Consider the following 922,746-nt stretch of genomic DNA (forward strand, 5'->3'; position numbering starts at 1 on the left):
GCTACACCCCCATACTGGATAAAGCCGACATAAGGCGCCGCGCAATCCCGGTCATAGTCGGATGGTCGGTCTCGAACGCAGAAATTACCGCATCCACAGCATCCACAACTTCCTGCGGCTCCTGCTCTACGGGCTCACCACTGAGGTGCTGCTCCATGCTGGCTACCAAGTTCAGTAGCCGACTGCGCTCTGCGCTTTCCAATGGCAAATTTTCGATCTCCATCGCCAGGTCAACCAGGTCTTTTGCTACTTTATCTTTGTCCACTACCTTATCCCTTTTTGAATAGCTCTATCGGTATTCCCCAGGCGATTGCCCGGTCCACTTTTTAAACGAACGATGAAATGCACTGGGGTCACTGAAACCCACCCGCTCGGCCACATCGCTCACAGTCATACGCGCCCTACTTAACAATGATATCGCGATATCGCGGCGCGCGTTATCTTTGATGCGCTGGTAAGAGGTACCCTCTTTCTCCAAGCGCCGGCGCAGGGTTCGCGCCGACATATTCAACATACCGGTTAACTCTTCAAAGCTGGGTAAATCGCCTCCCAGGTCATCACCCAACAAGCCGCGAATACGCGTTGTTATGGACACTTCACTAGCGATGGGGCTGATAACCACGTGATAGGGCGCCACCCGCAAAAAATCTTCTACGTCAGCTTCAGTTCTCAGCAACGGCGCATCCAGGTGACGGGCACTAAAGGTCACCGCATTGCAATCACTGTCAAAGTCCACCGGGCAGTGAAAAAAGTGCCGCAGTGGCACCAGACTGCCGGGCTCCGGACCGACACAGGTCGCCGACACAATGTCGATGTACTGCCCGGTCATCCAACCACAGACGCGCATCCACATGGCCATACCGCACAACACGCCAGACTGCTGGGGCGGATGCTGCGGGTCCGCCGCAGAGAAGTAACGCAGACTTACTGTTCGCGCAGAGCTATCTGTTACCAACTCATGCACACGAACCTCCCCGCGACGCTCGCGGCAGCTGGCGTTGAATTCAATAGCACGCTCCATCGCCGTACCCAGATTGGCGCAATGTAGCAGCGAGAATAACAACAGACGGGTACTGCCCCAAGGCGTTTTACAGTCTCCCACCGCGCCGCCCGATTCATCGTTCAGCGCCTGAAACAACGCCATGCACAGGCGGCTGTATTGCTCGACCGAAATAAACACCTGGGGCTCTGCAGACTCCTGTAGCGGATTCCAGGGGAAGCCCGCCTGACGCAACAAGGCGCTGACGTCCAGCTTGGCATTATTCGCCTGCACCAATAGCGCCCTGACAAAACTCAGGGGCACCGGTTCATTCAGTTTGTACGCTTCTGTTTTTGCCATGGCAGCAGGTCAAGTACCGGTGTTACTCGGCACCATCGAAAAAGTCCTTGAACCCACTGCGCGCATGGCGGCCAATAACGATATTCTCCAATGTCCCCATACCCACTCGCTCCCCCATAGTGGCGCGCACCACCTGATGCACATGCAAGTTTTGATATTCCAACGGATCCATGGCCCCCAGATCCCACTCCTCACGCGCAGTTTCCAGCTCACCTTTCCAAAAAGCGTGCCCCCATTCAGCATGGTTATAGCCCACGCCCAGCATCTGAAAACGCAATAACGGCTCCAGCGCAATGTCATATTCAGTACCGTTGGCATCAACCATATGCACCTGTGCGCTGGCAGCGCGACGGGTGCCCTTTTCCCACACGATGGTGTGCTCAACCTGCGTCATTTCTATCAGGCCAGGGTCTTCACCGCGCGGGATATCGGCGGGGTCGACATACAGCGGCAGCAAATCAGCGCTGACCTGAGTGGGCCGGCCTTCGCGGTCTTCAAAGGTACCCATCTGAGTACAAAAGTCGCCAAAATTGATCGGATTCCAACACCAGTAGACACCCGGGTCGCCGCTTAACAGTCCCGGCGCTCCGCCCTGAGGTTCGCCCACAGGGCGCACGCCCCAGGACTTATCACGCGTGCCGAAAGCACGGCTAACCTCAAAGCGCTGCCCATCAATTTCAAAGTGTCCTTCCCAGTAGCCCATCTGGGTGAAACGCGAGTTATGCATAATCAGGTGCCCATCGTCATACATGATATTGGGCGGTTCTTCATGAGGAATGCTAGCGGCGGTAAAGAGCAGATCACAAGCAATATTGTGCTCATTGGGGGCAAGCCGCACACGGATCTGGCGCATCGGTTCTATTACCGTTACGGCAAGTGGCCCTACCTGAGTATCAGCCCTCTCATGAGGGGCTCTTCTGGAGCCGTGAAACGCATACTGACGGCCGCCGGTGGAGACGCTGAAATGGCCGTCCATCACATGTCTATTGGGGTAGAGCCCGAAACCAACCTCGAAAATATAAGTCCCTTCCGCGTCCATGCCGTTAAACCAATAGCGATCATAAAAATTCCTGTCACTCTGGGACGGTTGTGCAATGGGTGCCGCGGTTTGGTGAATACAATAATCGTCAAAATTGGTAATCAAGTTTGTTTCCTCCTGCGCAGCCAAAGCCTGTAGCGTCGGCAAATAAATTCGGACAAAGTTTACGGTAAATCTGCACCTCACATTATACTCTCATGGGTCGCCAGGCGACTAATAACGAGCGTGATCGCTTGAGCACGGCAAGTGAGCAGGGAAACACCATGAGCAAGGGCAATACACAGCCGGCAGCAACGCTGCTGGTGGCGGGCGCAATAGTCGGGATACTACTGGCGTCAACTGGCGTTCTCGAATCCAACCCCAACACCCCGGCCAAAGAGGTGTTAGCGCAGGTTAACAATGAACGTATCGATAAAGCCGAATATCTAGCCTATCTGGACCTACTCGCACGCGACAAGCGCAACGCCATGACCAGCGCCGATCGACGTCACCTCCTGGACCGTCTGATCGAAGAAAAACTGCTGCTGCAACGCGCCGTGGAGATAGGCGTTCCTTTTAGCGACCCCACTGTGCGCAAGACTATCATCAACGCAATGATTGCGACGGTGACCAGTGATAGCGCCAGCGCCGCCGTCGATACAGAGCAGCTAATGCGTTTCTATCAACAAAATCAGACCTATTTTGCGCAACCGATGCGGGCTCAAGTCAGGCGGATGGTGTTCCGGGGCGAGCAGGCGCAAGCGCGATCCAGCGCTGCCGAGCAGGCGCTGCTCAATGGTCAGGACTGGCAGCGGGTGCAGCACAAAATGGCAGACACCGATATCCTGGCACTTCCCTCAAGCCCCTTACCCGTCAGTAAACTGCGCGGCTATCTCGGCCCAACACTAGCCGACGCAGCGCTGGAGCTGGCACCGGGGGCGATCAGCGCGCCCCTTACTGAGCAGGCCGGTTTCACTATTCTTCAGCTAATTGACCTGCAGGCTGGACCGGCGCCGCCGCTGGCACAAGTGGAGGAGCGAGTGCTGCGCGAATACCAGCGTCGGGCCGCTGATCAGGCCCTGAGAGACTACCTGAACGATTTACGCGGCGGCGCCGACGTCAGCATTGATGAAGCTTTTCTAGAGCAGTTGGACCGGCTGGACGCCACGATTGAATAAGTTCTGGCGCCATATTGTAACACTGGCGGTGCTGACTCTGGCCCTGTGGTCTGCGGGAACGACTGCCGACCCCCAATCCAAATCCTACTCAAACTGGCAGGTGGACGCTACCTCACTGCGCGGTTCCTTTACCATCGCCACGCGTGAAGTCACACGCCTGTCCGCCAGGCAGGGAAATTCCGACCTGGAACAAGCGCTGCTGGAGCACCTTGATGCCAGTATTCGGATGGACGACGGCGGAGTTCGCTGTGAACGCAGCGCGCTGCAACAGGAGCGTGCTCAGCCTGGCTATATGAGAGTGACGCTGAACTGGTCCTGTGCCGCGACTTCGGCGCCAGGCTCCAAGCCCGCTACGCTGCAATTACGCATAGAGGCGCTGCAAGCAGCAGCGCCCAGCCATATCCATTTTGCGCGTTTCAAATTGGCCAACGGCACTGGATTTGAGCGCCTGTATAGTCGCCGCCAGCCCGTCCATTCCATTCCCGTAGCCACTGCTTCCAACGAGGTAGCGCCGCCAATAGCCACACAGAGCACCTTTCTGACCTACATCAGTTTTGGTTTCGAGCATATCCTGATTGGCCTGGATCATATCGCCTTTCTACTGACGCTATTGCTGCTGGCGCAGCGCCTGCGCGATGTTCTCTACATTGTCACCGGCTTCACTCTGGGCCACAGTCTTACGCTCAGCCTCAGCGTGCTGGGCTACGTTACACCCGACATTATGGTGGTGGAGGCTCTGATTGGTTTTACCATCGCCATGGTGGCGATAGAGAATGTGGTGGTTGAACGTCAGCTGCATCAAAGCGCCGCCTATCTGCTAGGTTTGGTATTGCTAGTGCTAGCGGGACTTGGGGCATGGCTAGACTGGCCGGCGCCGGCATGGAGCCTGGCCGGCCTGTCCCTGTTTTGCTGGTGCTACCTGATGCTCAGCCATAGCGCATCACGCGCACGCCAGTTACGCCCGGCTGTCACCACGCTATTTGGACTGATTCACGGCTTCGGTTTTGCCAGCGTGCTGCAGGAGGTGGGGCTACCCCAGCAAGCACTGATACCTGCTCTGTTCGGGTTCAATCTGGGAGTAGAACTGGGACAGATCGCTATTGTCTTGATACTCAGCGGCAGCGGTGTCCTGTTGCACCGCATGCTTGGCCGACCATGGCCAACACTGTCGCTAATAGCCAATACTGCGCTGTGCAGCCTGGGAACCTATTGGTTTGTACAACGCCTGTATTTCTGACGGAACCAGTGTTTGCGAGTCACCAATGCCCTTCGATGCTTGTGACCAGGCCATAGCGAGGCTATGCTTGCCAGCATCTGCCGACCACTGGACTAAGCGTGGGTCTTAACAACGTTCTCCTCATAAGCGAACTTCCCGCCGACTTCTACACGCTGACGGCGGCGCTTGAGCGCGCGCGACCCGAACGCTTTCAAACCCGCACGGTCAATACCAGCGAGCAACCCGTTGACGCGCTACTTGACCCGGACAATGACGCCATCATTCTCGCCTTCACTCTGGAAACCGAGTACCTACTACGGCTCGCGCAAAAAAAGCAATTACTGACACCCATCATTGTCATGCTAGATCAAACGGCCGAGGTTCAGATAGAAAAATTAAAGCAGGCCGGCGCCATTGATTACGTGGTACGCGGCCTGATCAACGATGACATGCTGCATCGTATTCTCGACTACGCGATTGCCCTGAAAGACGCGCGCCAGGAGCAACGGGTACTCTTGAGTGAACAGGAGCGCTTGCGGGATGCAGCCAATACTGCGCGCGCCCAGGTAGCTGCAGCCGGAGGCTCAATAGCGCCGGAGCGAGAACAACCACGAGAGGCGATCAGTAAATCGACGCCAGCTGGCCAACAACAGCGGGTAGCGGCGGCCGTCACCCGCACCGTGGCGCCACAAGCGCCCCCCCTCGCGGTCGCGCAATCAGCCAGCCAGACGCCAAAGCAGCGCTTTGCAGGTGGGGTGGGGCCAATGCTGGGAGCCTCGGCTGCTTTTGTACTGCTAACCCTGGGAATTATCCTGTTCAACCAACGACTGATAAGTGATGATCGCATGAGCCAGCTTGAGGCCAACAGCAAGATGTTGGTTACCGAGTTTGCCGAGCTCAAGACTGAGTTGGCGGCGGCAGAACGTGAATTAGCTGTGGCGCTGCAAAATCATGACGACAAGCGAATAGCCGAACCTGCGCCGATAAAACCTGCAACGAACCCCCTTGGCAGCGACAGCGACCTGGCCTCCAGCATTCCGACAAAAATCGCAGCGGAGCCGCCAACACTGCTGCCTTTGGAGTCTGCCGCGATGACAGTCATTTCACCACCGGTGACTGCAGTATTAAGCAATCCTCCCTCACCTCAGCCATCACCAGATGGTGGAGCCACCAGCACAGTGACTCCCGCGGTCACGACCGAGCAATCCTGGTTTATCAATTTGGGCAGCTTCAGCAACGAAACTGCGGCCTTAAAAGTAGCAGCACGCATCACAGACTTCCCCTGGCCCAGTCAAATCAGTGCAATAAGCCGCGGGGAACGCAAGCTCTACCGGGTGCGCATCGTCAACCTGCCCTCACAAGCGGCAGCGGTGGAAGCTGCCGCTGCCTACCGCCGCGAATACGGCGGCGATGCACCCTGGATCGGCAACTAGATCAGCTCAGCGGCCGTTGCGTCCAGAGCTGCCCGGGCCTTATCGATCAATTCATCAATTTGCGCGTGAGTTGCTACCAGCGGCGGCGCGACAATCATGGTATCGCCAACGGCCCGCATCACCAGCCCGGCTGCCATACTGTTATCACGACACCGCGCCCCGCTACTGCCATCCCCGTCAAATCGGGCTCTGGAGGCTTTATCTGATACCAACTCCAGCGCAGCCAGAAAGCCAGCGCCACGAGTTTCTCCGACTAACGGGTGCTCAGCAAGCTCAGCCCAACGCCGCTGTAGGTAGGGTCCGCTGCTGTCGCGAACGGTGGTGACAATATTCTGTTCTTGCAAAATATCCAGCGTTGCCAGGGCCGCGGCACAGGCTGCAGGGTGTCCTGAGTAGGTATAACCATGGGCAAATTCACCGCCGTCGGTTTTCAAAACATCAGCACAGCGGTCGCTGACCAAGACCCCTCCCAACGGCTGATAACCATTGGTGACGGCTTTCGCAAACGGCATCAAATCAGCACTGACAGAAAAATAGTCTGCACCAAACCATTCACCGGTGCGCCCAAAACCACAGATCACCTCATCGGTGATCAGCAAAATATCGTGGGCGCGACAGATGCGCTCAATCTCGGGCCAATAGCTGGCTGGAGGCACAATCACCCCGCCGGCACCTTGAATCGGCTCGGCGATAAAAGCCGCGACATTCTCAGCACCCAGCTCATCGATTTTGAGCTCCAGCGAGCGTGCAGCCTGCAAGCCAAACGCCTCTGGCTCCATGTCGCCCCCTTCATCAAACCAGTAGGGCTGGTCGACGTGGTGCACATAGCTGAGGGTTTCAAATTGCTGGTGCATAAACCCCATACCACCGAGGCTCGCACCGGCGATCGTCGAACCGTGATAAGCGTTGCGTCGACTGATAACCAGCCGCTTGGAAGGCTTACCCGCCAGATCCCAATAGCGGCGCAGCAGGCGCAGACATGTATCATTAGCCTCGGAGCCGGAGCTGGTAAAAAACACATTGTTCATATGTTTGGGCGCCACTTCGGCCAATCGCTGTGACAGCTCGATTACGGGCGGATGGGCGCACTGAAAAAAACTGTTGTAATAGGGTAGTTCCTGCAACTGCGCATAGACTGCTGCGGCAATGCTTTGCTGGCCGTAACCGAGACTGCAGCACCACAGGCCCGACATACCATCAAGGATCTGCCGGCCTTCATTATCGTAGATATAAATGCCTTCAGCGCGGCTGATAATTTGACTACCCTGCTGCCCCAATGCCTTAAAATCACTAAAGGGATGCAGGTAGTGACGCTGATCAAGTTGCTGCCAGTCGCTACTGGAACGGGTAGTCCGTGAACTCACGATAGCTGCCTCCTATAATGTGATGACATTTGGCGGAAGCAGTGTCACTAACGGCTGCTACTGCCTTTGCAAGATGACTGGGTAAATCCTGTTGATTGACTTTCAGCCTGCGGCTGCCCATGATTGTGACATAGATCTCCCCCTAACAATAAAGTCGTAACCAATCCCATATGGCCAACGCTCAAACACTGCACCAATGGAATCAGGATATCGCCAAGGCCATCGCAGCAATGGGGAGCGACCAGTTTTTCCCCATGCTGATCAAAGCCATCGCCAACCGTGTACCGGTCTTTTATCCTCAAATCTGGCTATATCACACCGACCTGCCGCCACAGTGTATCTACCATGAGATTCCAGAAAACGCTCGCTATGCACAGATTGACCAATACCTTGAGGGCCCCTACCGCGAAGATCCCTTTTATGAGATTTCACTGAATCAGCCACGCGGGCGTTTCTACCGATTGGAAGAGGTTACCGACGGCTTACTGGAGCAAAGTCACTACTACGATTACTACTATGGCGATACGGGCACCGTAGATGAAGTTGTGTACTTATCAACTTTACCCAGTGGCAGCGTCATCAATATCAGTCTGATGCGCCTGCTGGGGAAGGGCACCTTTGGCAGCGACGAGCTAGACACACTGCGCGCTCTGTCTGCACCTGTGGCAGAGCTGCTTCGCGGCCACAGCCAAATGGCGGATTTCAGCAGTCGTTATCTGCTGGAGCCTGATATCGATGGCGTTATCGACCATGCATTCCAGGCTTTTGGATCATCCATTCTTTCACCCCGAGAAAAGAGCGTACTGGAACTGATGCTGCGCGGCTACAGCACACCCGCCTCCGCTGACAAGCTCAATATTGCCGTTGAGACTCTGCGCCGACACCGCAAGAGTATTTACCGAAAGCTGGATGTCAGCTCGCAAACCGATTTGTTTTCGCTATTCATTAATTCCCTGTCTTATCTTGGCGCAGCTGGAGTGGGTGACCCTCTTAGCGTTTATCTGTCGCCGCCAACTCAGGGCAACGTCAACCTGGTAGAGTTCTAAGCCGTATGATGTCAGGACCAGCCGTGGTATTTCAGGCTAACGAATACTGACCCATGTGGGGCATTGAGCCACACCGTCACTTACACCAAAGTGCGCAATTACCAGTGGAGAAGGACTTTTGAGGACCATATGTCAGTAGAGGCAGACTGGTTTCTCCGGGCCCATCCAGATATCACAACGATAGAAGCCCTGCTGCCGGACTGCAACGGGGTTATGCGCGGCAAGTGGTTGCCGAGGCACAAGCTGGCCAAGGTTTATCAGGGCGAATTCAAGCTGCCTGTAACCGCGCTCAGCTTGGATATTTGGGGCAGGGATGTAGAGGAACTGGTATTTGAATCAGGCGATGCTGATGGAATTTGCCGCCCATTGGAAGGCACTCTGCACCCTACTCCCTGGGCCGGAGTCAATCACGGGCAGGTCATGCTGTCGCTGTACAATACGGATGATTCACCCTACCTCGGCGATCCTCGCCATGTGCTCAGAAAGGTACTCAACCGATGCCACAATGCTGGCTGGCGACCGGTTGTTGCTGCCGAGCTAGAGTTCAGCCTGGTCACTTACAATGTGGACGGCATCCGTCATTCCTGCCCAATGCCGGCGGGACAAGGTCCGATAGGTGGCAACACCTATGGCGTTGACGTACTCCAAACCCACTCTAAGTTACTGGAAGACATTCGCGTTGCCTGTGAACTTCAGGAGCTGCCCTTCGACGGTATCGTGAAGGAATCGGCGCCGTCCCAGTACGAAATCAACATGCAGCACGTTGACAACCCGGTGCTCGCCGCGGATCAGATCCAATTGATGAAACGAGTGGTCAAGGGTGTCGCCGCCAGCCACGGTCTGATCGCCAGCTTTATGGCAAAGCCGTTCGAAAACGAAGCCGGCAATGGCATGCACGTTCACTGCAGCCTACTCGATGACCGCGGCGACAATCTGTTTGACAGTGGCACGCCTGAAGGCACGCCTATGCTGCATCATGCGATCGCCGGCTGCATGGAGTATATGTCGGAGTCCATGGCCATATTCGCACCCAACTACAACTCTTATCGTCGTTTCCAACCCGGAGCTCATGCTCCCATCGCGCCCTCCTGGGGCTACGAAAACCGCACGGTGTCAGTGCGGGTGCCGGCCGGGAAAAATGCCTCGCGCCGACTTGAGCAGCGAGTTGCAGGTGCCGACGCCAACCCTTACTTGCTGTTCGCCGTGCTGCTGTCGGCAATTGCCGATGGGATCGAGCAGCAACTCGACCCGGGTGAAGCCGTCACTGGCGACGGCTACAAGGATCCGCAGAACATCCTGCCGCTTTACCTCCCAGAGTCAATTCGGCTATTTGAAGAATCCGACTTTATTCAGCGCAATATGGGAAGCGAGATACAGCGTATTTATGCTCTGACTAAATGGCAGGAGAACGCCGAGTTTCGCTCCAAAGTCACGGAACTGGAGTACCGCTCCTACCTGGAGAAACTCTAACTACCCCACCCAGGCTCTTCAGGGCCGCTATTATGCGCCCGCCTTAATCGTTATAATCGAAGGATCATGTACCGAACCTTCAAAATTTTCGGCCTGCTGTCGCTGGCTATCATGGCATCCAGCACCGGGCTGTTCCGCAGTGCCAGCGCTGAGGCCTTGGCGCCGCTTGCCGTTTGCGACCTCCGAGACCAGCAGCCCGCCGCAGCGATGGCCCAACCATCGATGGACGGATCGCAGATCCGTCTCGCCAATTGGAATATTCAAAAAGCCAGCCAACAAGGTTGGCGTCACGATTTGCGCCTGCTGGGTGAAGATATCGACCTGCTGCTGCTGCAAGAAGCGGTGCTGGAACGAGAACTCGAAACCACTATCGACAACGCTGACCTGCATGCGGTATTTGCTCCTGGCTATGCTACTGACGATGAGCGCACCGGGGTAATGACGTTGAGCCGAACACCACCGATCAGTGAGTGCCTACTATCTCACCAGGAACCGTGGTTACTTACCCCCAAAGCAACCGGCATCAGCACTTATCGTATCAGCGGAAGCACCCAGCCATTGCTGGTTATCAATCTGCATGCGGTCAATTTCACCTTTGGTACCAGCGCTCTAGACCAACAGCTCAGTGATGCCACCGGAGTCATCAGACAGCATCAGGGTCCGGTTATATTTTCCGGCGACTTCAACACTTGGAGTGCAGCACGCCTGCTCCTGCTCACCTCGCTTATGGAGCAGTTGGGGCTGGCAGCGCTGGACTACAATGACGATCAACGTAAGCTGGTGTTCGGTCTGCCGCTAGACCATATTTTTGTGCGCGGCCTGAGGGTGGTAAGCAGCGGCACGCGCGCCGTCACTTCCTCGGATCACAATCCTATTTTTGCGACTTTCGCCGTCGATTCATGAACAAATACTGCCTCGCCATCGGCGCACTGCTGCTCACTGCAACGGGTATGACCCTGGCCGCGGATGACGATACAGAGCGAGAAGTCGCACACTTGATCGAATTTGTTGCCGCCAGTGGCTGCGATTTCAATCGCAATGGCAGCCAACACGACTCAGCGGATGCCGCTGAGCACTTACAGTTGAAGTACCGGCGCGGCAAACGCTGGGTGGATACGGCCGAGCAGTTTATCGACCGCCTGGCCAGCAGTAGTAGCTTAAGCAAGAAGCCCTATACCATCACCTGTGCTGGCAAAGACAGCACCGCCGCCAGCTGGCTGCATGCCGAGCTGGCAAGCTATCGCGCCAACACAGTCAGCGAGACTGTCGCACCCGGCACCACAGGCAACGGCCTTTAATAACCCCGCTCTATACCCACCACTGATAACAATGGTTCACCGGCAACATAGCGGCGCAGGTTTTCACCCACCAGCGCCCAGATGCGCTGCCAGGTCTCAGCACTAAGCGCCGCCACATGTGGCGTCACAATAATACGCGGGGTAGACCAGATCGGGTGGTCGGCAGGTAACGGCTCCGGGTCCACCACGTCAAGTGCGGCTCCGGCTATTTGCTGGGTTTTCACTGCCGTTATGAGATCCGCCGTAACAGTGCTTTGGCCGCGCCCGACGCTGACAAAGTAAGCCGTCGGCTTCATGGCCGCAAAAAACTCCTTATTGAACATGCCGCGGGTGGCATCAGTGAGTGGCGCAGCATTGACCACGATATCTGCTTTTTTTGCCAAATGGATCGCTTCGTGCCCAAGACCGACATACTCTATGTAGTCAGGGCCCTCGCGCCGACTGCCGCGGGTCGCCAACACTTTCATTCCCAGCGCATGGGCACGCTGCGCAACCTGAGAGCCGATGCCACCAAGGCCAACTACAAGCATGGTCCGCCCGGAAAGCTCGCCGAAAGACATCAAAGAGGGCGCCGCTTGCATATCCCAGCGGGATTCCGCCTGGGCCCCCTGAAACAGATCAAGCCCTCGCACCAGGCCGTAGGTTAGCGCCATGGTGTGGTCAGCGATGGTAGGGCTGCTGAGACGCTGGCCGTTGGTCAGCACCATACCGCCCTGCATAGCTGGCAGTGAAACGCAGTTCTCCACGCCGGCGAAATAAGACTGCACCCAATGCAGACTGTCCGCCGCTTCAAGAATGCTGCGTTCGCAAAACCCAAATAGTGCCTGGGCCCCGTCAATATTGGCCACGGCATCTTCTACTGTGGTCACCGCCACCAGTTCTACATCCGGGGTCAGCGGCTGCAGCATCGCAGCCACATCCTGCCCAAAGAAGCTCCGCACCAGAATCTTATCCGGAACCTTCCAGCCCGGCATATCCCGACTGGCCATCGTCGATTCCCGCAAACCCAGTCCCTCAAGGTTTTCTGGTAGTTCCTGCGCCTGAACCGGCACAATTACCAGTAGGCCTAAGAGTATCCAATTCCAACGCATCACCTTGAGTCTCCTTATCAGCTGCTATCTGTGTAATTTAATGAACGCTGCCACGAGCAACGCGACGGTCTGCAAAAGCCCACTGCGTTGCTGTAAGTCAGGCCTGGCAACGCTCTCGCTGCTACCTGCAAGCAGGAGCCGCACTGTTACTGTTCATCAAGTCAAGGTATCATTAACGTCTGTTCGCTAATACTGTTTTTCACGTTTCCCGATCATCTGAGGTTCTCCTGCAATGACTGCAGCTTCTACACGTCCGCCGCTAATGCCTGTCAACGTGGCTATTTTTGTAATGTTGCCCCTGCTGGCTTTGGTGGCTGTCCCCTGGTGGGGTTTTAGCCATGGCTATGATGGCTGGCAGTGGCTATTGGCAGTTGTTTTCCTCTATTTAAACGGGCTCTCCATTACCGGTGGCTACCATCGTTTGTGGGCGCACCGTGCGTATCGCGCCCGCACCCCGCTAAAAGTTTTCTATGCCCTATGGGGCGCCGGAGCCCTGCAAAACAGCATACTGATCTGGGCTTCTGACCACCGCCGCCATCACCGGCACGTTGACGACGATGAGCGCGACCCCTACTCCGCCGGGCGCGGCCTGTGGTTTTCTCACATGGGCTGGATGCTGCGCGACTACCAGACCAACAAGCAAGAGTTTGGCAATGCCGCCGACCTGCTCAGCGACCCGGTAGTCATGTGGCAACACCGCCACTATCTGACACTCGTGCTAACTATGAATATCGGACTGCCGCTTGCCATTGGCTGGTGGCATGGTGACATCATTGGCTGCCTGCTGCTGATCGGCTTGCTACGACTAATCGTTAATCACCATGTCACCTTTTTCATCAACTCGCTGGCACATTTTTGGGGCCGCCGCCCTTACACCGAGACTAACTCCGCCCGCGACAATACCGTACTGGCGCTCCTGACCTACGGCGAGGGCTATCACAACTACCACCACATCTTTCAGACGGATTACCGTAACGGCGTGCGCTGGTACCAGTGGGATCCAACCAAGTGGATGATCAGTACCTGCGCCTGGCTAGGCCTGGCCAGCAACCTAAAACGCGTACCGGACTTTAAGATTCAGCGCGCCCTGCTGGCCATGCAATTGCAGCGAGCCCGCGACGAGCTGGAGAAAATCGACGCAGCGGCGCCACTGCGCGATATTCTGGAGCGGGAACTGCAGCTGTTTGCCGAGTCGGTAAACCGCTGGCGACAGCTGCAGAGCGAACGCTATGAGCGCACTGTGGGAGAGTTAGAGGGCGCTTTGGAAGAACGCAAAAAAGTCCTGCAGGAGAAATGGGAGCATGCCACCATTCGCACCCACCTCAAGGAACTTGAGTACTCTCTAAAAATGCAGCGTAAGCGGGTCGATATATTGATGCTGCAGCTGCAAATGCAGGCAGCCTAAAGCCAGCGGGCGCCTTTGCGATAACCACTTTACGGTGATCTGGGTGCCAAGCGCAGACGTAACTAAAAGCCTTAGTGAGGAATAGACCATGACTACCAGCGTACACGACTTCAGTTGCTCCACTGCCTCGGGCAGCGAGCGCTCCCTCGCCGAGTTTAGCGGCAAAGTTCTGCTCATCGTCAACACGGCGTCCAAGTGCGGCTTTACGCCGCAGTTTGAGGGTTTAGAAGAGCTCTACGAGAAGTACAAAGACCAGGGGCTGGAAATACTCGGCTTTCCCTGCAACCAGTTCGGTAAGCAAGACCCCGGCAGCAATGACGAAATCACCGAGTTTTGTCAGCTGAACTACGGCGTCAGCTTCCCCATGTTTGGCAAAATAGAAGTCAACGGCGGAGCCGCCGATCCGCTCTATCAACACCTCAAGAAGGAGGCTCCTGGAGCACTGGGCACCAAGGGTATCAAGTGGAATTTCACCAAATTCCTGTGCGACAGCTCGGGCAATGTGGTCAAGCGCTTTGCGCCAGCCACCACCCCTGCCCAGCTGGAAGACGAGATCAAGGAACTACTAGCGTCCTAATTGCGTTGCGCGGGCACTAGTGCTCGCGCGTGGCCAGAAACTGGACATCGGGCCAGCGCTCTTCCATCAGCGCGAGATTGACCCGGCTTGGCGCCAGATACGTGAGGTGGCCACCGCCATCAATAGATAACTGGTCCTCCGCCTTGGTACGAAACTCTTCCAGCTTGCGCTCGTCCTCACAATATACCCAGCGCGCCGTGTAGACACTGATCGGCTCGTACAGGGCATCGACTTTATATTCATCCTTGAGTCGATAGGACACCACATCAAACTGCAGCTGACCCACGGCACCCACGATCAGATCCGAGTTCCGCAAGGGGGCAAACACCTGAGTTGAACCCTCTTCCGACAACTGCTGCAAGCCTTTTTGCAGCTGCTTGGACTTCAGTGGATCGGCCAAGCGTATACGCCGAAACAGCTCGGGAGCAAAATGCGGTATGCCGGTAAACTGCAGATCTTCACCTTCGGTAAAGGTATCGCCAATCTGAATAGTGCCGTGATTGTGCAAGCCGATAATATCGCCAGACACAGCTTCTTCGACCAATGCTCTCTCGCCGGCCTTGAAGGTAACGGCATCGGCAATTCGCACTTCTTTAGCGGTACGCACATGCCGCATTTTCATGCCCTTGATATAGCGGCCTGAACACACTCGCATAAAGGCAATCCTGTCGCGGTGACGCGGGTCCATATTGGCCTGTATCTTGAACACGAACCCCGAAAAGGGCTCTTCTTCTGCCGCAACTTCACGCACGTTAGTCGGCCGGGGCAGTGGCCCCGGCGCCCACTTCACGAAATCATCCAGCATCTCGCGTACACCAAAATTACCCAGCGCAGTGCCAAAAAAGACTGGCGTCAGGGTCCCGGCCCGATAGGCTTCCAGGTCGAACTCATGACTGGCGCCGCGCACCAGCTCAATCTCTTCCAAAAAGTCGTCATAGTAGGGGCCAATCAAATCGCGCGCTTGATCTGACTCCAAGCCTTTGAGGCGCACGTCGTCCGAAAGCGTATGACCCTGGCCGCGGGTGAATATATGTAGCTCATCGGTGTAAAGGTTATAGACACCCTTGAACTCTTTACCCATCCCCACCGGCCAATTGACCGGCGCGGCGCGGATATTAAGTACCTCTTCTATCTCGTCCAACAAATCCACCGGATCGCGAATATCCCGATCCATTTTGTTCACGAAACTGATAATCGGGGTATCACGCAGACGGCATACGTTCATTAACTTAATGGTGCGCGCTTCTACGCCTTTGGCGCCGTCGATCACCATCAGTGCCGAATCTACAGCAGTGAGTGTGCGATAAGTGTCCTCAGAGAAATCCTCGTGCCCGGGCGTATCCAGCAGATTGACTGTGCGCTCACGATAGGGGAACTGCATTACCGACGAAGTCACCGAGATACCCCGTTCCTGCTCCATACTCATCCAGTCGGAGGTGGCGTGAGGCCCGCGTTTGCCCTTGACGCTACCAGCAATCTGAATCGCATTACCCAACAGCAACAGTTTTTCTGTGATGGTAGTTTTGCCCGCATCCGGGTGCGAGATAATGGCGAAGGTACGGCGCTCTGCGACCTCGCTGCTCAATTGTGACATCGAAACTCAGGCTCTACGGAAAGAGCGCGGATTATACGCCGATTAACCGTGTCGCGCGCAATAACGGTGCCACCGGAGTGCGATATAATACGACCGTGAACAAATCGCTTACCACTACCTACTCAGCCTCGCACAGTAACTTGCGCAGCTTGCTCATCATCCGCAGCCTGGTGTTGCTGTGTCAGTCTGCGCTGCTGTTCTTTCTGGCCGGGCAAGACATCAGTGGTAGTGCGCATAGCGGAATGCTATTGATCACTGTGGCGCTGGCCGTTATCACGCTACTCAGCTTCTGGCGCCTACGTCGCGATTGGCCGGTCGGTGATCAGGAGTATTTTGCGCAGTTGACGCTGGACGCTGTGGGCTTAACCGCATTTTTATATTTGAGCGGCGGCGCCAATAACCCCTTTGTTTCTTACTATTTGGTGCCGCTGGTCATCGCTGCGGCGATCTTGCCACGCACCTACACCTGGCTACTGGCGGTCATTAGCGTGGGTGCTTATAGCGCCCTACTCTATTTCTACCTACCACTACCCCTGTTTTCGCCACATGCCCATGGCGCCGTCGGCCTGTTCAACGTGCACATTGCCGGTATGTGGATCATGTTTATGCTATCGGTGGGGCTCATAACCTACTTTGTGGTCGGCATGGCTGCCACCCTGCGCCGCCAGGAACAGGCGACTGTGGAACAGCGCGAAGATCAGCTGCGTAATGAGCAGATTCTCGGCGTTGCCAGTCTGGCCGCAGGCACTGCCCACGAACTCGCCACACCGCTTGCCACTATGTCGGTCTTGCTGGAGGAACTAATGGAAACCGCAGCGACTGTCACTGACCAATCGGATTACCAGGTCTTGCAGGATCAGGTGCAGCGCTGCAAAGGCATCCTCGACCGTCTCTCCCAGACTGCGCGCATGACCGAGGCCGGTGAACTGCAGACAGTCAGTGCCGACCAGTACCTGCAGCAGACTTATGAACAATGGCTGGTGCAACGCCCTGAAGTCACAGCTCGGTTAAGCGCGTACTCATCCGGTCCAGCGCCACCCCTGAGGGTAGATCCCACGTTGAGTCAGGCCATTGAGAATCTGTTGAACAATGCCGCCAACGCCAATCCTTGCGATATTCAGATAGAGATACGCTGGGATGAACAGAAGGTGAGTATTGCTATTCTGGACCACGGTCCTGGCATACCGGCCGATATCATTAACCAACTTGGGCGTCCGGTGGTCAGCGCCACCGGCTCGGGGCTGGGCTTGGGATTACTGCTGAGTCACGCCACAGTCAATCGTTATGGCGGCAGCATTGAACTGCGCAACCGCACCACCCGCGGCACCTGCGCCACACTCACTCTGCCGGTACCAGAACATGACTAACTCCGACGCGACCATTCGCGACATACTGCTGGTCGATGACGACGAGGCTTTCACCGCTGTGATGGCCCGAGGCATGCAACGTCAGGGGTTTGATGTGGCAGTAGCGCACAACAGTGTGCAGGCCAATGAGCTCGCGCTAACGCGGCAGCCCTCGCATATTCTACTGGACCTGAATTTACCGGGGGCTTCAGGACTGCTGGCGCTGCCAGAGTTACTGCGCAATGCGCCGAACGCCAGCATTGTCATCCTCACCGGGTACTCCAGCATCGCCACTGCGGTGGAGGCCATGAAACTGGGCGCCACCAACTACCTATGTAAGCCAGCCACCGTAATCGAAGTCCTCGCCGCATTCGAAGGCCAAAACACTCCTGCGCGCAGTATCGTTCCAGCGGCACCGCTGTCGGTGGAGCGTCTGGAATGGGAACACATACAAAAAATACTGCAGCAACACGAGGGTAATATTTCGGCAACCGCCAAAGCGCTGGGCATGCATCGGCGCACACTACAACGTAAGCTTCAGAAAAGACCTGTCAGGCAATAGTTCCAATGGCCGAGTCGTTACCGGCAGAGCCGCTGCCGTCGAGCCCTGCCACCAGCTCTGCTAATAAAGCATCTCCAACGGCGTCAATGTCTAGGGTGCTTGCTGAGCCCAGTTGACGACTCACCGAGGTCACCTGCAACCCTTCATGTCCGCAGGGGTTGATACGCGAAAAGGGCTCCAGGTCCATATCTACGTTCAGGGCCAGTCCGTGGTAGGAACAGCCGCGACGCACCCGCAGGCCCAGGGAGGCGATTTTCTGACCGTCAACATAAACGCCCGGAGCATCGCGGCGCGGCGCGGCGGCTATGCCAAATTGCGCTAGTACACTAACAATGCTGTGCTCAATCAGGTCCACCAGGTCACGCACCCCCAGGTTATGCCGACGAATATCCACCAGCATATACACCAGCCACTGCCCGGGGCCGTGATAGGTAACTTGACCGCCCCGATCAACCTGGACCACTGGAATATCACCCGGCGCCAGCACATGCTCAGCTTTACCGGCCTGGCCCTGAGTAAAAACCGGCGCGTGTTGCAGCAGCCAGAGCTCGTCTTCGGTGCTGGCATCGCGCTGGTCGGTGAAATCTTTCATGGCCTGCCAGGTGGACTGGTAATCCACCAGGCCCAGCTTGCGGATACGCATTTAGATAACCATTTGTACCAGGCCAGTGGCCATCAAATCGCCGTGCAGCGCATCCAGCTGGGGTTTGCCAGTGGCCACGATGGTTATGGTCAGCGCCGTAAAAGTACCCTTACCGCTGTCGCGACTGCGAACAGCATCGCGATCAAAACCCGGAGCATGCCGCTCAAACACGGCCAGAATCTCGACTTCGAATTCCTCAACGCTGCGTCCCAGAACCTTTATCGGGTAATCACAGGGGAATTCAATCTTGGGGGGTTCCTGCTCGGTCATCACTAGATATCCAGAAAGCCGGTAATGAACATAACAATGCTGTCCCAGAGTCTGGCGAAAAAACCCGCCTCAGCAATGTCCTGCAAAGCAATCAGAGGCGTCTCCACCAACTCCTCCCCATCCAGACTAACGCGCAATATGCCATAGGCAGTGCCTTTACTGATCGGTGCGACTATCGTCTCGTCAAGCTCCATGACCGCTTTGAGGTCTTCACTGCGCCCGCGCGGCAGCGTTAAATAGATCTGCTCGCCGACACCCAGGTTGAGTTCTTCCTGTAGTCCTTTCCAAACCCGGGTGGCGGTAATCTGTTGCCCAGTTTCATACAATGCATGTGTTTCAAAATAGCGAAAGCCATAGTTCAGCAACTTGCGCGACTCACTTTCCCGGGTACGCTTACTGTCGGTTCCAAGCACCACCGAAATCAAGCGCATACCATCACGCTTGGCGGAAGCAACCAGGCAATATCCCGCTTCCGAGGTATAACCGGTTTTAAGACCATCCACCGACGGATCCTCCACCAATAACCGGTTGCGGTTGTACTGAGGTATACCGTTGTAGGTAAATTCGCGTTCTTTGTAAAGCTTGTAGTCCTCGGGATAATCCTTAATCAGCGCATTGGCCAGACGCGCCAGATCATACGCCGTGGTGTAGTGGTCAGGATCAGGCAGACCATGGGAATTAACAAAGTGGCTGCCATGCATACCCAATTCTGCCGCATGGCCGTTCATAACATCGGCAAAAGCAGACTCCGTACCAGCCAGATGCTCGGCGATCGCAACGGTCGCATCATTACCAGAAGACACCACAATACCTCGATGCAGGTCCGCCAGCTTGACCTCCTTGCCCACCTCAATCCACATCAGCGAGGAGCCCGCGAAAACCGGGTTCTGCGCCCAGCTGTTCTCACTCACCAGCACCTTATCTTCCTTACTGACCCTGCCCTCCGCCAGCTCATGTGATAACACATAGCTGGTCATCAGTTTTGTCAGACTAGCGGGTGGCAAGCGCTGGTCAGCGTTTTGGGCAACCAGCACCTTACCGCTGTCGGCATCTATCAAGACATAGGCCGCTGCTGCCACTTGCGGTGGCGATGGCACCACGGGGGCTGCCATTGTGGCTAGTGAAAACGCTGTCAGCAGCGTGGCAAAAAGGCTTCGAATCATGAAAGTTTCAGGCTTTATAGAGAGGGAATAGAGGCATCATGGTAACGCATACCAGACGCAATCCAAAGTCAGCCACGCTTACTCTGGCATCAAACGCGTATTGGCATAGCCCAATGATTCCAGCTCGGCATGCAGTTGCTGCAAGCGTTCAAAATCATCCAACGGACCCACCCGGACTCGGTGCACCATGCGCTCGCCGACCTGTGTAGCGCTAGTAGCAACCGGGGACTCGACCTGACTGCGTAATACACGTTCCATCCGCGATGCCGCCTCAGGATCACTAAACGAAGCGACCTGCACGTAGCGATAGAGGCTGGCGTTAGGGTCCCCGCGCAAATCAACGACACCCGCCACGGTTATTGTTTCGACCTCTACCGCTGCCGTACCCTGTTCGGCAAAGCCCAGCTTCACAGCGGCGCCATAGGAAAGATCTATGATGCGGTTCTCATGAAACGGCCCCCGATCATTGACCCGCACAACAATAGCGCGCCCATTTTCCAGGTTTGTGACTCTGGCAAACGAAGGTATTGGCAGTGTGCGGTGCGCCGCGGTTGCCGCAAAGGTATCAAATACTTCACCGTTGGCTGTCAGGCGCCCATGGAACTTACTGCCATACCAGGAAGCGCGGCCACGTTGAAGGTAACCAACGGGGCTGTCGAGCACCGTATATTCCTGCCCCAACACCCGGTAGGGACTGCTGTTACCGGCGTCGCGCAGCGGTTCAGGCTGCGGCTCGGCGTCCACCACTTCGGCGGCAGTGATGCTGCGCTGTGGCTTACCGTCTGCAATATCAGGGGGCTGACTGCTACAGCCGACCAGCAGGCACCCTGCAACCAGCAGCAGGGCACGCACGCTGCTCATAACGCCGACTGCGCGTGGGCCAGCTCCTGACTCAGCTGATACACGCTCATGGCGTACATTGCGCTGTGGTTGTAGCGAGTAATGACATAAAAATTATGCAGACCGAGCCAGTGCTCAAGCCCCTCGCTGCCTTCAAATTCCATGGCAGTCGCCATCGCATCTGCTGGAACAGCTCCCGCCGGCGTATAACCTGCCGCAGCGAAGTCCGCCACTGTGAGCTTGGGCTTGAGGCCGTCATTCGCCAGCTCTGGCTGGTAGTTTTGGCTCACCGTAGCCGCCATGGTCACCGTTTCGCCGCTGCGCCAACCGTGACGCTTGAAATAATTGGCAACGCTACCAATCGCGTCGACCGGATTGTTCCAGATATCGATGACATCATCGCCATCAAAGTCCACCGCATATGCGCGGTAGGAGCTGGGCATAAATTGCCCGTAGCCCATGGCTCCGGCATAAGAGCCCAACATTTCTGCCGCCGGCATAGATTGTTCACGCGTCAATATCAGGTAGTGCTTCAGTTCCTTGCTAAAAAACGAAGACCGCGGTGGATAGTCAAACGCCAGCGTAGACAGTGCATCGATGACTCTGAAGCTACCCATATTTTCACCATAGCGAGTCTCCACGCCGATTACCGCGGTGATCATCTCCGCGGGGACACCAAACTCGGCTTCAGCGCGCTCCAGAGTGGCGCGGTGGCGCTGGTAAAAGTCCAACCCCTTGGCAGTACGTTTGCTGGTGACAAATATCTGTCGATACTCGTGCCAAGGCTTGGTCTTCTCAGCGGGTCGCGCGATCGCCTTGAGAATACTGTCCTTGCGTTCGGCCTGACCGAACACTTCCAACAGCGCGTCGCGCTCAAAGCCCTCTTCGGCGACCAGTTCGTCGATCATCTGCAGGGTCAGGGTATTGTCCGCATAGCCATCCGCCCAGGCGCTGGCAGTGCCCAATCCGGCCAACATTACACTCAAAAATAATTTATACAATTTTGCTCTCAACTCCATAACTTTCTATTTTGACACCATTGCGGGGGCAACGGTTCCCAGCTTACTACACCACTAGACGTCTCTGGGTGCTGATGGCCATCAGTACACCAAATCCCGCCAACAATGTCACCAATGATGTGCCCCCGGCGCTGACCAGCGGCAGTGGCACTCCAACCACCGGCAGCAAACCTGACACCATGCCCATATTGACGAAAATATAGACAAAAAATGTCAGGGTAATACTGCCCGCCACCAGACGCGAGAAACTGTCCTGAGCGCGCAAACCAATCCACAATCCGCGCAACAGGATCAGCAGATATATTGCCAGCAACACTAACACCCCGCGCAGCCCGAACTCTTCTGCCAATACCGCGATAATGAAATCGGTGTGACTCTCAGGCAAAAAATCCAGCTGCGACTGCGTTCCATTGAGCCAGCCTTTGCCGGACCAGCCACCGGAACCAATGGCGGTTTTCGACTGAATAATGTTCCAGCCAGCACCCAGTTTGTCACTTTCGGGGTTGAGCAGGGTAAGAATCCGCTGACGCTGATAATCATGGAGCAGAAACAGCCAAGCCGGCCAGGCAGATGCGATAGTAAGCGCAATAGCCCCGAGAATATAGCGCCAGCCCAGACCTGACATAAACAGGGCAAACAAACCCGACATAGCAATTAATAGCGCTGTACCAAGGTCTGGCTGGAGAATCACCAGAGCGGCGGGCACGCCCAGCAACCCAAGACCGGCAAACACGTGCCACAGGCGCGGCGGCAATACCCGCGCCGACAAAAACCAGGCCACCGACATAGGCACCAGCAGCTTCATAATTTCCGACGGTTGAAATCTGAAGCCACCCAGACTGAGCCAGCGCTGCGCGCCCTTGGCATCTGCTCCGGCAACAATAACCATCACCAGCATGACCAGGCCCACCAGATAGCCCAGCGGGGTCAGACGTCGATAACGCTGCAGGTCAATCTGGGCTGCGACCAGCATGGCGATAAAGCCCAACACCAGATATCGCCCCTGCCGCACCACGACGCCCATCTCCTGACCACTGGCAGAGTACAGCACCACCAGACCGAACAGACTCAGCACCGACAGCAACAACAGCAAAACAAAATCCACGTGCAGACGTTGTGACAGTTGCGGGCGGCGCGCCAGGTCCGCCGAAGCCTCGGGCATCTGTCTGACGTAATCACCCACCGCTCACAGCCTCATCAGCTGCCAGCCAGGCATCCATCACCGCCCGCGCTATTGGCGCCGCCACCGTTGATCCGCCGCCGCCATTTTCCACCACCACCGCCACCGCAATCTGCGGCGCTTCGAAGGGCGCATAGGCAATAAACAGTCCATGGTCACGATGGCGCTCAACCAACTCATCAGCATCGTACTCTGCGTCTTGGGCGATACCGACCACCTGCGCGGTACCACTCTTGCCAGCCATTATGTAATCGGCGCCCCGCGCTGCAGCGCGGGCTGAGCCATGTTTACCGTGAAAGACCGCGTACATAGCATCCTGAACTACTGTCCAGTCATCCGCCTTGGCTTCAAACTGAGTGGGTGCCTCACGTGCGACAGGAATTCCACCCACCGCACTGAGCATCTGTGGCCGATAGTGTTGACCTCTGGAAGCCAACATGGATGTGGCTACTGCCAGTTGCAGCGGTGTTGCCAGCAGATGACCCTGGCCAATGCCCACGTTAACCGTCTCACCCGCATACCAGGGCTCATTGCGCATATCCCGCTTCCACTGTCGCGATGGCAGGATGCCGCGGCGCTCGTGGGTGGTATCAATACCACTGGCAACACCAAACCCAAAAGGCGCCGTATAGTCGTGCAGGCGCTCGATGCCCATACGGTGCGCAAGGTCATAAAAATACACATCGCAGGATTCTTCAATCGCCTGCCGCAGGTCAACTGCGGCCCCATGCCCACCGCCCCGCACACGCAGCGTCCAATCACGAAAGCGACGAGTTTGCCCGGGCAGAGTGAACCAGCCGGGATCTGCAATTTTGGTCTCCGCAGTCACCAGGCCATAACTCAGCCCGGCCAGGCCAAAAATCGGCTTCACCGTCGAACCCGGCGGATACTGCCCCTGAATAGCGCGATTGAACAGCGGTAAATCCAGGGACTCGCGCAGCGCACTGTAATCGCGGGTGCTAATGCCGTTGACGAACAGGTTGGTATCGAAGCCGGGCGTACTGACCAAGGCCAGCACACCACCGGTATTGGGGTCCAGAGCGACGACCGCACCGCGACGACCGTTCAACGCTTCGTAGGCGGTGCGCTGTAAACCGATATCCAGTGACAAGGTGATATCAGCACCAGGCACCGGGTCCGTGCGTTCCAAAACCCTCAGCACACGGCCCAGGGCATTGGTCTCAACGTTCTGATAGCCGACCTGGCCGTGCAGCAGTTCCTCGTAGTACTTTTCAATGCCGATTTTGCCGACGTGATTAGTACCACGGTAGTTGACCTCGTCCAGCTCAGCTTCTTCCGCTTGATTGATTCTGCCCACATAGCCCAACGCATGCGAAAACAGCGCGCCCTGCGGGTAGTAACGCACCAGGGTAGCCTCTACCACCACACCGGGCAGGACAAAGCGGTTGACGGCAAGTTGTGAACGCTCGGACTCATCCAGACGAAAGCGCAGTGGCACGGCTTCATAAGGGCGCCGGCGGCCCTTGCGCTGCATGAATTTCTCAATATCAGCGCCGGAAATATCCAGCATGCCTTGCAGACGCGCCAGGGTTTCTTCCAAATCTGGCGTGCGCTCTATGACCAGCGATAAGACGAAACTGGGACGATTTTCTGCCAGTAGCACGCCGTTACGATCATAAATCAGGCCACGTTTGGGCGGCAGCGGCTGCAGCTGCAGACGATTGCGATCGGACTCGGTCTGGTAAATTTTGTGTTGGGTAATCTGCAGCGAAAAATAGCGCACCAGCAATAACGACAGTAGCGATACCACTAGCAGCAACACAAGCCCGGTACGGGCCCGAAAGATGCGTGCTTCGTAAGACTGGTCTTTAAGTGCCTGAGCCGCCATATCAGGCCCGGTGATACGGATGATTGTTATTGATCGACCACGCCCGATAAAGCTGTTCGATCAACAGGACGCGAACCAACGGATGCGGCAATGTCAGTGGTGACAGCGACCAGCGCAGATCTGCGCGGGCCAGCAGGTCTGCGGCAATACCCTCAGGCCCACCGATGATCAGGCTGTAGTTCTGGGCTGACATCTGCCAGTCGGCCAGCTGTCCAGCCAGTTGTTCCGTCGACCACTGGCGACCGCTAATATCCAGCGCAATAATGCGATCACGGTCGGGGATAGCCCGTAATATGGCTTCGGCTTCTACCGCCTTGGCCCGCGCCGGCGGCAGATCCTTGCCACGTCCGGCCAGCGGTATCTCACGAATATCCAGGCGAATCTCACGCGGCAGCCGTTTGCTGTACTCATCCATACCCTGCTCTACCCAGCCAGGCATGCGGGTACCAACGGCAATCAGCGTCAATCGCACCGCAGGCTATTCTTCCGCCGCTACTGGCGGTGCCGGCGGCGCTGACCAGAGTCGCTCCAGGTCATAAAACTCTCGGGTGGCCGGTAGCATCACGTGCACTACCACGTCACCAAAATCCACCAGCACCCATTCGGAGCCATCCTGACCCTCAATACCGATCGGCCGACAACCCGCCGCTTTACCGGCGTCCATGACATTGTTTGCCAGCGATTTGACGTGTCGGTTTGAGGTGCCACTGGCTACCACAAGGTAGTCCATCACATCAGTCAATTCGCTAACATCAAGACTGACTATCTGCATACCCTTAAGGTCGTCGAGCGCCTCAATCACCACATCTTTCAACTCTACGGATTCCATACTGCTCCTGTTTACGTTTGCGCGGCTTGATTATAGCCATAAAGACCGGCTGACCTGATACGCGACCATACTGGATCGGGCAGCAAATAACGCGGTGAACGTCCGGCGGCAATCAGCTCGCGGATTTCCGTCGATGATATATCCAATGGCCGCAACTGCAACAGGTGAACGTTGCCGGCGGGCCGCCCAAGCAGTTCATCTACCTGCTCACACAGCAACGGCTGCAACCAGTCTGCGACCGCGCCGGAGCTGGGAAAATGCCAACCCGGGCGCGCGATCACCACTAGATGGGCATAGTCCGTTAACAACTGCCACTGATGCCAGTCAGCAAGACCCAGTAGAGCGTCGGCGCCCATCACCAGACAAAGACTGGTCTCGGGCCCAACTTCTTGCCGCAATTCACGGATACTGTCTACGCTATACGATGGGCCGGCCCGCAATGTTTCGCGGTCATCGCAAGCCAGCCCCGGCTCTCCGGCCACCGCCAGTCGTACCATCTCCAATCGCTCGGCGATGGAACAATCGGGTGCCGAGCGGTGCGGCGGCCGGGCTGAAGGCATCAGCCGCACCTCCGCCAGACCAAGACGCTCACGAATCTCTAGCGCCGAGCGCAGATGACCGTAATGGATAGGGTTAAAGGTACCGCCAAAGATGCCTATCGGCCCACTGCTCACTGACGTATTTGCCCGTCACCCAGCACCACGTATTTTTGCGAGGTCAGGCCGTGCAGCCCAACCGGGCCACGGGCGTGCAGCTTATCCGTGGAGATGCCAATCTCAGCACCCAACCCATACTCAAAACCATCGGCAAACCGGGTCGACGTATTGACCATAACCGAGCTTGAGTCAACCTCACGCAAGAAGCGCATGGCAGAACCATGATGGGTAGTGACTATCGCATCGGTATGCTGTGAACCGTAGCGGGCGATATGCTCCAGCGCCGCATCAAGGCTCGCGACTACTTTCACCGCCAGCACCGGTGCCAGATACTCTTCGGCCCAGTCGGCCGCAGTGGCCACCACTGCCTCGGGAATAATTTTGCGGGTCGCCTCGCAACCACGCAGCTCAACACCGGCGCTAACATACTGCTCAGCCAACAGCGGCAATACCTGCGCCGCTACAGCCTCATGCACCAAAAGTGTCTCCATGGTGTTACAGGTACCATAGCGCTGGGTCTTGGCGTTGACGGCAATCGCCAACGCCTGCTCCAGGTCAGCGTGACTATCTATATATACATGACATACCCCGTCGAGGTGCTTGATAACCGGCACCTTGGCGTCACGACTGATCCGCTCTATCAAGCCCTTGCCACCACGCGGCACAATCACATCGACAAATTCGGGCATAGTGATCAATGCACCCACGGCGGCACGGTCGGTGGTCGCTACCACCTGAACGGCACTCGGCGGTAACCCTGCCGTCGCCAGTCCTCGCACGATGCAGGCCGCGATCGCCTGATTACTCTCAATCGCCTCGGAACCTCCGCGCAATATCGTGGCGTTGCCGCTCTTCAGGCACAGGCTGGCCGCCTCCACTGTTACATTGGGACGACTCTCGTAGATGATACCGATAACTCCCAGCGGTACCCGCATCTTGCCGACCTGAATACCGCTGGGCATGTTGTCCATATCGGTAATACTGCCCACAGGATCCGGTAACGCTGCGACCTGCTGCAAGCCCTCAAGCATTGCGTCAATGCGCTGCGGATTCAGCTCGAGGCGATCCAGCAATGCGGCATCAAGACCATTGGCGCGACCGCGCTCAAGGTCTGCGGCATTAGCCGCTGCCAACGCCGGGCGCGAGCTATCCAGCTCATCGTGAATTGCCAGCAAGGCGGCATTTTTAGCAGCTGTGGTCGCTGACGCAGTCAACCTGGAGGCCGCGCGCGCTTGCGCGCCGATTTCGCGCATTGTGGTTTCGATGTCCATTGCCATAGTCCCGGTCTAACCTCCCGACAGCCGGCCATTATACCTGAACCAGCTACCTTTGCTGCGCTTTGTATCGGCACTTTTGCCAGCCTTGGCGACAGTTAACGCTGCCGACCGCAAATTTACACCAATCTTATTGACAATCATTCTCATTAGCATTAACGTCTAGCCTGTTGTTCACAAAAGTCAGCCATTCGTTATGTATGTTTGCATTTGTAAAGGCATTACCGACACCCAGATTCGCGCCGCCGTGGAAGACGGGGCCCACTCTCTGCGCGATGTGCGAAACACCCTGGGCGTAGCCAGCCAGTGTGGTAAATGCGGCATTCTCACGCGCCAGATCGTGCGCGAGACACTGCTGGACGAGGGTAACAACGATCAACTGTTCTATGCGGTAACCTGAGTATCGCAATTGATCAGGCTCTCAAGGCTAATCAATAGTAAGAATACTTCTTATTCCCATTCTCTTTTATCGTTTTAAATCAATCACTTAGACTTGACTTCCTGCGGCGTCCGCTGGCATACTTCGCGCCTTAATCAAGGAGATAAATTATGCGCGGCGACGCCAAAGTTATTGAATTTCTGAATAAGGTGCTGGGCAACGAACTAGTCGCCATCAATCAGTATTTTCTGCATGCGAAGATGTACCAGGACTGGGGCTTCAAGGAACTGGGCGCTCACGAGTACCACGAATCTATCGATGAGATGAAGCATGCTGACAAATTGACCGAGCGCATATTGTTCCTCGAAGGTCTGCCCAATTTTCAGGAACTGGGTCGACTGATGATCGGTGAAAACGTTCAGGAAATGCTGCGATGCGACCTCAAGCTGGAGATGATCGCACATGTGGATCTCAAGGATGCGATTGCCTACTGCGAGTCTATCGGCGATTACGTGTCACGCGATCTGTTTGCCGACATTCTAAGCTCCGAAGAGGAGCACATCGACTGGCTGGAAACCCAGCTCAGCCTGATCGAGAACCTGGGCCTGCAAAACTACATGCAAACGGCCATCACCAGCGCCGGCTAGGCTTTAAGACCAACGCGCGGTGCACAGATCCAGAAAGGTCTGGGCACCCGCGGACAACACCGCATCCTTGCGGTAGAACAGGCCAACGCTGCGCGCAATGCGCGAAAACGGCAAGCCCTCTACGACCAGTAAATCAGCGCTTAGCGGCTCCTTGGCCAACACCATGTCGCTGACATACCCAACACCGTATCCGGCGGCCAACAATTCCAGACGCAGGGTAATGCTGCGCACTTCCCAGACCCGGCTGAAACGATCACGAATGCGCTGCATGGCTGGGCGTTCCAACGGATCATCAACGTAAGAAGCCACCAGCGGTACCTGCGGCAATACGACCTCCGGATCATCCTGTAGCTGCTCAGCAAACGGATGATGACGCGAAACCACCAGGGTGCGCACCTCGTCAAACAGCGGCTGGCAATCAAAAGCCGGCATGTGCGTCTGGAAAGGTCCCATCCCAATTTCCACTGCACCGGCAACCACCGCCTGAATAATTTGCCGCGAGGGGTATTCCTCGATTTGCAGGCGGGCAAACGGATTCTGCTCACAGTACTTTTTCAGCAGCTCCGGAGCGTGATAGCGATTAATGGCGCTATTAACCGCCAGCGATAACTTGGCGGACTGGCCGCGCTTGATATCGCCCAGATCATTGACCAGCAGCTCCTCCTCCCGCGCCATGTGCTGCGCGTAAGTAAGAATACGCAACCCGGCCTCGGTCACTTCCAGCGGCTTACGCTGCAATAGTTTTTGCCCCAACTTACGCTCTAGCCCGGCAATGGCCTGGGAAACGGCAGACTGGCTGATATGCAGCTTCTCCGCCGCACGCTTGAAGCCATTCATTTCAATGACCGCCGCCAGCACTCGCATCTCCTGAGTTTCAAGCCGCATCTTGTATTCCTCACTAATCAGTCACCGGTATTATAAGCAATTCTAATCAATATATTAATTTTTTTATCTTAACTTATTCTCTGCACTCACTATAATTGCCAAAAATTCACACTCAAGGAGTCATCCAATGCCAACCATTGATACCGGTCTTGAAGGAGTTGTTGTGGGCAGTACGGCCATCTCTCATGTCGAAGGCGAACTGGGAAGATTGTCCTATCGCGGCTATGACATTGCTGATCTCGCTGAACGCAGCTTTCTGCAAGTGGTTTGGCTGTTGCTGTTTGACGCCATCCCCAGCGCCCAGCAGGAACAGCAGCTGGCGCAGTTTCTGGCGGCTCATCGCAGTCTGTCCGACAACGAACAAGCCCTGCTGGCAGCAATCCCCACCGGCACCCACCCCATGCTAATGCTGCAGGGAATGGTGCCGCTGTTAGAGCTGCAACCGCGTGAAACCATGACACTGCCAACGACGTCCGCAGATGCGCTTGAGGGGCTGATCATCGCCGCTCGCCTGCCGTTGCTAATCGCCAGCTATTACCGTCGCGAGCAAGGTTTATCCTGGCCGCTTAACAGTCATGCCAGTGAACCTCACCGCGCGTTTTTGCAGGCGCTGCATGGCGACAATCCAACGGCTTTGCAGGTAGAAGCCCTGGATACCGCTCAAATTCTGCAAATGGAGCACAGCTACAATGCTGGCACATTTGCCGGCCGCGTGGCGCTAAGCACCCAGGCTCCTATCGCCTCAAGCATATCGGCGTCACTAGGGACCCTGTTTGGCAAACTCCACGGTGGCGCTGATCAGGCTGCTTTGGAAGCCGCGCTGGCAGCTGGCAACCCCCAACAAGCCGCGACCTACGTGCGCGAGTGTCTGGCCAAAGGTGAGCGAATCATGGGCATGGGGCACCGCGAGTATCGTACCGTAGACCCTCGCGCCGGCTTACTGAAACCGCTGGCACGGCGCCTGTGCGCAGGCACCGACAGTGCCAATGTACTGGCCACTCTCGAGGCAATCGAGGCCGCCTGTGTAGAGCAACTGGAAAAGCCAGGGCGTCCGATTCGGGCCAACGTGGAATTCTATAAAGGCGCCGTGTTCAGTGCACTGGGAATCCCTCCTCGCTATTTTACCGCCCTGTTTGCCATGGGCCGTGTCTACGGCTACATCGCTCACGCGCTGGAGTTCAGGCCTGAAGCGCGCCTGATTCGGCCTCGCGCGCACTATGAAGGGCGCCTACCGAACAACGATCAGGCCGCCTGATGGCAGCACATCACAATCAGGGGCTGCGCGTACCGCCTCAAAAGCGGTAGCGCACTCCTGCCAGCACGGTGCGCGGCTTTTGCCCACGGGCACCGGCCTTGGGCTGGCGACCAATGATGTCACCGTCGTTGTCGCTCAAGTTGTCGACATTCACATAAAAGCGAGCGCGATCGCGCCAATCGTAGAACACCGACAGGTCTAGAGAGTAGTAAGCATCTATCTGCTCATATTCACCGCAGGCGGCTGAAGCACAGGTTTCGTCAAAATAGGCCAGGCGCAGGTTACTGCCAACGCCATTATCCAGCACCATGCCAGCACTCAGTGCCAACTGATGCTCAGGCAGGTCCGGCAGTTTATCTCCCGCCTCGACCTCTCCCCAGACTGAACTTCCCACAAAGCTGGTTTTGAACTCAGCATCGGTGTAAGTGTAAGTCAGGCCCATTGGGAATTGCGCGGCCGCGGTACCCAGAGTATAAGATGCCTGCACCTCAAGGCCTTTGATCTCTGCTTCACCGCCGTTTTCAGTATCACCCGCCTCACAGGGTTCCGACCCGGCACCGCCGGAATTAGAGCAAATACCGACAATATTGTCGTAGTCGCTAAAAAAGCCAATAACCTCTGCACTCAGAGCACCCTCATTGAAACGAAAACCAGCCTCATAGTTGGTTGCCGTTTCGGGGTCACTGCCTTCACTGGAGGTCGGTGAGTGGCCCTCATAAACGCCTGCGAGCAGCTGCCAGCGATCACTGGCGTCGTAGGTGACACCCAAGCCGGGCAGTAACTCGGAGTTTTTGACGTCATTAATGTCGTAGTTCTCATAGCGCAGGCCGGGCTTGATATTCCACGCACCGAACGCCAGATTGTCACTGGCATACAGGGAGTAAGCCTTGGACTTTTTCTCAGACTCCCCGGCCTCGCCCAATTCCACCAGGTCAAAGTTACCCCCCAGTCCCTGAAAATAAGTATCTACCGGTTGCTGGCGGAATTCTTCATCCCGATGAATACGCCCTCCCACAGCCAGCGTATGCGTCATCGAACCGGCATCGAAGTCGCCAATGAAACGAGTTTGTACGCCCTTGGATTCGTAGTCGCGATTATTGTTTTTGACGTAAACATCGGCCTGGGCTGCACCGTGCAAAACGTTGCGAGCAAAGTTTGAGTCGTAGTCGCCGTAGTCCGACGTCATGCCATCGCAACTACCGCCATTGGCGCAGGTAATCACCTCGTCAATGCCCTCGCCGTCAATCTTGTCGGTCTTGTACCAGTTGCGAGAAAAGTCAGCGTAATAACCGGTGGTGGTCAACCGGGCATTCTCACTGAACTCTATCAAGTGCGTCAACGAGCCGGCCTTGCGCTCAAAGTTCATCACGTCCTGGCGGCTGAGTCCGTAGCGCTGAGTGGGTGCTACCGCAAAGTCAGCCTCGGTTAGGCCGACATAGGTTTGTTCTGACTGCTCTTCACTGTACTGCAGCTTCATCTCCAACTGCTGATAAAAGCGTGCGCCCCCAGCGCTGTTGTATCTCAGCTTAGCGGCCAAATCATCTTTGTCGAAGCCAGTGTCGTTGTTAGTGAACTGGACACTGGAAAAGCCATCACTACCTGCCGTGTGGCCTTCAACAAGATACCCCCACTGCTCAGAGGAAGCACCATAACTGGCATGCAAACGGTAGGTCTGATCTTCACCGTACTCAAGGTTGACTTCGCCGCTTGCCTGCTCCGGAATCGGCGTACTAATCACGTTTATCGCGCCGCCGATGGTGTAGGGACCGTTTTCTATCGCCGCTGCACCTTTCAGGACTTCCACGCCGACCACTCGGCCGGTGGCTGGAAAGTAATAGGCAGAAGACGCGGTGTAAGGCGCGGGCGCGATCAACACACCGTCTTCCATCAAAGTAATTTTGCTGCTGCGATCACCGTAAGTACCGCGAATACTAATGTTAGGCCGCAGACCGTAACCCTCTTCGGTGCGAGTATAGACTCCCGGCACATCCGCTAAAATCCGTTGGATATCCGTGTATTCAAATTTGGCCAGGTCATCGGCATTTAACACCGTACCCGAGCCAGCCAAACGACTGGCATCATCTTTGGTACCAATAATCGTGACAGTTTCCATCACCTCGGTACCCGCACCAACCTGCAAACTTAATAGCGACAGCCCCAATGCCGACAACACGCCATACTTATTACTCACCACTTATACCCCCAAACCAACCATGAACAGCGAGGTCTCCGCCTCGCCTTCAAATTCGATGGAGGAGAGCGTAATGTAAATGAGATTGATTATCAATAACTTTTGGGTTGTTGAAAAATATTGGGGAATAGAACCAAGTCCAAGCCCAACCACCAACCCGCGGGCAAAAAAAAACCCGCCATCATGGCGGGCTCATTGCTCACACTGCGGCTGACTACTCGGTAGCTTCACCCTCGGCAGCGCTGCTGACGGTGTCTTTCAGTAGCGGCTGCAGCTCACCGGATTCGTGCATCTCAGTGATGATGTCGCAGCCGCCAATCAACTCACCGCCGACCCATAACTGGGGGAACGTCGGCCAGTTGGCATAAGCAGGCAGATGTTCGCGGATCTCAGGATTACTCAGTACATCAACATAAGCGAAACGCTCACCACAGGCCATCAGCGCCTGCGACGTACGGGCTGAAAAACCACACTGCGGCTGGTTAGGCGAACCCTTCATGTACAAAATGACCGGGTTGTTTTCAATTTGTTCTTTAATGCTGTCGAGAATTTCCATTGCCACTACTATGTTCAGTCAAAAATTGGACGCAGATTATAACCCGAGTTCCCAAAAAATACCCGACTATTTTAGTCGCGTATTAGCCGGGACGCGCGTTGCCATAACCCCCACAACCCTATATCATTCCGCTTTTGGGGGCAGCTGTAGCTGCCTTTTTGCGTTTTGAGGAAGACGGTAATGGCGACGACTAACGATACTGCGTCCACAGCGATAATGAACACCTACGGCAGACTGCCGGTTACCTTCACCCATGGTGAAGGCATCTACCTGTATGCAGATGATGGCCGCCGCTACTTCGACGCTATTGCCGGGATCGGGGTTAACTCCCTGGGCCACGCGCATCCTGCTGTTACCCGCGCTATTACCGAGCAGGCCGGTAAGTTGATACACACCTCTAACCTGTACCACATCGAGCTGCAGCAGCAGCTGGCGGAGAAGCTGACCCGTGCCGCCGGCATGGAGACCTGCTTCTTTGGTAACTCGGGAGCCGAGGCTAATGAGGCAGCGATCAAACTGGCGCGGCTCTACGGGCACCAAAAAGGGGTTAAGAAGCCCGCTGTGATCGTCATGGAAAACTCCTTTCACGGGCGCACCATGGCGACCCTGAGCGCTACCGGTAACCGCAAGATACAGGCCGGGTTTGAGCCACTGGTGCAAGGTTTCGTGCGCGCGCCTTACGACAACATAGAAGCGCTGACCAACATCGCTGAAAACAATGCCGACGTGGTCGCCATTCTGGTGGAGCCCATACAGGGGGAAGGCGGTGTCAGGGTTCCTGCCGACGGCTACTTAAGCGAGCTGCGTCAGTTATGCGATGCGCGCGGCTGGCTGCTGATGCTTGATGAAGTGCAGTCCGGCAACTGTCGTAGCGGTCACTGGTTTGCCTGTCAGGGAGAAGACGTTACACCCGATGTGCTGACCACCGCCAAGGCGCTGGCCAATGGCGTGCCCATTGGTGCCTGCCTGGCTAGCGGCCCAGCCGCTTCAGTGCTGGCGCCAGGCAATCACGGTTCTACTTATGGCGGCAATCCGTTGGCCTGCGCCGCAGCACTGGCGGTGATGGAAACCATGGCCAGCGAGCAACTGGCGCAACGGGCCGGCACGCTAGGCAGCCAAATACGGGAACAGTTCGCACAGCAATTGGCCGACGTTGATCTGGTCATTGATATTCGCGGCCGTGGGCTGATGCTGGGCATTGAACTTAGCGTACCCTGCCCTGAGCTCGTTAGCATGGCTCTGAACAGCGGCTATCTGATCAATGTCACCGCTGGTAGCACCGTGCGACTGCTGCCGCCGCTGATCATGTCCGATGCCCAGGCAGCAGAGTTGGTCACAGCCATCAGCGGTCTGATCCGTGAATTCGCCGCGCAACACGTCACAGCTGCAGCTAGCTAGCGTTCAACCGGAGGCCCTTATGACTGTCAGACACTTTCGCTCCATGCTGGACCTCAGCAGCGCCGAGCTGGACACCCTGATCGATCGCGCCAGCGCGATGAAGCAGGAGCTGCGGGCGGGCCAGAATCATACTGCTGCCAGCGGCAAGGTCATGGCGATGATTTTTGAAAAATCATCGACCCGCACCCGGGTATCGTTTGAAGCCGGCATGTCCCAGCTCGGCGGTCACGCCATGTTTCTTTCACCCCAGGACACACAGCTTGGCCGCGGCGAACCCGTTGAAGACAGCGCCCGGGTGATTTCGTCGATGGTAGACGTCGTCATGATCCGAACTTTTGGTCACGATATCGTCGAACGCTTCGCCGAGTACTCCTCGGTGCCGGTTATCAATGCGCTGAGCGATAGCTTTCACCCCTGCCAGCTACTGGCTGATATGCAGACATACCGCGAACATCGGGGCAGCATTCAGGGCCGGAAGGTCACCTGGGTCGGCGATGGCAACAATATGTGCCACTCTTATATTAACGCCGCGCGCCAATTCGATTTTGAGCTGACCGTTGCCTGCCCACAGGGGTTTGATCCAGATCCTGAACTGGTCGCGGCTAACGCCGAGCGCGTTACTATTATTCGCGATCCCGAGCTGGCCGCCAAAGGCAGCGACCTGTTGGTGACCGATGTGTTCGCCTCAATGGGGCAGGAGCAGGAACAGGAGCAGCGACTCAAGCAATTTGCCGGCTACCAGCTTAACGAAACCCTGTTGGCCTGCGCGCACCCAGATGCACTCTACATGCATTGCCTGCCCGCTCACCGCGGCGAAGAAATTAGCGCCAGCTTAATGGATCGCCCCGACACAGTTATCTGGGAGGAAGCAGAAAACCGTCTGCACGCGCAGAAGGCACTGCTGGAATTCCTGCTGGACGCACACACCAAATAACCAAAACTACTGTGAGATTTTGTTCTTAGAACAAAATAGTAGAACAGCCTTCCTTCGTCAGTAATTAGGCCCAAATCGATAGCGCCCTTGCCCGACAAGGGCTGGCGGGTTAGTAGTCACAGACATAAAATTTTGCCCACAAGTTATCCACAGAAAAACCCCAATCTATCTACCTTGCATTCAGGGGTAAAGCGCATTATCTTGTACTCCAGCTCCCCAACACCCCCAACATGTAGGGTAATTGCCTGTTTTAGAACAGGCAATTACCCTGGCGATTAGAGGGATCAGGGAGCTTGTACAGGGAAATACCGCCGTTGGTGCCCATCGCCAGCTAGTCACAGGCAGTTTTTAGCTGTGCTGGTAGCTGTTGCCTGTATCAGGCGCGGACATTGACGCGGAAAGTAGCGTTATTTGATGAGAGCAAAAATAAGGCTCAAAAGCCACATCCGGAGTAGAGATGCAAATAGAAACAAACCCAACCGCAGCTGCCACTGAAGCACCTGCCAGCGCGGGGTCAGTGACCCCTTCAGCTAATATAACCGCGACCGCACCCGGTCAAATACGGGTCATTAAACGCAATGGCACCGTAGTACCTTATGACGACAGTAAGATTTCTGTTGCGATTACCAAGGCGTTTCTGGCTGTCGAGGGTGGCACTGCAGCAGCCTCCTCGCGCATCCATGAGACCGTTGCAAAACTGACCGAGATGGTATCGACCACCTTCAAACGTCGCATGCCTTCCGGCGGCACTATTCATATTGAAGATATTCAAGATCAGGTAGAACTGTCACTGATGCGCTCCGGAGAGCACAAGATCGCCAGAGATTATGTCATCTACCGCGAGCAACAGTCACAAAAGCGCGCCGAGAAAAACGCTGATACCGACACCAGCTCGACCTACAGCATTGAAGTCACTATGGCTGACGGCCGCAGAATGCCGCTGGACATCCAGCGTATTCACACCATCGTTGGTGAAGCCTGCGCCGGGCTCGCCGATGTCAGCGATAGCGACATAATTAGTGAAGCGCTGAAGAACCTGTATAACGGTGTCTCCCAGGAGGAAGTCAGCACTTCTCTGGTGATTACCGCCCGCACCATGATCGAAAAGGACCCCAACTATTCTTACGTCGCAGCTCGACTGCTGTTGGATAACCTGCGTGCAGAAGGCCTGAACTTCATGGGTGTTGCCGAGAGCGCCACCCAACAGGACATGTCGACCTACTATCCGCAGGCCCTGTCAGCGTATATCGCGCGTGGCGTAGAGCTCGAACTGCTGTCACCGACGCTACAGTCTTACGACCTGAAAATGCTGGGCGACGCCCTGCTGCCAGAGCGAGACTTGCAGTTCACCTATCTGGGCCTGCAGACCCTCTACGACCGCTACTTTATCCACAGTGATGAGGTGCGCTTTGAGCTGCCGCAGATTTTCTTCATGCGGGTTGCGATGGGCCTTGCCACCGAGGAAGTCAACAAGAACGAACGTGCCATTGAGTTCTACCAATTGCTTTCTTCGTTCGATTACATGAGCTCTACACCGACGCTGTTTAACGCAGGCACCCTGCGCCCACAGCTATCTTCCTGCTACCTGACCACAGTACCTGATGATCTGCATGGTATTTACGGCGCTATTCAGGACAACGCTATGCTGTCCAAGTTCGCCGGTGGTCTGGGTAATGACTGGACGCCAGTGCGCGCTCTGGGCGCCTATATTAAGGGCACCAATGGCAAGTCACAGGGCGTAGTACCGTTCCTCAAAGTGGTCAACGATACCGCCGTCGCGGTCAACCAGGGCGGCAAGCGCAAGGGCGCTGTGTGCTCTTACCTCGAAACTTGGCACATGGATATCGAGGAATTTGTCGAGCTGCGTAAGAACACCGGTGACGACCGTCGCCGTACCCACGACATGAACACGGCCAACTGGATTCCTGACCTGTTCATGAAACGTGTTTTCGATGGCGGCAACTGGACTTTGTTCTCACCCAACGATGTACCCGATTTGCACGACCTTTATGGCAACGCCTTCGAAGAGCGTTATGAGCACTATGAAACTCTAGCGGCCAATGGCGAATTAAAGCTGTTCAAGACCATGCCTGCGGAAAATCTGTGGCGCAAGATGCTGGGCATGTTGTTTGAGACGGGTCACCCCTGGGTAACCTTCAAGGACCCTTGCAACCTGCGTTCACCGCAGCAGCACACCGGGGTGATTCACTCATCCAATCTGTGTACCGAAATTACGCTGAACACCAGCGCTGATGAAATCGCCGTGTGTAACCTGGGCTCGGTCAATCTGGCCCTGCACGTGGACGAGAATGGCCTGAATCTGGACAAGCTGCGCAAGACCATACGCACCGCAGTCCGTATGCTCGATAACGTTATCGACATTAACTACTATTCAGTACCTCAGGCACGCCGGTCAAACCTGCGTCATCGCCCGGTTGGAATGGGTCTGATGGGGTTCCAGGATGCACTGTACAAGCAGCATCTGGCCTATGGCTCGGATGCGGCGGTAACCTTTGCCGACACCTCTATGGAAGCGATCAGCTACTACGCTATCGAAGCTTCCAGCGAGCTGGCTGAGGAACGCGGCAGCTACTCAACTTTCGAAGGCTCCCTGTGGAGTAAAGGCGTACTGCCGATCGATTCACTGGATCACCTGGTTAAAGAGCGCGGCGCCGACTACATCGAAGTAGATAGCAGCCAGACTCTGGACTGGGACAGTCTGCGAGAAACGGTTAAGAGCCGCGGCATGCGTAACTCCAATGTCATGGCAATCGCGCCTACCGCAACTATTGCCAATATCACTGGCGTGTCCCAGTCGATTGAACCGACTTATCAGAACCTGTACGTCAAATCCAATCTCTCGGGCGAATTTACCGTGGTTAACCCCTACCTGATCAGTGACCTCAAGGCACGCGGATTGTGGGATAGCGTGATGGCCAACGATCTCAAGTACTACGACGGCAGCGTACAGCAGATAGACCGTGTACCTGATGACCTGAAAACCATATACGCCACCGCGTTTGAAGTAGAGCCGCGCTGGTTGGTTGATGCGGCCAGCAGACGGCAGAAGTGGATAGATCAGGCGCAGTCTCTGAACCTGTATATCAACAACGCCAGTGGCAAGAAGCTCGATATCACCTACCGCATGGCATGGTTCAGAGGTCTGAAGACGACCTATTATCTGCGCTCTCTGGCTGCCACTGGTACCGAGAAATCGACGATCTCTACCAGTTCGCTGAATGCGGTTTCTTCCAGTGCTGCAGAGCCCGGACCGGCACCCGTGCCAGACGCCTGCTCCCTGGATGATCCTGATTGCGATGCCTGCCAGTAATTGGCAGGCCTTGGCCAGCACTTTACTGACAATAAGACTGCACTTAAAACATAAGCACCAGTACCGAAAAGCAGAGGAACATAGATGTTAAGTTGGGATGAATATGACGCGGACGAAACCACCGCAGCCAAGCCGGCAGCGCCGGTTGTTAATGCCGCAGTGGCGACTGCCGCAGTGGAGACTACCGCAGCAACTACGCCAGTTGCAGCTGTAGAGACGACTGCCCCAGTGCAGACTGCCGCCGTAGCCGTAACGCCGGATGCAGCCGCCGCGACTGAAGAGGTATCAGCGGAAGCAGCAGCCGAAGCACTAGCTGCTGCTAATAAGGCCATCGAAGCGTTAGATCTGGCGCGCGGCCTGGAAGAACTTGATATGGGCGCCGAACGCGTCTCAGTCGACGAGAAGGCGATGATCAATTGCCGTGCCGATCTCAACCAGTTGGTACCTTTCAAGTATGACTGGGCGTGGCAGAAGTATCTGGATGGTTGCGCCAACCACTGGATGCCGCAAGAAATTAACATGACCGCTGATGTCGCGACCTGGAAGTCTAACGAAGGCCTGTCCGATGATGAGCGCCGCATCATATTGCGCAGCCTGGGCTATTTTTCCACCGCTGACTCACTAGTCGCCAACAATCTGGTGCTGGCAATTTATCGCCATATTACCAACCCTGAGTGTCGCCAGTACCTGTTGCGACAGGCGTTTGAAGAAGCCATTCATACCCATGCCTACCAGTACTGTATTGAGTCTCTGGGTATGGATGAGGGTGCCGTTTTCAATATGTACCGGGAAGTACCTTCGGTCGCGAAAAAAGCAGCCTGGAGCCTGAGCCATACGCATGACTTGAATGACCCCACGTTCGAGACCGGCACTTTGGAAGCAGATCAGACGCTACTGCGTAATCTGATCGGTTTTTACGCCGTCACAGAAGGCATTTTCTTCTACTGTGGCTTCACCCAGATCTTGTCAATGGGACGCCGCAACAAGATGACCGGCGTAGCAGAACAGTTCCAATACATTCTGCGTGATGAGTCTATGCACTTGAATTTTGGCATCGACGTTATCAACCAGATCAAGCTCGAAAATCCGCACCTGTGGACAGAAGAGTTTAAGCAGGAGTCGATCCAGATGATTCTGGAAGGCACCCAGTTAGAGATCGAATACGCACGCGACACCATGCCTCGCGGTGTGCTGGGCATGAATGCGGCGATGATGGAAGAGTACCTGCAGTACATTGCCAACCGACGCCTGTCCCAGTTGGGCTTGCCGGAGCAATTTGCCGGAGTGCAAAACCCGTTCCCATGGATGTCAGAAATCATGGACTTGCGTAAGGAGAAGAACTTCTTCGAAACCCGGGTACTTGAATACCAGACTGGTGGCGCACTGAGCTGGAGCTAGCTGGCGCGGCTGTGTAACAGCCCGCGCCTCCAAAACAAACGTCTGCAACAAACGTCTGCAACAAACGTCTGCAACAACAGTCTGCAACAACAGGGCCATAAGATGGACAAAGACAAGAAAGCTAGCACAGACAACGAGACCATCCTGATGGCGCTGGACCAGATCAGCCAGACCATCGACGTGATGACCAGTGTTGTGGGTCGCCTGCGCAATCATTTGCAGGACCAGGAGACCACCCGCCGCAGCGACAGCAGCAGCGCCGTGGTTGCCGCTGAGGGCAGCAGTACCGTCCACTAGGATTAAAGCTCTAATGGCTCCGACACCACACCTGTCGGGGCCAGTTTTACCTCTCCCGAACGTCAGGGCGCTTCTAGCCCCACTCCCTTATCAGATAACAAGCGGTCAATATCCGCCAACAAGTGCTCCAGCTTTGCGCTGGCTATCCCCGTGTCACGAAAAACCTCTACAGCCATGGGGGCGACTCCAGAGGCGCTGGGGAGCGCCTGTCCTGATTCAATCAATTGCCGCAGCCTCGGCAAAAATATAAATTGCAGCCACTGCTCCAGCCTCAAACTGTCCATAGCAAAAGGCTCTGTGCTGGCCAGCGCAGCCGCTTTCGGTGCTTCGGCCTGCCAGAGTTCAAGCATCCGCAGCTGCGCCTCTACGTCCATCAATAGGGAGGCAACAGCATCGTGCAGCTGCATGTTGTCAGGCAATCTCGCGCTTGAAAGCGGGTAGCGAGTCCAGAATGGCCTTGCCGTAGCGACGCGTGACCAGACGTCGGTCCAATATGGTCACAACTCCGCTGTCCTGCTCGGTGCGCAATAAGCGGCCACTGGCCTGCACCAGCTTGAGTGCCGCGTCAGGCACACTCAACTCCATAAAGGAGTTGCCGCCGCGCGCTTCCACCCATTCTGCCAGGGCTGACTCCAATGGCGTATCCGGCACTGCAAACGGAATCTTTGCGATAATCACATGCGAGCAATAGTCACCCGGCAGGTCGACGCCCTCGGCAAAACTGGCGAGACCAAAAATGATACTACTGCGGCCTTGATCGATAGCCTCCCGATGCCGGCGCAGGGTTTCCTGCTTGCTGTAATCTCCCTGTACCAAGATGGTCTTTGCCCACCCACCAGCCAGCCCTTCGTAGACTTCATGCATCTGCCGACGCGAAGAAAATAGCACCAGCGTGCCGGGAAACTCGACAAACAAATCTGGCATTAGCGCTATCAAGGCCTCGGTGTGGGCGGCAGGATCACTGGGATCACAGGCCATTGCGGGCACCCGCAAAGTAGCATTGGAATAGTCAAAGGGGCTTGGCACTACCTTGAACACACTGTCCTCAGGAGCCCCTGAGTGCAGAATAAAGCGCTCAAATGAGTTCAGGGCTGTCATTGTCGCCGAAGTCGCCACCACCGCCGCAGCGCGGTCCCAGAGGTGCTCACGCAGGATGTCTGCCGCCAGAATAGGGCTACTGCGTAATTCATAGCTTATGCCCTGGCCAGCCTCGATCAGGTTTATCCAGCGCGCATGCGGCGGATCCTCCATCGCGGCATCGACGTCATATTCCTGCCATAAGGCCAAGCTGCCCTCGGCCCGGCTCAACATAGCGCCAAATACGGTATACCAGTTCTCGGCGTCGGCCTTTTCCAGTCCGGTGACGTCGCCGTCCATACCGTCTTCCATGGCCCGCTCCAGACGTTGCAGCTGCGCCAGTAACTTCTGGTATAGCGCCACCAGCGTCCCAGCCACCTGACGTAATGGGTCCGGCACCACTCCTTCCGGAAACCGATAATGTTGGCGATCGGCGAAACCACTAAGCTGCTCGGGGTCTATCAACTCATCGAGCAGCTGCCCGGCCTGCTCGAGAGCTCCACCGACGTCTTCAAACAGCCGCGGAAGATTGTCCAGCACTGACGTGACGCTGGTACAACTGGCCAGCGACGCGCCCTGCCGTAATTGTTTGCGGCACTCCTCGGTCCATTGCACGCTGGCAGTAACGCGGCAATAACCGGAGAAGTGATTCAAGGCCTTATCTGCCAGATGATGCCCTTCATCAAATACGTAGACAGTTTCCTCAGGAGCAGAAAGGATCGCGCCACCACCCAGCGCCAGATCCGATAACACCAGGTCGTGATTGGTGACAATTACATCCGCATTCTGCAGCGCATCGCGAGCCCGATAAAAACTGCATTGCCCGATATTGGGGCAGCGTCTGCCACTGCACTGACGATGATCAGTGGTCGCACCAAACCAAACGTCCTCTGGTATCTCGGTATCCCAGTTATCGCGATCACCGTCCCACTCGCCGCGCCCGAGGGCGTCCAGCATGGCATTGTAATAAGGCAGCGCCGCCGCCGAATCAGCTTGATCAAATTCGTCCGGATAAAGCGGAATCAATGACTGCTCCTGCGCGCTGCCGGCAAGCTCTTTGTCCAGCCGTGACAGACACACATAGCGCCGCCGCCCCTTGGCCAGCACAAAGTCGAAATCTAACCCGCTGTGCTTACGAATGTCGGGCAAATCCTTATTAACAAACTGCTCCTGCAAAGCTATCGTGGCCGTCGAAACCACCAATTTCTTGCCCAAAGCCAGTGCTACCGGAATGGCGGCAACCGCGTAGGCTATGGTCTTACCGGTGCCAGTCCCCGCCTCAACAACACACACCGCTGACCCCGATGCTGTCGGATCATCCATGCGCGCCAACGCCTTGGCCACCTCGGCCACCATCTGACGCTGACCCCAGCGCGGACTCAGCGATTTCTGCTCAATCAGGCGGAAGTAGGCATCACGAATTTGCTGCTTGGTCAGATCATCCAGCAAGTAGTTTCAAGCCTCCGCCGCCAACTGGCTGACCACGGCATTGGCATATATAGCCAGCGCATAGGGGCGTTGATCTTCAGGTATTGCCTGCATCCGCCGATTGAATTCAGCTTCATCACAACTGCCTGCAGCAGCAGCTCCCTGCGGCAGCGCCGCATCATCACCGTGCAGAGCACGATAAGCATAGATATTGGTGCCGTGCAGCACATAGTTTGCACATATCTGGCGATCAATCTCCGCGGCAACCGCGTCAGCATTGTCATAATCGCCCTTCAACGGCGTGCCAAAAGCCACGTGCACCTGCCCTTTATTGCCAGCAATACCCTTGGCGATACTTTCCACGTCTTCGTGCTCGGCTTTCTCGTAGCTGCCACTGCTCGCCACGGCGGCCAGCTCGCGGGCCTTAGCCTCATCACAGGGATCAAGCTCGTAAGAAATAGTGACCGGCACTATATTGAGCCCGCCGATATACTCTGAGAATGACTCATTGGCTTTATCCTGACTCATCGCCAACATTTTAATAATAGCGGGTTCAGTGCGATCCACACCGTCCTTGGCACGTCCTTCGCGCTGGGCTATCCATATGGGTGCCTGCTCTTCTAACAGCGAATGTCGAATATAGGCTGACAAATCCCGGTAAGCTTTGAGAATCTGGCGTGGACCACGTACAGAGCGCCTGACGATGAAGCTCTTGTTGAGACGCATCAGGTCAGAGACATAGGGCTTGGTCAGCAAATTGTCCCCGATCGCGATCCGCACCGTATTGTGACCGCTGCTCCACAGCGCATAGTTGGTAAAAGCCGGGTCCATCGCAATATCGCGATGATTGCTCATGAACAGGAAGGGTTGGCCGGGATCAAGTTGGTCCAGACCTGAAACACTGAACCCGGCGGTGGTATCGCTAATCATACGATCCATATAGCCTTCGATCACCGCCTGCATCGCAGTAACGCTGGCAACTCCCTTGAGCTGTCGCCGCAGCTGCCAGCCTACCAGCCGCCGTAACAGGCCCGGCAGCACCCCACTCAATCGCTTGAAGCGAAAGCGGGTCAATGCCCCAAGAAATTCGGGATCGGCCAACAGGCGCTCGAGCACTGCGGCTACTTCAGAGTCGTTATAGGGCCGAATCTCTGCAAAGGGGTCCATTGCTCAACGTCGTCCTCGATGAAAGGCGCACACCATAACCAAAAGCCCGACTTTAGTCATCAGCCAGTGGCCTAATGAATTGCTCCGCAAACTGCTCCATCTGCTCACGCTTGGCGGCAAGCGAAGACTGCCAGCCACAGGTAAAAGCAAACGGCGCGTTAACACCGGCAGTCATACCCAGGTCTTGCAGGCGCTGATAAGTGGCAATCGTTGCCGGTTCCGACAAACCGATCACCGTTTCGAAAGGCTCGTGCTCGCGACCCGCCTCGCGCCTTAGCTGCTGCAATTGCGCCAATAGCGGCGGCACCTCGTCTACGGTATTGCCGTTGCCGATCCAACCGTCGGCAATCCGCGCTGTGCGTCGCAGGGCCACCGGGCTGGAGCCGCCCAGATAAATCGGCACCGATGCTGTGGGAGCCGGCAGAATTCGCAAACTATCGAAGGCAATATGGCGTCCCTGATACTCAGTCCAGTCACCCGTCCAGAGCTGACGCAGCACTTCCAAGCACTCATCGTAACGCTGCCCACGAGTACTGAAGTCGATACCATAGGCATCAAATTCATCCTTCATCCAACCCACCCCGGCGCCCAGAATGAACCGATTGTCGGACATCAAAGCCAGCGTTCCCGTCGCTTTCGCCACTTCAATCGGATTTCGCAGCGGCAGGATATACACCGAGGTAGAAAACATCAGTCGCTCGGTCACCGCCGCCATTTGGGCCAGACTCACCCAAGTGTCAGGGTACTCACTGTCACTGGGCATCGGCGGCTTACCGTCGGCTGCATAGGGGTAAGGGGACGATACTGTCTGCGGAAAAAAAGCGTGGTCGGCATTCATCACGCCATAAAACCCAAGCTCCTCTGCGTAACGGGCGATCTCACGGTAATGTGAGGTCTCAGCCCAGGTCACCATCTGCCAAAATTTCATGCCCGCTCCTTGTCGTAGTTGCCCGCTTTGGTGTGCGCATGGCAGCCAGTATTGTGCGGGACTTGTCACTCCTGATACAAGCCAACATACTATGGTCACTATCAGGAGCCCGAATGAGTAATACGTACCGATTAATCGCCACATGTCCGGACAATACCGGCATTATTGCTGCCGTCACGGGCTTCCTCGCCAGCCAGGGCGGTTGGGTACTGGCAGCCAACCAATACTCCGACCCGGGCAGTGATTGCTTTTTTATGCGCTACGAAATTCGCGCCGATTCACTGGATTTATCCCTGCCACAACTGCGTGAGGCGTTTGCCCCATTGGCTGAGCAATTCGGTATGCACTGGGCGATTCATGACGCCAGTGTCCGCAAACGCGTGGTACTGATGGCGAGTAAACTGGCCCACTGCCTGTCTGACCTGCTCTATCGCTGGCGCAGCGGTGAGATGGACTTTGATATCGTGGGGGTCATCTCCAACCACGATGATCTGCGCGATTATGTTGAGTGGCATGACATTCCCTACCATTACGTGCCCGTACCGGCGTCGGATAAAGCCGCGGCCTTTGCCCGCACCACGGCGGTTCTGGCCGAGGCTGCGCCCGATCTGATTGTGCTGGCCCGTTATATGCAGATACTGCCGCCGGAGCTATGCTCAACTTACCCCAACCGCATTATCAACATTCACCATTCGTCATTACCCGCCTTCGTTGGCGCCAAACCTTACCATCAGGCCTATGAACGCGGCGTCAAATTGATCGGGGCCACCTGCCACTATGTGACCGAGGACCTGGACGCAGGGCCCATTATTGAACAAGACGTCGCCCGCATCAGCCATCATAATTCGGTGGCCGAGATGGTGCGCCTCGGCAAGGACGTAGAGCGCAATGTGCTGGCCACCGGCGTACGCTATCACTTGGAGGACCGAGTGCTGATTCATGGTAATAAAACTATTGTGTTCGCCTGAGCGAGGCATGCTATTCTTGCGCCCCTGAAAATCCATCCATGCCACAGGAGTAACCATGGACGCTACATCTGCTCTACTAATGACCCTAGGCGCCGCCATTTTACTCGGCAGCTGGGTGCTACTGCTGATCGAAAGCTCACGCGAAGATTTTACCTGGGGCTTGTGCACTTTATTACTGCCACCGCTTTCGTACGTGTATGCCCTGTTTCGTCTCGACAAGGCCGGCGAGTCAATCGCGCTGGCAGTGGTCGGTTCTGTGTTGGTGCTAGCCTCTTTCTGAGGCTACACCGGCGGTAACGCCACCTATAGCGCTTTTGTTAACGAAGTTTAATCTTTTTAAAAAACCCTCAAAAAATGCCATTAACTCATAGTAATCAATGGCTTAAGTATACCCCCCCATACTGAAAGGAGTCCTCCTTGGCGCTCCACTGCAACTGTCCTGCAGTGGGCACTGGCAATGTAGGAAACACCCAATATAATGGCCGCGCTCCATAGTTGAAGCATCCATTTTTGAGGCATTTTTTTCATGAAAACTTTATTTAAAGTTGTAACAACCAGCGTCTTGCTGGGTCTTTCCCTAAACGCGATGGCGGCCAAGCCAACCAGCATAGTCTTTGAGTCAAACGGCACAGGTGCTGATGGCAAAGAGTATTCCAACTATCAGGTTAAATGCTCCAACGGCAAGAACTACCCGCTAACTGCCTGGGACAACCGCAAGAAATGGTGTGTCGGTGACGAAACTTCTGAAGCCTGCGAGAAAAAGCAGATCAAGGCAGCTAAAAAGGCCTGTAAAGGAAAATAGCAGCGCGACACCCTGGGCGGCGGCCCGTTTCTGAGTCGCCGCTACCCCCGCCCCGCGCGCCGGAGTCATTCCAGATAGCGCTGCTGCAGAAACTCTCGACGCTCGCCATCGAGCAATAGATACTGGTCCAGATAATCGTCAACGCTGGTAAATTCAGCGGCGATGGCATCCAGTGCTGCCTGCAAATACTGCGGGTGCACCTCCAAAACTGGCAGCAGCGCCTCCGCCTCAATGTCCATACCGTACTTCTGCTGCAATCGAGCCACTTCTATGGCGGGGTCAAAGTACTTTGCCGTGAGCATATAGTCTTCAAGTACTGTTTCCTGAGGTACTCCCAAAGCCAGCAGAATCAGGGCAGCCGCAAACCCGGTACGATCTTTACCAGCGGCACAATGAAATAGCATCCTGACGTCATCCGCACCAAGCAACAATTCAAACATTTGACGATAGGCCTGACTTTGCATTAACGCAAAGTCGCGATTAATATCCCGCATGAAGTCGAACATCGCCTCACGATCAGCTTGCCAGTGAGAGGCTGCTTCGCTGAAAAAACTGGCGCTGCTGCCGGGCGAAATTGGCAGACTGACGACTTGTGGGCCTGGCTGCGGCAGCTGACTGGGATCATTGGCCTGTTCTTCTTCACGCCTGAAATCACACACCAGATCCAGCTGTAGAGCGGCCAGCTGACGCTGGTCATCCTGCTGCAGATCGCTCAACTGACCGGAGCGGAATAGATAACCCCACTTGACGCGGCGCCCGTCAGCCGCGGCGTAACCACCTAGATCACGAAAATTAGGGGTGCCCTGCAACGCGAGTCGACGCACGGGCTGCTCAGTGTCCATAGTCATAACAAAAATTGTCCAATATCGATGCTGCGTGATCCACTGATGGCGCTACTCTATCCCTGATTCAAGGGCCAGATGCGCGAGCTTGAGTATGAGTTCGAGCTGCTTATCCAGCGCCTCTGGGCTAAAAGGGTCTTCTCCCAGCAGATCGCGATACATAGGTGCCATTGTCACATAGGACATGACCATATTATTCAACGCCATAACGGCCCACGGCTGCAGCTCCTTGCCACCCAGTACCGAGACCACCTCGGTCGGCCGGTTAACATCAAACATAGGGCTGAATAATCGCTCTATCAGCTGATTGGTCTGAGGCCCACCCGAAAGTGCCGCGTGCTGCAGCAAGCGCGCCAAATTGGGGCGCTCATGATGCATTCGAACGATAGTCTCCAGCCAGTCAAAAATCCGCTGACGAGTGAGTACACCGCTATCGAGTTCAGCCAGCGGCGCACTAAAGACCTCTAGCAGCCGCTCCAGCACAGCGCTATATAGCGCCTCTTTATTGCGAAAGTGGTTATAGAGGCTGGGCGAACGAATGCCTACCGCATCGGCGACTTCACCAAGAGAGGTGGCCGCGTAGCCTTTTTCAGCAAACAGGTCCTCAGCGGCATCCAGTATTCGCTCGGCAGTGGTACGTGAATCTAGGTTAGCTAACTCTGACATCAGGGAATAATAACTAATAGTTGTTAGCCCCGCCAGCGGAGAATTTCTTTCCCTATACTTTTCAACAGCTTAGACAATATCGGGGCGATTTTAACCAAACATACATTGATACCGCGCGAGCAATAAGGCTGCCGCTGAAACCCTGGCGGGTATTATCCATGCCCCGCTACCGGGACTTTCGGCAGCCTCGCAGAGACTGCGCAACGGCGCTACCTGCCACCTTCGGTTGACAAGGTAGGTCTAAATGTGAATAATCGCGCCTCCTGAATTTTTGACTCTTACACACTGAGGTAATAACGTTGGCCAACTCACCGCAAGCCAAAAAACGCGCCCGCCAAGGCGAAAAACGTCGCAACCACAACGCAAGTCTGCGTTCACTGGTCCGCACCGTTATCAAGAAAGTGGTAGCTGCTATTGAATCTGGCGACGCAGAAGCCGCTGGCGCAGCTTACGCCGCTGCCGTGCCTGTCATCGATCGCATGGCTGACAAAGGCATCTTGCACAAGAACAAGGCCGCGCGCCATAAGAGCCGTCTCAACGCTCAGGTAAAAGCACTCTCAGCCTAAGGGTTGTCAGTACCGCAGCAAAAGCCGGCTTAGACGCCGGCTTTTTTGTGCCTGCGGATCAGGGGACCTACTGGCCCGGCCCGCTCAGTACCAGATTGTCCCGGTGCACCAGTTCCGGCTCACCTTGATAACCCAGTAGACTTTCGATTTGCTCAGAACCGTGACCCATGATGCGCCGCGCTTCTTCAGAGCCATAATTAACCAACCCTCTAGCCACCTCATTGCCCTGAGGATCCACGCACAGGACCACGTCGCCACGGGCAAAGCTACCTTCGACTGCGACCACGCCGACCGCCAACAGGCTCTTGCCGGACTCACAGAGCACTCGAACCGCACCCGCATCCAGAACCAGGCTGCCACTGCCACGCATCAAACCAGCCAACCATTGCTTGCGCGCTGCCAGCGGAGCTTTACCTGCACGCAGCCAGGTACCCTGCTCGCTGCCACTGGCAATCTGGGAGATCACACCGGCAACCCCTCCATGCACGATCACAGTGTCAGTACCGGAACGCGCTGCCAATCGAGCAGCCCTCACTTTGGTCAGCATGCCACCACGCCCCAGCACACCACCACCCCCCGCGACAGCTTCCAACTCCTGCTCATCTGCGTAAGCCTCGCTGATCAGTTTGGCATCAGGATTAGAGCGCGGATCGGCATCAAACAGGCCCTGCTGATCCGTCAGGATCAGCAGTACATCAGCATCAATTAAATTAGCGACCAGCGCGGCCAGGGTGTCGTTATCACCGAAGCGAATCTCGTCGGTAACCACGGTATCGTTCTCATTAACGACGGGCACCACACCAAGCTCAAGCAGCGTCGTCAGGGTACTGCGAGCGTTCAGGTACCGGTCCCTGGCAGATATATCGTCATGACCCAGCAATACCTGAGCCGTGTGCATACTGTATTGTTGAAAGGCCGACTCGTAGGTCTGTACCAGGCTCATTTGCCCCACCGCGGCGGCCGCCTGCAGCTCATGTAAGGCATGCGGGCGCTGGCTCCAGCCTAGTCGCACCATGCCTGCTGCTACCGCACCACTGGACACCAGCACCACCTCGCGCCCCTCCTGCCTGAGCGCGGCCAGTTGCGCCACCATGGCGGCAATCAGTTGCCGATCCAGGCCACGGCCAGCGTCCGTCAGCAGGGCACTGCCCACCTTGACCACCCAGCGTTTGGCCCCGGCAAACTCTGCTCGCGATGTCAGCTCAAGGGACATACTCTACTTCTACATCAAGTTCGTCATCGTCGTCATCAGCTTCATCATCGGCCTGTTCTTGCTCGCGCTCAGCGCGGCGAGTAAGACGCAACTCATCAATTCGATCGCGAGCCTCCTGCTGCATTCGGTTTTGGTGTTCCTGCTCTGCTGCTGCGGCCTCGGGATCGGCAATCTCAATCTCACGACGCTGTTCCAGATGCACCATCAGGTCCTGACAGAGCAGCTGGGTACCCTCCCCGCTGATCGCAGAAATTTCATATACCGGACCTTGCCAGTCCAGGGCGTCTATTACCTGCTGGCGCCGCTCAGCCAGAGTTTCCGCATCCAGCAAGTCTATCTTATTAAGAATTAACCAACGCTCGCGTTGCTCCAGAGCCGGGCTGAAGCGCTCCAGTTCGGCAACAATAGTTGCAGCCGCCTCGGCCGGTGAACTGCCGTCGACCGGCTCCATATCAACCAGATGCAACAAAACGCGATTACGCGTCAGGTGGCGCAGAAAGCGCACACCCAAACCTGCGCCCTCGGATGCGCCCTCGATAAGACCGGGGATATCGGCAACCACAAAACTGCGGTGAGCCTGCACCTTGACCACGCCTAAATTGGGAACCAACGTGGTAAAGGGGTAGTCGGCCACCTTGGGGCGGGCTGCAGATACGGCGCGAATAAAAGTAGATTTTCCGGCATTGGGCAAACCGAGCAGTCCAATGTCAGCGAGTACCTTAAGCTCCAGCTTCAGGGTTCGCTGCTCTCCCTCACTGCCTGGCGAGGTCTGACGTGGGGCGCGATTAGTGCTGGACTTGAAACGCGTATTGCCCAAACCGTGCCAGCCACCGCGGGCCACCATCAATTGCTGACCAGCCACCGATAAGTCACCCAGTATTTCATCACTGTCCAAATCCAGCACGGTGGTACCGATCGGCACTTTCAGAACCAGATCCTCCCCGCCCTGGCCGGTCATATTCTTGCCGCGGCCACCCTCGCCGTTTTCCGCCGGATAGTGTCGCTTGAAGCGATAGTCGACCATAGTGTTCATGGAATCATCGGCCTCCAACAGCACACTGCCGCCGTCACCGCCGTCACCGCCGTCGGGGCCGCCTTTGGCAATGTACTTTTCGCGGCGGAAGCTTAGGCAGCCATTGCCGCCTTTACCCGCCTGTACCGTGATTGTCGCTTCATCTACAAACTTCATGATTCACTTGTCCTTGCGGAACATATTACTCCAGTTTGACCTGCTGAGAGTATCAGGTGGCAATAACTGACAATAGTAACCGACAATATTAGCCGGCGCTGGTAAAGGCCCATAGCAGCTTGGCGCAGCCAAAAAAAAGCCCCGTCCGTGGACGAGGCCTTTTCAGAGTTCTGGCGCGAACCGGATCAGGCGCTAGTGACCTGCACAAACTTCCGATTGTTGGGGCCGCGGGTGATGAACTCTACTTTGCCTGGCGCTGTCGCAAACAAAGTATGGTCCTTACCACAACCGACATTGTCACCTGCGTGAAAGCGCGTACCGCGCTGCCGTACAATAATGTTGCCAGATTTCACGACTTCGCCACCGAAGCGCTTTACACCGAGGCGTTTAGCTTCTGAATCGCGACCGTTACGAGTACTACCACCTGCTTTCTTGTGAGCCATAACTTATCTCCTGTTAGCCGCTTATACCGGTAATCCGGACTTCCGTGTACCACTGGCGATGTCCCGCCTGCTTACGATAGTGCTTACGACGGTTGAATTTAATGATGGTTACTTTCTTGTGACGACCATGGGCGACCACCTCTGCGGTGACCTTGCCACCCTCGACAAGTGGCTTACCAATACGAATGTCTTCACCTTCGCCAACCAACAACACCTTGTCAAAATCTATGTTGTCGCCGGTTGCGGCTTCAATTTTTTCCAGCTTGAGCGTTTCACCCTCAATCACACGGTGCTGCTTACCACCGCTTTCTATAACTGCGTACATAGTCTAACTCCATCAAGTTCGCCCGCTCGCGACTGGTTTCAGACCCCTGACAAAGGCCAAGGGGGCAGAGCGTGGCACTCAAAAAAGACCCACTGCCAAAGCACAGTCGGGTCGAGGGCGGCGATTGTACTGAAATCACCCTTCGCAGGCAAGGTTTATTTCCCTACTTACAAGGACTTACGGGACTGCCGTCGAGCGCGCCCATTGACACCAACATGACCAACCCCTAGCATCCCTGACGCCTCCTTAAATACACTGAAGATGCCGTTAAAACGCCCAATATGTTAGATATCCGCCAACCTGTAATCGAAGAACTGGAGGCAGTCGACCGCCTCATCGTTGAGAATCTGCAATCCGACGTCGACCTGGTAGAAAATATCGGCCATTACATTGTCGACGCCGGAGGCAAACGACTACGCCCCCTGTTAGCGCTACTGGCCGCAAAGTGCGCGGGGCCGGTGCAGAATTCAATACCTGCCAGCGCCAATTCAACGGCAATGTTCGCGGCGGTGATAGAGTTTATTCACACCGCCACGCTACTCCACGATGACGTGGTAGATCTGTCCGCCCTGCGACGTGGCCGCCCTACCGCCAACGCCGAATTTGGCAACGCGTCCAGCGTATTGGTCGGCGACTTTCTCTATACCCGCGCATTTCAACTGTTGGTCGAACTCGGCGACATGGCCATCATGCGCGATATGGCCGCGACTACCAATACCATAGCCGCTGGCGAGGTACTGCAACTGGTGCGCGCGGGTGACCCGGATACCACCGAGGCACAGTATATGGAAGTGATTACGCGCAAGACCGCTATCTTGTTTGCCTCCGCCTGCTACGGCGCCGGCGTGATCACGCAGCAGTCCGAACCGGTTCTGGAGGCTCTTAAACAGTTTGGTCTCAACACCGGTATTGCGTTCCAGATTTTTGACGACGTATTGGACTATACCGGCGACCCCGCAGAAATGGGCAAGAACGTCGGCGATGATCTCAGTGAGGGTAAGCCCACACTGCCGCTAATACATGTCCTCACCACCGGCAACGAGACGCAGCGCAGGTTGGTACAGCATGCCATACGCGCCAAAACCAGTGAAAATATCGATGCCATTATGGTCGCTGTTAATGACTGTGGCGCCCTGGAGTACGCCGGCAAAGTTGCCGCTGACTACCAACAGTTGGCACTGGACGCTCTCCAGGTACTACCGCAAAACCCGAGCCGCGATGCGATGGCAGAAATTGCCCGCCTCGCCACCCGCCGCACCAGCTAACATTGCCTGCATTGCTAAACTGAGAGCGATAACTATGACAACAACTGATCTCCCCTGGCCCAGCAATACAGCACTGCGCGCACACGCCAAACGCCATGAACAGTTACAGGTCAGTGAGTTACTCAGCGCTGACCGGGGCCGACCCGCGGACTTTCATTGTCACGCCGCCGGGATAGATCTCGACTACTCGCGTCAGTTACTGGATGTACCCGCCCGTGAGGCCCTGATTGCGCTGGTGGCTGAGACGGACCTGGCCAGTGCCCGCGAGGCGATGTTCGAGGGCGCCAGTATTAACCACACTGAGCAACGCGCCGTGTTGCATACTCTGTTGCGCGCCCAGACTCCACCATCAGGGCTAACCACAGAATTTGCAGAGATACAGCAATGCCTGCAGGATCAACAAGCTTGGGTCGACGCGGTCAATAGCGGGCAGCACCGCGGCTTTGAAGACCAACCTATGACCGACATCGTCAACATTGGCATCGGCGGTTCGGACCTTGGTCCGCGCATGGTGGTACAGGCATTAACTCCCTACCACCAGCAGCTACAGGTGCACTTCTGCGCTAATATCGATCCTGCTGATCTTGACACCACGCTGAGCACATTGAATCCAGCGACCACGCTGTTCATCATTTGCTCCAAGACCTTTAGCACTGAAGAGACACTGCAGAATGCTGCCGCCGCTCGGCGCTGGCTACTGGCAGCTGCTCCCGACCCAAGCGCCGTGGCGCAACACTTTCTGGCAGTCAGCACCAATCTTGACGCGGTTGCGGAATTTGGCATTCCCGCCGACAACGTGCTGCCACTATGGAACTGGGTCGGCGGTCGCTATTCGCTGTGGTCTGCCGTTGGCTGGAGTATCGCCTTTGCTATTGGCAATGCCGGTTTCAAGCAGCTACTGGCTGGTGCCCAAGCCATGGATGAGCATTTTAGAAATACGCCTGCGGCCGACAACATGCCGATCATTATGAGCTTATTGGAGCTCTGGTCGGTCAATTATCAGGGTGGCAGTAATCAGGCAGTGATTCCATACGACCATCATTTGGGCCGACTTCCCGCATTCCTGCAGCAGCTGTCCATGGAAAGCAACGGCAAGCGTGTCACCAACGATGGCACAACAGTAGGCTACGCCACCGCGCCGGTGTTGTGGGGAGAAGAGGGTAGCAACGGACAACACTCGTTCCATCAGCTACTGCATCAAGGCACGCTCCTGTGCCCGGTAGATTTCATCCTGCCGCTGACCAGTCACAGTGACGACAAGGACCGTCATCGACGCCTGGTTGCACACTGCATAGCGCAGGGTCAGGCACTTACCCAGGGGCGTGACTTGCAGGCCTCGGAAGACTCACTAATACAACGGGGAACGCCACAAGATGAAGCCAAAGTACTGGCGCCGCATCTGGTAATACCAGGCAATCGGTCCTGCAGTACCTTGACCTGTCAGCAGTTGACACCCCACGCTTTGGGCGCACTGATCGCTTTGTATGAACACAAAACGTTTTGCAGCGGCCACCTATGGCAAATCAATGCTTTTGATCAATGGGGTGTAGAGCTCGGTAAGGAATTGAGCGCCAACGTGTCTGAGGCGATGCAGGGTGGCACTTCCTCAGGCGCGCTGGATACGGCGGCGCAGGCGCTATTAGAGCGCTGGCAACAGCCCTAGCTGGCCATCATCGCCAGCAACTCCTCGGTTTTCGCCTTCATCAACGCTTCGTCAGCGCGGGTTTCGACATTGAGGCGCACCACCGGTTCGGTGTTAGACATACGCAGATTAAAGCGCCACTCAGCGAAGGTCATGCTCAAACCGTCGGTATGATCGACGCTCTCGGCACTGTCCGCATAGTGGGCTTCGGCCTTTGCCAGCACACTGGCTGGATCGGCAATTTCACGATTAATTTCACCACTGCAGGGATACGCCTGCATACGCTCCTCCACCATCTGCGCCAGCGATTGGCCACGCTCACAAATGAGCCCCGCCACCAGTAGCCAGGGGATCATGCCACTATCGCAGAAAGCAAAATCGCGAAAATAGTGGTGCGCGCTCATCTCGCCACCATAGACAGCATTCTCTTTGCGCATACGCTCTTTGATAAACGCGTGCCCGGTCTTGCTTTGAATCGGGGTGCCGCCAAGGCCGCTGACAATGTCTTCTGTGTTCCAGGTCAACCGCGGGTCATGCACCACGCTGGCACCGGGATTGCGGCGCAAAAATGCTTCGGCCAGTAGACCCACCAGGTAATAACCTTCAATGAAATTACCCTGCGCATCGAAGAAAAAACAGCGATCAAAATCACCATCCCAGGCAATACCGAGATCGGCATTATGTTCTCGCACAGCCGCAATCGTCGGCGCCCGGTTTTCCTCTAATAGCGGGTTGGGAACGCCGTGAGGAAAGTTACCGTCAGGCTCATGATGGAGTTTGATAAACTCGAACGGCAGGCTTGCTTCGATTCTGTCTATAACATCACCGGCGCCGCCATTACCCGCATTAACGACTAACTTTAGCGGTCGCAATGCTGCCACATCGACGTAGGATAAAAGGTGATCTATGTAAGCCGCACCCGTATCCAGCGGCTGATAATCGCCACGCTCAAGCGCCGCACCAAAGTCATTAGCCTCTGCCAGCGCCTTAATGTCCAGCAAGCCACTGTCACCACTAATAGGCTCCGAGCCCGTGCGCACAAATTTCATGCCGTTGTAATCTTTGGGGTTGTGACTGGCAGTCACGACAATGCCGCCATCCATCTTGGCATGCGAAGTCGCGAAGTAGATTTCTTCAGTGCCACAGCGGCCAATATCAAAAACATCCACCCCCTCGTCGCGCAAGCCATTGACCAACGCCGCCTTAATTTCTTCACTGGTGAGCCGAATATCGTGACCTACCACGACATGACGCGGCTTGATCACCTGCGCAAAAGCGCGCCCAATACGGTAGGCCACATCTTCGTTGAGCTGGTCAGGAATGCGACCACGTACGTCATAGGCTTTGAAACAAGTAAGTTCCATTAAGATGGCTCCGAATAAATGTTTTCGTAGACGTAATTGGTGGCCTCCACAAAGCCGGGAACACTACCACAATCAAAACGCCGACCTTTGAATTTGTATGCCATAACGCAACCCGTCTTGGCCTGTTGCAGCAGCGCATCTGTAATTTGTACTTCGCCATTCTTGCCCGGAGGCGTGGCGCGAAGAATATCGAAGATGTCCGGGGTAAGAATATAACGACCAATAATAGCCAGATTCGAAGGCGCATCTTCAGGTTTTGGCTTCTCCACCATATCGTCGACACGATACAGGCCATCTTTGAGAGCCACACCAGCGATCACACCATATTTATGGGTCTCTTCCGGGGGCACTTCCTGAATCGCGACGATACTGCAACGAAACTGCTTATAGAGTGCGGTCATCTGCCGGAGCACACCATCGCCATCCTCGTTGAAGCACAAGTCATCTGATAGCACCACGCCAAATGGCTCATTGCCAATCAGCGGCTCTCCCGTCAGGATGGCGTGGCCAAGGCCTTTCATCTCGCGCTGCCGGACCATGGTGAACACACCCTCATCGAGCACGTCTCGAATACTGTCGAGATACGCTTCCTTGCCAGTACCAGCAATCTGATGTTCCAACTCATAGCTGATATCAAAGTGGTCCGTAATGGCGCGCTTACCGCGGCCAGTCACAAAGGAGATGGTATTCATGCCCGCTTCGATGGCCTCCTCAACCCCGTACTGAACCAGCGGCTTGTTGACCACCGGCAGCATTTCCTTGGGCATGCTCTTGGTCGCCGGCAGAAATCGGGTTCCATATCCCGCAACGGGAAAAAGGCATTTCTTTATCATCACTCAGTCCTTATTGGCAAAATTTTAGCAATTCGTTTAACCGTCGCTGCGGCCGTAAACATCTTCATAGCGCACAATATCGTCTTCGCCCAAATAGCTACCGGACTGCACTTCGATCAGCTCCAGCGGGATTCTTCCCGGGTTGGCGAGCCGGTGTTTGTGTCCCAGCGGAATATAGGTCGATTCATCTTCGGCAAGCACAAACACTTTGTCTTCGCAGGTAACTTCCGCGGTGCCGTTTACCACAATCCAGTGTTCGGCACGATGATGGTGCTTTTGCAAAGACAGCTTTTGACCGGGATCAACCACAATACGCTTGACCTGAAAGCGATCACTGCTAATCAGTGATTCATAGGAACCCCAGGGCCGAAACACGCGTGCATGCAGAGTCACCTCACTGCGCTTCTGGCTCCTCAAAGCAGTCACAAGATTTTTAACGTCTTGCACGTTATGTCGATTGGCGATCAGCACCGCATCGGTCGTATCAACCACGACCAGGTCATCAACCCCGGTGGCGGCCAGTAGCCGCGACTCGCTGCGCAAATAGTTGTTGTGGCAATTATCTATCAGCACGTCACCCTGTATCACGTTGCCATCAGCATCGCGCTCGCCAACCTCCCAAAGCGCGGACCAGGCACCGACATCGCTCCATCCACAGTCCAGCGCAATCACAGCGCCGCGGCTGGTCTTCTCCATAACCGCATAGTCAATAGAATCACTGGGACAGGCTGCAAAGGCGGCCTGATCCAGACGAACAAAGTCCAGATCATTGCCGGACAGCTCTAGCGCCGTACGACAGGCGCTGAGCATTTCAGGTGCAAATTGCTCAAGCTCATCAAGATAATCCTGCGCACCCAGCAAAAACATACCGCTGTTCCACAGGTACTCGCCACTCGCTAAATATGTCTGTGCAGTCTCGGCATCGGGTTTCTCCACAAACCGATCAATCGCAGATGCTCCGCCTGGCAGGCTCTCGCCTTTGCGAATATAGCCATATCCGGTTTCAGGCTCTGTAGGAACCACGCCAAAAGTCACAAGTTTGCCCGCGGCTGCAACCGGCAACGCCAGCTGTACCGCAGCCACAAAGGCCTCCACATCGGTGATCAGGTGATCAGCAGGCAGCACCAGCAACACTGCCTCCGGGTCTGACTGCAGCGCCTGCAACGCGGCAACGGCCACCGCTGGCGCCGTATTACGTCCCACCGGCTCCAGTACAATATCGGCATCGGCTGCACCCAGGCTGCGCAATTGCTCTGCAACAATAAAGCGATGCTCTTCATTGCAGACAACCACTGGCGCACTGGCCGACAAATCTGCCAACCGCTGAAGGGTGTCAACCAGCATCGAGTTATCACTCGCAAGCGGCAGAAACTGCTTGGGATAGGCTTCACGAGACACGGGCCATAATCGACTGCCAACGCCGCCCGACAGCAAAACTGGTTTGAGCATACATTTCCTTACTTCTGTAGAGAGCGCAGCTGACATACAATAGACGGAAGCTACCTCATAATGGGTCGCCAGAATAGCAAACTACCAGAACAGTTCACACTGGACATGCTTACTCCAGGCACTAGAATGTGACGCCTCTCACAACCTGATGGGATTATTAATGACTGCACAGAATTCATATAACAAAGACGAGTTGATTGCCTGCGGCCTGGGCGAACTGTTTGGCCCGGGTAATGCGCGCCTTCCCATCGATAATATGTTGATGATGGATCGTATCACCACCATCAACTCAGACGGCGGCGAAGCCGGCAAAGGCCAAATCATCGCAGAGCTGGACATCAATCCGGAGCTGTGGTTTTTTGACTGCCACTTTCGCGGCGACCCGGTCATGCCCGGTTGTCTGGGACTGGACGCCATGTGGCAAATTGTCGGTTTCTTCCTGGGCTGGCGTGGTAATCCTGGACGTGGACGCGCCCTGGGTTGCGGTGAGGTCAAGTTCACCGGTCAGATTCTTCCTACTGCCAAAAAGGTCGTTTACAACATCGAGATGAAAAGAGTGATCGAGCGCAAGCTGGTCATGGGCATCGGCGATGGCAGCGTCTCTGTCGACGGCAAAGAAATTTATACCGCTAAGGACCTGCGCGTAGGTCTGTTCCAGTCAACTGAAGGCTTCTGAGGTAACTAATATGACACGAAGAGTCGTGGTAACCGGTAGGGGCGTGGTTTCGTGCCTGGGAACAGATGTATCGAGTGTGCGCCAGTCGCTGTATGACGGAAAGTCAGGTATCAGCTTTCAACAGGACCAGGTCGATGCTGGAATGCGCAGCCATGTTGCCGGCTCAGTGGATATAGACCTGAGCGAGCATATCGATCGCAAGCAGTTGCGCTTTATGGGCCCTGCTGCTGCTTACGCCTATATTGCCATGGCGCAGGCGATTGCCGAGTCTGGCCTTGATGACGACGACATCTCCAACGTTCGTACTGGCATTATTGCCGGCTCTGGCGGCGGCTCTTCCGCCAACCAGGTAGAGGCCGCTGACATCATGCGTGAGCGCGGACTGCGTCGCGTCGGACCCTACCGGGTAACTCAGACCATGGGCAGCACGGTCTCTGCATGTCTGGCAACACCCTTCAAAATCAAAGGCGTGAATTACTCGATTTCATCCGCCTGTTCCACCAGTGCCCATTGCATCGGCGCCGGCATGGAGCAGATACAACTTGGCAAGCAGGACATCGTGTTCGCCGGCGGTGGTGAAGAGTGCCATTGGACCACCAGCTGCCTGTTTGACGCCATGGGCGCCTTATCCACACAGTACAACGACACCCCTGAACGGGCTTCTCGAGCTTACGACGCTGACCGCGATGGCTTTGTTATCGCCGGCGGCGGCGGCATGCTGGTACTCGAAGAGCTGGAGCATGCGCAGGCTCGAGGCGCCACAATCTATGCTGAATTAGTAGGTTATGCGGCCACCTCTGATGGCTACGACATGGTATCCCCTTCTGGCGAAGGCGCGATGCGCTGCATGCAGCAGGCCATGTCCACTGTCGACGGCGCTATCGATTACATCAATGCTCACGGCACCAGCACGCCGGCCGGGGATATGCAGGAACTTAAAGCAGTGAAAGAAGCCTTCGCTGGCGGCACCGTGCCACTGGTAGGTTCAACCAAGTCTCTCTCCGGACACTCACTGGGCGCAGCGGGAGTTCAAGAGGCAATCTACTCACTGCTGATGATGGAAGGTGATTTCGTCGCGGCTTCAGCCAATATCGACAACCTGGACCCTGAAGCTGACGGCATGCCCATTGCCATCGAACGTAAGGACAATGCCAACTTACAGCGCGTTATGTCGAACAGCTTTGGCTTCGGCGGCACCAACGCCTCGCTGGTATTTCAGCGCTTTAGCTGATCGAGTAACAAAACGGTCACCGGATCACCCTGCTGCAAGGTTGTGTCCTCGGGGATAACCGCCAGCGCATTAGCCCAGCTGGCGGAACTCAACACACCCGAACTCTGGTTCGGGTGTCGGGTCGCTACCAGTTGCCCGTCACGCACTTCTACTCTGACCCGCAGATACTCGCGTCGCCCCCCTGCGCGCCCAATGGCAAAGTCGGCCTGAGCCTGCAAAGGCAGCGGCGCTTCAACCTGCGCACCCTGCCTGGCCTGCAACCAGGGCTTGACCACTAGCATGAAGGTGACAAAAACAGCCGCCGGATTGCCCGGTAAGCCAAAAAAGGCGCTGCCTCCAATGCGACCATAAGCCAGCGGCTTACCCGGCTTGATGCGCAACTTCCACAGCTCCAGTTTACCCAGTCGCTCCACTTGCTTGCGCACATGATCTTCTTCACCGACTGAAACCCCGCCGGTGGTGATAACACAATCCGCTAAAGAGCTGGCTTGCTCCAGTGCGGCCGCCGTTGCCTCAGGTGTATCTGCGACAATGCCCTGATCCACAACCACAAAGCCCAGTTGCTCCAGCAAGCCGCGCAGCGTAAAACGATTACTGTTGTAGATCTGGCCTGAACGCAACTCCGCAGCACCCGGATTCACCAGCTCATCACCGGTCGATAAAATTGCTACTCGTAGCTGTCGCCGCACCGCTACCTGAGCACATCCGACTGACGCCAGAACGCCCAGATCTTCGGGGCCCAACAGCCGTCCCGCGGGCAGCACGCCGGCACCCTCGGGTATGTCCTGTCCCCGCGGCCGCACATTCTCACCGGCAGTCACCGCTTGCAGCACCTGCAGGGTGTCACCCTCGACCGCGCAATTTTCCTGCATGGCCACACAGTCGGCACCGGGCGGCATTGGCGCGCCGGTAAATATGCGCGCTGCACAACCAGGGCTCACTAAGGAACCGACCGAACCTGCCGGGATACGCTGAGTCACTTGCAGCGGCGCAGCGCAGTCAACGCTGCGCAAGGCATAACCATCCATCGCGCTGTTGTCATCCAGAGGCACCGCTACCGCAGCATCAACAGATTCTGCCAGCACTCGTCCCCGCGCGTGCTCCAACGCCAACTGCTCGACTTCGGCAACCGGGACTGTGCCCTCCAGTAATAACGCCAGAGCATCTTCTAGTGAGGTCAAACCAGACATAGGCTATCAGGATTCGCGTTGCTGGCGGGTGCGCAGCACACCGACAAAATTACAGGGACGGTGAGTGCTGTCCAACTGGTCCCGGAGAATCCCGTCCCACGCCGTGCGGCAAGCGCCGGTCGAACCCGGAATGCAAAAGATAACCGTGTTATTGGCCAGCCCACCGACGGCGCGGGACTGCACCGTGGATGATGCAATTTCCTGCCACGACAGCATGCGGAAAATTTCGCCGTAGCCATCGATACGCTTATCGAACAAGGGCTCAACCGCCTCAGGCGTGCTGTCGCGACCGGAGAAGCCGGTACCACCGGTTACCAGCACCGCATCCACGCCGGCATCGGCGATCCATCGCGAAATAACCGCACGAATCTGATAAATATCATCTTTGACGATCTGCTTGTCCGCCAATACATGCGTAGCCTCCTGCAGTGACTCAACCAGATACCCCCCGGAGGTGTCGTCGGCTTCAGTGCGGGTATCAGATACGGTCAACACCGCGATATGCAGTGGCTGCGCCACCGTGTCAGTTGCCTTTGCCAAGTGTCTGCTCCTCTGAATCCTTAGTGGCGAAATACTCTCCAACGTGTGCCGCTACATTAGCTCGCCAAGGTTGCTGCTTGATCGCGAAAGTGTTGCGAATATGATTACAATCGAGCTCACGCAAGCACGGCTGTTCCGGCTCACTCAGCTCTTGTATCTGGCCTGAATCCAGACCCCTGTATTGCGACGCTGCCGCCAGCAACACTTCAGCAAACTCAAAGCAATTAGTCACATCAGGGCTGCAGTAGTGATACACGCCCCAAGGCTGCATGCCGCAGCTGAGCTGATCAATGATTCCAGAAATAACCCGGGTAGCGTCTTCCACCGGAATCGGGCAGCCTTGATACTCCCGGCTGAGGCTGAGCACCGCACCCTCGTCCAATTGTCGCAAAAAATGAGTCGTCACATTAATGCCATAGGGAGCGAACACCGGACCCAGACGCAGGATTACGTGCTCCTCGCAGTTATCGCGAACTTCCTGCTCGGCCTCAACCAGGAACTCGGCGATAGTCGAGTGTCCATCGGGGTGGTCAGCTTCCCGGTAGGGACGCTGGGCACTGCCAGAAAACACCCGGGCGCAGGACAAATGCATAAAAGGTGCCTTAAGGCCTCGACTCGCAGACGCCAGCCAGCGCGTGCGGTCGATATCGATTTCATGAACCTTGATACCGCCATCTGCTGCAGATTGCAGCCTGCAATCTATCGCCATATCGCAGGCACTGCGGCGCAGCACTTTTTTGGCCTGACGCTCACTTTTCCAGCGGCAATCGGCTTTCAGCAAGCCTACAAACTGACGCTCGCGGGCTGTAAAAAATTCCTTCAGGCCGCGGCCGATGGGGGTATCGACCCCAATGATGAGAACTCGCATTAGCCCATAATCCTATGGGCGCCAGACACTATTGCGAATTTCCCGCGAGCACACTTAAAACGGAATATCGTCGTCAAATTCGGCGAAGTTTTCCGCGGGTGCGGGTGCCGCCTGCATTGGCGCAGACTGGGGGGCGGATTGAGGAGCGGATTGGGGAGCACCCTGCGCTGGCGGCTGTTGCTGCCCGCCGCGATTCTGCTGCGGGGCCTGACCTTGCTGGGGTGCCTGCGAATAGCCACCGTCATCGGGGTATCCGCCGCCCTGCCCCTGACCACCGGCGCGACTATCCAGCATTTGCAGCTCTGCGGCTACAATTTCGGTGCTGTACTTGTCCTGGCCAGACTGATCCTGCCACTTACGGGTACGCAGCGAGCCCTCGACATAGACCTTGGAGCCCTTTTTCAGATACTCACCAGCGATCTCAGCCAAGCGGTTGAAGAACACCACCCGATGCCATTCGGTACGCTCCTGCTGCTGGCCGGTCTGTTTGTCCTTCCAGCTCTCAGAAGTGGCAATGGATATGTTGGTTACCGCGCCCCCGGAAGGCATATAACGGGTTTCGGGATCATTGCCAAGATTGCCCACCAGTATGACTTTATTGATTCCACGCGCCATGCGCTTATCCTCTCTCGTGTTAGCAGAAAACTATAGCAACCCCGCACTGCAAATGCGACATCTGGAACGACTAATGTGCCAGCAAAGTCCGTACACCTCGGCACCCCAAACGCCTTCGGGAATAAGATTTCGGTTCCTGCAGGCGCGCAGCCCAATATCTGCGCACTAACCACCAGCCCTACAAAATTGGCAATCGGCACGCCGAATTTCTTGCGCCAGTCGGCTACTCTGATAATAGTCGCTGCGGGTTGTAAAGCCGCCAGTAGACGGTTCAAGCAATAGAATTTTCCCCGGATGGGACGCTGCTGCCCGGGTATACCAGATGGCCTCAAATTGGGTACGGGTCAACAGCCGATTACCCCAGGACGGATCAGCCAGCCAGACCGCACCGTTAGCATCGATTCCACGCAGCACCGAAAAGTGATCCTGGCCACGCACACTCAGGTAGAGCAGCACTGGACGCGCCAACTGCTGCAATTGGGCAAAGCTCAGCGCGTAGCCGGCAGCCTGCAGTCCATAGTCGACGCGCACCAGAGTCGCCAGATCTGCGAACGAGGTGCGCCCCTGATGCAGCGGCAGGCGCTGCAACAACGCCTGCTCGGAGGTTTCAATACCGAAGTAGCCTTGCAGCAACGTTGCCAAAGATGCGGCGCCACAGGAGTAATCAAAATCCTGCTTATGGACACCGCGATCGCGCAGAGAGCGCCAATCCTGCAGCGGTAATGAACCCCGAATCGCACCCTGCCCGTCCAGCCAGGCCATGCCCTGAGCAGGCGCGAGTATAGCCAACAAAAAGCCCCAAATAAACCGCTTCACGTGCGCCACCAGCGCCAAGCATCAGGGCCCAGCAGGTTAATATTGAACAGAACCAGCAGTAAGATCAGGCTGGCGCTGCCAACCAACAGGGCGATGACGCGCTGGAACCAATAAGCCCCCACAACGCAACTGCGCCGCACCCGAGTCAACGCCAACCACCAGAGCCCGGTCCACAGCAGCCACAGATGACTCAACGTAACAGCCAGCTGCAACGGCAGAGGCTGCGATGCCTGCAACTGCCAGAATAGCGCTGCCAAACCCCCATCTTGCACAGCCGCATAGGCCGGCCAGGCCAGCAGTAACCCGATACCAGCCGGACACAGCCAGCACTGAAGGTGATTGAGCCCGCAGGACAACAGCAGCAATACCAGTAGGCCGGTGCCACATAGGCCAACTGCAACCACAAGACTATTACGCAGCAACATAGGCTGCTGCCACCAGACCATCCGGGTCAGCACATTGGAACCGTAGACAGTCATAACCGGCTCGCCAGCATGGCGGGAAAACATTTCCCGGTAGGCATAGGGACCTTCGGCCAAGTAGACACCGGGTGCTACCTCGGTGGCGGGCCGGCCGTTACTAACATACTGCCCTGCCACAGAGCGCACCTGAATCTGCTGCGGTGGACGCACCAGATCGAATAATGCCTCTGGCGACCGCAGCGCGCGCTTTTGAGTTATATAGTCACCCTCCGGTACTAGCGTGTGGGGCAAACTCACGACTCTCGGAAAGTGATAGGGAGCAACCCATTCACGGACAAATCGAGCCAACAAACCCGGAGCACTCAGTAGCTGCGGCGACGCCTGCTGCGCACCTTCAACGCCGGCCCTGCTACCAGCAACTACCGCAAACATGGCCAAATCATGCTGCGGAGCCAACAGCAAGTGCGCGTTGAAGCCGGCTGTCGCGCCGTTGTGCATATACAGACTAATGGTGGGCGTCTGTTGGGCGATATCAAAGAGAATCCCATAGCCGTTGGCCGCGGGGTGGTTACGAAATCGCAGTTGCAGCAGTTGCTCAACCGCGGCAGAACTGAGTACGCGTGTACCGTCCAATTCCCCACCGCGCAGCAACATGCGCATGAAGCGACCCATATCTGCGGCGCTGGACACCGCTCCCATAGAGAGCGCCATGAACGGGCTATAGGCCCTCAACGGCTGTGCCAATAAACCCCCACCTCCCACCAACAGATAGTAACTGTGGGCCAGCTCCACGCTCGGCCCTGAGCCCTGCAGACGCGTCGACTGCATTCCAAGTGGGGTAAACAATTGAGTCCTCAGATAGTCTCCCAGGGACAGTCCGCTGACCTGCTCAACCAACAAGCCAAGCAGGGCACCACCTGTATTAGAGTACACCGCCCATTGCCCCGCAGGCCGCACATAAGGCGGTAGCAGAGGTAAGACATCAGCCGCACCAAGCTGGCGCCCGCCAGCCAAACTTTTCTCGCGGGTGTACAACCCGTACTGCCAGTAATCGAATCCCGCGGTGTGAGTAACCAGATGTTCGATGGTGACCTCCCGCCCCGCGTTGGGTGACAGTTGGATGTCATGCAAGTAGCGATTGACCGGGTCCTGCAAAGATTCGATCTGCCCGCTTGCCAACAACTGCGCCAGAGCCACAGCCGTAAACAATTTGGTGATCGAGCTGATGCGATAAGCCGAAGTCGCTGCCTGCGCAGGCGCCCCCGTCACAGGATCGGCAAAGCCGACAGCTCGCTGCGATAAGACAGTGTCCGCACTAACGATAGTGGCAGCGGCAGACACCGACGGGCCTGCCGCCGGCCCGCCCAGCTGCTGCCGTAACCATTCATCATAGTTGGCGGCTGCGGTAACCGATGGAGACCAATACAGTAGCAGGGGCAGCGCTATACACAGCAGTTCGCAACAGCGCCGGGCGGCTGACTGCCCGGCACTTGCAGACGTCATAGAGCGCATAGTCGCCGCCTAAAAGTACTGGTAATGCTCCTCGCCAGCACCCGCACTGACTTCATTCAAACCCCATACTTGCGGATAAGCTTGCGGGAATGGCGTACCCCACCCCAGCGTAACCGCACCTGCCACACTGGATATTTCAGCCCCATAAATTGCCCCGGGCTGCGGTAGCTGGCTCTGGTCAAAACCATAATTCACCGGCGGTTGCTGCTGGAGCGGTAATAGCGGCGTGGGGCGCACAGGCACCGCGACCGAGGTAACCGGCTCTTCGGCAAACGCCATGGCGGTAGTCACTGCCAAACTCACCCCTCCAGCGACCACAATCGCCGTTACACTGCCAGACATACCGGCAGCAATACCGATGCCTGCTACAGCGGTACCACCCGCACTAACGTAGGCTACCTCAGCTAAGTTAACCTCCCCCGTTTCCTGATGCTGTTCTATCGCATTACTAATACCAAAGCCCGCTCCGCCCACGAGGCTCCAGAACAGCGCTCCGAAGTTGACTAAATCTCCCTCCGTAGCCGCCATTTCTGCCGGCGACAAATCCTGTAATTGCAAGCCTGCCAACACGGGATCTGAAGGTGTCTTATCCTCCTGTACCGCGTGTGCCAGGGCAGTTGAAACAGTCAGCGATGCTGCCAGTAAATATCCGATTGACCTATCCATGTGTCATTCCTCTTGCTTGTGATGGGCATCCTGCCCCTTGGGTTGTCCACGGCGCTTACGAAATAGCCGCTCGATATCAGAATCCGTTATCCAGCCCCGTCGTCGCGCCAGCGGCAGCACCAGCATCGAGATCACAACGACGAAGGCGATGGGTATCGTGTTGTAAAATAATTCCTCTAGCAAAGGACCGGGGTCAGGCTCCAGCACCCGATCGATCAGGGTACCCAGAAGAATGGCAGGCACCGCCGAGGCGAGTGCGAGTACTCGCCGCTCGGTGAGCCACAGCCAACCGAAAAACATCGGAAAGAAAGCGATAACAGAATACATAAGAGAACACTCCTGCTAGTTACCAAGCTACCTGGATGGGCTTACGGTGATCTATCAAGTTTGCGTTGCAGCCCGCGGCGATCATCAAAGCTATACACCACATTGATACTCATGCTGGCGCCGGCACTGTCGGTCACTGCAAACTCACCATTGAAGCTAACCGTCACGTCTTCTGACCAATTGTAGCCCAAGCCCAACAAGACGCTGGTGCGCGAACGGTCCAGGGTCAACTGGCTGCCCTGTACCTGCACTCCCTGCCGCCACTCCCATTCCAGGCCTCCCGTGAGGGTAACCAGATGATTGATGGCGAAGGCGGTTTGCGGGCTGATTACCACACTATGTCCGGGCTCCACGCTGAGCCCCTGCTGCTGGTAGTCAGACCGGTAGTCGAAGCGGACAACCGCAGACAGTAACAAGGGGTCAATGCTGCGATAAGTGGTCAAGCCGATATTGGCGCTGCTCGCATAACGCAACTGCTGCGCAGAATCAGCCGGGTTCTCAATCAGATCGAAGGCCGCAAAGCCCAGTAGCGCAGGGGTTGTGTTGTCGGCGGAAAACTGAATATTGGCACCGGCGACGACCCGGTTCCAATCCGTGTTGGCATCAACTTGCAGCCCCTGGTCATTTTGCGTGCGCGCCTGCGAGTAGTAACCATAAACCCGGGTGAAGAGTTCAGTACGGGCGGTCAAACCGTAGCGCAGACCGAGACTGGCCACCGCGACATCGGTACTCTGCGCGTAGCCAGCACCTGGGGCCGAGTACTCTTGGTTACTATAATCAATTCCTGCTTCAAGCCGATAGCGGTGATGGGCGGTGAACAGATCATCGACACTGAGCGGCAAATCTGCCTGCAGCGGACCGCAGTAGGCGACCGCCAACAGTAAAGCCTGTCGAGGCTGGCATCTCATATCAGAGTCCCAGTGCCATCTGCGGGCGCGTCGGCACTACCGCCGCTCGCAGGCGTGGACTGAGCCAAACTAGCCAGTAGGTTACCGCCAGCAGGACAGCCGTGAAGACATCCCATAGATAGTGTTGCTTCATCGTCAGCACGCTAAGCGCCATCAGCCCCCAGTGCAGCCACAACAGACGGCGCAGCAACGGCGAGAACAGGCGCAACTGCTGTACCGCCAGCATAATCAGCAAGGGCTGTGATACATGCAGACTGGGCCAGGCGTTATATTCACCGTCAATGGCAAACAAGCCCTCACAACCTGCCCGCAACCAATGGGGCAAATGCGCGCTGTCTAGCGCTGTCAGTGCCTGCACGCGGAGTTCAACCGGAGTTGGCGCGAGCAGAAAAATTACACAGGAGACCAATGTGGTCAACTGCAGGGCCTGATGCATGGCTGCGTAGTAGGCCTCATTCCTGTAGGGCTCGCGCAGCAACGCTTTGGGCAGAAAGTAAAAACTGATGAAAGACAGGTACAGCGGCAGACTGCCCGGCAGAAAGGGTATCTCCCAGTCCCAATGGGTCGCGACGGGAATGCTCCACCAGCGCGGAGCGCCCAGGGTCACGTTAATCCAATTACAGACCTCATACCCGAGGATCATGCAAAAGAAGGCCGGTGGCAGTAATGGCAGGCGCAGATATAGTGGGCGCCAATGCCGCAGCCACAGGCGGGCCGCTCTGGAGATAAAATCACGCATCTACTTCCCTGTATCAACGTGTGAATGTCGTACTAAAGTTAGTTCAGGTGTGCCCCAGCGACAAGCAGAGCTTGCCATCAAAAATGGCCAATGTGGCCAGGTTCAGCGGCACTGCGACGCTAGACTGTGAGCCCCGCCACCAAATCGTGGTCAAACTCGGTCTCATCAACCTTCAGATAAATAGTCCGAGTATCGCTAATCAACAGCACTTCGGCCACGCCCGCTGCCTGTCGCAGCTGGCTGACCCTGTCCAGCCAGCGCTCCTCGTCGGCCGGAAACTCGACCACAATATTAGCCAGGTTGCGTGGCGGCTGTAGCCGCAGCGCCACCAGTAACCAGAGCCCTACAACCAGAGCGCAAACCACAAACACCCCACTCTGGCCAAAAGTCTGCAGCGCCCAGCCTCCGGTTACTCCGCCGGCAAAAGCGCCCAGAAACTGACTGCTGGAATAAACACCCAACGCCGTGCCCTTACCGCCTGCATAAACGGTTTTACTGATCAAAGAAGGCAGCGTGGCCTCGAGATAATTAAAGCCGACAAAAAACAGCAGCAAAGCCAGATAAACTAACCAGGCGTTACCATTAAGGGCGAACATCAACTGCGACAAGCCGACGCCGACCACCGCCAACATAAAGGCCTGCTTCAGACGCCCATAGCGTTCTGCCAGTAGCATTAAAGGCAGCATTCCCAGCACCGACAGTAACAAGGTGGGCAGGTAAACCAGCCAGTGCCGCTCAGATGCCACCTGCAGATTGTTCTCCAGCACCAGCGGCAACACCACAAAGCCCGCCATCAGAATAAAGTGCAGGGCAAACACACTGAAATTCAACCGTGCCAATCGTCGGTCGACGATACTGCGCATCAGTAGTGCCGGCACTGCCCCGGCCTCCCGGTGCTGGGTTTTGATCTGGGTCGGCACCGGCACGATTGTGCAGACAATCACTATGCCCAGCAGCGCGAGCCCCGCAGTGACGTAAAATACCACCGCAATACCGCCAAAACCTGCCAACAACGGGCCCACTATCAGGGCGACCGCGAAAGAAGCACCAATACTGATCCCCACTAGCGCCATGGCCTTGGTACGTTGTTCGTCGCTGGTACTGTCAGCGACCAGCGCCATCACCGTGCTCGCAATGGCACCGGCGCCCTGTATCAGGCGTCCGCCGATCAAACCATAAATACTATCGGCCTGGGCGGCCACAATACTGCCAATTCCAAACAGTACCAGTCCAAAGACAATGACCGGACGGCGTCCGATACGGTCCGATACCAGGCCGAATGGAATCTGCAGCACAGCTTGCGCCAAGCCATAGGCACCCAACGCCACCCCAATCAGCAGCGGCGTGCTAGCGCTGAAACTATCGCTATACAGCGCCAGCAGCGGCAACACCATGAACAAACCCAGCATACGGAAGCTATATAGCCCGGCCAGCGCCGCCACAGTGCGACGCTCCAGAGGCGTCATGGGGTTTTTGGTAATCACAGCAAACAGACCGACGGATGACAAATATAGGGGCGCGAATAGTAACAGCTTCGACTGTCAGACTCACCCCGACCGACACAGTAACCGGACAAAAGCATAAACAACCCTAAATAAACCCGCTTCGGCTTTGCCTATACACAAGCTGGCGACTTATACTTTCCTGTTTGGCGTTGGCATTATCACTATGGACACTATTCAAGTCCGTGGGGCACGCACCCACAACCTGAAGAACATCGATCTGGACATTCCACGCGACAAACTCGTGGTCATCACCGGACTGTCCGGCTCGGGCAAATCATCACTGGCTTTTGATACTCTCTACGCCGAGGGTCAGCGCCGCTACGTGGAGTCTCTATCCACCTACGCGCGCCAATTCCTGTCCATGATGGAGAAGCCTGACGTCGATCATATCGAAGGTCTGTCACCGGCCATCTCTATCGAGCAGAAGTCGACGTCGCATAACCCGCGCTCAACCGTGGGCACTATTACCGAGATCTATGACTATCTACGCCTGTTGTACGCTCGCATTGGCGACCCGCAGTGCCCTGACCACGGCGTTACACTGCAGGCGCAGACCGTCAGTCAGATGGTCGACGCCGTACTTGGCATGACCGAGGGCAGCAAATTAATGCTGTTGGCCCCAGTGATTCGTGAACGCAAGGGTGAGCACCTGCATGTGTTAGACGAATTGCGCGCTTCCGGCTTTGTGCGTGCCCGAATCGACGGCATTGTCACCGACCTGGACGACACCCCGGAACTGGACAAGAAAAAGAAACACACTATTGAGGTTGTTGTAGACCGTTTTAAAGTGCGCCCTGACCTCGGTATACGGCTGGCAGAATCCTTCGAAACCGCGCTGCAGCTGACGGACGGAATAGCGGCCGTAAGCTATATGGACGGCGACGGTGAAGAAGTTCTATTTTCCGCCCGGTTCGCCTGCCCCAAATGCGGCCACAGCATCAGTGAACTGGAACCCAAATTGTTCTCGTTCAATAACCCGGCAGGTGCCTGCCACGGTTGTGACGGTCTGGGGGTTAAACAGTATTTTGACGCAGAACGCATCGTCCAACACCCCGAGTCTAGCGTCGCCGAAGGCGCCATACGGGGTTGGGATCGTCGCAACGTCTACTACTTTCATATGCTGCGCTCCCTTTCAGAGCATTATAGTTTTGATATCGACAGCCCGTTTGAAAAGCTATCCAAACAGAACCAGCAGGTGATCCTCCACGGTAGTGGCAAAGAGGAAATCTGTTTTTCCTACATCAATGATCGGGGCGACGTGTTCCAGCGCACCCACGCGTTTGAAGGCATTCTGCCCAATATGGAGCGCAGATACCGCGACACTGAATCACAGTCGGTGCGCGAGGAGTTAACTCGATTCATCAGCACCCAGCACTGCCCCGATTGCAACGGTACCCGCCTCTGTCGCGATGCCCGCCACGTGCTGGTAGATGGTCGCACCCTGCCCAGCATCACTACGCTGCCGGTTGGCGAAGCGCAGGACTACTTTGACAATCTGGCACTAACCGGACGCAAGGGTGAGATCGCCGACAAGATTCTCAAGGAACTGCGCGCCCGTTATCGCTTTCTGGTGGATGTGGGGCTGAATTACCTAACCCTGAACCGCAGCGCCGAAACTCTGTCTGGCGGTGAAGCACAACGTATTCGTCTGGCTTCACAAATCGGTGCGGGACTGGTCGGGGTGATGTACATCCTTGATGAACCCTCCATCGGTCTGCATCAACGCGATAATTCACGGCTTTTACGTACACTGACGCATCTGCGCGACCTGGGTAATACGGTATTGGTCGTTGAGCACGATGAAGACGCCATTCGCAGCGCCGATCACGTCATCGACATCGGCCCGGGCGCTGGCATTCGCGGCGGAGAAATCGTGGCGCAGGGTGACTACAAGGCCATTGTCGCCAACCCGGACTCTTTGACAGGTGCCTACCTCTCAGGCAGGCGCCGCATCGAAGTGCCAACCCAGCGTAACCCCTTCGACAAGAAAAAGTTGCTGCAGCTTAAAGGTGCCACTGGCAACAACTTACAAGGAGTCGACCTACAGATTCCGGTGGGTCTGATGACCTGCATCACCGGGGTCTCTGGCAGCGGCAAGTCGACGTTGATTAACGCGACCCTATATCCACTGGCCGCTACTGAATTAAATGGTGCTACTACGCTCACGGCAGCGCCGCACAAAGCGATCAAGGGACTGGAGCATGTCGACAAATGCATCGATATCGACCAAAGTCCTATTGGCCGCACACCGCGCTCTAATCCAGCCACCTATACTGGCATCTTTACCTCGATAAGAGACTTGTTCGCGGGTACACAAGAAGCCCGTTCCCGCGGCTATAAACCCGGTCGCTTCAGTTTCAACGTCAAAGGCGGCCGCTGTGAAGCCTGTCAGGGTGATGGTGTCACCAAAGTAGAGATGCATTTTCTGCCAGATATTTATGTGCCTTGCGATGTCTGCAAGGGCAAGCGGTACAACCGCGAGACACTGGAAATACTGTATAAGGGCAGGAATATTCACGAAGTGCTGGATATGACGGTTGAGAACGCGCTGGAATTCTTCGAACCGGTACCCGCTATCGCCAAAAAACTGCAAACACTGATGGACGTTGGCCTTACCTACGTACGACTAGGCCAGTCCGCCACCACCTTATCCGGGGGTGAGGCACAGCGGGTGAAATTGTCCCGCGAGCTTTCAAAACGCGATACCGGAAAGACTCTGTACATTTTGGACGAGCCCACCACCGGGTTACATTTCGAGGACATCAAACAACTGCTCGCAGTCCTGCATCGCCTAAGAGACCAAGGCAACACCATGATTATTATCGAGCACAACCTGGATGTGATCAAAACCGCTGACTGGATCGTCGATCTGGGACCTGAAGGCGGCAGTGGTGGTGGCGAGATCATTGCCACCGGCACCCCTGAGCAAGTCGGCGAAGTCGCTGGCTCTTATACCGGACAGTTCCTCAAGCCGGTTCTAGTCGCCGCTAAAGCGAGATCGTCTAAAGAGAAGGCTGCCTAGAAAACAGACAGGCACAAAAAAGCCGGGGCAAGCCCGGCTTCTTTCAAGACCCAAAGGTCTTAATCCTCGTCGTCCTCGACAATATCCACCTGCGGACGATCCACCAGCTCGACATAGGCCATAGGCGCTTTGTCGCCGGTACGGTAGCCGCACTTCATGATACGGATATAGCCACCTGGACGCTCCTGGTAGCGCGGACCCAGCTCAGTAAAGAGCTTGCCTACAGCCGCCTTGTCGCGCAGCCGGTCAAACGCCAAACGACGATTAGCAACACTGTCCACCTTGGACAAGGTGATCAGGGGCTCTGCCACTCGGCGCAATTCTTTAGCCTTGGGCACAGTAGTCTTAATCAACTCATGCTCTACCAGCGAGGTAGCCATATTGCGAAACATCGCCTTACGGTGAGAGCTGTTCCGGTTTAACTGACGTCCACTTTGACGATGGCGCATTTTCCTGTCCTTTACTTCAGTGCTATCTCAGCACAATAACTTGGGGATACCGAGTACTGGCGATTAAACGCTCAGTACCCGATCATCATTCTTAAGACTGGCGGGCGGCCAGTTATCCAAACGCATACCAAGCGACAAACCACGCGAGGCCAGTACGTCCTTGATCTCAGTCAGGGACTTCTTGCCAAGGTTAGGCGTCTTCAGCAGCTCTACTTCGGTACGCTGAACGAGATCGCCGATGTAGTAAATATTTTCCGCCTTCAGGCAGTTAGCTGAGCGAACGGTGAGCTCGAGGTCGTCGACCGGACGCAGCAGAATCGGATCAACTTCGTCTTCTTCAACCGCAGCTTCTTCCAGACGCTCACTTTCAAGGTCAACAAATACAGCCAACTGCTGCTGCAAGATAGTCGCTGCGCGACGAATCGCCTCTTCAGGATCTATAGTACCGTTGGTTTCCAGATCCAGAACCAGCTTGTCGAGGTCAGTACGCTGCTCTACACGAGCCGCTTCCACCACATATGACACGCGATTTACCGGACTGTAAGTAGCATCTAACTGCAGACGTCCGATAGAGCGAGTCTCTTCTTCGGGATTGTGACGACTATCAGCCGGCGAATAGCCACGGCCACGCGCAACGGTTAATGTCATGTTGATTTCAGCCGCACCATTGAGGTGACAGATGACATATTCGGGGTTACGAATTTCGACTTCGTGATCAACCTGAATATCACCCGCGGTTACAACACCTGGGCCCTTCTTGCTGAGCGTCAAGACCGCTGAGTCTTTGCCGTCCATAACCAGGGCAACACCCTTGAGATTCAGCAGAATCTCAATGACGTCTTCCTGAACGCCTTCGATAGCGCTGTATTCGTGCAAAACACCTTCAATTTCGACTTCGGTGATTGCGCAACCGGGCATCGAAGACAGCAGAATGCGACGCAGCGCATTGCCCAGAGTGTGGCCAAAACCGCGCTCCAGTGGCTCCAGTGTTACCTGGGCACGTGAATCGCTAACCGCATTAACATTGATGAGACGAGGCGTCAAAAATTCGTTAACTGCAACTTGCATAGGAGTACCTGTATATACGTTGATCCGTAGGATGGATTACTTCGAGTACAACTCGACGATCAGGTTTTCATTGATCTCAGAGGTCAGATCGGCACGCTCGGGATACGCTTTGAACGTACCCTCTACCTTGTCGTTATTAACCTCAATCCACTCGGGTTCGCCACGCTGGGCTGCCAGTGCAAGAGCCGACTGCACACGCAGCTGCTTCTTGGACTTTTCGCGCAGCGAAATGATATCGCCCGGGTTCACCTGGTAAGAAGCGATGTTAACGCTCACGCCGTTAACCAGGATAGCGCGGTGAGATACCAGCTGACGCGACTCAGCGCGAGTGGCGCCAAAGCCCATGCGATAAACGACGTTATCCAGACGTGATTCCAGCAGGCGCAAAAGGTTTTCACCAGTCGCTCCACGCTGTCTTGCTGCTTCTTTATAGTAGTTACGGAACTGCTTTTCCAGCACGCCGTAGATGCGACGTACTTTCTGCTTCTCGCGCAACTGTACGCCGTAATCAGACAGACGACCGCGACGGGCGCCATGCTGACCAGGTGCGTTTTCTGCCTTACACTTACTCTCCAGTGAGCGCACACCACTTTTCAGGAACAGATCCGTTCCTTCGCGACGCGCGAGCTTGCACTTGGGTCCAATATATCTAGCCATAGTCTTGTCCTGCCTGCTCTATACGCGACGTTTTTTCGGGGGGCGACAACCGTTATGCGGTACCGGTGTCACGTCAGTAATATTGCCAATCTTGTAGCCGCAGTTGTTAAGTGCGCGAACCGCAGACTCGCGGCCTGGGCCGGGGCCCTTGACCTGCACGTCCAGATTCTGCAAACCGTATTCCTTGGCCGCTTCACCAGCGCGTTCGGCTGCTACCTGCGCAGCAAACGGGGTGCTCTTACGCGAACCACGGAAGCCAGAGCCACCGGCGGTTGCCCAACTCAGAGTGTTACCCTGACGATCGGTTATGGTGATGATGGTGTTGTTGAAAGAGGCATGTACATGCGCAATGCCGTCAACAACGGTCTTGGTAATCTTTTTACGAGTGCCTTTGGCACCTGGCTTAGCCATAGTTACTTCCTGTTTTAATATCAACACTGCACTTAGGTGCAGCTACACTAAAAATAATTCGTTCTTTCTATAGGTTAGTGATTTAGCGTCACTGACTCCTCTACAAGGCAGATGCCCTGAGCGGTTTTATAGATTACCGACGAATTGGCTTGCGCGGCCCCTTACGGGTACGAGCATTGGTTTTGGTACGCTGACCACGCAGCGGCAAACCGCGACGATGGCGCAGACCACGGTTACAGCCCAGATCCATCAATCGCTTGATGTTCATGGACAATTCACGACGTAAATCGCCTTCCACAGTCAGCTTGCCAACTTCTGTACGCAGCGCGTCCATTTCTACTTCAGTCAGTTCCCCGATCTTGGTATCTTCACCGACCTTAGTCGCGGCACACAGACTACGCGCCTGAGTACGGCCTACACCGTAGATGTAGGTCAGTGAAATCACAGCATGCTTGTGATCAGGTATATTGACACCGGCTATACGAGCCATTAACACTCTCCATTTACTATCACTGCCTTGCGGCGACCTGTTGCCAACGCAACTGGTAACTTCACTAGCCCATCATCCTTACTGCAGACGAGGGTGCGACGCGAAAGGCGCAGCATTCTAGCGATACAAGACACAAAAATCAACTTCGGAAAAATCCGCAGCCTGTTAACCCTGACGCTGCTTATGACGGGGCTCTACGCTACATATCACGCGAACCACACCTTTACGGCGAACAATTTTACAGTTTCTGCACATCTTCTTTACGGAAGCACGTACTTTCATCAGTCTTACTCCAATCACCGGACGCGTCCGGATCCTCCAATATTCTTCAAGTTGGCCTTCTTCATGACCGACTCATACTGTTGTGACATCAAGTGACTTTGCACCTGAGCCATAAAGTCCATAACCACCACGACCACAATCAGTAGTGAGGTGCCGCCCAGGTAAAAGGGCACGTTCCAAAACACCACCAGAAACTGTGGCAGCAAACACACCAGCGCGATGTAAGCGGAACCGAACACAGTAAGACGGGTCAACACGCCGTCAATATACGTAGCTGTTTGCGGACCCGGGCGAATACCCGGTACAAACGCACCCGAGCGCTTCAGGTTGTCCGCAACTTCTTCCGGGTTGAACATCAACGCGGTGTAGAAGAAGCAGAAGAAGACAATCAATACGGTAAACAGCAAGATATTCAATGGCTGACCGGGGCCAATTGCCAGCGCTACTTCCTGTAGCCACTCAGATCCACCGTCGCCACTGCTACCGAACCACTGCGCGATGGAGGCAGGGAAGAGCAAAATACTGCTGGCAAAAATCGCCGGGATAACGCCCGCCATATTAACCTTCAGCGGCAGATGGCTACTTTGCGCCTGATACTGCCGACGGCCCTGCTGTCGCTTGGCGTAGTTAACCGTAATACGACGCTGACCACGCTCAATAAAGATGATCATGTAGATAACGGCAATTGCCAGTACCAATATAAACAGCAATACCAGAATGTTAAGTTCACCTTGCCGCGCAGATTCCAGCGACTGGCCAATGGCTGACGGTAATCCCGCAACAATACCTGCAAAGATCAGTAACGATATTCCGTTGCCTACGCCCTTCTCGGTTATCTGCTCGCCCAGCCACATCATGAAAACGGCACCAGTAACTAACGATACAATCGCGATGATAAAGAACAGCGGGGTTACGCTGTAAGCCATACCCTGATTTGCCATACCAACAGACATACCCGTGGCCTGAACAATAGCCAACACGACTGTGAGGTAACGCGTGTACTGACTGATCTTACGCCGGCCCGACTCGCCTTCTTTTTTCAGCTGCTCCAGCTGAGGCGTCACGGCAGACATCAGCTGCATAATAATAGACGCTGATATATAGGGCATGATGCCCAGCGCCAGAATACTCATACGCTCCAGCGCACCGCCACTGAACATATTCGCCAAACCCAGGATGGTGCCCTGATTCTGATCAAACAGCGCGGCAATCTGAGCGGGGTTTATGCCTGGCACCGGAATATGGGTGCCTATGCGATACACAATGATCGCCATCAGAACAAAGCGAAGGCGAGCAAACAGCTCGCCTAGTCCTGCGGTATTAACCCCGGCTGGAAGAGGACGTCCCATTTAGTCTTCGACCTTGCCGCCAGCTTTCTCTATGGCCTCACGGGCGCCCTTGGTGATGGCAATTCCCTGCAGGCTCACAGCCTTTGTCACTTCACCGGACAAGAATACGCGTGCTCGCAGCACGTCATCCTTGACCACATCAGCGCGTTTCAGCGCATCCAGATCGATGACGTCGGCGTCCACACAATTCAACTCGGACAAGCGCACTTGCGCTGTAGTACGAGCCATGCGCGAAGTAAAACCATACTTCGGCAGACGCTTTTGCAAGGGCATCTGACCGCCCTCAAAACCCGGACGAATCGAACCACCGGAGCGTGCCTTCTGTCCTTTATGACCGCGACCACAGGTCTTACCTGTACCACTGCCTATACCACGACCTACGCGCTTGGAATCCTTGCGTGCGCCGGGAGCAGGACTGAGGGTATTTAAACGTAATGTCTCACTCATAGTCCTTAATCCTCAACTCGTATCAGGTAATGAACTTTATTGATCATGCCGCGCACAGAGGGAGTGTCCTCCACCTCGACGGTGTGACCGATACGACGCAAACCCAACCCTGCAACACATGCCTTATGATTTTTCAGGCGCCCGTGCGAGCTGCGTACTTGCGTGACTTTAACTGTAGCTTTTGCCATGACTTAACCAATCCTGGTCTGAATAATTCAAACAGTCTTAATTCAAAATTTCTTCGACAGTCTTACCGCGCTTGGCAGCAACACCTTCGGGCGAGACCATGGTCTGCAGACCCTTAAAAGTAGCCCGTACCACGTTTACCGGGTTGGTAGAGCCGTAACACTTGGCCAGTACGTTATGTACTCCGGCGATTTCCAATACCGCTCGCATCGCACCACCAGCAATAACGCCGGTACCTTCAGACGCTGGCTGCATATATATCTTTGATGCACCGTGGTTAGCTTTAATCGGGTACTGAATCGTGCCGCTGTCCAGCTGAACCTGGATCATGTTGCGACGCGCGTTCTCCATAGCCTTCTGAATGGCGACAGGCACTTCACGCGCTTTACCGCGACCGTAACCAACCTTGCCATTGCCGTCACCTACCACACACAGGGCAGTGAAACCGAATATACGTCCACCTTTGACAACCTTGGCGACACGGTTAACCTGAACCAGCTTCTCTTGCAGGCCTTCGGAATTGTCGTCTTTCTTGCGATCGTTGTAAGCCATAGTGGTAAACCCTAGAATTCCAATCCATTTTCACGAGCAGCGTCGGCCAGTGCCTTGACCCTACCGTGATACTTGAAGCCAGAGCGGTCAAATGCCACGCTCTCGATGCCAGCGGCCTTGGCACGCTCGGCAACCAACTTACCTACTTCCGCCGCAGCGCCTACGTTGCCGGTGCTGCCACCGCGCAAGCTGCTGTCCAACGTAGAGGCACTAGCCAATACGCGGTCTCCGCTAGGAGCCAGAACCTGCGCATAAATATGGCGAGGCGTACGGTGCACACTCAGGCGATTAACACCCAGATCACGAATCTTAGCTCGTGCACGCCGTGCTCGGCGCAGTCTTGAATCATTTTTAGCGCTCATAACTATACCTACTTCTTCTTGGCTTCCTTACGACGGACGTACTCATCCGCGTAGCGAACACCTTTGCCCTTATAAGGCTCCGGCGGACGGAAGGCGCGAATTTCTGCCGCTGCCTGGCCCACGGCCTGCTTGTCTATACCTTTTACTATAATTTCAGTCTGACTCGGTGTCTCCGCAGACAACCCTTCTGGCAACTCGTATACAACCGGATGCGAGAAACCCAGGGACAGGTTCAACGACTTACCCTGCGAAGCCACACGATAACCAACGCCGTTGAGAACCAGCTTCTTCTCCCAGCCTTCACTAACGCCTAACACCATGTTATTAACCAGCGCACGAGTGGTGCCGGACATAGCGATGCCTTTCTTGTTGCGGGCTGCGAAAGTCAAAGAACCTTCTTCTTGCTTGATCTCAACATCCTGATGGACGGTCAAATCAAGCGAACCTTTACCACCCTTTATGGAGAAAGCCTGGCCGTCAATTTTGACTTCCACTCCCTTAGGCAGGTTTACTGGACTACTTGCGACTCTGGACATAGTGAACGCTCTTCAAAAAATTCTTGATTCTAAAATACGGTGCAAAGTACTTCGCCGCCGATACCAGCTTCACGAGCTGCACGATCTGTCATCACACCTTTACTGGTAGATATAATGGCGACACCAAGTCCACTGCGGACACTAGGCAAATCACCTTTACCAGAATAAGAGCGCAAACCAGGTCGGCTAGCACGGTCAATTTCTGCAATAACCGGCTTCCCTTCAAAGTACTTCAGTTCTACACGAATAGTGGGCTTGCCTGCGCTTTCAACACTAGCGTAATCGGCAATATAACCTTCGTCCTTTAACACAGCACATACAGCTGCTTTAACATTTGCCGCCGGAAAGTCTACGGTGGGCTTGCCCGCCATCTGCGCATTGCGAATTCGGGTCAGCATATCTGCCAGGGGATCTTGCATGGTCATAATTCGTTACTCTTCTCTCAACTTTTGGCTCTGAAACAACTCAGGGCTAATTACCAGCTGGCCTTGACCAGACCGGGCACATCACCGCGCATTGCTGCTTCACGCAACTTATTACGGCACAGACCAAACTTACGATAAACACCATGTGGGCGGCCGGTAATCTGGCACCGAGCACGCTGGCGCACTGGGCTAGCATCGCGAGGCAGTTTCTGAAACTTGACCTGCGCATCCCACTTTTCTTCATCACTTGCGTCAACGCTACTCAGAATTGCTTTCAACTCTGCGCGCTTAGCTGCAAATTTTGCCACGGTACGCGTCCGTTTGTGCTCACGCGCTATCATCGATTTCTTAGCCATCTGTATCGAGCCTCTTTTTACTAGCTTCTGAGCGGGAAGTTGAATGCACGCATCAGTGCGCGACCTTCATCATCCGTTCTAGCTGTCGTAGTAATCGTAATATCCAGTCCGCGCAGTGCATCTACCTTGTCGTAATCGATCTCAGGAAAGATGATTTGCTCGGTAACGCCCATCGCAAAGTTGCCACGGCCGTCGAAAGACTTGGGGCTAATGCCGCGAAAGTCACGAATACGCGGAATAGCTATACTGATCAAGCGCTCCAGGAATTCGTACATACGCTCGCCACGCATAGTTACTTTGCAGCCTATCGGCCAGCCTTCACGTACCTTAAATCCGGCAATAGAACGACGAGCAAGGGTAACGACGGGCTTTTGTCCGGCGATGCTTTGCATATCGCCTACCGCGTTTTCCAGTACTTTTTTGTCGCCCAGCGCTTCACCAACACCCATGTTCAAGGTGATCTTGGTGATACGAGGAATTTCCATCACGTTCTTCAGACCCAGCTCTTCTAACAGCTTGGGTGCGAGTTCGCTTTTGTATACTTCTTTCAGAGTCGCCATTTTTCCGTCGTCCGCTTATGCGTCTATCGCTTCGCCAGTAGATTTAAAGATACGCACCTTGGTATCGCCATCAACACGAAAGCCAACACGATCCGCCTTACTGCTCTCCGGGTTGAAGATCGCCACATTAGAGACCTGAATCGGCGCCTCTTGTTCGACAATCCCACCGGGAACTCCCATTTGTGGGTTGGGCTTGGTGTGCTTCTTAACCATATTGACACCGGATACCAACAACTTATTGTTGTCGAGTACCTTCTGTACTTTGCCGCGCTTACCCTTGTCCTTACCGGCCAGGATAATCACTTCATCATCACGCTTAATCTTGAACATTTCTCTTCCTCTCTCTGATCTGTGCCGGACTTACAGTACTTCCGGCGCCAGAGAAATAATCTTCATAAACTGTTCACCGCGCAGCTCGCGAGTAACCGGCCCAAAAATACGGGTGCCGACGGGTGCATTCTGTGCGTTAAGCAATACTGCTGCATTATCATCAAACTTGATGAGCGAGCCATCTTGGCGACGCACACCCTTACGAGTCCGCACGACAACAGCAGTCATTACCTGACCTTTCTTAACTTTACCGCGTGGGATAGCTTCCTTGACGGTAACCTTTATCAGGTCTCCGACGCGCGCATACCGACGCTTGGAGCCGCCCAACACCTTGATGCACATAACGCGGCGTGCACCGCTGTTGTCAGCTACATCCAAATACGACTGTGTTTGAATCATGGTCTACTCCAACCTTTAAGCACTTATACCTGGACGGCGCTTTCTTCGATGTTCAGCAACTTCCAGCTTTTCAGCTTGGAAATTGGACGCGATTCCTGAACGGTTACCAAATCACCAACTCCACACTCATTTTTCTCATCGTGAGCATGAATCTTTGATGAACGAGTGATGTACTTACCGTAGACCGGGTGCTTTACCCGACGCTCAATAAGAACACTAACGGTCTTGTCCATCTTGTTGCTGACAACACGACCAGTCACTGTACGACCTGTAGTTTCGTTTGCTGACATTATTCTGTACCTGCTTTCTGTGTGAGCACAGTCTTGACCCGCGCGATGTCGCGCTGATTCTCTTGCAACAAGTGCGACTGACCCAGCTGGCCTGTGGACTTCTGCATGCGCAGCTTGAACTGCTGTTCACGCAAGGTCAGAAGTGCCTTATTCAGGTCCTCAACAGACTTTTCACGCAATTCGCTAGCTTTCATCACATCACCGACCGTTTAACAAATGCTGTTTCTACCGGAATCTTGGCCGACGCCAGAGCAAAGGCTTCACGCGCCAATTCCTCTGTTACGCCCTGTACTTCATAGAGTACTTTGCCAGGCTGAACCTGAGCGACCCAATATTCCACGTTTCCCTTACCTTTACCCTGCCTGACTTCAAGCGGCTTGGTGGTTATTGGCTTATCGGGGAAAACCCGAATCCAAATTTTTCCACCACGCTTAATGTGACGGGTCATCGCACGACGAGCGGCTTCGATCTGCCGCGCAGTAATACGACCACGCCCTACCGCCTTCAAGCCATACTCGCCAAAGCTGACCTTGCTGCCGCGTTGTGCCAGACCACGATTACGGCCTTTGTGCATCTTGCGAAATTTTGTACGCTTAGGTTGAAGCATCTGCGTAGCCCTTAATTAGTTGCTGTCTTCTTGGCAGAAGCATCGGCCTGCTCATCGCCGCCGATTACTTCGCCCTTGAATATCCATACCTTGACACCCAGGATGCCGTAGGTAGTCGCCGCCTCAAAGGTGGCGTAATCGATGTCGGCGCGCAGTGTGTGCAACGGCACCCGACCTTCTCTATACCATTCAGACCGCGCAATCTCTGCTCCGCCCAAACGACCGCCAATTTGCACCTTTATACCCTGTGCACCCTGACGCATAGCATTTTGTACAACACGCTTCATCGCGCGTCGAAACATAACCCGACGCTCGAGCTGCTGAGCAACGTTCTGTGCTACCAGCCGCGCATCCAGATCAGGCTTACGAATTTCCTCGATATTGATGTGCACGGGCACACCCATTTTCTCGGTCAAAATCTTACGCAGCTTGTCGACATCCTCGCCCTTGCGGCCGATCACGATACCGGGGCGCGCCGTGTGAATGGTAATGCGCGCGGTCTGTGCAGGGCGTTCAATAACGATACGGCTCACGGACGCGTGGTCCAGGGCTTTTTCGATATACGCACGCACTTCCAGATCGGTAATCAGGTTTTTGGCGTAACTCCGGCTATCCGCATACCACACCGAAGTGTGCTCTTTTACGATTCCTAAACGGATACCTGTTGGATGTACTTTCTGACCCATGTTGGTCGTCTCCTAGACTCAGCTTTCGCCGTCTGCAACTTTTACGGTGATATGACAGCTACGCTTTAATATACGATCAGCGCGACCCTTGGCACGGGGGCGCAAGCGCTTCATGGTCATACCCTCATCCACGAAGATAGTCGAAACTTTAAGCTCATCGACATCTGCACCTTCGTTGTTCTCGGCATTAGCTATCGCCGAGTCCAGCACCTTCTTGACGATCTGCGCAGCTTTCTTGTTGCTGAACGACAGCACATCCAAAGCCTCTTCAACACCCTTGCCTCGCACTTGGTCAGCGACCAAACGGACTTTCTGTGCTGAGATCTGCGCACCTTTCAATCTTGCTGCAACTTCCATCACTAAACCTCTATCTCAAACCAGCACTAACGTGCTTTCTTGTCTGCTGTGTGCCCGCGATAGGTGCGAGTGGCAGCAAATTCGCCCAACTTGTGTCCGACCATGTCTTCGCTGACTGATACGGGTATATGTTGACGCCCGTTATGAACAGCAATGGTCAAACCCACCATGTCGGGTGAAATCATGGAACGACGCGACCAGGTCTTGATGGGGCGACGATCGTTAGCTTCTACGGCTGCCTCGACTTTTTTCATCAAGTGCAGATCGATAAATGGACCTTTTTTAAGTGAACGCGGCACAGTCTATTCCTCTATTATCCGGTCTTACTTCTTACCACGGGGACGAACAATCAAATTGCCAGTCCGCTTATTCTTACGAGTCTTATAGCCTTTAGTAGGCGTACCCCAAGGCGATACCGGGTGACGACCACCAGAGGTACGACCTTCACCACCACCATGTGGGTGATCTACCGGGTTCATCGCAACACCACGAACCGTGGGACGAACACCGCGCCAGCGCGCTGCGCCAGCCTTACCCAATTTACGTAGGCTATGCTCACTGTTGCTGACTTCGCCCATGGTGGCACGGCACTCAGACAACACCTTACGCATCTCACCTGAACGTAAACGCACAGTCGCGTACTGACCTTCACGAGCCACCAATTGAACCGATGCGCCGGCGCTACGTGCAATTTGCGCACCCTTGCCAGGCTTAAGCTCAATACAATGAATCACACTACCAACCGGGATATTACGCAGCGGCAGTGTATTACCTGTCTTGATCGGCGCCATCTGACCTGACTGCAGGATATCTCCAGCAGACACACCGCGAGGAGCGATAATGTAACGGCGCTCACCGTCACTGTACTTCAACAGTGCTATGTGTGCGGTACGGTTAGGATCATATTCCAGACGCTCAACCTCAGCAGGAATACCATCTTTGTTACGCTTGAAATCTATAATCCGGTAATGCTGTTTGTGACCACCACCGATATGACGGGTAGTGATACGACCATTGTTGTTGCGGCCGCCATTGCGGGTCTGCTTTTCAAGTAACGGCTTATACGGCTCGCCCTTGTGCAGCTCCTCATTGACAACGCTAACAACAAAGCGGCGCCCTGGAGAAGTTGGTTTTCTTTTAACAATTGCCATCTTAAACCTGCTCCTTACTCAGCCACGGCAAAGTCGATGTCTTGACCTTGCTCTAGCCGTACATAGGCTTTTTTCCAGGTGGGACGTGAAGAAAAGCCATAGCGATTACGCTTAACCTTGCCTTTAACTTTCAACGTCTGCACATTCTCAACCTTGACCTTGAACAATTGCTCAACGGCCTTTTTAACTTCCAGCTTGGTAGCGTCAATAGCCACCCGAAAGACATACTGGTTGTTCAGGTCTGCGACAATCGCTGCTTTCTCAGAGACGTGCGGACCTTCCAGCACCTGAAATACGCGCTCCTGGTTCATCCCAACATCTCCTCAATCTTTTTCAGTGCGTCAACCGTGACCACGACCTTGTCGTAGGCGATCAAGCTAACAGGATCAACACCGTCAACATCACGTACGTCTACTTTGTGCAGGTTGCGTGATGCCAGATAGAGATTCTCGTCTATCTCGGCAGATACAATCAGCACGCTATCCAGTCCGTAGTCAGCCAACTGCTTGACCAACAACTTGGTCTTGGGCTCTTCAACAGCCAGGCTTTCAACTACTACCAATCGTTCTTGGCGAGCAAGCTCGGATACAATCGAACGCAGCGCCGCGCGGTACATCTTGCGGTTAACCTTCTGACTATGATCCTGCGGCTGCGCGGCAAACGTTACGCCACCTGAACGCCAGATGGGCGAACGGATGGTGCCGGCACGAGCTCGGCCTGTACCTTTTTGACGCCAGGGCTTCTTACCACCACCCCGGACAGCCGCGCGATTTTTCTGTGCACGCGTACCCTGACGAGCCCCTGCCATGTAGGCAGTAACAACCTGGTGAACCAGGTCCTCGTTGTATTCACGCGCGAAGGCAACATCTGATACAGATACTTTTCCAGCATCAGCGTTGCCAGGCTTCACAATACTCAATTCCACGTTTGAGACCCCCTAAACCTTATGCTTTGACCGCGGGACGTATGATCACGTCTCCGCCTGGAGCGCCGGGGACGGCTCCCTTAATGAGCAACAAGTTGCGCTCACTGTCGACCCGGACAACCTGCAGCCCCTGAGTCGTAACGTTCGCCGACCCCATATGTCCTGCCATTTTCTTGCCTTTCCAGACCCGACCCGGTGTCTGGCACTGCCCGATAGAACCGGGAGCACGGTGCGACAATGAGTTGCCGTGGGTAGCGTCCTGCATGGTGAAGTTCCAGCGCTTGATAGCACCCTGGAAGCCCTTGCCCTTGGATTTTCCCGCTACATCAACCATTTGGCCATCTTCGAAATTGGCCACGGTGATTTCAGAACCAACCTCAGGAGCTTCTTCTGAAGCGTCCAAGCGGAATTCCCAAAGACCGGAACCGGCCTCGACTCCTGCCTTGGCAAAATGTCCTGCTGCTGATTTGCTGACGCGACTGGGGCGGCGTGAACCTGCTGTCACCTGAATTGCGCGATAGCCATCGCTATCTGCGTCTTTGACCTGCGTAACGCGATTGGGTTGAACCTCAATCACAGTTACCGGAATTGATGCGCCGTCTTCGGTAAAAACACGAGTCATACCGGACTTACGGCCGACTAAACCAATAGTCATGTTGCTATCCTCTCAGTGTACGGGGCTTAACCCTCTATGGCCGCTCATTTCTGAGCGTTACACACTCCCGGGTGCCACTTTTCCGGGAGTTTGTCTAATTTTTTTTAACCTAAACTAATTTGTACTTCGACACCTGCCGCCAAATCCAATTTCATCAAAGCGTCCACAGTCTTCTCAGTGGGCTCTACGATATCCAGGAGACGCTTGTGTGTACGAATTTCGTACTGGTCACGCGCATCTTTGTTGACGTGTGGAGAAACCAGAATGGTGTAACGCTCTTTACGAGTAGGCAAAGGAATAGGACCTTTAACCTGCGCACCGGTACGCCGGGCCGTTTCAACAATCTCCTGAGTAGACGTATCTATCAGGCGATGATCGAATGCTTTCAAGCGGATACGGATACGTTGACTCTGCATTTGATCGAACTCCAACCATGTCTTCAAAAGCCGGGGGGACGCATAGGTACCCCCCGAAAAAGGAAGGCGAATTCTAGTGGGGAGTCAGGGTAGTGTCAACCTACAATTGGAACTAATTTAGGGGGTTATGCCAGTATCTGTTCGGCCGCCGGCTGCAAGCCAAGCGGCCAGCACCTGAGAATCCAGCTCCATCACCCCGTTACCCTGCTGCGAAGCCGCAAAGCTGGCGCCTTGCCGGGACTCACCGAGGCGGGCATAGGCCGCCAACATATGCAGAATGCGATAATTCCAGAAACCCGCTACGTCGTAGCGATAATCTACTAACAGCCTACCCAGGCGCAGGATTTCTTTGTCATCGCGCGCCGAAACCGCTTGAAAGAAACCAAACGTGGCCTGTAAGTGCGGCTCCAGTTGGGAATAACAGGTGCTGCCTAGCAACGCGTTCCAGAACGGGGTGATCTGATCAGGCTCACCGTATACTGACGTAACGTCCGACAGCCACACCGCATCGCCCAGCCAGCCATCCTCAACCATCTGCGGATTACATCGATACAATAGTCTACTGACACTAACCGCAGCTTCGTAAGCCAGCCGCGACTGCTCAGGATCAACATCCGCCCCTAACTGTAACCCATTGCGAAACAGGTCACTGACAACCCTGGCCTCAGCGGCCCGGCGCGGCACGACATGCGAGGGCGCGGCGCTTTGCTCCCTCAATACCCGTCGCTGGCGGTCTTTATCGACCAGCAGCCAAATCCGATTTAGTCGCTGCAGCTGCGCTTCACCGCGGTCCAAAAACCGAGCCCGCTCTGCATGCTGGTCTACATAGGGCTGGTAATCGGAGTTCTCAGGAAATGAAGTCCCGCTCAGCAAAGGCCGCAGCATGCTCGCGTCGACCAATAAGCGACTTTCCAGGTCAGCCCTATTATTGACACCGATTCTAGCCAGCTCCTGCTGTAACTCCGGGCTGGCAACTATGTCCCCGGGGCGCGGCAGGCGGCCCTCGCTGACACCCATGATAATAAGGTCTGAATCTGCGCCCAGATAAACCGCATAGTCATCAAATGCGGCAGCAAAAGCCTTGAACACGCTAAAGGCCAGTTCCAGATCAAACTCATAAAGCTGCAGCCACTGGGTATAGATACCACCGGGGTTGAGATACTTTTTCACCTCTTGGTAATGTTCGTGGGAGAATAACCCGGCCACACCGCTCACCCAGGGGTTACTCGGCTCAGATACAATCAGGTCGTAGTGCTGCTGACGCACACTGAAAAAAGTACGCGCATCTTCTATATGCACCTGACTTCGCGGATCTGTATAGGCGCGCTCCACCGGGGCGCCGAACAACCGGGCACCGGCGACCATCGCTGGCTCAATCTCTATAGTATCAACGCGCTCCAATGGCTCCGATCCCAGCAGGGTATGGGTACTCATGCCCGAACCAAAGCCAATCACTGCGGCGGTGCGCGCGGCTGGCAGCAATGACAGCGGTAAAGCAGCCAGTAACTTCATGGTTTCTTCATCGCCATCAACTGGATTAGGCGCCGGACTTATCGAGGCGTCGGTTTTGCCATTGGTGGCAATCGACATATAACCGTCGACATCTTTAATGACCGCTATTGAGGCGGTGCGGCCGTCACGGTGAAACACCACCTTAGTATCGGCGGGATACAGCAGCCCCGTGCGATACACACTGGAAGCCATACGCAGAGTGTCAAAAGAACTGAAAACAAATACCACCGATAGACCGACCGCACCCGCCACTAAAGTCACCAGCACACGTTGCGATGAGCCTGTACTCAACATTAACCAGAGCGCCAAGCCCACATCGATGCAAGCACCTAACAGTAGCGTCGTGCGTAAACCCAGCAAGGGCAGCAAGACTAATGCCGCCAGACCAACCCCCACTATTGCGCCCAGAGTATTCAGTGCATAAACATGACCGCTGGCGCGCTCTCCATAACCACTGTGTCCCAGGGTCGCAGTGACAATCGGCAAGGTCATCCCGGCACAGATGGTGGCGGGCAACATCACCAGCATCGCCAGCGCGAAGCTCGCCAGCTTGTAAGCCACATAGCCCTGCTCATTACGGGCCAAGCCCTGCATCATATGAGCCATCAAATCGAACAACTGGTTGTAGAACAGCAAGGTCGCCGCTGCCAACAGGCCCATCAGCAGTTGAATCCATGCCAAAGTTACCAACGGCTCACGCAGGTGATCAATACGGCGGCGGATCCACCAACCACCCAGGGCCAAGCCCAGAATAAAGCTGGCCAGCATCAACTCAAAAGCGTTGGTAGCGCTGCCTAGCACCATAGTCAGCATCCGAATCCAGACTATTTCGTAGATGAAGGAGGCAAGGCCGGTCAAGGCCGCACAAGCCAGCAGAATTCGGTAAACACGCCTGGAATCATCACCCTCAAAAACAGGCAGCGGCGGCGATACCGGCACGGCGGCAACCACGGGGGCCGTGCAAAAAACCAGTAGCGCCACCGCCAGCGCTACGCCGATATTGAGAAGACCCGCTAATTGCACCGTGCCGGGCAGACCCAAGAGCTTAATAAGCACCATGCCACTGGCCAGTACGCCGACCGCGGCACCAAAACTGTTGCCGGCGTACAGCAACCCAAGCCACTCGCCGCGGCGCTCTGGCGAGCGCTCTATGACACCTTCAGCCATCAGCGGAAAGGTGGTTCCCAACAGAATCGACGGCGGCAATATCAGCAACACGCCCGCCAGCCACTTAAACAACAGCGCCAGCGTCTCAGAACCTGCTGCCGGCAGCACCACCTCAAAGGCAAGGCTGAGGAGCTGCACAAAGGCCTCATGAAAGAGCAGCGCATAGACCCCTATCGCCGCTTCGGCTGCCGCATACAACAGCAGCAGTCGGCGCCCTGAACCACTCAGTGTTGCAGCCCACCATGAACCCAAAGCCAACCCCCCCATAAAAGTGGCGAGCACCAGCGCCTGCGCATAAGCAGCATGACCCAGAAATAACTTCAGGTAATGAGTCCAGATAGACTGATAGATCAAGCCGGAAAAACCGGAAACCACAAAGATAATGGCCAGCAGCGGAATCACCCAGCGTTCGGGGAGTTTGTTCACAGCCTGGAGTCTAGCAATTGTGGACCCGGTTGGGTCTGCTGAGTAAGCACGGCATTGTCGGGGGTCCAGTCACGGCGGGGCATACCAAACTGTATTACAGAACCGTTCAGCGGGAAAGAGCACAGGATGATTGATGGACCGAGATGTCTGTGCTGATACAAAAAACCCCAGCCTGGGCTGGGGTTTTGAGGTGCTTCTGATGCAGTGATTGGGCTTGGAGTGCGATTCTGGTCGAATCAATTCGACCACCCGATCACTGCGACCCTCGATATTACTCGATGATCTTCGCTACAACACCAGCGCCAACAGTACGACCGCCTTCACGAATCGCAAAACGCAGGCCTTCTTCCATTGCAATCGGCGCAATCAACGTCGCTACCATTTGCACGTTGTCGCCAGGCATAACCATCTCAACACCTTCAGGCAATTCACACGCACCAGTTACATCCGTAGTACGGAAGTAAAACTGCGGACGATAGCCCTTGAAGAACGGTGTATGACGACCACCTTCGTCTTTCGACAGAATGTAGACTTCTGCCTCAAACTTGGTGTGCGGGTTAACACTGCCAGGCTTGGCCAGTACTTGACCACGCTCAACGTCTTCACGCTTGGTACCACGCAGCAGAACACCAACGTTCTCGCCAGCACGGCCTTCGTCAAGCAGCTTACGGAACATCTCAACACCGGTACAGGTAGTCTTCTGAGTGTCACGGATACCGATAATCTCGATTTCCTCACCAACCTTCACAATGCCACGCTCAACACGACCGGTTACAACCGTACCGCGACCAGAGATTGAGAACACGTCCTCAACCGGCATCAGGAACGGCTGATCAATCGCACGCTCAGGCTGCGGAATGTAAGCATCCAGAGTTTCAAGCAATGTCTTAACAGCTGTAGTGCCCAGCTCGTTAGTATCTTCGCCATTCAACGCCATCAGCGCTGAACCACAGATGATCGGAGTGTCGTCACCCGGGAACTCGTACATATCGAGCAGCTCACGCAGCTCCATCTCGACCAGCTCTTTCATCTCTTCGTATTCTTCTGACTCAGCACCGCCGCAATCTTCAGCCAGCAGGTCAGCCTTGTTCAGGAACACGACAATGTAAGGTACGCCAACCTGACGTGACAGCAGGATGTGCTCACGGGTCTGCGGCATAGGGCCGTCAGTCGCGCCACATACCAGAATAGCGCCGTCCATCTGCGCAGCACCGGTGATCATGTTCTTCACATAATCCGCGTGCCCAGGGCAATCAACGTGAGCGTAGTGACGATCAGGCGTCTCGTACTCAACGTGAGAAGTCGCAATAGTAATACCGCGCTCTCTTTCTTCAGGCGCATTATCAATACCATCAAATGCAACCATTTCTCCGCCCCAGACTTCCGCACAAACGCGGGTAAGCGCTGCAGTCAGGGTGGTTTTACCGTGGTCAACGTGACCAATGGTGCCCACATTCAAGTGAGGCTTGCTACGTTCAAATTGTGCTTTTGCCATCTTAAGTCACCTTAACTAATTAACTGTTCTTGGAAATAATTTCTTGTGCGATATTGCTTGGAGCCTCAGCGTACTTGTTGAACTCCATGGTGTAGGTCGCCCGACCCTGGGTTGCAGAGCGCAGATCTGTGGCATAACCGAACATCTCGGCCAAGGGCACATCAGCCGTCACGACTTTACCCATTGGGCTTTCAGTCATGCCGCCTATGATGCCACGACGACGGTTAAGATCACCCACCACGTCACCCATATTCAATTCTGGTGTTACCACCTCCACCGCCATTACCGGCTCGAGTAACACAGCGCCACCGACCTGGGCCAACTGCTTACACGCCAGTGAGCCTGCAATCTTGAACGCCATTTCATTGGAGTCGACGTCGTGGAAGGAGCCATCATAGAGCGTCGCTTTCAGGCCCAGCAGCGGATAGCCAGCCAACACACCGTTTTGCATTTGCTCTTCGATGCCCTTGGAAACGGCCGGGATGTATTCACGCGGCACGGTACCACCGACGATCTCGTTCACAAACTCTAGACCTTCGGCGTTCTCGTCTTCGGCAGGCTCAAACTTAACCCAGACATGACCGTACTGGCCACGTCCGCCCGACTGACGCACAAACTTGCCTTCAATCTCAGATATATTGCGTATAGCTTCGCGGTAAGCAACCTGCGGCTTACCTATGTTGGCCTCGACGCTGAACTCACGCCGCATTCGGTCAACCAGAATATCGAGGTGCAACTCCCCCATTCCGGAGATAATCGTCTGCCCGGTCTCTTCATCGGTCTTGACCCGAAAAGAGGGATCTTCCTGCGCCAGCTTACCTAGCGCAATACCCATCTTCTCCTGGTCTGCCTGCGAACGCGGCTCAACTGCCACGGAAATAACGGGCTCTGGAAACTCCATTCGCTCCAGCACAATCGGCTTGTCAATCGAGCACAAGGTATCGCCGGTGGTCACGTCTTTAAGACCCACGGCGGCGGCAATATCACCCGCCAGTACTTCTTTGATTTCTTCACGGTTATTCGAATGCATCTGTACCATGCGCCCAACCCGTTCTTTCTTTTGCTTGACCGAGTTATAAACCGCTGTACCGCCTTCCAGCTTGCCGGAGTAAACCCGGAAGAAAGTCAGCGTACCCACAAACGGGTCGGTTGCAATCTTGAACGCTAATGCGGCAAACGGGGCGTCATCTTCAGCCAGCCGAGTATCAATGGTCTCGCCATCATCCAGAGTGCCTTCGATCGCCTTAACTTCTTGCGGCGACGGCATGTAGTCAATGACCGCATCCAACATGGCCTGCACACCCTTATTCTTGAAGGCTGAGCCGCCCAATACCGGGATAATCTCATTGGCCAGAGTACGGGCGCGAATGCCGGACTTGATTTCTTCTTCTGACAGCTCCTCACCTTCGAGGTACTTGTTCATCAGTTCATCGTTGGCTTCCGCAGCCGCCTCCACCATGTTTTCACGCATGCTGGCACAGATATCCAACAGATCTTCCGGAATTTCCTGGTAGTCGAAGGTCATGCCCATATCATCTTCGTTCCAGATGATGGCCTTGTTCTTCACCAGATCAACGACGCCCCTGAAGTTCTCTTCAGCACCAATCGTCATCTGCAGCGGTACCGGGTCAGCACCCAGACGTTCGCGTAGCTGCTCAACCACCATGTCGAAATCAGCGCCAGCACGATCCATTTTGTTGACGAACACCATGCGCGGCACTTCATACTTATTGGCTTGACGCCAAACGGTCTCGGTCTGCGGTTGCACGCCCGATGACCCACACAGAACCACTACGGCTCCATCCAGGACGCGCAGAGAGCGCTCTACTTCAATCGTAAAATCAACGTGCCCGGGAGTATCAATAATATTGATGCGGTGCTGCTCGAATTGCTGCTGCATTCCCGACCAGAAACAGGTGGTGGCAGCAGAAGTAATGGTAATACCACGCTCCTGCTCCTGTTCCATCCAGTCCATGGTGGCGGCGCCATCATGAACCTCACCTATCTTGTGCGAAAGGCCCGTGTAAAACAGCACGCGCTCAGTGGTAGTGGTTTTACCCGCATCCACATGAGCGCAAATCCCGATATTACGATATCGGTCAATGGGTGTTTTACGAGCCACAGTACCTTCCCTATCGTGAGCGCTTTAGAAGCGGTAGTGCGAGAAGGCCCGGTTGGCTTCAGCCATGCGATGCACGTCTTCACGTTTCTTGACTGCATTACCCTTGCCCTGAGAGGCATCGATAATTTCACCAGCCAGGCGCTGACGCATGGATTTTTCACCGCGGTTACGTGCGTAATCTACCAACCAGCGCATGGCCAAAGCCATACGACGAGATGGGCGCACTTCAACAGGCACCTGGTAGGTAGCACCACCCACACGGCGAGACTTAACTTCAACCATCGGCGCAATGTTCTCGAGCGCTGCGTCGAATGCCTCAATGGGATCGCCAGAAAGCTTTTCTTTGACCTGGTCTAGTGCGCCGTAAACAATGCTCTCTGCTACGGACTTCTTACCACTGACCATGACGTGGTTCATGAACTTTGCCAATGTCACGTTGCCATATTTGGGATCTGGCAATACCTCGCGTTTGGCGACTACTCTTCTTCTGGGCATATTAGCCTCTCTTCTGTCTTCAGGTGATCCGGATACCAACCTGCCACATAAGCGGGGGAGGCAGCGTTCCGGCCTTACTTTTTTGGTTCTTCTGCTATAAAGCTATAACGGTGTTACTTAGGACGTTTGGCGCCATACTTAGAGCGTGCTTGCTTACGCGAAGACACACCAGAAGTATCCAGACTGCCACGTACAGTGTGATAACGCACACCAGGCAAGTCTTTGACACGACCACCACGAATCAGAACCACACTGTGCTCCTGCAGGTTGTGACCTTCACCACCGATGTACGAAGAAACTTCGTAACCGTTGGTCAGGCGCACCCGGCAGACTTTACGCAAAGCTGAGTTAGGCTTCTTGGGAGTAGTCGTGTACACGCGAGTACATACACCACGGCGCTGCGGGCAGCTTTGCAGGGCAGGTACGTCACTTTTCACTACGTTACGCTTCCTAGGCTTACGAACCAACTGGTTAATCGTTGCCATTAAATAGAAACTCCATTACTAGTTTTCAGGCCGCAAGGCGGCACCCTCAAAATGAGGGAGGCGGCATTCTATAGACGCCCCAGCTTACAGTCAAGCTATTCCCTTACCGCTTAACCCACTGTAACCCTATGTCTAGCCTGATCTGGCGATACTAACGCCACTATAAAAGTTGCCTGAAGTAGCAACCAGATGAAAAAAGGCCCACCGCTAAGGATGAGCCCTTTGGACGCGGGGGCGGTAAACCCTCGCGGTATATCAACGGCCTTCTACTGCAGGCCGAAGCGCTAGAAGTGACTAGCTGTCGGCTCGCAGCGCTTCGGTCAGAGCCGCTTCGATTTCCTGCACGCTCACCGTACCTTCCTCAGAAGTTCTGGTAGCCTTCTTGCGCTTGCGCTCGGCGTGATAGGTAAGACCGGTACCCGCTGGTATCAGACGACCTACAACCACGTTCTCCTTCAAGCCACGCAGACGATCGCGCTTGCCAGTAACTGCCGCTTCCGTCAGTACGCGGGTAGTCTCCTGGAAAGATGCCGCTGAGATAAAGCTCTCAGTAGCCAGCGAAGCCTTGGTGATACCCAGCAAGTCACGCTGACCTTTTGCCGAAATCAGACCTTCAGCCAGCAGTCGCTCATTCTCAACCAGGAAGGTCGTGTGCTCTACCTGCTCACCTTTAATCAGCGTGGAGTCACCGGAAGCTGTGATAGTTACTTTGCGCAACATCTGGCGCACGATAACCTCAATATGCTTGTCGTTGATCTTCACACCCTGCAGGCGATACACGTCCTGAATCTCGTTGACGATGTACTTGGCCAGTTCCTCGATACCCTTGAGTCGCAAAATATCGTGCGGGCTCGGCGGGCCTTCTGAAACCACTTCACCCTTCTCGACTTGCTCACCTTCAAACACTGACAGGTTACGCCACTTCGGAATCAGTGCTTCGTAGTGATCACTGCCGTCAGCCAAGGTTGATCCATCGGTGGGAGTAATAACCAGTCGACGCTTGCCCTTGGTCTCTTTACCGAAGCTAACGGTACCGGAGATTTCCGCCAAGATGGCAGGCTCCTTCGGCTTACGCGCTTCAAACAGGTCAGCAACACGCGGCAGACCACCCGTGATATCACGAGTCTTGGAACCTTCCTGCGGAATCCGTGCAATCACGTCACCAATACCGATCTCGGCACCATCTTCCATGCTGATAATCGCATTAGCAGGCAGGAAGTAGTGTGCCGGCACATTGGTATCAGCCAGGCACAGTTCCTTACCTTTCGCATCCATCAGGCTCACAGCAGGACGCATGTCCTTACCAGCCGCGGGACGCTCAGCCGGGTCAATCACCGAAATGCTGGACAGACCGGTCAGTTCGTCAGTCTGGCGGCGGATAGTAATACCCTCCTCCATACCGGAGAACTTCACGATGCCCGCCACTTCAGTAATGATGGGGTGAGTGTGCGGATCCCAGGAAGCAACTACAGCACCAGCGTCTACCTGTGTGTTATCCGCTACTCGGATAGTCGCACCGTAAGGCAGCTTGTAGCGCTCACGCTCACGACCACGGGCATCAACCATCGCCAGTTCGCCAGAGCGCGACACTGCAACCAGGTTGCCATCGGTGCGCGAAACAAACTTGAGGTTGTGCAGGCGCAAAGTACCGTCTGCCTTAACGGCAATATTATCAACGGCAGTATTCCGCGAAGCGGCGCCACCAATGTGGAAGGTACGCATAGTAAGCTGAGTACCCGGCTCACCAATTGACTGAGCTGCAACGACGCCAACGGCCTCGCCCATATTAACTCTGTGTCCACGAGCCAGGTCGCGTCCGTAACAGGTAGAGCAAATGCCATGACGAGTTTCGCAAGTAATCGGCGAACGCACTTCAATTTCATCGATACCCATTTCTTCCAGACGGGCAATCCACAGCTCGTCCAGCATGGTACCAGCGGTAACGGCAAACTCATCTTCTGAGCCAGGACGCAGTACATCGCGACACACGATACGACCCAACACCCGATCACCCAGTGATTCGATGATGTCTCCACCTTCAATTACCGGTGTCATCAACAGGCCGTGATCGGTACCACAGTCTTCTTCTGTCACTACCAGATCCTGGGCAACATCCACCAGACGACGAGTCAGGTAACCGGAGTTAGCCGTCTTCAATGCAGTATCAGCCAGACCCTTACGAGCTCCGTGAGTAGAGATAAAGTACTGAAGTACGTTCAAACCCTCACGGAAGTTGGCGGTAATAGGCGTCTCAATGATCGAGCCGTCTGGCTTGGCCATCAGACCACGCATACCCGCCAGCTGACGAATCTGGGCGGGCGAACCCCGCGCGCCAGAGTCTGCGTAAATATAAACCGCGTTAAAGGAATCCTGTTGCACGGTTTCACCGTCGCTATTAACAACATCTTCCTTGCTCAGGCCTTCCATCATCGCTTTCGACACCAAGTCATTAGCGCGCGACCAGATATCGATAACCTTGTTGTACTTCTCACCCTGAGTTACCAGACCGGAAGCATACTGATCTTCGATCTCCTTAACTTCAGAGTCCGCCTCACCAATGATGCGAGCCTTGGCTGTTGGGATTTCGAAGTCGTTGACACCGATAGAAGCACCTGACTTGGTTGAGTACTCATAACCTGTGTACATCAAACGGTCAGCGAAAATTACCGTCGCTTTCAGGCCTACCAAACGGTAGCACTGGTTGATCAAACGCGAGATCGCTTTCTTGGTCATGTTCTGGTTGATCAGATCATAGCCGAGGCCTTCCGGCACAACTTCCCACAACAGTGCACGCCCGACCGTGGTTTCCTTGATCGAGGTGGATGCGTTTTGATCGCCTTCTTCGGTAATGATGTTCTCAAACACACGCACTTTAATACGAGCCTGCAAGTGACAATGGCCAGCTGCGTAAGCGCGATGCACTTCAGTAACATCGGCGAAAATCATGCCTTCGCCCTTGGCATTCACACGCTCACGGGTCATGTAGTAGAGACCCAGTACCACGTCCTGAGATGGCACAATAATCGGCTCGCCACTGGCGGGAGACAGAATATTGTTGGTAGACATCATCAGGGCACGCGCTTCAAGCTGCGCTTCAATGGTCAACGGTACGTGTACCGCCATCTGGTCACCGTCAAAGTCGGCGTTGTAGGCAGCGCAGACCAGTGGGTGTAACTGAATCGCCTTACCTTCAATCAATACCGGCTCAAACGCCTGGATGCCAAGACGGTGCAAAGTAGGTGCGCGGTTAAGCAGTACCGGGTGCTCGCGAATGACTTCTGCGAGAATGTCCCAAACTTCTGGCGGCTCGCGCTCGACCATCTTCTTGGCGGCCTTGATTGTTGTGGCCAGGCCACGCAATTCCAGCTTGCCGAAAATGAACGGCTTAAACAGTTCCAGTGCCATTTTCTTAGGCAGTCCACACTGGTGCAGACGCAGAGTCGGTCCAACCACGATGACGGAACGACCTGAGTAGTCAACTCGCTTACCCAGCAGGTTCTGACGGAAACGACCCTGCTTACCCTTGATCATATCGGCAAGAGATTTCAGCGGACGCTTGTTAGAGCCAGTGATAGCACGACCACGACGACCGTTATCGAGCAACGCATCAACCGATTCCTGCAGCATGCGCTTTTCGTTGCGCACAATAATATCCGGCGCGTTCAGGTCCAGCAGACGCTTGAGACGGTTATTACGGTTAATAACGCGGCGGTACAGATCATTCAGGTCAGAAGTCGCAAAGCGGCCTCCGTCCAGCGGTACCAGCGGACGCAAATCGGGCGGCAGCACCGGCAGTGCGTTAAGCACCATCCACTCGGGCTTGTTGCCAGAAGACGCGAACGCCTCCATCAGCTTCAGGCGCTTGGACAACTTCTTGATCTTGGTCTCAGAGCTGGTCGCTGGAATTTCTTCGCGCAAACGAGCAACTTCCTGCTCGAGATCCAGCTGTATCATCAGCTCCTGGACCGCTTCGGCACCCATCTTGGCGGAAAACTCATCGCCAAATTCTTCCATCGACTCGTAATACTGCTCATCGGTCAGCAGTTGGCCGTGCTCCAGGGTAGTCATACCCGGGTCCACAACCACATACGATTCAAAATACAGCACGCGTTCGATATCACGCAGGGTCATGTCGAGCAGAAGACCGATACGTGAAGGCAGTGATTTCAGGAACCAAATGTGAGCAACCGGACTGGCCAGCTCAATGTGTCCCATACGCTCACGGCGCACTTTTGCCAAGGCAACTTCAACGCCACACTTTTCGCAGATCACTCCGCGATGCTTGAGGCGCTTATACTTGCCACACAGGCATTCGTAATCTTTTACCGGGCCAAAAATCTTGGCGCAAAACAGTCCATCACGCTCTGGTTTAAAAGTCCGGTAGTTAATGGTCTCAGGCTTTTTGACTTCACCAAAAGACCAGGACCGAATCATTTCCGGCGATGCGAGGCCAATGCGAATGGCGTCGAACTCTTCATTCTGTCCCTGGGACTTGAGTAGGTTAAGTAAGTCTTTCAAGGCTATTCCTCCACGAGGTTTTTATGCCAAGGGCTGCAAAGCAACCCTATTCGAATCCAAAAAATGTTTGTTACTCTTGTTCCAACTCGATATCAATACCGAGAGAACGTATTTCCTTAACCAACACATTGAAGGACTCGGGCATTCCCGGTTCCATGCGATGATCCCCATCGACAATATTCTTGTACATCTTGGTCCGGCCTGCCACATCGTCCGACTTGACGGTCAGCATTTCCTGCAAGGTGTAAGCCGCACCGTATGCTTCCAGTGCCCACACTTCCATCTCACCAAAACGCTGGCCTCCAAACTGCGCCTTACCACCCAGCGGCTGCTGAGTAACCAGACTGTAGGAGCCGGTTGAACGGGCATGCATCTTGTCATCCACCAAGTGGTTCAGCTTCAGCATATACATGTAACCGACCGTGACATCGCGATCAAACTGGTCACCGGTACGGCCATCGTACAAAGTGAACTGGCCGCTTTCTGGCATATCTGCAAGTTCCAGTAAGTCCTTGATTGAGGACTCAGCGGCGCCGTCAAATACTGGTGTCGCCATAGGCACACCACCGCGCAGGTTCTGCGCCAACTCAAGCACCTCGATATCGCTCAGACCCTTGATGTCTTCCTTGTGTCCAACACCACTGTTATAGATCTGCTCAAGGAACTTCCGCATCTCTCCAACTTTGCGCTGCTCGACCATCATGGCATCAATCTTTTCGCCAAGACCCTTGGCAGCCATTCCCAGGTGAGTTTCCAACACCTGTCCGACGTTCATGCGCGAAGGTACGCCCAGCGGGTTCAGCACGATATCAACCGGCTCTCCCTTCTCGTCATAGGGCATATCCTCAACCGGCATAATGACAGAGATGACACCCTTGTTACCGTGACGTCCAGCCATTTTGTCACCAGGCTGAATACGACGCTTAATAGCCAGATAAACCTTAACAATCTTGAGTACGCCAGGAGCCAGGTCATCGCCACTTTGCAGCTTGCTCTTCTTGTCCTCAAACTTCTCGTCCAGGTATTCACGCTGCGACTCAAGCTGAGTCTGCGCTGCCACCAGCGATTCATTAGTACTAGAGTCAACTTTAAGCTTGAACCACTGCTCGCGCTCAAGTTCAGCAAGCACCTCAGCTGTCAGCACGGTGCCCTTGGACAAGCCGGCTCCGCTAACAGACTTCTTGCCGTCCAGAATACTGACCAGACGAGCAAACATAGCTTCCTCGAAAATCCGGTACTCTTCGTTCAGATCTTTGCGATACTGGTCCAGCTGATGTTTTTCAATCTGCAGGGCACGCGCGTCTTTCTCAAGACCGTCGCGGGTAAATACCTGCACATCGATAACCGTACCTTTAGTGCTGGTCGGCACGCGCTGTGATGTATCTTTAACATCCGACGCTTTCTCACCAAAAATGGCCCGCAGCAGCTTTTCTTCCGGAGTCAGCTGGGTTTCACCTTTCGGCGTCACCTTGCCCACCAGAATATCGCCAGCATCAACCTCGGCTCCGATATAGACGATACCGGACTCATCCAGCTTGGCCAGCGCAGACTCGCCCACATTGGGGATATCCGCAGTAACTTCTTCAGGCCCCAACTTGGTGTCGCGAGCAATACAAGTGAGCTCTTGAATATGAATCGTAGTGAAGCGATCCTCTTTCACGACGCGCTCTGATACCAGAATCGAGTCCTCAAAGTTGTAACCGTTCCAAGGCATAAATGCGATACGCATATTCTGCCCCAGTGCCAGCTCACCCAGATCTACGGAGGGCCCATCTGCGAGAATATCGCCACGCTGAATGGTATCGCCTTCGCGCACAATCGAGCGCTGGTTAATACAGGTATTCTGGTTAGAACGGGTGTACTTGGTCAGATTGTAGATATCAACCGGCGCCTGATCATTATCAACCTCTTCAAGATTGACACGTACCACGATTCGACTGGCATCGACGCTGTCGACAACCCCTGCGCGATGAGCTACCACACAGACACCGGAATCCCGGGCCACGTGACGCTCCATACCCGTACCTACCAGCGGCTTATCAGCACGCAAGGTTGGTACAGCCTGACGCTGCATGTTAGAGCCCATCAGAGCGCGGTTAGCGTCATCGTGCTCCAGGAATGGAATCAGCGACGCAGCAACCGATACAACCTGGCGCGGCGACACATCCATGTAATCAACATCCGCTGGCGGCTTGACCGTAAATTCGTTCATGTGACGAACGGCAACCAGATCTTCAACCAGCTGGTTCTTCTTATCCATCTCAGCCGAAGCCTGAGCGATAACGTGCCCGCCTTCGTTAATGGCAGACAAGTATTCGATGTCGTCAGTGACTATGCCGTCAACCACTTTGCGATAGGGGCTTTCAAGAAAGCCATAATCGTTGGTGCGTGCATAAGTAGCCAGAGAGTTAATCAAACCAATGTTTGGACCTTCAGGAGTCTCAATCGGACATACGCGACCATAGTGAGTCGGGTGTACGTCACGAACTTCAAAACCGGCACGTTCACGGGTCAGACCACCTGGTCCTAGCGCAGAAACACGACGCTTGTGAGTCACTTCCGACAGTGGATTGTTTTGGTCCATAAACTGAGACAGCTGGCTGGAGCCAAAGAATTCTTTGACTGCGGCGGCAACCGGCTTGGCGTTAATAAGGTCCTGAGGCATCAGGCCTTCACTTTCCGCCATGGACAAACGTTCCTTAACAGCGCGCTCTACCCGCACCAGACCCACGCGGAACTGGTTCTCGGCCATTTCACCGACCGAACGCACGCGACGGTTACCGAGGTGATCAATATCATCGACCACGCCTTTACCGTTACGAATATTAATCAGCGTTTTGAGCACTTCTACAATATCTTCACGATCAAGAATACCGCTACCGGTAGACTCTTGACGACCCAGGCGGCGGTTGAACTTCATACGACCAACAGCGGACAGATCGTAACGGTCAGCGGAGAAGAACAGGTTCTGGAACAGATTCTCAGCCGACTCTTTAGTCGGCGGCTCACCAGGACGCATCATGCGGTAGATTTCTACCAGCGCCTCGAGCTCGTTATTGGTGGAATCAACACGGAGGGTATCAGAGATAAACGGTCCGCAATCCAGCTCATTGGTAAACAGGGTTTCCAGCTTGGTAACACCAGCTTCAATCATCTGTGCCAATACTTCTTCCGTTAACTCAGTGTTACAAGCAAACAGTATTTCACCGGTCTTCTCGTCCACGACATTCTTGGCCAGGGAGCGCCCCAGCACGTAGTCATTAGGCACGATCAGCTCGGTAATATTAGCTTCTTCTAATTGGCGAATATGCCGCGCAGTGATACGACGACCAGTCTCGACAACAAGTTTACGCCCAATCTTGATATCAAAGCTGGACACTTCTCCACGCAGACGCTCGGGGATCAGCGTCATCGTGTGCTCGCCTTGGGGGTCGATGTTGAATTCGTTCACATCGTAGAACATCTCCAGAATTTCTTCTGAGCTGTAACCCAGAGCACGCATAAGAATAGTCGCAGGCAATTTGCGGCGACGGTCAATACGTACATAAACCATGTCCTTGGGGTCAAACTCAAAGTCCAACCAGGAACCACGGTAGGGAATCACACGAGCAGAATAAAGCAGCTTGCCAGATGAGTGAGTTTTGCCACGGTCGTGGTCAAAAAATACACCCGGGGAACGGTGTAGCTGAGATACGATAACACGCTCGGTACCGTTGATGACAAAGGTGCCGTTGTCAGTCATGAGAGGAATCTCTCCCATGTAGACTTCTTGCTCCTTGATATCCTTAATCGTTTTGTTAGCCGAATCCTTATCGTAAATGATCAGCCGTACTTTAACGCGAAGTGCTACGGAATAAGTGACACCGCGAAGCTGACATTCATTGACGTCAAAAACGGGGGTGCCCAGAGCGTAATCCACATACTCAAGAGCCGCACTACCGCTGTAGCTGACAATCGGGAATACAGATTTAAATGCGGCATGCAAACCGTGCTCACCACGTTGGTCTAGCGGAGTGCCCACCTGCGTAAATTTGCGATAGGAGTCGAGCTGGATAGCCAGCAGATAAGGCACCTCCATGACCGAAGTCATGACGCCAAAATCCTTACGAATTCGTTTTTTCTCAGTGTACGAGTATGTCATCTGTACTCCCCAGCACGTGTCCTAAAAGGCCACAAAAACATGTGACCTGTTCCCTCCCAGCGGAGGATTTAACTGTCCACGTCGATGATTATCGACCGGACATTATATCGAATCTTTTAAGCGGCAAAAGGCCGGTGGTTAATACCACCAGCCTTCGGCACGTCTTAACAGCTAATGCTGAACAACAGGGCTTACTTAAGCTCTGCTGAACCGCCAGCTTCTACCAACTGCTTGAGGACGTCTTCTGCTTCGTCCTTGGATACGCCTTCCTTAATTGCAGAAGGTGCACCGTCAACCAGTCCCTTGGCTTCTTTCAGGCCAAGACCGGTAACCGCACGAACAACCTTAATGACGTTCACTTTCTTCTCACCAGCAGAAGTCAGCATTACGTCAAATTCAGTCTGCTCTTCAGCAGCAGCAGCGGCTTCGCCGCCAGCAGCTGGAGCGGCAGCAACAGCTGCAGCAGCGGTAACACCGAACTTTTCTTCCATTGCTTCGATGAGCGCAACGATATCCATTACGCTCATTTCTGCGATTGCATCTAATATTTCGTCTTTAGACAGAGCCATGACCCTAATCTCCTGTTTACTTAGCTAAATTTTCAGACTGCTTACGCTGCCTGCTCTTTCTGATCGCGAACAGCTGCTACTGTACGTACCAGCTTGCTGGGAACTGCGTTCATTGTTTGTACCAGCTTGGTAGCCGGCGCAAGGATGACACTCATCAACATCGAGAGTCCTTGATCACGCGTCGGCAGTTTGGCCAATACATCCAATTGTTCAGCGCCCAGTAACTGACCACTAACCGCTAGTGCTTTCACCTCGAACTCATCGTTCGATTTGGCAAAATCTTTAAAAAGTCTTGCCGCTGCGCCAGGATCTTCCATAGAAAATCCGAACAGGGAAGGACCGGTGAGTGTCTCAGAGACACACTCGTATTCGGTACCCTCAAATGCGCGCCTGGCCAGAGTGTTCCGCACTACGCGGAGCATAATCTGGTTTTCGCGAGCATCCCTGCGCAGTGCAGTCATCTCATCCACGGTACAGCCACGTGCATCGGCTATAACCAGTGAAAGTGCACTGGAGGCAGTCTCGTTAACGTCAGCAACGATCGCTTTCTTGTCTTCGAGTCCAATTGCCACTGGAATTACTCCAAATTGGTTAAAATTCGTAACATCTGACCACTTACAGGCTCAGGGTTGACAGCAGTTATGGGTAAGCTGCTGCGCCCCTGCGACCGTTATGTCGCCGGACACTACGTCCATCTGCGTAGGTTGGCATACCCACCGGGCAGCCTGATTAAGCTTTCGCACCTACGGTCTTTGATGGTCTTTAGCTAAGTCGACTCTGGGGCCTGTAGGCCACCGTATGTCTTGCCAGTCCAAAGACCTCAAAGATGATTGGAGTCACCGGTAAGTGACGGCCCAACCACGTGTTTCGCATCCTGCGAAACAACTTGAGAAGAAGCCCCTTGTGGGGGCTTCCCGATCAAATTTCCAATGAAGACTGGTCGATTGCCAGACCGGGACCCATAGTCGTAGACAGGGTCACTTTCTTCATATAAACGCCTTTAGAAGCTGCAGGCTTGCCCTTAATCAGGTCAGCCAGTACCGCCTCAAGGTTTTCCTTGATGGCGTTCACTTCAAAATCTATCTTACCGATACCGCCGTGGACGATACCGTTCTTGTCAGTACGATACCGAACCTGTCCAGCCTTGGCATTTTTCACCGCGGTTTCAACATCCGGGGTTACGGTGCCAGTTTTGGGGTTAGGCATCAGGCCACGCGGGCCCAAAATCTGACCCAACTGACCTACTACGCGCATAGCGTCGGGTGACGCAATAACCACATCAAAGTCCATCTCGCCAGCTTTGACCTTGTCCGCCAACTCTTCCATACCCACCAGCTCGGCGCCTGCAGCTGTCGCCTTTTCTGCATTTTCACCAGAGGTGAATACGGCAACGCGTACATGACTTCCGGTACCGTGCGGCAATGTAGTTGCTCCGCGCACACCCTGATCAGATTTCTTGGCATCAACGCCCAGGTTTACAGCAATTTCCAGAGTTTCGTTGAACTTGGCTCCAGTCATTTCTTTCAGCAAGCTAACGGCTTCATCCAGCGGGTATTGCTTGGCCGGGTCCACTTTTTCTTTGTTAGCGCGCATGCGCTTCGACAGCTTAGCCATTAGATGACTCCCTCTGTGTCAATACCGGCGGAGCGAGCGCTACCGGCGATGGTACGTACCGCTGCGTCCATATCAGCCGCAGTCAGGTCTGGCCATTTGGCCGTTGCTACTTCTTCCAACTGAGCGCGAGTCACTTTGCCCACTTTCTTGGTATTGGGAGTTCCGGAACCACTCTTAATGCCAGCCGCTTTTTGCAACAAAACCGAGGCGGGCGGAGTCTTACGGATAAAAGTGAAGCTGCGATCGGAATAAACGGTGATAACCACAGGAATCGGCAGACCCGGTTCCATGCCTTGGGTTTCAGCGTTAAACGCCTTGCAGAAATCCATGATATTCACACCGTGCTGACCCAATGCTGGGCCGACAGGCGGACTCGGGTTAGCCTGACCAGCAGGCACCTGCAGCTTGATATAAGCCTGAATCTTCTGAGCCATTGCTCTTTCTCCTTGGGTGCAAACGCCGTACTACTCTTGCGAGGGTCGGGCTCCCCTGTTGTTGACGGCACCAATGTGCCGCTTTGCGTTCAACTGTCTCAGCAGGCCGTGACCATGCTGTGAACAGCTACTAAATTTTTAGGCCTTTTCTACCTGACCAAATTCGAGCTCTACCGGTGTCGAGCGACCAAAGATCAGCACGGCAACCTGTAAACGACTCTTCTCGTAGTTAACTTCTTCGACAACCCCGTTGAAGTCATTAAAGGGACCGTCAACAACGCGCACCATCTCGCCTGGCTCAAACAGAGTCTTGGGTCTGGGAGCTTCAACACCCTCCTCAACACGCTGCAGTATCGCATTGGCCTCAGCCTCAGTGATCGGCGCCGGCTGGTCTGCTGTACCACCAATAAAACCCATGACTCGAGGTGTATCTTTCACCAAGTGCCAAGTGTCATCGTCCAATTCCATCTGCACCAGTACGTATCCGGGGAAAAACTTGCGCTCACTGCGCCGCTTTTGCCCACCACGCATCTCTACCACTTCTTCGGTAGGCACCAGAACATCACCAAAGCGATCTCCCATGGAGTGCAGTTCGACCCGCTCCTGGAGAGCAGTGGCCACTTTCTTTTCATAACCGGAGTAGGCGTGTACGACATACCAGCGCATTGACATTCGATACCTTCCTTACACCTATCCAATAACCAACGACACCAGCCAACCAAGCAGGGAATCTAAACCCCACAAAAGCAGTGCCGTCAAAAGAACGAAACCCAAAACGATAAAGGTGGTCTGCACGGTTTCTTGCCGTGTAGGCCACACTACCTTACGAATCTCAGTACGTGACTCTCGCGTCAGCACCCAAAATGCAGCGCCATGACTGGTCTGTAGCGCTATAAAAGCACCCACCAAACCCAGCGCCAGCAATGCCAGCACACGGTACAACAAGGATTCATCAGCGAAATAGCTGTTTCCATAGACGCCAACACCAACCAAGATGGCGACAACTACCCACTTGGCTGTATCCAGACTGCTACTTTTTGCTTCAGCGTTCATTCGCTATCACTACCTCTGGGCCTTTCACTAAACAACCCGCCATATATATGGCAGGCCAGGAGGGAATCGAACCCCCAACCTGCGGTTTTGGAGACCGCTGCTCTGCCAATTGAGCTACTGGCCTAACATTCTTTCGATCGAATCATTTCGACCCCACAACCACCTTCCAGCAGGGCCTCCACATACAACCACAACCCACTTCCTTCTTAGACGACGAAGCCGAGCTACGCTCGGCTGGACTTGGAAGAGGCTTCAACTGTCGTACCACCGGAACACTGTTCCGGCGAGATTGCCTTTGTTCTTTTGGTCGGATGGACTCGACCCTGTAACGCTTCTATCTGATGACCGAGAGGTCGAATCAATCCGACCACCCGATCGCTGCGACCCTCGATATTACTCGATGATCTTCGCTACAACACCAGCGCCAACAGTACGACCGCCTTCACGAATCGCAAAACGCAGGCCTTCTTCCATTGCAATCGGCGCAATCAACGTCGCTACCATTTGCACGTTGTCGCCAGGCATAACCATCTCAACACCTTCAGGCAATTCACACGCACCAGTTACATCCGTAGTACGGAAGTAAAACTGCGGACGATAGCCCTTGAAGAACGGTGTATGACGACCACCTTCGTCTTTCGACAGAATGTAGACTTCTGCCTCAAACTTGGTGTGCGGGTTAACACTGCCAGGCTTGGCCAGTACTTGACCACGCTCAACGTCTTCACGCTTGGTACCACGCAGCAGAACACCAACGTTCTCGCCAGCACGGCCTTCGTCAAGCAGCTTACGGAACATCTCAACACCGGTACAGGTAGTCTTCTGAGTGTCACGGATACCGATAATCTCGATTTCCTCACCAACCTTCACAATGCCACGCTCAACACGACCGGTTACAACCGTACCGCGACCAGAGATTGAGAACACGTCCTCAACCGGCATCAGGAACGGCTGATCAATCGCACGCTCAGGCTGCGGAATGTAAGCATCCAGAGTTTCAAGCAATGTCTTAACAGCTGTAGTGCCCAGCTCGTTAGTATCGTCGCCATTCAACGCCATCAGCGCTGAACCACAGATGATCGGAGTGTCGTCACCCGGGAACTCGTACATATCGAGCAGCTCACGCAGCTCCATCTCAACCAGCTCTTTCATCTCTTCGTATTCTTCTGACTCAGCGCCGCCGCAATCTTCAGCCAGCAGGTCAGCCTTGTTCAGGAACACGACAATGTAAGGTACGCCAACCTGACGTGACAGCAGGATGTGCTCACGGGTCTGCGGCATAGGGCCGTCAGTCGCGCCACATACCAGAATAGCGCCGTCCATCTGCGCAGCACCGGTGATCATGTTCTTCACATAATCCGCGTGTCCAGGGCAATCAACGTGAGCGTAGTGACGATCAGGCGTCTCGTACTCAACGTGAGAAGTCGCAATAGTAATACCGCGCTCTCTTTCTTCAGGCGCATTATCAATACCATCAAATGCAACCATTTCTCCGCCCCAGACTTCCGCACAAACGCGGGTAAGCGCTGCAGTCAGGGTGGTTTTACCGTGGTCAACGTGACCAATGGTGCCCACATTCAAGTGAGGCTTGCTACGTTCAAATTGCGCTTTTGCCATTTTGACAGTCTCCTACGCTCGCTTGCAGCTAATTCGAAATCCGAATTCTAGCCACGTTGTTAAAACTTTCTCTCTAACCACTTGCTTCGCACCCGCGAAAAAAGTGGAGCTCATAACCGGATTTGAACCGGTGACCTCTTCCTTACCAAGGAAGTGCTCTACCGACTGAGCTATATGAGCACTCAATTCGTTGGAGCGGGTAGCGGGGATCGAACCCGCATCATCAGCTTGGAAGGCTGAGGTTCTACCGTTGAACTATACCCGCCACGTTCCCAAAACTAATGGTGGAGGGGGGTGGATTCGAACCACCGAAGCTTACGCGTCAGATTTACAGTCTGATCCCTTTGGCCACTCGGGAACCCCTCCGAAAGGCGGCGTATTGTCCTTAAGCCCCCCTCCTTTGTCAACCGCTGTTGGCAATTAAATTGGGTCGACCAGCAGAATCCAAACGCCAGCCCCTGAGCCGCATAATCTCTGGCTTTGCGCGAGTTTGCCAGAAGCCAACAAGGCCTCACAATGACCCAACCAGAAACCATAGCCGTGCAACACCTGAGTAATCAGGGCGTTATAACTACAGAATATTGATGAACGAGGCCGTTATTCCGATGTTTTATGTCCAAATGCTGCCAGTAGGGCAGCTCAGGGTCGAAACCCAAAACTGACCGGAGTGGTCAGCGTCTGCAGCCGCGGCTGGATATCTTCCACCCACTGACACAACATCGGCCGGGTCTCACGCGGATCAATCAGATCATTCACAGCAAACGACTCCGCGGCGGGGTAAGGCGAGCGAGCTGAAGCCAACTGATCTTCCAATTCTTTGCGCTTTTGCTCCGGATTATCTGCCGCGGCAATAACACGGCGGAACGCAACGGCGACCCCACCTTCCACTGGCAGCGCGCCACTCGCCACCGATGGCCAGCTAAGGACATAGTTATCTGGCGCGAAATGAGCTGTGGTGGCGACGCCAAATGACTTATGCACCATCACGCTCGCCCAGGGCACCTGGGATGCCGCCGCTGCCAGGCAAGTTGCCATTCCGTAGCGAATGGTACCGGCACGCTCTGCCTCAGGCCCAATCATAAACCCGGGCTCATCAATGAAAGTGACAATCGGAATATGGAAACTGTCACAGGTCTCTATGAAGCGACGGGTCTTCTCAGCTCCGTCTGCGCTCATGGCGCCGGCAAAGAAGCGACAATCGTTCGCTAAAATACCCACGCTCTGCCCGTTCAAACGGGCATAACCGGTAATCAGACTGGGCCCATAGCTGGCGGAATACTCAAAAAAACTGTCCTGGTCTACCACACCTGCTATCAACTCATGCATATCGAAGGTCGCGCGACGGTCCCGGGGTACCAGCGACAACAGGGCGTTTTCACAACGGTCTACCGGGTCAGAGCAGGGCGTTCGAGGAGCGCTCTGCCACGCATGCTGGGGGAAGAAGCTGAGAAATGTGCGAATCTGCCTGAGCGCGTCGTATTCATCCACTGCCACATTGTCCACCACACCAGATAACAGATGCACCGCTGGTCCGCCCAACTCCTGCTTACTGAGACTCACACCCAGCGCTCGCTCCACCACCGCCGGCCCGGCGATCAGCACCTGCGCCGTCTCCTGCGTCATGACACGAAAATGTGAGGCTACCAACCGGGCGGCCGGCAGCCCCGCCACCGGACCCAACGCCGCCGACGCAATCGGCACTTTGCTCATAGCCTCAGCAATAATCTGCAGCCGAGGCTGCAGATGCGGCGGCTCACCTACCGTACGCGGCTGCTTTGGGTCGCCTCCGCCACCAGCCACACTGCCGCCGCCACCTTCCATAAGCCTTACCAGCGGGGCGCGCATATCAATGGCAAGATGCTCCGCATAAACGCTCTTACGATAACCAGCCGCATTAGGGGAACCCCCTTTGAGGGTAAAATCTTCACCCCCCACTACCACCGGGCGACCATTAATGGCGCCGGCACCCAATATGTAATTGGCAGGATCAAAATTCGCCACTTCGCCATCATCATCGAGCGTCGCTGCTCCGGCCATCGCTCCCTGCTCGCGAAAACTGTTCTCATCCAGCAACGCGGCAATCCGCTCACGCAGGGTTAATTTACCCAGCTCATGATGTCGGGCAATAGCTTCTGGCCCACCCAGAGCGCGAGCCAAGCGCCGCCGCTTGTTGATTTCGTCGACCTCTTTTTGCCAACTCATTGCTCGATCTCCTGTGGGGCTATATTCAGCAAAAGCTGGCCGCTGGCGATGATGTCGCCAGCACTGACTGCAACCGCCACTACTTGCCCGCCGACCGCTGCCTGCAAAGTACTTTCCATTTTCATGGACTCAATTACCACCAAAGCATCGCCACGCTCAACCTCCTGTCCGGCACCCACCAGCACTTCCAGAACTTGCCCCGGGCCATGACTGACACAAGCGCCGTCGGCAGCAGCGGCAGACGCGCTGCCAACCGCAAAAACCGCCTCCAGTCGCAGCGCACCGACGTCGGGTAGAAATACCCACATCGACTCTCCTGCCTGCACCACCTGTAGCCGATGACGGCTGCCATTTATCTCTAACAACAAGCCGTCGGCAGCAGCCTCAACCGCATGGGTGACCAACAATTCAGCGTCGGCAAACTGATAAACGCCAGCCTCCAGCCATTGCCATGCCACAACCTCCAGCCCCGCATCCGTGCGCCAATGACTCTGTCGTTGCAGTTGAAACCCACCCGGCCAGGGGCGCCTGTCTGCAGCCGGAGGATCGCGTCGAAAACGCCAGACGGTAGCGGCCGCCAGCAGCAGCTGTCGACTGGCCAAATCAAGCTCCGCAGCTGCCAACAATTCTGGCATCTGCTCCTCCACTACTGCCACCTGTAACCGCCCCGGATCGCCCCATGTTGGCGACGCCAATAGAGCACCAAGGAAAGCTTGATTAGTCTCTACGCCGGGTAGCCAAAGCCCTGCCAATGAGCGTTGTAGCAACGCCGTTGCCTGCGTTCGCTCAGGGCGATGCACGATCAATTTGCACAACAGACCGTCATAGTAGTGACTGACATTGACCCCGGCAGCAACCCCGCTATCCACCCGCAGACCAGCGCGCTGCTCACTGCTGAAAGCCAACACGGTGCCCGTACAGGGCGCAAAGTCTTGCCGTGGCCGCTCGGCATAAACCCGCGCCTCAATGGCATGCCCGTGGCAGTGAATATCAGCCTGTTCTAGCGCCAGAGGCTCGCCGCGAGCGACCCTGAGTTGCTGTTCCACAAGGTCAATGCCTGTAACCGCCTCTGTCACGCCATGCTCAACCTGCAACCGGGTATTCATTTCCAGCAAGTAGAAATCATCACCACTAACCAGAAACTCTACCGTCCCCACGCCCTGATAATCCACCGCCGCGGCCAATGCTAACGCGGCCCCCTGCAGGCGCCGCCGTAAATCATCACTCAGCTCTGGTGCCGGCGCCTCCTCTATCAACTTCTGACGACGTCTTTGCAGCGAACAGTCACGGTCGTACAAATGCACCAGGTTACCGTGCTGATCACCCAGCACCTGCACCTCGACATGACGCGCCCCCGTCAGTAATCGTTCCACCAGTAACTCTGAACTGCCAAATTGCCGCTTTGCCTGCTCCTGAGCGGCACCAATCTGAGCGCTTAAATCAGCGCTAGCGTGTATCTCGCGCATACCAATACCGCCGCCGCCAGCTGCAGCTTTCAGCAACAGCGGCAGCCCCAGCTCTTCAATATCGGCCAGCGCCGCGGCATCTGGCGCCTGCGGTAACGCCCGGGCTGGCACCACGGGCACTCCGTGTGCCAACGCCAATTCACGGGCACTAATTTTACTAGACATCGCCCGCATAGCCGCCACCGGCGGGCCGATCCATATCAAACCAGCCGCCAGCACGCGTTCAGCAAACTCTGGATTTTCCGATAACAATCCATAGCCTGGATGGACCGCATCCGCCCCGGTGGCAGCCGCAGCGGCCAAAATATTATCGATGTTCAGATAGGAATCTTCCAACGCCGCTGGGCCGATACAATGGCCTTGATCAGCCGCCTGCACATGCGGACTATCGCGATCGATTTCGGAGTAAACCGCGACACTAGCCAACTCCATAAGGCGGCAGCTCTTGACAATACGGAGCGCAATTTCACCGCGGTTGGCAATCAGTATCTTTTCCATATTCAAGCTGGACACTCAGGCGTTGAGGAGCCGCCTAGGTTACCATTAAGGTTCACCATTAAAAGCCCTGCGCGGACTAAGCTCGCAGCGGACAACAATGTATTCACAGCAGTTTTGCCAGCCAACGCACGGCGGAGTAACCTGAACATATGATCACCTGCAAGCGATATAGCCAATGAACCCCGTCTCCCATACGACGGAGGTCCGACTGCTTAAATGGGCAACTGCCGCGGCAGTGCTGACGGCCACCATACTCATTATGGCCAAGCTAGGGGCCTACATGGCCACCGAATCAGTGAGCTTGCTAGCCTCATTGATCGACTCCTTGATGGACGGCGGCGCCTCTTTGCTGAACCTGTTCGCCGTTCGTTACGCCCTCACACCGCCCGATGCAGAGCACCGCTTCGGCCACGGCAAGGCAGAGTCACTGGCAGGCCTGGCGCAAGCGGTATTTATCGGCGGTTCCGGTATTTTTCTGATCGTTGAAGCGATACAGCGGTTAATTAATCCCCAGCCACTGGAGCAGATTGGAGTTGGCATAGCGGTGATGTCATTTTCGATTGTGCTGACATCTGTGCTAGTGATATTTCAACGCTACGTCATCAAGCGCACGCATTCCACCGCCATCAAGGCAGACTCCTTTCATTACGCCACTGACATTGTCAGCAATGGGGCCATCGTGCTTGCCCTACTCATAGCCCAAATGGGCTGGTTCGGCATCGATCCCGCACTGGCGCTTATCATCGCGGTCTGGGTGCTCTACTGTGCCTGGAAAATTGCCAACGAAGCCCTGCAGGATTTACTGGATCGTGAGCTACCCACCCCACAACGGGATCAGATCATCAGCGCCGCCTGCGCCCACCCAAGCGTCCACGGGGTGCACGACCTGCGCACACGGGTATCCGGGCGCATGCGTTTTATTCAACTGCACATAGAGCTGGATGACTTTTTACCACTGCATCAAGCACATGTGATTGCAGACCAGGTGGAGGCCGCCATTCTCGAAGTGATGCCAGGTAGCGACGTAGTGATTCACCAGGACCCACTCAGCATCAACGATGAAAGGCAGGCTGAGTTTGACCTCTGAAGCTCACTGCGACTGTCACCGCTACGGCGATACATGGGGCCGACTGATATGCCAGTCAAAATAGCATGATAGGCAAGTTGATAGCCGCACTGATCCTGATACCGCTGCTGCTCCTCACAGCCAGTCTGACCATACTTCAGCTAAGCCCTGGCTGGCTGTTCAACCCGGCTCTGTCTGCCAGCGGACTACGCGCCGAGTATAGCGCCCTGAAACTGGACTTGATCAGCGGACACCTTGCTACTCGAGACCTGAGAATAGTGGAAAAGCGCGATGGTAAACCACTCTTGGACGTTGGGGCTTTTGACCTGACAATCCTGTGGCGCGAATTGCTTAGCATGGACAATAGCCGTGCGGTGTTAACCGCCAATGCGATCGAGCTATATCTGATCAGCGAGCCAACGGCTAACGTCAGCGAGGAACCCGGTATGCTCCCCGCCGATCTCTCGAGCTATCAGGGGCTGGTGCCAGGTAATATCGACATCAGCCAGCTAACCATCCATTGGGGCAGCCCTGAACAGGTAAATACTACAACCCTGACTACGCTATCAACGCAAGCGCTTGCTGACGGACAAGGCTTGGTGCTGGAGGTGACCGGGCAACAACTGGATATCCCGATCGAGATAACTGCCCGCCTGGATAACCCGCAGCTACTAGCCGACAATACCCGAAAATTCAGCTTCTCATTGCTTGCGCGAGCACCCACTCAGGCAGCCCAATTACAGCTTGATGGCGCCATTAGCGTTGCCTCCGGGAGCATTGATTACGATGCTGACATTGATTTCTCGCTCGCTAATAGCGCCACCCTGCTTGAACTGCTGGCGATGGAGTTTGACTTGCAGGGCACTACGTCCCTGCAGGGCCACTTGCGCGGCGACCTCCACCAATTGGCGCTTACTCGGGCAGACTTCAAGCTGGAGCACGCCGAACACTATACGGTTACTGCCGGCGGCGATCTCAATTATGCGTTTGCAGCAGTGCCGGAATTCGATCTATCGCTACAAGCCTCACTTGCCGATATAACATGGCTTGAGCAATTCAGTGAGGCGACACTGCCGCCGCTGGGCAGCACCCATGCCGGCGTTGCACTCACCGGTCCGCTCGATGATTTGCTGCTCAACGATATCTCATTGAACTCAGACGACGGTGCAGGTTTTACCATCGCAGCCCAGGGACAGCTCTATCTCAACCGCTTATTGGCCGGTGATTTTGGCGCCGACAGCAATCTGTCGCTGCGCATCGCGGCACCCGAGCTGCGACCTTTGGAGCCATGGCTAGGCACACTCCCTATCGACCCGGGCAACTGGACTCTGGAGGCGCAGCTACTCACCAACGATGGATTACTTGCGCTGCGTGAACTGCACCTGCACAGCGGCGACGCAGACAAGCTTGAGCTTACTTTAAGCGGGTCGGTTGGAGACCTCTCGGGAGTACTCGACGGAAAGGTTCAGGACATTAAAAAAATTGAGCTGGTTGCAGCTATAAACTCAGCCCACAGTAACACCCTGACCGACCTGATCGACATCGGCGAGCAGGAAATTCCAGAAGTTGGCCCGGTGGCTGCCAGCGCTGTAATTTCCGGGACGACGGCCCGGCTTTTGGTCACGGCGCTTGATGTCAAAGCGGGGCGCACAGCCGACACGCAACTATCAGTGTCCGATGGCTTTCTCTCCATGATTCCGCTGCCAGAGTTCAGCCTACTGGAACTTACGCTGCCACTGGCCGCATCACTTTCAAGCACGAGCGAGCTGGCGGGCATCATTGATGACGTGGTTGCGGACCTGGGCGCGGTTGAAGTTAATGCCGTTTTGCAGCAAGACCCCAATGGCATGCAACTCAATAAACTGGCGCTACGCTTACACCGCAACAATCGCACCCTGCTGACCGTGCAAGGCTCCATCGCGAACCTCGAAACGCTGGCGGGCTTCAACATTGAGGGTTCTCTCAGCGGCCTGGAAACAAACCGCCTTATCGAATCTATACTGGATCAGGACTTCCCCCAGTTTCAGGCCGGGAGTTTATATGGACAGTTCAGCCTGGCCTACAATTCCGGAAGCCTGCACATTGAGAATCTGGATATACATAACCAAGGGGCGCCAAAAGTAGAGTTTCGCATCCGCGGCGAGGCTCAGTTTGATGATCAGGTCAGCGCCATCGATATGCGCCTGGACACCAATATCACCGATACAGTCTTGTTAGAACAGCTCAATGGCGTAACTGTGCAACGCGTGCGGACCGCCATTGATGTCGCTAGCAACAACAACAATATTGAACTGAAAGGATCGCTGACCGTCGGCGAAAGCGTTATCACCTCGGACCTGCAGCTGGCTGTAGACAATATGAAATTGACGCAACTCAATGGCAGCCTATCTTCACCAGAGCTGCTGCTGCGCGACTTTGGCCTGGATCAGGCTCTTGAGAAGTATGCCGAGGCCGACAGCGACAAGATGGATACGGCGAAGCCGCCGAAAAGCGGCTTTGACCCGCAACAACCGCTACCGCTGCACCTACTGCCAGACACGGAGATCGACATTAACATCAGCGTCGCCGAGATCAACGGTAAAGAGCCACTGGCCAAGAACTTCAAGGCCCATATCACAGCTGCAAACCAACGTTGGGCTATCGAATCATCCCAAGTCAATTTGAGCAACGGCTTCGTTGAGCTAGCGGCGGCACTCGAGACCGCAGGGGTCGAACCCATTTGGAGCGTCAACGGTTTGGTTAATGATCTAAAACTGCGGCCACTCATAGAAGAATTCGGCGGCGGCACTAATGTGCGCGGCGACGCCCATGCGATACTCGACATTCAGGTTAAGGGCGACACCCCCGCAAAAATGCCAGCAACATTAGGAGGTACCGGGGGGTTCGCGCTAGAGGATCTGCGCATCAAAGGCGCTGCTTACGACCAGCTGGCCACCGACACCGTGGCCTGGTTCCTGACCGGCGGAGTACTCAGCGAGGAGACGCATTTTAGTTGCTTGCTCGGGGAATTTGACTTCGGCGAGGGCATTGCCAAAAGTAGAGTTATCTTCGCCGAGTCCGAGCATTTGATTGCGGGTGGGAAAGTCAGCCTCGACCTGAACACCATGATGACCAAAATCAGCATCACACCTCGCTCTAAACGACGCAGATTTCAGATACCGGGCACGCTTGAAATCACTGGTCCACTGAACGACCTGAGTATTTCAACATCCCCCATCAGCACTGGCGTAGACACCTACGTGCAGGCAATAACCCTTGCACCCAATGTGGCAATCAAAATCTTTGACAGGACTGCGCGATTCCTGAGCGACAGCGACGATAAAGCTGTAGAAAAGGAACCTGACCTTTGCCAGCAAGCTATTGCTGCCGTCCGCTAGCGCGCTACAACAGCAGTGATAATAGCCACTAACACAAATGAGGAACTCACATGATTGATCATATCGGCATCAAAGTCTCAGATATGTCACGCAGCAGAGCTTTCTATACCGCGGCTCTGGCTCCGCTGGGGTATTCGTTACTGATGGATCACGGCATATCCGGCGCCGGCTTTGGACAAGCCATGAAACCCGACTTCTGGCTTCAATCCGGTACCCGCAGCGGACCTATACACCTGGCGTTTGCCAGCGAGGACCGTGCGGTAGTGGACGCCTTCTACCATGCAGCCATGGCGGCAGGCGCCACCGACAACGGCGCCCCCAACCCAAGACCAGAGTATCACCCCAATTACTACGGCGCCTTTGTGCTAGACCCGGATGGCAATAACCTGGAAGTGGTCTGTCACTCGGCACCATAAGCGATGGCGTTTTAGGGATAGACCCTACTCGCGGCGCTATGCTCCGACAGACGATAACGAACGAGACCCCAAAGGGTAAAAACAGTATTCTTCGAAAAATGGAGCTGGCGACACGAATCGAACGCGCGACCTGCTGATTACAAATCAGCTGCTCTACCAACTGAGCTACGCCAGCCCTGAGCAGAACAGACCCGCTGGAGGAGTCCCGTTCAAAGCGGGCGCAATTCTAGACAATGTGCTATCGGTATGCAATCAGTTGCGGATGTATTTTTGTTCGGAGCTGTCGAACTGCCAATGAGTACACAGTTGCGGGGGGCAATCAGGGTACTGCGCAAGGACAGGAAGTCGCTGGGATGAACGCTTAGCCGATGAAAGGGGGATTCTCATATTCTGCTGGCTTAGCTTCTCTTGCGCTTGATCGCACCAAGACCAAGCAGTGCTGAACCGAACAGCCATGCTGCGGCTGGGAGCGGAACCTCTGGCACTGAAACGATATAGCTCCCATAAGGCTGAATGTTGGCCAGAGTGTCGCTTATAGTGATCACTCCATTGGTTTCGTACACAGTAGGTCCCCAATCAGTTTGGTATGCACCCAGAGCCGAGTGGCCGGGACCGCTAACGGTCGCTGTTATGCCTGAGACACCATAGGGATAATCCCAGGCTGCGTATATATTCCAGGTGTTGCCCAACTGGGTCGCAGCTGTTTGTACATTGGCATCCCAATCCGGTACCGATGTGGCGGCGCCAGTTGATAGATCGATATCGAATTTTAGCCAAAGGTCTTCAACTTCGGCATCGGTGGCGTATCGAAAACCTTCAAACTGACCGCCAATTCTAAACTCATGGGTAACGGCATCAAAAGTCGCTCCATAGGTCGCGGTAAGATTAAGCCAGTTAAGGCCAGTTTCCGTATCGTGGGTAATAAGGTTATCCCCAGTACTTTGCCAGTCTTTACTGACTAACGCGGCATTGGAGCTGATGGATATTGCAGCGAGAACGAGTGTAATAAGAAAATGTCTCATTAGTGCTCCATTGGCTAGCTGATTTCCAGTTGCAAAAATCAAGCATAATTTGGGCCAGATGTAGCAAATGCTTGATATAAAACGCTTTTCTAATTTCTTCTCAGGTGGGAAACGTGCGGAGTGTAAAATAATCTGACACTTTCATGAGGATTGTTTGACCAAGGCTGAAATAGGAGTGTTACTCAAACTGTCGGCTTTCGCCTAAAGGCAGGCATCGCGACATCTTGTGATCTGTCCGATGCAAGTTCTCGTATTGCCGACATGGGCTCTGAACCTATTTAAATGGGCTCTGACCCCTTATTTATGATCCCTTATTTAGGTGGGTCCACCATCTTTAAGGTTTTTCGCTGTGTTAGTGAGACAACTGATCTATTCGCTTACAGATTCGCTGGTGTAGCTCCGGAGTTGCATCTGCGGCGAACGTAATCAGCATGCCGATCAGCGCCTGTTGCCGGTACTCCGCCAAATCAATGTAGCCACTGACCCAGTCCTGCCTCGCGAGTCGCTGGGAACCAAATAACTGTTGAGCCAACCAGCGGCTGTCCACGCGGCCCAGCCGATATCCGTGCTCAAGGGCACGATCACAGAGTCGCTCTGCTACCTTGATGGACTTTCGGAATACACCATCATTCATTTCATGCTCAAAGAGCCCGAGGCGCTCTCCTCCCAGGAACGCCGCCCTGTAGAACACTTCGTCGGACCCGTAGAGCGACAGGAGGCTATCGAGGAACGCCTCTGATGCATCTATGGGGTCCACCAGCTCGGGCTCAGCAAGCACTTCATCAATGCGATCGACGAGTCCGCGGAACAGCGCGAGAACGATATCGTTCTTTTTCCCTAGCAGGTTGTGCACGGTCGGGATGGTAACTCCGGATCGCTCGGCCATTTTGCTGATAGTAAGGGCGTCAAACCCCTCCTCGGCGATCAGGCTCCTGGCGACCGAGAGTATTTTCTCCCTGCGACGTTCCTTATTTGCCTGCCGTGTTGCCTGCCCCTTAGCAGCCACAATGTTCCCCTGGTAATCTGATCGACTAGATATTGACACATAATTTTACTATTAGTAAAATTTTACTATCAGTAAAATATGAAAAGCAATTACGGCTACTACTCGAGCGGACGATGCGTTGATGAAACGACCAGACTACATGGATTCAATTGAAGCGTGTGCGGCACATTATGGTGATGATGCCCAGGCAATGCGGACGTATCTGCTCACCGGGCATGAACGCGCAATGCAGCTGGACAATCGGGGGCCCATCTCCTTCGACAGCAACAGAAAGCTCGACTCTCGGATTGTGGAGGCCTACAAGACGTACGGGTTTTACGTTTTCACCGGCGTTCTAAAAGCTGAAGAACTCCAAGACATTGAACAAGATCTCGAAGCCCTCAAAAAGCGGTTCCCAGTTGGCCCCGGGGGAAAGTTTGCAGCCAATGGTGCACCCGCACTTGGCGCTGACTGCACAGCACCGACACTGGTCTGGTCAAAGCCTCTGGGCGATCCCCTGGGCGGCTCAACATTAGCCAATGGTAGGCATCAGGTAAAGCTTCACGAACCTAAAGCCGCAGACGACGCGCCCGAGATGGCGCCCTTCATTCTGCTTGGCTCCCTACAGTTCTCCGAAACCTGCCTGCGGGTTTACGGACACCCGCAGTTATTGAAGGTTGCCGAAGAGATCAATGGAAAAGACTTCGCACCCTTCAATGAAACGCTGTTCATCAAGGAGCCCGGTATCGGTGCCGCAGTATCGTGGCATCAGGACGGCACAACTCATTGGGACAGCGAAGACTTTGATCAAGATATTCATGGTTTCAACTTTATGGCCCAGGTCTATGGAAGCACTGCCGTGAACGGCGTCTGGGTTCTTCCGGGGAGTCATAAAATCGGAAAAATAGACATCACAGAACTGGTCAGAGAGTCAGGTAGCGAGCGCATCAAGGGAACAGTCCCTCTCGTCTGCGGAGCCGGCGACGTGATCATGTGCAATCGCCAACTTGTTCACGGGTCCTTCGCCAACACAGGTTTCGAGCCCCGTATCACGGTCAATATGGGCTTCCACCGGCGAAGCTCGGTTCTTAATGTGATGGGTGCTGGCACCCACAACGATGCGCAAGTTTTCGACGACGCAGTCATCGCGAAGCGTTCTGAGGTTATTGGCTACGCCATCGACGCGCGAAGGCAACGTTTTCCCCACGAAGCGCCCTATGAGTATCAGCCGTTCCTCGAGCAAGGACTGGACTACAAATGGAAAGCAGAAGCAAAGGCCGTCTTGCACGACTATAACGCCCTTGATTTGAGCATCTAAAGCCGACCAGATAAGAACATAGTTATCCAAGGACGACGCCGTAAGCGGGTCAATGCACCTGCCCTTAAACTATCCAAACACGAGCTGCTAATGTCAGAATCCGTAGGCGTTCTCGCCATGCACCCGCAAATGCACAACTTGTTCCCCAAACCGCCACGGCGCTGGCGCTGGATTACTGGTGAAGGAGATGTCAACGACATCATTGATGAACACGGTAGCGAGGTGGAGGTTGTTCTCTCAGCCAGCATTGAGAAACTGGACAAGGACATGCTGTCGCGTTTTCCCAGATTGAGGATGATTGCCTCGATCTCGGCGGGCTTCAGCAATATTGACCTCGAAGAATGCCGCTCGCGTGATATCGCGGTAACCAATGCGCCAGGTCTCAATTCTGGCGATGTCGCTGACCTGGCGGCTACAATCCTGACAAGCCTGCTATTACGCTTACCTCAATCGCAGTCGTACATTCTGAACGACCAATGGGTCGCACCGGCCGGCCCTCTGCGCCACTCACTTCGAAATACGCCTGTGGGCATCGTGGGCCTTGGCTCAATTGGTCAGGAGGTTGTGAAGCGATTGACGCCTTTTGGGCTGGACCTGAAATGGTGGGGGCCCAGAGCGAAACCGGACGCAGTCATTCCCTATATCGACACCCTCGAAGAGCTGGCTGATCAGTGCCTCGGGCTGGTCATCTGCTGCCGACCGGACGCGTCAAACAGACACCTGATCAATCAAAACATTCTCGATCGACTTGGACCAGACGGTGTACTTGTAAATGTATCGCGAGGCAGCGTCGTCGATGAAACCGCATTGATCGACGCACTCAAATCACGTCGATTCGGCGCTGCGGGGCTCGATGTATTCGACCCCGAACCAACCAGCAGCGATCATTGGTCCGACGTTCCAAACGTGATCCTGACCCCTCATCAGGGCGGCTCGACCTACGAAACGCTGTTCGCACAAGCGCAGGTCGCACAATCCAATATTGAGAGTTTCCTCGACGGCAAGCCACTGCAAACGAGTGTGCTCTAGGCTGGAGGAATAGTCGCGCAGGCCACGCAATAAACGATGTCGCGGCAAGAAGTCACGCTAGCGCACACTGGATTGCTCCCCGAGTGTTATTTCTTAATCCCCGGTCGCACGCAGATCTCGCTCGCGCTGCCTGCAACCCCCAGCTGCATAGTGCGACAGCGGTCTGGGAGGGGGGCGAGGGAGAGGCTGATAGTTGGTACGGAAGCGTTTTGAATAGGGGTGGCCAGCTGACCAGCAAAGCAGTGAGCGGGTCCGCTTTCGCCTATTTTGAGACATTAGATACTCAAATCACAGGCATAAAAAAGTCCACCGAAGTGGGCTTGCATCAGGAGTTCTGTTTACGCTTTCTTGCGCTTAGACCAGCCAAGGCCGGCGAGCCCGAGGCCGAACAGGGCGAGGGTTGTTGGCAGCGGGATATATGTAGCGTTGGCCGGCCCCCATCTTAGGTCGATCAACCCACCGTCTGAGGCTGGGAAGCCGCAGCCGGCGAACTTACAGAATGCGTTCGTGGGGTCTGCATCCACGATGCCGGAACCCAAGCCAAAGAGAGCCGCCCCGGTATCGGTGAACGCATCCCCAGAACCACTCACTGTTGTGCCACCAAGCCAATAAGTGGCGTTAGCGAGAAGTGTAAAGGCGTCTATTGAGACAAAACGCCAAGCGTCCTGGAGAAATGCGGACGTGCCCGACCCGACGGTTACACTTCTTTCCAGTGTGGTGCTGCTGCTCCAAAGCTCCACGGTATGAGCAATAGTTAAGCCATCACCGCCCGCATCTTCGAAACCCAGATAATTGATAAGGACATCGCTACCGCCAACTGTAAATTTTGTTCCAACAACACCGGTGAAATTATCCCTGGCCCCTGCTGACGTTCCGTCGTAGGTCAGCACCGTGGCCTGAGCGGAGCTGAAGAATCCAGCAACGGCGAGAGTTATAATGACTCTCACCCAATTCCGGGAAATTATGGATTTATTATTCATTTTCAATACTCCGATTCGAAATCATTTCGTATACCCAGATGGGCTTGATCGGGCTAACGTTACACTGGCAGTCAGCTCTTGCTAAACCTTGGCACCACGCTTTCGGCGATTTATCCCCAGGCTGATCAAACCCAACCCGAGCAGGGTTAGGGTTGTCGGCGCAGGTACGGGGGCGGCATCGCGTACGAACCACGCGCCAATATCATTACGAGTGTATGTTGTCGGGTTATTGTCATCGGCACGCGCGGTGTCCCCATATCTATGGACGGCCTCATCGTAAAGAGTAGCGTGATATGCGTGTGCTGCTCCGTTAGGGTAGTCAGGGGTCATACTAACGGTGGAAACCCATCCCCCAAGGGCGCGTCCACGAACACTCATACCAGCTGGGCGAAAATCTGAAAGGAACATAGGTGCCCATGTCGAATCCATCTCCGACAATCTGTAAAAATCGTGATTAGAAGCATTTTCTGCGGGGATAGGTTCAGTCGTATATATCTCGAATAACGCGAGGACTTGATCGAGGGATGCCCACGTCCAACCATCGAGGGAGTAGCCCCTAATCTCACTGGTGCTTGAACAGTCGCCGTTAGGGCATTGATCATTTACTTCTCCCCAGCTGACATACCCGAACAGAGCGGCCTGCGCCCACTCCTGATTGCCGACGACGACGGTGTCAGTAATGGGATTGGGAATGGGTATCGCGTGGGCTGGTAAGACAGAAGCTAAGATAGATAACAGGAATGCGCAGCGTAGTAATTTTATTTCTCATCCTTGAGTTAATAGTTCTCTTTTATGTAAAGCAAAATGTATGCCAATAAATAAAACTTAAATAAAAACAAAGGTTTATTACTTTTATACTAGACACCTAAATCGAAAGTCTAAAAAAACCTGACACTTATAGCCCCTAGTTATATGTGGTTATTCACATAACGTCGCATGTGAGGTGAAAGCGGACACCAGGCTGCGCCAATACAGCTCCAAAAGATCGTCCCACTGTCCAGCACGGGCGGGCTTTGCTATGGTTGCCGCCGATCATCCTCTTCACCATTAAACTATAAGGCTGACGGCGCGCCTGCGGCGCAATACCCTGACAATGCTTTTCAATTCATATCAATTTATCGCGTTTTTCCTGCCAATCGCCCTGATCGGCTATTACTACGCGGCCGACAATCGGCAGCTACGGCTGGGTTGGCTACTGCTGACGTCGCTTTGCTTTTACGCCTACTGGGACTGGCGGTTTTTGCCGCTGTTGCTAGCTTCAATAATCATTAACTGGCTACTTTCGCGCCGCATTGGCTTCAATAGTCCACGCCTGCTCGTATCTTTTGGAATTGGCTTCAACCTGCTCTTAATTGGCGTCTTTAAATATCTGGATTTTCTGGGCTCATCACTTGCCTATGCGGCAGACACTGCATACACGCCTATTGGATTAATCCTGCCTCTGGGCATCAGCTTTTTCACATTTCAGCAAATATCCTATCTGCTGGATAAAAGCAGAAATCAGGCGCCCGACTACTCACTGCTGGACTACGCGGTCTACGTCAGCTTCTTCCCACAGCTGATCGCCGGACCGATTGTGCGCCACAGCGAAATCATTCCCCAGTACCACAAGTCACCTCGGCGCCCTGACATCTATCACCATATCGGTGCGGGGCTTGTCTTGTTTGCTCTGGGGCTGGCCAAAAAGACTCTGATTGCAGACGAACTGGCAACCACCGCAACCCCCCTGTTCGACCTCGCAAGTGCAGGCCAAACCCTGTCCTTGGGTGAAGCCTGGAGTGGCGCCTTTACCTACTCCCTGCAACTGTATTATGACTTTTCCGGTTACTCCGATATGGCCATCGGACTGGGACTGATGTTTGGCTTGCAGTTCCCGGTCAATTTCAACGCGCCCTACCGAGCCACAGACATTCGTGACTTCTGGCGGCGCTGGCACATGACACTGTCACGGTTTCTGCGCGACTACCTGTATATCGCCATGGGTGGCAACAAGCACGGACAAACTCGACTGCTGTGCGCACTACTGGTAACCATGCTCTTGGGCGGACTTTGGCACGGGGCTGGCTGGACCTTTGTAATCTGGGGCGGGCTGCATGGACTTGCTCTGGTCGTGCATCGGGGCTGGAGTAGCAAGGTAACCATGCCCTCTTGGCTGGGCTGGATTATGCTGGCCCTGTTTTTGGCTTTTACCTGGGTACTGTTTCGCGCGCCTGATCTGACCACTGCCGTCGCCATCTGGCAGTCCATGCTGGGCTTAAACGGCTTTGATATTCAACGACTGGATTCATCGACTCTCAACTTCTGCGCCGCCGTCTTCCTGTTGGCCATCTTCGGTCCCACCAGCCAGAAATTGATAACTTACTCTTTGCGGCCACGCCGCATTTACGCGGTGATGACTTCACTGTTTATCTTTTATCTAACGCTGAATATTGCAAACGATGGTTATACCGAGTTCCTCTACTTCCAGTTCTGAGGCTGCCCTGTGGCGCCGCTTCGTTTCGCTCTCGCTGGCCACGCTGGTGGGCTTGGCCGCAGTCAGTTATGGCTTTGTGCTGCTTATGGACCCCTACGACAGCCTGCCGTTTTCGCTGCCTATCGACAGAGTTCAAGTAGCCGATCAGCAACGCCTTTTCTACCCGGCGCTAGCGCGTCGCGACAACTTTGACAGTGCCGTCATCGGCAACTCCAATATACGTTTGCTGCGCCCCGACCTACTGAATGATGCCACCGGCGGCCGCTGGGTCAATTTGGCGATTAACGCCGCCTCATCCTGGGAGCAGGAGCAGGTATTCAATCTATTTCTGTCACACCACCCACAGCCTCAACACATTCTAATTGGCATGGACTATCTGTGGTGTTACCAGCGCTACGCCGACCGCAAGTTCGTCGGCGCCACCCGCGAGCAGGACTTTCCCGCCTGGCTCTTCGACGAAGTCGCTGCCAATAATCTACCGCCGCTGAACCTGGGCAGTATCGAGCATAGCTGGCTCTTACTGCTGCATATTGCGGGCATCAAAACAGCGGAATTTGGCAGCAATGGCTACACGGTATTCACCGACCCGGATGAAGAATACGATGTGACCGAAGCACGGCGTGAGATCTACGGCAGCGGTAAACCCAAACCCATAGTCCCGGTTACGCCCCCGATAGCTCTGACAAAAGAGCAACGTAGCGCCCTGAATATACCAGCCCTGGAACGCCTACAACGGATGCTGGAAAAATTGCCCGACAGCACCAGCACCACACTCATGTTTGTGCCCTATCACAGCTATTATCAGGCGCGGCCGGGATCTCGACAAGCAGCACTCTGGAACGAATGCAAAGCCCGAGTCAGTGCCATTGCCACACATCGCGGCAACACACGGGTACTGGATTACATGTTACAAACCGATATTACTGCCAAAGACAGCAACTACTGGGACTACAAGCACTACCGAGTTTCTGTAGGAAACATCATCTCACGGGAAATTGGCAGTGCTATCAATGCCAAACCGCCCACCGGTAACTACAAGGTCCTGGTCACCGCCAAACACCAGCACCCATAGAAGTCATGCATCAGTGCTAACCAAGCACAGGTATGGCCATGCAGGAGCCCGCGTCAGCCTCAGTTAACCGCCGGGCACTCTATTTTTTGGGCCACTGCGGCAGGCAATTGAGTGATCACCGCGCTCTCACGCAGCGCGACCAATCCAGTTTCTGTCAACCTCAGCCAGTGGCTTTGCCTTGTCTCTTTAGGTCGTAAATAGACCTCTACTTGATAGCCCTCTTCACGCAGAGGCTCCGCCACTTTAAGGGCACTGGACTCCAATGAATACAGACCCAGAGACAGGTTGCCGTCCAACGGGCCACCGCTAATAACGTAACTGTCGACGCCACGAGCCGACAGATTCAACTGCAGTCTCTGCAGCTTGGATATACTGTCTGAGCCAAGATAAACCCAATAATCGGCACTGACTACAATGTCTTCGGTACGCTGCGTGGGCGTCAGGCCCTGTGCACTCAAGGCTGTCACAACCTGCTGTAGCTGATATTCATCCAGAGGACCGTACTCCCAACACTGCGCCGGTGCTGGCGCTGCTTCCACCAGCGCGGGGACTGACTCAGACTCTGGCGGCTCAGCTGGCTCAGCTGGCTCAGCAAAATAAACTGCAGAAACAGTAATTTCCTGCAGCACTCCCGCACCCACTGCCAGCAGATCATCAGCAACTTCGGTAGCGTCGGAAATAATCGGAGCAACTTCCTCTACACCGATCGGCCTTGCGGTAACCACGATATCCTGCAGTACGCTGGGCGCCAACGCTGCGTCACCTGGCGGAGTCTGCTCAAACTCACCGGCCACCGACTGCTCATCGTCTATCGGCGCCGGCAGCTCGAAGGTAGAGCCCTCGGTTACTGCCGGACCAACAATAGCCCGACGCATTGCGGCGACTTTCGTAGGCGGTAATTCAGACACCAGCACCAATGTATCAATACCAGACGCGGCCTGTAATGGCGCAGATGGTGCCGGGCGGGTAGTCAGCGCGCCGAACCAGAAAGCCGCCGCGTTGGCGACTACCAGCAGTAGCAAGACCCAGATCCAGGCAGCGCGGCTCAAGCCGATGCTCCCAGTCCGGACTCAGCGCCCAGCAGTAGCAGCCCATCCAGCACTAAATCTACCTCTACAGTGCCACCCAGCCCCAGACACGCGCATAGCAGAGCACCATTGCCGCCACTGAACACCAGTTCACAGTCGCCGCTAACCTGCTCCAGTGCCAACCGTATTGCTCCCGCCTGAGATAACAGCAAACCATTGTATACCGCGGCCTCTGTTGAACGCCCCGGCTCCAGGCGATCGCGCGGCGCAGTGCCAAAACGAACCCTATCTGTGTCACTCAACAATGCCCGCTCCATAGAATCCATGCCGGGCAAAATATAACCGCCGAGATGTTGTCCTGATGCTGCCACAAAATCGATAGTCAGGGCACTGCCAGCATCGATGACCGCAACCTGCTGCCGCCGCGAATGCCACGCCCCCAACATTGCCAGCCAGCGATCCACTCCCATGCGCCCAGGCTCAACATAGCTATTCTGTAAACCCAGTACCTGTGCGCTGGACTCAGCAAACCAGGGCGTCAGCCCCCAACGCTGCTGACAGGCTTGTCCCAGCTCCGTCGCTATCGACTCACCGGCAACGCTGGCGACCCAGACGGCGGCGGGCGTTATCGACGTGGGTATCGTCTCTAACAGCATCGCAATTTCTGCACGCGGATGATCGCCGCGCTCCAGCATTTCAGGGCCATTGCCAAAGCGCCACTTTACGCGAGTATTGCCAATATCAATCTGCAGTATCACGAGGCAGGCCTCAAGCTTACCTCACCACCGTGAATCGCTCGCACGCTGCCCGCTACCTCTAACAATAGCGCGCCGCTGGTATCGATACCTCTGGCGGTGCCAGCTAGTCGACTATCGCCGCTGGTGACAATGACCGGGCTATCGGCGTGCGCATCCAGCGCCATCCAGGGTTCACGCCAGGGCGTAAAACCCTGCTCTGCAAAGCGTGGCAGCAAGGGTAGTAATTCATTGAGCAGGGCACTCAGTAGCTGGTTACGACCAACGCTGCCAGTGGCGGCTGCAGTCACATCCGTCCAGGCCTGATCAATCTCCGCTGCCGCCAGCTCAGGCATACGCACGTTCAAGCCAACACCCACCACCACCTGACAGCTACCCGCCGCATCCCCGACCATCTCAATCAGGATACCGCCGAGCTTGGCGCCGCCGTGCAGCAGATCGTTTGGCCACTTCAATGCTACGTCAGCAACGCCACAGCGATCTAGCGCAGACGCCACCGCCACCCCCACCGCAAGACTCAGGCCTTCCAGCGCTGCTGCACCACCGGCAAACTCCCAGGCCAGTGACAAATAGATATTACTGGCAAACGGGCTCACCCAACTGCGTCCACGCCGACCGCGCCCCGCGGTCTGTTGCTCAGCCGTGCACACCAGCCCAGACCCCGGGCCCGCCTGCAGCCGCCGTAGCAGCTCAGCATTGGTGGAATCTATTGCGGTTACAATCTGCAGCTCGCGCAATAGTGCCAGAGTTTCAGGTTCCAACGCAGCGCGAATCTGCGCGTCATCTAGCAATTCTATGCCGCCAGCAATGCGGTAGCCCTTGCCACGGACAGACTCAGCCGTCAGACCCAGCGCCTGCAGTTTGCCCAATTGCTTCCATACAGCCGTGCGACTGATTCCCAGTCGATCTGCCAACTCCTGTCCGGAGTGAAATTCACCATCCGCCAATAGCGCCAGCGCTTCTGTCTTTGCCATGCAATCGTTCCCATTGCCGATGCGGCGCATGATACCAAAGAAAGAACCGCTAACGCTGCTGCCATTAAGCACTGCTCACCAACGTGGATTCCCGACGCAGCCTTGTTACACTCTGTCGGGCTTACGCCAAACCGGGAGAAACCACCATGAGTCTTAGCGAGTCTGCACTGCAAGCGGCCGCCCAAAAGCTGATCAACGCGCATCAGCAGGCGTCTATCGACAACGAGTGGACCTTTTTTGTTGACGAGCTATACGCCAAAGAGTGCGTCTACACCTGTGAATACGCGGGCACCATGCGGGTGGTGGCCGACGGCATCGACCAAATTAAAGCCACTCATTATGGGCGTGATATGCAAAAGGGCTGGGAGGGTTGGACCTTTCCTTACGAAGGGGTCTACGTGGGCGCAGACAATCAAGTGATCACCCACTGGCTCAACCGGGGGCCGGGCAAGAAGGACGATGGCAGCTATTATCAGACTCCCGGCCTGTCTTTTCTGACCTTTAATGCCGAGGGAAAAATTGAGCGCCAGTTCGATATGTTTGATTTGGCGCACCAAATGCTGCTGTGTGATGAGCTCGAGGACGCAGGGCTACTGTCTGCCGAGCTGAAACAAAACTGGGTACTGCCGATGAAACAAAAGCTACAACAGCAACTGGCGCGCAATACCAGCTAAACCCTACCCCTGTTTCGTGCGGGCAGTTTTGCAGCGCGGCAGCCAACTGACTCAAAGCGCACGACCTAGTAGCTTTCGCGGCATTCTTATGCCCCCATGCTGCCGCCTTAAGTTGACGTTAACGTAAACGTTACTTATAGTTCCCCCAAATACGCTCAGGCAGCCTGCATGGCAAAACGTTTCTACAGCATCTCAGAGTTAGCGCGGGAGTTTGATATCACCACCCGTACTATCCGCTTCTATGAAGAAAAAGGCCTGCTGCAGCCCCAGCGGCAGGGCCAGCAACGTCGCTACAGCGAAAGCGATCGGGTGCGCCTGACTCTGATACTGCGCGGCAAGCGTATTGGCCTGTCACTGCAGGAAAGCCAGAAATTCATTGCCATGTACGACCCCGCCCACGGCAATATCGACCAGTTACAGTCGCTACTCACCGAGGTCAATCAACGCCGGCAGCAATTACATCAGCAAATGCAGGACCTGAAAGCCATGCTCACTGAGCTAGATGACGTCCAGAGCCGCTGTCAACAAGCCCTTCAACATGCACAACAGCAGGAAACCATGTCATGAATACCCCCTACCCCACTCTCAACTTTGGCCTTGGCGAAGAAATCGATATGCTGCGCGACGCCGTGTACCAGTTGTGCGCATCCGAACTGGCGCCGCGTGCTCAGCAGATCGACAAAGACAATGCCTTTCCCATGGATATGTGGCGCAAGTTTGGCGACATGGGCCTGCTAGGCGTCACCGTTGAGGAAGAATACGGCGGCAGCGGCATGGGTTACCTGGCCCACAGCGTCGCCATGGAAGAAATCAGCCGCGCCTCGGCGTCGGTGGGATTGTCCTATGGCGCTCACTCCAACCTGTGTGTCAACCAGATTCGCAAGAATGGTAGCGAGGCGCAGAAACACCAGTATCTGCCCAAGCTGTGCAGCGGCGAACATATTGGCGCCCTGGCCATGTCCGAGCCCAATGCCGGCTCCGATGTGGTTAGCATGAAGTTGCACGCGCAAAAACAAGGCGACGTCTACGTGCTCAATGGCTCCAAGATGTGGATCACCAATGGTCCGGATGCCCATACTTATGTCATCTACGCCAAAACTGACGTCGACGCCGGCGCCAAAGGCATAACGGCTTTTATCGTCGAGCGTGACTATCCCGGGTTTAGCCGCGGCCCCAAGTTAGACAAGCTGGGAATGCGCGGCTCCAACACCTGCGAACTGATCTTTGAAAACTGTGAGGTGCCCGCTGCCAACATACTCGGGCAGGAGGGTTCGGGGGTGCGCGTATTAATGTCCGGCCTCGACTTTGAGCGCACCGTCTTATCTGGCGGCCCGGTCGGCATCATGCAAGCCTGCCTGGACGTAGTAATACCCTATCTGCATGACCGCGAGCAATTTGGTCAGAGCATCGGTGAGTTTCAGCTGATGCAGGGCAAACTGGCCGATATGTACACCGAGCTCAATGCCTGCCGCGCCTACCTGTATGCGGTAGCCGCCGCCTGTGACCGCGGCGAAGCCAGCCGCAAAGACGCCGCCGCTATTATTCTGTTCGCCGCTGAAAAGGCTACTCTCATGGCATCGCAAGCTATTCAGGCGCTGGGTGGCAACGGCTATATCAATGACTACGCCACTGGCCGTCTACTGCGCGACGCCAAGCTGTATGAGATCGGCGCCGGCACCTCGGAAATTCGCCGTATGCTGATTGGCCGTGAATTGTTCAAGGAAACCGCGTGAGGCAACCGCAATGAGTGTACTGACCAGCAAGATCAATAGCCGTGATGCTGACTTCGAAGCCAATCGCGAGCACATGCAAACGCAAGTCAAAGACTTGCGGCGGCTGATCGACAAGATCAAACTCGGCGGCGGCGAGAAGTACCAAAAGCGCCACCAGGCCCGCGGCAAACTACTACCGCGCGAGCGCCTCGACGGTCTACTGGATCCAGGCTCGCCATTTCTGGAGTTTTCGCAGCTGGCAGCGCACGAGGTTTACGACGACGAGGTTCCCGCCGCCGGCATCATCACTGGCATCGGCCGCGTCAGTGGCCAGGAGTGCATGATTTTCATTAACGATGCCACCGTGAAAGGCGGCACTTACTATCCCCTCACGGTCAAAAAGCAGGGCCGGGCCCAAACTATCGCTCAAGAGAACAACCTGCCCTGTATTTATCTGGTGGATTCCGGCGGCGCATTCTTGCCCTTGCAGGCCGATGTTTTCCCGGACCGCGAACATTTTGGCCATGCCTTTTTTAATCAGGCGCGCATGTCAGCTCAGGGCATTCCACAGATCGCTGCGGTTATGGGCTCTTGCACCGCCGGCGGTGCTTACCTGCCTGCCATGGCCGATGAGTCTATTATCGTCAAAGAGCAGGGCACCATTTTCCTGGCGGGACCGCCGCTGGTGAAAGCGGCCACCGGCGAGATTGTCAGCGCCGAAGATCTCGGCGGTGCCGACGTTCACTGCCGCACCTCAGGCGTGACCGACCACTATGCCAACAACGATCATCACGCCCTGCAACTGGTGCGGCAATCCATCAGCCGGCTCAACCGGGTCAAACCGCAGCAACTGGACATCAAGCCCAGCCGCGAGCCACTGCTGCCAATCGAAGATATTTACGGCGTGGTACCCAAAGACACGCGCCAGCCCTACGACGTGCGCGAGGTCATCGCGCGGCTGGTAGACGGCTCGGAGCTGGACGAGTTCAAAGCGCTGTATGGCACCACTCTGGTGTGCGGCTTTGCCCGACTTCACGGCTACCCCATCGGTATCGTTGCCAACAACGGCATTCTGTTCGGGGAGTCAGCGGAGAAAGGCGCGCACTTCATCGAACTGTGCGCCCAGCGCAAGATCCCGCTGTTGTTCCTGCAAAATATCACCGGCTTCATGGTGGGCCAGCAATACGAGGCCGGCGGTATCGCCAAGCACGGTGCCAAAATGGTTCACGCCGTCGCCTGCGCTGAGGTACCCAAGCTCACAGTGTTAATCGGCGGTTCCTTTGGCGCCGGCAACTACGGCATGTGCGGCCGCGCCTACGACCCACGTTTTTTATTCATGTGGCCCAACGCACGCATTTCGGTGATGGGCGGCGAACAGGCCGCCGGCGTGCTGGCGACCATCCGCCGCGACCAGATCGAAGCCAGCGGTGACCAGTGGAGCGCTGAAGACGAAGCCGCCTTCAAACAACCTATTCAAGATAGCTACGAAACCCAGGGCCACCCCTACTTCGCCTCTGCCCGGCTCTGGGACGATGGCGTCATCGACCCCGCCGACACGCGCATGGTACTGGGCCTGGCCCTGTCCGCTGCCCTCAATCAAACTATCGCCGAGACCAAATTCGGCGTGTTCAGGATGTAATCGTCATGACCGACAGTAGTGTAAGTATCACCACCGACGAGCGCGGCGTGGCCATCGTGCAGCTTAACCGCGCCGCCAAGCACAATGCCTTCGACGACGAGGTTATCGCCGAGCTGGACATCGCCTTTGAGGCCATTGCCGCCCAACAAGATCTGCGCGCGGTGGTACTAGCCTCCGCCGGCAAGAGTTTTTCCGCCGGCGCCGATCTCGGCTGGATGCAACGCATGGCCAACTACAGCCATGAAGAGAATCTGCAGGACGCCCGCGCCTTAGCTGAGATGTTACGCAAACTCAAGCATCTGCCTCAACCCACCCTGGCCCGGGTGCAAGGCGCCAGCTATGGCGGCGGTGTCGGGCTGGTCAGCTGCTGTGACCTGGCCATCGGCACACCCCACGCCAGCTTTTGCCTGTCAGAGGTCAAAATTGGACTGCTGCCAGCAACCATTGCCCCCTACGTCATTGCCGCCATCGGTCAGCGCGCTACCTTGCGCTACTCAGTGACCGCTGAAGTCATGAGCGCTGCCACCGCACTGGAGCTGGGTTTGCTCAGCAGTGTAGTGGCAGCGGAGGAATTGGACGCCGCTGTAGAGGCCATGCTCGATTCTCTGCTGGCCAACGGCCCCGCCGCCATGCAGGCCGCCAAGCAACTGATGAATGAGCTCGCTGGCCGCGCCATAGACGCCGACCTGATAGAAACCACCTGTAAGGCCATCGCCGATATTCGCGTATCGGCCGAGGGGCAAGATGGTTTGCAGGCTTTTTTGAATAAACAAACACCGAACTGGAGACAGGATCGTGTTTAAAAAAATACTCATCGCCAATCGCGGCGAAATCGCTTGCCGGGTCATGCGCACTGCGCACCGCCTGGGCATTGCCACCGTAGCCGTTTATTCCGATGCTGACGCCAACGCCTTGCACGTGACGATGGCCGATGAAGCAGTGCACATTGGGCCGGCTCCAGCGCGCGAGTCCTATTTATGTGCAGACAAGGTCATCGCCGCTGCCCAGCGCACTGGCGCCGAGGCGATTCACCCCGGCTATGGCTTTTTGTCAGAGAACGCGGATTTTTGCCGTGCCTGCGCCCAGGCCAATATTGTTTTCATTGGGCCACCCACCGCCGCTATTGAGGCTATGGGTTCAAAGTCGGCCGCCAAAACTATTATGGCAAAAGCACAAGTGCCACTGGTGCCCGGCTACCACGGCGACGATCAGTCGCCAGCACTGCTCAAACAGGCCGCCGAGGACATGGGCTACCCGGTGCTGCTCAAGGCAGTCGCCGGTGGCGGCGGCAAAGGTATGCGTCAGGTCTGGTCAGCCGATCAATTTGACGAAGAGCTAGCGGCTGCGCAGCGCGAGTCACTGAGCAGCTTCGGCAACAGCGACATGCTGGTAGAGAAGTACCTGACCCAGCCGCGACACGTGGAAATTCAAGTATTTTGCGACAGCCACGGCGGCGGCATTTACCTGGCCGAACGTGACTGCTCGGTGCAGCGACGCCACCAGAAGGTCATTGAGGAAGCGCCGGCACCGAACCTGCCGGCATCACTGCGCGTGGCCATGGGTGAGGCCGCCGTGCAGGCCGCCAGCGCCATCGACTACTGCGGCGCAGGTACCGTCGAGTTCTTGCTGGATACCGACGGCTCCTTTTATTTTATGGAAATGAACACCCGCCTGCAGGTGGAACACCCGGTCACTGAAATGGTTACCGGCCTGGATCTGGTGGAATGGCAACTGCGCATTGCCGCCGGTGAGCCGCTGCCACTGCAACAGGCCCAGGTGCAGGTCAACGGCCACGCCTTTGAAGCACGCATTTATGCCGAGGACCCGGCGCAGGACTTTATGCCTGCCACCGGTTTATTGGGCTTTCTGCAAACCCCGGTCGAGACCGATGTGGTGCGCGTGGACACCGGCGTGCGCCAGGGCGACGAAGTCAGTATTTACTACGACCCCATGATCGCCAAGCTAATAGTCTGGGGTGAAAACCGTCAGCAGGCACTGCAACGCCTGGCACTGGCCTTGACCCAATACCGTATCGCCGGACTCACGACCAATATCGATTTCTTATACAACCTGGCCACCAGCGCACCGTTTCAGGCCATAGAGCTGGATACCGGCTTTATCGAACGCCACCAGACCTTGCTGTTACAACCGCCTGCCGGTGACCCGGAAGAACAGCTGGGGCTGGCTGCGCTTTACATCCTGCTGGACCGCGAACGCGTTGCTCAGGCAAGTGCCAACCAGAGCGCCGACCCCAGTTCACCGTGGCACAGTACCGGTGGCTGGCGCATGAACGAGCCACATCTGCAGGCACTGGCACTGACTTATGCCGGTGAGACCTGGCTGATCAGCGCCGAACAAGTGCGCAACAGCAGCGGTAGCAGCTATAACCTGAGTTTCGAAAGCGGCAATCGTCTCAACGTCAGCGGCCAACTCAACGGCGATGAGCTCAGTGCCAATAGCGACGGCTTCAAACAGAAATTGGTGGTTGCGGAGCACGACGGTCTATTTTCAGCCTACGGCAGCAGCGGCGCCTTTCAGTTTGCAACCGCACTGCCAGACACCGGCGAAGCTGATGCCGGTGGCCCAGGCGGTAACCCGCGCGCACCCATGAACGGCCGCATTGTCGCTCTGCTAGCAGAAGTGGGCAGCGCGGTGGCAGCAGATGCTCCGCTGCTGGTGATGGAAGCCATGAAAATGGAATACACCATTCGCGCCAGCAGCGCCGGCAGCGTAACCGCGTTTTACTACCAACCCGGTGAACTGGTCGATGGCGCCGCCGAACTGCTCAACTTCGAGCCAGAGGCATAGGTCTGTGCATCACTCATTACCAGACAAGGTACGGATTGTAGAAGTGGGCGCGCGCGATGGCCTGCAGAATGAACAAGCCACTGTTCCCGTGCCAGTGCGCATTGAACTGATCCAACAGCTGGCGGACGCCGGTTTGAGTGCCATTGAAGCCGGCAGCTTTGTTAACCCCAAGTGGATTCCGCAAATGGCGGCCAGCGAGGACGTCTTCGCCGGCCTGCAGAAACGACCGAACACACAATACGCCGCCCTCACCCCCAATCTGCAAGGTTTTGAGCGGGCGCTGGCGGCAGGCGCTGATGAGGTCGCCGTGTTCGCTGCAGCCTCCGAGGCCTTCAGCCAAAAGAACATCAACTGCTCTATCAGTGAGAGCCTGAAAAGATTCGAACCGGTGATGATTGCCGCAGCCAAGGCCGGCATTCCGGTGCGAGGCTACACCTCCTGCGTGCTGGGCTGTCCCTATGAGGGCGAGTCGGATCCGCAAATTGTACTGCAGGTTACCCGCGCCCTGCTCGATATGGGCTGCTACGAAGTCTCGCTGGGCGACACCATCGGCACCGGCACAGCCGGCTCCATGACTACGCTGCTGGAGGTGCTGCTAGCAGAACTACCCGCCGCCAGTTTGGCCGTGCACTGCCACGACACCTATGGCCAGGCACTGGCCAATATTCTGGTGGCACTGCAACTGGGCATTGCGACAGTGGACGCTTCGGTCGCCGGCCTCGGTGGCTGTCCCTATGCTAAAGGCGCGACCGGGAATGTGGCGACAGAAGACGTGGTTTACCTATTGCAGGGCCTGGGTATCGACTGTGGAGTGGACCTCGAGCGCTTGATTGCTGCCGGACAATTTATTTCTCAGCACCTGCAGCGCAGTAATCAGTCACGGGTCGCTCAAGCGCTGCTGAATCGGGCCGGATAAGACGGTAAACAAGCAAAAATTGCGGCGCCGACAAGAATGATCAAAATGCTCCGCAGGGCCCGTAAAATGGCGGCCTCGCCCGAAAAAACCCTACCTTGACGCAAAGTGTGACCAAGTTCCGGTTAGTGTCAGCTATTTTTACAGAGCCCTTTAACCAGCATGGGTAAATGCTCGATCAACCGCGTCTTTGCTGGTTTCTCCATTATTGGCACGCTAGTTGCTACATCTCTATCACTTAATGAAAAATAGCACTTATTGGAGCAGGACGATGAAAAAATTAAAGACATTGATGGCAGGTTTGGCGATCGCCGTAAGCGCCACCACCGCACAGGCGGGCTTGCTAATCGTAGACATTGCTGGCTGGGGGACTGGCCCCGCTGATCCCAACTCTGCTCAGTATAACCTTGGTGTTGGTACCCTGATAACCGGGGCGTCCTACGAGGGTCTCGCGTTTGAATCCAGCGATAACGCCTACAACGATGAGCTATTGCTTTCACTCAACGACAGCAGTGCTTATGTATCATTTTGGGATGTCAATGTTGCAGGTACTGGAAACGTCCAGGGGCCGTTCGGTCAAGTAAGCGCACCCTTCGCCAACCCCGGATATTTGGGCGGGCCCTTCACCCTTACTACTGGCCTCCTGTGGGTGGAAGTGTACACAGAGGGTGATGCCAGCCTCCAGTCCATAAGTGAAGGTTTCCTCAACATCCAGTACGAGACTGCACAGGTTCCGGTTCCCGCTACCCTGGCCCTGTTTGGTCTCGGCTTACTCGGCCTCGGCTTCTCACGCCGCAAAGCCTGATCTTAACCGCTCTACTTCTAAAGCCCGCTTCGGCGGGCTTTTTTGTGGGTACCTGTTACGCCGCCAGCGCTGGCGCAAAAGCCATGACCTGTGTACATTCCCCTTCTTAAGTCGTTACCCATAGAGACCCCGGTGCCAGTAGCCGCTACCCGCCGCGCACGTGACCTCGCCGCCGCCCTGATGCTCTGTGGCGGCGTACTTAATATCGCCCAGCTGTGGCTGTTCCCGCTGGGCGGCACCACCATAGTCGCATCCGTCTTTGGCCTGATGTACCTGCTGGTTTTTTTAGGACTAGCCGGACAATCGCGGTTTACGCTGTGGTTGGCGGTGCTGATTCCAGGACTCGGCGTGGTGGCGGGCGTTGCCCGCTACGTGTCACCGGCCCCTGCCGAAATCGCGCTGGTCAATGTTGCCCTGAACCTGACGGTGATCATTATTTGCGCCGGCATTTTAATACGCACGCGTCATGTGCAGATGGACTAGGCCTTGAGTTTCGCCCGCTACCACGCGGCGCTGAGCGGCCTGTATCTGGCGCTACTGCTGGCATCCGGCACAGTAACCGGCGCCGACAAAGTCGTCACCTACCGCTACGACATCGTTGCCAGCTACCCTCACGATCGCGGCGCGTTTACCCAAGGCCTGCTGTTCAGCAAGGGTAAGCTCTATGAAAGCACCGGCAAATACGGCAGTTCCAGCTTGCGCGAAGTCGAGCTGGCCAGTGGCCTGGTTTTACGCCGACAACTGCTGGCGCAGAAGGACTTTGGCGAGGGCTTGGCGCTGATAGACAAGACCCTGGTGCAACTCACCTGGACCAGCGGCCACGGCTACCTGTGGGACATAGACAGCTTCGAACCACGCGGCAAGATGCCCTTACTTTATAACAAACCGAGCCGCGGCAAAGATCCACAGCCCTGGGGACTGTGTTTCGACGGCGAACGCCTGATTTTGAGTGATGGCAGCGAGCATTTGTTCATGCTGGACCCGCATTCCTTTCAACCACTGGGAAAAACCACAGTCACCCTGCGTGGCCGACCCCTGCGGCGACTCAATGAGCTGGAATGCATCGATGGCAAGGTCTACGCCAATATCTGGTATAGCGATCAGATCGCCATCATCAATCCCGATACGGGTCAGGTGGAGGGGCTGGTCGATCTCTCCACCCTCTATCCACTCCAGCGGCGGCGGTCGCGACACGATGTACTCAATGGCATCGCCTGGGACTCTGCAGAAAAACGCCTGTTTATTACTGGTAAGCATTGGCCGAAACTGTACCATATAGAATTGCGAGCACCCGCTGACTAACTATGCTTGATCCAGCCATTATCCTCTGCGCCCTGATTTCCGGCTTGCTGATGCGCGCACTCGGCCAACCCGCCTTACTCGGCTATCTCGCCGCCGGTTTCGTGTTGCATGAAATGGGCATCCAGGGTGAGTCGATGTTGACGGCGATCTCCGAAATCGGCATCACCCTACTGCTGTTCAGTATTGGCCTCAAACTGAATCCGCGCGACCTGCTCCAAACACGCGTCTGGGGCACCGCGGTCATTCACATGGCCGCTCTGCAATGCCTGTTTGCCGGAATGATCTGGCTCTGCGGACAAGCCCTGCCGCAGCTGGGGTTGGACCTAACCGGCACGCTGATTCTGGCTTTTGCCCTGACCTTTTCCAGCACGGTATTTGTGATTCAGGTACTACAGGAACGCGGTGAAATGGCGTCGCGTCACGCCAAGCTTGCCATTGGCATACTGATTATTCAGGATATCGCCGCGGTGGTGTTTCTGGGTTTCTCCGCGGGCAAAGTACCGCAGCTGAGCGCGCTGTTATTGCTACTGCTATTCCCGGCTCGACCGCTGATCATTCGCCTGCTGAGCCTGGCCGGGCACGGCGAGCTGTTCACGCTGTGCGGCCTGGCCATGGCCATATTGGGCGCGCAGATGTTTGAACTGGTAGGCATCAAGGGCGACCTCGGCGCACTCGTACTCGGCACTATTCTGGCTGGCGACCAGAAAGCCAAAGAGCTGGCCAAGAATCTGCTGTATTTCAAAGATCTGTTCCTGGTGGGATTTTTCCTCAGCATCGGCCTTTCCGGCTGGCCCGATCCGACCTTACTGTGGTTGGCAATAGCGCTGGGCCTACTCGCGCTACTAAAACCGCCCCTGTATTTCCTGTTGATGACGCGCTTTCACACCCCGCCACGCACCGCAGTGCTGAGTTCTCTGGCCCTGTCCAATTACAGCGAATTCGGCCTGATCGTGGTCGCAGTCGCAGCCACAGCCGGCTGGCTAGACCCCCAATGGACCGCGGCGCTGTCCATTACCATAGCTGTGTCCTTTGTACTCTCGACTCCCTTCAACACACACGCCCACGCGCTTTACCAGCGTTGGCGCAAATCGCTGACGAAACACCAGAGCGCAAACCTTCGCGCCAGTATGACGCCTCTCAACAACACCCGCATTCTGGTGCTGGGGATGGGCAACATCGGCACCGGCGCCTATAACGCCATGATGGAACGCCACGGCAGCTGTGTGGTCGGCGTCGATGACAACGACCAGAAACTCCAGCAGCATCTGGCCGACGGCCGCCGCGTGGTCGCGGCTGACGCCAGTGACCCTGACTTTTGGGGCCGGATAGACAAAGCCAACCTGGAACTGGTGATGATGGCGCTGACCAACCATGCGGAAAACAAACTGGTGGGCAAGCTGCTGCGCGAACTCGGCTATACCGGCCCTATCACTGCAGTGGTGCGGTTTGCTGAAGAAACCAAGGAGTTAGAGGAACAGGGTATATCAACCTTTAACCTGTTCGCAGAAGCGGGCTCCGGCTTTGCCGGTCATGCTGACGCACAATTGCCCGACGCGGAAGCCGATCCAGCAGGTACCAGGGAAGGCACCGACCTGAGGCAGAACTTCCCACGTCCTGACGTCACAAAAAACTAGTACAACGTCCGTCCACGGAGACCCGTAATGAAAAAAATTGTATTCCTGTTCGTCCTCGCCTTGCTGAGCAGCGTCGGCGTAATCGGCTATTCCATCGCCACCGGCATGCAAAAAGCCGCCAGTGATGACCCACGGGTCTGGGAGGATGATATTGCCGCTCTGGAGTCCAGCTGGGCCGATGCGCCCACAGGCGGCATTGTCTTTGTCGGCAGCAGTTCCATTAGACTGTGGCACACACTGGAAGCCGACATGGCTCCGCTGCCGGTGATACAGCAGGGATTCGGCGGTGCCAGAGTCAATGATGTGGCGCACTACCTGGAGCGTCTGGTATTGGCCTACGAACCCGCTAGCGTGGTCATCTTTATCGGCACCAATGACATCAATGTCAGCGACAACCCCGCCAGCGCTGTGCCTATCATTAGCAGCACCGTGGAAAACATCGTCGATCGCATTCTGCTGCAGGACGCTAACACGCAGATCTACTATATCGCTATCACCCCCACTATCATGTCCTGGGACAAATGGACTGAAGTGCAGGCGGCCAACGCCGCGGTGCGGGCAATGTGCCAAATAGGCAGCCGCTGCGAATTCATCGCCACTGCCGATTTATTCCTCGACGCAGCGGGTGAACCCAACAAGAAGCTGTATCAGTTTGATGGGCTGCACCTGAGTACAGAAGGTTACGAGCTGTGGACCAGGCGTATCAAACCCCTATTAGAGATGCGCTAGTCGCGCATCGCCTCGGAAATCTTTTTGTCTGTCTTGTACTGACTGAGCGCATAGACGGACCAGATAGCTGCCGGTATCCAACCGATCAAGGAAATCTGCAGCAGCAGACAGATGATGCCGGCAAAAGGCCGGCCGATAGTGAAAAACTGCAACCAGGGCAGTAACAGGGCGAGTAACAGACGCATAAATATTCCTTACTAAGAGGCTTGCATACTTTCAATAAAGGCATCGGACTGGGCAATAGATTTACGCATTTCTGCAATCAGCGCCGTGATGTCCTTGTCGATCTTACCAAATTCAACTTTCAGTGAAGCCACAGCGCTGGCATTCAGATTATGCTTCAGATATAGCACGTTATCTTTTAGCGCAGCCAACACCGGGTCCATACGTGCCTCAGACTTCTTTAGCGATTTTAACAAACCGTTGTAACGACTCTGAGTCTCGCGCAGCTTGCGCTTGCTATCTGCCTTGAAGGTAGCGTTGGTGTACTCTTCGATTTCTTCTTCCCATTCATCAAATAGCGCCTCGGCAACATCCTCAATAGCGGCAATACGCGAGCTGACCTCTTCTGCCGCATCGACGGAGTCTTCATATTCGTCGTTGAGATCTTCATACACGTCCTGCAAATCACCACCGTCAAAATCAATCAGCGCCAGCAGCTGCTCCTGCGCCGACTGAAACTGTTCTTCGGCATCAGCCTGCGAGTCGCGCGCATTTTCCACCCGATCGACCAGAATATCGCGCTTGTGGACGCCGACTTTCTCAGCGGCTTCGTAGTAGGCCGACTGACAGGCCACCAGCAAAAACGCGGTAGCAATTAACAATCCCAGCTTCTTCATGACACTCTCCTCAAAATAGCGCCCTATCCTAGCGCAACACCGGCCACAGACAAACCTATAGTGAGGGCCGATTTCAGCTAGGCGGCGGCTGCCGTCGGGGCTATATTGACCGCTATGCCCCTTCCAGACCCGGACCAGCTTGACCCAGCCATCTGCCGCCAGGCACACCTGTCCCGTGACCCGCGCTTTGACGGTCAGTTCTTTTTGGCGGTCACCAGCACCGGTATATACTGCCGTCCGATCTGCCCGGCGAGGACCGCCAAAGAGGACAACGTGCGCTACTTTGCCTCCGCGGCAGCGGCAGCTCAGGGTGGCTTTCGGCCCTGCCTGCGCTGTCGCCCAGAGTCAGCACCGCTAAGTCCGGCCTGGCGCGGTACCAGTACCACACTGCAAAGGGCCCTGAAGCTGATCGCCCAAGGCGCGCTCAACCAACAATCGGTCGCTGAGCTCAGCGCCAGACTTGGCATTGGCGAACGGTATTTGCGCAAACTATTTAGCCAGCAGCTGGGCGTTTCTCCCGCTGCTATTGCGCGCACCCAGCGACTGCACTTTGCACAAAAATTATTGAAGGAAACCGGTCTCAGCATCAGCGAGATTGCCTTCGCCAGTGGCTTTGGCAGCCTGCGCAGCTGTAATGCCGCATTTCGGCAACAACTGGACTGCACCCCCGGTAGCCTGCGTCGAACTGGCGAACGCGACGCTGCGGCAAGCCTAAAACTTGAACTCAGCTTTCGCCCACCTTATGACTGGGCCGGCGTACTGGCATTTTTTGGTCGCCACGCCGTCGCTGGCATTGAAACCGTAGACGACAACAGCTACTGCAGAAAATTTGTCTCCGATGGCCGCGTCTGCAGCTTAAGGGTATCCCTGCATCCGCGCCGTAACCTGCTGCTACTTGAGCCGGGCGCTGCCGCGGCACAGGATCTGATGCCACTGGTAGCCCGCATCAGGCGCATGTTCGACCTGGATGCCAGTCCCGCTGATGTGGCCCAGACACTGGCCGCTTCACCACGTCTGTCGCAACTGGCTTGCCGCTTTCCTGGACTACGTTGCCCAGGACATTGGTCCCTGTTTGAAGCAGCGGTTCGCGGCGTGGTGGGCCAGCAGATCAGTGTCAGTGCAGCGCGCGGAGTACTGGCGAAACTGGTGCGAGCCGCGGCGCCCGATGGCGCGGCTATCTTTCCAACCCCCGCGCAAATACTCGCCTTAAGCGATGCCCAGTTGCCAATGCCCGTGAAACGCAAAGCGACACTGCGGGCCGTCTGTACTTACTTCACTGATCGCGATCCTGATGACGACACAGATCCACGCCCCCAACTGCTGACTATCCCGGGCATCGGCCCCTGGACCGTCGGTATGTTGGGAATAAGAGGTCTGGGTGACCCGGATGTGTTTCCCGATGGCGACCTGATACTGCGTCGCGCTTACGATCCCGCAGGCAGGCTGAATCTGCGCGAACTGCGTGCAGAGCTGGAAAGCTGCAAACCCTGGCGCTCCTATGCCGCCAATCTACTGTGGAGGAGTCTCTCCCATGATCCGGTTTCAAACTAGTCAATCACCGCTGGGTGAACTGCGTCTGGTATCCGATGGCAATGCCATCACCAGCATCGAATTCCCAGGGCAACACGGCGAAGGCGGAGTGCCACAGGCCGACGCCATTCTGGAACGCTGTCAGCGACAGTTGCAGGAGTACTTTGAGGGCCAACGACAGGTTTTTGAACTGCCGCTGGCCCCCGCTGGAACCGAGTTTCAGCATCAGGTATGGACTATGTTGAGCCGTATTCCCTACGGCGAGTTACGTAGTTACCGCGATATCGCGATCGCCTGTAACAGGCCCAGGGCTATGCGCGCGGTAGGGGCCGCCAATGGCCGTAATCCAATACCCATTATTGTGCCCTGCCATCGTGTCATCGGCAGCAACGGCAAACTGACCGGCTATGCGGGGGGTCTGCCGGCAAAGCAGCTGTTACTGAAACTGGAAGGGGTTAGCGGTTAGCCCTCAGCAAGACTGGCGTGCAACGTACGTATCCAATTCTCCTGGTTGATAAAACCCTTACCCCAGTCGGCCCAGACCGCAGTCAAACCTTGCTCCAGCATTTGCTCCAGACTCAACCCCTGCGCCGCCAGTGCCTGCACCTCAGCGCGGGTGGCACGCATCATGTCGTGATAACGCATCAGGTCTGCACGAGTTGCCGTCTTGCCGCCATGGCCCGGCACAATCACGGTTTTGTCGTCAGTGCGCGCCAATATCGCCTCGATATTGCGGATATAGCTGGTCACTGCGCCGCCGGAATCATAGTCAACAAAAGGAAAGGAGTCTTTAAAGAACAGATCGCCCATATGTACCACATTGGCTCGGGCAAAAAACACCACGCTGTCACCATCGGTATGACCGCGTGCGTAATGACGTAATTCAACGGTGTCGGCGTTGACATGCAGCGCCATCACATTGGCGTAGGTCACCGTCGGCCACGCCTGTGGCGGTGACGGTGGCGTGTCACGACCAAAAAACTCACTGCGCTGGGTTGTCGACATTCGCAGCCTGACATTGTCCTGCGCAACCACCGTGGCTCCGGCTGCACGCCAGAAGTCATTGTTACCCGTGTGGTCACCATGCCAGTGCGTATTAATAACATAATCCGGCGCTTCAGCCCCCAGCTTGGCCAATGCATCGCGGTAGATAGGGCCTAGTCCCGCATAGTCGTTATCAATCAACAACACGCCATCCGGGCCCACGGATGCCAGCACATTGCCGCCTTTGCCCTGCAGTAAATACAGCTGGGGCGTTAGTTGAGTAGTGACAACCGTAACGCTATCGGCAGCATACGCCGGACTAAAACCCAGCAACAAAGCCCACAGCAGCAGCCCGCGGAGAGATGATTTCATAGTGGAACCTCTTTAACTAGGCATCAAGGTCGGGGATAAGATCGTCCTTGAGCAATTCAATAGCATCCTTGATCAGCAGTTTCTTTTTCTTTAACCGCTGTAACTGCAACTGATCCAGGTAGGCAAATTCGTAGAGTTCTGCGATTCTGAGATCGAGATTTCGGTGCTCATGCTGCAAGCGCAAAATTCTCGCCGCCAGCGACAATTGCGCCGGAGCCTCGTCTTCGAAGTCATTATCATCGGGGGGGAGCATATCATTCACAACGCAGGTATAGCCTAAACCGTTTAATGGGGCAACAGTCACCGACTATACTGCAGTGGGCAACTTCTTTTTGATCAACCAACAAGGATAGTAAACCATGGCCATAGACTTTTCATTTAATCCTGAAGTGGAAGCGGTAAGACATCGGGTCAAGATATTCATGAAAGACGTGGTAGCTCCGCGCTGGGCCAAGGTTGAAGCGGCCGACAACGACCGCAAAGAGCTTATCAGTGCCATCCTGGAGCTGCGCCCGCAGGCTCAGGAGCAGGGCCTGTGGATGCCGCATATGCCGGAAGAATGGGGCGGCATGGGCCTGACCCCGACAGCACTGGCAGCCGTTTCAGCGGAGGCGGCAAAGGTTGGCATTGGCCCCTATATCATGAATTGTCAGGCACCCGACGAAGGCAATATGCATACTTTGCTGCATTTTGGCACCGAGGAACAGAAGGAGAACTATCTACGACCACTGTGCGAAGGCACCACGCGCTCCTGCTTTTCCATGACCGAACCCGAAGTCGCAGGCTCTGATCCGACCCTGCTGCAGACCCGCGCCGAGCTCGACGGTGATGAATGGGTCATCAACGGTCACAAATGGTTTACCTCCGGGGCACGCGGCGCCAGCTTCGCTATTGTCATCGCCAAGACCGACCCGGACGCCGAAATCCCGCAGGCTCGAAATACGGCGTTCATCGTTCCCACTGACAGCCCCGGGTTTGAACTGGTGCGCGATATAGAAACCATGTCTGGCGGTCACAATCACTGCGAAATCCTTTACAAGGATGTGCGGGTGCCCAAAAACGCCATTCTCGGAGAGCGCGGCGGCGGCCACAAATTGGGTCAGGTCCGCCTGGGGCCAGCGCGTCTGGCGCATTGCATGCGCTGGATAGGCCAAATAGAAACCGCCCTGGAGATGCTGGTAGAGCGCGCGCAAACCCGTTACGCCCATGGCTCCCTGCTGTCTGAAAAACAGGGTATTCAGTGGATGATGGCTGACAGCGCCCGCGAGCTGTACGCGGCCAAACTCATGGTTTTGCATTGCGCCTATAAGATTGAGAATGGCATGGAGTTCAAGCAGGAAGTCTCTATGGCCAAGCACCATGTAGCCAACACGCTGTGGCAGGTAGTTGATCGCGCCATGCAGGTGTACGGCGCCCTGGGTTACTCAACCGATACTCCGCTGGCCGGCATGATGCAGCAAGCGCGCTGGTCAAGACTGGCTGATGGTGCCGATGAAGTGCACCAGATGCGCACCGCCGATTTACTGATGCAGGCCTACAACGCTACCGGTTCAGTTAACACCGGGGTGGGCGCGCTGCCGATCTAACAGGCTTGCCCACAACGGCTGCTGCGGGTCCGCCACCGCGACAAAATTGGGGCTGAACAAGCTGTCACGGGCGTTATAGTCGAGGGGGCGACCATTGAGGTCCACCACCGCCCCACCGGCGGCCTCTACCAGCGCCTGACCGGCGCCGGTATCCCATTCACAACAGGGCGAAAAACGCGGGTAGCAATCGCCCTCGCCGGTGGCCAGCTGCACAAACTTCAGCGCACTGCCGGCGTAACTGCGTCGCGCCTGATAACCCTCAGACTCTATATTAGCCAAATAGTAGTCCAGCGCAGCATCGCGGTGACGGCGGCTGGTGAGCACATCCACGGGCTGCGAGGCCTGCAGTGGGCGAGTTCGTAACGGTCGCCACTGATCTTCACTCCAGCACCATGCTCCAGCTCCCGCCGCTCCAAAATAAACAGTGCCAGCAACGGGCACAGCGACCACGCCCAGCACCGCTGTATGGGCCTCTACCAGCGCGATATTAACGGTGAATTCATCGGTACGGGACAGAAATTCTTTAGTACCGTCAAGCGGATCCACCAACCAGTAGCGCGACCACTGGCGCCGCTGGGCCTGAATATCCTCAGCGGACTCCTCTGACAGCACCGGCAAACCGAAGTCGGCCAGCCCCTCAAGCAAAATATCGTGCGCTGCCATATCCGCCGCCGTCAGCGGTGAGGCGTCGTCCTTAACAGAATGGTCCGCGGCGCTATCAGAGTGGTAATGCTGCATAATAGCGGCGGCGGCCAGCTGGCATAGCTGACGCAGCGGTTCCGCAAATTCATGGTCTGGAACAGGTAATGACACAGAAGCTACTCAAGCGCTGACAAAGAACGCATACTATACCATCCGGCGCATAACACGGCGCTGGGCCAAGCAGGCAACGCGGCGAACAAGACAGGCTTAATGATCAACTGGGACTCCATAGATACCGTCTTTCTGGATATGGACGGCACACTACTCGACCTGCAGTTCGACAACTACTTCTGGCTCCAGCATCTGCCGCGCCGCTTTGCCGAGATTCACCAACGTGATGAAGCCGAGGCTCTTGCCCATGTGCATGAACGTATCGGCCAGGTCCACGGAACGCTGAACTGGTATTGCGTAGACTACTGGTCCGAGCAGTTACAGGTAGATGTGGCAGCACTCAAGCGCGAGATCCAGCATATGATCGCCATCCGGCCGCATGTCGAGGAGTTTTTGCGCAGACTACACCAGAGCCCTAGGAAGGTCCTGTTGGTAACCAATGCACACCGCAAGGGTCTGGATATCAAACTCGCCTGCACCGGCATAGGGCGCTGGTTTGATGGCATTGTTGTCTCGCACGACCTGCGCGTTCCCAAAGAGGACCCCCAGTTCTGGCATTGCCTGCATGCTCGCCACCCATTCCAGTCAGGCTCGACCCTGCTCATCGACGATAATGAGACGGTACTGCAGTCGGCCCAGGACTACGGGATTGGCCATCTGATGACGCTGCTACAGCCCGATAGCAGCCTACAGAAACGAATCGATACGCATTTCCCGGGGATTCATCACTTTGACGAAATTATGCCCGAGGCATAGACCATGAACACCACCGACAAACTCAGGCTCGACAAATGGCTATGGGCTGCCCGCTTCTTCAAGACCCGCAGCCTGGCCAAGGCGGCGGTGGAAGGTGGCAAGGTGCAGCTGGCTGGCAATCGCGTCAAAGTCAGCAAGGAAATCAGCGTTGGCGATACGCTCAGTGTTCGTCAGGGCTGGGATCTGCGCGAGGTCACCGTACTCGGCCTCAGTCCCCAGCGACGCGGCGCTGCCGAAGCCCAACTGCTGTATGTGGAAAGCGAAGACAGCATCGCCAAACGCGAGGCTGAAGCACAGGCGCGCAAGGCCGCCGGTGGCGCACTGAACCGCCCAGACCAGCGGCCGAACAAAAAGCAGCGCCGACACATTCACCAATTCAAGAGAGAGCAGTAATGTCAGTAACCGCGGATGTGGCCAGCAAGTTTGTATTTGAAGAAGCCGATATACGCGGTGAAATCATTCACCTGGATCAATCCAGTGCGGAGATACTCGAGCTCCACCAATACCCCCCCGCAGTAGCCAGGCTATTGGGCGAGTTTCTCGCTGCCGTCGTCCTGCTCAGCACCACCATCAAGTTTGACGGCCGGATGATTCTGCAAGCCCAGGGCAGCGGTGAAATCCCACTGCTTATGGCGGAGTGCAATAGTGAGCTTGAGATTCGCGGTATCGCACGCGGCGCGGCGGAAGCCAGCGGCCAGGATTTCGCCAGCTTGCTGCCAGGTGGCACACTCGCCATCACCATCGAGCCACGCAATGGTCAGCGTTACCAGGGCATCGTGCCGCTTGAAGGCGGCAACCTGGCAGCATGTCTGGAACACTACTTTGAAAACTCTGAACAGCTGGCTACGCGTCTCTGGCTAACCTGTGATGGCAGCAGTGCCGGCGGCCTTTTGCTGCAGCAGCTTCCCGCCCAGCTGGTCAGCGACACGACCCAGCGCAGTCAACAGTGGGAACATGTTTACATTCTTGCCGACACGGTCATGGACCAGGAATTACTGCGCTCAGGCCAGGAACTATTACTGGCGCATTTGTTTCCCGAAGATCCGATAAAGTTGTTGCCGCAGCGCTCGGTCAAGTTCCAGTGCAGCTGCTCTGAGCAGCGCTGCCTGGACGCGCTCGCCTCACTAGGCTCTGTAGAGCTGGAAGAGCTGTTTGCAGAGCAAGAAATCATCACCATGGATTGCGAATTCTGCAACCAGCAATATGGCTTTAAAGCCAGTGATTTAGCGGCATCCGAGGACAATGACCCGGCCCGGAGTCAGCACTGATACTATAAGTTTTACTTATAATGAAAATTTCCTCTCTTATCTTCGCTTTCCACAGCGTTTCTGACATAATGCGCGCCTCTAAACCGACTGCAAATGGCTCGCGATTACCTCCTGAAAATCGAATAGCCGCCATGACTAACAGGATCAAATAATGAGCACAGTGCCTGCAAAAGCAAACGAACTGACTGACCTCAACACCGCCAATCTGGTGGAGGAATCCCTGAGCCGGGGCGAGGGTCAGCTGACTGATACTGGCGCCTTGTTGGTTACCACTGGTAAGCGCACCGGGCGCTCTCCGGCAGATCGCTTCATCGTTCGCGAAGCCAGCACTGCCGACAGCATTGATTGGGGCGCAGTCAACCGACCTTTTGATGGCGATAAATTCGACGCCTTGTGGGCACGCGTAGAAACTCATCTGGCCGGCCGTGACCGCTTCGTCAATCACCTGCATGTCGGCGAGCACATTGAACACTATCTGCCCGTACGCGTGGTTACTGAAACCGCTTGGCAGTCTCTGTTTGGACACAATATGTTCATCCGTCCACCGAACTACAATCCCAAAACCAAGCCCGAGTGGACGATTTACAACGCTGCCAACTTCGTCTGCGAGCCTGAGCGCGATGGCACCAACTCAGAAGGCGTAGTCATCATCAATTTCGCTCAGCGCCGGGTGCTGCTCGCCGGTATGCGCTATGCCGGTGAAATGAAGAAGGCCATGTTCTCAGTACAGAACTTCCTGCTGCCAGAGAAGGATGTCATGTCTATGCACTGTTCTGCCAATGTTGGTGAGGACGGCGATACAACCTTGTTTTTCGGCCTCTCTGGCACGGGTAAAACCACGCTGTCAGCTGACCCGGAACGTTATTTGATTGGTGATGATGAGCACGGCTGGTCAAAAGGAGCTGTGTTTAATATCGAGGGCGGCTGCTACGCCAAAACTATCGACCTGAGCCAAAAGAATGAGCCCATTATCTGGGACGCTATTCGCTTTGGCGCCATCGTCGAAAACGTGGTGGTTGATGAGCAAAGACATGCGGACTACTGCGATACCAGCCTCACAGAGAATGGCCGCTGCTGTTACCCACTGGAGCATGTCGAGAAACGCGTCATCGAGAATGCTGCGGGTGAACCCAAGACGGTTATTTTTCTGACCTGCGACGTCACTGGCACCCTGCCGCCAGTGTCCATCCTGTCTAAAGAAGCCGCTGCTTTTCACTTCCTCAGTGGCTATACGGCAAAGGTCGGTTCTACGGAGTTGGGGGCAGAAGCTGGTATTAACCCCACTTTCTCAACCTGCTTTGGCGCGCCTTTCATGCCCCGCCCGGCCGGTGATTATGCCGAGTTGCTGATGAAGCGTATCGAAGAGTTTGGCAGTCAAGTCTACCTGATCAACACCGGCTGGACCGGTGGCTCCGGCGCTCCCGGCGGCACCGGCTCAAGATTTCCTATTCCGGTGACCCGCGCCGTTGTCAGCGCTGCCCAAAGTGGCCAACTGCAACAGGCACCCAGCGCACACCTGGATGTGCTCAACCTCGACTTCCCCACCGAGATACCTGGCATTGATCCCAAATTCCTTGATCCGCGCAGCGGCTGGGAAAACGAAGCTGTGTATAACGAGCAGGCGTCGAAGCTGGCTGGTTTGTTTCAGGAAAACATCAAGAACTTTGAGGTTGGCGACGGCATCGTGGCTGCTGGCCCGAAAGCCTAAGCCGGCCCTGCGGCTGTCAGCGGCCGGGGCCTAAGCCTCGGCCTTGTGACCAGCTTCTCCCCGCAGCCGCTGCTGCACTTTTTCCCCGAACAGATATAGTGCCGGGACTAGCACCAGCGTCACGCCGGTCGCCAACAGCACGCCAAATGCCAGCGAAATAATCATCGGCTGCAAGAATGCCGCCTGCGGACTATCTTCCAGCATCATCGGCAGCAACCCGATAAACGTAGTCAGAGACGTTAGAATAATCGGCCGAAAACGATCCTGCGCGCCCTGCAACAGCGAATCCAGCACGCTATGGCCGGTGGCACGCAACTGATTCACTCGATCGATAAGCACCAGGTTATCGTTCACTACCACCCCCGAGCAGGCCAAAACACCCAGCAGCGACATCATGCTTACTCTTTCGTCCAGCAGCATGTGGCCTAGAATAGCCCCCATAATGCCAAACGGCACGGCAGTAAGAATCAACAACGGCTGCCAGTAGGATCGAAAAGGAATGGCCATAAGCCCGTAGATAATCAGCATCGCCATCAGCATGTATTTAAAGAAGGCCACTGAGAACTCCTGCTCCTCCTGCAATTCGCCATCGAGCTCCATAGTTAGGTCGGGGTAGAGGCTACGCCATTCAGGCAAACGTTCGCGCAAAATGGTGTCGACTATTTCGCGCGGTGCGCTCGTGCCCGGCGCCACCTCTGCACTCACCTCCATGGTGCGCTTGCGCTGCAGTCGCTCGATGGTCTGGTAGCCCGGGACGTAACGCACCTGAGCCACCACATCAAATGGCACTTCGCGACCATCGGGTGTGCGAATCCGCATTTGCCGCAGATTTTCGGTCGCCACTCGCTCCTGCTCCGGGTAGCGCACCATGACTTTGACATCTTCTTTAGCGCGCGGAATGCGCTGAGCTTCGGCACCATGAAAAGCGCGACGAACCTGCAGCGCGAGGTCAGCCAAGGTAATGCCCAGATTCTCTGCCGCGGGCTTCAAACCCAATTCAATTTCCTGCCGCGGCGACTGCATGGTGTTGGCGACATTGAATACGCCCGGGTAGGACTCCAGCTCAGCCTGCAGCAAGTCTCCCGCCTGCTCCAGTACGGTCAGCTCCGACGCCGCTACCACCAGCACAATCGGCTTGCCGACCTCATTAAAGGTATAGTCCAGTTTGAAGTCCTTCACTGTCGGCAGCTCGCCGATTTCATCGCGCCATAGCTCAGCAACAGCGGCGGCATCAACCCCCACATTATTGACCTCCAGTAGCACTCGCACCCGATTATCCTCACTGCGGGCGTTAATGTGGCCCACAACATGGCCGGGCACTTCCGCGTCTGGGTCACTATTGAGACTCTCACGAAGGCGGATCGCGGCAGCTTCCACCTGATCCATGACGGTCAGCGTCTCCTGAAACGGGCCGCCTTCCTCCAACTCGATTTTGGCGTAAACCCAATCTGAGGTCATGCTGGGAAAAAACCCTGCCTGCATCCAACCACCGGCGTAGATCGCCAGACTTAACACCAGGCCCATAAAAAACACGGATAGCGTCAGTAAGTTGGCATTCAGACAGCGCGCCAGGAAGGGACGATAGACCTTGGCCGCAAACGCCGGCAGTGAGTCTGCACAACGCTCACGCAGAAGTTCCAGTCGCGCCAATAGCACGTTACGCGGCGGCTTTACCGGCGGCATATGTGCCAGGTGTGCGGGCAGTATTAACAGACATTCAATCAACGAAAAGGTCAGTGCCAAAATCACCACGGTGGGTATATCGCCAGCAATATTTGCCATATCACCTGGGAAAAAATACATCGGCACAAAAAAGATCATGGTCGATATCACGGCAAACATGACAGGTTTCATGACCCCGACAGCACCATTAACCGCACCGATATCACCGCCATCACCGCGACTCTGATGGGCGTAGATGGATTCACCCACGATGATGGCGTCGTCCACCACAATCCCCAAAATCAGAATAAAGGAGAACAAAGACACCATATTCAAAGACACGCTGGCATATTGCAGCAACCACAGACATCCCAAAAAGGCTACCGAGATGCCAACACAGACCCACAGCGCCAACAGTGGACGCAGAAACACCAGCAATACCAGAAACACCAGCGCGAGCCCGCCAAGGCCATTGGTCAGCAGGGTTTCCACCCGATAACGAAACGGGTCGGTCTGATTGCGCCACATCTGCAACTCTACGCCAGGCGGCAGACGCCGCTCGACATCCTCCAGCCACTGCCGCACAGAATGGTCGGTCTTGAGCACATTGGGACTGGAGGTGACGAAAACTTCCAGATCCAAAGACGGTTTGTCATTGAAGCGGTTGCGCAGGTCGACATCGGCAAAACCGTCTATGACGGTAGCAACATCGCTAAGGAGAATCCGCGTGCCGTCACGTTTACCGACAATCACAATATCTTCAAAGTCTGACTGCGCGTAAGCCTGACCGCGGGTTTGCACCTGAATGTCACCACCCTGGCTTTTGATAGAACCCGCCGGCAGATTCAACGAAGAGCCTCGGATCGCCTGCACCACGTCTTCAAAGCGCAGGCCGTAACGACGCAGAGTCAGCTCCGACACTTCCACCGCCACTTCGTAGGGCCGCGGTGTTAGTAGTTCCACCACGGAGACATCCGGGCGAGTTGCCAAATCATCGCGCAACTCTTCACCCAGACTCTTCAGGTTGGCTTCGCCGATATCACCGGCCAGGGTGATCGTCATCATTTCGTGACGATGCGCCAGCTGCGCCACAATAGGGCGCTCGGCCTCTGCTGGGAAGGTAGTAATCGAATCGACACGGGTTTTTATGTCAGCGGTCAGGCGACCCATATCGTATCCGGATTCGGCCTCGATCCAAACACTACCGCTGCCCTGACTGGCGCTGGAGCGAATTTCTTTGACGCCATTCAGATCATGCACGGCCTCTTCAATGCGTATACAAATCTGCTCCTCAACCTCGCGCGGCCCGGCTCCGGGATAAGGCAGGGTGACGGTCACAACGTCCATCTGAAAATCGGGAAAATATTGCTTATCGAGGGCGGGAACGCCGGTAAGACCGCCGATCAGTATCAGCACCATCAACAAATTGGCGGCAATCGGATTACGGACAAACCACGCAATAATACCCCGCATCAGGGCTGCGCCTCCGCTACTTCCAAGGCCTTTGAGACCGTCACCGCCATGCCATCAATCGCCAACGGCAGTGGTGATACCACCACCCGCGCTCCTGCGGCCAAGCCTTGCACCCACAACTGCTGCAAATCGCTTTTCAAAACCCGTACCGGATGAGTGCGAATACGGTCTCCGCTTTCCACTAACAGCACGCTGCCATCATTACGTAACGCCTGGCGCGGCAGTACGCTGACGTCGCGTATCACACGCCCGGAGATTTCCGCGGCCACAAACAGACCGATGCCCAGTGGCGGACGCGAGCTGCCCTCGGCACGGGAAAACGGACTCTCTACTTCAACCACCGCATAAACCACTCTACTGTCGACATCAATACTGGCATCGGTGCGAACCAGGTATCCCTGCCAAAGCCATTGCTGATCGGCAAAGCGCGCCGAAAGCGCAACCGGAACCCGTTTGTCCCCAAGCATCGAGTGATCCTGATAATTTAACGGCAAATCCAGCAGACCTACTTGACGATCGGTTAGCGGCAAGCGCACCTCCACCACGTCAGTGGCGTAGACCCGGGCTACCGTGGTTCCCGGCGTAATGTATTGCCCTATGTCGACATGCTTTTCACGAATACGACCATTAAATGGCGCCGACAGAGAGGTTCTTTCCAAGTCGAGCTGGGCTTGTCCAAGCTCGGCACGCGCCGCATCCAACGCCGCTTCCAAACCGCTTAGCTGGGGTTTGCGCAAAAACAGGTCATTGGCTTCACTATTGCCCAGGTCGCGCCACTCGCGCGCCGCCTGCCGAGCCCGACCTTTCTCTACTGAAACCATTTGCGCAGCATCAGCTACTCGCGCCCGCGCCCGGCGCAATGCAAACTCGTAGTCTGCATCCTCCACTTTAATCAGTTCGCTGTTGGCATCAAAAAAACCGCCCACAGCAAAATCATCGGCCACCGACTGCACCCGCCCTGCGACCTGGCTAACGATATTGATTTCTCGCCGCGGTTGCACAGTGCCCTGACTATTGACCGGCAGGGCAATATCACTGAGCTGGGCACTGACCACAGTAACCAGCGGAGCTGAAACCGGCTGGGCTGCCAAGGGCGCCGGCTTTGGCTTGCCTACCAATAAGGCGTAGCTGCCAAGCAAACCGGCGACAATAACCACAGCGGGAAGAATTCGTTTTACAGGCAGTGCCATCTATACTCCAGGACGTTCAACTGGCCACCACAATAGAGCTTTTTCCGTGACAGTATGACTACTGATTCTACTGCGCGGCTGGTGGCACGGCCAGCGTAGATTCCAAGCCGGCACCTCACAATGGCAACAGCGACTGCCAGCCGCCTCCAATACAGAGGCAGGTCGTGGCGAAGTTAGTATGCCTATTCTAATTTTTAACATCACAATAGGCTCCATGTGACATTTGACGTCCATTCCATACTAGGTCTCTAGTCGCGCGCAGAGTACTGCGTGCACACCATTTTCGGGGCGCTATGCGCCCTTTTTTTATACCTGCAAGCATACCCGCAGCAAAGTGGCCGGTAGTAACAGCGCAGCACAACTGGTGTATCATAGGCCTGCAGCCCGAGCGAGGAACACACATGTCTGACGATAAGAGCAACGTATCTGACAAGGCCAGCGAGATCGCCAAAAATATTTGGTTAGCCGGCCTGGGAGCCTACGGTAAAGCTTTTGATGAAGCCCAGGATCGACTCGACAAAGCCAGCAAAGAGCCACCCCGTTTATTTAAGGACCTGGTCAAGAAAGGCGAAGAGCTTGAGGGCGAAGTGCGTGGTTCTATCGCGACGATCCGGAAGTCACGCACCAGCTCCGTGGAAGAGCGTATCAAAAAGGTTCGCGAGAACTTCCACCTGAATTTGGGCGGGCGCCAGGACGAACTGAAGGAGATCCACTCACGACTGGATCAGATGGACGCCAAGCTGGATGCCCTGACTGCGGCTCTGACGCCAGCCACCCCCGCTAAAAAGCCACGTCGCAAGGCAGCACCCGCGAAGAAGACACCCGTTCGCAAAAAAGGCTGATTCAGCTATGCCGCTTGCCAACATCGCTGCATAACGCATGAAAACACGAGACCGGATACTCCACACCAGCCTCATCCTCTTTAATGAAGAGGGTGAAGCCGGGACCACCACCGTAGACATAGCCAACGAGCTGGATATCAGCCCCGGCAACCTGTACTACCACTTCAAAGGCAAGGACAGCATTTTGGCCGAACTGTTCGGTCAGTATGAGCAAAGTCTGGGAGAAATTTTGGCGGCACCGGTGGCCGGCCAACTCAGCGTAGAGGACAATTGGTACTACCTGTACGTAGTCTTCGAAGAAATGTACAACTACCGTTTTCTCTACCACAACCTCAATAATCTTATAGAGCGCTACCCCGACTTTCAGAAACGCTTCCGCCGCATGATGCGCATGAAAGCCGATGCGGTAAAAGCGGTATGGGAGGCGCTGAGTCAGGATGCCAAGGTGAACGCCAGCAGCGCAGAGGTAGCGGCACTGGTTGATAATATGGTGTTACTGCTGACCTATTGGCTGACCTTTTCCGAGCTGCGCAACGAAAGCCGTGACCCCTCACTGATTATTCATCAGGGTGTGCACCAACTGCTGAGCATGATTGCACCGTATTTGGGGGACCAACAAAAGGCGTTCTACCAGCAGGTGCAGCGCATGCTGCAAACTCAGACGCGCTCTATCACAAGTGCGGCTTCCTGAATAACACGGCATCGGCGGCCACCTGTTCCAGCTCGGCACCGACTTTGAGTGACCACCAGCGCCAGGTTTGCTGCGAAAAAAAACAGATATGGGTGGCATCGGAAATATAGTGCCAGCGGGCAAAAGCCTGCTGATCAACCACCAGTTTAGTCATCACACCCAACACCCCTCCGGGGCGCAGCAGGCTCCACAAACGGTCTAACTGCAAACCCGGCGCCGCCAGATGTTCAACAACTTCGGTGGCGGTTATAAAGTCATAGTCGACTGACAGCACCGCTGTATCCGGAAAATAATAGGGATCGTAAACCGACACTGTGTGTCCTGCTTCTCGCAGCATCTGCACCAGCGCGGGCCCGGGACCACAACCAAAATCCAGCCCCAGCGCCGACCTGCCGCCCAGTTGTGTCAGTAAGGGCGCAGCCAATCGCGACAGGAAACGCCTATAGCCGGGGTCGTCAGGACTGTTTTCATGCAAGTCATAAACGGCTTTTTCGGCCGCAGCATCCAAGTGCCACACCGGAGGTACATACACCAGAGCGCAAACCGGGCAGCGCAGGTACTCGCGGCGCCTGTCGCGGTGAAAGCTGCTGCCACGACCATATCCACACAAAGGACATGGGCAAGAACTATCCACAACGAGTATTTATCCAGTCTATAATCAGCCACCGCGGTATTAAGCCGCGCCCCCTCAAACCAAGCACTATTACTGAACGGAGATTAACATGACAATTCAAGTAGGCGACAAGGTACCCAGCTGCACCCTCAAGACCATGGGCGAAAAGGGACCCGAAGATATCTCAACGGACGCTATCTTTGGCGGTAAAAAAGTAGTGCTGTTTGCGGTCCCAGGCGCCTTCACGCCCGGCTGTTCCATGACCCACCTGCCAGGTTTTGTTGTCAACGCCGACAAAATAAAGGCCATGGGCGTCGATACCATCGTCTGCATGGCAGTGAATGATGCCTTTGTTATGGGCGCTTGGGGTGATGCTCAGAATGCCTCAGAACTCTTAATGCTGGCAGACGGCAACGGAGAATTGACCGGCGCGCTGGGGCTGGAACTGGACGGTAGTGGCTTTGGTCTGGGTAGTCGCAGCCAACGTTTCGCTCTGGTGGCAGAGGATGGTGTCATCAGCCACCTGCATATTGAAGCCGGCGCCGGCGTGGACGTCAGCTCTGCGGAATCCATTATGGCGGTATTGTAGTCATTGCTTGGGCGGCCCTCAAAGGGCCGCCTTCTACCCCCCTATGTTTCCCGAAAAAGTAGCCTACTAGCCAAGCTTAGCGCCTGAACTGAGACCTGTGTCGCATTCGACTGTCCGCAAATGGGCTACCATATCGAAATGCCCCACCTCCTTACCCATAAACCAAGCCTTAGACCGCCCCAGCAAATGTTGGGCATGACCTTGGTCGAATTGCTGCTGGCAATGTTCGTTATTTCACTGGTCTCCATGGTGGGACTGCCGGCCTATCAGGATTATCAGGTACGCAACCGCATAGCGCAGGATCTGGACGTTGCCGACAATGCCAAAGCCGGTATCGCGGAATACTTTGAGGAACATGGCACGCTGCCCAACAACGCTGCCGACGCCGGTATGGACGACCTTCAGGCCGGCAACTTCCGCCTTTACCTCGGCGGTCATGGGGATTATAAGGCGACCTTGGCCGTGGTCTACGATACCGATCAATTACCGCAGTTAAACGGCAAGGACACACTGCTGTTCAAATCAGAAGAACGCAACGGGAAACTGATATGGAGCTGCAAGGATGGCGGCGATCTGCCTGCCAAGTACCGCCCGGAAGCCTGCCGCTAGAGTTTCAGCCAAGTCGCCAGAAACACCAGCCGGCGATACACACCACAGCGATAAGATTCAACACAAAGCCCTCTCTGGCCATGCGCTCGATGGCGATGCGGCCGCTACCGTAAACCACACTATTAGGCGCTGTAGCTACCGGCAGCATAAACGCGCAACTGGCAGTCATTGCCGCTGGCACCATCAGCACCTCAGGTGAAATACCTGCAGCTAGCGCCGCCGCCGCCAGGATCGGCATCAGCAAAGTGGCACTGGCCGTATTACTGGTGGTCTCGGTCATGAAAGTGACGACCAGACAAATCAGGCCAATCAACAGCCACAGCGGCAAATAGGCCATTGAACCCAGCCAATCGCCTAACAACACGCTCAGTCCTGAGCTGACAAACGCCTTGGCCAGACAAATTCCACCGGCAAACAACAGCAACACGCCCCAGGGAATTGTCACTGCGCGCTCCCAGTCCAACAGGCGACTGCCCTTACCATCGGGCACCAGGAACATAAGCACCACTGCCAACATCGCCACCGAGGCATCGTTGGCGGTAGGCAGGTTTAACCAGCCACTCCAACCGCCAAAGGGTTCACTGCGAGTGACCCAGGCCAGCGCGGTTAACCCAAAAACAATCATCACCCGACGCTCCGCGATGTGCCACTTACCCACCTCGGGCAACTGCAAACCGCCGCCGCCGGTTAAACCGCGGGTCAGCCATAAACCAATAATCGGCAGCAGCAACACCACCACGGGGACCGCCCAGCCCATCCACTGGCTGAAGCTGATCTGCTCTCCGGTCGTCTCGGTGTAAATCTGCATAAAAACCAGATTGGGTGGCGTACCAATCGGCGTGCCAATGCCGCCCACGCTGGCCGCGTATGCAACCCCCAACAGCAGTGGCTGCGCCAATCGATTATCGTCATCACGGGTTTGCTCAATCACTGCCATCGCCACCGGCAATAGCATCAGGGTTGTTGCGGTATTGGAGATCCACATACTCAATACAGCGGCAGCTGCCATAAAACCAAATACCAGGCGGCGGTCACTATCACCGCCAAATAGCCGCACCATACTCAGGGCAATACGCCGGTGCGCACCACTGTGCTCCATCGCCCGCGACAGGATAAAACCGCCCAGCAGCAACAGGATCAAGGGGCTCCCATAAGCCTGACCCACCTCAGCCGGGGTCAGAACCCCCAGCAGCGGCAGCAACGCCAGTGGCAGCAGCGAAGTAACCGGTATAGGCACAGGTTCGAAAACCCACCAGACAATGCACCACAGCGTCACCAGCACGGTGATCGCGATGGCCATAGAAAGGCCTTGGCCAACCAACATCCAGGCTACCAGAGCGCCCAACGCCGGCCCTATCACCAACGCCAAGTGTTTGTATGTGTCACTACTCATAAATACGCCGCGGAGGTCCTGCTGATGTTAACCGGATAATTAGACACCAGTTTAACTAGTGACGGGGGGTTGTTCACAGTAAAATGGCATAATGAATCAAATTTCTGAAGCCCTGATTGACCAATTCGGACGTACCGTAGATTACGTCCGTATCTCTGTCACCGACCGCTGCGATTTCCGCTGTGTCTATTGTATGGCGGAGGACATGACCTTTGTGCCCCGCGCGCAGGTCCTCAGTTTGGAAGAGATTTATCAGGTCGCACGCAGCTTTACCGAGCTCGGCGTCAAGCGCATCCGGCTCACCGGCGGCGAACCTCTGGTCAGACGCAATGTCATCTCATTAGTGCAGCGTATCGGTAAACTCCCTGGTCTGGAGGAATTACTGCTAACCACCAACGGTTCTCAGCTGGAGAAAATGGCACCGGCACTACGCGACGCTGGCGTGACCCGCATGAATGTCAGCGTCGATAGTCTGGACGCCGATAAGTTTCGGCGGATTACCCGTACCGGCGATCTGGACCAAGTGATTCGTGGCTTGGATGCCGCCGTAGCCGCCGGTTTTGAGCGTATTAAACTCAATGCCGTGATACTCAAGGGCCGCAACGAAGACGAAATTCTGGATTTGGTCGATTTCGCCCAACAGCGTAATTTTGATATTTCCTTTATTGAAGAAATGCCGCTGGGGCTCATTGATGAGCATAATCGCGAATTGAGCTTTTGCTCCAGTGACGAAGTGCATGAAATTGTTGCCAGCCGCTATGCACTCACAGCATCAGACGCCACCACCGGCGGCCCATCGGTTTACCACAACGTCGCCGGGAGCAGCGCTCGCGTCGGCTTCATTTCGCCCCACAGCCATAACTTCTGCCATCTATGCAATCGTGTAAGAGTCACCGTAGAGGGACGCCTGCTGCTATGTCTGGGCAATGAGCACTCTATGGATCTACGCGAGTTACTGCGCGCGGAAGATTTCAGCGACGAAAAACTGCGGCAGGCGATTATCCAGGCGATGGACCTGAAACCGGAAAAACATCATTTTGACCTCGGCGGTGAGCCGGAGATTTTGCGCTTTATGAATATGACTGGAGGCTAACCAGCCCCCGGCACGTCGGTGAATCAGCTATAATGCCGCGCCCTGCCTACCCGCTTTAAAAGGACAGCTTGTGAATACCCTGGATTTCCCACAACTAGACTCTATCGAGGCCATTGAACAGGGCTTCGAGAAGTTTGGCTATATCTGTAGCCATGAAATTGCCACTGCGGTTTTCCTGGCGTTCAAGCTTCGCAAGCCGATTTTGGTGGAAGGACCTCCCGGTGTCGGTAAAACTGAACTGGCGAAAACAACCTCAATGTTACTTGATGTACCGTTGGTCAGGCTGCAATGTTATGAAGGCCTCGACGAGTCCAAGGCCTTGTATGAATGGAAGTACGGCAAGCAACTGCTCTACACCCAGGTGCTCAAGGAAAAGCTGGGTGACCTGCTGCAAGGAGCCACTGGTTTGGCCGAGTCAGTGGAGCGGCTGCATCAATTCGGCGACATTTTTTATTCCGAGGATTTTTTGGAGCCACGCCCACTGCTCAAGGCGATGTATCTTGAGGAGGGCTCAATACTGTTGATCGATGAAGTAGACAAATCGGACTATGAGTTCGAATCACTGCTGCTGGAAATTCTATCAGACTACCAAGTCTCAATCCCTGAGATCGGCACCGTTAAGGCCAAGACAGCGCCCATGGTTTTCCTCACCAGCAACAATACACGCGATATATCAGACGCGCTGAAGCGACGCTGCCTGCACCTGTACATTCCGTTTCCGACCACCGAATTGGAAGAACGCATAGTGCGCGCCCGAGTTCCCGAAATCGAGGAAGACCTGCGTCATCAGTTGGTAGAATTTGTACATTCACTGCGCCAGATGGACCTGAAAAAGCTACCCGCCATTAGTGAGACCATCGACTGGGCGCGCAGCCTGTTGCTATTGCATACAGACCAGCTGGATGAAGAGCTTATTCGCAGTACACTGATGGTTCTGCTCAAATTTCAGGAAGATATCGAAGCGGCCACTCCAGAAATCAAGTCACTGCTGGACTAGTCCAGGCGCCACAAGAAGAAGGAGCACATGAATTCCAAGCTGATCAGTTTCATCAACGTGCTGCGAACGCATGATGTGAGAATATCTCCCGCTGAGACCCTTGATGCGATGGAGGTGATGTCCATTATTGGCTATCGCAGTCGCGGCGACCTGAGAACCGGCCTGTCGCAGGCGCTCGCCAAAACTGCCGAAGAAAAAGCAACTTTCGTGCAGTGTTTTGATCGTTTTTTTGAGTATGAGCTGCCGGACGCTGCTAATAAAGAAGACACCGCAGACGCGGACAACGACGCGGCGGAAGCAGCTCAGGGCGAAACGGATCCAGGGCAAGAGTCGGCAGAGCAGGACGGTGCAGCTGGCAAACCGGCTCTGGATCTTGCCGGCGAGATGGCCGCTGACTCAGAACTCGCAGCGCATCTGGACACCCCGTTGATGGAGATGTTGCTCAACGACGACCGCAACGAACTCAGTCTGGCGATTGCCCAGGCGGCAGACCAGGTCGGCCTGGCACAGATCCAGATGTTCACACAGAAAGGCCAATACACGCGCAAGATTCTGGATGCCATGGGTGAGGAACAGATTCGTCACGCGGTAATTGAGCTGGAACGACAAGGCAGCCCAGCGCTGAATGAACTACAAACCTACCGCGATCGGCTGCGCGAGCTAGTGCGCGACCACGTTGAGCGCGAGTATCTGATTCAGGCTGAAGGCAAGAATAAGCAGTTCATGGACGATATTCTCGCCAAAACCAAACTCAACAATATTGAACACCACTACCTGCACCGGGTACATGATTTGGTGCGCAAGATGGCCAAACGCCTGGCGGCGCGTCACTCCCGCAGGCGCCAGATCTACAAACGTGGCCAGCTCAATATGGCCAAGACGATTCGTCGTGGCATCGCCAATGACGGCGTTATGTTCGACGTTTACTGGAAGTCGGTCAAGAAAGACCGCCCCAAGATTCTGGCTGTCTGCGATGTCAGTGGCTCGGTGGCGGCCTACGCCAAGTTTCTCTTGATGTTCCTCTACAGTCTGTACGATATTTTGCCCGGAGTTCGCAGCTTCGCCTTCTCCAGTCATCTAGGCGAAGTCAGCGACCTGTTTGCCCAGCACCCGCTAGAGAAAGCCATAGAATTGGTAAACTGGAAGTACGGAGGCGCCACAGATTACGGTGGCAGCTTGCTGGATTTCGCCGCGTTGGCCATGAATGATATCGACAGCAACACTACCGTTATTATTCTAGGGGACGCTCGCAACAACAACGGCGACGCCAAGCTGGAGGTCATGCAAAGCATTTATCAGCGTGCCAAAAAAGTTATCTGGCTGAACCCAGAGTCACGTAAAATGTGGGGCACTGGCGATTCAGAAATGAATCGCTATATGAGCGCGGTGCATTATGCGGCGGAGTGCAGCAGCTTACAGCACCTGGAACGAATCGTAGATGAACTGCTGCGCAGCAATCGCTAAGTAACATCATGGTATTATCGAACCGCATTACAACCAAGGCTCAAATCTAACTATGGCATACTACTGCTATGACTGCAGTTTCAGAGGCAAAAAACGCGGCAAAAATGGCCACTGCCCGGCCTGTGATTCTCCCAATTTTAGAGCCGAGAAAGCTGACAAGCAGGAAGAGAAGAACAAGAATCCGGCCTGGCGCCTGGTTCTACTTGTTGCGCTATGGGCTTACCTGATCGGACATATTGCGTGGAAACTCAATAACTGATGACACCGATACCCACCAGCCCCGGCCGTATCATGCAGCACTTGCTGCAGAAGTATCCGCGCAGCACTGAGCCCGATACCGAAACAGATACTGCAACTGTCACCGAACAGGAGTTACTGGACGTTCTACTGACGCTCGGTACCTCAGTCGAGCCCAACGCACCGCTGCGCGCAATAGCTTCAGCTGCACTGCCTGACTCAAACGCACTGGCCGCAGACCAGAGCGCCATTCTTGACTGGCTCGATGCTACATTTGCATCGCTGTCCGCTACACCGCTACTAGACCCCGCTCTGGAATCACGCATTCAGAGCATGCGGTCAGCCTTGGCTGCGCTGGCTATCAGCGAGCGCGATTTCCTGCTCATCGGCAAGCATCCTGTTCACAAGATGCTCGATACGATTTACGAACGCGGCATCGGCTGGCATTCAGGGCTTGAACGCGCCGGCAGAGTTGTCACCGAGAAACTTGATGATATTGAAGCTGCGTTGCATAGCCAGCTCACCAAGCAACCACGCGACCTCGCCCAGCTCAATACTGAATTGAATGAATTTTTTGAGCGTGAAGCCAACGCCTTTAGCCGGATGCGTGAGCGGATCATCGCCACCGAGCAGGGCCGCCTAAAGGCCACTAGTGCACGTACTAGCGTCGCCGATGCTCTCAATGAACTGATGCTGGGCGCTCAGTTTCCAGCCGCAGTGCGCGATTTCCTGCACGGCCCCTGGTTTGATTCCATGCAACTAACCTTAATCAAGCATGGAGGCGACAGCGATCTATGGCACCGCATGTTGAAAATCACCGAAACTCTGGTGTGGACGGTACAGCCATCCGAGGCCATTTCCGACGCCCGACGTCAGCGACTCTACAAAATCATTCCACAGCTACCCCGAGAGCTGAAAGAGCTGCTGGTCAGTCTCGACAACAGTGTTGGCGAAAAAGAGCGTGTGATCGCTCAAATCGAGGAAGTGCACTTCCAGATTTTGCGTAAGCAGCCCCTGGAGCGACTGGAACCGGAGCCGATTTTGAACGGCCCGACAAAAATCAGAACAAGGGTCGCAGAGCAGTTGGTAGAGCAGGTACTGCCGCTGGAAGAGGGGCAGTGGTTCACAATAAATTCTGAACAGGGCGATCAGAGTCGCATCTGTCTGGCGCTGAAGCTCAACGAATACCAACAGATGCTGTTTGTTAATCGGGCCGGCGCCAAGGTGATGCAAAAAACCTTCGAGGAGTTCAGTTATCTTATGTCCAGCGGCGTCGCTGAGACACTACCGAAGCGCGCCGGTTTCAGCACGACATTGCATGCCTGCGCCGGTCTTGAACAGGCCATTGAGAACGAAGACGTCGCCTACAGGAAACCGCGCAAGGCTGTCATTTTCCGTCCTCATACCAAAGCTCCGTCTGCAGCCATGCCAGCGCCTGAGCCAGTGCCAGCGCCTGAGCCAGCGCCTGAGCCAGTGCCTGAAGAAATAGCAGAGCCGAGTATTGCAGCCGCTACCGAACCGGAACAGACAGAAGCTATAGGGCTCACGGCCACCAACCTCACAGAGCAGACGCCGGGACTTTCCGAACCAGCTGACCCCGGTGATACAGAGTCGACAACACTTACCGAGCCACTTGAAAAGACGCCTGACGAACCGGCCGGTATTGAGATTGAAGTATTGGAAGAGCCCCCAGCTGCACAGGAAAAAGCAGAGGCCGTTGCCAGCAAAGACTTGCCCATCGGCAGCTGGATCAAGTTTCATGATACAGACGGTAAACCGGCCAAACTGGCGGTGCGCGTAGAGAGCCTGGACAAATTTATTTTTGTTGACGGCCGTGGTGTAAAAAAACGCGAGTTCAAGGCCGTGCAGCTGCAGCTACTACTGGATTCAGGACGGGCTGAAATTCTGAGCACAACCCCAAATTTCGCTGATACCGTCAGCACTATTGTTAAAGACTTCCGCAGCACTGATAGTGAGGAGAGTTAGATCATGAGCCTTGAAAAGCGTCAGTGGCAGCGTCTCGAAGAGCACAGCACCGTCTTTATCGAAACCCTGTGCGCCGGCGAGCAAACGCTACAGCCGACCGAGATAGTGATTTGCTCGTCTGTGGAAGTGTCTACAACCGGGGTCAGAGTTTGCGTTGATGACGCACTACAGACCGGCTCGATCCTGCAGCTTGGTGTGCAACTGCACGGAGCAGAGCAACCTTTATATCTGGTCGGAGAAGTGCGCTGGTGCGCTGCAGATCCACAGCGCAGCGGCAGCTACACTGTAGGCTTCGAACTAATAGAAAGCGACGGCACCGATTATCTGGCCTGGTGCAATATGGTCAGCTCAGTTCACTAAGCGGTTATTCCTCGATAGACTCTAGACTAAAGCCCATATCATCGTCAGCGTCTTCACCACCCATAGCACCGCCCTCTTTCTCAAACTTGATCCTGAGTCGCACATTGTTGGCTGAGTCTGCGTTCTTCAACGCCTCCTCTTCGGTAATTCGTCCTTCTTTCCAGAGCTTGAAAACCGCACTGTCAAAAGTCTGCATACCGATATTCTCGGACTTCTCCATGATCTCCTTGATGCTTTCAAACTCACCACGGAGCACCATTTCAGAAATGGTCGGAGTACCGAGCATAATTTCGATGGCGGCACAGCGTTTGCCATCTACAGTAGGAATCAATCGCTGCGACACGAAGCAACGAATATTGCTCGACAAATCCATGAGCAACTGCGGGCGACGCTCTTCAGGGAAAAAGTTAATAATGCGGTCCAGTGCCTGGTTCGCGTTATTAGCGTGGAGCGTAGAAATCGCCAGGTGACCGGTTTCGGCGAAGGCCAAGGCGTGCTCCATCGTTTCACGGTCGCGAATCTCACCAATAAGTATCACATCGGGGGCCTGGCGCAAGGTGTTCTTCAGCGCGGCGTGCCAACTACGCGTGTCCACCCCCACTTCACGCTGATTAACGATAGATTTCTTGTGTTTGTGTACGTACTCAACCGGGTCTTCGATGGTAATAATGTGGCCGCCGCTATTACTGTTACGGTAGTCAATCAGTGCTGCGAGTGAGGTCGATTTACCGGAGCCCGTACCACCCACAAACAAGACCAGACCGCGTTTGGTCATCATCACTTCAGGCAAAATTTCGGGCAGGCGGAGATCTTTCCAGAACGGAATTTCGGTAACAATATTACGTGCCACGATGCCAACTTCATTACGTTGCACGAAAATGTTGACGCGGAAACGCCCAATGCCAGCAATCGATATCGCCAGATTCATCTCTAGCTCGCGCTCGAACTCTTCGCGCTGGGTAGGATCCATTATCTCGTAGGCGATAGCCTTGATTTCACCCGGACCCATCATATCCGGAGCAATGGGCTTGAGTACCCCTTGAAACTTGCCGCAGGGCGGCGCTCCCGTGGATAGATACAAATCAGAACCATCCTTGCTGGACAGAATTTCCAGCCAGGGAGTAATTCGCATGTTCTTTTCTTCAGCCATCGTTATTAGCGCACCGTGATTGTAATTTTCTCTGAGATAACCGGCCGCTCATGAGGAATATGCAAAAAGTTTCCCATCAGTAGCTGCAGCGTGTGTGTTCCGGGATCGAGTTCCAACAGTGTCTCAGTCTGGCCGCCACCATAGTGTCGCAGTTGATCGCTTGCAGGCATCGACGCATCCATTGGCGGCAAAGTCTCAAGGTCTATCAACAGGTGGTGATGCCCAGTGCCATTGATATTCACTCCGGCCGGTGCCACGCCCATATTGCTGAGACCAAAACGTACCCGCACCGGGCTGCTAACCACAGCACCATTGGCTGGGCTAATAAAGTAAACACTGGCATCATCAGGAGCGACCGAGCGCTGCTGCGCAAAAGCACCAGATGATCCTGCAACTGCGAACACCATCAGCAGTAAACAACTTAATAAACGCATAGCTTGAACACCGGATTTGAAGAGCCATAAAGTTAAGCCCACTTTATCAGCTTCTGATGCGGGTTCACATGCCATCTTTTGTGAGCAGCATTGCAAAATCAGGTGTTTAGGGCGCCACAATCGGTGAAAAACACCGTCAAACAGCTATTTGTTGCAGGCATTCCCGCAACGCTCGACTCTGCCAGAAACAGCAAAGCAGACTCTTTTAAAACCTGCACGACTTTTGCATACTGTCTTGCTTCCAACAAAATGCTAACAGGACCTACACGTGAAAGACGAACGCCCAACGCCATTGCTGGAAAACCCTCAGCTCACACAACAGAAACTGGCGGCCTGGTTCAGCCAGCGTAAAGGTACCCAGGTTAAGGTTTCAGAATTCCATATTCCTGAGGCCACCGGCATGTCCAACGTGACACTGCTGTTTGATATTCATTGGCAGGAGGGCGGTATCACACTAACAGAGCCCTGCGTCGGCCGACTGCAACCGGAAATAGAACGTCCTGTATTTCCAGCCTATGATCTGAGCCTGCAATACCGCGTCATGAAAACCCTGAACGAGAACACTGACATCCCAGCACCAGATATGCGCGGCCTTGAAATGGATACCTCGATACTCGGCGTACCCTTTTACATCATGAAAAAAACCGAGGGACGTATACCCACGGATATGCCTCCTTACAACATGGACGGCTGGATGATGCATGAGACCAGCCTGCAGCAGCGCGAAAACCTATGGTTTGCAGGCATCGACACCATGGCTCGTTTTCATAAACTGGATCATGAATCGCTGGGCTTCGCCGATATGAATCAGCCCGAGTTAGGTGACACACCGTTGCAGCAACAGCTCTCCTACTGGGAAAACTACCTGGAATGGGGCATGGAGGGACGGGGTCACCCACTGGCGCAGTCCGCACTGCAGTGGCTGCGGGACAATCAGCCCAGCAACGAAATTACCAAGCTGTGCTGGGGAGACTCACGACTCGCCAACCTCATTTTTACCGAGGACTGCTCAGCGGTAGCCGCTGTACTGGACTGGGAAATGGCGGTACTGGGTAACCCCATGCAGGATCTCGCCTGGTACTGCTATATCGACAGCTCTTTTGCAGATGGCCTGGGACTCGAGCGACTTGAAGGGCTGCCCAGCTATGCAGCAACGGTTGAGCGCTGGCATTCGGTAACCGGTTATCCCGTTGATGATTACGACTACTATCGGCTGTTCGCTGCCATGCGCTACGGCCTGATACTGTCACGTATTATGGTGGCACAAGATCAGGAGTCGGAAATTCACAGCAACTTCGCCTGCCAACTGCTGCAACGCACTCTGCAGGAAGTGGCTGCTATTGGCTGAACAGCGGCGCAACAACGGGCGGCCAAGCTGGACAGGACTGCAGTCTTGTAATCGAACTGACAATACCCGTACACTTGCCGACCTCGCCAAACCCGCACCAGGGGACTAGCATTGACAGCAACACTTGAAAGGCGTCTGGCCGAGTTGACCGACGGCGCACAGGTCTCATCTCTAACCGGCATTCAGCGCGGCCTCGAAAAAGAGAGCCTGCGCATTAACAGCGCCGGCAAATTGGCTCAGACACCGCACCCCGTCGAGCTGGGTGCAGCGCTGACCCATCCCTACATCACCACGGACTATTCGGAAGCGCTGCTAGAGTTTATTACTCCCGTCAGCACGAGCATCTCCGCTACGCTGGAGACTCTCGAGACTATTCACCGTTATACCTACGCCCATATTGACGATGAATTACTGTGGGGCGCGAGTATGCCCTGCATCCTGGAAGGCGACGCCAGCATACCGGTCGCCGACTACGGCACCTCCAACGTCGGCACCATGAAAACGGTATACCGGCTAGGACTTGGGCATCGCTACGGCCGATTGATGCAGACTATAGCCGGCATTCACTACAACTTTTCCATGCCCGACGCTTACTGGGCCGACGCTCAGCGCGCCGATGACAACAGTGAACCACTGCAGGACTACATCAGTAATCGCTACTTGGGACTGATACGCAACTTTCAACGCCACTCGTGGCTGCTGATCTATCTATTCGGAGCATCACCGGCGGTTTGTAAGAGTTTTCTGCGCGGTAATGCTGAGCATAACCTGGAAGCGTTTGATGAACAGGGAAAGAGTATGCACCTGCCCTGGGCCACGTCACTGCGTATGGGCGACCTCGGCTACCAAAGCAACGCTCAGCGCGACCTGGAAGTCTGCTACAACAACCTGCACAAATACATCGATGACCTGTGCAATGCCATCACCCGCAATCATCCAGCCTATGAAACAATAGGTGTGGGTACCCCTGAAGCCAGAAAGCAACTCAATACTGGTTTGCTACAAATCGAAAACGAGTTCTATTCGTCGATTCGCCCGAAGCGTGTCGCCGCTTCGGGAGAAACCTCGCTGGGTGCCCTGCGGCGCGGTGGCATAGAGTATATTGAAGTACGCTGTATTGATGTAAACCCCTATTGCAGCGTCGGCATAGACGCTGCCCAAATTCGTTTTCTGGATATTTTTCTGCTCTACTGCCTACTCGAGGACAGTCCGGCCTGTGAAGCTCCCGAGCGACAACTGCAAGCAGAGAACATTCGTCGGGTGGTAAATCGCGGCCGTGAACCGGGTCTTTTGCTACAAACCAATGCCGGTGACACCAGCTTGCAAGACTTGGCCAAGCAACTGCTAACGGACATGCAGAGTATTGCCACAAGCCTGGATCAGGCGCACCAGAGCAGTGACTACAGCGCGACGCTGACAGACCAGCGGGGTAAGGTCGTAGATAGCACCAAGACACCTTCAGCCATGTTGCTAGAGGAGATGAAGGAGCGCGAGCTGCCCTTCTTCCGCCTCGCCATGAGTTATAGCGAAAACTGGGCCAAGGCATTTCGGAGTAATCCTCTGGAGGCCGAGGCAGCTGAAGTTTTTGCTAAGGCAGCGCGAGATTCCCTCGCCCGCCAAACCGAAATCGAAGCCACTGACAGCGTCGACTTCAATACCTACGTGCAGAATTACTACGAGCAATATAAGACTCTGGCCAAGAGCTGAGCCGAAGGCCTATGAATTACCTCGCCCATTTTCATCTCGCCTGGCCAGATGAACAACTGGTACTGGGTGGTCTGGAAGGCGATTTTTATCGGGGCCTGCTGCGCGGCGATTTACCGGAGCGTCTGGAAGCGGGCATCGCGCTGCACCGAGCCATTGATGCTTACACTGATTCCCACCATGCTGTAGCAGAATTGAGACGGCAGTTCCCCAGCTCACTGCGACGCTTCGCCGGCATTCTCATTGATCTGAGCTTTGACCACAGTCTCAGCCAGCATTGGGCACGCTACAGTGCACTGCCGCTGCAGGAGTTTAACCAACAGGTAGTGCAAATACTGGCTAGCAATCTCGCCCTGCTCTCTACAGATGCTGCCGCCATGGCACAACGAATCGAACAATATGACATTCTGTCACTCTACCAGCACTGGGAGACGGTACCACGCAGTGCTGCCCGCATTGGCGAACGCTTTGCGCGCGAAAACCCGTTTCTGGAAATTGATGACATTCTGCGCGAACTGCAGCCCGCCATTGACCGGACATTCCTGGCCTTTTATCCCGATTTAGTAGAGTTTAGCCGTCAGCAAAGACTCTGATACCATCGGCAGACGAATTCTTTCCAGTGAGGCAATATGCAAGAATCTTTCACGGACAATAAGGCGCGCTGGGGCGCAGTCGAGGTGTTGCTACAAAAGTGGCTGCGTGAGCGCCGCGAGATTCTGGTCAATTATGCGTTACTCGCTGCACGCTTCAGCGAAAATACCGCGGCCCAAGAGGAACAGCAGGACACCCTGCGTGAGCTCTGCCAATTGCTGGTGGATTATGTTTCGGTCGGACACTTCGAGGTGTTTCACGAACTGTTGTGTGAAGCTGAGGCATTCGCGGACGGCAGCAATAAGCTCGCCAGCGACATCATTCCCAGCATTGGTGACACCACTGAGGTGATTCTCGGATTTGAAGAGAAGTATGCCCTTATGGAGCCCAGTCGCGGCGGTTACACCGAGGATTTATCGCTACTGGGAGAAATACTGGAGCGCAGGTTTGAGTTGGAAGACCGCCTGATTGTCGGCCTTCACCAAACCCATGCCCGCGCTGCAAGCAACAGCTAATGACTTACTCTGCTGCGGGTGCTTCAATACCGATCAGCTCGACATCAAAAATGAGTGTCGAGTTAGGACCAATAGGCCCGCCACCGGATACGCCATAGGCAAGCTCAGCCGGGATAAATAGCTGCCACTTGCTGCCTACAGACATCAGTTGCAAGGCTTCGGTCCAGCCAGGTATGACCTGAGTGACGCCAAACTTGACGGTCTGGTTACGAGAATAAGAGCTATCAAACTCGGTACCATCGAGCAGTGTCCCGCGGTAGTGCACTTCTACTGTATCGGCTGCACTGGGGCTTACACCATCACCGGCCTGCAGCTCGCGATATTGCAAGCCACTATCCAGTACTACCACACCTTCAGCCTGAGCATTGTCAGCCAAAAATGCCATGCCTTGTTCTGCATTGACCATCGCAACTTGCTGCATTTCGATTTCACGCTGCTGATTACTGGACTCCTGATAAGTTTGCAGCTCAGTCATCATTTCTTCCTGGGTCATCAGGCCTGGTGAGCCGTTCAACGCGTCCTTGACGCCGGCTACGAAAGCGGGCACATCCACAGGAACGCCGTCACTCTTAAAGCGCTGTCCCAGGTTAAAGGCCAGACCGTAGCTCAAACGCTGCTCGACGGTCTCAAGTACCACCGGCTGCTCAACAACCTCTGCTTCCTGAGCCGGTTGGTTACAGGCAGTCAAAAGTAATGCTGCGACCGCTAGCATCGCGTAATTCAGTTTCTTCATAGTTAGTTCCAGATTAGTCAATGGGATTAGGCTAGAGCTCGGCACCCATGCGGCGGCGATGCGCTTCCTCCAGCTGTTGCTCAAGCGCCTCGCGCGAAACAGCGCCGGGTACGTTTTGCAAGGGCACTATCTTACTATCCATAGGCGTCTGAGCACCAGACCCGTTGTCGCTACTGGCGGGCTGTATGCGGTTGGATATAACGGGCAGCGCGCGCGGCGCCACTTGGTCGTCATCGGCTGGTGCCTGATCGGAAAAATGCCAGACCCCTTGCTGATCCTGCCACCGGTAATACGGGTCCGAGTCGGCTTCCAAGCCAGGCAATGTTTGCCCTGCTGACACGACTCCATCTGGCTCATCCCGGAATATCTCGATATCAGGGATTTCTAAACCTGCCAAACCCAAGCTTTCCAAGGTCGGCAGGCGCCAGCCTTTGGGATCCAACCAGTCCGAGGGCTGCATCACCGGCGTGCCATCGGGCCCAGGCACTACCATCGGTAATACTAATAACAGCATTACCAATACCAGCATCAAACGGGTGAACAGCTTCAGTCGCACTCCAAACTAGCTCCAATATTCTCCTGCAGAACCTGCAGCATCTTCCACAAAGATTGCTCGGTAGCTGAATCAAGTGCAGCATAGCGGCAGTAGGCTCTAGCATTCGCCGCACTATGATCTTGCGACGAAACAGGCTCGCCGATCGAGCTAGCTTTGAATATAAGTGTTTGCTGAAACCGTTCGGCCTCCAGCTCCGCCGTCAGCAGGTTCTCTCGCAGAGCGGCTTGATCAGGTTCTTTAGGCAAACCCTGACGCACCATGCGTAATGGCAGTATCACTTGTTGACGCCATGGCTCGACCAAAGTCTGCAGCTGTTCCAGGTCAGCCAAATCTATTGGCACTCCCTGCGCTGACCGCCAGCCTACCCAGAGCACCATATTGACGTCACAGTCGTGTTGCTCCTGAAGTTGCAGGCAAAACGATGCAACATCAGCCACTGTCCAGGCCAACTGGCTAAAACGCCAAAATGGATTAGTCTCCTGCATGTGGGTAAGATTCGCGTCCATGATTATATTGCGTAATATTAGTTTAAGACGCGGCAGCAAAACACTGCTAAATAACGTCGAATTAACTATCCAGCCCGGCCAACGCATTGCGCTTACCGGCGCCAACGGCTGCGGAAAATCCAGTCTATTCGCGCTACTGCAAGGTGAACTGGGCGCGGACACCGGTGCTATTGAAGGGCTGGACTCAATGCGCATGGCGAGTATGGCCCAGGAAGTCAGCGCCACCAGCGAAAACGCCCGCGACTATCTGATTGGCGGCAATACCGAAGTATTTGCGCTACGCCAGCAATTGCAGGCAGCTGAACAGGCGGAGGATTTTGCCCGGGTCGGGCAGATTCACAACGAGCTGGAAGCCTGCGATGGTTATGACGTAGAGCGTCAGGCCGATCTGTTGCTGGCGGGCCTGGGTTTTGCAACCGACGACAGCGCGCGATCGGTGAAAGATTTTTCCGGCGGCTGGCGCATTCGTCTTAACCTGGGTAGAGCGCTGATGTGCCCGTCAGACATCTTGCTACTGGACGAACCCACCAACCACCTCGACCTCGATGCCACCGTCTGGCTACAGCAGTGGCTGGTAGCCTACCGCGGCACTCTGATCATGGTCTCGCACGACCGCGACTTTATCGACGCCACCTGTCAGCAGATTGTGCATATGGAGCAGCAGGGACTGCAGCTCTATAAAGGTAATTATTCAGCGTTTGAGCGACAACGGGCGGAACGGCTGGCCAATCAACAGGCTACCTATGCTCGTCAGCAACAACGCGTCTCTGAAATCGACGACTTTGTCCGCCGCTTCCGCTACAAAGCCACCAAAGCCAAACAGGCGCAGAGTCGGCTCAAAGAGCTGGAGCGCATGCAGCTGATTGCTCCTGCCCATATCGACTCACCCTTTAGATTCCGTTTTCCAGAGGCCGCGCGCGCCAGCGACCCCATGTTGAAACTGGACAAAGCCAGGCTGGGTCACGGCGACACAGTGGTGCTTAGCCAGGTCGATCTGGTGCTACGACCCGGTAGCCGTATCGGCTTGTTGGGCCGCAACGGCGCTGGCAAATCGACTTTGCTCAAGTCACTAACAGGGGTTTTGCCGCTACTGGCCGGAGAGCGTTTCACCGGTCCCCACTGCAGTATTGGCTATTTCGACCAGCAACAATTGGAAGCTCTTGACCTGCAAGCCAGCGCGGCGCTGCACTTACAGCGGGCACGCCCGCAGGCGCGGGAACAGGAAGTACTAGACTTTATTGGCGGCTTCGATTTTCGTGGTGACAACGCCACCAAACCTATTGCGCCTTTTTCAGGCGGTGAAAAGGCCAGGCTAGCGCTGGCATTAATTGTGTGGCAACAGCCTAACTTACTCATACTCGATGAACCCACCAACCACCTCGATATGGAAATGCGTCATGCCCTGACCATGGCGCTGCAGGAGTACACCGGCGCCGTAGTGCTGGTCACACACGATCGTCATCTGCTGCGTAATACCGTAGAGGAGCTACTGCTGGTGCACGACGGCGGCGTGGATGTATACGAGGATGACGTAGCCGCTTACGAAAAGTGGATCCTGCAGCAGAACCCGGATGCCCGACCCCAGCAACGTGAAATGCACGCCGCGCCGGTGACTGAAACCGCCGCCACCAGGAAGCAACAGCGCAAGGAATCCGCGGAGCAGAGGGAGAAACTCAAACCGCTGCGTAGCGCTATAGCGCGCGCGGAAACACAGATGGACAAAGCCTCGACGGCGCTGGCGGCAATCGAAGCACGTCTGTCGGAACCCAGCCTTTATGAAGAGTCGAACAAGGCGGAGCTGGCTGACCTGGTCTGGGAGCAGGGTAAACTGCGCAACGAGGCGGAACAGCTAGAGGAGAGCTGGTTAGAGTTTCACCAGGAGTTGGAAGACCTGGAGCAAAGTACGGTCTAGACGCTAGTTAAGCTGCGCTGCCTGGAGATTTCCTCACTCTGAAATTCCACCGAGCACATGAATACTGGCACTGCAGTCATCGCCAGCTGCTGCCATATCCAGCTTTTGCTGCCGTGTTAATTGCTTGATCTCTGCCTCTCGACGCTGGGCGGCACTGCGGTCGCTACAGGGCTGTTGCCAAACCAACACCGATGGGCGCCGACCACGCGTGTAGCGGGCACCGCCGACCAACTCTCCGTTGTGCTGCCGAAGCCGGCGCAAGGGGTCGGTCGCTACACCCGTATAGAAACTACCGTCAGCGCAGCGCAACAGATAAACCCACCAGCCACCAGCACTGTCTGCCGAAGCCGTCATTGAGCAGGCCTCAGCGCCTGCGCCAGGTATGAAAATGCTCTACCCACTGCAGCAAGCGCTCGGGTTTGTGGGCCTTACGCCACTCACTGGCGGCAAATTTGTTGGCCTCGGCCAATGTTGGGTAGACGTGCACAGTACCCAGTATTTTGTTCAGACCAAGACCATGCTTCATCGCCAAAACGTACTCGGCCAGCAGCTCAGCAGCGTGATAGCCCACAATAGTGACTCCCAGTATTTTGTCCTTACCGGGCGGTGTCAGCACTTTTACAAAGCCGTGACCTTCGCCATCAGCAATGGCGCGATCCAGATCATCAATGTCGTAGCGGGTCACCTCGACCTTAATCCCCTGGGCATTGGCATCGGCTTCATTCAGGCCCACTCTGGCGACTTCGGGAGAAGTAAAGGTCGCCCAGGGCACCACCGAGTAGTCAACCTCGAAGCGCTTATAGCCTCCAAACAGGCAATTGACGGTGGCAAACCAGGCCTGATGACTGGCCATATGAGTAAATTGATAGGGACCGGCCACATCACCGGCGGCGTATACACCTGGCACCGTGGTGCAAAGATACTCGTCAACTTCCAGCGTACCGGTATCGCTCAGCCCAACTCCCAGCTCTTCCAACCCCATACCCTCAACATTGGCGCGCCGCCCCAAAGCTACCAACACCCGATCGTAACTGACGCTGACGCGATCGCCGGCGTAGTCAAATTCGGCGCTGCAGCCACTTTCATCTTGAGCGAACTGCACGGCGCGGTGATTGACCAGCACACTGACACCACATGCCTGCAACGCCTCATGCACCAGCGCCGAGACCTCAGAGTCTTCGCGCGGTAACACCTGCGGCGCCATATCTACCAATGTCACCGCACTGCCCAAGCTGGCAAAACTCTGCGCCAATTCACAACCAATCGGTCCCGCGCCCATAACCAACAGACGCTGCGGTAGCTCAGTTAGCCCCCATATAGTGTCCGAGGTTAGATAGTCCTGCTCGGCCAACCCTGGTATCGGCGGCACCAGCGGCCGCGCACCGCTGGCGATAATGATATTGCGCGCACTGCGCACTTCATCACCAATTTTGACTTCCCAGGGTGAGATCAAACGTGCCTCGCCAGCAATGCAGTTAACCCCCAGCGAGGTAAAACGCTCCACCGAATCATGCGGCTCTATGCGCGCAATAACCGATTTCACCCGCTGCATGACTTCGGGGAATTCTACCGCCACCTGCACAGGTGCCAGCCCAAACTCAGGGGCACGGCGCATATACTCGGCGATACGCGCACTGCGAATCAGCGCCTTGCTCGGCACACAACCGGTATTGAGGCAGTCTCCGCCCATCTTGTCCCGCTCCACCAGGGACACCTTGGCCTTCACCGTTGCCGCTATTAACGCTGCCACCAGCCCCGCCGAACCAGCTCCGATCACCAGCACGTTGTCATCAAACACCTTGGGGCGCTTGAACTTGCCTAGAATGCGGCGACTGCGCACCCAGACCAGCACGCGCTGCGCCAGCAAGGGAAAAAGACCCAGCAGCACAAAACTGCCGATTAACCCAGGTGACAGAATCCCTTCCAGACCCTCCAACTGGCCCAGCTGGGTGCCGGCATTAACAAACACAGCAGTTGCCGGCAGCATGCCAAGTTGACTCACCCAGTAGAAGCGACGCAACGAAATTGGCAACAATCCCATCACCAGGTTAATCACGAAAAACGGGAACAGCGGCACCAGCCTCAGGCCAAACAGATACAAGGCGCCCTCACGGGCGAAACCGGCGTTGACCGACTTCAACGGCTCCTGAAACCGGCCCTGCACCCAGTCACGCAGCAGAATCCTTGCTACCAGACAGGCCAGAGTGGCGCCAATACTGCTGGCAAAGGAGACCAGCAACAATCCATACCAAAAACCAAACAGCGCGCCACCGGCCAGCGTCATAACGGCGGCACCGGGCAGTGACAGAGCGGTCACCGCGATATACACCAGCATATAGAGCAAGCCAGCCAGCAGCGGATTGGCAGCGTAGAACTCTGCCAGACTGTCGAGTTGCTGCTGCAGGTTGTCTACCTGCAGGAATCTGCCCAGATCAAGCGCAAACCAGGCTCCGATGCCCAGTACCAATACCAAGAACGTGATTTTTTGCTTCGTGTTCAATACCCATCTCCCTTGCTGTGTCGCCGCCAGATGTTATACCAATTCCAACTAAGTTGATGACAAAAAACTCTAGCGTCAGCTCTCCTTCGCACTTGTGCGTCTCCGGCACAGTGGTATTATTCTGCCCTCAAACCACGCAACGCTTGCTGGCGGCATGAGCCAGTTATGGAGAACACGATGAGCGAACACATCCAGCACGTTTCTGATGACAGTTTTGATAAAGACGTACTCAATGCCGATATCCCCGTACTGGTAGATTTCTGGGCCGAGTGGTGTGGTCCCTGCAAAATGATCGCGCCCGTATTGAGCGAGATTGCCGATGAGTACGCTGGCCGACTCAAAGTCTGTAAAGTAGACGTAGATGCAAACCCAGAAATTCCGCCAAAATTTGGCATTCGCGGCATTCCTACCTTAATCCTGTTCAAGGACGGCAATGCTGAAGCAACAAAAGTTGGCGCCTTGTCGAAGACCCAACTCATGGAATTTGTCAACGAATCGATCTAGTCAAATTTGCCGGGGGCTATAGACGCCCCCCCATACCCGTGCTACATTTCTGTTGCTGCCCTATTCTTTTGCAGCCTAAAACCCAATAACAAGCAACCAGAACCTCGCATATCATCATCGCGGGGCACTCACGGAAGCCGTTATAAACCTGAAGCCGTTGTAAAACTTAAGTCGTTATCAGCCATCCGTCGCTCTCCATTTGCGCACTGGCCGCAAGCGGCTGAAACCCCCGGCATCAATTCCGATTCCATATCGCGCAGTAACATTCCAAATAGCGCACCCCAACTTCTGAGATAACTTCTTATACTTCCTATGAATCTGACTGACCTAAAAACAAAATCAACCCAGGAACTCATCGACATTGCCAAGGAAATTGGCATCGACAATGTCGGGCGTACTCGTAAACAAGATATCATTTTCAATATCCTGAAGCGTCACGCTAAAAGTGGTGAGGATATCTATGGCGATGGCGTGCTGGAGATACTTCAGGACGGCTTCGGCTTCCTGCGCTCCGCCGAAGGCTCATATCTGGCCGGACCGGACGATATTTATGTTTCACCCAGTCAGATAAGACGCTTTAACTTGCGCACCGGTGACACGGTTACTGGAAAGATTCGACCCCCGAAAGACAGTGAGCGCTATTTTGCCCTGCTCAAGGTCGATGAGGTCAACTTTGATAAGCCGGAAAACTCCAAGCACAAGATTCTGTTCGAAAACCTGACACCCCTGTTTCCCAACAAGCGCCTGCAATTGGAAAAAGGTAATGGCAGTACAGAAGATCTCACGGGTCGCATCATTGATCTGGTCGCACCCATCGGCAAAGGCCAGCGCGGTCTGCTGGTAGCACCGCCGAAAGCCGGTAAAACTATCATGATGCAGAATATCGCCCAGGCGATTATCAGCAATAACCCCGAATGCGATGTAATTGTGTTGTTGATCGATGAGCGTCCGGAAGAAGTCACCGAGATGCAACGTTCGGTAGGTGCCCAGGGCGCTGAAGTGGTTGCGTCAACCTTCGATGAGCCTCCTTCGCGCCATGTTCAGGTAGCCGATATGGTCATCGAGAAGGCCAAGCGACTGGTAGAACATAAGCGCGATGTGATTATTCTGCTCGACTCTATTACCCGTCTGGCCAGAGCCTACAACACGGTCATCCCAAGTTCTGGCAAAGTCCTTACCGGTGGCGTCGACGCCCATGCACTGGAACGTCCCAAGCGCTTTTTCGGCGCGGCAAGAAATATTGAAGAAGGCGGCAGTCTGTCGATTATTGCAACAGCCCTGGTGGATACTGGCTCCAAGATGGACGAAGTGATCTACGAGGAGTTCAAAGGCACCGGTAATATGGAGCTGCATCTGGACCGCAAGATTTCGGAGAAACGAATTTACCCCTCAATCAATATTCGTCGCTCCGGCACCCGTCGCGAAGACCTGTTGACCGGTGAAGATGAATTGCAGCGCATGTGGATTCTGCGCAAGTTGTTACATGGTATGGAAGACACCGCAGCCGTTGAGTTCCTGCTCGACAAGTTACGTGGTTCCAAGACCAACGAAGAATTCTTCCTCTCAATGAAACGTAAGTGAAGTATAAAGACCTACGAGAATTCATTCAGCACCTGGAAGCACGCGGTGAGCTAAAGCGGATCACGGTTGAGGTAGACCCTTACCTTGAAATGACCGAAATCTGTGACCGCACCCTTAAGCAGGGTGGCCCAGCGCTGCTGTTTGAAAATCCGCGCGGCTACAACACACCGGTACTGGCCAACCTGTTCGGCACTGAACTGCGGGTAGCCTTGGGCATGGGCCAGGAAAGTCTGACCGCATTACGTGAGGTCGGCGAACTGCTGGCCTATCTGCGCCAGCCCGACCCGCCCAAGGGGTTACGTGATGCCTGGGACAAGATGCCCGTACTGAAACAAGTACTGAACATGGCGCCCAAGCTTCTCAACAACGCTCCCTGCCAACATCATGTGAAGCAAGGCGACGACGTTGACCTGACTACCCTACCTATTCAAACCTGTTGGCCAGGTGACGCAGGCCCACTGGTCACTTGGCCTCTGGTGATTACCCGCGGACCCAACAAAGAACGCCAGAATCTTGGCATTTACCGGATGCAACTGCTGGGCAAGAACAAGCTCATCATGCGCTGGTTGTCACACCGTGGCGGCGCACTGGATTATCGGGAATGGCAGCAGACCAATCCCGGCGAGCGCTATCCGGTTGCGGTGGCACTGGGCGCCGACCCAGCGACTACCCTGGGCGCAGTTACCCCGGTCCCGGATGGCATCTCAGAATACGCCTTTGCCGGGCTACTGCGCGGCGCTAAAACAGAACTGGTACGCTGCTACTCCCCAGCGTGTCGCGAGCATGATCTGCAAGTACCGGCAACGGCGGAATATATACTGGAAGGCTACCTGGAGCCCGGCGAAGAGGCCGAGGAAGGTCCGTTTGGTGATCACACCGGCTACTATAACGAAGTAGACAAGTTTCCCGTTTTTACAGTGGATACCATTACCCACCGTGAAAACCCCATCTATCACAGCACCTACACCGGCCGGCCGCCGGATGAACCTTCTATTCTGGGTCTAGCACTGAACGAAGTGTTTATCCCGATCCTGCAGAAGCAGTTTCCGGAAATCGTCGATTTTTATCTGCCGCCGGAGGGCTGCTCCTATCGACTAGCAGTCATCACCATGCGTAAAGAGTACCCGGGGCATGCCAAACGCGTGATGATGGGAGCCTGGTCATTCCTGCGCCAATTCATGTATACCAAATTCCTCATCGTGACGGATGATGACGTCAACGCCCGCAACTGGGACGATGTAATCTGGGCAATGACCACGCGCATGGACCCACAGCGGGACTGTGTGATGATTGAAAACACACCTATCGACTATCTCGACTTTGCCTCACCCGTATCAGGGCTGGGATCCAAGATTGGCATGGACGCGACCAATAAATGGCCCGGTGAAACCACCCGCGAGTGGGGTGAACCTATCGCGCAGGATCCTGCCGTCAAGCAACACATTGACGACATCTGGGCACAACTTGGTATCGATTGATGGTAGTCTCTAGCGCAAAACCGGTTAGAGCATTCAGCAGCACGGGACCCCAGCACCAGCCATGAGAACATCCACCCGCTATAGCGTACTCTTTTTCACAGTCCTGCTGGTGATATACCTGCTGGCACTGGACGACATTGCCAAGCCGCTGTTCGAGCGCCAGGCCAGTGCCATGTATGGTGCCGAAGTCAGCATTGATCGCATGAAGATATCACCCTTCGTTGGCAAGGTGACCTTGTTTGATTTGCAGGTCGCAGATCGCACTAACCCCTGGCGCAATCTGGCAAGCGCCGAACGTACCTACTTTGATATCGACATGTTAAAGCTCGCCAAGGATGAGTTAGAACTGGATTCGTTGGTCATCGACGGCTTCGTAGTCTTCGCGCCGCGTACTACCGAGGCAGAGATTTTAAGACCGCTGCTGGCCGCCGAGAGCGACTTGGCAAGATCTACCCTGCCAGACCCGCAGACCGACAATCTCGATCAGCTGACAGCCAGATATCAGGCTGCTTTTGAGGCTGACCTGCAGCAATTGCGACAGACCTTTATTGTCGCCGAGGGAAAATGGCTGCAGGCTATCGCCAGCTTGCCTGATGGCGCCACCCTGAATGCCTACCAGAGCCAGTTGGAAGCGCTACCCCGAGCCTCGGATGGGAGCCTCACGGACCCGGCCGCAGTCATGCAGGCAAGATCCATACACGCGGAGATTGCTGCTGAACTGGCCCGAGTGGAGGAGTTGCGAGCGGATTTCATAGGCGAAGTCGAAGCACTCTCAATGTTGCTTGATAAGGCTCCGGAGCTGGCAGCAACGCACACGCAGCGTCTGCTCAGTGATCGTGGCATGAATACAGAGCAAGTCGCCAGACTGGCCAATCAATTGCTGCGCGGTGACCTCACCGGCGTGCTCCAACAAGTGCTGGCCCCGATTGCTTTCTCCAACGCGGGCAGCATCACTGAGACCGGCGTAATGCCTATCTACATTGCCAATGCCACTATCAACGGACCGCTGCTGCCATCCGCCAAAAACTCACAGGTACAGGGCACCTTGCAAGATTTCGTGTGGCCACTGCAGTTGGCCAGCAAGCCGGCAACGCTGACCCTGTCGGGTACCGGCGCCGGCGGCGGCAGCCTGCAATTACGAGCCCAGGTAGACCACAGCGACCAGACCGACGATACCGTCAGTGTGGAAATTGTAGACCTGATGTTGAGAGACATGAGACTGGAAGGCAACCCACAGCTGGATATAGTCATGCAGCGGGCTCGAGCTTCCATCAGCGGCACACTAACCGCGCGCGGCGAAGTGCTCAGCGGCGAAATAGTACAACGCTATACAGAGGCCGATCTGACCACCAGTCTCGCCGATGATGCGGGTGAGGCGGCGCAACTGATTGCAGCCATTTTAGACTCTACCGATGCTTTCGCTATGCGACTGAGCTTTGCCGGTACCGTTACCTCTCCACAGATCAGGTTTACGTCAGATATGGATACGCGCGTGGAACAGGCGATCAGCGAACGCCTGAAGAGTCAGATAAGTGAGTTCAGCGAGCAATTGGGTCAGCGCTTTCGCAGCGAAGTGGGACCTGAAATAGATAGCGCCAGAGACCGGATAGAACAGCTGCAGAAGCTGGATGCCGCGCTGCAACTCAGCCTGCAGCGGCTTGGCGAGCTACAGGATTAACGGCCCGCGGCTGCTTTACTCAGCCTAGGTCTGGCCAGCAGAGGGCTGCGGCAAGTCTGGCAGGGAGTAATGCCGGAGCAACCCATTTCGATACTCTTGCGCACTTTTTTCACGCATTCCCAGGCTAAATAACAAGCGCGCCAGCTCGGCATTACCTTCGGCTGTTGGGCGCGAGCCCTGCGCCTTTTCAAAATATTCTCTTGCCTGACCCCAAAGCTTATTTGACAGCGCCAAGCGGCCCAGGCACAGCAACAGATCGGCATCATTAGGGTGCTTTTTCAACCAGCCCTCTGCTACCGCCAGTCGCTTGCCTGCATCTTTCCCGGGTAGGATAACGCCATACAGTCGCACCAGCTCAGCGTTCCACTGTTGTTTCAGGGTGCGACGCAGCAGTTTTTCAATGGACACAGTGGCACCAGCGGTCATTGCCCTATCGCAGTAGGCCGCGACAAAGCCGGCGTCGGCACGCACCGACTCGGAACACCCGTTCCATACTTGCTCCAGTGCTGCCACATCAGAGTCAGCATCCTGCAGCAAACCGGTGCACGTGGCCAGATCCAAAACCTGCCGCTGCGGCTCATCGAACAGTTCAAACTTACGCACCTCAGCCATCAATGGTTGCAGCTTCTGCCAGTCACCCAATACGTGCAGCGCGCGCACTAACATACCTAGAATGCGAGTATCTTTGGGGTAGGCCAGACGCAAGCCCTCCAGCACCTGGGCCGCGGCAGCGGTCTGCCCGGAATCCAGTAAGAGTTCGGCGCGCGATATACCCACCGCTTTGGTGGCTTTAGCGTCAATACGTTCGGCGGCCGCCAGATAGCGCTCAGCCTTATCGTTTTCGCCATTGGCCCGGCTCGCGCGTGCTGCCAACAGGTAGTTTACCGCTGGGCTGTCAGAGTCTTCTGCCGCGCGCACCAGTTCGCGACTGGCCCGCGCCCAATTGCCTTCCATGTAGTTAATCAGCCCAAATCCGGTAAGCCGACGACCCCGGGCCAAACGTCTATCGCCCAGCCACAAAGACAAATAGCCGCGGCTGGCCATCAGTCGCCGCAACAAACGCAGCAGGCCATACACCGCAAAATTGAGCAGCAGCAGCAGGAACAGCCCGACCCAGATACTGGTCTCCAGCGTGAAATTTTCATAGGACAGCAATACGTAGCCGGGGTCGGACTCGATCAAAGCCACCAACCCGACGCCGCCCAGCAGAGCGATAATGACCCAGAGGAACATGCGCCGCATGACTCAGCTTCCCCCTGAGGCGAGATGGCGAGTATTTATCACGGTTTTGACTGCCATCATTGAAGTGCTGATATCCGGATAACTGCGGGTCACCGTCACCCCCGCCAAGGCCTCCAACTCAGTATCCAGCGCCGCTACACCGGCAGTATCCTGATTGAAAAACTCCGCCAGCCAAAAGCGACAATTGGTAAGACTCTGCTGATACAACTGCTGGTTACCAGACAACAACGCTGCCCGTGATTGCTCCAGCAACATGCGCAGATTCTGCCTGACCAGTTGCTCCCACTGCGGGCCCATCATGGGTTCGTAGGGCGTATCACGCCGGTTAATCACAATATAGCGCGAGAGTTTCGAACCCGCCGAATCGACTCCCTGTTGCAGTCGCTGCTGCCAATCGCCGCTGGGAGCAGGCCCGGTGGTCAGCGCATCCTGCTCCGGTAGTTCGAACAAGCGCAAAGCGTCGATCTGTCCCACCAGTGCCTGTAAACGCAGCCAGGTTCCTTCCACATCGACTGCCGGTACGGCACGCAGTGCGGCCAGATCGGCGGCGATGGCGGCGCGCACTGACAGCAGGTCTGCAGAATCCAGTTCCAGCAATATCTGGTCAGCACTCTGCAGCAAGGCTTTGGCGCTGCGTACATCTGCCGCCATTATGATGCGCTGATTGGCTAACCGCAGCAGATACTCCGACTCGGCCAACATCCAGTCTGAACGATCCGTAGTCGCATACTCCAGCAAGCGCTCACGTTGATTGTTCTGGCCATCCTGCAATGCCGCAAAACGCTGCTCATAATCAGCTGTGCTTTGTTCCAGCTGCCGTTGCAGCCGTTGTTGCTGGGCCGAAAGGTTCTCGCCTATCTCTCGCTGCTGCACCGCCGCCGACTGCTGCAACGCCGCCAGTTGATTTTGTAACCGGTTCAAGTCAGCCGTAAGGTCGGCTGTTGGTTCCAACAGCTGCCCCTGATAGAACATCCAGCCGCTGCCACCCGCAGCAGCAAGCGCCAGCAACAGTGCTACTACCGCAAGCAGCACTGCAGCACCTGATTTACGCGCAGGTGCGGCTTCTAGCGTAGGTACGGTCGTCGCAACAGCAGGCTCGTCCAACCGTGTGCTCGGCTCATCCGACTCTACGATGGTCGTCGCGATATCACTTTCTTCGGTGTCCGCAGCAGCGGACTGATTCGCTTCCGACAGTGCCTCATCTTCTGAAGCATCTGCAGAGTCAGCGGCATCGGTACGCTCGTTGTCAGGTTTTTTATCTGTTTCTTCCACTTTTAACCTCTCCGGCCAGCCGTTGCGCCAGCGCCTCCAGCATCGCTCCGTCGGTAGCGTTCCCGGCCACCTCAATATTGGTAAACCCCAGTTCACCAGCCAACCCGGCAACTCGCTGCCCAGGCACCACCAACAGACTGTCCAGTCCGCCCTGTGCAGCGCCTCTGTTCAGCAATGACACCATATTGTGCAAAGATTCGCCACTATTGACCAACATCGCCAGCGGGCGCGGCTCCCCCAAGAGTTGCTGCAGCTCAACATCGGTATACCAAAAGGGCAAGCGCCGATACACCGGCAGTGTAGTTACCGCCGCCCCGCGCGCCTGCAATTGCTGCTGCAAATGCTCACGCCCACCTTCGCCCTTCACAATGAGCACGCGCTCCCCGTGACTGTTCGCCAAACCAGGCAGCGCCAATAGGCCTTCACTGGTCATGGCCTCAAGCGGATACGCCGCGGTCACTCCGTAGCTCTGCAATAAACCCGCTGATGCTGCCCCGACACAGTAACAGCTCAGCTCTGCCGGCAGCTCAGACCAACGCTGATTGATACGGTCCATACCCACCCGCACGGCATTCGCGCTAACAAAGATGAGGTGACTAAAACTAGCCAGTTGTTCCAGCGCTTGCTGCGCCTCGTAGGATAGGGTTTGCAACGCCTCTATAACCAGCAGCGGCATTTCCCTTGGCTCCAGACCTAGTGCTTTGACTCCCGCGCAAAGAGCTTCATTTTGCCCCTGCGGGCGAGTCACTAAAACCGTAGGGAAACTCACACGTCACGCAGGATGTCTGCGGCACCCTGTTCAAGCAATTGCTCAGCCACTTGCAGGCCCAACTGCTCAGCATCTGCAGCTGTCGCATAACCTTCCGCCCGCAAAATTTCGCTTCCATCACTGCGACCCACCAGTGCTCGCAGCCAGATTTGATCACTCTCGCCGGCAACATACTGCGCAAAACTGGCAATAGGAACCGAGCAGCCGCCCTGCAGGCGGGTATTCACCGCCCGCTCAGCAATCACACAATGGGCACTGGCGTGGTGATGCAAGGGCGCCAGCAGTGCAGCGGTGGCGGTATCTGCGCTGCGCAATTCAATGCCCACGGCGCCCTGGCCACCAGCAGGTAGCGAAAAGTCCAACGGCAGGCGCTGACGGATACGTTCAGCCATCTGCAGTCGCAACAGGCCAGCCGATGCCAAAATAATGGCATCATATTCATTTTCATCCAGCTTGCGCAGCCGGGTATTGACGTTGCCGCGCAAAAACTTCACCTGCAGATCAGCGCGACTGGCGCGCAGCTGGCACTCCCGGCGCAGGCTTGATGTACCCACCACGGAGCCCGCGGGCAGTTCATCGATACTGGCGTAACGGTTACTGACGAAAGCGTCTGAGGGATCTTCACGTTCACAAATGACAGCCAACTCGAGCCCGGCAGGGAACTCCATCGGTACGTCTTTCATTGAATGCACCGCAATATCGGCACGACCTTCAAGCAAAGCTGTTTCCAGCTCCTTGACGAACAGACCCTTACCGCCGACCTTCGCCAACGGCAAATCCAGTATTTGGTCCCCGCGTGAAGTCATGCCCAATAGCTTCACCTGCAATCCCGGGTGCGCCGCCTCCAATCGGGCTTTAACATACTCGGCCTGCCACAGCGCCAACTGACTCTCACGGGTAGCTATTATCACGGTGTTAGACATTCTTCTTTGAGGTAACCTGAGCTGCGGGGAAACAGCCGTCATTCTACGGCAGCAGACCCTGAATGTCGCATCCCTGTGATGACCTTAACGCGTCCGCAAACGTTCCTTAACGCTAGCCAGGTGACGCCGGCTAACCTGCGGTGCGATAGCGCTATCCGCCAGTTGCACGTGCCAGCCCTGATTGGAGTCACGGCGCAGACCCAACACATGCTCAACCGCCACCAGTGCATTGCGATGCACCCGCAGCAATCGCTCACCAAACTCCTGTTCCAGCTCCTTCAGCGAATCTGGTATCAGCAGCTCCCCCCCGGTGTGATGCACCGTCACGTACTTGTCTCCGGCTATAAGGCAACGCACATCCTCTAACGGCACCATGTCTACACCACGATAAGAGGCAGCACTGATATGAGTTCGCCGCCCTTCGGCATTGGCCAGGGCATTCAACTGCAGACGATTAATACGGCTCGCACTTTCAATGGCTTCCGCCAGCTGTTCTTCCCGCACCGGTTTCAGTAAATAGGCTACGGCATGCTGCTGCAGAGCATCCAGTGCATAGCGGTCATAGGCGGTGCAAAAAATAATCGCGGGAGGCTGCTCTAACGCCTGCACTCGCCGGGCCACCTCTATGCCGTCAAGTCCCGGCATCCGAATGTCCAGTAGCAGCAGATCGGGTGTCTCGGAGCCAACGCACTCCAGCGCCTCAGTGCCGGTTGCAGCTTCGCTGAGAGTGGCCTCCGGTACCAGTTTGCGCAATAGCCTGAGCAAACGCTCGCGCGCCAGCAATTCATCATCCACCACCAGTATTTTCATGACCCGCCCCGCGCCGGCCACGCCAGTGTCACCTTGTGAAAAGAGGTCGAACGCTCAATATCGACGCTGGCATTATTTCCATACAGGACCGCCAGGCGCTGTCGTATATTGTCCAGCGCCATACTGTGGCCTGTTTGATGACCAGCACCTTGGTCAGCACCCGCAGGCGGAAGTGGGTTGCACACTACCACCCGTAACTGATCGCCACTGCGTCCCAGGGCTATTTCCACACAGCCTCCCTCGGGCAGGCGCGCTACACCATGGTAGACCGCATTTTCCACCAATGGCTGCAGAATAAGCGTTGGCATAAGCTGGGAGAGCAGCCCCTCGTCCACCTGCCAGTCGACGCGCAAACGATCACCCAGCCGAAGCTGTTCTATATCCAGATACAAGCGGCACAGGCGCAGCTCATCGGCGACACTGGTATCTTCGTTATCTTCCATCAAGCTAGCGCGAAACAGCTCTGAAAGATTCTCAACCGCTTTTTCAGCCTGCTGCGGACGCGATTCAATGAGGCTGGCAATACTGTTCATGCTATTGAACAGAAAATGGGGTCTGATGCGCGCTCGCAGAGCCTCTAGCCGAGCACCCAGTTCCGCCTGCTCCTGCAAGCGTACTTCCTGCTGCAAAAAGAAGTAGCGCAGCGTCACGCCGCCAATCACCAACGCCATCAGTTGATTGCGCACCACCCACCAACCATCCAGCATCGAGTAATCAATCGCCATCAGAAGATTGCGCGCAACCAGGCTGCACAGCACAGTAACGCATTGAATGATCGCCATACTGACCAACACCCCTGTCAGTAATTGCAGACGACCCAGGCTTTTGCGTGCTGCACACAACACAGCTGCGCACAACAGCACGATCCACTGCACAAACAGCGACGCAAGCGCCAACCCGGTCCAATCAAAGCTGGGTAGCTGGCTATCTCCCAGCACATACACCACCACCAGCAACTGTGCCAGGATGACCATAACAATGACCGACTCGGCACTGCACAGGTTGGGAATGTAGAAGTCGCGAGGTGATTCAACCCGCGTTTGCCCTGCGACCATGGGAAAAAGCCCCTTATTAGCGTCTCTGCTCAAATACTTAGCTGGTATACTTGCACTCTTAACCCTACTCAGCAAGCTCGGAGAGCCATACGTCAATGAGTAACAAGGATCAAACCAGTAAGCTCTGGGGTGGTCGCTTCAGTGAAGCCACCGACCAGTTTGTGCAGCGTTTTACCGCCTCGGTCAACTTTGACCAGCGTATGGCGCCTCAGGATATCCAGGGCTCACTGGCGCACGCCGCCATGCTGCATGGCATCGGTGTACTCAACGATCAGGAGCTGCAGGACATCGAGTCTGGCCTCGCCACTATTTTGGACGAAGTGAACGCGGGAACCTTCGCCTGGTCCGTGGCGCTGGAAGACGTACACATGAACATTGAAGCGCGACTGACTGAACTGATTGGAGTTGCAGGCAAAAAACTACATACCGGCCGCTCACGTAACGATCAGGTGGCTACCGATATCAGGCTGTACCTGCGCGCCGCGATCGACACCATCAGTCTGGAAATTGATCGGCTGCAGCAGGGCATCATTGATCTTGCCGAAACTCAGGCCGATACACTGATGCCCGGTTTTACGCACCTGCAAACCGCACAGCCGGTTGTCTTTGGCCATCACCTACTGGCCTGGAACGAGATGCTGCAGCGCGACTATGGACGCTTGCAGGACTGCCGTAGCCGACTTAATCAGTCGCCGCTGGGCGCAGCCGCTCTGGCAGGCACCACCTACCCTATAGACCGCGAGCAAACTGCGGCTGCGCTGGGATTCGACAAACCCACAGAGAACTCTTTGGACTCGGTATCGGACCGGGATTTCGCTATCGAATTCTGCAGTTTCGCCGCCCTGTTGCTAACCCACATGTCACGTATTTCCGAGGAATTGGTGCTGTGGACTTCGGCACAGTTTAACTTTATTGAGCTGCCAGACCGGTTTTGTACCGGCTCTTCTATCATGCCTCAGAAGAAAAACCCGGACGTTCCCGAGTTGGTCCGCGGCAAAGTCGGCCGCGTCAACGGTCACCTGGTCTCTTTGTTAACGCTGATGAAAAGCCAACCACTGGCCTACAACAAGGACAATCAGGAGGACAAAGAGCCCCTGTTCGACACAATCGATACGGTACTGGACTGCGTGCGCGCTTTCGCCGATATGATTCCGGCTATCATTCCGCAGAAAGATGTCATGCGCGAGGCCGCGCTGCGTGGATTTTCCACTGCGACCGATCTGGCAGATTACCTGGTCCGCGGCGGGCTGCCGTTTCGGGACGCACACGAGGTGGTGGGCATGGCAGTGGGACACGGGGTGGACACAGGCCTTGATCTGGCAGAGATGACTCTGGAGACACTACAGGGCTTCTGCCCCGATATTAGGGAAGACGTTTTTGAGGTTCTGACGCTGGAAGGCTCGGTAGCGGCTCGAGACCACCTTGGCGGCACCGCACCAGCGCAAGTCAGGGCGGCAGCAGAACGCGCGCGGGAAAAAGTGGCCTCACGCAGCCGCTAACGGCGGCTGTTACCCCTAACTGTTAACTACCGCTATTCATTCTTAGGTGGCGGTTAAAAACTGAATTCAACCCCAGCCTGCTCACGCATCTGCGTTGTCACAAACTCGCTGAACAAATCGCCGCTGCGGGTGCAGCGCCAGTCGCCGGCCGCCTCATCGTAGCTAAAGTGGTAACCGCCGCTGCGCGCCGCCACCCACAATTGGTGATTACCCAATTGTCGGCTAAACACCATGCTGGTGTCATTTTCAAAGGTTACCGTCAGCACACCACCGCTGGTTTCATAGTCGAGCTCGTCCGCCATTACGTCCAGAGCAAGCTCCAGCGTTTCCAGAGTCGACTCTACGCGACTGTTGAACTCAGATTCCTGCATGGGATTAACCGTCTGACCAAAAGACCGTCATCATAATGCCGCCTCGCGCGCGATACCACACAAAGGTATAATGCCCGCCGAATTCGGGGACCCACAATGCGCCTGCTACTAATTACTATCATACTGTGTATCGGACTAGCCGCTTGCGGCCAGATGGGCCCCCTATACATCCCGCAGGACGAAACGATGGCGCCAACGGCATCAGAGCCAGAGCCCACCGCAGACCCTGCCGCCCCCTCCACTGAATAGCGCAGCCTGCTGATGAATGACTTTACTTACCGCGACGGTGCACTGCACGCCGAAAATATTGCCCTCACCAAAATAGCTGAGGAGTTCGGCACGCCCGCCTATATTTACTCGCGAGCCTGCCTGGAACGCAATTTCCTCGCCTACCAACAGGCGTTAGACGGCGCCGACCACCTAATCTGCTATGCAGTGAAGGCAAACAGTAATCTGGCCGTTCTGGACACACTGGCGCGACTCGGCGCGGGCTTCGATATTGTCTCTATTGGCGAGTTGCAGCGAGTGCTGCAAGCCGGCGGAGATCCTGACAAAATCGTCTATTCAGGAGTCGCCAAAACCGCAACCGACATGCGCCAGGCACTGGCTGCCGGCATTCACTGTTTTAACGTAGAGTCGACGCCAGAACTAGAGATGCTCAATGAAGTGGCGGGGGAAATGCAGCGCAAGGCGCCGGTTTCCCTGCGTATTAATCCGGATGTAGATGCCCGCACCCACCCCTATATTTCCACCGGCTTGCGTGAAAACAAATTCGGCATTGCCATGGAGGAGGCCTTCGAGATCTATCAGCGTGCGGCGCAACTGCCACACCTGGAAGTGTTGGGCGTCGACTGCCACATAGGTTCGCAGCTAACCGAGATCAGCCCGTTTATCGACGCGCTGCAGCGCTTACTGACGCTAATTGACCAACTAGCGGAAGCAGGGGTGACTATTCGCCACCTCGACTTGGGTGGCGGGCTGGGCGTGCGCTATCGCGATGAACAGCCACCGGAAATTTCCGACTACATAGCAGCGCTGCGCTCCGAAGTGGGTGACCGCCCACTGCAACTACTATTTGAACCCGGTCGCTCGATAACCGCCAATGCCGGCGTCTTACTGACCACAGTCAACATCATCAAGCACAACAGCGTCAATAACTTCGCTATAGTCGATGCTGCTATGAACGACATGATTCGGCCGGCGCTCTATCAGGCATGGCTCGATATCGTCCCAATCAGTGAGGCGGGTAGCGGCGAGACAGCGCAATATGACGTGGTCGGACCCGTCTGTGAGACGGGTGATTTTCTCGGCAAAGAACGACATTTGGCCATTGCTGCTGGCGATCTGCTGGCGATCAAAGGCGCCGGCGCCTATGGTTTCACCATGAGCTCCAACTACAACAGCCGCACACGCGCCCCAGAAATAATGGTCGACGGTGATCAGTGCTATCTGGTGCGGGAGCGCGAAACCCTTGCCGACCTGTGGCGCGGTGAACACTTACTACCGGCGCCGAAATAACCTGACCAGACGGCTCTCTGTAGCGATCCAGCAAGCCTCCGCCCTGCTCCACTGGTACTTTGTCGCGCGAGAATATCGCCGAAACGGTGATACAATCGTCGCCAGAAACCGCCTCAGTTATCCGCCACCACAACCTGACGCGCATTTAAATCGACATAACGACCCATTAGCGCGGTAAAACCAAACTATAGCGGTCACGGAGGGGTTGGGTTTTGGCTAAGCCATACCCACACACAAAGAGCAGTCATGATTCTCAATTTCACCAAAATGCATGGCCTTGGCAATGACTTCGTTGTACTTGATCTGGTAACCCAGCATTTCAATCTGCGACCGCGCCATATTCGCAAGCTGGCCGACCGCCGCTTTGGTATTGGCTGTGATCAAGTACTAGTCGTAGAGCCACCGCAAGATCCGGACGTCGATTTTCGCTATCGCATTTACAACGCCGATGGCGATGAAGTAGAGCAGTGCGGCAACGGCGCCCGCTGCTTTGCCAGATTCGTGCGCGCCCGACGCCTCACCAACAAGCACAGCATCTCGGTAGAGACATCCGCCGGGATCATTCACTTGCGGGTTATTTCAGACAATCAGATTGAAGTCGACATGGGGCAGCCGGTATTAACGCCACAGGACATTCCTTTTCGCGCCGAGCAGCAGGCTCCCAGCTATGAGCTGCTGGTGGACGGTCAAAGTCTGTCTATTGGAGCCGTCTCTATGGGCAACCCCCATGCCGTCACTCGAGTCGATAATACCGACACTGCGGCGGTTGCACAGCTGGGTCCCCTGATTGAGCAACACCCTGATTTTCCGCGTAAGGTTAATGCCGGCTTTATGCAAGTTGTGTCACGCGGAGAGATCAATCTGCGTGTTTATGAGCGCGGAGTTGGCGAAACTCTCGCCTGCGGCACCGGCGCCTGCGCGGCCGTTGTGGCCGGCAATGTGCAAGGACTGCTCGACAACCACGTGAAGGTCAACCTACCCGGCGGTAGCCTAGAAATTGAATGGGCAGGCGCGGGTCATCCGGTTATTATGACCGGGCCAGCCACCACAGTATTTGAAGGAAGTGTGCGTCTATGAGTAATACTCAACCACAACCCCAGAGCGACGAGCTCGATGATGAAAGCGTGCGCGAATATCTGAAACAGCATGAAGACTTTTTCGAGCGCCACCCGGACATGCTCGACTATCTGCACATAAGCCACGGCTCCGGCTCGGCCGTATCACTGGTGGAGAAACAGGTCAGTGTACTGCGGGAGCGCAATATTGAAATGCGCAAACGAAACAATAATCTCACCAACCATGCCCGCACCAACGATAGTTTGTTCGCGAATACCCGCACGCTGGTGGTTGCCTTGTTGGAAGCAAAATCCAGAGCAGAACTGGCCGCTGCCTTCAATCACGCGATGAAAAACGATTTTGAGGTTGAGTACACCAGCTTTATCTTGTTTGGCGATCCCGCCGACAGCAGCGAGGGGTGCCGCATAGAATCAAGCGACAGCGCCAACATCGAAATCGGCTCAATGCTGAAAAACGGCAAAGCGACCTGCGGTACGCTTCGTAGAGAGGAGCTGAGCTACTTGTTTCCTGCAGCCGACAGTATCGGTTCGGCCGCAGTAATGCCTCTGGTGGCACAGACTGAACTTGGCGTTATTGCCGTCGGCAACAGTAATCCCAGCTACTACACCTCTAACATGGGCACTATGTTCCTCAATCACGTCGCCGAGGTGTTGGTCCGACTGCTACCCAAACTGGAAAGTAGTATCAGTGGCTGAGCCACTGGCGCAGCAGATCGCGGAGTTTTTATCCTATCTTCGCGATGCCCGCCAGTTGTCCAAGCACACTCTGAGTAACTACGGCCGCGACTTGCGCCGGCTGACAGGTTTTTGCGAAGAGCAACAACTCCAGAGCGCCATCAACATAGACAGTGCTGCCGTGCGCCGCTACTCCAGCGATCTACACCGTCGCGGCCTGGCCAGCGCTTCCATAGCGCGCAACCTGTCTGCCGTTCGCAGCCTGTTCAGCTATCTGGGGCGCGCGCATGGACTGGAGCACAATCCCGCCATAGGCGTGCAGGCACCGAAACGACCACGGCGCCTGCCCAAAACTTTGGACGCCGACCAAGTCACGCAACTACTGGCGGAGAATGGCGACGACCCCACCGCGCTGCGCGATCAGGCCATGGCGGAACTATTCTATTCTTCCGGCTTGCGTCTGGCCGAGTTAGCCGCGCTGGACATTAACGACATCGATCTTAACGAGGGTATGGTAACCGTCACCGGCAAGGGCAATAAAACCCGTAAGCTGCCTGTGGGGGGGCCGGCTCTGGCAGCTATCCGACGCTGGCTGGAATTGCGGCCCAAGCTGGACACTGAAGAAGCGGTGTTCACCAGTAATCGTGGACGCCGTATTAGCCACCGCAACATTCAGGCCCGGCTACAGCAATTAGGCCGCGGTAACGCGATGCAGCAAGACGTTCACCCGCACATGCTGCGCCACAGTTTTGCCAGTCATATGCTGGAATCGAGTGGTGACCTCAGGGCAGTGCAAGAGCTGCTCGGACATGCCAATATCTCGACCACACAAGTCTATACCCATCTGGACTTTCAACACTTGGCCAACGTCTATGACAAAGCCCACCCTCGCGCCCGCAAACGCCGCACGGACACCGACTGAAACATGCCCGCATCACCCATCAAACTGATTACCTTTGATCTGGACAACACCCTGTGGGACGTTGAGCCAGCACTGCTGCGCGCGGAACAGGCCCAGTACTTATGGCTGCAACAACATCGCCCGGCAGTAACGCGCAAGTTCAACCCTCAGGCCATGCGCGACTTCCGGGTCACTCACTACAAGCAACACCCTGAGCTGGCCCATCAGATAAGCGCCATCAGGATTAGTGCGGTGCAAGCCATGCTGCTGGCAGCTGGCTACGACAGTGACAACGCAAATGCCGGTGCTCAGGCGGCCTTCGATGTTTTTATGGAACTGCGCCACCAGGTGCAACCTTACGAGCAGGCGCTCGATGTGCTGCAGCAACTGTCCAAGGAGTACCAACTGGGCGCGCTGACTAACGGCAATGCTGACATATTCAAACTGGAACTGGGCGACTGCTTTGACTTTTCGTTCAGCGCCGAGCAAGTAGACGCCAGCAAACCGCTACCAGACATGTTTCATGCAGCCATGAGTGCTGCCCAGGTAGACAACCATCAGGTAGTTCATGTGGGGGATAATCCGCATCACGACATTTACGGTGCCAAACAGGTTGGCTTATTTACCGTATGGATGAACTCCGGCGACTGGCGCTGGCCTCGAGGCGAACCGGCTGACGAGGAAATCTCCAAACTGCAGCAATTACCAGACGCTATTCGCCGCATCGAAGCCAAGCTCGCCTGAGTAACGGCTGGACCCGCCAGGAACAAGTAGCTGACCCCTGACTAACGCGCATAAAAAACGGCGCGAACCGTCACCCAGTCTCGCGCCGTTTTTGTTACGCAGCAATGCAGGTCAGATGGCGTCTTCGCCAGTCTCTCCGGTGCGAATACGAATAACCTGTTCCAGTGAACTGACAAATATTTTGCCGTCGCCAATTTTGCCAGTACTGGCGGACTTGGTGATAGCATCAATCGCCGCGTCTACCTGACCGTCCGCAACTGCAATCTCCAGTTTGACCTTAGGCAAAAAATCCACCACATACTCAGCACCGCGATACAGCTCTGTGTGCCCTTTTTGACGCCCAAAACCCTTAACTTCGGTGGCGGTAATACCCTGTACCCCCATTTCCGACAGCGCGGTACGCACGTCATCCATCTTGAAAGGCTTAATGACTGCCGTAATCATTTTCATTGGTTATGCTCCTGGGGCGAAGATTCAGACGCTCCATTATCGTGGCTTTGCGCAGAATCGCAAGTAGCGCTGCGTACGCCTGAAAAAAGATAAAAAAAAAGGGGGCCCAAAGGGCCCCCAAAGACACGCATAACAATGCGCCCGCAAGCTATTTGGCAGTGATGAACTCCGGGTATGCTTCCATACCACATTCGGAGAGATCGACGCCTTCGTACTCTTCTTCCTCGCTGACACGGATTCCCATGACAACTTTCAAAATACCCCAGGTCACCAGGCTCGCACCAAATACCCATACAAAGATGGTAAGCGCGCCTACGATCTGACCGGTGAAGGATGAATCGCTATTAGTAACCGGTACCAACATCAGTCCCAGCAAACCGACCACTCCGTGAACTGAGATAGCACCAACCGGGTCATCAAGTTTCAGCTTATCCAGCATCAGGATTGAGAAGACAACCAGGGTACCGCCAGCGGCACCAAACAAGGTCGCCTGCAAGGCAGTAGGTGTTGAAGGCTCAGCGGTGATGGCGACCAGTCCGGCCAGAGCGCCGTTAAGTGCCATGGTCAAATCTGCCTTGCCAAACTTCAGCTGCGCAACAACCAATGCAGCAATCAAGCCACCGGCCGCAGCAGCATTGGTGTTCATAAACACAACCGCTACCGAGTTAGCGCTCTCTACGCTGGCAGTTGCCAGTACCGAGCCACCGTTAAAGCCGAACCAACCGAGCCAGAGGATAAAGGTACCCAAAGTCGCCAGCGGCAGGTTAGCACCGGGAATGGCGCGAATCGATCCGTCGGCACCGTATTTGCCTTTACGAGCACCCAGCAGCAGCACACCAGCCAGAGCAGCAGATGCGCCCGCCATGTGAACAATACCGGAGCCAGCAAAGTCAGAGAAGCCAAGGTCGCCAAGCGTGTACAGACCGAATACCGCATCGCCGTTCCAAGTCCAGGAACCTTGCAGTGGGTAGATGAGACCAGTCATCACTACGGCGAAGGCCAAGAACGCCCACAGCTTCATACGTTCCGCAACCGCGCCTGACACAATCGACATCGCAGTAGCAACAAACACTACCTGGAAGTAGAAGTCAGCCGAAGGGGCATAGGTTGCAGGCTCTTCAGCGCCAGCGACACCGTCACCGGTGATCCCGGACAGCAGGAAGTCGCCGCCATACATAATCATGTAACCGCAAACCATGTACATCGTGCAGGAGATCGCAAACAGTGCGACGTTTTTAGTCAATATCTCAGTGGTGTTTTTGGACCGTACCAGGCCCGCTTCGAGCATGGCAAAGCCTGCTGCCATCCACATAACCAGTGCACCGCAGATCAGGAAGTAGAACGTATCCAGAGCGTACTGTAATTCAAAAATTTGATTTTCCATGGGAGTATCTCTCTTCTGTCAGTGGGCTAGATCGCTTCTTCGCCGGTTTCACCGGTACGAATGCGAATGATCTGCTCCAGGGGCGCTACAAAGATTTTGCCGTCACCGATTTTTCCGGTATTGGCAGATTTGGTAATCGCTTCCAACGTCGCGTCAACGACACTGTCGGCTACCGCTATCTCTATTTTTACCTTGGGTAGAAAGTCCACAACGTATTCAGCACCACGGTAGAGTTCAGTGTGGCCCTTCTGCCGACCAAAACCTTTAACTTCCGTGACGGTAATACCTTGTACACCTATCTCGGAAAGGGCCTCTCGCACATCATCGAGTTTGAATGGCTTAACTACAGCCGTAATTAATTTCATAGTATTCTCCTGAGAGTGGGTCGGCTGAAAGCTCAGCCGACCCGCTAGTACAAGGTTGGTTTACATGCTTTTGCTGATGGTGAAGACGGCTTGCGCGTCGCCCCAGGAAGTACCGAAGACCTCGTCTTCATCCAAGTCAGTACCTACAGCCGCCAGACTAAGGTCAACACCCATCACTGACACACCAACACCCACTGAGTAGTCCCAGTAAGAATCAGCGCCATCAGAAAGGAAGCCTTCTTCATCAAAAGAGTTGTAACCAGCGTGCAGGGACAATGTCCAGATTTCCGCAAAACCCAGCTCATAGCCACCGGCAACATAGTAGAACTTGCCAGTCTCGGCGTAGTAGTCAGGCGAGTAAGCGAATGACAGGCTCAAATCATTCCAGGACAAACCAGCAGCAACCTCATAGTAGTCACCTTCGAGGCCATCATCGCCAGGGTAGGCGTAGTAAAGTGCGGCAATGTCATAGCCGAAGCCGCTGTCGCCGAAACTACCAGCAAAACCAGCGTAGACGTCGAGTTCCAGGCTGCCGTCAAGGCCGCCATCGGCGTCATTGACGTCAAAATCAACTGAAGAGCCCCAGGTACCGAGATAAAAGCCGGACTCGTGCTCGTAGTCAAAACCGCCCTGTACGGCAATTGACTCGTCTGACTGCGAGATACCGCGGAACTTGTAGTCTGAAGTCAGCGCAATGTTACCGCTAATTTCGGCGAAAGAGGCGCTGGCGCCCAGGGTTAAAACGGATGCTACCGCAAATGGCATTACTTTTTTAAAACTCATTTTCAATCTCCTTGGGTGTAAGTAATTTAGAGCTTGTTGAGCCAGCCTGGCTACGGGCACATCGGCGCGGCAATAACAAAGTCTGCCCAACCTAATGCAGCGACCGTGCCAATTTTGATAAACTCTTTAATTTCAACAACTTATAACAATATTGCTTATCTCAGCCGTAATCGCCAGATGATCATCGCACCAAATTGGAGCACTTTTTCGCACCATAATGGTTCGCGACCACCCCTGGTGCAGCAGACAGGTGCAGCACGCTCGCGCATCCCACCATCACTGTCCTGACGCCCTCCATTCAGTTAGACTCACTCCATGGCAATCAAACCTCCTCCCTTCAGTGACGTCGCCCGCCAACTCGGAAACTTGTTGGGGGACAATGGCGGCATCAAAGACGAAGTAGACCGCACAATGCGCGGCCTGGTGCAGTCCGGTCTGGCTAAAATGGATATGGTGAGCCGCGACGAGTTTGACGCCCAGACCGCCGTTCTGGCGCGCACCCGCACCCGGGTAGAAGAGCTGGAACGTCAACTTGAGGCGCTATTGCAACAGCGGCAAGACGACTAACCCTGCAGCGCAAAAACAGCGACGGAGCCGGGCATCCCTGCAGATGCCAAAGCAGATATGTCAAAACACCTCATATACAACGCCAGTAGCGCCGCCGGTCTGGGCCACGTTCTCACGGCTGTTGCTGTCTACGCTGATTATGCCCGCCAAACCGGACGCCGCTTTCATCTTACCTGTCGCACCTGGAACCTGCGGATTGACAACAGCCTGGACGTTGACCCAATTTTCGCCGAGTTGTTTGAGCTGGAAACGGAAGGCACAGACTCTATTCAATTGTCTGAACGCATTAGCAACGCGGCGATAAACGATAGTAATTCTCTTCTGCTGGTAGGCGTGGGAAATAAGGACATTGTGAACAGCTTCCCTGAGCATGAGCGACTGCATGCGCATGAAATGACACATATGCGCGAGTTCCGACCGCTGCTGGAGAACACCATAGATCACGCTGCGGATTGCATTATCATTCAAACCGTTTCACCCTTTAGCTCTCTGCGTAAAGACTTTCCATTCTTCGACCTCTATCCAGCACCAGCCAGGCTATCTGATTCGCTGCTGCATGAGGCACTCAGTGGGGTCGCGCTGGAACGCCACGTTGGAGTGCATATTCGCCATGGGAATGGTGAGTTCCTGCACGGTCGCAGCGAATACGGCACCGATGAATTTCAGCAGATGGTGAGCAAAATCATGCGCACTGCGCTAGACATTGCTGCCGAGCGCAATCTCGACATAATTGCGTTCAGTGATAACGCTCCGTTGCTAGAACAGCTCCATGCGGAGTACGGCGTGAAATTTGTTACCCATAAAATGCGCCCCGACAAAGTCTGGAAAGATCACTTGCAGGCGCTGGAGCAACAAGAGCGAGCCCAAGCAATCAGCACTATGCTGCGAGATTTTTATGCCCTGACACAATGTGCAAACGTGGTCTGTGGCAGTAGCCTTTTTACCACTGCAGCGTACATTTTTTCTAAGCATCGAGCGTTTACGAAGGTAGTTTCATAACAGCTAGAGAGACGCGCCATTGGGTTTGCGGCTGTCCAATACTCCTGGAGGAATAACCCCTGATATTTCTTGCTTTGCATCCCATCCTGCGCCACGGTTAACGCACTACTACACAGGACAAAACTATGACAGATACTTCAAACGAGGAAGGCTCCATCAGCGTAGAACAGCGTGGTCACATACTGTTGATTGGGCTCAATCGTCCCGCTAAGTACAACGGCTATACGCCAACGATGGCAAAGCAACTGCTTGAGGCTTACACGCGTCTGGACGAGAGCGACGACCTGTTCGTGGGGGTACTCTTCGGCCACGGAGACCACTTTACCGCCGGCCTCGATCTGCCCAAGTGGACTGGACGCATGGAGAGCGAGAGCGACCCAGACGCAAGTGCAGAACCGCGAGTTGACCCAATAGCGTTGGGTCGCGCCTGCCGTAAACCCATTGTTACCGCAGTGCAGGGAATCACCTTTACCTTTGGCATCGAAATCGCCTTGGCGGGTGACATTGTCATTGCCGCGGACAATTGCCGCTTCTCCCAGTTAGAGCCAGCCCGCGGCATTCACGCGACGGGTGGCGCAACCATCCGCTTCGTACAGCGCGGCGGCTGGGGCAATGCTATGTACCATCTGCTGACCAGCGACGAATTCGATGCTCAGGAGGCCTATCGAATCGGCTTCGTCCAGGAAGTGGTTCCGGCTGGAACACAATTGGAGCGGGCAATCGAGATTGCAGAAGTCATAGCGGCACAAGCGCCCCTGGCCGTTCAAGCAACCAAGGCCGCCTCAAGACGCTTCGTCGAAGAGGGCTTTGCAGCCGCCGTACGCGAACTTGGCCCGACGCAGCGCAGACTCTTGGCGAGTGAAGACGCCAAAGAAGGCGTCCAGTCATTCATCGAGCGGCGCACGGCGGTATTCAAAGGGGTTTAGGCGCGTTTGCCTTAGGGGGCCTGCATCATATTCGTTACGATCGCATGCGCCGTACCCGACATTCCAAATGCCCCGGCCAGCAAGACGAATAATCCGGCAGCTACCCCGACGCTGAACTACACTGCTACTAGACACGCTAGGTAGTGTGTATCTGGCGTCAGCCGCTCCCCGCGGATCTGGCCCAACAACAGGATGTTAACCAGGCTCAAGGATGGGCGGTTATGACTCTATCGACTGTACTCAGCCGTGCCCAGCACGGCATCGACGCTCCACTGGTGCGCGTCGAAACCCATATTTCCAATGGCTTGCCGGCTTTCTCCATTGTTGGATTGCCCGCAGCAGCCGTGCGCGAAAGCAAGGACCGGGTGCGCAGCGCGATCATGAACTGCCATCTCGAATGGCCGGACCAGCGTCTGACGGTGAACCTGTCGCCGGCTGACCTGCCCAAAGACGGTGGCCGCTATGATCTACCGATTGCTCTGGGCATTCTGATTGCCAGCGGCCAGATACCAGAGGCGGCCGTCGCCGACGGTGAATTCCTGGGAGAGCTCTCGCTAACCGGCACATTACAAGCCGTGTCCGGCACCATCAGCGCAGCGGTGGCCGCTAGCGCCGCAGGACATAGGCTGTTTCTGCCTGATGCCAATGCTTTGAATGCGACTGCCGTACCGCAGTCGCAGATCATGCCTTGCAACAACCTACTGCAGGTCAGCGCCCACCTGCTGGGTAACCTGCCTATGAAGCCGGCGATTGCAGCTCCAGCCTTGATGACAACCCCCTACCCTGACCTCGCCGATGTGCGTGGTCAGGCCCAAGGCAAGCGTGCATTGGAAGTGGCTGCGGCCGGGGGCCACAATCTGCTTTACTGCGGCCCGCCCGGCACTGGGAAGACCATGCTCGCGAGTCGGCTGCCGGGGATATTGCCAGCGCTACCCGCCACCGAAGCGCTGGAAGTACTAATGATCATGAGCGCTGCCAACCCTTTGCTCGACCCGGCTGTGTGCCAACAACGACCCTTCCGGGCACCCCATCACAGCGCCTCCGCCAAGGCTTTGGTGGGGGGCGGCAGCCGACCCCGCCCCGGCGAAATTTCCATGGCCCATCGTGGGGTGTTGTTTCTGGATGAACTACCTGAATTTTCGCGCTCTGTACTGGAGCAGTTACGGGAGCCTCTTGAATCTGGCTACATAACCATATCCCGGGTACAAAGCCAGCTCAGTTTTCCAGCCCGCTGTCAGTTGGTAGCCGCTATGAACCCCTGCCCCTGCGGTTACGAAGGCGATCCACGCCACCCCTGTCGCTGCACTCCTGATCAGATAAGACGCTATCGCCAGCGCTTATCGGCACCGCTGCTGGACCGTATTGATATTCTGTTAACCCTGCCGCGTACTCCCGCCAGCGAGTTAATGCTGGCACCCACCTCTGAGGAAAGCTCCGCCCAGGTACGACAGCGAGTCAGCGCGGCCAGAGAAATACAGATTGCGCGGGCAGGCGTCATCAACAGCCAGCTCGACAGTGCGGCGCTGCTCCGTCACTGCCCACTTACCCCTGCGGATAGCGGTCTATTGGCAAAAGCACTAGACGACCTCGGGCTGTCCGCACGCGCCTATCATCGAATTCTCAAACTGAGCCGCACCGTTGCCGATCTCGCAGGCGCAGAGCAGATTGCACGTGAGCACCTGTTGGAGGGCATGAGCTATCGTCAGTTACAGTTACATCAGGACAGCTGAGTGCACTCTCGCAGGTACTCGGCATAGCATCTTTGGATTGAGCTGGACCAGTACCTCAAACCACTCTCACCTACGGCGGTTGTAACGCAACCCTGGTGGGTCGACGACTGGAACAAAACCCCCGCATTCGCTAGACTAATGACCATTAGTTTAACGCCAACAAAATGCTCGCGCGCAGCGTCGAGCGAGGTATGAATCATGAGCACTTGCCCTTTCGCCAACTTGGTAGACCCCGACACATATGCTCAGGGTATGCCTTATAACGACCTGAAAGCGATTCGCGACGCGGGCCCTCTGGTGAAAATAGACGACCCCATCACCGGCATCCCCTACTGGGTGGTCACGCGCCAACACGAGCTGGACGCCATCTGCAAAAACCCCAAAGTCTTTTCTTCCGCCGAGCGTTCGCCGTTTCCGATGGAGCACGAGGACTGGCTAATTACCGATGTTCACCAGAAAACAATCATCGGCATGGACCCGCCTGAACACCAGTTGGTGCGGCGCATTGTTCGCAACGCCTTTACCCCCAAAAATGTCGACTCCTATGAGCCCAGCTTCCGTGAACATGCCAAGCGTATTGTGGATGCTGTAGCCCAACGGGGTGAATGTGAGTTTGTCGAAGAAGTCGCCGCCGAGCTGCCGTTGATTGCTATCCTGGAGTTGTTGGGTGTACCGCTGGAGGACCGCAAGAAGTTCTTCGACTGGACCAATACCATGATTTTTGCGGACGACCCGGATATGTCGATTGATGAGATGGCGGGCAATATTGCCTCGGCAGAGGTCATCGCCTACGCCATGGGTCTGGCGGCGAAACACCATGCCAACCCCACTGACAGTTTGCTGGGCGCACTGCTTGATGGCGAGGTCAAAGGCCGTAAGATCAGCGAAGAAGAATTTGGCTGGATGTTTATCCTGATTCTGGTGGGCGGCAACGAGTCAACCCGAACCGTGATTGCGCAAGGCATGCGCCTGTTGATTGAAAACCCGGATCAGCTTCAGTATCTGGCGGAAAACCCCGACAAGATCTCTGATGCCTGCGAGGAGATACTGCGCTACAACACCGCCTTTATACAAATGCGTCGCACTGCCATGGAAGATATCGAACTATCTGGCGTAAAGATCAGCAAAGGGGACAAGATTCTACTGCACTATCACACCATCAATCATGACGAGCAGACCTTTGGTGAAGACGCCATGGTGTTTGACGTGCGTCGCGCTGAGCGTATGCCCGACCTTTACAACCAGCACCGCTCCTTTGGTATTGGCCAGCACTTTTGTATCGGCTCACACCTGGCGCGGCTGGAATTACGCCTCATGATGGAAGAGGTCATACCCCGTCTGCAGAATGCAAAATTCGCCGCTGAACCGCAGTTTGTGCGCTCCTTCTTCGTCAATGCGATGAAGGAAATGAAAATCACCTTCGACCCCCAACAATAAAGCAAGGGCTGCCCTACAAACAACCCGACAACCTGCTAGAATCCCACCCCCTTTAGCAGCGTTGTACCCGTGAACAAACTCAACCCCCGCCAACATGAGGCCATGAAATACATCGATGGCCCACTGCTAGTACTGGCCGGAGCCGGCAGTGGCAAGACCAGCGTTATCACTCGCAAAATCGCCTATCTGATCCAAAAATGCGGCATCAAGGGCGAGCACATCGCCGCTGTCACTTTTACCAACAAGGCGGCGCGGGAAATGCGTGAACGGGTTGGCAAGCTGGTGTCTGGCGAAGCCGCCGAAGGCTTGCTGGTCAGCACTTTCCACCAACTGGGCCTGCGCATCATTCGCGAGGAGCGCAAAACCCTGGAGCTGCGCGCCGGCTTTTCGATTTTCGATAATCAGGACAGCAATACCCTGATCCGCGACATTCTGATTCAGGACCACGGCGCCGAAGGCGATCAGGCCCAAGTCATCCAGAACCAGATTTCCAACTGGAAGAATGACGGCCTGCTGCCCGATAAGGCCATCGCACTGGCCACCGGCCCCGCCCAGATGCTGTGCGCGCAAGCCTACAAACGCTATAACCGGGCCCTGCGTGCCTACAATGCGCTGGACTTTGATGATCTGATTATGCTGCCCGGCATACTGTTTACCAACTATCCCGATATTCTGGAAAAGTGGCAGAACCGCATTCACTACCTACTGGTAGACGAGTATCAGGACACCAACATCAGCCAATATGAGCTGGTGAAGCAATTAGTAGGCCTGCGTGGCGGACTGACTGCCGTTGGCGACGACGATCAGTCTATCTACGCCTGGCGCGGCGCGCGTCCAGAAAATCTGGAGCAACTGCGGGAAGACTTCCCTGGGCTAAAAGTCGTGATGCTGGAGCAGAACTACCGCTCCACCCGACGTATTCTAAAGGCCGCCAATACCTTGATAGCCAACAATGATCACGTGTTTGAGAAACAACTGTGGAGTGAACTCGGCTTTGGTGACCCTCTACGCGTAATCAGGTGCACCGACGAAACTTCCGAGGTAGAACAGGTCGTGGCAGAAATCCTCGATCATCGCCTGCGCAAACGCACCCGACTGGGTGAATATGCAGTTCTCTATCGTGGTAATCACCAGGCGCGACTGCTGGAGCTGGCGCTACAACAGCAGCAAGTTCCCTACCAGATGAGCGGCGGACAGTCATTCTTTGCCCGCAACGAGGTCAAGGACATCATGGCCTATCTGCGACTGGTCATTAACGCCGATGACGACAACGCTTTTCTGCGTATTGCCAATGTACCGCGCCGCAAGCTGGGTACAGCAACTCTGGAGGCGCTGGGCGAGTGCGCCCGCAAATCAGGAACCAGCATGCTACGGGCCGCCGCCAGCAGCCACGCGGACGTGCCCGAGGCGGGCCGCAAGCGCTTGCGAGAATTTAGCGACTGGCTCGATCAGACTCGGCAACGCTGCCGCAGCGGCAATTCCATTAGTGGAATACGCCAGATGTTGAGAGATATTCAGTACGATCATTGGCTGGACAGCATTAGCTCCAGCGAAGATGTCGCTGAGCGACGCATGGGTAACGTCGACTTTCTGGTCGATAGTCTGCAGCGGGTCATCAATGACGATGGCGTCGATATAGAGGAAGCGATTTCAAAGCTGGTATTGCGCGATCTGATGGAACAACAGGAAGAAGACCGCGCCGCCGATGACAGCGTACAGCTAATGACACTGCATGCTTCCAAGGGCCTGGAATATCCCCATGTGTTTATCATTGGGATGGAAGAAAACCTGCTGCCACACCGGGTCAGCGTAGAGGAAGACAACATCGCCGAAGAGCGCCGGCTCGCCTATGTCGGCATCACCCGCGCCCAACAGAGCCTGACCATGACCATGGCGGCAAAGCGACGCCAGTTTGGTGAGGTGATTGATTGTGAGCCCAGCCGCTTCATAGAGGAGCTGCCAGCCGATGATCTGCAATGGCAAGGCGGGCTGGAAGAAGACGCCGAAGTCGCAAAGGAACGCGCCAATGAAACCCTGGCCGGGCTGCGCGACTTACTCGGCTAGTGTTCGCTGTTTAAATACCAAACAACAACGCCAGATTATAAACGCCAACCGCCAGTATGTAAGCCGCAATACCGTAGGCGGCAAACATCTTCAGCGCCAGTGTGTTGGAGCGCGACTCTTTACCGAGAATCGCCATGGTCGAGACACACATCAATGCAATGGCGAAGAACACCAGCAGCGCCAGACCAGAGCCGACGCTCAGGCCGCTGGCCTGAATCTGCTCTACCAGCGGCACCATGTTTTCATCGGCGCCTTCTATGCCAAACATGGTACCCAGCGTACCTACAAATACTTCGCGCGCCAGGAACGAGGTGAGTACAGCAACCCCGTAGCGCCAGTCCAGACCCAGCGGTGCAAATATCGGCTCTACCACATGTCCGATGCTACCCAACCAGGAGGCGGACAAATCGGCACCATGATTGGGGAAGTAACCCAGCACCCAGATAACCACCGTCACGGCAAAAATGATTTTCCCCGCTTTGGTAACAAAGTGCTTGGAGCGGTTCCAGGAGTTGCGCAGTAATGGCTTTAGCCCTGGCACCCGATACGGAGGCATTTCCAGCACAAAGGGCAGGTCGTTATATTGATCGGGGCTATTACGTGAGACCAAGCCAGTAACCAGCAGCGCGCACGCCATGCCAAAGAAATAGATCAGAAACATGGCCAAACCCTGCAGGCCGACCAAACCACCGAGCGCGGTTGTCTGTGGGATAAAGGCAGCGATCAGCAGAGTATAGACCGGTAATCGCGCCGAGCAGGGCATCAGCGGAATCGCCATATAGGTCAGTAAACGTTTCTTCGGTGAGTCGATGGATCGCGCCGCGTAGATCGCTGGAATCGCGCAGGCCACCCCCGACAGCATGGGAATAAAGCTCTTCCCGGTAAGCCCAAACACCTTCAGGGGCCGGTGACAAATCAGTGCGGCACGCGCCATATAGCCAGAGTCCTCCAGCAGCCCAATAATAAATGTCAGTACAAATATCTGCGGTACAAAGACCAGAAACGCACCGATACCGCTGAACAGTGCGTCTGCGGTGAAGTCACTGGCAGTCTGGTTGGAGATAGCCGGCACAATCACATCCGATAGCGCAGCCAGCCCCGTCTCCACTGCATCCATGGCCGGCGCAGACCAGGTGAAAATTGATTGGAACAGGAGGTACATAATCCCAAAAAAAGCAAAGCCACCCAGTGTGGAATGCAGGAAGAAGCTGTCAAGCCGCGCCTGGGACTTAATCAGAATGTCGCCGCGCGGCCCAAACCTTGTTGCCAATTGGTGGGCATTCCCACGCAGTAGTTCATCGGGGGTCTCCGCCAGCCCAGCATCAATGCCGCCTTTTGGATTGTCTATATTATGCCGCAGGTGCTTCAGTAGGTTATCAATACCCGTGCCTTTACGCGCTGAAATCGGGATGATCGGCGCGTGAATGGCGTGACTAAGTCCCGCCAGATCGACCTCAATTTTGTGGCGTGTCAGCACGTCCATCATATTGGCCAACACCACTACCTGCTTGCCGTGGCGCTCACATTCGCGAATCACTTGAAGGGTAAAATACAGGCTCTTTTCCATGCGAGTAGCGTCGATCAGACACAGCACCTGAGTGACATCGGCATCGTCTAGCGCACGACGAAAATGCTCAACCGCCACTTCCTCCTCGCCTGAAATAGGTTGCAACGAATAAGTGCCGGGGAAATCTACCAGTGTCGTATCAGGTATCTCCTGCAGCTTGCCAGAGCCTACATCAACTGTGATACCAGGGAAGTTGGCAACCTTTTGGGATAGACCCGTAAGTCGGTTAAACAGCAGGCTTTTACCTGAGTTGGGACTGCCAACCAGAATGATTCTACTCATAGCTTAAGTCGCGTCCGTGCCTAGCAGAGACACCCGAATATGACTCGCCACTTCATCATCCAGCGAGAACATGGTATTGCTGACACGATAGACCTTGGGCGCACTCAGCGCAGGGGCCTGTAAACACGTTACGACCTCTCCCGGGTGAAAGCCCAGCTCCATCATGCGCACACGATAGTTTTCGGCCAAAGCCTTATCGTAGCTTTCAATGCGGCAGCGCTGACCAGCGCCCAGCGACCAGAGTGAACAAACTGTGGTATTCAAGACATATCCTTGCGACCGCCAACACAGACAGTATTGGCAGCATACGGAAAACAGCGGTAGATACTATTTTAAATGGTAATAAGAATCAATCTTGTTTGTCTGTTGTGGACTCACCAAAGCCAAGTCCAGCCTTGAGCCGCTCACGCGTAGCCTGCACTATGACGTAAAAGCCAGGAATAAAGAATGTCCCGACAACCAGCGCGGCGAGCATTCCGGCCAGCACCGTGATACCCAGCGAACGCTGTCCAAACATGCCAGCACCGCTGGCCATGACCAGCGGCAGAATACCCAGGATAAACGAGACCGCTGTCATGCACACTGCGCGAAACCGCACACTGGCAGCCTCTGCCGCGGCCTCAGCAATAGGTAAACCGCCCTGCTCACGTCGTTGTCGGGCAAACTCAACGATGAGAATCGCATTTTTCGCCGCCATACCAATGAGCAGCACCAGACCAATTTGGGCATACAAATTAAGTTCTATACCCGCCACAAACAGCCCACCAATGGCGCCTGCCAAAGCCATAGGCACTACCAGTATAATCGCCAAAGGAATCGACCAACTCTCATACTGCGCCACCAGAAACAGATAGATAAATATGAGCGCCAGCACAAACGCCATAATCGCGGCACTACCGGCCTGCTTTTCCTGATACGCCATACCTGTCCACTCTACCCGATAACCTGCAGGCAGGTTCAAAGCAGCCACATCCTCCAGCAGGTCCATGCCCTGCCCGCTGCTGTAGCCCTGAGCGGGACTACCGCGGACCAGAGCCGAACGATACAGGTTATAGCGTTCAGACAAATCTGGGCCCAGTATCGGACGGGTACTGACCAGCGTGGATAACGGAATCATTTCACTACTGGTAGACCGCACATAGAACTGCTCCAGATCATCCAGGTCGGAACGAAACGGTGATTCTGCCTGCATAATCACCTGATAGGTCTGGCCAAACTGATTGAAGTCATTGATATAAAGTGAGCCCATTTGTGCCTGCAGCGTATTGAAAATTTCTGACAGTGGCACCCCCAAGTTCTTCGCCTTGACCCGATCTATATCGATAAAATACTGCGGCACATTGGCGCGATAGGTACTGAACACACCGCTAAGCCCGGGCGTCTGATTGGCTTCTACCAACAAGTTATTGAGTACGCTACTGAGCTCCGCAGGGCTGCGACTAAGCGTATCTTGCAGCACCAACTCCAGGCCCCCTACCCCACCCACACCGGGCACGGCGGGTGGCGCAATCGCAAACACCTGGGCTTCTGGCACCACGTTAAACGCCAATTTGTTGATCTTCTGGGTAATCGAAAACACCAGATCCTGCGGGTCGGTTCGTTCATCCCAGTGCTTGAGCACCACAAACAGCGTGCCGCCGTTACTGGCCGCTGCACCGGTCAACACCGAATAGCCAGTGATCGCGGTAATAGTTTCAACGCGCGGGTCCTCACCCAACAGCTCTGCAACCTTATCCATAGCCTCTTTGGTACGGTTAAGTGAAGAGGCGTCGGGCAACTGTAAGTTGACGAAAAAGGCACCCTTGTCTTCAGCGGGAACAAATCCGGTAGGTGTGGTTAAAACGCCAGCGGCAAGCGCTGCCAGCACTCCAAGGTAGATAAGCGAAACCAGCACTAACTTACGCAGCACCCACTGCACGCCAACGTTGTAGCGGCTGGTCGTGCGCTCAAACAGCGCCAGAAACTTGCGGTACCAGCCCGCGTCCTGCTGCTGACCTGGACGCAGCAACAGCCGACAGAGGGCTGGGCTCAAGGTCAGCGCATTCAGCGAAGAAAAGCACACCGCCACACAAATAGTGACCGAAAACTGACGATACATTTCACCAGTAATACCGGGTAAAAACGCGACCGGTAAAAACACCGCCAGTAACACCAACGTGGTGGAGATAATCGCACCGCCTACTTCTTGCATTGTTATCAGGGCCGCATCGGCAGAGGACAGCGTAGGGTCCTCGCGCATGTGACGGTCACAGTTTTCGATGACCAATATCGCGTCATCTACCACAATACCGATCGCAAGTATCAAGCCAAATAGCGTCACCGTATTAATGCTCATCCCCATGACCAGCAACACCGCAAAGCTGGCAATCAATGACACCGGTATAGCAATGGTTGGAATTAGCGTGGCGCGCCAGTTACCCAGGAACAGGAAGGTAATGGCAATCACCAGAGCCACCGCCTGAAACAGCGACACCATCACCTGACGCACGGCCGTTTCCACATAGCGGGTGGTGTCATAGCCGACACTGTATTCCAGGTCATCAGGGAAGTAGACGGCCAGTTCTGCCAAGGCCTTATCAGCCTGATTGCCGGCGTCCAGCGCATTAGCACCGGGCAGCGTATAAAGAGAAATATTCACGGCGGCCTTGCCGTTCAACTCACCAATCACACCATACTGCGCCTGCCCCAACTCTACCCGGGCTACATCGCGCAGATAAATAGCGGAGCCATCCGCACGTGCCCGCAGCACTACCGCAGCAAACTCCTCCGGGTCCTGCAGTCGACCTTTAGTTTGCAGGGTGTATTCGGTCTGCAAATTACCCTCAAATGGCGGCGCCCCCACCTTACCCGCTGCGACCTGGACGTTCTGTTCGCGCAGCGCATTGAGCACGTCATTAGTGGTAATGGACAAGCGCGCCATGCGATTTGGGTCCAGCCACAGGCGCATTGAATAAGCGGCCTCGCCCAGAATATTGGCCTTGGATATACCCTGCACCCGGGCCAGATTGCTCTGCACGTTAATCTTCAGATAATTGGAAATAAATTTGTAGTCGAGCGTGTCGTTGGGAGAATAAAAGCTGATGATTTTAAGCATATCTGGCGACTGACGATCAATCTCTAAACCTTGCGCGCGCACCTCTGCAGGTAACTTTGGCTCGGCTAATTTTACCCGGTTCTGCACCCGCACCAGCGACATATCCGGGTCTGCGCCAACCTCGAAGGTAACCGTCAAGTTGTAGCTGCCGTCATTGGCGCTCTTGGACGACATATAAATCATGTCCTCCACACCGTTAACGGCGTCTTCAATAGGAATACCCACCGTCTGCTCCACAACTTCTGCAGAGGCACCGGCATAGCGGCCACTGATAACAATGTTCGGCGGCGCTATAGCCGGGTATTCAGCGACCGGCAATTGCTCAATGGCGATCAGGCCACCCAGGGTCAATACAATCGATATCACCAGGGCAAATTTGGGGCGATTGATAAAGAAAGCGCTGAACACCGTCTTATTCCTGATTCTTCAAGGCCAGAGACCGGCTCTTCACCCGCAACCCGGGGCGCACCTGCTGCAGACCACGAACAATGATCTGCTCGCCTTCGTCCACGCCTTCTTTCACGACTACCTTCTCATCAATTCGTTCGCCCAGCGCCACGTTACGGCGCCGCACCATGCTATCGGCATCGACCGCGAGGGCGAAGCTGCCCTGCTGGTCAACCTGCACCGCTGCCTGCGGAATAAAGATCGCCTCTACCAGATTGGTTTGTTCCAGGATCACCCGCACATACTGCCCGGGCACCAGCAGTCCACCGGGGTTGGGGATGATGGCGCGCGCCTCCAGGGTACCGGTTTCTTCAGATATTCGATTGGCAAAATAATCGATACGACCGACATGTGGGTAAAACACTCGATTAGTCAGCTCCAGCGACACTTCCAGATCGCTGGTATCCATGGTGTGAAGATTTTTGGTGGCGCCCAGACGATTAGACATGGCCATCACCAGTACGTTTTCAGAAATCTGGAACAGTGCCTGAATCGGATCGATGCTTACCAGGGTGGTTAAGGTTCCGGACGTGGGCCCGATGAGGTCGCCTGGACTGTGCACGCTGCGACCGATGCGGCCCGATATCGGCGCCAGAATTCGGGTAAAGCCGAGATTAACTTCCGCCGTTTTCAGCTGTGCCTGCGCGCCGGCAATACTGGCGTCAGCCTCCAGCTTCTGAGCGTTGAGCTTATCCATCTCTGATGCAGAGATGGCGCCCTTGGGCAGCAACTCACGGCCACGGTTATAATTCAGGTTAGCCACCGCCTGTGCAGCATTGGCCTTGGCCAAGTCAGCTTTGGCGCGCGCCATTTGCGCCTCGTACTCGGCCGGGTCTATCTCGTAGAGCAGGTCTCCAGCGGCCACCATTTGGCCCTCTCGAAATGCACGCGACGTCATATAGCCGTCCACCCGGGCCTGAATCATCACGTCTTCCCGGGCGTGCAAGCGACCTACGAAAGAAGTCTTGGGCTGGTAGGGTTCTAACACTGCCTCATCCACCACCACTTCAACCATCTGTGGCAGAGGTAGTTCCTGGCCACAGGCGCTAATCCACAGTAAAAGAGACAAAAGGCAGAAACGAAATGGGCGCATAGCGAGGAGTCCTAAGTGAGAAACAGACTCTAACAGAGCACTGACAACGATAATAGCGGTCGTCAATTGTCAGCAGGCAAAAAAAATGCCGCTAATAAAGCGGCATTGCGACTTGACTCATGATGACTGTTATTGGCTGCCATCCACCATGAAGTCGACCGCCGCGCGGACTTCTTCGTCAGAGCAACTCATGCAGCCACCTTTGGCAATCATGCCGACACCAAAACCATTGATGCCGCTGTCATAAAGGGCGTCAGGGCCCTTGGCAATGCGATCGGCCCAGGCCGTGACATCACCCCGCATCGGCGCGCCGCCAGCACCCGTGGAATGACAGGCCATGCAGGCAGCGTTATACACGTCTTCGCCGGAACGAGGACCAGAGCTGGCAGCGACGGCTACCGCGCCGCAATCGTTGTCGCCCTGCAGGCAGACTTTGCCCACCGGCTTGATGCGGTCTTCAATTTCCATGCGTTGCTTTTCACTCAGGGCCATGGCGGACAGACTAAACATCACTGCCAGGGTACAAATAGCCAGAGTTTTCAGTGACTTGATCACGGTTCTTCCTCTTCGGGGCGGGTCAGGGTCGCGCATTATAGCCACTTATGGCGCCCGCGGAAACTCGATCTCCACTAGCATTTGGACAAACTCGTGCCTAAGATCAACATCCGCCCAAATAATGCGAGCTCGTGATGAAACTGTACACCTGTGATCCTGCACCCAACGCCCAGCGCTTAGCGCTTTTTCTGACCTACAAAGGCATCGAGCTGGACACCACTCAGGTTGACCTGGCTAACGGAGAGCAATTGGGCGATGCCTACCGTGCCATCAACCCATATTGCACAGTTCCCGCCCTAATTCTGGATGATGGCACCCTGTTCACCGAAGTTGTAGGCATGGCCACCTATCTCGACCAGATTTTCCCGGATAAACCACTGATGGGTACTGACCCGGTACAACGCGCACAAGTGATGCAATGGGATCACCGCATTTTTATGATGATGACCAGCCCGACCGCTGACATCCTGCGCAATAGCAAGGAAAACTGGAAGGATCGCGCAATACCAGGCCCCCTAAACATCCCACAACTACCAGACCTGGTGCAGCGTGGCCGCGATCGGCTGACCGCCTTTTATCCGATTATGGAGGCGCACCTGGCAGAGAATGCCTATGTGGCAGGTGATAGCGTGACCTTCGCAGACATTGACCTGTTCACCGCCTGCGGCTTCTGCCGCTGGGTCAAGCAGGGCATTCCTGATGAATGCACCCACATGCAAGCCTGGTATGACAAAGTGAGCGCGGAGCTGGTCGGATAAATCCGACCTCCTAAACGCATTCTCTCCACCTGTAGGGCAGACTTTATTCTGCCGTTCAGGAAAACTATTTGGTGCGGGACAGCATGTACTTGGCTACAGCCAAACGAGTTTCGGGGTCGAGATAGTTTTGCGGCGGCATCTCAGGGTAGTCAGGACGCTTCTTGATAGGCGCATTAATGTACTCGGCCAGACCTTCCGGATTGTCCATGTAGAGGGCTTGAATTATCTGCACCGGCGGGCCAATCATGCGGCCGGTGTAAGTATGGCAGCCGGCACAAATTCCAAGGTAGGCTATTTGACCACGATCTTCGGGAGCGATCTGTCGCGGCGCCACATCGGCCAGCAGATAATTACCAATAGGGTACGTATTGGCAAAATCACACTCGGCAAAATCATCCGTACCCACAGTCACATAACGGTGCCGATTGATAATGCAGCTATCTTTGGTCGGGCCAATTACCAGAATATCCGGGTTACCGGTTTTCAACTCGGTAAGCATAATCGCTTTAACTGCATCAATCGTCTCGTAGCCGTTGTTCATCATCACGTTGTTCAGAATTTTCAGGCCGTCTGAATTAGGATCGGCATCCGGATCCACAGTGACATTGGTTAACTGCGCCGCAGAGTTGTGATCCACCGAGATAATACCGATGGTCTTGTTACCGGTAATAATATTGCCTTCGATCACCACATCATCAGCTGCCATCACCATAATGCCGGTGCCCGCAGGAATACCACCCACCGTAGAACCCGGCGCACCGAAGTTCGGCGTGTTGTTATTGTGTACCCAGTTATTACGAATAATCACATCGTAGGTGGTTTTGATGGGTAGACCCGGCGTGATAAACGCCAAAATGCCACCGGTGTTGTCATGTACGTAGTTGCTCTCAACAATCGCGTGGCGGGAGTTTTCAATTTCAATACCCGCAACCGAATCAAACACGTGGTTGAAGGCGACATGCACGTTATCGCTCATCCCCACATAGATAGCCGCATCTTCAATCCCGGAAATCACGTTGTGCTCTATGACGCCGTTTTTACCCAACTGCGGGAAAATACCGTAAACACCGGTATCTACGATGATATTGTCGCGAATCTCATAGTTGTTGCCGGCCTGGCTCATAATCGCATTACCCTTGTAACGGGTAATATAGAAGCCCTCGACCACAATATTGTTACCTGAAAAAAGAATGGCGTCGTTGAGAGTTCCCTTGCCATCCAGCACCGGGCGCTCACTCCCCACCACCATGCCCAGCAGGCGAATACCGTCTTTATCGATATACACCGTTTCACTGTAATCGCCCGGCATAACCCGAATAGTGGTGCCCGGCTCAGCGGCCTTAACCGCATCCTGAATCAATTGCCCCGGCTCAACGGTTACCACCACATCTGACTGCGGCGGACCGGCCACGAACTTGCTGGAGCCGCTGGTTACCAGACTGCCTGCTGCAGCCCCTTCGCTAGAATCCGAATCACTGGAAGGCGCGGCACCGGTATAACCAGCGCCATCGCTATTAGCCGTCACAACAACCGGGGCATCGTTACCGGCGGCCCCCAAATAGATGCCGATCGCGAAGGCAAAAACCAGACCGGCGATAGCGAGTAGTTTATTCATGATAATTCACCTGTTGTAGTCTTATGGGTATGGGTAAACGAGCAGTGGCGAGCTCTGCCGCAGCAAACCCCGCTGGATTATCTATGGGCGGCAGCCCTGAGGGCAACCGCTTCGGAATGCGTGGTTTGAATGCTTCATCGGTCAACGTGCCAAGAAAATCGACTACCCGATCCATTTCATCGCTGGTCAGGTTAGGCTCCCAAATATGCCAGTGCAGGTGCATGGAGACACCTTCGGGCACGGCGTGGCCACGCCCCTTATTGTAAAACTCAACCGTATCACGCAGTGACTCAAATCGTCCCGAATGCATATAGGGAGCAGTCTGCGTAATGTTGCGCAAGGATGGGACTTTGAAGCCACCTTTTAATTTGGCGGCATTGAACACAGCTTCGGCACCAATATCCAGTGGCAAGCCGTCAGGTTCCGGCGCACCAATCACAGCAATCTGTTGGTTGGTAAATAGCGGCGGCGTATGACATTCAGCGCAGCGTGCAACAAACGAGCGAAATACGTTGAGGCCCTCAATCTCCGGCGCGGTCAGGGCTGCGTGATAACCCTGGGCGTAACGGTCATAGCGGCTATTCAAAGAAATCAACGAAGTCTGGAAGGCCGTCAACGACATATAAATCTGACCCAAACTGATTTCATCCAGTTCACCACGGGGAAAAGCCTGACGAAACATCTGCTGATAGATCTCATTATCGCTCAGCGTCGCCAGCAGCTGCTGCGGCGTATTGGCCATTTCTTCGGCTGAGAACAGCGGCCCCTGGGCTTGCTCTTCCAGCGACTCGGCGCGACCATCCCAAAACAGGCGCTGCAGAAAAGCCACGTTCCATAAGCTGGGTGCGGCGCGGGTCATTTCGTGGCCACCCTTGCCCATAGAGCGCGCCATCCCGTCGCTAAAGCCCTTGTCGGGATGATGACAACTGGCGCAAGACATACTGCCATCGCCCGACAATGCCGGATCAAAAAACAGAAAACGACCCAGATCAATTTGCTCGGGTGTGAAGCCATCGCGATGTGGCGGCAACGAGGTTTGCGTGCCGCCAACTCCCTTATCTTGCAGGGAGTCGTAGAACTGATACATATTGACCAATTCACAAGTGCCCTGCACAGTTTTCTTGAAACTGGGCGGGCAATGGTCGCTGAGCACAAACTCGTCCGCCGGACTCGCTGCGGCTACAGCCGGCAGCAGGAACAGTGTCAGTAACGAGAAGGCCAGTAACCGCAGCATAAAAACTACTGCGCTGAGCCCTGGCTGACAATGAAGGCCAGCACATCAGCAACAGCCTTATCGTCTGGCAATACCGTGGCCATCATCTTCATCTGCCGACCATAGCGATCATCGGCGTGGTTTCCGCGGATACCGGCCGCATAATTCTGTAACTGCCGAGCCAGATACTGACGATCCAAGCCTGCCAGTCGCGGTGAATTTAAAGCCGGATTACCCTGTGCCTGCGCACCGTGACAGGCACCGCAATAGGCGTTGTACTGATTCTCCCCATTGCGCATATCCGCCTCCAGCGTCTCGGTAGAAACCGCAGCCGGGAGACTCGCCAGATATGCAGCCACGGCTGTGACGGCCTCATCGCTGGCCAAAGTACCGGCCATACCACGCATCTGGGCGCCAAAAGTATCTCCAGGCGCTGCGCCGCGTATACCCGACTTGAAATGGTTCAATTGACGCGCGAGATAGTCGGCGTCCTGACCCGCCAGCGCGGGCGAATTCATGGCTGCTCTACCCTCCCCGGCAGCCCCATGACAGGAAGCACAGATACCGTATGCGACTTTGCCCGCGGCCAGATCCTGGGCCGTGGCAAGTTGGCTCATCAACACGCCTAACATTAAAATAATCAGTTTCATAAATCCTATCCCTGTTTCTAGCAGCCTGTAAGTGGTGATCGAAATAGACCGCACGAACCCTCACCCGTCATCGCTCCAAGTGTAGCCGTTGGGTGCCATTTGAACGGAAACGGACAGCGATTTCTGCGCAATTGTAAGAATCCGTCAGATTTTGCGTCGATTTTTGAGAAAAATACTGAGAACTGCTTATTTTTTGAGCGATTTTCGATAGGCGGTAGGAGTCATACCACGGGTATCTTTGAACGCCTTATTAAAGGAACTCAGCGAACGAAACCCCGCATCCATGGCAATAGTCAGCACCGGCAGGCTCTCGGCGGCGGGATCACCGAGGCGTTGTGCGGCCTCGGCAACACGGAAGCTGTTGAGAAAATCATTGAAGTTGCGGTAACCCAGCCCCGCATTAATAGCCTGCCGCAAACGGTATTGCGGCACCGCCAGGCGCTCAGCCAGTTGACCCGTAGTCAGGCTCATTTCACGGTAAACCTGTGCCTCATCCATCAACCGCTGCAATCTGGACATCAGTTCCGGATCTGGCGCCGACTCATGCGCCATCACGGCAGCATCCGCCGGCACCGGCGTCGACGTCTGATCACTCGGCATCAGCATCGGTACGCGCGCGCCAGAACGAAACAGCCCAGCCGGCTTATACTGCAATAACAACACGTTCATTCCCAGCAACACCGGTCCCAAAGGCAGGTACTGGGCCAGCGCAAACCACTGTTCACCATCAAACAGCCACTCACGCATCAGAATCATGGCGAACAGGTAACTGCCATTGATCGCCACAAACCACCAGCGTAGCCGGCGCCTTGACTCGACCAGATCGACCTGCCAGAACTCGGCGACTACCCACAAAGTGAGCCCCAACAGCACAAACTCCAGTAATTGTGGCAGCGTAAAAAATAGATAAAGCCAACCATCGGAGACCTCGGCCAGCTGGCCCAGCACCGGCAGCAATACCGTGATGACCACTAGACCCACTTGCCAGCCGCGCAGCCGGAAATGGTCATCGAAAACGTAGGCGCTGAACAACCAGAACAGCCCTGGCACCCCCGTGGACAGCGCGCTGGAAAAGCCGGACCAGGGTAACGGCAGCAGTGGCGTCAGCAAAAAGCAGGTCACTGCCAGCATCAGCAACACGAACAGGGTCTCACCCACCCCCCGTTCGCCCCGCAGCCCAACCAATATCATACTCAGGCAGACCTGAGACAGGCCAAAGGCAAGCGCAAAGATCAACAGCGTATCCATACTCAGAAATACCACGCCAGCTGGGCAAAAATCGACGCCCCCTGACTCAAGCGCTGACCCTCAACAGCGGTTTCGATACCGCCATACTCGGTGCCTGCGCCACCCACTGGCAGATTGAGCGCCGCCAGCAGCTGCCAGTTCTGACTTAAGCTCCAGGTACCCACCAACTGCGCCAAAAAAGACTGGTCGGCCAGATTAACAAAAGCCGTAGGTGCCAACGTCAGCAGCGGCGTCACTTCAATTAACACAGTGCCAGCAACATAGTGGCGGCCCAGCGTGAACAACTCACCTCGCGCCAAGCGCAACAGTAAATCGGGATTACTCTGCAAATCCTCGGTACTGTATTCACCTTCGGGCTGACCAAAACCGTTGTAAAAATATTCCACCACGCCGGACATATTCCTACCCCATCCAACCCAGGAATAAGAAAGATTGGCCACTGCGCTCCAGTATTCGTCCAGATCAGTTTCGGTGAACGTGACATCACCGCGCAACACCGCACCACCCAGCGGCAAGCTGCCGCCTATGCCGACAATCATGTCGTCGTAATGCTCGGCCAGTAACAGGTCGTACTCGGCGTCTCCGCTAAAGCCGTGGTATTTAACCGATGTGGAATTGACCGCTTGGTCGAGATCGCCCTGTTCGTCTCTTCGCACCACGTACACCGCCTGAAGGTCGTCACCGTTATCACGCAGATACTGGGTATAGGCCATATCATCGCCAGACTTGTATTCTTTATCCACGGCGGCAGGATCAAACGGGTTAAAGATGTCCACGGGGTTATAGAGCAGGCCATTGCCCCAGCTAATCGCCTGTCGACCCACCCGCGCTACCCATTTTTCACCGCGCCAGGATAGCGCCAGCCGGTCAAGGCGGTGGGAGATGACATAGTCATTACCTTCGCTGAGTACGGCGGTCAGGTCCATCAGACGCCGGTCGTCATTCTGCACACCGCCGGGGCCGGGGAGCAGTGTGGAAACGTCACGCACCAGAGTCAGACTATCGCCCGCCTGCCCAATCAGCTGATAATCGGCGTTGACACCCCATTGCCCGCGCTGAGCCTTGAAATTGAGGCGCAGATCACCGCCCTGATCAAAGGCCGGGCTATCGATCGCATTAAGAAACACGCTGTCATCGGGAATGTCAGCAACGCCTAAGCGCAGTTTGGTATGACCTCCCTCTAATACGGAATCCGCCTGCGACGGGGCCGCAACGAATAACAGCATCAACAGTGACAGACGCGTCCACCGCACTCAGCTCGGCTCCGCAGCCGCTGCAGGTTCCTGTAAGTCGTCGCCCACTATCTGGCCGTCTACCATACGTATCAAACGTCGGCAGTAAGCCATGACGCGAGTGTCGTGGGTAGCAATAATAAAAGTGATATTGCGAGTCTGATTAAGCTCGATAAATAGATCCATTAATTGCGCGGAGGTTTTACTATCGAGATTGGCTGTGGGCTCATCGGCCAGCACCAAGGCTGGTTCGCTGACGATCGCCCGGGCTACCGCCACGCGCTGCTGCTGCCCACCGGAAAGTTGTGCCGGCAAGCGTTGCTCCATACCAGCTAGCCCCACTTCAGCTAGAATCGCCATGGCCTTGTCCCGACGTTGACCCGCGGGCACCCCTTGCACCTGCATCACAAACTCTACGTTCTCCAGGGCAGACAACACCGGTATCAAGTTATACGCCTGAAACACAAAGCCGATACTGTGCAGGCGCATCTCTGCCAACTCGGTCTTACTCATCTGGTCTACCCGCAGCTCGCCAATACTGATCGAACCACTATCGGGCTGGTCAAGACCGCCGATAGCATTCAGCAACGTGGTCTTGCCCGAGCCAGAGGGTCCCGACAGACACAGAAAGGAACCTCTTTCGATCTCCAGACTGACTTTATCAAGGCCGGTAATCGTGGTGTCGCCCTGGCTAAAGGTTTTGCAAAGATCCTTACAACTGACAGATGCCATAACGAGCCTCAGTTTTTATTCAGTGCAGTAATAGGGTCAAACCGCGAAGCCCGCCAGGCGGGCAGCAGGGTCGACAGCAGCCCCAGTACCAGCACCACCACAGAGGACAGCAACATATCGTTGATATGCAGCACCGGGTACAAGGTTGTCGCCATACCAGCCATTTCCGCCGCATCGGCAATGCCGGAAAGATCGATGCCCGATTGCAGAGGCAGAATAGAAAGCACTGCAAGACCGTTACCCAGCAACAAACCAATACTCAGTAGAATCAGACCTTCCAGCAGTATCTGCGAGAGGATAGTAGCTGGCCGCATGCCCAGCGCCAGCATCAGGCCAATTTCCCGAATCCGCTCGAACACTGCCATAACCATGGTATTAACCAAACCAAAAGACAACACCACAAAGATTATGACGGCCAGTATCACCACAAAGCCATCCTGTATATTGACGGCCATCTCCAGATAGCCGTCGAGCTCACGCCAGTCCTTTACTTGATAGTCTGCTGTCAACGCCGCACGCAGCTCGGGTAGCCATGCGCCAAGGTCACGGTAACCGTTACCCACTATCGCGATTTCTGACACTTCAGGGCCCATCTTCAACATTGCCTGCACCACCGCGCGACCGGCGTAAACGAAACGCTCCTCCTGCGCATCGGTGTCAGCTTCATAAACGCCGACAATCCGAAAGCCGCGCTCAGCCACTTCGTTGTCCGGGTCCTGCGACATCAGCACAACCCGCCGACCGGAGACTGTTTCCAACTTTTCTAACAAGCTCGCGCCAACCACCAGGCCCGTATCGTCAACCGATTCAAGAAAGCGCCCACTGAGCAGATCAGTGGAATCAAAACCCACCCCCAGTTCCTGCGCAGGATCCACACCTAACAGAATCACACCGCGATTATCCCGTTCGCTAGAAATAATCGCCGGCACCCGCACTCGGGCACTCCAGGCTTCGATGTCCGGATTTTCCAGCGCCTGCTGCGCCGCGGGGGAAAGTGCCGCAATGCTGTTAACCACACTGGGGTCATCCAGATAGTCACGGTGGTGCACCTGGGCATGTCCCGGCAGCATAGTAATGCCGGTGTCGACCATGCCATCGATCATGCCGCGCATCATGGCATTCATAAAAATCATTGCCCATACACCGATGACAATCGCCGCCAGAATAATCAGCGTGCGGCGATGATTGCGCCATAAATTACGCCAGGCCAAGGTAGTAATAGCGCTCAACGGCAAACTCACTACACAGCCCTCATCGCTTCGATAGGGTGCATTCGCTGTAACTTGAGTGCCGGATAAATGGCCGCCAACATGCCCCCGATAAAGACAGTGCCCGGGCCCCAAAACAGACTCAACAGCGAGGCTTGAGGATACATATATTCATCCATATTGTACTTGGCCGCCGCTTCCGCCATGCCAGCAAACGTAAACCCGGTATGGGCAAACCAGGCCACCAGCAAGTAGCCAATAAAAATTCCGATAAACATCCCCAGCAGCGACATGATCAAGGTTTCCAGCAACACCAGACGTCCAAGTCGACCCGGCTTGATACCCAGCGCCAACATAATCCCGAACTCACGGGTGCGCTCCAGTACCGACATTAGCTGGGTATTCATAACACTGAGCGAGACCACGATAATCAGGATGCCGTACATAAACCAGGCACTGACCATGTCTGACATGATGGCCTGACGCAGACCGGGCTGCAGGGCATCCCAGTCATGCACCGCCAATTGGAATTGCGCCAGCAACTGTTTTTTCGACAGCAGAGTCTCTACCTGCGATTTTCGCGCTGGCACCTGATTCAAATCGGGGAACTCAAACACCAGAGCATGAGCCTGGTCCGGCATACTGAAAATTGACTGAAATGTGCCCAGCGGGAGCTGGGCGATACTGCGATCGGCATCAGGCAAACCGGTATCCAGTATGCCCACCACCGTCGCCAACCCGGCGGCAAAAGAGCCGTCGGCGCCGCTCCCCAACAAAGTAATCTCATCGCCAAGCTGCACTTGCAGATTTCGCGCCAGTACCCGCCCCAGAACAATTTCTTCCGCATTGCTGTCACTGAGCCAGCGGCCCTCTCCCAATAAACCAGGCAAGCTGGACACCAGCGGCTCATAGGCCGGTTCAACCCCGATCAGCTGAATGCCAAAGGAACGCTCCTGGCTGGAGGCCAAGGCAAAGCCCTGAGCACGCTGCGTGATACTTTCAATACCCAACTGCTCGCGCAGCATAGCGGTTATCGCGCTGGACCCGGCTATGGTTTCGCGCATGCGCGGCTCATCCAGATAGCCCTCACGCTGCACCTGCATCTGTCCACTGAAAGCGCGCAGGCTGTTCTCGATCATGGTGTCGTACATACCTAACTGCAATGAGATCAGAAACACCAACAGCACGTTGGTAAAGATCATCGCCGCTATCGTCAGCCAGGTGCGGCGCCCATTGCGCCACAGATTGCGCCACGCCATGGTCAGTGTGACATTCACTGCCGCGGGTTTCGCAGGCTCGATAGGGTAAACAGGTTACCGGGCAAATCGATATCAAATTCAATGGCGCCGATAGTTACCTGGGTCCATTCATCCGGTGTCGCGGTTTCGCTCATGCGCATCACGGTGGCCACCGTACGACCGGAGATTGACTTTATTTCCAGAGTGTCCATGGCTTTCACCAATACGTCCGCCTGATCCCAGAATTCCTGGCGCAGCATCACGAAGTCGTCACGAATCACCACCACCTCCTTACCCCAGACCACAGCAGCATCTTCATGGGGGATGGCTTCGATAACATAAATGGCGTGTCCGTCCTGCTCCCGCGTCTCCACCAGTCGGTGCTCGTATTGTTCAAGCAGGTCCGTGGCCTTATTGATGTCCTTATTGGAAAAGTCACTGCCCATCCAACTCTGATTCATCATTGATGAGGGAACTTTGATAATGCGATTGATGCGGGGCGTATAGCTCCACATATTATTGTCTTTCAACAGGGTACCATTGCCGGCATCTTTGGCTGGACCAGTAACTCGCATCAAGGAATTTTTTGAGCCTTCGGTCCAACCCACCATCGACATAGTGCGTTCCCAGTCGGGGCGGTGGATAGTCATGGTGTTTTCGACATAAGAGGTTGAACCGCGCCAATGGTCCATAGCGAGTCGGATCAGTTCTTTGGCGTCGGTTGCCTGCGCCGCTGCCCAAGACGATTGCAATAACAACACCAGCGCCAGAATGACGCGTTGGATGTTCATAGCCCATACCCTCCTGCGGCCTGCATCAGCCAAAATGCTAACACCGCTTGCTTTGTCAGACCATCCTCGCGCTCAGCCATTATTTTCTCCTGCTTTTTGTGACTCCCGTCACAGTATAAAAATGTCTCCTATACAAGCCGGCGCAGCTGCACTAAAACTTAACTATGCATTGGGTGTGCAGGCGTGCTTTGACAGCCGCCATCTTTGGCCCGGGCCCCCCGCCCGGGCCTTTTTTTGAACGCTACTCGGCAGAGTCAGTTTCCAAAGGCGGCGCTGTAATATCATCATTTTGGCGGCGACGGATATACCACAGTAAATTCAACGCGCTGCTGGTGCTTTGATAACCCTCGATATAGAAACGTTCGGTCATACGGTAACGAGCACTGAACGCAGTGCCGGGCTCAAACATGCTGTAACCATACTTCAGATAGAGGTTGGGGCCAAAATAGCCACTGACCTGCGCCTCCTGACCCCGCTCACCCATTTCAGTCCCCACAGCAAAGCCCTGAATACCAAACTGCTCTGCGGCTTTACCCAGCTGCTGATTGGCACCCGCCAGACCCATAGCGACGGCCGCCTGTGTCGCTGCGCCATCGGTCGATGTGCCATCGGAATCCATGCGTCTACCCGTGATGAGGTAATGCATACGCTCTTGCTCTGACATTGCCTCCGAGCTGAACAATTGTACTCTGGGGTCTGCCAGCGGGCCGTCGACCAACACACCGACTATCGCATCGCCGGCGCTCTGGTGACGTTGGGCGCGCAAGCGCAGGTACGGCTCATCCAATGGACCGCTGAATTCCAGGCGACCCTCGTCTACCAACAAGTCTTGGCCGTAAGCGCGCCAGTGACCATCTGCGACTCTAATACTGCCTCTGGCTGACAGCGCACCACCCGCCGCTTTTTCCAACAAAGCCGAGCCGAACAGACGTCCTATCAACCCATACCCTTTAAAGCGCACCTCATCACCCAGACTCACTGTAATAGCAGCAGAGAATGGTGCCCCTGAGTCCTCACGTAGTTGCTCACCCACTATTTGCGTGTCCGCAGATACATTCACAACCTGCGGGCCACCACTGATATGGGATAAATCAACCAGCCCGCTGGGAATGAAAATATCGCCCTCCAGATGAGTGCGCTGTGCAGAGGCCGATAGCGTCAAGTCTGGCACCAGCTGCAGGGTCACGCCCGGCAGTGGTGCTATGCTCAGAGATTCTGCCACCAGACGCAACTGTGCCTGCCAATCGTCAGTGCGCCAGTCAATAGATCCACTGAGTTGCGCCGGCCCGCCCTCGGCAGCAACCTGCCCTTGCAGCTGAGCCTGTTGACCCTGTAAATCCAGCTGCAGCAGTGAGGTGGCAAACAAGCCGGTCTGGCCGATAATGCCCAAACGGGCATCAATAACACGGGCCGCGCCTGTCACCCAAAGCCCCTCATCTCGACGACTGGCGCGCACCTCAAGGTTCAGTGTCCCGGCCAGTTGCCCTAACTCAGGATACAATTGCAGCAGGGGTGCCATATCTATCGCTTCACCGCGTACGGTCAGTGCGCCGCGCTCCACCAACTCGACGCTGCCCTCCAACTCGCCAAAGTCAGCAACCCGTGCTTGCCAGTTAAGCGTCTGCGTGGACGCGCTACTGCCCGCCAGTTGCAGACGCACATCCGCATTACCGGACAAACTGGCGGTACCGGGTATGACACTGTCAAACCATGTCAACGGCAGCTTGCCCAGCGCCACTTGCAACTCCGAACGGTCGCCGGCAGAAAAGGTAAAAGCCTCGGTCAAACACAGCCTGAGGTCTGGAGCAGACTGTTCCTGAAAGCAAACCGGCGGCACGGTCAATCGCCCCTTGTGCCACTGCAGCATACTGGTGGGAGCCTGCTGCAAATGCCATGCCGAAGCCACCGACCAGTTGCTTGCGGGCAGAATTGTCCTCGCCCGCACACAGCGAAGGTCCAGGGGTTCATCAAACGAGTCCCATTGCAGCTCACACTGCAGTTCCAACTCAGCGCCGGCTAGCTCCCCTATCGCCACATCATGTGCATTCGCTCTGAGCGTCAAGCTATAGCCCGAGCCAGCCACTTCCAGCGAACCCTGCGCATTGGCCTTACCCACCAACGGTAAATACCCAGACAGATCAGGCGCAGACAGCAACCATTCCAATCCGCCATCTGTGGGACTGCCTTGTAGCGAGAGAGTAGTTGAAGCCTGCGCCGCCGAGTGGAGTGGTGAGCCACTGCTTGGCGTGTGCGTAATCTCTACACGCTGTAAACGGAGCGCTTGATTGTCGCCCCAAAGCACCTCTCCGCTCACCTGCAACGGATATTGCTGTATCTGTAGCTCGCCGCGTTCAAGCCAAATATGGCCATCACGCAAGCGCGCCAAGGCCATCACCGGCACATCTCCGAGCGCACTTTCAGATACCACACCTTCCAGCTCCAGAGTCAGCGATTCAGTATCTCCACTGACATCCGCAGTCAGCGACTGCACCGCCAGTGTGTTGTCACCCACGGTGTAACTGAAGGGCTGCTGCGCTTCGATCCGGGCTTGCAGCGGCAAGCCGGAGGCCAACGCGGCCACTGTTCCGTTCACATGCAACGGCAAGCCTTCTACTTCATTGGTCTCAAAACCCAGCTCTCGCACCGTTCCCGACAGCTGCACGCGCAGTGGTTGCTGCAAAGCCTGTAGGGCTGCAGTCAGGCTCACTGCCAACGGATAGTCCTGAGTAAATCGCACGTCGCCCTGCGCCTGCAACTGGTTACCCTGCAGCTCTAACTGTAATTTTTGGAACTCTAATTGATTCTGACGCAGGTGCACATTGCGCCCGCTGATCGCTTCCAGCAACAACGTCTCACCCACAGCCCCAGGCACCACCAGCTGTCCGAGTTCGAACATGCTGACCGTTACCGCTAGCGGACTACTAAACACCGGTAAATCCAATGCTTTAAAGCTGGGCTCCGCTTTGTTGACTACCTCAATGCGGCCTACTTTCAGCGAGGTCAGACAAACCCTCGTTGCCAATAAACAGGCCGGTCGCCAGGACAGCGTCACATCCGTGGCCTGCACTGCCCAATCGTCCTCGCGCCACGCTACCTGACTGAGCTGCAACCCACTCGCGAGGCTGCCCGATGTTATGTCCAACTGCAATTGCGGCAACCACCGATTCGCCTGATCCGCGAGCCAACGGCTACCGCTCTCACTGCCACCCAACCACCACGCCGTCCCTACCAGAATCAGTCCGGGTACAAGCACCATCAAAGCCAAAAATAGCAGGGCCCTCCAAAAGGCAGACTTTTTGGGAATGGGTGTAGCAGCACTCATATCAAAGGGCCAAGATAGAAATGCAACTGGAAACCATCATATTCAGGATCATCCACCGGCACGGCGATATCAATTCCCACGGCGCCAACCGGTGTTTTCCAGCGCACGCCCAGCCCGGCACCCGTGCGCAAAGGTTCGTCATCGTAGATAAACGCCTTGCCGCTATCGACAAAACCGACGATAGCCCAGTTGGGTTTGAAATCGTATTGGTATTCTAGCGTCGAAGTTATCAGCTTATCAGCACCGGTCAGCGCTCCCTGCGGATCACGCGGTGAAATACTCTCAAACGAGAAGCCACGGATACTGCCCTGACCGCCGGCAAAAAAACGTTTGGAGGCCGGCACCTGGCTCAGCTCTGCGGCAAATATTTTGCCTACCTCGGCGCGACCCAGCAGCGAATGACGCTTCGATAAACGATAGAGATAGGCGCCGTTAACTGAACCGCGCAAGAAGTCGGTGTCTGACCCCAACGCCTCCGCGCTACCCAGCAAATTGATACCGTAGCGGTAACCATTGCCTTCGTCAGCAGGCAGTACTAACCGGGTCCAGGTTGCCAGGGGCAAGATATAGGTCGTGCTTTTTTCCGATGCACTACCTTGCTCATAGACCTCGTATTCAAGGTTTACACCCAGAGAGCGCTTGCTGGTGCGCAGATCATGCTGCCAGATGACACCGGTCTTGGTAAGACTACTGAGGGTGTCTTCATTGTCCTTACGCTGCCAGGCGACAACCCATTCCAAATACTCTTCGCGGGGATGGTCCCAGGGAATAGTGTAACGGGTACTGATATTCTGCACCGGCTTGGAGAGCTTGGAGTTTAACGACAAACCGTGCCCACGGCCGTTAACAATAGGCTTATCCCAGTTAAAAACCACCTGCGTACCAGTGTCCGTTGCCACCCCCAGACCAATGGTATAGCGGTCCTTAGGCTCATCCTGCAAATAAGCCCGCAACAGCATAGTGCGACTATCAATATCGGAGGCAACGCGCACATCGGCACTGACAAAGTACCCGGTGTCCAACAGCTGGTATTGCAGGTCCCGCAGCATATTGGGCTGATACCAACCGCCCGCCTCCATATTGAGAAGCTTGTAGATGACATCATGGTCTATACGAGTACCGACAAACTCAACCCCGCCTAGCCGGAAACGATCCCCTGTATCAGCGCTCAGTTCGACCTGAGCGGTGCCAGCATTCGGATCCACCAGTAATACCTGCCGGGTCAACTCAGCCAGCGGGTAACCCTGCTGCTGCGCAGTTCTGACCAACTGTTCCTTGTATGCCTCATAGACGCCATGATTTAGCGCGGTCACATCTAAAAACGGATGTTCCGTCAACAGCTTCAAAATCACCGGGTCCTCAGCGCCCTCGCCTGTCAATTGCAGTCGTGGCGCAGCCCAGTACAACGGCTCCCCCGCTTGCACCACTACCCTCAACGTGCCTTCGTGCACCTGCAAGTCATGGGTAGAATGGTAGTAGCCAAGCGCTTGCGCTGCATCCTCTACCATCTTGCGAATGCGCACCCGGTAATGGCCGCCAGCCAGATCTGTCGCGGTGATACCTGCCAGAGTAGCGCTGATATTCTCAGCCAGGGCCTGCGGAGCGCCCTCCACTGCCACCCGAGCAGGCTCGGCGGCTACAAGCTGTGCCGACAGCGCGCTGACAAAGGCAAGCAGAAAACCTAGTTGTCGGACATTAGTCAGGATGTGTTGTGTCTCCGCGTCAAACCAGGGACGGTCCCGGGCAACACTAGTTTAACTGATGACCCACAATGAAGGCAGGCAATAAACACCCATTGCCGCTACAATCAAAACAGGCACTTGAACGGAATTGTGTGCCATGTAAAGGATCCGACCTGGCAGTTTCCCAGCGGCGCAGAGCACCAGAAAATGACACTCCTGATCACCTGGATACTCGACAACCTGCAGCTCTTGATTGCCGGGATATACGTGGGCATGTCCACCGCCGTCACTATCCATGCGATTTTGTGGAAACGCGACACCAAAGCCGCTGTCGGCTGGATCGGCCTGGCCTGGCTATCACCTTTCATCGGTTCGTTTAGCTATTACCTGTTTGGCATCAATCGCATACAGCGGCGCGCGGTAGAGCTCAGTACCCGCAAAGCATGGCGTGGCGCGCAGCGCTTACACCTGACGGATCAGGAAACCGTCCAGAAGGAGTTATTTCTGGCGCACCCGCAGGCTGGCAGCATGATTCAACTGTCCCGGCATTTATCGCGGCGTTACATTCTGCCTGGAAATTCTATTCTACCGCTGGTCAACGGCGATGAAGCCTACCCCAAAATGCTCGCCGCCATCGCCAGCGCCAAAAAGTCAGTCTCGCTGCAAAGCTACATCTTTGACAACGATGCCATTGGCATACAGTTTGTAACGGCTCTGGCGGAGGCGCAAAAACGCGGTGTAGCAGTGCGCGTAATGGTTGACGGTGTGGGCGTGCGCTACAGCAAGAGCCCCAATATTCTCAAGCCACTGCGCGATGCCGGCCTCAAGCATGCCCTATTCTTGCCCACCCGCATTCCACGCCTGCCAAACACCGCCAACCTGCGCAATCACCGCAAAATCATGGTGGTCGATGGCGTGCATGGCTTCACCGGCGGCACCAACATACGCGCCGGCCATTGCCTGAACATCGGCGTCAAGTCACCCGCCCAATGCCTTCACTTTTCGCTGACCGGGCCGGTTGCCAGTCATCTGCAGCAGACCTTCGCCGTAGACTGGGCCTTCGCCACTGGCGAATCACTGCAGGGAGAAGCGTGGTTTCAGAACAACGAACGCTGCGGTGACTCCTGGGCTCGCGGCATCAATCACGGCCCCGATGAAGACTTTGAGAAACTCAGTGATCTACTGGTAGGCGCGCTCAGCATGGCACGTGAGTCGGTGCACATTATTACTCCCTACTTTCTGCCTCCCGCCGCGCTTACTCAGGTACTGGCGGTCACGGCAATGCGCGGCGTTGAGGTAAACATTCTGCTGCCATCACGCAACAACATCCGGATTATGGACTGGGCGACTCAAGCAGAAATAGGCCCACTGCTGGAAAAGGGCTGCAACATTATCGTGACACCAGAACCATTTGATCACACCAAACTGCTAGTGGTTGACGATGCCTGGTCACTGATTGGTTCCACCAACTGGGACCAGCGCAGCCTGCGCCTGAACTTTGAGTTCAATGTGGAATGCTACGATCGCGATCTGGCAATGCAACTGAAGACAATTTTTACCGATAAAGCCGCCAACGGCCGCCAGCTGAGGTTAAGTGACATCAACGATCGGTCGCTGGCGGTCAAATTTCGCGACGGCGCAGCACGCCTTTGGGCGCCGTATCTCTAGCGCACTGACAGTGCTCGGGCATGGACTCATAGCAGCAACCTAGGTATTATCCGCCTCCTTCCCTAGCTCACCTAGTGAGAATGCTGCCCTTCGGAGGCAGCGGAATGGAAGTGCTATTAGTAGATTGATCAATGCGCCTGTAGCTCAGCTGGATAGAGTATCGGCCTCCGAAGCCGAGGGTCGCGCGTTCGAATCGCGCCAGGCGCACCATTTCCTCAAACACCACACCCGCTTAATTGTTAACCGGGTAATCGAGATTAACTCGATTGCCCAGATGTAATCGCGCGCAGGCGAGATTGCATAAATGTTGAACAGCGACATTCCGTTGGCTTCGCCGGGAGTATAATGAACCGCGTCATTTCTTATATCGTCTTGTTTGCCTTGATCGTCACTGCCTACTTTGTTTTGGTGGAGATTCCTGCTCAGCTCAGATTTGCGCCACGGACTGCGCTTGAGACATCGCCTGCTGATCTTGGGGTGGTCTATGAGAACTTTCAATTGTCCCCCACCGACACAGACATCACGCTGCACGGCTGGTGGATGCCTGCCACCAGGCCGCTGGCAACGTTACTGTTTCTGCATGGCGGAAGTTCCAACCGGGATAGCCGCTTCTTCGAAGGTCTGGAGTTCTATCAGGCAATGGTTGAGCAAGGTGTTTCCGTTGCGGCCATTGATCTGCGTAACCATGGTGACTCTGATAGTGACGACCAAGGCATTCAGTTTGGACGCACCGAGCACTACGATGCCCAAGCCCTCGTGGATTGGGCAAAGCAGCAACAGCTAACGCAGCCTGTCGTCTTAATGGGTATTTCTATGGGAGGTGCCACCGCCATCAGGGCTATTCATGAGGGCGCCGATGTCGATGGCCTGATTCTATTAGACAGCTTGCTGAACACGCAGGACGCCATCAAACGCGCAATTTGGACGCAAAGCGGTCTGCCACATACCCTGATGGCACCCAGTGCCTGGGCGGCTGTGCGGTTCTATGGTTTTCCAGACGGTCACGAGCAGCCGCTAGCGCTGGCGACAAATCTCGACCTACCCATATTGGTCATCCAGGACCCACAGGACCCGGTGACGCGCGCCATTTATGCCAAATCGCTGACGGCGCAGAACGCTCAGGCCAGGCTTTGGCTGGCACCAGAGGCGCCCGCTGACCACCCCGAGCTCGCCTCCAAAGGACGATGGGGGAGCCACGTCGCCGCTTTTGTTCTTCATCCGCAGGAGACAGTGGCTCAGATTATGGGTTTTGTGCAAACGCTCGCAGAAAAGTAGCGCTGTGACTCGAGACATTTACTATTCGTAATACCTCTATGGCCCCGCCCTGGCCTCTTTCCACTCGGCGTCTATCCCTACCGCTCTCAACCAGACTGCCGGGATGCCTGAATGCCTCGAATAACAAAATGGATAAAGGCCAGCCACAGGCACACGTAGGCCAGTGTGTATCCCCAGGGCGCCAGGAAATAGCCTAGCCCAATGCCTATAACAGGCAACATCGCCAGCCAGTGGCCCGGCACCCAGGCGTCCTGACGCCATGAGATCCAAATGGCGCTGACCGCAGACAGGATCATCAAGCCGGCAAAAAAGGGTAGCGCCCAGCTGTAAAAATACATGAGGCCACCCAGTATCAGCGCAATGATCCCGGCGCTGGAGTGGACTATCGCGCCAATATCGAGTTTGGATTCAGAGATCTTTTCCACAGTCATTGGAATGGGTTCCTGTCAAATCGCCGGAAGATGCATTATTGCTGAAAACGCCTCAACATGCCCTCGAGCCCGTTAAGTTTAACTTCATAGATTAACGCCAGCTGCGCGCCTAATTTTCCCGCCGGGAAGCCCTTACCGTGATACCACACCAGGTAGGGCTCGGGGAGGTCGAGTAACTGGCGCCCCTTGTATTTGCCATAAGGCATCAGCTGGTTGATGGCCTCTATCAGGTCTTTGTTCTCCATAGTTTACTACTACCCTCCCCGGCGAGTTACCGATACTACTGACACGCAAGTGGTGTGCACAACAGCAATGAACATCTATGCGCTAATTCTTCAGCTGCGCAGCGGAAGATACCAGTCACCCGCGCAGAATCGCCAACGCGCAAGCTAACGGCTGGCGCCCCGTTTACTTGTGATCGCACGGCATAGTTTGCTAGCCTGCCCACCCTAACGCAGACTGACGACGGATCCTTTTATGGAAAATATGGCGACAGGTGGCTGCTTGTGTGGCGGCTACAGTTATAAATTTGACCAGACACAGGTCATTTCAGCCCACCATTGCCATTGCAAGGACTGCCAGAAGATGACCGGTAGTGGCAAAGCTACCATTATCATACTGCCGACCGCACTGCTTGAGTCCCGCGGTGATATCAAGTTCTATACGGTGACTGGCACGGATGGTGGTCATGTAAGCCGGGGATTTTGCCCGGAGTGTGGCTGCCAGATGATCAGTTACGTTGAGGAAAGCCCGGGTCTGCGATTTATAAAGGCAGGGTCACTGAATGACAGCAGCTGGGTCAAGATCGACTCCAGTTTCTGGAGCCACTCCGCCGAAGACTGGTCACCGGTCGACCCACGCTGCCCAGCCTCTGAGAAGAACCCGGAGATGGGCTAGGCCCAGCCTTAGCGCGGCGCAACTGACCGCAAGCTGAAGACTTTGAGATGCTGCTGCCAACCCCTGTTGCGGACGAATCAGGAGAGGGCTAACCGGGGTTGCTGGCCGTCACTAGCCAGCATTGGCCCTGTAGCTCCACATAGCCATCAACATAGCTGCCTGCAATCGCCGCTCGAACAGATTCCCTGACCGCAGACCTAACCGCGTCTGGTTGATTCACCAGCCCGCTTGATACAGGCCCCATCTCCATAAAAAACTCTACCGATTTATCCAGAGAGCTACCGTTCCCCATCCTCATGTTCGGTTGCGTGGGCTCAAACTCGATATTGGTAAAACCGGCGGCTTGCAAAAATTCACTGACATAGTCGGTATCGGCAAAAGCAAACGGACCGGGAGCCCTCGGCTCTGCAGGCTCGGGCGCGGGCAGGTGCTCTCTTGCAGCTTGCATAGGAACCATTATCCAGTCGTTTTGCTCTGCCGGACCCCAACACATAAACGCCAGTCTGCCACCGGGTTTCAAAGCCCCGCGCATATTGGCGAATGCGGTAGCGGGGTCGGCAAAGAACATCACGCCGAATCGGGAAAAGAGCAAATCAAAAACCGCGGGGGTAAAGTCATGACTGCTAGCGTCAGCCAGTTCAAACGAACAATTGCCATCCAGCTCTGCCGGAAGTTGCGCGCGCTTTGCATTGGCAGTAACCAGCATAGGAGCAGAAATATCGACACCGACAACGCGGCCGGTTGCGCCAACAGCGACAGCCAGCTCAAGCGTGGTATCGCCGCAGCCACAACCGATATCGAGAACCGCTTCCCCGGTATCAGGCGCGGCCAACGCGATAGCCTCGGCGCCCAGCGGCCTCAGCATCAAGCTCATCTGGTCATCGCGCTCGCTCCAGTGACTGCCAGCCTCCCCATTCCAGAATTCTATTTGCTGGGCATTGGGGCCGCTTACCTCAATTTTATCCATATGACTCGTCACTCCACGCTGGCTTCCGATTGAATACTTATAGTTGACCCATGCAACGCTCGCTGTCCACAGTACTCTTGGCATCAGAGTATCGCTCAGCCTTGAGCCGCTACCAAACTGGATGTGGTGTCATCAAAAAATTGTGTCTATCGACTGGGTTTTTTCACACTCTTACAATGCCCACAATTGGAATTGTCGAGGAAAGTGCCTCCCACAAGAGGCGACTTTGGCGTTCTAACCTGACAGCCGGCATAGCATGATTTACTGGCATTGTACTCGGCCATCTGCCGGTCATAGTCACTGTCGTACTTCTTTTCATGCTGTTTAACTATGTCTCGATCCGTTGTTTTTGAGCTGCGCGTGGACCGACTACTGCTCTCCATCGACTGCCTGGAACTACTCATTGCGGAATTGCGCTGTTCGGCTTCAGCAATCTCCGCCGCCGTTGGCTGCCGTATATTGACCTCAACATTGTCAGCTTTTTCCTGATACTGCTCAGGCACGCGGTCGCCAAAATGAGTCTTGCCGTTTTCATCAACCCACTTGAATATTTCGGCCTGGCAGGGCAGTGCCAGAACTATAAGGAGAAGAAACCATTTCATGATCGCGATCCTGGAAACAGCTGTTCCGTTAAAAGCGTCTTACCACTTTACTGGACTGCACAGGGTTTGCCAGACATCTAATAGTGTAAATTTTTAACGCTGAGCCGCGGCGATTGTTGCAGTAATGCCCGGGGATCATCAGCTACCTCTTCTGCCAATCTCTCGGAATGGCGCGGCATGCTTTCATGCGCCGTCTCTCCGCATCTCGATGGGTTAATCAGGCTTACCCGTTACGTGACGTTTTCACAACAAGCTATGCGATACGATATTTGCTCACTTGGGTGTCTTCCTTCCCCTGGTCTGCATAGTTGTCGTCAACGCGGTTCTGTATAAACTCTCTCCAGCTGAACGGGCGGTAGTGCGGTTGCCCTAGCGCCAACTGGGGGTGTGGTTCGATGATGGCATCGCGAGCGGGATGGTAGAAGTACGGCGTACTCATTCGAGCGCGCTCTGTCATGGGTAGCACGCGGTGCACGGCGGCCTTGTAGATGTCGTTACTCCAGGCCTGCACGGAGTCGCCGAGGTTCACAATGATAGTTCCCTCGCGTGGCGGCACATCGATCCAGCCGTGATCTGTGGAGAGAGTCTGTAGCCCGCCAGTGTCGTCCTGTACCAACAGTGTCACGAGACCGGGGTCTGTGTGATGGTGAAGCGCCATATCTCCCAGCTCCGTGTTGATCGCCTGCTCTTCTCCACTGAGGGGGTCGTCTACCGGGTAATAGTTCAGGCGAGCGGTGCTGGTATCCGGGTCACCGCACATGGGCTCCGCGTCTATGCCCAGCGCTCGATGTAGCAGCGCCATGACCTGCACCGCTACTGTGCCCATGGCTTCGTGGTAGTCGCTCATGCCCTGGCGGAACGCCGCCATTTCTTCGGGCCACTGGTTGTATCCAGACTCGTCAGTCAACGGGCGGGTAAAATCGAACACCTGCTTAAGGTCGCGCTTGCGCTTGGTGAGCTCCCGATCAAAGTAGCCCAACGGCTTTTCCGCCGTGCGCTCAATCTTACGCAGCTCGGAGCGCGGCCGGGAGAAGAAGTCGCTCGCCTGCTGCCACATTCGTCCGATGGCGTCATCGGCGCCATGCCCGGACACCAGAAAGAAGCCGTGATCCCTGCAGGCCGCATCCAAGGCTGCTATTTGCCCTGGCTCGTCTACCGCACGTAAGTCGATAATAGGTACCTTTTTCATTCTCTGTTTTCTCCCTGCGCTTAGTGCCAGCTTAGCATCAACCGGCTACCAAAAATGTTTTTGCTTGCTCAGCAATAATTTAGCACCCGCGGTTCACTGCCTGAACCCTCTCATGCGCCGGAGAACAGTTTTATAGAACTGATAACGTGCGAAAGCCGGGATATGGCGCTATGCTCAGTTGATAATAAAAACTGGAGAACGGGTATGCTACTGCACCACTTTATGGAATTTTTTGGCCGCGAAACCGCTAGCAACCCCTGTATTGAAATGGGTGCTAGAAAGCTCGATTACAGCGCAGCAAACGCACACTGCAACCGCATGGCGCACGCCTTCGGCAGCAAAAGTCTCGGCAAGGGCGATCGTCTGGCCTGGATCGGCAAGAACAGTATTGATTTTGCGCTGCTATTTTTTGCCGCCTCAAAGGTCGGTGTGGTACCTACTCCACTTAACTATCGCCTGGCGCCGCCCGAGTGGGCGTATATTCTCAACGATTGCACGGCGCGCGTGCTGGTAGCAGAAGCAGAGTTCTGCGCCGGCATCGACAAGGTTCGTGACCAACTGCAGAACATAGAGCACTTTATTTGCCTGGATGGGGATATCGAAGGCTGGGAGAATTATGAAAACTGGCTAAAGGGGCAAGCGGAGCATAACCCGGAGCATGATATAAGACCGGAAGATGAGCTGTATCAAATGTACACCTCCGGCACCACGGGGCTACCCAAGGGCGCCGTGCTAACCCAATACGCAATAGAGACCAACACTCGAGTTATTTCACTGATGTTTGATATGCGTATAAGTGATACGCGAACAGTAATCCCGTTGCCTTTTTATCACGCAGCGGCGGGCATCAGTATTAAATGTGTGGTTTCCGCCGGCGGCAGTATCATTGTGCACCGCGAGTTTGACCCGGTGGCAGTTGTCGACAGCATAGAGAATGAAGGCGTCACCAACGCCACCCTGGTGCCGGCAATGATTCAGGCCTGCCTGGTGGCAGTTCCGGATATCAACCAAAGGGACTTTCCTCTTCTACGCACCATGGCTTACGGCGCCAGTCCCATTGCAGAAGAAACACTGAAGCAAGCGATGAAAGTATTTGGTTGCAAGTTCCAGCAGGTTTTCGGTATGACCGAGACCACTGCCTGCGCCACACAGTTATCTCACGCTGCCCACCAGCGCGCCATAAACGGTGAGCCGCATTTGCTGCTGTCTTGCGGCAGAGCCGCCGCAGGAACCCAGGTGCGCATTGTCGACGCGAATTTGCAGGAGGTTCCTGTGGGCACCGTCGGCGAAATAGCGGTTAAAGGACCCCAGGTTATGTTGCAGTACTGGAACCTGCCTGAGGCAACCGCAAAGACATTGGTTGATGGCTGGCTTTATACCGGCGATGCCGCGCGCATGGATGCAGAGGGTTTTATTTATATTCAGGATCGCATTAAGGACATGATTGTCAGCGGCGGCGAGAACATCTACCCCAAAGAAGTAGAAAACGCGCTGTTTGATCACCCGGATATTATCGATGCCGCGGTCATCGGCATACCCGATGAAAAATACGGCGAAGCCATTCTGGCCTTTGTGCAAACTCGCGATGGCGGTGCGCTGGATAAAGATGCGCTGATCGCGTTCTGCCGCGAACGACTGGCGGGCTACAAAGTGCCCAGGGCCTTTGAGTTTATCGAGTTGGTACCTCGCAATGCATCCGGCAAAATATTGAAAAAGGACCTGCGCGAGCCCTACTGGGCTGGCGTGGAGAGAAGAGTGGGTTAGTGCCAACTTCCTCGTTGTGGGCTTGTATTCTTGGTGATTGCATATCAATCCGAATACGGAGATCGGCGCCCTACGACTTCTCAAAACCACGCCAATGTTGGCAACGACCGGTGCCGGGTTCGCAGCGGAAAATGCGGTCAGTGCAGAACTCGACGATGAATGGGTGCTGGAAACTTCCTACAAGCTTCAGCTCACGCCAAACTTCACATTAACCCCAGACCTGCAACTATTAATCAACCCAGCCCGCGACCAGCATCACAACCAACTCTGGATAGCGGGACTACGCGCCGTATTTACCATTTGAATGTAAACTCGCACCAGCGCTACTCCAGAATCAACATAAGTCTCGTTGTAAAACCCTGGCTGGTTCCCTGCTCGCCGAAACGGTCGAGCTCTATGTAGCGGTAGTTTACATTGAAGTTGAAATACGGCGTCAACCACCAGTTCAAACCCAGCGACCAGACATCCATCTCCCCGGCATCCAGCCCAGCAGGATCAGGCACCTCACTCATGTCTAGCGTGCTAAAGCGGGTACTGACTTCCCAGGCACCCCAGCCGTTCTGCTTCACCGAACGGGCTACCGCAATTGGCCTGAAAGTACCGGTGCGCTTGTTGTAGTCTCTTACTTCGCCCGTCAGTATCCACGAGGCGGTAACGTGATAACCATCAATACTGGAATCTCCCAGCACGGGGTCATCAAGATCCGTACGCGCATATTCACCATGCAACCAGAAAGGTCCGGAGCGCAGGGACGCCTCCGCCTGGTAAGTCATCATGCCGTCGACATCAAAAAAATCGCTGGCAACATAGTCGGGTGCTTGATTGATTTCTGGACCTGTCTGCGTCACAAACCCTTCCTTGCCGTCTGAGTCACGCAACCCTAGCCCCAGATGCAGTAGCGTGCTCTCATTGGCCGACTGCACCGGCACCCACGTGGCGCGGCCTACCAACTGTGTGGAATTGTCATCGAATGAACTGGGTTGATCCTTATCCAGCCAATTATTGAACGCCCCTCCCGCTAGCGTCATGCGATCATTCAACAACGTGCCCGCCATAACAACCCCCACATTTCTCGACGGCAGCAGCGCATCTGATACAGCTGCACGTTCGCCCAAGGGGCCATGACCGAGTGCCATCAAGCGCTCCATCGAAATAGGCTCTTTCTGCTTACCTATACTAAAACTGGTTTTGTCCCAGAGCGGAATATCCAGACGCAAATCAAACAGCGTATAGTCATCTGACTCAATAGAGTCAAAGCCCTGGTCAAACGCGTGAGTGGCTCCAAATACAGTCCACACCCAGGGCTTTGGAAAATTCAAAGTGCCTACGCCGCCGAATCTCAAGCCTCTTATTTCGCCTCCTTCAAAACTCTTGAGGTCGCCTACCTGAGAGCGGCTCTCGCCGTCCTGATTCGTCCAACTCTGTCTATCAAGCACGATCGCACCAGTAAAAATCCCTGACACATACTTGGTATTAAACTTGTTCCAGCGGCGATCATCCCTATAGTTCAAAGGCACGGCCAGAGGAGGTGCCGTGTAGGCGAGCCAACCCGCTTGCTTGCGCTCACGCTCGGCCGGCGATTCGTCCGTTATAGGCCGTAGTGTATTTTTCAAAACAGTGCCGTCATGAATAGCAAAAAGAGTATGTGTCTTGGTGTCGAGCAACAGTTCTACGTTCTCAGAAGGGTCGCCATCCAGCACCAGAAAGCTGGCAGGCTCTCCAAGCTTCAAGTTGCCCATCACAGTGCCCTCGCGCGCATCAAAAACGCTATCAGCGGCATCGAGTGGAATAGTGTCTTGAGTAATGATATTGAGTTCAGATGACTTGATCAGAACGTTGACAACAACTTTTTCCTTCTCACCTTCCTGCCCTAGAAGCGTGATATTTCTGATCAGAATAGTGTTTTCCGATTGTGCCATGGCAGGCCAAACCAACCCGACAGACAGGAATAGGGACATTAGGTACTGTCGCAAGAACTTGGTGTTGTTCACAAAGCTAATCCTTATACCGGCGGAGGAAGTTGGAACATGACATCAAGGTCGCGCAGCGTATTCATTACGCGCCGACCTCCACACTGCGATGACACCGAGCAAAAGTCAAAGCTTACGCCCGCGTAAACCGCAACCAACCAGAATGAGTATTTAGTTGGATTCGCAAAACATAAAACCGCTTGAGCAATGCAAGCCGCAAGCAGGAAATCATTTAGAGTGCGAATCGTCCTCGTAAAGACCAAACATAAACGTTACTCGCATCCTGGTTGAGGGCAGGATCCTTCAGATACTGAAAATCTAATGTGAGCGCCAGCTTTTTCGTCGTCTGCCAGCGATAGAACATTTCAGCCGTGTACTGATCATCAAGGCCGGATCCAAAAGACTCCTCATTCACTTCACCCCAGTTTACAGCGGCGCCGAACAAGTTACCCGGCACGGAAGTTGAAGAGTCTGGTTGGTAACCGAAACCGAGACTCACGCTCTTCTGCAGCAGCGAGCCACTTTCATCGGTATAGCCCGCGCGGATGAAAGGCATGAACTGATTATTGTAATAACGGGACCAGGAGAAGTTTGCCCCCCAACCCTCGGGTGCACCCACTTCCTCGCGAGCATCAGCCTGCCAAAAGGCAATATGGACATTGTCCAAAGCAATGCGTGAATGAGAACTGGTATGGCCTATTTCAACACTGTAGAAATACTCGTTATCACCAAAAAAAGTATCAAACCCTTCACTGATGTCGGTGGGGTCAGAGTTGCGGTCTACCACGCTACCAATCACATACACATTGTTATCAAACAAGTGTCCGGCAGCCACGCCCATTGCTGCATCATTGGGCAGATCTGTTGCCGCTGCGCCCGTTGAAAATGTGAGGTTCATAAAGTGTAGCCAGGGACTGGCCATACCGTAGACGTCAAAGAAATCTGTGGCATCGAGAAAGCCGCCGAGCACCACCGTGCGCCCACTATTGAGACTTTGGCGCCAATAAAGGTTGGTGAAACGGGTTTCCTGGTCACTGAACGGCGGCGCGGTCAGGCCAGCATAGCCGACGCTACCGAGATAGAACTCACTGGGCGCCAGATCACTATATCCGTGCCGATGCTCCAGCTTGTAGACCAGGCCGCCAGAAGTCGATTCACCATCACCGGTAAGGTTCCAGCTGCCGTAAAACCGCAACATGCCGCCACTGGCAGAATCATCTGCCCCTGGTAAGGATTCACTGGCACCCACCGTAACCGCAGAGTAATCCATGCCAAGGCTGAAGCCATGTTCCTCTTTCATTCGGGCCTGCCATTGCTCCAGAGGCCCAAAAACCTCGCCACTGTAGAATTCGCCCTTTTCTGTACGATCAGTCTCGATGATCTGCTCTACTGAATCTGGCCCACCGAAGCCAGGCCGACCTTCCGACTGCGCTACGGGGCTTAACGCTAACAGAACCGCTAAAAACGCCGCCTTCAGTGTAGTTCTCATTGTTTTCTGTCCGTAAATATTGATGACGAGCGTTTCAGCTCACTTTAACTGATGTCCTGTTATGGACTTGCGGTGGTTCCTGGAAACATTAAGTACGCCTGTAACACCGAGTCAAAGAACTCTAGCTCAACTACTGAAACATACGCGCAAAGACGTTTTCCACCACAGGGGTGACATTGATGCCGAACATCCTTTGCGGGCCAAAGGCGTCGGGCTGGTCAACATAGTAGTTTATCTCAGCACCTAACTTCCAGGGACGACCAATAGTTTCTCCCCAGGCTTTCAACTCTGCGGTGCCGTCCGCATAGTATCTGGCGGTGGCTGAAACGCTTGCCGGCAGTGACCCCTCCATAACGGCATCGGACATCAAGGCGCGTAGCTTGTTCTCGCCGGTATAAGGCTCCCAGGTCTGAGCCAACGCCAGCGAATTAACAATGCAAGCGCCTACCAGCAAGCAGGCCGATAGGATGCGAGAATGGTCACTGCTCATTGTTCGCTCTCAACCTACAAAGTGTTTTTATGGATAACGCCGTCCTTCATAATCAGCACAATACCTACGGGGCTATCCGGTGGTGTTGGCGCGTCGAACCACTTGGGATGTGCGCCGATAACAGACAGGTCTTCAAGCGGATTGCCGTCGATGAGCAGAATATCGGCATAGGCGCCCTCTTCAATAACACCCAGCTTGCCATCAGGGTATGGGTTCATAAAATCTCCGGTCATTGCGGCGATTTCACCACCGACTGAAGTCATAGCTACCAGCGCGGTGTGGTTGTCAAAGAAATCTCCATTGAGAAACTGTTCATGGTGAATCTGCTTATTGCATGATTCCACTGACCCAACGCAGTCGGTGTGAAAACCGCGCTTAGCCGGGCAGCTACGCATATTGTCCAGGTAATCTTCGAAGGCGAGCTGCGCCGTTTTAGCCTTACGGAAACTAGCTGGTACATTTTTGACCGCAGGAATATCCAGAAGGCCCGGAATAAATGCGGTCAGGTTTGTAGTGATATACGCCCCCTTTTTTTCCATCAACTTGCCTATTTTGCAGTCATACATAAAGCCGTGTTCAAGCGATTTTACGCCCGCCTCAAGCGCCGCGACCATCGCCTCGCGCTTGTAGGAGTGAGCCATAACATAGGTGCCGTATTGCTCGGCGACTTCTACCGCGGCGCTGATTTCATCAGACGTGCGACCATCCATCTGCCAGGGGTCAAATGCCGAAACTACGCCCCCTGACTGCATCACCTTCAGTTGAGAGGCCCCCATTCGGAAGTTGTTCCTGGCAACCTTTAGCACCTCATCACGACCATCGGCTTCAACGGCCATGTTCAAACGCGACATGTTTGAACTCTCCCCAATCGGCGCGGTGTAATTAGCAAAGTCGGCGTGACCACCACGGCCACCAATGAACGCGGCAGAGGGATAGTAACGGGGACCGGAAATCATGCCGCTGTTAATCGCTCGTTGCAGGCCGGCATTGCCGCCCCCGGCATCACGAACGGTGGTGAAGCCCTGGTTCAAGTACATTTCAGCCATCTTCGTGCCATGAATAGCGAAGTCTTCCCAGGTCGTCATGCTCTCCATCGCCGGCAACGAAGGACCCATAAGCATCAGGTGAGCGTGGTTCTCGATCATTCCTGGCATCAAGGTCCGACCCTCACCATCGATGACGGTAGCCTCTCCTGCTGAAATGCTGGACTTGGAAATCGTCTTGATCATGTTCGCTTCAACCAATACGTTCATGTTCGGCGACAGTTTACGGCTCTTACCGTCAAATATAGTGACGTTGTTGAACAAGACCTGAGCCAGCTTACTCTCTTCTGCAGTGGCCGCACCGGCTAACATAGCGACACTAGTAATCATGGTCACTGCCGTCAAAAGCTTCCTGGTTCGTCCGTAGAGGTTTTCAATCATCATTGTTCTCCGCATCGCTAGGGCGACTACAAATTAAGAGGCATATTTGACGCTTATCCTAATCGAACGCGCCCTTGCTGTTGCTATAACTTTGCATAATTGTAATCATATTTGATAGGGAAGAAGCTAAAGGGAAAGTCCTGTGCGGCAAAATCAGTACTCCATCCAAATAATGCGCCCCGCACTGTTGTTGCCATTCGTACTCGCGATGGATAAGCACAAAATGGATACGGATATTCTACTGGAACAGCACAGGTTGACCCGAAGCAGTGTTATGAATGACACAGGGATGATTTCCGCCCAACAAGTTCACCCTTTTTTACGCAGCGCAACCGATGCGTCTGGCGACCCTGGCTTTTGTTGGCGTGTCGGATGGCAACTTGACCACAACCAGTATCCCATGTTCTCGGAACAGCTCGCACGAGGTCTGTCGCTGGCAGAACTTCTCACTGAGATGGCGCTGTCGGCAGAAAATCTCGCCTCCGCCAGCCGCTTTGAATTACAAATTCCAGGCGCCTATGCCAGCTTTACCGAGCTGCGACTTTATAAATCAAACCCTTCTCCCCACACAGACGCATTCTTTTTTGGCGCGCTCTCGTCACTCCTGAAGGGCTTTGTGAAGCAACACTGGGACCAGACAGAAGTCTCCGCCGAGCTGGCCGATTTAAGCGCCGTTCCCCACGATACCGGCAGCAAGTTGGTGCAGACCCAATTGCCCAGTAAGTGCACAATTAGCTTTCCAACAATTTGGCTGCTTCCTAAAGGTAGCTCATCCCATTTTGCTAAGCCCAATAGCGTTGAGTTTGAAACGGCCGGGCGTCTGGTAGAGTTTCTTAGATCGGCGCTGCATCCATATCTGGATACGCCTGGCATGACAGCTGAAGCAGCGGCCAATAGGATCGATAGCCCGCTTAGGGAAATAAACGAGAGCCTCAAGCCCCGTAGCACAACGTTGGCTCAACTACTTGATGATTGGCGTCTGCAGCAAGCCTGCCGAAAACTCAGAAACACTGACTTGAGTGTTGCCGATGTAGGCTCCGCTGTGGGCTACCCCGACCCTACCAGTTTCAGTCGTGCGTTCCGGCGGTGGACTGGGATGTCTCCACGAGACTACAGAAACTCTAGCCTGTGAATATCGTCAAAGCTGAAGACAACGTGATATTCGGCCGCATATCGAGAAATATCCTTCGAGATACCCAAGTCTTTTACTAATTTGCGCTATCCTGAGTAGAAGTAGCGCACGTTCCTTACACATAATTCAATAAAGGATTTACCCATGGTGACAAGTAAACAATTTGGAACCAGGCTCTGCGGCCTGTGTCTGCTATTACTCAGCTCTGCGGCTTTCGCCGCAGATAAACCCAACATCCTCATCATCTGGGGTGACGATATTGGCCAGTTCAACGTCAGCTCTTACAACATGGGAATGATGGGCTACAAGACGCCTAATATCGACCGTATCGCAGCCGAGGGCGCTGTGTTCACCGATTGGTATGGCCAACAGAGCTGCACCGCCGGACGCGCCGCGTTCATCACGGGCCAGTCACCGATGCGCACCGGTCTCACCAAGGTAGGGCTTCCTGGCGCCCCAGAAGGCATGCAGAAAGAGGACCCCACCATTGCCACGCTGCTGAAAGAGCAGGGCTATACAACGGGTCAGTTCGGCAAAAACCACCTCGGAGACAGGGATGAGATGCTGCCCACTGCTCATGGTTTCGATGAGTTTTTCGGCAACCTTTACCACCTGAACGCAGAGGAGGAACCAGAGCTTCCCGACTACCCCAAAGATCCAGAATTCGCCAAGCAATTTGGGCCACGCGGAGTCATTCACAGCTTTGCCGACGGCAAGATCGACGATACCGGTCCGCTGACCAAGAAGCGCATGGAAACCGTCGACGAGGAAGTCACTGCCAGAGCGCTGAAGTTTATGGACAAGGCAGTCGCCGACGACAAGCCTTTTTTCGTCTGGTGGAACAGCACCCGCATGCACGTGTGGACGCACCTCAAGCCTGAGTCTGAAGGCAAGACCGGACTCGGCGTCTATGCCGACGGCATGGTTGAACATGACGGCCACGTCGGTCAATTGCTGGCGAAGCTTGACGAGCTCGGCATAGCCGACAACACCATTGTTATGTACTCAACCGACAACGGTGCAGAAGTGTTTACCTGGCCAGACGGCGGCAGCACCATGTTCGCCGGTGAAAAGGCCACACAGTGGGAAGGCGGTTTTCGGGTGCCGACTCACATGCGCTGGCCTGGCGTGATCGAGCCCGGTACGGTCAACAACGAAATTGCTTCACACGAAGATATGTTCAGCACACTGCTTGCTGCGGCTGGCAATCCCAATGTGAAAGAAGAGTTGCTGAAGGGTAAGCGGGTCGGTGGCAAGAAGTACAAAGTCCACCTCGACGGCTACAACCTGTTGCCTGCACTAAAGGGCGAAGCCGAGTGGCCGCGCGAAGAGTTCCTCTACTGGACTGACGACGGCAACGTTGCTGCCCTGCGCTTCAATAACTGGAAGATCACCTTCCTGCGTCAAAACGCACACGGAATGGACGTCTGGCAAGCGCCTTACGAGCAACTGCGCATGCCCATGATAGGCAACCTGCGTAGCGATCCTTTTGAGCGCGCCCATCACGAAGCCATCGGCTACGGCAAGTGGCAGTTCGAACATATGTTCATGTTCGCCCCAGCGGGTGCCTACGTTGGTAAATGGCTACAGAGCTTTCGCGATTTTCCACCGCGCCAGAAACCCGGCAGCTTCAACCTTGATAACGTCATGGAATCAATAGAAAAGGGTTCCGGCGACAAGTAATACCCTCTAGCGACCCCTTCGGGGGTCGTTAACTTTCCCCTACAAGACTTTGAATGCGGCTACTGCTGCTCACTGACTAATTCATCCGCGTCGCCATCAGAGGCCGACTTATTCCTACTCATAAAGCGGTTGAGATCCTCAAGAATAATGTAACCTGAAGGCACAACCAGTAGCGTCACTACGGTTGCGAACGCCACGCCAAACGCCAACGAGACAGCCATTGGTACCAGGAACTGTGCCTGCACACTGGTGTTGAACATCAGCGGCAACAAACCGACGAACGTAGTCAATGCCGTCAACACAATGGGCCTGCAGCGCGACTGCGCCGCCATCAGTACTGCATCATGAAAATGTACGCCCTGTTTGCGGCTTTGATTAATCTGATGTACCAGCACCAGACTTGAGTTAACGACTACGCCTGAGGCTGCAATAAAGCCCATAATCGAGGGCATAGCGAGGCCGGCTACCAAACCAAAGTTCTTCATGATCACGTGCCCCCAGATGGCCCCGACGAAGGCAAACGGAATCACGCTCATAATAATCAGCGGTTGAACGTAAGAGCGCAGCGGCACCGCCAACAACGCAAAAATCACGAACAGGGCAATACCGAACATGGGCACCAGTTTGCCAATTGCCTCGCCCTGCTCTGCCTGCTCGCCCTCCAGGCTATAGGTAATGCGAGGATACTCGCGCATAATTTCTTCTATGAACCCCGCCCCAAGATCCGCAATCACCTCATTAGCCGTAATCTGGGAGCGATCTACATCTGCCACCACGCTCACAACACGCTGCCGATCCGCTCGGCGAATAGTTGAATAACCACGCCCCAACTCGGCACTCGCAACCGTCCGAAACGGGACTTCGGCGCCCTCAGGCGTGCGGATACGCATGTCCTCGAGAGTAGCCAACGACCTGCGCTCGGCGTCGGTATAACGCACCATCACTCGCACATCATCGCGTCCACGTTGGATACGCTGGGCCTCCTCACCGTAAAACGCCTGCCGTACCTGCCGCGCCAGAGTCTCTAATGACAGACCCAAAGCCTCACCCGAAGGTCGCACATCAAGCTTTAACTCCTGCTTACCTGAGCGAAATGAATCAGTGATATCGATCACCCCCGGGTAGGTTCCGAGTTGCTCGCGCAACTTGGCGGCAACGATACGCAAATCCTCCACATTGGCGCCCGCCAGCTGGATATCAATGGCATTGCCAGCGGTAAAAAACGCCGTGCTGAACTTGAGCTCGACCGCGTCGGGAATAGGGCCTGCAAGCTCGCGCCAACGATTAGCGACGGTGCGAGTGTCAATGCTCCGCGACTGGCTAGGCGTTAGCTGTAAGGTGACTTCACCGAGATGACCACCGCCACCCACTGCACCGCCGCCAGCACTGCTGGGCTGACTACCTACCGCTGACAGGATGTGCGTTACCGGAGAAGCCGCAGGAAATTCGTTATCCAGCTCTAGCTGCAGTAGCTGAGCAGTTTTTTCCAGATGCAGCACCGCCGCATCTGTAACCGCTACCGGAGTGCCCAATGGCATCGTCAGTGCGGCAATGGCCTGGTCCGACTCCAGTGGCGGGAAAAAGGAAAAAGGCAGACGACCACTTCCTAGAATGCCTACCGCCGATAAAAAAGCCACCATCGCCAGCGCAATCACTACATAACGAGCTGCAACCGCACGCTCCACCACGCCGCGGAAAGTAACACTGATAAATAACTCTATGCGGGCTGAAATCTGCTGCTGAAAACTCACTAGCAACGCAGCGACACGCTGCGCGACGCCCGCCAAGTGCAGCAAGTAAAGCAGCACCATAATGAGCACAGCAAGTCCTATATAGCTGCGTACATCCCATGAAAATTCAAGCAGCGCGATAGCGACAATCGGGATCATCAACAGGCCTACTTCACTGGACGGACTCCCGGACTTACTGTGCCCCAAGTGCGAAGGCAGAATCAGCTGAGATTCAATCAATGAAAAGGCCAGGCAACACATCACCACGGTCGCCACTACACCAAATATCTGCCCAAAACTACCCGGGCCCAACAGCAGAGGCGTAAACGTAGCCACGGTTGTCAGCACGCCAAAGATCACCGGCAAGGAAACCTGTTGAGTGCCAAGCACGGCGCCCTCCAGCAGATCGCCTGTTTCCTGCTGCACTGAGTGCACTTTTTCACCCACGACAATGGCATCATCCACCAGGATGCCCAGTACCAGAATGAAGCCGAACAGGGAAATAGCATCGATAGACAGGCCGAGGATATAGATGGCAAAGATTGCGCCCAGGAACGCCACTGGCACACCCACACTGACCCAGAACGCCAGCCGCGGCCGCAGAAACAGCGCCAGCACAATCAGCACCATCAAAAAGCCCTGACGGGCGCTATCCAATAGTGTCTCGAGACGGTCTTGCAACAGCTTGGAGCCGTCATTCCAAACCGTCAATTCAACACCTTCAGGGAGCCGACTTGCAGAGGTATCGAGATAGTCCTGCACCGTCCGAGTGATATCCATGATGTCCTGATTACCGATTCGAGACACGCGTATGAGCGCTGCTGGCCTGCCATCAAAACGCAGCATCTGGTCGGTGTCGGCAAAACCATCAACAATGGTGGCGACATCTCTTAGGTACAGGCGGGTACCATCAGGCGCGGTACGTATAATCAGTTGCTCGAAATCGCGGCCCCAATAAGCCTGCCCCTGGGTGCGCAACAATATCTCGCCGCCGATAGTTTTGATGGAGCCGCCGGGAAGATCGAGTGAACGACTGCGAACGGCGCCTGCAACGTCGTCAAAGCTAAGCCCGTGGCGACGCAGTGAGGCCTCTGAGACTTCAATGGAAATTTCATAGGGCCGAGTATTGCTCAACTCAACCTGTGTGACCCCGGGTAGCTTGGCTATATCGTCACGCACCTGCTCGCCAATCACCTTAAGAGTTCGCTCTTCCGCCGGTCCGATCACGGCAATATCCAGCACCGTGCGCACAATACTAACCAGGTTTACAATCGGTTTTTCGGTCTCTACCGGGAATGTATCAATGGCATCGACCCGGTTTTTGACATCATCCAGAGCCTTGCCGGTGTCGGCATCTTCAAGCAACTCCACGGATACCGAGCACAGGCCCTCATTGGCATTGGAAGTGATGGTCTTAATACCCTCGACACCTTCCAGTTCTTCTTCAATGCGAATGCAGACACCCTGCTCTACCTCTTCAGGCGCGGCGCCCAAATACGGTACTGAGATAGAAATAACAGGTACATCGATATCGGGAAATGACTTCTGCGGCATGTTTGCCACAGCCACTAGCCCAGACAGAACAATAAGCCCCAGCAGCAAGTTGGCCGCTACCGGATTGTGAGCGAACCAGGCTATGGCACCCTTCATAAAGACTGATCACTATTGTCCAAGGGTTCTGCGCCGACCATGCGCACAGTCATCCCTTCTATCGCAGTGTCCAGTGACGAGATACAGACTCGGTCACCCGCTACCAGACCACTGTCTATATAGGCCAGTTCGCCGACCGTACGCATGACTGAGACCGACCGAAACTGCAGGCGGCTATCGCTATCCACCACCAACACCCGGTCGTTCTGGCGCACGGCGGAGCGAGGCAGCACCGCAACATTTTGCGCCAGACGGCCATGTATTTCAGCATTCACAAACAATCCCACTGCCAGTGGCGCCCGGCCCGCCACCCGCGCATAAGGAGCGTCAACGCGCGCCACCAGATGAATCATCCGGGTCAGCGGGTCAATCTCACCTTCGGTCCTCACAATCTGTGCAGGCCAATGATGCTCCTCACCGGCAAACCGTGCACTAATAGTCACTTTAGTCGCCGCTAATGTAGAGACTTCCCCGACTACCGGCACCAGGGGTAAATCAAGGATCGCCAACTCCGCGTCGTTAATCGGTAAGCGCACTTCGGCATAGTCAGTGGCATAGAGTACAGCGATAGCATTGCCACGATTCACGAACTGGCCAATATCGACACGCTCGCTGCGCACACGGCCCTCAAAGGGGGCCAAAAATCGGGTACGTGTTAGGTCACGTTCGGCCCGCGCCAATTGCGCTTGCGAGGAACGCAACGTAGCCTCGGCGATGCGCAGCCTGTTCGTCGCATCATCCTGCTGTGACACGCTGGTTAGCTGCCGCTCACTGAGACTATCCAAACGACTAGAATTGCCCTGTGCATTAGCCAAGTCACTTTCTGCCTGCACAAGATTCGCCTTGGCTTGCTCCAACGCCAGCTCATAGTCCAATGGATCAATTCGCAGTAATTCCTCGCCCGCCGCAAAAAATCCGCCCGAGACCAAATTGGGATTGACGCTAATAACACGCCCCGCCACTTCCGCCACGAGTTCACTTTCGGTGCGCGGTGCTACGGTTCCGTGCGTCAATGAAGACAGTTCCACGTCCTCCAGCGTCACAACCTGCACCCGCACCAGCGGGATCAGGGCCTGAACGGGCTGGGGGCTCAAGGTGGGCCCCGTCGCTAACAGCAGTGCAGCCAACCCAAAGCCGGCCATTACGATAACGGTGGGTACAACCAGGCGTTTCAAGATTTATGCTCCTGTAATGACCAGTATCTGGTCGATCGTGTGGTGTCGCCAAAAGGTTTGAATAAGGGAAGACTGATTGCGGGGCTACGTGGCTAATTACGCGGTAAACCTGGCTTTAGATCTATCAGGAACCTGGATTTAGCATAGGGGTGCCGCTTTTTTGAGGTTCAGTAGCTGCGAATCCCTAGGGTCTGGTTGCGGGCCGAAAATTGAAGCTCAGCTTCACGAAGCCATTGCTGGAGAAATCCAGATCGGGCTCTTCCACATCGCCATTAACTAACCTCAGGCCACGTAAACCCCCTATACCTGCATCTGCACCCAGCCAAAAGTTACCAAACACGCGGTACTCAGCGCCAAGACCAAGGTCCCAGGCATCTAGATTTACCCCCACTTCGCCCTCCTCCACATCCAGTGACCAGGAGGCACCTGAGGGAGCAGCACCAAGCCGGAACATAATATCGCGGTTAGGTGCGTAAATCACTGCTGGCCAAGGCATGATAGCGCTCAGGGTCCAGCGTTCATTGATCGCCCAGGATGCGCCAAGATACGGTATGTAAAAGTTGTCACCGGAACCCACATCAGCATATGCGCCAAACGCCCACCACAGCGTCTCACTGCTGACATAACGGGCAAAGGCACCACCCAGATATTGCCAGCTCCAGTCGCTATTATCCAAGTCACTGTCGTGGCCCAGCGGCATCACAAATGCCGCCAGCTGCCAGTCAGGGTTTTGCTGACGCATCCAGCCCATCGGCAAGCCAATACTCGCGACGCTGATGTCATTGCGATCATCGTCTTTAACATCAAACTCTGACCAACTCATATAGGCTCCCGCAAACACCGCATCGCGCTTGCCCAACAAGAATGGTATCGCCACCATAGTGGAAAAGCGCTGCACATCGTAGGTTAGTTCCTGGCCGGCGGATGACTCCACGTCTACGTCACCGTAAGATGCGCCACTGACAAATCCTAGCGGCGGAAATGGGGCATTGGAAATCGTTCGTTGAAATTCGAACTCACTGTCCTCAAAACCGTTAATAGTGCGTTGCACAAAACCGCCTGGCGATTCTTCCTCAGCCTGCAAGGGAACTGCGACTGTAAGGCACAGAAGACCCGTCATCATCAGCTGACGGGGACTGAAGATGGGTATCATCGACGTCGGCCTTGACGCATGCCGGAACGGTTCATTTCATGGCGCGTACCGCGCTGACGCGCATCATAGGATCGATTCAGCTCATTGCGATTGATCTGCTGGCGATTGTGGTCGGGCATTTGCTGGGCCCGCGACTGCACCTTTGCTGCCTGCTGAGTACTAACATTTGCAGCCTTGTCACGCGCCACGTTGGCTTTATCAGATTGCCACTGACCGTTACTGCGCTGCTCCCACTCCGAGCCGTTGCGACGCGCCACATTCCCACTGCGGTCCGCAAACACATCGTTAGCACGCGTAGGGGCAGGACGTGCGCGCTTAAGCTCGCTGCGCGCTAGAGCGTTATCAGCGTTCCGCGCACGGTTACCTTCACGATTATAGATATTGGGCCGCTGCGCATTACCGCGGTCGCCCAGTTCCCGATTGACCCGATCACGATTGCCAATATTGACCGAATTACCAATATTAATATCGCCCGTATTAATGACTACCGGGCGGCGATATCCGCCCCCATACCAACCGCCGCGATGATAGGGACTGTTCCAACCACCGCCAAAGCTCATACCCAGGGTGAGAAAGCCATTACTCCAGGTCACCCCAAAGTTCCAACCGGTCCAGGGGTTATAGCCCACATGCAAACCCCAGGTAGGCGGACGCGGATAGTAATAGGCGCCGTAGTAAGGCGGGTAATACCAGCCGGTGCCATACACCGGCACGCCGTAATAAGGGTATGACCACATATATCCGGGTGTGTAGCCCACGTAAACGATTTCCGGAGTCGACTCATAGACCTTCACATAGGTCGTGTTGTAGACCGGAGAGCTAGGGGGAATCTTACCAATTTCATCATCCGGAATAGTATCGGCTACCACCCACGGTCCCTTGGCCATAGTCGCTGTAAACCAGACGCCTTCATCGACCGCATAGTAACGGCCATTGATTGCCAACACCTGAGAGCCCGTATTAACCGCATAGGAAACCTCGGTGCCCTTAATCTTTTCGAACTTGGGTTCGCCGTCATAGCTCACCGTCAGACTGGCTTCATCGCGTTTGATCGCCGTGGTCTGGGGTATGGCGGCATCGAGCATCGCCTGCTCTGCCTCCTCAGTGCCAGCCACAGAAGTTCGCAGCCCGCCTATGTCTGATGCGGGCGGAATATCGCTGAAGCTGACGGGCAATTCATCGGCTCGTACAAATGTCCACGGGCCCTTCTGACTTTTGGAACGGTACCAACGGCCCGACAACAGCACATACATATTTCCGGTTTCTAATTCACGTAACCAGGGAGTCTCGGTATTGCTGACATAAAGCAGGGCACCGCCAGACAACGCTGTCCATTCTGCTTTGCCATTGGTCGCGATAAGCTCAGTGGCTTCGGTTGCCACCACGACTTTATCAACCTTAATACTCTCGCCTGCTTCAGCAGTATCCTCTGGCATCATTTGCAGCAGGTCTGCTGGCGGCTTCGCGTTGGGCTGCCAGGGGCCTAAAGGATCGCTGGAGCTAAACCACTGCGCGCCGCTGCCCATCCAGCTTTGCCCCTTTTTCTTGTCGCGCACAACCAGAAACGGGGTATTCAATGCACGCTCGTAACTGCTGCCCTCGATCGCCGAAAAATGTGGCTTACCATCAAACATCAACAACAGCGCCAGCTCATCAGAGAATATAATAACCGGCGGATCCGTCTTCAACTGTTCCAGGCTGCGCTGCTCAACTTCGGCGGTGCTAAGGCTCGCGGTCAAGCGCTCCAGGGAAAAACTAAGCCCGGCTTCTGGCATGGCAGCTTCCACTACCGCGGTAAAGCGTTGCTCCTGGGCATCGGTAGACTCCGGCCAACCCACTTTAGTCACTTTGATGTCACGCACCAACGCGGTGCCCGCACCGCGATCGGTATCAACGCGGGCGTCAAACCACATCACGCCAAAGATCGGATGATCAACCTCTTCAACTTCAATCGATATGGCCGCACGGCTTTTTAGCACGTTGCCCTGCAGCGACTCGGGCTGCGGCTGGTAGATAACAATGACACCATCTTTAATGCTAACTTCCTGCGGCCACTCCAGCGCCTGCGCTGACACAGACAGCAGCGCGAGCACCACTAGGGCGGCTAAAGGTGCATAGTGCTTGCTATCGAATAACCGCATCGGGTTAACTCCGTCTGTTACCAACTGTTGATGAGACCGGCAGAATACCCTTGCATAGCCGCTAAATAAACAGCCAGCGACGACAACGGGATTCTCAGGACGCCGGTGAGTACCAGATGGGCGAAGTATATGCCCGCTCCTGAGTCTTGAGTTTCACGCTGGCATCTGCTGGCGCCTTGAGACGGACATGGTCATAGACCGTCCAACGCGACTTAGCGGTAGGCAAACCTTGAAAAGGCAATAACGTGTACTTACTTAGTTTATTCATCACGGGTTACTTTGGAAGCAAGAGGATATTGGACAGGTCTACCTTGGAATATACAGCTGAGTCCGATGAATGGATTTTCTCGAGCCAATATGAGTGCACTAGCTACCTTTACTGCGGCTCATTATAGTAGCGTCTGTAATTCCTGAGACTAAGAGAGGTGATACTCCATGCCCAAGCACATACGCACTAGCAGTCTCATGCTGGCGACCCTTTCATTGCTGGCCGGTACGGCACTGGCAGAGGTGACACAGAACAAGGAGCGTAACCTCTACTTTGGTGAAACTCACATGCACACCGCTTATTCGCTGGACGCCTTCATTGGCGGCACCCGACAGACACCCTCCGATGCCTACCGCGCTGCCAAAGGAGAGACCGTCATCGTCAATGGGCAGCCACACAAGGTTCGCCGGCCACTGGACTTTGCTGCAGTGACCGACCATGCCGAGTATCTCGGCGAAATGTATAGCGCACTCAACGCCGACGCGCCGGGACACGACAACCCCTTGATACAGCAACTGCTGGGTCTCCAAGACATCAAACAGCGAGAACAGTGGTTCTTCAAATATGTGATCAGCAATAACCGTGGCGACGAACCAGGCCATACCGACTTTTACGCTGGCGTCGAAACCGAGAAGAGCGGCTGGCAGATTTCTGTGGATGCCGCCGAGGCACATTATCAGCCCGGTGTCTTCACTACGCTGGTCGCCTACGAATGGAGCGCCGCACCCAAGGGGGGCAACCTCCACCGCAACGTCATTTTTCGCGGCGACAGCTTCCCTGAAAAACCTATGAGTTATATCGATATAAATCGCGAAGAGGGTTTGTGGCGCTGGCTACAGGAGTTGGAACAAGAGGGCATCCGAGGGCTGGCGATTCCGCACAACTCCAACGCCAGCAAAGGCATGATGTTCCCGGATCAGGATTCCAGCGGCGACCCCATCGACCTTGAATACGCTCAAATGCGGGAGCACTTCGAGCGCGCCATCGAAATGATGCAAGTGAAAGGTAATTCAGAGGTGCACCGCCAGTTTTGGGCCGCTGATGAATTCTCTGATTTCGAAAATGCCGACTCTATCCAAAACAGCAGCGGCAGGACCTTTGCCAAGGGTAACTTCGTAAGGAGCGGTATTACCAAAGGCCTGGCATTTCAACAGCAGCTAGGCGTAAACCCGTTCAAGCTAGGCTTTACCGGTGGCACCGACAGTCACAATGGCATGATGAGCGACGTCGATGAGGACAACTTTGTAGGTGCGCACGGTCCTGAAGACGGCTCGGTAAAGGCGCGACGCGAAGGCAGCGTTACCGGCTGGATCGATAGCAAAGATCTCAGCATAGGCTCGCTTACCGCTGTCTGGGCAACCGGCAACACTCGCGAGGCGATCTGGGATGCAATGCACGCCCGTGAGACCTATGCCACATCGGGCCCACGCATGGCGCTGCGCTTTTTTGGCGGCTGGCGTTACGCCGATGATATCCACACCCGCGCCGACGTGGTCAAGAAGGCCTATCGTGGTGGCGTACCCATGGGCGGCAGCATGCAAGACGCACCCCGCGGTAAAGCGCCACGCTTCGTAGTCATGGCAAACAAGGACGCCTTGGGCGCCAATCTGGACAGAATTCAGATCGTCAAAGGTTGGGTGGACGCCTCCGGCGAGCTCCACGACCAGGTATTTGATGTGGTCTGGGCGGGTGTTCGCGAGCCGACTGGAAGCGGCAAGCTACCGGCGCTCGGTAATACCGTAGATCTCGCCACAGCGACCTACCGCAATACGATAGGCTCCGCCCAATTGGCGACCGTCTGGCAGGATCCCGAGTTCGATCCAGAGATTCCAGCCCTGTACTATGCCCGCGTAATAGAGATACCAACGCCTCGCTGGACTACCTACGACGCCGTGCGCGCCGGTCTACCCCTGCTTGCAGACGTGCCCGCGACCATTCAGGAGCGCGCCTGGTCGTCACCTATCTGGTACACGCCGTAGCTCATCAACAGAAACTCAATATCGGTCTGCCGCAATGAGTCTCGCTATCGAAGCCAGGTTCTATCATGCATACTCCCCAACCTGATTCAGGCAACCCGGAGAGAGTGAATATGGGACCCGGTACAGACCTTACCGCCGGCGTACTCGGCGGACTCGGCCCTGAAGCCACCGTAGATTTTATGGCCAAGGTCATCGCTGCGACTGATGCCAGCTGCGATCAGGACCACATTCGCCTGTTGATCGATCACAACCCAAAAGTTCCCAATCGCAACCAGGCATTAGCAGGCGAGACGCCCAGCGTGGGGCCTGAGCTGGCTGCCATGGCACAACGACTGGAGCAAGCCGGGGCCGACTTTCTGGTCATGGTATGCAATACCGCCCACGCCTACAGCGACGATATTCGCGCGGCGATCAGTATCCCCTTCGTCAGTATTATTGATGTCGTCATGGATGAACTGTCAACTCACTCTGCGTCGAGGGTGGGCATTATGGCGGCTCAGGGTTGCCTGCAGGCGCAGCTTTATCAGCAGGCGCTGATTCAGGCGAATTGTGAACCCGTGGTGTGGAGTGACGCTGAACTGGCCACATTCATGGAACTGGTCTACCGCATAAAAGCCGGCGAGCGCGACGCCGATATCAGCAGCGCTATAGAAAAACTGGCAGCCAGCCTTGCCTTCTCAGGCGCCGATTTGCTGATTTCAGGCTGCACTGAGATACCGTTGTTCATGGGTGCGGACAACAGTCCTCTGCCCCTACTATCATCCACCGACCTGCTGGTCGCCCGCACTATAGCGCTGGCCCGGCAACAACTTCCCTTAACGAGCTGACTATGCATTTATCACGATTCCCCCGAATTAACCTTGCCCACCTGCCGACACCACTGGAGCTCATGCCACGACTGACCGCACACCTGGGCGGCCCGCAAATCTACGTAAAGCGAGATGACTGCACCGGCCTGGCCAGCGGCGGCAACAAAACTCGCAAGCTGGAGTTTCTGATGGCTGACGCCGTAGCACAAGGCGCCGACACCATCATCACTCAGGGCGCAGTACAGTCCAATCATGCCCGACAAACCGCAGCAGCGGCTGCCAAGGTCGGTATAGCCTGCGAGCTTCTGTTTGAGAACCGGGTGCAGGAACCCAGCGCGGACTACCTGAACTCCGGCAACGTGCTGCTGGACCGCATGTACGGCGCCAAAATCCACCAGCATCCCAAGGCCACTGACATGAACGCGGCAATGGCAGAGCACGCTGAAAAGCTGAGCGCCACAGGCCGTAAGCCTTACATTATTCCGGGCGGCGGCTCTAACCCTATCGGCGCTCTGGGCTACGTCAACTGTGCCATGGAGTTGCTGCAGCAGGCCAATGACCGAAGCCTGCGTGTCGATCACCTGATTCACGCCACGGGCAGCGCCGGCACTCAGGCTGGCTTGGTTGTCGGGCTGCGCGCAACCCATTCAGGTATTCCCGTACTGGGCATTGGCGTCAACGCGGCCCAGCAAGCGCAGGAAGAAAAAGTCTATGACCTGGCCGTGGCCACTGCCGACTACATAGGTGCCAGCGGCTGTGTACGTCGTGAAGACGTGGTCGCCAACTGTGATTATGTCGGCCCAGGCTACGGCATAGCTACCGATGGCATGCGCGAGGCGCTCTTGCTGTTGGCACAACTGGAGGGCCTGCTATTTGATCCTGTATACAGCGGCAAGGGACTGGCAGGCATGATTGACCTCATCAGGCAGGGGCAGTTTGGCCCCGATGAGAATATTGTATTCCTGCATACAGGCGGATCCGTCGGCCTGTTTGGTTATCTGGACGAGCTATTGCCGCCCCCTGGGCAATGATTCTGGCCGTAATACTCACGCACAAAAAAGCCGGCATATAGCCGGCTTTTTCACAGTAACGCTAAGCTTAACCAGCAGCTTTGCGCTCCTTAACTTCAGCAATTACAGTTTCTGACACGGTCTGCGGACACGGCAGGTAGTGCGAGAATTCCATAGAGAACTGACCGCGACCAGAAGTCATGGTACGCAAATGGCCAATATAGCCAAACATTTCTGATAACGGCACATCCGCCTTAATCCGCACGCCGGTAGGACCCGCGTCCTGATCTTTGATCATGCCGCGACGACGGTTCAAATCACCAATAACATCACCAACGTGATCGTCCGGAGTGAACACGTCCACCTTCATGATCGGCTCAATCAACTGCGGAGAAGCTTTTGGCATGGACTGGCGGTAGGCGCCTCTTGCCGCCAATTCAAAGGCGATAGCCGATGAGTCAACCGCGTGAAAACCACCATCGTAGAGCTCGATCTCGACATCCAGTACCGGGAAGCCAGCGACAGGGCCTTCAGCCATCATGCCCCTGAAACCCTTCTCAATAGCCGGGAAGAATTCCTTGGGAACGTTACCGCCGACAACTTTCGAGGTGAAAGCATAACCGGTGCCGGGCTCGCCTGGCTTGATACGGTAGTCGATTTTACCGAACTGACCGGAACCACCAGACTGCTTCTTGTGCGTGTAGGAATCGTCGATTTCCATGGTGATAGTTTCGCGGTAGGCAACCTGAGGCTTACCTACATTCAACTCAACACCGTAGGTACGCTTGAGAATATCGACCTTAACGTCCAGGTGTAGCTCGCCCATGCCTTTAAGGATGGTCTCGCCGGAATCCTCATCGGTTTCGACGCGGAAGGAAGGATCTTCAGCAACCATTTTACCAATGGCGATACCCATCTTCTCAGCGCCCGCTTTGTCCTTGGGAGCAACCGCAATCGAAATTACCGGCTCCGGGAACACCATGGCTTCCAGCGTACAGGGGTGCTTGGGATCACACAGGGTGTGGCCGGTCTGCACATTCTTCATACCCACGATAGCGATAATGTCGCCAGCCTGAGCTTTTTCCAACTCATTACGATCGTTCGCGTGCATCTCAACCATACGGCCAATACGCTCGCTCTTGCCCGTGTAGGAATTAAGAATAGTGTCGCCGCGGTTCAGGGTACCGGAATAAATACGCACAAAAGTCAGTGCACCAAAGCGGTCATCCATGATCTTGAACGCCAGCGCGCGCAAAGGCTCATCAACAGATACAAGCGCTACTTCACCGGTAGCCTCACCTTCTTCATCAGTCAGTGGCTGGGGATCGACTTCTGTAGGTGTCGGCAAGTAATCGACAACCGCGTCCAGTATCAACTGTACGCCCTTGTCCTTGAACGCCGAACCACAGTAGGTAGGGAAGAAGTCCAGCTTGCGGGTGCCTTCGCGAATGCAGTGCTTGATTTGATCTATTGAAGGCTCGTTACCGTCGAGGTAAGCCTCCATGATGTCGTCATCCTGCTCGACCGCCTTTTCAATCAGCTTTTCACGCCACTCTTCTACCAGATCCACCATGTCTTCGGGGACATCGGTAATATCAAACTTCTCGGGGTTACCCGGATCAGGCCAGACGTGGGCTTTACGGGTCAGCAGATCGACCACGCCGATGAAGTCATCTTCCACGCCAATAGGCAGCACCATAACCAGCGGGTTGGCAGCCAGTACGTTCTCTACCTGATCAACAACGCGCAGGAAGTCAGCGCCGACGCGGTCGAGCTTGTTAACAAAAATAATACGCGCTACTTCAGATTCGTTAGCGTAACGCCAGTTGGTCTCTGACTGTGGCTCAACGCCGCCAGAACCACAGAACACACCCACGCCGCCGTCGAGTACTTTCAGCGAACGGTACACTTCGATAGTAAAGTCAACGTGTCCGGGGGTATCAATGATGTTCAGGCGATGGTCCTTCCAGAAACAGGTGGTCGCTGCAGACTGAATGGTGATGCCGCGCTCTTGCTCCTGCTCCATGAAATCTGTGGTTGCTGCACCATCGTGCACTTCACCGGTCTTGTGAATCTTACCGGTGAGCTTCAGGATACGCTCAGTGGTGGTGGTCTTGCCGGCGTCAACGTGGGCAAAGATACCTATATTTCTGTACAGCGATAAGTCAGACATTGTGCTTCTCAATCGTTTGGTGACTGGGGAAAAAAAGAGGGCGCGAGTGTACACGAAAATGAGCGCTTCGGGGAGGGTGTAAATACAGCTATTTTCACGCGCGCCTCAGGGCTGATTCAGAGACCGCCAGTAAGCGGCCTCTGATTGAAGGGACTGTGCCTGGCTGCGGAATAATCTTAACATTATCAGAGACTTAAGATAGGAGAAGCTGCAGCGACCACTAAATCCTTATTTTTTTTGTGGTTAAATAGTGTGCAACAGGCATACCAGAGACGGGATTATTCACAGAATCAGACAGCCTTTTGGCGCCAGCGGGAAAGTTTTATCGGCATCAGGTTCAGAAATCTCCGCAGCGCCCCAGACAGGCCCTATAATCGTCACCCACCGATAGCCAACCCCGGCGTAACAGCTGCCAACAAATCCTATACAAAGGAGTGATTCCACCGACATGACAAACTATCTCACCGACAAAGTAATCATTGTTACCGGCGCTGCCGCCGGTTTTGGCAAGCTGGTTAGCGAGAGAGCCGCTGCGATGGGCGCCAAAATCGTCGCATCAGACATCGACTCAGCGGGGCTTGATACGCTGATCGCTGAATTGACCACTGCCGGTCACGCCGCTGTGGGTGTGCAAGCCGACGTTAGTGACCGCCAGCAGATGAAGGAGTTGGCGGCCGCAGCAGTCTCAACTTTTGGCCGCATCGACATTTTGCTCAACAATGCCGGCATTATGCCGCTGGCCTTCTACGCGGATCACGCCGACGCAGCGGCGGCCTGGGACAAATGTATTGATATCAACTTCCGCGGCGTGCTCAACGGCATCACCGCCGTCCATGATCAAATGCTGGAGCAGGGCCGGGGTCATGTCATTAATATGTCTTCTATCTATGGCAACGCGCCGGTGGCTGGCGCTGGCGTCTATGGCGCCACCAAAGCGGCAGTCAACTTTTTGTCAGAGTCGCTAAGAGTCGAATCCCAGGGCAAGATCAAGGTCACCATCATGAAACCGACCGGTGTCCCGGGTACCGCCTTGGGTGCGGGTATCATTAACCCGGCCGCTCTGGCAGGTATTCTGGGCGCTAACTATGAGGGCTACCTGGAGAAGTTTATAGCGATGCTAGGTGGTGAGTTGGACGAGACCTCTACCAATCCGGAAAGCATCGGTTATTTTGCGCTTGCGCCGGAGTTCGTGGCGGACCAGATTCTTTACGCCATGAATCAACCCTGGGGCGTCTCTATCGGCGAGCTTACCGTGCGCTCAGCCGGGGAGTCTTACGTCATTTAGCAACGCCAGTCGGGTTGGCACTGTCGTCTTGTACCGGCAAGCCCAACCCAGCTACCAGAGCGTGCATATCCAGGCGGGCGGGACCTCCTACAATCCGCTCTGCCGCATTGCGTTTACGGCCCCTGAGCATATACCGGTAAACCGTCCACTGAATGCGCTTGCTGCGCAAAAATTCGCCGGGCTTCTCGAGCAGGTGAAAGGTTCGCATGACGCCGCGCACCACATGCACATCATGTTTGACGGCAGCGCCCAGTGCATCGCCAAAGGCCAGCGCGAACCACTTCTTGAAAGAGCGCGGTTGATGCAGTAACCGTCCCTCGTAAGCCGCTACCGCGCGTTTAATGCCGGCGCGGTCTTCATCCAGACTACTTTTAAAGATGGGCCGAATCTGTTCCTCAGTGCGCGTTGCAAACTCTGTCGCCCGCTGCGCCGAATCATCACTGCCGGCAATCACCTCCGCCAGAATGTGCGCATGCTGCATGCCAATGCTGCAGCCACGGCCGTAGAGCGGATTGGTTCTTATGGCAGCATCGCCCACCGCGAAGAAATTCAGCGCTACCGGGCGTCCCTCTGACACATAATGGCGCCACACTGCCTGAATACCAGCCATCCCAAAGGGTTCTGTAGTCGGGTTCATGTGCGCAGGCTCTAACCAAGGTGCTATGCCCGGAATACTGCGGGCAATGGCATCGAAACCTTCACCAAAACGCACCGCATGGCGCAGCTCAGTCTCCGCCAATGGCAGACAAAGAATCACCGCAAAATTGCCATCATCACCGGGGAAAACACCATACTTAAGATAAGCCAAATCACCAGCAGCGGGTTCTTCACCATGCCGGGGCGGCTCCTCGCAGCCCGGATTGAGCCGGTAGTGCCGGGTAAAATAAACGATCTCGGCATCGTCGCGGGTTTCTTCCACATCGACATCCAGAGCTTTGAACCAGCGAGGAAAACGACTACCACGACCGCTGGCGTCTATCACAATATCAGCCGCAAACGTGTTCTGCTGGCCTCCCTGACTATATTCCAGGCCGCGCAGTACCAACAGACCATCAGCAGCTTCATCACTGATAAAGCCCAGTACCGTGGTATCGCTGAGAACAGTCACATTGGTCAGACGCTGCACATAACGCCGCAGCACAGTTTCAACGATGGCGCGTCGACACATGAGTATCCATAGCTTTTCGTCACCGGGCTGGGGCTGATACTGCGGCAGCAATTCCGGCCTGAGCATATCAATCAGGTCAATGCGCCGGGCGCCGGCCTGATAGAGCTCCTCCAGCAGGTCAGGGTAGTGATCTTGCAGTAGGTTACACATCAAACCTAAAAACGCGTGAGGATGACGAAACTGCGCCGCGCCGCGTCGCTGCCAGTGATAAAAGGCATGATCACCGCTGCCATCAGGCAGAGTTTCGTCACGCTCAAATATGGTCACGCTGTGGCCTTGCTGTGCCAGAGCCAGACTGACACACAGACCGCAAATACCAGCGCCCGCTATAGCTACCCTTTCCACTTGAGCTGGAGACTCGACCATTAACTAAGCGACCTCTTTTAAGAACCTGAGTAATATCTCATTGACCGCAGCGGGGGCTTCCTGCTGGGTCCAGTGCCCCGCACCGGGTATCAATTCATTGATACGCAAATCAGTCACATACTTGGGCATGTCTTCTAGCGCCGCCGCCGCCATCATAATCACCCCGTCTTTATCTCCGGCGGCAAACATAGCGGGTTGCTCGATGATGGTCGGCAGATCAGCGGTAAGCTCCCAGGTCAAATTCAGATTTCGATAATAGTTTAGTGGCCCACGAAATCCGCTGCGGGTGAATTCCTCGACATAAAAATCAAGGTCCTGGGGCGTTATCCAGTCGTGCAGCACACCCGGGTCGTGCAGACCGGTGAACATATCATCGTCGGGCCCCTTGGTCGGCAGCGACTCTAAATCCACGTGCGCCGATGCCAGATGCAAAAATTTGCGCAGCGCCACGATAATATCAGCCTCGAATTCAGCCTCGGCAACTCCCGGCTCCTGAAAATAGAGCTGGTAGAAGAACTGTCCCTTGAATATTTCCTTGAGCATATCCAGCGGCGGCACTCCACCGCGCGGCGCATACGGCACGGACAAGGCCCCTACCGCGCTAACCTGGGCGGGATAATGTGCCGCGCAGCTCCATGCAGTGGGCGCACCCCAGTCGTGGCCGATGACCACTGCCGTCTCGTAACCCAGCGCCGCAATCAAACCAATAATGTCCTTCACCACTTCGACCTGGTTGTAGGCGCTCACAGCCTGCGGCTTATCGCTCTTGCCGTAGCCACGCATATCCGGCGCGACCACGTGATAACCGGCCTGTGCCAGCGGCTCGAACTGATGCCGCCAAGAGTACCAGGACTCCGGAAAACCGTGCAGCAACAATACCAGCGGGCCTTCGCCCTGTTCAGCGATGTTGAGTTCTATACCGTTGGTGGCAACGCGCCGTTGTGCAATCCCTGTCATAGAGCCTGTACCGGACCCGGCAGCACTGCGCCTTCCTTCGCGGGCGTATAACCACTGTCCTGCTGGTAGCTGACTGCACCGCCAATTATCACAGTGTCTATGCCAACAGCATCACGCACATATCGGTAGCCATCACCCGGCACGTCCTGCTTAAAGTACTCGGGACCACGGTCGATGGTGCCCGCATCAAAAATAGTAATGTCGGCAACGTAACCGGTTTGCAGCAACCCGCGCTCGGGTATACCCCAGATCAACGCCGTGTCCTGAGTGATTTTCTTGACCGCCTGCTCGAGCGTCAAGGCCCCGCTGTCACGCACGAATTGGCGAAACAGATGCCCGGTGTCACCGAAGGTGGAGAATGACAATATATGAGCACCCCCATCACTGGCGCCAATATGCACGTGGGGGTGGGCCAACAACTCACCGACCTTGGCAACATCATTGTGGCCCATGTCGGCCGCCAGAAAGTGCGCCTGCAGGTCCTCTTCCAGCGACAAATCGATCATCACATCAATCGGGGTACTGCCGCGTAGCTCCGCTATCTCTTCCAGTGTCTTACCCACCAGAGCCTGATTGGCCTCGGTGCTGACCTGGCGTAGCCGCAAACGCGCCCATACAGAAGCCATTGACGCCGCCTCCGCGATCAGTTGCGCACGGGTATCGGCATCGGACAGCGCGGCGATCACATCTTCACGGCTGCCAAAACGGATAATGCCATACCAGCTGGGTAGCCTTATAAAGAGCAAGCTGGGCACTTCCAGACAAAAACTGATATCGACAGGCCGAGTCTGCACCTGCAGCCAGACTCGCGCGCCCCGCTCAAACTGGTGATCAATTCTCGCCATAATACGGTCGACACCGTCAAAGTCACCGGCATTCACAAACAACGGCGACAGCGTGGTGGGAATACCGTGCTTTAGTGACAACTCCGCCAATTGATCGATGCGAGCAATGGTCAGGTCAGTGTCGTAAAACTCATGTACGATTTGAACAATACGCCCGAATTCGCCCAGTGTGGCACACAGGGCATCCAGCTCTTCGGTACTGGCATAGCGACAGGGTACCGGCTGCATTTTTTCATCAAAGTCGACAAAGCTGGTGGACATACCCACCGCACCGGCCTCCAGGCAGCTGCGCAACAAGTCCTGCATCTGCTCGCACTCGGCCGCAGTGGCGGCCCGCTGATCTGCTGCAGCGCCCATTACCCATAAGCGCAGCGCGCTATGGCCGACCAGTGGTGCGACATTAATACTGAGATCGCTCTGGATGCGCTGCAAGAACTCATCGAAGGTTTCCCAGTTCCACACCACGCCCTTTTCGAAAGCGATGATCGGCATTTCCTCAATTTGATTAAACATGCCCACCAATTTCATGCGGTGCTCAGCGCGCAGCGGCGCCAGCGACAGCGAGCAGTTGCCCGGCACTATGGTGGTCACACCATGTTCTATGCTCGGTTTGGCATAACCGTCCCACAGTAACTGGGCATCAAAGTGAGTGTGCGGATCAATAAACCCCGGCGACACAATTTTGCCCTCAGCATCAATAACGCGCTCGGCGGCGGCATCAACTCTACCTATCTGTACAATTCTGCCAGCCTTTATCGCAATATCGCCGACAAAGCCGGGCATACCTGAGCCGTCTACGATACGGCCATTTTTGATCACTATATCCAACATGATTATTGCTCTCGCTCGTTATGAGTATTATGAGATTCAATCAGGGCTGCCTGTACCTTCTGCCAGCCCTGCCCTTCCAATTGTTCCAGTGTAGTGGCGTTGCAACTGCGCATTAACAGCTCCGCAGCCACCGCTCCTAGCGGCACATCGCTGGTACCACCGTTGCTGTAGCGAATATTCACGACTAACTCAGCATGACCCTCGTGCGCTGCGGCGACTCTTGCACCGTTAATAACAGCACCTGCAATAACAGCCACTGGCCTATGCGGCCTGTGGCGGCTCAAGAAATATAACGTCGCTGGGGAGTATGGGATTATGCTCGTGAGGCGACCCCGGCGCTGCTGGCGGCCGCATGAAGACGTGCAAATTCCAGCTCTGTAGCTGGCCAACGGCTTCTTCGCCGCCACCGCCCAGTTCGCGCTCGGCTATAATTTCCCAGCTATCACCTGCGCTGGGGAACAATGATTTTCTCGGTATCGATGACATGTTTTATTATCCTTAAGATCGAAACAGAAGACAGACAAGTTAACCGATTATGCGCTGAATGTAGAGTCGCTGCGGCTAACCGTTTCAATCGCCAACAGGGCGATAGCGCAGAATAACGCGGGTTCCTGCGGCGTACTGCTCCATAAAGCGCTCCTCCCACCCAGGCCATTCCTCGGGGTAACGCTCGGCAAAGCTAGTCATCAGGCGCTGATAGGTGGCAGGGGCACTATCGACGGACACCTGTGCCAGAAACTCCGGTGCATTGCGATAGCGGCCCAGTGACCGCCACACCGGCCCGTAGTCGCCGACCCAAATGCGCGCCTGCTGCAGACCCTGCCGCTGAGCTGTGGCCTTCCAGGTTGTGGTTTCGCTGCAAATAATCACGTCACCACCGTCGACAAAAAACCAGACCTCTCCGTGGCAGCGACTTTCCTCACCATCGGATTTAAGTGGCGAGATATACACTAAAGGGCTCTCTGCCAAAGCCGCTTTGCCAGCAGCCGACACTTGATAGGCGCTGGCCAACCGCGGCAGAGCAGCAGCAGCTACCAGGGCCGCGGAAGTTTGTAATAGCTGACGTCGCGTAATAGGCTTCATGGTCTTGGTCCCTGACTGATTGAGACCCGAGTATAGTCCAGACCTGCAGAAACCTCAGCGCCCGCGGTCTACCAAGGCCTCACTGGGATCAGCGCGTTTCATCTGGTTAATACAGCGGTCTGTGCCGCCACAGTGCTTTCACGCCAGGCTCGCGGCGAGACACCAAGCCACTGTCGAAAAGCACGCCGAAAAGCAGAGGCATCGCTGAAACCTAACTGCGCCGCAATCTCAGCAATCGCCAGTTCTGTTCTCAGCAGCAGCTGCTCGGCATTATCACGCAGGCAGCGTTCACGTATCTCGCGAAACGAGGTACCGGCCGCCGCCAGATGACGCCGAAAAGTCGACAAAGGTATACCCAGGCTGGCGGCCAAGGCCGCTTGGCCAGGCACGGCTTCACTCTGCCTGATCGCCGCATGCAGCAGCGCCGCGACCTGTTGCGGCAAACTGTTAGCGGTAAATTCAAAAACGCCACAGGGAAACACGGCAAAGAACTCCGCAAAGTCGCCCTGGCTGCGAACTACAGGCAGCTCCAGTGCGCTGCGGTCAAACACCAGGGTGTAGCGTGTGCCTCCGGCCAACACCGGCGCGCGGAACAATTTCAAAAAAGCGATAACGTCATCGCGTTGAATAGCGCCGATACCAACCTGGCGCAACGGCAATTCAACCCCGGTTAGCCACTGAAACAGCTGTTGGAAGGCAAACAGGCCCGTGATATCCACCAGGCTACTGGCAGTGGTGGTGGCAGGACGTAATGAGTCTAGATAGAAGGTTGCGCTATCACCCTCCTCACGCAACCCGGTGCGTCCGGCGCGCGGGTCCAGCATGGCGCAAAAGCTCTCACAGATCGCTATCGCTTCGGCCAGATTAACGGCTGACAGCGTGCTGCGGCACATTAGCTCAACCTCGCCACGGGACATGGGCGAGTGCTCAGCGGCACCGGCAACCTGCGCCTCCAGCAGCTGCACCACGTCAAGATAATAGCGAGTGAACTCGGGTAAGGATTGAATCCGGGCAGCCGGACTATGCAAACCCATACCGGCCAGTTCCTGTTCCAGCAGCTGCACCAAGGGCGCAAAGGCCGTCTGCTGGACCTCGCTAAGCCCCATGGGCTGATTGTTCAACATGTCGCCAGCTCCCATCAAACGCCATAAGCAGCATGATAGATTTGGACACTTATGTCACTGTTATCGGTCACTTTAGTCCTATTGGTAGGTCTAGTTGCAGATTATGGTATCCATCCACTATCAGCGACTGGACCCAAAGACATGGCACAACACGACAAAAAAGCGATCGTAATCGGCGCCGGCATGGCGGGTATTCTGGCCGGCATCAAATTGAAAGAAGCGGGTTTCGCCGAGGTAGCGATCTACGAAAAGGCCGACCGCATCGGCGGCACCTGGCGCGAGAACACCTACCCGGGGCTCACCTGCGACGTGCCCTCCCACCACTACACGTACACCTTTGAACGCAACCCTGACTGGACCCGGCACCTGTCTCCAGGGGCAGAGATACAGGCCTATTTTGAGCATGTGGTGAAAAAATATGATTTGGAGGAATTACTACACTTTAACCAGCAGGCCACCAGTGCCGAGTTTATCGACGGTCGCTGGCAGCTAACCTTCAGCGATGGACACACCGACAGCGCCGACATTCTGATTGCCGCCACCGGGGTATTACACAAACCCAGATTTCCCGATATCGAAGGGCTTGGCAGTTTCCAGGGAGATTGCTTCCATAGCGCCCGCTGGGACCACAGTGTGTCCGTTGAAGGCAAGCGCATTGGCGTCATCGGCAATGGCTCAACCGGGGTGCAGATTATCTCCGCTTTGGCTGGCACCGCCGCCAAAATCGAACACTACGTGCGTCACCCACAGTGGATCATGCCAGTAGAGAACGGGCACTTTTCTGCGGCCGAGCGCGCCTCCTTTCAGGACCCTGAAGTACTGCATGAGGCAATGCAGTTTGAGATCTACAACAGCGGTGTTGAGCGCTACACCATGGCGATCGTTGATATGGAGTCCGAAGGCGCGCGGGAAATGGGCGATATCTGCCGCAACAATCTGGAACAGAGCGTCAGCGACCCCGAACTACGCGAACGACTGCGCCCGGACCACGCACCGCTGTGCTACCGGCTGATTTTTTCACCCGACTACTATCAGGCCATCCAACACCCGAATGCTGCGCTGGTCACAGAAGGCATAGAACGCATCGAGGCCAACGGCATTCGCACCCGCGACGGTGAACTTCATGAGCTGGACATTATTGTGCTGGCGACGGGTTTTCACCCTGACACCTTCATGCGCCCAATGAGTTTCAAGGGTCGCAATGGCGCCAACCTCGACACCCTGTGGGCGGACGGCCCCAGAGCTCACCTGGCGGTCACGCTGCCGGAATTCCCCAACTTCTTCATGCTCAACGGCCCCAACGGTCCTGTAGGCAACTTCTCGCTGATCGATATTGCTGAACACCAGTGGAGCTATATCGCTCAGTTTATCGACAAGCTGGTGACCGGCGAGGCTGACGAAATTTCTCCCAGCATTAGCGCCATGCAGCGCTTTGAAACAGAACGTGAGGCCGCAGCGAAAGAGACCGTATGGTTCAAAGGTGGCTGCAACAGTTGGTATCTGGACCATAGGGGCATACCCGCCAGCTGGCCCTGGACCTATTCCCGCTTTGTACAGGAAATGTCAGCACCGGTCTGGCAGGACTTTGAATGCGTTAAACGCAGCGCCTAGCGCACGGTGGCAGACCCGCCTGACTCAGGCGGGACTCATCAGCGCCTCGGCAACTTGCGCCAGTACGCCATCGCAATCCCCGGCGATTTTTAACTGTGCGATAGCATCAGCACGCGTCTCACCCCGATTCAGCAGCGCCAGCGGTTTGCCCAGCTGCGCTGCCAGTCGACAGAAGCGAAAGCTCGAAAATACCGTCAATGAAGAGCCTACCGCCAGCACCCCATCTGCCGCGGTAATCGCGTCATTGATTTGCGCGACTCGCTGTTTGGGAACCGTACCACCAAAAAACACCACATCTGGCATCAGCACGCCGCCGCAAGCTTCACAGGCCGGCACCTTGAACTGGTCGACCACATGCGCGGCTACATCCGCATCGCCATCTGGCAACAAAGCCCCTGGCTGGCGGGAAACATTCGGGTTGAAGCGTTCCAGTTGCGCTTGCAACGCTTCGCGGTGGACCTGCGCCTCACAACTCAGGCAGCGCACATTATCCAGCCGCCCGTGCAAATCAACCACCTCGCGATGACCGGCACGCTGGTGCAACCGATCCACATTCTGCGTCACCAACAGGTCAATGAAGCCAGCCTGCTCCAGCTGCACCAGAGACCTATGACCCGCACCCGGCTGTGAATTACGTACCGCCGGCCAACCCGCCAGGCTGCGACTCCAGTAGCGCTGTCGTACCTGCGCACTATCAATAAATTCCTGATGTTTAATCGGATCGCTGCGCAGCCAGTTACCCTGATCATCACGGTAGGTGGGTATGCCACTGCGAACAGACATCCCTGCTCCGGTGATTACCACCAGACGCCGATTCTGCCGTATAAAATGGGTTAGCTCTGCAACCAAACTCAAATACCTATCGCTTAATCAACTGTTGCAGTCTATACGTCCGCGATCGCCCAGCGGACCGCAGCACTCAGGCGACAAAGCGCCCTTCGTTATAATCACTGATAGCCTGCTCGATTTCCGCTTGAGTATTCATCACAAAGGGCCCGTACTGAGCTATCGGCTCCCGCAGCGGTGTTGCCGCCAACAACAGGGCGCGAGCACCCTCTCCAGAAGCCCTGACAGCCAGCGCATCGCCGCGGTGATAAATGCCCAGCTGACCGGCCTGCAACTCGGTGGTGGAGCCTTCAAACACTAACAATAGCACCGTCTGTGTGGGGTCCACCTTTAGTTCCCAGCTGGCGCCCGCCTGGAGATCTACGTCGAGATAGGTTGCACGCGTGGTGTTTTCTGCAACGGGCCCCGTCACCACTGTAACCCCACGGGGAACCGCGCCCGCGATCACTTTAATACGACTACCGCCGCCCAGCTCAAGCACCGGAATCTGATCGCTGGCGTATTCCTGATAGGCGGCAGGCTGCATCTTTTCAGACGCTGGCAAATTCAGCCACAACTGGAACCCATGCAAGAGGCCCTCAGTTTGCTCTGGCATCTCTGAATGGATCACACCGGCACCCGCGGTCATCCACTGCACTCCGCCGCTACTGATAACGCCCTCATTGCCCAGATGATCACGGTGACGCATGGCGCCATCGAGCATATAGGTAATGGTTTCAAAGCCGCGATGTGGATGCGACGGAAAGCCGCCAATGTAGTCGGCTCCGTCCTCAGAATTCATTTCATCCAGCAACAGGAATGGATCCAGTTGCGCATTGACATCACGACCGGCAATACGCCGAATTTTGACACCGTCACCGTCTGCAGTGTCACGAGCGTTGATCACACGTTGCAAGCTTCTGTACTGAGTCATTTTCAGTTCCCCTCAAGCGGCACTAGTGGCTGCACTGGCTAACAACGCCCGCTCATGCGGGCGTGAAAAATCGATTTCCTGTCCCAATGGAATCACACCGGTCGGGTTAATAGTCTTATGGCTGCCGTAGTAGTGCTGCTTGATATACGGCAAATCTACCGTGGCCGCGATACCCGGCTGCTGGAACAGGTCACGGACATACCCCGACAGATTGGGGTAATCCTCTATCCGCTGGCGGTTGGTCTTGAAGTGGCCAAAGTAAACCGGGTCAAAACGCAGCAAGGTCGTGAACAGGCGCCAATCGGCCTCGGTAATATGGTCACCGGTCAAATAGCGCCGGGTTTCCAGGCGCTGCTCAAGCTCGTCCAAAGCGGTAAACAGTTCACCATAGGCGGTGGCGTAAGCCTCCTGTGAGGTGGCGAAGCCAGCTCGGTACACCCCGTTGTTGATAGTGGGGTAAATCAGCTCATTCAGGGCGTCGATCTCCGCACGCAGCTCGATCGGATAATAATCGCTGGTATTGCCGGTAACCCCGTTAAAGGCGCTGTTGAACATGCGGATAATTTCGGCAGATTCGTTGCTGACTATGGTCTCTCTCTGTTTGTCCCACAGTACCGGCACGGTGACGCGACTGGTGAGGCCGGGCCGGGCTTTGTTGTAGAGTTCAAACAGCTTGTCCATCCCGTAAAGGTGATCGGGGTATTCCTCCGAAAAGGTCCAGCCCTGGTCGAGCATCAACGCGTCTACCACCGACACTGATATGATGTCGGACAGACCCTTCAGCTCACGCAAGATCAGGGTGCGGTGCGCCCAGGGGCAAGCCAACGAGACATATAGGTGGTAACGACCAGCTTCCGCCTTAAAACCAGCTGCTCCGCTGGGGCCGGCACTACCATCAGCAGTTATCCAGTTGCGGAAAAGGCTGTCCTGGCGCTTGAACTCGCCCTGATTAGCCTCAGTCTCATACCATTGATCTGCCCATTTTCCATCGACTAACAAGCCCATTTAAACCTCCAATTTTCATAAAATTCAAATAATTTAATTCAATGGGGTTAGTATATTCTTGCCCCCAGATATAAATAGCGGTAATTTTAGTTCGTTTAGTTCAAATATTTTGATGTATGAATCCACGCCTGACATTAGACGCCCTTGAGGTTATTGACGCCATTGACCGCAAAGGCAGTTATGCCGCAGCCGCCGCTGTGCTCAACCGGGTGCCGTCTGCAATTTCCTATACGGTACAGAAGCTGGAACAGGACCTCGGCGTTACCCTATTCCAAAAGGAGGGCCGTCGCGCCGTATTGACCGCTGCCGGTCAACACCTGGTTGAGCAGGGTCGTCACCTGCTGGGTGCGGCTGACGACCTGGCTCTGGGCACACGCCAAATAGCGACCGGCTGGGAACCACGCCTGCGCATTGCTATCGACACTATTGTGCCCATGCAATACATCCTGCCGCTGGTGGCGCAACTACACGCGGAGCAGCCGACCATTGAGGTCAGACTCACGAGTGAGGTTCTGGCTGGCACATGGGAGGCGTTAATCGAAAATCGCGTCGACCTGATTGTCGGCGGCATTGGCGACGTTCCCGGACATAAAGGTATTCGCTGTGAGCCTTGGCGGCAGCTGGAACATGTTTTCGTCGCTGCAGCGCAACACCCTCTGTGCCAACAACCGCAGCCGATCAGTCTCGAAACAGTGCAGCAACACCGGGCCGTAATCGTCAGCGATACATCCCGCAATGTCTCCCCGCTTTCACGCGGCCTACTCAGCCAGCAGAGTGCGCTTTACGTTCCCTCTATGGCCGCCAAAATTGAAGCCCATCGCCAGGGCCTGGGTGTCGGCTATGTACCTCGGGAGCAGGTCGCTGACGATCTAGCCCGCGGCCGGCTCCGAGAACTGCGGCTGACTGAACCCAGAGCGGCAGAGCCCATCATGCTGGGCTGGAAAATCGGTAACCGTGGTCAAGCCCTGAAGTTTGTGCTGGAGCGCCTGCGAACTCAAGATTGAGAGCCGGCTCACCCCTCCGCCAACTCTTCACTCGCCTGCATCAGCTTGGGGTCTTCCCGGAGTTTACTCAGAGCAGTTTTCTCCACCTGACGCACCCATTCACGACTCACAGACAACTGCTCTGCCATCTGGGCCAGCGTTAGCGTTTCATAACCATCGAGACCCCAGCGGCCGCGGATAATCTTCTGCTCCAGCTCGGTGAGCTGCGCAAGCCGCTTGCCAATAAGCCGGTTCAGCATCTGCTGTTCCGCAAGAGCTACGGGTACCTCGGATGTAGGGTCTGGCAGCATAGCCTCGAGAGAACCCTCACTATCATCGAACACGGGCTCATCCATGGACACAGTCATATTGGTCAACTGCCGCAGACGTACAACATTCTTGATGCTCATCTGCGCCAACTTGGCGAGCGTCTCCAGGCCCGGTTCCACTCCGTTGTTCTCGCGATAGTCCATGCGTACCCGGTGCAGGTGATTGACCTCCTGCTGCACATGAGCGGGATATTTGATCAAACTACCATTGCCGGCACAGGCGCGCTGGATGTACTGATTAATCCAGTTGTAGGCGTAGGTGGTGAAACGAAACCCGGTGCGATAGTCATATTTTTCCGCAGCACGCACCAAGCCTGCCATACCGTTTTGCACCAGATCTGCCAGCGCGACCGACCGCTGCTGGTTATCGCGCGCCAATTTAACGGCCAGGCGCGTGTTATGTACCACCAGACGGTCACGGCAAGAGAGATAACGCATTACCGAAAAGTGCAGATTGCAGGCCAGCTTGCTATCCACACGAGCCGGTAGTGAACGCCATTGCGGCAACCAGAGCTGTAATGCATCTGCGGTAGGGTCATTCAATTGAAAGCCCAGCTGACGCAGCATGATAACGCCGACACCAACCGTCAGCGTCGCAGGCCACTCTAACCCCTCCAAGGCAGAAAAATACTGCGCCGGCGGGTGTTCCGCGCGCAAAGTCGCAGCACAGGAATCCACCAGAGCCGCCTTCTCACCACCAGTCAGAATGTCTACCAGGTCGCGGCGCAACTGGAAAAAAATGGCTCTGGATTCAAAGTCCTCAACGGTAGGTGGCTTCGTCTGCACATTTTCACAAAGCTCAGCAATCAGGTCGCGACTGGCTTTATCTGCAGTCATCAGCCGCTGACAGCTGCGCAACGCCGCCCACTTTCGTACATCCGCATCACGTTCTTCGACTGCACTCAGTAGCGGGTATTCACATGCGCGATCCATAATCACACCGATGTTTTCGGGCTCTCTGTGAGCTGGTGTAATTTGCATAACCTTCTCCTTTTCATGTTTATCACCCTTACATACGTAAACCTGTGGCGGGGTAGTCTTGTGCAGAACGCCAATAGGGCAACAGGGTATGGACACTAGCTGGACGTGAAAACAGAACTTTGTATCGTAGTCCGGCACGACTCAGCGCTCTGGTTTCATGGGCAAGTACCTTGGCGGATTGCTCCGAACACCCAGACCCCCCGTCTTCGGCGCAGCGACACCCTGGCAGAAAGCTCATCATGCATTCCTTCAGAAGGTTGCTGTCCGCACTCATGGCCACCTTTGTTGCAGCTTCTGCAAGCGCGCTTCACACCGGAGGCGAAACCAGGCTCGACCTCGCAACAGAAGAACGACGTTCAAATTTCCAACGATTTTGCTCCAGCCCGGAGAAAACTATCGGCAACACACGGTGCAGCGCTTTAGCGTGCTCTGACCAACCAGCAGCAGCCACAAAACGAATTGCTGCCAAGCGTGAAAAATACAATTGATTTTTATGCTCCGGTGCCGCAGAAAGCCTCCCGCGACCCACCAGGAAAGTGGCGCAGACAACGACCACCTCTATAACTTAGCCTGGCGCAATCGTGCTGTTACCAAATTTCAATACCGCTTCAAAGGCCACCGATCGCTCAATATAGATCGCACAAGATGACCAATTTCAAGGCCAGAGTCTCCAGACGATTATTGCGGTGCAGACGGGTGCTTGACACAAACATCAGCCGTTTAAAGAAGCTGGCCATACCATGACTGTCATTGAGTACAGCGAGCGTTGACCGCATTTGAGGGTCAATCTCGGGATAAGTTGCCATAAAGTGATTGGCTTGTAACAGTGACTCCAAGCCGGCATCGCGATCACCTAGGCGCGCCACCAGCCCTCTTAGCCGGTTATACAACCTCGATAATCCAGGTTCACGTGGGGTCGCCGTATTCGCATGCTGGCGGTAACGGATATGAGGCACTGCATCATAAACCAGTGCTCCGCTGCTGGCGGCGCAGAGGTACAGCCACCAGTCGTGCATAATCATTAGCGCGGGGTCACCGCGCAGAAATTCAGCACGCAACGCGTTACCAAATACGCAGGTGCAGCCAATCGCAGAATTCTCGACAAGAGCATTCAAAATACCCGGCGCGCGCGGTATGTCGCTATCATACAGATGCTGGTTATTGGCATTGACGCAGCTCAGTCTGGCAAAATAGAGTGTCGCATCGGGCCGCTCTGCGGCCAGCAAAGCCCGCATGGCAACTTCCAGCTTGTGGCTATCCCATATATCATCTTGGTCACAAAATGCGTAGACGCCAGTAGTATCCTCCACGCACTCAAGTAAACTGTAAAAACTGGCCTGAACGCCGATATTGGACCCCAATTGGAGACTGATACGCTCATCTCCAGCCGCATGCGCTTGAAGAATATTCACCGTGGAGTCGGTTGAGCCATCGTCGCGAATATGCAACTGCAGCGGTGAGTAGGATTGCCTCAAAACGCTTAGCAGCAGTTCCTCAAGGTAAGTCTCTCCATTGTAAGTGGACAGCAGTATATGCAGCGTGGGGTTGCTCATCAGCAAACAGTACCAGATGGCACAGATATTACTATATGCTGGATCACATGCAGCGATCCGATGAAGTCATACAGCAGGCTTAACAGCCTGGTGATTTAAGGCGATAGAATCTCTATAAGTATGGATGACAGTCAGCACAATCGCAGAATCACCAAAAACATAGCGTGGAACTTCGTCGGCATTTGTTCGCCGCTGGTACTCGCCCTAATCACCATCCCACAGCTGATAGAGCTATCGCGTAGCGCAGATACTTTGTGTTGGTGTATTCATTAACGCCTTTGGGCATATAGCTCAAGCACTGCTACAGGGGTCAGGGGGCCCGGACATCACCGCAAAAGTACATGTTGCAGAATTGATTATCTACATACCCTACCTCTGGTATTTTACCAGCGCCTGCGGGATTGAGGGGCAGCCTATGCTAGGAGTATTCGAGTACTGATCAGCATCAGCGTATTGATGTTCCTCGCCAACAAATGCTTAAGTGGCACCACAAAGTCAAGATACCAGGATTCAAACACCGTGGGCTTAAAAGAAAAACTCAGTAACAAGCTGATCCGTGAAGACTGCGGCATCTGGCGCTTACGCGTCACAGCTCGTTTGCGTACTCACATGGTAGTCCCGCCGAACACTATTTACTGCTTGTATTCGAGCGCAAGATTGACCTGTCTTCCTCCTCACTGGACTTAAAGCAGTGCATTAAGGATTGGCCCGGTGAATACCACTTGTCCAAAAAAACGCGCGCAGCTACTCTCCGGTTTCGATTTTGATCCGGCCTTAAAGTTACTGGAAGTGGGCTGCGGCTGCGGTGCTATCACCCTCCATCTGGCAGAAAATATGGAAGGCGGAAATGAGCTGCGCAAGGCTCCGGATATGTCCGCAATGGTGCAGCAGATATACGGCGAGGAGGCCTATCAATTAGTGCTTGAGGGGTGCCGCCGTTTGACTCGGATTGATTGTTAGCCCGGGCCCACTGTACCTTTGCGCCCCTGTGCTCGCATACGTTCACGCCAGCCGCTGCAAAATACCTTTCACCACGCGATCAGAGTTTCTGCCATCGCGGAAGGCAACCGAATAGTCCTTAACAGGACCCGGACTGCCGGCTTCACCACTGCGAATAGCCTCGGTCATCGCAGGTAATTGTGAAACCAGATCATGCCACCCGGCTATTCGATAATCACTGGTGAAATCCTCAAAGTTTACGTAAAGCTGGCGATCCCCCGTTAGGTAGCTCTGCAGATCAAGCGTCAGAAAGTAGATCGACTTGTCGAGTAGGGCAAAGTCGAATATCAGGCTGGAAAAGTCAGTAAGCAGGCAGTCGTATTTATTTACAACGCTGCTGAGCTCAGGTGTTTGTTCCAATTGAATAAACTGGCAGCTCTCAAGGGCGGCTATGGTTTCGGCGGAATACTCGTTAACCGGATGAAGGCGAAGGCTCAGCACGGTGTTTAGAGCACGTAACTTTTCTTCAAGAATGGCAAGTGACCCAATAAAGTCACCGAAGAAGTCGAATGTGCTGCCGACACCATTACGGAAAGTGGGTGCATAAATAATGCTCAAGCTGGAGCTGTCTGAATATTTCCTTTTTTCAAAACCTTTAAGCATAAGGTCGCTTCTTGGCTCTCCAGTGATGAGGATCTTGCCCTTATCGAGATTGAAGGCTGAAGCATAAATTTTTGCGGCAGGCTCCGAGCTGGCAATAAACAGGTCATTCCGTTGCAGCTTGATTCGAAAAACGCGTATCAGAATAAAATCTGAAATAGACATCTGACTCATAGCGTCATCAGCGCCTATTCGCTTAATGGGTGTGCCATGCCATACATTGACTTTTAGCGTGCTACTTGAAATGCAATGACCAAAAAATTCTGAGGAGGCGGAATGCGTATAGACCGCTACTGCCGCGCGAAGCTGATAATAAATTCCCCTAAAGGAAAGATAATAGTAGGCATCAATGTCACGTTGTCTCAGCTCTTTTACCAGTGACTTTGCTTTGGATATCCATTTGATATCAATGCCAGAGTGTTCTGACTGCATGTGCTCAAACAGAGCGGCAGCATTGTCCGAGTAACGCGCCCCCATCCAGGCGCCAAAAACCCACAGGTTGTTATCCTTCGGCCAAATGATTGATAAGACGTAGAGCGGTGCCAACAGGAGATTTTTCAGTACGCGGAATAAGCCTCGAATTGCCTTCATGCGCGACGCCGCTCATATTCAAGGGCTAAAGTGTATCGCAGCCGATAGAGGAGAACGAAGCTCTCCGTGACGAGTACGCTTAGAACAAGGCTTGTAGCAGTTATTTCGTAGAAGAGGTAGACCAACGATAGAAGAGCCACATGGAATAGAGCCGCTAGCAGTATGCTTTTGTTGGCAAGCCGATTTTCTCCCAGTGCGACCAGATATGGATAGCCGAGAAAAGAACCAATAAGGTTGACCAGGAATATCAGCAAAAAGATGTCAAATATCTCTGATGAAGCACTAAAGCTCTCGGAGGTAACCAGGTTTACAAAGACAGGGTACAGCAGGTGCGCGAAGGGGATGATCAGTATCGCTGCACCGACACTCAATGCCAGTGCGTTAAAGAATACACGGTAGTTTCGCTGACTTGCCATGTAGGGATAGACCGAAAAATAAATGGGATGGAAAATACCCTGTAGAGCCTTGTAGATCTGTTCGGCAATCGCATAAGCGCCAACTGAACCAATGCCCGCAAAAACACCAAGAAGCAGAGTGTTCATGCCAGTATAAGTCAACGATGCCAGACGAGAAACGAAATAGCTGAGACCGCAACGCGCTGTGACGTAAATATGCCGGAGCCGCACTACTGGAAAATACCCGGCGTGCATAGCAATCAAAAGGCTGGCAACTCCAGCCAGGCCAGTGGTAAAGCCCTGAATCAACAGCGCTGTTACAACGTCCTCGCTCGATTTTACTAAAAGAAAAATCATAGCCACTAACAATATTTTGCTGGATATCATGACAACCGCGATAGGTTTCATTTTTTCCAACCCCTGGAAAAACCAATTGAGCAAGAGAATATTGGTGAAGACCGGGAACAATGCGTAAAGCACTTCACTCTGATATTCCGCGAACCGATCGACGGTCAGCGTGGCGCAGAAAATTAATATCGAATAGGCAATGAACAGCAGCAGTTTACAGGTGAGTACACTGCCCAGGTTGATTGCCAATATGGTGGGGTACTTGCGATAACGCGCAACGCGCTCGGTGGCCGAGAGATAAAACCCGTAGTCCGTAATAACGTTACCGACGACTGCGACACCTAGAGCAAATGCCAAGATTGAATAGGATGCGTAGCCCAGGTTTTTGGTTAGCACGCTCAGTGTTATTAGGGGTACAAGGTAATTGACTACTTGCACAAAAAATAGCGTCGAGGAATTTTTGAATAACCTGTGCCTTAGTAAACTGCTCAGGTTCTGATTTGATAGCATTGCGATTACTTTGTTGTTATTCGATTCTTGCGTGCTACGTTCACTGCACCTATTTTCTAAGGTCTGCCAAAGTCTTATTGATGAGCGTAGAGGATGTTGTTTGAGTGTATGGGAAGTAAATTATTTTCACTTCAAGCTCTTTGAAACGCGCCTCCAGCTCCTCCCATTTCGCTGATTGATGCCAGTCGTCACCCACAAACATGTAGTTGAATTTGTAGTGCTGCCAAGCGTCCAGTTTCTCGCCGGTAGTTTGTGCCGTAGCTACGTCGACATACTTTATGCTGCTGACGACTTCAAGGCGCTCATTGAAAGGTATAACCGGCGACTTGTTCTTTGTCGCCCTTACCAGCTCGTCGGTGCTAACGCCGACGATGAGCCGGTCACACATTGCGCGGGCATTTTTCAGGACGCGTACATGCCCAATGTGAAAAAGATCAAAGACTCCTGAGGTATATCCTATGATCATAGCTATGAAACTCCAGCTTCAATATGTGCGTCTGCGAATATATTTGATTTGAGCTCGCTCCAGTTTTCGCCCACTACACGGCTCATGTTGTAGTCTAACCATCGGTCCATCATGTTTTCATTTGATCCGGGTAGAACATCCTCAAGATCGACGGGAAAACCTACCTTCTCTCGCTCTACCAATTGTCGTGGCAGTCGTGTTCCATAAATCTGTTTGAGGGGCGCCTTGATAATACCGTCTTTCATTCGAAAGGATAGGGGGGCTCCCGACATATACTCCACCAGTCGATGGTCGACAAAGGGTACTCTTGCCTCTACGGCGCACATCATTGTGCTATTGTCCAAACGCCTCAGCAGCCCGTGAAGGTGTGATGTCTGCATAAAGGCGGAAACGATATCCAAACATGATTCGCGTGACCTGTAGGGCTCACTGGCGTAAGCAACAATCTCAAGGTCGCTGTGGCTTCCGTAACTATAATGGGCGTCAAATTGTGCAACGTCCCAGGCCGAGCTGTTCGCCCACCGGTAGATTCTGTCATAGCCCGAAAACGCCTCATCGGCACCTTCTCCGCTTAGCACAACGGTATTCTCTCGTTTAACACGCTGGGTCATTTTATAAATCATGACCTCGTTGGGCACCGATAGAGGCTCGCGCCTTATATCGATAAGGTGCTCAGCCGCCTCCAGATACTCTTCTTTGCTGACCACCAATTCGTCGTGCTCCGTCCCTAAATGGTTGGCTGCCATGCGGGCCCATTCGAACTCGTTATTTGTTGCTGAACCGACGGTCCAGGTGAAACGGTTTTTGGTCAAAAGAGTGATAATCGTGCTGTCCAACCCACCGCTAAGATAGCTGCCGAGAGGGACATCAGCTATACAGCGGTAGTCCACGGCACTCCCAATTAGCGATTCAATCTCATCAAGGTGCCAATGCTCGCGGGTGGGTTGCTCGGGAAGTCGCCAGTATTCTACAACCTTTCCGTTCAGATAATAGTGGCCGGCAGGAAACATACTGATGTTCTTATGTATCGTATGTCCATTGAAGAACGTGCGCAGCTTCAAATATTGTCGTATACCCAGTGAATCGAATTCTTGTTGCGGGGCAAGTGTGAGTACCGCGGCAATTTCAGAGGCGAAAATCAGCCTGTTTTTTGCCTGGTAATGATAGAGGGGCTTTATACCCAGTCTGTCGCGGGCAGCGAAAACGTCAGTGGTCTGGGTGTTATAGATAACGAAAGCAAACATGCCATTGAGGTGCTCGAGCATCGCTGGGCCCAGCTTGATGTAAAGCTCTAATAACACCTCTGTGTCAGATTCAGTTCGGCAGTTTAACTGGAAGTCTTTACGTAGCTCTTTGAAGTTGTATATTTCGCCGTTAAAGATCAACACGTGGTTGCCGTCGCCAGATACAAAAGGCTGATTACTTCTGGCCAGGGTGTCTTGTATGCTCAGCCGATTGTGGCCCATCGCTACGCCGGCATCGTTAAACCATGTGCCCTGATAGTCTGGGCCGCGATGGGACATACTATCGAGCGCGTCCTGGAAAGCGTTACGTGATTGATTGGTGCCGGAGCTAAACAGGATGCCGCACATAGTTGCTCTTAGGTTTTCCCAGATAGTGTTTTGTGGATGACGTGTAGCTTAGATAGGAAAGCTCGTGTGCATATTAACAAGCTTGATTGTGGACCGCTATTTTTTGGGCTCATTTTGGGATATTGCCAGGCTGATAGTTGCAGCTCCTCAGGGCTGCGCTGTTCACGTTTGCCGGGGGCTTCAGCCAAAGGCAGCAGGTGGTTTCAGTAGCCGGTGTCTACAAGCTTGGTTTGTTGTTTAAGTGGCTGATATTATTAGCTTATTTGGCGGCGGAGCTAGATTGGTTGTTTGCGTTGCCTTCGATCACGATGCGAAAGCCGATATCAGGCAGCCGTCAGGTCCAGCTTCAAGGGATTAACCCGCGGTTGGTCGCCATTGAGGTGTTGATGCTAAAAATTTGATCTTATCATCTGTTTAGGAGTGCTGGAGTACTCAGCGCTGTTCGTCGAGGAAGACGATCCCTACCAACATGTATTGAAGTACTTCAGCGACTTGCTCTCTTCGGACGGTTGTGTGGTTATCGCGATTGAGAACCAGTTTGGCTTAAAGTATTTTTCCTCCTCGCATGAGGACCACCTGAAAGTCAGGTTGGAAGGTATTGAAGGTTATCCGGTGTATGCAGACAGGGTAAGAACCTTTGGCCGGACTGAACTGTAACGACTACTGAGCGAGGACTTTCCAAGCATAGAGCTCTGTTACCCTTACCCGCATTACAAAATTCCAGCCGCGGTATTGTCGGAGGATATGCTTAACTCGGGTCATGCCGCCGAATTGGTCGCGAATTTCAGATCGCGAGATTACTACGGTCCAATACCAAGGCTATTTGAAGAGACACTGGCTACTCACTACATACGCGCTTGCTGCTAAGTAGTCTGGCGTCAGGAAGCGGAGCTTTAGTACTGCCCGGCGTAAAACATACCAACGGCATCCGCGATAAAGCGCGCTCTATCGCGAACCAAGACAGCACTGCGGTGCTAAATCACCAGACAACATTGACAACTTTGCTGCTAGCCAAACTAAAGTATCGGTAGGCCGGCGCGAACTGCCTTCATCTCCGCGAATGCACAGCTACTACCTGTTCAGGGATTTACCGCCCAACGGTAATAATACGATTGATTTTTGCGCTCCGGTACAGCAAAATGCTGCCCCCGAGTTATTCTGACATTTAGTTTTTCTCGGAAAGCGCGACTTCTATCTCCTCGGTGGTATCAGAAAACGGAATATCAGTCGCAAAACGCTCTGTTTTCGCAATGCATCACACTATAAACCACACAGGAAGCACTGAATGTTAACTACGAAAAATCTGGAAAAACTGATCGAACTCGAAGAAACCCTGCGATCAGAATATCAGGTCCAACTGGACGCCAAAGATGCTGAAATTGCAGCCAAGTCTGCAGAAGTCGCCCAGCAAGTTCAGGAGAAAGAAGACAAGCTGGCTATTATTGCCAAGCAGTTAGAACAAATTACCACTCTGTCTGCAGACGCCACCACCAACAAGCGCACGGAGCAACTCAATCGCGAGCTGAACCAGCGCTGCGAGAATTTGCACGAAGAAGCGGCTACTCAGAAAAAACGCATAAAGGCCCTGCAAAACGACCTGTCTGCTGAACGCACCGAGCTGAAGGCGCTTAAGCAGTATGATCCAGCCAAAATGAAGAAAAACCTGGACGCCAGCAAGCGCAAAATGGCTGAGAAAGCCAAGGCTACTGACCTACTGCAGAAGTCACTCAACCAGACCAAAACAGAAAAAGCTGACCTGCAGCGTCAGGTTAAAGAGCTGGAAGCCAAGGTTGAGGAGCTTGAGAAAGCAGCTCCAGAAGCAGAAGTGGAAGTGGAATCTGTCGAAGAAGCGGCGGCCTAAACTCAGCTCCGCTAAAAGCTCTCCCCTGCGCTCACGCGCAGGCGGCCTGCACCAAACCCCACCTGTGTTTAAAGCGACTCAGTTGCATTTATCGTCAAACCGTACAAACTGATCTGGTCTCCATCCACGACCAGAGATAATCGCATGGTTGCAGGGCCCTCCTTACCAGTCACCCGCAGAGAATAATGTAACTGGTAATACTGTTCGCCGCCTTTCTCACCCAGCTTCATTGAATTTTGAAAGGCGCTCTCCTCAATGTCACCGAATAACTGACGCAGTTTCTCCAACTGACTTTCTAGTTGGTCGCCACTTATTTTAACCTTGGCCTGCTGGTTGAACAGCGTGTACAGCCCAGCGTGATCACCACGGTTGTATAAATTGGTGACGCGGTCACCCCAGCGCCGCGCCAGCCCATTGTCAAAACCAGATACAGACTCAGCAGCGACCGTCGATTGACGACCGGCCAGACTCGCAGTCAAAGCCAGATTTAGCAGACCTATTAACAGAATGACGCCCAGCAGTACGTTAGTCATCTTATTCACAAAGTTACGGCTCCTCAATCAAGTGCGCACTGCAGCGCAGTCCGGCAGGAATACTATTGTCTTTGTTACTCATAGACAGCTGTACGCGGAAGGTTCCGCTGGCGGGATCTATCAATGGATCAACGGTTGAGACGCTAGCCTCGCGCGGCTGCTGCAGGGCTGATTGGGCAACAATATTTAGCTTCTGCCCAACCGCAATTCTACCGAAATACTCGGCGGGAAGAAGTAAGTCCACGTGCAGCGGATCTAGCGTGGCCAAACGCAGCACCGGGTCCACATTGACGTACTCACCCACATCCAGCAGGCGGTCTACCACAACCCCGTTTATAGGGCTGTATACCTCTCGCAAAGCCAGCTCTTCTTCCGCCAGCCGCAACTCCATCTGCGCCAACAACAGATCAGTCTCTACCTCATCGCGTTCATGGATAGACAGCAGATCGTCCGCGTACAACTCCTCGTTTCTTTTTGACGCGCGGCTGGCAAAATCAGCTCTCACCCGCGTCAGCTCAACCTTGGCTTTTTCTACACCGGCGCGCAGCTTAAACAATGTCTCTCCCACCTTGACCTGATCACCACGGCGAATATCAACAACTTCCAGCACACCCGGGACCGGTGAACTCACTTCTACTTTCTTGCTCGGCTGTAGCATGCAGCCCAGAGTCGCCAGGGTCAGGTCGCCCTGTGCCTGTGCCTGCGCCGCGCCAGCGATCAGAACCGCCGCCGTCATGGCCCTGCACGCAAAAAACTGTCTGGTTCTCAAAGATTATCTCCTGCAAAGGCCATCGTCCGCTGACGCTGGGTATCCAACTTGATGAGCTGCATACGCTGCCGATGATGCATTGCTTCAATTTTTTTCTGACAACGCTGCTGAACCGCCCAACCCAACCAGCGGGGTACGCCGGCCCCGGAGGCATTAAGGGATTTGATAGTACCCAACAGCAACGGTCCCGCCATGCGCAGTACCAGCCTATCCTCCAGCGACAGGATCTGGCTCACCGTTCCGGGATCTCCCTGTCGCGCACAGCGCCCTTCCAGCTGGCGATCAATGCGCGATGAGTCCTGCAGCTCGGTGATAATAACATGCAAACCACCGGCAGCCCGCGTTGCCTTGGCTAACTTGATGTCGGTGCCGCGCCCAGCCATGCTGGTGGCGACCATAACAGCGCCAGGTTGCCCGGCGTCGGCTACGATCTCGGCCTCTTCTTTATCCTGGCGGGCATTAAGCACCTTGTGTGCAATTTGGTGCTGGTGCAAAACCTCGCTGATTTTCTCAGAGGACTCCACCGAGTTGGTACCAATCAATACCGCCTGGCCCTGCTCGATCAAATCACTGACTACCTCTGCCACACGCGCCCACTTCAGCTGCTGGGTCTCGTAGACCTCGCGCACGCTACGTTGCCTGCGACTGGCTTTCAGCAGCGGAATATTCTGGCTGCGCAAGCGATAGACATCGAGCAGCTCAGAGGCAAGCTCACGACCGGTGCCGGTCATTCCGCAGAGGTGGTGATACTTGCGAAAGAAATTCTGGTAGCTGATCTCGGCATCCGTCTCGCGCGGCTTGGTCAGCTCAATGCCCTCTTTCATCTCAATCATCTGCTGCAGACCCTGCCCCCAACTCCTACCCGGCATCACCCGCCCGGTATAGGGATCAACAATCTGCAGGGCACCCTCTTCATCAACGATATAATCTTTGTCGAGGTGATAAACATGCAGAGCCGCCAACGCCTGCTTGACCAAAGGATCACGATAAAAAGAACTACGCCAGATACCGTCGAGGTCCTTACAGATACTGAGCAGTAATTCCTGGCCTCGTTTGCTCATGTGAATGGCCGAGGTTTCATCCTGCTCAAAATGCGTATCTTTTTTGAACTGCCTACCTATCGCCATGGCGGTATTCAATAAATCTTCTTCCCGCTGCCCGAACTTCTCCTCGCCGGAGATAATCAGCGGCGTGCGCGCTTCATCTACCAGCACACTGTCGGCCTCATCAACAATCGCAAAGTGCAATCCGCGCAGCATCAAGCGTTCAGCCCAGGCGGTGTCGCGAGTTAGCAATGCGGCCTGCAGCACCCGCGAGTTTTCCCGGCCATCCAGCACCAACCGATCCTTGAGAAAATCAAACGTCAGTTCTTTGTTGCAGCAATAGCAGATATCACTGCCATAAGCCTCACGCCGCTCAGCAAGCTCGACATCATGCGTAATGATACCTACCGTCAAACCCAGCGCATGATAAAGCGGTATCATTTCTTCAGCATCACGTTCCGCCAGATAGTCATTCACTGTGACCACATGTACGGGTATCCCCGCCAAAGCAGCTGTCGAGCTGGCGAGCGTAGCCGCCAGGGTCTTACCTTCTCCCGTCGCCATCTCGCCGACGCAGCCCCTCAGCAATGCCAGCGACAACCGTATCTGAGTGTGGTGATGGCGCATGCCCAGAGCGCGACCGCTCATCTCACGCACTACTGCAAACGCCTCAATAATTGTGGTCCGGGTAATCCCCTGCAGACGCAGCTCAGTGCGCACTCTGTGCAGGGCATCCTCTAACTCCCCTTCGGTGAGCGCCTCAAGCGCATCACAGCGGCGCAAAACCGCGCGCACGATACGCTCATCGGCACGTAAAATAAGATGGTAAAGCTGGCGCATTTTTTCACGGCTGCGCGCCAGAAAAACATCCAGCCAGTTATCCACCAGCCAGGTTCTTTCATTACGCAAACCCGCCACGCTGGGCTTTCTGGCGGCAAACTCAGACATTAAAGTACTGCAAAAATGTGCGCCTGATCAGCCGGTAGGTGCGATAGGCCAGCGCTTCGGGTGGGTGTTCAAATTTCACCAGAATGCGCTCCTCTACGCGACTGGAAGGCAAACTGTCGAAACGAATATCGACCAAAAAATAGCGCTGTACCGTACGCGGCTCAGACTCGGAGGGATTGACGATTATGCTGCCACCGCCGGCCTCGGACAGTACCTGGCTAACCAGCTCTTTGGAAGCGGAGGGGAAAATCGTCCAGCTAGCAGGCTCTATTTCTTCCTGCAGTCGCGCCGCCTTAAGGACCTTGACGCGATCAACACTATCGCGCAACAGCTTGATATCCGACTCTGGCACCATACCCAATACCTTCGCGTGGGAGTCGTCAATAATGTGGCCGACCAGAGAACCCCTGGACAAAAACCGCCCAGGCAGATCCGCGGCATCCGTAACCCACCAGACACCGGGGGATTCAGCGTAGATATTCAGCGCGGCTAGCTGCACCTCATTGGCTGCAATCTCGTCTTGCAGGCGCGCCAGTTCCTGGTCATAAATACTGATCTGTACCGGATCAAACCAGGCCCCCTGCCTCTGCGCTGCTGCCTCAGTATGCTGGTGTCGCAAAATCTCATGATTTGCCTGCAGCCGCTGGTTGCTGCAGCTGACCAATAGTTCACCTGCCACCACTTGCGTCCCGGCCGCTGCGTGCACGGTTTCAATAAAGCAATTTTCCCCCGCTAGCACGCGGCGCTCGTCGTCCATCTGCACGACCCCTTCCACCGAGGTCGACAACGGCACGGGCACCATACCAAACAGCACAACAAAGGCCGCAAATACCAGAGGTATCATAATCTTCGGACTACGAGTGCCGGTGCCGGAATCACCCTCGCGCCACGCTTTGGCTATCATTTTGAGATTGGGCCAGATCATAGTGCCGGTGACCGACCAGGCCGCCAGCAACACGCCGACAACAAAATACTTCTGCGCCACAAACAGAAAAATGGTCACCATCAGGAACATTCGATAGATGAACGAGCCCAGACCATAGGCAAACAACCAACCCGCCTCACGGCGGTCGTAGGCGGGCGAGTCATGGCCTTTGACGCCAAACAGCACGCGTTTGCTCAACCAGCCCCAGTACTGGTTGGAGCGCTGGGCCAGGTTGGGGATCTCCAGAAAATCTCCCAACACATAATAGCCGTCAAATCTCAGTAGCGGATTGCCGTTAACCAGTATGGTGGATACGCCGGCGATAAAAATAATATTGAAGGCGATGGACTTGACCAGGCCGGGCCCGGCATTGATCCAGATAAGCATGGCCAGCGACGCAATCACCAGCTCGACAATGATACCCGCCATCCCTACCAGCATGCGCTGCTTGCGGTCAGCCACGGCACCAGTAGCTGAGGCGTCCACGTAGGGCATTGGAATCAACACCAGCAGCATGATTCCCAGTTCGTGGACCTCTCCGCCATTACGTTTAACGCAATAGCCATGGCCCAGTTCATGCAGCAATTTGATGATGGGGTAAATCATCCACATCAAAACCAGATTATCCGCGGCGAGCACGCGGTCGGTGATGTTGCGCGTCAATTCGTCCCAGTGCTGTCCTACCAGAAACAGCATGGTAATCAGCAGCGCACACAGCAGTACCAAAGAAACCCGGGAAAATACCGGCCGTACGTATTTTTGCGTGGCCAGCAGAAAACGCTCAGGGTCGATCAGGGGTATCTGCACCGAGAGCGGAGATTTCAATTTTCCCATCCAGCGTTTGCGCTTGGCTTCACTGCCGCGCTCAAACAGCTCACCCACATCGCCGCTGATATCCATACGCACGATGTTGCCCTGGTACAGGCTCGCCAGCAGTTGCAGCATTTCTTCGTGAGTGGGCATCTCCTCACCCAGTCGCTGTGAGGCGAGATCCCACAGTTGATCAACACTGCGTTCGCCATTCATCAGCCCCACCAGCAAGTAGGACTGCGGTGACAGACGTCTTATCTGGCCGGTGATGTGATCTTCCAGCAGGTACCAGCGCTTACCGCGGTAGCGATGCGCATGCACGGTAACATGGTCCCGGACTCGGGGTTTGAGACTGGCGATTCTGTACCAGTCACGTGAAAACAGCGTGGAACTCATCTCAGCGACCGCCTAATGGGCACAGACACCGGGTTAACCCCAGAAGCGCCAGATCTGCATGCGCAACCAGTCCCTGACCCCACGAGTCCAGATACTGATAAGCAGGCGTTCATCAATGGTGACCTTCGCCACACCCTCAAGGCCCACCCGGAGTGATTCAACATCACCGGTAATCTGCGCCTCTACCCGATACACGGTAGCGCCATCGCGCACTTCAGCTACCGGATTGATGCGCGTAATTACAAAGCTGAACTCCGTATCAGGTAACGCCGACAGCACCAGCCTGCCAGGCTGCCCGGCCTCAACGTCATTGATTCTGAACTCATCCACGTAAAGCGCCAGCCGATACTCACCACTGGGAGACAACTCAAACAGCACATCGCCCTGGCGCACTACAGAACCTATGCGCTGACTCAAGTCACCTGAGACCAGCAATGCATCAAAGGGAGCAACCATGGTGGCCTGGCTTATCTGGTAATCGAGCAGTTCCAGTTCAGCCGCAGCGCGATCCATTTGCGCCTTGGCAATCTGCACCTGCGCGCGCTCCTGGCGCGCCAGTGCATCTTCGTACTGCCGCCTCGATGTGGCCTGCTGGCTGGTCCAACTCATACGCTGTAAGCGCAGTTCCCGCGTCTCCAACTCTGCCAGCAGTGCACCGGCGCTGACCTTATCACCCGCCCTGAAACTGGCACTTTGCAGGTACCCCTCGAACGGCACCACGATGGCTCGCAGCTCCGCGCCCTCCAGTACCGCCTCGGTACCCAGGTTATAGTCGCCGGGCATGAAGGTGAAAAACAAAGTGACCGCCACCAGCGCCAGCAGCACCAATTTGCGTACCAGGTAGCCTGGGCCTAACAGCCGTGAGGTTTGATTACGCAGGCTGCGCCCAACATAAGAATAAAGCGGCAGGCTCGACTGTCTTTTTTCCTCCAGCACCACGCCCACGTAGTTGGCTAAAGCATCACCCAGCACCTGTTCCTGCTCGGTGAAGGGATCATCCAGGCCACGCTCGAACAGCACCGCGCCGTAGCAAAGTTCCTTATCGACCAGCGGCACGGTTAACAGGGTGCGGCGTCCGGCGGCATCGGCCAGGCGGGCGTGAGCAAGACTGATAGAGTTATGTGATTCTGGCGCCGGCCACAAGATTGCCTGCTGCTGGTCTACCGCCTCCTGCATGGCGGCGGCCGTATGTTTGACCAACTCATGTTTTTTGCTGTGGCCGCTGCTATCGGACTGGGAATGGATGTGAATCTCACCGCCACGCACAAAACCCAGCACCACCCGCTCGGCGTTAAGATGACGACCAATCAGGTTAACAAAACGCAGTGCAGCATGATCAAAGTCGCGCTCGCCCAACACATTGGCAATGCTGTCGATAACAACTTGCTGACGTTCGTTCTGATGACCCAGACCGTCCAATGTAGTGCGGCTCAGGCCCAGTTCAAGCCAACCGCTGCAGTATTCCACAGCGGCCAGCACGCGCTGCAAACTGGCTTCGTCGGCCCCGGTAAATAAAACCGTGACTACAGCGCGCAGGCGCTCATTGATAAATATCGGATAACTACCCAGGTGATTGGCGCCATCATCCAACGGTGACAGCAAGGGCGTCTGCTTCTCCAGCGTGGTCGCCGCGGCATCCTGCAGCAGCTGATCGTAACCGGTTTCCTGCGGCCATAACGCGCGCGCGTGAAACTGCCCGGCCCCGCTATCATCGGTCACCACCAAAGCAGCAGCTACTCCGGGCAACTGCTCACACAGCCAGACCAGCCAAACGTAATGCCAATGCTCGTCGGTGGTCTGCAGCAATCGATCGAGCCGCTCCAACGAATCGGGCAATACTATCGCGCCGTTATCGTCGGTGAATATTCGCTCGCTGGTTGTCATGGCTGATGACTAATTTCAGGGCAGACGGCCCGCCATAGGGCAGGCCGCGCTGCACAATTACTTTGGCTGCTCGGTCTCGCCAAGGTTGCCAAAACGCTTTTCATATTCTTCTACCACACTGTTTAACAGGCGCGACAAACGCTTGGCGGCATAGGGGCTGACAATGACACGATCAGAAAGCTCAATAGCCACTTCTTTCTGGCCACTGCGCCAAGCCTGGTTAGTACCAAACAGCAGGGTGACCTCTTCCTGTGTGCTGGACACATTGCATACATTCGCATACACGCTGCGCATCTTGCTATCGTCCCAACGGATGGTGGGTGTGCCTGTATTGCCACTTTTACTTTTTTCGTCTGCCATTTTACTTCCTTAAGCTATTAATATTTCGGTTACCCTACACATAATCATCGCCGAGCTGGCTACGACACTAGTCCCGTAGCCACAGTTTAAATCGGCTGTGCTGCTGAGCGCGGCGCAATTTCACCAAATCACCCTGTATCGATTCGCCAGCATCCCTGATGCCGCTAACCTGCCAGCCTCGTCTGCGCGAGACCTTTGCTGCCAACAGCAGGCTTGCTGCAAGAGAAGAATCGGAATAGTCACCGGTCATGGCCGCGCGCACTGCTTGCGCGTTTTGCGTGGCATTGGCTGCGCCAGTTTCGCCGCCAGCCGGTTGCCCGCTACTGGCGCCTGAGGTGGGCGCATTATCAGGCAATTCCTCGGGTGATTCAATTTCTTCCGGATCATCCACGACATTGCCATCACCACCGCGCATATTAGCCAACGGCGCCAGCGGTAGATTCAACAGAAACTCCTGCAGCTCTGCATCGGATAAACGCGACAGCTCTTCACCGTTCAGCAATGGCGTCAAGCTCAGGGCGCGGTCAGTGCGATCAACCGATCGCTCTGAAACTGCGTAGTCGAAAACCACACCCGCACTACCGTTAACACCCGCCAAAGGATCGTCTTCATCATAGAGATCGAACAGGCTACCGGATATCGCTTCCAAACCGGTGGGGTCAGAGGCCACCAACAGCACTTCGAACAGCGAGTTATCAAGAATGCGAGCATAGTTACCGACAATCACATCATCGCTGAAATCACCGTCGAACAGGTCTCTACCGGCGCCACCCACCAGAATATTCTGGCCGGGACCGCCACGCAGGGTATCGTCGCCGCCCAGCAAAGGCTCTGTAGATTGCATATCCCTGATACCCTCAGCAGACACCTCGATCCTGACAAAGTCACCAAACAAGGCGTCGTTGCCTGCATCGCCCTCCAGGGTATCGCCGCCATTACCACCGAGCAGCATATCGTTACCTGTGCCGCCCGAGACCTGATCATTACCAAAACCACTGACGGTGGTAACAAAGCTACGCAGCTCTCCAGTCTCAAATCGGAACTCGCCAGTATCACCGAGTATCCAGTCAGAGTCATCGCCACCCACAATAGTATCGTCGCCATCACCGCCGATACCCAGATTATTACCTTTGCCAAGTGACAGCTGGTCCTTACCAGTACTACCAACTGCCGCGGAGATACTCTCCAGCAGACCATTGCGCCAGATGATTTCACCGCTGTCACCAAGCACCGCGTCATTGCCGTCACCGGTAGTGACACGATCATCACCGCCGCCAGCCACGACAATCGAATCACCGCCGCGGACAGTAATGATATCGTCACCCGGCGTCGCCGCCGTAGACACCAGCGATGCCAGCACGCCGTTAACATAGGTCAGCGTGCCGCCGTCGCCGAGCACCACGTCCTTGCCAGTGCCGGTCGTTATGGTGTCGCCACCGGTGGCTCCTACCACCACGTTATCGCCGTTGCCGCTATCGAGCGTGTCTGCAGCGCCGTTGACCAGATCCGTCACTGCCAGATATTCGATAACACCTGCCGCCGAGTACTCGATCAGGCCGTTATCACCGATAATATGATCCACACCGTCGCCGGTGGTGACCTTATCGCTGCCGGCTCCCGCCAGGATCACATTGTCGCCAGCAGCAATGGTGATGACATCGTCACCACCTGCAACCGCCGTAGATTCTGCCCGGGTCAAGACTCCGGCCGTATAAGCCAGCGTGCCACCATCACCCAGCACCGCATCACTACCCGTGCCGGTATCAATCTCATCACCACCAGCACCACCGGCCACAACATTGTCGCCGTCGCCGGCCACAATCGTGTCCATCGCGCCGTTATAGAGATCGGTGACCTCAACGGTTTCGATCACACCTGAATCGGAGTAGGTGATCACACCGTTGTCGCCGAGGATATGATCCACTCCGTCGCCGGTGGTCACTTCATCGGTCCCGGCCCCGGCCAGTATCACGTTGTCGCCATCGAGCGCTGTAATCACATCAGCGCCACCTTCGGGCGCCGTTGAGTCAGCAAGAGTGAGCACTCCATCGGTATAGATCAGAGTGCCACCATCACCGAGGATCTGGTGATCCCCTTCACCGACATCAATCTCATCACCACCGGCACCGCCAGCAATGCCTTTATCTCCGTCGCCAGTGAGAATGATATCGCGGGCGCCGTTGTCGAGGTCAGTGACCTCAACGCTTTCGATCACACCCGCATCGGAGTAAGTGATGACACCGTTGTCGCCCAGGATATAATCCACACCGTCGCCGGTAGTGACTTCGTCAGTTCCGGCTCCCGCCAGAATCACATTGTCGCCATCAAGGGCGGTGATGATATCGTCACCACCTTCAGCAGCCGCGGATTCGGCGCGGGTCAAGACTCCGGCGGTATACGCCAGCGTGCCACCATCACCCAGCACCACATCACTGCCCGTGCCGGTATCAATCTCATCACCACCAGCACCACCGGCCACAACATTGTCGCCGTCGCCGGCCACAATCGTGTCCATCGCGCCGTTATCGAGATCGGTGACCTCAACGCTTTCGATCACACCCGCATCGGAGTAAGTGATGACACCGTTGTCGCCCAGGATAAGGTTCGCGCCGTTGCCAACAGTGATAGCGTCGCTACCGGCCCCGCCGATAATGACATTGTCACCGTCCGCTGCAGTGACAGTATCGTCACCGCCCTCATCGTCGCTGCTGCGCAAACGGATGAGCACCCCGTTGAGGTAATCGGCCTGGCCATGGTCAGCAAGTATCACATTATTGCCGTTACTCGTATCAATACGGTCGTTGCCCAAGCCGCCAATAATTATATTATCGTCAGCCATGTCAGAGATAATGTCGCGTTCGTCAGCGCTAGACGCACTGGCGACAGTCGCAGCCAATAACCTACCGTTTCCATCTCGCAGGCCAGCCGCCACCAGGCTATTGCCGGCGGCGTCCAGTACGTCGCCGTCATCGCCGAACAGAATATCCCTGCCCAGCCCACCGTCTATGGTGTCCGTCCCGCCCAGACCGCGGATCAGGTCATCACCGGCATCACCAAACAGGACATCGTTACCTTCGTTACCAAAAATGAGGTCGTTACCATCATCCCCGTGAATAGTATCTAAACCTTTATTGCCCTCTATAACGTCATCACCCCGGCCACCGAAAATCGTGTCATCACCTCCGTTGCCAAAAATGGTATCACTATCATCGCCACCATCAATAAGATCGCCAGATTCAGAGCCGTAGATGAAATCTTCGCCCTTATTGCCCAACAGCTCGACACCAAATAATGCAGCTGTGGCATCCAGAATATCGCCATCGTCCTCGCCGTCCAGCGTCAGGCTGCCCCCTGCAACAGGCGTGAAGGCACCTACTGTCATTTGATCAGCACCTTTGCCTCCACGAACGACTGTCGTGGTATCCGCCAGTAAGCCGTTCACAGTGACTTCATCTTCGCCTTCACCCAGATTAATCTCGAAGGGATCCGAAGTGGTGTCTCCTGCCAGATAGATATCTCCGGTCGCAACACCCGAAATATATTCATAAGTTCTACCACCGAGTTCAATAATATCGACAGTGACAGAATCAGCTACCAGCGAACCCGAATCATCAATAGAAATGGTATTGGCGCCCTCCCCGGCGTCAATAACCAGGGAAGCAATAACGCCCGAAGCTTCATTGTTTTCATCACCGATAACAACGTCATCCGCGCCGGCTCCGGTATTAATGGTGACGCGCGCAGCCTGCTGGCCTAGCGTATCGCGTATCTCTACATCATCGTTCTCCTGACCCAGATTGATCTCCAGAGATTCCAGGTCCTCATAGCCCACGTGAATACCTGCTGTACTGCCCCAGGTGAAAGAGGTCACTTTTATTGAATTACTTTCCTCAACAACCTGCAGAACAGCATTTTTGGATGGTAGCTGTTCATAAGGCTCTGGCGGTATATAAGGCACAAATTCAGAGTTATCCTTATCTTCCTGCCGCTCGAAGCTAACCTCATAGGTTTCAAGGTAAGTTTCAAGGCGCCTTGCCATGCCCCCGCCAACAAAGGATTCCGCCGCATTTTGACCGCGTTCCTGAGTGAGCACATCAACGGTTACCTGGCCCAGAGCCTTCAGCACGAAAAACTTTGCGCTGATGCTGTCCTTGTAGCCATCGTATTCAGCTTTGGAGGCGGCATTCGCTAATCCCGCTGCGACCGCAGTCTCGTCGTAGAGCGTATATAAAGCATCCAGATCGTCTCGATCAATGTTGGCTGCATCGACACGCTCTTTTGCGCGCTGCTTCTTCTCACCAAGATTGAGGATCAGTGCCTCCGCCGCGACGTAACGTTCATCATAGCGGTACTGCAACTGGATGGTCTCTGTATACCACCAGTAGTCAACAGGCTTGGTATATTCAAGCCTTAGCTTCGGAACCAGTTCGTTCCGAGCCTTCACCGCGTCGGCATAGGCGGCATCAAACAAGCCCTGCTGAATGATATTGATCAGCACCGGACGCAAAATATCGCGATCGTCAGCTTGCAGTGACTTAGCCATCGCAGTGAAGCGAGTCTCCGCCGTAAGCGAATCAATATAATCCGGATTGTTCTCAACGAAAAAGGCCAGGTTCTTCTGCACCTCGAGGAAATCTTCGGCGAAATCCTCAAGATCAAAGCCATCCTCTATTGCGGTGACAAATGCGCCAAAACGATCCGCGTATATATTGATGTTGTTGACTTCCCTAATGGCATCTACCGCGGCCGTGGAAAGCTCTCCTGCTAAATAGCGGTCGCTGTACGCCGCGAAATTCTCCACGAGAAGATCGGCCGTTTTATAAGTTCCCAGAGCAGCTGTATACCCCGCAGAGGTGTATTGGGCTTTCAGTGTTTCGTAATCATCACTGCTGCTACCTGAAGCTTCTATTGCCGACTCATGGGTAGCAATATCGCCCATGAGGTCTTTAAGGTCAGCTAGCAATTCTGACAAGCCATTCTCAGTGCTAGCTGCAAGGTCAGCGTATACCGCAGATTTTACAAAGGCCGCTTCCGCACCCAAATCCTTATCCGCTAACGTCTTGTTTTCCGGATTCAGCGCGTCTATCAGTGAAGATAGCTCATCAATGACCGCGGTAAGTTCTACCTGGGTAATATCACCATCTCTAGCATTTTCGACTGCCGAGGCCAGATCGAGAATCTGCTGATGATAGTCGGTGGCGAAAGCAGCGCCCGGGGCCAACGCATCTACCTTGGCCTTAATTTCAGGGGACAGGGACACCGCGTCCAGATTCACAAGGGGATTTGACAAACCCAGATCAAAATTCAAATCTACCTCTGAGATCTTTTTGATCAGGTTAGGATCCCGCCAATTCCCCGGAGAGTCGAACTCAAAGCCCCTAATACCCTTATCATTCTTGTAGGTCGTGTAAATTGCATTTAGGTTATCTATATCCAAACCATCTCGTTTTTGTAACAAGGTGGAAAAAATAGGTGATGTACCTGTGTATTCAGCCTTGGCCTGGTCGTATATTTGCCCCAACGCATAAAGATAGTTGCGCACAACGGAATCGTATCCAGTCTCCTTCTCGATCTCATTAACCAAATATAATTCTATTTTGTCCTCTGGGTCTAAAAATCCGCCGTTGATTCTTTGTGTTTTGTTGCTGAACGAATTTTTTATTAGCTGCTCCAAAGACCCGTCTACAAAATCCTTGATGCTGCCCGCTACCTGATTGCGACTCGTAGGGTCAGAAACACCCAAAAAGGAGAAAAACGCTTTCATTGCATCGTTTACTCCTTCGCCGCTATTGGTAGTGTTGGCATCCCTCCAACTAACCCAGCTTGCCAGGTTTGAGAAGAACCCTTCTACCCGCGTTATACCCTCCACCAGACCATCTGTGAAGCTGCCACTAGCACTGGCCGAGCTATCGGTAATCTGTCTGTAATTTGGTACGGCCGATGAAACGGCATCGCCAATGGCGCCGAAGAAACTTCCTACAGAATCGACCTTTCTGGTCTCGAACGTCCAATAAAGTTCAACGTCATATTCAGTGTATTTCTGCTCAGCACGTAATCCCGAATCACTCAGCGTTTGGAGAATCTGGTTGGCTATGGAGTTAGCTTCAACCCCGTCACCTTCATAATACCTGGCGCGAACATAGAGTTTGACCTGGTTCTCCAGAAGCTCTCGGTCTTTCTCCCTCAGTAACGTCTCTGTCTCTGCAATAGATGCATCAAGCTTAGCGCCTAAAGTAGACACCACATCATCGAGTCGACCCAACAACGAATCAGCTACTTCCGTTACCAGCGTGTTCAGAGTCGCCAGTTCCATATCCAAAGCAAGCTGCCCCACGGCAACAGACTCCACCTTCAGGGCTTCAGCAAGCGCCAAGTTTTCGGCGTCTGTAATCCCGGTTAAGCCGAGAATATTCGTCAGGCTATTCAGCTCTTCAAAGCTGGTGGTGTGTTGCAGCCAATTCTGGTTAACGAGGAAATCTTTGCCGATGTCGCTGTTGGAATCATCAACAATGATCTGATCATTACCCTGATCGCCAAACAAATAGACACTAGACCCAATACTATCCAGGACACCCATATCACCGACCTGAATAATGTCGTCGCCAAAGCCACCATGAACAACCGTCTGGGCCGCTGTGCGCTCAATGAATATCTTGTCTTCATCCGAGCTTCCCTCAACATTGAGGATGCCATGAAATAGTCCATTATTAATAACAAGCTTCTCTTCCAACACTCCTTCGCTGACCTTGATCGTCGCTTCATTTACATTAGCAAAGTAAAGCAGACTGTCACTCGTATCCGCCGCCAAAGTGCTATAGAAACTCCGGTCTATTACAGGGCCATACACCACCGAGTTCGCAGCAATGGTGATATCGACAGGATTGGCGGTAGCAAACGTTATCGCTTGTAAATCGCGAGCCGTAGCACTAACACCATTAGCGATGTATGCCTTATCAATATGTGTCGCCACAAAACCAACATTATTGTTTTCGCTGTCTTTCACAGAGATAAGCTCATAAAGGTTTTGCGTGCCTGTATCGACAGTATTCCACTCCAGCGTAAGGCTGGCCGCCTCTGCGAACGAATTTAGCTGCATATAGATGGATTCTGCGGAACTTGTAGTGCTATCTAGTTCATAGTAAACAGTCCCGGCTTCCATCGTCAGCATTGCCGTTTCAGCTCCAACTAATGCGGCCAAACTCTGAATAAACGAGTTATCTACATCGCGATCATAGTCGCTCAAATAGTCTTCGGCCTGAGAGTAGAGAGCCTCTTGTATAGATTCAATTACAGCAGTCCTTGTAGCAATCAGTGAAGGTGAATCGTCGGCTGAATTCTGTGCTGATAGCGGGTCTAAGGCCCAGCCCACTAAATCACCGATGCCGGTTGAAACCAATGCAAGCGCGTCTCGATCAAAACTGGGGATTACTGCATTTGCTGCAACCGTAATATCTATAGGATTAACGGTATTGAACGCAACCGACAGCAGATCGAAATAAGTAGTGCTCGTAGTGCTGGTGCTAGACTCAAAGAACTCAAACTCGCGATTCACTGCTGAAAATTGAATATCATTACCGTCCTGTTTAATGGAGACCAGCTGGTACAAGGTGTCACTGCGGGTTGGATCGGGGTGCTCTTCTTCAACCCACTCCAGAACAAGCCCTACTTCTGCGGCGAACTCAGTTAGCTGGTCGTATACTGACTTAACCGTAGTAACCGTAATAGAATCCAGGTCAGGAGCTGTTTTACTGACGCCGTTATCGAGGTATACCGTCTCACTATATGTGGCATCGAAGCTAACATCATTGCCATCCAGATCCTTAATAGATACTAGCTCATAAAGAGTTTCTACAGGTGTTTCGACACTATCCCATTCCAGTGTAAACCCTTCGTTAGCGGCATAGTTTTCCAACTGCGTATAGACAGGGACGGGGCTACTGGCATCAGACTCAAAACTGGAAGTACTGTTCAGTTTGGGCTGTATCGAGTAATAGCTAAGATCAGCGCCCATATTCAAATTAACCGGTGGCTGACCATCCTGAAGTTCTGCAAGCTGCTGAATCAGGCCCGAATCATAGTAGCGATCAAAAAAGCGGATGTACTCCTCAGCTTGGGCATAGATACTCGCTTGTATTTCAATCGCAATCGGAGAATCATTAGTTAAAGCCCAATCAGTTAGATCACCCTCGCCGCTACCTGCAGTAACTAGTGAAAGACTGCTGCGATTAAAACTTAGATTCTTTTTCTTCAATTCGGTATCAGCTAAGACCAAACCACTACCACCCAGTTGGTGATCAAAAATAACCTCATCATGCAGCCCGGTACCAGCATCGATAATGACCGGCGACTTAAACGCAGCAATATCATAAGAAGCATTCATCATCTCCCGACGAGTGCGGGCAGGCTGCTCAACAACAAACGGCAATATGGCGCCTGTACGCAATACATCAAAAAATGGCAGGCCATCAATTTCTTCAACTTCTACATAATTACCGTTCGAATCCCGGTAGACATAAAATTTCTCAACGTAAGAGTAATATTGGTTAAAACCCGCCGGGAATCTCAGATCGAAGGTTTGCGCTTCTCCTCCGACATAGACAGTATCGCTACCTGTGCCAGTTTTGACATAGAAGTCACCGATAGTGCCCATGTCAACTCCATAGAGATAGACGGTGTCATCACCCCCACCCGTCAAAAGCTGGATGCGCTCTATATTTACTAAATCTTCTAACTTAACACCGGCGCCATAGACCACTTGCTTGCCATCTTGATCGACATATACATAAAAAGTGTCGCTTAGCGCTGTACCGACAATGGCGACAGCATCAAAGCCGGCACCACCATCAATATTGATACTGGCATTTTCGACATACACAAGCGTATCAATATCAACTTCACGAGTATCAACAACCCCTTCATCAGCTGCACCCGGGTTTAAGGTGGCACTGACATTTGCCGTACTGGAGGCAACCGTGGAAAGCACTTTCTCTTCATCTTGTGTTAACAACGCCTTAATAAAGAAGGTATCGTCACCGTTATCACCAAACAGATTAATTTCGGCAATATTATGGTTTACTTCAAAATAGTCATTGCCTTCACCACCAAAGAAATTGGTATTCGGAAAACTAACACCGTCGGTAATTTGAGTAACGATAGTAATAATCTGTCCTTCAGCTAAAACCTCATCCGTATCTACCACCGAGCCGATAAAAAACTGATCGTTGCCTTCGCCACCAAAGACATCAATGCGCGCAGACGTGCTATCTGAGATGAAGGTATCGTTGCCCTTGCCGCCAAACACCACCACAGACTCTACCGACCCATAGTTAATAACCTGAAAATTCAGACCGACCTTAATCTGAGTATCCTTAACTTCAAGCAGTGCTTCTTCATCATCCGTATTAGTTGATGAATAGTCACTGGTCGAATCAAAATGTCCTATAATCAGTCCGTCACCCAAGCCTAATTCACTATCAAAGACTCCGAATTCGCGCCACCTATCGTCGATAAGTTTGCGATTTGGATCTTCGCTAGCGTCATAGACAGTATCCAGTTGAATGGTGTCATCACCAGAGCTGCCAATAAATGTCAAACTATCTAATCCGGTGTTCCCGCTGTCCTTAATATTTAGAAATTGCTGGCCTGAGGAGGAGGCTGCCAATTCCATAAAGTAACTATCGCCACCAGAAGCACCATCAATCTCACCACTATCAGACCAATTGAAAATTTCAAATCGGTTTGCCGCATCAAAACCTGTCAACTTTGTGGATTCAAAAATATCGCCAAAACTTTCTACTTCGTTGCCGTACTGGAACTGCAATGATGAATCATCAATACGAAGTGAGGTATTCGACAGCCAAAAATAGGCATCTCGCGCTTCGATAAGCGTGTCAACATCGACGTAAGCGGGCACATCAAGAGCCTCGCCCGTGGCGGGGTCAATACTCGTCTTGGTATCAACATTGGCATCGTCAAGGATGTCCAGCTCATAAAACTCGTCTGTACCTGCATTTCCCGTAATATTGTCCGAGCCGGCACCACCGATAATAATGTCGTGATACCTGGAACCCAGGATGGTGTCGTGGTCATCTCCACCCAGCAAACGGAAATCGTAGACCACCTGATCATCGTTGCTTAGCCCTGGCTTTTCGCCAATGCTGGAAGCATCTATGGTGTCATCACCGCCCAAGGCTTGCAGCGTAAAGCGGTCATAATCGAGCTCCAGACCGCCAAAAGACAGTTTCATTGCCACAGTGTTTGTCGCAGCGTCTATGCGTTGAGCCTGGAGCAACTGCGTGGTTGATACTTCACCGTCATCAAACGGCGATAATAACGGCGAACGAAGTGAAGACAAGACATAGTTGTCCTGAACTTCGCGCCCATAAACATTGACTACATCCAGCAGATTATCGTCTATCTCTACTTGCACCTCTCCGAGCTTTTTGGTGATCGTGACAGTATTAAGGTCAGCGCTCCAAACCTCTCCGGTAGTCCCCGCAGGAATACCGTTTTCGTCAACAACTAGCGCATCTGTATTCAAAGTGATGGTTCTGACGCCACCGGTTTCACCATAAATACCTTTTAGTACGAAGGTATTGGCCACCGGGGCAGTTTCATCACGCTCCCAAACTCGCACCTCATTTTTTTCGTTCGTTACTGTGACCGTATTGCGGTCAGCACTCCAAACCTGCTCTGGCTCGCCCTCGGGCACACCCGCATCGTCGATTACCAACGCGGAAGCATCAAAAACACTGCTGCCACGAACTTCTGCCACACCGTCAGTGCTCACCAGCTGGAAAGTACCCGGTTCAGCCAAGCCCGTGTTATCGCGCTGCCAAACAGCAGTACTGCCGTTTGCCGCAACCGTGGTCACGGTATTCAGATCAGCACTCCATATCTCGTAGGCCGTCGAAGCCGGGAAACCGTTGGCATCAATAGCCAACTCAGTGTCATCCAAAACAATCGTGCTCGGGCTAACTAACGCGCCGTCTACACTCACTAAATCGAAGGTGTTAACGGCTCGCTGCCAAGTTTCAATTTTGCCGTCGAGACCCGTGACAGTGATGGTATTCCTGTCTGCACTCCAAATAGTATTCGGGTCAGCCGTTGAAAACGCATCTTCCGGCACAATTTGACCACCAACAGCAACGTCTCCATCAACGTTGGTTAGTTCGAAAGAAAGACTCGAAAGCCGCTGCCATATCTTGACCTGACCGTCATCGGAAGTAGTCTGTACCGTGTCGCGATCCGCACTCCATATCTGTCCTTCGATACCATCAACATAGCCTCTATTGTCGATCGTCAGACCCGTATAATCCAGGATAATGCGCTCAAAGTTAGTCGCGGTGCCAAAAGTGCTAACCAGATCAAAGGTGTTGGCAACGGTTGCAGCTGCATCTCGCTCCCAAACTCTGGAAGTGCCACGCTCATCAGTAATCGTGACGGTGTTACGGTCAGCACTCCAGCGCTGACCTAAAACTCCTTGAGGAATACCCGCCTCATCAATTATGAGACCAGTGTCGTCTATATAACGCGTCTTAATACTGACAATTTCATCGTCTACACTAGCCAACTCAAAGGTACCATCAGCGGCAGACCCGTCAGTTACCCTGCGCCAAACACTTTTAGTACTAATATCATCGTATCGATAGTCGCGGCTGACATTGGCGCCGACCTCGGTGAGCCCGGTGGTCTCAAGATCATAAATGTCAACGATATCCTTACCGCCAGCGGTATCGATATTGATGCCTTCCATATTGATCAAGCTAAAAGTGAACACCGCACCATCGCGCGTCCAGCTCAGATCTGCGCGATCGCTGTCCGTAGCATTCGTTTCAAGTTTAACGACATCGTCGCTGCCAGCATTGGCAACCCGCATGAAAGCGATTTCACCTTCTTCTGTCGGCTCGATACGGTCGTAGTTATAGCCGTCAACATTAACGAGGTCTCCCTCTCCCCCACCGTCCCACAACAAATCGCTGCCGTCACCCACATTCCACTGCAGAAGGTCATCCCCGCCCTGAGCGTAAATAGTATCGCTGTCCAAACCTCCCTTGATGCTGTCATCGCCGGCACCTGCTTCGATAAAGTCATCACCAGCGCCACCGCTAATAACATCATCATAGTCCGAACCGTAAATGTGATCGACGCCATCACCGCCAACAATAGCGTCATAAAATGCACGATCGAGCCCTGCGTCCGCTGGATTAGGGGTCGCCGTAGTCTCTATTCCATTTTGTTGATATCCATAAATAGTATCCGCGCCTCCCATGCCATAGAGGCGGTCACTGCCTGCGCCGCCCTCGATATAGTCAACGCCTGCATTACCAACGATAGTATCAGCGCCATCTTCACCGTACAGGAACGATGATGTATACAGAGCATCGACACCCTCCTTACTGGATATAGTGATCGAGTCGTCGTTGTCGCCCGCATAAACTTCTATAGAATCAAACGCATTATCATTGGCGATAATAGTGTCATTACCTTTTCCTGATCGCACCACCACGCTGCCCGTCAGCGCAACTCCGGCTTTGGAATTAATCGCAATCCGGTCAGCGCCATCACCCGTCTCGACAATAAGAATTTTGTCGCCAAGGCCTGTTAGCCGGAAATCATCGATTGCACTGTCATCAATGCCCGGATTACTAATGGCATTGACTTGATCAATTTCACTCGCCAGATAAACAGCAACAACGCCCTTCGCCTGAACTACAATAAAGTCTTCTTCATCTGCAAGAGCAAGAAGATTGCGTCCGTTAGAATCTGAAATCAGGAAGTTGTCACTGCTGCCCTGATTTTTCAACGAGTCAACATAGACATCCAGAATATTCGCACCTGTATCGTAATCATATTCTCTTAAGTCTTCTTCTGTTGCTTCGAGTAGCACAGCGCGATCCAGCTTGTCGACGCGAGAGACCTGATAAGAACCCCCCGCCAAGAAATCCAGAACTTCGACGTTATCAACAGTGGTAACGGTGGTAATAACGTCCGCATCGTCGATATCGCAGGTATATTCAAAGGTTTCAATAACCTCATTGATAAAACGCTCGCTCCAATCTATCGAGAACAGGCCAAGGTCTACTTCCAGGTACGCTTCAAGAAATGCAGTAAGTACGCCTGACATATCAAACAAACACTCCGGACCATGAGCAAGGCGACCCAGAATCTCATCACCATAAAATTTGCCGTCGCCAATAAATCTCCCATCAACTGCCTTGGCTTGATCATTTAGGTCAAAACCGATGGTGGCATTTAGACCACCTCTAACACCGGCTTCCGCTGCCCCCAAATCAATCTTGGCACCGGCACCAACTTCGAGCGATAGAATTACCTCAGGATTATCATAATCAGGATCATTTGGGTCACTCACATTCTCCAGTCCGTGATCATCCAAATAAAAGCCGTTGAATATATTTCCAATTGACTCAATAGCGTAGTCATCATCGGCCCATTCGTTAAAGCCCCTGGTATCAAAGCCAAAATCAAAATTGGTGATGGCGCCTATCTCTCCATACAGGAAACCTTGCAGCGGCCCAAAGATCGGGAAAGCGATTTCCGCCAAAAATTCAAGGTCGAGATCAGGCAGGTCGTAATAGAACAGGTCAACATTTTTACCCGTTAGCAAGCCCAAGACAGACATGGGATCTTCCAGAATCGGAATACTGAATGCCTTACCCTTGGTGGCCGCACTGGCGCCCCTGGGTCCAGTCTTGGATCCAAACTCATCGTTACCACCGGTGGGGCCCGAGACGAGGCTACTCAAATCAACGCCATCCTCACTGACGGTGACGCCACCGACCGAGCTCATTTCTGAGCCCGCGACATCATCTTCTGTGATTTCACCACCAGCAACCATATCGCCGGTAAGATTAAAGGTGCCGAAGTTAATACCTTCGCTGGTATTAAAGTCCTTCATTTTCAAGACAAACTCAATCGTCGAATCGAGAACTTCGAGCACTTTCTTTGCTGTATCAACGGTTTGACTGGGAAGCCGGATCCGCGCTAGGTCCAAAAGCGTAAATTGCGCTACGCCAAGATCCAACTCAAAGGTCAGCAAATCAACGACCGGTTTGAGCGGTTCAACGATGTCACCCAACACTTCAATGGTATCCCCAAGGAAACCATCTAAAACGGAACCGACATCAAGCGTTACATTCTCGAAGATCACTTCCGGCGCGCCAAAATCGACCGTAAATCCGCTATCGGTAGACAAACTGATTTCACCCAGATCATGGGTGTAGTGGAGAATGGTTGAAATACCTGGCAGAGCTTCACCGGCCGTGGTGTCAACCACAATGCCAAAATCCATATCTACGCCAATATTGGCGAGTACTGCCAGCTCAATTCCTTCGATACCTCCGGTCGACAACGTCCAGCGTCCATCCTGATTGGCATCAATAAGGTCAAGACCCAAATGGCCAGATATATGGCTGCCGACGATGTCATCTTCGCCATCCCCATCGAGATCGCCAATATTCAAGGCACTGTCATTAACGTCCTCAAGCTCTACGGCCAAAAACCCTAATGTAGCGCCCAGAGTAGAGCCCGATTTAATACCAGCGAGAATATCAAGACTGATTTCTTCACCGGCAACATTAACGCCAGAGGTATCAACAAACGCACCGACCTCGACAGTAGTACTGTCCAGCACACCGAGACCCAAGCCAAAACCCATCAGATAATCGATATGCGCCAAAAGTGTAGCGTCGGTCTCGAGGCTGAGACCTGGCATACCCGCAGAAAAGTCTATGTTCTGCGCACCTGAAACCAGCGTGCCGCCGAACATCAGATTGAACGTTACTAAACCATCCGGCAGGAATATCAACTGGATATCATCGGCCGTGTGATCAACCCTGTTCAGTATTTCAGAATCAATGTTTCCCGATTCATCGTATCGAAAAGCACCGTACTCATCCAAAACCGGCACCCTGAAAGCGAACAATTCGCTGTCTCCACCTTCATTAAGCGCAAGAAAGGCGGTGTACAATTCGTCGCGCAACAAGCTCAGCACACTGTCGAAAACAGATTCCCGGTCGGCCCAGGTTGTCTGCAACGTGTAGCCAATGCTCGGCGCTTCGCCAGCGTCAGGCGCAGCGTAAGTACCGCTCGGGGAAGCCGCGCCAAGGATATTGGTTCGCAGTCCGTAGAATGCGTTTGCCAGATCATCAAACGCCTCTCCACCAACCAGAGGTAGCTCAATTGCGTCTATTGAACTGGCCACACCATCTATGCCATCAAAAAATCCATCCAGCGCAGCCAACATGTTTTCTGGTTTGTCGAAATAGGCTATGAAAGCCTGTACCAGATCAAAATCGAGACTGATGCTGGGAAGAATAAATTCATAATTTGTCTGAAACTCAAGGTTCTCATTGAGTGAAAAGCCAGCATCCAGGTGCAGCGTGTGGTCATCCACGCCATCAGCATTGCGGTCAGTGTCAAAGCCACCCAGAGGCATTGATTCAAGCGGGAAGTACATGGGCAGATCTGTCTGGGCACTGCCAAACAACTCGGCCTGGAAGGCTCCGCCCAGTTCGCCGATATCAAGAATACCGTCACCGTCAGCATCAGCTTCCGGATCACCCAGATTGGCATAGAACCCAAGATTCAGACCGGCCGAGCCATCAATAATGGTCAAGCCCAAAGGAGGCAGGTCCACACCGGCAATAGAAGGCAGGTTAATGGCCAGGGTCGCATCAATATCGGGCAGGTAGCCCGAGACACCGGCCGATATCCCCGTATCCTGGTCGACGAACAGCTGTGGTTCGAATACGTTGCCAAGGTCAAACCCAAAGCCAATGTGCAGGTCAGCCTCAACATTCAGTTCTATTTGCGAGTCAAGTTGGATATCGAGCACTTCATCGAGCTCAAGGTCTATGCCCAGCCATTCGGCAAGGTCAAGATCATCAATATCAAGATTTAGGTCGTAGGCGAGTATGTCGTTTATGCCATCTGCGACGCCATCACCATCGACCCCGGTATCTGTATTGGGCGGTACCAGATACTCCAGATCGAAATCAAAAGTGAAGGCCGAATTGGCATAACTCATTGTGATGAGCTCAACGTCACTTGCCAAACCAAAGAAGGTACGCAGCTGGCTATTGAGCTGTTCTTCCAGCTCGCCGATATTGCGAGCGGTATCGCGTACAGTGCTGATTGCATCTCTTATACCCGCAGCAATGCTGACAGCACCATCGCCCAACACATCGGCAACACTCAAGCCGATCAATGGAACGTCATCGTATAAACTGCCGTCCCGCACCCGGTACTGGCTCAGCCCAACAATCCCGGCAGCGGCAGTAGCAGCATTAGTAACTGCTGTATTATCTTGGGGCGTAGCGTCGACGTCATCCAGCTGGAAAGTCTCGATTTCCGCATAGGCAGTAACCGTGAACACATCTATTATCCGCGCGCTTTGCGGGCCGCTTTCCACGCCGAGGAGCTGACTACCTGCACCGTCTTGCCACGCATAAACACGAGCGCTACCACCAGACTCAAGATCAATAACCTGACTCAGCTGTTCACCGTCAGTTCCCAGCACAGCTGTATAAAGAGCCTGCTCATCATTGTCATAAAGACTGACTGATTCAGCACTACCCCAACGCTCCTCATACACTGTCAGAGCATTGTCTGCCTCGCTTGCGAGCACAACCCTGTCCTGGCCGACCATACCGTCTACCAGGGTTTCGAGTGTTTCAAGAATCATGTCGAGCGAGATACTGCCAAATTCAACGAGACTGCTCATATCGGTGAATTTCAGTGTCGCTGGAATAGAAGCCAGCAACGAAGTTAATGAAGCGCCAGGCTGGAGCAGCGCACTTGAGGCAGAAATAAAACCAACGCCGTCGCTTATACCATCCAGAGCGCCACTCCAAGACACGGGCAGCACTACTTCATAGCGTGTACCCTCGCCCAACTCTGGCAATCCAATCAAGCTACCGGTCGTATCACTGACCAGATCGCTATAGCTTAATTTGCCATCGACGTTCATCCCGGCTGAGGCGTCCAGCGAAATAAGCGCATCATTTACAGCCAGACCGAATGGGCCCAAACTAACACCGAAGTCTACCGTCTTGACTAAAAGTCCATCAGCAACAGTCGACGCAACTTCTTCGTTGACGGTAATGGTTGTGGTGTCGCTATAGACGTTGTAAACAACGCTTTTTACGCTATATAAGTTGTCGTTTTCAGTTGAACCCGCAACAGAAAACCTGTCTCCCTCCTGGAACAGGCCAGTCGTAGAAATGGCGCCCGCTGTCGAAGGCACAAATTCATGATTTCCGGCGATAGTGAAGCTACCCTCCGGACCATCGGTGGCATCGATTATGGCCTGCTGCTCTTCTCCAAAATTGACGTGGGCATCAAGAGCCGGATCAAGAACATAGAACTCCCCATCGTTATCCAAACCAAAGGAAAAATTCAGCATCACATCAGCATTCAATGCCAGCGGCCTCGACTGAGTGGCTTCCAAGCCAAGATCAAAGGGCAGCTCTATCCCGTAGGCTGAGAAGTCGAGTTCCAAACTGGCAAGATCAAGGTCTAAGGCTTCACTGTAGCTTGCCAGTGTTATGGCAGCGCTGTAGCCCTGCGAGCTGGCATCGCGGGTGACCGAGATTGAATCATCACCCTGCAGGGCATTTAGCAAATCATTCGGGTTAGCCGCATCGCCAGCGCTATCAAAGTAGCCGTTGACGGTAGTGGAAAATTCGCTAACTTTACCTTGAATGACCGAGCCATACTGGCCGAAGCCACCCAGAATATCTTTCAGGTTTTTATCGACCAGGGGGATTGTAATGTCTGACAAATAGCTATCGAGCCGCGTACCAAAATTGGTACTCCAATCAGCAAGCGCGTTCAGGCCATTGACCAGTTTATCCTGTGAAGAGAGTGCGTTTGCATTTTCCGTCGAGGGATTAAGGCGCATACCAGCAGCTAATGTCGTATTCATCAGATCCGGCGTTACTTCAGATTCCGGGTGTGTAATACCCATCACATGACCCAGCTCATGCATCAACACGGTCATCAGATCGACGCCAGCGGGAGGCGTAACCGCTGCAAACTCAGTATCATCAAAGGGGGTCGCACCAATATACCACCCCGCCCCGGCTGCATTATCATCCAATGTTACCGTATAGGTATCCGTGTCGGCATCATAGGTACTGCCCGCCAACTGCCCCGACTCACCCGCGACAGCAGCAACAATATACTGAATATTGAAAGGCACACTCGTACCGTTGGGTAGTACCTGATTCCAGCGGCTAATCGCTTCATCAAGAACGGCATTAATGTCGCTGGCCCCTGCCGCTGTGATTGTAGCCGGCTCAGTTACAGTTGCAGGTGCAGTTGCCAGAGTAGCCGCTGCTGACGCCTGTAAAGCCAGAGACTGTGTATCTGCTGGTTGTAATGCAGGCACCGTCGTCGCCAGCAAGGTCCCCTCTCTTGCCTTCGGTACCAGTTGAAAAAATTCACCAATCGAGTCCTCTGTGGTTTTAGGAACAATAATCGTGAAATCCCCTTTGGCCACAACCTTGTTGGCCTTGCCATCCTCACTGGTCCAGCTATATTCGACCCAGCCATCAGCTAATGTCTTACCGTAACGGGGGACCGTGAGCTCGGAGAAATCCAGTACATCCGCCCCTCCCATGCCATAAACAACATCGCTACCGCTGTTATCGCTAAACGAAAAGGTGTTAGCGCCGTCATCCCCAATCAATACATCATCACCGTTACCGCTGACGATATTCTGGATATTCTTCAGCGACGCCACGTCGGCCAAACCCACGCCGTAGGGGCTGACAATATAGTTGGGGATGGCTTGCCCGCTAGTGAAAGTGATATCAAAGGAGCCGACTTGCCCAGCAACTGCTGTTACATCTGCAACCGGGCTTCCAAGATCTTCCAGCGCTGTCTTTACGTCATCTGCTGATGCGTCCCAGGGCAGCACAACAGAATCAAAGCCAGTATTCGTAGCAATAGATATAGTGAATGATCCCTCCGTGCCATCAATCACCAACCGTTGGCCGCGGCTATTCTCCAAAAATGCTACGGAACCCACCGCTCCCGCTGCCGACTCGACACTCAGTGCTAGCGCAGCTTCGACTGGCGTTATCGTGATAACGCCATTTTCATCGGTAGTTACGGAGTAAGATTCAGGAGCGATAGCATCCAGCGTCGATTGAACCTGCGCAGCATCCGCATCAAATCTCAAGGCTGTCGAGCTGAGCGTACCGTTATTCGAGGAGAGGGAATAGTAGCCACTATCGGCATTAACGGTTAACACACCGTCACCATCAATGGCCCCAGTTGTAGGTACACCCCCGCTTTGCAATCCGGGTGACAGGTTAACGCTTAACGCCGTTGGGCCCTGGTATACAATATGAAACAGTGCGCCGGTCTTGCCAATCGCTACCTCGTATATCTTATCGAGCGCATCGAGCGCAGCAGTTAAATCACTTACCGTCGCATCCCAGGCAATGGGTGCTGTTGTTTCAGCACCCACAGTGATCGAATAAAAGCCACTGGTTGCCTGCACGTCTAGATCGACGACCGATTGCATGCCTGCTGTCCCGGGTACTTCTGCATTTAGCAGACGTTCTGGGCGCACAAAACTTTGCACCGGATTTGAAACTGAATTTTGTGCCTTTAGAACAGGCATTGAACCCGGCGCGCTGGGAGTGATCTTTATGCTGTAGCCGCGATCAAGCTTGGTCACAGCGGCCGCAGCAATGGAATCGAATTTCTCCAATGCAGCTTTAACATCAGCTGCCGTTGCATTGATATTTAGGTCAGTAGTGGTACCCGTCTCCTCCGTGCTGGAATCATCAGTGAGGATAAATTTACTGGGAAACACCTGATTTAAAGTGAGCAGGTATATATCCCCCGCACCACTGGTATTAACTGCCGCTCCTATTTGCAGGTCGACAGTAAGATCAGAAGGGCGATCAAGATCTCTATTATCGGGATCTACAATCAGGTCGCCAAATGCGACAGTATTGCTACTGCTCTTCTTGTTCGGATCGGAGGGCTCATCCAAGCCCAGATTAACGTTACCCAAACCCCGCTGTGTTCCGTCGACGGTGTCAAAACCGCCCTGGCCAATGGTAAATATATTGTCCTCGCTATTACCAATAAGGATATCGTTCCCTCTGGACCCGATAACATGCTGAAGATTTGACACGCCATTATTGATCGGAGACAGATCGCCATTGCCTAACGGAATGATGTTGCTTAAACCGGCCGCTCGGCCACCCAATACGCCGGAAGCCTTGCCATATTCCACTACGCGACCTTCATAGTCGCCAATAATCGGGACACTAAACGGCGGTATCACCTGATACTCAATGCCCGCCGTGCCATTCACATTCACACTACCGGTGTAGTCGCTGTAATCCAGTATCAACTGACCGATCTGAACGTAGGTGATTACCCCGTCTAACCGCGCATCGCCATGGAATCTGACGGTGCTCTTATTTTCGCCCAGCATCAGGTTCTCAATGCCAGTCGCAATAATGTAGTTGGCACCGAACTCGGAGCTACTGCCAAATGTGGTGCCTGTAAGAGCCGTATTTCTAACAGTAATTAAATTGGCGCCAACACTAACCGAGGGAACCCCTGCGCCAAATGTGGAGAGCTCCTTATTCCAACGATCGACATTATCTGACGTCACGCTCCAGATATCGACAATGGTGTCACCAGAGTCCACCTTCCTTAAATCAAGCGTGTCGTAGCCAAAATTGAATGGGTCTACCCCTAGAACATTGAAAGTTGGCAGCTCAAAAACAGCCGCCGCGCCCCAGATACCACTGAAGGCATAGGTATCACCACCCGTTAAACCGGATAGCAGATGCACACCCGGCGCAAATGTCTGCTCACCAAGTCGGAGCTTGCCGCTGATTAATGAAGAGGTAACGGTGTTGGACAAAAATTTCGCTACGGACTTGCTGGTATCAGACCCACCGAGTTTACTAGCTGCCGACTCTGCAAGCTGACTGATTAAATTACCGCCTACGGTAAAGACGTTCTGTCCCAAAGAAGTGACGCCCGGAGACGCCACGGACGCAGACGCCTTTGCCAGCAGTGCCTCCTGGTAACCCAGCGAAGAACCCAGCAGGAGATTCACACCCGGGCCATAGGTGACGTTAGACATATTTTGCAAAATGCCGGTGAACCCGGTTTTAGCGCCCTCGCTGAACGGATTGCCCTTTTGGGCAATCTGGGAAAAATCGCCCTCCACCAGAGCAGTCATCACATCGTGCTTACGAACATCGCCATAGCGCACATACCAGCTATCTGCTCCGCTGGCATTAACTACGCGAAAGTCGGGGGGAAGATTGGAGTTAGCCGCATCTAACGCCGCTCTGATAGCAACTCTGGTATTCTCCTGTGACGGCCCGATATCAATGCCTTGCGTAATAACGCCATTGAAATTCAGCTGGAACTCGCTGACCGCGGGTTTGTTGCGAATGATCTTTTGTATCTCAGCTCTGGCCGCAGAACCATTATCGACGGTCAAGACAACTGCCTTGGCACCAGGAGCATCAGGTAGGGTTTTGGCCAAATTGCTAGAGTCAATTTCTAGCAAGGGCACTCCCATGCCCGCAGGGTCGACAAATTCGACCCGGAATGGAGAGCCAGGAGTTCCATCGCCAGTCACATTGACGGCGTTGATATTAGACAGGCCTTCCAGAGCAGCATCGATGCGACTTGAAGTAATTGGTGTGTCTAATGTGACAGTTGCTTTTTTCCCGCCGTAGCTGATTTCAAAACTACCGCTATCCGCGCCATTGAGATGGAAGGTCTGGATCATATTAACGGACTCTGTACCCGCCTCTATAACTCCAGTGGCATCAATGCTGACGCTATCACGATAGACGTTAACCTTACCAACGTTTGCAACGATGGCAGCGGTTGGTTTCGTGAGGTTGACGACATTATCGACCATCAACCTGGATACCTCACCCTGCACCTTAGCTGCAGCAAAGGTAATAACAAGGCCCGTTGTCGCATTACCCTCAACCGTCACACCAGCATCACCGAGCTTATCGTCTGCATTTAGTAAATCGGCAACGTGAGTTCTTAGCGTATCGCCGGTGTTATTTGTTACATTCACCGTCACTTTGCCGGCTAGACTCGCCAGCCCAGCCCGCTTGATTTCATAATTAAGATCAAACGTACCTGCGGTCGCGCCGTCCAGTATCAGCCTCTGCACCTGCGCCTTGTTGGTTGCATATTCTGGGTCGGCGGGATCTGCAGCTGCAGCTGCGATGACCACTGGCCCAGCGGAAGGGTCTTGCTCTCGGGCCTCTGCAGTAGCCTTAACATCAGTGACATCCAGTTTTACATTGGACGTGAATGCGATTTTGAACTTATTGTCTCCACGGTTCTCAACGCCAACCAACCGGAATGGCAACGTATTTACCTTGATCAGACTGGCGAGTTCAGATTCAAGCATATCCTCTGTCCAGTCGACTTTGGCTAAAGCCATTGTCGAAACAACGCCTCCTTGCACGGTCGTCAATTGCAACTGGTACTTCTCAACCAAAAGCGGATTTGGATTTGATCCAGCATCGGACAAAGCGCCCAGGTCCAGTATCAACTCCATACCGTTAAGGTCACTGTCAGGGTTGATCTCTTCGACCTCTGGGCTCACGAGAATAGCCAGCGGATCTACTTCAGCGAAGGTCAATGCCGCGTAATCAACACCCGGTGTCGTGAAAAGAATATCCCATTCACCGGGCTTTTCTCCTACACCTACTCTGACAAGGTTCGGCTGTCCGGCGACCCTGCCAAGCGCGGTGTCGAGTGCCGACTCTATCGCCTGTGCAACCTGCGCGGTGGTTTGACCTTTCAGGGCAATTTCAGCCGTTTTAGCGATCGCTTCCTCAGTAGCAGTTGCTGCAGCTTGCAAGGTAAATGAACCAAAATTTGCATCGGGAATAACCAGTCGTTGAATCTCATTACCAATACGAGCGTCGGCCACTTTATAAACGCCGACACTGCCCTGCGAAAAATTGGCAAGATTTGTATACAGCGGACTCGATGGCTGTGAACCGGAAAAGTCCACAGTATTGATCGTGCGGATATTGGGCAAATCAAGCTGGACCGCCTGCAATAGCACATTGATATCGGCAAGCGCCGTCAACGGCCTGAACCCCTTTTGCCCAATGAGGCTACCGGCAAAGCTGGTGCTACCGTCTATCGCAAATGTGTTGTTATTCAGACCGCCAAGCACGGTGGTATTGGCATCCACATGACTGATCACCACTTTGTCATAGGTGACCTTACCCCAGTAAGCATTCCACGCGTCGGTAACAAGTGAGTTGGCAAAAAATTGCGGCAGCGCATATTCTTTCTGGACTGTCAGCTGAGTATGACCCAAAGAGCCATTGGTAGTCGTGGTGATTATCGGCGTACCACCAACACCAGATGTAGCAACCAGTTGTTCGATATCTTTTGGTGCACTGAAGATTATGTCAAAAGTGCCGTCTACCTTGGTCTTCTTTACTGTGGCCTCACCTGCGCCCAACATGCCATCGATGGCATTCTGGATAGCACTGAGCGCAGCGGCGTTCGTTACTCCAGCTACACTAATCGCAGTGCTAGACTGCTCATCGCCTTTTTGCCTTTCCGTTATGGCTGCCACGCCGCCAGTCGGGTTGGTGGCGGTCATTAAAAGTTTGTCGCCATTTTCTGCAAACGTCACATCAAAGGCTTTGCTGTTGCCTTCAACGGAATTGACCACATAGCCGTCTGGTGGTGCCAGACCTGCCTTCGCATTCAACGCAGTCTCAATTGCAGAGCGCGTTGCTTCTGCATTGACCGAGCCATCAGCGTTGCTGACGATCACAATATTTTCTGTCGTAAGGTTATTGGTGTTAGCACCAGCCGCCTGGAAAGAGAGTGTAAAGCTTCCTGACGGGCTGCCATTCAGCAGCAAACGCTGCACCTCTTTCACTCCATAGTTCAAGGTAAAGGAGCTTGCCCCGTTCAGAGCCAACTTTTGCACCTCATTGGTGAAATCAACCTGCTCAAACTTGAACTCCATCGCCGCGCTGACATTGGAGAAGTCGAGCATGAGCGCGTGACCATTTGCCGCCGCGACGCTGGTATCGATATTCAATGCACCAAGATCTCTAAAATCATCAGGCAAGAGCGCCACCTTGGCAAGCTCACCCAGACTATTGAGGATGGTGTTGCCAAAGGTGAAGGTGTTGTCCGCATTGGCGGCGGCAATCGTTTCGATTCTGCGCAGACCACCACCTTTACTGCCATCATCAAGGGTGCCAATGACAGCGGAGACATCTGCATTGCCAGCCTTGACCAATTTATCTGCAATGACCGTCATCTCTGCGATATTGGTCTCACCAGGCTTGACGAAATGTATATCGAAACTTTGGCTATTGGCCGTGCCGCTGCCTGTCACTTCTACGATGTAATTGAGCGTTCCGGAGCCGATGATCCCAGTTAACTGGTTTAAAAATCCGGCTGGTTTAATCTTGTCCAGTGCTTCCTTGATAGCGTCTGCGGTTAGCGTCGGATCCGTACTATAAGTAATTTCCTCTGATGACTTGCCACCAAAGTGCAGCGTAAACGTGCCGCTGCCGGCATTATTGATCGTCAACTGTTGAATCTCATCGCTTTGCTGACCGTCCTGCAAGCCATCAACTGACGGTGCACGTGCCAAACTATTTCCCGCCGCAGGCGCGGTCAGTGTCACATTGTCGGTGTTTCCAGCTGGACGATTAAACTCAATTCTGAACAAATTGGGAGCAATCTGATTAACCGCACTGGTGAAGCCCGCAGGCAATTTTGCATCGAGCGCAGCCTGGATATTAAGCGCCGTCTGATCGAGGCTGGCCGGATCAATGCTTATAGCACCTGTGGCTCCACCAGGCAGGCTTGTTTGTAAGGTGAAAGTGCCCGAAGCGGCTGTACCGAGATTCAGGTCCCAAGCGGGATTGTTAGCTGCATCTCCAACCTGCGCCTGCTCCAGGACCGGCGCATCATAGGCCAGAGATACCGGAGTGATAGTCATTTTCTCTAGATTGGTTTTGCCGGGCTGCAAAAATTCCACTTCGAACGTGCTGGCACCTGTAACTGACACTCTCACGTCTGTAAAAAACTCACCCGATGACCCGATTAGTTTTCCTTTCAATGCACTCTTGATGAAACCTGCCGTAGCCGAATCGGTTGCCCCAACGGTTATTGGAGGAGTTGTTGTGAAATCCAACCCATTTTCAGGATCCGACATTGTCAAAGAAAATTCACCGCCTGGCTTGGCGCCGGCAAGATAAATCTGCTGAATCTCGTTAAAACTACCTGAGCGCGTTACCGTCGCCGTATCCGACCCGGCATCGAAATCCACACCGATATCACCAAAGCCGGTAACGTAGCCACCAGGCCCCTTTTTCGGCTCGGTGATACCAGCAGTACCGTTGCCTGCTACTAAGCTTCCTTTGCTCAATACATAATGCATCGGCTGATCGACGGCCGTAAAATCCAGGGTATCTGTGCCGCCGCCCTTGAATTCATTAATGACGTCCTGACCCCAGCCGTTGTTGAAGATGTAGGTATCATCCCCAGCACCACCGGTTAAGCGGTCATTGTCGGCTCCAGCAATCAAAACATCATTGCCACCACCACCATCCAACGTGTCCATACCACCGCCACCCATCAGGATGTCGTCATCGGCGCCGCCCTCCAGCACATCGACATTTGTGCCACCCTGTAAAGTGTCGTTGCCCGAGCCGCCGACCAGCTTATCGGTGCCGTCTCCGCCGGCCAGAAAATCATTGCCCGCACCCCCACTCAATACATCGCCAGTGGTATTGCCGATCAACAAATCCTTGCCTGAGCCACCTTGAAGAGCACCGGCTTTCTGTGGATCTGTGGTGCCGACGAAGAGCAGGTCGTTGGTTGCACCACCGGTGGCCGTGGTAGCAGCCACTGCGGTGGAAACAGAAATGACGCTAGTGATTTTATCAATACCACCAACGGCATTAGCTGATTTACCTTTTGTTTTCTCTACCAGGTCTTTACTGACTGCAACACCCTCAAGCTGTGTCGCATCGACTGTCATGATAGGAATATCCCCCGGGGCGCTGAACTCAATCTCCCAGCTGGTGTTATCTACTTTGCTCGTAACAGCGAAAAGACCCGCGCCTGTAAATGCGTCCAATGCGGCCTGTATATTCTTGGTAGTGTTTGCCGGTTCGTCTGCGTCAAAAACAACCTCTCCCGTTTTCGCAGCACCAAGTCCCAGCACAAAACTACCACTGACTGCACCTGTAAGATCGAGCGTTTGCACTTCCTTTTCCGCGAGCGTAGTAACAGCCGGGCCTGCAGCTGCAATTTGATCTGCTGCGGCTTTAAGATTCAGGCCGGTCGCGCTCATCAGCTCCTGATCTACTGCGACCGACTGCGCCCCGCTATAGCTCGAATAGTCCAGCACTACCCGTTTGTCCGCTGCCACACCTACCGCAGAAGTGATGGCGCCCTGCAAGGCCTCGTCACTCAAAATCTTGTATGTATTATTGCCTTTGCCGCCGACGATATTGAAAATGCCAGTTGCAACAAGTTTGTAACTAATGGTTTTTTCTGCATCGACCGGGTCAGGAACAGTCGCATTAACCGTCACGGATCCGTTGGCACCCAGCTCAAACACAAGGTCGTGGGTCACGTTAGAGAAGTTCAGCTCGCCCGACTTAGGCACAACACTCTGAACTGGTGGGTTATTTGGCGGTAGTGGATTTAACCCTGAATCATCGACGACAAAGCTGTTACCCGCCAGACCCTGCCCCCAGTTGTCGTGGAAAAAATATTGATTGTCTCCCGAACTACCTTTGATCTTTTCCAGAAACTGGGCATCAACCAATTTGTTGCTATTTGGATTCGTCGTATCGACAACCTGCACACCATTCTTACCTTCAACAGCACCCTCTCCTGAAGGATAAACATCTACCCGCAGGTCCCTGGATACATTTGAAAAATCCAGCTCATCGCTGCCTGCATTTTGCTGGCCGGCAGCTATTGCCTTAGAATCATCAGCATTGTCGATGACCGCATCGTTGCCCCAGTCGTTGCTCTTGAATACGTAAAGGTCATTGCCCTGACCACCTATCAGAGTTTGGGTATTCGCTCCAGCAAGAATGACATCATCACCTGCTCCGGTATTGACTTCCATTGGGCTCTGGTCAGTCACTATAACTTCCTGCCTCCCCCCTGCAGAGGTAATAGCAACAACGTCGTCGGCACTAAAACCCATCAATTTGCCGATGTATTGAATGCTGCCGCCTTGTGCATCGTAAATTGCTTCGATCTCACCTGATGCATCTTTTTTGTAGTCGAGCGTTAGTTTGCCTTCAAAACCGTCGCCCTTTTTCAAGACTTTAATTAAAGCGTTCTCGCCTATAACTAAATCAATATTGTTCTGGTCAAGGCTCTTGCCAACGGTTAGTGACCCCATCTGGCCATTGCTCAATAATGTGATCGCTAAAGAGCCATTTTGATCTAGCCAGTCAAATGGATTGGCGCCTTTTAGCCCACCTCCATATCCTGTGGTTCGTTTATTGATTGCTAACTGCAGATCGCTAACAGATGAAACATCGACAGAAGCTACCTCCTCCTCCAATAGCAGCTGCACTTTTTTGGCGTTGTTACCTAGCTTCAGGGTTAACTCCTCCGCCTTTACGCTGAAGACATAAGTCGAACTAGCGCCTACCGCGACACCGGTAACACCATTTATTTCCTGCAACAGTATTTTTGATTTCTCTATATCTGTGGCGTGTTTAGACACGGTTAGCTGAATATGCTTGTTAGCCAAACCGGTCACATCGAAGATAGAGATAGCCCCGTTCACTTCAAATTCACCGGCCGCAGTAGGAACGGTCGTAATAACCCCGTTACTGGCCGCCAATAAACCTTGGTAACGCGGCTCATTGGCAGCAAACGCAAGGTCTTCTGAGGTCATGAAATCAAGCGTTTCGGTGACAAAACCCGACTCAGTTTCCAGCACCCAGTCACCACCAATAAAGCGGTTGCCAGTAGCATCGTTAGAGGCGGCGATATCGGCCTCAGTGACGCCCGCCAGACGGTCAACAAAGCTGATCCCGACTTCGCCCTCGGCCACATTACAACCGTAAATAAGAATATCGCCGTCACTCTTGAGCGCACGGCCCCAGCTTTCCAGCTGCTGGCGATAACGGTCCAGGCTGCTATTGGTAACACTGGCTGTACCGAGACGGACTAACCCCGCGGCGCCGTGAGAGAGCACGTGCAGCGCTGAAATATCTTCATAGGCAGCCAATACATCAGTCAGTTGATTGACACCATCGGCCTCACCATTCAACAGGATGACAGTAACCCGCTCGGCACCGGTGCGCGCGGTTAATGCTTCCGGCAAATCGGCGACAGCAAACTCATCACTTACATCGGTTTCAGCATCTGCAGCCGCAACCGGCGCACCTAGCCAATCGGCAATCAATACCTCGCCATCGGCGGTAGCCTGAGTACGGAACTCCAGCTCTTCGGCGGCATCACCCATGAAGGTGGCCAGCAATTCTTTGTAATCATCAACCGAACGATCCACGACCAGCACCTGATGCCCGTTCAGTTGCTGTACCAGATGGATAGCGGCCAGATTATCGCTGGCAACGGCTGCGACTTCTTCTTCTGTCGCTACTTCATCGGTTTCCCCGTCAGTGGCAACTTCTGCGGACTCTGGCGCCGCTGCGGCCTCAAGTTCAGCGTCAGTTAATGCCGCGGGTTGCTCTGCGTCAGCTTCAGAATCAGCTTCCGGGTTAACGTCTACCAGACCCAGCGGGTCAGACTCGTGCTGGCGCACCAGCTCCAGGCCCTGGGCATTAGCCGCATCGGCCAGCCCCGCATCCACTAGTTGCTCCACCACCAGCTCTTCATTCAGCAGTTCTGCGCTCAGCGCCAGCGGCGCGGCATCGGCCGACAGCAGGTAGCGGTTTTCGAGCTGCTCAACCAGGTAGGTGTTGCGACGCCGCGCGCCGGTAGCACGTTGGTTCCACATGTACTGCCGTAGTGAGCGCATTTTGGCGTAGCGCGATTGCAGCATCCGATAGAGAGTTCTGGGCATCATTCTTCCTCGCTGGTCGACGCAACTGACGCGTCCAACCAAGTTAATCTCCGGCAAGCCATCAGAGGGCTAGCCGGTTTACACGTTCCTGCGTATTGCACTAATTTTCGCACGACCAAACCGACAACTGCTCAGAGAGCAGCGGGCTCGGCGGCAGGGACTTGCAACCAGCTGTTGACCAGGGCCAGGTCATCCGGCTGCAGGTCACCAACGGCGAACTTCAACTTCAGGGTATTGAGCACGTAGTCGTAGCGCGCCTTGGTCAAGGCTTGACGGACCTGCGACAAATCATTCTGGGCGTCGAGGACATTGAGCAGACTATTTCTGCCAGTGCGATAACCGGACTCACGGGCTTGCAGCAAGCGCTCCTGAGCTTTAACCGACTGCTCTAAGGCCCCTATCTGCACGATAGCGGTGTGAATGCGGTTGTACGCATCCTGGGTCTCGCGTTCGACCATACGGCGCTTGTCATTCAGGGTTTCCAGCACGCTGTAACGCTTTTGCGATGCCTGGCGCACCTGGGAGGAGGTCAAACCACCTGAATACAATGGCAAGTTCATGCGCACGGCCACATCGGCGGTCTCTATCTCGCTGCCGCCACCGTACACAGAACCGTCGGTGTCGGTGTTCAAAGCGTTAACCACCAGCTCAAAGGTCGGGTAATGGCCGCCCTTCAGCACTTTGATTTCTTGCTGAGCCACATCCAGCTCCAGCATCATCGACTGAATCTCAAGGCTGCGCTCGTTTGCCATGGTGATCCACTCGGCACTACTGTCCGGCTGCGGCTTTTCCAACGGCACATCAGTACGCAACACCAACAATTGCTGCGGGATAACACCCACCACTTCGCGCAAGGCATACTGGCTGTCTGCCAGCCGGCTCTCTAACTCAAATTCCTTGGCCACCGCATTCAGTGAACGCGCCCGCGCGTCTTCCACATCCACCCGCTTGCCAAGGCCGCTCTTGAGTTTGCCCTCGGCGAGCTTGAGGTGACGATTCATAGCGGTTTTTTCGGCCTGCACGGTCAGCAGCTGGTCACCGCGCTCCAGCACCAAAAAGTAGTTTTCCGCCAGCCGCAGCATAAGCTCCTGACGGGCCAGGCCAAACTCAACCTCCGCCTTGTCGACGCTGACCTTGGACTGCGAGTAGCGCTTCCAGCGTGAATAATCAAACACCGACTGGGTTATCTTGAAGCCGTTGGTCGTGGTGGCGTAATCGGAGGCGCCGCGATCAAACACCTCGTTGTCAGAGCTGATAATGTCCTGGTCGGTGTTTTTGTACTCGTACTCGTAGGAGAGGTTGGGCAGCAACTGCGACCGGCTTTGCTTGATCGCCTCTTTGTTGGCTTCGTAGTTGTACTTCGCTGACAAAAACTTGCCGTCGGTGGTTTCGGCAACGCTCCATAATGTTAGTAAGTCCTCACTCCATGAGGGCTGGGACAGCAGGGTTAATGCCGCTACCCCCCCAGCGAATGCTCGTTTGGAAAAAGCTTTTCTTACCGAACTGATCACAAACATAAACTAGCTTCCATTCGTTTATTGATTACCCGTAAAAGATAGGCCACAGCCATCGTTTAGGCAAACAAAATCGTCCTCAGGAGGCACTGGTTCTCACTTTATTCACGATGGACTTGCAGGAAGTAAGTGTCTTGGTGTCATCAGGCTGAAAAACAGGTTAATGCAGGCGTACGAGGCTACTGCAGGCCGCGCCAAACGGAAATCAGCGCTGCACTGGAATAGGGGCTCAGCTGCGAGATAACAGGGTGCTTTAACTCCTTGGGGACCCTATGCCCGCAGGTGGGCTGGCACAATCATTTAGTATGATCTAAATATTCAACCGCAGCTGACAGTAGTAGCCTGCAGAATCCCTGCTTTTAGCGCGGCTGCGCCATCAGTTGCTGCATAATTTCGCGCTGATACGTAAAGCGCCAGGAATACTCCGCAAAGTCACTCACCGGCAAATAAAACGCGGTGCGAACTTCCAGTCGCGGGGGCGGGTCAATGCTCCCCGAATCGACATCATGTGCACAACGATAAAGATGAAAACCAGTATCAAAAACGGTCAACAGTTCCCTTGGCTGCAGGCTCAGGCCGGTTTCTTCCCAGGTTTCGCGGAAGGCGGTGCAACGCGGGGTTTCATCGTTGAGGCTGGATCCGCCGGGCACGCTAACGTGACCATTCATACCCTGTACCAGTAACAAACCCGCCGCTGTCGCAGCGAAACAACCGGCGCTGGGCGCCGGCTCAGCTTGCTCGGCCAGCTCAACAACAGGGCAGGGTGGCGCTTCCACCGCACAGGCTGAGAAGCCTGCGCCAGACAACAACAAGCATACCCTCAGCAGTGCCGCTCCGCAGCGCCCTGGAACTTGCTCCTGCCTATATTTGCTCATTGCCAAATGCCAAAAACCGGTCTCGTTAGTGCAGTGGAAAGCGCACTGGGCAAGGCCGGACAAAACCAAAGTATTAGTTATTACACAGAATCTGCATCTTCATCTTGGCCACTTCAACCTGCTCCGCAGTAGTCGCATTGATCAACTCCTGCTTGGCCATATCGCACTCCTGAGCCTCCTCTTGGAATTCAGGCTCCAGCTCTGCTACCGCCTGTGCCGCTTTCGGCTCGCACATGCTGGGATCACCGCGCCGCACATTGGCGCCATTACCCGTTTCTTCAACGGTAACGCAATCACCCACCTTGATCTGAGTCTGGTCCGTGACCACCGTAATAGCGCTGCCCTCACCCGTACGGATCACATACTGCATACCACTACGATCACCTTGGGCACTACTCGACACAGCACCGCCAGCAGTGGCACCTAACAGGGCCCCACCAGCTTGCTTGGCGCTTGATTTGTTCCGGGTTGCTGCCCACCCCAGGGCACCGCCCACCAGAGCACCTTTGCGCGCCTCAGACTGAAGCTCCACCCTCTGGGCCTGCTCTACCACACCGACGGTGATTTTTGCACTTTGACCACTTTTCTGGGCCACTGCTGCCGGCCCACTAACCAGGCTAATACCAATTGCGGCGAGAATAATAATGCGTTTCATACGGAAGTCCCCATTCGTTTTGATAAATACCGGAGCATCTTACGCCGCCAGCACTGGCTAGTATAGATTGCAGGAAAAAGGCGCTGCCGCAGAAAGCGTCAAAGGCGGCAGTTTCTGCGTAAAAATGCCACGGACACAACTCAGAGGGACTACTGCAGCGTTTTGAAAAATACTTTAGAGTTGCGCTGCAAGTTGTACAGCGACTGCCTGGCCGACGGCAGGGAGTCCGGCGTACTCTCCACAAAACCCTGCTCAAGAAACCAATGCGCGGTTTGCGTAGTCAAGACAAACACCCGCGCCAAACCCAGCCGGCGCGCTTCATTCTCCAGCGCCACCAACAGGCGCTGCCCACGTTCACCACCACGGTAGTCCGGGTGCGATACGATACAGGCTATCTCGCCACAGCCGTCCTCACTGAACGGGTATAGGGCCGCACAAGCAATAGTTCTGCCATCGCGCTCCAACAATCGAAACTGACCGATTTCTGATTCCAGCAACTCACGCGAGCGCTTAACCAGCACGCCCTCCTGTTCCAGCGGCTGAATCAATTCCAAAATCCCACCTACGTCATCAATGCTGGCGGTGCGTAACAGTTCGTACTCATCCTCGGCAATCAAGGTGCCACTGCCATCATGAGTAAAAAGCTCCTGCAATAACGCGCAATCGTCCTGATAGCTGACGATCTGGCAACGCTTTACGCCACCCAGACAGGCGCGTCTCGCAGCATCCAGCAGCGCAGCTTGATCGGCATCAGGAATGGACAGTTCACTGGCCGCACCCACAGAACACTGGCGCACCAGCTCACCGTCAGCGTCCAGCAAGCCTTCGGCAGCACCAAACAACACCAGCTTGTCAGCGCCAATTGCAGCCGCACAGTGCATGGCAACATCTTCCAGTGCCAAACTGAAAATTTCACCGGTGGGCGAGTAGCCCAGCGGCGACTGCAGCACAATCGAACCATCTTGCAACTGTTGCTGGATACCGGTGCTGTCAATACGCCGCACCTCACCGGTGTGGTGAAAATCGATGCCGTCGCGAACCCCAATGGGCTTAGCGGTCACAAAATTTCCTGAACACACGCGCATGCGTGAGCCCTGCATAGGAGAGTTAGGCAGTCCCATAGACAATAGAGCTTCTATCTGCGACCGCAACGATCCGGCAGCATCTTTAACATGCTCAAGCGCCGCGCTATCGGTAATCCGCAGCCCGTTGTGAAAGCTACTGGACAATCCCGCCTGCTGCAGACGCTCATCAATTTGCGGCCGCGCGCCATGCACTACCACCAGACGCACACCGAGGCTGTTCAATAGCGCCAGATCATGAATGATATTGGGAAAGTTTTCATGACGCGCAGCATCGCCTCCCAGCATCAGCACAAAGGTTTTACCCCGGTGTGCATTGATGTAGGGTGCGGTGTTCCTTAGCCAGCGTATGTAGTCACGCCCGGGAGTGGTCACAATCGGATCCAAGTCATTGAAAAATTTGAAGTTGTTAAGGGTACCTAAAGCCAGCAGATTTGCCTAATGGCAATAATGCACAGCACTGCCCCACACCCCCACTAAGTTAGACCCGTGCTCAGTCGGGCAATGCATACGCCACCAGGCTGTCGCCTAATCGCGTGCCCGCAGTACCATGCCCACCGGCGGCGATCACGATAAATTGACGCTGCCGACCCTGGGCATCGGTTACCGCATAGCTCATAGGTGTGGCCTGCCCACCCGCCGGCAAGCGCGCTTTCCACAACTCGGCACCGCTGCGGATATCGAAGGCGCGAATATAGTCATCCATCGCAGCGCCAATAAACACCAGACCGGACTGGGTCAGCAACGGCCCGCCGAGGTTGGGCACACCCAGCTTCCACGGCACCGGCGCCGGTACCAAGTCCCGCACGGTTCCCAACGGCACATCCCAAAGAATCTCTCCCGCGTCCAGGTCAATGGCTACCAATTTGCCCCAGGGAGGCGGGCTACAGGGCAGGCCCAGTGGCGATACCAGCATCTTGCGCCACATACCGTAAGGGGTGCCGCTCTGCGCGCTAATTTCCCCCGCGTTGTCCCGGCGCACCTCGGCAAATTTAGCACGTTTGATGAGTCGCACCACCCAGGCCACATCCATAACATTGGCAATAGCAATACGCCGCTGCGGGTCAATGCCAATGCCACCCCAGTTAGAGCCGCCTGCATTACCGGGATACATTAAGGTCCAGGCTTCCGTGGGCGGGGTATACATGCCCTCAAAACGCAATGACTCCAGCTCCCGACGACACCAACCGCGATCCCACGGGGTCAGACCCCAGGCATCGGCGGGCTGCAGCGAGATCGGTACCAGCGGTGGCGGCTTGAGCGGAAAGGGCTGGGTTGGGGACAACGTGTCGCCGGCAATGTTCACCTGCGGCACTGGTTTCTCGACAACCGGGAACAGCGGCTCGCCGGTTTCTCTGTGCAGCACAAAAAGAAATCCCATCTTGGTCGCCTGCACCAGTGCCGGCACCGACTCGCCAGCACGTTGCAGTTCAACCAGCGCCGGCTGCGCCGGAGTGTCAAAATCCCAATGATCGTTGTGCACCATCTGGTAATTCCAAACCACCTCACCGGTACTGCCGCGCAGCGCAACTACCGAGCTACCGTAATAGTCCAGCGCCAGTGCCGCTGGACGGTAATAATCTGGCGAGGGATTGCCGGTTGGCACAAACACCAGATCACGACTGGCATCGACACTGATAGGCGCCCACACATTGGGCGTCCCTTTCACATATCCGTGCTCGGTCATCTGCGCCGGAGCCGGATGGTAATTGGGCGGAGCCAGGTCCCAGCTCCACAGCAACTCACCGCTGCGAGCATTAAAGGCTCGCACCACGCCGGAAGGGGCATTAATACGTGCATTGTCACCAACCGCGCCGCCGACGATCACGGCGTCACCAATCACCGCAGGCGGCGAGGTATGCGAGTATTCGCCGTACCAGTTGACGTCACCAACGCCGTCAGCCAGATCCACCTCGCCGTCAACGCCGAAACCTCTGCAGCGTTGGCCGGTCTCTGCGTCCAGCGCAATCAAACGCGAATCCAGAGTAGCCATAAAAAGGCGGGCATCACAAAAACCGGGCTCTGCCTCCGCAGGCGCCTCCCACCAGGCCAGACCGCGACATACCAGCTGATTCGCAAAATCACCACTGGTGTCGAGTTGCGGGTCATACTTCCAGCGCTCCTGCCCACTAACCGGATTTAGGGCAATTACGCGGTTAAACGGAGTGCACAGGAACAGGGTCCCGTTCATCAGCAGCGGTGTGTTTTGGAATGCGCTGGTGGCGGGCATATCTCCCTTGCCATCAGAGACATCGCCGGTGCGGTACTCCCAGGCGCGAACCAAACTGCCAACATTGTCGACGTTAATGTCGTTTAGTGCAGCGTAATGTTGAGCCTTGGCACCGCCGTAATCGGGCCAGGTGGTGGTATTGTCTGCGCTAGCGCTGAGCTTTTTTAAGTAGCTTGGCGGCGTGTCACCGCAGCTGCTTAACAAGAACAACGCCGGTAACAGAACACAAATGAATAGTCGTGGAGCTGGTGTGCGCATCATCCCGTACTCTGACAAAGCCTGACTCATTATCAGCCTCCACAGTAAGTCTGACCAGCCCCCTGACGCCACACCGCAGCTCCGTCACAACGGTGGCATTGGCGGTAGCGGGCGGCATCTGCTAACTTCAATGGTATGCCGTATGGCGGCGACCAGCATGAGGAAGACGATTTGCCCTTTACCCCAGCGATTATGGAAGAAATGAACCTGCTACTGCAGTTTGATAGCGCCTCTCTAGAGCGCGGCATCAAGGTTCACTCGGACGCACGACCCGAAGTCATAGAGGCTTGCCAAAGTCTGCACACGAAGGGTCTGGTCAGCAACGACGATGGCGGTTACCTGACTAACGCAGGAATCGAGGCCCAAACCCACGCGCAGGCACTCAGCGGAATGCTACGACCCGAAGCGGCCGCGGTCAGCGAACACTGAAGCATTGATGGCAGAATAAACCCGACCAGGACATCAAATTGCTGTGTAAGAGGAATACTGCCGTTTACTCAGTCGCCTCGGTAATCCGCTAACAAACCGGTACGGCATGCTACTTGTAATACCTCGCCTCAAATCTATAATCAGAGGTGGCTGATAAATGCAGTCCCATCTGGAGATAAACTATGTCCGTCGACACCCACTTACGTGAGTACCCCGCGGTAAAACGCGCTTATGGCAGCGTCGCCGCGTTTGACGATGCCCCGCAGTGGATCTACGAGCTGGACAACCCCTATCTACACGGTGCTTGCGCGCCCACCTTGAACGAGATGGAAGTGGAAAACCTGGAGATCACCGGGCAGCTGCCAGCGGATCTGCAAGGTGCCTATTTTCGCAACGGGCCCAACCCGGTGCACCAGCCAAAAAACCGCTTTCACCCTTTTGATGGCGATGGCATGGTCCATGGCGTCTATTTTCGTGATGGCAAAGTCAGTTACCGCAACCGCTATATCCAGACCGCGGCACTTAAGCAGGAACAAGCAGAGGACCGTTCCGTGTCGCCGGGCGTTATGGGGCCCTTCGACTACAGCGTGTCACCCTTTGGCATCAAGGACACGGCCAACACCGATATCCTCTGGTACGCCGGAGATCTTATGGCCCTGTGGTATAACGCCGGCCATCCGTATCGGCTCGACAGCCAAACTCTGGCCACCCAAGGCCATTTTCAGCTCGATGGCAGGGCTCAGCTGCGCCTTTCTGCCCATTCCAAAACCGACTGGCAAACTGGAGAATTGTTGTTCTTCGACTACGGCGACGAACCGCCTTATATGACCTATGGCGTGGCGTCGCCCGACGGTCGCCTGCTGCACGAGGTAGCTATCGACCTGCCCGGCCCGCGCCTGCCACACGATATTGGTTTTACCAGCAACTACACGGTGCTGCACGACCTGCCCTTTTTCCACGACATGGAGGTACTGCGCAAGCACAAATACCGCGTGCTGACTTTTCATAAAGACATACCCACTCGCTTCGGAATTATTCCGCGCTTTGGCAGCGGCGATCAGATACGGTGGTTTGAGTGCGAGCCCTGCTACATCCTCCACGTTAGCAACTGCTGGGAAGACGGCGACTGGATCGTAATGGATGGCTGCCGCTCTACCAATCCAATGCCCGGTGCGCAGGCGGCCGATGGCGAACTAGCCAGTATGCTGGCCTATATGCGTTTGGAAGCAAACGCCTATCGCTGGCGCTTTAACTTGCGCACCGGTGAGGTGCGCGAAGGCGACATCGATGATCTGAACACCGAGTTCAATAAGTCCAACCCAATATTTCAAGGGGTCAAAAGTCAGTACAGCTACCACCAGCGTATACCGCTATTGCATGAAGGCGGCCATACCCTGCGCTTTACGGCGCTAGTGAAATACAATAATGAGAATGGCAGTCGCCAGCAGTGGGATTATGGCCCCGGCGTATTTGGCAGTGAAGCTGTGTTTGCACCCAAGCCAGGGGCTGATCGCAACTCGGCTGAAGATGACGGCTATGTGGTCACTCTGGTTACCGACTCCAATAATTGGCAGTCAGATTGCCTGGTATTTGATGCTAGTGATATCGAGCAAGGTCCAATAGCCCGGGTGCGCCTCCCCCAGCGGGTGTCGCATGGGTTTCACGCCACCTGGGCGTCGGGAGAAGATCTATTCAATCACCGGGCAGACGCTGAAAGTTAAACGTCGCCCTCTTCCGCTTCACGCAGCCTTTCCTGGCGTTTTGCCTCCTCTTCCATAACTGACTTGATCTCTAGCATCAGCGTATCGACGTCGGCAGTCGTCTCGTCGGAGACAAAATCGCCGGTAAGCACAGTATCAGCAGTTAACTTACCGTCCTCATACAGACTCCAGAGCTCAGCCGCGTAGTTAGTCTTTAGCAGTTCAGGAGCATACTGACCGTAGTATTGGGTCATATTGTTAATATCACGCTCCAGCATAGACTCAGCGTGATTGTTAGCCGCCGCGTCGACTGCCTGCGGCAAGTCAATAATGACTGGCCCATAGGCATCAACCAGCACATTAAACTCTGACAAATCTCCGTGTACCACGCCTGCATCCAGCATCTTAACCACGTAGCCCATCATCACCGCATGATCTTCAAGCGCCTGTTCGCGGGTCAACGCCACATCATTCAGACGCGGCGCAACCTCACCGTGATCGTCAGTCACCAGCTCCATCAGCAAGACGCCGTCAAAGCAGCCGAACGGCTTGGGCACGCGCACGCCGGCTCGTTCAAGTCGATACAAGGCATCGACTTCGGCATTGTGCCAAGCCTCCTCCTGTTGCTTGCGACCAAACTTGGAGCGTTTTTCCATGGCCCGTTGGCGACGGCTATTGCGTACCTTACGACCTTCCTGATATTCGACCGCCTGTTTGAAGCTGCGCTGAGCGGCATCTTTGTAGACCTTGGCACACCGCACTTCATCGCCACAGCGCACCACATAAACCGTGGCCTCCTTGCCGCTCATAAGCTGGCGCAGAACTTCGTCAACTAACCCGTCTTCTACTAGTGGTCGAATTTTTGCGGGGGTTTTCATTTAAGTTGCCAGCCCCAAAAGCATTCCGCACGACTATCCTGAACAGAGTCAATTGCGGAATTTTGATTGTGACGGAGCATATCCATTTTCCTTAAGGGAGACGTCAGCAGTGTACACGGGAACGCGGCACAGAACAGCCAACGCACCACGCTGATGGGCTTCAGATTCAGGCGTTAACTGGCAATCTGTCAAAAATTTGTGATAAGAGACACACCCTTAAACAACTTAACAGCTCTTTACCAGTTGCTTTGCTAAAGTGGTCCCATCGCACTCTGTACCAGGAGACTCCAATGTCTTTTTTTCAAAACAACAAGAACCCGCTACGCTGGCTGACAGCAGCGGCGCTGCTGACGTTGCTACCTGCCTGCGGCAGCGGTGACTCGGGTGGTTTTTTTGGTGAGCCTGAGGATCCTCAAATTGCGGTAGTGTCGTCTCCAACTGAAGAGGACGGCATTGATATCACCAATGCAATTTTAGAGGCGACCAGTGGTGACTGCGCAGACTACGAGGAGCTTTATGTCGCCGAGGTTTTGGACCTCCAGACAGCCGTCAGCTTCAACGCCTTTTTAGAGTTGACCACGACCACCAATAACTGCAGATTTTCCTCTAACAATATCCCCAACCACTTTTTCAACGACGCATCCGCGGCGTTCGCTACCCAGGTCGCCGTCATTGCACGTGACCTGCAGATCACTCGCTTTCCCACGGCAGCTGTAGCCCCAACACCACTTAGCCAGCAAAGCTACGACGCTGTGATGCTCAATGGTGTGGTGCTGGATATCCTCTCTGCTGGTTGTTATAACCCCAGTGATGCGATGGCCGACCAAGACGGCAACACCCCTATAGGCTGCTCGATCAACGACCCCTGGCTGCTGGACCCAATGTCAGATTTGACCAATTTCGGCACCGATATGAATAACGCACATACGCAACCAGACGGCTCCTACCACTATCATGGCAACCCCAATGCGTTGTTTGACGACTCTCCAGGGCCCAATGGCTCACCTGTCATAGGCTTTGCCGCAGATGGGTTCCCCATATTTGGCTCCTACTTTTTTGACATCGACAGCGGCGCCGTCCGTAAAGCCATATCCGGTTATACACTGATACCCGGCGCCCGCCCCCAAACCGCCGCTGACCCCGGTGGGAACTATGACGGCACCTACATTGATGACTATGAGTTTACCGACAGTGGTGATCTCGACAGCTGCAACGGTATGACGGTAGATGGCCAATACGGGTACTACGTCACCGACACCTACCCCTGGGTGATCAACTGCTTTACGGGTACGCCAGACTCCTCATTCGCTAAGTAGCCCAACCTCCAATAGCAACCGACACTGGCCAAAGCTGCAGACTTGTTCTACCTTGGGCTATACCCCGAATAAGAAGGTTGCTGTTATGAAAGCTGTTGTCGTCGATGCTATTAACGAATTTTCCGTCCAGGAAGTCAGTCTGGATGCACCCAAGACGGGCGAAGTTATGGTCGCTATAAAAGCGACCGGTATCTGTCGCTCTGACCTGTCAGTCATCAACGGCACCATTCCCATGGAACTACCGGCAGTGATCGGCCATGAAGGCGCGGGCATCGTTCAGGAAGTGGGTCCCGGTGTAGAGAACGTAGAAGTCGGCGACCACGTGGTGCTGTCATTTATTCCCAACTGCGGAACCTGTTTCTACTGCGAGCACGAACAGGCCAATCTGTGTTCCGCCAAAGATAACGCCAACGGCTTTATGCTCGACGGTACCGCACGAGTGAAACGTGATGGGGAAGATCTGCGGGTGATGACACTATTGGGCTGCATGGCGGAGCGCTGCGTTGCACCCGCGATCAGCTGCGTCAAGATTGATAAAGATATACCACTGGCGGCGGCAGCGCTGATTGGCTGCGGCGTTATGACCGGAGTAGGCGCCGTATTGAACACGGCACAGGTGGAGGCAGGCTCGACCGTAGCGGTATTCGGTTGCGGCGGCATTGGCTTATCCATTATTCAGGGCGCGCGCATCGCCGGAGCCAAACAAGTTATCGCCGTAGATACCATGGACAGCAAGCTGGAAATGGCACCCGGATTTGGCGCCACTCATGTGGTCAAGGGTGAAGATGCCCAGGAATTCATTCTTGAGCATACCGAACAACGTGGCGCTGACTACTGCTTTGAAGCTGTTGGCATTGGCGCACTGATGCAACAGGCTGAGGCAGCTACTCGCCCGGGCGGCACTTGCACAGTGGTTGGCGTGGGCAACATGGAAGACCAATTTGTTCTCAATCCGTTTACCCTGCCTCTTTTTGGCAAGCGCGTATTGGGGTCAATGTACGGCGGCTGCAACCCCAAACGGGACTTCCCCCGCCTGCTCGATTTCTATCGCACCGGTAAGCTGGATCTGGACGGCATGATCACCAAAACCTATAGCATTGACGAGGCGCCGCAAGCCTTTGCCGACCTGCGCTCAGGCTTGAACGCGCGCGGCGTCATTGTCTACGACTAGCCAAAATCAAAGCCGCTGTAGCCGGCAGCGGCTACCTCGTCGCAATACTCAACATATTGGTTATAACCAACGCAGGGTGAAAAAACCTGCGGCTTACCTTCAATATTTGCACCTCGGTACCAGGAATTACAGCGTGTATAGAGGGTTGTCTCTGCCATAGCTGCCACGTATTCCATCCAGACTGTCTGCTGATCTGCCTGCGCCTCAACACATTCATGCTCATGCTCGCGCATATACTTCAGCAAATCGGTAATCCACTCTACGTTCTGCTCTATCGACTGCAGCATATTCGAAAGCACGGAAGGGCTGCCAGGACCTGTAATCATAAAGAGATTGGGAAATCCCGCGGTTTGCACTCCCAATAGGGTTGCCGGACCATACTGCCACACATCACTCAACCGCTGCCCGCTAGCGCCGCGAATATCGACGCGGTCCAGTGCCCCTGTCATGGCGTCGAATCCGGTCGCAAACACCAACGCGTCCAAGGGATACTCTGCATCGCTGGTGCGCAGTCCCTTTTCTGTTATCGACTCTATAGGCGCCGCATTGATATCCACCAGGGAGACATTGGGACGGTTGTAGGTCTCGTAATAACCGGTGTCTGCACACAAGCGCTTACACCCAATGATCGCATCCGGACACAATCTCTCAGCAACTTCCGGGTCGTGCACTAAGTCGCGAATTTTAGTGCGCACAAACTCCTGAGCTATCGCGTTCGCGCCAGTATCCAATTGCATATCACCAAAAGCTCGCGCAAAGAACAATCCCCCAATGCGCCAGTAATTCTCCAAATGCATCTGCTGTTCACTGGGACTGAGGCAGCTGGCAAAACCGGCGTTAGCGGGCATACGAGCGCCGAATATATAGCCGCTGTCACGACTGCGCTGCCGGAAGGCGGGGTAGTCGGCTTTAACCGCTTCGCGTAATTGTGGATCAAGTGGTTCGTTACGGGCTGGCACTGTATAGCTGGCAGAACGCTGAAACACTGTCAGCTGTTGCGCCTGCTCCGCGATCAGTGGAATCGACTGAATACCCGAGGAGCCGGTGCCTATGACTCCCACCCGCTGGCCGCTAAAATCCACCGGCTGATGTGGCCATTCACCAGTATAGAAAATCTCTCCAGCAAATGACTCCAGCCCTGGTACGTCGGGCTTAATGGGCACCGACAGGCAACCGGTGGCGAACACACAGAACTGGCTGTGATATTGCTGCCCTGCAGTGTCGGTCAGAGTCCAGTGCGGCTCCTCAGCGTCGTAATGCGCCGATGCAATACGGCAGTCAAACTGGATATCTCGTCGCAAGTCAAAACGGTCGGCCACATGATTGGCATATTTCAGGATTTCTGGTTGCGCAGCGTAGCGCTCTGTCCAGTCCCACTCCTGCACCAGCTCCGGAGAAAATTCGTAGGCGTATTCGACGCTTTCAACGTCACAGCGGGCTCCCGGGTAGCGATTCCAATACCAGGTACCCCCCACATCGTCACCAACCTCAAATACTCGCGCCGAGAAACCCGCCAAGCGCAGGCGATGCAGCATATACATGCCGGCGAAGCCCGCCCCAATGATCAGGACGTCAAACCGTTCAGCATCTCGGGACATCCTTGCCCTCCTTATGAACTACCTGCCACCGACGCAACAGCGGATGCATCCCGACAACACAGGCAATCCAACAGAGACAACCCGGTCACACGCATACTGCCAATCACATAGGTCAGGCCAATGGTGCCATCGAAGGCCACCAGCGCGTACTCCCAGGTCTCTGACAGACCATTGGGGACCGCATAGATGACAGCGCTAACGGCGGTCAGCCGCACCAGCCCCTGCCAGAATATGACTGGATAGCGAGCCTGTATATTCTTAGACGCCCACATCAGGCAGGCCGCCGCCATCATCAGGAACATACCCAACGTCATGAGAGCCACAAACTGCCCCGGTTGCGGATCAGCCAAGGCACCAGCCCAGGTAGCACCGCCCACAACAAAGTCCAATGCCCCGGTCCAAAATACGAATTTCTGCAACATGACGATTCGCTTTATAATTATTGTTGTGACCTAGACTAACTCCACGCTCCGTTTTACACCAGCGACATGTATACACTGGCCAAATGGTTTTCAGGCTTGCGAGCAGCACTGTTGTTAGCGCGAAATATCGCCTCAGGCGTATTCAGGCTGATTAGGTCAGTCGATTGGCTTGGCAAGGTCGGTAACCCGACGCAGCGCGAAACGAGTACCGAGCGGACCCAATAGCTCGAAGATAACGGTACTGGCAATGACTATCGGCAGTATCATGTCGTACTCTGGAAAAGTGTGCACCGCAACGATTGCCATGGCCATAGCCACCCCTGCCTGCGGCAGCATAGCTGGCCCCATCCACCTTACCGGAATCACCCGAGTCCAGGCCGGGATGCCCGCCAGCCAAGCGCCCAGTAGCCTTCCAGCAACGCGCAGCAGAATATAGGCCACCCCGGTCAGCCCAATTGTGGTCAAGTCAGAAAGCTCCAACAGTGCCCCGGACAATACGAAAAACAGAATAGCAAAAGGCCACTCAATGTCCTCCAAGGCGCGGAATGGCCGCCGGTGGTGCCGCGCCAGGTTGGCAACGGTAATACCCAGCGTGACACACGCCAACAGGTAGGAGACCTGAAGCCATTCAGCCAGGCCAACGCAGAGAAATACACCACCAAGCGCCTCCACCAGCAGTGGCTTGTCGCCATGAAGCCGTCCACTGGCATAGGCCATTGGCACGCCCAGGATAATTCCCAGCAGCAGCGCACCACCTAAATCCCACAGCCCCGCTTGCAAGGGCAAAAAACCACCGCCGTCGCCGCTTAACAAGTGCACCAGCACCACGCTAAGGCTAAAGACAATCAGCCCCCAGGCATCATCGATTGCAACTACCCCCTGCAGCAACTCACCGAAAGTGGATTCCGTCTCAAACTCTTCGACCACATCGTTGGTGGCGGCTGGATCAGTCGCCGTGGCAATAGCTGCGAACAACAGTGCCAGAGACAGATCAAGGCCCAATATGTAAAGCCCCAGTGCAACGATTGCATAGGTGACTAATACCTGCAGCAGAGAAACCCAGGCCACCAGCGCGCCAAGCCGCTTGATGCGCTGCCGTGTCAGGTGTCCGCCCAGCAAAAAGCCGATCATACCTAACGCCATAACGGCTACCAACGAATACCACTGCTCAAAATCCTCCGGCAGCCACTGCAAGCCAGAAGGGCCCACAGCAATACCAAACAAAATCAACAGCGTCACCCGCGGTAAACGCGTGCGTCGGCCGATCGATTCCAGCGCCAGGCTAGCCAGCAGTACGCCACCCAAAGGCAGCAAAATGGAAGTTTCAATAGCCATTTAGGCGAAGCAAACCTGACTCAAAATCTTAGTCTCACTGCGCTGCATGGCATCATCGTTTATGTTCCGGGCTGTGAAAATCAGTATGACAACCTGAATCCCAGGCCTCAGGCTGATTGCCATGGGCGGGAATACCTCCCGCATCCTTCAGCATTCTTGCCAGGTGCAGACAGTTCCAGACCAGAAAGGTCGTGTTGCGGTTGGTGAAGTCATTCTCTGGACCGCCAGAACCTGCGTCCATATAGGAAGGCCCGGGACCCGCCTCGCCCATCCACCCGGCATCCGCCTGTGGCGGCACGGTATAGCCGATGTGCGACAAGGAAAACAGAATATTCATCGCGCAATGCTTCACTCCGTCTTCGTTACCCGTAATCAGCGTTGCCCCAACCTTACCGTAGTCACGGTATTGGCCCTTGTCATTGAAATTGTGGGTGTAGCCGTACATGCGTTCCAGCACGCGGTTGCACACTGAGCTTTTTTCGCCCAGCCAGACCGAGGTACCGACTATTAATATGTCGCAGGCATCAATCTTAGCCTGAATAGCAGGCCATTCGTCACGGGTGTAGCCATCAATGCCGGTGTAATCCTGCGCCAGTCCGGCGGGAATTTCATGATCTACCGGGCGCAATATCTCAGTACGCACGCCATTGGCCTGAAAGATACCCTCGGCGACTTTAAGCAGACCTTCAGTATGGGACAGATTGGGTGAGCGCGTTAACGTGCAATTCAGCATCAGCGCGCTGAGGTCATCGTAGCGGGCAGGAGGATTTGTGCACTGCTGATCAGTGATTTTATTCAGCTGGTCGGTCATAGGGCAAACTCCGAGTGAGTATCATGCATCTGCAGCGCATGCGGATTTAGAGGAATACCTAACTAAGTATAGATGGCATGAGTGATCCATTGCGTACAAATTTTAACACTATGCGTTTGCCAGCAAAGGAGGACGCAGTGCGCCTCAATGTGAACGGCTTTCACAATGCCCAGTACTGCGGTGACTGGGCCGTGGATACCTCCGGCGCTGGCTACATCAGCTTTGTTGGAAGCAGGAAACCCGCAAGTTCACGCTGCACTGCCGCCGCCTGATCGTAATGCAACATATGTCCCGCGCCCGCAATCACCACCCGCTGTACATCGCTAAACAAGGCCTGCCGGCGCTGCCACTCCTGCTCGTACCAGTCTTCGTCATTAAAAACCTCAGGCGCCAGATTACGCCAGAATTCCAGGCCCAGCTCTCCGCCTACCAACAACACGGGGCAGCGCACCTGACTGGCAACCTGCTCGGTCTCCACTTCTGAATAGGTCTGGAAGATCAGATCAATGGCCGGGTCAAAACACCAACGCAGGCCTCCATCTTCATGCGGTTCAACCGCATTCTCGGCGATCAAGCGGGAAAATTCTGGATCAAGGTCCGGGTTATTGCGCTGAAACCGATCCACTGCCTGCGCTACATCTTTCAGCTGCCTGACCCGGCTGCGCGTATCCAACGCACTATCCACGGCACGCCGCAAGCTGGCAGCCAACTGTCGACCGCCCAACTCGCGCTGTGGCCGCGGCGGCCCCATGGCGTCCATTAGCACCAGGCGCATGATCTGCTGAGGATAAGCTGCCGCGTAACGAATGGCGATATGCCCACTCAAGCTGTGCGCAACCAACACCAGTTCCTGCAACTCCAGCGCGTTAATTACGGCTCGCAGATCTGCCACCATGGCAAAAATAGAATAGTTGCCAGGCTTCTCACTGCGACCATGACCACGCAGATCAAGGCCAAATATGTGGAAATCCTGCAATAGATTGGCCACAGCGGGCAACATACCCAGCGCATGATCATGGGTGCCATGTAACAACAACAGTGCTGGTTTGGCAGGATCGCCCATCTCTACCACCGACAACTCACAGTTTGCCCCTGCCAGTTGCCTCCGTTTAAACTCAATCATGTCAGTTCCTGCTACAAAATAATAAAGGCGCTTTTTTATGGCCATTGCTGGCTGCGCATAATAGCATCGGTGAGCACTACAATTCGGTTGCCGGCGTCTGCAATGCCAGCAACCCAGCCCCACGATCTGGAGTAAAGCATGACAGCATTTTCAGCCGCCCTGGTCCAATCACAGCCCGATGAAATCGCCTTGGCCGACGCTAACAGCCAATATTCATGGCGGGAGTTGGACGACACTGTGAACCGCCTGGTCAATGGGATTTTGGCGTTAGATCTGGGCCCAGAGCGCCGCATCGCCGTGTTCGCGGAGAATTCTGCAAGAGCAGCGCTGGCGCATATCGGTGGCTTGCTTGCAGGTGCATCAGTAGTGCCGATAAGCTTCCATCTTACCGCTGATGAAGTCGCGTATATTCTGGATGATGCCGGCGTTAGCGTGGTATTCGTTGACGAGGCGACCTGTGAGCGCGGTTTGCAGGCCGCAGCCGCATCCAAAGCTCATACCGTGATCGGCTGGAGCGGCGAGCAGGCCAAACCAGGCTATCTTGACTGGGACCGCTGGCTGGCTGGCAATGCCGCCACCGAGCCGCCCACAGACATGCCCCCGCTACCCAACTTACTGTATACCTCGGGCACCACCGGGCGCCCCAAAGGCACGCCACTGCCCCCCAATACATTTGCTGGAGGCAGCAACATCATCGAACACCTTGAACTTATGGCAGCCAATGCCTTTGTTCCTGAGGGTACTCAACTCATGGTCGGACCCATGTATCACACCGGCCCACTGGGGTCGGTACGAGCTCTGGTTTATGGCAGACCACTGGTTATACTGGGTCGGTTTGACGCCGAGGCTACCCTGCACGCCATCGACAAGTACCGGGTCCGATTTACCATCATGGTACCCACGCATTTTGTTCGCATGCTGGCATTACCGCAGGAGGTTCGTGACCGCTACGATCTGAGCTGCCTGGAGCGCATCGCACACACCGGGGCAAAATGTCCTGTGGATGTAAAAAGGGCGATGATCGAATGGGTAGGACCGGTCCTGTTCGAAGCCTATGGCGCGAGCGAGGTAGGCGTCACAAACTCCATTACCTCTGAGGAGTGGCTGCTACACCCAGGCTCGGTAGGCATGGCCGTGGAACCCTTCGAAGCGCTAATTCTGGACGACGATGACCAGCCGTTACCCGCCAATCAGGAGGGACGCCTGTACTTTCGCGATCACAGCGGCCGCGGCGTGGTGTACCACAACGCACCCGAAAAAACCGCGGCAGCACATATCGCGCCCGGCGTGTTTACGCTGGGAGAGATCGGCTATGTGGATAACGATGGCTACGTGTACATCACCGATCGTTTCAGCGACATGGTGGTGTCGGGCGGGGTCAACATTTACCCGGCCGAATCGGAGCAGATACTGGTCAATCACCCGGCAGTCTCTGACGTTGCCTGCATCGGCATACCCAATCCGGAAATGGGCGAAGAACTGCGCGCGCTGGTCATACTGCACAATCCAGACGTCGAACCAGACACGACAGAACTACTGGATTATTGCCGAGAGCGATTGTCCCACTACAAATGCCCACGGACTTTAGAGTACGTGAGTGACTTGGGACGTAATACCATGGGCAAGATCAACAAACGGCAACTGAAAGCTGCCTATTGGGCTTGAATCACATTAAAATCGCTAAGGGACGAGTCTTCAGCGGGTGTAGTTCAATGGTAGAACTGGAGCTTCCCAAGCTTCCGATACGGGTTCGATCCCCGTCACCCGCTCCAACTTAGCAGCCCTGCTTTCGACTCCAATACGGTTATCGCTAGTCCAATACAGGCGCCCTGCACCAGCATCAGCTGCAGCGCTATTCAACCAAACATCAGCAAAATGCGCGATCGCGAACCTATCGAAAATGCTGACCTACTCTCTGGTTTGCCCATAGCTCTCCCAATAGGTTACCTGCTGTGGCGGTTTTCTGCTGGCACGTCGCAAGGTAGCTTGCTTGAGATAGCCCACCGGTAACATCACCATTTGCATCACCCCGTTGGGTATATCCAATATCTCCGCTACCTCAGCCTGGCGACTGGCCAACAGTGACGTCCAGGTGGCACCGATGCCTCGCGCCCGCAGCGCCAACATCAAGGACCAGGCCGCGGGCAGCACCGAACCGAACAAACCGACCTGACCCGCTAACTCGCTTGCTGGCGCAGCACCGCTGTAACAGACAAACACCAGCGCAGGCATTTCATGCAAACGGTCCATCAGGGACTGCTGAGTGGGTTTCACCTGCAGTGAAAGCTCGCTCTGTAATGTGCCCATCACATCTCGATAAACCTCAGCGATACGCTGCTTACTATGCGCCTCTGTCACCACAATAAAGCGCCAACTCTCACCACCCAGACCTAGAGGAGCCTGTGTCGCGATGTCAATACAGTCCAGCAAAACTCTGGGTTCTATAGGACGCTCAAAGTCCAGTTTGCGACGCACTGAGCGGGCACTGCTAAGTACCCGGTCGACACTCTCAAGGTCCAACCAACTGTCATCACTATCATCACGTTTCGAATATTCGGGCATAGCAGTCTCCGGCCACTGGGGACCCATTAATTGGGGCGCAAAGTTCAGAATTCAGGGTTGATAGCCTGAGTACCAGGACGATGGGCATTCCGTCTGGCACTACGCCGTTCACCACTTCCCGCTCCGCCTTTGTCGGATCAACATAATCGCACCAGTGCTCTGCTCCACGCTTATGGTAGCTCGAGACGAGCAGGTCCAGTGAATCACGGATAAAGCGTGTGACACGGATATCCTCAAACCTATCGAGATCAAGTCAGTGGCCGCTGAGTAAAGTTATTCGATACTGACTACATTCGCGCCTCTGACACAGGCCCAAGAATACTCCGCTGCGGGCTTGGCTGTCACCCTGCGCTTCAGCATGCTGGCAGCTATGCAGCGCGCTCGGGGCAAGTTTCCACGCAGGGCGATAAGCGAAGAAGTTCTGTTAGACTGCCTGCATGCGCACAGGTCAAGTCAGTCAAACAGCACTCAAGGTCGCTGCCACCATGGTTACCCTGGCACAGCAGCCGCGCTGGCATCGCAAGCTGCCCGCGGATCTGCCGGAGCTTAGCGAAAGGCTGATATTGGCGGCCGGAGAACCCCTCTATTCTCCAACCCTGATGCGTATCACCAAGCGTCGCTGGGCTGTCAATTTTTCAAAGCTGGCAGAGTTTGCTCAGCCGGGCATCTTTTACGGACTCGGCGCACGCAAAATATTCATGAATGAGAAAGTGCTGGCAGCGCTGGCTGCAGGAGCAACTCAGGTGCTGGTGATTGGAGCCGGCTTTGACACGCTGTGTCTGCGTCTGGCGCAACATCACCCCGAGATTAACTTCTTTGAAATCGACCACCCTGATACCGCTAGAGCCAAGCGACGCGGTGTCGAGCGCGAAGGCTGCCCATGCAACCTGCAATTGATCAGTGCCGATCTGGCAACAGTTTCTCTGGACCAAGTACTGAGTGAAACCCAACAATGGAACTCGCAGGCCACCACAGCAGCTGTTGCCGAGGGTCTTCTTTATTATCTGCCGGCAACCGCGGTGCGAGAACTTTTTAAGCATTTACACGGCACCACCGGAGCCGACAGTCAGGTGGCATTCTCTCATATCGTTCGTTTTAACCACCTCCGACTGGCACGGGTTGCGCTGGATATCGCTGGGGAACCGTGGCTTTCTGCAGCCAGCGTAACTGAGCTACCCAGGTATCTGGGGCCAGGCTGGAAAGTTATCGCCACGGACGCCGGCCGAGGTCGTGATTTGGAGGGATTTGCGGTGGTACAGAAAGCCTGAATCGTCGCCCAGTGCTCTACCCGAGATCTGCAGAAGGTAGCTCATTCAGGGCGCAGCAATCGGATAACGCAGCAGTAATGAACCTAATGCGCGCTTGAGTACATCCAGATGCTGTTCATAGTGACGCCAGTGTTCAAGGCCATGGCTGAACAAGGGTTGTCGCACCTGAACTGCACTCGGCGTGAGAACCGCACGCTCGGTTTCGTAAAAACGCAGGCACTGCTGTTCAAATGCCAAACCACAATAGTCCAAGACTCGCCTAATTTGATGTTCAGCGTCGGCGACCAAATCTTCATACTGCACCCGCAACACTCGGCCTGGCAGCACATCATCCCAGTGATCCATGAGCCTGACATAATTTCTATAATAGTGGCCGCTGGATTTCAGGTCGTAGCTAAAGGTTTGTCCCCGCGCAAATAGTTGCTTGTACCCAGCAAAACAAGCCGCCATGGGATGGCGCCGCATATCGATAATCCGTGCATTCGGCAAAATCAAATGAATCAGCCCTATGTGCAGAAAGTTGTTGGGCATTTTGTCAATAAAGAACGGGCTTCCATTGCGCTTAAGACCTGTAGACGCGATATATCTGCGGCCCAGCTGCAGCCTCTTTTCCGTGCTCAGCTGACTGAGAATCTCCGGGTAAAGACCCGCATAACTTTTGCGCCGCTTAGCTCCCAGCTCGGCCGACAGGTTAATAATGTTCGGCAGCTCTGTGGTTCCATCAACCTGCGAATGGCTGGCAAGTATCTGCTCAAGCAAGGTAGAACCTGCGCGCGGAAGTCCCACAATAAATATGGGATCAGGAGCGGCGCAGCCTGCGCCCGCACTCTGCGCAAAGAATTCTCGCGTGCAGATTCTGATCTGTCGTCCAGTGTTTAGCCGATTTCTTTCTGCACTAAACGGCTGCTGCATTCGACGGATCGAGTTACCACGCTTATAAAACCTGAACGACTCTTCGTAGTCACCTCGATCTTCCAACGCTTTCCCCAAAGCAAAGCCCAAATAGGACTGGTTCTCCGCATTTCCTCGCGAGCAATTGATTCTAGTTCGGATGGCACGGATTTCTGCGTCGCTAAAGCGATAGGTCTTAAGGTTCGCCAGACTCCAGTAGGCCTCTCCTGTATCAGGCTGCAGGTCTATTGCCCGTCGGTAGGCCGCCACCGCATCATCAAGTCGGCCAACAATTTTCAAGGTGTGGCCATAGCGCAACTGGGCTATCGGCGAGTCGCCCAAACCAGCCTGATCATAGATAGCCAGCGCCTCGCAGTACTTGCCGCTGCGCACTAAAACCGAGCACTTGTGCATCAAACAATGGTGATTGCTGGCATCGTGCAATAACAGTTTATTTGCCTGCTCAAGTTCGTTTTCCAAAGGCCGTTTACGCGGCGATACTGAAGCCAGTGCGGGGGCCACGCAGCAGTCCGGCGACTTATTCCGTAACCAGTCTGGCGTCAAGCTGGGTTCGAATCCGCGCTAGTTTGTCCCTACTCATGCGCACTTTCAGTGCATACCTCCAGGCGACCAAACCCATTAGCGCTGTGCCTCCGGCGCTGGTCAAACCCATGGTAAAAAGTACAGGCTCAGCCACCGAACCGGGCGCTGCGCCGCTCGACAGACCGGAAATATCAATAATGATCCCGGCCAAAAACGTGCCCACCCCCGTAGTAGCCTTGAGCACAAAGGCAGAGGCCGCAAAAAAGACACCTTCCTGCCGCAGTCCTGTATCGAGCTCCTGCTCATCCAGAATATCCGCCAGTAATGAAGCCCCCAGCACTTGTAGCCCGATCACCAGAAATACCGCGACATAGAGGTTAATGCACTGCAACAAATACAACGCTAGCGTACCGTTGTCAGGTGCTATGCCCAGCAGCCGGGCTCCAACGAGCCAGATCGCATTGACCGCAAACGCCAGGCAAATAACGCTAATTAAACGAGGCTTATCCCAACTGCGTCCCAGCCGACGTAAAACCACTAGAGCGGTGATGGTCGCGAACAGCGTCGGCAGCGCCAAACCCGCCAATTGGTCAGTCGTGAACTCCCAAAAGTAGGTGCCTATGTAAAGACTCATCGCCACATACACGCCGGCGCAAATACCAAAAGCCAACTTGGTGCCGATAGTCCGGCGAAAGTTCAAATTATCAAAGGCGCCGCGCAGATCAAGCAATGGCTGAACAAGTTTAAACGGCTCGGTTTGAATAGGCGCCTGCGGCAACAGAGGTATTGTGGTACGGGTACCCCAGACACAGAGCAGGCCGGTCACCAGTGCCAGCGCCGTGGAGAGGACACCGTAATGCCAGTAGTTTTCGGCCACCAAACGTCCATCCGTTCCTCCCTCCGCAACGAAGATCAAACTGTAGGCGATCGCCGGCAGACTTAGCCCGCCGAGCCAGGCCACACTGACTCTCGCCGTAGCTAAGGAGGTTCGCTCATCGTAGTCCGCCGACATTTCCGCACCCATCGCCTGGTAGGGAATGAAATAGAGCGTTAAGAACGTGCGCAAGAGAATAGAGACCGTTAGCAGCCAGGCAAATACCTGCCATTCGCTCAGTGCGGGGGGCGGGTTAAACAGAAACAAAAACAGAATCGCCGTCGGAACAGTGCCGACGGCCATTAGCAAATGACGCCGCCCCCAGCGTGAGTGCACCCGGTCAGACCAACTCCCCACCATCGGATCGCTAACCGCATCCCAACTCATCGCGAGCAGCATTGCCAGCCCGGAAAGGGTTCCGCTCAGACCTAATACCTGAGTGTAATAAAATACGACGAAAGTGCCGAAAGCGGTATCCTTAACGGCATAAGGAACGTTGCCTAGCGCGTAGCTCCATTTTTCAAGGGTCGTCAGTTGACGCATATCTTATTATCCAGACCTCGGGAGATTGGTACAGGAAACATCCGGCCAAAAACTGGACGGCTCCAGCTTATAACTGATGGATCACGGCAAGCCAATTCCTCACAATCAATTAGCGCACCCCAGAGACTATAGTGAAACAAAAAACTTAACTAGCTAAAACGGTAGGCCAGGCATGGGGTAGCGACCCCATTAACTGCGGTCCAATAGCTGGCTGCTAACACCCGGTAACAGTATGGCAGGACTTGAAACAACCCATAGCAGTCTTGCGCGTGACCATTGAGTGCCTGAATGACTTAGGCCCTGGCAGTGTCTCCGGAGGTCTGGCACGCGCGGAGTTATTTTTCGGGTTTACTATAACGGCAAGAGATGCCCTGTGAGCAAACTGGTTTATAGATTGCTATTCGCTCTCGCCCGGGTCGCGGCACCTGTATCAGAGTAATTGTTACCTCTCAATAGACGCTTGCATTACAATCATTGATCTATCGCCAGTCGCAGCCAAGCTGTTGCGTAAAGTACCCATGACGTGGCCAAACCGAAACTACAGGAGAAACCGATGACTGAAGCGGAAGAGACACACAAACTGGTCACGGACTATATCGAGATGATGTGCGCGAGTGATGTAGACGGTATCATTGCTCTGTTCGCCGCAAACGCGACAGCCGAAGACCCTGTCGGTGGTGATGTTCAAAACGGCAAGCAGGCTATTGAAGCCTTTTACGCCAAAAATGCACCGCTGCTGCAAGTAGAGTTATGCGGGCCCATTTGTGTCGCTGGCAACTCCGTTGCGTTTCCGATTTTAGCGGAGCTCAGCATGGGTGGCAGCAAAAGCTATCTGAACGCTATCGACACTTTTGAGTTTGGTGAAGACGGTAAAATCGTCCGCATGCGAGCTTTTTGGAACCCCGCCGAAATGCGCCCTCAGCGTTAGAGCCAAGGCTCATCCAATGGAGAGTAATATGTCAGCAACAGATGAAAATCAGGCCAACAAGGCCGTGGTCGAGAAAATGTGGCGCGCAATGGGAGAAATGGACTGGGAGACGCTCAAAAGCTGCATGCACCCTGACATCCATTATCAGGATGTACCCACCGATGACCCAGGTTCCACAGGGCCGGAAAACTGTGTCAAGCGCCTGTCGATAGCCTTCAATCACCTGTCACTGCAGGAGCAGGTCACACATCACATTGCAGCCGATGGTGACGTGGTATTTCTGGACCACACCGAGACCTGGACTTTCAAGACCGGGGAAAAAGCTTCACACACCTTCGCCACCATGCACGAAATGAAAGACGGTAAGGTGTATCGGTGGAGTGACTATTGGGACGTGAACAAATTCGTCGGTCAGTTTCCGGACTGGTTCCTGGAGGAAATGATGAAGAGCACAGCCGAGGATTTCACAGACTAGGCCAGACGTGGGTGCGGACTTGGAGGGGTGGGGGTGATCGGATCATGGTTTGCGAACGTAAAAATACTACTTAAACCGCTTTAAGGCCCACTCCCTATGCTCTTCAAACGGCTGCTTCTGCCACCCCTGCTACTGCTAATGAGCGCGTGCTCACAAGTCCAGATCGAACAACACACCGATCTGCAGCCCGCTATGCAGCTGGAGCAGTTTTTTAGCGGCCAGATGACAGCACATGGTGTGGTTAAAGATCGCAGCGGCAAAATTATTCGCACCTTCAATGCCGACATAGCTGCAAGCTGGGATGCCGGGGTAGGTACCCTCGACGAGGATTTTATCTTCGATGATGGTGAATTGCAGAAGCGAATATGGACCCTCACGCCACAAGCTGATGGCAGTTATACTGGTAGTGCTGGAGACGTGGTCGGCGATGGCCAGCTAATGGTCGCTGGTAATAGCGTGTTTCTTGACTACGTACTTCGCATACCCTACAAAGATGGCACTATAGATGTGCGCGTCGATGATCGCATGTACCTGGTTACCGACGACATCCTGCTCAATGAATCAAGAATGCTAAAATTTGGCGTTCAGGTCGGCAGTCTACTGCTGGTCATCATCCGTCAGCCTGCAGAGGCAACAGAAGGGCTAACACCATGACCACTACTTACCGCGGCGCCTGGAAAGAGGCTGAAGTCGCTGAATTCCTCCAGCAAAGCAGCTTTCCGATTCGGCTTGCAAGTGTCGGTGCCGATGGTTTTCCGCGCGTCGTTTCGCTGTGGTTTCGTCACCAGCAGGACCAAATTTTATGTGTATCTCATCGCGACTCGCACCTCATCAAGATACTTAGTGCCAACCCGCGGGTAGGCTTCGAGGTAGCGCCTAACGAGCCACCTTACTATGGCGTCAGGGGTCAGGCACTAGTCAGTCTGGAGCCACTGGGAGACAAATCAACACTGCATGAATTGCTCAGCCGTTACCTGGGCGGCAGCGATTCAGGTCTGGGACAATGGCTGCTAGATCGCAGCGATGAGGAATTGTTAATAACCCTCAAGCCTTCGCGCATCTACAGTTGGGACTACCGAGAGCGAATGGCAGAAGCAGTATGAAGATTTCCAGCACCACGTTCAATGTATCAGGACTATTGCGAGCCATCGCCATTGTTGCGTTGACAGGAGCCACCAGCATGGCAAACAGTATCGAAGAGCCTGCCTACCAAATGCTATATAAACTGGGCGACGTAGAGCTACGTGAATATGAGCCTGCAATCCAGGCCATCACGGTGTTGCCTGACAATAGTGGGACTAACGCCGGCTTTCGCCGTCTGGCAGGATTCATCTTTGGCGGCAACAGCTCCGGCGAGTCAATTGCCATGACGGCTCCCGTACAGGAAACATTGGGCAGCACCAAAACCACGATGGCTTTCACCATGCCCAGCGCCTACAACATGGAGCAGTTACCGGAACCGAGCGACCAGAGCGTGACGCTGGTAAAGGTTCCCGGTCGAACCGCCGCCGTGATCAGTTTCTCTGGCTGGGCCACCGCCGGCAAAATCAGGAAGTACACCCAGCAGCTGCGCGATGCGCTAGAGCAACAGTCGATTGCCATTGCCGGTGACATGACACTGAATCAATACAATCCACCGTGGACGCCACCGTTTCAGCGCCGCAACGAAATAATGGTAGATATTGCGCTATCTCCACTGAGTCAAGGCGACAGTAACTAAGCAAAACGTCCCCGCTCCACTTCGGCATGTTTAGCGGATTCTGCTACGCCGCCTGCTGCCAATGGATGCGCCCAAAGAGCTGCCAACTCCCTCTCATAAGCCGCGTGCAAGCGCACCGCAGCGAGCCTTATATCGCCAAGCTCGGAGAACTGCACAGGCGGCAGTATAGACACATTAATAGTCGCCGAACGCAGCAACAGGCCGCCCTTGGGCAGAGTATCTGCCACGTTATGAAGTACCACCGGGATCAAAGGCACTCGCATTTTACGCGCCAAGTAGAATGCCCCATGCTTGAACTCCAACAGTTCGCCGGTGGCACTGCGGGTTCCCTCCGGGGCAATGACAATACTCTTCCCTGCATCGAGCACCTCGCGCGCCTGGACCAGACACGCCGATTGATTATTGGCATTCCGATCTACAAATATTGCTCCGTGGGCTCGCAGCAGCGGACCCAATACTGGATTACTAGCCAACTCCTGCTTCACCATCGGCACCACGTCGTGACGCAGCAGATGCGCCAGCACCACTGAGTCCATATAGCTCTGGTGATTGAAGGTGAAAATCGCGGGGCGTTCTGCCTCCAGGTACTCTGCACCTTTAACGTCAAATTCGAGGCCAGCACTGGCTGCACCCAGATCCGCCAGGGTAACCATCATGCGGTTGCTGGCACTGCGGCCAGACCTCGAAAAAAGCCATGCTGCCGCCCCTGCTGCGGCGGCCGACAACAGGGTATTTCCCATCAGAGCGGTGCGCAGCAAGCTTTCCAGATCGCCTTTACCACGGCTGCAAAAGCTCAGCACCGGCCAACCCCGCTGAGTAGCAACCGACAGCAGTGCCTCGGATGGATTAGTTGCGATGGGATATCCCACCTGTTTGAGCAACGGCAAATCATCGTAAGAATCAGAATAGAACCAGCTCTGCGCCAACCTGGCGCCATGGCGGCGCGAATACTTCCGAGCCGCCATTACCTTGCCTTCGCCATAACATAGTGGACCTACCAGTTCTCCAGTCAGATGGTCATCCCTTATTTCCAGTCGCGTGCAGAGGAAATCGTCAACCCCGAGCGCCTGCGCAACCTGAGCCACCTGAAATTGAGTCGCCGCAGAAACGATAACCACCTTGTGGCCCAGCTCCTGGTGCAGAGCGACCAGTTCCCGCGCCTCACGATAGATATTCGCGGCCACACTACGTGCAAAGGCTTTGTCTGCCAGTTCCTGCAGCTCACGGGCCTCAATACCGGCGATGCCGCCAAGGAACGATTTGTAAACACTGGAGTAATTACGGCCACCGCCGCGACGATCATAATGCGCCAGAAACTCCACCGCCATTCTGACCGTGTCAGAACGACGCGACAAAACACCCTCACGTAACAGCGCCCATATCGAATGTCCAAGAATCAGCGTTTTATCCATATCGAAGAAAGCGACCACCGGCTCGCCATGATCCGGCAACGCTAACAATCGCTGCCTATGCTCTACCAATGCTTTAACTGCACTCACTGTTAAACCCCCTTGAACTGAAGCCCTGCCTCAGACGCATCAATGTTAGTTGGCTATCTGTTCGCTGATAGAAGCAGCTCACCACTACTGTGTCTGATCCAGCAAAATGTGTGCCAGAACTGAGGCAAACTACTCAGCCCTATATACCTAGCATATAGACACAAAGTTAACGGGATATGACACTGGCGTCGTAATGCAACATGCACTGAACTGGCCCGCAGGCGGATTGAGCGCACCTTTATGCAGCAAAGTGCACTGCGCGCGGACTTCAGTGCAGTTATCGTGCGTTACGTAATAGCTGCGCTAGACTATGCTGACAGCGAGCCTGCAGCTCACTGCTGTCATTGCGATAGCAAAATAACAATAAGAGGGAACCGGCACACCATGCGCGACTTCTATAGATTTTTCTCAAGTCTTAGGCAGCCTCTCTTAATCGCTGTATTTTCTGCGTTTATCTTACCGGGTTGTAGTTCCGAAACCCCGCCGGCGCTAGAGCGCAGCCGGCAGATGCCGGAGTGGTTCGAGGATGCCAAGCTGGGCATCTTTATCCACTGGGGGCTGCCATCGGTTCCAGCCTATGCGGCTGGTGAAGCTTTTGAGCCCGGGGAACTCGAGCGTCAGGTGCTACTGGGACGGGGCAGCTATGAAATACCTTACGCCGAGTGGTATTTGTTCTCACTGCAAGACCGCAACGGCAAGACCCGCGCCTGGCACAATGAGCACTGGGGTGAAAACTCTCCCTATCAGGCATTCAAGCCGATTTATGAACAACGGGTTGCCGACAACTGGAAGCCGGCGGAATGGGCACAGTTATTCTCGGACTTTGGCGCTCGCTACGTAGTGCTCGTCTCCAAGCATCATGACGGCTATACCCTATGGCCGAGTGCGGTTCCCAATCCGCATCAGGACAACTGGTTCAACAAGCAGGACATTGTTGGCGAGCTGGCAGACGCCGTGCGTGCCAAGGGTATGAAGTACGGCCTCTATTACTCTACCGGCCTGGACTGGACTTTCGAACTGTCAGCAGACGGTGACTTTTTTACCAATTTCCTAAAGTCCGCTCCGCAGGGGCAGGACTACGGTGACTACACTAACGGCCACCTACGCGAACTTATCACCAATTACAGACCCGCTGTGATCTGGGCTGATATTGGCTATCCGTCACGGGGTGATCGCGACGCTTTGTTACTAGATTACTTTGAGCAGGTACCGGATGGTGTCATCAATGACCGCTGGGAGGCGTTTGATTTTCTGGGTCGCGTGGCCGCCTGGCCTGGGGGCGCCTGGCTACTGAAGAAGCTCGCGGTCTGGAGCGTTCAGAGGGAAACCGACCCATTACAGGACGTGGCCACCCGCTTCGGATTCAAAACCAGTGAATACGCTAACCTGCCAGGCATCGCCCCCTTTAAGTGGGAATCAACTCGCGGCCTTGGTGGCTCCTTTGGCTTCCAGCAGTTGGAAACTGCCGCTGACATGCTCTCGGGGGAAGCTCTGGTGCACTACGTCATCGATACCGTCTCCAAAAATGGCAACGTGTTGATCAACGTTGGCCCGGACAGCTATGGCCAGATTCCCAGCATTCAACAACGCCCGCTGCTGGAGCTGGGGGGCTGGCTCAAGATCAATGGTGAGGCCATCTACGGCACCCGACCTTGGGACATATTTGGCGGCCTCACTGCAGAGGGACAGTCACTGCGCTATACCCGCAAGGACAACACACTGTATGCCATGCTGCTGGCAGCCCCCACCGGGAAGATCACTTTGACTGAAGTATTACCGGAGGTGAGCGCCGTCGAACTATTAGGGTACGGCGCCGTGGACTACAAAAAAGTCACCACTGGTCTGCAGATTCAACTGCCCGCTGAGGCGCTGCCGCTGCAACCGGCCTATACTTTTGCTTTCACCATCGAGTAAGCAACGCCAACCTTAAAGGACAACGCGCTATGTCAGCACCGGACAAGAAGGCTCTACTAAACTGGGCAACCCAGTATCCGCTCCTGTGGAATGCGGGCAACAAACAAGCGTGGATTGATAGCTATCGCACCGTTTGCCCTGGCGACAATGTCACCATGCTGGACCCGGTTGGGACACCCGAAAAAACGGGCTTTCGCCATAGCTGCGAAGACTCATGGGACTTATTCCAGCCGCGCGTTCGCTTCAAAATACAAGAAGGTACGTTATTCGTCTGCGGCAATGAGGTGGCCTGGTGTCTGGAAAACCATTTTGACGGACCTGACGGACCGCAGGTGCAGTACAGCATCGAGACTTATCGCTTTGGGGAAGACGGCTCATTGGAAATTCGCACCTACTACCGGGTACCCACCCACGGCAATGAAGCGATTGGTGATATATTCAAAGAGTATTTGCCAGAAAACGAATCTGGTCTTTAGTATCGCCAAGAGAGCTCACTGCTGCTCCAACGCCAGCAACTCGCTCACCGTCAAAAACCGATAACCGTCAGCACGCAGTGCCACTATTAGCGCGCGTGTTGCCGCCACAGTTGCAGCTCGGCTGTCCTGCGCATCCGGGTCGGCAACATCCGCATGACCGTCGTGCAACAGGACAATGGCGCCCGGCTTAATATCCGCAAGGATTGCGTCTGTGATCAGTCCGGCATCCTTCTCGCTCCAATCGCTGCCATGCACACCCATGGCAATAGAGCGCAACTCAAGCTTCTTTAAGGCATTTGTCAGCCCAATGCCTTGCAAACCATAAGGGGGCCTGAATAAATGGGGCAGGTAGCCCAGAGCCGACTCCAATGCGCGATTGGTACGTTGCAGCTCTTCGACATAAGCAGCACTGCCCAGCGCCAACATCGGTCGATGATAAAAACTGTGGTTTCCAACTTCATGGCCCGCCGCTGCTACCGCACGCACCAGCTCCGGAAAGGCTTCCGCATTGGCTCCCTTCATAAAGAAGGTCGCACTGACCTGGGCAGACTCCAGCTCCCGCAATAAGGCCTGTGTATGCGGCGGGTTGGGGCCATCATCAAAAGTGAGCGCCACAACTTTTTCGCCCACCTGCGGCCAAATAGCTACATCGCGATAGCTCCAGACGGCTGCCAGCACTAGTATCACCAAGGCAACAGTAAAACCTATACCAAGTCTTATCAGCACCTTAACTCACCCCTCATAAGACAATCCGGAATCATCGACTGACCAATAGTCCAGTAAAATTAGGGTTCCGATTCCGCAGGCGCCTTGGCCGAGCCCTGCTCAACCGCCTTTAAGCGCCGCAAAGGTCGAGCAAGCATGGCACACCATGCCACCAGCGGTCCGCTCTGCGCAGCCCAAACGGTTTCGATTTTTTCACCGCTAGCCAGGCCCGTGGGCGGATACTCATCAACCGTCGGCTTATAATAACTGCCAAACAGCACGTCATAGAGCGGCAACCAGATAGCAAAATTCTTATCCTGATGCTGCGGTAATTTCGAATGGTGTACCCAATGGTATTGAGGCGTGGAGAAAAACGGCAAAAATCGATGCAGTGCATCGATCCTGACGTTGGCATGAATGAAGTAATCCCAAAGCACTAACAACAGGCCGCCTGCCACAATCGCCAACACGGTTTGCGGTGCCTGGGCCGGATCAAATACCAGACCCACAGAAAGACCACGAAAAAGTGCCTGCCCTGCTGATTCGGTAAAATGTGACCGATAGATGGTGGTCGTATTAAGGTTTTCATCACTGTGGTGCAGCTTATGCATCTCCCACAGGAAAGGAATTTGATGTTGGGCACGATGCCACCAGTAATAGGAGAAATCGCCAAGCAAACACGCCGTGAAAAAAATGACAGTGCCTTGCATCAACGTATCCAGCAACGGCAGACCCACACCCAGCCCTGACGTATTCAAGTTTAGTCTGGGCAAATCCAGCCCCAGTGCCAAGGCCGCCGTTGCGACAATCACCATGCTTGATATCAGCGGCGACAACACCAGGTTACTCGCCGTAATCCGCCAGTTCAGCCAGAAATTGGCCAGCGGCGTGCGCGGGACCACAGGCGTTATTTTCTCAAGTAGCAGAAACAGTGGCCAACTCAGTACCAGGCTCATATAGGCATAGCCAAGCACCACATAGACCTGAGGTATCTTGGCCAGATAATCCGCCCACAAAGCCGCCATAGCCATCGTCCTGCTTATTCACCTGACTCAAAGGTAACGTAATAGTGTGGCCTCGACAAACGACGCTCGATATCCAAACCCACACTAATGTGCGGCGCTGCACAGTTTTTGAGGAAGTTTTTGTAGGGCCTTACAAGGGCCGGTAACGTCGGCCGCGTTTGATTTGCTGGCTCTATCTTCACCTGAACCGCAGTGTCGGATAACTTTACACTCTGTGATTTATGATAAAGGGATTTGTTAATTTTATTATATTTTTCATGTACTTAAGATTTTGGCACACAAACTGCAAAGACTGATGAAACAGACAATAAGCTGCTTCGAAGAGACCTAACAGGAGCGGCAAAACGGGATTAAGAAAATGCAGTTTTTGCAGGACAGTTTGACCAAAAAAATTCGACGCGCGCTACTTCCCCTGGCTCTGCTACTGACAGCTCAGGCTCAGGCTGGCCTGATCGTAGACGAAGGTCTTCTCGACATCGACATTCTTGGTGGCCAGCTACTGGTTGTGGATACCGGGACTGTAACCGCTACCTTCCTTGGCAGTGATGCCGGCTATTTCAACACTTTGTTTCTGGCCACTCCAAACTCCGGAACTCCGACCGCCATATTCAACAAGAATACGTCTGCTGGCAGCACGGCGAATCTGGGCAGCTTTGATGCAGGCACTGAATTAATTTTTCGCTTGTTCGTTAGAAACACTGGCAACAACTTCTACACGGGCGATATCAACCGTAATCCCGACCAGCTGGCTCATGCCAAAGCGACTACAAGCTTGGTAAACGGCGGCTACATAACCCGCGTAGGCTTTGAAGATCTTTGGGGCGGCGGCGATGAGGATTATAACGACTTTGAGTTTCTGCTCAGTAACGTGGTTGATCCACCGAGTCCCCCAACGCAGGTATCTGAGCCTCCGCTACTGCCGCTGGTAGCCTTGGGTATGCTGGGCGTGTACTGGAAGCGCCGCAAAGTCGCCTGAGGCAGGCTTAATGCGGCTTATTAATCGACCTGCGGGAGACCAGTCGCGCTCCCGGTCCCCGCTCCCACCAATTATCAAACCTGATCAGCAAGGGCGGTAGAAACAACAAATCCAGCAACAGCGCCACGACAATAATGGGCGTTAGCATCAATGCCACATTCTGATAATAGAAAGTGCTGGATAGCACCAGCACAAACGTACTTATCGCCAGCGCCAAAGTCGTAATCGTAATCGCCGGACCCGCCTTATCCAGGGAATAACCCGCCGCATCCTCTGGACTCAGTTTATCCCTGCGCCCACGTATGTATTTACTGAGGATGTGCACAGAGTCATCGACCACCAGCCCTATGCTGATAGAAAACAGCATCAGAATGTAGGGACTCAGCTCGCCATTAAGTACACCCCACACACCAAACACGATAGTCGCCGGGAACAGATTGGGCATGGTACTGAGTAAACCATAGCGCAAACTGCGCAGCCCAATCGCCAGCGTTATCGTAATCAAGAGAAAGCTCAGGGCGAAGCCCTGCAGCAGCTCGATCGAAATCGAGCGATCAAGCCGCGCAAACAGAATGCTATTATCACCGTGTCGAACGGTATAGCCAGGGTTCATATTGTCGGCAATCCAGGTCTCGATACGCGTGTTGAAATTCAGCAGCTGCAGATTACTCAGGTTAGAGGTACCAATCACCAGCCGAATGGCTGAGTAGTCCGGGTTAAAAATGGGCTCGAGGTTAGGTTCAATCTCCTGCACCAATTGGTAGCCGACCAAATAGTCGATAATCTGTAATTGATCGTCCGGTAACACGTCCCACGCTAGATCATCATCGTGTTCGGCACGGTTCAGGGTCTTGAGCATATCTGTGTAGCTGGTAACAAAGCTGGCTTCCGGTTGCGCCTCCAGCCACAGGGAAAATTCCTCCACATCGGCCAGAAAACCGGGCTGGGTAATGCCGTAGTATTCACCGCTGTGAATACTGTAGACCAGACTTTGGTCGTTACCGATTTTCTCTGACAGGGCTTTAAGCACAATGTGGAAATCCGAATCTTTATCAATAAAGCTATAGCGGTTGAAATCGACCCGGTTCAGCGGTAACAAAGCCAGCGTCACTACGATCAACAGCAGACCCCACAGGAACAAACGGTTACCGTGATTAAGTACCGCACGCCGCACCGCTGCGATAAACCCATCCACGCCCAACGGCTTGGCCACCTTGTTGACAGGTAGCAGAAGAATCAGCGCAGGTAGCAAGGTCAGACTCAGCAGATAGGCCCAGACAACCCCAACCGCCACCACATTACCGAAGCCGTAAATGCCCGGTGACGAACAATAGTTGAGACTGAGGAAACCTATGACGGTGGTCACAGAGGCTAACGTGACCGGTTGTATATTGATCATCAGGCTTTCGCGCATAGCTTCAAGCCGTCCTAGCGAGCGGTGCAACCCCTGCACATAAATCGACACAATATGCACACCATCCGCAACCGCAATCAGCACCACCACCAACGGACCCATCGTCGAAATCTGGTTAAATGGCACCTTTAGCCAGCCCATAGTGCCCACCGTCATCACCACGGACACCACAGCAACAACCAGTATGGAAAGGGAGAACGACAGGGAGCGCAGGCAAAACCAGAGCAGCAAAATGGAGATGGACACCACGAGTGGCATCAAATAGCTGCGATCCTTGAGTTGGGCATTATGACTGTCGAGTTCGAACAGCACGTTACCCAACACATAGATTGCGACACCAGGATACTCCGCGCGCAGAGAGTCTCGCAATGCTACTACCGACTCAGCAATGCCAAGGCGGGTCGACTTTTCATCATCGACAGCTTTGAACTTGATCATCGCCAGCGCCATATCACCCTTTGGCGCCAGCAGGCTCTTGACCAGATCCTCATCCGCCAGGGCGATGTCACGGATGGCGTCGAGCTGCGTCTGATCAATGTCATCAAGCTCGGGAATCAGATAGTCACGGTCATGACGTTTAGCGTCCACGGCATTAAGGCGGCGATTCAACAGCGAACCCACCGAGACTGCGGACTCAACTTCGGTATAGCGATTGGTCAGCGCATCCATCGCCGCAACGGCCTGCATCCCGAACACATCACCCTCGCGCGCCTCGAAGGCGAACAAAACACCGGTGCTGGGCGGAAAATCTTCGCGCACCTGATCGACCTCGGCGCGATAGGGATCACTCTCACTGAGAATAGCCGTGAAGCCGTTATCACTGGTTACCGCCGGTATGCCCCAACCCAACGCCGCCGTAATCAGCAGGGTAAGCATAGCGAGCAGGTACCGTTTACCTATAAGTTGGTCTACCAGTGACTGCATTTATTACTCCGGGTAACTTGAGAAAGCGTTATACCACACTCGCCGCATTAATCACGCGTGCCGGGTAATGACTGGCTCAAATGCCAGCGATAATATGCTAGGGTTTGTGCTCGTATTGTACGGTGGGTACCTGCCATGAAAATAGTTCGCCTCTTGCTACTGGCTAGCGCCAGCTTCTGTTTCAGCTTGTCCGCTTACAGCGCGCCGGATACCAGCGTCGCAGACTTCGCACTACTCGACCATCTGGGCAAATTTCATCGCCTTAGCTACTACGGTGACCAGCGTGCCATCGTCATGCTGGTGCAGACCAACAATGATGCCGCAGCGCGTCAGTCTGCCTCTGATCTCGAGCTACTGCGTGCGGACTTTGAGCAGCTTGACGTTGTATTTTTCATGCTTAATCCCAGTGCAGCTGACGATCGCCATAGCATTGCCGCAGAAGCCAAAAGCCAGGGGTACACATTGCCTATTCTGGTTGACGAATCACAGCTGGTCGCCGAGTCACTGGGCGTGAGCCAGACCGGCGAGGTTCTGGTAATAGATCCAGCAACCATGCAAACGGTGTATCAGGGCCGCGGCGGTGAAGCCGGCAATGACGTGCGCAAGGCACTGGAAGCACTGCTGGACGGCGGCAAACCGCTGGCCGGGCAATCGGTTAGTACCGGCATGGCCATTGAGTACACCAGCAGTGCCGGCCGTACACCGGACACTATTTCATACCGTGACGATATCGCTCCAATCCTGACCGAGAACTGTGTGTCCTGTCACCATGACGGCGGTATTGGACCTTGGTCTATGTCCAGTCACGCCATGGTTCAGGGCTGGTCGAAAATGATGCGCGAAGTGGTTATGACGCGCCGCATGCCGCCCGGCCAGATCGACCACCATGTCGGCAAACCTATCGCCGATATGGCCGGCCTCACCACGCGTGAGCAACAACTTCTGATTCACTGGATTGATGCCGGTGCGCCAGCGGATGCTAACGGCGAAGACCCACTGGCCAAGCTGACCTTTACCGAACAGCACTTTACAATGGGTGAGCCCGACATAATTCTCAAGGTGCCCGCCCAGTCGATACCCGCCACCGGTGTTATTGACTACCGCTACGTGCCGGTGCAGCTCAACCTTGATCGCGATGTCTGGGTGCGAGCTATGGAAACCGTACCCGGCGACCGGCAGGTGCTGCACCATGTGATTGCATACGTTTCCAGCCCCGCCGACAAGTCGGCTCGCGGAGAAGACAGTACTTCGCGCGACAACAGCCTGGGTGGCTTTGCCCCGGGACGGCAGCCCGATGCCTTCCGCGATAACAGCGGTAAACTGCTGCGCAAAGGCTCCAACCTGCTCCTGCAAATGCATTACACGACTTCCGGCAAAGCCACCGTGGATGAAACCGAGATCGGCCTTTACCTCTATGATAAGCCACCCCAGTACGTCATGTCTGGCGGGGTGGCAGGGCTGCGCCGCTTCATGATTCCGCCGCACACCAAAGAATATCCGATGCGCGGCGAGCAGTTGGTAGAGCACGATGCCTGGCTCTACTCCTTGATGCCGCACATGCATTATCGCGGCAAATATATGAGCTATATTGCCGAGTACCCCGACGGCAGCTCCGAGGTTCTGCTCTCGGTGCCAAATTACGAGTTCAACTGGCAATTTAATTACCAACTCAAAGAGCCCCACTTCTTACCTGCTGGCACCCGCCTGGTGACTCGCGGCGCTATGGATAACTCCGACCGTAACCCTTACAACCCGGACCCATCCAAGCCGGTACATTTTGGTTTACAAACCAAACACGAGATGTTTTTTGGGTTCAATACGCTGCGTTATGACGGTGATACACCGGGCAATCGGGTTACCTTCAGTGATGAAAAAACAGCTCAGGCCAAGTCCAAAAAAGCACCTGGCGTTGCGGGGCTTTAACCGAAGTCACTTGGGAGGATAAAGATTACGGCACTGCCGCCAGTTGCGGCAGCGCTGCCAGCAATGTTTTGGTATAGGGATGTTGAGGGTTAGCATAAACTGCTTCCACCGCGCCAGACTCAACCAATTTTCCCGCCCGCATCACCAGCACCCGGTCACACAGCTTGCGCACGACCGCCAGGTCATGAGAGATAAACAGCATTGACAGGTTGTGCTGCTCAACTAACGCCAGCAGAAGCTCTAGAATTTGGCTCTGAATAGTGACATCAAGCGCCGATACCGGCTCATCGGCGACAATAAATTCAGGTCGTGTGGCAATCGCACGGCCGATAGCAATGCGCTGGCGCTGACCGCCGGAAAACTCATGCGGGTATTTGCGGATGCCGGCGCGGGCCAAACCGACATCGTCCATCAGCTGCAACACCTGCGCCATTGCTGAACCCCGCACTGCCAGTCCGTGGTGTAGCAGCGGCTCGGCCAGGCATTCGTAGACTGTCATGCGCGGATTCAAGGAGGCATAGGGGTCCTGAAAAATCATCTGCATGCGCCGCCGCATCTGCTGCATTTGATAACGCTTGAGTTGGCTGAGATTTACCCCGTCAAATTCAACCAGTCCCGCCGTCTGCGGCAGCAATTGTAAAACAGAACGTCCGGTAGTCGACTTGCCGGAACCGGATTCGCCGACCAGCCCGACTATCTCCCCACGCCGTACCTCAAAGCTGACATCATCTACCGCTTTGTTAGGCGCTGCCTCAGCACCGAAAAACGATCCACCGGAACCGGCAAACCACGTGCTCAACTGACTGACCCGCAGCAGCGCCGGAGCTACCTCAGTCGCGGTTTTCTGCTTGGCACCACGCGGCACTGCCGCCAACAGGTCACGAGTATATTGCTGCTGCGGTCGCTGTAATACTTCACTACACGATCCCGCCTCAACCACCTGTCCCTGATGCATAACCAGCACCCGGTCGGCTATTTCTGCCACAACCGCCAAATCATGACTGATAAAAATCACGGTCAGCTGACGTTGCTGCTGAATGCGCTTTAACAACTGCAGAATTTGCGCTTGCACGGTAACATCAAGCGCCGTCGTCGGCTCGTCGGCAATCAGCAGGCGCGGCTCTGCAATCAGCGCCATGGCAATCATAACCCGCTGCCGCATACCGCCCGAAAGCTGATGCGGGTAGTCACTGATGCGCGTCTGTGGTCGATCAATGCCGACTTCCTTTAGCGCGACAACAGCCTTCTGCAGCGCTTCACGACGACCACAGCCGTGGTGCAACTGTAGCGGTTCGATCAGCTGGCTGCCAATCGACAGATAGGGATTGAGGCTGGTCATAGGGTCCTGAAAGACCATGGCAATCTCGCTACCTCTGACCTTCCGCAACTCGCGCTCGCTCAGCCGCAGTAAGTCCAGCTCATTGAAAAGAGCAGTGCCCGCTTCGATACTGGCGGGCGGACGCGGCAATAATTGCAGCAGGCTGTAGCAGGTTACTGACTTGCCGGAGCCAGATTCACCGACGATAGCCAGTGTCTCACCTTCGGTCACGCTGAAACTGACGTTATCGACCGCAGTCACCTGACCATAGCGCGACCGGAAACTGACCGTCAGGCCTTCGACCTCAAGCAGCGCCATCAGCTACCACCCCGCCCCGAGGCCGACTGTGGATCGAGTGCATCGCGCAGGCCATCCCCCAGAAAATTAAGTGCAAACAAGGTGAGGGTCAGCGCCAGTCCCGGATAAACAAGCAACCAGGGAAACTCCTCCATCGTCTCCACTCCATAGGAGATTAACAGCCCCCAGGAGCTCTGTGGAGGCTGCACCCCCAGCCCCAGAAAACTCAGGAACGCCTCCAGCAACATGACACTGGGAATCGTCAGCGTGGTGTAAACAATCACAGGGCCCAACGTATTGGGTATTACGTGACGACGAATAATAGTCCAGGGCCCCAGCCCCATCGACACTGCCGCTTCCACGAATTCCTGCCGCCGAATATTTTGCACCTGGCCACGCACAATACGAGCCATGGTCAACCACTCTACTGCGCCTATAGCGATAAACAGCAGCAGCATGCTCTGCCCGAAAATGACTAACAGCAGAATGATGAAGATCATAAAAGGCAGCGCGTAGAGAATATCCACAAACCGCATCATCACCGCGTCGACCCGACCCCCGACGTAGCCGGCAACAGCCCCATAGAGCACGCCAATCAACAGGGCAACAGCGGTAGCGACAAAGCCGACCAGCAGCGACACTCTGCCGCCATACATGATGCGCGTGAGCATATCCCGACCCAGCACATCGGTGCCCAACCAATGCGCGGCGGAAGGCCCGGAGGCCCCCAACGCAAGCCGCTGTTCCTCATAGGCATAGGGAGCCAGTAGCGGCGTCAGCAGGGCCACGACAACAATCACACTCAGGAAGATCAGACCCGCCAGTGCCGCTCGGTTACGCCGCAGGCGCCACCAGGCATCACCCCACAGGGAACTGCTCTGCTGAGCATCGACCGGCAGCGCCACACTCATGTGCCAGAGCCTTTGCGGAGCGCCAGTCGCAACCGCGGGTTAAGCCAGGTTGCCAGAATATCCGAGAGCAGGTTAAACAGCACAATAGCCACTGAGAAAAAAATGGTCGTTCCCATAATCATGGTGTAATCGCGATTGAACGCTGCCTGTACATAGAAACGTCCCAGGCCGGGAATTTGAAAAATCGTCTCAACCACAAAAGAGCCCGCCAGCAAACCGGCGAAGGCGGGACCCAGAAATGCAATCACTGGCATCAACGCGCCGCGCAAAGCATGACGACTGACAATGCGCCACTCAGCCAAACCCTTGGCACGTGCGGTGCGAATATAATCCTGCGACATCACCTCCAGCAAACCGGCCCGACTCAGGCGCGCGATATAAGCTGCATAAGCCGCACCCAAAGTCAGCGAAGGCAATACCTTGTCACCGGGCAGATCACCCCAGCCGGAAATCGGTAACCACTCCAGACGCATCCCAAATACCAGGACCAGCAACGGACCCAACAGAAACGCTGGCATACAAATGCCCAGCATAGCGATAGTCATCGGCACATAGTCCTGCCCGGTATTGGGACGCAGGCCCGCCAATAAACCCGCGCAAAGACCAATGCCGACTGCCACCAACAACGCATACAGCCCCAGTTCTGCGGTGGCCGGTAGGCCACCAAAAATCATCTCGTTAACGCTGCGGCCCGGATACTTATAGGAAGGCCCGAAGTCGCCCCGGGCCAGATCGGTCATGTAGGCCGCGTATTGCTGCCACACGCTCTGATCCAATTGGTAACGCTCATTGAGTGCTTTGATTACCTGCGGCGATACCGCACGATCGGCGCTGAAGGGGCCACCCGGCGCCGCACGCACCAGAAAGAAGGTGGCGGTAATCACTACCAGCAAGACCGGAATGGCCTGCAGCAGGCGACTGGCAATAAATCGCATCACGGCGCAGCCGGCTCCGCTTGCAGATAAATGTGCTTAAAATTTGGATTATTCAACAGGTTACCCGGCAAGCCTTTGACGCTCGGATGCACCAGGTGAATGCTCACATAGTGATAAATAGGAATGATCGGCATGGCATCGAGCAGAATCGATTCCGCCTCACCTAGAATGGCATAGCGTTGCTCGACAGAGCCGGCGCTGGGCGCCTCATCCGACACCAGTCGCTCGTAATCCGGATCACTCCAGCCCGTGCGGTTGTTGCCGCCATCAGCGATCCACATATCGAGAAAACTGTTGGGGTCCACGTAATCACCGATCCAGGCGGCGCGAGCAATCTGAAAATTGCCGTTGGCCTGAGTGTCCAGATAGACCTTCCAGTCCTGATTGCGAATAGTGACATCAATATTCAGGGCCTGCTTCCACATCTGCTGAATGGCCACGGCGATTTTTCGATGTTGTTCGAATGTGTTGTACAGAATATCCACTGGCGGAAACCCGGCCCCGTCAGGATAACCCGCCGCCGCCAGCAGCTCGCGCGCCGCCAACACGTCATAGCGCAAATCGCTACTGGCCGTATAACCCAATGTATCGGGCGGGGTGATTGAATACGCGGGTTGCTGGCCGCCACGCAACACATGCTCAACGATGGCCTCGCGATCCACCGTCATTGCCAACGCCTTGCGCACGCGCACATCGGCCAGGTGCGGTAAGCGAGTATTAAAGCGGTAAAAGTAGGTTCCCAGGTACGGCGCTATGCGCAAACTATCCGGCTGTTGCTCACGGTAAAAGTCCAACTTCCCGACCGGCACCTCGCTGGTACGGTGCAACTGGCCCGCGCGAAACATACGCTCCTCAGTGGTGAGGTTTTCGGTAGGGAAGTAATGGATGCCACTAAGTCTGACGTTTTCTGCGTCCCAGTACAGCAGGTTTTTTTCCACGATCACCTTTTTGTTCAGGTCCCATTGGCGCAGCGCAAAAGGCCCATTGCCGACATAGTTGCCAGCCCGCGTCCACACGGTACCCGCCTCGCCTATGCTGCCAAATTTTTCAATGGTGGCGCGGTGCACCGGGAACATGGAGTAGTGATCCAATAACTGCAGAAAATACGGCGTGGGATTGTCGAGGGTGACTTGCAGAGTCAGATCATCCAGCGCCTTCACACCCACCGCAGAAAAATCCGTGAGCTCGCCCGTGGCATACGCCTGCGCGTTAACAATGGGATTAAACATATAAGCGTAGGCGTTGCCCAACTTCGGGGTCAGTGCTCGCATCCACGACCAGACAAAGTCGTGTGCGGTCAATCGGTCGCCATTAGACCAGCGCGCGCTGGCGCGAATAGTAAAGGTGTAAACGCGACCATCTGCACTCAACCGCCAACGCTCTGCCACCGCCGGCTGCGGTTGCAGCGTGGCGGCATCCTTTTGTACCAGTCCTTCCAGCAGAGCAATGAGGATGTAGTGCTCTGGAACTCCGGTAACGATATGCGGATCCAGCTCTTGAGGTTCAGCACCATTGCCCCAGTAGAGAATGCCCTCACGATTGCCACTGGCAACATTGCTTTCTCCACTGCCGCAGCCGCCAGCGACTATAACCGTGCACAGCAGGCACAGTAGTACCCCAACGCGGACGCTTTTGTTAAATCTCGAGCCACGGTTAATTTTCTGCATTAGGGCGATGGCACCAGCCGCACAATCTGACCACCTTCAGAGTGTTCCAACAGCAGATAGATCATGCCGTCAGCGCCAGTTTCGATATCGCGGATACGCGCCAGACTATCGATCAATACTTCGTAGCCCACCACTTTATCGCCCTCCAACTCCACCCGGTAAAGCTGAGTGGCCTTCAATGAGCCCAACAAAGCATGACCGCGCCAGCCGGGAAAGGCATCACCTTCATAAAATATGAAGCTGGATACCGCCGGAGCTGGCGTCAAATCAAGCACAGGTTGTTCTATGTCGTTGATATCAAAGTCGATGCCCAGCCAGTCACCGTAGTGGATAGATGAGCCGTCATAATTCAGGCCGCGTGACGTCAGCGGCCAGCCGTAGTTCCGCCCAGGCAATAGCAGGTTTAGCTCATCACCGCCGCGCGGCCCCATCTCGGTAGACCAGATCTGGCCGCTTCGCGTATTGAACTCCAGCCCCTGAGGACTGCGATGGCCGTAAGTCCAGATGCTGGGAAAAGCTCCCTTCATCGCCACGAACGGATTGTCGGCTGGAATCCGGCCATCGTCATGCACCCGATGAATTTTGCCCGCCGGCTTTTCCAGATTCTGCACGCTATCAAAATTGCTACTGCCTTTAACACCGACACTGATATACAGATAGCCGTCGTCATCGAAAGCAAGGCGCCCGCCGGCGCCGACATCGGGCACGATAGAGTAGTGATCAGGGCCTGGCGCCCAGATAACTTCCTCGTCAATCCAGGCGCCATCGCGAATGCGACCGCGCACCACTCGATTCACGCTCTTATGAATCAGGCTGCAGTCGGGACAGCGCTGGGTATGATGCAGATAGACCCAGCCGTTGTTGGCATAGTCAGGGTGCAACGCTACATCGAGCAGCCAACCATGACCCCACACCAACACTTGCTCAAATCCATCATCGTACGCCAGCGGAGTGCCGGTAATTAACGCCGAAACAGCACCGTCTGCAGATACCTGCCGCAGACCCTGCGTTTTTTCGGTAACCAGAAACCCACCCTCAGGCAGCGGCGCCAGGGAAAATGGCAACGGATCCAGCTGATTAGTGATTACTTCAATACGAAAGTCATGCAAGTTACTGCCAACAACCCCTTCAGGCAGCGTCAAAGCGCCGCCGGTTTTAAAGTCGGTGAACAACCGCTCTACCCTGCGCTCGGCAATATAAATGGCGAGTCCGCGTATCTCTTCTGCGGACAGTTGCGGTGACCAACCCTGCATAGTGGTGCCGGCAACGCCACCAGCGATCAAGGCTTCCAACGCGATAACCGTATCTCCGTGCAGTAGCTCAGTATCGATCAAGGCTGGCCCCCGCTCTGCCACACCTTGCAATTCAGCACCGTGGCAGGAACTGCAATGCTCCTCATAGTCGGCCACAAATGGGTCGACTAATCCGCCATTGCTCAGCAGCCTGAACAGCGCAATGGAAACGGCGGCAAGCAGGAGTATTACAAACAGGATTTTTTTCACGGCAGATTTCCGGATGTTGTCATTGTGTTGCCACGGGCGTTTGAGCATAAGCAGCCACCGGTGAAAAATCCATGCATTTCAGCGCTTTGTCTCGGCAGAAAGGCACCGCATACCAATGCACTGCAAGGAAATTGTGCTTGCACTACATAAAAATCAAGTTATCCTGTTTTTTTAATAACCTGCCAGCGAGAAATTACCATGACTGAATTATCTACCAACTACGATGATGTCAAACAGTACCGACTGGAGCCAGAGCGCGAGCAAGAACTGCTAAAAACTGGCGGCGAATGTACTTTCATCTGGGCCAACAAGTCCGGCCACCCCATGGGTGTCACCACTGCCTATGTAGCACTCGACGGTAAAATCTGGATGACAGCAACCCGCGAGCGCGTGCGCATCAAGGCTATCGCCCGCGACGGTCGCTCAGCGATTGTCATCTCCAGTAAGGGAGCCCCAATGGGCGGCGGCAAGACCGTCACTTATAAGGGCAACACCGTGATCCACGATGACCAGAAGACCAAGACCTGGTTTTACAATATCCTGGCCGCTGGCATGGCACAGAACTCCGAAACCGACCCAGACAATAACTTTACTTCGGGCCTGGACCCGGCCATGTTTGTGCGCTTCCTGGATACACCGGAACGCATCGTGCTGGAGTTCACCTCGGAAATGTCGATCCCGTTTGACGGCGACAAAATGGCCGCTGGAACCGCTAACGCCTACGCTGAGTTCGCCGCTGCCGACGCCGAAAACAAGTAGCTTCCGCTCAGGCAGCAATGCCCGCCGCGCTATGCTGCGGCATCACTCGCGGCACAAGCTGATTCAGGCGTGCCGCAGCACGCTGCCTACTTAAAGTCAGCAGCACTATGGCGTTCGATCACCTGTTGCTCTTCGGGACCCCAGGCGCGATTCACCCGTCGACCCAGAGCGACCGCGGGCCGCGCTTCTATCTGTTGTGCCCAGCGTGTCACGTTGGCATAAGAGGTCACGTCCAGAAACTCCTGAGCCTCGTAAATATCGTGCAGCACCAAAGCGCCGTACCAAGAATAGTTGGCCATATCCGCAATCGTATATTCATCGCCAACCAGAAACTCACGCGCAGCCAAGTTTTGATCCAGTACATCCAGCTGACGTTTTACCTCCATCGCATAACGATTAATCGGGTATTCGTATTTCTCTGGAGCATAGGCATAGAAATGCCCAAAGCCACCGCCCAAAAACGGCGCGCTGCCCATTTGCCAAAACAACCATGACATGCATTCCGCCCGGTCCGCACCGGCAGTCGGCAAGAAGGCGCCGAACTTCTCTGCCAGATACACCATTATGGCACCCGACTCAAATACCCGGGTTGCCGGCGTGGTGCTGCGGTCCAAAAGTGCCGGAATTTTTGAATTCGGATTGACCTCAACAAAGCCACTGCCAAACTGATCCCCATCGCCAATGTTAACCAGCCAGGCATCGTACTCGGCTTCTTTAATGCCCAGAGCCAGTAACTCCTCCAGCAGTATGGTCACCTTGACGCCGTTGGGCGTGCCCAGAGAATACAACTGCAGGTCGTGCTCACCCACGGGCAGTGGCTTGTCATGGGTTGCGCCTGCTACAGGGCGATTAATATTGGCAAACTTACCACCACTCTCGCTATCCCAACTCCAGACGCGGGGGGGAACATAAGCTGATGAATCACTCATAGTGAAGTCCAGTTAAAAAAAGAAGCGCTGAGTGTACGAGATTCTGCCGCAGACACAAACTCCGCCGCTGTTGAATTAGACTCGGCTTCCCGGCGCTCATCACCTAAACTAAAGCCAATAGTCAGACTGCCACGCAACGCAGCCAAAGAAGGAACACTAGATGCCTCCGCACGACAACGGCTAGCGCACACCCAGCATCGGTGCCGCGACGCCGCTGCCTGATAGTGGCGACCAGCGCAGCGCATCAGAGCGATTCAGCGACCCATGGACCTCGCTGAATCTAAATTCGGCACTGGTGTAAGAGGCTGGACCGGCCGCGTTGGCATGCGCAGAGACGATGGTAAGGTAGCATTCCAAACAGACAAACAGCCTATAGCTATGGGGCAATCGCATGAGCAAACAGTTTACTCACCTGGCCAGCCCGGGTCAGATCGGCAAGTTAACGCTGAAAAACCGAATGCTGGTCAGCGCGATGGGCGTCAACCTCGCCGAAAAAGACGGCACCTGTGGCGATCGAATCATCGACTATCATGAACGTCAGGCCCGCGGCGGCGCGGGGCTCATCGTTTTGGGCGTTACCGGCGTGGCCTGGCCCAGCGGTGGTAATTTACCGCTCCAGGTAGCTATCTCAGACGATCGTTTTATGCCCGGTTTGCAGCGTCTGGCAGACGCGGTACACCAGCATGGTGCCAAGCTCGCCAGCCAACTGCATCATGGCGGCATGGTCGCCGTACAGGACAGCAAGGAAGGTCGTCCACTGTGGGTGCCGTCGTATCCTGCCAAAGGCAACAGCGATCTGTTTGACAGCATGCTGGAAACCGAATTTTCGGCCTTTATGGACCCAGATGCACCTCCCATTGAACTGCATGTAATGACGCAGGAAGATATTGATACTCTAATCGCCCAATTTGCTGCAGCGGCAGAGCGCTCAAAACGCGCAGGTCTGGATGGCTGCGAAATTCATGGCGGCCACGGGTATATTATCTCTGAATTCCTGTCACCCATGACCAATCAGCGTGACGACAACTATGGCGGCAGCCTGGAAAATCGTGCGCGCTTGCTCTTGGAGATTATCACCGCTATACGTGCCGCAGTAGGGCCGGATTTTCCATTATGGGTGAAGCTGGACTCCGAGGAATTTGGTCAGTCGGAAGGCATCTCTTTGGCAGACGCCAGAGCCACCGCCATTATGGTTGAAGCCGCTGGCGTAGACGCGATCACCGTCACCGCCTACCACGACACCGGTCGTGGTGCGTTGCACTCAGAGTCCAACATTCCACACGTACCCGAGCGCATGGTCGCCAACGCTATCGCCATCAAAAACAGTGTTGGTATTCCGGTGATCGCCTCTGGTCGGATTGAGCCGTCGGCAGCCAACCGCCATATCAGTCAGGGCCACTTCGATTTTTTGGGCATGGGCCGCAAACTGCTGGCGGACCCCGACCTGCCGAACAAGGTCTGCGCCGATACCCCGGAGCAGATTCGTCCCTGTGTCTACTGCTACTGCTGCGTCAGTCAAATTTACGTGTTGCAACCGGTTAAGTGTGCGGTCAACCCCGAAACAGCGTACGAGAAATCTCGAGAGCTGGTGCTCGCCAGCGACAGCAATCGGCATTTCGCGGTTATCGGCGGCGGCCCTGCCGGCATGGAAGTAGCGCACCGCTTGTCCGCTCGTGGCTTCCGGGTAACCCTGATTGAAAGCGGCGATCGTCTCGGTGGCACACTGCAGTTTGCCAGTATTGCCTATCCGCCCAACCAGCGCTTACTGGACTGGTTGCGCCTGCAGACCCGACAGTCCAACACCGAGGTGTTACTGAACACGCGCGCGGATACGGCGCTGTTGAAACGGCTGGGCGTCGATGAAGTGATTGTCGCAACCGGCGCTCAGCGCGATATGCCGGATATAGACGGCAGCGAGCAGGACTTTGTGTTTAGCGGCGATGAGATGAGAGCTCTGGTGCTAGGCGAAAAACACCCCAACCTGCCGCGTAAAACTTCCAGCCTGACGCGACTGCTGGTCAATGCCGGCGTCGCCACAGGGGTGACCAAAAACAGCTGGCTGGTGCGTCAGGCTAGCAAAGTGTGGCTACCTTTGGGCAAGGAAATAACTATTATTGGCGCCGAACTGGTCGGCCTCGAGCTGGCCGAGTTTCTGGCCGAGCGCGGTCGTAAAGTAACCGTTATCGAACCCTCGTCGCGCGCCGGTAAGGGCCTCTATCTGGTAAGACGTATGCGCTTACTCGCTGAGTTGGACGAATTAGGCGTAGTGATCATCAAAAACGCCAAAGATATTGCCATCGCCGACCATCAGGTCAGTTATATCAATTACCGCGGCCAACAGCGGCACCTGGAAACCGATCACGTGATCGTAGCTCAGGGCGCAACCGGGAATACAGAGCTCGCTGAGCAGCTAGAAAGCGCAGGGTTTACCACCCACACCATTGGCGACTGCAACGGCGTGGGCTATATCGAAGGCGCCATAGAATCGGCCGCTGAATTGGCGGTACAGCTGGGCTAATTGTTAACCGAAGAAGAGCAACATTATGGGTATCTATGCAGTAACCGGAAGTGCCAGCGGCATAGGGCGCGCGGTAACAGAACAACTAAAGGCGCAAGGCCATGAGGTTATCGGGGTCGATCTGCGCGATGCCGACATCACTGTCGACTTATCCGACCCCGCGCAGTGCCAGCAGGCTGCGGCCCGCATCACCGAGCGTGCCCAAGGCAGCCTTGACGGACTGGTGCCCTGCGCTGGAGTAGGCCCTGAGACAGCGCGCATTGAGTTGATTCCACTCATCAACTATTTCTCCACTATTGATTTGGTCATGGCGCTGCGGCCGGCGCTGGCCGCATGCCACGGCGCGGTGGTACTGATCAGCTCCAACTCTGCACAAATGATGACCTATGATCAAGATTATGTAGAGGCACTGCTCGCCGACGACCGCGAACTGGCCGTGACGCGGATCAAAGCCCTGGATGGGCAAACCGCCTACGGCGGTGGTAAACACGCACTCGCGCGCTGGATGCGAACCAATAATGCCGAGTTTGCCAGTAGCGGCATCCGCATGAACGCCGTCGCCCCTGGCTACACCGAAACCGCAATGACCGAAGCCGGCCGCAACGACCCGGTCTACGGCGACGCTATCCGCGAGTTTGTCCAGTCCATACCCATCGGTCGGCCGGGCTTACCAGAAGATCAGGCCAACGCCATCAGTTTCCTGCTCAGTGAAAAAGCCAGCTTTATCTCAGGGTCTGTATTGTTTGTCGATGGCGGCCACGATGCTGTATTTCGCAATAACAGCTTCTAAGCAAGGCGCCGCGATCTGAACCATTGCAAGAGGCCAGCGCGGGGTTGCGGCTTAACTGGTTCAGGCCCACAATAAAGTTTCAGCGAGATACCAACATAAAAATAAAGGTAGCGAGCCATGAAACTAGGGAAGATTTTCAAACCGGGTCGAATCATTTTGGCGAGCAGCTGCCTGACGTTAGTACCCACTCTGCCAGCTTCAGCGCAAGACAGCTCGGGAGTGCTGGAAGAGCTTCTCGTCACCGCCCGTAAGCAAGAGCAGAATTTGCAGGATGTCTCAGTGGCGGTCTCACTGCTGAGCGGCAAAGCGCTGGCTGAGGCTCACCTGCAAAACGCAGGGGAATTAAGCACGCTGATACCAACCCTGAACCTGCAGGATAGCTCAGATCCCAGTACCTCCTCATTCAATATCCGTGGCATCGGCACCCGCACCTTCAGCTCTGGTGTTGAGCCCAGCGTTTCAACCATGCTCGATGGTGTGGTAATGGCGCGCTCCGGCATGTCCTTTATCGACCTGATTGACGTCCAAAGGGTAGAAGTTCTGCGCGGGCCGCAAGGTACCCTCTATGGTAAGAATGCCTCCGGTGGCGTTGTACACATTATTACCCGCGATCCCACTGAAGAGTGGAGCGGCACTGTCGCAGCAACCGCTATTGAGCAGGACGAGTATCGACTGGATGGCACCGTATCGGGACCACTGTCAGACACAATCGGCCTGCGTCTAACCGGGTCGGCAGTGGATGATGATGGTTGGGCCAGCAACGCCTTCACTGGAGAAAACGTAAACAACCGCGAGAGCTGGAGTCTGCGCGGCAAATTGGCCTGGGACATCAACGACAGCTGGGACTTACTGTGGAGCAGCGATATCAGCGACAGCGAATGCAACTGCACGGCGCTGAGTCTGCGCTCTATTATGGAATCCCGAGCTCAAGATGCTCTGATCGCCGAACAGCTACCTGTGGTGGCGAGTGACAGCAATCAGGACGTTAACAACGACGAGCAGACAATCAGCAATACGGAGGCGCAGGGCCACTCATTGACCGTAAACTGGGCGCCCAGTGAGCGCTATGTCGTTACCTCTATCACCGCCTGGCGCGGGTGGAAGAGCGAATCCATTGTTGATCTTGACCGCCGCCCCAGCAATCCACTGCAACTGAGTTTTCCGGAAATACCCAGCACCGATCTGGAGCAGTTTTCACAAGAGCTACGCGTTGCATCAAGCGGGCTGGACTGGGGTTCATTTGTAGTGGGTGCATTCTACTTTGATCAGACTATTGATACTGGCAACGTCACCACGACAGCATTGTTTGAACCCTTTCTTCCCGCCACTACCCGCACCACTGAGACCAGTGTCGACAGTGAAAACTATGCTCTGTTCGGCGAGGTCACATTCAGTCTCAACGAGCAGTGGGCACTGACGCTGGGCGCTCGCTACACCCGCGACAAACTCAGCTACGCCACTGACCAGCAGGGCACCGATAATCTGGTCTTCCCACCGGAGGTCACCACCGCCTACGACGTTGATGAAGACAACTTCTCTCCCAAGGTGGCACTGCAATGGGACATCAACGACAGACATATGACCTATGTCAGCTATACCATGGGCTACAAAGGGCCAGCCTTTGACCTGGCCAGCGCGGTTGGCCGAGAGGCCGTCGACCCGGAGACCAGTGATGCCTTTGAGCTGGGCTGGAAATCGACCTGGGCTGATGGTCGACTGGCACTAAACGTAGCGGCGTTTCATGCCACTTACGAAGATTTTCAGGTCGAGTCCTACGTCGATGACGACCTCGGGGGCCTGTTGCCCGCTGGGATTCGGTTGGTCAACGCCGCTGAAGTTTCCACCCAGGGTATCGAGATAGATATTATCAGCCAACCGCTGGATGGCTGGACGTTAACTGCCGGCTTCGCCTGGACTGATGCCAGCATCGATGATTTCCCCAGCGCCCCCTGTGGTGCCGGACAGCAATTTCGCGACGAGTGTCCTGACGGTTTTCAGGACCTCTCTGGCGCCACCTTACCGACCACCCCCGAATACCGGTTGACGCTGGCCACCAGCTATTTGTGGGAGCTGGAGAATCTGCCCTTCAACATGATTTTCGCCGGTAATTTGCGCGCGCAGGACGAGGTGCAGTATGGCATTGCGCAAGACCCGTTTACGGTGCAAGACGCCTACACCATTGTCGACCTCAGTGCAGCCATTGCCGGTAAACAGACCCGCTACAAAGTCACCGGGTTTATCAAAAACGTGTTTGACGAGGACTTCGCCAGTATTATCTTTGGCAATCCGGCGGCGTTATCGCCCCATGCCTATGTGCAATTGGTGCCCAAATATGCGCGTCGTACCGCCGGCGTAGAGTTGCGCTATGACTTCTGAGACAGCGACAGCAGCTTAGCTGAGCAGCACAACGCTGCGGCCGGTAGTTTTCTTGTCGGCGAAGTCCTGCACCGCCTGTGGCAGCTTGTCGAAGCCGCAGGTCTGGCCTACGATGGCTCGAATACGTCCGGCCTGATAGCGTACAATAATCTCTGCATGGATAGACTGCCCCAGCTCGGCGGAAGCAAAGTTCCAACCCATGCCCTGCTTGAGAAAGTCCGAGGTAGCAGGATCCGCATAGGCCAGCAACACTCCGCACAATTTGATATTACTCAGCGCCACACGCCGGGGCACGATAAACGGTTGATCGGCAACCGCCTTGTTCGAAGCGAAGCCCATCATCAAATACCGACCGTTATAAGCGGTGCAGGCCATAGAGGCCTCCATCACTGACTCACCAATATTGTCGAAAACCACTTCTACTCCACGTTGCCCGGTGGCCTCCAGAACCTGCGCTGACCAATCTTCAGCCTTGTAATCCAGCGCCAGTTCAGCACCCAACTCGAGGCAAAAGTCGCGCTTCTCCTGCGTACCCGCGGTCGCTATTACACGCGCACCTGCATCGCAGGCCAATTGAATCGCGGCCGAGCCAGAGCCACCCGCGGCAGCGTGAATCAGTACGGTTTCACCGGCCTTTAGCTCAGCTCGATCGAACAAACCCAGCCAGGCCAAATGGAAGGGAAAATACAGCGCAGCAGCATCGGGGAGCGGAATATCAGCTGGCATCTCGAATGCCGATACCGTCGGACAAATAGCATACTCAGCGAAGCCTCCATGGGCGCCGCCGGGCATCGCGACAACCCGCTTACCAAGCCATTCCTCCGCGCCTTCACCGCAGGCCTCTACTGTACCCAGTACTTCCATTCCGGCGGCATAAGGCAGCTCTGGCTCCACCATCATATTGCCACCCATGACCCGCTCCAGATCATTGAGATTTAGCGGAATCGCCTCAACTTTCACGCGTAGTTCACCCGCGTTGGGTTCAGGAATATCCACTTCGTCCAATTGCAAAGCTTGCAAGGGTGCTCCATAGGCTTGTGTGCGCCAGGTCTTCATCTACTGTCTCCTTAGCTTCGTCAGGCCGCGATTAATATCAGATCGCGTAATGCACGTTACAACAATGGAGCTTGCCGCGCACGGACTTCGACGGCCTCCGCAATGTATACAGGTGACATGTACAGGGCCGGTAAAGCAGTCTAGTATTTGCAGTCATCGCAAAACTTCCCCACTGCTAACAAAAACAAAAGGAACCCCAGATGCTCGATTACCTGATAAAGGACGCCACCATCGTTGATGGCAGTGGCGCAGCACCTTTCACTGGCGACATCGGCATTGCAGACGGAAAAATAACCGCCGTTGGCAAGGTCAATGATAGCGCCAAGGAAACTATCGATGCGCAGGGCGCTCACGCCACCCCCGGTTGGGTGGATGTACACACCCACTTTGATGGTCAGGTTAGTTGGGATGACAAAATGGACCCGTCGGCCAGCCACGGTGTAACCAGCGTGGTCATGGGCAACTGCGGCGTTGGATTTGCGCCAGCGCCACCGGGTGGCGAGCAGCGCCTGATAGAACTCATGGAGGGCGTAGAAGACATTCCCGGCACCGCGCTCTACGAAGGCATCGAGTGGGGTCGCTGGGAAACCTTTCCTGAGTACCTCGACTACATCGCCGGCCGCAAGTATGCACTGGACATCGGTACCCAGATTCCCCACAGCGCCGTGCGCAATTACGTTATGGGCGAGCGAGCTCTGCTGCACGAGGATGCCACCGCTGAGGATCTGGCTGCAATGCAGCAGATAGTCGCCGAAGGTTTACAGGCTGGAGCGCTGGGTTTCTCTACCTCGCGCACCGCCGGCCATCGCGCGGTTACCGGTGAAGCCATTCCCGGTACCTTCGCCGAGAAAGCCGAATTAATGGCAATAGCGGAGGCCATGCGGTCCGTCAACAAAGGCGTCTTTCAGGCAGTTCCCGCCGGCGTGGTGGGCGAATTGGCCGGACCGGAAAAGTACACCACAGAGCAGGAGGTAGAGCTGTTTGCCGAAGTCGCCCGCGCCAGCGGCCGCAACTGCACATTTACGCTCGCCCAGAATGGTGATCGCCCGGATCAATGGCGCAACTGCCTGGAAATCATTCATAAAGCTAATGCTTCGGGTTTGAATATGCGCGCTCAGATTGCTACCCGGCCCATTGGCTTCGTCACCAGCCTCAAGTCCTACCACATGTTTAGTCGGCGCAAGACCTACCTGGATCTCGAGCATCTGCCGTTTGACCAATTACTGGCACAGCTACACCAGCCGGAGGTCAAAGCCGCCATTCTTACCGACGATGACATAGTGCCGGACCAACCCGGCAGTATGCAGCATCTCTACGGCCTGATGGGTATGACAGCTGCCATGATGTTTCCCATCGAACAGCCCATCAACTATGAGCCAGAAGTCTCGGCTAATATCGGCTCATTGGCGGCGCTGGCAGGTCGTGAAGTCAACGAATTCATGTACGACTTCCTGATTGGCAACGGTGGCAACAACTTTGCCATCTTGTTAGGGGCCAATTTTGTCGACGGCAACTTCGATGTTATTCATGAAATGATCACCCACCCGGACACCATTATCGGGCTCAGTGATGCCGGCGCCCACGTTAACCTGATCTTTGATGCCGTCGGCCCCACCTACCAGCTCACCCACTGGGTGAGAGATCGTAGCCGCGGCCCCAAGCTCCCCATCGAGCTTATCGTGCACAAGCAAACCGGCGCCAATGCAGCCTTGTTCGGCATGCACGACCGGGGGCTGCTGGCACCAGGGCTGCGCGCTGACATTAACCTGTTTGATTTGCAGGCGCTGAGTCTGGGTGAATTGCGCGTGCACAATGATCTGCCCGCTGGCGGTAGCCGCATACTGCAATCTGCCAAAGGCTATTTGAACACTTTCGTTGCCGGCGTCAAAACCCGTGAGAACGACCAAGACACTGGCGCCCGACCCGGCCGCCTTATTCGCGGCTAGGAGCAGCCAAACATGTCAGTACTCGAAACTTTCAAACTCACCGGCAAGGTTGCGGTGGTAACCGGCGGCGGCAAAGGCATAGGTCGCGGTATAGCCCTGGCGCTAGCTGAGGCCGGCGCTGATGTGGCTATTGCGGCGCGCAACGGCGACGACCTTGCAGCCGTGGCCAAAGAAATTGAGCAACGCGGACAGCGCGCCCTGGCCGTGGTCACCGATGTCACTAATATCGCAGCGGTACAGCAACTGGCGGAGCGCACAACTGCAGAACTCGGTCGCCCCGATATCTGGGTCAATAACGCCGGCGGATTACCAGACGCAACTCCACGCTACTTGAGCCGCACCTCTGAGGCCAACTGGGACGCGCAGATAGACCTCAACCTCAAAGCTGTCTGGAGCGGCGCCGTGTGTGCGGCCAAAGCCATGGGCGCAGAGGCGGGAGTAATCATCAATATTTCATCCCGCACTGCGTACGGCGCACAACCGAAAAATGGTCCCTATGCAGCCTCTAAAGCCGCCACCAACAGCCTGACCAAAACCTTATCGGCAGAACTGGCGCCCAATATTCGTGTCAATGCAATCGCTCCCGGGCCAGTGCCGACCCAGAATTTTTACGAAAGCACCGGCACCAGTGCAGAACAGATACCGCAAATGGAAGCCTCAATGAGGATACCTCTGGGCCGCGTTGGCAGCGTCGAAGACATTGGTGCTGCTGTGGTGTTTATGGCATCACCTGCCGCCTCATGGATTACCGGACAATGCTTGTATGTGGACGGAGGGATGTAACGCACATAGGCGATAAGCCCGGTACCGGATACAGTACGTTGATCACAAAATCAGGGGTGTCATCTTGCATCGCTTATTACGCGTGATATTTTAAGGTGATCAATATCAAAGTTGGTTTAGTTTAAAGTGCAAACGCTACTATTAAGCATGAGTGCAGGCGGCGACTGATGCTGCGCTTTTTTACAATCGGCAGGACCATTGCGATCTTTTTGGGGTTGTTGTTTTTGGTGGGTGCTGCTGGCTTGACCTTGTTTTTGGTAGATCAAAAACGGACTACCCTGCATGATCAAGCGGTTGAGGGCGCAGTCTGGTTGTCGCAGTCCGGCATTCAGCAGCAACTTGCCATTCAATTTGGCGATCAGAAAGTCATGCAAGAGTTTCTGCAACGCTTCCTGAACCGACCACTGATAGCCTCAGCGGCCATTTTCACCGCTCAGGGTAAGCTGATAGAGAGTCGTGATAGAAGCGGTGAAACCGGCGGCTCAGTAGCGGCATTCTCTCGCGTCAGGGGCATCTCCAACGTACAAGATATTGTTGAGCAAACATTGCCAGATGAGCTCACCGGCAAACCCTTTCTCAACCTTTCAATACCCGTATTTTCTTACGCCAACCCCATGCTCTATGGTGCGGATAAGGACGTTTTCGTCCGCGAGCTAGCGCAAGCCCGCAATCAGGGCGCACAGCATGTGCTGGGCTACTATCAGCTGGGTATCGACCTGAGCAGCCTGGAAAACGAATTGCTGGAATACACCTGGCGCGTAGGACTGACCTGCCTTGGCTTCTCCTTGCTGGCGTGCATTATCCTGGTATTGATTACCCGTAAGATCAGCGCACCGCTGTCGAATCTGGCGCAACTGGCCAGCGACATCAGCGCCGGGCGACTCGACCGCAGTTTTAAGGCTCGTGGCACCGGTGAAGTCTACAAGATCGGAGCCATGCTCAACATGGTGCTGGCCGAACTCAATTCTTATAAAACCCGCATGGACGTCGACAACAACCTGCTCAGCATGAAGGTTGAAGAACGCACCGCTCAGCTTTCAAAGCGTAACGATGAATTGAACAAGGCCGTCGCACAGGTTACCCGCACCAAAAATCGCCTGCGCCAGTTGGCTTACTATGACAGCCTGACATCACTGCCTAACCGGCAGCTATTCTCAGAACAGCTGCAGTTACTACTCAATATCGCCAAACGCGACAACATCAAGATCGCGCTGCTATTTCTGGATCTGGACAATTTCAAACGCATTAACGACTCACTCGGGCACAATGCCGGCGATGCGCTGTTGCGTGAAGTGGCCGCTCGCCTGTCCGGCTGTATTCGCGAGAGCGATCTGATCTCGCAGTATTTCGATAACGAGTCGCGCATTGACATTTCAAGACTGGGCGGCGACGAATTTACGGTGGTGCTGCACAAGCTTGAGGAGAAGGGCATAGCTGGCGTAGTTGCCGAACGTTTGCTCGATGCACTGCAAACACCGATGATTATCGAAGGCCATGAAATAGTCATCACGCCCAGCATCGGTATTGCCGTAGCGCCAGACGATGCGGATAGCGTAGAGGGCCTGCTGAAAATGGCAGACACCGCTATGTATCATGCCAAGACCACCGGCAAGAACGGCTATCGATTTTACTCAAGCGCCATGCGCGGTACCGGAGTCGGCCGCTTGAAGCTGGAAGCAGAACTGCGCAAAGCCATCGATCAACAGGATATGGTTCTTCATTACCAGCCACAGGTAGATGCCAGAACTGGGGAAATACTGGGGGCCGAGGCGTTGGTCCGCTGGAATCACGCTGAGCATGGAATCATCTACCCGGACCGTTTTATACCGCTCGCCGAGGAGATGGGCCTGATCGTCCAGCTAGGAGCATGGACTCTGCTCGAAGCCTGCCGCCACAGTATACAGATGCGTGATCTGGGCTTGAAGCTACCCAAGGTATCGGTCAACGTTTCCAGCCTGCAGTTCAATGCGGCCTTTATTGAAATGGTGGAACAGGTTCTGAAAGAAACCGGCATGGAGCCGCAGTACCTGGAGCTGGAGTTGACCGAAGGCGTCATCATGAGCAATGCCCGCAGCTCAACCGAAGCACTACTGCAGCTGAAGAATTTGGGCGTGTCGCTATCAGTAGACGATTTTGGTACCGGCTATTCATCCCTCAGCTACCTCAGTCGCTTTCCACTGGACGAGCTCAAGATCGATCGCAGCTTCGTGATCGATTACAACAAAAGCACCAATGGCGCGAAGCTGGTCAGCGCCATCATCGCCATGGGGAAAAGCCTCAACCTGTGCACAGTGGCCGAAGGCGTCGATCATAACGATCAGTTTCGCTTTCTATCGGCGCAGGGCATCGATGTCATTCAGGGCTACCTGTTCAGCAAACCCAAGCCCAGAGACGAATTCATGTTGCTCCTGAAAAGTAATCCCTACCCGCAGCAAATTAAGGAAATACTGAGTCAGCAGGATTGATAGCCACGCTCTCTATTTGATATCAACCCATAACGCCCAAGCCGGCAGCAGCGTCATTCCCATAGCGCGAACGCGACAACGTGGTATTGTCCTAAAAAAGGGGTAGTAGCTTATGGAATTGAAAGAAAAAGTAGCCGTAATTACTGGCGGCAGCGGCGGAATTGGCCGAGCAATGGCAGAGGCCTTTCTAACCGAGGGCGCCCGCGCCGTCATATTGCTGGATCTCGACTTGAGTAGCGTGCAGGCAGCCGCCACCGCCTTGGGTTGTGAAGGGCAGGCCTGCAACGTAACCGACGAGGAGCAATTGTCCGGCGTCATTGACGATATCCTGCAACGCCACGGACAAATAGACCTGTTCTGCTCAAATGCCGGGTCAGCGTCACCGGGCGTACTCACCGACGCCGCGAACGAAGACTGGCAGCAACAGTGGGATTTACACGTCATGGCTCATCTGTACGCGGCACGAGCGGTGCTACCGGGCATGATTGAGCGCGGTCAGGGTTATCTACTCAACACTGCCTCAGCAGCCGGTTTACTGGCCGCCATCGGCTCAGGACCCTATACCGTGAGCAAAGCCGCAGCCGTAAAGCTGGCAGAATTTCTGGCCATAACCCATGGCGATGACGGTATTGGGGTCTCGGTACTGTGTCCGCAGGGTGTCAACACGGCCATGGCACCAGCCAGTCTGGGCGACGGCCAGACCGATGGCATTATTGAAGCCAGCGAGTTGGCGGCAACTGTGGTGGAAGCGCTGCGTGAAGAGCGCTTTCACGTGCTACCCCACCCTGAGGTGGCCGACTACGTGCGCCGCAAAGGCGAAGATGTAGACCGCTGGTTGCGTGGTATGCGCCGTCTACGCGCCCGCTCTCAGGAGTAAGTCAGTCCCCGATACTGCTACCACAGGGCTAGACTTGTGGCCCACAGCAGTCTAATTTACCCACCCTATTGGCAGCAGCCCGAACTAAAGCGAAGAGGCACACCATGAATATTGATTTTTCCCCTGAAGAACAGGCGTTCCGCGATGAAGTGCACGCGTTCCTGCAGGACGAACTACCGCAAGATATTAGCGAGCGAGTAAAACTGGGCCTGCATCTTGAAAAAGAAGATTACGTACGCTGGCAAAAGATTCTCAATCAGCGCGGCTGGGTAGCACCCAATTGGCCCGTGGAGTACGGCGGCACTGGCTGGAGCTCGACCCAAAAATATATCTGGGAGAACGAACGCACCATGGCCGGGGCACCTGAGGTGATAGCGTTTGGTACCAAAATGGTGGCGCCGGTTATTTATACCTTCGGTACCGATGAGCAAAAAGAACAGTTTCTACCAGACATCTTGGCCAGCAATGTGTGGTGGTGTCAGGGCTATTCTGAGCCGAATTCCGGTTCCGACCTCGCCTCACTGCGCACCAGCGCCGTGCGCGATGGCGATGATTACATCGTCAATGGCACCAAGACCTGGACAACATTAGGACAATATGCCGACTGGATGTTTTGTCTGGTGCGCACCGGCGGACCCGAGGTCAAAAATCAGCAGGCAATTTCATTCTTGCTTATCGATATGACCACCCCCGGCATTACAGTTTCACCTATCTACCTGCTAGACGGCACTCGCGAAGTTAACGAAATACATTTTGAAAATGTACGGGTACCGGTCAGCAACCGCATCGGTGAGGAGAACGAGGGCTGGACCTACGCCAAGGTTCTGCTCACGCACGAGCGCACCGGTACCGCCAACGTTGCCAATTCCAAGAGTCGTCTGGCCAGCCTGAAAGAGCGCGCAGCCCAGTCACCACTGGCCACCGACCCTATCTGGCAGCAAAAAGTTGCCGATGCCGAAATAGAATTGCTGGCACTCGAATATACAGAATTGCGCACTCTGGCGGCAGTCAGCACCGGCAAGGCGCCAGGCCCTGAGTCCTCTATTCTCAAACTAATTGGCACCGAAGTGCTGCAGGCGATCGACGAATTGAATGTGGAACTGGCAGGTTATTACGGTTCGGCATTCGTGCCAGAGCAGTTTGAACCGGACTATAACGATATCATGATTGGCCCGGACCAGACCGCAAACAGTGCGCCGACCTATTTCAATCACCGCAAGACCACTATCTACGGTGGCAGCAACGAGATTCAGACCAACATCATCTGCAAGGCCATCCTGGGTCTGTAACGGAGAATTAGCATGGACTTTTCATACAACGAAGAACAGCAGATGCTGAAAGACAGTGTCGGTAAGTTTGTCAGCCAGGACTACGACTGGGACAGTCGGCGTGCCATCGTGGACAGCGACAGCGGTTATAGCAGCGCGCACTGGAAGCTGTTTGCGGATTTGGGCTGGCTCACGGTCCCATTTCTGGAAGCCGACGGCGGTCTGGGTGGCAGCGCCGTAGACCTGATAGTAGTGATGGAAGAAATGGGTAAAGGACTGGTGGTAGAGCCGTTTATGGCCAACACCGTGCTAGCCGGTGGCCTGCTGTCTGCACTGGCGGACAGCGGTCAGAAAGAAGCGCTGCTGGCGCCCTTGATGGCCGGCGAACTGCAGCTCGCGCTGGCCTTTGCCGAAACCGAAAACCGCTACGAGCTAAACCAGATTGCCTGTGGCGGTGAGATTAACGGCGACACGCTGGTCATCAACGGCCACAAATCGATGGTCCTGAATGGCGGTGTTGCCCAGCAGCTATTGGTTGCTATACGCACCTCCGGTAAGCCAGGAGATGACAGCGGTATCAGTATCGCGCTGGTGGACGCCAGTGCAGCCGGTGTAAATCGTAAGGAATATACCACTGTGGATGGTCAACGAGCCGCTGACATCTGGTTTGAAAGTGTCTCGATTCCGGTAACTGCGCTAGTCGGAGCAGACGGCGGCGCTTTGTCAGCACTGCAAGCCACCATTGACCGTGCTGCCTTGGCGGTGTGTGCAGAAGCAGTCGGCGCCATGCAGGTATCGCTGACCAAAACCGTGGAATACAGTAAAATACGCAAGCAGTTTGGCGTTAGCCTGTCGACGTTTCAGGCGCTGCAGCACCGTATGGCACGCATGTTCATGGAAGTTGAGCAGGCTAAATCGATTTTGCTGATGGCTGCCATGGCTATGGATCATGCCGGTGGTTATGCCCCGCGTGAGCTGTCGGCCGCCAAAAGCCGCATCGGCAAAGCCGCTCGCAAGGTCTCCCAGGAGTCAGTGCAAATACACGGCGGTATTGGGGTTACCGATGACTTGGATGTGGGCCACTATTTTAAGCGGCTGACCAGTATCCAGTATCTGTTTGGCAGTACCGATTGGCACACCCGGCGCTTCGCCGCTGCCTGATGGCGAACACTGAGCAGCGGGCGCGGATAGCGCGCCGCGCCGCTTTAGTGCATAAAAGCACCGCCACTGACACTCACCATCTGCCCGGTAATGTAGCCGGAGCGTTCTGATGCCAGGAACAACGCCAGCCAGGCAATGTCTTCAGGACGCCCCAGACGTGGGATCGGCAGTCCGCTCATGTTGTAAAGCGTGCCGTCCGCCAGCGCCTTTTCCATTTCCTCCGGCCTGCCCATAGTTTCAAAACCAAAGCGATTCCAGAAGCTGCCGGGACCGACGTCCTCAGCATTTTCAGGAACAATCCAGCCAGGGCAAATATTGTTCACACGCACGCCCTTTTTAGCCCATTCAAAGGCCAATGATTTGCTGAAAGAGTTAACGAAGCCTTTTACCCCTCCGTAATGCACGATATTGGCAGCGGCCTCACCCAGCAGCGAGGAGTTGGAAGAAATATTGATGACCGAGCCGCTGCTACGGCCCAACATATCTTTAGCCACCGCCTGACAACAATTCACCACGCCGTCAATATTCAACGCGATCTCCCACTTGCGCCCGGCTTCATCAAAATCCTCAAAATCAGACGGGTGTGCGACGCCACCGGCGTTATTCACCAGCACATCGACCGGACCAAAAGCCTCATTACACTCGGTAACCATAGCATCGACGGAGGCACGGTCGGTTACATCGCAGGCAATCGGCAAAACCTTGCCAGCAAAGCCCTGCGACTCTGCATCTAGCGCAATGTTCTGCCCGGTTTCAACATCACGTGAAGCACTTACTACATTGAGCCCCTCGCGGGCGAACTCCATCACCAGACCACGACCGATACCACCGCTGCCTCCAGTTACAATCGCTGTCTTGCCAGCTAGTTCCAAATCCATCGTTTTCTCCTTGCGTCTTATCGTGAGTCGATTTGAGCGTGACTACTGAGGTGTTGCCAGTAGCGCATGCACAGCGCCGTCCACGGGAACCACTGCACCATTGATAAAGCTGGCTCGCGCTGAAGCCAGGAAAACTGCCACGTCGGCTATTTCCTCAGGGCGACCCAGACGACCGCTTGGCTGGGCATCGTTATAGGCGTCGACACCGCCAGGCAAAGTTTCTAGCCAGGCTCGCAGGCCGGGAGTATCCATCGCACCGGGCGAGATCGCATTGGCGCGAATCCCCTGTTGTCCGTATTCAATTGCCACGCTGCGCATCAAACTGATCACCGCCGCCTTGGCACTGCCATAAACCGCAAGGCCGGCTACCGCACCCAGCCCCGCGCCTGAGGCGGTTGAGGCGGTTGAGAGTATGCATCCTGCGCCGGCAGGCACCATGACTCGCAACGCCGCCATAGTCCCGTAGTAAACCGAGTCGAAATTCAACGCCATCAGGCGCCGATATTCAGCGTGGTCAATATCCAGCATAGGGGTCGGAAAAGCGCCGCCGGCATTGTTAAACATCACATCCAGACTGCCGTAGGTTGTAACCGCCAGCTCTATCAGGGCATCAACCTGAACAGGGTCTGTCATATCACCGACACCCACCGTCGCCTGACCACCCCCCGCAACTATCTCACGTACCACCGTAGCCGCGTCGTCAGCCTTGATGTCATTGACGATAACCGCAGCACCTGCAGCAGCAAACGCGCGAGCGCTAGCAGCGCCAATACCACCTCCGGCACCGGTTACCACAACGCTCTTGCCACGGTAAGGCAGTTCTATCGCATCACTCATACCGGGGACTCCCTCTTGATTTGCGTGATTAGATAATCCGCTTCAGCGGTCAGTAGTGCGCGGCTGTAAAACCCCGGGTTGTGCAATGCGGCGGCACTGATACCGGTGGTCATATTAACGATACGGCGCGCCTGCACCTGGGTATCACTGCCAACAGATAGCTCACCGGCTTGCACAGCCACCTTAATATCCTGCTCAAAAGACATGATGGCGCGGCCAAAGCGTCGGCGCTGGCGTTGGCGCAGCTGCGGCTGAATGGCCGCCAAACTCCAGAATACCAGGCGCACTTTCCATTCATCACGCTCAGCTGATGTCATCGGTAGGGTCGCCAATATGCGCTGTCGCAAAGCTGCCAGGCCTTGCAGACCAGCGGTTGCCTTGGTGGCCCGCACTTCGTATCGATGATTCGCCGAGTCCAGTGCTGCACTGATCAACTGCTCTTTGTCATCAAAGTAGTGCTCAACTACACCCTTGGAATAGCCGCTGGCTTGAGCGATTTCACGAATAGTCGCCGCCTCCAATCCTCGCGCGGCAATCACCTGGGCCGCGACTGCACTCAGCTCGGCGCGACGTTCGCTATGATCTACAATCTTTGGCATGCAACAAGTTTTCTAATGACCAAACCGACGCAAAATACCCAGACGCCGCCCCTCTAACTGCAGGCGCCGTTGTTCGGCGTTAATGGAACGGGCTCCTGCGGGTAGAAAACCCGCTAACTCTGTGGCTGGCATTTGGGCTACCTCGGGCGCCGGATAATGCTCCGCCCCCATCCAACGCACGGTGATATAGCCTTCCACATGACCAGAGGGGTCCAGCCAATTCGGATGCCCCGGGTCGGTATGTGAAACCACCAGCAGCAGTTCCCCGTTGTCTTCGAGTTGAGCATGGTGACAGTTGGTACTGCACAGTCGGTATCGGTAATCCATGGTTTCCCACCAGTAGTTACCAAACTCCACCGCCCAGTAATCTGCAGCAGGCGGAATGACTCGCACCACCAGCACTTCGTCTACCGGCAACTGCCAATAGCAGATCAACGGCTCACCTCCGGGCGTGGCATCAATCGCGTTGTCGTCCAACTGGCGATAAGACAGGAAGTGGTTCGGCTGAGCTTTCCATTTGTCCAGCATATCGGCCCAATACCACGTCGACTCGCGCACCCACGCTGCGGCATCGCGCAAACCCTGCTGCAAGCGGGCTGGAGTGAGAACCGGATCGTGTTGCAGCGGATTGAGCCGATCAATGCGAGCATCCATGGGTTGTTCGTTTTCCCAGTCTGCAAAGAATTGGCGGAAGGTGACCCGCCAGGCACCCGGGCGGGTCTGGATCCAGTTGCCAGGATGCTCATCGGGGCTGAGAACAATCTCAAAACTGCCATCTGCATCGACGACAATATCCTTATCGATGAGATTACCAATGACCGCACCGCCCCAGGGGGTGGCTCCGTCCTCGAGTACGGTCACCGCAAAAAAACGCGCCGTGCCGCGCTGACCGGTAATACGATAGGTATGCTCACCGTTAATCGGCGCCCCTACATAGAGTGCATCCGTATTGTCCCCGCCCTGCTTACGAACCGGGTCAAAGTAATGCATGAGCTCCGGAAAGTCGGGGTCGTTATTATCCAAATGAAACTGCAGCGCCAGACTGACATTACGCGCCAGCAACCGCAGCCCCTTGGCTCGGTCAATATCGTGAACCGGTGTGGTATCGCGAAATACCAGCCCACCGGCCTCCTTGAGCTGGTCACAAAAATCGTCCCAGCTGGCTTTCAGTTGGGGGTCATTGGGGTTGTCGCCATACATAGTCGCTACACCTGAATCTTGAGACGCGACACATAATATGCCATACGTCCTAAATAAATCAACGCACTGGCTACAACCAGTATCGACGGCGTATGATGAAAAAGATCAGTTGCGGGCGCCTTAGCCTTTTGGCAGCATCACTTCTCAATGACCAGCCTGTTCAGCCGAAGCGGGTGCAATTAAACTCGCGCGGCTCGATTACCTGTGCGCCGACTATGGAAAATCCGGGAGTACTGAGTTTATTGAGCCCTGATAGAAGACTATCGCAGCGCGCGGAGACTCAAAGTAATTTATCAATACGACTGGCCAGCTCAAAATCGCGCTCGGACAATCCGCCCACGTCGTGGGTGGTCAAATGAATGGCAACCCGGTTGTACACATTCGACCACTCCGGATGGTGATTCATGGTCTCTGCTAACAGCGCGACCCGGCTCATAAATCCGAAAGCCTCGATAAAGTCTGCGAACACAAACTGCCTGAATATCTTGTCTTCCTGCAGCTCCCAACCCGCTGCCACTGACATTTTTTCTGCGACCTCAGCGGCCGCCAATTTCTTTGCAAACATAAACCTGCTCCCGCAACTATGCGCCCAGTGTATCAGCGTCGACACTCACGCATCCGCCAAAACCTCATCTAATCAGCTGCCCAGTTGAAGTCGATCGATCGACGCCAGCACATCCCTGGCCAGCGAGTCCGTCAGAAAGTACTGCACATCGCTCAGTTCAATAGCGCCCGAGCGCAGGGTTTTGAGCGGCACACGCGCGCCTTGATTCAGTTCTGACCCGCCAGAATCAATGCTGCGCGCTGGGCAGCCAGCGCGAATAATTCAGGGTTACCGCGCTGCCAGGTCACATCCAACTGGCACTTACTAATGCGCCAGCCACGCGGAGTACGCACCAGTGAGTTAGTGTAATAGCCACCGAGAGTGACGAAATTTTCAGCGCTGGTATCAAGATAGATATGTTCAGCCACCATATAAGAGACACAGGTTGCCATATCCCCCGCGATGCTATGCACATGATTAGAACTATTGTGCTGGGTGACGTCAAACCCCGGCAGCAGTCCGCGCACCTGCAATACCCACTCATCGACCGCAAGTCGCTCCGGCTCGCCGCCCGAAAAAGAAGAAAAATCAATATCAACGGTATCGGTAAAGCAGTCACGATATAAGGCCCAGTCGCGTCGATCCGCTCCGGTTGCGTACTGCACTACCACGTCACTAATGGCCAGTCGATCAGTCACTCGACGCAGTTCTTCAGCCTCAGCCATACTATTACCCAGTCGCCCCATTCGCTGGTATTCAAACATAAACCGGCTGGAGCAAGCCACTCAATATATGGAGGGCTTTGGCGGTATACTGTGTTTAATCGCCCGCGTGTCGCATGCAGACCACTGCCGGCACCGTTATTAACTGGACAGCGTCGCCACAGACCAAGTCATTCCCAACGCAGTGGAGTATAGCCATGGATTTTTCCGGATTTAACTGGCCTGAAGTGTTGTTGGCAGCACTCTCGGCCCTCGCCCTGGGTGCGCTTTGGTACGGGCCATTATTGGGCAAAAGGTGGCAGGCTCTCAACCAGCTCAGCGACGAGCAAATCAGCCACGCCAATATGAAGCTGATCTTTGCCGCCGCCTTTGTGCTCAACCTGTTTCTCGCTCTGTTCCTGTCACTTTTTATAGAAATAGCCATGATGATGGGCTCGGGTGCTGCTGCAGGGGCAGCCTTCGGGGTTTTTCTGGGCCTGGTTTTTGTGGCGCCAACATTTGGTGTCAATTATCTATTTGCACGAAGACCACTGCAGCTTTACTTGATAGACGCAGGTTACCAACTACTGCAACTGGCGCTGATGGGTGCCATTCTGGGAGCCTGGGTCTGAACACCTGCCACCACAAGGAGAATAAGAATGCAGCGAAGAGCCGTCATCCGCTATGCAGTGGGGGCCATCCTGCCGGGACTGGCAGGTATCAATCTGACCGCATGTCAGCAGGGTTTGGAGGAGTCCACGGCCATGAATATTAACCACCCCGAGACCTCGGCAACGGCAGACTTTCCGCTATCGCTCGCGCAATGGTCGCTGCATCGAGCTCTGTGGGCTGGCGATCTTGATCATTTAGATTTTGCAGCAACCGCTCGCCGCCTCGATATCGGTGCGGTGGAATACGTAAACCAATTTTTTGCAGACAAGGCCGAAGATGCTGCCTATCTAGAGCAGATGAATGGACGCGCTGTGGACCATGATATTCGCCAGTTACTGATCATGGTTGACGGCGAAGGTAACCTCGCTGGAGACGACACAAAGGAGCGCCAGCTGGCAATCAGCAATCACCACAAATGGGTACACGCGGCAGCACGTCTTGGCTGTCACTCAATCCGTGTCAACGCCGCCGGTAAGGGTGATGCCGAAGACGTAGCGAAGCGCGCTGTCGACAGTCTCACCCAGCTAGCAAGCTACGCCGCGCAGGAAAACATCAATATTCTGGTGGAGAACCACGGCGGTCACTCCTCCAGCGGGGCCTGGCTGGCAGGCGTTATGGCAGCAGTGAACCTGCCTAATTGCGGCACTTTGCCCGATTTTGGCAACTTCACTATGGCCATGTTCCCGCCGCGTAAATATGATCGTTACCTGGGCGTCGAGGAGTTAATGCCCTGGGCGATGGGCGTGAGCGCTAAAACTTATGACTTTGATAGCCAGGGCGAGGAAACAACGATCGACATTGCACGCATGCTCGGTATCGTTAAAGCGTCAGGCTTTAAAGGTCATATTGGCATCGAGTATGAGGGCTCTCGGCTTAGCGAAGAGGCCGGGATAAGAGCTACCCGCGATCTGCTATTACGCAACCTAACTGAGGTGCAAAAACCGGCACACTGATCTTAGTGCTGCTGAGCCTTTAGACACTACTGATAACACCGGTAAAACGGTCATAAAAAAAGCACCCATGGGATACAAAACTATGTTCGCTACAACCAGAACCTATCTTCGCAGGTCGGCAGTCTGTGCAACGCTGCCGTTACTAACAATATGGCTAGCGCCAACTGCCTATGCCAGTGACTGGTCCACATTAGTTAGCGACGGCAAGGCCAGCGTCGACTTTCGCTACCGCTTCGAGTTTGTAAACCAGGATGGGTTCGATAAGGACGCCGAGGCATCGACACTGCGCTCGCGTTTGACCCTCGAAAGCGCTGAAGTATCTGGCATTTCACTACTGATGGAATTTGACAATGTAACCTCGATCGGTGGGGACGATTACAATTCAACCGAGAACGGCAATACTCAATACCCGGTGGTAGCCGATCCAGAGGGAACCGACTTCAATCAGTTCTGGGCCCGCTACACCATGGAACAGGCCAGCGGCACGCTAGGACGACAACGGATTCTGCACGGCACGCAGCGCTTTGTCGGCGGAGTCGCCTGGCGCCAGAATGAACAAACCTACGATAGCTTCAGAGTCCTGTGGGAGCCACTACAGGGGCTTGATTTCGACTACAGCTTTGTCAATCAGGTCAACCGTATCTTTGGGCCCAACGACGGCGCTAACCCCGCCGAGCTGGAAGGCAAGACTCATCTATTACGGCTGGATTACGCATTCGCAGAAAAGCACCAACTGACTGGCTACTACTACCATCTGGATTTTGACGACATCGCCTTTTATGCGCCTGACAAATCTGTCAACCTCTCCAGTGCGACCATGGGCGCCGAATACAGTGGCAGCTGGCGTTGGCTTGCGTTCAACGCCGCCTGCGCGCGCCAGGAAGACGCCGGCGACAGCCAGCTCAACTATCAGGCGGAGTACTACCGGGCTGAGCTAGGCGGCAACTGGGAGCGACTTAACGCCAAACTCGGGTACGAGGTTCTGGCCGGTGACAATGGCGTTGGATTTGCCACACCACTGGCTACCCTGCATATGTTTCAGGGTTGGGCAGACCAGTTTCTCAGTACACCTGGAGACGGTATAGAGGATATTTACCTGCAGCTGAATGGTAAAGCCGGACCGGTAAAACTCATGGCGGTTTACCATGACTTTGCCGCAGAGTCCTCCAGCGAGGACTTCGGTACCGAGCTAAACTTATCGGCTACATGGCCCGTCAATGACAACTTTACCACGCAGCTAACATACGCCGGGTTTGACAGCGATAGCGAGCGCTTTAGCGATGTCGACAAGGTATGGCTAACCTTGCAATTGAAGTTGTAGCCACATCCTTTACCGACGAAATAACCTGGTGAGGTTGCAGTGACAGGACCCGCAATACCGTCAAGGTTCTGCCCATGACCCCCTTGCGCATCTGGCTTAGCGGCTGCTTTGGCGCAGTGCTATTGCTAATCGGGGTCGCTGTATTCTTGATACGCATGCATCACGCAGGGCCCTATGCCATGCCCGCAGGGGGCAATCTCCTGGCAGGCATTATGGCACTGGTGGCTGGCGGCTTAATGCTATCGCCCCTGGCTCGTAAACAGGGCCGCGCATCGCTGCTGAACTGGCTGATTTTGCTAGCCAGCCCAATCATCCTGTTTTTCGCGCTCTACGCAACCCTTGCGGAGCTCGAAGAAGTGGTTGTGATCGAAGCCCGCGACAACGGCGGCCAGCCAGCTTACTTGCGACTGTGGGTGGTAGACCATAAAGACGCTGTCTGGGTGATCATGCCGGGCGCCAAATCAGATCACTACCAGCTCGAGAAAGGACCGGTGATACTCATGCGCGACGGCCGCAAACGCTGCGTCGTTGCTACCCGCAGTGATAATCTGGACAACGTTAACGAGATCGTACGGGGCCGTCATGAAAAATATTTCGTGCAACGTCTCGCTGAAGGCATCGGTTTATTTTCCGAGCAGGCCACTCCCGCAACCGCGGCACTGCGTCTGGATCCCTGTGGCTGAGTCAGCGTGGGCGCTAAGGCCTCTTACGCGCTACGGAGCCAGCCAGAAGAGTGGAAAAATTTTAACTTGCTTTAGTTACCGTCTTCCAAAATAAAATTGACATGTTATAGTCATCCCGATGTCGTCTGCACCTGCCAAAGCCAAATTCCTTAGGTTAGTCTACCCGTTGCTGGTAGCGGCTATGTTGCTGGTGCCTGCGCTAGAGGCCAGTCATCAACACAATTTTGATTCAGATGTCATCGAATGCCTGCATTGCCAAACCGGAAGCCCTGGCATTACCACTGCACAGGCACCGGCGCCCTCACCCGAGGTAGCGAGTATAAGCGGCATTTTGAGCCGCGCGGCGGAAGCTCCCACTGCCGGATTTTTTGACATTCATGTACGCGGCCCACCCCGGAAACACTGCTAAAAACAAACACCCTGTTTTTCAGTCTTTCTGGAGCTTCTCATGCGTATACAATATTTAGCGTTGACGCTGGCATTTGCCGCGTCACCCACACTTAGCAACAGCACCGCTATCGAGCACGTCCTCGTATCGGTCCCAATTCATAAAAAATCAGCTGAAACGGCTCTCCCGGTGACAGTAATGTCCGGCGAGGAGTTGCGACGCGGAGCCACCGCCACCATTGGTGAGACACTGTCCAACACGCCAGGTCTAGCGAACGCTTCGTTTGGGCCCGCGGTAGGGCAACCCGTTATACGTGGCCAACAGGGCGCTCGCGTAACTGTTTTACAGAACGGCACCAGCAGCGCAGACGTTGCCAATACCAGTGCTGACCACGCCATAGCGGTAGAGCCACTGCTAGCGGATAGCATCGAAATATTGCGCGGTCCAGCCACCCTGCTTTACGGCGGTGGTGCTATTGGCGGCGTAGTTAACGTGATCGACAACCGCATTCCAACTACCGCCCTGGACTCAACTTCCGGCGGCATAGAATACCGGCGCGACAGCGCCAGTGACCTCAACAACATCAGCGCCCGCCTCGAAACCGGCAACGGTGACTATGCGTTACACGCCAGTGGGCTGTACCGACGCTGGAACGATCTGGAAATTCCAGGCAGCGCCATCAATCTGGAAAATAGCACTGATCCAGAAGCGGCCGAGGAAACAAGCTACGGCCATGTCACCAATACTGACGGCGAAACCATGAACTTTAATCTGGGAGGTGCCAGGCACTTTGATAATGGTTTTATTGGTCTTGCAGTCAGTCGCCTCGAAAATGAATACGGTATACCGCCTGGTGCACACGGTGAGCACGAGCACGAAGATGAGCACGAAGATGAGCACGAAGATGAGCACGAAGACGGTGAAGAAGAAGGTCCAGAACAGATCCGACTGGATGTTGAACAAACCCGCTACGATGCAGCGCTGCACCTACACGAGCCGATCGGCGGACTGGAAGTAGTACGAGGGTTTTTAACCTATACCGATTACCAGCACTTGGAAATCGAGGGCAATGGTGAAGTAGGTACACGCTTTGACAACGAAACCTGGGAGGCACGACTGGAAATTGTACATGCGCCAATAGCCAACTTTCACGGCGTGATAGGGATGCAGCTCAAAGAGAATGAGTTCAGTGCCCTGGGTGAAGAAGCATTCGTTCCGCCCACCGATAGCAACGGACTCGGGTTGTTCCTGCTGGAAGACTACCACACTGAAAACTGGACCTTTGAAGCCGGTCTGCGCTACGACTATGAACAACGCAAACCACAATCTGAGTCTGCGCCCAATCGCAGCTTTAACAGTTACAGCGCTTCTGCCAGCGCGCTCTGGAATATCGCGCCTAGCTGGAGTATTGGCTTGGGGGTTTCCAGCAGTGAGCGGGCACCCGTCACCGAAGAGCTATATTCCAACGTTGAAGCGATGACGCCCGAGCAATTCGTCGTACACGCCGCCACCGGCGCTATAGAAGTGGGCGACCCAAGTCTGGATCAGGAAACGTCACGTAATGTGGACTTAAGTCTTCACTGGCAGGGAGACCTAGCCTATATGAATCTGACTTTTTTCTACAACGACTTCCAGGACTATATTGCGCTGTCCAATACTGGACAGGAAATCTACGAGACCCGGGTGTTGGCGTATGCTCAGGATGATGCGGTATTTAAAGGCGCCGAGATTGACAGCGAATTCGCCCTCGGCTCGCTAGCGGGCGGCAGCGTCGCCCTAGGCTTGGGCGCTGACGTCGTGCGCGGAAAAATGGATCAACTGGGTGATGTTGCGCGCCTGCCGCCAATGCGAGTTCGCGGTGAATTGAACTGGGACAACGACTCGCTGCGTCTGTACCTGCGGGGGCTGCGTGCGGCTGATCAGGACCGGCCGGGTGCCAATGAAACGGATACCAAGGGCTATACTCGCTGGGACGCGGGTGCCGATTATCGACTGGGTTTCCAAGACTCCACGGATGTTGTGCTATTTGTGCAATTCAACAATATCACTGATGAAGAAATTCGGTTGTCCACATCGTTCTTGCGTGATTTTTCTCCCGAAGCCGGGAGAGCCGTGAAAGCCGGGGTACGAGTGACCTTTTAGAGCCCCGGTGCGAGGCGTTTAACGCTGCGCAAGAGCCTGGCCAGTAAACCTGGACGGGCTCTTGACAGCAGTAACTGTAGGTAAGCAACACGACAGAACGATTATTGGTGCTCCAAAAGCCGCCTAACTGCGTACCTAACAGGTAACCCATGGTAAGAGTCCACACAATGAACGCTCCTGTAATTGATTCACGTCCCCTTTATGGTATCGGCACCGTCGCAAGACTTTCGCGGCTTAAGCCAGATACGCTTAGAATCTGGGAGCGACGTTACGGCCTGGGGGCCAGCCAAAAAACCGAAAGCGGCCGTCGTCTGTATACGCAGACAGATCTTGATCACCTACAGATTGTCAGCAGACTGGTCGACAATGGCTTCCGTATTGGCGAGATCGCTACTCTGGAGCGCAAGACTCTGGCTGCACTTGCAGATGCGGAGGGCGTGTCGCAAAAACACCTGGATGCAAACGGCAGCCGCTACCGCTATCTATTCGCCGGTGAAACTCTGTGCCAATGGCTGGATCAACACCCCGGATGCCTGTCGCGTCTGGACTCCCTGTTAATGCGCGCGCCCATGGAATCGCTTCTCGAAAATATAGACCCCTCCAGCTCGGAGATAGACGCCCTTGTGCTAGAAACACCGCGCCTGGGAAGCACCCAGCTGCAAATGCTGGAATCACTGCGGCAGCGTTTTAGCACGCTGTCAATAACGGTGCTATGCAGTAACTGTAGCAAGAACACCACATCCCACCTGGCTGATATGGACATTCGCGTGGTTGAGGAGAAACTGGACACCCAGCGTTTCGCGTCCATCCTACGTGACATTCAGTGCCAGTTAGAAACTGCAGAGGGCAGTGCTGACACCGGCGACCTGGTGAGCACACAGCCAATCCTCTTCGACACTGCCGCACTGCAGAGCATTGCCGTTGCACCCAGCCATCTTGAATGTGCCTGCAGCCAGCATCTGGCCAATATCATTCAGGCTCTGCAGGAATTTGAAGCCTACACCCGCGACTGCGAAGTGAATAACTGGAACGACGCAGCGGCTCACTCCTGTATATATGCCTACACCAACCAGGCCCGCTGGTTGATGGAGAAATCACTCGGCATAGCCCTCGAGGAGTCTAAAACCGCGTCCCACTAAGGCGAAATCTGGATCAACAGAGCCTTGCGATGAGCTTGTAGCATGGCCTTCCTGGCACCACCATGGGCACACACCAGTTCTCGAAACTGTGACGTGCAGCCTATGCTGCTACTGTCTGAAACAGGCATTGCCTGCTAAAATTGCCCTATGAAAGACGTTTTCACCAGGCTTGTGCGGCAAAAGTGTGCAACCGGTGCTGAGTAAGACGATGCACAACGACGGCATTGCCGGCTTTGACGCACGCAGTCATCTGCAGCTCTGGGAAGACACCTACATACGTGTGGTATGCCTGGTTTTTCTGGGGGCTGCCTTGCTCCTTCTGACACCCCTACTGCCCCCCAAATGGGTTGAAGGTTCCGCCTATTACCTGACGAACACCACTTTTCTAGTGTTAATGCTGGTGGGTATACAACAACGCCTTAAACTCGTCACTGATAGCTCGGAGCGACATTTTTGGAAAGCCCTGACCTTCGCTTTCTGCTGCTGGCTGCTCACTCTGGCGGTGGGCCCGCTAGCGGATAGCACTCTGGCATCCAATTCATTGACACAGGTTCTACTGACGAATCTACCCTTCATTGCCTTCTACGCGGCTCTGGTCACCGCGCTAGGGATACATCCCCATGGCAAGCGCGACGCTTTCACTTACCCACTGAGAAGCCTGGAATGGGCCGGCACATTTATTATTTTCTTTGGAGCGCTGGCATACTTTCTGATAATACCAGGAGCCTGGAGTGGACATGGCTCCTCCTTACGCTCTTCATCGCTGGCACTGTTCGTGGCGCTCGATTTGTACTGTTTGGTCAGGCTTTGGTATCTAATGCGCACCAGCATCAATAGCCAATGGAAGATGGTCTATAACTGGCTATTTATCGGCGTTGTTATCTGGACCATTGGCGACCTACTTTACGCGCTTATGTACGAGGAAATACTGACTGATCCGGGCGAAGGCACGTTACTGGACTTGATTTGGCCGGCGGCCTTCATTGCCGTGCTGATCGCAACTCGCCCCGCTCTAGTTCCTCAAACCAAATCAGAAACGGCTCAGAGCTTCAGAGAGCCTCTGGGAATGGGCCCTTTGGTGCTGTATGCACTGGCGCCCTTGGCGCTGCACACCGCACTCTATCTGATCGGCGATCCTGAACCGGAATTACGCACCTTGCGCGAAGTACTCGTACTGGGGATTACCATCATAGTCGGAGGTATGACTCTGGTTTATCACCGACTGCTGCAAGTCGAAAATCGGCGCCTTTCCAATGTTGAATCGACCTCCCGCGAAGAACTGTTGCATCTGGCATTTCACGATGAGCTGACCGGACTACCCAATCGGAATCTGTTCAGGGATCGCTTAAGCATGGCCATCGCCGATAGCGTTCGCAACCAAACCGCTTGCGGCGTGCTGTTTTGCGACCTTGATCAATTCAAGGTCATCAACGATTCACTTGGGCATGAGGCCGGCGATCAGACTCTGATTGCCACCGCTAGGCGCCTACAGAAAGCAGTGCGAAAACGCGACACAGTGGCGCGGCTAGGTGGCGATGAATTTGCCGTAATCATTCAAGGCATGAAACGCCCCATGGACGCCGCTTATCTGGCGGAGAAACTGCTACGCACCATTAGCGAACCGGTGATTGTCGGCAAGAAAACCCATGTACTGACCGCCAGCATCGGGCTGGCAGTATTTCCAGATGACGGTGCCGACGAGGAAATGTTGCTGAAACATGCCGACACCGCTATGTACCAAGCCAAGCTGCATGGTCGCAATACATATCGCCTGTTCACACAGGCGATGAATGAAGCCGCAGAGGAAAGGCTGGCGATTGAGCAGGGGCTCAGAACCGGTTTAATGCAGGACGGCTTCACGATTTTCTATCAGCCCATCACGTCGCTGGCGAGTGACACAATAACAGCCTATGAAGCGCTGCTGCGCTGGAATCATCCAGAACGCGGCTACGTTTCTCCCGTAAATTTTATTGATGTCGCAGAGCAAACCGGCCTTATCGTCCCTATCGGACGTTGGGTGCTTGAATCAGCCTGCATCTGGGCGGCGCAACTCCCCCCGGAAGCGGGCCCAGATGTGACCATCTCGGTGAACATGTCACCACGCCAGTTCCGTGATCCCGACCTCGCCGACATGGTCTCCTCTGTGCTCAAGCGCACCGGTCTGGCACCGACACGCCTACAACTCGAGATTACCGAATCAATGGTGCTCTCCATTGAGTCTACGGCGGTAACCTTACGCGCACTGCGCGCGCTGGGCATAAAAATTGCTATCGATGACTTTGGCACCGGCTACGCCGCGCTCAGCAGATTGCAGGACCTGCCTGTAGATGTGATAAAGATAGACCAGTCATTCGTGCGGGGACTGACCGTTGATTCAGTCAGCGAAACCATCGTCAGGGCCATTGTCAGCATGGCCAGGGTACTGGATTTTTACGTCGTGGCCGAAGGTGTGGAGACCGCAGCAGAACTCGACATCATCCGCGAGTCACAATGCCATGCGGTACAGGGTTACTACCTCGGGAAGCCGCAACCAGCCGAACTGCTGAGTTTCGGGCCATCAGCCTCTAAGTAGCTGGCCCAGGCGCGACAACTGACTGGCACCTCCACCTGCATCAAGCTCCAGCCGCTTGGACCACAAAAAGTAACGGTGTACCGGATAATCGATATCGGCTCCCATGCCGCCATGCATATGCTGGCATGCGTAGGCAATACGCTGACCACCTCGGCACGCCCACCATTTCGCTATAGCCGCCTGCTCGGCGCAGGGCAACGCTTCACTGAGACGCCAGGTCGCTTCTATAAACGTTGAATCCATAGCCTGCAGGTCAATGTAACAATCTGCCGCGCGCTGAGCGATAGCCTGAAAGGAACCAATGGGGCGCCCAAACTGCTCTCGCTCGCTGACGTATGCCGCAGTAATCGTCAGCGCTTCACGTGATACTCCCAACTGCAACGCCGCCAGCGCGACCGCACTAACCGACTGAATCCAGTCCAACATCAGCTGCCCGTCGGCCAGATTTCCCAGCTGCTGATCAGCAGCAACCGCAACATCCTGTAGAGTCAGGGTGGCTTCGAATTCCCGGGTAGTCGTTCGTTGGGAAGTGACAGTGACGCCATCAGCCTGCAGGTCAACGATAAACAGGCCAACATCGCCGGCATCGCTGCGTGCTGATACCAACGCATGGCGCGCCAGATGTGCCGCGCGCACGGCAACTTTGGTCCCCGTAAGCAGCCAGCCATCCGCCTGCCTGCAGGCCACTGTGCTCGGAATTCCGTCAGCGCTGGCGCCAGCCTCAGCATAAGCACCCGTCATGATTAGTTCGCCGCTAGCCAGACCCGGCAACAGCTGTCGCTGTTGCACCTCACTGCCAAAAGCCACCAGGGGCGCAGCCGCCATTGCCAGGCTCGCAAAAACAGGTACCAGAGCGGTGCGAGCGCCCTGCTGCTCCAGCACCAGATTCAATTCGGTGAGGCCAAACCCGCTACCGCCATGGGTCTCCGGAATGGCAACACCCAATAAGCCAGCGGCGCCAAGATCACGCCACAACTCACGATCAAAACAGTCGGAGCCTGCCTCGACCTGCTTCAGCCGCTCTATCGTTACTGTGTCGGAAAAAATTTGACGCGCCAAATCCCTGACCGACTCCTGGTCTTCACTGTACGAAAAATCCATGCTGCCTCCAGGGCCTAACGGACTGGCCGGGGCATGCCCAGACCAAACATGGCAATCAGCTCGCGCTGAACCTCGTTGACACCGCCACCAAAGGTGAGGACGGTGACAGATTTATATTCCTTATCCAGCTTGCCCTGCAGCACGGCACCGGGTGAGCCTTGCTCCAACAAACCTTCACTGCCTACAACCTCGAGCAAGAGCTGCAATACGCGTACCGTATTTTCTGAGCAAAACACCTTCACTGCCGAGGCCGGCGCTGGCTGCAGGGGAGCGCGGTCCGCGTCCCATGCCATCCGCCAGTTCATTAACTTCATAGCGGCAAGCAGAGCTTGTGCTTCAGCGAGATTGGCGTTCACCCAGGGTTCATCAATCAGCCGAATGCCGTCCGCACCGCGCGGCTCACGAGCATAGGCAACCACCTCATCCAACAGACGCAGCGCCGACAGCGCCATCGCTCCCAGCCCTACGCGCTCGTGATTGAGCTGATTGGTAATCAGCTTCCAACCCTGATTCAGCTCGCCTACCAGTTGCGACCGGTGCACGCGAACATTGTCGTAGTGGCTGACATAAGTCTTATGACCGTCGAGAATATGGATCGGTGAGCAAGAAAACCCGGGGTCACTGGTAGGCACAATCAATATGCTGATGCCCTTATGCTTGGAGGCATCGGGATCCGTGCGCACAGCCAGCCAAATATAGTCTGCCTCTTCCGCACTGGTGGTGAATATTTTGTTGCCATTGATCACAAAATGATCGCCAACAAGCTCTGCGCGCGTGCTTAGTGCAGCCAGATCAGTGCCTGCGCCAGGCTCAGTGTAACCAATCGCAAAATGGACTTGGCCCTTGAGTATCGCCGGCAGAAACTCCTGCTTGTGGGACTCGCTGCCATAGTCCATAAGACAGGGACCGACAGTATTCAGTGTGACAAAAGGCATGGGAGCATTAACTTGCTTGGCCTCATCAACAAACATCTGTTGCTCTATGGCGCTAAACCCGCCGCCGCCAACCTCGCGCGGCCAACCGACACCCAACCAACCATCCTCACCCATTTGCCGTACCACCGAATGCGCGACACGATAATCGGTCTCGGCAGCTATCCGCTGCTGCGTCTCAGCGGGCAACAAATCAGCGAAGTACGCGCGGATCTCCTCCCGCATGGCCTTCTGCTTTGGCGTATAGTCAATGTGCATAATCATTCTCTAACCAACGAACTGACACTACTGTTACACACTCACCAAAGCGCGGCCACCATGGTGGGCAGAATGTCATCTCTAGTTCAATTATCGGGAATCTGTAGCGCTCAATACCAGCACTGGTGTTCCCAAAACTCCATTTTGCTCAGCGCCATGCGCGCATATGGTGTATCGTTAAAGGACTTGGGAGTGTACATATGAAATCATACATTATTGCTGGGTTGCTGCTGCTACCACTATTGACGACTGCTGCCATAGCCGCAGAAAAACAGCCACGCTGGATGTCTCCAGAAGCAGGCTTTATCGATCCCGAAACTGATACCCGCGTCGAGCAGGTCAGCCCCGAACAAGGTGATGGCAGCTATCAGCTGACGCTTTCAATGCCACGTGTCGACAAAGAAATTGAAGAGGTTCTGGTGATAGGACAAAGCCCAGACAAGCCCGGCCAGCCCTCACCGGTCAAATTCGATTTAACCAACGATCTCGATGGCGGGCGCAGCGGCATTATTTTGTATTTGGGCGAGAAGCGAGACTTTGCCGTGCATATCAACTACGAAGACGGTAGTCGCCTGCGGCTACCCGCCACCGCCAGTAATCCCGGCGCGGCGCTGAAAATCAAACCCTGATCAGCAGCCCTTTAGCGGAATAATATTGCCGGCCCTACTCGGCGATGGTCACGCCTCCGTCTATCACCAACGCCTGCCCCGTCATAAACGCTCCTGCAGGCGAGGCCAAAAACACCGCAGCACCAGCAATCTCATCGGGCATGCCTATTCGCAACAACGGTGCACCGCTGGTCGCGGCCTTGAGTATGTCGGGGTTATCCCACAAAGCTCGGGCAAAATTGGTCTTGATCAACCCGGGCGCAATCGCATTGGCGCGGATATTGTGCCCGCCATATTCAACCGCCAAATTCCTCGCCATTTGGAAGTCTGCCGCTTTTGACAGTCCGTAAGCGCCCAGATTGCGAGAGCCCTTGATTCCGCCAATCGAAGAGACAATCGTTATGGTGCCATCGCGACGCTCGACCATCTGCGGTAACACCATATTAGCCAGCCACAGGTTGGATTTGATATTCACACTCATTATTTTGTCAAAGGCGTCATCAGGTATGTCCGCTGAGGAACCGAAAAAAGGATTCACAGCGGCGTTACAGACCAGAGCATCGATACGACCCCATTTTTCCAGTGTTTTGGCCACCAAATTCTGGAGCTCTTCCTTGTTTGATATATTACAGGGGATAGCCACGGCAACCTCTGCCTGGCAACTATCATTGATACTCGCAGCCACCTCATCACACAGATCGGCCTTGCGGCTGGAGACCACCACTTTGGCGCCATGCTCTGCCATGCGCTCAGCAATAGCTTTACCGATGCCCTTGGTAGATCCGGTCACCAGTGCGACCTTGGAGCTCATATCAAATAGGTTGTTCATGGCAAATCCTCTGGCGTAGTCAGATAGAAATCACGACCCACTAAATGGTCGTTGTAAACGGGGGGAGTACCTGCGCATAAAGCTCAAGCAGAACCGGGGCAGTAGCAAGATCAATCGATTGTCGCAGCAGGCCCGTCAGGCGGCACGCAAATATCCGCCGCGGCGCAGACGTCGACTGTAGCGCGCCATCTTCAAGCCCAGGCCAAGCTTGCGCCAGAACGATGCCTCTGTTGCGGTTTCCAGCAAGTCCTGAGGCAACACACTGCGATAATGTTCTATCGCATACTTTTGGCGAAGCGCAGGTATATCAGTCGCCCATTCCTGCTCCCACTCGATATCCATCATCACCGGCGTTTGCCGTCCGTGCTGCCAGGCTTCCATCATCAGCTGCATAAGGATTGGAAAAGCGCGCGGCTGCGAGGCATGGCTCATCATCGCTCCCACGCCCAAGAACATAGCGGAATAGTTGTGTCCGAATTGAGCTAATTGAAACGCTGAGATGGCAATTTCATGGGAACCACTGGTGCTATAACCGGCGACAAGATGCCAGACATCATGCATCTGCAGAATGCGCACATTCAGGTACTGCAGTGCCTGCGGCAATTCACCCAGCTGAATGGCCTCACGATCGAGAACCTCCAGGTCATAGCCGTTATCGACAACCATTCGATAGAGAGTACGTCCGAGACTGCCTTCGGGGTTTGCAGCCAGAACATCGATATCAGTCCGACCGGGTACTGCGTTAATGAGCGCTGCAGCGGCGCCCGGATGCGCCCGCGCTGCGTTTTCACTAATCTGCTCCATACTCGGATGCAGTGCGCCGGCTAAGGCAGCAACTGCAACTGTGATTGAAATAGCATCATAATCCTGGCCATCAACCACGGTCCAGAACGCCTCCCAGAAACTATCCTCCAGCGGAGCGACCTCCAGGTCCGCGGGCAGCGGCGCAACGTCGCCATTACCCAGCCAGCTGTTGGCAATAGTGTCGTAGATCGCAGTAGTCGCTGCAGGGCATGCGTAGGCCGCCCATGCCATCGCGGCCGTAATAACCTCGCGCCCCTCGAACCGACCCTGCTTGGCGAGTACCACCGCCGCCGCCAGCGCCTGCATATCCGGTTGCACGACTAGTTGCTGAAACTTAGCTCTGTCTAGCATCTTGCGCCTCCATCATCTGTAGCAGGAACCCGCAGGTCCCGCGCTTTCTTATTCTAGACTGGATTTATCTCTGCTGCACCCAGACATCCTCCTACCACATCAGGTCATCCGGCACCTTGTAATCGGCGTACGGATCATCGTCAGCGGGCTCGGCACTATCTGCGACCGCGTTCTGAACAACAATCGCCGACTCAGCACGCTGCCTGATTTTGTCGGCAACGGCAGCAGGAATGATTTCATAACCCTCTCCCAACCGCGCTATAGCCAGCACCCCGTTGGCCAACTGAGTCTGCATCTTGTCGCTGACATACAACTTCTTAATATGCTTACCATCAGCAAAATTGTAAGAAATCTCGGCCCCGTGACGCGCCACTCGATTCAGCTCAATGAGTTGACGTACCTGCGCCGCCACGGCCTTAAGCTCGGCGGCGGCATTTTGCTCGCGGGATAACTCGCGGCTGCGATTGGCCTTTTCAACCAGCGCCTGCTCAGCAAGGTCACGACTGGAATCCGCCTGCTGCTGCGGACTTCGTTGCTGCAAGTTGTCGGCTTTTTGCTTGGCCTTTTTCGCCTGACGTAGTTTTTTCTTATCGGCCAGGCCAGCCTTAAGGAGTTGATCTTGAAGTGAGCTCACTGGTCTGGCACCTATCGATTTGCTGTGCGATTGAATTCTCGCCGGCCACTCCGGCTAGTGACAGTCAGTCTAGCATCAGGGCTGCCTCCAAGACCAACGCACCTATGCCAATCAATCGTCGACAGTCCAGTATCGCTGGCAATCTCAACGCGTCGGCCGCCAGAAGATACCCACATATATTCCGTTAACCAAACAGAGTGTTGCGGGCTCTCTCAGTAATTTCCAATACCGCAGGGTGCTTCAGCTTACGTTCAGCAGAGATGGCATAGTAACGCTCGTTCAGGCCTTCTGCGGAAGCGATGCGACGTGCCTCATAAGTATGCTCAATCTCGTCGGCAATCGCATCGGGCGCAGCAAACAAAGAATTTCCCGCTTCGCTGAACGCCTTCATCAATGCGCTATCATCAAACTCCGCCAAAATCTGCGGCACCACATTGTGACTGGCAAACCAGTCGTCAAGACTACGGCGCAGTGCCCCGGAAGAGACCGGCAGTAACATCGGGGCACGATCCAGTGATTTCGGGAAATCGCGAGTGTACTTTCGAGCAATGCTCTTGTGAGCAAAGAAGGATATACCGCTCTCTCCTAGTAAATGGCTGTAGGCCTTGACGTTGATGCCGGACGGTACCGGGCGGTCAGAGAGCACTAGATCGAGCCGGTGCACGGACAGGTCTGCCAGCATTGAATCGAGGTCACCCCCCCAACACACCATGCGCACAGGTGTCTCCATCGACATGGCCGGCTCTAGCGTTCGAAAGGCAATCAGTTTGGGAATAGAGTTCACAATGCCGACGTTAAGCGTGGTGGGGCGATCGTGCTCTTCACTACGTACTCGCTGCGCCAACTCGCCGCCGAGAGAGAAGATTTCTTCCACGTAAGGCATCACCGAATGTCCGGTATCCGTTAATGCCAGATTACGACCCACTCGTCGAAATAGCGGCTTGCCTATGCTTGCTTCCAACTGTTTGATCTGCCCACTGATTGTCTGCGGCGTCAGATGCAGAAATTCAGACGCCTTGGCGATACTGCCTTCCCGGGCCACGGTCCAAAAATACAGTAAGTGGTTATAGTTGAGGTGTCGCGCGCGGGATGACTCCCATGAACTGTCATCACTCATTACATCGTTCCCTGTATCAAATTGCCAATATTGGCGTGCTGGCACTAGCCAAAATCAGCCAGCCACATCGTGTTTTAACTGGATTACCGTTTTGTCGTTCATGACCAAGCTCCAAATACCAATGCTTCACTCAGTGAAACACCAATTCAAAAAAAGTCCAATAACTCGAACGCTTCGCATTGAGCGGGATTAAAAGTCGATAAATACGATTATTCATAAATTCGATAATATCTTACTTATACGCCATAATATTCGAATTGTACGAGCTTTAGATATCTATATTCTGTTCCTGTCGTCACTAGATCTTATACAGCGGAGCAACAGGCATGAAAGCAACATCAGACCGGCGTAGAAGTATCGATACATCCTCTTTACTCGGTGCACGCACCGCCGACGTCGTAACCCTGCTACTGCTAGTATTGACCGGCATTGGAACTTTGGCATGAACCATAATGCTGACGCTCAGAGAAGGGCTCTCGCAGGGGGCTCTGTGAGTACCATAAACAAAGCCAGAATCGGTATCATCGGCTGCGGCCAGTTGGGCCTATACCTTTGCGACGCCGCAGCGAAATTGGGCCTACACACCTGCATCGTGGCTGAGTCAGCTGATTCACCTGCTGGCTTCAAGGCCGATCAGGTGATTCTGGCACCCTTGATTGATAGCGACACTATCGAAGAGTTAATCGAAGCCTCTGACGTTATCTCCTTCGAAAAAGAAGACATACCTAATCATGTGTTGCAGCAACTCGCCGCGGCGCAACGCCAGGGGCGGGTTAAGGTTCACCCGGATCCTGAAACCTTGTTCATGCTTAAAGACAAGGGTCTCCAGAAAACCTGGCTACAGCAAAACGGCTTCCCAACACTACCCGGCCAATTTACCTGCGGTCCTGCAGATGCGCAGCGCCGTGCCCATCAATGTGGCTTCCCCCTGGTCCAAAAGCTGCGCTGCGGCGGCTACGACGGTCGCGGTGTGCAAATTATTAATTCAGCAGAGCAGATTGATCAGCTGTGGCTGGAACCCAGCGTGCTCGAGCCCAAACTGGAGTCATTTACCGAGTTAGCTGTGATCGGCATGCGCGATCAGCATGGCACCATCAGCTGCTACCCTGCCATGGCGATGGATTTTGATCATGAACTGAATACTCTCAAGCAAGTGTTGGCACCCGCCAATATTCCCGACAGCCTGACAGAGCGCGCCGAAGCAACCGTTAATCGGGTGCTGGACGCGATGCAGGAAGTTGGTGTCTTTGCCTTCGAGTTCTTCCTCACCGCTGAAGATGAGCTGATCATCAACGAGATATCACCCAGAGTCCATAATTCAGGCCACCTGACTATGGACGCCTGCACAGTGTCACAATACGAGCAACACATCAGGGCAGTAGCCGGACTACCATTGGCACCGTTAGGCTCGCTGCGGCCCTCGGCCATGGTCAACATACTCTACGAAAACCGTATCGACGAAGCCTGCCCGTATCGTCCGGTCAGTTACTTACGCAGCGAGGATTCTGCCGCCGTTCACTGGTACGGCAAGTCTACTGGCCGCTTTGGCCGTAAAATGGGTCATATTACTGCCACGGCTGACAGCATCAGCGCGGCCGCATGGCAGGCTAGCCGCGCACTCGAGGGACTGCCGGGAAAATCTGGGGAGTACGCAGCGTAATGGGTAAAGTTGGGATTATTATGGGCAGTCAATCTGACATGCCCACTATGCAAGCGAGCACTGATATTCTGGACCAGCTGCAAGTAGACTGGGAAATGGAAATAGTCAGCGCTCACCGCACCCCGGAGCGCCTGCACGAGTATGCGAGCACTGCCGAAGCGCGTGGACTGGACGTGATTATTGCCGGGGCTGGTGGTGCAGCTCACCTACCGGGAATGGCTGCCTCACTGTCAGTACTGCCAGTTATTGGCGTGCCTATCAGTGCCACTTGCCTGAAGGGTGAAGATGCACTGTTATCCATCGTGCAAATGCCCAGGGGTATCCCGGTTGCTACGGTTGCGATCGACAATTCAACCAACGCCGGCATTCTGGCGGCTCAGATACTGTCGGTCGCTGACCCTGCGCTGCGCATCAGACTCCATGAGTACAAGCAGTCCCTGGCCGCGGCCGTGGCGACCAATAAGACCTCTAGCAAAGAAGTATCCAAACTTTGATTGATACTTTTCTCTCCAATCTAAGCTCGCCCCCGCTGCTATTCTTCTTTCTCGGTGCACTAGCAGTTGCTGCTCGCTCCGATCTGGAAATCCCCAACCAGATAGCCAAATTCCTATCGCTTTACCTGCTCTTCGCGATCGGCTTCAAAGGCGGGGTGGCACTGGCAGTAGCCCCCTTTGACACTCAGATAGTGTTGACTCTGGGAGCCGCTATGGTGCTTTCCGCGGTCGTACCGTTGTACACCTTTATGTTCCTGCGTAACCGTATCCCCATCGCCGATGCGGCAGCAATCGCTGCGACTTATGGCTCGGTAAGTGCGGTCACATTTGTAACAGCGACCAGCTACCTTGACGTCAGTGGCATTAGCTGGGGCGGCCACATGGTCGCCGCGATGGCCTTAATGGAGTCACCAGCCATCATTGTCGGCCTGCTGCTTTACCGGAAATATGCTCTTACAGACGGCGACGATGACGACAGCTTCAGCTGGAGCCAATTGTTGCGCGAAGCCTGCCTCAACGGCTCCATCTTCCTCATTGTCGGTAGCTTGATCATCGGCTGGATAACGGGTCCTGCAGGCATGTCCCAGATCAGCAGTTTCATTCAGGATCTGTTCCTCGGGGTTCTCTGCCTGTTCCTACTGGACATGGGTATCGTGGCAGCCAGACGCATCAAGGACTTGCGCAACGCTGGAAGCAAAGCCATGAGCATTTTAATTACCATGGCGCTGGTGCTGCCACTGCTCAATGCCATGCTCGGCTTGGGTATTGCCAGCGCGCTGGACCTTGATGAAGGCGACGCCTTACTGCTGATCGTACTAGCCGCCAGTGCGTCTTATATCGCCGTACCCGCTGCGATGCGTCTGGTACTGCCGCAAGCCAATCCAGGTAGCTACTTACCGATGTCGCTGGCCATTACCTTCCCTCTCAATATACTGGTCGGCATACCTCTCTACCATGCCCTGGTAAGGTGGACGCTATGAAACAATGCACTAGAATCGAAATCGTTGTTGAGCAATCTGTCTCTGGTCAAGTGATTGACCTGCTGCATAAAGTGGGGGCCCCCGGATATACACTGATACCTGATATCCGTGGTGAGGGCGACCGTGGTACCCGCCGAGGCGACGAATTGGCGGGTGACTCCAGTAACTGCCTGTTTATTATTGCCTGCGACGACGACACAATCATCGAGTCGCTCAAAGCGGGCCTCCGACCCTTACTATCGCGCAGTGGCGGAGTATGCCTGCTTTCTGCAGCCGAGTGGCTACGCCACTAATAGCTGGCCCCGCACAAAAGGGCTTACCCCCACTCGCCCAAATCCCCTAAACTGTACTGCATAATCTGTGCGGTTAGGCACGCGGTCTCCGCTGAGCCGAAACCGCAACATCAATCAGAATCAGGGAGTCTTTATGATCATCGTTGTCGCAGCCATCAGCTTTGCCAACCAGGAAGATCGCGATCTTGCGGTCACCAACAGCACCGCCGTGCAATTGGCGACACGCGAACAGGAACCGGGCTGCCACGCTTACTGCTTTGCTGCAGATCCAGCTGTCGCAACTCGCATTCAGGTTTATGAATTATGGCAAGACAGCGCCTCGCTGGCAGCTCACTTCGATCACCCTAATTATCAACGCATGGTAGAAGTACTCTCGGAGAGCGGATTTCTGGAAAGTGCCAACCGCGCCTATCTCGCTGAACGCGACGAGTCAGTCTATGGTCCCAACGGCGAGAAAAAATTGGCATTCTTTCAAGACTGAATATTCATCAGGCCTGGCCACCACCTACGCGGTCAACAGGGCCGCAGGTGTGATACACAATTTGTAGACATTAGCCGGCGCGGCCGGCAATTAGCTCACTGCCAATGAGTCCGGCTCAGATGCTAAAGTGACCGACTATGAAAGCTATGCGATTGCATTCTCTGGGCGATGTAAGTCCAACATCTACTCCACTGCAACTGGCTGAGGTGGCAACTCCTGAGCCACAGGGGCGTGAGGTGCTACTGAAGATAAGTGCCTGTGGCGTCTGCCACACCGAGCTCGATGAAATCGAAGGCCGCACTCCGCCGCCATACCTGCCGGTCATTCCAGGCCATCAGGTGATTGGCGAAGTAGTCGCCAGAGCAGACAATGCCCAATTGCATCAATGCGGCCAACGAGTAGGGGTCGGATGGATTGGCGGCGCCTGCGGTACCTGCAAGCTGTGCCGAGGCGGGCTGGAAAATCTTTGCGCGGACTTTCTGGCGACCGGACGCGACATCAATGGTGGTTACGCCGATTACATGGTGATCGACGAGACCATGGCTCACCCAATACCGGATGATATAAGCGATGTTGCCGCTGCGCCCATGCTCTGCGCTGGCGCTATAGGCTATCGCTCACTAAAACTGAGCGGACTACAAAACGGTCAGCCACTGGGACTGACCGGATTCGGAGGATCCGCCCACCTTGTGTTGCAAATGGTGCGCCACCAATATCCTGACTCTCCGATCTACGTTTTCGCCAGGCGCCCTGAAGAACAGCAGTTTGCCCTGGAACTGGGCGCAGCCTGGGCCGGTAACACCACTGATCAGGCCCCGGCGCTAATGGCGGCCATTATCGATACCACCCCGGCCTGGCTACCCGTGGTAGCGGCCATGAACCAACTGGCTCCTGGCGGGCGCCTGGTCATCAATGCCATACGCAAAGAGGACGCCGATAAACAACAGCTGGCAAGCTTGCAGTACGCTGAGCATTTATGGATGGAAAAGAGTATCAAATCAGTTGCCAACGTAACGCGCGCAGACATCAGCGAATTTCTGGCGCTGGCCAGTACGCTGGCGCTGGCGCCCGAGGTCACCTGCTATTCACTGCAAGACGCCAATCAAGCACTGGTCGACCTCAAGCACCAGCATGTACGCGGTGGCAAAGTGCTGCTGATGCAATAATCCGGCACTGCTAATCCCACCAGGGTTGATCGAGGTCAGTGGCAACAAGGGTGGGCTAGCGCTATCTTGGAGGCAGGACTGAGAAACGGGAAAAGGCCATTATGCGACGAATTGATCTGGCAGATGCTGGCTTCCTGTATGCGGAACGCCGCGAAACACCGATGCACGTGGGTGGTGTCAATCTCTATACTTTGCCGCCGGGTGTCAGTGAAAGAGAATTTGTCGAAGCTCTGGAGATAGGTTCGATCAGCGCCGGCGAAATGCGTGCACCCTTCGGCGAGTTTGTCGCCACTGGCAGAGCCGGGCCGCTGGGGCCTCTGTCATGGGAGCTGGATCAGAACTTTGATGTCGACTACCACGTGCGCCATTCGGCCCTGCCCAGACCCGGCCGCTATCGCGAATTATTTGAGCTGGTTTCACGACTGCACAGCACCCTGCTGGATCGCAGCCGTCCGCTATGGGAAATGCACCTGATTGAAGGTCTGAGCAAGCGCCAGTTCGCGGTCTATATGAAGATGCATCATGCAGCCATTGATGGGGTGGGTTCAATGCAACTAACCCAGGGTATTTGCTCGCCAGACCCGGACTTTTATACCAATGATCTGCCGATGTCACAGAGTGCTTATGATCGTTTTTTGGGCTCTATCCCGAATAAACCATCGCGCCGCGTAGTACCCAAAGATCAGGAACTGCGGAATGTAGCCGAAGCACTTAAGCAGCAATTTGATACCTCAACCCATCTGTTCAGCGCACTGCGCCGCTTCGGTGGCGCCTTCTTTGGCCGCAGCGGCAATCTGGCAGTACCCTGGCACAACGTACCGGCAACCTCGATCAACACCAAAGTCACCGGGGGGCGACGATTTGTAGCGCAGTCCTGGGAATTCGCGCGCATCAAAGCCGTCTGCAAGGCGATGGACGGAACCGTCAATGATATTGTACTGGCCATGTGCTCAGGCGCCCTGCGGCGCTACCTGGAAAGTCGCAATGAATTACCGGAACATTCACTGAAAGCTATGGCACCAGTATCACTGCGCGACAAAAACGACTATGGCGCTGGTAACGCAGTTGGCTTTATCACCGCTGACCTGGCGACCAATATCGCCAACCCTGAACACAGGGTGCGGGCCATTCAGAAATCGATGGCGGCGGGCAAGGAATTATTGAAGGGCATGACCCCGCGCGAAGCCAGCATTTTTTTCCAATTGACTCAGGTCCCAGCCCTGCTCACATCGATATTGGGCCTGGCTGCACAATTTCCCGCGTTCAGCACAGTCATCTCCAACGTGCCGGGACCGCGCGAGCAGCTGTACTGGAATGGCGCGCGCCTGGATGGAATTTACCCCGCATCCATTATCATCGATGGCTTCGCCATGAATATCACGCTGGTCAGTTATCATCAGAGTCTGGACTTCGGCATCGTCGCCTGCCGTCGTTCACTGCCTCAGATTCAGCGTATGATCGATCACCTGGAGGACGCACTGACGGAGCTTGAGGATGTTGCCGGACTCGCCAAACCCGTCCGCAAGCGACGCAGCAATAGCGTCAGTAAAAAAGCTACTACAGGCAGCAAGCCCAAAGCGTCTGCCGCCAAAAAACGTGGCAAGAGCCGCGGTAAAACCGCTTAAACTCAATTCGGTCTCACCATAAAACGCCTATCGAGACGCCAGCGGAATAGAGTACAAAGGTCAGCAGGGCCAGCGGTTGCACCGGTTTCTGGCGATGCCAGGTCTCCGGAGCGGCCAGTGTCCATTTACAGACCAACAGCGCTGTCGGTACGGCGGCCAGGCCCAGCATTACACTCAGCGGCAGTGCCATAAGCCAGGGCAGGGAAGCCAGCATACCAAATGCCAGCAGGTATATGACGGGCAAACATCGTGCCGCACGTAGCCGCCCCAAGCGCACCACCAGGTTGCGCTTGCCGGCGCTCACATCGGCCAGATAGTCGGGAAACTCGTTAACCCACAAAAAAGCCGCTATGAGTAACCCCAACGGCAACGACAGCATTATCACCACAGTGCTGAACGACCCGGTCATCACCATAAAAGTTCCCAGCGCGATGATCGGACCATAGCAGAGCAGCACCACCAACTCCCCCAACCCCCGATAGGCCAGCTGCAGCGGCGGACCGTGATATGACCAGGCCAGAACGGCTCCTGCCACGCCCAGCCAGAAAACTGCAGGCTCACGCAGCAATACGATGATCAACCCCAAAGCGAAGCCCACAGCGCCAAATAAACCGGCAATAGCCCAGGTCTCTCCACGGCTCAATAAACCGTCTACCAGCACCCGTTTGCCACCGGAAAAATCAGTGCGGTCTTCTGGTTTAACCGCCAGATCAGTGCCGGAGTCAAAATCAAACACTTCACCCCAGGCGTTTTTGGCCACCTCCAAGGCAAACAAAGCCAGTAAGATCAACAACAACCAACTTAACGAATACCCGGGAGCCCCCCACGCCAAAGCGGCGCCAATGGCCATGGAGGCGACCGAGGTAATACTGATTTTGGGATCGGCCAGTCGCCACAGGCCGGCTAGGAAATTTTGATTCATTGCAGTTCTCTGCTTCTGGCTGCTCAGTAAGCCAACCGTTGCTGCGCCTGATCGACAATCAGCGCTGCGGCTTAATACTCAGATGCACCGCATCCGTTCCCAGCATAATACCGGGTTGATGGCTCATGGTGTTACCCGGGGCATACTCTATAGCTGCTAGCCGCGGTAGCAGGCGCTGCCAGGCAATCTGTTGTTCCAAACGTGAAATACCCGCACCTGGGCAGGTACGCGGACCCTGTGAAAAAGTCAGATGATTGCCCAGTGCTTTGCGCTCCAGATCAATCTGGTAGGGGCATTCATAGCGCTCGGGATCGACATTACCCGCCGCCCAACGCAGGTGCAACAAGGAACCCGCCGGCACCTCAACACCCTGGAACAATTCATCCTGCGTGGTTATACGCGTCGATAAACCCTGGGTGGGGGCGCGTATCCGCATAACCTCTTCGGTAAAGGCGCGAATTTTATCCGGATCCGCCTTAAGTGTGTCGAACAAGCCCGGTGTTTCACACAGTAATTGCGCCTGCTCCGCCAGAGCATACTGGGTGGTTTCCAAACCACCCAGCACCATAAAGTAGACAACCCCCTGTATTTCCGAATCGGTGAGTTGTCGCTGTAACGGTTGGTAAACCACATCGATGAGAAAACTAATCATGTCATCGGCCGGATGCTCGCGCTTGCGCTGAATCTGGTCGCGGACGTATTCTGCGAAACCACGTAGTTCGGCGTTCTGCTGCTCCATCTGTTGCGCATTCAACTCATTGCGGTGACCCTTGCCGTAGACAAAGCTCATGACTTGCGCGGTACCCCATAGAGCCAGCTGTTCGACATCAGCGTCGGGAAAACCAAGCACCCGCGCGGTGACACGCTGGGGCAGTGGCCGCGCGAACTGCGCCACAAAGTCTATTTGTGGTTGCTCAATCCAGCTATCGATTAGCTCATCGACTAACTCGGTAATCATCTCTTGATGACGTCGCGCCCCGGGGCCAACCCAGGGATCAGTGAGCTCCTGACGATGACTGCGCCACAGCTCAGCATTCGGGCGCAACGTAACCAACGACTGCAACGCCAGATTAAAGCCGTCAGTATTGTCCGAGCCCTCTGCTATAAGCGCATCCACCGCTAATGACATGGTCGGCGTGTAGCGTTCAGCATCCTTCACCACGCGCTCAATATCGTTGTATTTACTGAGCACAAAACCGTCAGTACCCGGCACCAGACCTTCACCGGGGAGCCGCAGCACCGGCGCCTGCTCATGCAGCAGCGGATAGGCTTCATACCAGTGCTCCTGTGCACCTTCAGCAAACAGGTCAACGTCTTCATAACCGGCATAGGTTTTCAAAATTCTACCCTCAGTGATTGGCGCTGCAAAACTCCGGCAGTGCCCGGCACGCCGCTTATGATTGGGGCGATCTTATGGCGTATACCAAACCGGCGAAGTGTAAGCCCGCTCCTGCAAAGTGGCTGGACCTTCCTCTGGCAACTCACGTTGCAGAGCAATCGCATCCAACAGTGAATGACGCGGCGTTGGTATCTCCAGCACTCTGACATAGTAGAACGCACGCTGAGTTGGTTCGAAGTCCGGGTCAGTCCATGCGACTGCCAGCGCCGGCATGCCAATGCTATTGCTGTAAGCCCCACTGTCCAGATCTACCGTATTGCCAACCGGCGGCAGCTCGCCACCTGTGTCCAGCGAGCGCGCACCCGACCAAGCTACATTGTAAACCCGCTCCTGTTGCTGGCCCTGAGCGTCGAGCCAACCCTTAACCACTTGAATACGATCGAGGTTGGCACCCTGTGGGTCCATTTCCGCGCGCACTAAGAATGTTGGTCGCTGCTCAGCACCAGCAGCCGAGAGGTTGCCACCCATGGGCACTCCACGCGCATAGCCCAACTCTGCGAAATCTGCGGCCTCAAGATCTGCCACGCCAAAGTCCCAGCCGGCAAAAAGCCTGACTTTCAGTCGCGTACCGGTGGTAGCGTAAGTCTCACGGCGCTGGAAAGCGTCGAATATTTCGTCACGCGTATTCTTGCGACTCCAGACTGCCGCCAGGCCAGACGCCGACATACTCCAACCGTTGGCTCTGCTGCCGCCTATACTATCCTCGCTACGCTTGGTCTCGGGAGTAGAGTCGCGCGCAAATTTCCCCCAGAAGTTATCTTCTTCTGCGGAGGACAAGCCAGAATGTGAATCAGTGGAGCCAATCACGCCAAACTGGTAAGGGTTAACCCCGGTTTTTGCCTCCAGCGCCAGTCCGGTCTTCAGCGCACCGCGCATATAATCGGCCGCCGCTGGCTTATAGGGGCCAGGGTCCTGTTGGATATAGTGGCTATAAGTTTCAAAGTCAGCAAAACCATCGTCGGGGGATACCACCGGGTGGGTTTCTGAGTCGCCCTTAATCTGTGTCACTTCGGACACCGGCTCCCAGCGCATACGACGCTCGGCATAAGCCGCATCAATGGGCTTACCGCGCAGCGAAGTTTCAGCATACATGTAGCCCTTGGATATGTTGGAGTTGTGGGGCATGGCGATAAACCGCGCACCGGTGCGCTCCTGAGTTGCTTCCAGCCAGTCCCAGAGGTCTTCGGGGTATTGGCTTTGATCAGACCCATAGGGGACAAATTGACGGGCAATATTGCCAGCGTCGGGGGTGAAAACGATACGGTGCAAATTGGCGCCGACAGGAATCGAACTCCACTCCCAACCAATCAGGCTGGTGAAATTACCAGGATCATTATGCCGCTCTGCCGCCGCCACTATTTCATGCCAGGCGTTGGTTTCTATCGCGAGCGTGTCGCCAAAAGTACCAGTAGGCATCACATTCACCGGATCCTGCACCGGGTCGCCGCCAAGGTTTGCGGGTTCCTCCGGTAACAGCGAGCTGAATATTTTACTGCCACCTTCGGATGAGATAGCCCGGTTAAGCATGGTGATGGCGAACCAACGTTTCAGGTTCCCCCACACACCAAGGTCCTCAAATTCGGCTTCCTCCAGATTGACAGCGCGTATATAGCCCATCAACTCGGCGTGGTCGGATACCACCAGAAAATCCAGCGGCTGGTGAATCTGTACCCGCGAGCGATTGTAAGGGTGCACTACCGGCAGACCTTTGGCCCAGCGATATGCCATATCCGGGTCACCGGTCATGTTTTTATTGAGATAGGCGTCAAACGAATAGGAGGTGTGCAAGTGAGTATCACCAAACAGCAGTTGATCTGGATTTTGGGCCATCACAGCGGCGGGCAAAACCAACAAGCAGATCAAAGATAATGGGCGCAGGGATCGATACATGACATTGTTCTCTTTATTAGGTCTGGATGAATACTGCTTTCATATTCTTAATCTAGCTGCTTCTGTCACCGGAGTACAGAGCCGGCATTAACTGAAAACCATAGTAACCACGACGCAAGAGCCACTTGCAATGATCACAGAGCTGCCATAAGTTGGGCGGCTTTGAAGGGCTCTTCACTGCGCAGTAGACTGCCGCAACTCATCACTCGGGACTATTATGAATAATTTATTTTCTGTGAAAGACAAAATCGTATTCATCAGCGGTGGATCCCGCGGCATCGGCGAAATGATAGCCGCCGGGTTTCTCGCCAACGGCGCCAAGGTCTATATCAGCTCGCGTAAAGCAGAGGCTTGCGATGCAACCGCGCAGCGCCTGCAGCAGGAATACGGGGGCACCTGCGTCTCGATACCCGCAGACCTGTCGACACTGCCGGGAATAGAAGCGGCAGTTGCCGCCTTTAGTGCCAAAGAAGAAAAGCTGGATGTACTCATCAACAACGCCGGTGCTTCCTGGGGCGCGCCACTGGAAGAATTCCCGGAGCTGGGCTGGGACAAAGTCATGGACGTCAACGTCAAGGGTGTGTTTTTTCTGACCCAGAAAATGCTGCCGCGACTGGAGGCAGCTGCAACTGCTGAAGATCCCAGCCGGGTGATCAATGTCGGCTCCATTGACGGCATCAAGACACCCGCCTTCGATACTTTTTCCTACGGCCCCTCAAAAGCCGCGGTGCATCACCTAACCCGCAATCTGGCCGCCCATCTGACCCGCCGTAACATCATCTGCAACGCGATTGCACCGGGACCGTTTCCGACCTGGATGCTGAGCACAGGCGTCGGCGGTGGCGGCGATACGGATATCGACTGGGATGCCATCGGCCAACACAACCCCCGCGGCCGTGTCGGCACTCCAGAGGATATCGCCGGCTTGGCGATTTTCCTCAGCTCACGCGCTGGGGCCTATACGGTAGGTGAGGTCATTACCTGTGACGGTGGCGCTGTGGCCTGCTCCTGAGCAGGCCAGACATTACCCTGGCGATACCCACTGTGGGGAGCCGGAAGTTAAGGCTCCTGTAATAGCGTCCGCGGCGGCGGACGCAACAGATCGCCTTCATCAAGTCCGGCCAACACCTGCACCATACCCGCTTGGCTCGGCCCCAGTTTGACGAAGCGACGCTCAGCAACCCCATCGCGCTCTACCCAAACCAGGTTCAACTGCCCCAAACTGGCAACCCGCTCTAGCGGGATCCGAATTTGCTGTTCTGAACCGGCAGGGATTTCCAGCCGGGCATACATCCCGGGCAGCATCTGCGCATCGTATTCCAGACGTGCCTTGATCAGGAAAGAGCGTGAGCCGGGTTCAGCGGCAGGAACCAATTCTTCAATCTCGGCGGCAACCGTCCGGCTCAAGGACGGAATCTCCACCCTCATCGCCTGCCCGGCCAGCAGCGTCAACGCCAAGCGCTCACGCACGTGTGCTTCCACCCGCAAGGACATCGGGTTGTATAGCGAAAGCAGCTTGATGCCTGGCACAGCGGTGTCGCCCGGCTCAGCAAAGCGATCGATCACGCGACCGCTGATTGGCGCCCTGATCTCGGCATAGCTCAATGCGGTTTCCGCCTCCTGCAACACCTGCTGCGCCGCCGCCTGATCGGCCAGTAAGGCATCGCGATTAGCCAGCGCCCTGTCAAGATCTGCTTGCGCAATCAGCCCCTGCTGGCGCAAGGATGTAGCGCGCTCGTAGTTCTTGGTCGCCTCGGTCAGGCGCGCCTCAGCGGCCTTGATGGATTCCAGCGCCTGCGCGGTACGAGAGCGTAAATCCGACTGCTCCAACGATATCAACACCTGTCCGCGCTCAACCATATCGCCAGAGCGCACCTCAATATTCTCGATGCGAGCCAGAATCCGCGAGGATATATCAGTGGACTGACGCGCCTCCAGGGTCGCCGGCACGGATTCTGTCAGACTCACTGACTGTGACTCTACGCGCCATAAGTCACTGGTGCTGGCTGACGTTAGGGCAACCGTTGCGGGCTCTATGCGCGAGCTGAACAACCCGGCCATCCACAACACCACCAGCAACAATAGCGCGATGGCAAGCACCGGCACTATCCAGTTTGCAACTCGTTTAGCCATGGCCGATAACCTCCTGCTCGGACTCATCAAACACCAGTTGATACACCACGGGTATGACCAGCAGCGTGAACAGGGTTGAAGAGAAAATACCAAAAATAATTGCCAGCGCCAGACCACTGAACACCGGATCCAGAATGATCACCAGATTGCCCAGCATCGTGGTGCCAGCGGTCAGCAAAACCGGGCGCATACGTACCATGCCCGCCTGCAACAGCGCGTCGCGTAGCGCCAGTCCTCGCGCTCGGGCCTGACCGATAAACTCGACCAGTATCAGTGAATTACGCACCACAATACCGGCCAGGGCAATCATGCCAATCATGGCTGTGGCGGTGAACAGTATTGGCTCCGGAGCTCCTGCCACCTCGCGCTCGCCAATCTGGTTCAACAACCAGAAGCCAGGCATGATGCCAATAATGGTCAATGGAATCGCCGACATGATAATGCCCGACAACGCGGCCGAGCCGGTCTGGATTCGTAATACGGCATAGATGGCCACCAGCGCAAAGGCAAATGCCAAGCCCATATCGCGAAAAACCCGCACGGTTATGTGCCACTCACCTTCCCCGGTCCACACCACCTCAATGGTTTCGGGCAGACTCCAACCATCGCCCCCACCCGGATTCAGAAACGAACGCGAGCGCCAGTCGTTGGCACTGGCGGGCGTCTCATCGCGGTCTGCGACCACATCGGCTATCACCTCAGCGGGAGTGCGTCCGGATAACTCTGCAGTAACGTAGACAACCGGGCGCAGGTCCTTATGCAGTATGACCGGGTCGACGGCCTGATACTCAAACCTGCCCAGCTCACCCACAGCGACCAGCGGTTGCGGCGCCGCGTCTATGCCGCCGCGACTACTTTGCTGCACAATACCGGCGCGCCCCTTGACCATAAGCGCCTGCAGATCAGTAACACTGGCACGCTGATGGGGCGGCAGTTTTAATTCAATGGGCAACGGCTGCGCCTCATCCACCAGGTTGAGGTAGCCGGCCACGTAGCCCTGATTGGCGATAGCGAGATTGAGATTGATATCTTCGGTGGCAATACCCGATAAGGCGGCCTTTTGCTTGTCCGCCACAAACCGCAGTCGCCGCTGCTGCGCTACTTCCACCGAAGAATCTACGTCAACTACGTGGGCTTCACGCGCCAGACGATCGCGCAGCTGCAGCGCAGCAGCGCTAAGCTCCGCGTAGGAGGACAATTCATCACCATAAACTTCGGCCACCAGCGTGCTCATCACCGGCGGCCCGGGTGGCGCCTCCACGACTTTAACGCTGACGCCGTTTTGATTGAGCGGTGCCAGCAGCTCACGCATGCGCAGCACAATCGCATGCGACTGATGCCGGCGCTCGCCCTTGGCGGCCAGAGTGATACGAAGATCGGCCAGGTGTGGCTGCTGACGCGCGTAGTACTGGCGCACCATGCCATTGAAGTCGATGGGCGAAGGCTGCCCCGCAAACACAGCGACGGCACGCAGCTCTGGCAACTGTAATAGTACATTCGTCACTTGCTGTGATTTGGCGGCGGTAGCTTCCAGCGTCGTGCCTTCGGGCATATCAATGACAACCTGGACTTCATTCTTGTTGTCAAACGGCAGCAGCTTCAGCGGCACCAGACGTAGCAGCGGCAGCAATGCCGCCATAATAAACATCACCATGACTAATGCCAGCAGCAACCAGCTGCGACGCCGGTCGCCCAATACGGCACCGAGCAGGCGGGTGTAATAGCCTGCCAGCGCGCCTTCGCCGGCGCCTTCAGTTTGCGGCGGTTGTGCTGTCGGGCCGGTTGCAGAATCGCCGGTCGATTGAATAGTCGGCTTCAGCAATTTACTTGCCAGCCACGGCGTCACCATAAACGCCACCACGGTACTGGCAATGACACTGAGCGGAACATTGAACGCCATGGGCGCCATGTACGGCCCCATCATGCCGGTTATAAATGCCAGCGGCACAAAGGCCAATACGATGGTCAGCGTGGACATCAGCAATGGCACACGGATCTCTGCCATGGCATCAACAATACGATCTTTGGTATCGCCTGCACCGGTGCGCAACTGGCGCTCAATATTGTCGACTCCGGTGATCGGGTCATCTACCACCAGACCCAGCGAGAGAATGAGCGCAAACAATGTCACCCGGTTGATGGTGTAGCCAAAGTACATATCCAGCGCCAGGGTAGCCCCGTAGCAAATAGGAACTGCCAACCCCACCACCAGCGCTGGACGCCAGCCGAGGAAAACACCGATAAAAACAACGACAGTGAATATCGCGAACGCCAGGCTCAGGCTCAGGTTGTTGACCTTGGCGTTGGCGGTTTCGCCGTAATCCCGGAGAACTTCTACATGTATCTCTGGCGGCAGTAACTCGGCGCGCATGAGTTCCAGGGAGCGGTGGACCTGACTAGCAACGGCTACAGCGTTGCTGCCCCTCTGTTTGGCCACGCTAATGCTCACCATAGGATGCTGGCCGGGGTCACTGGCGTACCCGGGATGACCGGGCGCTAGACTCAACCACGTGTAGTTATCGGGTTCGGCAGGGCCGTCAACGACCATCGCCACTTCTTGCAGGTAGACCGGCACCCCATCCACGACGTTAACCACCAAAGCGGCAAGCTCATCTGCTGATTGCAAAAAGTCGCCACTTTCGAGCTGGATCGACTCATTACCCAATGACCAGTCTCCGGCACTTTGCAGGCGGTTTGACAGTTGCAGGGCGGAGACAATATCGGTGGCTGTGGTCTTGCGCGCAGCCAGGCTTTCGGGGCGCAGCAAAATCTGCATCAATCGCGGTCTGCCGCCACTCACATTGACCTCGGAGGCCAGCGGTATGCGCTGTAGCACCGTGGAGATTTCGTCTGCAATTCGGCGCAGGGCAAAATCGTCGTAGCGCGCCGGGGTATCACTCCACAGCCCCAACAGGAGAATCGGCACGTCGTCCACTTCTACCGGACGCATCATCCAATCGCTGACCACGCCAGGTACTTTATCGCGATTTGAATTCAGCTTGTTGTAAGCGTTGAGAATAGAGTCCTCGCGATCCTCCCCCACATAAAAACGCAGAGTCACCACTGCCTGTCCACGCGATGATGCCGAATAAACATGCTCGACACCCGGGATTTGCGCGAGCAACTTTTCCAGCGGCACCACCACCTGACGCTCGACCTGACGCGGACTCAAGCCGGGCGCTGTTACCAGCACATCAACCATTGGCACCACAATCTGCGGCTCTTCTTCACGCGGCGTAAATTGCAGCGCCAGCAAGCCCGCAATCAGGGCAACCAAAAAGATAATCTTTGGAAACGCTCCCTCAAGCCCTGAACGGACCAAACGATCCAGCGGGTTCATGCGCAGAGCACTCCCTCAGTCACAAAAAATGTCGTACAGCACATGCAGCACTCTCTCTACTCTGGCATCTGCCAGGCGATAAAAAATGGACTGCGACTCGCGCCGCGTAGCCACCAGGCCCGCCTCGCGCAATACAGACAAGTGCTGCGATAGTGCAGACTGCGACAAAGGCACCCGCGCATTGAGATCTCCAACGGACATCTCCTCTTCAAGTAGCACACACAAAATCATCAGGCGTTTGCTGTTCCCCAATAACTTGAGGAACTGTTCTGCTTCCTTGGAGCGCTCCGCCATTTTCTCTGGTTCTATTTGCATTATCTGTTCGCTAGTCCGCAGCGGGACCGCACGCCTGATTGGAAATTACCTGAAGTATAGACTTAATATTAGTTTTGTCTACATTAGAGTTTACTTATATAAATGATTAAACTATTCTTTGAATCAAGTCTCACCGAAACACCCTGAGGAGAAACCAGCATGCTCAAAACTATTCCAGAACTCGTTGCCGAAGCCAGCGACGGTCTACGCTGTATTAGCGCGGAAGAGGCATTCCGGGAATGTGGTGGCAATAGCGGCCACGTGATAGACGTGCGCGAGCCCGGCGAAGTTGACCTGCATCCGGTTTCGGGGTCACTGCATATCCCTCGCGGTGTGCTGGAAATGAAAGTGCTTGAATTAAGCCAGGACCCACAGACGCCAATTTACATTCACTGTGCCTCGGGCGTCCGAGCCAGACTGGCAGCAGCGCAGCTCATGCATATGGGTTTCACTCAAGTGGCGGCTATCAGTTGTAACATTGAGCAGGTTAAAGCGGCCTGCGATAATCAGTCTGCCGCTGCCAAGGGTTAAGCGCCGGCGACGACCATACCGTCGCGTATAGAAAGCACGGGCGCAGCCGGCAGCCGGCAACGCGCCCCTACGGGACTTAGGCAATCGCCCGAACGGCGGTCAAATTGGTAGCCATGCCAGGGACAGCTCAGCACGTCCGGGTTAGTCAAATCCGTTGCCAGCGGACCCAGCAGGTGCGGACAAATCGTGGGTACGGCAAGCAGCTGCGAGTCACGCTCGATCAGCTCAAATTCCTGGCGCCGCCACTGAAACCGAAACGGTAAACGCTGGGCTACGGCGGCCTCGGTGCCCAGCACAACCTGCGCATCTGCCGAGCGCCTTTCGTCCAGACGGCGCTGCCGCTCCCGCATCATTGCTTCATCCTCGTCCCACAGCTGCTGGTATACGTCGCGGTAGATTTGCCCCATGCCATCGACTTGATCCGCCGCCACATCAGCCACCAGAAACTCGACCTCTACAGCCGTTGCATCACCCTGAGAACGCAACCCCGTCCAAATCTCCGAAAACTGTTTACCATGGCTGTAGGTTCGAGCAACGTAGCGATCCGACATAACACACAGCTCAATATGCCCGACATGCTCAGCATCGGACCAGCAGCGCCAACCCCATGCACCCGCCTCGTCCAACTCACTAAAACTGAACGAGGTATCATGCAGGTGAGGCAAGTGCTCCCAGTCCAGCACATTCTCCCAAACCCGCTCTATGCTTGCGCCTACCAGACGCGTATAGGTAGCCACAGAAACCAACTCAAGACCATTGGGATTGCGATTCAGTGGGTCAGCTTGCAGCGCAGACATAGATAAGCATCCATCATCGAAGTACTTGTAAGATAAGCCAGCATATCATTCGCCGGCAGCCACTCCGGTAAGATTAAGTTGAGCTGCACCACTCCACTCAAAGTCATCCAGCTGCAGATGCCGCGTCATCTGCCAGTAATCCACGATGCGCCAGGGCAGCAGTGAGAATACGCGCCCGCCGGCGTTACGATAATAACTCTGTAATTTCGGGTGGCTCCAAATCAGCTGCTCGTGTTCGGCATCGACGCGGGCCACAAAGTCCGCCTGCACGTCAGCAAGCACCTCCATGCTGCCCGCATTGCTGTTGAACAATGTCAGCAGGCAATCGACAATATAACGCGCCTGAACCTCGGCCTGAAACATCGCGCTACCGCCGTGACCCAGACCGGTGCTAGGTCCCATCATACAAAACAGGTTGGGGAACCCGGCAACGGTAATACCCAGATGTGCGGTGGGGTTGTCGTGCGCCCACTCGGCGGCCAATTGCCGGCTATCGCGCCCGGTTATATTGAGTCGCGCCGCCATTTTTCCTACCTGAAAGCCGGTCGCCAAAATCACCACGTCAAACTTCTCAACACCACCTGCCGCGGTTGCAATACCACGCGGATGAACCGCGCTGATAGGGTCTGTTTGCAGGGTCACATTAGACTCCAGCAAAGTATCAAACCAGCCATTGTCCAACAGTATGCGCTTTCCGTAAGGCGGGTAATCAGGCACGCATTTATCCAGCAGGTCACTGCGACCCGCCAGTTTCTGCTCTATATGCGCCAACATTTCTTCACGATGTCGATCATTAATCCTGTTCATCGACCGCTGCGGATGTGACCACTGCGGGTCTTTGCGCAAATACGGTAACAAGCCGTCACCATAGCGCCAGAACATAGTGAAGCGCAGCCAGGCGGCATAAAACGGCACGTGATCCAGCAAAGTGCGGGCGGCCTCGTTTATGCTTTCGTGGTAGCGCGGAATAGGTCTGGCCCATTGCGGGGTGCGCTGGAAGATAGTGAGGTGCTCAACCTCGCCAGCAATCGTTGGCACTATCTGCATAGCGGATGCGCCGGTACCGACAACCGCTACGCGCTTGCCGGACAGCTCAAGTCCAGCGGGCCAACGCGAGCTATGAAATAGCGGACCGTCAAAATCTTCCAGTCCCTCAATGGAGGGTAGCGCTGGTAAGTTGAGTTGTCCTACGGCGCTTACCAAAGCACGAGCCCGCAGCGTTTCGCGACCCTGCTGACCACTGACAGTAACGTGCCAGCACTGCTCAGACTCTTCCCAAACAGCCCCCTCGATCGTGCTACTGAAACGGATATGCGGATACAGCCCATTGTTCTGCGCGGTGAGTTGCAGATAATCCTGTATATCCGCTCGCGGCGAGAAAAAACTGCTCCAGGCGAAGCGCGGCCCAAACGAGTAAGAGTAGGCATGATTGGGCGTATCAACACCGCAGCCGGGATAGACATTCTCCCACCAGGTGCCTCCGACCTCAGTATTCTTGTCGAGAATTTGAAATTCAATGCCCGCTTCCAGCAAAAACTTGCCCAGGGCAATTCCACTAACACCGGCGCCGACAATAATCACGGGCAGCAGTTCGCCCGTTAGCGGAGTTCGCAGCGGGGGCAGTTCACGCAAGAGAGGCTCAAAACCCATTTGCTCCAGCATCATAGGTGCGTACTCGGCCGGCACTTCCTCGCCGAGGCAAACGCTCATCATCCGCTGCAACAGAGTCTCATCAGGACGGCTAATTGCCGGCGATATTGCTGCAGCGGTTAGCAGTTCCAACGCCGCCGCCCGCACCTCCTGTTGCAACTGCGGACTAAAGCCGGCGTCCTCATCAGCAATCAGGCGCACATCACGCCTCGGCCGATACGGCTCCTGCAGCCAACGCTCTTCGCCACTGAGGTGATACATCACCATCAATAACACCCGCAAATCTGCCGCCGCCAATGCAGCAGTCAGCTGTTCACGCGTCAGCTTATCTATCTCTCCCACTGTGCCGACCTCCATAACGCCCTACGCCACAACATTGCAGCCTAAAGCCAGTATCGCACAGCATGGGAAGCCTCGGCACTCACGGGAATGGCAAAGAACCACAAAAAAAAGCGCCTTCCCCCGATTGGGGGAAGGCGCTGGAAAGATCACTTGAACGCGATCTGAGCAGCGTTCTAAAGCAGCAAAATTAGCCTACAAAGGCCTTGCGCGGCTCACTGACGCCTTGAGCGTCGGTGCCCTTCAGATAGGCCAACATAGTGTCGGCATCTGACACTTCAAAGGGGTCGGTCGGGCAGAGATCGCCAAAATCTTGCTCAGCAAACATCTTTTCGATAGTGCCGTCGTTAACCAGCATCGAATAACGCCAGGAGCGCATGCCAAAGCCAATGTTAGACTTGTCTACCAGCATACCCATCTTCCGAGTGAATTCGCCGTTGCCATCAGGCAGCAGGAATACATTCTCGTTGCCCTGCTCTTTGCCCCACTTGAACATCACAAACGCATCATTGACTGACACACAGACTATCGCGTCTACACCTTGCTCCTGAAACTCCGCATAGAGCTCCTCGTAGCGAGGCAGATGGTTTGAAGAACAAGTCGGCGTAAATGCACCCGGTAGTGAAAATACCACCACCTTCTTACCAGCAAAAATGTCTTGGCTGGTCAGATCCTGCCAACGGTAAGGATTATCTCCACCAACGGACTCATCTCGAACCCGAGTGTTAAAGACGACGTCCGGAATACGGTTATTAACTATCATGGCAACTCCTTGGTTACTGTAGGTTTCAGGCGGCATACTATAGACATTTATTAAATCGGTAAAATGAATTAAATAGGAATTATTGATCGCTTTAATTGATCAAAAGATGCGACCGATAGTACCGGTTCTGCACCCAAAATAGCGGTGCTATAATCGCGCGCCGCCCATAATGGGCCATTCACAAACAGAGGATCAGATGGAAACCAAAGGGCTACAGAACTTTTTTTGGTCAGTGCGCAGTAATCGCGCCTTCGAAGCCTTTGTTATCGTCGTTATTATCGCCTCCGCGCTGCTGGTAGGCGCAAAGACCTACAATATTTCGGGTAACTGGCGCACTGTTATTTACGTTCTCGACTGGATCATTACCCTGATCTTCCTCACCGAAATAAGCGTCAGATTTCTCGGTGAAAAGCGCAAACTGGACTTTTTCAAGCAAGGCTGGAATATATTTGACACGCTTATTGTGGTCGCCAGTCTGGTGCCGATTGAAGACAGTGACATGGCCTTGGTAGGCAGACTGATCAGAATTTTTCGGGTGCTGCGGCTGATTTCTATTATCCCGGAAATGCGCATATTGATGAACGCGCTGATTAAGGCACTGCCCCAGTTGGGCTATGTGCTGGTGCTGATGTTCATCATCTTCTATATCTATGGCGCCATCGGCAGCATGCTATTTGCAGAGATCAATCCGGCACTGTGGGGCGATATAGCCCGCGCCATGCTCACGCTGTTTCGCGTCATGACATTCGAGGACTGGACCGATGTCATGTACGAAACCATGGTGCTATACCCACTCAGCTGGAGCTATTACCTATCCTTTATCTTCCTGTCCGCCTTCGCCTTCCTCAACATGGTGATCGGCATTGTGGTCAATGTGCTAAATGAGGAAAACGACCGCGTCATGCTGGAAGAGCAGGGCTTAACCAAAGTCAGCCTCAACGAGATCCACACGCAGCTTAATGATATACAAAGCATGCTCGCGCTCGCCGAAGCCAAGCGGAGCAATCAGGAGTAGGCCAGCCGGGGAAAACGCAGCTTATGCAGTAAGGTCTACTACCACTTTTCCCTCTACTTTACCGGCCGCAATATGCTCAATGGCCTTGCGCCCGTCGGCAAAGGAAAACACCTGCTGCATGCCACTTTTGAGATCTCCCCCCGCCCAATGGGAAATGAGATCCTCATGTGCAGCCAACATAAATTCGGGCGAATAGCCCACCGGCATCGCGCCCACCAATGAGATATTGCGGGGCAGGGTTTCGGGCAGGCTTATAAGCGGCCACTCGCCAGAGGCATAGCCGATAATCACAAAGCGGCCCTCGAAGGCGGTTGCCTTGAACCCGGCTCGGCCCGCCTTGCCACCGACTGGATCGAACACCACACTGGCTCCCTGTCCATCGGTCAGTGCCAGCGCTGCCTCGGTAATGTTTTCCTTACGGTGATCAATAACTGCATCGGCACCCAGGCTCTGACAGAAAGCAGCCTTACGCTCACCGCCGGCGACAGCAATCACCTTGGCTCCCTTGGCACGCGCCAGCTGCACAGCGGCAGAACCGGAACTGCCTGATGCACCCAGCACCAGCACAGTATCGTCGGCACTGAGACGGGCGCGCTGCACCAGTCCAATCCACGCAGTGAGGTAGGGGATGAAAAAACCCGCTGCTTCTACACCAGTCATACCATCGGGCACCGGCAGCGCCATGGCCTCAGCCATCAGGCAGTATTCAGCCAGACCGCCATATTGCTGTTGAAATAACGTTGGGCCCATTACTCGCTGACCCAGCAGCGCTGGATCAACGCCATCACCCACTGCAACCACTTTACCGCAGGCTTCCTGTGACGGCGTAAACGGCAGAGGCGGCACCAGCGGATAGTTATTCTGGCACATGAAGACATCGGGTAAGCCCAGGCCAGCAGCTTCTACCTCCAGCTTCACTTGGCCAGGGCCGGCCTCAAAATCGGCAAAATTTTCGTCCAACTCAACCACTTCTCGCGGCTCTCCAAAATTCTTTACTCGCCAACTACGCATGTCTGTGGTGCTCCTGTTTTACTATTCAAAAAATCAAACCACCTAGTGAAGTACTGACAACACCTGTTCAATATAAAAGGGCAGTACTTCCTCCATAGTTTCGCGCTCTACGGCCCGAGACTCGCCCAATCTGACAATCACCAGATCGTATTCCGGCACTACCACAACGTACTGGCCAAGATGGCCACGCAGAGAATAAAAAGCTGGCTCGTTCTCCGTATTTAGCCAAGTCGAAAGCCCGTAGTCAGGTGCGCCGCGCACACTACGCATTGCTTCAACAAACGCAGTGGGCACCAACTGCTGACCCTCCCAGACACCATCTTGCAGCATCAGCTGGCCAAAGCGGGCGAAATTCCGCGCGCTAGTATTGATACAACAAAACGCCAGCTCCATACCCGAGTTGTCCAGATGCCAAAGCCCATCTGCATCCATACCCAGAGGCTGCCATAGTTTTTCACTCAGGTAGCCACTGAGGGTTGCTTCGGGATCGGATTGTTGCAGGGCTCTGGCCAGAGTCGTTGCCAATAATTGGGTTGAAGCACTGGAGTAATAGAAATAGCTCTCCGGGGTTTTACTGAATTCCCCGTCGAGCACAAAGTCGGTCACATCATCACCGTAAACCAGCTTTACGGTCGGGCTCAGCGCGCTGTAATAGCGTTCGTCCCACTCGTAGCCTGAAGTCATAGCCGACAAGGAACCGAGGCTTGCCAGCCGGGCATTAGGATCCTCTGAAAATTCTGGCAACCAATCCAGCAGCGGTTGCTCCAGCCCCTCAACGCGGCCTTCCTCAATAGCTATACCCAGCAGCAGGGTCAGCACTGTCTTGGCCATGGAAAAAGAATTGGTCCTGCTTTCGGCTGTATAGCCCTGTAAGTATTGTTCAGCCACCACTTCACCGCGATGCAACGCCAGAAACGCAATCGCATCATTGTCGCTTAGAAATGTGAGCAGCTCTTCTGGCAACGGTCGCAGACCGCCAGCAGCCTGAGGCCAAGGCTGCACGTTACCCCCCTTGATTACGCGAGTTGCGAAAACCTCATGATCATTGATATTGGCAGTCTCATTGCCTGCCAGATAAGTCCGCTGTAACGCGGTCACCAGGTACTGATTGTCAGTCACCTGTAGCAACCCCAAAGCCACTATGACCACAGCAATCAAGCCGACCAGAATACGTCCAATTTTCATCAATAAACTCCGGGTTCATCCCTGCCATGAAGGCAGGAAATTGCCACAGAGTTTACACCATGAAGCCGGCAACGCGCGCTATGTAGCTACAGGATACGCGGCAAGCCGGTGATCCGTGTGCACATGGGGAATGCTGCGGGGCATTCAGGCAAACGGCCAAGAATGGGAGCTTTCGTGAGTTTGAGTCCACATTACGCTAAATCACCGGCCACAGAATCGGTACCTGTATCACACTTGAGACTAAAGCGGGTTGACCGCATCAAGGCTCGGGAGTGAAATCGGAACCAAGCAGCGATGACTGCCCGGGAATGCCAATCCTGCACTACAGCAGGCAGCGGCGTAGCCAACCAATAAAAGCCAAACAGGGATTATTACGATGAGCAATACAGACAACAAAGAAAATCCAGCACTGAAGCAACGTATCAGCGCTGAAATCGCCAGTCAGGTAGAAGAGTTTCTGCGTAGCGGTGGCAACATAGAAGTCGTCGACAACCACTCGGTGACAGTCGCTGCTATGCCCAAAGGAAGTGTCTGGGACGACAGCAGCACCAGTAATCTGCTGGGTTAAATCTCGGCAACGATTTTCAGGTGACCCAACCGCCACTGAAAGCAAAGCTCTGGCCGACGAAAAAATTCACTTCGCTGGAGGCCAGGAACACGGCGAACTGAGCGTCTTCCTCAGGGGTAGCAAGACGCCCCAATGGAACCTCATTGCGAAGACGACGTTGAAACGCGTCTAGCTCCTGTACTTCGGGTGGAAAGTAAGTCGGGTTATCGACAAAATTCTGGGCAATCAGGTTGATCTGGATATTCTCCGCTGCTACCTCGGCACCGGCCGCTCTGACGTAGGCGATTTGAGCCCCGCGCGCAGCGCTATAAGTAGTTACCTTCGGCATACCTCGCAGGGCGGAGGCACTGCCCATCACCACTATTTTCCCCTCTCCCCGGTCCAGCATCTGCGGCAATAGTGCACGGAATAAGCGCGGCAAGGGATCTACTAAATGCGAAAAAGCGTGTCTCCACTCTTCTTCAGTCACGTCCACAATAGCAGTCCGCGGTGCCGGAATTGCCAGGTTGGCAATTAGCACGTCAACCCGACCGCTGCGCTCTACTAGCGCTTCGGCTGCACCGGGCTCTGCCAAAGTCTCTGGCGCGGCGATAACCTCAGCACCATAAGCGGCAAACCCCTTACACAGTGCGGGCCCCATAAATTCCTCAGACTGAGTGATCAACACCCGCTTGCCCGCCAGACTATCCCCTATCCTATCCATTCAAATTCTCCATTAAAGTCAGTACCTCCAGTATTAGCCGGCACAGTTATTGCGCAGCGAACAAAAGATGCGGCGTCCACATTCGCTGCTGTAATACACAGCACAGACGTCTGGACGTGGTATCTGACGTAAGCTAGTCTCCCGCATCACCCCCAGTCGCGAGCCCCATCATGACCGCTACCTTTATCGACAATGAGCTGGCCACCATCAAGGCCATGTTGCACGATTACCCTGCCGACAAACCAGTAGTAATGCTGAATCTACTCCGCTTTGCCCAGCAAGCCAATTTCAAAGCTACGGATAATGCTGAACCCTGTAGCGGCATGGAAGCCTTTATGCACTATAGCGAGGGTGTAAGCCCGCTCATTGAAAAGGCTGGCGGAGCCGTTATATGGCAAGGGCGCCAGGCAGCTATGCTGATAGGACCCAGCGACAAAAATTGGGAACTTGTAGTGCTAGTGCGTTATCCATCTGCCCGCGCTTTTGTTGAAATGATCAGCTCAGACGCCTATCAGAAAGTGGCCTTCTACCGCAGTGCAGCCTTAGTTGACTCGCGCCTGATAGCCCATCAAGAATTCTAACGCTGATTGAGGCCTAGCTGGCAGCAACGCTAGCGGATTCATCCAGACTCCAACATTGGCGAGTGACCAGGCGCAGAATCGCATACAACAATAGTCCCACCGGACCCACCATCAACGTCGCCAGCAGACACGGCACAACCAACCAGTGGTTGATCCCCAGACGGCGTGAGTCACGCACCTGCCAGGCACCCACAAAAAGATCGAAGGCCAAATAGTGGATCCATCCACCAAGCACTGCCATAGGGCTCTGAAACAACAGCATCACGCCCTGTAGTGAGCCGAATCCGGCGCCCTCGGGACCGGGAGGACCAAAGAACAGTGCCCACATATACGGCACCGCCAACAGCGCGGGTATCCATACCGCATGCACTAGCACTGCAGTAACTCGATGATGGGGAAGTACTAGCAGTAATAGCCAAGCCGGCAGCACGGCATAGTTGGCAATTGCAAAGAGGGTATCCGGACTCATGGGCAAATCTCCATGCTGCGACGCAGCTGTTATCTTATGCCCACCAGCATGGCGCACGCGGGATTTATCCACAAGGTCATCCGCGCAGACTCAAACGGCACAGAGTCAGTGCAAATCAGCGGCCCTGTGCCGACGACTTTATCGGCTTCAGTTCCAGAATGCGGATATTGCGCAACCACACCTTGTCCCAATGATCCTGGAACCCAATGTGACCGCGCATTAGTGTGCCGTAGCGAGGGCGATCAGTAAATTTGCTCTCCGCGTATAACGCCTGCCACTGTGGACTGCCCTGCGTAAAACTAGCGGTGACGCGTCCGTTCAAACGGAACTCAACATCGGCCCCGTTGGCGACGATATGCACCTGATTCCAACTGCCCGCCGCCACCGTAGTATCGTGATCGGGAGCGATCATATCGTAGTACGCACCCGCGCGATGTGTGGGGTTACGCGCATCCCAGTGCCCGGCGTTGTCCAGAATCTGCATCTCATACCCGCTGTGATGAATGCTATCGCCCAGTTCATCACCCCGGATAAAGATACCGCTGTTTCCGGAATCGGCAATACGCCACTCCAGCTTCAACTCAAAATCTCCAAACTGACGCCGCGAAATAATATCGCCACCACCACCAACACGCGCCAAACAGCCATTTTCTATAGCCCAGCCAGGATCCAGAGTCGCCTGTTGATAGCTGCGCCAATGCTCCAGGCTACTGCCATCGAAAAGCAGTTCCCAGCCGGCATCAGCCTCCTGTGCTGTGAGCCCATTGATACACTCTTGCGCTTCTATTATGGGATCATCACCACAACCCATAAGACCGTTAAGACAGCCCAGTAAAAGTGTTCCTTTCAAGCCTAACGTGATTCGCCCCATCGCTTTTTATTCTCCAGGCTGACCAAAAAACATATTGCTCTACAAGCAGATAGTGCCGTAATGCAGTGCCACACTCACCATACCCTTAAATCTCGCTAAGTGGCGCCTTGCATAAGGCATTAATAGACAGCCAGCAAGCGCTCGCTATCGCGCGGCATCAAACACCGGGAATAGGCAGAGGCGCGGCACGATGTCGCACCTTGGGCCACACCTCGTCGGCAAATAGCTGCAGGCCGCGCCAGGCAAACTCAGGGTCCAGGCCACCGAGCAGTGGCGTAAGAATGAAGGTTGAGCAATCGTCCATTGATTCAATCAACGCCACCGCCTGCTCCGGAGTTAATACCTGATAGGCGCCGCTGCGCCGAAGATCATCGACATCAACACCGCCAGCGAAAGGACCCGCCGCTTTACCGTAAGCCTCTATCGTCCACTCCGCGTAGGACTCGACACAATGCACGACATGCGGCGCAATCGTCGCCCACGCCGCTTCTACATCATGTGTGACATAAGTATATATAGGTCCGAGCCGATGGAACTTTTCACCTGGGTCGGACTTGCCCAGGCGCAAACGCTCGGCTCGGTAGACATCCCAGTTCTCGCCATTGGGTGGAAAAAATCCGTCGGCAATATCTGCAGCTCGCTTGGCAACTGCCGGATGCGCGCCGCCCAACAACAGCGGTGGCGTCACCTCGGGTATGGGAGTCACTGTGACTCTGCGGCCCTGATGCTCAAATTCCTCGCCACTCCAGGCCTGACGTAACACGCTGAAGGCATCAAGATACCCCTGCTTACGATCCTCGCGGCGGGTACCAAACATCTGAAATTCGTAGGGTCGATAACCGGCGCCAATAACCACCTGCATACGATTGCCGCTTAACAACTGCAGCACGGCAAGGTCCTCCGCCAATTTTACCGGCTCGTATAGCGGCGCTAACAATACGTTGGGACGGATGGTAACTGAACTTGTTCGTGCCGCTATCGCTCCGGCCACAGCAATTGGCGAAGGCAGGTAGCCATCGGCGCTGGCATGGTGCTCGCCCAGGCTGACGCAATTGAAACCCAATTCATCGGCCCAGCTGAACATGTCCAGTGCTGCCGCATACAATTCACCTGCCGGCGCACCGAATGCAGGTGCTCGAAAATCAAAGCTGATAACAAATTCCATAATAACTATCGTTTCCCGTAACTATCGTTCCCTGTAACTAAAGCTAACCCCCGAGTCACTCGGGCGCTCGATACCAAATGGGTGAGGACCAGGCCCGCTCCTGAATTACCGGAGCATAAAACGCTTGCTGCGCAGGATCGATACAGCACTTCCCGTAAACGTCGCCGCTGGCACCATTCTCTTGCGCCAGTAAAGTGGCCTCAGCCGCCTGTGTCTCACAGCTATTGGCAAACGGGTTCACACCCGCGGCCTGACATTGCAATGTGCTCCAGCGACAGCTTGGATTTTCCAGTAATCGCACATAGTAAAACGCGCTTTCCGTGGACTCGAAGGTCGGGTCCTGCCATACCTGACAAGATTGCTGTATGCCACTACCGACCCGAGCACAGGTGTTCGAATCAACGCCTGAGCCGTTATCGGCAACACCATCAATATCATAGACGCGCTCGTGGGTGACACCATCCGCATCCACCCAGCCCTTAATAATTTGCACTCGCTGTAAATCCGTGCCGGTTGAAGTCAGCGTACCAGCATCTTTGCGCGCACTAACCAGGAAGCGCGGCGCAGAACCGGTAGCAGATAAAGTCACTTCGCCGCCCATGGGAACGCCCTGATCATAGGCGGTGTCAATCATATCGGTCTGCTCGCACAGGTCTGGCGCATAGTCGCCAGCAAAGAAACGTAGCACTGGCCGCGTACCACTGGTGGCGTAGGTCTCCTTACGTCGCAAAGCATCAAAGATGCTGTCACGAGAATTCTCCTGCGCCCAGACCACGGCGTGGCCGCCGGGGTTGGCAAAGAAATGGTCCTGTACGTTGTTGTACTCGGAATCACGCCGCCCTAGATGACCCACATAATTGTCTTCCTCGGCACTGCCAGGCGCGGCACTGTGAGTATCGGTACTACCGATAAAACCCATCACGAAAGGATTGGTGCCCAGCGTGTCGGCCAGAGCCAGGCCGTCCTTCAGTACGTTGCGCACCATATTGCGCCGTGCAAAAGATTCCAGCTCTACCGATGCGGCCCTGTCAGTACGTACCTCACCATGGACAGAGCCAAGCATGTTCAAATTATCCGCCGCAATCTGCTCAAAGTCGCACTGCTCATCTACTGTACCCAGTCCCATGCCTCGCAAACGATCGTAGCGGCACTCCGACGCTCCCTTGTGTTGCACCAATTCCACCACCGGCTCGAAAAACAAACGGTCGGTGAGCTCGGTCGGGGTTTGTGGGTCGCGGAACATCATGCCACCCGCCAGGTTGGGGTTATGCGGTATCGCCATTACGTCACAGCCATTATCGAGCTCAGTGCATCGCTCGCGTAACTGCCGCCAAAGACTGGGAAAACTCTCAAGCCCAGTGTCGTATACGGTCACCGGCTGCTCAGCAACCTTGTCATTACGGAAGATGACATTGCGATGCATATTGTTCTGATCAAAAGCCTCAGTATATTCGTAGGCTACAAAGGTAGTGAACTCACAGTTGGCGCTGCGATCATAATGCTCTTCTGCAGCTTGCTGGACTTTGTCCCAGGTTTCAGTATCCGCTTCCGCACAATCAGATAATGTGCAGGCAAAGGATTCAGCCGGGAGCGCTTCCAACTGGCCACCCAGGTGCGTCCACCAGTTAGCGGCCAATAACTGTAGCCATATATTATTGGCGCGCGTCATGGCGCAATGTGGCCACCAGTAACCCAGCTTGCTGCTATCGAGGGTGCACACATTAACCTGGCCAAAAAATTCTGCATGATCGGTTACCGCGGCAAAATCCAGCGGTCGACCGATGCGGGCGCTGACACTTTGCTCGCCATTGGCGTCGGGCAATACAATGGTGCCGCCGCGGGCATAATCGTAGGCGTCCCAGGGGTCGCGGCGCTGACTGGACAGGTAACTATCAAAGGAATAACTGGTGTGAACGTGTAAGTCCCCAAACAACGGTTGCCGGGTTTCTTGATAGTCGGCACAGGGCTCCCTTTGCTCAGTGCGCTCAAAGGCCTCGCCCGCGATAGGTAATAGCAGTAGCAAGATGGCAGCGCTAGTCTGCAGTTGGTTGGTAATTTTCACAGTAGGCTCCTGTGGCAGCCTACACGCGATGGCGGTGACTGCGCGATTCCCCGATAGAGCAGAGCATAGCCGTCCAATAACCGACAGGCCATAACAATCGAGGCCAACCGGATGGCTAGCGTGGCCCGCACTCGCCCAGTGCCCCAGCCGCCAGTTCGATCGACCGCTGCATATCGGCTACACTATGAGCCTGTTTTAATTAGGAGATGTTGTCATGTTTACCGATATGCGTAATGGCACTGCAGAAGACTGGAAGCACATTGGCCGTGCCCACACCGAATATTTTCGTAAAACCCCCCAGCACCTTATGGATATGTTGAAAAGTCTGGAGCAGGTCACGCTTGGTTTCGCCTGCGACCAGTTGCAGCACAGCCTGATGACCGGCACCCTCGCCAGACGCGACGGCGCTACCGATGAGGAGGTGGCCATCGCCCTGCTCCACGATATTGGCAAGGCGGTCAATATTCCCAATCACGGTGCGATAGGCGCGGAGCTCATGCGTCCTTATGTTTCCGATGATGCCTACCACGCGATCTACAACCACCAGCACTTCCAGGGCAAGTACTACTATGAGTTCGCCGGTGCCAGTCCGACGATGCGCGATGATCACGTTCAAGAGAGTTGGTACCCGCTGGCCGAGAAGTTGGTAGATCGTTGGGATGCACCAGCGTTTGACCCCGATTTCGAGGTGGATAGTCTGGAGTCCTTTGAGCCTTTGCTGAACACTATCTTCGCCATGCCTGCACGCGCCGTCGGCTGAACGAAATTGCGATTGATGCTCTGCTCGCGCCAATCTCAGCAGAGCTCAAACAGGATCAGCCATGCCTGAAGCCTATACCGCACCCCTCATATTCAGTGGACATGAGTGGTTAGTCGACCATGCAGTAATAGTCGACGGCCCACGCATCGACTCGGTAGCCCCGCTCAAGGATTTACCCACGCACGCTAACCTGATCAATCTTGAGCAGGGGATGCTGGTGCCCGGGCTGATCGATTTGCAGGTCAACGGTGGTGGCGGCGCCCTGCTCAACAACAGCCCGGACGCAGGCTGTGTGGCACAGATTTGTAATGCGCATCTTGAACGCGGTACCACCAGTTTGCTGCCTACCCTACTGAGCGACACCCGTTCGGTTACCGAGTCGGCCATTGCAGCCGTAAATAGTTGCGACAATCCTGGGGTTCTCGGTATTCATCTGGAGGGACCACACTTCGCAACCAGTCGTCGCGGCGCGCACGCTGCCGATCGCCTGCGGCCACTGGAAAATGACGATGTTGAAGCGCTCTGCAAGCAGGCGCGGAATTTGCGCACAGTCCTTACGCTGGCACCTGAAACCGCAACGCCGCAACAGATCAGCCAGCTGAGCGCGGCCGGTGTTATGGTCTGCGGCGGGCATAGCGAAGCCACCTTCGAACAAGCAGAAGCGGCCATTGCCGCCGGCTTGCGCGGTTTCACACATTTGTTTAATGCCATGAGCCCGCTAACTGCGCGCAAGCCTGGCATGGTCGGGGCGGCATTGAGTAGCGACACCACATGGGCCGGCATTATCGCCGATGGCCATCATGTGCACCCCGCTGCAATCCTTACCGCGTGGCGCGCCATGGCGCCGGGAAAATTGTTTCTGGTCAGCGATGCCATGACCAGCGCGGCCAGCGCACTCACAAGTTTCCCCCTGTACGGTGCAGAAATTGAGTTGCACAACGGAAGACTGCAAACCTCCGACGGCGTACTCGCCGGCAGCAATATCACGTTACTGGATGCCGTTAGCTATTGCTACCAAACCGTAGGACTGGACCTGGTCGAGTGTCTGCGCATGGCTTCATTATACCCCGCTCAGTTTCTACGCTGTGACGACCACCTCGGCAGACTGGCAGCCAACTGTCGCGCCGACATGCTCCATCTTACTGACGGCTTAGACGTATGCTCTACGTGGCTGGCCGGCAAGCGCCGCACCTAAACCAGAAGAACGCCGACTGCTACCCATCCACCATTGGTGCATGGCCTCAGTAGTGTTATAAAGACAATTAAAAAATCCAGGATACAACGCCAATGAAAACCCTGCGCAAATGCCTCTTAATGTTCCTAGTGCTGTCGCCGGCAGTAGTTATGGCGCAGGCAACGCCGCAAAAAGATGCCAACATAAGAAACATACTCGAGAACGAAGAAAGCAGCGACATCGTAATTCAGCAAAAGGGCGACAAGCTCGATATGTCGACGCCGCTGTCCTCACTGGTGTTTCTGAAGAAGGCGCTGGACGAAGAGGACTTTGCTGTTGCCGGGACTTTTCTTGATATGCGCTATCTGCCGCCGGAGGTAGCCGAGCTGGACACCCGCGACCTGTTGCTGCAATTACGTTATGTCTGGGGTCGCCAGGAAATTCTCGATATCAACACCATCAGCGATAACGTTGAAGGGCATCGGGGAGACGGGCTGCCCGATTATCGCGACCAGATTGGCACTATCGAAACCAGTGACGGAGCCGTACCGGTCTACATGCAAAGGGTACCCGACGGGAAAGGTGGTCGCGTGTGGAAGATATCCAACGCAACCGTGGCCAATATCCCCGAGATGTGGGAGGAACTGGGCTACAGCGCGGGCACGCAGTATCTGGCGGATATTTTACCGAGCTTTCGTATCATGGCGCTGGAGAACTGGCAGGTTGCAATAATCCTGGCGATGTTCGTTTTTGGCTGGCTGGGCGCCACCCTTTTAAGCCTGGGCCTGGAAAAACTTCTGGTGCGGCGCTCAGGCCCATTTATGGACGCCATCAGCCGCTTTCTGCGACTGCAGTTTCGAATTTTCTCTTTCTTCATGATACTAAGACTTGGCGTAGCGGAGCTCGGATTGTCGCGCTACTCCATGGTGGTATTGCAGTCCAGCGGGCTGATTTACATCGGCATCATGGTACTACTGATGGGCTTGATCAACCTGACCAAGGGTTATCAGACCAGACGGCTAACAGACGCCGGCAACGAGCACTATGTTGCACTGCTCAAGCCTCTATCGACGGTAACAAAAATTGTCGTTGTCATTATCATCGGCCTGATCTGGGCAAAAAATGCCGGCTACGATATGTCCACAGTGCTGGCAGGTCTTGGTGTAGGTAGCCTCGCGGTAGCACTCGCGGCCCAGAAAACACTTGAAAACATCATCGGCGCGATCACTATCTACAGCGCCCGACCCATCAAACCCGGTGACTTCTGCCGCTTCGGAACTACCGTCGGCACGGTAGAAGAGATCGGCCTGCGTTCGACCATGATACGCACCCTCAATCGCACATTGGTCAGCATTCCCAACGCGGTGTTCGCTGCCGATGAGGTGGAGAATTTCTCCGAGCGCGATCGTATTCGATATTTCCGCTACCTGCGTCTGGAAATAGCCGACATTGACACATTAAACCGATTATTGGAGCAACTGCGAGATACCTTTCATAACACAGAAAGCGTAAGAGCCGACACCATCAGTATTCGACTGGACGAGATCATCGACAATACCGTTCACATCCGCGTTGATGCCGGCATTGCGACGCAAGACTACCAAGAGTTTCTGAAAGTCGCTGAACAGCTCAACCTGGCAATCATAGGCCTGGTGGCCACCAGTAATATCCGCTTCTCTGGACCAGGGCAGCTTTTACATCTGACTCATGCTGGCGACGACGATAAGGACCCAGTAGAGAAAGTCATGCAGCAAGCGGAACCCGAACCCAACTAGACCGCAAAAGGCGCGCTGCTGTAGAGACGAAACCGCACGTCAATAGTCACCACCAGCCTTTGCAGCGCCGCAACCCGGGCCTTGCCTTCGGCGCTGGCCCGATACAGGTGCGGCGTCATCAACAACAGTTCAGCAATCCGCTCCTGTGGAAGTTCTGCAGTGGTGTAAGTAACCCGGGATTCCTGCTGCAACTGAAAACCAGCCGCCGCATAACTATCCTTGGCATCATCGGCTTTTGCAGTCAGTTGCGGGTAGATTAAACGCCGTAGCTCGAGCAAATGCTCGGTCCCGGCTTCGGCTATTAATAATAGTCCACCAGATTTAAGGACCCGACCAAACTCCGCCAGCTCAGGAAACCCGAACAGGCTAAGTAGCATATCGGCACTGGCATCGCGCAGCGGAATCTGGCGATTACTGGCCACTAACCACGTGGCAGGCACACGCGGGGCTGCGGCTTGCACAGCCCACTTGGAGATATCAAAACCGACAAAGTTGTCGGCAAGGTCTGGCACTGCCTCCAGCAGATGAGCATCGTAATAGCCCTCACCACATCCGGCATCGACCACTGTCGACAGTCCTGATCCAGCTGCTGCGGCTACCCGCGCCAGTTCCGCCGCCAACTGCGCGTAATAGCCGGCGTTAAGAAAATTGCGCCTGGCTGTGATCATAGCCTTGCTGTCACCGGGATCACGAGAACGCTTTTCCTGCGCCAGCAACAAGTTCACATAACCCTGACGCGCCACGTCAAAGCTGTGCCCCTGAGGGCATGCCAGCACGCCAGACTGTAAATCCAGAGTGAGCCCATCTAGCGGACAACAAAGCGCCTCATGCGCCTGAAAGCTCAAAAGGCTGACACCGGGGTGACGGCGCCGATCAACCCGACATCAATACAGCTTGGACAATTCAACAAAAGATTACTCCGCAATTGTGTGCAGTGTAGCCCAGAACGCTGGCTTGCTCGCTTCCTGCTCACGCCTGAATCAGTGCAGATTATTGAACAGCGGCGGCAAACAGCGCGCTATGTTGCCCAGGCACTGCCACAGCAACAAGCTCGCGCTATACTCTGCTGCCAGTCCACACGTTAGGAAGGAACCAAAATGGCAGATTCGGAGCGCCGCGCCCGCGGCTTGGAGATGATCAATAAAGTGTACGCCGGCGATGTCGTAACACCCGATGAGGGGTACGCCTTTACCGATATCATGTTGGAGCAGCTATTCGCTGAAGTATGGTCGCGCGATGTACTGTCTGTGCGCGACCGCCGTCTGCTATTACTGGGTATCATCGCAGAAAAGGGTGAAACCATGACCTTTGGCATTCAAGCCAAAGCAGCGCTGAAAAATGGTGAACTCAATGCCGAAGAACTGCGTGAACTGTTGCTAATGATTGCGCAGTACGCCGGTTATCCTCGAGCGGCTAGCATGCTGGGGCCATTAGAGCAGGCGATAGCCCAGGTCGAAGGCGAAAAGGCTGAGAGCTGATGCAGCGCGTGACGGCCATGTCCTAGCGCCGCGTTATCAAGCCTGAAAACACTCGGCGCAATAGGTGCCAGCGGCACTATGGTGCACTAGAATGGACGATACCCGGCAATACCCCGGGCTGAAGGAGAAAGTTCTATGTCCAGCGCTACCCATGCCGCCATCGAGCAACTGATGACGGAAATGCAAAAGTCGGTCATCGGTCAGGATGCAGTAGCGAGGGCTCTCACTATCGCCCTACTCTGCAATGGCAATGTCATGCTCGAAGGCCTTCCCGGCACAGCCAAAACCCGCTCGATTAAAACCCTGGGGCGAGTGCTGCAGGCCGATTTGGGCCGGGTGCAGTTCACCCCCGACTTACTGCCGTCTGATGTCACCGGTACCGAGGTCTATCAAGAGGTAGCTGGCAAACAAACGCTGACCTTTCAAGAGGGTCCCATTTTCAATAATTTGCTACTGGCCGACGAGATCAACCGCGCGCCCGCCAAGGTCCAGTCGGCACTGCTGGAAGCCATGGAAGAACGTCAGGTGACGGTGGCCGGCAAGACCTATCCGCTGCCTGAGCTATTTATGGTGCTGGCCACCCAGAATCCGATTGAACAGGAAGGCACCTACCCGCTGCCAGAGGCACAGATGGATCGCTTTCTGATGAAAGTCAATATTGATTACCCTGACACCAGCGGAGAGCTCGGCATTGTGCGGTTGGTGCATGGCGAGGAACAAGCTCAGGAGGCTGTACCGGCAAGTATCTCGCAGCAACATATTTTTGAGGCCAGAGAGCAAGTGCGCAACATTCACATCAGCGAAGCGGTAGAGCAATATCTGGTTGACTTGGTCATTGCGACCCGCGAGCCACAGCGCTACTCGGAGGATTTACAACGCTGGATCCAGGTAGGTTGCAGCCCGCGCGCCAGTATCGGCATGCACCGCGCGGCACGTGCCGAGGCCTGGCTGGCGGGTAAAGACTTTGTCGACCCCGATGATGTGCGCAGCGTCATGCACCCGATACTCAGGCATCGACTGATTCTCAGCTACGACGCTTTGGCCGAAGGCATTACCAGCGATCAGGCACTGGATGCTGTGATGGAGCAGGTGGCAGTCAGCTAACGCTCATGTCACAGCCAATCGATGACAGCAAAGATAGCAGCAACGTCTATGTAGACGTGACAGCCTTAAGCAGGCTACATCAGGAGGCGCATGGGTTCTCGTTCCTGCCCCGCCAGCCCCTTAACAGCCTGCTGAGCGGGCGCAAGCGTTCACGGCTGCGTGGTCGCGGGCTGGATTTTGAAGAATTGCGCCACTACCGCCCCGGTGATGATATTCGTAGTATGGACTGGCGTGTCACCAATCGCACCGGCAAACCCCATGTCAGGGTCTATACCGAAGAACGCGACCGCCCGGTGCTGTTGGTGATCGACCAACGCTTATCCATGTTCTTTGGCAGCCAACAGAAAATGAAGTCGGTCAGCGCGGCCGAGCTGGGCGCCGTGGCAGGCTGGCGCGTACTCGAACAGGGCGACCGCGTTGGTGCCATACTGTTCAACGACTCGCAGATACTGCAGATCAAGCCTTCACGCAGCCGCCGCAATCTACTCTCAATTCTGTCCCAACTAGCCTCGATGAACCAACAACTCGCCGTCAGCAGTAAGGTCCCGCCTAATCCTGCCCAGTTAGAAAACGCCATCGCGGTCGCAGAGCGAATGGTAGGACATGATTATCTAGTAGTTATTGTCTCTGACTTTGATGGCTGGAATCAGGCCTCGCTAGCGGCGGTCAAACGGATCAGCCAGCACAACGATTTGATTGCCGGTTTTATCTATGACCCACTGGAGCAGGATATTTCCTCAGCCTCGGATTTAGTGGTCAGTGACGGTCGCTATCAACTGCAACTGGAGCCACACAAGAAATCGCTGGGCGAGCGTTTTGAGGCAACGTTTCAAAACCGCGTCGAGAATCTTCAATTGGAATTACGTCGGCATGGAATGCCCGTCATTCCACTCAACACGGTTACATCCGTTTTCAGCCAGCTGCGCCAGCATCTGGGTCAACGCTGAATGTCAGCGCCGCCACTTCCAGATATTTTTGGCAACTATGCCATCAAGGGCATCAGTGAGATTATCCCCCCTGATGCAATAAGCTGGCTACCCACAGCACCGGCCTGGCGTGTGCTGGCGGCGGCCGCACTACTGTTGCTGCTGTGGCATGCGCTAAAGCGTGCACAACAATGGTGGCGCAATCGTTATCGTCGCGAAGCCTACCGCCAACTGAGTCAGCTGGATACGTCTCATGGAGCGCCCCTGCAGGCCATTGCCGGCCTGCTCAAAGCCACTGCACTGGCAGCGCGCCCGCGCGCCGAAATAGCCCAGCTCAGCGGCAACAGCTGGGTGACATGGCTTAATCAACAGGTCCCGGGCACTTTTAGCGAGCCCAGTGGCGCGCTGTTGGCAAGCACCCAATACCGCGCCCTGGTACCGGATTCAGTACAACTGGAAAACCTTCGGCGTGAATGCCTGGATTGGATCCAGAAACATGAGGGCCGCAGTAATGCTTGAGCTCGCCAGCCCATGGTGGCTACTGCTGCTGCCGGTACCGCTGCTCTTAAGGTTGTTGCCAGCGTTTAAACACACCAGAGACTCCGTCCGCGTGCCTTTCTTTGAAGCGCTACTGGAACTCAACGAGGAACGACCCAAGACCGGCGCGGTTATACCCAACCGTACTCGCATTCAGGGCCTGCTGGTCGTATTTACCTGGGTTTGTCTGGTTCTGGCCGTCGCCAGACCCGAATGGGTTGGCGAGCCCGTAGAGCTCACTAAGTCTGCGCGCGACCTGATGATCGCAGTGGATCTTTCCGGCTCTATGGAAGCGATGGACTTCAGCGCACCTACCCGCACAGGCCAAAACGGCGATGATCCCAAACCGCAGCGACTGAATCGACTGCAGGCGGTCAAGCTGGTGCTGACGGAGCTAGCCCGCCAGCGCGAAGGCGACCGCCTGGGTCTTATCGTGTTTGGCTCTGCACCCTACCTGCAGACACCGTTTACCGAAGATCATACCACCTGGCTGCAGTTGCTAATGGAAACGGAAATCGGCATGGCAGGGCCCAGCACGGTATTCGGAGATGCCATCGGACTATCATTGCATCTGTTTTCACAGAGCACCTCAGACAATAAAGTGCTGATTATTCTTACCGATGGCAATGACACCGGCAGCACTGTACCACCGGTGGATGCCGCCAAGGTTGCAGCGGAACGTGATGTGCGAATCTACAGTATCGCTATCGGCGATCCCGCAACCGTCGGCGAAGAAGCACTGGATGAGGAAACCCTCAAGCGAGTCGCGAGCGAAACCGGGGGCGCCTACTTCCAAGCAGTGGATCAGCAACAACTGGCAAAAGCCTATGCAGATATCGCCACGCTGGAACCAGAATTGTATGAAAGCACCAGCTTTAGGCCGCGCCACAGCGTGCACTACATACCGGTGTCTGCCGCAGTACTGCTCTACCTGATTTACCACCTGACCGCCGCCGCGCTAAGTTATCGACAGGCGAAAACCAGATCTGGCGAGACCAACTATGCAACTTGAACAGTTCATAGAGAATTTTCATTTTCTGCGCCCCGCCTGGCTATTCCTGCTGCTGCCAATTATTGGCATCAGCGCGTTACTGCGACGACAACAGGACGAAACTCGGGGCTGGCAGGCAATCATCGCGCCGCACCTGCTGGAAGCCTTGCGAGTCAGGCAGTATCGCAGTCACTGGTTTAACCCGGCATCCCTGAGCCTGCTGCTGATGGGGCTACTGGTGTTGATCCTGATGGGACCCAGCTGGCAGCAGCAGCCCTCACCGCTGGCGCGCGACGAGGCCGCACTGGTCATCGCATTGGATGTATCCGCGTCGATGGAATACCGCGATGTGCAACCGACGCGTCTAAAACGCGCCAAACAGAAAATATCTGACTTGCTGGAACAACGCAGCGGCTCGCGGACGGCACTGATTGCTTATGCAGGCAGCGCGCATACGGTGCTACCACTAACCGATGATGTACAGATCTTGAACCAATACTTAAGCGCCATTGAACCGGACGTGATGCCGCGCGCCGGCAAGTTTGCGGAATACGTATTGCCGCTGTTGACGCAGGTTACCGGGGATGAATCACTCCCAACCACCATACTGCTGCTGACCGATGGCGTATCGAATGAGAGCGTGCAGGCATTTTCGAATTACTTCGACAACAGTCCCTATCAATTGCTGGTCTGGGGCATTGGGGCGGAGACTGCAGCGGAGGAAAGTCCTTACCCGGCGCTGGAAATAACCGCTCTGAAACAGCTGGCGAGTGCCGGCTCCGGGCACTACATCGATTTAACCGTGGACCAAGCAGATGTCAAAAATGTACTGCGCCGGATTGATTCATGGTACGTCATCAGCGATGACGAGGCTGTGCCCTGGCAGGACGGAGGCTACTGGCTGCTCTTCCCTGCACTGGCAATTTTCGCCCTATGGTTTCGCAAGGGCTGGACACTGCAGTGGTGCCTGCCCTGGCTATTGCTCGGCCTGCTGGCACAACCACAACAGGCCGTAGCCAGTGAGCACTGGTTCGCCGACCTGTGGCTGACGCCACAGCAGCAGGGTCGCCTGTTGCTAAAGCGCGGTGATTATCGCGCCGCAGCGCAGCGGTTTAACGATCCCGCCTGGAAAGCACTGGCGTACTACTACGCCGAGGAGTTTACGCTGGCGGCAGAGTATTACTCGCGCATCGACAGTGAGACCGCGCGCTTTAACAGGGCCAACGCTCTGGCCCAGTCGCAGAACTATCTACCGGCAGTGCGGCTTTATCAGGAAATTCTTGATGACAACCCGAGTAATGCCGCGGCACTGCGCAATCGCGATATCGTGCAACAGATTATCGATGCCATTAACCTCATGAGCCAGTCGCAGCAGGAAGAGGCCGGTGAGGGCTCCAAAGAGCTGGGCGAGAGCGACCCCGAGCGCGCCGAAGGTGCCGAACGCATCAGCTTCGAGAAGGCCGAGCTGGTGAGTTACAGCGCTGAGGAAATTCTTCAAGACCCAAAAATTGCTGAGATGTGGATGCGCGGCGTACAGCGCGACCCGGCGCAGTTTCTCGCCATCAAATTCAGCATGCAAGAACAGCCCCCAGCCCCGGCGCAGCTGCCCGCGGCCACGGAGGCCACACCATGATTCGGCTACTGCTAGTGCTGCTCTTATTGGTGTGGCATGGCACAGCGACTGCCAAGTCGCTAGAAGACCTCTTGCAGTCGGGAGAACTCGAGATCAACAGCTGGATTAAACCCAACGCCAGTATTGTCGTCGGACAGGAGTTGGAGCTAACGGTAGAGATCGCAACACAGCGCTGGTTCAGCGGCGGTACGCGGCTCAAGTTACCGGAAGCACCTGGCCTGATAGTGCTGCGCCGGGACCAGTTTGCCAACAACCTCAACCGCACCAAAAACGGCGTCAGCTGGGTTGCACAACGCTGGACCATCCAGCTTTATGCCCAGCGAGAAGGGGAATTTAACGTGCCAGGTATAGAGCTTGAGCTGGCGGTGAATGACGCCAGCGCTGGCATCATCAGGGGCACAACCCGCTCTGAAGCGCTGTCTTTTCAGGCCCTATTGCCTCCCGGCCTTAGCGCTGCTGATCGCTGGGTCGCGGCGCCAAAATTCAGTGTGGAACTCAGCACTGATAGGGACCTGCAGGCATTACTTCCTGGCGACGCCTTCACCGTAGACATACTCATGCAGGCCAGTAACTTCGAAGCGATGATGTTGCCAGTAATAAGCCTGCCTGAACCTGCAGGCCTTGCTGCCTACCCGGAACCACCAGAACTGGAGAACACCAGTAATCGGGGCAATGCAAAGGCCCAGCGCCGGCAACGTATTACTTATGTGGTGGAGAAGCCAGGGCAGTATCAGATAGAGCCGCAGCAGTTGTACTGGTGGGACACCACAAATTCCGAGTTGCGCACATTAGCAACACCTGCGCTGAGTGTGGATGCAGGAGCCGCGCTGACGCCTGCTGAAGCTGCCGCGCTAGAACCTGCTTCGCACAAAACCCGTTGGAGGCCCAATTGGAGTGTCTTACTGGGCCTGCTGACAACGGCAGGGCTGGCTCTCGGTATCTGGCGGGGGCTGCGTTGGTATCAACAATCGAATACGGCGGTCTGGCAACGTGGCCAGCGTGCGCTGCGCCGTGGTGATGCTGCCACCGCGGCACACTGGTTCTATGTTTGGTTGAATCGCTCACGTCCGCAGCGCAACTGGTATAGCCTGCGCCGCAGCGTCCGCGGCGCACAGTCAAAGGACAAGGACAGTGACAACTCTGTTGAACACTTGCTAAACGCTGCCTTCAGCGACACTTCAACAGAATTACCGACAAGCCTGCAACGGGATCGGGCAACCGCGGGTAAGTGGTGGCAGCGCTGGTTGCCGAATGCCGTCAGGCTGCGCCTCAACCCCGATAATAGCGCTGCGGAACAAAAGGCATCTTCGTTACCGTAACCGGCACCTGTTTACCGCGCACATCCACCAAAAGCTGCAGATCAGGCTCAGCAAAACTGGCATCAATCCTTGCCATGGCGATGGGTAGTTCAAGGCTGGGGCTGTAGCACGCTGAGGTCACTACCCCGACTGCCACGCCATCGCTACTTAGCACCTGCTGACCGTCGCGTACTGGACGTCGTCCGGACACAGTCAGGCCCACCCGCTTATAGGTAACGCCTTCGGTCTGCTGCCGAAACATGATCGCGGCGCCAGGAAACCCACCCGGACGCTCTCCGCGGGCGCGACGCGATGGGCTCACCGACCACATCAATCCCGCTTCGACAGGCGTGACTGTAGCATCGAGCTCGTGCCCATAAAGACACAGCCCGGCTTCCAGACGCAACGAATCGCGCGCACCCAGACCTGCCGCAGCCACTGCCGGGTGGTCTAACAACAGCCGGGCGATAGCTTCGACCGCTGCCGCCGGGATAGAAATCTCAAAGCCGTCCTCGCCGGTGTAACCAGAACAAGTAACATAAACTTCGGCGCCGGCGAGATGCGCGGACAGACCTTGCATAAACGGCAGCTGCGCCAGCTCGGGCACATGCGCAGACAGCACCTCTCGTGCCAGCGGTCCCTGCAGGGCCAACAGCCCGTGGTCGGGCAGTAAGCGAAATATCTGCTCAGGCATATGGTCACGCAAATACTGGATATCGGCCTCTTTACAGGCAGCATTGACTACCAGAAAGTACTCCTCATCGCCCCAGCGGGTAATAATCAGATCATCGCGCACCCCGCCGTCGTCGTTGGTCAGCAGCGCATAACTCTGCTTGTGCACAGGCAGCGCCGCCAAATCAACCGGCACCAGGGCTTCCAACGCAGCCGTAGTTCCAGGACCGGAAACCACCAACTGGCCCATATGGGATACATCGAATAGCCCCGCCGCAGTTCGCGTGTGCAGGTGCTCCTTAATAATGCCCGAGGGGTATTGCACCGGCATATCGTAGCCAGCAAAGGGGACCATTTTTGCACCTAGTTCGCGGTGCAGTGAATCAAGCGGGACTTGCAGCAAGGGAGGCTCCAAATGGGATCAGCGAGGAGGGCGCCACTTTATAACTTTGCCCGCCGACCCACAAGCCGATGCTACAATCGGCCGATGGCTAACACAATCAGTCTCATTGGCATGCCCGGTGCCGGCAAAAGCACGGTAGGGGTACTATTGGCCAAAGCACTCGGCCTCAACTTCGTCGACTCCGATCTGCTGCTGCAAGTGCAATACCAAGCCAGCCTGCAGGAAATTCTGGATTGCGAGGGCCATCTGGCACTGCGCGCTAAAGAAGCCGAAGTCTTGCTGAATATGCCCGTGGAAAACAGCCTGATATCAACAGGCGGCAGCGCCGTTTATAGCGAGTCCGCCATGGCAAGACTGCGGCAGGCCGGGCCGGTAGTCTTTGTAGACATATCTCTCGCCACCGTACGCCAGCGCATTGACGACGCCGACAGCCGCGGCATTGCCCGTGCACCAGGACAGGACCTGGCCGCGGTCTACGCAGAGAGGAGACCGCTGTATCACCGTTTTGCCACACATGTCATAGACGGCAACACCGCGGCGGCGACCATCACCGTTAGCGCCATTCTCGATGCTCTGCACGAAAACTGACCCAGAAACATCTCTAACTGCTAGACCAGCAAGCGGCGCGCAGCGCAAACATGTCCCGGACATGTCGCAACGTGTCAAAGCAAGGCGCGACACCACAGCAGAACTGTCGAAACCGCAGATTCACGGCGCTGAAAGTTGGCAACCTTATTGCATTAACCTATTTGAGGGCGCGGCAAAAGCCTCGCTGGTCAGACCGGTGTCGATGCAGCATACGGACGCTACTGCATTGTCAGTGAGCCATCAGGTAGAGCCTGTTCACAGGGAAGTGAGGGCCCGATCGCGATTATCCATGGATGGAATGGCCTTGCCGCGCCCTCTTCAACTCACCACACAAATGCACCCTGCCAGCGCACCACAATGTACGCACACGGTCGCAATATTCACTCTTTTTTTTGATCGTAATGCCCACAATTTTTTGATTTACTAGCCCTGTCCAGCCGCGCCCTCGGCGCTGAAACAGGCTGACTGATTTCCGCGGAGATGAGTATGGGGCAGAGAGAATCCGAATCTAATGAAAATGACGGTGCCGAGGATTTTTTTGATCCAGAGCCAGGCGACGCGGTTGAAGAAATGTTTGCCGCCGATGCGCTAGAGTCAGCTGGCAAAGGCCGCTTGGCTGAATTACGTCGGCGGGCCGAACAGCGGCTGGAAGATAAACGCCTACGCGATGAACTGGACTATCTTGAGACGGACTGGGACGACATCTGACACAGACCCTAACCCTCACAGTGCGCATTCGTCATCAGGTTTGAGCTAGGCGGCAGCCGCGCACAGTAAAGAAGTAGCGGCCGCCACCTCACCGCATCTGTACAAAGAAGCAGACATTGCTATAGTGTTCCCCAGATGAAACTTGGCCCCGCGAAGAGGCTGTAACTGGAGGCAATATAGTGAATCGACCGGTCTGGCTGTTCAGCATGGACTCAGATCAGTTTTGGGCACCGCCGACGACCAATGCCGCGCTTACTTCCTACTTTCGCAAGTACGGCCAGACCAGCGCCACCACCGATATCGAACTGGTTCACTTCCGCGACCATGACGCCCTCGATGCATGGTTACAGCGCTGGCGCGCAGAACTGAGAGAGATCGCAATTGATGCATTGGCAGCAGACCTGCAGCCAATCATTGGATTCAGCTTTTACACCTGGAATGCCGCCGAGTTTCTAGAGCTACTGACAGAACTCAAAACAGATTTGCCGCAATTACTCTGTATCGCCGGTGGGCCGCATGTGCAACAGGCAGAGGATTATTTGGGGCACGATCCCATTGATGTGATTGTGCTTGGCGAAGGGGAGATTACCTTCCAACAATTCCTCGACGCGCCTGGCAGGCAAAGCTGGCCGGAAATTGCAGGCCTGAGCTGGCTGGAAGCCGAAGGCATTAAGAGCAGTGAAAGCCGCGAGCGCTGCAAAACACTCGACGACTTTCCTTCGCCGCTGGATGTGCTCGAACTTTCCAGCCCCGAGGGAGACCCACTCTACGACTCCATTTCCTATGAGACCAGCCGCGGCTGCCCGTTTCGCTGCGCCTTCTGTGAATGGGGCACGGGGGCCATTGGCAGTAAGATGTACCAGTGGTCAATGGAGCGCATCGAGCGCGACTGGCGCCGCATCGTCGATTCAGGCATCAAGGACTTGTGGCTGGCTGATTCAAATTTTGGCGCCCTCAAGCAAGATGCCGATAAGGCCAGGCTGATTACAGAGCTGAAACAGCAGACCGGCCTGCCCCAGTCATTCGCCACCTCCTGGTCCAAGAAGCACAGCCGCCAAGTGCAAGAGATTGCGCTGCTGTTACATCGACATCAGCTATTGCCGCACTATCAACTGGCGCTGCAGACGCTGACGCCAGAGGCTCTGCGCTTGAGCAATCGGCAGAATATGAGCTCCAATCAGTACGAGCCGATTGCCAAACACATGTCTGAGCAGGGCGTGCCGATAGCGGCGGAGCTGATTTGGGGCTTACCGGGTGACAATCTACCCAGCTTCGAAACCAATCTCGACCAACTGTTGGCAACCTTTCCCAATATCAATATTTTTGGCTACACACTGCTGCCGGGGACTGAGTTCTACCGACGTCGTGAGGAATATCAGATAGAGGCAATACCTGTCGCAGGCTATGGCAAAGCGAAAGGTGAATACGTTGTCGGATGTCACAGCTTCAGCCGCGACCAGGGTGAAGAGGGTTACTTCCTGATCACTGCGCACATCTTGCTGGTGCATGGCCATATTCTGCCGCTGACAACGCGCTGGCTAGCGCTGAGCCGAGCAGCGCCGGTGTCGGGTTTGCTACGCAGTATCTTACGAGCGCTATTGCAACACTACGGAAGCGAACTTAAAGACCTCGATAGCAGTGATCGCATGGCTGTCTATGAGGCCAGAAACCAGCTATACCTGGCCGCCCTGAGCGATCACCAACGTTGTTATAAGGTGATCAGCGCGGCCCTGGCCAGTTGGATGGAGACCCACGCCAGCGATCAAGGGGTGGCGCTGCGGGCGCAAAAACTGCTGGCTCTGGATGCGGCTTGCTGTCCGCGTTCCGGGTCAGAGCGACTGGAAACCATCTCCTTTGATTTCGATGCAACAGAGGTAAAGCGTCTGCTGGGAGCAATGGAGCTACCCGAAGCAGATCTGTTTCAGACTCAGGCTCAGCAGCTTTACGTGCAGCATCCCGGTGGAGTGGGCGAGATACTCCACGATGCCGATGGTGGCAGCTGGCTACAGGGCCAGATCATTCCCTCACAACCCCCCGCTGCCCGGGATATTATCGCCAGCAACCAACACAGCGTTATGGTCCATGGCGATTAGGTACGTGCAAATTGGGTCAACGGCGCTTGCGTCCATGCTGGCTTTGCCCTATAAAAGAACGCTAACGGGAGAGCCTTAATGCCAGTCGTAAAACGTTTAGTCAGACCAGTGGAAGTCAATTATATATGCGACGGCTGTAGCCAGGGCATGCTGGAACATGCCGGAGAAATGGATGCACAGAGCGGTGCCCAAGAGCACCGCTGCATGATCTGCGATCATCGACAGACTTTCTTTTGGGAGCGTTACCCGCGTATAGAACATGTAGGTCTGGATGAGGATCTGCTCGAAGAGACCGCACCTTAAGAGACTCAGCCCGCCCCCAGTAATGCCTGTTTAGACTGAGCCAGCTGCGTCGGCAACACCAACCCGCACTCCGTAATTAACGCCGTCACCAATGCCGCGGGTGTGACATCGAAAGCCGGGTTATAAGCGACTGCAGACGCTGTGGTCAGACGCACATCCGCCTCCCTACCGCTGGCATCGATACCGCTAACTTCACGCACCTCGTCCCCATGCCGTTCCTCAATGGGGATATCTGCCCCGGTCGCACAGGCCCAGTCAATGGTCGACACTGGCAGCGCAACATAGAATGGGATGGCGTGAGCACTGGCCGCCAGTGCCTTCATGTAGGTGCCAATTTTATTGCAGACGTCGCCATTAGCAACCGTGCGATCACTGCCGACAATACAGGCATCAACCCGACCGCTTTGCAGCAAATGGCCAGCGGCGTTATCTGCAATAACCGTATGCGCGATTCCCGCCTGCTCCAGCTCCCAGCTGGTCAAATGCAGCCCCTGATTACGCGGCCGCGTTTCGCTGACCCACACATGGACTGGTATGCCGTCCGCATGAGCTGCGTAAATAGGCGCCAGCGCCGTACCCCATTCTATAGCGGCCAGCCAACCAGCATTGCAGTGCGTCATTATTTGCAGGGTGCGACCCGCAGCCAGCGCGGGCAGCCCACGCAGCGCGGTAAGTCCGTGCTCGCCGATACGCTGACAGACTGCTATATCGTCAGCTGCCAACTGCTGCGCCGCTGCCAGTGCCACCCCTGCGCGCCGCGCGGGCGCCACATCAACAACTTCTGCGCGCACTCGCTCCAGAGCCCAGGCCAGGTTAATAGCCGTGGGCCGGGTTTCCAACAAACGCTCAATGGCGTCACCGAGTGCTGCATCTGAGGCATCGGCGGCGAGGCTCAAGGCCAGACCATAGGCTGCGGTAACGCCGATCAACGGCGCTCCGCGCACCTGCATTGAACTGATAGCGGTGCAGAAGTCGTCGAGAGTGCGCAGCGAGACAACGCGCAACTGATGCGGTAGCAAAGTCTGATCTATGATCTGCAGACCAGGACCTTCTGGGCTGTACTGAAGACTACGTTGCATGCGGTTCGCCAATGGCATCCGCCGCCGCGTTGGTTTCCGCTTGCCAGCTAAACACGTTTATCTCAATGAAAATGAATGCGAACAGCCACAGGAAGGCATCCCAAAAATCAATAAAATCACCAGCGAAGCCCCAATACACAGCGGCAAATAACAAGATGGTGTACAACACCGCTTTTACCAGCTTGCTAACAGATATCAGATTTCCCTGCAGTTCATGCTTAAGCTGCAAGCGCACATCCCATTCCAACACCAATACCACGAGTATCCAGGCACTGGCGTTGAGCACGTCGGTCCAGGCCAGCCAGCGGGCAGCGTGCAGCACATCCGCGCTACTCAGTATTGAACCGAGGCCATCCACGCGGGTAACCGGCTGCAGCAAACTGGCACAATTGCTCGCATCCATCGCCACATATTCATCCAGATCAAGCAGGATCGACCAGTCTTGGCTCAATACACTACAAGCCGGCACCGTTAGCTCACTGACCTGATACAACGCCTGCAGTTCCAGCACATAACCGTAGCAGGCATAAACAATGAACACATAGCAGATCAAACGTACCCAGTGCAGGACGCGCTTAAGCCAACCGTGCAAACGCGCATCATCAATAACAGAAGTTTCCAGCTCAAACAGCAATAACAAGACAACCCAGGCTGCAGTATCAATAGTGGCTGAGAACATCTGGATAAGATCACCGCCGGAAAAACCGCTACCGAAGGTATGCTCCATCGCCGCCAGCTCTTCCATCAAAAACACGAAAACGTTAATGCAAAGCAGCAGATAAATCAGATACTTCAGCGCTGAGAACCAGTGCAGCCCACCGACCACATTTGTCTGCACACGATCATTCATGGACGTAACCTCTCAGACATTCAATAACAAGTGCTCGCGCTCCCAGGAACTGATGACGCGGTTGAATTCTTCGAACTCGTCCAGCTTCACCGCTTCATAGGCACTGAGGAAAAGCGCACCAAATATCTCCACCAGCTCCGGTACGTCTTGCAGTTTGCGCAGCCCCTCTTCCAGGCTGCGCGCTACCTCGATGGCGTCCTCGTTAGCCGTACCCAAATGCGGCTCAGTCGGCGACAGCCCCTGATTCATGCCCAAATATCCGCTGGCCAGACTCGCCGCGATGGCAAGATAGGGGTTGGCGTCGGCACCAGGGAATCTATTCTCCACCCGAGTCGCCGCCGCGCTGCTTTGGGGCACCCGGAACGCCGCAGTACGATTATCAAAACCCCAGTTTAAGTTAATGGGGGCAGCCAACTCCGGCGCTAAACGGCGATAGGAGTTCACATTGGGCGCGTAAAAACTGATCAGGTTAGGGGTGAAGGTTTGCAGGCCGGCGATATAGGATCGAAAACGCGCATTTTGCTTGCCGTCGGCATCGACAAATATATTGTCACCGGTGGCAATGTCCACCACGCTCTGATGAATATGCAACGCGCTGCCAGGCTCAGACTGCATAGGCTTAGCCATAAAGGTGGCATAGATCCCGTGCTTGTGGGCGACTTCACGCACAGTGCGCTTGAACGCAAAAACCTGGTCTGCCAGACTCAATGGGTCACCATGCAGAAAATTGACCTCCATCTGCGCCGCGCCGTTTTCATGAATCAGGGTATCGACATCCAGACCCTGCGCTTCGGCGTAATCGTACATATCCTCAATCAGTCTCTCGAACTCATTGACCGCGTCAATACTATAGGACTGACGGGAACTCTCAGCGCGCCCCGACCGGCCCTGCGGCGGTTTCAGCTCTTGGTCGGGGTCTACATTGCGCGCCACCAGATAAAACTCGACTTCCGGGGCGACCACTGCTTGCCAGCCTTCAGCGGTGTACAGCTCTATAACCCTACGCAACACATTACGGGTTGAGAGTGGGTGTGGCTTGCCATCCATGGTATGGCAGTCATGAATAATTGACGCGGTCGGCTCGCGCGCCCAGGGTATCAGGCGGACGGTATCAGGATCCGGCACCAGCACCATATCAGCGTCGGTGGGGGCAACGAAGTCCCAGTGTTCATCACTGTACTCACCGGTCACAGTCTGGATCAGGATACTCTCGGGTAATCGTGGCTCGCCCATTTCAAGAAACTGGGCAGCGGGAATAAACTTACCCCTGGCGTTACCAGTCAGGTCCGGCACCATCGCCTCAACCTCAGTGACGCCGTGCTCTTTTAACCAGCTCTTGATGTCCTTCATATACACTACCAATAGCACGCGAGCGTTGATTATTGCAGAACACCGATCTATCATCCAACTTTAATTCCGAAGCATTGTTCGGCTTTTCTGCAGGAGGCAGGACTTTTGTCAGACCCCATAAACTCATGGTACACCGCCAGTGCAAATCGTGAGCTTAGCTTCCCGACGCTAGACGCTAACGTTGAGGCCGATGTCTGCATTATTGGCGGCGGCTACACCGGCCTGTCTTCTGCAATCCACCTGCGTGAAAAAGGTTACTCCGTCGTTCTGCTTGAGGCCGAGCGCGTGGGCTGGGGAGCTTCAGGCCGCAATGGCGGACACTGCAGCGTTGGCCAACGTAACGATCAGGATGAGCTGGAGGCAAGTGTCGGTAAAGATCACGCACGTCAGCTATGGGGGCTGGGGCTAGAGGCAGTCGATACCGTCTGCGACCTGATCCAACGCCATGACATTCAGTGCGAACTAAAATCGGGCGACCTGCATGTCGCCGCCAAACCCGGTGAAATTGACGCCATGCAGCGTTATGTCGAGAAACTCAACCGTGACTATGACTATCAGGAAGTACGTTACGTAGACAAGACCGAGCTACAGTCCATGAGCAGCACCCGGCGTTACTACGGTGGCTGCCTGGATACACGCGGCCGCCACTTACATCCGCTCAACTATGCCCTGGGCCTGGCTGCTGCTGCAGCCAAACTGGGAGCCAGCATTTACGAGCAAAGTCGCGCCATCAGCTATCGTCAGGGCGAGGGCGTGGAGGTCGAAACTGGCAGTGGAACAGTCAAAGCCAAGTATCTCGTGCTGGGCTGCAATGGCTATCTCGAAAAGTTAGCGCCACTGGCGGCACGCCGCATCATGCCCATCAACAACTACATACTGGCTACAGAACCACTACCAGAAACCACAGCGCGCGCGCTGATTCGTGACGACTGTGCGATGTCCGACAGCTTATTCGTCATCAATTACTGGAAGCTCTCTGCCGACAATCGATTGCTTTTTGGTGGCGGGGAGACTTATACCAAGCGCTTCCCAAAAGACATGAAGACTTTTGTGCGCAAGCACATGCTGGCCACCTACCCGGAACTCGATCAGGTTGCCATCGACTACGCCTGGGGCGGCACGCTGGCGGTAACAGTGAATCGTATGCCATCGTTCGGCCGTATCGGCGCTAACATATTTTACGCTCAGGGTTACTCCGGACACGGCGTACCCATCGCCACCTTGGCCGGCAAGTTGATTAGCGAGGCAGTGGCGGGCACCGCCGAGCGCTTCGACATCATGGCCACGGTACCGACGCCCATATTTCCCGGCGGCACACTACTGCGCTGGCCAGGCTTAGTGCTAGGCATGGCATGGTACGCCATGCTTGACCGGCTCTAGACCATGAGCGAAGAACGCATCGCCCGGCGCAAAAGCCAACTGGGTAAAAAGTGCCAGCCAAAACAGCAGCGCTCGCGCCAGCGCCGCACCGAAATCATGTTGGCCGCAGCAAGCTTGCTGGAAAAAGTAGGCTTTGACGACCTGACCACAACCTTGATCGCTCGGGAGTTGAACATATCTGTAGGGTCGCTGTATCACTACTTTCCTCACAAGCAGGCTATATTGCATGCGATTGGAGAATACTGGCTGGAGGAGTACACCAGCACCATGCAGGAGATCGCCGAGGCAGATTTGGAAATGATGACTGTGACCCAATTCTGCCAGCACTGTGTCGAGCAGTTGCTACAGGTTTACCGCGAGCAACGGGGAGTGCTACCGCTGGTACATGCGATGAATGCCGTGCCCGAGCTACGCGACCTTGACGCTCATCACGACGAGCTGGTGATCGCCTTGCTGGCACCTATGTTCGCTCGCCTGGGTATTAGCGGAGGCCAGCAGGAACACCAACGCCGCGCCCGGCTATGGCTTGAAATGACCCATGCATTGCTATTATCTATCGTACTGCAAACACCTTCTCAGGCGCGCAAATCGCAGACCGACCTGAAGCGTCTTGGCGTCACTCTGCTGAGCGACTAATACCTTATTCTGACGCAGCTGCTACTATCTTTTTAGGCTTAACGCACACAATGGGAACACCGCTATGCGGATAATGATCACCGGTGGTACTGGCTTTGTCGGCTACCACACCGCCACCGCCCTACTGAAGGCCGGCCATGAGCTCTCATTGCTGGTGCGCAGCGAGGACAAAATGCGCCGACTGTTTGGCGATCAGATAGAGCACTTCACACAGGGAGATATTACCGACGAAGCCAGTGTGGCAGCTGCGTTGGCGGGCTGTGACGGCGTGGTCCACGCAGCCGCGATGGTTTCGATTGACCAGCGCGATGCCCAGCTAGTTCGCGACACCAATGTCGGAGGCACCCGCCAGGTGATTGGCGGCGCCATTGCTGCCGGTGTCGAAAACATCATCCACGTATCAAGCGTTACCGCCCTGTATGATCCCGGCGCAGCGTTCCTTAACGAGCACTCGCCTCCCGGCAAGGCCAGTAATGCCTATGGAGCCTCAAAGGTTGAATGCGAAATATACGTTAGGGAACTGCAAGATGCAGGCGCGCCTATCCACATTACTTACCCCGGCTCGATTATCGGCCCCGACGACCCCGCCCTGACAGAGCCTCATCAGGGCCTGAAGACCTACCTCAACGGCCTGGTCCCGGTCATGCCCAGTGGCAATCAATGGGTAGATGTCCGCGATGTCGCCCTGGCTCACCAGCGTTTGCTGGAAGGCACGCTCACATCGGGGCGCTACACACTGGGCGGCCACTTTGTGCCATGGACGCAGCTGGTAGACATCATCTCCGCAATTACCGGTCGCAAGCTCCGCAAAGTACCCGTGCCCGCCAGTGCCATGCGCGGGCTGGGGCGGCTGATGGATAAAGTGAATCAATGGCGTGATACACCGATTGATATTCCAGTAACTTATGAAGCCATGGTCTATGCCACCAACTGGGTGCGCATGGACGACAGCAAGGCGATGGACGAGCTGGACCTGGAGTTTCGCCCGGTGGAGGAAAGTATGTCAGCTGCCATCCGCTGGCTACTGGCAGCCGGACACATCAGTGAACAAGAAGCAGGCATACTGGCCGACTGAACGGAGCTAAAAGAAGGCTCATCCAGATCTGATATTGAAGCGTACACAGACTATAACTTTTTGTTGGAGACCTGCTATGAAATTTGCCTACCACGCCACAATGTGTCCCGCTGACCAATATGAGCCCCTGGTCATAGCCGCTGAGGACGCCGGTTTCGACACCTTCACCTTTCCCGATAGCATCTGTTATCCGCAGGAAGGTTCTGACGTCTATCCCTACAACGACGATGGCAGCCGCGACTTTCTTGACGGGGTACCCTTTCTCGAGCCTTTCGTGGCGATTCCCTATCTAGCCGCGGTTGCTCGTAAAATTCGTTTCACCACCTCCGTGCTCAAGCTGGCCATCCGCCAGCCGGTGATCGTTGCGAAGCAATTATCCAGTCTGGCCGTGATCACCAACAATCGCTTCGGCTTCGGCGTTGGCATCAGCCCTTGGCCCGAAGACTTCCTCGCCTCGCAGATACCCTGGGAAAAACGCGGCAAGCGCATGGACGAGATGATGGAAATCATCAACGGCCTAATGAGTGGCGAGTACTTTGGCTACGACGGTGAAATCTTTCAGGTTGACCCCATCAAACTGTGTCCGGTGCCTACCGTTCACGTGCCGCTGCTGGTCGGAGGCCACGCCAAGCCTGCATTACGACGCGCCGGTCGCCTGGGAGATGGCTGGATAGCCGCCGGAGCGTCAACCGAAGAACTGAAAAGCATGATCGACCAGATTGATGAATTCCGCCGCGAATACCAACGCGATCACCTGCCGTTCGAAAACCATGGCATGACCGCAGAAGCCTTCTCGCTGGAGGGCCTGGAGAAGCTGGCCGGTATCGGTATTACCGAAGTGATCATTGCCTTCCGCAATCCTTATGACAAATCTGCAGATACCCAGACCGTCGAAGAAAAGATAGGCATGATCAACTGGTATGCAGAGAACATCATGCAGCCCTACCGGGAACGCTTTGGCGAATAGCGTATGACTGCCGGCCACGACACGCTCTACTACGACGGCAACTGCGGCCTCTGTAACGCCGAGATGCAGCGACTGCGGGAGGTCAAAGCAGACTCGCTGGAACTGGTAGATATTCACTCCGTAAGCGATGACTGCAACTTACCCGACAGTGATCAGCTACTACAACAGCTGCATCTACAAACCGCCGACGGCGCATTCGTGATTGGCCTGGAAGCGAATATCAGTGCGTGGGAACACACGCCTTACGCCGGTCGTTGGCGACTCTTGCGCCTGCCTGTGGTGCGCCAACTGGCCGAGATTGGCTATGCCCTCTGGGCGCGCTGGCGCTACCGCCGCTTGTACCATAACGCAAACGTATGAACGTACTCATCGTCGGTGGTAGCGGAGGTATTGGGCTGGAGCTTGCCAATGCTATGAGCGCGCGACCTGACGTAGATAACGTGGTTGCCACCTACCGACGCCAAGTTCCAGAACATGCTGCTACCGGCATTGACTGGCTGCAGCTGGACGTCACCAATCAAGACCAACTGGCAGAATGCTGGCCTGCTGAAAAACCGCTGGATTACCTAATTTATGCGGTCGGGCTGCTCCACGACGGTAATACCGGTCCCGAAAAAACCGTGCGCCGCATCGACCCGGATCTGTTCAGCAAAAGTATGCAGATCAACGCGCTACCGGTACTGCTACTGGCGCAAAGCCTACACAAGTCATTCAAGCTCAGCGATTCACCAAAACTGGCAGCAGTTTCAGCCAGAGTTGGCTCAATCGAAGAAAACCGCAGTGGCGGTTGGTACAGCTACCGCTGCTCAAAAGCTGCTCTCAATATGGCGCTGAAAACGCTGGCACTGGAATGGCGGATGGCGATGCCCAAAGGCGCCGTTGCCGCCCTCCACCCGGGCACCACTGACACCGCATTGTCACGGCCGTTTCAGGCCAATGTGCCAACGGAGAAGCTTTTCACTGGCGCTCAGACCGCTGCCTATCTACTCACCGTTATCGACCAGCTAACGCCGGATAACAGCGGCCGTTTCTGGAGCTGGGACGGTACCGAACTGCCCTGGTAGGCTGCTATCTCAGAGGCCAAGCCACCGGAGTTAGGCAAAAGCGCAGTCTTGGCTGATTCTGTGTAAGTTTACTCGCCACCTATATTAACGACCGTATTCATCCTTTATTGCTATCTATTTGACTATTCTTATTCGAGAGTACGGCTAAGACCCCTTCATGCGCGAGTTCGCGATGTGATTGAGCTTCTTGCGATATATTTCCATGCCATGACTCTTCACCGGGGTTAAGAAAGACAGCCGGATCTGCTGCCCCATCCAATAGATACGATCAATAGCCGGCGGGTTACTGAGCAACTTGACGGTATGGAAGCGGCCACTCTTTACATCGGTCAGGTAACGCTGATCACCGAAGTGACGGTAGCCATTCAACTTGTCTAGCAGGGCTTCCAGTTTCTTGAAGAGTTGCGAGGCGACCGGTATAAAACCGGTAATCCAGGCCAGACCCTGCACCAATTTTACGATTAATGACATGATGGCTCCCGGCGGAACTCTGGGCACGATATCGGCGGAGTTGACGACACGGAATACCGGCGTTTTCATGCCACCGAAATATTCGTAGTCGGCAATCCGCGGTGCGCCATAGGTGTAGCAGGCACCGCTGCTGTCATCGGCCAATTCACGGGTCGCCAGCAGCGCCAGCGCGCCACCCAATGAGTGACCAGTAAAAAACAAGGGCAGCGGCTGCCCTTGCTCGTCCATAGCTTCAGGGTCAGCCAATATCTCTTCGATGCGTTGTTCCGCAGTCTTGCCCTTAGCGTCCATGGATACGGTAAAGGCGGAAAGAAAACCTGTGTGGACCTTACCATTACCATAGGGCGTGGGAATCGCATCTGCATCTGTCAGCCAGTCATCGATTTTCTTTTCTGTACCGCGAAACGCCACTACCACATAGGGTGATTCACCAGCCGCGACGCGTCGGCAAACAAAGGCCTGGGTAGTATCGACATTGACCGTACCCAGCAGTTTGAAGTTGGATTGGAGGAGTATCTTCTCCAGAAATTCCCTGCTATCGACGCCTTTGAGCAACAACTCGTCTGCAAACGTGCCCAACAAACGCTGAACTTGTTCCGTGTCCGCGTTGGTCAATTTCAGGAATTTCTGCGCTGCATTAAGCACAGTGCCACCAGTACCCTCGAATTCGTAGTAGGCCAAGGAGGACATCTCTGCCAGTACATAGGCCATTCGATCACTGTAGCCGGGGCGAGACATGGGCGGGGCAAGTAATTTTTCATCTACAAAATATATCGCTTCCCCCTGGCTGACCTGCTTTGGCCTTCGCAGAAAAGAGAGAATACCGCTGCCGACGATAAGGCTGATCAGTGAGGCGATGAATGTAAACGTGGACGGGTTGTTATCGATGAACCCCAGAAGAGGCGCCGCCAGTTCAGTTATTGCCATCGTTCAGTGCTCCGTCGATCAGAATAGTCCCCCAGTATAGGCCATAAGTTTCAGGGCATACTATGACCACAGGTTGTGGTTGGACTGCGCTGGGGCACGGAGTGCGGACCGAGCGATGAGCTTTGCCTACGAGCTGCCCTTAGAAGCGGGGCCGCGTTTAAGCTGTGTCGGTGGCAAGAAGATTCGGCAGCGAAGACTCGGCAAACTGCACAATAGCGTCTCTATCTTCTGGCGAGCGACGCTTCCAGTTAGCCAGCACCAACCCCATTCGCCCGTTCTTCTCGAGGCCAGCGCGGTGCCGATCAATAAACCGCCAATACAAGGCGTTGTAGGGGCAGGCAGCGCTGCCGGTTACCTGTGCGGGGTCGTAGCGACACGCCGCACAATGATTGCCCTGGCGTTTAAGATAACTGCCACTGGCCGCATAGGGCTTACTGGCCATGATGCCGCCATCGGCAAACAGCGCCATACCGGCGGTATTGGGCAACTCGACCCATTCAAAAGCATCGGTATAAACCGCCAGGTACCACTCGCACACTTCCTCCACGTCCAGGCCGGCCAACAGGGCGAAGTTGCCAATCACCATAAGCCGCTGAATATGATGCGCATAGCCCAGCTCCAAGGATTGCTTCAGTGCACGCGACAAACACCGCATATCCGTCTCGCCAGTCCAGAACCAGTCCGGCAAAGGGGTATGTGCATCAAAGTGATTTAGCTTGCCGTAGGCCGGCATGTGTAACCAGTAGATGCCGCGCACATACTCCCGCCAACCCAGCACTTGACGAATGAACCCCTCGGCGGCGGCCAGTTCACATTTACCTGCGCGCCACTGCGCTTCGACCTGCTGGCAGACCTGCAACGGATCCAGCAGACCGATGTTCATGTACATAGAAATAATACTGTGAAACATCCACGGGCTTTCCTCTGCCAGACCATCCTGCCAGGTCCCGAACCGTGCTAACGCATGCTCACAGAACCAGTCCAGTTGCTGCTGGGCAGTGGCGGCATCAGTGGCATAACAGAATTGGGACAAATCCCCGGGGTTATCCGGAAACGCCTCCATTACCTCTGCGATCACCGCAGCGGTAATCTCATCCATTGCCACCACCGGACGCTCGGGCACCGCCTCCGCGGCCCGCCAACCTTTGCGGTTCTCACGATCATAATTCCAGCGCCCACCCTCTGGCTCACCATCGTCCTGCAGCAACAATTGATAGCGCTGGCGCATCAGCCGGTAAAAGTACTCCATGCGCAATTGCTTGCGACCACTGGCCCACTCTGCAAACTCATCGAGCTGACATAAAAAACGCGTATCGGGGTGAATATTGACCGGCAGGCCAATGCTCTCTCCCATCGCTTGCAGGGATTCGAGTACCCGATATTCACCCGGCTCACACACATCAACGGCCGCAAACTCTGCGGTCGCCAGCACAGTCTCGACCGCACTCGACAGGGAGTCGATCGCCTGGGCGTAGCTTAAATAATGCACCGTAAAGCCTTGCTCGCGCAGACTGCCAGCGAACCGCCGCATAGCGGCAAAAATAAGCACCAGCTTATGCCGGTTGTGACGGACGTAGTTGGCCTCTTCTGCCACTTCGGCCAGCAGCACATGATCCTTGCCCGCCACAGCTCCGCGTAATACCGGGTTGTTGTCGGACAACTGGTCACCCAGCACCAGAATCAGACGTGGTTGCGACACGCTGGTGCTTACTGTGGTGCCCACTATTTATCCTCCTGACTAGTCGCCGCAGGCAACCGGCGTTGCCGGGTCCAGGCTCGCAGGCGCTGCAGCCACCTGACGCGGGCGCCCGCTGCCACATTTGCATGTGACTCTGGCTGGCCGTGTTCTCGGTAGTAGGCTTCCCACTCCCAGGCCGTCATGGTGCGGGGCGGTTTTCCCTGGTCCGCCCGACGCAGCGCTTGGCCACGCAAGCTTCTATCGATGATCGGCTCTGATTCACCTAACAGCTCATCTATAAGATCCTGTTTGCGAGCCACTGCGCTAGCTCCCATCAGATAACGTCGTCGGGTGCTGATCCGGTTTGGCATAGGCCATGCGCTGCAAGCGCTCGCCGCGGTGGTAGGTATCCAGCCCGCTGATTGCCACACTACCCAGGGCGTTGATATCGAGGGTGCCATCTGCGGCGACCGCGGCGGCTGGCAGCATCGCCAGAACCACCTCACCAATCACCAGATTGGTGTCATTAATCGCCAGATGATGATGCTCACGCAACTTGAGCCCGAGCCGCACCGGGGCCTCTCCTACGAAAGGCACAGGGAAATCGCTCTCCCAGGATTCCTCCAGGCCCGCTGCGCCGAATTCCGATACATCATGCGGGTAACGCGCGGCTGTCTGGTGAGCAGCCGGCACCATCTCTGTATCGACGTGGTTAAGTGTGTAATATCCGGTCTGAAGAATATTGCGTAACGTGTGCCGCTCCACCGAGTCTGGCCTGATGACAATGGCCAATAAAGGGGGGTGGGAGCCCAGATGTACTACAGAGCTCATGATAGCAACGTTGGTCTGGCCATCGTCACTGCAGGTCGCAACCAGGTTTGCCGGCTTATAGCCGGTGAGTGAGTTTGCCAGCGTAGCCCGAAAACGGCTCTCCATGCTGGCGAAGTCCTCCGCTGTTAAACGCAGATCAGTCATTACAGGCTCCGTGACTGTGGGTATGGCTCAATTCCACCAACTCTACTCTGTATTCACTCATTGCTGTTTCCCTTTGCAGACACTTGTTACGCCGGGATCGGAAGGTTGGATTAAGCTAACTGCCAAACTCCTGCATCACAGAGCTGCCCTTAGCTGGTATCAGAAAGGGCCTCTACCCCTCGAGATTTGACGCCATTATCGCAATAAGGTCTTCGCTGTAGTGATGGGTCAGACAACTGCAAGAGGCACGGACTGGCAGAGAAAAGTCGTCAGCCTTGCGGTTGTTAGATCACGGTCTGGGCTAGATCAGGTCATTTCTGCCGTTCCGTTCTGGAACTATTGATAGAAATTTCTAGTGTGTGACTGCCTCAACAAAACCCCTTAGGTGACATGCTAAGATGTGAAAATCCATGGTTGTTTAACTCGTAAGGAGGTGACCTGAGTCAATGATTGTTGATAACCTTTCAGCCAATCATATTAGAATAATTATATGACTTGAGGGAAGCGCACATGTCCACGCTATCGAAGTACGTAGCAATCTCATTTCTCTGCATAACCAGCACCGTAATGCTTGGTGGCTGCGGAGGCAACAGTGGCATCAGTGGTCATTCAGCAACTGCAGCTCCCACGGCATCACCCAAAGAGAATCCAACGCTACAGCTACCTGGCACGCTAATAATTGTTGGCAACAGCATTATGGCTGGCTGTATGGCCTCTTTACACCAGCCGTATTGTGACTACAGTATGACAACTGCTCATCTCATCGCAGAGCAAGGGCTGCGCGTAGTCAACTTGTCTCGCTCTGGCAACACCATCGCATCAGCCAATGCACAGCGGGTTGATGGCGGGATAAATTTTACTCAAGGAGACGAACGTGGCACTGCAATCTGGATTACCCTGGGTGCGAATGATTTCATCTGGGGGTCGTCTTCAATAGAACAGTATCGAAATCACTACCTCACATTGCTTAATCGTATAGATCGAATTGCAAAGCAAAAAATATTTTGTGCCACCCCATTGATGTCGGGCTTTGACTATGACCACCGTACTTCTTCAGAAGGCACTACCTATGAAGATTATCGTCAGGTAGTCCGAGACATCGCTGGCGAGGGGCAGTGCACTCTCGTAGAAACTTCGCAGTGGTTCACTTCAGCTGAAATTTATGACGAATTCGAGATGCCTGACACATTGCACCTTGGTAAAGACGGCCACATCCACTACGCAAAGCATCTGCTAGAGACTATTCGCGCTGATTATTCGGATTCCTAAAAGGCAACAACTAGACGTTGATTTTGCGATACCAAGAATAAACCGAAGACCGCTCCTTGGCGAAAGCAGACACCAGGGACGTCGGATTACAGGATTGAGCTAACGACCGCTTTCACCTCTATTGCAACATCCAGCCGGCTAACTTCAGACGGTTGGGAGCCAGCTTTGGTGCGTTAAAAGTAGCTTTCGCGAAGTTGGAGGTGGCTCAGAGTGGAGAAGATATACACTGATGGTGCCTGCTATTCAGCCTTCCGGTAGGGCGACCACTGCGAAATATCTGCCGTCCGCTGCTCCGGAGCTATAAATGGATGCATCAGTGGAATCCCGAGAATGAATGGCAGAACTGAGAAGCGAGAGCGGGGGCTAAGTCATTGATTTCATTGGTCGGTGTGAGATGGCTTGAATAGATTCCTTAACTAATTGTTATATATAAGATTTATTATAATTAATTCTACATATACCCCCATATATACCCCCAAGAGCTAAGTGTACTCGTCAGAATGGCAGGAAATAAAAAGCCCGCACATGCAGGCTAGTAGAACGCAGTCTATATCAGGCTTTCTTGCGCTTTGCTGCTCCGATCAATCCAAGTATGGCAGAACCGAATAGCCATGCAGCTGCGGGGATGGGGACTTGGCTTATGGGGAACTGTGTTGAAAGTTCTATATCCATCGACTTCGAGGCGATCGTGTTCTCAAGACCTGAGAACAATAGGCTACTGAATATAAAGTATACTTCCTGCCCTGGAGCGAAAAGATACTGATTAACTGTGGGAGAAAGGGCACTGCAAGCCCCGAATATGGATTCCCCACAGTAGGCTGGTTCGTCCTGTGGTATCTCTCCTACGCCCATAAAATCGTCGCTCCAACGCTCTGCGGCGATAAAAGCAACTTGCTGGCGCTCCCCACCATTAGGGGTCACCAGTACGTCTAAAAATGCGTTTATAGTAGTGAAGTTTTCAACGGTTTCTGGCACTACGAACTTGCCAGCGACAGATGCATACGCATAACCAAAATTCCCGCCGATTCGCCTGAATTCTGTGTAAAGCGAAACATTACCATTGACCCGCGACGCACTGGTCTCGGCGTACGCGTTGAGGAGGCTGCTGCTTACAGGGTCTCTCTCAAACTCGTCGAAGGGGAAAGGATTGTTAGGGTAGCTGTAAATTCGACTATTTGTCTCTACCAACTCCCACTCGATGTCGTAGTTATATGAAAGAGCAGCATTCCCCTGTAACGGCAACACCGCAGCCGCAAGTAAAACCAAAACTGTCTTTGTTATTCTCATTTCTTATGCCTCAAGATTAAAAATTCACGCACTCATCTGCGTCTATCCATCATCTCAACGCAAGATTTATGCCCACTGATACAAATCAACAACTTAGCGCGTTTAGGCTTAGTAGAAAACAGGGATTTGTAAAATATACTGACAAGCGGAGAGCCTTTCCAGCAGGCGATATGAAGTAGATATGTAATGAACGCATCGAGCTTTCACCAATCCATTTCAGCCATTTATCGCTACAACGGTAAAACAGCGGGAATCTCACCTACACTTAAGCTCAGGCATACACCACGGAGGGTTGAACATGCTTGTACTTACACGCTGTACCGGCGAGAAAATGCTGATTGGGGATGACATAGAGGTGACTGTGTCGAAGTTCTATGCTCAGGCTATGCCAACAAAGTTGGCGTCTAGTCTAGGCTATAAGGAATGAGTCGCTCCACGATTATGTACACAACGTAATTTGGTTGAAAGCTGTCTATAGGTTCTTGGTCAAACTTCATGCCTTTATGGTGTACAAACAATGCTTCGTGAAAAGAAGGGGCTAGATACTTATATAGATACTGATCGGTATTTGAGTCACATAGAAATATTGCTCTCGGCAAATGCGTTAGGGTTGTTTCGGTTATAAATCCGGTCGTCCTGAAATTTTCCTTCTGGGCTAGAGCATTGAATTCAAATGATGGATTTGACTCGTCGCCAATCAGAACTTGTGATTCTTCGGTTAACTCGGATTGTCCAATTAGCCTTGTTAAGCCACCAACAACCTGCCCGGATTGGAAGTTAAGCTGCTCCTCCAAAATTTGGTGACTATTAGGAATATTTTTGATGATTTCTCGATACCCAAAGTAAGCTCCGCGATCATTCCAATGGGTGTTGTATCTACCATATATCTGTTCGGATTTGGCTTTCTCCCTGAGCACGCTTCGCAGATCAACAATTCCTTCAGTTTGAAATTCATCGAGCTTCGCTACTATTTGATCTGTAATGGTCGGCCCCACCAGGAAATTGCTTTTGCCCATAAACTGAGGGTAGATTGTATGTTTGTTCGGCACGATAACTAGCAGTAGTTCTATCCCCTGTTCTTGGAGTTGTTCTTTTCTGTGTATATAGCTCGCTGCCCATGCAGTAACTTGTGAAGGCGCGAGGGTTTTGACGCCGCGAGATTCATCTAGAACATCCGAGGTCTTCCTTAGGAACAGCCACCCTTGGGAGCCAATCAAAACTTCCGGCGATATCGATATATCCATTGTGTAGAAAATATTGCCGATAAATCGAATTAAATCTGTTCTAAAAGGAAAGCGATCCGATGTGAACTGATCAAATTGCGACGGCCATCGACGAAGCGTCCAGAATCCTGTGGGTAAGCTGGGAATATTTTGAAGTTCTCGCAGTTCGACTCTCGAGTCGCCGCTCAGACTTGGGTACACAACAGTCAGAAATGCAGGGAAAGATAATAATAAAATAGCCACATATATTCGAATCTTGTACTTCATATTATTTACTATTCAATTTCACTAAAATCGGTAATAGATAAAGGGATTGTGTGTTCCAACTATCAAATATAGAACGCAGGCTAAGAAGATTGCCAAATAGATAGCATTAGTGAGCGACGCGGACTTTAACGCAGGTGGAAAGTCTAGATTAACGTGTAGCGTAGATACGAATGCGCCCACAACTGCCATCACGATATAGCTTGTATTGAATATCTGAAGACCTATATAGGCTGGATTGGCATTCAGCCCAATCATTGCTGCTAGCAGTCCTTGTGTTTGATAGAAAGATTCGCTGCGAAATATAACCCAACTAATGATGACAACGATTAACGTGTAACTATGTAAAATAATTTTGGGGACGTGGATGTTAAATTTTTTGAAAAACCGTTCAGTTATCAAAAAAAGACCGTGGAAACATCCCCAGATAGCAAAGTTCCATGCCGCGCCATGCCACAAACCGCACAGGAAAAAAACTAGAAACAAATTAATATAGGTTGAAATTGCTCCTCGCCTGTTACCGCCAAGTGGAATATATAAGTAGTCGCGAAACCAACTGGACAGTGAAATATGCCATCGCCGCCAAAACTCTGTGATGCTTGTTGATACGTAAGGTCTATTAAAATTAATAGGAAATGAAAATCCAATTATGCGACCTAAACCGATTGCCATTAGTGAATAGCCAGCGAAATCAAAGTAAATTTGGAAGCTGTATGAAATGGCTCCTAGCCAAGAAAGCGCCAGCGAGACTTGAAGTGCATCTAGTGCGAAAACGAAATCAGCGTCTTTCGCGAAAGTATTTGCCAGTAAAACTTTGAACGATAATCCAATCACAAATAGTCGAGCGCCATCGGCTATTGTGCCGTAATTGGTATTTACGCGGTGAAGCTCCTCTTTTATTTGTTCGTAACGAACGATAGGCCCGGCTATTAACTGAGGGAACATTGAAATATATGTGCCTAGATCTAATAGATTTTTCTCATAGCGAAACTTTCCGCGGTAGACATCTATAACATATGACATAGCCTGAAAGGTGTAAAAAGAAATACCTACCGGTAGTGGAAGATCAAGTATAAATTTGGTGTAGCTACTGCTGAAAAGCGGCACAACGCCAAGTGAATCTAGTAGAAAGGATGCGTACTTAAAAAAGGCGAGGAAGCTTAGATTAAGTATCAGTGCTAAGGCAGTCCAATTCTTCTTAGCGCGTTGGGAGTTGGCGACGCCAATTTTCCGTCCTAGATACCAGTTGGAAATAATCGAGCCTACCATCAAAAAAACATATACGGGCTCTCCCCAAGCGTAAAAAATTAGGCTAAAAGCCAGAAGTACTTTGTTTCTATTGTGTTGATGCTTCGGTAAGAAATATGCCGCTAGAAAGAGGGGTATAAAATAGAACAAGAATGTGTTCGAGCTGAAAATCAACGAAGTACCTCCCCATAGTCTCGGACCAAATCAATATGCTTGTTAGATTCAACCGTTCAGAGAAGAGTTTAGTGGGTCAAAAAATTAAGCTTAGATTAAAACCGATTCTACCCCTTTACGGCTGGGTTTCTTCCTGTTTGGTTGTCTATACAGTCAATTTGTGACGAGATCCGCAATTTCGCCTGCTATATCAAGTATTGGTTATTACATCTAGCTAACCTAAACGTCAGTAGGTACTTCTCTTAGAAGCCTTCCTTGCTCAGCCAGCAAGTTCATAATTCTCCGCAACTCGGCAGTGTGCGCCCCAGTCTTAAAGCTGTTCTGCGCCGACCCACTCTTTCCTACCGCGGATCTTGGCCCCGTTGAGGACTCCCAGGGCTTCCAACTCCGTATCAGCTCCGATTGCCGCTGGCGTCTTTCCTCTGTCCACCGCTCGCTCATTGTCCGCCTCGTTTAGTTCGTTTCCGGGATATTTTTTTCTTCTACTGAATCATTGTTGATCTGTTGGTTAACGGCGTTGTTCTGCTGCTTGATGAATATCGCCTTATTCGGGTTCTTCATGTTCGCCAGAGCCTGTATTGTCCGGCGGGACTGGTTCTGCATTTTGAGGGCTAACTCCGCGCATATCTTTATGGAACTTGAGCTATGCTGGTTCTGTAATTGTCCTACCCGTTTCTTAAACTCCAGGTCGAGTAAATAAGCCTGTGACAATAGCAGTCTTGGGTCGTTGGGTCGTTGGGTCGTTGGGTCGTTGGGTCGTTGGGTCGTTGGGTCGTTGGGTCGTTGGGTCGTTGGGTCGTTGGGTCGTTGGGTCGTTGGGGCATTAAATCAGTTATTCGGATACTTTCCCAGCGACAGGCAGAATAATAGCCGCTGCGAGTAATACGCTGCCTTCAGAGTCACATACCGCTTATGACCTCTCCTAGGCGAGGCTGTGTGAAAACGCTGGGCAGTAAAAATGCCAACCAAAAGTAAGATACTTTAGATGTATAACTGCTTTCCCCGTACCTGCTTAGTAGAAACCAAACTGTCTAGCGGTTTGCGGACCGAACCGCTCTGCAAAGGCTTTGTTTATCTTGTCGTCTGCCGCACATAACTGGTTAATCAGCCGCATCCTGGTAGCAGTGCGTATTGGGGGTCTATCACTGTCCTCCAGCTTGGCTGCTACCTTGTGCTTTTGGTGTATCAGGCCATCCAGATCGCCGCACTGTTGGCTATAATAGGGCAGTCGATAGCAATGGCGGCAATAGAAGCCACTCGCGCCCAGCCGCAGCCTGTACCGCCTGTTCTGACAACTGGGACAGGTGAAGTAATGCCGTACCCCACCATAATGGCAGGGTGCCGCTACAACATGAATAGTCTGCCGCATAGGCTCTCCGCCACTGGTGTAGGACAGGTGCAGGTGTGGTTTGCGGTAGGACAGGGAAATACTGTTGCCATTAGTCCAGGTAATGTTGCCCCTGGTTGAGCAGCGAAACCAGCCATCTTTGGCCAAAAGATTGGCATCCAGTGCTAAACAGTCCTCTACGGTCATTTTCATCTCAATCCACCCTAACTAATTTGGCTAACTCAACCAAAACCCACCCCCATTAAAGCTAGGGCGCATCATCGCTCGTGACAAAGCCACTTCCAGGTCTTCGTCCGCCTCGGCAGGCACGGTTATACCAATAGTCTTTTTACCCACAATCACTACCCCTGCATACAGTCCTTAGCCATGTGTTCGCCGCTAATCGTCCGGCGTTTTCTTTCTTGTGTGGAACTGGCTCGTTAGTTGATGCGTCAATCCAGACCGCACGGTAGTTATTCAAGGTCGCAATTCTGGCGCGGCGATCAGTTGGTAGGTGATCCAGAATAAATCTCGCGTCTTCGGGAACAATCTCGCACCCGGTAAGGAAGTCGATAACCTGCGCCGGCTGCCATGTCTTGCTGACCTCGGCTAATAGGGTCTCGCGGTTGGCTTTGATCAGCGCCCGCTGCTCATCCGTGATCGCGTTACCCTGTGGGACTGCCAGCAATTTATCGCCTCTCGGAAATAGCCGGACGCCCTCTGCGCGCAATTTATAAACGATAGAAGTGACGTCCATATTAGAAACACTCCCCTTTTTGGCCTGTTTCAAGTGGTACAGTGGTACAACCCTCGTCTTTACTGGGCTGCGGGGCATTTTCAGGGTGGTACACTATTTCTTCTGTACCACTTTGAGATTGGCTGGAGGCCGCGTATTCACTGGCTTGTACCGTTGTACCACTCTGAACGTACCTAGATAGGGCATCAGAGAACTGAACCAGCTTGTAGCCGCGCTTTTTGACCTCTCCGATTCGGACTTGAACCGGCTTGATATTGAAACGCTTCAGCATGTTGGCTAAACCGTTCTGGGTGATCGGTTTGCCAGTTCGCCCCCACTCAGACCAAGGTCGGTCTGCTTGTTCGCCCAGTGACTTAGTTAGTTCAGCGGAAAATATCTTGCCTCCGTTCTGGCTAAATATTTCCTGAATATCGGTCAGCAGTAGCGCAGTGATTGAATCGTCCTCCGCTTCCGTTACTTGTGTGGCTGCGATGTAGGCTGACTTGCACAAGCTAGGCCATTCGCCTCCGATTGCTTCTGCGATAGCGAACAGTGGCGACCAGTTATCCATAGCGCGGGAATTTTCGATTTCAGGTATCTGAACAGCGGTAAAACTATTGTCCTGTGCGAAGCGCAGTAAGCGGCGTCGAACCTCTGTTTCAGAGTCGAAATGATCTAGGGGCAGTTTGTTAGGTTTCTCGGCACCCTTCGCTCGCCGCATACTGATTCGGATAGACCGGTCTGCAATCGTTTCCGGCACTTCGCCAATGCCGCTCAGAACCATAGGTGTCCATGTGCTGAAACGCTTGGGTTCGTAGTCGTCGCCCTGGGTGCGGATAACAAAAGCTGTTCTACGGGTGTGACCGCTGTTGATGACGCCTCTCATTTCTTCATTGCCTGCGAGGAAGCTATCTACCTCATCAATAATCAGGGTCGGTTGGTAGCCATCAATAATGCGGAACATTGCTGCCGCTGTGATATTTGATGTTATACAGGAGCGGTAGCAGTACGCCTCAAGAGTCTCTAATAAGGTGGACTTGCCGCACCGCTTCTCAGGGCTGTGAATATGCAGCCTCGGGAACACTCGGAACTTGTCCAGCGAATAGCTGCCAATTGCCCATAGCGTGATTGCTACAGAGTCGAGTTCCGGCAGGAAAACGTAGGTGTTGAGCTTTTCTCGAATTTCGTTAGCTAGGTCGAGACCCGATACCGGGTAGCTTACTGGCTCCAGTCTTTCTACAACGTCAACATTGGGCTGTGGCTCTGCCGATTCTGTTTGCGAGACCACTTTCCGCATGTCTCCAACGGTGATGCCCATGCGTTTGGCATAGTCCTTTAATTGCAGCACCTGCTCCAGCGGTTCCAGTTGTTTGAACTCGGCCATAACATCCTTTGCGAGGTCGGATGGCTGCCGTTTTCCGGCAGCGACTTCAGGCTGGGCTATTGATGACGGCACTGGCTCAGGTGGTGTGCCACCGCTGCGAATGAACTCATCTATATCCTTTGCCCCTTCGGTCATGTGCATTTCCTTTATGGGCATTTCCGCACCTCATCGCGCACAATAATTAGTTCCCGCTCGGGATAGATTTTATCCAGCTCCAGTGCCGTGCTATCCAGCTTTGCAATGCCAAACACTGCAACCACCACAACATCGCCAAAGTATTTCCATGTCGCCACGGCATCGGCCCAGCCTTCAGTGATGTATATTGGGATCGCCGTGTTGCGCGTGTTGCCAAGCTGCAAGACGCCTTTGCGTCCGAATGTTTGCTTTGCGCCCTCGACGTTAATGACTTCGACCCCCGTCAGCTCATCACTCCAGGTGCGAAGTGGCAAAACAATACAGTCTGAACCCTTGCCGATTACGCGCCCGCTAGCCCGTGTCCTGCCCGCTCCAGCCGCCCATGTTATTTGCTTACGCTTGGCATAGTCGTGCGCCGCCACAGTGCTATCGGCCCTGTCAGCGCCTTTCCATAGCTCGCAGGCATAGCGGAACGTGCTGCTCTCAGCTTTTGGCTTTGGTTTCGGCTTTTGTCTGGTCACTGGTGCGCGGTTGTCGCCGTATAAGTAGCGCATGGCTTCGGCCAATGTGCCGCCTTTTGCAAACATCACCAGATCAGCAGGGCCACCGCCCATAGACTGTTCATGATCGAACCAGCAAGCATCATCAAGGTTTACAGAAAGACTTCCGCGATTGCCAAAGCGAAGCTCCGACTTGCTCGACAGTTTGGCATTAGGTTCGCCCAGCAGTGCTTGGGCGATTGCTTCAATGCTAATATCCATTGGCATGCTAAAAGGGAACACCGTCACAAGGATCAGTGAAGCCGTCTGAAACTTCTGAGTTTAGGCCGTAGTGCTGCCACAGCTCGTGCCTCCTTTCCTCTGACGGCTTTTTAGCTATGCACGCCTCCATGTGCCGAGCTTTTCTTTCCCACTCGATTACCGGAAGTGCATGCCACCGCTCCACTGCGCTTTCGTAAGAGTAGAATCGCATGTGCAGCTCGCCCTCCTCGATACACTCAACGTGCCAGTAGCGAACTCCCTGCTCGTTAAATAAGTGCTCCAGAGACATGCCTTGCGCTAGGTCTATCTCTTTGCCGATAGCAGGGTTCTCCGATTCGGACACTCCTATCAGCCTGTAGAACGTGCCTGTCTGGCGCTCGATCAGGTATGGCTCGCTCATCAGTTCATTTGGATTTTTCATTTCTACTATCTCCATTGGTTTATTTGGAGATAAAGCTATCTGGCGTTAAAATACGGTTTCCGCACCGCTGCCCTCAGCCCTATCTCACGGGGTTGGGGGTTCTTTTATTCTGCTAGAATTTTCTTCGCAGTGGATCGCGGACGGTACTTCCGATTATTGATTCTGACAGGGGGCGCTATGGTTCCACGACTTTCCCAGCGCCACTCAGTGCTGGTTCGAGATGCAGGGTCGCCCCATAGCTTGACCATTGTTTCTGCAAAGTAATGAGGGTCGATTCGGTCGCGGGTTTTCATACTGCACCCACAACTTTCTGAGAATCCGGTCGGGAATCAGCGATTCGCTGGGCCAGCCACTCGTTTATCTCGCTCTCCAGCCAACCAGAGGCTCTGGGGCCTAATTTTATGGGTTTAGGAAATTTGCCCTGAGCCGCCAGCGCGTGCGCATGGCTTCTGCTGATAGGTACGATTTTGGCCACTTCTGGCCAGCGCAATACAGCGTTGTCGATAGTTGGTTGTAGTGCCATGTCGAGTGTCCTCCTCGGACGTTGTTATAGACATGGCTACTAATTATTCACATATTTTTTGAGTAAACGAGGGAGAGATTTCCCTCCAAAAACTTCCGGAATTTTTCTTACGTAGAATTTTTCCGGTTACCGTCCTTTATTAGAATTTTGATTCCTCAGAGCATAGATAAAGGAATCGCTGGTAAGCATATCCGCCAGCGGTCGTATAGTTTTTCGAATCACTTCACTGGGAGAAATATCAATGTCGTCTGGAAAAAGAACGGTGCCAAGTTGATGCTGAGTAATCGGTATTGCGGCAAATTCACACCACAGCGTTAGATCCAAGTAAGGCAAAACTCGTCGCCGATGCCACCTCTGTCTTTCAGATTTGCCAAATTTCTTACTTGGCACAGTCGCAAGCTGCAATCGTTTTTTTTGTGCTCTTATATATTTTGTAAAATCCTCAAGAAGCCTGTCTTCTGAAGCTCCTATGTCAACAATCGCATGCAGGTGATAGAACTCGTGCCATTCATCACCATACCAATCAATTTTCGAGAGCACCTCGTCAGCATCCCTACGCGAAAGTTTCCAGTATTCTCGTGCCTCTAGAAATGAAGCTGGATGATCATCATATGTCTTTAGAAAATTTTTGAATTGGGCCACATTCTTGTCGCTTTGCATGTCACCCCACAACGACCCCAATGCCCCGACCGACAGCGGGTCAACGGTACTTTTTATATCCCAGGGGTGAAAAATCGTCTCCTCTGGTAGCGACGCTTCTGCATTGAAAGGTGCGCCATTACCAAGTTCATCCAATTCTTCTAGAATTTCTTTGAATCTACGTTCTAGCGCACTAGTCCAATCCAGACCACTCCTGCCTTCTTTTCGCCCTTGCAGGTACCAAATAAGAGAACTCCTTTGCTCCAAAAGGTACGCCCACTGCCAACATTCAAGGTCGCTGGCAAAATCATATTTTTCGAGAGAAAACCAATCAGGCAATTCCAATTGGTGCTTAGAACCGTGCATTGAACACTCCCTAAAGTGCAGTCCTTAAACTAGATACAGCGCCAGACCGTTAAGGGAACGGCTTTTCGCGGGCCATGCTAGGCGCTGCAATTCGAGTGTATCAGCTAGTGAAGCAGCGTCACTTGTTCCAACGCATCTACCTCGTTATTCAGTAAATCTGCCGCCGCTCCTAATCGAGACAAAATACTCTCGGGAATGATCTGTCTCTCTAGTTGAAAAGCAGCAAGTTCCATAATTGCCTCGATCATACTTTGTCTATCAGCGATGGCTGCCTCCATCTCGGTCATAGAGGTATTTTGGGAAATTTCTAGTGGGCTGTCTTTGATCTTTCTCATAGCTCACCCTCCGAATTCTTGAACTGTGCTGTAACCACATTGCTACCGCTTGCTTCGCTCTTGAGTAAATCCAAGTAATCAGCCCACCCTTGCATCATTACCCTGCGCTCTTTTAGGTGACTGGTACGGTTGTACGCCCTGCCGTTCGCATCCCTCACCGCATGAGCAAGTTGATGTTCAATATAGTCCACTCGGTAGTGCAGCACCTCATCAAGGATCGTTCGTGCCATCGCCCTGAAGCCATGCGGGGTCATAGTCTCGTTGTCATAACCCATGGTTCGCAGTGCTACCCGTACCCCGTTGTCACTCAGAGGACGGCTGGCACCTCTGGCCGAAGGAAACACATACTTGCCCCGCCCCGTCAGTCTGTGGAGTTCTTTTAGTATGCCGATAGTCTGCGTTGCCAGAGGAACGATGTGTGGTTGCGCCATCTTCATCTTTATCGCTGGAATCTCCCACTGCTCATCCTCCCAGTTAATTTCTTCCCATTCCATGTTCCTTATTTCTCCTGGGCGCTGGAACAAAATGGGCGACAGTTGGAGAGCTGCTTTCACTACAGGCGTTCCCTGAAAGGCATCTATAGCAATCAGTAGTCTGCCTACATCCTTTGGCTCGGTGATAGACGCATAGTGTGTCTTGGTTCTGGATTTGAGTGCGCCTTTCAGGTCGGCGCTGGGGTCGCGTTCAGAAATACCAGCAGCAATAGCGAATCGGAATATCTGGCCTGCGGTCTGTTTAGCACGATGCGCCATATCCACAGCACCGCGCGATTCCACTTTCCTGAGCACCATCAGCAACTCAGGCGGCTCGATGTGGTTTATGGGTCGCTTCCCAAGCGCGGGATAAAGGTCATTCTTCAAAAGACGCTTCGTTCTATCCGTGTAGCTTTCGGACTTTCCTTCCATCTTTGTCCTAAACCAATCCTCGGCCACAGACTCAAATGTATTATCACCTTCGTGCTTGTCGGTTATCTTTTTCTGACGACGAGCGGTGCTTGGGTCTATCTCCCTGTCCAACAAGGCTCGGGCCTCGTCACACTTCTCTCTGGCTCTGGCCAGTGATATTTCTGGATAAACGCCCAGCGCGAGAACTTTCTCCTTGCCTGCATAGCGGTACTTGAGCCGCCAATACTTGGAGCCACTGGGATTAACTAAGAGATACATACCTCTGCCGTCAGCAAGCTTGTAGGGCTTCTGTTTGGCTTTGGCCTCTTTAGCCTGAATAGCTTTGAGCTTCATTGAAACGCCCTCCGTATGGGCTTCAGGAGGCTATTTGGGGGTATCTGTGGCCGTGATGTGGCTGGTACCCCCTCAAATACCCCCGAGGATGGGGGTATGTTGGCATACAGCTTCAGACGTTACAATAATCAGCAGGCAATAAAAAACCCTGTATATCAGGGCTTTTAGGGGATTTCTGCCATTGCCGATAAGGTATTTGGTCGGTGTGAGAGGATTCGAACCTCTGACCCCTTCGTCCCGAACGAAGTGCGCTACCAGGCTGCGCCACACACCGTGAACTGCGCGGAAAGCTACTATACCAGAGGGTTTTAGCTAGTAAACCCCGGCCCATTCGGCCAACAAAAGGCTCATAAAGCTCAGGCCACTCACTACCACAATCAGGAACAACATTAGTCTGATAGGCCGAAATGGTTTGCGTTCCACCGAGTTGAGACCGCTGCTAACAAACGCGTCTACTTTGGCCTGATCTTCTGGGGATAGTCTGGGTTCTTCCATGCGCCTATTCTGCTACCAGCCGGCAGTGATGTCACCTTTCAAACGCAATAAAGGCACACGAAAACCGGACAGATGCCCTGTTAAAGGCTATCGCGGTACTCTGAACAGCTTCGGCGGGGTAAATCGGGCGGCGGCAGCAATACCACCGCCCAGACTAGCTGATCAGAATGAGAACAGCGCCTCGTCCATATCCATCAAGTTGGCAGAGCCAGCCAAAGCACCCTGCTTATGTGACAGAGTACGCGGCAACAAGCGTTCGAAGTAGAAGCGCGCGGTATGAACCTTGGCCTCGTAGAAATCCTTCTCGTCGCTACCTGCTGCCAGCTGCTGTTGCGCCAGCACTGCCATGCGTCCCCAGAAGTAGGCCAAGGTCACGTAACCTGAATACATCAGATAGTCGACCGCTGCCGCACCAGCTTCATCGGGATTGGCCATGGCTGCCTCACCAATCTTCATGGTCAGGTCTACCCAGTCTTTACAGTAGGCTTTCAGTGGGTCAACAAATTCTGCGGCAGCAGGGTCGGTACTGGCATCACAGAACTGTTCAATTTGCTCGGTGAAACCCAACAACAGCTTGCCACCGCTACCCAATACTTTGCGACCGATCAGGTCGAGAGCCTGAATGCCTGTAGTACCTTCATACAGCGTGGCAATGCGAGCGTCGCGCACGATCTGTTCCATGCCCCATTCTTTGATAAAGCCATGGCCACCAAACACCTGTACCCCATAGTTAGCAGATTCAAAACCGGTCTCGGTAATAAAAGCCTTGGCAATCGGCGTCAATAGATCCATAAGGTTCGATGCGGACTTGGCGCGTTCTTCATCACCGTGGGTCTCCACATCTACCAACTGCGCCAGGTAGTAAACAAAGGCGCGACTGCCTTCTGCCAGTGACTTCTGGGTCAGCAGCATACGGCGCACGTCCGGGTGCACAATAATCGGGTCGGCCGGACCATCGGGGTTCTTGGGGCCGCTGATGCTGCGCATGGCGAGACGTTCGCGGGCATAGGCCAGCGCGCCCTGATAGGCCAGCTCACCGTGAGCAACGCCCTGCACGGCGGTACCCAGACGGGCGGTATTCATGAAGGTAAACATACAATTGAGGCCGCGGTTGGGCGGACCAATCAGGTAGCCGGTAGCCTCATCAAAGTTCATTACGCAGGTGGCAGAGGCCTTGATACCCATTTTCTTCTCTATCGAAGCACATTGCAGGCTGTTGCGTTCACCGACATTGCCATCGGCATCGGGCAGAAATTTGGGCACGATGAACAGAGAAATGCCTTTAACGCCCGCCGGTGCATCTGGCAGGCGCGCAAGGACGATATGTACAATGTTTTCGGCCAAATCATGTTCGCCGGCGGAGATGAATATTTTGGTACCGGAGACCTTGTAGCTGCCATCCGCCTGCGGCTCTGCCTTGGTGCGCAGTAGGCCCAGGTCGCTGCCACAATGGGACTCGGTCAGACACATCGTCCCGCTCCACTGGCCACTGACCAGCTTGCCTAGATAATCCTGTTTCTGAGCGTCGCTGCCGTGCTCCATGACGGTACGCACGGCACCCATGCTTAAGCCGGGGTACATCGACCAGGACCAGTTTGCGGTGCCAATCAGCTCGCTATTAACGATGCCCAGAAGTCCAGGCATACCCTGACCTCCCCATTGCTCTGGCGCGCTCAGCGCTGGCCAACCATTATCCACGTATTGCTGGTAAGCGTCTTTGAATCCGGCGGGTGTCACCACGCCCTCCTCACTCCACTGACAGCCTTCTTCATCACCGCTCTCGTTGAGCGGTGCCAATACCTCTTCGCTGAACTTGGACGCCTCTGCAACAATGGCGTTAATCAAGTCGGCGCTAGTATCTTCGAACCCGGGCAGTGTCTTGTAAAACGCTTCCGCGTCTAGTAATTCGTTCAGCACAAAGCTTACGTCGCGCTGCGGCACTGTATAGTTAGGCATGATCTTCCTCTCACTGGTTTACTTGTGCCGGCGCGTTGCGGGTAGCAGACCCGCCATGCCAGGCAAAATGTTAACGGCGAACACATAGTGACTAGGGGGAAACGGCAAGTCAATGGTGAAATCTGGCCGAAATACGGGAGCGCGCTCAGACCGGAAATTCATATTTTCTGTATTTATTGGGATTTGAGGTATGCAAGCGCTAACTTACATACAGGGATTGTCTAAAACGTGACCTAGTTCAACCTGGATATGTCCAGGTTTTCGGCCACCTTATCGAGGTCTAGCGGGGTCAAATGCGGCACTTCACCGAGCAGTGGAGCCGGCAAAAGCTGTTGCAGCGTTGCCAAATTGTCGTCATAAGAATCCATACGGGGGCCCGCACAATTGGCCACCCAGCCAGCCAGCGGCAAGCCGTCGCGGCGCACAGCCTCGGCCGTTAGCAGCGCATGATTGATGCAACCCAGACGCATCGCGACTACCAATATCACTGGTGTCTGCAGTACCACAGCGAGGTCGGCCAGGGTCTCCCGCGGGTTCAGCGGTACGCGCCAGCCACCGGCACCTTCGACCACTACCCAATCGACCTGACTGGACATAACCCCACGACAAAATCCTGCCAGTCGTGCGGCTGACAATTGCCGACCGATCTGCTGCGCGGCAATGTGCGGCGCGATCGCGGGCTGCAATGCCACCGGGTTAATCTGCTCATAACTCAAAGGCTCGGTGATCACCGACTGCAGCATCAAAGCGTCTTCGTTGTGCCCTTGCTCGTCGCAGCCCGCCGCTACTGGCTTGACCGCCGCGGTGCGTAATCCACTGGCCTTGGCCGCCAATAACAGCCCAGCACTGACAACGGTCTTACCGACTTCGGTGTCGGTGCCGGTCACAAAATAAGTCTTAGCCATGCGCGGGGGTAACCTCCAAATAAATGACATCGTAGGTAGCCGGCAAACCGTTATCCCGGCGCTGATCTTCATAGGCCTGGTAAAACGCTTCCAGTCGCCGCCGGCCGGTTAGTCCAGCAGGCCGCGCCGCGTTGACATTGTGCGCACCCAGGCCCTTGAGTTCGCGCAGTAATTCACGCGCATGTTGATACACCATAACTCTGTCCTCCTGCTCGAGACTGAGTATCTGCAGCCCGGCATCTTGCAGCGCCTGCTTTAGATGTGGCACAGGTACAAACTGATTCACGTGAGCATGGCCGTCGACAACTGACCAGGCCTGGCGCAGCTCGCGCAAGGTCTGAGGGCCCAGCGTTGCCAGCAGGCCACGACCGCCAGGCGCCAGCACCCGCGCCAGCTCAGTGCACAGCAGCGGCAAATTTTCGCTCCACTGTATGGCGAGGTTGCTGAATATCAGCTGCAAAGAGCCGGATGCCAGCGGCATATCCTCGGCGTCACCGACCAACCAGGCGGCGCTGCCACTGGACTCCAGGGCCGCGTGACGGGCCATACCCTCGGCCAGATCCATACCTAAATAAGTAGCCTGTGGGCAGCGCTGTTGTAACGCCTGTCGGAAATACCCGGTGCCACAGCCTAGATCCAATACGGTCGCCACCCCCGTGCTGACCTGCGGCAAGTGCCGCTCCAGCAAGGCGTTACCAATATCTCGCTGCAGCCCGGCAACCCCGTCATAACTGGCAGCGGCGCTACCAAAAGAGCGGGCCACCGCTGTCTTGTCGCGTTGGGTTGGCACCACTGGCGGGGCCTTGCAACCCAATACCCCCAGCAAACGAATAATGTCGTCACCCGCGAAGAGCGGCAGCAGGTGATTACAATCCGCGGCCACTTCGACCGCTAACGGTTTAAGGCGCGCCTGCACTGCCGCTGCCGCTGCCATTGGCACCAGGCCATCGTCGGCAGCAAACAGGAACGCCAACGGTACCTCGGGTATCAATTGGGTGTGGTCTAGCGCCCGCAGCAACCGCAGGCCACTGAGCAACGTGGGCATATCGACATCTGCAGCAACGCCACCGCGCAGTTGGCGACAGTGCTGCACAGACGCCTGCTGCTGACTACTGCCAGAAGACTGCAGCAGATCAAACCGACCCAGAGCGCGCTGCCCGCGCTTTTCAACCTGAGCATAGAAGCTCTCAAAATCTGCAGCGGGCATAGCCCAGGGCCAATCTTCGCTTGCCACAAAACTCAGATTGGTGGCTGCGGCCAACACCCCAGCAACCCGCGACGGAGTCCGCCGGGCCAACGCCAGAGCCAGACTGCCACCCAGCGACCAACCCAGATAGTAGGCTCGGTGTGGCGAGCGTTTGAGTATGGCATCCAGCAAACCCGGTAATTCGTAGTCAGCGGCAGGCGAGCGGCCAGTACCCGGCAGATCAATGAGCGTGATATTGGCCAGCGACCGCAGCTGCGGCAACAGCGGTCGCCACATCGCGGCATCCATGCTCCAACCCGACAACAGCACCAATTCTTGCTCAGTGGGTTGATAACAGGCCAGACGCTCGCAATACAGCGGGGGTTTATCAAGCATGGCGTTGCAGGGCATCCAATAAGCGATCAACCTGATCTTCGTTGTGGGCGGCACTCAGGGTAATACGCAGACGCGCGGTGCCGGCGTGAACAGTAGGCGGTCGAATGGCGCTCACCAACACGCCATCGCTACGCAGTTTTTCACTCAACCGCAGCGCCGCGTCGGCGTCGCCAACCAAAAGCGGTTGAATCGGCGACTGCGAGTCCATCAGGGGTAAGCCCAATTGCTCAGCGCCGGCCCGAAACCGGGCAATCAGCTGCTGCAGATGCGGTCGCCGCCAGGCCTCTGTGGTGAGCAATTCCAGACTAACCAGAGTCGCCGCTACCAGCGCCGGGGGGATTGCCGTGGTGTAAATATAGCTGCGGGCAAACTGGATAAGGCCTTCAATCAAGTCCTCATCACCGGCCACAAAAGCACCCCCGGTACCCAGAGCCTTGCCCAACGTACCCATCAGCACGGGAACTTCGCGGGCGCTCAAACCTGCCTGCTCCAAACTGCCGGCTCCATTAGCGCCCAGCACCCCAAAGCCGTGGGCATCATCTACCACCAACAGCGCGCCCTGCTCGGCACAGACAGTTGCCAGCTCACCCAGCGGAGCGCTGTCACCGTCCATACTGAACACGCCATCAGTGGCAACAAGCTTGCCCTCGACATCAGCGCGCTGTTGCAGCAATTGCTTGAGGTGATCGGTGTCGTTGTGACGAAAGCGCTGCAGGCGAGCACCACTGAGCAGTCCACCGTCCAGTAAGGATGCGTGATTCAGGCGATCTTCAAAAACCGCATCGCCGCGCTTGAGCAGCGCCGCCATAATGCCGATATTGGCCATATAGCCACTACTGAAAAGCAGCGCTCGAGGACGCCCGGTAAACTCTGCCAGGGCTTCCTCTAGCTCCTGATGCGGGCCACTGTGGCCCACCACCAGATGCGAGGCACCACTGCCAACGCCGTAGCGTGCAGCGTTTTCCTGCAGGCTGGTGATGACCTGCGGATGATTGGCCAAACCCAGATAATCATTGCTGCAAAAACACAGGAGGCGCTCGGTGCCTATTTGCACTTCGGCGCCCTGAGGTGAGCTCAGAGTCAGGCGCTGACGATACAGTGACTGCTGGCGACGCTCCTGCAAACGCTGTTGCAGACGCAGCTGCAGAGCATTCATCAACCAGCAGCAGCGTCGTAGAAACGCGGGTCCTCATGCTTCATCGCGCGCTGCTCAGGGTTAATACCCAGGCGTCCGAACAGGTCCATATCTTTATTGGCACGAGGATTGGGCGTCGTCAGCAGCTTCTCACCGTAAAAGATGGAATTGGCACCGGCAAAGTAGGCCAGCGCGTGCATCTCTTCGCTCATTTCCTCACGTCCGGCGGACAGTCGCACATGCGATTCGGGCATCATGATGCGGGCGACAGCAATCGTGCGAATAAATTCGATAGGGTCCAGATCTTCTGTGTCGGCCAGCGGCGTACCTTGCACACGCACCAGCATATTGATGGGCACGCTTTCAGGATGCTTGGGCATATTGGCCAGCTGCTGCAGCAACCCGGCGCGGTCCCCAACCGTTTCACCCATACCCACGATACCCCCACTACAAACCTTCATACCGGACTCGCGCACATGATGCAGCGTATCCAGCCGATCCTTGTAGGTGCGGGTGGTAATGATGTCACCGTAGTACTCGGGTGAGGTGTCCAGATTGTGGTTGTAATAGTCCAAACCCGCTTCTGCCAGCTGCTGCGCCTGACTTTCGGTCAGCATGCCCAGCGTCATACAGCTTTCCAGACCCAGCTCCACCACACCCTTGACCATGGCTACCACTTGTTCCATGTCGCGGTCTTTGGGCGAGCGCCAGGCGGCACCCATGCAAAAACGAGTCGCGCCACTTTCTCGCGCGGCGCGTGCCTGTGTCAGCACTTTATCAACTTCCATCAGCTGCTCAACACTGAGGCCGGTTTCAAAGCGGGTGCTCTGCGGGCAGTAGGCACAATCCTCGGGACAGGCGCCCGTCTTGATAGACAGCAGCGTACTCACCTGCACTTCATTGGGGTCAAAATACTGGCGATGTAAGGTCTGCGCCTGAAACAGCAGATCATTAAACGGCAAGGCAAACAGCGCTTCTACTTCCGCGCGCTGCCAATCGTTACGAATCACAGACATGACAAACCTGAACTATAGTAAGGAGGAGCCTCACAGTTTAGCGTGAGCCTAATAGCTGTCAACCCACAAGGATGTGTATGGTTAACAAGTTATGGCGTGCCTGTCTGCGTCACATAGCCCCCTGCGAGTGCCAATTTTGCGGTCAACCCAGTCAGCGTGATGTTGCCCTGTGTAGTAACTGCCAAAGCGACCTGCCTGCCAATCGCGGCGGCTGCCCGATATGCGCAGAGCCACTGGCGCTCTCTGCGCACAACCCGCATCCACAAAGCAGCCTGCAAGCGCAGCCCTGCGGTCGCTGTCAGCAGTCCACACCCCCCTACCAACAGGCGTTGGCACCCTGGCTGTATCGCTATCCGGTGGACGATCTCATCAAACAATTGAAGTATCAGCGTCGGTTAGACCACTTACCGACGCTGGCAGCGCTGCTGCAAAAAGACATCACAGCCAGCCTTGAGCAACATGGCCGACCCGACAGGCTGCTCCCGGTGCCTCTGCACTGGCGTCGCCTGTGGCGACGCGGCTTTAATCAGGCCGAACTGCTGGCGCTGCAATTGACCAAGGACCCGGAGCTCAGGCCCTGGCAGCTCCGAATCGATGCACAGCTGTGTCGCCGCCCCCAACCCACCCCCGCGCTGGAAGGACTGGACCGCGCTGAGCGGGCCCGTTGCATGCGCGCGGCGTTCACTACCCGGGCCCGTATTGACGGCGAGTATGTGGTAATTGTTGATGATGTCATGACGTCAGGCGCCACGGCGACGGCACTCAGTCGGGTGCTACTGGCCCAGGGTGCCCGTCGCGTGGACGTCTGGTGCTGCGCACGCACCGCGGTGCAGTGACAGATGAATAAGCCCTGTCGCCGACATTGTGCAAGAGGTCAGCGATGCCCCATACTTGGCGCCTGATTCATCGCCGAGCACACCATGAAAGTGACACTTTGGTTGCTGCTGGCCATGCTCTGGGCCCAGCCCGGCGCGGCCGCCGACCTGCACATTGCCAGTGCTGCCAATTTTCGGTCGACCCTGGAGCAACTGCTGCAGGATTTTCCGGCCTCCAACCAGGAGATTGCAGTCAGCTATGCCTCTACCGGGGCGCTGTACGCACAGATTCGTCACGGCGCGCCGTTCGATATCCTGCTGGCGGCAGATGTAGCCACCCCCGCACGCCTGGCCAGTGATGGCCTGGCCGAGGCGGCAAGCCGCCGTACCTACGCGCGCGGCCAACTGGCACTGGTTTATCAACCACATTTGGAGGCACTGGCTAAGCAAGGGCCATTGTCTATATTACGTCAGCCGCAACTGACTCTGGCGGTGGCCAATCCACACCTGGCGCCCTACGGCCGGGCCGCCGCCAGTGTGCTGGAAAAACTGCCATCAGCTACCCGCCCACAGGTAATTACCGGCACCAATATTCTGCAGGCCTATCAGCTCTGGTACAGCGGTGGCGCCGATGCGGCGCTCATCGCACGCTCTATGGCACCCGAAAACTACCTACCTATACCCGCGCAATGGCACGAGCCCATCGATCAGCAGGTCATCTTGCTCAATGGCGGCAACGAGAACGCGCTAGCGGCTCGTTTTCTGACGTATCTGGCCAGCGACCGCGCACAAGAGATTATTCTTGCTGACGGTTATCTGGACCCCGGTATTAGCGATGAATGAACTCGGCGTCATTTGGCTAACGATAAAACTGGCCACGGTGACCACGGCGTGGCTGTTAGTGCTGGGCACACCGCTGGCCTGGTGGCTAGCCAACGGGCACAGTCGCTGGCGCACTGCAGTCGAGGCGGTGGTAGCACTGCCGCTGATTCTGCCACCCACGGTGCTGGGCTTTTATCTGCTAATCGCCTTTGCCCCCGACTCGTCGCTGGGCCAGCTGTGGCAGCAACTCACTGGATCACGGCTGGCGTTTAGTTTTAGCGCGTTAGTCATAGGCTCTGTCCTCTATTCCATGCCCTTTGTAGTACAACCGCTGCAGGCCGCGTTTCGACAATTGGACCGCGGGCTACTGGAAGCCGCCGCGGTGCTGGGCGCACCTGCTCGCGATCGCTGGCTGACTATTATCCTGCCCAGCTGTCGTCACAGCTTTATCACGGCGGCCAGCCTCGGCTTCGCCCATACGGTGGGTGAATTCGGCGTCGTACTGATGATCGGCGGCAATATTCCCGGTGAAACCCAGGTCCTGTCAATCGCCCTGTTTGACCGGGTCGAGTCACTGCAGTTTGCGCAGGCTCACGCGCTGGCTGCTGGCCTCATGGCCTTCTCGTTCGTCATGTTATATCTGTTGTATCGACGCGGTGATGGCAACTGGCGTCTGCAGTCATGAGCGAATTGCATCTCAAGCTCCAGCTGCAGCGCAGCAATGGCTTCAACCTGGACCTGGACACGGTGATTCCGCCACGCACCTGCACCGCTGTATACGGGGCCAGTGGCAGCGGCAAGACTACCCTGTTGAACTGCGTCGCTGGGCTGCAGCATCCGGCCGCTGGCAGCACCATTCGTTTCGGCGCTAACACCTGGTTAGACCACAACACTGAGGTAGCCACTCACCAGCGCCAGGTCGGCTACGTTTTTCAGGATGCGAGGCTGTTCCCCTGGCTCAGCGTCAGCGACAATCTCGACTATGCTCTGCGCCGCCGTCATCGTAGCGACGGCCCCAGCCGCGAGCAGGTATGTGACTGGTTACAACTGCAGGAGCTGTTGCCCCAGGAGCCGGCGCAGCTATCTCGCGGCCAGCAACAGCGGGTGGCGATTGCACGCGCACTGCTCAGCGCCCCACAGATACTGCTGCTGGATGAACCACTGGCCAATATCGATCAGGTCAATCGCCGGCAGATTTTGGGGCACCTGCAAACCGTCCAGCGTGAGACCGGTCTGCCGATGCTGTTCGTCAGCCATGATATTGAAGAGGTCACGCGGCTTGCAGACTGGCTAGTGGTGCTAGAAGGTGGGCGCATCAGGGCTCAGGGGCCCACTCTGGATCTATGCTCGCAGCTGGACCTGGCGCTGGCCCATGAAGAACAAGCAGCGGCCATATTGGAAGCAGAAGTCGGCGAACGCGATGCCGAGTTTGGGCTGACCCGACTCAGCTTCGCCGGACAGTCACTGTGGGTAACTGGAGTATCCGCTGCAACCGGGGCACGCATGCGGCTGCGCATCCCCGCCCGCGACGTTAGCCTCTGCCTGCAACCTCCGCAACAGACCAGTATTCTCAATGTACTGCAGGCCCGGGTGACCGCTATCGAAGACTCGCAGTCTGACCGGCTGTTGGTGCAGCTAGAAGCCGCAGGGCAATTACTGCTGGCGCGTCTGACGCGCAAATCAGTGGTCAACCTGAACCTGCAAACCGGACAATTGGTATACGCGCAGATCAAGAGTGTGGCATTGTTGTCGGATGAACCCCACTGATCCGCCGGCACCCAATGCCAGCCACCCTTATGAACGACTCACTCCTGACCTGGTTATAGATGCTGTAGAGAGCGCAGGCTATTTATGCGACGCCCGACTGCTGGCCTTGAACAGCTATGAAAATCGCGTCTATCAGGTGGGTATCGAAGACGATGTACCCATTATCGCGAAATTCTACCGGCCCAACCGCTGGAGTCAGGAACAGATTCTGGAGGAGCATAGTTTTGCTGCGGAGCTGGTCGATGCCGATATATCGCTGGTAGCACCCTTGGCAGAGGCAGATGGTCGCACTCTCCACCACTACCAGGGCTTCAGTTTCGCGCTATTCCGGCGTCAAGGCGGTCACCCGCCAGAACTGGATAACCCGGATAGCCTGCTAGTGCTGGGGCGCACGCTGGGACGTATTCATGCGGTCGGCAGAGCCAGTGAATTTCAACACCGCATCGATATCAGCGTGCAACGCATGGCGGTGGACAGTTATGAATACCTCAGCGAGCACTTTGTCCCGCGCGAACTAATACCCGCTTACACCAGTCTGTGTGAGGATCTGATCACCCGCATCAAGGAGACTTACCAGCCACAGACCCTGATCCGGGTGCACGGCGACTGCCACGTCGGCAACGTACTCTGGCGCGACGATACCGCCCATTTTGTTGACCTGGATGACTGCGTCACAGCCCCGGCGGTACAAGACCTGTGGATGTTTATCAGCGGCGATCGCCAGCAGCAAACGCTGCTGCTGTCAGAGCTGCTCGACGGTTATCAGGAGTTTTGCGACTTTGAACCGCGCCAGTTGGGACTTATAGAATCCCTACGTACTATGCGCATCATGCACTATGCCGCCTGGCTGGGACGACGCTGGGATGACCCGGCGTTTCCGCACAGTTTCACCTGGTTCAACGATGCTCGCTACTGGTCAGATCATATTCTGGAACTGCGCGAACAGATGTCTGCCTTTGACGAGCCACCGCTAACACTTTACTGAGCAATGGCAGCGACTACCTCAATGACAATGGCTCAATCGCGCTGATTGGGGAAAAGCATGGCTCGCAGCCAATTGAAAAACCCATTTTTTGATAACACCATGCGATCCACCGCATCGTAAAACTCAGCCTGTTTAACCGGCTCCGCAAAAAAGTCAGCGCGGGTGGTAAAGCCGCGTTCTGGGTCCAGCTCTTTGACGACCCGCGCGGGGTTGCCCGCGACCACCACATTGGCCGGAACGTCTTTGGTTACGATAGCATTGGCCGCAACCACGCTGTTCTCTCCAATGGTGACACCCTTTAGCACCACGCAGTGATCGCCCAGCCAAACGTTGTTGCCCACATGCACAGGCATTACCCGTTCGCTGCGCTCGGTGCGGTCATAAATTCCGTGCCAGTCACAATCGGTGATGTATACGCTGTTGGCCATCATCACGCTGTCGCCAATGGTGATTTCGTCCGAGGCACTGATCCGCGTACCCGGGCTCATCAGCACATAATCGCCCACAGTAATACTGCCCTGCCCGGGCTCGCGCCCCCATACTCCCAGCTTTACCGGCGTATTGGGCTCTCCAATCAGGGTCACGCATTTGCCGATACGGATATTGGGGCCGTCGATACTGACATGCCAGGGTTTCATAATGGTGTGATGCGGCCCCAACTCATCGCAAGCCGGGCGTAAAAAGTGCTCGGCATACCAGTATCGAAATTTCAGATAGGCTTTTTTGACCCAATAAGGTCGCTGGTCCTGCCGCATAGTCTTCCCGCCAAGTATTAGTGTGCCGCACCGACACCAAGGTGGTATTCGTGCGCGCAGCGACTATGATGGCAGCCTGACCCAGCAACTTCAAACCCGAAACCATGTACGCCAACTCCAGCGCCGTCCATAGCAATCAGACTTTCTGCCACCCGGATTTGGCGCGAACCGTGGCGCGGCATCTCGGTAACAGCAGTCAACGTCCGCTGGCGGCCCATACCCGCGCTGCCTTCGACGCTATCGCTGAACAGGTTAAGGCACACGCCGGGCCGATTATTCTCGATTCTTACTGCGGCACAGGTATGAGCAGCGTATTGCTGGCGCAACAAAACAGTAAGCATTTGATCATCGGCATTGACCAGTCCGAGCACAGACTCAGGCGCAACGACGGCGAGCTTCCGCCCAACTGCCTGCTGGTACGCGCTGATTGCGGTGACTTCTGGCGTATGGCACTAGCCGCGCAATGGAATATTGGTCAGCATTTCCTGCTCTACCCCAACCCATGGCCAAAAAAATCACAACTCAAACGCCGGCTGCATGGGCGCCCTGAATTTTCCACCCTGCTGGCGCTGGGAGGTCGTGTGGAGCTGCGCAGCAATTGGCAAATTTACGTAGAAGAGTTCGGTATGGCGCTAATGATGGCAGGCCAAGTGCCCTGGATCGACCAACCACCGCAGGCCGAACCGTTAACGCTGTTCGAACGCAAATACCGTGACAGCGGTCACCAGCTCTGGCGTTGTCAGTGCAGCTTGAGTCACAATGGCCAGATTACAGGAGAGCAATAACATGGCCACAACGCCCATCGACCCGGTCTGGCAGCGCATACATCGCGAAACCCAACAGGTTGCGCAGCAGGAGCCGCTGCTAGCTTCGTTCTTGCACGCGACCATACTCAATCACAACGACCTCGAGTCGGCCCTGAGCTTTCATCTGGCCAATAAACTCGACAGCCCTACCGTGTCGTCTATGTTACTGCGTGAAATTATCACTCAGGCGTTTGCCTCCTGCACCAATATTGGCAAGTCTATTCGCGACGATCTGCTCGCCATCGAAGAGCGCGACTCAGCCTGCAACCGCCTGGACACGCCTTTCTTGTATTACAAAGGCTTTCATGCGCTACAGATCCACAGGGTAGCTCACTGCCTGTGGGGTTCTGGTCGCGAAGCGCTGGCACTGTTTTTCCAAAATAAAATGTCGGAGGAGTTTGCGGTGGATATTCATCCGGCCGCCCAACTCGGTAGCGGCATTATGCTCGATCACGCCACCGGCCTGGTGATCGGAGCCACTGCCGTGGTTGGGAACAACGTTTCCATCCTGCAGTCGGTGACGCTAGGCGGCACCGGTAAAGAAGAAGGCGACCGCCATCCGAAAGTCGGCAATGGCGTATTGATCAGTGCTGGCGCCAAAATTCTGGGCAACATCCGCATCGGCGATGGTGCCAAAGTGGGTGCAGGCAGTGTAGTCCTCGAAGATGTTCCGCCCCACACCACCGTGGCTGGCGTGCCGGCTAAAGTGGTGGGTACACCCGCCAGCGACCAGCCGGCACTGGAAATGGATCACGCCTTCAGCTGCGACTAGCCGTGATACTGAGGCGAGAGCTCCTGCACAGCATCAACAAAGGCTGCAACATGGTCGGGATTAACCTCAGGTGTCACACCATGGCCAAGGTTGAAGATATGACCAGGTCCACCACCATAGGACTGCAGGATATTACCAACCTCCTGTCGAATCGCCGCCGGTGAGGCGTACAGCATAGTGGGGTCCATATTGCCCTGCAGCGCAACCTGGTCACCCACCCGCGCACGCGCCGCGCCAATATCCGTCGTCCAATCCAACCCCAACGCATCCGCACCGGTTGCAGCCATAGGCTCCAGCCACTGGCCACCATTTTTAGTAAACAGGATCACTGGCACCTGCCGCCCCTCCGCCTCTCGTGGCAGCTGCTCTACTATCTTGCGCATGTAGGACAGCGAAAACTCCTCATAGCCCTGGTGGCTAAGAGCGCCGCCCCAGGTATCAAATATCTGCACGGCCTGAGCTCCCGCTGCAATCTGACAACTCAGGTAGTCAGCAACTGAGTCCGCCAACACATCCAGCAACTGGTGCATCACCTCTGGCTGGTCATAAGCCATGGTCTTAACCTTGCGAAAATCCTTGCTGGAACCGCCTTCAACCATATAAGTGGCCAGGGTCCAGGGGCTGCCAGAGAAACCGATCAAGGGTACAGATCCGTTCAATTCTCGACGAATTGTGCTCACAGCATCCATTACATACCCCAGATCCGCCGCCGAATTAACCACCGACAGCGCCCGCACATCAGCTTCATTGCTAACCACCTTGCGGAATTTCGGGCCTTCACCCTCTTCGAAGTAAAGCCCCTGACCCATAGCGTCGGGAATAGTCAGGATATCGGAAAATAATATGGCAGCATCCATCGGGTAACGCCGCAACGGCTGCAGAGTTACCTCACAGGCCAATTCAGGATTAGTACACAGGTCCATAAATGAACCCGCCTGTGCCCGAGCGGCACGGTATTCAGGCAAATAACGTCCTGCCTGGCGCATCATCCAGACTGGGGTTCGATCTACCGGCTGCCGCATTAAAGCGCGCAGAAAGCGGTCATTTTTCAATTCACTCATAGTATTGGGCCAGACAAGTCGAAGATGGTAGCTGCGGTTCGGCGAGGATTGTACGTGGTTCTTGACATCCCAGCCAACAGCGGTTTTTCCAGTGTGAGGATTTGTGGCAAATTGCCCTTGATTTGTATAGAATTGCCAACCTTTTTTCCGACGTGTAAACAGAGTGCTTTGAATACAGTGATTAGCCAGTAAATCTCCAACACCGCGTTCGCGCTTCTCGCGCGCTCAGAACCAACAACGTAAAGCACTGATAGAAGCCGCTTGCATGGAGCAGCCATAGATGAATGTGAAAGAAAACAAGCCCGCCCTGTCCCGCCCTGGTGCGGTAGGCCTCTACGACCCAGCTAATGAAAAAGACAGCTGCGGCGTCGGCTTTGTAGCAGATATGAAAGGCCGTCCCAGTCACCAGATTGTGATGGAGGCTGATCACGCCCTCCGCCGGATGAACCACCGCGGTGGCTGTGGTTGCGAGGCGAATACCGGTGATGGCTGCGGCATACTGACCGCTATTCCACATAAATTCCTGCAAAAGTCAGCAAAGGCGGCCTTTAACGTCGATCTCCCTGAAAAAGGGCTCTATGCGGTTGGTAATATTTTCCTTCCTCAGGACGCCACTGAGCGCGCTCACTGTAAAGCTACGGTAGAGCAGTTTATTAGCATGCAGGGGCAGACTTTAATCGGCTGGCGCAGTATGGACGTACAGCCAAAGCTGGCAGATGTTGGCCCCACCGCGCTCGCGTCAATGCCCGTCATTGAGCAGCTCTACGTTGGCGCCGCCGAAGGAACATCTGGCGATGACTTCGAGCGCCAGCTTTACATTATTCGCAAAATCAGCACCCGCACCTTGCGCACCGAGCACGAGCTGAATGAAGCGCAGGCCTTCTATATATGCACACTGTCTTCCAAGGTCATTGTTTACAAAGGCATGCTGACCCCGGACCAACTGGTGCCGTTTTACCCCGATCTCGCTGACGAAGACTATGAAGCCCACCTGGCCATGGTGCACAGCCGTTTCAGCACCAATACTTTTCCCTCCTGGGACCGGGCACAACCGAATCGCTTTATGAGTCACAACGGCGAGATCAATACCCGTCAGGGCAACATTAATGCCATGCGCTCACGTCAAGGCGTGGTGAAAAGTGAACTGTTTGGCACCGAAATCAACAAACTGTTTCCGGTCGTTGAACCAGACTGTTCGGACTCGGGTAGTTTCGACAACGTCCTCGAATTCATGCTCATGAATGGCCGCACCCTCCAGGAAGCCATCATGTTAATGGTGCCTGAAGCCTGGCAGAACGATGAAGAGATGTCCGAGGAGAAGCGCAACTTCTACGAGTTCAACTCGACTATGATGGAGCCCTGGGATGGCCCCGCCTCCATTGCCTTTACCGACGGTCACTATATCGGCGCCGTGCTGGACCGCAACGGCCTGCGCCCCAGCCGCTACTACATTACCCACGATGACAAAGTCATTATGGCATCTGAGGTAGGCGTGGTTGAAATCGAACCCTCCAACGTCAAGTTCAAGGGGCGATTGCAGCCGGGCAAAATGTTCCTGCTCGACTTCGACGAAGGCCGACTGATTACCGATGAAGAACTCAAAGGTGGGTACTCCAGCTCGCAACCCTTCGGCGAGTGGCTGAACGACCAACGTATAGACCTCAGCCAACTGCACACTGAAGCAGAGCCCCACGGTTTTGAACCTGAGACGCTGCTGGAACGCATGATGACTTTTGGTTTCACTACCGAGACCATGCAATTCATGCTGCTGCCGCTGGTGCAGGAGCTGCGCGATCCAGTCAGCTCTATGGGTAATGACTCTGCGCTGGCCTGTCTGTCAGACAAGTCGCGCATGATCTACGATTACTTCAAACAGCTGTTTGCTCAGGTTACCAACCCGGCAATCGACTCCATCCGCGAAGAAGTTGTTATGTCGCTGGAGTGTTACATAGGACCCGAGGGCAACCTGCTGGAAGCCACTGCAGAGCATGCGCACCGCATGCGCATCCCACACCCGATTCTGACCAATGAGGAAATGGCAGCTATTCGCCACCTCGACCACCGCGGCTGGCGCTCGCGGGTGATTGATATCACCTACCCCAGACGTGAAGGCAATGCCGGCCTGGAAGCCTCACTGCTGCGCATCTGTGAAGAAGCCTCCCAGGCCATTGCCGACGGTTACAGCCTGATCGTATTGTCCGACCGTGAAATCAGCGCACAGCGGGTGCCGATCAGCACACTGCTGGCCGGTGGCGCCGTGCACCAGCACTTGGTTGCCGGCTCAGAACGCACCAAGATAGGTATTGTGGTTGAAACTGGCGAAGCTCGCGAGGTTCATCATCACTGCATGCTAATTGGCTTCGGCGTGGACGCGATCAACCCTTATTTGGCATTTGAGTCTTTGTGGCAGTCCCAGCGAGACGGTCTGCTGCCTGGCGAAAAATACGATTGTGACGAGAAAATTGTCGCCGCTTATCGCAAAGGTGTCGCCAAAGGCATGCTCAAGGTCATGGCAAAAATGGGTATCTCCACTTTGCAGTCCTACAAGGGCGCCCAGATATTTGAAGCGGTCGGAATCGCCAGCGATGTTATTGAGCGCTGCTTTAAAGGCACACCTAGTCGCGTGGAGGGTGTCAGCTTTGAGGTGTTGGGAGAAGAAGCATTGCGGCGGCATGAAGTCGCCTATCCGTCTGTGCCTGCCCAACGTATTCCGGTACTGGAGAACCCCGGCGACGTGCACTGGCGCGCTCGCGGTGAAAAGCACATGTGGAACCCTCAGACTATTTCTGCGGTTCAGGAAGCTTCACGTAACAACAGCCGCGAAGCCTATGATCGCTTTGTTCAGGCTTCAGACGACGACGCCACTCGCGGTGCCACGCTGCGTGGTTTGATGGGCTTTAGGGAAGGTGCTAACGGCGGTCCAATCGCCATCACCGAAGTAGAGCCTGCCTCCGAAATCGTTAAACGTTTCTGTACCGGCGCCATGAGCTTTGGGTCCATTTCGCCCGAAGCCCACGAAACTCTGGCGGTAGCAATGAACCGCATAGGCGGCAAATCCAACACCGGCGAAGGCGGCGAAGATGCCGCGCGCTTCATACCACTGGCGAACGGCGATTCTAAACGCAGCGCTATCAAGCAGGTGGCCTCTGGTCGTTTTGGCGTGACAGCGCATTATCTGGCCAATGCCGATGAAATCCAGATCAAGATTTCGCAGGGCGCCAAGCCTGGCGAGGGCGGCGAATTACCCGGCGGCAAAGTCGACGACTACATTGCCAAGCTGCGCCATTCAACGCCTGGCGTTGGCCTGATCAGCCCACCACCACATCACGATATCTATTCTATCGAGGATATGGCTCAGCTGATTCACGACCTCAAGAACGCCAATCGCAACGCCCGTATCAGCGTGAAGTTGGTATCAGAGATGGGAGTCGGCACTATTGCCTCTGGCGTGACCAAGGCCAAGGCTGATCATATTGTGATAGCTGGCCATGACGGTGGCACCGGAGCTTCGCCGCTGACTTCAATCAAGCACGCGGGGCTACCCTGGGAGCTTGGTATTTCTGAGACTCACCAGACTCTGGTTATGAACGACCTGCGTTCGCGGGTCGTACTACAAACAGATGGCCAGCTCAAAACCGGCAAAGACGTCGTTGTTGCTGCCTTGCTGGGCGCGGAAGAGTTTGGCTTTGCCACCCTGCCGCTGATCACTTTAGGCTGCATTATGATGCGCAAGTGTCACCTCAACACCTGCCCCGTAGGTATTGCTACGCAAGATCCAGACCTGCGCAAGAAGTTCAACGGTGCGCCAGAAAATGTGGTGAATTACTTCTTCCTGCTAGCCGAAGAAATTCGCGAGCACATGGCACGCCTGGGGTTCCGCACCATTAATGAAATGGTCGGTCGCAGCGATGTACTTGAGACCGCAGCGGCAGCAGAGCACTGGAAGTCCAGTGGCCTCGACTTGAGCTCGATTCTGCGTGTTGCAGAGAAGCCGCACGATCAAGTTGGCACCTACCAGAGCATGGAGCAAGACCACGCACTGGAGCTCGCACTGGACAATGAGATCATTCGTCAGGCTCAGCCAGCGATAGACAGCGGCGAGAAAGTGAGTATCGAGCTGCCTGTGATCAATATCAACCGAGTCGTAGGCACCATGCTATCGCACAAAGTTGCCGATAAGTGGGGCGCTGAAGGACTCCCCGATGACACCATCCACGTCAAGCTCAACGGCTCCGCTGGACAGAGCCTGGGCGCGTTTATGTCACGCGGAATCACTATCGAAGTTGAAGGCGACTGCAACGACTATGTCGGCAAAGGTCTGAGTGGGGGACGTATTGTTGCCTACCCGCCGCACGAGAGCAGCTTCAAAGCTGAGGAAAATATCCTCGTCGGTAATGTGTGCCTATATGGCGCTACCAGCGGAGATGCTTATCTGCGCGGTATTGCCGCCGAGCGTTTCTGCGTGCGTAATAGCGGAGCGCGGGCCGTGGTAGAGGGTATTGGTGATCACGGCTGTGAATACATGACCGGCGGTCGCGTGGTGGTACTGGGCTCGACTGGTCGAAATTTCGCTGCCGGCATGAGCGGTGGTATTGCCTATATCCTCGACCGGGACGGTGATTTCCGTGGCCGCTGCAACATGGGCATGGTTGAGCTGGAAAGTGTCAGCGAGGACGCTGATATTGCTGAACTAAAGACGCTGATAGAGAATCACCTGAATTACACGGGCTCCGACGTTGCCAGGCAGCTGCTGGACGACTGGGACAATAGCCTGAGTCAGTTTGTGAAAGTTATGCCGACTGACTACAAGCGGGTGTTGCGGGAACGGGCAGAAAAGCTGGATAAGCAGGTCGCCTGAATCGCGGGCAATAGAGCGTCCTCGCTGTTGCAGGGCGCGCTTAATGTTTTATAGAGAGATTGTTTAGATATGGGTAACCCAACAGCATTTAAAGAAATTGCCAGGGATGCGGCCAAGTACCGTAATGTCGAAGTACGTCTGCTGGACTATGCCGAGCTCTATACCGACGTTGATGAAGAGAAGCTGAACAGTCAGGCGGCGCGCTGCATGGACTGCGGCATTCCTTTCTGCCAGTCCAATGACGGTTGCCCGGTATCCAATCTCATTCCGGAGTGGAACGATCTGGTTTATAACGACCGCTGGGAAGAAGCCCTCGATCGCTTGCACCACACTAACAACTTTCCTGAGTTTACTGGCCGGGTATGCCCCGCCCCCTGTGAGGGGTCTTGTGTATTGGGCTCGGTAGAGACTCCCGTCACCATCAAGAACATCGAGTACGCTATTGCGGATCGGGGCTTTGCTGAAGGCTGGGTCGTGCCTAACCCACCGCAGACTCGCACCGGCAAAAAAGTCGCGGTAGTTGGTTCCGGTCCCTCTGGTCTGGCCGCTGCCGCTGAGCTCAACAAGTCCGGCCACACAGTGACTGTCTATGAGCGTGCCGATCGTGTCGGTGGTCTGCTGATGTACGGAATTCCCAACATGAAACTGGGTAAAGACGTGGTCGATCGCCGCGTCAACATTCTGCGTGAAGAGGGCATTACTTTTGTCACCAACGCCGATGTCGGTGGCACTGGCGACAACGCCATCCCCTTGGCGCAACTGCGCGAAGATAACGATGCATTGCTGCTGTGCACCGGCGCCACCAATGCCCGTGACCTACCCATCGAAAACCGCCAGCTTAAGGGTATTTACCCCGCCATGGAGTTTCTGCGCGCCAATACTCGCAGCCTGCTGGACTCCAATTTGGAGGATGACAATTACATCTCCGCGAAAGGTAAAAAAGTCATCGTCATCGGTGGTGGAGATACTGGCACAGACTGTATCGGTACTTCTATTCGCCACGGTGCCAGCAACGTCGTCAATTTCGAGCTGCTGCCGGAGCCTCCAGAAGGTCGCGCCGATGGCAATCCTTGGCCGCAGTGGCCAAAAATCATCCGTGTCGACTATGGTCATGAAGAGTCGTCACACAAATATGGCAAAGATCCTCGCGAGTACTGCTTGCTCAGCAAGGGCTTTATCGGCGATGACGACGGCAACCTGACCGGCATCAAAACGGTAGAAGTGGACTGGACCAATGTTGATGGCCGCTTCCAGATGGAAGAAGTCGAAGGCTCAGAGAAAGTCTGGGAGGCTGATCTGATCATGCTGTCCATGGGCTTCCTGGGACCTGAGCAATATGCCGCCGAAGCTGCAGGCATCGATGTCGACGAGCGCTCTAACTATAAGGCTGCTTATGGCGATTTCCGCACCAGTGTCGACGGCGTATTCGCTGCCGGCGATTGCCGGCGCGGGCAATCTCTGGTGGTTTGGGGCATCGACGAAGGCCGACGTGCGGCTGCCGAGGTTAGCAAGTACCTGCGAGACTGACTCACGGCGGGCACAAACCGCCGTGCACAGGTTTTGTCGTGTTAGCGCTGACTATGCGCTAACACTTTCGCGATGTCTGCCAGCGGCGTGTCTGCACGCACCACTGCCTGACCTATGGCATCCAGCAACACTAGCCGTAATGCTCCATCGATCACTTTTTTGTCGCGACCCATCAGTTCCATGAACTGCTCAACAGACATTGACTCTGGCGCTCTAACGGGAAGGCCGCAGCGCAACAGCAGTGCTTCCAGCGCCAAAACTTCGCTCTCCGGTACGCGACCCAGTTGTGAAGATAGCCGGGTGGCAATACTCAGACCCGCTGCCACCGCCTCACCGTGCAACCAGTTGCCATAACCCTGGTCAGTTTCTATAGCGTGGCCAAAGGTATGTCCAAAATTCAGAATTGCGCGCACCCCGCCTTCGCGCTCATCGGCAGCAACAACCTCGGCCTTGTTCACGCAACTACGCTCAATCGCCTCGGCCAGAGAGGCTTCCTCGCGCGCCAGCAGGGCCGGCATATGCTCGTGAAGCCACCGGTAGAAAGGCTCATCGCTTATAAGCCCGTACTTAATGACTTCCGCTAAGCCGGCCGCCAGTTCTCGTTCGGGTAAGGTATGCAAAGTGTCGGTATCGATCAGCACTGCCTGAGGCTGATAGAAAGCTCCTATCATGTTTTTGCCCAGAGTATGGTTGACCCCGGTCTTGCCACCCACGGAGGAATCGACCTGGGACAGCAACGTAGTAGGAATCTGCAGAAAATTGACACCACGCTGATAGGTCGCTGCAGCAAAGCCGACCATATCCCCCACCACGCCGCCCCCCAATGCTATCAGGGTCGTACTGCGGTTGTGTCCCTCCTCCAGAAGACGATCAAAGATGAGCTCCAAGGTCTGCAGGGTCTTGAATTGCTCCCCATCAGGCAGCACGATTTCAGTAATCAGGTCCAGCGGGGGCAAGGCGGCACGGACCGCCTCTGAGTAAAGCGGCGCCACCGTCTCGTTACTGATCAGGGCCACCTGACGCCCACTAATATGTGGGGCCAGCAGTGCACCATCCGCCAGCAGATCGCGGCCAATGTAGATCGGATAACTGCGTTCCCCCAGCTCTACGTGGAGGGTATGCATAACAACACTCATCGCTATTTCCTGTCGTGGGTGGGGGCTAGTCTTCCAGCTCGCGAACAATGCGCTGCGTCAACGTACGAGCGCTACCAGCACCAGTGTCGATAACCAAATCTGCGATTTCACGATACAAGGGGTCACGAGTGGCCATCAGTTCGCGAAGTATAGTCTCTGGGTCACCACCTTGCAGCAGCGGCCGATTACGGTCCTGATTGGTGCGCGCTGCCTGTTGCGCCACTGTAGCATGCAGGTATATCACAAACCCGCGTGCCGCCAAGGCCTGACGATTCTCTGGCCGTAAAACAGCACCTCCGCCGGTGGACACCAGTACGCCTTCAAGTTGGGTCAGTTCTTCGATAACAGCCTGCTCGCGGTCGCGAAAGCCGGACTCTCCTTCAACATCAAATATCCAGGGGATATCGGCACCGGTGCGCTCTTCTATTTCATTGTCGCTATCGATAAACGCCAGCTGTAACTGGCGCGCAAGAAGTTTACCGACCGTAGTCTTCCCTGCCCCCATGGGGCCGACCAGAAAGACCCGGTGTAACTTCGGCATCTATCAGTCGAGCAGTGTGTCAGCAAGAATCCGCGGCGTAATAAAGATCAAGGTTTCAGTCTTGGTCTGCTGCAGGTTGGTATTCTTGAACAATGCGCCCAGGTAGGGAATGTCACCCAGGAAGGGGACCTTGGCAGTCGATTCGATGTCTTCCGTACGGAACACTCCACCCAACACCACGGTTTCTCCATTACCCACTAACACTTGGGTAGTCAGCTGCGTGGTATCAATGGTGGGAATGGTTCCACCCTGGCCACTGGGCACCAGATCACCCACAGAATCCTGATTGATTTTAAGATCGAGCAGGATGCGGTCATCCGGCGTGATATTTGGAATCACATCCAGCGCCAGCACGGCCTCTTTAAAGGAGGTCGTGGTCTCACCGCTGGAAGAAGACTCCTGATAGGGAACTTCAGTACCTGACTTAATGGTCGCCTGCTGCTTGTCGCCGGTAATCACCTTCGGCTGCGATACAACTTCACCACTACCTGCCGCTTCCAAAGCTGACAATTCAGCGGTCAGAAACAGGTCACTGCTAGTGTAGCCGACGGCAAAGCCGCTGGTAGCGCCAGTGACGCCAAGGTCCACCAAAAGCGCCCCGGGGAAGCTCAGCGTCGGGTCCACGCCGTCAGAGATGGCACTGTTAATATCGACGACATTAGCAAGGTCACCTGATACAGAGGTAATATTGTCGCCCCCAACGTTAACGGCGCCGCCGCCCCAGCGAATACCAAGCTCGCGGGAAACATCGGATTGCGCAATAACAATTCTCGCCTCAATCATCACCTGACGAATCGGAATGTCGACCATATCGATCAAGGTACGAATCTCAGCCAATTTGGCGGCTGTATCGGTCATAATCAACGAGTTGGTGCGGGCATCGACAATCACCGAGCCACGTGAAGATATTAATGTGCCTCCATCAGCGCTACCGGCGTCAAACAGCTGAACGATATCGGCAGCATTGGCATAGCGAATGCGCAAAAACTCCGTCTGTAGAGGCGCCAATTCTGCAATTTGCTTGTTCGCTTCAATTTCCTGTCGCTCGCGCTCGGCTATTTCAGCCGCCGGACCCACCATCAACACATTACCGACCTGACGCTTATCCAGACCCTTCGTTTTCAGCACCAACTCCAGCGCCTGGTCCCAAGGTACATTTTGCAAGCGCAAGGTAATGCGCCCACCGACAGTGTCACTGGCCACCAGGTTAAGCTCGGTAAAATCTGCGATCAGCTGCAATACCGCGCGCACTTCAATATCCTGGAAGTTCAGCGAGAGCTTGTCGCCTACATAAGTGAATTCGTTTTTACGCGCTTCTACCTCGTCCGGCGTCAATGGCTTGACGCTGACGACGTACTGGCTATCTGCCTGGTAAGCCAGGTAGTCGTATTCCCCTGTGGCTTTCATGGAAATCGTGATGCCGCGTTCAGACGGCGCCACGTCCATGCTGGAAACTGGAGTCGCAAAATCAGTCACGTCATAGCGTCGCAAAATATCATCCGCTGCAGTGGTATCCAGAAATTCAATCTTGACCAAACCGCCTTCGCTAAAAACATTAACATCGATATTGGGATCGCTAAGGGTCAACAGAAGACGTCCCTCTCCGCCTTCGCTGCGCTGAAACTCAAGGGCTTCTATCGCTGATACCGCTTGCTCACGGGGTAATACAGGCGCCGCCAGCTTATTCGGGTCTTGAACCTGCTTAAGATAATCGTTGGCGCCCTCATTACCCACTTGAACTATCAGGGAGTTTCCCTCTATGCGCGTCTTGTAAGGTACCAGCTTCACCATATTAACGATCATGCGAGTCCGGTCGCCAGATTCCAGCACCATCACGCCAGTAGCGTTACCGTAAGGCAGCGAGTATTTCTTGCGTTCGAGCGCGCTGGATACGCCTTCAAAGTCCATGGAGATACGCGCTGGCTTTTCAATGGTATAAGCTTTCGCGTCGGGCGGGGTGCCGTCAAAGTCCAGACGAATCTCAAAAATGCTACCAGGCTTTGAGCTGAAGCTAATATCGGTAACCGCAACATCGGCCGCCTGAGCAGCGCTCGCCACCAGTAACAACGCCAAGGTCAGCAATCTCCCGCTGACCGTCTGGAGCATACGCCCAGAACGACGGTTACCTATGAATTTTGATGTCTTGAACATGGCTATCACCAATCGCAATAATATTTAAAGGGAACTAAGTTTGATCGAGCGTGGCCGCTCTACCCAACCGTCGTTTCCGTCTGAAACAATCTCGACAACGGCTATATAGTTTTCCGTCATCTCTACAATTCGACCGTGGTTACGACCCAGATAGTCGCTCATCCGAACCCGGTGCACGCCGCCATCAGGATCCTCTACCAGCGTCCAGTCGGTGCCACCGCGGGACAATGTGCCAACCATTTTTAGAGAGTCGAAGGTAAACTGCTCCAAAAATTCCTTAACCCGATCGTTGTCCGGCTTGACTGAAGATACCGCCTGCAGTTGATTGATCTCACGTATTTCAATCGGTCGATCAAACGGGCTGCGCAGAGTCGTCGCACTATAGGAAAATGCTTTGTAAGCTTTGAAGGGCGGAATAGGCGCAATTACTCCGCCCGGCCGCGCCCGTTTTTCATCCATAAAGGTATCAAGGTCAGCGTATTCGTCGCTGCCGCACCCTACCAAAACAAGGCTGGGCACAACAATCAGAACCACTAACAGCATAGGACGCAACATGCTTAAAACTCCTGGTCCTGATAGCGGTAAGTCTTGGCAGTAATTTGCAATTTCAGCATCGAGCCGCCTTTCCTCTCCTGATTAATGACAAAGTCATGCAGAGTTACAATCCGCGGCAGACCTGCCATCCCGCTAATGAAAGCACCCAGGTCATGGTAAGAGCCGCGTCCTACTATTAGCATTGGCAGCTCGACATAGAATTCGCGGGCCAACTCCGTCTGCAATTTAATGCTTTCGAAATCAAGACCGTTCGCCATACCTTTATTGGTGATGTCTTCCAGCAAACCTGGCACTTCAGTATCACTGGGCAGCTGGCTGATCAATGCGCCAAATGATTCTTCCATTTCTACCATCTGCTGCTTATAAGCTTCAAGGTTAGCGGCCTGAAACGCCTTTTGTTCAAATTCAACGCGCAGTTCCTGCTCAGAGGCTGAGGCAAGCTCAAGACCTCGCTGCAATTCCTGAATGTGGTAGAAGTACCCTAATACCAGCACAGCAACCATCACCAAAACCCAGATAATAGATTTGATGGCAATAGGCATTGAGCCAATATTTTCGAGGTCAACGGAGTTAACATCAAATTCGCGTAGCGACTTGAGAATATCTTCGGCAGCCATAGACTAGCTCTCCTCCTCACCGGCTGACGGCAGCTGCAGCCGCACAGTCATGTCAAAGCGCGTGGCCTGATCACCAAATTCAGGTTCGGCACGAACACCCTCGAGGTTAGGGTCCTTGAACCAGTCAGATGCGTCCAGACGGCGCATGAGACTAGACACCCGGTTGTTAGACTCGGCAATTCCCCGAATAGTAATCACCTGATCTTTGGCCGACACGTTAGTGTAAAAAATACCATCTGGCACAGTACGCACCAGCTGATCCAGTATTCGCACAATAATCGGGCGGTTACCCTGCAGCTCCTGAATAACTTTCATCCGATCCAACAACTGCGTGCGTTTGCGTTGCAGCTCCTTGATCTCTTGTACCTGCGTATTCAGGGCATCAATGTTTTTCTGCAGGTAGGCATTTCGGTCTTTCTGATGCTGAATTTGCCCGCCTATAACAAGGTCAGATATAAATATCAGCAGCATAGCCACTACAGCCACCAAACCCAGTACAGTCAGAAACTCTTTCTTCTGTTCTGCGCGGCGTTCATCACGCCATGGTAGTAGGTTAATTTCAGCCATTGGAGAAGCTCCTCAGCGCCAGCCCGCAAGCTATCATCATTGCCGGCGCATCGCTGCTCAAGGCAACTGCGTTAACTTTGGATGAAATTGCCATATCGGCAAACGGGTTAGCCACCGACGCCGGCGTACCCAGTTTTTCCTGCACCAACTGCGCTACCCCTTCCATCGATGACACGCCGCCAGCAAGAATAATGTAGTCGACGTCATTATATTGGCTGGAAGAAAAGAAGAACTGCAGTGAACGAGCCACCTGCTGAACTATGGCTTCCTTAAAAGGTTGCAGCACCTCCGGCTCATAGTCATCCGGTAAACCGCCCTGCTTCTTTGCCAGTCCTGCTTCTTCTAGCGGCAAGCCGTAACGACGCATAATTTCATCGGTCAGCTGCTTGCCACCAAAAAGCTGCTCCCGCGTGTAAATTGTCCGACCTCCGGTCATCACACTCAGCGTTGTCATGGTAGCGCCAATATCTACCACAGCCACGGTGGCTTCATCTTCTATATTTAACTGCCCTTTGATCAGTCCAAAAGCCCGCTCCATGGCATAAGCTTCGACGTCGACAATTCTAGGCACCAGGTCAGCCGATTCAATCACGTCCACCCGATCATCAATGGTTTCGCGCCGGCAGGCAGCCAGCAGCACTTCGACCTGCTCATCGCCAGCAGCAGAGGCGCCCTGGACATAGAAATCAATCGCGACTTCTTCCAGCGGGTAGGGAATATATTGATCAGCTTCAACTGTCAGCTGAGTTTCCATATCGTCTTCGCTAAGACCCGCCGGCATATCGATAGTCCGCGTGATCACGGAAGAACCGGACACAGCTGCGGCTACCGTTTTCTGCTTGGTTTTGGACTGATTAATGACAATCCTCACTGCGTTGGCAACGCCTTCCATGTCCATGATGCGTTTTTCAACCACAGCCTGGTCCGGTAAAGAGCTCACCGCATAGGATTCCACCCGGAAGCGCTCGCCAGTATGACTTAATTCGAGCAGCTTCACTGTCGTCGAACTAATATCCAGACCCAACACCGGGGCTAATTTTTTTTTGCCGAAGAGACCCAACAAAATATTATTTTCCTATTTGTAACGGTAACTTACGTAATCTTTATGCACTATTACATTAGATAATAGATATAACATAAGCGCAAATATATAAAAATGGTAAAAAAGCATATAATCTGCTTTTCCATCGAGGCGGCCCAATGCCCGGGAGATATAAATGGTTGATATACCTAAGGTTTTATGAAAACAGTGCGCATATTATTTCATCTCGTCCTGCTCGGGCTTTGTGCCGGAATTGTGACCTGTGGCGGTATTTATTTATACCTCAGTCCGCAATTACCAGCCGTCGAACAGCTGCGGGAAATCAAACTTCAGACGCCTATGCGAGTATACACCCGCGAAGGTGATCTTATCGGCCAGTTTGGTGAACAGAAGCGCAATCCATTGCCTTATGATCGAATTCCCCCACAGTTTGTACAGGCACTCTTGGCCGCCGAGGATGATGGCTTTTTCCGTCACGTCGGTATCGACTTTGCCGGACTACTGCGCGCCGCGTCGGAACTGGTGCTGACCGGGGAAAAGGGGTCCGGAGGCTCTACGCTCACCATGCAGGTCGCGCGCAACTATTTTTTGACGCTGGAGCGCACCTTTACGCGTAAGTTCAAGGAAATTTTGCTCTCGCTTGAAATCGAGCGCAGCCTCAGTAAAGAAGAAATTTTCGAACTCTACTTCAACCGCATTTTCCTCGGTCACCGCTCCTATGGCTTTGAGGCCGCAGCTCAGGTCTACTATGGCTCTCATATCGGTGAACTGGACCTGGCGCAGTACGCAATGCTGGCGGGACTGCCCAAAGCACCATCCAGCTATAACCCAATCTCCAACCCACAGCGCGCCAAAGTGCGCCGAGACTGGATTCTGGGCCGTATGGCAGCCCTGGGATATATCACGCCCGAAGAGTATCAGCAGGCCCTTCAACAACCCGTTTCGGCAACACACCACGGTGCCAAACTAGCCTTTAATGCTCCTTACGCCGCTGAAATGGCCCGCAAGGAAATGCTTGACCGGTTCGGGCTGGCGGCCTACAACGATGGCTTTCACGTTTACACGACCATAAGCAGCGAACTGCAGCTCACCGCCAACACCGCCATCGTCAACGGTCTGGTTACCTATGATCAGCGCCACGGTTACCGCGGCCCTGAACAGCAGCTACCGCCGCGGCCAGATACCAACATGCTGCAGCTCTGGCAGACCCGCTTGCAAGAAACCGCCGTTATCGCGGGGTTTGTGCCCGCTATTGTTACCAATCTGGAAGAACAATCCATCGGAATCCTGCTGACGGACGGCACAGAAACACTGTTGCCCTGGGAGCACGGCCCTGCTGAGGCAAGGCCATATCGGTCAGAGAATGCGCGGGGCAGCGCACCCACCATTGCCGCCGATATATGGGCTGTGGGAGACCTGATTCGAGTTGAGATTCGGGAACAAGGCTTGTTTCTGGCACAGATACCAGAAGCACAGGCCGCACTGGTAGCACTGCGACCTGACGACGGCGCCGTGCTAAGCGTAGTGGGAGGACTTGGCTTTGGCAAAAGCAAGTTTAACCGGGCCACTCAGGCAACCCGGCAGCCGGGATCAAATTTCAAACCCTTCATCTACGCCGCCGCGCTAGAGAACGGTTTTACAGCCGCCAGCATCATCAACGACGCGCCAGTGGTCTTTGAAGACGCGGTACTGGAAGACACCTGGCGTCCGGAAAACGACGGTGGCCGCTTTTATGGCCCAACGCGCCTGCGCTGGGCACTGACCAAGTCGCGCAACCTGGTCTCAATTCGCTTGCTGCAGCAACTGGGGATCCGCAAAGCCATCAACTATTCCAGCCGCTTCGGCTTCGATCCGGACGCATTGGCTGCTGATCTGTCTCTGGCTTTGGGCACCCAGGCTATCACCCCCATGCAGCTAGTAGCCGCCTATGCTGCTATAGCCAACGGCGGGTATCGGGTTGAGCCGTACCTGATTGAGCGCATTGAGGACTACCGTCGCGATGAAATTTTTAGGGCCACACCATTGACCGTGTGCCGTGACTGCGAGCAAACAGGCGATGAAAACGCAGTCACAGCCGAAGAGGGGCTTGAAGAAGTCAGCATGGAAGATATCCTCGCGGCAGAAGCACGGCAATTGCCGGCTGCACCTAGAATCATGGACGCCAGAGTCGCCTTTATTCTCGACAGTATTCTTAAAGATGTGGTTACTAAAGGCACCGCACGCCGCGCCAGAGTGCTGGAGCGAACCGACATCGGCGGCAAAACCGGCACTACCAACGGCCCCGTGGATGCCTGGTTTTCCGGTTACAACCCTGATGTAGTGGCCACTACCTGGCTCGGCTTCGACCAGAATCTGCTGTTAGGGAAACGAGAATTTGGTGGTTCTGCAGCACTACCGATATGGATTGATTACATGCGCGTCGCGCTGCGCGACAGTCGCGATCTTCCACGAGAAATCCCACCGGGGATCGTCAATGTGCGCATTGACCCTGAAACCGGACTACTGGCAAAGCCAGGCCAGGCCAAAGCCATGTTCGAATTTTTCCGGGTTGAGCAAGTGCCCACTCGCAGCGCGCCAAATCAGGCTAACGAAGCGGGCTATAAGATACAAAGTGAGAACCTGCAGGAGCAGTTATTCTGAGAGCAGGCGCTGGGCTCAGGTTACCTCTGCGAGATAGAGCCTGGCCCTACTAGCGGCCTAGTTGAGCGGATAATGCTCTGGATAGGGCAGCTGTGCTACACCGCTATCGACTGCGGCCTTTGCCACGGCAGCAGCTACGGAACTCAGCAAACGCGCATCCATCGGCTTGGGAATAATGTACTCAGGGCCATATTCCAATGCGTCCAATTCACAGGCGGCTAAAACCTCAGCGGTAACAGGTTCCTTCGCCAGCGCACTGATCGCGTGAACTGCCGCCACCTTCATCTCTTCATTGATGCAGGTAGCACGCACATCCAGCGCACCGCGGAAGATAAACGGAAAGCCGAGCACGTTGTTTACTTGATTGGGGTAATCCGAGCGCCCGGTCGCCATTATCACGTCAGACCGAGTCTCCAGGGCCAACTCCGGCTTAATCTCGGGATCAGGGTTCGAGCAGGCAAACACCACCGGCCGCTCCGCCATACAAGACAGCATAGCGGCGCTTAGCAAGTTGGAACCGGACAGCCCGACAAACACATCAGCACCCTCGCAGGCATCAGCCAGACTGCGACGGTTGGTCTGATTTGAAAATTCGGCCTTGTATTCATTGACACCTTCGCGGCCTGGATAAATCACTCCGCGCCGGTCCAGCATGAATATGTTTTCGGTGCTGGCACCCAGGTTAACCAGCAGACGCATACAGGCGATTGCCGCAGCCCCGGCACCCAGGCACACAATTTTGGCTTCCGACAGTTGTTTACCAGCGATCTCCAGAGCATTGATCATGCCGGCGGCGGTAACAATGGCAGTGCCATGTTGGTCGTCGTGAAACACGGGGATGTCGCACTGCTCTATTAAAGCCCGCTCTATCTCAAAGCACTCCGGCGCCTTGATATCCTCAAGGTTAATACCGCCATAGGTTCCCGAAATCAGTCGCACAGCATTGATGAACTCGGCGCTATCGGTGGTATCCACCTGCACGTCAACCGAGTCAATATTGGCGAAGCGCTTGAACAAAAGGGCCTTGCCCTCCATCACCGGCTTGCTGGCCAGCGCGCCAAGATTGCCCAAGCCCAGCACAGCAGTGCCATTACTGATAACTGCAACGCTATTGCCCTTGCCAGTATAGCGGTAGGCCGCCAACGGATCGGCTGCAATTTCACGGCACGGCTCAGCCACGCCAGGGCTATATGCAAGCGCCAGATCGTGCTGGGTTTGAGTGGGAGTGGTTAGATTGACACTGGTTTTCCCCGGTGTGGGAAATTCATGATAATCCAGCGCTTCCTGTCTCGGGTCTTCTGACATACCACTAAGCCTTGCTACTTTTTGACGGGGTTAAAAAAAAGCGCCGCTTCCTATAATCAAGCAGGCGCTTTTCCGGGTTCACTGAAAAACTGTTTACCGCTTGGCGCCCCGATTGCCAAAGCGCTTGTTAAAGCGATCGACACGGCCACCGGTATCCAGCACTTTCTGCTTACCGGTAAAGAACGGGTGACACTGCGAGCAAACATCAATATGGATGCTGCTCTCTAGAGTAGAGCGAGTATTAATTTCGTTGCCACAGCTACATGTAGCGGTGATCTCATTGTACTTAGGATGGATATCGGCTTTCATGATCAGGCTCCTGCTGTTAGCGCCGCCACCCGATCTGATGCCGAGTACCGCGCCGTGAGCGGTGAAAAAATAGGCGGGCATATTACCAGACGCAGCGCCAGAAGCAACTGCTTTGTATATTTTGCTAGACTAGCGCGCATGCCAATCCTTCGCCTAGCCATTGCCTGCCCCCTGCGTCAACTGTTCGACTATACGCCGCCGCCGGATCTAAACCCCGACACCCTGGAGCTACTCAAACCGGGTGTGAGGCTGCTGGTACCGTTTGGGCGCCGCCAGGTCACGGCAATTCTGGTGGAAACCGCGGCTGAATCTGCGCTACCTGCCGACAAGCTGCGCGCAGCGGTTCAGTTATTGGATACCGAGCCAGTTTTGACGCAGCCTCTGCTGCAGTTATGCCAATGGGCCGCCACCTATTACAAACATCCTCTGGGAGAAATACTGTTCGCGGCACTGCCCGCACAGCTGCGCCGAGGCACAGAGCACAACCCCGCCGGCACGCGGCAGTGGCGACTCAGTGATGCCGGCAAGGGCCTACCAGCAGGTGCACTGCGGCGTGCGCCGAAACAGGCGCAACTGCTGTCACTGCTGCAGTCACAGCCGGCGCTCTCAGATGCTGAAATTGCCAGTCAGGGAATTTCGCGTGCAGTCCTGCGCCAGCTGGCCGATAAATCCATCATCGAGTCGGTCGATTCGCCGTTGCGGCCGCGCCCGGGGAGCAGCGCTAGCGGCCTGGAGTTAAGCCCGGAACAAAGAACGGCGCTTAGCGCTATTAATAGCCATGCAGCGGGCTTTTCTTGCCATTTACTGGACGGCGTTACCGGCAGCGGCAAGACCGAAGTCTATCTACAGCTGATTGCGCAGGTCGTCGAGGCGGGACGGCAAGCGTTGGTGCTGGTACCAGAGATAGGCCTTACCCCGCAGACACTGAGCCGATTCCGCGAGCGCTTTGACGCAGAAATCGCCGTATTGCATTCCGGCCACACCGACGCGGCACGTCTGAAAGCCTGGGAAGCCGCGCGCAGTGGTCGCGCGCACATAGTGATCGGCACCCGCTCTGCCATATTCACGCCCTTGCTAAAACCTGGCGTAATTATCGTCGACGAAGAACACGACGCCTCCTTTAAGCAGCAGGATGGGTTCCGCTATTCCGCCCGTGACATCGCGGTCAAGCGCGCACAGCTAGAAGAGATTCCAGTGCTACTGGGCAGCGCCACGCCCAGTTTAGAGTCGATGTATAACGCCCAACAGGGCCGCTATCAACATCTGTTTCTGCGCGAACGGGCAGGCGCTGGTGTACTGCCGGAAATCGCCACCCTCGACCTGCGCAAACAACACTTACAGGGCGGCATGTCGGCGGCTCTTTTGGATGCGGTCAGCGCTGAATTGGCGGCAGGTAATCAGGTCCTGCTGTTCCTCAATCGGCGCGGCTATGCACCCACCCTGCAATGTCACGACTGCGGCTATGTCGCCGGCTGCAAACACTGCGACGCACATCTAACCTGGCATCGCGCCGCCGGTCAGCTACGCTGTCACCACTGCGACTGGCGCTGCGCTGTACCCCGCGCCTGTCCAGACTGTCGCAGCAGCCAACTGGCAGCCAGCGGAGTTGGCACTGAACAAACCGAGCAAGTACTGACGAACCTGTTCCCTGCAGTGCCTGTATTCCGGGTCGATCGCGACTCAATGCGCACCAAAGGCGCGCTTGAAGCTGTCACCGAACAAGTCAATCTTGGCAAGCCCTGCCTGTTACTGGGCACCCAGATGTTGACCAAAGGCCATCATTTTCCTGGTATTACTCTGGTCGGATTGCTGGACAGCGACGCAGCCCTGTTCAGCGCCGATTTTCGCGGCCCCGAGCGGATGGGACAACTACTCACTCAAGTTGCCGGTAGAGCCGGCCGTGAAGACAAGACCGGCCGGGTATTGATCCAAACCCACTACCCGGACCATCCGCTGCTGAACGCACTGCTGCAGGGGGGTTACCAGAATTACGCACAACAGCTGCTGGAGGAGCGCCGTCAGGGCGGATTACCCCCCTTCGGACAGTTACTCCTGGTGCGCGCTGACGCACGCAACGCGCAGGCTGCGGAACAATTTCTGAGCGCCCTGCGCCGGCAGCTGGAACAGCGCTACCCCGGCGGCGCCCAGTTGATCGGACCGCTGCCGGCGCCGCTGCAGCGAAAACAAAACCGCTATCGAATGCAACTACTGGCCAGTAGTAGCAACCGCGGCCAGGCTCAGGCTTTGGCGGCAGCACTGATCAGTACCGCAGAGTCTCTACCTGAAGCAAAGTCGGTGCAGTGGTCGCTGGACGTTGACCCACAGGATATGACTTAGAGAGCCCGATTACGGTAGCCTTTAGCTGTATATACGCGGATAATAGCCCGCCCCAGAAAAGAGCCCGGTTGGCACACCAAACAATGAAGCAGCACCTGACAGACCTGATTACAAGCGCCCTGCAAAGCCTGATTGACCAGGGCACGATAACCACCGCCATACCGGCTCAGGTCCAGATCGATCGCACCCGTGATAAAGCTCACGGTGATCTCGCCAGCAACGTTGCACTTACCCTGGGCAAAAACGCAGGCATGAAACCCCGCGACCTGGCCGCCTTGATTTGCGAACACCTGCCAGAGTCAGAACATGTCACGCGCACCGAGATTGCAGGGCCCGGCTTCATCAATTTCTATCTGGGGCAGTCGAGCATTCAGGCTGTGGTCAAACGAATCCTCGAGCAAAGTAGTCAATACGGCACCAACACCGACGGCGCCCAGCGCAAGGTTCAGGTCGAGTTTGTCTCTGCCAACCCCACCGGCCCACTGCACGTCGGCCATGGTCGCGGCGCTGCCGTCGGCGACTGTATCAGCCGACTCCTGGAAAATAGCGGCTGGCAGGTAACGCGCGAGTTTTACTACAACGACGCCGGTAAACAGATCACCAATCTTGCTCTTTCAGTGCAAGCGCGCTGCCACGGGCGCGGACCGGAGCACCCGGACTGGCCCGCTGACGGCTATCGCGGTGACTATATCAACGATGTCGCCACCGACTACATGGCCGCGGCGCGCATTGAAGCCGCCGACAAAAATGTGGTCGGTAAAGCCGATCCTGACGACCTGGAAGCCATTCAAGAGTTTGCGGTAGCCTATCTGCGCCGTGAGCAAGATCTCGACCTGCGCGCTTTCGGGATCGATTTTGACGTCTTCTTTCTAGAGTCCTCGCTTTACCAAAGCGGAGCGGTTGAAACCGCGGTAAAGCGCCTGATAGACGGCGGGTATACCTACGAAGACGGCGGCGCACTGTGGCTGCGAACCACAGACTTTGGTGACGACAAAGACCGGGTTATGCGCAAGAGTGAGGGGGGCTATACCTACTTCGTGCCCGATGTCGCCTACCATTTGAACAAGTGGGAGCGCGGCTTTGAGCGCGTAATCAACGAACAGGGGGCTGATCATCACAGCACCGTGACTCGAGTTCGTGCTGGCTTACAAGCACTGGAACTCGACATCCCGGTGGGCTGGCCAGATTATGTACTGCACCAAATGGTGCTGGTGATGCGCGGCGGCCAAGAGGTCAAGATTTCCAAGCGAGCTGGCAGCTATGTCACCCTGCGCGACCTGATTGACGAGGTGGGCCGCGATGCCACCCGCTATTTCCTCTGTTCCAGAGCTCCCAGTTCGCAGTTGACCTTCGATATTGATCTGGCCCTTAGCCAGAGCAATGATAACCCTGTGTACTACATACAATATGCGCATGCCCGCACCTGCAGTGTCATGCGCAAGCTTGCAGAACAGGGCATGTCCTGGTCTGCCGCTGACAGCCTCTCCCATCTGGAGCTGCTAACCAATGAACACGAAATAGCGCTTCTCAACCGACTCGACCGCTACCCCGAGGTAGCCGCGACGGCCGCCGAGAAATGTGAACCACATGCAGTCGCCACCTATTTGCGCGAACTGGCTGCCGACTTCCACACCTGGTACAACGCCCATAAGATGCTGGTCGAAGAAGCCGATATACGTAACGCCCGTCTAGCACTATCGCAAGCGGTGCGCCAAGTGCTCGCCAATGGTCTGGCCCTGCTCGGCGTGTCCGCGCCAGAGTCAATGTAACTATGCCCCCGCAGGACTTCGCCCGTAAGCGCAACAAAACCGCCACCCGCAAAAAAGCCGGGGCACGCACCAAGACGCCGCGTCCAAGCGTTAGTCCGGTACCGGCCTGGCAGTGGTTTGGCGCCGGCATGATCAGCGGAGTATTTCTGTGCCTACTGCTATGGCTGGCCGGACAACAACCCGAAGTGACCCAGCGGGTCGATGAACTAAGCAAGGCTATCGGTGGCCCTGTGCAGCAGTCGCCGGCCTTCGATTTTTACGAGTTATTGCCCGAACAAACCGTAGAGATCAATGTCGACAAGGCCGATATAGCGGCCGCACGGGTTAACGAAGCGATGGATCGCTATCTGCTGCAGGCGGGCTCCTTCAAGCTGGCCAAAGATGCAGACCGACGCCGTGGCGAGCTTATCCTACTTGGGCTCGACGCCAAGGTAGAAGAAACCAAAGGCGATAACGGACGCTGGTTCAGAGTCTATATCGGACCTTTTGAGTCGCGCTCTCGTCTGGCCAAGGCGCGCAGCCTGACCGCCCAGCAGGGCATCGATACACTGTTACTGAAACGACCAAAACAGGGCTAGCGGCGGGCTTGATTTTGCCCTTTGTGACCCCATACCTGTACTTCTGAGCGGGAGAAAAGCATTGGAACAATACCGGGGTACCACCATATTGTCGGTACGCAGAGGCTCCAGCGTCGTTATCGGCGGCGACGGGCAGGTCTCTATGGGCAATACAGTCATGAAAGGCAATGCCCGCAAGGTACGTCGGCTATATAAAGACAGCGTGTTGGCTGGCTTTGCCGGTGGCACCGCCGATGCGTTTACGCTATTTGAACTGTTCGAAGCGCAGCTGGAGAAACATCAGGGCCACTTGGTGCGTGCGGCAGTCGAGCTGGCCAAGGCCTGGCGGACTGAACGCTCGCTGCGGCGACTGGAGGCATTGCTGGCAGTAGCCGACAAAACCACTTCCCTGATTATAACCGGCAACGGCGATGTCATCGAACCGGAAGACAATCTGATCGCGATTGGCTCTGGCGGCCCTTTTGCTCAGTCAGCCGCCCGCGCCCTGCTCGACAATACCGAGCTTGGCGCCAGAGAGATTGTCGAAAAAGGTCTCGGTATTGCCGCAGACATCTGTATCTATACCAACCACAATCGTACCATTGAGGAGCTGGAAACCAGCTAAAACTGGGGCATCAGCGCCCATAGCAGCCACGGTACCGGATAGCAGGATTATCATGTCGAACATGACACCACGAGAAATTGTCCATGAACTGGACAAACATATTATTGGCCAGAGCGATGCCAAGCGCGCAGTGGCTATTGCATTGCGCAACCGCTGGCGACGTATGCAGCTTAAAGAAGAATTGCGAGCCGAAATTACGCCCAAAAATATTCTGATGATAGGCCCCACCGGCGTCGGTAAGACCGAGATTGCCAGGCGACTGGCCAAACTGGCAAACGCGCCCTTCATCAAGGTAGAAGCCACCAAGTTCACCGAAGTGGGCTATGTTGGTCGGGATGTTGATTCGATCGTCCGCGATCTGGTGGATATGTCTATCAATATGCTGCGTGAGCAGGAAATGGAAAAAGTCAGGTTCAGAGCGGAGGAAGCCGCCGAGGAACGTATCCTCGATGTGCTACTGACCCCACCGCGGGACTCAAACGGCACCACCCGTGAAGACTCTGGTACGCGCCAGATGCTGCGCAAGAAACTGCGCGAGGGCGAACTGGACGATCGTGAAATTGAAGTAGAACTGAGCGCCGCCTCTGCCGGCGTTGAGATCATGGCGCCTCCCGGTATGGAGGAAATGACCAACCAGCTGCAAAGCATGTTCTCCAACCTTTCCGGCCAGCAAAAAAAGACTCGCAAAGTGACCGTCAAAATTGCCTTCGAAAAGTTACGCGAAGAAGAAGCGGCGAAAATGGTCAACGAGGAAGAACTCAAGCAACGAGCCGTCAGCAATGCCGAACAAACTGGCATTGTGTTTATTGACGAATTGGACAAAGTCGCCAAGCGCAGTGAAGGGGCTGGTGCCGATGTCTCCCGCGAAGGGGTCCAGCGAGACCTGCTACCGATGATCGAAGGCTGTACCGTAAGCACCAAGCACGGCATGATTCGAACCGACCACATTCTGTTTATCGCTTCCGGAGCATTTCATCTGGCCAAGCCTTCTGACCTGATTCCCGAACTGCAGGGTCGTCTGCCGATCCGGGTAGAGCTGGCGGCTTTAAGCACCGAGGATTTTCAGCGTATTCTCACTGAACCGGACGCCTCTTTAACTGAGCAATATCAGGCTCTGCTGGCCACCGAGGGACTGCAGCTGGCATTTACCGATGACGGCATTGAGAAAATCGCGCAGACCGCCTGGCACGTCAATGAGAGCACGGAGAATATCGGTGCGAGACGCCTGCATACCGTGATGGAACGGCTGCTGGAGGATGCTTCTTTCAACGCCACCGATAGCAGTATGCAAGACAAGACTCTAAACATCGATGCTGCCTATGTTGATCAACAACTGGGGGAGCTGAGCCAGAACGACGATCTGTCCCGGTTCATTCTCTAGAATATTATGAAGATACCTAGCGCCGTAAAGCTCCACAAAAAGTCCGCCGTGCTCGAACTGCACTATGAAGACGGCAGCGACTTCCAATTGCGCTGTGAGTTACTGCGCGTTTATTCACCGTCAGCGGAAGTCCGCGGCCATGGCAGTGGTCAGGAAGTCCTCCAAACTGGCAAGAAAAATGTCACCATCACAGCGATACAGGCGGTCGGCAATTACGCCCTGCAGCTAACCTTCGATGACGGCCACGATACTGGCCTGTTCAGTTGGGACTATCTGTACGACCTGGGCCTGAATCAGGAAAAATTCTGGCAGGAATACGTGGGCCGACTCCATGCTGCCGGAGCCAGCCGCGATCCTGAGGTTCAGGTGCTGCGCGTAGACCTTTGACAAGCGCCTGACCGGCCTTTCACTTCGCGTTATAATAGCCAAACGTGCAATCAGCGCGGGAGAGATCATGAGCGAAGACAAGCAAACACATTTTGGCTACCAGCAGGTAGAAGAGTCCGAGAAAGCCGGCTTAGTCGCCGGTGTCTTTGACTCTGTAGCGGACAGCTACGATGTCATGAATGACCTCATGTCAGCAGGTATACACCGAGTTTGGAAGCGTTTCACCATCGAAGTCAGTGCAGTGCGTCCGGGCCATCGCGTGCTCGACATCGCCGGCGGCACCGGCGACCTGGCCGCTAAATTCAGTGAGCTAGTGGGTGCAGACGGCGAGGTAGTACTGGCCGACATCAATGACTCGATGCTGCGTGTCGGGCGTGACAAATTGTTGGATCGCGGTTATCACGGCAATATCAGTTACGTGCAGGCGGATGCTCAAACCCTGCCCTTCCCGGACAACCACTTCGACATCATCACCATCGCCTTTGGTCTGCGCAACGTCACTCACAAGGACGTCGCGCTGCAGTCGATGCTGCGCATACTGAAGCCGGGTGGACGCTTGCTGGTACTGGAATTTTCCAAACCAGAAAGTCAGCTGCTCAGCCGCGCCTACGATACCTATTCCTTCAAGGTCCTGCCTATGCTCGGCAAGCTGGTAGCCGGTGATAGTGAAAGCTACCAGTACCTGGCGGAGTCCATCCGCATGCACCCGGATCAGGAAACACTTAAGCAGATGATGGAAGAAGCTGGGTTCTCCCGTTGCGAGTTTTTCAATATGACCGGCGGTATTGTCGCCCTGCACCGCGGTATCAAGGCCTGAAATGAGCGGCCCGGACCCCACGCTGCACACCGCGGCCATCGCCGCACTGGAACAGGCGCTTAAACGCGCACTGGCCCTGGATCCACGCAGCGCGGAACGACTAAAACCGCTGAGCGGCCATGTTTTTCACATCTGCTGCACCCAGCCCGAGCTTGACCTGTTTCTGCTGGTGGATGTCGGCGGTATCAGGCTGATGGGTTACTGGGACGGCGAGATAACCACCGCCGTCACCGGTACGGCCCGAGATTTTGCCGATCTGGCAACCACCAGCGACCCCGCTGCCGCTTTGATTAACGGCGACCTTTCACTGCAGGGTGACAGCGCCCCTTTGATTCAACTGCAAGGTGCCCTGGCCGGGCTCGACCTGGACTGGGAAGCACCGCTGGTACAGGCATTTGGAGATGTCGTGGGCCACCAGCTCGCCGAAGGCCTGCGCGGTCTGCTGGGCTGGGGACAGCAAGCCTCACGCAGTTTCATACGGCAACTGCAGGAGTTTATCCAGGAGGAAGCTCGGCTGGCTCCTCCACGCCAAGAGGTCGAGGACTTTTTCAGTGACCTCGAAGAGCTAAATCTGCGTGTCGATAGACTGCAGGCGCGGCTGCGCAAAGCCGCCGGGCAACGCTAACATGTCCAGGCCGAGTCGGCTCTACCGCATCTTGTCTGTGTTCAGTCGCTACCGTCTGGATAGTTTTATAGAGCAGGACCGCCTACCAACCAGCCTGCGCATAGCACTGCGTTGTGCCCCCTGGCGGCTGTTACCTCAAGCCCAGCAGGAGCGTGGCATACGCCTGCGAATGGCGCTGGAAGAGCTGGGTCCGGTATTCATCAAATTTGGACAAATGCTGTCCACCCGTCGCGATTTACTGCCCACCGATATTGCCGATGAGCTGGCAAAACTGCAGGACGACGTGCCGCCGTTTGACCCAGAGCAGGCCACCGCTATTATCGAGCAGGCTCTGGGCGCACCAGTAGACGAGGTGTTTGCGGCATTTGAAACGCAACCTCTGGCCTCGGCTTCAGTCGCCCAGGTTCATTCCGCGCGCCTGCACAGCGGCGAAGACGTGGTAGTCAAGGTGGTACGACCCGGCATCGACAAAGTCATCCGCCAGGATTTGGCACTGCTGTTCACGCTCGCGCGCTTGATACAACGCTACTTCCCTGATGGACATAGGCTACGCCCGGTAGAAGTGGTGGCTGATTATGAAATCACCATACTCGATGAGCTCGACCTGCAGCGCGAAGCCGCCAATGCCTCGCAATTACGGCGCAACTTTATAGACAGCAACCTGCTCTATATACCCGAGGTGCACTGGGACTATACCCGCAACAATGTTTACGTTATGGAGCGCATCAGCGGTATTCCCGTCACCGACCTTGAGACACTGCGGGCGCGCGGCACCGACCTCAAACTGCTGGCAGAACGCGGCGTAGAGATATTTTTCACGCAGGTGTTTCGCGACAGCTTTTTCCATGCCGACATGCATCCCGGTAATATTTTTGTCGATGCCAGTGACCCCGCAGACCCGCGCTATATCGGCATAGACTGCGCGATCATCGGCACTCTCAGTGACAGCGATCAGTACTATCTGGCCCGCAACCTGCTGGCGATTTTTCAGCGCGACTATCGCGAATGCGCTCAGCTTCACGTGGAATGCGGCTGGGTACCGCCCACCACCAAAGCGCACGAATTTGAATCTGCACTGCGCGCCGTGTGTGAGCCGGTGTTCGAAAAGCCGATTGCCGAGATTTCGTTCGGCCAACTACTTATTTACCTGTTTCAAACGGCTCGCCGCTTCAATATGGAGGTTCAGCCCTCACTGGTATTGCTACAAAAAACTCTGCTCAACATTGAAGGGCTGGGGCGCCAGCTATATCCGCAGCTCGACCTGTGGACTACCGCGCAGCCGTTTCTGGAAAAATGGGTGGAACAACGCTATTCACCGCAGGGCATCTTTGACCGGCTGCGCCGTCATGCACCGGGCTGGCTGGAGCAGTTGCCGCAACTGCCAGAAGCCATGTTTGAAAACCTGCAACATACGCGCAATCTGGATCAACAGTCTGAGATGCAAAAGCAACAACTGCAGCGCCTTCAGCAGCAGGTACAGCGCGAAGACAGCCAGCGAAAGCGGCTGGTTTTAGCCATGCTGCTGTTCGGCGGTGCTGCCGCCACGGCATTCCCCGAGGGCCTACAGCAAGTCAGCCAGTGGCCGCTAGCCAGTTGGGGGCTAATCGGTATCGGCCTCTACCTGCTCTGGCCACGGCGCCAGCCCTAAGCACGACTCTTATGCCGCTGCTGCGACTGTGCGATAATAGCCGGCTTGAAAAGGACACAGTATGAGTCAACAATCACAGTTTTTGGACGAGGTAAAATGGAATCAGGACGGCCTGGTGCCAGCTATCGCCCAGGATTCTGAGAACGGCGAAGTACTGATGCTGGCCTGGATGAACCGCGAAGCGCTGGACTGTACGCTAATAGAAGGCAGGGCTATTTATTGGTCACGCTCCAGGCAGAAGCTTTGGCGCAAAGGTGAAGAATCCGGCAATGTACAGGAGTTGGAAGATATCCGGCTCGATTGCGACGGTGACACCGTGTTACTGAAAGTGCGCCAGCTCGGCGGCATCGCCTGTCATACCGGCCGTCGACACTGTTTCTACCGGCGTCTGCAGCAAGGTGTGTGGCAGGTCACAGATGCGGTAATCAAAGAGCCCTCTGACATGTACGGGCAACCCGATGAGTGACATACTGCAACAATTAAGCGCTGTGCTAAAACAGCGCAAACTGGAAGATGCCGACGAGTCCTATGTAGCCAGCCTACATCGTGGGGGCCTCAAAAAGATTCTGGAGAAAGTCGGTGAAGAGAGCACTGAGGTCATTATTGCCGCAATGGACACGGCGAGCAGTGCGCAGCGTGAGGATGTCATAAAGGAAACCGCTGACCTCTGGTTTCATAGTTTGGTCATGCTCTCACACCTGGATATAGAACATGGCGAAGTACTGGCAGAACTGGAGCGACGCTTTGGCCTGTCAGGAATAGAGGAAAAGGCCAACCGGCAGACCTCGGACAATTAGGTAGTAAGGAGAAAATTATGGGTATTGGCGGAATAAGTGTTTGGCAACTTTTAATCATACTGGCCATCGTTGTCATGTTATTTGGCACCAAGCGGCTACGTAATATGGGTGGCGACCTCGGCGCCGCAGTGAAGGGCTTTCGCTCGTCCGTAAACGCGGAGGATGACGAAAAAGAGACGGAAGATGAAACTGCTAAAGTTGAGAACGGTGACGACAAGCCGCACACTCCCTAGGCGCAGTACCTTTTATGTTTGATATCGGCTTTGCCGAACTACTGCTAGTCAGCATTGTCGGTCTACTGATACTGGGACCGGAAAGACTGCCGGGAGCTATTCGCACCGGCAGCCTCTGGCTGCGTAAATTTCGCCGCAGCTTCAATGATATTCGCGCTGAAATTGAGCGCGAACTCAATACCGAAGAAATAAAGAAAGACATGCACAACAACGCGATTATGAAAAGTCTCAAGTCGGCAGAGAAAGATCTGCGCGGAGCGCTAGGCGATACGCCTTACGATGTAAGTGATATCAAGCCCCCTGCGAACCAAGGCGACAGCGACAAAACCCAGTCATGAGCACCACGGAAGACGCTAACGATAAGCCACAGCCACTGTTGGCGCACCTGACCGAGCTTCGCGACCGGCTGCTGCGCAGCATTCTCGCGGTGTTAGTGATGTTCTGCAGTCTGTTTTACTTTGCCAACGACATCTACACCTATGTCTCCAAGCCACTGCGAGATATTCTCCCTCCCGACGCCAGCATGATTGCCACCGAAGTGGCATCTCCGTTCCTAACCCCCTTTAAACTGACCATGGTAGCCGCGCTCTTCCTTGCTATGCCCTATGTCCTGTATCAGCTGTGGTCCTTCGTAGCGCCGGGCATGTATCGCAATGAGAAGAAACTGGCCATACCGCTGCTGGTGTCCAGCGTACTGTTGTTTTATGCCGGTGCCGCGTTCGCGTATTACGCCGTCTTCCCATTGGTGTTTGGATTTTTTACCAGCGTGGGTCCAGCGGATATCACCATAATGACCGACATCAACCGCTACCTGGATTTTGTCCTCAAGCTGTTCTTTGCCTTTGGGCTCGCCTTCGAAATACCTATCGCGGCGGTTATCATGATCCGCGTGGGCATCACCACCGCTGACAATCTGGCCAGCAAGCGGGCCTATATCATTGTTGGCTGCTTCATCATGGGCATGCTGTTAACGCCGCCGGACATCATTTCGCAGGCGATGCTCGCTATCCCCATGTGGATTCTGTTCGAGCTGGGCATCGTTTTTGGGCGCTTGGTCACCCCTGACCCCAACAAAACACCCGAATAGCTAGAGCTACATCCAATAGCGCAACAGATACCACAACCAGGAAATTATACTCGGGCGCCGCAGCAGCTCGCCGCGGACTTCCTTAGCACCTGCCATATCGCTGGCGACCACTTGCTGCAGCTCAGCCACGGCGTCCGGGTTACGGATCACCAGGTCCAACTCAAGGTCGTGTAGCGTGCTGCGATAATTGAGGTTGCTGCTGCCGAGAATCATCACCCCATCAACCAACATCGCCTTGGCATGTAAGACGCCAGACTGATACTGAAAAACCCGGGCTCCCGCCAGCAAGAGCTCACGATAATAGTGTGAGCTCAGGCCCGGAAACACCGCAACATCCGAATTGGCCGGCAGCAGAATTCTCACGTCCGCACCCGATCGCGCGGCTTTTAGCAACGACCTTCGCAAGCGTGCTGTAGGGGCGAAGTAGGCGCTTACTATCCAGACATATCCCGTGGCCGAGGCCACACTGTTAGTCACAAAGGCATTTTTCAGTCGCCGAGCGCGGCGACTATGATTACTGAGGAAGTGGGTCAAAAACCCACGTTGCAGGTGCGCAGGCTGAGACTCCCAATGCGCAGTAAACGCGTCTGCCAAAGCCGTTACCCCAGCCCCGCTGACATGCAAAGCGTAGTCGCGCCAGCCTTCACCTCCGGCCGCCACTGCCAGATGCTCACGGCAAATATTCTGACTCCCTATCCAGGCGTGCCGGGCATCCACGAGGCACAGCTTACGGTGGTTTCTGCGATTCACATTGAGCACGAAACTCAACCATTTAGTGAACCAGCCGCCGCGCGCCAACGACCATTGATAGGCGCCGGTCAGCCAGGGTAACGGGTGATAGATGCGCACCTGGGCGCCGGCATTACTCAACTCACTGGCAATCGTCGCGGCAGTCGCCGCACAACCAACACCATCAAGCAATACATGCACCTGCACACCCCGTCTCGCTGCCCGTGCCAGTGCCTCTAAAAAATCAGAACCGACAATATCTAGCTCAAAAATGTAGTACTCGAAGTCAATCCGCTCGCTAGCGCTGTCGATAGCCGCGAGCAAGTTTGCATACAAGACCGCACTGTCCAGCACCAGTCGTGACGACTGCCAGGCGCGTTGCAGGTGTTCATGCGAGCTCATAACTCTACCGATAGCATTCACTTCGCAACTTGTAAAGCTGGTAAGCTACCAAGCTAATCTTTAATAGCATCAGGACACCAATGACCGAGCCAGCCAAAGGCACGCGCAAGCTTTCAACCTTGTTGCAGTTAGTGCAATTCCTGAGCCCGTACAAAGGCACAATGATAGCCGCCGCCGTCGCCCTGATTTTCACTGCGGCTATTACTCTGTCAGTCGGTCAGGGTATTCGCATTATTATTGACGAAGGCTTCGCCAGCGGCTCACAGCAGCAACTAAACCGCGCGGTCGTAATATTACTGACGCTTAGTTTTTTGATGGCCATAGGCACCTTTATACGTTTCTATCTGGTGTCCTGGCTTGGCGAGCGGGTCAGTGCCGACATGCGCAGCGCGGTTTTTTCCAACATTATCAAGCTACATCCCAGCTTTTTCGAGGATAACCGCAGCGGCGAGATCATGTCGCGACTGACTACCGATACAACCTTGCTACAAACAATCATTGGCTCATCGCTATCCATGGCCCTGCGCAGCAGCCTGACCCTGGTGGGAGCGATGGTCATGCTGCTGGTAACTAATCTCAAGTTAACTGGCATGGTGCTGGCCTGCGTGCCGTTGGTGCTGATGCCGATCATTCTCTACGGCAGGCGCGTCAGAAACCTGTCCAATGCGAGCCAGGATTCCATCGCCCATGTCGGCAGCTATGCCGGAGAGATCATTCAAAATCTGAAAACAGTACAGAGCTATACCCGCGAAGACTTTGAAACCAAAGCCTTTGATGTCGAAGTAGAAAACGCTTTTTTGATCGCGCGACGCCGCATAAGGCAGCGCGCCGTACTGATGGCAGTTGTCATACTGCTGGTTTTCGGTGGCCTCTCGGCGATGTTCTGGGTGGGCGGCAACGATGTCATTAACGGCACCATGAGCGGCGGCGAGTTGGCTGCTTTTGTCTTCTACGCCATCATGGTCGCCACGGCAGTGGCTACCATTTCTGAAGTTTGGGGCGAGCTCATGCGAGCTGCAGGCGCCACCGACCGATTGCTGGATTTGCTGCATGAAGACAGCCTCATTGTTGAGCAACAAGATCAGATACTGCCGCTGCAGGGCGCTGCGCGACTGCACATTGCCGGGGTGTCATTCAGCTATCCCTCAAGGCCTGAGGAATTGGCCCTTAAGGATCTTGAACTGGATGTCGAAGAAGGCAAGAGCCTGGCCCTGGTCGGACCTTCTGGTGCGGGAAAATCCACGGTTTTCGAACTCTTGCAACGCTTCTACGATCCGCAACAGGGACGCATATTATTAGGCGGCCAGGATATTCGCGCGCTGCCCAGCCGCCAGTTACGCCAGAGTCTTGCGGTAGTACCGCAGGCACCAGCTATGTTCACAGCCGACGTCGCTTACAATATCGGCTACGGTAAACCCGATGCCACCGAGGCGGAAATCATCGCCGCTGCCAAAGCCGCTCATGCTGACGAATTTATCCGTCGTCTTCCCCAGGGCTATCAAAGCCACCTTGGCGAACAGGGCGTGCGCCTCTCTGGCGGGCAACGCCAACGCATCGCTATTGCCCGCGCCATTCTCAAAGATCCGAATATCCTGTTACTCGACGAGGCTACCAGCGCGCTGGATGCGGAAAGTGAATATCAGGTACAGCTGGCGCTGGAAGAATTGATGCATAACCGCACTACCATTATTATTGCTCATCGCCTGTCGACCATTCTCCACGCTGACCAAATAGCGGTCATGGAACATGGGCAGGTAGTAGCGCGCGGCACCCACCAAAGTCTGCTCGCTAGCTCAGACTTATATCAGCGCCTGGCCAGATTGCAGTTTCAGGACGAAGCGGTCGCCTGAATCAGGGCAACAGCCTCAACAAGGGCAATGACAAAGCGGCTAGGGCGCAACCGGCGCCGTGCCGGCGAAAAAGCGCCGCGGGTTATCAACCAGCATGGTATCAATCTGGCTTTGACTTACGCCCGCTGCGAGTAGCTGCGGAATAATATGATCATGAAAGTGGGTGGGATTAAAAATTGTCTCACCCATCCCGGCACTTACTGCCGCAGGAATGGGCTCGCCGCGCCAGCACCACACCGAATCATGAGATACCACGATTTGTTGCTGCCATTGCTTATTCAGTAGCGCTGCCAGCGACCTGACCCGCTCTGCATCCGGGTACACAACATCAATACCAAAGCGATCAAAGCCCAAATAAGAGCCCTTCTCCAGCAGATTCACGTGATAGTCATGGTCCGCCGTGCCGCAACTATGCCCGATAATAATCTTGTGCGCGGGCACCCCGGCGGCAACGAGCAGGCGTTGCTGCTCGTCACCCATGGTGCCGGAATCAGTGTGGGTTGTAATCGGCGCGCCGGTGGCATTACTGGCCAGTGCCGCGGCCTGCAAAATGTCTCGCTCATAGTCGGTTACTACGCCTTTACCGCTGGCCACCTTGATGATGCCAGCTTTGATATCCGTAGCCCCTATCCCCACGGTAAGCTCGTGAATAAACAGCTCCGCCATCGCGTCGACAACGGGGCCGAACTGGCCTCGAAAATGCCAGTAGGGCTTACCACCCTCCTCTTCTTTGTATAGCCCTGTCGCACAGATGATATTAAAACCGGTAGCGGCTGATAGCTCGGCGGAGAATTCAACATCCCGACCGAGATCATTCGGACAGGGATCGAGCATGGACTGCACACCACGGGACTGCATTTGCTGAATTCGGTCAGTTGCAACGGCGAGCATTTCTTCACGCCGCGGTCCGGGACGCAGGCTATCGGCCTCCCAGCCAGGATAGCCGATCATGACGTGCTCATGCATGAGCGTCACGCCCAGCTCATCAATGCCGATGGGGCCCGTTACGGTATTGAGCAAGCCCGAGCTTGTGTTTGCAGTGTTCATGATTGCTACCTTCTAACCGTGATAGCAGGCAGTGTAGCGGCGGGATAGGCTCAGGGCCAATCTGGGCCAAGCCCAGACTGGCCGCCTAACTCAGACCTAATGCAGGGTTTGATCCCCTTTGCGACCGGCGCCCTCGCGCCGTCCAAACTGTAAACGCTGGCGCATGCCGCGGTTGACCTCTACCAAATCATCCCCGGTATCACGCAGCAGCTGCCCGCAGTCCCGAAGAAAGCCAAAATAGTGCCCGGTGTTGGCCATCGCACAGCGCAGCGGCACCAGCACCAGACCACCCTGCTCACGCGCCTCCTCAACAATACTGATATTCTCGGCCAGGGCTTCCTCGAAGTGATCCCGAGCTGCGGCCTTACCGCTATCGAGCGCTATATTAATAACTTCCAGGCCCTCCAGCATCGCCTCCACGCCAATCCACTCACCAACAGCGACGTCCTCTGCGCCCTCGCGCAGCGCACGTCGAGCTGATCGCGCCAGTTTGCGGTACTCACGCGCAACCCGGGTGCCAAAGACCGGGTCTGCCACCGGCGCCAACAAATCCTCAGACTCCAGTTCGGCCCAGTCAGCATCACTTAACAGGCGCTCGATATGAGGAAAGATAATTTTCTCTTCTCCGCTCATATGCCGGTATAGCGCGGCTACATATTCATGCCCGTGCGCCACAATATCTTTCGCAGGCTTAGTACCGCTGCGCCAGTTCTGAATCGCCGCCAGCGTGTCGCTCCCGACTTTCGCCAGATAGTCATGGTCGCGCTCCAGGGTATCGACGCTGTCGGCCAAGCCGGGATCCAGTTGCGCCGCGCGCTGATAGACCATATCTTCCCGCGGATGATGGTATTGATCAGGAAACGAACTCATATACTGCATCAACTCATACAGCACATGCGCATCGACCGGTTCGTCATGTTCCAGCGCCGTCAATTGCTCAGTCAGCAACTTCATGAGGGTCGCCATATAACGATGTTCAGCATACAACGTTGCCAGCACCGGATGGCGATCGGGCTGGGCATCGCTGTCACTGGTGACAGCTTCCCAGGCTTCGCGGCTATATGCCGTGGACTGCGTACGGGCCATTAAAATCTCCTAGAAGTTCAACATATTGGAGCATGCACCCTAACCACTCCCAGCACATTGATCCAAAGCAACAAGCCCCCGTAAAATAAAGAAACCCTTCTGGAGAGTATATTATGCCGTTGTTGAAAATAGTCCCTTTTATTGCCCTGTGCGCCCTGCTCGGTGCGTGCTCGAATGGCAACAATGGGACCCCGAATTCTGCTCTGGCCTACAGCGCCGAGATTCGTCGCACCGATTACGGCATCCCGCATATCAAAGCAGATGACTGGGGCGGACTTGGCTACGGCTACGGCTATGCCTACGCCCAGGACAACTTCTGTATTACCATGCGCGAAATCGTTTTCAGCCGCAGCCGCTCCGCGGAGCTGTTGGGCGATAATGGCGGCAGCGCCGATTCCGACTTTTTGTTCCGCTACCTTTACGGCAGCAAGGAAGAATTCCAGGCGACTTTTTTTGATCCACTACCCGATTACGTCAAAGAGTTGACGGCCGGCATGGCTGCGGGCATGAACCGCTATCTCGCTGAGACCGGAGTGGAAAACCTGCCCGAGGGCGACCTGGGCTGCCGCGATGCCAGCTGGGTATCAGAGATCGATGCGGTTGACCTGCTAATGTACCAGGGGCGCGAGACCTTCCGGGGCAGCTCCAACCAGGGCACCTTGCGCCGCGCTATCCTCGACACCGCCGGGCCAGATGCGCAGGTAGTAGCGAGAAAAATCATGCCCTCAGCACAGCAACTAGCCGCAATAGGGCCATCACTACGCCAGTTTGCCGCCGAAATCAGCCCGGAAGTGCGTGGCAGCAACGGCATCGCCATGGGCCGCGATGTCACCCAGAACGGCTATGGCATGCTGCTGGGTAATCCACACCAGCCCTGGCAAAGAGCGGGCAGCTGGTACCAGGCGCACCTGACCATACCGGGGGTTTACGATGTGGCAGGCGCCAGCCTCACTGGTTATCCATTCATCGGCATCGGCTTCAACAAGGATGTCGCCTGGACGCATACGGTTTCTCCGGCTAATCGCTTCAGCCTTTACGAACTGACCCTGAATCCTGAAAATCCGCTACAGTATGACTATGACGGAGAGTGGCGCGATATCGTCCCGGAGGACGTAGAGATCCAGGCCATGCTGTCAGATGGCAGCCTTGAGACCCGCACCCACACTTTCTATACCTCGCAGTACGGGCCGATTGTTAACCTGAAAGGCGTCGATTCGCTGTTTGACGGCTGGCCGCTGTTCAACGGGACGAGCCTGATTGCCCTGCGCGACGCCAACCTGACCACCGGCCCAAGGGGTATTCCGCTGTGGATTACCAAAGGCCAGGCAACCAACCTCGACGAGTATATCGAGGCGCTGGGCATCATCGGCAACCCCGTGTTTCACGATCTCGCGGCAGACCGCAGCGGCGAGGCCTTTTATGGTGAGATATCCTCGATCCCCTTTATCACCCAGTCCCAGCTGGATGATTGTGTCGATGGCATTGGCGCCTTGCTGGCAGCAGCAACTTCCAACGTGATTGTGGGCCTGGATGGCTCGCGCTCCGAGTGTGAATGGGGCACCGACCCGGAGGCACCGGAGGGGTCCAATCTATATGGCGCCAGTTCACTACCGCAGCTGCGCACCACCAATTATGTGGCCAACAGCAATAACAGCTATTGGCTGAGTAATCCGGAAATGCCCATTACCGGCTTCCCGGTTATCATGGGGCCGGTGGGCCATGAGAACTTACAGCAGTTCTCCCGTACCCGTATCGGGCTCGTTATGATTCGCGAACGCATAGCCGGTACTGATGGTTTCAGCGCAGAACCCGGCTTTACGCTGGAGACACTGCAGCAGTTGATGTATTCCAACCGGGTGTATATCGCCGAGCTGGTGCTGGACGATGTACTGACTATCTGCGATTTGCTGGATCCACCCGCTGACGCCGACGAAACCCGGGCCGTGCAGGCCTGCGCTGTGCTGGCCAGCTGGGACCGCAAAGCCAACGTCGACAGTCGTGGCGTGCAGGTTTTTAATGAATTCTGGCGCGCTGTGCGCAGCGCCACCAAGGTTGGCTTTCAGGGCGTGGTGGACGACCAGGATTTCTGGGACGTCGACTTCACCCCGGCTGACGCGGTGAGCACACCGGCGGGTATCGATCTGACTCTGAGTACCAACCACGACCTGGTGATTGCGGCCCTGAGTCAGGCAGTGCAGCGCCTGGAAGATGCTAATGTCGCCCTGGATGCGCCCTGGGGTGAAGTCCAGGTCGCGGTCAAGAACAGCGAGCGCATAGCCATTCACGGTGGCTCCGGCGACATCGGAATCTACGGGGCAATTGGCGTCGGGCTCAGTGAGGGCGGGTACGTCAACCCCGGCGGCGGCAACTCGTATATCCAGACGGTTACCTTTGATGAGAGCGACTGTCCGATCGCTGATGTAATACTGGTGCCGTCAAACTCGACCGATCCCGAATCACCCCATTTCGCCGACCAAACCCGCCTGTATTCCAACAAAGAATGGGTACGCTTCCCCTTCTGCGAGCAGGAAATCGAAGCCGCACAGGTTGGTGAAACGCTGGAGATATCTGAGGCGAAGTAAGCCTGCAGTCAGGCTGCGGGACAGCCGGTATCGAACGCGCCTGCCGAGGGGCTTCGAGGTCGCATCCGGAGTGTGGAGCGTCAAGCCGCGCTTAAGCTGCCCCCGGCTGGCGGAGCTGTCCGGCCCACCCTGTCCGAGTCCCGGAGCGCTGGCGGGCCTTGCCCGCCAGCGCGCAGGTCGAGTTGTGCGCCGGCCGCCAGTCGGGGGCAGCTTGCGGCAGCTCCACACTCCGGATGCGACCTCGAAGCCCCGTCCCGCACGATTATCTCTTTATCACAGCCAAATCCCGGGTAAAAAAAAGCCGGCATACGCCGGCTTCTTCACTGTGCTCACCGGGCTAGCTGAACTCACGCACCAGACCACCAATAGACTCCTTGGCATCGCCAAACAGCATGCGGGTGTTGTCTTTGTAGAACAGGGGATTCTCGATACCGGCAAAACCTGACGCCATCGACCGCTTGAGGACAAACACCGTCCGTGCCTGGTCAACATTGATCACGGGCATACCGTAAATAGGGCTAGACTCGTTCTCCCGCGCAGCGGGGTTAACCACGTCATTAGCACCGATAACGATACACACATCAACCGATTCCATGCGCGGATTGATCTCGTCCATTTCCAGCAGCTGGTCATAGGGCACATCGGCCTCTGCCAGCAACACGTTCATGTGACCAGGCATACGACCGGCCACCGGGTGGATACCGTAGTTAACCTCAGCCCCGTTCTCTTCCAGCAGTTCCTGCAACTCCTTGACCACATGCTGAGCCTGAGCGACCGCCATGCCGTAACCCGGCACAATCACCACATTCGAGGCAGCCTCAAGTACGTAATAGGCGTCGTCGACACTAATCGGCTTGATCTCACCCTCAACCACAGAAGTCTCGGTACTCACCGAGCCGAAGCCTGAGAACAATACGTTGGACAGGGAGCGATTCATTGCCTTACACATAATCTGCGTCAGGATAATGCCACTGGCACCAACCAATGCGCCCGCTACAATCAAAATATTGTTGCTAACCGCAAAACCGGCCGCACAGGCAGCCAGTCCGGAGTAACTGTTCAGCAGCGAGATAACCACCGGCATATCGGCACCGCCGATCGGAATCACTGCCATCACGCCAAATACCAGCGCCAGGCCAATGACCAGATACAACCACTGCGGATTAGCAGGCTCCATACAGAACATCGTCGCCGCAGCAATAATTCCCAGCACAATCAAGCTGTTAACAACCTGTTGCCCCTTGAACATTACCGCCCCACTACCCAGCTTTTCACTCAGCTTGCCGTAGGCTATGAGACTACCGGTAAAGGTCAGGCCACCGATCAGGATCGACAACACAATGGTGACTAGTGTGAAAGTACCTGCGCCCGGGGATATCGCCGCCCAGCCCACCAGCAAACTGGCCATACCACCAGAGCCATTGAACAGCGCCACCATTTCTGGCATCGATGTCATTTCTACCAAACGCGCAGCTGCAGCGCCGATCACCGCACCAATGGCAAAGCCAATCAGTATCCACTGATATTCGACGATACCCTGGTCCAGCAATGCCGCAATGATGGCAACTAGCATAGCCACCGCGGACAGCATATTGCCACGTCGTGCAGTAGCGGGTGAACCCAGCTGCTTGAGCCCGAAAATAAACAGGGCGGCTGAGACTATGTAGGCGTATTGAATTGCACTATCCAACATGACTAGCTCCCCTTCTTCTTGAACATGGCCAGCATACGGTCAGTTACCATATAGCCACCCACTACGTTAATCGTCGCCAGAGCTACCGCTCCGGCACCCAGCCAGTTCGCCAAGTCCTGCTGGCCATTACCAGCAAGACCAATTGCACCAACCACGGTAATACCGGAAATCGCGTTAGCGCCAGACATCAGCGGCGTATGCAGGGTAGCGGGGACTTTATTGATCAATTCAAAGCCGAGGAAGATCGTCAGCACAAGAATAAAGGTCAGGAAAACTTCAGCAGGTATCATATCAGGCACCCCCCTCGATAATGTTCTTGATGGTTTCATGCACCAACTCACCGCCGTGGGTGATGATACAGCCGGGAAGGATGTCGCCCTCGAAATCTACCTTGAAAACGTTGCCTTCTGTGTCCCAGTTGTCTTCCACCAGGCTAAACAGATTGGAGGCATACATCTGGCTGGCATCGCGGCAAACCTCGTTCGCCAGGTTGCCCATGCCGACCACGGTGACGCCATTTATGTCGACGACCTCGTTAGCGACAGAGCCTTCGACATTGCCACCACTCTCGGCCGCCATATCGACAACCACTGAGCCTGGCGCCATGCCTTCAACCATATCGCGAGTCACAATCACCGGGGCCTTGCGGCCGAACACCTGAGCGGTGGTAATAACCACATCAGAATCAGCAATCGTAGCTTTTTGCGCTTCACGCTGAGTAGCAATCTGCTCGGGGGTCAATTCCTTGGCATAGCCATCTGCAGTCTGGCCGGTTTCACCCAGATCGATCTCCAGGAACTTCGCACCCAAAGACTGCACTTGCTCTGCTACTACCGCGCGCGTATCGAAGGCCGTCACTCTGGCCCCGAGTCGCTTAGCGGTAGCGATAGCCTGCAGCCCCGCTACACCGGCACCAATAATGAAGACCTTGGCGGGCTTCAACGTTCCGGCGGGCGTCATCATCATGGGAAAGATGCGCGGCAGATGTTGAGCTGCCAGCATCACCATGACGTAGCCCGCCAGGTTAGCCTGCGAGCTAAGCGCATCCATTTTTTGGCTGCGGGTAGAGCGCGGAATCATTTCCATGCTAATCGCAGTCACACCTTGAGCCTTGAGCGCATTGACCAACTCATGCTCGTTGAACGGGTCCAGAAAGCTAATGTGAACGCTGCCTGATTTCAGCTGAGACACTTCTGCCAACTCTGGCTTGCGAATACGCAAAACCACGTCCGCAGCACCGAGCAGCGCGGCGCGGTCATTGCTCACCTCTGCACCTGCCTCCACATATTCAGCATCGGTAAACCCGGAACCCAGGCCCATACCAGCTTCAAAAGCCACGGTGGCCCCAAGCCGACACAGCTTTTTAGCCACCTCAGGAATTATTGGCACCCGGTTCTCGCCCGGATGTGTTTCGCGCGGGATTGCTATACGCATGCTTCTACCTACCCGTTATCAATTCATTTGTTAGTATTTACTGAGCGGCCGCGGGCAGCCACTTAAATAACCGCGATACTGTATCACATGGTTATAGAAATGATTGCTATAGCGCCCATTCACGACGTGAATAGAGGGGCAAAAAAAACCACCCAATGGGTGGTTTAAAAACTATGGGTGCCGGGCAATTCAGATCAATGTGCCTGAAGGCTCAAAAACGGGTTTAAAGCACGGTAATTCCAGCCAGTAAATTTGATCGGAGCATCCAGCACGCCAATACAGATGCAGTCCTCGGACTTGGCTGCCGTTGGCGTGTGTTCATGTTCGGCATCGCGCATCAGAAAGTCACCGCGCTGATAGATACCTTCTTCGTCAGAAAAACTACCTTCCAGCACCAGCGTAAGTTCAGTGCCCTTGTGTGTATGCCGCGGAATCGTGCGGCCAGCCTTGATATGATAAAGCGCAAATTCGTTCTCAACGTCACCCGTGTGCAATCTGCTGATCTGCAGCCCGGAGTTGATACGATCCCACTCTAGATCCTTATATCCGCCTTTCATTAGGCGGCGCATCAGAGCAGGTGATTCGTCTGTCGCGGTGGTCTTGGCCTCATAAGTTAATGGTGCGGGCTCATCCAGGCGTGACATCACACTGTCGAGGAGACTTGCATCCACCTCACATGGGGCCAACCGCTCAAACAGCATACCGCCCATTTGTTGCAACTTGCGGGACTCGCGCTGACAGGTACTGCAATAATTAAGGTGCAGCGAGACGCAGGCAGACTGGGCCAAAGGCAAGCTACCGGCACTAAATTCATTGAGCATTCTGGAATCGGGGTGATAATTAATCATGACGCTATTTCTCTACCTGTATCTGTAATTTTTGCATGGCAAGCCTGACCCGTGATTTCACGGTTCCGAGCGGTATATCCAGCTCTTGAGCTACCTCTGAGTGTGACTTGCCTTCCATATAAACTTTGGCCAGTATTTGCGCCTGCTCGTGGGGCAGGGTCTTCAATAGTTCCTTCACCTGTAAAGCGTTGCGACGCTCCTGGACGGCGATAAAAGGCGCGTCACCGGTGTCTTCTTCCCAGATATCTTCCGCATTTAACGGCGTATCAAATTTTCGTAAGCGGCGGAACATATCCGTGCGGCTGTTTCGTGCAATCGTATATATCCAGGTACTGGCCGCCGCTTTTTGCGGGTTGTAAGCACTCGCCTTCTGCCAGACCTTGATCATGACCTCTTGCACCAGCTCCTCAGCGTTCGCTATCGACACTGCTGAGCCGTTCATGGAAAACGCCTTTACCAGAGGGGCAAAATGAGCAAACAGCCGCTCGAACGACGCCCGACACTGCGTCTGACCAATTTGCTGCAGGCAAATGCTCCACTCATCGTTACGACTGCCATTTTCGTCTACTTGTATCTGACCTTGCATCTTGCTGTCATCCTCAGGCGGTTCATCAGGCACGCTCAGCGCTCCCCTTTCCGTTATAGTGAATACGGCTCTACTTGGCCATCGGATCACCTGAATCGGGTCTCACCACCGAAACCCGAATGATCCGCTATCAGGCGGAGTCCGTAAACAGCATACTATAGAGACGATCAGGTACATCGACCATGAAAATTGCGATTATTGGCTCCGGTATTTCGGGACTGAGCTGCGCCTACTACCTGCACCGCCAACACGAGGTGCACGTCTTTGAGTCTGACCAGCGCATTGGCGGACACACAGCCACCGTTGACGTTGCGATGGGCGGGCGTCGATTCGCAGTCGACACCGGGTTCATCGTCTATAATGATTGGACCTATCCTAACTTTATCGCGCTCATGGACGAATTAGGGGTATCACGGAAACCCACTACAATGAGCTTTGGCGTCAGCGACTCTGCAACCGGCCTTGAATACGCTGGTTCCAGTCTCAACAGCCTGTTTGCGCAACGACGCAACCTGCTATCGCCTCGCTTCTGGAAAATGATCTGGGGTATTTTGCGCTTCAACAAAAAGGCCCAGCGCGACCTTGACTCGGGAGCCGCCAGCCAAGACCTCAGCCTGGGCGATTATCTGGTTAGAGAGGGTTATAGTGAAGGCTTTATCAACCATTATTTAATTCCAATGGGTTCTGCGATATGGTCAGCTGATACCCCGGTGATGTTCAACTTCCCCCTACAGTTTTTCATCCGATTTTTCCGCAACCACGGGCTGCTGCAAATATTCAATCGGCCCCAGTGGCGTGTCATTGAGGGCGGCTCCCGGGAATATCTGGCGCCACTGTGCCAGGGCTTTGAACACAATATCCACACCGACAGCGACATTACCGGCGTATGGCGCCACGAGAACCACGTTGAGATAGAGGTGAACGGAAAGCGAGAGCAATTCGAACACGTTGTTTTCGCCTGCCACAGCGACCAAGCTTTGGCGCTGCTGCGAGATCCCGCAGCAGCGGAAACCGATATCCTCGGCCAACTGCCCTACCAGGACAACGAGGTGATACTGCACACCGATGTGCGCCTGCTGCCGCAGGATCGTCGCTGCTGGTCAGCCTGGAACTATCAGCTCGGGCTCGATAGCCAGCGCGCCACCGTTACCTACAACATGAATATGCTGCAGGGGCTGGACGCACCAGAGACATTTTGCGTCACACTGAACAATACCGCAGCAATCAACCCCTATTTGATCCTCGGCCGCTTTAATTATGCACACCCGGTATTCACTTTGGAGGGTATGCAGGCTCAGGAACGCTGGGAAGAGATCAACCATGAGCGCACCTGGTTCTGCGGCGCTTACTGGCGTAATGGCTTCCACGAAGACGGCGTGTTTTCGGGTAAGCGAGTAGCCGACGCCTTGGCCAAACTCGGCGCGCAGCAACCACATGGCAGGCTGAGAAGCGCTGCATGAATAGCGCCATTTACGAGGGCTGGGTGCGCCACCGCCGAGTCAGCCCCCGTCAGCATGACTTCACCTACAAGGTGTTCATGCCCTACCTTCGCCTTGATGAGATGCCAGAGCTATTTCAAAAGACCCGGGCCTGGGGCACTGGGCGCTGGACGCCAGCGCAGTTTCGTCGCAGTGATTTTTTGGGCGACCCTAACCTACCGCTGGAACAGGAAGCGCGGCGGGTGGTGCGCGAGAGCACTGGCGAAGAGACGAAAGGGCCCATTTATCTGTTGGCCAATATGCGCTATTTCGGCTACTACATGAACCCGATCTGCTGTTACTACTGCTTCAAGGAGGACGGAGAAACTTTGGACTACGTCATAGCTGAAGTGAACAACACGCCCTGGGATCAGCGTCACAGCTACGTACTACCCGCCGGAAAAGGACGCTGGCTACGGCATAGTTTTGCCAAAGATTTCCACGTTTCACCGTTCCACCCCATGGACATGCAATACCAATGGCACAGCAATACGCCAGGCCGTAAACTGGTACTGCACATGGCCAATTCGCAACACGGAGAGACTGTGTTTGACGCCACATTGTCAATGAACCGGCATCCAGCGACAGCGGAGAACCTGAACCGGTTCCTGCGCTCCTACCCCCTGATGACGGCCAAGGTTGGCGCCGCTATATATTGGCAGGCGCTGCGGCTGTGGTGGAAAGGCGTGCCCTTCCACCCCCACCCACAGTCTCAAGTATGAACACGTTTATTATTACACCCATGCAGAACAGGAATTTTTGCACCCATGAATGACATCAGCGTAAGCAGGATCCGCCTACCGCAACTGCGCGGTAACTTGCTGGGCATCAACTTTGCCCGCCGCACCCTGCTCAATATTCTAGAACGACTGGCAATAGGCACCCTTACCATCTATGACGGTGAGGAAACCCTGCGCTTCGGCGATTTTGACCAGCCCGCACACATGCCTCACGCCCAGGTCAGGGTCAACAATCAGGAAGTGTATCGCCGAGTATTAATGGGCGGCTCCATGGGTTCTGGAGAGTCTTACATACTCGGGCATTGGAGTTCACCCGACCTGACCGAGGTCATTCGACTGTTCACCGCCAATATGTCTGTATTGGAAAACATGGATCAGCAGAAATCGCTGCCGACCCGGATCGCGCTGAAGCTGGCACACCTGCTCAAGAACAACACACTGACCGGGTCGCGTAAAAACATTGCCGCACACTATGATCTTGGCAATGACTTCTTTGAGCTATTCCTCGACCCCACCATGATGTACTCAGCCGCTGTCTTTCCAGACCCAGAGGCGACGCTAGAAGCAGCCTCGGAGCACAAGCTGGATTTGTTATGCCAACAGCTGGAGCTGCAGCCGGAAGATCACTTGCTGGAAATTGGCACTGGCTGGGGAGGCATGGCGGTGCATGCCGCTCGCCACTACGGCTGTAAGGTGACCACAACCACCATCTCCAGAGAGCAATACGAGTACTCCGTGCAGCGGGTACGGCGTGAAGGGCTGGAACAGCAAGTCACTGTGCTGTGCGAAGACTACCGTGACCTGACCGGTGAATTCGACAAACTGGTCTCCGTTGAAATGATTGAGGCGGTGGGCCACCAGTTTTATCAAAACTATTTCAGCAAATGCAGTTCGCTGCTCAAACCGCAAGGTTTGATGGTGATTCAAGCCATTACTATCGCGGACCAGCGCTATGAAGCTGCCAAACGCTCAGTGGACTTTATCCAGCGTTATATCTTCCCAGGCGGGTGCCTGCCTTCAGTGGCCGTCATTGGTCAGCACATCGCGCAGGACACGGACATGCAAGTCACTCACTTGCGAGACATCACCGAGCACTACGCAGATACTCTTGCGCAATGGCGTGAGAGCTTTTTTGCGCAGCTGGAGACGGTGAAGGCCCAAGGTTTCGATGACGAATTCGTACGGATGTGGGAGTTCTATCTGTGCTACTGCGAAGGCGGCTTCCGCGAGCGAGTGATCTCCACGGTGCAGCTCACTTTCGCCAAACCCCGCTATAGGGTCGGCTAGTATGGGCAAAGGTTTGCTCAATGGGATGATCTTTAACGTCAGCTGGTTAGTGTTGCTGTTGACGCACTCCAACGTAGTCGCGCCCTTGCTCGTCATCGCCCACCTGGCGTTACACCGCGTCCTTTTTTTGCAACAACAACGTGAATGGCTACTGATAGCACTGATAACTGCGGGAGGCCTGCTGCTGGATCAATTAATCTTCGCCGCCTCCATTCTGACAGTAGACGATACCCGGGGCTGGCCGCCACTCTGGCTAGGTTGCCTGTGGCCAATTTTTGCGACCACCCTCAATCACGTCTTCAAAGCCTTGCAGCAGCACCTGCTATTGGCATCTCTGCTCGGCGCTGTGGGAGGCACTGGCAGCTATATCGCCGGTGTCGGCATGACCAGCGTCAGCTTTGGCACGCCAATATGGAGCCCGCTGGCGATCGCTCTGATATGGGCCATCCTGATGCCCCTAATGTGTATCGCTGCCGGCCGCTTGATGGCCCCAGAGGGTTCAAATGATACCGCGATTGCCTGAAACTCTGTGGCTGGTGGCCATGTTTGTCATCACTGCGACGCAGCCAGCTTACGCAACAAAAGTTATTGGCGAGGCCAGAGACTTGAGCAGCGGAGAGTTGCTCTACAAAGAACTCCACCGCTGTGATGACGATGGTATCCTCTGTTCAATCGCCTACGTCAATGAAGGCGGGGACGTGATCGCCAAAAAAACCATGGACTACAGTCGTGGTGCTATCGCTCCAGTGCTGCAAGTCAACGACTATCGCTTTGATCGCGAGGTGGTGATAGACGCTGAGGCCGAAGCGGGTCTGGTGATCGACGCAGGATTCGACAATTTTATCCGTAACAACTGGCAAGTGCTCGAAAGCAGCCGCAAGATTCGCTTCAACTTCCTCATCCCAGGGCGCGATAGTCCGCTGAAAATGGAAGCACACCAAGCTGTGCCGGAAGATTGTGAGGCCAATACCTTGTGTCTGGTAGTCGCCCTCGACAATTGGCTACTCGCCGCAATTACAGATCCTATTCTCCTCACTTATTCACGCGACAATCGCCGCTTACTGCGCTATCGCGGCATCAGCAATCTCGCTAGCAATGATGGCAAATCGCAGGTGGTCGATATCCGCTACACCTACACGCCAGTCACAGAATAACGCGCCTCAATCCAACTCGTAATCCCACCAGGGAGGCAGCAACCGCCTGTAAGCTGGCTGACGGTAGCGACTGTCGATGAGCAGTGCCTGACCTTGATCGTTAGAAGTACGAATTACCCGGCCCAAGGCCTGACTGACCTTTTGCATACCAGGATACACAAACGCGTGCTCAAAACCGTCGCCCACGGTGGCCTGATAGTAATCCTGCAAGGTACGCGTATCCTGGTTTAGCTGGGGCATGCCAACACCAACCACCACCACGCTGCACAAGTCATCTCCCGGCAAATCGATACCTTCGCCAAACACCCCGCCCAGGATACAAAATGCTGCGATCGTCGACTCCTCACGTAAACGCCGCAACAGCTCATCGCGCACGGCATCGTCCTGCTCAGGCGATTGCACAATCACCTCACGTCTGGACAAGTGCGCATCCAGCAACATCAGCGTGGCATTCATATAGGCGTAGGATGGAAAGTACACAATACAATTCCCCGCTACGTCTCGTAACCACTGGGCAATAGTGTCCGCCAATCTCGGCAGGCTCTGCTCGCGTTGCTGATAACGGGTATCTATGCCGGTATTAATGCGCACCCGAAACTGCTGCTGGGTAAACGGTGAGGGCAATGCTTGATAGACCGCTGCAGTGTCGAAGCCAAGTGACTTGAGCAACCACATCGGCGGGTTCGCAGTGGCGGTAAACGCAGTGACCGAACACGGTCGCTGCTGCCGCTGGGCCAGCAGCCGCGATGGATCAAGACAATTAAGGCGCACACTAAGACTCTGCTTAGCGGCACTGCGCCGGCGCATTTCGAAACGAAAATCGGGTCCAAAGTTCTCCGCTACTCGCAGCCACTGCAGCGTATCGAAATAGAAATCACGCAGCTCTGCGCGACGTTGCAGCAGCTGCGGATCAGCACCCATCGCCTCTGCCACAGCCATTACCAGCCTTTGCAAACTGTTCAACAGCGGTGCAGGGATCTCATTGGCAGTGTCGAATTCTGACTCCTGCCAGGCCTGCTTTTGTAATTCCAGCAAAGCCCGGTTGCAATTATTAAGGGCCTTAACCACCGCAGTCGGAGCGTCCTTGCGCACCGCCAGCAGACGCTTCTTATGCAATTCCGCTGCGTACATATTACGCGCCCTGGCGGGTAGATTATGCGCTTCGTCGAGCACGATCGACCATTGCCGCGAGCCGTACTCGAGTGGCGCGCCCAGACCACCCAGCAAACTGTAAAAGTAGTGGATATCAGCAACGCAAAAGTCGGCCCAGGGCAATAGGTCGCTCGCCAGCTGATAGGGACAAACACTGTGCTCACGCGCCAGACCTTCGATACGATCGCGGGTCAATAACTGCGCATCGCCCACAGCAGCGCTACGCGCTGCAGGCAACCGGTCATAGTAGCCAGCGGCAAATTCGCAATCATCACCATGACAGGCCTTGCCCGGACTAAAACAGACTCGATCTTTGGCGGTCACCGATACAGCAATTAGTTGCAGGCCCTGCGCCTGCATCGATGCAAGCGTCTGCTCTGCGGCACGCCGGCCCACCGTTTTCGCCGTGACGAAAGCGACCACATCATGTTTGCCTCGTGCAATAGCTTTCAGCGCCGGGAAAATCACTGCCGCCGTCTTGCCAATACCGGTGGGCGCCTGCAACAACAGCTGCCCCTGTTGATCGACGCATTTATAGACCAACTCGGCCATCTCACGCTGGCCAGCGCGATATTCGGCATGGGGAAACTCTAGATCATTGATACTGGCGTCGCGCTGCTGGCGTGACTGATGCAACTGGCTCAACCAGACAGTATAGTCCGCCAGCGTTTGTTCCAGAAAGCCCAAGGCCGACTCACGGCTATGCTCTACTGTTATCAGAGTTTCTTCGTTAGTGTCGATATTAAAGTAACAAACCCGCACCTTTAGCTGCTGTCGCTGTGGCTCGGCCATGCAAATCAATCCGGCGTAAAGCAACGCCTGCGCAGCGTGCAACTGCTGCACCAGTAAGGGTATCTCAGCCACCGCAACGCGGCAGGTCTTGATCTCTTCAACGCAGCCAAGCAGTGCGTCGTAACCATCGGCACGGCCACTCACTCGGAGGCTGAATGCTTCGCCACTGAACACTTGCTCCACCGGGTGCTCAGCCTGGTAAGCACCAACGCGCCGCTGGTAGACCTGCTGATGCCCTTCAATACCTTCTATTGCAGTAGGCGAAGGGGTAAAGCGATAGTCTATATCTCCCTGCCGGTGGCAAAACTCTGCCAGCTCGCGCACCGCCACCCGATACTCATGCATCGTGCCAGCTCACCCATGCTACTTTCACCGGAATGTCCTGCTCGCTAAAGTAACGCAACCAGCGCTTTTGGTTTAACTGCAACTGGTCTCCCGGCCCCTTGACCTCGATCATGCAGTAGCCGTGTTCTGGGTCCAGTGCCAATAGATCAGGCAAACCACTGCGGTTGGCCTGAGGATCAAACAGTATCCGCCGCCACATGGCGATCAGATGAGTCACTGGAATGATTTGCGCGGCTGTCGCAATCATCTCACGCTCTATGCCGCGCCAACTCACCCATCTATTGCTGATGCCAAAATGTGCGTCGTAACTGGCTAGCAACACGGCGGCTAAATCTGCCTGCGCCAACTCGTCCAGGCGCGCGTCTATAGCGCTGCGTCGCGTGCGATAAAACGTTCCACTGTACATATCCAAGGGCGCCGACTGAAACGGATTTACGAAAGCCCCGGCCACTTCGGCAAATATCTGTTCCCATAAGGCCAGCCCAAACAGGGCATTCACCATTGAATTTTCAACATGGCCGACCCATTGCCAGTGTTGACGATAATGGGCCGCCGCCGCTTCCTCAACGCGCCGCTCAGTAGGCGCTAACACTAATCTTTCACTGATCGGTACGGGTGGCTTCAGCAACGTTACTGCGGCGCCATTCTTGCGCGCCAACTGCACCGACTTGCGCCGTTGGAAATCCATTTCGGCTTCACACCAGGGGTCCATCGCCATGCTATCGCAGAGCTCCAGTGCCTGCTCTAACTCACCCTGAGATTCCAGCAGGCGCACGCTGCGCTCTCGTGCCGGATGCATATGGCTGCCCGCATAGGCGCGCAAAGCGGCTGCGGGTTGCTGATAGCGCTCCAACTGCCGGCCCAGCCTATTGCGCAACTTATCCCAGCGTTGCTGCTGTGGGGTATGGCTGGAACGTGTCACTGGCAGCAGCGCGACCAAAGCTACCATAGCCTCAACATCATCCTGCTCCAGCAAGTTATAAAATTGTTCCCGTAGTACAGCAGCTTGCAGGTATTCATCTACCTGAGCCCTGCTCGCAAACAGGCGGTAGCGTCGGTCCAGGGCGTAGCTTTCATAGCTGGCAACCCCAAGATCACTGAGCACAAAGTCCGTCAGGCTCTGCCGGCGATTGCCAAAAAACAACAGCTGCAGCACCTCAACCACTGCTGGTCCATGCACCTCTATCACGGAGTGTGTATACCAGTCCTGCCAGCGCCGGTTGACCTCCTCGGAATCCAGCGCCAATTGCAGCAACTGCTCAGCCAACTCCGGCTTGCGCAGTTTACGGGCGTCAGGGGCCAGAATATCTGCAAACAGCTGCAGCAGTTCACCTTTCAAACAAAGCTCCAGCAATAACTCCAGTCCCGGGTCAGCGGTAAAACTGACCAGACCCCTGCTCGCCAATTGCTCCAGCGGAACGGTCAGATTCTCAGTCAACTCCGGATAATTCAGCTTTTCAGGACGAAACCAGGTGCCGCGCCTGGATGTCAGTCGCACAAAGAGCCCACGCGCAGCATCTTCACACGCGCGAAAATCTTGCAAAAACTGTAGCTCCTGCGCAGTCAGTAAATCACCATACTGCGCCTCTACGGTGTCGCAAAGGACCTCAAAATTGTGCAAATAGTAGAGCGGGTGAAGCTCTACCGGCGCCATGTCACTCACGTTAAAAACTCCGCCTGGCATCGCGCAGCTCACCCGACAGACAGGCCAGCAAGGCATGAAATAGAGAGGAAAATATCGGCGCGAGACTCATAGCGCACAAATTCTACTGTAGCGCCTGTTGCTGTACCATCACTGGAGACCGCCGATTGCCTCCGCTGACCAGGATTCCCATTATAAAAGGCATGTTATGCACAAACCACTGACCCTGACCACAGCGCTGGCGCCCCTGGTTTTACTAGTCAGTTTGCTGGCCTTGTCGGTATTGCTGTTTGGCGCGGATTCTTCCTACGGTGCCAATCAGGTAGCACTCCTGTTCAGCGCCGCGTTTACTGGCCTGGTGGGACTGCACCGTGGGCTCAGCTGGCGCGACATTGAGCAAGGTATACAGGACGCTATCAGCATGTGCGTTGCCCCACTGTTGATTCTTATGGCAGTCGGAATGCTGATCGGCGCCTGGATTTTGGCGGGGACCATACCGGCGCTGATTTATTACGGGGTAGAGATACTTAACCCGACCTATTTCTATGCCGCCAGCGCTCTTATTTGCGCCATTATCGCCACCAGTATCGGCTCTTCATGGACCGTCGCTGGGACCATGGGTATCGGCCTCATGGCGATTGCCGGCAGCTTCGGCCTGTCGCCAGCCATCGCTGCTGGCGCCATCATATCGGGGGCCTACTTCGGCGATAAGCTGTCTCCGCTTTCCGATACCACCAATCTGGCAGCCGCCGTAACGGGCGTTGACCTGTTCAGTCATATTCGCCACATGCTTTGGACCACGGTACCGAGTTTCGCTATCGCACTGATCATATTCAGCCTGATCGGCGGCGAAGCAGCCACTCCGCCCAGCGAGATCGCCGAGCTGCGCCAAAATATGACCGAGCAATTCAATCTTGGCCTGCATCTACTGCTGCCTCTGCTGATAATGCTAGGCTTGGCCTGGCGCAGAGTTGCGGCATTGCCTGCCATATTAATCAGCACCCTCATGGGAGTGTCATTTGCGCTGTTGTTTCAACCGCAGGCTGTCATGGCATTGGCCGGCGATGCACACGGGCTATCGACACCCCTGTTAAAACTCAAAGGCGTCTGGATCAGCCTGTTCAGCGGGTTCACCTCCAGCAGCTCCAGCCCCTTCCTTGACCAGCTGCTGTCCAAAGGTGGCATGGCCAGCATGCTCAATACCGTGTCCTTGATCATCTGCGCCATGGCAATGGGTGGCACCCTGCAACGCGTTGGCATTCTCGAATACCTGGTCAATGCTGCGCTCAAACGGGCACACAGCAAGGGCGCTCTGATTGCCACTACCGTCGCCACCTGCACCACCACCAACCTGATGACTGCCGATCAATTTATCGCCATATCTATACCGGGCACCATGTACCGAGCAGAATTTGATCGCCGCGGAATATCCCGGCTCGATCTGTCACGCACGCTGGAGGATTCTGCCACGCTGACCTCTGCTTTAGTGCCCTGGAATACCTGTGGAGCCTATATGGCGGCGACGCTAGGAGTGGCAACTCTAAGCTACGCGCCTTTCGCATTTTTTAACTACCTGTGCCCGCTAATCGCCATCATTTATGGCTATGCCGGCATAGGCCAAAAGTTGGCAGACACTGCCGGACCGCAAGGATCTAGAGCATGAGCACGATCAAATGGGATTTCGACAAACCCTTTACTCATCAATTCACAGTACAGCACGGCGACATAGACGGGCTCAAGCACACAAACAATACCGTCTATGTGAAGTGGTGCGAGCAGACCGCCTGGGCTCATTCAGTCTCTCTTGGGCTTGATCTCGACAGCTATCAAAGGCTGGACCGGGCTATGGTAATCGCACGCAGTGAATTCGACTATTTGGCGGCCAGCAAGCTCGGTGACAGCGTTACCGCCGCCACCTGGATCGTCAACTGGGACGGCAAACTCAGCATGCACCGACACTTTCAAATAGTCCGTGACAGCGATCAGAAAACCCTGTTGCGCAGTAAGGTCAAGTTCGTCTGCATTGCCTTGAGCAGCGGCCGACCCTGTCGCCTGCCAGAGGAGTTTCGCGACAGCTACGGCGCTGTTGTCCTAAATCCACCGCCCGGCCGCAGCTAATCAGTCAAGCCTGCGCCCACGGAAACGTCAGCACCTTATCAATATCATCCATTTCCAGTTGCAACATTAACAACCGATCAAGCCCCAGCGCTATTCCACTACAATCCGGTAAGCCTGCCTCCAGAGCCGCCAGCAGGCGCTGATCAATTGGCCGCTGAGCACTGCTTAAAGCCGGGTGCTGTAAATCTTTCTGGAAGCGTCGCAACAACTCTTCAGGATCGGCTAACTCGCAGTATGCGTTGGCCAACTCCAGACCGCCGCCGTAGACTTCAAAACGGTCACTGACGACGATGCCGTCGCGCTCGCAGAGCCGAGCCAGGGCACATTGGCTAGCAGGATAATCGTATACCACCAACAGCGTGGTGGCACTGAGCCGGGGTTCAATAACGTGTGTCATCAGCAAGCTCAGCCAGTCATCCCGGTCAGCGCTTACAAAGTTGGTTTCCACATGCAGCGCAGCCAGGTGCTGAAGTTGCTCCAGACTGGCTTGATGCGGCTCGACCCCCAAGTGATCAAGGAACAACTGACGATAGCTGATACGTTCCCAGCTCCAACCCGGCAACAGAGGGCGCAATAAATCCTCGACCTCTTGCATCAGGTCGGTGCTGGCAAAACCAGGCCGATACCACTCCAGCATGCTGAATTCAGGATTGTGACGCGAGCCTGCCTCTGCGCCACGAAAGGCTTTACATATTTGGAATATTGGCCCGCTGCCAGCGGCCAACAAGCGCTTCATCGCGTACTCTGGTGATGTCTGCAAATAGCGGCTGGCAGCAGTCAGCACCTGCACGCTGGGGTCAGTTACCGGCGCCGCACACAGCAGCGGTGTTTCTACCTCCAGCACCTCACGCTCGGCAAAAAACTGACGTACCGCAGACAGCAGTGCTGCCCGAGCACGCATAACATCGAGATCAGCGGTCGGTCGCCAATCCGGATCCATCAATCAGGCTTTTCCGCGCCCAACATACTCACCGGTGCGGGTATCGATGCGCACGATATCGTCAGTACTTAAAAAAAGCGGTACTTTGACAATCGCGCCAGTGACTAATGTAGCCGGCTTGCTGCCACCGCTGGCAGTATCACCCTTGAGACCGGGGTCTGTCTCAGCGATTGCCAGCTCAACAAAATTGGGCGCGGTGACGCTCAGGGGAGCGTCGTTATATAGCGTGACCTCACAGCGGTCCTGCTCTTTGAGCCATTTTGCGGTCTCACCAACAGCGGTCTCATCAGCCTGATACTGCTCGTAGGTCTCGGGTTCCATAAAGTGCCAGAATTCACCATCGGTATACAAATACTCCATGGTCCGATCCATCACATCAGCAGCCTCAAGCGAGTCCCCCGACTTAAATGTGCGCTCCCACACCCGTCCAGTGCGCAAGTTTTTCAACCTGACTCGAGCGAAAGCCTGGCCCTTGCCCGGCTTCACAAACTCATTTTCGACAATACTGCAGGGATCTCCCTCCAGCATTACTTTTAATCCGGATTTAAACTCGCCGGTGGATATGGCCATCTTGGTCTCTCGGTCGTCTTCAACAGGGCGCTATGATACCGCTTGTCCCGGGCAATGGCACTCATCGAAAAAAGTAGCCATCACTGCCAAACTTCTCAATTTTTATCCCGAACACCGGCAGCGAACAAAATCGTGAAAATTTGGGACACGCCACAAAACTGAGAAAAAGCATGATACAGTCGTCCTAATCGGTTGAATTTTAAGCTATAGTGAGTTCAATAACTTCTGTGAAAACCGATAAAAGTGTACTTCGAATAAAGAGACCGAATAACGAAGCGCGAGTACTATGAGTAATAGCGAACCCATTAAGTTACGTATCCCGCGGCAAGATCTTGCGGAATTCACCGTGTTCGGACTGACCGCTGAGCAGGCCGAACGTTGGGTCGAAACACTGCCTATTACCAATACAGTGCTGGTTACCCAGCAACTGCGTGATGCCATTGGCGAACTCAATCGTACCAACCTGCGCCCCGATTTGCGCTTTCAAATTCTTGAGACCTTACGCCCCACGGCCGACATGGTCTTGACCGCTATGCGCCACTACTATCTTAACCAACCGGTGCTGCTTCCTGAAGAACCGCGTAAGGCCAGTCGCCTGGCGCGCAGCCTGCTCGAGATTCTGGCCACCGGTTACACGATTAGCGCGATTCATACTATTCAGCAGCGCGAGTCACTGGCTGGCGTTAATCCGGCAAAACTGGTTTGCCAGGCAATACACCGGGCGATAACCACCGCCAGCATGAAGCTACTGCTGTCTTACCAACTTTACCAGCCGGTCGAACTCAACGCGTGGACAGAGCTGCATCAGCTTTACATGCTGTCGGAGCGCCAACAACTGACTAGCCAGATTGTCGGCGACAACCTGTTCGGTGATGGCAGCATTGCTGAGACTTATCTGCGCGGGCTGATGCTGGGCTGCTGCAAGCCCAATCAATTACGACAAAGAGACCTTTCAGGCGTATTCAAAGGCCTGCGTGACTGGGTCCGCCATACAGAATTACTCAACCCGGGTCAGGGCAATGGTTTGTTTCTGGTCGATTTGGCTAGCGACTACCCGCCAATATACAGCTCGCTATACAGCGATGTACCAGGGCCCAACTGTCGCCTGATCAATACTGACAGCCTGGTCAAGCATCTGGACAGCGTTAGTGAAGATGCTGGCGATCGCGCCATTGTATTCGACAAGGACAATGCGGTTTCCCCCAACGTACTCGATCACATCATCACCGCCTGGGGCGTGATGAGTAAGCGTAATTTCGCCAGAGCATCGGCACAAGACAAACTGTGGGTATCGGTTGGTCTGAGTAACACACACTATTATGTCTCCGGCGGTATCGATTTCGACGAAATGATTGCCGGAGCTACTGCGACACCTGCTGGCAACAATCCGTTTGACGACAGCAATCAGCCCCATGAGAAAGATGTGTGGGATAGTGCTTTCGCCAATGAAGATGATGAGGCCGAGGTCATTGATCTCAGTGATCTGGAATTTCATCTGCGTGAGGCAAAAATTCCTGCAGATACAGGTGAGCGTCACCCTGTATTCCCAGCACGCATGACCAACGTCAGCCCCGGCGGTTATTGCCTGGAATGGTCTGCCGAAATTCCCAGCCATGTCAAAACCGGTGATGTCATTTCCGTGCGCGAAGTCGACAACAGTGCCTGGAGCATTGCGGTGATTCGCTGGGTAAGTCAGGTGCGAGAAGACACTACCCTGCTTGGCGTCGAGCTGCTGAGCCCGCGAGCCGAACCTTGCGCAGCACGCATCCAACACAAAACAGGTGAAGACGGCGAGCTCATGCGAGCCCTGTTGTTACCCGAGATCAAGTTGGTTGGTCAGCCCTATACGCTGGTCACACCCCGCGCAGGCTTCAAAGAGCGCCAGAAGGTGACTCTGATTCGCAACGGCGAGGAATCCTACATCCAGCTGTTCAAAAAGGTAGCCTCAACAGCCGCTTACAATCAGTTTGAGTTCCGCTATATTCAGCATCTGGAAGAGGTCGCAATGCGCGATCGGGGCGACATCATTAACACCCAGTTCGAGTCTTTCTGGAACAATATCTAACCGACGCAAGTGGTCTGGCGCCAGCTCATCACGGCCCACCGTTACAACTTATCGCTCAAGTCTGACTGATGGCGATCGCTGATCCCCAGCAAGTATAAAATACCGTCCAGACCCAAGGTAGAAATTGAATGCCCCGCACTTTGTTTTACCAGCGGCTTGGCGCGAAAAGCGATACCAAGCCCGGCAATACTCAGCATGGGTAAATCATTGGCACCATCTCCCACACTGATCACCTGCTGCAGATCAATGCCTTCACGCTTGGCAATATCGCGCAGCAGCTCGGCCTTACGCTGGCCATCGACCACCTGCCCGGTAACCCGGCCGGTCACTTTGCCTTCAATAATTTCCAGTTCATTGGCATAAACATAGTCAATGCCAAACATTTGCTGCAAGCGTTCACCGAAGTAAGTAAAGCCGCCGGATAAAATGGCAGTGCGATAACCCAGTGATTTTAAAGTATCAATGAGTAGGCTGGCGCCTTCGGTTACCGGCAAGCGCGCTGCAACCTTGGCCAAAACTGATTCATCCAGACCTTTGAGCAATGCGACCCGGCGGCGGAAGCTCTCGGTAAAGTCTAACTCACCGCGCATCGCGGCTTCGGTAATGGCGGCGACCTCCTCACCAACGCCGGCTTCCTTGGCCAGTTCGTCAATCACCTCGGCCTCAATCAGGGTAGAGTCCATATCAAAGGCGACCAGGCGCCTGTTTCGCCGATACTTATTGTCTTCCTGAAACGCGATATCAATATCGAGTTCACTGGCAAGCTCCAACAGGTCCTGACGAAACTGTTGCGGACTATCGACATTCCCGCGCACCGAAAACTCCACACAGGCTTTGTCGAGCCGGGTCTCACTACCCAGCGGAATGCGCCCTGAAAGCCGATTGATGCTATCAATATTCAGCTCGGCAGCCGCAATGATAGATGTGATTCGGGAGATATGGCGCGCCGTGATCTTACGCGCCAGCAGAGTAACAATATAACGTGGGCGCCCCTGTCCGGACACCCATTGGCCGTAGCTGTCTTCGGTGATCGGGGTAAAGCGCACCTGCATACCTAACTCGTAGGTACGAAACAGTATGTCCTTAAGCACCGAAGAGTGTGACTGGGATTCCGGCATCTCCACCAAAACGCCCAGCGATAAGGTGTCATGAATTACCGCCTGCCCTATATCCAGCACATTGACATCAAAGCCGGCCAGGATATCGGTGACAGAAGCTGTCAATCCGGGTTTGTCTTCACCGGAGATATTTATCAGCAAAACTTCCTTCAAGGTATGACTCTCAGGGGGAAAGCGCCTATTCTACCTGTTGCCTAAGGCACAAACTACTTGGACATTAACTCAAATGGGTACACTTTTTGGCAACCTGGGCCTAACCCAGAGACTGGCTGTTATCAGCGGCGGCGCCTGCCTGCTGGTAGCGCTGTGCCTGACTGTGGTCGCCACCCTGTCGAGCCGCTATATCGTCGAGCAACAACAGGCCAGCCACGCCACTGAGTTAGCGAAAAAGCTGGCCGACCTCGCCGCCGGCGAACTGGCGGAAGGTAATTTGATCGGGCTGGAAGTGGTTTTGCAACGTCATTTAACACAGAATAATCTGGCTGGGATCAGCGTTTACGACATCGAGGGCCGCGAGATTGGCAACGCCGGCGTGAGACAATCCGGCGACGCGGTTTTTTATGAAGTGCCACTCTCGATAGACAAGGATCTCGCCGGCACCTTGCGAGTGGCGGTGCTACCAGGACAAGCGCTACGGGACCAGAAGAGCCTGGCACTGGGGCTCGTTCTGCTGGCGATTTTGCTGAGTCTGTTCGTCGCCGCTCTGAGCGCACAATGGGCGCAAAGGCCAGTGGCTCGATTGCGTAATGTGATTGATCAATTACAGACCGATCTGGCACTACCTGAAACCGGAGAGCCGATAGACGAGCTGACAGAACTTGAACTCAGTGTCGCACGACTGCCGATAGAACTGTTGCGCAGAGGTCAGGAACCAGACCCGGATGCTACCCACTTCGATAGCGCTGGGCTGCTCTATATCCGCTTGAACAGTCTGGAGAGTTATGTCGATACGCTCGATGAAACCTCGCTGCATCATCACACACTGGCGCAACAGCACTTGTTACAAAGCGTGGGCCAGATTTACGGCGGCGATCTTGATGTTAGTCGCCAATTTGGACTGTTAATGAGCTTTGGCGGTGAACATGCAGAGGGCGGCCCTATGCTGCGCGCTCTGTGCAGTGGCTGGCTGGTACAGCAACTCGCGCAGGCGCTGCAGCCGCGCTCCAATTTGCAACTAACGCTGTCGATGGCTTGCGCCAGCAGCGAAGCCGGACCAAGCAGTCGCAGCGACATCTATCCAGGACTTTACTACCAACATCTGGTCGATGAGTTGGCTGATATGACAGCGCACAGCAGCGATCAAATTCAGGTACACACTTCAGTTAACGCCGCGGACCTTGGCGATAACGTGGAAGTGGAAATCACCTCCGGAGGAGGTTATCTCAACGGATTTTCCGCGCCGGTGCTGGAACGTTTGCAACGTCAGCTGCAATTGCTGCTGCGCCAGCTAGAGCGGAACCAGCCTTAGCTCTCAGCGACAGGCTTGCGCTGTACTTCCACTGCATCCACTTTTTGAAAACCACGCGGCAGCTTGTTACCTCGCCGGCCCCGTTCGCCCATATAGTGCTCCAGCTCTGAAAACTTCAGATTAAGGTGGCGCTTGCCCGCGTAGATAACCAGACTGTCGACGTCTTTCATAACCTGTACCGACAACAGGAACTCCTCACGCGCGACTACTCTGGCGCCAGGTATGCTCAACATTTTGTTACCCTTGCCGCGGGCCAGTTGCGGTAAATCCGCCAGCGGAAATAGCAAGAGTCGACCCTCGTTGCTCACCGCCACCACATAAGAAGTGTCGACGTCAGTAATCGAAGCCGGCTGCAACACCTTGCTTCCCTTGGGCAAAGACAAAGCCACCTTACCCGCCCGGTTTTTGGTTTGCAGGTCTTGAATCTTGGCCACAAAACCATAGCCGGCATCACTGGCCAACAAATACAAGGTATCATCGACGCCGGTCATGATGCCCTCAAAGCTGGCACCCGACGGAGGATTGATGCGGCCGGTAACCGGTTCACCCTGACCACGGGCAGAGGGCAGATTATGTGTCGCCACGGTATAGGCGCGCCCGGTTGAGTCTAGAATCACTATCGGCATATTAGTGCGACCCGACACCGACATTTTGTAACTATCACCCGATTTGTAGCTAAGCGCCTCGGGGTCAATGTCATGCCCTTTGGCCGCTCGAATCCAGCCTTTATCTGACATCACCACCGTGATCGGATCAGTGGTCAACAGCTCCATCTCAGTGAAGGCGCGCGCTTCTTCGCGCTCAGCCAAGGGCGAACGACGTTCGTCACCAAACTCGTCAGCTACGGCAATCAACTCTTTCTTGATCAGGGTTTTCAAGCGTGCTTCAGAGCCCAGTGTTTTCTGCAACTGATCGCGCTCGGCGGCAAGTTCGTCCTGCTCACCACGAATACGGGTTTCTTCAAGCTTGGCCAGATTACGCAGTTTTAACTCGAGAATAGCTTCCGCTTGCACATCGCTGATTTGGAACCTCTCCATCAGCGCTGGCTTGGGCTTGTCCTCGGTACGAATAATGTGAATAACTTCATCGATATTCAGGAACGCTGCCAGATAACCATCGAGTATATGCAGGCGACGCATTACCTTTTCAAGTCTGTATTCAAGGCGCCTGCGCACGGTGGAGGTGCGGAATTTTAGCCATTCCTTGAGAATCCGATCCAGTCCGCGCACGCCCGGTTGCCCGTTAGTGCCAATCATATTCAGATTGACGCGGTAGGTGCGCTCCAGGTCAGTGCTGGCAAACAGGTGGCTCATCAGCGACTCTAGATCGACGCGGTTCGAGCGTGGAATAATGACCAGACGAGTCGGGTTTTCATGGTCAGATTCATCGCGTAAATCAGCAACCATTGGCAGCTTTTTCGCCTGCATCTGGGCCGCTATCTGCTCCAGTACCCGTGATCCCGATACCTGATGCGGCAACGCAGTTACCACAATATCTCCAGACTCAGCGCCCCACACCGCGCGCATGCGCAATCCACCGCGGCCACTCTCGTACATCGCGATAATATCTTCTCGCGGCGTGATGATCTCAGCATCGGTAGGAAAATCTGGTGCAATCACATGTTCGCACAGGTCGCGCACCGTGGACTTCGGCTGCTCCAACATGCGGATGGTAGCAGTGACGACCTCACGGAGGTTATGTGGAGGGATATCTGTGGCCATGCCCACGGCAATGCCGGTGGTGCCGTTCAGTAATATATTGGGTACCCGCGCCGGCAGTACTGAGGGCTCCTCTAAGGTGCCATCGAAATTCTGCACCCAGCCAACGGTGCCCTGACCCAGCTCTGATAACAGCACATCAGCATAGGCCGTAAGCCGGGACTCGGTATAACGCATTGCGGCAAAGGACTTAGGGTCATCCGGGGAACCCCAGTTGCCCTGACCGTCTACCAGTGGATACCGATAGCTGAAATTTTGCGCCATCAGCACCATAGCTTCATAAGCGGCGCTGTCGCCATGGGGATGAAACTTACCGATCACATCGCCGACGGTACGCGCCGACTTCTTGAATTTTGCTGAGGCCTTCAGGCCCAACTCACTCATGGCGTAAACGATCCGCCTTTGCACTGGCTTCAAGCCGTCGCCTATATTGGGCAGGGCGCGATCCAGAATGACATACATGGAATAATCCAGATACGCCTTCTCTGCATAGCTTTTCAACGATATCTGTTCGATACCGTCATCATCAATTTCTATGGTGTCTGTCATGCCGGGACTCGTAGGTACTAATAGCTACTAATTAGACGCACCTGCCGTAACCGCAGTCACAGTAGGCCGGGCGGGATTGCGCAACGCGCTCAGTTCATATAGCTGCCGCGCAGCCCCACCAGTTGTTCATTCAAATTGACGATAGAGTTCGCCATATCGACCAAAAGGTCGTGGATAGTGGCCGGATTGCTCTTGATGAGTTCGGCAAACTGATCTTTGGGTACTTTAACCACTGAGCAGCGACTCTTGGCAACAACCGTGGCGGTACGATCAGCATTGGTCAATACGGCCATTGCACCGAATATTTCACCCTCTTCAATGCCTCCAACCGTGACTCCGTCGACCACAACTTCAGCGGTACCCTCGGCCAGGTTGAACACGTAATCTGCCTTGTCACCCTGGCGGATCATCACATCGCCCGGGTTATATATCTCGTAGCCTGGCGTCGCAAAGCTGTCTTCCTCAGTCAGTGCCGCCGCCAGACGCACCTGCATGCCCGCGTGGGTGATCAACAGCCGTGTCCATAGCTTGGTGGCCGCTGGATCGTTGAAAATTCTGCGCATAAACTCGAGCGCAGAATAACCCAGCAGATTGGCGCCATTTTCACTGCCATAGGTGACCGAGACCTCGGGGTCATGCGTGCCCGCAACATCAGGCAAAATCAGATCGCCCTCATCTAGCAAGTATACGATCCGTGCGCGGTAGCGTGCACTCAGCGAGCCGGACTCAACAAAATACATCTTGTCCGCGTCCATACCCGACAATGCCGCATCATCCGTCGCATCAAGGGTGATCCGCTCAGGCGAAATATCGAGAATGTCGAGCAGGCCCGACACCAGCCGCTTATACTGCTGGTTGAGAATAAAGAAATCTTGCGCGAGTTCAGCGTTCGCCAACATCGGGCAACCCCTCATACCTATTATTAGTGTTCTGTCCAGCAACGTGGACCCTGACAGACATAGTAGCAAGTTATCGCCTCTGTGCGATATCCACGCCGGAAATAAATCCTAGTGCTACCAACCTTTCACTATTCCACGTACCATGCGGTTTTTCGGTAATTTTCACATATTCTATGCAAATCTCTGACCGCTGCGTGGTGAGCTTCCACTACACCCTAAAAAACTCTGACGGCGAGGCGATAGAAACCTCACAGGACGCCGACCCCAGTGCTTACCTGCACGGTGCTAATAACATCATTCGGGGGCTGGAACAGGCTATGGTGGGTCATGAGGCAGGCGATACCTTTAGCGTCGACCTCGAGCCAGCTACCGCCTACGGAAACCGCCAGCCAGATTTGCAGCAGCGGGTGCCGATCAAACACTTGGTATTCAAGGGCAAACTCAAGGCCGGCATGGTCGTGCAGCTGAATACCGACAAGGGCGCCCGCAGCGTTACCGTGGTCAAAGCCGGTCGCCATAGCGCCGATATAGACTCCAATCACCCGCTGGCGGGCCAGAGCCTGAGCTTCGACATAGAAATTGTCGAGGTTCGCGCCGCGTCCGAGGAAGAAGTCAGCCATGGTCATGCCCATGGCGTAGGCGGGCATCACCACTGATATGGACCCGACCGCTATCACCTGGCATTGTCAGCCGTTTTCCGCTCTGGAGAACAGACTGCTATATCAGTTGCTACAACTGCGGCAGGCCATTTTTGTAGTGGAGCAAAATTGCCCTTACCCCGATCTCGACAACCTGGACCCGCACTGCGACCACTTGTTTGCCCTTAATCAGGATGAGCCGGTGGCCTATGCCCGCTGCCTGCCACCAGGGCTGACCGGGGAGCAAAGTTCCATTGGTAGAGTTTTGGTGCAGGCCCAGCTGCGCCGCTTACAGCTGGGCGGCGAGCTAATGCGCCGCGCTATCGCGCACAATTTTGCGCAGTGGCCCGGGCACTCTATTCGTATTGGAGCACAGGCCTATCTGGAAGAGTTCTACCGGCATTTGGGTTTCACTTCGGAACAGGATCATTACATGGAAGACGGCATTTTACACATACACATGCAGCTCACTACAACAGGCGAACCTCACTGATGAAAATACTCGCTAAACTCCTGATCGGGTTGCTCGCGGTTGGCATACTGGGCCTGGTCGGTGTCATCCTGTTTGCTCCCGGCATTCATATCAGTAGCCTCAGTATGATTCTAAACGTCGCTACCGGCAGCGGCACCAAAACCTCTTCTGATGCGTTACTGGAGCGATTGCGCGTAGCCGACGGCTTTAGCGTCAGTGTCTACGCCCGCGGCCTGGAGAACCCCCGCGCCATGGCGATGTCGGAATCAGGCCAGCTGCTCATAACCAGCCCCCGCAGCGGCAGTATCCTGCGGCTAGAAGACACCAATGACGATCTTGCGGCTGATAACAGTAGCGTTTTAATTGATGGCTTAACGCGCCCTTACGGTATCGCCCTGCACAATGGCTATCTATATATCGGAGAGTCCAACCAGATTGGGCGCATCAGCTTTGACAGTGAAACCACTACCGTCAGCGGCGACTACGAAGTGATAATTCCTGACCTCGGAGATAGCGGCAACCACTGGACTAAAACCATCCGTTTCGGTCCTGAGGGAAATCTGTACGTGGCCATGGGGTCGACCTGCAACGTTTGCGTGGAAGCCGACCAGCGTCGCGCCACGATAATGCGCTTCGACGCCGACGGCGGTCAGGGGGAGATTTTTGCCAGCGGCTTACGTAACAGTGTGGGGATGGATTTTGCACCCTGGGATGGCGCCTTGTACGCCACTGACAACGGTCGCGATATGTTGGGAGATGACTACCCTCCCTGCGAACTCAATTTGGTCAAGGACGGGGGATTTTACGGCTGGCCATACCTGAATGGGGACAACGATCCGGATCCCGACTTCGGCCACGAGCGTCTGGATTTGCAGGCACGCGCCATTCCCCCGGTGCTGCACTTTCCCGCTCACAATGCCCCGCTAGGCATTCATTTTGTTAACAGCGATAGTGCCGGCTGGGAGCGCAGCGCGCTGGTAGCCCTGCATGGATCCTGGAACCGCAGTGAGCCGGACGGCTACAAAGTGGTTGCCCTTAAGTGGGACGCTGCCGGCACAGTCAGCTCAGAAGATTTTCTGTGGGGCTTTGAGGAAGACGGCGACATTATTGGTCGGCCGGTGGAAATAGTCGCCGATGGCCGTGGAGGTTTCTTTATCTCTGACGATTATTCAGGCTCTGTCTATCGCGTCAGCCAAGGTAGCCAGGCAGTAGCTGCAGCGCTAACCGTGGCTCCTACTCATGCTCAGACCAAAGTGGTTACCGATCCCCAGCTAGCCGCCGCCGGTGCAGCACTCTACGCTGCGTTGCCCTGCGCCAGTTGCCACAGCGACAGCGTAGCTACGCCGGTTTCGCTTGATCAAGTACCGCAGCGCTATAACTTGACGACACTGGCAGATTACTTCCTGGCACCAACACCCCCCATGCCGCGCTATGAGCTAACGACCGAGCAGCGCACCCAACTGGCGCATTACCTGTTCAGTCAGGCGCAACTTCCAGCAGAAAAGTAACCGGACCGTCGTTAGTCAGTGATACCTGCATGTCAGCGCCGAAAACACCGGCGCTGACCACAGGGTGCAGTTCACGCAGTAAGTCCAGCAACTGAACGTAAAGCACCTCCGCTTCCGCAGGCGGCATAGCCGCACTGAAGCTGGGCCGTAAGCCCTTGCGGGTCGAGGCGGCGAGGGTGAACTGCGACACCAGCAACACACCGCCAGAGACATCTCTCACACTGAGATTCATGCGCTCTTGTGCATCGGGGAAAACCCGGTAGTCGAGCAGCTTATCCAGCAGGCGCCTACCGTTGGCCAGTGAATCACCTTGCTCCAGACCGAGCAGCACCAATAGACCGGTATCGATACTGCCGACTGGTTTGGCATCAACCTCGACGCTGGCGCGGCTGACCCTTTGCAGCAATGCTTTCATTTATTGAAGGCTACTACAGCTTAATAAAGTGGCGCAGCCTAGAGGCGACCGGCCTTGCGGCGTTCATGCTCCAGCAGCAACTTCTTACGCAGACGAATACTGACTGGGGTCACTTCCACCAGCTCGTCATCTTCAATATATTCCAGCGCCTGCTCCAGGGTATGCCTGACCGGCGGCGTCAATACGATATTTTCGTCAGTGCCTGACGCCCGGACATTGGTAAGCTGCTTGGCCTTGGTTGGATTGACCGTGAGGTCGTTGCCGCGGCTGTGCTGACCAATAATCTGCCCTTCATACACATCCAGATTGGGTTCAATGAACAAACGACCCCGTTCCTGCAGGTTGAACAGCGAGTAACCCAGGCTTTTACCCTTAACCAGCGACACCAGTACACCGTTGGTGCGCTTGATGGGATCGGCATTTTTTACCGGACCATAGTGATCGAAAACGTGGGTGAGAATACCGCTGCCTGAAGAAAGTGTCAGGAACAGTGACCGAAAACCGATCAACCCGCGCGCCGGAATAATAAACTCCATGCGTACCCGACCCATACCATCGGGCACCATATTCTTGATCTCAGCACGACGCCGGCCCAGTTCTTCCATCAATGCGCCCTGGTGTTTCTCTTCGCAATCTACCAGTAGCTGCTCATAGGGCTCCTCTACCTTGCCATCGACCACGCGCTGAATAACCTCAGCCCGTGATACCCCCAGCTCAAAACCCTCACGTCGCATATTTTCTATCAATACCGACAAGTGCAGTTCACCACGGCCCGACACCAGAAACTTATCAGGGGAGTCACCCGATTCAACGCGCAGTGCCACATTGTGAATGAGTTCGCGCTCCAACCGTTCACGGATATTACGTGAGGTGACGTATTTACCTTCCTTGCCTGAAAACGGAGAGTCGTTAACCTGGAACGTCATACTCACAGTGGGCTCATCAACGCTCAGCTCAGGCAGTGCCTCAACATGAGCCGGATCACACAGCGTGTCGGAAATATTCAATGCATCAATGCCGGTTATACAAACGATATCGCCGGCCTCAGCGCCAGTCACGTCAACCCGCTCCAGCCCCATGTAACCCATGACTTGCAGCACGCGACCATTGCGCGTGGCGCCATCACGACCCACCACGGTGACCTGAGTGTTGGGAGACAGGGTACCGCGAGTAATGCGACCAACCCCAATAACACCCACATAGCTAGAATAGTCGAGTGCCGAAATCTGCATTTGCAGGGGGCCATCGCGGTTCACATCAGGTGCGGGGACCTTTTCTATCACCGATTCAAACAGCGGCGTCATGTCGTTCGCCATCTCTTCATGGTCTAGCCCGGAAATCCCCTCAAGGGCTGAGGCAAAAATAATAGGGAAGTCCAACTGCTCATCGGTCGCTCCCAGCTTGTCAAACAGGTCAAACACCTGATCCACAACCCAGTCAGGCCGGGCACCAGGACGGTCGACTTTATTGACGACGACAATCGGGTTCAAGCCCTGCTCAAACGCCTTAGAGGTGACAAACCGAGTCTGCGGCATCGGACCGTCGACGGCGTCGACTAGCAGCAGCACGCTGTCCACCATCGACAGGACACGCTCTACTTCACCGCCAAAATCAGCGTGTCCGGGGGTATCGACGATGTTGATGCGATAGTCGCCCCAGGTAATGGCCGTATTCTTGGCTAAAATGGTAATGCCGCGCTCACGCTCCTGATCATTGGAGTCCATAACCCGTTCGGTAGAGCTGTCGCGCCGCTCAAGGGTGCCCGATTGTTGCAGCAGGCAGTCGACCAAGGTGGTCTTGCCATGGTCTACGTGGGCAATAATCGCGATATTGCGGAGATTTTCAATCATGACAGTGTGTTATCCGTTCGCGTCAATATTGGGACCAGGTGACCTTATCCGAAGAGGGTCGACCGAGCCCAGTGACACGGGTTGATGGGTGGCCAAAGGGCGCGCATTGTACAGTAAAGCCGCCCCGGTAAACAGACCACATGTAATTACCGCACAATAGGGCCTGTAACTGTCAGTTTTCCAATGCGGAAACACCTTGTCCGTCGCCGACCGCAACCATAAGGGCACGCGCACTACTCATCCTCTGTATGCCTAAAGGAAACTGATCACGACGGTGATTTCAGCCAAATACTTGACAATATAGGTGATAGCGGCCATAACACCCCCTCTGCTTTAAGGGCTTATTTTCTGGCGCCCACCCATAGCAGTGCATCAAAAAAGAGCACATCTGCACCAAAAAAGGGCACTTGAGCGATTCGACTCGCTTTGCCCGGCTTTAACGCTAATCAGAACAAAGACTTAGCTTCAGAGCTTTATTGGCACAGGTTTTGCTAAAGATGGGGAGCCCTCTGGGCTTCTAGATCATGACTTTCGTGCCCGCAGGCGTCGGCAGTCCGCTACTCAATAACTGACCACTGGCCAGACCAGTACGATTACATCCGATGGAGGATTTACAATGTCAGAGAAAACTCTGGGCTTGATAAAAGAAAATGAAGTGCGCTGGGTAGACCTTCGCTTTACCGATACTAGCGGCAAAGAGCAGCACGTAACCATTCCTAGCAAAGAAGTCAGCGAAGACTTTTTTGAGGCGGGTAAAATGTTTGACGGGTCCTCCATCTCAGGTTGGAAGGGTATTAACGAGTCCGACATGATCTTGATGCCCGACGACAGCGCCTCTGTGCTTGACCCCTTTACCGACGATCCCACTATTATCGTACGCTGCGATGTCGTCGAGCCTACCACCATGCAGGGCTACGAGCGCGATCCGCGTTCAGTTGCTCGTCGTGCTGAGGAATACCTGACGTCTACCGGTATCGGTGATACTGCGTTTTTCGGTAACGAGCCTGAGTTTTTCGTCTTTGATGACGTGAAATGGCATGCGGATATCTCCGGCGCCGGCTACTCCATTAATTCTGAAGAAGCCTCCTGGGCGTCTAGCCAGTCATTTGACGATGGTAATATTGGCCACCGTCCCGGCGTTAAGGGCGGCTACTTCCCGGTTCCTCCGGTCGATAGCCTGCACGATATTCGCGCCGCTATGTGCTCTGCGATGGAGCAAATGGGCCTGGATATTGAAGTACATCACCACGAGGTTGGCACTGCTGGCCAGTGTGAGATTGGCGTGCGCTTTGACACCCTCATCGCAAAAGCCGACCAAACACAGATTCTGAAGTACTGCGTACACAATGTTGCACACGCTTACGGCAAGACGGCCACTTTCATGCCCAAGCCACTGGTTGGCGATAACGGCAGTGGTATGCACGTGCACCAATCTATTGCCAAAGACGGTGAAAACACCTTTGCGGGTGACAGCTATGCAGGACTGTCTGAAACTGCACTGTACTATATCGGCGGTATCATCAAGCACGCACGGGCCCTGAATGCTTTCACCAATGCATCCACTAACAGCTACAAGCGTCTGGTTCCGGGCTTCGAAGCGCCCGTCATGCTGGCTTATTCCGCACGTAACCGGTCTGCGTCCATACGCATACCTTACGAACCCAACCCCCGTGGCAAGCGCATCGAAGTGCGTTTCCCGGATCCCACGTCTAACCCGTACCTGGGCTTTGCTGCCATGCTGATGGCAGGTATCGATGGCATTCAGAACAAGATCCACCCTGGCGATGCGGCCGATAAAGACCTGTACGACCTGCCCGCAGAGGAAGCCCTGGCTATTCCGACGGTTTGTTCCAGCCTGGAACAGGCGCTGGATGCTCTGGATGCGGATCGCGACTTCCTGACGGCTGGTGGTGTCTTCACCAACGACATGATCGATGGTTACATCGAACTCAAGCGTGGCGAAGTTGAGCTTCTGAACATGACCACGCATCCGGTCGAGTTCGATATGTATTACTCTCTGTAGTTCTAAATAGCGTTCTAGAACAAGCTTCACAATAGTACGCCGCAAAACCCGCCGATTGGCGGGTTTTGTCGTTTTGAGGTAATGTGGCAGACCTGTTATGGAGAAACTGAAGCATGCCGCGCCTGCTACTCTTACTGTTATTACTCAGCCCACTATTGGCCACTGCACAAGTCTATAAGCACGTTGATCAAGACGGTAACGTCACGTTCAGCGACATACCTGCGCCTGGTTCAGAAAAGATAGATGTGCCGGTTAGCAATACCGTGGCAGCTCCGCCCGTAGTTAGTCGTCCCCAGGAGGAACCTGCCGACGCCCTGGTGAGCTATCAGGTGGCCATTTCGAGCCCCGAGCCCGAGGCTGTAATTCCGCGCGGGCCGGGCAATTTCAGTGTTACCGTCACGGTTTCACCCGCGCCAGACACATCCATGCAATTACAACTATTCATGGACGGCGATGCCTACGGTGCACCACAAAGCCAACTACAGTGGAACCTGACCAACGTGCCCCGCGGCACCCATCAGGTGCAAGTAGCTATCGTCGACAGCGAAGGTGAAACCCTGGCCCAGTCAGACCCCATTACTGTTTATGTGCGAAGACCGTCGAAAAACTTTTAGCGGGCTTTAGCCGTACTCCTCAAAGCTGGACATCACCCCTCTGCTAGTGCACCATAATAGTGCACCGATTCAGCAGGGCTGCACCCCATAACCGCTTGAGAACAGAAAACGCCTTCAGGGCGCCGTTTTCGAGCAATATGAGTAAGCACTTACTTACTTCAAAAGCCCGAAATCACAGTAAATCGCCTTTTTTTCGTGCGTAACAACAAGTCTGGCGCTATTTTTGCTTAGAGTGCATGGTAATGACGAAATACTCTCCGACAAATACTGACGTGGGTGCACCTTCCAACCCATTGCCGCAGTCCGTCCTCGATACGCTGAGCACGGCAATTATTCTGGTGGATACCCAGATGCAGGTGCGCTACCTCAACGCCTCCGCCCAGATGCTGCTGGAAATCAGTGCCGGCCGCGCGCTCCAGGCCCCGTTGGCACAATTACTGCCCGACAATCCGCAGCTGCATGAGGAACTGGGTACCGCCATGCGCGACAGCAGCCCTCATACTAACCGGGGGTTACATTTAAAACTGGCTAGCGGGCACGAGCTCAATGTCGACCTGATGGTGACACCCTTTGATGATGAGAGCGGCGATTACGTTGGCCTGCTGCTGGAGTTGCAGGTAGTTGACCGCCTGCTGCGGATCAGCCGTGAAGAAGGCCTGCTGTCTTCGCAGCAGTCGAGCCGGGCCATGATTCGTGGCCTCGCGCATGAAATCAAGAACCCGTTGGGTGGTGTACGTGGCGCCGCGCAACTGCTTGCCCGAGAGCTTGAGGATCCGGCGCTGGAAGAGTACACCCAGATTATCATCGCCGAATCGGATCGCCTGCGTGATCTGGTCGACACCATGCTCGGGCCCAATCAGCGACCACAGCCAAGGATGATCAATGTGCATGCAGTACTGGAGCATGTGCGCAGCTTATTAGAGGCAGAGGTAGGCGACAGTATTATCGTGACCCGCGACTACGACCCCAGCCTGCCCGATATTTGTGCAGATCGGGCCCAGTTGGTGCAGGCGCTTTTAAACATTGTACGCAACGCCATGCAGGCGACAGCTGCCAATGCGGGTCCGCGCAGGATTAACCTGAGTACGCGCATCCAGCGCCAGTTCACTATCGGCACCAAGCGACATCGCCTTGTGTGCCGGGTTGATATCGAAGACAACGGGCCCGGAATTCCAGAAGAGCTGGAAAACTCGATTTTTGTGCCGATGGTAAGCGGTAAGAGCGACGGCACCGGACTCGGCCTGTCGATCAGCCAGTCAATCATTAACCAACACGACGGCATCATTGAGTGCCAGACCGAACCGGGTCGTACCATTTTTTCTATCTACATACCTTTGGGAAACAAACATGCCGATGAATAATAGTGTCTGGGTGGTAGACGATGATAAGTCCATACGCTGGGTGCTGGAACGCGCTCTCAGCCAGGCCGATCTGAACGTCCAAAGCTTCGAGCAAGCAGAAGACCTTCTGCTGCAGCTAGAGCACGAATTACCCGACGCCATCATTAGTGACATTCGCATGCCCGGTATGGACGGACTCGGACTACTGTCCCGAGTCCACGAGCAGTACCCCGACCTGCCGGTGATTATCACTACCGCGCACTCAGATCTGGAGAGCGCCGTCGCCTCCTACCAAAAAGGTGCGTTTGAATATCTCCCCAAACCCTTCGATATTGATGAGGTAGTCGCTGTCGCAGGACGCGCCCTGGCGCAGGCACAGGAGCGGTCTGGCATCAGCCCCAGTCCAGAGCTACCGGAGGCCACCGAGATCATCGGTGAAGCACCGGCTATGCAGGAAGTCTTTCGCGCCATCGGCCGTCTCGCCCACTCCAGTATTACCGTACTCATAAACGGCGAGTCAGGCACCGGCAAGGAGCTGGTTGCCAGAGCCCTGCACCGGCATAGCCCGCGCTCCGACGCACCGTTTATCGCCCTGAATATGGCGGCTATACCCCGTGACTTGATGGAGTCAGAGCTATTTGGCCATGAAAAAGGTGCATTTACCGGAGCCAACACGCAGCGCCGCGGGCGGTTTGAGCAGGCTGACGGTGGCACCCTGTTCCTCGACGAGATTGGCGATATGCCAGCGGAGACGCAAACCCGCTTGCTGAGGGTTCTAGCTGACGGCGAGTTTTACCGGGTCGGCGGCCATACCCCTATTCAGGTGGACGTGCGGATCATCGCCGCAACACACCAGAACCTGGAACAGTTGGTGCAGCAACACAGCTTCCGTGAAGACTTGTTCCATCGACTTAACGTGATTCGCATCCACATCCCCTGTCTGTCGGAAAGGCGTGAAGATATTCCCAAACTGATGCAGCATTTTTTCCAACAGGCCGGTGAGGAACTGAACGTAGAACCCAAGATCCTGCTACCGGAGACACAAGCATACCTGTGTCAGCTGGAATGGCCCGGCAACGTCAGACAACTTGAAAACACCTGCCGCTGGATTACCGTCATGGCATCCGGACGCGAAGTGCACCTGAGCGACCTGCCACCAGAGCTGGGTCAGGTCACCGAAGCTCAGACCATAACGCCAGCAACAAGCTGGCAGGATGCGCTGCGCGTCTGGGCTAGCGAGCGCCTCGCCAACGGTGAGCATCACCTACTGGAAAACGCGTTGCCTGAATTTGAGCAGGTCATGATTGAGGCGGCGCTGCAGCAAAGTCACGGGCGCAAGCGCGACGCCGCGGTGCTGCTGGGCTGGGGCCGAAATACGCTAACCCGCAAAATGAAAGAACTGGACATGCGCTAAGCGCGCCCGACAGTGTTTCAACTAGCTCTTTACCAGCCGGAAATTCCACCCAACACCGGCAATATTATTAGACTGTGCGCCAACACAGGCACGCCGCTGCACCTGATAAAACCGTTGGGGTTCGAGATGGACGACAAGCGTCTGCGCCGCGCGGGTCTGGATTATTCAGAATGGGCCAGCGTGCAGATGCACGACTCCTGGACCGAGTTCAAGACCAGCATAGGCAACCGTGGCAAGATTTATGCAGCGACTACCAAAGCCACGCAGGCTCACAGTGATGTGCAGTACACCGCAGATGATATTTTTCTGTTCGGTCCTGAAACTCGCGGCCTGCCTGGCGAAATTCTTACCGAATTGGGGCTGCAGCAGTGTATTCGTATACCCATGATGGCGCATAGCCGCAGCCTGAACTTATCGAACAGTGCCGCGGTGGTGCTACTAGAAGCGTGGCGCCAGCACGATTTTGCCGGCGCCGGGAACAGCGTTTAGTGCTTCGATTCTGACTCTTCGCCGCCAGCTTCGGCCGCCTTGGCCTGGGCTTGTTGTACCGCTTGCTGGAACAAAGCATCAAAATTGACCGGGGCCAGCATCAGCGCCGGGAAGGTGCCTTTAACCGCAATACTATCAATAGTTTCACGCACGTAAGGAAACAGCATATTGGGGCATACTGTTGCCAATATACGGCGTAAATCATCGCCCTCAATTCCTTGAATCAAGAAGATTCCGGCCTGATGTACTTCAATCAGGAAAGCGGTCTTCTCGTCCACAGTGGCAGTAACGGTGATCGTCAAAACTACTTCGTAATCGTTACCGGAAACCAGGTTGCTCTTGGTATTCAGGTCCACGTTCATTTTCGGCTTCCATTCCTGCCGAAATACTTCAGGGGCAGCGGGCGACTCAAACGACAAATCGCGTAAATAAACCCTTTGCATGACAAACTGCTGCTGTGGCGCCTGCGCCTGCTCAGTTCCAGTGACTTCTTCTTCTGCCATAACCTTTTCCCGTTAACGTTGTATTGTAGAAGCTGAATGCAGCAAGGTATCAAGTTCACCCTGTCGCTCCAGCAAGTAAAGATCATCGAACCCACCGACGTGGGTTTCGCCTACCCAAATCTGGGGCACCGTGCGCTGACCGCTAGCCGCCATCATGGTTTGGCGCAGCTCTGGATTAGCATCGACGACAAGGTCTTCATAGACCACGCCCTTGGAGTCCAGCAACTGTCGTGCCCGGATGCAGTAGGGACAATAACGCGTGGTATACATGGTAACCGCAGGTTGTGTCATCACTTCACCAGCGGCAACTGCAAATTGCCCCACTCCATCATTCCTCCCGTCATGCGATAGACTTTGGTGTAGCCTGCCGCACCCAATTTTTTACCCGCCGCCCCAGATTGTTGTCCCAGCTTGCACACCAGAATCACCGGGCGCTCGCGGTAGCTCTCTAGCTCAGCGATACGCTGGTCTAGCTTGGCCGAGGGAATATTCAGAGCCTCTACAATATGGCCGCGCTCATAATCAGCGCTGTCACGCAGATCTAAAAACAGCCCGTCCTCTGCATTGACCATATTAATGGCCTGCTGCGGTGACAGGCTCTTGCCCGACTTGCGGGACTCGTGATTCAGCAGCAAGCCGACGGCCACCGCCAGTGCGGCAACCGTAATCCACTGTTGCGACAAAAATTCCAGGAACAAAGCCATCTGTGTCAGTACCGAGTCGTGGGGGCAGACCTGCTGACCCTCAAAAAGGCGGCAAGTATACAGTGTCTTGGTGCCAGTGAAAACGCACCCAACCGTGAACTTAACGTCGATACAGGTTAGAATCGCCTGCTTGTTAAGCCACACAGCTGCGCACCGTATCCATGAACGACACTTCCAAGCATACCGTTTTACTGGTTATTCTCGATGGCTGGGGTTACCGCGAAGAAACCCGCGATAACGCCATAGCCAATGCCAACACCCCGGTCTGGGACCGCTGGTGGCAACAGCGGCCACACACGCTGTTGTCAGGCTCCGGGCTCGATGTGGGGCTGCCTGACGGTCAAATGGGCAATTCCGAAGTAGGCCATATGAGCCTGGGTGCGGGACGCGTGGTGTACCAAAACATGACCCGTATCGACGCTGCTATCAACGATGGTAGCTTCAACGAAAACACCGCCTACAACAGCGCCATTGACCAGGCTATCGACAATGGCGGCGCTGTGCATATATTCGGCCTGCTCTCGGAAGGCGGCGTTCACAGTCATCAACGCCACATTCAGGCAGCCATAGCACTGGCACATCAGCGCGGCGCCACTAAAGTCTATCTGCACGCCTTCCTGGATGGGCGCGATACCCCTCCGCGCAGCGCTCTGCCATGCATTGCCGCCATGGAGTCACAGTTTGCCGAGCTGGGCTGCGGCCGGGTAGCCTCTATTATAGGGCGCTACTATGCCATGGACCGGGACAATCGCTGGGAGCGCGTTGAGCAGGCCTGGGACCTACTGACCAACGGTACCGCCCCCTATAAGGCCGCCAGTGCCAGTGCTGGCCTGGAGCAGGCCTACCAGCGCGGTGAGAATGACGAATTTGTCAAAGCCACGATTATAGCAGGCAGCGATGAAACAGCTGCAACGGTGGAAGATGGCGACTGCGTGCTGTTCATGAATTTTCGCGCGGATCGCGCCAGGCAATTAACACGCGCCTTTGTGGAGGATGGTTTCACCCAGTTTGAGCGCAAAAAACAGCCTAAGTTGGCAGATTTTGTAATGACAACGGAATATGCCGCCGACCTGGATGCCAGCTGCGCCTACCCGCCCTCCAGCTTGACCAATGTTTTACCTGACGTTCTCTCACAGAGCGGCAAAACCCAGCTGCGCATAGCTGAAACTGAAAAATACGCCCATGTCACTTTCTTCTTCAGCGGTGGTCGCGAACAGGAGTATGCGGGAGAAACTCGCATTTTGGTGCCATCTCCAGATGTCGCCACCTATGATTTACAGCCGGAAATGAGCGCACCGGAACTCACCGACAAGCTGATAGCAGCGGTCGAGTCACAGCAGTATGACCTCATCGTGTGTAATTACGCCAACGGCGATATGGTCGGCCATACGGGCAACTATAACGCTGCAATGGCCGCCGTCGAGGCCCTCGATACCTGCCTTGGGCGGTTGGAAAAAGCACTGCTGACGAGTGGCAGCGAAGCCTTGATTACCGCCGACCACGGTAACTGCGAACAAATGATCGACTACGATTCGGGACAGAACCATACCCAGCATACGACCGAGCTGGTACCCCTTGTATATGTGGGCAATCGCGATGCAAGCTTCAATGGTGCACCCGGTGTACTGGCCGATGTAGCTCCCAGTCTGCTGCAACTGCTGAAGGTCCCGCAGCCGTCAGAAATGACCGGCAAACAGCTGCTCACGTTGGCCTGATGCCGACGCCATCGCGCCTTTGCAGTCTGGCTGGCGCCGCGCTGCTGGCGCTGGCTCTACTAAACCCGCCCGCCTTGGCCGATGAAGAATCCGATGCCCGGGAAAAACTGGGACAACTGGAACAAGCTATCGAGCAGCTCAATGTGCAGCTGCAACAGGATCTTCGCACCCGCGGCTCGCTGCAGGATGCCTTGCAAGTGTCTGAACGCAGCATTGCCCGCCTACAATCCGATATCCAGCGCACCAGAAGCGAGCTGAAACAAACCACCAATCGACTCGCCGCGCTGCAACTGCAGCGCGGCGACCTGGAAATCGCTCGCGGCGAGCAGGAACAGCTAATTCGGCGCGAACTGAAAACCGCCTACCAGATGGGCCGTCAAGGCCAGCTCAAAATACTGCTCAATCAAGAACAACCCGACACGCTGGCCCGCAACATGGCCTACTACGAATACTTCTACCGGGCGCGCAAGGAACACATCGCGAGCTATCTGGAGACCATAGAGCGCATCAACCAATTGGAACCGGAGATAGCGAGCACCGCAGAGCGGCTGGCTGCCACCCAAAAGATGCTCGACCAGCAGCGCGGCGATCTGCTACTCGGTCAGCGCCAGCGCGAGCAAGACCTGGCTTCGCTCAACGCTGGCATTCAGTCAAAAGACGCTCAGCTACAGAAGCTGAATGCCGACAGGAGCCAGCTAGAGCAATTGCTGGAGGTCATTGAAGCGGCGGTAGCGGATCTGGACACACCAGCAAGCTACCAGGGCTTTGCCGAGCTCAAGGGTCAACTGATCTGGCCTATTACCGGTAAACCACAAAATCGCTTCGGCAGTAGTCGCAGCGGCAGCCTGCGCTGGCAGGGCCTAATGATTCCTGCCCCAGAGGGCAGCCCGGTCAGCGCCATACATTACGGGCGGGTGGTATTCGCGGACTGGTTTCGCGGCTCCGGGCTACTGCTTATTATTGATCATGGAGACGGTTACATGAGCCTTTATGCGCACAACCAGACGCTATTACGCGATGTCGGCGAATGGGTAGCACCGGGCGCTGAAATCGCCACCGTGGGCAACAGCGGTGGGCGTCAGCAGGCCGCTCTATACTTTGAAATTCGCCAACAGGGTAAACCGACCAATCCCGGCCCCTGGCTGCGCGATGGCTAAACCCACCCGTTTCGCACAGATCCTGCCTGGCCTTACCCCGGATAATTAACACCTATAATGTAGCGATCATGACCAGAAACAGCGGCCTCGGTCACATCACCATCGCAGCCAACTAGGGTACACTGTGAAGACTCGCACAAGGGTTCCACCGCATGACACTAGTTTCATTACTCATCCGGCGCACGGCGCTGGTTTTGCTGGCCAGCGCCAGCCTGCATAGTCTGCCTTTAAGCGCGGCGGCAGATACCTCGCCCGAAGCCGATGCTGGCAGCCTGCCGTTGGATGAATTACGCACCTTCGCAGATGTTTTCAACCAGATTCGAGTCGCCTACGTCGAAGAGATCGATGACAAAACACTACTCGAGCATGCTATTCGGGGCATGTTAGTCGGGCTGGACCCGCATTCCGCCTATCTTAGTGCAGACGACTTTGAAGACCTGCAAACCAATACCAGTGGCGAATTCAGCGGGCTCGGCCTGGAAGTCGGCATGGAAAACGGCTACGTGAAAGTTGTCTCGCCCATTGACGACACACCGGCACAACGCGCCGGACTCGAAAGCGGCGATATTATTCTCAAGCTCGACAACCAACCTGTGAAAGGTATGTCACTGAATCAAGCGATAGACCTGATGCGGGGCCCTACGGGTTCCAGTATAGAACTGACTATCGCCCGTGAGGGCCTCAATAAACCCTTCAGTGTCACCTTGGTTCGCGACCTCATACCTCTGCTTAGTGTGCGCCAGCGCTGGCTGGAGCCCGGTTACGCCTACGTCAGGATCGCACAGTTTCAGAAAAATACCGGCGAAGACGTCGGCAAGGCACTGGAAAAGCTCCAGCAAGAGCAGGCCCTCAAGGGCATAGTGCTGGACTTGCGCAACAACCCGGGCGGTGTGTTGCGCGCCAGCGTTACCGTAGCCGACCATTTTCTTGATGGCGGCACCGTGGTCTATACCGAGGGCCGCCTCGATGATGCACAGACGCGCTATAACGCTACGCCCAATGACACCACCAGCGGCGCACCGATTGTGGTATTGATCAATGGCGGCTCGGCATCGGCCTCAGAAATCGTCGCCGGCGCGCTGCAGGATCATCGGCGGGCAGTCATCATGGGCACCGAAAGTTTTGGTAAGGGCTCAGTACAAACTATTTTGCCGCTCAGCGAAGAGCGTGCCATCAAGCTGACCACCGCTCTCTACTTCACCCCCAATGGTCGTTCGATTCAGGCGCAGGGCATCACTCCTGATATTGAGGTGGAAAGAGCCAAGGTCACCGCTTATGAAAATCTGCCACCACGTGTCTCAGAGGCCGACCTGGCCGGGCGCCTGGACAATGCCAATGACAAGTCCGAAGACGACTCCGAAACAGCGGACAAGACTCCGCCCAAACGCACACTCAATGCGCTGTTAAGTCGAGACAATCAACTCTATGAAGCGCTTACACTGCTCAAGGGTTTACATATTCTGGGCTTCAACAACACCGACACCAAAACCCTGTAGCGCCACTTGCGAACCACCTGTATCCAAAGGCTGTTACTAGCCCTGATGTTGGCCGTAACGCTCCCGGGCGTTGCCGAGACACCAGCCGTTGTGCAGTTGGTGTTAATCATCGACGACGTCGGCAATCATCGGCAGCGCGATCTGCGTGCTCTGCAACTACCCGGCCGCATTAATCTAGCTATTTTGCCACACACCAGCAACGCCACTACCATTGCCAATATGGCGAGCGCAGCAGGCAAAGAAGTCCTACTGCACGCTCCCATGAGTACGGTAGACAATCACCATCTGGGTCCCGGCGCACTCACCAGCGCCATGACTGAGCTGGACTTCAGGGCCACGCTGGCAGAGTCTCTGCGCAGTACGCCGCACGTGCGCGGCGTCAGCAATCATATGGGTAGTGCTCTGACTGAACAGGTTGAACCCATGAGCTGGCTAATGGAAGAACTGGACGCGCGAGGTCTGTATTTCGTGGATAGCCGCACCAGTGTTAATACCGTAGCGGCGGCTACCGCCAGGCAACACCGCATACCGGTGCTGTCACGTCAGGTCTTTCTCGATAATGATCGCAGCCCCGAGGCTATTGCCGAGCGCTTCGAGGAATTCTTGCGTCGCGGACGGGAACAAGGCATCGCCGTCGCGATAGGCCATCCTCACAGCAACACACTGGACTACCTGCAACAGGTACTGCCGGAACTTGAAGCACGTGGCTATCAGCTACTGTGGATCTCAGAGGCCCTGCATACTGAACGTTACAACTATAGTCGCTTACCCTCTAATGAGAATCACACTGAGCAACCGTAAGCTATAGCCGCACCTCGATACCACGCTCAGCCATGTAACGCTTCGCCTCGGGTACCGAATATTCACCAAAATGGAAAATGCTGGCGGCTAGCACTGCGTCGGCGCCGCCCTTGGTGACGCCTTCTACCAGATGGTCAAGACTACCCACCCCACCAGAAGCGATAACCGGTATTGAAACAGCGTCAGTAATGGCCCGGGTAACGCCTAATTCAAAGCCGTTACGGGTGCCATCACGATCCATGCTGGTCAGCAATATTTCGCCAGCCCCCAGTGCCGCCATTTTTTTTGCCCAGGCCACCGCATCAATACCCGTTGGCTTGCGCCCGCCGTGGGTAAATATCTCCCAGCGCGGCGCGCCATCCACGTCATCTACCCGCTTGGCGTCTATGGCGACCACGATACACTGCGAGCCAAAACGTTCAGCGGCTTGCTGCACCAGCTCGGGATTGTGAATAGCGGCTGTGTTAATACTGACCTTATCGGCACCGGCGTTAAGCATCTGACGGATATCTTCAAGCTTGCGAATGCCCCCGCCTACCGTCAGCGGAATAAATACTTCGCGGGCGATTTGCTCCACCGTATGCACGGTGGTATCGCGGCCTTCATGGCTGGCAGTAATATCGAGAAAGGTTATCTCATCGGCGCCCTGCTCGTTATACCGCTTGGCAATTTCCACCGGGTCACCCGCATCACGGATATCGACGAAGTTAACACCCTTAACCACCCGCCCAGCTTCAACATCCAGGCACGGAATAATACGTTTTGCCAGCCCCATCAGGTCAGGCCGCCGGCCGCCATCGACCAGGTATCTGCCATCGACTGGGCTTCGGTCAGGTCGAGCGTTCCTTCGTATATCGCGCGACCGGTGATCGCCCCAAAGATGCCATCGCTGGCATGTGCGGCGAGACCACGAACGTCATTAATGGTGGTTATGCCGCCGGAGGCAATAACTGGAATAGAAGAGGCTTTAGCCATGGCCAGAGTGGCCTCAACATTCACACCCTGCATCATGCCATCGCGCGCTATGTCGGTATAAATAATGGCGCTGACTCCATCGCCTTCAAAACGCTCGGCAAGATCCGTCGCCTTAAAATGCGATACCTCAGCCCAGCCATCGGTGGCCACGTTGCCATCTTTGGCATCCAACCCGACGATAATCCGATCCGGAAACGCCTTACAGGCCTCGGCCACAAAGCGTGGCTCCTTGACGGCTTTGGTGCCCAGAATCACGTAACTGACTCCGGCCTTAAGATACTTTTCAATAGTCGCCAGATCACGCACACCACCGCCAATCTGGATCGGTAGGTCCGGGAACGCCTGTGCTATGGCATTGACCACATCGCCGTTAACTGGCTCACCGGCAAACGCGCCATTGAGGTCTACCAAATGCAAACGCCTGGCCCCGGCATCTACCCACTTGCGAGCCATGGCAACCGGGTCCTCGGAAAACACCGTAGACTCGTTCATCAGACCCTGCCGCAGGCGCACACAGTGGCCATCTTTTAAATCTATCGCGGGAATGATCAACATGGTTCTACCCTTCCTTGCCCGTCCAGGACACAAAATTCTTTAGTAACTGCAATCCAGCAGTATGACTCTTCTCTGGGTGAAACTGCACGGCGAACAAATTGTCACGCGCCAGAGCTGCATCAATGGACACCCCATAGTCTGCAGTAGCGGCTACCAGTTCACGTTGCTGTGCATGTACATAATAGCTGTGCACAAAATAAAAACGAGTGTCTTGTTCAATGCCAAACCATAGCGGGTGCTCACTAGTTTGGTGCACCTGATTCCAGCCCATATGCGGAACTTTCAATCTTTCTCCGTCAGCAGCAAGCAGGGGATCACCAAAAAACTGCACTCGACCGGGCACAATATCCAGACAATCGACTCCGCCATTTTCTTCGCTGTGGCTCATTAACGCCTGTAATCCGACGCAAATTGCCAACACCGGACGGTGTTGTTCTTGCAGCGCAGCGATCAGCATTTCATCGCAGTGCAGCCGCTTGATTTCGGACATGCAGTCGCGCATCGCGCCCACTCCAGGGAAAACTACCCGATCGGCGTCTCGGATTACATTGTGGTCATGGGTAACCACCACGTGAGCACCGCCCACGTGCTGCAGGGCACTCTCCACAGAATGCAAATTGCCCATGCCATAGTCAATAACGGCAATAACGTCAGTGGTCATGCAAATACCCTTCCGGCTATGGTAACAAATGTAGCGAGTGTCGTGAGCTTATAGAACGCCCTTGGTAGACGGCATCTGACCAGCCATCCGCGGGTCTGCAGACAGGGCCATACGCAGGGCACGGCCAAACGCCTTAAACACAGTTTCGGCCTGATGGTGTGTATTCTCACCGCGCAGATTGTCCACATGCAGAGTCACCTGAGCATGATTGATAAAGCCCTGAAAGAACTCATGGAACAAGTCGACATCAAAGCCGCCTACCTGGCCACGGGTAAAAGGCACGTGGAACTCCAGACCGGGACGACCGGAAAAATCAATTACTACGCGAGACAAAGCCTCGTCCAGCGGCACGTAAGCGTGGCCATAACGAACAATACCAGTTTTATCACCCAGCGCCTGCGCCACCGCCAGACCCAGCGTAATACCGATATCTTCCACGGTGTGGTGGTCATCAATATGCAGGTCCCCCACGGCCTTGACGCTAATGTCGATAAGACCATGGCGAGCAATCTGATCCATCATATGCTCAAGGAACGGAATACCGGTATCAAACTCCACTGCACCCGTGCCGTCGAGGTTAACGCTCACGGTTATCTGGGTCTCGAGGGTGTCACGAGTCACTGTTGCCGTACGCTCGGCCATGCCTATCTCCAATCAGATTCCCTCCGGGCGGAGGAAACCGCTGCATTATAGAAGAATCAGCCCACCAATTCACCGCCCCCTTACAGTACAATTCACACGTTCAAAATACAGGAAGTAGTGTCATCAAACATACCGATTCAACCAGTTTTCAACAGCGCGTGCTCAGCTGGTTCGACGACTATGGCCGCAAGGACCTGCCGTGGCAGCAGGACATCAACCCCTACCGGGTTTGGGTATCGGAGATTATGCTGCAACAAACCCAGGTCAGCACCGTTATCCCCTACTTCCATCGCTTTATGGAGTCGCTGCCAACCGTTGCCGAGCTTGCCGCTGCTGAAGAAGATACCGTATTGCACCTGTGGACGGGGCTGGGCTACTACGCCCGCGCGCGCAATCTGCACAAAGCAGCAAAAATGGTCGTTAATGAGTGCAGCGGCAAGTTTCCCGATACCGTTGCGGAGCTCTGCGAACTGCCCGGCATCGGCCGCTCTACCGCTGGCGCTATTCGCAGCATAGCCTTCCGCCAACCGGCCGCCATACTGGATGGCAACGTCAAACGCGTGCTGGCCAGACACGGTGCCATCGCCGGCTGGCCCGGCAAAACCCCGGTTCTCAAAAATCTGTGGGAAGCCGCCGAGCACTATGCACCCTCTCACCGGGTCGCCGACTATAGCCAGGCCATGATGGACCTGGGTGCAACCTTGTGCACCCGCAGCCAACCCGGCTGCGACCTGTGCCCGCTGCAGCAAGACTGCCAGGCACATAGCAACAGCACCCAGACTGACTACCCGGGGCGGAAGCCCAGTAAAAAGACTCCCGTCAAAACCACGGCGATGCTGATGATCTGCAGCCCTGACGGCGACGTCTATCTGGCAAAACGACCGCCTACTGGTATCTGGGGCAGCCTGTGGAGCTTTCCTGAAGTCAGCGAGACCGACCCCGAGACCGCCGCAGAATATTGCCTGGACATCTTTGGCATACCGCCCAAGGAAATTACCCAGTGGCAGGTTTACCGTCACACCTTCAGCCACTACCACCTGGATATCACGCCAACGCAGGTAATTTTGCCGCAGGCGCCCAACACCATCATGGAAGCCGGACGACAGCTCTGGTATAACAGCGACCAACCGCAATCTGTTGGTCTGGCCGCACCCGTCGGTCGCCTGCTGGACCAACTACACCAACTGAGGTAGAACCATGTCACGCACCGTGTTTTGCAAGAAGTATCAGGCCGATATGCCAGGCCTGGAGAAGCCACCTTATCCAGGCCCCAAGGGTCAGGAAATTTTTGAACACGTCAGCGCACAGGCTTGGCAAGACTGGCAGGCACACCAGACCATGCTGATCAACGAAAAGCAGCTCAATATGATTGATGCCGAGTCGCGTAAATACCTACAACAGGAAATGGATAAGTTCATGGCCGGTGAAGACTACGATCAGGCCGAGGGTTACGTACCACCCAGCGCGTAGTCTGACTTGACTCCCTTTGCGGGAGCGGGTTTAATACGCGCCTCTCGCGCCCTGCGGGACCTGCAAGATACGCCCGGGTAGCTCAGTCGGTAGAGCAGTGGATTGAAAATCCTCGTGTCGGTGGTTCGATTCCGCCCCCGGGCACCATTATTCAGAAAGTCTAAAACCTCAAAATAATCCCCGTCGGTGACCAACGTGGCCCGGTTATTCCACCCCCGGGCACCATTATCTAAAACGCCCAAAACTTCAAAATAATCCCCGTCGGTGACCAACGTGGCCCGTTTATTCCGCCCCCGGGCACCATTATCTAAAAAGTCTAAAACCTCAAAATAATCCCCGTCGGTGACCAACGTGGCCCGGTTATTCCACCCCCGGGCACCATTATCTAAAACGCCCAAAACTTCAAAATAATCCCCGTCGGTGACCAACGTGGCCCGGTTATTCCGCCCCCGGGCACCATTATCTAAAAAACCCAATACCTCAAAGTCTTCCTACGGGAGTAACGAGCCGACTATTTAACTTCCTAGAACTCAAAAAATCGATATCGGGAGGAAAAACCTCAATAAATTATTGGCCATAAGCGGTAATATCAGCCTCCAATTAAGGCGCGTTAGCGATAACTTAAACAAAGGAGATAGTGAATCGTGGCAATGAATTTTGGCGATCTGTACGACTACGTTGATGAGCAGCTGAGTCCCGATACCGTAGTCCTGATCGAAGAGGATGAAGAGGGTACCGGCCGCGTGTTTACCTCAGGTCAGATGCGCGACAGCAGCAATAATCTCGCTCGACAGCTCATTGCTATGGGTGGCGAGCCGGGGGACAAAGTTGCGATTTATTCCAAAAATCGTGCGGAGTATATTCAGGCATTGATTGCAGTTTTTAAGGCGCGTCTGGTACATGTGAATGTCAATTTCCGTTACGGGCCTCAGGAATTGCAGTACCTGCTAGAAAACAGCGACGCGCGATTCGTGGTGTTCGAATCTGACTACGCGGATAATGTGAATGCTATTCGTCCCCAGCTTCCTCTGGTAAAGCAATTCATTGAAATTTGTGATGAAGACAAGCCTGCCTTTGATTGGGCTGCCTCATTCAATGAACTGAGTGAAACAGGCAGCGGCGAAAAATTACAGATAGAAAGATCACCCGAAGATCAGATCTTCCTCTATACCGGAGGTACCACTGGCATGCCCAAGGCGGCGATGTGGGAGCAATATAACTTATGGAATATGATCGGCGTAAACCAAAAAAATCCCGAGATGCCGTCACCACAGTTGCCGGAAGAATTGGCACTCAGGCCAGAAGGTGGCGGCGCCAACGCTCTGGTCATAATGCCTCTGATGCACGGGGCTGGCCTGTATACCGTGATCAACGCTCTGGGCTACGGCAATACGTGTGTGTTATTGCGCACTCGTAGTTTTGATGCCGGCGTCGCCTTACGATGTATTGAAAAACATGGCATAGCGGCGATCACTATTGCCGGTGACGCATTTGCTCAACCTATCATCAAGGCCATGGATGTGGCGCAAGGTGCGTTCAGCCTGGCAAGCCTGAGGTTTGTCATTTCCAGCGCAATGATTTTTAGCCCCCACAACAAAAAGGCGTTACTTAAGCACTGTCCCGAAATCACGATCGTAGACAATATGGCCTCGTCCGAGTCATCAACATCTGCCTATGCCCGCTCTAACAGCGATTCTTCGCTTGAGGACGGCGCAGTGAAAATGCAGCTAGCTCCCAATGCCAAGGTGTTTACTAAAGATTTAAAGGAGGTGCAGGCTGGCAGTGGTGAGACTGGCTTTCTGGCTATCTCCGGCACTTTGCCGCTGGGCTATTACAAAGATGAACAGAAAACGGCAGAGACATTTATCACAGTCGATGGACTGCGTTACTCCATTCCAGGCGATTGGGTAGAGTTACATGCAGATAGCAGCCTGACATTCCTGGGCCGTGGCAATGTGTGTATTAACTCTGCTGGTGAGAAAATCTATCCCGATGAAATTGAGGCGACATTGAAGTCTCACGATTTAGTGGATGATTGCCTGGTGGTAGGCGTTCCCGACGAGAGATGGGGGCAGGCAGTAACGGCAGTTGTGCAATTAGCCGCTGACAGGCAAGTGGAGGCTGATACTTTGCGGGAACATGTTCGCCAGTTCGTAGCAGGTTATAAAGTTCCCAAACATGTTTTGTACGTGGACAAAGTGTTTCGTGGGGCAAATGGCAAAGCCGACTATCAGGCCACCAAGGCGCTTGCGGAGAAGGAACTGTCCTGATTTGCGAGGGCAGAGCGCCTTAGGTCAGCTTAACTGTGGGTAAGCCCAGCTCGGTTCCTACGCAGTGGCAACAGTAACCGCAGGCTACCAAGCGCCCTGAGAGGCTAACGGGCAGTACTGTGACTCGTGTCGTGCATGAATTCTTATACGCTTATTCCTGGCCCATTATTCTTCCATCAATTTTGGGAGATTAACTGGGCGATACTCTACTAACAACATAGACGGCATGTGGCGCCCAACTGCGTCACAATTAGCTAGAACCCTAATGTCTGCTTTCGCCTACAAGCAGTCGTTAGAGTATAAGGAGTTCATCGGCTTTATGAGCAAAAGCAAACGGCCCCCGAAGGAGCCGCTGCGCTTGATGACTATCTCCGTCGCTGGAGGCGTTGGACGACAGCAGGCTTGAAAGGACTAAACCTTGGCACCACGCTTTCGGCGATTCATCCACAGGCTGACCAAACCCAACCCGAGCAGGGTTAGGGTTGCCGGCGCTGGTACCGACTCCGCATCGCGCACGAAGTATGCTCCCGCGCTTCCAAATGGTTCATCCAGCAGTGTTGTCTTATATGCCGTAGCGAAAACCGCCGCCTCAGCTCCCGGGTCAAGCAATTCGGTGATATTAACCTCCGGTGAAAACGCCGCAGGGGGTGTAAGACAACCAGCCGCGCTTAACGGGTCGCAATCACGGGATGACGTCCACCCGTAAAGATATCTGGTATCATCATCTTGGCTGATGGGTGTAAAATCGCCAAAAAAACGCGCGGCTAACCCTACGGCCGTGGCAAGCGAAAACCGATCAATCGAGGGAGCCGCACTGCTAAGGCCCGTGTACGTATTAAACAACTCCTGCACCGTCTGCACTGATGCCCAAGACCAACCCTCAAGGGAGTAACCTTTAACTTCACTGGTCCTAGTACAGACGCCCTCAGGGCATTGTGTATTTATCGTGTTCCAGGTGACGCTTGTGAACAAATTAACCTGCGCCCACTCTTGATTGCCGACGACTACGGTGTCTGTTATGGGTATCGCATGGGCTGGTAAGACAGAAGCTAAGATTGATAACAGGAAAGCGCAGCGCAGTAATTTCATTTCTCATCCTTGCATTAATAGTTCTCTTTTGTGTGAGGCAAAATGTATGCCAATAAAAAACTTAAATAAAAACATAGGCTTAGTACTTGTATACTAGACACCTAAATCGAAAGTGTAAAAAAACCTGACACTTATAACCCCTAGTTATATGTGGTTATTCACATAACGTCGCATGTGAGGTGAAAGCGGTCGTTGCGCCAGCTTTGGTACGTGAAAACGCTCCATAACAACGGTTTATATAGGATTAGACACTAATAGTCCGCAGTTCTAAGTGTAAAGTTTTCTGACAAAGCGGAAATGTCGCATAAGAGGTGTTAGCAGACATGGTCAGAATGACTGCTTTCGCCTAACAGCGGACATTAGAAACCTCAAATTTCAGGCAAAATAAAACCCGCTCTGTGGCGGGCTGTCAGGCAGCGGGCCTAATTCTATGAATGCTGTTTGCGTCTTGACCAGCCAAGGCCAGCGAGTCCCAAGCCGAATAGGGCGAGAGTAGCGGGCGCTGGAACTGGTGAGGAAGAATCAATTCGTATTCCATAGTTGTTCAATACGCCGATCCAGCCCACACCGTCAAAAGTTCCGGGACCGCCACTGACAGCCCCGACCCAGTAATTGGTCCCTGCAATAAAGGTATTTACGCCGGACAAGGCTTCCGTTCTAACTTCACTTACCTGAGGGCCGGTGTTAGGGGCATTGAGCAAAACAGACTCTATCAAAGTACCCTTAGTACCAGCGGTGTCGTTATACAGATTAAAAGTTATTGTAGGTGAGCCGAAACGAAGTAAGTTAGCAGCTAAGCTGGTTGCCGTACCGGTTCCTGTGGCGGTGAATTGATAGCTAATTTCATTGGTTCGAACTATGGTACCGGTGCTTTTAAAGAGGTCGATATTGTCGAATATGATTGTCGCGTTTGCCGCTCCAGCCCATACCGTAATCGCTAATATCGCCAGCATTCTAGTAAATACTTTCATGTTAGTTTCACCCTTAGACTTATATAATCTTTAATTCGTTATCTAAGGGCAAGCAATATTCATACCACCCTAATGATTACTACGCCTCCCGCTCTTCGAGCCTTTAATATAATCTGAAGTTGTAAAGAATCCTGACACAATAACCCTATAGAATAAAGGGCTGTTAGCATCTGGTAAGGCTGCTATGAGGTGAAAGCGGACGCTACGTCACTCTTGGAATCCAAGTAGGCCTAACGTCGGCTTTCGCCTATTTTGAGAGGTTATAGCTATTGTAGTAGGCTACACGTCTACTGTCGGTCTTTCACTTCTGGCGAGAAAGGGGTGGTGAAAGGGGTTCTAGCCCTTTTCCGGTATTGCCGAAATTAGCTCTGACCCCATATTCCTGGAGGCTCTATGTATACCAAGCTTATGGTTACCATCGCGTTGGCTGCGTTTTTTTCAACCACGGTTCAAGCCGAGCCGTTCTTCGCCCAAAGGGTGCTTCAAGGTGTCACTTTCCAGGTAGAGAGTCCCCATGACAGCTCGATCAATCAGGTGATCGTTCGCGCCAATATGTCCGGAGATTCCTTGGGGCAGATGCAAGCAGAGGCTGATGGCACCATCACCAATGTCGAGATCGAGGATCTCAACGCGGATGGCTACCCTGAAATTTACATCTACGTTAATTCGGCGGGCAGCGGCTCCTATGGGTCGCTGATCGCATACGCGTCCAACCGGAATAAATCTCTGAGCGAGGTTTATCTTCCATCGATAGAAGACAGCCCGGAGATTTCGCGGGGGTACATGGGCCATGATGAATTCTTCGTTGGTGAGGGAACTTTTGTGCGCCGCTTTCCCCTCTACCAGAATGGCGACACCAACTCCAAGTCAACTGGCGGCACGCGGCAGATCCAGTACAAACTGTTGGCCGGGGAGGCAGGATGGATTTTGCGTCAGGACCGGGTCGTGGAATTTTGATTCGACATTATCGACAACTGGATTTTCCACGCACCTATTTTCGAGTGAGGGAATCACCAGTTACCACATCAGTGATGCCCGGGTTTGGTTTAACAAGCGGCGGTTATACCAGCCGCCGCACGATTCAGATCGACATAGCCGTGAAGTTCGGCGCGCTCTAAGAGTACATATTGGAGTCCACCCAGGCTCAAAACAGACCCCTGCCAGGAAACTCAAACGCGGGCTACCCCTCCGTCAGGCGTTATACTTACTGCAGTGCTATAGTTGCAAAGAGATTAGCAGAGCCGCCACTGCGGCCTGCTGCATACTGTAAGTTGAGGCGCGATCACTATGGGTGGATCATCCCAAGAACTGTATGATTCGGCAAAGCCATCACCGACGGATACTAGGGAAAATGTAAAATTGCTGGGTTGTATCACTTGCGACGGCCCGGTTGCCTCCACGGCCAGCCAATGTAACGCCTGTGGTTCTCCGCTGTCCGGTAAAGAATTGAAATACATCGCGCGGCATAAGCCAGGCCCGGATATTCAGGGCATGCTCAAATGGTGGGGAATATGGAGCCTCGGAATTTTTGCTCTTGGAGGTTTTACTTTCAGCGTAGCGCCCACTTTGGCAATTATCGCAGTCAGTATGGTGTATCTGATAAGAATACTCCGCGCTTACTAAGCTGCCTGCGGTGTAACCACGCTCTGATACGAGACTACGGTGACGGGCACACCAGCGGCGACGACGCGATGGGTTGTTCACTAACGCATATATTCTCGCGTATTTTCACCCGTATAGCTTCGCAAGGGTCTGCGCTCGCCAGCACCCGGTTGTACATGCTTTCTCCCAAGATAGACATACCCACCGTCATATAGGCAGCCCAGCTCCTGAACAGCAAGCTGCCGGTATTGGGAACTATCTGCGGATGGCTCAACGGACCCTGAACGCTGACCGTATTGGAAAACGCGTTTCCAATCGAGATTCCCATTCCCTCCCGGCTTCTGGAGCGGAAGCTGGCCTTGATCTGCTCTCTACCAAGATCAACTTCCATTTTACCCAACAGGTTGGCAGAGCGCGTGCGAGCTGCATAACCATAGGGTGTTATACCTACACCGTCTTTGAAGGTTCCCAGGGTAATAGCACAATTTAACTTTGGGGCTCTATGCTTGGCGCTCGGGATCAACCCTTTGACCAGGCTGCCAGCAACATCGGCCGTCAGAAAACCGATGCGGCCAAAATTGAAGGGCCCCTGACCCAACTCCAAATAGACCAGACCGTCAAGATTAGCCGCCAATGCAGCGGCATTGTCACCCTCACTGCGTAATTCAAAGTAGCCGCTTTGCGGATAACTCTGCTTCGCGCCGGTTTTGTACACGTCCTTGAAGCGCGCCAGGAGGCTAGCCTGAGGGGGATGCTGCACGCCGGCGTAGCGAACTTCCAGCAAGGCTTCACCACCATTAAGCGCTCCCACGCCAGCGTCAAATGACAGCGTGCCATCACGTAGGTTGGCCGCATAGGTTACATCCCGGGCAGTACCGGCCTGGCTGCGGATATGCTCCAGTGAGCCGTATAGCTTCACATTGAAACGACTCAGCAGGCTCAGATCATAGGGATCAGGGCGAAACACCGTGGTGCCCGAGGCCATACCTTTTGCATCACTGGAGTTCAACTGTCGATAAGGCGCGCTCAGTAATTCACGGACGGCTTCGGTAGTCGCGCGGGTAGCTTCCTGCAATAACGAGAGCTGCGCAGGTGGTTCAGCAGGTACCTTTACGACGCTCTCCCAAGGCTCAAGATTCAGCGTACCGGCTACCAGATTCAAGTCAATTTCTGCAGGATCGCCCCGGGTATAACTCAGCTCTCCACGCAGGTCACTGCCCGCCCAGACAAAGGCGCCAAGGTTGACGTCAACGCCATCGGCGCGGCGCGTAATATCCGCCTCAACATAACGCCGCTCATCCAACTGTTGACGCTTATTCGCCGCGGATTCAAGTCGCAGCTGAACCTGCAGATCGTTAACCAGATCTGTGAGGCTGCGACCGTGACTGGCGATTTTCAATCCACCCTGCAAGAGAGGATTCGGGAGATCTGGGTTTGGCTGCAGCAAGCCTTCGAGTACTAACCCCTTAAAGTCAGCTGACGCATTCAACGCGGTTTCCTCTGCATGCCAGTCGAGTTGCGCCTGACTGCTTACCTGGGCCCCTTCGTAATCAAAGTCGAGTTTGCTCACCCGAAACGCGTCTCTTTCGGCGTCAATGGTCATTGCAAGGTCGTGAACTTCAATACCACCGTATGTCACTTTTCCGGCATCAAGTGAAATCCTCGAAGCGCCCAGTTCGCGCAAAAAATCCAGTGGATCAGACTGCGGGTCAGAGGCTGGCAGAGAGTCAATCACTGGTCCGAGGTCAAGCTGGCTCGACCGCAACCCAGCGATTAGCCAGGGCGTTCTGTTGGCCTGCATGCTGATATCGCCGGTAACGTCCTGACTCAGCGAGGCGATTCTTAGCTCCGATATCTTTACACCAATAATACGGCTACTCCCAAGAATCAAACTAGCATGGCCCGCGAGCCCTATCTCGCTGTCAGTTGCTTCGTTCCTACTCCAACCATTTTCTGGAAGTAGTTTAACCGACAGATCTGCAGAGCCACGCATGGCCGTAAATATATCCTCCAGACCTTCGCCTGTACTGGTGAACTCAAGCGACCCATTGGTACGACTGTCCAAGCCATACCCGTCCTGACCGAAAGTACGGTCCAGGTTGAGGTTCCGAAGTAGAATATCGAGTTTGACCTGAATGGGCTGGGCAGGCTGGTTTTCCCAGCTCAGCAGCATATCCAACTCACCGCCGGTGTGGCCCTGAAGTTCAGCTTCAAGTTTACCTCCGGCAGCATCGCGAACCACCTTTATGCTGCTGCCAGCAAGATCCGCAATCGGAATTTTTATCGCTTCGAGCTCAATATCCCAATTCAGGTCAACGCCAGGATAACGCAGTAGAAACGCCGGCATGGCGACTCCTACTTGAGTGTCATCATCGGATGGGTTGAACATAAAACTGAGATCCAGCCCTCCTCCGCGCAGCGTAGTGTGAAGCCTACGATCACCCCCGCCGGCAAACTCCAGTCGCCCGAAGATGGCTGCGCTGCCTACTTCCAGCTGCAACGGCTGCAATACCAGTGACTTGGGACTGCGATCCAGTTGCGCTTTAAATAGCAGCGGAGTCCGCGTCTCCCCGAGGTGAAAGCCGGCCAGAGCAAACGCACCCTCTAGATCATCGACTAACGCACCCCAGCTACTACCTCGTCCGCTGACGCTGGCCGTACCCTCCTGCCATAACCATTGTGCATTCAAACGACTGGGTAGCAGACCCTTACCGTCTTCAGACGCAGTCAGCCGAGCTTCAAGCTCTAAGCTCAAACCCTGATCAAGATTGTGCAACCCGCCAGACCAGTTCAACACTCCACCCGGTCCGTGACTGATGGCAGATTCTACCTGCAGTCCACTCTCACCCGAGCTGAAAATTACCCTGTTATCAGTCAATGCGTCTCCGCTAATGGTCAGGCTGGAGATTTCCAGAATCGCCTGATGGCGGGGTAGAGCCAACTGAGGCACAGGCTTGAGTAGTTTTTCTTCCAGTGAGCTTGCTTCGCCTGTACCCATAAGGAAAGCGTAAAACTGCTGCAATGGCTCTGGATCCAAACGCTCGACCTTGGTCACCGAGCGCTGTGGTACCTCCCAGGGTGTGTCACTAAAGGCGGACAACTGCACCTGCATTTTGGCAAGGCGGCCGCTCGCCTTCACTGCGTAGCCTTGTTCAGGCACAGGCGCCAGACTAAAACCAATATCCGCTCCGTCGACCCCCATAACTTGAGGTAGCAGTTTCAGGCGGCCTTCAATATCAGTCAGCTGCAGCAGGGCGGGCAAGGACGTAATATCGGCTTCAATACGTAAATCGCCGCCAGGGCGCGGGCTGGTCCAGTACAGACTGGCGCCCCCATCAGGCTGTCGACGCCAGCCGACCTGCATGATTGGCCAGGCCTTATCATCCGCTGTCACATAGCGTCCCTGAGCCAGATCAAGCCGATTGGGTAACCACGGCTCCAGAAACTGATAAGCGTCGGGCGACGTATCCTGCTGTTGCCAACGCGAAGGCTTCACGGAGAGATCATCAACCGCAACCTCAATCAGGCGTATCTCGCCACGCAGCAGTTTCGCCCAGCTCAATCCTACTCTGACTGCAGTGGCATCGATCAGCGGGTCTTTGGGGTCGCCTAAAAGCACTCTGGCAGTACTGGCATTAAAACCAATGAGATCAACATCGATTTTCTCAATACTTACCGGTAGCCCCAAAATAGGAGTCAATCGACCCGCCAATTCGTAATCCAAAATCCCTCCGACAATGCGCTGGGCACTGGCGATCAGGACAATCAGTAAGAACAGCGAACTGCCGATGATGAGGAAGCGCTTCAGGGGTTGCTGTCTCAATAGGGGATTTTAAGCCAGCTTAGCAGACAGTGACGCCAGCCGAAATCATCAATGGCTCTGCTCGTGGCAGCGCCGAACTGTGACCAGCAAGGTAGGCATTGACGACCGTCTATATGTCCACTATTCTAGACATATGGATATAAATAACGCCGTCTCACTATTTGCCGCTCTGTCACAGGAAACCCGACTGCAAGCATTTCGCTTGCTGGTAAAAGCCGGGCTCCAGGGAATGCCCGCCGGCGCCCTCAGCGAGAAGCTGGGCACTCCGCACAATACTCTGTCCTTTCACCTGAACCAGTTATCTAGCTGCGGCATTATCAGCTCTCGCCGCGAAGGACGATCGATTATTTACACGGCAAATTTTGAAGTGATGCACGGCTTGATCGGCTTTATGGTTAAGGACTGCTGCAGTGAGGACTTCGCCAGTATCCAACAGGACCAGGCCAGCGGCTGTTCTATTATCGAGTTGGACAATTGCTGCCAACCAACCGAGACATGAAGGGGAATACCATGAAGAGAATGCATATTCACGTCGGCGTTGAAAGCCTCAACCAGGGGGTTACCTTTTACAGCGCCCTGTTTGGCGCAGAACCTACCACTATCAAGGACGATTACGCCAAGTGGATGCTGGAAGATCCGCGTGTCAATTTCGCGATCTCAACTCGGGGCGACTCAACCGGTGTCGATCATCTCGGTATACAGGTGGACGATGATGCTGAATTGGATGGTGTTCGCGAGCGACTGAAAACAGCCGATGTCGCCTTGTTCGATGAGGGCGAGACGGTGTGCTGTTACGCCCGCTCAGAAAAGTCATGGGTTGAAGATCCCGCCGGTGTTGCCTGGGAGACCTTCAAGACTATGGAACAGGCCGAGTTTTTCGGCCAGGTTGACGCCAGCACGGACGGCGCCTGCTGCGCGCCACAAGAGTCCCCAAAAGCCGCTGAAAAGGCGATTACAAGCGGCGGTTGCTGCTAATGTTAACGGTATTGGTATTGTGCACCGGCAACTCCTGTCGCTCGGTAATGGCTGAAGCTCTCATCAATCATTTGGGTAAGGGCCGCTATCAAGCCTTTAGCGCCGGCAGTCACCCGGCCGGTTACGTGCACCCCGGGTCACTGCAAACCCTGACCCGTCACGGCATCGCCTTCGATGAGCCATACAGTAAGTCCTGGAATGATGTTCTGGAGCAGCCGTTCGATATCGTTATCACCGTATGCGATGAGGCTGCCAACGAGACTTGCCCCGTGTTTTTGGGCGACTGTAAAAAACTGCATTGGAGCACGCCGGACCCCGCTCACGTTGACGGCAGTGCAAGCGAGATAGACGCGGCTTTCGATCAGGCCTTTGACATGCTGCAACAGCGCATTAAGAGCGAGCTACTATGACCTCCGATAACACTTCGCCAATGGGATTGTTCGAACGTTACCTGTCGCTGTGGGTAGGGCTGTGCATCGCCGGCGGCGTGGTACTGGGCCTGCTTTGGCCTGGGCTGTTCACGGTGATCGCCGACATAGAATACGCCAGCGTAAACCTGGTGGTAGCCGTATTCATCTGGGTCATGATTTACCCGATGATGATCAATGTGGACTTTGCTTCACTGAAAGATGTTGGCAAAAAACCCAAGGGGCTATGCATAACCCTGGTGGTCAACTGGCTGATCAAACCGTTTACCATGGCCGGGCTGGGCATACTGTTTTTCGAGGTCTTGTTTGCCGGACTGGTGGCTCCGGAAACCGCCAAAGAATACATCGCAGGCATGATATTACTGGGCGTGGCTCCGTGCACCGCAATGGTATTTGTCTGGAGCCAGCTGGTGCGTGGCGATGCCAACTACACCCTGGTACAGGTATCTATCAACGATATTATTATGGTTTTCGCATTTGCACCGCTGGCGGCACTGCTACTGGGCGTCACCGATATCATAGTGCCCTGGGAAACGCTGCTGCTGTCAGTGATGCTGTATGTAGTCATTCCACTGGCTGCCGGGGCTTTCACGCGCAAGCTGCTGAACGGGTCCGGCACCACGGAACGCATCGATGAGTTCACCCGGAAAATAAAACCGGCTTCGGTGATGGGTCTGTTGGCGACCGTGGTTTTACTGTTTGGATTTCAGGCACAAACCATTGTTGAGAAACCACTGGTGATCGTCCTCATTGCCATACCCCTGTTGATACAAAGCTATGGCATATTTGCGGTTGCCTATGGCTGGGCCTATCTATGGCGGGTACCGTTCAGCACCGCCGCGCCAGCCGCCTTGATTGGTACTTCCAACTTTTTTGAGCTGGCGGTGGCGGTAGCTATCAGCCTGTTTGGACTCAACTCTGGTGCGGCTCTAGCCACGGTCGTTGGGGTGCTAGTGGAAGTACCTGTGATGTTATCGCTGGTAGCGCTGGCCAACGGCACCCGCCATTGGTTCGACAGTCGCACAGGCCAATAGACCGGGCACCGCTAGGACTCAGGTTCCGGCGGCGTTAGCCGCTGGTTCAGATAAGACACGCCCAGCAGGCACAGCCCCATGAACGAGGCTGTTCTTAGCAAGCCTTCCAGCCCCGACATATCCCACAGGAACAGTTTCGCTACAACCAGACACACCAGTACAACAAGAACAATCGCTACTGCAAAAAATTCCACGCCAGAATCCCCGGTGCCAGCTAGGGAGCATACCTATTCATGCGCTGCCTGAAGTGACTAACTTGCCGTCAACACAATCGGTACTGGACCCAACGCTTTAAGGACTGCTCATACCGAAGCGCTGATGCATCAGCGTCATACTCAGCACGCGATTCAACAAGTTATCCAATAGCGCTTGCTGCTCAAACGGCAGGTCGGGCATAGCGGCAAACGCCTTGCGCACGGCAGCGGGATCAAACACCGGTTGATCCTCCAGCGCCTTGCTATGAAATGTATCAGCGTACAACTGATACAGCCCGTCATTGTCACTGGCCTTAGCGGGCGGCGTTGCAAAGGGATGCTTCTCGCGGTTGTAGACCTCTTCAATGATCACATCCCGAGCAGCCTCGCGCAGAACGTGTTTTTCGCGCATGCCCTTTATTTTCATGTGAATAGGCATATGCGCACTAAACTCCGCCACCCGAGTATCCAGAAACGGTACCCGGCCCTCAATGGAGTGTGCCATTTCCATGCGGTCACTGAGGAAGGTGAGAATAAAATTGGGTAGATGAATACGCGACCAGGAATACAACCCTTGATTGAGCGGGTCACGGCCGCTCATTTGACTGGCAACCGGCAGCCGCGCCAGACTCATGGCGTAGGGATTAATGCCGGCAACCCTGGCCGTCAGATCGGCACTGAACAGCTCTCGGGTTTTGTCACCCATGCCGGCAAATATCTCCATCCAGGACGGCACAAAACCCAGTTGCCGTTCTACCAGATCCAACTCAGCACAGCGCGCACCCTCATTACCCACCAAAGCGGGCACTGCCTTATTGCTCTCGCGCATTTCCGCCAACAATCGCTGCACCGTGGCTGGGTCCTGACTTTCACTGTTGTAGAGCAACAGATCGCGGCGAAACGGCACGTAGCCGCCCAACATTTCATCGGCGCCCTCGCCGGTAAACACCACTTTTATGCCGGCGTCACGCACCGCACGGCTAAGCAGGTATTTGGCCACACCATGACCATTAACAAACGGCGTCTCTGCATGCCATACCGCATCACTGTAGTAATCGGCCAGGTCATTGGCACCAACTGGCACCGGATTATAATTGGCTCCACATAATTTCGCCTGCTGCTCAGCCAGCGCACTTTCGTCAAACAGAGCGTCGTCAAACGCCAGGGTAAACGCTCGAATCGGTTTCGTTGCCATGGTCTGAGCCAGGCCCAGTACTGCACAAGAATCAATACCACCACTAAGATAGGAGGCCACTTCAACATCAGCCACCATGCGCTCAGATATGGCATCACTCAAAACTTCGCGAAAGCCCGCTACTACTTCCTCATCACTGCGCGAGTCAGTCGCCAGCTCCTCCGCGGTAGGGAAATCCATATCCCAGTACGGGTACAGCGAAACTTGACCATTCTGAGCCACCGCATAATGACCTGGCGGTACCGTGTAAATACCCTGAAACAGACTATGGCTGTGCGGCCGCACCAGGTAAGACTCCTGCAGCAAAGCCTGCGGGCACCAGCGCGCCGGCACACCCAATTCCAACAACGCTTTGATCTCAGAGGCAAAAAACACTTCGCCGTTATGCACGGCGTAATACAGGGGGTTAATTCCGAAGCGGTCACGGATGGCAATCATGGCGCGGTTGCGCTGATCCGCAATTAACACCGCATACTCACCGCGCAAGTGCTGACACATGTTCATACCTTCGCGCAGGTATAGGTGTAACGCGATCTCACTGTCGGAGTCGGTCTTGAATTGACAGCCCTCGCGTTGCAAATTTTCGCGGATTTTGCGGTAACCGTAGAACTCGCCGTTGACCACCATTTGCACATTGCCATCGTGATCCGACAGCGGCTGCGATCCATTGTCGAGACCAATAATGGAAAGCCGGGTATGACCCAGAAAACTGGCTCCGTCCTCGGCTATCCAACGACCCCGCGAATCAGGGCCACGATGATGCAGGCTTTCCAGCGCCGCTTCCAATCGGCCCGACTCCAAGGTGCCGCGCAAGGTACCGCCAACTATTCCACACATAGCTCGTCTTCCTGAAATACCAGCAGATAGTGTAGACCATTGCCGTCGACGTGCATCAACCGAGCCGTGCTGGCTTCCGCGACCATCATGGCCACGACTGCAGTTATCGTCGGTGTAAACTTCCTCGGACTGGCCAGCCCAGCTGATTACCGCAGTGTATTCCGGCATTGATCTGCCTGCTGTAAGATCACCCCAATAGACACAACACATATTGTTTGAACAGCTTAACACCGGCGCATTGCTGGCTGAATGACCTCTCGTATCCTAAAAGGACCACCCAATGATCAAGTCACTGTATCGCGCGCTTCCCGTTACACTGGTAATGCTGACCGGCACGCACCTGCCCGGGGCGGCAGCCGACGAGCTTACAGATGCCTCCATGGCCTTATGCGAAAAAGTCCGTAGCTGTGTCATGGCCGAGATGGGCGGTCAGATCAGCCCCCAGATACAGGCCATGCTTGAACCAACTCTTGACCAGATGTGCGAAACCATGAAAAACCAGGTCACCCAGGTGCCTGCAGATCACGAGATGTATCAACCGGCGCTGGAATGCCTGCAAAGCCTTGAGAAAATCTCTTGCGCCACTATGACCAGCGGCGAAGACTTCATCACAGAGCCGTGCCGAAAATACGAAGATCGGGGTAAGCAGGCGCTCGGTATCGAGTAAGCGGCCAGCTTAGTCTGCTACCGCCTCAAAGGAGTCGAAACCATAGGGATCATGAGCGCCAATGCTCATGTTCTCGAACATACCCCAGGTAACATCACCGGTGCTGGTCTCAAACCGCACCAGCGTTTCGTAGAGCGGCCCCAACTCATTGCGTGCCTCTGGCGTACTCACGTCAAACTCCAAGGCCTCCAGCTTCAGTTCGCCGTGGTACTGACCGTGAGTCCAGTCTGGCTTGGGGAAATAACCAGTGCCCGCCGCCAGGTAAGCACAGCTAAGCGCCTGCGCTTTGACCGTTATCGGCACGCCCTGATCGTCCTCAAAATACAGCTCCGCCGTTTCCAGCTCACGGGTGCCACTTCTGTACTTAATGGCGTGGCGTGGCTTGCCCATTTGATGCACGGCCCCACCACGCTCAAAACTGTCTATCTTGACGCACTCTTCCACCGTAATCTGACCATCGGCATCCTCTTCAATGAACACCTTCATCTGGTAATCATCAAACTGCAAGGGTGCCCACATATGAAAGAAACCGTACTTCTGGGTGTACTGATTGATATTGATACCCAGCGGCTCGGACTCACCGACCGGACGAATACCCCAGGAATGGTCGCGCACACCCAGATAATCATCATAACCAATCTCGATGGCTTCACCTTTGACGCTGAGACTACCCTGCCACCGGCCCATTTGCGTGTAGCGCGAGGTATCCATGGTGATACGAGCACCCTTGCGCATTACCGTGCGCGGCTCTTCTACCGCCGGTGCGGTGCCGTCAAAGACCAGGTCAAAGGCAATGTCGTGCTCGTTATCCTCACAATAGATGCGCAGTGTCTTCAGACCTTCCAGCACTTCAACACCAAACGGCCCCACCGTGGTATCTGATCGGTCGCTGCCCAACTCACGTGAGCAGCGCAGCACATGTTGGGTGCCCTTATAGACAATACAGACAAACGCATCGGTAGTACCGAGATTGGGATACTGACCAATACTGAATACGACAAACAGATCACCTGACTTTGGATGCAGGTTAAAGTAATAGCGGTCATAGAAATTGCGATCACTGGTCGCAACCTGATCAAAGGTCTCCGGAGTCTGGTGCGCCAGAGTTTCATCCATCGGACTTATGGGCATATCAATTTCCTTGTCGGTAGTTGTGCTTGACGCTGACGGTATAGAGTACGGATATTTACTGCAAATTGATCGAGCGCGGCAGCCGAACCACGAGCAGAATGGTGAAAGCTGCCACCCTGTCAGTATAGTTAAACCGAAGACGCGCCCCGCCGGCCTGCAAGCCAAGACCCAGCGGTAAGGTTAGACGCATTATCTGCCATACTGACCATCCGTCCCCATGCAGATAACGCCATGAAGCCTTTCACAAGACTACTGCTGAGCCTTGCTTTGCTCAATACAGCCTCAGCACTTTACGCCAGCCCGGCTGCGCCAATTTCAACCGAGCAGTTTGATCAATGGCTGCAGCAAGTGTCCAACAATGGCCGCTGGGGCAGCGCTGACGAACTGGGCACGTTGAATCTGATACAGCCAGCGCAGCGCAAGGCGGCCGCTGTATTGGTGCGCGATGGCATCAGTATTTCCCTATCGCTGCCGCTGAACAAACACGGCGACGCTGTGAACACCTTGCCGTTTGAGCACAAACTGAAAGTGGAGTTATTTGGCAGTCAGGTGGTGGCCAGCGATCGCTACTCTATTGAATACCACGGCGCTGCCCACTCACACATGGACGGCCTGCCGCATGTTCTCAGCAAGGGCAAAATGTATAACGGTTTTCCCGCCTCAGACTTACAGCCAAGCGGCGCCCTGCACCTGGGCATTGAGAATGCCCATGCGGGTATTGTCTCGCGCGGCGTGCTGGTAGACATGGCCTGGTTCAAGGGCGTCGATTACCTGAGCGCAGGGACAGCTATCACCATAAGCGACCTCGAAGCCTGGGAGCGTCGCACCCGCATAACGTTGGGCAGCGGCGATGTATTGCTGTTGCGCACCGGGCGCTGGGAGCAGGTGCGCCAAAGCGGCAGCGCTATAACACTGGCATCGGCGCCGGGCCTGCACGCCTCGGTGGCAACCTGGCTGCATGCACGTGGTGTGGCCGTACTGGGCAGTGATGTAGTAGCTGATGTCATGCCTTCAGGCATGGCCGATCGCGCAATTCCGCTGCACGAACTGGCACTGGCAGCCATGGGTATGCCACTGCTGGACAACCTCGATCTGGACGCGGCTGCCGACTATGCCCGCCAGCAAGGGCGCTGGACCTTTATGTTTGTCGGCGCACCGCTGCGTATTCCTGGTGGCACCGGCTCGCCACTGAACCCGCTGGCAATATTCTAACCAGCCTTGCTAGCGGTGGTTTCCAGCTGCGTAGACGGCGCACGGGTACTCCACCAGATAACCCACAACAGCACCACCTGAATCACCAGCCGAACGCTGAGCATCATTTCAGGCACATCCGGAAATAGTTCCGGGTGCAGCCACATATGCACATTGGCGGGCGTCACCGCCAGCACCAGCAGTATCAGACAGTTGCCTGCCAGCTGACGCCAGCGCGGCAACAAAATACCCAGCGCGCCGAGAATCTCGAACACCCCGGAGATATAAACAATCTCCAGGTGCCAGCCGATCCAGGGCGGCATAATGGCAACAAAAAAATCTGCATTGGTAAAATGCTGTATGCCGCCGCCCATAAACCACAGGAAAACCACCGCCAACCCCAAATACTGCCACCTGAACCAGCTAAACATTCGCAACCCCCTAATGACTTTCTGCTATAAATTGCTGTAAATCCAGCACCACTTGCGCCAACAAGCCTGGCTGATCTTCCTGCACAAAATGCCCGGCACCGGATATTTCGCGCGATAAATGTTGGGCTTTTTTCGGCAGGCGTGACTGAAACACCGCCTCCCAGGCCTTGGTCGATGGGTCAGAATCACTGAACGCAGTCACGCACGGAATGTCGAGCTGCTCCAGTATTGACCAAGCCGCGCGATTCTCGGCAATACCAGGCATAGTCTCGCTCAGTGGAATCAATGGCGGAAATGCCAGTGCCGCCGCTTTGTAGCTGGCATCGGGAAACGGGGCATCGTACCCGGCGATAACGTCATCATCCAGTGATGTCACGCAGACACCGTCGACAATCGCCGCCACCGGCATATCTTTCATATCGCGCACCGTTGCCGCCCAGTTCCGCACCAACTCGCCGGGCCAATCAGCAATACCCAAGGGCGGCAGTTGCGCATTGGGTAACAAGGTATTGGCAACAATAAGTCCGCTGAAACGATCCGGCATCTGGCTCAGCGTACGCAGCCCAATCGGGCCGCCCCAGTCCTGACACAGCAATGTAATTTGTTGGAGCTCGAGCTGCTCTACCAACGTCTGCATGCAATCGACAAAGAACTGGTAGCTGTAGTCAGTGACGTGCAGCAATTTGTCCGATTTGCCAAAACCAATATGGTCTGGCGCTACCACGCGATAACCAGCGGCACTCACTGCTGCGATAACCCTACGGTAGCCAAAGGACCAGCTGGGTTCACCGTGTAGCATCAACACCACCGGCGCTGCGCGCGGCCCGATGTCCACATAATGCATGCGCAATTCGTCATAATCTGGGTGGCTAACCACGGCGTAATTTTCTGCAAACGGATAGTCCGGCAGATTGGCAAAGCGTTCCTGTGGTGTTCGCAGCGGAGTCAACATAGATCAGGTTCCCCTCAACGGACTGTCCGCGGGGTCCAGCAGTGTGAGTTTTTCAAACAGGTTGGCGGCCAAAATCCGTGCCGCTTGAGATCATCCAGCACTTCGTCACGGCTGCTAAAGTAATTGTGTACTACCTGCATAGGGCCCGGTTGCAACGCCATGCTCATCTCCCAGAATTTTGCATAGTTAGTATTACCTCATAGGACCAAAGATTAGCACAGCTCACCCCCACCTACGCATCACTCGGCAGGCGCGCAGCCAAGACGCTGGTATTCCCTGGCATCAAACAGCTCATAGCCTCGCCAAGGCGAGCGAAACAGGTTTATGAACATGGCGCAACGCTCAGCAACGTCCGCAAACCCCGCATCGGCCAACAGGCGATCAGTAAAATGTGACACTTCCAGACGCCCGGGTGACATGCGGATGCCACCATCCGTGTCAGTATCCAGAAACAGCACGCCACCTTCATCTGCTTGCCACGCCTGCCAGACTGGCTGCGCCTGATCCTGACCACCGCCCGGGTCACCGTTGCGTGCAAACTCGGCCCAGTAGCCCATCATGGCGGCAGAGAGTGTTTCACGGCCGGTCCGGTTAAAGGGGTTAAAGAACCAGGGTATAGGGTTGATGCGTTCGAAGTCGCCCAACACAAACGGTATCTCCATGCCATGAGCAGCACCTAAGGCCGTGCTCCAGTCAACCAGCAGCATGTTGCCGCCCTCATCCCAATCAAAACGATAGGCGAAGACCGGCGCGCCGGCGTTGCTGGCGATTACGTTGGCGGGGCTATCTACCGCCGCCAAGCGCCAACCGTCACTGAGGTAGGCTGTCACACGATCGAAGTTAGCCTGATCAGTTATCCGCGGTATCAAACCCCAGCGCAGCTCGCTGAATTCAGAGTTCATTGCTGCAAACAGTTTTTGCTCATCGCGGTTGGCGCCGGTGATCAAAGGCACATTGTTGTAACGCTTAGGGTCGGCAAAAACCTCCAGCAACGAATCTGCAGGCAGTACCACACCGTCGCGAAAGGTCTGAGGAACAGAATAACTACCTGCGCGTGCGCCAATATCAGTCAGCAGTTCTTGTGGACTGCGCGCGCGCAGAAATTCTGCCAAAGCGCCGACGCCCATAGTCTCATGCACCGCTTTCGCTGACTCTCGATCACTGGCCAACCCCGCCTGCTGTAGCAATGAGACCACGCGTTCGCCAGAGCTGTTGCGGTGACCTGGGCTGGCTTCATCCCGGTAGTTCTCTGCCTCGGTCAGCGCCTGAGTGGCGATAGATCCGCTTTGCACAATGGCGCGGTGAAACAACCCCTGCGCCAGCGGGCTGGCCATCAGTGCATAGACATTGCGGCCACCCGCCGATTCACCAAACACCGTGACATTCTCAGAGTCGCCGCCAAAAGTCTCGATATTGCGCTGCACCCATTGCAGCGCTGCCACCATGTCAAGCAGGGCAAAGTTGCCTGAAGCTTCTTCCGGGCTAGAGGCACTCGCGCCCAGAGCCGGGTGACTGAACCAACCCAAAAAGCCCAGGCGATAATTGATGCTCACCACAATCACCTGCTGGCTGCCAGCCAGATGGCTCGCGGGATACCCCGCGGCGGTGCCGGCCGTATTGCTGCCGCCATGTATCCACAGCATCACCGGCAGCCTGGTGCCTGCATTCAGGGCGTCTCGCGGCGCCCACACGTTCAGGTACAGACAATCTTCACTGCCAATGATATCGCCAGCCACACCAGTGTCTCGCGTCATAAAACTCCAGGGCTGGATGCAGGCAGCACCAAACTTCACGGTATCGCGCGTGCCCTCCCAGGCTGGAATGGCGCCGGGCGCCCGCCAGCGGTCAGCCCCTACTGGGGGCGCCGCGTAGGGTATGCCCAGCCAGGCATAGACATCATGGCGGTCGGCAAATCCCATGATTGTGCCGCTATCCAACAGCCGCTCTGAAGCCGGCTCAACATAGACCGACTCGGAGCGATCATCTCCAAGCAAAAACCATGCAACGAGCACAATGACCATGGCCAGCAAAATTTTCTTCAGCATTAAAGCTTCTCTCCGACGCGGTTCTAGCCCTTTGGAAAGCGACCGCAAATATTATTGTTATGCGCAACCTGCACGCTGCAGACCAGATATACCAGTGGCACAACAATTCCGCAAACAGGGAAGCTGAGGTAGAATGCCGCCATCAGGCAACCTGGCGAGCGAATCCCGATCAAAACACTGACTTTACAACCCATTCAGAAGGTCGCAGGTGAAGTTACCCTTCCCGGCTCCAAGAGCCTGTCCAACCGCATTTTACTACTGGCGGCATTGGCTACAGGCACCACGCAAATCGACAACTTACTCTACAGTGACGACATACGGCACATGCTGAATGCGCTGCAGGCATTAGGGGTAGAGTTTCAGCTGAGCAACAACAACACCTGCTGCACGGTGACCGGCAACGGCGGCGCGCTAAACACGGCCACACCAGCAGAGCTCTTTTTAGGCAACGCCGGCACCGCCATGCGCCCCCTTACCGCAGCATTGTGCCTGGGAGCAGGGGAATTTAACTTACTCGGCGAACCGCGCATGTACGAGCGCCCGATTGGCGATCTCGTCGATTGTCTGCGCACGGCTGGCGCGGATATCAGCTATGGTGGCACCGAAGGCTATCCGCCACTGCACATAAGAGGCAGCGGCCTGACGGGCGGCAGAGTGAGCATTCGTGGCAATATTTCCAGCCAGTTCCTTACCGCCATGCTGATGGCGGCACCCTTGGCGCAAGGCGATCTGGTAATAGCTGTCGACGGTGAACTGGTCTCCAAGCCCTATATTGATATCACTCTGGACATCATGGCCCGTTTTGGGGTCACGGTGGAGAACAGCCATTACCAACAGTTCACCGTGCGCGGCAATCAGACTTACCAATCGCCGGGCACTATTATGGTAGAAGGCGACGCCTCTTCTGCCTCTTACTTTCTCGCCGCAGCGGCCATCGGCGGTGGTCAGGTTAAGGTCAACGGCACGGGCACGGCCAGCGTACAGGGCGACGCCCGCTTTGCCGAAGTGCTGGAACTGATGGGCGCAAACGTGAGCTGGGCCGCCAATAGCATTACCGTAGAACGCGGCGAACTGCGTGGTGTAGACGTGGACCTGAACCATATACCCGACGCCGCAATGACCATTGCCACCACGGCGCTGTTCGCCCAGGGTCCCACTACCATCCGCAATATTTATAACTGGCGTGTTAAAGAAACCGACCGTCTCAGCGCGATGGCGACCGAGCTGCGCAAAGTGGGTGCTGAGGTCGTTGAAGGCGATGATTTTATTACCGTGGAGCCACCCGCCAACATTCAATCCGCAGCGATAGACACCTATGACGATCACCGCATGGCGATGTGCTTTTCGCTAGCGGCCATGGGCGACAGTCCTATTACCATCAACGATCCTGACTGCACCTCAAAGACGTTTCCCAATTACTTCGAGCTTTTCGCCAGTATCTGCCAGCCGTATCGGGGCTAAGCCAGCAGCACTAGATTATCCCGTCGAGGCCCCGCGCGCTCGATAGAGCGATGGATCTATTTTGGCTAACATCTGCGGCTGAGCAGATACCTCCAGGCCAAGAAATTCAACGAGCTCTGCCACTATTACCTCCGGGGCATGCATTAAACCCGCGTGAGATATCTGCAGGGTCGGCACCGATTGGCGCAGCAAGCATTCGAGAGCAAAACCGTTGTGGCGCTCAAACTGCTCACGCAGCTTATCCTCAGACTGGGCATCGGCAGACTGGCCCAGTCGGGTCAACATTGTTGTTTGCGAAGCGATCAATTCATCCAGCTCACGCTGCATAAAGATCACCTTGTACTGCCAGCCCTGCGGTAAGTGCGGTAACAACGGCGAGACCACTTTCAGCGACTTACCACAGGCATCCTGTAGCCAGTTGTTAGACTTGGCCAGCCCCTTGACCCGTTCCAGCTCGAGATAACCTCTGGGGTTATTTTCATCCGCTGCCCTGGCGGCATCTGTCAGCGCCGGTAGGCCCGCCGCCTGCAACATCTGCATCATCAGCGAAGTACCAGAGCGAGGCAGCCCTGAAACCACGTAGATAGTTTGATCACCGTCACTCGCAGGGCGCACCACGCCATTGTCGAGATCACCCAATCTTGGCTCCAACTCAGACACTGGCATTTCCGGCAGTGCAGTAGCGTAGTCAATGGCAGAATAGTCCGGCAGCTGCGGTGCCACGCGCTCCTCGCGCCGCTGCCGCTGCAGTTGTTCTAAATCTCGCGCATGCTGTAAGTGGTCAGCCGCCAACCCACTGTCTGCCAGTGCCTCACTGTAAAGGCCAGCCAGTCGGCGGTGAGCCTGTGCATAATTGGGGTTCAGCTCCAGCGCCCTTGCATAGGCCTCGCGTGCCAAATCCCAGGCGCCGGCGCGTGCCTCACAGACACCCAACACATAATGGGCGGGCGCCAGATGATACTTGAGAGCCAACGCTTTGCCTGCCTCCTCCCGCGCACGCTCATACTGTTCCAGGCCGAGATAAGTCTGGGCCAGACCCAGCACTGCGCCGGAGTCATGCGGATCAAGTGCCAGCACTGCCTCGTACGCCGCTAGCGCTTTTCGATAACGGCGTAGCCGCCGATAACATTCGCCCAACTGATAGTGATAACCAGCAGCCCCAGACTGGCGTTCCCCGGCCAGCTTAAGTAACGCCAGTGCTGCTTTATCATCGCCACGGGCAACCGCGACCCAGCCATCCATATAGTCCAAGGCACTCACATTGCCGCGGGCAATGGAGCGCAGCTTCTTGATCACGCGCTGTTCTTCTAAGGTGAACAACTTCTCTGCCGGGCTCTGCTTATCGTGCTCAGCAACCGCACCAGTTGGCTCCCTGGCTTTGGCCAAATCATCCATCAGCGCCCGGTGCTGCTCGCGCCGCTCCCTGGCATCAGCCGCAATGTCCGTCAACCGCTCGCGGCAAACAGTTGCCGCCTGCAACCAGCGCTGCCGAATATCAGCCACTGTGTCAGCCAATTCCTCGACATGACCCAAGGCCTGCAGACACATGGCCAACTGAATGCCAAACCGAAACTCCAGTGGCTGGGCCTCGTAAAGGGTAACCAGCAGAGGTATGGCGTCACCAAAGCGCTGCGCATTCATGAAAGAGCGCGCCAAATTGTAGTTATTTTCAGTGCGGGCCGCGGCGGCCGCTTGCGCAGCGTCATCTCCGGGGCGATCGATATACCCCAAAGCCACCAGTTGCTCGAGCGCTTCACTTGCCTCCTCAACTGCCAAGCCTGTACCAGGCGGATGCTCACCGGACGCACCGGGCACATCATCCCAGCTGGGCACGGTCGTTGCGCTGACCGATTGCTGATAGATATCCAGTAGCGGCCTGCCGTCCATATCCTCTCCCACCGGCAGATCAAAAAGGCTCAATATGGTAGGCGTCACATCCAGCAAATTGGCTCCATGAATCAACACATCCTTGCGGATGCCAGGACCATGCACCAAAAATACGCCATGTTCACGGTGCTCTACCGCTGGGCCCGCAGGCTCATTGGGCAGCACTCGCCGCCGCAGGTGATCCGGATGAAACCCATGATCAGACACCAGCATCACCGTGCAATCCGGGCCCGCCTGCTCACACAACGTGCCCAGCATCATGTCGTGAAAAATATAGGTGGTGGTCACCACACTCTGGTAGATGTCGAAATCTTCCTGCGTAACCCAGTCCAGCTTGGGCGGGTGATAACGCATAAACCCATGGCCCATATGGTCAATGGCGTCGAGGTAAACCGCGGTAAAATCCCAGGGCTCCGCCTGCATCAAGTGAGTCACGCAGTTCTGCAGCGACGCACATTCCGAAATATTCTTGATAATGCTTTGCAAACGACTATCGTTTTGCTGATCGATGCGCTCTCCCAGCGGCACAAAGGCGCGCACCTGTTCGGCGCTAATATCAGCCGGATGCACTCTCAGCCCGGCGACGGTATCCAGCATTTGCGGCGGATGCACATGTCGCGCGGCCAGCGGCCACTCGCGATCCTGGGGATTTGCCGATCCCGTGTCGGCATAGTGGTTACTGACCATCACACCGTTGATCGGCTCCACCGGGCTGCTGGGCCACCAACCAACAACATTACTGCGCAACTCATTCTGACTGAGAATATTCCAGATTGCCTTGGTGGTGCGTGCAAGACTGGTTACCGGCTGCACCCCCTTGTCATCGGGTAAAGGCTCGGTAAAGCCGAGCACGCCATGGTTGAACGGACGCTTGCCGGTCGCAATAGAAGTCCACAGCATCGGTGACAAAATAGGTGACAAGGTCATCAGGTCACCGCTGACACCACCTTCCACCAACCGCTGCAAGTTCGGCATCAGGCCGGCATCCATAAGCGGGCCAATCAGCTTCCAGTCGGCGGCATCCCAGCCCACCAATAATAGCTTTCTACGCATTACTCACCTTGTCTCGTCGCTGGTCCAGCACCGCATAATACACGCACCTCAGCAGTCTACCCCAGCTGACGTGCGTGGTTAGTGAACCGGTTCAAACTATGAACGGCCAATACAGCAAAGGCTGTGTCAGCAACCACCGTCAACCGCGCCGACGGAGTGTCAGAAATTTTTACAATGGGGCGCTGGCAGCCGAGAGGCCTCCACCTATACGGTTGTATTTAAACGATAAATTTTTCGCTGGCGCGAGACTTGCATGACGTAGTAGCTTACGCTGCAGTGACTTACGATGTGGTGAATTACACTGCAATGACCGTAAGCGAGAGAGTGAGGAGTTTTAACCATGAGCGATTATAAGGTCGGTACCGCTATTGCAACGTTTGGCGTTGCCACCGCAAGTCTATACATGACGCCATCGGCGGAAGCCGCTGTGATAGACCTCACACCCAATCCCGCCTCGATTACACAAGGCTCCACTAGCTCGGCCGGTACGCTGGTAGAATTGGGCATACCCGGCGGTAATGCGGACCTGTTCCAATACAATGGACTGATAGCAGGTGATGGAGACCCCATCAACTTCAATGCTTTCACTGCCGGTAGTTTCAGCATATCTGGCAGCAACTACGTGTATGACATAGCCGGCTTCAGGACAGTTTCTGTCGGCGGCACTGTCAGTGTCAACGACTCCTTTGCTATTTCCAGGGGCCGTCGCGAGGGAATTCGGTACTGGGGCTTTCTGACCCGCGACAATAATGTCGGCTGGTTCAAGGTTGATTTGGGCACCGATTCCGACAACACCATCCGCTACCTGGATGGTGCCTGGGAAGACACCGAAGACTCGATCAGGGTCGGTGAAGTGCCATTGCCAGCCAGTCTGCCACTGCTGGCGTCCGCCTTGGGCTTACTGGCCGCGGGTGCAACTCGCAAACGCACCAAGACCGCCGCCAACGTCTAACGCAGTTGCCGTGCGCCGCGTATCGGGGGTAAATCTGACAACGTAACAATACCCGGCCGCGCACTGCAGACAGCCGGAATAGCATTGACGATCCAGTTGGCCGCCGTGGCATTACCGCCACCAGCAGCGCCAGGCTCAAAATGATCCTCAGCGTGCACGCTGACATGTAGATCCGGGTTGCCGCTAATCACCACCTGATGACAACCACGCCCCTCGGCAGGATAAGGCCAGTCCGGCGCACATTCGTCATCGATACGTGTGACGTGCTCTATCACATAGCGCACCTCAGTTGCGGTATGGCCAATAATCTCAAATCGGAACGCTCCCTGGGTGCCCTCTTCAAAGGTACCCATACCATCGACCTCAATAGTGCGCAGTAACGGCCTGCGTTCTACTTTGACCTCTACCTGCGTCACTGACTGGCCGAGTTCATCGCCCACCACGCGCAACATAGGTGCCCACACCATCTCTATAGCAAAGTCATGCAGCATCAGCGGGAGGTCTTCTAAGGAACCACCAAAGCCAATGACATCACGCACCACCTGGGGCTGGTCGTACAAGGCGTAATTGAAAATTTCCCGACAGCGAATTTCACTAATATCGGCCACTGCACCACTGAGCATAATCGGCAGCGCATCCATCGCCCAACCAGGATCTATTCCCGACACCAACAGCGAGGCGCCACTGGCCGCGCAGGCAGACTCCACTGGAGCGGTAACTTCTGCCGCTACCGAGCCCGGATGAAGGAAAGAATAAAACGATGTCGAAACCACGTTGATGCCAGCCGCCAGACAGGCATTGAGGTCTGCCATAGCCTCCTCTGGACGTATATCCGCGGTCGCCGTGTAAATAACGGCATCGGCACCAACAGCAATCGCCGCCTTATAATCATCGGTAGCCAGTACACCAGTCTCTGGCAAGCCGGCCAGCGTACCTGCATCTTTCCCTACCTTGGCGGGGTTGCTGACGATCACTGCCACCAGCTCCAACTCACTGTGCGATTGCACGGCACGCAACGCTGGCCTGCCCACGTTGCCTGTACCCCAAACGATCACTTTCAGACTCATACGCTATTCGCTCCCTTCTATTTGTTCTGTGCCATTGTCCACCCACGCAAACCGCGGCTGCAAGCTGCCATCGTGCTGTACCTGCTCCACAAACATCGCAAGCGGACGCACCCACAATTTTCCTTCACCGTATAAAGGTCGGTAAACCACCAGCTCTTCTTCAGTTTCACTGTGCCTGGCCACATCAATCACCTGATAATAAGGCCCTTTATAATGCCGATAACGGCCCGGCTTAAGCTCCATAACTGCGCACTCCTGTTACTCTGCGACTAAAAACGGGCCGGCTGGCCCCGCTTCTGCAATTTCACCAATGCGGCAGACAGCGGTATAGCCAGCGCCGCGTAAAGCTACCAACAGCTGCTCAACAGCCTCGGATTTGACCGCCAGCAACAGACCGCCACTGGTCTGGGGGTCGAACAGCGCCAGTGCCTCTGGCCGGGTATCAACCAGCAATTCAGGCGCTATTGAGGCGGCGCAGCCGGCCAGATTACCGGGCTGCAGCGTACTGGTAATACCAGCATTGAATACCTGCTTGAGCCCCTCCAGTAGCGGTAAACTGGCAATATCGAGGCGCATCTGCAAGGCCGGTGATCCCGACTCCGGTAACATCTCCAGCAAATGGCCCGCCAGACCAAAGCCGGTAATGTCGGTAGCCGCCGTGACCGCGTGTTCACTCGCGATCAACGCCGCGCCACGATTGCTGAGTAACATACTGTCCAGCGCCTGCTCAATCCAACGCCCATCGGCCACACCCTGCTGCTGCGCAGCAAAAAGCGCGCCCGTACCCAGCGCCTTGCACAGCACCAGCTGATCACCCGGGGCCAGACCCTGCTTGGGCAACAGCTGGCCGGTATCCAGACCATTCACGGTCAGGCCCAGATTCAACTCTGGGCCCTCCAGCGTATGGCCGCCCAGCAAACGACAGTCGGCGGCCTCAAGTTCAAACAGCACGCCCGACAACAATTGCGATAAATCTCTTTGCTGAATGGCGGGACCGGCGTAGGGCAATGTCAGACTGCATAGTGCTGAATGTGGCTGCGCTGCCATGGCATACAAGTCACTCAGCGCATGTAGCGCAGCAATCCGACCCATCAACCAGGGGTCGGCAACCAATTCGCGCAGGATATCCACGCTCTGAAAGATCCTGGCACCGGTTGGCACTTCCAGCAATGCGGCATCTTCGCGCAGCTGCTCAACGGCAACTGCCTGTGGGTAGCGCGCTGCCAGTTCCCCCAGAGCACCGCGTAATAATGCTGCCGGCAATTTGGCGCCACAGCCACCGCAATGCATCGGGGCGTCAGCCGCGGCTGATGGCTTTGGCATTATTGGCTTGGCTGCGCTGAAGCGCTGCATAAAGCTGCGATCGATATGATCTTTCCAGCGCCACACCCAGCTGCCGCTGACACTCAGCCAGCTGCGGTCAGCTACCGCGCTGCGCTCACCAAGCGCCAACAGGGATAGAAAACGTTGCTGCGGCCGGTAATTGCGCAGCGGTTTTTCTTGCAGGCTAGCCAGCAAGTTATGCGCTAATACCGGCGCCTGCCTTACCGCGAAAACACCTGCCTTGGGACGCGGATGGTCAGTCTGCGTGGCCACATCTCCGGCGGCAAACAGCTGCGGGTGGTCTTCCACCTGCAACGAATTCAACACCCGCAAAAAGCCATCAGATGTGCAGGGCAGACCGCTTTGCGTTAACCAGGGAGCCGCCACGGCACCAGTACACCAGAACAAAGCATCAAAGCCATAGCTGGCGCCAGCGCTGGTATGCAGCATGGCAGCATCAACCTGGGTAACCCGCTCCTGCTCCGTCACTGCAATGCCGCTGCGCTGACATGCCTGATAGACAGCGGCGCGGGCGCGGCTATTGTATTCCCGCAATAAAGACCCGGACGCCAGCAGTCGAATTTCAACATCGCGGTTATCAATGCAATGCCGCATGGCTAAAGCGATCTCGACGCTGCCGGCGCCGCCGCCTACCACCACAACCTGAAACCGCTGACCTTGCGGAAGGGCTGCAATGCGGTCACGCACCTGCAGCCAACGCTGATAAAACCCGGCCACCGGTTTAACCGCAGTCGCATGCTCACGCGCCCCGCTGACATCAGACCAACCCGGCTGCGCGCCAATGTCGACGGAAAGCACATCAAACGACAGTGGCGGACGTTGTTCAAACAATACTGTGCGCGCCTGGTAATCAATACCTGTTGCCGCCGCACGCACAAAGCGCACACCCAAACGGTCACATAACTGGCCTAAATCTATATGGGTGTCGGCAAAGCTATAGTGGCCGCTGATCAGGCCCGGCAGCATCCCGGAGTATGGGGTAAAACTCTCTGGGCTGACCAGGGTCAGGCGGGTTTCTGCCGGCGCTTTCATAGCCAGCATCAATAGCGCGAGAGCGTGGCTATGGCCACCGCCCAGTAATACCAAATCCTGTTCCCGCAACGCCTGGTTCACTGCGCGACCAGCATCGTACGCGCCTGCTCGGTAATTTCCTGACGCGACCCACGGGCCATTATCTGCCCGTCACGCCGTTCCAGCTGATAGTCATACATCGGGTCATAGTATTTGACCAACAAATGTCGAATCCAGCCTTGGTGGTGCGAGGTCGCGTTATCGCGGTCCTGGGCAGTAAACGCTGCCTCCATCTCTGCTCTTAGCTCTACGTGCGCCGCGCCCCCCAGCCTTTTGCGAATACGGTCTAGCCCCTCCAGCAAATACTGTTGGTGCAGCTGAGTGCCCTCTGCGCCCCAGCGCTCTCGGTAGCGGCGGCCAAGATCAATCACGTAATCTTCTTCTACCACGGCAATACGTGATTCAACAGACTCTTCTACCACTAGCAGTGGCGCCTGTGTCATTACCTCACGTAAAGCCTCCGGCAGCGCGCAGCGACCAATCAGATGACCCTCATCTTCCAACACCAAAGTATGCTCGCCACGTTCCTGGGCGCGCATAAGCGCAATACCCACCGCATTCTCAAAGTCGATTTGGCTGGGTTGTGGTTCCGGCAACTGCCCAAAGGTAGAGCCGCGGTGATGCGCAAGCCCCTCCAAATCAACGGCGTCTGGCAGCGCTTCTATAACTCGGGTCTTGCCGCTGCCGGTTCTGCCCGCAACCAGAACTGTACGCATCGCCGCCAATGAGTGCGGCAATTCATCGACCAGATAGCGACGTACCGCCTTATAACCACCCAGCACCAGCGGATATTCCAGCCCCGCTTCATGCAACCAGCGCTGCACAGTTTGGGAGCGTAAACCCCCACGAAAACAATATAAATAACCCTCAGGATGAGCGGTGGCAAAGGCCTGCCAGGCGGCTAGGCGCTGCGCCTTGAGTTCATCGGCAACCAGCTCTTCACCCAGGGCTATCGCCGCCTGCTGGCCGGCCTGTTTGTACCTGATGCCAACCAGATGGCGCTCGTTGTCATCCATTAGCGGCAGATTAACCGCACCTGGAAACGCGCCTCGAGCAAACTCTACGGGGGCCCGGGTATCCAGCAGGGGAGTGCCCGCCAATAGCAGCGCCCGATAATCATCGGTATCGTCTCTCTCAGCCACAGGGTTTAACAACCATTGAGGTTATAAATCATAGCGGCCGCTCGCACTTTCGTCACAAGTCGTTGCTGCATGGGACTGCATCGCGTCGTCTCCGTTATTGAAGGCCTACCATTTAAGAGCAGCGGAGCGAGCATGACAAGTCATGGCCTTATAGTCAGACGCTGAGCCAGCACCGGCTATTCGGCAGCCTCGCCACCAAACAGGTCGATAACCCGATCCTGCAGTTCGGTGATCACGTCTGACATCAGGGCAAAATCAGCATCAATCCGAGCCGCCGGATCAGCGTCCTGCAAGTCTTCGTTCTCCGCCACCAACTCATCGGCGAAGCGCAGTCGGCGTAAACACATGTCCTCGGACAGTACCAACTGCAGTTTTTCATCCCACTGCAGAGCCAGCTTCACCACCTGCTTACCGGCATCCAGATGCACATCGACTTCGTCGCCGTCCAGTTCAACGCCCTTGCAGCGCACCACGCCACCCTCTTCGCTGGGCTCGCGCATTTCAACTTCACGCGCAAGGGCAAAATCTTCAGGAATAGACCGATGCTGCAACCAGCCGGTCATCACCGCGGCCGGGGCGTGATTGACCTGCGGTAGTAACAGCGGCAAGGTGCCAACCGATTCGCGTAGCAGGTTGATCAATTCTTCAGCACGCGCGGCGCTGGAGCTATCGACAAAAAGCCAGTTGGCGCGGGTATCAATATACGCGTAGATCATGACCGAACGCGAAAACGCCCGCGGCAAACAGTCCTGAATGATCTCGTCCTTCATTCCTAAGCGCTCTTTGCGGTAGACCTTGCGGCCCTCTGCCTGCTCTATTTCCTCAACTTTCTCCGCCAATTGCTCGCGCACCACGGTGGACGGCAACAGCTTCTCTTCACGCCGGGCGCACAACAGCAAACGACCACCCCCTGCCAACACCAGACTTTCACTGGAGCTGCCCAAAGGCGACACCCAGCCTATAGCCAGCGGTTGGGTTTTACCGCAGGGCGTGTAGGTATGTGACTGCAGCAATTCATGCAATTGCTCCGCAGTCAGGGTAAAGGGGCTTGTGAGGCGGTAGGCGCGAACGTTCTTGAACCACATAGTATTTTCACAGTCAGGTTGTGCGTAAGGGTCGGCGATTGTACCTTAGCCTCGGGCTATTACCAGACATCGCTGCATCGGCGTGGTTGCCCCAGCGCAGCGCAGCTTCTAAGATGTGCTGGATTGCTATAGCCCGTTATCCTGACAGGCCAGGGCACCCGTACAGAACAGGAAATTCTCCATGCAATATCTACACACCATGATTCGCGCCAGCGACCTTGATGCCACTCTGAGCTTTTACTGCGAGCAACTGGGACTAGCGGAGGTCAACCGCTACGACAGTGAGGCGGGACGCTTTACATTGGTTTTTCTGGCGGCACCCGCTGACCTCGATACGGCAACCGAGCATAACCGCCCCTGTATCGAAATCACCCACAACTGGGATCCTGAAGAGTACGACGGCGGACGTAACTTCGGACACCTGGCCTTTAGTGTCGACAATATCTATGACACCTGCCAGCGCTTGCAGGATGCTGGGGTCACTATTAACCGGCCGCCTCGCGATGGACACATGGCTTTTGTACGCTCCCCCGATGGTATTTCCATAGAGCTGCTGCAGGCTGGCCCCGCACTAGCCGCCACTGAGCCCTGGGCATCTATGGCCAATACCGGAGAATGGTGAGAAACCGATATGAGCAGCGAAAATTTGATAGCTACGCCATTGACGGCCGCCTTGGGGGCAGAAGTCACCGGTATCGATTTGACACAAAACATTTCAACCGAGCTTTACCAAGCCTTACGTAAAGCGTTGGTAGAACATCAGGTGTTGTTTTTTCGCGATCAGAATATCGAACCGAAACATCAAAGGGCGCTGGCGCAGCTGTTTGGCCCGCTGCAAACGCACCCCGCTTACGGCACGGTGCCCGGTCTGCCAGAAGTGACTATTCTGGAAAGTACCGCCCAGACTCCCAGTAAAATAGAGCAATGGCATACGGATATGACATTCCGGGCGCATCCGCCCATGGGTACCATACTGCGCTCGCGGGTAGTCCCCGAGCAAGGCGGCGACACTTTATGGGCCAGCATGAGTGCCGCCTACGACGCGCTGTCACCAGCGCTGCAGAAGTTTCTCCAGCCCCTGACCGCGGCACACGATTTCCGGCATGGATTCCGCGAAAGCCTGGCTGAGCCGGGGGGTGAGGTGCGCTTGGCGCAGGCGATCACCGAAAATCCACCGGTGATACATCCGGTTATTCGCAAGCATCCAGAGAGCGGCAAGCGACTGATTTTCGTTAATGAATTGTTCACTACACATATCCGAGAACTAGCGCTCGCGGAAAGCGATCACATACTGGCTCTACTGTTTGAGCACATTCGATCACCGGAGTTCTGCTGCCGCTTCCAGTGGAGCGAAAACGCGGTGGCATTCTGGGACAATCGCAGTACCCAACACAAACCTATAAACGATTATTTCCCGGCGCACCGCCTCATGGAGCGAGTGACTATTGATGGTGACATGCCCTACTAACGGCGGCCAGATCTGATGTCAGGCCACAGCCTCGCTACCCGCCTCAGCTACCTGCTAGCGGCCTGCATAGCGGGCATGGCGCTGTTAACCACTCTCGTCGACTATCAGCTGTCGCGGCGAGTTATTCTGGAACAGGTGGCCGCCGACACCAGCCGTATCATCAACGATACCCGCTATGATCTTGACGCCCAACTGCGCGGTGTTGAGCAAGCTACCCGGCTATTCGCCCAACTACTCGCCCGACAACAATACGCGCCCGACGAAATCAAACAGCAGCTGCGCATTATGGTGGAGAGTCGCACCGATATCTTTGGTGGTGCGGTGGCAGTGGCACCGGCCTATACCGCCGACTACGCCGGGTTTGCACCCTATTACTATCGCCCGCCATCCGGTCCTCTGACTTATCTGAACCTTGCTGAGAGCATGTCCAATTACAGCGACCAGCCATGGTTCAAGGATACGGCGAATACGGGTAGACCACATTGGAGCGAGCCTTACTACGACGCCGGTGGCGGCGAAACTCTAATGGCGACCTATTCGGTACCACTGTATAGAGCGGACACCAACGGGCGCTCACTTATCGGAGTAGTCACCACAGATCTCGCCTTGACCAGTCTTAGCAGCCAACTAGAAGGGCTGCAGTTGGGTGAAGCCGGGTTTGCGCTGCTACTCAGCCGCCGCGGCATGATCATTGCCGGCCCCGCCAACGCCCTGCTGATGCAACCACTGCTCAATATGTTGCCTGCAGGACAAGACCCGCAGGTCTGGCAGACCCTGCTGGATTCTGCTGCAAACGCTATGCCCAACAGTAGCCCGGTGCCCTGCATCCGCCAGGATGGCGACTGTCTGGTCCATATGACGCCACTCGCCACCACCGGGTGGCCATTGGGTGTGTACTATTCTGAAACCGAAATGCTGGCGCCGCTACGCAGTCTATTGCTACGGATGGCATTGTCTGAGCTTGCCTCTTTGATGCTGGTACTGGTGTTGGTTCACTTTTTAAGCCGGCAATTGACACGTCCATTGGCTGCACTGGTATCAGTTACCGACAATATTGCCAGAGGCTACCTCGACGCACCTCTGCCACGAACTCCGCGTGACGACGAAGTAGGCCGGCTGGTACGCAGCTTTGCTGCTATGCAGAGAAATCTGCGCGAACATATAGCCAAATTGCAGCGCGAAACCGCCAGCCGCAATCGTTTGGAGGGCGAGTTAGACGCAGCCCGCGACATCCAGTACGCCATGATTCCGGACGCAGGCAGCACTCGCGTCTATCGGGAGCGTGTGTCGCTATGGGCAGAGCTACGGCCTGCCCGCTCCGTTGGTGGAGATTTTTACTGGTACCGCTTGGCCGGTCAGCAGCTGCTGATTGTGGTGGGCGATGTTTCTGATAAGGGGGTTCCCGCAGCCCTTTTCATGTCCCGTGCCATAACACTGTTACAGCAACACGCAGCAACTGCCAGCGACCCGAGTCTGCTAATGGCAGCCCTCAATGATGAGCTCTGCGAGGGCAACGACAATTGTATGTTCGTGACCCTGTTTTGCGGCATCATCGATCTGGATTCGCTGGTATTGCGCTTTGCCAGTGGCGGGCATACCCCCGCGAGTTTGGTGCGCGAAGGGCAGAGCATTAGCCTTGATCAAGACACCGGCCCAGCGCTGGGGCTACAAGACGAACAGGATTTTCCAATCAATGAGGTGCAACTAAAGGCCACCGACCGGCTGGTGGTATTTACGGATGGCATTGATGAAGCTTTCAACCCGGCCAAAGAGCAGCTGGGCCTGGATCGCTTCAATCAGCTGCTGGGCGACGGCTACGCGCAGGTAATCGAGCAAGCTGGCGCTGAGGCTTTAATGGCGGTAGAACGGCATGCCGACGGTGAAGCCCAGTCTGATGACATCACTTTGCTGCTACTCGACTTAATGCCCGCCAAGACGAAAGATGCGTGCTATCAAATACCCGCGCCGGCAGCTGCAAAAACCTCCACTGAGGTCACCCCTGTTGCGGACGGTACCATAGGCCCACTGCTGGACTGGCTGCAAGCACAGACTGCAGGACCTTTGTCCGACGCCGCCCAGGGCGAGTTAATGCTGGTTACTGAGGAAGCCGTAACCAACGCGATTAGATACGGGCGCTTGGCTGACGACAGCGCTATTGCGATCTCTCTGGTTGTGTTTCCCGACTACCTGCTCATACAGATCAGCGACCCGGGTATTGCTTTCAACCCACTGGAAGAAGCAAAGGGTGCCGAATTGGGGCTGGAGACAGCGGCTGCCCCGATTGGGGGGCTTGGTGTACACTTACTGAAAACCCTAACCGACCACCAAAGCTATCAACGTCAGGCCGACCGCAATATACTGCGCCTGACAAAAACATTGCCCTCAGCGGAAGAAAAACATGGAATTGACCACTCACATTGATCTTGACGCAGACAAGTCGCTGGCGCGGGTTGCGCTTATCGGCAGCCTCAACACCGACACTGCCCCGGGCTTCGCCCTGCGACTGGACGAGGCAATAGCTGCAGAAATGGATCTTACCGTACTGGATATGGCGGAACTGGACTACATCAGCTCTGCTGGCCTGCGCGTCATTTTCAAAGCCGCCAAACAAATCAAAGGCGCCGAGCGTAAATTGGCAGCGGCTAACCGCAAGCCCCATATCGACAAGGTTTTTGAGATTCTCAAAGCGCTGCCCGACATTGCGGTGTTTGCGGACGACAGCGAAATGGATGAATATCTAACCGCCATGCAGGACCAAGTGCGCGACGAATAGCTCAAGCGCGCAGAAAGTTAAGTATCCAGCGCGCTACCCGACCCCGATCCAATGGCAGTGACAGGGACGCCATGCCACCGCGGTAATTGTCTTCGCCGATAATGTCACGACGAATATTCAGTAAATTTTCCGAGTAGGCCGGCACAAATTCAGGGTGCCCCTGAAACGTCAGTATGTGATCACCTATCTGACACACCGCATTTTCACAGAATTCACTGCCTGCCAATATTTTGGCCTCCGGCGGTAACTGGGTTACCTGATCTTGATGGCTCACTAACAAACGAAATTCCATAGCATCATCATCAGACCAGTTCGGTCGCGCGCTGAAGGTCGCCGCGTGCACGCCCACCCCCCAGCCCTTACTGGATTTTTCCGTTGCGCCGCCCAGCGCCTGAGCAACCAACTGATGACCAAAACAGATGCCAACCAACTTTCTTCGCTCCTGATGCAGCCGCTGCACCAGCTGCTGCAGCTGGTGTATCCACGGCTTATCTTCATACACGCTGGATTTGCTGCCGGTAATCAGCCAGCCATCGGCTACATCCAGTTGCTGCGGAAACTCACCAGCCTCCACATCGAAAACAATGAACTCCAGCTCCGGGTCGACTGCGCGCAATAGTTGCTGAAACATACCCGGATATTCGCCAAATTCATCCACTAATTCGGCTCTTACTGAGTCTGTTTTGAGAATACCGATTTTCATGCAGGGCTCCGTGCTTGTAGAATGAGACATGTTAATAAAAAACGACGCCGGTATCGACGCGGCAATCAACGACGCCTTCGCACCTATTGCCGAGGCCATGTCCAGCTTCATCTTCTATAGCGTAAGCATCGGCGGCACTGAGGTACCGCTGATCGTCGTCTGGCTGATTGGCGGCGCCCTGTTCTTCACGGTTTATTTGGGCTTTCTCAATGTGCGCGGGCTGGGCCACGGCATCAGTCTGCTGCGCGGCAGCAAAAAAAGCGAGCAGCATGACGGCGAGGTTAGCCATTTTCAGGCCCTGGCAACGGCTGTATCGGGTACCGTCGGTATCGGCAACATTGGCGGGGTCGCGATCGTCATCAGCATTGGTGGCCCGGGTGCGACTTTCTGGCTGATGTTGGCGGGCTTTCTGGGCATGTCCACCAAGCTCGCAGAATGTATTGCCGGCGTAAAGTATCGACGGGTGAACCCCGATGGCACTATCTCTGGCGGCCCCATGTACTATCTTGAAGCGATACTGCGTGAGCGCGGCATGGCTCCAATCGCCAAGGCAATGGGCGGCTTTTACGCGCTGGCGATTGTCATAGGCTGCCTGGGTATCGGCAATATGTTCCAGTCCAATCAGGCATTTAGCCAGTTTCTGGTGGCTACCGGTGGCGAGGGAAGTCCTTTCACTGACAAAGGCTGGGCCTTTGGTCTGGCAATGGCGGCCGTGGTGGGCGTGGTCATTATTGGCGGACTGCGCTCGATCGCTGCGGTGACCAGTCGCATGGTGCCGTTTATGGCACTCGCCTACGTCATTGGCGCCATCACCATTATTTTTCTCAACGCGGAGCGCCTACCCTGGGCAATTGGAGCCATCTTCAGCGAAGCCTTCAATCCGCAGGCTATGTCCGGGGGTGCCGTTGGCGTCATGATTTTGGGCTTTCAGCGCGCAGTATTTTCCAATGAAGCAGGTATCGGCAGTGCTGCTATAGCACACTCAGCGGTGCGCACCGACCAACCGGCGACGGAGGGCTATGTCGCACTCATGGAGCCGTTCATCGACACAGTGATTATCTGCACTCTGACGGCTCTGGTCATACTCACCACCATTTACGAGCCAAGCCTGGCCGGGTCCGGCATTCAGGGCATTGAGATGACCTCACGCGCGTTTGCCAGCACGCTGTCCTGGTCAACCTTGCCACTGTCAGTCATCGCCATGTTATTTGCCTTCAGTACCATGATCTCGTGGTCTTACTATGGGCTCAAAGGCTGGACCTATCTGCTCGGCGAAGGCCGGATCAAAGAGTTGGTGTTCAAGGCTATGTTCTGTGTCTTTGTCGCGCTTGGCTGTACCGTCCAGTTGGGCGCCGTGTTGGAGTTTTCAGACGCCATGGTATTTGTCATTGCAGTGCCGAACCTCATTGGTCTCTACCTGCTGGCGCCCACCATCAAGCGCGAACTCAAGTCCTATCAACAACACCTGAAAACACAAGCTGCGGCCGAGCGCAGCTGATGTATTAACCACGGGAAATATTAAGCCCATGAGCGCAACGATTCGAATCGCCGACCTCGCCAACCCGGTTCTATCCGACACCCAACGCATGGCGCTGGACTACGGTGACAGCCTACAGCTTGAGTTCACTGAATCTGCGGTGCTGGGGCAGGCTATAGCCACAGCCGGGGTCGATGATTTTGGTGATGATGGTTTTCGCGAGCGGTTAGGACTACTGCTGAATGAATGGGATAGCGATGCCCAACTTACCGGTATTGGTAGACTCACGCTGCACAACAAGCTGGTGCAACACGCCACCTCGCGATTGCTGATACAAGACATGCTGCACAAGCATCCGGAGATTCACGAGGTAGAAATACGTGAGCCAGTGATTGTCGCCGGCCTGCCGCGCTCGGGCACCACCCATCTGCTGAACCTAATGGCTGCCGACACCCGCTTTCGATCACTGCCATTATGGGAGTCCTACGAGCCGGTGCCGCGCCCGGGCGAAGCCGGTCATCCGCGCGGCCCCGCGGACCCACGCTGGCAGCGCTGCGAAGAAGCCTGGCAGGGCATGCAGATGAGTACCCCTTATCTGGCCGCCATGCACCCTATGGAGCCCGATCATATTCACGAGGAGCTGGAGCTAATGGGACCGGATTTCGCCTCCTACAACTACGAGTGGCTGGCCCCTTCACCGCGCTGGCGTGACCATTATCTCAGCCATGACCAAACCCCACACTACGAATATATGAAAACCGTTCTTAAGCTCCTGCAATGGCAATGTGGCCCGAATCGCTGGGTGCTGAAGTGCCCGCAACACATGGAGCAGCTGCCGGTGCTGCAAAAAGTCTTCCCCGACGCCACCATCGCTATCACCCACCGCGATCCGGTAGCCGTGATTCAATCTGCCATTACCATGCTGGGCTATGGCCAGCGTCTGAACCGCAAAAATGTAGACCTGCCTGCCCTGCTGGAATATTGGAGCGACAGGATTGAAACCCTTCTGCGCGCCTGCGTTCGCGACCGTGACAGCCTGGATAGTGCGCGCACTGTCGATGTGCCCTTTGACAAGTTTATGGCCGATGATATTGGCATGGTTGGCAACATCTACGCTTGCGCTGGTATCCCTTTCACGGCTCAGGCTCGGGCCGAGCTGGAGGCCTTTATGGCCGCTCATCCGCGCGGCAAAGAAGGCCGCATCGTTTACGACCTGGAGGGTGATTTTGGGGTCAAACCAGAGCAGCTGCGCGAGCGCTTCGACTTCTATTTCGAACGTTTTCCCGCTGCGCGCCCGCGCTGAGCCACCACCGTTGCCGCCCCTGATCGCCACAGGCACGATTTACGCTGTGGGCGGCGTCGAACCGCGACTGGGCCAACGCCCTATGCCTTATCTTGGACATGCCTCGCAGATACGTTAAGGTAGCCCGACCCGACTCATCTGGATCTGATTTTGTCTGCACGTTTCTCTGATTTCTGCCTCGCCCTGGCCGCGGCACTGGCGCTCTGTGCAATACCGGCTCTCGCCTCTACCGTACAGCAAGTCGACAACCCGGAGTTTGCCGGTACACCGGCTTGCGCCGGTTGCCACGCTGAAGAACACAGCGCCTGGACCGGCTCTCACCATGACCTGGCCATGCAGGTGGCCAACGAGGCTACCGTACTCGGGGATTTTGACAATGCCAGCTTTTTGTATAACGGCATCACAACTCGGTTCAGCCGTCGCGATGATAGCTTCTGGGTGACCACCGACGGGGCGGACGGCAAGCTGCAAGATTTTAAAGTGGATTATGTGTTTGGTGTCTACCCGCTGCAACAAATACTGCTGGAATTGCCCGGCGGTCGTCTGCAGGCGCTCAGTATCGCCTGGGACAGCCGCAGCGCGGAAGGCGGCGGACAGCGCTGGTATCACCTGCACGCCGATGAAGCGATTGATGCCAGTGACCCGCTGCACTGGACCGGCCCCTACTATAACTGGAACGCCCGCTGCGCCGAATGCCACAGTACTGACCTGCAGAAAAACTATAATCCCGCAGATCAGAGCTACCAAACCACCTGGGTAGAAATTAATGTTGGCTGCGAAGCCTGCCACGGTCCCGGCGCCAAACACGTAGATCTCGCACGCACAGGCAAATTGGGTGCAGCTAGCAATGGCGGCTTTGGTGTGTTTTTGGCTGAGCGCGGTGAATGGGCGTTCGCAGAGAACGAGAGTATTGCCAAGCGCCGGCAGCCAATGGACTATTCCAGGCAGGTGGAGAGCTGCGGACGCTGCCACTCACGGCGCGGCAGTTTTGGGCACTACAACTACGGTAAGCGCCTGCTGGATAATCACCGTCTGTCGCTGCTAGAAGATCCGCTCTACCATGCAGACGGCCAGATTCTTGACGAGGTCTACGTCTATGGCTCCTTCGTGCAGAGCAAGATGCACCAACAGGGCGTCGTCTGCAGCAATTGCCATGAGCCGCATAGCAATGAGCTGCGCGCAGACGGCAATGATGTCTGCGCTCAATGTCATGTGCCTACGGTTTACGATAGCGAGCAACATCACCATCATGCGCCCGAATCGAGCGGCGCGCAGTGCGCCAACTGTCACATGCCAGAGACAACGTATATGGGCGTTGACCCGCGTCGTGATCACAGCATGCGTATTCCCCGACCTGACCTGAGCGTCGTTATTCAAACACCCAATGCCTGCAACATGTGCCATCAGGACCAGAGTGCAGACTGGGCATTGAACAGCCTGCGCGACTGGGGTGTCACTTTTAGCGATACCACCGAGCACCCGGCACGGGCCATGCATCAGGCACGGCGCAGCGATGCCCGCGCCGTACCGCAACTGCAACAGCTGGTTGCAGACAGCAGTTTACCCACAATTCTTCGCGCTACCGCCATGGTAGAACTGGGTAGCTTTGCCGGACGCGAGGCCTACGACGAAGCGATACGCCTGCTGCAGTCGCCAGACCCTCTATTGCGCGTCAGCGCGGTGAGAACTTTGGAATTTTTGCCCAGCCAGCAACGCTGGCAGCTTCTTAGTCCGCTAGTGGCAGACCCCATCAAAGCGGTGCGACTGGAGGTTGCACGTGTAGTTTCCCCCATGCGGGTGGAGTTACTGGAGCCCAGTGAAGCAGCTGCATTGCAGGCTTTGTACAAGGAGTATCTAGCCAGTCTGGATGAAAACTCAGACATGCCAGGCGCTGTCCTCAACAAGGCTACGTTCTTCACAGCCCAGCAACGCTGGAAGCAGGCTCAGGCCGCCTACGAACTTGCACTGCAACTGAACCCGCAATTACTGCCTGCTCTGCTCAACCTGGCGGACCTGCACCGAGCCTTTGGCCGCGAGGCAGAAGCTCGCGTAACGTTGCAAAGAGCGCTGGGCATCGCTCAGGATCAACCCCACGTACATCAGGCCATGGGCTTATTAGAGAGTCGAGCCGGTAATCGCGATGCGGCCTTGTCGCATTTACGCAAAGCCGCGGAACTTGAAAAGAACGGCGTCCGCCATCGCTATGTTTATGCCATTGCCCTACATGACTACGGCCAGCCGACGCTAGCTATCAAGGAGTTACAGGCACTGCAACGTAATGCACCTGAGAACGCCGATGTGTTGCTCGCACTGGTCAACTATCTGCAGGAAGTAGGTCGCAACGATGAGGGGCGCCGCTACGCCGGTAAACTTCTTGAACTGTTTCCCGATAACGAAGATTTCCAACGACTCTATAACAACCTCTGATAGAGCTAACTAACCTAATATAAGCTACAGAGTTGAATTCGGTCTGGCGACCAAATACGACGACGCCTCATAATTTCAAGATCTTCCAAGCCAAAAAAAAGCCCACTCCAAAAGAGCGGGCCTTCACACTGCACACTAAGGTGCTAGAAGTAGAACCGGTCAGCTCTGATGTCCTTGCACTGTACACTGAGTCATCAACGATTGAGACTCCTCTATTGTAAGTTGCCTACTGTTACTCATCTCAAGTCCATCCAGCGAGAATGGCCCCACAGAAACCCGATGCAGCGCTAACACTTCGTTTTGGAAAAAACCAAACATGCGCTTAACCTGGTGATACTTACCTTCAACAAGTGAGAGCCGGGCAGAGAACTTGGATATGATTTCTAAACTTGCCGGCAGAGTAGTCATGTTTTCATAAGCAAAGTAGATGCCCTGTTTAAACGCTGCAACATATTCGTCAGTTATTGGCTGCGCCAAAGTAACCTCATATGTTTTGGAGAGCTTGGTTTCAGGCAGGCTTATCTTGCGCGACCAAGCTCCATCGTTGGTCAATAGCACCAGCCCTGTAGTATTGAAATCGAGGCGTCCAACAATGTGCAATTGATCTTTTTGAGGGTGCTGAATCAGGTCAAGCACAGTGGGATGCTTGAGATCTTTAGTCGCGCTAACAACTCCACGCGGCTTATTCAGCATCATGTAGACCGGCTGCTCATGTTGCAAGGAGATGCCATCCAGCTCTACATGAGTGAATTGCGCCACTTTTTGTTGAATTGAGTGAGCTAGATGTCCGTCTAAAAGGATTCGTTTCTGCGCAATTAAAAACCGGGTGTCTGACAGCGAGAAATCGCTGTTCTGGCTAATAAATCGATCGAGGCGGCTGGTCCTGGGCTTCATGGAATACGTTCACTTAACCAAAACCCTGATCCCCTAACACGGCACTATCAAAAACCACCTGAACAGATTCTTACAGCCGGCGGCAAAGACGCCGCGCTGCATGGGTTTATCGGCTCCCTTCAAATACCCAAATTTCTAGTAAGAACCTCAGCAGATTCTATAATTCGATTGGTCCGATAAAGCTCAGGATGCTTTTCGCTGTCATCGTATCCTACGGGTTCTCCGGCACCAGTGTTTACAAACCACGAATTCTCCGGTGTACGATCACCCAGCAGCTTCTTTAGTTCGGGCGCTTTAATACCCAGAGCTTTAGCGGCTGCATTATACGTACAGCGAGTCTTAACCTTGTTCAGGTAGTCTCGGATAATAGTAATTTTGTCCTGCATAAAAAGGTAATTCCTAAAAAGTTAACGTCGTAGTGACGTGACAAACACACCAGAGCTTAATACTGCATGATCCTCTGAGGTGGCTTTTGGTAAACCAATACTTAGCATACACGGGTTCCGCACCTGCCTCTTCTGCCAGTCTACCAAATTCGGCTTCATCCACTACCATACGCGCTTCAGATTGGCGGCTCAACCGGCAGCAGGAACCCGTTTTGAGTGTATCTGGCTGTCACTGTACCGATTTGAGTAGGTCAGCGAGCTTTAATAGCGTCGATTATGGGGTCGAATGTAAGCTAGCTTGGCGGTATTAGCCGAGAAAAACTGGCTAATACGTTCGCCAAATTACACAAGGGTAGCTTCATCAACTGCTTCATTGTTGTCGTTCACAAAAACCAGAGTAGGTGTGAATGTAGCGTTTTCTTCAGCATCAAGTTGACAATATGCCATGATAATAACCTTGTCATCTACCTCCGCCAGTCTTGCACAGGCGCCGTTCAGGCATATTCCACCAGCGCCACTTTCGCCAGTGATGACGTAAGTCTCAAATCGTTGTCCATTGGTAATGTTGACGACTTGAACCTTTTCGTACTCTTGAATGCCGCTTGCTGTCAATAAATCGCTGTCTATAGTAATGCTGCCAACATAATTTAGATTGGCATCGGTTACAGTTGCTCGATGAATTTTGGCCTTCAGTTTTTCAATTAGCATATTTTCCTCATTTAGAATTCCGCATAACCCCAAAGCCGTTATGCCTTACATGATGTTCTACCGTGAAGAAAGCTCAGACCCATTTCGTCAGGTTCCCGTGACAATCGACAGCTTTCGCTAGGTTCAAACCGTAAATCGGCGCTGATTGTAAAACCTGTTGATATAAGAACACAATGACGTTGTTGACTCATGCAATCCAGCAATTACCAGCGCAGTAAGCGTAGTGCTCTTCGCCATATTGAGGGGTGGCTCCTATACAGAAGATTCAGCTTCCGGCTGCTGAGGCTTTTTCGGATTCTCCGCAACAAAGTAAACCTCGGGCATTAACGCAGTACCAAGCGCTGTAAATGGGCTGGAAGACACCTTAAGAGGATGGAAGTAACCGCCCAGGATTTCTCTAAAGCGGCGGAAATCGAAGCCCATGTGCTCAAAGTAATAGCTAAATCCAGGCGCTATTTCATGCGTGGGCCGAGTTTTTGGCGGGCGCCAAAGAAAAGCACTAACGACGTTTTTCAGGCTAGCATCAAAACCACCATATCGGCGTGACATTCTGAAAATTCCTTTATACAGCGCCGGAATTCCAACTTCCACAGGAACGCCTATAACAATTTTCCCATCTGGTTTTAACAGATCACAAATTGTTTCGAGCGCCTCGCTGGTCTGCGCTGGCGGGAGATGCTCAAAGACTTCGAGGCAGAACACAACATCAACCGTTCCACTTGTAACCTTCCGTATATCATCACAGAATTCGACTGACGCTAACGTTGCCAAGTTTTCTCGGGCTTCGGATAGCAGGCTCGGCATCGGTTCGTAACAAATTAGCTTTGTGTTCTGGTAGTGGCCTGCCAACAGCTTACACAGTTCACCGTTACCAGAACCAAAATCACAGATGGTGTCTGGTGTTGACCGCGACTGACCACATAATTGCACTGCCGAAACCAGCCGTTGCTCTTGTAGCCAACGTTTGATCGGATTTTTGTCTCTGAAGGTAAGATCGGCGTAAGACATCAGCTATTTACGTACCCATTCAGTATGGAAGACTAGCGATTGCGCCGCCGTCCACTACCATCTCCGCGCCCGTAATAAACTGACTGTCCGTGCTAGCAAGAAAAACGACCATATCACCAATATCATCCGGGTTGCCGATAATGCCCAGCGGTGTTTTCTGCTCAATCTGGTTCGTAATCGCTGCCGCTTGATCTCCAGCCGCTTCAAACAATGCGTCCAACATAGGAGTCTGGATGATACCTGGATGTATTGAATTACAACGAATTTTGAACTCGCCATTTTCTACAGCCACGGTTTTTGTCAAAAGAGCCACGGCCGCCTTTGAAGATCCATAGGCGCCGTTACCGGCTTGCCCTCGCTGCCCAGAAACGGAGGATAAGTTGATTATCGAGCCTCCGCCCGAGTCTGGATTAGCCCGCATAGCTTGAACACCATGCTTGCAACCCAAAAAACAGCCAGTGAGATTGATATCAATCACACGGCGAAAGTCCTCGAGGGAAGTTTCATCGACCCTGGAAGAATGGAAGATTCCAGCATTGTTAACCAGTATATCCAACCTGCCATATTGAGCGACAACATTATCCATTAACGCCCTCCACTGATCCTCCTCTCCCACATCGTGCTGATAGAACTTGGCCCCATATTTGGTAGCAGTTTCAGCACCTCTTGCCGCATTGGTATCACACAGCAGCACTAGGGCCCCTTCTCGAGTCAGCCCCTTTACTGCCGCTTCTCCCAACCCTTGCGCACCGCCTGTGACGATAGCGACCTTACCTTCAACCCGCGCCATTTATAGGCCCCCATTGTCGTTTTGATTCATTGACCTGACAGATTCCGAAAAAGTCACTGATGCTAGATTTAGAAAACCTGCCCCCATGCAAACTAAGGCGGGCAAAAATAGCACGTGTTCCCACATGGCAACAGCCGTTGAGTTAGAATTTCCATAGGTCAAACCAAACAACGCCAAACCTATTGCCATGGAAAAGGCACTGACCCCGGTTAGACATTCAGTGATTCCGGCATTTTTCATCAATTAGATCCTCTCCATATTTCCCAGGACCCGACGTGGCCAAAACGAAGCCTATCTGACTAGAACGGACAAATACACTGACCGTGGATAATTTCTCCACTGGTGGGGTGCTTAAAATATAAGTCACTAGCGTGCAGTTGCAGGCGCGCTGACATTTTCTCACTATAATCATTTTTGTAAAGATCACATCCAAGGATAGGGTGACCCATAGTCTGGCTATGAATACGTAGCTGGTGTGTACGCCCCGTGAGAGGCGTAAATTCAACCAAGCTCCGGCGCGGGCTCTCCAGTCGGCGCAATACAGTGTACTCAGTGATGGCTGCCTTGCCGGTTACGTTACAAATTTTTACCCTGGGAAAAAGATCTGCGTCTTTTGCTATGGCTGCGCTAACCCGGCCCCGCTCGTCGGCAAGCCAGCCGCAAAGAATCGCCCTATAACGTTTTTTGACGGTACGCGCCTGAAACTGCCTGTTCAGATGTTGCGAAGACGCAGCATTCAGGCCGACCACCATAATACCTGATGTCCCAAAATCTAATCGATGTGGTAGCTTTGCCTCCGAAAAAGCCGCGGTGACCCCCTTCTGGCCGTTTACCAAACGGTGGTGCACCGAATCCCGGTTCAGCGGGTTTTTGCCCGACAAACTAAGCAGGCCGCTGGGTTTATTGATCAGTAAGATGTCGTCGTCCTGATACAAAATCTCGACAAGATCATCACACGCTGGTGCCACGAAGGCGTCAACTATGCTTGATTTGGTCGAGCGGGCGCTATGTCCGGTCAAATCACTCATTGCTCGTTACTCTAGATGTCTATCCGCCGCTCGAAGATGAATTCATTAACGAGATATGAAACCTCATGCTCCGTACCGGGATGAAGTGCTAGCGGCGAAGGCGATTGCATAAGGAACCAGCCATCCTGCAACGCGGCTAATCCACTTACATAGGGAGGCTCTTCGTCTGGAAGCTGCGGACCATCGCCATCGGTGCCATCGTGAAAGGCCCAACCAATAGTTTCTGTGTCCAGAGCACCTTCAGCAAGCCAGAGATACAGAACTTGTTGTCGCTTTGTCACTAGCTAGACTCCTCTATAAGGCGCACACGCTGCTCGATCCGCGTATGGTAATAGTCAACGTCAAAACCGGGGTCGTTGCTCAAGTAGCGCCAGACTAGCGCGCGCTGCATCTGTTCGTAGCGCGCCTCATGCCCCTTTTGCCAAGGCTGCAGCGAGCGCAGAATCTGAGCAACGCTGTCATGGCGCATTCTTGCGAAGGTGTGGTCACTGGAGTCATTGTGGATATCATCGAAATCTTCCATATTCCACTGTCTGACCTGCGAGACACGCGGGTTGAGTCGAATTTTGTACATCCAGCGATCAACATCGCTGGGGTTAGGTTGACCGGCGTGCCATAGACCATGATGAAAAACCATCAAGGTACCCGCCTCTCCGCTGAACTGCTGCTCTCCCAGCAAGTGTTGATAGCGGCCCACGCCCTCGGCCCTCGTACGACGCAAATGGGTAGCTGGCACGAAGCGTGTGCCGCCAGCGCCGGGCGCAACGTCCTGGGGAAAATAAAATAACTGAATGTCGAAGCTTGGGTCGGCACTGTCCACCACAGCGTCAACATGCAGGTGCTGTTTATATTCACTGCCGGCCTGCAGCCGGTGTACAAAGTCATGGTCAAACAGCGGGTTGGGCCCAACCAGTGATTCGACAATACCTAGCACCTCCGGCAGATTCAGCAATTGCCCGAGAAAGGACTGCGGCGGGTAGCACTCGGATAAAGGCGTCAGGCTTGCAGGTAGTTGGAGTCCACCAGCCTCTGGAGGTTGTCCAACAATCTGCAGAATCTTATTCGACTCAAGCAGCGAAAATTCCCTGATGATGTTCTGGTTAATCTCGCTCGGAATCAATTTATCAAAACGCAGGTAACCGTCGGCGACGAAACGAGCCATCTCCTGCGTTGTTAATTTGTGGTTGGATACTGGCATAGCATTGGCCTTTACCTATTTTTCAATTTGCTATCGATCTGCAGGATGATTGGCACCATCGCAGGTTGGAATATACAGTATTGTTAGTAGGTTTATGCTCTCCAAGCACGCTACGTTGAAACCATATTGCGCCGGTTTCGACCTGCGTGGATGGTGAGTATAAACGCCACAATGGCAGCAATTGCCATTGTGTACTCACGGAATTTATAGAGCGCTTCAAGTGGGCGTCTGGATAGAAAGTTTCGCTACCCTAAAGTCGCTGTGTTGGCATTCGCCAGAATTTTTGATAGACAGCGGCGTACTGCCGCTTCGCATAGTCCTGTAGATTCCCTATCTTTAAGTTTTACGCGCAATCATGAAAACATCGATATCTTTCAGTCCGTGATGCCACTGACTCTCAATGGTAAAACCAGCATTTTTAACCTCGCTCGCCAACTCGGATTCCGTCAGCACAAAGACGTCAGGCATAAGACCGAGAGCTTTTCCTAGTGGTAACAACAGGGTAATAAAGCGTAGGTAAGAACTGCCCAGGCAGCCTGTGCTGCTAACAAAAATACCCCCAGGCTTAAGAATTCTCGCCACCTCAGTGAGCACCGAGTGCCTGTCTGGCAATAAATGAATAACATTTAGACCCAGAACAGCATCCAAACTGGCAGTCTCTGCGTTGAAATCAGTTAAAGTTCCACGAGTGAATGTAATGTTATCAACATTTGACTCGCGGGCTCTTTGGCGACCAATCTCAAGCATATTCTCAGAGATATCTATCGCATCAATGTGAAGTACTTCTGGCGCGTGATGAACTGCTGTGGAACCTGTTCCGCAACCAAATTCCAAAACTCGCATGTCTGGAGCGAAATGTTTTTGTGTTTCTGTGAGTTTCCTCTGATAAGTTTCCTCATCGGAAACCGGGCTCGCGGCATACCCTTGCGCCTTTTTGTCCCAAAACTTGTCGGATTCACTCATATCAACCTCTATTGGTATCTACTGTATTGTAGATTGCGGTGTCACAGGATTATCACTCATAGCACAAGGCCGAGCGCGACAATGGCCGCAGCTAATGGGCAATAATGTCGTCGGTACAAATGATATTGGCGTTGAGCACCTGCATTGCCGCCAAAGCGTTTTCGTGCAAGCTTGCATCTAACGTAGCACACGCATCATCAACTACGAACACTGTATATCCCAGGTCAAGCGCTACCCTTGCTGTATTCTCAACGCAAGCATGGGTGAGGACACCAACGATGACAACTTGCTCTACTCCCTTTTCGAGCAGAAACCCATCGAGTGGGGTGTTGATAAACGCGCCACTTCTGGATTTTTGTAGGAGTAACTCGTCTTTCTGTGGCTTGAAGGCAATAGTTAAAGACGCGGCGCGGTAATCTGTGTGAGTTCTGCGTCTTGTTATAGCTAGGATGGATATATTGCATAGCCACCTTTTAGCCCGCCTTGCAAAATATTATCCCCACAGAACAATGAGAATACGTTGCCTTGCTATATGGCTGATACACGACTATTTCCTACCCTCTGCCAATGAAGATACCAGCTCACTTGCGCTTGTCTCATAACTTCCCGGCACTAGACCGTGCACAAATGCCATTAACGCCGCTTTGAGGCAACGAAGGCTGTAGTTGAAAGCCACGGATTGATGCTCAAAATAGTCTTCGCCGACTTCTTCCAGATGCGATTTACTTGATTCGAACATTTTTTATCTCCGGAAGTGCTTTGATTCTTTCCAAAGCACGCTTTAGGCGTGATAACTCGTTTGCTTCTCCGTGCTCCATATCTACCACAATAGTAACCTTGTCACTTAGCGTCTCCCGCGGAATCTCTTCGTACGCGTCCCATTGCTTTAGCTCTATTTGTCCTACCTGCCCAAATTCTTTTAGTGTTTCAATAATAGCCGCAATAGTTGATTGCGCTTCCGGGCTTTCTGAGGATACATCGCTCGCGAAAACCGCAAAGTCGGTGAATCCTTTTGTCAGCAAGGAAATTATCCCAGTAGCCTTTTATAACTCCTCAGGCAACCGTTCCCAGGATCACCAGGAGACCAGTAATCAATAGCACTCCGACTTGAGTATTCTTTGCCTCACTCATCGCCTCTTCACTCCTATGATCTGCAAACGGATGCTGCTGAAGCCAGCGTTATAGGCGCGAGCTTGCGAGCGGCCCTATTAACGCTCTTGTTATGCGCGTCCCCACCTACACAATCCCCAACCTGCACACAAAGCCAGAGTCGCTACACCGAAGGTAAACACATTCAAGTCCAGCCCTATAATGGTATGGCCAATACCTCCTTCATGATCCGATAGCGCACCGCCATACAACCCGATAGTTAAGCCACTTAGAAAAAAGGAACCGTAAACAATGGCGCCAAGTACTCCCGCGAGGTTTTCACTAAATTGAGAATCTACCTTACGAAACCAAAGTAGATAGAGGGCTAGCAGGCCGACACTAGAAGCAAGCCCCAAAAGCCAAACCGTATGCACTCGTGCATGGGGCATCCATCCAGGGTGAAAAACATGGGTATCGGTAGCAAGATCAGCTAGAGGTGGGATGAACGTGAAAACCGCTATTGCCAGTGTCATCAATATTTTTCCGAGCGTGTTCACACTCATAGTCTCACCTCTTCAGCCGGCACACATCAAACCTAAAGCAGCAGCGCGCTAACGCGTCCAGCCGCGGGGTGGCATTGCTGCCTTGACCTGTTATGCAATTTTGGATGGGGCGAGTAATTCTCATAGAATTTCACCCGTTGCGAGCCACTGGGCACGTTCACTACTGAGCTCTTTTATAGCAAGAGGCTCATACTTAGAAGCCTCCTCTGCGCTTAGGACATTAGGCCAACGACCGTTCGTTCCTCTATGAATGAAAGTTTTTGCACCTCCCTCCCAAAACGGCCACCAGGGATGACCATTTTTATCGAGCCAGTTATGGTAGTTATGACTTATCGATGATGGTGACATTTTCGCCACTTCCACTCCTTCATCGCCATTGAACAATAGCTGAGAAATCATCTGCTGCAACCAGGCTGTACCCGATTTGGCATAAGTTGAAACGACAATATCGTCGTCTCAAAATTTTGGTCGTTCCAGATTGTGGAATCAAAATGATGATTTTGAAACTCTCGGAGTGTGACTGGCGCGCGCAGTGTGCTTGGCCTTGTTATGTTTTTTTGCACAGCATCACTGTGTTTCGTGATCCTGACGACCTCTTCTTAGGATCGTGGAAAGTGTCAACTATCTCAAATCCCGCTTTTCGCATCATCCCGGCTGAGGCCACATTGTCTTCATGCCGCTCAATGTAAACAGAATCACACCCATCTCTGCTTGCCAGAGATACTGCTTCCAACAAAAGATCGCACCCTAAACCTTTGCCGCTGTGTCTGGCGCTTACGACAACATCGTTGATGTATGCAGTTTGCGCCAGCAACGAGTATTTCTCCACCTTACCAGAACAAGCTCCTCGAAAAATGAGCACCGAAAAGCCCACTATGCGATCACCCTCTGCAAGAACAGCAATGGCTTTCTCCTCCTTGATTAGACTGAACTGGTGATCAATGCTCTCGTGCGTCAGGTAATTCCATTCGTTGGGGCCTTCTTCCAATAAGAGTGCCCGCATATCTTTGAAATCAACGTCGTTCAGTTTTCTCGAGTGTACCTTCAATCTCCTCGCACCCTGCACACAGCTCGCCTTGTTATGTTCAGTCACTCTGCCAACAAGCCTGCGTTCATTCGAACCAGCCCTGCTGAAGTCGATATCTGTTGCATGAACATTTCTATCTCAGCGTCACTGCCTGGATCAAAAGACAAAATCCCAGCTTTTGGAGAGGATGGCATTCGGATCTCGCTGGTAAAGATATAAGCGGTCTTACCTTCAACCAAAACGCTCATGTCTGTAAACGCGCCATAAGGTTTGCCCACTATTTGCGCACACATGACGCGACCAACGTACGCGTTACCACCCGAATCCAACGGAAACTTCTCAGGGCCGTTGTAAAGCACATCCGTGCAAGCGGACCTAGCTATTCTGAAAATAGACTTAATGTACTTCTTGGAGGATTGTTTTTTGGGAAGCTCGAGTTTCTGCTTTACAAGAAGCCATTTCGCACTTTCGATGTCTTCACCCTCACGCACCCACTCCTTTAAGTAGTTTTCTGCATCATATTGATGCGTGACTAGCTGCCAGTCGTATTCTGAAGGTAAAGACACTGACTCACTTTCTGAGTCTTGCGCATTAGCTTGTGCCACTACAAAAATAAACAAAGCAATCAGTGCTCCGAATTTACGCATTACTTCACTCCTGTCTATTACGTTCAGCGCAAAGGAGCATATTTATGCGCTTCCTGTCACGCCGCTTGTTAGGCATCACCTACGAGGCCAACGTCATCAGCCGAGATCATCGACTGCACCAGAATGTTAAATCGGGGACTGAAGTGGTTTCGACTTGCTTTCCAGTGCTCCAACAGTCCTTGATCTGCACCAATAACCATCGTGAAATACGCAAGTTGTCCTAGCCAGATTTCTTCATCCAACGCGTCACTTAGAAATTGGAAATGAATAAACTGCCATTGCCGTAGTACGTTTACGTAGAAAACCCTGAGTCTGAACTCTTCATTTTCTGTGAGCACTGCGCGTGTTCGACCCTTGATAAGCAAACCAGAAAAATCTGCATCTCCAGCAATTAACATTTCTATGTCTGCGAAGCTGGTATTGAAATTGCTCGCAGCTTCCAGTTGAGTAGCAACTGTATTCTGCTTAAGTTCATAAGCAAGAAACACAATGCCCGCAAGCACCCCAATATTTGCGACCAGAATGAGCCACTTATTGACAGTATCAAGCTTCATGCAATTTTCCCTCTTAAACCTAACGTCTCAAGCAGAGGCGCGCGTTAGCGCGTCCAGCGACGAAGTGGCTTTGCTGCATCGACCTGTTAAGCATTGGTCGTATAGAAACATATTTTATTTTTGTCTAAATCTCTTGCGTAAGCCGAATGCATATTAGAGCGTATTCCAGGCTCTCCTTCAGATATACCTCCCAAATCAAGAGTTTTTTTATGTAATCGATTAACCTCTTCAATAGAATCGACATGAAAGCCAAGCATAGTGCCATTTCCGTTTGATGCTGGGTTTTCGTCGAACGGCTCTGCTACGGAAAACATAAAGTCTTCGTTACCCCATAGCGCCATTCGTCCTTCCTCGTTAATTTTATTTAACCCAGACCCATCAAATAATTCATCATAAAACGCCACTGCCTTCTCTTTATTATTTGTTCCAAATACGAAATAGTTCATTTTCATGGTAAATACTCTAGATAACTAGGAGGCTTAACGCCGCGGTAAACGGCGGCGCTTTAACGACGTCCGTTAGAGGCCGGACCGGAAGAAATTTCAACGCCTTGTTATGCGTCGCCATAGAATGCCTCATGGAAAGAGAATTGACCCTGAGCAACACCAGATGATAACTGTTTTAGCATAAAAAACTCAGCTGGCTCATTCGAAGGCGCATTTTCTGGCGCCAACTGAAACCCGAATTTCTTATAGTACGCAGGATTACCCGTGAGAATGCAGCCGAGCGCGTTCATACTTTTTAGTTGGGCCAGGCCATTTTCGATCAAAGCACGCCCTACGCCTTTGCATTGCCGCTCTGGAATAACAGATACAGGACCCAACGCAAACCACGGGCATGAGCCATCGCTTGTCGTTGCTGGAGAGAATGCAATGTGGCCAACGACCTCTTCTTCAATGACCGCAATCAAAGACAGCGTTAGCGCATTCGCGGATCTTAGGCGATCAATGACGTCCTGCTCATCTCCGCCAGCGTAAGGCATGCCACGGAACGCACTGACAGTAATTGAACGAATAGAGTCGCAGTCAGCCGCACATTCTTTACGTATAAGCAGTTCAATCATCGCTACTCATGACTCCGCGGTAAAAGGCCAGCCGTGCAGTGGCGAGTCCAACGGAACGTTGAAGGCGTGGCGCGATTTTTCATCGCCTTGTTACTCATTTTTGTGCCTCTCAAATTGAGGATAGCTATCGATAATTTCGTACCATGACGCTTTTGATGCCGAGAATATGTGATATTTGTTCTCACAGATAAAAGGAGTTTCCACGGAGCCTATTCGTAGACGCTTGATATGGGGTAGATCCTTTCGTGCACTGTACAGAGGACTGCCGCAATTCGAACAAAATGCCCTTACCTTGTTCTCGTTGGACTCCAACTCCCTGATAAATTCCTTACCCGATATTTCCAATTTATCTGCGTCAATAGGACTATTCGTGGCAAAGGCGCCTCCTTGAGCTTGCCGGCACTGCGAACAATGGCAGATTGCAATCTCACAGATATCACCATGATAGGTGTAACGGACTTTGCCACACAAACAGCCACCCTGAATCATTCGAACTCCCGATGTGATGCATAACGCCGGAGTTCAACAGCAGATTTGCAGCGCGCAGTTTTTGGGCAGGCAAAAAGTGTGACCTGTGAATATGTCCGCTGCAACGATTTGTTAGGTGTTGTTACTTGCATCGTCTTTGTGACCCTTAAATACAAACACGATCGTAGCGATGGTACCTAATATCCATACTGCGGTTCTGAGCACGACTATGGCTAGAACTACTTTACTTTCTGAAGATACACCTAAATTTAGGTCAAACTGTTGTGAAAACTGCACGGCACCCAAGAGCATCAAATATAAAAGCACGGACACAGCTGTATAGAGAGTTGCGATCATATACTGAAGTGATCTGGCCAGGCGGTGCCCTGCAAGGTACGAGGCAATAATAACGGCAAATGTAATCGTTATCCAAAGTTCGAACTGCGCGTTGACGCCACCAGTCACTACATCATAAAGCTGGATTAGTTCCTCATTGGTCAGTTCTTCATGCATATGGATAGCCTCCTAGCGCAAAACGAACTGGAGGCGTAGCCCTCCGGTTCCGTGCCTTGTTATCGGGTATTCCACCATGCCCGCCTAGCTATCCACACCAAGAAAGCCAGGAGCTTCTGTATTAGCGACGCTATCAATCGACGCTATAAACGCTTTTGTGAACATCGAGTTTCCCTTATCCGTCTCCCAGGCTTCTGCCATGACCGGGTTGTTTAGGATAGCCTTGGCATATCCTCTTCGAAGCTCCCACACCTCCGCATCAAGAATACCGGATGAATAAAGTGCAAATTGTGCCTCCATCCTCTGAAACCAGCCCCTGCAAAAACGATGTGCCAGATACTTCTCATAGGCAGACAACTCACCTGGGTCAGAAAGCACCTTGTATATAAGCTCGCTGACGGTGCCTCCGTTTCCCAGTATTTCATTTACCTCCACAAATGAAACCTGAGCATCCCACACTGCCCTAGACCTCATGACTCGGACATTGTCTCGAGTTTGAATTGCGAGATAGGCGAGCGTTATTAGTACGGCCAGCGCACCAATCACCTCGGCGAAAGCAATAATCGCGTCCCAGTTCATACCGGTCCCTCTCGCAGCTTCGCTGTGACTTCCCAGAACCCGTAACAGCGCATTAGACGTTGGGGTGGCGTGATAAGAAACGTCAGAGTGACGCATAACTTGTCACCCTCTGATGTAACCTTTGGTTGACCAATGCCACGCATACCGCCTTCCCCCCCCTCTTCGCTGACCACAACCATACTCGCCAAAATTTATCGGCTCTACTGTCTACGGGGCTGGCGCCTCCATAATCGGCGTTGGGCTAAGGCACTTCAGCCAGCGCGCCTTTCTGCTCCAGCCAGCTCTTACGGTCACCGGCGCGCTTTTTGGCCAACAGCATATCCAGCATCCCATTGGTGTCATCACCAGATTCCAGTGATAGTCGCACCAGACGTCGGGTGTCCGGGTCCATGGTGGTTTCACGTAGCTGCGGTGGGTTCATTTCGCCCAGGCCTTTAAAGCGCTGGACGTTGACCTTGCCGCGCTTTTTCTCGGCCTCAATGCGGTCCAGTACTCCCTGTTTCTCGCCTTCGTCTAGCGCGTAGTAAACTTCTTGCCCAACATCAATACGATACAGCGGCGGCATGGCAACAAACACATGACCAGCGGTCACTAGCGGTCTAAAGTGGCGCACGAACAAAGCACAGATCAAAGTCGCAATATGCAGTCCATCGGAATCCGCATCGGCGAGAATGCACACTTTGCCGTAGCGCAGGCCACTAAGGTCATCGCTGGCTGGATCAACTCCTAGCGCCACAGAAATATTGTGTACTTCCTGCGAGGCGAGAATTTCCTGTGAGTCTACTTCCCAAGTATTGAGAATCTTGCCACGCAGCGGCAGTATCGCCTGAAATTCCCGGTCGCGCGCCTGTTTGGCCGAGCCGCCGGCGGAGTCCCCTTCCACCAGAAAAAGCTCGCCACGGCTGGTGTCTTGACCCGAGCAGTCGGCCAGCTTTCCTGGCAGCGCGGGCCCGGATGTAATCCGCTTGCGCTCTACTTTTTTGGCTGAGCGCAATCTTGTCTGGGCGCGGTTGATGCAAAGTTCGGCAATCGATTCGGCTTCTTCTGTGTGCTGATTCAGCCACAGGCTGAAAGCGTCCTTGGAGACGCCCGAAACAAAGGCAGCCGCTTCACGGGACGACAGGCGTTCTTTAGTCTGGCCTGAAAACTGGGGGTCCTCAAGTTTGGATGACAACACGTAGGCGCAGCGATCCCAGATATCGTCCGGCGTCAGCTTGACTCCACGTGGCAGCAAATTGCGGATTTCACAAAAGTCGCGCATGGCATCTAACAGGCCCGTTCGCAAACCGTTAACGTGGGTTCCACCCTGAGCAGTAGGTATAAGGTTCACGTAGCTTTCTGCGATAACCTCGCCACCCTCAGGCATCCATTGGATGGCCCATTCCACAGCCTCGGTGCTGCCACTGAAGCTGCCGACAAAGGGATGCTCTGGCACCACTGGAAAATCGATGGTGGCGTCCATCAAGTAGTCGGTCAGGCCGTCTTCGTAGTACCACTCCTCAGTCTCATTCTTGGCTTCGTCCTTGAACTTGACCCGCAACTTGGGACACAAAACGGCCTTAGCACGTAGCACATGCTTGAGCCGTGGTACTGAAAAATTGATGGAGTCGAAATACTTGGGATTTGGGGTAAATTTGACGGCTGTGCCGGTATTGCGCTGACCGCAGCTATCGATGACCGCTAGCGGAGTGGCGGTTTCGCCGTCGTTAAATTCCATGCGGTAAACGCTGCCGCCGCGGCGAATGGTGACTTCAAGGCTGCTGGACAGTGCATTGACGACTGACACGCCGACACCGTGGAGGCCGCCGCTAAATTGATAGTTCTTGTTGGAAAATTTGCCACCCGCGTGCAGAGTGGTGAGGATAACTTCTACGCCGGGTTTTTTCTGCTCCGGGTGCAGATCAACCGGCATCCCGCGACCATTATCGACGGCGGTCAGTGAGCCATCCTTGTGTAATACGACGCTGATTTCGTCAGCATGCCCTGCCAGCGCCTCGTCGACGCTGTTGTCGATGATTTCCTGCGCCAGATGGTTGGGTCGGGTGGTGTCGGTGTACATACCCGGTCGCTTGCGCACTGGTTCAAGGCCGGTGAGGACCTCGATATCTTCGGCGTTGTATTGGCTCATGCGTGTCGTTTTTCTCTTTGGGTGTGTTGGCCGGTGTGGCTTGGCGTGACCGGTATTCTGGCCGAATGAATTCGACCCCACAAGGGTTGTGGGGTATTTGGTCGAATGAATTGGGGGCCACAGGGGTTGTGGGTGACTTGGTCGAATGAATTCGACCCCACAAGTGGTGCGGGGGCCTGGGCTTATGCGTAGCCGGTGGAGTTCAGGTCAATGCCAAAGTCGACCCCGGTGACTCGGGAGACGCCGGTATCTATGGTGCCGTCGGGGTGCAGGTCTAGCCAGCGGTAACCGGGTGATTGACCGTCAACCCGGAATTCTTCGCTGAACTGGGCGAACTGGATGCACGATGATGGGGTCGACATCAGACGTACGCCATTACGTTCGGTATCAATATGCTGGTGCACATGCCCCCAAAGGACACCGCGGACAGCGGCGCAGCTATCTATGATGGCAAAGAAGTCGGCGGAATCAGCTACCAACTGCTCGTCGATCCAGGCCGAGCCGACTTTAACGGGCTGATGATGTAAGCAAACCAGTACCTGCAGGTTGTTGGCCTGAGCATCGGCCAGGCAACTTTGCAGCCAATCCAGCTCTGCCTGACCCAAATGGCCACCGACTTTGCCGGGCATTTGCGAGTCGAGCAGCACTATCTGCCAGTTGCCGGCATAGACAACCCGCACCAGGGCACCCTTATGCCCCAGCTCCTCTATCATGGCGCCGCGCTCATCATGGTTGCCCACCAGCCAGACACTGTCATCGGCCAGTTGCGCAAAGTAGTCACGCGCGCGCTGGTAGGCCCGGCGACTGCCATGGTCCGAAATATCCCCAGTGCCAAGGACCAGGTCGATCTGCTCGCGCTCGCTCTTTACCAAAGCCAACACATGCTGCAGTGTAAAATCGGTATCCAGGCCCAGCAGAGTACCGCCCTCACTCTCATTGAGGTGGGTATCAGTGACCTGCACCACACGCAGTACCGGTGACGCCACTTCCAGATCCAGCCGCTCCAGACTCATGAAACGTCGTCTGCTCCCCCGGCGAGCCCGGTCAGCAGCTCAGCGCTGTGACCTTGTGCCAGACAATGCGCGAACCACTCGGCCAGAAACTGGTTGAGCTGCGCTTTTTCATCCCGCGCCAACATGCCGGGATTAGGGTATTCGTAACGTGGGGCTATCTGCCGTTGTGATTGAAAAGCCGACACCTCGACCATTTTGGCATCATGGTAAGCGCGTAGCTCAAATCGCGCCGAAAGCAGCCAGGGTTCAGCAGCAGCGGGCTGATCAATTTTGAATAGGGTGGTATAACGACAGCGCTCTATAACGTCCAGCCGCACCCTTTGCCCACCGTTGAGCAAAAAATCACGGGTATTGGTCGTCTCGTAGTCCGGAAACAGCTGCAGCAGGCGCCGGTAGTTACTCTCACAGGTAGCGTGCAACCCGGACAAATCCACCGAATAGCGTTCTCGCTTCTGTTTCAAGCTCTTGAATATCTGGCTCACCCGCTTACTGCCTCTTATGCCGCCGCCCATACCCTTGCCAGCTGGCTACAGAGAATCGTACGGTTTGCTTTAAAATGAGTGCGAAAGTGTAGCATCTTGGAGATTCTAAAATCCGGACATATTCCATGTTTTCAGAAGGTCGGGCTACACGGTATGATAGGCGCGAAGCTTGAACTACACCTGAACCCCACATAATCAAAATGCCCCAAAGGTCTTCCTTTATGAAATCAGTTGCGCCGGTATTCCTAGCCTGCCTTTACCTCTCGTTTACTGCCGGCTCTCAGGCAGACACCTTGCAGGAAATATATGAGCTGGCGCTGGAAAATGATGCTCAGCTACGCGCGGAAGAAGCCGTGTATCTCGCCAACAAAGAATCGATAAATCTCGGCCGCGCCGCGCTGCTGCCTCAGATTAACGCCAACTACGACTACACCAATACTGACCGTGACACTGACGCTGAATCTATTGATTTCAACGAAGACTCGGGTGCCTTTGAGCCCATCAATACTTTTACCAATATCGATGCCGACCGCGAAGGTTACGAGGTTTCACTGAATCAGGCTATTTTTGACCTGCCCGCGTGGTTCAGCTTTCAGTCAGGCAAGGAACAAAGCCGTGAGGCAGAGGCCATTTTCGCCTCCGATCAACAAAATTTGATCGTCCGGGTGGTCGGGACTTACCTGGGCGTATTGCGCGCCCAAGATAACCTGCTCGCCTCAGAAGCGCGGGAAACCGCCTTCAAACGGCAGCTGGAGCAGACCCAGCAACGTTTTGAGGTAGGTCTTATCGCTATCACCGACGTGCATGAATCTCAGGCGGCCTATGACCTGGCCCGCGTTGACCGTATCGTCGACGAAAATGACGTCAATGTTGCGCTGGAAGAACTGTCGGTACTGACGGGCCGTTATCACTCCAATCTTCACCTACTGTCGCCAGATTTCAAGGTAAGCCCGCCGGTACCGGCAGATCGGTCCGAATGGGTTGATTTTGCGCTGGAGAACAATTTTCAACTGGCAGCAGCGCGCTATAGCGAAGAAGCCGCGCGCCAGGCCGCCAAAGCCAATAAGATGGAACACATGCCTAAGGTCAGTGGCAGCTTGGGCTATTCAGACTATGAAACCGACGGTGACCTGACCCGCAACCCAACCTCACTGTTTGATTTGTCACCCAATCAACAGGAAGAACAGCAAGTTATCCAGCTGCGGGTTGATTTGCCCCTTTACAGTGGTGGTGCTATCAGCGCCCAGCGCCGTCGCGCGGCGCAAAACTATAACGCCAGCAGAGAGCAACGTATCAACCTGATGCGCAATACGGTTACCAATGCACGCTCCCTGCATATGACCGTGATGAGTGACGTATCGCGGGTATCCGCGCGCCAGCTCAGCATCACCTCATCGCAGAGTGCGCTTGACGCTACTACCGCCGGCTACGAAGTCGGCACACGTAATATCGTCGATGTACTGGATGCTCAAAACATACTGTTTGCAGCGCAACGGGATTACGCCAATGCGCGCTACGACTACATCACCAATATCCTGCTGCTCAAACAGCAAGCGGGCCTGCTTAGCCCTGAGGATATATTACGCCTGGAAGAATTCCTGATTGCGCCGTCGGCACCCACAGCGACACGCCGCACTGATTCACCCTATCCCGAAGAAGCCGCTAATTAAGCCTGTGACTCCGCGCGGCCGCACCAGTGGCGGTCGCTCTACTACCCCAATGGCCAAACAATCCCATGAGTTTCAATAGCCCCATAGACCTGAGCCTGCTCAAAGGCTTCCTCGCCGATGATGAGGCCAACGCACTCTACGAGGCCGCTGTGGGTGCCAGCTCCCTGGGACCGGTACTGGAGATAGGCAGCTACTGTGGCAAATCTACCATTTGCCTGGGATTGGCCTGCCAACCGCGTGGCAGCACCGTGTTTGCACTCGACCACCATCGCGGTTCAGAAGAGCATCAGCTGGGAGAATTTTTCCACGACCCCGAGTTGTATAACGAGTCAGAACAGGTGTTTGATACCTTTACCGAGTTCCGTCGCAATATCAGCGCCGCCGGGCTCAACGATACCGTGCTGCCAGTGGTGGCCTCTTCAGAGCTGGCTGCAAGACACTGGAACACGCCGCTGGGTATGGTGTTTATCGACGGCGGACACAGCCTCGATGCCGCGCTAACCGACTACCGCTGTTGGGCTGGGCATGTGTTGCAGAATGGGATACTGGCCATTCATGACGTATTCCCGGATGCCGCAAAAGGTGGCCAGGCACCCTACGCCATATACCGCATGGCGCTGGCTTCGGGCTTATTCACTGAAATCGAGCGCGTCAATACGTTGGCGCTTTTGCGTAGACTTTAGATTAGGCAGCTCAGGCCGGCTGCAGCTTTTGGCTGGCGTTGAGCTCTGACTCCAATAACTGCACCTGCTGAAACAACTTCGCCGCCGGGCTATATTCTGTCAACGCATCAGCCGCCAGCAAAATAGCGCCAGCCGTCCAGGTTGGCTTCTCATCCGGCCACATAATATCCAGCACAAACTGATGACCGGTCCAATAAGAGCCGTCATCCAGGCGCCACTGATGTAACCAGCTATATAACTGAACTGCACGCGCGTGGTCACCGGCTGCCAGCAGAGCCATCACTAATTCACAGCTCTCGGCTATCGTTACCCAGGGCTCGTCCGAGACACAACGACAGCCCATACCTTCCTCAACAAATTCGTCCCAGCGCTCTGCAATACGCTCACGCGCCGCCGCTTTAGACAATACGCCGGTCAAAACCGGATAAAACCAGTCCATAGAATAACGGGCCTTGCTCTCCCAGGTGCGGTCAAAGCGCTCTGGCTTATTACGCAGGGCATCTCCCAACAATGCCCGCGACTGCAGCCACTCCGGGCGCTCTTCACCCAAGGTAAGCGCAATATTGTGCGCGCATTCCAGGCTCTTATAGATAGAAGAACAACCGGTTACCAATGCATCTTCACGGGCGCTGCCATCGGCACTGACGGACCAGTGAATATCACCGTGCTCAGTTTGCAGGTACAGCACAAAGCCTATTGCCTTCTCTACTGTCGGCCAGAGCTCTTGCAGAAACGCCATATCCTCGGTAATCAGGTAGTGGTGCCAAACACCGGTAGCCACGTAAGCCACAAAGTTGGTTTCCCTGCGTTCCCCATTATCAATCTCTACACCGCGATAACCGGCCCACCAGCTGCCGTCATCCAGCTGGGTCTGTGCCAGCCAGCGGTAGGCGGCAACAGCGGCGTCGTATTCGCCGCCGATAGACAACCCCATTGCCGCTTCTACATGATCCCAGGGGTCACTGTGTCCACCCTCAAACCAGGGGATTTCCCCACTGGGCTGCTGCGTCTGCAGAATAAACTCTACCGTCGGCCGCAAAAATTCATGGGGGAACAGTCCTCGACTCAAGTACAAACCAGACATCTAGCTGACTCCCTTACGGAAATACATGACCACACTCTTCCCCATTAACGGATTAAGCAAACGTTCTGCCGTGCGCGTCAGCCACGGTTGCTCCATCAAATCCCACACCAACAGTCGATGATACTGACGCACCAGCCAATTGCTGTCCTTACTGTCCCAGAACAGGCACTGCAACCACCAGAATGGCGCATGCAGAGCGTGCGCCCAATGACGATAATAATAGCTCAAGCCCAAGGCTTCTATTTGCGCACGCAGTTCACGACTGCGGAAAATGCGTAAATGGCCGCCCGGCACCTCGTGATAAGCCGTACTGAAAGACCAGCAAATCTGCTCCGGCCAGCGCCGTGGCACCGACGCACAAAACAGACCACCGGGCTTGAGCACACGCTCTATCTCCAGCAATGCTGCCGTGTAGTCGGGTATATGCTCCAGCACCTCGGAACAAATAACCTTGTCAAAAGTGTTATCGGCAAACGGCAAGGCCAACGCGTTGGCCGATGACAAGCCAAAACTCTTGGCCGCATTATCGGGCTCAGCAAAGTCCTGATACTTGTCGCGCGTGGTACAAAGATCGTCCACGCTGAGGTCTACACCGAAGGAATGCACATTGGCATGCACATACGCTGAAATGACGTGGCGACCCTCACCACAGCCCAGATCGAGTACGCAATCGCCTGCGTGCAGCGGGAGGTGACGAAAATCAACGGTCTGCATGTTCGAGCACCTGATAGTAATAATGGGTCAAGCGCCGCGCATTCACATGCCAGCAAAACTTGTCGAGTATGCGCTGACGCCCCAGCAGACCCAGTCGCTCACGACCAGTGTCGTCATCGAGCAGCGCGGCAATGGCGTCGGCCAGCGCATGGCTGTCTCGCACTGGTACCAGCACACCAGCATCACCGACCACCTCGGGCAGTGCCCCGCCATCGGTAGATACCGTGGGTACACCGCACGCCATGGCTTCGCCAGCAGGCAGGCCAAAGCCTTCATAGATAGAAGGGCAAATTGCCACCGTTGCCTCAGCGTAAAAACGCACCAGGTCTGGCGTGCTAATGCCGCTGACAAAACGTACTTTGTCTATAAGCCCAAGCTTTTTCAGCAGGTTCTCGGTATCACCACCAGCACGTGGTTTACCCACTACCAGCAGTTCGAGCTCGGGGTAATGCTTTAGCAAACGAGCGTACGCCAGCAACAGATAACGCAGGCCTTTCAGCGGTTGGTCGGCGGAGGCAATAGTCATCAGCCGGTTGGGTAACCGCTGTACATCGGACATGGGCCTGAAGACTTCGGTATCGATGCCATTATAAACCAGACTGATACCCGCCGGTTGAATGCCAAAGTCCTGGGCAATATCTTGCCGCGATTGCTCAGACACCGTAACAATATGATGCAATCGCTGTACCACACGTTTTTGCATATACAAAAACGAGTGCCAGCGTCTGATCAGCACTCGCTGCCACCAGGTATTAGCGGCCTTGAGGGCAATGCGCAAATCGCTGGTAATGGGATGATGAATAGTAGTGACCAGCGGCAGGTCGGAGGCCTGTATTTTCAACATACCCCAGCTCAGGCTCTGGTTGTCATGCACAATGTCATACTCTGAGCCATGGACACGAAAGTACTTCACCGCGCGTCGACCAAACGTGTAGGGCTCAGAAAATCCGCCGGTCAGCTTGCTCAGCCACTCAATGATATTGGTCAAAGAACGCAGGTGGTGCCAGCGCAGCGACAGCAGGCCGTTGGCAAACAGGTCAAGGCTGGGCAACTGTATCAGGCGTACGCGGGGGTCGAGATGGGGGTAAGGAGGCCCGGATATCACATCTACCGAGTGTCCCGCCTCCACCAGCGCCTTGCTAAGATAATTAATATAGACACCCTGGCCGCCACCAAAAGGCGCGCTGCGATAACCCAGCAGGGCGATTCGTAACGGCCGAATCGGCATCTGCTCATCGAGCGGATGCACCTCGGAGCGGGTTCCGTCCAGCGCTGTGACCAGGGGTTGCTCTGCTTGCATGACTCGACGGCGCCATACGGCGCACATTCTCCGTTGCATAAATGGGTATTTCAGGTGCCGATTGGTCAGCTAGCGTCCACTTGCCAGAGCACACCCAAAAAAAGGGGCTAAATTTTAATCAGCTAGGCGCAAAAAAGCCACCCCTTCATCATTACGTGAATTTCAGGTTCTAATTCGTAAGTTATTGTTATTTCGGCTTATAATGCGGCCACCCGAACCCGATAGCGATTTCTTTATGGCTGGCACCGACCCAAATTTACCCTATAAGGGCATAATACTCGCCGGCGGCTCCGGCTCGCGGCTCCACCCCCTGACTAGTACGGTCAGCAAACAAATGATGCCGGTGTACGACAAACCGATGATCTACTACCCTCTGGCAACACTGATGCTGGCGGGTATTCGCGACATTCTGATCATAACCACACCCCGCGACCAGGCGTCTTTTGTCGACCTACTGGGCGACGGCAGTCGTTGGGGCATGAACCTGCAATATGAGGTACAGCACGAGCCAGAGGGCTTGGCACAGGCCTTTCATATTGGCGCCGACTTTGTCGGCAAGCACCCGGTCAGTCTGGTATTGGGTGACAACATTTTTTATGGCGGCGGCTTGTCCAAAAAGCTCGCTAACGCCAGTGAACGCAAACAGGGTGCCTCGGTCTTTGCTTATTACGTACAAGACCCCGAACGTTACGGTGTGGTCAGTTTTGACGATGCTGGGCGCGCCATCGATATTGAAGAAAAACCCACCGCGCCAAAATCACACTACGCCGTAACCGGACTTTATTTCTACGACAATGACGTACTCGACATCGCCAAGGACATCAAGCCGTCACCGCGCGGCGAACTGGAGATCACCGACGTCAATTTAGCCTACCTGAAACGCGGCGACCTCCGCGTTGAAGTATTGAGCCGCGGCACCGCCTGGCTTGATACAGGCACTCACAATTCACTGCTGGACGCCGGCAATTTTATTCGTGTGGTCGAAGAGCGTCAGGGTCTGAAGATTGCCTGCCCAGAAGAGGTGGCCTATCGCAAGGGGTTTATCGACGAGGAGCAACTGCTGGCGCTGGCCAAGCCCCTCATGAAAAGTGGCTACGGTGTATACCTGAGCCGATTACCCATGGATACGGAAGTTGTTTTCGATGATATTTGAGCAAACGCCGCTAGCCGACGTCATTGTGGTGCGCCCCCGAGTATTTGGCGACGAGCGCGGTTTTTTTATGGAAAGCTGGAACCAGCAAACCTGCGCCGAAGCCGGCTACGACTGGACGTTTGTGCAAGACAATCAGAGTCGCTCAAGTCAGGGTATTCTGCGCGGCATGCATTTTCAGACTGAGCAAAGTCAGGGCAAGCTGGTGCGAGTCACCCAGGGTAGAGTGTTCGATGCAGTGGTCGACCTGCGGCGCAGCTCGCCCTCATTCGGGCAGTGGTTTGGTATTGAATTGAATGCCACAGAGCACACCATGCTGTACATGCCGCCGGGCTGCGCCCATGGCTTTTATGTACAGAGTGAAAGCGCTGATTTTTTATACAAGACCACCGACTACTATCACCCCCAGTCTGAAGTCTGTCTGGCCTGGGACGACCCCTCGGTGGGTATAGAGTGGCCTTTGGTTGAAGACCAGCCACCGCAGGTATCTGCCAAGGATGCGACCGGACTCAGCTGGGAGCAACTGCCGTACTACGATTAGTACTGGCACTGCTCAGCCAAGCGGCTCACTGCACCAACAGCGGTCGCCACCAGTCCTCGTTATCCAGATACCAATGCAGAGTCGCTTCGAGTCCACTTTCAAAACTGTGGTGTGGCTCATAGCCAAGCTCAGCCATGATGCGCGACGCGTCGATCGCGTAACGGCGGTCATGCCCGGCACGGTCGGTGACGTACTCAATCAGGTCACTGGACTTGCCGCCATTAACGGCCGGCGAGGCCGGGAAACGACTCAGGCTATCGCTGCGCTGCGCCAGCAGCGCGTCCATGCGCTCACACAGCAAGTGCAGTATGTCGATATTGGTCCACTCGTTATTACCACCAATATTATAGGTTTCGCCTATACGGCCGCCATTGAGTACCAACTCAATACCACGGCAATGATCCTCCACATGCAACCAGTCGCGAATATTTTTGCCGTCGCCATAAACCGGCAACGGCAGGCCACGTAAGATATTGGTCAAGCACAGCGGAATCAGTTTCTCGGGGAAATGCCAGGGCCCGTAATTATTCGAGCAATTGCTGGTGGTAACCTGCAAGCCAAACGTATGCAGATACGAACGCACCAGGTGGTCCGACGCTGCTTTACTGGCCGAATAGGGCGAATTGGGTTCGTACTTTTGTTCTTCATGAAAGCCAGGCGCATCCGGACTCAGCGAGCCATAAACTTCATCCGTAGAGACATGATGGAAACGGTGCTCGATGTCCTGCGCCAGCCATACCGCGCGCGCGGCCTCCAGCAAGCTGTAGGTACCCACCACATTGGTTTGAATAAAGGCCCCAGGGCCAGTGATAGAACGGTCGACATGGCTCTCAGCCGCAAAGTGGACAATGGTATCCAGCTGTCGCTCCCGCAACAGTGATTCAACCAAGGCCTGATCGCAGATATCACCATGCACGAAGCTGAAACCCGGGTGCGATTCTACTGCTGCCAAATTGGCGCGATTGCCCGCGTAGGTCAACGCATCCAGCACCACAACCTTATCTTGCGGGTATTGACCCAGCCAGTAATGCACAAAATTAGAGCCAATAAAGCCGGCACCGCCGGTAACCAAGAGAGCCTTACTCATAGTTCACCCATTTCAGCCAACATGTTGCGCAGTTGTATGCGCCAATCAGTGCCTTGCATGTCCAGCATTCGATGACTGCGGCTGCAATCAAGCACACTATAGGCCGGGCGCACCGCAGGCGTCGGATACTCACTGGTGCTGATGGCTGCGATAGCTGCCTGCTTTTTCAGTAAGCCCAGCGCCAAAGCTTCTTCCTGAATGGCGCAGGCAAATTCATACCAACTGCAGCTGCCATTGTCAGTCCAATGGTAAATACCATGTGCCTCGGGATGATCGCAAAGACGCCATAAAGCAGCTGCCAATCCTACCGTCCAGGTAGGGCTGCCCTGCTGATCTGCAACCACAGACAGGGCATCGCGTTCAGCCATCAGACGCAACATGGTTTTCACAAAATTAGAGCCGTCGCCGCTGTACAGCCAGGATGTGCGTACCACCGCAGATCCCAGCGGCAGCAACTCCTGCAGGCGATTCTCTCCGGCCAGCTTACTGTGACCGTACATGCCCAATGGTCGCGGCTCGTGATCCGGACAATAAGGTTTGGTGGCGCTGCCATCAAACACAAAATCGGTGGAAACATGAATCACCCGGGTACCGGTCAGCTGTGCCGCACGGCCAAGATTCGCAACGCCCTCGCCATTAATTTCCAAAGCCTGGTCGGGATCAGTTTCCGCCCCATCGACGGCGGTGTAAGCCGCACAATTAATCACCACGTCGGGCTGGTGTTCACGCAGGCAGGCTAGCACTTGATCACGCTGGGTGATATCAAGATCAACGCGCGACAGCGCAACCATTTCAACCGCATCGGGGCAGGTTCGCAGTAGTGCCTGTCCCAACTGCCCCTGAGCACCTGTAATTAGAGCTTTCATGCCTACCTGTACCCTTTCATTTTCAAATCGGCGCTCGCCACTCGCTGTGCTCGTCAGAGCCTCGCACCGCAGCAAAATAGGCTGCCTGCAACTTTTCAGTCAACGGACCACGTTTACCGTCACCAATGCGACGACCGTCCAATTCACGGATCGGCAGAACCTCAGCGGCGGTACCGGTGAAAAAAGCTTCATCTGCGATGTAAACCGTATCGCGGGTGATACGTTTTTCTTCAATGCTATAGCCCATTTCTGCGGCCAGTGTAAAAATGGTGCTGCGGGTTATGCCATCAAGACAGGAGGTCAGCTCCGGCGTATACAGGCAGCCGTCACGCACCATGAAGAAATTTTCTCCACTGCCCTCGGCCACGTAGCCTTCGTTATCCAACAACAGCGCCTCTTCACAGCCGCTATCCAGCGCCTCACGCAATGCCAGCATGGAATTGATGTAATGGCCGTTGGCCTTGGCTTTGCACATCGAAATATTCACATGGTGACGCGTATAAGACGAAGTGCGGACCTTGATGCCACGCTCCAAAGCTTCCGGCTCCATGTAAGAGGGCCACTCCCAGGCAGCAACCATAACGTGGGTACGCAAGTTATCAGCGCGCAGCCCCATACCCTCTGAACCGTAAAAGCACATGGGCCGCAGGTATCCTTCATCAAGACCATTCTCGCGCACTACTGCGCGCTGCGCCTCATTGATCACCTCTTTTTCAAAAGGCATGTCCATACGCAGAATATGCGCGGATCTGAACAGGCGGTCGGTATGTTCCTTGAGTCTGAAAATACAGGTGCCATCAGATTCCGTTTTGTAAGCTCGTACGCCTTCAAACACACCTAAACCGTAGTGAAATGTGTGGGTCAGTACATGCACCTTCGCATCTCGCCACGGCACTAGCTCGCCGTCCAGCCAGATCACGCCATCCCGATCGGCCATTGTCATAATTCTGCTCCTACTAGAAGTTGATTCCATTTGCGCGTAACCGCCGCAATTTCCGTTTTAAACTGCCCGGCCTCTACTTCGCCAGGACTTTGCTGCAGCGCCAACTGATGCGCAGCTGACCGAAGGGCGATGTATGCCCGGGTCAAAGCTGTACTTTCCTCAGGGGTGAACAAACCCACGTGCTGCAAGTTTTCCAGTATGCGCACATTGTCTGTCCAGGCTGTAAGCTCGGGCGACTGCCGCGACCACGCCAGAACCGCATATTGCACCATAAATTCAATGTCTACGATACCTCCAAGGCCCTGTTTGAGGTGAAACAGATCGCTTGGTTCAAGACTGGTAGGCAGTAAATGTTCACGCATTTTTTCGCGCATGCTAACGACTTCAGAGGCCAGGGTTGCCTGCGGTCGAGGGCGACATAGAATCTCGGCCCGCAGCGACACAAAACGCTGTGCCAAATCTGCGTCGCCAGCCACCGCACGCGCGCGCACCAAAGCCTGCTGTTCCCAGGTCCATGCCGATTCGCGCAGGTAGTCGCCATAGCCTTTGAATGAGGTCACTAACATGCCCGAGTTACCATCTGGCCGCAGGCGCATGTCGACTTCGTATAACTGTCCCATGGCGGTACGGGTATCCAGCATCTGTATAACGCGCTGACCCAGGCGAGTGTAGAACACGGCATTGTCCAGCGGACGTGGCCCATCGGTGCTACCCCCGGCAATCGCATCGTAGACAAACACCAGGTCCAGATCAGAGCCGTGCCCCAATTCCAGACCGCCCAACTTGCCGTAACCCAACACCAGAAAACCGCTACCGTCACCCTCCTGACGCGGCCTACCGTGGCGCGAGGTAAGGTCGTGCCACGCCACGGCCACAGCTTGCTCGAGAATCGCCTCGGCAAGAAAAGTCAGGCGATCACTGACCTGCATCAACGGCAGGCGGCCTGACACTTCCCCGGCTGCAATATGCAGCATTTGGGAGGCCTTGAAATAACGCAGCGCTTCCATCTGGGCTTCAAGATCATCCTGAGGCAGACGCGCGACCTGCATCTGCAAGGCATCACGCAACTCGTCGCGACCCGGCTGACCATACAATGTGCGCTCATCCAGCAACTCGTCTAACAGTACCGGTTGCCGCGTCAATAATTCTGCTATCCAGGGGCTGGCCGCACACAGACTGACTAACACCTGCAACGCGGCCGGATTCTCTAACAACAACACCAGATAAGCGCTGCGCCGGGCTACCGACTGCACCAACGGCAACAGTCGTTGCAACGCCAGATCTGCAAACTCATGCTGACCACAGGCCTGCAGCAAGTCTGGCATAAAACGGTCCAGACGCTCGCGGCCCTCGGCTTGCAGATAACGTAAGCGACTGCTGTCACGCAGCTCCTGCAAGAGGTTTGCCGTGGCATCACCATCATGAAACCCGATTTCGCGCAGCGCGTCGGCCTGCAGATGGTCCGGCCACACCGGCACACTGGCCGGCGCTTCTTCAACACTACCGGGGTCAGCGATGAGATTGGCAAAGTGAAAACTGACCCGCTGTCGATGACTGTCGAGCTGCGTCATAAAGCTCGCCCAGTCACCAAATCCCAGCGCTATCAGCAGCGCCTCACGTGCCTCATCGGTACTCGGCAGTTCCTGTATCTGCCGGTCATCGTAGCCTTGCACTCCATGCTCAACATCGCGCAGAAACAGGTAGGCCTGTTGCAGCTCAAGCACCGCCGCCGCCGGCAGGCAGCCATCGTCAGCGCAGGCATCCAACACCGGCAATAGCTCCCGCTGCTGCAGGGCCGCGTTCCGGCCACCACGAATAAGCTGAAAACACTGCGCAATAAATTCCACCTCACGAATACCGCCCGGGCCCAGTTTGACGTCCTGCTGCAACCCGCGGCGGCGCATTTCAGCACTGATCATCGACTTCATATCGCGCAGAGCATCGATAACCCCAAAATCAATGTAGCGCCGGTAAACAAACGGGCGCAGGCACGCCTCGAGTTCGCGACGGTGCTCTGCAGGTCCAGTGATAATGCGCGCCTTGATCATGGCATAACGTTCCCACTCACGGCCCTGGTCCTGGTAGTACTCCTCCAGCGCGCTGAAATTCATGACCAGTGCGCCGCTATCGCCATAGGGCCGCAAACGCATATCCACACGGAATACAAATCCGTACGCCGTAATCTGGTCCAGTGCAGTGATCAGACGCTGGCCCAGTTTGATAAAAAACTCCTGATTACTGAGACTGCGCCTCCCGCCGCTGGTTTTGCCCTGCTCGGGATAGGTAAATATGAGGTCAATATCGGATGACAAATTAAGTTCGCGTGCACCCAACTTACCCATCGCCAGAATCAGCAGTTGCTGTACCTGACCGGACTCATCCAGCGGCTCGCCGTATTCGGTCGCCAGCTCACGATGCAACCATTCTGACGCCTGCGCCAAACACGCTTCCGCCAACAACGACATATCGCGGGTCGTTTCCATCGTGGCCGCGGCCCGGGTAAAGTCGCGCCACAAGATGCGCAAAATTTCACGCTGGCGAAACTGCCTTAAACGTATGCCCAGGTCATCTCGAGAATCACACCCCGCCAGCAAAGTCGTCAGCTTGGCTTCCAGGTCTTGCTCCTCATAGCGCTTTTGCAAATCGCCGCTGTCTTGCAGCGCAACGACCATGGCCGTCTGCTGCTGACACAGGCGTTGAGCAAACTTGCTCGCCGCCAGTACCTGCTGCCACTGCCGCGCCAACACCGAGTCAGTTATCCCGGGCAATTTAAACATGGCGGCTAAGCGTTGTACGCCGGAGCTACGCGCATCACTTCCTCGATGGTCGTCTCGCCGTTGGCAACCCGGGTGGCGCCGCTGAGACGAAGGGTTCGCATGCCTTCATGCATGGCCAGTTTACGCATCGCATCGGTATCAGTGTGGGCCTGCACCACCTCCTGTATACCCTGCGACATAACCAACACTTCGTAAATACCCTGACGCCCCACGTAACCCGTATCACGGCATTCACTACAGCCTACTGGCTGGCAGATTTGCGCCGGCACCTTGACCTTCCAGGGCGCCGTCAGCTCGCGCCAAGCGTCGGCATCGGCAGCCACGGGAGTTTTGCAGGACGGACACAATATACGCACCAGACGCTGGGCCATAACCCCGCGCACGGTCGCCTTGATCAAATAGGGAGCAACACCCAGCTCCAGCAAGCGCGTAACCGCGTTGGGAGCATCATTAGTGTGCAGCGTTGAAATCACCAGGTGACCGGTCAAGGCCGCCTGTACCGCCATTTCTGCGGTTTCCAAGTCTCGAATCTCGCCAATCATGACGATGTCCGGGTCTTGCCGCATCAATGCTCTGATCCCGGTGGCAAAATCCAGGTCTATCTGATGGTTGACCTGCATCTGATTAAAAGCACCCTCCACCATTTCGATAGGGTCTTCAATGGTGCACACGTTGACCTCAGGCGTGGCCAACTGGCGCAGCGTTGAATACAAGGTGGTCGTTTTACCCGAACCAGTAGGCCCGGTTACCAGCACGATACCGTGACCCATAGCATTCATGGCACGCCAACGTCGCAAATCCTCATTAGCAAGGCCCAGATCCTCAAAGCTCTTCTTGAGCACCTCGGGATCAAAAATCCGCATGACCAGCTTCTCGCCAAAGGCGGTCGGCAGTGTCGACAGTCGCAGCTCAACTTCGTTGCCCTCTGGCGAACGGGTTTTCAGGCGACCATCCTGTGGGCGACGTTTTTCAGCCACATCCATACGCCCCAGAATCTTGAAACGACTGCTGACTGCCGCCGCTACCTGTTGCGGCAGCTCGTAAACGCTGTAGAGCACGCCATCAATGCGGAACCTGACATTACCCACCTCGCGTCGCGGCTCAATGTGAATATCACTGGCACGCTGTTCAAAGGCGTACTGAAGCAGCCAGTCTACAATGCTGACAATATGCTGATCGTTGGCATCAGGCTCTTTCATTGAACCCAACTCAAGCATCTGCTCGAGATTGGTTACCCCTGCGGCAGCCGAGGTTGGGCCACCCTTGGCATGGGCGCCACGCACCGACTTGGCCATGGTGTAAAACTCAGCCGTGTGCCGGGTAATGTCGCGTGGATCTGCCAATACCCGTCGAATCGGTTTGCGCAGCACATGCTCTAGTTGGCCTTCCCAACTCTTGATCCAGGGCTCACCGCTGGCAATCACTACTTCATTGTCAGAGACTTCTACCGCCAAAATTTTGTGCCGTTGAGCAAAAGCCAGGCTCATCACGTCGGCAATACTGGTAACATTTATTTTCAGAGGGTCGATAGAGAAAAAACCCTGACCGGCCTCTTTACCCAGCCACAGTAACAACTGCTCCATCGTCAGCCGCTGGGCACTGCGTTCATCAACAATTTTTTGCTCCGCCAGAAATACCAGCGGGTGCACCGAGCCCGGATTAACGCCCCGCAGCCGCCGCGCTGCGGCCTCGCTGATAACACCACCCGCCTCCAGCTGATGCACGAGGCCCGCTAGATCAAGCTTACGTTCGGGCGTCGAATTTTCTAAACTGATACTCATCGCTGACCCATATCCTGTCCTGACAATCTACTCCATAGATGCTAGCACAGACGCTCTCAGATCGGCGGCGCCGCTTTCCGTTTCGGGATATGTGTCACTTTAGTCAAATCCCGCCTATACTTCGCAAAAAATACCACCTCACTACCGCTAAACCGTACTGGGATATCTGCATGACTATCATCGCTGAACACGGGCAATTGCTCCTCATACTTGCCTGCTGCTTCGGGTTTTTTATGGCTTGGGGCGTCGGTGCCAACGACGTTGCAAACGCCATGGGCACCTCAGTGGGCTCTCGCGCCCTTACCGTGAAGCAAGCCATCATGATTGCGATTGTATTCGAGTTTGCTGGCGCCTATCTGGCCGGGGGCGAGGTTACCGGCACCATCCGCAAGGGCATCATTGACCCCTCGGTAATGGAAGGCCACCCTGAGCTTCTGGTTTTCGGCATGCTATCGGCCTTGCTGGCGGCGGGCACCTGGCTGCTCATCGCCAGTATGAAGGGCTGGCCGGTTTCAACCACCCACTCCATTGTCGGCGCCATCGTTGGCTTTGCCGCGGTTGGCATCTCTCCAGATGTGGTGAACTGGGGCAAAGTTGGTTCAATTGCAGCCAGCTGGGTGGTATCGCCGCTGTTAGCGGGCACTATTTCCTTCCTGCTGTTTATGAGCGTACAAAAGCTGATTCTCGACAGCGATGACCCCTTCCGGCAGGCCAAGCGCTACATACCGGTCTACATGTGGATAGTCGGTTTTATGATCTCCATGGTAACCCTGGTTAAGGGGCTAAAACATGTAGGCGTAGAGATCGATCTCGGGCTGGGCTCCAATTTTGCCAACGCGGTGCCACTGAGCGCCGTCATTGGCCTCTGCGTTGCCCTGCTTGGCTCGCTGCTGCTGCGGCGGGTGTCCGACGACCCGGGCACAGAGCACCGGTTTGATAATGTCGAGCGAGTATTCGCCATTCTCATGGTCTTCACTGCCTGCGCCATGGCCTTCGCGCACGGCTCCAACGATGTAGCCAACGCTGTCGGCCCGCTGGCAGCCATTGCGAGCACCATTGAAAGTGGCGGCGAAATTGCGGCGAAGTCCTCCCTGCCCTGGTGGATACTGTTGCTAGGTGGCACCGGTATTGTGGTCGGGCTGGCGACTTATGGCTTCAAGGTCATGGCGACTATCGGCAAGAAAATAACTGAACTCACCCCCAGCCGCGGTTTTGCCGCTGAGCTGGGAGCGGCATCTACGGTCGTTCTCGCATCGGCTTCCGGACTGCCTATCTCTACCACACATACCCTGGTAGGCGCGGTTCTGGGCGTGGGTCTGGCGCGCGGTATCGCAGCGCTCAACCTACGTATCATCGGCACTATTCTGGCATCATGGCTAATCACACTCCCAGCTGGCGCGGGTCTATCGATCATATTCTTCTTCTGCTTCAAGGGTTACTTCATGTAACGCAGGATTTTAAAAAGCCCCGCAGTAACCTACACTGACCCCATGTTGAAACTTCCCTCGACGCTAGACCAGCTGCACCAGCTGGTCAGCCTGCATTCCGTAAGCTCTACCCAGCCTGGTCTGGATCAGGGCAATCGTGCGGTGATAGACACTCTGGCAAGCTGGTTGACGGATCTGGGCTTTAGCATTGAAATTCAGGAACTGAACGCAGACGGCAGCAAAGCCAATCTGATCGCCACGCTTGGCAGCGGCCCCGGTGGCCTGGTGCTGGCCGGGCATACCGACACCGTGCCCTTTGATGAAGAACTGTGGCAGTTTGATCCGCTTGCCATCACTGAGCGCGACGGCAAGCTGTACGGCCTTGGCAGTACCGATATGAAAGGCTTCTTTCCGCTGATTATTGCCGCCGCCAGCGACTTCGCCGACACCGCGCTCAAGCAACCACTGATTATTCTGGCCACCGCTGACGAAGAAAGCTCCATGGCCGGCGCCAAAGCACTGGCGGCTGCGGGTCACCCGCGCGCCAGGCAGGCGATTATCGGTGAACCCACCGGACTGCGACCGATTCGACTGCACAAGGGCATCATCATGGAAGCGGTGAGTATCTTGGGTAATTCCGGTCATTCATCCGACCCCAGCCTGGGCAATAATGCATTGGATGGCCTGCATCAGGTCTTGGGAGAATTGATGCAATACCGGGAAACGCTACAGCAGCGTTTTCAGCATTCGATGTTCGATGTTCAGTATCCGACGCTGAACTTTGGCTGCGTACACGGTGGCGACAATCCCAACCGGATCTGCGGCAGTACTGAGCTGCACTTTGACGTGCGAGCAACGCCCGGCTGCAGCAATGAACTGGTGCGAAACGAAATCCGCCAGCTGATGGACCGCGTCGCCAGCTCCAGCGGCCTGCAGATCAGTGTGGAATCATTAATCACCGGTGCCGAGGCGTTCGAGCAGAGTGCGGAATGTGAATTGGTGCAACTGGCAGAAAAGCTGACCGGGCACACGGGTGGAGCTGTTGCGTTTGCCACTGAGGCGCCATACCTACAGCAACTTGGGATGGACACCATTATTCTCGGACCCGGCTCAATCGATCGCGCCCATCAACCCGATGAATATATCGAGCTGGATCAATTCACACCCTGCATCGATCTACTGCGGCAATTCATTCGCCATTTCTGCGTTTAAGCGCCGCTGACGACTGGGCTTGTGGGCACTGGTCTTTGCTCAGCTCGATTATCTTAACGATTGGCGGTCAGGACTTTTCTCGAGCGATGAGCTTGTTCAGGTCACGTTTGAAGCCGCCGAGCTCTTTACGCACCCGCCGATCTTGCTTGTCGTTGCGAGAATCAATCACCGCCGCCAGCACTTGGTAGATAACCTGTTCGTTGTGCACGTTTGCAGCCACATATTCCTCCGACTGGTGTGACTCACGCTGATCCAGAATATCTCTAGCGCGCTGCTGCCAGCCTGGCTCACGCTCCAGCAGCTCCTCAGTCTGGGCCAACCACTTCCGGCGCTGCTGTAACCATGCCTCATCAAAGCGATGCATGTCCGCCGCAGCCTCTTGCAGTAGCTGTTTCTGCTCTGGCTGCAGTTTGCCCATAAAACTCTTAAGACCGTCCTCAAAATTCTCGAAAGTCTGCTCACGAAACTCGGCGTCCGTGCGACCCAGGTACTCCTCCTCGAGGTCTGCCTGCTCTTCATAAAGCTCGCCCATAAAGTCCGCCAGCTGGGCATCGCTCATTTGCTCCCCAAGAGTGAACGCCAGGTCCAGGCTGCGTTCCTCCAGCCGCGTATAAGCCACCAGTAGTTCGTCAGTCCAGGCTTTAATCACAGCTGAATCTACCGGTTGATCCAGGTCCGACTCAATACCTTCCAGAATTATCAGATAGCTCTGAAGCTCTTCTTCACGATGCCACTGCAGCAGGGGCTGTAATTCTTGTTTCAGAGACTTTTTTTGGTCTCGGGTCAGATTGACGTAATCCCCCATATACCAGGGAATCAGCCAGTCCAACTGATTATAGACAAAAGCATTGCTGCAGCTTGTCAAAAGCAGGCATAAGCATACCGGCAGTAACCTTTTCAAAACCACTCGCCAACCTCCTCCAGTTACAGACGTTACGTTTGGCACCCGCAGCTGGATTAGCACCTCAGACATGGCGACCCTGCACAGCGCCAGGAGTAGCAATAACCACTCGATTGCGCCCCTCCGCCTTGGCCTGATACAGCGCGCGGTCACACTGACTCAGCCAGTGATCAATGCTCTTCGCCTGAGTCACATCGCAGACTCCAATGCTCACCGTAGTCTCAAGAGTAGGCGCCACATCAGCGGCAAGCACCGCGGTCCTGATATCCTCGGCAACTTGAATCGCATCCGCCTCACCCGTTTCCAGCAGCAAAGCCACGAATTCTTCTCCGCCATAGCGAAATACAGCATCTTTTTGCCGCGTGCGATCGCAAATAATATCAACAATGCTACACAGAACACGGTCGCCCGCATCATGTCCCAAGCTGTCGTTAACATCTTTAAAGTAATCAACGTCTAACAGCAACAGCGTTGCCGGCCGCCCTTCACTGCGCCAAATCTTGAAAGCTTTGCGCGCCTCTCGCTGCAGATGACGGCGGTTAAAAGCCCCCGTCAATGGGTCGGTGATCGCCAGTTCACTGAGTCGACGAGACTGCTCCGAAACCGCAAACATTAACCAGGCACTGATCAACCAGGTGTGCACCATGCTCATACAAACTATAATGGCGGTACTGCTGTCAAAGCGCATAAACACAAAAGGCGTCACCACCACGCCAACCAATATACCGAGCCAGACCGAAACACGCGTCTTTAGCAATACTGGCAGCGCCACTAGCAGCGGGTAAATCCAGTAAAGGTTGTAGCTAAGACCATAGGCCAGAGACAGCAGCACCAAAAACAGAGTCATTAATAAGACCGTTGGTGGTGACAGAAACGGCTCACGGTCTCGCGCCAACAAAACGATATTAAACAGAAACAATGCCAGCAGAAAGAGCCCGGCGAAGGCAGGGATATAGTGTCCGGCGTAGAAATTATGCGCATCAATGGGGGCCAGCATCACCGCGATCGCCATCAACACGTAACGGTAGGCGACCCTACGGTTGTTCACCATCACTTGCTCAAAACGATCGCCGTCAAATTCGCGCCGTCGCTGGAAGCCCTGCAATGAAAAAACCGTCAGAAAGGGTCGCTTCAGCCATTGCAGCCAAGCGCTGGACGGAGGGGACGCACTCATCGTTTGCCGGGGCTGACGCTACAGTAATTGCTCGTAGTTGCCCCCCTGGTCACTGCAATCGCCCTATCTGAGCCGGCGCCAACGGCACAGTGCCCGAGGTTTCGCTATTAAAGCCATTCCAGAAATGCCCCGGTCATACCACCCAATAGCAGCGCCAATGTCGCCAGACTACCAATGATAAACCCCGGTGCCCGGCGTCCAGGATCAGCGACGTAACCACGTGCATACATAATCCGCCCTATCAAAAACACCACCCCCAATGCTGCGGCTATTTCCGCGCTCAGGTAATAGGCAAATATCCACAGCGAAGGAAAGAATATGACCAATTGCTCCAGCGTATTTTGCTGAACTCGAAAAACTCTCTCAAATTTTTCATTGCCCACGATCGCTGGAGCAGAGATGCCCGTTTCCGTGCGAACCTTGCCAACCATGATGGCGAGATAGAAATACTCAAGTGCCACCAACAGCGTTACTAAAGCTACAGCTTCCATTATTATCTCCGCTGATAATCAGACTGCATTATAAGCACAGCCGGCCGCCCAGTTATAGCGGGGGATGCGCCCTTCTATTCAAGGATAATCGAGACCGTCGCGAGCAAACAACATCTCGATATTGCGAAAACTCTTAAATTCCAGGTGATTGCCACTGGGGTCCTTTACAAAAAGCGTCATTTGCTCTCCCCTGCGTCCTGCAAATCGAGCTGTCGGTGCTATCACAAATTCCACGCCGCGCTCGCGCAGCCGATCGACCAGCGGCATAAAATCAGCCCAGGGTAATACCGGGCCAAAATGCGCCGCTGGCACCGTTTCACCATCAACCGGGTTGGTAGCCACTGAGGACATCTGCTCCGGGCTTACCAGGTGCACGACCAACTGATGACCCCAAAAATTAAAATCGACCCATCGCTCCGAACTACGCCCCTCAGCACAGCCCAGCAGCTCGCCGTAAAAGTGGCGGGACTGCTCCAAAGAGGTTACTGGCAGTGCCAGATGAAAGGGCTGACATTGATTCATAGTGTTCACCAGGGCAGATTATCGAAGTCGACATTACCACCACTCACGAGCACCCCCACCCGGCGGCCGCGAAAACGTTCGGGATGCTCCAGCACGGCAGCAAAACTAACCGCCCCAGAAGGCTCAGTCACGGTTTTCAGGCGGCTCCATTGCAACTGCATGGCTTCCACAATGCTCTGCTCAGTGACGGTAAGAATAGTATCGACATGGCGCTGGATAATCGGAAAGTTAAGTACGCCCAGACCAGCGCGCAAACCATCCGCTATCGTCTGCGGATTATCTTGCGGAATCAGGCGGCCCAGACCAAAGGAACGAAAAGCGTCATCCGCGCCGGCCGGTTCAGCACCAACCACCTCTATCGACGGCCGCAGTGACTTAGCCGCCAAAGCTAATCCCGATAGCAAGCCGCCGCCGCCAACTGGAGCCACCACCACATCAAGCTCGGCTATTTGCTCCAATAATTCCAACATCACCGTACCTTGACCCGCAATAACCCGCGCATCGTTATACGGATGCACTACGCCGGCGCCAGTTTTTGCCACCACCTGCTCCAGCATGGCTTCACGCGCTGGCAGGTTGGACTCGCATTTGATAATCGACCCACCGTACGCCGCTACCGCCTCCTGCTTGGCGCCTACCGCATTTTCCGGCATTACAATATGAGCGCCGATACCTCGGCTCGCGGCAGCCATGGCCAGCGCAGCGCCATGATTACCCGACGAATGCGTTGCAACGCCGGCGGCAAGGTCAGCCTCTGCCAGGGAATAGACCGCATTGGAGGCACCGCGCGCCTTGAAGGCGCCGGCCTTTTGAAGGTTTTCGCACTTAAAGTACAAGTCCGAGCCACAGTGTTCATTGAGCCGTGAGCTGGTCAGCACCGGGGTGCGGTGCACCAGGCCAGCAATACGCTCTGCCGCGGCCTCAATATCGGAAAATTCTACAGCCAATGTTGTTTCGCCCATGTTTCCTGCTCACTCCTGTTGCGGAACAAGCCAGTTGTCCACGCTGGAACTGGCTTGTGCGGGACATATGGTACTAAACTGTGGCCGTGACCACCTTACTAATCAGCCATCAGGACTGCCAGCGACACGTAATGCTGGACAATCACCCCGAGAGCCCAGAGCGTCTGGCCAGTATTGAGCAGGCGCTGGAGCAAACCACATGGGCGAACCAGCTGCTGCGTCGCAAAGCAGGTGAGATTGACGCCGAACTGTTCGCCGGAGTGCATCCGCGCCACTACATTGATCGATTGGCGGAATTACGGCCGGGCGAGGGCATCGCCCGCATCGACCCTGACACCTCTATAAATCGCCACAGCCTGCGCGCCGCAAGACTCGCTGCCGGGGCTGCGATTGAAGCCGTGGAACAAGTGATCGCCGGCACGGCTGACAATGCATTTTGCGCGGTGCGCCCGCCCGGACACCACGCAGAAGCGGCGGCGGGCATGGGGTTTTGCATCTTCAATAACGTCGCACTGGCCGCCGAGCGTGCGCTCAATCTGGGAGTGGAAAGAGTCGCGATCCTGGACTTTGACGTGCATCACGGCAACGGTACGGTGCAAATCTTTCAGGACCGGCCGGAAGTACTGGTATGCAGCAGTTTCCAATTCCCGTTTTATCCTGGCCGCTATGATCAGCTAGAACGACCTAATATTGTACTAACACCCCTGTCAGAACAGACCGCCGGCGCAGCCTTTAGGCTGCAAGTAGAGGCTGACTGGTCGCGCGCTCTGGCCGCACACAGACCAGAGTTGATACTGGTTTCTGCCGGCTTTGACGCCCACCGCGAGGACCCGCTTGGCGGTCTGTGTCTGGAAGACGCAGACTACCGCTGGTTGACCTGCTTCATTAAAGACCTGGCACAGCGTTACTGCGCTGGCCGCATGGTGTCGACGCTGGAAGGCGGTTATAACCTGGACGCGCTCGGTCGCTGTGTCGCAGTCCATTTAGAGGAATTGTTGCAATGAAATTCGACCGTACTGACCGTCGCATCCTGCAGGAGATGCAAAGCAACGGTCGTATCACCAACCTGGAACTGGCAGATGCAGTAGGACTGTCGCCGACACCCTGCTCACGCCGAGTCAAACGACTACAGGACTCGGGCATTATAGAGCGTCATGTCACCCTACTTAACCAATCGGCACTAGGCCTCAAGTTAACCGCTATTATTGGCATCACCATGGACCGTCACACACCGGAACGCTTCGAGAATTTCGAAACAGCGGTACGCGACTTTCACGAAGTTATCGAGTGCAGCGTTGTGACCGGCCAGTCCGCCGATTACCTGTTGCGTGCTGTAGTACCCGACATGGAGTACTACGAGGCGTTCCTATTGGGCAAGCTGACTCGTATTGAAGGTGTTACTGGTGTGCACTCCAGTTTCGTTTTGCGACGAGTTATAAGCCGTACCGAGTTACCCCTCGACCACATTAGCGGCGGGAGCTGAATATCATGCCTGGAGTTTCCGTACGCCAACTTCTGCTGTTGGCACTGATAGGGTTTTGCGCCAGCTGCAGTGAGATGCCCCAGCAACCCAACCCGCTACCTCAACGCGAGGCCGGCAGCTGGCTGTCAGAGATAGAAGCACAACGGCGTGCCGCGAGCGTTTCCAACCTCAGCTATACGCTGGCTATTACTCTGGAAGCTACGCCGACCCGCTTCGCCGGCGAGGCCATTTTGGAGTTTGACTATCAGGCCAGTGGTGCCCCGCTCACTATAGATTTTCATGACGGCCAGATACACCAGTTGACGGTAAACGGCGAGGAGACAAAGTTCTCCTACAACGGCGCATTCATCAGCCTGAATGAGCGCTATCTGCGTGCGGGCAGCAATCGCCTGACGATCACTTATGACCATGCTTACAGCCGCGATGGCACTGGCCTCTACCGCTATCAGGACCCGCTCGACGACGCGATCTACCTGTATACCAATCTCGAGCCCTGGGGCGCCAACCGGGTGTTTCCGCACTTTGACCAGCCTGACCTTAAAGCCAGCTTCACATTGCAGGTAACCGCACCGGCCGAATGGCTGGTGGTCAGCAGCGTGCGGGAGTCGAATATCAACGCCAGCGGCGAACAACGCATATGGCAGTTTCCGACCAGCGCGATAATGAGTTCCTATGTTTTCTCTTTGCATGCGGGCGATTATCGAGTTTGGGAAGACGCGGATTTTCGCTACCCCTTGCGGCTGTTGGCCCGTCAGTCTCAGGCAGAGTATATCGACCCCGAGCTCTGGTTTGATTACACCCGCCGTGGCTTTGACTTTTTTGACGACTATTTTAAGTTCCCCTACCCGTTTCTCAAGTACGACCAGTTGCTGGTGCCGGACTTTAACCATGGCGCCATGGAGAACATCGGCGCCGTCACCTTCAGTGAACGTTTCATCCATCGCACCGAGCCGACACTGCTGCGGAAGCAGTCGTTGGCCAAGACTATCTACCATGAAATGGCGCATATGTGGTTTGGCGACCTGACGACCATGGTTTGGTGGAATGGCCTCTGGCTGAATGAAAGCTTCGCCTCTTTAATGGCCTATTTAGCACTGGAGCCGCAGCCAGAGTTCGACGGTGCCGGACTGGACTTTTTGCTGGGCTTCAAGCAATGGGCTTACGCCGAGGACCAGTTGGTTACCACTCACCCAATAGACTTGCCGGTGGCAGATACCGCCGTAGCCGAAAACATTTTTGACGGCATCACCTACGGCAAAGGTGCAGCATCGCTCAAACAATTGCACGCACGGCTGGGCGCTGAAGTATTCCAGCGCGGCGTCAGCGACTATCTGGCCGCCAACGCCTATGGAAATACCACTCTGGAAGATTTTATGAGCAGCTTGTCTGCCGCCGCCGCAACACCGCTGGATGAATGGACCGACCAGTGGTTGCGCCAACCCGGCCTGAACTCGGTTGAAGCCAGATTGCAATGCCGCGGCGGTAAGATCCGCTCTCTGGAGTTAATCCAATCGGCACCCACAGAGCACCCGGTACTGCGCGAACATCAGTTAGAGGTTGCGCTGTATGACAAGCGCGCCGGAAAGCTGGAGCTGCGCCAAAGTATTCCTGTCTTGCTGCGCTCCCAGCGCACCAGTGTTGCCAGCGTCAATGGAGAAGACTGTCCGGATCTGGTCTATCCAAACTATCGCGACCTGGCCTATATCAAGGTCAATCTAGACTCACGCTCACTGAATGTGGTCCGCCATCATATTAATACTGTCGCGCAGCCGCTGCAGCGCGCGATGTTATGGCAGGACCTATGGGCCATGGTTCAGGACCGTCGCCTGTCGCTGGCGCAGTACCTGCAAATTGTCGAGGCCAACCTGGCTGGTGAATCCAATCTACGTCTGGTCGGCAGTATTCTCGGCACCGTTGCCCGCAGTTATGCCTGGCTGGAAATAATGCCCGGTGGCTATGAGGAACATCAGCGCAGTGCCCGCGTTCTGGAACCATTGATGTGGCGCGCTGTACAAAGGGAGCGCGGTGACGCCCGCAAAACCTGGCTTGATGGTTATATTCGAGCTGCCAGCAACGCTAAGGCGCTAGACCGTCTGCGCAGCCTATTGGAAGAACCCGGCGTTGACGGCGTTGAGCTAGATCAGGACCGGCGCTGGAATGCCTTGCGTCAGTTGGCGGGATACCGTTGTTCCGGCTGCAAGCAGCTAATCGAACAGGAAAGTCGCCGCGACAATTCTGACAACGGTCAGCGGCGTTATCTGGCTGCACAGGTGGCGCTGGCTCCACGCAGCGAAAAAGCCACGTGGCGGGAGCAGGCGCTGCGCGTCGACGACAACTATCGCCTCAACCACAGCCGCATCATCCTGCAGAATCTGCATCCAGCTCCACAGCGGCACGAAATGTCAGCCGCGCTTCTGCTCACTGAGCTTGAGCACCTGGACCAATCTCGAGACCAGCAATTTATGCGCTACCTGTCGCCCTATCTGATTCCTACCAACTGCTCGCAGCAAAACGCCAAGGCCCTGGTCGCATTCCTCAGCCAGAAACAGCCCTTAAGCCCGGCTTTAGATACACAACTGCGTAAAACAGCGCAGCTGGAACAACGCTGTGCGGATATCGCAGACACCTTCAGACAGCAACAGTTGCAGCGCTAGGCACTGGTTGTCAGGGTTTAGTCACGCAGGTATCATCGCCCTCCTTACTACAGACTATTAGTTAATAGGAGAACGTATGAGCGAGTCCATGCAGGGGAAAGTTGCGCTGGTCACCGGCGGAGCCAGTGGTATGGGGCAAATATACGCCCGTCGCCTGGCAGCACAGGGTGCCACAGTTGCCATCTTCGACCTCAATGAAGAGGGCATGGCTGAGACCGCCGCCACCGACAATATCACCGCCTTTCGTTGCGATATTTCCAGCCAGTCCGATATTCAAGCGCGAATAGCCGAAGTAGAGGCAGCGCTGGGCCCGGTAGACCTGCTGGTCCACGCCGCAGCCCTGATGCCCGCGCACGCGCTGGCGGACCACAGCGTGGAGAAAGTTGAGTTTCTGTTCCAGGTCAACTTCTTCGGCACTATTTATATGATCAAAACGCTATTGCCCAAGATGATGGAGCGTGACTCCGGCACTATGGTCCTGTTCGGCTCTATTGCCGGCTATGCCTTTGTGCCGAAAATGGGCGCCTATTGCGCCACCAAGGCAGCCGTTAACACCTACGTAGAATGCCTACAGAACGAGATTCGGGCCACCAGCGCGGTCAAGATTCACCTGGTCTGCCCACCCGCGGTAAACACCGCGCTGATTGAACAGACCATCAGTACGGATACTCCCGGCAGCATTCTGCAGGCACAGAGCAGCGGTCGCCTGGCCGATCCGGAGAAAATGATTGATGCCATCGAGAAAGGCCTGGCCAAAGGCAAAGATGTCATCTATCCCGGCGAAGCCCGCCTGCTCCAGATCTGGAAAATCCTGTTTCCCAAGCTGTGGTGGAAGACCGTACTGCAGTTCGAGAAGTAAGCCCGACAAAGCTCGCGGCGCGACCGCGCCGCGGTCATGGATGTGCTAGCATCGCGCACCCATGACGCACTCATCCCCTATAAAGCAATCTCCCGGCCTACTGGTTCTGCTGGCCTCTTTGGTCGCCCTGGGACCGCTCACTATCGATATGTACCTACCGGCATTGCCCGGTATGGTCGATGACTTTGCTACCGATAACGCCCGCGTACAGCTCACAATCAGTAGTTTCCTGCTCGGTTTTGCCCTGTTCCATCTGGTATGCGGACCGCTGGCGGATCGCTATGGGCGCAAACCGGTTCTGATCGGTGGCGTTGCTCTGTTCATCGCTGCCTCATTTGCCTGCGCCCAGGCTGCCACTATCAATGAATTGATCATGTGGCGCTTTGTCCAGGGTATCGGGGCCTGTGTAGGGCCGACCCTGGGTCGTGCCATCGCCCGTGATGTCTTTGGACCTATGGGCGCCGCTAAGGCACTGGCCTATATCGCCATGATTATGGCGCTGGCTCCGGCGATAGCTCCCACCGTGGGTGGACTGATGCTGGAATGGTGGACATGGTCGGCCATTTTCTACCTGCTGGCCCTGTATTCTCTGATATCCATTATTTTTGTGATTCTAAAACTGCCCGAATCGCTTCCGATCCAGCAATCACTGCACCCGCGCAGAATTGCCGGCAATTATTTGGAGTTATTACGTCACCGCAGGTTTATGGCGACCACCTGCGCCAGCTCCCTACTCTATGCGGGCATGGTCTGCTTTCTATCCGGCTCCAGTTTTATTTTCGTCGACATGATGGGTGTACCGACGCGCTATTTTGGACTGCTGTTCCTGCCCACCGTAGCCGGCTATATGGCAGGCAATGCCTTTAGCACGCGGTTGATCCACGGCAACAAGCCCGAACAGGTGATGTGGCTTGGTGCCAGAATCGGTTTCACAGCTGCGGTCTTGATGTGGTCCGCCAATGCCTTGGCGCCAGCGCCAGCCAGTATCATAGTGCCCATGGCGCTATTCTCGATGTCGTTGGGCATCATGTTGCCACATGCCATGGCCGCGGCTTTGCGCCCCTTCCCACATATGGCAGGCACCGCGTCAGCCTTAATGGGCTTTATTCAGATGGGCCTGTCATCGGTAGCGGGTGCGCTGGTCGGCGCACTACTGATCGACAGTGCAGCCCCCATGACCTACGTCATCATGGCTACCAGCGGCCTGTCACTATTACTGATCTGGCGTCTGCTCAAGACCTCATGAGATACTGCCGCAGTTAATTGAGCACCGGAGTATGGAATTGTGAAACAAGCCGCGAACGTGACCCAGCTGATTGGCAATACGCCGCTGTTACGGCTGCGCCAGGCTTCCGAGATGACCGGGTGCGAAATCTATGGCAAAGCCGAATTTCTCAACCCTGGTGGTTCCGTCAAAGACCGCACCGCACTGGGCATCATTGAAGACGCGGTGGCCAGGCAACAGCTCGAACCGGGTGGTTGCATTGTGGAAGGTACTGCCGGGAATACCGGCATCGGACTAACACTATTGGCCAATGCGCTGGGCTACAAAAGTGTCGTGGTCATGCCGATGACCCAGAGTAAGGAGAAAATTGACACGCTGGAACTACTGGGCGCCGAACTGCATCTGGTGCCTGCGGCCTCCTACGCCGATGAAGGACACTACGTGCATACCGCACGCCGACTGGCGGAGAAACTAGCGGGTAAACATCCCCAGGGTGCCGTGTGGGCACGTCAATTTGATAACCTCGCCAACATGGAAGTGCATGCGCGCACAACGGGCGAGGAGATATGGCAGCAAACCGACGGTAAAGTCGACGGCTTCATCTGCGCGGTGGGTACCGGAGGCACCCTCTCTGGCGTTTCCAACAATCTCAAAGAACATAACCCGGACATAGCCATTGGCGTCGCCGACCCCGACGGAGCCTCTCTCTTCGAGTACTACAATAACGGCGCGCTCAAGGCCGAAGGCACCTCTATCATGGAAGGTATCGGTATCAATCATATTACCGACAACCTCGCCGCAGCTCGCGTTGATCACGCGTTTAGGGTTAGCGACGCCGAAGCCTTGCCCTACGTATTTGACCTGCTCCAGCAGGAGGGACTGTGTTTAGGCGGTTCCAGTGGCATCAATATTGCCGGTGCCGTCCAACTGGCTAAAAAACTGGGACCCGGACACACCATCGTCACCATTCTGTGTGACTACGGACAGCGCTATCAGAGCAAACTCTTCAACCCGGTGTTCCTGCGTAACAAGGGACTACCAACGCCGCAATGGCTCGAAATCTAGGCCAATTCCGCGGACTCCGGGCCTGAAACCCGCGCATAAAAAAGGGCCGCTAAGCGGCCCCTTCTAACCAACACCACTCTCACTACTGACGCGCAGCGCGTTCCTTGGCAATAAGATAGTCAGCTATTTTCAGCATACCCGCCTGACTGCCGGCTTTGCCGGTGGTGACGCGGTATTTGCCCGCAACCAACAGCTCCGGAGTGCCACTGACTTTAGCGCTTCGAGCGCGCGATTCTGCCTGCTGCATCTGACTATTAATACCGAAAGAATTAAACGTATTGGTGAAATCCTTCGCCGCCACGCCATTGGCTGCAAACAGCGCGGCTATGTCTCCCTCGGCACGCAGCGGATTACGGTCAACGTTCATAGCAGCGAACATCGCCGGATGAATCGTATCAAATACGTTCAGTGCCAGCGCCGTGTAGTAGGCCTTGGCATGCAAGTCCATAGGCGGCCGCCAGACGGCAGGCGAACCAACAAAATCAACATCATCGGCCAGGGTTTTCTTCCAGCGAGTCAGCAGTGGTTCAAAATTGTAACAATGTCCACAGCCGTACCAGAAAAATTCTAATACCTCGATTTTGGCAGGGTCACGACCTCGCAACTCAGGACTGACCAGGTCGTAGTGCTCTCCCTCCTGATAAGCGACATCCTGAGCACAGGCAGCCAGAGGCACCAGCAGAATCAAACTCAGCGACAGTAGCAAATTTCTCACAGTAACTTCTCCAGCTCTAGTAAAGACCAGTGATATAACTCGCAACCGAGTCTATTTCCTTGTCGCTCATGCGACTAGCAATATCTCGCATAATCCGGCTATCGCCATCATTGGTACGCGCATTCGGGTCTTCTTCGAGGGTGTTTTCAGCACCGCTGCGAAAACTCCGCAGTTGGTCAGCAATATACTCCGCGTGCTGCCCTGCCAGTGATGGGAAACCAGCCGGAGCCAGACCATTGCCACGCGGCAAGTGACATGCCACACAGGCGGCTACGCCACGAGCGCTATTACCCGCACGATAGATCTTTTCGCCGATAGCAATCTTGTCCGGGTCTGCCTGACCACCGGTGATTGTCTGGCTCGAAAACCAGGCAGCGATATCTGCCATATCCTCGTCGCTCATATTGTCCAGCTGTCCGGCCATAGTCGGCACGGGACGGGCCTCAGACTTGATGTCATGGAGCTGCTTGATCAGATATTTTTCGTTCTGACCCGCTAGTTTGGGCCACATTGGCACCTCGCTATTGCCATCAGCACCGTGACACGCCGAGCAGGACAGAGACTTATCTTTACCGGCAGCAGCGTCACCAGCAAAAACAGCGGGTGTGAAGCTCAACAGCAGAGCCAGACTTAAGGTTATCTTATTCATGTAATTTCCAAAGAATTGCAGTTTCAAGGGGCGCTCATCAAACCTATTTGGCCTCAGCCATATACTTAATAAGTGCCTTGTAGTCATCAGCGGAACAGTCAAAACACATACCTTTAGCAGTCATAACACCCATGCCGTTCTGCACGGACATCACTAACGCGTCCATGCCTTTTTCCAACCGTGGAGCCCACTGCGCAGCGTCTCCTGTCTTGGGTGCACCGGCTACTCCAGCCTGGTGGCAGATCTTGCAGCTCTTGTCATAAATCGCAGTAATTTCGTCGGCGACGGCAGCGCCAGTAAACGCTAAGCTCAGGGCTAGCCCCAGTATAAGCTTGTGCATGATTAACTCCTAACGGGTGCGCCCACCAAAGGGGTTGGCGCTAATTGAGGTTATGGACCAGTAAACTGTGGCATTATATACGACATGACCGATGCAAAAAAGCCAACTAAAACAACCGAGGAGCTCAGGCTCGCGCGGCCCCGTTACGATGCTGCAACCTTTCTGACCAGCGCCAGTAAGTTCAGCCAATGCCCACCGGACTCAGGCTGGGAAGTAGCCTTTGCCGGACGCTCCAACGCCGGCAAGTCCAGCGCCATCAATTGCCTTACCGGCAACCGTAAATTGGCGCGTACCTCCAAGACGCCAGGTCGCACCCAGCTGATCAACTTTTTTGAGCTCAGCGAGACCCAGCGGCTGGTCGACCTTCCCGGTTACGGGTTTGCCAAGGTGCCCCTTAAGGTCAAACTGGAATGGACCAAACACCTTGAGGCCTATCTGCAGGAGCGCCAGAGTCTGCGTGGCCTGGTCCTCATGATGGATGTACGGCGTCCGCTACAGGAGTTCGATCAGACTATGTTGGATTGGGCGGTTGCAGCGGAAATGCCCGTCCATATTCTGCTGACCAAGGCCGATAAGTTGAAAAAAGGCCCGGCAAAAAGCACCCTGCTGCAGGTACGGGCGCAACTCGCAGATTATGGCGAGTCAGTCAGCGTACAGTTGTTTTCGGCTCTCAAGCGCAGCGGCCTTGATGAGCTACACAAAGTCCTCAACCACTGGCTGACCGATACCAGCGTCATGGAAGCAGACACAATCGAGTCCTGCTAGCGACGGGCGCTCAGTGCGCCTCATCCCAATTGGCACCGACGCCAACTTCTACCAACAGCGGAATGTCCAGCTCTGCGGCGGCTGACATTTCGCTGGCCAGACGTTCACGCACCAGATCAATCTGGTCATCGGCGACCTCCAGCACTAATTCATCATGCACCTGCATAATCATCCGCGCATCCACTGCACCGGCGTTCAGCCAATCGTCTACTCGCAGCATCGCCAGCTTTATAATATCAGCCGCAGAGCCCTGCATAGGCGCGTTGATAGCGGTACGCTCCGCAGCCTGCACCCGCATTTTATTGCGCGCGTTGATTTCCGGTAGGTAGAGACGACGCCCAAACAGAGTTTCAACATAGCCGGTTTCATGAGCCAGCGCGCGAGTATCATCCATATAGCGCTGGACGCCCGGATAGCGCTCAAAATAAAGATCAATATACTCCTGCGCCTCGTTGCGTCCCAGATGCAGCTGCCGCGCCAGACCAAATGCCGACATGCCGTAGATGAGCCCAAAATTTATCGCCTTGGCCTTACGTCGCTGGTCATCAGAAACCTGTTCCAGCTGCATACCAAATACTTCAGCAGCGGTGGCACGGTGCACATCCAGACCGGCCTTAAACGCCTCAATCAACCCCGGATCCGCCGACAGGTGCGCCATAATGCGCAGCTCAATTTGGGAATAATCGGCGGCCACCACCTGATAACCGGGCGGCGCGATAAAGGCCTGCCTGACACGCCGCCCCTCGGCACTGCGAATGGGAATGTTCTGCAGGTTCGGGTCGCTCGATGACAGGCGCCCGGTCGCAGTCACTGCCTGGTGATAAGAGGTATGGATACGCCCGGTATCCGGATTAATCATTTCCGGCAACTTGTCGGTGTAGGTCGATTTGAGTTTGCTCAGACTGCGATACTCTAACAGCAGCTTGGGCAGTGGGTAGTTCAGCGCCAGCTCCGCCAACACTTCTTCCGCGGTTGATGGTGCACCTTTAGGGGTCTTCTTGATCACCGGCAACTGCAGCTTCTCGAACAGCACTTCACCCAATTGTTTGGGCGAACCCAGATTGAACTCGCCACCGGCCAGCTCATGCACCTCGCGCTCCAGTTCACCCAATCGAGTGCCCAGCTCACCACTTTGCTGCAGCAGAAGCTCTCGAGAAACCAACGCACCGGTGCGCTCTATCTTGGACAGCACCGGTATCAGCGGCCGCTCTATCGTTTCAAATACCCGCACCAGACCCGCGTGTTCCTGCAACTTAGGCCACAAGGCTTGATGCAGGCACAGAGTAATTTCGGCGTCTTCAGCGGCATAGGGACCGGCCTGCTCCACCGCCACCTGATTAAACGTCAGCTGTTTGGCGCCCTTACCGGCTACATCCTCAAAGTGTATGGTGCTGCGCGCCAAATACTTAAGGGCAAGACTGTCCATATCATGGCGACTGCCCGTGGAATCCAGCACATAGGATTCAAGCATGGTGTCATATACCATGCCCCTCAGCGTAATGCCGTGATTCGCCAATACGCTGGCATCGTACTTCAAATTCTGGCCAACCTTGGCTCGCTCCGCATCTTCCAGCAAGGGTCGCAGCTGCTCCAACACCCAGTCGCGGTCGAGCTGCTCAGGCGCGCCAACGTAATCATGCGCCAACGGCACATAAGCGGCGCAGCCGGGCTCTACGGCAAACGACACCCCTACCACCTGCGCCCGCATGTAATTAAGACTGGTGGTCTCCGTATCAAAAGCGAACAGATCGGCTGCCGCCAGCAACTCCAACCACCGCGCAAACTCAGCCTTATCCAGCACCGTCTGGTAATCAGTGTCGACCGCTACTATTTCAACCGGTTCTTCTCCCGTCGCCAGTTCATCAACCCAGGACTTAAACTCCATACGGGTGAACCAGTCTAGCAATTGCTCGCGGTCGGGTTCGCCCGGCACCAGATCTGCCAGCCCTAACTCCAGTTCGACATCAGTTTTAATAGTCGCCAACGTATAGGACAGATAAGCGTTGTCCTTGTCTGCGATTAGTTTGTCTGCCATTTTTTTCGCGCCGCGAAAATCGAGATCAGCCACCTTATCCAGATTGGCATAAATGTCATCCATGCCGCCCAGGCCCTGCAGCAGTGCCAAGGCGGTTTTCTCACCCACTCCTGCCACACCGGGAATGTTATCGACCTTGTCTCCCATCAACGCCAGAAAATCGATGATCAACTCAGGCGGAATACCGAATTTTTCCTGCACCGAGACCGGGTCAAGCTTGGTATCGGTCATGGTGTTGACCAGCGTGGTGTTGTGATCCACTAACTGCGCCATATCCTTGTCTCCAGTGGATATGACAACCGGCTGACCGGCGGCACTGGCAGCAACCGACAAAGTACCGATGACATCATCGGCTTCCACGCCGGGAACGCAGAGAAACGGCAAACCCATCGCTCGCACTATGCCGTGAATAGGCTCAATCTGCTCACGCAGATCATCCGGCATCGGCGGTCGCTGCGCCTTGTACTGCTCAAACATCTCATCGCGAAAGGTTTTGCCTTTAGCGTCAAACACTGCCACCAAAGTGGAATCTGGATAGTCTTTTTGCAGGCGCCGCAGCATGTTAATAACGCCCTTCACCGCACCGGTCGCCTGACCTTTTGAGTTAGTCAGTGAGGGTAATGCATGATATGCCCGATAGAGATAGGAAGAGCCGTCGACGAGAACGAGAGGTGCGCTCATAGTGTTATTAATCCTGGCTACTGCGCTGACAAGAGTCGCGATTAAACCGTATTGAGGGGGCAATTACCACGCACAAAACGCGCGCAAGTGTGGTCGTCTAGTCCCATTCCCATACGGCGCGGATAGAGCGATAAGTAAGTTTCATTTTGGGAAGATCCAGCGGTCCCTTAAAAAAGGCGTGGAAGTCGCCGCGCGGATTGATCAGCACCACGTTGGCACTGTGGTCAATCAGATAGTCTTCACCCTGGCCTGGCACTTTACGAAACGGCGTATTGAGACTGGTGGCAAAACGATGGACCTCCAGAAACTCACCAGTGACCCCAACAAAGTCGGGATTAAAGTAGGGCACATAAGCGGCCAGTTTTTCCACCGAATCGCGCGCTGGATCAACGCTAACCATAATCACTCGTGTGTCTTCAGCTTCAGGCAATCCTGCCAGCGATTCCATAAACGTTGCCAATTGCGCCATGGTAGTAGGGCACACATCGGGACAATAGGTAAAGCCAAAGAAAATCAGCGTCCAGCCGCCCTCAAGGCTAGTTGGGGTAAAAGGCTGACCGAGGTGATCGGTCAACGCGAACTCTGGCAGCATACGCGGCTTTTCAAACAAAAAAGCGCGGTTGATCTTTAATTCTGAGGGTGTCAGCACACGCGGCTGGTTAACCTTATTCACAAATCCGCCAATACTAATGGCGATGAAAATCAAAAGTCCCAGTACGGTCAGCGCGATACCGCGTTTTTGCTTGGCCTGCAGCGTCGATGGTGACTGCGTCATATCAGACCTCCGTGTTGAATGGGAAAAAGATAATGGTCAAGCAACATCACGATAAACAAGAACATCAGGTAAACAATGGAATAGTAGAACGTCTGCATGGGTGCAGTCTCATCGTCCGTAAACATCAACACCAGTGCCCAATAGAGGAAACCAGCGCCGAGAATAATGGCTCCCACCAGGTATAGGGGCCCACTCAACAGCGTGGCAAAAGGCAGCAGCGTGATGGCAAACATAATCAGGGTGTAGAGAAGAATATGCAGCTTGGTAAACGAGACACCGTGAGTGACCGGTAGCATCGGAATATCGACCAAGGCGTATTCTTCACGACGCGCTATGGCCAGCGCCCAGAAATGTGGCGGCGTCCAGGCAAAAATAATTAATACCAGTAACAGCGCATGACCATGCACCTCACCGGTTACCGCCACCCAGCCCAACAGCGGTGGCGCTGCTCCCGCGAGGCCGCCGACCACGATATTCTGCGGCGTGGCGCGTTTTAAAAACAAGGTATAAATGAAAGCATAACCAACCAGCGAGGCCAGCGTCAGCCAGGCGGTCAAGGCATTGACGAAGGTCAGCAGGAGCACCATGCCGAGTAAACCAATAGCCAGCGCAAACAGCGATGCATGCCAGGTGCTTAAACGGCCCTGCGCCAGCGGCCGGTTGCGGGTACGCGCCATGACAATATCAATTTGACTGTCGACCACATGGTTAACCGCAGCAGCAGCGCCAGCACACAAACCAATGCCCAAATTGCCGAATATCAATATATCCAACGGCACCATACCCGGCACCGCCATGAACATGCCAATGACCGATGTCAGCAGCATCAGCGCGACTACCTTGGGCTTGGTCAGCTCAAGATAATCCCGCCAACCGATGCTGGACATTACCTGCTCCATCTACCGCGGACCCACAGTCTGCGTAACTGCTGGTGTCAAATGCGCACCGAATACTGTCAAGGCTCGCGAGGACATCAATCGGTGCGCTGCGCTGTGCGCAGATAAAAATTCAGAGTCACCAGGGTGAGCAACAAAAACGCACCCACCGCGTTGTGGGAGACAGTCACATAAAGCGGGAAGCTGAACCAGATATTACTTAGCCCAAGCATAAACTGGACCACCAAAACTACGCCAATAATCTGACCTTGTCGCACCAGCACCGCTTGACCACTGCGCAGCAAGCGCACAATCAACGCGCCCACGATAGCAAGCGTGAACAGCGCTCCGATCCTGTGCCCCATGTGAATTGCCACCCGGGCATCATTATCCAGGTTGCCGCCGAGGTAGTTGGGGCCTATGCTCTGAGTGAAGTTAAACCCATTGCCCGCATCCATATCCGGCCACCACTGGCCCTGGCAGGTGGGCAAATCGGGGCAGGCAACGTCCGCATAGTTGGAGGTAGTCCAACCACCGAGGGTTATTTGCACGATCACCATCAATAGCCCGGCAATGGCCCAGCTGCGCATAGACTGCAGTTGCTGCCAGCGTCCAGCGGCGATTCGCCAAGGCGAATTGTTCAATCTCAATACCAACAGCCATAGCAGGCTCAAGGTGGTAAACCCGCCCAGCAGATGGGCCGTCACCACTTGCGGCCACAGCTTCAGCGTCACCGTCCACATACCGAACATGCCCTGCAGAATAATGAAGCCAAGCAGAAACAAGGGTAGCTTAAAGGGCTGACCCGGCCGGCGGTTGCGCACCGCAGTGACTACCAGCGCGACAGTAAACACGCCCAGCGATGTAGCCAGATAGCGATGCACCATCTCTGGCCAGGTCTTGTCATGTTCCACCGGGGCGTCAGGAAAAGCCTGTTCCGCTACCTGTACATCCTCACTGGTGGTTGGCCATAAAACATGCCCGTAACAACCGGGCCAGTCCGGACACCCTAGCCCGGCATCCACCAGCCGGGTAAACGCGCCCAGCACGATCACAAAAACAGCGAGCAGTACTGCGAAGCAGGCCAGCTTGAAGGTAGGTTTACGTTGCGAGGAAGTTTCTGTCATCAGCCGCCACTGTTCTTAAGTAAAAATTTCAGATCTGCCATGACTTCTTTACCGTCAGTGCCGCTACGGTAGTACATCATGACCCAGCCCCGGGGATCGACCAGATAATAAGCTGGTAACACGCCATCGGGGCGCACCACGCCCAACTCAAGCTGTTCCGGGCCAGCATTATACAGGACTTTGAGTTTAGGGTGCTCAGCTGCCAGCTCTGCGGCGCGGCGCTCAGCATTGATAGCATCAGGCAGCAAATATAGCCGCTCTATTCGGTTTTGATACTTACCCATAGCGGTATGGATTTGGCGGGTATAGTAAAGCGCCTGTTCGCATTCTGTGGCGCAGAGACTGCCGCCCACAACGAGTATTTTCCAGCTCGGTTCCAGCTCTGACACCGGCGTATACGCTTCACCGCTGGCTAGCTGTAACTGCAGGTCTTGCAACGGCTGGGGCGGATCAAGCAGCTCGCCGCGGTTAGCGGTGCCCATAATCTGTACGATATCTATATCGCCATCGACTACATAAACCCAGAGCCAGGTCGCCATCAAAATCATAGTCACCGGCAAACCCGCTATGAGTAGCAACACCATACGATTGCTTTTTTTCACGTCATTCACTGTGGTCACTCCCGCGCCATAATTCCCAGACATTACTACTGCGTATCAGAAACAGCAGTAATAAGGCTACCGCCATACTGAACCACTGCACCGCGTATGCTGTGTGCTTCTGCGGACTGGTATTAAGCAGCGGCCAATCTATCGTCATTGCCGCCGGGCTCTCTGCCTCCAGTCTCACGGTATAGGGAAACACTGGCTCACCTAAATAGGCTCCAATGGCATCCATATCCAGCGTCAGTAATACCTGCGGACCTTTTTCGGTAAATGCTTCAGCTCCCAGCGTATAGGCGTCTCCGGGTGGTACGTAAACCGTGCCAGTAAGGATCTGCTCACCCGTCACCGGCTCCACCTGCGGGAGCGTCCGGCGCGCCCGATCACCTTCTATCCAGCCCCGATTGACTAACACCAGCTGTCCATTGCCCACCAATCTCAGTGGTGTCAGTAATTCAAAGCCATAGCGGCCGTTGAGCATTCGGTTGTCCAGCAGCAGATCACGCTGCTGAAGAAATTCACCGCGCATAACAACGCGTCGATAGGCCAGTTCAGCAGGCTCTTCACTCACTTGCGCCAGCGGCACTGCAGCGTCGGTCTGACGCAGTGCCCAGGTATCAGCAATGACTACCTTGTCCTCGGCACGCTGTAATTGCCAAAATCCCAGGCTGACAAAAATAGGCACAAACACCAGGACAAATACCGTAGTGCGCCAATCGCCCTGCCAGAGTAGCTTTTTTGAAGTTGCTGTTTGGTTCATGGGCTTGCGCTATAATGCGCGCCTCAATCCGGAGGTAATTACTTTGCTCAAAGTTCTCATCGTTGTACTACTCATTGCGCTGGCAATAAGCCTGTTTAGCGGCTTCTATTTCCTGATGACAGACCAGGGCGACAAGGACAAACGGGGCACGGTAAATTCGTTAGGTGTCAGGGTAACCCTGGCTGCAAGCCTAATGTTGGTGGTGGTCTACGGTGTCGCAACAGGCCAACTGGGGTCTCAAGCACCCTGGGAGCAACCGAAGCCGGTGGCCCCCCAGGACGGAGAATAGTTGCTAGAGAATATAGACCAGCAGGAATAACATCACCCAGACAACATCGACAAAGTGCCAGTACCAACTCGACGCTTCAAAGCCAAAATGGTCATCAGCAGTAAAATGTCCACCCCGTATTGAACGCAACCACTGAATCAGCAGCATGGTCATACCCATGGCCACGTGAAAACCGTGGAAGCCAGTCAACATAAAGAACGTTGATCCATAGATACCTGAATCCAAAGTCAGTCCGTACAGGACATACGCCTCGTGGTACTCCATATACTGCAGGTAGAGAAATCCAAGCGCCAGAAGTACGCTAATACCTAACCAGATGTTAAATTTGCTGCGATTATTGGCGAGCAGTCCGAGGTGCGCGATATGCACGGTCACACTGGAAGACAACAGCAAGAGGGTGTTCCACATAGGCAGCCAATGCCACCAGTGCTCCACTTCGCCGAACGCCATGCTGGTATGGGGGCTGACGAAATCTCCATTATTGGCAATTAATTGTGCGCCAGCTCCACCCACAGCTTCCTGCGGCGTTTGCATCATCGGCCAGCTGTAGTCAAAACCTTCCCACAGCAGATAATTCATAGTGCCGCCCTCGCCTTCACCAGCGAGCCAGGGGCCGACCAGCACACGTACGTAAAACAGCGCGCCAAAAAAGCAGAAGAAAAACATCACTTCAGAGAATATGAACCAGAACATGCCCAACACGTAGGATTTTTTCAGCTGGGCGCTGTTCATGCCCGCCCGGTTTTCTCTAATGGTGGTGCGGAACCACACGAACAACGTAGCCGCGAACCAGAACAGACCGACGATAAAAATCGTCCAGGAATTGGTCTCAGCGCCAGGCTCGCCAAAGGTCATGTCATTGAGGACATTAGCAGCCCCAAAAATACTCAGCACCAGACCAATAGTGGCACTGATTGCCATGCCGCTGCTTTCCGGCACGTAATATTCTTCGTGCCCTGTACTATCTTGAGTGGACATCATTATTCTCCGTTATCGGGTCGCTACCGCGCCCTTTACCATATCGGTTACATCAAAAATCGTATACGACAAAGTGATCGTGCCAATATCGCGCGGCAGGTCCCGGTCGACGATAAACTGCAGCGGCAGCTCCGCGCTCTGTTCACCTTCGAGGGGCTGCTGGTTGAAGCAAAAACACTCTGTCTTATGAAAATACTGGGCCGCTCGCGCTGGCGAAATACTCGGTATGGCTTGCCCCACCATAGCATCTGGCATTGGATTACGCGCCAGAAATACCGTGCTGTTAGCAGCCCCGGGGTTGACCTTCATCATGGTTTCAGAAGGTTCAAATTTCCAGGGCATGCCGTCGTTATTGGTAGCCACAAACTGCACGTTGATTTGCCGTGACTCATCAACCCCCGATTGTACCGCCTCGTAACGACCGCCAGTCTTGCCATTAATTCCCAACGCGTCGCACAGCACATTGTATAAAGGCACCATAACCACAAACACGAAAGCGAACATCGCCACCGCCACAACCACCATTTTGAAGGTTATGTCGAGTGTCGGATTTTCGCTCACTTTCAGCATGGCTAATTACTTGACCTGAGGAGGAACAGCAAAAGTATGGAACGGCGCCGGTGTCGGCACAGTCCATTCCAGGCCTTCAGCACCTTCCCAGACCTTCTCATCACTGATCGGCTGGCCAGCAACAATGGTCGCAATCACATTATACAAGAACAGGATTTGCGAGCCGCCGTAGATGAAGGCGCCAACACTGGACATCATGTTGAAGTCAGTGAACTGCAGGGCATAGTCTGGAATCCGTCGCGGCATGCCGGCCAGACCGACAAAGTGCTGCGGGAAGAACGCCAGGTTGAAGCCAACAAACGAAATCCAGAAGTGGGTTTTACCCATGGTTTCGTTGTACATGCGTCCGCACCACTTGGGCAACCAGTAGTACACAGCAGCAGTCATTGAGAATACCGCTCCTGCCACCATCACGTAGTGAAAGTGCGCAACCACGAAGTAGCTGTCGTGGTACTGGAAGTCACTGGGAGCAATGGACAACATCAACCCGGTGAATCCGCCAATGGTAAACAAGACAACAAAGCCGATAGAGAACAGCATCGGCGTCTCGAAGGTCATCGAACCGCGCCACATCGTGCTAATCCAGTTAAAAACCTTAACCCCGGTAGGCACCGCAATGAGCATGGTGGCATACATAAAGAACAGCTCACCGGACACTGGCATACCAACGGTATACATATGGTGCGCCCAGACAATAAATGACAGGAACGCGATAGACGCTGTCGCGTACACCATCGAGTCATAGCCAAACAGCGGCTTACGCGCAAAGGTAGGAATAATCTGCGAGACCACACCAAAGGCCGGCAAGATGATGATGTAAACCTCAGGGTGACCGAAGAACCAGAAGATATGCTGGAACAGTACCGGATCGCCACCACCGGCCGCTGAGAAGAAGCTGGTACCGAAGTGAATGTCCATCAACATCATGGTGACCAAGCCAGCCAGTACCGGCATCACCGCAATCAAAAGATAGGCAGTAATAAACCAGGTCCATACGAACAACGGCATTTTCATCCAGGTCATGCCAGGAGCACGCAGGTTCCAGACCGTGGCGACGATGTTAATCGACCCCATAATCGAGGACAGTCCCAGAATGTGCACGCCGAAGATGAAAAAGGTCACCGAAGGTGGCGCATAAGTCGTCGACAACGGTGCGTAAAAGGTCCAGCCAAACGCCGGGCCGCCGCCTTCCATGAAGAGTGTAGACGCCAGCAGCAGAAACGCCGGTGGCAGAATCCAGAAGCTCCAGTTGTTCATACGCGGCAGAGCCATGTCCGGAGCCCCGATCATCATCGGGATCATCCAGTTAGCCAGGCCAACAAACGATGGCATGATGGCGCCGAAAACCATGATCAAGCCGTGCATCGTGGTCATCTGGTTGAAAAATTCTGGACGGATAAGCTGCATGCCAGGCTGGAACAACTCGGCGCGAATAATCATCGCAAAAGAGCCGCCCAGAATAAACATGGCGAAGCTGAACCATAGGTACATGGTTCCAATGTCTTTGTGGTTGGTGGCAAAAATCCACCGCTTTAGGCCCTTGGCGGGGCCGTGATGATGATCTCCCATCTCGAAGTCCTCCTATTGGCCTTTCTTGAAGTTGAAAATGTCCAGGGGCTGAACCATATCGCCCATGTTGTTGCCAAAGGCGTTACGCTGGTAGGTAATAACCGCCGCCATATCGACATCGTTAAGCTGGCCCCCAAAGGCCTGCATCGCAGTGCCGGGCACGCCATTTACAACAGAATCAAGATGGCCATTGATTGCACCAGTTACAAGCAGGCTGCCTGCAATTGCTTTACCGACACCGCCTTCACCATTAGCGCCATGACAGGCCAGGCAGGAGCGTTGATAAACGCCCTTGCCACGCTCAGCCAGCTCATCAAGTGTGAATGACTGTGCCATCAACTCTTTGATTTCGGCAGCCTCAGACTGCTTGGTAGCCAGCCAATCGACGTAGTCTGCCTTACTGACCACATGGACAACAATCGGCATAAAGCCGTGTTCCTTGCCGCACAGCTCGGCGCATTGCCCGCGAAAAATACCCACTTGAGTACTCTTGAACCAGGTTTCGTTGATAAAGCCAGGGATCGCGTCCTTCTTGACCGCGAGATCGGGGACCCACCAGGAGTGGATAACGTCATTGGCTGTTACCAGCAGACGCACTTTGGTGTCGACTGGCACTACCAGAGGCTCGTCGACCTCAAGTAAATAGTGCTCGCCTTTGACTTCTTCGTTGTAAATTTCGTCCTGAGGGGTACGCAGATTGCTAAAGAACTTCAGGTTTTCACCGTCTTCCTGCAAATACTCGTACTTCCACTTCCACTGGAAGCCGGTCACCAGAATGTCCATCTCCGCATCGTCGAAATCATATATTTCGATCAGGGTTTTGGTCGCAGGCACAGCCATGGCTAACAAAATCAGGAAAGGGACAACTGTCCAGGCGATTTCAACCTTGGTGCTTTCGTGGAAAGTCGCTGGAACGACCCCCTTGGATTTACGATGCGCAAAGATTGAGTAAAACATCACTCCGAATACCAATACGCCGATGATGACGCAGATCCAGAAGATGATCATATGCAAGTCGTAGATAGAGGCACTGACCTCTGTTACCCCGACCGGCATATTGATTGCATTAACCTTGGAGTCTTGAGCCCACGCCGTCGCTGCCGTCAGTGGCAACAAAGCCGACATCGAACTCAGCGCCAGCGTCAATCGCCGTTTCGCTTTAAAACACATTCCCCGTGTCCCCTTCATTGAAGTTTGAATTTTTGTCCCATTGTCCGCTAACCGGACCCCTGCGTAAATTCCGCATCAGGCCCAGGCCACATACAGGAAGATTCAAGTTTACAGCTGCAAGTTTGCACGCAAGTGCGCTATGCATAACACTGCAAACGCGCCACGATAGCGGCGCGTGAGGAGCGCTGAATTATTTTTTGACGCAGGGTGCGACAAAACGCGGCGATTATACTCGAATTCATGGTAAAGAACACTACAGGAATTACTTTGTTCTATTATCGTAAGTCGCTGATTATAAACGGGGTTTGGGTGACAGTGTTTTGATGCAGGACAAGTTTCCAAGATATGCGGCCTGAGTCGGGACTACAGCGCAAGATATGGGATATTGCCCTACCGGCAATCGTATCCAACATCTCAATTCCCCTGCTCGGACTGGTGGATACTGCCATTCTGGGACATCTGGAGCATACCCGCTATCTTGGGGCAGTCGCCGTGGGTGCCGCGGTGTTGTCATTTCTTTACTGGGGTTTCAGTTTTCTGCGCATGGGAACAACGGGGCTGGTTGCCCGCGCGGTTGGCGCTGGCAACCGCGAGCGGGAACAGGAAGTGTTGCTGCAGTCGCTTATTCTGGCGCTAATCCTGGCACTGCTGGTCATTTTGACACATCGACTATGGTTGACCCTGGGGCTAGGCTGGATGGCGGCTGGACCGGATTTGACGCCCTTGGCAGAAAGTTACGCGCGTATAAGAATTTACAGCGCACCGGCGGTGCTTATGACTTATGCCGTGGTCGGTTGGTTTATCGGGCGCCAGAATATGCGCTGGCCGCTGGTGATTGTGGTCAGCACCAACCTGATCAATGTTGCGCTGGATCTGCTGTTTGTCGTGGTATGGGACTGGAAAAGTGATGGTGCGGCCTACGCCACCGTTGGTGCTGAATACTGCGGCCTGGCGATTGCCGTGCTGGTAATGCTGCGGCAGCAGAAATTTCAGCTCGGGGCTGAGCAGCGCGCCCGCCTGCTACAGTGGCAGCATTACCGGGAGTTACTCAACAGCAACCGCTACCTGTTTATTCGCACCAGCTGTCTGCTCTTCAGTTTTGCCTTTTTCACCTCCCAAAGCGCCAGCTTTGGTGAGGAGCAGCTGGCTGCCAATACCATTATTCTCAACCTGCTGTTGTTTGCCGCCTATGGCCTGGACGGATTCGCCTACGCCGCCGAGGCCCTGTCAGGCAGTGCCGCCGGGGCCGGCAGGCTAGACCTGTTTTATGAAGTGGTATGGGCTTGCAGCGCATGGAGCCTGCTCTCCGCTGCGGCGCTGAGCGCGCTGTTTGGTTGGTTTGGCGGGGAGCTTTTCAGCCTGTTCACCAGTCATCAGGCAGTCGTAATACTGCTATTGGAATATCAGCCCTGGCTGGTGGCACTACCGCTGATCGCCGCGGCATCCTATCTGCTGGACGGCGTATTTATTGGTACTGCCAGAACCCGTTACATGATGTGGACCATGGTTGCTTCGTTGTTGCTGATCTATCTGCCGGCGTGGTACCTGCTACAACCGTGGGGGAATCACGGTTTGTGGGCGGCCTTTTTGTTGTTTAACGGTGCCAGAGGCGTCAGCCTGGGCCTGTGCTACTGGCAGCTCAGTCGGCGTCACGGCTGGCTTGACCCCGCTGGCTAAATCAGCGTTTTGTACTAGGCTAAAGTTTCAGGATTGCAGGTTGATGGCTTATGGGCACTGACACGATCCGGCAGATCATCGCAGGCGCCAAGCGTGAGGAATCTCGCTCCGGCATTTTGCAAAACTATTTTAGCGAACAGCTGCCAGAGTTAAGCCTGCGCTTGCTGCTGCCAGAGACACATCCGGCACAGAGGCTGGTTGGGTTCGTTGAGCAATATATCGATTACGTCCCTGAATTTATAGACAGTGCAACCACCATCAGCAGACGCACCAAGGCTTATGCCTACGCGGCACCCTTTCTGCACATCGCAGAAGACTATTTTCTTACGCCGCCAGATGACTTGAGCCAAGCCAGCGGTTTACTGGCACTACTGGATGAGTCGTTTCTGGCGCAGCGCCTGCTGGAAGAGGTCAACGAACGCCACAATCACCACTTTCACCAGCCACTACTGCCGGTGGATATGATGCGCGCCAATATAATTGTCCACCACCTGATCGGTGATGAACTGGCCAACCGTCTCGATAGCCTGGTTGACCATACGGTAAAAAGACTGGTGGACCGTGAACACCTATTTGAACAACAACGCTACGCGGAGTTCCAACCGCAACAAGCAGCTGCCAACGCCTGGCAAGAGCTACCCTGTCTCAGTAGAAATGCCGATATCGAGCTGCGCCTTACTGCTGAGCTCAGTCTTTCTCAGGCTTAGAGGCGGGGATCAGGGTCACTGGCTCCGCCACCGTGTCCATAATACGCACGGGCGCGTTGACCCGGGTCTTGGGCTCCTCAACTTTGGTGTCTGAAGGGCGTTCGTCAGTGTAGCCACAAGCCACACAATCGCGAGTGTCCGCCTCCATATCCACGCGCAGTTTGTCTTGCTCACCACAGCGGGGGCACACCGCTCCTGCTATAAAACGTTTGACCATTTAGCCTGCCTCCATAGCTTGGCGTAGTTCGGTAATGACGGGCCCCGTCTGGGGCCGCTGCCCCCGCCAGATATAGAACGCCTCCGCCGCCTGTTCCACCAACATTCCCAGACCGTCGGCTATCGCCCAAGCGGTATTTTCCGCGGCCCAGCGCATGAAAACCGTGGGCTCCACTGCATACATCATATCGTAACAGCAGCTGCGCATATTCAGCAGGGAGCCTGGCAGCGGCGGTAAGTCACCGGCCAAACTGGCGCTAGTGGCATTAATGATCAGGTCAAAGTCCTGTGTCTCCAGCAATTCATAGCCACCCCCGCTCAAAGGGCCCTGGGTAGCAAATTTTTGCACCAAATCGTTCGCACGCGCGGCGGTGCGATTAACCACCACCAGCGCTGCAGGCTTTTCCCGCAACAACGGCCCAAGTACGCCGCTGGCGGCACCGCCAGCACCCAGTAACAGCACCCGACGATCGCGCAGAGTCCATCCAAGGTTGGCGATCATATCCCGTACCAGCCCAACACCGTCGGTATTGTCACCGTGACATTGCCCGCCAGTTAGGGGACTCAGGGTATTTACCGCTCCGGCCTGCTCCGCCCCAGAGCTACGTGTCGTGGAGTAGCCATAGGCCTCGTATTTGAAAGGCACAGTAACATTTAGACCGCGCCCCCCGGCGGCAAAAAAATCATCGGCTGCACGCGCAAAGTCGCCGGGTTCAACACAGACACTGCGATACTGGATTTCGTCGCCAAACTGGGCCGCAAACGCTGTGTGAATTTGGGGCGACCGGCTGTGGCGCACTGGATTGCCGAACACGGCGTACTTGTCCAACTCTGTCACGCCGCCAACCAATCACTAGGCTGCAAAAAAACATCGTACAGGCGTGCCTCTGGCGACCCTGGCTCCACCTGATAATCGTACTCCCAACGCACCAACGGCGGCAGTGACATAAGAATGGCTTCGGTGCGTCCATTGGACTGCAACCCAAACAGGGTGCCGCGGTCATAGACCAAATTGAACTCTACATAGCGGCCACGGCGATACAGCTGGAACTGTCGTTCGCGCTCGCCCCAGCTCTCGTCACGGCGCCGTTCCACAATAGGTAAATAGGCGGGCAAGAAAGCATCGCCAACCGACTGCACGTAGGCAAACGTGGTATCAAAATCCCATTCATTCAAGTCATCAAAGAACAGGCCCCCAACACCACGTGGTTCCTGACGATGAGGCAAGTAGAAGTAGTCATCACACCATTGCTTGTGGCGGTCATACACATCCTCACCAAACGGTGCACACGCGGCGGCGGCAACCGTATGCCAATGCTGGCAGTCCTCTTCAAAGCCATAATAGGGGGTTAGATCAAAACCGCCGCCAAACCACCAGACCGGTTCGGCATCAGGTTTCTCGGCAATAAATAAGCGCACGTTGGCGTGTGATGTCGGGATGTAGGGGTTGCGCGGATGTATCACCAGGGACACGCCCATGGCCTGATAACTGCGACCCGCCAATTCCGGACGCTGAGCGGAGGCACTGGCTGGTAGAGAAGCACCCATTACGTGGGAAAAGTTCACACCCGCTTTTTCAAACACCGCGCCATCGGTCAACACTCGGCTGCGGCCGCCACCGCCCTCGGGGCGCTCCCATTCATCGGTCAAAAAGCTGGCAGCGCCATCTGCGGCAGCAAGTCCAGCGCATATCTGGTCCTGTAAATTGAGAAAGTATTCTCTAGGTGCTGTGCTGAAATCTGTAGTCATCTGCTCTACCTGCGTTGAAGTATGGTCCGGTCACACGGGCGGCGGGACGAAGCACAGGGCCGCCACAAATTCCTAACCAGGACGAAAGATACGGTCTGAAGCCAAGTCTCGGATGACTGATGGATTAGCGCTATCGCCCAAGACACCGGGCACCACACCATCCAGTCGCAATCCAAAGTGCTTCACAACCTGAAATAAATGGCGCGCTGGTTGGCTCCCTGCCACATTGGCTGAGGTCGAAACCAAAGGACCCTCTAGCCCATTACATAGCGCCTTAACCGTAGAGTGAGCGCTTACTCTGATGGCGACTGTCCCGTGTTCACCACAGATCCAGTCGGGTACCCGATCATAATGGGGTATCAACCAGGTAACCGGCCCAGGCCAACTTGCGCCCAAGCGCGCAAGATCGGCAGCTGGAAGGTCATGCAGTAACCAGTCAAACTGGCTCATCTGCGCCGCTACCAGAATAAGGCCTTTCTCGACCGGTCTGGCTTTAAGCGCCAGCAGGCGCGTGACCGCGGTTTGATTCCAGAGATCACAACCCAAACCCCAGACCGCCTCAGTAGGATAGGCAATGACTCCGCCAGCGTGGATACACGACAATCCCTGCCGCAACCGGAAGTCCTGCACCGACTGCATTAATCGCGCAACTTTTCCTGTAAAGCAGCGTCTTTAGCCTGCACCGCAGCCGCGTCTGCCGCTCGCGTCTCGCGCAATCGCTGGGCCAAATCACTGTCTGCGGTAGCCATAATCTGTGCCGCGAGATAGCCCGCATTTTTGGCACCAGCGCGACCAATGGCCACACACGCTACCGGAATACCGCCAGGCATCTGCACCGTAGACAGCAATGCATCAAGACCATCCAGTGACGCATCAATGGGCACACCTATAACCGGTTTCACCGTATTAGCCGCCACTGCGCCAGCCAAGTGGGCCGCCATACCTGCGGCCGCAATAAAAACTGCGCAACCACGGGCGTCCGCATCCAAAACATATTCATGGGTTGCCGCCGGGGTGCGGTGGGCAGAAGTTACCTTGGCTTCAAAAGGTATCTGCAACTGGCGCAGGATGGCGAAACTGGCCTCCATGACTGGTAAATCAGAATCTGAACCCATCAATACTGCTACAAATGACTCACTCATTGCTTACTTGCCTCGCTTCCGATTGTGAAGAGCGCGGAATTTAACCCGTTGCTGGCACAGTATCAACCCCGCTTCTAGGTGCGCATGAACTGTCCTGCCTCAACACGCACCATGCCACGCAGTTGCAGCTCCATCAGCGCAGCCAGCATTGTCGGTGTTCCAATGCCCAGCAAATCAGCCAAGGCGTCAGCGCTGACCGGTTCAAAGCCCACCATCGCATAAACCGCTAATAGCTCCGAAGGCAGCTCAACCTTCACATCCTGCTGCAAGGCCTGCTGCGCCTGGAGCAGCATCCCCAGTTCGACAAAAATATCGTCGGCACAGGTCACAAGAGTAGCGCCATCACGCAATAAACTGTTACAACCAGCGCCACCGCCATAGTAAACCGATTGCGGCAAAGCAAACACTTCTCGATTCTGCTCCAATGCAACTCTGGCTGTTATCAGAGAACCGCTGCGCTGCGCCGCCTCCACCACCAACACCCCCAGGCTCAGACCGCTGATAATTCGGTTGCGCTGGGGAAATCGGCTCGGCAACGGCTTGCTACCCGGCAATGCCTCGCTCACCAGAACGCCCCGGCGAATAATCTCTGAAGCCATCGCCTGATGTCGACGGGGATAACAATAGTCGACCCCGGTAGCCATGACTGCAATGGTAATACCGTCGCTATCCAAAGCAGACTGATGAGCGCGGGCGTCAACGCCCAAAGCCAAGCCGCTGACCACCCCCAGATCCTGACGGACCGCAGCAGTCGAAAATTCTGCAGCCGCCCGCAGGCCGGCGCTGCCAGGTTTACGACTACCCACTATCGCCAGCGAAGGGCGCCGCAAATAGTCGGCATTGCCGCGCACATAAAGCAGCGGCGGCGGATCGGGAATCTGGGCGAGTAAACACGGGTAGCCCGGTGCCGTCAGCGGCAGCAGTTCAGCCTCCAGCCGCTGCAACTGCTGATACAGCGCCAAAGCCTGCTTTTGAATTGTAGCGCTGGCCTGTCGGCGTTGATTAGAGGGGTTTATGCCAGCGGCACGCCATTGCTCAGGGCCTGCCTCAAGTATTGCGGCTGGTGAAGCAAAACTCGCCAGTAAGGCTCTCCACAGTGATCGCCTGCCACCGTATAAAAGGTGCAAGGTCAGCCACTGCTGCTGCTCTTCGGATTGCATAGATCATCCTTGATCATTGCGCTGAAATCGTCGGCATCCGTGCCGGGCTAACTATCTCTCAGGGATTGGTTACCCGATCACCTACGGCCAATGGCCGGTCACTACGCATAACAATACCGTAGCTGACTTTTTCAAAGGTGCGAAACACCATTAACAGACCCGCACGCATATCGGGCATACGGATCTTTTCGCGAGTCACGGGATCTTTCACTTCCTCACCAGTCTGGAAAATTGCCAGCACCGTGCCAGCCTCCATACCTTCACGCTCACCCAGGTTAATCGCTACTACATCCATAGTGCCGATTTGGCTAACGCCACCATCAACAGCGATCATAAAAGCATCCGTGTCGGTCTCAGGCGCCCGCGGGTAAAACGTCGCGGTGATGGAACGGGTCTCGTTGGGCAGTAAGCGATCAGCGTTACGAACTTCTTCCGTCACCCGCGTCACTTCCAATTGGTTTATGTCTTCATCGTGAGTCTCTTCCATTACCGCGCTGCCGATATCGACCGCCTGCACACCCAGCACCTCGCCAGTTAGAGGGTCTGAATAGACATCACCGCGCCGAAAGATACCGAAGCCGGTTTCGCCCTCGGGAAACTCACCACGTGCGTAAAATAGGTCACCCGCAGCGCTCAGAAGATGGCGCTTTTCGCCAGCCACTACATAAGGTGCATTCTCCAAGTCTACTGGTTCTACGATGCGATGGCCTGTCAGCCAGGCGCCTATCTGTTCCAACGAGACAGCTGGAATAGCCAATGACAACGGCTCCACTCGCATCGTGGGGGTGAGTTTGACTGTACGCGATGCTTCGCCACGACGCACTCGCAGGCGCGGCTGACCATCCACCCATACCAAATACAGCTGATCACCCGGATAAATCAGGTGGGGATTGTCTACCTGGGGATTTACTTCCCAGATCTCGGGCCATAGCCAAGGGTCGCGCAAATACATATTGGAAATAGCCCAGAGCGTATCCCCTTTCTTGACGATATAAACCTCTGGAGCATTTTCTGCCAGCACCAGTTCGTCTGCCTGCAGAGACATGGGTAGCAGACTGGCCAACAAAAAGTATCCGGCTATTAATAGTTTCTTCATTATTGTTCCCTAAACTCCCTTTCTATCCCCAGGGTGGGCATGTTTTGAACACAACTAGTATAATATAGGCCAGTTTGCTGCCGCTCAAATGGGCAAGCAAGTAATTATGTACATTTATTCGCGCTGTTTTTTGCTGACGACACACCACGACTATGGCTTTACTGGAAATTCTTGAGTTCCCCGACCCCCGCCTGCGCACCAAAGCGCAAGTAGTAACAGAGTTTGATGCGGCCCTGAAAACACTCGTCGAAGATATGTTTGAGACCATGTATGCAGCACCGGGTATTGGTCTTGCGGCTACCCAGGTCAACGTCCACAGGCGCCTGTTGGTGATCGATGTCTCCGAAGAAAAAGACCAACCGCTGGTATTTATCAATCCTGAGGTGACCATCGTTGATCCTGACACGGCGGAGTATGACGAGGGCTGCCTGTCGGTGCCTGGTTTCTATGAAACCGTGGCGCGACCGCAACACATCAACGTAACCGCTCAAGACAGCTCCGGTAAAACGTTTTCCGTGCAACCAGAAGGGTTGCTGGCTGTGTGTATACAGCATGAGATAGACCATCTCGACGGCAAGCTCTTCGTGGACTATTTGTCAGCGCTAAAACGCACCCGCATACGCAGAAAGCTAGAAAAACAGCATCGCCTGGACGCCGGATGAACCTCGATTCGCGTGGCCTGCGCGTAGCTTTTGCAGGCACTCCGGAATTTGCCGCGGCCCATCTACAAGCTCTACTGGAAACCCGGCATTCTGTGGTTGCAGTCTATACTCAGCCTGACCGACCCGCCGGCAGGGGTCGCCGTCTTACGCCAAGTCCAGTAAAAAGCCTCGCCGCTGCGGCCGGCATCGAAGTACGTCAGCCACCCAGCCTCAAAGATCCCATTGCCCAGGCGCAACTGGCCGAGCTGCAGCTAGATGTATTGGTAGTGGTCGCCTACGGGCTGATATTGCCGCAGGCAGTGCTCAACAGTCCACGCTACGGTTGCCTGAATGTACACGGCTCACTGCTACCGCGCTGGCGCGGTGCAGCGCCGATACAACGCGCGATTGAAGCTGGCGATGACAAGTCGGGTATCTGCATTATGGGCATGGAAGCCGGACTTGATACCGGGCCGGTACTGGCAGTGCGTAGCATCGAGTTGGGTGCAGACACCACCGCCGCGGTGTTGCACGATCAACTCATTGAGTTGGGCAGCGCTGCCCTGCTGGAGGTGCTCGACGACCTGCCCGCACACCTGGCCAGCGCCATTATCCAGGATGATACGGCAGCCACTTACGCCCACAAAATTACTAAAGCTGAGGCGGCCGTCGATTGGCAGAAGAGCAGCGCCGCGATTCATCACCAGATTTGCGCGTTTAATCCGTTTCCCGTGTGCTGGAGCAACCTTCAGGATGAGCGGGTAAAAATCTGGCAGTCGCAACAGACAACCACGGACTATCCCGCCGGCCACCCGGGTGAGATAGTGGCGCTGGAAAAAGACGCTATCATTGTCGCCTGCGGCAACGGCCATCTGCGACTTTTGCAATTACAATTTCCCGGTGGCAAAAGTCTGCCAAGCTCGCAGCTGCTGTTGTCACGCAGCCAGCTGCTAGCCTGCGGCAACCGGTTTAGCTGATCGTGACTAACACGGCTCGCACCGCTGCCGCGCGGGCTATAGCAGCTACCCTGAGCGGGGCCTCATTGAGTAAAATATTGCCCACGCAGCTGGACACGGTGGCCGCGCGCGAACGCGCGCTGGTGCAACAATTAAGCTATGGCACCTTGCGCAGCTATCACCGGCTGCAGGGCATTCTCGAACAACTGCTTAAAAAACCCCTTAAAAGCAAAGACGACGATATACATGCCCTGCTCCTATGCGGCCTGTACCAACTACTGGAGATGCGTGTTCCCGATCACGCGGCCTTATCGGCAACCGTAGAATCATGCCGGGAACTGGGCAAAAACTGGGCCACCGGTCTGGTCAATGGCGTACTCAGACGCAGCGTAAGAGAGCGCGAGTCACTGCTGGAAAATTTGTCCCCGGCACAACAGGCAAGCCTGCCCCAATGGCTGTTCGAACAAATTCGCAAGGCCTGGCCACAGCAGCTCGCCACTATTATTGCGGCCGCCAATAGCCATCCACCTATGTGCCTGCGGGTTAATCAGCAGCAAGTCTCGACGACGGACTATAAGCTGCAGCTTCACGCTGCCGGGATCAATAGCAGTGTTTGCGCGCTGACAGAAACGGGGCTAAGGCTGGAGACGGCCGTCGACGTTGCATTGTTACCCGGCTTCGCGCAAGGCCATGCCAGTGTGCAGGACGAGGGCGCGCAATTAGCTGCCACCCTATTAAAACCACAACCGGGAGAGCGGGTTCTCGACGCCTGCAGCGCACCGGGCGGCAAGGCCTGTCACTTGCTCGAACAACAGCCACAACTGACTGAGTTGGTAGCGGCTGACAATAGCCCAGAGCGCTTGCACCGCGTCGCAGAAAATTTGCAACGCTTAGCGCTGTCAGCCACCTTGCTGGTAGAGGATGCCAGCAACCCATCCGTTGCACTGGAAGACGCTTCTTTCCAGTCTATTTTGATTGACGCGCCTTGCTCAGGCAGCGGCGTACTAAGGCGGCACCCGGATATCAAGCTGCTGCGACGACCTACCGACATCAAACCACTGGCAGAGCTACAGCTACAAATTCTAACGGCCCTGTGGCCCAAATTGGCAGCCGGCGGCAACTTGCTCTATGTGACTTGTTCAATACTGCCCGCTGAGAATCAACAGGTCGTCGCCAGGTTCCTGCAAGAGCAAAGCGATGCCGAGCACCAACCTTTGCAGACAGCATGGGGGGTTGAATGTGAATTTGGGCGACAACTGCTGCCGCAGGCGGAAGGTGCGGACGGGCTCTACTACGCGCTATTAAGGAAAGCCGGCAGCAGTCACTGACAGCGTGGAATATTACCAGTGCTCTTACAATAGACTGGCTAATTCATTATTGTGGTTGCTGGCGACCATTGCTGAAACTACACAATCATGAAAATCATAATTCTCGGTGCAGGCCAAGTCGGTGGCACGCTTGCCGAGCATCTCGCCATTGAGCAAAACGACATTACCGTTGTCGATAGCAACGCGGAAAAACTGCGCGCGCTGCAGGACAGACTCGATATTCGCACGGTTTTTGGTCACGCCTCGCATCCCAGTACTCTCTATCATGCCGGCGCTGAAGATGCCGACATGCTGATTGCCGTCACCAACAGTGATGAAATCAATATGATGGCCTGTCAGGTTGCCCACACGGTGTACCACACACCAACCAAGATATCGCGCGTGCGCTCACAGCAATATCTGGCCTATACCGATTTGTTTAACAGCGACCACGTGCCGGTGGATGTACTGATCAGTCCCGAGCAATTGGTCACCAAGAGCATCAGTGAGCTAATAGCCAATCCGGGCGCACTGCAAGTACTCGACTTCGCCGATGGGTTGGTCCAATTGGTTGCGGTCAGAGCCTACTATGGGGGCCCATTGGTTGGGCAAGAGCTAAAGGAAATTCGCAAACACATGCCTGACGTCGATACTCGGGTAGCGGCCATTTTCCGACGTGATCATTCGATCATCCCCGAGGGCAACACGGTGGTAGAGGCAGATGACGAAGTGTTCTTTATCGCCGCCAAGAAAAACATTCGAGCGGTCATGGCAGAGCTGCGCCGCGCGGAAAAACCCTACAAGCGGATCATGATTGCAGGCGGCGGCAATATTGGCTCGCGCCTGGCGGAATCGATAGAGGCAGATTACCAGCTAAAGGTCATTGAGCGATCCTACAATCGCTGCCGAGAGCTATCGGAGCAACTTAAACACGCCATTGTCCTCAATGGTAGCGCCAGCGATACCGACCTGCTGGCCTCTGAAAATATCGACAAGACCGACGTCTTTTGCGCGCTGACCAACAATGATGAAGCCAACATCATGATCGCTATGCTGGCCAAACGTATGGGCGCGCGCAAGGTTATTACGCTGATAACGAACCAGGCTTACGTCGATCTATTGCAGGGTGACGAGATAGATATCGCGCTCTCTCCGCAGCAAATTACCATCGGTAGCCTGCTGACACACGTGCGTCGCGGTGATATCTCCAATGTGCACTCGCTACGCCGCGGTGCGGCGGAAGCCATTGAAGTGATCGCGCACGGCGATTCTCGCTCGTCTAAAGTTGTGGGGCGACGACTGGATGAAATAGAACTGCCCGAGGGCGTGACTATTGGTGCTGTCGTCCGCGGTAGCGAGGTGCTCATTGCACACAAACACATCCAAGTGGAAACTGACGACCACGTGATTCTGTTTCTTGTCGATAAGACCAAGGTTAATAAGGTCGAGCGGCTGTTTCAGGTCGGTTTAAGTTTTTTCTAGCGCGCTCTATGCACCCCTCAATCATTCTACGTATTCTTGGCATACTACTGATGCTGTTCAGCTGCATCATGTTAATACCACTGGCCATGGCTCTGCTCAACCACGACGGTGCCGGCGGCGGCTTTCTGACAGCCTTCTTTATCACTCTGATCAGCGGTTTCCTGATGTGGTTGCCGGCGCGCGGCTCCCGCCAGGAACTGCGAGTACGAGATGGATTTCTGATTACCGTTCTGTTCTGGACTGTCCTCGGCGTGTTTGGGGCTTTGCCCTTTGCGCTACTGGACGGCGCCAATCTGTCAGTAACCGACGCCATTTTTGAATCCATTTCCGGATTGACCACTACCGGCGCCACCGTCATCACCGGTCTCGACGATTGGCCCCGTTCACTGCTGCTTTATCGGCAGCTGCTACAGTGGTTGGGCGGTATCGGAATCATTGTTGTCGCAGTTGCGATTCTGCCAATGCTCGGGGTTGGTGGTATGCAGCTGTATCAGGCTGAAACTCCCGGACCCTCCAAAGACAGTAAGCTGACACCACGTATTACGGAGACCGCCAAAGCCCTGTTTCTGGTTTATGTAGCGCTAACCTGTGCCTGTGCACTGGCATACTGGTTTGCCGGCATGACTGGGTTCGATGCTATTTGTCATGCCTTCTCTACCGTTTCCATCGGCGGATTTTCTACCCACGATGCCAGCATGGGTTATTACGAGAGCCCGGCCATTTTCATGGTAGGAAGCTTCTTTATGTTTGTCGCCGCGATCAATTTTGGTCTGCACTTTACCGCCTGGCGCCAGCGCAGCCATTTACCTTATTACAAAGACTCAGAGACGGTATTTTTCGCCGCGGTGCTGACACTCTGTATTACCATCACCTGTCTGATGCTGCTTTATACCCAGACCTACAGCACCTCAGAGAGCCTGGTGCACGGTATCTTTCAGGCGATCTCGATCACCACCACCACAGGCTACGCGACTGCAGATTTTGCCAACTGGCCAAGCTTCCTGCCACTCATGCTGTTGATGTTTTCCTTCATGGGAGGCTGCGCCGGATCTACCGGAGGCGGCATTAAGGCCATGCGCCTGATGCTGATCTACAAACAGGGTCTGCGCGAACTCAAGCAGCTGGTACATCCCAATGCGGTGATTCCACTCAAAATAGGCAATCGTCGCGTAGAAGCCAAAATTATCAGCGCAGTGTGGAGTTTCTTCGCCGTCTATATGGCAGTTTTTATCGTGGTGTTAATCTTGCTGGTCGGAACCGGGTTGGATTTTGAAACCGCTTTTTCCGCTGTGGCCGCCTCGCTAAACAATTTGGGACCTGGTCTTGGCGAAGTATCCAGCCATTATGCCAACGTCAACGACCCGGCCAAATGGATTCTGTGTGCGACGATGCTACTGGGTCGACTTGAAGTATTTACCGTCCTCGTACTATTTACGCCGGCGTTCTGGCGCACATGAGCGCTGCGCAAAAGTGGGATCAACGCTATCGGGATATCACCGCGCCCGGTGCACCCAGCTGGGTACTGACTCATAATCAGCATTTATTGCCAGAGCATGGCAATGCCCTCGATCTGGCCTGCGGTGCCAGCGGCAATGGTTTGTCGCTGGCGCAGCAAGGGCTAACAACATCGGTCTGGGATATTTCGGCAATGGCGCTAAAGCTGCAGCTGCAGTGGGCGCTGGAACAAAAAATCACGCTGCAGACCCTGCAGCGAGACTGTGAAAAACTGCCACCTGAACCGGCCAGCTTTGACGTTATATGTGTAGCTCACTTTTTGCATCGTCCCAGCTGTGCCAATCTGAGCCGGGCTCTAAAGCCGGGCGGCGTGCTTTTTTATCAAACTTTTTGCGCCAACAAGCTAGCAGACTCAGGCCCTTCCAGGGACGACCATCTGCTGCAAGAAAGCGAACTATTGAGCCTATTTTCTGACTTAAAAATACGCTTCTATCGCGAGGACGATCGCTGCGGCGATCTGGATCAAGGCGAGCGTAATCGCGCCTTTCTGGTGGCACAGAAACCACAATAACGTGACCTGTAGCGCGGTTCCCACGCATCGGCTGCGGTATAATGCTGGTATGCTGAAATTTTAGGATGGGAGATATGTCTATGCGATACCTGACCGCGCTGCTATGCAGCATAGCCCTCAGCGCTTGCGCACTGGCTGATGATTCACAACAGCGTTTTGTCAGCGTCACCGGAGAGGGTTTCGTGGAAGCTGTGCCAGACACTTTGACTTTTTCGGTCGTAGCACGCAGCACCGACTCTAGTTTGGAACAAGCGCAGGCTAATACCGCGACTATCATCAATCAGGTACTGGCGGCAGCGCGCAAGACCGGCGTTGCTGAAGACCGCATCGATAGCTCACAGACTCAGGCCCGCCCGGAATACGAATGGCGCAAGCAGGAACGGTACTATCTGGGCCAGACCGTTATCCGTACCGTCAGCTTTCGTTTGACCGATCTCGAGCAGTATCCAGCCCTGTTAACGCGATTGTCTGAGCTAAAACTGAATCAAATCAACTCCCCGCAGCTCAGCCACAGCCAGCAAGAAGCCTTGCAGATGGCGGCGCTCAAGGTGGCTATAGCTGCCGGAAAAAGGAAAGCAACATTGATGGCCAATGAGGTCGGCGCCAGTCTTGGGCAGGCGCTGCAGGTCTCTGAAGGCCGCGCCATGCAGCCACAGCCACGCATGATGATGGCAGAAGCTGCGCGAGCAGATGGTGGTCAGGAGCAGGGTTATAGTTATGCGCTGCAACGTATCAATGCGAGTGTGCAATTGCGCTACGCCCTGAATAGCGCTGACGCGCGCTGATTGCATAGGCCCATGTATTCACGACGCCAACTTCTACAGCAAGCGCTCGCCGCGAGTGCGGGCCTGCTGTCGACCACGGTACTGGGCAGCGCTGCCAATGGCCCTGCGTCGCCACCCGGGTACGGCCCGCTAAAGCCATCAAACGTGCCGGGCTTATTACTCCCTGACGGTTTTACCGGACGCATCGTTGCGCGCTCACAACAGGTGGTACTGCCAGGTAGCGAGTTTGTCTGGCATTCAGCGCCCGACGGAGGGGCCTGCTTTCCAGCCGATAACGGCGGCTGGATTTACGTTAGTAACAGCGAACTGCGCAATAGCCGCGGTGGCGCGAGTTCAATTCGATTCGACCGCGATGGCAATATTGTAGACGCCTATCCGATATTGCGCGGCACCGAGCGCAACTGCGCCGGCGGTGCTACGCCATGGCAGACCTGGTTATCTTGCGAGGAACCCGAGTACGAATTTGAAGGGTTGGTCTACGAGTGTGATCCTTATGGCAAAGTCGCCGCTGAACCAAGGCCCGCTATGGGCTTGTTCTGTCATGAAGCGGTAGCAGTCGACCTGCGTTCCGGCTATCTGTACATGACGGAAGACGTGCCCGATGGATGCCTGTATCGATTTAGGCCAGCACGCTATAGTCGCGGACGCGCCGACCTCGATCACGGTATTCTTGAAGCCGCCTGCGAAACCAGTGACAATCCGCGCGCCATACACTGGCGCGAAGTTCCAGACCCCACGCTTATCAAAGGCACTGCTACCCGCTATCAACTAGACGACGTCATTCGGTTCGCCGGCGGCGAGGGCATTGCCTGGCAGAATGACTCACTGTTTTTTACCACCAAAAATGACAACCGACTCTGGCATTACCGCACCGATACCAATCAATTGACAATTTTGTACTCCGCTCACCGCAAACCTGACGCTGAACTGCGCGGAGTGGACAACGTTACCATTGATGCACTTGGCCAGGTATTAGTCGCAGAAGATGGCGGCAACATGCAAATTGTACTGGTGAACAGCGAGGGCAAAACCGCAGCGCTCATTCAAATTTTAGATCAGGAAGATAGCGAAATGGCTGGCCCTGCATTCAGCCCCAATGGTGACCGTTTCTATTTCAGCTCACAGTGGGGCGCCAGTGGCGGGCTATCAGGTAATGATGGCTTAACCTATGAGGTGACAGGCCCGTTTCGCAGCTAGCTGAAAACTGCGCCTCACGCTGATTTTTTAATTAATTCGTATGCCGCGGTTATTTCTTGTGACTTTTCAGTAGCGATCTTGACCATCGCTTCCGGCACACCGCGTGCGATCAACTTGTCCGGATGATTTTCACTCATCAGCTTACGGTAGGCGCGTTTGACCGTCCGCTCATCGCTATCAGGGGCAACGCCCAAAGCCCGATAAGCATCGCTCAACATATCCGCATCAGCGGACCCGGATTCCCCAAAACTGTGAAAATGACTCTGCGCCTCGATCATTCCCAGCAAATGGTTAAAGGCGACCTGGTCAAAGCCCATCTGCCGTGCGCAGGATTCCATCACTTGGCGCTCATTCCGATCTATCACACCGTCGGCCAACGCCATCGTGATAAGGAACATCAACAGAGTCTGGTTCAACTGACGATGGCCCTGGCTGCGCTCGAGAAAGCTGGCAATGGCCGGTTCTATCTGAAAGTCAGGCTCAGCGCCCTGCTTGAAGTAGTCGATAGCAGCCTGTCTCTGGCTACCCTCTATGCCCAGCTGAGTCATAATATGCTCAGCCTGGGTGATCTCTTCCGGGCTGACTCGGCCATCCGCCTTGGCAATAACCCCGAGCAGGGTAAAACAGGTTTCGGAAAACTGCTGCCTAATCGCGTCTAACTGCTCGGGGGAGGTAAAGGCGATGTTGCGCGCCAATCCACGATCAAAGGCATGCCCGACTAACAGGCCTAATACCAGACCTACCCAGCCCAGCAGCAAAAAACCTAATAATCCGGCAATCAGTTTTCCAAAAAACATGAGGCGTTATTTCTCCAGCGATTCGACATCGCCAGCCACAGCGAGAAGGTCCAATTCAGAGTGCGTATTATGATGTCTAAAGAGAATGTATAATAGTGGGCTTTTTTGCTGTAGCAGGATTACCGGTGACAGATACCACCCCCCAAATAGATACCTTCCAAGGCCTTATACTCGCTTTGCAGCAATACTGGGCGGCTCAGGGCTGTGTGGTGCTGCAACCGCTGGACCTTGAAGTAGGCGCTGGAACCTTTCATCCGGCCACTTTTCTGCGCGCTATCGGACCAGAAAGCTGGAATGCAGCTTACGTTCAGCCCTGTCGCCGTCCCACTGACGGACGCTATGGCGAGAACCCAAACCGACTCCAGCACTACTACCAGTTTCAGGTCATTCTGAAACCTTCGCCAGCCAACTTTCAGGAACTGTACCTACAATCTCTGACCGAATTAGGCATTGACCCCGGCATACACGATATACGTTTTGTCGAAGACAACTGGGAATCACCCACGCTTGGCGCCTGGGGGCTGGGCTGGGAGGTCTGGCTCAACGGTATGGAGGTGACACAATTTACCTACTTCCAACAGGTTGGTGGTCTGGAGTGTTTCCCAGTGTCTGGTGAAATCACCTATGGCCTGGAGCGCATCGCAATGTACCTGCAGGGCGTTGACAGTATCTACGATCTGGTCTGGACCGATGGCCCGGCCGGCAAGGTGACCTATGGCGATGTGTTCCACCAGAACGAAGTTGAAATGTCGCATTTCAATTTTGAAGAGGCAGACGTCGACAATCTGTTTGCCCAGTTCGATCACTGTGAAGCCCAGTGCCAACAACTACTGGATCGTGATGAACCGCTGCCACTGCCAGCCTATGAACTGGTCATGAAGGCTTCGCATGCATTCAATCTGCTGGACGCGCGTCACGCCATCTCAGTCACCGAGCGCCAACGTTTTATTTTGCGCGTGCGCAGTCTGTCCAGAGGCGTTGCTGAGGCCTACTATCAAACACGCCTTAAGCTGGGCTTTCCTCTGGCGACTGAGGAGCTGCGCGCCCAGGCCCTTGATCAGCAGGAGGCAGCATCATGAGCTCCAGTAATCTGCTGATCGAAATAGGCACTGAAGAGTTACCCCCTGGTGCGTTACAAAAATTGCGTGACGCCTTTGCCAAAGGCATCGTCGCGGGGCTGGAGGAACACAGCCTGAACCATGGCAAGCTGCAAAGCTTTGCTTCCCCACGGCGGCTGGCCGTCATGATAGAAGCGGTGCAGGAACAAGCGGCAGACCGCGAGGTTGAAGCATTAGGCCCACCGGCGGACCGTGCCAAAGAAGCCGATGGTAGCTGGTCGAAAGCAGCGCAGGGTTTTGCGCGCAAGAACGGTGTAGAACCGGAGCAACTGCAGGAAATAGAAACCCCCAAGGGTATACGACTAGGCTTTCGCAGCATCGAAGCCGGGCAAAGTGCCGCTGCCTGTTTGGCCGATATCTTCAACCAGAGTGTCAGTCAGTTACCCATTCCCAAACGCATGCGCTGGGGAGCCACACGTACAGAGTTTGTGCGGCCAGTGCATTGGATTGTTATGTTGCTGGGAGACACCGTCATAGAAGCAGAAGTACTCGGCTTTAAATCAGGAAACACCACCCACGGCCATCGGTTTCATAGTCAGGGCGAACTGACCATAACGCAGCCGGAGCAGTACGCTGAGTTATTGCGCTCGCACTATGTCATAGCTGACTTTGATGAACGCCGCGAACTGATACGCAAACAAGTGAATGAACAGGCTGAACTGCACGATGCCGTTGCTGTCATCGATGACGACCTGCTGGATGAAGTCACTGGCCTGGTAGAGTGGCCAGTCGCTCTCACCGGCTCATTTGAAGAACGCTTTTTGCAAGTGCCTGCTGAGGCCTTGGTGTATTCCATGAAAGAGCATCAGAAGTACTTTCATCTGGTCAACACCGATGGACAACTTCTCCCCCGCTTCATAACCATCTCCAATATTGAAAGTAAGGACCCAGCCCAGGTCATCGACGGTAACCAGCGGGTCATTCGGCCGCGGCTGAGCGACGCCGACTTTTTCTTTAACAGCGACAAGAAAATCCCGCTGGCAGATAGAGTCCCCAAACTCGAGAGCATCGTGTTCCAGCAAAAGCTGGGTACGCTGCTGGATAAATCTCGACGCCTGGAAACTTTGGCAGGGCTCATTGCAGACGCCAGCGGCTGTAACCAGGCTCAGGCACAGCGTGCTGCATTGCTTGGCAAAACTGACCTGATTACCGATATGGTCAGCGAGTTTGCCGATATGCAGGGTATCGCAGGACGCTATTACGCTCTTCATGATGGTGAAGACGACGTTGTCGCTGACGCTATCGAACAGCAGTACTGGCCTCGTTTCGCCGGTGATCATTTGCCGGCCAGTGCGGTGGCCTGCTGCGTAGCGCTGGCAGATAGACTGGATACGCTGGTGGGTATTTTTGGCATTGGTCAGGCACCCACTGGCTCACGCGACCCATTTGCACTGCGCCGCGCCAGCTTGGGTGTTTTGAGAATAATGGTTGAGCGAGAGATGCCCCTGGACCTGCGCCAGTTACTGGAGCAGGCCGCGGCTCAGTACCCGGCAGACCTGATTGCCGCCGGCACCGTAGAAGCGGTGCTAGACTATATGCTGGATCGGTTTAGGGCCTGGTATGAAGACGAGAACATACCGGTGCAGGTGTTTATGTCAGTCGCTGCCAGAAAGCTGTCACAACCACTGGATATACACCGCAGGGTGCACGCTGTGCACAGCTTTGCCGCGCTAGCGGAAGCTCAGGCGTTGGCTGCAGCCAATAAGCGAGTTTCCAATATACTAGAGAAGCAAGGCAATGATACCGAAGGATTGAAGGTAAGTGAGGGCTTACTTCAAGAGCCTGCTGAACAAGCATTGGCGGCCGTGATCAAGGCCAAAACTACATCGGTTGCCGCCTTGCTGGACAGCGGAGATTATGCCGCCAGTCTGGCTACATTAGCTGACCTGAGGGAGCCTGTGGACGCCTTCTTTGATCAGGTAATGGTTATGGCAGACGATTTGGAGGTGCGTAATAACCGCCTGCTACTGCTGCAATCATTGCGTGAACTGTTCCTGCAGGTGGCCGATATTTCCCACCTTGTGGTGACTCGCTAGCTGTCACTTAAGGCGCCGAACTCTCGGCGCCAGGCCTCGAACCAACACCGCATATCCTCAGGACTCTGCATCAGTTTCTGCATCTCACCCAGCGCTGTGACGTACGCTGGCTCCTGGGTCAACTCACTTAAAAACCAGCGGCCGAAGCAAGCACGGTGTAGTGCTATCGATACTCGGCCGCCGTGATGAACTGACCGAAAGATTCGCACCAGATAATGATCGCGCGAAACTCATCAACTTCAATAGACCCGGGTATCGACACCACAAAGTTATCAAAGGTACGCACATCAGCAACCTGAACCATGCGTGATTTCAGGCGCAGAAAATCAGCTTCTGTCTCAACAAATTCCGGCGATAGGTAAAGTTTATAATCAGGGCCAGGGGCAAGCTTGCCCATCAATGCGATGCTATTGGCAGTGATCGTCACGGTACCTTCGCCCCAATGCAGCCCATCACTATCACGCAATTCCCGGACGAACTCGGTCACGTAAGTTGCCTCGGCAGCGGCAACTTGAACCTCGGCATCACTGGGTGCTGGTGGCGCGGTCAAAATAGGCAGGGCGTAAATACCCATGGCAAATCCGACAGCAGCGACAACACTGTGCGAAACAATTAGCGCGAGCAAAGCACGTACATTCATTTATCTATCCTAATATCATTGCAACAGTTGGGATATTCGCCGCTGCTGTATTTTCCGACATACTACTCCAGACCCACTCCTTTCAACCACGCTTTTTGAGTACAACAGTTGGGGCAACAGACAATAGGCTGCTAGTACTCTCTTAATCTGCCACCCAATCCGACTGGCGACTGTGTTACAGCTGATGTTACACTTGTAACTACAGGTGTCTAGACGCCATTCTAACTGGCTTTACGTCCATTTGCATTTTTCAGCTCGCGGCCTTCAGAGGAATGACCCATGTCCGACATTCAAACCTTCAGGCGCCGTATTAGCCCAGAGCAACAACAGCGGCGCGAGCTGATACTGGGGCAAGCCACGCTATTGGTGCAGGCGCAGGGACATGAAGTAGCGATGGAGGCGGTAGCAGCTGCCGCTGGAGTTTCGCGCACCACCCTGTATCGGTATTTCACCTCCCGAGAGCACCTGCTCGCTGAAGTAACGCTTCTGCAGGCTCAAAATCTGCTCAATAATTTGATTGTGCTACCACCTGCGGGGCATACCGTAGGTGAAAAGGTACAAGACCTGTGCCAGAGCATCGCTAGTCTCGATAGAGAAAACGCGAGACTGTTGGGCGCGTGTATCCATAACCTCTCTTCGCGGGACCCCGCGGTGCTGGACAGTTTTGCGGCCATAGAAGGGCTTGTCTCGCAAATGTTCACTACCGTATTGCGCCAAAGCGTTCCCAGCCGCTGGCTTAATGTTGAAACTGTCCTGTTTCGCTACCTGTTTGGTAGCCTGGTATTGGCGACAACCGACAAGATCAATTACTCAGCACTGGCAGAAGATATGGCCGCCTTATGCCGGTCTCTGCTTGGTGATGCCTGGTGGGAACCCGCATAAAAGAAAGACAGAGCTTTCGACTCAGTCCAAAGAGCCCGGAATAATCCATCCCGACCACCACGCTGCCGCGGCGCTGGTACCCGGTTCTACCGCACCGACAAAATCTGTATCGTCGAAACTAAAGCCTGAGCCATTATTGACCGCAGTAATGCCCGGTGCAGCAACGACGGCTTCGGAATCAGTAAGCGCGTAAGCGGCATCAAGGCTGACGCCAGTATTGGTGGCTACGCCGGCGTTCAACTCCAGGTCAGCAACACGTTTGTTATAGAAGCCATCGCTACAGTCTCCCAACACATTCACCAAACCCACTGACGAATCCACAACCGTCGAACCATCACCATTTATATCAGCGTCATCAATTCGCACACAACCGACATCGAAATCCTTAACGGCAGTGTTGTATACCGTGGTCGTCAGCGCGCCGCGCAATCGCATACCCGGCTGCGCCCCGGCATCAGATGCTGTGTTGTTATTCACCGCACTACCCAACACCAGCACATTCGCCAGCACCGCTTCGGTCTCTGGAACAAACTCATCATCAGAAGAGTTGGCTTCAATGCCGCGAGGATCATTCGAACCAGTAGGTGCCAGCTTGTCAGGATTTTTACGAATAATGGCGTACTGTACATTGCCCTGGTAGCCCTCGTCGTAATCAATATCGTCATCGTCATTATTAGTCAGTACCGCGTAACGCACATTGACGGTGCCGCCAAACCATTCGATGCCATCATCCAGATTACCGTGCACCTGTATATATTCGATCACTGTGCCATGGCCGACGCCTTGCAGAGTCAGGCCATTGATCTCATTGTTGGGACCAGCCACCAGACCGCCTTCTGCGATACGCACATAGCGCAACATGCCACTGTTGTCGGCGGGATCGTTACCGCCGTAATTGCCGACCACGGTGCCACCTTCACCCGCCACGTTACAGACTGTGCCGGAACCGAAGCATGCCCCAGTTCCACCCTGGCCATATTGCGGAGCAAAGCCCTGAATAATCACCCCGCCCCATTCACCTTCACCGTCGTAATCATCGTCGAGGCTGGAAAAGGTGATAGGACTTGCGGGTGAACCCAGGGCCATTAGTTTGGAGCCACGGGTAACCAGCAACGAACCGTCATCGAATGCTTTCACATCAAGACCGGGACGAACCGTGAGTGTCACACCCTGATCACGTACCAGCTGTACATCACCATCATCGACGACGGTGCGGTTACCCGTACCCACCAATACCTCTCCTGACAGACGCCACTCAACGCCACTCACCAGGGTGTAATCTTCATCTATGGTTCCCGAAATCGTACAGACGCTATTGTCAGCATCACAACTTACAAAGTCCGCTGTCGCCACTGCTTCAGAATCGGCAACCGTTCCCGGCAGCGTCCAACCCTCCCACCAACCGGTAGCAGCGGCGGGATCTACCGCCCCAACGTAGGCGGTCTGATCAAACACAAAACCAGAACCGTTGTTCACTGCCACTATAGTAGGAGCGAATGTAAGTAAGCCCTTACTTTCATTTATAGCTAGTGTATTAGAGTAGGTCAGTGTTAGAAGATCGACATTCTCTTCAGAATCGGCGTTTCGCTTATTGTAGATACCGTCGCGGCAATCGTTGAGAACATTCACCAGTGACACAGTAGACGTGATAACAAGCGTGCCATCTCCGTTGACATCCGCATCATCAATTCGATGACACCCGGCGTCAAATTCGGCGACAGACGTGTTGAACAAACTCACCGTGACCGCACCACGCAGTCGGGTGCCCGGTTGCGCGCCTGCACTTGAACCTGGGTCGTTGTTGAGCTTACTGCCGATAATTGTAACGTTGGCGATTACCGCTTCAGTTTCAGGCACGTATTCGTCGTCGGAGGAATTGGCCTCTATAGCGCGCGGGTCATTGGAGCCGGTCGGGGTATCCTTGTCCTGTGCTTTGCGCACAATCGCGTATTGAATATTGCCCTGATAACCCTCGTCGAAGTCGATATCGTCATCATCGTTACCGGTCAATACCAGGTATCTGGCATCCACCGTGCCACCAAACCACTCAACGCCATCGTCCAGATTGTTATGGACCTGAATATATTCCAACACGGTGCCATGACCGACACCCTGCAAAGTCACACCATTAATTTCGTTATTGGGGCCGGCTACCAACCCGCCCTCGGCCACTCTCACGTAGCGTAAAACACCACTGTTATCAGCCTCGTCATTACCGCCGTAAACCGAAATTTCGGTACCGCCCTCACCCTCTACATTGCAGACCGTACCGTTGCCAAAACACGCACCAGTACCACCGGCACCATACTGCGGAGCGAAGCCCTGAATAATCAGTCCACCCCATTCACCTAAGCCATCGTAGTTATCATCGAGACTACTAAAGGTAATCGGAGCAGATGCGGTTCCGTCAGCCACCAACATCGAACCGCGTGTCACCAGCAATGAGCCAGTGTCAAAAGCGCGAACGTCAGTACCCGCCTCAACCGTTAACGTAACGCCAGCATCACGCAATGCTTGAACGTCTGCATCTGAAGCGACACTCTGATTCCCGCTGCCGACCTGAACAGTGCCATCGAGACGCCACTGCACAGCGGCAAGCAACGTAAAATCCTCGTCGATCTGGCCGGTTAGTGTACCGACAGAACAATCGGCGTTGAAGCTGACGAAGTCTGCTTCCACCACGGCATTACAATCACCGTCGCCGTTTCCATCACCGCCACCATCGCCTCCACCACCTTCGGGCGGCGGTACGATAATTGTTACAGTGTCGCCCTCATCACCGCTGCAGCCTACTAACGTGGTAACAGCGAAAAGGAATGCAAGTAGTAGCCCTTTATGAAACATGATTTTTACCTTGCCTGTTAATAAACTAAAAGAATTCATAGGTGAGTCCAATTTCAAACACAGTGCCCGTCTGAAAACGTTCGATTTGCGTTCCGTTCTGGCTGAAAGCAACGTCCTCGTTGAACAGATTTTTGACTGTGGCATCGACGGAAATGGCCTCTCCAATCAACTTGGAATAGATCAGATCTACCAACATTCTTGCCGATTCGAATTCGGGTCCAGTCTGAGCGCCGCGGGCAATACGAAAGATGCGATCGTCGAAGTAATTCACCAGCAGCGTCAACTTCTGTTCCGTGGGGTAGTGATCGAACCCCAGCTGAAAATTGGCCAGCCATTCAGACTGACCCTGCAGGGCTCTGCCATTGGCAGTTTCGCCTTCAAGCCGCAATGAGTCTTGGGAAAGCTCAACTTCAGAGTCTATGTAGGAAACGTTGCCACCCACCCAAAACACATAGTTGTCGCGGTCGAGAACATTTTTGTTGATGTCCACCTCTACTCCAAACAGGTCCGCAGACTCCTGGTTGCGAAAGGTAATCCCGCGAGCCGCCGAACCCGATGCATCGGGGATTGCCTGCTCTACCGGTTGATCAATCTTCTTAGCGAACACCGCTACTGAGACACTCTCGGTATCTGAGAAGTAGTACTCCAGACGAGCATCAAGATTCTCAATAGTGGAGACCCGCAGATCAGGGTTACCAAAGATTGGGTCATCGGTTTCCGGATCAAAAGACAAGGATTCAGAGCGCTCGATAATCCCCGGATAGGACACCGTCTCGCTCCAGCCAATACGAGCCTGCCACTCATCTGCTGGACGCCAGGTCAGGCTGGCCGCCGGGTACCAGTCATTGAATTCGAGTGCGTTGGAGGCCTCAGCTTCATTGGGGTATTCGAGCTCCTGGGAGAAGTCTTCATAACGGGCACCCAGTCCGAAGCTCCACTGATCGCCAAGCTCGGTATTGGTGTTGATGTAGTAGGCCTGTATTTCTTCTACCGAGTTATAGGAGTCGGTATTGGTGGTATTGGCCGCTAACCGAAAACGGTCCAAAACAAAGTTCTGGTAAGTCAGTACGTCGTTTTCCAGATCCTGGTCAATTCCCAGAGAGATGTCCCTCACATCACCCTGACGGATACCGAAGCGGTACAGACTGACCTCACGATCTTTATCGGACCACAACAGACCGGCTTTTATCTCAGTTACATTGTAATTCCCCCACTGCAGCGGCAGTGTGTAATCAACCGCTACATCAATACTGTCTTCAGTTAACTCTGACCAGCGGCGCTCGAACGCAGAGGTCGACAGATTGCCATTGAAATAGCTGTATTGACGACGATCTGGTTCATCACGGTCAGTCTGGGAATAAGCCATGCGCCAGTCCATTACGTGAGTCGCGGAATCAGTTTCAAATTCATTGGTGCCGGTAACCGCTTGCGAGAAGAACTGGCGCTCTACGTATTGCAGAATCGCTCGGTCGATTACAGTTTCTTCCCGTCCGTCCACACCCTCCTCAAACCGAGTGGTGTGATCTGTAGAACGCAGAAGGCTGGTTTTACTCAAGATCTCATTCGCTGCGCCATACTCGTAGCCCACAACTGCATAGCCATTAACAGCGACGTTTACCTCGGCACGCCGATACTGACCCGTGGTGTCCAACGGGTTAGTCAACTCCGCTACACCCCGATCTGAAGTTTTACGGTCATAGTCCAGTGCCAGGTAGTAGCCCCATTCGTTATCTCCCGCAGCCAGGCGATCGCCAAAGGCCCAGCCAAGACCAAAATCCGGATTCGCGGTTTTTTCCTCAATGTTGTAATCATTCTGGAAGTTGACCGCCAACTGAGCGGCGCCTAATTGCGAGGTACAGCGCACTGGATCGATAGCAGGGTCGCACACCGTCAGGGAAGTGCCGCCGTTGGTTGCTGCCAGTACTCCGCTGGGAAGGTCGCGCAGACCGTTGTCAAAGCCCAACAGTTCGGTTTCACTATGGCGATGACTGAGTACATCATCACCGGTGAAATCAACGTTAACACCCACGTCCCCCGACAGCTTATGCACACGACTATCGGGTAGCCCTTTGGTCACAATTTTGATGGATCCACCGGTGGTCGTGGCCAGTTGATCGGGAGAGTATGACTTTTGAATTTCGATACCGCCCAGAATATTGATGGGAAACAGATCCAGCTGCACATCACGCCGCTGGGGATCGGTGCTCGGCATCAGCAGGCCATTCAGACTAGATGATATATAGCGGCCGTCGAGTCCGCGGACAGTGGCGTATTTGTTATCGGTCACCGCAACACCCACAACCCGGTTCAATGCAGCAGCTACATCGCTGTCACCAAAGCGTTCCAGCTGCGCTACATCGATAGCGTTGGTAATGGTGGTGGCATAACGCTCTACTCCGGCAGCATCATCCGTAGGTTTGAACACGCCTAATACAAACACTTCCTCTATTTGAGTAGACGGCAAGGTGATAGCTTCTGCGGCGGACTGCGCAGCAGAAGGAATGATGCTGATTGCTGGCGCATTCCCGGTCGAACCGGTAAAGGTGACAGTGATCTCGAGATCTTCATCGGTGCCGGAACTGAACTCCAGTGGATAGCTAAGGTCATCATCAGTCAGCATAATAGTGTGTCTGCCAGCCGTGATAGCTGCACTAGCGCTGCCGCCGGAATCTGTCAGGCCCAGTGTCTTCTTATCAAGACTGACGGCTATTCCCCGCAAAGGCGTATCATCCAGAAATACTGTCAGAAACACGTTGGCCGCCACTACCTGTTGCGTAACAAGCGATAACAACAGGCCAACGTAAACTGCAATGCTCTTCATGTAACTTATGCCTTGTGCCAATTATTGAGTCGTTGTGTGCTTGGTTGCGTTTGTGCAACTAAGCCACCTGAGCCAGATTCTCTGACTCGTCTCTTAAAAAGGCATGCTAGACCGGCAAAATGACAGTACTGTTATTGGCAGGTGTCACTTGTGTGACAATCTCACTTAACAAGGCAAGAGCGTTCACAAACTCAAATGCCCTGCGTGAGATGAAAACAGCCACCAAACGAATGAGTCTTTATAGAGCGCTAACGGTCAACGCAAGAATTCGATTGGACTAAAAGGGATAGAGACCTTCGAAACTGAATATGGGGCCTAATGTGTCAAAGAATTTTACACTTCCCAAGATTTAGTCCTGAGTGGTTCTAATGATAGATCGTAACCCTCTGAAATATATAGGTTAATTATAAAGGGCATGATTTGTGCATTAAGAGCATTGATATTGAGAAAATAATTTTCACTTTCGATTACCCGGAGTCACTATGAAATTAATGCGCATTGCCACATCTATAAGTTTGATGGCAACGTTTTCTCTAACCTCCGCTCCTTTGATTGCGGGTCCCATTATGGTCGGCGATGCTATTAAGCTCGATTTTTCGTCGGCAGGTGACGGAGACGGCGGGTCACTGCTCGACTGGAACCAAACTGATAATGGTGTTTCGAACATCGATGCAGGTACCGTCAAACGCCACGGCGACGGTGCCATAATTGATGGAGTGTCCATCAGTTTCGCAGGGGCAGGCAAAGGGGGTGGCTATAACAATGATTCAGCATCAAACGGATGGAACGGACAGGCAGCAGACCCCTATCTTATTGGTGCAGCAAACGACATCTTCTTCGGTCCAGGCGCGCTAACCACGACATTCAATGGGCTGAATCCATCACTGACTTATAGCGTCCGTGTCTATTCCTTAATCGGAGACAATCAGTCCTTTGAAGACATATTCTCCGTTACATTGGCAGGAGCGTTGGAGCAATCGCTAACAAATTCCAGAGCCGATAGGTGGGGCTCAGCAACATTGGAGGCTGGCGGAACTGTATTCAGCGAGGTCCGGCTCAACGGCTTAAATGCAATTGACGTCACAGTAGCAGGATCCACTAGTACTTATTATCCCTTGAACGCTATCGTTGTTGAGGCGGTAGTACCTACGCCGACTATACTCGCCCTTTTTGGCATAGGCCTTGCTGGTCTGGGATGGTCCCGACGCAAAAACGCCTAAATAGATAGTGGCCCAGTAATTGAAAAGCCCGCCATTTGGCGGGCTTTTTTATGTCTACGCTGGTGCTAGATATCCAGGTTAGCCACCGACAAGGCGTTCTCTTCTATAAATTCCCGCCGCGGCTCTACATGATCACCCATTAACGTGGTAAATATCTGGTCAGCGGCAATAGCATCATCAATCGTAACTTTCAGCATACGACGCGACTCCGGATCCATAGTGGTTTCCCACAACTGATCAGGGTTCATTTCACCCAGGCCTTTATAGCGCTGAATGTAATAGCCACGCGCCGCCTCAGCCATCAGCCACTTCAGGGCCTCCGGGAACGATTGGGTTTCCAGAACTTTCTCGCCGCGTTTGATATAGCCTTCAGCTTCTATGAGATTGAAGAGCTTATCGCCAATTTCGCGGATACTGCGGTATTCCGACGAGCCGAAGAATTCGTGTTGATACTCCGTCTCATAATCGACACCGTGCGAAATCAACTTAACCACCGGGTAATACAGATTACGCTCGGCATCGCGACGAACGACAACATCGTAGGCCTTGCCTTTACTCGCTACGCCAGCCAGCAACTGCTTAAGGTCCTCTGCCCAGCTAGTCACAAGAGCTTCATCCTCTAAATGAGCTACGGTCAGAGTCGGCTGCTCAACCATCTGCCATAACACCTCAGCCGAATAGAGCCGAGCCAGACGATCAATAGTCGCGGTAACTTTGCGATACTCGGTAACCAAAGCCTCCAAGGCCTCTCCGCTTATAGGCGGAGCGTCAGGGTTCACGTATAACGCGGCATTCTCTAATGCGCCTTGTGTGAGGTGTCGATCCAGTGCGTCATCATCCTTCAAATACTGATGACTCTTGCCCCGGGCCACCTTATACAGCGGCGGCTGAGCGATAAAAATATGTCCTCGCTCCAACAATTCGCGCATTTGGCGGAAAAAGAAGGTCAACAACAGTGTTCTAATGTGAGAGCCGTCAACATCTGCGTCGGTCATTATGATAATGCTGTGGTATCTCAGCTTATCGGCGTTAAACTCTTCCTTGCCAATACCGCAGCCTAGCGCCGTCACAATGGTACCGACCTCAGCTGATTGCAGCATTTTATCAAAGCGCGCCTTCTCCACATTAAGAATCTTACCCTTAAGCGGCAGAATCGCCTGATACTTACGATTACGGCCCTGCTTGGCTGAACCGCCCGCAGAATCACCCTCTACCAGATAGATCTCAGACAGTGCCGGGTCCTTCTCCTGACAATCCGCCAACTTGCCTGGCAGACCGGCTATATCCAGTGCGCCCTTACGCCGTGTCATTTCTCGCGCTTTTCGCGCCGCTTCCCGTGCCCGGGCAGCGTCCAGCATTTTACCCACTATAGCCTTGGCTTCCTGTGGATTTTCCATCAGGTAATCACCAAAGCTGCGGTTCATTGATTGTTCAACCGCGGTCTTCACCTCAGATGACACCAGCTTGTCCTTGGTCTGTGAAGAAAACTTGGGATCCGGCACTTTGACTGAGATGATTGCCGTCAAACCTTCGCGAGCATCATCACCCGTTGTGGCCACTTTGGCGTTCTTAGTAAAGCCTTCTCGTTCTATATAAGCATTCAGGTTACGCGTCAAAGCTGCCCTAAACCCGGCCAAGTGTGTACCGCCATCGCGCTGCGGAATATTATTGGTATAGCAAAGAATATTTTCCTGGTAAGAATCATTCCACTGCAATGCCACCTCTACACCCATATCGTCCTGCGTCTCCTGAAAATAGAAAGGCTGGCTAACCGCAGACTTATTGAGATTGAGATAATCCACAAAAGCACGCAGACCACCCTCATAGAAAAACTCTTCGGATTTACCCGAGCGCTCATCTTTAAGCAGTATGGAAACCCCAGAGTTCAGGAAAGCCAGCTCACGCAAACGCTTGGCCAGATAATCGAAGTGAAACTCAATACTGGTAAATGTCTCCGCAGAAGGCTTAAAGCGGACCTCTGTGCCCGAAGCCTCAGTGTCTCCAATAACAGCCAAAGGCGCATCTGGTACGCCATGCCGATATATCTGTTCGTACATTTTACCCTGTCGCCGAATGGTCAATGTGAGTTCTTCGGAAAGCGCATTCACCACTGATACCCCTACACCGTGCAATCCGCCGGAGACTTTGTAGGAGTTGTCGTCAAATTTTCCGCCCGCATGAAGTACCGTCATGATCACTTCCGCCGCTGAGACACCCTCTTCATGCACTTCTGTAGGAATTCCTCGACCATCATCTGATACTGAAACAGATTCATTCGGATGGATAATCACGGTTACCCGTTCACAATGCCCGGCCAACGCCTCATCGATGGAGTTATCAACGAGTTCAAACACCATATGGTGAAGACCAGTACCATCATCGGTATCGCCGATATACATACCGGGGCGCTTGCGAACTGCATCCAGGCCCTTCAGTACCTTAATACTGGACGAATCGTAAATTTGCTCTTCACTCATAGTGATTTATCACTCCGAACTAACTATTAATTTTGTATTCTTGTTCTTGTCTCGTAACCTGCCCTTGTTCCACGTGGAACATCGAGCCCCCAACATCAAGACCCGGCCAACTGGCCAGCAACTCTGCAGGATCTACACAGGTGATAAACACCTGAGCGTTCAATCCACTAAGCACCTCGCAAACAAGCCGACAATGCTCAGCATCCAACTCTGAGGGCAAATCATCTACCAGATAGATGCATGACGTACCCTTCTGGCTCGAGAGAATCTGGCCCTGAGCCAACTTCAAGGCACAGACGACTAACTTTTGTTGGCCCCGAGACAGCATGCTGCCAGCATCATGACCATCACAAACTACACGGATATCCGCCCGTTGAGGGCCTATATGCGTATACCCTTGTTCAATATCCGACGCCAGACTGCTCTCCAGAGCAGCTTGTAGAGTCAACTTCTTGTCCCAACCCCGTCTGTACCTGAGCTCCATAAGGGGTAGCTCCGGCGCCAAACGCTTCAGTAAGCCTGAGAACACTGCTATAAGCTCCGCAAAGTAAGCCTGCCGCCATTCGTCAATCTTCTCGCCCGATTGAACCAACTGCTGCGACCAAGGCTCTAGCTCGCCAGCGCTGATTTTACCATGACGAAGCAAGCTATTGCGCTGTTTTATGCACCTCTGAAACAAAGACCAGGCTTTCTGGTAGCGATGTTCCACGTGGAACACGCCCCAATCCAGAAAGCGCCGGCGTTCTATCGGGCCACCGGTTAGCAACTCGAAGCTCTGCGCATGAAGAATCTGCATCGGCTGCTGCTCAGCGAGCGCAGACACGGTAGTGATCGCGTCACCGTTAACCTTAATCTTCACCGAACCAGTGCGATCGCGGGTGATACCTACCGCAGCATGTCGCCCATTCTTTCCCGCTAGTTCGCCGAAGACCGAGCAGCCCTGCATGCCGTGCTGAATAACCGGCTTAATCTGACTGCTTCGAAAGGAACGGGCCATGCCCAGCAGGTATACGCTTTCCAGAATACTGGTCTTACCACCACCATTCTCACCAAAAAAGACATTCGTTACGCCCAGGTTACGGACGCTGACCTGCTTTAGGTTACGCACCGCTGTAATATCGAGGCGCTTAAGGGCCATTGGTTCTCATGAGAATTTACACTGACCGAGATGAATGATGGGCTTATAGCCGCATTGGCATGACCACATAGAGTGAGTCGCCGTCCTTCGATTCCTCTAGTAGCGCACTGCTGTTACTGTCAGATAGTGACAACTTAATCTGGTCTTCATTGAGCACGCCAAGAACATCCAGCAGATAGCTGACATTAAAGCCTATCTCAAGGCTATCACCCGCATAGTCAACGGAGACAACCTCTTCGGCTTCTTCCTGTTCGGGGTTGTTCGCCAATATCTGCAGGTTCTGATCGGATAGCTGTAACCGAACACCACGATACTTCTCATTAGACAGAATCGCTGTACGGGCAAAGGCCTGGCGCAGATCTAGTCTGGAACCTATCACTATCTTGCTGGGAGCTCGTGGCAACACACGATCGTATTCAGGAAACTTGCCGTCAACCAGCTTTGAGGTAAAGGTAAAGTCGTTTGTAGTGGCGCGCAGGTGGTTGTTACCAATCACCACCGCTACGTCAGCATCTTCATCCTGCAACAGCCGGGCCAGCTCCAAAACACCCTTACGCGGCAGAATGACTTGAGTCTCGGTGTCTACATTAAGCGGCTTTATCAAGGTGCACATAGCCAACCGGTGTCCGTCCGTTGCAACCACACGCAGCTGCTCTGCGGTTAATTCCCAGAGCATGCCATTGAGGTAATATCTAACATCCTGTTGTGCCATAGCAAACGCGGTACGATCAATAAGACGCTTGAGCTCGCCCTGCTTAATCTCAAATTTTTGCGTTCCAATACTGTCTTCCACCCGCGGAAACTCACTGGCGGCCAGTGTTGCCAGCGTAAAACGGCTACGACCTGAGCGGACAATAAGCTTGCCGTCGTCCAGCTTGCATTCGATATCACAGCCTTCCGGTAAGGATTTACAAATATCGACAAATTTGCGCGCCGGGACAGTAATCTCGCCAGACTCACCAGCGGTTGTCAATTGCACACGACCGACCAACTCCACCTCAAGATCAGTACCCGTTAGCGACAGTCGGTCACCGTCAAGTACCAATAATACATTGGCCAGAATCGGTAATGTTTGGCGGCGCTCGACCACACCGGCCACGAGGTTCAAAGGCTTTAACAATGCATCTCTTGCTACTACAAACTTCATCTTCTAGTTTCCAATATCAGGTTATCTGGTTAACTTTTTCACTGCCGCTCAACGTCAACAGTGTCAGGTCGTCAGGGACCGCAAAAAGTTCTTATAGTCTTCACGTATATCTGAATCAGTTTCCCGCAATTCCTTAATCTTTCTGCACGCGTGCAAAACGGTAGTGTGATCACGACCACCAAAACTGTCGCCTATTTCTGGCAAGCTGTGGTTGGTCAACTCCTTTGACAACGCCATAGCTACCTGCCGGGGGCGGGCCACAGAACGGCTGCGGCGCTTGGACATCAGGTCAGCAACCTTAATCTTATAATACTCCGCTACGGTACGCTGAATATTATCCATACTGACCTGTTTATCTTGTAGCGCCAATAGGTCTTTAAGGCTCTCCTTAATCAATGCAACGTCTATAGGTTTCGCCATGAAGTGAGCGCTCGCTATCACCCTCTTCAGCGCACCCTCTAGCTCTCGTACATTAGAGCGAATACGCTGAGCAATAAAAAAGGCCGCGTCATGAGGTAAATCGATACGCGCCTGAGCCGCCTTCTTCATCAAAATGGCTACCCGGGTTTCTAGCTCCGGTGGTTCTACTGCAACCGTCAGACCCCAGCCGAAACGCGACTTGAGGCGCTCTTCCAGTCCGTTAATTTCCTTGGGGTAACGATCACAGGTCAATATCATCTGCTGGCCGCCCTCAAGCAGAGCATTAAAGGTGTGGAAAAACTCTTCCTGAGAACGCTCCTTGCCAGCAAAAAACTGTATGTCATCAATCAACAATGCGTCTACGGAACGGTAATACCGCTTAAAGTCACTAATAGCATTGAGCTGCAGTGCTTTGACCATATCAGCGACAAAGCGCTCCGAATGCAAGTAAACAACTTTCGCCTGCGGATTGTCTTGCAGCAGAGCATTACCTACTGCGTGCATCAAGTGGGTTTTACCCAACCCTACACCACCGTATAAGAACAGTGGATTATATGAACCTCCGGGGTTCTCGGCTACCTGGCCTGCCGCCGCTAATGCCAATTGATTAGACTTACCTTCGACAAAGTTATCGAAGGTGTAGTTCTCAACCAGATAGTTCTGATGCTGAATAGCCCCCTCTACTTCTACTTTACGATGCCCGCCAACCGTTGGCCGAGTATGCATGCCGCGATTTATCATTGCGCCGGAAACCGGTTGGCTAACCACACGCTCGCCGCCATTTTGCCGTGGAGGGCTATCACTACGTGGTGCCAGGCTATGTCCGTTGCGCGGTGTAAAGGCAGCAATTGGCTGCGGTGCTTCATTAAGTGGCTTGCGCGCCTGCACACTACCTATGTCGAGCACCACGTCATAGCCTGTCATCGGATCCAGCTCTCGAACAAGTTCACTGATGCGCTCCAGGAACTTGTCGTTTACCCACTCCTTGACGAAACGGTTGGGTGCCAGCAGATGCAGCTCGTCGCCGTCGGTGGCTGCCTGCAGCGGCCTGATCCAGGTATTAAACTGCTGAGACGGCAGTTCTTCCTGCAAACAATCCATACATTGTTGCCAAACCGGTTCAGACACGTGTATCTCCGTCGGATACCAAAGACAACTCAGATCGCATTACAACCGTCATGACCGGTATAAATTTTAGGTAAGAAATTGGTGTCACTATTTAATTGTTATCTATCAGGCACTCACATTACCCACTATCTATACAGCAGGTAGAGAACACACCAAATGATATAACCCCTGTTTATTATTCTTTCGATTATGTATGGCTTTCGCTTTAGTGGATGCAAAACACGGTACCAACCCAGTTTTTCCACAGATAAATCTGCAATCCAGCTATCACGTGCTCCCCCGGCTCTGAGAATGCAAGTTATCCACAATTAGATAAGAAAGCAAATAAATATTATTATTGTTGTTTTTCAATTACTTATAATCGTGTTTGGCAAGCATACAGGAGTTATATCACACTATTTTGAGCCTACAAAAGGTTGTGGATAAACTGTTAATATGTATTGGAAAAAGTGTGCATTGATAGCAGCAGCCCAGTGTATTCAATGGCTGCCGCCAGATTCGCTGTCGCCACACATCAGGGTGTTTGAGCCACTCGAGCCGATACTAAATGAGTCTAATTAAGCGATTGTATTTGAGGCTCTGTTTCTCTAAAATGAGCGCCCTTTTTGCGTGCCATCGGCCTGCTCTATTTACCTCAGGATTAACTGTCATGAAAAGAACATTTCAACCCAGCGTTTTAAAGCGCAAGCGTACCCACGGATTTCGTTCACGTATGGCAACCAAGAGCGGACGCCACCTGATCAACCGTCGTCGTGCCAAAGGCCGCAAACGCCTTTCTGCCTAATTCCCGATATCCTGGCATCTTCCGGTTCCGGACTAATGGGTGCCAATCGCTTTAGCAGGGAGCTGCGGCTGCTAACTGCCGCTGACTATAAACAGGTCTTTGATCAGTCCCAGCGTAAGGCTTCACATCGTCACTTATTGTTGCTGGCGACCGCCAATGAACTGGATCACTACCGGCTTGGGTTGGTGATAGCTAAAAAAAACGTGAAGCTCGCTGTCCAGCGCAATCGCATTAAGCGATTAGCGAGGGAATTCTTCCGCCATCAGGCCAGATTGACCGGACCTGAAGGCCAACCGCACTTTGATGTTGTATTGTTGACCCGCAGAGGAATAGATGTGTTGGATAATGAAGAAGTATCCACTATATTGCGACAGCAATGGCAGAAGCTAACGGCCACAACATGATACGCAGATTTTTTATTGTTCTGATCAAGGTCTATCGTTTTCTGATAAGCCCTCTACTGGGAGACAGCTGTCGTTTCTATCCCAGCTGTTCCCACTATGCCGAAGAAGCTATCGCCGAGTATGGCGTGCTCAAAGGCAGCTATCTGGCTATACGACGTCTATCAAAATGCCACCCATTACACGAAGGTGGGCTTGACCCTGTGCCACCACCGACATCTGGACAGTAATTATATCTATGGATATTCAGCGTTTATTACTCATCGGCGTCATGGCCACCTTGTCTTTTATGCTGTTGACCGAGTGGGTTAATTTCAAGGCAGAACAGGCACCACCGCCAGCGATAGCGAGCCAGACGCTCAATACCAGCTCACAGCAATCTGTTATGTCAAATGGGAACGCTGCGATGGAAATTCCATCCGCAACCAGTGCACCACAGGTACCCAGCGACGAGCTACCCAGTGTTGTCGCCCTTGAACAAACCACCGAGACTGCCCCCAGCGGCTTTACCGCTTCCGCAAACGACATCATCAGCATCAACACCGATGTATTACAGCTACAAATTGATCTGAGCGGCGGCGACATTATCTATAGCGGACTTACCGAATATCACGCCCGCATCGACACACCTGAAATACCCTTTGTTATGTTGCAACGAGACGAACAGCGTTTGTATGTAGCCCAGAGCGGGCTGGTCGGTGCCAATGGTATTGACGGTCAAACCCGCGCTCGCTTCGTCGCAGCACAACAAAACTATAATCTGGCACTGGACCAGGACAGCTTACAAGTCGATCTTATTTACGCAGAGAACGACGCTGTAACCGTTACCAAGCGCTTCACTCTGTACCGCGGTGAGTATCTGGTTGATATCGAATATCTGATATCCAATAACAGCTCAGCACGCTGGGAAGCCAACCTGTTCGGTCAAATCAAGCGTGACAGCAGTGACGACCCGTCTGCAGACAATTCCAGCGGCATGGGTATGATGCCTTTTCTGGGTACCGCTCTGACTCAACCGGATGAACGCTTCACAAAATTTGATTTTGAAGACATGGCTGAGAGCCCCTTTAAGAAACAGTTGCCCGGCGGCTGGATAGCCATGATCCAGCATTATTTTCTTACTGCATGGATTCCTGACCCCAACCTGACTCACACCTATAGCACCCGTGTTACTCGTAGCGGCTTTAATATTGGTGGCTTTACCAGCCCCGCGTTGGTAATCGACCCGGGCGAGACCGGTGTTGCCAAAGCCAGTTTTTATGTAGGACCTAAAGATCAGTACAAGCTTGCAGAAATCTCTGAATATTTGGACCTCAGCGTCGACTATGGCTGGTTATGGTGGATTGCACAGCCTTTGTTCTGGTTGCTCACCAAGATTCACGGACTGGTAGGCAACTGGGGTGTAGCCATCATATTGCTAACGGTGCTAATCAAGGCAGCATTCTTCCAGCTGTCCGCAACCAGTTATCGCTCGATGGCAAACATGCGTCGCGTTCAACCCAAGATGGTCGAAATCAAAGAACGCTATGGCGAGGACAAACAAAAACAGTCCCAGGCTATGATGGAGCTGTACAAGAAAGAAAAGATAAATCCACTAGGTGGTTGTTTACCCATTTTAGTTCAGATGCCGGTGTTTATTGCCCTGTACTGGACCTTGATGGAAAGTGTAGAGCTGCGTCAGGCACCCTTTTATCTGTGGATTAACGACCTCTCAGTAATGGACCCCTATTTTATATTACCGCTCATCATGGGCGTGAGTATGTGGTTTCAGCAAAAACTTAACCCGCCGCCGCCTGACCCCATGCAGGCCAAAGTTATGCAGTGGATGCCCGTCATTTTCACTTTCTTCTTCCTGTGGTTCCCAGCCGGGCTGGTCCTGTACTGGGTAGCTAACAACCTGCTCTCCATTACCCAGCAATACATTATTACCAAGCAGATAGAAAAAGGCGCCGCAAAGGCCTGATCAAGGAGTGCACTGAAGACTATGTCAGCAGACACTTCAGCCAGCGCTTCTATTGAAGGCACCTCTATTGAAGGCGATAGCATAGCCGCTATCGCCACTGCGCCTGGGCGCGGCGGCATTGGTATTGTTAGAGTGTCGGGCCCCGCTGTTAACTCCATCGCCAACGCCATCTGTCGCGCTGAACTGACACCGCGCATGGCTCACTACGGTGCTTTCTACCTGCCCGACGAACAAGAACCTCTAGACCAGGGCATTGCCTTATACTTTCCAGGGCCTAACTCGTTTACCGGTGAAGACGTGCTGGAATTACAGGGTCACGGAGGTCCTGTTGTTCTCGATTTGTTACTACAAGCTTGTTGCAGTGCCGGCGCCCGACCTGCCAGACCCGGAGAGTTCTCTGAGCGCGCTTTCCTTAACAACAAAATAGACCTGACCCAGGCTGAGGCTATTGCTGATCTAATTAATAGCACTACGGTGGCCGCTGCGCGCAGCGCCAATCGATCGTTGCAAGGTGCCTTCTCCACTGAGATTGATCAGCTGGTACGTTTAGTCACCGGGCTAAGAATCTACGTAGAAGCGGCTATAGATTTCCCTGAAGAGGAAATAGACTTTATCAGCGATGGTAATGTCATTAGCCAACTTGACGACATTATCGAACAGCATCGGCAAGTGCTCGCTAGCGCATCCCAGGGAAGCTTGCTTCAAAACGGTATGAAGCTGGTAATAGCTGGTAAACCCAACGCTGGAAAGTCCAGCTTGCTTAACCAGCTTAGCGGACAGGACAGCGCCATTGTGACACCCATTGAGGGGACTACACGCGACGTTCTGCGCGAACAAATTCAGATTGATGGCATGCCTTTGCATATTGTTGACACTGCGGGATTACGCGACGACGCGGAAACTGTTGAACAAGAAGGCATCCGCCGCGCCTGGCAAGAGATGGAAACAGCAGATCATATTCTACTCATCGTAGACAGTGCTGATCCGACACCCGGAGATAGGTTATTACTAGAACTGCAGGCGAAGCTAGGATCCAAATTGGAACAACTCCCACCATTGACCATCATTCGCAACAAATGTGATCTCAGTGCAGTCACCCCACAGCTCGATAACACTCAGCCAAACCCGGTCATCCATCTAAGTGCCAAGACCGGTGCCGGTATCGATATACTTAAGCAGTATCTGAAGGATAGCGCTGGTTATCACTCTTCAGAGAGCAGTCAGTTCAGTGCTCGACGTCGCCACCTGACTGCTATGCAAGCCGCACTCGACAGTCTGAACCAGGGTCGAGCTCAACTATTGAGCCAGGGCGCTGGCGAATTGCTCGCTGAAGACCTCCGGCTCTGTCAAAACCACCTCAGCACTATCACCGGTAGCTTCAGCAGCGATGATTTACTGGGTGAGATATTCTCCAGCTTTTGCATCGGCAAATAGTTTCAGCACCTTATACACAGGAACTGAACAACTGCTACACAACTGATAAACACATGAGTCCAAAAGACACCCAAGCTGTGCACAACACCTTGATGCACCAGGGTACAAGTCAGTGGATATCAGATAAGCAAAAACGGCCGCGTGAAAAAGGCTGATTTATCCCCAATGGATACACACCTTATCAGCGCTTGATACCGCCCTTTTACGTATGCTTATACTTCCCATAAACCACTGATTTATATAACTAAAAAAGGGTTATCAACAGAAAATGGCTGCCCCTATAATAACAGCTATAATTATCTATATACTTACCTACATACATATATATATTAACTAATATAAATAATAACCAAGAACACCATTGAACAAATTTTGATCAGGAACCGTTCAACCTATATAATGCCCGCCCTTTTTTAGCCCCCACGAGTCACAGCTTATGGATTACCAGATGCGTTACGACGTAATTGTGATTGGCGGTGGTCACGCTGGCACTGAAGCCTGCATGGCAGCTGCACGTATGGGCTGTAAAACTCTACTGTTGACGCACAGTATTGATACCTTGGGGGCAATGTCCTGCAACCCCGCGATTGGCGGTATCGGTAAGAGCCACCTGGTTAAAGAAATTGATGCCTTGGGCGGTGTCATGGCTAAAGCGACCGACCGCGCTGGTATTCAGTTTCGTATCCTGAATTCGCGCAAGGGTCCGGCCGTGCGCGCAACTCGAGCACAGGCTGATCGCGTACTCTATAAAAATGCGGTACGCAGCCTGCTTGAAGCAGAACCCAATCTGCATATATTTCAGCAGGGCGTCGATGATTTGATAGTCAATGGCGAACGCGTTGAAGGTGTCGTCACTCAAATGGGATTGCGGTTTTTAGCACCAACGGTGGTTTTGACTACAGGCACCTTTCTGGGCGGTAAGATTCATATCGGTCTGGATAACCACGCGGGAGGCCGCGCCGGGGATCCGCCTTCAATCGCTTTGGCCGATCGTCTACGTGAAATGCCGTTCAGGGTCGAACGCCTTAAAACGGGGACTCCCCCCCGCATTGATGCCCGCAGTGTTAACTATGATATTTTGCAAGAACAGTGGGGCGATACGCCGCTACCCGTTATGTCATTTTTGGGCGATGTTAGCGAGCATCCGGAACAGCGTTGCTGTTGGATTACCCACACTAACGAGCGAACTCACGATATTGTCCGTCAGGGGCTCGATCGCTCTCCCATGTATACCGGGGTTATCGAAGGTACGGGACCGCGTTATTGTCCTGCGGTGGAAGACAAGATTCACCGTTTTGCTGACAAGACCTCACATCAGGTATTTATTGAACCTGAGGGCCTAACCACCAACGAGCTATACCCCAATGGCATATCCACCAGCCTGCCTTTCGATATCCAGTTTCAGATGGTCCGCTCCATCGTCGGCTTTGAAGCCGCGCATATCACTAGACCCGGTTACGCCATTGAATATGACTTCTTTGACCCCAGAGATCTGCGTTACTCACTTGAAACCAAAGCCGTGTCTGGTTTGTTCTTCGCCGGACAAATTAACGGTACCACTGGGTACGAGGAGGCTGGAGCACAGGGTTTGTTAGCCGGGCTAAATGCAGCGTTGCAGGTGCAGGAGCGTGAAGCCTGGTGTCCACGCCGCGACGAAGCCTACATTGGGGTACTGGTCGACGACTTGATCACTATGGGCACTATGGAGCCCTACCGAATGTTTACCTCCCGCGCGGAATATCGTCTGTTATTGAGAGAAGATAACGCTGACCTGCGTTTGACACCCTTCGGCCGTGAACTTGGACTGGTTGACGATGAACGCTGGGAGCGCTTCAGTCGCAAAAAAGAAAGCATAGCGCTGGAAACCCAACGTTTGACTTCAACCTGGGTACAGCCTGGTTCAGCGCAGGCGCTGCAACTGGAAACCAACCATGACTTATCTCTGAAGCGTGAATACAGCTTGGCAGATTTGTTAAAGCGACCAGAATTACGTTATACCGATCTGGTTATGCCAGACGATCCGGCGCTTGACTCGCAGGTGACAGAACAAGTCCAGATTCAAGCCAAGTATGCGGGTTACATTGATCGTCAAAAACATGAAGTAGATCGTTTGCGACGTTCTGAAAACACCAGTTTACCGCCAGAGCTTGATTACAATGAGATTGAAGGCTTGTCTAACGAGATCAAACTTAAGTTGTCTGAGGGGCGTCCTGAAACTCTCGGTCGTGCATCAAGAATACCAGGCGTAACGCCGGCGGCGGTTTCTCTGCTACTGATTTACCTGAAGAAACGCGGTGCACTGGAACGATTGAGTGCCTGATACTCTGGCGCATGATAGTCCGGCAGCTGGAAAACTGCTGCGGCAGGGTTTGCAAGCCCTGGAAATTGAGGACAGCGACGGTGATCTAGCTACCAAACTGGAACAGTACCTCGAGTTGTTGTTGCGCTGGAACAAGGCCTACAATCTGACAGCTGTGCGCGACGCTGAGGCGATGGTAAGCAGGCATTTTCTCGATAGCCTGGCTTGTGCTCCTTACCTGCGTCCGAACATGCAGCGTGTGTTGGATGTAGGTACTGGGGCAGGATTACCGGGTATTCCGCTGGCGTTATTATTCCCTCAGCGAGAGTTTCATCTGTTGGACAGTAATGGTAAAAAAGCACGATTTTTGTTTCAGGTGAAAACCGAACTCAGCTTGGATAATATATCGGTTCATAATCAACGTGCGGAATCTTTTGTTCCTTCACAGCGTTATGATGCTGTGATATCTCGTGCTTTTGCCTCACTGCAAGATATGGTTGAGTGTTGTCAGCACCTCTGCCTCGATAACGGTTGTTATCTAGCCATGAAAGGTCAATATCCGCAGTCAGAGCTTGCCGCTGTGGCAGATAAGTGCACACTGGTGGCAGCGCACGCTCTGGATGTACCTGGTTTAAACGAACAACGTCATCTTATCGAACTGAGTCCACATAACGACTCGAATGGGGAATACATTGGCTAAAAAGCTGGCTATCGCCAATCAGAAAGGTGGCGTAGGCAAGACCACTACCACTGTCAATCTGGCGGCTTCGCTGGCGGCTACCCGTAAAAAAGTATTGTTAGTTGACCTCGATCCGCAGGGCAATGCGACTATGGGCAGCGGTGTTGATAAATACGACCTGGAACATTCTGTTTACGATATTTTGGTACAGGGCATGTCGGTTGCTCAAGTACGTCAGCGCTCAGAGACCGGAGGGTATGATGTGCTGCCTGCCAATGGTGACGTTACTGCCGCAGAAGTAGAGCTGCTGGCCCTGGAGCACCGCGAGAGACGCTTACTCGAGGCTTTGCTGGTGGCTGAAGATGACTACGATTGGGTACTGATTGATTGTCCACCATCGTTGAATATGCTGACGTTAAATGGCCTGGTGGCCGCCGACAGTGTGCTGATACCTATGCAATGTGAATATTATGCGCTGGAAGGTCTGACCGCGCTGATTGATACCATTGAACAGGTCGCATCCAGTGTTAATCCCGGTTTATTTATCGAAGGTTTGTTGCGGACCATGTACGATCCGAGGAATAGCTTGACGCGTGATGTGTCAGAGCAATTGCGCAGTCATTTTGGCGATCGCGTTTATCGCACGGTAATACCACGCAATGTCAGGCTAGCAGAAGCACCGAGTTTTGGTATGCCGGTGATAGCCTATGACGCTAAATCTCGAGGTGCCCAGGCTTATCTGGCACTGGCCGGGGAAATATTACGCAGAGGAGAGGAAGTCGTAGATCAAGCTGTTGCGACTGGACAAAGCTGATGGCAGGTAAAAAACGTGGATTAGGTAAGGGCCTGGACGCCCTCTTGGGTGGTGGTGGCGCTGATGCATTGTCAGCTACACCCGAAAAAGACAGTGGTGAAAACAACCACAACATGAAAGATATACCGGTGGATTTAATCCAGCGGGGCAAGTATCAACCACGACGCGATATGGACCCGGCTGCGTTGGAAGAACTGGCCGCCTCTATTCGCACACAAGGGGTTATGCAGCCGATAGTAGTGCGGCCTATTGCCGGTGATCGCTATGAAATCATAGCGGGAGAGCGCCGCTGGCGGGCTACCCAATTAGCCGGGCTGGATACTATTCCCGCTGTAGTGCGTGAAGTCCCTGACGAAGCTGCGGTAGTGCTTGCACTGATTGAGAATATTCAACGCGAAGATCTTAACCCGGTTGAGGAGGCTGCTGCGCTGATGCGACTGCAGCAGGAATTTGAGCTGACTCAGCAACAAGTGGCGGATGCAGTCGGCAAAAGTCGTAGTACCGTGACCAACCTGATGCGACTCATGTCGCTGCGCGATGATGTGCGTGTGATGTTAGAGCACGGTGATCTTGAAACGGGTCATGGCAAAGCATTGTTGGGTTTACCTACAGAACAGCAATCAGCTGCCGCAGCTCAGGTGGTCAGCAAGGGTTTATCGGTACGTCAGACTGAAGACATGGTGCGTCGTCTACAAATGGAGACGGGTAAGCCCACCAAGGCGACAGCGCCGTTAGACCCCAATATCACGTCCCTACAGAATGAATTGTCACAGAAACTCGGTGCCAAAGTGCAAATTCAACATACATCCAAGGGCAAAGGTAAGCTGGTACTCAGCTACAATTCTTTAGCTGAGTTGGACGGTATTCTCAAACACATTAAGTAGATTATTTTGGCGTGTACCACAGTATGTAGTGGCCGATTTTCAGGCATCCACTAAATAAGCGATTGTCTCTAAACCTCGTTTCTAAACTGCCGCCAATTGTCCTGAACGTGACGCCAAAATCTGCGCAAATACCGCTATAACAATCTACTTTGAGGTTGAATAGGATCGCCTTAACCCCTATAATTCCGCGCGCCTGAATCGAGGCGCAGCGGGTCTGGAATTACATTCAGAGAGCATGGCTTGAATTTACCCAGACCACCTGTATATCGAATCACCGTAGGTCAGTGTCTTCTCCTGGCGCTGTCATGGTGGTTTGTGCGTTTAGCGGGTTACCCGGTTGTAGCTGATTCAGTGTTTTATGGCGGGTTAATAGCAGTATTACCGCAGGCTTGGTTTGCGTGGCGTGTTTTTCAGTATCGGGGTGCTCGCTCTGCTACTCACATAGCCAGGGCCAGTTACTCTGGTGAAGTTGCCAAGTTTGTACTAACCGTGAGCGGGTTTGCAGCAGTTTTTGCATTGGTCAGGCCGATATCAGGCGGAGCAGTGTTTGCCGGTTACGGTGAGATGTTAGTGATTCAAATAGTGGGATCGTGGTGGCTACTGAAATAGCCGATCCTTGTTGACGGGACTGAGAGTTAGGTTACATGGCAGCTGAAGGTCAGACAGTATCCGAATATATTATTCACCACCTTACGAACCTCACGTACGGGAAGTTGCCGGCTGGGTTTGAACGTATTGGTAGTGATGGACACTCCGAAGTACTAACTGCGGATACATGGACGTTTGCACACGGTGGTGCTGAAGCCGCAGCAATGGGCTTCATGGCCATTCACGTAGACAGCATGATCTGGTCGATTGGCCTGGGTCTGGTGTTTTGCTTCTTGTTCCGCCGTGTTGCGGTTAAAGCCAGCAGCGGCGTTCCTTCCGGGTTTGTGAATATCGCCGAAATGGTCGTCGAGTTTGTCGACAGCAATGTCAAAGATACCTTCCACGGTCGTAACCCTTTAATTGCGCCCCTTGCCCTGACAATCTTTGTCTGGGTATTTCTGATGAACCTCATGGATCTTATACCGGTTGACCTGATTCCCTGGTTACTGATGCTAGCAGGCGTTGAATATCAGAAAATTGTGCCTTCTACCGACGTCAATATCACCATGGGTATGGCAGTTGGCGTGTTCGTGTTGATGATCTACTACTCCATCAAGATCAAAGGCATGGGTTTCGTTAAAGAATTAACCATGAATCCATTCAACCACCCTCTTTTCATCCCCGTAAACTTGTTTATGGAAGTTGTTGGCCTGCTGGCTAAGCCATTTTCACTGGGCCTGCGGTTGTTCGGCAACATGTATGCCGGAGAGATGATATTTATCCTGATTGCCGCCTTGTACGGTGCGGGTGTGATGTGGATGTTGCCAGCGGGTTTACTGCAACTAGGCTGGTCAATATTCCATATTTTGGTAATTACGTTACAAGCTTTCATATTCATGGTGCTGACTGTGGTTTACCTCAGCATGGCTCATGAAGATCATTAACAACCACTTAAACTTTGTTGTATTAACTAGGAGACAACCATGGAATTAATATACGTTGCTGCCGCAATCATGATGGGCCTCGGTGGCCTGGGTGCTGCTATTGGTGTGGGCATTCTCGGCGGTAAATTGCTGGAAGGTTCTGCTCGTCAGCCAGAGCTGGCACCTAAACTGCAGGTGACCTTCTTCCTGGGCGCTGGACTGGTAGACGCGATCCCCATTATTGGTGTTGGTATTGCGATGTACCTGATCTTCGTTGTTGCTGGATAAGCAACCGAACAATCCCTGTGCCACCTTGTCGGTGGCACGACTATGACAGGTATTCTGTGAGGAGCAGGGCGTGAATATAAATCTTACGCTTATTGGTCAAATGCTGGCTTTTGCCGTATTTGTGCTGTTTTGCATGAAGTATGTGTGGCCGCCGATTTTGGCAGCTATGGCAGAACGTGCAGAAAAAATAGCTGACGGCCTGGCGGCCGCGGACCGTGCTAGCCATGATCTGGAATTGGCTCAAGAGAAAGCTGTAGAGCGTCTCAAGGAAGCTAAAACAGAAGCGGCAGGCATTGTTGATTCAGCAAACAAGCGCGCTAATCAACTGGTTGAAGAAGCCAAGCAACAAGCTGTTACTGAGGGTGATCGCCTGAAGGAAGCTGCGCAGGCAGATATTGATCAGGAAGTTAACCGAGCCCGTGAGCAACTGCGCGGACAGGTAGCTGCCCTGGCTTTGGCCGGTGCTGAGAAAGTATTGGGTGCCGAAATCGATCATCAACGCCATTCAGCGTTGGTCGATAAACTGGCAGCAGAGCTGTAAGGCGGTAGGCAATGGCTGAATTAAGCACAATTGCACGCCCCTATGCCCGCGCCGCGTTTGAGTACGCCCGCGATAACAGCGTATTGGCTGCATGGTCTGAGCAACTGTTAATGGCGGCTGCGGTTACCCGTGATGCAACTATGCGTCAGGTACTCAATAACCCCGCAGAAACTGCTGAGCAGCTAGCTACATCGCTGATTGATGTGTGCGGCGACAGTTTGGATGACAACGGTCGCAGCTTCGTCAATATTCTGGCGAGCAACAAGCGGCTGACGCTGCTTCCGCAGATTTCTGTGATGTTCGAACAGTACAAGGCAAATCAGGAACGTACGGTAGAAGTACAGGTGTATTCGGCATTTGAAGTGTCCGAAGAAACTGAACAGACCCTGGTGCAGGTTCTGAAAAACAAATTGGAACGCGATGTCAAAGTCGACACAACTGTCGATGAAAAGCTTTTGGGTGGCGTTCTTATTCGAGCTGGCGATCTCGTGATCGATGGCTCCGTGCGCGGTAGGCTGAATAAGCTTGCCGAAGCAATGAACTCCTAGATTTAGGATAGAGGAAACAAGCATGCAGCAACTGAATCCCTCTGAGATCAGCGACATTATCAAGCAGCGCATCGACCAGCTCGATGTGACTAGTGAAGCCCGTAATGAGGGTACGATAGTGTCGGTGACTGACGGTATTATCCGCATTCACGGTCTTACCGACGTCATGTACGGTGAGATGATTGAATTTGAAGGCGGCCTTTACGGTATGGCGCTTAACCTAGAGCGCGATTCTGTTGGCGCCGTGGTGCTGGGTGACTATCTTGGCTTAACAGAAGGACAGACCTGTCGTTGTACGGGTCGTATTCTGGAAGTGCCTGTCGGTCCAGCACTGCAGGGACGCGTTGTTGATGCCCTGGGTAACCCCATTGACGGTAAGGGCCCAGTGGGCACTACCGAGACTGACGCATTGGAAAAGGTAGCGCCCGGCGTTATCGCTCGTCAGTCAGTAGAACAGCCCGTGCAGATTGGATTGAAAGCAATTGATGCGATGGTGCCGATTGGCCGTGGTCAGCGTGAGCTGATTATTGGCGACCGTCAGATCGGTAAGACGGCTATTGCTGTTGACGCGATCATCAACCAGAAAAACACCGGCATTAAGTGCGTCTACGTTGCAGTTGGCCAGAAGGCTTCCTCTGTAGCCGCTGTGGTGCGTAAATTGGAAGAGCACGGCGCGATGGGTCACACCATTGTGGTCGCAGCTAACGCTTCTGATCCTGCTGCCATGCAGTATCTGGCTCCGTTTGCAGGCTGCACTATGGGTGAGTACTACCGTGATCGCGGCGAAGATGCGCTGATTATTTATGATGATTTAACCAAGCAGGCTTGGGCCTATCGTCAGATCTCACTGTTGCTGAAGCGTCCCCCGGGTCGAGAAGCTTACCCAGGTGACGTATTTTATCTCCACTCACGCTTGCTGGAACGTGCGGCTCGAGTGAATGTTAAATACGTTGAGGACTTTACTAATGGTGAAGTTAAAGGCAAGACAGGTTCATTAACGGCTCTGCCAGTGATTGAGACGCAGGCCGGTGACGTATCAGCTTTCGTACCGACTAACGTGATTTCTATTACAGACGGTCAGATCTTCCTGGAAGCTGACATGTTCAACGCGGGTAACCGACCTTCTATGGATGCGGGTATCTCTGTATCGCGTGTGGGTGGTGCTGCTCAGACCAAGATTGTTAAGAAACTGTCTGGTGGTATTCGTACCGCTCTGGCTCAGTATCGCGAGCTGGCGGCTTTCTCTCAGTTTGCTTCAGACCTGGATGATGCCACCAAGGCACAGCTGGATCATGGCGAGCGCATTACCGAGCTTATGAAACAGGCTCAGTACGCTCCACAGAGTATCGCCGAGATGGGCGTTGTACTGTACGCCGCTAACGAAGGTCATCTGCAGGACGTAGAAGTCGAGAAAGTGCTTAGTTTTGAATCTGCACTCTTGTCTTACATGCACGCTGAGCATGGCGACCTGATGAACAAAATCGTTGAAAGCGGTGACTACAACGACGAGATAGAAGCGACCTTCAAAAGCGCGATCGAGAAATTCAAGTCTACACAGACCTGGTAAAACGCAATGGCAGCTGGAAAGGAAATTCGCACACAGATCACGAGTATTAAAAGTACTCAGAAGATCACCAGTGCAATGGAAATGGTCGCCGCAAGTAAAATGCGTCGTGCCCAGGAACGTATGCAAGTAGGCAAGCCCTACGCTACTCGCATGCGATCAGTGGTTGGTCACATAGCCAACGCTAATCCTGAGCACAAGCATATGTTTATGCAGCAGCGCGAAGTGCGGCGGGTAGGTTACATCCTGGTTTCGACTGATCGCGGTTTGTGTGGTGGCTTAAACACTAACTTGTTTAAAGCCACGATTAACTCGATGAAGGACTGGCATGATGCCAATATCGAGATTGACCTGTCGTTGATTGGCGCCAAGGCTGCCGCTTTTTTTGGTAGCTACGGTGGCAATGTTGTGGCGGCGGTGCGTGATATAGGTGAAGACCCGGCGATCGGTGATCTGATTGGTGGCGTAAAAGCCATGCTCGATGCCTACGCCGATGGCAAGATCGACAAGTTGTTTCTGGTAAGTAATGAATTTGTAAATACCATGACGCAAAACCCTCAGGTTGAGCAGCTATTACCGCTAGAGCCAGAGGACAACACCGAAATGAAGCATCACTGGGATTACATCTACGAGCCCGATGCTAAAGAATTACTGGAAGGTCTGCTGACGCGCTATATCGAGTCGCAGGTATACCAGGCGGTAGTGGAAAATGGTGCCTGTGAGCAGGCTTCGCGAATGCTGGCAATGAAGAACGCTACCGACAATGCCGGCGACCTGATTGATGACTTGCAGTTGATTTACAACAAAGCCCGTCAAGCAGCGATTACCCAGGAACTTTCTGAGATTGTCAGCGGCGCCGCTGCAATCAGCAATTAACGAGGATACAAACATGAGCAGCGGACGTATCGTACAAATTATTGGCGCGGTTATTGATGTGGAATTCCCACGTGATGCCGTGCCCCAGGTATACGATGCACTGAAGGTGCCCGAGAAAGATTTGACCCTGGAAGTCCAGCAGCAGTTAGGTGACGGCGTTGTCCGCACTATTGCCATGGGAGCTTCTGAGGGTGTTAGCCGTGGACTGTCAGTGGAAAACACCAACGCCCCTATATCAGTACCAGTAGGTATTGAAACGCTGGGCCGTATTATGGATGTACTCGGCAACCCAATCGATGAGTGTGGACCGATTGGTGAGAAAGAGCGCATGGCTATTCACCGTAAAGCACCTAGCTACGAAGAGCTGGCGGCTTCAGATGAATTGCTGGAAACCGGTATTAAGGTAATCGACCTGGTTTGTCCTTTCGCCAAAGGCGGCAAGGTTGGCCTGTTTGGTGGAGCCGGTGTTGGTAAGACCGTCAACATGATGGAGCTGATCAACAACATCGCTACCGAACACTCCGGCTTGTCAGTATTTGCCGGTGTTGGTGAGCGTACTCGTGAAGGTAATGACTTCTACTACGAGATGCAGGAATCAAAAGTTGTTGATGTGGAGAACTTCTCCAATTCAAAAGTGGCCATGGTTTATGGTCAGATGAACGAGCCACCTGGAAACCGCCTGCGTGTAGCGCTTACCGGTTTGACCATGGCTGAAAAATTCCGTGACGAAGGCCGTGACGTTTTGCTGTTTGTAGACAACATTTATCGTTACACCCTGGCGGGAACTGAAGTATCAGCGCTATTGGGCCGTATGCCTTCTGCGGTGGGTTACCAGCCTACATTGGCCCTGGAAATGGGTGAGTTGCAGGAGCGTATTACGTCTACCAAGACTGGCTCAATTACGTCTATTCAGGCGGTATACGTACCAGCGGATGACTTGACTGACCCCTCGCCTGCTACCACTTTTGCTCACTTGGACTCTACCGTTGTATTGAGTCGTGACATTGCCGCTAAAGGTATTTACCCGGCGGTTGATCCACTGGATTCTACCTCGCGTCAGCTCGATCCACTGATTATTGGTACCGAGCACTACGACACAGCTCGTGGCGTGCAGTCTGTACTGCAGCGTTATAAAGAGCTGAAAGACATTATCGCTATTCTGGGTATGGACGAACTGTCTGAGGAAGACAAGCAGACAGTAAGTCGCGCGCGTAAGATCGAGCGTTTCCTGTCACAGCCTTTCCACGTGGCAGAGATTTTCACTGGCTCTCCCGGTAAGTACGTGTCTCTGAAAGAGACTATCGCCGGTTTCCAGGGAATTCTCAGCGGCGAATACGATCACCTGCCTGAGCAGGCGTTCTACATGGTTGGCGGTATTGAAGAAGCTGTCGAGAAAGCCAAGTCGCTGTAACGCAGCTGCTTAGAGAGGTATACATCTATGGCTATGACCATACATTGTGACATCGTAAGCGCCGAGCAGGAGATCTTCTCTGGCTTGGTGGAGATGCTTGTCGCAACCGGCAGCCTTGGTGAACTGGGTATCAGCTACGGTCACGCGCCGTTGCTGACCAGCCTGATACCAGGTCCTGTGCGGATTATTACTCAGAACGGCGAAGAGGAAATCTTCTACGTTTCGGGTGGTTTTCTGGAGATTCAGCCAGGTATTGTTTCTATTCTCGCCGATACAGCGATTCGCGCTGACGACGTAGATGAAGCGGCTGCTGAAGAGGCTCGTCAGGCTGCAGAGCAGGCATTGGCCAACCAGTCCGGTGAGTTCGACTATGGCCGAGCGTCTTCGCAGTTGGCGGAAGCTGCTGCACAGCTGCTTACTATTCAAAAGATTCGCCGCAAAGCCGGCAAGTAACCAACAGCACGACTATCAGGGGGCTACTGCTTGGCAGTAGCCCCCTTTTTATTGAGCGCGATGAAAACCCGGCCTATCTCTTTGATCTTTATCACTTATTAGCACGCCGTGTTAAAGAAAAGGTGAGCGAAATAGATGGGCTGGTAGCACCGCTCGGGGTGTATCTACGTTAAGAAGCTTATGCTCACTTTCTAACACTCGGCTTTTGTTGTAGATTTAAGGTAGGTTGAAATCGCCAAAACGCATTTACAGCACCTGCGTATTATCTCGCCCCGCAGGTGGGATACGCTCTTAGGCGCTACGTGGGAGTGAATATGAATTGGGAAGCCATTGGCGCTCTAGCGGATTCTGTTGGTGTTATCGTAGTCATCGTTACTTTGATTTATCTGACTATCCAACTTCGCCAGAACACGAAAGCAATTAAACATTCCACTGACAGGGGAGTTTTCGATGATGCGAACAAATGGATGTTCACCCTAATCGAAAATCCTGAGATAGCGGAGCTCTACGTTTCCGGGATGCAAGACGAGAAACTAACTTCAAGCGAAAAACTCCGGTTCAGCCTTCTACTAAATACGCTATTCGTTCATTGGAATCATGCTTTCGAGACGGGCGCGTTTGAAATCGTGAACAATTCACAAATCAAAGGAGTTTTGTCTCGTCCTGGTGGTGCAGCGTATTGGAATCGAACACTGGTGAGCGAATCTATCTCTCTTAGCGATGGTTTTATTGCACACGTAAATGCTCTTGATAATGAACTTAAGAGAGTTGAGAGTTGAGACGTAAGGCTTAATGACTGGAAGATGTTATGGCGGTGGCCATCAGTATGAAGTTGAAAAGCGCATAGGGTCAATGTGGTAAACCTTTACATAGCTGGCCTTCTGATCGCTGGAGCCATCGCTAAAGCCAATGAAAATCGATGTGCTTAAACTCGGGTCAACGCTGTAGTTGAGGCAAAATGGGAAGCTAGTATGGGATCAGATTCAAAACTGAAACAGTTGCTCGGCCTCACTGCTTGGCTGCTTGTTTGCTTTGCCGCGTCAGCTATTGGTGCGGTCGCTTCTATTCAGGCCAAATCCTTTTACGCAGATTTGGTGCAGCCCGCATGGGCGCCACCAGCCTGGGTTTTTGGGCCGATGTGGACTTTGCTGTATGCGATGATGGCAATTTCGGCCTGGCTGGTCTGGCGTTCCGGGGGGTTACGTTATCATCGCTTTGCTTTTTCACTGTTCTTTGCGCAACTGATATTAAATGGTCTTTGGAGTTGGCTCTTCTTTGCCTGGCACCTGGGCGCGCTGGCGTTTTTGGACATTGTATTGCTCTGGCTCCTTATTGCCGCGACCATTGTGTGTTTCTGGCGTGTGCGTCCTGTAGCTGGAGGACTACTGGTACCCTACTTACTGTGGGTAAGCTTCGCGGCGGCTCTCAACTTTTCTTTGTGGCAGCTAAACGCAGAACTATTGGGTTAGTTTTGGGAGAACAGCGATATCACGGAATACCCTTTGCGGGGCCTTTTTTTCCATTGGTGTATAGGAGCTGGCCGATAGTTGGCATCCCTGTTTGGTATCACAGTGCTAAAGCTGTGTGGTGCTCCGTTTTTAAGTTAGATTAGAGACCTATGGCATAGGGCCTTGGCCGCAGGTCCAGGCACCGCAAAAATTTTGGAGACACTAGTGATCATAACGAATACTGAAGAAATTCCCGGCAAGGTGATTCTCGACTGCCATGGGATAGTATCCGGCAGTACTGTGCGCGCTAAGCACGTAGGACGTGACATTATGGCGGGTCTGAAGAATATTGTTGGCGGTGAACTGGTCGGCTACACCGAGCTATTGATTGAAGCTCGCGAGGAGGCTCACCAGCGTATGCAGGAACAGGCGGTGCAGTTGGGTGCGAACGCCATCGTCAATGTACGATTCTCTACCTCATCGGTAGCTGCCGGTGCATCCGAGATTTACATTTACGGCACTGCGGTCACGGTAGAGTAAGCCGCCATGATAGATCTCTATATTCTGCTGGCGCTGGTAGTAACCGGCTATGTTGTCGGACAGTTTTTGGAAAAACGTCACTACCGCTCCATCTATGAGCGTGAGGCTGAATTGGTCGCTATACCGACCACATCCAGTAAGCGTCCTATCGGGCCGATACCTGACCAGGTACGTGCGCAGTTGGTTGAGGGGGCCTGTGTTATTTCGGTAGATTACTTTAAGCGTTTTGTGGCGGGCCTGCGGCAGATTTTTGGTGGCAATGTGCGCAGTTACGAAACGCTGGTAGACCGCTCTCGTCGCGAGGCGATCTTGCGGCTTAAGGAGAGCTGCGCGAACGCTGACCAGATTATTAATTTGCGTATAGAAACCTCCTCTATAACCAAGGGTAAGCGCGGTCAGGTAGGTGCCATCGAAATACACGCTTATGCGACGGCCCTGTATTTTTATAGCCAATGAAGTACACCCCGCGCCTGCCGGAGCGCAACAGTAACGTTTCACACGAGCATCCGCTGCGCGAGTTCTTGGTCCTGGTGACAGGTACTGTGGCGTTGTTTGCGGTGATTTTTATTGGCATGGGATTGTTGGTTGATATCGCAGTGCGCTATATCGACCCCGAGCTGGAAGCTACCTTGTTCAGCAGTTTCGAGAGCAACGACGTCCTCGTTCTTAATGAACAGGAGCAGGCGTTGCAGCTACTAATGGACCAGTTGAGTAGCTGTATGGAGATTGGTTACCCGGTTGATATTCGCATTGAAGCCTCACCCCACGCCAATGCCTACGCTATGCCGGGCGGTGTCGTTGTGGTTCATTCGGCGCTGCTTGAGCAGATAAAAACCGAGAACGGTTTGGCCTTTGTCCTGGCGCATGAACTGGCTCACTACCAAAATCGAGATCATTTGAGGGGTATGGGTCGGTCGGTTGTATTGCTGGCGACTTCGGTTGTATTAACCGGCGCGGGCTCTGATGTATCTTCCCTGCTGACGCCGGTGTTTGGCGCGGAGATAGCACAGCACTCTCAATCTCGTGAAAGCGGGGCGGATGCTAGCGCACTGGGGGCCCTGCAATGCCATTATGGTCACGTCGGTGGTGCTACAGAATTCTTTGCTCTGATAGCTGAAACCGGGGCCGCCGCAGATTGGTATCTGGCGCATTATTTCGCCAGTCATCCGCAAGCGCTGCAGCGTATTGATGACGTCAATCAAACAGCTATCAGCGAGGGCTACCAGAAGGGTGAGCTCCAGGATTTGCCATCAGCACTGCGGCTTTGACTATTTAGACAAGCTTCCCATGCCGGACGTATCGATACCTTTGACCGCATCTTTGGCCATTGCATCGCCATCTGTAGCTTCAGCTATTCGCGCAGAGGAATATGCCTGAGCCGCCGCATTGCCGGCTTGCGCGGCCTGTAGCTGCAATCGTTTGCCCTCAGTCTCCCCCGCGAGCCAGCCAGTTTGATAGTCAGCCTCGGTTTGGTAGCGGCTCTCGTCGCGAATAAAGTGTTCAAAAGCATTACCAGCCTCATAAATTCCGCTGTGACGCCCGTCATGGAAGCCCTCTATGTACGCGGTGCTGCGACCCTGATCAGTCAATTGGCTAGGTGCTGTGATGTCCAATCTGCGAACCCGGTCGCGTTATCAAGGTTGCTACCTACCGAGCTCTGACATTTAATGTCAGGTGAATTAATCTCTGATCTATTGCCTACAGGAAACTGCTATGTCTCTGGAAGTTGTGATTCTTGCCGCCGGGCAGGGCACGCGGATGAAATCGGGTCTACCCAAGGTACTGCACGCAGTGGCTGGAAGACCGATGCTGCAACATGTAGTTGATTCAGCGCAGGCGCTGTCGCCGTTGGCCTGTCATGTGGTGGTTGGCCATGGCGGTGACAAAGTGCGTGAACAGCTAGAGCAACCCGGCGTGCAATGGGTGGAGCAGACCGAGCAGTTGGGCACCGGGCATGCGGTTCTGCAGGCACTGCCTGATTTGGCCGATGACAGTATTGTTTTGGTGTTATACGGCGATGTACCTTTGATCACCAGCGCGACCCTGCAGACCATGGTTGCAGCGGCCAGTAAGGGACCAGCATTACTGACAGCAATGATGGCAGATTCCGGCGGTTATGGCCGAGTTGTTCGTGATGACACCGGCGCTTTTGTTGCGGTTGTAGAGGACAAGGACGCCAGCCCGGAGCAGAAACTGATTAAGGAAATAAACAGCGGTGTGCTGGCAGCTCCTGCGGCACAGTTACGAGAGTGGCTGCCCGCCGTTGGCAATAACAATAGTCAGGGTGAGTACTATTTGCCAGATATTTTGTCACTCGCCGTGAGTCAGGGCATTACGGTGGCAACTTGCCAGGCAACCAGTGAACTCGAGATTCTCGGGGTTAATGACCGCGTGCAATTGAATCAGGTCGAACGCGAGTATCAACAGCGGCAGGCGCAGGCCTTGATGTTGTCTGGCGTAACTTTGGCTGATGCCGGGCGCATCGATGTGCGTGGTACGCTCTCTTGTGGCAGTGATGTGTTTATTGACGCCAACGCTGTTTTTATAGGCGACGTCAGTCTGGGCAGCAATGTGCAGATAGGCGCTAACTGTGTGTTGATTAATACCAGCGTTGATGACGGCAGTGAAATATTGCCCTTCTCGCATCTGGAGCAAGCCAGCGTTGGTAAGCATTGTGCCGTTGGGCCCTACGCACGTCTGCGCCCCGCTGCGGTATTGGCTGAGGGCGCCAAAATTGGAAATTTTGTTGAGGTGAAAAAGTCCACTATCGGCAAGGGCAGCAAGGTTAATCACCTGACCTATATTGGTGACTGTGAAATGGGTGTCGGCGTGAATGTAGGGGCTGGAACCATTACCTGCAATTATGATGGCGCTAACAAATACGTCACTACCATTGGCGATGGCGCTTTTGTGGGCTCAAATTCTACCTTGGTAGCGCCGCTGACTATTGCTGAGAATGGCTTTGTAGGTGCCGGTTCGGCCATCACTCGTGAAGTAGGTTCAGATCAGCTGGCAGTTTCGCGCGCTAAACAGCGCAATATCGACGGCTGGAAGCGTCCCAGCAAAGACTAGCTAACGGGCCCCACCTTCGCAGTCTCCGCGGGCTGTTTGCGCACTTCATCCATAGCCCGCGTCAACAGTTCTATGAAAATTCGGAAGCTATCGTCGGCGGCCAGTTTTTCTTTAATCAGTGATTCAAAGGCTTCCAACTCGAGTTGTTGCAGCTCCGCCAACAGGGGTTCCGGCGGTTCTTGCATGGCGCGCATACGTATCGCAAAAATGCGTGTGTAAAACTTGTCGATTCGGTCCTTCTTGCGATGCGCGTGCCAGCGCGTTAGCGCTACCATCCCGGTTAACACCAAAAAAACCAGGTAGACCACCAGATTGATTGACTCCGCATAGCGCTCCAGCATGGAGGGTTCGTCGCGCGCCAAGTATCGCCTGGCGCCAGAATGCAGCGGGAAGTTAAGCTCCAGTGGATTGAAATCCCCGCGAATGCCGGCAAACACTTCCGGCGCGATAGTGGCGAAGCGCGGTTTTTGCTCCAGCAGGGTGCGGGTGAGTTCATAGATCACACCTTCTGGCACCGCCTTATTGGTAGCCAGAATGGCATCCACCGCGACGGTATAAATGGCCACTTCGTTACCGGGCAGATCGTAAGTGCGCGCTGGAATTACTTTCGAGTGCATCTGCGGCATCATATAGCTGATGGCTTGCGACGACATAGCGCGGCCTTCATTGTCCTGACGTAATGAAAACAGCTTGTAGCCAGGCCTGAACCAGCTCGGTTGAGCTGGGCTGATTGGCCCGAAGTGGACCACCACGTCTGGCTCCTGGCCATCCAGGTTTGTAATTAGCTTATAGTCTGTCTCTTGCAGTCGTTGCCGCTTCGCAACCAGCTTAATGAAGGCTTGACCGGCCAGCGAATGCTCACCGACATAGATGATCTTGTTCATTAATGGCTGCTCAGCGTGCGATATATCAACGCCATCGCGCACTAGCAGATGCAGAACGCTTTCATGCATCGGCAAAATAGCTCGCATACCTGATTGGAATGGCGTGCTGTTTTCCACCAGCGCGAGCTCCACCAGACCTTCGGTAAGGGCCTCGAACTCGCCCACATCTGACGTCAGCGATACCGGCGTTATCCGCACCGCTGATTGTTGTTTAAAGATGTCTTGTAGCGCCTCCATATGGGTGTCGCCGTAGCGCGCAGCGAAGATGCTAAGTTCGGTGGGTTCGCGGCTGCAACCAGATAGCCCTGCTATAAGTGTTGTCAGCAGTAGCAATGTTAGGGCTGCCCTGGTTGCACTCACGAGTGATTTGGCCACGCTCTTTGTCCCTGATACGGTCATTGTTCAGTCCGCAGCGATTGTAAGCCACGGTTAAGGCGGCTCAGGTGGCGGTTGATATCCGGGCCCTTCATTTTCGATACACCTACCGCCAGAATGTCGATGATAGCCAGGTGGGCAATTCGCGATGGCAGCGGTGTGTAGCTTTCGGCCGGGTCCTGGTCTACGTCGATATAAATGGGAATTGAGCACTGGGCGGCTACGGGAGTGCTACTGGGTGCGAGCCCAATAGTGACTGCCCCCGCCTCCTTGACCATGGCCATGGCGTCCAGCAGCGCTTTGCTGCGACCACTTTGGCTGATTGCCACCACCACGTCTTTTTCGCTGAGTGACATGGCAGACATGGTTTGAATATGTGGGTCAGAATAGGCAGCGCTAGAAATTTGTAACCTGAAAAACTTGTGCTGGGCGTCAACTGCCACCGAGCTGGAGGCGCCAAAGCCATAAAACTCCACTCTTCTGGCTTTGCACAGTGCCGCTACCGCAAGCTCTATAGCTGCTGTGTCCAGACTGTCGCGGACGTTCTCCAGAGTGTGCAGGGTCGACTCAAATACCTTCAGCGTATAGTCCCTGGCGCTGTCGAGTTCGCTGAGCTGAAAGGCTTCTACACTAGGCGTCGACTGGGTCAGGGCCTGAGCCAAATCCAGCTTGAACGACTGAAAACCGTCACAGCCTATAGCGCGGCAAAATCTTATGACGGTGGGTTCGCTCACAGTGGCGGCTGCGGCAAGATCAACAATACGCATATGAATGACGCCATCAGCGTGGCTGAGAATGAACTCGCCGACCTTGCGTTCGGACGGGCTCAGCGCGTCTAGCCGCGTGGCGATTTGCTTGAGAATAGTTTTATGCTGCACAAAGCCTAGTTTATACACTCCGGTGTGCAAAAGGTAATGCGCGGGTGATAGTGAGTTGGATAGAATGGGGGATGGACGTAACCGCTATTCTAGACCCCCTTAATTCCGCTCAACGCGATGCCGTAGCTTGCGAGAGCCAGAACCTGCTAGTGCTGGCCGGTGCTGGCAGTGGTAAAACCAGAGTACTGGTGCATCGTATAGCATGGCTTATTCAGGCGCAGGGCCTGTCTCCCTTCTCTATTCTGGCGGTGACCTTCACCAACAAGGCCGCTAGAGAGATGCGCCTGCGCATTGAGGAGATGTTGCATATTGGCACCCATGGTATGTGGGTTGGCACATTCCATGGTCTGGCGCATCGTTTGCTAAAGTCACACTGGAAAGAGGCCCGGTTGCCGCAGAATTTCCAGATACTGGATTCTGATGATCAGCTGCGGCTGGTAAAGCGCATTTGCCGCCAGCTTGAATTGGATGAGAGTCGTTGGCCGGCGCGTCAGGCCCTGTCGTATATCAATAGCCAGAAAGATGAAGGTTTGCGAGCAGCTCACATAGAGGCGCCCGGTCACGACCCCTATCTGCAAACCATGCTACGAATTTATCACGCCTATGAGGCGGCCTGTGAGCGCGGGGGCCTGGTGGACTTTGCTGAACTGCTGCTGCGCGCCCATGAACTTTGGCTCAAGAATCCAAGTCTGTTAGAGCACTATCAACAGCGCTTTCGGCACATACTGGTGGACGAATTTCAGGATACCAATACCATTCAATATGCCTGGTTGCGAGTACTGGCGGGTGATACGGTGCCGATTGTTGCGGTAGGTGATGATGACCAGTCGATTTACGGGTGGCGCGGGGCGCGGATTGAAAACATTCAGCGTTTCAGCGATGACTTTGCTGATACTCGTACCGTGCGTCTGGAGCAGAATTATCGTTCCACCAGTACCATTTTGCGTGCTGCCAATGCGGTCATTACCAACAATTTTGGGCGTCTGGGTAAAGAACTCTGGACCGACGGTGAAGAGGGTGATCCGATCACACTTTATGCCGGGTTTAATGAGCAGGATGAGGCGCGTTTTATTGTCGAGCGCATAGAAGATTGGATTAAGGACGGCCAGTTGCGTGCCGACGCGGCCATACTTTATCGCTCCAATGCCCAGTCCAGAGTGCTGGAGGAGGCTTTGATACGCGAGGCCGTGCCGTATCGAATCTATGGCGGACAGCGGTTTTACGAGCGTTTGGAAATCAAAAATGCGCTGGCTTATATGCGTCTGCTGGTAAATCGCGGGGATGACGCGGCACTGGAGCGGGTGATTAACACGCCGCCCCGCGGTATCGGCGGCAAGACGGTCGACCTGGTGCGTGAAGTAGCGCGTGAGCGCGAATTGCCCATGTGGCAGGCTATTGCCTGTGTGCAGGAGGACAAAATGCTGCCCAAGCGGGCACTGACAGCGCTGGAGGGGTTTTGTGTGCTGGTCAACGAGCTCGATTCCGCGTCCGTGGAGCTGACTCTGGACGAACTGGCCGATCATGTGATCAGTGAGTCAGGGCTGGTAGCGTTTTATAAGAAGGAGAAAGGCGAGCGCGGTCAGGCACGCATCGAAAACCTCGAAGAACTGGTTACGGCCGCCAAGCAGTTTGCGCCGCAAGATCAGGAACTCTCCCCGCTGCAAGAGCTGCTGGACAATGCGGCGCTGGACGCCGGCGATGCTCAGGCCGATGCGCATGAAGACAGCGTGCAGCTGATGACACTGCACTCAGCAAAGGGGCTGGAATTTCCGCTGGTGTTTCTGGCTGGTATGGAAGAAAACCTGTTTCCGCATCGCATGTCGATTGAAGAACCCGGACGTTTGGAGGAAGAGCGGCGCCTATGCTACGTGGGTATTACCCGCGCAATGCAGCAATTGGTGATCAGTTATGCTGAGTCGAGACGTCTGCATGGCAGTGAAAGCTATAATCCCCCGTCGCGATTCATTCGTGAAATACCGCATGATCTGATGCAGGAAGTGCGTCTGCATACCACTATCAGTCGGCCTCCTAGCTTGGCACAGGCGGCGGTGCCCGATACCGACCTGGCACTGGGTCAGCGGGTTTTTCATCAAGTTTTTGGTGAGGGCATGGTGCTCAACTTTGAAGGTCGTGGTGGTAATGCCCGGGTAGAAGTTAATTTCGACAATGAAGGCAGCAAGTGGTTGGTCGTGCAGTATGCCAACTTACAGGCCATGTAGTTCAGTCAAAGTGCCCCAAAGGAAGCTGTTATGCCCGCAACTAAATTAGAAACCCGCCTGTCGCCACTGATTATTCTGGTGCTGCTGTTATTGCTGGTATTGAGCACGATAGCGCTGGTGGTGGAAAAAAGCGGCAGCCGGGAAGCAAGCGGCTTTATTGTTGATCATTCAGCTACCACCCAGACCCGGGTTTGGAAGATGGTGACTACCTGGCCGAAGAACTTTCCCGGACTGGGGCTGGCGGCGGAAAATTTCTCCCGCATGGTGGACGAGATGAGCGGCGGCAGACTGACCGTGCACGTTTATGGAGCCGGTGAGATAGTGCCGGCCTTTGGCGTCTTCGATGCAGTTTCTCAGGGTGTGGCTGAGCTGGGTCACGGCGGTGCCTACTATTGGACTGGGAAGATTCCCTCTGCGGTATTTTTTACCTCAGTGCCATTTGGGTTTACCGCGCAAGAAATTAATGGCTGGTTGCACCACGGCGGTGGACTGGAGCTGTGGCAAGAGGCCTATGCTCCCTTCAACTTGATACCGATGGCAGGCGGTAATACCGGGGTGCAGATGGGCGGTTGGTTTAACAAGGAGATCAACTCGGTAGACGACCTGAAAGGGCTGAAAATGCGTATGCCCGGTATCGGCGGTGAAGTGCTGAATCGGGCGGGTGGCACTGCAGTGACCTTACCTGGGGGTGAACTGTATACCTCGTTGCAGACCGGAGTGATCGACGCGACGGAGTGGGTGGGGCCCTATAATGACTTGGCTATGGGTCTGCATGAGGTCGCCAAGTACTACTACTACCCGGGTTGGCATGAGACCGGCTCTAATCTGGAAATTATCGTCAACAAGACAGCGTATGAATCTCTACCTGCTGATTTGCAGGCTATTGTTACCTATGCGGCGCGTGCCACCAGTCAGGAAATGCTTGATGAATACACCGCACGGAACAATTCCGCGTTACAACAGCTGATAGAGGAACATGGGGTCGAACTGCGACGTTTTCCAGATGATGTCATCATAAAGCTGCATGAATCCTCAGAGTCTGCGCTGGAGGATCTCGCCGCCAGCGATCCACTAGCCGGTAGGGTCTATGCGTCGTTTAAAGATTTTTTGGAGAACGTGACGGCTTATCATCATATCTCCGAGCAAGCCTATATCAATGCGCGCGACCTCAAAGACAGTGCGCCGGACTAGCTCGGATACTTAACCAACGGCGCGGGTTCGGCCGTTTTCATCGATAGCCACAAACACAAACTCGCCCTCGGTGACTTTTAAGGGCTCGCCGTCATGCTTTGAGTTAATCCATACTTCTACCATTATTCGGGTAGAGCTGCGACCTACTTCCAGAATGTCCGTGTAGCAAGTGACCACCGCACCGACATGTACCGGAGTCAGGAACGCCATTCCGTCGATGGCCACAGTGGCGACTCTGCCACCGGCAATCTCGGCGGCGGCAATGCCACCGGCAAGGTCCATCTGTGACAGTAGCCAGCCGCCAAATATATCGCCATTGGCATTGGTATCCCGTGGCATGGCAATAGTCTGTAGCGACAAATCGCCTTGCGGAATGGGTGTGCTGTCGATGTCATTCATAGCAATGCCTGGTTTTAAACTATTATTTGAGTGCCGCCGGTAGCCAGGTCGCAATTTCGGGCCATACGACCAGCATGCTTAGCACTAGCAGCTGAATGATTATAAAGGGTATAACCCCGCGGTAGATAGCGCTGGTGGGCAAATCTGGAGGCGCTACCCCGCGCAGGTAGAACAGCGCAAAGCCAAACGGTGGAGTGAGGAAAGAGGTCTGCAGGTTCACGGCTATCATAATGCCCAGCCAGATCGGGTCGATACCCATGGCCAGCAGAATAGGCCCTACAATGGGCACCACCACAAAGGTGATTTCGATGAAATCAAGAATGAAACCGAGCAAAAAGATGACCAGCATGACTACAAGGGTGGCGCCCATGGCACCGCCGGGCATGTTATGGAAGTAGTGCTGGATCAGCTCTTCACCGCCAAAGCCTCTGAATACCAGGGAAAAAACCGCGGCACCTACCAGAATCATAAATACCATGGAGGTGACCTGCAGGGTGCTCATGAGGATTTCGTGCAGGCGTTCAAAGTTGAGCTGACGCTTGCTCAGTGCCAGTACCAGTGAGCCAACGGCGCCAACGCCCGCGGCTTCTGTGGGGGTCGCAGCGCCGCTGAGAATTGAGCCAAGGACCGCAAAAATCAGCATCAACGGCGGCAGTAAGCCCTTGCACAACTCCAGCATGCTGATACCCGCCTCTTCTTCAGCGGCAGGGGCATCTTCGGGGCGCAACCAGGCGACACCTATTACATAGACCAGATAGAGAAAAACCAGTATTAAGCCGGGAAATAGCGCGCCAACAAAAAGATCACCGACCGATACGGTTTTGGGATTGAAAATATCCATACTTAGCTGGGCGCGTTGATAAGCATTGGAGAGAATGTCGCCGAGCAGCACCAGTGCTATAGAGGGTGGGATTATCTGGCCCAGAGTGCCGGTGGCGCAAATGGTGCCAGCGGCCAAAGCCGGGTCATAGCCGCGCTTGAGCATGGTAGGCAGTGAAAGTACGCCCATGGTGACCACGGTGGCGCCCACAATACCGGTGCTGGCTGCGAGCAGCATACCTACCAGTACCACCGAAATACCCAGCCCACCTTTTACGCCGGCAAACAAGCGCGACATGTTACTCAGTAGTTCCTCGGCGATGCGGGATTTCTCCAGCACCACGCCCATGAATATAAACAGCGGGACTGCTATCAGTGTCACGTTAGTCATGGTGCCAAACAGGCGTCCGGGCAGAGCACCCAGGAAAGATGGATCAAAGTTACCGAACAGAATACCTCCGGCGGCAAACAGCAGCGCCACCCCAGCCAGAGTGAACGCTACCGGATAGCCCAACATCAGTACGCCGCAAACGGTGATGAACATATAGATTGAAGTGTAGTTTTCGGTCATGCGCTGTCTTCGTCCACCAATAGCGTGAGCGCGTTGCGGAGTAGCTCGGCGAAGCCCTGAAATAGCAGATTAATGGCCATTAGCGGGATGATACTTTTAAGCAGGAACACCGCCGGTATGCCGCCGGGGTCCACCGAACTCTCTCGAACAGCCCAGCTTTCAGTGACAAAACGCCAGCTAATACCCAGAATAATCAGGCACAGTGGCATCAGAAAGACGATCGCACCAAAGCTGTTAACCCAGGCTCGGCTGCGATCGCTAAAGCTCCGGTAAAAAATATCTACTCTGACATGGCCGCCGCTTCGCAAGGTATAGGCCGCCCCCAACATGAACAAAGTCGCATGCATGTAAGTGACAGACTCCTGCAGCGCTATTGAACCGATACCAAAGCCATAGCGTAGTATCACTACAATACCGGTGGCGAGTGCCATAGCCAGGCACAACCAGGCCAACAGGGCACCGAAGCGGTCGGTGACGTTGTCGATGATCCGAATCAGGATTTTAACGGTGGAGATCACCAGCTAGAGTCTTTTTGATTATTGTCGAGACGGGTATTATAGCCCTGCAAACCGGCTTTAACCCACCCGCAGTATTAATCAGGAAGCGCCTTATCATGTTAGTTGTTCTGTCTCCGGCCAAAACCCTCGATTACGAAACCCCCCCGACGACTCGCAAGTCAACGCTGCCGGAGTTTTTGCCCCGCAGCAGTGAGTTAGTGGAGGACGCTAGACACCTCGCGCCTGACGCCATCAGAGAGCTTATGGGCGTCAGCGCTAATCTGGCTGAACTCAACCACCAGCGCTTTATGGACTGGGGCGAGCCGTTTAATCTCGAAAATGCCAAGCAATCGATACTGGCATTCAAAGGGGATGTTTATACGGGTCTGGAGGCGGAAACCTTATCGCGTGCCGAGCTCGATTTTGCCCAGAAGCACCTGCGTATTCTCTCCGGGCTCTATGGCGTGCTGCGTCCGCTCGATCTGATGCAGCCCTATCGGCTGGAAATGGGTTTGAAATTTGCCAATCGCGGCGGCAAAAACCTGTATGAGTTCTGGGGCGATGACATTACCGAACACCTGAATGCTCAGCTCAAGAAGATGAAGTCGTCGGTGTTGGTTAATCTGGCGTCTAATGAGTACTTCAAGTCCGTTCGGGCCAAGCAGTTGAGTGCTGAAATTATTACTCCGCAGTTCAAGGAGTTGAAGAATGGCAAATACAAAATAATCAGCTTCTTTGCCAAGAAGGCCCGTGGCCAAATGGCCCGGTACATCATCGATAAACAGCTGGATGATGTCAGTGGTATCAAGAAGTTCAAGGTCGACGGCTACAAGTACAATGCCGCCGAATCGTCGGCTCGCGATTGGGTTTTTACCCGCGCGCAATAGTCTACCTATGCTGCATCCCAGTCAGCGGCCTTTTTCACAGGCCTGTGAGAACAACAAGCGACCCATACTGCAACTGTTGTCAGCGTGGCTGCGAACGGATGATACGGTGCTGGAAATCGGCAGTGGTACCGGGCAGCACCTGCGCTTTTTCGCGGAGCAGCTACCGCAGGTAAACTGGCAGCCCAGTGATATGACTGCCAACCTGACCGCTGTGCGCAGTTGGTGTGATGATTACGAGGGTCGTAACCTGCTGCCGGTGGAGGAATTGGACGTGCGCGATAACCCGTGGCCTGTTGCCATTCCGTCAGCGGTGTATAGCGCCAATACTTTGCATATTATGGGCTGGTCCAGCGTGGTAGATCTGTTTAAGGCTCTGGGCCGGGGTGCTCCGCCTGACAGTTTGTTGTTCATTTATGGCCCGTTTAATTATGCGGGGTCATATACCAGTGAGAGTAATGCGCGTTTTGATCAATGGCTGCTGGAGCGTGATGCTAACAGTGCCATCCGTGACTTTGAAGCGGTTGGCGAGCTGGCGACGGCGGCGGGCTACAGCTTACTGGATGATGTGGCCATGCCGGCTAACAACCGATTTTTGGTGTGGCGGCAACAACCTGCGGCAGCCGCTTAATCACCAGGCTTTACTCTGTCTGTTTAAAAGGCAGAAACGTCGCCGCCTGATCGATATATTGCTCGGTGTGCTCTTGCTCTCGACGCGTAAAATCGGCAATGGCAGCAGCGAAGCCGGGGTCGGCAATCCAGTGATTTGACCAGGTTTTTATCGGCGTAAAGCCACGCTGGATCTTGTGTTCACCTTGGGCGCCAGGGTCAAAGCGTTGCAGCCCCTGGGCAATACAATAATCTATGCCCTGGTAGTAACAGGCTTCAAAGTGCAGGCAGTCAAGCTCCTGCTCACAGCCCCAGTAGCGGCCGAAAAGGGTGTTACTTGAACGAAAATACAGTGCGCCCGCCACCGGTTGCTGATGTTGATAGGCCAGCACCATCACGCAATGCTCGCCTATGGCGTCACCAAGGCCGAGGAAAAATTCTTTGTTGAGGTAACCTCCATGACCACTGCGTTTGGCATAGGTCATTTGGTAAAAGAAGTGAAACTTCTCCCAGTCGGCAGAGCTGATCTCAGCCCCCGTCAGTGTGCGTAGCTCTATGTCCTGCTCTGCGACCGCACGGCGTTCGCGGCGCAGGCTTTTACGTTTGCGACTGTTGAAGGTGCCGAGGAATTCATCAAAATTGGTATAGCCTTGATTGAACCAGTGAAATTGGCTGCCGGTGCGCAACGCCATGCCGCTGGCTTCCAATACTTGCGCAGCTTCTTCATCCGGGAACAGGACATGCCAAGAAGAGGCCTCCTGTTGTTCCGCCATTTGCTTAACGGCTTGTAGCAGCAGCGGGTATATCTCTGCTGCAGATTCGCCCTCGGCCAAACACAGCCGCGGCCCGGTGGCGGGGGTGAAGGGAACCGCGGTGACCAGCTTGGGGTAATAATCGCGACCATTGCGATGCCAGGCATCGGCCCAGCTCCAGTCGAAAACGTACTCACCGTAAGAGTGGCTTTTCAGGTAAAGCGGCATCAAGGCTATCAGCTGCTCGCCCCGAAACAGGGTCAGATGCAGCGGTACCCACCCCGATTCACGGTCGGTGCAGCCGCTGGTTTCCAGCAGCAGCAAGTACTCATGCCGCAGGAAGGGGTAATCGATGCCTGCCAGTTGGTTCCACTGTGCTGCAGGTATTTCGCTGATACTGGCGATAAAACGCGCTTCTATGGCCTCCGTAACAACCTTCGTTTCATCCACCCTGGCGCATCCAATAATCTGTAGCTACACCAGCAAATAGTACTAGACCGACGTAGTTATTGTTGAGGAACGCCTTAAAGCAAAGCTCTGGCTTGCGGTCTTTGATCAGGTATTGTTGATAGCCAAACAATGCTGCAACTGCCAGCAGGCTCAGGTTGAACGCCATGCCGAGGTCAAAGCGCTGCCCCATCATCAGCAGTGCAAGCAAGGTTAGCCCCTGCAGAATGCCGATCATCAGCTTGTCCATATCAGCAAACAGGATGGCAGTGGACTTAATACCTATCTTGATGTCATCGGCGCGATCTACCATGGCGTACTGAGTGTCGTATGCGACGGTCCACAACAGATTGGCGGTGAATAGCAGCCATAGCTCTGGGGGTAATGAATTTCCGGCGGCGGTGAACGCCATCGGTATGCCCCAAGAGAAGGCCGCGCCCAGCACGACCTGCGGCAGATGGGTATGGCGCTTCATAAAGGGGTACAGCCCGGCTAATAGCAGGGCGCCAAATGACAGCAGTATCGTGAGGGTGTTGGTCAGCAGAACTAAGCCGAATGACAGTAGCACGAGTGTGCCGCAGAGAATGACGGCTTCGTTGACACCGACATGACCAACGACTAGCGGTCGTGTCCGGGTGCGAGAGACGGCACCGTCCAGGTCTCGATCAGCAAGATCATTGGCGATACAGCCTGCTGAGCGCATCAGCCAGGTGCCCAGTATAAAGATTACCAGTAGATCGACATACGGAATGCCACCGGACGCTATCCACAGTGCGCATAGCGTGGGCCACAGCAATAGCAGGCTACCAATGGGTCTGTCGAAACGGATGAGCGTAAGCCAGACGCGAATCCGTGGGGGTTTTTGGCTCATGGCGTTTTAGTCAACTCGGTGCGAGAGTAGCTTACACGCTTCCACGTCCGACACCTACCCTGATTGTTGCAGCGACTGTTGCTGCCAGCGACAAAATGGCTGCAGGAAAACCTCACTCACCAGCAGCGACTTATTGTGTAAGCGAAAGCAAGAGCGTCGCGCCCAGGCGCTTTCGCGCTGCTGCAGCTGCGCCGGTATGTAGGTATGGTTGCCGGCTAACAGAGCCAGCTGAAAAGGACTGCGACCGAGCTTTGGATGACGAAATATTAGCGCGCCCAGCGACTGCTGATTGAGCCGGCGTAGATGCCTAAGCGGGCCGTCCAGGGTTGCGGCGGGGATCACGCTGCGCGCAAACACCCAGGGTTGTTGGTGGCAGAGTAAGGTGACTTCGCGCACCAGGGCCAGTTGTCGTGTGGCCATGTTAAGGGCGCGGCGCTCTGATGGCATCGGGATACGCCAAGACTGTTGCAGCCGACATACCTCGAAGTCGCCGTTGCTGGCAGCTATTAGTGAGCTGGTGAGTGAGCCCTCGTCCAGCAGCCAGCTGCGCACCTGTGCCAGTCGCAGTGGCAGCATGGTTTGCTGGTCTTGCCAGTGGGGGTCGGGGCTGGAAGTCAGGTTTAACACAGGCCGCAGATTGTGCCACAGGCCGGTTTCAAATACAGTGCAGCGGGATAAAATCTCGCTCTGTTGGAGGGATTAAGCGCTTGCACAATTTTTACACAACATTATAGTGTTGCCTCGCCAAATTTTTCTATAGTTAGTAAGTACTTACGGCACTGCAGCTGCCTGAATTGCAGGCCTAGTGACAGTGTCTAAGCAAGAGAGAATCGATCATGAGCAAGTGGGAATGTATTGTCTGTGGACTGGTATATGACGAGGCCAAAGGTTGGCCTGATGACGGCATTGCGGCCGGCACCAAATGGGAAGACGTGCCAGAAGACTGGCTGTGCCCCGACTGTGGTGTTGGCAAGGAAGACTTTGAGCTGATTGAAGAGGCCCCGGTAGAGCAGGTACCGCATCATGAAGAACCGGTGGCGGACACCGTTCACGCCCCCGTGGTCATTCTGGGTACTGGCTTGGCTGGCTACGGTTTGGCCAAAGAGTTTCGCAAGCATGACAGCGAGACACCACTGATTCTGATTACCTCTGATGATGGACGTTCGTATTCCAAGCCGATGCTGTCCACCGGTTATACCCGGGATCAGGACGCCGATGCCTTGGCGCAGTTGGACGCCGGCGGTATGGGCCGCCAGCTCAAGGCTAGTGTCTGGGCCATGACTAACGTCAATGCGATCGACACCGAAAACCAGCTGATCAAGGTCGGCGATGCCCAGACCGCTATTCACTATGGCAAGTTGGTATTGAGTGTGGGCGCAGATGTTATTCGTCCCCCCATCGAAGGGGATGCACTGGAGTATGTGTATTCGGTCAATGATCTGTTGGACTACGATGATTTCCGCAAGGCCGTTGCCAAGAACGACGTCAAACGCGTCTGTGTTATTGGCGCTGGCCTGATCGGTTGTGAATTTACCAATGACCTGCTCAACGGTGGTTTCGAAGTTGAGACGGTAGACCCACTGGGTTACTGCCTGCCAACGCTGTTGCCAGAGCCGGCTGGAAAGGCGGTGCAACGCGGGCTCGAGGAGAAAGGCGCCAAGTTTCACTTTGGTCCGCTGGTCAAAGCCGTAAACAAAGCAGAAAAAGGTGTCATCGTTACCCTGGATAACGGTCAGACCATTGCTGCAGATATGGTTGTTTCCGGCGTTGGTGTGCGGCCTCGCGTGGACCTCGCCAAGCAGGCGGGTATTGCTACCAATCGTGGCATTGTGACCAATCGCTTGTTGGAAACCAGTGCGGCTAACGTTTACGCGCTGGGCGACTGTGCCGAAGTAGCAGGGCATGTCATGGTTTATGTTGCACCTCTGATGGCAGCCGCGCGAGCATTGGGTAAGACTCTGGCTGGCGACGCTACTGATGTGGTCTATCCGGCCATGCCAGTGACCATCAAGACGCCAGCCTGTCCGGTGGTAGTGTCTCCTGTCGCGCCGGGTACCGAGGGCGAGTGGCAGATACAAGAAGATGGCAATAACGTGCACGCTGAGTTTCGTAATGCGGCGGGAGACCTGCTTGGTTTCGCGCTGACCGGCGAGGCGACCAAGGACAAGATGACCCTGCAGAAACTACTGCCGGCTATTCTTGACTGAAGCAGAACGTCTGACCCGACGCTGGCTCGATGAATGTGTGCTGGCGCTGGGTCTGTGCCCGTTTGCGGCGCCAGTATTGCGTGACACGTCTCTGCGAATAACGGTTTGCGAAGCGTCTAATGCGGCGCAGCAGCTGCGCCAATTCGAGCAGGAGCTGGCATTGTTGCAGCGGGTGCCGGAGGCTGAGGTGTCCACCACCTTGCTGGTGTATGACACCGGTCTGGAAGACTTTATGCTATTTCTGGAGCGGCTCGAGCAATGTCAGATCCGGTTGCAGCGAGCCGGCCTCGAGGGTGTCATCCAACTCGCCAGTTTTCATCCGCATTACCTGTTTGCCGGAGAACCGGAGCAGGCCTTGTCGCATTACACTAACCGCAGTCCGCGGCCTACTATTCACCTTTTACGCGAAAACATGCTCAGTAAGGCGATCGAGCGCTACCCAGACACTCAGGATATTCCGGTGAACAATATGGCGTTGCTGGAGGAGATGGGTGCGGAGCAGGTCGAGGAGCTGTGGCAGCGGGTTGGCGTAACGCGACCGCCAGATTAGACGCTGGCGAAGCGCTCGGCACTGCCCAGCCAACGCCGCACCAGCTGATCGGCGACTCGAGCGTCGGACTCTGCCAGTTCGCGGGCGAGTTGCTGCACGGTTGGCAACAAATCCGCATGCAGTGAGATATCGGCGACCCTAAACTCCATAATTCCGGTTTGGCGAGTGCCCAGTACTTCGCCGGGCCCGCGCAGTTCCATATCCCGCTCAGCAATGTAAAACCCGTCATTGCTCTCGCGCATAGCACTTAGACGTGACTTACTGGTCTTGCCTAAGGGAGTTTGGTAGAGCAGCACGCAATGGCTGGCTTCAGTGCCGCGGCCGACCCTGCCGCGCAATTGGTGTAGTTGCGCCAGCCCAAGCCGTTCAGGGTTTTCGATAATCATCAGGCTGGCATTGGGCACATCGACACCGACCTCGATTACTGTCGTAGCAACCAGTAGCTGCACCTGGCCGGCCTTAAAAGCGGCCATGACCCCGGCTTTCTCAGCGGGCTTAAGGCGACCGTGAACCAAGCCTATAGGAATCTCGGGGAGGGCTTCGCGCAGTTCGGCACAGGCTACTTCAGCCGCCTGTGCCTGCAGCGCATCGGACTCTTCAATCAAGGTGCATACCCAGTACACCTGACGCCCCTGAGCTGCCGCAGCGGCGACGCGTTCTACTACTTGATCGCGGCGGCTACTATCGATCAGGAGGGTCTGCACCGGTTGGCGGCCAGGGGGAAGCTCATCAATAATGGAGCAGTCCAGATCGGCATAGGCAACCATTGCCAGCGTGCGTGGAATGGGGGTCGCCGTCATCACCAGCTGATGCGGGCGTCCGATCTGAGCATTGCCCTTCTCTGACAGCAGCAGCCGTTGGTGGACGCCAAAACGGTGTTGTTCGTCGACGATGACCAGTCCGAGCCCGGCAAAGGCAACATCCTGCTGGAACAGGGCGTGGGTACCCACTACTAGCGCTGCCGAGCCGTCGGCTAATTGTTCCAGTGTTGCGGCGCGGGCTTTTCCCTTTAGCCTCCCGGTTAACCAAACCAGCTTGATACCCAGAGGTTCAAACCATTGTTGAAACCCCTGCCAGTGTTGTTCTGCCAGTATTTCAGTCGGTGCCATAATCGCCACTTGATAGCCGCTGCGAATCGCCTGCAGCGCTGCGCAGGCGGCAACCACCGTCTTACCGGAACCAACGTCGCCCTGTACCAGCCGCAGCATGGGTAGGCCGCTGGTTAGATCTTCGGCTATCTCCGCACTGACACGTTGCTGCGCTGCGGTCAGATTAAAACCCAGTCCCGCGGTGAATTCATTCAGTGCTGTGCGGTCGGTATTCATTATTGGGGCGCCCACAGCGCGCTGTTGTCGACGTAGCTTTTCCAGCGACAGGTTATGTGCCACTAATTCCTCCAGCGCCAACCGCAGCTGCGCTGGGTGGCGGCCGTCGCGAATCAATTGTTGCGGTGCGTCCGGGGGTGGGTTGTGCAGATAGCTCAGCGCTTCGTGCAAGGCCATGCTACTGCTGGTAGCGGGCAGCAGCTCTGGTAAGGCACCGTGCGCCAGTGTTTGTAGCGCCTGCCCACACAGCTTGCGCCAGGTTGCCTGCGTTAAACCGGCACTGGTCGGATAGATCGGCGTCAGGCTGGTAGCCACAGGGTCGGGCTGATCACTATCGAGCTGAGTGTACTCGGGGTGATACATTTCCAGCCCGGAAGCTCCGCGCCGGACTTCGCCGTAGCATCGCAACCGCGTGCCCGGGCTCAGGTTATTTTTCTGGGCGCCGGAAAAGTGGAAGAAGCGTAGAGTGATACTACCGGTGCCGTCCTGCATCTTGCACACTAACGAGCGGCGGCGACCGAAGCTGACATCGGCCAGTCTGACCTCGCCTTCGATAACCGCGTCCGAGCCGGCCGCCAGTGCTCCCATAGGCGTGATGCGGGTGCGATCCTGGTAACGCAGAGGCAGGTGAAACAGTAAGTCCTGAACCTGTTCGATACCCAACGCGGCGAGTTTTTCAGCCATGCGCGGGCCCACGCCACGTAAATTGGCGACTGGGCTGGTAACTAATTGTTGTGCTGATTTGGGCATGCTGGATAGTTGGTTGGTGGAAGTGAGCCATGCTGATTAAGTGGGCGTATAGTTGTACCAGTGAGTGAGATCAAAATGAAGTCAAAAAAATTATTGCTACTCGGTTGTGGTGATCTTGGAACTGCGTTGGGTTTGCAAATGCACGCCGCTGGTTATGAGATAGCCGCAGTGCGGCGTCATGTGGACCAACTACCGTCGGTGTTCTCGGCTTCGTCTCTGGATTATTCAGACCCGTCACAGCAATCGCGTTTACGCGAGCTGGCGGTGGGTAATGCCGTTATGACTCCGGTGCCTGCCAGCTATGATGCCGCCGGCTACCAAAAAGGCTATGTCGATGCCGTCAGCAACCTGTTGGCGGCGTGGCAAGATCTGCCATCGCAACAGCTGTTGTTTGTCTCCAGTACCCGTGTTTATGGCGACTGCGAGGGGCGCTGGGTTGATGAAGAGTCGCCTCTTGAACTCAGTGGTTTTGCGGCCGCGGCGATCGGTGCGGCCGAGCAGCTATTGTTGGACAGCCATCATCAGGTATCCCTGATTCGGTTTGCGGGTATCTATGGGCGCTTGCCCAGCCGCTTGTTGGAGCGAATCGCGCGTGGAGAGGTTAATACTGACCCCGAGTCCGCCTATAGTAATCGGATTCATCGGGATGACTGCGTTGGTTTTTTGGCCCATCTACTCAGTTTGGCTGCGCAGGGCCAACAGTTGGCAGATTGTTATACGGGTGTAGATGACCTGCCCTGCCGGCTGTCTGAGATTGAGACCTGGCTGGCTGGCGAAATGGGAGTAGCGGCTTTGCGCGAGCCGCCTACGTCAACCCGAACCGGTAGTAAGCGCTGTGGTAACCAGCGCTTAAAGGATTCCGGTTACCAACTAATGTACCCGGATTATCGCAGTGGTTATTCTGAAGTACTGCAGCGGCGTGCTGAGTTTTAGCGCAGCAGCTTAGCCCTGCACGCTGGAACCCAAAGTTAGAACTACGCAGCCATAATCATTTCAATCTCGATAGCCACTGCCTTGGGTAGTGCAGCCACCTGTACGCAGGCACGGGCCGGGTAGGGTTCCTGAAAGTAGCGCTTCATCACTTCATTGACCGCGGCAAAATCCGCCATATCGGTTAAAGAGATATTGATTTTAATGGCCTTGGCGAGGCCCCCGCCGGCCGCGTCTGCAATAGCGGCCAGGTTTTTAAATACCTGCTCTGATTGCTCCGTTATGCCACCCGATACAACCTCCATGGACTCGGGGTCCAGAGGAATCTGACCTGATACCCAAATGGTATTGCCGACTTTGACGGCTTGTGAGTAGGGCCCGATAGCCGCCGGTGCGGCGGGTGTTGAAATAATACTGCGGTTGCTCATGTGATGCTCCTGCGCCGGTTCTCAATGCCGGACTCGATTGACTTTGTGGACTTCCTTGAGGGTACGGATACGTTTCATGATACGGGCCAGGTGAACACGGTTCTGCACACCCATTTCAAGGTCGACATAGCTGAACTGATAGTCCTTGTCTTCACTACTGATCTTAAGAATGTTGACGTCCATGCTGTTGATTCTGGTGGCCAGCACGGCAATCATGCCGCGTCGATTCTCCAGCTCGACGCGCAGGGTGACGTTAAACTCGCCCTCAACCTGTTCATCCCAGCGCAATGGAACCAGTTTTTCGGTATTACCACGCAGCTCTGCCAGGTTGTGGCAACCATCGCGATGCACCACCATGCCCCGTTCTGAGCTGATGTAGCCGGCGATGGCATCACCTGGTATGGGGTGGCAGCATTTGGCGTAGCTGACCATAAAGCCCTCGGTACCACGAATGGCGACCGGCTCAGCACTGAAGCTACTACCTTCCTCGGTACCTTCGTCGGGATGTTGGCCCAGCAGATGCTGTGCGGTGATGGTGGGGACCCTGTTGCCCTGTGCGATGTCTTCCAGAAGCTGGTCGAGGCCTTCATATTCGCCCCGCTGAAGATAGCCTTGCAGGCGCTCGGGGTCGACTGTATCCAGGCTGCCTTTCAGGGCGCCCAGTGCCTTGTCCAGCATACGCTGACCGAGCGCGATCGAGTCCTCCCGGGTCTGGTGCTTCAGAAAATGGCGAATATTGGTGCGCGCCTTGGCCGTTACCGCGTAGTTGAACCAGGATGGATTGGGCCGCGCTCCCGGTGCGGTTAGAATCTCTACGGTCTGGCCGCTTTGCAGAGGCTCAGATAAGGGCGCCAGGCGACGATTAATCCGGCACGCCACGCAGCTGTTGCCCACGTCGGTATGTACCGCGTAGGCAAAATCGACTGCGGTGGCTCCGCGGGGCAGCTCCATAATGTTGCCCTTTGGGCTGAACACGTAGACTTCGTCGGGGAACAGGTCGATTTTGACGCTTTCTATGAACTCCAGGGAATTGCCCGCGCGTTGCTGCATTTCCAGTAGCCCCTGCACCCACTGGCGGGCGCGGGCGTGGCTGGCCCCGTTGACACCCTCACTGGATTTGTACAGCCAGTGCGCGGCGATGCCATTGTTGGCCATGTCTTCCATTTCGCGAGTTCTGATCTGTATTTCGATGGGCACACCGTGCATGCCCATCAAAACCGTGTGCAGTGACTGGTAACCATTGGCCTTGGGGATGGCGATGTAGTCCTTGAATTCACCGGGCACAGGCTTGTAGAGATTGTGCACGCAGCCCAGCACTCGATAGCAGCTGTCCACCGAGTCAACAATGATACGAAAGGCAAAAATATCCATGATTTCGGAGAAACTTTTGCGTTTTGATTTCATCTTCTGGTAGATGCTATGCAGGTGTTTTTCGCGGCCGACCACTTCTGCCGCGTGGCCTTCCTGAATCAGGTAGGCCTGGACCTGCTGACCAATTTGTTCGACCAATTCCTTACGGTTACCCCGCGCCTTGCGCAGTGCAATCTTGATGCGTTCGAAGCGCATCGGGTGCATGGCGCCAAAGCCCAGATCTTCAAACTCCATACGCACGTTGTTCATCCCCAGGCGCAGCGCGATGGGGGCGTACATTTCCAGAGTTTCCTTGGCAATCCGGCGCCGCTTTTCCGGTTGCAGAACGCCCAAGGTACGCATGTTGTGAAGGCGATCGGCCAGCTTGACCAAAATGACACGGATATCTTTGGCCATCGCCAGCGCCATTTTCTGGAAGTTCTCGGCCTGCTTTTCCGCCTGTGAGCTGAACTCGATTTGGGTCAGTTTGCTGACGCCGTCTACTAATTCCGCCACGGTAGACCCAAATTGCTGGTCTATGGCTGATTTGTCGATACCGGTGTCTTCAATCACGTCGTGCAGCATGGCCGCCATCAGGCTCTGATGGTCCATGTGCATGTCGGCAAGAATACGTGCCACCGCTAGCGGGTGGGTGACATAGGGCTCGCCGCTGCGACGGAACTGGCCATGATGGGCCTGCTCGGCGAAATAATAGGCACGTTTGACCAGATTGGACTGGTCGGCGCTGAGGTAGCTACTGAGATTTTCGCTGAGAGAGTCGATGGCTTGCATTGAGTAGCTCGACCCCCTCGAGCGTGAACGGGTGCGCTGGCGTTAGAGAGGCTGTGGTTCTGCCGCGCTGGTAGAAGCTTCCATGGCGACGATCATTTCTTCCTCGGCATTGATTTCTTCTTCGCGAACCAGAATATCGGCGTTGACGTGACCACCGGCAATTTCGCGCAGGGCCAATACGGTCGGCTTATCAGCCTCCTCCGCTACCATGGGCTCTTTGCCGCCAGTTGCGAGCTGACGTGCTCTTTTGCTGGCAACCATAACCAGTTCAAAGCGGTTGGCGACGTTTTCCAGACAATCTTCTACGGTAACTCGAGCCATTTTCTATTCCTGTGTTCTAACAAAGGTCGCTGCGCTGGCCTTGTGAGACCGGCGCAAATGACCAAAAACCGTGGGTCGGGCGATACCTCTGCCCGAGAGAACCGACAATTATAACAAAAACACGGTCTTAGGACAGTAAATCCTGCAGCAAACTTTTCCAACGGTGCGCCTGCACGCCCACACGCAGGCGATGGCACTCAAGAATACAGCGTAATTCCTGTAAGGCGCGGTCGAATTGGTCGTTGATAACTACAAAATCAGCGTGGTCAAAATGAGAAATTTCGTCCACCGCTTCCGCCATGCGCCGCTCAATAACGCTGGCATCGTCCTGACCGCGCTTTTGCAGTCGCTGCTGCAGTTCGGCGCGTGACGGTGGCAGGATAAAAATGGCGACAGCGTCGGGTCGCAGCCGTTTGATTTGTGCAGCGCCCTGCCAGTCAATTTCCAAAATCACATCCAGACCCTGCTGTAGCTGGCTTTCCACCCATTGCGCCGACGTCCCATAGCTGTTGCCGAACACAGTGGCATGTTCAAGAAATGCATTGCGCTTGAGCATTTCGGCAAACGCGGCGTGGGTCAGAAAATGGTAGTTCACCCCATCCTGTTCCCCGGGCCGCATCGGGCGGGTGGTGTGCGAGATCGACACCTGAACGTGCTCTGAGCCCTGAGTGAGGGCCTCCACCAGGCTGGTCTTGCCGGCGCCGCTGGGGGCGGAAACGGTATATAGCGTGCCGATTGTGCTCATGTTTGCGATTTACTCCAGGTTCTGAATTTGCTCGCGCATTTGCTCGATAAGAACCTTTAATTCTACCGCGTTTTGAGTCGTACTGCTGGCAATTGACTTGGATGAGAGGGTGTTTGCTTCGCGATTCAGCTCCTGCATCAGAAAGTCAAGACGGCGCCCGCAGGGGCCGCCTTGCTCAAGCACTCGCCCCACCTCCTCGACATGGACATCAAGACGATCCAATTCTTCCTCGACGTCTGCTTTGCTAGCTATGAGAACCAGCTCCTGCTCTAGCCGCTGGGGTTCCAGCTCAAGGTTGATATCCTGCAGCCTCTTCTCGATTCGCTGTTGCTGCTGTAGCAGCAGCTGAGGCATTAGCTCGCGGGTTAGCGCTACCTGCTCACCGACAGCATTAAGTCGTTGGCGAATCGATGCTGCCAGCTGCGTGCCTTCACGGAGGCGATTGTCAATCAGGGTCTGCAGCGCTGCTTTCATAACCTTGTCGGCCAGAGCCAGCACTTCGTCTTCATCGCCACTCTCACCGGCGTTGTCTAACACACCTGGCCAGGCCAGTATTTGCAGGGCCGTCGCCGGCTGCAGGTTGTCCATCAGTGCTTCGACCTGGGCGACGGCGCCATTGAGATGTTGCAACTGCTGCAGATTGACGCTGATTTCCGTTGAGTTGTTGGCTTCTGCTTGCCAGCGTACCTGGCACTCTACTTTGCCCCTAGCCAGATCTTTGCGCAGGATGTCGCGCCATTTATTCTCCAGCGCCCGCAGTTGATCTGGTAGTTTAAAATAACAATCCAGATAGCGATGATTAACCGACCGTAACTCAACAACTAGCGAGCCCTGGGAGCATTCACCGCGCTCGCGCGCAAATGCTGTCATACTTTTGATCATTCACAAATCCTGTCTGGGCAATTATTTGGCCGCTGTTTAGCGGTTCCGATTCTAGCAGTACACTGGTTTGACGTATAATCACCGCCCTTCCTCAGCCAGTGATAGAGAAATCATGACCAGACCTAGCGGCCGCGCGCCACAGCAACTACGCGAAATCAGTTTTACCCGAGAATTCACCCGTCACGCAGAGGGCTCGGTTTTGGTGTCTTTTGGCGACACCCGGGTAATCTGCACCGCCAGTGCTGAAGCCGGCGTGCCGCGCTTTATGCGCGGTCAGGGCCGCGGCTGGGTAACTGCTGAATATGGCATGTTGCCGCGTTCAACCGACAGCCGCATGGGCCGTGAAGCAGCCCGTGGCAAACAGGGTGGTCGCACGGTTGAAATCCAGCGTTTGATTGGGCGCTCACTGCGCGCCGCGCTGGATTTAGACAAATTGGGTGAAAATACCATTACCCTGGACTGTGATGTGATTCAGGCGGATGGCGGTACCCGTACCGCTTCCATTACCGGCGCGTGTGTTGCTTTGGTTGATGCTATTGCCAGTCTGCAGGCCAAGGGTCTGGTTAAACAGAATCCGTTGCGAGCCATGGTAGCTGCTGTTTCCGTAGGCATTGTCGACGGTCAACCCGTGTTGGATCTGGACTATCCAGAGGACTCCAGTGCTGACACGGATATGAATGTGATTATGGCCGACGGCGGTGAGTTTATTGAAATTCAGGGCACCGCTGAGGGCGCTACGTTCTCCCGAACGGAGTTGGACTCTATGTTGGCGCTGGCCGAATCTGGCATCAACGAGCTCATCACCCTGCAAAAAGCCGTTTTGGCACAGGGCTGATCGGCGCTGCTACTCAGACCGGCTCAATATCATAGTCCATGATGATCGGAGCATGCCGGGAAAATTCCTGGCTCTTATAGATCGCTCCGTATTCAACCTGGTATTTCAAGCCTTTGGAAATCAGGTGATAGTCGCTACGCCAGCCATTGCTGGCGCGGTCACCGTCTGGCCAATAGCTGAATTCGTCCTGATCTGAGTTAATCTCACGAAACGCGTCCACGTAGCCCAGCTCCAGCACTTCATCCAGCCACTGCCTTTCTTCCGGCAGAAATCCGCTGTGATTACTATTACTATCGGTGTCCTGCACATCCGCAGCGGTGTGTGCCAGGTTCCAGCCGCCGCAAATGATGAACTCGCGGCGCTTGTTGCGGACCTTACCGAGGTGCGCTTGCAACAGGTTCAGGAACTCTGCCTTACGGGCCGCTTCATCACTGCCCGGCTCGCCGCCCTCAGGTACCACAATGCAGCCGATACTGATATTGCTGTAATCGGCCTGGATGTAGCGCCCTTCCATATCAAAGTCGGTGAAGCCCAGCCCGGTCATGATGGCTTTGGGTAGCGTTTTGCAGTAGATCGCTACCCCATTGATCTTGCCGTCAACGTGGTCGTAGAAGTAGGCATTATAATCTGACGGGAAAAAGGTATCGGCCTGCAGGTCATATTCGCTGCAATGCAAATCCTGCACGCACACAAAATCTGCATCCTGATCGCGCATCCATTGGTAAAATCCTTTATCAGCAGCACTTTTTATGCCGTCAGCGCTGAAACTGATGATCCTCATTTCTGGCTCCTTGAATGAAGAGCTTGTAAGACAAGCAGCGACGATAGTCTAGCGAAGTGGTCGCGCGAAGCGTTCGTGATCGTTACAATTATGATGTGCTGGTCTGAACGCCGCGTACAGTGTGACTTTATACAGCATTCCGGCGATACAGGAAACTGTAGCCTGACTCCTACATCCCATAATTGCGGAACATTATGAAGCCTTATCAACAATCTTTTATTGAGCTGGCGCAGTCGGTAGACGCGCTAAAATTTGGTGAATTTACCCTCAAATCGGGGCGTATCAGCCCCTATTTCTTTAATGCCGGTGCGTTTTGTACGGGTGCCTCTCTGGCAGCGATCGGTCAGTGCTATGCCGCTGCTATCGTTGAATCCGGCGTTCAGTTTGATGTTCTGCTGGGCCCGGCGTACAAAGGAATTCCGCTGGCGGCCACGGTGGCAGTCGCACTGTCGCGTGACCATGGCATAGATATCCCGTATGCGTATAACCGCAAAGAGGCTAAAGCACATGGCGAGGGGGGTGTTATGGTGGGCGCTCCGTTGGAGGGCCGTGTGTTGGTGATTGATGACGTCATCACGGCTGGCACGGCGATTCGGGAGGTTATGCAGATTATTGCTGAGCACGGCGCTAGTTGCGCGGGCGTGGCAATTGGGCTGGACCGACAGGAGCGGGGTAGTGGGGAACTCTCAGCGATTCAGGAGCTCAAAAAAGAACACGATTTGCACGTGATCAATATTATTAGCCTGGGGGATTTAATCGAATATCTGCAGGCCTCGGGTGATTCTGTGAGTACCTTGGTCGCAGAAATGGAAAGCTACCGAGCAAAATACGGTATTTCCTGATAGCTTACTTTAGTAAGCAACTCAAAAACATAGGGTGTAATGGGCGAACTAAACACATTGACGGGGCTTTTCCGCTCTCGGCGCCGGGCGCTGCCGGTATTGCTGGCGGTTTTGTCTGTGCTGCCGACTCTGTCCTACGCATCGGGTTACATCTATCGCTATCTCGACGACAATGGCAATGTGGTCGTCGGACATAGCATACCCGCTGAATACGTAGATAACGGCTACGAAATGCTGAATTCAGATTATAGCGTATACAAGGAGTTTGCCCCTGCTCCGACGGCGGAGGAGATTGCCAGCCGCACGGAAGCGCAAAAAGCGCGGATTGTTGCTGAGCGAGAAGCGGAGCGACTACAACAGTGGGACGAATCATTGCTATTAAGGTATAGCAGTATCGAGGATATTGAGGCCGCACGTGAGCGAGCTCTCAGTGAATTGCAAATTCGTATCAGTATCCTCAAGGGCAATGTTCGCTCGCTGAAAGCGCAGGTAGAGAACAATCAGACCCGGGCCGCCGATGTAGAACGCCGCGGTGGCGAAGTGCCAGAGGAAATTCTTTCTGCGATAGACGCCCTGCGTTACGAAATTGATGAAGCGGAAAAAAATATCATCGAACGCAGTCGTGAGAAAGAAGAAGTTTACGCTGGCTTTGAGCGTGATATTGGTCGTTTCGAGCAGTTGTTGGAGAAAGTAGAGATACGCAGGCGCTATAGCCGCTCGGCTTTAGAGTAACTGCGCTAGCCCGAATAGCCGGCCTGGTTTGGGTTGGCAGCTACCGGTGTTTGCTTGAAGAAATCGTGGCTCAGTTGTTGCCATTGCTCTGGCCAGTTTTCGGTCGGCGGACGCTGAAAGCCGCTGCGAACAAACTGTGATATACGACCTTCCGCGGCAGCCAGTAGTAAAGTGGCTGCACTGTTAACCGGCAATCGTGGGCGCAGACCCTCGCGAATTTCTGCCTCGCGCAGCACTTGCTTGAGCTGTGCTTCAAAACGATCAAACAGTTGCGCGACTCTAGCGTGCAGTCGCTCCGTCTCTCCTGCCAGCGCGTCGCCGGTGAGGATCCGGGTTATACCGGGATTGCGTTCGGTAAACCCCAGCAATAAGCCCAGCATTTTTTCGCAGCGGCTGAGGGCGTGTGGGTCTTCGGCCAAAATGACCTTGATGCGGGAAAACAGGGTTTCTTCAATAAATTCAATCAGCCCTTCGAACATCTTGGATTTGCTCGGGAAGTGGCGATAAAGAGCCGCCTCAGACACCCCGACTTGGGCAGCTAATTTGGCGGTGGTTATACGTTCACCTGGGCTGGCTTCCAGCATCTGCGCCAATGCTTCTAGAATTTGCTGGCGGCGCTGGGATTTTCTCGGCGACATGGGGGACTCGCTAAACGGGAACGGCCATGCTAACGAGAACACCGCAGGGCTGCAATATAAAAGCCTAAGCAGTTAGACGGTTTTCGTCTAATTAGCTGCGATTTGTGATCAGTGTCCCGACTCCGCGGTCGGTGAATACCTCTAGCAGTACCGCATGAGGAACTCGTCCGTCGATAATATGCGAGCTGGCAACACCGCCTTTTACCGCATCCAATGCGCAGCTGATCTTGGGCAGCATACCGCCGTAAATGGTGCCATCGGCGATCAACTCGTCTACCTGGGCGGTGCTTAGCCCGGTCAGTATCTTGCCATCTTTGTTCAGCAGGCCTTCAACGTTGGTTAATAACATCAGCTTTTCGGCCTGCAGTACCTCGGCCAGCTTGCCAGCGACGAGATCGGCATTGATATTGTAGGAGCTACCGTCTTTGCCTACACCGATAGGTGCTATGACAGGAATGAAGTTGCTGCTGCGCATCATATTGAGGACTTCAACGTCGATTTTTTCAACTTCACCAACGTGGCCAATATCAATAATTTCGGGCGCCTGAAGACCCGGGGAGTCGCGCGTTACCTTAAGTTTACGAGCCCTGATCATCTGGCCGTCTTTGCCGGTGACGCCAATGGCTTTGCCGCCGTTGCGATTAATAGCCGACACGATTTCTTTGTTGACGCTGGCGCCCAGAACCATTTCTACGACGTCCATGGTGGCGCTGTCAGTGACCCGCATGCCGTCAACAAACGTCGACTTAATGCCTAGCTTCTCGAGCAGTTGTCCTATCTGGGGACCGCCGCCGTGGACTACTATCGGGTTAACACCGACCGCCTTCAGCAGCACGATGTCGCGGGCAAAGCTCTCCTGCAAGTTGGGGTCTATCATGGCATTGCCGCCGTATTTTACGACGATAGTTTTGCCGGCAAAGCGCTGGATATAGGGCAATGCTTCGGTAAGCACCTTAGCAATATTATCCGGCGTATCCAGATCTAGTGACATAGACAGTTCCCAGTGCAAAAAGCGGAGTCTAGCCGCAGACTCAGGTTTCTCAAAATTTGGTTTCGATGTTGGCCACGGCTTTTAGCTGTTCGCTAAATTGGTTTTTGATTCGCTCCAGCCCTTCGATGTCTTCGGCTTCAAAGCGAGCGGTCAGTGCGGGTCCGGTATTGGACGCTCGTAACAGGCCCCAGCCATCGCTGTAATCGACGCGTACTCCGTCAAGTGTGTTGATCTTTCCGGGGCTGAAGTTGCCCTGCTCGGCCAGCGCACTAACGATATTGAATTTGTCAGCATCACTGACCGGTAGTTTGATTTCCGGGGTATTTTGGGTGTTGGGGAAGTCGGCCAACAGCGGTGTCAGACCTTGATCTGAGGCGCTGATGATCTCAGCCAGACGACAGGCTGAGTACATGCCGTCATCAAAACCAAACCAGCGCTCGCCGAAAAAGATATGGCCGGAAAACTCACCGCCAAGCAGTGCACCTGTCTCTTGCATTTTCTCTTTCATGAAGGCGTGACCGGTCTTCCACAGGATGGGTCGGCCACCATAGCGACTCACCAGCTGGATAAGGTGGCGGCTGCATTTAACGTCAAAGATGACATCTGCACCGGGGTTACGAGAAACAATGTCCTGGGCAAAAATCATAAGAAGCTTGTCGGTGCGAATAATCTCGCCCTCCGCCGAAACCACCGCTAGCCGATCACCATCACCATCGAAGGCAACGCCGATATCAGCGCCTTCAGCTACTACGCGCTGGCATAAGTCCCGCAGATTGCTCTCATCCGAGGTGTCCGGGTGGTGATTGGGAAAGTTGCCGTCTACCTCGCAGTACATGGGCACAACTTCGCAGCCCAGTTCTGTGAGCAGCTGCGGTGCTACCGCGCCAGCTATACCATTGCCGGCGTCGATGACTACTTTCAGCGATACGGCAATCGCCATATCGCCGACTATGGTGTCGATATAGTCAGCGACGATATCCTGTTTCAGCAGGCGGCCTTTGCCAGTGCTGAAATCACCGCTGGAGATACGTTCGCGCAGTGCCTGTATTTTTTCACCGGCGAAGGGTTTGCCGTCCATGACAATCTTGAGGCCATTGTCTTCAATAGGGTTGTGACTACCGGTTACCATGATGCCCGTGCGGCTTTCCAGAGCATGAGTTGCGTAGTAAAGAACCGGCGTGGGGACCGCGCCGATATCAATCACGTCGCGACCGGTGGCGGCCAGAGCTTTGCCCAGCGCCGATTTGATTCGAGGGCTGGAGAGCCGGCCATCGCAGGCGATAATAACGGACTGTTGACCTTGTTCGCCAGCCAGCGAGCCCAGCGCCGAACCAATCTTCTCGACCATCTCGTCGTCGAGCTCTTCGTCGGCATTACCACGAATATCGTAAGCGCGAAAAATATGGGAGGGAATGCCATCATCAACTAACACCGGCTCCGGTTCGGGCTCAGGTGCAGGCTCGGTGTCCAGATCCAGCGTTTCCAGCTCTTCATCAATCATGCTCGTGTTTTGGAACATGGGGGCCGCCAGATGGCCATCGGCTAGCGTCGGCTCTTTGGGTGGCGGTGTTGCTGCACCAGGGCTATTTGTTGACTGGGATGTAGGCCGTTGCAGCGAGCGCCTCAGCATTTTGGCAATCGGCAGCAGCTCCGGAACCGACAACATAAGTGCGCCTTTCTTCCTGGCGGAAGTCACTATTAGCTCGACTTCCTTGGTCAACGCTTTGCGGTAATGCAGGCGCAACAGCAACATGCCGCAAACCAGCGCCAACAAGGCGATAGCCGCCATGATGGCCGGGATTATAGTGGCCGGTGTATAGGCCGCTACCAGCGCCTTGGAGGGAGTAAAGGACAGCTGCCACAGCCCGTCGTTAAGATCGACAGTGGCGCTCTTATCCGTGATCTTGCCGGATCCGGCAGCGGCGATTTCATCGGCTCGCTCGTAATTACCCTGGCGGTAAAGTTGTAGCAGCGCGCTGCGGCCCGCATCCACTCCTGCAGCAGCCAGTACTTCTGACAATAATGTGTTGTCGATGGTAGCCATGAGCACAGCACTGGCGTCTTGCGTACCCGAATTGACGACTTGCTCAGCCAGTGAAGTCAGCCAGCGCTCTTCAAATTTGTAGGATTCGGGGGCGGTATCTTCACCTTTTGCGGTCCGTCGCAGTAGATCGACTTCTATGTGATTGCGCAGGCCCTGATTGTCGTCAGCCAGTCCAGCAGTACCCATGGCGTCCAGTCGAATCAATCGCAATGAGACCGCACCTGGGAAGTAAGCCAGCATTTGCTGCTCTATTGCCGTTATCGCTGCGGGCTCATTGATATCAAGCACTGAAACGGCAAGCGGCGTCGCAGCGGCTGTTTTCAAACGTTTATCAAGCCGTGAGAAAAATTGTCGAATACCAGCTGATTGTTGTTCAGCGTGAGTTTCTGACAGCAGCGTTATTTGTTGGCTTTGTACCGCGCTTTCGCGAATCAGTAGCAGATAGGCGAATACCAGTAGCAGTGGGATCAGCATGACTGCCATTGCCACCAGCCAGGTCTTTTGAAAAACGTCGCTATGCGCGGCAATATCCTGAATGGGTTCAGCAGTGCCAGGTTGTGCATCTTGCTTTTTCTTGAACATGTTCGGTTACGCCTTTGAGTCAGCGCTAATCATACCGGACTGCCGCCGTTTGAGGATGCAAAAAAATTACACAACGGTAGCCAAATATTGCTCCGCGATAAGCGCGACAAGCTGTCGCCCTAATTGTTGTTTGGAGGCAAGACCAAGCTCCTGGTAATAGTCAGTCCCAATCACCACGACGGCGTTGTTCTCGCTGTTAAAGCCTGCTGCGGTGTCTGAGACATCGTTGGCGATGATCAGGTCCAGCTTTTTGGCCTCCAGCTTGCCCTGGGCGTAGGCCGCTACATCCTGTGTCTCCGCGGCAAAACCTACGGTGAACGGTCGCTCTGGGTGGTTGGCCACGGCGCTGACGATATCCGGATTGCGGACCATCTCCAGTTGCAGAGTGTCAGCCGATTTCTTGAGTTTCTGCCCCAGCGCCTCAGCGGGGCGATAATCTGCGACCGCTGCGCAGGCTATAAAGATATCGCAATCAGCGACTGCAGCCAGACTGGCGTCATGCATCTGTTGTGCTGTTACCACGTCGGTGCGTTGGACGTGATCGGGGGTATCGAGATTAACCGGACCGCTGATTAGCGTCGTGCGCGCGCCAGCGTCGGCTGCTGCCCGGGCTAGCGCAAAGCCCATTTTACCTGAGCTGTGGTTGCTGATGTAGCGCACCGGATCGATAGCTTCGCGGGTCGGACCGGCGGTAATAACGATGCTGATACCGTCCAGCACGTCAGAGTCGAACAGCGCTGAAGTGCGCTGGGCAATTGCCGCGGGCTCCTCCATGCGACCTGGGCCAACATCGCCGCAAGCCTGTGTTCCCTCGGCCGGCCCCACAAGCTGAAACCCCCGTTCCTGCAGTAAATTGAGATTGGCGGTTGTAGCTGGGTCTCGCCACATCGCCTGATTCATTGCCGGCGCCAGCAACTTTGGTCCGGTGTTGGCCAGGCAGACGGTGGTTAGCAGGTCGTCGGCAGCGCCACTGGCCAGTCGCGCCATGCAGTTGGCGGTGGCAGGCGCGATTAGTATCACATCGGCCCATCTTGCCAGCTCTATATGGCCCATACCGGCTTCCGCCTCGGCGTCCAATAAGTGCTGATGTACCGGGTTGCCGGACAGAGCCTGTAGCGTCAATGGCGTAATGAACTCAGTTGCCCCAGCGGTCATGATGACTCTTACCGTTGCCCCCAGCTCCTGCAGGTCGCGCACCAATTGCGCAGATTTGTAGGCGGCAATGCCTCCACTAATACCCAGCAACACGTTACGATTGAACAATTGTCCCATTGGCTCGACCAGACCGGAAATTCCACGAATAAGCGGGCACGATACCACTCGCGCACAGGTTTTGACATAAGGCTCACAGACTCAGGGAGGAGCATGATGAGCGTTTCCCAATGGCCCGCCGGTGAAGGCCCGCGGGAGAAGCTTATCCTGCGTGGACCGCAGGCCTTGTCGGACGCAGAGCTGCTGGCGATATTGCTGGGTACCGGCAGCGGCGGTTGCAATGCGGTGGTTCTGGCAGGGAAGCTATTGCAGCGCTTTGGCAGTCTGCATGGCATTATTGCCGCCAGCTCTGACGAGTTGGGTCGCGAAGTCGGAATGGGTCCTGCCAAGTGTGCGCGACTGCAGGCGTCGATAGAGCTGGCGCGGCGACTGGCGCTGGAGGCCTTGCAGCGCGGCGCGGTCATCACCAGCCCGGAGCATACCCGACAATTTCTCAGCTGCCACCTGGCAACGGTGGGCCGTGAGATATTTTGCTGCCTGTTTTTGGACAGCCAACACGCGCTGATTCGCTGCGAGGACCTTTTTCTGGGTACTTTGGATGGCGCCGCGGTATACCCTCGCGAAGTGGTGCGGCGCGCGCTGGAGTTGGGCTGTGCGGCGGTAATTTTCGCGCATAACCACCCCTCGGGGGTGGCAGAGCCCAGCCAGGCTGACCGGCGCATCACCGACCGCCTGCAGGCGGCATTGAATCTGGTAGATATTCGGGTGCTGGATCACGTCATAATCGGCCGTGGGCAGCAGTATTCGTTTGCCGAGGCGGGTCTGTTGTAAGCGTGCTCGGACGCCGCTGGCCAGCCCGGTTTTGGTTTAATACTTGCCTATGGGGGGTCCTTCTGGTATAAAGTCGCGCTCCGTTTAGCGGGCACCCTTAGTAACACTGGGTAACACCAAGGAAAACCGGGTGTCCGGCAATTATTGATTAGATTTCCCAGAGTGGGAGCGAGACCATCATGGCCAGAGTATGTCAGGTAACCGGTAAGCGTCCGGTAACTGGAAATAATGTTTCCCATGCAAAGAACCGCACCAGACGCCGTTTTTTGCCTAACTTACACAACCACCGTTTCTGGGTAGAATCCCAAAAGCGTTTTGTCAGCTTGCGCGTATCCAGCAAGGGTATGCGTATTATTGACAAGAAAGGGATCGAACAGGTTCTTACCGATATTCGTGAACGCGGCGGCAAGGTTTAAGCGGCGCGTCCGCAAGGAGTACTGATATGAGAGAAAAAGTTAAAATGGTGTCGTCTGCGGGAACCGGGCACTACTACACCACTGACAAGAACAAGCGCGCCACCCCCGATAAGCTGGAAATGAAGAAGTATGATCCGGTAGTTCGTAAGCACGTGCTGTATAAAGAGTCCAAGATCAAGTAATGACTGATCTGGATTGCCGAAACCCCGCGCTGCGGGGTTTTTTGTGTCTGCCATCCAGGCATGATCGATCGTTAATAGTGTTGCCAGTCTAAGTCTATGCCCGAGCTCCCAGAAGTCGAAACCACCCGCTGCGGCGTCGCTCCCTACGCTGAAGGCTATCGGGTTGAAAAGGTTGTCGTGCGCGACCGACGTCTGCGCTGGCCGGTGCCAATGGAGCTCGACACCCAGTTGCCCGGCTCTACCATCGGAGAGATTCAGCGGCGCGGCAAATACCTGCTGTTTGCTACCGATACTGGCACCTTGATTGTGCACCTGGGCATGTCGGGCTCGCTGCGGGTGTTGACTGAAGCGCAGCAGCCCGCCCGTCATGACCACGTGGATATCGTGCTGTCGAATAACTGTTTGTTGCGCTATAACGACCCGCGGCGCTTTGGTTGTATGTTGTGGACGCTGGGCGATCCCTCAGAGCACTCGTTATTGAGTCATCTGGGTCCGGAGCCTTTGTTGGAGGATTTCACCGCCAACTACCTCCACCAGCGCTCCCGTGGCCGCAAAGCTTCGATAAAGACCTTCATCATGGATAGTCAGGTGGTGGTGGGCGTTGGCAATATCTATGCCAATGAAGCGCTCTACCGCGCCGGGATAAGTCCACTGCGGGCAGCCGGGCGAATATCGCTGCAAAGGTATGAGTTATTGGTTGCGGCGATTAAAAGTGTGTTGGGGTCGGCCATCAAGCAAGGCGGCACGACCCTGCGGGATTTCGTTGGCGGCGATGGCCAGCCAGGCTATTTCAAACAGCAGCTGGCAGTTTATGATCGCGGCGGACAGCCCTGCCGCAGCTGCGGCCGCGAGTTGCGCGAAGTTAGGCTGGGGCAGCGCTCTACGGTGTATTGCACGGTATGCCAGCGTTGAGCGCAGGGGCTCGCTAGCTGAATTTTACAGTAAGCGCGGTGTGCACCGGGGTCGGTACAAAGTGTGTAATATCACCACCCATTGATGCTATTTCACGTACCAACGACGACGATATATAGGAAAGGTCGACGGAGGGCGTCAAAAACACCGACTCGAATTCCGGATACATGGCGCGATTCATATTCGCGAGTTGAAACTCGTACTCAAAGTCCGTAACCGTTCTCAGGCCTCTTAACACGCAACGCGCATCGTGGCTTTTGGCAAAATCTGTCAGCAGATTGCTGAACCCGCAGACTTCAATATTATTGAGGTGCGACAGCGATTGTTCACACAGATCGATACGATCGTCTAGCGTGAACAATGGGGTCTTCTTCTCGCTGTAGGCTATGGCAACTACAACCTGGTCAAACATTTTTGCCGCCCGCTCCACCAGATCGACATGGCCATTGGTGATTGGGTCGAAGGTGCCGGGGTAGATGATTTTGTTCATAGTGGATCTCGTGTGATTTTGGGGCATGCTAAACAAATTACGAGTCGCGCACAAACAGCTGGTAACGGACCTCGCCTGCTTGCTTATCTCGGCGTTGCCGCCAATTTTCAGGCACTACTGGCGCGGGCTCCCTGCGTCCCGACTCCACATAAATACTGGCATGGGGGCTCAACCATAAGGTTGACTCCAGCGCCGTGCAGGTGGGGGTCAAGAGGTTTTTTGCAAACGGCGGGTCGAGGAACACGATATCGAAAGGCTGGGGCGGTGGATGCCGCAGGAACGCCTCTGCGGTCAGTGTTTGACAATTTGCACTGGAACATTCGAGGGTGGTGAGGTGTTCAGTGATAGCGCGGCAATTGGCCCGCGCACTATCGACAAAGGTGCAACTGGCGGCGCCGCGTGACAACGCTTCCAGCCCCAGCGCTCCGCTGCCGGCGAATAAGTCCAGGCATCGGGCATCTCTAATATCTGTAGCGAGCCAATTGAACAGGGTCTCACGAACCCGGTCCGGTGTTGGTCGCAGGCCCTCTGCGTCAGGAAATGCCAGCTTGCGGCCGCGCCACTGACCGCCAATAATTCGTAGTGTGCGTTGTTGTGTCTGCTTGCTGGCGGCCATTACCGTGCGTAACCCATAGGTGGTAGGATACGCCCTTTTAACGTGTTCCCAACATGAAATTTTTTCGTCGCAAGAAAACCGTCGCTGCTAATGCGGAAGTTACCGATGAGGTATCCACGCCGCCCTCGGCTGAGGTGGATGCGGCCGCGGCTGAGACTGTGCCAGATGCGCAGGCGTTGCCTGAAACACGTGTCGCGGCGGAACCTGTTGCTGTGTCTGCCCATGAGCCTAGTCCCGACGTTGAGCCAGAATCCAAGCCTGAACTCGCAGCAGAATTAGCACCAGCGTCAGAACTGGCAGCAGCCCAAGAACCAGCGCTAGAGCCAGAGCCCAAGGCGGGCAGCGGTATGTTCGCGCGTTTGAAGCGGGGCCTGAGTCGCACTAGCGATCAGCTCAGCAGCGGCCTGGGTAATCTGTTTCTTGGCCGCAAAGAAATTGATGCGGACTTGTTGGAAGACCTCGAATCCGAATTGTTGATGGCAGATGTGGGTATGGAGGCGACCGTGGAAATTGTCGGTCGTTTAGCTGAGCGAGTGTCGCGTAAAGAGTTGGCCGATGCCGGCGCGCTTTACCGAAGCTTGCAGGATGAGCTGGCCAGTTTGCTGCATGCCGTGGAACAGCCGCTGATAATTGATACCAGCAAAAAGCCTTATGTGATTTTAATGGTGGGCGTGAATGGGGTTGGCAAAACCACCACCATTGGCAAATTGGCACGCAGCTTTCAAAGCCAGGGCTTGTCGGTCATGCTCGCTGCCGGTGATACCTTTCGCGCAGCGGCCGTTGAGCAACTGCAGGTGTGGGGTGAACGCAATCAGGTGCCGGTAGTGGCCCAGCACACGGGTGCCGACAGTGCTTCGGTCATTTTTGATGCGGTGCAGTCAGCACAGGCCCGTAATGTCGATGTACTGATTGCCGACACTGCCGGTCGTATGCACAACAAAGACAATTTGATGGACGAGCTGAAAAAGGTGGTAAGAGTCATCGGCAAGCTCGATGACACCGCCCCCCACGAGGTGATGCTGGTGCTTGATGCAGGCACCGGCCAGAATGCACTGGCCCAGGCCGAACACTTTGGTAAGGCCGTAGGCGTCAGTGGAATAACCCTGTCAAAGCTCGACGGGACCGCCAAAGGCGGTATTATTTTTGCTATCGCCCGCAAATTGGCGCTGCCGATACGCTTTATTGGCGTGGGCGAAGCAGTCGAAGATTTGCGACCCTTTGTTGCGGCTGAATTTGTCAGCGCCATCTTCCCGGAAAGCGAACAGCAATGATTACCTTTGACCGGGTCTCCAAGCGTTACCCGGAGGGGCACGATGCCTTGCGTGAAGTCAGTTTTCACGTCGAGAGGAATGAGATGGTTTTCCTGACCGGTCATAGCGGTGCCGGTAAAAGTACCTTGCTGAAGCTGATTATGCTGATGGAGCGTCCCAGTCGTGGTCAGGTACTGATTAACGACCAGAATTTGAAGGATGTATCACGCCGTAAAATCCCGCATCTGCGCCGGCAGATAGGCGTGGTATTTCAGAATCACCAATTGCTGTTCGATCGCTCTATTTTCGCCAACGTTGCCTTGCCTTTGGAAATTGCTGGCTACCAGCATCGAGAAATTGGGCGCCGGGTGCGCGCGGCGCTGGATAAAGTTGGCTTGCTGGAACGGGAAGGGGACTTGCCTGTGACCCTCTCCGGGGGAGAACAACAGCGGGTAGGTATCGCCCGCGCCGTCGTCAACAAACCTCAGGTCCTGCTGGCCGATGAGCCCACCGGTAATCTTGATCCGGCGCTGTCATCTGAAATTATGCACCTGTTTGAGGCTTTCAATCAGGTTGGGGTGACGGTACTGGTCGCCAGTCATGATCTGTCCCTAATCTCGAGAATGCAGCATCGCATCATGACCCTGCGCGGCGGTAATCTGATCGTGGGGGCGTCAGAACCGTGAAACGCCGGCAAACGGCAGAGCGCCGCGATGGTGCCAGCCAGAGTCGTACCGCATGGCATGCGGTGCTGCGCTCCTGGGTATTGCATCACCAGTTATCTGCCACCGATAGTCTGCACCGCTTGCTAGGGAACCCGGTATCGAGCCTGATGACCTGGTTTGTTATTGGTATTGCTCTGGCGATGCCGGTCGGTATGTTCGTGGCACTGGAGAATGTGCGCAGTGTCAGTGCCGATTGGGACAGCCCGGCCCAGGTATCTTTGTTCCTGCGGCCGGAAATTACGCTGGAAGCGGCGCAGCTGCTGGAACAGTCGCTGTTACAACGGCCTGATGTAGGCGCTACCAGGCTCATTACCCGGCAGGCAGCGCTTGAAGAGTTTCAACAATTAAGCGGCTTTGGTGATGTATTGGCCAACCTGGACGATAATCCGCTGCCTAATCTGGTGGTGGTCAGCCCTCCGGACGGTGGCCTCGATGGGGCGGCTGCCGAGGCCATGTTAGCGGGGCTGCAAGCGCTGCCCGAAGTAGAGAATGCCATTTTGGACATGGAGTGGGTGCAACGACTCAATTCGCTGATGCAGCTGAGCCGACGTTTGGTCGTGTCTTTGGGTGCGCTGTTGTCCTTGGGCGTGTTACTGGTGATCGGTAATACTATCCGGTTGGCCATCGAAAACCGCCGTCAGGAGATTGTTATCGTCAAACTGGTGGGCGGCAGTGACCCCTTTGTACGACGTCCGTTTTTGTACACTGGTATTTGGTATGGGTTTGGTGGAGCTCTGGCGTCCTGGCTAATTATTGCGGTTACGCTGGGCTGGCTGCGTGGGCCGCTGTCCTCACTGGCAGTGCTCTATCAAAGTGAATTCAGGCTGCAGGGTTTGGGTATGGAAGGCGGGTTGGCGCTGCTGTTGCTAGGTGGCAGCCTCGGCCTACTGGGCTCCTGGCTTGCAGTGGCGCGGCATTTGAGAGCGATAGAGCCAGACTAAGGCACTGATAAGTATAGATTTTTAGGATTTCTCCAAACCGGAATGGAACTATTCTGTGATTAGCACTCTAATTAGAAGAGTGCTAGAATTGCTGTCCACAAGGGGAGATGAATATGACTACGAGTTTACAGCCTGTCGATCAACTGGTACCCGGCGCCAATCTGGCGGCGTATGTGCAGTCGGTCAGCAGTATCCCGCTGCTCACCCCCGAGCAAGAGCGAGAGCTGGCAGAAGACTTGTACTATAACGGCAATCTTGAGGCAGCGCGGCAGCTGGTTATGTCACATCTGCGTTTCGTGGTGCATATCGCCAGAAGCTATAGCGGCTATGGGCTGGCTGAAGCCGACCTGATCCAGGAAGGTAACGTTGGCTTGATGAAGGCGGTCAAGCGCTTTGATCCCGAGCACGGTGTGCGTCTGGTGTCGTTTGCTGTGCATTGGATCAAGGCTGAGATGCACGAATATATTCTGCGTAACTGGCGCATTGTGAAAGTGGCTACCACCAAGGCTCAGCGTAAGTTGTTTTTCAATCTGCGCGGCAAAAAGAGCCGTTTGGGTTGGCTGTCGCAGAGCGAAGCGGAAGCCGTAGCCGCTGATCTTGGCGTGAATGTTCAGGAAGTGCAGCGCATGGAAGGCCGCTTGAGTGCTCATGATCTGACCTATGATGGCCCCGCCGACAGCGATGACGAAGATGCCTGGCAGGCGCCAGCCAATTATCTTGAGGATCAGCGTCTTGATCCGGCCACTCTGTTGGAAAATGCCGACTGGCAGCAAGACAGCGAAAGCCGCTTGCATGCCGCGCTGGCAGAGCTGGATGAGCGCAGCAAGGATATTCTGGCGCAGCGCTGGCTGACGGAAAAAAAGTCCACATTGCATGAGCTGGCAGCTAAGTACGAAGTGAGTGCTGAGCGTATCCGGCAGCTTGAACAAAGTGCAATGAAGAAACTCAGGACGTTTATCGAGGCCTGAGGAAGCTTCCCTTGGGACGATTATTCATTATGCTCGCTGCCAGCAGTGGATTACTGGCAGTGGCGTTTGGTGCCTTCGGCGCCCATGCCCTGAAAGGGCGTCTGGATAACTATGCGCTGGGTGTCTACCAGACCGCTGTTGATTACCATATTACTCATAGTTTGGCCTTACTGGCCGTTGGTTTGATGTGTCTGTGGTACCCGCAGGCGAGCTTGTTGCGCCTCAGTGGTATAGCCTTTGCTGTGGGCATTCTGATATTTTCCGGCACGCTTTATGTGTTGGCTCTGAGCGGCCTCAAATGGCTGGGAGCGGTGACCCCTTTGGGCGGACTCGCCTTAATGTTGGGCTGGGGCGCGCTGGCTGTAGCGGCTTGGCGTTTGCCCGCACAGTGAGCGAAAAACACCGTCCTATTCGAAGCTTTGTCCTGCGCGGAGGTCGTATGACAGCCGCCCAGCAGCGCGCTCTCGATGACAATTGGGGCCGCTGGGGTTTGGAGGCAGCTGCGGGTCAGCTGGCGCCGGAGCAGGCTTTCGGTCGCAGCGCACCACTGGTACTGGAAATTGGCTTCGGTATGGGCCTATCCCTGCTGGAGCAGGCCGCGAGCCAGCCCCAAACCAATTATGTTGGCATCGAGGTGCACCCGCCGGGTGTCGGTAAATTGATGCAGGAAATGGTCGCTGCCGGTGTCGACAATATTCGCGTCTATCGCGACGATGCTGTGGTCATACTCAGGGAGTGCATCGCTGATCAGTCTCTGGATGGTGTGCAGATTTTCTTTCCGGATCCGTGGCACAAAAAGCGTCATCATAAGCGACGCCTGATTCAGCCCGATTTCATTGCTATGCTGCGGGACAAGTTGGTACCGGGAGGGTTTCTTCACGTGGCCACTGACTGGGAAAACTACGCGGAGTATGCGTTGGAAGTGTTGTCAGCTGATCCGGTGCTGGAAAATACGGCTGCCGATGGCACCTATATAGAACGTCCGCGCGAGCGTCCACTGACCAAGTTTGAAGCCCGCGGGGAGCGGCTTGGGCATGGGGTTTGGGATTTGATGTTTCGCGTTCCCGACTAAGCGGGTTACTCAAAGAACTCGCCGACCACCGTATCCAGAAAACGCATGCCGAGCCGAGTTGTTCGCAAATAGCCGCCCTCTTTTTCCAATAATTCCCGACGCAGCAGGTCATCTATGCGCGGCTGCAGCTGTTGAATGTCCTGACCGGTGCGCGGGCCGAAGTCAGCCAGTGCAAACCCGTGTATCAGACGCAGATTATTGAGCATGAATTCGGCGCCTAAATCGGCGCGATCAAGTTGGCGCCGTTGCGCTTGGAAGTTGTCACTGCAACGCAGGTAATCGGCCGGCGCCCGGGTGCGTGAATAGCGGGTGACCGTTTGCTGATCGAGATCGGTAAGTTTGGCATGCGCCCCCGCGCCGATGCCCAGATAGTCACCGAAACCCCAGTAATTCATATTGTGACGACTATAGCTGCCGTCGCGTGCGTAGGCCGAGACCTCGTAATGTTGATAGCCGGCGTTTGCCAGGCGGTCTTCACCGGCATCCTGGATATCTGCCAGCGCTTCTTCCTCCGGCAATAATGGTGGGTGGCTGTAAAACCTGGTGTTGGGTTCTATGGTCAGTTGATACCAGGACAGGTGATCGGGGTTGAGACCAATCGCAGTGTCCAGGTCCGCGAGCGCGCTGTCCGCATCTTGATCCGGCAGACCGTGCATCAGGTCCAGATTGATGCGGTTTATCCCCGCTTGGCGCGCCAGCCCGACGGCAGCCAATGCCTGTTGGCTGTCGTGTACTCTACCCAGAGTCTGCAGGTGCGCATTATTGAAGCTCTGCACGCCAATGGAGAGGCGGTTGATACCGGCCTCGGCAAAGCCTGCGAATTTCTCCGCCTCGGCGGAGCCGGGATTAGCCTCAAGCGTAATCTCGATGTCTTCAGACCAGGCGACTCGGTCAGCGACACCCTTGAGCAGCTCCGCGATAGCAGTCGCACTGAACAAGCTGGGGGTACCGCCGCCGAAGAAGATCGATGTTAGCGGGCGACTCTGTACCAGAGGCAGGTCCTGCTCAAGGTCATGCAGTAGCTGCTGGACATAGTCTGCCTCGGGAATCGCGCTGGCCGACTCATGCGAATTGAAATCACAGTAGGGGCATTTACGGATGCACCAGGGAATATGGATATAGAGGCTAAGGGGCGGCAGCTGCAGTGCCGTCACGTATACTCCCGGTGTAGCTCTGCCAGCAGCAATTGCATGGCCTTACCACGGTGGCTGAGCTGATTTTTGAGCGCTCTGGGCAACTCCGCACTGGTGCAGCCTTGCTCATCGAGAAAAAACAGCGGGTCGTAACCGAAGCCCTGCTCACCGCTGGGTTGTTCAATAATGCGACCTTCCCAGCTGCCTTCGCAGATGATCGGTTGAGGGTCCTGCCAGTGACGCACGTAAACCAGTACGCAGCGGAAGCGCGCGCTGCGTTGTGAGTCTGGCAGCCCCGCCAGCGCCTCCAGTAATTTAAAATTGTTGTCTTTATCCGTGGCAGATTCACCGGCATAGCGTGCCGAGAAAATACCAGGGGCACCGTCAAGGGCGTCAACCTCCAGACCTGAATCATCGGCAATGGCCGGTAAGCCGGTGTGATGGGCGGCATTGTGGGCTTTCAGCAGTGCATTGCCGACAAAACTGTCCTCCGTTTCCGCGGCCTCCGGGGTGTCGAATACTGATTGCGGCAAGACTTCGCACTGCCACTGCGTTAGTAGCTCGGCAAATTCCTTGAGCTTACCCTTGTTGCCGCTGGCTAAGACGATTTTCGCCGGGGCGGGGCTATTGCTCTTCATAGACTTTTTGCTGAAACCGAAATTCGTAAGAGCGGGTGGCGCCCTCCGGCGCAAAGGTCACTTCAAAAAAGCGCAGTTCTTCGTCGCTGAACTTGAACTGTCCAATGTAATAAATTGCGTCGCCTTCACGCACTTCGCTGAATTCAAAAAACTGGTTCTGGAACAGGTCCCAGGTACGACCTTCCAGTTTGGCGCTGCGTGCACGCGTCGTGCCATCATCCAGGTGCTCGCGTATAGCCAGATTGAGAATGGCACGCTCCTCACCGCGAACGATTTGATACTGGCTGGCTACCTTGGGCTCCAGAAACGTACTGTTGACCACGGTGTAATGCAGTTCGTAAGGACCGAAGCGCTCAGACTGTTGTGCCTGTAGCGGTAGGTTGACGGCTAAAACCAGCAGGCCCGTCAGCAGTAGCTTAACGCGCAATATGGTAGATCGCGGTGCTGGCAAACAAGTTGGGCCAGCGGTCGGCCGCCCACTGCGCGCCCGACTGTTGCGTGACCATGTCGCGTTGGAGAATGCGTATACCTTTTTCAGAGCAGAGAAGTTCAAAGTCCTGGACCGTGCAGAAGTGAATATTGGGGGTATCGTACCAGTTGTGGGGCATAAACTTCGATACCGGCATGCGACCGTGGGAGGCCAGATACCAGCGGCAGCTCCAGTGGCCGAAATTGGGGAAAGTGACTATGCACTGCTGACCAATACGCAGCATCTCATCGATGACCAAGTCAGGGTAATGTAGCACTTGCAGCGCATGGGCCATAACCACCGTATCAAAACTGTGGTCCGGAAAGTTGGACAAACCGCGGTCCATGTCCTGCTCAATGATATTCAGACCGCGCGCGATAGCGTCGCTGATATTGTCGTGGTCGATCTCCAGACCGACACCGATGACGTTGCGCTCTTGCTGCAACTGAGAGAGAAACTCGCCATCGCCGCAGCCAAGGTCCAATACTCTGGACCCGGGTTCTATCCATTGTTTTATATGATTCAGGTCGAGGCGCATTACTGAGCTCCCACCCGCTTCATATAGGCGTGGAATACATCGAGGTAGCGCGGAATAGGCAACAGAAAGGCGTCGTGGCCCTGATCAGCTTCAATGTTTGAATAGGTCACCGGCTTGCCTGCCGCCAACAGGGCGTCGACGATTTCACGTGAACGTTCTGGTGAAAAGCGCCAGTCGCTGCTGAAGGAAATCACCAGGAAACTGGCCTGGCAATCGGCGAATGCACGCGCCGGGTCGTCACCGTAGTCACGCGCCAGATCGAACCAGTCCAGCGCGCGGGTCATTAAAATATAGGTGTTGGCATCAAAACTATGGGAGAACGCATTGCCCTGATGGCGCAGGTAGCTCTCTACCTGGAACTCGACCTCACCGCTGGCATTGTCGCTAAAATCGCCAGATCGCAGGTCGCGCCCAAATTTGTCGGCCATGGCGTCGTCAGATAGATAGGTGATGTGCCCGACCATACGGGCGATCGCCAAGCCCTGGCTGGGTATAGTCTTGTGTTGCAGGTAATGACCCTCGTAGAAATCCGGGTCGGAGGTTATTGCCTGCCGTGCGATTTCGTTAAAGGCGATGTTCTGTGCGCTAAGCTTGAGTGCGGCTGCAATGACTATGCAGTGCGCTACGCGCTGCGGGTAAAGCAGCGACCAGCGCATGGCCTGCATTCCTCCCAGGCTGCCTCCTATCACGGCGGCCCAACATTCAATGCCAAGCCGGTCGGCCAACAGTGCCTGACTGTTGACCCAATCACGGGCGCGCATCGGCGGGAAATCGGGGCCGTATTCATTGCCGGTCTCCGGATTGATACTGCGCGGGCCGGTAGACCCATGGCAACCGCCCAGATTATTCAGGCTGACAACAAAGAAGCGATCGGTATCGATTGGTTTACCTGGCCCGATGCAGGCATCCCACCAGCCGGGTTTGTCGTCCTCTTCGCTGTGGTAGCCAGCGGCGTGATGATGCCCGCTGAGCGCGTGACAAATCAGTATGGCATTGCTGGCAGCGGCATTGAGCGTGCCATATGACTCATAGACCAGCTCAAACTCGGGCAGGCGGCGACCGCAGGCGAGCATGAGTCCTTCGCTGAAGTGCTCGCGCTGTGGCGTGACCACGCCAATACTAGCCTCTGCGGTGTCCGCCAACGTTAGAGTCCAATAGCCAGTGCGGGATGCAGGCCGACGCTATAAGCCACGTTGCGTAATACTATCTGCAGTATGTTGATGAGGATGAATACCGCGATCGGAGAAAAATCCAGTCCGCCCATGGGGGGTATCAGGCGTCGCACCGGCGCCATGACAGGTTCGGTGATTTGATGCAGCAGCGATACCAGCGGATGCTGTGATCCAGGTGCGACCCAGCTGACAATGATCATGCCAAGCAGGGCGAAAAAGTAGAACTGCACCAGCAAGGCGGCAATCGCAACCAGAGCCCAGAGCAGTATCAGCAGCGGATTGGGCCAGCCAGCGCCAAGCAGCATCAGCATGGCCGCCATGCCTGTGACCTGCACTAATATCAGCAGCACCAGACTGGCCGTGTCGAGACCGGCCACGCTGGGGAAGATCTTGCGCAGCGGCAGGATCATTGGGTTGGTGACTTTAACTAAAAACTGGCATATGGGATTGTAAAAATCCGCGCGCACCGCCTGCAGCAGGAATCGCAGCAGCGCTGCAAATAGCAGCAGGGTCAGTACCGTCTGGATCAGATAGATAGCTATTTCGTTCGCGGCATTCATGATTCTTCACGTCCCATTTCAATAGAGCGATTCAGTGCGGCCTGCATAGCGCTGGCAACGACGCCGCGCAGGTCGGATTCGGCAAAACTGTCAAGTGCCGCAGCCGTGGTGCCTCCGGGGCTGGTTACCCGACGCCTTAGTTCATCCAGTTCCACGTCACCTTCGGCGGCCATGCGTGCTGCGCCTAAAGCAGTTTGAACGGTAAGTGCTCGACTTAACTCTGGCTTCAGCCCCATGCTGGTCCCGGCTGCCGTCATGGCTTCCATAAACAGGAAGAAGTAGGCGGGCCCGCTGCCGGACAGCGCTGTTACCGCATCCAGCAAGTTCTCATCCCTGACCCAGTGAGCGTCACCCACTGCGCTGAGTATTGTCTCGGCGTGGTTTCTCTGCGGCTGGCTGGTGTGTTCGTTGGCGAACATAGCGGTAGCTCCGCACTGTAGCAGGGCTGGGGTATTGGGCATACACCTGACGATTGCCGCAGTCATGCCCAGCTGTTGCTGCAAGGCGCTGACGGTAATGCCGGCAGCAATAGAGATCACTACGGGGTTGTGCTGTTGCAGGCTAGGCGCTAGCGCTCGCGTCACCGCTGGCATGATTTGCGGTTTGACGGCCAGAATGACCACGTTGGCATCGGCTACCGCCGTCGCGTTGTCGGCGCTGGTGCTTACCCCGTAGGTTTCGCTTAAACGCTGCAGGGCTTCGGGGTAGGGATCGCTGGCGCAGAGATTGCCAGCAGGCATGCCCTGGTTGAGCAGGCCGCCAATGATGCTGCTGGCCATGTTTCCGGCGCCGATAAAAGCGATCTTGAGGTCATTCACTGATGCTATCCCACTTCATTTGAGAGCGTGCAGAGTATACACGCCGTGAGGTGCAGGTTTCATCCTATACGCGGCCCAAATATATCAGTGCCAATGCGCACGATGGTGGCTCCCTCGAAGATGGCTGCCTCTAGATCCGCTGACATGCCCATAGAAAGCGTATCCAGTTGCGGATGTTGCCGTTGCAGAATTTCGAACTCGCGGCGCAGGTCGGCGAACGGCTGGCGTTGTTGCGCACCTGTCAGGCCGCTGCGGGGTATCGCCATCAAACCCCTGAGCTGTAGCCGCGGCAGTGCTGCTACTGTTGCAGCGAGTTCGGCTAATTCCTCGACCGCAACGCCGGCCTTGCTGTCTTCGCCGCTGATATTGACCTGCAGGCATACTTGCAGAGGTGGCAGCTGCGGTGGTCGTTGTTCACTGAGCCGGCGGGCGATTTTTGCGCGGTCGACGCTGTGCACCCAGCTGAAATTCTCTGCTACCGCGCGGGTCTTGTTGGATTGCAGCGGCCCGATAAAGTGCCAGCACAGCGGCAGGTCCGCCAGCGCCTCGATTTTCTGCAGAGCATCCTGCAGGTAGTTTTCACCAAAATCCCGGGCACCCGCCTGCCAGGCTTCGCGAACCGCCGCCGCGGGCTGTGTTTTGGATACGGCTAAAAGCGTGATTTCTGCGGCATCGCGGTCACATTTTTGGGCAGAGGCGCGTATTCTGGCGCTAACCTTTGCTATATTCTGTTGGTAGGATGTGGAATTCATAACAAAGCGCCAGATAGTGGTGCACGCCATTATACGCAAAGACACAGGTCAGATGTCGCGCAGGCGTAAACGGGGAAATTATGGACATTACTGAATTACTGGCTTTTAGTGCCAAGCAGGGCGCTTCTGACTTGCACCTGTCGGCGGGCTTGCCGCCCATGATCAGAGTGGACGGTGATGTGCGCCGGATTAACTTGCCACCCATGAGTCACAAAGAAGTTCACGATCTTATTTACGAGATCATGAATGATAAGCAACGCAAAGATTTTGAGGAATTTCTGGAGACGGACTTTTCTTTTGAAGTGCCCGGGATTGCCCGTTTCCGGGTTAACGCTTTCAATCACAACCGTGGCGCAGGCGGTGTATTTCGTACTATTCCCTCCAAAGTGCTATCGATGGAAGACCTTGGCATGGGGCAGGTATTCAGAGACATTTCGATGATGCCACGAGGCCTGGTGCTGGTAACCGGACCCACGGGTTCAGGTAAGTCGACGACTCTGGCGGCGATGGTTGATTTTATTAATGATCATAAGTACGAGCATATTCTCACTGTTGAAGATCCGATCGAATTTGTTCACGAAAGCAAGAAGTGTCTGGTTAACCAGCGTGAGGTCCACCGCGATACGCTGGGCTTTGCTGAAGCATTGCGATCGGCACTGCGAGAAGACCCCGATATTATTCTGGTGGGTGAGATGCGTGACCTTGAAACCATCCGCCTGGCGCTGACCGCGGCTGAAACGGGTCACTTGGTATTCGGCACTTTGCACACGACCTCCGCGGCCAAGACTATCGACCGGGTTGTCGACGTATTTCCCGCCGCTGAAAAAGCTATGGTTCGCTCTATGCTTTCAGAATCCTTGCAGGCTGTGGTCTCACAGACGCTGCTCAAGCGAGTCGGCGGTGGTAGGATCGCTGCCCATGAGATCATGCGCGGCACGCCGGCAATCAGGAACCTGATTCGAGAAGACAAAATTGCGCAGATGTATTCAGCGATTCAGACCGGCGGCTCTATCGGGATGCAGACACTTGACCAATGTTTGGAGAATTTGCTTGAAAAGCGTGTGATAACCCGTGAGGGTGCCAGGGAAAAAGCCAAGATCCCAGAAAACTTCTAAGCCAGGAGCGCCACAATCCATGGAGGTCGAAAAACTACTGAAGTATATGGTCGACCGAGAGGCTTCTGACGCCTTTATCACCGTCGGCGTGCCGCCGAGCCTGAAGATTAATGGTGAACTGAAAGCCGTATCGGAAAGCGCGTTAAGTGAAGCGCAAGCACGTGCCGCCGTGATATCGGTTATGACTGCCGCGCAGCGAGCAGAATTTGATACTCACCACGAATGCAATTTTGCTCTGCAGCTCGATGGCATCGGGCGTTTTCGCGCGAGTGCGTTCTACCAGCGTAACCAGTGTGGCATGGTTTTACGCCGTATTCAGGAGCAAATCCCAACCTTTAGTGAACTTGACCTGCCCCCGGTAATGCTTGATCTGGCGATGGCGAAGCGCGGACTGGTCATTTTTGTCGGCGCCACCGGAACCGGTAAGTCCACTTCGCTGGCTGCCATGATTGGGCATCGAAATCTGCATGGCAGTGGTCATATCGTTACGATTGAAGACCCGATTGAGTTTGTGCACCGACACCGCGGCTGCATTGTGACCCAGCGTGAAGTCGGTATCGATACCGACAGCTTTGATGTGGCGCTCAAGAATACCCTGCGTCAGGCCCCCGATGTGATTATGATTGGAGAAGTGCGCAGTCGCGAGACCATGGAAAAGGCGATTACCTTTGCCGAGACCGGGCACCTGTGCCTATGCACCTTGCACGCTAACAATGCTAACCAGGCACTGGATAGAATCCAGCACTTTTTCCCGACCGATCGTCAGCAGCAGGTGTGGATGGACTTGAGCCTGAATTTACGCGGTATTGTGGCGCAGCAGCTGATTCCCAAGCGCGATGGCAGCGGCCGTGCGGCGATTATTGAAGTGATGCTGAATTCGCCCCTGATGTCTGAACGGATTCGCAAGGGCGAAGTGCACCTGATGAAAGAGCTGATGGCCAAGTCTAAAGAGGCCGGTATGCAGACCTTTGATCAGGCGCTTTTTGTGGCGGTCAAAGCCGGCAAAATCTCAGCCGAGGATGCGCTGTTGTACGCGGATTCCGCCAATGAGCTGCGTTTGATGATGAAGCTGGATGGCAGTGATCCGCAGTTATCCAGCGACGCGCCAAATCTGACTTTTGACGATAGCGGTCTTGGTACTCGGAAGAATCTTTTTACTTAGCCTGCAGCTTCGTTTAGCCAGGTTTCGAGTATCAGGGCGGCAGCCATAGCGTCTGCGGGGCTCGCCTTGTAGTCCCCGCGATGGCCCATTTCGCGCAAGCGCTGTTTGGCATCAAAGCTGCTAAGGCGTTCGTCCACCAGAGCCACCGGAATATCGAAGCGACCGTGCAAACGGTTCGAGAATTTCCTGGCGCGGGTACACAGCTCGCTCTCGCTTCCATCCATGTTCAAGGGCAAGCCTATCAATAGTAGCTGCGGCTGCCACTGTGACAGTAACTCGCCAGTCTGCTCCCAGTTAGGTATGCCATCACGCGCCTTGAGAGTGGTCAGCGGTTGCGCTGTTGCCGTCACCCGATTACCGATGGCCACTCCTATGTGCACCAGCCCATAGTCAAAAGCCATAATTGATTCCGGCGAGTCGCTGCTCAAGCGTGACCTGCTTCACCGGACAACAGGTTAAGATCGATGCCCAGACCGGCGGCCGCGGCTATTGCCCGGTTTTGGTAGGGCGTATCAAATATTATGGCGCTGTCTGCCGGTAGCGTTAGCCAGCTGTTTTCCAGAATTTCATGTTCGAGCTGACCCGCGCTCCAGCCCGCGTAGCCCAGAGTAATGACGGCGTTTTCAAGACCGTCGTCAGCCGCCAAAGCGGCCAGTATATCTCGCGAGGTGGTGAGATGAATGTGGTCTGTTACTGCCACCGAAGAGTCCCATTGCCGCTCTGTCGGTTGGTGTAAAACAAACCCTCGATCTGGTTTTACCGGGCCCCCTGCCAACACTGGTACATCGCCCCATTGGCCGTATGCGTCAAGTTCCAGGTGCTTGAGAACATCTCCAACACTGAGGTCAAGCGGGTGGTTGATTACCAACCCCATGGCGCCCTGCTCATTGTGCTCGCAAATATAGGTGATGCTGTGGGAGAACATGGCATCGGTCAGGCCCGGCATGGCCAGCAGAAAATGATTGCGCAGCGAGCTGAATGTAGTGTCGTTGTTTTCGTGAGCGGGCATAACGAGCTAGTGGCTCCGGTTGATAGCTGACAAACGGATCAGCCCTGCTCAGAGCTTAACTGATTTTGTTTGAATTTCCATGTCCTGATAATCTCCAGACGATCCACATTTTTTCGCAGCTCTGGTGGAAACGGATCATACGGCGCAGCCATTCGAACAATGCGTATGGCTGCTTCGTCCAGTACGGCGTGTCCGGAGGAAGACAAGACCTCAATGTTTTCAATGGTACCGTCGTAGCGTATCGCCACCATGAGTCGCAGATCTCCGTAAATACCGTAACGCCTTGAGGCGACCGGGTAGTAGCGGTTACCGATGGCCTCTACTTTGCTACGCCAGCTATGCAGGTAGGCTGCATCTTCCGCCTGTTTTGCTGACAGTGAAGTCAGCCTGCGCACGCGCGGACGTTCGGCAAACTCTTGCTGTTGCTGGTCGAGCCTGGCTTCCAGACTGGCAATACTGTGACTTAACTCGCGCAGCAGCGGGTCGGTGCCGGGGGCATCCAGTGGTTCTGGCTCCGCCTCCTCCGGCTTGCGCCAGATGCTGGCATCGGCAGCTCCAGTGGTGGTCACTGTCAGTTCCTCCTGCTTACTCTCTGGCTTGAGCCGGGCGCTGGCAGAGGTTTGTTGAATCTGGTTGTCGGAAAAGTCGGCCAACCGGCGCGTGGTGATTTCCGCCTGCTCTGCCAATGTCCCACTGCCTTCCTGGTTGGCTTGAGCAATAAATCGCGCGTCATCGGGGGCCTGGCTACTTTGGTAGCGAGCCAGAGTGACTTCCAATTGTGGCGACACCGGCGCCTGGTCCGACGCCGCAAAACCTACCCCTAGAATCACTATGACGTGAAGACTCAGCGCCAGGAAAGCGAAAAAGCCTAATGCCTCGCTGCCGGTGGACGGATTGCTGAGTGTCGCCACGCGGGGTCGCCCTAACGCGATGCCAGATGGGCGCTGATGCTGTCCATTAGCTGGCCACCAATATCGAGGCCCTGCGCCCTGTCAATCTCTCGAATGCAGGTAGGGCTGGTCACGTTGATTTCGGTCAGGTATTCCCCGATCACGTCCAGGCCGACGAAAATCAGACCCTTTTCACGCAGCGCTGGCCCTACTTGCTCTGCTATCCAGCGATCGCGGTCGGTTAGTGGCTGTGCCACGCCCTGGCCGCCGGCCGCCAAATTTCCGCGCAGCTCACCCGCCAATGGCACCCGTGCCAGACAATAGGGTATGGGGGTGCCGTCAATCATCAGGATGCGCTTGTCACCGTTGATGATCTCTGGGATATACCGTTGCGCCATAATGGTTGTGGTGCCGTAATTAGTCAGTGTTTCCAGAATCACGCTGAGGTTAGCGTCATCCGGCTTAACCCGAAAAATAGCTGAGCCACCCATGCCGTCCAGCGGTTTGTAGATGACATCCTCGTGGGTGGCGTAAAAATCCTTGAGACGGTCGTTGTCGGCACTGACCAGTACCGGCGGACAGCACTGCGGGAACTGAGTGGCAAACACCTTTTCATTGCAGTCGCGCAGACTCTGGCAGCGATTGACGATAAGCGTGCCCTGACGTTCAGCCTGTTCGAGTATATAGGTGCTGTAAATGTATTCGTTGTCGAAGGGGGGGTCCTTGCGCATCAGGATGACGTCCAGACTTGCCAGTTCTGCGACCGCTGGTTCGCCCAGCGTGAACCAGGCTTGCGGATCGCGTGCCACGGATAGCGGCGCCAGTTTGGCCATGCCAATACCCTGATCCAGGAACAGGTCTGACTGCTCCATGTAATGGAGCTCCCAGCCGCGATCTTGCGCGGCCCATAGCATAGCCATGGTGGTGTCTTTCATGTAGCTGAGTTGGCTGATGGGGTCCATGACGACCCCGAGTTTGATACTCATAATACTGTTGCTGCCAGTGGCTGAAGTGGCCCTAACTTACGCAACTGCTGGCATTGGTGCAAGCTGTGCAGCTGTGCGAATGACGGGCTAGGGAAAACCGCTATGGTACCCTAGAATAGTGTGAGTTTATCCTGTGAGAATAGCGTTATGACCTTGTCCGGTTTTTATCTAGGCTTGTCCATTTTCAATGGTATCGCCGTATTGTGTGCGCTGATTCAGGCGCGTCGACTCTACTTTATGTTACCCGTCTATTTCATGCTGGCTTGGCCGGTGGGGGAAATGGCATTTATTTTGTTGGGCTTTCAGGTCGCTACTACGGTCGTGGTGGGGTTTTTCGGTGGTCTCGTTAGCGCCGGTGGTCAGCTGGGCCTGTTGCTGTTCGCCTTGTCCTGGATGGGCATGCTCTATCTGCACCGCCAGTCTATGGACAGTGCAGGAGTATTTTCACGGGCGCTGGCGACGGGGCTTGGCAATGACTACCGGCAGCAGATACCGGCACCGCGGCGGGCAGTGTTACGCGACCACATAGAATCCGCCGAGTGGACCCGGCCTTTTAAAATGCCGCGCCCGGGAGTAGTCACCCATCGGAACTTGTCATACGGCGATGCTGGAGAGCGCAATTTGCTCGATGTCTATCAACCAGCCGTGCCGCGGGAGGGGGGGTTTCCCATCTTGTTGCAGGTACATGGTGGGGCCTGGATGATCGGTAACAAGCAGCAACAGGCATTGCCGCTTATGTATCATTTGGCTCAAAGAGGGTGGCTCTGCGTCACCATCAATTATCGACTGAGCCCTAAGCACGCCTTTCCCGAGCACATCATTGATGTGAAAAAAGCTATTGCCTGGATTCGTGAGCACGCGATGGAGTACGGTGGTAACGCCGGGTTTCTGGCTATAACCGGTGGCTCAGCCGGTGGGCACTTGTCTTCTTTGGCGGCGTTAACGCCCAATAAGCCAGAATGGCAGCCCGGATTTGAAGATGTTGATACTTCTGTTGATGCGGCGGTGCCGATTTACGGAGTTTATGATTTTACCGACCGCGACAATATACGCGGTGATATGGCCATGGAAAGTACCTTAAGCAAGCACGTCATGCAGACGCGTCTGGCCGAAGATCGCGAGAGTTGGGAGGACGCCTCACCGTTGTCGCATGTTTCTGATCAGGCGCCGCCTATGTTTGTTTTGCAGGGCACCCATGACTCACTGGTGTGGGTAGAGGAAGCGCGTAATTTTGTGGCGCAAATGCAGTCTCATTCCAATAACGCGGTGGTTTATGCGGAGTTGCCCGGTGCCCAGCATGCGTATGAAATATTCCACTCAGTGCGCACCGATTATACGGTTAATGCGGTGACTGATTTCCTTGAGTGGAGCTACGCCCAGCACGAAGTCAAAGGCTAGTTTTTAGGGCTATATGTCGATCACTTTACCGCGGTTGAGAATCGTTAGCGGGTCCAAGGTGGTTTTGAGCGCGCGCATCAACGCTATTTCACTGTCGCTGCGGCAGGCTGCGAGCCACGCTTTTTTCTCTTCGCCGATGCCATGCTCGGCGGAAATGGAGCCATGGAATTCCTTCAGTGGACCGTAGATGCCTTCATCAAGGCATGCTTTGATAGTTTCGTCATAGCCACCCACAGACGCGCAAAAGTGCAGGTTTCCATCACCGACGTGCCCAAATACATAAAAGTGCCCGTCGGGGAAGTCTTGTTCCCAGGCGGCGAGAACACGTTGTCGATAAACGTCCATATCAGCGATGGGTACGCTGACATCAAACAGATAGGGTTGCCCGAAGCGAAATACCTGCTCGACATTATCGCGCAGTGCCCATAGCTCGGCTGCCTCCTGCTTGGTCTGAGCGATCACCGCGTCGACAATCGTGCCCTGCTCCAGGAGGTCACCCAGTACATCTTCAAATTGCGCTTTGTCACGCGATGGATCGCTGCCCAGGGTATCAAGCAAAACATAGAGCGGATAGTCTCCCAGCGGAGCTCTGCAGCCAGACTCGGCGTCAGACACCAGGGTATAGAAGTCGGGCCACATCACTTCGAAGGCGGACAAAGTGCCACCGAAGGCTGCATCCAGATGGTTGAGAATCTGGGTAACTGCAGCAAAATCAGGGCAGGCGACCAGTGCCACCTGATGCGAAGCCGGTGCTGGCTGCAGGCGCAGGATAACTCGGGTAATAACGCCCAATGTGCCCTCGCTGCCAACGAACATTTGTTTGATATCGTAGCCAGCATTGTTCTTCAGCATTTTGGTCATGGAAGAGACCACGCTGCCATCGGCGAGCACAACTTCCAGCCCCAGCAACTGGCTGCGCGCCATACCATAACGCAGTACCCGGTTGCCGCCGGCGTTGGTTGCCATGTTGCCGCCTATGGTGCACGAGCCTCTGGCGCCCAGATCCAGCGGGAATAACAAATCGGCGGCGGCCGACGCGTCCTGAATCGCCTGTAATGGAACGCCGGCTTGAGCCGTCAGGGTGCGACCCGTGCGGTCCAATTCTTCAATCTGATTCATCCGTTCCAGCGACAGGACTATTTCATCAGGCTGGGTGAGAGCGCCGCCAACCAGTCCGGTCAGCCCGCCGTGAGTCACAATCGGTTGCTGATGCTGATGGCAAAGAGCTAGCACCTGACTGACTTCTGCGGTTGAACGGGGTCGTAGAATGGCTGCCGCGGCGATGGTATCGGGTCGCCAGATGCCGGCAGAGCGCCCGCTGACATCGGTGCCACGCAAGACCCCACCGGGGCTAAGGGTGTGTTCCAGTTGGTCCAGCAAGCCCGATAAATCGATGTGCGTCATAACGCTATTTCCTGCCAACGACGAACGACACCTGACAGCTTAGCGCGCGCGGACCAATTTTGCAGTGGTTGTTGCCGTGGCGGTTAGTACCCCGTCGTCATTGAAGAGCTCTCCACTCATGAAGCCGATGCTGCGCCCGACTTTGAGAAGTTTACCGGTGGCGTTGAAAACGCCAGCGCGTGACGGCTCCAGAAAGGTGGTTTTGATTTCCAGTGAGGCGATGTTAAGAATGTTGTCTTCCAGCGCAAATGCCGCATGTGACATGGCCGCGTCAAGCATCGCGGTGACAAAGCCGCCCTGTACGATGTCGCCGGAATGACAGTAGTCGGTACTGATGTCAAAACGGATGGTGCAGTTTAGTGCAGTGGTGTCAGCTGCCGTTATCTCTGCCCCCATTAAATTAAGAAAGTGGGGTTTGTTGGCATTGAGTCGGGCCAGGGTTTCGGAGTTGCTCACAGACTGAGTTCCTTCTTCAGTAGTTACTTAGTTCATATCACCCCAGCGGGCCTGCAGAATAGCCAACGCCGCTAATGGGGCAGTTTCGGTTCGCAAGACTCGTGTACCCAGCGCCAGTGGCAGAAAGCCGTAGCGTTCACTGGCCTGGATCTCGGTCTCGGTGAGGCCACCTTCGGGGCCAATCAGTAGCGCGACACTGCTCGGTGCTGGACTTTCCAGCGCACTGTTTTCGCTGCGGTGGTGCAAAACCAGTTTCAGCTGGGCAGTACTGGTGTCGGCCCAGTCCGCAAGGGTTAGTATCTTGCCAATGTCAGGGACTCGGTTGCGCCCGCACTGCTCACAGGCACTGCGCGCTATTTGGCGCCAGTGTAGTATTTTCTTGTCGGCGCGGTCCTGTTTCAATCGCACTTCACAGCGCTCACTGGTCAGCGGCGTCATCGACTGTACGCCTAGCTCGGTGGCTTTCTGGACTACCCAGTCCATGCGCTCGCCGCGAGACATGACAATGCCCAGATGGACCTGCAAGGGCGACTCTGCTTCGCGAGGGTTGTACTCAGTGGGGATAACGGTCACCCGCTTGCGGTCGCTGCTGTCTATAACCGCCAGAAACTCGCCACCGCTGCCATTAAACAGGGTTATCGTTGCGCCGGATTGTAAGCGCAGTGCGCCGCTGACATGACGTGCCGCAGCTGATTCCAGCTCCACCGTTGCACCCACAGCCAACGCTTGGTCGGTATGAATTCTCGGTGTCGTCAAGACTACCCCAGGCCCAGGTTATGGTAGATCTGCGTAGTCGGTTCGACCTGGTTCATGGTGTAGAAGTGAATGCCTGGACAGCCGTTGTCGAGCAGTGTTTGGCACATCTGGGTAACCACTTCGATACCAAACAGGCGAATGCTTTCCGCATCGCCTTGATAACTCTCCAGCTTTTTGCACATCCAGCGTGGTATTTCGGCACCGCAATTGCGCGAGAAACGGGCCAGATTTTCATAATTGGTTATGGGCATAACGCCGGCATAGATCGGTTGTTCGATACCGGCTGCCTGACACTGCTCGAGAAAATAGAAGTAGGCTTCCAGGTTATAAAAATACTGGGTTATAGCGTGATTGGCACCGGCATCGAACTTCAGTTTCAGGAAGTTAACGTCACTCTGGTAAGACTCCGCCTGCGGATGGATCTCCGGATAGGCCGCCACCGCAATGTCAAAGTAATCACCATGGCGCTCACGCACGAACTCTACCAGCTCGTTCGCATAAACCAGCCGTGCACTGCCCATGCCGGAAGGCATATCACCGCGCAGGGCAACCAGGCGTTTGACGCCCAGGTTGCGATACTCGTCCAGAAGTGCGCCGATGGCTTCTTCCCCGTCGCCACCGAAGCTGAGGTGAGGTGCTATATCGATACCTTCAGCGGTTATGGCGCGGACAATGTCCAGGGTATTGTCGCGTGTAGAACCACCCGCTCCGTAAGTGCAGGAAAAAAACTCCGGACCCAGTTGGTTCAGGGCCGGTGCCGTTTCCTGTAGCAGTTTGTCCCTCCCCGCCGGGGTTTTCGGCGGGAAGAACTCAAAACTGATCATCGGTTTGGTCTGGCTCATGCTGCTCTGCTGCCTCAGTACTTATAAGATTCCGGCTTGTAAGGGCCAGCGACCTTAACGTTTATGTACTTGGCCTGCTCGTCAGTGAGACGCGTCAACACTCCACCAAAGCCATTGACCATGTGCGCGGCAACTTCTTCGTCCAATTGCTTGGGCAGCACTTCGACGCTGAGAGCGGATGGCTTCATGTTGTCTTCCAGGTCGGCAAACTTGCGCTCATAGAGGAAGATCTGTGCCAGCACCTGATTGGCGAAGGAGCCATCCATGATTCTTGATGGGTGACCCGTTGCGTTGCCGAGATTAACCAAGCGGCCCTCTGACAGCAGGATCAGGTGGTCTTTGCTGGCGCGATCACGGTAGATAGTGTGGACCTGCGGCTTGACCTCTTCCCACTCCCAGTTATCACGCATGTAAGCGGTATCAATTTCGTTGTCGAAGTGACCGATGTTGCAGACCACGGCGCCATTCTTCAAGGCTTTGAGAACCTGACTGTCACAGACGTTGAAGTTACCGGTGCAGGTAACCAACAGGTCGATATTGCTCAACAGTTCTGCATTGGCGCCATCGGCAACGTTGCCATTGTAGTAGGGAGACACTACTTCAAAGCCATCCATACAGGCTTGCATAGCACAGATCGGATCGATTTCTGAAATACGTACGATCATACCTTCCTGACGCAGCGACTGGGCTGAGCCCTTGCCGACATCACCGTAGCCAATACACAGGGCTTTCTTACCTGACAGCAGGTGGTCAGTGGCACGTTTGATGGCGTCATTGAGGCTGTGTCGGCAGCCGTACTTGTTGTCGTTTTTGGACTTGGTGACCGAATCATTCACATTGATGGCGGGTATCTTCAGGCTACCCTCTTCGAGCATCTCCAGCAGACGGTGAACGCCAGTAGTTGTTTCCTCGGTAACACCGTGGATATTGTCCAGCATCTCCGGGTACTTCTCGTGCAGCATACCGGTCAGGTCGCCGCCATCATCGAGCACCATATTGCAGGCCCAGGGCGTGCCATCCCGGAGGATAGTCTGTTCGATGCACCACTCATATTCTTCTTCAGTCTCTCCCTTCCAGGCGAAAACCGGTGTGCCGGCTGCGGCAATAGCGGCGGCGGCGTGATCCTGGGTGGAAAAAATATTGCAGGACGACCAACGCACGTCGGCGCCCAGTTCTGTCAGGGTTTCAATCAATACGGCAGTCTGAATGGTCATATGAATGCAGCCGATGATGTTGGCGCCCTCCAGCGGTTGGCTGTCGCGATACTTGTCGCGCATGGCCATCAGCGCAGGCATTTCAGTTTCAGCGATTTCAATTTCGCGACGGCCCCAGCTCGCCAGTGCGATATCGGCTACCTTGAAATCTTCAGTAGTGTTCAGTTGCTCAGCAGTACTCATTTTCTAGTCCTTTGGTTGTTGCCGGATACATATCCGGTCGTTTCTGTGCGTTAGTGCGCCGGCTTATGCTGGCGTCACTGTTGTTTCAGACAGCAGCCTTTAAGGCCGCCGCTTTGTCGGTGTTTTCCCAAGTGAAATCGGCCAGCTCGCGACCAAAGTGGCCGTAGGCAGCTGTTTGACGATAAATCGGCCGCTTCAGGTCGAGCATAGCGACCAGCCCGGCCGGGCGCAGTTCAAAGTGCTCGCGCACCAGATCAACAATGATGTCGTCAGAGACGTGGCCGGTGCCAAAGGTGTTGATGGAGATAGACGTGGGCTCTGCCACTCCAATCGCATAGGACACCTGAATTTCGCAGCGATCAGCGAGGCCGGCGGCGACGATATTTTTGGCAACATAACGGCCGGCGTAAGCCGCAGAACGGTCAACCTTGGACGGGTCCTTGCCAGAGAATGCGCCACCACCGTGACGTGCCATACCGCCATAGGTGTCGACGATGATCTTGCGTCCGGTCAGACCGCAATCGCCGACCGGGCCACCGATAATGAACTGGCCGGTGGGGTTAATGTGATAAAGCGTGTCCGCGTGCAGCCACTCTGCCGGCAATACGGGTGCAATCACGTGTTCCTTGATCGCTGCCTGCAGGTCTTTCAGGCTAATATCTTCATCGTGCTGGGTGGACAGTACCACTGCGTCGATAGCGACCGGCTTGCCGTTTTCATAGCGCAACGTTACCTGGCTCTTGGCATCCGGGCGCAGCCACGGCAGTGTTCCATTCTTGCGCAGCTCTGCCTGGCGCTCGACCAAACGGTGCGAGTAGTAAATAGGGGCTGGCATCAAGACGTCAGTTTCATTGGTGGCATAACCGAACATCAGGCCCTGATCGCCGGCGCCCTGCTCTTTGTCGTCAGCTTCGTCGACACCCATAGCGATATCGCTGGATTGCTCTCCGATAGCGTTGAGAACTGCGCAGGTAGCGCCGTCAAAGCCGACGGTTGAACTGTCGTAGCCAATATCGAGAATGGTTTGACGGACGATTTCTTCCAATTTGATGTGCAGACCCTTGGTAACTTCGCCGGCCACTACTGCCATACCGGTCTTGACCATGGTTTCTACCGCAACTCGGGCATTGGGATCCTGTTCCAGATAGGCGTCCAGGATCGCATCCGAAATTTGGTCAGCCATTTTGTCAGGGTGACCCTCGGAGACTGACTCCGAAGTAAAGACTGCATATTCACTCATACTATTGGTCCTTTTCTAGAAATTATTACGAGTGGCCGAACAGGCGCACCTGAGTTTGGAATCCATTACGTTGCGCCAGATACTCGCTGGCAATTTCGCGCAGCCCGGCTTGCTCTGCCCATGCCCCAAGATCGGTGGGCTCAAAGCCTAACCAGACATCGCCACAGCTTTCTCGGGCCCAAGCCTGATCGTGGCTGCACAAATCGGTGATTAAAAGCACCCCTTTGGGTGCCAGGCAGGCCGCCAGATCTCTGAATATAGCGGCCGGAGACGGGGTGTGATGCAGCACCATATTGACAACAATACAGTCAGCCTGGATACCGCGATGGGCGGCGTCACTGGTGTCGCCGTCGATGAACTCAATATTGCTCAGGCCACCAGCGGCGGCTGTTACGCGCGCCTGCTCCAGCATTTCCGGTGCACTATCCAGCGCGATGACCCGCTCGAACTGTGGTGCCAAATGAGCCAGAAAGGCGCCGTCACCGGGGCCTACCTCTAGCGCCAGCTGATGGTTTCGCAGGGGCGCATCACTAATAAGCTGGGCTACCGTTTCAGCGTATTGCCCGTAGCTAGCTATGAGGTCTTGCTGGGCTCGAAACTTTTCGGCATTTTGTTGGAAGAAGACCTGAGACAGCTGTTGGCGCTGGATCTGTAGTTCCTGCAACCGCTGTTCAAGCTCTTCGGGTAGCGGCAGTTGATTGATGCATTCCAGTAATTGGTGCTGCAGGTCGTTTAATTCCGGCAGTCGAGCCAGCGGTGCGCGCCGGTAAAAAATCGTATTGCCCTCGCGCTGCCTGACCACGGCGCCGGCGTTGGCGAGTACTTTCAGGTGGTGGCTGAGCGCCGGTTGGCGCATCTGAAAGACGCTACAGAGCTCTAGCACGGCAAAGGAATCCTGGCGCAGCACGCGCAGTATTTGCAGGCGCAGTGGATCGCCGGCTGCCTTACAGAGGTGCGCCAGATCGCTGGCAGCAGAAGCTTCTATAGTGGCAGAAGGGTCTGCTGATGTGGGCTCGATAGCTAACATGGCCGCGCAGTGTAGCAGAAGCGCAATCTATATCAAAATAAATTGATATAGATGTTTTTGGCCGTCTGAATCGCTTCAACAAGCTCGCCAGCTTCGATATTTGTGAAAAATATCGTCAGTTGATTGCTGTTACCACCCTGTTACGCGAAAATGGCGCTCCACTTTCCCAGCCCCCCCTGCAACAGGAGCAGCTCATGCCGTCCCGAACAGAACTAGCCAATGCCATCCGTGCGCTTAGTATGGACGCGGTTCAACAGGCCAACAGCGGACACCCTGGCGCACCCATGGGTATGGCAGATATTGCCGAGGTGCTGTGGAATGATTTTCTGCAGCACAACCCAGGTAACCCGGACTGGCCCAATCGCGATCGTTTTGTGTTGTCTAACGGGCACGGCTCGATGTTGATTTATTCGCTGCTGCATTTGAGCGGGTATGACTTGCCGATGGCGGAACTGAAGAACTTTCGCAAGTTGCACAGCAAAACCCCTGGCCACCCAGAGTATGGCTATGCACCCGGTGTAGAAACCACCACCGGCCCGCTAGGTCAGGGTATTGCCAATGCGGTGGGCATGGCGTTGGCGGAAAAAGTGTTGGCGGCACAGTTTAACCGGCCCGGACACGAAGTTGTGGATCACCATACCTATGCCTTTACCGGTGACGGCTGCCTCATGGAAGGCATTTCGCATGAAGTCTGTTCGCTGGCGGGAACACTTGGACTGGGCAAGCTGGTTTTGTTTTACGACGACAATGGCATTTCAATTGATGGTGAAGTCGAAGGTTGGTTCACCGACGATACCCCGGCGCGCTTTGCCGCCTATGGCTGGCAGGTGCTGGCGAATGTGGATGGACACGACCCTGAGGCACTGACTGGCGCCATTGAAGCCGCGCGTGCGAATGACGCACAGCCAACGTTAATTTGCTGCAAGACTATTATTGGGAAAGGCTCACCCAATAAGCAGGGTACCGAGGCGGTGCACGGTGCGGCGCTGGGAGCAGAAGAAGTGGCGGCAACCCGGCAGGCGCTAGGTTGGACGCATGCGCCTTTTGAAGTGCCCGATGATATTTATGCTGGCTGGAATGCTGCTGAGCGCGGAGCTGCGCTTGAGGCGCAATGGGAGCAGCGCATGACGGCCTATGCGGCTGCGGAGCCAACCTTGGCGGCTGAACTGAAGCGCCGCCTGGCAGGTGATTTGCCCGCTGATTTTGTTGAGCAAGCTGATGCTTACATCCAGCAATGCCAGACCGATGCCGCGACTATCGCCAGTCGTAAAGCCTCGCAAAATTCGCTCAATGCCTATGGGCCACTGTTGCCGGAATTGTTGGGAGGATCAGCCGATCTTGCTGGTTCTAACCTGACACTGTGGAGCGACAGCGTTGGCGTCACTGCAGCAGCGCCTGGCGGTAACTACATCTATTACGGCGTGCGTGAATTTGGCATGTCCGCCATTATGAACGGTATTACCCTGCACGGCGGTTTCAAGGCCTATGGCGCTACCTTCCTCATGTTTATGGAGTACGCGCGTAATGCAGTGCGGATGGCGGCCTTGATGAAGCAACCCGCAATCTTTGTCTATACCCACGATTCTATCGGTTTGGGTGAAGACGGCCCAACGCACCAGCCGGTAGAGCAGTTAACCAGCCTGCGCTCAACCCCCAATCTTAATACCTGGCGGCCCTGTGATGCGGTAGAGTCCGCGGTGAGTTGGAAATCAGCTATAACCCGCAGTGACGGCCCTTCAGCCCTGATCTTTTCACGTCAGGCGTTGCCGCACCAGGCGCGTGATGGCCAGCAGCTTGACGATATCAGTCGTGGTGCCTATGTGCTCAGTGACGCTGACGGTGAACCCGAACTGATTCTGATAGCGACTGGATCAGAAGTAGGTCTGGCCATGGATGCTGCAACGGCACTGCGCGACAACGGTCGGCAGGTACGCGTTGTGTCTATGCCTTGCGCAGAAGTGTTTTGTGCTCAGGATGCTGCCTATCGTGAGGCGGTGCTGCCCAGTCAAGTACTGGCGCGGGTGGCTATTGAAGCTGCACACGAAGATTATTGGTATAAGTTTGTCGGGCTTGATGGTCGCGTGGTGGGTATGAGTACCTTCGGGGAGTCAGCGCCCGCGGGTGATCTTTTCGCCCACTTTGGCTTCTCTGTTGCTGCGGTGGTTGAGACCGCCGAAGACATTCTGCTGTAACGGCGACTGCGAGTAAGCAACGATGGCTAGACTGGCTATTAACGGCTACGGCCGTATTGGTCGCAGCGTATTGCGGGCTCTATTTGAGCGCGACGAAGAGGCGGCGTTAAGCGTGGTGGCGGTTAACGAACTGGCCGACAGTAAGACCGCTCTGCACCTGACTCGCTATGACTCCACCCACGGTCGCTTTCCGGGGTCGGTGGAAGCTACCGCCGGGGGTATGAATGTCAACGGCAGTCATATCGAGTTATTGAGTCATGCGGATCCGGGAGATTTACCCTGGGCCGAATTAGGCGTGGACCTGGTGCTGGAATGTACGGGTGCATTTGATGACCGTCGCACCGCAGAAAAACACCTGCAGAGGGGCGCCGGCCGCGTCCTTTTCTCGCAGCCTGCGCGGGCGGATGTAGACCTCACGGTGGTCTACGGCGTCAACCAGAGCGAGCTGTTGTCTACCCACAGTATTGTGTCGGCGGCATCCTGTACCACCAATGGAGTGGTGCCGGTTATTGATGCCTTGGACCGCGCCTTTAGTATCAAGACCGGAACCATAACTACCATTCATTCGGCCATGAACGACCAACCGGTGCTGGATGCCTATCACCACACGGATTTGCGCAAGACACGCGCGGCCGGGCAGTCGATTATCCCGGTAGATACTGCGCTGGCGCTAGGTATTGAGAGGATTTTGCCGCGCTTCGGTGGCCGGTTTACCGCCCAGGCGCTGCGAGTTCCAACGCTCAATGTGTCCGCCATGGACTTAACGGTGTTGGTTGACAAGCCAGTCACCGAGGCGGAGGTCAATCTCCTGTTGCAGCAGTCCGCGCTAGGAGAGTATTGCGGTGTATTGGGGTATACCGAGGAGCCTTTAGCGTCCTGTGACTTTAATCACGACCCACATTCAAGCACCATAGATGCCAGCCAGACGCGAGTTAGCGGTCAGCATTTGGTAAAAGTGCTGGTCTGGTTCGACAACGAATGGGGCTATGCCAATCGCATGCTGGATATCAGCAGGCATTGGCTGGCACTGTAGAACACTTTTTCTTAACCGACGGACGGAGATCACCACTATGGGCGTTAAAGTATTGCGGATGGATGAGCTGTCATTAGCGGGCCAGCGAGTATTGATTCGTGAAGATCTTAACGTACCGCTAAAGGCTGGCGCCATCACTAGTGATGCTCGTATTGTGGCGGCCCTGCCGACCATTAAACAGGCGTTGAGCGCGGGAGCGTCAGTTATCCTGATGTCGCATCTAGGGCGGCCCGTGGAAGGCGAATTTGCCCAAGAGTTCTCAATGGCGCCAGTAGCTGATTACCTGACTGCTGCGCTGCAGCAACCGGTGGCTCTGGTTCGCGATTGGCGCGAGGAGTTTACTGTGGCCGCCGGAGAGGTGGTAATACTGGAGAATGTCCGCTTCAACGTTGGTGAAAAAGCCGACGCAGATGAGCTGGCACAGGCCTATGCCAGCCTCTGCGATATCTTTGTGATGGATGCTTTTGGTACGGCACACCGGGCTCAAGCGTCGACGCATGGCGTTGCCAAATTTGCCCCCACGGCATGTGCCGGGCCTCTACTGTGTGCGGAACTGGAAGCGTTGGAGCAAGCACTTGCTAACCCTGAAAAGCCTATGGTTGCTATTGTCGGAGGCTCCAAGGTGTCTACAAAGCTGACAGTGCTAGAGGCCTTGGTGGATAAGGTAGACCAACTGATTGTGGGAGGCGGCATTGCTAATACCTTCCTCGCGGCGGCGGGTTATCCGGTGGGGGGTTCTCTGTGCGAGCATGAGTTGCTGGACCAGGCTCGCGACTTGATGAGTAAAACCTCTATACCACTGCCCGTTGATGTGGTCACCGGCCTGGAGTTTTCCGAGAACGCCACAGCAACCTTAAAGTCTGTGGAGGAGGTCACGGATCAGGACATGATTTTTGACATAGGGCCGCAGAGCGCGGAGGCTGTGACTGCGATCTTGCGCGACGCCAAGACCATTCTCTGGAATGGACCCGTAGGCGTGTTTGAGTTTGATCAGTTTGGGGGTGGTACCGAGGCACTGAGCCGGGCGATAGCGGCTAGCGATGGTTTTTCGCTAGCCGGGGGTGGTGACACTTTGGCGGCAATTGACAAATATGGCATAGCCGATAAGGTTTCTTATATTTCTACCGGTGGCGGTGCCTTTCTGGAGTTTGTGGAGGGCAAGGTTTTGCCCGCCGTGGCCATGCTGGAGCAACGGGCACAAGACTGAATGGGTCAGCGCATTGGTTGGGTCCGCTAGTCGGACAGCGACGTTAATTAAGACCGTGTCCGCAGTGGCCGGCTAACAACAGACAGGGACAAAACATGGCACTAATCAGTATGCGGCAGTTGTTGGACCATGCGGCCGAGCATGGCTACGGCGTACCCGCTTTCAATGTGAATAACCTGGAGCAGACCCGGGCCATCATGGAGGCGGCTGACCAGACCAATAGCCCAGTGATCATGCAGGCCTCAGCCGGTGCGCGCAAATACGCGGGCGCGCCGTTTCTGCGGCACATGATTGAGGCGGCCATTGAAGAGTTTCCGCATATTCCGGTGGTGATGCACCAGGATCACGGTGTCAGTCCGGCGGTTTGCCAGCGCTCTATTCAGCTGGGTTTTTCATCGGTGATGATGGATGGCTCCCTGGGTGAAGATGGCAAGACGCCTATGGACTATGACTACAACGTCAAGGTGACCCGCCTCGCAGTAGATATGGCGCACGCCTGTGGTGTATCGGTAGAAGGCGAGCTCGGCTGCCTCGGCTCGCTGGAAACCGGTGAAGCTGGCGAAGAAGATGGGATTGGCGCCGAGGGCATACTGACACAGGAGCAGATGCTCACCGACCCTGAGGAAGCCGCGCGCTTTGTCGCTGAAACTGATGTCGATGCGCTGGCTATCGCCTGTGGTACCAGTCATGGCGCCTACAAATTTACCCGCCCACCTACCGGAGATATTCTGGCCATGGACCGAATTCGGGCCATCCATGAACGTATTCCGAATACCCATTTGGTGATGCACGGTTCATCTTCAGTACCGCAGGAGTGGCTAGCTATAATCAATGAGTTTGGTGGTGAGATTCCGGAAACCTATGGTGTACCGGTAGAGCAGATTCAGGAAGGTATTCGTCATGGTGTGCGCAAGATCAATGTCGATACCGATTTGCGTCTGGCTTCTACGGGGGCCGTGCGACGCTTTCTGGCGCAGAACACGTCCGAATTCGACCCACGCAAGTATCTCGCCGCGACGATGGTTGCTATGAAGGACATCTGTATTGCCCGTTATGAGGCTTTTGGCACCGCTGGTAATGCCGACAAGATCACAGCATTGTCACTAGAGGCAATGACCGGGCGCTATAGCTCCGGGGAGTTGACCCAAATCGTCAAGTGAGCGCTATGATTAGCGTGGAGCGGTTAGCGGCAGTGGCTGCTGATTTGCGCCCGATCAATCTCGGCGCCGGTCCGTTGTCGTCAGAAGAGCGTGCCTATCTGGCGGCTTATAATATTGATTTTCAATCTGAATTTGCAGGGCTAACACATGCTCTGGGTTATCTTGACGCTGCGCGACAGCGTCTTGCCGTACACATTCTTACGGTGCCTGCAGCAAAGGGCAACCTGCTGCTGGTGCACGGCTATTTTGATCATGTGGGGTTGTTTGGGCATCTGATCCGGTTTGGGTTGGAGCGGGGTTACAATGTGGTCGCTTTCGACCTCCCCGGTCATGGTTTGTCCACCGGCGCGGCCGCCGTTATTGAGGACTTTGGTGATTATGCCGAGGCCTTGCAGGCAGTGCAGACTGCCGCTATCGAAGCGTTGCCGGGGGATTGGTATGTGATTGCACAGAGCACCGGTGGAGCGGCGGTATTAGAAAGCCTGGTCCAGGGCTGGCGGCAGGCGCGGGCGATCGCTCTGCTGGCGCCCTTGGTGCGACCAGTGGGTTGGTACTGGGTGCAACCGGCACACGCGGTATTGCGGCATTTTCGGAAGTCGCTGTCGCGTAAGTTTGCTCAGAATTCCAATGATCCGGTATTCCTCGAATTTTTGCGCAACGACCCGCTTCAGGCTCGGCAATTGTCCCTGGTTTGGATCGGCGCGCTGCGACGCTGGCTGCATACTTTGCCGCGCAGTTTGCCTTGCCAAATACCGATTTTGGTATTGCAGGGTGACAACGATGAGACCGTCGATGGTCCCTTTAATACCGCTTATATAGAACGCATGATCGATAATGTTGAGTTGCAAGTGCTGCCGGGAGCGCGCCATCAACTGGCCAACGAGAGCGCTTCAATACGTCAACAGATAGGCGCCCGGCTGGATCAATTTTTCAGCAACTATCCGTTATCGTCGTAGCTTTCGTCAGTCAAAAAAAAAGCCCTCCTGGGAGGGCCTTTTTGTAGCGCCACGCGGCTACCAGGTCGGTTTCTGCCAGAGATAGCTAAAAGCGCTCCCTCGGCATAGTCTGTTAGGGGTCAGAAATCATACTTGATTGAGACACCCACTGTGCGAGGCTGAGTGTAAACGCCCAGGGAGGTAAACATTCCGGGGCCTACAATTTGGTCTCTACGATTCTGCAATTTCATTTCATCGAATAAGTTGGTGGCATACAACTGACCGGAAATATTGTTGAAGGTCAGCCCAAAGTTGAGATCAGCCAATACGTACTCGTCGACTGTGGTGTTCACGTTGTTTTCGGAATCGCTGAAACTGGTATCCATCTTTCCCACATAGCGCAGTCCGCCGCCCAAGGTAGCGTCCAGACCACCCAGCATAAACGCGTAGGAAGCTCTCAATGATGCAGTGGCTTCCGGAATATTGGGGTGCTGGTCTCCCGATACAGCTCCAAGAAATGCATCGTCGCCATCCAATTCATTGTCGTTCCAGGAAATGCCTGCAGTGATATCCAGCCCGTCCAGCGGAGACATAACCGCCTGTGCATCCAAGCCATAAGCTTTGAGAGTGCCATCGTAATTGGCATTGCCCGAAGTGCCGAAGGCGGTGATGATGGTCTGGAAATCCTTGAACTCGCTATACCAGAGCGCGAGATCATAACGGAACAAGCTGCTGCCGGATTCACCTTTGATGCCTGCCTCGTAGCTCCAGACTTCATCGGAGTCCAGTTCACAGCCATTGTTGATGAGCCCCACGGTGTTTGAGCAGTCATTGGGATCGACATCGGGGTCTTCCTCTGCCTCTGGGCTTACCACAGGTATGCTGGCAGACGCTGGACGATAACCGCTGGCGATACTTCCATAGAACATATTGTTCTCATTGAAACGATACCGGGCAGCCAGAGAGTAAGTGGCTACCGTGTCATCGTTGTTCCCGAATGATGTCGTGCCAGGGTCAGTTAATGCCCCATCCTGAGTGAGCTCGAGTTCTGATTCATGATTGCTGATGCGTGCGCCCAGGGAGATATCGAAGTCCGGGCTGACGAAATAGGTGATGTTGCCGTAAACCGCATACTCGGTATATTCGCTGGGGAAATTGACGAAACCAGTGACCTGATCGGGCACCGGATCTGGCATTAGCGTTTGGCTCTCAGCGGTTTCCTCGTCGGCGTAGTAAAAGCCTGCCAGCCACTCCAGGGAGTCACTCTGTGGTGAGGTCAGGCGCAGCTCTTGAATATACTTCTTTGAATCGGACGCCAGATCCAGACCGACCCGCTCGGTTGTGCCTGGCGGAAGTCCCAGTGCTCCGTCCACCACGAACGGTGGCAGGCTGCTTGAGATATCTGAGAAGCTGGTAAAGTTATACTCAATGAGGCTACTGACAGACGTCAGGGTTGCCCAGTTCCATTCATAGTTAATCGTCAATGCGTAGTTGTCGTACTCGACTTTGTTGAAACCGGGCTGGGATGAAGTCTGGAAATCACCATACAGGGGATCGTCAGAGTCGGGCCCCTCAAGCTCGATTCTCGCTCTTGCGTCGTACTCATTTTCGTCGTGCAGCACCTTCAGTTTGAGGTCGCCGCGATCAGAGAAACGATAGAGCATATCGATCGCATAGCCTTTACGCTCTGTTTCGTTGATTCCATCTTGCAGCACTGCTCCGGTGTCCGGATCAATCCAATCCACGTAGCCTTCGTTATTTTGGGAGAAGCCTGACAGGGTGAGCCCCAGCGTATCTTTGATAATCGGTACACTGATACTGCCATTGTAGAGTTGGTTCAGGCCTCCGTTCTCCGTATCAGAAAGGTTGGCGCCAACGCTGCCACGCATTTCCTCGAGCGCAGGCTCGCGAGTGATGTAGCGTACAACACCGCCAACCGCGACAGATCCATACAGGGTGCCCTGTGGTCCTTTTACCATCTCTACACGCTCAACGTCGCCCAGCAGGCCGTCGTAGTAAAGCTCTGCGCCGCTGGCATAGGGGGTATTAGTACTCATGGGAACGTCATCGACGTAAATACCCACCACCGGGGTGTTGCCCGCTTGGGGAATACCTCGGATGCCAATGCTGCCTTGGCCAATCACCCCCCGATCGATAAAAGAGACACCGGGCGTGTACTCAATCATATCGCGAAGGGTACCGAGTCCAATCTCTGTGAAATCATCCGGTGAGAAGGCAATAATAGAGCCCGCTATGTCTTGAATAGCCTCTTCACGCCGAGTGGCTGTAACGATGACTTCCTCCAGCGCGGCTGATGGATCCACATCCTGTGCTTGGACCGACGGTATTGCCGTCAGTGCACCGGCTATTGCGAGGGAGAGTGCAGTTTGCCGGTACGCCGGGCGTAGGTAATTAAAGTGTCCCGAATTCATGGTCTTGTCCCTAGTAATTTTCAATGACTGGTATTGCCCTGACTGCCCTAGCCCACCTGATTTAAGCAGGGTAGACCAAGTGCTCGTCCTTTAATGTGAACTATTCACTGTTGGGCTGAATATTAGTATATAAATCAGGCATTAACAGGCAAGACTTAATGTTTGATACAAATAGTGTGAGATAAGCCACAGTTATTCTGCTGCAGTTGACGATTGTCGGCATCGATGTCGCAAAACTTGATCTATAGCTCCGGTAAGTGGGCATTCACTAACCCTGATATCGATGAATTTCGGTGCTGAGTAGACGTTCAGAAGTGTATTAGAAGCGCTGGCTAAGCTTGGCATACCAATAACGGCCACGAATATCATGGGTGCGGCCGTCGAAGTTGTCGTTAAAGGCTGAGGCGGCAAAGGGCGGCTCTGAATCCAGCAGATTGTCGACGCCTACGGCCATACGCAGTCCATGGAGAACATCAAACAGATAACTGGCCTGAACGTCATGCACCAGCCAGTTGCGAACCACACGACTGGTGGTGGTGTTCGGAACGACCTCTTTGAGACTGCTTACAAAATGCAGGTCGTAGCTGCCACGCCAACGCTGCCGCGCCCATTGCATCCCGATGTTACCTTTCCATTTGGGCAGTGCACCGGCGCCTTCTGCCTGTGGATCGCGAAAGCTACCGGACAGGTTAACGGTTGGGGCATCGGCATCCAGCTGGAGGGTGTACTCGTCCATATAGGCTACATTGAGCCCTGTTGAGAGCTGCCCCCAGTCGCGTTTGGGCAATCGATAGTTGAGACCAAAGTCGATACCCTGCACGCGACGTTCACCCACGTTAACTTTGGTTGCTGTCACTTGCTGCAGATTGCCGCGCTGGTCGCGCACCACATTGTCTTCGAACTCGCCGAACTGCGCATTCTGGCTGAGGATAAATTGGGCGCTTGAGTCCACTACTTGAGAGGTCTCAATATCGAAGTAGTCGGCAGTGGCATTGAATCCCGGCGCGTTACCAGGGGTCCAGACAATACCAATGCCATAGCTACGTGATTTCTCCGGATTCAGCTCGGGATTGCCGCTGGTAATCGTCAGGTACTGGTAGCGGCCCGGGTCTGCTTGTTGTGCGCAGCCGGGCAGAGTACCCACGTTCTCTGGCAGTATGCAGGGATCGAACAGCATCGCGTGAGCTTCGGTCGCGCCAGAGTAGAGTTCACTGAGGCTAGGAGCCCGGAAGCCCTGTGCATGGGTAGCGCGCAGCAGCAGGGCGGGGCTGAGTTGAAAGCGCAGGCCGTATTTGGGATTCGTAATATCGCCAAAGTCGCTATAGCGTGAATAGCGCACAGCGATTTCGAGGTCGAGCTTGATCTGCTTGTCTGCGGACTGCCAAACTGGAGTGATGCTCTCGCCATAGATCTCGGTAATATTGCGACGACCTTGAGTGGGAGTGAGATTATCCGTGCCAATGATAGCCATATTCGCCAGCAACCCGTCCGGCTTCTTGCTGGTATTTTCATCGCGGTATTCCATGCCGATAGCAAAATCGATGGTGCCGGAAGGCAGTTCAACCAGTTTGCGCGCCGCGGTGAAACTCAAGCTACCCAGACTGCTCTCTCCGTCGACATTGCTGTTGACCGCCAGAAAGCCCAGCTGTTCTGCGTCGACGCTGCCTGCAGCGCCAAATAGATTAATAGGTACGCAGTTATCGATAGCAGAGCCCTGACAGTTGGCGGCCGGGCCGATGCCTCGCTGGAGATTGCTGGCATTAATAAGGCCGCGGGATCGCTCGCGTGCCTGACTCTTGCTCCAGCTATAGCTTAATTCCCAGTCCCAGCCACCATGCAGTCCCTGCAGTATTGCAGCAAGTCGCTCTACCTCGGAGCTATTGTCCTGGCGTCTGGCGCCCAGTTCGGTAAAACGACGACGCAAATCAGTGATGGGTTCGCCAAACGGGTTGTAGATGTTGTCGGCAGCCACTTCCAACGGTATTTGCTCGAAGCCCGTAAATACTGGTGTTGGCGCGAGATTCGCCTGTGACTGTGTCTCTGTGTAACTTCCCTCCAGAGTGCCGGTCAGACTTTCGCTAAAATCAAAGCTGGCGGTTGCATAGATATATTTTCGCTCGGACGGCACCAGTGAGCTGGTGTAGATCGGATAGTCAAAACGGTCTTCGGTGCTAGCTTCACGGTAGGTGTTGCTGGCGGCATCGCGAATAACCACGCTGCCGTCGGAGCGGGTTACCCTGGCTGCGGGTGTAGCGGTAGAGCGGCGATCGTTGCCGCCGCGGCTGCGACTGTCTGCAGAAGCAGACAGAGGGCGTTCTCGTGATTGTATTTCGCCCTCACTGAAATAGGAGGCGGTCATGAAAAAGGAGCCACTGTTAAAGCCGGTACCGTACTGAAACGTGGTAGTGACTGCCTCGCCATCGCCCTGCTCGGCGGTGCCGTAATATTGCTCGAGCATGGCGCCATAAAAGTCGCGTTTCATAATGATGTTGACAATGCCTGCTATGGCATCAGAGCCGTAGATTGCCGAGGCGCCGTCCTTAAGTACTTCGATGCGGTCGACGGCGGCTGGCGCTATGGAGTTGAGGTCGACCGACTCACCACCGAGCCCGTCATTGGCTACGCGTCGACCGTTGATGAGCACCAGCGTGCTGGACGCCGGCAGCCCGCGCAGAGTGGCGGTGGCAGTGCCGTTGCCGCCATTGCTGATGGCCGTGCTGGTAGGGTTGCCTGACACTGCGGGCAGGCGCCGCAACAACTGGCCTAGTGTTTGCGCCCCACTGAGCTCGATGTCCGGCGCGGAGATCATATCCACCGGCGCGGACCCCTGCAGGTGGTCGCGTTTGATACGGGAGCCCGTAACCTGACTGCCGTATACGTAGAGCTCCTCAATACCTGGAACGTAAAGGGGGTTGCGAATCAGCAGTTCAGCTTCTGCGGGGCAGCTATCGGTGAGCTCGCAGCGGGCGTCATAAACAGCAATGATGCGGTCGTCGACTAGCCGATAATCAAGATCAGTATTCTCGAGTAACTTTGCCAGTGCCGTATCAACGTCCATGGCACCAGTGAATCCGCCGCTCTGAATGTTACGGGTTAGATGGTCCGGAAAAACAATTGCCAGGCCGCTCTGATGACTGAACTGAATCAGGGCTTGGGACAGGGCCAATTGGTCACTGATTCGGAACTGGAACTGGGGCTCCGCGCTGTGGCTGGGCGCAGCGATGAGTATGGAGGTTAGTAACAGGCACGTCAGCCAGAGCCTCCCAGCGTTCTGGCCGTGTGCTGATCGATTCAAGGTTGTGGTGATGCTTATATTTGTCTGCTCCACGGACGCGCCGGACCTCATTGAGACAGGGCGCCGCTCGCAGGCGGTCATAAGACAACCCCTTCATAGGGGTTTATAGCTTATAGGGGAGTCTTGATCAATAGAATGCTTGAGTCCTCTAGCTCAACGCCTTGCACGCCGATGCTATGTTCCAGGGCCTTGAGGATCACCTCGGGCTGATCAATAGGAAAGATGCCCGACACAGTCGTCTGTGCCAGCGAGGCGTCTGAAACGATGATGCGAGCACCATGGTAGCGCGCCAATTCGGCCACCAATTGGCCCAGAGGCATAGCTTGGGCGACGATGTTGCCGTCGCGCCAGGCCAGTACGGTGCTGGCTTGTGTCTGTGCCGGGCGCCGCAGGCCATTGTCATCGGTTGCTACTGATTGGTTGGCATACAGTAGCTCGGTGGCCGGCGCTCGAGCGCCCGTGTTACCCAGCTCTGTAACACGCACGACGCCACTGGCCACGGTAATATGGCTAGACTCGCTGCCCCGCATAATATTGAAAGCGGTGCCCAGCACGCGGACTTCAGCGCTGCCTATATCAACGATGAAGGGCCTGGCGGTATTGTGATATACCTCAAAGAACACTTCGCCGCGCTCGAGTTTGACGCGGCGTTCCGAGTCGAGGTATTCCACCTGCAAACGACTATTGGTATTGAGCGTCATCACCGACCCGTCGGCCAGCTCTACGGATTTACGCTCGCCGAGCTGCGTGCTGAAGTAGGTGGGCTCAGTTGGACTCGTTAGCCACTGTGGTGCGGTGAAAAGAGCGAACACGAAACAGGCGGCCAACGCCAATGCCCCCAGCGTGCGTTGGCGGCGACCGACAAGCTGGCGCGGTGGATTGACTGGCATATGTTGGGTTACGCCGAGATCGTCCCAGAGTTCAAGCATGTTATCCATAGCGGTGGTATGCGCCGGATTGGCGGCGAGCCAAAGTGCGAATTGTTGCTGGTCCTGTTCGCTGACGTTGTCGGCGCGCAGTCTTACCAGCCAGCTAGCGGCCTGCTCTTCCATGCGTTCTGCAAAGGGATCAATGGTGTTTTTATTATCTGTGTTCACTTACAACTCTGTCAGGTGGAGGGAAGTTTTACTTCCGCTTTTGATAATAAACGAAGCCGGGACGATTTCCCTCAAGTATTTCATGGCCGTTTTATCACTGCTGCAGGGTTGCCAGCGCCATCCTGCCGGGCCAAAGCAGCGCGGCAATGCTTGAGTGCCTGCAAAATATACTTTTCCACGCTCGATACAGAGACGTCCAATTCGCGGGCTATTGCAGTGTAGGACAAACCAGAATTACGACTGAGCAAAAAAGCCTGGCGACATTTGAGAGGCAGCTCGTCAATGGAGGCGTAAATTAGCGCCAGCCGCTCCCGGGCAGCGAGGATTTTCTCAGGTGAGGCTCCGCTAGCGTTAGGGTCCTGGCTACCGGCCTCCTCTCCCTGACCTTCCTCAGATTTCAAAAAGCGATAATGCAGCGTGCGTCGGCGCAAATGATCCACGGCCAGATTGGAGGCAACCTGAAACAGGAAGGCGCGCGCATTATCCAATGTCTCAGGCTGTTGTAATCGGTAAATGCGGAGATAGGCTTCCTGCGCGATTTCAGCCGCATCCGATGGGTTGTCGAGCTTGCGGGTCAGAAAGCGCTCTAGCGAGTTGCCATGATCGGCTATCAGGTCGCTGACAAATTGTTGTTTCAGCTTGTTCATCTACGCGCAGCCGGCAGGGGTTCAGAAGCGGGCCGGACAGGGGGTGCATGGGCGCTCCATCCGGGACCGGTCCAGTGTGACAGAGCAGGGCTCATTCTGCACGTCATCGGATGCGTCATATCCCTGTGCAAATCCGCTAGTCTAGAACAACATGCGGGTGCGCAGCGTACCCTCGATGGCTGTTAGCTTGGACAGTGCCATTTCGCTGTATTCTGCAGCGATATCGATAACTACGTAGCCAATATTCTCGTTGGTTTGCAGGTACTGACCGGTGATGTTGATATTGTTGTCGCTAAACACCTTGTTGATGGCGCTCATGATTCCCGGCCGGTTGCGATGTATGTGCAACAGGCGATGGCTGTCTGGATGCTCCGGTAATGCCACCTGAGGAAAGTTAACGGCTGATGTGGTGGTACCGTTATCACTGTAGTGAGCGAGTTTTTCCGCCACCTCCATACCGATATTTTCCTGAGCTTCCTGGGTGCTGCCGCCAATATGCGGGGTCAGAAAGGTGTTATGGAAGGCCCTTAACGGCGACAGGAATTCATCGTCGTTGGAGCGCGGCTCCACCGGGAACACGTCTATTCCGGCGCCACCGACATGGCCGCTGTCGAGGGCTGCAGCCAGTGCGTCAATATCGACAACGGTGCCCCGTGAGGCGTTGATCAGAATCGCGCCTGCGGGCATTTGGGCCAGCTCGGCGCTACCGATCATGTTGCGAGTGGCAGCCGTTTCCGGCACATGGAGGCTGACGACATCAGATTGTGCCAGTAATTGGTTCAGGCTGGGCACAGGGCGTGCATTGCCCAGCGGCAGTTTGTTACTGACATCATGGTAGCTGACCTGCATACCCAGCCCCTCGGCGAGTACGCCAAGCTGCATACCAATATTGCCGTAGCCAACGATGCCGAGTTTCTTGCCGCGAATCTCGAAGGACTTGTTGGCACTCTTCTGCCAAATACCCTGATGTGCCAGTGCATTTTTTTCCGCTATGCCACGCAGTAGCAAGATGGCTTCGGCCAGGACCAGCTCCGCTACGCTGCGAGTATTTGAAAATGGGGCGTTGAATACCACGATGCCGCGAGTTGTGGCAGCTTGCAGATCAACCTGATTGGTGCCGATACAAAAACAGCCAATTGCGATTAGCTTTTCGGCGCAGTCCAGAACTTCATCAGTTAACTGGCTGCGAGAACGAATACCCACAAAATGAGCGTCGGCAATGGCCCGCTTCAATTCCTCCGTAGGTAACGCCTTCGGGTGAGTTTCGATATTCGTATAACCGGCCCGGCGCAACGTATCGATAGCAGACTCATGCACCCCCTCCAGTAACAGAAACTTGATTTTGGCCTTGTCTAAAGAGGTCTTTTGCATGATGGTCGCTACTGAAGTGGGGTATGGCTGGATTTGCGGGCGCGTATGATAGCATATGCGGCCGCGCCGTTAATGCGGCAATAATCCGGATTTTTGGTGGAGGTTTTCAGGTGACATTGGCCCCTGATTTGTTGGATAAATTGAGCCGGATAGTCGGCGCAAATAAACTGCTGATGGACGCTGAGGCTCACGTTCAATACGGTCGTGACTGGACCCGGGTGGAGACACCCTCCCCCGCCGCCGTCGCGTTGCCCGGCAGTATTGAGCAGGTGCAGGCGCTGGTGCAGCTGGCAAATGCTGAAGGGCTGGCGATTGTGCCGTCAGGCGGGCGCACCGGGCTCAGTGGCGGTGCGGTGGCGGCTCGCGGTGAGCTGGTGGTGGCGCTGGATAACCTCAATCAGATTGGCGCCTTTAATTCGATTGACCGCAGTGTGGTCTGTGGCGCTGGCGTGATCACCGAACAATTACAGCAATTTGCCGAGGATCAGGGCCTGCACTACCCGGTGGATTTTGCTTCCAGTGGCTCCAGCCAGATCGGCGGCAATGTGGCTACCAATGCGGGCGGTATCAAGGTGATTCGCTACGGCATGACGCGGGACTGGGTAGTCGGTTTGAAGGTGGTTACAGGCACCGGTGAGCTATTGGAGCTTAATGCCGGCTTGATCAAAAACAACGCCGGTTATGACCTGCGGCACCTGATGATCGGCTCAGAAGGTACGCTGGGTATCATTGTCGAAGTCACTATACGCCTGTGTCGGGCGCCCACTGATCTTGCCGTGATGGTGTTGGGGGTTCCCGATATGCCATCGATTATGTCCACGCTGGCTGAGTTTCGACAGCAAATGGAGCTGACGGCCTTTGAGTTCTTTTCTGAGCCAGCGTTACAAAAAGTCGTTGCTCATCAGGATCTGCAGCGTCCGTTTGATGAACCCTGCGCCTACTATGCTTTGCTGGAGTTTGAGCAAACCTCGGGCTCTGAGATGGATCAGGCCATGGCGCTATTTGAGCACTGCCTGGAGCAGGGCTGGGTGCTCGACGGCGTGGTCAGCCAAAGCGTGGCTCAGGCTCGCAACCTGTGGCGACTGCGGGAAGATATCTCAGAGACGATTGCGCGTTGGGCGCCCTACAAAAATGACCTGTCGGTGGTGGTTTCCAAAGTACCCGAGTTTCTGACTGCGGTTGAGGCACTGGTCAACGCCGCCTACCCGGACTTTGAGATCATCTGGTACGGGCATATTGGAGATGGCAACGTACATTTGAATATCCTCAAGCCGGAATCATTGAGCATCGCTGATTTTGCCGAGCAATGCGGCGAGGTAAGCAAAGGCGTATTTGAGATCGTCCGCGAGCACCGCGGTAGCGTTTCTGCTGAGCATGGCGTGGGCGTTTTGAAAAAGCCCTACCTGCCCTACTCGCGGTCGCCGCTTGAGATTGAGCTGATGCGCGCGATCAAGCGCAGTTTCGACCCCAATGGGGTGCTTAACCCAGGCAAAATCTTCGATCTCTAGGCGGGACTGGCGTGCAGAGTTTGTACGCCGTCCTTACCACCTAGCAGCAGGACATCTGCTGGCCGCTGCGCAAACAGGCCGTTGGTAACGACGCCGACAATCGCGTTGATCTGCGCTTCAGTCGTCAAAGGCTGGGGAATAGGGAAGTTATAAACATCCAGAATCACGTTACCGTTGTCTGTAACCACGCCGTCGCGATACACCGGATCGCCGCCCAATTTTACTAATTCTCTGGCCACGTGGCTGCGCGCCATGGGTATGACCTCGACCGGCAGAGGAAATGCACCCAGGTGGCGCACCAGTTTGCTGTCGTCACAGATGCAGACAAATTCGTCTGCCACCGCCGCGACAATCTTTTCGCGGGTCAGAGCAGCGCCGCCGCCCTTGATAAGCTGTAGATGCGCGTTGGTTTCGTCGGCGCCGTCGACGTAGACGTCGACGCGGTCCACGGCATTGAGTTCGTAGACAGGTATACCCTGTTCACGCAGGCGCTCAGCTGACGCTTCAGAACTGGCTACAGTGCCATAGATAGCGCCTTTGTGTGCCGCCAGTCCATCGATAAACAGGTTGGCCGTTGAGCCGGTACCAATGCCGATAACACTGTTGCGTTCCAGTTTGGACATGACGTAGTCGACAGCCGCGTTGGCGACGAGTTGCTTGAGCTGATCCTGATCCACTGGCTTATCCGTATCGTTGCGGGGTGCGCGATCATTATAGGCGCTAGCGGGGTGCGGATGACAGGGTTCTGGCTGCAAACTGGGCAAGCTTCAAGTACTATGGCGCGCTTGCCACCCCTGGGGTTGGAGCTGGGACCATGCCAAAAAACTACATCAAGAAAATACTGGAGGCGCGCGTCTACGATGTCGCGCGTGAGACTCCGATTGATCATGCCCGACTATTGTCAGCGCGGCTGGATAATAACGTGCTGCTCAAGCGTGAGGACCTGCAACCGGTATTTTCCTTTAAGCTGCGCGGTGCTTACAACAAGATGTATAGCCTTACTGACGAAGAGCGCGCTCGCGGTGTTATCTGCGCCTCTGCGGGCAACCACGCCCAGGGCCTGGCACTGGCAGCGCGGCATATGGATGTTAAAGCCACTATTGTCATGCCTCGCACTACCCCCAAAATTAAAGTTGATGGCGTTCGCTCACATCAGGCCAAAGTCCTATTGATCGGCGATACTTTTGATGAGGCTGCAGCGCACGCGCAAAAGCTGGTCGCGGAGAAGGGACTGGTCTACGTGCACCCCTATGATGACCCCGAGGTGATTGCTGGCCAAGGTACCATTGGGGTGGAGATCATGCGTCAGCACCCTGACCCTATCGATGCCATCTTTGTTCCGGTCGGCGGTGGTGGTTTGCTGGCTGGCATAGCAGCCTACGTCAAATACGTGCGTCCGGAAGTCAAGATAATCGGTGTAGAGCCCGAAGACGCCGCCTGCCTGCAGGCCGCCATGGCCAAGGGGCGCCGAGTGACCCTGCCCCAGGTCGGTCTGTTTGCCGATGGCGTTGCGGTAGCGACTATCGGTAAGGAGCCGTTCCGCATCATTCGCCAGCTCGTGGACGAGGTGATCACCGCCAGCACCGATGAAATGTGCGCCGCCATCAAAGATATTTTTGAGGACACCCGCAGCATTGCTGAGCCAGCCGGTGCGCTGGCCCTGGCCGGGCTGAAAAAATACGTCGCCAATGGTGGCGTCACTGGACAGACACTGATTGCTATAGCCAGTGGTGCCAACACCAACTTTGATCGGCTGCGCTATATCTCCGAGCGTACCGAGATCGGAGAAAAGCGCGAGGCCGTGCTCAGTGTCATGATTCCTGAGCGCCCGGGTAGCTTCAAGCGCTTCTGCAGCGCGATGGGCAAGCGTGGTATCACCGAGTTTAATTATCGCTATGCTGAGGGCGGCGAGGCCCATATTTTTGTCGGTCTGCAGATCGCTGAAGGCAGTGAGGATCGGGCCGAAGTGGTTGCTGCCCTGCAAGCCAAAGGCTATCCGGTGGTCGACCTCACCGACAACGAAATGGCCAAGTTACATATCCGCCATATGGTCGGTGGCCCAGCGCCTGCGAGCATCACAGATGAGTTGGTTTATCGGGTGGAATTTCCGGAGCGCCCTGGTGCCTTGCTAAACTTCCTGACCCATTTGGGTCAACGCTGGAATATCTCCATGTTTCACTACCGTAATCACGGTGCAGCCTATGGCCGAGTGTTGCTGGGATTACAGGCTAAAGCCTCGGAGCGCAGAGAAATAGAGGCGGTGCTTGATAGTATCCACTATCGCTATAGTGAAGAGACGGCTAACCCTGCCTACGAGATTTATTTGAGTTAGCGCTAACTTAGTAGCTTGATTTTTCTTCACGAGGGACTACAATCAGATTTTGTGGCATATTACCAAAAATTGCTGTTGAGTTTTTGAGTGCTAGATAAAATGTGGCCTGGAGCAGTTGTCAGGTGTTTTTACCGGGCTTACCGGATAAGAGTAGAAACCGTGAAGAGAAAACCTGATTTGATGTTAGTACTATTGGCCGTGTTTGGTATCAGCATGGTCATCACCCTGATGTTACCGACCAGCGCCACGCGCTCGGTAGCAGCACCTGCGTCACCGTTACAGGCCGGTCTGCTGGCTGAGACTGAAGTCCGGTTCCGTTAGCGGCGGCTGCCGCACATCCAGAGTTCGCAGTCCGTTACTACAGCGTCCAACTGCCTGTCATGAGGTAGTGTTGGCAGAGTCTCAACCTGTTGAAAACTATGTGCCAGCCCCAACAACGTGGGTCTTTGTCGGCGCAGTCTGTCATCTGCGAAACAACGGTCATAGAAGCCACCTCCCATTCCAAGGCGCTCTCCCTGGCGCGTAAAGCCTACCAATGGCGTCAACACCAGATCCATTTCAAGGCTCGGGTAGCTTGGTGACGCGGGCAGTGGTTCCAGAAAATTGAAGCCACCACGGCGCAATTTGTCTCCTCGGCTATAGCGCCGAAACGTCATCTGGCCAGCGTGGGTAACGGGTAAGTAGACCTGTTTGCCCAGGCGCCAGCAAAGACGGATGCTGGGGGTGCAGTCAGTTTCTCCATCGGATGCCAAGTAGCAGGCGACATGCCGGGCACGGCGAAACAGTGAATGGTACAAAAGGTGGTGGGCAACAGCCTGTGCGGTGGCGGCTTGCTGCACAGATGACAGAGCGCGGCGTTGGGCTCGTAGCTGACGACGTAACGGCCGCTTCTGGAGTTGACCCGGCGGCGCTTGGTTGTCTTTGCTGTTATAGCTTGATGCGGTCACAGGCGTGAATTCTGATATAAATGGATCCCCAGAGTACCGCTGACGGCGGCGCCCTTGAACCCGATGGTTCAAGGCGGTGGTTGCTGCACTGAATTAGGCTTCCCGCAATGCGGACATGCACATCATCAGCGACTAGTAACCACCTAGGTAACAATTATCGGGTAGAGAACTAGCCGTCTGGCAAATACACCAGGTATCCGCTGTTAGTATAACGGAACTGACTGACGTGGGCTAACTGATCTCCAATTGACGCAAGGAATAGAGAGCTTCGTCTATTTTTGCGGTCAGACTGGATAGTTCTGCCAAGGGTAGCTCAGCGTGAGACGGTGCTCTGTCGACCTCTTCCTGCTCTGAAGCCTGTAATAGTTCATGGCTGATATTCAATCCGGCCATGACCGCTATGCGCTCCAGCCCAATAACCTTGCCGTTTTCACGGATGGTGCGCATCTGTTTGTCCAGGTAGGACGCCGAAACCCGCAGCTCTGCCTCTTGCTCCGGCGGGCAGGCTACCTGATAGTCCTTATCGAGAATGCTGACAGTAACAGTGCTTATCTTGCTCACGAGTCTTGCTCCATCGCCTTCAGGCGGCTTATTATCGCCTCGACCTTGGTTTTGGCCAGTTCATTCTTATCGATAAGGTTTTGCCGTTCCTTCGACCAGGAGTTGGCATTGGCTTTGAGGGAAGCATTTTCTCGATTCAGATCGGCGCAGAGCTCGATCAGGGTATCGATTTTTTCTTCCAGGAGCTGTAGTTGTGAATCTGGCATTGGGGTTAACTTATGTATTTGTCCAATGCCCGTTACTATAGAGGCGATATTGTCACAGGTCAATGCTGACTTATTCATTAATATCAATAACCTACATTACTTTCCCATAAATAGGTGCAAGTTAAGGCCCGCTAGCGGCCGAGGTTTGCCAACCGCGCTGGACTAAAACTATGCCCGATAGCTATTTTGACCACGAGCAAGCACTGGACTTTGATGACTACGCTAACCAGTTACTGGAACAGGGTCTGCAGGAGTCGCCAGCTCATTTGCACGGCGGAATCTGTGGCCTGCTGGTCGCCGCACCGCTGGAGCCTGATCATTGTCTGGCCGCGTTGTGCCAGGCGCTGCAACTGGATATACGCGGTGAGTTGGCGGGGTCCAGCCTGCAACTTATTCTGGCAACGACTAAGGCGATGGCCGATGATCAATTTGAGTTCCATCTGTTTCTACCCGACGATGAAACGGAGATAGAGCAACGTATTAACGCGCTGGCAGATTGGTGTCGCGGATTTTTGGCTGGCTATGCGATGGCGGTCACTGATCCCGGTGCCGATGGTCTGGGCGATGAAGTGGCTGAGATCCTGAAGGATGTTTCGGCGATTGCGGAAGTGGGCATGGATAACGAAATTGACGATGAAGAGGCGGAGAGCAGTTATTTTGAACTCACAGAATTCCTGCGCTTTGCGACGCTGAACCTGGCTCAGGACGCCCTGCAGATGGACGAGGCCGAGTAGTGTCCGCTGCCGACACCTGCGATGTCGCCATTGTTGGCGGGGGTATGGTTGGCGTGAGTCTGGCTCTGGCTCTGGCGCAAACGTGGCCGCAGAAGCGGCGCATTGTGCTACTGGAAAGCTTTCCTTTGCCTGGCGCCACGCCTGATTTCGCTGCGGGCTATAGCCCTTCGTTTGATGCGCGTTCGACGGCTTTGTCCTACAGCAGCTGCCTTATTTACCAGGAGTTGGGTATTTGGGAGCAGTTGCTTCAGCGTGCCTGCCCTATCGCGCGTATCCATGTTTCCGATCGCGGTCGCTTTGGACATGCCTTATTGCAAGCGCAGGAGTGCGACTGGCCAGCCTTGGGTTATGTCATAGAAAACGCCTGGTTGGGTAATATTCTTATTCAGTGCCTGCATGAGCAGGGGCGAGTCGAGTTGATTAGCCCGGCGACAGTAACCGGTGCCAAAATTGACGATGCAGGTATGGCATTGGAATTGGCCAACGGTGAGCGCTTGCAGACGCAGTTACTGATTGTGGCTGATGGCGCGCAATCGGGCCTGCGTGAGGCGCTGGGCATTGATACCGATACCCGCCGCTATGATCAACATGCGGTGGTTGCCAATATAGGGCATGCCCTGCCGCATGGGGGTTGTGCCTGGGAACGGTTTACCCGCAATGGCCCGCTGGCACTGTTGCCTTTGCTCCCTGACGCCGCAGCACCGCATCGCAGTGCCTTGGTGTGGACCTTGCCGCCGCTTGAAGCAGAGCGCATGGCAGCGGCCAGCGAAGTGGATTTTTTGCAGTCTTTGCAGCAGGCCTTCGGTTACCGCCTGGGCCGCTTGCAACGGTTGGGGGAGCGCGCGTCTTATCCGCTCAATCTGGTGCAGGCTAAAGAGCAGGTGCGCAGTGGCCTGGTTGTGATTGGCAATGCTGCTCACGCCTTGCATCCTGTGGCTGGTCAGGGCTTCAATCTGGCGCTGCGTGACGTGGCGCGGTTGGTTGATGTGCTGGGTGACGCCGAAGTGCGGGGCGAGGACTTTGCAGCCCTGACAGTATTGCAGCGCTATGCCAACGCGCAGCGCCGCGACCAGCAGCGCACGGTGGAGTTCAGCGACCGTTTACCAGCGTTGTTTATGCGTCATGAAACCGCCTTGGGCGCGCTGCGCGATGTGGGGCTGATAGGTCTTGATCTGATACCTGCACTGCGCCGTGAATTTGTTCAACAAACAGCCGGCACCGCCGCCAGCGCGGAGTATCGTCGTGTCCAACCCTGATTATGATGTGGTCATTGTCGGTGCCGGTATTGCCGGCTCAGCGCTGGCCTGCGCCCTGCTTGAAACGGACTTGCGGGTGGGGCTGGTGGAAGCCAGTCCGCTGTCTACCGAGGCTCCTACGCCGGTCGTCGAGGTCAACGATTTTGACCGCCGGGTAAGTGCGATCACGCCCCTGTCTCAAGCGCTACTACAGAAGCTAAACGTATGGCCTATGGTCCTTGAAATGGGGGTAAGCGCTTACCAACATATGCGGGTTTGGGACGGGGATGGTACTGCCAGCCTGAATTTTTCTGCCACTGAGCTCGACGTGCCGGTGCTGGGTCACATCATTGAAAATCGGGTGCTGACAGCGGCCTTGGCACAGCGCGTGTTGAGTAGCGGTAGCGTGAATGTGTTGGCGCCCCAGCGGGTGGTGGGTTATGAAGCCCTGCCCCGGGGCGCACGAGTAGAGTTGGCCGACGGCACGGCACTCAGCACCCGCTTGTTGGTGGCCGCTGATGGGGCCTTGTCGGGCGTGCGCGAGCTGGCGGATATGCCGACCCGTGAATGGGACTATGGCCATCATGCGATTGTGTGCACGGTAGAGGTCGAGCGTCCGCATCAGAATACCGCATGGCAGCGCTTTAGCAGCACTGGGCCACTTGCGTTCCTGCCGTTGTCATCGCAATCGGGGCGTCACTACTGCTCCATTGTATGGTCGCAGCAGAATGAAATTGCAGAGGAGTTGCTGGCACTAGACGATGTCGCCTTTACGCAGGCTTTGGGTGATGCGATTGAATGGCGTCTGGGACAGATAATGGCACTCTCTGCGCGCGCTGGATTTCCGCTGCGCCAGCGCCATGCCATTGATTATGTGCAACCAGGACTGGCCTTGATAGGTGATGCTGCGCATACCATTCACCCATTGGCAGGCCAGGGCATCAATCTGGGGCTGCAGGATGTCAGCGTGCTGGCCGAGGAAATCATGCGTGGGGTGCAGCTGGGCATGGACCCGGGTGAGTTGGCTTTGTTGGCGCGTTACCAACGTCGCCGCAAGGGGGAAAACTTGTTGATGATGGCTGCTATGGACGGCTTCAAGCATGTGTTTGAACAACAGGCTTTGCCGCTTCGCTGGCTGCGCAATACCGGCATGCGACTGGTGGGTCAAGCCGTGCCATTGAAGCAGCAGTTGATGCGCCACGCCATGGGTATCCGCTGAGTTTCCGCGGGCTAAGCCAGCGCAAAGATATCAAAGTGCGGCAGGATTGTTTTTCCCAAGCGGGGGAGTAGAATTGTGCGGCTTTCTCCATTACCGACTATAGGGACTCTCCAATGAGCCAGACACCAGCAGAATTAAAATACGCCAGCAGCCACGAATGGGTGCGGCGGGAGGAAGACGGGTCTATCACCGTTGGCATTAGCGACCATGCCCAGGACGCGCTGGGCGACGTGGTGTTTGTTGAGTTGCCTGACTTGGGTGCGCAGCTGGCAGCCAGTGATGAGGCGGGTGTGGTTGAGTCCGTGAAAGCGGCTTCAGATGTTTATGCGCCGGTCAGCGGCGAAGTTATTGCTGTTAACGAGGTGCTGGAAGACGCTCCCGAGACGGTAAACTCCGATCCCTATAATGACGGCTGGTTCTATAGGCTGCAGCCGTCTGATGCCAGCGAATACGAGAAATTACTTTCCGCGGAAGAATACGACGCGCAGTGTGCTGAAGAATCCTGAACTGTGGTTGCGCAAGGGCGCTGATCGGCGCCTGCGCGGCGGCCATCAGTGGATCTATAGCAACGAGATAGACAGCAAGCGCAGTAACCTTTCCAGCTTTAGCGCCGGTGATCAGGTGGTGGTCAAAGCCGCCGGGGGTGAGATCTTGGCCACTGCGTTGATGGAGCCTCAGTCATTAATCTGTGCGCGGGTATTTGCAGAGGGCGAACGCCACTACGATCTTGAACTGCTGTGCGAGCGGTTGCAGCAGGCACAAGACTTACGCCGCTCGCTGTTTACTGAAGATTATTACCGTATGGTTTATGGCGACAGTGACCGTTTGTCTGGCATTGTAGTTGATCGCTTCGCAGACTATTTGGTACTGCAACTCAATACAGCGGGTGTCGAACGCTATCAGGCACTGCTGGTCGAAGCTTTGGTGGCAGTCTGCCAGCCGCGCGGTATTTTGTTGCGCGCCGACAGCCGCAGTCGTCGGGAGTTGGGCCTGGAACAGCGTACGGAAGTTGTCTATGGAGAAGTCCCCGAACAAGTGCCTCTGATTGAAAATGGGGTCGAGTTCATGGCTCCGATTATGACCGGTCAGAAAACGGGATGGTTCTATGATCACCGTGATAACCGCGCCACTCTGCGGCGTTATGTGCAAGAGTCTGAATCACGGGTACTGGATACGTACAGCTATGTGGGTGGCTGGGGCGTGCAGGCAGCGGCCTTTGGTGCGGCTGAGGTGGTCTGTGTCGACAGCTCTGCAGCCGCTCTGGAGGCGGTTGCTGAAAATGCCCGTTGCAATGGCGTGTCTGACCGGGTCAGCGTACTGCAGGGGCAGGCGACAGTGGTTATGGAGCAGCTAATTGCTGCCGGTGAACGCTTTGATATCGTGATTCTGGACCCGCCGGCGTTTGTGCAGCGGCGTCGGGATCTGGGTAAAGGTCGCAAGGCTTATCGTCGTATTAATGAGTTGGCCATGCAATTGCTGCAACCGGGGGGTTTACTGGTTTCCGCTTCTTGTTCCATGCAGCTTGAGCTCTCTGACCTGTTGCTAGAGCTGCAATCTGCGGCGCGGCGCACCGGGCACTTTGTGCAGGTGCTGGAAACCGGGCATCAGGGAAGAGACCACCCCCAGCATCCGGCGATACCAGAGACCGCCTATCTGAAAGCGGTGTTTGCCCGGGTTAATCCCGTAAGCTGATAATCGGCCATCCCTGCGCCTGGGCGTGGGCGCTCAGACGCTCGTCCGGGTCTACCGCAACTGCGTGATCAACTTCTGCCAGCAGTGGTATGTCGTTGTGGGAATCACTGTAAAACCAGCTTCCGGTTAGAGATTCGCCAGTGTCCTCAAGCCACTCCCGCAAGCGAGTGACTTTGCCGACGCCGTAACTGGGGGTGCCAACCGGAGCCCCTGTGTAATGTCCGTCTACAATTTCTGCATCGCAGGCAATCAGTTCATCAATGCCCAGACGCTGTGCGATGGGTTCTGTTATATAACGGTTGGTGGCGGTGATAATGAGTAACCGGTCGCCCTGGCGCCGATGTTTTTCAACCAGGGCAGTGGCCTTGGGCAATAGCATGGGCTCAATTTTGGTGCGCATGAAGTCTTCATGCCAACGCTGAGCCGTGGCCTTGCTTTGGCCAGCCAACGGGGACAGAGCGTGCCGTAAGTAGGCGTCTATATCCAGCTCGCCGGCCTGATAATCCGCGTAAAAAGCGTCATTACGCGCGCTGAACCCGGCAGCTTCAACCAGACCGGATTCGCAGGCAAACTCGCCAAAGGCGTGGTCGCTATCACCCCCCAGCAGGGTGTTGTCCAGATCAAATATAGCCAGTGTCATGCGTTGCCTCTTACGTTTTAGTTCGCTATCGAGAGCCGTGTGCTCGATACGGAAAAAGCACCCTCTGATTGTCGCCAATTGGTCCACTGACCAAAAGTGTGGAACAATAGCAGGTTCGTCGCCAAATAAAACGCGGTTAAAAGAAGAGTGATAGACGCAGACGGATTCAGACCCAATGTTGGCATTATGCTGGCCAATCAGCACGGGCAATTATTGTGGGCACGGCGCATCGGTCAGGATGCCTGGCAGTTCCCCCAGGGCGGCATCAATCATGGTGAGTCGCCAGAGCAGGCTCTGTACCGTGAATTGGAGGAGGAAGTCGGTCTGCAAGCCGATTCAGTTGAGGTTCTGGCTTGCACCAAAGGTTGGCTGCGTTATCGGCTGCCGCAGCGGTTTATTCGCAAGAGCCAGAAGCCAGTGTGTATTGGGCAGAAGCAGAAATGGTTTTTGCTAAAGATGCTGGCGGATGACAGTGCAGTGTGTGTCGATGCCAATGCCAAGCCAGAATTTGATCACTGGCGCTGGGTCAGTTATTGGTACCCGCTGAGTCAGGTAATCCCTTTTAAGCGCGATGTATATCGCAGGGCGCTGCGTGAACTCGCAGCCCCCTGTGGCAAGATTCACCGACAGAACAGCTAGGAGACGCTCACTTTGCTTGAAATCTTGCGCAATATTGTCCAGGAGGTTAACACCGCCGAAACCCTGCCGGCAGCTCTGGAGATTATTGTGCAGCGGGTGCGCGACGCGATGGGGACCGAGGTGTGTACTGTGTACATGCATGACCCTGAGACTAACCGCTTTGTGTTTGAGGCCACTGAAGGGTTGAACAAGTCCCTGGTGGGCAAAATTAGTATGGCTGCTGGCGAAGGGCTGGTCGGCCGCGTCGCCGAGCGCGAAGAACCCTTGAATCTAGAAGTTGCCACCGCTCATCGGAGCTTTCGCTTGCTGGAAGGTATCGGAGAAGAACCTTTTAGTGCCTTTCTCGGCGTGCCGATCATCCATCGGCGCGAGGTGCTGGGCGTGCTGGTGGTGCAGCAGCAGGAAAAGCGTCGCTTTGATGAAAGCGATGAAGCTTTTCTGGTTACGATGTCGGCGCAGTTGGCCGGGGTGATTGCGCATGCTCGGGTTACCGGTGCCGTCAGTGGCGCCAATAGCGGTGCTGGCGCTGGCGGCGTGCCCACCAAAATTGCCGGTATCGCCGGGGCGCCTGGTATCGCTATAGGGCGTGCCGTAGTGGTATCGCCGGTAGCCGATTTGTACGCCGTGCCGCAGCGCCGGGCGCAGGACCGACGTGCAGAATTACGCGCTTTTAAACTGGCTTTGCGGTCGGTTCGCAAAGACATTGAGCAGGTTGCGGAAAAGCTGGGCACTCAGCTGAACCCGGAAGAGCACGCATTATTCGATGTCTATCTGCGGATTCTGGATGACGCCACCATAGGAACCGAAGTCGCCTCGCGAATCAAGGCCGGGCAATGGGCTCAAGGCGCGCTCAGCGAGGTCATGATTCAGCATATCAAGCACTTTGAACGCATGGAACAGAGCTATCTGCGTGAGCGAGCGGTGGATGTTAAGGACCTGGGTACGCGAGTACTGGCGTATTTACAGTCCACAGATACCGAGCGGCAGGAGTTTCCCGAGGCGTCCATTTTAGTGGGCGAAGAATTGACCGCTTCGGTGCTGGGAGAAATTCCGCGGGAGAAATTGGTCGGCATTATTTCGGTCAAAGGTTCGGGCAATTCCCACGTTGCAATTTTGGCGCGGGCGATGGGCGTGCCCACCGTAATGGGGGCAGTAGACTTACCCTATACCCGCTTGGAAGACCAGGAATTGATCATCGACGGCTATTACGGTGAAGTTCACATGAATCCGGATGCTGCGATTCGCAGGCGTTTCGCCGGTATATTGGCGGATGATCAGGCGATATCGGAGGAGCTGGAGTCATTGCGCGACGTAGCTTGTGAGACCACCGACGGTAAACGGTTACCGTTGTGGGTTAATACCGGGCTGATGGCTGATGTAGCGCGTTCGCTGGATCAGGGCGCTGAAGGAGTGGGTCTATACCGCACCGAAGTACCCTTCTTGCTGCGCGAACGTTTTCCCAGTGAGGAAGAGCAGCGCCAGATTTACCGCAGCCAACTAGAGGCCTTTGCGCCGTTGCCGGTGACCATGCGCACCTTGGACATTGGTGGCGACAAAGCCCTGCCCTACTTTCCCATAGAGGAAGAAAACCCGTTTTTAGGCTGGCGCGGTATCCGGGTCACCCTGGACCACCCGGAGATTTTTCTGGTGCAGGTACGGGCTATGCTTAAGGCTAGCGAGGGCTTGGATAATTTACGCATCATGTTGCCGATGATCAGTAACGTTGCGGAGCTGGATGAGGCGATGGAGTTTATCCGGCGCGCCTATCGTGAAGTACTGGAAGAGGGCAGTGTGGTGAAGATGCCCCCGGTTGGCGTTATGGTAGAGGTGCCTGCGGCAGTATATCAAGCGCGAGCGCTAGCCCGAAAAGTAGACTTCCTTTCGGTGGGCAGTAATGACCTTACTCAATATCTGTTGGCGGTCGACCGCAATAACGCTCGCGTCGCGGACCTATATCATGCCTATCATCCGGCGGTTCTACAGGCATTGCAGGCAGTGGCTGACGCGGCCCATGCGGAGGGCAAACTGGTGGGTATTTGCGGAGAGCTCGCCGGCGACCCGGGCGCTGCGGTGCTGCTGCTAGCGATGGGTTATGACGTGCTCTCGATGAACGCCACCAATTTGACGCGGGTCAAGAAAGCTATTCGCAACCTTAATATGGAAACCGCTCGGACGGCGTTGGCTCAGGCGATGTTGCTGGAAAGCTCCGATGAGGTGCATGAGCATCTGGCCGGCGTGCTGGCAGAAAACGGCTTGCAGAGCTTTATTCACCCGCGGTTGGATTAATACAGAAAGCTCGTTGTTGCAGGCGGGTGCCGCCGTGACCGTAATTTTGCTCCCGAAACCGGATTATTCCGCTGCGTTCTATCGACAGCGTTGAGGTAGCGCGAGTGCCATAATCCGGTGCCACAATAAACTGCGCCGATAACAAGCGCTCAAGCTCCAACCCGACTCCGGTCTCAGGCAGCCTGTCGTCGGGCTCGACCTCAGCGCTGCTTACCGCTCTAGACAGTTCGTCATGACTGATAAAATCCTGTGTCAGCACACTTTGTAGCTCTGAGATACCGCGAGTCTGCTTTGGCCAGGGGGTGTCGAGCAGCGCATTGCTGAGACTGTATAGCCCAGGCGGTAAGCAGCGTACTTTATGTTCCAGATTAGAGTAGTAGTACAGCTCTTCGCCGTCGCCTAAAATCAGGTTAAAGCCGGCATAACTGCCAGCGTCCATTGCCAGTTGTTGCAGATAGTCTTCTGCACGTGTGGTGCCGCTGAGAAAGTCCAGCGTCAGCATGCCGCGTGAGCGCGGCTTGTCAGGGGTAGTGGGCGGGTTCCGATGATTAGTGATGGCGGCGAAGCGGCCTCCGCGCGTAATACCCAGCCAGGTGCCTCCGGCGACCAGATCACGGCCGGCCAGCAACTGCTGATGCTGCGGCCAGAATCCGGCGTTGGCGGTTTCACGCTGATAGTGCTCATCGCGATTGGCGGCGACCAGTAGTGGGTAGCGATGATGCTGCTGATGAGCAAAAATAATCAGGCACATGAGGGCTACTGAGGTCCTGTTGATTGTTTATCGGTGTCGGCTGGCCGATAATACACGCTTTCCCGTAACAAACATCCGCGAGCTCAATATGCTGACTTATCCGCAGATCGATCCGGTGGCTATTGCAGTCGGACCGGTGCAGGTGCACTGGTACGGGCTGAGTTATCTGGTCGGCCTTGGTTTTGCTTGGTGGTTGGCGGTGCGGCGTACGTCGCAGCCCTGGTCGGTGCTAAAGCGCGAGCAGGTTGACGACATGATCTTCTACTCCGCGTTAGGCGTGGTGCTGGGAGGTCGCTTGGGCTATAGCCTGTTTTACGGCGGCGACCGGCTGGTCCAGGATCCGACCTGGATACTCCGTGTATGGGAGGGAGGTATGTCCTTTCATGGCGGTGCGCTAGGGGTCATTCTTGCCAACTTTCTCTATGCCCGCTCACAGCGGATCGATTTTGGCGGGCTTATGGATTTTGTGGCGCCGCTGGTTCCAGTGGGGCTGGGGTTGGGCAGATTGGGAAACTTTATTGGTCAGGAGCTATGGGGCCGACCGACTACCGTACCCTGGGCGATGGTGTTCCCTGCCGATAAACTACAGTTAACTCGTCACCCCAGTCAGCTGTATCAGTTTGCGCTGGAAGGCGTGTTGTTATTCTGTTTGTTGTACTGGTTTTCTTCCAAAAAACGGCCACGCCTGACGATATGTGGTTTGGGCTTACTGGGCTATGGCGTGGTGCGGTTTATGGTGGAATTTACCCGCCAGCCAGACGGCCATATCGGCTTTGATGCCTTTGGCTGGATGACCCGAGGCCAGCTATTGAGCTTGCCAATGATAGCGTTGGGTATTTATCTTATTGTTAGCGGTTACAGAAAGCAGCGCGCCGCCGCTCACTGATATCAGGACACAGACCCCCCATGCAGCAATACCTCGATCTGCTTCAGCACATTATTGATACTGGTGTCGACAAATCCGACCGCACCGGTACTGGCACCCGCAGCGTGTTTGGTCACCAGATGCGCTTCGATCTAAAGGCCGGTTTTCCCATGTTAACCACCAAGAAATTGCACCTGAAATCGATTGTGCATGAGCTGCTATGGTTCCTGTCAGGAGATACCAATATTGCCTATCTCAAAGCCAATGGCGTGCGCATCTGGGATGACTGGGCGGACGCCGATGGTGAGTTGGGTCCGGTTTATGGCCATCAGTGGCGCTCCTGGCCAGCCCCGGACGGCGGCACTATCGATCAGATCACCAAGCTGGTTGAGCAGATCAAGAGCAACCCCGATTCACGTCGACACATAGTCAGTGCCTGGAATGTCGCCGAGGTGGACAATATGGCGCTGCCCCCCTGTCATAGTTTGTTCCAGTTTTATGTAGCAGACGGGCGCCTTTCCTGTCAGCTCTATCAGCGCAGTGCTGATGTATTCTTGGGGGTGCCCTTCAATATTGCGTCCTATGCACTGCTGACTCTAATGGTGGCACAAGTCTGCGATCTCGAACCCGGTGATTTTGTGCATACTTTTGGTGATGTCCATCTTTACAATAATCACTTTGAGCAGGCTCACCTGCAATTGCAGCGCTCACCCACCGCGCTGCCGCGTATGGCTATCAATCCAGAGATACGGGATATTTTCGGGTTTCGGTTTGAGGATTTCGAATTACTGGATTATGAGCCGCAAGCGCATATAGCCGCTCCGGTAGCGGTGTAGCTGCAGATGCACCTCGCGTTGATCGCAGCTGTGGCGGATAACGGGGTTATTGGTAGCAACAATGCTCTGCCCTGGCATTTGCCGGAAGACCTGCGCTACTTCAAGCGCTCCACCATGGGCAAACCTATTGTTATGGGGCGACTGACTTACGAGTCCATCGGCAGGCCATTGCCCGGCCGTACGAACATTGTTGTCAGTCGCGAGGCCGGGTTAAAAATAGATGGCGTGCAGGTCGCAGGCGATCTTCCAGCTGCATTGGAGCTAGGTAAAGTCGCCGCAGCCAAGGCCGGCGTTGATGAGTTGGTGGTGATTGGGGGAGCACAAATTTACGCACTGGCGTTGCCGCTGGCGCAGCGCCTTTATCTAACCGAGGTGCATGCAGACGTGTCAGGTGACGTGTTTTTTCCTGCCTGGGATCGAACGCAGTGGCAGGAGTTAGAGCGCGAGCCTCATCAAGCTGGCGATGCCAATCCCTATGATTACAGTTTTGTGGTCTACGAGCGCCGTAGCTAGCGCAGACTTACCGATAGAATGTTACCGAAGCTCCATGAGCACGTGACGTTTGTTACCAATTTACACATGTAGTTACGCAAGCCCTTTCCCCTCTGCCATTTCGTTGCTTAATTCCAGTTAATGTTATTAAATCGTTCTCCCTTTGTTTGCTGACTCTCATTTTTCCACTATAAATAAAGAAGAGTTCTAATAAACACTGCTCACAAGTGACATTCTGTTGGTTATAGGAAACGCACATCAATGAATATGCATCGATTAAAAACGGTAGTGATCGCTGCGGCGGTAGTGGCTGGCTCAGTAATGGGTTTTGCTTCTGTCTCGCAGGCCGATGAAACCCTGAATGCCATCCTCAAGGTTGGCGAGACTAAAAACGTGGCCGCGGCTAAATCGCAGGTTAAAATCGACAAGCTGGCTGACGAGACCCGTTCGCTGCTGACCGACTATAAGACGGTTAACAAGCAGATTGATGGGCTCAAGGTTTACAACGCGCGTTTGCAAAAGCAGATTGATAATCAGCTGCGCCGTATTGCTGATATCGAAAATTCAATTTCTCAGGTAACAGTTATCCAGCGTCAGATGACACCGTTGGTCATTCGTATGATTGACGGGCTGGAAAAATTTGTTGCTCTCGATGTGCCGTTCCACATGGGCGAGCGTGAGAAGCGAATCGCTTTCTTACGAGGCAATCTTGATCGCTCTGACGTGAGCGTGGCTGAGAAATTTCGTCAGGTACTAGAGGCTTACAAAATTGAGAGTGAGTATGGTCGTAAGATCGATGCTTACAAAGGTAGTGTAGAGATTGACGGCGTGGAGCGTGATGTGAACTTCTTCCGCGTTGGTCGCATCGCCCTGCTCTATCAAACCACTGATACCGAAGTAGCCGGCGCCTGGGACCAGAGCAGCCGCAGCTGGGTAGAACTTGATAACGGGGAATATCGCAACGCCATCATGAAAGGCCTGCGGATAGCTCGTAAGGAGGCATCAATTGATGTCTTGAACTTGCCGATTGCTGCTCCGGAGGTCAAATAATGAGTATCAAAATGATTAAGGTCGCCGTCGCCGGTGCACTGCTGGCCTTCACTGCCACGGCTACCGTTGCGCAAGAGGCAAAGAGCCTCGATGAGCTACTGGAATTCGTCAAGCAGGGACAAATTACTGAAGCGCGTGAAAATCGTTCACGCGAGCAAGCGTTTACAAATGCTAAGGCCGACCAAAAGCGGTTGTTGGAACAGGCCAAGGCAGAGCGTGCCCGGCAGGAACGCATCAGTGCCGAGTTGGAAAAATTGTTTGAAGAGAACGAATTGCTTGTTGCCGACAAGCAGAAGCAGTTGAAGGAGCGCCTGGGTACATTGGCCGAACTGTTTGGACACCTGACTTCAACGGCGGGTGATGCGATAACTAACTTTGAAACTTCACTGACTAGCGCGCAGTTCCCGAATCGCGGTGAATTTCTGACGCAGCTGATCGAGAAGATGAGTGGCAGTGATCAATTGCCCAGTATTGAGGAAATTGAACGCGTCTGGTTTGAGCTGCAGCGTGAAATGACTGAATCTGGTCGCGTGGTAGCGTTTGAAGCAGAATTGGCCAAGCCCAATGGTGACAAGATCCAGGGCACAGTCGTTCGGATCGGTACTTTCAATATTATTTCTGAAGAAGGGCGTTATTTGCAGTACGTGCCTGAGAAAGGCACCCTGGAAGAACTATCACGTCAGCCTTCAGGACCCTATCTGTCTTGGGCGGCCAAGTTGGCAGCGTCTGCTGGTGGTGAAGGCCTGCAGAAGTTTGGTGTAGACCCTACCGGTCCTACTGGTGGTTCTTATCTGGCGGCGTTAATCAACAGCCCGAATCTGGAAGAGCGTTGGCATCAAGGTGGCTACGTGGGTTATGCGATTACCGCGGTGGGTGCGGTTGCATTTCTGATTGCTATCTGGCGTCTGCTGGCCTTGGCAATGATGAGCTCCCGGGTCACCTCGCAGCTGAAGAGCAGCACGGCCAATACCAACAACCCACTGGGACGCGTACTGAAAGTACATGAAGACAATCCCAGCATGGATCCTGAGACGCTGGAGCTGAAACTGAGTGAAGCGATTCTAAAAGAGACTCCGTCTATTGAGAATTCGTTGACCCTGTTGAAGATTATTTCAGCGGTTGCCCCGCTGATGGGTCTGCTCGGTACGGTAACCGGTATGATTATTACCTTCCAGGCGATCACCATCTTTGGTGCTGGCGATCCTAAGGCCATGGCCGGCGGTATCTCTGGTGCGTTGGTAACAACGGTTCTGGGTCTGCTGGTAGCTATTCCCACGGTATTGCTCCACACGATAGTGAACGGACGCGCTCAGCGCATCATTCATATCTTGAACGAGCAGTCGACCGGCATCATTGCCGAGCACACCGAGGCGAACCTGAGGTCGTAATATGTTCTGGTTTGACAACGCTTTGGAGGCCGTTGCCCGCTTCATGGATATGGGCGGCAACGTACTCTGGCTGATTGCTCTACTGCTGTTTTGTATGTGGGCGCTGATCTTCGAGCGAGCTTGGTACTTTTATGCCGGCTGGCGGGCAGATGCAGCGAAAGCTATCCAGCAGTGGGAATCCCGTGGCGAACGCAAGTCTTGGGCGGCCCACCAGATTAGGCTAAAGCTGATCTCGGAAGCTCAGATTCAGATTAATCAGTATCTGCCAGTGATCAAGACCATGGTCGCCTTGTGTCCGCTATTGGGGCTGTTGGGAACTGTGACCGGTATGATCGAAGTATTTAACATTATGGCGGTCACCGGTGGTGGCGATGCCAAATCAATGGCGGGCGGTGTCTCACGTGCAACCATCCCGACGATGGCGGGCATGGTAGCAGCGCTATCGGGGGTATTTGCCAACACTTATATCGCCCGAACTGCGGCGCGAGAAAGCACCTTTCTCAAAGACAACTTAACAACGGATCATTAAGAGGGCTGCCATGCGCGGACAACCTAACAAGACGGCGGACGAAGAAGCTCAGATTGACTTGACCCCCATGCTCGACGTGGTGTTCATCATGCTGATTTTCTTTATTGTGACAGCCTCTTTCATTAAAGAAGCGGGCGTAGAAGTGAACCGACCGGAAGCTTCGACGTCTAACCCCAAAGAGAATGTAAATATTCTGATTGCGGTAACTGCGAATGATGAAATATGGATGGATGGGCGACGTATTGATGTACGCGCCGTGCGCGCTAACGTGGAACGGCTGCATGCCGAGAACCCGAAGGGCGCAGTGGTTATTCAGGCGGATAACACATCTACTACAGAAACAGTGGTGGCAGTACTCGACGCTTCTCGCGAAGCAGGTGTGCTGGACGTCTCTTTGGCGACGGAAGACAATTAAACGCGTATGAACAACAACTTTGTCAGGCTTTTTATCGGTGCCGTATTCGCTGTTCCTGTAGCGGGTGGATTGTTCTTTATTATGCAATATCTTATCTCCTCTGCTGATCTTAAGCTGGACGAAGACAAGATTCGTAAAGTAGCGGATATTCATATGCCTGAGCGTGATATTGATACCAATGTCGCTGAGGCCAAGCCGGACAAGCCGGATGATCCCGATGAGCCGCCGCCCGATCTGGACACTCCAGACCTCGATATGGATATGAACCTGGAAGCCGTTAACATGGCACCTGCGGGTAAGATGAACGTGGCTATTCAGGGTACAGGTGGCTTGAGCGCATCAGATGGAGAGTATCTGCCGATCGTGAAAGTGGCGCCTATTTACCCCCGTCGCGCTCAGTCACGAGGTATCGAAGGGTATTGCATCATTGAGTACGTTGTTACCAAGAGCGGTTCTATACGTGATCCCGTTGCGGTTGATTGTCAGCCTTCCGGTATTTTTAATAAGGCTTCTTTGAAGGCCTCCTTAAAATTCAAGTATAAGCCCCGCGTGGTTGACGGTGAAGCCATTGAAGTGGCTGGTGTACAGAACAAGTTTACCTACGAGTTGGAAAAATAGGTCGGTACGCGTTTTATGAAAGCATTGATATTTCAATCGGTAGTGCGACGTCTTACCTCTGCGACTTTGCTGGCAGCTCCGCTGCTGACGTTACAGGTAGCGTTGGTTCAGGTTCAAGCTGATCTGGGGTACGCCAGTTTTTCTGCTGCACAGGCACAGGATGCTGAGAAAAAACCTCAGCAGGAAACACGGCGCACGCCAGCGTTGCGGAACAAAGTCTATGAGCAGCTATCGGAAGCCCAGGTATTTCTGGAAGCCAAGCAGTACGATGAAGCTCTTGAAGTACTGCGCGACATGGAAGAGCAGTCTGGTAAGAAAGCGCTCAACAGCTACGAGTTAGCCAACTTATATAACCTGTTTGCTTTTGTATATTATTCCAGAGAAGACTATAACGGCGCCTTGCGTGCCTATAGTAAAGTGGTTGCGCAGCCAGATATTCCGCTGGCTATGGAGATCAACACTCGCTATACCATCGCTCAATTGTATTTCGTGCAAGAAGATTGGCGCAAAGGCATCAGCGCGCTTCTGGAATGGTTTAAGGTCGCCGATGCACCCAGTGCCCAAGCGTACATACTGCTCGGTCAAGGGTATTATCAGCTTAAGGATTACGACAACTCACTGAAGAACACTTTAACAGCAGTGAATATGTACAAGGATAAGGGCAAGGTGCCTAAGGAACAGTGGTATAGCCTGCTCCGGTTCTTGTACTTTGAGAATAACGATTTGCCCAACACCATCGATGTGTTGGAAGAGATGTTGGTGCACTACCCCAAAAAGCAGTATTGGGTCCAGCTGTCTCATATGTATAGCGAAGTAAAGCAGGAGAGCAAGCAGCTCGCCGCCATGGAAGCAGTTTACGTGCAGAACCTGTTGGACAAGGATCGTGAGCAAGTGACTATGGCTTACCTGTACTTGAACGCTGACGTGCCTTACAAGGCGGCCAGGGTGCTGGACAAGGGTATCAAGGATAAGACTGTAGAAGACTCCTCCAAAACGTTAGAGATTCTGGGGAATGCGTGGCGCCAGGCGCAAGAAGTTGAGAAGTCGATACCGGTTATGGAGCAGGCCGCATCGAAGAGCGAAAAGGGTGAACTGTATGTGCGCCTGGGTAATGTCTATCTCGATAATGACGAGTTCAAAAAGGCGATAACCGCTATCGAAAAAGGATTGAACCGGGGTGGTGTGAAGCGTCCCGATAGTGCTCGCTTGGTGCTGGGTATGGCGGCATTCAACAATAAGCAATACAGCAAAGCGCGTAAGGCGTTTGAAACTGCGGCCAAGGATAAGCGCTCCAAGAAATATGCAGATCAGTGGCTGAAGTACATGGCTAACGAACTGGAACGGCAACGTAGCCTGGCTGAGGATGTCTAAGCTTTGTATGGCATTATGTGGAGGGAGCTGCGGCTCCCTTTTTTGTCTCTGTGGCGTATGCGGTAAAGCCTAATGAAGAAGCTCAAGAATGAAACTGAACTGTTGCGGGAAGCGCTGCGCATAGGTGCGGTTTATGCACAGAAGCGCGGCGCTGGAGAATTTGAGGCTGCAGACTCAGCGCATGATAAAGTCACATTTTTGTACCGCTTGTTGGTCCGCGACAAGCTCATACAGCCATTGGCCAAGGATCAGGTGAGCGACCCCAATATGAAGCACAAGCTTGCACTTTGGATGTCGCGCCAGTTGCCGGATGACCACCCGCTGAACAAAACGTGATTAGAGCCGGGTTTTGCCCTTTAGCTTGAATCGACACTTGCCATGACCGGCAGCGACATCGGCCAGGAACTTTTGGCGCTCGCAGGCATCGAATCTCCTATAGCCTCCGTTTAGTATGACCCCTCGAATGATGTGGCTGGCACGTGCCCCCAAAGCCGTTGAATTTTGGGAAGCGGCTTTCAAAACAAATTATCAGAAAAGGACGATAACTATGAGATCTAGCGCTACTGTATTGATGATGACATTACTGGTGTCGCTTCCTGGTTTTGCCGACGAGGCGGCCGGCGTCGCGGCTGAGGCGGTAAAGGATGAAATGGTCGAGGCCAAGAAGTCCAAGTTCAAGGACGCCTGGGTGCATCCTGATGCCGATTTCACCCGCTATAACCAACTCATGTTTGCCCCGACGGCTGATTGGGAGTTTCGTGACGTGGGCCAAGGGAAAACTAGCCGGACCAATACCTACAGCACCAATTCCAAGAATCAGTATGGCATTCGTGAAGAAGATCGCGAGAAGTTCAAGCAGACGGTAAGTGAATCCTTCTTGAAAGAAATGCAGCGCAGCAAAAAATTTGCAATAGTGGATACTGCGGGACCAACTACGATTCTGATCAAGGCTGCCGTGGTGGATATAGTGTCAAACGTACCACCGGAATATGTCGGGCGCTCAGAAGTTTATCTGGCGAGCACAGGTGAAGCCACACTGGTATTGGAGCTGCTGGACTCCGAGACCGGCGCGGTATTGGCCTACGTAGAGGATCGTCGCAAAATCCAGCCCGCCGGTAGCAGTGGCTCGCTTAATAGCTTCTCCATGCCATCTAATTCCGTGACCGTATGGTCGGACATTAAACGTTGGGCACGTAGCGGAGCCAGCCGTCTGCGCTCTTCCCTGGAAAAAGCGCAGAAAGGCTAAGGTTCACCGGGCAAATTACTGGAGCGCGACGCCTGCTGCGCCGAGCAATCCAGGGTTTGGTTCGACGATAACAGCGATGGCTACTTGCTCGAGCGTAGCGCGCATTGCCCCTTTGTCGGCGAAGCGCTGGCGAAAACTGGATTGCTGCAAATAGTCTACAAAGCGCGGCAGAATGCCACCGGCCAGATAGCAGCCGCCATAACAACCGCTGGATACCGCGAAATTGCCAGCCGCTGAGCCCAATAACCCGCAAAAGGTATCCAATGCTTGATTACACAGCGGGTCAGTTCCGGCCACTGCATGTTCACTAATCTGGTGTGGAGCAAAAGCCTCTGGTCTCTGGCCTTTGACCTGCGCCAGAGCGAGGTACAGCCGTTGTAAGCCAGGTCCGGATAGGAGTAATTCAGCATAGACCTCGCCGGCCTCGGCCTGCAAAACGCTAAACAACTCCAGCTCCAGTGCTGTGGCAGGGCTTAGACCTGCGTGTCCGGGTTCGCAGGCTACCACCTCAGCCCCTTTGCGGAACAATGCGCCGCCAAGGCCGGTTCCCGGACCTATCGCGATAAGATCGTGTTTTGCAAAGGTCAGTCCCGGTGTGAGCGATACCAATTGTGATGGCTGTAGACTGGGGAGCGAGTGGGCAATGGCTTCAAAGTCGTTGATCAGTCTCAGCTGGCTGAATCCGAATTGCTGCACCAATTCGCGACAGGAAAACTTCCAGTCGGCATTAGTCATGTCGACCCAGTCGCCATCAATAATGGCGGCGATAGCGAAGCAGGCACTTTCGGGATGCTCATGTACATTGTTGAGATAAGACTCAATAGCATCGGAAAAATTGGGATATTCCACACAGTTACGAGTTTGCATGTCTCTGAGTTCGCCCCGCTCTTCGTCGTATAGTGCGAGACGCACGTTAGTACCGCCGACGTCGGCGACCAGCCGCAAGCTCACAGTAGCTGCTCCGTTCCCGGTGTTAGGTTGGTTATCACGGCGCCGACCGTTGCTTAACGAACCAGGGCGCTGGCGCCCTGCTCGGCGACGGAGCTATGATCACGCATGACCTGAAACAGCTCTCTGCCCCAGCCAGTCTGGTTATGAGTCAGGTCGGGCATGGTTACCTTTCTGGCGGCCAGAGTTGCGTCGTCAACTAGCACACGCAGTATTCCTGCATCGGCATCGAGCTCTATCATATCGCCCTGCTCGATGGCGGCTATTGCACCGCCGGCGGCGGCCTCGGGGCTCATATGTATGGCCGCCGGCACTTTGCCAGAAGCCCCAGACATCCGTCCATCGGTGACTAGTGCCACCTTGAAGCCTTTGTCCTGAAGCACTGCCAGATAGGGTGTTAGTTTGTGTAACTCTGGCATACCGTTGGCATTGGGGCCCTGATAGCGGACCACGGCGACGAAATCTCGATCCAACTCACCGGCTTCAAAGGCGCGATACAAGTCCGGTTGCTCATGAAAAATGATCGCCGGTGCGGTAATTTTTCGGTGGGCCTCGGCGACGGCTGAGACCTTGATCACTGAGCGGCCGATGTTGCCTTTTAGAAGCTGCATGCCACCGTGTGTTTGGAAAGGGTCCTTGGCACTGCGCACTATTGTACTGTCGGCCAGAGCTGGATCTGGCGCCTGCCAGATCAACTTGTCGTCCTTCATAACCGGTTTTTGGGTATAACTCCGGGGTCCATCGCCGGCGCTAGTGAGTACATCGGCATGCATGAAGCCGCCATCAAGTAATTCGCGGATAACCCAAGCACTGCCTCCAGCTGCGTGAAAGTGATTTACGTCTGCGGTGCCATTGGGGTAAATGCGTGTTAGCAAAGGCGTGGCATCCGACAAGTCGGCGTAGTCCTGCCAATCGATTTGTATACCCGCTGCTGCTGCAATAGCAACCCAGTGAATAGCATGATTGGTGGAACCGCCGGTAGCTAGGAGGGTTACCAACGCATTGACGATACAACGCTCATCCACAACCTGGGAAAGCGGACGGTAGTCGTTGCCCAATGCGGTTATTTTGGTGATCTGCTCGGCAGCTGCGACCGTTAGTGCAGGACGCAGATCACCGGCAGGAGGTTCAAAGGCAGCGCCTGGAATGTGCAGGCCCATGGCCTCCATCAGCATTTGGTTACTATTGGCGGTACCGAAGAAGGTACAGGTGCCAGGACTATGATAAGCGGCACTTTCGGCGTCCAAAAGGGTTTCTGATGAAACCTCGCCCTTGGCATAGCGTTGTCTTACCGCGGCCTTGTCGGCATTGCTGAGCCCAGTGGGCATTGGCCCGGCCGGGACAAAAAGAAAGGGCAGGTGACCGAAACTCAAAGCGCCTATGAGCATTCCCGGTACTATCTTGTCACAGACGCCCAGACAAATAGCGCCATCAAACATATTGTGACTGAGCGCGATTGCCGTAGCTGCGGCAATGATATCGCGGCTAAACAGGCTTAGCTCCATACCGGTATCGCCCTGGGTTACGCCGTCGCACATCGCCGGGACACCACCGGCAAACTGTGCAGTGGAACCCATTTTGCGCACTGCGTCTTTGATCAGGTTCGGGTAGGTCTCCAGCGGCTGATGTGCTGAGAGCATGTCATTGTAGGCGGAGACTATGGCGATGTTGGCGCTTTCGGTGAGTCGTAGGGTTTGTTTGTCGTCGGTTTGGCAGGCGGCATAGCCATGGGCCAGATTGCTGCAAGAAAGCTGACCTCGTTGCGGGCCCTTACTGCGCATCCGTTCGCATTTTTCCAGGTAGGCCGCGCGGCTCTCAAGGCTGCGCTCAATAATGCGTTCGGTAACCTTGGTTACTGCGTCTATTGTCATGTCAGGGTGCCCAAAATATAGTGATATGTGAGTGTGCCGCTTCTATCAGAGTCCGAATGGGTAGACTGGTAGTGGCTGAATCATTCATCGCCTCCTGCAACACGCGATACTTTTCCTCGCCTTCGATGTGTAATACCAATTGCTGGCTGGCACAGAGGGTCTGCAAACCAAAAGTCTCACGTGCTTCGGGTTGGCTGGGCGGTGTCATGGTATAAACAGGCTGGTCCCCGTTCAGGGCCGACTTCAGCTCGGGCGCGTCAGGAAACAACGATGCCGTATGGCCGTCATTCCCCATACCCAACAGTGTTATATCGGCAAAGGGCTTTGTGTCCCAGGTTTGGGCTGCCTCGCTGAGGCTTAAAAATGCTGCGGCTGCTGCTTTCTCTTGCAACAACTCTTGTTGCACCATGCTGGCGTTGCAGCGCGGATGGTCTGCGGGTACGAGTCGCTCATCCGCAAGACACACCGACACGTTCTGCCAGTCGAAGGTTGTCTTTGCCAATTGATGAAACAGCGGTATTGGGGTGCTGCCCCCGGAGACGATAAGCCGACCGGTGCCGCGCTGCTTGATGCCACCTTCCAGTTGTTCGCAGATGAGTGCTGACAGTGCGTCATGCAGTGCCTGGCGGGAGTCGAACTCGCGTAGATTATTCATGCCAGCTGCGACCATCGCGCTCGATCAAACTGGTAGCCGATGACGGGCCCATACTGCCGGCCTTATAGAGCTTGGGCTTCTTGCCGTTCTGCTCCCAGCTTTCAACGATGGTATCGGCCCAGCGCCAGGCATTTTCCACTTCGTCTCTGCGCATGAACAACGTTTGGTCGTTGTTGATCACGTCCAGTAGTAGGCGCTCATAGGCATCGTTGCTGCGGCCTATCGACTTTTGTTTACCCGTCAGATCCAGCGCAGTAGGTTGCAGTGACATACCTGACCCCAACCCCGGCTGTTTGCTCATGGCATACAGAGTCACGTTTTCTTCCGGCTGTAGGCGCATAACCAGCTGATTACGTAATTCCTCATTGCTGTTATAGGGGAATATGGAGTGGACCTGCGGCTTGAACTCAATCACGATCTCAGAGAACTGTTGGGCCAAGCGCTTGCCTGTGCGCAGATAGAACGGTACTCCGGACCAGCGCCAATTAACGACTTCTGCTTTCAGTGCCACGTAGGTCTCGGTAAGAGCACAGTCATGATATTCCTCCTGATCAAGGAAACCCGGTACGGCCTCACCATCCATCTGTCCGGCGGCATACTGCCCGCGTACGGTGTCTTCGCGCACGCGATGTTTGTCCATACCCTGCAGACTGGTGAGTACTTTGACCTTTTCATCGCGAATCGCATCCGCGTCGAGGTTGTTTGGTGGCTCCATGGCAACCAGACAGAGAATTTGTAACAGGTGATTTTGCACCATGTCGCGCAAGGCGCCGACTTCTGCATAGTAGCTGCCTCGGCCTTCTACCCCTAGGCTTTCTGCGACAGTGATCTGTACGCTGTCGATATAGTGATGGCTCCACAGGTGCGAGAACATGGGGTTGCCAAAGCGCAGTGCGATGAGGTTCTGAACAGTTTCCTTGCCCAGGTAATGATCGATACGGAAAGTGGCGAGCTCGTCAAATACTTCAGCCACAGCGCTGTTGATTTCCTGGCAGGACTCCAGATCCTGACCCAGCGGCTTTTCCAGTACCACGCGCGAGTTTTCTGTGAGCACCCCGCTGCTTTGTAAGTTACTGCAGATTGCACCGTACAACGACGGCAGTGTTGCGAGGTAGTAGATGCAGGGGCGCCGCTGAAGATTGAAATCTGCCAGGGCTTGGTAGCCGCTAGCTGTGTTGGCATCTACGGTGACAAATTCCAGCCGAGCAGAAAAAGTGGCCCAGACCTCTTCGTCCCAATCTTCGTCAGGCAGGTACTTCTGCAGCTGCTCTGCGACTAAATCGCGGTACTGGGGCGAATTGAACTCTGCCCTGCTGGCTCCGATGATGTGCTCTAGCTGGTCGAGCAAATTCGCCGCTTCCAGGTAATACAGCGCTGGTAGCAATTTACGTAGTGCCAGATCGCCATTACCGCCAAAAATCACCAGATCATGGCGTTGTCGTTGTTCTGTCATAGCTGAGTGTGCTCCCAGGGTACGAATCGGTAGCGATTGAAGAGCTTGTAGTTATCCGCTAGATTGTGAGTCGCCGTGCGGGTTTTAGCAAGCGCCTGGTCGTTAGCAAGGACTTATGCTGCGTTTAAGCGAATTAGGGGGCGTTGCAAGGGTGGAAACCGGTCCATAGTAGGCCCTTGTGAGCGCCGCAGCCTGCACTGTCACATAGCTAATAAAAATAAGGGTATACCATGACCAGCAGTTCGGTAGATCGTAAGAAACTGTATTACGTAGGCAATTTGTCGATTTTTATGATTGGGTTGGGCTTTGCCGTGCGCGCCAATATTGCTCCCAACCTGCAGACTGATATCTACGACAAAATCGATCTGGCGAATTCAGCGTCCATGGTTGGGGAAGCCTTGGGCATTACCTTCACCGGCTTTGCTCTGACCTTATTGTTCGGCAGCGCATTAGTTGATGTGGTGGGTATGAAGCGCATGCTGCTATTGTCTGCATTGGGATATATCGCTGGCTCAGCTGGCTTATTGATGGCGGCGCTCAATCCCACAGGTGCGTCGGTTGAGACTATGGTTCTGGTCAGCCTGTTGTTGACCGGTCTGGGCTGGGGCGCAGTCGAGGCCGCGGCCAACCCTATGGTTGCCGCGCTCTATCCGGAGGAAAAAACGCATCGTCTGAATATCCTTCACGCCTGGTGGCCTGCCGGTATTGTGGTGGGCGGCCTGCTAGGGGTAGCGATTACTGCACTCGGTTTACCGTGGCAGTTGAACATGTTCGTATTGATGTTGCCGGCTCTGGTATTGGCCTGGATGGTGGCTAGCTCGGTGTTCCCGGTCACTGAGCGGGTTGCCGCCGGAGTCAGTTACACCGGCATGATTATGGAGCTACTGAAACGTCCGCTGTTTTGGGTATTTTGGTGCTGCATGTATTTAACGGCGACAGCCGAGCTGGCGCCGGGCCAGTGGGTGAATATTTCGCTGTCCAATATTGTTGGTATGCAGGGCATTTTGTTATTGGTTTACGTCAGCGCTTTGATGTTTATCATGCGCCATTTCGCGGGTCCTATCGTCGCCCGTATTTCCTCGGTGGGATTGCTGTTTGTCGGTTGTCTGGCAGCTGGCATTGGTTTGTATCTGCTGAGTATCTCCACTTCGCCCATTGCTGCATTTGCGGCGGCCACGGTGTGGGGTGCAGGCATCGCCTTCATCTGGCCAACGATGCTGGCAATTGCCTCTGAGCGTTTTCCCAAGGGTGGGGCTGTGGCTATGGGGCTGATGGGTTTTGCCGGTGGTATGGCAATTCAGTTTGTGCTGCCGCGCATGGGCGCTATTTTCGACAACGCGAAAGCCGAGGCAGCTGGTGGCGCTGATAAGCTGGCGGGACTGTCGCCAGAGGCAATGGCAGAGGTGTTGCGTTACGCGTCGGTAGAATCATTCCAGGCAGTTGCTGTTGTACCGCTGCTACTGCTACCGGTGTTCGGCGCAATCTGGCTCTATGATCGCTCTCGCGGTACCGGCGGCGCCGAAGTTATAACACAAGGCCCCGGCTAAGTATTGCACGGGAGACGGATTACACCTTAAGTTCTTACAAACAACGCAAAGGAGAGTTTCGCGAGTGTCGCAAACCCAACCGGGCCCCTGATCTAGCAGACTATATCTTCAATGCCCGGTTTTTTAGCCGGGGCTTACAGGCCTGATTAGGGTCATCAATTTGTTCAGGGTTTGATATGTCGCCAATCTCGGTTGGTTGAATGCAGGCGCGAGTTTTTAGGGTGGGCTGCAGTGCGAACGGGTTTAGCTGGACACTTTACGCAGTTTCCAGCGGTCTCCGTCTTCGCGGTCCTCAGTATACCGGTACTCGACTTTAGCGCCGGGTTTGGCTGAGGTAATGTCAGAGCCTGCAGGTTGCTTGAAGTCTAGCTTTTCACCTTTGCGGATATGGCAGTTGGCACCGTCTTCGGCTGCCTTGTAGGAATGGAATGCGACGTAGACCTTGTTGCTGTCGGACTGCTGTTTTTTGACCGTACCCTCGAGTACGCAGTCCCGGTTTGTCTCGGCACTTGCGCCCGCGGCCATCAGTGTGGTGATCAAGCCAGCCATCAGCGTAATCGTTATTTTCACAGGTTACCTCTCTGTCGTTTCACAACGAACCGTTTATTGTTTAAACCTTAAGCACGATGTTACTCCGCTTCACCCATTTGTTACATAACCGTCATAAAAAGTTCATATAAGGGGTTTAGCGAAAATTTTGGGGGGTCTGGCTGAGGCTGTCACGTCGCGGTAACAAACCTGTCATAGAGGGTCGCTAAGGTTCGCCCTATATGATTTAGTTAGGGTTGGTTATGGTGCGCTTAATCACTTTTGCAGTGTTAGCTGGCGGTCTGACATTTTCGATGCAGGTGCGTTCGCTGGCAATGGGCCCCGCAGAGTTTGCCGCTTCGGGCAAGCTGGCATGCGTACTCGCAGAGGAATCGCTGGGATATGTCTCCAAGACTGAGTACGGTAATCTTACCGAGCAGGTGCTGGAAGGTTTTGATCAGCAGGAGAGTGATGCCATTTACGCCAAGGCACTGGGCTATTACGACGGGCTTATGTTCGGTATCCCGGCCGGCGACCAGGAGCGGGTGTATTCGCGGCTGCGCAATTTTGTCAGCAGTAAAGCCTGCGCATTTTCTGCCCCGGTTAACGTGCTGATATGAATGAGGGCCTGGCTTAGCCAAGCCCTCGTTCCGTCAGCTGGCCATTTCCGCCAACAGCGCATTCAGCGTTGGGCTGGCGCGCATGACTTCTTTTACCATGTCGCGTTCGGCGTGATAGTAGCCTTCGATTTTCGCGGGCACGCCTTGTATCTCGGCTAATTCACCCAGTACCTGAGTCTCATTGTTTGCGAGTTTCTCTGCAAAAGGTGCAAACTTGGCCGCTAACGCTGCGTCCTCTGTCTGAGCTGCAAGCTCCTGTGCCCAGTACATACCGAGGAAGAAATGACTGCCACGGTTATCCAGTTCACCGGTCTTGCGTGAAGGCGATTTGTTGTTCTCCAGTAGCTTGCCGGTAGCCTTGTCCAACGTGCTGGCCAGCAGTTGAATGCTGGCGTTGCCCTGCTTCATACCCATATCTTCCAGTGAAACCGCCAGTGCCAGAAATTCACCCAGTGAATCCCAGCGCAGATGGTTCTCTTCCAGAATCTGTTGAACGTGCTTGGGTGCTGAACCACCTGCGCCCGTTTCATACATTCCGCCGCCGTTCAGCATGGGTACTATCGACAACATCTTGGCTGAGGTGCCGAGTTCAATAATCGGGAACAGGTCGGTGAGGTAATCGCGAAGTACGTTGCCAGTTACCGAAATGGTATCCAGGCCGCGTACCATGCGCTCCATGGAAAGCCTGATAGCTTCCACGTAGCCCAGTAGTCTTATATCCAGACCTTCGGTGTCGTGCTCTTGCAGATAGGCAGTCACCTTCTTGCTGAGCTCACGGTCGTGGGCGCGCTCAGGATCAAGCCAGAATACGGCCGGGGTAGCGGAATTGCGTGAGCGGCTTACTGCGAGTTTGACCCAGTCACGAATAGCGACGTCTTTGGTTTGGCAGGCACGCCAGATGTCACCAGCGTTAACGCTGTGTTGCATGAGCACGCTACCGTCACTGTCGACGACGCGCATGGTGCCCGCAGTATTCAGTTCAAAGGTTTTGTCATGCGAGCCATATTCTTCGGCTTTCTTGGCCATTAGCCCCACATTTGGCACAGTGCCTATGGTAGTAGGGTCGAAGGCACCATTGGTTTTACAGAAGTTGATAACTTCCTGGTAGATCTTCGCGTAGGTGCTCTCAGGCATGACCGCTTTGGTGTCCTTGAGCTTGCCATCCGGGCCCCACATCTGGCCCGAGCTGCGAATCATGGCTGGCATGGAGGCGTCGACAATAACGTCGCTAGGCACGTGCAGGTTCGAAATACCCTTCACTGAATCAACCATCGCCAGTTCCGGGCGTGCGGCGTAGCAGGCCTGGATGTCCTCTTCAATTTCTTCACGCTGCGAGCGCGGCAGGTCGGCAATCTTGTCGTAGACACTGCCCAGTCCATTGTTAACGTTGACGCCCAGTTTTTTGAGCAGTTCGCCATGCTTGGCAAACAGGTCTTTGTAAAACACTTTAACCGCGTGGCCGAAAACGATGGGGTGTGACACCTTCATCATGGTGGCCTTAACGTGGAGTGACCACATGACGCCGGTTTGCTTGGCATCTTCCATGCTGGCTTCAAAAAACTCTTCCAGCTGATCACCACTCATGAACATGGCATCAAGAACTTCTCCGGCTTCCAGTGCCAGTTCCTTTTTCAGCGTCACGGTGCCGTCTGGGGCGACAAACTCGATGCGCACATCGGTAGCCGAGTCCATGGTGACGGATTGCTCGCTGGAGAAAAAATCACCGCCGCGCATATAGTCGGCGTGGGTGCGCGAAGCTTTACTCCATTCGCCCATGGAATGGGGGAATTTACGGGCAAAGGCTTTTACTGCCGCCGGAGCACGACGGTCAGAGTTGCCCTCGCGCAATACCGGGTTGACGGCGCTGCCCAAAGTCTTGGCGTAGCGGGCGCTGATATCCAACTCTTCTTCAGTTTGGGGGTTTTCCGGGAAATCAGGGATGTCATAGCCCTGGCCCTGCAGCTCGGTGATGCACTCTTGCAGCTGCGGCTCCGAGGCACTGATATTAGGCAACTTGACGATATTGGCGTCCGGGTCCTGAGTCAGCTCGCCAAGGAAGGCCAGACCGTCTACCACTTGTTGCTCTGGCTTGAGTCTGTCATTGAATGCTGAGAGTACCCGGCCAGCCAGTGAAATATCGCTGATCTTGACGTCAATACCGGCACTGCCAGTGAACACGCGCACGATGGGCAGCAGTGAGCAGGTGGCGAGCGAGGGTGCTTCGTCGGTTAGGGTGTAGTAGATGGTATTGGCGTTATTACTCAAGGCATTCACCGTTGTTGTTGTGTTGGTTAAAAATTTGGAGCGCTATTGTAGCTGAAAGCAACCCGAATGCGGGAGTGCGCCCAGGGAAAAGTCTTTTAAATTCAATGCGGTGTAGTTGTACAAACTGAACCGGGGCTGGTTTCGGGCGCCCAGGGAGCTGGCTGGTGTTCACTGTGAGGCAGAATTTGTTCCGCCTGCTGTAGGGCTAAAATGTCCTGTGGGGGGTGCTGGGTATGGTCGAATAAATTCGACGCGGCCAGCCAGACCCCACAGGGCGAGTGCTCTACCAGCGGAAGCGAACCTCAGCGCCAAAGCGACGCTGGTAGTTCAGCGGCACACTATGGATATAGCCGTTGGGCAGAAACTGCGAGATGTTGGAGCCAATGCCGCTGACGTGCCATTCGTCGGTCGCGTTCTTCACGTAGACCGTCGCTTCCCAGCGCGCATCCCGGTCGGCCAGTTTGGCTGAGAGGTCCAGCGTGCCGTAGCCATCCTGCCAGGTGAACTCGTCCTGGGACAGACTGTACAGCACATCATCCTGGGCTTTGTAGGTACCCTGCAGGATCAGGTCAAAGCTGGTTGGTAGCTCCCAGTTATACTGTGCGGTAAGCGCGACTTTCCAGTCTGGTGAATGGGGCATGACGCCGCCCGACAGATCTTGGGTGCCATCCGGGCACTCCCCCCTGAATGTCTGGCCAAAGCTGCAATTGCCGCCCCGGTAGTCGGTGATCTCGGCATCGATAAAGGCGAAACCACCGTAAAGGCGAAAGTTATCGGTGACGAGTGCGGTAAAGTCGACTTCCAGACCTTTGGTTTCCACTTCGCCAGCATTAACCAGTAAAAAGCTGCCGGGTTGGTCATCGGGGTCACAGCCGGGGTTGTCGGGTGCGCAGCCGGGGTCGCCGTCAGGATCAAAGAAGGCCTGGCCCTGGAAGTTCTCAAACTCGGTCATGAACAGGGCGGCATTGAGGATTAAGCGGTTATCGAACCAGACGCTTTTCATGCCCAGCTCATAGGCGTCTGAGGTTTCCGGATCGACCGGCTCCAGCGTGGTGGGGTCGGTGCCGAAGGTGACGTCATACGCGGGACCTTTATAGCCCTGGCTGTAGCTGGCATATAGCATAGCGTCATCGTTGAAGCTCCACTCCAGGGCGAGCTTACCGGACAGGTCATCATTGTCGGTTTCTCCTGGCGTGGGTTCTACCGGAGCCGGAATGCCTACGGCTAAGCCCTCGCGGGTGCGGCCAAACACATATTTCAGGTCGTCCTGGGTATAGCGTGCGCCCAGGACCATACGCCAGGCATCGTTAAAGCTGTAGTTGATTTCGCCGAAGGCGGCCCAGTTGGTGGTGTCCACGGCAAAAGTAGAAATTCCTACTCCCGGGAGGCCTGGCGCAAACTCAAAACTGCGCCTGAATTGACGGCTGACCTTCTGGTCAAAGTAATACAAACCCACCACGTAATTGAGTCGGTCGCTGGCGGGTGAGGCCAGGCGCAGCTCCTGGGTGAATTGCTCTTGTTCGGTGCCGCCGTCCTGGTCAAAGCCGAGAGGGGTCGTCGGGCGATTGTCATTGTCGATACTGGCGGCGACGGAAAATTCACGATAAGCGGTAATTGAGGTCAGTGTGAACTCGCCAATATCCCAGTTGACCTCCAGTGCGTGGCCCCAGGACTCCCAGTCGGTGTAGTTCTCTGAATTGACGTTGGTTTCGATGTTTTCCTCGCCCACCTGCACCGGGTCTATTTCGTCGAGGATGCCTTGTATCTGCGCATCGTTGCCATTAAAGGGCTCCAGGCTGCGAATAGTCGATACTGTGCAATTACAGTCGAGGTCACTATAGTCGCTGCTCCACTTGATTTGCACAGTGTCGCTGACGTCCCAGCGCAATTTGCCGCGCACGCTGTAATCCTTGGAATTATTGAGGTCTTCGCCGTCGTAGTAGTTCTTGATCCAGCCGTCCACGTCTGAGCCGGAGGCGGAAAGCCGGAAACCCAAATTGTCGGTAATCGGCCCTGCGATCGTAGCACCGGCCCGGTATTCGTTATTTTCAGCGGCGCCCGCCATTACCTCGCCGGAAAATTCCTCAGTCGGGTCCTTGGTAATGATATGCAAAACACCGGCGCTGGCATTTTTACCAAACAGCGTGCCCTGGGGGCCGCGCAGTACTTCAACTCGTTCTACATCCAGCAGTTGCATAAAGGCCTGGCCAGAGCGGCCCATGACCACACCATCGAGCATGGTGGAAACACTGGGCTCAACCCCGGTGCTGAAACTCTGGGTGCCGATACCGCGAATATTGAACGAGCTCTGGCGCGGGTTGGAGCCCTGTTGGAAGGTTAACGATGGCACTAGTTGCACCAGGTCTTCCGAGGTGTAGATCTGTGCCTCGGCAATTGCTGTATCGGTCAGCGCGGTCACCGCGACTGACACATCCTGCAGACTTTGCTCGCGCTTGCGGGCGGTGACAATCACTTCTTCCAGCGCCATTCTTTCCTGGGCTACGGCTTGCGGCATAGTGATAGGTAGGGATACAAAGATGGCGGGCAGAAGTGCCCGACTGGTGACGGATAGTTTCATACGGTTACCCCTGAAAGTATTATTATAGTTTGCGGCAGTGTAGTGGTTTGCCGAATGAAATAGTAGGTCTGGGTGGTCCTCTAAAACAGCCGGCGGTTTAATTTTCTTGGCTCTCCAAAAGTTCCGTTACCGATCTTGCGATCGCACCATAGTGGCTACCAGCGCGCCGGGTACCCGCGCGTATCCACGTGGATAAACCCGCCGTGGCGACGGTTAGGCTTATAACGGCCAATGCCGCTCGGCAAAACACTCCCTGGGGAGTTATCTCTGAGCTGTTCTACCAGTGCAAAAAACAGCTCCATATCCTTGCCGTCATAAGCACCATCGAGGTTCAGGTCATCCATTCTGCCGTTGAGGTCCTGGTCTATGTAGATGTCGGCGGCGTCACCATAAATGTGTCGGCTATAGGTCACGTTGCCAATTTTTCGATTATACCAAGGGGTGCGATAGCCGCTGATGAAGCCGAAGGTAGCGACAGAAAAGCCCTGTGAGTTGACGTGCTGCAGCACATCTTCCAGCAATACCAGCAAGTTTTCTCGCAATACCAGATACTTGGGGAAACCCGCTTCCTGCTTGCATAGAAATTGCGCCAGTGTGAAATGGGGAGTCAATTGAGTGGCCATGTTGGCTTCGGTGACTTCGATAAAGCCTGTTGGTTGCGCGTAGTAGGTGGCCTTGCCCTGACGCGGTTGCGGGTATTCTCCTACGCGGTAGCCATTGAGCATGCCGTCTCTCAGATTCGCAAAAGGCGTCAGCACTATGATATTAATTTGGCTGGCAGCCGCACCAGATTCGCTGCTCAGATGCATCGGGTAAATACCGGGTGCTGCTGGCGCTCGCACTTGCAGCAGCTGTCCGGTTTGTTGCCTGACCTGCTGTATGCTCATACCCGGTGCCTCGACCCGCATTGACTGCTCAGTGTTTACTGCAATAGTAATCTCCTCTTCTGGCGTCAGGAACAGACTGAAGATCGCCAGATCGACCTCCAGCCCTCGCGCTGTGATAGGGATAGGGGCAATGGCGCTGGCGCTGGCTGGGGTTAGCAGGATGAGGATGACCAGATAACGGCTTGGCAGAGGGCGCATTCAGATGTTTTTCCAAACAGGCGGAGCATTGAGGCGCTTGATGACCGCGGGGTCGCGATTATAGATGTCAGGATTAAACTTGATGCGACCGCTGGCAGTCGGGCTAGCGGTCCAATACATCAGCAGCACATCGATCGGTTCTGGTAAGTGAATGACTTGCAGTTCAGCGCTGTCGACCGCGGCCTGAATAGCCGCTGGCTCCCATGTGCCTCCTAGTAACCGGTCGGCGAACTCGAGTGGGTTTTCAACCCGAACACAACCTGCGCTGAAAGCCCGGCTGGTGCGCTGAAATAGCTCGCGGTTTGGCGTGTCGTGGAGGTAAATCGCATGACGGTTCGGAAACATAAATTTGATCGTGCCCAGCGCATTTTTGGGGCCAGGTTGCTGCACCACGCGGTAGGGAAAGCGAGCAGCACTGACCTGGTCCCAAGGAATCAGATCTGTGGGTACTTCGTTACCGTCACGGTCATAGAGTAAGAAGTTGTTGTCCCGCGCGTAAGCAGGGTCTGTCGCAAATTTGTGGAACAGACTGCGCCGAATGATGCTGGCAGGGACTGTCCAGGTCGGATTGACCACCAGGTACTTGATTTGGGCCTTAAACATGGGCGTTTCGGTGGTCACCTTTCCTGCCACTACCTCAGTGCGCCAGCTCACCTGATTGTTTTCAATATAATAAAGTTCGAAGCCGGGGATATTGACCACGACGAAATCACTGTTAACGTCATCCTGTATCCACCGGATCCGGTCCATATTGATACGAATCTGCTGAACTCTTGCCGCTGCCGGAATATTAAGCTCTTGATAGCTTTTTGCGCCGACAATACCGTCGGCATCCAACCCATGCATGGCCTGAAACTGTGCCACCGCCTTTTGTAATCGTGAGCCGAAAAACTCCGGCTTGCTCAGCGTCATATCCGGGTGAAACTCTAGTTGGACTAATCGATTTCGCAGTGCCGCAACGGCGGCTCCTGAATCGCCTGGTCTTAACACGGTGTGCGTGGATAACGGCGGCGCCTCTCCGCCAGCAGCCTTCGCCCGGTAGAACGCCAGGCTGTCTCGCAGTTGCTGATAAAACCAACTACCTGGCGGCAGATTGCGCAAAATGCTGACAGCTGTTTTGTTCTCTATGGCTGCGTTGAGATTTTGCACAATATTCTCTGGCAGGAAATCCCGGCGTGAGTAATTCCAGGCGTATTCCACAGGCTCAGGATTGACCTTGCCCTCCAGCATGTGGCGCGCGTATAGCAGCACTGCGTCGGACAGTAAAACGTCAAAGGAAGCTAATGCGCGTCCGTCAGGTGGTTCCGGCCCGCTCAGCTGATCAGCCATTTCCAGTAAATGATCGTAGTGATAGTCGTTTGGATCAAGGCCCTCCAAATAGCTGTCGCGCAGTAAACCGAGGATATCCAGAGTGACTTGTTGATCAGCCCAGGCAGGGCGGTAATCTCTGCTTTCATACAACAGTGACAGCACCGACTGGGTCTCTATGGAAACCGAGTGAAAGTGCTCTCGCTGGCCGGATAACATCTCGTCCATAATTACTTCGATCTCAGCGCTGGAGCTACTAGGGTCGAGCGCAGAAGCGTGGAGAGCGAATACAGTAGTAGCAAGCGCCAAGCTGAGTTGAATCAAATAGTTTTTCATGGGGGTGTCCGTAGCTGACTGTTCACATAGCGTAGTCTATACTAACGGAGTTACCCGTATTTAGCTCAGCGAGCGTCCGAGTCCGACTTTACAGGGCAGCTCAGAGCTCACCTTTATTGCCGCTATTAGGCTCCGGTGGGCTCACTAATTCTTCAGTCAATTAGCTTTTGAGAAGCAACTAGCAAGGAATTACCTATGAAACCTTTTTATGCACTCATCGCGGCCCTGCTTATTGGTATAGCGCCGCCTTCTTTTGCCCAGCAGATGTCCGAGTTGGCCTGTGCTGACTTCAAGCCATCGCCTGAGGCGCTGGAGCGTTTCCCCGATCTCATCGGCGCCTGTGAAGCTATTGTTGAAAGAGAGGGAGAACTGTACGGCAAGTTCACCGCTGAGGTTCGCCGCGTCAGGGGCTCCACAGCGACGCTTTATCTGCCCGCAACGGATCATACGTTTAAGGTGTCTCCGGATTCTGCGGCCAGGGTTTTGGTCGAGGGTCGCAAGACTCGGGTGCGGGACCTGGTGCGCGGACAGGAAATACGTATTTACCTGGCGGTTAGTGAGTTTGCAAAACCCGATATTGAAGAAGTTATATTGGTCACAGAGAGCAATATCCTGGTGACTACTGAGATTGAGCCGGCGCCTATGTTGCCCAAGACCGCCAGCTTATTGCCGACCATAGGTTTGGCCGGTCTGGTGTTTTTGGGTGCAGCTTTGTTGTTCCGTCGGCAGCGCCTGACCAACAGCGGCAACACTTTGCTGGGGCTGGCAGTGCTTTCTCTCTCGCTGGCTGGCGTTTCTCCGGCGGTTGAGGCGGACTCGCATGTTGCCGTTAAGCCTGCCCGTATTACTACCAGTGTGATCAGAACCGCTGCGATTGTCGAAGCGGTGGATATGGAAATGCGCCAACTAAAATTAATTGATGCGTCTGGCCGTCGTTTTACCACCAAGGTGGGTGATGAGGTGATCAACTTTGATCAGATTCAACCTCGTGATCGAATTGTGATGGAATATCTCGACTCCGTCGCCATTGTCGTTACCCCCAAGGGAACGCCGGAGGCGGCACAGGGTGTAGCTGTTGAAGTGGCTGCTGAGGGTGAAAAACCGTCGATTAGTACGGTAGAGACCTTTATGGTTAAGGCCGATGTGCTGAAACTGAACCTGACCAAGCGTCAGGCTACCCTGCAGTACGAGGATGGCAGCGTGGAGACTATTCACGTCTCCAGCGACGTGCCGATGGAATTAGTCGAGGTAGGTGACGAAGTGCGCATTCGGGTGACGCATGCGCTGGCAGTATCGGTACGCAAAGTCGGGGCTGAGTGAGGGTCCACCGTACGCACTGCCAAGGTTGAAAGTAGAACCTTAGCGAATCGATTCCTCTGGCAATTCGCCGCGGATGCCTTGATCGACTGGCATAACGTCAGGGTCGGCGCCCGTGGCATTTAGCAGCGTTGCCAGCGCTGCGCGCATCTCTGTCAGCTGCGCGGCTGAGTCTGGATCTTGCGCCAAATTACGAGATTCGCCAGGATCAGCAGCCATTTGATAGAGCTCTTCCATATGCCGCAGTGGCCCATTGTCGCCGTGGGGGTAGGCGACGTATTTCCAATCTCCGCGGCGAATACCGCGCACGTTGGGGGTGTAGGGAAACTGAGTTTCGTAGTTGTATTCATACAGCCAAGCATCCCGCCAAACGGTCGTTGTACCGCTGACCAGCCCCGCCCAAGAGCGCCCCTGTATATTCGCCATCTGCTGGTTAATAGCCATCTCTATCAGGGATGGCGCTACATCCAGGCTAAGTACGTGCTCACTAACAACAGTTCCCGGGGAAATCTTAGTGGGGTAACGCACCACTAATGGCACTCGAATACTGGCCTCATGCATGGTGCGTTTGTCGATCATGCCATGCTCGCCGAACAGAAAACCATTGTCGGATGCGAATACAAATATGGTGTTGTCCAGTTCGCCGCTGCGCTCCAGCGCTGCGTATATGCGGCCCACGGAATCATCTACCGAGTTGATGGTGGCGACATAGCTGCGCACAAATTGCTCGAAGTCGACTACCGCCTGCGGACGGTCGTCGGGGAAGTTGTCCCGAAAGCCATAGAGCGGTCCGTAGATGCCGTGCCAGGTGGGCAGCCGCTCGCGGATCCAGGCTGGCTTGTCATCCAGCTGGAAGCTGCTCGCCGGATAGGGGTAAGGCACATCGTCGTAGCGATTGGCGTAACGCGGCTCCGGTACAAAGGGTCCGTGCGGTGCCTTGTGTCCAACTAACAGTGCAAAGGGCTGTTCGGTGGGCCGCTGCGCCAGCCAGTCCAGCGCCATGTCGGTGACGCGGTCGGTATAGTAGCCGGCCACGGTTTTGCGCTCGCCGTTGACGTTGAAAACCGTATCGTAGTACTTGCCCTGGCCCTTATGGGTGACCCAGTAGTCAAAGCCGGGCCGACGACTGTCGTCGTCTTCACCCATGTGCCATTTGCCGATATAGGCCGTGGTGTAACCAGCTTTCTGCAGCAGCAGCGGAAAGCTCTGTAGCTGATGTGGATAGTCGGTGAAGTTGTTGTAGACGCCGTGGGTATGGGTATAGGTTCCGGATAGAAAAGAGGCCCGGCTCGGTGAGCACAATGAGGTGGTGACAAACATATTGTCAAAGCGCGCGCCTTCGGTGGCGAGGCGGTCTATATGTGGGGTTTGTATTCCCAGCAGGGAGTTGGGGTGGTAGCCGACGGCGTCTGCGCGCTGGTCATCGGTCAGTATGAAGACCACATTGGGCGGCGCTGCGATTGTCGCGTGCGCCAGCAGCGAAAAAAAAATAATGAGTATCCATTGCATGGTCTTACTCCAGCCCCCGTGGTTGCGATTGCTATGCGCCTGATTGCGCCATAGCTTCATGCCGCAGCGGTACGCATAATGAGTCCACAGCAGCCTACCATAGTAGAGACAATGTGATCGATTTCAGCCAGACTAAGCTGACGTCGCTGCCGACCAAGTCTGGATAATAATGAAAAAAGTTATAACTATCGCCATTACAGCGGCATTTTTTTTACTGCTAGCAGCCTGGTGGTACCTGCAGCGGCCGCCGCTGGCACAGGTGCTGGTGTTCAGCAAAACGGCTGAGTATCGTCATGATTCCATAGCGGCGGGCATTGCCGCGCTCACCGAAGTGGCGGGCGAGCATCGCATCGCGGTGGTGGCCACTGAAGACGCCGAGATTTTCAGCCAAACAGAGTTGCAGCAATTTCAGGCAGTGGTGTTCCTCAACACCACTGGCATGGTGCTGGCGCGGCCGCAGCAGGAAGCTCTGGAACGCTATATTCAGGCTGGCGGCGGCTTTGTCGGCATTCACGCCGCCGCCGATACCCATTGGAAAGCCAATGACTGGCCCTGGTATACGCGGCTGCTGGGGGCGGCCTTCCTGAGCCACCCCAGTGACCCCTCCAATGTCCAGAGCGGTCTCTTGCAGGTGGCTGACAGCGACAGTGAGCTGACCGCCATGTTTCCCGCCGCCTTCGAATTTACCGATGAGTGGTATGACTACCAGCGGCTTAGCGACAAGATCTCGGTATTGCTGCGCATCGATGAGAATACCTACCAGGGCGGCAGAATGGGCGCCGAACATCCCGTGGCCTGGTATCAGAACTTTGATGGTGGGCGTTCTTTTTACACCAACTTTGGTCACCGCCCGGAGAGCTTCTCAGACCCTGCCGTGCGCGAGCATCTGTGGGCTGGCCTCGCCTGGGCAATGGGTGATGGGCAGCTGGATTACAGCAAAGCGCGCCCGGAGAGCTGGCGAATGAAGCGGGTGATCCTGGATTCCGGGCTCAATGAGCCTATGGCGATGGCCTTCACACCCGCCAGTGAGCTCTATTTTATCCAGCGCCGGGGCGAGTTGCTGCGTTACGACCCGCAGCTGCAGCGGTCCGTCGAGGTGGCCCGCTTCGAGGTAACCGATGAGGGCGAATATGGGCTGATCGGTTTTACCTTTGACCCGGATTACAGCAGTAATCAATGGCTGTATATATTCAGGAATGTGCTGGTAGCCGAAGGTGCTGCGTACCGCCTGTCGCGCTATCGTCTGGCAGAGGACGGCGTTGAGCATGCCAGTGAGCAGGTAATTCTGGAGATACCGACCGAAGCCGGGCGGCAGAATCACACCGGCGGTACCCTGGTGTTCGGGCCGCAGGGGAACCTCTGGATCAGTACCGGCGATACCACCAACCCCCATGAGTCAGGCGGTTTCAGCCCCCATGATGACCGGCCCGGGCGTGCGGTTTTTGACGCCGCACGCAGTGCCGGTAATACCAAGGACCTGCGTGGCAAGATTCTCAGGATCAGCATCAACAGTGACGGTAGTTACGGCACCCCCGAGGATAACCTGTTTACTGACGCCGCCAACGGCCGCCCGGAAATATTCGCCATGGGGCTGCGCAACCCCTTTCGCTTTGATGTGGACAGCCGCACCGGGATCTTATACTGGGGTGAGGTTGGTCCTGACAGCCGTGACTACAGTGGTGAGCGTGGCCCCTGGGGCTACGATGAATTCAACCGCACCAATAAAGCGGGTAATTTTGGTTGGCCGTTTGTGATCGGCTACAACGAGCCTTATGCCTACTATGACTTTGGCAGCGCCGAGAGCGATGGCATGGTCGATCCCGCCGCTCCGCAAAACCGCTCACGCAACAATACCGGGGCCAGGGTTTTGCCCCCTGCGCAGCCCGCCTGGATGCGCTATCCCTATACCCTGGAGGAGGGTTTACCGGAGCTGGGTGAAGGTGGCCGCTCTGCCATGGCCGGCCAGGTTTACTACCATGACGACTACCCTCCCAACCCACTCAAGTTGCCTCCCTACTATGACGGCAAACTGTTTATCTACGAATGGGTGCGGCACTGGGTGCAGGCGGTTAGCATGGATGATGACGGCGGCGTGCGTAAGATAGAGCCACTGCTTGAGCCCGGTATTTACTCGGCGCCCATTCACCTGAAATTTGCCCCCGACGGCTCGCTGTACGTGCTCGAGTACGGCAGCGCCTGGTTTTCCCCCAACGATGATGCCTACCTGAGTCGTATCGAGTATTACGGTGATGATAATCCGCCGCCGGTTGTCCTTGCCAGTGCGGACGAGCGGGTGGGCGCGGTGCCTTTCTCCACTACACTGCGGGGCTCGCAGAGCTTTGACCGCAACGGGTCTTACGAAAGCTTAAGTTTCTCCTGGGACCAGCTGAAAAATGGTCGGGTCGTGCAGCATATCGCAGATACCGCCGATGCTTCATTTAGCGCCGATACGGCAGGCGACTACCAGCTGCAGTTAACGGTAACCGACGCCGATGGTGTCTCCAGTGAAAGCGGCGTGCTGTTGCAGGTTGGCAATGATCGCCCGCAGATTGACATCGCCTTCAGTAACGGCAACGGTTCGGTCTTTTGGGACGATGTGAGCGTCGATTACCAGGTAACGGTTACCGACACCGAGGATGGCAGCACACGCGACGGTGGTATTGCTGACGAGCGGGTGCGGGTGAGCGTGGAGTACGTACCCCAGGGTAAGGATATAGCCAATGCAGAGCTGGGCCACCAGGCCATTGCCGGGCCTGATGGCTGGCAGGAAATTGAAGCCAGTGATTGTCTCTCCTGCCATATGTTGGATGCGGCGTCAGTAGGTCCAAGCTTTAATGAGCTGCGCTCGCACTACGCGGGTAAAGCTGGTGCGGTGAGCGCCTTGGCTGAGAAAATACAACAGGGAGGTCAGGGCGTTTGGGGTGATTACGCGATGCCCGGGCATCCGCAGCTGTCAGTGGCGCAGACCAGCGCTATGGCGGAATGGATAATGGAGCGAGGGCAAGCGCAGGCTGCCGCCGGTTTGCCCCTGTCCGGGACCTTGAACTTTGAGCGCCACCAGAATGATTCGTTGGCGAATGATATGGTGGGTAAGCTCTATACGGGTCGCTATTTGCTGATGGCTAGCTACGAAGATCGTGGCGCTGTTGGAGCCCGCACCGCGCGCGCTGCTGTCACTCGAGTACTAATGCCACCGGTCGTGGACCCGACCGCGGCCGACGCCCGCAGCGATGCCATTATGCAGATACCAGTTCCAATGGAGGGCTCGGAAGACGTAACACTGGCCCTGTATCTGAGTCGCGAAGGGCAGCCTGCCTACCTGTTATTCGAGGATTTTGATCTCAGTGAGATACGCAGCGTAAAACTAGGAATTGCCACCAGTAGTCTGATTACCAGTGGCGGTAGCCTGAACCTGCGACTCGGGTCGCCCGACGGGCGCACTATTGGCACGCACCACATTGAAAATAAAAATTTGGGTATGCCAGAAACGTTGGATTATTACGGTTACGATGTCAGTGATATCGAGGGCCGCTTTGATGTTTATCTGACGACTGATCCGGCTGGTGGCGAAGCCGCTAAACCGGAATTTATACTCGGCACGATTGAATTTGTCAGGTGATACTTTAATAAGGATAGGAATGCGTATGCGGGTGTGGAAATGGCTGGGCCTTGGTTTGCTTTTAGTGGTCGTGATCGCGATAGCGATCCCCGTGCTCAAACTGCTGGGTTATGAGCAACTGGACGATGCTGACCGGTTGGCGCAGAAGCAGCAATATCTGCAGTCTTTGTCTGCGAGCTCTAGCACGGCCGCCCAGCGCCCGAATATAGTCATTATATTGCTTGATGATCTGGGCTACGGCGACGTGGGTGCCTATGGAGCGCAATCTATCGCAACACCCCATATAGATTCACTGGCGCAAAATGGCATGCGCTTCAGTCACTACTATTCGCCTTCTCCAGTGTGCTCACCGTCGCGTGCAGCAATGCTGACCGGGCGCTACCCTCCCCGCACCGGGCTCGGTCACGTGGTATTTCCCGAGGGTCATTTTATTTCCAATGCGCAGAAAATTTCTGCCCTTAACACGCGTATTCCAACCGAGGAAATTATGCTCTCGGATGTGCTCAAAGCGGTCGGCTATAACACGGCTATGGTGGGCAAGTGGCATATGGGTGACGTGGCGCCGTCATTGCCGAATGACTTCAGCTTTGACAGCTATTACGGAGGCCTCTATTCCAACGATATGAAACCGTTTCCGCTGTATCGCAATCGTGATATTGAAGAAGCCGCTGAGCTGGATCAGACGCGCATGAATGGCCTATATACGCGTGAAGTGGTTGAATTTGTTGAGTCTCAGGATACGGCCACTCCATTCTTTCTCTACTATGCTCACAATTTCCCGCACGAACCTCTATTCAGTTCGCCGCAACAGTCTGGAAAATCCGAGGCCGGGCTCTACGGTGATGTGGTTGAAGATATTGACCACAGTGTCGGAGAATTACTCGCCGCACTGCAGCGCAAGGGGCTGACGGAAAATACTTTGATCATTTTTACCAGTGATAATGGTCCCTGGTATCAGGGCAGTCCGGGTTTTAATCGAGGCCGCAAGAACCAGACCTGGGAAGGCGGCCAGCGGGTGCCCTTTATCGTGCACTGGCCTGCCAGCGTCGGCGGCAATCAGCTGCGCACTGTACCGATATCCGGGGTGGACCTGTTTCCCACCCTGTTGTCTGTGCTGGACCTGCCCTTGCCGGCTGACCGCATTATCGACGGCGTCGATATTTCTCCGCTCTGGCGCGGTGAGAGTGAGTTGGCCGAACGGCTCATCTATTACTATGGTCAGTCAGGCGCGACATTGGACGCCGTGCGTGATTCCCGCTTCAAGTACCATGGAAGGCGCGGCGTGCGTGCGACCGGTATCACTAAAACTTTGGATCTAAAGGCCCCTATGGGACCCTGGTTATTCGACCTGGCTCAGGATCAGCAGGAGTCCTACGATGTGTCGGCAAAATATCCGCTTGAGATGCAGCGCTTACAGGAAGCATTTGAGGCTCGCGATGCAGAGTTCAGAAACAACCTGCGTGGTTGGTTACCGGTGAAATAAGTCAATGTGCACAGGGGTGCAATGCGTTCAGACCGTGATAGCGAGAGTCCAGGCAATGAGAATATTCATCAGTGTACAAGCGTTTGGGCGCTGCCTCTCGGCGACTGCAGTCGCCGTATTGTTCAGTCTGGGCGCGGCCCCTCTGCTGGCGTCAGCAGAAGTCGCTCGGCCTAATATACTTTTACTGATGGCGGAAGACCTGAGTCCGCGCATTGGCGCTTATGGCGACCCGGTGGCTATAACCCCCAATCTGGATCAGCTGGCGCTTCAAGGGGTGCGCTACACCAATGCCTATACGGCGTCCGGTGTCTGCGCAACGAACCGGGCGGCGACGATTACCGGTATGGCTCAGGAGTCGATGGGGGGGCAGCACATGCGCGCCTACACTCGCGGGCCTGCTCCCTATAGGGCGACGCCGCCGCCGCAGGTAAAGGCCTTTCCTGAACTGTTGCGAGCCGCGGGTTATTACACCTTTACCAGTGTCAAACTTGACTACCAGTTTTCCGGTCCATTGCCCGGTTGGGGACCTAACCCTTTTACCATCTGGGACCGCGCCGAGCGTTCTTCAAAATGGCAGTTGCCGCCCGAGCAGCCATTTTTTGGTTACATGAATTTTGGTTCCACCCATGAGAGCGGCGTATTCCCGCGTTGGGTGTGGCCGCGTTCGATGGCTCACCTGATGGCCCAGATCAGCCACATTATGGCCCACTGGGATACTGAAGATCAGGTGTTTCCAGAAGATGTGGAGGTGCCGCCTTACTACCCCGATACCCTGCCAATGCGCACGGATATTGCCCGCTATTACAACAATATCATCACCATGGATAGCAACGTAGGTGAGGTGTTGCAGCAGTTGGAGCTGGCGGGACTGGCCGATGACACCATTGTGATCTGGACCACCGACCACGGTGACGGTTTGCCCCGGGCTAAACGCGAGCTCTACGATTCCGGCCTGCAGGTACCGTTTATCATTCGGTGGCCGCAAAAGTGGCGACCCCAGGGTGTGGAACCGGGCAGCGTAGAAACACGGATGATCAGTTTTGTTGATTTGGCACCTACAATCCTGTCCCTCGCCGGAGTGCCGATACCCGAGTTTATTCAGGGCCGGGCGTTTGCCGGTCCCGGCGCAGAGGCGCCGCGGCAGTACGTTTTTGCAGCGCGTGACCGCATCGACGAAGTAGCTGACCGCCAGCGCGCGGTGCGTGACAAGCGTTACAAGTACATCAAAAACTATAATCAGCAGGCGGGAGGTTTTCACCTCGGATATCGCGATACTGCCGATGGTATGCGCGAACTTTGGCGTGCACTGGCAGCCGGTGAGCTGAACGCTGAGCAAAGGCAATGGTTTGAGCCAAGGCCGCCGGAGTACTTATTCGATACCCAGAGTGATCCTTTTGAACTGCAGAACCTGGCTGCAGACCCGGCCTATGCCCAGATACTGCAGCGTCTGCGTGATGCCTTAGCCCGCCATAAAGCGACGATCACCGACTATAGTGATAGCAGCGAGGCAGAGATGGCGGAGCGGTTCTGGCCCGGGGGTGAAGAGCCTGTTACCAAAGCGGTTGAGTTCAACCTCATTGGCGATTCCCTGGTATTACAATCGGCGACAACGGGAGCTTCTATCGGTTATCGCCACAACGGGGGTGATTGGCGGCTATATACTGGTCCGCTGAACGCAGCTGCTGCGGACGGTCTTGAGGCCAAAGCAGTGCGTTATGGTTGGGCCGAGAGCGCGGCGAGCAGCCCTCACCGCTAGCAGGGGAATAAGAATGATCAAGAAATTGGCGCTGGGTTTGTTGGCATTGACGGCGGTGACCGCAGGGGGTGTGTGGGTGCTAGGCCTGGGCCCGTTTGGCTCGCACTGGGAATCTGCCCCGGCGACTCCAGGCCCGCGCTTAATGCCGGTCGCACCAAACGTAGCTGCGGCAAACATGTCCCAAGCGGATACAGTCGACCCTGTGCTTGCAGCGGCAAGCAGCGCTGAAATCCTGTTCGGGGATTTTCATGTTCACACCAACTGGTCTATCGACGCGGCTATGTTTGGCCTGCCGATGATGACGGACTCGGAAGTCGTCACGCCCGCTGATGCCTGCGACTTTGCCCGGTATTGCTCGGCGTTGGATTTTTGGAGTATCAATGACCATGCCGAGGGCATGACGCCGCGCAGTTGGCAGGACAGTGTTGACGCCATTCGCGACTGTAATGCTCAGTCTGGTGATCCACAAAATCCGGATATGGTGTCCTTTGTCGGTTGGGAGTGGTCTCAGGGTGCTAATCAGGCAGAGGGCCATTATGGCCACAAGAACGTCATTTTTAGGGAATGGGAGCCGGGTGTGACGCCGTTGCGACCGATTTCCTCTCAGAAAATTCACACCATCGCCAAAATGATGCCAGCACCCGCCTTGGGCGCAATGTCCATCAACAGTGCCTTCTTCCGCTATCAGGATTTCGCCTCTTATGTTCGGGAATCGGTTACTGTGCCGACCTGCCCTGCAGGTGTCAGCGCTGCTGATTTGCCGGCTGACTGCCGCGAGGTAGCGGCCACGCCAGACGTCCTGTATCGCAAGCTCGACGAGCTTGGTTACGATGCGGTAGTCATTCCCCACGGTCTGGCTTGGGGTCGTACCAATCCACGCGACGCTGACTTTGCCAACCAAATGCCGCAGCACAATGCGCGTTATCAGACATTGATTGAAACCTTTTCGGGGCACGGCAATTCGGAAGTATTCGCTGATTTTGAGCGGCGTATCGCCAACCCTGATGGCAGTTACGAGTGCGCAGAGGCGACGGCAGATTTCATTCCCTGCTGCCAACGCGCCGGTGAGCTGATACGCCAGCGCTGCGAGGATCCGCTAGCGGCGGAATGTGAGCAACGCACTGCCGATGCTCGACGTTTTGCCGCTGAGGTACTGGATGACCGCAGCCGTGGCGTAGTTGCGGGCGCATCGCTGGAGGACTGGGGCAATTGTGGTCAGCTACTCAACAGTTTTCTACCTGCCTGGTACTACGTTAATCGGCAGTCGACGCAGTACGCGTTGGCGCTGGGAGATTTCAGTCAGCCAGGAGCCCCGCAGCGGGCTCGATTCGGCATTATGGCCTCTAGCGATGGGCACAAGGCGCGGCCGGGAACTGGCTATAAGCAATTTGACCGCACTATTATGACCGATACCAAAGAGGTGGGTAAATCTGGCGCCAGCCCCGCTCTGGGACTGTTTGGGCTGGGCGGCAACGATGCTGAAGCGTCTTCGGTACTGCCCTTACCCGTTGCCGATAAAAGCTTCTTGAGCGGCATTGGTCGGCGCAATCGGATGGGGTCGTTTTACTACACAGGCGGTTTGATCGCTGTGCACTCAGCGGCCCGCGACCGTGATTCAATCTGGGAGGGTGTCGCCAAAAAACAGGTTTACGGTACGTCCGGCGAGCGTATCTTGCTGTGGTTCGATTTGCTCAATGGTGAGAACGGCGAGGCACCTATGGGCAGCGAAGTATCGATGGCGGATAACCCACGGTTTCGGGTCCGCGCGTTGGGTGCCTTTGTGCAAAAGCCGGGCTGTCCGGCGGATTCGGTGCAGGCATTAGGCGCAGAGCGTGTTGCCAGCCTCTGCCGTGGCGAGTGTTATCATCCGGGTGACCAGCGCAAGCCGATTACCCGAATCGAAGTGGTTCGTATCCGGCCGCAGCAAAGCGCCGGTGAGGCGATTGCGCCGTTGATAGAGGATAGCTGGAAAACATTCCCCTGCCCCGCCGATGGCACCGGTTGCACGGTGGAGTTCAGCGATGATGATTTTGCAGCGGCTCAGCGTGAGACAGTCTACTACGTGCGGGCCATCGCTCAGGCCCAGCCAACTATTAATGGTGATAACTACCGATGCGAGTACAATGGCGCTGGTGAATGTGTAAAAATAAAATTTTGTAGCGGTGAAGCAGCATCAAGGGAAGAGGATTGTTTAGCCCCGGCGGAGCCTCGGGCCTGGTCCTCTCCGGTTTTTATCGAATATAAAGGTTAGTAATCGACCGTGAAAAGACCTGTCAAAATACTTCTGTGGCTGTTGGGTGTGCCTCTGGGTTTGGTTTTACTGGGGGCGCTGGCGTTGTGGTTATGGCAACCTAATATGTTCGGCGAAGCTGAGCTGGATACTGAGCCGCCAGTACTGCCGGATACGATTACCCGCAACGCGGTCTTGGTTTATTCCAAGACTTCCGGGGGTTTTAGACACTCTGAGGCTATAGAAGCGGCAAACGCCATGATTGGTCGTTTTGCCGAAAAGCATGGCTGGGAAGTGTTTTACACTGAAAACGCTGCCATTTTTGAACGCGAGTACCTCGAGAAGTTTGCCGTTGTGATCTGGAACAACGCTACTGGAGCGGCTTTGTCCGCAGATCAGAGACTTCGGTTTCGCACCTGGCTTGAAGGCGGCGGTGGATACGTTGGCTTACACGCTGCCGGTGATGGTTCTCATGCTAATTGGGAGTGGTACACCGAGAAAGTGATCAAGGTGCCTTACAACCAGCACACGCTGTTTCCAGAACATATGCCGCGCGCCACACTTTATTCTGAGAATCGTATGCGTCATCTTGCCGCATCTGGCTTACCAGAGTCCTGGGAGACAGAAGAGGAGTGGTACGCGTTTGAGTATAGCCCGCGAACCCGTGGATCAACGATTCTGGTGCGCGTGGATGAATCCACTTATGAGCCCGGTAAAGCCAGTATGGGGGAAGATCACCCCATGGTCTGGACTCATGGCGCTGGTCTGGGCCGCGTTTTTTATTCGGCCTTTGGTCATACTGAGCAAGCTTATTCTGACCCGATCCTTGAGCCGATGATGGAAAAAGCGGTTATCTGGGCTGGTTGGTATCATCGCCGCAAGCCGATTCAGCTAGCGCCGGGTACGGTGGAATTGCAGTAGCTCTGGGCGTGACCCCACACTACACAAGAACAGCAACTCAGTGAGACAACTATGACCACGACAGGCGGATGCTACTGCGGTCAATTACGCTATGAAGCTGAGGGTGAGCCGGGGTTCAGAGCCCAGTGCCACTGCCGTGAATGTCAGTATATTTCGGGCGGCTCGCCCAATGTGATCATGGGTTTTCCTGACACAGGTTTCAGTTACACCAAAGGTCAACCCAAGGTGTTCGCGCGCGATGATATTGAAGGCCCGGCACGGCGCGAGTTTTGCGGTGACTGCGGGACTCATATTTTGACCCGTGCGGCTTCGGTGAATGATATGGTTATCGTGAAAGTTGGCACCTTGGATGATCCCTCGCTGTTTGGTAAGGCGGACTTTGCGATACAGGTTGCGGACAAGCAGTCATTCCATCATCTGCCCGAAGATGTACCTGCCTTCGACCGCTGGATGGGTTAGCGCTAGCAGGTAAAACCAATAAGCAGATCTGTCTGATTTAGTGCGCGGTTGAAATAGTAATTTGTGCCAGGGTTGGACCGATTTCTGCGTTCAACACCAAATCTGCCAGCGGGTCCAGCTCGGTGGCTTCCCGGTTGAGAATCACCAGTGTCGAACCGTTACGTTGCGCCATAATGGGAAAGCCGGCGGCTGGATACACTACCAGCGAAGAGCCAATGGCGATAAACAAATCACATTGATGAGTCTCTGACTCGGCACGTAGCATCGGTGTCTCGGGCATGGACTGCCCAAATGAAATGGTCGCGGTTTTCACAATGCCGCCGCATTTTGCGCATAGCGGCAGGGATTCATCGAGCATAAATTCCTGCCGAATAGTATCCAGCTCATGGCGTAGTCCGCAGTCAAGACAATGGGCATAGGTCGTATTGCCGTGTAGCTCTATAACCTGTTCGTCAGGCACACCGGCAGCCTGGTGTAAGCCGTCTACATTCTGCGTGATCACACTGCTGACCTTACCGGCCTTTACCCACTCGGCAATGACCTCATGGCCTGTGTTGGGTCGAGCTTGTAGCAGCGTCGGGTCCATATTGAACTTGCGACGCCAGGACTCCCTGCGCATGTCTGCAGAACGGATGAAGTCGCCAAAATCGATGGGTTGGTTCTTACTCCAGAGACCGCCGGGGCTGCGGAAATCTGGAATGCCTGATTCGGTGCTGATTCCCGCGCCCGTAAATACCACGGTTTGCTGACTGTTCTGCAGCAGCGTATTGAGTTGCTCCAGTTGGTCCGGGCTGGCAATCGATGCCATGACTCAGGCGCTGGTAGGCGTTGGCTGTATCGTATGTTGCAGGACTTCCCGATAGCCATGAAATATGTGGGTATGTTCGTAGGCGCCTCTGGCTGTGAGCAGCTGGTGCAATTCACGCAGGCGGTAGCAGGGCACGCTGGCCATGAAGTGATGTTCAAGATGGTAATTGACATAGTTGGGTGCAAAACAGGCACGCTCCCACCAGGTCGGAATGGTGGTGCGCGTATTCAGACGCGGATCGGCGTCAAACAGATCGGGCACCGCGGCGTGCTCAGCAACCTGGCGGATGCGTACTATGAGCATATAGGGGCTGAGAAAGGCAGCCAGCCACAGCAGGTAAAACCAGGGCTGGAATAACACCCCGAGTAAGGTAGCGAATATTCCGCCGATCAATACCTGATGCGCAAACGGCAGCGCTTTGCGGCGCACCTCGGGGTCGTTGGAAAAAATCTCGGTGGCGCGACGTAATACAAACATCAGCAACTTGGAGCCGGTCTGTCCGCTCAGGTCGCGAATCACTTTGCGACGAAAACTGTCAGCCGTAACCGGGTAGGCTTGATAATTGGGCAGGTCGGGGTCTTCTCGGGTGCCAGCCAGTTGGTGATGGTAGCTGTGACCGGCGGCGTACTTGTACATATCCTGCAACGACACATAACCACACAACCACTGCCCCACTAACCGGTTCAGCGACTCATTGGCAAATAGGGTGTGATGGCCGCATTCGTGGACAATAACGGCGAGGCCCAGTTGGCGCCCTGCCAGTAGAATAACTGCCAGCACGATGGTGATAGGGTTGGTCCAGATGTCGACTACGGCAAAGATGGCAAATATCGTGGCCCAGGTAACCGCCACGGTGCGCCAGGCCAGCAGGTTACTGCGACTGGTGAAAAAGCGGATCTCGTCCTTATCCAGATAGTCCTTGATCTTCATTTGTTGTTCCCGGCCCTGATCTGGCTAGCGATAAATGGCGGCTTCACCATAGCTTAGCAACAGGGCTTCTCGTTCAATTTTCTTCAGGCCTTTGACAACCAGGCCATAAGATCTGTCTATCATACGCTCTAGCTCCGGCCTCGGTACAGACCCGTCAAGGAACACCGTGTTCCAGTGTTTCTTGTTCATATGATAGCCAGGAATCACCGCAGTAAAGACATCGCGCAGCATAACCGCCTCGGTGGGGTCGCATTTCAGGTTGATGGCGACGTGCTCGCCCTGATAGCCAAGGGTGGCGAACATACGTTGCTTTATTTTCATCACCGCGGTGTCGGGGCCAAAGGGAAAGTCCTCAAAGGCCTCGGGCTTGCTCAGCAGATAAGTGCGTGCGCTCTGATAGTCCATGCTTTTTGTGCTTGCTTCTCGGTGTGGATACCCGACAATAAATCTATCACAGGCAGGGCTGTAACATACAGACGAGAAGAGACTCGGGAGCAGCATGACGGGATTTTCGCAGTACGATGAATTCGATGGTTTGGGGCTGGCACAGCTCGTGCGCGAGGGTCAGGTGTCCGCACTGGAATTACTTGAGGAGGCTATAAGCCGCACCGAACGGGTTAATGGTCAACTCAATGCGGTGACCTATAAATGTTACGACCTGGCTCGCACTGAAATCTCGCAGGGTCTGTCGCCCGGGGCGTTTGCCGGTGTGCCGTTTCTGCTTAAGGACTTGCATCTGCATATGACAGGCACGCCTACCACCAATGGCAGTGCCATGTGGCGCGGTACGGTTGCCGATCACGACAGTACGCTGGTGCAACGCTATCGCAGCGCCGGGCTGGTGTGCTTCGGCAAGACTAATTCACCTGAACTGGGGTTGATGCCAGTAACAGAGCCGGTTGAATATGGCCCCAGCCGCAACCCCTGGAACACTGATCACACGCCTGGCGGTTCCAGTGGCGGCGCGGGTGCAGCGGTTGCCGCCGGTATTGTGCCCATGGCACATGCCTCAGATGGTGGCGGCTCGATTCGGATTCCGGCTTCCTGCTGTGGGCTGGTAGGCCTCAAGCCCAGCCGTGGCCGTATTCCTTTTGGGCCGGATAAGGCCGAGGGCTGGGGTGGGCAGTCCAGTAGCCATATCGTGAGCCGCAGCGTCAGAGATACCGCTGCCATGCTGGATGCCACTGCGGGCTCTGAAATCGGTGAAGCGTATGCGGCGCCTGCGGCCCCGGACAGCTTTCTTGAAGCTGCGTTGCACTCCCCGGCGCCGCTGCGAATTGCGGTGAGCATGGAAAAATGGGCGATTGGCGATTATGGCGATGAGGCGTTGGCGGGTCTGCAGCAGACCGTGACGCTTTTAGAAGGTCTGGGTCATCGGGTAGAAGAGGCGCGACCAGACTATGACGGTGAAGCGGTAGCGGCATCGCAGTTTAAGATTATCTCCGCCAATACGGCTTTGGCCGTGCGGCAGCGGGCTGCAGAGCTCGGTTGCAGCCTTGAGCAGTTGGCAATGGAAGACGGCACCCGCTTTACGGCAGAGATGGGTCTGGCGGTCAGCGGCGCTGACTATGTGGGCGCCGTGCAGATGAACCAGAACGCGGGACGCATTCTCGGGCGATTTCACCAGCAGTATGATGTTGTGCTGGCGCCTACCTTGTCCCGCCCGCCGGTGCCAGTGGGCTATATAAGTCAGGCGCCTGCCGCAGAATATGCCGATCGTCTATTCCGTTTTATGGGCGATGCCGGACTTTACAACCAGACCGGCCAGCCCTCTATATCGTTGCCTCTGCACTGGAGCAACGCTGGCCTGCCTATGGGCATGATGTTTTCTGCGGCCTACGGTAATGATGCGCTGCTGTTGCAACTGGCAATACAGTTGGAGCAGGCCCAGCCCTGGGCCCAACAGCGCCCTCCTCTGCATGCTGGTGCGATGGTTGCTGGGGCAGGGGTCGCTGACCTATGAGTGAGCAGATTTCCAAGCAGCGTCGTGCCTATTGTCGCAAGCTGTTATTGGCGCATATGATCGCCAACGAACGGCATGACCTGATGAGTCTGGAGACCGCCACCGGCATGCCCAGGCGCACCCTTCAAGACTCGATCAAGGCGATGGTTGATATCGGTATTGACTGTGAGTTCGTGCAGGACGGGCCTAAACATCGACACGGCTATTACCATATTGTCGATTGGGGTGACCATGATAGCGGCTGGATTGAAGCCCACTTGAAGGATTTACAGCAGTGGGTAATCACTGATGCCTGAAACACCCTCCGGCGTTTGCAGGTGAAGACGCGCCTTTACAAGCCACTAGGGTTTCTGTTCCTGGGCCTGGCGATCGTCGGGATTGTATTGCCGATGTTACCGGCAACACCGTTTCTGTTGCTGGCAGCCTGGTTTTTCGCACGCTCTTCAGAGCGCTGGCATAGTTGGTTGCTGGCTAACCCGACGTTTGGACCGCTGATCGATAACTGGGAGCAGCGGCGCTGTGTGACTCGCCGCACCAAGCTGGTGGCAATTGCCAGCATGATCTTCGCCGGCGGTGGCTCTGTGATGTTTGCCTTGGAACATCCCGGTTTACGCCTGGCCACGGTCGTTTTCATGCTGATAGGCGCTGCCGTGGTGCTGAGTATTCGCTCCTGCGAAGAATGCGATTAGGCGCCGCCAGCGATTGTCAGTAATTCTTTGGAGCTTACAGAGACGCGATATTGATCATGACCTTGGCCGCCGCGTCGCGGTCCATGGCTGTTTTTAACGCAGTGTCGAATTCGTCGAGTACGAATTCATGACTGATGAGTACGCTGGTATCCAGGATGCCGCTGCTTAACATTGCTATCACCGCCGGAAATTCATGGGGATACGCCATGGAGCCTATCAGGTGCAGTTCTTTCATCAGCAGGTCTAGCGGGTTAATGGGTATGGGGGCCTTGTGCACCCCGACTACAACAATGCGAGCGCCGGGTCGGGCCAGACTGATGCATTGTTCCAGCACCGCGCCCACGCCAGTTGCCTCTATGATCAGGTCGGTGTCGGCAACTGGCATTCCATAGTGGCTGCTGCCGCCCTGCTGTTCCTGCAGCAGTGGAAGTAGGTGCTGCTGTGGCACCTGACAGGTAGCGTTGGCACCCAATTGCCGAGCCAGATCCAGACGCTGGGCCGACTGGTCCGCCACGAAGATATTGTCGATACCGCGGTAACGCAGCGCCATCACGGTGCACAAGCCGATAGGTCCGGCACCGAATACCAGTACTTTGTCGCCGGCTACTGCCTGGCCCTGATTGATGCCGTGGGTTGCTACCGCCAGAGGTTCTACCAGAGCGCCCTGCTGAAAACTGAGGCTGTCGGGCAGCGGCAGCACCGTGTCAGGGTGTTGGGCGACCGCGGTAACCAACAGCTGTGGCGCAAAACCGCCTTCGGGGCCGCCGTTACCAATGTCTGTGCCATTACTGGTAGGATTAACAACGACTCTTTGGCCTAATTGGAGATGTGAGACGTTGGCGCCACATTGGGCGACAATGCCCGCCAGTTCGTGCCCCAATGGCATAGGTTGGCCGGGTGGCGTCAGGCCACCCATGGCGATATAACCCAGATCACTGCCGCAAATGCCACAGGCTGCCACGTCTATTACGACATCATCTGGTCCCGCCACGGGAACCGGTACCGTGTCGATGCGCACATCATCAACGCCATGAATACGAACCTGGGACATGGTGGGCATGGCAGTTTCTCCAAATAATTCGAAAGTATTAGATGAATCGAAGGCCGGTGCAAGTGTTTGGGCTGTTGATAAATATTAGACCATAGTCCATAAATAGACTATGGTCTTAAAATGGGCCTCAGAGAAACAAAGAAGCGGCGAATAGCAGAGTCGGTGCTGAAGGCTGCGCAACGCCTGTTCCTTGAGCAGGGGGTTGCCGCCACGACGATGCAGGCTATTGCCGGTGACGCCGGTATCTCCCGCGCCAGTCTGTTCAATTATTATCCGGGCAAAGAGGTCATAGTTGCTGCGCTGGCCGCCCGTATGGAGCCGCGTCTGGTGCAATTGGTGCATCACTATCAGAGCAGGACAGCGACGACCGGGGAGTGTATCGACGCCCTGTTTGACCATCTGGCTAAGGTGGTTGGGCCTACGGTGGAACTCACGCGCTTACTGTTCGTGCAGGGCAACGGTGGCGTTGCCTACCCGCAGCTTGCGGCTGCACTGACGGATTTGGTTAGCAACGGGCAGCGCCAAGGCGACGTGCGCAGCGACAAGTCCGCGCCAGCGTTGTCGGAGTTGCTCTACCTGGAGGTAGTGGCCTGCCTGCTTGGTTGGGCATTCACGGAGCAAATGTCGGAGCGGGAGTTATTTCGTCGCCGCGCCGAACTGGTCAAGGCAAACCTGTTAGTCTGACGCGCATCTAATAGGGAGAGAAGTTGTGGCCGCTGCGTTCAATATTGGCAAACTGGGAATCTGGAGCTGGCTCGATAGCAGTTCTTACACTGAGGCTACGGAGTTTGCCGCTGCGACCGAAGCCATGGGTTACACCGCGCTGTGGGTGCCGGAGGCGGTGGGTCGGGATCCTTTTGTGATGTTGGCGCATTTGTCTGCCGCTACCAAAGACCTTTATCTGGCTACTGGCATAGCCAATATCTATGCGCGGGATGCCATGGCGATGAAGTCGGCCCGCCATGCGGTTGACGAACTCAGTGGCGGGCGACTGGTGCTGGGCCTGGGGGTGTCGCACGCGGAGATGGTTAGCGGCTTGCGTCAGCACGAGTATCAGGGACCACTGACCGCCATGCGCGGTTACCTTGAACAGATGGAGCAGGCGCTCTATGTGCCGGCACTACCGCAGCGCTCTGGACCGGTTTTGTTGGGTGCACTGCGTGACCGCATGTTGGGTTTGGCGGCTGCGGCCGCCGATGGTGCACACCCCTATTTCGTGACTCCCGAGCATACCGCGCGGGCCCGAAAAATTCTGGGGCCCGACAAGCTGTTGGCGCCGGAGCAAAAGGTATTAACGATCCGTGAGCCCGGTCCTGCGCGCAGCGTCGCCAGACAGCACATGGCCACCTATCTTGGCCTACCCAACTATCGTAATAATTTGCTTACGCTGGGCTTTGTGGCCGAGGATTTTGAGCACGGTGGTAGCAACCGGCTGGTGGATGCCATTGTCGCCTGGGGTGATGAGCACACGATTATGGCGCGCATCGAAGAGCACTGGCAGGCAGGGGCAGATCATGTCGCTTTGCAGTGTTTGCGCCACGATGGTGAGCCCGGTTTTGAGATGGATACAGTGCGCGCTTTTGCGCCACGTAATGGTGGCTAGGGCACTGGGATCGGAGCCATCAGGAGACCGTGCTGAGTATACTCTCCAGACGTTCGCGTAATGGTCGCCAAAGCTCAGCTGGCAATACCGCGCCACGGTGGGCGATGGTCTGTGCGGCGACTTCGCTGGCAAAGCTGGCCGCTGCTGCCAGGTCCAGACCGCGCAGTCGGGCCGCCAGATAACCGCCGTTAAAGGCATCACCGGCGCCGGTGGTATCGATCACTGTGGTTACTCTGGTAGGGGTCAGTTTTTGCTCCGAACCCTGTTCAAAAAGCAGCATCTGATTGCCGCCATCCTTGAGTACAATTTCCATCTGGCTTAGAGAGCGCAGCTCTGAAGTAAGCGCTAACTTATCTGAAAGGCCACGCAAAATAAGCTCATCTTCTACGCCGGGCAGATAGATGTCGACATGCTCGATGACCTGCTGTTGGGCTGCGGCGGCCTCTGCGGGAGTCTCCCAAAGCGCCGCCCGGTAATTGCTGTCGTAGATGACTTTGCCGCCTCGTTCACGATAAGTAGGCAGCCACGCAACAAGCGTCGACAGGCTTTCGGGTCCGCACAGAGCGAGGCTGATACCGCTCAGATAGAACCACTGCGCGGGCGCCATACTGCTCAATAATTGTTGCAGGGAGGCTGGATCGCTGAGGCAGGCGCGCGCCGCTGACTGGCTGCGCCAATAGCTAAAATAGCGCTCGCCGCTGTCATCGTTGTCGATCAGATAGAGCCCAGGGATTTGTTGGACCCGGCGCTGAATGACGTCGGTATCGATACCCCAACTGCGGGTGCGCTCGATGATGAAATCACTGTGCGGGTCCTGCCCGAGTGCGGTCAGGTATTGGCATTGGCATCCCAGTTGGGCCAGGGCCACGGCTGTATTGTAGGTATCGCCGGCGACACCCAGGTGGTACTGCTGCTCAGACTGGCGGCCAGAGGTGGCCGCCGGACTGAATTCAAGCATGCACTCGCCGAGCAGAGCTATGCTATCAGGGAGCACTTCCGGTCAGGCTCCGGGCTGGTAAAAATGCACGTCCCGCTGTGGGTAAGGGATAGTGATGTTCTCGCGATCAAACGCCAGTTTGACCTCCTCCATCATGCTGAAATGCACGGCCCAGTAATCCTCTGAATTAACCCAGGGACGGACCAGAATATTGACCGAGCTGTCGGCGTGGGCGGAAATGAACACGTCAGCTTCTGGATCCTTAAGGATACGATCGTCGGCTGCTATCACAGTGCGGATCACGGCTTTGGCCTTCAGCAGGTCGTCATCGTAGCTGATACCGAAGGTCAGATCGACACGTCGGGTGGGCTCCGCGAAGACATTCTTGACGCAGCCATTGGAGAGCAGGCCGTTGGGAATGATGACGCGTTGATTATCCAGCGTGCGCATGATGGTATTGAATATCTGAATTTCTTCCACATGGCCAACATAGCCCTGGGCGTCAATAACATCGCCGGCCTTGAACGGACGAAAGAACAGTATTAGCACGCCGCCGGCAAAGTTTGCCAGGCTGCCTTGCAGAGCCAGTCCAATGGCGAGTCCTGCTGCACCCAGTAACGCGATGAGAGACGCCGTCTCTACCCCAACCATAGAGGCGAAAATGATGACCAGAACCACCTTCAGGATGCCGCCGATCAGGCTCTTGATAAAGCCTCTCAGGGTGACCTCTACGCCTGTTTTCTTCATCGAGGCATCGACGGCACTCATGAGTCGGCCTACCAGCCACCAGCCTACCGCCAGTACCACCAACGCTAATAAGAGTTTGGAACCGTAAGTGATTGCCGGTTCTATCAAAGGATCCAGTTTCGTGAGTATTTCTTCCATGTGCCGCAAACCTCGTTTGTTGTAATCTTTAAATGCGCTATTTGACAGTATTCGCCAAGTTTGGGAACCTGCCGTGCCCTGGTCAAGCGCTAATATGCCGGTGCCTCCGGCATCAGGCAAGCCCGGTTTCACTTTAAACGGATACCTAGTCAATGTTCCTATATCGGCTCTTGCTACAGAATCGTTCTGCATCGTTGCGCAATGGTTTGTTCACGGGCGTTGATATTGCATCGCAGACGCAATGTCCGTGCGTCTCTGGCCGACTTTAAATGCAGCGACTTTCCAATCTGGAAATCTCACGCCTGGCTGCCAATGGATTGCTGGCGCCTGGCGCTGCCCGGCGGCGCGCTGAAGTTGGCATGGTGCACTTTGGTATTGGCGCCTTTCATCGCGCGCATCAGGCTCTGTATACCGAGGCGGCCTTACAGCACAGTGGTGGCGACTGGGGTATATGCGGCGTTAGCCTGCGCAGTGCCGCAGTGCGAGACCAGTTGCAGCCGCAGGATGGTTGGTACTGCTCGGTGGAGCGTCTGGGCGCCGAGGTGCAGTATCAATTGGTGGGCGCTGTGCGCGAAGTGTTGGTGGCGCCGGAAGATCCCGGCGCGGTGTTAGAGCGGCTGGCCGACCCGGCGGTTTCAGTAGTGACTTTGACGGTTACCGAGAAGGGCTACTGTCTGGACGGGAAGGGTGTGCTGGATGCCGCCCATCCGGACATCATTGCTGATCTCAACCGCCCGGTCGTCCCCGCCAGCCTGTTTGGCTATCTGTGCGCCGGTCTGGCCTTAAGGCGCCAGCGCGGCGGCGGCGGACTCAGCATTATTTCCTGCGATAACCTGAGTCATAACGGTCGACTGTTGAGTGCGGCGATGCAGATATTCAGCGCTGAGCTCGACCCCGAGCTGGCACGCTGGATAGACGATTACTGCAGCTTTCCCGAGACCATGGTGGATAAGATTGTGCCGGCGACAACGCCAGCGGACCTGGCCGCGGTGGCCGCGCACTTGCAGTGCCATGATGAGGCCACAGTGGTGGGTGAGCCGTTCAGGCAGTGGGTGATTGAGGATAAATTTGCCGGCCCGGTGCCGCCCTGGAACCAGGTGGGAGCACAGTTTGTCAGTGATGTGGCACCGTTTGAGGCCATGAAGCTGCGGCTTCTCAACGCCAGTCATTCCTGTATCGCCTATTTGGGCTGCCTGGCTGGCTGGGACACGGTTGCCGATGCGATGGCGGTGCCAGCCCTGCGTCAGGTAGTAGGTGATCTGATGCAGCTGGAGGTCACTCCCAACCTTGAAGTACCCCCGGGTTTTGACGTAAACCAGTATCAGCAGCAATTACTGGAACGTTTTGCCAATCCATCCCTGCAGCACCGCACAGCACAGATAGCGATGGATGGCTCGCAAAAATTGCCGCAACGGATTATGGCTTCACTGGCGGGGCAGCTGGGCAATGGTGGTTCAATAGAGCGCCTGTGTCTGGTACTTGCCGCCTGGGTTTTGTTCAGCCGAGAGGCGGCGCGCAAGGGTACGCTGGATGATCCGCTGGCGGCAGAACTGGCTGCGCTATATGAGCAGGCGGGGAGCCAGCCCGAAGATTATCTGCGTGCGATTCTTGCCTGGCGATCTCTGGTGCCAGCGGCGCTGGCGAATAATGAGCGGCTGCAGCGTACCTTGCTAGCTCAACTAATCGCACTGCATGCAGATGTTGAAGCCGCGCTGACAGCTACTAATCGAGGCTCCTGATCAGGTCGATTCCAGCAGCCAGTCAGGGGGGATATTGTCCTCAACCAGCTGGGTGATGCTGATACTGATAATACTGTGCTCCGCACCTACTTCGGCGGCAAAGCGAGACTCGCGGCTGCTACGGGCGATCAGTTTGGCTTTTGGAAAGTGGCGGCGTAGCCAAATGGCGGTGCGCAAATTTTCTTCTTCGCGGCCAGTACCCAGTACTACGACGGTATCCTCCCCGGTTAGCGGAACTTTGGAACGCAGCTGTTCCCAGATTTCCGGGTGGGAAATATCGCCTTCAAACAGTTCGCGGCGGTATTCGCCGCTGAAAGCCATTTGTTCATCCGCTACCATCAGTCGGCGGTGCGCATCTTTGTCGATGATCGCCACAGTTTCCATTTCACCGCGGGCATGCTCCTGCAGTTGTTCAAGAATGATTTGTCCAAAGCGCCCGAAGCCGGCCAAAATTACCGTATCGCGTGGCTGGGTTTTGTGAAAGTGGTCGATCAGGTGGTTGTGCACTAGTCCCGAAGCGGCCAGATGATAGGTATTGAAGGTCTGGCACTGTCGCGCCACGCGCGTGCTTGCCATGGCGCGCATGAAGCGCAGGTTTTCGCAGTGAATGACCAGTTTGCCAGCACTGTCTTCAACTCGATTGAGGATAATACTGGCGGCTTCATAATTGCGCAGGCTATCGTTACCCAACAAGAGTATTTTTCTGGCGTGCGCTGGCCGCAGCTGGTCCAGAAAATACTCGTGGGTAATATCCCCCACCGCGACGATGGCGTGATAGCCGTGTTTGAGCTCGTTCTCGATACTGGGATCAATGTGCTTACAGGCAACAATCACGGTCGCCTTGGGCTGGTGTTGGCGTAATACACGCAGATAGCTGAGCGTTAACTCGCCGGCGCCGCCAATAATGATATGGTCCTGAACTCGTCGCAGTGCCCAGCTTTGCGGGGAAAAACCCCTGATCAGGGCATCTATGACAGCCGATGCGGTCAGCAGCGGTGCTCCAAAATAGGCGATCCATAGTAGTAGGCGTCCAATAAATGGGCCGCCTTGTGGAGTGCCAAGGTCAACACCGCCGACCACGAACAAGCTGAGACTGTAGTAACACTGAACCAATAGGCCACCTTGTCCAATGTCGGGGCGCTCGCTGGCGCCCACGCCAAGCTGAAAGCCCAGCAGCGCGCTGCAGAATATCGCCACACCGGCGACCGAGCGCCATCCTGGTCCAGAGGAGGGCTCTGAAATGTTTGCCATGCTAAAATGCCCAGCTGAAGAGGTGGTCAGTTTAGCCGATTGAATGAAGCTTTGCTGACTTTGACGCAGGTTCCGCAGTGTTAAACGGTAGCGTGTCTTTGCCATTACCGAAAATCGAGGTGCGTACTTAATGATACATCCCCAATTGGCGGACGATTGTCATCTGCTGGGTCGCTTTGACTCCTGTCGGGTTTTGCTGCATCGCAACGCCGCTGTGCCCTGGTTTATTCTGGTCCCGGACACGGAACTTGAAGATGTACTTGATCTATCTGCCATTGAGTTGGGTCAGGTGATACGCGAGTGCCAGCACCTTTCGACATTTTTGAAGAGCCAGCTTGGATTTACCAAGGTCAACTTTGCCGGACTGGGCAACGTGGTGCCGCAAATGCACCTGCACGTTATAGGACGCAGTACCAGCGATGCCTGCTGGCCCCAGCCGGTCTGGGGCAATCTGACACAGACTGCAGAATACGCCGCAGATACGCTAAAGCAGTGGGTGCTGATGCTGCAATCTGATTACGGCTTGCAAGATTGCTAAATCTGGCCACTCGGCCGCTGAACTAAACAGAACACGACAGAAGAGGTAATAGATTGTGGACATGGATGATTCAATCAACGTTTATGGTGAAGTGTTGCAAAGCTGCAGTGAGGAGCCAATGACAGGTTTTTTTCGGGACGGTTGTTGCAATACCAATGAGCAGGATGGGGGGTCGCATACGGTCTGCGTGGAAGTCACTGATGAGTTTCTGGAGTACTCGCGGTTTCGCGGTAATGACTTGAGCACGGCGATGCCAGAATTCGGCTTCCCCGGTTTGCAGGCGGGCGACCGCTGGTGCTTGTGCGCGGCACGCTGGCTGGAGGCTCAAGAGCAGGATATGGCGCCACGTGTGTTTATGCAGCGTACCCATATCAAGGCGCTGGATATTATACCGATGGAGCTGCTACGCAAGTTTGCGGTTGATCTTAACTAGCCGGCATTTTCAGAGCACGGTTTACCAAGGCTCTACCCACGGCCTCAGATCTAGCTCATGAGTCCAGGCATTGCGCGGTTGGTTGTGCAGCATCAGGTAGCTGCTGGCGATGGCAGCCGGGTCCAGTAGGCCGTCATCCGGGCGGTCTGCCACCATGTCCGGAAAAGTGGTGCGCACGAACTCGCCGTCTATCGGCCCGTCGACAATAATATGCGCGACATGGATACCCTGTGGGCCCAGTTCCCGGGCCATGCTTTGGGCCAGCGCGCGGGCGCCGTGTTTGGCGGCGGCAAAGGCTGCGAACTGAGCCCCGCCACGCAGCGCTGCGGTAGCGCCGGTAAAAAAGATACTGCCGTTGGCGCGCGGCAACATGCAGCGCGCTGCTTCGCGACCTACCAGAAAGGCGCCAAAGCAATCGGTTTCCCACACCCTGCGAAAGGTACCGGCCGATAGTTCTGTAATAGGTCGCCGCGCGCCGATGGCGGCGTTATAGACCACGACTTCTAATGGCCCCAGGTCGCGCTCAATATCTGCAAAGCACTGTATAACGGCGTCTTCATCACAGGCATCAAGCCCATAAGCGTGCGCTTCCCCGCCGTGGCTTCGAATCGATGCTACCAACTCCTGCAGCTGTTGTTTGTCGCGACGGGCCACGCAAACCCGGTAACCTGCGGTGGCAAAAGTCTGAGCAATGGCGCCGCCGGTGCCGGGTCCGGCGCCGATGATAAGTGCAGTGGCTTTGTGCGTGTTGTCGCTCGCTGGCATGAAGGATATCCGTGTGTCTGGTTTTGGGTTTGGAGTTGTTCCTGTGCTAAGTTCTATCACAGATGCTGCGTCAGCGGCCACACAATAACGATAACAAAGCAGCCCGCATTAGCTTGCTGCACAAGGATCTATCATGACACTTCGCACGTTGCGGGCGCGCCATGTTCCGCTGGATGGAATGATCCACCCCGACTTCAAGGCCGTGGAGTCAGCGTTGCGGCGACAACTGCAAAACGACTCCGGTGGTGCAGCGGTATGTGTCTATCATCATGGCGAATGTGTAGTCGACCTGTGGGGCGGTTACCGCAATGAAGAGCAGGAACTGTGGCAGCGAGATACCATGTCGCCAAGTTTTTCTACGACCAAGGGTGTGGCCGCCACGCTGCTGCATATATTTGCGGATCGCGGGCTGATCGACTACGACGAGCCGGTGGCAACTTATTGGCCCGAGTTTGCGCAGGCCGGTAAAGGCGATATAACCGTGCGACATGTGCTGTCGCACCAGTCCGGGCTTTATCATATTCGGCAAATGATTGACCGCGCTGACCGCATGCTGGACTGGGATCACATGATCGGGGCTATCGAGCGGACTGCGCCGGCACACGCGCCGGGACAGCGCACTGGATATCACGGTCTGACCTTTGGCTTTCTGGTGGGCGAAATTATTCAGCGAGTCTCAGGCAAAAAATTCTCTGCCCTGGTGCAACAGGAGATCGCGCGTCCGCTGGGTCTGGATGGTTTGTATATCGGCGCTCCCAGCCGGGAAATCAAACGCGCCGCGCAGCTGATGATTCCGCAGGGTACCCGGCGCCTGAGCCAGACTTCCTTTGGCAGTAAGTTGGAAGTTCAGGTCAGTAATTTCAGCAAGCTAATGCGTGCGCTGGGCCGGGACTCAGATCTTGCCAGTATTTTTGACGCGCTCGCACCGCGCGGGATCAGCGATTTTGACTTTGGTTCGGTGGCAACGCTGAGTGCAGCGATACCCGCTGCCAATGGCTTGTTCACAGCCCGTTCATTGGCAAAACTCTATGCTCTGTTGGCCAATGACGGGGAGCTCGATGGTAAGCGTCTGTTGTCGGCAGAAACTATTGGGTTGGCGACCACTTTGCAGCAGGGGACGGCGAAGCATTCGGTGATTCCTTTTGACATGCGCTGGCGACTTGGCTATCACGGAGTTGTCACGACCCGCGGAATTCCCCGCAATGCCTTCGGCCATTTCGGCTTTGGCGGTTCCGGGGGCTGGGCCGACCCTGAGCATGGCTTGTCGGTGGCACTGATTGTTAACAGTGGCCTGGGTTCACCCTTTGGCGATATGCGCACGGCCCGCATGGGCGGCGCGGCGCTGGTAGCGGCCAAAATGCGGGACCAGCGCCGGGTGAGATACAGTCTGGCTTGATTAAAAACCGGATGAACTGATTGTTATTTTGGGTCGCTTTTGCTACCGTTTGCGACTACTTTTCGGACACCCAAACTGGGTTTTACAGAGGCAGGTATGGACCTATCACTCAGCGATGAACAGCAGCTACTGAAAGACAGCGTTGGCCGTTTTGTTGCGGACAATTACTCAGTAGATCGTAAGCGTCAATTGCGCGATACCGAGTTGGGTTTTGCCGCCGAGAACTGGCAGCAATTTGCCGAGTTGGGCTGGTTAGCGCTGCCTTTCGCGGAAGAAGACGGTGGCTTCGGCGGGTCTGCGCTGGACGTTGCGGTGATTATGGAAGAGTTTGGCCGCGGTCTTGTGGCGGAACCTTATCTGGTCAATGTCGCACTGTGCGGGCGTTTTCTGGCCAGTGCCAATGCCGAGCAACGTGCTGCCTGGTTACCCGGCCTCATAGAAGGTGAGAGTCAGTGGGCGTTTGCTTATGCTGAACCTCGTGGCCGTTACAATCTGGCCAGTATTGCGGTCAAAGCCGAGGCATCAGAGTCCGGCTATTCGCTGACCGGCAAAAAAGTATCGGTACTTAATGGCCATGCTGCGGATTATCTGTTGGTAAGCGCTCGCACCGCCGGTGACGTGCGTGATCAAAGTGGTATCAGCCTGTTCGTAGTAGCCGCCGATGCAGAGGGAATCACGAGAACTTCTTATCCTCTGGTCGATGGCACTCTGGGCGCGGATATTGAATTCAACGGGGTTGAGGTTTCGGCTCAAGCCATGATTGGCGCACCTGGCGCGGCTTATCCACTGGTAGAAGATGGTATTGCTCAGGCTATCCTGGCGGTGGGTGCGGAGGCACTGGGCGCAATGGATGTTCTATTGGCTCAGACTGTGGAGTACACCAAGACTCGCGAGCAGTTCGGTCAGCCAATCAGCAATTTTCAGGCCTTACAGCATCGCATGGCAGATATGTACCTCGACTGCGAATCACTGCGTTCGCTGCTCTATTACGCCTGCATTGCGCGCGACGAAAACCGTGCCGACAAGCTGCAAGCGGCCTCTGCGCTCAAGGTTAAGGTGGGTGATGCTGGGCGTTTCGTATCGCAACAGGCGGTGCAATTACACGGGGGCATCGGTATGACCGACGAGCTCGGTATCGGTCACTACTTCAAACGTCTGCTGCTATTGAACTCTTTGTTTGGTGACAGCGAGCATCACGTGCAGCGTTATATTGACGCTTGATTAGCCGCCTGCGGCTCGCGGCCTAATGCTGGCCGGCGTCCGTCGATTCCAGCTTCAGACCGCTGAAATCCCCCGCCTCACGCCATTGGCGCAGTAGCTCGAAAAATGCGATCGGCCCTTCTCCGTAAGGTGCCGCCTGTGCCGCCAGCGGATTGGGTTGACCTTCATTGTTGTAGTAACCCGGGGTGCAGGTTTCGCCACCCAATACCGCGCCGTTCATCCCTTTATCGACAATGGTCTGAGTCCATCCCTGTTCTGCTTCGGTGGTGGCTTCCACCCGTTCAATACCGTGCTGCTGTGCGTGGCTGACGATATGGGCGATGTGCACTGCCAGTTCGTCCAACATATGCGGGTAGTTGACGGTAAACCCGCCTTGCATCTGGCTCATGATAAAGCAGTTGGGAAACTCGTTCACGGCCATACCATGCAGCGAGTTTATACCCTCGCTCCACTTGTCGGTCAGCGAGCGTCCCGCGCTGCCTATCATTTCGTAACCGGCGCGGCGCTCATAGCTGGTACCCACCTCAAATCCGGTGGCATAAATGATGCAGTCCACTTCATATTCCTGGCCTGCGGCAACAATGCTGTGTTCATTGATGCGGGTGACGCCTTCGCCGTCGGTGTCGATCAAGGTGACGTTGGCGTTGTTAAAGCTCTGTAGGTACTCATCGTGAAAGCAGGGGCGTTTGCAGAACATGGCGTACCAGGGCTTGAGCTTATCCGCCGTCTCCGGATCGGCGATCAGCTGATTACAGCGGGCCCGAATCTCATTCATTTTCTCGGCGTTTGCCAGTTCCAGGGTCTCTGCCAGACTGCGGCCGCTGGCATCGTTTGCGCCTTCGTGAAGCATGCGCAGGGTTTTGCCAACAATATCGGTCCAGCCGTCATTCACCATATCTTCTGCTTGCGGCACGCCGGATACCAGCGCGTTAAAGTTTTCCATGCGGGCGCGTTGCCAGCCGGGTTCCAGCCCAGCGGCCCACTGCGGGTCCGTGGCGCAGTTGTCGCGCACGTCTATGCCTGAAGGTGTGCGCTGGAATACGAACAGCTGCTGCGCTGTTGCTGCCAGATGGGGCACACACTGCACTGCAGTGGCGCCAGTGCCGATGATGGCGACACGCTTGTCGCGTAACTTATCGAGACCGCCGTCGGCATCGCCGCCCGTGTAGTCATAGTCCCAGCGGCTGGTGTGAAAACTGTGTCCGCGAAAACTTTCTATACCGGGGATACCGGGTAATTTTGGTCGATTTAGCGGGCCGTTGGCCATGGCAATAAAGCGCGCGGCTAGCACATCGCCCCGATCTGTGGTGACCTGCCAGCGGCAGGTACTTTCGTCCCACTGCATTTTGGTGACTTCGGTTTGTAACAACGCGTCATCATACAGTCGATAATGTTTTGCAATCGCGCGCGAGTGGGCAAGTATCTCTGGCGCCTGCGCATATTTCTGGGTGGGGACGTAGTTGAGCTCTTCCAGCAGTGGCAAGTAAACATAGGATTCCACATCGCACTGCGCGCCGGGGTAGCGGTTCCAATACCAGGTGCCGCCGAAGTCACCGCCTTTTTCGACGATAACAATATCTTCCACGCCAGCTTCACGCAGCCTTGCCCCAGCCTGCAGGCCGCCGAAGCCACCGCCGATTAACACTACGTCCACCTGCCTTTTTACGGGATCGCGGCTGAATCCGGGTTTTACATAGGGGTCATCAATGTAGTGTGAAAATTCGCCGTCAACTTCAATGTACTGATCGTTGCCGTCGCCACGCAGCCGCTTGTCGCGCTCGACGCGGTACCTTTCTCGCAGTGCTTCTATCGACGTAGTGTCAGCCACAGTGTCGGTTGCTTGCGTCGGTGCATTCATCGTTTGGGGTCCCTGTATTGTTTTTGGATAGAACCGCTATTGAATATTGCTGTCTGCCTACCTGCCTACCTGCCTACCTGAGTGCTACTTGCGTGACGAGTGACGATGAATCGCCGCGTCCTGGTCTCCGGCATGAAAAATCTCTTCCAGGCGATCACTGAGGTAGTCGATCATGCGGCTCACCCTGGCGTCCTTCTGGCTGACGATCTGCGACACGGCCATGCCCTGCATTAGAAACTGACTGATATCCATCGCCAGTTCATAAAGCTCCCCGCGCTTGGCCCACTCCGGAAACAGGCGCTTGCTGGATTGGGCCACGTTCTCGTCAAAGCGGGCAATCGAATCTTCAAGGATGTACTGGAGCTCCGGGTCAGTGCGGCCGGCCACGCATAACTCATGATAGGCCGTGAACAGGTCTGAGCTGAGATAATTCCAGTAGCCCTGCAGTCCGCGGCGATTGCGTTCGTCCACTGGCAGGGAATGTGCTTCTTCGTCATCTATGGCTTCGTCGATACACTTGGCATACAAATACAGCAGCTTACCGTGCAGATACTCTACAGCGGCCTGAATCAGCTCGGTCTTGGATGGAAAGTGATGCAGCATTGCACCTCGTGAAACCTTGGCCTTGTCGGCGATCTTCGCGGTGGTGGTGCTGGCGTAGCCAATGGTGATGAAGCAGTCCAGTGCGGCATCCAGAATGGTATCCCGGGTCATGGCACTTTTTTGTGCCTGCCAGCCGGTTCGGTCGCGCGCTTTCTTCGTGCCTTTATCGGCGGATTCGGCCATCTTGAGTTCCTTTTAGCGGCCGGCGAGTCTAGCAACAACCGGTGCGAACTGCTCGACCATATTGTTTTCACCGTCGTCCAGTACAGTTATATAGGATATTCCGTAGATCTCGCGTCGCCGTTCCAGTTCTTCACAGATGTAGTCGACGCTGCCGATCAGATTGTGCGGGCCGGCTAGCAAGTCTTCGACAGGCATCCCAAAGGGCTCGGCGATGGCGCTGGCCGTGGCCTGTTGGTGATCGGTTACTACCGTCAGATAAGCACCGATTTCCAGCTCGACTTCGTCCATACGGTCGCCGGCGCCGTCTTTGATCCAGCCAATTTTCTTGGCAGTCTGCGCGGCCATGCCGGACATCATACCGTCGGGCCCCAGAGTCCCGGCGCGGTTGTTGAAGTTGAGGCTGACAATATCAGCTTCACGTCCGGCGATGGTTAACACGCGCTTGCTGCCACCGCCGATCATGATGGGAGGTCGCTCGGGGCGTGCGGGGATGCCGGAAAATCCTTGCCACTTTATATACTCGCCATCTATATCGAGTGCCTCGCCGCCCATAAAGGCCTTGACGCCGCTAATGACTTCTTCAAATTTATCGAGGCGTTGCTGGATACCCATAAAAGGTATGTTGACTGCGTTGTACTCAGCTTCAATCCATCCTGCGCCCAGCCCCAATTCGAGACGACCGTCAGACAGATAGTCCATGGTGGCAGCCTCTTTGGCGAGGATAATCGGGTCTCGGTAATCCATGCAGAATACCCGACAGCCTACTTTGATGGTGGTGGTCATCTCCAGGGCCATGGCAATAGCCGGTACCGCTCCAAGTAGCTGCGGGGGATGACCGGTACTTTCCTGCGCCGGACCCGGGCCGAAAAAATGATCGGCCAGGTGGTAGGCGGAATAACCCAGGTCTTCAGTTTTACGCACCATCTCACGCCAGGCAGCCGGAGACTTTGGGTTAAACGCCTGCAGTGCGAAGCGAAACGGTTTGTGGCTCATGCCGCTTGCTCCTCGCGACGTGTGATCGCTACGGGTATCGCGCTCTGTTGGGTCATGCCCGTATAGCGTTGGGTGTTTTCCAGGTTATCTATCAGCTTATTGGTGTTGGCACCGATTTCACGTACTCGATCATCAGAGTCGTCATCAGGCGCTGCGCCCCAGCTGTGATGCATGGCGATAACGCCGCGCTTGATGCGGTCATTGGCGGCGATGACACCGGCGATACGACCGTGCTCAGATTCTATGTCGACCAGGCAGTCGTCTTCCAGGCCCAGTGCGGTGATGTCATCGGGGTGCATATAGGCGGGGTTGGTGGTGCCCATTTTTTCTTTCAGGGCGGTTAAGTTAAGCCCGGATGAGTTGAGCACGAATTTGCTGCGCGCACAGATCAGACTGTGACTGTAACGAGCGTCGATTTTAGGGCGATTGAGCGCTTCTGCGAAATCCACGTCGAGCCCGTCGGGAAAGAATTCCAGTCGATCGGTGTGGTCTGGGTCTGCCGCGCTGACGGTGATTTTGTGTTCCTCGAAAATGTGTCCACCCGGATTGTCACGCAGCCAGCTCAGCGGTACTTTGGAGCCAGCGGTTATGGCGCTGAGGAGCTCAAACTTGGTGGGCTTCTTGGTATTGCTGATGGGAGTGCCGTAGACACTGACATCCAGGCCCAGACGATTGGCCAGGCCCCAGTATACTTCCCACTCTTCCAGCACATCGTGGTCGGTGCTGATAATGGCCTTGGAGTATTGGCTATAAGGTGCCTCGTACCAGGGGTCAGCTAGCAGGGTCACGTCTTCGCGTTCCAGCGTCAGTTTTGGGGGAAACACGTAATCCGCCATAGCGGTGGTTGCTGACATATAAGGGTCAATGCTTATCAGCAGATCAAGATCTTGCATCGCGCGATGAGCTTTGTCCTGGTTGGCCCATGCCAGCAGTGGGTTACCACCCACGACAATGAGAGCACGTACCTGGCCATCGCCCTCCAGCAGAATTTCGTCAGCGAGCATATTGGTGGGCATCTCCTGAGTCGGGCCCATCATGCCCATCACGGTCAGCTCTCCTAATTCAGGGTTGATACGGGATTTGGCCCCTTGTCCCCATGCCAGTGGCAGGCGCAATGGCTGTGCTTTCTTTTCTGAGGGTGGAGATAGCACCCCGCCGTTTGGCATGGTGTCACCTTCGCGATAGTAGCGACCGCAGAGACTGTTGAGGCTAGCCACCAGGTGTTGAGTCAGATTGGGGTTATTCGACATTTCCGGGCCGGTACCGGTAATAGCAATACCGCGCGGGCCAGCGGCAAAAGTGCGTGCTGCAGTGGCGATAGCATCCGGGGTCAGGTCGGTTCGTGCGGCAACGTAGTCCAGTGTGTAGGGTTGTACCTGAGCCTGCAATTGCTCCAGCCCCTGAGTATATTTGGCACAGAACTCAACGTCATGCAGATTTTCTTCCAGGATCAGCCGAATCATACCCGCGAGCAGAGTGGAGTCCTCACCGGGCTTGATTTGCAGGTGTTGGTCGGAACGGCGGGTCAGCTCCGTCTGTCGGGGGTCTACTGCAATCAGCTTGAGACCGCGTTTCTTGGCCTCGCGCAGTTTTTCAAAGGGGCTCACTGAGGGCACGCCACCGGGGGGTGCGTATTGCGACACCATCGGGTTATTGCCAAATATCAGGGTCACATCTGAGTCGTTAAAGAAGTGGGTGCCAGCTCCCCAGAAGCCGTGACGTGTGCCGCAGAAGACTTTGGCCGGCTGGTCGATAGTGACACTGGAGTAATAAGAGGGAGAGCCCAAGGCGTTATGCCATGCGCGGCTATAGGCCAGCTGACCCGAATTCTGGAACGCATAGGTACCGTTATAGGTGGCTACGGCGCGGGGTCCGTGTTCTTTAATGATGTCCTGCAGTTTGGCAGCCACTTCATCCAGAGCTGTTTCGCTGTCAACGGTGACAAAACCGTCCGCCGTTTTTTTCTGTACGGAGATCAGACGCTCCGGTTGGTACATCTGTTCAACCAATTGCCTGCCCTTGATACAGGTATAGCCGCCATACATCTCGTTGGAGGTATCGGGCTTTACGGCCTTGACCTTGCCGTCTTCAATATCGACGTCCATTGGGCAATAGGCATGGCAATAGCGGCAGAAGGTCTTCTCGGTGGTTATGGTCATGGGCGTCGTCGTCCTGATGCTGGTGAATAGGGGTGTTAATTTGTCGCCGATGGGGGCGCTCAAAAAAACAAGCAGGATTGATTGTATTTTTTGCTATTGGCGGCGTCCAGTGTTATTAATCGTCGCCCTTCAAATCAGGCGCCGGTCTAGCGTGGCGTCGCAGTGGCGCGTAGGCGGTGTTCGCCGCTGACTGATACCTTTAAAATTACCATTTCGCTGGCTTGCATTTGTTGGCCTATGCACCGGATACTTAAAAAAAACAAGCAAGGCTGATTGTAATTTGACAGCGACCTTGCCTGATAGTGGCTGATGTTCCGCAAGCATCAATGGGCAAGCTCAAAAAATTAAAATAATCGCCGGTTTACGGCACTGTAGGAGCGAAGTATGACCAAGCACCCCAAATTTAATCCCTCTCGAATTGTAGCTGGCATGTTAATAGCCGGCGCATCGGCGAGTTTGACCCCTGCTGCCCTGGCGCAGGACGAAGGCGCGGTTCTCGAGGAAGTCATGGTAACCGCGCGGAAGACTGCAGAGTCAATGCAAAGTATCCCCGTCGCCGTGACCGCTTTTAGTGGTGAAACCATTAACGATCTGATTATGCGAGATATTCGTGAATTGGAAGGAATGGTGCCTAACGTGGTAATTGACTCGGTGGCGGTCGCGCCTGGCGCGGCATCGCTCTATATCCGTGGCGTTGGTACCCAGGAAGTCGAGAAGAGTTTTGACCCCGCAGTTGGCGTGGTAATCGATGGTGTGCCCCTGTCATTCGTCAATGGCTCTATGGCTAACACCTATGATTTCCAGAGCATAGAGGTTTTGCGCGGGCCGCAGGGCACTCTCTTTGGCAAGAACACTACGGGTGGTGTGTTCAATATTACCCGCACTCGCCCTACCGGTGAACTCGGGCTCAGCTATGAATTGACCGCCGGCAACGATGGTCGTGAGGACGTCAAGGGGGTTTTCAATTTTCCGCTGGGCAATATGCTAGCCGGTAAAATTGGATACTCAAGCCAGGAAGGTGGAGGTAGCTATAAAAATATTACCCTGGAGAAAGAAGTCGGTAATCGTGATAACCAGGAGGTCACAGCTACCCTTCTGTTCACTCCGGTAGAAAGCTTTGAGGCATTGTTCACCTATACCAACTACAAAGATGAGAACGATGGAATCGGGCTGAAGAATTTGGCTTCCCTGACTGCCGGAGCCCCTGTAAATGATCCTGAACTTGTATGTGCGGCGTTCGGGGCCCTTGGTGGCTGCGCCGGTGATGAAGCTCTGGACGAGTATACGCAGGACTATTTTGAACCGATTGATTTTGAAGCAGATACTTATACGCTGAGAATGGACTGGGAACTCGGTATGGGGACTATCACCTCGATCACCGGTTACCAGGAAACTGACGAATCGGTGCCTACCGACTTTGATGGTTCGCCTGTCCCATTTTTCCATGCGGTTCGTGACCAGGAAGCGGAACAAAAGAGTACTGAACTACGTTTTGCCTCAAATGACTCACTGAGCGAGAATTTTGATTTTGTAACAGGTTTGTTTTGGGCCGAGGACGAGTACGCTCTGATCCAGAACACGGCCATTGCGTTTGGTTCACAGTTGAATCTGGCTAACAATTTTCATGAGAAAGAAGCCTGGGCAATATTTGGTGAGGCACACTACACGTTCGCTGATAAGTGGACGGTAACCGCCGGTGGGCGTTATACCGAGGAAGAGAAAGACTACTCCGGAATCCTGTGGAGTTCTTTTGACGGCGGCGCCAACTTTCTTTTTCAGGAGGAAGCCGGTGGTAAAAAGAAGTGGGATGAAGCGACTTACAAGCTTGGCCTCGATTATGCGCTCAATGACGATGTGCTGACCTATTTCAGTTTCACTCAAGGTTTCCGCTCCGGAGGATTCAATGGTCGCAACTCAAACGAGTCGAATATAGGCCCCTACGATCCTGAATACGTTGATAACTATGAAATTGGTATGAAAGGCGATTTTCTGGATAACACCCTGCGTTTTAACCTGGCCGCGTTCTATGTGGACTACCAGGACAAGCAGGAAGAGGTCATCCAGGAGTATGATGGCGCCTCTGTAACCGTAGTTAACAACGCGGCCACAGTTGAGAGTCAGGGTATTGAAGGCGAGTTGACCTGGGTAGCGACAGAGAATTTCCAGATCAACGCCAACTTTGGCTATCTGGACGCTAGTTACGACGAGTACATTGCCGATCTGAATGGCGATGGTACGGCAACCGACAACAGCCACATTGAGCTGCGGCGTACTCCCGAGTGGACGGCAGGCGTGAGCGGTCTTTATTCAGCGAATATTGGGCCAGGTACGCTGAGTCTGTTTGCCAACTATCGCTATACCGACGAGTATTGGACGGATACATCAAATGACCCCCGTGGTTTGCTGGATGAACGTGCTGTGCTGGATGCGACTATTTCCTACAACTGGGAGTGGGACACAGACAGAAACGTGAAAATCAGTCTTTTTGGTAGGGACCTTACCGATGAACTGGCTTATAACTCTTCGGTTACCATCCCTGGGTTGATATCTTTCTCCTCTATTACCGGTGGTCGTGAGTACGGCATGCAGATTTCAGGCAACTTCTGATTTGCTGAAAACTGGCGCGGGCATTGTCCCGTTAGCCAAACGAGAAAGGGGCCTTGCGGCCCCTTTTTTTATGTCTGAGATTTAGAAATTCACTGGGGCTGAAGGCAGAATAAATACCCAAAGGGCACGATGTTCTGCCCCACAGAGGCTGTGGTGGGTTCTTGTCTATGGGGGGCTGGTCTGTGGCAATTGCTGTGGGGTCGAATTTATTCGACCGATGTGCAGGGAGTCGGTGGTGCAAGGCAGAATAAATTCTGCCCTACAGGGGGGTGTGGCAATTGTTGTGGGGTCGAATTTATTCGACCATTGTGCGGTGCGGGTAAGCCTCAGCCAGTGAAGAATTCACCGCGGGGTACGCCTTGGGGGTCATAAACGGGCTCTTCGTGATCAATACGATACTTGAGGATATCGGTGCCGAGCATTTCATACTTACCCAGCAGCCCGAGCATGTCGGCGTAAAAAGGGCCCTTCAGGTGTGCGTTGAGGTCTTCCGACGAATCCCAGTTTTCGTAAACGTAAACGCGTCCAGGTACGGCCGGGTCGAGGCTCCATACGTAGTGATTGCAACCTTTCTGGTCGCGGGTATCTTTCATCAGCTGAGCGGATTCTTCCAGTGCGGCGGCGGCGTTTTCCGGGCTGAAATCAACGGTTCCGTTAATAATGACTCTCATGGTGTTACTCCTTGGCAGGTCAAAATGGGATGCTCACAGTAGCAAAAGCGACTGCTAAAACAAACAAAGTTGACTGCTTTTTTGCGGGCCGCTACTCTGCCTGTCCTTCACCTGAATGAGATTCGCCATGAGCGCCACTGTTAACCGCCAGTATATTCTTGCCTCACGTCCAAAGGCGCTGCCAACCCCGCAAGAGGTGCCGTTGGTTGAGTCACCAATGCCTGTACCTGCCGAAGGCGAAATCGTCATCCACAACCGCTATATATCGCTCGATCCGGCCATTCGCGGTTGGATGAGTGACGTTCCCAACTACATTGAGCCGATACCTGTGGGTACCAAGGTCTGGGCTACCGGTATTGGCGTGGTGGTTGAGAGCCGCAGCCCTGACTTCGCCGTCGGTGATATTGCGCTGGGCATGAATGCCTGGGAAGACTACACCTGCTGTGATGCTGCAGTAGCTTCTAAAATTGAAGACACAATGGGCTTGCCGCTGACCACTTTTCTCAGCATTCTCGGCGCGACCGGCATGACCTCCTATTTTGGCCTGCTGGATGTGGGTAAGCCGCAAGCCGGCGAGACTCTATTAGTTAGTGGCGCAGCAGGCGCCGTTGGCTCAGTAGTGGGTCAGATTGGCAAACTGATGGGCTGTCGGGTGATTGGTCTGGCGGGTGGTGAAGACAAGTGCCGTCAGGTGGTGGATGAATTTGGTTTTGACGACGTCATTGACTACAAGGCTACTACCGATCTGGCAGTGGCTATTGCCCAGAAGTGTCCAGACGGCGTAGATATTTATTGGGAGAACGTGGGCGGCGATATGCTCGATGCGGTGCTGCTTAATCTCGCTCATCGTGCTCGCATCGTATTCTGTGGCTGGATAGCGACTTACAACGACACCGAGCAGCGCCCGGGACCCAAGAACCTGTGGCAATTACTGGCCAAGAGTGCGCGCTTTGAAGGCTTTGTAATCAAGGACTACGTCGAACAGTTCCCCGAGGGCATTGCTGCCATGGGGCAGTGGCTAGCCGAGGGCAAAATCGTCTATAAAGAGCAGGTGGTTGAGGGTCTGGAAAATACCCTCGACGCGTTTCACATGCTGTTTGACGGCCGTAACACAGGCAAACTGATTGTTAAAATATCAGACTGATCCGACTGTTTTAGAAGCTGTAGGTCAGGTACAGCTGAGCGCCGTCAAACTTGAAGTCATACTCTTCCTTTTTGTCGCCTTGATCATGCTTGAGGTCGACATTGGTGTACTGATAACCGATTCCGCCGCCGAAGTGCTCAGTAAAGCGATACTCTAGCGCGGCCGACAGATAGCTGAAGGACCCTTCATAGTCATCGTAGCTGGCGCTGAGCCAGCCAGCATCAGCTTTGGCAGAGATTCTGTCAGTGAAGGCGTAGATGCCGTACAGCCGAAGGTTTGGGACCGGTGCGAGAAATTCATCGCTCTGACTTTCAAACTCGACCAAGGGTTCATCGTCAAGGCGCAGAGAGCCAGCTAGTCCTGCAGAAAGGTCAAAGGCATGGATACCCAGTCCAATTCCGGCCTCGGAGCGGTCGCTTTTGTGAAACGCGTAGGCAACGTCGATGACATAAGCGTCAGCGGTTAGTTTGGAGCTAAGTTCGGCGCCAGCAACATATTCCTGGCCGTCAAAATTAAAGTCTTCGGTGATAACGACTAGGCCGTCGCTGTCCCAGCGATTAAATGAGAAGTTTAGTGACCATCTTTCGCCAAAGCGCCAGCGAAAACCGGCCCAGGGAGTGTTGGTTGTTTTATCCAGGCCCAGCGTTTCCAGGTCGACAGGTGTTTCCGGCAATGGTGGCCGAGAAACCGTGATATCGCCTGCGAGATCGTTACGCAGGTAGCCTAGTTTGAAGGTAAACTTGTCATCCAGCACCGGGTTAACAGCATCGGCGCTAACCTGTTGCACGGCACCGAGTGCTGCTACAAGCGCTGCACTGCGCAAAGCGATTTTAATCACACCTATTCCCCTTTTGAACATAATGACTTATCAAGGCGCCAAGATAGACGTTTAGCGCTTGAATTACAATTGAGAACAGGCCGTACAAGTGCCGCTTCAGCCGGGATAGGGCTGGTAGGCTGCGCTGTAATCTGCAGGCCCGTGATACATGACATGGTAGCGACGCTCGGCGAATAACCATTGGCCATCTTCCAGTCGATACTTATCGTCGTAAACGCCCAACACCAGTGATGCGTCACCTTCTGTCGGCTTGGTGTGCTCAGTGATATACCAGCGGCCGCTGGCGGTATCGCCATCGACTTTGATGGTGCCGGAGTTCAGCATCATGATGGCGAATTCGAAAGAGCCCATGGCGCCCTGCCAGAGGTTGAATACCTCTTCGCGGCCGCGCACTTCCATGCCCATCAAAAACCACACGCTATCTTCACTCCAGGTAGCCTTCCAGGCATCTCCATCGTAGCGATTGACGGCATCGATATATTCGGCGACCAGATTGCGAATGGCCAATTCTGCAGCGACATCTGACATGGGTTTTGTCCTCTTTCAGCGTGTAAATAAAAAGAAACAGACTATACTGTTTTTTAGATTTTGAGCCTGATACTATGACCGATTCCTCTGTCATAAACAACAATTACAGGAGGCTGAGGCCATGACTTCTGCTACACAGCAGCGACCTATCGCTGACGGTTTATTTACCTGGCCCGCGGGTTCACCAGCTCTGCTGGGCTCACGCTGCCAAACTTGCGACAAGGTCGCTTTTCCCGCGCAGGGCAGCTGTACCGCCTGTTGCTCCACCGATGTAAAGGTAGAAGAGCTTCCAGCTCGCGGTAAACTCTGGACTTACACGATCCAGCGCTTTATGCCGAAATCGCCCTACAACAGTGGCGAGACGCAGGAGACTTTCAAGCCCTATGGGGTTGGCTATGTGGAATTGCCCGGCGCGCTGTGCGTTGAGGGCCGTTTGACCGAAAGCGACCCCGAGAAACTTAAAATAGGGATGGATATGGACGTTATTTTCTACCCTTATCGAAACGAAGCCGATGGCACCGAAGTCATCAGTTTTGCTTTCCAACCCGTTGCCTGAGGAGACTATCGTGGACGTAGCAATAGTAGGAATAGGAATGCATCCGTTTGGCCGGACTCCGGCTCTCACCGGTTTGCAGCAAGGCGCCTATGCGGCGCGTGAAGCACTGAAAGATGCTGGTGCCCAGTGGTCAGACATGCAGTTTGCCTATGGCGGCAGCGCCAGCTCTGGCAGCGCCGACGCTTTGGTCAACGAGTTAGGGCTTACCGGACTGCCTTTCACCAATGTCGCCAATGGTTGCGCTACCGGTGGCAGCTCTTTGATGTCAGCGTATAACGCGGTCAAATCGGGCGAGTTTGATGTGGGCATGGTGGTGGGTTTTGACAAACATGACCGTGGCGCGTTTAACGCCGACCCCAAGGCCTTGGGTTTACCTGAGTGGTACGGCGAAGTCGGCATGATGATGACGACCCAGTTTTTTGCCATGAAAATCACCAAGTACATGCATGATTTCGGCATTACCAATGATGGCCTGGCGCGGGTGTCTGAAAAAGCCTTTATCAACGGCGCGATGAACCCCAATGCCTGGCGTCGCAACCCCATTGGTCTGGAAGAAATCCAGAACGGTATGATGGTGAGCGATCCGTTGACCAAATATATGTTTTGCTCTCCCTCGGAAGGTGGCGTGGCCTTGATCGTGTGTCGTGCCGATCAGGTGAGCCGCTATACCGACAAGCCCGTATTCATCAAAGGCGCCGCGCTGCGTTCGCGCCGCTATGGTTCTTTCGAAGTGTTCGCTCCCTCGCAGGCGCTGGAACAAGTGCCCGGGCCAACGGTTGATGCCTCAAAAGCCGTCTTTGAAATGGCCGGAATGGGCCCCAAGGATATCGACGTGGCGCAATTGCAGGATACTGAGGCTGGTGCCGAGATAATGCATATGGCAGAAAATGGCTTCTGTGAAGACGGCGAGCAGGAACACATGCTGGCCAATGGAGAGACTCGGGTAGACGGGCGTCTGCCGGTTAATACCGATGGCGGCTGTATCGCCAATGGTGAGCCCATTGGCGCCAGCGGCTTGCGTCAGATTCATGAAAACGTAGTGCAACTGCGCGGCCAGGGTGGCGAGCGTCAGGTGCCGGGTGACCCGAAAGTTGGTTACACCCATGTATACGGTGCTCCCGGCATCAGTGCCGTGACAATTCTTCAGCGCTAGGATAAAGGTGGAAACAGAATATGAATGAAAAAATAAAACTGACACCAGAGCAGATCGCTGCTCGCAACCCTTCCTGGAACTATCAGGACCTGTTGGACGGCGAAGTTAATGCGGTGCCTGACGCGCTGCGCGCCAGTACCGAGCCGTATCTGGGTAGTGATAATATTCCTATTGAGCGCTGGACCTCGCGTGAGTTCTACGACCTCGAGGTTGAAAAAATGTGGAGCAAAACGTGGCAGATGGCGTGCCGCGAGTCGCATATCGCCAACCCCGGCGACTATCATGTCTACGATGTTGCCAAATACTCGATACTGGTTGTGCGCAATGAAGCCGGCGAGATCAAGGCGCATCACAATTCCTGTCTGCACCGAGGTCGCGCACTCAAGCGTGGCACGGGTACCGATGCTAAAGAGTTACGCTGCCCTTATCACGGCTTTACCTGGAGTCTGGATGGTGATTTTGTGGGCGCGCCCTGCCAATGGGATTTTCCCCACGTAGACGAAGACAACTTTGCGCTGCCAGCCGTGAAAACCGCGACCTGGGGTGGCTGGGTGTTTATCAATATGGACCCGGATGCACAGGAGCTGGAAGAGTACATGGGTATTCTGCCGGAGCACTTTAAGCGCTGGCCTGCGGAGCGTCGTTATGTGGCTATGCACGTGCAAAAAGTCATTAACGCCAACTGGAAAGCAGTGGTTGAAGCCTTTATCGAGTCTTATCACGCCCTTGTAACCCACCCGCAGTTGCTGCCTTATCAGGGTATTGAAAACTCGCAGTATGATGTTTGGGGTGACAATGTCAGTCGCACCATTACCAGTTCAGGGACCATTAACCCCAGCCATGAAGACGAGTACACTCAGGCTGACAGTGTGGCTTATATTGCCGGTGCTGATTCCGCGCTGGTGGGTGAGACTGAGGCCGTGACTGAAAGCGGCGACGATATGTTGGCTCGTGATGTTCTGGCGAATAAAAACTACGCAGATTTCAGCGAACAGGCCGGTGAAGACCTGCGTGAATACTCGACAAAAGCCGAGTTGATGGACGCCATTTTGTATCTGCTGTTTCCGAATTTTGCGCCTTGGGCGGGTTATGGCCCGGTACTGACGTATCGGCACCGCCCTAACGGCAACGACCACAAAAGCTGCGTTATGGATATCTTCATTCTCGCTCAGTATCCCGAAGGCGAGGAGCGCCCTGCTGATGCCACCACGGTGCGCTTGGAAGCGGAGCAACCCTTCTCGGACGCAGAGGAAGTTATGGGCGCAGGTCTGGCCCGGGTTTTTGACCAGGATGGTTCCAATTTGCCGCAGGTGCAGCGCGGTATGGAGGCGTCAGCAGCCGGAGAAGTTGTTTTGGGCAACTATCAGGAAGTCCGCATTCGTCAGTTTCACCGGACGCTGGACAAATACCTGAACGCATGACCTCGTTGGCGCCGGATCGGCTAGAGCGGGATGGACCGCTCTGGCGCAACACAACGATTGCTCTGGAGGCCTGGCGTAAAGCAGAAGAAGTGGGTCACCGGGTGGCCATATTTCTTGAGCACGAGCCAGATGCAACCTATGCGTCGCTGGCCCTTGAGGCGCGGCGCCTGATCGTCGGTTTACAGGGTTTAGGCCTGCAGGCTGGCGATGTTATCAGCTTTCAGTTGCCCAATTGGCGCGAGGGCGCGCCCATCGATATCGCCGCTGCTGCGTTGGGGTTGGTGGTGAATCCTATTGTTCCCATCTATCGCGATGCGGAGCTGCGCTACATTCTGAAGGATGCGCGTACCAAGGCGTTCTTTATACCCGAGCAGTATCGCAGTATTAACTACATCAATATGGTGCAGTCACTGCGTGATGAATTACCGGATTTGGAGCACCTTATAACGGTGCGCTCAGAAGCGGAATACGACAATACTATTCGTTATGAGGCCTTGGTCGATTGTGAACCGGTGGCCATTTCGAGCCTGCCGCCCAGCGATCCCAATGCGGTCAAATGCCGTCTCTATACCTCTGGTACTACCGGCTTTCCCAAGGCGGTTTTACACACCCACAATACGCTTAATTATGTGCAGCAGTGCTCTATCCGCCATAGCCAAATCAAATCAGATGACGTCATGGTGATGCCGTCTCCTATTACTCATATCACCGGCTACTCCAGCGGCCTCAACATGAGCTTTATGAGTGAGGGCCGCAGTGCCTTGATGGAGCGCTGGGACGCTGACAAGGCCATCGACTATATTCACCGGGTCAAGGGCACCATGACAGTTGGAGCAACGCCTTTTTTGCAGGAATTGCTGGATGCTGCCGAGCGTCGCGAAGATCGTTTGCCGACTATGCGGCAGTTTTCCTGCGGTGGAGCAGCGGTGCCGCCGCAGTTGATCCGGCGGGCCTATAAGTCGTTGGACAACTGTATTGCCGTGCGCGTGTATGGCAGTACTGAAGTCCCCCTGGTGACCTACGGCTGGCGCGATGATCCGGAACTGGCGGCAACCACTGATGGCCAGTTATATGCCTATGAGATCCAGATTCTAGATGATGATGGCAACCCGGTAGCCGCCGGAGAAGACGGTGAAATTGCGGCGCGTGGAGCGGGCATGTTATTGGGTTATGCTGATCCGCAGCAGAACGCGGAAGCACATACTGCCGATGGGTTTTTCCTGACCGGCGATATAGGACACCTGACCCCTGAAGGCGCAGTACTGATTACTGATCGTAAGAAAGATATCATTATTCGCGGCGGTGAGAATCTGAGCGCGAAGGAAATTGAAGATGCGCTGCATCATCATCCCGCCATTCGTGAGGCGGCTGTCGTGGCGATGCCGCACCCGCGGCTCGGTGAGGGTGTCTGTGCGTTTCTTATCCTCCGCGACTCCGCGACTCCCCCTACCCTGGCAGACATTGTCGAATTTACCGAAGCTCAACAACTGGCCCGGCAGAAAACACCTGAGCGCATTGAAGTGGTTGCTGAGCTGCCGCGCACCCCTAGCGGCAAGGTCCGCAAAGACGTACTGCGGAAGCGGCTGAAAGACGAAATTGACTAGCTAGATCGACTAGAAGGAAGAGAAATAGAGATGACTACTATGAATAGACAGTTTTTACTAAACGCGCGCCCTGTAGGCGATATCAAACAAACCGATTTTAAAATGATCGAAACCGCAATGCCTGAGCCCGGCGCTGATGAAGTGCTGGTGCAGGTGCAGTATTTAGCGGTAGAGCCGGCGATGCGTGGCTGGATGGAAAATCGCGCGGATTATGTAGCGCCACTGGAAATTGGCGATTTGATGCGTGGCTGGGGTGCCGGCAAGGTGATTGAGTCCAACAATGCACGCTATCCGGTGGGCACTATCGTTAGCGGCAGTTTTGGTTGGCAGGAATACGTGGTCAGCGACGGTAAAACGATACCGTTGCAGGCTGTCCCGGAGGGGGTGGAGACACCAGCTTCTATGGGTGTGCTGGGTATAACCGGTATGACCGCTTACTTTGGCATGCTGCATATCGGCAAACCGGTTGCTGGTGATACGGTGCTGGTTTCGGGCGCCGCTGGCGCAACTGGCTCAGTGGCCGGGCAGTTGGCGCGCATCGCTGGTGCGCGTGTGGTTGGCATGGCAGGGACTAAGGAGAAGTGCGATTGGCTGACCGAGGAGCTTGGGTATGACGCGGCGATTAACTATCGCGAAGAGGATGTAGCTGCCGCGGTGAAACAGCATTGCCCCGATGGTATTAACGTGTATTACGACAACGTGGGTGGCGAAATCCTTGATATCGCACTGGCGCGCATTGCAACCAATGCACGAGTGGTCATTTGTGGTGGTATTTCTCGTTATAACCTCACGGGTGAAATCCCTGGTCCGAAAAACTATTTCAATCTGGTTTTTCGCCGCGCGCGCATGGAAGGGTTTATCTGTGGCGACTATGCCAGCCAGTTTGGCGAGGCCGTAGAGGTTCTCTCCGGCTATCTGAAGAGCGGTGAGCTTAAGCATCGCGAAACTATTCTGGATGGGTTTGAGAACACGCCTGAAGCATTAAAGAGCCTCTTCAGCGGCAGCAACATGGGCAAGCAGTTGGTGCGGGTAGCGGACTGATCATGGCCGATCATGGCTATAGTCTGATTCTGGAGCATCCGGCTGATGGCGTGGCGCTGCTGCGCTTCGCCGATGCTGGCCGTGCGAACCAACTGTGCTGGGCTGCTGTGGATGAAATGGCGGACCTGCTGGCTCAGTGTCTTGAGAGCGGGGTCCGGGTGGTAGTTCTGGCGTCCGATCTTGAGGGGCATTGGCTGGAGCATGCCTGGCTCACAGATCTGGACCATGGGCTGGGCGGTGAACCGACAACCAGTAGCGGTAGCGGTTGGTATCGGGTGATGCGTGAGTTGTCTCAGGCGCCATTGGTTTCAATTGCGGCGATTAGTGGCGATACCTGCGGCGGCGGCTGTGAGATTGGTTGGGCCTGTGACCTGCGTATAGCGGAAACTCAGGCACGCTTTGCGCAACCGGAAATAAGGTTGGGCATTCCACCGGGCGTGGGTGGTGTGAGCCGGCTGAGTTCGTTGGTAGGACGTAGCCTGGCATCAGAGATGGTGCTTGGTGGGCGCTGGACCAGCGCGCAGCGGTTGTTTGAGGCGGGCGCGCTGAATCGACTGGTTGATCGCGGTGCTGCTTTGCCGGCCGCTATTGAATGGGCTTCAGAGTTGGCTCAGCTGCCTGCGGCGGCGCTTGCTGCCTGCAAACAGGGCCTGGCAGCGGCACCTGAGCTGCCGCTGAGCGAAGCGCTGACCAATGAGCAGAGCATCTTCCAGCTCACCGCCAGTGACACCCAGAGTCGCGCGCAAATACAGGCCCAGCAACGATTCTATGATGCGGGTGGTACCACAGCAGAGTGCTTTGACGACTCCAACTGAGCCATTTTTGGAACACAGGTTACACTTTTACAGATTGCCCGCTTAGGAAGCTCAAGCGGCCGTTCAATTATGCTAGCCTAGGCCTTATGCGCTGCGGTAATGCCCTGCTTAACTGCCTGCTTCTACAGGTTTTTTTCTGCTCCTTTGTCTGGGCGGAGATAGCTGTGGACGGTGTTCTGGACGAGCCTGAATGGCAATCCGCGCAGTCCTACTCCAATTTCGTCACCACCGAACCGCTTACCAGCGAGCCGGCCAAGTACCATACAGAGGCACTGGTCTACACCAATGCCGAGGGCATTTACGTGGGTTTTCGTAATGCTCAGCCGGCCGAAGCGAAGCGCGTACAGCGTCGCTTTGCCCGCGATGCGTTCATTCTCGCTGACCGCAATATTGTTGGTATTGATTTTGATGGCTCGGGTTTATCCGGCTACGACTTCACTGTTGGCGCCGCGAATACCCGTCAAGATGGCATTTACAATAACGAAAAGAACTACTCGGGTGACTGGGACGGCAACTGGACTTCGCAAACCAGCCAGGACGAGGAATACTGGTATGTAGAGATGTACATCCCCTGGACCGTGGCGCCCATGACCAATCCTGAAGGCGCACAGAAACAGATGAAGTTTTATTTCGGGCGCTATGTGTTCGACGAGTCATTGCGCTTTGCCTGGCCCAATGCCAGCGCCGCGCGGCCGACGTTTCTATCGGACTGGGCGCCGGTCAGTGTCGATCACGTAGCTACCTCTACCCTGGACTTGTTTCCTTACGTTTCAGCGGAGCAGGACCTGGAGGAAAACGATGGTGAGGTGCGGGCCGGTGTTGATGTGGTCTGGCGTCCTAATACCGCCACCCAATTTACCGGCACCATCAATCCGGATTTTGGCCAGGTAGAGGCCGACGATCTGGTGCTGAATTTTTCTGCACTTGAAGTATTTTTCGCGGAGCGGCGTCCGTTCTTTACCGAAAACCAGGCGCTATTTCGCTCTGAGGTGCCTAATGGTGATCGGCTAGTGCACACACGCCGCATTGGAGCCGCTAGCGACGCCGGCGACGAGCCGGTGACCGATATTGATCTGGGCGCCAAGCTTTCCCACTTTGGCGAACGCCTTGATCTGGGTTTTTTCGCAGTCACAGAAGATGATACCGCCGCAAGCGAGGGGCGCGATTACCTGTCCACACGTATCCAGGCGCGTCTGGGCGATGCAGTGGTGGGACACAGTCTCACCTATGCAGATCGTTCTACGTTGTCGCGAAAGGCGCTGGTCAACTCCTTAGATCTGGACTGGCAGTCCGCCGGCGAGCACCGGGTGCGCGGCCAGCTCTTTTATAGTGACGTTGAGCAGGAGGCGAATGAGGTCAATGAAAACACTGCGTTCAATCAGTCCGATGGCGGTGGTTGGGGTCAGTGGAGCTATGCCCCAAACGATGAGTGGCGCAGTAATCTGACCGGCTACTACTACGGTGATGAATTCGAGATGAACGACCTCGGCTTTCTCACACGCAACGACTGGATGCGCGTTGCTGCCGATGTTCGTCACGATGTGAATAGTTACGCGCCCAGCTCAAATCAACTGTCAGGTTGGTATTCCGCCAAGTTGTCGTATGAGGAAAACAACGCTGGCGACACACTGATGCAGGGGCTGGATTTACAACGGCAGTGGGTGCTGCGCAGCACCCGCGAGTTTAGCCTGCAGGTGCATCTGGAGACCTCGGCCTATGATGACCTGATTACCCGTGGCAACGGTTTGTTAAAGCGTGACGCGCAGCAGTCTTTTAGCTTCAGCTACCTGAATCCGCGGGGTAATGATTTTACCTTCCAGCTGCAATATGTTGCGGAGACCAAAGGCACGGACAAATTTTCCCACGAGTTTATAATCAGCCCGCAGTATTATCTGGCTGATACCGTCACGGTGGGTGGTCGTGTGTCGTATACCTGGTTTGAAGAATGGCTGCTGTGGGATTTTGATAGCGAACAGCTCGCCACTTACGAGTCAGAGGTGCTTGATATTGACCTGCGTCTGGATTGGTTTCCCACCAGTCGGCAAGAAGTGCGTGTCAAATTGCAGTGGCTGGGGGTGGAGTCGGATGCTCTGCAGGGCTATGGGCTGGATGACAATGGTCGGCTCGACCCTTCCAGTCGCCCGGTAGCAGACTTCAAACTCAGCGATGTCGCGTTGCAGGTGCGCTACCGCTATGAGATTGCGCCGTTGTCAGAAGTTTTTCTGGTGTATAACCGGGGTGGATTCTGGGATGAGAATGATGCGGGTGTAAGTCCCTGGGGCTTGGCGGAAAACGCCTGGAACAATGTGACACAGCAAACCATAACCGCCAAGATTCGCTATCGTTTTTGAGCGTGGGAGGCCCTGACCGAAACTGGTCAGGGTGGTGTTGATAGCGCAGATCAGGCGATCCGCGCGAGGGTCTGGCTAGGGCAGAGCAGCAATCCAGCTCTTGTCTTCAAACCACTTTTTACGCAGCTTGGCGAGTACACCCATCTTGCCGTAAGTATCCAGATAGTTATCTACCAGGTTAGCAAACTGAGCGTCCTTCTTGGACACTGCTATGCCGAAGGGCTCAATAGACAGCGGTGACTTCAGTGTAGCGAGACCAGCATTGGGGTAGCGCAGTACTGACAGGACACAGATCGGCATATCAGCGACCAGTCCATCAATTTCACCATCAATCACCATTTGTATCGCAGCGTCGTAGTCTTTGACCGCCACCAGAGTGGCTTCAGGTGCCGCAGACTGGATAAACGTCTCGCTGGTAGAGCCAGCCAGCGCAGCCAGTTTGAGCTCTGAGCGGTTGAAATCGTCAGCGCTGGCAGCTTGGGCCAGAACCGAAGATTTAGTCAGGATAGACTTGCCGGACATCATATACGGGCCAACAAACGTGTGATTGCGGGTCCGCTCAGGCGTAATCGCCATGCCAGACATGACCATATCGACCTTGTCTGCGTCCAGCGCGCCCAGCAATTCACCGAAGGGCATGGTGACGATCTCCAGACGTGCACCCATGGCACCAGCCAGTGCTCGTGCAAGGTCAACATCATAGCCAATCGGCTGGCCTGAGCGGCTGTTGGTGTTCATAGGAGGTTGGTTGCCGGACATGCCGACTTTGAGGACTTTAAAATCTATAACGCGGTCGAGAACTGGCGAGTCTGAAGCGGCGAAGCCGGCCGGAGCGACCATAGACAGGACCAGCAGCCCCAGCAGGGAAGCCTTTTTAAAAAGTTTGAACATGGGAATTCCTGTATCGTATTGTTTTTAACGGTTATCGGAATGATAACGGGAAACAGAGTGTAGCTTCCTGCCCGCATAAGTCAAAGTGCAAATACTATAGGGAGTGCTGTTCTCTATCGGTGCATCAACTCTTATACTGCGTCTTCGTTTTATCCCTTTGATGGTAGTTCACGTGTTGGCTGGAAAATTACGACCGATTCTGGTGTTATTGATCTGGCTGCTCAGCCTGGGAGCGTCAGCACTTTGGTTGACCAGCGCCAGGCAGGCCGTTCTGGTAGTTGGCGGTGGTCCTGCCGATAGTGAAAGCTACGCACTCACTACGGTCATTGCCGACACGCTGAATACCAGCCAGAAGCGCTTTACTGTGCAAGTTTTTGATACCGGCGGCTCCGCAGAGAACCTGCGTTTACTGCAGTCGGGACAACTGGACCTGGCCGAAATTCAGGCGGACAGCATTGTGCCTGAAGGCATCGTAGGCGTCGCCAAGCTATACCCCGATGCCTATCACCTGATTGTGCAGCAGAGTTCGTCTATCCAAAACTTTGCCGACCTGGTCGGTCGCCGGGTGGCGATTCCTCCGGCCAGTAGCGGGCAGAACGCGTCGTTCTGGTTTATGGCGGAACATTTTGGTCTTAGTGCGGATCAATTTCTGGCTCTGCCGATGTCGGAACCGGCGGCCAATTTCGCCATGGTCCACGGCCAAGTGGATGCGGTATTTCGGGTCCGCTCACCGGGTAACAAGGTGATCCGCAAGCTTATCGGCGACCATCCGATGCGGCTGGTGTCTATTGACCAATCCGAGGCGCTGGCGCTGCGGCAGCCGGCATTGCAACCGGGGGTCATTCCTCGCGGTTCATACCGTGGTTCGCCCGCACTGCCCGCGGCCGATATGCCAACAGCGGTGCTGGACCGCTTGTTAGTGACCCGCAGCGATATGGATCCGGATGTGATCTACCGCTTTACCAAGGGCATGTTTGATCAGCGTTCGGACCTGCGAGAGAGCAGCCAATTGGCTGGCTTTCTAGGCCCAATTTCCGGCGGTGAAAACAGCGTATTGCCGGTGCACGCCGGGGCTTTGCGCTACTACGACCGCGAAAAGCCCAGCTTTATGCAGTCTAACGTGCGCCTGGTATCGGCGTTGCTGTATACCGTGGCAATTTTGGTGACCAGCCTGTTTGCCCTGAGAGCACATTGGAATCGTATGCGGCGCATTCAAATGGGGGGCTTCAATGCCCGCTTGATGGAGATAGCTCATGCAGCGCGCCATGAGGAAGGTTATGCGGCCTTGGTCGAAGGCAAGCATAAGCTGGTGGATATTCTTTCTGAGGTGGTGGCAGACCTGGATCGCGAACGTGTGAGCCAGGAAGAATTTGAGCACTTTTCCTTTGCCTGGCAGGCGGTTGATGCGTTAGTGCGAGACCGGCTGATGTTGATGGGCCCGATGCCGCATGCGGAACTGCACGCAGGAGTAGTGCGATGAGCTTAACGGGCTCGACATGGAAGTGGCTGCTGGCTTTGTTTACCGTCGTTTTTATAGGCGTGGGTATGGCCTGGAACAAGCATCACATCGATTCGCAGGTGGCACGTGTTGCAGATCGATTGCTGCTGCTGTCGAATTTGCGACGACAGGCGTTGGAATCTTATTTTGCTACGGCGGAGGCAGAGCTACAGTTCTGGAGTCTCAGCGAGCAGTTGATTGGTTGGCAGCGAGAACTCAGTGCGGACTGGCTAACGTATTCACGGTTGGTGGGTGACCCACAGTCGACTCTGCAGGAATTGTATATCTACGGCAATCCTTACCCCTGGGGCCAGCTGCATCAGTTAAACAATGCCTTTGATGGCTCGCGTTACAGTGCTCTGCATGCGCAGCTGCACCCGCTGGCCAAGTTGTTTGTGTTGGAGCGGGGTTACTATGATCTGTTTTTGGTGGGCGCCGAAGGCGATGTTGTCTATTCAGTCGTTAAAGAAAAGGATTTCGCCACCAACCTGATTACCGGCGAGTGGAAGGCGTCCGGTTTGGCGGAAGCATATCGACGCGCTATCGACTACGCGGCTGATGATCGCGTGGTGATCAGTGATATGCAGCCGTATGCACCCAGTAAGGGTGAACCGGCGATATTCATGGCGAAGGCGATGCTCGGTCTGCGTGGTCAGGTTCTGGGGGTGCTGATTCTGCAACTGTCCACCGATAAGATCACCCAGATCATGAATTTTAGCGCCGGAATGGGGGCCACGGGAGAAACCTACCTGGTGGGTCAGGACTTATTGATGCGCTCCAATTCACGCTTCTCGAAGGAATCCAGCATATTACGCACCGCGGTGAATACCGACACCGTGCAGCTGGCGTTGGCGGGGCAACAGGGAGTGGATTTCGCCCTTGATTATCGTGGTGTTGAAGTACTGTCTGCCTATACCAGCACTGCTATCGACCAGTTTCAATGGGCAGTGATGGCAGAAATCGACCGTGAGGAGATCCTGCAGATGGCTGCCGACGAACGGCCAGCGATAGGCGCGATTATGCTGTTTCTGTATGGGCTGTCGCTGTGGTCGGTCTGGTACGGGCGCGGGAGCGGGCTCCCGGACGGAGGCACACAGCTTGTCGATCTTGATTTTGAGGGTGGTGGTGGCGCCGGATCAGACCTTAACGGTTGACCCGGCGCAGCAGGCGTCTAGGCGCCGAGCTTAGCGATTTCCTCGCCCAGTGCCGCTAGAAAGCCAGCACCGACAGCGCCGTCAATGACCCGGTGATCACACGACAGTGTCGCATTAATCATTGTCGCAACGGCGGGGACGCCGTCTTTAACCGCAACGCGGGCTTCGCCCTTACCTAGAGCGAGAATTGCGCCCATCGGTGGGTTAATAATCGCGTTGAAGGTAGAGACGCCGAACATGCCCAGATTAGAGACAGTGAAGCTGCCATTGGATATGTCAGCTTTTTCCAGTTTTCCGCCGCGCGCCTTTTCTGCCAGTACCGCTGTCGCCGCAGAAATTTCCTGAGCGGACAGAGTGTCGGCATTGTAGACCGTAGCCGGAAACAGGCCGTCGTCAGTCGCAATAGCGACAGCGACATTGGCGTGCTTGAACTGGTGGATATTGTCGCCGACCAGGTTGACGTTAACGCGGGGCTCGGCCATTAAGGCTTGGGCCACGCAGTAGACCAGCAGGTCATTAACCGAAACTTTGTCGCCGGCTTCCTTGAGTTTTTGGCGATGGGCCATAAGACCGTCCAGCTCATACTCAATGGTCAGGTAAAAGTGCGGAATATCCTGTTTTGCCTGAGTCAGCCGCTTACCGATGGTCTTGCGAATCGGCGATAACGGAATAATCTCATAGTCATCACTGACATCATCAGGTGCGCCGGCAGAGGCTGCCAGTTCAACATCTTCTTTGGTGATTCTGCCGTTGCGACCGGTGCCGGTGACACTATCGAGGTCGACATTGAGTTCAGCGGCCAAGCGGCGTACTACCGGATTGACCTTTTTTGCGGCTTCACTCATGGGTGCTGAGGCACCCGCTGCAGCTGGTTTTGCAGCCGCTGGCGCGTCTGCTGCAGGACCGGCAAAGTCAGCAATAAAAGCGTCGATGGCCGCGTCGTCTACGTCGGCGGCGGCAATGATGCCGAGCAGGCTGCCCACGGGCATGGTTTCACCTTCTTCCACCAGACGTCGACGCAGCACGCCGTCTACGGGTGCGTCCCAGACATTGACGATCTTGTCCGATTCCATCTCGAACACATCCTCGCCCTTACGCACCGCATCGCCGACGGACTTATTCCAGGTGGAAATAGTCCCTTCTACCATTTCTATGCCCCACTTGGGCACGGCGATGGCGTAGATCTCACTCATGCGGTGACCTCCTTGATGGCAGCGACAATTCTTTCTACCGAGGGAATGTAGGCTGCTTCAAGCTCGGGTGAGAAAGGCGTTGGGCTGTGCGGGGCAGAAACCTGTACCACTGGAGCTTTCAGGGAATGGAACGCCTTGCTGGCGGCCAGTGCTGCGATATCAGTGGTCAAACCACAGCGCGGTGGCGCTTCGTCAACGACTACCAAGCGGCCGGTAGCCTCGATGCTTTCCAGAATAGTTTTGGTATCCAGTGGTGAGGTAGTGCGCGGGTCAATCAGGTCGCAGGTAATACCGCTCTCTTCCAGGCTATCGATTGCCTCTGCGGCTTTGCCCACCATCTGGCCGAAGGCCACGACTGTCACATCATCGCCTTCACGCACCATGGCTGCCTCACCAAACGGAATTTTGTACATCTCGTCGGGTACTTCGCAAGCTACTTGATACAGTGCTTTGGGCTCGAAAAACAGCACCGGATCGTTGTCGGCAATGGCTTGCAGCATCAGGCCCTTGGCATCGTAGGCATTAGATGGCACAACCACCTTGAGGCCGGGGAACGAGGTCATTACCTGGTACATGGCCTGAGAGTGTTGACCCGCGGCGGAAAAACCACCGCCGGCGGCGAATCGAATCACTGCAGGACACTCACTCTTACCGCCAAACATGTAGCGGAACTTGCCCATCTGGTTGACGATCTGGTCCATACACACGCCGATAAAGTCGGCGAACATGATCTCGGCAACCGGACGCATACCCATCAGAGCAGCACCGGCGGCAGCGCCAACGATAGCGGATTCTGAAATAGGGGTATCGATACAGCGCAGGGGGCCAAATTTCTCATAGAGACCGCCGGTTATACCGAATACACCGCCGGTAACGCCGACTTTACCGCTGGGTGCGCCGTTGCAACCGGCGACATCTTCGCCGATAACAAACACTGAATCATCTTCGGCCATGGCCTGGTGCAGCGCCTCATTGATGGCGTCTCGCATAGTTTTTTGTGACATGGTAATAACTCCTAGGCTGCGCCGTAATTGATGTAAACGTCTTCAGTAACCTGATCCGGCGTGGGTCGGGGCGCGGCCTTGGCTTCGGTCACGGAACGATCGATCAACTCCATAACTTCTGCGTCAATGGCGTCTAAATCGCTGGCACTGATTTCGCTCATGTCGGCTGTATTGGTGCGGAAAATCTTCAAGCAATCAGAGTTTTCGCGCAGGTCGTCCAGCTCGCCTTCGGCGCGGTAGTCCTGCGGATCACCTACAAAGTGACCGTGAAAACGACCGGTTTCGGCAAAGATGCCAGCAGGACCGTTACCTTGGCGGCAATGTTCAATGGCCTTGCCTGCGGCTTCGTAGACGTCGAAGAAGTTAGAACCGTCAGCAACAAATACCGGGAAGCCAAAAGCTTCGGTACGCGCTTTGAGGTCGTCACAGCCAACCGCGTAGCTGATGTTGGTGTGTTCTGAGTAGTAGTTGTTCTCGATGACAAATACAGCCGGTACTTTCAGTACCACGGCCAGGTTCATCGCTTCGAAAGTGGTGCCCTGGTTGACTGAACCATCGCCGGCAAACGACACCGCAACGTTGGTGGTGCCACGAATTTTCTGCGCCAGTGCTGCGCCAACCGAAATCGGTGGTCCGCCGCCGACGATGCCATTGGCACCGAGAATGCCGTTCTCAATATCGGCCACGTGCATGCTGCCGCCCTTGCCTTTACAGAGCCCTTCTGAAGAGCCCCACAGTTCTTTCATCATGCCAATGACATCGGCGCCGCGGGCGATACAGTGACCGTGTCCGCGGTGGGTGCTGATGATAGTGTCGCTGCCGGACAGGTGTTCGCAGACACCTACCGCGTTAGCTTCCTGCCCGGTGTACAGGTGCGTGAAGCCGGCAATCTGACCGTTCATGATTTCCGCATGAGCGCGCTCTTCAAACTCGCGGATGGTTTTCATCTGGCGGTACGCCCGCAACAGACTTTCTCTAGATAAGCCCACAATGATTCTCCTGCTTGTTATGTGTTTTGAATGAATCCTGATTGGCGGCTTGCACCGCCGTAATACTGCAAAACCGGGTTACAGCCCCAGCACGCCTTTGGCGATGATGTTGCGTTGTACTTCTTGTGAGCCGCCAAATATCGAGGCGGCACGGCTGTTCAAATATGTCGGCACAACCGGTGCGGCATAGTCGGGACCAATGTCGTCCTGTTTGAAAGGCAGCGCATCATAGCCCAGTACATCGACGGCCAATTCATGGGTGCGCTGTTCAATGTTGACGGACGTCAGCTTGAGAATAGAAGACTCGGCACCGGGCATTTTGCCCTCGGCCATAGCCGACAGAATACGCAGCTCGGTCATTTCCAGTGCTTTGATATCGATTTCGATACGGCCGACGACTTTGCTGAAGGTTTTGTCAGCATTGAAACTGGGGTCTTCGGCTTCCATCTCGGCAATAATAGCTTTCACGTGGTCCAGCTCTGCCAGACGGCGGTGTGCAGTGCTGCCACCACCACGTTCATGTTCCAATAGATACTTGGTGAGCTTCCAGCCTTCGCCTTCAGCGCCAACCAGATTACTGACCGGAACTTCCACATCTTCAAAGAAGACCTGGTTGACCTCGTGATCCATGCCCATGGTAATAATGGGTTCCACGGTAACCCCGGGGCGATCCATTTCTATTAACAGGAAGCTGATGCCCTGTTGCTTGCGGCCGCTGTTATCAGTGCGCACCAGACAAAATATGTGGTTGGCATACTGGGCGTGGGTCTGCCACAGCTTGGAGCCGTTGACCAGATAGTTATCGCCCTGGCGTTCAGCCTTGAGCTTGAGGCTGGCGAGGTCGGAGCCAGAACCGGGTTCTGAGAAACCCTGGCACCAATAGTGCTCGCCGGTCAGCATTTTTGGCAGGTATTCTTGTTTCTGCTCCTCGGTGCCAAAGGCCATGAGCACTGGCGCCAACAGAGCTAGTGACAGCGGGTTGTAGCCCGGTGTGCCGGCACGAGCGCACTCCATGGAAAACACGTACTTTTGAGTGGCCGACCAAGTGGTACCGCCCCATTCCTCTGGCCAACCGGGCACAGCCCAGCCTTTATCGACCAGTATCTTCTGCCATTCCATGGCCGGTGGCGCATCGACAAATACGGTCGGCGTGCGCGCGGTAATACGCTTTAGATGAGGGGGAAAACTCTCATCGAGAAAGCGACGCACCTCGGCCTGAAAGGCGAGGTCCTCTGGGCTAAATTCTAAATCCACTCGTTACTCCGGATAACCGCTTACAGGGTTCCCATAGACCAGCGAAGACCACGGCGCAGTAGCTCGTAGTATTCGTCGGTTTTCCAGGCGCCAAACTCAGGCTCTGGGTACACTTCAATCATGGGCTGCATATCGTAGGCGCCGCGGCAGTGACCCAGGGTCAGGTATAACACTTCGCCTTCGCCGTAGGGGTGAATATACATGCACGGTCGGGGCTCGTCGGACTCCCACTGACTGTCTTCAAAGTCTTCGGTGATGCCGTTGAAGTAAGTGTGCAGCAGTGTTTTCTGTTCGCCATGCAGCACCGACAGGTAGAGCTCGTCATCGACTGTGAAAGTAGGGATACCACTGACCAGCGGATGATCCGGGTCGCTGACTTCAACCTCGTAGGGAGCAATCGGTGGGTGTGACAGGAACTGACTGCCCACCAACTCCATAAAAGGCTCGTTTTCGCGGGGACAACTGACCCGTCCATCTTCCAGAAAGCGCAGAATCGAGTTAGTACCGTGCAGAGCAAACCACTTCTTACCGCCGGCGACTGCGGCACACAGACGTTCAGTCTGTGCGGCCGTTGGAATCACATCGCAGGTATAGGAGATGATGAAGTCTGCTTCGCAAATAGCATCGATGTCGGAATAATCCGGGCCCACCTGGACTTTGAGCCTGGGCTGCTCTGCAATCAGTTTCAGCAGTTCCAGCCGCGCATAGTCGATGTTGTGGTACTTGCCGCCAGCTACCAGGTAGACGTCGAGACGATCGCCTTTTGACATTACAGCTGCACGCGCTTGGTGAAACCGCCGTCGACTACCAGGTTGACCCCGGTAACCCAGCTGCCCGCCGGGCTGGCCAGAAACGCAACGGCATTGGCGACTTCATCGGCAGTACCCATGCGGCCCATAGGCTGATTGGCCAGAGTGCTGTTGTAAATGTCGGGCAGGTTGTTCTGGATAAAGTCCCAGGCGCCGCCTTCGATCATAATTGGGCCAGGAGACACACAGTTGACACGAATGCCGGAGCCGCCCAGCGCCTGTGCCAGACCCTGTGAATGCACAATCAGGGCTGCTTTCATGGCGTTATAGGTCTGTGGTCCAAGGAAGTCTTCGACCGCAGCAGTGGTGCCAATAATAGTGACTGACGCTGCGTCAGAGGCCTGCAGTGAAGGCATTGCTGCTTCAATAGCGCGAGTGGTACCGAGTATGTCTACCTCAAGGTTCGCGCGCCAGCCATTCTCATCCATCTGGCCGCCACCGGCGCTCACATTAGGAATAAGGATATCGATACCGCCCAGCTCTTCAGCTGCGCTGGTGACCCAGCCCTGCAGAGCTTCTTTGTCCGCCACATCTACTGCGGCGCCAATAGCTTTACCGCCGTGACCAGCCAGGGCAGCAACTGCCGAATCTACTTCTTCCTGGTTGCGAGCACAGATGGCTACGTCTGCGCCTTCGGCAGCCAGCAGATTGGCGATAGCGCGTCCGATGCCCTTGGAGCCGCCGGTGATTATTGCCTTTTTGCCTTTCAGTCCCAGATCCATGATGCAACCTCTTTATTGTTGGTTTGAAAAAAAGAATAGCAAAGTTTACCCATATCAATAAAAAAAACAAACAGAATTGACTGTATTTTTTATGTTCGCTAGTGTGACAGCACTTTCCATATATCCACAGAGTAATAAGGGTTATATATGAGCAAGACCGTTAGCGATTACAATTTCTTTGATCCCGAGATCATCGAGTCGCCATTTGACTTTTACGCCGCAGCCCGGCGCGACGCTCCCATCCACCATTTGCCGGACACCAACATCTATTTTGTGAGCCGCTATGAGGATGTGCGCAAGATTCTTAAGGATACCGAGACTTTCTCGAACGAATTTGGCGCGATTCTTAACGAACCCCCCAAGAACCCTGAAGCGGCGGCGGTTTATGCCTCAGGCTATGAAACGGTAGATACCATGCTGACGTTGGACCCGCCCCGGCATCGCGTATACCGCAATCTGGTCAACAAGGTGTTCTCCAATAAGCGCGTGGAAAGCATGCATGATTATATGCTGCAAATGGCCGACCAGCTTATCGACAGCTGGATTGATGACGGTGAGGTGGACTTGCTGACGCGCTTTTGTGTGCCGTTACCGGTTTGGGTCATCGCGGATCAACTGGGCGTGCCGCGCGAAGACCTCGAATTGTTCAAAAAATGGTCAGATGCGTTCGCTTCGCGTCTGAGCCGCTTCGCCGACGCCGATCAGGAACTGGAAGATGCCCGCCTGATCGTGCAATTTCAGCACTATTTTGTCGACATGATCGAGCAGCGCCGCAAGGACCCGCAGGACAATATTATCTCGGATCTGGCCCACGCCCGCATTGATGATGGTCGTGAGCTGACTCACCCGGAAATGCTCAGTATTGTGCAGCAGGTGTTAGTAGCGGGTAATGAAACCTCCACCTCGACCATCGCCGAGGGCGTGTTGTATCTGATTGAAAATCCGGCAGAGTGTGACAAGTTGCGTGCCGACCCCAGTCTGATCCCCAATGCCGTAGAGGAGATTCTGCGTCTGGCCACGCCATCTTGTGGCCTGTGGCGTTTGGTTACCCAGGACACGGAAGTACAAGGCGTACAGATTCCCAAAGATGCCTTAATGATGGTGCGCTTCGCCTCCGCCAACAGGGATGACGAGCATTTTGAAGACGCGGGTAAAATGGATGTCTGTCGGCACAACGCCAGGGATAATCTGTCCTTCGGCCAAGGCGTGCATTTTTGTCTGGGCGCTCAGCTGGCGCGCAAGGAGCTGAACGTGGCATTTGAAAAACTGCTGCAGCGCACTGACAACTGGCGTTTGACTGAGGGTAAGAATAGCCTCAAGCACTGGCCCAACTTGATCCTGCGCGGGTTGGAAGAGCTGCATATTGATTTTGACAAGATCAAGTAGCCCGACATGGACGCCGTAAAGTCGGCTAGACTAGCCTTTGCTTAGACCGAGACAGGGCAGCTTAAGATCCATGGGTACTATTAATTACACCGCAGGCCAGCAACTGCTGGTCACAGCGCGCGGGCATCCTTATGAACGTGATGCCTTCGCGGGTTTGTTTGATCCGCTGGAAGATTTTTCCTGGTCATTGGTGGAGCAGCCTGCTGCCAGCCTTCTATTTACCCCCGCCATGCGCGAGCAATTTGCCGCCTGCGTTTGTTATGACATGCCGGGCATTGATTTTGGGGCGGCCGATGCGCCAGCCCCAGTCGCTCCTGCGCCCGAGTATCAGCAGGGCGTCATGGCGCTGCTGGAAGCCGGCATGGGCTTTGTGTTCATGCATCACCACATTGCCGCCTGGCCCGCCTGGGAGGAGTATGCCGAAGTGGTGGGTGGTCGTTTTCATTACCGGCCGGCCAACCTGCGTGGTCAGCACTGGCCAGATTCTGGCTACCACCATCAGGTAGAGCATGAAATCAGTGTGGTCAACCAGCATCCGGTGACGGCGGGGCTACCGGCCACGTTTACTATGACCGATGAGCTGTATCTGTGTCCGATGTTTGATGACAGCGTGATTCCGCTGCTGACCAGCAACTACGAGTTTACCGACGCTAATTTCTATTCCGCGAGCCAAGCTGTGGCAGGCACCATGTTTAGCCGGGAAGGCTGGAGCCACCCGCCGGGAGCCAATCTGGTCGGTTGGGTGAAGCATTATCGCAACAGTCCTATCGTTTATCTGCAGGGCGGGGATGACCCTACTGCCTATGCGGATGAGAACTATCAGCGATTACTGCATAATGCGATTCGCTGGGTCGCCAGCCCCGAGGCTCATGCCTGGGCGCGGGCGCAGAATAAAAGCTGAATTAGAATAACAACTGAATATAGACTCGAGAAAAATCAGGAGAGCACATGAAAGCGGCAGTATTTAAAGAAGTCGGTAAGCCCATGGTCGTTGAGCAGGTCGCAGACCCCAGCGCTGATGCAGATCAGCTGGTGATCAAGACCGCCTATTGCGGTATCTGCGGTACCGATTTGCATTCAACCCGGGAGGGCGCGGCTACCGTGGCCTGTGATTCTATTCTTGGTCATGAGTTTGTGGGCGAAGTGGTCGAAGTGGGCAAGGCCTTGCAGAAAGACTGGCGCGAAGGTGACCGGGTTTGCTCGCTGCCGTTTTTGTCCTGTGGCCAGTGTGTGGCCTGTGTGACCGGCAGGCCGTTTGAGTGCGCTGGCCTGAAGTGTACCGGCCTTGATGTGCCCGGTGGCTTTGCCGAGTATGTGAAAACCGGCGCTCTGGAGACCATTAAATTGCCCGATCAGTTGGATATGGAGCGCGCCGCGCTGATTGAGCCGCTGGCGGTGGGCCTGCATGCGGTGCGTATTGCTGGTATGAAAGCCGGGCAACGGGTGCTGATTACCGGCGGTGGGCCGGTTGGCCTGGCCGTGGCTCTATGGGCCAGATTCCTCGGGGCCCGCGATGTGGTGGTGTCTGAATTTGCTGCCAAACGTTGTGAGCTGGCGACAGCACTGGGAGCGACTGCAGTGATTAATCCGGCCGGGGATCTCGGCGAGCAGTATAGAGATGCCACCGGCGGTGACCCGGATATGATCTTTGAATGTGTGGGTGCTCCTGGCCTGATCCAGCAGGCGGTGGAAATGGCCCCGCGCCATTGCAAAATTGTTGGCGTCGGCGTTTGTGAGCAGCCCGATACTTTCATGCCGTTTTTGGCCCTGGTCAAGGAACTACAGATGCAGTTTGCCATTGCCTACACCCGCGATGATTTTGAGACGGTTATTGCGATGCTGGCGCAGGGGCGTATCGATGCCTCGCCTATGGTCACTGACATTATTGATCTGGAAGATATGCCCGACGCCTTCGAAGCGCTGCGTAACCCCTCGCACCAATGTAAGGTCCTGACACGATTCTAGACCTGGCTTGAATTCGGCGGTGGCCTTGTACCGCCGCCGACATCAGTTTCCGCACCTGCACTGCGCCTTTGCTTGTTTTGCACTACCCGTGTGCAAAAAACGTCCTTGATACAACGCATAGCGCAATATTCGCCCCGAAAACGCGCTAAGTTCTGGTAATAATTCGCAAAACGCCCGCAAATGGTGCCTATTGCGTAGTTATTGTTGAGGGGATACGTGGATAATCCGTCTGAGTGTCATAGCACGATGATTGGAGGGCTAGTCCGCGAGGATAAAATGCCTTCAAATCAAAAACTTATAAATAGTAACTCACAGGTAGGTATAACAATGTTCCGCAAGCAAACACACCCCAATACAGCACTGCGTCCGCTCACCGCGGCTCTTTTGCTGGCAAGCGCCACTCTGGTGGCCACATCAGTTCAGGCACAGGAGCCGGTCAAGCGCGCTACATCAGCGCTGCTGGAAGAAGTTGTCGTCACCGCCCGTAAGCGCGAAGAAGGCGCACAGGAAGTCCCGCTGGCGGTTAGTGCTTATAACTCCGATCAGATCGAGGCGCTTAAAGTGCGTGATCTCACCAGCTTGGCCGTTGGTATGCCTAACGTGGCACTGGATGAAGTGGGTACTACCAAAGGTACCGCCAACTTCTCTATCCGCGGTCTGGGTATTAACAGCTCTATCCCTTCGATTGACCCGACTGTAGGTGTATTCGTCGATGGTGTTTACCTCGGCGTTAACAACGGCATCATCTTCGACACCTTTGACCTGGCCAGTATTGAAGTACTGCGCGGCCCTCAGGGCATCCTGTTCGGTCGTAACGTGACCGGCGGCGCCATTTTGATGAACAGCAAGCGCCCCACCGATGAGTTTGAGGCCACGGTTCGTGTTGCTGTGGACGCCGGTAAGGATGGCGGCTACAACAGCTATGTGATGGGTTCTGTCGGTGGTCCGCTGAATGACAATATTGCCGCCAAGGTCACCGCTTACTACAACGAAGACCAGGGCTGGTTCACCAATGAGTTCACTGGCAACGACTTCGGCGAACTAGAGCAGAAGATGATCCGTCCCAGCTTCGTCTGGACGCCTAACGATCGCTTCGACATGTATGTGAAGTACGAGTACACCAAGATCTCTGGACAGGGCCCGGCCGCTCAGTCACACACCGGTGGCCCAGTTCTGCAGCCCCGTACCGACCCCAGCGACCCGCTGGTTTACGTGCCTGGTCTGGATGGCACACCGGTCAATTTTGATCGTGATAGCCATGATTTTTCGATCGACGAAGAGGGCTACCAGGATACCAAGACACATTTGGCTTCTTTTGAGTTCAACTACCAGGTGGGTGATAACGGCACCATTACCAATATCTTTGGCTGGCGTGACTCCGAGGCCGATAGCCTGAGCGATATCGACGCGCAGCCGCTGAGCCTGTTCCACGCTCCTGCTAACCTGCGTGCCGAGCAGTGGAGTAACGAGCTGCGTTACAACACGCTCATCGGTAATAACCTCAACCTGACCACCGGTGTCTACTATTTCAAAAACGAGATCGAGTACCATGAACGCCGTAACCTGCTCGGTGCTTTGACGCCGGACGGTTCACCCGCGCTGACCCAGGACGGTGGCGGTGAGTACAACGTGGAAACCGCGGCCATCTTTATCGCTGGTGACTATGATGTTAGCGACAGCCTGACCCTGACCGCTGGCCTGCGCTACACCGAAGAGAAGAAAGACGCCAAGATCGCTTCCTTGATCGCCAACGTCAACTCTCCCTGTAATGTCGTTGAAGGTACCTGCGACTTTGACTTCGAAGATGATGAAGAATGGGAGAGCTGGTCACCGAAAATAGGCCTGACCTGGAACATCAACGATGATGCCCGTATGTATGGTCACTGGACTCGTGGTTTCCGCTCAGGCGGTTATAACCTGCGTAATACTTCGGGTGATTTGGTTAATAACGGGCCTGGACCGTTCGATGAAGAGCAGGTGGACAATTACGAGATCGGCTTCAAGTCTGAGTTTGGCCGCGGTCGTTTGAACGGCGCCGTGTTCTACAACCAGATCGCCGATATGCAGCGTGAAGTGAACCTGGCTGACCCGGTTTCCGGCATTGTGCAGATCATCAAGAATACTGCTGATGCGGATATCTGGGGCGCGGAAATCGATGGTACCTTTGCCGTGACCGACAGCTTCCTGATCCTCGCTTCTGTTGGTTACCTCAAGCCTGAGTACACCGATGTGGCCTTTGACCTCAATGGTGACACTATCGTTGATAGTAATGACGAAGATCTGGACATACCGCGCGCGGCCGAATGGACTTACAGTCTTGGCCTCAGCTGGGATCTGGATGTTGGTAATAACTGGTACATGAATACCCGTGCCAGTTATGCCTATCGCGATGAGTCGGCGTACACCGACAACAATCGCGGCTATATCACCGAACAGGAAATTGTCGATGCTGGTATTGATTTCTACTCCAATGATGGCCATTGGGTAGTCGGTATTTACGGTAAAAACCTGACCGATGAAGTCAAGCATGGCGGTGACACGCAGTTGCCTGAGGACCTTGGTGGCTACCCTCTCGGCGGTACTTTCTCTCCGCTGGCCAAGGGGCGTCATTACGGCGCTGAAGTGACTTACAACTTCTAAAGCTTTTCTGCCCGCAAGCAGGGGTCAGACTTCGGTCTGGCCCTTTTTTTTGCCCGCGATTTATTCGGCTTGCTTGTGGGGCCTGGCCCGCCGGGCAGAATTTATTCTGCCAAGGTTCCGTTCACGTGCCCGGTAGAATCTGTCTACCCTACCGGTTAGCCGTTACTCGTACTGTGCCAAAGGGGTAGAGTTGGAGATGCTCTTTTCCTCATCCGACATCTCTGCCTGAATTTCTTCAAACAGTGGAGTGCTCAAATACCGCTCACCGGTATCCGGCAGCATGCACAGCACTGTGCTTCCCGCCGGCAGGTTCTCACACACCGCCAGCGCACCGGCAAAGGTGGCACCACCGGATACCCCGACAAAGATACCTTCTTTGGTAGCCAACTCCCGCGAGCAACGCAGGGCGTCGGGACCGGCGATTTTTACCACCTCATCAATGTAGCTCGCATCGACCGCATCCTCAGTAATCTTGGAGATGAAATCAGGCGTCCAGCCCTGCATGGGGTGGGGTGTGAAAGAGGCATGACTACTGGCTGGGGCGCCGTGCTCGCGGCGCTCCTGCCGATCGCCGCTGGCCAGCAGTGCTGCGGTCTCGGGTTCGCACACGGCTATTTTTGTATTCGGGCTTTTGGCGCGCAGTACCTTGGCAACGCCCTTTAAGGTGCCGCCGGTGCCGTAACCGGTCACCCAGTAATCCAGCTCACCGTCTGGGAAGTCGCGGACGATCTCCGCGCCGGTGGTGCGCTCGTGCATCGCAGGATTGGCCTCGTTCTCAAATTGGCGGGCCAGGAACCAGCCGTGCTCTGCCGCCAGCTCCTCGGCTTTGTTGTACATGCCGGTGCCTTTCTGGGCAGCCGGGGTCAGCACTACCTTGGCGCCCAGGAAACGCATCAGCCGCCGGCGCTCGACGCTGAACGAGTCAGCCATGGTGACCACCAGCGGATAACCCTTCTGGGCGCAGACCATGGCCAGCCCGATACCGGTGTTGCCACTGGTGGCTTCCACTACAGTTTGACCCGGTTTAAGGGCACCGCTTGCTTCCGCCGCCTCAATGATGCCCAGGGCCAGCCGGTCTTTGACGGAACCCATCGGGTTAAATGATTCAACCTTCACGTAGAGATTAATACCATCCGGAGCCAGGTTGTTGATTCTCACTGAGGGGGTATTGCCGATGGTATCCAGTATGTTCTCGACGCGTGTGCTCATGCTTTGCTCCAGCAATTGGGTAGAAGTGGCGTTATGCGGTAAGAATAGTTGAAATGTTGGAGAAATACGAAATTATGGCTTGGGTGCGGGGCTGAGGTTGTCTGCTGAAGAGAAGTACAGGTTAGAATATGCCATCTGCCTGACTACAAATTCGATACAGGGAAGCCTTGATGACTGCAAAGAGATTACCAATTGGCCTTAACCTGGGTCTCTGGGACCGCATGACAAGCTGGGATGATGCCGTTGAGATTGCCCGGCTTGCCGATGAGTTGGGTTATCACAGTGTGAGTATTCCGGAGTCCTTTGGCCGCGACGGCTTTACCCTGTGCGATAGGCTGTTGGCCGCCACTGAGAATATCCATGTTTGTCTGGGGCTGGCGAACGTGTTCTCGCGCTCACCGGCGGTGCTGGCGCAAACTGCGGCTACTCTGGATGAGCTATCCGGCGGACGCTTTATTTTGGGTTTGGGCAGCAGTACTCCCAATTTGGTGGAAGGCTGGCATGGGCTGCAGTTTAGCCAGCCCCTGCAGCGCACCCGTGAGACCATCGAGATCTGTCACCGCATCTGGGACCAGGATCGCTCCCCCTACGAGGGCGAAATATTTAAGGTCGAGGGCGTGAAATTAAGCTTTGAACCAGTGCGCAAACGCATACCTATTTGGCATGGTGCCTTGCTGGAAAAAAGCCTGCGCCTGTGTGGCGAGAAAAGCGACGGCTGGATACCCAATCTGCTGCCAGTGGAAGGTCTTGCTGCCGGTGCTGAGGCGATAGATCAAGCCGCCAGCGGTGTCGGTCGTGACAGTAGCGAGGTCAGTATTGTCGGTGGCATGCAGTTGCTGGTTGGCGAAGATACTAATGCGCTGCTACAAATGCTCAAATTCGGGGTCGCCGTATACTACGGTCCGGCGACCAGCCCTTATGCCAAAGCCGCGTCTGGGCTGGGTTATGCCGATGATGTTGCGACAGTGCAGGCGGCCTATGCCGAGGGAGGTTCCAAGGCAGCCATAGCAGCGACCAGTGACCGACTGGCACAGTCGGTTGCCATTGTTGGCCCGATTGAGGATTGCCGGAATCGCGTTACTGAATTACTGGACGGTGCAGCAGATGTCATCAATGTGACCATGCCGGGCCCCAACCGCGCTGCTTGCGAACCGATTATGGAAGGCATTATTCCTGATCACCTGAGGTAAAGCCGGCCCAGGCAGTGGTTTAGTCGGCGCAGTTTACGCAGTGCGTGCTTTCCGGAATTGCCTCCAGACGCTGTGCAGAAATCGCCTCACCGCAGTCACCGCAGCGGCCATAGCTACCCTCTTCCAGGCGCTGTAGGGCATCTTTCAGGTGGTTGATGGTGACCTGAGTTTCGCGGGCAATCTCTTCCAGCACGTCGTCGTTCTCGCGCTCAGTGGCTTGCTCAGCGAAGTCGCTGGAAAGAGTTTTGGTGATGTCCTTTTTGACACTGGCGAGACGGTGCTCGAGATCCGCCAGTCTGGTTTCCAGTGATGTTCGATGCTCCGCCTGGCTCATAAGGCCTCTCCTAACTGATCAGTAATAAGGCTCAGTGTAGTTCAGGCACATCTGAGCTGCATGATATGGATCATGGCCGCGATGGTTCGTTGCTATTGAGCTATCTGCGCTGAACGAATACCCGGCTTGAATTATCGGCTATGCTAGAACCACAATAATTCAAGGATAGACCCTATGTTGTTTCGAGTGTTGCGCCGTTGCTGTTTAGCCAGTGTGTTTGTTATCCCTGCCACGGCTATTGCCGGTGATTACTCTCCTTATGTCGATCGCACCGGGCAGGAGCGGGTGTTTTGGGGTGACACCCATTTGCATACACAGTATTCCACTGATGCCGGAATGATAGGGACCACCCTGAAGCCCGAACAGGCCTATCGTTTTGCCATGGGCGAAGAAGTCACTTCCAGCACTGGCTTGCGGGCGCGTTTGCAGCGGCCGTTGGACTTTTTGGTCGTTTCTGACCATGCCGAAAGCCTGGGTCTGCCGATTGCGGTGCAAGAGGCGATGCCGGAACTGTTGGGCAATCCCTGGGGCCGCGAAGTCTATGATCTGGAGCAGAAGGGCGATGGCTACGCCGGCTTTTACAAGTGGGCCATCGATGGCATGTTGCCGGGCGTTGACCCGCTGGGCGTGCCGGCCATCAATGCCAATATCTGGCAGCGCCAGGTGACGGCTGCCGACCAGTACAATCGCCCCGGCTACTTTACCGCCTTGATCGGCTATGAATGGACCACCACCAAAAATGCCAAGAACCTGCATCGGGTCGTTATATTCCGCGATGCGGCAGATAAAGCCGGCCAAATCATCCCGTTCTCTTCTTTCGACTCTAGCGATCCGGAGGATTTATGGTCGTTTCTGGAAGACTACGAGACCAATACGGGTGGTCAGGTGTTGGCGATACCCCACAACGGCAATCTGAGTAATGGCCTGATGTTTGCCCCGGTGCGCCAAAATGGGCAGGCCATGGATGAAACCTATGCCCGCCGTCGTGCGCATTGGGAGCCGCTGACTGAAGTTACCCAGATCAAGGGCGATGGCGAGGCCCACCCGTGGCTCTCGCCAGATGACGAATTTGCCGACTTTGGCACCTGGGACAAAGGTGATATTGGCGGCCGCGAAGCCAAAAGCAATGACATGCTGGAATTTGAATATGCTCGTTCGGCATTGCGTAACGGCCTGAAATACGGCGCTGCCATTGGCGTTAACCCCTTCAAGTTCGGCATGATCGGAGCTTCAGATTCGCATACCGGCCTGGCCGCGACGCGGGAAGAAAACTACTACGGCAAGTTCAGTAAGAGCGAGCCGGCTGCTGGCCGCTGGAAGGAGTACGTGGTGCGTTCGCCCACCGATGACGCCCTGTCACTGGTAGCGTACGAGGAAGTGGCGTCAGGTTTGGCCGGTGTCTGGGCTCAGGAGAATACTCGTGAGGCCCTATTTGATGCCATGCGCCGGCGTGAGGTCTATTCGACCACGGGTACACGCATGGTGGTGCGGCTATTCGGCGGCTGGGAATACGTAGCGGCCGATGTCCAAACACCGGCGATGGCGCAGATCGGTTACCGTAAAGGGGTTCCTATGGGCGCTGATTTGCCGCCGCGGGATGACGCTAAAGCGCCGGTCTTCATGGTCATGGCGGCCAAGGACCCGGATGGGGCCAATCTTGACCGGATTCAGATGATCAAAGGCTGGTTGAATCCAGATGGCCAGACGGCAGAGAAGATTTACGATATTGCGCTCTCCGATGATCGTAGTGAGGGGCAAAACGGTCAAGTACCCGTAGTAGGCAACACCGTGGATGTGGCTGACGCCAGCTACACCAATACAATTGGGGCAGCACAACTGCGTCGCGTCTGGAGTGACCCGGACTTTGACCCCGATCAGCGAGCCTTTTACTACGCCCGTGTGCTGGAGATTCCTACCCCTTCCTGGCAGGCCTACGACACTAAAATCTTTGGCGACGAGTTTCCCGAGTCAGTGCCAATGAGTATTCAGGATCGGGCCTATACTTCACCTATCTGGTATACGCCATAATTTTTGGAACAAGCCCTGGCAACAGGGCCTGCCTCTAGTCGTCGTCAGAGTTGAAGACGCAGTGTTTGGCGTAGTCCGTCGCTTCGTTAGTGCTCCAGTCGCCTTTGGGCTTTTCTGCCATATTATCGCACCAGCGGTCACTGCCAACTTTGGCGCAGCCGGTGAGCAGGAAGACCAGACTTGTGAAGGCAATAAATTTGAGCATGAGAGAGACTCCGGTCAGCAAAGCTGCATCATGGCACACCGCTTTGGCCATGGCGAGGCGGGCTGCATCCAGCCTGTTGCTGGATTATTCAAACTGCTAGCATGGGCGCTAGCTTGAACTAAGGCGGGACCAGCCCGCAGCACCATAAGGGGAGAAACTATTGGACCAGGCTTTCATGCAGTCTTACTACGACACCTATAACAGCGAGAATCCCGATGCGCTGGCCCGCTATTACGCCAGTGATGTTGTGTTTGAAACGGCCCAGGGCACAACACTGGGCGTGGCACCGATTCTAGAGACGTACAGGTACCTGATTTCGGTTTTTCACGACAAAATGACGCCAGATAGCATCACAATCAACGGAGATACTGCCATCGTTCAGATCAGCGACCGGTTTGAAGCCAAGCAGGCACTGGACGATTTTATGGGTCAGAGCTTCGCTCCCGGCGACACGCTGATGCTAAAACTGCGCGGCACCTATCAGTGTCGTGACGGCCAATTCAGCCATATCCGCATCGACCTGCACAACAGCTAGTGGTCGCCACAAGCCAGCCAGCGGCTGATGCTGCAGCCTCCAGTCGCCCTCAGGGTTGGGGACGCATGTTGCTGATAGCGCTACTGCTGCATGTACCACTGTTTGCCTACCCAGTGTTGCGCCTGTGTCACTGGCTGGACCTGAACCTTGGGCTCACCCTGACGCTACTGCTGCCGCTGTTTTTTAGCCAGCTGATTGCGCGTGTTTATCTGCGTCGACATCATGCCCGCTGGGTGCTTTGGTTGCGGCTATTGGCGGACTTGTGGCTGGGCATCAGTCCGGTGGTGCTGGCTCTAGTATTGTTGGCGGAGCTGCCGTTGGCGTTGGGGCTGTTGAGCCCGGTTCTGGGAGCGTGGCTGGTAGTGTCAGTGTCCAGCGTATTATTGCTCTACGCTATGTATAACGCCTTTTCGCCCAGTGTTATTCCAGTAGCGCTGAGTAGCTCCAAGCTGCAGCGACAGCTGCGCTTTGTGCAACTCAGTGATGTTCATATTGGTTCGCGTAGTAGTCGCTTTCTGGGCCGCGTGGTCGATGCAGTTAATCGTCTGGAGCCTGAGTTTGTCTGTATCACGGGGGATTTTATTGATGCCACCGGCATCAGTGAGCAGCAACTATCGGCACTGACTCGATTACAGATGCCGGTGTATTTTTCCATCGGTAATCATGAAAAATACGAAGATTTACCGGAGATTTTGCAGCGGCTGGAAAATCTCGGGGTGATCATTCTGCGCAATCGCGCTGTCAGCACCGCCGATCTGCAGTTCATTGGTATCGATGATATGGATGATCCCTATCAGGTGCGCAAGCAGCTGCCCGCTATAGACATAGACACCAGCAAATATGCGATTTTGTTGTATCATCGGCCCCGTGGTTTGGCCGCTGCCGCCGAGGTGGGTATCGATTTGATGCTCAGCGGGCACACCCACAATGGTCAAATAGTGCCCTTCAACTTTATTGTTGAGCGGGTATTCGCCCGCACCAAGGGCCTGTTTCAGGCCGGCGACACCTGGCTTTATGTGTCGTCTGGTACCGGCACCTGGGGCCCGACTATGCGTTTGGGCACGCGTAGTGAAATTACGCTTTTTGAGGTTGAACCGCAGTCTGTTTAGGGTGCCGTTACCACCACCACTTCAGTAACTATTCAGTAACTATAAGGAAAATGATAATGATCGTAGTGAACGCAAGACTTGAATCCTCCGCCGCTGATATTGAAGCCATGAAAGAGGCGATTGCTACCATGGAGACTGCCAGTCGCGCCGAGTCAGGTTGTCTGGACTACACCTTCAGCGTGGAAGTGAGTGACCCCAACGTGATTAGAATTACTGAAAAGTGGGAAACGATGGATGCGCTGGCTGCGCACTTTAAAGAACCCCACATGGCTGATTTTCAGGCGGCTATGGCAGCTCATCCGCCCAAGGGCATGGACGCTGGCTTTTACGAAGCCACTGATGTTAAACCACCGATGTAATGTTCAGGTTTGGCTCGGGCTGCCGGTTAGCGCATCGCGCCGGCGCTCGATGATCGCTAGTCATACCAGCGCGCAGTTTGATGCTGGCTGCCGCTAGTAACCGGTTAGTCGCCCGACGAGTCCGCTTTGACGGTTTCGCTTTGAGGCTTGCCCAAGTGTCGACAATACTGAGAAGATAAATTGGCCCGATTCGGTGAGGTCATTGGACTCCTGACCCCGGATTGACCATGAATACAACTCCCACGCATTACGATACCGCGCCCGAAGACCGGGTCTCCAATGTCCATAAGGTCATTTACGGCCTAGGTGCTTTCGTCAACAATCTGTTGGCGGCGGCCATTGGTGGTATGGCCATTGTCCTGAATCTGGGGCTGGGTATGAACCCTGCACTTGTCGGCCTGTTGGGCGCGTTACCGCGGCTGATGGACGCGCTGACAGATCCGCTGATGGGTTATATCTCGGACCACACGCGTTCCCGTTGGGGCCGGCGCAGGCCGTATATATTTGCCGGCGCGATTGCCGCTGGCGTCTGTTTCGCGCTGCTTTGGCAGTTGCCTGAGGGCAAAAGCGAAAGCTACTACTTCTGGTTCTTCCTGATTGGTTCGTTGGTGTTTTATCTGGGATACACCATCTTTGCGACCCCTTGGGTAGCGCTCGGTTACGAGCTTACGCCGGACTACCATGAGCGTACGCGCCTGATGGCGGTACAGAACTTCATGGGTCAGTTGGCCTATCTGTTGTCACCCTGGTTCCTGTGGTTTATGCAGGACGAGACCCTGTTCAACGACCTTCGCGACGGCGCCAGTTGGCTGGCGCTGATAATCGCGGTAGCGGTTATCGTGATCGGCGTGATTCCCGCCATATTTCTGCGTGAGCGCTATAGCGATATTGCGGTAGCGGAAAATCTTGAGCCGGAAATAGAAAAGATCAGTGCCTGGGCTAGCTTGCGACACAGCCTCGCGGACTTTGTGCAGGGCTTTATCATTACCCTGAAATTTTCGCCGTTCATGAAGCTGTGTCTGGCAACGTTCATGGTATTCAATGGGTTTATGTTGGTCGCTTCATTCCAGTTTTACGTCATCATTTATTACGTCTTCGGGGGTGATCAGAAATTAGGCGCCGAGTATGCGGGTTGGGCGGGCACGGTGTCAGCCATCGCTACCTTTTGTGTGATTCTACTGGTGAGTGGCCTGGCAACTCGCTATGGCAAGCGCCGTGCCTTCTTTATAACCACCGGTATTTCTATCTTTGGTTACGCCCTTAAATGGTTCTGCTATTCACCGGACTATCCGCTGTTGCTGCTGGTACCGGCGCCCTTTATTGCCTTTGGCCTGGGCGGCTTGTTTACTCTCATGGGCTCCATGATAGCCGATGTCTGTGATCTTGATGAGCTGGCAACCCATGAGCGACGTGAGGGTATGTTTGGCTCGATTTACTGGTGGGTGGTTAAGCTGGGTATGGCGGCGGCTCTGGCTGCCGGTGGCTTCCTTCTCAACGCCACCGGCTTTGATGTGGCCCTGGGCGGAGATCAGGCTGCCAACACCATCTTCTGGATGCGGGTGTGTGATGTGGTGGTGCCGATTATCGCCTCTTGTATCGCTATCTGGGCCATCTTCAGTTATCCCATTACTGAGGCTAAGGCCCATTCAGTGCGATTGGAGCTTGAGGCGCGGCGCGGTAAAGTCGAGTAATGTATCCAGCGGCGATAGCCGCTGCATTGTTCAGGCTTCGAGCCTGAAGTCGGCGCTCATTTCTGTATCGGAGCAACCACCTACCCAGACCCGGAAATCTCCCGGCTCAGTGACCCATTCCATGTGTCGATTACAGAACATGAGGTCGGACCGGCTTAGGCTGAACTCAACACGTATCGACGCGCCCGACTGCAGATAATGTTTCTGGAAGCCTTTCAGTTCTTTCACCGGACGCGTCACGCTGGCGACCAGGTCGCGGATGTACAGTTGCACAATTTCCTCGGCGGCGCATGGGCCGGTATTCTGCAGGGTGACCTGCACCTTAATCTCGTCTGTGGGCAATAACGTAGCCGCTGACAAACTCAGGTCGCGGTATTCAAAACGACTGTAGGAAAGCCCAAAACCGAAGGGAAATAGTGGGGTGAAGCCCGCGTCCAGATAAAACGCGGACATTCCCAGAGAGGTCTGCGGTGCCCGATTATCAATGGCTTCCATGGAGGTAATAGTGTCATGGCTTGGCGGTTTGCCAGTGTTTTTGTGCCCGTAATAGATGGGTATCTGACCCACCACCCTTGGGAACGTGACCGGCAGTTTGGCCGAGGGCGCGCTGACCCCAAACAGCAGGTCTGCGATCGCGGGGCCGGCCATGGTGCCCGGATGCCAGGCGTATAAAATGGCATCAACCTTATCGATGACGTTGCTGAGTGTGAGCGGGCGTCCGGCCATGATGACCAGAGTCAGCGGCTTGCCCAGTTCACTGATTGCTTCGATCAGTTGCACTTGCGCGCCGGGCAGGTTGATATCGGCCCGGCAATGGGCCTCGCCGGACAAGATGGCCTCCTCACCCACAAACATCACCACGCTATCGGCTTGCCGTGCTGCTTCAATCGCCGCGTCGAAGCCGTCAGTGTTGTGTGAGCGTGTGTTTTCTACGCCGCGCGCTGAGTGAATTGTAATAGCGGGTGCAAGCGCTGTTTGCAGTGCCGCAAGCGCGGTGATGGAGTCGGCGGCATCGCCATCAAACACCCAGGTACCCAGTTGCTCGTAACCATCGTCGGCTAGCGGGCCGATAACCGCCAGAGAGGTTATCGTCTCACGCAGCAGAGGCAGTGTGTTATTGGCATTCTTCAGCAGCACACAACTTTTCATCGCGGCTTGTTTTGCCAGCTCGCGGTGATCGTGATTGACAGCTGCAGGGAAGCTGGCGGGATCGCAGTAAGCATTTTCAAACAGTCCGAGTCGAAATTTGGTCGCCAGAATAGGTTCTACCATGGCGTCCAGCTGCGTCTCGCTGATGGCACCCGCGGCCAGCGCCGCGCCCAGATTTCGAGAGTAGACGCCACTGTTCATATCCATATTGATGCCGCTATCGAAAGCGGCGAGAGCCGACTCTGCATCATTGGCGGTCAAACCATGCACGCTCAGTTGCACTATAGAGTCCCAGTCGCTGACGACAAAGCCGCCGAAGCCCCACTCCTTGCGCAGTACTTGCTGCATGAGAAACTCGTTGGCTGTGGCAGGCACGCCGTTTAAATCAGTGAACGAGGCCATCACGGTGACTGCACCGGCGTCCAGCGCTGCCTTAAAAGACGGCAGATAGGTACTGCGCAGCTCAATTTCCGGGATATTGGTGGTGTTGTAGTCGATGCCGCCCTCGACGGCGCCGTAACCAGCGAAGTGTTTGGCACAGGCGGCTATGGCACCAGGCTGACTCAGGTCATCGCCCTGGAAGCCGCGGACCATGGCGGCGCCAAGGTGGCTGCACAAGTAAGGGTCTTCGCTGAGGCTCTCAGCGATGCGGCCCCAGCGCGGATCGCGGCTGACATCCAGCATGGGCGCGAAGGTCCAGTTGACGCCAACGCTGGCAGCTTCAATGGCTGCCACCCGGGCGCACGTTTCGATAAGCTGGGTATCCCAGGCCGCGGCCTGCCCCAGCGGAATCGGAAAGATGGTCCTGAAGCCATGAATGACGTCGCGGCCAATAAGCAAAGGGATACCCAAACGGCTTTCTTCGCAGGCTATGCGTTGCAGCTCGTTGAGCGTATCCATCCGCACTTCATTGATAACCGAGCCAACATTGCCGTCACGTATTTGCTGCTCTAACTCGCTGTAACCGCCATTGACCTGATGCAGCTGGCCTATTTTTT

General features: G+C 54.8%; 839 protein-coding genes, 9 tRNA genes and 1 other RNA gene (1 of these 849 running past the window's edge). 380 read left to right on the forward strand and 469 right to left on the reverse strand.

What is annotated here, in order from left to right:
* Nucleotide 1 precedes the first annotated feature (1 nt).
* The 3 genes from EYC98_RS00500 to EYC98_RS00510 are packed head-to-tail and all read right to left on the reverse strand — an operon-like array spanning nucleotide 2 to nucleotide 2,483.
* Complete coding sequence (locus EYC98_RS00500) at nucleotides 2–265, reverse strand: DUF4404 family protein (protein WP_279243341.1); 264 nt, start codon at nucleotides 263–265, stop codon at nucleotides 2–4.
* A gap of 24 nt (nucleotides 266–289) precedes the next feature.
* A complete protein-coding gene (locus EYC98_RS00505) occupies nucleotides 290–1,339 on the reverse strand; it encodes an AraC family transcriptional regulator (RefSeq protein WP_279243342.1) in 1,050 nt (349 codons plus the stop codon).
* A gap of 22 nt (nucleotides 1,340–1,361) precedes the next feature.
* Entirely contained in the window at nucleotides 1,362–2,483 is a 1,122-nt protein-coding gene (locus EYC98_RS00510) for an Rv3169 family protein (protein WP_279243343.1), read from the reverse strand.
* Nucleotides 2,484–2,641: 158 nt separating this feature from the next.
* Between EYC98_RS00510 and EYC98_RS00515 the strand changes: the two genes are divergently transcribed.
* The 3 genes from EYC98_RS00515 (at nucleotide 2,642) to EYC98_RS00525 (ending at nucleotide 6,184) form a co-directional block, all read left to right on the forward strand.
* Nucleotides 2,642–3,535 carry a peptidyl-prolyl cis-trans isomerase gene (locus EYC98_RS00515; protein WP_279243344.1) on the forward strand — a complete coding sequence of 298 codons (894 nt, stop codon included), beginning with the start codon at nucleotides 2,642–2,644 and terminating at the stop codon, nucleotides 3,533–3,535.
* Nucleotides 3,528–4,772, forward strand: coding sequence for a HupE/UreJ family protein (locus tag EYC98_RS00520; protein WP_279243345.1), 1,245 nt, complete (start codon nucleotides 3,528–3,530; stop codon nucleotides 4,770–4,772). Before EYC98_RS00515 ends, EYC98_RS00520 begins: the two co-directional genes overlap by 8 nt.
* 98 nt (nucleotides 4,773–4,870) lie before the next feature.
* On the forward strand, nucleotides 4,871–6,184 hold the full coding sequence (locus EYC98_RS00525; protein ID WP_279243346.1) for an SPOR domain-containing protein: 1,314 nt from the start codon (nucleotides 4,871–4,873) through the stop codon (nucleotides 6,182–6,184).
* On the opposite strand, the gene EYC98_RS00530 is transcribed toward EYC98_RS00525, so the two are convergent.
* Nucleotides 6,181–7,548 carry an aspartate aminotransferase family protein gene (locus tag EYC98_RS00530; protein ID WP_320415534.1) on the reverse strand — a complete coding sequence of 456 codons (1,368 nt, stop codon included), beginning with the start codon at nucleotides 7,546–7,548 and terminating at the stop codon, nucleotides 6,181–6,183. The genes EYC98_RS00525 and EYC98_RS00530 overlap by 4 nt on opposite strands.
* Before the next feature lie 170 nt (nucleotides 7,549–7,718).
* On the opposite strand from EYC98_RS00530, the gene EYC98_RS00535 reads away from it, so the two are divergent.
* From EYC98_RS00535 to EYC98_RS00550, 4 genes are all read left to right on the forward strand, one after another.
* Entirely contained in the window at nucleotides 7,719–8,594 is an 876-nt protein-coding gene (locus EYC98_RS00535; RefSeq protein WP_279243347.1) for a response regulator transcription factor, read from the forward strand.
* A 129-nt stretch (nucleotides 8,595–8,723) separates the two neighbouring features.
* Nucleotides 8,724–10,064, forward strand: a complete 1,341-nt coding sequence (locus tag EYC98_RS00540) for a glutamine synthetase family protein (RefSeq protein WP_279243348.1) — start codon at nucleotides 8,724–8,726, stop codon at nucleotides 10,062–10,064.
* A gap of 66 nt (nucleotides 10,065–10,130) precedes the next feature.
* The gene (locus EYC98_RS00545; RefSeq protein ID WP_279243349.1) at nucleotides 10,131–10,967 is read left to right on the forward strand and encodes an endonuclease/exonuclease/phosphatase family protein; all 837 of its coding nucleotides are present in this window, start codon (nucleotides 10,131–10,133) and stop codon (nucleotides 10,965–10,967) included.
* Nucleotides 10,964–11,362, forward strand: a complete 399-nt coding sequence (locus EYC98_RS00550; RefSeq protein WP_279243350.1) for a DUF5329 family protein — start codon at nucleotides 10,964–10,966, stop codon at nucleotides 11,360–11,362. The genes EYC98_RS00545 and EYC98_RS00550 overlap by 4 nt, the downstream gene beginning before the upstream one ends.
* On the opposite strand, the gene EYC98_RS00555 is transcribed toward EYC98_RS00550, so the two are convergent.
* Nucleotides 11,359–12,453, reverse strand: a complete 1,095-nt coding sequence (locus EYC98_RS00555; protein ID WP_279244868.1) for a D-2-hydroxyacid dehydrogenase — start codon at nucleotides 12,451–12,453, stop codon at nucleotides 11,359–11,361. The two genes, EYC98_RS00550 and EYC98_RS00555, sit on opposite strands and share 4 nt — an antisense overlap.
* 232 nt (nucleotides 12,454–12,685) lie before the next feature.
* On the opposite strand from EYC98_RS00555, the gene EYC98_RS00560 reads away from it, so the two are divergent.
* On the forward strand, nucleotides 12,686–13,858 hold the full coding sequence (locus tag EYC98_RS00560) for an acyl-CoA desaturase (protein ID WP_279243351.1): 1,173 nt from the start codon (nucleotides 12,686–12,688) through the stop codon (nucleotides 13,856–13,858).
* An 88-nt stretch (nucleotides 13,859–13,946) separates the two neighbouring features.
* A complete protein-coding gene (locus EYC98_RS00565; RefSeq protein WP_279243352.1) occupies nucleotides 13,947–14,435 on the forward strand; it encodes a glutathione peroxidase in 489 nt (162 codons plus the stop codon).
* A 16-nt stretch (nucleotides 14,436–14,451) separates the two neighbouring features.
* Here the strand turns inward: EYC98_RS00565 and EYC98_RS00570 are convergent, their stop codons facing one another.
* Nucleotides 14,452–16,029 carry a peptide chain release factor 3 gene (locus EYC98_RS00570; protein ID WP_279243353.1) on the reverse strand — a complete coding sequence of 526 codons (1,578 nt, stop codon included), beginning with the start codon at nucleotides 16,027–16,029 and terminating at the stop codon, nucleotides 14,452–14,454.
* Between the two features lie 77 nt (nucleotides 16,030–16,106).
* On the opposite strand from EYC98_RS00570, the gene EYC98_RS00575 reads away from it, so the two are divergent.
* A complete protein-coding gene (locus EYC98_RS00575) occupies nucleotides 16,107–17,396 on the forward strand; it encodes an ATP-binding protein (protein WP_279243354.1) in 1,290 nt (429 codons plus the stop codon).
* Nucleotides 17,389–17,937 carry a response regulator transcription factor gene (locus EYC98_RS00580; RefSeq protein ID WP_279243355.1) on the forward strand — a complete coding sequence of 183 codons (549 nt, stop codon included), beginning with the start codon at nucleotides 17,389–17,391 and terminating at the stop codon, nucleotides 17,935–17,937. The genes EYC98_RS00575 and EYC98_RS00580 overlap by 8 nt, the downstream gene beginning before the upstream one ends.
* Here the strand turns inward: EYC98_RS00580 and lipB are convergent.
* The 11 genes from lipB to EYC98_RS00635 all read right to left on the reverse strand — a co-directional run bounded on the left by lipB (nucleotide 17,927) and on the right by EYC98_RS00635 (nucleotide 27,657).
* Complete coding sequence (lipB, locus tag EYC98_RS00585; protein WP_279243356.1) at nucleotides 17,927–18,580, reverse strand: lipoyl(octanoyl) transferase LipB; 654 nt, start codon at nucleotides 18,578–18,580, stop codon at nucleotides 17,927–17,929. The genes EYC98_RS00580 and lipB overlap by 11 nt on opposite strands.
* Complete coding sequence (locus tag EYC98_RS00590) at nucleotides 18,581–18,850, reverse strand: YbeD family protein (RefSeq protein ID WP_279243357.1); 270 nt, start codon at nucleotides 18,848–18,850, stop codon at nucleotides 18,581–18,583.
* A gap of 2 nt (nucleotides 18,851–18,852) precedes the next feature.
* Complete coding sequence (locus EYC98_RS00595; protein WP_279243358.1) at nucleotides 18,853–20,013, reverse strand: D-alanyl-D-alanine carboxypeptidase family protein; 1,161 nt, start codon at nucleotides 20,011–20,013, stop codon at nucleotides 18,853–18,855.
* 78 nt (nucleotides 20,014–20,091) lie between these two features.
* The gene (locus EYC98_RS00600; RefSeq protein ID WP_279243359.1) at nucleotides 20,092–20,874 is read right to left on the reverse strand and encodes a septal ring lytic transglycosylase RlpA family protein; all 783 of its coding nucleotides are present in this window, start codon (nucleotides 20,872–20,874) and stop codon (nucleotides 20,092–20,094) included.
* A complete protein-coding gene (gene mltB, locus EYC98_RS00605; RefSeq protein WP_279243360.1) occupies nucleotides 20,871–21,854 on the reverse strand; it encodes a lytic murein transglycosylase B in 984 nt (327 codons plus the stop codon). Before mltB ends, EYC98_RS00600 begins: the two co-directional genes overlap by 4 nt.
* A 64-nt stretch (nucleotides 21,855–21,918) precedes the next feature.
* Nucleotides 21,919–23,055 carry a rod shape-determining protein RodA gene (gene rodA / locus EYC98_RS00610; RefSeq protein ID WP_279243361.1) on the reverse strand — a complete coding sequence of 379 codons (1,137 nt, stop codon included), beginning with the start codon at nucleotides 23,053–23,055 and terminating at the stop codon, nucleotides 21,919–21,921.
* Nucleotides 23,048–24,901, reverse strand: a complete 1,854-nt coding sequence (gene mrdA, locus EYC98_RS00615; RefSeq protein WP_279243362.1) for a penicillin-binding protein 2 — start codon at nucleotides 24,899–24,901, stop codon at nucleotides 23,048–23,050. The genes rodA and mrdA overlap by 8 nt, the downstream gene beginning before the upstream one ends.
* Before the next feature lies 1 nt (nucleotide 24,902).
* The gene (rlmH, locus tag EYC98_RS00620) at nucleotides 24,903–25,373 is read right to left on the reverse strand and encodes a 23S rRNA (pseudouridine(1915)-N(3))-methyltransferase RlmH (protein WP_279243363.1); all 471 of its coding nucleotides are present in this window, start codon (nucleotides 25,371–25,373) and stop codon (nucleotides 24,903–24,905) included.
* 6 nt (nucleotides 25,374–25,379) lie between these two features.
* Nucleotides 25,380–25,730 carry a ribosome silencing factor gene (rsfS, locus tag EYC98_RS00625; protein ID WP_279243364.1) on the reverse strand — a complete coding sequence of 117 codons (351 nt, stop codon included), beginning with the start codon at nucleotides 25,728–25,730 and terminating at the stop codon, nucleotides 25,380–25,382.
* 11 nt (nucleotides 25,731–25,741) lie between these two features.
* A complete protein-coding gene (gene nadD / locus EYC98_RS00630; protein ID WP_279243365.1) occupies nucleotides 25,742–26,404 on the reverse strand; it encodes a nicotinate-nucleotide adenylyltransferase in 663 nt (220 codons plus the stop codon).
* Nucleotides 26,401–27,657 carry a glutamate-5-semialdehyde dehydrogenase gene (locus EYC98_RS00635; RefSeq protein ID WP_279243366.1) on the reverse strand — a complete coding sequence of 419 codons (1,257 nt, stop codon included), beginning with the start codon at nucleotides 27,655–27,657 and terminating at the stop codon, nucleotides 26,401–26,403. The genes nadD and EYC98_RS00635 overlap by 4 nt, the downstream gene beginning before the upstream one ends.
* A 199-nt stretch (nucleotides 27,658–27,856) precedes the next feature.
* Here EYC98_RS00635 and EYC98_RS00640 point away from each other — a divergent pair, with 199 nt between their 5' ends.
* On the forward strand, nucleotides 27,857–28,060 hold the full coding sequence (locus EYC98_RS00640) for a bacterioferritin-associated ferredoxin (RefSeq protein WP_279243367.1): 204 nt from the start codon (nucleotides 27,857–27,859) through the stop codon (nucleotides 28,058–28,060).
* Between the two features lie 149 nt (nucleotides 28,061–28,209).
* The gene (gene bfr, locus EYC98_RS00645) at nucleotides 28,210–28,686 is read left to right on the forward strand and encodes a bacterioferritin (protein ID WP_279243368.1); all 477 of its coding nucleotides are present in this window, start codon (nucleotides 28,210–28,212) and stop codon (nucleotides 28,684–28,686) included.
* A 3-nt stretch (nucleotides 28,687–28,689) separates the two neighbouring features.
* Here bfr and EYC98_RS00650 read toward each other — a convergent pair whose 3' ends face one another.
* Entirely contained in the window at nucleotides 28,690–29,571 is an 882-nt protein-coding gene (locus EYC98_RS00650; protein ID WP_279243369.1) for a LysR family transcriptional regulator, read from the reverse strand.
* 127 nt (nucleotides 29,572–29,698) lie between these two features.
* Here EYC98_RS00650 and EYC98_RS00655 point away from each other — a divergent pair, with 127 nt between their 5' ends.
* Entirely contained in the window at nucleotides 29,699–30,826 is a 1,128-nt protein-coding gene (locus EYC98_RS00655) for a citrate/2-methylcitrate synthase (protein ID WP_279243370.1), read from the forward strand.
* A 37-nt stretch (nucleotides 30,827–30,863) separates the two neighbouring features.
* Here the strand turns inward: EYC98_RS00655 and EYC98_RS00660 are convergent, their stop codons facing one another.
* On the reverse strand, nucleotides 30,864–33,017 hold the full coding sequence (locus EYC98_RS00660; RefSeq protein ID WP_279243371.1) for a TonB-dependent receptor family protein: 2,154 nt from the start codon (nucleotides 33,015–33,017) through the stop codon (nucleotides 30,864–30,866).
* Between the two features lie 214 nt (nucleotides 33,018–33,231).
* The gene (gene grxD, locus EYC98_RS00665) at nucleotides 33,232–33,573 is read right to left on the reverse strand and encodes a Grx4 family monothiol glutaredoxin (protein ID WP_279243372.1); all 342 of its coding nucleotides are present in this window, start codon (nucleotides 33,571–33,573) and stop codon (nucleotides 33,232–33,234) included.
* Between the two features lie 180 nt (nucleotides 33,574–33,753).
* Here grxD and EYC98_RS00670 point away from each other — a divergent pair, with 180 nt between their 5' ends.
* The 5 genes from EYC98_RS00670 to EYC98_RS00690 all read left to right on the forward strand — a co-directional run bounded on the left by EYC98_RS00670 (nucleotide 33,754) and on the right by EYC98_RS00690 (nucleotide 40,931).
* Nucleotides 33,754–34,971 carry an aspartate aminotransferase family protein gene (locus EYC98_RS00670; RefSeq protein WP_279243373.1) on the forward strand — a complete coding sequence of 406 codons (1,218 nt, stop codon included), beginning with the start codon at nucleotides 33,754–33,756 and terminating at the stop codon, nucleotides 34,969–34,971.
* Between the two features lie 19 nt (nucleotides 34,972–34,990).
* Complete coding sequence (gene argF / locus EYC98_RS00675) at nucleotides 34,991–35,905, forward strand: ornithine carbamoyltransferase (RefSeq protein ID WP_279243374.1); 915 nt, start codon at nucleotides 34,991–34,993, stop codon at nucleotides 35,903–35,905.
* Between the two features lie 457 nt (nucleotides 35,906–36,362).
* Entirely contained in the window at nucleotides 36,363–39,236 is a 2,874-nt protein-coding gene (locus EYC98_RS00680; RefSeq protein WP_279243375.1) for a ribonucleoside-diphosphate reductase subunit alpha, read from the forward strand.
* Nucleotides 39,237–39,320: 84 nt separating this feature from the next.
* Nucleotides 39,321–40,634, forward strand: a complete 1,314-nt coding sequence (locus EYC98_RS00685) for a ribonucleotide-diphosphate reductase subunit beta (RefSeq protein WP_279243376.1) — start codon at nucleotides 39,321–39,323, stop codon at nucleotides 40,632–40,634.
* Between the two features lie 102 nt (nucleotides 40,635–40,736).
* Nucleotides 40,737–40,931, forward strand: coding sequence for a hypothetical protein (locus EYC98_RS00690; RefSeq protein WP_279243377.1), 195 nt, complete (start codon nucleotides 40,737–40,739; stop codon nucleotides 40,929–40,931).
* Between the two features lie 62 nt (nucleotides 40,932–40,993).
* Here the strand turns inward: EYC98_RS00690 and EYC98_RS00695 are convergent, their stop codons facing one another.
* Genes EYC98_RS00695 through EYC98_RS00710 form a run of 4 tightly spaced genes read right to left on the reverse strand, consistent with a single transcriptional unit; the run spans nucleotide 40,994 to nucleotide 45,531 of the window.
* A complete protein-coding gene (locus EYC98_RS00695) occupies nucleotides 40,994–41,338 on the reverse strand; it encodes a YqcC family protein (protein ID WP_279243378.1) in 345 nt (114 codons plus the stop codon).
* A gap of 4 nt (nucleotides 41,339–41,342) precedes the next feature.
* Entirely contained in the window at nucleotides 41,343–43,457 is a 2,115-nt protein-coding gene (gene dinG, locus EYC98_RS00700; RefSeq protein WP_279243379.1) for an ATP-dependent DNA helicase DinG, read from the reverse strand.
* Between the two features lie 6 nt (nucleotides 43,458–43,463).
* Nucleotides 43,464–44,603, reverse strand: coding sequence for a 1-acyl-sn-glycerol-3-phosphate acyltransferase (locus tag EYC98_RS00705; protein WP_279243380.1), 1,140 nt, complete (start codon nucleotides 44,601–44,603; stop codon nucleotides 43,464–43,466).
* Between the two features lie 52 nt (nucleotides 44,604–44,655).
* A complete protein-coding gene (locus EYC98_RS00710; protein ID WP_279243381.1) occupies nucleotides 44,656–45,531 on the reverse strand; it encodes an LLM class F420-dependent oxidoreductase in 876 nt (291 codons plus the stop codon).
* A gap of 113 nt (nucleotides 45,532–45,644) precedes the next feature.
* Here EYC98_RS00710 and purU point away from each other — a divergent pair, with 113 nt between their 5' ends.
* The 3 genes from purU to EYC98_RS00725 all read left to right on the forward strand — a co-directional run bounded on the left by purU (nucleotide 45,645) and on the right by EYC98_RS00725 (nucleotide 47,301).
* Nucleotides 45,645–46,499: a formyltetrahydrofolate deformylase gene (gene purU, locus EYC98_RS00715; protein WP_279243382.1), complete on the forward strand. Its 855-nt coding sequence runs from the start codon at nucleotides 45,645–45,647 to the stop codon at nucleotides 46,497–46,499.
* Nucleotides 46,500–46,554: 55 nt separating this feature from the next.
* Nucleotides 46,555–46,779 carry a hypothetical protein gene (locus EYC98_RS00720; protein ID WP_279243383.1) on the forward strand — a complete coding sequence of 75 codons (225 nt, stop codon included), beginning with the start codon at nucleotides 46,555–46,557 and terminating at the stop codon, nucleotides 46,777–46,779.
* A 246-nt stretch (nucleotides 46,780–47,025) separates the two neighbouring features.
* Nucleotides 47,026–47,301: a hypothetical protein gene (locus EYC98_RS00725; RefSeq protein WP_279243384.1), complete on the forward strand. Its 276-nt coding sequence runs from the start codon at nucleotides 47,026–47,028 to the stop codon at nucleotides 47,299–47,301.
* 65 nt (nucleotides 47,302–47,366) lie between these two features.
* Here the strand turns inward: EYC98_RS00725 and EYC98_RS00730 are convergent, their stop codons facing one another.
* Both EYC98_RS00730 and EYC98_RS00735 read right to left on the reverse strand, forming a co-directional pair.
* Nucleotides 47,367–48,149: a tyrosine-protein phosphatase gene (locus tag EYC98_RS00730; protein WP_279243385.1), complete on the reverse strand. Its 783-nt coding sequence runs from the start codon at nucleotides 48,147–48,149 to the stop codon at nucleotides 47,367–47,369.
* Nucleotides 48,150–48,194: 45 nt separating this feature from the next.
* The gene (locus EYC98_RS00735; protein ID WP_279243386.1) at nucleotides 48,195–48,809 is read right to left on the reverse strand and encodes a TetR/AcrR family transcriptional regulator; all 615 of its coding nucleotides are present in this window, start codon (nucleotides 48,807–48,809) and stop codon (nucleotides 48,195–48,197) included.
* Between the two features lie 299 nt (nucleotides 48,810–49,108).
* On the opposite strand from EYC98_RS00735, the gene rpsT reads away from it, so the two are divergent.
* The gene (rpsT, locus tag EYC98_RS00740) at nucleotides 49,109–49,375 is read left to right on the forward strand and encodes a 30S ribosomal protein S20 (protein ID WP_279243387.1); all 267 of its coding nucleotides are present in this window, start codon (nucleotides 49,109–49,111) and stop codon (nucleotides 49,373–49,375) included.
* 67 nt (nucleotides 49,376–49,442) lie between these two features.
* Here the strand turns inward: rpsT and proB are convergent, their stop codons facing one another.
* From proB to rplU, 4 genes are all read right to left on the reverse strand, one after another.
* Nucleotides 49,443–50,588, reverse strand: coding sequence for a glutamate 5-kinase (gene proB / locus EYC98_RS00745; RefSeq protein ID WP_279243388.1), 1,146 nt, complete (start codon nucleotides 50,586–50,588; stop codon nucleotides 49,443–49,445).
* Nucleotides 50,578–51,777 (reverse strand): Obg family GTPase CgtA, encoded by a 1,200-nt coding sequence (gene cgtA, locus EYC98_RS00750; protein WP_279243389.1) that lies wholly within the window; start codon nucleotides 51,775–51,777, stop codon nucleotides 50,578–50,580. The genes proB and cgtA overlap by 11 nt, the downstream gene beginning before the upstream one ends.
* Before the next feature lie 185 nt (nucleotides 51,778–51,962).
* Nucleotides 51,963–52,220, reverse strand: coding sequence for a 50S ribosomal protein L27 (rpmA, locus tag EYC98_RS00755; protein ID WP_279243390.1), 258 nt, complete (start codon nucleotides 52,218–52,220; stop codon nucleotides 51,963–51,965).
* 13 nt (nucleotides 52,221–52,233) lie between these two features.
* Nucleotides 52,234–52,545, reverse strand: a complete 312-nt coding sequence (gene rplU / locus EYC98_RS00760; RefSeq protein ID WP_279243391.1) for a 50S ribosomal protein L21 — start codon at nucleotides 52,543–52,545, stop codon at nucleotides 52,234–52,236.
* 281 nt (nucleotides 52,546–52,826) lie between these two features.
* Between rplU and EYC98_RS00765 the strand changes: the two genes are divergently transcribed.
* A complete protein-coding gene (locus tag EYC98_RS00765; RefSeq protein WP_279243392.1) occupies nucleotides 52,827–53,810 on the forward strand; it encodes a polyprenyl synthetase family protein in 984 nt (327 codons plus the stop codon).
* A gap of 34 nt (nucleotides 53,811–53,844) precedes the next feature.
* Complete coding sequence (gene pgi / locus EYC98_RS00770) at nucleotides 53,845–55,473, forward strand: glucose-6-phosphate isomerase (RefSeq protein WP_279243393.1); 1,629 nt, start codon at nucleotides 53,845–53,847, stop codon at nucleotides 55,471–55,473.
* Here the strand turns inward: pgi and EYC98_RS00775 are convergent.
* The 3 genes from EYC98_RS00775 to EYC98_RS00785 are packed head-to-tail and all read right to left on the reverse strand — an operon-like array spanning nucleotide 55,470 to nucleotide 59,098.
* Complete coding sequence (locus tag EYC98_RS00775) at nucleotides 55,470–56,816, reverse strand: phosphohexomutase domain-containing protein (RefSeq protein WP_279243394.1); 1,347 nt, start codon at nucleotides 56,814–56,816, stop codon at nucleotides 55,470–55,472. The two genes, pgi and EYC98_RS00775, sit on opposite strands and share 4 nt — an antisense overlap.
* A complete protein-coding gene (gene galU / locus EYC98_RS00780; RefSeq protein WP_279243395.1) occupies nucleotides 56,816–57,649 on the reverse strand; it encodes a UTP--glucose-1-phosphate uridylyltransferase GalU in 834 nt (277 codons plus the stop codon). Before galU ends, EYC98_RS00775 begins: the two co-directional genes overlap by 1 nt.
* A gap of 36 nt (nucleotides 57,650–57,685) precedes the next feature.
* The gene (locus EYC98_RS00785) at nucleotides 57,686–59,098 is read right to left on the reverse strand and encodes a mannose-1-phosphate guanylyltransferase/mannose-6-phosphate isomerase (protein ID WP_279243396.1); all 1,413 of its coding nucleotides are present in this window, start codon (nucleotides 59,096–59,098) and stop codon (nucleotides 57,686–57,688) included.
* Between the two features lie 160 nt (nucleotides 59,099–59,258).
* On the opposite strand from EYC98_RS00785, the gene fabA reads away from it, so the two are divergent.
* Together fabA and fabB are read left to right on the forward strand one after the other, a co-directional pair.
* A complete protein-coding gene (gene fabA, locus EYC98_RS00790) occupies nucleotides 59,259–59,774 on the forward strand; it encodes a 3-hydroxyacyl-[acyl-carrier-protein] dehydratase FabA (protein ID WP_279243397.1) in 516 nt (171 codons plus the stop codon).
* A gap of 10 nt (nucleotides 59,775–59,784) precedes the next feature.
* Nucleotides 59,785–61,005 (forward strand): beta-ketoacyl-ACP synthase I, encoded by a 1,221-nt coding sequence (gene fabB, locus EYC98_RS00795; RefSeq protein ID WP_279243398.1) that lies wholly within the window; start codon nucleotides 59,785–59,787, stop codon nucleotides 61,003–61,005.
* Here the strand turns inward: fabB and EYC98_RS00800 are convergent.
* The 11 genes from EYC98_RS00800 to EYC98_RS00850 form a co-directional block, all read right to left on the reverse strand.
* Nucleotides 60,990–62,195, reverse strand: a complete 1,206-nt coding sequence (locus EYC98_RS00800; RefSeq protein ID WP_279243399.1) for a molybdopterin molybdotransferase MoeA — start codon at nucleotides 62,193–62,195, stop codon at nucleotides 60,990–60,992. The two genes, fabB and EYC98_RS00800, sit on opposite strands and share 16 nt — an antisense overlap.
* Nucleotides 62,196–62,201: 6 nt before the next feature.
* The gene (gene moaB, locus EYC98_RS00805; RefSeq protein ID WP_279243400.1) at nucleotides 62,202–62,735 is read right to left on the reverse strand and encodes a molybdenum cofactor biosynthesis protein B; all 534 of its coding nucleotides are present in this window, start codon (nucleotides 62,733–62,735) and stop codon (nucleotides 62,202–62,204) included.
* Nucleotides 62,719–63,603 carry a sugar nucleotide-binding protein gene (locus EYC98_RS00810; protein ID WP_279243401.1) on the reverse strand — a complete coding sequence of 295 codons (885 nt, stop codon included), beginning with the start codon at nucleotides 63,601–63,603 and terminating at the stop codon, nucleotides 62,719–62,721. Before EYC98_RS00810 ends, moaB begins: the two co-directional genes overlap by 17 nt.
* A gap of 54 nt (nucleotides 63,604–63,657) precedes the next feature.
* Nucleotides 63,658–64,218 carry a single-stranded DNA-binding protein gene (ssb, locus tag EYC98_RS00815; RefSeq protein WP_279243402.1) on the reverse strand — a complete coding sequence of 187 codons (561 nt, stop codon included), beginning with the start codon at nucleotides 64,216–64,218 and terminating at the stop codon, nucleotides 63,658–63,660.
* Between the two features lie 165 nt (nucleotides 64,219–64,383).
* Nucleotides 64,384–65,034, reverse strand: a complete 651-nt coding sequence (locus EYC98_RS00820) for a C39 family peptidase (RefSeq protein ID WP_279243403.1) — start codon at nucleotides 65,032–65,034, stop codon at nucleotides 64,384–64,386.
* Nucleotides 65,031–66,968, reverse strand: coding sequence for a serine hydrolase domain-containing protein (locus EYC98_RS00825; protein WP_279243404.1), 1,938 nt, complete (start codon nucleotides 66,966–66,968; stop codon nucleotides 65,031–65,033). The genes EYC98_RS00820 and EYC98_RS00825 overlap by 4 nt, the downstream gene beginning before the upstream one ends.
* 9 nt (nucleotides 66,969–66,977) lie before the next feature.
* Entirely contained in the window at nucleotides 66,978–67,634 is a 657-nt protein-coding gene (locus EYC98_RS00830) for a hypothetical protein (protein WP_279243405.1), read from the reverse strand.
* A gap of 3 nt (nucleotides 67,635–67,637) precedes the next feature.
* Nucleotides 67,638–67,961: a hypothetical protein gene (locus EYC98_RS00835; protein WP_279243406.1), complete on the reverse strand. Its 324-nt coding sequence runs from the start codon at nucleotides 67,959–67,961 to the stop codon at nucleotides 67,638–67,640.
* A 41-nt stretch (nucleotides 67,962–68,002) separates the two neighbouring features.
* Entirely contained in the window at nucleotides 68,003–68,869 is an 867-nt protein-coding gene (locus EYC98_RS00840) for a hypothetical protein (RefSeq protein ID WP_279243407.1), read from the reverse strand.
* 1 nt (nucleotide 68,870) lies between these two features.
* Nucleotides 68,871–69,608, reverse strand: coding sequence for a phosphatase PAP2 family protein (locus tag EYC98_RS00845; protein ID WP_279243408.1), 738 nt, complete (start codon nucleotides 69,606–69,608; stop codon nucleotides 68,871–68,873).
* Nucleotides 69,609–69,727: 119 nt separating this feature from the next.
* A complete protein-coding gene (locus EYC98_RS00850) occupies nucleotides 69,728–71,092 on the reverse strand; it encodes an MFS transporter (RefSeq protein WP_279243409.1) in 1,365 nt (454 codons plus the stop codon).
* A 184-nt stretch (nucleotides 71,093–71,276) separates the two neighbouring features.
* Here EYC98_RS00850 and uvrA point away from each other — a divergent pair, with 184 nt between their 5' ends.
* The gene (uvrA, locus tag EYC98_RS00855) at nucleotides 71,277–74,135 is read left to right on the forward strand and encodes an excinuclease ABC subunit UvrA (RefSeq protein ID WP_279244869.1); all 2,859 of its coding nucleotides are present in this window, start codon (nucleotides 71,277–71,279) and stop codon (nucleotides 74,133–74,135) included.
* 59 nt (nucleotides 74,136–74,194) lie between these two features.
* Here uvrA and rplQ read toward each other — a convergent pair whose 3' ends face one another.
* The 48 genes from rplQ to EYC98_RS01095 all read right to left on the reverse strand — a co-directional run bounded on the left by rplQ (nucleotide 74,195) and on the right by EYC98_RS01095 (nucleotide 113,895).
* On the reverse strand, nucleotides 74,195–74,584 hold the full coding sequence (gene rplQ, locus EYC98_RS00860) for a 50S ribosomal protein L17 (protein WP_279243410.1): 390 nt from the start codon (nucleotides 74,582–74,584) through the stop codon (nucleotides 74,195–74,197).
* A 63-nt stretch (nucleotides 74,585–74,647) separates the two neighbouring features.
* Nucleotides 74,648–75,652: a DNA-directed RNA polymerase subunit alpha gene (locus EYC98_RS00865; protein WP_279243411.1), complete on the reverse strand. Its 1,005-nt coding sequence runs from the start codon at nucleotides 75,650–75,652 to the stop codon at nucleotides 74,648–74,650.
* 36 nt (nucleotides 75,653–75,688) lie between these two features.
* A complete protein-coding gene (rpsD, locus tag EYC98_RS00870; protein ID WP_279243412.1) occupies nucleotides 75,689–76,309 on the reverse strand; it encodes a 30S ribosomal protein S4 in 621 nt (206 codons plus the stop codon).
* Nucleotides 76,310–76,327: 18 nt separating this feature from the next.
* Complete coding sequence (gene rpsK, locus EYC98_RS00875; protein WP_279243413.1) at nucleotides 76,328–76,720, reverse strand: 30S ribosomal protein S11; 393 nt, start codon at nucleotides 76,718–76,720, stop codon at nucleotides 76,328–76,330.
* Nucleotides 76,721–76,853: 133 nt separating this feature from the next.
* Complete coding sequence (rpsM, locus tag EYC98_RS00880) at nucleotides 76,854–77,210, reverse strand: 30S ribosomal protein S13 (protein WP_279243414.1); 357 nt, start codon at nucleotides 77,208–77,210, stop codon at nucleotides 76,854–76,856.
* 165 nt (nucleotides 77,211–77,375) lie between these two features.
* A complete protein-coding gene (gene rpmJ / locus EYC98_RS00885; RefSeq protein WP_279243415.1) occupies nucleotides 77,376–77,492 on the reverse strand; it encodes a 50S ribosomal protein L36 in 117 nt (38 codons plus the stop codon).
* A 14-nt stretch (nucleotides 77,493–77,506) separates the two neighbouring features.
* Nucleotides 77,507–78,841: a preprotein translocase subunit SecY gene (gene secY / locus EYC98_RS00890; protein ID WP_279243416.1), complete on the reverse strand. Its 1,335-nt coding sequence runs from the start codon at nucleotides 78,839–78,841 to the stop codon at nucleotides 77,507–77,509.
* On the reverse strand, nucleotides 78,842–79,288 hold the full coding sequence (rplO, locus tag EYC98_RS00895) for a 50S ribosomal protein L15 (RefSeq protein WP_279243417.1): 447 nt from the start codon (nucleotides 79,286–79,288) through the stop codon (nucleotides 78,842–78,844). It abuts the gene before it with no gap.
* 5 nt (nucleotides 79,289–79,293) lie between these two features.
* Nucleotides 79,294–79,476: a 50S ribosomal protein L30 gene (rpmD, locus tag EYC98_RS00900; protein WP_279243418.1), complete on the reverse strand. Its 183-nt coding sequence runs from the start codon at nucleotides 79,474–79,476 to the stop codon at nucleotides 79,294–79,296.
* 37 nt (nucleotides 79,477–79,513) lie between these two features.
* Complete coding sequence (gene rpsE / locus EYC98_RS00905) at nucleotides 79,514–80,026, reverse strand: 30S ribosomal protein S5 (RefSeq protein ID WP_279243419.1); 513 nt, start codon at nucleotides 80,024–80,026, stop codon at nucleotides 79,514–79,516.
* A gap of 11 nt (nucleotides 80,027–80,037) precedes the next feature.
* Nucleotides 80,038–80,388: a 50S ribosomal protein L18 gene (gene rplR, locus EYC98_RS00910; protein ID WP_279243420.1), complete on the reverse strand. Its 351-nt coding sequence runs from the start codon at nucleotides 80,386–80,388 to the stop codon at nucleotides 80,038–80,040.
* Nucleotides 80,389–80,396: 8 nt separating this feature from the next.
* Nucleotides 80,397–80,924 carry a 50S ribosomal protein L6 gene (gene rplF, locus EYC98_RS00915; RefSeq protein WP_279243421.1) on the reverse strand — a complete coding sequence of 176 codons (528 nt, stop codon included), beginning with the start codon at nucleotides 80,922–80,924 and terminating at the stop codon, nucleotides 80,397–80,399.
* Nucleotides 80,925–80,953: 29 nt separating this feature from the next.
* On the reverse strand, nucleotides 80,954–81,349 hold the full coding sequence (rpsH, locus tag EYC98_RS00920) for a 30S ribosomal protein S8 (protein ID WP_279243422.1): 396 nt from the start codon (nucleotides 81,347–81,349) through the stop codon (nucleotides 80,954–80,956).
* A 50-nt stretch (nucleotides 81,350–81,399) separates the two neighbouring features.
* On the reverse strand, nucleotides 81,400–81,705 hold the full coding sequence (rpsN, locus tag EYC98_RS00925) for a 30S ribosomal protein S14 (RefSeq protein ID WP_279243423.1): 306 nt from the start codon (nucleotides 81,703–81,705) through the stop codon (nucleotides 81,400–81,402).
* 20 nt (nucleotides 81,706–81,725) lie between these two features.
* Complete coding sequence (rplE, locus tag EYC98_RS00930) at nucleotides 81,726–82,265, reverse strand: 50S ribosomal protein L5 (RefSeq protein WP_279243424.1); 540 nt, start codon at nucleotides 82,263–82,265, stop codon at nucleotides 81,726–81,728.
* A gap of 15 nt (nucleotides 82,266–82,280) precedes the next feature.
* Nucleotides 82,281–82,595 carry a 50S ribosomal protein L24 gene (rplX, locus tag EYC98_RS00935; RefSeq protein ID WP_279243425.1) on the reverse strand — a complete coding sequence of 105 codons (315 nt, stop codon included), beginning with the start codon at nucleotides 82,593–82,595 and terminating at the stop codon, nucleotides 82,281–82,283.
* 30 nt (nucleotides 82,596–82,625) lie between these two features.
* Complete coding sequence (rplN, locus tag EYC98_RS00940; protein WP_279243426.1) at nucleotides 82,626–82,994, reverse strand: 50S ribosomal protein L14; 369 nt, start codon at nucleotides 82,992–82,994, stop codon at nucleotides 82,626–82,628.
* 23 nt (nucleotides 82,995–83,017) lie between these two features.
* On the reverse strand, nucleotides 83,018–83,284 hold the full coding sequence (gene rpsQ, locus EYC98_RS00945; protein WP_279243427.1) for a 30S ribosomal protein S17: 267 nt from the start codon (nucleotides 83,282–83,284) through the stop codon (nucleotides 83,018–83,020).
* Nucleotides 83,284–83,478, reverse strand: coding sequence for a 50S ribosomal protein L29 (gene rpmC, locus EYC98_RS00950; protein ID WP_279243428.1), 195 nt, complete (start codon nucleotides 83,476–83,478; stop codon nucleotides 83,284–83,286). The genes rpsQ and rpmC overlap by 1 nt, the downstream gene beginning before the upstream one ends.
* Nucleotides 83,478–83,891 carry a 50S ribosomal protein L16 gene (gene rplP, locus EYC98_RS00955; protein ID WP_279243429.1) on the reverse strand — a complete coding sequence of 138 codons (414 nt, stop codon included), beginning with the start codon at nucleotides 83,889–83,891 and terminating at the stop codon, nucleotides 83,478–83,480. Before rplP ends, rpmC begins: the two co-directional genes overlap by 1 nt.
* 11 nt (nucleotides 83,892–83,902) lie before the next feature.
* Nucleotides 83,903–84,577, reverse strand: a complete 675-nt coding sequence (gene rpsC, locus EYC98_RS00960; RefSeq protein WP_279243430.1) for a 30S ribosomal protein S3 — start codon at nucleotides 84,575–84,577, stop codon at nucleotides 83,903–83,905.
* 18 nt (nucleotides 84,578–84,595) lie between these two features.
* Nucleotides 84,596–84,934 (reverse strand): 50S ribosomal protein L22, encoded by a 339-nt coding sequence (gene rplV, locus EYC98_RS00965; protein ID WP_279243431.1) that lies wholly within the window; start codon nucleotides 84,932–84,934, stop codon nucleotides 84,596–84,598.
* Nucleotides 84,935–84,960: 26 nt separating this feature from the next.
* Nucleotides 84,961–85,233 (reverse strand): 30S ribosomal protein S19, encoded by a 273-nt coding sequence (gene rpsS, locus EYC98_RS00970; protein WP_279243432.1) that lies wholly within the window; start codon nucleotides 85,231–85,233, stop codon nucleotides 84,961–84,963.
* A gap of 24 nt (nucleotides 85,234–85,257) precedes the next feature.
* Nucleotides 85,258–86,085: a 50S ribosomal protein L2 gene (gene rplB, locus EYC98_RS00975; RefSeq protein ID WP_279243433.1), complete on the reverse strand. Its 828-nt coding sequence runs from the start codon at nucleotides 86,083–86,085 to the stop codon at nucleotides 85,258–85,260.
* A 14-nt stretch (nucleotides 86,086–86,099) separates the two neighbouring features.
* Complete coding sequence (gene rplW, locus EYC98_RS00980; RefSeq protein ID WP_279243434.1) at nucleotides 86,100–86,396, reverse strand: 50S ribosomal protein L23; 297 nt, start codon at nucleotides 86,394–86,396, stop codon at nucleotides 86,100–86,102.
* Complete coding sequence (gene rplD, locus EYC98_RS00985; RefSeq protein WP_279243435.1) at nucleotides 86,393–87,010, reverse strand: 50S ribosomal protein L4; 618 nt, start codon at nucleotides 87,008–87,010, stop codon at nucleotides 86,393–86,395. The genes rplW and rplD overlap by 4 nt, the downstream gene beginning before the upstream one ends.
* Nucleotides 87,011–87,029: 19 nt before the next feature.
* Entirely contained in the window at nucleotides 87,030–87,665 is a 636-nt protein-coding gene (gene rplC, locus EYC98_RS00990) for a 50S ribosomal protein L3 (protein ID WP_279243436.1), read from the reverse strand.
* Nucleotides 87,666–87,769: 104 nt separating this feature from the next.
* A complete protein-coding gene (rpsJ, locus tag EYC98_RS00995) occupies nucleotides 87,770–88,081 on the reverse strand; it encodes a 30S ribosomal protein S10 (RefSeq protein WP_279243437.1) in 312 nt (103 codons plus the stop codon).
* Between the two features lie 117 nt (nucleotides 88,082–88,198).
* Nucleotides 88,199–91,186, reverse strand: coding sequence for a fused MFS/spermidine synthase (locus EYC98_RS01000; protein ID WP_279243438.1), 2,988 nt, complete (start codon nucleotides 91,184–91,186; stop codon nucleotides 88,199–88,201).
* Nucleotides 91,187–91,457: 271 nt separating this feature from the next.
* Nucleotides 91,458–92,681: an elongation factor Tu gene (tuf, locus tag EYC98_RS01005; RefSeq protein ID WP_279243439.1), complete on the reverse strand. Its 1,224-nt coding sequence runs from the start codon at nucleotides 92,679–92,681 to the stop codon at nucleotides 91,458–91,460.
* A 19-nt stretch (nucleotides 92,682–92,700) separates the two neighbouring features.
* Entirely contained in the window at nucleotides 92,701–94,803 is a 2,103-nt protein-coding gene (fusA, locus tag EYC98_RS01010) for an elongation factor G (RefSeq protein ID WP_279243440.1), read from the reverse strand.
* A gap of 24 nt (nucleotides 94,804–94,827) precedes the next feature.
* Nucleotides 94,828–95,298, reverse strand: coding sequence for a 30S ribosomal protein S7 (gene rpsG, locus EYC98_RS01015; RefSeq protein ID WP_279243441.1), 471 nt, complete (start codon nucleotides 95,296–95,298; stop codon nucleotides 94,828–94,830).
* Between the two features lie 113 nt (nucleotides 95,299–95,411).
* Nucleotides 95,412–95,783, reverse strand: coding sequence for a 30S ribosomal protein S12 (gene rpsL, locus EYC98_RS01020; protein ID WP_279243442.1), 372 nt, complete (start codon nucleotides 95,781–95,783; stop codon nucleotides 95,412–95,414).
* A gap of 294 nt (nucleotides 95,784–96,077) precedes the next feature.
* Complete coding sequence (rpoC, locus tag EYC98_RS01025; RefSeq protein WP_279243443.1) at nucleotides 96,078–100,301, reverse strand: DNA-directed RNA polymerase subunit beta'; 4,224 nt, start codon at nucleotides 100,299–100,301, stop codon at nucleotides 96,078–96,080.
* 70 nt (nucleotides 100,302–100,371) lie between these two features.
* Nucleotides 100,372–104,442, reverse strand: a complete 4,071-nt coding sequence (rpoB, locus tag EYC98_RS01030; protein WP_279243444.1) for a DNA-directed RNA polymerase subunit beta — start codon at nucleotides 104,440–104,442, stop codon at nucleotides 100,372–100,374.
* 191 nt (nucleotides 104,443–104,633) lie between these two features.
* Entirely contained in the window at nucleotides 104,634–105,011 is a 378-nt protein-coding gene (gene rplL / locus EYC98_RS01035) for a 50S ribosomal protein L7/L12 (protein WP_279243445.1), read from the reverse strand.
* 41 nt (nucleotides 105,012–105,052) lie between these two features.
* On the reverse strand, nucleotides 105,053–105,583 hold the full coding sequence (gene rplJ, locus EYC98_RS01040) for a 50S ribosomal protein L10 (RefSeq protein WP_279243446.1): 531 nt from the start codon (nucleotides 105,581–105,583) through the stop codon (nucleotides 105,053–105,055).
* A 346-nt stretch (nucleotides 105,584–105,929) separates the two neighbouring features.
* Nucleotides 105,930–106,625, reverse strand: a complete 696-nt coding sequence (rplA, locus tag EYC98_RS01045; RefSeq protein ID WP_279243447.1) for a 50S ribosomal protein L1 — start codon at nucleotides 106,623–106,625, stop codon at nucleotides 105,930–105,932.
* On the reverse strand, nucleotides 106,625–107,059 hold the full coding sequence (gene rplK / locus EYC98_RS01050; RefSeq protein ID WP_279243448.1) for a 50S ribosomal protein L11: 435 nt from the start codon (nucleotides 107,057–107,059) through the stop codon (nucleotides 106,625–106,627). The genes rplA and rplK overlap by 1 nt, the downstream gene beginning before the upstream one ends.
* Nucleotides 107,060–107,197: 138 nt before the next feature.
* The gene (gene nusG / locus EYC98_RS01055) at nucleotides 107,198–107,731 is read right to left on the reverse strand and encodes a transcription termination/antitermination protein NusG (RefSeq protein WP_279243449.1); all 534 of its coding nucleotides are present in this window, start codon (nucleotides 107,729–107,731) and stop codon (nucleotides 107,198–107,200) included.
* A gap of 18 nt (nucleotides 107,732–107,749) precedes the next feature.
* The gene (secE, locus tag EYC98_RS01060; RefSeq protein WP_279243450.1) at nucleotides 107,750–108,112 is read right to left on the reverse strand and encodes a preprotein translocase subunit SecE; all 363 of its coding nucleotides are present in this window, start codon (nucleotides 108,110–108,112) and stop codon (nucleotides 107,750–107,752) included.
* A gap of 48 nt (nucleotides 108,113–108,160) precedes the next feature.
* Nucleotides 108,161–108,236: transfer RNA gene (locus tag EYC98_RS01065), tRNA-Trp, on the reverse strand.
* Nucleotides 108,237–108,505: 269 nt separating this feature from the next.
* Nucleotides 108,506–109,729, reverse strand: coding sequence for an elongation factor Tu (gene tuf, locus EYC98_RS01070; protein ID WP_279243451.1), 1,224 nt, complete (start codon nucleotides 109,727–109,729; stop codon nucleotides 108,506–108,508).
* A 104-nt stretch (nucleotides 109,730–109,833) separates the two neighbouring features.
* A tRNA-Thr gene (locus EYC98_RS01075) sits at nucleotides 109,834–109,909 on the reverse strand.
* Nucleotides 109,910–109,920: 11 nt separating this feature from the next.
* Nucleotides 109,921–109,994, reverse strand: a tRNA-Gly gene (locus tag EYC98_RS01080).
* 17 nt (nucleotides 109,995–110,011) lie between these two features.
* A tRNA-Tyr gene (locus EYC98_RS01085) sits at nucleotides 110,012–110,095 on the reverse strand.
* A gap of 273 nt (nucleotides 110,096–110,368) precedes the next feature.
* Nucleotides 110,369–111,931, reverse strand: a complete 1,563-nt coding sequence (locus EYC98_RS01090; protein WP_279243452.1) for an acyl-CoA carboxylase subunit beta — start codon at nucleotides 111,929–111,931, stop codon at nucleotides 110,369–110,371.
* Nucleotides 111,928–113,895, reverse strand: a complete 1,968-nt coding sequence (locus EYC98_RS01095) for an acetyl/propionyl/methylcrotonyl-CoA carboxylase subunit alpha (protein WP_279243453.1) — start codon at nucleotides 113,893–113,895, stop codon at nucleotides 111,928–111,930. Before EYC98_RS01095 ends, EYC98_RS01090 begins: the two co-directional genes overlap by 4 nt.
* Before the next feature lie 175 nt (nucleotides 113,896–114,070).
* Between EYC98_RS01095 and EYC98_RS01100 the strand changes: the two genes are divergently transcribed.
* The 3 genes from EYC98_RS01100 to EYC98_RS01110 all read left to right on the forward strand — a co-directional run bounded on the left by EYC98_RS01100 (nucleotide 114,071) and on the right by EYC98_RS01110 (nucleotide 118,754).
* On the forward strand, nucleotides 114,071–114,982 hold the full coding sequence (locus EYC98_RS01100; RefSeq protein ID WP_279243454.1) for a cation diffusion facilitator family transporter: 912 nt from the start codon (nucleotides 114,071–114,073) through the stop codon (nucleotides 114,980–114,982).
* 65 nt (nucleotides 114,983–115,047) lie between these two features.
* Nucleotides 115,048–118,338 carry an AsmA family protein gene (locus EYC98_RS01105; RefSeq protein ID WP_279243455.1) on the forward strand — a complete coding sequence of 1,097 codons (3,291 nt, stop codon included), beginning with the start codon at nucleotides 115,048–115,050 and terminating at the stop codon, nucleotides 118,336–118,338.
* Nucleotides 118,339–118,388: 50 nt separating this feature from the next.
* On the forward strand, nucleotides 118,389–118,754 hold the full coding sequence (locus tag EYC98_RS01110; RefSeq protein WP_279243456.1) for a VOC family protein: 366 nt from the start codon (nucleotides 118,389–118,391) through the stop codon (nucleotides 118,752–118,754).
* Nucleotides 118,755–118,853: 99 nt separating this feature from the next.
* Here the strand turns inward: EYC98_RS01110 and EYC98_RS01115 are convergent.
* From EYC98_RS01115 to EYC98_RS01125, 3 genes are all read right to left on the reverse strand, one after another.
* Nucleotides 118,854–118,929, reverse strand: a tRNA-Thr gene (locus EYC98_RS01115).
* Nucleotides 118,930–119,152: 223 nt separating this feature from the next.
* Complete coding sequence (locus EYC98_RS01120; RefSeq protein WP_279243457.1) at nucleotides 119,153–119,776, reverse strand: VPLPA-CTERM sorting domain-containing protein; 624 nt, start codon at nucleotides 119,774–119,776, stop codon at nucleotides 119,153–119,155.
* A gap of 352 nt (nucleotides 119,777–120,128) precedes the next feature.
* Complete coding sequence (locus tag EYC98_RS01125) at nucleotides 120,129–120,782, reverse strand: TetR/AcrR family transcriptional regulator (RefSeq protein WP_279243458.1); 654 nt, start codon at nucleotides 120,780–120,782, stop codon at nucleotides 120,129–120,131.
* Nucleotides 120,783–120,921: 139 nt separating this feature from the next.
* On the opposite strand from EYC98_RS01125, the gene EYC98_RS01130 reads away from it, so the two are divergent.
* The gene (locus EYC98_RS01130) at nucleotides 120,922–122,079 is read left to right on the forward strand and encodes a phytanoyl-CoA dioxygenase family protein (RefSeq protein ID WP_279243459.1); all 1,158 of its coding nucleotides are present in this window, start codon (nucleotides 120,922–120,924) and stop codon (nucleotides 122,077–122,079) included.
* A gap of 90 nt (nucleotides 122,080–122,169) precedes the next feature.
* A complete protein-coding gene (locus EYC98_RS01135) occupies nucleotides 122,170–123,108 on the forward strand; it encodes a 2-hydroxyacid dehydrogenase (protein WP_279243460.1) in 939 nt (312 codons plus the stop codon).
* Between the two features lie 338 nt (nucleotides 123,109–123,446).
* Here EYC98_RS01135 and EYC98_RS01140 read toward each other — a convergent pair whose 3' ends face one another.
* Together EYC98_RS01140 and EYC98_RS21690 are read right to left on the reverse strand one after the other, a co-directional pair.
* Nucleotides 123,447–124,088 (reverse strand): PEP-CTERM sorting domain-containing protein, encoded by a 642-nt coding sequence (locus tag EYC98_RS01140; protein ID WP_279243461.1) that lies wholly within the window; start codon nucleotides 124,086–124,088, stop codon nucleotides 123,447–123,449.
* Between the two features lie 81 nt (nucleotides 124,089–124,169).
* A complete protein-coding gene (locus EYC98_RS21690; protein ID WP_420887153.1) occupies nucleotides 124,170–124,517 on the reverse strand; it encodes a PEP-CTERM sorting domain-containing protein in 348 nt (115 codons plus the stop codon).
* Between the two features lie 664 nt (nucleotides 124,518–125,181).
* Here EYC98_RS21690 and EYC98_RS01145 point away from each other — a divergent pair.
* Both EYC98_RS01145 and EYC98_RS01150 read left to right on the forward strand, forming a co-directional pair.
* On the forward strand, nucleotides 125,182–126,561 hold the full coding sequence (locus EYC98_RS01145) for an MBOAT family O-acyltransferase (protein ID WP_279243462.1): 1,380 nt from the start codon (nucleotides 125,182–125,184) through the stop codon (nucleotides 126,559–126,561).
* Nucleotides 126,527–127,633 (forward strand): hypothetical protein, encoded by a 1,107-nt coding sequence (locus EYC98_RS01150; protein WP_279243463.1) that lies wholly within the window; start codon nucleotides 126,527–126,529, stop codon nucleotides 127,631–127,633. Before EYC98_RS01145 ends, EYC98_RS01150 begins: the two co-directional genes overlap by 35 nt.
* Before the next feature lie 59 nt (nucleotides 127,634–127,692).
* On the opposite strand, the gene EYC98_RS01155 is transcribed toward EYC98_RS01150, so the two are convergent.
* Genes EYC98_RS01155 through birA form a run of 3 tightly spaced genes read right to left on the reverse strand, consistent with a single transcriptional unit; the run spans nucleotide 127,693 to nucleotide 130,390 of the window.
* A complete protein-coding gene (locus EYC98_RS01155) occupies nucleotides 127,693–128,682 on the reverse strand; it encodes a hypothetical protein (RefSeq protein WP_279243464.1) in 990 nt (329 codons plus the stop codon).
* Nucleotides 128,679–129,419 carry a type III pantothenate kinase gene (locus EYC98_RS01160; protein WP_279243465.1) on the reverse strand — a complete coding sequence of 247 codons (741 nt, stop codon included), beginning with the start codon at nucleotides 129,417–129,419 and terminating at the stop codon, nucleotides 128,679–128,681. Before EYC98_RS01160 ends, EYC98_RS01155 begins: the two co-directional genes overlap by 4 nt.
* On the reverse strand, nucleotides 129,416–130,390 hold the full coding sequence (birA, locus tag EYC98_RS01165; protein ID WP_279243466.1) for a bifunctional biotin--[acetyl-CoA-carboxylase] ligase/biotin operon repressor BirA: 975 nt from the start codon (nucleotides 130,388–130,390) through the stop codon (nucleotides 129,416–129,418). Before birA ends, EYC98_RS01160 begins: the two co-directional genes overlap by 4 nt.
* Before the next feature lie 146 nt (nucleotides 130,391–130,536).
* On the opposite strand from birA, the gene EYC98_RS01170 reads away from it, so the two are divergent.
* From EYC98_RS01170 to EYC98_RS01225, 12 genes are all read left to right on the forward strand, one after another.
* Complete coding sequence (locus EYC98_RS01170; RefSeq protein ID WP_279243467.1) at nucleotides 130,537–131,064, forward strand: nuclear transport factor 2 family protein; 528 nt, start codon at nucleotides 130,537–130,539, stop codon at nucleotides 131,062–131,064.
* A gap of 168 nt (nucleotides 131,065–131,232) precedes the next feature.
* Entirely contained in the window at nucleotides 131,233–131,631 is a 399-nt protein-coding gene (locus EYC98_RS01175) for a MerR family transcriptional regulator (RefSeq protein ID WP_279243468.1), read from the forward strand.
* Nucleotides 131,628–132,797 carry an isovaleryl-CoA dehydrogenase gene (locus tag EYC98_RS01180; protein ID WP_279243469.1) on the forward strand — a complete coding sequence of 390 codons (1,170 nt, stop codon included), beginning with the start codon at nucleotides 131,628–131,630 and terminating at the stop codon, nucleotides 132,795–132,797. The genes EYC98_RS01175 and EYC98_RS01180 overlap by 4 nt, the downstream gene beginning before the upstream one ends.
* A 10-nt stretch (nucleotides 132,798–132,807) precedes the next feature.
* On the forward strand, nucleotides 132,808–134,415 hold the full coding sequence (locus tag EYC98_RS01185) for a carboxyl transferase domain-containing protein (RefSeq protein WP_279243470.1): 1,608 nt from the start codon (nucleotides 132,808–132,810) through the stop codon (nucleotides 134,413–134,415).
* A gap of 5 nt (nucleotides 134,416–134,420) precedes the next feature.
* The gene (locus EYC98_RS01190) at nucleotides 134,421–135,218 is read left to right on the forward strand and encodes an enoyl-CoA hydratase/isomerase family protein (protein ID WP_279243471.1); all 798 of its coding nucleotides are present in this window, start codon (nucleotides 134,421–134,423) and stop codon (nucleotides 135,216–135,218) included.
* Nucleotides 135,211–137,223: an acetyl/propionyl/methylcrotonyl-CoA carboxylase subunit alpha gene (locus tag EYC98_RS01195; protein ID WP_279243472.1), complete on the forward strand. Its 2,013-nt coding sequence runs from the start codon at nucleotides 135,211–135,213 to the stop codon at nucleotides 137,221–137,223. Before EYC98_RS01190 ends, EYC98_RS01195 begins: the two co-directional genes overlap by 8 nt.
* Nucleotides 137,183–138,139 carry a hydroxymethylglutaryl-CoA lyase gene (locus tag EYC98_RS01200; RefSeq protein WP_420887154.1) on the forward strand — a complete coding sequence of 319 codons (957 nt, stop codon included), beginning with the start codon at nucleotides 137,183–137,185 and terminating at the stop codon, nucleotides 138,137–138,139. The genes EYC98_RS01195 and EYC98_RS01200 overlap by 41 nt, the downstream gene beginning before the upstream one ends.
* A 268-nt stretch (nucleotides 138,140–138,407) precedes the next feature.
* Nucleotides 138,408–138,941, forward strand: coding sequence for a PEP-CTERM sorting domain-containing protein (locus EYC98_RS01205; protein ID WP_279243474.1), 534 nt, complete (start codon nucleotides 138,408–138,410; stop codon nucleotides 138,939–138,941).
* A gap of 90 nt (nucleotides 138,942–139,031) precedes the next feature.
* Nucleotides 139,032–139,424 carry a hypothetical protein gene (locus EYC98_RS01210; RefSeq protein WP_279243475.1) on the forward strand — a complete coding sequence of 131 codons (393 nt, stop codon included), beginning with the start codon at nucleotides 139,032–139,034 and terminating at the stop codon, nucleotides 139,422–139,424.
* A 3-nt stretch (nucleotides 139,425–139,427) separates the two neighbouring features.
* Nucleotides 139,428–140,243 carry a glutaminyl-peptide cyclotransferase gene (locus EYC98_RS01215; RefSeq protein ID WP_279243476.1) on the forward strand — a complete coding sequence of 272 codons (816 nt, stop codon included), beginning with the start codon at nucleotides 139,428–139,430 and terminating at the stop codon, nucleotides 140,241–140,243.
* 2 nt (nucleotides 140,244–140,245) lie between these two features.
* Nucleotides 140,246–141,877, forward strand: a complete 1,632-nt coding sequence (locus tag EYC98_RS01220; protein WP_279243477.1) for a cation:proton antiporter family protein — start codon at nucleotides 140,246–140,248, stop codon at nucleotides 141,875–141,877.
* Nucleotides 141,878–141,904: 27 nt separating this feature from the next.
* Nucleotides 141,905–142,606, forward strand: a complete 702-nt coding sequence (locus EYC98_RS01225) for a GDSL-type esterase/lipase family protein (RefSeq protein WP_279243478.1) — start codon at nucleotides 141,905–141,907, stop codon at nucleotides 142,604–142,606.
* Here the strand turns inward: EYC98_RS01225 and EYC98_RS01230 are convergent.
* Together EYC98_RS01230 and EYC98_RS01235 are read right to left on the reverse strand one after the other, a co-directional pair.
* Nucleotides 142,603–142,791, reverse strand: a complete 189-nt coding sequence (locus EYC98_RS01230; protein ID WP_279243479.1) for a YqaE/Pmp3 family membrane protein — start codon at nucleotides 142,789–142,791, stop codon at nucleotides 142,603–142,605. The two genes, EYC98_RS01225 and EYC98_RS01230, sit on opposite strands and share 4 nt — an antisense overlap.
* A 12-nt stretch (nucleotides 142,792–142,803) precedes the next feature.
* Nucleotides 142,804–143,445, reverse strand: coding sequence for a DUF2959 domain-containing protein (locus EYC98_RS01235; RefSeq protein WP_279243480.1), 642 nt, complete (start codon nucleotides 143,443–143,445; stop codon nucleotides 142,804–142,806).
* Between the two features lie 114 nt (nucleotides 143,446–143,559).
* Between EYC98_RS01235 and EYC98_RS01240 the strand changes: the two genes are divergently transcribed.
* A complete protein-coding gene (locus tag EYC98_RS01240; RefSeq protein ID WP_279243481.1) occupies nucleotides 143,560–144,996 on the forward strand; it encodes an AlkA N-terminal domain-containing protein in 1,437 nt (478 codons plus the stop codon).
* Entirely contained in the window at nucleotides 144,977–145,441 is a 465-nt protein-coding gene (locus EYC98_RS01245) for a methylated-DNA--[protein]-cysteine S-methyltransferase (RefSeq protein WP_279243482.1), read from the forward strand. The genes EYC98_RS01240 and EYC98_RS01245 overlap by 20 nt, the downstream gene beginning before the upstream one ends.
* Here the strand turns inward: EYC98_RS01245 and EYC98_RS01250 are convergent.
* Together EYC98_RS01250 and EYC98_RS01255 are read right to left on the reverse strand one after the other, a co-directional pair.
* Nucleotides 145,438–146,331, reverse strand: a complete 894-nt coding sequence (locus EYC98_RS01250) for an MBL fold metallo-hydrolase (protein ID WP_279243483.1) — start codon at nucleotides 146,329–146,331, stop codon at nucleotides 145,438–145,440. The two genes, EYC98_RS01245 and EYC98_RS01250, sit on opposite strands and share 4 nt — an antisense overlap.
* A gap of 16 nt (nucleotides 146,332–146,347) precedes the next feature.
* Complete coding sequence (locus tag EYC98_RS01255) at nucleotides 146,348–146,584, reverse strand: DUF465 domain-containing protein (protein ID WP_279244870.1); 237 nt, start codon at nucleotides 146,582–146,584, stop codon at nucleotides 146,348–146,350.
* A gap of 106 nt (nucleotides 146,585–146,690) precedes the next feature.
* Here EYC98_RS01255 and EYC98_RS01260 point away from each other — a divergent pair, with 106 nt between their 5' ends.
* Entirely contained in the window at nucleotides 146,691–147,917 is a 1,227-nt protein-coding gene (locus EYC98_RS01260) for an acyl-CoA dehydrogenase family protein (protein ID WP_279243484.1), read from the forward strand.
* On the opposite strand, the gene cysQ is transcribed toward EYC98_RS01260, so the two are convergent.
* Nucleotides 147,882–148,730 carry a 3'(2'),5'-bisphosphate nucleotidase CysQ gene (cysQ, locus tag EYC98_RS01265; RefSeq protein WP_279243485.1) on the reverse strand — a complete coding sequence of 283 codons (849 nt, stop codon included), beginning with the start codon at nucleotides 148,728–148,730 and terminating at the stop codon, nucleotides 147,882–147,884. The two genes, EYC98_RS01260 and cysQ, sit on opposite strands and share 36 nt — an antisense overlap.
* Nucleotides 148,731–148,829: 99 nt before the next feature.
* Between cysQ and yrfG the strand changes: the two genes are divergently transcribed.
* The 4 genes from yrfG (at nucleotide 148,830) to EYC98_RS01285 (ending at nucleotide 152,462) form a co-directional block, all read left to right on the forward strand.
* The gene (yrfG, locus tag EYC98_RS01270; RefSeq protein ID WP_279243486.1) at nucleotides 148,830–149,486 is read left to right on the forward strand and encodes a GMP/IMP nucleotidase; all 657 of its coding nucleotides are present in this window, start codon (nucleotides 148,830–148,832) and stop codon (nucleotides 149,484–149,486) included.
* Between the two features lie 3 nt (nucleotides 149,487–149,489).
* Complete coding sequence (locus tag EYC98_RS01275) at nucleotides 149,490–149,879, forward strand: RNA-binding S4 domain-containing protein (RefSeq protein WP_279243487.1); 390 nt, start codon at nucleotides 149,490–149,492, stop codon at nucleotides 149,877–149,879.
* Complete coding sequence (hslO, locus tag EYC98_RS01280; RefSeq protein WP_279243488.1) at nucleotides 149,879–150,754, forward strand: Hsp33 family molecular chaperone HslO; 876 nt, start codon at nucleotides 149,879–149,881, stop codon at nucleotides 150,752–150,754. Before EYC98_RS01275 ends, hslO begins: the two co-directional genes overlap by 1 nt.
* A 151-nt stretch (nucleotides 150,755–150,905) precedes the next feature.
* Nucleotides 150,906–152,462, forward strand: a complete 1,557-nt coding sequence (locus EYC98_RS01285) for a phosphoenolpyruvate carboxykinase (protein WP_279243489.1) — start codon at nucleotides 150,906–150,908, stop codon at nucleotides 152,460–152,462.
* A gap of 30 nt (nucleotides 152,463–152,492) precedes the next feature.
* Here EYC98_RS01285 and EYC98_RS01290 read toward each other — a convergent pair whose 3' ends face one another.
* Nucleotides 152,493–155,597 carry an efflux RND transporter permease subunit gene (locus tag EYC98_RS01290; RefSeq protein ID WP_279243490.1) on the reverse strand — a complete coding sequence of 1,035 codons (3,105 nt, stop codon included), beginning with the start codon at nucleotides 155,595–155,597 and terminating at the stop codon, nucleotides 152,493–152,495.
* Nucleotides 155,597–156,787: an efflux RND transporter periplasmic adaptor subunit gene (locus EYC98_RS01295; protein WP_279243491.1), complete on the reverse strand. Its 1,191-nt coding sequence runs from the start codon at nucleotides 156,785–156,787 to the stop codon at nucleotides 155,597–155,599. The genes EYC98_RS01290 and EYC98_RS01295 overlap by 1 nt, the downstream gene beginning before the upstream one ends.
* Nucleotides 156,788–157,188: 401 nt before the next feature.
* Between EYC98_RS01295 and EYC98_RS01300 the strand changes: the two genes are divergently transcribed.
* Nucleotides 157,189–157,629: a phasin family protein gene (locus EYC98_RS01300; protein WP_279243492.1), complete on the forward strand. Its 441-nt coding sequence runs from the start codon at nucleotides 157,189–157,191 to the stop codon at nucleotides 157,627–157,629.
* A gap of 37 nt (nucleotides 157,630–157,666) precedes the next feature.
* Nucleotides 157,667–158,320 (forward strand): TetR/AcrR family transcriptional regulator, encoded by a 654-nt coding sequence (locus EYC98_RS01305; RefSeq protein WP_279243493.1) that lies wholly within the window; start codon nucleotides 157,667–157,669, stop codon nucleotides 158,318–158,320.
* Here the strand turns inward: EYC98_RS01305 and EYC98_RS01310 are convergent.
* Nucleotides 158,301–158,837, reverse strand: a complete 537-nt coding sequence (locus tag EYC98_RS01310) for a class I SAM-dependent methyltransferase (RefSeq protein WP_320415543.1) — start codon at nucleotides 158,835–158,837, stop codon at nucleotides 158,301–158,303. The genes EYC98_RS01305 and EYC98_RS01310 overlap by 20 nt on opposite strands.
* 205 nt (nucleotides 158,838–159,042) lie before the next feature.
* Between EYC98_RS01310 and EYC98_RS01315 the strand changes: the two genes are divergently transcribed.
* Together EYC98_RS01315 and EYC98_RS01320 are read left to right on the forward strand one after the other, a co-directional pair.
* Complete coding sequence (locus tag EYC98_RS01315) at nucleotides 159,043–159,522, forward strand: peroxiredoxin (RefSeq protein ID WP_279243495.1); 480 nt, start codon at nucleotides 159,043–159,045, stop codon at nucleotides 159,520–159,522.
* 195 nt (nucleotides 159,523–159,717) lie between these two features.
* Nucleotides 159,718–160,131: a pilin gene (locus tag EYC98_RS01320; protein ID WP_279243496.1), complete on the forward strand. Its 414-nt coding sequence runs from the start codon at nucleotides 159,718–159,720 to the stop codon at nucleotides 160,129–160,131.
* A gap of 4 nt (nucleotides 160,132–160,135) precedes the next feature.
* Here EYC98_RS01320 and EYC98_RS01325 read toward each other — a convergent pair whose 3' ends face one another.
* Complete coding sequence (locus EYC98_RS01325; RefSeq protein WP_279243497.1) at nucleotides 160,136–161,524, reverse strand: SLC13 family permease; 1,389 nt, start codon at nucleotides 161,522–161,524, stop codon at nucleotides 160,136–160,138.
* Between the two features lie 91 nt (nucleotides 161,525–161,615).
* On the opposite strand from EYC98_RS01325, the gene moaA reads away from it, so the two are divergent.
* From moaA to EYC98_RS01355, 6 genes are all read left to right on the forward strand, one after another.
* Complete coding sequence (gene moaA, locus EYC98_RS01330) at nucleotides 161,616–162,617, forward strand: GTP 3',8-cyclase MoaA (protein ID WP_279243498.1); 1,002 nt, start codon at nucleotides 161,616–161,618, stop codon at nucleotides 162,615–162,617.
* 70 nt (nucleotides 162,618–162,687) lie between these two features.
* Nucleotides 162,688–163,614 (forward strand): AAA family ATPase, encoded by a 927-nt coding sequence (locus EYC98_RS01335; RefSeq protein ID WP_279243499.1) that lies wholly within the window; start codon nucleotides 162,688–162,690, stop codon nucleotides 163,612–163,614.
* Nucleotides 163,615–163,641: 27 nt separating this feature from the next.
* On the forward strand, nucleotides 163,642–165,078 hold the full coding sequence (locus tag EYC98_RS01340) for a VWA domain-containing protein (RefSeq protein ID WP_279243500.1): 1,437 nt from the start codon (nucleotides 163,642–163,644) through the stop codon (nucleotides 165,076–165,078).
* A 52-nt stretch (nucleotides 165,079–165,130) separates the two neighbouring features.
* Complete coding sequence (locus EYC98_RS01345) at nucleotides 165,131–165,337, forward strand: hypothetical protein (RefSeq protein ID WP_279243501.1); 207 nt, start codon at nucleotides 165,131–165,133, stop codon at nucleotides 165,335–165,337.
* Entirely contained in the window at nucleotides 165,337–167,301 is a 1,965-nt protein-coding gene (locus tag EYC98_RS01350; protein WP_279243502.1) for a DUF1631 family protein, read from the forward strand. Before EYC98_RS01345 ends, EYC98_RS01350 begins: the two co-directional genes overlap by 1 nt.
* 3 nt (nucleotides 167,302–167,304) lie before the next feature.
* Nucleotides 167,305–167,661, forward strand: coding sequence for a PilZ domain-containing protein (locus EYC98_RS01355; RefSeq protein WP_279243503.1), 357 nt, complete (start codon nucleotides 167,305–167,307; stop codon nucleotides 167,659–167,661).
* Nucleotides 167,662–167,665: 4 nt separating this feature from the next.
* Here EYC98_RS01355 and EYC98_RS01360 read toward each other — a convergent pair whose 3' ends face one another.
* A complete protein-coding gene (locus tag EYC98_RS01360; RefSeq protein WP_279243504.1) occupies nucleotides 167,666–168,811 on the reverse strand; it encodes a PilT/PilU family type 4a pilus ATPase in 1,146 nt (381 codons plus the stop codon).
* Nucleotides 168,812–168,816: 5 nt separating this feature from the next.
* Nucleotides 168,817–169,245 carry a DUF4399 domain-containing protein gene (locus EYC98_RS01365; RefSeq protein ID WP_279243505.1) on the reverse strand — a complete coding sequence of 143 codons (429 nt, stop codon included), beginning with the start codon at nucleotides 169,243–169,245 and terminating at the stop codon, nucleotides 168,817–168,819.
* A gap of 268 nt (nucleotides 169,246–169,513) precedes the next feature.
* On the opposite strand from EYC98_RS01365, the gene EYC98_RS01370 reads away from it, so the two are divergent.
* The 4 genes from EYC98_RS01370 to EYC98_RS01385 all read left to right on the forward strand — a co-directional run bounded on the left by EYC98_RS01370 (nucleotide 169,514) and on the right by EYC98_RS01385 (nucleotide 173,403).
* A complete protein-coding gene (locus tag EYC98_RS01370) occupies nucleotides 169,514–170,593 on the forward strand; it encodes a phosphotransferase family protein (protein WP_279243506.1) in 1,080 nt (359 codons plus the stop codon).
* Nucleotides 170,594–170,704: 111 nt separating this feature from the next.
* Nucleotides 170,705–172,300, forward strand: a complete 1,596-nt coding sequence (gshA, locus tag EYC98_RS01375; protein ID WP_279243507.1) for a glutamate--cysteine ligase — start codon at nucleotides 170,705–170,707, stop codon at nucleotides 172,298–172,300.
* A gap of 11 nt (nucleotides 172,301–172,311) precedes the next feature.
* Nucleotides 172,312–172,890, forward strand: a complete 579-nt coding sequence (locus EYC98_RS01380) for an acyl carrier protein phosphodiesterase (RefSeq protein ID WP_279243508.1) — start codon at nucleotides 172,312–172,314, stop codon at nucleotides 172,888–172,890.
* A gap of 36 nt (nucleotides 172,891–172,926) precedes the next feature.
* Complete coding sequence (locus EYC98_RS01385) at nucleotides 172,927–173,403, forward strand: Rsd/AlgQ family anti-sigma factor (RefSeq protein WP_279243509.1); 477 nt, start codon at nucleotides 172,927–172,929, stop codon at nucleotides 173,401–173,403.
* Between the two features lie 4 nt (nucleotides 173,404–173,407).
* Here the strand turns inward: EYC98_RS01385 and EYC98_RS01390 are convergent, their stop codons facing one another.
* Genes EYC98_RS01390 through EYC98_RS01400 form a run of 3 tightly spaced genes read right to left on the reverse strand, consistent with a single transcriptional unit; the run spans nucleotide 173,408 to nucleotide 175,198 of the window.
* The gene (locus EYC98_RS01390) at nucleotides 173,408–174,136 is read right to left on the reverse strand and encodes a BamJ family beta-barrel-assembly machinery protein (RefSeq protein WP_279243510.1); all 729 of its coding nucleotides are present in this window, start codon (nucleotides 174,134–174,136) and stop codon (nucleotides 173,408–173,410) included.
* A gap of 31 nt (nucleotides 174,137–174,167) precedes the next feature.
* Nucleotides 174,168–174,692, reverse strand: coding sequence for a DUF4124 domain-containing protein (locus EYC98_RS01395; RefSeq protein WP_279243511.1), 525 nt, complete (start codon nucleotides 174,690–174,692; stop codon nucleotides 174,168–174,170).
* Complete coding sequence (locus tag EYC98_RS01400) at nucleotides 174,683–175,198, reverse strand: TIGR02444 family protein (protein ID WP_279243512.1); 516 nt, start codon at nucleotides 175,196–175,198, stop codon at nucleotides 174,683–174,685. Before EYC98_RS01400 ends, EYC98_RS01395 begins: the two co-directional genes overlap by 10 nt.
* Between EYC98_RS01400 and EYC98_RS01405 the strand changes: the two genes are divergently transcribed.
* The gene (locus EYC98_RS01405; RefSeq protein ID WP_279243513.1) at nucleotides 175,197–177,110 is read left to right on the forward strand and encodes an ATP-binding cassette domain-containing protein; all 1,914 of its coding nucleotides are present in this window, start codon (nucleotides 175,197–175,199) and stop codon (nucleotides 177,108–177,110) included. The genes EYC98_RS01400 and EYC98_RS01405 overlap by 2 nt on opposite strands.
* 33 nt (nucleotides 177,111–177,143) lie before the next feature.
* On the opposite strand, the gene EYC98_RS01410 is transcribed toward EYC98_RS01405, so the two are convergent.
* Nucleotides 177,144–177,464: a GIY-YIG nuclease family protein gene (locus tag EYC98_RS01410; protein WP_279243514.1), complete on the reverse strand. Its 321-nt coding sequence runs from the start codon at nucleotides 177,462–177,464 to the stop codon at nucleotides 177,144–177,146.
* Nucleotides 177,465–177,474: 10 nt separating this feature from the next.
* Nucleotides 177,475–179,610, reverse strand: coding sequence for an FAD-dependent oxidoreductase (locus EYC98_RS01415; RefSeq protein WP_279243515.1), 2,136 nt, complete (start codon nucleotides 179,608–179,610; stop codon nucleotides 177,475–177,477).
* A 177-nt stretch (nucleotides 179,611–179,787) separates the two neighbouring features.
* Between EYC98_RS01415 and trxA the strand changes: the two genes are divergently transcribed.
* From trxA to EYC98_RS01435, 4 genes are all read left to right on the forward strand, one after another.
* Nucleotides 179,788–180,114, forward strand: coding sequence for a thioredoxin TrxA (gene trxA / locus EYC98_RS01420; protein WP_279243516.1), 327 nt, complete (start codon nucleotides 179,788–179,790; stop codon nucleotides 180,112–180,114).
* Nucleotides 180,115–180,426: 312 nt separating this feature from the next.
* Nucleotides 180,427–181,695: a transcription termination factor Rho gene (rho, locus tag EYC98_RS01425; RefSeq protein ID WP_279243517.1), complete on the forward strand. Its 1,269-nt coding sequence runs from the start codon at nucleotides 180,427–180,429 to the stop codon at nucleotides 181,693–181,695.
* A complete protein-coding gene (gene ubiD / locus EYC98_RS01430; RefSeq protein ID WP_279243518.1) occupies nucleotides 181,692–183,173 on the forward strand; it encodes a 4-hydroxy-3-polyprenylbenzoate decarboxylase in 1,482 nt (493 codons plus the stop codon). Before rho ends, ubiD begins: the two co-directional genes overlap by 4 nt.
* A 61-nt stretch (nucleotides 183,174–183,234) precedes the next feature.
* Nucleotides 183,235–184,851, forward strand: a complete 1,617-nt coding sequence (locus EYC98_RS01435; RefSeq protein WP_279243519.1) for a hypothetical protein — start codon at nucleotides 183,235–183,237, stop codon at nucleotides 184,849–184,851.
* Nucleotides 184,852–184,875: 24 nt separating this feature from the next.
* Here EYC98_RS01435 and EYC98_RS01440 read toward each other — a convergent pair whose 3' ends face one another.
* The 6 genes from EYC98_RS01440 to EYC98_RS01465 all read right to left on the reverse strand — a co-directional run bounded on the left by EYC98_RS01440 (nucleotide 184,876) and on the right by EYC98_RS01465 (nucleotide 190,922).
* Nucleotides 184,876–186,093 (reverse strand): heme biosynthesis HemY N-terminal domain-containing protein, encoded by a 1,218-nt coding sequence (locus EYC98_RS01440; RefSeq protein ID WP_279243520.1) that lies wholly within the window; start codon nucleotides 186,091–186,093, stop codon nucleotides 184,876–184,878.
* Nucleotides 186,094–186,096: 3 nt separating this feature from the next.
* The gene (locus EYC98_RS01445; RefSeq protein ID WP_279243521.1) at nucleotides 186,097–187,365 is read right to left on the reverse strand and encodes a uroporphyrinogen-III C-methyltransferase; all 1,269 of its coding nucleotides are present in this window, start codon (nucleotides 187,363–187,365) and stop codon (nucleotides 186,097–186,099) included.
* Nucleotides 187,349–188,134, reverse strand: a complete 786-nt coding sequence (locus EYC98_RS01450) for a uroporphyrinogen-III synthase (RefSeq protein ID WP_320415535.1) — start codon at nucleotides 188,132–188,134, stop codon at nucleotides 187,349–187,351. Before EYC98_RS01450 ends, EYC98_RS01445 begins: the two co-directional genes overlap by 17 nt.
* Nucleotides 188,131–189,057: a hydroxymethylbilane synthase gene (gene hemC / locus EYC98_RS01455; protein WP_279243522.1), complete on the reverse strand. Its 927-nt coding sequence runs from the start codon at nucleotides 189,055–189,057 to the stop codon at nucleotides 188,131–188,133. Before hemC ends, EYC98_RS01450 begins: the two co-directional genes overlap by 4 nt.
* Nucleotides 189,058–189,141: 84 nt before the next feature.
* Nucleotides 189,142–189,867 (reverse strand): LytR/AlgR family response regulator transcription factor, encoded by a 726-nt coding sequence (locus EYC98_RS01460; RefSeq protein ID WP_279243523.1) that lies wholly within the window; start codon nucleotides 189,865–189,867, stop codon nucleotides 189,142–189,144.
* Nucleotides 189,864–190,922, reverse strand: coding sequence for a sensor histidine kinase (locus EYC98_RS01465; RefSeq protein WP_279243524.1), 1,059 nt, complete (start codon nucleotides 190,920–190,922; stop codon nucleotides 189,864–189,866). The genes EYC98_RS01460 and EYC98_RS01465 overlap by 4 nt, the downstream gene beginning before the upstream one ends.
* Before the next feature lie 95 nt (nucleotides 190,923–191,017).
* Between EYC98_RS01465 and argH the strand changes: the two genes are divergently transcribed.
* A complete protein-coding gene (gene argH / locus EYC98_RS01470; protein ID WP_279243525.1) occupies nucleotides 191,018–192,421 on the forward strand; it encodes an argininosuccinate lyase in 1,404 nt (467 codons plus the stop codon).
* Between the two features lie 53 nt (nucleotides 192,422–192,474).
* Here argH and cyaY read toward each other — a convergent pair whose 3' ends face one another.
* A complete protein-coding gene (gene cyaY / locus EYC98_RS01475) occupies nucleotides 192,475–192,792 on the reverse strand; it encodes an iron donor protein CyaY (RefSeq protein WP_279243526.1) in 318 nt (105 codons plus the stop codon).
* A 96-nt stretch (nucleotides 192,793–192,888) separates the two neighbouring features.
* Here cyaY and lptM point away from each other — a divergent pair, with 96 nt between their 5' ends.
* From lptM to EYC98_RS01500, 6 genes are all read left to right on the forward strand, one after another.
* A complete protein-coding gene (gene lptM / locus EYC98_RS21695) occupies nucleotides 192,889–193,041 on the forward strand; it encodes an LPS translocon maturation chaperone LptM (protein ID WP_420887155.1) in 153 nt (50 codons plus the stop codon).
* 12 nt (nucleotides 193,042–193,053) lie between these two features.
* Nucleotides 193,054–194,310 (forward strand): diaminopimelate decarboxylase, encoded by a 1,257-nt coding sequence (gene lysA / locus EYC98_RS01480; protein WP_279243527.1) that lies wholly within the window; start codon nucleotides 193,054–193,056, stop codon nucleotides 194,308–194,310.
* A gap of 246 nt (nucleotides 194,311–194,556) precedes the next feature.
* Nucleotides 194,557–195,387: a diaminopimelate epimerase gene (gene dapF / locus EYC98_RS01485; RefSeq protein WP_279243528.1), complete on the forward strand. Its 831-nt coding sequence runs from the start codon at nucleotides 194,557–194,559 to the stop codon at nucleotides 195,385–195,387.
* Nucleotides 195,384–196,082, forward strand: coding sequence for a DUF484 family protein (locus EYC98_RS01490; RefSeq protein ID WP_279243529.1), 699 nt, complete (start codon nucleotides 195,384–195,386; stop codon nucleotides 196,080–196,082). The genes dapF and EYC98_RS01490 overlap by 4 nt, the downstream gene beginning before the upstream one ends.
* Complete coding sequence (gene xerC / locus EYC98_RS01495; protein ID WP_279243530.1) at nucleotides 196,075–196,983, forward strand: tyrosine recombinase XerC; 909 nt, start codon at nucleotides 196,075–196,077, stop codon at nucleotides 196,981–196,983. The genes EYC98_RS01490 and xerC overlap by 8 nt, the downstream gene beginning before the upstream one ends.
* Before the next feature lie 3 nt (nucleotides 196,984–196,986).
* Entirely contained in the window at nucleotides 196,987–197,706 is a 720-nt protein-coding gene (locus EYC98_RS01500) for an HAD family hydrolase (protein ID WP_279243531.1), read from the forward strand.
* 111 nt (nucleotides 197,707–197,817) lie between these two features.
* On the opposite strand, the gene glnK (EYC98_RS01505) is transcribed toward EYC98_RS01500, so the two are convergent.
* The 4 genes from glnK (EYC98_RS01505) to EYC98_RS01520 all read right to left on the reverse strand — a co-directional run bounded on the left by glnK (EYC98_RS01505) (nucleotide 197,818) and on the right by EYC98_RS01520 (nucleotide 200,688).
* A complete protein-coding gene (gene glnK / locus EYC98_RS01505) occupies nucleotides 197,818–198,156 on the reverse strand; it encodes a P-II family nitrogen regulator (RefSeq protein ID WP_279243532.1) in 339 nt (112 codons plus the stop codon).
* 148 nt (nucleotides 198,157–198,304) lie between these two features.
* Entirely contained in the window at nucleotides 198,305–199,540 is a 1,236-nt protein-coding gene (locus tag EYC98_RS01510; protein WP_279243533.1) for an ammonium transporter, read from the reverse strand.
* A 26-nt stretch (nucleotides 199,541–199,566) separates the two neighbouring features.
* Nucleotides 199,567–199,905, reverse strand: coding sequence for a P-II family nitrogen regulator (gene glnK, locus EYC98_RS01515; protein ID WP_279243534.1), 339 nt, complete (start codon nucleotides 199,903–199,905; stop codon nucleotides 199,567–199,569).
* Between the two features lie 60 nt (nucleotides 199,906–199,965).
* On the reverse strand, nucleotides 199,966–200,688 hold the full coding sequence (locus EYC98_RS01520) for a TorF family putative porin (protein WP_279243535.1): 723 nt from the start codon (nucleotides 200,686–200,688) through the stop codon (nucleotides 199,966–199,968).
* A 315-nt stretch (nucleotides 200,689–201,003) separates the two neighbouring features.
* Between EYC98_RS01520 and EYC98_RS01525 the strand changes: the two genes are divergently transcribed.
* The 6 genes from EYC98_RS01525 (at nucleotide 201,004) to EYC98_RS01550 (ending at nucleotide 208,411) form a co-directional block, all read left to right on the forward strand.
* On the forward strand, nucleotides 201,004–201,255 hold the full coding sequence (locus EYC98_RS01525) for an accessory factor UbiK family protein (protein ID WP_279243536.1): 252 nt from the start codon (nucleotides 201,004–201,006) through the stop codon (nucleotides 201,253–201,255).
* 57 nt (nucleotides 201,256–201,312) lie between these two features.
* Nucleotides 201,313–202,254, forward strand: a complete 942-nt coding sequence (locus EYC98_RS01530; RefSeq protein WP_279243537.1) for a nodulation protein NodZ — start codon at nucleotides 201,313–201,315, stop codon at nucleotides 202,252–202,254.
* A 125-nt stretch (nucleotides 202,255–202,379) separates the two neighbouring features.
* Nucleotides 202,380–203,180, forward strand: coding sequence for a crotonase/enoyl-CoA hydratase family protein (locus EYC98_RS01535; protein WP_279243538.1), 801 nt, complete (start codon nucleotides 202,380–202,382; stop codon nucleotides 203,178–203,180).
* Between the two features lie 221 nt (nucleotides 203,181–203,401).
* Nucleotides 203,402–204,910 (forward strand): YifB family Mg chelatase-like AAA ATPase, encoded by a 1,509-nt coding sequence (locus tag EYC98_RS01540; protein WP_279243539.1) that lies wholly within the window; start codon nucleotides 203,402–203,404, stop codon nucleotides 204,908–204,910.
* 198 nt (nucleotides 204,911–205,108) lie between these two features.
* Complete coding sequence (locus EYC98_RS01545) at nucleotides 205,109–206,347, forward strand: cytochrome P450 (protein WP_279243540.1); 1,239 nt, start codon at nucleotides 205,109–205,111, stop codon at nucleotides 206,345–206,347.
* Between the two features lie 69 nt (nucleotides 206,348–206,416).
* Nucleotides 206,417–208,411 carry a UvrD-helicase domain-containing protein gene (locus EYC98_RS01550; protein ID WP_279243541.1) on the forward strand — a complete coding sequence of 665 codons (1,995 nt, stop codon included), beginning with the start codon at nucleotides 206,417–206,419 and terminating at the stop codon, nucleotides 208,409–208,411.
* A gap of 10 nt (nucleotides 208,412–208,421) precedes the next feature.
* Here the strand turns inward: EYC98_RS01550 and feoB are convergent, their stop codons facing one another.
* The 5 genes from feoB to EYC98_RS01575 all read right to left on the reverse strand — a co-directional run bounded on the left by feoB (nucleotide 208,422) and on the right by EYC98_RS01575 (nucleotide 215,449).
* Nucleotides 208,422–210,260: a ferrous iron transporter B gene (gene feoB / locus EYC98_RS01555; protein WP_279243542.1), complete on the reverse strand. Its 1,839-nt coding sequence runs from the start codon at nucleotides 210,258–210,260 to the stop codon at nucleotides 208,422–208,424.
* 3 nt (nucleotides 210,261–210,263) lie between these two features.
* On the reverse strand, nucleotides 210,264–210,524 hold the full coding sequence (locus tag EYC98_RS01560) for a FeoA family protein (protein ID WP_279243543.1): 261 nt from the start codon (nucleotides 210,522–210,524) through the stop codon (nucleotides 210,264–210,266).
* An 85-nt stretch (nucleotides 210,525–210,609) separates the two neighbouring features.
* Entirely contained in the window at nucleotides 210,610–213,762 is a 3,153-nt protein-coding gene (locus EYC98_RS01565) for an efflux RND transporter permease subunit (protein ID WP_279243544.1), read from the reverse strand.
* Nucleotides 213,763–213,766: 4 nt separating this feature from the next.
* On the reverse strand, nucleotides 213,767–214,894 hold the full coding sequence (locus EYC98_RS01570; RefSeq protein ID WP_279243545.1) for an efflux RND transporter periplasmic adaptor subunit: 1,128 nt from the start codon (nucleotides 214,892–214,894) through the stop codon (nucleotides 213,767–213,769).
* Between the two features lie 129 nt (nucleotides 214,895–215,023).
* Nucleotides 215,024–215,449, reverse strand: a complete 426-nt coding sequence (locus EYC98_RS01575; protein WP_279243546.1) for a c-type cytochrome — start codon at nucleotides 215,447–215,449, stop codon at nucleotides 215,024–215,026.
* A 134-nt stretch (nucleotides 215,450–215,583) separates the two neighbouring features.
* Here EYC98_RS01575 and EYC98_RS01580 point away from each other — a divergent pair, with 134 nt between their 5' ends.
* Entirely contained in the window at nucleotides 215,584–216,207 is a 624-nt protein-coding gene (locus tag EYC98_RS01580) for a glutathione S-transferase family protein (protein WP_279243547.1), read from the forward strand.
* Between the two features lie 64 nt (nucleotides 216,208–216,271).
* Here EYC98_RS01580 and EYC98_RS01585 read toward each other — a convergent pair whose 3' ends face one another.
* From EYC98_RS01585 to EYC98_RS01635, 11 genes are all read right to left on the reverse strand, one after another.
* Entirely contained in the window at nucleotides 216,272–217,822 is a 1,551-nt protein-coding gene (locus EYC98_RS01585) for a parallel beta-helix domain-containing protein (protein ID WP_279243548.1), read from the reverse strand.
* Nucleotides 217,815–219,056, reverse strand: a complete 1,242-nt coding sequence (locus EYC98_RS01590) for a cytochrome-c peroxidase (protein WP_279243549.1) — start codon at nucleotides 219,054–219,056, stop codon at nucleotides 217,815–217,817. Before EYC98_RS01590 ends, EYC98_RS01585 begins: the two co-directional genes overlap by 8 nt.
* 5 nt (nucleotides 219,057–219,061) lie before the next feature.
* Complete coding sequence (locus EYC98_RS01595; RefSeq protein ID WP_279243550.1) at nucleotides 219,062–219,685, reverse strand: c-type cytochrome; 624 nt, start codon at nucleotides 219,683–219,685, stop codon at nucleotides 219,062–219,064.
* 186 nt (nucleotides 219,686–219,871) lie between these two features.
* Nucleotides 219,872–220,933, reverse strand: coding sequence for a helix-turn-helix domain-containing protein (locus tag EYC98_RS01600; protein ID WP_279243551.1), 1,062 nt, complete (start codon nucleotides 220,931–220,933; stop codon nucleotides 219,872–219,874).
* A 2-nt stretch (nucleotides 220,934–220,935) separates the two neighbouring features.
* Nucleotides 220,936–222,186, reverse strand: a complete 1,251-nt coding sequence (locus EYC98_RS01605) for a hypothetical protein (RefSeq protein WP_279243552.1) — start codon at nucleotides 222,184–222,186, stop codon at nucleotides 220,936–220,938.
* The gene (locus EYC98_RS01610) at nucleotides 222,187–222,897 is read right to left on the reverse strand and encodes an ABC transporter ATP-binding protein (RefSeq protein ID WP_279243553.1); all 711 of its coding nucleotides are present in this window, start codon (nucleotides 222,895–222,897) and stop codon (nucleotides 222,187–222,189) included.
* Between the two features lie 8 nt (nucleotides 222,898–222,905).
* Entirely contained in the window at nucleotides 222,906–224,138 is a 1,233-nt protein-coding gene (locus EYC98_RS01615; RefSeq protein WP_279243554.1) for an ABC transporter permease, read from the reverse strand.
* Nucleotides 224,138–225,382, reverse strand: a complete 1,245-nt coding sequence (locus EYC98_RS01620) for an ABC transporter permease (protein ID WP_279243555.1) — start codon at nucleotides 225,380–225,382, stop codon at nucleotides 224,138–224,140. The genes EYC98_RS01615 and EYC98_RS01620 overlap by 1 nt, the downstream gene beginning before the upstream one ends.
* On the reverse strand, nucleotides 225,379–226,134 hold the full coding sequence (locus EYC98_RS01625) for an outer membrane lipoprotein-sorting protein (protein WP_279243556.1): 756 nt from the start codon (nucleotides 226,132–226,134) through the stop codon (nucleotides 225,379–225,381). The genes EYC98_RS01620 and EYC98_RS01625 overlap by 4 nt, the downstream gene beginning before the upstream one ends.
* 241 nt (nucleotides 226,135–226,375) lie before the next feature.
* Nucleotides 226,376–229,456: a translocation/assembly module TamB domain-containing protein gene (locus EYC98_RS01630; protein ID WP_279243557.1), complete on the reverse strand. Its 3,081-nt coding sequence runs from the start codon at nucleotides 229,454–229,456 to the stop codon at nucleotides 226,376–226,378.
* On the reverse strand, nucleotides 229,453–231,075 hold the full coding sequence (locus EYC98_RS01635) for an autotransporter assembly complex protein TamA (protein ID WP_279243558.1): 1,623 nt from the start codon (nucleotides 231,073–231,075) through the stop codon (nucleotides 229,453–229,455). Before EYC98_RS01635 ends, EYC98_RS01630 begins: the two co-directional genes overlap by 4 nt.
* Nucleotides 231,076–231,345: 270 nt before the next feature.
* On the opposite strand from EYC98_RS01635, the gene EYC98_RS01640 reads away from it, so the two are divergent.
* From EYC98_RS01640 to EYC98_RS01650, 3 genes are all read left to right on the forward strand, one after another.
* Entirely contained in the window at nucleotides 231,346–232,806 is a 1,461-nt protein-coding gene (locus tag EYC98_RS01640; protein WP_279243559.1) for a phospholipase D-like domain-containing protein, read from the forward strand.
* Nucleotides 232,807–232,939: 133 nt separating this feature from the next.
* Nucleotides 232,940–233,016, forward strand: a tRNA-Arg gene (locus tag EYC98_RS01645).
* Between the two features lie 135 nt (nucleotides 233,017–233,151).
* Nucleotides 233,152–234,081, forward strand: coding sequence for an alpha/beta hydrolase (locus tag EYC98_RS01650; protein ID WP_279243560.1), 930 nt, complete (start codon nucleotides 233,152–233,154; stop codon nucleotides 234,079–234,081).
* 86 nt (nucleotides 234,082–234,167) lie between these two features.
* Here the strand turns inward: EYC98_RS01650 and EYC98_RS01655 are convergent, their stop codons facing one another.
* Nucleotides 234,168–234,512, reverse strand: coding sequence for a hypothetical protein (locus tag EYC98_RS01655; RefSeq protein ID WP_279243561.1), 345 nt, complete (start codon nucleotides 234,510–234,512; stop codon nucleotides 234,168–234,170).
* A 35-nt stretch (nucleotides 234,513–234,547) separates the two neighbouring features.
* Nucleotides 234,548–234,757, reverse strand: coding sequence for a DUF3820 family protein (locus EYC98_RS01660; protein ID WP_279243562.1), 210 nt, complete (start codon nucleotides 234,755–234,757; stop codon nucleotides 234,548–234,550).
* Nucleotides 234,758–234,989: 232 nt separating this feature from the next.
* On the opposite strand from EYC98_RS01660, the gene EYC98_RS01665 reads away from it, so the two are divergent.
* Nucleotides 234,990–235,409, forward strand: a complete 420-nt coding sequence (locus tag EYC98_RS01665; RefSeq protein ID WP_279243563.1) for a GFA family protein — start codon at nucleotides 234,990–234,992, stop codon at nucleotides 235,407–235,409.
* Nucleotides 235,410–235,497: 88 nt separating this feature from the next.
* Here EYC98_RS01665 and EYC98_RS01670 read toward each other — a convergent pair whose 3' ends face one another.
* From EYC98_RS01670 to EYC98_RS01680, 3 genes are all read right to left on the reverse strand, one after another.
* Nucleotides 235,498–236,376, reverse strand: coding sequence for a class I SAM-dependent methyltransferase (locus EYC98_RS01670; RefSeq protein ID WP_279243564.1), 879 nt, complete (start codon nucleotides 236,374–236,376; stop codon nucleotides 235,498–235,500).
* A gap of 146 nt (nucleotides 236,377–236,522) precedes the next feature.
* Complete coding sequence (locus tag EYC98_RS01675; RefSeq protein WP_279243565.1) at nucleotides 236,523–236,978, reverse strand: DUF4124 domain-containing protein; 456 nt, start codon at nucleotides 236,976–236,978, stop codon at nucleotides 236,523–236,525.
* 253 nt (nucleotides 236,979–237,231) lie between these two features.
* A complete protein-coding gene (locus EYC98_RS01680) occupies nucleotides 237,232–238,167 on the reverse strand; it encodes an isopenicillin N synthase family dioxygenase (RefSeq protein WP_279243566.1) in 936 nt (311 codons plus the stop codon).
* 204 nt (nucleotides 238,168–238,371) lie between these two features.
* Here EYC98_RS01680 and EYC98_RS01685 point away from each other — a divergent pair, with 204 nt between their 5' ends.
* On the forward strand, nucleotides 238,372–239,931 hold the full coding sequence (locus EYC98_RS01685; protein WP_279243567.1) for a long-chain-fatty-acid--CoA ligase: 1,560 nt from the start codon (nucleotides 238,372–238,374) through the stop codon (nucleotides 239,929–239,931).
* A gap of 94 nt (nucleotides 239,932–240,025) precedes the next feature.
* Nucleotides 240,026–240,235, forward strand: a complete 210-nt coding sequence (locus EYC98_RS01690; RefSeq protein WP_279243568.1) for a carbohydrate porin — start codon at nucleotides 240,026–240,028, stop codon at nucleotides 240,233–240,235.
* A 19-nt stretch (nucleotides 240,236–240,254) separates the two neighbouring features.
* Here the strand turns inward: EYC98_RS01690 and EYC98_RS01695 are convergent, their stop codons facing one another.
* The 4 genes from EYC98_RS01695 to EYC98_RS01710 form a co-directional block, all read right to left on the reverse strand.
* On the reverse strand, nucleotides 240,255–241,922 hold the full coding sequence (locus tag EYC98_RS01695) for an OprO/OprP family phosphate-selective porin (protein WP_279243569.1): 1,668 nt from the start codon (nucleotides 241,920–241,922) through the stop codon (nucleotides 240,255–240,257).
* 211 nt (nucleotides 241,923–242,133) lie between these two features.
* The gene (locus EYC98_RS01700; RefSeq protein ID WP_279243570.1) at nucleotides 242,134–243,390 is read right to left on the reverse strand and encodes a carbohydrate porin; all 1,257 of its coding nucleotides are present in this window, start codon (nucleotides 243,388–243,390) and stop codon (nucleotides 242,134–242,136) included.
* A gap of 130 nt (nucleotides 243,391–243,520) precedes the next feature.
* Nucleotides 243,521–243,880: a hypothetical protein gene (locus EYC98_RS01705; RefSeq protein WP_279243571.1), complete on the reverse strand. Its 360-nt coding sequence runs from the start codon at nucleotides 243,878–243,880 to the stop codon at nucleotides 243,521–243,523.
* Between the two features lie 14 nt (nucleotides 243,881–243,894).
* Nucleotides 243,895–245,307, reverse strand: coding sequence for a metal-dependent hydrolase family protein (locus EYC98_RS01710; protein ID WP_279243572.1), 1,413 nt, complete (start codon nucleotides 245,305–245,307; stop codon nucleotides 243,895–243,897).
* 139 nt (nucleotides 245,308–245,446) lie between these two features.
* Between EYC98_RS01710 and EYC98_RS01715 the strand changes: the two genes are divergently transcribed.
* Nucleotides 245,447–246,436, forward strand: coding sequence for a helix-turn-helix transcriptional regulator (locus tag EYC98_RS01715; protein ID WP_279243573.1), 990 nt, complete (start codon nucleotides 245,447–245,449; stop codon nucleotides 246,434–246,436).
* Nucleotides 246,437–246,580: 144 nt separating this feature from the next.
* Nucleotides 246,581–248,119, forward strand: coding sequence for an arylsulfatase (locus EYC98_RS01720; RefSeq protein WP_279243574.1), 1,539 nt, complete (start codon nucleotides 246,581–246,583; stop codon nucleotides 248,117–248,119).
* Between the two features lie 59 nt (nucleotides 248,120–248,178).
* Here the strand turns inward: EYC98_RS01720 and EYC98_RS01725 are convergent, their stop codons facing one another.
* The 5 genes from EYC98_RS01725 to EYC98_RS21700 form a co-directional block, all read right to left on the reverse strand.
* Entirely contained in the window at nucleotides 248,179–251,499 is a 3,321-nt protein-coding gene (locus tag EYC98_RS01725) for an efflux RND transporter permease subunit (RefSeq protein ID WP_279243575.1), read from the reverse strand.
* Nucleotides 251,496–252,674, reverse strand: coding sequence for an efflux RND transporter periplasmic adaptor subunit (locus EYC98_RS01730; RefSeq protein WP_279243576.1), 1,179 nt, complete (start codon nucleotides 252,672–252,674; stop codon nucleotides 251,496–251,498). The genes EYC98_RS01725 and EYC98_RS01730 overlap by 4 nt, the downstream gene beginning before the upstream one ends.
* Before the next feature lie 184 nt (nucleotides 252,675–252,858).
* Nucleotides 252,859–253,827, reverse strand: a complete 969-nt coding sequence (locus EYC98_RS01735; RefSeq protein WP_279243577.1) for a hypothetical protein — start codon at nucleotides 253,825–253,827, stop codon at nucleotides 252,859–252,861.
* On the reverse strand, nucleotides 253,824–255,968 hold the full coding sequence (locus EYC98_RS01740) for a carbohydrate-binding family V/XII (RefSeq protein WP_279243578.1): 2,145 nt from the start codon (nucleotides 255,966–255,968) through the stop codon (nucleotides 253,824–253,826). Before EYC98_RS01740 ends, EYC98_RS01735 begins: the two co-directional genes overlap by 4 nt.
* A 94-nt stretch (nucleotides 255,969–256,062) precedes the next feature.
* Nucleotides 256,063–256,236 (reverse strand): DUF3604 domain-containing protein, encoded by a 174-nt coding sequence (locus EYC98_RS21700; protein WP_420887156.1) that lies wholly within the window; start codon nucleotides 256,234–256,236, stop codon nucleotides 256,063–256,065.
* Between the two features lie 167 nt (nucleotides 256,237–256,403).
* Here EYC98_RS21700 and EYC98_RS01745 point away from each other — a divergent pair, with 167 nt between their 5' ends.
* The 3 genes from EYC98_RS01745 to cuyA all read left to right on the forward strand — a co-directional run bounded on the left by EYC98_RS01745 (nucleotide 256,404) and on the right by cuyA (nucleotide 260,055).
* The gene (locus tag EYC98_RS01745) at nucleotides 256,404–258,215 is read left to right on the forward strand and encodes a DUF3604 domain-containing protein (RefSeq protein ID WP_279243579.1); all 1,812 of its coding nucleotides are present in this window, start codon (nucleotides 256,404–256,406) and stop codon (nucleotides 258,213–258,215) included.
* Nucleotides 258,216–258,280: 65 nt separating this feature from the next.
* Entirely contained in the window at nucleotides 258,281–259,042 is a 762-nt protein-coding gene (cuyB, locus tag EYC98_RS01750; RefSeq protein WP_279243580.1) for a cysteate racemase, read from the forward strand.
* Nucleotides 259,043–259,044: 2 nt separating this feature from the next.
* Nucleotides 259,045–260,055 (forward strand): D-cysteate sulfo-lyase, encoded by a 1,011-nt coding sequence (gene cuyA / locus EYC98_RS01755; RefSeq protein ID WP_279243581.1) that lies wholly within the window; start codon nucleotides 259,045–259,047, stop codon nucleotides 260,053–260,055.
* Nucleotides 260,056–260,122: 67 nt separating this feature from the next.
* Here cuyA and fusA (EYC98_RS01760) read toward each other — a convergent pair whose 3' ends face one another.
* Complete coding sequence (gene fusA / locus EYC98_RS01760; RefSeq protein ID WP_279243582.1) at nucleotides 260,123–262,207, reverse strand: elongation factor G; 2,085 nt, start codon at nucleotides 262,205–262,207, stop codon at nucleotides 260,123–260,125.
* 448 nt (nucleotides 262,208–262,655) lie between these two features.
* On the opposite strand from fusA (EYC98_RS01760), the gene EYC98_RS01765 reads away from it, so the two are divergent.
* A complete protein-coding gene (locus EYC98_RS01765; protein WP_279243583.1) occupies nucleotides 262,656–263,492 on the forward strand; it encodes an SDR family oxidoreductase in 837 nt (278 codons plus the stop codon).
* On the opposite strand, the gene EYC98_RS01770 is transcribed toward EYC98_RS01765, so the two are convergent.
* The 7 genes from EYC98_RS01770 to EYC98_RS01800 form a co-directional block, all read right to left on the reverse strand.
* A complete protein-coding gene (locus EYC98_RS01770) occupies nucleotides 263,485–265,026 on the reverse strand; it encodes an FAD-dependent oxidoreductase (protein ID WP_279243584.1) in 1,542 nt (513 codons plus the stop codon). The genes EYC98_RS01765 and EYC98_RS01770 overlap by 8 nt on opposite strands.
* Before the next feature lie 3 nt (nucleotides 265,027–265,029).
* Entirely contained in the window at nucleotides 265,030–265,983 is a 954-nt protein-coding gene (locus tag EYC98_RS01775; protein ID WP_279243585.1) for an alpha/beta fold hydrolase, read from the reverse strand.
* Complete coding sequence (locus tag EYC98_RS01780) at nucleotides 265,980–267,659, reverse strand: N-acyl-D-amino-acid deacylase family protein (protein ID WP_279243586.1); 1,680 nt, start codon at nucleotides 267,657–267,659, stop codon at nucleotides 265,980–265,982. The genes EYC98_RS01775 and EYC98_RS01780 overlap by 4 nt, the downstream gene beginning before the upstream one ends.
* 2 nt (nucleotides 267,660–267,661) lie before the next feature.
* A complete protein-coding gene (locus EYC98_RS01785) occupies nucleotides 267,662–267,916 on the reverse strand; it encodes a hypothetical protein (RefSeq protein WP_279243587.1) in 255 nt (84 codons plus the stop codon).
* Between the two features lie 4 nt (nucleotides 267,917–267,920).
* Entirely contained in the window at nucleotides 267,921–268,145 is a 225-nt protein-coding gene (locus EYC98_RS01790) for a hypothetical protein (RefSeq protein WP_279243588.1), read from the reverse strand.
* Nucleotides 268,146–268,229: 84 nt separating this feature from the next.
* The gene (locus EYC98_RS01795) at nucleotides 268,230–268,742 is read right to left on the reverse strand and encodes a twin-arginine translocation signal domain-containing protein (protein ID WP_279243589.1); all 513 of its coding nucleotides are present in this window, start codon (nucleotides 268,740–268,742) and stop codon (nucleotides 268,230–268,232) included.
* Between the two features lie 98 nt (nucleotides 268,743–268,840).
* Nucleotides 268,841–269,866 (reverse strand): AraC family transcriptional regulator, encoded by a 1,026-nt coding sequence (locus EYC98_RS01800; protein ID WP_279243590.1) that lies wholly within the window; start codon nucleotides 269,864–269,866, stop codon nucleotides 268,841–268,843.
* A 141-nt stretch (nucleotides 269,867–270,007) separates the two neighbouring features.
* Between EYC98_RS01800 and EYC98_RS01805 the strand changes: the two genes are divergently transcribed.
* On the forward strand, nucleotides 270,008–271,477 hold the full coding sequence (locus EYC98_RS01805) for a flavin-containing monooxygenase (RefSeq protein WP_279243591.1): 1,470 nt from the start codon (nucleotides 270,008–270,010) through the stop codon (nucleotides 271,475–271,477).
* Nucleotides 271,478–271,501: 24 nt separating this feature from the next.
* Here EYC98_RS01805 and EYC98_RS01810 read toward each other — a convergent pair whose 3' ends face one another.
* The 3 genes from EYC98_RS01810 to EYC98_RS01820 all read right to left on the reverse strand — a co-directional run bounded on the left by EYC98_RS01810 (nucleotide 271,502) and on the right by EYC98_RS01820 (nucleotide 274,241).
* Complete coding sequence (locus EYC98_RS01810) at nucleotides 271,502–272,332, reverse strand: NAD-dependent protein deacetylase (protein WP_320415536.1); 831 nt, start codon at nucleotides 272,330–272,332, stop codon at nucleotides 271,502–271,504.
* A 64-nt stretch (nucleotides 272,333–272,396) separates the two neighbouring features.
* Nucleotides 272,397–273,236, reverse strand: a complete 840-nt coding sequence (locus EYC98_RS01815; RefSeq protein ID WP_279243592.1) for a pirin family protein — start codon at nucleotides 273,234–273,236, stop codon at nucleotides 272,397–272,399.
* A gap of 12 nt (nucleotides 273,237–273,248) precedes the next feature.
* Complete coding sequence (locus tag EYC98_RS01820) at nucleotides 273,249–274,241, reverse strand: glutathione S-transferase family protein (RefSeq protein ID WP_279243593.1); 993 nt, start codon at nucleotides 274,239–274,241, stop codon at nucleotides 273,249–273,251.
* A gap of 116 nt (nucleotides 274,242–274,357) precedes the next feature.
* On the opposite strand from EYC98_RS01820, the gene EYC98_RS01825 reads away from it, so the two are divergent.
* Nucleotides 274,358–275,245, forward strand: coding sequence for a LysR substrate-binding domain-containing protein (locus tag EYC98_RS01825; RefSeq protein ID WP_279243594.1), 888 nt, complete (start codon nucleotides 274,358–274,360; stop codon nucleotides 275,243–275,245).
* A gap of 8 nt (nucleotides 275,246–275,253) precedes the next feature.
* On the opposite strand, the gene EYC98_RS01830 is transcribed toward EYC98_RS01825, so the two are convergent.
* On the reverse strand, nucleotides 275,254–276,534 hold the full coding sequence (locus tag EYC98_RS01830; protein ID WP_279243595.1) for a sigma-70 family RNA polymerase sigma factor: 1,281 nt from the start codon (nucleotides 276,532–276,534) through the stop codon (nucleotides 275,254–275,256).
* A 626-nt stretch (nucleotides 276,535–277,160) separates the two neighbouring features.
* On the reverse strand, nucleotides 277,161–278,087 hold the full coding sequence (locus EYC98_RS01835) for a glycosyltransferase family 2 protein (protein ID WP_279243596.1): 927 nt from the start codon (nucleotides 278,085–278,087) through the stop codon (nucleotides 277,161–277,163).
* A 711-nt stretch (nucleotides 278,088–278,798) separates the two neighbouring features.
* On the opposite strand from EYC98_RS01835, the gene EYC98_RS01840 reads away from it, so the two are divergent.
* The gene (locus EYC98_RS01840; protein WP_279243597.1) at nucleotides 278,799–279,047 is read left to right on the forward strand and encodes a class I SAM-dependent methyltransferase; all 249 of its coding nucleotides are present in this window, start codon (nucleotides 278,799–278,801) and stop codon (nucleotides 279,045–279,047) included.
* 42 nt (nucleotides 279,048–279,089) lie between these two features.
* On the opposite strand, the gene EYC98_RS01845 is transcribed toward EYC98_RS01840, so the two are convergent.
* Genes EYC98_RS01845 through asnB (EYC98_RS01860) form a run of 4 tightly spaced genes read right to left on the reverse strand, consistent with a single transcriptional unit; the run spans nucleotide 279,090 to nucleotide 283,588 of the window.
* Nucleotides 279,090–280,277, reverse strand: coding sequence for a CDP-glycerol glycerophosphotransferase family protein (locus EYC98_RS01845; protein ID WP_279243598.1), 1,188 nt, complete (start codon nucleotides 280,275–280,277; stop codon nucleotides 279,090–279,092).
* Nucleotides 280,274–281,530, reverse strand: a complete 1,257-nt coding sequence (locus EYC98_RS01850; RefSeq protein ID WP_279243599.1) for an oligosaccharide flippase family protein — start codon at nucleotides 281,528–281,530, stop codon at nucleotides 280,274–280,276. The genes EYC98_RS01845 and EYC98_RS01850 overlap by 4 nt, the downstream gene beginning before the upstream one ends.
* A gap of 49 nt (nucleotides 281,531–281,579) precedes the next feature.
* Nucleotides 281,580–281,996 (reverse strand): FAD synthase family protein, encoded by a 417-nt coding sequence (locus tag EYC98_RS01855; RefSeq protein ID WP_279243600.1) that lies wholly within the window; start codon nucleotides 281,994–281,996, stop codon nucleotides 281,580–281,582.
* A gap of 2 nt (nucleotides 281,997–281,998) precedes the next feature.
* On the reverse strand, nucleotides 281,999–283,588 hold the full coding sequence (gene asnB / locus EYC98_RS01860; protein WP_279243601.1) for an asparagine synthase (glutamine-hydrolyzing): 1,590 nt from the start codon (nucleotides 283,586–283,588) through the stop codon (nucleotides 281,999–282,001).
* Nucleotides 283,589–284,008: 420 nt separating this feature from the next.
* Between asnB (EYC98_RS01860) and EYC98_RS01865 the strand changes: the two genes are divergently transcribed.
* Together EYC98_RS01865 and EYC98_RS01870 are read left to right on the forward strand one after the other, a co-directional pair.
* Nucleotides 284,009–284,245 (forward strand): hypothetical protein, encoded by a 237-nt coding sequence (locus tag EYC98_RS01865; RefSeq protein ID WP_279243602.1) that lies wholly within the window; start codon nucleotides 284,009–284,011, stop codon nucleotides 284,243–284,245.
* Nucleotides 284,246–284,873: 628 nt separating this feature from the next.
* Nucleotides 284,874–285,449: a hypothetical protein gene (locus EYC98_RS01870; protein ID WP_279243603.1), complete on the forward strand. Its 576-nt coding sequence runs from the start codon at nucleotides 284,874–284,876 to the stop codon at nucleotides 285,447–285,449.
* Between the two features lie 68 nt (nucleotides 285,450–285,517).
* On the opposite strand, the gene EYC98_RS01875 is transcribed toward EYC98_RS01870, so the two are convergent.
* From EYC98_RS01875 to EYC98_RS01930, 12 genes are all read right to left on the reverse strand, one after another.
* Nucleotides 285,518–285,991 (reverse strand): hypothetical protein, encoded by a 474-nt coding sequence (locus EYC98_RS01875; RefSeq protein ID WP_279243604.1) that lies wholly within the window; start codon nucleotides 285,989–285,991, stop codon nucleotides 285,518–285,520.
* A 4-nt stretch (nucleotides 285,992–285,995) separates the two neighbouring features.
* Nucleotides 285,996–286,751 carry an efflux RND transporter periplasmic adaptor subunit gene (locus EYC98_RS01880; protein ID WP_279243605.1) on the reverse strand — a complete coding sequence of 252 codons (756 nt, stop codon included), beginning with the start codon at nucleotides 286,749–286,751 and terminating at the stop codon, nucleotides 285,996–285,998.
* The gene (locus EYC98_RS01885; protein WP_279243606.1) at nucleotides 286,748–288,742 is read right to left on the reverse strand and encodes a preprotein translocase subunit SecA; all 1,995 of its coding nucleotides are present in this window, start codon (nucleotides 288,740–288,742) and stop codon (nucleotides 286,748–286,750) included. The genes EYC98_RS01880 and EYC98_RS01885 overlap by 4 nt, the downstream gene beginning before the upstream one ends.
* The gene (locus EYC98_RS01890) at nucleotides 288,735–290,873 is read right to left on the reverse strand and encodes a hypothetical protein (protein WP_279243607.1); all 2,139 of its coding nucleotides are present in this window, start codon (nucleotides 290,871–290,873) and stop codon (nucleotides 288,735–288,737) included. The genes EYC98_RS01885 and EYC98_RS01890 overlap by 8 nt, the downstream gene beginning before the upstream one ends.
* Nucleotides 290,874–290,906: 33 nt before the next feature.
* Nucleotides 290,907–292,757: a GAF domain-containing protein gene (locus tag EYC98_RS01895; protein WP_279243608.1), complete on the reverse strand. Its 1,851-nt coding sequence runs from the start codon at nucleotides 292,755–292,757 to the stop codon at nucleotides 290,907–290,909.
* Between the two features lie 57 nt (nucleotides 292,758–292,814).
* On the reverse strand, nucleotides 292,815–293,117 hold the full coding sequence (locus EYC98_RS01900; protein WP_279243609.1) for a DUF3467 domain-containing protein: 303 nt from the start codon (nucleotides 293,115–293,117) through the stop codon (nucleotides 292,815–292,817).
* A 67-nt stretch (nucleotides 293,118–293,184) separates the two neighbouring features.
* Complete coding sequence (locus tag EYC98_RS01905) at nucleotides 293,185–322,221, reverse strand: DUF4347 domain-containing protein (RefSeq protein WP_279243610.1); 29,037 nt, start codon at nucleotides 322,219–322,221, stop codon at nucleotides 293,185–293,187.
* Nucleotides 322,222–322,349: 128 nt separating this feature from the next.
* Nucleotides 322,350–323,735, reverse strand: a complete 1,386-nt coding sequence (locus EYC98_RS01910) for a TolC family outer membrane protein (RefSeq protein ID WP_279243611.1) — start codon at nucleotides 323,733–323,735, stop codon at nucleotides 322,350–322,352.
* 356 nt (nucleotides 323,736–324,091) lie between these two features.
* On the reverse strand, nucleotides 324,092–324,607 hold the full coding sequence (locus EYC98_RS01915) for an NUDIX hydrolase (RefSeq protein ID WP_279243612.1): 516 nt from the start codon (nucleotides 324,605–324,607) through the stop codon (nucleotides 324,092–324,094).
* 73 nt (nucleotides 324,608–324,680) lie between these two features.
* The gene (locus EYC98_RS01920) at nucleotides 324,681–325,262 is read right to left on the reverse strand and encodes a hypothetical protein (RefSeq protein WP_279243613.1); all 582 of its coding nucleotides are present in this window, start codon (nucleotides 325,260–325,262) and stop codon (nucleotides 324,681–324,683) included.
* Between the two features lie 149 nt (nucleotides 325,263–325,411).
* The gene (gene argA / locus EYC98_RS01925) at nucleotides 325,412–326,719 is read right to left on the reverse strand and encodes an amino-acid N-acetyltransferase (protein WP_279243614.1); all 1,308 of its coding nucleotides are present in this window, start codon (nucleotides 326,717–326,719) and stop codon (nucleotides 325,412–325,414) included.
* A 118-nt stretch (nucleotides 326,720–326,837) separates the two neighbouring features.
* Nucleotides 326,838–328,862, reverse strand: a complete 2,025-nt coding sequence (locus tag EYC98_RS01930; RefSeq protein WP_279243615.1) for a pyrroloquinoline quinone-dependent dehydrogenase — start codon at nucleotides 328,860–328,862, stop codon at nucleotides 326,838–326,840.
* Between the two features lie 141 nt (nucleotides 328,863–329,003).
* Here EYC98_RS01930 and EYC98_RS01935 point away from each other — a divergent pair, with 141 nt between their 5' ends.
* On the forward strand, nucleotides 329,004–329,261 hold the full coding sequence (locus EYC98_RS01935; RefSeq protein WP_279243616.1) for a TIGR02647 family protein: 258 nt from the start codon (nucleotides 329,004–329,006) through the stop codon (nucleotides 329,259–329,261).
* Nucleotides 329,262–329,443: 182 nt separating this feature from the next.
* Nucleotides 329,444–330,982, forward strand: a complete 1,539-nt coding sequence (locus EYC98_RS01940; RefSeq protein ID WP_279243617.1) for a carotenoid oxygenase family protein — start codon at nucleotides 329,444–329,446, stop codon at nucleotides 330,980–330,982.
* Here the strand turns inward: EYC98_RS01940 and EYC98_RS01945 are convergent.
* Nucleotides 330,979–331,839, reverse strand: a complete 861-nt coding sequence (locus tag EYC98_RS01945; RefSeq protein WP_279243618.1) for a PA4780 family RIO1-like protein kinase — start codon at nucleotides 331,837–331,839, stop codon at nucleotides 330,979–330,981. The genes EYC98_RS01940 and EYC98_RS01945 overlap by 4 nt on opposite strands.
* Nucleotides 331,840–332,129: 290 nt before the next feature.
* Between EYC98_RS01945 and EYC98_RS01950 the strand changes: the two genes are divergently transcribed.
* Both EYC98_RS01950 and EYC98_RS01955 read left to right on the forward strand, forming a co-directional pair.
* A complete protein-coding gene (locus tag EYC98_RS01950; RefSeq protein ID WP_279243619.1) occupies nucleotides 332,130–333,155 on the forward strand; it encodes a YHYH protein in 1,026 nt (341 codons plus the stop codon).
* A gap of 85 nt (nucleotides 333,156–333,240) precedes the next feature.
* Nucleotides 333,241–334,326: a Zn-dependent alcohol dehydrogenase gene (locus tag EYC98_RS01955; RefSeq protein WP_279243620.1), complete on the forward strand. Its 1,086-nt coding sequence runs from the start codon at nucleotides 333,241–333,243 to the stop codon at nucleotides 334,324–334,326.
* Here the strand turns inward: EYC98_RS01955 and EYC98_RS01960 are convergent.
* The 5 genes from EYC98_RS01960 to EYC98_RS01980 all read right to left on the reverse strand — a co-directional run bounded on the left by EYC98_RS01960 (nucleotide 334,323) and on the right by EYC98_RS01980 (nucleotide 339,615).
* The gene (locus EYC98_RS01960) at nucleotides 334,323–335,924 is read right to left on the reverse strand and encodes a flavin-containing monooxygenase (protein ID WP_279243621.1); all 1,602 of its coding nucleotides are present in this window, start codon (nucleotides 335,922–335,924) and stop codon (nucleotides 334,323–334,325) included. The two genes, EYC98_RS01955 and EYC98_RS01960, sit on opposite strands and share 4 nt — an antisense overlap.
* An 11-nt stretch (nucleotides 335,925–335,935) precedes the next feature.
* On the reverse strand, nucleotides 335,936–336,346 hold the full coding sequence (locus tag EYC98_RS01965) for a hypothetical protein (protein ID WP_279243622.1): 411 nt from the start codon (nucleotides 336,344–336,346) through the stop codon (nucleotides 335,936–335,938).
* Between the two features lie 156 nt (nucleotides 336,347–336,502).
* Nucleotides 336,503–337,681, reverse strand: coding sequence for a cation:proton antiporter (locus EYC98_RS01970; RefSeq protein WP_279243623.1), 1,179 nt, complete (start codon nucleotides 337,679–337,681; stop codon nucleotides 336,503–336,505).
* 52 nt (nucleotides 337,682–337,733) lie between these two features.
* Nucleotides 337,734–338,492, reverse strand: coding sequence for a flavodoxin family protein (locus EYC98_RS01975; RefSeq protein ID WP_279243624.1), 759 nt, complete (start codon nucleotides 338,490–338,492; stop codon nucleotides 337,734–337,736).
* 211 nt (nucleotides 338,493–338,703) lie between these two features.
* The gene (locus EYC98_RS01980; RefSeq protein WP_279243625.1) at nucleotides 338,704–339,615 is read right to left on the reverse strand and encodes an alpha/beta fold hydrolase; all 912 of its coding nucleotides are present in this window, start codon (nucleotides 339,613–339,615) and stop codon (nucleotides 338,704–338,706) included.
* A gap of 138 nt (nucleotides 339,616–339,753) precedes the next feature.
* Here EYC98_RS01980 and EYC98_RS01985 point away from each other — a divergent pair, with 138 nt between their 5' ends.
* A complete protein-coding gene (locus EYC98_RS01985) occupies nucleotides 339,754–341,280 on the forward strand; it encodes an AMP-binding protein (RefSeq protein ID WP_279243626.1) in 1,527 nt (508 codons plus the stop codon).
* Nucleotides 341,281–341,313: 33 nt separating this feature from the next.
* Nucleotides 341,314–341,387, forward strand: a tRNA-Gly gene (locus EYC98_RS01990).
* Between the two features lie 136 nt (nucleotides 341,388–341,523).
* Here the strand turns inward: EYC98_RS01990 and EYC98_RS01995 are convergent.
* Nucleotides 341,524–342,177 (reverse strand): nitroreductase family protein, encoded by a 654-nt coding sequence (locus tag EYC98_RS01995; RefSeq protein WP_279243627.1) that lies wholly within the window; start codon nucleotides 342,175–342,177, stop codon nucleotides 341,524–341,526.
* Nucleotides 342,178–342,614: 437 nt separating this feature from the next.
* Here EYC98_RS01995 and EYC98_RS02000 point away from each other — a divergent pair, with 437 nt between their 5' ends.
* Entirely contained in the window at nucleotides 342,615–343,445 is an 831-nt protein-coding gene (locus tag EYC98_RS02000; RefSeq protein WP_279243628.1) for a class I SAM-dependent methyltransferase, read from the forward strand.
* 45 nt (nucleotides 343,446–343,490) lie between these two features.
* Here EYC98_RS02000 and EYC98_RS02005 read toward each other — a convergent pair whose 3' ends face one another.
* Nucleotides 343,491–344,858, reverse strand: a complete 1,368-nt coding sequence (locus EYC98_RS02005; protein WP_279243629.1) for a tetratricopeptide repeat-containing sulfotransferase family protein — start codon at nucleotides 344,856–344,858, stop codon at nucleotides 343,491–343,493.
* Nucleotides 344,859–344,874: 16 nt separating this feature from the next.
* Nucleotides 344,875–346,296 carry an MFS transporter gene (locus EYC98_RS02010; RefSeq protein WP_279243630.1) on the reverse strand — a complete coding sequence of 474 codons (1,422 nt, stop codon included), beginning with the start codon at nucleotides 346,294–346,296 and terminating at the stop codon, nucleotides 344,875–344,877.
* A 553-nt stretch (nucleotides 346,297–346,849) separates the two neighbouring features.
* Here EYC98_RS02010 and EYC98_RS02015 point away from each other — a divergent pair.
* The 5 genes from EYC98_RS02015 to EYC98_RS02035 all read left to right on the forward strand — a co-directional run bounded on the left by EYC98_RS02015 (nucleotide 346,850) and on the right by EYC98_RS02035 (nucleotide 349,419).
* The gene (locus EYC98_RS02015) at nucleotides 346,850–347,224 is read left to right on the forward strand and encodes a nuclear transport factor 2 family protein (protein ID WP_279243631.1); all 375 of its coding nucleotides are present in this window, start codon (nucleotides 346,850–346,852) and stop codon (nucleotides 347,222–347,224) included.
* Nucleotides 347,225–347,252: 28 nt separating this feature from the next.
* Nucleotides 347,253–347,699 (forward strand): nuclear transport factor 2 family protein, encoded by a 447-nt coding sequence (locus EYC98_RS02020; RefSeq protein ID WP_279243632.1) that lies wholly within the window; start codon nucleotides 347,253–347,255, stop codon nucleotides 347,697–347,699.
* 96 nt (nucleotides 347,700–347,795) lie between these two features.
* Entirely contained in the window at nucleotides 347,796–348,353 is a 558-nt protein-coding gene (locus tag EYC98_RS02025) for a DUF3833 domain-containing protein (RefSeq protein ID WP_279243633.1), read from the forward strand.
* A complete protein-coding gene (locus tag EYC98_RS02030) occupies nucleotides 348,350–348,802 on the forward strand; it encodes a pyridoxamine 5'-phosphate oxidase family protein (protein WP_279243634.1) in 453 nt (150 codons plus the stop codon). The genes EYC98_RS02025 and EYC98_RS02030 overlap by 4 nt, the downstream gene beginning before the upstream one ends.
* Nucleotides 348,799–349,419 carry an SOUL family heme-binding protein gene (locus EYC98_RS02035; protein ID WP_279243635.1) on the forward strand — a complete coding sequence of 207 codons (621 nt, stop codon included), beginning with the start codon at nucleotides 348,799–348,801 and terminating at the stop codon, nucleotides 349,417–349,419. The genes EYC98_RS02030 and EYC98_RS02035 overlap by 4 nt, the downstream gene beginning before the upstream one ends.
* On the opposite strand, the gene EYC98_RS02040 is transcribed toward EYC98_RS02035, so the two are convergent.
* Nucleotides 349,416–350,918 carry an HAD-IB family hydrolase gene (locus EYC98_RS02040; protein WP_279243636.1) on the reverse strand — a complete coding sequence of 501 codons (1,503 nt, stop codon included), beginning with the start codon at nucleotides 350,916–350,918 and terminating at the stop codon, nucleotides 349,416–349,418. The genes EYC98_RS02035 and EYC98_RS02040 overlap by 4 nt on opposite strands.
* A gap of 507 nt (nucleotides 350,919–351,425) precedes the next feature.
* Here EYC98_RS02040 and EYC98_RS02045 point away from each other — a divergent pair.
* Together EYC98_RS02045 and EYC98_RS02050 are read left to right on the forward strand one after the other, a co-directional pair.
* Nucleotides 351,426–352,832: an alpha-L-fucosidase gene (locus EYC98_RS02045; RefSeq protein WP_279243637.1), complete on the forward strand. Its 1,407-nt coding sequence runs from the start codon at nucleotides 351,426–351,428 to the stop codon at nucleotides 352,830–352,832.
* A gap of 29 nt (nucleotides 352,833–352,861) precedes the next feature.
* On the forward strand, nucleotides 352,862–353,308 hold the full coding sequence (locus EYC98_RS02050) for a hypothetical protein (RefSeq protein WP_279243638.1): 447 nt from the start codon (nucleotides 352,862–352,864) through the stop codon (nucleotides 353,306–353,308).
* Between the two features lie 15 nt (nucleotides 353,309–353,323).
* On the opposite strand, the gene EYC98_RS02055 is transcribed toward EYC98_RS02050, so the two are convergent.
* Both EYC98_RS02055 and EYC98_RS02060 read right to left on the reverse strand, forming a co-directional pair.
* Nucleotides 353,324–354,034, reverse strand: a complete 711-nt coding sequence (locus EYC98_RS02055; protein WP_279243639.1) for a polysaccharide deacetylase family protein — start codon at nucleotides 354,032–354,034, stop codon at nucleotides 353,324–353,326.
* Nucleotides 354,035–354,093: 59 nt separating this feature from the next.
* The gene (locus EYC98_RS02060; RefSeq protein WP_279243640.1) at nucleotides 354,094–355,038 is read right to left on the reverse strand and encodes a sterol desaturase family protein; all 945 of its coding nucleotides are present in this window, start codon (nucleotides 355,036–355,038) and stop codon (nucleotides 354,094–354,096) included.
* Nucleotides 355,039–355,396: 358 nt separating this feature from the next.
* Here EYC98_RS02060 and EYC98_RS02065 point away from each other — a divergent pair, with 358 nt between their 5' ends.
* Nucleotides 355,397–356,014: a DUF4114 domain-containing protein gene (locus EYC98_RS02065; RefSeq protein WP_279243641.1), complete on the forward strand. Its 618-nt coding sequence runs from the start codon at nucleotides 355,397–355,399 to the stop codon at nucleotides 356,012–356,014.
* A 7-nt stretch (nucleotides 356,015–356,021) separates the two neighbouring features.
* On the opposite strand, the gene EYC98_RS02070 is transcribed toward EYC98_RS02065, so the two are convergent.
* Nucleotides 356,022–358,352: an efflux RND transporter permease subunit gene (locus EYC98_RS02070; RefSeq protein WP_279243642.1), complete on the reverse strand. Its 2,331-nt coding sequence runs from the start codon at nucleotides 358,350–358,352 to the stop codon at nucleotides 356,022–356,024.
* A gap of 135 nt (nucleotides 358,353–358,487) precedes the next feature.
* Here EYC98_RS02070 and EYC98_RS02075 point away from each other — a divergent pair, with 135 nt between their 5' ends.
* Nucleotides 358,488–360,275 carry a redoxin domain-containing protein gene (locus tag EYC98_RS02075; RefSeq protein WP_279243643.1) on the forward strand — a complete coding sequence of 596 codons (1,788 nt, stop codon included), beginning with the start codon at nucleotides 358,488–358,490 and terminating at the stop codon, nucleotides 360,273–360,275.
* A gap of 25 nt (nucleotides 360,276–360,300) precedes the next feature.
* On the opposite strand, the gene EYC98_RS02080 is transcribed toward EYC98_RS02075, so the two are convergent.
* From EYC98_RS02080 to EYC98_RS02100, 5 genes are read right to left on the reverse strand one after another with little or no spacing between them, the layout of a single operon-like run.
* The gene (locus EYC98_RS02080; RefSeq protein ID WP_279243644.1) at nucleotides 360,301–361,911 is read right to left on the reverse strand and encodes an ABC transporter ATP-binding protein; all 1,611 of its coding nucleotides are present in this window, start codon (nucleotides 361,909–361,911) and stop codon (nucleotides 360,301–360,303) included.
* Nucleotides 361,911–362,801 carry an ABC transporter permease gene (locus tag EYC98_RS02085; protein WP_279243645.1) on the reverse strand — a complete coding sequence of 297 codons (891 nt, stop codon included), beginning with the start codon at nucleotides 362,799–362,801 and terminating at the stop codon, nucleotides 361,911–361,913. The genes EYC98_RS02080 and EYC98_RS02085 overlap by 1 nt, the downstream gene beginning before the upstream one ends.
* Nucleotides 362,798–363,739, reverse strand: coding sequence for an ABC transporter permease (locus tag EYC98_RS02090; RefSeq protein ID WP_279243646.1), 942 nt, complete (start codon nucleotides 363,737–363,739; stop codon nucleotides 362,798–362,800). The genes EYC98_RS02085 and EYC98_RS02090 overlap by 4 nt, the downstream gene beginning before the upstream one ends.
* Complete coding sequence (locus EYC98_RS02095) at nucleotides 363,736–365,403, reverse strand: peptide ABC transporter substrate-binding protein (protein WP_279243647.1); 1,668 nt, start codon at nucleotides 365,401–365,403, stop codon at nucleotides 363,736–363,738. The genes EYC98_RS02090 and EYC98_RS02095 overlap by 4 nt, the downstream gene beginning before the upstream one ends.
* A complete protein-coding gene (locus EYC98_RS02100) occupies nucleotides 365,403–366,905 on the reverse strand; it encodes a PQQ-dependent sugar dehydrogenase (protein ID WP_279243648.1) in 1,503 nt (500 codons plus the stop codon). Before EYC98_RS02100 ends, EYC98_RS02095 begins: the two co-directional genes overlap by 1 nt.
* A 198-nt stretch (nucleotides 366,906–367,103) precedes the next feature.
* On the opposite strand from EYC98_RS02100, the gene EYC98_RS02105 reads away from it, so the two are divergent.
* Nucleotides 367,104–367,664, forward strand: a complete 561-nt coding sequence (locus tag EYC98_RS02105) for a pyridoxamine 5'-phosphate oxidase family protein (protein WP_279243649.1) — start codon at nucleotides 367,104–367,106, stop codon at nucleotides 367,662–367,664.
* Between the two features lie 86 nt (nucleotides 367,665–367,750).
* Here EYC98_RS02105 and yghU read toward each other — a convergent pair whose 3' ends face one another.
* Together yghU and EYC98_RS02115 are read right to left on the reverse strand one after the other, a co-directional pair.
* Nucleotides 367,751–368,593 carry a glutathione-dependent disulfide-bond oxidoreductase gene (gene yghU, locus EYC98_RS02110; protein WP_279243650.1) on the reverse strand — a complete coding sequence of 281 codons (843 nt, stop codon included), beginning with the start codon at nucleotides 368,591–368,593 and terminating at the stop codon, nucleotides 367,751–367,753.
* Between the two features lie 180 nt (nucleotides 368,594–368,773).
* Nucleotides 368,774–368,950, reverse strand: coding sequence for a hypothetical protein (locus tag EYC98_RS02115; RefSeq protein ID WP_279243651.1), 177 nt, complete (start codon nucleotides 368,948–368,950; stop codon nucleotides 368,774–368,776).
* Between the two features lie 34 nt (nucleotides 368,951–368,984).
* Between EYC98_RS02115 and EYC98_RS02120 the strand changes: the two genes are divergently transcribed.
* From EYC98_RS02120 to EYC98_RS02130, 3 genes are all read left to right on the forward strand, one after another.
* Nucleotides 368,985–371,111, forward strand: a complete 2,127-nt coding sequence (locus tag EYC98_RS02120; protein ID WP_279243652.1) for an oxidoreductase — start codon at nucleotides 368,985–368,987, stop codon at nucleotides 371,109–371,111.
* 25 nt (nucleotides 371,112–371,136) lie between these two features.
* Complete coding sequence (locus EYC98_RS02125; RefSeq protein WP_279243653.1) at nucleotides 371,137–371,901, forward strand: SDR family oxidoreductase; 765 nt, start codon at nucleotides 371,137–371,139, stop codon at nucleotides 371,899–371,901.
* Between the two features lie 117 nt (nucleotides 371,902–372,018).
* On the forward strand, nucleotides 372,019–374,277 hold the full coding sequence (locus EYC98_RS02130; protein ID WP_279243654.1) for a TonB-dependent receptor: 2,259 nt from the start codon (nucleotides 372,019–372,021) through the stop codon (nucleotides 374,275–374,277).
* A gap of 15 nt (nucleotides 374,278–374,292) precedes the next feature.
* Here EYC98_RS02130 and EYC98_RS02135 read toward each other — a convergent pair whose 3' ends face one another.
* Nucleotides 374,293–375,333 carry a quinone oxidoreductase family protein gene (locus EYC98_RS02135; protein ID WP_279243655.1) on the reverse strand — a complete coding sequence of 347 codons (1,041 nt, stop codon included), beginning with the start codon at nucleotides 375,331–375,333 and terminating at the stop codon, nucleotides 374,293–374,295.
* A gap of 200 nt (nucleotides 375,334–375,533) precedes the next feature.
* Between EYC98_RS02135 and EYC98_RS02140 the strand changes: the two genes are divergently transcribed.
* The 6 genes from EYC98_RS02140 (at nucleotide 375,534) to EYC98_RS02165 (ending at nucleotide 383,833) form a co-directional block, all read left to right on the forward strand.
* Complete coding sequence (locus EYC98_RS02140; RefSeq protein ID WP_279243656.1) at nucleotides 375,534–377,279, forward strand: N-acyl-D-amino-acid deacylase family protein; 1,746 nt, start codon at nucleotides 375,534–375,536, stop codon at nucleotides 377,277–377,279.
* Nucleotides 377,280–377,291: 12 nt separating this feature from the next.
* Entirely contained in the window at nucleotides 377,292–378,062 is a 771-nt protein-coding gene (locus tag EYC98_RS02145; protein WP_279243657.1) for an SDR family NAD(P)-dependent oxidoreductase, read from the forward strand.
* Between the two features lie 167 nt (nucleotides 378,063–378,229).
* On the forward strand, nucleotides 378,230–380,527 hold the full coding sequence (locus EYC98_RS02150) for an EAL domain-containing protein (RefSeq protein ID WP_279243658.1): 2,298 nt from the start codon (nucleotides 378,230–378,232) through the stop codon (nucleotides 380,525–380,527).
* Nucleotides 380,528–380,639: 112 nt separating this feature from the next.
* On the forward strand, nucleotides 380,640–381,404 hold the full coding sequence (locus EYC98_RS02155) for an SDR family oxidoreductase (RefSeq protein WP_279243659.1): 765 nt from the start codon (nucleotides 380,640–380,642) through the stop codon (nucleotides 381,402–381,404).
* Nucleotides 381,405–381,508: 104 nt separating this feature from the next.
* The gene (locus EYC98_RS02160) at nucleotides 381,509–382,693 is read left to right on the forward strand and encodes an acyl-CoA dehydrogenase family protein (protein WP_279243660.1); all 1,185 of its coding nucleotides are present in this window, start codon (nucleotides 381,509–381,511) and stop codon (nucleotides 382,691–382,693) included.
* A gap of 12 nt (nucleotides 382,694–382,705) precedes the next feature.
* Nucleotides 382,706–383,833, forward strand: a complete 1,128-nt coding sequence (locus tag EYC98_RS02165; RefSeq protein ID WP_279243661.1) for an acyl-CoA dehydrogenase family protein — start codon at nucleotides 382,706–382,708, stop codon at nucleotides 383,831–383,833.
* A 44-nt stretch (nucleotides 383,834–383,877) separates the two neighbouring features.
* Here EYC98_RS02165 and EYC98_RS02170 read toward each other — a convergent pair whose 3' ends face one another.
* From EYC98_RS02170 to EYC98_RS02195, 6 genes are all read right to left on the reverse strand, one after another.
* Nucleotides 383,878–384,711, reverse strand: coding sequence for an SDR family NAD(P)-dependent oxidoreductase (locus EYC98_RS02170; protein WP_279243662.1), 834 nt, complete (start codon nucleotides 384,709–384,711; stop codon nucleotides 383,878–383,880).
* Between the two features lie 42 nt (nucleotides 384,712–384,753).
* The gene (locus tag EYC98_RS02175) at nucleotides 384,754–385,548 is read right to left on the reverse strand and encodes an SDR family NAD(P)-dependent oxidoreductase (RefSeq protein WP_279243663.1); all 795 of its coding nucleotides are present in this window, start codon (nucleotides 385,546–385,548) and stop codon (nucleotides 384,754–384,756) included.
* Nucleotides 385,545–386,147, reverse strand: a complete 603-nt coding sequence (locus tag EYC98_RS02180; protein ID WP_279243664.1) for a TetR/AcrR family transcriptional regulator — start codon at nucleotides 386,145–386,147, stop codon at nucleotides 385,545–385,547. Before EYC98_RS02180 ends, EYC98_RS02175 begins: the two co-directional genes overlap by 4 nt.
* 12 nt (nucleotides 386,148–386,159) lie before the next feature.
* Nucleotides 386,160–387,347 (reverse strand): DUF1214 domain-containing protein, encoded by a 1,188-nt coding sequence (locus EYC98_RS02185; protein ID WP_279243665.1) that lies wholly within the window; start codon nucleotides 387,345–387,347, stop codon nucleotides 386,160–386,162.
* A 280-nt stretch (nucleotides 387,348–387,627) separates the two neighbouring features.
* Nucleotides 387,628–387,912: a 4a-hydroxytetrahydrobiopterin dehydratase gene (locus EYC98_RS02190; RefSeq protein WP_279243666.1), complete on the reverse strand. Its 285-nt coding sequence runs from the start codon at nucleotides 387,910–387,912 to the stop codon at nucleotides 387,628–387,630.
* 206 nt (nucleotides 387,913–388,118) lie between these two features.
* Nucleotides 388,119–388,616 carry a nuclear transport factor 2 family protein gene (locus EYC98_RS02195; protein ID WP_279243667.1) on the reverse strand — a complete coding sequence of 166 codons (498 nt, stop codon included), beginning with the start codon at nucleotides 388,614–388,616 and terminating at the stop codon, nucleotides 388,119–388,121.
* 194 nt (nucleotides 388,617–388,810) lie between these two features.
* Between EYC98_RS02195 and EYC98_RS02200 the strand changes: the two genes are divergently transcribed.
* The 7 genes from EYC98_RS02200 (at nucleotide 388,811) to EYC98_RS02230 (ending at nucleotide 398,462) form a co-directional block, all read left to right on the forward strand.
* The gene (locus tag EYC98_RS02200) at nucleotides 388,811–389,224 is read left to right on the forward strand and encodes a DUF1761 domain-containing protein (protein ID WP_279243668.1); all 414 of its coding nucleotides are present in this window, start codon (nucleotides 388,811–388,813) and stop codon (nucleotides 389,222–389,224) included.
* Between the two features lie 27 nt (nucleotides 389,225–389,251).
* Nucleotides 389,252–390,217 (forward strand): sugar phosphate isomerase/epimerase family protein, encoded by a 966-nt coding sequence (locus tag EYC98_RS02205; RefSeq protein WP_279243669.1) that lies wholly within the window; start codon nucleotides 389,252–389,254, stop codon nucleotides 390,215–390,217.
* An 82-nt stretch (nucleotides 390,218–390,299) separates the two neighbouring features.
* Nucleotides 390,300–391,538: an alginate export family protein gene (locus tag EYC98_RS02210; protein ID WP_279243670.1), complete on the forward strand. Its 1,239-nt coding sequence runs from the start codon at nucleotides 390,300–390,302 to the stop codon at nucleotides 391,536–391,538.
* A 74-nt stretch (nucleotides 391,539–391,612) separates the two neighbouring features.
* Nucleotides 391,613–392,221: a hypothetical protein gene (locus tag EYC98_RS02215; protein WP_279243671.1), complete on the forward strand. Its 609-nt coding sequence runs from the start codon at nucleotides 391,613–391,615 to the stop codon at nucleotides 392,219–392,221.
* Between the two features lie 448 nt (nucleotides 392,222–392,669).
* Nucleotides 392,670–394,751 carry a TonB-dependent receptor gene (locus tag EYC98_RS02220; protein WP_279243672.1) on the forward strand — a complete coding sequence of 694 codons (2,082 nt, stop codon included), beginning with the start codon at nucleotides 392,670–392,672 and terminating at the stop codon, nucleotides 394,749–394,751.
* A 167-nt stretch (nucleotides 394,752–394,918) separates the two neighbouring features.
* Nucleotides 394,919–395,890 (forward strand): MerR family transcriptional regulator, encoded by a 972-nt coding sequence (locus tag EYC98_RS02225; RefSeq protein ID WP_279243673.1) that lies wholly within the window; start codon nucleotides 394,919–394,921, stop codon nucleotides 395,888–395,890.
* Nucleotides 395,891–396,083: 193 nt separating this feature from the next.
* Entirely contained in the window at nucleotides 396,084–398,462 is a 2,379-nt protein-coding gene (locus EYC98_RS02230) for a putative bifunctional diguanylate cyclase/phosphodiesterase (RefSeq protein ID WP_279243674.1), read from the forward strand.
* Here the strand turns inward: EYC98_RS02230 and EYC98_RS02235 are convergent.
* Together EYC98_RS02235 and EYC98_RS02240 are read right to left on the reverse strand one after the other, a co-directional pair.
* Complete coding sequence (locus EYC98_RS02235) at nucleotides 398,448–399,563, reverse strand: acyl-CoA dehydrogenase family protein (protein WP_279243675.1); 1,116 nt, start codon at nucleotides 399,561–399,563, stop codon at nucleotides 398,448–398,450. The genes EYC98_RS02230 and EYC98_RS02235 overlap by 15 nt on opposite strands.
* Nucleotides 399,564–399,577: 14 nt before the next feature.
* Complete coding sequence (locus tag EYC98_RS02240; protein WP_279243676.1) at nucleotides 399,578–400,753, reverse strand: acyl-CoA dehydrogenase family protein; 1,176 nt, start codon at nucleotides 400,751–400,753, stop codon at nucleotides 399,578–399,580.
* Between the two features lie 200 nt (nucleotides 400,754–400,953).
* Between EYC98_RS02240 and EYC98_RS02245 the strand changes: the two genes are divergently transcribed.
* Nucleotides 400,954–401,382: a hypothetical protein gene (locus EYC98_RS02245; RefSeq protein ID WP_279243677.1), complete on the forward strand. Its 429-nt coding sequence runs from the start codon at nucleotides 400,954–400,956 to the stop codon at nucleotides 401,380–401,382.
* A 34-nt stretch (nucleotides 401,383–401,416) separates the two neighbouring features.
* Here the strand turns inward: EYC98_RS02245 and EYC98_RS02250 are convergent, their stop codons facing one another.
* From EYC98_RS02250 to nhaR, 4 genes are all read right to left on the reverse strand, one after another.
* A complete protein-coding gene (locus EYC98_RS02250) occupies nucleotides 401,417–402,190 on the reverse strand; it encodes an SDR family NAD(P)-dependent oxidoreductase (RefSeq protein ID WP_279243678.1) in 774 nt (257 codons plus the stop codon).
* 135 nt (nucleotides 402,191–402,325) lie between these two features.
* The gene (locus EYC98_RS02255) at nucleotides 402,326–403,345 is read right to left on the reverse strand and encodes a Coq4 family protein (RefSeq protein ID WP_279243679.1); all 1,020 of its coding nucleotides are present in this window, start codon (nucleotides 403,343–403,345) and stop codon (nucleotides 402,326–402,328) included.
* Between the two features lie 91 nt (nucleotides 403,346–403,436).
* Nucleotides 403,437–403,979 (reverse strand): DUF2058 domain-containing protein, encoded by a 543-nt coding sequence (locus EYC98_RS02260; protein ID WP_279243680.1) that lies wholly within the window; start codon nucleotides 403,977–403,979, stop codon nucleotides 403,437–403,439.
* Between the two features lie 184 nt (nucleotides 403,980–404,163).
* Nucleotides 404,164–405,096, reverse strand: a complete 933-nt coding sequence (gene nhaR / locus EYC98_RS02265) for a transcriptional activator NhaR (RefSeq protein WP_279243681.1) — start codon at nucleotides 405,094–405,096, stop codon at nucleotides 404,164–404,166.
* 490 nt (nucleotides 405,097–405,586) lie between these two features.
* Between nhaR and EYC98_RS02270 the strand changes: the two genes are divergently transcribed.
* The 7 genes from EYC98_RS02270 to EYC98_RS02300 all read left to right on the forward strand — a co-directional run bounded on the left by EYC98_RS02270 (nucleotide 405,587) and on the right by EYC98_RS02300 (nucleotide 411,795).
* Nucleotides 405,587–406,756 (forward strand): 5-(carboxyamino)imidazole ribonucleotide synthase, encoded by a 1,170-nt coding sequence (locus EYC98_RS02270; RefSeq protein WP_279243682.1) that lies wholly within the window; start codon nucleotides 405,587–405,589, stop codon nucleotides 406,754–406,756.
* Nucleotides 406,756–407,250: a 5-(carboxyamino)imidazole ribonucleotide mutase gene (gene purE / locus EYC98_RS02275; RefSeq protein ID WP_279243683.1), complete on the forward strand. Its 495-nt coding sequence runs from the start codon at nucleotides 406,756–406,758 to the stop codon at nucleotides 407,248–407,250. Before EYC98_RS02270 ends, purE (EYC98_RS02275) begins: the two co-directional genes overlap by 1 nt.
* Nucleotides 407,247–408,230 (forward strand): sodium-dependent bicarbonate transport family permease, encoded by a 984-nt coding sequence (locus tag EYC98_RS02280; RefSeq protein ID WP_279243684.1) that lies wholly within the window; start codon nucleotides 407,247–407,249, stop codon nucleotides 408,228–408,230. Before purE (EYC98_RS02275) ends, EYC98_RS02280 begins: the two co-directional genes overlap by 4 nt.
* Nucleotides 408,227–408,523, forward strand: coding sequence for a P-II family nitrogen regulator (locus EYC98_RS02285; protein WP_279243685.1), 297 nt, complete (start codon nucleotides 408,227–408,229; stop codon nucleotides 408,521–408,523). The genes EYC98_RS02280 and EYC98_RS02285 overlap by 4 nt, the downstream gene beginning before the upstream one ends.
* A 133-nt stretch (nucleotides 408,524–408,656) precedes the next feature.
* A complete protein-coding gene (locus tag EYC98_RS02290; protein ID WP_279243686.1) occupies nucleotides 408,657–409,004 on the forward strand; it encodes a putative quinol monooxygenase in 348 nt (115 codons plus the stop codon).
* Between the two features lie 137 nt (nucleotides 409,005–409,141).
* Nucleotides 409,142–410,170 carry a zinc-dependent alcohol dehydrogenase family protein gene (locus EYC98_RS02295; RefSeq protein WP_279243687.1) on the forward strand — a complete coding sequence of 343 codons (1,029 nt, stop codon included), beginning with the start codon at nucleotides 409,142–409,144 and terminating at the stop codon, nucleotides 410,168–410,170.
* A gap of 101 nt (nucleotides 410,171–410,271) precedes the next feature.
* Complete coding sequence (locus tag EYC98_RS02300) at nucleotides 410,272–411,795, forward strand: WS/DGAT/MGAT family O-acyltransferase (protein WP_279243688.1); 1,524 nt, start codon at nucleotides 410,272–410,274, stop codon at nucleotides 411,793–411,795.
* Nucleotides 411,796–411,808: 13 nt separating this feature from the next.
* Here the strand turns inward: EYC98_RS02300 and EYC98_RS02305 are convergent, their stop codons facing one another.
* From EYC98_RS02305 to EYC98_RS02315, 3 genes are all read right to left on the reverse strand, one after another.
* Complete coding sequence (locus EYC98_RS02305) at nucleotides 411,809–412,717, reverse strand: prenyltransferase (RefSeq protein WP_279243689.1); 909 nt, start codon at nucleotides 412,715–412,717, stop codon at nucleotides 411,809–411,811.
* Nucleotides 412,718–412,775: 58 nt separating this feature from the next.
* Nucleotides 412,776–414,056, reverse strand: coding sequence for a cytochrome P450 (locus EYC98_RS02310; protein WP_279243690.1), 1,281 nt, complete (start codon nucleotides 414,054–414,056; stop codon nucleotides 412,776–412,778).
* A gap of 72 nt (nucleotides 414,057–414,128) precedes the next feature.
* Nucleotides 414,129–416,006, reverse strand: coding sequence for a DUF3604 domain-containing protein (locus EYC98_RS02315; protein ID WP_279243691.1), 1,878 nt, complete (start codon nucleotides 416,004–416,006; stop codon nucleotides 414,129–414,131).
* A gap of 217 nt (nucleotides 416,007–416,223) precedes the next feature.
* Here EYC98_RS02315 and EYC98_RS02320 point away from each other — a divergent pair, with 217 nt between their 5' ends.
* Nucleotides 416,224–417,018, forward strand: a complete 795-nt coding sequence (locus EYC98_RS02320) for an SDR family oxidoreductase (protein ID WP_279243692.1) — start codon at nucleotides 416,224–416,226, stop codon at nucleotides 417,016–417,018.
* A 47-nt stretch (nucleotides 417,019–417,065) separates the two neighbouring features.
* Here EYC98_RS02320 and EYC98_RS02325 read toward each other — a convergent pair whose 3' ends face one another.
* The 3 genes from EYC98_RS02325 to EYC98_RS02335 are packed head-to-tail and all read right to left on the reverse strand — an operon-like array spanning nucleotide 417,066 to nucleotide 421,794.
* Nucleotides 417,066–418,139 (reverse strand): efflux RND transporter periplasmic adaptor subunit, encoded by a 1,074-nt coding sequence (locus EYC98_RS02325; RefSeq protein WP_279243693.1) that lies wholly within the window; start codon nucleotides 418,137–418,139, stop codon nucleotides 417,066–417,068.
* Nucleotides 418,132–421,479, reverse strand: a complete 3,348-nt coding sequence (locus EYC98_RS02330) for an efflux RND transporter permease subunit (protein ID WP_279243694.1) — start codon at nucleotides 421,477–421,479, stop codon at nucleotides 418,132–418,134. The genes EYC98_RS02325 and EYC98_RS02330 overlap by 8 nt, the downstream gene beginning before the upstream one ends.
* Before the next feature lie 15 nt (nucleotides 421,480–421,494).
* Nucleotides 421,495–421,794 carry an ArsR/SmtB family transcription factor gene (locus EYC98_RS02335; protein ID WP_279243695.1) on the reverse strand — a complete coding sequence of 100 codons (300 nt, stop codon included), beginning with the start codon at nucleotides 421,792–421,794 and terminating at the stop codon, nucleotides 421,495–421,497.
* Between the two features lie 159 nt (nucleotides 421,795–421,953).
* On the opposite strand from EYC98_RS02335, the gene EYC98_RS02340 reads away from it, so the two are divergent.
* Nucleotides 421,954–422,325: a rhodanese-like domain-containing protein gene (locus tag EYC98_RS02340; protein ID WP_279243696.1), complete on the forward strand. Its 372-nt coding sequence runs from the start codon at nucleotides 421,954–421,956 to the stop codon at nucleotides 422,323–422,325.
* On the opposite strand, the gene EYC98_RS02345 is transcribed toward EYC98_RS02340, so the two are convergent.
* The 3 genes from EYC98_RS02345 to EYC98_RS02355 all read right to left on the reverse strand — a co-directional run bounded on the left by EYC98_RS02345 (nucleotide 422,322) and on the right by EYC98_RS02355 (nucleotide 425,874).
* Nucleotides 422,322–423,122 carry a Rieske (2Fe-2S) protein gene (locus EYC98_RS02345; RefSeq protein WP_279243697.1) on the reverse strand — a complete coding sequence of 267 codons (801 nt, stop codon included), beginning with the start codon at nucleotides 423,120–423,122 and terminating at the stop codon, nucleotides 422,322–422,324. The two genes, EYC98_RS02340 and EYC98_RS02345, sit on opposite strands and share 4 nt — an antisense overlap.
* Before the next feature lie 45 nt (nucleotides 423,123–423,167).
* The gene (locus EYC98_RS02350) at nucleotides 423,168–425,114 is read right to left on the reverse strand and encodes a flavin-containing monooxygenase (RefSeq protein ID WP_279243698.1); all 1,947 of its coding nucleotides are present in this window, start codon (nucleotides 425,112–425,114) and stop codon (nucleotides 423,168–423,170) included.
* A 187-nt stretch (nucleotides 425,115–425,301) separates the two neighbouring features.
* Nucleotides 425,302–425,874, reverse strand: coding sequence for a peroxiredoxin (locus EYC98_RS02355; RefSeq protein WP_279243699.1), 573 nt, complete (start codon nucleotides 425,872–425,874; stop codon nucleotides 425,302–425,304).
* A gap of 196 nt (nucleotides 425,875–426,070) precedes the next feature.
* Between EYC98_RS02355 and EYC98_RS02360 the strand changes: the two genes are divergently transcribed.
* Complete coding sequence (locus EYC98_RS02360) at nucleotides 426,071–426,889, forward strand: ion transporter (RefSeq protein ID WP_279243700.1); 819 nt, start codon at nucleotides 426,071–426,073, stop codon at nucleotides 426,887–426,889.
* Nucleotides 426,890–426,910: 21 nt separating this feature from the next.
* On the opposite strand, the gene EYC98_RS02365 is transcribed toward EYC98_RS02360, so the two are convergent.
* Both EYC98_RS02365 and EYC98_RS02370 read right to left on the reverse strand, forming a co-directional pair.
* Nucleotides 426,911–427,900 (reverse strand): NADPH:quinone oxidoreductase family protein, encoded by a 990-nt coding sequence (locus tag EYC98_RS02365; RefSeq protein WP_279243701.1) that lies wholly within the window; start codon nucleotides 427,898–427,900, stop codon nucleotides 426,911–426,913.
* A gap of 42 nt (nucleotides 427,901–427,942) precedes the next feature.
* Complete coding sequence (locus EYC98_RS02370; RefSeq protein WP_279243702.1) at nucleotides 427,943–429,085, reverse strand: serine hydrolase domain-containing protein; 1,143 nt, start codon at nucleotides 429,083–429,085, stop codon at nucleotides 427,943–427,945.
* 376 nt (nucleotides 429,086–429,461) lie between these two features.
* Between EYC98_RS02370 and EYC98_RS02375 the strand changes: the two genes are divergently transcribed.
* The gene (locus EYC98_RS02375) at nucleotides 429,462–429,653 is read left to right on the forward strand and encodes a hypothetical protein (protein WP_279243703.1); all 192 of its coding nucleotides are present in this window, start codon (nucleotides 429,462–429,464) and stop codon (nucleotides 429,651–429,653) included.
* 16 nt (nucleotides 429,654–429,669) lie between these two features.
* Here the strand turns inward: EYC98_RS02375 and EYC98_RS02380 are convergent, their stop codons facing one another.
* A complete protein-coding gene (locus EYC98_RS02380; RefSeq protein ID WP_279243704.1) occupies nucleotides 429,670–430,356 on the reverse strand; it encodes an SDR family oxidoreductase in 687 nt (228 codons plus the stop codon).
* 170 nt (nucleotides 430,357–430,526) lie between these two features.
* Between EYC98_RS02380 and EYC98_RS02385 the strand changes: the two genes are divergently transcribed.
* Nucleotides 430,527–430,937, forward strand: coding sequence for a DUF1330 domain-containing protein (locus EYC98_RS02385; RefSeq protein ID WP_279243705.1), 411 nt, complete (start codon nucleotides 430,527–430,529; stop codon nucleotides 430,935–430,937).
* A 13-nt stretch (nucleotides 430,938–430,950) separates the two neighbouring features.
* Here the strand turns inward: EYC98_RS02385 and EYC98_RS02390 are convergent, their stop codons facing one another.
* The 4 genes from EYC98_RS02390 to EYC98_RS02405 all read right to left on the reverse strand — a co-directional run bounded on the left by EYC98_RS02390 (nucleotide 430,951) and on the right by EYC98_RS02405 (nucleotide 435,504).
* Nucleotides 430,951–431,406, reverse strand: coding sequence for an ABA4-like family protein (locus EYC98_RS02390; RefSeq protein WP_279243706.1), 456 nt, complete (start codon nucleotides 431,404–431,406; stop codon nucleotides 430,951–430,953).
* Nucleotides 431,407–431,521: 115 nt separating this feature from the next.
* On the reverse strand, nucleotides 431,522–432,277 hold the full coding sequence (locus tag EYC98_RS02395; RefSeq protein ID WP_279243707.1) for a 3-keto-disaccharide hydrolase: 756 nt from the start codon (nucleotides 432,275–432,277) through the stop codon (nucleotides 431,522–431,524).
* Nucleotides 432,278–432,434: 157 nt separating this feature from the next.
* Nucleotides 432,435–433,442, reverse strand: coding sequence for an LLM class flavin-dependent oxidoreductase (locus tag EYC98_RS02400; protein ID WP_279243708.1), 1,008 nt, complete (start codon nucleotides 433,440–433,442; stop codon nucleotides 432,435–432,437).
* 55 nt (nucleotides 433,443–433,497) lie between these two features.
* Nucleotides 433,498–435,504 (reverse strand): DUF3604 domain-containing protein, encoded by a 2,007-nt coding sequence (locus EYC98_RS02405; RefSeq protein WP_279243709.1) that lies wholly within the window; start codon nucleotides 435,502–435,504, stop codon nucleotides 433,498–433,500.
* Nucleotides 435,505–435,718: 214 nt separating this feature from the next.
* On the opposite strand from EYC98_RS02405, the gene EYC98_RS02410 reads away from it, so the two are divergent.
* From EYC98_RS02410 to EYC98_RS02420, 3 genes are all read left to right on the forward strand, one after another.
* The gene (locus EYC98_RS02410) at nucleotides 435,719–436,264 is read left to right on the forward strand and encodes an HD domain-containing protein (protein WP_279243710.1); all 546 of its coding nucleotides are present in this window, start codon (nucleotides 435,719–435,721) and stop codon (nucleotides 436,262–436,264) included.
* A gap of 61 nt (nucleotides 436,265–436,325) precedes the next feature.
* Nucleotides 436,326–437,459, forward strand: a complete 1,134-nt coding sequence (gene nagA, locus EYC98_RS02415) for an N-acetylglucosamine-6-phosphate deacetylase (protein WP_279243711.1) — start codon at nucleotides 436,326–436,328, stop codon at nucleotides 437,457–437,459.
* 92 nt (nucleotides 437,460–437,551) lie between these two features.
* Nucleotides 437,552–439,213 carry a mechanosensitive ion channel family protein gene (locus EYC98_RS02420; RefSeq protein ID WP_279243712.1) on the forward strand — a complete coding sequence of 554 codons (1,662 nt, stop codon included), beginning with the start codon at nucleotides 437,552–437,554 and terminating at the stop codon, nucleotides 439,211–439,213.
* On the opposite strand, the gene EYC98_RS02425 is transcribed toward EYC98_RS02420, so the two are convergent.
* On the reverse strand, nucleotides 439,210–440,058 hold the full coding sequence (locus EYC98_RS02425; RefSeq protein ID WP_279243713.1) for a putative RNA methyltransferase: 849 nt from the start codon (nucleotides 440,056–440,058) through the stop codon (nucleotides 439,210–439,212). The two genes, EYC98_RS02420 and EYC98_RS02425, sit on opposite strands and share 4 nt — an antisense overlap.
* Nucleotides 440,059–440,310: 252 nt before the next feature.
* Here EYC98_RS02425 and EYC98_RS02430 point away from each other — a divergent pair, with 252 nt between their 5' ends.
* The 7 genes from EYC98_RS02430 (at nucleotide 440,311) to EYC98_RS02460 (ending at nucleotide 447,201) form a co-directional block, all read left to right on the forward strand.
* Nucleotides 440,311–440,691: a carboxymuconolactone decarboxylase family protein gene (locus EYC98_RS02430; protein ID WP_279243714.1), complete on the forward strand. Its 381-nt coding sequence runs from the start codon at nucleotides 440,311–440,313 to the stop codon at nucleotides 440,689–440,691.
* Nucleotides 440,692–440,826: 135 nt separating this feature from the next.
* The gene (locus tag EYC98_RS02435; RefSeq protein WP_279243715.1) at nucleotides 440,827–441,795 is read left to right on the forward strand and encodes an AAA family ATPase; all 969 of its coding nucleotides are present in this window, start codon (nucleotides 440,827–440,829) and stop codon (nucleotides 441,793–441,795) included.
* Nucleotides 441,796–441,800: 5 nt separating this feature from the next.
* Complete coding sequence (locus tag EYC98_RS02440) at nucleotides 441,801–442,742, forward strand: DUF58 domain-containing protein (protein WP_279243716.1); 942 nt, start codon at nucleotides 441,801–441,803, stop codon at nucleotides 442,740–442,742.
* Nucleotides 442,743–443,240, forward strand: a complete 498-nt coding sequence (locus EYC98_RS02445; RefSeq protein WP_279243717.1) for a DUF4381 domain-containing protein — start codon at nucleotides 442,743–442,745, stop codon at nucleotides 443,238–443,240.
* A complete protein-coding gene (locus EYC98_RS02450) occupies nucleotides 443,218–444,270 on the forward strand; it encodes a VWA domain-containing protein (protein ID WP_279243718.1) in 1,053 nt (350 codons plus the stop codon). Before EYC98_RS02445 ends, EYC98_RS02450 begins: the two co-directional genes overlap by 23 nt.
* On the forward strand, nucleotides 444,260–445,882 hold the full coding sequence (locus EYC98_RS02455) for a VWA domain-containing protein (protein WP_279243719.1): 1,623 nt from the start codon (nucleotides 444,260–444,262) through the stop codon (nucleotides 445,880–445,882). The genes EYC98_RS02450 and EYC98_RS02455 overlap by 11 nt, the downstream gene beginning before the upstream one ends.
* The gene (locus EYC98_RS02460) at nucleotides 445,879–447,201 is read left to right on the forward strand and encodes a BatD family protein (RefSeq protein ID WP_279243720.1); all 1,323 of its coding nucleotides are present in this window, start codon (nucleotides 445,879–445,881) and stop codon (nucleotides 447,199–447,201) included. Before EYC98_RS02455 ends, EYC98_RS02460 begins: the two co-directional genes overlap by 4 nt.
* Here the strand turns inward: EYC98_RS02460 and gcvT are convergent.
* On the reverse strand, nucleotides 447,152–448,255 hold the full coding sequence (gcvT, locus tag EYC98_RS02465) for a glycine cleavage system aminomethyltransferase GcvT (RefSeq protein WP_279243721.1): 1,104 nt from the start codon (nucleotides 448,253–448,255) through the stop codon (nucleotides 447,152–447,154). The genes EYC98_RS02460 and gcvT overlap by 50 nt on opposite strands.
* Before the next feature lie 84 nt (nucleotides 448,256–448,339).
* Here gcvT and EYC98_RS02470 point away from each other — a divergent pair, with 84 nt between their 5' ends.
* The 4 genes from EYC98_RS02470 to EYC98_RS02485 all read left to right on the forward strand — a co-directional run bounded on the left by EYC98_RS02470 (nucleotide 448,340) and on the right by EYC98_RS02485 (nucleotide 451,947).
* Nucleotides 448,340–448,843 (forward strand): shikimate kinase, encoded by a 504-nt coding sequence (locus tag EYC98_RS02470; protein WP_279243722.1) that lies wholly within the window; start codon nucleotides 448,340–448,342, stop codon nucleotides 448,841–448,843.
* 486 nt (nucleotides 448,844–449,329) lie between these two features.
* Nucleotides 449,330–449,551: a PA3496 family putative envelope integrity protein gene (locus EYC98_RS02475; protein ID WP_279243723.1), complete on the forward strand. Its 222-nt coding sequence runs from the start codon at nucleotides 449,330–449,332 to the stop codon at nucleotides 449,549–449,551.
* Nucleotides 449,552–449,730: 179 nt separating this feature from the next.
* Nucleotides 449,731–451,644, forward strand: coding sequence for a B12-binding domain-containing radical SAM protein (locus tag EYC98_RS02480; protein ID WP_279243724.1), 1,914 nt, complete (start codon nucleotides 449,731–449,733; stop codon nucleotides 451,642–451,644).
* 78 nt (nucleotides 451,645–451,722) lie between these two features.
* Nucleotides 451,723–451,947, forward strand: a complete 225-nt coding sequence (locus tag EYC98_RS02485) for a type II citrate synthase (protein WP_279243725.1) — start codon at nucleotides 451,723–451,725, stop codon at nucleotides 451,945–451,947.
* A 5-nt stretch (nucleotides 451,948–451,952) separates the two neighbouring features.
* On the opposite strand, the gene mtnA is transcribed toward EYC98_RS02485, so the two are convergent.
* From mtnA to EYC98_RS02500, 3 genes are read right to left on the reverse strand one after another with little or no spacing between them, the layout of a single operon-like run.
* Nucleotides 451,953–453,026, reverse strand: coding sequence for an S-methyl-5-thioribose-1-phosphate isomerase (gene mtnA, locus EYC98_RS02490; RefSeq protein WP_279243726.1), 1,074 nt, complete (start codon nucleotides 453,024–453,026; stop codon nucleotides 451,953–451,955).
* A complete protein-coding gene (locus tag EYC98_RS02495; protein ID WP_279243727.1) occupies nucleotides 453,016–453,876 on the reverse strand; it encodes a hypothetical protein in 861 nt (286 codons plus the stop codon). Before EYC98_RS02495 ends, mtnA begins: the two co-directional genes overlap by 11 nt.
* A gap of 12 nt (nucleotides 453,877–453,888) precedes the next feature.
* Nucleotides 453,889–455,226, reverse strand: coding sequence for a glutamine synthetase family protein (locus tag EYC98_RS02500; RefSeq protein ID WP_279243728.1), 1,338 nt, complete (start codon nucleotides 455,224–455,226; stop codon nucleotides 453,889–453,891).
* Nucleotides 455,227–455,331: 105 nt separating this feature from the next.
* Between EYC98_RS02500 and EYC98_RS02505 the strand changes: the two genes are divergently transcribed.
* The 6 genes from EYC98_RS02505 to EYC98_RS02530 all read left to right on the forward strand — a co-directional run bounded on the left by EYC98_RS02505 (nucleotide 455,332) and on the right by EYC98_RS02530 (nucleotide 460,348).
* Nucleotides 455,332–456,606, forward strand: a complete 1,275-nt coding sequence (locus tag EYC98_RS02505) for an NAD(P)/FAD-dependent oxidoreductase (RefSeq protein ID WP_279243729.1) — start codon at nucleotides 455,332–455,334, stop codon at nucleotides 456,604–456,606.
* A 3-nt stretch (nucleotides 456,607–456,609) separates the two neighbouring features.
* The gene (locus EYC98_RS02510) at nucleotides 456,610–457,242 is read left to right on the forward strand and encodes a TetR/AcrR family transcriptional regulator (protein WP_279243730.1); all 633 of its coding nucleotides are present in this window, start codon (nucleotides 456,610–456,612) and stop codon (nucleotides 457,240–457,242) included.
* A 64-nt stretch (nucleotides 457,243–457,306) separates the two neighbouring features.
* Nucleotides 457,307–458,317, forward strand: a complete 1,011-nt coding sequence (locus EYC98_RS02515; RefSeq protein WP_279243731.1) for an NAD-dependent epimerase/dehydratase family protein — start codon at nucleotides 457,307–457,309, stop codon at nucleotides 458,315–458,317.
* Between the two features lie 76 nt (nucleotides 458,318–458,393).
* A complete protein-coding gene (locus EYC98_RS02520; RefSeq protein WP_279243732.1) occupies nucleotides 458,394–459,284 on the forward strand; it encodes a TIGR03619 family F420-dependent LLM class oxidoreductase in 891 nt (296 codons plus the stop codon).
* A 3-nt stretch (nucleotides 459,285–459,287) separates the two neighbouring features.
* Nucleotides 459,288–459,644 (forward strand): thiol-disulfide oxidoreductase DCC family protein, encoded by a 357-nt coding sequence (locus EYC98_RS02525; RefSeq protein WP_279243733.1) that lies wholly within the window; start codon nucleotides 459,288–459,290, stop codon nucleotides 459,642–459,644.
* Nucleotides 459,641–460,348 (forward strand): SDR family NAD(P)-dependent oxidoreductase, encoded by a 708-nt coding sequence (locus EYC98_RS02530; protein ID WP_279243734.1) that lies wholly within the window; start codon nucleotides 459,641–459,643, stop codon nucleotides 460,346–460,348. The genes EYC98_RS02525 and EYC98_RS02530 overlap by 4 nt, the downstream gene beginning before the upstream one ends.
* A 144-nt stretch (nucleotides 460,349–460,492) precedes the next feature.
* Here the strand turns inward: EYC98_RS02530 and EYC98_RS02535 are convergent, their stop codons facing one another.
* The 4 genes from EYC98_RS02535 to EYC98_RS02550 form a co-directional block, all read right to left on the reverse strand.
* Nucleotides 460,493–461,746, reverse strand: coding sequence for a lipase family protein (locus EYC98_RS02535; RefSeq protein ID WP_279243735.1), 1,254 nt, complete (start codon nucleotides 461,744–461,746; stop codon nucleotides 460,493–460,495).
* A 157-nt stretch (nucleotides 461,747–461,903) separates the two neighbouring features.
* A complete protein-coding gene (locus EYC98_RS02540) occupies nucleotides 461,904–463,469 on the reverse strand; it encodes a cryptochrome/photolyase family protein (protein ID WP_279243736.1) in 1,566 nt (521 codons plus the stop codon).
* Nucleotides 463,469–463,744, reverse strand: a complete 276-nt coding sequence (locus tag EYC98_RS02545; protein WP_279243737.1) for a hypothetical protein — start codon at nucleotides 463,742–463,744, stop codon at nucleotides 463,469–463,471. Before EYC98_RS02545 ends, EYC98_RS02540 begins: the two co-directional genes overlap by 1 nt.
* 4 nt (nucleotides 463,745–463,748) lie before the next feature.
* Nucleotides 463,749–464,399, reverse strand: a complete 651-nt coding sequence (locus tag EYC98_RS02550) for a flavin reductase family protein (protein ID WP_279243738.1) — start codon at nucleotides 464,397–464,399, stop codon at nucleotides 463,749–463,751.
* Nucleotides 464,400–464,909: 510 nt separating this feature from the next.
* On the opposite strand from EYC98_RS02550, the gene EYC98_RS02555 reads away from it, so the two are divergent.
* Nucleotides 464,910–465,668, forward strand: coding sequence for an SGNH/GDSL hydrolase family protein (locus EYC98_RS02555; RefSeq protein ID WP_279243739.1), 759 nt, complete (start codon nucleotides 464,910–464,912; stop codon nucleotides 465,666–465,668).
* A gap of 552 nt (nucleotides 465,669–466,220) precedes the next feature.
* Here EYC98_RS02555 and EYC98_RS02560 read toward each other — a convergent pair.
* The gene (locus EYC98_RS02560; protein ID WP_279243740.1) at nucleotides 466,221–466,955 is read right to left on the reverse strand and encodes a VPLPA-CTERM sorting domain-containing protein; all 735 of its coding nucleotides are present in this window, start codon (nucleotides 466,953–466,955) and stop codon (nucleotides 466,221–466,223) included.
* Nucleotides 466,956–467,253: 298 nt separating this feature from the next.
* Between EYC98_RS02560 and EYC98_RS21705 the strand changes: the two genes are divergently transcribed.
* Entirely contained in the window at nucleotides 467,254–467,382 is a 129-nt protein-coding gene (locus tag EYC98_RS21705; RefSeq protein WP_420887157.1) for a carbon storage regulator, read from the forward strand.
* Here the strand turns inward: EYC98_RS21705 and EYC98_RS02565 are convergent.
* From EYC98_RS02565 to bioB, 18 genes are all read right to left on the reverse strand, one after another.
* The gene (locus EYC98_RS02565; protein ID WP_279243741.1) at nucleotides 467,360–468,445 is read right to left on the reverse strand and encodes an alginate O-acetyltransferase AlgX-related protein; all 1,086 of its coding nucleotides are present in this window, start codon (nucleotides 468,443–468,445) and stop codon (nucleotides 467,360–467,362) included. The two genes, EYC98_RS21705 and EYC98_RS02565, sit on opposite strands and share 23 nt — an antisense overlap.
* Nucleotides 468,446–468,466: 21 nt before the next feature.
* Complete coding sequence (locus tag EYC98_RS02570; RefSeq protein WP_279243742.1) at nucleotides 468,467–469,840, reverse strand: MBOAT family O-acyltransferase; 1,374 nt, start codon at nucleotides 469,838–469,840, stop codon at nucleotides 468,467–468,469.
* A 1,036-nt stretch (nucleotides 469,841–470,876) separates the two neighbouring features.
* The gene (locus EYC98_RS02575; RefSeq protein WP_279243743.1) at nucleotides 470,877–471,404 is read right to left on the reverse strand and encodes a hypothetical protein; all 528 of its coding nucleotides are present in this window, start codon (nucleotides 471,402–471,404) and stop codon (nucleotides 470,877–470,879) included.
* A gap of 136 nt (nucleotides 471,405–471,540) precedes the next feature.
* Nucleotides 471,541–471,948, reverse strand: a complete 408-nt coding sequence (locus EYC98_RS02580; protein ID WP_279243744.1) for a hypothetical protein — start codon at nucleotides 471,946–471,948, stop codon at nucleotides 471,541–471,543.
* Nucleotide 471,949: 1 nt separating this feature from the next.
* Nucleotides 471,950–473,446, reverse strand: coding sequence for a DUF3631 domain-containing protein (locus EYC98_RS02585; RefSeq protein WP_279243745.1), 1,497 nt, complete (start codon nucleotides 473,444–473,446; stop codon nucleotides 471,950–471,952).
* An 11-nt stretch (nucleotides 473,447–473,457) separates the two neighbouring features.
* Complete coding sequence (locus EYC98_RS02590; RefSeq protein ID WP_279243746.1) at nucleotides 473,458–474,213, reverse strand: hypothetical protein; 756 nt, start codon at nucleotides 474,211–474,213, stop codon at nucleotides 473,458–473,460.
* Between the two features lies 1 nt (nucleotide 474,214).
* Complete coding sequence (locus EYC98_RS02595) at nucleotides 474,215–474,628, reverse strand: hypothetical protein (RefSeq protein ID WP_279243747.1); 414 nt, start codon at nucleotides 474,626–474,628, stop codon at nucleotides 474,215–474,217.
* Nucleotides 474,629–474,917: 289 nt separating this feature from the next.
* Nucleotides 474,918–475,151, reverse strand: coding sequence for a helix-turn-helix transcriptional regulator (locus EYC98_RS02600; protein WP_279243748.1), 234 nt, complete (start codon nucleotides 475,149–475,151; stop codon nucleotides 474,918–474,920).
* A 126-nt stretch (nucleotides 475,152–475,277) separates the two neighbouring features.
* Nucleotides 475,278–476,156: a DUF6387 family protein gene (locus EYC98_RS02605; RefSeq protein ID WP_279243749.1), complete on the reverse strand. Its 879-nt coding sequence runs from the start codon at nucleotides 476,154–476,156 to the stop codon at nucleotides 475,278–475,280.
* 104 nt (nucleotides 476,157–476,260) lie between these two features.
* The gene (locus tag EYC98_RS02610) at nucleotides 476,261–476,491 is read right to left on the reverse strand and encodes a hypothetical protein (protein ID WP_279243750.1); all 231 of its coding nucleotides are present in this window, start codon (nucleotides 476,489–476,491) and stop codon (nucleotides 476,261–476,263) included.
* Nucleotides 476,488–477,729 (reverse strand): tyrosine-type recombinase/integrase, encoded by a 1,242-nt coding sequence (locus EYC98_RS02615; protein ID WP_279243751.1) that lies wholly within the window; start codon nucleotides 477,727–477,729, stop codon nucleotides 476,488–476,490. The genes EYC98_RS02610 and EYC98_RS02615 overlap by 4 nt, the downstream gene beginning before the upstream one ends.
* A 197-nt stretch (nucleotides 477,730–477,926) precedes the next feature.
* Nucleotides 477,927–478,003 (reverse strand) — tRNA-Pro (locus EYC98_RS02620).
* Nucleotides 478,004–478,041: 38 nt separating this feature from the next.
* Nucleotides 478,042–478,224: a DUF3094 family protein gene (locus EYC98_RS02625; RefSeq protein WP_279243752.1), complete on the reverse strand. Its 183-nt coding sequence runs from the start codon at nucleotides 478,222–478,224 to the stop codon at nucleotides 478,042–478,044.
* Nucleotides 478,225–478,386: 162 nt separating this feature from the next.
* Complete coding sequence (locus EYC98_RS02630; protein ID WP_279243753.1) at nucleotides 478,387–480,180, reverse strand: acyl-CoA dehydrogenase C-terminal domain-containing protein; 1,794 nt, start codon at nucleotides 480,178–480,180, stop codon at nucleotides 478,387–478,389.
* 233 nt (nucleotides 480,181–480,413) lie between these two features.
* Nucleotides 480,414–481,085, reverse strand: coding sequence for a dethiobiotin synthase (bioD, locus tag EYC98_RS02635; RefSeq protein ID WP_279243754.1), 672 nt, complete (start codon nucleotides 481,083–481,085; stop codon nucleotides 480,414–480,416).
* Nucleotides 481,078–482,667, reverse strand: coding sequence for a malonyl-ACP O-methyltransferase BioC (gene bioC, locus EYC98_RS02640; RefSeq protein WP_279243755.1), 1,590 nt, complete (start codon nucleotides 482,665–482,667; stop codon nucleotides 481,078–481,080). The genes bioD and bioC overlap by 8 nt, the downstream gene beginning before the upstream one ends.
* Nucleotides 482,660–483,823 carry an 8-amino-7-oxononanoate synthase gene (gene bioF, locus EYC98_RS02645; RefSeq protein WP_279243756.1) on the reverse strand — a complete coding sequence of 388 codons (1,164 nt, stop codon included), beginning with the start codon at nucleotides 483,821–483,823 and terminating at the stop codon, nucleotides 482,660–482,662. Before bioF ends, bioC begins: the two co-directional genes overlap by 8 nt.
* A complete protein-coding gene (gene bioB / locus EYC98_RS02650; RefSeq protein WP_279243757.1) occupies nucleotides 483,823–484,818 on the reverse strand; it encodes a biotin synthase BioB in 996 nt (331 codons plus the stop codon). Before bioB ends, bioF begins: the two co-directional genes overlap by 1 nt.
* A 77-nt stretch (nucleotides 484,819–484,895) precedes the next feature.
* On the opposite strand from bioB, the gene EYC98_RS02655 reads away from it, so the two are divergent.
* The 5 genes from EYC98_RS02655 to EYC98_RS02675 all read left to right on the forward strand — a co-directional run bounded on the left by EYC98_RS02655 (nucleotide 484,896) and on the right by EYC98_RS02675 (nucleotide 489,207).
* Nucleotides 484,896–485,654 carry a ComF family protein gene (locus EYC98_RS02655; protein WP_279243758.1) on the forward strand — a complete coding sequence of 253 codons (759 nt, stop codon included), beginning with the start codon at nucleotides 484,896–484,898 and terminating at the stop codon, nucleotides 485,652–485,654.
* A gap of 84 nt (nucleotides 485,655–485,738) precedes the next feature.
* Complete coding sequence (gene modA / locus EYC98_RS02660) at nucleotides 485,739–486,476, forward strand: molybdate ABC transporter substrate-binding protein (RefSeq protein ID WP_279243759.1); 738 nt, start codon at nucleotides 485,739–485,741, stop codon at nucleotides 486,474–486,476.
* Nucleotides 486,469–487,140, forward strand: coding sequence for a molybdate ABC transporter permease subunit (modB, locus tag EYC98_RS02665; protein WP_279243760.1), 672 nt, complete (start codon nucleotides 486,469–486,471; stop codon nucleotides 487,138–487,140). The genes modA and modB overlap by 8 nt, the downstream gene beginning before the upstream one ends.
* Nucleotides 487,137–488,222, forward strand: a complete 1,086-nt coding sequence (modC, locus tag EYC98_RS02670; RefSeq protein WP_279243761.1) for a molybdenum ABC transporter ATP-binding protein — start codon at nucleotides 487,137–487,139, stop codon at nucleotides 488,220–488,222. The genes modB and modC overlap by 4 nt, the downstream gene beginning before the upstream one ends.
* Nucleotides 488,209–489,207, forward strand: coding sequence for a serine/threonine protein kinase (locus EYC98_RS02675; RefSeq protein WP_279243762.1), 999 nt, complete (start codon nucleotides 488,209–488,211; stop codon nucleotides 489,205–489,207). The genes modC and EYC98_RS02675 overlap by 14 nt, the downstream gene beginning before the upstream one ends.
* Nucleotides 489,208–489,239: 32 nt before the next feature.
* Here the strand turns inward: EYC98_RS02675 and EYC98_RS02680 are convergent, their stop codons facing one another.
* Nucleotides 489,240–489,962 (reverse strand): acyltransferase, encoded by a 723-nt coding sequence (locus tag EYC98_RS02680; protein ID WP_279243763.1) that lies wholly within the window; start codon nucleotides 489,960–489,962, stop codon nucleotides 489,240–489,242.
* A gap of 104 nt (nucleotides 489,963–490,066) precedes the next feature.
* Here EYC98_RS02680 and trmB (EYC98_RS02685) point away from each other — a divergent pair, with 104 nt between their 5' ends.
* Nucleotides 490,067–490,747: a tRNA (guanine(46)-N(7))-methyltransferase TrmB gene (trmB, locus tag EYC98_RS02685; protein ID WP_279243764.1), complete on the forward strand. Its 681-nt coding sequence runs from the start codon at nucleotides 490,067–490,069 to the stop codon at nucleotides 490,745–490,747.
* Nucleotide 490,748: 1 nt separating this feature from the next.
* Nucleotides 490,749–491,540: a serine O-acetyltransferase gene (cysE, locus tag EYC98_RS02690; RefSeq protein ID WP_279243765.1), complete on the forward strand. Its 792-nt coding sequence runs from the start codon at nucleotides 490,749–490,751 to the stop codon at nucleotides 491,538–491,540.
* On the opposite strand, the gene hemE is transcribed toward cysE, so the two are convergent.
* The gene (hemE, locus tag EYC98_RS02695) at nucleotides 491,537–492,601 is read right to left on the reverse strand and encodes a uroporphyrinogen decarboxylase (RefSeq protein WP_279243766.1); all 1,065 of its coding nucleotides are present in this window, start codon (nucleotides 492,599–492,601) and stop codon (nucleotides 491,537–491,539) included. The two genes, cysE and hemE, sit on opposite strands and share 4 nt — an antisense overlap.
* A 280-nt stretch (nucleotides 492,602–492,881) precedes the next feature.
* On the opposite strand from hemE, the gene gltB reads away from it, so the two are divergent.
* Entirely contained in the window at nucleotides 492,882–497,459 is a 4,578-nt protein-coding gene (gene gltB / locus EYC98_RS02700) for a glutamate synthase large subunit (RefSeq protein ID WP_279243767.1), read from the forward strand.
* Nucleotides 497,460–497,528: 69 nt separating this feature from the next.
* Complete coding sequence (locus EYC98_RS02705) at nucleotides 497,529–498,986, forward strand: glutamate synthase subunit beta (protein WP_279243768.1); 1,458 nt, start codon at nucleotides 497,529–497,531, stop codon at nucleotides 498,984–498,986.
* A gap of 41 nt (nucleotides 498,987–499,027) precedes the next feature.
* Here EYC98_RS02705 and aroB read toward each other — a convergent pair whose 3' ends face one another.
* The 7 genes from aroB to EYC98_RS02740 form a co-directional block, all read right to left on the reverse strand.
* Entirely contained in the window at nucleotides 499,028–500,110 is a 1,083-nt protein-coding gene (gene aroB / locus EYC98_RS02710; protein ID WP_279244873.1) for a 3-dehydroquinate synthase, read from the reverse strand.
* Between the two features lie 37 nt (nucleotides 500,111–500,147).
* Entirely contained in the window at nucleotides 500,148–500,663 is a 516-nt protein-coding gene (gene aroK, locus EYC98_RS02715; RefSeq protein ID WP_279243769.1) for a shikimate kinase AroK, read from the reverse strand.
* Between the two features lie 3 nt (nucleotides 500,664–500,666).
* The gene (locus EYC98_RS02720) at nucleotides 500,667–502,769 is read right to left on the reverse strand and encodes a type IV pilus secretin PilQ (RefSeq protein ID WP_420887164.1); all 2,103 of its coding nucleotides are present in this window, start codon (nucleotides 502,767–502,769) and stop codon (nucleotides 500,667–500,669) included.
* A 69-nt stretch (nucleotides 502,770–502,838) separates the two neighbouring features.
* Nucleotides 502,839–503,369, reverse strand: a complete 531-nt coding sequence (locus tag EYC98_RS02725; protein ID WP_279243771.1) for a pilus assembly protein PilP — start codon at nucleotides 503,367–503,369, stop codon at nucleotides 502,839–502,841.
* Between the two features lie 2 nt (nucleotides 503,370–503,371).
* A complete protein-coding gene (locus EYC98_RS02730) occupies nucleotides 503,372–503,986 on the reverse strand; it encodes a type IV pilus inner membrane component PilO (RefSeq protein ID WP_279243772.1) in 615 nt (204 codons plus the stop codon).
* 3 nt (nucleotides 503,987–503,989) lie between these two features.
* A complete protein-coding gene (locus tag EYC98_RS02735) occupies nucleotides 503,990–504,553 on the reverse strand; it encodes a PilN domain-containing protein (RefSeq protein ID WP_279243773.1) in 564 nt (187 codons plus the stop codon).
* The gene (locus EYC98_RS02740) at nucleotides 504,546–505,616 is read right to left on the reverse strand and encodes a pilus assembly protein PilM (RefSeq protein WP_420887158.1); all 1,071 of its coding nucleotides are present in this window, start codon (nucleotides 505,614–505,616) and stop codon (nucleotides 504,546–504,548) included. Before EYC98_RS02740 ends, EYC98_RS02735 begins: the two co-directional genes overlap by 8 nt.
* A gap of 318 nt (nucleotides 505,617–505,934) precedes the next feature.
* Here EYC98_RS02740 and EYC98_RS02745 point away from each other — a divergent pair, with 318 nt between their 5' ends.
* Nucleotides 505,935–508,235, forward strand: coding sequence for a penicillin-binding protein 1A (locus EYC98_RS02745; RefSeq protein WP_279243774.1), 2,301 nt, complete (start codon nucleotides 505,935–505,937; stop codon nucleotides 508,233–508,235).
* A gap of 57 nt (nucleotides 508,236–508,292) precedes the next feature.
* Here EYC98_RS02745 and EYC98_RS02750 read toward each other — a convergent pair whose 3' ends face one another.
* The gene (locus EYC98_RS02750) at nucleotides 508,293–509,540 is read right to left on the reverse strand and encodes a malic enzyme-like NAD(P)-binding protein (RefSeq protein WP_279243775.1); all 1,248 of its coding nucleotides are present in this window, start codon (nucleotides 509,538–509,540) and stop codon (nucleotides 508,293–508,295) included.
* A 93-nt stretch (nucleotides 509,541–509,633) separates the two neighbouring features.
* Nucleotides 509,634–509,849 carry a 50S ribosomal protein L31 gene (gene rpmE, locus EYC98_RS02755; RefSeq protein ID WP_279243776.1) on the reverse strand — a complete coding sequence of 72 codons (216 nt, stop codon included), beginning with the start codon at nucleotides 509,847–509,849 and terminating at the stop codon, nucleotides 509,634–509,636.
* A 138-nt stretch (nucleotides 509,850–509,987) separates the two neighbouring features.
* Between rpmE and EYC98_RS02760 the strand changes: the two genes are divergently transcribed.
* The 14 genes from EYC98_RS02760 (at nucleotide 509,988) to tatC (ending at nucleotide 522,112) form a co-directional block, all read left to right on the forward strand.
* Nucleotides 509,988–512,186: a primosomal protein N' gene (locus EYC98_RS02760; RefSeq protein WP_279243777.1), complete on the forward strand. Its 2,199-nt coding sequence runs from the start codon at nucleotides 509,988–509,990 to the stop codon at nucleotides 512,184–512,186.
* Between the two features lie 83 nt (nucleotides 512,187–512,269).
* Nucleotides 512,270–513,955, forward strand: coding sequence for an arginine--tRNA ligase (gene argS, locus EYC98_RS02765; RefSeq protein ID WP_279243778.1), 1,686 nt, complete (start codon nucleotides 512,270–512,272; stop codon nucleotides 513,953–513,955).
* A 2-nt stretch (nucleotides 513,956–513,957) separates the two neighbouring features.
* On the forward strand, nucleotides 513,958–514,533 hold the full coding sequence (locus tag EYC98_RS02770; protein ID WP_279243779.1) for an SPOR domain-containing protein: 576 nt from the start codon (nucleotides 513,958–513,960) through the stop codon (nucleotides 514,531–514,533).
* 61 nt (nucleotides 514,534–514,594) lie between these two features.
* On the forward strand, nucleotides 514,595–515,137 hold the full coding sequence (gene hslV, locus EYC98_RS02775) for an ATP-dependent protease subunit HslV (protein WP_279243780.1): 543 nt from the start codon (nucleotides 514,595–514,597) through the stop codon (nucleotides 515,135–515,137).
* A gap of 52 nt (nucleotides 515,138–515,189) precedes the next feature.
* Nucleotides 515,190–516,518, forward strand: a complete 1,329-nt coding sequence (gene hslU / locus EYC98_RS02780) for an HslU--HslV peptidase ATPase subunit (RefSeq protein ID WP_279243781.1) — start codon at nucleotides 515,190–515,192, stop codon at nucleotides 516,516–516,518.
* Between the two features lie 6 nt (nucleotides 516,519–516,524).
* Complete coding sequence (locus EYC98_RS02785; RefSeq protein WP_279243782.1) at nucleotides 516,525–516,905, forward strand: gamma-butyrobetaine hydroxylase family protein; 381 nt, start codon at nucleotides 516,525–516,527, stop codon at nucleotides 516,903–516,905.
* Nucleotides 516,906–516,972: 67 nt separating this feature from the next.
* On the forward strand, nucleotides 516,973–517,722 hold the full coding sequence (ubiE, locus tag EYC98_RS02790) for a bifunctional demethylmenaquinone methyltransferase/2-methoxy-6-polyprenyl-1,4-benzoquinol methylase UbiE (protein WP_279243783.1): 750 nt from the start codon (nucleotides 516,973–516,975) through the stop codon (nucleotides 517,720–517,722).
* A gap of 1 nt (nucleotide 517,723) precedes the next feature.
* Entirely contained in the window at nucleotides 517,724–518,347 is a 624-nt protein-coding gene (locus EYC98_RS02795) for a ubiquinone biosynthesis accessory factor UbiJ (RefSeq protein ID WP_279243784.1), read from the forward strand.
* Between the two features lies 1 nt (nucleotide 518,348).
* On the forward strand, nucleotides 518,349–519,995 hold the full coding sequence (gene ubiB, locus EYC98_RS02800) for a ubiquinone biosynthesis regulatory protein kinase UbiB (RefSeq protein WP_279243785.1): 1,647 nt from the start codon (nucleotides 518,349–518,351) through the stop codon (nucleotides 519,993–519,995).
* Between the two features lie 61 nt (nucleotides 519,996–520,056).
* On the forward strand, nucleotides 520,057–520,461 hold the full coding sequence (gene hisI, locus EYC98_RS02805; protein WP_279243786.1) for a phosphoribosyl-AMP cyclohydrolase: 405 nt from the start codon (nucleotides 520,057–520,059) through the stop codon (nucleotides 520,459–520,461).
* Nucleotides 520,454–520,792, forward strand: coding sequence for a phosphoribosyl-ATP diphosphatase (locus EYC98_RS02810; RefSeq protein WP_279243787.1), 339 nt, complete (start codon nucleotides 520,454–520,456; stop codon nucleotides 520,790–520,792). Before hisI ends, EYC98_RS02810 begins: the two co-directional genes overlap by 8 nt.
* Before the next feature lie 17 nt (nucleotides 520,793–520,809).
* The gene (gene tatA / locus EYC98_RS02815; protein WP_279243788.1) at nucleotides 520,810–521,025 is read left to right on the forward strand and encodes a twin-arginine translocase TatA/TatE family subunit; all 216 of its coding nucleotides are present in this window, start codon (nucleotides 520,810–520,812) and stop codon (nucleotides 521,023–521,025) included.
* Nucleotides 521,026–521,039: 14 nt separating this feature from the next.
* Complete coding sequence (gene tatB, locus EYC98_RS02820) at nucleotides 521,040–521,363, forward strand: Sec-independent protein translocase protein TatB (RefSeq protein WP_279243789.1); 324 nt, start codon at nucleotides 521,040–521,042, stop codon at nucleotides 521,361–521,363.
* Nucleotides 521,360–522,112 carry a twin-arginine translocase subunit TatC gene (gene tatC, locus EYC98_RS02825; protein ID WP_279243790.1) on the forward strand — a complete coding sequence of 251 codons (753 nt, stop codon included), beginning with the start codon at nucleotides 521,360–521,362 and terminating at the stop codon, nucleotides 522,110–522,112. Before tatB ends, tatC begins: the two co-directional genes overlap by 4 nt.
* A gap of 6 nt (nucleotides 522,113–522,118) precedes the next feature.
* On the opposite strand, the gene EYC98_RS02830 is transcribed toward tatC, so the two are convergent.
* On the reverse strand, nucleotides 522,119–523,243 hold the full coding sequence (locus EYC98_RS02830; RefSeq protein WP_279243791.1) for a phospholipase D-like domain-containing protein: 1,125 nt from the start codon (nucleotides 523,241–523,243) through the stop codon (nucleotides 522,119–522,121).
* Between the two features lie 80 nt (nucleotides 523,244–523,323).
* Here EYC98_RS02830 and EYC98_RS02835 point away from each other — a divergent pair, with 80 nt between their 5' ends.
* Complete coding sequence (locus EYC98_RS02835) at nucleotides 523,324–525,093, forward strand: ABC transporter transmembrane domain-containing protein (RefSeq protein ID WP_279243792.1); 1,770 nt, start codon at nucleotides 523,324–523,326, stop codon at nucleotides 525,091–525,093.
* Between the two features lie 39 nt (nucleotides 525,094–525,132).
* Here the strand turns inward: EYC98_RS02835 and EYC98_RS02840 are convergent, their stop codons facing one another.
* Nucleotides 525,133–526,140, reverse strand: coding sequence for a phosphotriesterase family protein (locus EYC98_RS02840; RefSeq protein WP_279243793.1), 1,008 nt, complete (start codon nucleotides 526,138–526,140; stop codon nucleotides 525,133–525,135).
* A gap of 96 nt (nucleotides 526,141–526,236) precedes the next feature.
* Entirely contained in the window at nucleotides 526,237–527,226 is a 990-nt protein-coding gene (locus EYC98_RS02845; protein WP_279243794.1) for a hemerythrin domain-containing protein, read from the reverse strand.
* 113 nt (nucleotides 527,227–527,339) lie between these two features.
* Here EYC98_RS02845 and EYC98_RS02850 point away from each other — a divergent pair, with 113 nt between their 5' ends.
* Entirely contained in the window at nucleotides 527,340–529,808 is a 2,469-nt protein-coding gene (locus EYC98_RS02850; protein WP_279243795.1) for a penicillin acylase family protein, read from the forward strand.
* Nucleotides 529,809–530,145: 337 nt separating this feature from the next.
* Here the strand turns inward: EYC98_RS02850 and EYC98_RS02855 are convergent, their stop codons facing one another.
* From EYC98_RS02855 to EYC98_RS02875, 5 genes are all read right to left on the reverse strand, one after another.
* On the reverse strand, nucleotides 530,146–531,501 hold the full coding sequence (locus EYC98_RS02855; protein WP_279243796.1) for an NAD(P)(+) transhydrogenase (Re/Si-specific) subunit beta: 1,356 nt from the start codon (nucleotides 531,499–531,501) through the stop codon (nucleotides 530,146–530,148).
* 2 nt (nucleotides 531,502–531,503) lie between these two features.
* Complete coding sequence (locus EYC98_RS02860; protein ID WP_279243797.1) at nucleotides 531,504–531,791, reverse strand: NAD(P) transhydrogenase subunit alpha part 2; 288 nt, start codon at nucleotides 531,789–531,791, stop codon at nucleotides 531,504–531,506.
* 1 nt (nucleotide 531,792) lies between these two features.
* The gene (locus EYC98_RS02865; RefSeq protein ID WP_279243798.1) at nucleotides 531,793–532,935 is read right to left on the reverse strand and encodes a Re/Si-specific NAD(P)(+) transhydrogenase subunit alpha; all 1,143 of its coding nucleotides are present in this window, start codon (nucleotides 532,933–532,935) and stop codon (nucleotides 531,793–531,795) included.
* A gap of 194 nt (nucleotides 532,936–533,129) precedes the next feature.
* Nucleotides 533,130–533,783 (reverse strand): ChrR family anti-sigma-E factor, encoded by a 654-nt coding sequence (locus EYC98_RS02870; RefSeq protein ID WP_279243799.1) that lies wholly within the window; start codon nucleotides 533,781–533,783, stop codon nucleotides 533,130–533,132.
* A 4-nt stretch (nucleotides 533,784–533,787) separates the two neighbouring features.
* Entirely contained in the window at nucleotides 533,788–534,402 is a 615-nt protein-coding gene (locus EYC98_RS02875) for a sigma-70 family RNA polymerase sigma factor (RefSeq protein WP_279243800.1), read from the reverse strand.
* 149 nt (nucleotides 534,403–534,551) lie between these two features.
* Between EYC98_RS02875 and EYC98_RS02880 the strand changes: the two genes are divergently transcribed.
* From EYC98_RS02880 to EYC98_RS02900, 5 genes are read left to right on the forward strand one after another with little or no spacing between them, the layout of a single operon-like run.
* Entirely contained in the window at nucleotides 534,552–535,829 is a 1,278-nt protein-coding gene (locus tag EYC98_RS02880) for an NAD(P)/FAD-dependent oxidoreductase (RefSeq protein ID WP_279243801.1), read from the forward strand.
* The gene (locus tag EYC98_RS02885) at nucleotides 535,826–536,569 is read left to right on the forward strand and encodes a DUF1365 domain-containing protein (protein ID WP_279243802.1); all 744 of its coding nucleotides are present in this window, start codon (nucleotides 535,826–535,828) and stop codon (nucleotides 536,567–536,569) included. The genes EYC98_RS02880 and EYC98_RS02885 overlap by 4 nt, the downstream gene beginning before the upstream one ends.
* Nucleotides 536,570–536,614: 45 nt before the next feature.
* Nucleotides 536,615–537,874, forward strand: coding sequence for a class I SAM-dependent methyltransferase (locus tag EYC98_RS02890; protein WP_279243803.1), 1,260 nt, complete (start codon nucleotides 536,615–536,617; stop codon nucleotides 537,872–537,874).
* A 1-nt stretch (nucleotide 537,875) separates the two neighbouring features.
* Nucleotides 537,876–538,397: a DUF2878 domain-containing protein gene (locus EYC98_RS02895; RefSeq protein ID WP_279243804.1), complete on the forward strand. Its 522-nt coding sequence runs from the start codon at nucleotides 537,876–537,878 to the stop codon at nucleotides 538,395–538,397.
* A complete protein-coding gene (locus EYC98_RS02900; RefSeq protein WP_279243805.1) occupies nucleotides 538,378–539,028 on the forward strand; it encodes a hypothetical protein in 651 nt (216 codons plus the stop codon). The genes EYC98_RS02895 and EYC98_RS02900 overlap by 20 nt, the downstream gene beginning before the upstream one ends.
* A gap of 6 nt (nucleotides 539,029–539,034) precedes the next feature.
* On the opposite strand, the gene EYC98_RS02905 is transcribed toward EYC98_RS02900, so the two are convergent.
* Nucleotides 539,035–541,317 carry an ATP-dependent DNA helicase gene (locus tag EYC98_RS02905; RefSeq protein WP_279243806.1) on the reverse strand — a complete coding sequence of 761 codons (2,283 nt, stop codon included), beginning with the start codon at nucleotides 541,315–541,317 and terminating at the stop codon, nucleotides 539,035–539,037.
* Complete coding sequence (locus EYC98_RS02910; protein ID WP_279244875.1) at nucleotides 541,310–542,971, reverse strand: VRR-NUC domain-containing protein; 1,662 nt, start codon at nucleotides 542,969–542,971, stop codon at nucleotides 541,310–541,312. The genes EYC98_RS02905 and EYC98_RS02910 overlap by 8 nt, the downstream gene beginning before the upstream one ends.
* Nucleotides 542,972–543,167: 196 nt before the next feature.
* Between EYC98_RS02910 and nhaC the strand changes: the two genes are divergently transcribed.
* Nucleotides 543,168–544,622, forward strand: a complete 1,455-nt coding sequence (nhaC, locus tag EYC98_RS02915; protein ID WP_279243807.1) for a Na+/H+ antiporter NhaC — start codon at nucleotides 543,168–543,170, stop codon at nucleotides 544,620–544,622.
* On the forward strand, nucleotides 544,619–545,077 hold the full coding sequence (locus EYC98_RS02920; RefSeq protein WP_279243808.1) for an acyl-CoA thioesterase: 459 nt from the start codon (nucleotides 544,619–544,621) through the stop codon (nucleotides 545,075–545,077). The genes nhaC and EYC98_RS02920 overlap by 4 nt, the downstream gene beginning before the upstream one ends.
* Nucleotides 545,078–545,081: 4 nt before the next feature.
* On the opposite strand, the gene epmA is transcribed toward EYC98_RS02920, so the two are convergent.
* Together epmA and efp are read right to left on the reverse strand one after the other, a co-directional pair.
* Complete coding sequence (epmA, locus tag EYC98_RS02925; protein WP_279244876.1) at nucleotides 545,082–546,017, reverse strand: EF-P lysine aminoacylase EpmA; 936 nt, start codon at nucleotides 546,015–546,017, stop codon at nucleotides 545,082–545,084.
* A gap of 3 nt (nucleotides 546,018–546,020) precedes the next feature.
* Nucleotides 546,021–546,587, reverse strand: coding sequence for an elongation factor P (gene efp, locus EYC98_RS02930; RefSeq protein WP_279243809.1), 567 nt, complete (start codon nucleotides 546,585–546,587; stop codon nucleotides 546,021–546,023).
* A 286-nt stretch (nucleotides 546,588–546,873) separates the two neighbouring features.
* Between efp and EYC98_RS02935 the strand changes: the two genes are divergently transcribed.
* On the forward strand, nucleotides 546,874–548,652 hold the full coding sequence (locus tag EYC98_RS02935; protein WP_279243810.1) for a GTPase: 1,779 nt from the start codon (nucleotides 546,874–546,876) through the stop codon (nucleotides 548,650–548,652).
* Between the two features lie 41 nt (nucleotides 548,653–548,693).
* Here the strand turns inward: EYC98_RS02935 and serB are convergent, their stop codons facing one another.
* A complete protein-coding gene (gene serB, locus EYC98_RS02940) occupies nucleotides 548,694–549,923 on the reverse strand; it encodes a phosphoserine phosphatase SerB (protein WP_279243811.1) in 1,230 nt (409 codons plus the stop codon).
* Nucleotides 549,924–549,996: 73 nt separating this feature from the next.
* Here serB and EYC98_RS02945 point away from each other — a divergent pair, with 73 nt between their 5' ends.
* Entirely contained in the window at nucleotides 549,997–551,238 is a 1,242-nt protein-coding gene (locus EYC98_RS02945) for a hypothetical protein (RefSeq protein ID WP_279243812.1), read from the forward strand.
* On the opposite strand, the gene parC is transcribed toward EYC98_RS02945, so the two are convergent.
* Nucleotides 551,235–553,505, reverse strand: coding sequence for a DNA topoisomerase IV subunit A (gene parC / locus EYC98_RS02950; RefSeq protein ID WP_279243813.1), 2,271 nt, complete (start codon nucleotides 553,503–553,505; stop codon nucleotides 551,235–551,237). The genes EYC98_RS02945 and parC overlap by 4 nt on opposite strands.
* An 89-nt stretch (nucleotides 553,506–553,594) precedes the next feature.
* On the reverse strand, nucleotides 553,595–554,404 hold the full coding sequence (locus EYC98_RS02955; protein ID WP_279243814.1) for a cyclic nucleotide-binding domain-containing protein: 810 nt from the start codon (nucleotides 554,402–554,404) through the stop codon (nucleotides 553,595–553,597).
* A 173-nt stretch (nucleotides 554,405–554,577) separates the two neighbouring features.
* Here EYC98_RS02955 and EYC98_RS02960 point away from each other — a divergent pair, with 173 nt between their 5' ends.
* From EYC98_RS02960 to EYC98_RS02970, 3 genes are read left to right on the forward strand one after another with little or no spacing between them, the layout of a single operon-like run.
* Nucleotides 554,578–555,060 carry an FKBP-type peptidyl-prolyl cis-trans isomerase gene (locus EYC98_RS02960; protein WP_279243815.1) on the forward strand — a complete coding sequence of 161 codons (483 nt, stop codon included), beginning with the start codon at nucleotides 554,578–554,580 and terminating at the stop codon, nucleotides 555,058–555,060.
* A 1-nt stretch (nucleotide 555,061) separates the two neighbouring features.
* The gene (locus EYC98_RS02965) at nucleotides 555,062–555,535 is read left to right on the forward strand and encodes a GNAT family N-acetyltransferase (protein ID WP_279243816.1); all 474 of its coding nucleotides are present in this window, start codon (nucleotides 555,062–555,064) and stop codon (nucleotides 555,533–555,535) included.
* Nucleotides 555,535–557,022: a PQQ-dependent sugar dehydrogenase gene (locus EYC98_RS02970; RefSeq protein WP_279243817.1), complete on the forward strand. Its 1,488-nt coding sequence runs from the start codon at nucleotides 555,535–555,537 to the stop codon at nucleotides 557,020–557,022. The genes EYC98_RS02965 and EYC98_RS02970 overlap by 1 nt, the downstream gene beginning before the upstream one ends.
* Here EYC98_RS02970 and dtd read toward each other — a convergent pair.
* Both dtd and typA read right to left on the reverse strand, forming a co-directional pair.
* Complete coding sequence (gene dtd / locus EYC98_RS02975; protein WP_279243818.1) at nucleotides 556,991–557,437, reverse strand: D-aminoacyl-tRNA deacylase; 447 nt, start codon at nucleotides 557,435–557,437, stop codon at nucleotides 556,991–556,993. The genes EYC98_RS02970 and dtd overlap by 32 nt on opposite strands.
* A 38-nt stretch (nucleotides 557,438–557,475) precedes the next feature.
* The gene (gene typA / locus EYC98_RS02980; RefSeq protein ID WP_279243819.1) at nucleotides 557,476–559,287 is read right to left on the reverse strand and encodes a translational GTPase TypA; all 1,812 of its coding nucleotides are present in this window, start codon (nucleotides 559,285–559,287) and stop codon (nucleotides 557,476–557,478) included.
* 616 nt (nucleotides 559,288–559,903) lie between these two features.
* Between typA and glnA the strand changes: the two genes are divergently transcribed.
* The 5 genes from glnA to trmL all read left to right on the forward strand — a co-directional run bounded on the left by glnA (nucleotide 559,904) and on the right by trmL (nucleotide 565,167).
* Nucleotides 559,904–561,310 (forward strand): glutamate--ammonia ligase, encoded by a 1,407-nt coding sequence (glnA, locus tag EYC98_RS02985; RefSeq protein WP_279243820.1) that lies wholly within the window; start codon nucleotides 559,904–559,906, stop codon nucleotides 561,308–561,310.
* A gap of 113 nt (nucleotides 561,311–561,423) precedes the next feature.
* The gene (locus EYC98_RS02990; RefSeq protein ID WP_279243821.1) at nucleotides 561,424–561,924 is read left to right on the forward strand and encodes a DUF4124 domain-containing protein; all 501 of its coding nucleotides are present in this window, start codon (nucleotides 561,424–561,426) and stop codon (nucleotides 561,922–561,924) included.
* A 242-nt stretch (nucleotides 561,925–562,166) separates the two neighbouring features.
* Nucleotides 562,167–563,285, forward strand: coding sequence for a nitrogen regulation protein NR(II) (gene glnL / locus EYC98_RS02995; protein WP_279243822.1), 1,119 nt, complete (start codon nucleotides 562,167–562,169; stop codon nucleotides 563,283–563,285).
* Nucleotides 563,272–564,678, forward strand: a complete 1,407-nt coding sequence (gene ntrC / locus EYC98_RS03000; RefSeq protein ID WP_279243823.1) for a nitrogen regulation protein NR(I) — start codon at nucleotides 563,272–563,274, stop codon at nucleotides 564,676–564,678. Before glnL ends, ntrC begins: the two co-directional genes overlap by 14 nt.
* A gap of 12 nt (nucleotides 564,679–564,690) precedes the next feature.
* Nucleotides 564,691–565,167 (forward strand): tRNA (uridine(34)/cytosine(34)/5-carboxymethylaminomethyluridine(34)-2'-O)-methyltransferase TrmL, encoded by a 477-nt coding sequence (gene trmL, locus EYC98_RS03005; RefSeq protein WP_279243824.1) that lies wholly within the window; start codon nucleotides 564,691–564,693, stop codon nucleotides 565,165–565,167.
* Here trmL and secB read toward each other — a convergent pair.
* The 3 genes from secB to EYC98_RS03020 are packed head-to-tail and all read right to left on the reverse strand — an operon-like array spanning nucleotide 565,164 to nucleotide 566,518.
* Nucleotides 565,164–565,670, reverse strand: coding sequence for a protein-export chaperone SecB (gene secB, locus EYC98_RS03010; RefSeq protein WP_279243825.1), 507 nt, complete (start codon nucleotides 565,668–565,670; stop codon nucleotides 565,164–565,166). The two genes, trmL and secB, sit on opposite strands and share 4 nt — an antisense overlap.
* Nucleotides 565,671–565,682: 12 nt before the next feature.
* Nucleotides 565,683–565,940: a glutaredoxin 3 gene (grxC, locus tag EYC98_RS03015; RefSeq protein WP_420887165.1), complete on the reverse strand. Its 258-nt coding sequence runs from the start codon at nucleotides 565,938–565,940 to the stop codon at nucleotides 565,683–565,685.
* A 20-nt stretch (nucleotides 565,941–565,960) separates the two neighbouring features.
* Nucleotides 565,961–566,518: a rhodanese-like domain-containing protein gene (locus EYC98_RS03020; RefSeq protein ID WP_320415537.1), complete on the reverse strand. Its 558-nt coding sequence runs from the start codon at nucleotides 566,516–566,518 to the stop codon at nucleotides 565,961–565,963.
* A gap of 17 nt (nucleotides 566,519–566,535) precedes the next feature.
* Here EYC98_RS03020 and gpmI point away from each other — a divergent pair, with 17 nt between their 5' ends.
* The 4 genes from gpmI to EYC98_RS03040 all read left to right on the forward strand — a co-directional run bounded on the left by gpmI (nucleotide 566,536) and on the right by EYC98_RS03040 (nucleotide 571,543).
* Nucleotides 566,536–568,089 (forward strand): 2,3-bisphosphoglycerate-independent phosphoglycerate mutase, encoded by a 1,554-nt coding sequence (gene gpmI, locus EYC98_RS03025; RefSeq protein ID WP_279243826.1) that lies wholly within the window; start codon nucleotides 566,536–566,538, stop codon nucleotides 568,087–568,089.
* Nucleotides 568,089–569,246 (forward strand): murein hydrolase activator EnvC family protein, encoded by a 1,158-nt coding sequence (locus EYC98_RS03030; RefSeq protein ID WP_279243827.1) that lies wholly within the window; start codon nucleotides 568,089–568,091, stop codon nucleotides 569,244–569,246. The genes gpmI and EYC98_RS03030 overlap by 1 nt, the downstream gene beginning before the upstream one ends.
* A 152-nt stretch (nucleotides 569,247–569,398) precedes the next feature.
* Nucleotides 569,399–570,742, forward strand: a complete 1,344-nt coding sequence (locus EYC98_RS03035) for a S41 family peptidase (protein WP_279243828.1) — start codon at nucleotides 569,399–569,401, stop codon at nucleotides 570,740–570,742.
* A gap of 45 nt (nucleotides 570,743–570,787) precedes the next feature.
* Nucleotides 570,788–571,543, forward strand: coding sequence for a divergent polysaccharide deacetylase family protein (locus EYC98_RS03040; protein WP_279243829.1), 756 nt, complete (start codon nucleotides 570,788–570,790; stop codon nucleotides 571,541–571,543).
* A 1-nt stretch (nucleotide 571,544) separates the two neighbouring features.
* On the opposite strand, the gene hisF is transcribed toward EYC98_RS03040, so the two are convergent.
* The 4 genes from hisF to hisB are packed head-to-tail and all read right to left on the reverse strand — an operon-like array spanning nucleotide 571,545 to nucleotide 574,376.
* On the reverse strand, nucleotides 571,545–572,318 hold the full coding sequence (gene hisF, locus EYC98_RS03045) for an imidazole glycerol phosphate synthase subunit HisF (RefSeq protein ID WP_279243830.1): 774 nt from the start codon (nucleotides 572,316–572,318) through the stop codon (nucleotides 571,545–571,547).
* Nucleotides 572,318–573,073: a 1-(5-phosphoribosyl)-5-[(5-phosphoribosylamino)methylideneamino]imidazole-4-carboxamide isomerase gene (gene hisA, locus EYC98_RS03050; protein WP_279243831.1), complete on the reverse strand. Its 756-nt coding sequence runs from the start codon at nucleotides 573,071–573,073 to the stop codon at nucleotides 572,318–572,320. The genes hisF and hisA overlap by 1 nt, the downstream gene beginning before the upstream one ends.
* A 4-nt stretch (nucleotides 573,074–573,077) precedes the next feature.
* Complete coding sequence (gene hisH, locus EYC98_RS03055) at nucleotides 573,078–573,734, reverse strand: imidazole glycerol phosphate synthase subunit HisH (RefSeq protein WP_279243832.1); 657 nt, start codon at nucleotides 573,732–573,734, stop codon at nucleotides 573,078–573,080.
* Between the two features lie 48 nt (nucleotides 573,735–573,782).
* Entirely contained in the window at nucleotides 573,783–574,376 is a 594-nt protein-coding gene (hisB, locus tag EYC98_RS03060) for an imidazoleglycerol-phosphate dehydratase HisB (protein ID WP_279243833.1), read from the reverse strand.
* A 158-nt stretch (nucleotides 574,377–574,534) separates the two neighbouring features.
* On the opposite strand from hisB, the gene mutY reads away from it, so the two are divergent.
* From mutY to EYC98_RS03080, 4 genes are all read left to right on the forward strand, one after another.
* The gene (gene mutY, locus EYC98_RS03065) at nucleotides 574,535–575,569 is read left to right on the forward strand and encodes an A/G-specific adenine glycosylase (protein ID WP_279243834.1); all 1,035 of its coding nucleotides are present in this window, start codon (nucleotides 574,535–574,537) and stop codon (nucleotides 575,567–575,569) included.
* A 4-nt stretch (nucleotides 575,570–575,573) separates the two neighbouring features.
* Nucleotides 575,574–575,846, forward strand: coding sequence for an oxidative damage protection protein (locus EYC98_RS03070; RefSeq protein ID WP_279243835.1), 273 nt, complete (start codon nucleotides 575,574–575,576; stop codon nucleotides 575,844–575,846).
* A 71-nt stretch (nucleotides 575,847–575,917) separates the two neighbouring features.
* A tRNA-Phe gene (locus tag EYC98_RS03075) sits at nucleotides 575,918–575,993 on the forward strand.
* A gap of 503 nt (nucleotides 575,994–576,496) precedes the next feature.
* Complete coding sequence (locus EYC98_RS03080; protein ID WP_279244879.1) at nucleotides 576,497–578,116, forward strand: AMP-binding protein; 1,620 nt, start codon at nucleotides 576,497–576,499, stop codon at nucleotides 578,114–578,116.
* A 411-nt stretch (nucleotides 578,117–578,527) separates the two neighbouring features.
* On the opposite strand, the gene EYC98_RS03085 is transcribed toward EYC98_RS03080, so the two are convergent.
* A complete protein-coding gene (locus EYC98_RS03085) occupies nucleotides 578,528–578,959 on the reverse strand; it encodes a PEP-CTERM sorting domain-containing protein (RefSeq protein WP_279243836.1) in 432 nt (143 codons plus the stop codon).
* Between the two features lie 674 nt (nucleotides 578,960–579,633).
* On the reverse strand, nucleotides 579,634–580,176 hold the full coding sequence (locus EYC98_RS03090; protein ID WP_279243837.1) for a PEP-CTERM sorting domain-containing protein: 543 nt from the start codon (nucleotides 580,174–580,176) through the stop codon (nucleotides 579,634–579,636).
* 393 nt (nucleotides 580,177–580,569) lie between these two features.
* On the opposite strand from EYC98_RS03090, the gene EYC98_RS03095 reads away from it, so the two are divergent.
* Entirely contained in the window at nucleotides 580,570–581,133 is a 564-nt protein-coding gene (locus EYC98_RS03095) for a PliI family lysozyme inhibitor of I-type lysozyme (RefSeq protein WP_279243838.1), read from the forward strand.
* Between the two features lie 700 nt (nucleotides 581,134–581,833).
* On the opposite strand, the gene EYC98_RS03100 is transcribed toward EYC98_RS03095, so the two are convergent.
* Complete coding sequence (locus EYC98_RS03100) at nucleotides 581,834–585,601, reverse strand: AsmA family protein (protein WP_279243839.1); 3,768 nt, start codon at nucleotides 585,599–585,601, stop codon at nucleotides 581,834–581,836.
* 133 nt (nucleotides 585,602–585,734) lie between these two features.
* On the opposite strand from EYC98_RS03100, the gene EYC98_RS03105 reads away from it, so the two are divergent.
* From EYC98_RS03105 to arsB, 4 genes are read left to right on the forward strand one after another with little or no spacing between them, the layout of a single operon-like run.
* Nucleotides 585,735–586,100: an ArsR/SmtB family transcription factor gene (locus EYC98_RS03105; RefSeq protein WP_279243840.1), complete on the forward strand. Its 366-nt coding sequence runs from the start codon at nucleotides 585,735–585,737 to the stop codon at nucleotides 586,098–586,100.
* An 11-nt stretch (nucleotides 586,101–586,111) separates the two neighbouring features.
* Entirely contained in the window at nucleotides 586,112–586,576 is a 465-nt protein-coding gene (locus EYC98_RS03110; RefSeq protein WP_279243841.1) for an ArsI/CadI family heavy metal resistance metalloenzyme, read from the forward strand.
* A complete protein-coding gene (locus tag EYC98_RS03115; protein ID WP_279243842.1) occupies nucleotides 586,576–586,986 on the forward strand; it encodes an arsenate reductase ArsC in 411 nt (136 codons plus the stop codon). Before EYC98_RS03110 ends, EYC98_RS03115 begins: the two co-directional genes overlap by 1 nt.
* A 20-nt stretch (nucleotides 586,987–587,006) precedes the next feature.
* A complete protein-coding gene (arsB, locus tag EYC98_RS03120) occupies nucleotides 587,007–588,038 on the forward strand; it encodes an ACR3 family arsenite efflux transporter (protein ID WP_279244880.1) in 1,032 nt (343 codons plus the stop codon).
* Between the two features lie 11 nt (nucleotides 588,039–588,049).
* Here arsB and EYC98_RS03125 read toward each other — a convergent pair whose 3' ends face one another.
* Both EYC98_RS03125 and asnB (EYC98_RS03130) read right to left on the reverse strand, forming a co-directional pair.
* Nucleotides 588,050–588,232 carry a DUF2339 domain-containing protein gene (locus EYC98_RS03125; protein WP_279243843.1) on the reverse strand — a complete coding sequence of 61 codons (183 nt, stop codon included), beginning with the start codon at nucleotides 588,230–588,232 and terminating at the stop codon, nucleotides 588,050–588,052.
* A 97-nt stretch (nucleotides 588,233–588,329) separates the two neighbouring features.
* Nucleotides 588,330–590,264: an asparagine synthase (glutamine-hydrolyzing) gene (asnB, locus tag EYC98_RS03130; protein WP_279243844.1), complete on the reverse strand. Its 1,935-nt coding sequence runs from the start codon at nucleotides 590,262–590,264 to the stop codon at nucleotides 588,330–588,332.
* A gap of 280 nt (nucleotides 590,265–590,544) precedes the next feature.
* Here asnB (EYC98_RS03130) and EYC98_RS03135 point away from each other — a divergent pair, with 280 nt between their 5' ends.
* The gene (locus tag EYC98_RS03135) at nucleotides 590,545–590,931 is read left to right on the forward strand and encodes a hypothetical protein (protein ID WP_279243845.1); all 387 of its coding nucleotides are present in this window, start codon (nucleotides 590,545–590,547) and stop codon (nucleotides 590,929–590,931) included.
* Between the two features lie 9 nt (nucleotides 590,932–590,940).
* On the opposite strand, the gene EYC98_RS03140 is transcribed toward EYC98_RS03135, so the two are convergent.
* Nucleotides 590,941–592,062, reverse strand: coding sequence for an Rv3169 family protein (locus tag EYC98_RS03140; RefSeq protein WP_279243846.1), 1,122 nt, complete (start codon nucleotides 592,060–592,062; stop codon nucleotides 590,941–590,943).
* A gap of 231 nt (nucleotides 592,063–592,293) precedes the next feature.
* Here EYC98_RS03140 and EYC98_RS03145 point away from each other — a divergent pair, with 231 nt between their 5' ends.
* Nucleotides 592,294–593,274, forward strand: a complete 981-nt coding sequence (locus EYC98_RS03145) for a cyclase family protein (RefSeq protein ID WP_279243847.1) — start codon at nucleotides 592,294–592,296, stop codon at nucleotides 593,272–593,274.
* Here the strand turns inward: EYC98_RS03145 and EYC98_RS03150 are convergent.
* The 3 genes from EYC98_RS03150 to EYC98_RS03160 all read right to left on the reverse strand — a co-directional run bounded on the left by EYC98_RS03150 (nucleotide 593,271) and on the right by EYC98_RS03160 (nucleotide 596,681).
* Nucleotides 593,271–593,684, reverse strand: coding sequence for a DoxX family protein (locus tag EYC98_RS03150; RefSeq protein WP_279243848.1), 414 nt, complete (start codon nucleotides 593,682–593,684; stop codon nucleotides 593,271–593,273). The genes EYC98_RS03145 and EYC98_RS03150 overlap by 4 nt on opposite strands.
* Before the next feature lie 10 nt (nucleotides 593,685–593,694).
* On the reverse strand, nucleotides 593,695–594,636 hold the full coding sequence (locus EYC98_RS03155; protein WP_279243849.1) for a haloalkane dehalogenase: 942 nt from the start codon (nucleotides 594,634–594,636) through the stop codon (nucleotides 593,695–593,697).
* 239 nt (nucleotides 594,637–594,875) lie between these two features.
* Nucleotides 594,876–596,681, reverse strand: a complete 1,806-nt coding sequence (locus EYC98_RS03160; RefSeq protein WP_279243850.1) for a carboxylesterase/lipase family protein — start codon at nucleotides 596,679–596,681, stop codon at nucleotides 594,876–594,878.
* A 192-nt stretch (nucleotides 596,682–596,873) separates the two neighbouring features.
* Between EYC98_RS03160 and aroA the strand changes: the two genes are divergently transcribed.
* Nucleotides 596,874–598,142: a 3-phosphoshikimate 1-carboxyvinyltransferase gene (gene aroA / locus EYC98_RS03165; RefSeq protein ID WP_279244881.1), complete on the forward strand. Its 1,269-nt coding sequence runs from the start codon at nucleotides 596,874–596,876 to the stop codon at nucleotides 598,140–598,142.
* Nucleotides 598,143–598,157: 15 nt separating this feature from the next.
* On the opposite strand, the gene EYC98_RS03170 is transcribed toward aroA, so the two are convergent.
* Entirely contained in the window at nucleotides 598,158–601,082 is a 2,925-nt protein-coding gene (locus EYC98_RS03170) for an alkaline phosphatase family protein (RefSeq protein WP_279243851.1), read from the reverse strand.
* 340 nt (nucleotides 601,083–601,422) lie between these two features.
* Here EYC98_RS03170 and EYC98_RS03175 point away from each other — a divergent pair, with 340 nt between their 5' ends.
* Complete coding sequence (locus EYC98_RS03175) at nucleotides 601,423–602,034, forward strand: hypothetical protein (RefSeq protein WP_279243852.1); 612 nt, start codon at nucleotides 601,423–601,425, stop codon at nucleotides 602,032–602,034.
* Here the strand turns inward: EYC98_RS03175 and EYC98_RS03180 are convergent.
* From EYC98_RS03180 to rdgC, 5 genes are all read right to left on the reverse strand, one after another.
* Nucleotides 602,031–603,101 (reverse strand): NAD(P)H-dependent amine dehydrogenase family protein, encoded by a 1,071-nt coding sequence (locus EYC98_RS03180; protein ID WP_279243853.1) that lies wholly within the window; start codon nucleotides 603,099–603,101, stop codon nucleotides 602,031–602,033. The two genes, EYC98_RS03175 and EYC98_RS03180, sit on opposite strands and share 4 nt — an antisense overlap.
* Nucleotides 603,102–603,104: 3 nt before the next feature.
* Nucleotides 603,105–603,344: a DUF1653 domain-containing protein gene (locus EYC98_RS03185; RefSeq protein ID WP_279243854.1), complete on the reverse strand. Its 240-nt coding sequence runs from the start codon at nucleotides 603,342–603,344 to the stop codon at nucleotides 603,105–603,107.
* A gap of 15 nt (nucleotides 603,345–603,359) precedes the next feature.
* Nucleotides 603,360–605,558 (reverse strand): selenide, water dikinase SelD, encoded by a 2,199-nt coding sequence (gene selD, locus EYC98_RS03190; protein WP_279243855.1) that lies wholly within the window; start codon nucleotides 605,556–605,558, stop codon nucleotides 603,360–603,362.
* Nucleotides 605,555–606,658, reverse strand: coding sequence for a tRNA 2-selenouridine(34) synthase MnmH (gene mnmH / locus EYC98_RS03195; RefSeq protein WP_279243856.1), 1,104 nt, complete (start codon nucleotides 606,656–606,658; stop codon nucleotides 605,555–605,557). Before mnmH ends, selD begins: the two co-directional genes overlap by 4 nt.
* Nucleotides 606,659–606,834: 176 nt before the next feature.
* Nucleotides 606,835–607,743, reverse strand: a complete 909-nt coding sequence (rdgC, locus tag EYC98_RS03200; protein ID WP_279243857.1) for a recombination-associated protein RdgC — start codon at nucleotides 607,741–607,743, stop codon at nucleotides 606,835–606,837.
* A gap of 181 nt (nucleotides 607,744–607,924) precedes the next feature.
* Between rdgC and EYC98_RS03205 the strand changes: the two genes are divergently transcribed.
* The 4 genes from EYC98_RS03205 to EYC98_RS03220 are packed head-to-tail and all read left to right on the forward strand — an operon-like array spanning nucleotide 607,925 to nucleotide 611,984.
* A complete protein-coding gene (locus tag EYC98_RS03205) occupies nucleotides 607,925–608,365 on the forward strand; it encodes a VOC family protein (RefSeq protein ID WP_279243858.1) in 441 nt (146 codons plus the stop codon).
* A 9-nt stretch (nucleotides 608,366–608,374) separates the two neighbouring features.
* Nucleotides 608,375–609,211, forward strand: a complete 837-nt coding sequence (gene tauD, locus EYC98_RS03210) for a taurine dioxygenase (RefSeq protein ID WP_279243859.1) — start codon at nucleotides 608,375–608,377, stop codon at nucleotides 609,209–609,211.
* Between the two features lie 15 nt (nucleotides 609,212–609,226).
* Entirely contained in the window at nucleotides 609,227–611,632 is a 2,406-nt protein-coding gene (locus tag EYC98_RS03215) for a SpoIIE family protein phosphatase (RefSeq protein ID WP_279243860.1), read from the forward strand.
* Nucleotides 611,610–611,984: an STAS domain-containing protein gene (locus EYC98_RS03220; RefSeq protein WP_279243861.1), complete on the forward strand. Its 375-nt coding sequence runs from the start codon at nucleotides 611,610–611,612 to the stop codon at nucleotides 611,982–611,984. Before EYC98_RS03215 ends, EYC98_RS03220 begins: the two co-directional genes overlap by 23 nt.
* 1 nt (nucleotide 611,985) lies before the next feature.
* Here EYC98_RS03220 and EYC98_RS03225 read toward each other — a convergent pair whose 3' ends face one another.
* Nucleotides 611,986–612,687 (reverse strand): glutamine amidotransferase-related protein, encoded by a 702-nt coding sequence (locus EYC98_RS03225; protein ID WP_279243862.1) that lies wholly within the window; start codon nucleotides 612,685–612,687, stop codon nucleotides 611,986–611,988.
* A gap of 28 nt (nucleotides 612,688–612,715) precedes the next feature.
* Between EYC98_RS03225 and EYC98_RS03230 the strand changes: the two genes are divergently transcribed.
* From EYC98_RS03230 to EYC98_RS03240, 3 genes are all read left to right on the forward strand, one after another.
* On the forward strand, nucleotides 612,716–614,185 hold the full coding sequence (locus EYC98_RS03230) for an alanine/glycine:cation symporter family protein (protein ID WP_279243863.1): 1,470 nt from the start codon (nucleotides 612,716–612,718) through the stop codon (nucleotides 614,183–614,185).
* 28 nt (nucleotides 614,186–614,213) lie between these two features.
* Entirely contained in the window at nucleotides 614,214–615,467 is a 1,254-nt protein-coding gene (locus tag EYC98_RS03235) for a sulfotransferase family protein (RefSeq protein ID WP_279243864.1), read from the forward strand.
* 150 nt (nucleotides 615,468–615,617) lie between these two features.
* Nucleotides 615,618–617,894, forward strand: a complete 2,277-nt coding sequence (locus tag EYC98_RS03240) for a tetratricopeptide repeat protein (RefSeq protein WP_279243865.1) — start codon at nucleotides 615,618–615,620, stop codon at nucleotides 617,892–617,894.
* 159 nt (nucleotides 617,895–618,053) lie between these two features.
* Here EYC98_RS03240 and EYC98_RS03245 read toward each other — a convergent pair whose 3' ends face one another.
* The 25 genes from EYC98_RS03245 to EYC98_RS03355 all read right to left on the reverse strand — a co-directional run bounded on the left by EYC98_RS03245 (nucleotide 618,054) and on the right by EYC98_RS03355 (nucleotide 634,995).
* Complete coding sequence (locus EYC98_RS03245) at nucleotides 618,054–618,788, reverse strand: pseudouridine synthase (RefSeq protein WP_279243866.1); 735 nt, start codon at nucleotides 618,786–618,788, stop codon at nucleotides 618,054–618,056.
* Nucleotides 618,789–618,907: 119 nt separating this feature from the next.
* Nucleotides 618,908–619,174: a hypothetical protein gene (locus tag EYC98_RS03250; RefSeq protein WP_279243867.1), complete on the reverse strand. Its 267-nt coding sequence runs from the start codon at nucleotides 619,172–619,174 to the stop codon at nucleotides 618,908–618,910.
* Between the two features lie 342 nt (nucleotides 619,175–619,516).
* Nucleotides 619,517–619,882: an aspartate 1-decarboxylase gene (gene panD, locus EYC98_RS03255; protein ID WP_279243868.1), complete on the reverse strand. Its 366-nt coding sequence runs from the start codon at nucleotides 619,880–619,882 to the stop codon at nucleotides 619,517–619,519.
* Nucleotides 619,883–620,134: 252 nt separating this feature from the next.
* A complete protein-coding gene (locus EYC98_RS03260; RefSeq protein ID WP_279243869.1) occupies nucleotides 620,135–620,890 on the reverse strand; it encodes a class I SAM-dependent methyltransferase in 756 nt (251 codons plus the stop codon).
* A gap of 19 nt (nucleotides 620,891–620,909) precedes the next feature.
* Nucleotides 620,910–621,680, reverse strand: coding sequence for an SDR family NAD(P)-dependent oxidoreductase (locus tag EYC98_RS03265; protein WP_279243870.1), 771 nt, complete (start codon nucleotides 621,678–621,680; stop codon nucleotides 620,910–620,912).
* Between the two features lie 299 nt (nucleotides 621,681–621,979).
* On the reverse strand, nucleotides 621,980–622,708 hold the full coding sequence (locus EYC98_RS03270) for an RluA family pseudouridine synthase (protein WP_279243871.1): 729 nt from the start codon (nucleotides 622,706–622,708) through the stop codon (nucleotides 621,980–621,982).
* An 11-nt stretch (nucleotides 622,709–622,719) separates the two neighbouring features.
* Nucleotides 622,720–622,989, reverse strand: coding sequence for a hypothetical protein (locus tag EYC98_RS03275; protein ID WP_279243872.1), 270 nt, complete (start codon nucleotides 622,987–622,989; stop codon nucleotides 622,720–622,722).
* A complete protein-coding gene (locus EYC98_RS03280; protein WP_279243873.1) occupies nucleotides 622,989–623,906 on the reverse strand; it encodes a phytanoyl-CoA dioxygenase family protein in 918 nt (305 codons plus the stop codon). Before EYC98_RS03280 ends, EYC98_RS03275 begins: the two co-directional genes overlap by 1 nt.
* A 336-nt stretch (nucleotides 623,907–624,242) precedes the next feature.
* Nucleotides 624,243–624,869: a class I SAM-dependent methyltransferase gene (locus tag EYC98_RS03285; RefSeq protein WP_279243874.1), complete on the reverse strand. Its 627-nt coding sequence runs from the start codon at nucleotides 624,867–624,869 to the stop codon at nucleotides 624,243–624,245.
* 91 nt (nucleotides 624,870–624,960) lie between these two features.
* Entirely contained in the window at nucleotides 624,961–625,326 is a 366-nt protein-coding gene (locus EYC98_RS03290) for a cysteine hydrolase family protein (protein ID WP_320415544.1), read from the reverse strand.
* 90 nt (nucleotides 625,327–625,416) lie between these two features.
* A complete protein-coding gene (locus EYC98_RS03295) occupies nucleotides 625,417–625,608 on the reverse strand; it encodes a DUF6356 family protein (protein WP_279243875.1) in 192 nt (63 codons plus the stop codon).
* Nucleotides 625,592–625,891, reverse strand: a complete 300-nt coding sequence (locus EYC98_RS03300) for a hypothetical protein (protein WP_279243876.1) — start codon at nucleotides 625,889–625,891, stop codon at nucleotides 625,592–625,594. Before EYC98_RS03300 ends, EYC98_RS03295 begins: the two co-directional genes overlap by 17 nt.
* Before the next feature lie 198 nt (nucleotides 625,892–626,089).
* The gene (locus tag EYC98_RS03305) at nucleotides 626,090–626,521 is read right to left on the reverse strand and encodes a hypothetical protein (protein ID WP_279243877.1); all 432 of its coding nucleotides are present in this window, start codon (nucleotides 626,519–626,521) and stop codon (nucleotides 626,090–626,092) included.
* A 120-nt stretch (nucleotides 626,522–626,641) separates the two neighbouring features.
* The gene (locus EYC98_RS21710; protein WP_420887166.1) at nucleotides 626,642–626,968 is read right to left on the reverse strand and encodes a sulfotransferase domain-containing protein; all 327 of its coding nucleotides are present in this window, start codon (nucleotides 626,966–626,968) and stop codon (nucleotides 626,642–626,644) included.
* A gap of 100 nt (nucleotides 626,969–627,068) precedes the next feature.
* Nucleotides 627,069–627,569 (reverse strand): GNAT family N-acetyltransferase, encoded by a 501-nt coding sequence (locus tag EYC98_RS03310; protein WP_279243878.1) that lies wholly within the window; start codon nucleotides 627,567–627,569, stop codon nucleotides 627,069–627,071.
* A gap of 41 nt (nucleotides 627,570–627,610) precedes the next feature.
* Nucleotides 627,611–628,195 carry a hypothetical protein gene (locus EYC98_RS03315; RefSeq protein WP_279243879.1) on the reverse strand — a complete coding sequence of 195 codons (585 nt, stop codon included), beginning with the start codon at nucleotides 628,193–628,195 and terminating at the stop codon, nucleotides 627,611–627,613.
* Between the two features lie 68 nt (nucleotides 628,196–628,263).
* Complete coding sequence (locus EYC98_RS03320; RefSeq protein ID WP_279243880.1) at nucleotides 628,264–628,749, reverse strand: hypothetical protein; 486 nt, start codon at nucleotides 628,747–628,749, stop codon at nucleotides 628,264–628,266.
* 86 nt (nucleotides 628,750–628,835) lie between these two features.
* Nucleotides 628,836–629,201 (reverse strand): VOC family protein, encoded by a 366-nt coding sequence (locus tag EYC98_RS03325; protein ID WP_279243881.1) that lies wholly within the window; start codon nucleotides 629,199–629,201, stop codon nucleotides 628,836–628,838.
* Nucleotides 629,202–629,302: 101 nt separating this feature from the next.
* Nucleotides 629,303–629,812: a GNAT family N-acetyltransferase gene (locus EYC98_RS03330; protein ID WP_279243882.1), complete on the reverse strand. Its 510-nt coding sequence runs from the start codon at nucleotides 629,810–629,812 to the stop codon at nucleotides 629,303–629,305.
* A 90-nt stretch (nucleotides 629,813–629,902) separates the two neighbouring features.
* Nucleotides 629,903–630,301: a GFA family protein gene (locus tag EYC98_RS21715; RefSeq protein WP_420887159.1), complete on the reverse strand. Its 399-nt coding sequence runs from the start codon at nucleotides 630,299–630,301 to the stop codon at nucleotides 629,903–629,905.
* A gap of 111 nt (nucleotides 630,302–630,412) precedes the next feature.
* Nucleotides 630,413–630,793, reverse strand: a complete 381-nt coding sequence (locus EYC98_RS03335; protein ID WP_279243883.1) for a hypothetical protein — start codon at nucleotides 630,791–630,793, stop codon at nucleotides 630,413–630,415.
* 84 nt (nucleotides 630,794–630,877) lie between these two features.
* A complete protein-coding gene (locus tag EYC98_RS03340; RefSeq protein ID WP_279243884.1) occupies nucleotides 630,878–631,372 on the reverse strand; it encodes a hypothetical protein in 495 nt (164 codons plus the stop codon).
* Between the two features lie 241 nt (nucleotides 631,373–631,613).
* Nucleotides 631,614–633,500, reverse strand: a complete 1,887-nt coding sequence (parE, locus tag EYC98_RS03345) for a DNA topoisomerase IV subunit B (protein WP_279243885.1) — start codon at nucleotides 633,498–633,500, stop codon at nucleotides 631,614–631,616.
* 182 nt (nucleotides 633,501–633,682) lie between these two features.
* On the reverse strand, nucleotides 633,683–634,513 hold the full coding sequence (gene cpdA, locus EYC98_RS03350) for a 3',5'-cyclic-AMP phosphodiesterase (protein WP_279243886.1): 831 nt from the start codon (nucleotides 634,511–634,513) through the stop codon (nucleotides 633,683–633,685).
* A complete protein-coding gene (locus EYC98_RS03355; protein WP_279243887.1) occupies nucleotides 634,510–634,995 on the reverse strand; it encodes a DUF1249 domain-containing protein in 486 nt (161 codons plus the stop codon). Before EYC98_RS03355 ends, cpdA begins: the two co-directional genes overlap by 4 nt.
* A gap of 221 nt (nucleotides 634,996–635,216) precedes the next feature.
* On the opposite strand from EYC98_RS03355, the gene EYC98_RS03360 reads away from it, so the two are divergent.
* Both EYC98_RS03360 and EYC98_RS03365 read left to right on the forward strand, forming a co-directional pair.
* Nucleotides 635,217–636,665: a TolC family outer membrane protein gene (locus EYC98_RS03360; RefSeq protein ID WP_279243888.1), complete on the forward strand. Its 1,449-nt coding sequence runs from the start codon at nucleotides 635,217–635,219 to the stop codon at nucleotides 636,663–636,665.
* A 65-nt stretch (nucleotides 636,666–636,730) separates the two neighbouring features.
* Nucleotides 636,731–637,348, forward strand: coding sequence for a class I SAM-dependent methyltransferase (locus tag EYC98_RS03365; RefSeq protein ID WP_279243889.1), 618 nt, complete (start codon nucleotides 636,731–636,733; stop codon nucleotides 637,346–637,348).
* Nucleotides 637,349–637,358: 10 nt separating this feature from the next.
* Here the strand turns inward: EYC98_RS03365 and EYC98_RS03370 are convergent, their stop codons facing one another.
* The 3 genes from EYC98_RS03370 to EYC98_RS03380 are packed head-to-tail and all read right to left on the reverse strand — an operon-like array spanning nucleotide 637,359 to nucleotide 640,374.
* Nucleotides 637,359–638,432, reverse strand: a complete 1,074-nt coding sequence (locus EYC98_RS03370; protein WP_279243890.1) for a prenyltransferase/squalene oxidase repeat-containing protein — start codon at nucleotides 638,430–638,432, stop codon at nucleotides 637,359–637,361.
* Complete coding sequence (locus EYC98_RS03375) at nucleotides 638,433–639,146, reverse strand: class I SAM-dependent methyltransferase (RefSeq protein ID WP_279243891.1); 714 nt, start codon at nucleotides 639,144–639,146, stop codon at nucleotides 638,433–638,435.
* Nucleotides 639,133–640,374, reverse strand: a complete 1,242-nt coding sequence (locus tag EYC98_RS03380) for a glycosyltransferase family 4 protein (RefSeq protein ID WP_279244883.1) — start codon at nucleotides 640,372–640,374, stop codon at nucleotides 639,133–639,135. Before EYC98_RS03380 ends, EYC98_RS03375 begins: the two co-directional genes overlap by 14 nt.
* A 307-nt stretch (nucleotides 640,375–640,681) precedes the next feature.
* Here EYC98_RS03380 and rfbA point away from each other — a divergent pair, with 307 nt between their 5' ends.
* Entirely contained in the window at nucleotides 640,682–641,599 is a 918-nt protein-coding gene (rfbA, locus tag EYC98_RS03385; protein WP_279244884.1) for a glucose-1-phosphate thymidylyltransferase RfbA, read from the forward strand.
* A complete protein-coding gene (rfbC, locus tag EYC98_RS03390; RefSeq protein ID WP_279243892.1) occupies nucleotides 641,589–642,137 on the forward strand; it encodes a dTDP-4-dehydrorhamnose 3,5-epimerase in 549 nt (182 codons plus the stop codon). Before rfbA ends, rfbC begins: the two co-directional genes overlap by 11 nt.
* A gap of 25 nt (nucleotides 642,138–642,162) precedes the next feature.
* On the opposite strand, the gene rfbB is transcribed toward rfbC, so the two are convergent.
* From rfbB to tfpB, 5 genes are read right to left on the reverse strand one after another with little or no spacing between them, the layout of a single operon-like run.
* Nucleotides 642,163–643,224, reverse strand: coding sequence for a dTDP-glucose 4,6-dehydratase (gene rfbB, locus EYC98_RS03395; RefSeq protein ID WP_279243893.1), 1,062 nt, complete (start codon nucleotides 643,222–643,224; stop codon nucleotides 642,163–642,165).
* The gene (gene rfbD, locus EYC98_RS03400) at nucleotides 643,221–644,090 is read right to left on the reverse strand and encodes a dTDP-4-dehydrorhamnose reductase (protein WP_279243894.1); all 870 of its coding nucleotides are present in this window, start codon (nucleotides 644,088–644,090) and stop codon (nucleotides 643,221–643,223) included. Before rfbD ends, rfbB begins: the two co-directional genes overlap by 4 nt.
* A 22-nt stretch (nucleotides 644,091–644,112) precedes the next feature.
* A complete protein-coding gene (locus tag EYC98_RS03405; protein WP_279243895.1) occupies nucleotides 644,113–645,033 on the reverse strand; it encodes a branched-chain amino acid transaminase in 921 nt (306 codons plus the stop codon).
* The gene (gene glnE, locus EYC98_RS03410; RefSeq protein ID WP_279243896.1) at nucleotides 645,030–647,810 is read right to left on the reverse strand and encodes a bifunctional [glutamate--ammonia ligase]-adenylyl-L-tyrosine phosphorylase/[glutamate--ammonia-ligase] adenylyltransferase; all 2,781 of its coding nucleotides are present in this window, start codon (nucleotides 647,808–647,810) and stop codon (nucleotides 645,030–645,032) included. Before glnE ends, EYC98_RS03405 begins: the two co-directional genes overlap by 4 nt.
* A gap of 5 nt (nucleotides 647,811–647,815) precedes the next feature.
* Complete coding sequence (gene tfpB / locus EYC98_RS03415; protein ID WP_279243897.1) at nucleotides 647,816–649,591, reverse strand: type IV pilus assembly ATPase TfpB; 1,776 nt, start codon at nucleotides 649,589–649,591, stop codon at nucleotides 647,816–647,818.
* Between the two features lie 170 nt (nucleotides 649,592–649,761).
* On the opposite strand from tfpB, the gene EYC98_RS03420 reads away from it, so the two are divergent.
* Both EYC98_RS03420 and argE read left to right on the forward strand, forming a co-directional pair.
* A complete protein-coding gene (locus EYC98_RS03420; protein ID WP_279243898.1) occupies nucleotides 649,762–651,039 on the forward strand; it encodes an inorganic phosphate transporter in 1,278 nt (425 codons plus the stop codon).
* Nucleotides 651,040–651,081: 42 nt separating this feature from the next.
* A complete protein-coding gene (gene argE / locus EYC98_RS03425) occupies nucleotides 651,082–652,230 on the forward strand; it encodes an acetylornithine deacetylase (RefSeq protein ID WP_279243899.1) in 1,149 nt (382 codons plus the stop codon).
* Nucleotides 652,231–652,297: 67 nt separating this feature from the next.
* Here the strand turns inward: argE and EYC98_RS03430 are convergent, their stop codons facing one another.
* The 5 genes from EYC98_RS03430 to EYC98_RS03450 form a co-directional block, all read right to left on the reverse strand.
* Nucleotides 652,298–653,137, reverse strand: a complete 840-nt coding sequence (locus EYC98_RS03430; RefSeq protein ID WP_279243900.1) for a DUF6279 family lipoprotein — start codon at nucleotides 653,135–653,137, stop codon at nucleotides 652,298–652,300.
* 58 nt (nucleotides 653,138–653,195) lie between these two features.
* Entirely contained in the window at nucleotides 653,196–654,305 is a 1,110-nt protein-coding gene (locus EYC98_RS03435; protein ID WP_279243901.1) for a GGDEF domain-containing protein, read from the reverse strand.
* Nucleotides 654,306–654,412: 107 nt separating this feature from the next.
* Entirely contained in the window at nucleotides 654,413–654,796 is a 384-nt protein-coding gene (locus EYC98_RS03440) for an MAPEG family protein (RefSeq protein ID WP_279243902.1), read from the reverse strand.
* A 78-nt stretch (nucleotides 654,797–654,874) separates the two neighbouring features.
* Entirely contained in the window at nucleotides 654,875–655,318 is a 444-nt protein-coding gene (locus tag EYC98_RS03445; protein ID WP_279243903.1) for a VOC family protein, read from the reverse strand.
* Nucleotides 655,319–655,323: 5 nt separating this feature from the next.
* Entirely contained in the window at nucleotides 655,324–656,280 is a 957-nt protein-coding gene (locus EYC98_RS03450) for a pyridoxal-phosphate dependent enzyme (protein WP_279243904.1), read from the reverse strand.
* A gap of 80 nt (nucleotides 656,281–656,360) precedes the next feature.
* Here EYC98_RS03450 and EYC98_RS03455 point away from each other — a divergent pair, with 80 nt between their 5' ends.
* The 6 genes from EYC98_RS03455 (at nucleotide 656,361) to EYC98_RS03480 (ending at nucleotide 663,566) form a co-directional block, all read left to right on the forward strand.
* Complete coding sequence (locus EYC98_RS03455; RefSeq protein WP_279243905.1) at nucleotides 656,361–657,284, forward strand: histone deacetylase family protein; 924 nt, start codon at nucleotides 656,361–656,363, stop codon at nucleotides 657,282–657,284.
* Nucleotides 657,281–657,763 carry an Lrp/AsnC family transcriptional regulator gene (locus tag EYC98_RS03460; RefSeq protein WP_279243906.1) on the forward strand — a complete coding sequence of 161 codons (483 nt, stop codon included), beginning with the start codon at nucleotides 657,281–657,283 and terminating at the stop codon, nucleotides 657,761–657,763. Before EYC98_RS03455 ends, EYC98_RS03460 begins: the two co-directional genes overlap by 4 nt.
* A 5-nt stretch (nucleotides 657,764–657,768) precedes the next feature.
* Nucleotides 657,769–660,417, forward strand: a complete 2,649-nt coding sequence (pepN, locus tag EYC98_RS03465; protein WP_279243907.1) for an aminopeptidase N — start codon at nucleotides 657,769–657,771, stop codon at nucleotides 660,415–660,417.
* A 76-nt stretch (nucleotides 660,418–660,493) separates the two neighbouring features.
* On the forward strand, nucleotides 660,494–661,276 hold the full coding sequence (locus tag EYC98_RS03470; RefSeq protein WP_279243908.1) for an SDR family NAD(P)-dependent oxidoreductase: 783 nt from the start codon (nucleotides 660,494–660,496) through the stop codon (nucleotides 661,274–661,276).
* Nucleotides 661,277–661,337: 61 nt separating this feature from the next.
* Complete coding sequence (locus tag EYC98_RS03475; protein WP_279243909.1) at nucleotides 661,338–662,522, forward strand: multidrug effflux MFS transporter; 1,185 nt, start codon at nucleotides 661,338–661,340, stop codon at nucleotides 662,520–662,522.
* Nucleotides 662,523–662,561: 39 nt separating this feature from the next.
* The gene (locus EYC98_RS03480; RefSeq protein WP_279243910.1) at nucleotides 662,562–663,566 is read left to right on the forward strand and encodes a cysteine synthase A; all 1,005 of its coding nucleotides are present in this window, start codon (nucleotides 662,562–662,564) and stop codon (nucleotides 663,564–663,566) included.
* An 82-nt stretch (nucleotides 663,567–663,648) separates the two neighbouring features.
* Here EYC98_RS03480 and EYC98_RS03485 read toward each other — a convergent pair whose 3' ends face one another.
* Genes EYC98_RS03485 through EYC98_RS03495 form a run of 3 tightly spaced genes read right to left on the reverse strand, consistent with a single transcriptional unit; the run spans nucleotide 663,649 to nucleotide 665,270 of the window.
* Complete coding sequence (locus EYC98_RS03485; RefSeq protein WP_279243911.1) at nucleotides 663,649–664,281, reverse strand: thiol:disulfide interchange protein DsbA/DsbL; 633 nt, start codon at nucleotides 664,279–664,281, stop codon at nucleotides 663,649–663,651.
* Between the two features lie 16 nt (nucleotides 664,282–664,297).
* Nucleotides 664,298–664,930, reverse strand: a complete 633-nt coding sequence (locus EYC98_RS03490; RefSeq protein ID WP_279243912.1) for a c-type cytochrome — start codon at nucleotides 664,928–664,930, stop codon at nucleotides 664,298–664,300.
* Nucleotides 664,931–664,973: 43 nt separating this feature from the next.
* Nucleotides 664,974–665,270 (reverse strand): c-type cytochrome, encoded by a 297-nt coding sequence (locus EYC98_RS03495; protein ID WP_279243913.1) that lies wholly within the window; start codon nucleotides 665,268–665,270, stop codon nucleotides 664,974–664,976.
* An 84-nt stretch (nucleotides 665,271–665,354) separates the two neighbouring features.
* Between EYC98_RS03495 and yihA the strand changes: the two genes are divergently transcribed.
* Nucleotides 665,355–666,035, forward strand: a complete 681-nt coding sequence (gene yihA / locus EYC98_RS03500) for a ribosome biogenesis GTP-binding protein YihA/YsxC (RefSeq protein WP_279243914.1) — start codon at nucleotides 665,355–665,357, stop codon at nucleotides 666,033–666,035.
* A gap of 10 nt (nucleotides 666,036–666,045) precedes the next feature.
* Here the strand turns inward: yihA and polA are convergent, their stop codons facing one another.
* The 6 genes from polA to EYC98_RS03530 all read right to left on the reverse strand — a co-directional run bounded on the left by polA (nucleotide 666,046) and on the right by EYC98_RS03530 (nucleotide 672,890).
* Complete coding sequence (gene polA, locus EYC98_RS03505; RefSeq protein WP_279243915.1) at nucleotides 666,046–668,751, reverse strand: DNA polymerase I; 2,706 nt, start codon at nucleotides 668,749–668,751, stop codon at nucleotides 666,046–666,048.
* Nucleotides 668,752–668,848: 97 nt separating this feature from the next.
* On the reverse strand, nucleotides 668,849–669,526 hold the full coding sequence (locus tag EYC98_RS03510) for an SCO family protein (protein WP_279243916.1): 678 nt from the start codon (nucleotides 669,524–669,526) through the stop codon (nucleotides 668,849–668,851).
* A complete protein-coding gene (gene cyoE, locus EYC98_RS03515; RefSeq protein WP_279243917.1) occupies nucleotides 669,523–670,413 on the reverse strand; it encodes a heme o synthase in 891 nt (296 codons plus the stop codon). Before cyoE ends, EYC98_RS03510 begins: the two co-directional genes overlap by 4 nt.
* Before the next feature lie 86 nt (nucleotides 670,414–670,499).
* Nucleotides 670,500–671,528, reverse strand: coding sequence for a COX15/CtaA family protein (locus EYC98_RS03520; protein WP_279243918.1), 1,029 nt, complete (start codon nucleotides 671,526–671,528; stop codon nucleotides 670,500–670,502).
* Nucleotides 671,528–672,139: a hypothetical protein gene (locus tag EYC98_RS03525; protein WP_279243919.1), complete on the reverse strand. Its 612-nt coding sequence runs from the start codon at nucleotides 672,137–672,139 to the stop codon at nucleotides 671,528–671,530. The genes EYC98_RS03520 and EYC98_RS03525 overlap by 1 nt, the downstream gene beginning before the upstream one ends.
* Complete coding sequence (locus EYC98_RS03530) at nucleotides 672,132–672,890, reverse strand: SURF1 family protein (protein WP_279243920.1); 759 nt, start codon at nucleotides 672,888–672,890, stop codon at nucleotides 672,132–672,134. The genes EYC98_RS03525 and EYC98_RS03530 overlap by 8 nt, the downstream gene beginning before the upstream one ends.
* Before the next feature lie 43 nt (nucleotides 672,891–672,933).
* Between EYC98_RS03530 and EYC98_RS03535 the strand changes: the two genes are divergently transcribed.
* Nucleotides 672,934–673,179 (forward strand): DUF2909 family protein, encoded by a 246-nt coding sequence (locus EYC98_RS03535; protein WP_279243921.1) that lies wholly within the window; start codon nucleotides 672,934–672,936, stop codon nucleotides 673,177–673,179.
* A gap of 3 nt (nucleotides 673,180–673,182) precedes the next feature.
* Here EYC98_RS03535 and EYC98_RS03540 read toward each other — a convergent pair whose 3' ends face one another.
* From EYC98_RS03540 to coxB, 4 genes are read right to left on the reverse strand one after another with little or no spacing between them, the layout of a single operon-like run.
* The gene (locus EYC98_RS03540) at nucleotides 673,183–674,157 is read right to left on the reverse strand and encodes a cytochrome c oxidase subunit 3 (RefSeq protein WP_279244885.1); all 975 of its coding nucleotides are present in this window, start codon (nucleotides 674,155–674,157) and stop codon (nucleotides 673,183–673,185) included.
* Between the two features lie 12 nt (nucleotides 674,158–674,169).
* Nucleotides 674,170–674,727 (reverse strand): cytochrome c oxidase assembly protein, encoded by a 558-nt coding sequence (locus tag EYC98_RS03545; RefSeq protein WP_279243922.1) that lies wholly within the window; start codon nucleotides 674,725–674,727, stop codon nucleotides 674,170–674,172.
* A gap of 6 nt (nucleotides 674,728–674,733) precedes the next feature.
* Complete coding sequence (gene ctaD / locus EYC98_RS03550) at nucleotides 674,734–676,296, reverse strand: cytochrome c oxidase subunit I (protein ID WP_279243923.1); 1,563 nt, start codon at nucleotides 676,294–676,296, stop codon at nucleotides 674,734–674,736.
* A gap of 12 nt (nucleotides 676,297–676,308) precedes the next feature.
* Nucleotides 676,309–677,466 (reverse strand): cytochrome c oxidase subunit II, encoded by a 1,158-nt coding sequence (coxB, locus tag EYC98_RS03555; RefSeq protein ID WP_279243924.1) that lies wholly within the window; start codon nucleotides 677,464–677,466, stop codon nucleotides 676,309–676,311.
* 345 nt (nucleotides 677,467–677,811) lie between these two features.
* Between coxB and EYC98_RS03560 the strand changes: the two genes are divergently transcribed.
* Together EYC98_RS03560 and EYC98_RS03565 are read left to right on the forward strand one after the other, a co-directional pair.
* On the forward strand, nucleotides 677,812–679,143 hold the full coding sequence (locus EYC98_RS03560) for an MATE family efflux transporter (protein WP_279243925.1): 1,332 nt from the start codon (nucleotides 677,812–677,814) through the stop codon (nucleotides 679,141–679,143).
* Nucleotides 679,144–679,193: 50 nt separating this feature from the next.
* Nucleotides 679,194–679,850 (forward strand): hypothetical protein, encoded by a 657-nt coding sequence (locus EYC98_RS03565; protein ID WP_279243926.1) that lies wholly within the window; start codon nucleotides 679,194–679,196, stop codon nucleotides 679,848–679,850.
* Here EYC98_RS03565 and EYC98_RS03570 read toward each other — a convergent pair.
* The 7 genes from EYC98_RS03570 to EYC98_RS03600 all read right to left on the reverse strand — a co-directional run bounded on the left by EYC98_RS03570 (nucleotide 679,831) and on the right by EYC98_RS03600 (nucleotide 685,213).
* Nucleotides 679,831–680,067 (reverse strand): YheV family putative zinc ribbon protein, encoded by a 237-nt coding sequence (locus EYC98_RS03570; RefSeq protein WP_279243927.1) that lies wholly within the window; start codon nucleotides 680,065–680,067, stop codon nucleotides 679,831–679,833. The genes EYC98_RS03565 and EYC98_RS03570 overlap by 20 nt on opposite strands.
* Nucleotides 680,068–680,904 carry a shikimate dehydrogenase gene (aroE, locus tag EYC98_RS03575; protein WP_279243928.1) on the reverse strand — a complete coding sequence of 279 codons (837 nt, stop codon included), beginning with the start codon at nucleotides 680,902–680,904 and terminating at the stop codon, nucleotides 680,068–680,070.
* On the reverse strand, nucleotides 680,901–681,815 hold the full coding sequence (gene hemF / locus EYC98_RS03580; protein WP_279243929.1) for an oxygen-dependent coproporphyrinogen oxidase: 915 nt from the start codon (nucleotides 681,813–681,815) through the stop codon (nucleotides 680,901–680,903). Before hemF ends, aroE begins: the two co-directional genes overlap by 4 nt.
* Before the next feature lie 72 nt (nucleotides 681,816–681,887).
* Nucleotides 681,888–682,454, reverse strand: a complete 567-nt coding sequence (gene tsaC / locus EYC98_RS03585; protein WP_279243930.1) for an L-threonylcarbamoyladenylate synthase type 1 TsaC — start codon at nucleotides 682,452–682,454, stop codon at nucleotides 681,888–681,890.
* A complete protein-coding gene (purE, locus tag EYC98_RS03590) occupies nucleotides 682,454–682,957 on the reverse strand; it encodes a 5-(carboxyamino)imidazole ribonucleotide mutase (RefSeq protein WP_279243931.1) in 504 nt (167 codons plus the stop codon). Before purE (EYC98_RS03590) ends, tsaC begins: the two co-directional genes overlap by 1 nt.
* Nucleotides 682,958–683,031: 74 nt before the next feature.
* Nucleotides 683,032–684,117 carry a DNA-processing protein DprA gene (gene dprA / locus EYC98_RS03595; RefSeq protein ID WP_279243932.1) on the reverse strand — a complete coding sequence of 362 codons (1,086 nt, stop codon included), beginning with the start codon at nucleotides 684,115–684,117 and terminating at the stop codon, nucleotides 683,032–683,034.
* 58 nt (nucleotides 684,118–684,175) lie between these two features.
* The gene (locus tag EYC98_RS03600; protein WP_279243933.1) at nucleotides 684,176–685,213 is read right to left on the reverse strand and encodes a LysM peptidoglycan-binding domain-containing protein; all 1,038 of its coding nucleotides are present in this window, start codon (nucleotides 685,211–685,213) and stop codon (nucleotides 684,176–684,178) included.
* Nucleotides 685,214–685,365: 152 nt separating this feature from the next.
* On the opposite strand from EYC98_RS03600, the gene def reads away from it, so the two are divergent.
* From def to EYC98_RS03640, 8 genes are all read left to right on the forward strand, one after another.
* Complete coding sequence (def, locus tag EYC98_RS03605) at nucleotides 685,366–685,875, forward strand: peptide deformylase (protein ID WP_279243934.1); 510 nt, start codon at nucleotides 685,366–685,368, stop codon at nucleotides 685,873–685,875.
* On the forward strand, nucleotides 685,872–686,831 hold the full coding sequence (gene fmt / locus EYC98_RS03610) for a methionyl-tRNA formyltransferase (RefSeq protein WP_279243935.1): 960 nt from the start codon (nucleotides 685,872–685,874) through the stop codon (nucleotides 686,829–686,831). The genes def and fmt overlap by 4 nt, the downstream gene beginning before the upstream one ends.
* 2 nt (nucleotides 686,832–686,833) lie before the next feature.
* A complete protein-coding gene (gene rsmB, locus EYC98_RS03615; protein ID WP_279243936.1) occupies nucleotides 686,834–688,138 on the forward strand; it encodes a 16S rRNA (cytosine(967)-C(5))-methyltransferase RsmB in 1,305 nt (434 codons plus the stop codon).
* 87 nt (nucleotides 688,139–688,225) lie between these two features.
* Nucleotides 688,226–689,599, forward strand: coding sequence for a Trk system potassium transporter TrkA (trkA, locus tag EYC98_RS03620; protein ID WP_279243937.1), 1,374 nt, complete (start codon nucleotides 688,226–688,228; stop codon nucleotides 689,597–689,599).
* Between the two features lie 8 nt (nucleotides 689,600–689,607).
* Nucleotides 689,608–691,056, forward strand: coding sequence for a TrkH family potassium uptake protein (locus EYC98_RS03625; protein WP_279243938.1), 1,449 nt, complete (start codon nucleotides 689,608–689,610; stop codon nucleotides 691,054–691,056).
* The gene (locus EYC98_RS03630; RefSeq protein ID WP_279243939.1) at nucleotides 691,053–691,625 is read left to right on the forward strand and encodes a class I SAM-dependent methyltransferase; all 573 of its coding nucleotides are present in this window, start codon (nucleotides 691,053–691,055) and stop codon (nucleotides 691,623–691,625) included. The genes EYC98_RS03625 and EYC98_RS03630 overlap by 4 nt, the downstream gene beginning before the upstream one ends.
* Before the next feature lie 80 nt (nucleotides 691,626–691,705).
* The gene (locus EYC98_RS03635) at nucleotides 691,706–692,410 is read left to right on the forward strand and encodes an SIMPL domain-containing protein (RefSeq protein ID WP_279243940.1); all 705 of its coding nucleotides are present in this window, start codon (nucleotides 691,706–691,708) and stop codon (nucleotides 692,408–692,410) included.
* 12 nt (nucleotides 692,411–692,422) lie between these two features.
* Complete coding sequence (locus EYC98_RS03640; protein WP_279243941.1) at nucleotides 692,423–693,607, forward strand: alkaline phosphatase PhoX; 1,185 nt, start codon at nucleotides 692,423–692,425, stop codon at nucleotides 693,605–693,607.
* A 14-nt stretch (nucleotides 693,608–693,621) separates the two neighbouring features.
* Here the strand turns inward: EYC98_RS03640 and djlA are convergent, their stop codons facing one another.
* Nucleotides 693,622–694,404 (reverse strand): co-chaperone DjlA, encoded by a 783-nt coding sequence (djlA, locus tag EYC98_RS03645; protein ID WP_279243942.1) that lies wholly within the window; start codon nucleotides 694,402–694,404, stop codon nucleotides 693,622–693,624.
* Between the two features lie 125 nt (nucleotides 694,405–694,529).
* Between djlA and glyQ the strand changes: the two genes are divergently transcribed.
* Together glyQ and glyS are read left to right on the forward strand one after the other, a co-directional pair.
* On the forward strand, nucleotides 694,530–695,483 hold the full coding sequence (gene glyQ / locus EYC98_RS03650) for a glycine--tRNA ligase subunit alpha (protein ID WP_279243943.1): 954 nt from the start codon (nucleotides 694,530–694,532) through the stop codon (nucleotides 695,481–695,483).
* Nucleotides 695,480–697,558, forward strand: coding sequence for a glycine--tRNA ligase subunit beta (gene glyS / locus EYC98_RS03655; protein WP_279243944.1), 2,079 nt, complete (start codon nucleotides 695,480–695,482; stop codon nucleotides 697,556–697,558). Before glyQ ends, glyS begins: the two co-directional genes overlap by 4 nt.
* Before the next feature lie 163 nt (nucleotides 697,559–697,721).
* Here the strand turns inward: glyS and EYC98_RS03660 are convergent, their stop codons facing one another.
* Nucleotides 697,722–698,198 (reverse strand): DM13 domain-containing protein, encoded by a 477-nt coding sequence (locus EYC98_RS03660; RefSeq protein WP_279243945.1) that lies wholly within the window; start codon nucleotides 698,196–698,198, stop codon nucleotides 697,722–697,724.
* A 279-nt stretch (nucleotides 698,199–698,477) separates the two neighbouring features.
* On the opposite strand from EYC98_RS03660, the gene EYC98_RS03665 reads away from it, so the two are divergent.
* Nucleotides 698,478–699,080 (forward strand): TetR/AcrR family transcriptional regulator, encoded by a 603-nt coding sequence (locus EYC98_RS03665; RefSeq protein WP_279243946.1) that lies wholly within the window; start codon nucleotides 698,478–698,480, stop codon nucleotides 699,078–699,080.
* A 21-nt stretch (nucleotides 699,081–699,101) separates the two neighbouring features.
* Here EYC98_RS03665 and EYC98_RS03670 read toward each other — a convergent pair whose 3' ends face one another.
* Both EYC98_RS03670 and EYC98_RS03675 read right to left on the reverse strand, forming a co-directional pair.
* A complete protein-coding gene (locus tag EYC98_RS03670; protein WP_279243947.1) occupies nucleotides 699,102–701,963 on the reverse strand; it encodes a hypothetical protein in 2,862 nt (953 codons plus the stop codon).
* Complete coding sequence (locus EYC98_RS03675; protein WP_279243948.1) at nucleotides 701,950–704,745, reverse strand: TonB-dependent receptor domain-containing protein; 2,796 nt, start codon at nucleotides 704,743–704,745, stop codon at nucleotides 701,950–701,952. Before EYC98_RS03675 ends, EYC98_RS03670 begins: the two co-directional genes overlap by 14 nt.
* A 482-nt stretch (nucleotides 704,746–705,227) precedes the next feature.
* On the opposite strand from EYC98_RS03675, the gene EYC98_RS03680 reads away from it, so the two are divergent.
* A complete protein-coding gene (locus tag EYC98_RS03680) occupies nucleotides 705,228–705,965 on the forward strand; it encodes a PEP-CTERM sorting domain-containing protein (RefSeq protein WP_279243949.1) in 738 nt (245 codons plus the stop codon).
* 65 nt (nucleotides 705,966–706,030) lie between these two features.
* Here EYC98_RS03680 and gyrB read toward each other — a convergent pair whose 3' ends face one another.
* The 4 genes from gyrB to dnaA all read right to left on the reverse strand — a co-directional run bounded on the left by gyrB (nucleotide 706,031) and on the right by dnaA (nucleotide 712,248).
* Nucleotides 706,031–708,442 carry a DNA topoisomerase (ATP-hydrolyzing) subunit B gene (gene gyrB, locus EYC98_RS03685; RefSeq protein WP_279243950.1) on the reverse strand — a complete coding sequence of 804 codons (2,412 nt, stop codon included), beginning with the start codon at nucleotides 708,440–708,442 and terminating at the stop codon, nucleotides 706,031–706,033.
* 19 nt (nucleotides 708,443–708,461) lie between these two features.
* Nucleotides 708,462–709,580 carry a DNA replication/repair protein RecF gene (gene recF / locus EYC98_RS03690; RefSeq protein WP_279243951.1) on the reverse strand — a complete coding sequence of 373 codons (1,119 nt, stop codon included), beginning with the start codon at nucleotides 709,578–709,580 and terminating at the stop codon, nucleotides 708,462–708,464.
* A 43-nt stretch (nucleotides 709,581–709,623) separates the two neighbouring features.
* A complete protein-coding gene (gene dnaN, locus EYC98_RS03695) occupies nucleotides 709,624–710,727 on the reverse strand; it encodes a DNA polymerase III subunit beta (RefSeq protein WP_279243952.1) in 1,104 nt (367 codons plus the stop codon).
* A gap of 63 nt (nucleotides 710,728–710,790) precedes the next feature.
* Nucleotides 710,791–712,248 (reverse strand): chromosomal replication initiator protein DnaA, encoded by a 1,458-nt coding sequence (gene dnaA, locus EYC98_RS03700; RefSeq protein ID WP_420887167.1) that lies wholly within the window; start codon nucleotides 712,246–712,248, stop codon nucleotides 710,791–710,793.
* Nucleotides 712,249–712,924: 676 nt separating this feature from the next.
* Here dnaA and rpmH point away from each other — a divergent pair.
* The 23 genes from rpmH to EYC98_RS03810 all read left to right on the forward strand — a co-directional run bounded on the left by rpmH (nucleotide 712,925) and on the right by EYC98_RS03810 (nucleotide 731,981).
* Nucleotides 712,925–713,059, forward strand: a complete 135-nt coding sequence (gene rpmH / locus EYC98_RS03705; protein ID WP_279243954.1) for a 50S ribosomal protein L34 — start codon at nucleotides 712,925–712,927, stop codon at nucleotides 713,057–713,059.
* 35 nt (nucleotides 713,060–713,094) lie between these two features.
* Nucleotides 713,095–713,463, forward strand: coding sequence for a ribonuclease P protein component (rnpA, locus tag EYC98_RS03710; RefSeq protein WP_279243955.1), 369 nt, complete (start codon nucleotides 713,095–713,097; stop codon nucleotides 713,461–713,463).
* Nucleotides 713,460–713,690: a membrane protein insertion efficiency factor YidD gene (yidD, locus tag EYC98_RS03715; RefSeq protein ID WP_279243956.1), complete on the forward strand. Its 231-nt coding sequence runs from the start codon at nucleotides 713,460–713,462 to the stop codon at nucleotides 713,688–713,690. Before rnpA ends, yidD begins: the two co-directional genes overlap by 4 nt.
* Nucleotides 713,691–713,698: 8 nt before the next feature.
* Nucleotides 713,699–715,423, forward strand: coding sequence for a membrane protein insertase YidC (gene yidC, locus EYC98_RS03720; protein WP_279243957.1), 1,725 nt, complete (start codon nucleotides 713,699–713,701; stop codon nucleotides 715,421–715,423).
* A 21-nt stretch (nucleotides 715,424–715,444) separates the two neighbouring features.
* Entirely contained in the window at nucleotides 715,445–716,857 is a 1,413-nt protein-coding gene (gene mnmE, locus EYC98_RS03725; RefSeq protein WP_279243958.1) for a tRNA uridine-5-carboxymethylaminomethyl(34) synthesis GTPase MnmE, read from the forward strand.
* Nucleotides 716,858–717,293: 436 nt separating this feature from the next.
* Nucleotides 717,294–719,177 (forward strand): tRNA uridine-5-carboxymethylaminomethyl(34) synthesis enzyme MnmG, encoded by a 1,884-nt coding sequence (gene mnmG, locus EYC98_RS03730; protein WP_279243959.1) that lies wholly within the window; start codon nucleotides 717,294–717,296, stop codon nucleotides 719,175–719,177.
* Nucleotides 719,170–719,856: a 16S rRNA (guanine(527)-N(7))-methyltransferase RsmG gene (gene rsmG / locus EYC98_RS03735; RefSeq protein ID WP_279243960.1), complete on the forward strand. Its 687-nt coding sequence runs from the start codon at nucleotides 719,170–719,172 to the stop codon at nucleotides 719,854–719,856. The genes mnmG and rsmG overlap by 8 nt, the downstream gene beginning before the upstream one ends.
* Nucleotides 719,849–720,649, forward strand: a complete 801-nt coding sequence (locus EYC98_RS03740; protein WP_279243961.1) for a ParA family protein — start codon at nucleotides 719,849–719,851, stop codon at nucleotides 720,647–720,649. The genes rsmG and EYC98_RS03740 overlap by 8 nt, the downstream gene beginning before the upstream one ends.
* Complete coding sequence (locus EYC98_RS03745) at nucleotides 720,649–721,533, forward strand: ParB/RepB/Spo0J family partition protein (protein WP_279243962.1); 885 nt, start codon at nucleotides 720,649–720,651, stop codon at nucleotides 721,531–721,533. The genes EYC98_RS03740 and EYC98_RS03745 overlap by 1 nt, the downstream gene beginning before the upstream one ends.
* Before the next feature lie 240 nt (nucleotides 721,534–721,773).
* Nucleotides 721,774–722,142, forward strand: coding sequence for an ATP synthase subunit I (locus EYC98_RS21720; RefSeq protein ID WP_420887160.1), 369 nt, complete (start codon nucleotides 721,774–721,776; stop codon nucleotides 722,140–722,142).
* A gap of 35 nt (nucleotides 722,143–722,177) precedes the next feature.
* Nucleotides 722,178–723,065: a F0F1 ATP synthase subunit A gene (gene atpB / locus EYC98_RS03750; RefSeq protein ID WP_279243963.1), complete on the forward strand. Its 888-nt coding sequence runs from the start codon at nucleotides 722,178–722,180 to the stop codon at nucleotides 723,063–723,065.
* Between the two features lie 39 nt (nucleotides 723,066–723,104).
* On the forward strand, nucleotides 723,105–723,332 hold the full coding sequence (gene atpE / locus EYC98_RS03755) for a F0F1 ATP synthase subunit C (RefSeq protein ID WP_009575319.1): 228 nt from the start codon (nucleotides 723,105–723,107) through the stop codon (nucleotides 723,330–723,332).
* A gap of 70 nt (nucleotides 723,333–723,402) precedes the next feature.
* On the forward strand, nucleotides 723,403–723,873 hold the full coding sequence (locus tag EYC98_RS03760) for a F0F1 ATP synthase subunit B (RefSeq protein WP_279243964.1): 471 nt from the start codon (nucleotides 723,403–723,405) through the stop codon (nucleotides 723,871–723,873).
* Between the two features lie 11 nt (nucleotides 723,874–723,884).
* A complete protein-coding gene (locus EYC98_RS03765; RefSeq protein ID WP_279243965.1) occupies nucleotides 723,885–724,421 on the forward strand; it encodes a F0F1 ATP synthase subunit delta in 537 nt (178 codons plus the stop codon).
* Nucleotides 724,422–724,443: 22 nt separating this feature from the next.
* A complete protein-coding gene (atpA, locus tag EYC98_RS03770; protein ID WP_279243966.1) occupies nucleotides 724,444–725,988 on the forward strand; it encodes a F0F1 ATP synthase subunit alpha in 1,545 nt (514 codons plus the stop codon).
* A gap of 6 nt (nucleotides 725,989–725,994) precedes the next feature.
* Nucleotides 725,995–726,861 (forward strand): F0F1 ATP synthase subunit gamma, encoded by an 867-nt coding sequence (atpG, locus tag EYC98_RS03775; RefSeq protein ID WP_279243967.1) that lies wholly within the window; start codon nucleotides 725,995–725,997, stop codon nucleotides 726,859–726,861.
* A gap of 13 nt (nucleotides 726,862–726,874) precedes the next feature.
* Nucleotides 726,875–728,272, forward strand: coding sequence for a F0F1 ATP synthase subunit beta (atpD, locus tag EYC98_RS03780; protein WP_279243968.1), 1,398 nt, complete (start codon nucleotides 726,875–726,877; stop codon nucleotides 728,270–728,272).
* Between the two features lie 27 nt (nucleotides 728,273–728,299).
* Nucleotides 728,300–728,725 carry a F0F1 ATP synthase subunit epsilon gene (locus EYC98_RS03785; protein ID WP_279243969.1) on the forward strand — a complete coding sequence of 142 codons (426 nt, stop codon included), beginning with the start codon at nucleotides 728,300–728,302 and terminating at the stop codon, nucleotides 728,723–728,725.
* Nucleotides 728,726–729,039: 314 nt separating this feature from the next.
* Nucleotides 729,040–729,504, forward strand: a complete 465-nt coding sequence (locus EYC98_RS03790; RefSeq protein WP_279243970.1) for a hypothetical protein — start codon at nucleotides 729,040–729,042, stop codon at nucleotides 729,502–729,504.
* Nucleotides 729,505–729,696: 192 nt separating this feature from the next.
* The gene (locus EYC98_RS03795; RefSeq protein ID WP_279243971.1) at nucleotides 729,697–730,194 is read left to right on the forward strand and encodes a TspO/MBR family protein; all 498 of its coding nucleotides are present in this window, start codon (nucleotides 729,697–729,699) and stop codon (nucleotides 730,192–730,194) included.
* 204 nt (nucleotides 730,195–730,398) lie between these two features.
* The gene (locus EYC98_RS03800) at nucleotides 730,399–730,713 is read left to right on the forward strand and encodes a YbjQ family protein (RefSeq protein WP_279243972.1); all 315 of its coding nucleotides are present in this window, start codon (nucleotides 730,399–730,401) and stop codon (nucleotides 730,711–730,713) included.
* A gap of 6 nt (nucleotides 730,714–730,719) precedes the next feature.
* Entirely contained in the window at nucleotides 730,720–731,169 is a 450-nt protein-coding gene (locus EYC98_RS03805) for a YbjQ family protein (RefSeq protein ID WP_279243973.1), read from the forward strand.
* Nucleotides 731,166–731,981 (forward strand): M48 family metallopeptidase, encoded by an 816-nt coding sequence (locus EYC98_RS03810; RefSeq protein WP_279243974.1) that lies wholly within the window; start codon nucleotides 731,166–731,168, stop codon nucleotides 731,979–731,981. Before EYC98_RS03805 ends, EYC98_RS03810 begins: the two co-directional genes overlap by 4 nt.
* Here the strand turns inward: EYC98_RS03810 and EYC98_RS03815 are convergent, their stop codons facing one another.
* Nucleotides 731,982–732,302 (reverse strand): hypothetical protein, encoded by a 321-nt coding sequence (locus EYC98_RS03815; protein ID WP_279243975.1) that lies wholly within the window; start codon nucleotides 732,300–732,302, stop codon nucleotides 731,982–731,984.
* Nucleotides 732,303–732,426: 124 nt separating this feature from the next.
* Here EYC98_RS03815 and glmU point away from each other — a divergent pair, with 124 nt between their 5' ends.
* Nucleotides 732,427–733,785 carry a bifunctional UDP-N-acetylglucosamine diphosphorylase/glucosamine-1-phosphate N-acetyltransferase GlmU gene (gene glmU, locus EYC98_RS03820; RefSeq protein ID WP_279243976.1) on the forward strand — a complete coding sequence of 453 codons (1,359 nt, stop codon included), beginning with the start codon at nucleotides 732,427–732,429 and terminating at the stop codon, nucleotides 733,783–733,785.
* Here glmU and EYC98_RS03825 read toward each other — a convergent pair.
* Nucleotides 733,782–735,044, reverse strand: coding sequence for a TAXI family TRAP transporter solute-binding subunit (locus tag EYC98_RS03825; protein WP_279243977.1), 1,263 nt, complete (start codon nucleotides 735,042–735,044; stop codon nucleotides 733,782–733,784). The genes glmU and EYC98_RS03825 overlap by 4 nt on opposite strands.
* A 20-nt stretch (nucleotides 735,045–735,064) precedes the next feature.
* On the reverse strand, nucleotides 735,065–735,922 hold the full coding sequence (locus EYC98_RS03830) for an SIS domain-containing protein (protein WP_279243978.1): 858 nt from the start codon (nucleotides 735,920–735,922) through the stop codon (nucleotides 735,065–735,067).
* A 71-nt stretch (nucleotides 735,923–735,993) separates the two neighbouring features.
* Between EYC98_RS03830 and uvrD the strand changes: the two genes are divergently transcribed.
* Entirely contained in the window at nucleotides 735,994–738,141 is a 2,148-nt protein-coding gene (uvrD, locus tag EYC98_RS03835; protein WP_279243979.1) for a DNA helicase II, read from the forward strand.
* A gap of 30 nt (nucleotides 738,142–738,171) precedes the next feature.
* On the forward strand, nucleotides 738,172–739,332 hold the full coding sequence (locus EYC98_RS03840) for a TRAP transporter substrate-binding protein (RefSeq protein WP_279243980.1): 1,161 nt from the start codon (nucleotides 738,172–738,174) through the stop codon (nucleotides 739,330–739,332).
* A 9-nt stretch (nucleotides 739,333–739,341) separates the two neighbouring features.
* On the opposite strand, the gene EYC98_RS03845 is transcribed toward EYC98_RS03840, so the two are convergent.
* The 3 genes from EYC98_RS03845 to EYC98_RS03855 are packed head-to-tail and all read right to left on the reverse strand — an operon-like array spanning nucleotide 739,342 to nucleotide 741,639.
* The gene (locus EYC98_RS03845; RefSeq protein WP_279243981.1) at nucleotides 739,342–739,731 is read right to left on the reverse strand and encodes an acyl-CoA thioesterase; all 390 of its coding nucleotides are present in this window, start codon (nucleotides 739,729–739,731) and stop codon (nucleotides 739,342–739,344) included.
* Nucleotides 739,732–739,753: 22 nt separating this feature from the next.
* A complete protein-coding gene (locus tag EYC98_RS03850) occupies nucleotides 739,754–741,121 on the reverse strand; it encodes a TRAP transporter large permease (protein ID WP_279243982.1) in 1,368 nt (455 codons plus the stop codon).
* Entirely contained in the window at nucleotides 741,118–741,639 is a 522-nt protein-coding gene (locus EYC98_RS03855) for a TRAP transporter small permease subunit (RefSeq protein WP_279243983.1), read from the reverse strand. The genes EYC98_RS03850 and EYC98_RS03855 overlap by 4 nt, the downstream gene beginning before the upstream one ends.
* 95 nt (nucleotides 741,640–741,734) lie before the next feature.
* Here EYC98_RS03855 and yaaA point away from each other — a divergent pair, with 95 nt between their 5' ends.
* Both yaaA and EYC98_RS03865 read left to right on the forward strand, forming a co-directional pair.
* Nucleotides 741,735–742,505 (forward strand): peroxide stress protein YaaA, encoded by a 771-nt coding sequence (gene yaaA, locus EYC98_RS03860; protein ID WP_279243984.1) that lies wholly within the window; start codon nucleotides 741,735–741,737, stop codon nucleotides 742,503–742,505.
* Between the two features lie 7 nt (nucleotides 742,506–742,512).
* A complete protein-coding gene (locus EYC98_RS03865; RefSeq protein ID WP_279243985.1) occupies nucleotides 742,513–743,133 on the forward strand; it encodes a DUF938 domain-containing protein in 621 nt (206 codons plus the stop codon).
* A 10-nt stretch (nucleotides 743,134–743,143) separates the two neighbouring features.
* On the opposite strand, the gene EYC98_RS03870 is transcribed toward EYC98_RS03865, so the two are convergent.
* From EYC98_RS03870 to EYC98_RS03880, 3 genes are read right to left on the reverse strand one after another with little or no spacing between them, the layout of a single operon-like run.
* Entirely contained in the window at nucleotides 743,144–744,313 is a 1,170-nt protein-coding gene (locus EYC98_RS03870; protein ID WP_279243986.1) for a GNAT family N-acetyltransferase, read from the reverse strand.
* Complete coding sequence (gene ubiA / locus EYC98_RS03875) at nucleotides 744,306–745,181, reverse strand: 4-hydroxybenzoate octaprenyltransferase (protein WP_279243987.1); 876 nt, start codon at nucleotides 745,179–745,181, stop codon at nucleotides 744,306–744,308. Before ubiA ends, EYC98_RS03870 begins: the two co-directional genes overlap by 8 nt.
* 54 nt (nucleotides 745,182–745,235) lie before the next feature.
* Nucleotides 745,236–745,808, reverse strand: coding sequence for a chorismate--pyruvate lyase family protein (locus EYC98_RS03880; protein WP_279243988.1), 573 nt, complete (start codon nucleotides 745,806–745,808; stop codon nucleotides 745,236–745,238).
* Nucleotides 745,809–746,017: 209 nt separating this feature from the next.
* Here EYC98_RS03880 and EYC98_RS03885 point away from each other — a divergent pair, with 209 nt between their 5' ends.
* Complete coding sequence (locus tag EYC98_RS03885; protein ID WP_279243989.1) at nucleotides 746,018–747,388, forward strand: FAD-dependent oxidoreductase; 1,371 nt, start codon at nucleotides 746,018–746,020, stop codon at nucleotides 747,386–747,388.
* Nucleotides 747,381–747,938, forward strand: coding sequence for a DUF1415 domain-containing protein (locus EYC98_RS03890; RefSeq protein WP_279243990.1), 558 nt, complete (start codon nucleotides 747,381–747,383; stop codon nucleotides 747,936–747,938). The genes EYC98_RS03885 and EYC98_RS03890 overlap by 8 nt, the downstream gene beginning before the upstream one ends.
* Here the strand turns inward: EYC98_RS03890 and recG are convergent.
* Entirely contained in the window at nucleotides 747,935–750,013 is a 2,079-nt protein-coding gene (gene recG / locus EYC98_RS03895; RefSeq protein WP_279243991.1) for an ATP-dependent DNA helicase RecG, read from the reverse strand. The two genes, EYC98_RS03890 and recG, sit on opposite strands and share 4 nt — an antisense overlap.
* 75 nt (nucleotides 750,014–750,088) lie before the next feature.
* On the opposite strand from recG, the gene EYC98_RS03900 reads away from it, so the two are divergent.
* The gene (locus EYC98_RS03900; RefSeq protein ID WP_279243992.1) at nucleotides 750,089–750,946 is read left to right on the forward strand and encodes a Rossmann-fold NAD(P)-binding domain-containing protein; all 858 of its coding nucleotides are present in this window, start codon (nucleotides 750,089–750,091) and stop codon (nucleotides 750,944–750,946) included.
* Nucleotides 750,947–750,987: 41 nt separating this feature from the next.
* Here EYC98_RS03900 and EYC98_RS03905 read toward each other — a convergent pair whose 3' ends face one another.
* From EYC98_RS03905 to EYC98_RS03925, 5 genes are all read right to left on the reverse strand, one after another.
* Nucleotides 750,988–751,371, reverse strand: a complete 384-nt coding sequence (locus EYC98_RS03905; RefSeq protein WP_279243993.1) for a Rid family detoxifying hydrolase — start codon at nucleotides 751,369–751,371, stop codon at nucleotides 750,988–750,990.
* A 21-nt stretch (nucleotides 751,372–751,392) separates the two neighbouring features.
* Complete coding sequence (spoT, locus tag EYC98_RS03910) at nucleotides 751,393–753,513, reverse strand: bifunctional GTP diphosphokinase/guanosine-3',5'-bis pyrophosphate 3'-pyrophosphohydrolase (RefSeq protein ID WP_279243994.1); 2,121 nt, start codon at nucleotides 753,511–753,513, stop codon at nucleotides 751,393–751,395.
* A 42-nt stretch (nucleotides 753,514–753,555) separates the two neighbouring features.
* The gene (gene rpoZ, locus EYC98_RS03915) at nucleotides 753,556–753,834 is read right to left on the reverse strand and encodes a DNA-directed RNA polymerase subunit omega (protein WP_279243995.1); all 279 of its coding nucleotides are present in this window, start codon (nucleotides 753,832–753,834) and stop codon (nucleotides 753,556–753,558) included.
* 127 nt (nucleotides 753,835–753,961) lie between these two features.
* Nucleotides 753,962–754,579 carry a guanylate kinase gene (gmk, locus tag EYC98_RS03920; protein ID WP_279243996.1) on the reverse strand — a complete coding sequence of 206 codons (618 nt, stop codon included), beginning with the start codon at nucleotides 754,577–754,579 and terminating at the stop codon, nucleotides 753,962–753,964.
* Between the two features lie 9 nt (nucleotides 754,580–754,588).
* On the reverse strand, nucleotides 754,589–755,461 hold the full coding sequence (locus EYC98_RS03925) for a YicC/YloC family endoribonuclease (protein ID WP_279243997.1): 873 nt from the start codon (nucleotides 755,459–755,461) through the stop codon (nucleotides 754,589–754,591).
* Between the two features lie 112 nt (nucleotides 755,462–755,573).
* On the opposite strand from EYC98_RS03925, the gene rph reads away from it, so the two are divergent.
* Entirely contained in the window at nucleotides 755,574–756,296 is a 723-nt protein-coding gene (gene rph, locus EYC98_RS03930) for a ribonuclease PH (RefSeq protein WP_279243998.1), read from the forward strand.
* Nucleotides 756,297–756,309: 13 nt separating this feature from the next.
* Here rph and EYC98_RS03935 read toward each other — a convergent pair whose 3' ends face one another.
* A complete protein-coding gene (locus EYC98_RS03935; RefSeq protein WP_279243999.1) occupies nucleotides 756,310–757,077 on the reverse strand; it encodes an exodeoxyribonuclease III in 768 nt (255 codons plus the stop codon).
* Nucleotides 757,078–757,271: 194 nt separating this feature from the next.
* On the opposite strand from EYC98_RS03935, the gene pyrE reads away from it, so the two are divergent.
* A complete protein-coding gene (gene pyrE, locus EYC98_RS03940) occupies nucleotides 757,272–757,919 on the forward strand; it encodes an orotate phosphoribosyltransferase (protein ID WP_279244000.1) in 648 nt (215 codons plus the stop codon).
* A 39-nt stretch (nucleotides 757,920–757,958) separates the two neighbouring features.
* A complete protein-coding gene (locus tag EYC98_RS03945; RefSeq protein WP_279244001.1) occupies nucleotides 757,959–758,651 on the forward strand; it encodes a hypothetical protein in 693 nt (230 codons plus the stop codon).
* Between the two features lie 5 nt (nucleotides 758,652–758,656).
* On the opposite strand, the gene slmA is transcribed toward EYC98_RS03945, so the two are convergent.
* From slmA to coaBC, 4 genes are all read right to left on the reverse strand, one after another.
* Nucleotides 758,657–759,289, reverse strand: coding sequence for a nucleoid occlusion factor SlmA (slmA, locus tag EYC98_RS03950; RefSeq protein WP_279244002.1), 633 nt, complete (start codon nucleotides 759,287–759,289; stop codon nucleotides 758,657–758,659).
* A 91-nt stretch (nucleotides 759,290–759,380) separates the two neighbouring features.
* Entirely contained in the window at nucleotides 759,381–760,280 is a 900-nt protein-coding gene (argB, locus tag EYC98_RS03955) for an acetylglutamate kinase (RefSeq protein WP_279244003.1), read from the reverse strand.
* 49 nt (nucleotides 760,281–760,329) lie between these two features.
* Nucleotides 760,330–762,906 carry a phosphomannomutase/phosphoglucomutase gene (locus EYC98_RS03960; protein WP_279244004.1) on the reverse strand — a complete coding sequence of 859 codons (2,577 nt, stop codon included), beginning with the start codon at nucleotides 762,904–762,906 and terminating at the stop codon, nucleotides 760,330–760,332.
* A 66-nt stretch (nucleotides 762,907–762,972) separates the two neighbouring features.
* Nucleotides 762,973–764,178: a bifunctional phosphopantothenoylcysteine decarboxylase/phosphopantothenate--cysteine ligase CoaBC gene (gene coaBC / locus EYC98_RS03965; RefSeq protein ID WP_279244005.1), complete on the reverse strand. Its 1,206-nt coding sequence runs from the start codon at nucleotides 764,176–764,178 to the stop codon at nucleotides 762,973–762,975.
* Nucleotides 764,179–764,274: 96 nt separating this feature from the next.
* Between coaBC and radC the strand changes: the two genes are divergently transcribed.
* From radC to mutM, 4 genes are all read left to right on the forward strand, one after another.
* Nucleotides 764,275–764,949 carry a RadC family protein gene (radC, locus tag EYC98_RS03970; protein ID WP_279244886.1) on the forward strand — a complete coding sequence of 225 codons (675 nt, stop codon included), beginning with the start codon at nucleotides 764,275–764,277 and terminating at the stop codon, nucleotides 764,947–764,949.
* A gap of 179 nt (nucleotides 764,950–765,128) precedes the next feature.
* Nucleotides 765,129–765,365 carry a 50S ribosomal protein L28 gene (gene rpmB / locus EYC98_RS03975; RefSeq protein ID WP_279244006.1) on the forward strand — a complete coding sequence of 79 codons (237 nt, stop codon included), beginning with the start codon at nucleotides 765,129–765,131 and terminating at the stop codon, nucleotides 765,363–765,365.
* Nucleotides 765,366–765,391: 26 nt separating this feature from the next.
* Nucleotides 765,392–765,547 carry a 50S ribosomal protein L33 gene (rpmG, locus tag EYC98_RS03980; protein WP_279244007.1) on the forward strand — a complete coding sequence of 52 codons (156 nt, stop codon included), beginning with the start codon at nucleotides 765,392–765,394 and terminating at the stop codon, nucleotides 765,545–765,547.
* 96 nt (nucleotides 765,548–765,643) lie between these two features.
* Complete coding sequence (mutM, locus tag EYC98_RS03985) at nucleotides 765,644–766,459, forward strand: bifunctional DNA-formamidopyrimidine glycosylase/DNA-(apurinic or apyrimidinic site) lyase (RefSeq protein WP_279244008.1); 816 nt, start codon at nucleotides 765,644–765,646, stop codon at nucleotides 766,457–766,459.
* Between the two features lie 13 nt (nucleotides 766,460–766,472).
* Here mutM and coaD read toward each other — a convergent pair whose 3' ends face one another.
* Together coaD and rsmD are read right to left on the reverse strand one after the other, a co-directional pair.
* Nucleotides 766,473–766,949 carry a pantetheine-phosphate adenylyltransferase gene (coaD, locus tag EYC98_RS03990; protein WP_279244009.1) on the reverse strand — a complete coding sequence of 159 codons (477 nt, stop codon included), beginning with the start codon at nucleotides 766,947–766,949 and terminating at the stop codon, nucleotides 766,473–766,475.
* A gap of 37 nt (nucleotides 766,950–766,986) precedes the next feature.
* On the reverse strand, nucleotides 766,987–767,565 hold the full coding sequence (rsmD, locus tag EYC98_RS03995; protein WP_279244010.1) for a 16S rRNA (guanine(966)-N(2))-methyltransferase RsmD: 579 nt from the start codon (nucleotides 767,563–767,565) through the stop codon (nucleotides 766,987–766,989).
* A 53-nt stretch (nucleotides 767,566–767,618) separates the two neighbouring features.
* Between rsmD and ftsY the strand changes: the two genes are divergently transcribed.
* The 6 genes from ftsY to trmB (EYC98_RS04025) all read left to right on the forward strand — a co-directional run bounded on the left by ftsY (nucleotide 767,619) and on the right by trmB (EYC98_RS04025) (nucleotide 772,521).
* Complete coding sequence (gene ftsY, locus EYC98_RS04000) at nucleotides 767,619–768,836, forward strand: signal recognition particle-docking protein FtsY (protein ID WP_279244011.1); 1,218 nt, start codon at nucleotides 767,619–767,621, stop codon at nucleotides 768,834–768,836.
* The gene (gene ftsE / locus EYC98_RS04005; RefSeq protein WP_279244012.1) at nucleotides 768,833–769,501 is read left to right on the forward strand and encodes a cell division ATP-binding protein FtsE; all 669 of its coding nucleotides are present in this window, start codon (nucleotides 768,833–768,835) and stop codon (nucleotides 769,499–769,501) included. The genes ftsY and ftsE overlap by 4 nt, the downstream gene beginning before the upstream one ends.
* A complete protein-coding gene (gene ftsX / locus EYC98_RS04010) occupies nucleotides 769,498–770,481 on the forward strand; it encodes a permease-like cell division protein FtsX (protein WP_279244013.1) in 984 nt (327 codons plus the stop codon). The genes ftsE and ftsX overlap by 4 nt, the downstream gene beginning before the upstream one ends.
* A gap of 113 nt (nucleotides 770,482–770,594) precedes the next feature.
* Nucleotides 770,595–771,449 (forward strand): RNA polymerase sigma factor RpoH, encoded by an 855-nt coding sequence (gene rpoH / locus EYC98_RS04015; protein WP_279244014.1) that lies wholly within the window; start codon nucleotides 770,595–770,597, stop codon nucleotides 771,447–771,449.
* 11 nt (nucleotides 771,450–771,460) lie between these two features.
* Complete coding sequence (locus EYC98_RS04020) at nucleotides 771,461–771,841, forward strand: DUF423 domain-containing protein (protein WP_279244015.1); 381 nt, start codon at nucleotides 771,461–771,463, stop codon at nucleotides 771,839–771,841.
* Between the two features lie 47 nt (nucleotides 771,842–771,888).
* The gene (trmB, locus tag EYC98_RS04025; protein ID WP_279244016.1) at nucleotides 771,889–772,521 is read left to right on the forward strand and encodes a tRNA (guanosine(46)-N7)-methyltransferase TrmB; all 633 of its coding nucleotides are present in this window, start codon (nucleotides 771,889–771,891) and stop codon (nucleotides 772,519–772,521) included.
* A 5-nt stretch (nucleotides 772,522–772,526) separates the two neighbouring features.
* Here the strand turns inward: trmB (EYC98_RS04025) and hemW are convergent, their stop codons facing one another.
* Genes hemW through EYC98_RS04065 form a run of 8 tightly spaced genes read right to left on the reverse strand, consistent with a single transcriptional unit; the run spans nucleotide 772,527 to nucleotide 778,601 of the window.
* The gene (gene hemW / locus EYC98_RS04030; protein ID WP_279244017.1) at nucleotides 772,527–773,675 is read right to left on the reverse strand and encodes a radical SAM family heme chaperone HemW; all 1,149 of its coding nucleotides are present in this window, start codon (nucleotides 773,673–773,675) and stop codon (nucleotides 772,527–772,529) included.
* Complete coding sequence (rdgB, locus tag EYC98_RS04035; RefSeq protein ID WP_279244018.1) at nucleotides 773,672–774,292, reverse strand: RdgB/HAM1 family non-canonical purine NTP pyrophosphatase; 621 nt, start codon at nucleotides 774,290–774,292, stop codon at nucleotides 773,672–773,674. Before rdgB ends, hemW begins: the two co-directional genes overlap by 4 nt.
* The gene (locus tag EYC98_RS04040; RefSeq protein WP_279244019.1) at nucleotides 774,279–774,719 is read right to left on the reverse strand and encodes a DUF4426 domain-containing protein; all 441 of its coding nucleotides are present in this window, start codon (nucleotides 774,717–774,719) and stop codon (nucleotides 774,279–774,281) included. Before EYC98_RS04040 ends, rdgB begins: the two co-directional genes overlap by 14 nt.
* On the reverse strand, nucleotides 774,709–775,299 hold the full coding sequence (gene metW / locus EYC98_RS04045) for a methionine biosynthesis protein MetW (protein WP_279244020.1): 591 nt from the start codon (nucleotides 775,297–775,299) through the stop codon (nucleotides 774,709–774,711). The genes EYC98_RS04040 and metW overlap by 11 nt, the downstream gene beginning before the upstream one ends.
* Nucleotides 775,299–776,441: a homoserine O-succinyltransferase MetX gene (gene metX, locus EYC98_RS04050; RefSeq protein WP_279244021.1), complete on the reverse strand. Its 1,143-nt coding sequence runs from the start codon at nucleotides 776,439–776,441 to the stop codon at nucleotides 775,299–775,301. Before metX ends, metW begins: the two co-directional genes overlap by 1 nt.
* A gap of 2 nt (nucleotides 776,442–776,443) precedes the next feature.
* A complete protein-coding gene (locus tag EYC98_RS04055) occupies nucleotides 776,444–777,031 on the reverse strand; it encodes a YggT family protein (protein WP_279244022.1) in 588 nt (195 codons plus the stop codon).
* Complete coding sequence (proC, locus tag EYC98_RS04060) at nucleotides 777,028–777,849, reverse strand: pyrroline-5-carboxylate reductase (RefSeq protein WP_279244023.1); 822 nt, start codon at nucleotides 777,847–777,849, stop codon at nucleotides 777,028–777,030. The genes EYC98_RS04055 and proC overlap by 4 nt, the downstream gene beginning before the upstream one ends.
* 59 nt (nucleotides 777,850–777,908) lie before the next feature.
* Nucleotides 777,909–778,601: a YggS family pyridoxal phosphate-dependent enzyme gene (locus tag EYC98_RS04065; RefSeq protein WP_279244024.1), complete on the reverse strand. Its 693-nt coding sequence runs from the start codon at nucleotides 778,599–778,601 to the stop codon at nucleotides 777,909–777,911.
* A gap of 80 nt (nucleotides 778,602–778,681) precedes the next feature.
* Between EYC98_RS04065 and EYC98_RS04070 the strand changes: the two genes are divergently transcribed.
* Together EYC98_RS04070 and EYC98_RS04075 are read left to right on the forward strand one after the other, a co-directional pair.
* Nucleotides 778,682–779,716 carry a type IV pilus twitching motility protein PilT gene (locus tag EYC98_RS04070; protein ID WP_279244025.1) on the forward strand — a complete coding sequence of 345 codons (1,035 nt, stop codon included), beginning with the start codon at nucleotides 778,682–778,684 and terminating at the stop codon, nucleotides 779,714–779,716.
* 19 nt (nucleotides 779,717–779,735) lie between these two features.
* Nucleotides 779,736–780,878 (forward strand): PilT/PilU family type 4a pilus ATPase, encoded by a 1,143-nt coding sequence (locus EYC98_RS04075; RefSeq protein ID WP_279244026.1) that lies wholly within the window; start codon nucleotides 779,736–779,738, stop codon nucleotides 780,876–780,878.
* On the opposite strand, the gene ruvX is transcribed toward EYC98_RS04075, so the two are convergent.
* The 4 genes from ruvX to gshB are packed head-to-tail and all read right to left on the reverse strand — an operon-like array spanning nucleotide 780,875 to nucleotide 783,763.
* The gene (gene ruvX / locus EYC98_RS04080) at nucleotides 780,875–781,279 is read right to left on the reverse strand and encodes a Holliday junction resolvase RuvX (RefSeq protein WP_279244027.1); all 405 of its coding nucleotides are present in this window, start codon (nucleotides 781,277–781,279) and stop codon (nucleotides 780,875–780,877) included. The genes EYC98_RS04075 and ruvX overlap by 4 nt on opposite strands.
* 23 nt (nucleotides 781,280–781,302) lie before the next feature.
* On the reverse strand, nucleotides 781,303–781,887 hold the full coding sequence (locus EYC98_RS04085; RefSeq protein ID WP_279244028.1) for a YqgE/AlgH family protein: 585 nt from the start codon (nucleotides 781,885–781,887) through the stop codon (nucleotides 781,303–781,305).
* Between the two features lie 38 nt (nucleotides 781,888–781,925).
* Nucleotides 781,926–782,798, reverse strand: coding sequence for an energy transducer TonB (locus tag EYC98_RS04090; protein ID WP_279244029.1), 873 nt, complete (start codon nucleotides 782,796–782,798; stop codon nucleotides 781,926–781,928).
* 11 nt (nucleotides 782,799–782,809) lie between these two features.
* Nucleotides 782,810–783,763 carry a glutathione synthase gene (gshB, locus tag EYC98_RS04095; protein ID WP_279244030.1) on the reverse strand — a complete coding sequence of 318 codons (954 nt, stop codon included), beginning with the start codon at nucleotides 783,761–783,763 and terminating at the stop codon, nucleotides 782,810–782,812.
* A 147-nt stretch (nucleotides 783,764–783,910) separates the two neighbouring features.
* On the opposite strand from gshB, the gene EYC98_RS04100 reads away from it, so the two are divergent.
* A complete protein-coding gene (locus EYC98_RS04100) occupies nucleotides 783,911–785,161 on the forward strand; it encodes an alpha/beta hydrolase fold domain-containing protein (RefSeq protein ID WP_279244031.1) in 1,251 nt (416 codons plus the stop codon).
* 9 nt (nucleotides 785,162–785,170) lie between these two features.
* Here the strand turns inward: EYC98_RS04100 and EYC98_RS04105 are convergent, their stop codons facing one another.
* From EYC98_RS04105 to EYC98_RS04135, 7 genes are all read right to left on the reverse strand, one after another.
* Nucleotides 785,171–786,565: an FAD-binding oxidoreductase gene (locus tag EYC98_RS04105; RefSeq protein WP_279244032.1), complete on the reverse strand. Its 1,395-nt coding sequence runs from the start codon at nucleotides 786,563–786,565 to the stop codon at nucleotides 785,171–785,173.
* A gap of 39 nt (nucleotides 786,566–786,604) precedes the next feature.
* The gene (locus EYC98_RS04110; protein WP_279244033.1) at nucleotides 786,605–787,021 is read right to left on the reverse strand and encodes a PaaI family thioesterase; all 417 of its coding nucleotides are present in this window, start codon (nucleotides 787,019–787,021) and stop codon (nucleotides 786,605–786,607) included.
* A 27-nt stretch (nucleotides 787,022–787,048) separates the two neighbouring features.
* On the reverse strand, nucleotides 787,049–787,777 hold the full coding sequence (locus EYC98_RS04115) for a 16S rRNA (uracil(1498)-N(3))-methyltransferase (RefSeq protein WP_279244034.1): 729 nt from the start codon (nucleotides 787,775–787,777) through the stop codon (nucleotides 787,049–787,051).
* A 2-nt stretch (nucleotides 787,778–787,779) separates the two neighbouring features.
* Nucleotides 787,780–788,619 (reverse strand): methylenetetrahydrofolate reductase [NAD(P)H], encoded by an 840-nt coding sequence (gene metF, locus EYC98_RS04120; RefSeq protein WP_279244035.1) that lies wholly within the window; start codon nucleotides 788,617–788,619, stop codon nucleotides 787,780–787,782.
* A 14-nt stretch (nucleotides 788,620–788,633) separates the two neighbouring features.
* Entirely contained in the window at nucleotides 788,634–790,016 is a 1,383-nt protein-coding gene (ahcY, locus tag EYC98_RS04125; RefSeq protein ID WP_279244036.1) for an adenosylhomocysteinase, read from the reverse strand.
* A gap of 85 nt (nucleotides 790,017–790,101) precedes the next feature.
* Entirely contained in the window at nucleotides 790,102–791,256 is a 1,155-nt protein-coding gene (gene metK / locus EYC98_RS04130; protein ID WP_279244037.1) for a methionine adenosyltransferase, read from the reverse strand.
* Between the two features lie 25 nt (nucleotides 791,257–791,281).
* Entirely contained in the window at nucleotides 791,282–792,283 is a 1,002-nt protein-coding gene (locus EYC98_RS04135) for a metalloregulator ArsR/SmtB family transcription factor (RefSeq protein ID WP_279244038.1), read from the reverse strand.
* 194 nt (nucleotides 792,284–792,477) lie between these two features.
* Here EYC98_RS04135 and tkt point away from each other — a divergent pair, with 194 nt between their 5' ends.
* From tkt to EYC98_RS04160, 5 genes are all read left to right on the forward strand, one after another.
* Nucleotides 792,478–794,475, forward strand: a complete 1,998-nt coding sequence (tkt, locus tag EYC98_RS04140; RefSeq protein ID WP_279244039.1) for a transketolase — start codon at nucleotides 792,478–792,480, stop codon at nucleotides 794,473–794,475.
* A 22-nt stretch (nucleotides 794,476–794,497) separates the two neighbouring features.
* Nucleotides 794,498–795,508 (forward strand): glyceraldehyde 3-phosphate dehydrogenase NAD-binding domain-containing protein, encoded by a 1,011-nt coding sequence (locus EYC98_RS04145; protein WP_279244040.1) that lies wholly within the window; start codon nucleotides 794,498–794,500, stop codon nucleotides 795,506–795,508.
* A 37-nt stretch (nucleotides 795,509–795,545) separates the two neighbouring features.
* Nucleotides 795,546–796,715, forward strand: a complete 1,170-nt coding sequence (locus tag EYC98_RS04150) for a phosphoglycerate kinase (protein WP_279244041.1) — start codon at nucleotides 795,546–795,548, stop codon at nucleotides 796,713–796,715.
* 95 nt (nucleotides 796,716–796,810) lie between these two features.
* On the forward strand, nucleotides 796,811–797,875 hold the full coding sequence (gene fba, locus EYC98_RS04155) for a class II fructose-bisphosphate aldolase (RefSeq protein WP_279244042.1): 1,065 nt from the start codon (nucleotides 796,811–796,813) through the stop codon (nucleotides 797,873–797,875).
* A 5-nt stretch (nucleotides 797,876–797,880) separates the two neighbouring features.
* On the forward strand, nucleotides 797,881–798,831 hold the full coding sequence (locus EYC98_RS04160; protein ID WP_279244043.1) for an alpha/beta hydrolase: 951 nt from the start codon (nucleotides 797,881–797,883) through the stop codon (nucleotides 798,829–798,831).
* Nucleotides 798,832–798,950: 119 nt separating this feature from the next.
* On the opposite strand, the gene EYC98_RS04165 is transcribed toward EYC98_RS04160, so the two are convergent.
* The 5 genes from EYC98_RS04165 to serA form a co-directional block, all read right to left on the reverse strand.
* Complete coding sequence (locus EYC98_RS04165) at nucleotides 798,951–801,242, reverse strand: TonB-dependent receptor (RefSeq protein WP_279244044.1); 2,292 nt, start codon at nucleotides 801,240–801,242, stop codon at nucleotides 798,951–798,953.
* 319 nt (nucleotides 801,243–801,561) lie between these two features.
* Nucleotides 801,562–804,300 carry a TonB-dependent receptor gene (locus EYC98_RS04170; RefSeq protein ID WP_279244045.1) on the reverse strand — a complete coding sequence of 913 codons (2,739 nt, stop codon included), beginning with the start codon at nucleotides 804,298–804,300 and terminating at the stop codon, nucleotides 801,562–801,564.
* 347 nt (nucleotides 804,301–804,647) lie between these two features.
* Nucleotides 804,648–805,634 carry a FecR family protein gene (locus EYC98_RS04175; protein ID WP_279244046.1) on the reverse strand — a complete coding sequence of 329 codons (987 nt, stop codon included), beginning with the start codon at nucleotides 805,632–805,634 and terminating at the stop codon, nucleotides 804,648–804,650.
* Nucleotides 805,635–805,714: 80 nt separating this feature from the next.
* Nucleotides 805,715–806,281 (reverse strand): RNA polymerase sigma factor, encoded by a 567-nt coding sequence (locus EYC98_RS04180; RefSeq protein WP_279244047.1) that lies wholly within the window; start codon nucleotides 806,279–806,281, stop codon nucleotides 805,715–805,717.
* Between the two features lie 141 nt (nucleotides 806,282–806,422).
* Nucleotides 806,423–807,652, reverse strand: coding sequence for a phosphoglycerate dehydrogenase (gene serA, locus EYC98_RS04185; RefSeq protein WP_279244048.1), 1,230 nt, complete (start codon nucleotides 807,650–807,652; stop codon nucleotides 806,423–806,425).
* A gap of 110 nt (nucleotides 807,653–807,762) precedes the next feature.
* Here serA and EYC98_RS04190 point away from each other — a divergent pair, with 110 nt between their 5' ends.
* Nucleotides 807,763–809,160, forward strand: coding sequence for an FAD-binding oxidoreductase (locus EYC98_RS04190; RefSeq protein WP_420887161.1), 1,398 nt, complete (start codon nucleotides 807,763–807,765; stop codon nucleotides 809,158–809,160).
* Here the strand turns inward: EYC98_RS04190 and rpiA are convergent.
* Nucleotides 809,157–809,837, reverse strand: a complete 681-nt coding sequence (rpiA, locus tag EYC98_RS04195) for a ribose-5-phosphate isomerase RpiA (RefSeq protein ID WP_279244888.1) — start codon at nucleotides 809,835–809,837, stop codon at nucleotides 809,157–809,159. The genes EYC98_RS04190 and rpiA overlap by 4 nt on opposite strands.
* Nucleotides 809,838–809,974: 137 nt before the next feature.
* Here rpiA and ilvA point away from each other — a divergent pair, with 137 nt between their 5' ends.
* Together ilvA and EYC98_RS04205 are read left to right on the forward strand one after the other, a co-directional pair.
* A complete protein-coding gene (gene ilvA / locus EYC98_RS04200) occupies nucleotides 809,975–811,492 on the forward strand; it encodes a threonine ammonia-lyase, biosynthetic (RefSeq protein ID WP_279244049.1) in 1,518 nt (505 codons plus the stop codon).
* A gap of 159 nt (nucleotides 811,493–811,651) precedes the next feature.
* On the forward strand, nucleotides 811,652–811,813 hold the full coding sequence (locus tag EYC98_RS04205; protein WP_279244050.1) for a hypothetical protein: 162 nt from the start codon (nucleotides 811,652–811,654) through the stop codon (nucleotides 811,811–811,813).
* Here EYC98_RS04205 and EYC98_RS04210 read toward each other — a convergent pair.
* The 4 genes from EYC98_RS04210 to EYC98_RS04225 all read right to left on the reverse strand — a co-directional run bounded on the left by EYC98_RS04210 (nucleotide 811,810) and on the right by EYC98_RS04225 (nucleotide 813,284).
* A complete protein-coding gene (locus EYC98_RS04210) occupies nucleotides 811,810–812,439 on the reverse strand; it encodes a 5-formyltetrahydrofolate cyclo-ligase (RefSeq protein ID WP_279244051.1) in 630 nt (209 codons plus the stop codon). The genes EYC98_RS04205 and EYC98_RS04210 overlap by 4 nt on opposite strands.
* Before the next feature lie 21 nt (nucleotides 812,440–812,460).
* A non-coding RNA gene (gene ssrS, locus EYC98_RS04215) (6S RNA) lies at nucleotides 812,461–812,638 on the reverse strand.
* A gap of 32 nt (nucleotides 812,639–812,670) precedes the next feature.
* Nucleotides 812,671–813,000 carry a cell division protein ZapA gene (locus EYC98_RS04220; protein ID WP_279244052.1) on the reverse strand — a complete coding sequence of 110 codons (330 nt, stop codon included), beginning with the start codon at nucleotides 812,998–813,000 and terminating at the stop codon, nucleotides 812,671–812,673.
* Nucleotides 812,997–813,284, reverse strand: coding sequence for a TIGR02449 family protein (locus EYC98_RS04225; RefSeq protein WP_279244053.1), 288 nt, complete (start codon nucleotides 813,282–813,284; stop codon nucleotides 812,997–812,999). The genes EYC98_RS04220 and EYC98_RS04225 overlap by 4 nt, the downstream gene beginning before the upstream one ends.
* A 92-nt stretch (nucleotides 813,285–813,376) precedes the next feature.
* Between EYC98_RS04225 and EYC98_RS04230 the strand changes: the two genes are divergently transcribed.
* The 5 genes from EYC98_RS04230 to EYC98_RS04250 all read left to right on the forward strand — a co-directional run bounded on the left by EYC98_RS04230 (nucleotide 813,377) and on the right by EYC98_RS04250 (nucleotide 818,086).
* The gene (locus EYC98_RS04230; RefSeq protein ID WP_279244054.1) at nucleotides 813,377–813,940 is read left to right on the forward strand and encodes a UPF0149 family protein; all 564 of its coding nucleotides are present in this window, start codon (nucleotides 813,377–813,379) and stop codon (nucleotides 813,938–813,940) included.
* A complete protein-coding gene (gene ubiH, locus EYC98_RS04235) occupies nucleotides 813,940–815,196 on the forward strand; it encodes a 2-octaprenyl-6-methoxyphenyl hydroxylase (protein ID WP_279244055.1) in 1,257 nt (418 codons plus the stop codon). Before EYC98_RS04230 ends, ubiH begins: the two co-directional genes overlap by 1 nt.
* Complete coding sequence (locus EYC98_RS04240; RefSeq protein ID WP_279244056.1) at nucleotides 815,183–816,394, forward strand: UbiH/UbiF/VisC/COQ6 family ubiquinone biosynthesis hydroxylase; 1,212 nt, start codon at nucleotides 815,183–815,185, stop codon at nucleotides 816,392–816,394. The genes ubiH and EYC98_RS04240 overlap by 14 nt, the downstream gene beginning before the upstream one ends.
* A 113-nt stretch (nucleotides 816,395–816,507) precedes the next feature.
* Nucleotides 816,508–816,900, forward strand: coding sequence for a glycine cleavage system protein GcvH (gcvH, locus tag EYC98_RS04245; protein WP_279244057.1), 393 nt, complete (start codon nucleotides 816,508–816,510; stop codon nucleotides 816,898–816,900).
* Nucleotides 816,884–818,086, forward strand: coding sequence for a class I SAM-dependent methyltransferase (locus EYC98_RS04250; protein ID WP_279244058.1), 1,203 nt, complete (start codon nucleotides 816,884–816,886; stop codon nucleotides 818,084–818,086). Before gcvH ends, EYC98_RS04250 begins: the two co-directional genes overlap by 17 nt.
* Here the strand turns inward: EYC98_RS04250 and EYC98_RS04255 are convergent.
* Entirely contained in the window at nucleotides 818,070–818,726 is a 657-nt protein-coding gene (locus tag EYC98_RS04255) for a histidinol-phosphatase (RefSeq protein ID WP_279244059.1), read from the reverse strand. The two genes, EYC98_RS04250 and EYC98_RS04255, sit on opposite strands and share 17 nt — an antisense overlap.
* Nucleotides 818,727–818,873: 147 nt before the next feature.
* Here EYC98_RS04255 and EYC98_RS04260 point away from each other — a divergent pair, with 147 nt between their 5' ends.
* Both EYC98_RS04260 and ptsP read left to right on the forward strand, forming a co-directional pair.
* Nucleotides 818,874–819,365 carry an RNA pyrophosphohydrolase gene (locus EYC98_RS04260; RefSeq protein WP_279244060.1) on the forward strand — a complete coding sequence of 164 codons (492 nt, stop codon included), beginning with the start codon at nucleotides 818,874–818,876 and terminating at the stop codon, nucleotides 819,363–819,365.
* A 12-nt stretch (nucleotides 819,366–819,377) separates the two neighbouring features.
* Nucleotides 819,378–821,651, forward strand: a complete 2,274-nt coding sequence (ptsP, locus tag EYC98_RS04265) for a phosphoenolpyruvate--protein phosphotransferase (RefSeq protein WP_279244061.1) — start codon at nucleotides 819,378–819,380, stop codon at nucleotides 821,649–821,651.
* Here ptsP and EYC98_RS04270 read toward each other — a convergent pair.
* Nucleotides 821,629–822,402: an NRDE family protein gene (locus EYC98_RS04270; RefSeq protein WP_279244062.1), complete on the reverse strand. Its 774-nt coding sequence runs from the start codon at nucleotides 822,400–822,402 to the stop codon at nucleotides 821,629–821,631. The genes ptsP and EYC98_RS04270 overlap by 23 nt on opposite strands.
* A gap of 88 nt (nucleotides 822,403–822,490) precedes the next feature.
* On the opposite strand from EYC98_RS04270, the gene lgt reads away from it, so the two are divergent.
* The 11 genes from lgt (at nucleotide 822,491) to EYC98_RS04325 (ending at nucleotide 831,212) form a co-directional block, all read left to right on the forward strand.
* Nucleotides 822,491–823,288, forward strand: a complete 798-nt coding sequence (gene lgt / locus EYC98_RS04275) for a prolipoprotein diacylglyceryl transferase (RefSeq protein ID WP_279244889.1) — start codon at nucleotides 822,491–822,493, stop codon at nucleotides 823,286–823,288.
* Between the two features lie 20 nt (nucleotides 823,289–823,308).
* Nucleotides 823,309–824,103 (forward strand): thymidylate synthase, encoded by a 795-nt coding sequence (locus EYC98_RS04280; protein ID WP_279244063.1) that lies wholly within the window; start codon nucleotides 823,309–823,311, stop codon nucleotides 824,101–824,103.
* A gap of 6 nt (nucleotides 824,104–824,109) precedes the next feature.
* The gene (locus tag EYC98_RS04285) at nucleotides 824,110–824,616 is read left to right on the forward strand and encodes a dihydrofolate reductase (protein ID WP_279244064.1); all 507 of its coding nucleotides are present in this window, start codon (nucleotides 824,110–824,112) and stop codon (nucleotides 824,614–824,616) included.
* 240 nt (nucleotides 824,617–824,856) lie between these two features.
* A complete protein-coding gene (locus EYC98_RS04290) occupies nucleotides 824,857–825,645 on the forward strand; it encodes a DUF3450 domain-containing protein (RefSeq protein WP_279244065.1) in 789 nt (262 codons plus the stop codon).
* Nucleotides 825,645–827,033, forward strand: a complete 1,389-nt coding sequence (locus EYC98_RS04295; RefSeq protein WP_279244066.1) for a MotA/TolQ/ExbB proton channel family protein — start codon at nucleotides 825,645–825,647, stop codon at nucleotides 827,031–827,033. The genes EYC98_RS04290 and EYC98_RS04295 overlap by 1 nt, the downstream gene beginning before the upstream one ends.
* Nucleotide 827,034: 1 nt before the next feature.
* Nucleotides 827,035–827,562, forward strand: coding sequence for a MotA/TolQ/ExbB proton channel family protein (locus tag EYC98_RS04300; protein WP_279244067.1), 528 nt, complete (start codon nucleotides 827,035–827,037; stop codon nucleotides 827,560–827,562).
* A 10-nt stretch (nucleotides 827,563–827,572) separates the two neighbouring features.
* Nucleotides 827,573–827,977, forward strand: coding sequence for an ExbD/TolR family protein (locus EYC98_RS04305; RefSeq protein WP_279244068.1), 405 nt, complete (start codon nucleotides 827,573–827,575; stop codon nucleotides 827,975–827,977).
* A gap of 6 nt (nucleotides 827,978–827,983) precedes the next feature.
* Nucleotides 827,984–828,595, forward strand: coding sequence for an energy transducer TonB (locus EYC98_RS04310; RefSeq protein WP_279244069.1), 612 nt, complete (start codon nucleotides 827,984–827,986; stop codon nucleotides 828,593–828,595).
* A 15-nt stretch (nucleotides 828,596–828,610) separates the two neighbouring features.
* Nucleotides 828,611–829,966: a tetratricopeptide repeat protein gene (locus tag EYC98_RS04315; protein ID WP_279244070.1), complete on the forward strand. Its 1,356-nt coding sequence runs from the start codon at nucleotides 828,611–828,613 to the stop codon at nucleotides 829,964–829,966.
* Between the two features lie 72 nt (nucleotides 829,967–830,038).
* Nucleotides 830,039–830,302, forward strand: a complete 264-nt coding sequence (locus EYC98_RS04320) for a DUF5062 family protein (RefSeq protein WP_279244071.1) — start codon at nucleotides 830,039–830,041, stop codon at nucleotides 830,300–830,302.
* Between the two features lie 211 nt (nucleotides 830,303–830,513).
* Entirely contained in the window at nucleotides 830,514–831,212 is a 699-nt protein-coding gene (locus tag EYC98_RS04325) for a DUF3313 family protein (protein ID WP_279244072.1), read from the forward strand.
* A gap of 15 nt (nucleotides 831,213–831,227) precedes the next feature.
* Here the strand turns inward: EYC98_RS04325 and glk are convergent, their stop codons facing one another.
* The 4 genes from glk to zwf are packed head-to-tail and all read right to left on the reverse strand — an operon-like array spanning nucleotide 831,228 to nucleotide 836,139.
* Nucleotides 831,228–832,163, reverse strand: coding sequence for a glucokinase (gene glk / locus EYC98_RS04330; protein WP_279244073.1), 936 nt, complete (start codon nucleotides 832,161–832,163; stop codon nucleotides 831,228–831,230).
* A gap of 53 nt (nucleotides 832,164–832,216) precedes the next feature.
* Nucleotides 832,217–834,031, reverse strand: coding sequence for a phosphogluconate dehydratase (gene edd, locus EYC98_RS04335; protein ID WP_279244074.1), 1,815 nt, complete (start codon nucleotides 834,029–834,031; stop codon nucleotides 832,217–832,219).
* A 1-nt stretch (nucleotide 834,032) separates the two neighbouring features.
* Entirely contained in the window at nucleotides 834,033–834,686 is a 654-nt protein-coding gene (gene pgl, locus EYC98_RS04340) for a 6-phosphogluconolactonase (RefSeq protein WP_279244075.1), read from the reverse strand.
* On the reverse strand, nucleotides 834,679–836,139 hold the full coding sequence (gene zwf / locus EYC98_RS04345) for a glucose-6-phosphate dehydrogenase (protein WP_279244076.1): 1,461 nt from the start codon (nucleotides 836,137–836,139) through the stop codon (nucleotides 834,679–834,681). The genes pgl and zwf overlap by 8 nt, the downstream gene beginning before the upstream one ends.
* A gap of 230 nt (nucleotides 836,140–836,369) precedes the next feature.
* On the opposite strand from zwf, the gene EYC98_RS04350 reads away from it, so the two are divergent.
* Complete coding sequence (locus EYC98_RS04350) at nucleotides 836,370–837,686, forward strand: MFS transporter (protein ID WP_279244077.1); 1,317 nt, start codon at nucleotides 836,370–836,372, stop codon at nucleotides 837,684–837,686.
* A gap of 243 nt (nucleotides 837,687–837,929) precedes the next feature.
* On the opposite strand, the gene EYC98_RS04355 is transcribed toward EYC98_RS04350, so the two are convergent.
* Entirely contained in the window at nucleotides 837,930–838,256 is a 327-nt protein-coding gene (locus EYC98_RS04355; RefSeq protein WP_279244078.1) for a hypothetical protein, read from the reverse strand.
* Nucleotides 838,257–838,477: 221 nt separating this feature from the next.
* Here EYC98_RS04355 and EYC98_RS04360 point away from each other — a divergent pair, with 221 nt between their 5' ends.
* Complete coding sequence (locus EYC98_RS04360; RefSeq protein ID WP_279244079.1) at nucleotides 838,478–838,834, forward strand: hypothetical protein; 357 nt, start codon at nucleotides 838,478–838,480, stop codon at nucleotides 838,832–838,834.
* A gap of 33 nt (nucleotides 838,835–838,867) precedes the next feature.
* On the opposite strand, the gene EYC98_RS04365 is transcribed toward EYC98_RS04360, so the two are convergent.
* The 4 genes from EYC98_RS04365 to EYC98_RS04380 form a co-directional block, all read right to left on the reverse strand.
* Nucleotides 838,868–841,099: an NADP-dependent isocitrate dehydrogenase gene (locus EYC98_RS04365; RefSeq protein WP_279244080.1), complete on the reverse strand. Its 2,232-nt coding sequence runs from the start codon at nucleotides 841,097–841,099 to the stop codon at nucleotides 838,868–838,870.
* A 283-nt stretch (nucleotides 841,100–841,382) separates the two neighbouring features.
* Nucleotides 841,383–843,677 (reverse strand): TonB-dependent receptor, encoded by a 2,295-nt coding sequence (locus tag EYC98_RS04370; RefSeq protein WP_279244081.1) that lies wholly within the window; start codon nucleotides 843,675–843,677, stop codon nucleotides 841,383–841,385.
* A 155-nt stretch (nucleotides 843,678–843,832) separates the two neighbouring features.
* Nucleotides 843,833–844,762, reverse strand: coding sequence for a D-Ala-D-Ala carboxypeptidase family metallohydrolase (locus EYC98_RS04375; RefSeq protein ID WP_279244082.1), 930 nt, complete (start codon nucleotides 844,760–844,762; stop codon nucleotides 843,833–843,835).
* Nucleotides 844,763–846,406, reverse strand: coding sequence for a L,D-transpeptidase family protein (locus EYC98_RS04380; RefSeq protein ID WP_279244083.1), 1,644 nt, complete (start codon nucleotides 846,404–846,406; stop codon nucleotides 844,763–844,765).
* Between the two features lie 195 nt (nucleotides 846,407–846,601).
* Here EYC98_RS04380 and EYC98_RS04385 point away from each other — a divergent pair, with 195 nt between their 5' ends.
* The gene (locus EYC98_RS04385; protein WP_279244084.1) at nucleotides 846,602–847,726 is read left to right on the forward strand and encodes a hypothetical protein; all 1,125 of its coding nucleotides are present in this window, start codon (nucleotides 846,602–846,604) and stop codon (nucleotides 847,724–847,726) included.
* Nucleotides 847,727–847,765: 39 nt separating this feature from the next.
* On the opposite strand, the gene EYC98_RS04390 is transcribed toward EYC98_RS04385, so the two are convergent.
* A complete protein-coding gene (locus EYC98_RS04390) occupies nucleotides 847,766–849,232 on the reverse strand; it encodes a sulfatase family protein (protein ID WP_279244085.1) in 1,467 nt (488 codons plus the stop codon).
* A 169-nt stretch (nucleotides 849,233–849,401) separates the two neighbouring features.
* Here EYC98_RS04390 and EYC98_RS04395 point away from each other — a divergent pair, with 169 nt between their 5' ends.
* The 6 genes from EYC98_RS04395 to EYC98_RS04420 are packed head-to-tail and all read left to right on the forward strand — an operon-like array spanning nucleotide 849,402 to nucleotide 859,700.
* Nucleotides 849,402–852,851, forward strand: coding sequence for a ThuA domain-containing protein (locus tag EYC98_RS04395; protein WP_279244086.1), 3,450 nt, complete (start codon nucleotides 849,402–849,404; stop codon nucleotides 852,849–852,851).
* Nucleotides 852,852–852,876: 25 nt separating this feature from the next.
* Entirely contained in the window at nucleotides 852,877–854,334 is a 1,458-nt protein-coding gene (locus EYC98_RS04400; protein WP_279244087.1) for a sulfatase family protein, read from the forward strand.
* A gap of 55 nt (nucleotides 854,335–854,389) precedes the next feature.
* The gene (locus tag EYC98_RS04405; RefSeq protein WP_279244088.1) at nucleotides 854,390–856,090 is read left to right on the forward strand and encodes a sulfatase family protein; all 1,701 of its coding nucleotides are present in this window, start codon (nucleotides 854,390–854,392) and stop codon (nucleotides 856,088–856,090) included.
* Nucleotides 856,091–856,103: 13 nt separating this feature from the next.
* Nucleotides 856,104–858,341: a DUF3604 domain-containing protein gene (locus EYC98_RS04410; protein WP_279244089.1), complete on the forward strand. Its 2,238-nt coding sequence runs from the start codon at nucleotides 856,104–856,106 to the stop codon at nucleotides 858,339–858,341.
* 9 nt (nucleotides 858,342–858,350) lie between these two features.
* Complete coding sequence (locus EYC98_RS04415) at nucleotides 858,351–859,241, forward strand: ThuA domain-containing protein (RefSeq protein ID WP_279244090.1); 891 nt, start codon at nucleotides 858,351–858,353, stop codon at nucleotides 859,239–859,241.
* A 51-nt stretch (nucleotides 859,242–859,292) separates the two neighbouring features.
* Complete coding sequence (locus tag EYC98_RS04420; protein WP_279244091.1) at nucleotides 859,293–859,700, forward strand: GFA family protein; 408 nt, start codon at nucleotides 859,293–859,295, stop codon at nucleotides 859,698–859,700.
* A gap of 37 nt (nucleotides 859,701–859,737) precedes the next feature.
* On the opposite strand, the gene EYC98_RS04425 is transcribed toward EYC98_RS04420, so the two are convergent.
* From EYC98_RS04425 to EYC98_RS04435, 3 genes are read right to left on the reverse strand one after another with little or no spacing between them, the layout of a single operon-like run.
* Nucleotides 859,738–860,508: an SIR2 family NAD-dependent protein deacylase gene (locus EYC98_RS04425; RefSeq protein WP_279244092.1), complete on the reverse strand. Its 771-nt coding sequence runs from the start codon at nucleotides 860,506–860,508 to the stop codon at nucleotides 859,738–859,740.
* Between the two features lie 3 nt (nucleotides 860,509–860,511).
* Nucleotides 860,512–861,438 (reverse strand): fatty acid desaturase family protein, encoded by a 927-nt coding sequence (locus EYC98_RS04430; protein ID WP_279244093.1) that lies wholly within the window; start codon nucleotides 861,436–861,438, stop codon nucleotides 860,512–860,514.
* 24 nt (nucleotides 861,439–861,462) lie between these two features.
* Nucleotides 861,463–861,843, reverse strand: a complete 381-nt coding sequence (locus tag EYC98_RS04435; protein WP_279244094.1) for an MmcQ/YjbR family DNA-binding protein — start codon at nucleotides 861,841–861,843, stop codon at nucleotides 861,463–861,465.
* A gap of 94 nt (nucleotides 861,844–861,937) precedes the next feature.
* Here EYC98_RS04435 and EYC98_RS04440 point away from each other — a divergent pair, with 94 nt between their 5' ends.
* From EYC98_RS04440 to EYC98_RS04450, 3 genes are read left to right on the forward strand one after another with little or no spacing between them, the layout of a single operon-like run.
* Nucleotides 861,938–863,401 carry an amidase gene (locus EYC98_RS04440; protein WP_279244095.1) on the forward strand — a complete coding sequence of 488 codons (1,464 nt, stop codon included), beginning with the start codon at nucleotides 861,938–861,940 and terminating at the stop codon, nucleotides 863,399–863,401.
* Nucleotides 863,398–863,697 (forward strand): helix-turn-helix domain-containing protein, encoded by a 300-nt coding sequence (locus EYC98_RS04445; RefSeq protein WP_279244096.1) that lies wholly within the window; start codon nucleotides 863,398–863,400, stop codon nucleotides 863,695–863,697. Before EYC98_RS04440 ends, EYC98_RS04445 begins: the two co-directional genes overlap by 4 nt.
* A gap of 21 nt (nucleotides 863,698–863,718) precedes the next feature.
* Nucleotides 863,719–864,090 (forward strand): YbaN family protein, encoded by a 372-nt coding sequence (locus EYC98_RS04450; RefSeq protein ID WP_279244097.1) that lies wholly within the window; start codon nucleotides 863,719–863,721, stop codon nucleotides 864,088–864,090.
* A 34-nt stretch (nucleotides 864,091–864,124) separates the two neighbouring features.
* Here the strand turns inward: EYC98_RS04450 and EYC98_RS04455 are convergent, their stop codons facing one another.
* Nucleotides 864,125–865,150, reverse strand: coding sequence for a zinc-dependent alcohol dehydrogenase (locus EYC98_RS04455; protein ID WP_279244098.1), 1,026 nt, complete (start codon nucleotides 865,148–865,150; stop codon nucleotides 864,125–864,127).
* A gap of 111 nt (nucleotides 865,151–865,261) precedes the next feature.
* Between EYC98_RS04455 and EYC98_RS04460 the strand changes: the two genes are divergently transcribed.
* Nucleotides 865,262–865,825, forward strand: coding sequence for a TetR/AcrR family transcriptional regulator (locus EYC98_RS04460; RefSeq protein WP_279244099.1), 564 nt, complete (start codon nucleotides 865,262–865,264; stop codon nucleotides 865,823–865,825).
* Between the two features lie 25 nt (nucleotides 865,826–865,850).
* Nucleotides 865,851–866,744: a TIGR03620 family F420-dependent LLM class oxidoreductase gene (locus EYC98_RS04465; protein ID WP_279244100.1), complete on the forward strand. Its 894-nt coding sequence runs from the start codon at nucleotides 865,851–865,853 to the stop codon at nucleotides 866,742–866,744.
* Nucleotides 866,745–866,763: 19 nt separating this feature from the next.
* Here the strand turns inward: EYC98_RS04465 and EYC98_RS04470 are convergent, their stop codons facing one another.
* On the reverse strand, nucleotides 866,764–867,738 hold the full coding sequence (locus tag EYC98_RS04470) for a sugar kinase (RefSeq protein WP_279244101.1): 975 nt from the start codon (nucleotides 867,736–867,738) through the stop codon (nucleotides 866,764–866,766).
* 6 nt (nucleotides 867,739–867,744) lie between these two features.
* Nucleotides 867,745–868,566 (reverse strand): mechanosensitive ion channel family protein, encoded by an 822-nt coding sequence (locus EYC98_RS04475; protein WP_279244102.1) that lies wholly within the window; start codon nucleotides 868,564–868,566, stop codon nucleotides 867,745–867,747.
* A 269-nt stretch (nucleotides 868,567–868,835) separates the two neighbouring features.
* Here EYC98_RS04475 and EYC98_RS04480 point away from each other — a divergent pair, with 269 nt between their 5' ends.
* Entirely contained in the window at nucleotides 868,836–870,305 is a 1,470-nt protein-coding gene (locus EYC98_RS04480; RefSeq protein ID WP_279244103.1) for a mannitol dehydrogenase family protein, read from the forward strand.
* Here the strand turns inward: EYC98_RS04480 and EYC98_RS04485 are convergent, their stop codons facing one another.
* Nucleotides 870,306–871,556 carry an NAD-binding protein gene (locus tag EYC98_RS04485; RefSeq protein WP_279244104.1) on the reverse strand — a complete coding sequence of 417 codons (1,251 nt, stop codon included), beginning with the start codon at nucleotides 871,554–871,556 and terminating at the stop codon, nucleotides 870,306–870,308.
* 130 nt (nucleotides 871,557–871,686) lie between these two features.
* Here EYC98_RS04485 and EYC98_RS04490 point away from each other — a divergent pair, with 130 nt between their 5' ends.
* On the forward strand, nucleotides 871,687–872,094 hold the full coding sequence (locus EYC98_RS04490) for an HIT domain-containing protein (protein ID WP_279244105.1): 408 nt from the start codon (nucleotides 871,687–871,689) through the stop codon (nucleotides 872,092–872,094).
* Between the two features lie 61 nt (nucleotides 872,095–872,155).
* Nucleotides 872,156–872,527: a DUF2237 family protein gene (locus tag EYC98_RS04495; protein ID WP_320415538.1), complete on the forward strand. Its 372-nt coding sequence runs from the start codon at nucleotides 872,156–872,158 to the stop codon at nucleotides 872,525–872,527.
* Nucleotides 872,528–872,548: 21 nt separating this feature from the next.
* Here the strand turns inward: EYC98_RS04495 and EYC98_RS04500 are convergent, their stop codons facing one another.
* Nucleotides 872,549–873,292, reverse strand: coding sequence for an SDR family NAD(P)-dependent oxidoreductase (locus EYC98_RS04500; protein WP_279244107.1), 744 nt, complete (start codon nucleotides 873,290–873,292; stop codon nucleotides 872,549–872,551).
* Between the two features lie 133 nt (nucleotides 873,293–873,425).
* Here EYC98_RS04500 and EYC98_RS04505 point away from each other — a divergent pair, with 133 nt between their 5' ends.
* Together EYC98_RS04505 and EYC98_RS04510 are read left to right on the forward strand one after the other, a co-directional pair.
* Complete coding sequence (locus EYC98_RS04505; protein WP_279244108.1) at nucleotides 873,426–874,688, forward strand: serine hydrolase domain-containing protein; 1,263 nt, start codon at nucleotides 873,426–873,428, stop codon at nucleotides 874,686–874,688.
* A gap of 96 nt (nucleotides 874,689–874,784) precedes the next feature.
* Nucleotides 874,785–875,909 carry an acyl-CoA dehydrogenase family protein gene (locus EYC98_RS04510; RefSeq protein WP_279244109.1) on the forward strand — a complete coding sequence of 375 codons (1,125 nt, stop codon included), beginning with the start codon at nucleotides 874,785–874,787 and terminating at the stop codon, nucleotides 875,907–875,909.
* Nucleotides 875,910–875,931: 22 nt separating this feature from the next.
* Here the strand turns inward: EYC98_RS04510 and EYC98_RS04515 are convergent, their stop codons facing one another.
* From EYC98_RS04515 to EYC98_RS04530, 4 genes are all read right to left on the reverse strand, one after another.
* On the reverse strand, nucleotides 875,932–877,767 hold the full coding sequence (locus EYC98_RS04515; RefSeq protein ID WP_279244110.1) for a flavin-containing monooxygenase: 1,836 nt from the start codon (nucleotides 877,765–877,767) through the stop codon (nucleotides 875,932–875,934).
* Nucleotides 877,768–877,851: 84 nt separating this feature from the next.
* The gene (locus EYC98_RS04520) at nucleotides 877,852–878,553 is read right to left on the reverse strand and encodes a TetR/AcrR family transcriptional regulator (RefSeq protein WP_279244111.1); all 702 of its coding nucleotides are present in this window, start codon (nucleotides 878,551–878,553) and stop codon (nucleotides 877,852–877,854) included.
* A 12-nt stretch (nucleotides 878,554–878,565) separates the two neighbouring features.
* A complete protein-coding gene (locus tag EYC98_RS04525) occupies nucleotides 878,566–879,546 on the reverse strand; it encodes a TIGR03621 family F420-dependent LLM class oxidoreductase (RefSeq protein ID WP_279244112.1) in 981 nt (326 codons plus the stop codon).
* Complete coding sequence (locus EYC98_RS04530; RefSeq protein ID WP_279244113.1) at nucleotides 879,543–881,705, reverse strand: molybdopterin-containing oxidoreductase family protein; 2,163 nt, start codon at nucleotides 881,703–881,705, stop codon at nucleotides 879,543–879,545. Before EYC98_RS04530 ends, EYC98_RS04525 begins: the two co-directional genes overlap by 4 nt.
* A gap of 384 nt (nucleotides 881,706–882,089) precedes the next feature.
* On the opposite strand from EYC98_RS04530, the gene EYC98_RS04535 reads away from it, so the two are divergent.
* On the forward strand, nucleotides 882,090–884,312 hold the full coding sequence (locus tag EYC98_RS04535) for a TonB-dependent receptor (RefSeq protein WP_279244114.1): 2,223 nt from the start codon (nucleotides 882,090–882,092) through the stop codon (nucleotides 884,310–884,312).
* A 326-nt stretch (nucleotides 884,313–884,638) separates the two neighbouring features.
* Here the strand turns inward: EYC98_RS04535 and EYC98_RS04540 are convergent, their stop codons facing one another.
* The gene (locus tag EYC98_RS04540; RefSeq protein ID WP_279244115.1) at nucleotides 884,639–884,983 is read right to left on the reverse strand and encodes a putative quinol monooxygenase; all 345 of its coding nucleotides are present in this window, start codon (nucleotides 884,981–884,983) and stop codon (nucleotides 884,639–884,641) included.
* A gap of 127 nt (nucleotides 884,984–885,110) precedes the next feature.
* On the opposite strand from EYC98_RS04540, the gene EYC98_RS04545 reads away from it, so the two are divergent.
* Nucleotides 885,111–886,127, forward strand: a complete 1,017-nt coding sequence (locus EYC98_RS04545; RefSeq protein WP_279244116.1) for an NADP-dependent oxidoreductase — start codon at nucleotides 885,111–885,113, stop codon at nucleotides 886,125–886,127.
* 10 nt (nucleotides 886,128–886,137) lie between these two features.
* Here EYC98_RS04545 and EYC98_RS04550 read toward each other — a convergent pair whose 3' ends face one another.
* Nucleotides 886,138–886,965: a hypothetical protein gene (locus EYC98_RS04550; protein WP_279244117.1), complete on the reverse strand. Its 828-nt coding sequence runs from the start codon at nucleotides 886,963–886,965 to the stop codon at nucleotides 886,138–886,140.
* 96 nt (nucleotides 886,966–887,061) lie between these two features.
* Nucleotides 887,062–887,493, reverse strand: coding sequence for a nuclear transport factor 2 family protein (locus EYC98_RS04555; RefSeq protein WP_279244118.1), 432 nt, complete (start codon nucleotides 887,491–887,493; stop codon nucleotides 887,062–887,064).
* Between the two features lie 121 nt (nucleotides 887,494–887,614).
* Between EYC98_RS04555 and EYC98_RS04560 the strand changes: the two genes are divergently transcribed.
* From EYC98_RS04560 to EYC98_RS04590, 7 genes are all read left to right on the forward strand, one after another.
* Nucleotides 887,615–888,049 (forward strand): Zn-ribbon domain-containing OB-fold protein, encoded by a 435-nt coding sequence (locus tag EYC98_RS04560; protein ID WP_279244119.1) that lies wholly within the window; start codon nucleotides 887,615–887,617, stop codon nucleotides 888,047–888,049.
* A gap of 10 nt (nucleotides 888,050–888,059) precedes the next feature.
* Entirely contained in the window at nucleotides 888,060–889,202 is a 1,143-nt protein-coding gene (locus EYC98_RS04565; RefSeq protein WP_279244120.1) for a thiolase family protein, read from the forward strand.
* Nucleotides 889,203–889,222: 20 nt separating this feature from the next.
* Nucleotides 889,223–890,623: an aromatic ring-hydroxylating oxygenase subunit alpha gene (locus tag EYC98_RS04570; RefSeq protein ID WP_279244121.1), complete on the forward strand. Its 1,401-nt coding sequence runs from the start codon at nucleotides 889,223–889,225 to the stop codon at nucleotides 890,621–890,623.
* Nucleotides 890,620–892,227, forward strand: coding sequence for an AMP-binding protein (locus EYC98_RS04575; RefSeq protein ID WP_279244122.1), 1,608 nt, complete (start codon nucleotides 890,620–890,622; stop codon nucleotides 892,225–892,227). The genes EYC98_RS04570 and EYC98_RS04575 overlap by 4 nt, the downstream gene beginning before the upstream one ends.
* 39 nt (nucleotides 892,228–892,266) lie before the next feature.
* Nucleotides 892,267–893,268 (forward strand): NADP-dependent oxidoreductase, encoded by a 1,002-nt coding sequence (locus EYC98_RS04580; RefSeq protein ID WP_279244123.1) that lies wholly within the window; start codon nucleotides 892,267–892,269, stop codon nucleotides 893,266–893,268.
* Between the two features lie 2 nt (nucleotides 893,269–893,270).
* Nucleotides 893,271–894,083, forward strand: coding sequence for an enoyl-CoA hydratase/isomerase family protein (locus EYC98_RS04585; RefSeq protein ID WP_279244124.1), 813 nt, complete (start codon nucleotides 893,271–893,273; stop codon nucleotides 894,081–894,083).
* Between the two features lie 164 nt (nucleotides 894,084–894,247).
* Nucleotides 894,248–896,434: a DUF5916 domain-containing protein gene (locus EYC98_RS04590; RefSeq protein ID WP_279244125.1), complete on the forward strand. Its 2,187-nt coding sequence runs from the start codon at nucleotides 894,248–894,250 to the stop codon at nucleotides 896,432–896,434.
* Between the two features lie 75 nt (nucleotides 896,435–896,509).
* Here the strand turns inward: EYC98_RS04590 and EYC98_RS04595 are convergent, their stop codons facing one another.
* Entirely contained in the window at nucleotides 896,510–897,325 is an 816-nt protein-coding gene (locus EYC98_RS04595) for a transporter substrate-binding domain-containing protein (protein ID WP_279244126.1), read from the reverse strand.
* Between the two features lie 172 nt (nucleotides 897,326–897,497).
* Between EYC98_RS04595 and EYC98_RS04600 the strand changes: the two genes are divergently transcribed.
* The gene (locus EYC98_RS04600; protein WP_279244127.1) at nucleotides 897,498–898,805 is read left to right on the forward strand and encodes a TAXI family TRAP transporter solute-binding subunit; all 1,308 of its coding nucleotides are present in this window, start codon (nucleotides 897,498–897,500) and stop codon (nucleotides 898,803–898,805) included.
* Nucleotides 898,802–899,977 (forward strand): cache domain-containing protein, encoded by a 1,176-nt coding sequence (locus EYC98_RS04605; protein ID WP_279244128.1) that lies wholly within the window; start codon nucleotides 898,802–898,804, stop codon nucleotides 899,975–899,977. Before EYC98_RS04600 ends, EYC98_RS04605 begins: the two co-directional genes overlap by 4 nt.
* A 17-nt stretch (nucleotides 899,978–899,994) precedes the next feature.
* On the opposite strand, the gene EYC98_RS04610 is transcribed toward EYC98_RS04605, so the two are convergent.
* The 6 genes from EYC98_RS04610 to EYC98_RS04635 form a co-directional block, all read right to left on the reverse strand.
* Nucleotides 899,995–901,170: a dihydrolipoamide acetyltransferase family protein gene (locus tag EYC98_RS04610; protein ID WP_279244129.1), complete on the reverse strand. Its 1,176-nt coding sequence runs from the start codon at nucleotides 901,168–901,170 to the stop codon at nucleotides 899,995–899,997.
* On the reverse strand, nucleotides 901,167–902,174 hold the full coding sequence (locus tag EYC98_RS04615) for an alpha-ketoacid dehydrogenase subunit beta (RefSeq protein WP_279244130.1): 1,008 nt from the start codon (nucleotides 902,172–902,174) through the stop codon (nucleotides 901,167–901,169). The genes EYC98_RS04610 and EYC98_RS04615 overlap by 4 nt, the downstream gene beginning before the upstream one ends.
* Before the next feature lie 11 nt (nucleotides 902,175–902,185).
* Complete coding sequence (locus EYC98_RS04620) at nucleotides 902,186–903,163, reverse strand: thiamine pyrophosphate-dependent dehydrogenase E1 component subunit alpha (RefSeq protein ID WP_279244131.1); 978 nt, start codon at nucleotides 903,161–903,163, stop codon at nucleotides 902,186–902,188.
* A 78-nt stretch (nucleotides 903,164–903,241) separates the two neighbouring features.
* Entirely contained in the window at nucleotides 903,242–904,417 is a 1,176-nt protein-coding gene (locus EYC98_RS04625) for an acyl-CoA dehydrogenase family protein (protein ID WP_279244132.1), read from the reverse strand.
* A gap of 20 nt (nucleotides 904,418–904,437) precedes the next feature.
* Nucleotides 904,438–905,187: a ThuA domain-containing protein gene (locus EYC98_RS04630; RefSeq protein WP_279244133.1), complete on the reverse strand. Its 750-nt coding sequence runs from the start codon at nucleotides 905,185–905,187 to the stop codon at nucleotides 904,438–904,440.
* Entirely contained in the window at nucleotides 905,187–905,948 is a 762-nt protein-coding gene (locus EYC98_RS04635) for an SDR family NAD(P)-dependent oxidoreductase (protein ID WP_279244134.1), read from the reverse strand. Before EYC98_RS04635 ends, EYC98_RS04630 begins: the two co-directional genes overlap by 1 nt.
* A 147-nt stretch (nucleotides 905,949–906,095) precedes the next feature.
* On the opposite strand from EYC98_RS04635, the gene EYC98_RS04640 reads away from it, so the two are divergent.
* From EYC98_RS04640 to EYC98_RS04655, 4 genes are all read left to right on the forward strand, one after another.
* Entirely contained in the window at nucleotides 906,096–907,334 is a 1,239-nt protein-coding gene (locus tag EYC98_RS04640; protein ID WP_279244135.1) for a cytochrome P450, read from the forward strand.
* A 70-nt stretch (nucleotides 907,335–907,404) separates the two neighbouring features.
* Nucleotides 907,405–908,235 (forward strand): ThuA domain-containing protein, encoded by an 831-nt coding sequence (locus tag EYC98_RS04645; RefSeq protein WP_279244136.1) that lies wholly within the window; start codon nucleotides 907,405–907,407, stop codon nucleotides 908,233–908,235.
* Between the two features lie 47 nt (nucleotides 908,236–908,282).
* Nucleotides 908,283–909,299, forward strand: coding sequence for a zinc-binding dehydrogenase (locus tag EYC98_RS04650; RefSeq protein WP_279244137.1), 1,017 nt, complete (start codon nucleotides 908,283–908,285; stop codon nucleotides 909,297–909,299).
* A 327-nt stretch (nucleotides 909,300–909,626) separates the two neighbouring features.
* Nucleotides 909,627–911,939 carry a TonB-dependent receptor gene (locus tag EYC98_RS04655; RefSeq protein WP_279244138.1) on the forward strand — a complete coding sequence of 771 codons (2,313 nt, stop codon included), beginning with the start codon at nucleotides 909,627–909,629 and terminating at the stop codon, nucleotides 911,937–911,939.
* Between the two features lie 162 nt (nucleotides 911,940–912,101).
* On the opposite strand, the gene EYC98_RS04660 is transcribed toward EYC98_RS04655, so the two are convergent.
* Nucleotides 912,102–913,148 carry a PLP-dependent cysteine synthase family protein gene (locus EYC98_RS04660; RefSeq protein WP_279244139.1) on the reverse strand — a complete coding sequence of 349 codons (1,047 nt, stop codon included), beginning with the start codon at nucleotides 913,146–913,148 and terminating at the stop codon, nucleotides 912,102–912,104.
* Between the two features lie 170 nt (nucleotides 913,149–913,318).
* Here EYC98_RS04660 and EYC98_RS04665 point away from each other — a divergent pair, with 170 nt between their 5' ends.
* Nucleotides 913,319–914,338, forward strand: a complete 1,020-nt coding sequence (locus EYC98_RS04665) for an LLM class flavin-dependent oxidoreductase (RefSeq protein WP_279244140.1) — start codon at nucleotides 913,319–913,321, stop codon at nucleotides 914,336–914,338.
* A gap of 19 nt (nucleotides 914,339–914,357) precedes the next feature.
* Here the strand turns inward: EYC98_RS04665 and EYC98_RS04670 are convergent, their stop codons facing one another.
* A complete protein-coding gene (locus EYC98_RS04670) occupies nucleotides 914,358–914,672 on the reverse strand; it encodes a TraR/DksA family transcriptional regulator (RefSeq protein ID WP_279244141.1) in 315 nt (104 codons plus the stop codon).
* A gap of 174 nt (nucleotides 914,673–914,846) precedes the next feature.
* Here EYC98_RS04670 and EYC98_RS04675 point away from each other — a divergent pair, with 174 nt between their 5' ends.
* The gene (locus EYC98_RS04675; protein ID WP_279244142.1) at nucleotides 914,847–916,700 is read left to right on the forward strand and encodes a DUF3604 domain-containing protein; all 1,854 of its coding nucleotides are present in this window, start codon (nucleotides 914,847–914,849) and stop codon (nucleotides 916,698–916,700) included.
* A gap of 34 nt (nucleotides 916,701–916,734) precedes the next feature.
* On the opposite strand, the gene EYC98_RS04680 is transcribed toward EYC98_RS04675, so the two are convergent.
* On the reverse strand, nucleotides 916,735–916,905 hold the full coding sequence (locus EYC98_RS04680) for a DUF3012 domain-containing protein (protein WP_279244143.1): 171 nt from the start codon (nucleotides 916,903–916,905) through the stop codon (nucleotides 916,735–916,737).
* A 175-nt stretch (nucleotides 916,906–917,080) separates the two neighbouring features.
* On the opposite strand from EYC98_RS04680, the gene EYC98_RS04685 reads away from it, so the two are divergent.
* From EYC98_RS04685 to EYC98_RS04700, 4 genes are all read left to right on the forward strand, one after another.
* Complete coding sequence (locus EYC98_RS04685) at nucleotides 917,081–917,440, forward strand: nuclear transport factor 2 family protein (RefSeq protein WP_279244144.1); 360 nt, start codon at nucleotides 917,081–917,083, stop codon at nucleotides 917,438–917,440.
* Nucleotides 917,440–918,549: a metallophosphoesterase gene (locus EYC98_RS04690; protein WP_279244145.1), complete on the forward strand. Its 1,110-nt coding sequence runs from the start codon at nucleotides 917,440–917,442 to the stop codon at nucleotides 918,547–918,549. Before EYC98_RS04685 ends, EYC98_RS04690 begins: the two co-directional genes overlap by 1 nt.
* A gap of 56 nt (nucleotides 918,550–918,605) precedes the next feature.
* Nucleotides 918,606–918,908 (forward strand): putative quinol monooxygenase, encoded by a 303-nt coding sequence (locus EYC98_RS04695; protein WP_279244146.1) that lies wholly within the window; start codon nucleotides 918,606–918,608, stop codon nucleotides 918,906–918,908.
* Nucleotides 918,909–919,135: 227 nt separating this feature from the next.
* Entirely contained in the window at nucleotides 919,136–920,599 is a 1,464-nt protein-coding gene (locus tag EYC98_RS04700; RefSeq protein WP_279244147.1) for an MFS transporter, read from the forward strand.
* 30 nt (nucleotides 920,600–920,629) lie between these two features.
* Here the strand turns inward: EYC98_RS04700 and bglX are convergent, their stop codons facing one another.
* Nucleotides 920,630–922,746: the 3' portion of a beta-glucosidase BglX gene (gene bglX, locus EYC98_RS04705; protein ID WP_279244148.1), read on the reverse strand. It continues 115 nt past the right edge of the window; 2,117 of the gene's 2,232 nt are visible here — the last part of the coding sequence; its start codon lies beyond the right edge, outside the window — the gene reads right to left on this strand; the stop codon is at nucleotides 920,630–920,632.

Source organism: Candidatus Litorirhabdus singularis (assembly GCF_026262625.1).
In the GTDB taxonomy this organism is placed as follows: domain Bacteria; phylum Pseudomonadota; class Gammaproteobacteria; order Pseudomonadales; family Halieaceae; genus Litorirhabdus; species Litorirhabdus singularis.

What these genes read in the sequence shown, in the direction of transcription:
- EYC98_RS02965 (WP_279243816.1), top strand. Translation starts at nt 555,062, where the DNA reads ATGGACCCGACCGCTATCACCTGGCATTGTCAGCCGTTTTCCGCTCTG.
- EYC98_RS02315 (WP_279243691.1), bottom strand. Translation starts at nt 416,006, where the DNA reads ATGTATCGATCCCTGCGCCCATTATCTTTGATCTGCTTGTTGGTTTTG.
- EYC98_RS01120 (WP_279243457.1), bottom strand. Translation starts at nt 119,776, where the DNA reads ATGAGACATTTTCTTATTACACTCGTTCTCGCTGCAATATCCATCAGC.
- EYC98_RS03230 (WP_279243863.1), top strand. Translation starts at nt 612,716, where the DNA reads ATGTTAATAAAAAACGACGCCGGTATCGACGCGGCAATCAACGACGCC.
- rpsG (WP_279243441.1), bottom strand. Translation starts at nt 95,298, where the DNA reads ATGCCCAGAAGAAGAGTAGTCGCCAAACGCGAGGTATTGCCAGATCCC.
- EYC98_RS00695 (WP_279243378.1), bottom strand. Translation starts at nt 41,338, where the DNA reads ATGCAGCTGCACGATGCTGTTGCCTCCCTATTGATGGACGTAGAGGCG.
- bioD (WP_279243754.1), bottom strand. Translation starts at nt 481,085, where the DNA reads ATGGCTAAGACTTATTTTGTGACCGGCACCGACACCGAAGTCGGTAAG.
- EYC98_RS03935 (WP_279243999.1), bottom strand. Translation starts at nt 757,077, where the DNA reads ATGAGGATCATCAGTTTCAGCGCTGACGGCATAAAAAGTGCTGCTGAT.
- EYC98_RS02935 (WP_279243810.1), top strand. Translation starts at nt 546,874, where the DNA reads ATGAGTAATAGCGAACCCATTAAGTTACGTATCCCGCGGCAAGATCTT.
- djlA (WP_279243942.1), bottom strand. Translation starts at nt 694,404, where the DNA reads ATGTTTTTTGGAAAACTGATTGCCGGATTATTAGGTTTTTTGCTGCTG.
- EYC98_RS02610 (WP_279243750.1), bottom strand. Translation starts at nt 476,491, where the DNA reads ATGAGAAAGATCAAAGACAGCCCACTAGAAATTTCCCAAAATACCTCT.
- EYC98_RS04230 (WP_279244054.1), top strand. Translation starts at nt 813,377, where the DNA reads ATGCCCGATAGCTATTTTGACCACGAGCAAGCACTGGACTTTGATGAC.
- EYC98_RS02245 (WP_279243677.1), top strand. Translation starts at nt 400,954, where the DNA reads ATGAAATCATACATTATTGCTGGGTTGCTGCTGCTACCACTATTGACG.
- EYC98_RS01775 (WP_279243585.1), bottom strand. Translation starts at nt 265,983, where the DNA reads ATGACAGGGATTGCACAACGGCGCGTTGCCACCAACGGTATAGAACTC.
- grxD (WP_279243372.1), bottom strand. Translation starts at nt 33,573, where the DNA reads ATGGAAATTCTCGACAGCATTAAAGAACAAATTGAAAACAACCCGGTC.
- EYC98_RS04570 (WP_279244121.1), top strand. Translation starts at nt 889,223, where the DNA reads ATGAATGAAAAAATAAAACTGACACCAGAGCAGATCGCTGCTCGCAAC.
- EYC98_RS03905 (WP_279243993.1), bottom strand. Translation starts at nt 751,371, where the DNA reads ATGAGCAACCGCAGTATTATTTCAACACCCGCCGCACCGGCGGCTATC.
- EYC98_RS01630 (WP_279243557.1), bottom strand. Translation starts at nt 229,456, where the DNA reads ATGAGTGCTGCTACACCCATTCCCAAAAAGTCTGCCTTTTGGAGGGCC.
- EYC98_RS02120 (WP_279243652.1), top strand. Translation starts at nt 368,985, where the DNA reads ATGAGCAAACAGTTTACTCACCTGGCCAGCCCGGGTCAGATCGGCAAG.
- EYC98_RS01535 (WP_279243538.1), top strand. Translation starts at nt 202,380, where the DNA reads ATGACAGATACTTCAAACGAGGAAGGCTCCATCAGCGTAGAACAGCGT.
- recF (WP_279243951.1), bottom strand. Translation starts at nt 709,580, where the DNA reads ATGGCCCTTAAGCGCCTCGATATTACAGCGGTGCGTAACCTAAAGCAG.
- EYC98_RS02810 (WP_279243787.1), top strand. Translation starts at nt 520,454, where the DNA reads ATGAGTGACATACTGCAACAATTAAGCGCTGTGCTAAAACAGCGCAAA.
- EYC98_RS03235 (WP_279243864.1), top strand. Translation starts at nt 614,214, where the DNA reads ATGAGCGCAACGATTCGAATCGCCGACCTCGCCAACCCGGTTCTATCC.
- EYC98_RS01740 (WP_279243578.1), bottom strand. Translation starts at nt 255,968, where the DNA reads ATGCGGTTATTCGATAGCAAGCACTATGCACCTTTAGCCGCCCTAGTG.
- mtnA (WP_279243726.1), bottom strand. Translation starts at nt 453,026, where the DNA reads ATGCAACGTAGTCTTCAGTACAGCCCAGAAGGTCCTGGTCTGCAGATC.
- EYC98_RS04445 (WP_279244096.1), top strand. Translation starts at nt 863,398, where the DNA reads ATGAGTGAGCAGATTTCCAAGCAGCGTCGTGCCTATTGTCGCAAGCTG.
- EYC98_RS04475 (WP_279244102.1), bottom strand. Translation starts at nt 868,566, where the DNA reads ATGGAAGAAATACTCACGAAACTGGATCCTTTGATAGAACCGGCAATC.
- EYC98_RS01980 (WP_279243625.1), bottom strand. Translation starts at nt 339,615, where the DNA reads ATGATTGAGTTTAAACGGAGGCAACTGGCAGGGGCAAACTGTGAGTTG.
- EYC98_RS02730 (WP_279243772.1), bottom strand. Translation starts at nt 503,986, where the DNA reads ATGGCTGCCGAAGATATTCTCAAGTCGCTACGCGAATTTGATGTTAAC.
- EYC98_RS02240 (WP_279243676.1), bottom strand. Translation starts at nt 400,753, where the DNA reads ATGCACATTGACTATACGCCAAAGCAGAAGGCCATGCGGGAGGAGATC.
- EYC98_RS00775 (WP_279243394.1), bottom strand. Translation starts at nt 56,816, where the DNA reads ATGGAACTTACTTGTTTCAAAGCCTATGACGTACGTGGTCGCATTCCT.
- EYC98_RS21700 (WP_420887156.1), bottom strand. Translation starts at nt 256,236, where the DNA reads ATGAATAAACTAAGTAAGTACACGTTATTGCCTTTTCAAGGTTTGCCT.
- dnaA (WP_420887167.1), bottom strand. Translation starts at nt 712,248, where the DNA reads ATGGATTGTTTGCAGGAAGAACTGCCGTCTCAGCAGTTTAATACCTGG.
- EYC98_RS04280 (WP_279244063.1), top strand. Translation starts at nt 823,309, where the DNA reads ATGCAGCAATACCTCGATCTGCTTCAGCACATTATTGATACTGGTGTC.
- EYC98_RS02225 (WP_279243673.1), top strand. Translation starts at nt 394,919, where the DNA reads ATGAACGCTCCTGTAATTGATTCACGTCCCCTTTATGGTATCGGCACC.
- EYC98_RS02920 (WP_279243808.1), top strand. Translation starts at nt 544,619, where the DNA reads ATGAGCACGATCAAATGGGATTTCGACAAACCCTTTACTCATCAATTC.
- bioC (WP_279243755.1), bottom strand. Translation starts at nt 482,667, where the DNA reads ATGCTTGATAAACCCCCGCTGTATTGCGAGCGTCTGGCCTGTTATCAA.
- dnaN (WP_279243952.1), bottom strand. Translation starts at nt 710,727, where the DNA reads ATGAAGTTTGTAGTAGCAAGAGATGCATTGTTAAAGCCTTTGAACCTC.
- EYC98_RS00600 (WP_279243359.1), bottom strand. Translation starts at nt 20,874, where the DNA reads ATGAGCAGCGTGCGTGCCCTGCTGCTGGTTGCAGGGTGCCTGCTGGTC.
- EYC98_RS01825 (WP_279243594.1), top strand. Translation starts at nt 274,358, where the DNA reads ATGAATCCACGCCTGACATTAGACGCCCTTGAGGTTATTGACGCCATT.
- EYC98_RS04420 (WP_279244091.1), top strand. Translation starts at nt 859,293, where the DNA reads ATGACCACGACAGGCGGATGCTACTGCGGTCAATTACGCTATGAAGCT.
- EYC98_RS03640 (WP_279243941.1), top strand. Translation starts at nt 692,423, where the DNA reads ATGTATTCACGACGCCAACTTCTACAGCAAGCGCTCGCCGCGAGTGCG.
- EYC98_RS01720 (WP_279243574.1), top strand. Translation starts at nt 246,581, where the DNA reads ATGGTGACAAGTAAACAATTTGGAACCAGGCTCTGCGGCCTGTGTCTG.
- EYC98_RS04545 (WP_279244116.1), top strand. Translation starts at nt 885,111, where the DNA reads ATGAGCGCCACTGTTAACCGCCAGTATATTCTTGCCTCACGTCCAAAG.
- ntrC (WP_279243823.1), top strand. Translation starts at nt 563,272, where the DNA reads ATGCCGATGAATAATAGTGTCTGGGTGGTAGACGATGATAAGTCCATA.
- nusG (WP_279243449.1), bottom strand. Translation starts at nt 107,731, where the DNA reads ATGTCAATGCGCTGGTATGTCGTACACGCCTACTCCGGTTATGAAAAG.
- EYC98_RS02165 (WP_279243661.1), top strand. Translation starts at nt 382,706, where the DNA reads ATGGACTTTTCATACAACGAAGAACAGCAGATGCTGAAAGACAGTGTC.
- EYC98_RS04575 (WP_279244122.1), top strand. Translation starts at nt 890,620, where the DNA reads ATGACCTCGTTGGCGCCGGATCGGCTAGAGCGGGATGGACCGCTCTGG.
- EYC98_RS01820 (WP_279243593.1), bottom strand. Translation starts at nt 274,241, where the DNA reads ATGGGCTTGTTAGTCGATGGAAAATGGGCAGATCAATGGTATGAGACT.
- serA (WP_279244048.1), bottom strand. Translation starts at nt 807,652, where the DNA reads ATGCAAAAGACCTCTTTAGACAAGGCCAAAATCAAGTTTCTGTTACTG.
- EYC98_RS02050 (WP_279243638.1), top strand. Translation starts at nt 352,862, where the DNA reads ATGTCAGCACCGGACAAGAAGGCTCTACTAAACTGGGCAACCCAGTAT.
- EYC98_RS01305 (WP_279243493.1), top strand. Translation starts at nt 157,667, where the DNA reads ATGAAAACACGAGACCGGATACTCCACACCAGCCTCATCCTCTTTAAT.
- EYC98_RS02070 (WP_279243642.1), bottom strand. Translation starts at nt 358,352, where the DNA reads ATGCAGTCACTGGTAGACCAACTTATAGGTAAACGGTACCTGCTCGCT.
- EYC98_RS02675 (WP_279243762.1), top strand. Translation starts at nt 488,209, where the DNA reads ATGAACCCCACTGATCCGCCGGCACCCAATGCCAGCCACCCTTATGAA.
- EYC98_RS02380 (WP_279243704.1), bottom strand. Translation starts at nt 430,356, where the DNA reads ATGGATAGGATAGGGGATAGTCTGGCGGGCAAGCGGGTGTTGATCACT.
- EYC98_RS02725 (WP_279243771.1), bottom strand. Translation starts at nt 503,369, where the DNA reads ATGTTGCGTCCTATGCTGTTAGTGGTTCTGATTGTTGTGCCCAGCCTT.
- EYC98_RS01300 (WP_279243492.1), top strand. Translation starts at nt 157,189, where the DNA reads ATGTCTGACGATAAGAGCAACGTATCTGACAAGGCCAGCGAGATCGCC.
- cuyA (WP_279243581.1), top strand. Translation starts at nt 259,045, where the DNA reads ATGCATTTATCACGATTCCCCCGAATTAACCTTGCCCACCTGCCGACA.
- EYC98_RS03900 (WP_279243992.1), top strand. Translation starts at nt 750,089, where the DNA reads ATGAAGTCAAAAAAATTATTGCTACTCGGTTGTGGTGATCTTGGAACT.
- rpmE (WP_279243776.1), bottom strand. Translation starts at nt 509,849, where the DNA reads ATGAAAGCCGATATCCATCCTAAGTACAATGAGATCACCGCTACATGT.
- EYC98_RS02330 (WP_279243694.1), bottom strand. Translation starts at nt 421,479, where the DNA reads ATGAACCCGCTGGATCGTTTGGTCCGTTCAGGGCTTGAGGGAGCGTTT.
- EYC98_RS02235 (WP_279243675.1), bottom strand. Translation starts at nt 399,563, where the DNA reads ATGGATTTTTCGTACAGTGAAGACCAGGAGTCGGTCAGGGATTTGGCG.
- EYC98_RS03160 (WP_279243850.1), bottom strand. Translation starts at nt 596,681, where the DNA reads ATGCTGAAGAAAATTTTGCTGGCCATGGTCATTGTGCTCGTTGCATGG.
- EYC98_RS04300 (WP_279244067.1), top strand. Translation starts at nt 827,035, where the DNA reads ATGTTCTGGTTTGACAACGCTTTGGAGGCCGTTGCCCGCTTCATGGAT.
- EYC98_RS01205 (WP_279243474.1), top strand. Translation starts at nt 138,408, where the DNA reads ATGAAAAAATTAAAGACATTGATGGCAGGTTTGGCGATCGCCGTAAGC.
- EYC98_RS02170 (WP_279243662.1), bottom strand. Translation starts at nt 384,711, where the DNA reads ATGGATTTGGAACTAGCTGGCAAGACAGCGATTGTAACTGGAGGCAGC.
- EYC98_RS02135 (WP_279243655.1), bottom strand. Translation starts at nt 375,333, where the DNA reads ATGAAGACCTGGCGCACACAAGCCTATGGAGCACCCTTGCAAGCTTTG.
- EYC98_RS01170 (WP_279243467.1), top strand. Translation starts at nt 130,537, where the DNA reads ATGAGTCTTAGCGAGTCTGCACTGCAAGCGGCCGCCCAAAAGCTGATC.
- EYC98_RS02175 (WP_279243663.1), bottom strand. Translation starts at nt 385,548, where the DNA reads ATGAGTGATGCGATAGAACTGCCTTACCGTGGCAAGAGCGTTGTGGTA.
- EYC98_RS04390 (WP_279244085.1), bottom strand. Translation starts at nt 849,232, where the DNA reads ATGCAATGGATACTCATTATTTTTTTTTCGCTGCTGGCGCACGCGACA.
- EYC98_RS04500 (WP_279244107.1), bottom strand. Translation starts at nt 873,292, where the DNA reads ATGCCAGCGAGCGACAACACGCACAAAGCCACTGCACTTATCATCGGC.
- EYC98_RS03625 (WP_279243938.1), top strand. Translation starts at nt 689,608, where the DNA reads ATGCACCCCTCAATCATTCTACGTATTCTTGGCATACTACTGATGCTG.
- EYC98_RS01625 (WP_279243556.1), bottom strand. Translation starts at nt 226,134, where the DNA reads ATGAACATCCAACGCGTCATTCTGGCGCTGGTGTTGTTATTGCAATCG.
- EYC98_RS03885 (WP_279243989.1), top strand. Translation starts at nt 746,018, where the DNA reads ATGAGCAAGTGGGAATGTATTGTCTGTGGACTGGTATATGACGAGGCC.
- EYC98_RS03420 (WP_279243898.1), top strand. Translation starts at nt 649,762, where the DNA reads ATGACTATCATCGCTGAACACGGGCAATTGCTCCTCATACTTGCCTGC.
- EYC98_RS04645 (WP_279244136.1), top strand. Translation starts at nt 907,405, where the DNA reads ATGGGTACTATTAATTACACCGCAGGCCAGCAACTGCTGGTCACAGCG.
- EYC98_RS04560 (WP_279244119.1), top strand. Translation starts at nt 887,615, where the DNA reads ATGACTTCTGCTACACAGCAGCGACCTATCGCTGACGGTTTATTTACC.
- EYC98_RS02840 (WP_279243793.1), bottom strand. Translation starts at nt 526,140, where the DNA reads ATGAACACTGCAAACACAAGCTCGGGCTTGCTCAATACCGTAACGGGC.
- EYC98_RS02500 (WP_279243728.1), bottom strand. Translation starts at nt 455,226, where the DNA reads ATGAAGGACATCAAGAGCTGGTTAAAAGAGCACGGCGTCACTGAGGTT.
- EYC98_RS02750 (WP_279243775.1), bottom strand. Translation starts at nt 509,540, where the DNA reads ATGTCAGAAGACCCGAGACAGGAAGCGCTGGATTATCATGAATTTCCC.
- EYC98_RS02305 (WP_279243689.1), bottom strand. Translation starts at nt 412,717, where the DNA reads ATGAATCAAAATTTCCTAGCCGGCCTGTGGCGACTGGCCGATCCCAAA.
- EYC98_RS04635 (WP_279244134.1), bottom strand. Translation starts at nt 905,948, where the DNA reads ATGGATCTGGGACTGAAAGGCAAAAAGGCAATAATCACCGGCGGCTCC.
- gyrB (WP_279243950.1), bottom strand. Translation starts at nt 708,442, where the DNA reads ATGAGTGAAGAGCAAATTTACGATTCGTCCAGTATTAAGGTACTGAAG.
- secY (WP_279243416.1), bottom strand. Translation starts at nt 78,841, where the DNA reads ATGGGACGTCCTCTTCCAGCCGGGGTTAATACCGCAGGACTAGGCGAG.
- EYC98_RS02220 (WP_279243672.1), top strand. Translation starts at nt 392,670, where the DNA reads ATGCGTATACAATATTTAGCGTTGACGCTGGCATTTGCCGCGTCACCC.
- EYC98_RS01105 (WP_279243455.1), top strand. Translation starts at nt 115,048, where the DNA reads ATGATAGGCAAGTTGATAGCCGCACTGATCCTGATACCGCTGCTGCTC.
- ahcY (WP_279244036.1), bottom strand. Translation starts at nt 790,016, where the DNA reads ATGAGTACTGCTGAGCAACTGAACACTACTGAAGATTTCAAGGTAGCC.
- EYC98_RS04105 (WP_279244032.1), bottom strand. Translation starts at nt 786,565, where the DNA reads ATGACGCACATCGATTTATCGGGCTTGCTGGACCAACTGGAACACACC.
- EYC98_RS03325 (WP_279243881.1), bottom strand. Translation starts at nt 629,201, where the DNA reads ATGAAAATGAACTATTTCGTATTTGGAACAAATAATAAAGAGAAGGCA.
- EYC98_RS03510 (WP_279243916.1), bottom strand. Translation starts at nt 669,526, where the DNA reads ATGACGCAGTCACCATCGACGCTGCAGGCCAAGCAAAAACGCGGTATC.
- EYC98_RS01130 (WP_279243459.1), top strand. Translation starts at nt 120,922, where the DNA reads ATGGATTCAATTGAAGCGTGTGCGGCACATTATGGTGATGATGCCCAG.
- parC (WP_279243813.1), bottom strand. Translation starts at nt 553,505, where the DNA reads ATGACAGACACCATAGAAATTGATGATGACGGTATCGAACAGATATCG.
- argE (WP_279243899.1), top strand. Translation starts at nt 651,082, where the DNA reads ATGTTGAAACTTCCCTCGACGCTAGACCAGCTGCACCAGCTGGTCAGC.
- EYC98_RS01325 (WP_279243497.1), bottom strand. Translation starts at nt 161,524, where the DNA reads ATGAGTAGTGACACATACAAACACTTGGCGTTGGTGATAGGGCCGGCG.
- trmB (WP_279244016.1), top strand. Translation starts at nt 771,889, where the DNA reads ATGACAGCCGCCCAGCAGCGCGCTCTCGATGACAATTGGGGCCGCTGG.
- EYC98_RS02255 (WP_279243679.1), bottom strand. Translation starts at nt 403,345, where the DNA reads ATGCTAGACAGAGCTAAGTTTCAGCAACTAGTCGTGCAACCGGATATG.
- EYC98_RS01190 (WP_279243471.1), top strand. Translation starts at nt 134,421, where the DNA reads ATGACCGACAGTAGTGTAAGTATCACCACCGACGAGCGCGGCGTGGCC.
- atpE (WP_009575319.1), top strand. Translation starts at nt 723,105, where the DNA reads ATGGAATTAATATACGTTGCTGCCGCAATCATGATGGGCCTCGGTGGC.
- hisI (WP_279243786.1), top strand. Translation starts at nt 520,057, where the DNA reads ATGAGTCAACAATCACAGTTTTTGGACGAGGTAAAATGGAATCAGGAC.
- EYC98_RS02200 (WP_279243668.1), top strand. Translation starts at nt 388,811, where the DNA reads ATGGATTTTTCCGGATTTAACTGGCCTGAAGTGTTGTTGGCAGCACTC.
- EYC98_RS02060 (WP_279243640.1), bottom strand. Translation starts at nt 355,038, where the DNA reads ATGGCGGCTTTGTGGGCGGATTATCTGGCCAAGATACCTCAGGTCTAT.
- EYC98_RS02585 (WP_279243745.1), bottom strand. Translation starts at nt 473,446, where the DNA reads ATGACCGAAGGGGCAAAGGATATAGATGAGTTCATTCGCAGCGGTGGC.
- grxC (WP_420887165.1), bottom strand. Translation starts at nt 565,940, where the DNA reads ATGTATACCACGCGTTATTGTCCCTACTGCATCCGGGCACGACAGTTG.
- gltB (WP_279243767.1), top strand. Translation starts at nt 492,882, where the DNA reads ATGAATGTGAAAGAAAACAAGCCCGCCCTGTCCCGCCCTGGTGCGGTA.
- EYC98_RS01090 (WP_279243452.1), bottom strand. Translation starts at nt 111,931, where the DNA reads ATGAGTTGGCAAAAAGAGGTCGACGAAATCAACAAGCGGCGGCGCTTG.
- feoB (WP_279243542.1), bottom strand. Translation starts at nt 210,260, where the DNA reads ATGAGTAGAATCATTCTGGTTGGCAGTCCCAACTCAGGTAAAAGCCTG.
- EYC98_RS03260 (WP_279243869.1), bottom strand. Translation starts at nt 620,890, where the DNA reads ATGTCTTACGCCGATCTTACCTTCAGAGACAAAAATCCGATCAAACGT.
- EYC98_RS01665 (WP_279243563.1), top strand. Translation starts at nt 234,990, where the DNA reads ATGGAAAATATGGCGACAGGTGGCTGCTTGTGTGGCGGCTACAGTTAT.
- EYC98_RS00765 (WP_279243392.1), top strand. Translation starts at nt 52,827, where the DNA reads ATGTTAGATATCCGCCAACCTGTAATCGAAGAACTGGAGGCAGTCGAC.
- EYC98_RS01940 (WP_279243617.1), top strand. Translation starts at nt 329,444, where the DNA reads ATGTCCGTCGACACCCACTTACGTGAGTACCCCGCGGTAAAACGCGCT.
- rplU (WP_279243391.1), bottom strand. Translation starts at nt 52,545, where the DNA reads ATGTACGCAGTTATAGAAAGCGGTGGTAAGCAGCACCGTGTGATTGAG.
- EYC98_RS01660 (WP_279243562.1), bottom strand. Translation starts at nt 234,757, where the DNA reads ATGGAGAACAAAGACCTGATAGAGGCCATCAACCAGCTGATGCCTTAT.
- rplO (WP_279243417.1), bottom strand. Translation starts at nt 79,288, where the DNA reads ATGAGTGAGACATTACGTTTAAATACCCTCAGTCCTGCTCCCGGCGCA.
- EYC98_RS01895 (WP_279243608.1), bottom strand. Translation starts at nt 292,757, where the DNA reads ATGACAACCAGCGAGCGAATATTCACCGACGATAACGGCGCGATAGTA.
- EYC98_RS02210 (WP_279243670.1), top strand. Translation starts at nt 390,300, where the DNA reads ATGTTCGCTACAACCAGAACCTATCTTCGCAGGTCGGCAGTCTGTGCA.
- rplV (WP_279243431.1), bottom strand. Translation starts at nt 84,934, where the DNA reads ATGGAAGTTGCAGCAAGATTGAAAGGTGCGCAGATCTCAGCACAGAAA.
- EYC98_RS04510 (WP_279244109.1), top strand. Translation starts at nt 874,785, where the DNA reads ATGGACCTATCACTCAGCGATGAACAGCAGCTACTGAAAGACAGCGTT.
- EYC98_RS01690 (WP_279243568.1), top strand. Translation starts at nt 240,026, where the DNA reads ATGTTGGCAACGACCGGTGCCGGGTTCGCAGCGGAAAATGCGGTCAGT.
- EYC98_RS03680 (WP_279243949.1), top strand. Translation starts at nt 705,228, where the DNA reads ATGAAATTAATGCGCATTGCCACATCTATAAGTTTGATGGCAACGTTT.
- EYC98_RS04655 (WP_279244138.1), top strand. Translation starts at nt 909,627, where the DNA reads ATGTTCCGCAAGCAAACACACCCCAATACAGCACTGCGTCCGCTCACC.
- EYC98_RS00730 (WP_279243385.1), bottom strand. Translation starts at nt 48,149, where the DNA reads ATGACTATGGACACTGAGCAGCCCGTGCGTCGACTCGCGTTGCAGGGC.
- EYC98_RS02335 (WP_279243695.1), bottom strand. Translation starts at nt 421,794, where the DNA reads ATGCAAATAGAACCAGAGAAAATGGCGGAGCGCTCCAAGGAAGCAGAA.
- EYC98_RS01260 (WP_279243484.1), top strand. Translation starts at nt 146,691, where the DNA reads ATGGCCATAGACTTTTCATTTAATCCTGAAGTGGAAGCGGTAAGACAT.
- EYC98_RS04695 (WP_279244146.1), top strand. Translation starts at nt 918,606, where the DNA reads ATGATCGTAGTGAACGCAAGACTTGAATCCTCCGCCGCTGATATTGAA.
- EYC98_RS01945 (WP_279243618.1), bottom strand. Translation starts at nt 331,839, where the DNA reads ATGAAAACCCCCGCAAAAATTCGACCACTAGTAGAAGACGGGTTAGTT.
- EYC98_RS02015 (WP_279243631.1), top strand. Translation starts at nt 346,850, where the DNA reads ATGACTGAAGCGGAAGAGACACACAAACTGGTCACGGACTATATCGAG.
- rph (WP_279243998.1), top strand. Translation starts at nt 755,574, where the DNA reads ATGACCAGACCTAGCGGCCGCGCGCCACAGCAACTACGCGAAATCAGT.
- EYC98_RS02530 (WP_279243734.1), top strand. Translation starts at nt 459,641, where the DNA reads ATGAACGTACTCATCGTCGGTGGTAGCGGAGGTATTGGGCTGGAGCTT.
- EYC98_RS04320 (WP_279244071.1), top strand. Translation starts at nt 830,039, where the DNA reads ATGAAGAAGCTCAAGAATGAAACTGAACTGTTGCGGGAAGCGCTGCGC.
- EYC98_RS02385 (WP_279243705.1), top strand. Translation starts at nt 430,527, where the DNA reads ATGACCGCTACCTTTATCGACAATGAGCTGGCCACCATCAAGGCCATG.
- EYC98_RS01955 (WP_279243620.1), top strand. Translation starts at nt 333,241, where the DNA reads ATGAAAGCTGTTGTCGTCGATGCTATTAACGAATTTTCCGTCCAGGAA.
- EYC98_RS03745 (WP_279243962.1), top strand. Translation starts at nt 720,649, where the DNA reads ATGGCAGGTAAAAAACGTGGATTAGGTAAGGGCCTGGACGCCCTCTTG.
- EYC98_RS01800 (WP_279243590.1), bottom strand. Translation starts at nt 269,866, where the DNA reads ATGTTGAACAATCAGCCCATGGGGCTTAGCGAGGTCCAGCAGACGGCC.
- EYC98_RS03140 (WP_279243846.1), bottom strand. Translation starts at nt 592,062, where the DNA reads ATGCCCATAAGTCCGATGGATGAAACTCTGGCGCACCAGACTCCGGAG.
- EYC98_RS03245 (WP_279243866.1), bottom strand. Translation starts at nt 618,788, where the DNA reads ATGAAGCCCAGGACCAGCCGCCTCGATCGATTTATTAGCCAGAACAGC.
- epmA (WP_279244876.1), bottom strand. Translation starts at nt 546,017, where the DNA reads ATGGATCCGGATTGGCGACCGACCGCTGATCTCGATGTTATGCGTGCT.
- EYC98_RS02555 (WP_279243739.1), top strand. Translation starts at nt 464,910, where the DNA reads ATGTCCACGCTATCGAAGTACGTAGCAATCTCATTTCTCTGCATAACC.
- slmA (WP_279244002.1), bottom strand. Translation starts at nt 759,289, where the DNA reads ATGTCGCCGAGAAAATCCCAGCGCCGCCAGCAAATTCTAGAAGCATTG.
- EYC98_RS02470 (WP_279243722.1), top strand. Translation starts at nt 448,340, where the DNA reads ATGGCTAACACAATCAGTCTCATTGGCATGCCCGGTGCCGGCAAAAGC.
- EYC98_RS00570 (WP_279243353.1), bottom strand. Translation starts at nt 16,029, where the DNA reads ATGTCACAATTGAGCAGCGAGGTCGCAGAGCGCCGTACCTTCGCCATT.
- yihA (WP_279243914.1), top strand. Translation starts at nt 665,355, where the DNA reads ATGACCGATGCAAAAAAGCCAACTAAAACAACCGAGGAGCTCAGGCTC.
- EYC98_RS01460 (WP_279243523.1), bottom strand. Translation starts at nt 189,867, where the DNA reads ATGAAAATACTGGTGGTGGATGATGAATTGCTGGCGCGCGAGCGTTTG.
- EYC98_RS02860 (WP_279243797.1), bottom strand. Translation starts at nt 531,791, where the DNA reads ATGATACCTGCTGAAGTTTTCCTGACCTTTATTCTTGTGCTGACGATC.
- EYC98_RS02430 (WP_279243714.1), top strand. Translation starts at nt 440,311, where the DNA reads ATGGCAGATTCGGAGCGCCGCGCCCGCGGCTTGGAGATGATCAATAAA.
- ftsY (WP_279244011.1), top strand. Translation starts at nt 767,619, where the DNA reads ATGAAATTTTTTCGTCGCAAGAAAACCGTCGCTGCTAATGCGGAAGTT.
- pgi (WP_279243393.1), top strand. Translation starts at nt 53,845, where the DNA reads ATGACAACAACTGATCTCCCCTGGCCCAGCAATACAGCACTGCGCGCA.
- EYC98_RS04400 (WP_279244087.1), top strand. Translation starts at nt 852,877, where the DNA reads ATGCGGGTGTGGAAATGGCTGGGCCTTGGTTTGCTTTTAGTGGTCGTG.
- EYC98_RS02905 (WP_279243806.1), bottom strand. Translation starts at nt 541,317, where the DNA reads ATGCATGAGTATCGGGTGGCGGTGCGCGAGCTGGCAGAGTTTTGCCAC.
- hisH (WP_279243832.1), bottom strand. Translation starts at nt 573,734, where the DNA reads ATGACCACTGACGTTATTGCCGTTATTGACTATGGCATGGGCAATTTG.
- EYC98_RS02325 (WP_279243693.1), bottom strand. Translation starts at nt 418,139, where the DNA reads ATGGCTAAACGAGTTGCAAACTGGATAGTGCCGGTGCTTGCCATCGCG.
- EYC98_RS04455 (WP_279244098.1), bottom strand. Translation starts at nt 865,150, where the DNA reads ATGCCCACCATGTCCCAGGTTCGTATTCATGGCGTTGATGATGTGCGC.
- EYC98_RS02320 (WP_279243692.1), top strand. Translation starts at nt 416,224, where the DNA reads ATGAATAATTTATTTTCTGTGAAAGACAAAATCGTATTCATCAGCGGT.
- argS (WP_279243778.1), top strand. Translation starts at nt 512,270, where the DNA reads ATGAAGCAGCACCTGACAGACCTGATTACAAGCGCCCTGCAAAGCCTG.
- fba (WP_279244042.1), top strand. Translation starts at nt 796,811, where the DNA reads ATGGCACTAATCAGTATGCGGCAGTTGTTGGACCATGCGGCCGAGCAT.
- EYC98_RS03840 (WP_279243980.1), top strand. Translation starts at nt 738,172, where the DNA reads ATGCCCGCAACTAAATTAGAAACCCGCCTGTCGCCACTGATTATTCTG.
- EYC98_RS01700 (WP_279243570.1), bottom strand. Translation starts at nt 243,390, where the DNA reads ATGAGAACTACACTGAAGGCGGCGTTTTTAGCGGTTCTGTTAGCGTTA.
- EYC98_RS04525 (WP_279244112.1), bottom strand. Translation starts at nt 879,546, where the DNA reads ATGAGCCACAAACCGTTTCGCTTCGCACTGCAGGCGTTTAACCCAAAG.
- EYC98_RS03270 (WP_279243871.1), bottom strand. Translation starts at nt 622,708, where the DNA reads ATGAGTGATTTGACCGGACATAGCGCCCGCTCGACCAAATCAAGCATA.
- EYC98_RS01585 (WP_279243548.1), bottom strand. Translation starts at nt 217,822, where the DNA reads ATGAATAAACTACTCGCTATCGCCGGTCTGGTTTTTGCCTTCGCGATC.
- EYC98_RS03090 (WP_279243837.1), bottom strand. Translation starts at nt 580,176, where the DNA reads ATGAAAGTATTTACTAGAATGCTGGCGATATTAGCGATTACGGTATGG.
- EYC98_RS01400 (WP_279243512.1), bottom strand. Translation starts at nt 175,198, where the DNA reads ATGGACGCGAATCTTACCCACATGCAGGAGACTAATCCATTTTGGCGT.
- EYC98_RS03545 (WP_279243922.1), bottom strand. Translation starts at nt 674,727, where the DNA reads ATGCTGAAAGTGAGCGAAAATCCGACACTCGACATAACCTTCAAAATG.
- ftsE (WP_279244012.1), top strand. Translation starts at nt 768,833, where the DNA reads ATGATTACCTTTGACCGGGTCTCCAAGCGTTACCCGGAGGGGCACGAT.
- EYC98_RS02845 (WP_279243794.1), bottom strand. Translation starts at nt 527,226, where the DNA reads ATGGCCCGTACGCAGTCCACGGCATATAGCCGCGAAGCCTGGGAAGCT.
- EYC98_RS03765 (WP_279243965.1), top strand. Translation starts at nt 723,885, where the DNA reads ATGGCTGAATTAAGCACAATTGCACGCCCCTATGCCCGCGCCGCGTTT.
- rpsL (WP_279243442.1), bottom strand. Translation starts at nt 95,783, where the DNA reads ATGGCAACGATTAACCAGTTGGTTCGTAAGCCTAGGAAGCGTAACGTA.
- EYC98_RS01220 (WP_279243477.1), top strand. Translation starts at nt 140,246, where the DNA reads ATGCTTGATCCAGCCATTATCCTCTGCGCCCTGATTTCCGGCTTGCTG.
- ubiB (WP_279243785.1), top strand. Translation starts at nt 518,349, where the DNA reads ATGTCCAGGCCGAGTCGGCTCTACCGCATCTTGTCTGTGTTCAGTCGC.
- EYC98_RS01145 (WP_279243462.1), top strand. Translation starts at nt 125,182, where the DNA reads ATGCTTTTCAATTCATATCAATTTATCGCGTTTTTCCTGCCAATCGCC.
- EYC98_RS01655 (WP_279243561.1), bottom strand. Translation starts at nt 234,512, where the DNA reads ATGACTGTGGAAAAGATCTCTGAATCCAAACTCGATATTGGCGCGATA.
- EYC98_RS00670 (WP_279243373.1), top strand. Translation starts at nt 33,754, where the DNA reads ATGGCGACGACTAACGATACTGCGTCCACAGCGATAATGAACACCTAC.
- fabB (WP_279243398.1), top strand. Translation starts at nt 59,785, where the DNA reads ATGACACGAAGAGTCGTGGTAACCGGTAGGGGCGTGGTTTCGTGCCTG.
- gmk (WP_279243996.1), bottom strand. Translation starts at nt 754,579, where the DNA reads ATGAGCACAATCGGCACGCTATATACCGTTTCCGCCCCCAGCGGCGCC.
- arsB (WP_279244880.1), top strand. Translation starts at nt 587,007, where the DNA reads ATGGGATTGTTCGAACGTTACCTGTCGCTGTGGGTAGGGCTGTGCATC.
- proB (WP_279243388.1), bottom strand. Translation starts at nt 50,588, where the DNA reads ATGTCCCTTGAGCTGACATCGCGAGCAGAGTTTGCCGGGGCCAAACGC.
- EYC98_RS01435 (WP_279243519.1), top strand. Translation starts at nt 183,235, where the DNA reads ATGAGAACATCCACCCGCTATAGCGTACTCTTTTTCACAGTCCTGCTG.
- edd (WP_279244074.1), bottom strand. Translation starts at nt 834,031, where the DNA reads ATGACAATAGACGCAGTAACCAAGGTTACCGAACGCATTATTGAGCGC.
- EYC98_RS02075 (WP_279243643.1), top strand. Translation starts at nt 358,488, where the DNA reads ATGAAAATAGTTCGCCTCTTGCTACTGGCTAGCGCCAGCTTCTGTTTC.
- yidD (WP_279243956.1), top strand. Translation starts at nt 713,460, where the DNA reads ATGATACGCAGATTTTTTATTGTTCTGATCAAGGTCTATCGTTTTCTG.
- EYC98_RS04165 (WP_279244044.1), bottom strand. Translation starts at nt 801,242, where the DNA reads ATGAATTCGGGACACTTTAATTACCTACGCCCGGCGTACCGGCAAACT.
- rpmD (WP_279243418.1), bottom strand. Translation starts at nt 79,476, where the DNA reads ATGGCAAAAGCTACAGTTAAAGTCACGCAAGTACGCAGCTCGCACGGG.
- glnE (WP_279243896.1), bottom strand. Translation starts at nt 647,810, where the DNA reads ATGTTTAAATTGCCCGGGATAACTGACTCGGTGTTGGCGCGGCAGTGG.
- EYC98_RS04285 (WP_279244064.1), top strand. Translation starts at nt 824,110, where the DNA reads ATGCACCTCGCGTTGATCGCAGCTGTGGCGGATAACGGGGTTATTGGT.
- EYC98_RS04675 (WP_279244142.1), top strand. Translation starts at nt 914,847, where the DNA reads ATGTTGTTTCGAGTGTTGCGCCGTTGCTGTTTAGCCAGTGTGTTTGTT.
- EYC98_RS04360 (WP_279244079.1), top strand. Translation starts at nt 838,478, where the DNA reads ATGGTGCGCTTAATCACTTTTGCAGTGTTAGCTGGCGGTCTGACATTT.
- rfbB (WP_279243893.1), bottom strand. Translation starts at nt 643,224, where the DNA reads ATGAGTAAGGCTCTCTTGGTTACCGGCGGTGCCGGCTTTATTGGCTCT.
- EYC98_RS01095 (WP_279243453.1), bottom strand. Translation starts at nt 113,895, where the DNA reads ATGGAAAAGATACTGATTGCCAACCGCGGTGAAATTGCGCTCCGTATT.
- EYC98_RS03105 (WP_279243840.1), top strand. Translation starts at nt 585,735, where the DNA reads ATGGATATAAATAACGCCGTCTCACTATTTGCCGCTCTGTCACAGGAA.
- birA (WP_279243466.1), bottom strand. Translation starts at nt 130,390, where the DNA reads ATGGCAAAGACAGAAGCGCTGGCGCTATTGGCGGATGGTGAATTTCAC.
- glnK (WP_279243534.1), bottom strand. Translation starts at nt 199,905, where the DNA reads ATGAAATTAATTACGGCTGTAGTTAAGCCATTCAAACTCGATGATGTG.
- EYC98_RS03335 (WP_279243883.1), bottom strand. Translation starts at nt 630,793, where the DNA reads ATGCATGAAGAACTGACCAATGAGGAACTAATCCAGCTTTATGATGTA.
- atpG (WP_279243967.1), top strand. Translation starts at nt 725,995, where the DNA reads ATGGCAGCTGGAAAGGAAATTCGCACACAGATCACGAGTATTAAAAGT.
- EYC98_RS01830 (WP_279243595.1), bottom strand. Translation starts at nt 276,534, where the DNA reads ATGCAAATTACACCAGCTCACAGAGAGCCCGAAAACATCGGTGTGATT.
- rpmC (WP_279243428.1), bottom strand. Translation starts at nt 83,478, where the DNA reads ATGAAAGCTAGCGAATTGCGTGAAAAGTCTGTTGAGGACCTGAATAAG.
- EYC98_RS02615 (WP_279243751.1), bottom strand. Translation starts at nt 477,729, where the DNA reads ATGAAGCTCAAAGCTATTCAGGCTAAAGAGGCCAAAGCCAAACAGAAG.
- EYC98_RS01360 (WP_279243504.1), bottom strand. Translation starts at nt 168,811, where the DNA reads ATGGCTGAAGAAAAGAACATGCGAATTACTCCCTGGCTGGAAATTCTG.
- rpsE (WP_279243419.1), bottom strand. Translation starts at nt 80,026, where the DNA reads ATGGCTTACAACGATCGCAAGAAAGACGACAATTCCGAAGGCCTGCAA.
- hslO (WP_279243488.1), top strand. Translation starts at nt 149,879, where the DNA reads ATGTCAGTAACCGCGGATGTGGCCAGCAAGTTTGTATTTGAAGAAGCC.
- EYC98_RS03660 (WP_279243945.1), bottom strand. Translation starts at nt 698,198, where the DNA reads ATGAATGTACGTGCTTTGCTCGCGCTAATTGTTTCGCACAGTGTTGTC.
- cysE (WP_279243765.1), top strand. Translation starts at nt 490,749, where the DNA reads ATGGCCACAACGCCCATCGACCCGGTCTGGCAGCGCATACATCGCGAA.
- EYC98_RS03225 (WP_279243862.1), bottom strand. Translation starts at nt 612,687, where the DNA reads ATGAAAATCGGTATTCTCAAAACAGACTCAGTAAGAGCCGAATTAGTG.
- EYC98_RS02450 (WP_279243718.1), top strand. Translation starts at nt 443,218, where the DNA reads ATGAGGGCCGCAGTAATGCTTGAGCTCGCCAGCCCATGGTGGCTACTG.
- EYC98_RS01175 (WP_279243468.1), top strand. Translation starts at nt 131,233, where the DNA reads ATGGCAAAACGTTTCTACAGCATCTCAGAGTTAGCGCGGGAGTTTGAT.
- yrfG (WP_279243486.1), top strand. Translation starts at nt 148,830, where the DNA reads ATGATCAACTGGGACTCCATAGATACCGTCTTTCTGGATATGGACGGC.
- EYC98_RS03785 (WP_279243969.1), top strand. Translation starts at nt 728,300, where the DNA reads ATGGCTATGACCATACATTGTGACATCGTAAGCGCCGAGCAGGAGATC.
- EYC98_RS04585 (WP_279244124.1), top strand. Translation starts at nt 893,271, where the DNA reads ATGGCCGATCATGGCTATAGTCTGATTCTGGAGCATCCGGCTGATGGC.
- dapF (WP_279243528.1), top strand. Translation starts at nt 194,557, where the DNA reads ATGATTCTCAATTTCACCAAAATGCATGGCCTTGGCAATGACTTCGTT.
- pgl (WP_279244075.1), bottom strand. Translation starts at nt 834,686, where the DNA reads ATGAATAATCTACGCGAGTTCGACTCCCGCCAGGCACTGCATGACGCA.
- mutM (WP_279244008.1), top strand. Translation starts at nt 765,644, where the DNA reads ATGCCCGAGCTCCCAGAAGTCGAAACCACCCGCTGCGGCGTCGCTCCC.
- EYC98_RS01595 (WP_279243550.1), bottom strand. Translation starts at nt 219,685, where the DNA reads ATGAAACTGATTATTTTAATGTTAGGCGTGTTGATGAGCCAACTTGCC.
- EYC98_RS01490 (WP_279243529.1), top strand. Translation starts at nt 195,384, where the DNA reads ATGAGTAATACTCAACCACAACCCCAGAGCGACGAGCTCGATGATGAA.
- EYC98_RS01610 (WP_279243553.1), bottom strand. Translation starts at nt 222,897, where the DNA reads ATGGCATCTGTCAGTTGTAAGGATCTTTGCAAAACCTTTAGCCAGGGC.
- ubiA (WP_279243987.1), bottom strand. Translation starts at nt 745,181, where the DNA reads ATGAGCCAAAAACCCCCACGGATTCGCGTCTGGCTTACGCTCATCCGT.
- EYC98_RS01780 (WP_279243586.1), bottom strand. Translation starts at nt 267,659, where the DNA reads ATGTTGGATATAGTGATCAAAAATGGCCGTATCGTAGACGGCTCAGGT.
- EYC98_RS01500 (WP_279243531.1), top strand. Translation starts at nt 196,987, where the DNA reads ATGCCCGCATCACCCATCAAACTGATTACCTTTGATCTGGACAACACC.
- EYC98_RS03330 (WP_279243882.1), bottom strand. Translation starts at nt 629,812, where the DNA reads ATGATTGAACTGCTTATACGTAAAGAATGTGCGGCTGACTGCGACTCT.
- gpmI (WP_279243826.1), top strand. Translation starts at nt 566,536, where the DNA reads ATGAACGACACTTCCAAGCATACCGTTTTACTGGTTATTCTCGATGGC.
- EYC98_RS04305 (WP_279244068.1), top strand. Translation starts at nt 827,573, where the DNA reads ATGCGCGGACAACCTAACAAGACGGCGGACGAAGAAGCTCAGATTGAC.
- hisA (WP_279243831.1), bottom strand. Translation starts at nt 573,073, where the DNA reads ATGTTGATCATTCCCGCGATAGATTTAAAAGATGGCCACTGTGTGCGC.
- EYC98_RS01735 (WP_279243577.1), bottom strand. Translation starts at nt 253,827, where the DNA reads ATGATACCCATCTTCAGTCCCCGTCAGCTGATGATGACGGGTCTTCTG.
- EYC98_RS03095 (WP_279243838.1), top strand. Translation starts at nt 580,570, where the DNA reads ATGTATACCAAGCTTATGGTTACCATCGCGTTGGCTGCGTTTTTTTCA.
- dtd (WP_279243818.1), bottom strand. Translation starts at nt 557,437, where the DNA reads ATGAAAGCATTGCTGCAAAGGGTCAGCCGCGCCAGCGTCGAGGTTGAT.
- EYC98_RS04405 (WP_279244088.1), top strand. Translation starts at nt 854,390, where the DNA reads ATGAGAATATTCATCAGTGTACAAGCGTTTGGGCGCTGCCTCTCGGCG.
- EYC98_RS04460 (WP_279244099.1), top strand. Translation starts at nt 865,262, where the DNA reads ATGGGCCTCAGAGAAACAAAGAAGCGGCGAATAGCAGAGTCGGTGCTG.
- EYC98_RS00540 (WP_279243348.1), top strand. Translation starts at nt 8,724, where the DNA reads ATGTCAGTAGAGGCAGACTGGTTTCTCCGGGCCCATCCAGATATCACA.
- EYC98_RS01365 (WP_279243505.1), bottom strand. Translation starts at nt 169,245, where the DNA reads ATGCGTTTATTAAGTTGTTTACTGCTGATGGTGTTCGCAGTTGCAGGA.
- EYC98_RS01870 (WP_279243603.1), top strand. Translation starts at nt 284,874, where the DNA reads ATGTTAACTACGAAAAATCTGGAAAAACTGATCGAACTCGAAGAAACC.
- secB (WP_279243825.1), bottom strand. Translation starts at nt 565,670, where the DNA reads ATGGCAGAAGAAGAAGTCACTGGAACTGAGCAGGCGCAGGCGCCACAG.
- EYC98_RS01140 (WP_279243461.1), bottom strand. Translation starts at nt 124,088, where the DNA reads ATGAATAATAAATCCATAATTTCCCGGAATTGGGTGAGAGTCATTATA.
- zwf (WP_279244076.1), bottom strand. Translation starts at nt 836,139, where the DNA reads ATGACAGAACAACGACAACGCCATGATCTGGTGATTTTTGGCGGTAAT.
- EYC98_RS03150 (WP_279243848.1), bottom strand. Translation starts at nt 593,684, where the DNA reads ATGTTTAGCTGGTTCAGGTGGCAGTATTTGGGGTTGGCGGTGGTTTTC.
- EYC98_RS03795 (WP_279243971.1), top strand. Translation starts at nt 729,697, where the DNA reads ATGGGATCAGATTCAAAACTGAAACAGTTGCTCGGCCTCACTGCTTGG.
- EYC98_RS02180 (WP_279243664.1), bottom strand. Translation starts at nt 386,147, where the DNA reads ATGCCAAAGATTGTAGATCATAGCGAACGTCGCGCCGAGCTGAGTGCA.
- EYC98_RS02345 (WP_279243697.1), bottom strand. Translation starts at nt 423,122, where the DNA reads ATGTCTGCGCTGCAAGCTGACCCACTGAATCGCAATCCCAATGGTCTT.
- EYC98_RS02515 (WP_279243731.1), top strand. Translation starts at nt 457,307, where the DNA reads ATGCGGATAATGATCACCGGTGGTACTGGCTTTGTCGGCTACCACACC.
- moaA (WP_279243498.1), top strand. Translation starts at nt 161,616, where the DNA reads ATGAATCAAATTTCTGAAGCCCTGATTGACCAATTCGGACGTACCGTA.
- EYC98_RS04380 (WP_279244083.1), bottom strand. Translation starts at nt 846,406, where the DNA reads ATGAAAAACTATTTGATTCAACTCAGCTTGGCGCTTGCTACTACTGTA.
- EYC98_RS02455 (WP_279243719.1), top strand. Translation starts at nt 444,260, where the DNA reads ATGCAACTTGAACAGTTCATAGAGAATTTTCATTTTCTGCGCCCCGCC.
- rpsH (WP_279243422.1), bottom strand. Translation starts at nt 81,349, where the DNA reads ATGACCATGCAAGATCCCCTGGCAGATATGCTGACCCGAATTCGCAAT.
- EYC98_RS01440 (WP_279243520.1), bottom strand. Translation starts at nt 186,093, where the DNA reads ATGCGGCGCATGTTCCTCTGGGTCATTATCGCTCTGCTGGGCGGCGTC.
- purE (WP_279243931.1), bottom strand. Translation starts at nt 682,957, where the DNA reads ATGAGTGAGTCATTTGTAGCAGTATTGATGGGTTCAGATTCTGATTTA.
- EYC98_RS04665 (WP_279244140.1), top strand. Translation starts at nt 913,319, where the DNA reads ATGACTGCAAAGAGATTACCAATTGGCCTTAACCTGGGTCTCTGGGAC.
- uvrA (WP_279244869.1), top strand. Translation starts at nt 71,277, where the DNA reads ATGGACACTATTCAAGTCCGTGGGGCACGCACCCACAACCTGAAGAAC.
- EYC98_RS01230 (WP_279243479.1), bottom strand. Translation starts at nt 142,791, where the DNA reads ATGCGTCTGTTACTCGCCCTGTTACTGCCCTGGTTGCAGTTTTTCACT.
- EYC98_RS01725 (WP_279243575.1), bottom strand. Translation starts at nt 251,499, where the DNA reads ATGAAGGGTGCCATAGCCTGGTTCGCTCACAATCCGGTAGCGGCCAAC.
- glnL (WP_279243822.1), top strand. Translation starts at nt 562,167, where the DNA reads ATGACGAAATACTCTCCGACAAATACTGACGTGGGTGCACCTTCCAAC.
- spoT (WP_279243994.1), bottom strand. Translation starts at nt 753,513, where the DNA reads ATGCAAGCCATCGACTCTCTCAGCGAAAATCTCAGTAGCTACCTCAGC.
- EYC98_RS03250 (WP_279243867.1), bottom strand. Translation starts at nt 619,174, where the DNA reads ATGCAGGACAAAATTACTATTATCCGAGACTACCTGAACAAGGTTAAG.
- EYC98_RS04180 (WP_279244047.1), bottom strand. Translation starts at nt 806,281, where the DNA reads ATGAACAAGCTGAAACAACAATTTGTCAGCGACCTGATAGCCGATCAT.
- rpsD (WP_279243412.1), bottom strand. Translation starts at nt 76,309, where the DNA reads ATGGCTAGATATATTGGACCCAAGTGCAAGCTCGCGCGTCGCGAAGGA.
- EYC98_RS01965 (WP_279243622.1), bottom strand. Translation starts at nt 336,346, where the DNA reads ATGTTGCAGAAATTCGTATTTTGGACCGGGGCATTGGACTTTGTTGTG.
- EYC98_RS02895 (WP_279243804.1), top strand. Translation starts at nt 537,876, where the DNA reads ATGGGCAAAGGTTTGCTCAATGGGATGATCTTTAACGTCAGCTGGTTA.
- EYC98_RS03205 (WP_279243858.1), top strand. Translation starts at nt 607,925, where the DNA reads ATGCAATATCTACACACCATGATTCGCGCCAGCGACCTTGATGCCACT.
- EYC98_RS04150 (WP_279244041.1), top strand. Translation starts at nt 795,546, where the DNA reads ATGGGCGTTAAAGTATTGCGGATGGATGAGCTGTCATTAGCGGGCCAG.
- nhaC (WP_279243807.1), top strand. Translation starts at nt 543,168, where the DNA reads ATGCACAAACCACTGACCCTGACCACAGCGCTGGCGCCCCTGGTTTTA.
- tatC (WP_279243790.1), top strand. Translation starts at nt 521,360, where the DNA reads ATGAGCACCACGGAAGACGCTAACGATAAGCCACAGCCACTGTTGGCG.
- EYC98_RS01580 (WP_279243547.1), top strand. Translation starts at nt 215,584, where the DNA reads ATGAAACTGTACACCTGTGATCCTGCACCCAACGCCCAGCGCTTAGCG.
- EYC98_RS03035 (WP_279243828.1), top strand. Translation starts at nt 569,399, where the DNA reads ATGACACTAGTTTCATTACTCATCCGGCGCACGGCGCTGGTTTTGCTG.
- EYC98_RS01710 (WP_279243572.1), bottom strand. Translation starts at nt 245,307, where the DNA reads ATGATGATTGAAAACCTCTACGGACGAACCAGGAAGCTTTTGACGGCA.
- EYC98_RS03360 (WP_279243888.1), top strand. Translation starts at nt 635,217, where the DNA reads ATGAAATCAGTTGCGCCGGTATTCCTAGCCTGCCTTTACCTCTCGTTT.
- EYC98_RS02080 (WP_279243644.1), bottom strand. Translation starts at nt 361,911, where the DNA reads ATGGCGCTGCTTGAGGTCGAAGGCCTGACGGTCAGTTTCCGGTCGCGC.
- modC (WP_279243761.1), top strand. Translation starts at nt 487,137, where the DNA reads ATGAGCGAATTGCATCTCAAGCTCCAGCTGCAGCGCAGCAATGGCTTC.
- tuf (WP_279243439.1), bottom strand. Translation starts at nt 92,681, where the DNA reads ATGGCAAAAGCACAATTTGAACGTAGCAAGCCTCACTTGAATGTGGGC.
- tatB (WP_279243789.1), top strand. Translation starts at nt 521,040, where the DNA reads ATGTTTGATATCGGCTTTGCCGAACTACTGCTAGTCAGCATTGTCGGT.
- galU (WP_279243395.1), bottom strand. Translation starts at nt 57,649, where the DNA reads ATGATAAAGAAATGCCTTTTTCCCGTTGCGGGATATGGAACCCGATTT.
- EYC98_RS02590 (WP_279243746.1), bottom strand. Translation starts at nt 474,213, where the DNA reads ATGCCAATGGATATTAGCATTGAAGCAATCGCCCAAGCACTGCTGGGC.
- EYC98_RS00580 (WP_279243355.1), top strand. Translation starts at nt 17,389, where the DNA reads ATGACTAACTCCGACGCGACCATTCGCGACATACTGCTGGTCGATGAC.
- EYC98_RS02970 (WP_279243817.1), top strand. Translation starts at nt 555,535, where the DNA reads ATGAAAATACTCGCTAAACTCCTGATCGGGTTGCTCGCGGTTGGCATA.
- EYC98_RS00835 (WP_279243406.1), bottom strand. Translation starts at nt 67,961, where the DNA reads ATGTATTCTGTTATCGCTTTCTTTCCGATGTTTTTCGGTTGGCTGTGG.
- EYC98_RS01405 (WP_279243513.1), top strand. Translation starts at nt 175,197, where the DNA reads ATGATTATATTGCGTAATATTAGTTTAAGACGCGGCAGCAAAACACTG.
- yghU (WP_279243650.1), bottom strand. Translation starts at nt 368,593, where the DNA reads ATGAGTGATTCATCAGCTTATGTTCCCCCCCGCGTCTGGAGTTGGGAT.
- EYC98_RS03490 (WP_279243912.1), bottom strand. Translation starts at nt 664,930, where the DNA reads ATGAATAAGATAACCTTAAGTCTGGCTCTGCTGTTGAGCTTCACACCC.
- EYC98_RS04385 (WP_279244084.1), top strand. Translation starts at nt 846,602, where the DNA reads ATGAAACCTTTTTATGCACTCATCGCGGCCCTGCTTATTGGTATAGCG.
- typA (WP_279243819.1), bottom strand. Translation starts at nt 559,287, where the DNA reads ATGATTGAAAATCTCCGCAATATCGCGATTATTGCCCACGTAGACCAT.
- EYC98_RS00865 (WP_279243411.1), bottom strand. Translation starts at nt 75,652, where the DNA reads ATGCAAGTTGCAGTTAACGAATTTTTGACGCCTCGTCTCATCAATGTT.
- atpB (WP_279243963.1), top strand. Translation starts at nt 722,178, where the DNA reads ATGGCAGCTGAAGGTCAGACAGTATCCGAATATATTATTCACCACCTT.
- EYC98_RS03295 (WP_279243875.1), bottom strand. Translation starts at nt 625,608, where the DNA reads ATGTTCGAATCAAGTAAATCGCATCTGGAAGAAGTCGGCGAAGACTAT.
- EYC98_RS01225 (WP_279243478.1), top strand. Translation starts at nt 141,905, where the DNA reads ATGAAAAAAATTGTATTCCTGTTCGTCCTCGCCTTGCTGAGCAGCGTC.
- EYC98_RS02955 (WP_279243814.1), bottom strand. Translation starts at nt 554,404, where the DNA reads ATGTTGGCGAACGCTGAACTCGCGCAAGATTTCTTTATTCTCAACCAG.
- dprA (WP_279243932.1), bottom strand. Translation starts at nt 684,117, where the DNA reads ATGCAATCCGAAGAGCAGCAGCAGTGGCTGACCTTGCACCTTTTATAC.
- EYC98_RS01545 (WP_279243540.1), top strand. Translation starts at nt 205,109, where the DNA reads ATGAGCACTTGCCCTTTCGCCAACTTGGTAGACCCCGACACATATGCT.
- EYC98_RS03215 (WP_279243860.1), top strand. Translation starts at nt 609,227, where the DNA reads ATGTCAGGCCACAGCCTCGCTACCCGCCTCAGCTACCTGCTAGCGGCC.
- EYC98_RS00560 (WP_279243351.1), top strand. Translation starts at nt 12,686, where the DNA reads ATGACTGCAGCTTCTACACGTCCGCCGCTAATGCCTGTCAACGTGGCT.
- lgt (WP_279244889.1), top strand. Translation starts at nt 822,491, where the DNA reads ATGCTGACTTATCCGCAGATCGATCCGGTGGCTATTGCAGTCGGACCG.
- EYC98_RS00705 (WP_279243380.1), bottom strand. Translation starts at nt 44,603, where the DNA reads ATGGACCCCTTTGCAGAGATTCGGCCCTATAACGACTCTGAAGTAGCC.
- EYC98_RS03115 (WP_279243842.1), top strand. Translation starts at nt 586,576, where the DNA reads ATGTTAACGGTATTGGTATTGTGCACCGGCAACTCCTGTCGCTCGGTA.
- EYC98_RS21705 (WP_420887157.1), top strand. Translation starts at nt 467,254, where the DNA reads ATGCTTGTACTTACACGCTGTACCGGCGAGAAAATGCTGATTGGGGAT.
- EYC98_RS04660 (WP_279244139.1), bottom strand. Translation starts at nt 913,148, where the DNA reads ATGAGCACACGCGTCGAGAACATACTGGATACCATCGGCAATACCCCC.
- EYC98_RS03805 (WP_279243973.1), top strand. Translation starts at nt 730,720, where the DNA reads ATGATAGATCTCTATATTCTGCTGGCGCTGGTAGTAACCGGCTATGTT.
- EYC98_RS00650 (WP_279243369.1), bottom strand. Translation starts at nt 29,571, where the DNA reads ATGCGGCTTGAAACTCAGGAGATGCGAGTGCTGGCGGCGGTCATTGAA.
- EYC98_RS02475 (WP_279243723.1), top strand. Translation starts at nt 449,330, where the DNA reads ATGGGGCAGAGAGAATCCGAATCTAATGAAAATGACGGTGCCGAGGAT.
- radC (WP_279244886.1), top strand. Translation starts at nt 764,275, where the DNA reads ATGAGCGTTTCCCAATGGCCCGCCGGTGAAGGCCCGCGGGAGAAGCTT.
- EYC98_RS02435 (WP_279243715.1), top strand. Translation starts at nt 440,827, where the DNA reads ATGTCCAGCGCTACCCATGCCGCCATCGAGCAACTGATGACGGAAATG.
- glnA (WP_279243820.1), top strand. Translation starts at nt 559,904, where the DNA reads ATGTCAGAGAAAACTCTGGGCTTGATAAAAGAAAATGAAGTGCGCTGG.
- EYC98_RS02785 (WP_279243782.1), top strand. Translation starts at nt 516,525, where the DNA reads ATGAAGATACCTAGCGCCGTAAAGCTCCACAAAAAGTCCGCCGTGCTC.
- EYC98_RS04580 (WP_279244123.1), top strand. Translation starts at nt 892,267, where the DNA reads ATGAATAGACAGTTTTTACTAAACGCGCGCCCTGTAGGCGATATCAAA.
- EYC98_RS04310 (WP_279244069.1), top strand. Translation starts at nt 827,984, where the DNA reads ATGAACAACAACTTTGTCAGGCTTTTTATCGGTGCCGTATTCGCTGTT.
- EYC98_RS02390 (WP_279243706.1), bottom strand. Translation starts at nt 431,406, where the DNA reads ATGAGTCCGGATACCCTCTTTGCAATTGCCAACTATGCCGTGCTGCCG.
- EYC98_RS02680 (WP_279243763.1), bottom strand. Translation starts at nt 489,962, where the DNA reads ATGCGGCAGGACCAGCGACCTTATTGGGTCAAAAAAGCCTATCTGAAA.
- EYC98_RS02095 (WP_279243647.1), bottom strand. Translation starts at nt 365,403, where the DNA reads ATGCAGAAAATTAACCGTGGCTCGAGATTTAACAAAAGCGTCCGCGTT.
- rplB (WP_279243433.1), bottom strand. Translation starts at nt 86,085, where the DNA reads ATGGCAATTGTTAAAAGAAAACCAACTTCTCCAGGGCGCCGCTTTGTT.
- yidC (WP_279243957.1), top strand. Translation starts at nt 713,699, where the DNA reads ATGGATATTCAGCGTTTATTACTCATCGGCGTCATGGCCACCTTGTCT.
- EYC98_RS01250 (WP_279243483.1), bottom strand. Translation starts at nt 146,331, where the DNA reads ATGAAATCATCTCTCCGCGGGCTGCTGCTGTGGGCTTTGTTGCTGGGT.
- EYC98_RS03540 (WP_279244885.1), bottom strand. Translation starts at nt 674,157, where the DNA reads ATGTCCACTCAAGATAGTACAGGGCACGAAGAATATTACGTGCCGGAA.
- EYC98_RS04555 (WP_279244118.1), bottom strand. Translation starts at nt 887,493, where the DNA reads ATGTCAGATGTCGCTGCAGAATTGGCCATTCGCAATCTGGTCGCCGAA.
- rfbD (WP_279243894.1), bottom strand. Translation starts at nt 644,090, where the DNA reads ATGAAAGCTCTAATTACAGGTGCTCAGGGGCAGTTGGGACAGGCACTA.
- EYC98_RS01855 (WP_279243600.1), bottom strand. Translation starts at nt 281,996, where the DNA reads ATGATCATAGGATATACCTCAGGAGTCTTTGATCTTTTTCACATTGGG.
- EYC98_RS03790 (WP_279243970.1), top strand. Translation starts at nt 729,040, where the DNA reads ATGAATTGGGAAGCCATTGGCGCTCTAGCGGATTCTGTTGGTGTTATC.
- EYC98_RS04480 (WP_279244103.1), top strand. Translation starts at nt 868,836, where the DNA reads ATGCAGCGACTTTCCAATCTGGAAATCTCACGCCTGGCTGCCAATGGA.
- EYC98_RS01670 (WP_279243564.1), bottom strand. Translation starts at nt 236,376, where the DNA reads ATGGATAAAATTGAGGTAAGCGGCCCCAATGCCCAGCAAATAGAATTC.
- rdgC (WP_279243857.1), bottom strand. Translation starts at nt 607,743, where the DNA reads ATGTGGTTCAAGAACGTTCGCGCCTACCGCCTCACAAGCCCCTTTACC.
- EYC98_RS00635 (WP_279243366.1), bottom strand. Translation starts at nt 27,657, where the DNA reads ATGGACATCGAAACCACAATGCGCGAAATCGGCGCGCAAGCGCGCGCG.
- EYC98_RS03850 (WP_279243982.1), bottom strand. Translation starts at nt 741,121, where the DNA reads ATGACCGAAAACTACACTTCAATCTATATGTTCATCACCGTTTGCGGC.
- EYC98_RS04630 (WP_279244133.1), bottom strand. Translation starts at nt 905,187, where the DNA reads ATGTCAAAAGGCGATCGTCTCGACGTCTACCTGGTAGCTGGCGGCAAG.
- EYC98_RS02300 (WP_279243688.1), top strand. Translation starts at nt 410,272, where the DNA reads ATGCGACGAATTGATCTGGCAGATGCTGGCTTCCTGTATGCGGAACGC.
- EYC98_RS02445 (WP_279243717.1), top strand. Translation starts at nt 442,743, where the DNA reads ATGTCAGCGCCGCCACTTCCAGATATTTTTGGCAACTATGCCATCAAG.
- EYC98_RS00505 (WP_279243342.1), bottom strand. Translation starts at nt 1,339, where the DNA reads ATGGCAAAAACAGAAGCGTACAAACTGAATGAACCGGTGCCCCTGAGT.
- EYC98_RS01885 (WP_279243606.1), bottom strand. Translation starts at nt 288,742, where the DNA reads ATGTCTGAGTTTGCCGCCAGAAAGCCCAGCGTGGCGGGTTTGCGTAAT.
- ctaD (WP_279243923.1), bottom strand. Translation starts at nt 676,296, where the DNA reads ATGGGAGATCATCATCACGGCCCCGCCAAGGGCCTAAAGCGGTGGATT.
- gcvH (WP_279244057.1), top strand. Translation starts at nt 816,508, where the DNA reads ATGAGCCAGACACCAGCAGAATTAAAATACGCCAGCAGCCACGAATGG.
- glmU (WP_279243976.1), top strand. Translation starts at nt 732,427, where the DNA reads ATGTCTCTGGAAGTTGTGATTCTTGCCGCCGGGCAGGGCACGCGGATG.
- EYC98_RS01150 (WP_279243463.1), top strand. Translation starts at nt 126,527, where the DNA reads ATGGTTATACCGAGTTCCTCTACTTCCAGTTCTGAGGCTGCCCTGTGG.
- EYC98_RS04515 (WP_279244110.1), bottom strand. Translation starts at nt 877,767, where the DNA reads ATGAATGCACCGACGCAAGCAACCGACACTGTGGCTGACACTACGTCG.
- modA (WP_279243759.1), top strand. Translation starts at nt 485,739, where the DNA reads ATGAAAGTGACACTTTGGTTGCTGCTGGCCATGCTCTGGGCCCAGCCC.
- EYC98_RS02145 (WP_279243657.1), top strand. Translation starts at nt 377,292, where the DNA reads ATGTCAGTACTCGAAACTTTCAAACTCACCGGCAAGGTTGCGGTGGTA.
- EYC98_RS01835 (WP_279243596.1), bottom strand. Translation starts at nt 278,087, where the DNA reads ATGAGCAACCCCACGCTGCATATACTGCTGTCCACTTACAATGGAGAG.
- argF (WP_279243374.1), top strand. Translation starts at nt 34,991, where the DNA reads ATGACTGTCAGACACTTTCGCTCCATGCTGGACCTCAGCAGCGCCGAG.
- EYC98_RS03495 (WP_279243913.1), bottom strand. Translation starts at nt 665,270, where the DNA reads ATGCACAAGCTTATACTGGGGCTAGCCCTGAGCTTAGCGTTTACTGGC.
- EYC98_RS01570 (WP_279243545.1), bottom strand. Translation starts at nt 214,894, where the DNA reads ATGCGCCCATTTCGTTTCTGCCTTTTGTCTCTTTTACTGTGGATTAGC.
- efp (WP_279243809.1), bottom strand. Translation starts at nt 546,587, where the DNA reads ATGGCCATATCCACCGGCGAGTTTAAATCCGGATTAAAAGTAATGCTG.
- EYC98_RS01345 (WP_279243501.1), top strand. Translation starts at nt 165,131, where the DNA reads ATGGCATACTACTGCTATGACTGCAGTTTCAGAGGCAAAAAACGCGGC.
- EYC98_RS02185 (WP_279243665.1), bottom strand. Translation starts at nt 387,347, where the DNA reads ATGTATGGCGACAACCCCAATGACCCCCAACTGAAAGCCAGCTGGGAC.
- EYC98_RS03030 (WP_279243827.1), top strand. Translation starts at nt 568,089, where the DNA reads ATGCCGACGCCATCGCGCCTTTGCAGTCTGGCTGGCGCCGCGCTGCTG.
- EYC98_RS02190 (WP_279243666.1), bottom strand. Translation starts at nt 387,912, where the DNA reads ATGTTTGCAAAGAAATTGGCGGCCGCTGAGGTCGCAGAAAAAATGTCA.
- EYC98_RS01975 (WP_279243624.1), bottom strand. Translation starts at nt 338,492, where the DNA reads ATGACCGACCAGCTGAATAAAATCACTGATCAGCAGTGCACAAATCCT.
- EYC98_RS03960 (WP_279244004.1), bottom strand. Translation starts at nt 762,906, where the DNA reads ATGTTCAAGAAAAAGCAAGATGCACAACCTGGCACTGCTGAACCCATT.
- EYC98_RS02400 (WP_279243708.1), bottom strand. Translation starts at nt 433,442, where the DNA reads ATGGAATTTGTTATCAGCTTTGATTTTCGAGCACCTGCATTCGGTGCG.
- EYC98_RS04595 (WP_279244126.1), bottom strand. Translation starts at nt 897,325, where the DNA reads ATGTTCAAACTTTTTAAAAAGGCTTCCCTGCTGGGGCTGCTGGTCCTG.
- EYC98_RS02870 (WP_279243799.1), bottom strand. Translation starts at nt 533,783, where the DNA reads ATGATTAATTATCACCCCGATTCCAGAATGCTCAATGAATTTAGTGCC.
- EYC98_RS01290 (WP_279243490.1), bottom strand. Translation starts at nt 155,597, where the DNA reads ATGCGGGGTATTATTGCGTGGTTTGTCCGTAATCCGATTGCCGCCAAT.
- EYC98_RS04535 (WP_279244114.1), top strand. Translation starts at nt 882,090, where the DNA reads ATGACCAAGCACCCCAAATTTAATCCCTCTCGAATTGTAGCTGGCATG.
- metK (WP_279244037.1), bottom strand. Translation starts at nt 791,256, where the DNA reads ATGAGTGAATATGCAGTCTTTACTTCGGAGTCAGTCTCCGAGGGTCAC.
- EYC98_RS01385 (WP_279243509.1), top strand. Translation starts at nt 172,927, where the DNA reads ATGCAAGAATCTTTCACGGACAATAAGGCGCGCTGGGGCGCAGTCGAG.
- EYC98_RS04290 (WP_279244065.1), top strand. Translation starts at nt 824,857, where the DNA reads ATGAATATGCATCGATTAAAAACGGTAGTGATCGCTGCGGCGGTAGTG.
- EYC98_RS03600 (WP_279243933.1), bottom strand. Translation starts at nt 685,213, where the DNA reads ATGAAGAAACTATTAATAGCCGGATACTTTTTGTTGGCCAGTCTGCTA.
- EYC98_RS04540 (WP_279244115.1), bottom strand. Translation starts at nt 884,983, where the DNA reads ATGAGAGTCATTATTAACGGAACCGTTGATTTCAGCCCGGAAAACGCC.
- EYC98_RS04375 (WP_279244082.1), bottom strand. Translation starts at nt 844,762, where the DNA reads ATGCGCCCTCTGCCAAGCCGTTATCTGGTCATCCTCATCCTGCTAACC.
- EYC98_RS03630 (WP_279243939.1), top strand. Translation starts at nt 691,053, where the DNA reads ATGAGCGCTGCGCAAAAGTGGGATCAACGCTATCGGGATATCACCGCG.
- EYC98_RS04055 (WP_279244022.1), bottom strand. Translation starts at nt 777,031, where the DNA reads ATGAATGCCGCGAACGAAATAGCTATCTATCTGATCCAGACGGTACTG.
- EYC98_RS02560 (WP_279243740.1), bottom strand. Translation starts at nt 466,955, where the DNA reads ATGAGAATAACAAAGACAGTTTTGGTTTTACTTGCGGCTGCGGTGTTG.
- EYC98_RS03365 (WP_279243889.1), top strand. Translation starts at nt 636,731, where the DNA reads ATGAGTTTCAATAGCCCCATAGACCTGAGCCTGCTCAAAGGCTTCCTC.
- EYC98_RS02140 (WP_279243656.1), top strand. Translation starts at nt 375,534, where the DNA reads ATGCTCGATTACCTGATAAAGGACGCCACCATCGTTGATGGCAGTGGC.
- EYC98_RS00725 (WP_279243384.1), top strand. Translation starts at nt 47,026, where the DNA reads ATGAAAACTTTATTTAAAGTTGTAACAACCAGCGTCTTGCTGGGTCTT.
- mrdA (WP_279243362.1), bottom strand. Translation starts at nt 24,901, where the DNA reads ATGGCGGCTCAGGCACTTAAAGACCAGTCTTACGAAGCACGCATCTTT.
- EYC98_RS02045 (WP_279243637.1), top strand. Translation starts at nt 351,426, where the DNA reads ATGCCGGAGTGGTTCGAGGATGCCAAGCTGGGCATCTTTATCCACTGG.
- EYC98_RS04270 (WP_279244062.1), bottom strand. Translation starts at nt 822,402, where the DNA reads ATGTGCCTGATTATTTTTGCTCATCAGCAGCATCATCGCTACCCACTA.
- EYC98_RS03845 (WP_279243981.1), bottom strand. Translation starts at nt 739,731, where the DNA reads ATGAATGACATCGACAGCACACCCATTCCGCAAGGCGATTTGTCGCTA.
- coaBC (WP_279244005.1), bottom strand. Translation starts at nt 764,178, where the DNA reads ATGGGACAATTGTTCAATCGTAACGTGTTGCTGGGTATTAGTGGAGGC.
- metW (WP_279244020.1), bottom strand. Translation starts at nt 775,299, where the DNA reads ATGCGCCTCGACCTGAATCATATAAAACAATGGATAGAACCCGGGTCC.
- EYC98_RS02440 (WP_279243716.1), top strand. Translation starts at nt 441,801, where the DNA reads ATGTCACAGCCAATCGATGACAGCAAAGATAGCAGCAACGTCTATGTA.
- rpoH (WP_279244014.1), top strand. Translation starts at nt 770,595, where the DNA reads ATGACTACGAGTTTACAGCCTGTCGATCAACTGGTACCCGGCGCCAAT.
- EYC98_RS01295 (WP_279243491.1), bottom strand. Translation starts at nt 156,787, where the DNA reads ATGGCACTGCCTGTAAAACGAATTCTTCCCGCTGTGGTTATTGTCGCC.
- atpD (WP_279243968.1), top strand. Translation starts at nt 726,875, where the DNA reads ATGAGCAGCGGACGTATCGTACAAATTATTGGCGCGGTTATTGATGTG.
- rpmH (WP_279243954.1), top strand. Translation starts at nt 712,925, where the DNA reads ATGAAAAGAACATTTCAACCCAGCGTTTTAAAGCGCAAGCGTACCCAC.
- mnmG (WP_279243959.1), top strand. Translation starts at nt 717,294, where the DNA reads ATGGATTACCAGATGCGTTACGACGTAATTGTGATTGGCGGTGGTCAC.
- EYC98_RS04410 (WP_279244089.1), top strand. Translation starts at nt 856,104, where the DNA reads ATGATCAAGAAATTGGCGCTGGGTTTGTTGGCATTGACGGCGGTGACC.
- EYC98_RS01275 (WP_279243487.1), top strand. Translation starts at nt 149,490, where the DNA reads ATGAACACCACCGACAAACTCAGGCTCGACAAATGGCTATGGGCTGCC.
- EYC98_RS00515 (WP_279243344.1), top strand. Translation starts at nt 2,642, where the DNA reads ATGAGCAAGGGCAATACACAGCCGGCAGCAACGCTGCTGGTGGCGGGC.
- EYC98_RS03370 (WP_279243890.1), bottom strand. Translation starts at nt 638,432, where the DNA reads ATGTCTGGTTTGTACTTGAGTCGAGGACTGTTCCCCCATGAATTTTTG.
- coxB (WP_279243924.1), bottom strand. Translation starts at nt 677,466, where the DNA reads ATGTGTTTTAAAGCGAAACGGCGATTGACGCTGGCGCTGAGTTCGATG.
- ubiE (WP_279243783.1), top strand. Translation starts at nt 516,973, where the DNA reads ATGAGCGAAGACAAGCAAACACATTTTGGCTACCAGCAGGTAGAAGAG.
- EYC98_RS02580 (WP_279243744.1), bottom strand. Translation starts at nt 471,948, where the DNA reads ATGGACGTCACTTCTATCGTTTATAAATTGCGCGCAGAGGGCGTCCGG.
- EYC98_RS01390 (WP_279243510.1), bottom strand. Translation starts at nt 174,136, where the DNA reads ATGAAGAAACTGAATTACGCGATGCTAGCGGTCGCAGCATTACTTTTG.
- rplX (WP_279243425.1), bottom strand. Translation starts at nt 82,595, where the DNA reads ATGTTCAAGATTAAGCGTGATGATGAAGTGATTATCCTGGCCGGTAAG.
- EYC98_RS03340 (WP_279243884.1), bottom strand. Translation starts at nt 631,372, where the DNA reads ATGAACTGGGACGCGATTATTGCTTTCGCCGAGGTGATTGGTGCGCTG.
- EYC98_RS02520 (WP_279243732.1), top strand. Translation starts at nt 458,394, where the DNA reads ATGAAATTTGCCTACCACGCCACAATGTGTCCCGCTGACCAATATGAG.
- EYC98_RS03475 (WP_279243909.1), top strand. Translation starts at nt 661,338, where the DNA reads ATGACGCACTCATCCCCTATAAAGCAATCTCCCGGCCTACTGGTTCTG.
- EYC98_RS00550 (WP_279243350.1), top strand. Translation starts at nt 10,964, where the DNA reads ATGAACAAATACTGCCTCGCCATCGGCGCACTGCTGCTCACTGCAACG.
- EYC98_RS02770 (WP_279243779.1), top strand. Translation starts at nt 513,958, where the DNA reads ATGCCCCCGCAGGACTTCGCCCGTAAGCGCAACAAAACCGCCACCCGC.
- EYC98_RS01640 (WP_279243559.1), top strand. Translation starts at nt 231,346, where the DNA reads ATGACACTCCTGATCACCTGGATACTCGACAACCTGCAGCTCTTGATT.
- EYC98_RS02155 (WP_279243659.1), top strand. Translation starts at nt 380,640, where the DNA reads ATGGAATTGAAAGAAAAAGTAGCCGTAATTACTGGCGGCAGCGGCGGA.
- EYC98_RS03470 (WP_279243908.1), top strand. Translation starts at nt 660,494, where the DNA reads ATGAGCGAGTCCATGCAGGGGAAAGTTGCGCTGGTCACCGGCGGAGCC.
- EYC98_RS03320 (WP_279243880.1), bottom strand. Translation starts at nt 628,749, where the DNA reads ATGAAGCTTGATACTGTCAATAAGTGGCTCATTCTGGTCGCAAATATT.
- rdgB (WP_279244018.1), bottom strand. Translation starts at nt 774,292, where the DNA reads ATGAAGAGCAATAGCCCCGCCCCGGCGAAAATCGTCTTAGCCAGCGGC.
- EYC98_RS02375 (WP_279243703.1), top strand. Translation starts at nt 429,462, where the DNA reads ATGAGCAATACAGACAACAAAGAAAATCCAGCACTGAAGCAACGTATC.
- EYC98_RS02035 (WP_279243635.1), top strand. Translation starts at nt 348,799, where the DNA reads ATGAAGATTTCCAGCACCACGTTCAATGTATCAGGACTATTGCGAGCC.
- rpoZ (WP_279243995.1), bottom strand. Translation starts at nt 753,834, where the DNA reads ATGGCTCGAGTTACCGTAGAAGATTGTCTGGAAAACGTCGCCAACCGC.
- tsaC (WP_279243930.1), bottom strand. Translation starts at nt 682,454, where the DNA reads ATGCAGTCGGTGCAGGACTTCCGGTTGCGGCAGGGATTGTCGTGTATC.
- EYC98_RS04425 (WP_279244092.1), bottom strand. Translation starts at nt 860,508, where the DNA reads ATGGCATCGATTGCCAGCCCGGACCAACTGGAGCAACTCAATACGCTG.
- EYC98_RS01240 (WP_279243481.1), top strand. Translation starts at nt 143,560, where the DNA reads ATGCCCCTTCCAGACCCGGACCAGCTTGACCCAGCCATCTGCCGCCAG.
- rplA (WP_279243447.1), bottom strand. Translation starts at nt 106,625, where the DNA reads ATGGCTAAGCTGTCGAAGCGCATGCGCGCTAACAAAGAAAAAGTGGAC.
- EYC98_RS02020 (WP_279243632.1), top strand. Translation starts at nt 347,253, where the DNA reads ATGTCAGCAACAGATGAAAATCAGGCCAACAAGGCCGTGGTCGAGAAA.
- EYC98_RS02295 (WP_279243687.1), top strand. Translation starts at nt 409,142, where the DNA reads ATGAAAGCTATGCGATTGCATTCTCTGGGCGATGTAAGTCCAACATCT.
- EYC98_RS04315 (WP_279244070.1), top strand. Translation starts at nt 828,611, where the DNA reads ATGAAAGCATTGATATTTCAATCGGTAGTGCGACGTCTTACCTCTGCG.
- EYC98_RS01970 (WP_279243623.1), bottom strand. Translation starts at nt 337,681, where the DNA reads ATGGCTATTGAAACTTCCATTTTGCTGCCTTTGGGTGGCGTACTGCTG.
- EYC98_RS01410 (WP_279243514.1), bottom strand. Translation starts at nt 177,464, where the DNA reads ATGACGGCTTCGGCAGACAGTGCTGGTGGCTGGTGGGTTTATCTGTTG.
- EYC98_RS01350 (WP_279243502.1), top strand. Translation starts at nt 165,337, where the DNA reads ATGACACCGATACCCACCAGCCCCGGCCGTATCATGCAGCACTTGCTG.
- EYC98_RS04700 (WP_279244147.1), top strand. Translation starts at nt 919,136, where the DNA reads ATGAATACAACTCCCACGCATTACGATACCGCGCCCGAAGACCGGGTC.
- EYC98_RS01815 (WP_279243592.1), bottom strand. Translation starts at nt 273,236, where the DNA reads ATGACTCAGTACAGAAGCTTGCAACGTGTGATCAACGCTCGTGACACT.
- EYC98_RS02960 (WP_279243815.1), top strand. Translation starts at nt 554,578, where the DNA reads ATGCAAATCTCTGACCGCTGCGTGGTGAGCTTCCACTACACCCTAAAA.
- EYC98_RS02360 (WP_279243700.1), top strand. Translation starts at nt 426,071, where the DNA reads ATGGAAACCAAAGGGCTACAGAACTTTTTTTGGTCAGTGCGCAGTAAT.
- EYC98_RS01235 (WP_279243480.1), bottom strand. Translation starts at nt 143,445, where the DNA reads ATGAAGAAGCTGGGATTGTTAATTGCTACCGCGTTTTTGCTGGTGGCC.
- rpsQ (WP_279243427.1), bottom strand. Translation starts at nt 83,284, where the DNA reads ATGTCAGCAAACGAAACTACAGGTCGTACAGTGACTGGTCGTGTTGTC.
- EYC98_RS03665 (WP_279243946.1), top strand. Translation starts at nt 698,478, where the DNA reads ATGTCCGACATTCAAACCTTCAGGCGCCGTATTAGCCCAGAGCAACAA.
- EYC98_RS01890 (WP_279243607.1), bottom strand. Translation starts at nt 290,873, where the DNA reads ATGAGTTCCACGCTGTTTTCACGTGACTGGTACAGAATCGCCAGTCTC.
- EYC98_RS02395 (WP_279243707.1), bottom strand. Translation starts at nt 432,277, where the DNA reads ATGGGGCGAATCACGTTAGGCTTGAAAGGAACACTTTTACTGGGCTGT.
- EYC98_RS03945 (WP_279244001.1), top strand. Translation starts at nt 757,959, where the DNA reads ATGGGCGAACTAAACACATTGACGGGGCTTTTCCGCTCTCGGCGCCGG.
- EYC98_RS04485 (WP_279244104.1), bottom strand. Translation starts at nt 871,556, where the DNA reads ATGGCAAACATTTCAGAGCCCTCCTCTGGACCAGGATGGCGCTCGGTC.
- EYC98_RS03375 (WP_279243891.1), bottom strand. Translation starts at nt 639,146, where the DNA reads ATGCAGACCGTTGATTTTCGTCACCTCCCGCTGCACGCAGGCGATTGC.
- EYC98_RS03185 (WP_279243854.1), bottom strand. Translation starts at nt 603,344, where the DNA reads ATGGAGCTTAAGCCGGGCCGTTATCGGCATTATAAAGGGCCTTATTAT.
- EYC98_RS02795 (WP_279243784.1), top strand. Translation starts at nt 517,724, where the DNA reads ATGAGCGGCCCGGACCCCACGCTGCACACCGCGGCCATCGCCGCACTG.
- EYC98_RS04615 (WP_279244130.1), bottom strand. Translation starts at nt 902,174, where the DNA reads ATGTCACAAAAAACTATGCGAGACGCCATCAATGAGGCGCTGCACCAG.
- EYC98_RS04145 (WP_279244040.1), top strand. Translation starts at nt 794,498, where the DNA reads ATGGCTAGACTGGCTATTAACGGCTACGGCCGTATTGGTCGCAGCGTA.
- EYC98_RS00535 (WP_279243347.1), top strand. Translation starts at nt 7,719, where the DNA reads ATGGCCAACGCTCAAACACTGCACCAATGGAATCAGGATATCGCCAAG.
- trxA (WP_279243516.1), top strand. Translation starts at nt 179,788, where the DNA reads ATGAGCGAACACATCCAGCACGTTTCTGATGACAGTTTTGATAAAGAC.
- EYC98_RS01540 (WP_279243539.1), top strand. Translation starts at nt 203,402, where the DNA reads ATGACTCTATCGACTGTACTCAGCCGTGCCCAGCACGGCATCGACGCT.
- EYC98_RS01530 (WP_279243537.1), top strand. Translation starts at nt 201,313, where the DNA reads ATGTCAAAACACCTCATATACAACGCCAGTAGCGCCGCCGGTCTGGGC.
- EYC98_RS00800 (WP_279243399.1), bottom strand. Translation starts at nt 62,195, where the DNA reads ATGTCTGGTTTGACCTCACTAGAAGATGCTCTGGCGTTATTACTGGAG.
- EYC98_RS03080 (WP_279244879.1), top strand. Translation starts at nt 576,497, where the DNA reads ATGAATTTTGGCGATCTGTACGACTACGTTGATGAGCAGCTGAGTCCC.
- EYC98_RS04070 (WP_279244025.1), top strand. Translation starts at nt 778,682, where the DNA reads ATGGACATTACTGAATTACTGGCTTTTAGTGCCAAGCAGGGCGCTTCT.
- EYC98_RS01245 (WP_279243482.1), top strand. Translation starts at nt 144,977, where the DNA reads ATGATCCGGTTTCAAACTAGTCAATCACCGCTGGGTGAACTGCGTCTG.
- EYC98_RS00720 (WP_279243383.1), top strand. Translation starts at nt 46,555, where the DNA reads ATGGACGCTACATCTGCTCTACTAATGACCCTAGGCGCCGCCATTTTA.
- hemE (WP_279243766.1), bottom strand. Translation starts at nt 492,601, where the DNA reads ATGAGTGAATTGAAAAATGACCGCTTTCTGCGCGCTTTAATGCGGCAG.
- EYC98_RS01790 (WP_279243588.1), bottom strand. Translation starts at nt 268,145, where the DNA reads ATGTCATCGATACCGAGAAAATCATTGTTCCCCAGCGCAGGTGATAGC.
- EYC98_RS04640 (WP_279244135.1), top strand. Translation starts at nt 906,096, where the DNA reads ATGAGCAAGACCGTTAGCGATTACAATTTCTTTGATCCCGAGATCATC.
- EYC98_RS01920 (WP_279243613.1), bottom strand. Translation starts at nt 325,262, where the DNA reads ATGAAACGCATTATTATTCTCGCCGCAATTGGTATTAGCCTGGTTAGT.
- EYC98_RS02510 (WP_279243730.1), top strand. Translation starts at nt 456,610, where the DNA reads ATGAGCGAAGAACGCATCGCCCGGCGCAAAAGCCAACTGGGTAAAAAG.
- bfr (WP_279243368.1), top strand. Translation starts at nt 28,210, where the DNA reads ATGCGCGGCGACGCCAAAGTTATTGAATTTCTGAATAAGGTGCTGGGC.
- EYC98_RS01675 (WP_279243565.1), bottom strand. Translation starts at nt 236,978, where the DNA reads ATGAAATGGTTTCTTCTCCTTATAGTTCTGGCACTGCCCTGCCAGGCC.
- EYC98_RS02735 (WP_279243773.1), bottom strand. Translation starts at nt 504,553, where the DNA reads ATGGCTGAAATTAACCTACTACCATGGCGTGATGAACGCCGCGCAGAA.
- hemF (WP_279243929.1), bottom strand. Translation starts at nt 681,815, where the DNA reads ATGACTACAGATTTCAGCACAGCACCTAGAGAATACTTTCTCAATTTA.
- EYC98_RS03280 (WP_279243873.1), bottom strand. Translation starts at nt 623,906, where the DNA reads ATGCCAGTATCCAACCACAAATTAACAACGCAGGAGATGGCTCGTTTC.
- EYC98_RS04065 (WP_279244024.1), bottom strand. Translation starts at nt 778,601, where the DNA reads ATGAATTCCACATCCTACCAACAGAATATAGCAAAGGTTAGCGCCAGA.
- EYC98_RS01135 (WP_279243460.1), top strand. Translation starts at nt 122,170, where the DNA reads ATGTCAGAATCCGTAGGCGTTCTCGCCATGCACCCGCAAATGCACAAC.
- EYC98_RS01110 (WP_279243456.1), top strand. Translation starts at nt 118,389, where the DNA reads ATGATTGATCATATCGGCATCAAAGTCTCAGATATGTCACGCAGCAGA.
- EYC98_RS02085 (WP_279243645.1), bottom strand. Translation starts at nt 362,801, where the DNA reads ATGAGTGTGGCGCTGCCGGTCGATGCTCAGCAGAGCAGTTCCCTGTGG.
- EYC98_RS02460 (WP_279243720.1), top strand. Translation starts at nt 445,879, where the DNA reads ATGATTCGGCTACTGCTAGTGCTGCTCTTATTGGTGTGGCATGGCACA.
- EYC98_RS02340 (WP_279243696.1), top strand. Translation starts at nt 421,954, where the DNA reads ATGCTCAAAACTATTCCAGAACTCGTTGCCGAAGCCAGCGACGGTCTA.
- EYC98_RS02865 (WP_279243798.1), bottom strand. Translation starts at nt 532,935, where the DNA reads ATGCGTATAGCAATCCCGCGCGAAACACATCCGGGCGAGAACCGGGTG.
- tatA (WP_279243788.1), top strand. Translation starts at nt 520,810, where the DNA reads ATGGGTATTGGCGGAATAAGTGTTTGGCAACTTTTAATCATACTGGCC.
- glnK (WP_279243532.1), bottom strand. Translation starts at nt 198,156, where the DNA reads ATGAAAATGATTACGGCAGTCATTAAGCCTTTCAAGATGGATGACGTG.
- fmt (WP_279243935.1), top strand. Translation starts at nt 685,872, where the DNA reads ATGAACCTCGATTCGCGTGGCCTGCGCGTAGCTTTTGCAGGCACTCCG.
- purU (WP_279243382.1), top strand. Translation starts at nt 45,645, where the DNA reads ATGAGTAATACGTACCGATTAATCGCCACATGTCCGGACAATACCGGC.
- EYC98_RS04685 (WP_279244144.1), top strand. Translation starts at nt 917,081, where the DNA reads ATGCAGTCTTACTACGACACCTATAACAGCGAGAATCCCGATGCGCTG.
- EYC98_RS03810 (WP_279243974.1), top strand. Translation starts at nt 731,166, where the DNA reads ATGAAGTACACCCCGCGCCTGCCGGAGCGCAACAGTAACGTTTCACAC.
- EYC98_RS02065 (WP_279243641.1), top strand. Translation starts at nt 355,397, where the DNA reads ATGCAGTTTTTGCAGGACAGTTTGACCAAAAAAATTCGACGCGCGCTA.
- EYC98_RS04395 (WP_279244086.1), top strand. Translation starts at nt 849,402, where the DNA reads ATGAAAAAAGTTATAACTATCGCCATTACAGCGGCATTTTTTTTACTG.
- EYC98_RS03405 (WP_279243895.1), bottom strand. Translation starts at nt 645,033, where the DNA reads ATGACAATGGCCGATCGGGATGGCGTGATCTGGCTGGACGGCGAGCTA.
- EYC98_RS04520 (WP_279244111.1), bottom strand. Translation starts at nt 878,553, where the DNA reads ATGGCCGAATCCGCCGATAAAGGCACGAAGAAAGCGCGCGACCGAACC.
- EYC98_RS00545 (WP_279243349.1), top strand. Translation starts at nt 10,131, where the DNA reads ATGTACCGAACCTTCAAAATTTTCGGCCTGCTGTCGCTGGCTATCATG.
- lipB (WP_279243356.1), bottom strand. Translation starts at nt 18,580, where the DNA reads ATGCGTATCCGCAAGCTGGGCCTGGTGGATTACCAGTCCACCTGGCAG.
- EYC98_RS01705 (WP_279243571.1), bottom strand. Translation starts at nt 243,880, where the DNA reads ATGAGCAGTGACCATTCTCGCATCCTATCGGCCTGCTTGCTGGTAGGC.
- EYC98_RS04170 (WP_279244045.1), bottom strand. Translation starts at nt 804,300, where the DNA reads ATGGACGTTGATACGGCACTGGCAAAGTTACTCGAGAATACTGATCTT.
- EYC98_RS01850 (WP_279243599.1), bottom strand. Translation starts at nt 281,530, where the DNA reads ATGCTATCAAATCAGAACCTGAGCAGTTTACTAAGGCACAGGTTATTC.
- EYC98_RS01600 (WP_279243551.1), bottom strand. Translation starts at nt 220,933, where the DNA reads ATGGATACGCTGTTGATCTTTGCGCTTGCCTTTGGCCTGTCTCAGGTC.
- EYC98_RS02850 (WP_279243795.1), top strand. Translation starts at nt 527,340, where the DNA reads ATGCCGTTGTTGAAAATAGTCCCTTTTATTGCCCTGTGCGCCCTGCTC.
- EYC98_RS00655 (WP_279243370.1), top strand. Translation starts at nt 29,699, where the DNA reads ATGCCAACCATTGATACCGGTCTTGAAGGAGTTGTTGTGGGCAGTACG.
- EYC98_RS00840 (WP_279243407.1), bottom strand. Translation starts at nt 68,869, where the DNA reads ATGAGATGCCAGCCTCGACAGGCTTTACTGTTGGCGGTCGCCTACTGC.
- yaaA (WP_279243984.1), top strand. Translation starts at nt 741,735, where the DNA reads ATGTTAGTTGTTCTGTCTCCGGCCAAAACCCTCGATTACGAAACCCCC.
- EYC98_RS03865 (WP_279243985.1), top strand. Translation starts at nt 742,513, where the DNA reads ATGCTGCATCCCAGTCAGCGGCCTTTTTCACAGGCCTGTGAGAACAAC.
- EYC98_RS02000 (WP_279243628.1), top strand. Translation starts at nt 342,615, where the DNA reads ATGCGCACAGGTCAAGTCAGTCAAACAGCACTCAAGGTCGCTGCCACC.
- EYC98_RS02595 (WP_279243747.1), bottom strand. Translation starts at nt 474,628, where the DNA reads ATGAAAAATCCAAATGAACTGATGAGCGAGCCATACCTGATCGAGCGC.
- tuf (WP_279243451.1), bottom strand. Translation starts at nt 109,729, where the DNA reads ATGGCAAAAGCGCAATTTGAACGTAGCAAGCCTCACTTGAATGTGGGC.
- EYC98_RS01930 (WP_279243615.1), bottom strand. Translation starts at nt 328,862, where the DNA reads ATGAGTCAGGCTTTGTCAGAGTACGGGATGATGCGCACACCAGCTCCA.
- EYC98_RS00785 (WP_279243396.1), bottom strand. Translation starts at nt 59,098, where the DNA reads ATGCTCAAACCAGTTTTGCTGTCGGGCGGCGTTGGCAGTCGATTATGG.
- EYC98_RS04440 (WP_279244095.1), top strand. Translation starts at nt 861,938, where the DNA reads ATGACGGGATTTTCGCAGTACGATGAATTCGATGGTTTGGGGCTGGCA.
- EYC98_RS04085 (WP_279244028.1), bottom strand. Translation starts at nt 781,887, where the DNA reads ATGCCCGCTCACGAAAACAACGACACTACATTCAGCTCGCTGCGCAAT.
- rpmB (WP_279244006.1), top strand. Translation starts at nt 765,129, where the DNA reads ATGGCCAGAGTATGTCAGGTAACCGGTAAGCGTCCGGTAACTGGAAAT.
- uvrD (WP_279243979.1), top strand. Translation starts at nt 735,994, where the DNA reads ATGGACGTAACCGCTATTCTAGACCCCCTTAATTCCGCTCAACGCGAT.
- EYC98_RS00810 (WP_279243401.1), bottom strand. Translation starts at nt 63,603, where the DNA reads ATGCGAGTTCTCATCATTGGGGTCGATACCCCCATCGGCCGCGGCCTG.
- rplQ (WP_279243410.1), bottom strand. Translation starts at nt 74,584, where the DNA reads ATGCGCCATCGTCAAAGTGGACGTCAGTTAAACCGGAACAGCTCTCAC.
- EYC98_RS02525 (WP_279243733.1), top strand. Translation starts at nt 459,288, where the DNA reads ATGACTGCCGGCCACGACACGCTCTACTACGACGGCAACTGCGGCCTC.
- EYC98_RS02880 (WP_279243801.1), top strand. Translation starts at nt 534,552, where the DNA reads ATGAAAATTGCGATTATTGGCTCCGGTATTTCGGGACTGAGCTGCGCC.
- EYC98_RS03570 (WP_279243927.1), bottom strand. Translation starts at nt 680,067, where the DNA reads ATGGTCAAACGTTTTATAGCAGGAGCGGTGTGCCCCCGCTGTGGTGAG.
- EYC98_RS02290 (WP_279243686.1), top strand. Translation starts at nt 408,657, where the DNA reads ATGATCATCGTTGTCGCAGCCATCAGCTTTGCCAACCAGGAAGATCGC.
- EYC98_RS00845 (WP_279243408.1), bottom strand. Translation starts at nt 69,608, where the DNA reads ATGCGTGATTTTATCTCCAGAGCGGCCCGCCTGTGGCTGCGGCATTGG.
- EYC98_RS01680 (WP_279243566.1), bottom strand. Translation starts at nt 238,167, where the DNA reads ATGAAAAAGGTACCTATTATCGACTTACGTGCGGTAGACGAGCCAGGG.
- EYC98_RS02900 (WP_279243805.1), top strand. Translation starts at nt 538,378, where the DNA reads ATGATACCGCGATTGCCTGAAACTCTGTGGCTGGTGGCCATGTTTGTC.
- EYC98_RS03435 (WP_279243901.1), bottom strand. Translation starts at nt 654,305, where the DNA reads ATGAGTGCGTCCCCTCCGTCCAGCGCTTGGCTGCAATGGCTGAAGCGA.
- EYC98_RS02250 (WP_279243678.1), bottom strand. Translation starts at nt 402,190, where the DNA reads ATGAACAACCTATTTGATATGAGCTCCAAGGTCGCACTGGTGACCGGA.
- EYC98_RS03380 (WP_279244883.1), bottom strand. Translation starts at nt 640,374, where the DNA reads ATGCCGATTCGGCCGTTACGAATCGCCCTGCTGGGTTATCGCAGCGCG.
- EYC98_RS02105 (WP_279243649.1), top strand. Translation starts at nt 367,104, where the DNA reads ATGACTGAATTATCTACCAACTACGATGATGTCAAACAGTACCGACTG.
- EYC98_RS01650 (WP_279243560.1), top strand. Translation starts at nt 233,152, where the DNA reads ATGAACCGCGTCATTTCTTATATCGTCTTGTTTGCCTTGATCGTCACT.
- tkt (WP_279244039.1), top strand. Translation starts at nt 792,478, where the DNA reads ATGCCGTCCCGAACAGAACTAGCCAATGCCATCCGTGCGCTTAGTATG.
- rpsM (WP_279243414.1), bottom strand. Translation starts at nt 77,210, where the DNA reads ATGGCTCGTATAGCCGGTGTCAATATACCTGATCACAAGCATGCTGTG.
- argH (WP_279243525.1), top strand. Translation starts at nt 191,018, where the DNA reads ATGAGTAACAAGGATCAAACCAGTAAGCTCTGGGGTGGTCGCTTCAGT.
- rpsJ (WP_279243437.1), bottom strand. Translation starts at nt 88,081, where the DNA reads ATGCAGAGTCAACGTATCCGTATCCGCTTGAAAGCATTCGATCATCGC.
- tfpB (WP_279243897.1), bottom strand. Translation starts at nt 649,591, where the DNA reads ATGAGTATCAGTTTAGAAAATTCGACGCCCGAACGTAAGCTTGATCTA.
- coaD (WP_279244009.1), bottom strand. Translation starts at nt 766,949, where the DNA reads ATGAACAAAATCATCTACCCCGGCACCTTCGACCCAATCACCAATGGC.
- EYC98_RS04605 (WP_279244128.1), top strand. Translation starts at nt 898,802, where the DNA reads ATGAGCTTAACGGGCTCGACATGGAAGTGGCTGCTGGCTTTGTTTACC.
- EYC98_RS02410 (WP_279243710.1), top strand. Translation starts at nt 435,719, where the DNA reads ATGTTTACCGATATGCGTAATGGCACTGCAGAAGACTGGAAGCACATT.
- EYC98_RS01910 (WP_279243611.1), bottom strand. Translation starts at nt 323,735, where the DNA reads ATGTTTGTGATCAGTTCGGTAAGAAAAGCTTTTTCCAAACGAGCATTC.
- EYC98_RS21715 (WP_420887159.1), bottom strand. Translation starts at nt 630,301, where the DNA reads ATGATTCAGGGTGGCTGTTTGTGTGGCAAAGTCCGTTACACCTATCAT.
- atpA (WP_279243966.1), top strand. Translation starts at nt 724,444, where the DNA reads ATGCAGCAACTGAATCCCTCTGAGATCAGCGACATTATCAAGCAGCGC.
- rplE (WP_279243424.1), bottom strand. Translation starts at nt 82,265, where the DNA reads ATGGCGACTCTGAAAGAAGTATACAAAAGCGAACTCGCACCCAAGCTG.
- EYC98_RS03265 (WP_279243870.1), bottom strand. Translation starts at nt 621,680, where the DNA reads ATGGCGCGGGTTGAAGGTAAGGTCGCTATCGTCACAGGCGGTGCGCAA.
- EYC98_RS03520 (WP_279243918.1), bottom strand. Translation starts at nt 671,528, where the DNA reads ATGACAGAAACTTCCTCGCAACGTAAACCTACCTTCAAGCTGGCCTGC.
- EYC98_RS04670 (WP_279244141.1), bottom strand. Translation starts at nt 914,672, where the DNA reads ATGAGCCAGGCGGAGCATCGAACATCACTGGAAACCAGACTGGCGGAT.
- EYC98_RS02910 (WP_279244875.1), bottom strand. Translation starts at nt 542,971, where the DNA reads ATGGCGCCGGTAGAGCTTCACCCGCTCTACTATTTGCACAATTTTGAG.
- hisF (WP_279243830.1), bottom strand. Translation starts at nt 572,318, where the DNA reads ATGGGGCTGGCAAAACGTATTATTCCGTGCCTGGATGTTGAAGCTGGG.
- EYC98_RS00685 (WP_279243376.1), top strand. Translation starts at nt 39,321, where the DNA reads ATGTTAAGTTGGGATGAATATGACGCGGACGAAACCACCGCAGCCAAG.
- EYC98_RS00735 (WP_279243386.1), bottom strand. Translation starts at nt 48,809, where the DNA reads ATGTCAGAGTTAGCTAACCTAGATTCACGTACCACTGCCGAGCGAATA.
- EYC98_RS01590 (WP_279243549.1), bottom strand. Translation starts at nt 219,056, where the DNA reads ATGCTGCGGTTACTGGCCTTCTCGTTACTGACACTGTTCCTGCTGCCG.
- modB (WP_279243760.1), top strand. Translation starts at nt 486,469, where the DNA reads ATGAATGAACTCGGCGTCATTTGGCTAACGATAAAACTGGCCACGGTG.
- EYC98_RS01905 (WP_279243610.1), bottom strand. Translation starts at nt 322,221, where the DNA reads ATGATGCCCAGAACTCTCTATCGGATGCTGCAATCGCGCTACGCCAAA.
- EYC98_RS01960 (WP_279243621.1), bottom strand. Translation starts at nt 335,924, where the DNA reads ATGTCCCGAGATGCTGAACGGTTTGACGTCCTGATCATTGGGGCGGGC.
- EYC98_RS01805 (WP_279243591.1), top strand. Translation starts at nt 270,008, where the DNA reads ATGGCACAACACGACAAAAAAGCGATCGTAATCGGCGCCGGCATGGCG.
- EYC98_RS03635 (WP_279243940.1), top strand. Translation starts at nt 691,706, where the DNA reads ATGCGATACCTGACCGCGCTGCTATGCAGCATAGCCCTCAGCGCTTGC.
- EYC98_RS02205 (WP_279243669.1), top strand. Translation starts at nt 389,252, where the DNA reads ATGCAGCGAAGAGCCGTCATCCGCTATGCAGTGGGGGCCATCCTGCCG.
- EYC98_RS04225 (WP_279244053.1), bottom strand. Translation starts at nt 813,284, where the DNA reads ATGAATAAGTCAGCATTGACCTGTGACAATATCGCCTCTATAGTAACG.
- EYC98_RS00680 (WP_279243375.1), top strand. Translation starts at nt 36,363, where the DNA reads ATGCAAATAGAAACAAACCCAACCGCAGCTGCCACTGAAGCACCTGCC.
- EYC98_RS02600 (WP_279243748.1), bottom strand. Translation starts at nt 475,151, where the DNA reads ATGGCACTACAACCAACTATCGACAACGCTGTATTGCGCTGGCCAGAA.
- rplK (WP_279243448.1), bottom strand. Translation starts at nt 107,059, where the DNA reads ATGGCTCAGAAGATTCAGGCTTATATCAAGCTGCAGGTGCCTGCTGGT.
- EYC98_RS03135 (WP_279243845.1), top strand. Translation starts at nt 590,545, where the DNA reads ATGATCAAGTCACTGTATCGCGCGCTTCCCGTTACACTGGTAATGCTG.
- lptM (WP_420887155.1), top strand. Translation starts at nt 192,889, where the DNA reads ATGCGCCTGCTACTAATTACTATCATACTGTGTATCGGACTAGCCGCT.
- asnB (WP_279243844.1), bottom strand. Translation starts at nt 590,264, where the DNA reads ATGTGTGGAATAGTTGGCGGTACCTTGCGCGGCACCTTGGAGTCGGGC.
- EYC98_RS03530 (WP_279243920.1), bottom strand. Translation starts at nt 672,890, where the DNA reads ATGAACCAAACAGCAACTTCAAAAAAGCTACTCTGGCAGGGCGATTGG.
- EYC98_RS01985 (WP_279243626.1), top strand. Translation starts at nt 339,754, where the DNA reads ATGACAGCATTTTCAGCCGCCCTGGTCCAATCACAGCCCGATGAAATC.
- EYC98_RS04490 (WP_279244105.1), top strand. Translation starts at nt 871,687, where the DNA reads ATGATACATCCCCAATTGGCGGACGATTGTCATCTGCTGGGTCGCTTT.
- EYC98_RS01525 (WP_279243536.1), top strand. Translation starts at nt 201,004, where the DNA reads ATGGCAATCAAACCTCCTCCCTTCAGTGACGTCGCCCGCCAACTCGGA.
- cyoE (WP_279243917.1), bottom strand. Translation starts at nt 670,413, where the DNA reads ATGTCCAGCATCGGTTGGCGGGATTATCTTGAGCTGACCAAGCCCAAG.
- hisB (WP_279243833.1), bottom strand. Translation starts at nt 574,376, where the DNA reads ATGGCCGAGCGTACGGCAACAGTGACTCGTGACACCCTCGAGACCCAG.
- EYC98_RS02630 (WP_279243753.1), bottom strand. Translation starts at nt 480,180, where the DNA reads ATGCCTAACTATACAGTGCCGCAGCGCGACGTAAGCTTTGTGCTGAAC.
- EYC98_RS02605 (WP_279243749.1), bottom strand. Translation starts at nt 476,156, where the DNA reads ATGCACGGTTCTAAGCACCAATTGGAATTGCCTGATTGGTTTTCTCTC.
- EYC98_RS02745 (WP_279243774.1), top strand. Translation starts at nt 505,935, where the DNA reads ATGCGAGTATACACCCGCGAAGGTGATCTTATCGGCCAGTTTGGTGAA.
- nhaR (WP_279243681.1), bottom strand. Translation starts at nt 405,096, where the DNA reads ATGAGTGATGACAGTTCATGGGAGTCATCCCGCGCGCGACACCTCAAC.
- EYC98_RS00590 (WP_279243357.1), bottom strand. Translation starts at nt 18,850, where the DNA reads ATGACCGAGCAGGAACCCCCCAAGATTGAATTCCCCTGTGATTACCCG.
- EYC98_RS03315 (WP_279243879.1), bottom strand. Translation starts at nt 628,195, where the DNA reads ATGCGTAAATTCGGAGCACTGATTGCTTTGTTTATTTTTGTAGTGGCA.
- fabA (WP_279243397.1), top strand. Translation starts at nt 59,259, where the DNA reads ATGACTGCACAGAATTCATATAACAAAGACGAGTTGATTGCCTGCGGC.
- EYC98_RS04100 (WP_279244031.1), top strand. Translation starts at nt 783,911, where the DNA reads ATGACCTTGTCCGGTTTTTATCTAGGCTTGTCCATTTTCAATGGTATC.
- rsfS (WP_279243364.1), bottom strand. Translation starts at nt 25,730, where the DNA reads ATGGAATCCGTAGAGTTGAAAGATGTGGTGATTGAGGCGCTCGACGAC.
- EYC98_RS03070 (WP_279243835.1), top strand. Translation starts at nt 575,574, where the DNA reads ATGTCACGCACCGTGTTTTGCAAGAAGTATCAGGCCGATATGCCAGGC.
- rpsC (WP_279243430.1), bottom strand. Translation starts at nt 84,577, where the DNA reads ATGGGTCAGAAAGTACATCCAACAGGTATCCGTTTAGGAATCGTAAAA.
- secE (WP_279243450.1), bottom strand. Translation starts at nt 108,112, where the DNA reads ATGAACGCTGAAGCAAAAAGTAGCAGTCTGGATACAGCCAAGTGGGTA.
- rpsK (WP_279243413.1), bottom strand. Translation starts at nt 76,720, where the DNA reads ATGGCTAAGCCAGGTGCCAAAGGCACTCGTAAAAAGATTACCAAGACC.
- cpdA (WP_279243886.1), bottom strand. Translation starts at nt 634,513, where the DNA reads ATGAGTCTGGAGCGGCTGGATCTGGAAGTGGCGTCACCGGTACTGCGT.
- EYC98_RS03670 (WP_279243947.1), bottom strand. Translation starts at nt 701,963, where the DNA reads ATGAATTCTTTTAGTTTATTAACAGGCAAGGTAAAAATCATGTTTCAT.
- hslU (WP_279243781.1), top strand. Translation starts at nt 515,190, where the DNA reads ATGTCGAACATGACACCACGAGAAATTGTCCATGAACTGGACAAACAT.
- EYC98_RS02835 (WP_279243792.1), top strand. Translation starts at nt 523,324, where the DNA reads ATGACCGAGCCAGCCAAAGGCACGCGCAAGCTTTCAACCTTGTTGCAG.
- EYC98_RS02150 (WP_279243658.1), top strand. Translation starts at nt 378,230, where the DNA reads ATGCTGCGCTTTTTTACAATCGGCAGGACCATTGCGATCTTTTTGGGG.
- EYC98_RS03675 (WP_279243948.1), bottom strand. Translation starts at nt 704,745, where the DNA reads ATGAAGAGCATTGCAGTTTACGTTGGCCTGTTGTTATCGCTTGTTACG.
- EYC98_RS02195 (WP_279243667.1), bottom strand. Translation starts at nt 388,616, where the DNA reads ATGGCTGAGGCTGAAGAACTGCGTCGAGTGACTGATCGACTGGCCATT.
- panD (WP_279243868.1), bottom strand. Translation starts at nt 619,882, where the DNA reads ATGCTAATTGAAAAACTGAAGGCCAAAATTCATCGAGCAACTGTAACC.
- EYC98_RS02125 (WP_279243653.1), top strand. Translation starts at nt 371,137, where the DNA reads ATGGGTATCTATGCAGTAACCGGAAGTGCCAGCGGCATAGGGCGCGCG.
- EYC98_RS02160 (WP_279243660.1), top strand. Translation starts at nt 381,509, where the DNA reads ATGAATATTGATTTTTCCCCTGAAGAACAGGCGTTCCGCGATGAAGTG.
- mnmE (WP_279243958.1), top strand. Translation starts at nt 715,445, where the DNA reads ATGTCAGCAGACACTTCAGCCAGCGCTTCTATTGAAGGCACCTCTATT.
- EYC98_RS02370 (WP_279243702.1), bottom strand. Translation starts at nt 429,085, where the DNA reads ATGAAAATTGGACGTATTCTGGTCGGCTTGATTGCTGTGGTCATAGTG.
- rplL (WP_279243445.1), bottom strand. Translation starts at nt 105,011, where the DNA reads ATGGCTCTGTCTAAAGACGAAATATTAGATGCAATCGCAGAAATGAGC.
- EYC98_RS02365 (WP_279243701.1), bottom strand. Translation starts at nt 427,900, where the DNA reads ATGCGTAGTTGGCGAGTAAAGAATTTTGGAGAGCCGCGAGAAGTGGTT.
- EYC98_RS01520 (WP_279243535.1), bottom strand. Translation starts at nt 200,688, where the DNA reads ATGAGTTTTAAAAAAGTAATGCCATTTGCGGTAGCATCCGTTTTAACC.
- metF (WP_279244035.1), bottom strand. Translation starts at nt 788,619, where the DNA reads ATGAGCCAGACCAAACCGATGATCAGTTTTGAGTTCTTCCCGCCGAAA.
- EYC98_RS02565 (WP_279243741.1), bottom strand. Translation starts at nt 468,445, where the DNA reads ATGAAGTACAAGATTCGAATATATGTGGCTATTTTATTATTATCTTTC.
- EYC98_RS03565 (WP_279243926.1), top strand. Translation starts at nt 679,194, where the DNA reads ATGGGCACTGACACGATCCGGCAGATCATCGCAGGCGCCAAGCGTGAG.
- asnB (WP_279243601.1), bottom strand. Translation starts at nt 283,588, where the DNA reads ATGTGCGGCATCCTGTTTAGCTCCGGCACCAATCAATCACGTAACGCT.
- EYC98_RS01915 (WP_279243612.1), bottom strand. Translation starts at nt 324,607, where the DNA reads ATGAGCAAATATAGGCAGGAGCAAGTTCCAGGGCGCTGCGGAGCGGCA.
- gshB (WP_279244030.1), bottom strand. Translation starts at nt 783,763, where the DNA reads ATGAGTATCAAACTCGGGGTCGTCATGGACCCCATCAGCCAACTCAGC.
- EYC98_RS01995 (WP_279243627.1), bottom strand. Translation starts at nt 342,177, where the DNA reads ATGCCCGAATATTCGAAACGTGATGATAGTGATGACAGTTGGTTGGAC.
- EYC98_RS02025 (WP_279243633.1), top strand. Translation starts at nt 347,796, where the DNA reads ATGCTCTTCAAACGGCTGCTTCTGCCACCCCTGCTACTGCTAATGAGC.
- EYC98_RS04680 (WP_279244143.1), bottom strand. Translation starts at nt 916,905, where the DNA reads ATGCTCAAATTTATTGCCTTCACAAGTCTGGTCTTCCTGCTCACCGGC.
- EYC98_RS02215 (WP_279243671.1), top strand. Translation starts at nt 391,613, where the DNA reads ATGACCCCCTTGCGCATCTGGCTTAGCGGCTGCTTTGGCGCAGTGCTA.
- EYC98_RS01255 (WP_279244870.1), bottom strand. Translation starts at nt 146,584, where the DNA reads ATGCTCCCCCCCGATGATAATGACTTCGAAGACGAGGCTCCGGCGCAA.
- EYC98_RS01380 (WP_279243508.1), top strand. Translation starts at nt 172,312, where the DNA reads ATGAATTACCTCGCCCATTTTCATCTCGCCTGGCCAGATGAACAACTG.
- EYC98_RS02885 (WP_279243802.1), top strand. Translation starts at nt 535,826, where the DNA reads ATGAATAGCGCCATTTACGAGGGCTGGGTGCGCCACCGCCGAGTCAGC.
- EYC98_RS03155 (WP_279243849.1), bottom strand. Translation starts at nt 594,636, where the DNA reads ATGTTGACTCCGCTGCGAACACCACAGGAACGCTTTGCCAATCTGCCG.
- EYC98_RS04295 (WP_279244066.1), top strand. Translation starts at nt 825,645, where the DNA reads ATGAGTATCAAAATGATTAAGGTCGCCGTCGCCGGTGCACTGCTGGCC.
- EYC98_RS00830 (WP_279243405.1), bottom strand. Translation starts at nt 67,634, where the DNA reads ATGGATAGGTCAATCGGATATTTACTGGCAGCATCGCTGACTGTTTCA.
- rpmG (WP_279244007.1), top strand. Translation starts at nt 765,392, where the DNA reads ATGAGAGAAAAAGTTAAAATGGTGTCGTCTGCGGGAACCGGGCACTAC.
- rpoB (WP_279243444.1), bottom strand. Translation starts at nt 104,442, where the DNA reads ATGACATACTCGTACACTGAGAAAAAACGAATTCGTAAGGATTTTGGC.
- EYC98_RS04135 (WP_279244038.1), bottom strand. Translation starts at nt 792,283, where the DNA reads ATGTTAGCTATCGAGCCCACATCAGCAGACCCTTCTGCCACTATAGAA.
- EYC98_RS03450 (WP_279243904.1), bottom strand. Translation starts at nt 656,280, where the DNA reads ATGGGCGAAACAACATTGGCTGTAGAATTTTCCGATATTGAGGCCGCG.
- EYC98_RS04505 (WP_279244108.1), top strand. Translation starts at nt 873,426, where the DNA reads ATGACACTTCGCACGTTGCGGGCGCGCCATGTTCCGCTGGATGGAATG.
- EYC98_RS01845 (WP_279243598.1), bottom strand. Translation starts at nt 280,277, where the DNA reads ATGAAGGCAATTCGAGGCTTATTCCGCGTACTGAAAAATCTCCTGTTG.
- EYC98_RS04495 (WP_320415538.1), top strand. Translation starts at nt 872,156, where the DNA reads ATGGATGATTCAATCAACGTTTATGGTGAAGTGTTGCAAAGCTGCAGT.
- glyS (WP_279243944.1), top strand. Translation starts at nt 695,480, where the DNA reads ATGAGCTCCAGTAATCTGCTGATCGAAATAGGCACTGAAGAGTTACCC.
- rpmA (WP_279243390.1), bottom strand. Translation starts at nt 52,220, where the DNA reads ATGGCTCACAAGAAAGCAGGTGGTAGTACTCGTAACGGTCGCGATTCA.
- rplN (WP_279243426.1), bottom strand. Translation starts at nt 82,994, where the DNA reads ATGATTCAAACACAGTCGTATTTGGATGTAGCTGACAACAGCGGTGCA.
- EYC98_RS02550 (WP_279243738.1), bottom strand. Translation starts at nt 464,399, where the DNA reads ATGACTGATCTGCGTTTAACAGCGGAGGACTTCGCCAGCATGGAGAGC.
- fusA (WP_279243582.1), bottom strand. Translation starts at nt 262,207, where the DNA reads ATGTCTGACTTATCGCTGTACAGAAATATAGGTATCTTTGCCCACGTT.
- EYC98_RS00690 (WP_279243377.1), top strand. Translation starts at nt 40,737, where the DNA reads ATGGACAAAGACAAGAAAGCTAGCACAGACAACGAGACCATCCTGATG.
- EYC98_RS02625 (WP_279243752.1), bottom strand. Translation starts at nt 478,224, where the DNA reads ATGGAAGAACCCAGACTATCCCCAGAAGATCAGGCCAAAGTAGACGCG.
- EYC98_RS03305 (WP_279243877.1), bottom strand. Translation starts at nt 626,521, where the DNA reads ATGAGTGTGAACACGCTCGGAAAAATATTGATGACACTGGCAATAGCG.
- rplR (WP_279243420.1), bottom strand. Translation starts at nt 80,388, where the DNA reads ATGAGCGCTAAAAATGATTCAAGACTGCGCCGAGCACGGCGTGCACGA.
- EYC98_RS04610 (WP_279244129.1), bottom strand. Translation starts at nt 901,170, where the DNA reads ATGAGTGAGATCTACGCCATCGCCGTGCCCAAGTGGGGCATAGAAATG.
- EYC98_RS02655 (WP_279243758.1), top strand. Translation starts at nt 484,896, where the DNA reads ATGGTTAACAAGTTATGGCGTGCCTGTCTGCGTCACATAGCCCCCTGC.
- EYC98_RS04435 (WP_279244094.1), bottom strand. Translation starts at nt 861,843, where the DNA reads ATGGACTATCAGAGCGCACGCACTTATCTGCTGAGCAAGCCCGAGGCC.
- bioF (WP_279243756.1), bottom strand. Translation starts at nt 483,823, where the DNA reads ATGAATGCTCTGCAGCTGCGTCTGCAACAGCGTTTGCAGGAGCGTCGC.
- EYC98_RS21690 (WP_420887153.1), bottom strand. Translation starts at nt 124,517, where the DNA reads ATGGATTCGACATGGGCACCTATGTTCCTTTCAGATTTTCGCCCAGCT.
- EYC98_RS02830 (WP_279243791.1), bottom strand. Translation starts at nt 523,243, where the DNA reads ATGAGCTCGCATGAACACCTGCAACGCGCCTGGCAGTCGTCACGACTG.
- EYC98_RS01765 (WP_279243583.1), top strand. Translation starts at nt 262,656, where the DNA reads ATGACAAACTATCTCACCGACAAAGTAATCATTGTTACCGGCGCTGCC.
- rho (WP_279243517.1), top strand. Translation starts at nt 180,427, where the DNA reads ATGAATCTGACTGACCTAAAAACAAAATCAACCCAGGAACTCATCGAC.
- trmB (WP_279243764.1), top strand. Translation starts at nt 490,067, where the DNA reads ATGTACGCCAACTCCAGCGCCGTCCATAGCAATCAGACTTTCTGCCAC.
- EYC98_RS01185 (WP_279243470.1), top strand. Translation starts at nt 132,808, where the DNA reads ATGAGTGTACTGACCAGCAAGATCAATAGCCGTGATGCTGACTTCGAA.
- cyaY (WP_279243526.1), bottom strand. Translation starts at nt 192,792, where the DNA reads ATGCAGGAATCTGAGTTCAACAGTCGCGTAGAGTCGACTCTGGAAACG.
- cuyB (WP_279243580.1), top strand. Translation starts at nt 258,281, where the DNA reads ATGCATACTCCCCAACCTGATTCAGGCAACCCGGAGAGAGTGAATATG.
- hemC (WP_279243522.1), bottom strand. Translation starts at nt 189,057, where the DNA reads ATGTCTAACACCGTGATAATAGCTACCCGTGAGAGTCAGTTGGCGCTG.
- EYC98_RS04530 (WP_279244113.1), bottom strand. Translation starts at nt 881,705, where the DNA reads ATGACCATAACCACCGAGAAGACCTTCTGCCGCTATTGCCATGCCTAT.
- EYC98_RS02030 (WP_279243634.1), top strand. Translation starts at nt 348,350, where the DNA reads ATGACCACTACTTACCGCGGCGCCTGGAAAGAGGCTGAAGTCGCTGAA.
- EYC98_RS01770 (WP_279243584.1), bottom strand. Translation starts at nt 265,026, where the DNA reads ATGGTCGAGTCTCCAGCTCAAGTGGAAAGGGTAGCTATAGCGGGCGCT.
- bioB (WP_279243757.1), bottom strand. Translation starts at nt 484,818, where the DNA reads ATGTCTGTGATTCGTAACGATTGGCAGCGCGCGGAAGTAGAAGCGCTG.
- rplF (WP_279243421.1), bottom strand. Translation starts at nt 80,924, where the DNA reads ATGTCCAGAGTCGCAAGTAGTCCAGTAAACCTGCCTAAGGGAGTGGAA.
- rplP (WP_279243429.1), bottom strand. Translation starts at nt 83,891, where the DNA reads ATGCTTCAACCTAAGCGTACAAAATTTCGCAAGATGCACAAAGGCCGT.
- ssb (WP_279243402.1), bottom strand. Translation starts at nt 64,218, where the DNA reads ATGGCGCGTGGAATCAATAAAGTCATACTGGTGGGCAATCTTGGCAAT.
- EYC98_RS02855 (WP_279243796.1), bottom strand. Translation starts at nt 531,501, where the DNA reads ATGTTGGATAGTGCAATTCAATACGCCTACATAGTCTCAGCCGCCCTG.
- EYC98_RS02285 (WP_279243685.1), top strand. Translation starts at nt 408,227, where the DNA reads ATGAAACAATGCACTAGAATCGAAATCGTTGTTGAGCAATCTGTCTCT.
- EYC98_RS04350 (WP_279244077.1), top strand. Translation starts at nt 836,370, where the DNA reads ATGACCAGCAGTTCGGTAGATCGTAAGAAACTGTATTACGTAGGCAAT.
- EYC98_RS03460 (WP_279243906.1), top strand. Translation starts at nt 657,281, where the DNA reads ATGAAATTCGACCGTACTGACCGTCGCATCCTGCAGGAGATGCAAAGC.
- EYC98_RS02990 (WP_279243821.1), top strand. Translation starts at nt 561,424, where the DNA reads ATGCCGCGCCTGCTACTCTTACTGTTATTACTCAGCCCACTATTGGCC.
- EYC98_RS02945 (WP_279243812.1), top strand. Translation starts at nt 549,997, where the DNA reads ATGGGTACACTTTTTGGCAACCTGGGCCTAACCCAGAGACTGGCTGTT.
- EYC98_RS04650 (WP_279244137.1), top strand. Translation starts at nt 908,283, where the DNA reads ATGAAAGCGGCAGTATTTAAAGAAGTCGGTAAGCCCATGGTCGTTGAG.
- rpmJ (WP_279243415.1), bottom strand. Translation starts at nt 77,492, where the DNA reads ATGAAAGTACGTGCTTCCGTAAAGAAGATGTGCAGAAACTGTAAAATT.
- recG (WP_279243991.1), bottom strand. Translation starts at nt 750,013, where the DNA reads ATGCCCAAATCAGCACAACAATTAGTTACCAGCCCAGTCGCCAATTTA.
- EYC98_RS02010 (WP_279243630.1), bottom strand. Translation starts at nt 346,296, where the DNA reads ATGCGTCAACTGACGACCCTTGAAAAATGGAGCTACGCGCTAGGCAAC.
- EYC98_RS01100 (WP_279243454.1), top strand. Translation starts at nt 114,071, where the DNA reads ATGAACCCCGTCTCCCATACGACGGAGGTCCGACTGCTTAAATGGGCA.
- EYC98_RS00565 (WP_279243352.1), top strand. Translation starts at nt 13,947, where the DNA reads ATGACTACCAGCGTACACGACTTCAGTTGCTCCACTGCCTCGGGCAGC.
- EYC98_RS00555 (WP_279244868.1), bottom strand. Translation starts at nt 12,453, where the DNA reads ATGCGTTGGAATTGGATACTCTTAGGCCTACTGGTAATTGTGCCGGTT.
- aroB (WP_279244873.1), bottom strand. Translation starts at nt 500,110, where the DNA reads ATGCATACCCTCCACGTAGAGCTGGGGGAACGCAGTTATCCGATCTAC.
- EYC98_RS00595 (WP_279243358.1), bottom strand. Translation starts at nt 20,013, where the DNA reads ATGATTCGAAGCCTTTTTGCCACGCTGCTGACAGCGTTTTCACTAGCC.
- EYC98_RS02575 (WP_279243743.1), bottom strand. Translation starts at nt 471,404, where the DNA reads ATGAAAATGACCGTAGAGGACTGTTTAGCACTGGATGCCAATCTTTTG.
- EYC98_RS04255 (WP_279244059.1), bottom strand. Translation starts at nt 818,726, where the DNA reads ATGACACTGGCTATATTTGATCTGGACAACACCCTGCTGGGGGGTGAT.
- EYC98_RS01465 (WP_279243524.1), bottom strand. Translation starts at nt 190,922, where the DNA reads ATGGTCGCAGGGCAAACGCGGGTTGAATCACCTCGCGACTTCTACATT.
- EYC98_RS02705 (WP_279243768.1), top strand. Translation starts at nt 497,529, where the DNA reads ATGGGTAACCCAACAGCATTTAAAGAAATTGCCAGGGATGCGGCCAAG.
- EYC98_RS04160 (WP_279244043.1), top strand. Translation starts at nt 797,881, where the DNA reads ATGATTAGCGTGGAGCGGTTAGCGGCAGTGGCTGCTGATTTGCGCCCG.
- EYC98_RS04075 (WP_279244026.1), top strand. Translation starts at nt 779,736, where the DNA reads ATGGAGGTCGAAAAACTACTGAAGTATATGGTCGACCGAGAGGCTTCT.
- tauD (WP_279243859.1), top strand. Translation starts at nt 608,375, where the DNA reads ATGAGCAGCGAAAATTTGATAGCTACGCCATTGACGGCCGCCTTGGGG.
- rsmD (WP_279244010.1), bottom strand. Translation starts at nt 767,565, where the DNA reads ATGGCCGCCAGCAAGCAGACACAACAACGCACACTACGAATTATTGGC.
- EYC98_RS02720 (WP_420887164.1), bottom strand. Translation starts at nt 502,769, where the DNA reads ATGCTCCAGACGGTCAGCGGGAGATTGCTGACCTTGGCGTTGTTACTG.
- EYC98_RS01285 (WP_279243489.1), top strand. Translation starts at nt 150,906, where the DNA reads ATGAGCACAGTGCCTGCAAAAGCAAACGAACTGACTGACCTCAACACC.
- def (WP_279243934.1), top strand. Translation starts at nt 685,366, where the DNA reads ATGGCTTTACTGGAAATTCTTGAGTTCCCCGACCCCCGCCTGCGCACC.
- lysA (WP_279243527.1), top strand. Translation starts at nt 193,054, where the DNA reads ATGAATGACTTTACTTACCGCGACGGTGCACTGCACGCCGAAAATATT.
- EYC98_RS01180 (WP_279243469.1), top strand. Translation starts at nt 131,628, where the DNA reads ATGAATACCCCCTACCCCACTCTCAACTTTGGCCTTGGCGAAGAAATC.
- EYC98_RS02130 (WP_279243654.1), top strand. Translation starts at nt 372,019, where the DNA reads ATGAAACTAGGGAAGATTTTCAAACCGGGTCGAATCATTTTGGCGAGC.
- cgtA (WP_279243389.1), bottom strand. Translation starts at nt 51,777, where the DNA reads ATGAAGTTTGTAGATGAAGCGACAATCACGGTACAGGCGGGTAAAGGC.
- EYC98_RS03445 (WP_279243903.1), bottom strand. Translation starts at nt 655,318, where the DNA reads ATGAATCAATGTCAGCCCTTTCATCTGGCACTGCCAGTAACCTCTTTG.
- EYC98_RS03145 (WP_279243847.1), top strand. Translation starts at nt 592,294, where the DNA reads ATGAAGCCTTTCACAAGACTACTGCTGAGCCTTGCTTTGCTCAATACA.
- EYC98_RS00640 (WP_279243367.1), top strand. Translation starts at nt 27,857, where the DNA reads ATGTATGTTTGCATTTGTAAAGGCATTACCGACACCCAGATTCGCGCC.
- trkA (WP_279243937.1), top strand. Translation starts at nt 688,226, where the DNA reads ATGAAAATCATAATTCTCGGTGCAGGCCAAGTCGGTGGCACGCTTGCC.
- ruvX (WP_279244027.1), bottom strand. Translation starts at nt 781,279, where the DNA reads ATGGCTTTTGACTATGGGCTGGTGCACATAGGAGTGGCCATCGGTAAT.
- EYC98_RS01340 (WP_279243500.1), top strand. Translation starts at nt 163,642, where the DNA reads ATGAATTCCAAGCTGATCAGTTTCATCAACGTGCTGCGAACGCATGAT.
- rpsN (WP_279243423.1), bottom strand. Translation starts at nt 81,705, where the DNA reads ATGGCTAAGAAATCGATGATAGCGCGTGAGCACAAACGGACGCGTACC.
- EYC98_RS02890 (WP_279243803.1), top strand. Translation starts at nt 536,615, where the DNA reads ATGAATGACATCAGCGTAAGCAGGATCCGCCTACCGCAACTGCGCGGT.
- EYC98_RS02760 (WP_279243777.1), top strand. Translation starts at nt 509,988, where the DNA reads ATGCCAATCCTTCGCCTAGCCATTGCCTGCCCCCTGCGTCAACTGTTC.
- EYC98_RS01795 (WP_279243589.1), bottom strand. Translation starts at nt 268,742, where the DNA reads ATGAAGCCTATTACGCGACGTCAGCTATTACAAACTTCCGCGGCCCTG.
- EYC98_RS02535 (WP_279243735.1), bottom strand. Translation starts at nt 461,746, where the DNA reads ATGGCAATAACTGAACTGGCGGCGCCTCTTCTGGGGTTCATCGATAAC.
- EYC98_RS01200 (WP_420887154.1), top strand. Translation starts at nt 137,183, where the DNA reads ATGGCGCCGCCGAACTGCTCAACTTCGAGCCAGAGGCATAGGTCTGTG.
- EYC98_RS02495 (WP_279243727.1), bottom strand. Translation starts at nt 453,876, where the DNA reads ATGAATGATCGTGTGCAGACAAATGTGGTCGGTGGGCTGCACTGGTTC.
- EYC98_RS04430 (WP_279244093.1), bottom strand. Translation starts at nt 861,438, where the DNA reads ATGAAGATCAAGGACTATCTGGATAAGGACGAGATCCGCTTTTTCACC.
- EYC98_RS03180 (WP_279243853.1), bottom strand. Translation starts at nt 603,101, where the DNA reads ATGAGTCTGAAAGTGATCGTTTGGGGTACAGGCAACGTGGGCAGGCCA.
- EYC98_RS01685 (WP_279243567.1), top strand. Translation starts at nt 238,372, where the DNA reads ATGCTACTGCACCACTTTATGGAATTTTTTGGCCGCGAAACCGCTAGC.
- EYC98_RS03220 (WP_279243861.1), top strand. Translation starts at nt 611,610, where the DNA reads ATGGAATTGACCACTCACATTGATCTTGACGCAGACAAGTCGCTGGCG.
- parE (WP_279243885.1), bottom strand. Translation starts at nt 633,500, where the DNA reads ATGAGCCAATACAACGCCGAAGATATCGAGGTCCTCACCGGCCTTGAA.
- EYC98_RS01745 (WP_279243579.1), top strand. Translation starts at nt 256,404, where the DNA reads ATGCCCAAGCACATACGCACTAGCAGTCTCATGCTGGCGACCCTTTCA.
- EYC98_RS01950 (WP_279243619.1), top strand. Translation starts at nt 332,130, where the DNA reads ATGTCTTTTTTTCAAAACAACAAGAACCCGCTACGCTGGCTGACAGCA.
- rplC (WP_279243436.1), bottom strand. Translation starts at nt 87,665, where the DNA reads ATGACTATTGGTTTAGTCGGCCGTAAGTCCGGTATGACTCGTGTTTTT.
- EYC98_RS02355 (WP_279243699.1), bottom strand. Translation starts at nt 425,874, where the DNA reads ATGATAGTTAATAACCGTATTCCGGACGTCGTCTTTAACACTCGGGTT.
- nagA (WP_279243711.1), top strand. Translation starts at nt 436,326, where the DNA reads ATGCCTGAAGCCTATACCGCACCCCTCATATTCAGTGGACATGAGTGG.
- EYC98_RS02485 (WP_279243725.1), top strand. Translation starts at nt 451,723, where the DNA reads ATGCCAGTCGTAAAACGTTTAGTCAGACCAGTGGAAGTCAATTATATA.
- rfbA (WP_279244884.1), top strand. Translation starts at nt 640,682, where the DNA reads ATGGCTGGCACCGACCCAAATTTACCCTATAAGGGCATAATACTCGCC.
- EYC98_RS02420 (WP_279243712.1), top strand. Translation starts at nt 437,552, where the DNA reads ATGAAAACCCTGCGCAAATGCCTCTTAATGTTCCTAGTGCTGTCGCCG.
- EYC98_RS00825 (WP_279243404.1), bottom strand. Translation starts at nt 66,968, where the DNA reads ATGCGCTCTATGACGTCTGCAAGTGCCGGGCAGTCAGCCGCCCGGCGC.
- purE (WP_279243683.1), top strand. Translation starts at nt 406,756, where the DNA reads ATGGGTAAAGTTGGGATTATTATGGGCAGTCAATCTGACATGCCCACT.
- rfbC (WP_279243892.1), top strand. Translation starts at nt 641,589, where the DNA reads ATGATATTTGAGCAAACGCCGCTAGCCGACGTCATTGTGGTGCGCCCC.
- EYC98_RS01320 (WP_279243496.1), top strand. Translation starts at nt 159,718, where the DNA reads ATGACCTTGGTCGAATTGCTGCTGGCAATGTTCGTTATTTCACTGGTC.
- polA (WP_279243915.1), bottom strand. Translation starts at nt 668,751, where the DNA reads ATGAGCGCACCTCTCGTTCTCGTCGACGGCTCTTCCTATCTCTATCGG.
- EYC98_RS03285 (WP_279243874.1), bottom strand. Translation starts at nt 624,869, where the DNA reads ATGAGTGAATCCGACAAGTTTTGGGACAAAAAGGCGCAAGGGTATGCC.
- rplW (WP_279243434.1), bottom strand. Translation starts at nt 86,396, where the DNA reads ATGAACCAGGAGCGCGTATTTCAGGTGCTGGAAGGTCCGCACGTCTCT.
- EYC98_RS01355 (WP_279243503.1), top strand. Translation starts at nt 167,305, where the DNA reads ATGAGCCTTGAAAAGCGTCAGTGGCAGCGTCTCGAAGAGCACAGCACC.
- EYC98_RS03170 (WP_279243851.1), bottom strand. Translation starts at nt 601,082, where the DNA reads ATGCGTAGAAAGCTATTATTGGTGGGCTGGGATGCCGCCGACTGGAAG.
- EYC98_RS03560 (WP_279243925.1), top strand. Translation starts at nt 677,812, where the DNA reads ATGCGGCCTGAGTCGGGACTACAGCGCAAGATATGGGATATTGCCCTA.
- EYC98_RS01900 (WP_279243609.1), bottom strand. Translation starts at nt 293,117, where the DNA reads ATGGCAGACGAAAAAAGTAAAAGTGGCAATACAGGCACACCCACCATC.
- EYC98_RS03110 (WP_279243841.1), top strand. Translation starts at nt 586,112, where the DNA reads ATGAAGAGAATGCATATTCACGTCGGCGTTGAAAGCCTCAACCAGGGG.
- EYC98_RS01510 (WP_279243533.1), bottom strand. Translation starts at nt 199,540, where the DNA reads ATGGAAAATCAAATTTTTGAATTACAGTACGCTCTGGATACGTTCTAC.
- EYC98_RS03040 (WP_279243829.1), top strand. Translation starts at nt 570,788, where the DNA reads ATGTTGGCCGTAACGCTCCCGGGCGTTGCCGAGACACCAGCCGTTGTG.
- argB (WP_279244003.1), bottom strand. Translation starts at nt 760,280, where the DNA reads ATGTCACTAGATCTGGATACGCCGGATAATATTGCTAAGGTGCTTACC.
- EYC98_RS01315 (WP_279243495.1), top strand. Translation starts at nt 159,043, where the DNA reads ATGACAATTCAAGTAGGCGACAAGGTACCCAGCTGCACCCTCAAGACC.
- EYC98_RS03440 (WP_279243902.1), bottom strand. Translation starts at nt 654,796, where the DNA reads ATGGAAGCTGTAGCTTTAGTAACGCTGTTGGTGGCACTTGAGTATTTC.
- rnpA (WP_279243955.1), top strand. Translation starts at nt 713,095, where the DNA reads ATGGGTGCCAATCGCTTTAGCAGGGAGCTGCGGCTGCTAACTGCCGCT.
- aroK (WP_279243769.1), bottom strand. Translation starts at nt 500,663, where the DNA reads ATGCCGAAGTTACACCGGGTCTTTCTGGTCGGCCCCATGGGGGCAGGG.
- pepN (WP_279243907.1), top strand. Translation starts at nt 657,769, where the DNA reads ATGCCTGGAGTTTCCGTACGCCAACTTCTGCTGTTGGCACTGATAGGG.
- EYC98_RS03925 (WP_279243997.1), bottom strand. Translation starts at nt 755,461, where the DNA reads ATGATCAAAAGTATGACAGCATTTGCGCGCGAGCGCGGTGAATGCTCC.
- EYC98_RS04370 (WP_279244081.1), bottom strand. Translation starts at nt 843,677, where the DNA reads ATGAAACTATCCGTCACCAGTCGGGCACTTCTGCCCGCCATCTTTGTA.
- pyrE (WP_279244000.1), top strand. Translation starts at nt 757,272, where the DNA reads ATGAAGCCTTATCAACAATCTTTTATTGAGCTGGCGCAGTCGGTAGAC.
- EYC98_RS03175 (WP_279243852.1), top strand. Translation starts at nt 601,423, where the DNA reads ATGAGCGATTATAAGGTCGGTACCGCTATTGCAACGTTTGGCGTTGCC.
- EYC98_RS00710 (WP_279243381.1), bottom strand. Translation starts at nt 45,531, where the DNA reads ATGAAATTTTGGCAGATGGTGACCTGGGCTGAGACCTCACATTACCGT.
- ilvA (WP_279244049.1), top strand. Translation starts at nt 809,975, where the DNA reads ATGCCAAAAAACTACATCAAGAAAATACTGGAGGCGCGCGTCTACGAT.
- EYC98_RS04325 (WP_279244072.1), top strand. Translation starts at nt 830,514, where the DNA reads ATGAGATCTAGCGCTACTGTATTGATGATGACATTACTGGTGTCGCTT.